We start from the raw sequence: 922,746 nt of genomic DNA on the forward strand, positions 1-922,746 counted from the left end.
GAGATCACCGACGAACGTGTGCTCGGCGTCGTACGCAACAAGACCCTGCGCCGCTATTACGACCCGACCGTGAGCAAGCTGGAGACCGGAGATCGGCTGGTGGTCGTACGGCAGTCCGCCGGCGAACACGAGCGCAGCCGAACCGCAGCGTCCTAGTGCACCCCGATTCAGATCAGGAGGGTGCGCACCCCTAGCCGACCCGGTACGAGCGGAACCGCTGGGATTCTTCCTGCAAGCCGGCTCCGAGCCCGGCTAAGCGCGCCGCGAGCAGGATTCCAGGAGGGTATGCACCCATACCGGGCCCGACATGACCGGAACCTCCTGGAACTGTCCTGGACGCGAGGGCCCAACTCATCCAGCGAGCCCCGGGCGTCGGATTGCAGGAGGGTGTGCACCCCATACCCGGCCCCACATGATCGGAACCTCCTGAAATCCGTCCTGGAAGCTGGCCCCATGCCCGGCCAAGCGCGCCGCGAGCCGGATTCCAGGAGGGTACGCACCCATACCCGGCCCGACATGACCGGAACCTCCTGAAATCCGTTCTGGAAGCCACGTGCCAGCCCGGTCCAGCGCACCCCGGGCAGGATTGCAGGAGGGTACGCACCCATGCCGGGCCCCACATGATCGGAACCTCCTGAAATCCGTCCTGGAAGCTGGCCCCATGCCCCGGCCAAGCGCGCCGCGAGCGGGATGGCAGGAGGGTGTGCACCCATAACCCAGCTCCGTACGAGCGGAACCTCCTGATACGCGTGCTGGAAGCCTGGGACCAGGCCCTGTCCAACGCACCCGGGCAGGATTGCAGGAGGGTACGCACCCATACCGGGCCCGACATGACTGGAACCTCCTGGAACTGTCCTGGACGCGAGGGTTCAATTCGTCCGGCGAGCCCCAGGCGCGGATTGCAGGAGGGTGTGCACCCATACCCCGACCCGTTAGAGCGGAACCTCCTGAAATCCGTCCTCGATGCGGGCCTGGGCCGAGCTGAGGGGGCTCGGAGGACGGGTGAGAGGGCACCGGATGACGGCGGCTGTGGCGGGGAATTAGACTCACCGTCAATCGTGTTGGAACTGTCGAGTGAACCAGTGCCCGACAGCCGGTGACCGACCCCAGAATTGGGACGGATCGCCGACCGGGAGGATGCCGAGGACGTCGCCCGCCGCGAGGTGGAGCCGAGCGTTCGGCATGTTGCTGAGTTCTGGCGAAAGACACATCCGGTCGAGGCGTCGAAGGGGTCGGAATTGAACGAGCCTGCAACCGCCGTCGGATCACAACAGGGCGACCAGACGCCTGATCCGGCGATTGACCGGCCGGCCGCAGCTGCGGGCCGGCCGGAGGGTACGGCTGCGCCCGAACCTGGTGCCCAGCCGCAGGACAGCAGGCCGCAGAACCCGACCGACTCCGCAGCCCAGCGCGGCGCAGCGCTCGACCACGACGGCGCGGCCGCCCCCGGCAACCGCGCCGCGTCGGACACCGGCACGATGCACGCCAGCAGCTCCGATTCCGACAGCACCGGGTCGCCGGACAAACCCAACAGCTCACCCGACAACGGCAGCGTGGCGGTACCGGTCCGGCTGGCGACCGGGCCGGAACATCCCCGCGTACGGATGCGGCAGCGGATCGCCCGATTCGGCAGCGGCCGGCCACAGACTCCCGTACTGGACCCGCTGTTCCGTACGGTTCGCGCCAACCATCCCAAGGCCGACACCGCGTTGCTGGCCCGTGCCTACGCCACCGCCGAGAAGCTGCACCGCGGGCAACTGCGCAAGAGCGGCGACGCCTACATCACCCACCCGCTGGCGGTCACCCAGATCCTGGCCGAGCTCGGCATGACCGAGGCGACGCTGTGTGCCGCGCTGCTGCACGACACGGTCGAGGACACCCCGTACACGCTGAGTCAGCTGAGCCGCGACTTCGGCGAGGAGGTCGCGCTGCTCGTCGACGGCGTGACCAAGCTGGACAAGGTCAAGTACGGCGAGAGCGCGCAGTCGGAGACCATCCGCAAGATGATCGTGGCGATGAGCCGCGACATCCGGGTGCTGGTGATCAAGCTCGCCGACCGGCTGCACAACATGCGGACACTGCATCACCTGCGGCCGGACAAGCAGAACCGGATCGCCACCGAGACGCTGGAGATCTACGCACCGCTGGCCCATCGGCTGGGCATGAACACGATCAAGTGGGAGCTGGAGGACCTGTGTTTCTCCACCATTCATCCCAAGGTGTACGACGAGATCGTCCGGCTGGTCGCCGAGGCCGCGCCGAAGCGGGACGAATTCCTCAGCAAGGTGATCAACGAGGTCACCGCGGATCTCAAGGCGGCCAAGATCAAGGCCACCGTCACCGGCCGGCCGAAGCACTACTACTCGATCTACCAGAAGATGGTGGTCCGGGGCCGCGAGTTCAACGAGATCTACGACCTCGTCGCCCTGCGGATCCTGGTCGAGACTCCCCGTGACTGCTATGCCGCCCTCGGCGTGATGCATGTCCGCTGGAACCCGCTGCCCGGCCGGTTCAAGGACTACATCGCGATGCCGAAGTTCAACATGTACCAGTCCCTGCACACCACCGTGCTGGGGCCGGGCGGCAAGCCGGTCGAGTTGCAGATCCGGACCGAGGATATGCACCGGCGGGCCGAGTACGGCGTGGCTGCCCACTGGAAGTACAAGCAGGGCGGCAAGGGCGCGCCGACGCCGGCGAAGTCGAACGGTCCGGGGGGCAACAGCAACGACCTGGTCTGGGTGCGTCAGCTCCTCGACTGGCAACGTGAGACCGCCGATCCGGGGGAGTTCCTGGACTCGCTGCGGTTCGAGATCAACTCCTCCGAGGTGTTCTGCTTCACGCCGAAGGGTGACGTGATCTCGATGCCGTCCGGCGCGACCCCGGTCGACTTCGCGTACGCGATCCACACCGAGGTCGGGCACCGTTGTGTCGGCGCCCGGGTGAACGGCCGGCTGGTGCCACTGGAGTCGGTGCTGTCCAACGGCGACGTGGTGGAGGTGTTCACCTCCAAGGCCGAGGGTGCCGGGCCGAGCCGGGACTGGCTCTCGTTCGTGAAGAGCCCGCGGGCCCGGAACAAGATCCGGCACTACTTCACCAAGGAACGTCGCGAGGAGTCGATCGAGCAGGGCAAGGACATCCTGGCCCGGCACCTGCGCAAGGCGGGGCTGCCGATGCAGCGGCTGCTCACCGTCGAGCACCTGACCTCGGTGGCCAACCACTTCCGGCTGGCCGACGTGGACGCGCTGTACGCGGCGATCGGGGAAGGTAACGTCGGCGCCGCGGCCGCGGTGAACCGGTTGATCAGCGTCGAGGGCGGCGAGGAGTCCGCGGTCGACGAGACCAGCGAGGACCGGGTCGCCACCGGCCGGCGTCGGCGCAAGAGCGGCGGCAGTGAGGCCGGCATCGAGGTGGTCGGCGCGACCGATCTGTGGGTCAAGCTGGCCAAGTGTTGTACGCCGGTGCCGGGCGACGACATCATGGGTTTCATCACCCGCGGCTCCGGTGTCTCGGTGCACCGTACGGACTGCGTGAACGCGGCCAACCTGAAGCAGCAGGCCGAGCGGCTGGTCGACGTGGTCTGGACCCCGGGGTCGCAAAGTGCTTACCTGGTGGCGATCCAGGTCGAGGCGCTGGATCGCAACCGGCTGCTCTCCGACATCACCCGGGTGCTGTCGGACCAGCATGTCAACATCCTGTCAGCGGCGCTGAACACCTCGAAGGATCGCATCTGCAAGGCGAAGTTCACCTTCGAGACCGCCGACCCGACCCATCTTGATCATGTGATGCAGGCGGTCCGCGGCATCCCCGGAGTCTTCGACGCGTATCGGATCAGCCAGTAACCTCGGCGCCCGCGCTCCAACTCCCGCGGCACACGTGCGTCCGGCAGACTCCAGGTCCACCGTCCAGGTTCCGCTCCGCTGCATTCGTCCCGTTCGCACATCCGGGTCCGGATTTTCCGGCACGTGGGGGATTTTCGGGTGTTTGGTAGTGGGTCGGGTCTAGATTTGCCGGCACGTGGGGGATTTTCGGGCGCGGGGTAGCGGGTCGTGCCTGGATTTTCCGGCACATGCGGGATTTTCGGGCGTTGACGGCAGAGGTGGGCCTGCTGCGAGGATGAAGCGACCAGTCGATAAGCGGTAGGCCGATCGACGGCGCGACCGGACCAAGGTTGGACGACGCGCGGCGAGAACCCTTCAAGCGGCGAATTCGGTCATCCAGCGCGGACGTATCCGACACCTTGAACTGGGCAGGCCGCGATCGAGAAGGGCTTGGCGGATTCTGGTGACTACCTGCTCGGGAGCCTGGTACAGGTGATTCTTCTGGATCACGATGATGCGCCACCCCAATCGCTCGAGGTACTCACGCCGCTCGAGATCGCGGGCCCATTGGCGCGGATCGGTGTTGTGGTGTTCGCCGTCGTACTCGACCAAGATCATGAGTTCCGGGTAGCACAGATCGAATCGCAGCTTCCAATCGCCGTTCTCGTGTCGGATGATGTAGTTCACGACCGGCTCCGGAAGTCCGGCCAGCACGATCAGCATGCGAAGCTTCGATTCCGGAGGCGAATCGGTGCCGGCTCGAACCATGCGGGCTGCTCGGCTGGCGGTCCTCGCACCCCGTCCTGGCCAGGAGTCAGCCATCTTGATCAACTCGTCACTCGTAACGACTTCGGCCGCAACCAGCGAGTCCCCGAGTACGGCCAGGTCCACCAAGCTCAATCCATTCGTCGCGAGCTCACAGAAGCATTGTGCTGGCGAGGAGATCCGAATCTTCGCCACGGTACGAACGTCCGCATCGAGTTCGCGATACTGATGCACGACCACCCCGCGCCGTTGATTGCGGTAGCCGTCGGCAGGCACCGTGATGTGGATGCGAGACTCCGACGGTGTGATCCCGCCCCAGATGCTGGCGGCAGTGTGGTGACTCACATATGCACCGGGCGCGGCAACGTGCAGCGCGGCCCGGGCACGCTCGCGCAAGTTGTTCTGGACGGCCGATGTGACGTAGACGCCGTGGAGCACCCGTCTGTATGCAGGGCCGGACAAGTCCTCGTCCGACACTCCATCCAGAATGGCTTCGGCTCGTCGAAAAGGATGCCTGCCGTCGGGGTGAATTGGTCGAAGACGCACTCCGTCAGCATGGGCCGCCAGACCTGATGGCGCAGCCCCAACAGGGCAACGGACGACACCTGCCCCGTACGGACAACACCTCGCCACTTCGGGAGACACCCTGCGCTGCAATCGCTGGGCGGAAACTTCCGGCACGTGCGGGATTTTCGGGCGTCGGCAGCACGTTCAGGTCCGGAATTTCCAGCACGTGCCGGGTTTTCGGGTGTCGACAGGAGGGTCCTCCGGAGATTCCAGCACCTGCCGGATTTTCGGGCGTCGGCAGCACGTCAGGTCCGGAATTTCCGGTACGTGCCGGATTTTGGGCGTCCGCAGCACGATCCGGCCCGGAATTTCCAGCACGTGCGGGAATTTCGAGGAGGGCGGTCGGTGGCGGCGAGGCGCTCCCGGGCGCGACGGGATCGTGCGGTTCTGAATTCGGCGCGTGGAGTCGGCTCAGTCGTAGCGCAGGCCGTGGCCGAAGCGGAAGATCGGATCCTCGGTGGCGAAGGGGGCGTCGGGGTCGCTGTTCTCGACCGCGGCCATCGAGCGGGGAAGGTCGAAGGGCAGCCGTCCCTGCGGCTGGGCGGCCCCGGTGATCACGTCCAGTACGGCCGCGTCACTGGCGCCGTAGTCGGCGACCACCGCTGCGGCGGCGTCGATGATCTCACCCATCACGGCCGGTCGGTCGAGGTGGATGATCACGATCGTCGGCACGGTGCGGCAGAGGTCCGTGATCCGGTCGCGTTCATGATCATCGAAGGCCAACGAGCCGGCGTGGAAGAACGACTCGAAGCCGCCGGTCCGCGGCTCGTACGGTGCGCTCAGTCGGATCAGCGCGACGTCGGCATCCTGCGGCGCGTCCACCGGGGTGCCGTAGCCGGATGCCAACTCCGGATCGACACCCTCCAAGTAAAGGTTGTGTCCCGGCTTCAGCGGCAGAATCGGAGCCGAGTCGAGGTCGTGATTCGTCAACAGGGTAAGGGATCTGCGCTGGGCGCCGTCGCCGGCCGTACGGAAGTCGTCTCGACCGACGACGCTGGCAGCGGCCTCGGCATCGACAAAGCGGCGGTCGTCGAACAGGCCGAGCCGGAACTTCTCCAGCAGCAGTCGGCGGACCGAGATGTCGAGACGATCTTCACCGAGTCGGCCGGACCGGACCAGATTGATGATCAACTCCGGGCAGGCCTCGCCACCGAATTGATCAACACCCGCGTTCATGATCATCAAAGCGCGGTCTTCGCAGCTCAGGTGCTCCACGCCCCAGGCCCGTGCGGGCATCGGCTGACCCATGATCTCGTCGTCGGTGAGCAGGCCCCAGTCGGTGCAGACGATGCCGTCGAAACCCAGCTCCGTACGGAGAATGCCGGTCACCACCGACTTGTTGAAGGAGAAGCCGACTTCCGGATGGTCGGTTCCGACCGGCATCGCGTAGTAGGGCATCACCTGCGACGCACCGGCGGCGAGCACCTCCCGGAACGGGCGCAGGTGATAGTCGAAGTTGCCGGACGGATAGACCTGTTCGCGGCCGTAGCTGAAGTGCGGGTCCTCGCCGTCCAGCTGCGGCCCACCGCCCGGGAAGTGTTTGATCATGGTGGATACGGAATCGGGACCGAGCCGTTCGCCCTGGAAACCGCGGACGTAGGCGGCTCCGAGCTCGCCGGTCAGTGCCGCGTCCTCGCCGAAGGTGCCGGAGATCCGGGCCCAGCGCGGCTCGGTGGCGAGGTCGATCTGCGGATGCAGCGCCACCCGGAGCCCGACCGCGAGATACTCCTGCCGCGCGATGTCGGCAAAACGCCGTACCAGTTCGGGATCGCCGATCGCTGCCAGACCGATCGGTTCGGGCCACTGACTGAACGGGCCGCTCATCATCGCGGCGCCCGGATTGTCGGTGAACGCGTGCCGCGGATCGGTGGAGAAGGTGATCGGGATGCCGAGACCGACCTCGGCCGCGAGCCGTTGCGCGGCGTTGTGCCACTGGGCCAGTTCGCGGGCCGAGCCGGCGGCACCGAGCAGGTTGAAGTGGTTCATCCGGCGCTCGCGGAGCAGAGTGGCCGGCGACGGCAGTCCGAAGTCGTCGTCGGCTGCCAGGGAATCGGGGGAGCCCGGTCGGACCATGGTGTGGAAGAGCAGCCCGGCCTTGTCCTCCAAGGTCATCCGCTCCAGCAGATCGCCGATCCGCTGCCGTACCGGCAACGCCGGATCCTGATACGGAAACTGAACATCGTTGTCCATGTGTCCTCCTCCACCGAGTTGTCAGCGACAGGACGCGCTATAGCGCCCTCTGACGCTGACAAGTCGGGGTGTTAGTCGGGTCGAAACTCACTGGCAGTCTGTTCGGCCTGTTCCAGCCACTGCCGGTAGGTGGCCGCACTGTCCCGGGCGTCCCTGGCGGCGCGCTGGTCGCCGCGGGCCTCGGCCTTGTCGGCCTTCTCCTCCAGGGAGGAGATCTGATCCTGTAGCTTCGCCGCGGTGTCCTCGGCCCGGGCCCTGGCCTCGGGATTGGTACGCCGCCAACGCTCGTCCTCGGCGTCGCGAATGGCCTTCTCCACCGCACGCATCCGGTTGTCCAGCGGCCGCATCGCCTCCCGCGGCACCTTGCCGATCTCGGCCCAGCGGTCCAGGAAATCGCGGAAGCCGGCCTTCGCCGCGTTCAGGTCGGTCACCGGAAGCAGCTTCTCCGCCTCGTCCAGCAAAGCCTCCTTGGCCTGCTGATTGTCCCGGAATTCGGCGTCCTGCTCGCTCAGCGCCTGCTGCTTGGCGGCGAAGAACTGGTCCTGGATGCCGCGGAAGCGCTGCCACAACTCCTCTTCCACCTCACGCGGAGCCGGGCCGGCCGCCTTCCAGCGCGACATCAGGTTGCGGAAGGCACCGGTGGTCGGCCCCCATTCGGTGGAGTCGGCGAGCTTCTCCGCCTCGGCGATGATCTCCTCCTTGGCGGCCTTGGCCGCCTCCCGGCGTTCGGCCTGCTGGGCGAATTGCGCCTTGCGCCGACGGGTGTACGTGGTCCGGGCACTGGAGAAGCGGTGCCAGAGCGCGTCGTCGGTGGCCCGGTCCAGCCGAGGCAATTGCTTCCACTGGTCCAGCAGTGACCGGAACCGGTTCACGCCGCCGCGCCAGTCGTTGCTCTGTGCCAACCGCTCGGCCTCCGCCACAAAGCGTTCCTTGGCCGCCAACGTCTCGTCGTGCTGGCGGCTGCGTTCGGCCTTGCGAGCGGCGCGCTGTTCCTCCAACAGCGGCGAGAGCCCGTCCAGCCGACCGGTCAACCGGTCCAGATCGCCGACCGCGTTGGCCGTCTGGACGGTTTCGCGCACCGTACGGATCGAGGCTGCTGCATCGTCGGGGGACAGATTGCCTCCACGGACGCGGCGCTCGAGCAGGGAGACCTCGAGTTCGAGCGCGGTGTACCGGCGTACGTAAAAGGCCAATGCCTCGTCGGCACTGACATCCGGCACCTGGCCGACGGCACGCTCACCATCGCTGGTGCGGACGTACACCGTTCCATCGGCGTCAACACGGCCGAAAGAGGCAGGGGGAACCGCTGCGGCGGCGCCCTGTGCGTCTTCGCTCATGGGGACCATCCTGCCCGATAGTCCGACCGGCTGGGGAAGTGCATCCGATCCGATCACGGTCGACCCTCCTGCCCGGGCTCAGGTCCGGCTCGTCGTCGCCGCCCAACCGGTTGGTGGTCAGGCCGCCGGACAACGTACGCTCAGCGGCAACAACAGCTCAGATGATGATCAGAAAGTGAGCCGGAGTCGTCGTGCCGCGTCCCAAACCGCTGTCCGGATTTCCCGAGTTCCTGCCCGAGGCTCGGATCGTGGAGCAGCATGTGCTGCAACAGCTGCAGCGGACGTTCGAGTTGCATGGCTTCGCGTCGATCGAGACCCGCGCGGTCGAGCCGCTGGATCGGCTGAACAAGGGCGGCGAGGAGATCGACAAGGAGGTCTACGTCGTACGCCGGCTGCACGCCGCAGATGATGCGACCGACGAGCTGGGTATGCACTTCGACCTGACGGTGCCGTTCGCCCGTTACGTGCTGGAGAATTCCGGCCATCTGCAGTTCCCGTTCCGCCGCTACCAGATCCAGAAGGTGTGGCGCGGCGAACGGCCGCAGGAGGGCCGCTATCGCGAGTTCACCCAGGCCGACATCGACATCGTCGGCAACGGCGCGCTGGCCGACCACCACGACGTCGAGCTGCCGCTGGTGCTGCTGGACGCGCTCGAGCGGCTGCATCGTGATCTTGGTCTGCCGCCGGTGCTGATGCGGGCGAACAACCGCCGATTGGCGCAGGGTTTCTATCTGGGCTTGGAGATCAGCGACATCGCCGGTGTGCTGCGGATCGTCGACAAGTACGACAAGATCGGGCCGGACTCGGTCCGCGAGCTGTTGATCGCCGAGCTCGGGCTGTCCGACGCCCAGGCCAAGTCGTGTACGGCGCTGGCCGAGATCAGCACCGCCGACGAGTCGTTCGTCGACCGGGTCCGTGCCCTCGGTGTGCGCAACGAATTGCTGGAGACCGGCCTGGAGCAGTTGGCAGCCGTGGTCCGGGCAGCGGCCGAGCAGGTGCCCGGCCGGATGGTCGCCGATCTGAAGATCGCCCGCGGCCTGGACTACTACACCGGCACCGTGTACGAGACCGAGCTGGTCGGCTACGAGTCGCTCGGCTCGATCGCCTCCGGCGGCCGCTACGACGCGCTGGCCAGCGACGGCAGGACCACTTATCCCGGGGTCGGGATCAGCTTCGGGGTGACCCGGACGCTTGTTCCCCTGCTGGCCAAGGGACATCTGACCGCCAGTCGGCCGGTGCCGACCTGTGTGCTGGTCGCGGTGGAGTCGGAGGAGACCCGCGGACAGGCGATCAGCGTCGCCGGCAAACTCCGCAAACGGGGCATCTCCGCCGAGGTCGCGCCGAAGGCGGACAAGTTCGGCAAGCAGATCCGCTATGCCGACCGGCGCTCGATTCCGTACGTCTGGTTCACCTCGGCCGACGCGGGCGGCGAGGTCAAGGACATCCGTACCGGTGAACAGTTGCCGGCCGACCCGGCCCGTTGGCAGCCGGACGATCAGGACCTGCATCCGCGGATCATCTCGGTCTGGTCCGAACGATCCTGATCATGGCGGCTCGGTGGCTCGGCGCCTCACCGCTGATCATGGTCCTGGACGGAACCGAACCGGCGGTGATCATGGTCAGTTGTTGATCATGATCACCGGCGGATGGTTGCGGCGGCACGTTCGAGGATAGAGTCAGGCCCGTAATCCCATCGGCGCAGCATCCGGGCCCAGCATTCCGAGGGCCCAGCATCCCCGCGGCAAAGGAGTCGACATGCGGCAGGCCATGATCAGGACGATGTCGGAGGCGGAGCGCCAGCTGCTCGCCGAGACCGAGCGAGACCAGTTGTCGGGGCTGGATGAAGATGATCTTCTCGAGCTGCATGCACGCGTCCGCCGCGCCCGCAACAAGTACAGCAAGCTCTATCGCCGGCGGGCCGCCGAGAAGGTGGGCGAGGTCGGCGGCCGGGGTAAGGCGTACGGACAGAACCAGCGCGACCGGGACAAGGCCGAGGTGTTCGAGGACGCGCTGGCACGGGTGAGTCGCCAGGTCGCGGCAGCGGCGAAGCAGGCCGCAGCTGAGCTGAAGGCTGAGCGGATCGAAGCCGCGCGCAGCAACGGTTCGGGCCCGGCCGCGCCGCCGCCGAAACAGCCCGCCACGCCGAAGGGGCGGGCCCGAGTTCACCAGAAGACCACCGGCGGGCTGAAGAAGGACGCCGATTCCCGGGCCAAGGGTGTCCGCCGGCAGGCCAAGCGCGACAATCGTTGAGTGAGCGGGCGATCACACCGCCGAGCCGAGCCTGTTGGAGGTCGACGTGGTGAAGGCGGCACGCAGGCATGTGGTGCTGCCGTCGGTGCAGAGCGAGTCGTTCTTCTCGCTGCGGCAGCGGCCCACCTCGCGCAGGGAACGCTACGCCATCGGCCGTGGTCTGCGATCTGCCGTACCGCGCTCAGCGCTCGGTGAATGGCAGCCGCCGGCCGATCGTGCCGATCCGATTTCCTTGATCAACTTGTCGCATCAGGGCCGGGTCGCCGAGTTGATCCCGATCCGGGTCGGCCGGATGATCTCTTCTCCGTACGGGTTCTTGCGCGGCACCGCGATCGTGATGGCCGCCGACGTCGCCGCGCTGCCGGCGACCGGGATCATGCCGGTGATCGGCGGCGACGCGCACCTGGGCAACTTCGGCTTCTACGCCTCGCCCGAGGGTGAACTGGTGATCGACCTGAACGACTTCGACGAGGCCCATCCGGGCTGCTGGGAGTGGGATCTGCGTCGACTGGTGGCCAGCATCTGGGTGGCCGGCCGGGAAAACGGCGCCCGCGAGGACCAGTGCGCCGACGCGGTCCGATCCTGTGTTGCGGCCTACCGGAACGAGGTCCGGTTCCTGGCCGACGAGCCGTTGATGAAGCGCGCTTACAGTCGGCTGGATGTCGAACGCCTGCAGGACACCGCCAATGAGGCGAGTCTGCAGGCCGAGATCGACCGTGCCGTCCGACGGGCTCGGCGCCGTACCAGTGACCGGGCGCTGCCGCGCTTCACCCGCGAACACCATGGTCACCGGCAGATCGTCGAGGAGCCGCCGTTGATCACTCGGCTGCCGGCCGAGGAGTACGAGGCGGTGGCCGAGGCTCTCGACGACTACCTGGACACGATTCCGCCGCAGTGGCGCCGTACCCTCGGCGGTTACACCTTGATCGACGTCGCACACAAGGTGGTGGGCGTGGGCAGCGTCGGACTTCGCGCCTATATCGCTTTGCTGGAAGGAAGTTCTCCCGGCGATGTGGTCTTCCTGCAGCTGAAACAGGCGCGCCGGTCGGTGCTGGCGCCCTACGTACACGGTGATTCGGCCTGGCATGATCATCAAGGTCAGCGGGTGGCCGAATACCAGCAGGCGCTGCAGACTGTCAGCGATCCCTTGCTGGGTTGGACATCGGTGGGGCAGCGGCAGTACTACGTACGCCAGTTCCGGAACATGAAGGGGAGCATCGGACTGGACTCGATCGACGTGCCGGCGCTGACTGACTACGCCGGCATCGTCGGGCACCTGCTCGCCAAGGGGCACGCGCGGACGAGCGGCGCATCGATGATCGCCGGCTACGTCGGCTCCAGCGACAAACTCGACCATGCGCTGAGTCGGTTCGCCGCGGCGTACGCGGATCAGACGGAGGCTGATCATGCTCGGCTGCTGCAGGCCGTACGCCGTGGCGAGCTGCCCGCGCCCGAGGGCGCCCTCGACGCCGACGCATCCGCTTTCCGACCCCGCTGACTCGTTCCCTTCAGGTCGGCTGGGAGATGATCACCACCACGGCCTCGGCGGGACCGTCCGGGGCGCGGTAGCGATGTGCGCGATCGCTCAGCCAGCTTCTGGTCCGGCCGGCCGTGACCGAGCGGAGCCGGCCGATGGGACCGACGCGCAACGTACCCCGGCTGACCGTGAGGGTCTCGCGAACCCCGGGGCCGTGGGCGGGGGACTCGTGCTCGCAGCCGTCCGGGAACTCGAGTCGGAACACCTCGACCACGCTGCCGTCCGGCTGATGGCGTACGTCGAGAGTGATGGCGATCATGCCGGAATCCGCGATGATCACCGGGCCCTCGTCGTGCCCGGAGACGTTTGATCGGCCGGTCTCACCGACCAACGCAGTGATCGGCAACTGCAGCGGCAAACTCAACGCATACAGGGTTTCCAGGGTCGGATTGCGCCCTCCGGCCTCGATCTCGGACAGCGAGCCCTTGCCGATCCCGGCTCGCCGCGCCAGCTCGGACAGCGACAATCCGCGTCGGGTTCGTGCTTGCTGCAGCCGCCGCCCGACCGCCGATGCGGTTCCCGCCATCGCGCCCGCGCGTCGGGTTCGTGCTTGCTGCAGCCGCCGCCCGACCGCCGATGCGGTTCCCGCCATCGCGCCCACCCTCCCGCTGATCCGCCGGCGGTCGAGGCATCTCGTCGACCTGAATTCCGGCATCGCTGCAACCTGTTGTAGGTTCCGTTCGCAGAACGTTCTGTTCACGGAACGGAGATGAAATGAGTCTAACCCGTACCGACGTACCGATCGCGGTCCCGATCGGCGCCGGTGTGGTCACCGTCCTGGTGGGTTTCAGCAGTTCCTTCGCGGTCGTGCTGTCCGGACTGCGCGCGGTGGGTGCGACGCCGGGCCAGGCCGCATCCGGTTTGCTGGCGCTCACCGTGCTGTAGGGGCTGGCGACGATGCTGCTGGCACGCCGATTCCGGATGCCGATCACCATCGCCTGGTCGACACCGGGTGCCGCCTTGTTGGCCGGCAGCGGCGCGATCAGCGGTGGTTGGTCGGCCGCGGTCGGGGCGTTCGCGGTGACCGGCGTCCTGATCATGATCACCGGCTTGTGGCCGCGGCTGTCCGAACTGATCGGCCGGATCCCGACCTCGGTCGCGCAGGCGATGCTGGCCGGCGTACTGCTGCCGTTGTGCCTGGAGCCGATCACCGCGGTCGTTCGACAACCGCTGGCGGTGGGGCCGGTGCTGCTGTGCTGGTTGATCATGCTCAAACTCGCGCCACGCTGGGCCGTGCCGGCATCGTTCGCGACCGCTGCGGTGGTGATCATGATCAGCCTGCTCGACCACGGCACGATGCCGTCGGTGAGCCGGCTGTTCCCGCACCCGGAGCTGACCCTGCCGCACTTCGGCACGCCGGCGATGATCGGGATTGCGGTGCCGCTCTACATCGTCACCATGGCGTCGCAGAATCTGCCCGGCGTTGCGGTGATGCGCTCGTACGACTACCAGGTGCCGTGGCGACCGTCGATGTTGATCACCGGAGCCAGTACCATCGTCGCCGCTCCGTTCGGCGGGCACGCGATCAACCTGGCGGCGATCAGTGCCGCGCTGGCTGCTGCACCCGAAGCCGACCCGAATCCGAATCGTCGCTGGGTGGCCGCCTACTCCGCCGGCGTGAGCTATCTGGTGCTCGGCCTCTGCTCGGCCGCTTTCGCCACCCTGGTCACGCTGGCCCCAGCCGGTGTGGTCGCCGCGGTCGCCGGCATCGCTCTGATCCCCACCCTGGCATCCTCGATCGCGTCCGCGCTGGAACGTGCCGACGAACGACTTCCGGCCGCCATCACCTTCCTGGTGGCGGCATCCGGTGTCACCGTGCTCGGCATCAGCTCCGCCTTCTGGGCCCTGGTCGCGGGCCTCCTGCTTCGGCTGCTGCTCCGCACGCGTACCCCGGGCCGCCGCCGTACGAGCTGAGCCCACCACCGTTCGTTCCCACCCAGCGACGAGAACGGGGCGCGTCCGGGTGCTGTCCGGCGTTCGTTTTCCACCCAGCGACGAGAACGGGCGCGGTCCGGGTGCTGTCCGGCGTTCGTTTTCCACCCAGCGACGAGAACGGGCGCGGTCCGGGTGCTGTGGGGCGTTCGTTCCCACCGCGGTTGGGAGAGGAAGTACGTCAGGGATGCGGCCGGTCGCACCCGCGCGAGTCTCGGTCCTTCGACAAGCTCAGGACCCCGGTTGCTTGATCATCCGCTGTCGGACGATGAGCAAGGCACCAACCGCCTAATGTCCACCCGATCAGAATTGGACTGCTCCTGGGTATCCAATTCCCGCGCAGGTGGGACAAGACTGCAGGTGTCAGGACCAGACGGACAGATCAGCAGCAGGAGACGAGATGACCGACACCGTTCAATCGACCGGGCAGCGCACCGGGACCACACCGGTCAAGCGCGGCATGGCGGAGATGCTGAAGGGCGGCGTGATCATGGACGTGGTCACCGCCGATCAGGCCAAGATCGCCGAGGACGCCGGGGCGGTCGCGGTGATGGCGTTGGAACGGGTGCCGGCCGACATCCGCGCGCAGGGCGGGGTCGCCAGGATGAGCGACCCGGACCTGATCGACCAGATCATCGCTGCGGTTTCCATCCCGGTGATGGCCAAGGCCCGGATCGGGCACTTCGTCGAGGCGCAGGTGCTGCAGTCGCTGGGGGTGGACTACGTCGACGAGTCCGAGGTGCTGACCCCGGCCGACTATGCCAACCACATCGACAAGTGGGCTTTCCGGGTGCCGTTCGTCTGCGGCGCGACCAACCTCGGCGAGGCGCTGCGGCGGATCACCGAGGGCGCGGCCATGATCCGGTCCAAGGGCGAAGCCGGCACCGGTGACGTGTCCAACGCGACCACCCACATGCGCCAGATCCGGGCCGAGATCAATCGGCTCCGATCGATGTCACCCGACGAGCTTTACGTTGCTGCCAAGGAACTTCAGGCCCCGTACGATCTGGTCCGCGAGATCGCCGAGAACGGCAAGCTTCCGGTCGTACTCTTCACCGCCGGCGGCATCGCCACTCCCGCCGACGCGGCCATGATGATGCAACTCGGCGCCGAAGGGGTGTTCGTCGGATCCGGCATCTTCAAGTCTGGAAACCCGGCCCAGCGTGCCGCCGCGATCGTCAAGGCGACCACGTTCCACGACGACCCCGACATGATCGCCAAGGTCTCCCGTGGTCTCGGTGACGCGATGGTCGGCATCAACGTGGACGACATCCCGCAGCCGCACCGGTTGGCCGAACGCGGCTGGTGAGCGTGGCGGATCAGTTGATGATCTCGCCGCGCTCCTGTGCGATCGTGGCCAGTCGGTCGCGCCATTGCTGAAGGGCTTCGGGAGTCAGTCGGGTCCAGTCGTGCACTTCGCCGACGATGCGGATCGGGTGCACGCTGCGGTAGGAGCGGGTGGGATTGCCGGGAAACTTCTTGTCGGTGACGTTCGGGTCGTCCTCGAACGAGCCCGTCGGTTCGACCACGTACACCCGCGGTTCGCCGTCGCCGGCAGCGATTTCGGCGGCCAGACCGGCGCCGTCGCGGAGCGCCGTGAAGTAGATGTGGTTCATCACCACCTCGGGCCGGTAGTTGGATCGGAAACCCGCGGTGAGCAGGTCTCCGATCTGCAGATCGGCCTTCGTACCGTGAAAGAACGGACCCGGGTCCAGTGGCTCGCTCACCGTCACAGGCTATCTGCTCGCGCCGCGGACTATCGTGACGTCATGCTCATCACGGCACGGATCGGGGTGCTCGCGCTGCAGGGCGATGTCCGCGAACACCTTCAGGCGTTGACATCCCTGGGTGCGACAGGTGTCCCGGTACGCCGGCCGGAGGAGCTTGATCAACTCGACGGCATCATCATCCCCGGCGGCGAATCGACCACCATCGACAAGCTGTCACGGATCTTCGGACTCCGCGAACCGCTGATCGCGGCTCTGCGCAGCGGTCTGCCCGCCTACGGTTCCTGTGCCGGGATGATCATGCTCGCCGATCGGATCCTGGACGGCGTTGATGATCAACAGACCTTCGGCGGACTGGACATCACCGTCCGGCGCAACGCCTTCGGCCGGCAACTGGACTCGTTCGAGGCAGACATCCCGCTCGACCTCGGCGATGATCATGATCGGCCCTTCCACGCGGTGTTCATCCGGGCACCCTGGGTCGAGAAGGTCGGCAGCACCGTCACCGTGCTCGGCCGGGTCCCGCACCAGCACGACACCACCGGCGAGGGCGCCATCGTCGCCGTCCGCCAGGACAACCTGCTGGCCACCTCGTTCCACCCGGAGGTGGCCGATGATCTGCGACTGCACGCCTACTTCTTGCGAATGTGTAGTGGGTAAAACGTCGGAGCAGATGAGCTCTACCCGGAGATAACCGGGGGTGAGTGCAATCTGCTCCGACATTCTTACCGCTGGACCGACTTGACTCATACGAAGTTGCGTTCGAATATGGAGGGGTGACCGTCACCTCCCTGTCCACCGCCCAGAGTGCCGAGCAGAAGCTCGCGCACATCCAGGAGCTGCGGCAGCGGATGCACCGGATGCAGGGCACCTCGGTCTCCCAGCCGTTGCCGACGGTGCCGGCGCTGGCCGAGTTGCTCCGGCTCCGGACCGGGGCCAGCTATGCGGTGGACCGGCCGGTGCTGGCGATGCTCGCGATGGCGGGACCGTCCGGAGCCGGAGCCTGGTCCGCAGTGATCGGGATGCCGGATTTCGGCCTGGAGGCAGCGGCCGAGCTGGGTGTCGAGCTGGAGCGTACGGTGCTGGTGCCCGAGCCGGGGGAAGCGTGGCTGGAAGTCACCGCGGCGTTGGCGGACGTGCTGGGAGTGATCGTGGTCCGAGCACCGCAGCAGGTCACCCAGCATCAGGCCTCCAGGTTGGCGTCCCGGCTCCGCCAGCATGAAGCGGTGCTGATCTCGGTGGGGGACTGGCCGCGAGCCGAAGCCCGGTTGAGCATTCGTGGCTCGCAGTGGACCGGGATCGGCCGCGGGCACGGCCGGCTGACCGGGCACCGCGTTCGGGTGGTGGCCGAGCTGTCCACCGGCCAGGTCCGCCAGGCCGACCTGATGCTGCCGGGTGATGATCATCAGGTACGCGTGGTCGAGCAGCCCGAGCAGACGCCCGGCCTCTATGCCGTACGAGCCGGGTGATCGGACGGCGTCACCGTCAACCGGCCGGCAGCCCGGCGAAGCGACGTACCGCCGCGAGGCCCTCGGGAGTGCCCGGCCAATGCCGGTCCAGCGCGTCGGGACCGGCCCGGCGGGTCACCGAACGCAGTGCGATCAGGACGACGATTGCGTCATCGGCATAGCCGAGCACCGGGACGAAGTCGGGCACCAGATCGATCGGGCAGAGCAGGTAGGCCAGCAACAGGACCAGGCGCACCCGGACGCCGGTCGGCAGGTCCGGGTCTGCGGCCAGTCGGCGCAGCAGCCGGATCAGATCCGGCAACAGCCGAAGGCCCTCGCGCAGGCGTACCCGATCGCCGGACCGGCGCGCACTCCACCAGAGCAGGCCGAGCAGCAGCAGATAGACGACAGCCAGCCCGGCCGCCACCGAGATGATCAGCTGCCACCACATCGCGCTCCTTCACGTGCCACGCCCAGCGACAATTCAAGCGAGTTGCCGGCCCGTCAACAAGCTCAGAGCCTGGTGCGGCTGCTGGAATCGGTACTCGACAGCGCCCCTTGCGCCGTGCTCGGCCCGGTGAGATTCACGATCATCTTCGGTGGGAGCGGGGGAGCAGGTAGCGCGCGAGGTGATCCTTGATGATCTTGAGCACCAGTGCGTGCGACAGGCCGCTGGGGTCGGTGAGCAGCTGCACCAGCAGGCCGTCCACCAGGGCGACGGTGGTTGCTGCGGCGCGGACCGGATCGAGCCCGGGCTGCGCCTGGCCGCGGTCGACGGCTATCCGGAACCCCTGTGCACACGCCGTCCGCTGCGCTGCCAGGAAGCGTTGCTGGACAGCCGCCAGTCGCGGATCGACGGCCGCGCGGGCGAGGAATGCGATGTAGACGCGACCTTCACGGGCTCGTTCCTCGTCCAACGGCAGGTTCGCCATGATCGCGTCCCGGAGTGCGACCGCTACCTTCCCCTTCGCCGCCTCGGCGGACCAGCGGGTGCCGATGGTCTCGACGACGTCCTCGAAGGCAGCAACGAGCAGATCGTCCTTGCTGCGGCCGTAGTACTGCACGGTGCCGATCGACACACCGGCGGCCCCGGCGACCTCGCGGATGCTGACGCCGTCCAGGCCCCGTTCGGCGATGATCCTGATCACCGCGTCCAGTACGGACCGGTGGGTCGTCGTGGTCATGGCGATCATCCTACCGAAAAACTCATACACACGTACTAATACAGTCGTATGATATCGGCATGACTCGGCTCGACACCTCGGCCGGTGGTCCGGTCAGGACAACCACAAAACACCGGCGACGAACCATCATGATCATCGCGGCCTGCTGGCTGTGCCTGAACGGCGTCGTGCTGCTGCTCGGTTCCGGACACCTTCCCTTTCGGGCGTCCTCGCTGGCCGAGCCACCGACCGCCCAGACCTTGCTGCGGCCCAATCTGATGCTGCTGGAGGTCTTCGGCCTGATGGTGGTCGTGCGGCTGATGACCCGGCACCGAACCGTTCCCGATCTTGCCGGCAGAGCACCGGACAGATCTCGAGCTGCCCGCGAAACCTTTGCCCTGCTGGGTTATGGCGTGCTCGCTCAGCTCGGTGGCCTGGTCGTCGGCCGCTCGCTGGGGTGGCATGCCTTCGGCTTCCATCTGGACGGCATGGTGATCAGGACCGGGCAGCCGGTGGTGCCGGCCGAGGCGATCGGCTGGTCGGTCTACAACCTGATCTGCTATGCGCTGATCCCGTTGATCATCTTTCGACGGCGTTACTCCACAACTCAACTCGGCTTGCGATCCAGCGATCGCCGGGCCGATCTGCGGTTGATCGTGGTGATCTTGGTGCTGGAGTCGGCGGTCCAGTTGTTGACCGCATCACAGTCAGTTCTTGATCTTGATCCGCGGCAGATCCTGCTCGGCGCTCCGCTCACGTTCGCCCTGTGCTTCGCCGGCACGGTGGCCCCGACGATGATCTTCGTGTACGCGATCCTGTTGCCGCGCTACCTCAAGCTCACCGGTTCGCTGCCGGCGACGGTGGCACTGGGCGGCCTGACTTACGCCGGACTGCATGTGATGGACGGTTGGACGAACTTCGCCACGGCGTCCGACGCCGTCCTGTCACTGCTGTTCGCGATCTTGTTCTACGGCGGACCGGGGATGTTCAAGGCGTACATCACCATCCGTACCGCCAACGCCTGGACCCATGTCTGGGCCTACCACGCCATCGCTCCGCACACCCTGCTGGACACCCCGATGTTCGTCCGCATCTTCGGCATCCGCTGAGCGCGTCACAACAGGTGCAGGCCTCTCGCGATGCTCAGGGCCTCGCTGCGGCGGGAAGCACCGAGTTTGCCGTACAGGTTGGAGACGTGGGTCTTCACCGTGTTCTCGGAGACGAACAGCTCGGCGCCGATGTCGGCGTAGGTGGCACCCCGGGCCAGCTCACGCAGCACGTCCCGTTCCCGGGCGCTGAGGGTGGGCCGGACCGGTACCTCGGTGGCGCTCGCCCGTTCCCGGGGGGTCGCGGTCCGCGATGCCGTCCGCACCGTCAGATCGGGTAGTCCGGCGAGGGCGTCGGCCAGTTCGTCGACCCACGGCAGCGACGTACGCTGCCGCAAGGCTGCGAGCAGGTCCTGCATCGGCGTGCCCTGACGACACCAGCCCATGAAGGGGAGTGCGTTGCGACGTACGGCCGTCTCGGTCGCCGCTCGGCGCAGCCACTCGAACGCCCGTTCCGATTCGCCCAGTTCGTCCAGCAGCTGGGCCGAACAGACCATCGCGATCGCCCGGGTGTTACGGGTCCCGGACGCCGAGTCGACACAGGTTTCGAAGGCGTCCACCGCGGCCCGCCGATCGCCGGCCAGGTCGGCGCGGAAGCCGCTCATCAGTGCGGCCTCGCCGTCCAACCCCAGCCCGCGGAGCTTCGACTCGCCCTGCCGGAGCCAATCGCCGTCGCCGGCCAAACAGGCCAGGCAGCCGCGCTCGATCAGGGTCACGGCGCGCAGATGCAGCGGCAGTTCGTCGGCTACCGGCAGTGGCAACGGTTGAGCGAGCAACTCCTCGGCCGCCGTCAGCGAGGTCGCTGAGGCACGAATCCTGGACTCGTAGATCCGGGCCCAGAACAAGGCGCACAGATCCGCCGGGTGCTGCCGTCCGAGCGGCGGTTCGCCGTCGACCGGATCACGCAACCAGGCGACGTCGGCCGACCGAGCCAGTCGCACCGCGAGTGCCGCCCGGGTGGAGCTGACCTCGTCCGGTTGGTACGGATGATCCGCGTTGATCTCGGCGGCCAGTTCGCCGCAGGTGTGTTCGCGACCCAGCATGTAGTGGGTGAGCGCCAGCATGCTCTTGGCCGCCGCCGTCAGCGGGAACAGCCGGCTGCTGGTGCGGCACAGCCCGATCGCCGCCGTCAGATTGAGCTCCGCCCGGTCCAGGTCACCGAGCCAGTTCTGGGTGGCCCCGAGTTCGATCAGTAGCACGGCCAGTGACGCGGTCCGGGCAACGTCGTTGCGCTCGGCACCGGGTTCGATCCAGGACACCAGCTGCTGACCGGCGGCGACGGCCTGCTGCATCGATTCCAGCCCGAGCCGCGCGCGCATCAGCCGTGCCGAGGCCGTCTCCACAACGCCTGCCCGATCGGACGCTTCGGCGATGATGCGGTCCAGCCAGTGCCTGGCGGCATCGACGTCGCCGGCCGCCCAGCGCTCCAAGGCGATCGGGAACCAGGTCCGCGGATCGACGTCCACCAGCTCCGGATGGCGGCGGACGAACCGTGCGATGGCCCGGCCCTGTCCGCAGGCCACCATGCTCACGCCGTCGGCCGCGAGCAGTTCGGCCGCCTGCTCGATCCGATTGATCAGCACCAGCCGCTCGAAGGCCCGGTCGGTGATGTCCCGGGCCAGATCGAGAGAGACCGCGCGGGCCACCGTGCCACGTGCCTGTTCCACGTCGACGCCGCCGACGGCCAGCCGACGGCGTACGACCTCGGCCAGCAGCGGGTGGATCCGATACCAGGCGTTGTCCAGCGCGTCGTCCGAGGACGCGGCCGTGCCGGCCGGCCGGCTGACCCGGGTGACCAACAATCCGTCGGCGGCCAGGTCGGCCATCAGTTCGCCGGCGCGCTGATCGCGCGACAGGTGGCACGCCGTCTCGCCGCTGACCAGCCGTTCACCGGCAACACAGAGCAACAGATGCCGTTGACGCGTTGACAGCGAGGACAGCACCTCGCTGGCCGCACGATCGGCGAATCGGGCGTCGCCGCGGGCGAACTGGTGAGCTGCCTCGAGCGGATCGGGCATGGTCCGGACTGCGCGGGCAGCGAGTACGACCGCCGCACACCAGCCGTCGGCGCGACCGATGATCGCGCGGGCGACCTCGGCGTCGGAGGTGCCGGCATGCTGGCTGATCAAGGACGTCGCCTCGTCGTCGTTGAGCCGCAGCGCGTCGCCGCGCAGGATCGTCAGGTCGCCCATCAACTCCGGCACCAGGCTGGTCTGCAGCAGGTCCCACCGACTGAGCAACATGATGCGCAAGGAACCTGGGTCGCGATTGAGCCGATCCTCGATCAGCCGGACACCGGCCGACGGAAGCTTCTGCGCCTCGTCGATGACCACCAGGGTCGGTGGTTGATCCGATCGGGTCGCCGATCGCATCGCCACCGTCGAGATCTCGTCGGCGCCCTCGGTCTGCCGCAGACCGGCCAATCCGCGATCGATCACCGCTGCCAGTCGCTGCGGACCCCAGCTGAGCCCGCCGTCGATCCAGATGACCTGTGACGGAGCCCGCGAATCCTCCGCGACACCAGAATCCTCAACCGTTCCGAACCGGCGCCGGACCCAGCCGGCGACGCCCAGGGTCTTGCCGGATCCGCCCGGCGCGACCAGCACGGTGACCGCGGACTCGCTTGCCCGGTCGAGTTGCTGCCAGAGGAAGTCGCGGGGCACATAGGCACGCGGCAGGCGCGGCGGCGTCCCCGGCTCCAGTCGGAGACTGTGGCTGAAATGTACCGAGTCCGCCCCGAGCGGGTCCGGGTCGAAAGTCATTCGGATTTCCCCCGTTTCATCGGGCCGCCGCATCAGATCGTGCTGCCGGTAACGGGACAAGAGAATTGGCCACCAGGCGAGTCGACAGCCTGATCTGCATGGCCGGGGACATGGTTCAGACTATAAAGCAGGCGGCCCGGAATGGCTTGGGAGCCCGCTGCCTACGGCAAGACTCGAATCGTCCGTACTGGGTGAAAGTGCCCACGACATTTCTGTTTGTGTACGGGTATTTCGGCCCTTGCGCTGCAATGTTTATCCTGCGTCGCGCTGTTGGTCCTCGGCCGCGGCGTCGGTCAGTTGCTGGGCCGGACCGCCCGCAGCGGCCAACCGGATCGCGGCGTCGACAGTGGGCACGACCAGGCCGCTGCGTTCGGTTTGGGTGAACCACTGCGACCGCGACATCGTCGCCCGGACTTGTGCCCCGAGGCCGGCCAGGATCAGCGTGCTGCCGTCCCGTTCGAGATCCTCGGCGACATCACGGAGGATGTCCACCATCGGCACCGTGACGGCATGGACGGCCACGCACTCCAGCACCACCCACCGGATGTCGTCCGAGGTCCGAGCAGCCCGCAGGATCGCATCGGCGGTGATCTGGGTGTTGCCGGCGTACAGCGCACCGTCGAGATGAAGCAGCACGACCTCCGGCGGCACTCGCCTCTGATGATCATCCTCGGGCTGGTCGGGCGGCTCGGTGATCGTCCAGCCCCCGTTCGCGGCGGGATAGAGCGGCCGGACTCGGGCGCGGTTCACCTGACGCACCACCAGTGCCAGGGTGAGGATGACACCGACCGCGACCCCGAGCAGCATGCCGCCGGTCAGCCCGATCGCGCCGACCACGATCGCCACCCACAACTCTGCCTTGTCGATGCGGGCGTACCGGAAGAAGTCGGCCGGACTGAGCAGCCCGATCACCGCCACGATCACCATCGCGGCCAGGATCGCCTTGGGCAGATCGTCCAGCAGCGGCGCCAGGAACAACGCGACCAAGATCGCCAGCGCAGCGGTGATCAATTGGGCCAGCTGGGTGCGCGCGCCCGCCCGGAGATTGACCGCCGACTGGGAGAAGCCCCCGGCCGGTGGCAACGACTGCGTCAGCCCGCCGCCCAGCGAGGCCACCCCGGTGGCCGTCAACTCCTGGCCGACGTTGATCTGCGGCTCGTCGCGGCGCCGATTCGTGCGCGCGACCAGAACGGTCTCCATGAAGGCCATCACCGCAATGGCCATCGCGCCCGGCATCAGACTGACGACGTCTCCGGGCACCGGGATCGACGGCGTCGGCAGGCCTGTCGGTACGTGGTCGATCAGGATCAGGCCGTGTCCGTCGCTGCGGTCGGCGATCGAGGTGGTGGCCACCAACAGGATGCCGGCCGCCACAACAACCAGCGGACCGGGCACCGTCGGTGCCAGCCGACGCAGCAGGAGCAGTACGGCGATGGCCGCCGCGGCGACCAGCACCGTGGTCAGGTCGGCCTGGGGCAGGTGATCGATCGCGTGGGCGACCTTGCCGAAGAAGCCGCTGTCGCTCGGCGGCGAGGCGATGCCGAGCAGCGCCGGCAACTGACTGGCGGCCACCGTGAGCCCGACACCGACTCGGATGCCGGTCAGGGTGGCCGGGGAGATCATCTCGATCAGCGAACCGAGCCGCAGCAGCCGCATCAACAGCAGGCAGATGCCCACCATGAAGGTCAGCGTGAACGCCGCCCGCTGCAGGTCCTCGGCCGAACGATGGGCCGCGTCCGGCAATCCGGCGATGGTGCTGGCGACCAGCACCGCGATGGTCGAGGTGGTGGAGACGCTGAGCGCCCGGGCGCCACCGAGCAGGGCGTAGATGATCATCGGCGCCATGCAGGTGTACAGACCGATCTGCACCGGCAGCCCGGCGATCGTGGAGTACGCCATGGCTTGCGGGATGACGACCGTTCCGGCCGCCAGGCCGCCGATCACGTCGCCGCGGAGCCAGCGCCTCTGGTAGCCCCGTACCGAGGGCAGAAGCCAGGACATCGGCGCCACGGACCGGGACACGGAACCGGTGTCAGGATTGGCCACACCTCAGCACACAGCATCGACCGGCTCGCCAACCTCACCCGTCTCGGGTGAGACCGCCGAAGAGGTACCAGGATCGGGCCGGAACGGCCTTACTTCAGGAAGTGATCGAGCAGCTTCATGATCGCATAGGCGGCACCGCCGAAGACGCCGGCGACGACGGCCAAGGTGATGGCGATCGCGAGCAGCCCTTCAAGAGTGGTGACGGCTGCCCGCGGACCCGGACGATACCGGCGAGACTCCGGACGGAGTGGCTGCCCGTCATCGGTGCTCGAAACCTGTGACATCGCGAATTACCCCTTCCTGGTCGTGGCCGCTTCGGTGTCTGCTACCGCACAGCTGATCTTGTCCCGGACTTCTGATCTTGGCCCGGCGTTGGCTCAACCGGATTCAGACCAAGTCAATTGTTGCCGAAATGACAAGATCGCCGGCCGAGTTTCCTCGACCGGCGATCTCATCGTTCAGGGGCAACTCAGTCCTGGAAGACCTGCCGCAGCGCGGCTTCCTGCTCGTCGCTCATGTTGGTGAAGATCAGGTCGGTCGGAGCATGTCCGGCGAAAGCGTCTTTCACCTTGTCCATCACGGCATCCGAGCTCATCACGAACAGCGCGGAGGTGCCGGGGGTGATCTGATCACGGACGCGATTGATGAAGCCGTCGTCGATGCCGACGTCGGTCAAGGCGCCGCTGAGTGCACCGGTAGCGGCGCCGATCGCGGCACCCAACAGCGGTACAAAGAAGATCAACCCGAACAGCAGCCCCCAGAAGGTGCCGCCCAGTGCACCGGCACCCTTGGTCGAGTTGAGCTGCCGCGTCTTCGGCTTCTTGGCGCCCGGCTCCCAGGAGACGGTCGCCGCGTCGTGCAGGGTGATCAGGTTCTCCCGCGCGAGCTGCTTCAGGGTCTCCTCGGCCTGGTCGGCGCCCTCCGGCGTGTCGAACTTCCACGCGGTCAATGTGGCTTGTGCCATGGGTTCTCCCTCATTCGAACGAACATCGGACTGGAGGTCCCATCCTGACCAGCCAACCGCCGTAGGCGGGTCACCCGTTCTCGGTGAACCGACGTTCGGCCGACGCCGCCACTCAGGCTCAGGCTCAGGTTCGGGATCAGTCGGGCCGGGCTCGGCCGATTCAGGACTTCGCGGTCAGCTCGCTGGCGTGCTTCCACGCGTCGTCGAGTGCACGGGTGACGTCCGCGCCCGCCGGGAACAGGTTGTCCGCGCCGATCCGCCGCTCCAGTCCGACCCGCCGGATCGCATCGACGACGCCCGAAGCGATGCCGGTCAGGATCAACGTGTTGCCGGTGTCGGCCAGTTGCTGGTGGTAATCGTCCAGGGCGCGCAGGCCGGTGTCCTCGATGGTGGGGATGTCGCGGATCCGCAGGATCACCACCGCGCCCGTCGCTCCGTCGGGCTGCGGCAGCCTGCGGGTCAGCCGCGGCACCTCGGCGAAGAAACGCCAGTGCGCCAGGTCGATGATCAGGATCTGACCCGAGGTCAGCTTGTCCGGGGAGTCGTGTTCGCTCCAGTAGCCGTCATCACTGCGTCTGAGCTCCTTCAGCGAGCCCGCCCGCGAGGAGGAGGCGATGAAGATCAACAGCGACAGCCCGGCGCCGAGGAAGATCGTCCACTGCAGCGGGATGAAGAGTGCGGCGGCGAAGGTCAGCACCATCGCCGCGGTGGATCCCCAGTTGCTGCGGAAGGCCAGCAGCGCATTGCCGGCCCGGCCGACGATGAGCTCGCCGGCGATGACGAACAGCAGCGCGGCGATCACCGACAGCGGAACCTTCTCGGCGACGCTGCCGAACAGCAGCACCATCACGCCCAGCCAGAGGGTGGCGAAGATGCCGCCCCAGCGGGACTTTGCGCCGCCGCCGACCGAGACACCGGTACGCGACAGCGAACCGCCGGTCGGCATCGACTGGAAGAACGAGCCCGCGATGTTGCCGAGGCCCTGGCCGATGAAGTCACGATTGGCCGAGGCCCGGGATCCGTCCGGGTTGGGGTAGGCGGAGCTGATCCCGGCGCCCTGGACCAGCGCCACGATCGCGACCGATAGCGAACCCAACGCCAGCTCCGGCACGTCACCGAAGGCGGGCAGGTCGGGATGAGGCAGCCCGCTGGGGATCTTGGCGATGTCGGCGACCGTGGCCACCGACTTCAGCTGCAACACTGCGACAGCCACCGTCATGATCACCAGCACGATCACCGGGGCGAGTTTGGCGACCGGTTTGATGCGTTTGCCGATCAGCATCAGCGCCATGGTGATCAGCGCGATCAAGGTGGTGGTGAGATCCCAGTCGCCGATGTGGGCGAACCAGTTCACCAGCTCGCTGATCTTGTTCGAGCCCTTCGGGTCGTAGCCGGAGAAGTCGCCGATCTCGCCGATGATGATCAACACGGCGGCACCGGCGACGAAGCCGGTCATCACCGCGTTGGAGACGAAACTGACCAGGCTGCCCAGCCGCAACAGCCCGAGGACGAACATGATCGCGCCGGTCAGCAACGTGATCGTGAAGAGTGCGCCGGGCATGTCGCCCTTGTCGATGCCGGCCACCTGCAGGACGCTGCCGGTCGACAGCGCGATCGCGCTGGTCAGCGTGGACACCATCAGCACCGTGCCGGTGCTCAGCGAAGCCACCAGCGTCGCGACCAGGCCCGAGTACAGGCCGTACAGCGGGTTCACCCCGGCCAACTGCGCGTACGCCATCCCCTCGGGGATCGAGAACACGCCGGTGACGAATCCGGCCATCGCGCCGGAGGCGATGGTGTTCGGTTCCAACCCGTTGATCGGCACGCGTTTCAGCACGGCGGCGACGCTAACATGATGGACTCCCGGCGGGCTGGCACAAATCGGGGGATGCCGTGATCAGCTCGGTCACTGCTGTCACTCCTTGACGGCGGCCTTCTGGTTCTTGCGGCGCGAGGTCTGGTACTGCACGCCGTGGCCGATCACCGTCAGCACGATCCAGCCGACGGCCAGGATGATCGCGCCGAGGGCGGACTCCGGCCGCCACAGGTTGCGGAAGAAGTCGGGCCCGATCCGGCCCAGACCGGACAGCACCAACGCGGCGCCGGCGAAGGCGGTGGCCCAGCGCAGGAAACGGCGCCGCCAGTGGTTGGCGAGGAAGCCGCCGATCAGCCCGGCGATCGGCACCACGATCACCGCCAGCAGCCAGCCGGAGCCGGGGCCGTTGAACAGGACGAAGGCCTTGGCACCGATGATCGCGCCGGCGCAGACGCCGCCGATGAAGAACAGGAAGTGGGTCATCAGCATCGTGCAGATCAGAGCCGCCGCGGCGCCGGCGCAGGCGACGACGACGGTCCAGGTCGAGCTGGCACCGAGCGCGTCGGCGAGCAGCCAGGCGGCACCGAAGCCGGCCAGTGCGATTCCCAGCCGGATCGAGACGACGCCGAAGAAGCACAGCGCCAGACCGATGACCAGCAACACGATTCCCGACATCTGAACTCTTTCGACGTGACGGACAGCAGTGATGCACACCGCGCAGCGCCAGCATTCGTGCCGTGGCGCCGCGCCGCTTCGCCCGATTCCGGTGAGGGCGGCGAGGTACGCCGAACCGTAGCGTGATTCTGAGCCGGTGTTGAGATCCGGCCGAGGTTGATCTTGCGCGAGTCGAGTCCTGGGAGGAACGAATGGGTCAGGCCATCGGGGACATCCTGCCGATCGCACTGGGTGTGGCGATCTCACCGATGCCGATCATGGCGGTGATCTTGATGCTGATGTCTCCGCGCGGCCGGGGAGCATCGGTCACCTTCCTGCTCGGCTGGGTGCTCGGCATCGCCGTGGTGCTGACCGTGGTCACGTTGGTGATCGGCCCGGCCAGCGGTTCCGATTCGTCCGGGCCGTCTCCGGTGGCGTCGATCATCAAGATCGTTCTTGGTGTGCTCGCGTTGTTCCTGGCGTTTCGGCAGTGGCGCGGCCGGCCGAAACCCGGTCAGACACCGCAGTTGCCGAAGTGGATGGCTGCCATCGACAAGGTGACGCCGGCCAAGGCGTTCGGCCTGGGCGCGTTGCTGTCCGGGATCAACCCGAAGAACCTGACCCTGTGTCTGGCCGGCGGGGTCGCAATCGGATCGGTCGGTCTGGATGCCGGCCAGGCTGCCGTCGTGATCGTGATCTTCGTGCTGATCGGCAGTTGCACGGTGGCGATCCCGGTGATCGCGTTTCTGGCCGCGCAGAAGGCGGTCCAGCCGAAACTGGACGAGTTGCGCGGCTGGCTGGGCGCTCACAACGCCGCGGTGATGTCGGTGCTGCTGTTGGTGATCGGAGTCACCATCATCGGCAAGGGCGTAGCGGGGCTGTGATGGCCAGACCGGAATGGAAGCGGTACGGCGGGCCGACGACGCAGAGTCGGCCCCGAAAGTGAGGCAGGTGTAGGTCATGTCGAAGATGCTGATCCGCGTCGACGCAGAGCTGACCGACGAACTGGCCGGCGCGTACCCGTACCTGACCGCCAGGCATCAACGCGCATCGACGACGCTGACCGGCGATGTTGCCGACCAACAGGAGCTGCAGGGACTGCTGTCGCTGTTGAACTCGCTGGGCATCTCGGTGCTCGAGGTGGTCACCATCCCCGACGACGACTAGCCGTCGACCGCCCCGCGGCCGTCTTCAGCCTCCGTCGTCTCGGTCTCCGTACCGGCATCGGCCCGGCCACTGGCCGACTTCGCCTTCTTTCCCTCGGAGTTGGCCACCAGCGGCACCATCCACTTCGCGTCCGGGTCGGCGTCGACCAGGATCGCCCGGACCAGCAGGCTGAGCGGAATGGCCAGGATGGCGCCGATCGGACCGAGCACCCAGGCCCAGAAGATCAAGGACAGGAAGGTCAGCGTGGTGGACAGGCCGACCGCGTCCCCGACCACCTTCGGTTGGATCACCGACTGAATGATCACGTTGATCACGCAGTAGACGATGACCACGGCGAGCATCAGACCGGGTCCGCCGGCCAGCAGGCCCAGGATCGCCGGCGGGACCAACCCGATCACGAAGCCGACGTTCGGGATGTAGTTGGTGAGAAAGGCCAGCAGGCCCCACAACAGCGGAGCCGGGATGTCCATCACCAGCAGGGCAATGGTGTCGATCACCGCGACGATCGCGCCGAAGATCGTGGACACCAGCAGATAACGGTTGGAGGCGCGGGCAAAGTTCAGCAGCGCGTTGATGATCGTCGGCCGGGTACCGGCCGCGCGCACCATGTGCCGGGGGAACGACGAACCGTCCACGGTCATGAACAGCAGCAGCGTGATGATGAAGACCAGGTTGGACACCACTCCCAGCACACCGGACAGCGCCGAGGTGAGGATCTTGGTCAGCTTGGACAGATCCAACTGCGCGGTCACCGCGTGGAGTTGATCTTCCTTGATTCCCAGCGCGGCCAGTTGATCGCTGAGTTGTCCGACCAGGTTGTCGAACTGATCTTCGTACTGTGGCAGCAGGCCGGCGAACTGGGCCGCCGAGACGAACATCAGGGACGCCAGGCCGAGGATGCCGAGATAGACGACGATCAGGCAGATCAGGGTCGCCAGCCACGGCGGGATGTGTCGGGCCAGCACCCGTTGCAGCGGGTGCACCGCGATGGTCAGAACCAGGGTCAGGAACACCACGCTGAGGATGTCGGCGGCGCCCTTCATGCCGGCCACGATGACCACCGCGGCGGCGAGTCCGAGGAGCACCAGCAGCCCGCGTGGCATCGACCGGGCCGGGCGCGGCGAGACGACTTCGGACATGTGGACTGCCTTCCTGTACGACGATCAAGGCCCACGACGATTCAGGACGTACGACGGATCAGCGCCCTCGTAGGCTTTCAGCGCCAGCAACTCAACGAGTCACCCGAGTCGGGTGACCCGGCAGCCGTTGACGATACTGTGCGAGCCAGGACCGTCGTGGGACGGTCGTCCGGGTGTCCGGTTTCAGTCGCTGAATCCGGATTCGAGCAGGCATGCGGCATCACCCGAACAGGGTGAGGACATCGCTCTCGGATGGCTGAAAGGCTCGGACTCTGACAGACAGTGAAGGGAGCCAGATGAGTGCAGTAGCGGCACCGATCGGACCTGTGGACGTGGCGGTCGTGGTGTTTCCCGAGGCAGAACTCAGCGAGAAAGTGACTGCCGCGGTCGCCGACGCCATCGCGTCGGGTGCTGTACGCCTGCTGGATGCGCTGATCGTGCAGAAGAGCACGGACGGCGAGGTCACCATCATCGATGTTGACGACGAAGGCGACATCTTCGCCGTCCTGCCCGTACCCGGTGATCACCAAGGGTTGCTCAGCGAAGCCGACGCCAACGAGGTCGGCGACGGCCTGGAGCCGGGTTCGTCGGCAGTCGTCGTCGCCTGGGAGAACATGTGGGCGGTTCGGCTGCGCAGCGCGATCTTCGAGGCTGGCGGCGTGATCGTCGCTCACGAGCGCATTGCCGACGACAGCATCGAGGCGGCGTACGCCGCGCTGGACACCGCCGAGGAAGGGAACTGATCATGCTTGCACGTCGATTCGGACGACCCGGACTGGTCGGCCTTGCTGCTCGTACGGCGGTCGTCGCCGGCACAGCCAGTGCGGTCTCCGGCGGGATGGCACGGCACCAGCAGCAGCGGGCGGCCGAGCAGCAGGAGATGCAGGCCTACGAGCAGCAGCAGCAGCAGGCTCAGATGATGGCCGCGGCTCAGGCCGCGCAGCAGCAGGCTGCGGTGCAGGCGGCACCGGTGGCACCCGCCGCCCAGCAGTCGGTCTCGGTGGACGACACGGTCACCCAGCTGGAGCGGCTGGCGGCGCTGAAGGAACAGGGGATCCTGACTGACGCGGAATTCGCCGCGCAGAAGGCCAAGATCCTGGGCGCGTGATCCGATGGTGCCTGAGTCGCCGACCACCGACGAACTGAGATCGAGGATTGCCCAGCTCGAGGCCGAGAACCGACAGCTGCGGGATCAGGGTGCGCCGCCCGTGCCGCCGCAGCCGTCGGCGGTCCGTCCCGGGCCGCGGCGCGGTCGGGGCTGGACGGTGTTGTCGGTGTGTCTGATCGTGATCGGGTGCATTCTGGCGCCGTTGTCGGTGGTCACCGTCTGGGCCAAGGCGACCCTGGTCGACACCGACCAGTTCGTGGCCACGTACGCACCGCTGGCGCAGAACCGGGCCGTGCAGGACTACGTCATCGACCAGTCGATGGTGGCGATCAACAACAACGTCGACATCGACCAACTGACCAAGGACCTGATCGACGGGATCAAGCAGCTCGGCACCGGACCGCGCGCCAACACCGCACTGGATGCCCTGCAGGGTGCGGCCGCGCGCGGGATGGAGAGCCTGATCCAGAGCGGCGTGACCCAGTTCGTCCGCTCGGACGCCTTTGCGGCGGCCTGGGAGGACGCCCTGCGGATCAGTCACACCCAGATCATGGCCACCCTGAGCGATGATCCGAACGCGATCCTGAAGGCGCAGCAGAACGGCACCATCGGCATCCAACTCGGTCCCATCATCGACAAGATCAAGCAGGCGTTGATCGACAAGGGCATCGGCATCGCCTCGAGGATTCCGTCGGTGAACAAGACGATTCCGATCGCTCAGGCCGATCAGATTTCCAACGTCCAGGCCGGCTACCGGGCGGTGATCGCGCTGGGCACCTGGCTGCCGTGGGTGTGCCTGCTGTTCCTGGTCGCCGGGGTGGTGGTGGCTCGCCGACGGGTCCGGACGCTGACCGCAACCGGCGTCGGCTTCGCCATCGCGATGGCGGTGCTGCTGCTCGGCTTCGTGATCGGCCGGGCGATCCTGAAGACCGCGGTGCCGCCCTCGTTGGCGCCGGCCAACGTGACCGATCTGATGTACAACACCGCCACGGCCGCGATGCGCAGTACTGCCGTGGCCGGGCTGGTGCTCGGCATCGCGGTGGCACTGGTGGCCTGGTTCGCCGGTCCCTTCCGCAGTTCGACCCGGATCCGGGGCGCGTACGGCAGTGGAGTTGATCATGTCCGGCGGAGTGCCGAGCAGCGTGGTGTCAGCACCGGCAAGGTGGGTGTGTGGATCTACAACCAACGCTTGTTGATCAGGATCGTGATCGCCCTCGCGGTGGCCGCGATCATCATCCTGAATCGGCCGCTGGCGGTATCCACCATCGTGATCACCGGCGTGGTGGCGATCGTGGTGTTGATCATCCTCAGCTTCGTCGAACGTCCGCCGAGTTCGGTCGCGGCATCGGCACCGACTCCGGTGGACATCGACGACGACCACGAGCCGACCGTCAGCCTGCCGCCGCAAGCGTGATCAACCTGCGGCCGGTCCGCGGCTGGCTGTCGTGGTTTTCCCTGCGTACGTGGAAGAAGGACGTGCCGGCGGGGTTGGTCCTGGGCATCGAGAGCGTACCGGACGGCCTGGCCCAGGGGTTGCTGGCCGGGGTGAATCCGGTCTTCGGTCTGTACGGCTACGTCTTCGGCACCATCTTCGGCGCACTGGCAACCAGTTCGGCGTTCATGACGATCCAGGCCACCGGCGCGATGTCGGTGGTCGTGTCGGACGTCACCCAGGTGCACGGCAACTCCGAGGACGCGCATCGGGCGCTGTTCACGCTCACGCTGCTGACCGGTTTGATCATGCTCGGCCTGGGCATCGCCCGGCTCGGCTGGATCGTCCGCTGGGTGCCCAATGCCGTGCTGACCGGATTCGTCAACGCGGTCGCGGTGAACATCGTGCTCGGCCAGCTGGACAACCTGACCGGCTACGACAGCTCCGGCGCCAACCGGTTGCTGAAGGCGCTGGATTCGGTCATCCACCTGCCCGGCTGGTCCTGGCCCGACGTCGCCGTCGGCGTGCTGACCATGATCATCATCGTGGCCACCGGCCGGACCCGGATCGGCGCGTTGGGCATGGTGCTGGCCATCGTCGTCGGCTCCGCGGTCGCTGCCGTCCCCGGCATGAAGGTGCATCAGCTGCAGGACATCACCGACGTGCCGGCCGGGTTGCCGGCCCCGGTGCTGCCGGACCTCGGCGCGGTGCCGGCGTTGATCGTGCCGGCTGTCGCGCTCGCCTTCGTCGGGTTGGTCCAGGGCGCGGCGATCAGCCGGTCGGTGCCGAACCCGGACGGGAGCTATCCCGATCCGTCCGGCGACTTCCGCGGGCAGGGGATCGCCAACATCGCCACCGGTCTGCTGCAAGGGATGCCGGTCGGCGGGTCGATGTCGGCGACGGCGATCATCACCAACTCCGGTGCCCGCAGCCGGATCGCCCAGCTGGTCGCCGGCGTCACCATGATCATCGTGATCGTCACCCTGAGCGGCCTGGTCGGCTACGTGGCCATGCCGGCGCTGGCCGGATTGCTGATCGTGGTCGGGGTGCAGACGCTGAAACCGCATCAGGTGCTGATGGTCTGGCGAACCGGCGCCGTCCAGGCCAGCGTGATGGCGGCCACCTTCATCCTGACCCTGGTGATTCCGCTGCAGTACGCGGTGCTGGCCGGGATCGCGATCTCGATCATCCTGCACGTGGCACAGCAGTCGAACCGGGTTGCCGTACGCCGTTGGTCGATCACCGACGACGGCGCCATCGAGGAGACCGAACCGCCGGCGACCCTCGGTGTCGACGAGGTCGTCGTGCTGCGCCCGTACGGCAGTCTCTTCTTCGCCTCGGCGGGGACGTTCGAGGACGCGTTGCCGGGGATCGATCCGGCGTCGCACAACTCGGTGGTGATCATCACCCTGCGGGGCAAGGAAGATCTCGGCAGCACGTTCATCAACGTGATCACCCGGTACGCGACCCGACTCGCCGACGCGGGCTGCCTGCTCAAGATCAGCGGGACTTCGGAGTCGGTCCGCCGGCAGCTGGTGTCGACCCGGGCGATCAGCACCCTCGGCCCGGCCAACGTGTACGCGATGACGTCAACACTGACCGAATCGACGATGGCTGCCAAGCACGATGCCGCGGAGTGGATCAACGGCAACATCGAGCCGGCGGCAGAGGAGTCGGCCGAGCACGGCGGGGGACCAGGATGGTTCCACGACGCCGTCCGCTGGGGCAAGGTCCACCTGCTCCGTCGGCACTGATCGCCGGCGCCCTCTACAACAGGCCCCGGGCGCGGGCGACCTGGATCGCCTCGCTGCGGCTGGAGACGCCGAGTTTGCGGTAGATCGCCCGCAGATGGGTCCGGGTGGTGTTCACGCTGACACCGCGGCTCTCGGCCAGCTGACGCACCGGCAGCACCGCCTGCAGATCGCGCAGCAGTTCCAACTGCTTGGGACTGAGCAGCCGCGGGCCGATCGGCTCCTGGTCGGGCCAGGTCCGCTCCAGCAGCGCCGTGACGAACTGGTTCGCGGTGCCGAACTGGCCGGCGTGGTTGATGATCAGCGGCTTGATCCGCGGCCAGGCGTCGATGAACGGCCGCTGCAGATTCTGCGGCGCGGCCGCCTCGACGGCGCGTTGCAGAGCGGCCAGGGCGCGGGTGGGGTTCCCGCGATCTTGTTCCAGGTGGGCAGTCATCACCTGAGCGACCACCAACGACGCCGGCAGGTGCGCGATCAGTTTTCCGTCGACGGCGGGCGCGAGCAGCTCGAGCGCTTGACCCGGCCGGCCCAGCGCCAGCAACACCTCGGCGTTCATCACCGCTGCCTCGACGCTGCCCGGCAGCCGCCGCCTGGTCCGTTGCACAGCGGCCGCGGCCCAGCCGGACTCGCCGACCGCCAATGCCATCCGCACTTCCTGGGCGCCGGCGTGGCCCGTCAGCGCCGGGGACGCCTCCGCGGCCTGGGGATCGGACCACATCCGGTGGAAGTCTCGTGCTGCCCGCCGCTTGTCGTCGCCCGCCGATGCCTCGAACCGGGCCAGCGCACCCATACTCCGTACGCCGAGCGCAATCTCTACGTTGTTGACCCCGTCGAGCGACTGCATGCCCAGCTCGGCCAGCCGGTGTTGCCCGGCGATATCGCCGGTCTGGAACGCGGTCCAGGCCGCCAGCAGGTAGGCGTAGGCCAGCCGCGGCGACTGCGACCAACCGCGCGGGGCGGCGAAACTGATCGCCTCGTCGGCCCAGCGCCGGCTCTGGACCAGGTCGCACATCGCGCCGGTCACTCCGGACAGCTGGGACAGCGTCCACAACTCGAACTGGTTGTACCGGCCGGCGCGGGCCAGCGCGAGCGCACGGCGCAGATCGTCCACCGCACCCGGGTAGTCCCCGATGCGCAGCCGGGCCGGTGCCCGATAGGCCAACAGCATCAGGTCGACATCACCGTCACCGGTCGGCTCGACGCCGAGGATTCCGGTCCGCTCGATCGCCTCGGCGACATCGCCGCCGGGCAGGGCTCGCTGGATCTCGACCGACGCGATCAAGGGGCCCGATTTCGGGTCGGGTCGTTCCAGGCCGGCCGGCCGGTGCAGGTGGCGCCGGGCGCCGAGCCAGTAGTCGGCTCGCGCGAGATCGCCGACGTCGAGGGCAGCCAACGCGGCGGTGACGCCGACGCCAGGTTCCTTGGCGATACCGGTCGAAGCATCGAGGCCGACCGGTTCGGCGATGGCGGCATCTGCCGTGCCGAGCACATGAGCCGCCTGCCCGGACAGGATCAGGCGCAGCCCGTGCCGGCGGATCAGTTCCGTCAGCAACTTGTCGTCGCCGGCCGCGAGGGCGTGCGAGAGCGCGATCGCCGGTTCGCCGTGCCGGTCGTACCAGCGGGCGGTCGCCGCATGCTGGCGCGGCGGGGCGCCGACATCTCGCCGGTGCAGGGACGCCAGCAACGACTCCCGCAGCAGGCTGTGGTAGCGATAGCCGGACGAGTCCCCGGACTGCACGACCAGCGCATTGGACCGGCACAAGTCGTCCAGCAATCGGCCGGCGTCGGGGCGGCCCGACAATTCGGCGGCCAAGCTGATCGGGAGTTGCTCGGGGGCGCAGGTGTCGTGCAGAAATTGATCAAGGTCCGGCGGCAGCTGGCCGACGATCTCCTCCGACAGGTAGTCGCCGACGGCCCGCTGATCACCTGCGAAACCGGCCACCACCACGCTGGGATCGTCTGCCCTGCTGAGACTCAGCGCGGCCAGCCGCAGTCCGGCCACCCAGCCTTCGGTCCGCGTGACCAGCCGTCCAAGATCATCTTCGCCGAGCTGCAGTCCCAGAGCGGCGAAGAAGTCGGCCGCCTCCGAGGCGGTGAAGGCGAGATCGCTGCCGGCGACGGTTTGCAGGCGATCATCAAGCCGTAGTTTGTGCAACGCCAGCTCCGGCTCGCGCCTGCTGACCAAGATCATCGTGACATTGCCGGGCAGCTGCGCCAGCAGGTAGTCGATGCCTGCCATCACATCCGGATGGCCGACCTCATGAAGATCATCGAGAACCAGCCAGATCGGCCGACCAGCGTCCTGGAGGATGTTCAGGATGGTCGCCGCGAACCCGGACTCGAAGCCTTCTCGCGGTGGGCTGAGGGAACTGAGCGCGCCGGCCACCGGCTCGTCGCAGGCCAAGCGCAACGCTTCCAGCAACGCGGACCAGAACTCGTACGGCTTGTCGTCGGCGGGTTCGAGGGCCAGCCAGGCAACGCCCGTACCCTGCAGTCGTGCTGTTCTGGCCCACTCTGCGACCAGCAGCGTCTTCCCAGACCCGGCGGCCGCGCAGACGAGCGTGACCGGGCGTCGGGTGCGCTCGTCGCGGCCCAATCGTGCGCGACGGATCGCCCAGTCCGGCAGCCGCGGGACCTGGACCCGGGCCATCGCCACCGTTGACCGAGTGCCGAGCTCGCCCGCAGCCATCCTGATTGAAGCCCTCCGTCGTACAACGTCAGGCTGCAGATTATCGCCAACCGCCTACTTGTCAGCGCGAGGTGACGCCGGAGCGCTTCCTCACGCTGACAAGTTGGGGCCGTTCGTCACCCTCGGCGCCTGCGGGACAGGGCCACCACGAACACGCCCGCTGCCAGCAGCATCCCGCCCAGGACCAACAGTCCGAGCGACGGGCCGCCGGTGTTCGGCAGACCACCCTGGGCCGGGCCCGAGCTCGGCGGTGTCGACGGCGGTGCCGCGTTGGTCGGCGACTGCGACGGGCTCGGCGACGGCGGTACGGCGTTGAAGGTGTTGGTCACCTCGAACGAGGCCGGTTCACTGTCGTCGGTGCCGACCGTCACCGATTCCGGGCTGACCGTCGACGCGTCGGCGCCACCGTTGTCGGTCTCCTGGACGGCACACTTCGCGCCGACCGGGATGTCGGTGTAGTCGGCTTCCAGGCCCGTCTTCTTGGACAGGGTCTGTACGCCGTCGTCGGGCAGGGTGACCGGGACGGTCTTGCCGTTGACCTGCTGGGTGCAGGTCAGCTGGACGGTGAACTCGGTGGTCGGCTTGACCCGATCGGTCCCGTCGCCGGCGATCTTCTTGATCACCGAGACCTGACCGACCTGGTAGTCGTTGGTCGCCGTCACCGTGATCGGATCGGTCTGCGAGTCGACGGCGAAGGTGCCCGCCGGATCGATGGTGGTGCTGTTCGCACCGCCGTTCGCCGTCTCCTTGGCCTGACACTCGGCACCCAACGGAATGTCGGTGTAGTCGGCCTCCATGCCGTTGGCCTTGGACAGCGTCTTGACGCCGTCGTCGGGCAGCGGCACCGGGACCGGATCACCGCCGTAGCGGGTGGTGCAGGTCAGCTGGACGGTGAACTGGGTGTCGTCGGAAACCTGGTCCGCGCCGTCGCCGGTCAGCTTCTTGATCAGGTGCACCGAGCCGACGGGGTAGTCGTTGGTGGCAGTGACCGTGATCGGGTTCTGCTGCGACTCGGGTGTCACGATGAATGACCCGTCGGTCTGGGTGCCGTCCGGCATCGTGATCGAGATCGAGCTCGTGGTAGCGCTGCCGGTGGTCAGCTCCTCAGCCTGGCACTCGGCACCAACAGGTACCGCCGGCCAGCTGCCCTTCAGACCGTTCGCCTTGGTCAGCGTGATCACACCGGCATCCGGCAGATCGACGGGCTCAAGCGTCCCGTCACCGTCGAAGTCGGTGGTGCAGGTCAACTGCACGCTGAACTCGGTGTCATCGGGCACCTGCGAGGCACCACCGCCGGTGATCTCCTTGATCACGTTGACCGGAGCAACGGGGTAGTCGTTGGTCGCGGTGACCCTGAACGCCTCGGCGTTGGACGTGACCGTGAAGTCATCGGCCGGGCTGATCGTCGAGGTGGTCGCCCCGGAGGAATCGGTCTCGGCCACCGAGCAGGTGGCACCCAGCGGAATGCCGATGAAAAGGGCATTCGGGTGGGCCTTGGTGATGGTCTTCACGCCGTTGTTCTGCAGCGGGAAGTTGACCGGTACCGTCTCGCCGTTGATCACTTGCGTACAGGTCAGTTGCACAGTGAACTCGGTGTCGTCGGGGACCTGGCCGGCCGCACCTCCGGTCACGTCCTTGTGCACCAGCACCGCACCCGCTTGGTAGGTGTTGGTGACGTTGACCACCGCGGTCGGTCGATTGTTCTCGTCGCGCGGGGTGACGGTGAACGAGCCGCTCGGGTCGATGGTGCTGAACGTCGCATCACCGGTGTCGGTCTCGGCCAGCTGGCAGGTCGCACCGACCGGCAGCCCGCGGTACAGCACGGTCATCTGGCTGCGGTAGGTGAGCGTACGAGTCGCGCCGCCCGGGATGTCGACCGGCACCGTCTCGCCGTTGACCTGACGCGTACAGGTCAACTCGACCTCGTAGGTGGTGCCCCTCGGGACTCGGATCCGTCCGAAGCCGGCGAGTTCCTTGGTCACCTCGACCGGGGCCACCTCGAAGCTGTTGTCCACCGTGACGGTGACCGGGTTGTCCGCGTCGTCACCGGTGACCGTGAACGGACCGTCCGGGTCGATCGTGGTCGAGTTGGCGCCACCGTTGGCGGTCTCGGTCACCTGACAGCTCGCACCGTCGTACAGATCGGTGACCGTCTTGCTGAGCGGCTCGTCACCACCGAGCACGATGTCGTCGTCGTAGACCACGGCATCGTTGTTCGGGTTGATGCAGTGCAGATGCACGGTGAACGGACCAGCGCCGTAACGGCTCGCGCCCGGACCGGTGACGTCCTTCTTGATCAACAACTGGGTGACCGGGAAGTCGTTGCGGAAGCTGACCTCGTTGGTCACCGCGCCGCCGTCACCGTTCGGATCCAGCGTGAGCTTGGCGGTGTCGCCGTCGGTGTAATCGTTGCCGTTCAGCGACCACTCGGTGCTCGAAGCGCCGCCATTGTCGGTCTCGGTCGCAGTACATTCCGAGCCGGCCGGCAGCCCGGTGAACGTAACCGTCTCGCCGGCGTTGAAGGTGGCCGTCATCGGCTTGTCGGCGCTGTAGCCGGTCGCATAGACCGGATCACCGAGGAACGTGCAGTCCACGTCGAAGCTGAACGGTCCGTAGCTGACCGCATTACCGTCCTGGTCGACAGCGTGATCGCCGATCGCCTTGGTCAGCGACAACTGCGCATTCTCATACGTGTTGGTCGCCACGATGATCGGTACGGTCTGATCCGCCCGTTGCACCGTCACGGTGGTGGCACTGAAGCCGGAGGCGCCCGAATCGGGGTCCTCGGTCACGGTGCAGTCCGAACCCCACGGCAGGTCGTCTACCTCGACCGGCTGGTTCGGCGTCACGGTGACGTCGGCCTTGTCGCCAAGATCGACATTTTCGCCCACCGACGTGCACTTCAGATTCAGGTGGAACTCCGCCGGTGCGTACTTCGCGGCCGGACCGGTGACCACCTTCTCGATCTGCAGCGGCCCGGTCGCCAGCGCGACACCGACCTTGTTGCCCTCGGACTTCGGCGCCAGACCCTTCGTACCCTCGTCGTCGGTCTCGGCGGCGGCCGCGACGGTGTTCCAGGCGATGGTGTCCTCACCCGCGGTCTCGGACTGGGCCGGTGCCCGAGTCTGCGCCTCGAAGCTCAGTACGCCGGTCGGATCGAACATGTCGTCGGCGGCGAAGTCCGTCTCGACCTTGACCGCGGTCGCGTTGGGCGGCACGTGCACGGCATCGCCCGGTTGTGGGTTGTCGATCGTGTCGATCAAGGTCCAGGCGCCGCCGGGGCAGCCCTGCAGGTTGTCCAGATCGTCGGTACACAGGTCCTGATCGGTGTCGAAGTAGACCCGCCACTGGCTGACGGTGCCTTCGCTGGTGCCGGCGAACGTGATGTCGACCGGTTCCGGCGTCCACTGCGATCCGCGTTCCAGCGAGGTGATCGCGCCGGTGTCACCCGGAGTGGGCAGCCGGTCGATCGCGTACACCTTGTCCTGCGGCAGGTTGCCGGTGTTGGTGAACTCGAACCGCCAGGTGTCGGTCCCGCCGGGCTTGGTCACCGGTACACAGCCGCCGACGTAGAAGCCCTCGTCGTTGGGCTGGCAGCCGTTCGGATCATTACGGGTGTTGTTAACACCGAGTTCGTCGTCGTCGGCCTTCACCATCTTCACGCCCTTGAGCGCACCGGCCCGGATCGGGTAGACGGTCGTACTGGCCTGACACTCGCCGGTGTCGGTGTCCAGCTTCTGCGAACACTGGTCCCAGGGCCGGTCACCGGTGATGCCGGTGGTGTTGGTGACGTCGGTGTTGCCCGGCAGCCCGGTGCGGAACTGCAACGCGGTGGTGATCGTGTAGGTCTGACCGACCTCCAGCACGGTTCCCTTCGGGAAGGTGAACCTCAGCTGGGTCGGCGTCTCGTCGACACTCACGTCACCGGCGGTGCCGGCCGAATCGGTCGGCATCGGGCTGCCGTTCGGCGGGGTCGGCGCAGCGCCGTCCAGGGCATAGGTGTAGCCGGAATCGCCCGCCGCGAGGTCCGGGTCCTTGACCAGCAACGGACCATCCGCATCAGACGGAATGTGATCGGTGATCACCGGGTTGGTGATCGGCGTGTCACCGGTGTTCTTGAACGTCAGCGTGTACGGGATGTCCTCCGCCGGTGCCTGGGCGCCCTCCGGCGTCTTGTTCACGGTGACGGCGTTCAGCGAGTGCTTGTAGAGGATGGTGTCGGTGGCGTCGTCGGTGGCGCTGATCTGCTCGCCGCCGACGGTGTCCTTGGCCCAGGTCTGGCCGTGCAGGTCATCGCTGGACACACCCGGATCGTCCTCACCGGGCATGGGGTCGTTGCCCTGCAGGTCGGACGTCACCGGCTTGCCGCTGCGCAGATCGGTCCGGCGTTGCATCTGCAGTAGGACGGTCTGCTTCGGGGTGGCCGGGTTCTCCCAGATCGCCCCGTCGGCCCGGGTGAAGGTGAACCGCAGCCCCTGTACCTGGTCGGCGGTGACACCGTCGGGCAGGGTCAGGGCGGTGCCCGGCGAGCCTTCCACCCACTGGCCACCGGTGCGGACCAGGTTGCGGCCCGCCGCGGTGAAGGTGCCGCCGACGTACGCATCGACCTGCACCCGATTGATCGGCGAGGTGAAGCTGAAGTTGCCGAAGCCGATGAAGTCGTACGCGTTGAAGAAGGTGGTGTCGTCGTCGGTCAGCGTCATCTTGTACGACCGCGACGGGCCGGATGGCTGCCCGGTCAGGGTGACGGTGACGGGGGAGTCATCGGGCTCGGTCTGCGATGCCGGGGTGATGTCCTTGGTGACGTCCAGTCCGATGCCTTGCGGCCGCAGGGTGATTTCGGCCGGGTCAGTGTCGGTGTTGGTCCGCGGTTCGACGCCGGGGTAGTTGTCCAGGTCGCTGGCCGTGGCCGAGGCGAGGTCGTTGACCGGGCTGTCGTCGGCCGCGGTCACGTTGGTCCCGTCAGACCGATGGGTCGGACGCAGCCGGGTGTCGAAGACGACCTTCGCGGTGCCCTCGGACAGGATCCGACCGGTGTACTTGATGCTGAACCCGACCACGTCGGTCAGGTCCGACTCGGCCGCATTCAGCGCCTGATCCCTGGTCATCGTTCGGGTGCCGCCGCCGGCCAGCTCGAGGGTGACCGTGACATCGGTGGCGCCGATGTCACCCGGTGCGGAGATCGTACGGAAGCCCTGCAGGTTGAACACATCGAACGGATCGGTCGGCGAGACCGGCTCGTTGATGGTCAGGCTGTCCACCTTGCGCGGGGTGGTGTTCTCCGCCGACAGGCTGACCCGCCCGGTCGGATACTCATCCGGGAAATTCGCCGTACCCGGCGCGGGAACACCCAGCGGGCCACCGGACCAGTCCTTGGTGATTTTGGCCGTGACGTTGACCGGGGTGATGGCGATGATGTCGGACGCCTCGTCATGGGCGTACGCCTTACCATTGATGATCACGTCGGACCCGGCCGTGTTACGCACCTCGCCGGTTTCACCGGCCACGTTGTAGACGTCCTCGGCCAACACCGGATCCTGCGGGTTCGACCGCAGCTCATCGCGGATCTGGAAGACCGGATGGATCCCCCGGTCGTTGCCCGAGGAGCGCGCCACACCGCTGCCGACCGGCGGCGCCTCCGGATTGCCGTTGATTCGCTCGGACCGGGTCGGACTCTCCTGGTAGGTCAACCGGAACGCGATGGTGTCGGCCTGGCTGCCGGCACCGGTACCCGTGTCCAGGGTGTAGCCGGGGAAGGTACCGTCGCAGGCACCGGGGCACGGGTCGTTCGGTGCCTCGATCCACTGGTCCTGGCTAAGGCTGTACAGGTCGACCTCGGTCACCTGGTCATAGGTCAGGTGTGGATCCATGGCCGCGGTGATCGGGTCAATCCGCAACAGGTCGAAGCTGTCGAACACGGTGCTGCTCAGGTTGGCCGCGCTCGGGTTCGGAACATCCGAGATCTGCATCTCCGGGATGTTGCTGGCGCCGCTGGTCGACCAGTTGATGGTCGCACCGGCCTCCTCCTGGGTCCGCTCACCGACGGCCTTCGGGTCGTCCCAGGACTTGGCGATGAAGTCGGCATTGCCGCCGTTGGCCGGGTTCAGCTTGATGTCGTCGCAGGCCACGTTCGAGTCCGCATCCGGAACATCCGGCTGCGCCGACAACGCGTGGGACTGCTGGCAGTCGTCGACGGTGATGTCCTCACCGGCCGCGCTCGGCTTCAGCTTGTAGCCGATGTTGGGATTGACCTCGGTGCCCGGCGGGAAGCCGTCATCGGAGTGGTAGTCGAAGCGGATGCCTTGGGCATTGGCCTGCACATCCGGCGGGAAGTCACCGCTGAACGTGTCCGGACCGGGGATGTCTTCCATCCCCGGGACGGGCACCCACTCGGTGCCGTTGTAGTACTCAACCGTCAGGGTCGCGTTGGCCGGGATCGGCGTCTCGACCACACCGGTCGGTGTGAAGGAGTCGTACCACGCGTCGTTGGACAGGTCCGCCGGGTCCTGGACGATGATGTCGTTGGCATCGGTGGTCGAGTCGGGGAAGTCGGTGACCTTGCCGGACAACTCGACCAGCGCGGTCTGGCCCGGGATGGAGAAGATCGACGACGGGACGATCTTCTTGTCGGCATGGATGTTGATCCGCTTGACGAGCGTGGTCAGGGTGTCGTTGGCCGTGGCGTGGCCGTGATAGCCGCCGGGCGCGGTCGAGTCGGCGTCGATGGTGTTCTTGTGGTCGACCGAGTCCTGGGTCTGGTCGTCAGCTGCCGTCACGGTGAACGGAAGGGACGCCTCGGCACCGGGCTCGATGTCGCCGGTGAACTCGATGGTGAAGCCGGTCACCGTCTTGCCAGCCGTCGGATCGGGCAACGTGTTGGCCGTCGTCGTGCTGTCGGTGCTGGTGGTGCCGTCGGCGTAGGTGTAGGTGACCGTTGCCTTGGTCGCTCCGGCCGGCCACTGAACTCCGTCGCCCCAGCCGTCGAAGGTGAGTACGGGATCGGTGGTGAAGATGTTGTTGGTGCCGTCGACCGGCTCGGTGATGGTCAGCGAGTCCAGGGTGCGGTTGCTGGTGTTGGTGGCGCCGATGGTGACGGTGCTGTCGCTGCCGGCCGCGATGGTGTCGGGATCGAAGCTCTTGGACGCGTCCAAGTCGATGTCGGACGACTGGACGTCGTAGCTCGCGTCGGCCGTCTTCGGTTCGGACTTGTCGCCGTCGCGGGTGACGGTGGTGGAGACCTCGTTGTTCAGCGGTCCGGTGCCGGCGTCGGCGATGTTGTCGCGTTGTTCCATCGGCACGTCGACGCTGCCGGAGGCGCCCGGCGCGATGTTGGCGCCGTCGGTGCTGATGAAGTGGATCCGGATGCCCTGGCAGTCGGCCGGGTCGACGCCCGTCGGGAGTTGGGCCGGCGGCGCCGATGCGTCGCCGTTGACCCAGTCGCCGCCGGTGTAGCAGTCCACCTGGACCTGCTCGGCACCGTCGGGCAGCGTGACATCGGGTGCGCCGGTAACCGCCAGGTAGGTGAACGCGTCGTTCGGCGGGTTCACCGGGTCGGTGATGGTGATCTCGTCCACCGGCACGTTCGAGTCGTTGCCGCCGGACAGCGACATCGTGGTTTCGGTGCCGGGGTTGGCGATGCCGCTGTCGGGATCGAACGACTTGTCGGTACTGGCCGCCAGGTTGATCGGCACATGCACCGTTACGTCGGCCGTATCGGACTTCGGATCCGCGTTGGTGGCGTCCGCGGTCGCCTTGTTGGTCAGTGTCTGCCCGTCCTGGGTCGGGTCGATGTCCGCGTCCACCTTGACCGGAACGGTGATGGTTGCAGTCGAGCCGTCATCCAACCCTTGGGCACCCGGGGGATCGGACAAGGTGTCGGTGAAGTCGATGTGGAAGCCGTCGCTGGTTCCACTCGCATTGCCGTCGGCACCGGTGATCGAGATCGCCGAGGCATCAGGGTTGAGGGAGATGCCGTCGGGCAGGGTGTCGTCGACGGTGGCGCTCGTGCAGCCACCGGAGCCGATGTTCGTACAGGTGACGACGATGGTGTAGGTGAAGGTGTCGCCGGGGTTGACGTCGGTCGCCGACGCCGTCTTGTTGATCGTCAGCTCAGCCGGGTCCTCGGCGTAGGCAGGCTTGACCACCAGGAAGCTGATCAGCAGCGCGAAGCTGAGGGCGCCGGCAACGACCCGGCGACCGCCGCGGACTCCGCGACGCAGGCGCCGCCCGAGTCTGGCAATCGGCAGCAGGATTCGTGGGTGCCGGCGGCGGCCCATACACACTCCGTTCATCGGTACGATGCCTCACCGCCGCACCCCGTTGCCGCGGTAATTCTGTAGCTTTGCGTTGTTGGTGTGTTCAGTCAAGCTCAGCGAATTCTTATCCAGCCTCAGGTCCGCTGCTCGGCGAAGATCGTCGCCCAGTCCCGAGCCATGCTCACAGTCGTCCAGCCGAGCCGAGACGCCACCTCGGTGATCGGCTCCGCCGAGGCGAAAGTCGCTGCCTCGCCGGCGTACGCGTACTCCCGTTCGGCGTCGTCGTGGTCGATCAGGATCGCCAGTCCCGGATGCTCGCCGGCCGTCGCCCACTCGAGCATTTCCCGATCGCCGGCAGAGTTGCCGATCGCGACAATCGGCGAGCGACCCAGCTGGGTCTGAATATTGGCCACCTTGGCCTCACCCTCGTTGGCCTGCCCGACCACCGACGTCGTACGACGAAGAACCGGATGCTGGTCAGCGTCGCGCTCGAAGTCGTAACCGATCAAGGTGCCGACGACCAGTTCCGGTGGCACCTCGTACAACCGCGGCGCCACCCGGCGGACGAACTCGGTGCCGCCGCCGGAGACGATGCCGACGGTGAAGTCGTGGGCCCTCAGTTCCTCGATCAACTCCAGCATCGGCTGATAAACGACACCGCCGATCGGCCGATCCAGCGCCGGATGCCGGTAGCGATCCAGGAAGTTGTCGACGGCCGCACCGAACTCGTCCGGTGTCTGCCCGTCGAACAATCGGGTCAGCGCGACCGCGATCCGGGCCAACCCGAGCTCGCTGATCTTGGCTGCATCGTTGCTGAGCAGAGCAGCGAACTCCGGCTGCTCCGCCAGCGAGGAGTCGTCCGCCGACCGTTGCCGCAGCGCGTCGATGAAGAAGTCGTACTGGACATAACTCGGACGTTCGCACCACATCGTGCCGTCGTTGTCGATGTAGGCGACCCGATTCCGGACGGGAACGTCGTCGATGCGATTGAGATAGCCGATGATCGCGTCCCGGGCCGGGCCGGGTCGCCAGGACGGTAGCCGAGACGGTTCGCTCTTGGGCGTTGTCGCCATCAATCCTCCGAAGACACGTGGGGGCAGGAAAGCAACTCTCCCGATATGGGCGAATCGACCACATCCCCCAATCCGGGTGAGCCGGTAGCAAGTGCCGCTCATGGCCGCGCATCCGGCAATCTCAGGCGGCTCCCACCTGGGTAGGAAGGGCTGTTTTCACCCGTTACGGGCGACGCCCGAGCACGCATCGCCCGAAAGCATGAGGTTCATTCGGCACTGGATTGTTTCAGCTCGGCTCGGTGCCGTTTCACTCGTATTGCCGAGAGTCTGCTCAATCTGGAGGTAGATCGTGACCAAGGAATTCAACGGCGTCATCAACCTGGACGTCCGCGATTCGGTGCCGGACTGGACGCCGTACGAGTTGCCGAAGGCACCCGATGGCGCACCCAACGTGCTGGTGGTGCTGTACGACGACACCGGGATGGCGTGCTGGTCCCCGTACGGCGGCCGGGTCAACATGCCGACCGCGCAGCGGCTGGCCGACAACGGCCTGACCTACACCCAGTGGCACACCACCGCGCTGTGCTCGCCCACTCGATCGTGCTTCCTCACCGGCCGTGACCACACCACGAACCGGATCGCGTCGATCATGGAAACCACCAACGGATACCCGGGCAACGCCGGCCGGATTCCGGACGAGTGCGCAAGCATCGGACACATCCTGCAGGACAACGGCTACAGCACGTACTGGCTGGGCAAGGATCACGACGTGCCGGAGGAGGATATCTCCGCGGGCGGCAACAAGTCGCGGTGGCCGCTGCAAATGGGCTTCGATCGGTTCTACGGCTTCCTCGGCGGGGAAACCAACAACTGGTATCCGGACCTGTGCGAGGACAACCACTTCATCGAGCAGCCGTACACGCCGGAGGAGGGCTACCACCTCTCCAAGGACCTGGCCGATCAGGCGATCACGATGCTTCGCGACCAGCAGGCATCCAACCCGTCGAAGCCTTGGTACATGTGGTTCTGCCCGGGCGCCAATCACGCCCCGCACCACAGCCCGAAGGAATATGCCGACAAGTACAAGGGCATGTTCGACGACGGCTACGACGCCTACCGGCAGTGGGTGCTGGACCGGATGATCGAGAAGGGCGTCCTGCCCGAGGGCACCGAGCTCACCCCGTTCAACCCGATCGCCGAGGAGCAGCAGAACCCGATCGACTGGGTCAAGCCGTGGGACGAGTGCAGCGACGACGAGAAGAAGCTGTTCAGTCGGATGGCGGAGGTGTTCGCCGGCTTCAGTGAATACACCGACGCCCAGGTCGGCCGGGTGATCGATTACCTGGAGGAGACCGGGCAGTTGGAGAACACGATCGTGTTCTACTGCGCCGACAACGGCGCCTCGGGTGAGGGCACCGCCAGTGGTTCGGTGAACGAGAACAAGTACTTCAACAACTACCCCGATGACCTGGCCGAAAACCTCACCATGCTGGACAAGCTCGGGACCGCGGACACGTACAACCACTACCCGACCGGTTGGGCGGCGGCGTTCAGCACCCCGTTCCAGATGTTCAAGCGGTATGCGCAGTACGCCGGTGGCACCTGCGACCCGATGATCATCTCCTGGCCAAAGGGGATCAAGGCCAAGGGCGAGCTCCGGCACCAGTACCACCACGTGACCGACATCGTGCCGACCATCCTCGACCTGGCCGGACTCGAGATGCCGGAGGTCTACCGGGGCGTCGAGCAGATCCCGCTGCCCGGGGTCTCGATGAAGTACACCTTCGACGCTGCCGATGCGCCGACGCAGAAGAAGCGGCAGTACTACACGATCGGCGGGACGCGCGGCATCTGGCAGGACGGCTGGAAGGCGGCGGCCACCCATGCACCGCTGAACAACAAGGGCCATTTCGACCAGGACAAGTGGGAGTTGTACCACGTCGACGAGGACCGCTCGGAATCCAAGAACGTCGCCGATCAGCATCCGGAGAAGGTCAAGGAGCTCATCGACGCCTGGTTCGAGGAGGCGAACGACAAGAACGGCCTGCCGCTCGACGACCGCACGGTGATGGAGATGCTGACCGTCGAACGCCCACAGGCCGAGCCGCCCCGCGGCCGGTACATCTACTATCCGGGCAGCGGTGCGGTGCCCGAGGGGGTCGCGGTCAACGTCCGCGGCCGGTCGTACAAGATCATCGCCGATGTCGACCTCAGCGAGGGGGCCGAGGGCGTGATCTTCGCCCACGGTTCTCGGTTCGGCGGTCATGCGCTGTTCATCCAAGACGGGAAGTTGCATTACGTGTACAACTTCCTGGGCATCCCGCCGGAGCAGACCTTCGTCTCCGACAAGCTCACGCCCGGCCCGCATGCCTTGGGGATGGAGTTCACCCGGGAGAAGGCCGGTCCGCACAAGGAGTCCGTCGGCACCACCAAGCTGTACGTCGATGATCAAGTTGTCGCCGAGGGTCCGATGCGGGCGCAGATCGGCAAGTTCACCCTCTGCGGTGACGGGTTGTGCGTGGGTTTCGACAGCGCCGACTCGGTGAGCCGGACGTACAAGGCTCCGTTCACCTTCACCGGCGGCAAGATCCTCGGCGTTGGTGTCGACGTCAGTGACGAGAGCTACCTCGATCTGGAGACGGAAGCGCTGGCTGCGATGTCGCGCGACTGACACCAAGATCAACAACGTGAACGGCGGGTGATCAACCATGGCTACAGAAGCAGTGGCGCCACAGCGCCGAGGCTGGTGGTGGAAGACGCTGATCGGCGGCGCAGCGCTGTGGTTGATCACCGCCGCGGTCACGTTGGCGACCGAGAACTCCAATCTGGTGCCGACGGTGATTCTGCTCGGCAGCTTCCTGGTGCCGTTCTCGGTGGTGCTGTTCGCCGCCGAGCGGGTGGAAGGCAATCTGGACACCCTCTGGCTGATGATGGCGTTCTTCGTCGGCGGTGTGTTCGGTGTGCTCGGCGCCTCCATCCTCGAGGTGAATCTGAAGCCGTCGTGGCATCTGTACCTGGCGGTCGGCGCGATCGAGGAATTCGTCAAGGGCCTGGTCTTCATCGTGGTCGGCTGGCGGGTCGCCCCCAAGGTCGGACGTCAGGGGGCACTGCTCGGCGCGACCGTCGGTGCCGGGTTCGCTGCCTTCGAGTCCGCCGGGTACGCCTTCAACGCCGGCCTGACCCGGCGTGGCGTGGACGTGGTCTCAATGCTGGAGACCGAGGCCGTACGGGCGGTTCTGACTCCGGTCGGGCACGTGCTCTGGACCGCGATCCTGGGTGCCGCGATCTTCGCCGCCGCCGGGGCTCGCGGAAAATATCGGTTCACCTGGACGATCCCGCTGGCGTTCGTGATGGTGGCGATCCTGCATTCGCTGTGGGACTCGATGGGCTTCATCTCCGCGGTGATCGCGATCGCCGTGGCCGGTGGGGTACGGACCGAACTGGCCTACGGGCAGCTGCTGCAGCCGACCGTGACCAAGATCAAGCACCTGTCCACGATCTTCTACGTGATCGGGCTGGCCATCATCTCGGTGCTCGGCATTCTGGCACTGCGGGTCTGGGGACGTCATCGGACTCCGAAGCAGCACGCCGGCGCTCCCGCCGCCGGCCCCAACACCGGATCCGCAGCTCGGCGATCTGCGGCGGGCTCCTGACCAGGGGACCGACGAAGTGCGGCGCTCGCTCCGCACGTCGTCGGTCCGCCGCAGCGCCGTTGCGGATGGGCGGAGTGCGTCTGACCTCGAGCGGCGGGTCGGTCGTGCCGTCATCGACGTTCGGTAACCGGGGCTACGGTTCGGAGCGTCCGTTTCCCCACCGGAGTCGAGTCCGAACGGACCCTGGCAACCTCGGTGCGTCCGTTTCCCCACCGGAGTCGAGTTCGAACGGACCTCGGCAACCTCGCGGCGTCCGTTTCCCCACCGAAGTTGAGTTCGATCTGACGAGGCGGTCAACGGATGACCAGGTCACGACCCTGAGCAGCTGATCCGACACGCCGAGTGCGCACAGCCATCTTCTCGGGGAGTGGATTCGGCACCACAGACACCTTGACTGGATCGAACAAAAGTTCGAATATAGAGGGGTGGATCGAACACAGCAGACTCTTCCCGGCACGCAACTCCAGCCCGCTGTGAGCGTGCGGAATCGTCGTAGCGAGTCTGCGCACGGGCGTCCCGGATCTCGACGCCCGTACCTTCTCGCGGCAGCATCCGAGCGAACCGCTCGGCCGAATCGCGACCCCAAGGGTCCTGAGCCTGTCGAAGGACCACAACGCGACCCCAAGAATCTCGAGCCGTTCCGCAAGGGTCCTGAGCCTGTCGAAGGACCGAGACTCAGCCAAGGAACCGATCGCAGCGACAACCTCGACCGCAGCAAACGCGGATCCACCAACCGAGTTATGGCGGTGTGGTGCCCGGACTGGCCGGTGATCGCGGCCATGGAGCAGGAGAATCTGCCGCCCCATCTGGCGATCGCAGTGATCAACAAGGGTGAGGTGTTCGCGTGCTCCGCACCGGCCCGCGCCGAGGGCGTACGACGTGGCATGCGTAAGCGCGACGCGGCCGCCCGGTGCCCGGAGTTGATCATCATCGACCACAATCGGGATCTTGACACCAGGTCCTTCGAATCGGTGCTGCGAGTGATCGAGGGATTCAGTCCCGGCGTGGAGGTGATCCGCCCCGGACTGTGTGCTCTGACCGTGCCCGGTCGCTACTACGGCGGCGAGACCAAGGCTGCGGCATTGTTGTCCGAAACCCTTGTCTCAGCAGGGATCTGGGATGTTCGGATCGGCATCGCCGACGACCTCTTCACCGCCGAACAAGCCGCCCGGTTAGCAGCAGTTCAAGATCATCGGGTCATCGAACCGGATGCTTCGCCGGCCTTCCTGGCCGAGTTGCCGATCGGGGTGCTGGCCGATGATCAGCTGGTCGGCCTGCTGCTGCGGATGGGGATCAACACCCTCGGCGACTTCGCCCGATTGTCGGCCCGGGACGTGCTGACTCGGTTCGGGTTGTCCGGCGCACAGGCGCATCGATTGGCCGCGGGCCGGTGGGAACGCACGGCCAGCGGCCGACCGCTGCCGCCGGAGTTGGAGCAGCAGCTCGACTTCGCCCCTGGTCTGGAGACCATCGAACCGATCGCCTTCAGCAGCCGGCAGACCGCTGAAGCGTTCGTGAGTGAGTTGTCCCGGCATGGGCAGGTGTGTACGGCGATCCGGATCGAGATCGGCACCGAAGGCGGCTGGCGACACGATCGCCGCTGGGCGCATCCGCGCTGGTTCGACGCGGTCGACATCATCGACCGGTTGCGCTGGCAGTTGCAGTCCGATCCGCCGCCCGACCCCGTCAATCTGGTGCGGCTGCTGCCCGATCAACTGGAGTTCCTGGGCACCCAGGGTGACGGGCTGTGGGGCAGTGCGCCGGGGGAGCGGATCCAGCACGGGATCGCCCGAGTGCAATCGATGATCGGCTTCGACGGCGTGCTCACCGCCGGTCTGCAGGGTGGCCGCGAACCGACCGATCGCCAGCTGCTCACGCCGTGGGGTGAGCAACCGATCAGCGTCCGGCCGACCGATCGGCCCTGGCCCGGGCAGCTCCCGCCGCCGGCACCCAGCCGGGTCTTTCCGCAGCCGGTGCCGGCCGAAGTGCAGGACCGGGACGGCCGCCCGGTGCTGATCACCGATCGCGGCATACTCACCGGCGAACCGGGTCGATTCCGACCGACGCAGGAGCATCGGTTCACGCCGGTCGAGGCCTGGGTCGGCCCGTGGCTGATCGACGAACGCTGGTGGACCGATCCGCAGGCGTCCCTGCGCGCGCGGTTCCAACTCGTCACCCCCGACGGCAGTGCCTGGTTGCTGATGGCCTGCGACGGCCGGTGGTGGACGGAGGCCCGCTATGACTGAGCCTCGGTTCCAGTCCTTCGACCGGCTCAGGACCCGCTGATGGCGTACAACAATCCACCGATCTCCTGGTCGGAGCTGGAGCGCAAGCTCTCCGGCCGCAAGCCGCCACCCAAGCCCTGGGACAATCCGCACGGCGACAACGGGCCCGGCTGGCATCACCGCGAGGAGTATCTGGCCAAGGAGAGCGTTCGCCGACCCGACGGCCCGACCGTGCCGTACGCGGAGCTGCACGCGCACTCCAACTTCAGCTTCCTGGACGGCGCCAGTGATCCGGAGGACCTGATCGAGGAAGCGGTTCGGCTCGGCATCGACACACTGGCGCTGACCGACCACGACGGTTTCTACGGCGCGGCCCGGTTCGCCGAAGCGGCCCGGGAGTACGAGCTGGCCACCGTGTACGGCGCCGAGCTGTCGCTGGAGCTGACCGCGGCCCAGACCGGCGTGCCCGATCCCGAAGGCAGCCATCTGCTGGTGTTGGCCGACGGGGTGGAGGGCTACCGCCGGCTGGCCGGAGTGATCACCGAGGCACAGCTGCGCGGCGGCGAGAAGGGCAAGCCGGTCTACGATCTGGAGGAGCTGGCGGCCGCGCACGGCGGACGTCAGGGTGGTCACTGGATGATCTTGACCGGCTGCCGCAAGGGTTCGGTTCGGCAGGCGCTGCGGGTAGGCCGGGAGGCCGCCGCGACCGAGCTGGACAAGCTGACGGCGATGTTCGGACTTGATCATGTGGTGGTTGAGCTTGTTGATCATGGCCTGCCGGACGATTCCATGATCAACGACCAGCTGGCCGCACTCGCTGTCGATCACGGGCTGCCGACGATCGCCAGCAGCAACGTGCATTTCGCCAGCCCGAAACGGTATCGGCTGGCCAGTGCGATGGCCGCGGTCCGGGCGCGGCGTAGTTTGGCCGAGATGGACGGCTGGCTGCCGCCGCCGACGGCTCAGCTGCGTTCGGGGGCGGAGATGGAGCAGCGGTTCGCCCGCTATCCCGGCGCCGTACGAAGGGCAGCCGAGCTGGGCAGGCGGCTCGCCTTCGACCTGCAGGCGGCCAAACCCAAGCTGCCCAAGCTGGACGTGCCACCGGGCCACAATCCGACCAGCTGGCTGCGCGAGCTCACCCGACGCGGCGCCGACGAGCTCTATCCGGGGAATCGGGCCGAAGCTCAGGCCCGGTTGGAGAAGGAGCTGGCGGTGATCGAGGAGAAGGGGTTCGAGGGCTACTTCCTGATCGTGCACGACATGGTCGCCTTCGCCAGGGAACGCGGGATTCTCTGCCAGGGCAGGGGATCGGCGGCCAACTCGGTGGTCTGCTACACGCTCAAGATCACCGCGGTCGACCCGATCCTCTACGACCTTCCGTTCGAACGGTTCCTGGCCACCACCCGGGAGGAGGAGCCGGACATCGACGTGGACTTCGACTCCGACCGGCGCGAGGAGGTGATCCAGGAGGTCTATCGTCGCTACGGGCGACGCAACGCCGCCCAGGTGGCTGACGTGATCAGTTATCGGCCGAAGTCGGCGGTCCGAGACATGGCCAAGGCGCTCGGCTACTCGCCGGGCCAGCAGGACGCCTGGTCCAAGCAGATCGACAGCTGGAGCACCGTCACCGACGATGATGATCATGAAATTCCCCAGCAGGTGGTCGATCTGGCCAATCAGTTGATCGGCGCGCCGAGGCATCTGGGTATTCATTCCGGCGGCATGGTGTTGACCGAGGAGCCGGTCGGCGAGGTGGTGCCGATCGAGCACGCCAGGATGGAGAATCGGACGATTCTGCAATGGGACAAGGACAGTTGCGCCTGGATGGGGCTGGTCAAGTTCGATTTCCTCGGGCTCGGCATCCTGAATGCGATCAGTCACACGCTGGCGATGATCGACGAACAGCTGGGCGAGCACTGGGAGTTCGCCACCCTGCCCAAGGAGGAACCGGCGGTCTACGACACGCTCTGCCGGGCGGATTCGGTCGGGCTGTTCCAGGTGGAGAGTCGGGCTCAGGTGGGGACCCTGCCTCGGTTGCGTCCGCGCCGGTTCTACGACCTGGTGATCGAGGTGGCGCTGATCCGGCCCGGCCCGATCCAGGGTGGCGCGGTGCACCCGTACATCAGACGGGCCACCGGAGCGGAGCCGGTGAGCTATCCGCACCCGCTGCTGGAGCCGGTACTGAAGCGGACCAAGGGCATCCCGCTGTTCCAGGAGCAGTTGATGCAGATCGCGATGACCGTCGGCGGCTGCACCGGTGACGATGCCGATCTGTTGCGCCGGGCGATGGGATCCAAACGGGGCGTGGAGAAGATCGAACGGCTGCGGCAGAAGCTCTTCGACGGGATGGCTGCCAACGGCATCAGCGGTGATCTTGCCCAGAGCATCTACGACCGGATCGAGGCGTTCGCCAACTTCGGCTTCGCCGAGAGTCATGCGCTCAGCTTCGCCCTGATCGTGTACGCCACCGGCTGGCTCAAGCTGCACTATCCCGGCGCCTATCTGGCCGGCCTGCTGCGGGCTCAGCCGATGGGTTTCTACTCGCCGCAGTCCCTGGTCGCCGACGCCCGCCGCCACGGCGTCGAGGTCCGCCGCCCCGACATCTTCGCCTCCCAGGTCGAAACCGGTCTCGAACCCCTTATTCACAAGGGTCCTGAGCTTGTCGAAGGGCCAGAACAGCACCCCAAGGGTCCTGAGCCTGTCGAAGGACCGGGATTCGCCCCCCGTCGACCAGCTCAGAGATCTTCACATCCAGTTCGCCCGACCGGAATGGACAGTTGTCTTGATCATCAGCAACCACCGATCGGCGACTTCGATCCGTATGCGGATGATCCGAGCCCGGCTCATCGCCGCGATGGTGCTCTCGCCGTACGACTCGGACTCACCACGGTGCAAGGTCTGGGCGAACCGGCTGCGACCAAGATCGTCCAGGAGCGCGGAGTCCGACCGTTCACCAACATCAATGACGTGATCCGGCGCTGCGGGCTGAGTGTCAAGCAAGCCGAAGCGCTGGCCACCGCCGGTGCGTTCGACGGATTCGGATTGAGCCGCCGGCAGGCTCTGTGGGATGCCGGCTACGCCGACGGTCTTGATCAACTGGAGGGCACGGCGATCGACAGCCCGCCGCCCGAACTGCCGGGGATGAGCGTGGCCGAGTTGACCCTGGCCGATCTGTGGGCGACCAAGATCTCTCCCGATGATCATCCGATCGGGCATCTGCGCCGGGAGTTGGATTCCCTCGGCGTGATCGCGATCAAGGACCTCGGCGCGCGGCATGACGATCGTCGGGTCAAGGTCGCCGGCCTGGTGACCCATCGGCAACGGCCGGGCACAGCCGGCGGAGTCACCTTCCTCAATCTGGAGGACGAGACCGGCATGCTCAACATCATCTGCACCGAGGCGTTGTGGAAGCGATATCGCCGGATCGCCCGCAACACCCAGGGCATGATCATCCGCGGCACCATCGAACATTCCGACGGCGTCACCAACCTGTCCGCGGACCGCCTGGAACGCCTGGTCGAAGTGATCCCCAAGGCCGCTCAGGTCATCCCGCGCAAGCACCTGTCCCGCGACTTCCGCTGACCGCAGTCCAGCGACGTTCGGCGGACCCGCCATCCGCAGGATTCAGAGCGGAATCAGGATCTCTCCGCCGACATCGACGCGGCCGGCGCCGAGCGCGGACTGAAGCGCTGTCACGTTGTCGGAGTGGATGGTCCCGATCAGAAGTTGATCATCGTCCAACGGCAGTGCACGAGCCAGCAGCAGGCTGAGCTGCCGCCCGTAGCCGTGGCCGCGGAATCGTTGATCAAGAACGAGTTCCTGGACGACCGGGCCGCGCAATCCGTGCACGCAGTCCACTTCCGCGGCGAACGCACCGGCTCACTGAACGTCGACGAGTACGTCGAACCACAGACCCTGCCCGCTGAGCCGGATCAGATCCTGGCGATCCTCGGTACCGCGGGCCCGCGAGCACCCGGGCGCCGGTGGCCAGCGGCAGCCAGCGATTCGGGTACGCGGTCGCCGGCTGCCCGATCTGGGGCGCGGACCGGGCGAATCCGCCGGCCCAGTCGAGGTCCTGGACCGCCGTGGTCAACCAGAAGTCCAGCTCGTCGGCCAGCGCGTCCCGGCGCTCGGCGGCAGGCACCTGCTCGCGGAGCCACGGATGCAGGGAATCGTCGGCGGCGGAAACCAGCAGCTCGAGACTCGGCAGATCGCGTACAAGATCGGCGCGACAACGCGGCGATCGGGTGAGATACGCACCGACATCGGTGCGCAGATCACCCACTCTCGTCGTCGCGTCCGTGCCTCGGCCCCGGACCGGCCGAGAGCACCCGCGACCGACCGGCCAGAATGGTCAGTTGGCGGTACCCCAACCGGCCGCGAACGGCAGAGAGGAAGCCCGACGATGACTCATCAGCATGAGGCGGAGGAGCGCGACGCCCGGCAGTTCTGGGAGGACCGCTACTCCGAACGGGATCGGATCTGGAGCGGCAAGGTCAATCCCGTGCTGTCCGAGATCGTCGCCGATCTCGACGTCGGTACGGCACTGGATCTCGGCTGCGGCGAGGGTGGCGATGCGGTCTGGCTGGCCGGGATGGGCTGGCGGGTGACCGCGGTCGACATCTCCGCTACGGCACTGCAACGCGCCGAGCAAGCAGCGACAGAGCGCGGTGTGGACGGTCGTATCACCTTCGCCCGACACGATCTGGCGACCGACTTCCCGTCGGGTGTGTTCGATCTCGTCTCGGCCCAGTTCCTGCAGACCCCGTTGGAATTCCCGCGGGCGGAGGTACTCCAACAGGCCGCCCGCGCGGTCGCCGTCAGCGGTCGGCTGTTGATCGTCGAACACGGCGCCGCGCCGCCGTGGATGCCCCACGATCACGACCATCCGGTAGATTTCCCGACCCCGCAGCAGACCTTCGATCAGCTCGAACTGGTTGATCAGCACTGGCGGATCGAGCGGCTGGAAGCCAAGGAACGCCAAGCGACCGGGCCCAACGGTGAGACCGGAACGCTGATGGACAACATCATCTTGGCCCGTCGGCTTGCTTGAGTTCGCCAGTACGCAATGAGGGCGCGCCTGCCTCGCAAGCAGCACCGGTGTGAAAGCGTTGATCACGAAAGCACAGCCGTGGGAGGACGACGACGATGGAGAAAACTGGCAGCCTTCTGCTGGTCGAGGACGACGCAGTGATCGGTGAGGCGACCCAGCTGAACCTGGAGCGGTACGACTATGAGGTGACCTGGGAGCAGGACGGCCTGGACGCCTGGCGCACCTTCTCCGATCGCGATTCGGCCGGCGGTTTCGACATCGTGCTCTGCGACGTGATGCTGCCCGGCCTCGACGGCATCACCCTGTGTCGGCGGATTCGCGAGGCCGGGAACACTCCGGTGGTGTTGATCTCCGCTCGTACCGAGTCGATCGACATCGTCTCCGGTCTGGAGGCCGGCGCCGACGACTACGTCACCAAGCCCTTCGACATCCAGGTACTGCTGGCCCGACTGCGGAGCGTCGCCCGGCGGACCCGGCCCGCCACCGTCCCTGCCGACCGGAGCGCCGGCGAGGCGGGCGGTGATCACGTACGGATCGGCGAACTTGATCTTGATCGGCAGGCACTCGAACTTCGTCGCGGCGACACCTTGATCAATCTCACCCCGACCGAGATGCGGCTGCTGCTGGAGCTGGCCGGCAGCCCGGGCGTGGTGCTGTCCCGGTCGACCCTGCTGCAACGGGTCTGGGACTACCCGGAGTGGGAAGAAGATGATCATCTGGTGAACGTGCACGTACAGCGGTTGCGGGCCAAGATCGGTAACGACCGGATCGAGACCGTACGCGGGTTCGGGTACAAGTTGCGACGATGATCAAGATGCCGCACCCCGGACTTCGGGTACGGATCGCCGCGACCATCGCCTGCATCGTGGTCGCGGCCGTGGCCATCCTGACGCTGACCGTGCACTTCCTGGTGGTGCAGAACCGGATCAACCAGCAGCGGGACGCCGCCGACGCCAACCTGGTCGCGGCGATGGGGATCTACCGGTCGACCGGGCTGCGGGCCTTCGACTCCCAGCTGAACGACCCGCAGGTCCCTGCCGGCCTGCGCAATGCGCTGACCACCGACGGCTCGCACGGCACCAACGTCAGCGGCCGCGGCACCAGGGATCTCTGGGCCGCAGGCAGGGTGGGCGACGATCTGATCAGCATCCACACCACCTTCCAAGCCGTCGACGCCTCGGTGGCCGCGGTCGATCGGGCCTTGCTGTTCGCCGGCATCGGTACCGCCGTGGCCGCCACCATCGGCGGCGCGCTGACGGCCAACAGTCTGTCCCGGCGACTGCGGCTGGCGGCCAGGACCGCCCGCGACATCGCCGCGACCGCCGGCAGTCCGCGGGTGGCCGGACAGCCCGAGACCGCCGAACGCACCCTGCGCGCGGCGGTCGGCGCGGGGGAGGACGAGGTCGGTGACCTGGCCGACGCTGTGGATGCGATGGCCGCGCGGCTGGCCGCTCGGTTGCGCGCCGAACAACGCTTCACCGCCGACGTCGCGCACGATCTGCGGACTCCGCTGACCGGGCTGGTCACCGCCGCCACCCTGCTGGACGACTCCCGACCGGCTCAGATGGTTCGCAACCGGGTGGACGCGCTGACCGAACTGGTCGAGGAACTGCTGGAGGTCGCCCGGCTGGACAGCGGCGTGGAGACCGCGCAACTCGCGTACGCGCAGATCCCGCAGATCGTGCACCGAGCGGTGCAACGCGGTGTCGCCAAGGGCGAGTTCACCGCCGACGCAGTGGTGGTCTGCAGCGACGACAGCGCGGTGGCCGTGCTGACCGACCCGCGCCGGTTGGAGCGGGTGCTGAGCAACCTGATCCGCAACGCCCTGCAGCACGGGCAACCGCCGGTACGCATCGAAGCCACCGGCGACCGGATCGTGGTGACCGATCAGGGCCGCGGCTTCAGCCCGGAGTTCCTGGCCACCGGTCCGCAACGCTTCCAGCGGTCGTCGGCCAGCAGGGGCCAGCAGCGCGGGACCGGTGGGCACGGGCTCGGGCTCATCATCGCCCTCGGCCAGACCGCTGTGCTCGGCGGCCGACTCCATTTCGACAACGCGCCCGAGGGCGGCGCTCGAGTGACCATCGACCTGCCGGGCGCCCCGCCGGGCCGTGCACTGCAGCCTGACCCGTCGGCGGCGGGAATCGGCGAATGAGACCTGGATGTGATCTTCGCGAGATACGCCCGCAGGAGGGACCGCGTACCGTCCGAGCCATGATCGGTTCCCGGTTACGAGGTGGGTACCCCCGCCGACCCCGGCTCCGCCCGCTGCTCGGCTCAGCGCTGCTGCGGTCGAGTCGCCGGGCGCTGCCGTTGCTGGGCGCCGCCGTGCTGGCGCTCGGCCTGGCCGGCTGCGGCAACGGTCTCCAGGTGGCCGGCCCCTCCAACACGCCGACCTCCTCGGCGGTCACCGGTTCGCCGTCCGGTTCGGCCACGTCCGCCGGGCCGAACGGATCGGACAGCCCCGGCTCCGGGAAATCCGATCAGCACCCGACCGCGCCGTCCGACTCCTCGACACCACCCGACAACGGCGGGTCGGGGGCCGGGGGGAAGGGGTCGGGCGGCTCCGACGACAACGGTTCGAACGACGACAACGGATCGAACGGCAACTCCGGCGGCAACGGCGGCTCAGGCGATGCCACCTCCGGCACCGACGGCTCGACCAGCGGCGCCTCGTCGTCGCCGACCGCGGCCGCCGGAAGCACCTGCGGCCTGGACGACCTGACGGTCGGCATCCGCTCGCCCAAGGGCGGCGGCGCCGCCGGCAGTCAGTACGTCCTGATCACCTACACCAACACCTCAAGCAACCCGTGCTGGATGTACGGCTACGCCGGGGTGTCCTTCGTCGGGTTCCAGAACGGCACCCAGTTGGGCCGACCGGCCAAACGAGACCGGTCGACCCAGCCGACCGCGATGAAGCTCGCGGCCGGCGACGAGAAGTCCGAGCTGCTCCAGATCGCCGACGCCGGTGACTGGGACGCCGCCGAGTGCGTGCCGACGACCGCAGACGGTTTCCGGATCTACCCGCCGGCCTCGTACAAGGCGGCCTACGTCCCGTTCCAGGTCGAGGCCTGTCAGAGCAAGCAGATCCGTCAGCTCACCGTCTACCCGGTCGGCGCCAAGTCCTGACCGTCGAACCGTTCCGGCCACGCCACCTCGTGGGCCCGGGAGGAGATCGACGCCGCGACCAGCTCGGCCACCGCGTCGACCCCCATCCGCACTCGACGACCGGAGCGCGGATCGTCGATCGCGAGTTGATCTTGATCGATCTCGGTCTGGCCGATCACGCCGATCAAGGCGTCCCGGCGGACTCGGCTGGCCCGAATCCGCCGGCCGAGGCTGCCGTCGACGTCGATTCTCACCCGGATCCCGCGCCGACGAAGGCGTTCGGCGACCCCGCGTACTTGGTCATCACTGCCGAGATGGACCGGTAGCAGGACGATCTGCACCGGTGCGAGCCACAGCGGCAACCGCCCGTCGTGCAACTCGAGCAGGAAGGCGACCATCCGTTCCATCGCACCCAGCACACCACGATGGATCATGATCACCGGCTGACGGGTCCGGTCCGCGGCGACGTAGGCCAGGCCGAAACGTTCGGGCTGGTTGAAGTCGAGCTGGACGGTGGCCAGGCTCTCCTCGTGCCCGCGGGTGTCGCTGACCTGGACGTCGATCTTCGGGCCGTAGAAGGCCGCTTCGCCGACAGCTTCGTGGATCTCCAACTCGGACTGCTCGACCGCGCCGGCCGCCAGCGCGGCTCGCAGTTGATCTTCCGCGTGCCGCCACTGTTGATCACTGCCCAGATACCCGTCACCGGCGTCGCGGCGAGACAGCCGCAGGTAGTTGATCTTGATCCCGAGGACGTCGAAAGCGTGCAGAATTCCGTTCAGGGCAAGGGAGACCTCGTCGGCGACCTGATCGGATCGGCAGAACACGTGGGTGTCGTCAAGATTGATCTGCCGGACCCGGCTGAGCCCGGACAGCACACCGGAACGCTCCGCCCGGAACATCGGCGCCAGCTCGTTGTAGCGCACCGGTAGATCGCGGTAGCTGTGTTGCTCCGCCGCGTAGATCAGCGCATGGTGCGGGCAGTTGGCCGGTCGCAGTACGAGTTGATCACCATCGGCCTGGTCACCACCGACATCCAACGGCGGAAACATGTCCTCGCTGAACTTCGCCCAATGACCGGATCGTTCGTAGAGCTCCCGCTTGGCCAGCACCGGCGAGTAAACCTCCTGACATCCGGTCCGGACGGCCAGTTCACGGGCGAACTGTTCGAGTTCGTGCCGGATCACCGCTCCGGCCGGTCGCCACAACGGCAGCCCGGAGCCGATCTGCGGATCGGTGGCGAAAATCTCCATCTGTCGACCGATCACCCGGTGATCGGACGGTGACAACTCTTCTGCGTTCATGATCAATCTCCTCGGTAGCCGAAGTCCACCCGGAGACAGCAAAAGCCCCGGAGTGTGGACTCCGGGGCTTGGTGGCTGCAGATCAGGACAGGCAGCAGGACACGACACCGGAGCGAACCGGCGTCGTCGTGCTGAGCTGACCTGACATGCCTCGTACGTTAGGCGCCGCCGGCCGAGACCGCAACCCGATTGGGTGACAAGAACCCTCACCGCAGTCGGCGCAAGACCGGAACCGTCAACAAGCCGGAACTCAGCCCGTCGGCCGCCTTGGCCAGGTCCTGCATCGCGAACCGCCGGCCGTAGTTGTGCTGTCCGGCGCTGACGGCTCGGCCGATCGCGGTGTCGACTGCGACGGCGTTGGCCGCGGTGTTGCTGACCTGCAAGGTGATGCTGTTGCTGCCGGTACGAAGTTGATCACCGATCTCGATCCGGTAGGGCGGTGCCCACAGCGTCCCGCAGTGCTGATCGTTGACGGTCACCTGCACGATCTCGCCGACCGGCGTCGCGGCGGCGACCCGGTAGGAGTTGCCCCGGATGCCGTCCTGGGCAGAGGATCCGGCATCGGTCGGGCTTACCGGTCCGAAGTCCAAGATCATCCTCGATCCCTCGGCGAGCCAGTCCCGATCAAGATCAACGGTGGTTCGGTAGGTGGCCGTGCCGGAGAAGGCGGTGCGGGCCGGATCGTCCTCCCAGCGATGCGGCAGGTCGATCGGGGTAGGGGATTCGGCGCCGAACTGCACCGTCCAGTTGTGGTTGAGTTCCGACCCTTCGACAGGCTGAGGGCCCTGGGGTTGCGTGATCGGCCCTTCGACAGACTCAGAGCTCGGGGCTGCCGTGGAGTCATCGTGCAGGACCAGGACTGTGGCCTGGTAGGGCTCCAGCTCCAGGCCGACCGTGCCGCCGAAGGAGGAGCCGGAGTCGCGGACCGTCGCGGCGTCCGGATCCCACAGTTCGAAGGCCGAGCGGGTCACCCGCGGGGATGCCGACAGGCGCCGGCGATACGGGCCGGTGTTGATCACCAGGTAGACGTCCTGGTCACCGACCCGTCGGTGCACGGTGCCGACCTCGCCGTCGGCATCGGCGAGCCGCAGGTCGGGCGCGACCACCTCGTCCAGCGCAGCGGCCAGGTCCTCGGCCGACACCGTGCGTGCTCCCTGGACAGGGCTGCCGTCGATGCTGAAGATCACACCGCCGGCGAGTTCGTATTTCTCCAACCAGGCTTGGGTTTCCGGGCGCAGATTCGTCACCGCAGGCAAGATCAACACCGGTCGGTCGGCGGGATCGACGGCGGTCAGCGTTTCGTCGTCGACCAGGTCATAGTCCCAGCCGTTTTCCCGGATGGTGGCCGGGATCCGACGGTCTATGTGGGCCGCCGCGTGGTGCCACAGATCGAGGTTGCCGCCGACCTCACGGCCCAGTCCCGGGTACAGGTCGTCACACGGCACGAAGATCAACACGTCCGCGATCGGCCGGCCCTGGCGCATCAACCAGCACAGCCGTTGCAGATACCGGGCCAGTTCCGGCATCGCCGGCCACCACGGATTGCGATCGTCGAGCGCGCCGGCGGCGTAGAAATACCAGCCCAACCCGTCCGGATCGCGATCGGATCCCGAGGGCGAGTACGGCCAGCCGTGCCCGATGAACTGGTTAATGCCGGACAGCAGATGCTCGTGCGCCTCGCCTTTCAGATCGAGCGCGGTCGCCCGGAAGGACGGCGAATGCACCCAGGTCCAGGTCTCCGACGACACCACCGCCAACCCGTAGAGGTGGCCGGCCGAGGTTGCCCACCGTCCTTGGGTGATCTTCTTCCAGCCCCAGCCCTCACCCTCGTACAGGTCGGCGAAGCGGTAGCTGCTGATCTTGGCCGGCGGGGTGCCGTAGCCCTGGATCCGGAACGGCACGCCGTGACCTGCGGCCCAGTCGCGGAAGACCGTGACGAAGTTCTCCTCGTACAACTCCGTCAGGGTACGGAAGTAGTCGATCCGTAGCCGAGCGGAGCCTTCCTCGTCGATGATCAACTGATGGAGCCGGGGGAGCAGCGGGTAGCCGCGCCGCGCCGCGAACTCGGTGATCAACTCAGGGGTCCAGTTGGCCGCATACACCTCGAGGCTGTCGCAGAACACCGAACCGACCAGCTCCGCTCCGACAGCCCGCAACAGCGGTTCGGCAACGTGCTCGATATGGCTCCGGGCCGCAGCCGCGGAGAAATGATCAAGGACCGGACCGTCGGCGCCGGCGGCGGCTCGCTTGACCAGCTGCCCGGTCGGCCGGGAAACCGCCAGCAGCAACTGCCGCGGCCCGCTGCCCGCCGGGATGTGCAGCAGGCCGTCGCTGATCTCCAGAGGCTGGTAGTCGACCGGACGTTCCAATCCCAGGCCCACGTAGCCGGCGACGATCTGCTCACCGGGCCAGGCCGACGCGACGGGAATGTCCAACCCAGCCGTGGAGAGTTCGCGGCGTTCCCAATCCAGCTTGTGGGCTGCCCGCTCGGTGTCGATGTGCGGGCCGCCGAAGGACCAGCCGCTGCCCAACGTCAGGTCGAAACGCAAACCGAGATCGCGGGCCTGCTCGGCGGCGTAGCGAAGATGCCCGAGCACCTCGGCCGACATCATCTCCGGACTGTGTTCGACCAGCGGATAGACGAAGGACACCTCGACGCCGCCGAGACCGGCGGCGGCCATCACCCGGAGTTCACGGTCGAGTTCGGCTCGCTGCACGGCCGGCCCGAACCACCACCAGCGCATCATCGGCCTGCTGTCAGGTGGCGGCGTGAGGAAGCCCGCCCGCAGATCGGCGAGCGAGGCGGGTGCTGCGGTCGGACCTGCAGTCATCTCAACTCCGATGTCATCGGTTGAATGGTTTCAACACGGGAGTCTAACGCTGACACTAGTTGCCGACTGAGATGATCACCCGACAGGGGACCGCGGAGCAGCGACGGAGCTGGGCCGAGGCGACAGAGAGCGAGGCACCATGACGCCATCCGACCACGAGCTGATCTTCGACGAATCGACAGGGATCAGCTGGTCGGCTTTTGCGGTGGATCTGGAGAGTGACCAGACGCTGTTCAGCCACAGCCCGGAGCGGGAGCTGGACACCGCCAGCATCGGCAAGATCTTCTTGCTGCACACGCTTCTGGACCAGGTCGATCGGGGTGAGCGGACGTTGGAGGAGCGGGTCCGGCGGCGTCCGTCGGAGTGGATGAACGACTCCGGTCTGTGGTACCGGCTGCAGGCCGACGAGTTGAGCCTGTACGACGTTGCCGCGCTGATCGGCGCGGTCAGCGACAACGCCGCGACCAACACCCTCTGCCGGGTGATCGGGCTGGATGTCGTCCACGAGCACACCGCGGCCCTGGGCTATCGGCACTCGGGGCTGGACGACGTCGTCCGCTGGCCCCGGCCACCGGGCGCACCGAGCCGCCTCTCCCACGGGACCGCCGCCGAGCTGACGACGTTCGTCGCCGCCTTGGCGCGCAACGAGACCCTGTCGGCCGCATCCTGCGACACGTTCAAACGTTGGCTCGGAGCCGGCATGGATCTGTCCATGGTTGCCTCCGCGTTCGGCCTGGATCCGTTGGCCCATGACGAATTCGACCGCGGCATCTGGTTGTGGAACAAGACCGGCACGATCAGTCGCGGACGTGCCGACATCGGCGTCGTGATGTCGCCGGAGCGTCGGATCGCCTATGCGGTCCTGGCCAACTGGCCGCGCGGCGACGACCGCCGCGATCAGGTCCTGGAACAGATGCGCTCGGCCGGCAACATGATCAAGGCACACGTGCAGGACGACGACCTCCGGGCTTGATGGCCGCGAGGTCGCGCAGCCAGTAGGCTCGCCGATGTGGCGCCCCTGACACCGAAATCGATCATCCAGGGCAGGCTCCGAAACCGACCGTCGACCGGACTGATCATCGGCCTGGTGATCACCGGGCTGTGTCTGATGTTCGTGCTGATCATCTACCTGCTGCTCGGCCGGCCCGGTCCGACCATCCTGGCATCGATTCTGGCGCTGCCGACCGGGATCGCGGTCGTGGTGCTGCTGCTGTTCCTGGATCGGCTGGAGCCGGAGCCACCGCTGCGTCTGCTGTTCGCCTTCCTCTGGGGTGCGGGCGTCTCGGCCCTGTTCGCGTTGATCATCAACAGCACCGGGATTCTCTTCCTGAGTTCGCGTATCGGGGTGCAGGAAGGAATGGTGATCGGCGCTTCGGTGATCGGCCCGATCGTCGAGGAAACCCTCAAGGGCACGGTCCTCTTGCTTTTGCTGTGGCGACGCCGCGACGACATCGACGGGCCGACCGACGGGATCATCTACGCCGGCATGGTCGGGATCGGATTCGCCGTCGTCGAGGACATCAACTACTACAGCGAGAGCCTCGACTCGGCCGCTACGTTGATCGCGGTGGTGATCATGCGCGGCGTGCTGTCACCGCTGCTGCATCCGTTGTTCACCTCGATGACCGGCCTCGGCGTGGCCTATGCCGCCAATCATCGCGGCGGACGCGGCGCGCTGGCGGTGATCGCGGGTTGGCTGGTTGCCATCTGCCTGCATGCGATGTGGAATTTCTCCAGCGAGTTCGGCCTGATCGGCCTCGCGGTCGCGTACGGGATCTGTCTGCTGGCGATCATCGGATTGATCATCCTGCTGGTTCGCGACCGCCGACGAACAGTCCGGCTGATCCAGCAGTATCTGCCGATGTACGACAACTTCGGCATCGTCACGCCCGCCGACGTCACGATGCTGAGCAGCCTGCGCGGTCGCGCGCAGGCCCGTCGTTGGGTACGCGCTCGGCTGGGCAGACCGGCCGGCAAGGCCATGGTCGACTACCAACTCGCCGCGACCGAACTCGCCCTGCTGCATTCGCACGCCGCCAGCCGTACGGTCAGCCAGCAGCGCTTCGCGTTCCGCCAGCACTCCCTGGTGCAGCTGATGAGCTGGGCACACGCCGCCTTCGCCCCGGCCCTGCTGCCGTCACCCGCGCCCGGCTTCGTACCGCCGCCCTGGCATCGCTGAGTGCAGGTCGACGCCCCGATCACCCGATGCCGAGCGCTCAGTTCGGCCCGACGGTCGACATCCGTACGGAGACGACGTCGCCTTCCCCGAGGCCCTCTGCTCTGCGTACCGCAAGTTTGATCGGCAGCGCATAGAGACCGTCCTTGGGGAACAACGAGGTCTCGAACTCGGTCGCGCCGATCGTGGCTCGTACGGGGATGACGCCCCAGCCGTAGGTCAGGGCGGACGCCTGATCGGCGATGTCCAGACTCTCCTCGTCCGGCACGCTGACGAAGTAGAAGGGCGACGGGCCACGCCAGTACCAGATCGGCCCGCTGAACTCGAAGTCCATCGATTCGTCCTTCCTTCCTCGGGACGCGAAAGGCTCTTCGGCAAACGCTGGCTGCAACGGCGCCGATCGTGTTTGATGGGCTCCAATGACAAGCGTCCGGCACACCGTACCGATCACCGGTCGTCGATGCGGGCCATGCGGGTTCGACTTCACCGGTGATCTTGCCGCGTGCGTCCAGGATGCCGAGCGGTTTCCCGCCACCCTGGCCGAGGTTCTGGCAGCCGCCGATTCCGCGACCGTACGCCATCGCACCGAACCGCACGTCTGGTCCTTGATCGAGTACGGCGCCCACACCGCCGAAGCGGTCCGGTGGTATCTGGATCGGATCGGCCAGGTGCTGCAGGAGGATCGGCCTCAGCTCAGCCCGATCGACTGGGACGAGCAGGCCGAGCTGGGGGAGTACCGAAGACGCAGCGTGCGACGAGTCTGCGACGACGCGACCGCGGCCTGTGCCGAGCTGGCGACCATGATCAACTCGTTGTCGGCCGACCAGTTGGGGCGCGAGGGCATCGGCAGCGACGGCTCACCTCGTACGGTCGAGATTCTGATCGCCCGCGCCGATCACGAGCTCGTGCATCACGAACATGATCTCCAGCTGGTCAGCCGTCGCCTGCCGCGCGGCTGAGCCTGAGCCTTGATCCGCGGCAGCCGAGAACGCGGCGGTTTTTCTGCTGCGCAACCACGCGTTACTCTGTGACGGCTGTGCAGATTGTGCTCGAGAGGGCCCGACGCGAGGAGGTGAGGTCATGAGCCGAAGTCAAAGTCTCGATTCTCAAAGACCCCACTCACCCGTTTCGGTGAACGTGCCCACGCGCCTGGTGTGATTTCGAGACTTCAGTGATCATCTTCGGACCGAGGCTGATCATGCCGCGTGCGGCGCGCTCCGTTGTCCGATGGGAGCATCGCCATGTCTTTCCTGCGCGACCTTCGTCCGATCCGCCCGCGCCGGCGGATGGCGCTCGACATCGACCCCGAACCGTACGATGATCATCCGATGCGACCGCACGGTGGCGTGATCGACAACGCCGTCTACGTCGACGGCATTCGTTCCCAGAGCCCGAAGACGCTGGAGGAGACCTTCTCGATCTTGCGTTCCTGCACAGGCGGGATGGCCTGGATCGGGCTCTACCGGCCGACCGATCAGGAGATCGGCCAGGTGGCCCGGGAATTCGATCTTCACCACTTGGTGGTCGAGGACGCCATTGCCGCCCACCAGCGGCCCAAGCTGGAACGTTATGACCAGACCCTGTTCGTGGTGCTGCGGCCGGCCCGCTACATCGACTCCGAGGAACGGGTCGAGTTCGGTGAGGTGCACGTCTTCGTCGGCCCGGACTATGTGGTCACCGTCCGTCATGCCGAGTCGCCCGATCTCAGCAGCGTCCGGCACCGGCTGGAGCGCGCACCGGAGTTGCTGCGGCAGGGACCCGAGGCGGTGCTGTACGCGATCTTGGACGAGGTCGTCGACGAGTACGGGCCGGTGGTCGCCGGTCTGCAGAACGACATCGACGAGATCGAAGACCAACTCTTCCTCGGCGACGATTCGGTGACTCGGCGGATCTACGAACTCTCTCGCGAGGTGATGGAGTTCCAGCGGGCCACCCGGCCGCTGATGATGATCTTGCGCGGGCTGGAGAACGGGTTCGACAAGTATCACGTGGACGAGGAACTGCAACGCAACCTGCGCGACGTGCAGGACCACGTGATCCGGATCGCCGACAACGCCGACAGCTTTCGCAACCTGTTGCAGAACGCGATGAGCGCTCGCGCGACGCTGGTCGCCCAGCAGCAGAACGAGGAGATGCGGGCGATGACCGCAGCCAGCCTGTCCCAGAACGAACAGATGAAGAAGATCACTTCCTGGGCGGCGATTCTCTTCACCCCGAGTCTGATCGGCGCGATCTATGGGATGAACTTCGACGTGATGCCGGAGTTGCACTGGACGCTGGGCTATCCCTTCGCACTGCTGCTGATGCTGGTCGTCGGTGTGGCGCTGTGGGCCATCTTCCGGGCCAAGAAGTGGTTGTGACGATCGGTCACCGACCGATCTCCGGACCCCGGTGCCCGGGCTACTGGGCGCCCGGGCACCGGGCGGCTCGGGGCGGTCGCATCACTTGCCGCGGAGACCGATCGCGTTGCCGTCGGCGTCATTCAACACACAGACCCGGACCTCGGGAGCGACCTTGCGCGGTTCCTCCCGATCGGTCGCTCCGGCCGCGATCAAACTCTCTCGTACGGCGTCGAGATCGTCCACGTCGGCGAAGGTGACCGGCCCGTCCTGCACGGTGCCTCCCGGGTTCAGGCCGACCTCGAAGCCGTTGACGTTGAAGCCCACGTAGTAGGCGGTGTCGGTGTGCGGCGCGCCGAGCAGCGCGGTGTAGATCGCCTTCGCGGCGTCCAAGTCGGACACCGGGACGACCAGACTCTGAATGGTCGGGCTCATGGTTCCTTCCTTCCGATTCGTGGCCGCCTGAATGTCATTGTGGCGTTGCCATGGAGTTTGGCACCTGGGTGTTGAATTCCTGGTGCGCCGGGTTGTTGCGGCCACGGATCACGTTAGGCCGCCGCGGGCGAGGCTGCTTCTCGATTCCTGATCAGTTCTCCACCGTCGATCGGGATAGCTTGACGGCATGATCAAGTTCCTGCAGGCCTCCGCCGCCGCTCGGCTGCTGTCCGCGGCGAGCCTCGGCGCGCTGGCCGGGGTGGTGATCGGCATCCTGACCGGCTGGCAGCTCGGTTTGCTGTGCGGGATCGCCGCGGTGCAACTGTTGTTCGTGTCCATCGGCTGGCTGGTGTTGTGGCCGATGTCCGCGGCCTCCACCCGGCACCATGTGCAGCGAGAGGACTTTCGGCCGATCGTGGACGAGATCATCGTGGTCGCCTGCGTCCTGGCCGGGCTGGCCGGCATCATCCTGCTGGCGTTCCTCGGGTCCTCGTCGAGCCGAGGAGTGGCGGCCGCGGTGGCGTTGGGCGGCGTGTTCCTGGCTTGGGCAGCGCTGCATCTGATGTACGCGGTGCGGTATGCCCACATCTACTACGCACGAGAAGGTTCTGTTACCGGACCCGCCGCGCGGGCGGGTGGCGGGATCGACTTCAACAGCGCGGAAATGCCTGCCTACAAGGACTTCTTCTACTTCAGCTACAACCTCGGCATGACCTATCAGGTCTCCGACACCAACGTTTCGAGCTCGGCCATCCGGGTGGTCGTGCTCAGGCAGTGCCTGCTGTCCTATGTGTTCGGCGTCGCGATCCTGGCGACCACGCTGAATCTGGTCTCCAGCCTGGTGCTGCACTGAGCCGCTGACCTCTGCGCCCCTCTGCCGTCCTCGGCAGGCCACGAACCTGGGCCTTGACCTCAAGTCCAGTTGAACTCGCACGATGGAGCAGGCGGCTCAACGAACGAGTCCAGCAGACGTAGGAGTCAGGGAAGTGGACATGAACGCAACGACGACGCCGACGGCCGTGGTCACCGGCGGATCGGCCGGTCTCGGTCTGGAGTTGGTGCGAGCGCTGTCGGTCGACGGCTGGACGGTGATCACCGACGGGCGGGATCGGGGCCGGCTGACCAGGGCGGTCGAGGCGCACTCCTCGCTCCTGCGAACTGCTGGGCTCGGCGGCCGGGTGCTGCCGGTGCCGGGGGACGTGACCGAGGCAGGACATCGGGCGGCACTGGCCGCAGCCGTCCGTGTCAGCGGGCGCCTCGACCTGCTCGTCCACAACGCCAGCGCTCTCGGCCCGACCCCGTTGCCGCCATTGAGTGCCACCGACGCCAACGACCTCGGCAGCGTATGGGCAACCAACGTGGCGGCACCGTTGAGCCTGACCACTCTGCTCTTGCCCGGACTGGTACGGACGGGCGGGATCCTGCTGTCGATCTCGTCCGATGCCGCCGTCGAGCACTACGCGGGCTGGGGGCTGTACGGGGCGACGAAGGCTGCCCTGGATCACCTCACGCTCACCTTCGGCGCGGAGAATCCGCAGCTGGCCACGTACGCCGTCGATCCGGGCGACATGCGCACCCAGATGCACCAGGACGCCTTCCCCGGCGAGGACATCAGCGATCGACCGCTGCCGTCGACGGTGGTGCCGGCACTGCTCGGGCTGATCGCCGACCGTCCGCCGAACGGTCGCTATCGAGCGGCCGACCTGACGGCTCCCAGCACAGCGCCGTCCGCCGCGACCCCGTCGCCGGCATCAGAGTCGGCGACACTATGAGGGCGCTGACGTCGGTGCCGCGGACCGTGTTTCCCGCCCCGTCGGCCAGCACCGCGCCGGCACCGGCCGAGGCGCGCGGCCTGGCCCGTGACGAGGTCAGACTGCTGGTTGCCCGCCCCGGCAACATCGAGCACACGCAGTTCCGGCAGCTGCCCGACCAGCTGACGGCCGGTGACCTGCTGGTGATCAACACCTCGGCGACGGTGCCCGGTGAGATCGACGCATACGCTGCCGACGGCCGGCCGATCGTGCTGCACCTGGCCACCCGGCTCGACGACGGCAGCCTGGTCGTCGAGCTGCGAACCGCACCCGATGCCGCCCGCGCCGTCCTGGATGCAGCACCCGGACAAGAACTCACCATCGGCGGTGTTCGACTGCGCCTGATCGAGCCCTACCCGCGGGCTGGGTCGACGCCGACCGGCGAAGGCAATCGGCTCTGGCGCGCCCGAGCCGACGGAGATCTGGCCGGCGAACTGGATCGTCGGGGCCGGCCGATCGCATACGGGTATCTCGATCGTCGCTATCCGCTGTCGGCCTATCAAAGCGTTTTCGCCAGCGTTCCCGGCAGTGCCGAGATGCCGTCGGCCGGACGCCCGTTCTCCGAGTCTCTGATCACCCGGCTGGTGGCTGCAGGCATCCGGTTCGCACCGATCACGCTGCACACCGGCGTCTCCTCCCAGGAGGCGGGGGAGGCGCCCCAGCCCGAGTGGTACGACGTGCCGGCCACGACCTCGGACCAGATCAATCACACCCGCGAGACCGGCGGCCGGGTGATCGCCGTCGGCACCACCGCGACTCGAGCGGTGGAGTCTGCGGTCGGTCCCGACGGCACGGTACGGAGTTTCCGCGGTTGGACCGACCGGGTCATCTCACCCGATGCGCCGGCCCGGGTGGTCACCGGTTTGATCACCGGTTGGCACGATCCGCACGCCTCACATCTGCTGCTGGTCGAGTCCATAGCGGGACCGGAGTTGACCCAAGCCGCCTACGATGCGGCGGTCGAACAGCACTATCTCTGGCACGAATTCGGCGACTCGGCACTGCTGCTCCCGGAGATGGCGTCAACCTCCTGACAACCCCGGCGAGGTTGCCATCAGGACAAACCTCAGTCAGCATGGGGTTTATGCGAACTCGTGTGCAGACCATCAGCCCTGCCAAAGCGGCTGAATTGTTGGAGGCCAACACCGCCAACCGACCCTTGTCGCGTTCCGTCGTGCAGTCCTTTGCGGAGGCGATGAAGCGGGGAGATTGGAAGGTCACCCACCAAGGCATCGCGATCGACACCAACGGCGTACTGGTTGACGGACAACACCGGCTGGCAGCCGTTGTGGAGGCCGACACACCGGTGGAGATGACGGTCTTCACCGAGGTTCCGGCCGACACCTTCGACGTCCTGGACACCGGCAAGAAGCGCAACGCGGCAGATGTCCTGGCGGTCGAGGGGGAGCGGTCGACGCTGCAACTGGCGTCGATGATCCGGACGGTGTGGCTCTACGACAATCGGCCCGACATGTCGTGGTCGGGCGGCAATGCGTCGGTGACCAACCACCAGATCCTGGAGACGCTGGAGGCGAATCCGAAGATCCGCGAGTTCGTTCCGGTGGGCGAGCAACTGGCCCATGAAGTCGGCATGATCAAGAGCGCCGCCGGCGCAGCGAGCTTCCTGGTCAGCCGGGTGAACTCGCAGCGCAAGCTGGAGCCGTGGTTCGAAGGCGTGATCGACGGCGCCGGACTGCGTCGCTCCGATGCCCGGCTGAAGTTCCGCAATCTGATGCTGAACATGGCCCGTCGGCAGGCCGGCGAGGTCCGCCGTCGCCGCGACACCCGCGAACACGTCGGCCTCTACCTGACCGCGTTCAACGCCTGGGCCGGCGGCGAGACGGTGTCCCGGCTGCGGTATGCGACCAGGGATCCGATGCCCAAGATCGCCAAACTCTGAGGTGCCGATAGGGTCGGGCAGGTGTTGGTGCTGTGTACCCATGCCGCCGGACTCGGCGAACTGGTGACGGACTCGTTGACGGCCGATCTGAAAGGTCAGATCAGCTACTCCGACGACAGCGCGGTGATGATCACCACCAACGCGGACGCGGCCCGGGTCGGCCGGTTGTCGTATGTGAAGAACAGCTTCGCGGTGATCGGATCGGTGCCGCGCCGGCAGTCGCTGGGGCAGTCCATTGGTGCCATCACCCGCGAACTGTCCCGCTGGACGCTCGATCGTTCGAGGCGACCGTTCCGGTTGATGTTCTCCGAGGACGGCCAATTGGTCGGTGTCCCGGGCGGTAGCCGGACCCGGTTGGAATCGGCCATCGGTCGTGCGACCGGCGGGCGCTTCCAGGCCAGGGGCGGCGGGGACGAATACTGGACGATCGCCCGTCGCGACCTCGACGAAGTGCTGTTCTGCCGGCGAATCCCGGCTCCGCGACGCCGTCAGCCGGCCAAGGGCGGGTTGGCGCCCGATGTCGCGGAGTTGATCGTGAACGCGGCCGGCAGATCCCGGCCGGGCGACGTCGTCCTGGACCCGTTCGCGGGCACCGGTGCGTTGATCCGGGCGCGGACGCAGAAACCGTTCCGGGAAGCGATCTGTGTGGATCTCGGCTATCGGACCGGATCGGTCCAGCTGCTGCCGGAGCTGGCGCGCGACAAGGGGGTGCGGCGGCTGGCCGAGGATGCCAGAACCTTGCCGTCTCTTCCCGATGACTCGGTCGACCTGGTGCTCACCGACCCACCCTGGGGCGAATTCGAGCAAGACCCGGCAGCGGCAGCTGCGCTGATCGCCGACGCCCTGTTCAGCATCGGACGGGTGTTACGGCCCGGTGGCCGGCTCGCGATGTTGGTGGCCCGCCGCCTTGCCGGCGATGTGACGAGACAGTGGCGACGTAACGACCTCCGGATCGGCCGGTCCTACGATCTGTTGATCAACGGGCACCCGGCAACCCTGCTCGTGGGCACGCTCGACAAGACGGCCGTGTTGGATGGGACGGGGTGAACTACTCCCGCCCGCTGATCTGATAGCGGCGCTCGATCCCCGCCGTCGCCTGACCCCACGCACTGGCGGCAACGCGAGCTTGGTGTGCGCGGAATGCGTCGGCGTCGCTGAAGCGCTCCTCGACCCGCCACACCAACGGGTCCTCGGTCGGTGTCACCTCGAACTCGTCGCAGCCGGGCTCAGCCCGGGTCAGGGCGACATGCCGCGGCAGCTGATCGGTGACAACGGCCGACTCCTCGGCGGTGCGGCACACGAGCGTCCCGATCAGCCGCACAGTGGTCGTCACAGTAGTCGTCTCCGGGGTGGTGTTCGCCCGCCCGGTCGCCCAGTCCTCGATGTCGGTCACGGTGGCATCCAACCCCATTCCCGCCCCCGGCCAAACCGCAACCCAGGCCCGTACCCGCACCGGTTCCCCGGGGACGACGGAAGTATCGAGCCGACGCAAGCGGCCGCGACGGTCGTAGGCTGACGGCATGAATTCGGCGGTCGGCATCGGCGACGTTCGACGTCGACTCGTGCGCCGGAGTCTGATCGCGCTGGTCCTCGCCGCACTGCTGCCGCTGCTGATCGCACCGGCCGTCGAGTCACCGACGGCGACCGGCGTCGCGGCCGTGATCCTGGTGCTCGGCGCCCTGATCGCGATCGGTTTGACGTACGTCCTTGCGGCGCTCGTCGCGATGACCAATCGACGGAGATCGTCGGCTCTTCGTGGCGAATCGGCCCGGGTCGCCAGCTTCGATCCGCCACACCATCCCGTACGACCTCGTGCTCCTGGGCTGGCCTGACGCCCGCATTCCGCGGGCAGCAGCCAATCCATTCCCTTCACTTCAGGAGCACCCATGTCGATTCTCGATCCGATTTCCCATGCCCTCGCCGCCGTGTTGGCGGCTGCCCACTCGGCTTTGACCTCACTCGGAGCCGATGCGTCCACGGCGGTCACCTGGCTGCTGTGCCTAGGCGCTGTCGTCGTCCTGGTCCGCATCGCATTGCTGCCCCTTGCTGCTCACGGCGTACGGGTTGCCCATGCGTCGGCGCGGGCCCGCCCGCAGCTGGAACAACTCACCGAACGCTTCCGCGATCGCAAGGACCCGGCCAGTCGGCGTGCGTTCCTGGAAGAACGGCGCCGGATCGCCGCCGAGCATCGGGTGCCGCGCTTCAGCGTGCTGCCGATGCTGCTGCAGCTGCCGATTTGGCTGGCGTTGTATCACCTGATCAGCAACGTCGCCGGCGGTCATCCGGTCGGGGCGATGGGTGCCGGGCTGGTTGCCTCGCTCGGCGGCGCGACCCTGCTCGGCATCCGGCTGACGGCTCGCGGCTACTTCGGTGCCGGTCCGACCCACCTGCTGGTGGTGGCCGGCCTGGCCGGGCTCGCGGCGGCATTGTCGTTCGCCACGCAGAAGTACTTCGTGACGCCGAACCTGATCATGACCGGACAGCCCGCAACGATGGTTCAGCTCCAGCAACTGATGCCGCTGCTGTCGGCGGCCGGACTACTGATCGCCGCCGGCGTGGCCCCGGTCGCGCTGCTGATCTATTGGGTGATCAACTCCGCCTGGACACTCGGCCAGTCCGCCGTGATCTGGCGATGGTTCCCGACGCCCGGCTCGCCGGCCGCTGCACGCCGGTCGACCGGCGCACGCGCGACAAGTTGACGCGGACGGCCCGCGCAACCTCTTGCCCGGACGGTATCCGACCTCGTGCTGGCATCATGATCGAGTGTCGAACGATCCGTCCGGGCCACGCCCGCCCGTGTTTCGCACAACCCACCGCCCGAACATCAACAACGCGAGCAGCACAAATGATCATGGAAATCCGTCCCGCCACCATCGCCGATGCACAGGCCCTGACCGACCTCCATCTCGATGTCTGAGAAGAGGCGTACGGCGGCCTGATCGCGGCCGAGATTCTGATGGCCAGACGCGAGAGCCGTCCTGAACGCATCGCGCGCTGGGCTCTTTATGTTCGAGCCGAGGTGTACGGCCGCGGCGTCGGCCATGCGTTGCTGAATCAGGCGATCGGATCGGCCGCCGCCTATCTCTGGGTGCTCGACGGCAACACACGAGCCATCCGGTTCTACCGGCGTCAGGGCTTTCAGTTCGACGGGCGTTCCAAGACGGAGCCGGTCGGTGGGGAGCGTCGGATGGTGCGCGGGGAGCCAGGGGATGGTAGATGCACTCACCACGCTGATCTCAACCGGAGACCCGCTGCGTCTGGCTGAAACGCGGATCGGGCACCTTGCGGCCGTGAACGAGGCAGAACGGATGGCCGGCCGGGTCCTCGAACACCCGATATCCCGTCTCCGGTGCGCCGGGCCGACGCACCGCGCCCAGTGCCAACACGGCTTCGATGGCCGGGTCGAAGTCCTCGACGGAAATGTCGAGATGTAGTTGCTGGGGATGTTCACGCTCCGGCCATCGCGGTGCAACATACGGATCCACCTTCTGGAATGCGAGTTCTCGCATGTGCTCCTCGCGGCCGATCACCACCCAGTCCGGCTCGTTCTCCAGCACGCGCATCCCGAGGATCTCCGCGTAGAACGCTGCCAGGCCCCTCGGGTCGGGGCAGTCGAACACGGTCTTCTCCAGACGTCCGATCATGGGCTCCATCCTGGCCTACCTCGTGGGACGGACGCCACGACGGCGTCATCCACTTCCGTGAGGGGATTCGGCGCGACAGGCCATTCCTCCCGGAGCAGCGCGTACATCAGGCCGTCGTGCCAGGTGCCGTCGCGGTGCAAAGCGGTGGCGCGGCTGTGTTCCTCACGACGCATCCCCAGCCGTTCCATCAGCCGCCAAGACGGGGTGTTGTCGGCGAAACATCCTGCATGGATCCGTCGCACCTTCAGCTGGTCGAAGCACAACCCGATCACGGCGCCGACGGCTTCGGTGGCGTAGCCGTTGCCCGCATATGCCGGGTCGAACATCCACCCCAGTTCGGCCTCGAGACCCTTGGCCCGGTCCGCGACGTCGGCTTGTGCCCAACTGTCGCGCGGCATGATCATGATGTGGCCGATGTTCGTCGTGCCGAGAAGCACCATCACGTGCGTGGTGGTGCTCGACTCGCCCTCCATCGCTTCGCGGAGGTCGGCAGGGGAGTGCGGCGCCCAGCCGAGCCAGCGTTGGACCTCGGACAGCTGTTCGTAGCTCCATAGGGCATCCAGGTCGTCCGGAAGATAGCCACGAAGCGACAGACGTTCCGTACGCACGGGCCACTCGATCGGCGTCACCTTGCGGAGCATAGCCTGACGGCACCGTTCATTCAGCCGACAGTGTCCGAGCGTTTTGAATGGAGCTCCGTTGTGCCGGCAGAACCGTTGATGATCTTCGTCATGGTTGACTTCTGCACATTGCTGATAGACCTAGGTTCCGTGACCGAGCGAGTATGGAGTGTCGACGACCATCTGGACGGCCGGACGGAAGGTGTTCGTGAGCTCTATCGCCGACTCATCGACATGGTCGAAGCGTGCGGCCCGTTCAGCTATGCGGTGTCGAAGTCGGCGATCACTCTCAAGGGCACCCGACGTGGCTTTGCCGGCGCCGTCCCGAAGCAGGACCGGCTCGACGGCTACCTCGATCTGCAGCGTCGCGTCGATGACCCGCGGATCCTGTCGAGCTCGCCGTACACCAAGAGACTCTTCGTGCACTACTTCCGGCTGACCGAACCCGATCAACTCGACGACAGTTTCGCCGAGTTGATCGCGGAGGCGTACGCCGTCGGTCAGGGTGAGCATTTGAGCTCCGGGCTGGGATGAGACAGGCGTCGTACGGCACCGGGCAGCATTCTTCGAAGCAGCGCAAAAGCCGGAATTCTTCGACTACTTGACATAATGTAGCTTATCGGACAGCACTCTTCCGAGTTCATCACCGACCACGCGGACCTCAGGCACGCTGATCAAATCTGGCTCCGCGCGGGTCTGGCCCCAGCAGGGTTCCGATCAGCGACGATCCTGCCAGACGCACTTGGCTGGAAGCTCAATGCGCACTGGTAGCGGATCCTGCTATCGTGTAGGTACGTTCCTACAAGTGTGGAGGTGTGATGACAACGACCGTCAGTGCGCGCGCGTTCAACCAGGACGTGAGCGCTGCCAAGCGGGCCGCTGATACCGGCCCGGTGCTGATCACCGATCGTGGTGAGCCGGCCTACGTGCTCCTCTCCATCGCGGAGTACCGGGCGATGCGTACGCCGCGCAGCCTGCTGAGTACTCTCCAGGCAGACGACGACATCGAGTTCGACTCCGTCGTCTCGCGCGAACTCCCCCGACCGGCCGAACTGTGAGCTACCTGCTGGACACCAACGTCGTGAGCGAGCTGCGCAAGAGTCCGACCCGCATCGACGCAAACGTGGCGGCGTGGGCCGCACAACTGGACATCGAGCAGCAGTGCCTCAGCGCGATCACGGTCTTCGAGGTCGAGTTGGGCATCCGTCAACTCGAGCGCCGCGATACCGTGCAGGCCGCGATCTTGTGGCGCTGGTTCGACGTCGCCGTGCTCGACGCCTTCGACGGGCGGATTCTTCCAGTGGACAAGGATGTCGCCCGACTGGCTTCGCGCCTGCACGTGCCCGACCCGCGGCCCGAGCGCGACGGATTCATCGCTGCGACCGCACTCGCCCACGGGCTCACCCTCGCCACCCGCAACGTCACCGACTTCGACCCGACCGGCGCCGCCGTGTTCGACCCCTGGGCCCGGTAACCACGACGCAGCGCAGCGATGCCCGCAGGGGACGGCTGACGGGGCGCCCGAGGCAGCAGGTGTCGGGCTGCCCGTCAGCTCACGTGCGCGAACCTGTAGAACTGGATCGCCTCATATTCAGGTCCCCGGACCGCCGACGTCCCCGGGCCCGAGGTGCAGCCGGACGTTGCTGCGCGCCCGTAAGGCGTTCCTCCCACCGGGACACCCGCCATTGTCTGCTGCACTCTGGGCCGGTTCGACAGAGCCGTCGAGATGACAGCAGTTGCACCAGCAGTGACGGCCTCGACGTGGTTCCACGCCGCGACGTCGTGCGGGTCGAGCCGAAGGAGCGCTGCGTTCGCGGCGGTCAGCTCGAATGGTTGCCTGGTCGAGTTGTGCAGGAACGCCGGCGGTTTTCACACGCTTCCCTCGACGCGGGCCTGTTCGGCCCACAGAGCGGGGCGTACGAGCGCGACGCGTCGGTCTCGCCGGTCCAGTTCTGACGCAGTCTGCCCAGCGTCAGGTCGGGCGCGAGTTTCGACGCGGAGAACCACACACCACCTTCCTACAGGTCTTGTAGCCAGTGACGATTCCCCTCGGACCCGCGGTACGACGGCCCCGAGATCCGGCCGCGGCCGGGCACATTCCATGCGTGAGGATCCGGGTAGCGTGAGATCGACCCATCGCAGCACACAGAGAGGTCGACCAGATGCCCGAGCAGGAACGACGAGACGACGTGCCCGAGGCGGATCAGGCCGAGCAGCAGCAGGAGGTCTGGCCCGACGACGATGCCGGCGAGGAGACCGAATTCGACGTCGATCCGATGAAGGCGGATGAGGCCGACCAGCTCGACCAGCTCCGCTCGGTGCCGACCGACGACGAGGGCCCCGACGAACCCTGATGTTGATCATGGTTCGTGGCCATGATCATGATCATGATCGCCTCATCCGGACAGCGGCCAGTCCCCTGCCTGATTCCACTGCCTGTCATCGTTCTGCGCCATCAACGTCAGCCGCGTTGCCGTACCCACGATCGGATCGAACCCGGCCAGTGAATGCTCGGCGGCCTTCAGCTGCTCCAGCGGTTGGTCATCGCCGATGGTCAGATGTGGATGCACGGTGTCGAACCGACCGCCGTACGGCGGGTATGCCGGGAATCCGTCCCACAGACGCTGGGTGAGCTCGACGAACGGCCGCGGGTCGTCGGGTTCCAGGAAGATCACCGTTTCGCCGAACCAGCCGATGCGGGAGAACCGGTAGTCGAAGGACGGCACGGCGCCGGCGATCTCCGCCACTCGTTCGCGCACCTCGGCATTGATCCCGACCGGCGGCACAAACGGGAACAGAACCGTCACGTGTGCCGGGACGCCACGGCCGGCGACCGGATCCAGCCGACGTCGCAACTCCCCTACCAGCTCGTCGGCCTCGGGAATGCGGAGAATCAGTCCGGACAGCGTCATGCGATCAGCACTCCGTTCCCGCGGGCCGGTCGCAACGGATACTCCCCCGGCGATTCAACGTGTTTCGATGGGACGCGGCCGGTCAGCCCTGATACGGCCCGGGACCGGACCAACCCTGCTGCTGCGGCGCGGCCGGACCGCTGCGGAATTGGTCGTAGCGAGCGCCCTGTGGGTTGGACTGCATCAGCGCCATGATCGCGGTGATCGCGCCGCCGACGTACGGGATGAACATCAGCGCGGCCAGACCGCCGCTCTGATTCTGATCATGAAACCGGCGCATGGTGATCGAGATGTTCGGCAGGATGCTGCCGAAGGCGAAGATGAACCACAGGACCAGGACGATGAAGAATCCGGCCGGGGGTTCTGCACTGTCGGAACTGGCCACGGCGATGACAATCATGAGGGCGATGAATACCAGGTAGACCAGCGCCTGCCACAGCATGTACCACCAGTACTCGCTCCGGCTGGCGCGACCGTCGAAGCGGACGATCTTCAGATAGGCCCGCTTCACCGCCTCCACGAAGCCGATCCCGTAGTAAGGCAGATCGAGTGTGCCGGGGTCGCCGGCCAGCGGACGTCCGCCCGGGTAGGCGGACGGCATTGAGTAGGACGGCGGCGCGGACGGATAAGGCTGTCCCTGGCCGTAGACCGGACCGGCTCCATACTGCTGCGGCGTCGGTGCGCCCGAACCGTACGACGGGTACTGCTGCCCAGCCGGACCATATTGCTGCGCAGCCGGACCATATTGCTGCCCCGCCTGGCCGTATTGCTGCGGTGCGAGGGGCTGCTGAGCACTGCCGTACGACTCGGGTTGCGGTGGTTGCTGACCGCCGCCGTAGTAGGGCTCGGACTGCAACTGATCAGGTCCAACTGGCCGCCAGGGATTGCTGTCGGGCTGGTCTGCGGACGGCTGGCCGTACGGGTTCTGTTCGCTCATTTCGCTCCGGTCGTCAGGGTCTGGCAAGCCCGGGCCGGACCGGGCTGGGTCGGAGCCGGCATCACATCGCCCCGACGGCCGACAACTCTAACGGCCAACTCGGTCAAATCCGGACTCGTCGAAGCAGACCGGACGGCGACGATCAACCCCAGCTTGGCAACCGGAGCGAAAAGTTTGCGCCTGGCGCGCGCAAACCTCACGCCTAGGACTATCGTGTCGCCCATCGCGCCGCCAGAAGGCGCTTGCCGGGAGGCTTTGGGGTTCAGGGGATCGCTGCGAATGCTGAGGTTCGAGTGCTGAGGTTCCGGTACGCCGCGTCCAGCCACTGTGGGCTGGTCCGGTCGAACAATGAGGACGCCGGCTATGCCGGCGCCTACCTGCTGTTGGTCGCCGACGGCGTCGGCGGAGCTGCGGCCGGTGAGGTGGCGTCGGCCAGTACGGCGTACGTCGCCAGCACAGTTTCCATGATCAGCGAGGACGACCCGCTCGCCGTCCTGGCGCAGGCGGTCGACTTCGCCCATCAACACCTTCGTGACGGTGTCGACATCGACCCCTCCCGGGACGGGATGTCCACCACGCTGACCGCGGTGCTGGGCAACGGCGAGCGCTTCGGGTTGGCTCATGTCGGCGATTCCCGCGCCTTCCTCTGGCGGGACGGTGAATGCCGCCAGATCACCAAGGACCACAGCCTGCTGCAGATGTTGTTGGACTCCGGTGAGCTCTCGGCCGATGACGCGGAAACGTTTCCGTACCGGTCGGTGATCGCGCGGTCGATCAATCATCTGGAGACTCCGGAGCCGGATCTGATCCTGCTCGATCTGGCCCCCGGCGATCGGATCCTGCTGGCCAGTGATGGTCTGACCGATCTGGTGCCGGCGGCCCTGATCGCCAAGGCGGTCGCTCATCCCGATCTTGATCATGCTGTCGACGTGCTCGTGGAGTTGGCGCTGGCAGCAGGTGGCCGGGACAACATCACCTGCATCCTCGGCGAGGTGGTCGAAGGAGAGCCGATCCATCCGCGCGGACAGCTGGTCGGCGCCGCAGCGAATCCGGCCAATCTGATCGACGGGGCGGCGATCCGGATCGATCGGATCGGCGCCGGCGCGCGGCCCGGCTGCAACCCGCCGGGGGTGCCTGGCGGACCCCGGTGGCCGGCTGACCTCAGCTTCGATTCGTCAGTGCGGGGCGCGCGCGATCACCGTCATCGTGCCGGGCGCGATCTCGGTGAACCCGGCGTCCCGGACGGCGAGCAGCCGGTCCTCACCCCACGCCACGGCGGGATCGGCCAGTCGCCCGCTGAGTCGGCCCCACAGGTCCGGTCCGGCGCGTCGGGCATCGACCGGACATCCGTCCGTCCGCCAACGTTCCAGGGCGGCCGGGTCGTCGCCGGCCAGCAGTGCGGCCGCGATCATCCCGGCGTGTCCGACCTGCGCCATCGTCTTGCCCAAGGTCATCACCGGCTCCGGCGGCACCCAGACCTGCAGGGTGCCGTCGGCTGGATCGGTGTCGGGCGGGTCATCCACCGGCGCGTCGGTCCCACCGACCTGCAGCTTGGCGACGCGTTTGTCCAGTTCCGCGACCAGTCCGGGCAGCAGCGCGCGGACCTCGGTGTGCCCGTCTTGCAGTGTGATGCCCGGGAGTTCGGCCGTCGCCTGCCAGGGTGCTCCCCTGCCCCGCCGCGTCACCTTCCGGATGTGCCCACCGGCGTACGCGGCAACAGCGTCATGCCATTCGGGATCGGTACGGACGCGTTCGTCCAGGCAGACCAGGGCCGCGGCCGAGGCGGCCAGCCGGAGCGCCGCGTGCCAGGACGGCGGCCGATCCCGCTCCATCCGCGAGATCAACTGCATCGCCCGGATCCGATCCGGCTGCTCCTCGCGATCGTCGACCACCTGCTCGACGTCCAGCCCCAGCCAATCGGCGTACCGAGCTCGCAGCGGTTCGAGCACGTCACCGCCGAGATCGACGACCGGATGCGGAGGATCGGGTTGCGGGTCGGCCATGCGCACATCCTGCCAACGACTCAGCCTCATGGGATCCACGCTCAGGCAGCCTTCCGCAGCAGGTCGTGGATCTGATCGTGCACCTGCAGCGGTGCCAGTCCCATCGCGGTGATCACGTCGACTGCAGGTTCATGATCCAGCCGGGTCAGGCCGAGCAGGATGTGCTCGGTCCCGATGTAGTTGTGCTGCAAGCTGATCGCTTCCCGCAGCGCAAGCTCGAGACTCTTCTTCGCCGCCGCACCGAACGGGAGGTGTCCGCGTCGACGACTGGCACGTCGGCTCAGCGCCCCGGCGCCGAAGTTCTCCTCCACCCGGCGGCGTACCTCATCCAGGTCGATGCCGATCCGGCGCAGCGCATCGGCGTCGGGATAGCTGTCCCCGACGCTCGATTCGACCCGCTCCCGAACCCGGCGATAGGTCAGACCCGCGGCGTCCAGCACCGGTTTGACCACCCCGTCGGCATGCCACAGGGTGCCGAGCAGGACGTGTTCACTGCCGATCTGATCCTGGCCGAGCTCGCGGGCCTCGGATTGTGCCTGGACCACGGCATCTCGTGCCGCGGTGGTGAATCGTTCGAACATGATCACTTCCTGTTGAAAGCCGGCCCGCGTCACAGCCGGCATCGGGTCAGCGACGGCCGTACTTCTTGTGCACTGCCTGTTTGGAGATGCCGAGCAACCCGGCGATCTGTTGCCAGGACCACCCCTGGGCCCGGGCGCGCTCGACGTGCAGCAACTCGAGTTGGTCGGCCAGGGCCCGAAGCGCGACCACCGCGCGCAAGCCGTCCGCCGGGTTCTCGCTGTCCAGCGCCCGGTCCAGCGATCCTCCGCGCTGCCCCGAGCCGTCAGCCGGAACAGCGCCGTCAGCCGATGAGGTGGCGTCGGCCGTCCAGCCGTCGGGGGTCCTTGCATCACCTGCGGCAACCATGTTCGTCATCCTAGGTTGACGAACCGCACCCGTCAACCAGCATTGACGAGCGGTATCTGGTGTCCGTCGTAACCGCTATTCCCGATATGCTCACTGGGCTTTACTGCATCCACCACCAGAGAGCGACGCCAACCCGTGCCGAACATCCTGATCCGTGCCCACAAGAGCCCGTTCCGGATCGCCTCCGCAGAAGAGTCCCTGGAGCAGAATCTGCTCGGCCGGAACGCCGGGAACCTGATCTTCAGCCAATCGGTCTGCCGGCTGCTCAGCACCCGGGGGACGTCCGAGCGGACGGTCAACCTGGCCGGGTTGGAGAGGTCGTTCCGTCCCGCCTCGGCCGCCGAACCGATCGATCGACTGGTGCTCCCGCTGGCCAACGCCTTCCGGCCCGGTTATCAAGATCAACTTGCTCGGATGACCAAGATCATCAAGCGGGCCGCAGTGCCGGTCACCGTGCTGGGAGTCGGTGCCCAGGGCGACGCTGGCCGGCACCCGCCGCCGGGCCGGCGAGATCGATCAAGCAGTCACCGACTTCGTACGGGCTGCCCTGCGGCACGGCTCCGGGCCGATCGGCGTACGAGGTGAGTACACCCGTGATTACCTTGTCCAGTTGGGATTCGGCGACGACGACGTCATGGTGATCGGCTGCCCGTCGATGTTCATGTACGGTCCCGATCTCAAGATCGTCAAGTCCGCCGACGCCCTTGCTGATGACGCGCGGATTGCCCTGAACATCAGCCCGTACGTGCGCCAACTCGGCCCGCTGTCGCAACGCCACGCCGAGCGCTACCCCAACCTGATCTACCTCGCCCAGAACGATGCGACCCTGCAGTTGTTGATCACCGGTCGCTATCCGGCGAAACCGACCTCGGCCACCTTCCGCTCCGGTGTGCCGGTCACTGTTGATCATCCGCTGATCCGCCAGGACCGAGTGCGATTCTTCCTCGACCCGACGCCATGGATCGAGCACCTCAAGAGCTACCGATTCTCCTTCGGCTCCAGGATCCACGGCAACATCGCGGCGCTGCTGGCCGGTACTCCGGCGCTGGTCCTGGCGCACGACTCGCGGACCCGCGAGCTGGCCGACTATCACCGGATCCCGGCCCGGCTGATCACCGATCGTCCGGAACAGATCGACGCCGCCGAGCTGTACGCGTCCGCCGACTGGCAACCGCTCAACGACGGTCACGCCGAGCGTTGGCAGATCTTCCGGTCCTTCCTGCGTCAGCACGGCCTGCCGACGGTGTACGACGACGGCCAGGACCGCGGCGCGGCCTTCGACGCCCGGTTGTCCCGGACAAGTTTCCCGCCACCGGTACGGACGCCGCTCGGCGCCACGACCGAGGAGCTGTTCGCGATGCGCGCCGAACTGGCGCAGTTGCGGCAGGAGGTGTCCGAGACCAGGCGCCGGCTGGATGCCGACCGGGATTCCCGCCGCCGGTTCGGCTCAGAGCTCGCGCGCCGGATCCGCACCGGTGCACGGATCAGCGCGGTCGCCAACGCCCGCAAGCTCGCCGGCGGGGCTCGTCGCCGGGTGATGGAGCCGAACGGTGACCCAGGGTAGGAAGAGCTGAACCAACGGGCCGATACCGACTGCGTACAGCACGGTGCCGATCCACAGGTCACCGCCGAGCAGGAAGCCGATCCCGACCACGACCAACTCGATCCCGGTCCGGATCATCCACACCGGCCGACCGGTGCGCGCCACCAGCCCGGTCATCAGCCCGTCCCGCGCGCCCGGACCGAGTTGGGCGCCGATGTAGATCGCGCCGGCGAGGCCGTTCAGCGCGATCCCTCCGACCAGCCAGCCGATCCGGACGGGCAGTGACTCAGGGGTCGGCAATGCGCCGAGCACCAAGTCGACGAAGACGCCGATCAGCACGGCGTTGCAGATCGTGCCGAGCCCGGGCCACTGACGCAGCGGCACCCACAACAGCAACACGATCAGGCTGACGCCGATGGTCACCTGCCCGTAGCTCAGCGGCAGATAGTGGGTCAGGCCCTGATGCAACACGCCCCAGGGTTCGATGCCGAGCCCGGCACGCAGGATCAACGCCATCGAGGCGCCGTAGAGAAACAGTCCGGCCAGCAGCTGGATCAGGCGCCGGGGCAGTCGGCCCGCTCGCAATTGCTGTCGCGGTGACAAGGCGAGGAGGACGGGGCGACCGGATCCGGACAGGCGCATGCCGAGTAGGATGCCGGTAATTGGCCCTCGAATGAATAGCCAATTTTCGGGTCGCGGACCCTTTGGTTCGCGCCGGTGAGTGATGTCGCGATGTCGTCGGAGGTGTTGCCGTGTCCCAGCCGTGGCTGACGGCCGGCCAACTCACCGCTCTTCTCGGCGGTCGCGCGTTCCAGCCGCCGGTCTACCGCGACCTGGCCGAGCGGATCCGGCTGCTGGTGATCGACGGTCAACTGCCCGACGGCTTCCGGATGCCGAGCGAACGGGAGCTGTCCGTCGCGCTCGGCCTGAGCCGAACCACCATCACCAACAGCTACACCCTGTTGCGTGATCTCGGTGTGCTCAGCGCACGTCGCGGCGCCGGGAACTTCGTCCATCAACCAGAGACCGGACTGGCCAGCAGCCTGCTGCCGATCCCGTACAGCGGCGCCGACGACAACGCCCTGGTCGCACTCAACACCGCCTCCTCCACCGCTCCGCCGGGTCTCGGCCGGGCCTACCAAGCCGCCGCCGAACGGTTGCCCGCCCTGCTCGGTGGCACCGGCTACTTCCCCGACGGGGTTGAGATCCTGCGACGATCACTCGCCGAGACGTTCACCGCCCGCGGGCTGCCGACCCGAGCCGATCAGCTGATCATCACCGTCGGCTCGCTGTCCGGCTGGAACGTGATCCTGCAGGCGCTCGCCTCGCCGGGCGACCCGGTGTTGCTGGAGTCGCCCACGTACTACAACGCGATCGAGGCGTGCCGGCGGATGGGCGCCCGGTTGGTGCCGTTCCCCATCGGCCCCGGGGACTGGGATGCCGACCGGCTGGAAACGATCTTGAATAGATCGCAGGCCAGGATCGCCTTCCTGATTCCCGAATTCCAGAACCCGACCGGAGTCTGGCTGGACGAGGAACAGCGGCGAGCGGCCGCCCGGGCGCTGAACCGGCACCAGGTGATCACCGTAGTGGACGAGACGCTGGTCGATCTGCGGCTGGACGGCGACGATCCGCGGACCCCGCTGGGCAGCTTGCTGGACAACGCGATCACCATCGGATCGGCCAGCAAGTCCTTCTGGGGTGGTCTACGGATCGGCTGGATCCGATCGCCGAAGCAGTATGTCCGCCGGCTGATCGAGACCCAGTCGACGATGGACAACGGCGCCGCGCCCTACGAACAATTGGTGGTGGCGGAGCTGATGCGAGACGCCGAGACGGTGCTCGACCATCAGCGCAGCCGGACCCGGCGGCAGCGTGATCATCTGGCCGCCGAGATGCGAGAAACGTTGCCTGATTGGGATTTCTCCCTGCCGGCCGGTGGCTTGTCGCTGTGGTTCCGGCTGCCGACCGAGTCGTCGAATCTGATCAGCGCGTTGGCCCGCCAACGAGATCTGGTGCTCACCCCGGGTCCGCGGTTCTATCCGCGCGGGGGTGGTCGTCGGCAGCTGCGGATCCCGTACGTGGCCGAGTTGCCGGTGCTGTCAGAAGCGGTACGACGGCTGGAGCTGGCCTGGCAGGAGAGCAGGTCCGGCGTTCGGTTGCCGGCACGGACCGCCGGCACCGAGTTGATCATCTGATCAGCTACGCGCCTTGGCCTTCTCGGCCTTCTTGGTCTGCCGCACCTTGATCAGCGAGTCCTCGTCGACGATGTCGGCCACCGATCGGAAGGCCCCGTCCTCGCCGTACTTGCCGGCAGCCTCCCGCCAGCCGGGCGGTGTGACGCCGCGCTGTTTTCCCAACAGGGCAACGAAGATCGACGCCTTCTGATCACCCAGGCCGGGCAGCGCCGCCAGTCGACGTTTCAGTTCCGCACCGTCTGGGGCGGTCTGCCACAGCCGGCTGGCGTCGGCGTCGTACTCATCCACCAGCACCCGGCAGACCTCGTGCACCCGCTTGCCCATCGATCCCGGAAAACGATGCACCGCGGGCCGCTGCGCACAGATGGCGACGAAGTCGTCGACCGCCATGGCAGCGATCGCCGCCACGTCGAAACTGCCGCCCATCCGCTCGGCGATCACCGACGGCCCACTGAACGCCTTCTCCATCGGCACCTGTTGGTCGAGCACCATGCCGCAGAGCAGCGCATTCGGGTTCGTGGACAGCAGGTGATCAATGGCGAGATCCCCGACGAGATGCAACTCCGCGGCAGTCATGCGCGTCATTTTGCCCCATCTCGGACGGGTGCCTGTTCGCGCCGTGCATGGCCGCGACGTTCACGGGTACGCTGCCAACGTGACCTCGCTCACACTCGGATGAACGCCGGCACCAGGGAGGCTCGGATGCGGATCTCGGAAATCCTGAGAAACAAGGGCTCGGACGTCGTCACCGTGCAGCCGGACGAAACCGTCCGAAGACTGCTCGACATCATGCGGGAGCACAACCTCGGCGCCGCCGTGGTGAGCACCGACGGACGTCAACTGGCAGGCATCGTCTCCGAACGGGACGTGGTGCGTCGGCTGGTCGACGGCCCGCAGGTGCTGGACGCGACCGTCGAGTCGATCATGACCGGCGCGGCCACCCTGCACAGCTGCACCGCGGCGGACACCGTGGACGCGCTCGCGCAGCTGATGACCAACGAGCGGATCCGGCACGTCCCGGTGGTGGACGAGGACGGCCTGCTGGCCGGCATCGTCAGCATCGGCGACGTGGTGAAGAGCCGGATCGGCGAGTTGCAGTTCGAACGCGACGAACTCGAGCACTACGTCAACAGCTGAGACCTCTCGGGCATCATGAGCGGGTGCCACAAACGCCGCAGCCGCCGCCGTGGGCGTCCGTCGGCTACCCGCTGCCGCTGCGGCCGCACCAGCAGCAGGCCTTGGCGGCGATCGAGCGAGCGTGGCAAACCGGTGCCGACCGTGCCTGGGTGGTGCTGCCGCCCGGCGCCGGCAAGACTGTGGTCGGTCTTGAAGCTGCCCGACGGCGTGGCCGGCCCACGGTCGTCCTGTCCCCCAACACCGCGATTCAGGGCCAGTGGATGCTTCAGTGGGGCCGCTTCGTCCCGGCAGCCGTCCGGATTGGCAACAGCCGGGACCTGAGCACCCCGCTCACCTCGCTGACCTACCAGACACTGGCCGTCTTCGACCCCGATGCCGAGGTGGACGAGGAGGGACGGCCGGACGGCCAGCAGGATCACTCCGCCGCCGGCTACCCGGACCTGTTGGATCGGCTGCATCCCAACGGGCGCGCGTTGGTGACGGCCATGCAGGAACTCGGCCCGATGACGCTGTTCCTCGACGAATGCCACCATCTGCTGGAGGTCTGGGGTCGGCTGATCGCCGACGTCCTGACGCTGTTGCCGGATGCGTCGGTGATCGGATTGACCGCCACCCCGCCCCAGTCACTGACCTCGGCCGAGTCACAGCTGGTGGACGAACTCTTCGGCCGGCCGCTCTACAGCGCCTCGATCCCCTCGCTGGTACGCAGCGGCTATCTCGCGCCGTTCGCCGAGTTGGCCTGGCTGGTCCGGCCGACGGACACCGAATCCGAATGGCTGGCCTCCCAGGCCGAGCGGTTCCTGCAGTTGCAGACCGACCTCACCGATCCCGCGAACGGGTCGATCGGACTCCTGGCTTGGCTGGACGCCCGCTTCGTACGGCGTGAGGTCACGGCCGGCGACAGCGAGCGAGCTGCGTCGGCGGACGGCATCGGACCGGTGGCACTGAATTGGTACGACTTGGAACGCGACGAACCTGACCTCGCCGCCGCCGCACTGCGATTCCACTACGCCGGACTGATCGCGTTGCCACCGGGCGCGAGACTACGCGAGCAACACCGGCATCAGCCGACTTCCGACGACATGAACGTGCCATTGCCACCGTACCGGCCGACCTGCGCGGGGTGATCGACACCGAGGCAGGCTCGGCCTGGCTGCTGCTGGCGACCTTGATCGCCAACGAGCGGACTCGATCACTGCGACCGTTGATGATCACCGGCAGCACGGTTGCCGGCGGCGCCTCGACGATCGAGGAACTTGCCGCGTTCGCCGCCGATCTCGAGCCGGCGTTGGAACTTCGTCCGGAGCCGGCGCCGGAATCGGGCGTGATCGAGTTGGCGGACAACTGGAGCAGCCGACAGTGGGTGCGGTTGACCACCCGGTTTTTCGAAGCAGGCAAGGCATCGGTGTTGATCTGCACCCGCGCGTTGCTCGGAGAAGGCTGGGATGCCCGCAGCGCCAACGTGCTGGTCGATCTCACCACCGCGACAACGCCGACGGCTGTCGTCCAGACCCGCGGCCGGGCCCTGCGGCTGGATCCGCAGCGGCCCGACAAGGTGGCCCACAACTGGAGCGTGGTCTGCGTCACCGAAGATCATCCGGGCGGCGCCGCGGACTGGAATCGCTTCGTACGCAAGCATCGGGGCTATCTCGCGGTGACCGACTCGGGCGAGATCGCGGTCGGGGTCGGACGCGTGGATCCGGGCTTCTCGCCCTACCACCGCCGGCCGTGGCTCAGTTCGACGCCTCCAACGCAGCCATGCTGACCCGCGCCGCGGATCGCGATCAGGGCGGCAGTCTGTTTCCGCATCTGACCGTCGGCTCCGGGAGCTTTGGCAGCTGGGCACGCCCTATCGAGATGTCCTGGTTCACGCCGTAGGACTGAAGCCGTCGCGCGCCTCGACGGACCTGGTGCCGGTGCTCGAACCGATCGGGTCCGAGCCGCCGGAGTTGCTGCCCGGTGGCTCCGTGCCGCAGCGTCCGCGCGCACCGCGGTGGGTCGTGGTGGCGACTGTGGTCGTGGTGATCCTGGCCGTGGCCGGGTTGATCATGAATGGCCACTGGTGGGACTCGGGCTGCTGGTGCCAACCGGTGCCGTGGGCTGGTGGGACCGGTCCCGGCGGCGCGCTTCGACGTTGGCCGCGGGCCGGCGGCTGGCCGAGTGGGCTCGCGGGCCGGACCTGATCGACTACGGCCGTGCCGTCGCCGACGGGCTGCGATCGGCCGGCGCCAGCCCGCTCGGCGCCGAGGCGGTGCGGGCCGAGATCGACGCCGACGGCGGCTACCGAATCAGCCTGGCCGACGTCGACGAGAACGTCTCGGCCCTGTTCGCCACCGCGCTGGACGAGTTGCTCGGACCGGTAGCCGATCCGAGGTATCTGCTCCCCCGCTTCCAGCCCGACCCGCCCGGTCATCATCCGACCGATCTGCGCTCCGCCGGAGCTCGCTGGCTGGCGGGTGAGCCGCTGGACCGGACCAAGATCATCTATCACGCCGTGCCGGACTACTTCGGCGCCAACGTCGACCGTTTGCAACACCTGTTGGTCGGCTGACACACCTGGATCAGCGCCGGCAATGCGGTCCGCAGCACGACGCCGGAGGGGGTCGGCATCATGATCAGCATCCGCGGCAGCCGGCCGATCGACGCTACTGCGGCGCTGCGTGAAGTCTGGTCCTGAACGTCGGTGAGCAGGTGCCGTTATCTCAGCGCGGTGTCAGACCCGCGGTGATTCGGACAGGCGCGAAAGCCAACTAGTTCGTGCCCGCGGGGTGGAAATGTCCGTGACCGAGCGGTCGACCGGCTGCTCGGGTCCGAACAAGGAGCATCACATCATGCGACGCATGACCAAGATCATTCCCGCGCTGGGCCTCACCGCCGCAGGTGTTGCGGCCGCCGCCGTGACGTCGGCGCCGCCCGCCCACGCGCAATACCCGACGCCGCCCGGCGATTGGAACCACAACTGCCCTTCGGCCTATGTCTGCCTCTACGAATCCGCCAGCGACTGGAACAACGGCAAGATCGACACGAAGTACTACACCTACGGCGTGCACAACCTGAAGGACCAGGTCGGCTACCACGTCGTGTACAACCACCAGACCGGCGGCGCCAAGGTCAGCCTGAACAAGTACTACGGCGGCGGCGGTGCAGTCCACACGATTAAGGCCGGCTACCACCGCACCTACAACCTGACCCCGATCAACTCGGTCACCCTCTACAAGTGACCAACAGCCGGAACTTCGACGAGCTCAGGGCCCTTGGAGAGAGGTGCCGACAAGTAACAGTTGGCACCCGACTCAACCGGTCAAGCGCAAGGTTGCATGCACGTCGAGCGCCCCAGCGCGAGACCGGCACCGGAGCGCAGCGAAGGTGTCGCGGCGACGTGTCTGTGGGGGCGACCAGAACGGGGGTCTGGGGGTCGCCCCCCAGAACGCGACCTACAGCACCCAGCCCAGCGGCAGCGGCACCCAACCGGACGTCATCAAATATTGAGCATGTGGCCCGCGATGCCGTGGGCGGCTTCCTTGATCGCCTCGGACAGGGTCGGGTGTGCGTGCACGTTGCGGGCGATCTCCTCGGCGGTCAGGTCGTACTTCTGCGCCAGGGTCAGCTCCGGTAGCAGTTCGGTGACGTCGGGACCGATCATCGCGGCGCCGAGCAACTCGCCGTACTTCGCGTCGGCGATGATCTTGACGAAGCCGGTCGCCTCGCCCAGCCCGTGCGCCTTCCCGTTCGCGGTGAAGGGGAACTTGGCGGTCTTGACGTCGTAGCCGGCTTCCTTGGCCTGATCCTCACTCAGCCCGAACGAGCCGATCTGCGGCTGGCAGTAGGTCGCCCTCGGCACCATCGCGTAGTCGATCGGCATCGTCTCGGCCCCTGCGATGGTCTCGGCCGCGACGATGCCCATCGCCTCGGCGTTGTGGGCCAACATGATCTTGGCCGTGACGTCGCCGATGGCGAAGATGTTGGACACCGAGGTGCGGCAGTAGTCGTCGATCGCGATCGCGCCGCGTTCGGTCAGCTCGACGCCGGCCGCCTCCAGCCCGTAGCCCTCGGTACGGGGTGCGAAGCCGATCGCCTGCAGCACCTTGTCGGCCGCCAGCACCTGCTGATCGCCCCCCGCCGCCGGGCTGACCGTGACCTTGACCTTGTCACCCGAATCGTCGATCGTCTCCACCTTCGTGCCGGTGAGCACCTTCACGCCGAGCTTGCGGTAGGCCTTGGCCAGCTCGGCGGAGATCTCCTTGTCCTCGGTCGGCACCATCCGATCGAGGAACTCGACGATGGTGACGTCGACACCGTAGTTGGCCAGCACGTAGCCGAACTCGACGCCGATCGCTCCGGCGCCGGCGATGATGATCGACTCCGGCAGCGCGTCGGTGAGGATCTGCTCCTCGTAGGTCACCACCCGTTCACTCAGCGAGGTGCCGGGCAGCAGCCGGGTGGTCGCGCCGGTGGCGATGATGCAGTTGTCGAAGGTCAGTTCGGTCTCGCCGTTGTCGCCGGCGACCGTCATCGCGGTCGGACCGGTGAGGGTGGCCCAGCCCTCGAACTCCTTGATCTTGTTCTTCTTCATCAAGAAGTGCACGCCCTTGCTCATCCGGTCCGCGACCGCGCGACTGCGTTTGAACGCCGCGCCGAAGTCGAAGGTCACGTCACCGGAGATCCCGAAGGTCGACGCCTCACGCGTGAACACATGCGCCAGCTCGGCGTTGCGGAGCAGGGCCTTGGACGGGATGCAGCCGACATTCAGGCAGACACCGCCCCAGTACTTCTTCTCCACGATCGCCACGGACTTTCCCAGCTGCGCAGCGCGAATGGCGGCCACATATCCACCGGGGCCGGCCCCGAGAACGACGACGTCGAAGTGATCGGTCATGGGCGCGACTCTAGTGTCTGCAATCTCTCGGTACGCTGCGGGGCTGGGATCACGGCATCGATCGCGGTACCGTCCAACTCGGCTGATGCCCGGTCGCGTCGACAGCGAAGTTGATCACCATGTGGACGCTGCGTTGAATGCGCCGCCCGCTCAGGACGGCCAGATGACGCGCCGTGACCAAGACTTGACTCAGAAATATCTCGGATCTGAGTTATCGTCCTCCGGTGACTGAATTGACCTTGGACCACATCGGCGGCCTCATCCGTGACGCACGGAAGCATCGCGGGCTCACTCAGACACAGTTGGCCAACCGGCTCGGCACCAGTCAGAGCGCGATCCACCGGATCGAGGTCGGCAATCAGAACCTGAGCCTGGACATGGTCAGCCGGATCGCCGAGGCCCTGGACAGTCCGATCATCTCCGTCGGCGGCAGTGGTCCGACCCACCTGCGGGTCCGCGGCGGGAGCAAGCTCAGCGGCAGCATCGAGGTCCGTTCGTCCAAGAACGCCGCGGTCGCCGTGCTCTGTGCGAGCCTGCTGAATCGAGGCCGTACGGTGATCAAGGGCATCGCCCGGATCGAGGAGGTCAATCGCATCGTCGAGGTGCTCACCTCGATCGGCGTGCAGGCCACCTGGTCCGACGATCTCGCCGATCTGACCCTGGTCCGGCCGGACGAACTTGATCTTGATGCGATGGATGTCGAAGCGGCGCGGCGGACCCGCAGCATCATCATGTTCTTCGGCCCGTTGCTGCATGCCTACGACAACTTCCGGCTGCCGTACGCGGGCGGTTGTGATCTTGGTGCCCGCACCATCGAGCCGCATCTGCAGGTGTTGCGGCACTTCGGTCTCGAGGTCACCGCAACCGAGGGCTACTACCACAGCAAGGTCGATCCGAGCGTTGAGCCGACCCGCCCGATCACGCTGACCGAACGCGGCGACACCGCCACCGAGAACGCGCTGTTGGCGGCGGCGATGAATCCCGGCGTCACCGTGCTGCGTAACGCGAGCCCGAACTACATGGTTCAGGACCTGTGCTTCTTCCTCACCAAGCTCGGCGTACAGATCGACGGGCTGGGCACCACCACCCTGACCGTCCGCGGCGTGGAGAGCATCAGTACCGACGTCGAGTACTACCCGTCGGAGGACCCGATCGAGGCGATGAGCTTGCTGACGGCCGGCATCGTCACCTCCTCGGAGCTGACGATTGCCCGGGCGCCGATCGAATTCCTGGAGATCGAGTTGGCGATCCTGGCCGAAATGGGTCTGGACTTCTCCCTCAGCCCGGAATACAACGCGGCCAACGGCCACACCCGGCTGGTCGACATCACCGTTCGTCCCAGCCTGCTGAAGGCGCCGATCGACAAGATCCATCCGATGCCCTTCCCCGGCCTGAACATCGACAACCTGCCGTTCTTCGCGGTGATCGCCGCGGCCGCCGAGGGCACCACCGTGATCCACGACTGGGTGTACGAGAACCGCGCGATTCACCTGCTGGAGTTGAACAAACTCGGCGCCGACATCCAGTTGTTGGATCCGCACCGGCTGCGGATCAACGGCCCGACCCGTTGGCGTGGGTACGAGATCGTCTGCCCGCAGGCGCTGCGGCCCAGCGTCTGCATCCTGCTCGGCATGCTCGCCGCCCGCGGTGAGTCCGTACTCCGCGACGTCTACATGATCAACCGCGGCTACGAGGACCTCCCCAACCGCCTGAACGCCATCGGCGCCGACATCGAGGTCTTCCGCGATTAGCCCTGCCTTAATGACGTCCGCCCCGGTGCCCCTGCCGCTGGTCTGGGTGCTGTAGGTCCAGCTGTGGGGACAATCCCCACACCCCTTGCTGATTGGATGACGTCCGCCTGGGAGCGGCTGCCGCTGGTCTGGGTGCTGTAAGTCGCGTTCCGGGGACGATCCCCGGACCCCTTACCCCACTTGCTTCCATGGCCGGGTCGCCCCGGCATCTCCGCTTCGCTCGATGCCGGTCTCGCGCTGGGGCGCTCGACAGGCGTGCAACGTGGCGGTCCCGGCCCCGAGCTCGTTGGGACTTTCCAGCACGTGCGGGAAATTCCCGGCTCCTGGGGGCAACCCCGTCCGAATTTCCGACACGTGCTGGATTCTCCGCGTACGCCGGCGACGGACGGGTCAGGCGTCGAGACCGTGTTCCCGCAGCCATGCAGTGGCGCGTCGGTTGGAGGCGCGGGAGAGCCAGGCGTCGCTGATCAACTCCGACAGTTCGTCACGGCTGATCTCGTTCAACCGCGAGGCACGCAACAGAATCGACGGGTGGCCGTCGAAGTGCGGGGTGCTGAAATAGGGCGTCGATTCGTCCTCGATCAGCGCCAACTTCTCCTCCTGGGAGCCGACCCAGAAGATGATCACGTCGTCGTAGCGATCACCGGTCCCGGGATCGTACGCGTCCGGTCGAGGCGTCCGGAAGAACACGAAGGACTTGCCGCCCACCTGATAGACCGCGTTGCCCTTCGGACCGTGCTCGATTGTGACATGTGGCATTCCGACCGCCAGCTCATGCACATCGTCCACTCTCGCGGGGCGCGTTCCAGCCATGGCGACAGCTTCGCACGAGGTCTCTGCCTGTCGAACCGACATCGAGCATCCGTACGACTCGGCCCGGCCAACCGGGCATCACCGCCACGTGCATGCCATGCTGAGAGCGTCTGCCCCGATCGCCGGCGATTGGCTGCGAAGCGGTCGGGTATCGAATCCGGACATCGTCAGCCGGCGGTGGACCGATCGGAGAGGATGGTGCCGCGATGGTTGTCCATCTGGTTCTGCGAGCGCACGGATTGGGCGATCTGATCACCGCGATTCCTGCGCTGCGGGCGCTGCGACGGGCCTGGCCGGACGATCGCCTGCTGCTGGCCGCGCCGCACGGGCTGGGACCGATCGTGCAACTGATCGATGCCGTGGACGAGCTGATGCCGACCTCCGGTCTGTCGGAATTCGCCTTCGATGTACGACGCCTCGGCCGCCGCGGCATGGGCCACGATCTCGAGCACCTCGACCGGGTGATCAACCTTCAGGACGGCAGACGGGAGAGCATCGATTCCCTCTCCCGTCTGCAACCCAATCAGCTGATCACCTACGCGCACCCGGACTTCCCGAGCTTTCCCGGCCCGACCTGGATTCCCGCCCAGCAAGAGATCGACCGCTGGTGTTCACTGCTCGAGGCGTTCGACATCGATGCCGACCGGACGGATCTGCGGCTGCGCCGGCCGGAACAAGCCAGTCGATATCCGGGTGCGGCCGTCATCCATCCGGGCGGCGCGTTCCGGGCACGCCGGTGGCCGCCGAGCCGATTCGCAGAGGTCGCCCGCGGACTGTCCGACGAAGGCCACCAGGTCGTGATCACCGGGACCCCGAACGAACGCAAGCTGTGTTGCTGGATCGCTGCCAGGGCAGGGATCTCCGAGTCCGCGGTGATCGCCGGCCGCACCGATCTGGGCGATCTTGCCGCGGTGATCTCCGAAGCCGCGGTGATCATCTGCGGCGACACCGGGGTTGGCCATCTGGCCACCGCGCTGGACACCCCCTCGGTGCTGCTCTTCGGCCCGACTCCGCCGAGTCACTGGGAGCCGACCTCCGGCGCCGCGCCGCACATTGCCTTGTGGGCAGGACATGTCGGCGATCCGCTCGGCATCCGCCCCGATCCGGGACTGCTGCAACTGCAGGTCGACCAGGTGCTCGATTCGGCGCGCCGGGCGCTCCAAGCGGCCTGACCCTGGCTGACTCTGGCTACAGCTCAGCAACGCTTCGGCGATTGCGGCCCCGTACGGCTGGGTATGGGCAGTCAGTGTTCCGCCGGTCACACGCCGTCGCGACCACCTGACGGATCCGGGCACCGGGTGTAGCGTCAGAAACCAGCCGAACCGCAAGTGGGCAGACAATCAAGTGGGCAGACAATGACGACTGCAGAACGCTCGATCAGCCGAGAACAAGATTTCCAGACCATCCGCACGCAGCGGCGGCCGATGGGTTGGATTGCGTGGCGTTGGTTGATCACCACTGATCACAAGATGGTCGGCAACCTGTACTTCATCACCTCGTTCATGTTCTTCATGTTCGGTGGCGTGCTGGCCCTGGGGATGCGTGCCGAGCTGGCCTATCCGGGGTTGCAGTTCTTCAGCTACGAGACGTACAACCAGCTGTTCACCATGCACGGCACGATCATGCTGCTGCTGTTCGCGACACCGTTGTTCTCCGCGTTCGCGAACGCGGTCATGCCGCTGCAGATCGGTGCGCCGGATGTGGCATTTCCGCGGCTGAACATGTTGTCGTACTGGTTCTTCCTGTTCGGCGGCCTGATCGTGGTGTCGGGCTTTCTGTCGCCGGAGGGTGCGGCCAGCTTCGGCTGGTTCGCCTACTCACCGTTGAGCAACGAGGTCAACTCGCCGGGGGTCGGAGGCGACCTGTGGATCGTCGGGCTGTATCTGGTCGGCTTGTCATCGATCCTGGGCTCGGTCAACTTCGTCACCACGATCCTGACCATGCGGGCGCCGGGCATGACGATGTTCCGGATGCCGATCTTCTGCTGGAACACGTTGGCGACCTCGATGTTGGTGTTGATCGCCTTCCCGATCCTGTCCGCGGCCCTGTTGATGTTGGAGGCGGACCGCAAGTTCGGCGCCCACATCTACGACTCGGCCAACGGCGGGGCGATGTTGTGGCAGCACCTGTTCTGGTTCTTCGGCCATCCCGAGGTCTACATCATCGCCCTACCGTTCTTCGGCATCATCACCGAGATCATCCCGGTGTTCAGCCGCAAACCCCTGTTCGGCTACATCACCTTGATCGGTGCCACCTGGGCGATCACGGTGTTGTCGGTGGCGGTGTGGGCGCACCACATGTTCGTCACCGGTGCGGTCAGCCTGCCGTTCTTTTCGTTCATGACGTTCCTGATCGCGGTGCCGACCGGGGTGAAGTTCTTCGACTGGATAGGCACCATGTGGGGTGGAAGTCTGTCCATCGACACCCCCATGCTGTGGTCCATCGGCTTCCTGGTCACCTTCCTGTTCGGTGGACTGACCGGCGTCATCCTGGCCAGCCCACCCCTGGACTTCCAGGTCTCCGACACCTACTTCGTCGTCGCCCACTTCCATTACGTCGTCTTCGGCACCGTGGTGTTCGCGATGTTCGGCGGCTTCTACTTCTGGTGGCCGAAGCTGACCGGGCGGATGCTGGACGAGAAGTGGGGCAAGATCCACTTCTGGTTGTTGTTCATCGGCTTCCACACCACCTTCCTGGTGCAGCACTGGCTCGGCGTGGAAGGGATGCCGCGGCGCTATGCCGACTATCTGCCCCATGAAGGTTTCACCCTGCTGAATCAGGTGTCGTCGTTCGGCGCGTTCCTGCTCGGCGTCTCAATGTTCCCGTTCTTCTACAACGTGTGGAAGTCCCGCAAGTCGCCCCGGGTCACCGTCGACGACCCCTGGGGCTGGGGCCGCTCCCTGGAATGGGCGACCTCCTGCCCGCCACCACGACACAACTTCGACGCCGTCCCCCGCATCCGCTCCGAATCCCCCGCCTTCGACCTCCACCACCCCGAGATCGCCCACGCGGAGTATCCCGACGATCTGCTCGTGTCCAGTGATCACTAAGCCTTGATCCACCGATTTGCGGCGTCGCGAGCGGCACCAGACGGGTGTGCTGGCAAGGCGCCGCCGCGAAGGGCTACCGGGTGTAACGCGAGCGGCCGCAACGCCGCCGGCGCGCCCGGATGGGGTCGCGCAGCAGCCGGAAATCGGTGGATCGAGGCTAAGTACGACATCCGACGCCACAGCAGTCAGTAACGACCGATCCGGTCGGCGGATCCCTTGCCTACAAGCGATCACTGCGGTTGTGGAACAGCGGGAATGTCGGCGGTGCAGTACTTGCACTTGGTCGCGCCGAGCGGAAGATCATCCGACAGGCAGGACGGGCAGGTCTGTGCCGGTGCCGGGTCGCCGAAGACCTTGATTCCGCGCCGGGCCTGGATGTGCTTGTACGGCAGCACGATCACGAAGTAGACCACCGCCATGAAGATCAGGAAGTAGATGATCGCCGAGATCAGCTGACCAAGATCAAGAAAGGTGGCCTTGTTGCCGGCGGCGCCCAGCTGCCAGCCGAGCCCCTGCGTGCCGGGGGCGGCGCCCTGAGCGCGGGCGACGATCGGCAGGATGATGAAGTCGGTGAACGCCTTGATCAGATTGCTGAACGCCAACGCGACCACCAGGCCGATCGCGATCACGACCACGTCGCCGCGCATCAGGAAGTTCTTGAAGCCCTTCATTGCGATTCTCCTCGCCGGTTCTGGACGTCTGCTGATCTTGATCTTGTCAGCCAGTGATTTTGTCAGGTCAGCCGCACCGGGTCGAATGTCCGCGCCGGTGCGGCGATCGTGTCCTGAGCAGCGACCAGCTGCAGCTCCCGCTCGCCGGACGCCGCAGTGATCGACAACACCCCGTACGCGATCGCCGCTGTATCGGCCAACGCACGAACCGGATCCCGTGCCGTCAGCAGCCCGCCGAGGAACACGGCCGCGGTCAGATCGCCTGCTCCGGTGAACGTCTGAGCCAACTTCGGCGTCGTCACCTGCCACGCACCATCGCCGTCGACCATGATCATCGACATCTCGGCGGGCGCGTTCTCGTCCTCCACACTGGTCACCAGTACCGTCCGCGGACCAAGATCACGAGCGGTTCTGGCGGCCGTCAACACCTCAGTCGTGGTCGACGTGGGCATCCCGGTCAGCAGTCCGAGTTCGAACTGATTCGGCGTGATCACCTGCGCCGCCGGCACCACCTTCGTCGTCATGAATTTGGGGATCGACGGCCGGACGTACACCCCGCGGTCGACGTCCCCCATCACCGGATCGCAGCAGTAGACGACGTTCGGGTTGCGCGAACGCACCAGCTCGACCGCCTGCAACACCGCCGACCCGGTCTCCTCGCCGCCCTGATAGCCGGACAGCACCGCGTCGCATCGTCCCAGCACGCCGCGATCGTCGATCCCGCGCACCACATCCAGCACGTCGGTCGCCGACAACGTCGGACCGCGCCAGGCGCTGTAGCTGGTGTTGTTGGAGAAATGCACTGTGTAAACCGGCCACACCTCGATCCCCCGGCGCATCAGCGGAAAGGTGGCTGCACTGTTGCCCACATGTCCGTACGCCACCGAGGACTGGATCGACAAGATCGTTGTCACGCCGCTGAGATTATCGGTTGTCTCGCTGTGGCCCGCTCGTTCTGCTGTTCACCCGGCCGGAAGTCCGCCACACTGTCCCCGTGACGGACACGAAGCTGCAGGCCGAACTCGACGCGATCATCGACCGAACGACGACCGGGCAGCCCGGCCTGCAGATCTCGTACGAGTTGGCCACTCCGACCGGTGTCGTCGCGGCCCACGAACCGGACGCCGATCACTACGCCGCCAGCACCATGAAGCTTCCGCTGGTGCTGGCCGCCTATCGCCGTCGAGATCAGGGCACCCTCGACCTGGACTCGACCGTCACCGTCCACAACAGCTTCACCTCCAGGGTTGGTGGAGAGTTTGGGATCACCAGGGAGGACGACTCCGACGAGGAGGTCTGGGCCGAGCTGGGACGACCGGTCACGCTGCGTTGGCTCTGCCGGCGCAGCATCATCAGATCGTCGAACCTGGCCACCAACCTGGTCTTCGAGGCTGTCGGCACCGACGCGATCGCCGAGGCGATCACTGTCTGCCGGGCCGACGGGGTACGCGTCGTCCGGGCGATCGAGGACTACGCCGCGCAACGGGAGGGCCGGGGCAACCTGGTCACCTGCCATGGCCTGAACACGATCCTGCTCGCCCTCGCGGACGGGACGGCTGCGGCACCGGGCACCTGTGGCGAGCTGCTGGGCGTGCTGGCCGACAACGAGGTGAACACCGACATTCCTCCGGGCCTGCCCGATGGCACTTGGGTGGCTCACAAGAACGGCTGGGTCAGTGACGCAGTTCTGGACGCGGCGCTGATCCGTCCGCGAGGCGGCGACGATCCGACCGAGCAGTTCGTCCTCACCGCCGCGGTCAGCGGCCAGTGGCCCAACGACCGATCGCACGAGCTGATCCGCCGCCTCGCCGCTACCGCCTGGGAACAGCGTTCGCACTGGCCCAGCGATGGCTGAGCCTGGGAACCAGGCTGAGAGTTTCCGGAGACCTCGATCGGTCGATCCGACGCCGACTGCGCAGCCACCTACAGTTATCGCCATGTCGACCGGGGATGGGCCAGGCCGAGACCACGACGGCGAGGCGCCCGCGGTCGAGGAGCAGGCCGCCGTCCACCCCCATCGGCATCCCCTCGGTGATCATCACGTCCTGATCGACCGGACCGAGGATCGCTGGGAATGGCGCCGCAAGATCCGGGCCGACCCGCGCAAACTGCACTTCTATCGGATCGCGGTCGCGATCGCCGGCGTGCTGTTGATCCTGCTCGGCGCGGCGACCGGTCCGCTGCCGGGGCCCGGCGGGATCCCGCTGGTGCTGCTCGGGCTGGCCGTGTGGGCCAGCGAGTTCGAGTGGGCGCATCGGCTGATGCAGTGGTTCAAACGGCTGCTGCAGCGGTTCCGGACCTGGAGTCGGCCCCGCCAGGTGCTGGCCTGGGTGATCTTCTTCGCGGTGATCGGCGCCCTCGGCTACGGCTACCTGCTGGTGATCGGGATGCCGGTGTGGATGCCCGGCTTCGTCGCCGGTTGGCTGCATCACCTGCCAGGAGTCTGATCCGACTCGCCGACTTCCAGTTCGGCGATAGCGCGGTCACCCGCGGTCAACTCGGTGATAATGAGCCGCATGCCAGCCAGCGACTACGGGTTCTTCGATGCCCCGTTCCTGGCCTTCGCACATCGCGGCGGAGCACTGTATGCGCCCAATGTCGGCCGGGAGAACACGCTGGTCGCCTTCCAGAACGCGGTCGACCTCGGCTATCGCTACCTGGAGACCGACGTTCACGCCACCGCCGACGGGAAGCTGGTCGCCTTCCACGACTCCCGGTTGGATCGGGTCACCGATCGGACCGGCCTGATCGCCGAGTTGCCCTTCGCCGAGGTACGCGGCGCGCTGGTCGCCGGTGAGCTGCAGATCCCGACCCTCACCGAACTGGTGCAGGCATTCCCTGAAGCTCGATTCAACATCGACTGCAAGGCCGACGGCGCGGTGCAGCCGCTGGCCGACCAGATCCGCGAGCTCGGCCTGACCGACCGGGTCTGCGTCAGCTCGTTCGGAGTCGAACGGTTGCGGCGGCTCCGCCGGCTGCTGCCCGAGGTACCGACCGCGCTGAGTTCAAGGGCGATCGCGCAGCTCCGGTTCGCGCCGTTCCTGTCCGGGCTGCCGGCCCTCGGCAAGTTGATCAACTCTCCTGGGGTCGCCATCCAACTGCCGACCTCGACGCCGATCCTCGGCCGGCAGGTCACCCTGATCACACCGGCGCTGGTCAAGGCCGCTCATCTGGCCGGCCGGCAGGTGCACGCCTGGACGATCGACGACCGGGCCGAGATCGAACGGCTGATCGACCTCGGCGTGGACGGCATCTTCACCGACCGTCCCGACACCCTGAAGGCGGTCCTGCTCGACCGCGGACTGTGGTCGGCCGGATGAGCGCCGACGAAGTGACCACGGCAGCGGAGCGGCCGGACCGCCCGCCGGCCAAGCGTCGTACGGTGCTGGCCTGGGCGTTGTGGGACTGGGCATCGGCCGCGCAGAACGCGGTGATCACGACCTTCGTGTTCGGCCCGTACATCGTCCAGGGTGTGGTCGGCGAGGGTCATCGACCCGGCGGGCTGACCGGCAACACCTGGATGGGCATCTCGACCGCGGTCGCCGGCGTCTGCATCGGCCTGATCGCGCCGGTCACCGGCCGACGCGCCGACGCCGGAGGACATCGCCGCCGCAATCTGGCGATCTGGTCGGCGCTGGTGTTCCTGGCCATGGTCGGCCTGTTCTGGGTGAAGAACGAGCCGGCCTACCTCTGGCTCGGGTTGACGTTGATGGCTGCCGGCACCGTGTTCGCCGAGCTGGCCGCGGTCTCGTACAACTCGATGCTGCCGCAGGTCTCCACCCGGCAGACGATCGGCCGGATCTCCGGCTTCGGCTGGGCGATGGGCTACTTCGGCGGCATCTTCCTGCTGCTGATCTGTTACGTCGGTTTCATCGCCCCCGACGTCGGCTGGTTCGGTGTCACCGGCGAGGGTGGCCTGAAGTATCGAGCCATCGCCCTGATGGCGGCCGCCTGGTTCGGCATCTTCGCCTTGCCGGTGTTCTTCGCCGTACCGGAGATCAAGGCGACGTCCAAGATCAAACTCGGCGGCGGCGTGATCGGCGCCTACAAGCAACTCGTCCGCGACATCGGCCGGCTGTATCGGGCCGACCGGCACGCGGTCTACTTCCTGCTCGCCAGCGCCCTCTACCGCGACGGCCTGGCGGCGGTGTTCTCCTTCGGCGCCATCCTCGCCGTCAGTGTGTACGGGATGGGTGCCGGCACGGTGTTGATCTTCGGTGTGGTGGCCAACGTCGCGGCCGCCCTCGGCGCGGTGGCGATGGGCCGGGTCGAGGATCGGATCGGGCCCAAGCGGGTGATCATGATCTCGCTCACCGGCCTGGTGCTGATGGCCTGCACCCTGCTGGTGGTGGCACTGCTGCAGCCGCCGAACATCACCACCTTGTTCTGGATCTTCGCGTTGATCATGGTGCTCTGGGTCGGCCCGGCCCAGTCCAGCTCCCGGTCCTTCCTGGCCCGGATCGCGCCACCCGACCGCGAGGGCGAGATGTTCGGCCTGTACGCGACCACCGGCCGGGCGGCATCCTTCCTGGCCCCTACCCTGTTCGCCGTCTTCTCGGCGTTGTTCGGCGACAAGATCGGCATCGTCGGCATCATCCTGGTGCTGGTCGGTGGTGCCGTCGCGCTGGCGCCGGTTCGCGCGCCGGCTCGGCAGAGTCGTGCTGACTTCTGAACTGGGGCCGACTTCTGAGGCGGGACGTAAGGTCCCCGACCGTGTTGCCTCGACCCGCTATCGTTGAAACTGATTCGCGGGCCCGTGATCTGGGCCACTGCACCTGCTGCCCGGCATGATCGAGGGAACATCTCGCGCCGACCGGGCGTTGCACAAACCGAACTAATCGGGAGGTAGAGCCATGGCTGATCGTTCTCTGCGTGGAACGGGACTGGGATCCAAGAGCTTCGAGGACGAGACCGGCGTTGAGTTCGCCGCCCGCCAAGAAGTCGGTTACGTGTGCAACAACAAGCATGAATTCAGCTTGACCTTCGCCGAGGAGGCGGAGATTCCGGCGGTCTGGGAGTGCCCGCGCTGTGGCGCGGAGTCGCTGCGAACCGACGGCACGAAGCCGGAAGCCAAGGACGAGAAGCCGGTGCGTACGCACTGGGACATGTTGCGTGAGCGCCGCTCCATCCCGGAGCTGGAGGAACTGCTCGCCGAACGTCTCGACCTGCTGCGCTCCGGTGAACTCGGCCCGAACTACGCCTCCGCCGGAAGCGGCGGCGGTGGCAAGGCCAAGAAGAGCGCCTGAGTACCAGGGGTCCCTGGAACCGAAGGACGCCGTCACACACCATCATCCAAGGTGTGGCGGCGTCCTTTTTGTGTCGGTCAAGAGTCGTCGATCTCGCCGCGGATGACGACCGGCTCGTCCGGGTTGCGGCGGCTCGAGTTGCCGTCGGAGGGCTCGTCGACGACCTCGCCCTCGATCACGTCGCCGTAGCCCGGTTCGCCGCGGCGTCGGCCGAAGCCGCCGGGCATGCCGTTGCGGGTGGCGAGATCGTCCAGGCCGGCCAGTTGGCGGTCGACCAGCCGGCCGAGCAGGGCCTTCGGCAGTCGTCGGGTGAACGGGATCAGGCAGATCAGCGCGATCACGTCGGTGATCATGCCCGGAAAGATCAGGGCGATGCCGCCGGCCACGAACACGGCCGTGTCGAGTGCGTTCGGCAGCGCATCCTCCGACCGCGGCACACCGATGCCGCCCGCCGACGCCTCCTGCAGGGACTGCCAGGCCGTACGCCAACGACGCCGGATCAGCCAGCTGCCGATGATGCCCTCGACGACGACGCCGGCCAGCACCGGCAGCGCGCCGATCTGCTGTCCGAGCAGCACCAGCAGCCAGATCTCCACGATCGGCAGCACCACGAACAGCAGCAGTCCGATCGCGAGCCTTCGTCGTCCGAGCCGGATCATCGCAGAACCTCCACCCCGCCATCCTGCCCGATCAGCCAAAACCGCGTACTCACAAACTTGCGTAACGACGGTGCAGGATTCCTCGCCGAGAATCTGCACCTTCGTCACGCAAGTCTGTCCGGGCGCCCGAGCTCGCACTCGGCCTCGGCGCGAGCGGACACTCTGATACCTCCGAACGCGTGGACGAGTTGCTCAGTGAGCGCTCACGCTGACCTTCCTGGCCGACGGCGGCCGCGGATCACGGCGATCACACAACACACCAGTGCACCGGCGGCCAGCCCGCGCTCCAGCCAGGGCGCGATCCGTACCGCAGGCGTGATCGCATCCCGCAGCGGCATGGTGACCACGGTCGAGTCGGCGGTCCGCTCCTTGGTCTGCCACTCGATCTGGCCGTCGCGGCCGATGAAGCCGGAGACGCCGTTGGTGGTGGCGACGGCGATCTCGCGCCGGGTCTCCATCGCCCGGGCCCGGGTGATCGCGAACTGCTGCGCGACCTGTCCGGTGCCGGTGTACGTGGCGTTGTTGCTCTGCACCATGAACAGCTGCGCGCCGGAGGTGATCACGGAGTAGATGGTGTCGTCGTAGGCCAGTTCGAAACAGATGGCGTCGCCGACGGTGACCTTCTGCTCCGGCCCGCCGCCCAGACTCAACGGCACCGTCAGCGCGCCCGGCTTGGTGCCGGGCACCGACTGGGCGCCGACCAGCTTCAAGATCGGGAACAGCGGCAGCAGTTGATCACGGAACGGGATCCATTCGCCGAACGGGACCAGGTTGCGCTTGTCGTAGCGGGCGATGATGCCGCGCTGGGGATCCCACCACAGGCCGGTGGTCTGCCGCTCGTCCGGGCCCGGCCCGTTCATCACCGCACCGACGAAGATCGGCACTCCGGCCCGGTCGACCGCGGACTGCACTTGATCGTGGGTGATCACGTCGGCGGTCGGGTCGATGTCGGTGGAGTTCTCCGGCCAGAGAATGAAGTCCGGCTTGGGATACTTGCCCGCGTCCACCTCGTCCATCAGGTGGTCGGTCTGTTTGACGTGGTTCGCGGTGACTGTACGCATCCGGCCGAGTGCGTCGATCCCCTTGCCCGGCACGTTGCCCTGCACGATGCCGACATAGGCCGTCTTCCCGATGCCGTCGGCCGGGTCGGGATTCCAACCACGTAAGGCCATACCGGCGCCCATCAAGATCAACCAGACCGCCAGTACCGGCACCAGGGCACGCGTCAGAACCACCCGGGTGAGCAGACCCGCAGAACGCCGCGAGCCGATGATCATGATCACCAGCCAGGCCAGACATTGGGCGAGCAACGCGACCACGAAGGACAACCCGGCGGTGCCGATGAACGGCAGCAGCCCGGCCAGCGGCGTGTTCACCGCGGTGTAGGCGGCCCGGGTCCAGCCGAAGCCGCCGAACGGGTAGCGAGAGTAGACGAATTCGATCCCGGTCCAGGCCGCGGCCGCCATCACCGGCCAGTAACGCAGTCGGCCGACCAGCGAGATCGCGATCCCACCGAAGCCGAAGAACAACGCCTCGAAGCCGATCAGCCCGACCACCCCGAGGTAGGCGACGGCGCCACCGCCGACGATCACCCGGACCCAGCCGATCGCGACCAGCAGCATCGCCAGCCCGAAGAAGTAGCCGACCGCGAAACCGCGTCGGGGCCGGGTGCCGTGCGCGGCGACCGTCAGCCCGGCGATGCCGAGAAAGACCAGCGGCCACAGCGCGTACGGCTGGAAGGCGAAGCCCATCGCCAGCCCGGACAACACCGCCAGCAACAGCCGCAACGGCATCGGCATCGCGACGGTGCCGGTGCGTTTGCCGGTCGGCCGGGTGCTGGTCGACACATCGCCGGCGTCAGCACAGACGCGCGGAGTGTCGGCGCCGCCGGTGGCGGCGAGGGCATCGCGGTTCAGCACGGCGGCGAGCCTACCTGCGCTCAGAATCGCTGCCCGATGCGGCGCCAGCGGCGGCCGCTGGTGCCGGGCTCGTTCGGGCCGGACGCCACCTTGCTGCGGAAGACGATGTACGGCCGGACCAGGTAACGCAGCGGGTAGCTGAAGGCGTGCACCAACCGAGTGAACGGCCAGACGATCCAGACCGACCAGGCGGCGGTGGCGTGGATCTTGTAGACCAGCGGCGCGGTGATCATCACCTCCGGCCGCGGATGCCCGGTGAACAGGCCGCGGAACCAGACGCCGACGGTGTCGCGGTAGTCGTAGTTCAGGCCGAACAGGTTCCAGATCGTCGGCACGGTGCCGGTGATCACGATCACCAGGATCAGGATCAGCGCGAACCAGTCGACCGGCGAGGTGGTGGCCCGGACGCGCGGGATGAAGACCCGCCGGAAGGCCAGGAACGCGATCCCGGCGATCACCAGCACCGCAGCCACGGTGCCGGCGACGGTGGCGAAGATGTGGTAGGCGTGATCGGGGATGCCGAGGAAGTTCGTCACCGCCGCCGGGATCAGGATGCCCAGGATGTGCCCGCCGATCGCGGCGAAGGTCGCGTAGTGGAACAGCGGCGCGCCCCACTTGAGGAACTTGCGTTCCTGCAGCTGGGTGGAGCGGCTGGTCCAGCCGTACTGGTCGTAGCGCCAGCGCCAGATCGTCCCGATGACGAACACGCCGAAGGCGAAGTACGGGATGGCCACCCACCAGAAGATCTGGAACGCGTTGGCGGTCTTCATGAACCCATCCCCATGTACTCGGGTGGCGCGAACGGCTCCAGCCCGACCTCCTCGTCCGGCGGTCCCTTCTCCCAGTGCAGCTTGACCAGGCCGAGGTCGCGCCGGCCCAGCCGCGGCAGCAGGGCGCAGACCGCGTCCACCACCCCGGCGTACGGGGTGTTCGCCTCGTGCAGTGCCTTGCGCAGCAACTCCAGGTCGGCCCGGTGGCTGCGCAGCAGGTCCTCACCGCGTGGTGACAGTGAGGCGAACTCCAGCACCAGCGGCAGATAGTCCGGCAGCTCGTCGTCGGTCGGGTCGAACGCGGCGACCCGGTAGGCGGTCTTGAAGCTCAGCATCGCCATCCCGCGTCTGCGGGTGTCGCCGAAGCGGTAGTAGGTCAGATACAGGGCGCACCGGCGATGCAGATCGAAGGTCTCGACGTAGTGTTCGGCCACCTCGGCGGGCGGAGTTTTCCCAAGCCAGTCAAGGAATCCGGCCATCGCGTCCCGGCTCTGGTGCGGCCGGACCGTGGCCACTGCGGCGACCAGGGTGTCCAGTCCGGCGAAGATCGGCGCGGTCGGATACTGCAGCAGCACCGACGCCAACTTGTACGGGCTGACCTCCGGCCTGGTCATCGGGCACCTCCCTCGGGAAACAGATGCGGCGAGGTGCTGGCCCCGTCCCAGCCGAGCAGGTTGAAGTGCTGGCGGCCGTCGTCGGCGGTGAACGTGTGAGCCTCGGGGTTCCGCGGCCCGAACTCGTCCAGCCCCCCGCTACCCATCCCGGCGCCACCCATCCCCGGCCCGCCCTCGGTGTCCAAGCTGCAGAACATCTGCTCGTGCTGACTCTGCAACCGGCCGGCGTCCTCGGCGTGCGCCTTCGGCACCACGTACCGGTCGTCGTACTTGGCGATGGCCAGCAGCCGGTAGAGGTCGTCGAGTTCGGCAGGGCTGGTGTCGACCGCCTTGCCCAGCTCCTCGTTGGGTTCCAGCCCGAGCTGGGAGGCGCGCATGGTGGCCCGGATCGCGGCCAGTTTGCGCAGCACCCGGCGGACCGGTTCGACATCGCCGGCGGTGAACAGGTTGGCCAGGTATTCGATCGGGATCCGCAGCGAGTCGATGGTGGCGAACACCTTGTCCGGGTCGGCCTCGTCGTAGCCGGCGGCGTGCACGATGTCGGCCACCGGCGACAGCGGCGGGATGTACCACACCATCGGCATCGTCCGGTACTCCGGATGCAGCGGCAGCGCGACCTTGTGTTTCTTGGCCAGCGCGTAGGTCGGCGACCGGCGGGCCGCCTCGATCCAGTCCGCCGGGATGCCCTGCCGGAGCGCCTCGGCCTGCACCTGCGGATCCTCCGGATCCAGCATCACCGACAACTGGGCCTCGTACAGACCCTGCGGGTCCTCGGTCGCCGCGGCCGGCAACACGTTGTCAGCGTCGTACAAGATCAAACCGAGATAGCGCAGCCGGCCGACGCAGGTCTCGGAGCAGACGGTCGGCTGGCCGACCTCGATCCGGGGCGCGCACAGCGTGCACTTCTCCGCCTTGCCGGTGCGGTGGTTGAAGTAGACCTTCTTGTACGGGCAGCCGGAGACGCAGAATCGCCAACCCCGGCAGCGATCCTGATCGACCAGCACGATGCCGTCCTCCTCGCGCTTGTAGAGCGCGCCGGACGGGCAGGACGCGACGCAGGACGGGTTCAGGCAGTGCTCGCAGATCCGCGGCAGGTAGAACATGAACGCCTGCTCGAACTCCATCTGCACGTGCTGTTCGAGGTTGGTCAGGTTCGGATCCCGCATCGCGTGCTCGGTGGCCCCGGCAAGATCATCTTCCCAGTTGCCGCCCCACTGCATGGTCATGTCCTTGCCGGACAGCGCGGAAGCGGAGTGGGCGCTGGGATTGCGGGTGCCCAGCGGAGCCTCGATCAACTTCTGATAGTTGTACGTCCACGGCTCGCCGTAGTCGTCGATCGACGGCAGGTCCGGGTTGTAGAAGATCTGCAGCAGCTTCTTCAACCGGCCGCCGGCCTTGAGCTGCAGCCGGCCCTTCTTGTCCAGCGTCCAGCCGCCGTGCCACTGCTCCTGGTCCTCGTACCGCTTCGGGTAGCCGATGCCGGGCTTGGTCTCAACGTTGTTGAAGTAGATGTATTCGGTGCCGGCCCGGTTCGTCCAGACCTGCTTGCAGGTGACCGTGCAGGTGTGGCAGCCGATGCACTTGTCCAGGTTCATCACCATCGACATCTGTGCCTTGACCCGCATCAGAACTCCACCTCCTGGGAGCGGCGGCGGATCACGGTGATCTCGTCGCGTTGGTTTCCGGTCGGGCCGTAGTAGTTGAACCCCCAGGAGAACTGGGCGTAGCCGCCGATGGCGTGGGTCGGTTTGATCACCAGTCGGGTCAGCGAGTTGTCGCCGCCGCCGTGCCAGCCGGAGATCTCCGACTTCGGCGTCATCAGGTGCCGGTCCTTGGCGTGATACATGAACACCGTTCCCTCCGGCATCCGGTGGCTGACCACCGCCCGGCAGGCCACCACCCCGTTGCGGTTGAACGCCTCGATCCAGTCGTTGTCGCCGACCCCGATCTTGGCCGCGTCCTGCGGACTCATCCAGATCACCGGACCGCCCCGGAACAGCCGCAGCATGTGCAGGTTGTCCTGGTACTCCGAGTGGATCGACCACTTCGAGTGCGGGGTCAGGTAGCGGACCGTCACCTCCGGCCGGCCGGCGTCGCCGACACCCTGGTCGCCGTAGAACCGCAGGTAGTCCAGCGGCGGCCGGTAGGCCGGAAGCGCCTCGCCGAACTCGGCCATCCACTCGTGATCGAGGTAGAAGTGCATCCGCCCAGTCAGCGTGTGCCACGGCTTGAGCCGTTCGGTGTTGACCACGAACGGGGCGTAGCGGCGGCCGCCGGTCTCGCTGCCCGACCACTCCGGCGAGGTGATCACCGCCCGCGGCTGCACCTGTGTGTCGGCGAAGCTGATCTGATCGGCCTCACGCTCCTCGGCCAGGTCGGCCAGCCGCATCCCGGTCTGCCGCTCCAACTCCCGCCAGCCCTGGACCGCGACCTGGCCGTTGGTGGTGCCAGACAACGCCAGCAGAGCTTCGGCCAGGTGCACGTCGCGGGTCAGCGCGGGCCGGCCGTCTGCGATGCCGCCGCGGATCCGACCGTTCTTGCGGCCCAGGTAGTCCAGTGCCCCGTCCGGATGCACGGTGATGCCCTTGACCGTGGTTCCCAGCGTGTCCAGCAGCGGTCCGACCGCGGCCATCTTGGCCGCGACCGCGGTGTAGTCACGCTCGATCACGGTCAGCTTGGGCATGGTGACACCCGGCACCGGTTCGCAGTCGCCGCGTCGGAAGTCCTGCATCCGCCCGCCCGGATGTCTGGCCTCGTCCGGGCTGTCGTGCATCAGCGGGGTGGCGACCACGTCGGTCCGGGTGCCCAGATGCCGGGCCGCCTGCCGGGAGAACTCCTCGCCGATCGCCGTGAACGTGTCGAAGTCGGTCCTGGCCTCCCACGGCGGCGCGATCGCCGGGTTGAACGAATGCACGAACGGGTGCATGTCGGTCGTGGAGATGTCGTGCTTCTCGTACCAGGTCGCGGCCGGCAGCACGATGTCGGCGTGGGTGCAGGAACTGGTCATACGAAAGTCGAGGGTGGTGACCAGGTCGAGCTTTCCGCGAGGCGCCTCCTCGTGCCAGGTCAGCTCCTGTGGCCGGAGTTCGGGCAGGGTCTCCTCGGCGCGGACCGCGTCCTCGATGCCGAGGAAATGCCGCATGAAGTACTCCATCCCCTTGCCGGAGGAGCCGAGCAGATTGGCCCGCCAGACCGTCATCACCCGGGGGAAGTTGGCCGGGTCGTCGGGATCCTCGTCGGCGAACCGGAGCCGGCCCGCCGTGAGTTCGTCGACGATGTGGTCGGCCACCGGCCTTCCTGCCGCCTTGGCCTCGTCGGCCAGGTCGAGCGGGTTGCGGTTGAACGCCGGATGCGACGGGGTCCAACCCATCCGCGCGGCCTGGACCAGGCAGTCGGCGAACGCCCGGCCGGTGAACAGCCCGGTGCCGAGCGGACTGGTCAGCTCGTCGGCCCGGAACTTCTCGTACCGCCACTGGTCGGTGTGCAGGTAGAAGAAGGAGGTTCCGGTCATGTGCCGCGGCGGCCGCTGCCAGTCCAGCCCGAACGCCATGTTCTGGAATCCGGTCAGCGGGCGGACCTTCTCCTGGCCGACGTAGTGGGCCCAGCCGCCGCCGTTGACGCCCTCGCAGCCGCACAGCATCAGCAGCGTGAAGAAGGTCCGGTAGATCTGGTCGGAGTGATACCAGTGGTTGGTGCCGGCGCCCATCGCGATCATCGACCGGCCACCCGACAGCTCGGCGTTGCGGGCGAACTCCCGGGCCACCCGGGTCGCGGCTCCGGCCGGCACCGAGGTGATCCGCTCCTGCCAGGCCGGGGTGTAGGGCTGCGGGTCGTCGTAACCGGTCGGCCAGTCGCCCGGCAGTCCGTCCCGGCCGACCGCGTACTGGGCCATCAGCAGGTCGAAGACGGTGGTGACCAGCCGATCGCCGATCCGCCTGACCGGGACGCCGCGGCGGATCGCGTCGCCGCCCTGGGTCGGGCCGACGTCGAAGCGGGGCAGGTCGACGGTGACGGACTCGTCGTGACCGTCGTACAGGCTCAGTCTCGGGCGGAGCTGCTCCAGGTCGAGGTTCCACCGGCCCCGGCCGGACTCGGTGTAGCGGAAGCCGAGCGACCCGTTCGGGACTCTCGGCTCACCGGCCTGGTCGAGCACGACGGTCTTGCTCGCCGCGCCCTCGGCTTGTGCAACGGAGCCGCCGAGATCCGCGGCGGTGAGGAAGTGATCGGGGAGGTAGCTGTCGCCGTGTTCGCGCAGCGTGACCAGGAACGGCAGGTCGGTGTACTTGGTGACGTAGTCGGTGAAGTAGTCCACCTGCCGGTCGCGGAAGAACTCGGTCAAGATCACGTGCCCCATCGCCATCGCCAGCGCACCGTCGGTGCCGGGCGCGCACGGCAGCCAGTCGTCGGCGAACTTGGTGTGGTCGGAGTAGTCCGGGCTGACCACCACGACCTTCTGCCCCTTGTAGCGGGCCTCGGTCATGAAATGGGCGTCCGGGGTCCGGGTGATCGGCAGGTTGGTGCCCCACAACATCAGGTACGACGAATTCCACCAGTCACCCGACTCGGGCACGTCGGTCTGATCGCCGAACACCTGCGGCGAGGCCGGCGGCAGGTCGGCGTACCAGTCGTAGAAGGACAAGATGGTGGCACCGATCATGGACAGGAACCGGGTGCCGGCCGAGTAGGACACCTGCGACATCGCCGGGATCGGTGAGAAACCGACCACCCGGTCCGGGCCGAAGTCGCGGATGGTGGCCACGTGCGCGGCGGCGATCAGCTCGACCACCTCCGGCCAGGTGGCGCGGACGAAGCCGCCCTTGCCGCGGAAATCCTTGTAGCGCTTGGCTTTCTCCGGATTTCGGCTGATCTCGATCCAGGCGTCCACCGGGTCTTCGCCGGCGCTGCGCGCCGCTCGCCACAGCTCCAGCAAGGGTGCCCGGACGTACGGATAGCGGACCCTCGACGGCGAGTAGGTGTACCAGGAAAAGGAGGCGCCGCGCGGGCAGCCGCGTGGCTCGTACTCCGGGGAATCGGGGCCCACCGACGGGTAGTCGGTCTGCTGGGTCTCCCAGGTGATGATGCCGTCCTTGACGTACACCTTCCACGAGCAGGAGCCGGTGCAGTTCACCCCGTGGGTGGAGCGGACCTCCTTGTCGTGCCGCCACCGCTCGTGCCAGAACTCCTCGGCGTCGCGTCCGCCGATCCGATGGACCTCCCGGAAATCCTTGGTCGCCTTGCCCGGGGCGAAGAACTGTGCGGTCCGCAACAGCTTCTCGATCGGTTCGCCGCCGGGCAGCAGGGGTGCCAGCAGGTCCTTGTCGGTCACGTCACCATCTCCATCCAACGGTGTGGATGCGGTACGGCGCGATGCAGGCGTCGGTGCGCGCATCTGATGTCCGGCGGCTGCCTCTCGGTGCCTCGCCGGCCCTACGTTGACTCAACTACGAGCTGTCGTTGAGCCTGATCGCTTTCTACTAGTACCGCAACGAATGTGCAAGCACGCGGTCTCGTGGATGTGCCCAAAGTCCCAGTGACGCACGTCCCTTCGTCGCTTGCCTCTCAGGAAAACAACGACGATGATCGTGCTCAGATCGCATCGATCGAGGGGCCTGAACAAGGGGTTGATCACCATGGCCACGACGGCATCGGCCGCGCACATCATCGTCGGAGTCGACGGATCGGAACACTCCTTGGCCGCGTTGCTCGAGGCCGAGCGGCTGGCCAAGGCGCTGGACGCTCACCTGGAGATCATCACGTGTTGGATCGTTCCCGTCGGCTGGGTAAACGCCGGCTGGATCGACAACACCGGGCCGCGGCACGAAGCTCAGCAGATCCAGGACGCCGCGATCACCAAGGTGTTCGGTGATCTGGTGCCGGAGCACGTGACCCGGACACTGGCGGAGGGACCACCGCACGAGGCACTGATCGAGGCCGGCGCGAGAGCGGACATGGTCGTGGTCGGCAGCCGGGGGCACGGTGGATTCGTCGGCATGCTGATCGGGTCGGTCAGCCGGGCCGTGTCCACCCACGCTTCGTGCCCGGTGTTGGTCGTCCATTGAAGGCGGCACGGCGATGACCGAGAACCAGGCGGACCGGCCCGTTCGGATCTTTCTGCTCGATGATCATCAAGTGGTCCGCAACGGGATCGCAGAACTGCTCGGATCCGTGCCCGGCTTCGAGATCGTCGGCGAAGCGGGCACCGCCGCGGAGGCGGTGGGCCGCATCCTGGCCTGCCGACCGGACGTGGCGCTGCTGGACATGCGGTTGCCGGACGGCAGCGGGATCGACGTCTGCCGCGAGGTCCGGGCTGCCCTGCCGCACACGTACTGCCTGATCCTGACTTCGTACGACGATCATGACGCGGTGCTGTCGGCGGTGCTGGCCGGAGCGTCGGGCTACGTGCTGAAGGAGGTCCGCACGGCCGGCCTGGTGGAGGCGATCAGACAAGCCGCCAAGGGCATTTCGCTGCTCGACCCGGCAGTGATCGGCGAGGTGATGAACCGGATGCAGTCACAGACCGGGACCGATCCGCGGTTGAAGAGCCTCACCGAGCGGGAGCGCGAGGTGCTGGATCTGATCGCCGAAGGGTTGACGAACCGGCAGATCGGCGAACGTCTCTTCCTGACCGAGAAGACGGTCAAGAACTACGCGTCGAGCCTGTTCGCCAAGCTGGGCTTGGAAAGGCGAAGTCAGGCCGCCGTCTTCGGCGCCGAATTGCGGCGCCAGGGGCACGAGCAGAGCTGATCGGACCCCGGCGCCTCCGTTGTCAGCCGCGGGTGATCCGCCGTCCGGTGATCTTGTGAATGGTGATCTCGATCGATAACCGACGCTGACCGCCGGCCCAGGGCACCACCGAAACCGACCAGTCCGGGGACACCCAGTCGGGGTTCGACGCGGCGTGACTGACGCCTTGGATGAGCACGCTCTCGGCGACCAGGTGACGCTCGTCCAGGTGGTCCACCTCGAAGGCGACCGGGGTCGGCCGGACCAGTTCGGCCAGCGGACCGTACGGCGAGGTGCGAAAGCCGATCTCCGTGCCCAGGAAGGCGAAGTTCACCGGCAGGATCAGCTGCCCGTCGGGTGACTTCCAGCCGATCCGGCCGACCGTCTGCTCGGTCAGCACAACGACACATTCGTGATGATCGAGCTCGGCGAGCAACGGACCGTCCTTGCGATCGGGTGGCTGAGTGGCTGGACGAGTGGATTGCTGGGAAGCGCCGAAGGTCATGATCGTTCCTGCTGTGAGACGGGGGTGGTGTGTGGGTTCGCCCGGGCGATGATCCGGCCGGTGAGCTTCTTGATCGTGATCGCGATGAACAGGTGGCGGGTCCCACTGGCCCAGGGCAGGACGTCGTCCATCCGCCACCGGGGCACCCAGTTCTTGGTCGGCGCCGGCCCGGAGACACCTTGCACTAGCACACTGCTGCCCAGGCGTTGTTCATGATCAAGTACGTCGACCTCGAAGGCGACCCTGGTGCGGGTGACCAACCCGGCCAGCACCCCGTACGCGCTGGTCCGGAAGATGATCAAATGATCGTCGTAGAGGTAGGTGACGGGGAGGATCAACGGTCCGTCCGGCGGTTGCCAGCCGACCCGACCGATGGTCTGCGAGGCCAGCACGGCCTCACACTGGGCCTCGGTGAGTTCGATGAACCGAGTCGGCTGCCGACCGGTGCGCTGGACGTCCTCGATGTCCGGCAGGTTCGCGTCCATGATCAAACCGCCCCCGCCGAACGCTTTAACGCGTTCATGATCATCCCTGCCTGTCGTTAGGATCTGTTCTCCGCTTGAGGAAATGGACCGTCGCCGGGTCCGCAGGCGTCCCGCCGGACGATCAACGAGCCCACGAGTGCTCGCGGTTGTACGGCAGCTGCGCCCACCAGCGGCCAAGTCCCCAGGTCATCCCCGCCGACGTCGCTGCCACCACGATCAGCACCAGCGCGTAGATCACGTGGTAGTCGACGATCGGGTTCGGCGAGCCGGACAACCCGCCGCCGCTGAGCGTCCGGTCCAGCGGGAACTCGACCATCCACATCATCACCAGCGTGATCGTTCCCGCGACCGCCGAGGCCCGCAGAGCGACGCCGGCCATCACAGCCAGACCGACGCCCAGCAATCCGAGCATGAAGAACCAGTTGGCCCACCAGACACCGGCGATCGAGTGCGACAACGACTCGAAGGGTCCCACCTGGGTGGAGATCAGGAAGCCCTTGGTCGGCGATCCTCCGTTGATCCAGGCCTGGCTGCTCGTCGTGGCGTAGCCGAACCCGAACGTCTTGTCGAGGAAGGCCCAGAGGAAGACGAACCCGATCGCCAATCGCAGCACTGCAAGCACACGACGGGCACCTTTTCCGATCACACCGTCGTCGGCGTGGCCAACAACCTGTGGTTGTACCGGGGTCGCGACGTTGGATCGTTGAACACCGGATTCCCGTACCGGTGCTGACCCGGCCTTCGGCTCGTGATGCTGAACGCTCATGATCAACCAGTCCCTTCGATCATCGCCGCCACTCGGCGGCATCTGACAAGATCAGCTTCGAACAGGTGTGCGGGAACCGCACCGGTCCAACGTCGGCAGCTTGTCGGGACTTTCGCCCTCGAAGTTCCTGAGGTCGGTGCGGGCGGGTAGCCGCGTTCGGCTGCACTCGGCGCGACTCACGCTGCGGCCATCGACAGCTCGATCAGGGCTCTTCCCCAGTTCCGCCTTGCCGAACAGCGTCGGCGCGGATGGCCGTACTGCTGAGACCGAAAGCGCGCGTCGGGCCGCCGACGATCACCAACTCAACTTCATCGGGCAGCGTGGCTGGTGCGCGGTCAACGACCATCACCTGCAGCGGGGCCCATTGATCACCCCTGACAGTTGTTTCCACGATTGCAGTAGAGTTTGCTCGTTTCTATTAACGCCGTGGTGAAGCGCAAGCACTCCGTCGCCGATCACCGGGTCGCCGCCGGTTTGCGCCAGCATTCGCGGCCGGCCATCGAGGAGTGGGTTCGTGAGTTCGTCACGCGACCGCAGGCGGAAGGTGGGTGACCGGAGTCCCACCCAACCGGCGTCCACGGCAGCCGGAGCCGGCTCTGCACGGACCGGAGCCAGCCGGATGCGAGTCCTGCAGACCCTGCGCGACGCCTCCGGCGATCTGGGCGTGCAGGAACTGGCCGACAGGATCGGGCTGCACGTCAACACGGTTCGGTTTCATCTTGATCGTCTCGTCGCCGAAGGGCTGATCGTCCGCCGCGTCGAAGAGCGTACGGAGCCGGGCCGGCCGCGCCTGACCTACCGGGTTGTCGATCACCCCGCGCAGGAGACCGACGGTCAGCGCAGTTATCGCCTGCTGGCCGAGATTCTGGCGGGCTACGTCTCCGGGACGCCGGATCCGAGGACGGCCGCGATCGAGGCCGGACGAAGTTGGGGACACTACCTGACCCAGGGCCCGGCACCGTACCGGCAGACCGGGGAGGCGACCGCGATGCGGGAGCTGATGCGAGTGCTGGACGACATCGGCTTCCGGCCCGAGTTGGCCCACTCGGGGGATCAACGCCAGATCCGGCTGCGGCACTGCCCCTTCCTCGAGGTGGCCACCGAACACCGCGAGGTGGTCTGTTCGGTGCATCTGGGCCTGATGCAGGGCGCCCTGGACGAGTTGCGAGCGCCGCTGACCACGCTGCAGCTGGAGCCGTTCGTCGAACCGTCACTGTGTCTGGCGTCACTTGCCGCGGCGGCGCAGTCGAACGCACCGACGCCCGGCTGAGCAGGTCGGAACCGAGCCCGCGAGGAAAGCGTGGCGAAGGTCATTCGGCGATAGGACCAAAGCCCTTGGTGTTTACACAACGACTTCGGTAGAAAAAACAGTGATCCCTCATCCACCGTCGTTGGAGCTCTCCCCCATGACCACCTTGACCACACCATCTCCCGTCCTGGCCGCGGCCGCGGCGCATCACGACAGTCTGCTCACCGACCTGAGTCGGCTGACCGAGGCCTTCATCACCGCGGTCACCGAAGGCCCGGCATCCCAGTTGCAGCGAGCGGCACTGGTCGCCTTCCTACATGCCGAACTCTTGCCGCATGCCGAATCGGAGGACGCCCTGCTCTACACCGCGGTCCGCACACCGCGTACCGCGCTGCTGACCCGGGCCATGCAGGACGAGCACCGGATGATGAGGGCGCTGGTCGACGAGGTCGAGCACGCCGGCTCACCGATGGACGCGGCCGTGGCGGCCAGCGCGTTGGTGGTGCTGTCGGAGGTACGCATCGCGCAGGAGAACGAGCATCTGCTTCCCTCGCTGGAGGCAGCCGGGCTGGATTTGTCCCGGCTGCTGGACGGACATCCCGAGATCACCGGAGATGATGATCTTGCCGAGCCGGCCGATGGCCCGTCGGTTGCCGACGATGCCGCTGCCCGCGGACGGGCCGACGGGACGATCGACGGTCGTCGCTCGGTCGACTTGACCGGGTTGGACTACTACAACCGCCGGCATCGGATGTTCACCGCACTGCAGGCGTTGGCTCCCGGCGAGGAGGCCCTGCTGGTCAGCGAGTGCGGCAACGACGTGTCGACCTGGCTGCGTTATGAGATGGAAGCCCGGCTGCCGCAACGCTACGAGTGGTCGTCACCGCAGCAGGAGCAGGGGTTGACCAGAACACGAGTTCGCTGCCCCGAGCACTGAGGAATTTCCTGATCAGACGATCGGGCGCTCCTCGTACGGGACCGACAGCACGACCGTGGTGTGCGTGGAAACCTTGCCCTTGCTGCGGATCACGGCCAGCAGGTCCTCCAATTCGGCGGCGCTGGCGACCTGAACCTTCAGCAGATAGTTCGCCTCGCCGGCGACCGAGTAGCAGGAGACGATCTGCTCGATGTCGCTGAGCAGTTCCGGGGTGTCGTCGGGCTGCTCGGCGAAGAACGGCTTCACCTCAATGAACGCGGTGAGCATCATGCCGAGCGCGGTGGCGGAGATGTCGGCTCGATATCCGGTGATCACGCCCCGCTGCTCGAGCTTGCGTACCCGTTGCTGCGCCGCGGAGGTGGACAGACCCGTGGCCTTGCCGATGTCGGTGTATGACATCCGCCCGTCCCGGGCCAACAACGAGAGGATCTGTCGGTCGAGCTTCTCCATGCCGCTAAGCGTGCCAGTATTTCCCGGGTGACGACGCAAAGACTGCTACTTCTGGACACCGCATCGTTGTACTTCCGCGCTTTCTTCGGCGTACCCGACAGCATGCGGGCGCCGGACGGGCGGCCGGTCAATGCCGTACGGGGGCTGCTGGACTTCATTGCCCGGCTCACCGAGGACTACCGGCCGACCCACCTGGCCTGCTGCTGGGACAACGACTGGCGTCCGGCCTGGCGGGTCGAACTGATCCCCAGTTACAAGGCCCACCGGGTGGCCGAGCCGACCGGTTCCGGGATCGGCGAGATGTCGCACTCGGACGAGACCGAGATCGAGGAATCCCCGGACGCGTTGGCCGTCCAGGTGCCGATGATCATCGACGTGCTCGGCGCGCTCGGCCTGGCGGTGGTCGGCAAGGACGGCTACGAGGCCGACGACGTGATCGGCACGCTTGCGCGCACCAGCGGCATCCCGACCGAGGTGGTCACCGGTGACCGCGACCTGTTCCAACTGGTCGACGACCAGCGGCAGATCCGGGTGCTCTACATCGCCCGCGGCGTCGGCAAGCACGACCGGGTGGACGACGCGTGGATCCGGAACCGGTTCGGCGTCCCGGCCGCCGACTACCGCGATTTCGCCACCCTGAAGGGTGACCCGTCCGACGGCCTGCCCGGGGTGGCCGGGGTGGGTGAGAAGACCGCGGCACAGTTGATCACCAAGTACGGCACCATCGAGGGCATTCTGGCTGCCGCCAGCGAACCGAAGTCGGTGATCGCGCCGGGCGTGCGGGCCAAGCTCGCCGCGGCCATCGACTACCTCGCGGTCGCGCCCGAGGTCGTCGGCGTCGTCGACAACCTGGACCTCGGCGTGAGGTTGGACGACCTCGCGCTCCCATCGGCCCCGGCCGATCCGGACCGCTTCGCCGACCTCACCGCCGACCTCGGGCTCGGCGGCAGCGCCGACCGGGTGCTGGCCGCCCTCAAGGCATCATGACCGACTTCAACGGCCGCACCGTCCTGGTGACCGGCGCCAGCGGTGGCATCGGCCGCGAGACCGTGCGCCAGCTGGTTGCCGCAGGCGCCGACGTGATCGCCAGTGGCCGATCCGAAGAAGCGCTCGGCAAGCTCGTCGAGGAGGTCGGCTGCCGGGTGGGTGCCCTTCGACCTGACCTCCGAGGACAGCGTCCGGGATGCGCTCGACGGACTCGACCTGTGGGGCGTGGTCAACTGCGGCGGCTTCGGCGGCGAGATCGCCACCCCGATGGACACCGACATCGCGGTGTTCGACAAGGTCATGGCCGTCAACGCGCGCGGTGCACTGTTGGTGATCAAGTACGCGTCGCGCTCGATGATCCGGCTCGGGGGCGGGGGTTCGATCGTCAACGTGTCCTCCCAGGCCAGCCTGGTGGCACTCAACGGCCACATCTCGTACGGCTCGTCCAAGGCCGCCCTGGACAACATCACTCGGGTGTCGGCGCTCGAACTGGGCGAGTACAACATCCGCGTCAACAGTGTGAATCCGACCGTCGTGATGACCCCGATGTCGGCCTGGTACTGGGGACGAGACGACATCCAGACCCCGTTCCTGAACGCGATGCCACTGGGCCGATGGGCCACCGAAGCAGAGATTGCTGCCCCGATCGTCTTCCTGCTCAGCGACGCCGCGTCCATGATCACCGGCGTCGCTCTGCCGATCGACGGCGGTTACAGCGCGGTGTAGTTACTCGAGAAGCCGCTCCCAGACTCGCGCATTCCCCACCACGGCAGGGAATTGCTCGATTCTGTCGCGGATCTTCTGTCCGTCGTCCGGCGTCTCGCCCCAGCGGGTCAACGCCTCGGCGATCCTCGCCAGCCGGGTCCCGATCATTCGATCCAACAGACCTTGTTGTGCCTCCAACGGCTCGCCGCCGGCGGCCGCATAAGCCGCCTGTGAACGACGTACCAGTTGCGGATCGGGAGCCGCGCGGCCCCTTCGCGCGAAAGCGATGAACACGTACGCCGCCTCCAGCGGGATGCTCTCGGGCCCGGACGTGTCCCAGTCGATCAGGGTCGGCCGGTCGCCTGCCATCAGAACATTCCACGGCTCGACGTCGCGATGACTGAGCGCATAAGGCGGCGTCGCCTCGAATGTCACGACGACCTGTCGAGCCTGCTCGAGTACGAGGTCGAGGTGCGTGCGCAACGCCGGCGCCCACGGCGCCGTCATCGCCTCCCCTTGATCGAGCCAATCCAGCCACTGCTCCTCGGCGACCGGAGGAAATTGGCAATACCACCAGTTCGGGTCGGGGCGATCATCGAGGGGTTGCAGGCCATGGGTGAGTGCGAGGGTCGTCCCGATCCAGTCCGCGACGTCGTCATCATCGGCAAGGGCGCGATGCTCGAGGTAAGGAAACGCACGGAACAGGCCGTGCCCGTCGATCCGAGCGACCGACCCGAACACGGGGCGGACCGGATCGATCGGTGCTGGTGTGTCGATCCCCGCGTCAACGGCCCGCTGTTCGAGCCGCATCGCCGGTTCCAGTTGATCTTGCCAGGGCAGCTCGTCATCAGCCCAGAAGCGCTTGATCAACACCTCCCCGGACGCGGTCGGGACACGCCAGGCGTCGACCTGACCACGTCGCCTGATCAGCTTCGCCGGTCCGACCGCGTCGCCAAGATCAAATGCCTCGGTCATCACCGCCGCAGCAACGTCACTCATAAGAACCGCATCCAACCATGCCCTCCGCGAGCCCGGCTTCAGCCACTGAGCCCCAGCAGCCGACGACCCCGGTGGACGAGACCCGGTGCGTCGTTCGCCTGGCCCCAGATGATCATGCTCGCGGCCTTCAGCGGTTCTCGCAGCTGCAGGACCCGTTCCTCCCGCTCTGTCAGGCTGCGGCCGTAGCCCTCGAAGAACGCCCGCTCGAGATCCGGGCGGCCGACCCACTCACCGGTGCGGAGCATCTCGAAATCGAAGACGTGGACGCCGACCTTCGCCTTGCCGAAATCGATCATGGACAACGCATCGTCATCGCAGACGATCCAGTTCCTGGGCTGATTGTCGTTGTGGATCGGGCCTACGGTCAGGTCTTCGGTGACGGGAAGGTCGGCCAGTTCAGACCGGATCCGCCGCCAGATCGTCGCCGGCACGCTGCCGTTGCCGGTGCGTTCCAAGTTGTCGAACTGTTCGATCATCGAGTCCCGGCCGTTAGTCCAGCGGGTCGCCGGCTGGCAGTCATGCAGGCGTCGGGTCAGCTGACCCGCCTGGCGATGGTGGTCGAGCGACTGCGCTGTGCCTGCCGGTCCGTCGATCCACGACATCACGAGAGTCTGAGCATCATCGTCGTACGCAAAGAGGGTCGGGGCACGCCCCTGCAGCTTCGGCGCCCAGTGCAGCAACGCGTGCTTCTCGCGTACGAAGTGTCGCTCCGACTGATAGAGCTTCAACGCAACCGGACGATGTTCGGTGTGCACCTCCAGCAGCGTGGCAAACCCGTTCGGCCAGCTGCGATCACCGACGACGGCCCATCGATCAAGATCATGGTCAAGGACGCGCCCCAGCCAGGTCAGGTGCGCGATTGCAGCACGTTCCTCTGCAAGCAGCGCTCGGCGGGACACGACCGCAGCGTAACCGGAGGGAGGGCACCCGACGACACCGCGCGAACGAAGTTGTGTGACGAAGGAGCGCGGAATTGAGCCCATTCTCTGCACTTACGTCACGCAAGTTCGGCGGAGGTTCAGTGGTCTCGCGGCTCGGCGCGGTGGATGGTCACCGAACCCATGCCGGCGAACGCCTTGACTACCACGCTCGGGCCGTCGACCGGGCCCGGCTCGCGAGTCGGGCTCAGGCTGCCGATCAACGGCAGTCCCGTCATGCTCACCCGCGCATCGGCCGGAACGGTGATGTTCACTGCGCCCAGGAATGCTCGGGCGGAGACGACTACGCCGGCGGTGCCGATGCTCGCATGGCTGAGGTCGAGCTGGACGTTGCCGAGCACACTCACCGCCGACATCTTGCCCTCGACGATCCCCGTCGGGCGAGCCTTGGTCTCCGACAGCACCGCCAGCTGGGGCCGCACCCCCTCGCGCGCGACGAGGCCGTCAGCGCGCGCGTCCACCACCGGATGATGATCAAGGTCGGCCGCGACGGCGGCGAGGTCACTGTGGGTCTTGCTTCGATAGAGCTGATCCAGGCGCTGCGCATGTTCCGCGGGCGTCAGGCGAGCAGGGCGCGGACGGCGTCGAGGAAGGGGCGGTCGTCGCCGGGGTGGTCGCCCAGGTAGTAGTGGGCTACGGCGGCGCGGCGGTCTCGCAGCGGGTCGGTGACCAGGAGCTCGTCCAGCAGGCCGGTGCAGGCGTGCTGGCCGTCACCCCGGACGGCGGCGTACTCGATCAGGTAGGCCGCGGCGGTGCTCGGATAATCGGTGGCGGCGGTGTCGGCCGACTGGCCGGGCGGCAGCACCACGGCGTACGGCTTGCCGGTGGCGAAGGAGTCGACCAGGGCTCCGCCGACATCGGTGATCAACGCGTCGCAGGCGTCGAAGTCGTCGGTCAGCTGGACGTCCCGGCCCTCGGCCGCCATCCGATGCGGACGCCCGGTGCTCTCCCGGTCCCGGCGCAGCAGATCGTCGACCGCGTTGATCTCGACCCGTTCGCCGGCACCCAGCCAGCTGAACGGGTGCGGCCGGAAGACGACCGTCGCGCCCCGATCCAGCAGTGCCGAAACGATTTTGGTCCCCAGCGGCAGCGAGCTCAGCACGGTCTGCGCGTTGTAGCCGCGCCAGGTCGGCGCGAACAACACCGTCGGCGGGCTCGCCTCGGCGATCGGCCGTCCGGCGCGCTGCAGTCCGGCCATCTGCGGCCGGCCGACGATGACGAACCGTTCCGCCGGCATCGTCAAGCCGGCCTGGGCATAGCGGTCGATCGCCGCCTGCCCGGCCACGAACACCAGGTCGAACATCCGGTGCATCGGATGCACCGACATCTCCTTGTCGGAGTCGCCGTGACCGAGGTAGACGTGCACCAGCCGCCGGTAGGTGACGAAGCTGGTGTTCTCGGCGACTCCGTTGACGTAGAAGGCGATCTTCAGCCCCGGCACGATCACCGAGTCCAGATCGCTGCCGGTCGGCAGCACCACGATCGGTGCGCCGGTCACCCGCTGCGTCGACGGCAACGCCTCCGGATGCCGCAATACCACCAGGTAGGGCAGCTGCAGCTTCTCCAGGATCGGGATCCACATCGCCAACTGGTACGAGGCGTTGTTGCGCCGGCCGGTGTAGATCACGAACGCCGGCTGATGGGCCGACACCGCGTCCTTGATCCGAGTCCGCTGCGTGTCCCGTCCCCGACGCGCCCGGAACGCCAGTCCGAGGTTGATCAACAACCCGAGACCCGCGATCAACATCAACACGAAGGCGACCCAGCCGGGCAGCGTCAGCATCGACAGCACCATGATCAACACGATCCCGCCGACGATCGCCATCCCGCTCCGGCCGGTGGGCACCTCGAACGGCCGCCGATAACCGCGCAGCTGAACGGCGAACGGCTGCGCCGGTCCGTGCAGGACCGCCAGCAGCGGCAGGGCCTCGACCTCGCCGGCGACGCCGATCGCCGCGATCAGCCCGAGCACCCCGTGCCCACGCAGGTCGGCGATGGCAGCGAGCGCCAGCCCGATCGCGACGGCGATCGGCGCCTGTCCGACCAGCGCGCGCAGCAGCGTCTGCGGCTTCATGTCCGGACCCGATCGCCGAGCAGTTCGGCGGCCCCGGCCAGGAAGCCGTCCGCAGCATGGCCGGGCGCGAAATCGCCCAGGTAATAACGTCGCATCTGTTGCCGTTCGGCGCCCTTCGGATCGGTGATCAACAACTGGTCCAACGCGTCGTCCAGATCGCCGAGGTCCTCGGCGATCGGATAGCCTGCCGCGGCTGCCGGAGCCTCCGCGATCAACTCGTCTTCGGTCCGTCCGACGGCAACCACGGCGAACGGCTTACCTGAGGCAAGATAGTCGGAGATCACCGCCGACACGTCGGTGATCATCGCATCGGACGCGTTGAAGCAGTCCTCGACACTCATCTGCTGCTCAGCCTCCGCGCCCCACAGATGCTGCCGCCCACTCGCCCGGCGGTCCTCCTCCAGCATCCGCGAGATCCGCTCGATCAGCTGCCGGTCGCCGGCGAATCGGTAGTTGAACGGATGCGCACGAAAGATCACCCGAACGCCGCGGCGCAGCAGCTCGGCGACGATGCTCTGCCCCTGCGGCAACGAGTAGACCCGGCTGTCCGCGTACGGTCCCTGCCAGGTCGGCGCGTACAGCACGGTCTGCTGCCCACTCGGCCGAGCCGCGGCGTCCGCGGTCTTGATCACCTCGGTCTGCGGCCGTCCGACGATCATGAACTTCTCCGCCGGGATGGTCACGTTGTGCCGGGCGTACCGGTCGACGGCAGCCTGCCCGGCGGCGAAGATCTTGTCGTAGATGGCATGCACCGGGTTGAAACAGGCCGGCTTCTCCGAGTCGCCGTGATTGAGCCAAACGTGGGTGAGTTCGCGGCGTTCGATCAGATGGGTGTTCCGGACCGCGTTGTTGACGTAGAACGCGACCTTCATGCTCGGCACCACCACGTCCTCCAGGCTGCGCAGGGTCGGCCGATACAACACCGGCACCCCGGTCCCCCGGGTCAGCGCGGCGATCTCGGTCAGCATCGGCAACGAACGGGTGATGATCACGAACGGCCGGCCGATCCGGATGAAGTACGGCAGCCACATGCCCACCTGATAACCGGCCCCGATCCCGGAGCCGAAGTAAACGCAGAATTCGGGCGCCCGACGCCGCAACACGTCCAGAACCGACGCCTCTGCCAGCACCGCCGCCCGCAGCCGGGCCCGCGCCGACCGGAGCGCGATGATGATCAAGATCAGGTACGCCGCCGCGGCGAGGGCCCACAACCCGTCGAACACCGAAACGGTCCCCGGCAGCAGATCGCCGACCGTGGCCAGCAGGAAACCCAACAGGGACAGCAGAATCGATCCGATGGACAGCCGGTGCAGCCAGGGCGACGTGGCCGGCACGGTCAGCTCCGGCAGCCCGTCGGCGATCACCCCCGGATACTCCCAGCCCTCCCGGACGGCGACCTCCAGCGCCAGTGCGATCAAGATCACCGTCGTGACGACTGCGGCGATACCGGCATCGTGCTGGGTGCCCAGCGCCGCGCCGGCGGCCAGCAGCAAGATCATCCGTGGCCCGTCCAAGGGTGTGCCGGCAGGCCCCTCGGATTGCTGCCACAGGGTCGGAATCGCTACCAGGGCGGCGATCAGTGCGGCGGCCAAGCCGACCCAGCCGTGGCCGCCCAGTGCGGCGGTCAGCGCCGCAACCGCGGCGACGCCGCTGATCATGGTCCGAGCCAGGCTGTCCAGGTTGCGCCGGATGGTGTCCCGGCTGACCCCGGTCGACCCGTCGTCGGACTCGGCCGGCTCCGCGATCGACGGCGGCGGGTTGTCACAGGCCGCGCGGACCGCGTCGACGAAGGTGTCGGCGTAACCGTCGACCGGGAAGTCGCCGAGGTAGTCGGCCCGCACCTCGGCTCGTACCTCGGTCAGCCGATCGCCGGCCGGCAGCAGCAATTCGTCCAGCGCCGCGGGCAGCCGGTCAAGATCGTGATCGATCAGGTACGCGGCCCGGGCCACCGGATAGTCGGCGACGAACTGCTCGAGATCATCGGCCGCGGCTTTCGACGAGGCCGGAGCGATCATCGCCAACGGCTTGCCGGAGAACAGGAAGTCCGACACCACCGCGGACACGTCGCTGATCATCACGTCGGCCAGATTCATGCAGCCCAAGGCGTCCAGCTCGGTCTCCGCGGCCGGCCCGTAGCGGTGCCCGGAACCGTTAGCGGCGTCAGCGGCGTCAGCGGAGAGCATCGCCTGCACGCGGCGGATGATCGCCGTGTCGGCCTCGTCGGCGTAGCTGAACGGATGCGGCCTGAAAATCACCCGCGCCCCACGCGCCAGCAGCGCGCCGACAATTGCCTCGGCTCGATCCAGCGAGCTCAGTGCGGTCTCGCTGACGTGCCCACGCCAGGTCGGCGCGTACAAGATCACCGGCGGCGCCCCAGCCAGCCGCTCGGCGATCCGTTCCGGATCCGGCTGCCGGACCACCTCGACCTGCGGCCGGCCGACCACCCGGAATTTGCTCTTGTCGATCAGCACCCCGTGCGCCGCGTAGCGCCGGTTGGCGGCCGGCCCGGCGGTGAAGATCCGGTCGTACATCGCGTGCGTCGGGTTGTAGGACGGCGGCTTCTCCGAGTCGCCGTGGCCGAGATAGACGTGGGTCAGCTGGTGATAGCGGATCAGCGCCCCGTTGCCCGACGACGCGTTGACGTAGAACGCGGCCCGCAGCGACTCGGTCATGATCAGATCCAGCTCGGCGACGCCGCGGCAACACACCACCGGCACGTCGGCGAGCGAGCCGTCGAGGTGCCGGGCGATCGCCTCGGCCGGCAACTCGTTGCGGGTGACGATCAAGAACCTGCGCCCGGCCCGGGCCAGATACGGCAGCCACATGATCAGCTGGTACGAGGCGTCGTCGGGACGAGCGGTGTAGAGCACGAACTCCGGCCGGTAGTCGGCGACCGCGTCGGCCAGGTTGCGCTGGAGCCGAGCCGCCACCCGGCGACGAGCCCGGACCTGGCGGACCAGTGCGCCGGCGGGCAGCACGCCGGCGACCGCGACCAGCAGGCCGATCCAGCCGGGCGATCCGGCCGCGCCGAGCACCGCGACCAGTGCGGTGACCAGCAGCGAGATCGGTGCGATCAGCCAGGCCGAAGCGGTCCGCTCGGGCAGTCGGGGCTGCCCCGGCAGACCGCGGGCGTAGGGCGCCGGCAGCCGCAGCAGCCGGACCAAAAACGGTTCGATCGCGATCGTGCAGATCAAGACCGCGATGCCGACCCCGATCCAGAGGGCTCCGGTCCACTGCGTCCCGAACCAGGCCGACCCCGCACCACGACTCCGGCTGGTCGTCCACGATCCGACCACCGCCGCGGCCGCCAGCATCCGCGAGCCGGCGAACCGGCCCAGTCCGCCGAGCCCGTTCCGCACCCGGAGCAGCGACCCGAGCCGGCCGGTCGGATAGATCGCCTCCGGCGGATCCTCGGCGGCGGCTTGCCGCGGGAACCGGAACGCCAGCCCAGCGAGCCCGAGCACCAGCAACAGCACCGCCGACCAGCGGCCGACCGTCGTACCGAGGGCGATGCCCGACCAGGCGGAGGCCGCCAGCAGTGCCGCGATCACCGCGGTCCCCGACGCCGAAGCAGTTGCCCGGCGCAGCACGCGGCTGGTCGGACCGTCCCCGGCCTGGGTCATGGCGATGTCGTCTCCTGCCTCCTCGCGCGGCCGAGCGTGGCACGCGCCGATCCGGATCACATGGATCGCGGCATCCGAGTTTATGGTGTCTCTCGCGATCCGAGCGGCCTCGCCCGCCGCGTGTCCGGATGGCCCCGCGTGTCGGTGAGGAGAGGTGGAGTTCGGTGTTGGCAGATGCCCGGAAGCAGTCCCGTCAGCTCGCCCGTCGGCTGAGCAAGCGGCTGCCCGCATCGGCGCAACGGGGGGCGCGCAACGGCTGGCGGCGGCTGCGGCCGTACGCCAAGCGGGTGTTCTACTCCCGGCCGGCGTCTCCCCTGGTGAGCATCGTCATCCCGATCTACAACGTCGAGCGTTATCTGCCGGCCTGCCTGGACAGCGTGCTGTCCCAGTCCTATCCACATCTGCAGGTGATCGTGGTCGACGACGGGTCGCCGGACGACTCGTACGAGGTCGCTCGTGGCTACGCCGATAGCGACCGGCGGGTCCAGATCGTCCGCCAGCCCAATGCCGGTCTCGGCGCCGCGCGGAACACCGGTGCCCGGCACGCCCGCGGCACCTTTTTGATGTTCATGGACTCCGACGACGTGCTCCGGCCGGACGCGATCCGGACCTACGTCCGGACGCTGCGCCAGACCGGTTCGGATTTCGCGGTCGGCTCGTACGACCGGCTGAACTCCAACCAGACCTGGCCGGCCGCCTGGTGGATCCGTTCGGCGCACCGCTTCTCCCGACTGCGGACCAACCTGGTCGAGTCCCCCGACATCTGCGTGAACGCGGTGGCCTGGAGCAAGTTCTACCGGCGCAGCTTCTACGACGAGCACGGCTTCGCCTTCCCCGAAGGCGTGCTGTACGAGGATCAGGCGCTGTCCGCTCGGGTGTACGCGACCGCACGGCAGTTCGACATCCTGGCCAAGATCACCTACGGCTGGCGGGTCCGGGAGGATCGCAGCTCGATCACCCAGCAGTCCACCGACGTCGCCGATCTCCGAGCCCGGCTGCATGCCGCCGAGAACTCACTGGCCGAGTTGGCCGCCCCCGAACTGGAGGAGGTCCGGCAGGTCCGGCTGGCGCAGTATCTGAGCAACGACTTCCCGCTCAGCATCAAGACCGCCCAGCACGCCGACGACGCGTTCTGGGAACTGCTCACCGACGGTCTGAAGCGGCTCACCGCCGATGCGGGGCCGGAGGTCTGGCGCCGGGTCTCGGCCCAACACCGGGTGGCGATCAGGCTGGTGATCGAGGGGCACCGGGACGCGGTGATCGACTTCATCGGACTCGGCCACAACAATCCGAAGAACATCCCGTCCCTGGTCGCCGACGGCAACGTCTATCTGCAGGTACCGGCCCGCCGGCTGCTCGGGCTGGGGCCGACCGACCCGCTGCTGGCGCTCGCCGAACATCAGCTCGGCCTGGTGTCCAGCATCCGCCGCGCCCACTGGGACGCCGACCACCGCTTCCACATCGAGGGCTGGGCCTACATCGACAACGTCGACCTGGCCCAGTGCGACACCGCGACCACGATCACCGCGATCGAACGCAACACCGGATTCGAGCTGGACCTGGACGTCGAGCTGCGGCCGTCGATCGAGGTCACCCAATCGACCAAGCACCGCTTCGCCCACTACGAGCCGTCCTGGTTCCACGCCGTGCTCGATCTGCCCGCCGCGATCGAGCGTTGGCGGGCCGAGGCCGCACCGAACGGCGAGAATCCCACCGGCGCCGGATCCGATTGGCAGCTCCGGGTGACCGTCGCCTCCGGCGGGCTCACCCGCACCGGCACCTTGGCCGCGCCCGACCCGGGTGGTTCGGCGGGCCGGCTGCAGGCCGACTTCCTGCCCGACGGTCAGCGGGTCGAGGTGACCTACTCCGGCAAGACCGGACTGCTGCTCGCCGCACGACGTCCGGCGTGCACCCTGCACGAGGTCGCACTCAACGGTCGGCGCCTCGCCCTGTCGGTGGTTGCCGACGAGGATTTCCGGCCCCATCAGGTCGAGGTCCGGCAGGCGGACGGCGGCCAGGTGGCTCGCGGCCGGTTGACGGCGGGCCAGGACGGGGTGGCGCGAACGGAGCTGACGCTGCCGCCGGCACGTCCGAGCCGAGCAACCGATGGCGGGCCGATCTGGGAGGTCTCGGCGCTGACGGTGGACGGATCCCGGAGTCCGATCCACTGGCCGCCCGGCGTAGCGCAGCCGTCGTCGACTGCTGCACCGATCCTCGAATCCGATCGATTCGGTGCCTTGGTCGTGAACGACCGACCGGTCGTGGTCCGGGTGGATCGTGCCGTGGTCACCGCTGCCGGGCTGCAGATCGGTGGCAGGGTGCACGGCACGAGCGCGGCCGGCCTGAGCCTGCGGTTGCTCGGCCCGAAGGCGTCTGCGGAGGCCGAGATCACCGAGCAGGAAGGCAACCGGTTCGCGGCAACCATCCAGTTGCAGGCGGACCCGTGGGCGCTGGGACGGCTGCCGCTGCCGATGGGCGACTACGTCCTGATGGCCACCCGGGATTCAACGGCACAAGCCGCCGTGACAACCGAGCCGATCGCCGATACGGCGGTACAGGTGGACGCGGCGCTGGTCAGCCGGTTGCCGGTTGAATTTCGCACCGATCGGCTCCGGGGACAGCTTCGAATCGACAGGTCACTATCGCTCGGCCTGCGCCTGGTTCCGCCGTTGGCCGATGGTGAGGTCGGTGCCCGTAACCAGCAGCGACTGCAGGACGAACTTCGGAACCGGTTGACCGACACCACGTTCGAGCCGGGCGCGGTGCTCTTACGTTCCTACTACGGCGAAATCTGCGGCTGCAACCCCCGCGCACTCCACGAATACCTCCACAACCACCCAGAAACCCCCGGCAGCCCCTACAAAATCTATTGGGCCATAAAAGACTACTCAGTCCACGTACCCGACGGCGGCATTCCCGTACTCCACGACAGCACCGAATGGTACCGACTCCTCCACGACGCCCAGTACTACATGGACAACATGCACCAACCCCTCTACCACAAAAAACCAGCCCACCAAACCCAAATCCAAACCTTCCACGGCTACCCATTCAAACAAATGGGCCTCTCCCACTGGACCAGCCAAGGCCGCGACATCGCCCACATCCAGTCCTACCTCGACCGCGCCGCCGACTGGGACTACCTCATCTCCCCCGCCACCTACGGCACCGGACCCCTGGCCCACGAATTCGGCTACCCCCACAAACCCCTCGAAATCGGCTACCCCCGCAACGACATCTTCTTCTCACCCCACAAAAACACCATCACCACCACCACCCGCCAACGACTCGGCATCCAACCCCACCAAACCGCAATCCTCTACGCCCCCACCTTCCGCGACGCCCTCAGCCTCGACGACAACACCGCCGCCATGGTCGACCACCTCGACCTCAACCAACTCACCACCGAACTCGGCCCCAACTACGTCATCCTCGTCCGCGGCCACGCCTTCAACGCCCGACTCCCCCAACGCATCAACACCCACACCACCACCGGACACCACACCATCATCGACGTCACCGACTACCCCGACATCGCCGAACTCTGCCTCGCCTCCGACGCCGCAATCCTCGACTACTCCTCCCTCCGATTCGACTACGCCCTCACCGGCAAACCCATGATCTTCATGGTCCCCGACCTCCACCAATACCAAAACGAAACCCGCGGCTCCCTCTGGCGCTACGAACCCACCGCCCCCGGACCCCTAGCCACCACCACCACCGACATCATCAAAAACATCCACAACCTCCAACAAACCCACCACAACTACACCAACGCCTACCAAACATTCCACCGCGACTTCCTCGACCTCGACGACGGAAACGCCACCCAACGACTCACCCAAACAATCTTCGGACCGTCACCGGATACGGTTTCATGAATCCGCGTAGGGACTGTAATTTTAACGGTGTAACTCCTGAGACGAAGGAGACACCTGTGACTGACGTGACGAGTAGGGATGTGGCTGCTGCTGACGGGCAGGAGCTGTCGGCCAGCGATCAGCAGCTGGTGCGCGAGCTGACCGATCGGGCCCGGGCCAACGGGTTGCAGCTGACCGGTCAGGGCGGCTTGCTGGGCCGGCTGACGAAGATGATCGTCGAGGGCGCCCTGGAGGGTGAGATGGATGATCACCTGGGGTATGCCAAGCATGATCCGGTCGGCCGGGACGGCGGTAACTCCCGCAACGGCTACCGGGCCAAGACGCTGTTGACCGAAGCCGGGCCGGTTGATGTTTCGGTGCCGCGGGACCGGGACGGCAGTTTCGAGCCGACGATCGTGGCGAAGCGGCAGCGGCGACTGTCTGGGGTGGAGGACCTAGTGATCTCGCTGTCGGCGAAGGGACTCACGACCGGGGAGATTTCGGCGCACCTCGCCGAGGTGTATGGGGCGGAGGTGTCGAAACAGACGATCTCGACGATCACCGACCGGGTGATGGAGGGGCTGGCCGCCTGGCAGTCTCGTCCGTTGGACCCGGTGTATGCGGTGCTGTTCATCGACGCGATCCAGGTCAAGATCCGGGAGGGTGAGGTCTGCAACCGGCCGATCTACCTGGCCCTGGGTGTCACCGCCGACGGTGAGCGTGACGTGCTCGGCCTGTGGGCCGGTGAGCACGGCGACGGGGAAGGTGCCAAGTACTGGCTGCGAGTGCTGACCGAGATCAAGAATCGTGGCACCAACGATGTGTGCATGCTGGTCTGCGACGGGCTGACCGGACTCCCTGACGCGGTGTCGGCGGTGTGGGACAAGACGATCGTGCAGACCTGCATCGTGCATCTGCTGCGGAACTCGTTCAAATACGCCTCGAAGAAGGACTGGGGGTCGGTCGCCAAGGACCTGAAACCGGTGTATACCGCCGCCTCCGAGGCCGAAGCGCTGGACCGGTTCGCCGACTTCAGCTCCAAGTGGGAGAAGCGTTACCCGGCGATCATCCGGCTGTGGACCAACGCTTGGGCAGAGTTCGTCCCATTCCTGCAGTTCGACCGCGAAATCCGCACCGTGATCTGCACGACGAATGCGATCGAGTCGATCAACGCCCGACTCCGGCGAGCGGTCAATGCCCGCGGTCATTTCCCCACCGAGCAGGCAGCGCTGAAGTGCCTGTACCTGGCGATCATGAGTCTCGATCCGACCGGCCGAGGACGCAAACGCTGGACCAACCGATGGAAGGCAGCACTCAACGCCTTCGACATCACCTTCGACGGACGCCTATCCGCCGGACGCAACTAACAAGATCAAAAATCAGTTACACCGAAAACTTGACAGACCCTCCGCGTAGTCAACTCGGCATCGAGAAGGGATGAGTGTGCAGAAGTTCGTACGACGCACCAGGCAACAATTGCGTGGTCTGGCCATCCGGACGTTGAATGCGGGGACCGGTGATGCGCCGCCGCAGCGGTTGGCCAAGGCCGGGGTGAAGCGTTTGCGTTCCGTTCGGCGCGCCGCGTCCAAGCCGGCTGCTCCGCTCGTCAGCATCGTGATCCCGGTCTACAACGTGGAGCGCTATCTGCGGGCCTGTTTGGACAGTGTGCTGACGCAGTCGTACACCGATCTACAGGTGGTCGTGGTCGACGACGGGTCACCCGACTCCTCGGTCGACATCGTTCGCGAGTACGCGCAGCGAGATCGTCGCGTGCAGCTCGTCCGCCAGGCCAATGCCGGCCTTGGGGCAGCGCGCAACACCGGCGCCCGGCACGCCCGCGGCGTGTTCCTGATGTTCGTTGATTCCGACGACGTGCTTCCCACGCATGCCATCGCGAACTATGTACGTACCTTGCAGAAGACCGGCTCGGACTTCGCCGTTGCCCCGTACGAGCGGATGAACGACGCGCGGACCTGGCCGGCAGCGCCGTGGATCCGCACCGCACACCGCGAGCCGCGGCTGCGTACCGACCTGAGCAGCGCTCCGGACATCTGCGTCAACGCCATCGCCTGCAGCAAGCTCTTTCGTCGCAGCTTCTGGGAAGAGCAGGGATTCGCCTTCCCCGAGGGAGTGCTGTACGAGGACCAGGCGCTGTCGACACGCATCTACGCCCGCGCGCGGCAGTTCGACATCCTCGACAAGATCACCTATCGGTGGCGCGCCCGGGACGATCGCAGCTCCATCTCTCAGCAGAACACCTCGGTTGCGGACCTCCGGGCCAGGCTCAGAGCGGCGAAGGACTCGCTGGCGGAGTTGGACCTGCCCGGCTTGGAACACGTTCGCAACACCCGGCTCGCGCAGTACCTGAACAATGACTTCCCGCAATCGATCAAGGCGTCCCAGCACGCCGACGACGAGTTCTTCCAGGTGCTTGCCGACGGGCTGAAACAGCTCACCGCCGACGCCGAGCCCGAGGTCTGGAGCCTGGTCTCGGCTCAACACCGAATTGCGATCGCGCTGGTCGTCGGTGGCCACCGGGAGGCGACGACCGAGTTCGTCGGCCTCGGCCACAGCAACCCGAAGAACCTTCCCGGCATCGTTGCGGACGGCAAGGTGTATCTCGACACTCCGGCCCGCCAACCGCTGGGTCTCGAGGCCACCGATCCGCTACTGGCTCTGGCCGACCACCAACTGGGACTCGTCACGAGCATTCGCCGCGCTTACTGGGACGAGGACCACGACTTCCATGTCGAAGGCTGGGCCTACATCGACAACGTCGATCTCTCCCGGTGTGAGACCGAGGTGAGGATCTTCGCGGTCGAAGGCGGGACGGGCACGGAGTTCGACCTTCAGGTGCAGCGGCAGCCGTCCGCCGAGGTCACGCAGGCCAGCAAACATCGTTTCGCCAACTACGAACCGTCCTGTTTCCGCGCCACGCTGGCGTTCTCCGGGGCCTCCGCAACGCTCGGTGATGCTGCCGGCCAGGCCGAATGGCAACTCTGGGCGTCGGTGACATCCGCCGGAATCCACCGAACGAAGCTCCTGACCGGCGTCGATCGGGGCGGTTCGGCGGGCCGGCTGCAGGCAGACTTCCTGCCCGACGGGACCCAGGTCGACGTGTCGTACTCTGCGAAGTCAGGTTTGACGCTGACTGCGCACCACCCGCGCGCCGTGGTGGCCGAAGCTTCGATCCAGGCGCGGACCCTGCAGCTGTCGGTGATCGGCACGGACGATCTCCGACCGGTACGACTCGAGCTGGCCGGCAACCGCAGCAAGAGGCAGTTGACGGCGGATTTCACCCGCGAGGACGACGTCCCGTCGGCGAGGATCGAGGTGCCGACGCCGCAGATCGACGAGCGTTCGGATCCGCCGATCGATCGAGAGAACTGGACGCTGCGCGTTGTCGACGCGGACGGCGGCCGGCACCCGATTGCCTGGCCGGCGCAGTCCGTACCGTCGCCGGGATCCAATCCGTACCTGCAACGGACGCAGTACGGCAACATCGGGGTGGTCGACGAGCCCCACGGCGTACGCGTTGACGATCTTGCGGTGGCCGACGGCGTCCTGCGGGTGCACGGCGTGGTGACCGGGGGTACGGCAGACGATCTGACGCTTCAGCTGAGGACATCCAAAGCCAGCGCCCGAGCCGAGCTGCGCGAGGCGACCGGCAGCCGATTCGTCGCCGACATCGAATTGGTCGATGACCCCTGGGGCCTCGGTGCGCTACCGCTACCGATCGGCGATTACGTGCTGGCGGCATCGCTCGAAGGCGTCCGCGCCGAGGTGCCGGTGCGGATGACCGACGCTCTGATTGCGCGACTGCCGATGGCGCTGGAGTCCGAACGCCTTCGTGGCGCGCTGCGGTTGCATACGCCGAATCTGCTCACGGTCCGCTTGCAGGCGCCGTTGGCCGATGGTGAGGTCGGTGCCCGTAACCAGCAGCGGCTGCAGGACGAACTCCGGAACCGGTTGACCGACACCACGTTCGAGCCGGGCGCGGTGCTCTTACGTTCCTACTACGGCGAAATCTGCGGCTGCAACCCCCGCGCACTCCACGAATACCTCCACAACCACCCAGAAACCCCCGGCAGCCCCTACAAAATCTATTGGGCCATAAAAGACTACTCAGTCCACGTACCCGACGGCGGCATTCCCGTACTCCACGACAGCACCGAATGGTACCGACTCCTCCACGACGCCCAGTACTACATGGACAACATGCACCAACCCCTCTACCACAAAAAACCAGCCCACCAAACCCAAATCCAAACCTTCCACGGCTACCCATTCAAACAAATGGGCCTCTCCCACTGGACCAGCCAAGGCCGCGACATCGCCCACATCCAGTCCTACCTCGACCGCGCCGCCGACTGGGACTACCTCATCTCCCCCGCCACCTACGGCACCGGACCCCTGGCCCACGAATTCGGCTACCCCCACAAACCCCTCGAAATCGGCTACCCCCGCAACGACATCTTCTTCTCACCCCACAAAAACACCATCACCACCACCACCCGCCAACGACTCGGCATCCAACCCCACCAAACCGCAATCCTCTACGCCCCCACCTTCCGCGACGCCCTCAGCCTCGACGACAACACCGCCGCCATGGTCGACCACCTCAACCTCAACCAACTCACCACCGAACTCGGCCCCAACTACGTCATCCTCGTCCGCGGACACGCCTTCAACGCCCGACTCCCCCAACGCATCAACACCCACACCACCACCGGACACCACACCATCATCGACGTCACCGACTACCCCGACATCGCCGAACTCTGCCTCGCCTCCGACGCCGCAATCCTCGACTACTCCTCCCTCCGATTCGACTACGCCCTCACCGGCAAACCCATGATCTTCATGGTCCCCGACCTCCACCAATACCAAAACGAAACCCGCGGCTCCCTCTGGCGCTACGAACCCACCGCCCCCGGACCCCTAGCCACCACCACCACCGACATCATCAAAAACATCCACAACCTCCAACAAACCCACCACAACTACACCAACGCCTACCAAACATTCCACCGCGACTTCCTCGACCTCGACGACGGAAACGCCACCCAACGACTCACCCAAACAATCTTCGGACGGCAATCCGAGGCGCCCGAATCCTGACTCGGATTGTGATCGGATCGGTCCTGTCGCCGCCAGAATCCCGCACGTGCCGGAAAGTGACCCCAAGAACTGGTCCGGCACGCGCCAGAATCCAGCGCGTGCCGGAAAGTGACTCCAAGAACCGGGCCGGCGGCCGCCAGAATCCAGCACGTGCCGGAAAATGACCGCGGGCAGGAGCGGTGGTGGAAGCGGGTCAGGCGGCAGCGAAAGCAGGCCCGAGATCGCCGGCGACCTGTGCGGTGATCACCGGCCGCAGTTCGCTTGCGGATGCGTTCGGATCGGCCGCCGCGAGCAACTCGAAGATGCTCGATTGCAGCACCTTCTCCGGCGCCGGAACGGTCAACCGGTCGATGATGCGCTCGGGGACCGGCTGCGGGTCGCTGTGCCGGAATTCCAGCAGGATCTGGGCGTAGTTGTCGGCAAGGACCGTGCTGTCGGGGTCCAGGCCGGTGATCAGCAACATGCCGGTCGGGGTTGTGCCGATCGGGATCACCGCGAGATCGGGCCGGTACTTCGCGAACACGTCGATGATCTGGTAGACGTCGCCGGTCCAGGCACTGGTGTGCCGATCTCGAGCGGCTTCGTCCACATTTCGCGGCAGCATGTCGTCGAAAATGATCATGCCCTTGGCGCTGGAACAGCGCTCGGCGTTGATGAAGTCCCGGAGCGCGTACTCGAAGATGTGCAGCCCGTCGATGAAGGCGAATTCGAACGGGCGACCGCCGGTGGGTGCGAGCGGATCCGGCCGAGAGAAGTACTCGTCACTGGACGTACGGAAAAGCGCGATGTCCCCGTCCAACTGAGCAGTGATGTGATACGTCGGGTCGATGGCCACGGAACGGCACTTCGACAACGCGAGGGTGTTGCCGGTGGCCACACCGATCTCCAAGTACGCCTGCGGCTTGAGCCGTTCGTGCGTCTGGGCCAGGAAGGGGCGGTAATCCACGACGTTGCCTTTCGTGAGGTGCTCGAACCACGTTCTGTCTCCAGGGTGACGACGACACTAGCCCAGTTCGCCGAGCAGCCGTTCGAGGTCTGCGCCGTTGCGGTCGAAGTCGAACTCCCAACTTGACTGATGCGCTGCGTACAGCGCGCCGCCATCGGGGTGACCAATGTCCGGCGAACTCCAGAACCAGTGCTCGTCGGCACCCAGCACGACGCCGTAAAGGTGCTCGTTCCGGGCGGTGTAGGCCTCGTGATTCAGCACGATCATGGTTTCCAGATTTCTGGCGAACATGAGATTGAACATGCCGGATCCGCCGAAACCCGCGACCACTCGCGCCTTGGAGAAGATGCCGGCCTGCTGCGGCAACGACAGCCGCTGCGGTTGCAGGATCTCGAACCCGTGCTCGGCGAACACCCGCTCGACCTCGGCGACGTTTCGGCAGGACCTGTTCTTGTAGGTCACCGGCCGGGAGACGAAAATCCGCTCGTACTCCGGAGCAGTGTCGTCGATGAGAGCGTCGCCGATGCGCTGCCAGACACCCTTCAGTTCGGGGTGGGCGTAGAACGGCGGCGCGTCGTGCCACATCGGCGTGGCTCCGACGAGCGACTCGACCCACACCGGCTCGTCGACCCAGACGATGTCGTCCGGGTCGACCCCGTAGGCGTCGAGAAAGACGTTCTCCAAGCGCGGCTCGGGTCGATCGGGATAGCGCTCGGGGATTCGCAAAAGGATCTTCAGGTCGGGGTCGGCGCGTTTGGCGATGTCCCAGCCCCAGAATTTCGGCATCCCCTCGGTCATCAGATGTCCGAAGTGGCCGGAATTGCTGTAGTCGAGATAGTAATACGCGCCCGGGAGGGTCTTTTCCGGCAGATCCTGCAGGCGAAGTCGAGCGAAACGCTCGTCCACATTGTTCAGCCGCGCCTGCGGCAGGTCGGCGCGCAGATGGAAACGGAACGAATCGGGCAGGATGGAGCTGTCGTCGTGGACGACGCCACCCGGCCCCACGCACAGCCTGCCCTCGTACCGCCGCAGATACAGCTTCGGGTACGGCAACTGGGCGTCCAGACCGTCAGCGGCCGACTCGGCCGGATCGTGCGCGTGGGAAACGATCTTCCCGGCAGAGGTCAGGGTGCCTTCGGGTTTGGTCGCCAGCGGCGTCACCTGCAGCGCGCCGCCGCTGCGCCGACGCAGCATCCGGGTCGCGACCCGGTCCCGTACCTTGAGGTGGTGGGTGTTGCCCTTGCCGACAATCAGATAGTCGCTGTCGATGACCAACGATTCGATCGACTCGGCAATGGACTTGTTCGGCTCTTCCAGGGTGGCAAGCTCCGACGGGGGCGTACTCACGTACGCGGAGAGATCCCGCAGGCGCCTGAACAGCGACGGCTCCCCCTTGGCGGCGGGCATGATCGAACTCCGGTCGACGGCGTAGATCCCGCCGGCCCGCAGGTGGAAGTACAACAGGCGCCACATTTTCACGTGCCGCCCGTCGGTGTCGCTGCGCAGATTGATCACCACATCCAGGTGACCGAAAGGAAGGAGTCGTTCGCTGATCTGCACCGGGCCGCCGCCCGCCAGGACGACTTTGGCGCCGTATCGGTCCGGATCCCACGACGAGTTTCCGGATTTCAGGACGACGAACAGTCGCGCCCCTTTGAAGCCTTCGGCAAGTTCTCGCACGGCGTCGGACCATTCGTTCGCGACGATCGCGACCTTGAGGTCGGAACGCTGCGGGATCAGCGACGAATAGCGGCCGAGAAGAGCTGAACGAGGTGCAGACCCGTCTTTCCGGACGCCTGTCGACACCAATTCACCGGACAGCCGATTCAATCGTGCCAACGACGCCCGGCCCGTCCGACGGAGGCGTCGGGCGGTACGTCCCGCTGTTGCTTTTGCTGCTCTGCTCATGGAATCAATCTGCTGTCGAGTCGAATCATCAGTCATCGAAACCACCTCGCTCGTATCGAAATGCCATGGGGTTTTTCTTCAATGCTGACCCAGGAGGACCATCGCCCAAGCGTGACACGTCGCACCCGAGCAGACCTTTACAGCGGGCAGCGATCTCTCAGCTTGCTTCCAACAATCTCAACCGGCGAGCAATGCGTCGACAGCGCGCTCGGCGGCGCGCCCGTCGTCCAGGGGGTTGAATTTCTGCTGCCACGCTCGGTAGTTGTCGGCGTGCGCCTTCGCGACCTCGTCCAGATCCCGCAGTGCGTCGATCGTCTCGTCTGTCGTCCGCAGCACGGGCCCGGGCGCGGAGGCGGCCAGATCGAAGTAAGTTCCCCGGCGAACGTCGCTGTACTCCTCCAGATCCGGTACGAAGAAGATTATCGGCTTGCCCGTGACGCTGAAATCGAACATCGTCGACGAGTAGTCGGTGATCATCACATCGCTGGCCAGGTACAGATCCGACAACTGCGGATAGAGCGTCACGTCGAGAAGTCGCTCGCCCGCCACACCGCGGCCATATTTCACGACATTGGGATGCCCACGCACCAGGAGTCGGCCGGTCGGGCCGAGGAAAGACGTCACCGCATCGAAGTCGAGTTCCCGGAACAGACCCTTGGCCTGCTCCCGCCAGGTGGGAGCGTACAGAACGACCCGGTCCGCGCCCTCGATCCCCAACCGCTGCCGCACCGAATGGCGGTACGCGTCGTCCGCGCGGACAAGCACGTCATTGCGCGGATAGCCGATCTGCAGGATGTTTCCACGATAACCGTAGGCGGATTCGAAGATCTTCTTGCTGTATTCGTTCTGCGCAATGAGAAAGTCCCACTGACCGACTTCTTCCGCGGTTTTGCGACGATATTCGTCACCGCGCCGAATTCCGATCCGGTCGTTACCGAGGAGTTTGAGCGGCGTACCGTGCCAGGCCTGCAGCACACGTTGATGGTCCCGGCGCCGGAACCGGCCCGGCAGCCAGCAATTGTCGATGATGTAGCGCGAGCTGGTCAGCGCCCGCCACCACTCGGCGCTCTTGTAGACCAGTCCGGTGGTGCCGCCGGGGACCTCGACCGAATAATCGGCAACCGTCCACAGCAAACGCAGATCCGGCCGTCGATCGGCGATGACGTCGGCGATGGCCAGGCTGTTGTCGCTGACCGACTTGCCGAAGTAGCTGTTGAGCAGCACAGTGTCGGTGGGGGCGACCGGGCCGGACACGTGCCGATTCTCCAGCCGGCGGACCGTGTACTTGCTGCGTTCGCCCGCTGCCAGCGGCGGACCGATCCGGATCGTCAGGGCGTCTGCCCGGCCCCGGCGGATTTCGAACGTGTTGCCCGCGGTACGCACCGTCCGCGGCAGCGTCTCGGCCAGTTCTGCGTCCAGCGTCGCCTTCACCTCGGCCTCGGCGGTCGGGCCGCGATCAGCACGATCGACGCTCGTGGTCAGTTCGTAGTCACCGAGTGCCAGCGGCACCGGCGTCAGCCCCCAGTCGTGAATCGCGGTCTGGGCGAACTCGATGGCGAATCTGCCGTCACCGATCTCCAGCCCGGAGGCTTCCACCGTGCGCCGCCCGGCAACCAAGCGCCAGTCCGCTGGATCGGCGCAGACCGCGTGACATGTCCCGCTGATCCTCAGCCGACCGGAATCGCCGCAGTCATCCGAACGGCCCGGCGTGAGGTCGATCCGGTCCACCACCAGCCGGTAGGGATGGACGTCGAGCCGGACGACGCCGTTGGGTCCGAATCGAACCGCGGCGCGGGGGTCGGTGGCCGACTGCTGACGGAATCCGTGCCGCGCGTCGCCCTGCCAGTGGACGTGCCGGGTTGCTCCGTCGGCGTCGGCAACCAGCAGATACCAGGACTGAGCACGCAGTGACGTCGGATCCAGATCCAGCGCCTCGGCGTACGAACCGGAAATCTCGACCGCCCCGGCGTCCGCTTCGCGCAGTCGCAGCGGGATGTCGGTGTTCTCACGCCGAAGGAGTGCGGTCGTCGCCGCGAAGTCACCGCGGCGTTCGACGGTTGCGACGAACTGGTCTGCTTCCAGCGCCACGTCGCGCAGCGAGAAGGCACGTCTCGACACGACGATGCTCAAGCCGCGGCCCTTGCTCCAGGTGGGCCGGGCCAGTAGACCTCGGCCCAGAAAGCCGGCGTTGAGTTGACCCGCCGAGCCCCCGTCGTCGCGGTCACGGAGTCGGTCGGTGACGTCCCCGGCCTCGTCTCGTACGACCAGCTGAACCTGCCAGGTGTGTTCGAAGACGGACGAGGCGTCGTCGCGTAGCTCGGCCGGCACCAGCTGGATCAGATCGATCACGGCTCGGAACCCCGAATGCGTCCGGTCCTGCATCGGGCTCTTGGAGAAGTCGTTGAACGCCGCCGAGCACAGCGGCTCGACCGGAAGCTCGTACGAGTTGTCGCCGCGAACCAGCCGTACGCCGATCACCCGCGTCCCGTTCAGCGTGTCGCCGCGCCGCCAGGCAGCCCCCTCGAGCACCAGGCGCCGGACGCCCGCGTAGTCGGGTTCGGCCCAGCAGACGCGGAGCAGTCGGGAGGTCAGCGCGTTCGGCGGCTGCTCGGACTCGACCGGCTGCTGCGCGTCCTGCTGCTTGGGATTCGGAGCTGAAGCCGAGGAGCCGGACAGCTGCCGGACCCGACCGACAAGCCGCTTCAGAGGTGAGCCCAGTTCGATCTTGGTCATCAAACTCCTTGCAATTGCCGACGACGCGACGCAGCCCGGCTCGGCCCAGCAGTGATACGAACGCTGCGAAGGTACCACCTGGTCCAGCCGGCGAGGATCCTTGTCGGAGACACGTTAGGGTCATCGAGTGGAGAAGCTGCGGAACGTCGCCGTCGTGCTGGCCGGCGGCACCGGCACCCGGGTCGGACTGGACATCCCCAAGCAGTTGATCAAGATCGCGGGCAAGCCGGTGATCGAACACACCATCAGCGCGCTCAGCCGGTCGCCGCTGATCGACGAGATCATCATCATGATGACGCCGGGCCATCTCGACCCGGTACGAGCGATTGTCAACGGGGGCGGCTACACCAAGGTCACCCGGATCCTGGAGGGCGCCGGCACCCGCAACGACACCACCCAAGCCGCGCTGGCCGCGCTCGGTGATCAGGAGTGCAACGTCATCCTGCACGACGCGGTCCGACCGCTGGTCTCGCAGACGATCATCGAGGCCAACGTCCGCGCGCTGGCCGACTACGCCGCGGTCGACACCGCGATACCGTCGGCGGACACCATCATCCAGGTCGACGGCGAACTCGACGCCGGCAAGCGGGTTGGCGGCGAGCAGCCGGTGATCTCCGACGTCCTCCGGCGCGCGCTGCTGCGCCGCGGCCAGACCCCGCAGTCGTTCCGGCTGTCGGTGCTGCGCAAGGCGTACGAATTCGCCAATCAGGATCCGAACTTCACCGCCACCGACGACTGCACGGTGGTGCTGCGTTACCTGCCCGACGTACCGATCGCGGTGGTCGACGGGCACGAGCGCAACATGAAGATCACCGAGCCGATCGACGTCTACCTGGCCGACAAGCTCTTCCAGCTCACCTCGGCCGATCATCCGCTCGCGCCCAGCCCGCAGGAGTACGAGGCCGCGCTGCGCGGCCGGACGATGGTGATCTTCGGCGGCTCGTACGGGATCGGCGCCGACATCGCGAAACTCGCCCGCGGCTACGGTGCCGAGGTCCACACCTTCTCCCGTTCCTCCACCAACACCCACGTGGACCGGCGCGAGGACGTGCACGCCGCGGCGGAGTCGGTGATGGCCAAGAGCGGCCGGGTCGACTTCGTGGTCAACACCGCCGGGGTGCTGCCCCGGGGCCAGTTGGCCGAAACCAGCGAGGAGACCATCTACTCCGCCACCGAGATCAACTACCTCGGCCCGGTCTTCATAGCTCAGGAGTTTCAGCCCTATCTGGCCGAGACGAAGGGCTCGCTGCTGCTCTTCACCTCGTCCTCCTACACCCGCGGCCGGTCCGGCTACGCCCTCTACTCCTCGGCCAAGGCCGCGGTGGTGAACCTGACTCAGGCCCTGGCCGACGAGTGGGCGGGTCTCGGCATCCGGGTCAACTGCATCAACCCGGAGCGGACCGCGACGCCGATGCGGACCAAGGCGTTCGGTGCCGAACCCGAGGGCACCCTGCTGGCCTCCACCGAGGTCGCCCGGCAGTCGCTGGACGTACTGCTCGCGGCCCAGACCGGACACGTCATCGACATCCGCCGCGAGGACGGGCCGGCGGCCGCCGACAACGGCTGACGCGGCTCCGGCTGAGACCTGGGTGCGGACTAAATTGACCGGCATGCGAGCGACGGTCCGCGACGTGGCAGCCCGAGCCGGGGTGTCCCCGAAGACCGTCTCCAACGTGCTCAACGGCACCTTCCGGGTCAGTCCCGACACCCGCTCCCGGGTGGAGGAAGCGCTGGCCGCGCTGGACTACGTACCGAATCTGTCCGCCCGGGGCCTGCGCAACGGCCGGACCGGGATGATCGCGGTGGCGATGGCGGACCTGCGGATGCCCTACTCGGCCGAGATGTGTCATCACTTCGTGGAGGCAGCGGCCGGCCGCGGACTCCACGTTCAGATCGAGGAGACCGCCGGCAGCGGCGAACGCGAGGTCGAACTGATGTCCCGGGCCCGGGCGCAGCTGGTGGACGGATTGATCTTGAATCCGGTCCGGTTGGAGACCACGGCCGTGCAACGCGACGTCAACCTGCCGCCGGTGGTGCTGATCGGCGAAGTTGATCAACCGATCGTCGATCACGTCTGGATCGACAACGTGGCTGCCGTCCGGGAGCTGACCGGGTTGCTGATCGACCAGGGCCATCGGCGGATCGCGATCGTCGGCACCGGCCCGATGGCCACCGCACAACTGCGGCTGGCCGGCTACCGCAAGGCGCTGCGGTCGGCCGAGATCAAGATCGACCGATCACTGCTTGTTCCCTGTGAGGGTTGGCATTCCACCGATGCGGCCGAGTCGTTCAGCGCGTTCCTGGACCGGCACGAACCGCCGGAGGCCGTCGTCTGCATGACCGACACGATCGCCTTCGGGGTGATCAGCGCGCTGCACGCGCACGGACTGTCCGTGCCCGACGACGTGTCCATCGTGGGCTACGACAACATCACCGACTCGGCCACCACCGTGCCGGCGCTGACCACGATCGACTTCGACAAGCAACGCTTCGCCGACACCGCGGTGGACGTGCTGCTGAGCCGGATCGCGAACCCGGCCGCGCCGATCATGAGCGTCACCATCCCCTACCGGTTGATCGAGCGGGCCAGCACCGCAACCCGCTGACCACTCCCACTCCCGACCTGTCAGAACGTAGGTGGGCTATGACCCGACTACCTTCTGACAACTCGGTTGGGGAAGGTTGAAGCGCGGCTGAGGCGGCCGGTGCGGTGTGATCCGGGTCACTACGCTGATTCCGTTCGGTGGGATTTTCGGGGTGGTGGACATGGCCGGGCATATCGGGGGAACTCTTCGCGCGGTGGCTACCGCAAGCGCAGCGCTGCTGGTGTTGGCGGTGTCCGCGCCGGCTGCGCTCGCTGCCGGTGATCATCCCAGCGGGTTCTGGTACGGGACCGACAGCTCGACCGTCAAGGTGTCCGGTTCGGCGCCGTACCAGGAGCCGGTGATCGGCGGCTCGTACGGCGGCTACATCGGCATGGTCGGCAACTGGGCCAACCTGACCGGCTGTCACAAGATCGTCGTGTGGTCCTCGACCAACGCCAAGCAGGCCAACACCGACTACCTGACCTATCACCGCGGTGTCGGCGTCGGCGGGTACTACTTCATGGGTGGGCCGGGTGTCGACCCGCACTACAACGGGACGGCGAGCGAGGCGAAGTCCTGGGGTGAGAAGCAGGCGGCGCAGACCCTGCACGACCTCTCCCTGCACCACATCACCTATCCGGTGGCGTTCATGGACATCGAGATCCCGGGCGACTCGCCGTCCTACACCCCGGCCCCGGACAACGGCTGGAACACCGTCTACACCTCCCCCTGCAGCGGCCGGGTGCGATCGCACGGCGTCGCGTACGCCGTCGATCGAGCCGAGGTCAACGGCTACGCCGACTACCTGACCGGCCACTCGCACGACAAGGCCGGCGTGTATTCGGCCCCGGACATCTGGCGGTCGATCTTCGGCACCGGCACCGACTCGCTGATCCCGAACACGTACGAGTGGACCTACGAGTCATTCACCCGCAGCCTGGCGCACCGACCGAACGGCTGGTGCCTGTCCGGCACGTCGACCTGCGCGCACTTCTTCGGCGGCCAGACCTCCGGGTCGAAGTACGCGCTGATGTGGCAGTGGTCCGGCGGGGGCGGGTCCCGCAACGGCTACGGTGACTTCGACCAGATCGACGGACTGCGTTGATCTGTTCGCTTCGCTCACGCGGGGGGCGACCCCCGGACCCCCGGGCGTGGCCACTTCCATAGACCGACTCGCCGAGCCCGCTTCGCGGACTGCGGCATACGCGGCCGCGGGTGCGTTCCCCGAGTCAACGTGGTCGGGACGGCTGCTCTAGCGGAGTTCGGATTCTACGGCGGCGATGAAGCCGTCGACGTCCTCGGTGGTGGTGTCGAACGAGCACACCCAGCGGACCTCGCCGGCGGCCGGATCCCAATCGTAGAAGGCGAACTTCTGCCGCAGCCGGTCGGCGACACCTGCCGGCAAGGTGGCCAGGATGGTGTTCGCGTCGGTCGGCTGGCTGAAGCTGATGCCGGTGATCGCGCCGGAGGAGACTCGCTCCTCCAACCCCGTACGCAGTCGACGGGCCATCGCGTTGGCGTGCGCCGCCGACCGCTGCCAGAGATCATCCTCCAGCAGGGCCAGGAACTGCGCCGACACGAAGCGCATCTTCGAGGCCAGCTGCATGTTGAGCTTCTGCAGATAGCCAAGGCCGGTCACCGCGTCCGGATTGATCGCCAGCACCAACTCGCCGAAGATCAACCCGTTCTTGGTGCCGCCCAGCGACAGCACGTCCACGCCGGCGTCGGTGGTCAACGCTCGCAGCGGCAGGTCCAGTGACGCCGCCGCGTTGGCCAGCCGGGATCCGTCCAGGTGCACCGTCAGCCCGAGCGCATGGGCCCGGTCCGTGAGGGCACGCAACTCCTCGGCGGTGTAGACGGTGCCCAACTCGGTGGACTGGGTGATCGACACCACTCCCGGCAGCGGGTGATGGACGTCGTCGGGTTCGCGCGGATAGCGGTCAAGATCATCGGGCCGGAGCTTGCCGTCGACGCTGGGCACGGTGAGCAGCTTGATCCCGGCCACCCGTTCCGGCGCGCCGGCCTCGTCGGTGTTGATGTGCGCGCTCTCGGCGCAGATCACCGAACCCCAGTGCGGCAGCATCGACTTCAACCCGACCACGTTCGCGCCGGTGCCGTTGAAGACCGGAAACACCTGTACCTGTTGGCCGAACTGCTCGCCCAGCACCTCAGCCAACCGCGCGGTGTAGGCGTCACCTCCGTACGAGATCTGGTGGCCACCATTGGCACTTGTCAGCGCCGCCAGCACTTCCGGATGGACACCGGCATAGTTGTCGGAAGCGAAGCCGCGGAGGTCTGGGTCATGCAAGCTGTTCACCAGCGGAGTCTCTCATCTGCTACCTCGCACACAGCTCGGACCTGTCTGGAACAGAAGCTGAGGGACTATGGTGACCCGCGATGTTGATCCGTGAACCCAGTGACGAACTGTTGTTGCCCGAACGCACCCGGCTGCTGCACATCGGTCCGATGAAGACCGGGACCACGTCGGTGCAAGCAGCGGCGAGTGCGCGTCGAGACCAATTGCTGGCTCACGGCGTGCGCTACCCCGGCAACGACTTCAACCATCGGCGGCAGTTCGGTGCGTTGATGGGCTGGAGTGTCGACACCTGGCGGCGGTCGGATCGCCTTCGCCCCGACCTGCTCGATGTTGCGACGTCGGGGGTGCCGAGCAAGAAGGTCTGGAGCCGACTCCGCGCCGAGATCGACGGTGATCAGGACCGCCGAATCTTCCTCAGCCATGAATTCGCGAGCCAGGCCGACGATGCCATCGCAGAACGGATCGTCGACGCCGTCGGAGACCGCGTCCACGTCTGCATCACGCTGCGAGCTCCCGGCCTGATCGTGCCGTCGCTGTGGTCGCAGGAGATCAGGGACGATGCCCTGACCGAGCCGCTGGAGGAATGGCTGCGTCGGTTCTACGGTCGGTCCGCGCAGCATCCGATCTCCGCCAGGTTTCAACGAGCCTACGATCAGAGCGGCCTGGTCGATCGGTGGGCCAGGCTGGTAGGCCCCCGGAACGTCACCGTGATCATCGTCGACCATGCCGATCCGAGCCTGATGACGAGCTCGTTCGAGGCGATGCTCGGGCTGCCGGCGGGGATGTTGGACTGGAACCGCAGCAACCGATCGCTGACCGGAATCGATGCCGAGCTGTTCCGGCAGGCGAACGTGATGATGCGCGATCGGGGCGTCGACTGGCGGTCCTTCTACTCGCTGGTGTGGAAGGGCGCGATTCAGCTGGGCCCGGAGCAGCGTAAGGTCCCGGCCGGCGGGCCACGGGTGATGCTGCCGCCGTGGGCCGGCGAGATCGCCGACAAGGACGGGCGTCGCTTCGCCGACGAGATCGGCGCGATGGACGTCCGGGTGGTCGGGGACCTGGACAACCTCGCGGTGGAGTCGCGGACCGCGCCGTGGCAGGACATCACCGAGATCCCGATCGAGATCGCGGCCGACGCGGTCGCCGCGGGAGTGCTGGCCGGGCAGCAGTCCCGGGAGCGCTTCCTGGCCACCGAGCTGGCCAACCAGGAACAGATCGCCAAGCTCCGGCAGCAACTGGCCCGGGAGACGACGCGTTCGTTGGCCGATCGCGCCCGGGCGATCCCGGCGAACCGCCGGGCCGAGCAGTTGGCCGGCGCGTTCAGCTCGCGCGAGCTGGCCGCGGCACTGAAACGGCGGTTGCTGCACCGGCTGCGTACCCGGCAGTCCTATCCGCGCGAACGCTGACCGGCTCCAGTCGCTTTGGGTCGCCGATCAGAAACTGACCCGGCCGTTGATCATGGTCTGGGTGCGGCCGCCGACCCAGACCTGTCCACCGGCGTCCTGCTCGATCATGATCACTCCGTCGGCTCCGACGCACGTGCCCTGATGGGCGCGATACGGGGCGGTCAGCAGACCGGCCGGCAGCAACCACTGGGCCACTGCGGCGTTGAGGCTGCCGGTCACCGGGTCCTCGACCGCGATGCCGTTGCTCTCGAAGAAGGCCCGCAACTCGACGTCGTAGCCGGCCGTCGCCGTCCGGCTGACCAGCCCGATCGCACCGGGCAGGCCGGCGCCCGGCAGCGTGAGGAGGTCGACGGCGTCGTCGAGCAGCAGTCCGACCCAGCCGGGACCGTTGTCGATCACTCGGGATGCCAGCACCTGTTGCGATTCCAGGCCGAGCACGGAGACGATCCGGTCGAGCAGGTCCGGATCGACCGGCCCGGAGTTGATCATCGGCGGCGCAGCGAAGGACAGCCGGTCCAGCGAACGCCGCACCGCGACGACGCCGAGGTCGCACTGTTGCCGGACCCGATCATCGGCGAATCCGGGATGGGCGGCGAGCCAGGCGTGGGCGCTACCCAGGGTCGGATGTCCGGCGAACGGCAACTCCTGCGATGCGGTGAAGATGCGGACCCGGTAGTCGGCGTCCGGGTTCGTCGGTGACATTAGGAAGGTGGTCTCGCTGAGGTTGGTCCAGCGGGCGAAGTCCTGCATCTGCTCGGTGCTCAGTCCGTCGGCATCGTGCACCACCACCAGTGGATTGCCGCGGTACCGCGTGGCGCCGAAGACGTCGACCTGGGAGAAGGTGTACGAGGCCATCACGGCACCCGGTGCAGCCACTCGTCGGTGCCGAACTTCTCAGTCACCAGAGCTTCGGCGCGGGCCCGTTCGGCGTCGGTGATCTTGCCGTCGACGGTCGCGTACCGCTTTCGGAAATGATCTTTCAACGCCTCGATCACGTCGGCCCGGGACATCCCGGTCTGGCTGCGCAGCGGGTCGACCCTCTTGTTCGCGCTGGTGGTGCCCTTGTCCGACAGCTTCTCCCGGCCGATCCGCAGCACCCGCAGCATCTTGGCGGCATCGATGTCGTACGACATGGTCACGTGATGCAGCACGGCGCCGCCGAGTTTGTTCTGTACGGCAAGGCGTTTCTGCGCGGCGCCGCCGATCTTGCCGATCGGCGAGGTGATGTCGTTCAGCGGTGCGTAGTGCGCGTCGATGCCGAGTTCCTTCAGCGCACCGAGCACCCAGTCGTCCAGGAACGCGTACGAGCGTTCGAAGCTGAGCCCCTCGACCAGCGAGCCGGGAACGTACAGCGAATAGGTGATGGTGTTGCCGGGCTCGATGAACATCGCGCCCCCGCCGGAGATCCGGCGCACCACGGTCACGTCGTACTTTTGCGAGGCCGCGTCGTCGATCTCGTTGCGGTAGGACTGGAAGGAGCCGATCACCACCGCGTTGCGTTCCCACTCCCAGATCCGCAGCGTCGGCGCCCGGGTGCCGGCGGCCACCGACTCGGTCAGCGCCTGGTCCAATGCCATCTGCAGTTCGGGCCGCTCTGCGGCGCCGTGCACGATCTCGAACGTGTGATCGGCCCAGCTGGTCGCCCGGCCCACCGCGCGGCGTACGGCGATCGCCACGGCGTCGGCGTCGAAGCCGATCAGGTGCGCGTCCGGCCCGACGGCGGCCTGCACCAGCGCACTCATCCGGTCCACCGACGAGTCCTCCGGCAGCCCGGTCAGGGCCCGATCGATCCGATCCAGGGCGTCGTCCGGCTCCAGGAAGAAGTCGCCGGAAATGTGCACGGAGTTCAATGAGCCATCGGAGACGTCCACCTCGGCGGCGACCAGCTTGCCGCCCGGGACCTTGTATTCGCCACGCATGATGCTGAACCTAACGCCGCCCGGCTCGACTCTCTTCCGATGTGGCGGAGATCACGATCTTGCAGTTTCTGCATTCGTGCAGTCACTGCATAGAATGAGGTCAGCGTCAAAGCTCAGAGCCCAACGGCGGGTCGACGCTCCACCCGATCGGGTGTCTGAAGCAGATCCATCGAGAACCCGCCATAGCTGAAGTGAGAAGGCGCTGCCATGAGTACGAGCCTGCGCGAGAAGAAGCGCGAGCTGCTCCGTTCGACCATCGAGAAGGCGGCCGTCGCTCTGGTTCTGGAGCACGGCTACGACAACGTCACCGTGGACATGATCTGTGAGCAAAGCATGGCCTCGCAGCGAACGTTCTTCAACTACTTCGGTTCCAAGGAGAGCGCGATCCTCGGACCGCCGCCGCCGGCCCCGTCGCCGGAGATCATCGAGGCGTTCGTCCATCATCGTGAGGGCGATGTGCTCAGCGATCTGACCCGGATGATGACCCGGGCGCTGAACGACGCCGGTGAAGTTGATCTTGACCTGTGGCGCGATCGGCGACAGATCATCCGTACCACCCCGGAACTGATGCGTTCCCAGGCCGAGAAGATCGCCACCAAGGACTCCGAGATCGCCGCCCTGGTGTTGCGCCGGCTCCGGGTGCAGCACGGACTTCCCGAGGTCGCCGACTCCGCTGCCGCGGAGTCGGAAAACCCAACAGAACAAGCCGATTCCGACGATCGCCTCATCGACGAGGCCAGGTTGATCGTCAACCTGTGGTGGGGCATCGCCCGCCACGCGATGAAGCTCTGGGCCGAAAAGCCCGAAACCACTCCGCAGCAGATCACGGACGACCTGCTCACCCTGCTCGCCCGGATCAAGGAAGCCTGACACGTGACAATGACTGAAGCAGTCACCGCTGAGGCGGTGGCCGAACCCCAAGAGAAGAAGGGCGGACGGCACCTGGTGCCGATCTTCGCCGGTCTGCTCGTCGCCATGTTCCTGGCGGCGCTGGACCAAACGATCTTCAGCACCGCGCTGCCGACCATCGTCGGTGACCTGCACGGTGTTGATCAGATGCTGTGGGTGACCACGGCGTACCTGCTGGCCGCGACGATCATGATGCCGATCTACGGCAAACTCGGCGACCTGATCGGCCGCAAGTCGTTGTTGATCATCGCGTTGAGCATCTTCGTCGGCGGCTCGCTGGTCGGCGCAGTGGCCAACGACATGACGGTGTTGATCATCGGCCGGGCCATCCAGGGCCTCGGCGGCGGCGGCCTGATGCTGCTGGCCCAGGCGATCATCGCCGACGTCGTCCCGGCCCGCGAACGCGGCAAGTACATGGGCGTGATGGGCGCCGTCTTCGGCCTGTCCTCGGTCGTCGGCCCGCTGCTGGGCGGCTGGTTCACCGAGAGCCTGTCCTGGCGGATGGGCTTCTGGCTGAACGTCCCGCTCGGCATCGTCGCGATCCTGGCCGCGGTCCTCTTCCTCAAGCTGCCCAAGCATGATCAGAAGCCGAACATCGACATCCTCGGCATCGCCACCATGGCCGTCGGCGTCACCGCGCTGATCCTGGCCACCAGCTGGGGCGGCAACAAGTACGACTGGGATTCCTGGCAGATCCTCGGTCTGTTCGGCGTCACCGCGGTCTTCGGTGTGCTGTTCGTGATCGCGGAGAAGTTCGCCAAGGAGCCGATCATCCCGCTGCACCTGTTCAAGCAGCGCAACTTCAACCTGACCACGGTGGCCGGTCTGATCATCGCGATCGCGATGTTCGGTGCGATCGGCTACATGCCGACCTACCTGCAGATGTCTCAGGGCGTCAGCGCCACCGAGTCCGGCCTGATGCTGATCCCGATGGTGGCCGGTCTGTTGATCACCTCGATCATCTCCGGTCAGATCGTCAGCCGCACCGGCAAGTACAAGTGGGCGCCGATCGTCAGCATGATCATCACCACCGGCGGCGTACTGCTGCTGTCGACCCTGACCGTGGACACCCCGCTGTGGGTGCTGATGGCCTACATCTTCGTGCTCGGCGCCGGCATCGGCGTCGGCATGCAGAACCTGATCCTGATCGTGCAGAACACGTTCCCGGCAAGGGAAGTCGGTACGGCGACCGCCTCGAACAACTTCTTCCGTCAGATCGGTGCCTCGCTCGGTTCGGCCGTCGTCGGCAGCATCTTCACCAGCCGGCTGACCGACCTGCTGACCGAGCGGATGCCGGCTCAGGCGATGCAGGGCGCCGGCGGTGCCAACTCGCTGACTCCGGACCTGGTCAAGCATCTGCCACAGCAGATCCAGGACATCATCGTCGGTGCGTACAACGATGCGCTGACGCCGATCTTCCTCTACCTGGCTCCGCTGCTGCTGGTTGCCCTGATCCTGGTGTTCTTCGTCAAGGAGAAGCCGCTGGCCACCACCATCGAGGGCTCCGGCGCGGACCTGCTCGAATCCGCTGACGAGGGTGCTGCGCTGGCTGCGGCCGGGTCTGTGGCAGCTCCGGCGGCTGCCCCGGCGGCGACCGAGGTCGCGACGGTGAATCGGCCGATCGCGATCACTGTGGGCTCGGATGATGATCTTGATCACGAGTTGCTGCGCGGCCGCGATGACGAGGCGTTGCCGGTCGGCGCGCATGCGATGATCACCGAGCAGTCCAAGATCATCAACGGCAGCAGCGTCGAAGTTGATCAAGCGTCGGGCTGGAATCCCGAAGAGCTCGACGATCCGGCCGAGCGGCTGTCCGTGGCGGCGCTGGACGTGCTCACCGCGGCGCAGCAACAGGTACGCGCTCAGGACCTGGCCGGGGCGCGGACGATCGAGCGGGTCGGTGCGCAGCTGGACGACGTCACGCACCGGTTCGACGCAGCGATCGGCGGCTTCCACCGGGAGCTGCAGCAGATCCGCGACGAGCTGCTCAGCGGCCGGCTGGATCCTGCTCCGGTTCCGCAGGGCTCCGGTGGTGACGAGTTGCGGCAGTACGAGTACAACCTGCTGCTGGACAGCCAGCAGACCGCCGACCGGGTGACCAAGCTGGCGCAGCAGGAGGCCGAACGGACCCTCGCCGAGGCCGATCAGCAGCGGGTCGAGCTGGAGAAGCGGATCGAACGGCTACGCAGCGTGGAGCGTGAGCTGACCGGTGCGGTCTCCCACCAGCTCGGTAGCGCCGAGCAGGATCGGGCGACCGACAGCATCTGAGCTGGCGGGCGGGACCGACAAGAAGGGCCCGGGACGGATGATCATCCGTCCCGGGCCCTTGGTCATCGCTCGGCAACCGGTCGTCCGCCACTCCCGCACCCAAAACCGACCGGCGCGCGCGAAATATCGGCTGCCGGAGTGAATCTTGCGCGCGGCTGTGATGCAGTACGGAAGTATCGGTTGCGCGAGTCGATTTCGCGCGCGGCTGCTGCGGTTGCTCGTCAGTCCCGGCGGAGAATCAGGCAGCTGGTGGTGGCGGTGGCGAGCCGCCGATCTTGATCATCAAGTACCTCGGCGCGAGCGGTCGCAGTGGTCCGACCGACGTGTTCGGCAGTGCCGATCACCCGCAGCGGAGGGTCGTTCGCCTGGATCGCTCGCAGGTAGCGGACCTGAATGTCCAGGGTCGTCAGACTGATGCCGATGTCCAGTCGGCTCTGAATCGCGTACCCCATCGCGGTGTCCAGCCAGGAGGCGATCACGCCGCCGTGCACCGTACCGATCGCGTTGCGGGGTGGAAACGCGCACCTCCCCACATGCACCCGGGAGACCTGCAGCAGGCAGACCAAGATCAAAGCTGCGGAACGAAGGTGCATGGTTCGGCGTGGAATTTCCGCACTTTCGTCACGCAAGTCAGCCCGCCCGGTGGCCGAGGTCAGCCACACCAACTCCAGCAAGCCGGAGTCGGGTAGTGGATGCCGCCGAGCACCCGTGTGGCGATCCAGACAACCTCGTACGAGCTCAGGGATCCAAGGAGGTTACGGTCTCCATTGGGCGACTATGAGTGCGCTACCTCCTGCCATCGGCGAATGAGGCGACACCAGGGTCAGGCAGCGACAGTCTGCTCAGACGAAGAGCGGCTCCATCCCCCAGGCCTGTTCCAACTCGGTCATCGCGGCGTCGTCGGGGCGCTCGGTGAAGCGTTCGGCGGCGTCCAGCACCTTGGGCAGGATGTCGATGTCGCCGACGGTGTTCAGGAAGATGCCCGGGCGGCCGAGGACCCAGCCGACCGCGGTGTCGATGGCGGCTTGGTCTCGCAGCGGCTCGTACCAGGTGCTGGCGAAATGCTCGGACCCTTCCTGCCAGGGCGCGCGGGTGATCGCCTTGATCGTCTGCACCGCGATGTCATGTTCCTGACAGTACGTGTACAGCTCCTCCCAGTCGGCGAGGTAGTCCGGATTCCGCGTCATCGGATAGTTGTACGGCAGCAGCACCGAGTCGAAATCGAACACCCGCAGGGATTTCAGGTGCTGACGGGCCACCGTGACACCGTGTCCGGTGATCCCGATGTGCCGGACCAGCCCCTCGTCGCGGGCCCGGACACACGCCTCCAACGCACCCCCGGTGCCGAGTGCGGTCCGCCGTTCGTCCTCGTCGACGAGATTGTGCAGTTGGATCAGGTCCAGGTGATCGGTCCGCATCCGTTCCAGCGAACGCTGAATCGACGCGTACGCCTCGGACGCGGTCCGGTCTCCGGTCTTGGACGCCAGGAAGTAGTCGTCGCGATGATCTTGCAGGTGCGGACCGAGCCGATCCTCGGCGGCGCCGTAGCTGGCGGCGGTGTCGATGTGGTTGATGCCGTGCCGGCGGATCAGGTCCAGGGTCCGGTCGGCATCGTCCTGGCTGACCTCCGCCAGCGCTGCCGCGCCGAAGATGATGCGGGTCGACTCGTGGCCGGTACGACCGAAGGACAGGGTTTCGATCATTGCCAGATCCCTTCTGGGATGGGGATTCAGTGGGGTGTTGTGCGGGCGTTCTCCGGTACGGGTACGCCGATCACCAGCCCGGCGTGCTGCGCGGCGGCGATCGCCTCGGCCAGCACCACCCGGGTCGGCTTCCCGGCCGCCGCAGCCACTGCGACGACGTCGTCGAACTCCGGCGTCACCTGCTTGATCAGCCCGTCTCGATGGGCGATCTTGATCATCACCTGGCCGTCACCGAGTCTGATCCTGGACCAGGCTCGCGGCAGTGCGAACTTGCGATACTCCTGCTGGCGTACGCCGATGGTGCTGGTCCGGGTCAAGATCAACTCCCGCAACCCGGCCGTCGCCGACGGATGCGCCAGCACACACAGGGTATGGGCCGGACGGCCCTTCTTCATCATGATCGGCACCAGCCAGGCGTCGGAGGCCCCGCCGGCCATCAGGTCGGCCAGCACACCGGGCCACAGCCGTGGATCAAGATCATCGACGTTGGCTTCCAGCACCACCGCCGGGTCACCGGCACCGACCCCGGCCACCTCCGTACGCTCTCCGATCAGCAGTCGGGTCACGTTGGCGTGCCCGGCGAAGTCCTTCGTGCCGGCACCCAGCCCGACGGTCTGCAGCCGCATCGCCGGCAGGTCTGTGCATTCGGCGCACAGCGTTGCCAGCAAGGCCATTCCGGTCGGTGTGGTCAGCTCGCCCTCGCCCCCGGCGAACAGGGTCCAGCCGTCGGCCAGCCGGGTGACCGCCGGCACCGGCACCGGGATCCGGCCGTGCGCCGCCCGGACGAAACCGGAGCCGACGGCCACCTTGCTCGCGGTCAGCTGGTCGATCGCCAGGTCGAAGATCCCGGCACAGACTCCGACCACGTCGGCGATCGAGTCCAGCGCGCCGACCTCGTGGAAGTGGATGTCGTCGGCCGGCACCCCGTGCACTCGGCCCTCCGCTTCCGCCAGTCGGGCGAACACGGCGGTCGCCGAAGTCCGCACCGGCTCGGGCAGCCCGGCATCGGTCAGCATGGTCGAGATCGTTCGCCAGGTCCGGTGCGGCGGGTCGGCAACGAGTACGTCGACGTGCACCTTGATCGCCGCGATGCCGGCCCGGGTGACGTGCTCGGTCCGCAGCCGTACGGAGTCGGGCAGCACCTGGTCGATGCAGCGCTGCGCGAACTCGACGTCGGCACCGGCATCGATCAGTGCACCGAGCAGCATGTCGCCGGCGACTCCGGCGGATGCGTCGATCCAGGCGTGGCGTTGGGTCACAGAGCTTCCTCGGTTCTCGGGGCGGCGACCTGGGCGGCGAGGTGGCCGGCGCCGTACCCGTTGTCGATGTTGACCACGGCGACGCCGGGCGCGCAGGCGTTGAGCATCGACAGCAGGGGTGCGATGCCGCCGAACGCGGCGCCGTAGCCGACTGAGGTGGGCAGCGCGATCACCGGGCAGCTGACCAGGCCGGCGACCACGCTCGGCAGGGCGCCGTCCATCCCGGCGGCGACCACGATCACCCGGGCACGGCGCAACTGATCGAGCTTGCCCAGCACCCGATGCAGTCCGGCCACGCCGACATCGACGACCAACTCGGCTGAACGCCCCAGATAGCGGGCGGTCAGCAGTGCCTCCCGGGCCACCGGCAGATCGGAGGTGCCGGCGCAGAGCACCAGCACCGCATCGCCGGTCGGCTCGGGTGGGGTCGGCGGCCAGGCCAGCAATCGTGCGGTCCGGTCCCAGGACGCGTCCGGCAGCACCCCGAGGATCGCCTTGGCCTGGTCGTCCGTGGCCCGGGTGAACAGAGTGATCTGGTCCGGAGATCCGGCGGCGCGGTCGGCAACGGCCTGGGCGATCGTCGCCACCTGGTCGATCGATTTGGGTTCGCAGAGCACCGCCTCCGGGTAGCCGCGGCGGGCGGCCCGGGCGAAGTCGAGGGTCGCGATGTCCTCCAGGGGGTCAGGCATCGCGCTGGCCCAGGACGGTGAGGGTGAAGGCGCCGGACTGCATTCCGGCCAGATCCACTGCCGCGTAACGGAATCCGGCGCGTTGGACGGCGCGGCGGATGTCGCCGTTCAGCGGCGGGGTCACGGCCCGCACGAGGTCGTCGGTGGGCAGTTCGATCCGGGCGATCTCGCCGTGGTGTCGGACTCGGAAGTCGGTGAAGCCCAGCTCCCGCAGAGCGGCTTCGGCCTGATCGATCTGCTGCAACTTCTCCGGGGTGACTTCCTGGTGGTGCGGGATCCGCGATGCCAAACAGGGCGCGGCGGGCTTGTCGGCCGACGGCAGCCGCCAGGCCCGCGCCAGCCGGCGTACCGCCTGCTTGTCCAGACCGGCCGCGGCCAGTGGCCGCAGCACCCGATGTTGGCTGGCCGCGGCGGCGCCGGGACGGTCCGGACGCAGCGCGTCGTCGGCGTTCTCCCCGTACGCGATCGCGTCCAACCCGTGCTCGGCCACCAGCTGATCATCGATCCGGGTGAACAGCTCGTCCTTGCAGAAGTAGCAGCGATCGGCACCGTTGGCGCGGTACTCCGGGCGTTCACCCTCGTGGGTCTCCACCTCGATCACCGGGGCGCCGATGAAGCGGGCGACCTCGTGCGCCGCGGCACGTTCGGCGGTGGCCAGGCTGGGCGAGACGCCGAGGATGGCGATCACCCGATCCGCGCCGAGCTCGCGGACCGCGGCGGCGAGCAGCACCGACGAGTCGACGCCGCCGGAGAACGCAACACCGAGGCGGCCGACGCCGGCGAACTGCCGCCGCAGTGCCTCGAGCTCGTCCTGGATCCCGATCTCTGCCTGGACGGTGGCCGGGTCGTCCACCGCGGCTGATTGCGACGTCATGATTTGACCCCTTCGTGACGGCTGCCGGACCACCGTTCAGTCTGCCGCATCGCGAGCCGCCGTGCTGCGGTGGGGTGGATCCGGATCCGAGCCGCCGGGCGCTCAGGCGAAGTAGCGCAGCCACAGGTACGGGATGCAGATCGCGATCGTCATCGCGGTCACGATCAGGCCGTACTTGGTGAAACCCCAGAAGGTGATGTCGATGTCGTTGCGTTTGGCGATGCCGATCATCACCACGTTGGCGCTGGCACCGATCGCGGTCGCGTTCCCGCCCAGGTCTGCGCCCAGCGCCAGCGCCCACCACAGCGGCTTGGCCACGTCACCGCCGGCCTGGACCAGGTCGGCGGTCAGCGGCGCCATCGTGGTCACGTACGGAATGTTGTCGATGATCCCGCTGAGCACCGCCGACCCGACCAGCAGCGCCAGGGCACCGGCCAGATAGTGGCCCTCGATCAGATCGCCGGCGGCCTTGCCGACAGCGTCGATGATGCCGAGGTTGACCAGCGAACCGACCATGATGAACAGCCCGGCGAAGAAGAGCAGGGTCTCCCACTCGACCTCGGAGAAGTTCTTCGCGTTGCCGAGCCGGGTGAGCAAGATCAACAAGCCGGAGCCGAGCAGCGCCACCACCGACACGTCCAAGCCGATCACCGAGTGCAGCACGAACGCGGCCAGCACCAGACCGACCACGACCAGCGACTTGATCAACAACACCTTGTCCCGCAGCGCTTCGCGTTCGTTCAGGGCCATCACCCGGGCTGCCCGTTCGGGGTTGTAGACGAAGGCCGACCGGAACAGGAAGCGGCACAACACGATCAGGGCCGCCAACAGGATCACCACGATCGGCGCCGTGTTGATCAAGAAGTCGTTGAAGGACAGGTTGCCCCGGCTCGGGCTGGCGATGATGATGTTGGGCGGATCACCGATCAGGGTGGCCGCACCGCCGATGTTGCTGGCCATCACTTCGGCAATCAGGTACGGGATCGGCGGCACGCCGAGCCGATCACAGACCAAGATCGTCACCGGTACCACCAACAGCACAGTGGTCACGTTGTCCAGGAATGCCGACAGCACGCCGGTGATCACGATCATCATCGCCATGATCACGAACGGCCGCCCGCGAGCCCGTTTGGCGGCCCAGATGGCCAAGAATTCGAAGATGCCGGTCTGCCGCAGGATGCCGACGATGATCATCATCCCGAGCAGCAGGAAGATCACATTCCAGTCGACGCCGGTCTCCTCGGAGAAGAAGGAGTGTTCGGCGTCGGTAGCACCGATCAGCACCATCGCCGCCGCACCGGCCAGGGCAACCGTGACCCGGGGCAGTTTCTCGGTGGCGATGAAGAAGTAGACGGCGACGAAGATCAACAGGGCCAGGACGATCTGTACGCTCATCCGTGCTCACCCGAGGCCGGCCCGGCCACGTTCAGCACGGCATCGAGCACGATCGGCAAGGTGACCACGCGCGCCCCGTCGCGGCCGGCAGCCCCGACCACCGCGATCATCGAACCGGCGGACACCAACACGGCGGCGATCTCCAGCACGGTCGCATCCGCGTCCACCGTTGGCACTGGTCGCAGTCGGACCGCCTGGTCGGCGATCACCTCGGCCACCGTCTTGTCCCGCAGCGGCGCGATCAGTTCCTCGATCGCCTGCTCGTCCAGGGTTGCCGCCAGCGACGAGTCGTCCAGCAGATAGTCCGGCAATGCCAGCCGGAACACATCCAGCGCGGTGATCATGCCCAGCGGCGTACCGCGATCATCGGCGACGACGACGCCGATCTTGCCGCGGTCGGCGATCATCCGGCTGGCCTCGGCCACCGAACTTCGCCGACTGATCATCGGGGTCTCGACCTGGATGTCGCGTGCTCGCATGCGTGTCCTTCCGTAGCCCGAGACACCCTAGTAGCCCGACTTGTCAGCGTCAGAAGGCGCTGTGGCGCTTCCTGACGCTGACAGGTCGGTCAGTGGGCGTGGACGGTGAAGGGGGCGGTGATCACCCGGCCGTCGGGCAGGGCGAACTGGGCCCGGAGTTGGTACGTCCCCGCGTCCGGGAAGTCGGCATGCAGCGTCAGGTCCGGGCCGAAGCTGGTGCCGGGCAGGGCGAACACCGGCCGGCCACGATCGTCTGTGGTTTCGGCATGCTGGTGGGCGAACCAGCCGTCGTCGGACTTGATCATCACCACGTGCCCGGCCGCACCCAGGTACGGCTCGAGGTCGTCCACCGGACGTCCGGAGGCGTCGGTGAAGTGCAGGTCGAAGTCGCTCACCCCGCCCGCCACGGCGTCACCGTCCAGTCGGACCGTCACGCCGCCGACGGTGGCGCTGCGGACGTCGGTCGCCGGCTGCGCAGCGGCCGCCGGTGCGTCGCCCGAGACCCGCACCCGCTGCTCGTCCAGGATGTCGGTCATCTGCCCCTGACGCCGGAACTCGGTCCGCAGGCTGTACTCGCCGCCGGTCGGGAAGTTGGTTGTCACCCGCAACTCGCCGGCTCGCCCGGTCGGCTCCGGATGCAGATGGCTGAAGGTGCCCAGGTCGGTCCGGTTGATGATCAGGTGCGCCCAGACCTGATGGGTACGAACCAGATCGGTGATCGGCCGGCCGGTCTGCTCGTCGATCAGTCGCAGCGTCAGCGTCGCGGGCGTGCCGGGGCGCAACGACCGGGCGCGGTCGAGTTCGACCCGTACGCCGGCCTCGTGAGCCGGCACCGGCGGGGTGTCGGTGGTCTCCATCACGCTCATCGCCGGCCGGGCCGGCATGCCCATGCCCTGACTCCAGGCGAGGATCCCGTTCATCCCTCGCTGGGCCGGCTCGGTCCGGCTGGCCCAGGTGAATCCGGCGCCGATGGCGAGCGCGAGCACGGCCACCGTGATCAAGTACGCGTAGCCACCGACCCGCGATCTCAGCGGCGGATGGGCGACTTCCTCGGCGGTGTTCGGTCGGCGATAGCGCCGCAGCCGCAGCGCGTTGGTGACCACCGAGACCGAGCTCATCGCCATCGCGGCCGAGGCCAGCACCGGGTCCAGCAGGAGTCCGTTCACCCCGTACAGCACACCGGCGGCGACCGGGATCAACAGCAGGTTGTAGCCGAACGCCCAGCCCAGGCCCTGCTTGATCGTGCTGACGGTCCGCCGGGACAGGCCGATCGCGGCCACGATGCCGCGCAGATCGCCACCCAGCAAGGTGATGTCGGAAGCCGCGATCGCGACGTCGGTGCCGGTGCCGATGGCGATCCCCAGGTCGGCGGTGGCCAGCGCGGGTGCGTCGTTGATGCCGTCGCCGACCATCGCGACCAACCGGCCGTCGGCCTGCAGCTCCGCCACTCGAGCGGCCTTGTCGGCCGGCAACACCTCGGCGATCACATTGTCGATGCCGACCTGGCTCGCGACCGCCTCCGCGGTCCGGGCGTTGTCGCCGGTGAGCATCCAGACAGCCAATCCGAGCGCCTTCAGCTGGGCGATCGCCTCCGCCGACTCGGGTTTGATCGGGTCGGCCACGCTGAGCAGGCCGGCCAGCCGGCCGTCGACCGCGACGAACATCGGCGTCGCGCCGCCGGCGGCCCGCTCGGCCGCGGCCGCCGTCAGCGGTGTGGGATCGATCGAGGCTCCGGTCAGCAGCGCACGGTTGCCGACCAGGACCGTACGGCCGCCGACCTCACCCCGTACGCCCTGGCCGGGAACCGCGGTGAAGTCGTCGGTGCGCTCCAGCGACAGCCCGCGGTCGGCCGCGGCAGCGGTGACCGCAGCGGCCAGCGGGTGTTCGCTGCCGGTCTCGACCGCGGCGACCAACGCCAGCAATTCGTTCTCGGTCAGCTCGCCGGTCGGCTCGACCGCCGTCACCGTCGGCCGGCCCGCGGTGATCGTGCCGGTCTTGTCCAGCACCACCGCGTCCAGTCTGTGCGCGGTCTGCAGTGCCTCACTGCTGCTGATCAGCATGCCCAGTTCGGCAGCCCGGCCGGTGCCGACCATCACCGCGGTTGGTGTGGCCAGCCCGAGCGCGCACGGGCAGGCGATGATCAACACCGCCACCGTGGTGGTGATCGCCAGCGTCAGCCGGTCGGTCTCGGGGCCGAAGATCATCCAGGCCGCGAACGTGCCGGCGGCGATGATCAACACCGCCGGGACGAAGATCGACGAGATCCGGTCGGCCAGCTTTTGCAAGGCGGGCTTGGAAGCCTGCGCGTCCTCGACCAGTTGGATGATCTTGCTCAGGGTGCTCTGCTCGCCGACCGCGGTGGCGGTGATCACCATCGAACCGGTCACGTTCATGGTCGCGCCGATCACCTGATCGCCGGCCTGCTTGCGCACCGGCAGACTCTCCCCGGTGATCATCGACTCGTCCACCGTGGAACCGCCGTCGGTCACCACCCCGTCGACCGGGATCTTCTCCCCCGGCCGGACCCGGACCAGGTCACCGGACCGGACCTGATCAACTCCGATCGCGGTCTCCCGACCGTCCCGGATCACCGTCGCCGTCTTGGGCGCCAGTCCTACGAGGGCCTGGATCGCCGACACCGTACGATGCCGGGCGCGCCGCTCCAGCCAGCGGCCGAGCAGCACGAACCCGATGATCGCCAACGCGGTCTCGAAGTAGACGTGCAGCGGCAGCCCCCAGCGTTCGGCCAGCCCCGGCCAGAGGGTGACGAAGGCGCTGTAGCCGTACGCGACCACGGTGCCGAGCGCGACCAGCGTGTTCATGGTGGTGCTGCGATGCCGGGCGGCCTGCCAGGCGGATCGGTAGATGTCGGCACCGGCCCAGAACTGGACCGCGGTGGCGACCACCAGCATCGCCGGCATCAGCCAGTCCATCGCGTCGGGGTAGATCGGAACGTACATCGCGGCCATCAGCACCCCGGCCGCGATCAGCGCCACCTGCCAGCGCCGCTTCAGCCCGGTGAGTGCGGGATCGGTCGCCGGCGCGAACTCCTGCCTCGCCGACTCGCTCGTCTCGTCCGCCCCGGCGGTCGTCGCCGACGACTCCGGCTTCGGCGGTGTCCGGGGCGTGCCGACGTACCCGGCCTTGGTGACGGCGTCGACCAGCCGCTGCACCTCGACCGCACCCGGCTCGAACCGTACGGTCGCGGTCTCGGCAGCCAGGTTGACGGTCGCGTCGCTGACCCCGTCGACCTTGCACAGCGCCTTCTCCACCCGACCGACGCAGGACGCGCAGGTCATCCCGTCGATGTCGAGCACCCGGCTGGCCAGGGCTGGGTCGGAGCCGGATCGGGTCGGTGACGCGGTGGACATGCCGGCACTATACCCCCACGGGGTACGGGTTGTCAGTGAGACGCCCACTGCCGGCCACCGAACCGCGAGGAGGATGATGACGGCGTGAAAATCCTGCACCCGGCCAACAGCAATCTCGCCGCTTCCAACGTCGTCCTCGGACTGATGCGGATCTCGTCGCTGGACGACGAGCAGATCCGCGAGCTCGTCGCCGCCGCACGGGACACCGGCATCAACGTCTTCGATCATGCCGACATCTACGGCGGTGATCATGGGTGCGAGCGTCGCTTCGGCGAGGCGATCACCCTGAGCGCGTCGGAGCGCGAGTCGGTGATCATCCAGTCCAAGGTCGGCATCCGGCCCGGCTACTTCGACTTCTCCGCCGAGCACATCGTCGCGTCGGTGACCGAGTCGCTGACGGCGCTGCGCACCGACTACCTCGACGCCCTGCTGCTGCATCGTCCCGACACCCTGGTCGAGCCGGACGAGGTCGCCGCCGCGTTCGAGCAGCTGCACAGTGCCGGGAAGGTGCGGACGTTCGGCGTCTCCAACCACACGCCGGGACAGATCGAGTTGCTGAAGAAGTCGGTCCGGCAGCCGTTGATCTTCAACCAGGTGCAGTTGAGCATCACCCACGCTCCCCTGTTCGCCTCCGGGATCGCGGCCAACATGGCCGGCCTGGAGCAGTCGGTGGTCCGCGACAACGGGCTGCTCGACTACAGCCGGCTGAACGAGATCACCTTGCAGGCTTGGAGTCCCTTCCAGAAGGGCTTCTTCGACGGTGTCTTCATCGGTGATCGGGAGAACTACGCCGAGCTCAATGATCAACTCGATGCGCTGGCGAAGAAGTACGACGTCACCCCGACCGGGATCGCGGTCGCCTGGATCACCCGGCATCCGGCCGACATCCAGGTTGTGCTGGGCACCACCAAGCCGGAACGGGTGCGCGAGTCGGCCGCCGGCTCCGAGGTCCCGCTGACCCGCGAGGAGTGGTACGGCCTGTTCAAGGCCGCCGGTTACGTCGTCCCGTGACGCAGACTCCCGGCACCGGGGCGCCGGTCAAGTTCGCCGCCCTGCGCAATCGGCACTCCCGGCCGTACCTGTTCACGGCCGGTCTGTCGATGATGGGCGACAACAACGAGCACGTGATCACGTACTGGGTGCTGTGGGAGAAGTTCCATTCCCCCGCGCTCGTCGGCTTCGAGGTGATCAGTCACTGGTTGCCGTTCCTGCTGTTCTCGGTCTGGTTCGGCACCCTGGCGGAGAAGTACGACTGCCGCCGGCTGATCCAGATCTCCCAGGGCCTGTTCATGTTCGTCTCGATCATGTGGGGCGTGCTGTTCGCCACCGGCTCGCTGCAGATGTGGGAGGCCTGCGTGCTGCTGGTCCTGCACGGGATGGCCGGGTCGATGTGGGGACCAGCCGAACAGCTGATGCTGCACGACTTCGTCGAACGCAAGGACCTGCCCAGCGCGGTCCGGTTGAACGCGACCTTCCGCAGCCTCGGTGTGCTGTTCGGTCCGGCGGTCGGCTCCGCGCTGCTGCTCGGGCTGGGACCGTCGCTGGGGATCTTCGCCAACGTGTTGTTCTACCTGCCGATGATGATCTTGATGTTCAAGATCCCGTACACCGGTCACACCCGGGACGCCGGGATCGAACGCCCCAAGGTGACGATCGTCGACTCGGTCCGGGTGTTGCGGGAGGTCCGGGCCAACCGCGTGCTGGTGAGCATGATCATCCTGGCTGGGTTGGCGGCGGTCACCATCGGCGGATCGTTGCAAGTGGCGATGCCGATCTTCGCCGGCAAGCTCGGTGCCGGCACCGCCGGACTCGCGTACGGGGTGTTGCTGTTCGCCAACGGCGCCGGCGCGGTGCTCGGCGGCTTCCTGCTGGAGGCGACCGGTGCGATCAAACCCAACCTGTCCTGGGCGATCATCGGCACCGCGATGTTCGGTGTCACCACGTTGATCTTCGCCACCACTGGCAGTTATGTCGTCGCGGTGATCGCGTTGCTGATCGGCGGCGTGGCCAACATGGCGTCGATGTCGATCACCCAGAGCATCGTCCAGTTGGAGGCGCCGCCGGGCGATCGCGGCCGGGTGTTCGGCGTGTTCGGCATGTTCGGCAGCGGTCTGCGAGTGGTCGGCGGCGCCACCCTGAGCGGGCTCGGCCTGCTGGTCGGCACCACCCAGTCGGTGGCGATCTGTGCCGCCATCTTCATCGTCGGCACGCTGGTCGTCGGCCTGTACGCCCGCAGCGGCCGGGCTCGAGCGGCCGTGCACTGAAGCTCAGCCCAATGGATGCAGACTCAGCGGGCGTCGCTCTGCAGGAGGCTGAGGGCGCGCGCCCTGCGGACCGCCTCGTTGCGCCGGGACACCGCGAGCTTGCGCAGGATGTTGCGGATGTGGGTGCGGATCGTGTTGACCGAGACGAACATGGCCGCGGCGATCTCGTCCGTGGTGAGCAACTCGGCCAGGTAGCCGAGCACCTCCGTCTCCCTGGGCGTCAACGGCTCGATCACACTCGGCTCCGTGGCCAGCGAGTCCGGTTGACCGATCGCCGCCCGGTTGACCACCACCCGGAGCGCCGGTGTCGCGCCGGCCGTCCGAACGCGCGTCCGAGCTGCCCCCGATCGATCGCCACTCAGTCGCTTGCCATCCACCCGATCGCGAGCGCCGGGATCGTACCCGGTGCGATCGCTGGTCGCCGTTGCGGCGGTTACCGGCGTCAGCGGGCCCCGGCTGGGCCCTGGAACGTCGGGAATCTGGCCCTTGGCCCGATACCACTCGGCGGCACGACGCCTGAGGCGCGTCAGCCGCGACGGGGAGCCGTTGGCGAGCTCGGCGACCAGGAATTCGCGGAAGAAGGGGTGATAGCGATACCACCCCGGCGGCGAGACCGCCTCGAGGAGCACATTGGCCCGAGCCAGACGCGCCAGCGTACGAGCCGCCAGGCGTCCACCGAGCGCCTCGATCAACCCCGGTTCCAGCACGTCGACCACACTGGTGCGCAACAGGACCTCCCGTTCCTGCGGCGTCTGGGTTCGCAGCATCTCCGCCATCAGGAACTGCGAGATGTCGCCGGTATCGCCGGCCAATCGCGGGATCTGCACCTCGGGATCGGCGCCGCGCTCCAACTCCAGCGACGCGAATCGAATCCCGGCCGCCCAGCCGCGCGCGTGCTCGGTAAGCCTCGCCACGGCCGGCGGCCCGACCTCGATCCCGCCGCGCTCCAGCAGTTCACCCGTCTCGCCGGCGGTGAAGGCCAGGTCGGCCATCCCGACCTCGGCGATCGTGCCCGACAGCCGCAGCCGCGCCAGTGGCAGCTTCGGATCCGTCCGACACACCAACATCGGCCGGAACTTGCCGCCGCTGTGTCCCAACAGGAAGATCAGTCCGTCGGTCAGCACCGCGTCGGCCAGATCGTAGCCGTCCAACACGATCGAGACCGGACGATCCAGCTCGGCCAGCATCGAGCCGAGACGATTCAACGTCCGGCGCGGAGCCCGCGGACCGGAGTACTGCGCGTCCGGCGGCAACGGCCCCACAGCCGCGCACAGGCCGGCGATGATCAGCGGCCACAGGATGCTGGGCCGCTCGTCGCCCGGCTCGAAGGAGACCCAGCCGACCGCGTCCCGGCCCGCGCGGCGAGCCCAGGCCGACACGGCGACGGTCTTGCCGCTGCCCGCGGGCGCCCGGACCAGGGTGACCGCCGACGCGGCCGCCCGACTCAGCTGGTCGGCCACTCGTGGCCGATCGACGTACCACGGCGGCACCTCCGGCGGCGCCAACCGAGCGGCCAGCAGCCGATCGGCGGCGACGCCGTCGTGACCTTCGAGGTGCTCACGTGGCAGCGCGACCATGCCCCCAGATTCGGACGAGGCGACGGCAGAGGCATCACCCAATCTGCGTGGCCGACATCTTCACCCGGATCGGTCGACCGCGGTGTGCCGACCCGCCCCGCCGATCCCCTGTTCGTCCTGCCCCAGCGCCAGACGACGATCATCCGGATCGCTGACCGACGACGCCACCACCCGATCGAGGACGGTCAGCTGATGCGCCACCGCCGGCCGGCGGTCCGCCGGCACCTGCTCGGCCAGATCCGACAGCATCGCCCGCAACCGCCGGCTGGTCTGCGCCGACGTGACCCCGTACAGCCGGATCTCGCTGACGCCTAGTTGAAGGTAGTCCTCCCAGGTACGAGACGGGATGACCAGCCGCAACCGGGCCGCCGGGTCGAGCCAGATCCGCCGGGTCGCGGTCTCGCTGCTGCCGATCCTGGTCAGGAAGGCGCCGATGTGGTTGATCAGCTGGGTCGCCGTGGTCGGGTCGTTGACGGCCGGAGACAGCGCCCGGATCGCGATGTCGACCATGATCCGCAGCGCGAACGCCGGATCCTGATCGATGGTCCGTTCGTGACCGAGCGCGACCATCCCGCGCAACCGCCGGGCCTCCTTCGTGCCGGCGACCCCATAGACGTCGACGACTACGCCGCCCTCGATGACGAAATCGCCAACGGCGTGCGGAAGCACGCAGACCGCCGAGTGCCGGGTGGCCCAACGCACCAGACCTTCGGTGTGCACGGCCTGAATCGCGCCGGATTGCCCAGCCCGCACCCTGACATCGGGTTTTCTACGGCCCAGCGTTCCGGCACTTCCGTTGCCGGACTCGCCGTACGGGACTTGGGAGCGATCACCCATCAGCCGGATGATGCGCAGTCCCGCCTGAGCCATCGCAGCGGCCACCGCCACCGGCCGCAGCATGTGCAGGAAGCGGTCCACATAAACCAGCAACAGGATCAGATCCAGGGTCACCGCGACGCCGGCCGCCGAGACCCCGATGTCCGGCACCGAGTCGGGTTCGATCCGGCGCAGCAACGCATAGCTGAAGGTGAACGTCGCGGTGAATGCAGCCAACGTGATCTTCTGCACCCGGTCGCGATACCACAACCGCATGAACCGAGCAGACAGCGTGCCGGTGGCCATCTGGACAACCAGCACAGTGATGGTCACCACCAACCCCAGCAAGCCGACCATCGCCCCCGCTATGGCCGCCAGCACACTGCTCGCCGTGCCGGAGGAATACGACCAGCCGGCGGGTAGCTGCCACCGACCTTCCAGGGCGACATCGATCCTGGACACGACAACCCCGGCGATGGCGCCCAGCAACGGAACGGCCCACAGGCTCTGGCGCACCTGTTGCCGGATCCGGAACCGCACTGCCCACGACACCGCGTCCATGCAAGCAACCCGGCCGGGGCTGCGCCTCATCCGAGGTAGGTGAAGCGCGGTCCCTGCAGCCGGCCGCCTCATCCCGCGGTGATGATGACTCGGCACCGGCGCATTCCTAGATTCGGCAGTGTCGACGCGGGATCGATCAGCGGGGTCGAGGAGATCGAGGGGTAGGTCATCGTGGGAGAGAATCAGTCCGCAGACGTGTTCGTGGTGTTCGGAATCACCGGCGATCTGGCGAAGGTGATGACCTTCCGATCGTTGTACCGGCTGGAGGCCCGCGGGTTGCTGCACTGCCCGATCGTCGGTGTGGCCGCCGACGACTGGACGATCGACCAGCTCGTCCAGCGTGCCCGGGAATCGATCGAGGGTGCGGGCGAGCAGCTCGATCAGACGATCTTCGACCGGTTTGCCGCACGACTTTCCTATGTCAGTGGCGATTTCACCGACGACACCCTCTACGGTCTGGTCAGCGACGCCGTGAAGGACGCCGGGTGCCCGGTCTACTACCTGGAGATCCCGCCGTTCCTGTTCGGCACGGTGGTCGGCGGACTGTCCAAGGCGGGTCTGACCCGCACCGGGCGGGTGGTGGTGGAGAAGCCGTTCGGCCACGATCTGGCCTCCGCCCGCAGCCTGGCCGCCGAACTTCATCAGTACGTCGAGGAGCCGCAGCTCTACCGCATTGATCACTACCTCGGAAAGATGGGCACCGAGGAGATCCTCTATCTGCGCTTCGCCAACACCGTCCTGGAACCGATCTGGAACCGCAACTACGTCAAGTGCGTGCAGATCACCATGGCCGAGAGCTTCGGTGTCGAGGATCGAGGGCACTTCTACGACCCGGTCGGTGCGCTGCGCGACGTCGTCGTCAACCACCTGATGCAGGTCGTCGCCGCCGCGGCCATGGAGGCTCCGGCACGAGGCGATCCGCGGACGATCACCGAGGCCCAGTTGGCGTTGTTCTCCTCGGTCGTCGAAGCCGATCCGGCCGACTACTGCCGCGGTCAGTACGACGGCTACCGCGACGTCGACGGAGTCGCCGACGGATCGACGACGGAGACCTATGCGGCGCTGCGGCTGGAGATCGAGAACTGGCGCTGGTCCGGCGTCCCGTTCTTCATCCGTACCGGCAAGCGGCTGTCGGCCACCCAGACCGAGTTGCGAGTGGTGTTCAAGAACTCACCACGACTCGGCTTCTTCGCGCCCGGCCATCGTCCGCAGCCCAATCAAGTGGTGGTCACCCTGGACCCGGCGACCGGGATCCGGTTCGTCGTCGACGCGCATCGTGCCGACGCCGCCAGTGCCGCGCCGATCGAACTCGACATGGAGTTCTCCCGCGAGGGCGGCGAAGGACCGACACCGTACGAGGTGCTGCTCGATGCCGCGCTACGCGGGGACAACACCCGCTTCGTCCGGCAGGACGTCGTCGACGAGGAGTGGCGGGTGATGCAGCCACTGCTGGACAACCCGACGCCGATCCACGCCTATCATCCGGGCAGCTGGGGTCCGGCGGCAGCCGATCGGCTGACCGCTGATCACGGTGGCTGGCACACCCCCTGGATCATTCCCACGAGCTGATCATTCCCGCCGGCCGATCATCTCCCGCCGGTTCACCCGAGTCAGCCCAGCCGGGCCAGCAGGTGATCACCGACCCGCAGCGCATTGGCCATCGCAGTCAGCGCCGGATTGACCGCGCCGATGCTGGGGAAGAAGCTGGTGTCGACCACGTACAGATTGTCCAGTTCGTGCGCCTTGCAGTCGGTGTCCAGCACCGAGGTCGCCGGATCGGCACCGAAGCGGACGGTGCCGGCCTGGTGAGCGCAGCCGGCCAGCGGGATGTCGGTCTTCATGTAGACGTCCCGTGGAATCAGATGACGCGGATGCATGCCCAACTGGTTCAGGTGTTTCCTGATCCGCTGATAGAGCTGCTTCAGTGGTTCCTTGTTGTTGGGCGTGTAGCTGAGCACCACATTGCCCTTGTCGTCCAGGGTGATCCGGTTGTCCGGATCCGGCAGATCCTCGGTGGATAGCCAGAAGTCCACCGCATGCTCGGCGAGCTCGGTGAGCGCGAATCCCGGTGCCAGTGCGGTCTGGATCGGCTTTTCGCCGCGATACATCGGCGCCGAGGACTTGCCGACCATCTGCACATTGCCCATCGGATAGACGAAGTCGGCGTCGCCGAAGTAGTAGTCGTTGACACACAGCGTCTTCTGGAATCTGGTGTCGTTCCGCTCGGCCGAGACGGCCAGGAACGCTCGACTGTTGTGGAACACATAGTTGCGACCGACCTGATCCGAGCCGTTGGCCAGCCCCCGCGGATGCTGGTCGTTGGCGCTGGCCAGCAGGAGCTTGGCCGAGTTGACCGCACCGGCACTGACCACCACCACCGACCCGCTGAACTGCTGTTCGATCCCGTCGACGTCGGCCGAAACGGTGGTCACCGTCCGGCCCGAATCGTCGGTCAGCAACCGCTGCACCACGGCGTTGCGGACGAGGGTGACGTTGTCGTGCTCCAGGGCGGGGCGTACGGCGATCACGTCGGCATCGGACTTGGCGTGGACCAGGCAGGGGAAGCCGTCGCAGGTGGCGCAGCGGATGCAGGCGCTGTGGACCGGATCCGCCTCGTCCAGCATCACCCCCGAGGGCGCGTGGAAGGGGTGCAACCCGGCCTGTGTGAGATCGGTGAAGAGCTGGGCGATCCGTGGCTCGTGCGACACCGGAGGATATGGGTAAGGAGCACTGGCCGGCGGGTCGGTCGGGTCGTCCCCGTGGGCGCCGTGCACCTGGTACAGCTGCTCGGCCTCGGTGTAGTACGGCTCCAGCACGTCGTAGCCGATCGGCCAGGCCGGCGACAACCCGCCGTGGTGCCGAAGCTCACCGAAATCCCGCTCGCGCAGCCGGTAGAGCGCGGCCCCATAGAACTTGGTCGAACCGCCGACGAAGTAGTGCACCTGCGGCTGGAAGGCCTTGCCGCTGGGGCTGTACCAGGTGTCCGGTGAGATGTACCGGTTGTCCACGAAGACCGCGGTCGCGTCCCAGTTCTCGATCTCGCGCGGCAGCCAGTCACCGCGTTCCAAGATCAGGATCCGCTTCCCGGACGGAGCCAATCGGTGGGCCAGGGTGCCGCCACCGGCACCGGAGCCGATGATGATCACGTCGTACTCGTCTGACATCACACCCTCCTCGGATGCATCACGATGTGCGGTCGGTCCAGCTCGTCGTCGCTCCAGGCGATCCGCTGCGGCTGTGCCGATGACTCCAGGGCGGCCGAGTGATCCCGGTCGAAGTAGTCCTCCGCCCAGGTCAGGAAGGCGTCGACCTTGCTGTGCGCGCCGCTCAGCAGCATCGCGTGTACGCCGAGCCAGGCGCCGAAGGCCACCGGGCCCTCGACCTGATGGTGCCGCTTGCCGACCGCTGCGACGGCGGCGTTGCGGCCGATCATGGCCATGATCCCCTTGTCCTTGTAGCGGAAGGACTCGGTGTTGTGTTGCCGCCGTTCGCGGAGGATGTTCTCGGCGGCCCAACGGCCGGATTGCTGGGCCACCGACCCCAGTTGCGGCAGTGCCGCGTCGCCGTCGTCGGTGCTCGGGATGTTGGCCACGTCGCCGACCGCATAAACCCCGGGGTAGCCGTTGACCGTGAGATCGGATCGGACGTCCACCCGACCGCCTCGGCCGAGGACCGAACCGGCGGACGCGACCACCGCGGGACCCTGCTCACCCGCGGCCCAGACGGTGGTCCCGGCGGACAACGTGCTGCCGTCGTCGAGGTCGATCGCGGACTGACGAATCGCGGTCACCCCGGTGCTCAGCCGGATCGAGGCGCCGTGCTCGGTCAGCTTCGCCGAGGTGTAGGCGTGGGCCTTGTCCGGGAACGGCAGCAGCAGCGCCGGACCACGGTCGACGATGGTGATCTGCGGCATCCGGGTCAGCCGTCCGGTGCGATGCAGCTCGGCCATCAGCTCGGCCAGGGCTCCGGTGATCTCGACTCCGGTCGGCCCGCCGCCGACCACGACCACGTCGAGCTTCCCGTCGTCGTCGCCGCCGGCCGCGAACGCCCCGTCGAGCAGCCGCCGCAGATGCGAGCGCAGCCGTTCGGCGTCCACCACGGAGTAGAGCGGGAAGCCGTACTCGGCAGCACCCGGCACCCCGAAGAAGTTCGGCCGGGCGCCGGCGGCCAGCACGAGCTCGGCGCCGGTCAGCGTCCGGCCGTCGGCCAGCCCCAGCCGATGCTGGTCGAGATCGACCTGCTCGACCTCGGTGTTGACCAGCTGTACCGACGGGTAGTCGTTGAAGATGCTGCGATGTGGCCGGGCCACGTCCTCGGCCGGCAATTGGGAGCTGGCCACCTGATAGAGCAGCGGCTGGAACTGGTGGTAGTCGTTGCGGTCGACGAGCGTGACCGGGATCCCCTCGTCGCCGAGCCTCAGCGCGGTCGCGACGCCGGCCAGCCCACCACCGAGGACGAGCACCTCGTCGGCCATCTCCCCTCCTCCTGCCTCACTGTTCCCGGCGGCCCTGTCAGGTTGCTCAGAGCGACAGCTCGGCCATCCGCTCGGCCAGCACGATCCGGCCGGCCGCCTCGATCAGGGCCAGGTGCGAGAAGGCCTGCGGGAAGTTGCCGAGGTGTCGGGCTCGGGCGACTTCGAACTCTTCGGCGTAGAAGCCAAGCGGCGATGCGATCCGCAGCAACCTCTCCATCAGGTCCGTCGCCTGCCGCATCTCGCCGACAATTGCCAGTGCCGAGACCAGCCAGAACGAGCAGATCAGGAAGGTGCCCTCCTTGCCGGACATCCCGTCGTCGGTCTCGTCGGTCACATAACGCAACACGAATCCGTTCTCGGTCAGCTCGGAGGCGATCGCGTCGACGGTGTTCTTCAGGCGTTCGTCGTCACCGGGCAGGAAGCCGAAGATCGCCGCCAGCAGGTTCGAGGCGTCCAATGCATCGGTGTCGTAGTGCTGCCGCAGCACGCCGCGATCGCTGACGCCATGGGCGAGGATGTCGGCCCGGATCTCGTCGGCGGCCTGGGACCAGAACTGTTGCAGCTTGGGATCATCGCGGATCTCCGCCAACTTCGCCGCCCGGTCCAGCGCGACCCAACCCATCAGTTTCGACGACACATAGTGCCGCGGCTCCCCACGCGCCTCCCAGATCCCCTGATCGGGCTCGCGCCAACTGGCCAGGGCCGCGTCCGCCTGCGTCTGCACCAACGGCCACAGGCGCTTGGGCAGATGCAGACTGCGCCGAGTGTGCAGCAGCAGCGAGTCGAGCACCGCCCCGTAGACGTCGTTCTGGCGTTGGTCGTAGGCGCCGTTGCCGATCCGTACCGGGCTGGCTCCCTGATAGCCGGTCAGGTCCGGGCGGGTGGTCTCCGCGAGGTCGCGCCGGCCGTCGATGCCGTACATGATCTGCAGGCCGCCGTCGTGGTTCGGTTCCAGGTCGGCGACGAACTGCATGAACTCGTCGGCTTCCCAATCCAGGTTCAGATAATGCAGGGCCTGCAGGGTGAAGGTGCTGTCGCGCATCCAGGTGTAGCGATAGTCCCAGTTCCGTTCGCCGCCCGGGGTCTCGGGCAGGGAGGTCGTCGGCGCCGCCACAGTGGCGCCGGTCGGCATGTAGGTGAGTCCCTTGATGGTGAGGGCGGACCGTTCGATCGGATGCCGCAGCGGGTGGTCGGGGATCCGAGCCCGGGCCAGCCAGTTGCGCCAGAACTGGACCGTGGTCTCGATCCGGGCGGCCGCGTCGTCGGCGTCGGTCGGGCACGCCAGGTCGTCGGCCCAGGACAAGGCGCAGAAGGCCCGCTCGCCCTTCTTCAGGATGTGTCTGGCGTGCGCGGAGCCGCCCTCGATGCCGATCGACAGATCCGTGCTGAGCCGTACGGTCTGCCCGTTGCCCGTCGTCCCGTCGGCTTGGTGACCGTCGCCGTCGACCAGCGTCCAGCGCGCGGACTCGCTGCCGTACTCGAAGGCCGGCTCGCAGATCAGCTCGACCTCGACCGCGCCGTCCAGGCATTCGACCGTGCGCACGAGCAGGTGCTCGGCATCGTCGTCGGCCGGCGGCCGGGTGTGCGGCGTCACCAGGTCCGGTCCGTGTCTCGGTCCCATGGTCAGCGCGTCGTGAACCAGCAGCCAGCCGTTGGGGGTGTGCCAGGTGGTCGTCAGCACGTTCGTGCCGGGCACGTACGTTCGCGCGGTGGGCACGTTGATGCCGTACGGGCAGAACCGGAACGAGCCCGCTTCACGATCGAGCAGGCTGCCGAAGACACTCGGCGAGTCGAAGGCCGGCAGGCACAGCCAGTCGACGGATCCGTCCGGCGCGATCAGCGCGGCGGTGTGGCAGTTGGACAGGAAGGCGTAGTCGGCGATCGGCGGGAAGGGCGAGGTGGAGAGGTTCACGGTCTTGTTCCTTTCGGATGCGTACGGGGGATGTGGTACGGCATCAGGTTCGATCGTCGGCACCCGCCGGTTCAACCGCATCAGCCTGTCGGGGTGAATCGAGTTGTCGGTCGGCCACGTCGTCGACGCCTTCGTCGGGCAGCTTCCCCAACTGGTCGAGGACGTACAGGCCGATGAAGGCCGGCAACACGGTGACCGCCGCCAACCCGACCGCCACCAGCACCGCGGTCAGCGTGCCGTTCGGGGACGCGGCGGCCGAGGCGGTCAGGCTGGTCGGCAACAGGTAGGGCCACTGCCCCACCATCCAGGCCGTCACGATGCTGGCGACCGCGAGGACGGCCAGCAGCCGGGCGCCGGCGGCGGCGCCGCGGACCAGCAGCAACAACGCACCCACGCCGCACAGCACCCCGAGGATCAGCAGCGGCAGCGCCCGGGAGAACAGCCCGTCGAACAGATAGCGGGCGTCCGCATGCAGCACCACCACACTCACCGCGGCCACGACAACCACGGCACAGCCGGCTCCGACGGCCCGGCGGCGGAAATATTCCGCCGCCGCCGGATCGCCGAGACGCCGTGCGTCCCAGACCAGGTAAACCGCCGCCAGGTAGGCGACAGCGGCAACCGCGAGCACGCCGCCCATGATCGACGTCGGGTTGATCCAGCTGTGCACCGGATCGCCGGCCCTCCCGCCGGTCGGCACCCGGCCCGACGCAACGCCGCCGGCCATCGCACCCATTGCGTACGGCACCAACACCGACGGGATGGCGAAGGCGCCGCCCAGGATGCGTTGGTTCCGCGGCGTCACCGCGACCTTGCGGAAGGCGAACCCGGCGCCGCGCAGCACGATCCCCAGCGCAGCGATCATCATCGGCACGTAGAGGGTCAGCGTGATCGACGCATAAGCCGGCGGGAAGGAGGTCCACAGCACCACCAGGATGAAGATCAGCCAGACATGGTTGGCCTCCCAGACCGGGCCGATCGAGTGTTCGATCACACCGCGCGACCGGGCGCCTCGGTCGGGACCGCCGGCGATCAGATCCCAGAACCCGGCACCGAAGTCGGCACCGGCGAAGATCGCGTACGCCACGACCGCGATCAGCAGGACGATCGCAACCGCGGTACTCATGGGTCGAGCACCTTGACCCGTTGTTCAGGCTCCGCAGGGGGTGTCGATTGGGGTGCCGGCCGCGGCGCATAAGGCGTGTCGTGTTCGACGAAACCACCGGCTCGGCGGAAGCGACGGCTCATCCGATGCAGCACCAGGATCGTCGTCACCCCCAGCGCGGCGTACAGGATGACGATGGCGATGAACGAGATCCAGACCCCGTGGTTGCCGGTGACCGCGGCACTGACCCGCATCTGGTTGTAGACGATCCACGGCTGCCGGCCGACCTCGGTGACGATCCAGCCGGCCTCCATCGCGATCACCGCCAGCGGGCCGGCGGCGGTCGCGGCCAGCAGGAACAACCGGTTCGACGGCAACCGGCGGCGGACGACCCAGCCGATCCCGTACCAGAGCGCGAGCAGGAACAGCAGTGTGCCCAGGCCGATCATCACGTCCCACATCAGGTGGACGATGTTGACCTCGGCGATGGTCGGCTGATTGTCCACCGGAAACGCCTTCAGGCCTTGGACCACGGTCGCCTTGCCGGTGCTGGGATCCGACAGCCAGGACGCCAGGCCGGGGATCGGCAAGCCGCCCTTGACGGTCCAGTTCGGGCCGACCCGGCCGAGCAGCGTCTCCGGCACGTCACTGCTGGTCGTCGGCACCAGCTCGATCGCGGCGAATTTCGTCGGCTGATTCTGATAGACCCAGCGGGCGATGGTGTCGCCGACCGCGAGCTGAACAGGGGTCGCGATCGCCGCGACGGTGAACGCGATCGTGAAGGCCAACCGGTGGTAGTGATCGCGCCGGCCGCGCAGCATCGCGGCGGCGTACACCGAAGCGACCAGGAATCCGCCGACGAGGTACGCGGCGACGAGCATATGGGCTGCCTGCAGCGGCATCGACTTGTTGAAGATCACCCCGATCGGGTTAACGCTGACGACGTCGCCCTGGGCGTTGAGGGTGAAGCCGGCGGGCGCATTCATCCAGGCGTTGGCCGCCACCACCGACATGGTCCCGAAGATCCCGGCCAGCACGATCGGCACACCGGTCCAGAAATGCGTCCACGGCTTCAGCCGGCGCCAGCCGAAGATGTAGATGGCGACGAAGATCGCCTCGACGAAGAAGAAGATCCCCTCGAAAGCGAACGGCACGCCGAAGGCGGCGCCCCAGCGTCCCATGAAACGTGGCCAGAGCAGACCGAACTCGAAGCTCAGCACTGTACCGGTGACCGCTCCGACGGCGAACGTCACGGCCATGTACTTCGACCAGCGTTGGGCCAGCAGCAGCGCGTGGGGGTTGTCGTGCCTGATCGCCCGGTAGTTGGCGACCAGGGTCATCAGCGCCCAGGACACACCGAGCGGCACCAGGATGATGTGGCACATCAAGGTGAAAGCCATCTGCGCCCGGGCCCACGGGACCGGGTCGACGGCCAGTGCTGTGATGAGCTGGTACGTCTGGCTCACGACCAGGAAGCCTGCCGCCCGGCTGCTGCCCAGTCATCATCCTGGCGGGATGAGCACCGATCCCGGGGCCTTGCTCAGCGCGATCTCAGCGCGATGACGGGTCGGCCACCCGGCCGATGAACAGCGGCAGCCCGAGCGACTGCTCGAAGATCACGAACAGGAACGGCCGGTCGAAGATCAACTCCTCCGGCCGGGCCAGCGAGGCCCGCGCAACCATCGCGACGCCGGTTGCGGCGGCCGCCTCGGCACCCTCCTCGTCGACGGCGACGTACGCCTCCTGGACGACGGTGCCGATGGCGAGCTCTTCGTCGGCCATCAGGCTGAAGTCGGCTCGGTCCAGGTCGAACGCAGCGGTCAGGCCGAGCGCCCGAAGGTGATCATCGAGGTCGGTGCGGAGCCGGAACCGCCATCGGGGCAGCTTCAGCAGCGTCTGAGCGCCGCGGTCCCAGCCGGTGCGGAGGTCGCCGATCGCCCTACCGGTCAGCCGCTTCTCGAGCCCATCCAGCGACACGTCCGGATCCGGCAGCAGCAGAGCCATCGCGAACCGGCCGCCGGCGAAGTCGAGACGGGCGCCCTGCCAGCGGTCGCCGCGAAGACGTCCGAGCCGCAGCGTCTGACTCATCATCGGCACCTCGACGCTGCTGCCGTCAGCCCGGTGGAACGGCTCCGGCCGGGTTCGGCCGCGGAAGGGTTCGGCCCAGGCGCCCTTGAAATAGGCCGCGTTGACCAGCATCAGCCGGGTCAGCGGGTCGATGCTGTCCGGAGTGAACAACTCGGTGATCTTGTCCCGGGTCCGCTGCGCAACCCAGCCGTTGATCAACTTCGCCGCGGCTGCCGGGGCGGCGGCGAAATCGACCTGTTCCAGCCCGGCTTGGTGATCATGGTCGAGTCGGTCGAGGTAGTCCTGGTGCCAGCCGAGACCCTGCTGGGCCCAGACCGCGTTGGCCAGGTCGAGCACAAGATCGTCACCGGTGCCCGATGCGAGCTCTTCTCGGACCGCCGCCAGTCCGCGCGCGTACGAGGTCGGGTCGGACGTGTGCAGCACGGCACCGAGTTGGTCAGCCGTCTCGCCACGCGCCCCGGTCAGCACCATCGCCAACGCCGCCGCCACCGAATACGGCGACAGCACCAGGTTGCCGGCACGCTCGGCCACGATGCGATAGAGGTCGGCGGAGAAGTCTCCGAGCTCCGTCACGACAACGGCTGGATCAAGATCATTCACGTCGGGCTCCATCTCGTCGGCAAGCTCACCATCGCCGACCACGCTACGTTCTGCTGCGCAGCGGCGGACCGACTGACCGCGCTGACGGCTCCAGACACAGCGGCCCTCGTACCGCTCAACGTCCACCGAACTCCCAACGGCAGACGTTCACGTCCGCATACGTCTGCGGCAGCAGGACGTCCCGCGCGGCGTCCGCGGTGTCGGCCCGCAGCAGCGCGACGACCCCGAGTTCCTCGGTTCCGTCATCGGTCAGCAACGGCCCGTAGGCGATCAGGTCGCACGTGTCGGCAGGAGTTCTGCAGGAGCGTCCGGTCGAGGGTGCCAAGCCGACGACGGCATAGCGTCGGGCGCCTCGTTGGCCGCCCGGGAACTGCCACATCGTGCGACCGAGCAGGTTTCGCCAGGGGCGGACCGTCACGTCGTTGCAGACGCCGCGCCGGTAGTTCGGGTCGCCGCAGGCGAAGGCCCAGGCGGCCGCCTCGTCGGGGAGGTCGACCAGGTGGATGCTGCCGATCGGGGTCTCGTCGTCATCGAGCATCGGCCCGCGGGCGATCAGCTCGCGCTCGAACCGGTCCATGTAGCTCCAGTGGTCTTCGACGATCTCGGCACGCAACGGTGCCGCACCGACCCGATCGCGGTGGCGAACCATGAACTCCACGTCGTCAGCTCCTTTCTCGAAGGCAGCATATGTATAACGCTGTTATAGCCAGTCGATCAGCACCACCCGCCGATACCCCATTGAACGACATATCATCGTTATACCCTGTCGGCGTGAGCCCCCGCGTTGCCGACCCTGCCGTGCGCGCCGCCCTCATCGAAGCTGCCGCGCATGTCCTGGCCAAGGAGGGTCCGGCCGCCCTCAGCACACGGCGTCTGGCTGCCGAAGTCGGCACCTCGACGATGCGGATCTACACCCACTTCGGCAGCATGAGCGACCTGCACGCTGCAGTTCGTCGGGAGGGGTTCTCTCGGTTCGCGGCGACGTTCGACACCCATGCGATCGTCGACGATCCGGTCGCAAGTCTGGCAGCCGGTTGCGGGGCTTATCTGGAACTGGCGATGAGGACGCCCGAACTGTACTGGGCGATGTTCAATCATCGCCCGCCCGCGGGTGACGACGCCGGAGAGCAGCTCTTCGAGCTGCTCCAGCGCCGCGTTGCCGACTGCATCGATTCGGGTCGCTTTGCCGACGTCACCCCGGCAAGCGGAGCCTCCTGGGCGGGCGAGGTCTGGGCCGCGTTACACGGGGTTACTGTGCTCGGCCTGTCCGACACGGTCCCTCAGGAAGCGACTCGGATCCAGCTCCGTGACATCTTGCTCCGCCTCGCGATCGGATTCGGTGACGATCCCCGGACTGCTCGCCGATCGATAGCCTCGCTGCCCTGAGCGCTACCGGACGACCCGCCGGCGATCCGCCGGCCGATGGCCGCTTCCTGCCACTGCCAGAATTCGGCGAACGGCCACCGGCGGCTGGTCTACCGGACCCAGTCGGACGGTCCGGCCGCGACATGGTCCAGCGGCGGGCGTTGACCACCTGGCTGGCGCGGACAGTTCAGAAATCGACACACTCGTTCGCCCGATCGCGGCCCGGTGAGCGTGCGACCTGTGCCGATCCGGCAACGAGGGTGTCGATTCCTGAGTTATCACCCGGAGCGACGGCATCGAGCTGTCAGCTTCGAGGCGGGTCCTCGCTGCGATGCTCGGTCGGCAGCCCGAGGAGTTCGCCGATGGTCTGGTGGTGCGGCACGGCAGGAGCCGGCGGCGTCAGCGATGTCGCGCTGAGCGCCGTCAGCGCCTTGTCGGCGGCGATGCCCGCGGCCGGATCCGTCGCTTGGGCTGCGTCCGCGGAGGTGCCGACGCGACGGTCGTGGAGGTGGGCGATCAGGTCGGCGGCCAGGTAGAGAGCCGCCATCGGGACAGCCAGCATCAGCATCGAGAACGGGTCCGTCTGCGGGGTGGCGACGGCGCCGAAGACGAAGCAGCCGAGGATCACGAAGCGGCGAGCCTTGGCCAGGTGCCTGGCCTTGAGGATGCCGAGGAAGTTGAGCCCGAGGACGAACACCGGCACCTCGAATCCGGCGCCGAAGATGATCATGACCCGGATCAGGAAGTTCAGGAAGTTGTTGATGTCGAGCAGGTTGGTGATCTGTCCGTTGCCGGGGGTGAAGCCGACCAGCACGGTGATCCCTTTGGGGATGAGGAAGTAGGCCATCACCACGCCGAGCAGGAAGAGTGGGATCGCCGCGCTGAGGAAGGCCAGCGTCCATTTGCGTTCCTTGGCCAGCAGACCGGGCACGATGAACGCCCAGATCTGGTAGAGCCAGATCGGCGACGTCCCGACCAGGGCAGCGATGAAGGCGGTCTTCAAGATCAACGTGAACGGATTCGTCACACCCTCGATCACCGGCATCAGGTGCAGGCCGCTGTGCGAGTGCTGCAGATTCGCCGCGGCAATCGCGTACGGCCGCAGCAACAGGTCGAACAGCTGGGCGTTGAAGATGTACGCGACGACGGTGCCGACCATGATCGCGATCACGATCACCACCAGCCGGTAACGCAACTCACGCAGATGATCGGTCAGCGTCATCTGCCCGTCCGGCGGCATCTTCGGCGGTCGCAGCCGGGCGAAGTTGATCTTGATCCCGGACCAATGCACCGGCCGTCCGTGCAGCGTCACCGCCATCCTGCTACCCCGATCCGCCAACCAGCCAGGCTCGTACACGTCAAAGGTAGGACGACGCTCCCCCGGCGGCCCCGGGTACGGATCCTGAGGGCTCAGCACCGACTCAGTCATGATGTCGGCGGACCAAGATCAGCAGAAACAATGAGCGGCTGCCGATTCCCGTTCTCATCGGTTGTCTGCTGGCTCGTCCCGTCGCGCCGGCCCATCCGTTCCCGCCCTACTTCGGACCGCCACAATTTCAGGAGGTTGCGGCCGTTCCGGGCCGGCTATGCGTGCGCACCCTCCTGCAACTTCGGTTGAAGTCGAGGGGTTGAAGTCGGGCCGCGGCCCGCGGGTGCACGTTCTCGCCTCTTCGTTCGTGCCCGATCCCGCCCGCGCACGCTCTGATCCGAAGAACCTCGGACAACAACCATCATGGTGTCCCGGCGACTTTCCAGCACGAGCGGGATTCTCAACCGGCCACGCGCCGAACACCCGGCAAACTTCCAGCACGAGCGGGACTCTGGGCGTCTCAGCCCGACCACCCGGCGCACACTCGGGATCCCAGGAGGTTCCGGTCACCCTGCGCCCGCTATGGGTGCGCACGCTCCTGCAATTTGCTCGATGCTGGGGGTGAGCGTGCTCAGCGCGATGCGCGCCAACCCGGGAACGGGTCCGGTAGGAGCAGTCGCGGCGCACCGACATTTCGGTGCGCCGCTTGTTGTCGGGCTGGCGGGACTTGAACCCGCGACCCCCGGTCCCCCAGACCGGTACGCTACCAACTGCGCTACAGCCCGATCGGGCCTTGCGGCCCGAGGTGGAACACTACTACAGCGACAACTCTCGGATGCGCCTGGGCAGCCCGACGGTCAGGACTTCTTGGACCGCTTCTCCCGGGGCCGGATGCTGAGGTGGATCGGACTGCCGTGGAAGCCGAACTCCTCTCGCAGCCGACGTTCGATGAAGCGCAAGTAGCTGGCGTCCATCTTGCCGCTGGTGAAGAGGATGAAGGTCGGCGGCGCCGACTGCGCCTGGGTGCCGAACAGGATTCGCGGCTGCTTTCCGCCGCGGACCGGATGCGGGTGGGATGCGACCAGCCGGCCGAGGAACGCGTTCAGCTTGCCGGTGGAGACCCGGGTCTCCCAGCCCTCCAGAGCGTCCTCGATCGCGGCGCCGACCTTGTCCACGTGCCGGCCGGTCAGTGCGGACATGTTCACCGCCCCGGCCCAGCCGAACTGGACCAGATCCCGTTCCACTTCGCGGCCCAGGTAGCGGCGGCGCTCGTCGTCGGTGAGATCCCACTTGTTGAAGGCGATCAGCAGGGCCCGGCCGGACTCCTCGACATTGGTCAGGATCCGCAGGTCCTGCTCGGTCAGCGGTTCGCTCGCGTCCACCACCACGATGCACACCTCGGCGCGTTCGATCGCGCCCTGGGTCCGCAGACTGGCGTAGTACTCGTGCCCGCTGGCCTCCTTGACCTTGCGCCGGATGCCGGCGGTATCGATGAACCGGTAGACGGTGCCGTCCACCTCGACCAGTTCGTCCACCGGATCCACGGTGGTGCCGGACGCGTTGTCCACCACCGAACGCTGTGATCCTGCCAGCTTGTTCAGCAGGCTGGACTTGCCGACGTTCGGCCGACCGACGATCGCCACCCGCCGCGGGCCGCCCTCCTCGAGGATCTCCCCCGGCGCCTCGGGCAGGATGTCCAGGATGGCGTCGAGCAGATCACCGCTGCCCCGGCCGGTCAGTGCCGACACCGGGTGCGGCTCGCCCAACCCGAGATTCCACATTGCCGCGGCCTCCGCCTCGGCGCGTTGATCGTCGACCTTGTTGGCCACCAGCAGCACCGGCTTCTTGCTCCGGCGCAGCACCCGGACCACGGCTTCGTCGTGATCAAGGATGCCGACGTTCGTGTCGACGACGAACACCACCGCGTCCGCCGCGCTGATCGCCAGCTCGGCCTGCTCGGCGATCTGCGCCGCCATCCCCTTGGCGTCCGGAGCCCAGCCGCCGGTGTCCACCACCACGAACTGGCGGCCGTTCCAGAGCGCGTCGTAGGAGACCCGGTCCCGGGTGACGCCGGGAGTGTCCTGGACGACCGCCGCGCGCCGGCCGATCAGCCGGTTGACCAGGGTCGACTTGCCGACGTTCGGCCGGCCGACCACGGCCACCACCGGCGGAGCGGCGGCGGCAAAATTGTCGCCGGGACCGAATTCGGTCACCGGCGTGTCAATTGACTCTGTCATCGTCCATCCCTGCGAGTTCGTGGCGGGTGTGATCCGACCGCCTTCCCCGGATCCTGCCGATCACCGGCAGCTGTCGCGGCGGTTTCGGCGTACGCGGCGTCGGCGGTCCGGGCAGCTGCATGCCGGTCAGTTCCTGCGCGGTGCTGATGTGCTCGGCCAGGATCGTACGGATCCGCTCCGTCCAGTCCGCCACCGCGATCTTGGTCCGCGGCCACGGCACGGCCGGTACGTGCACCGGCTGACCGTAGCTGATGTGCAGCCGAGAGTGATAGCCGGGCACGTGCCCGCTGCCACGACCGGGACCGCGGGTGCCCAGCAGCGCGACCGGAATCACCGGTGCGCCGGTCACCATGGCCAGGTAGGCGGCACCGCGGTGGGCGATGGCGACATCGCCGCCGGTCCGCTTGCCCTCCGGAAAGATCGTCAGTACCCCGCCGGTGCGGAGCAGGTGGATCGCCCGGGTCACCCCGCGCAGGTCGGCCCGCCGGCGGTCGATGGAGATCTGGCCGATGTGGTCCAGCACCCGGCCCAGCGGCCCGGAGAAGAGTTCCACCTTCGCCAGCGCGTACGCCGGCTGCGGGTGCTCGGCGACCAGCAGTGGACCGTCGATCAGCCCGACGTGGTTGGCGACCAGGATCATCGGCCCGCGCGGCGGCAACAACTCGCGGCCGTGAATGGTGATCCGCCAGTAATGAGACATCAGCCATCGAGCCGGCCGGCGAACTGTCCTGAACATCCAGTTGCTTCGTCGCGGCAGCTGCTCGGTGTGCGGCAGTCCCGCAAAGGTGTCCAGTATCACGTCAATACAGATCCTCAAGAGGAAGGAGAACCGGAGCCGGCGTGAACCTGATCGATCAGCTCACAGATACGGTCTACCACCTCGTCCAGCGTCAGCTCGGTCGAATCGACCACCGTCACGCCGGGAGCGGCGTCATGGAACTGGGCCACGGTCGAATCGTCACGATCCCGGCGGATCACCTGATCCCGTACGTCGTCATCACCGACCACCCCGCCGAGCTCGTTCTTGCGGCGCGCGACCCGCGCCGACGGATCGGCGACCAGCAACACCCGGACCTGCGCGTCGGGCGCGACCACGGTGGTGATGTCGCGGCCCTCGACCACGATCCCGGGATCGGCGGCGGCGATGATTTCCCGCTGCCGGGCGATCAGCAACTCGCGGACGGCCAGATTGGTGGCGACCGCGCTCACCGACGCGCTGATCACCGGCTCCCGGATCGCCTCGGTGACGTCGGTGCCGTTCACGGTGAACCGCGGGCCGGCCGGATCGGTGCCGATGCCGAGGTCCGCCTGCTCGATCAGCTTGGACACCAACTCCTGCTCGCTGCTGTCCAGATCGGACTGCAGCACCAGCCAGGCCGCGGCGCGATACATCGCCCCGGTGTCCAGGTAGGCGTAGCCGCGGCGCTCGGCGACCCCGCGCGAGGTCGAGGACTTCCCCGAACCACTCGGTCCGTCGACGGCCACTACGAATCGGCTCTTGGTCTGGGGCACGGGCTCAGATTACCCGTAGCGTGGCCGCAGGAACCACGTGCGCCGAAGAGCCGCGACACTGCGTGAAGGATGACCGACATGGACCTGGAGTTCGGCCTGACGGGCAAGACGGCGTTGATCACCGGCGGCGCCGGCGGCATCGGCTGGGCGATCGCACAGACCTTCGCCGGCAACGGTGCCCGGGTGGCGATCGCCGATCTGAACCTCGACGGCGCGACCGACCGGGCGGCAGCGCTGGGTGCGCCGGCGACGGCGTACCGGCTGGACGTCACCGACCCGGCATCGGTGACCGACATGGTCGCGGCGGTGATCGGCGACGCCGGCCGGATCGACGTGCTGGTGAATTCGGCCGGCATCGGGCCGCTGGCACCGGCCGAGGACCTCGGCCTGGACGTCTGGGACCCGACTCTGGCGGTCAATCTGCGCGGTACGTTCCTGGTCGCCCAGGCGGTCGGCCGGCAGATGCTGGCGCAGGGCGGGGGCAGCATCATCAATCTCGCCTCCCAGGCGGCCAGTGCGGCGCTGGATCAACACGCCGCCTACTGCGCCTCCAAGGCGGGCGTGCTCGGACTGACTCGGGTGCTGGCGCTGGAGTGGGGCGGCCGTGGGGTACGTACGAACGCGATCTCGCCGACCGTGGTGATGACCGAACTCGGCCGCTACGCGTGGACCGGCGCGAAGGGCGACGCCTTCCGCGAACTCATCCCGGCCGGCCGCTTCGCCGAACCGGAGGAGATCGCCGCCGCGGCCCTCTTCCTCGCCTCGGACAACTCGTTGATGATCAACGGAATCGACCTGCCCGTCGACGGCGGCTTCCTCGCCCGCTGACCCCACAGCCGCACCACGTACGTCCAGCCGCACCGGCTGCAACTGGTGCGGGTGGCGCTAAGTGGTGCGGCTGTAGGTGGGCTCGCGCGACGTTCAGTCCGGGAGGTCGGGCGACGGGTCGGGTTCGCCGACCACCCAGCCGGCGGCGGTCATCGCCGTGGACAGCGCGTCGGCCTGATCCGGGTCGACGGCCAGCGACAGGTAGCCCAACTGACGGTCCGGATCGTGCTGGATAGCGATGTCCTCGACGTTGACGCCGGCCTGGCCGACCCCGGCGAACAGCCGCGACAGCGCTCCCGGGGTGTCCGGGATCTCGACCACGAGACGTCGATATTGCACCGGCGCTGCCCCATGCTTGCCGGGGATCCGGCGGGTGCCGGCCACTCCCCGTTCAAGATGGGGTCGGAGCTCGCTGGCTCCGGCGCCGGTACCGTCCTGACCGTTTCGTCGAGCCGGCTCGGGCCGCCCGGCCCGATCGTCCTCGATCGCCTTGATCAACTCGCCGAGTTGATCTTGAATCGCGCGCAGCTCGGGCAGCAGCGCGCCGGAGTTGGCACCGAGGATCTGCTGCCACAGCCCGGGATCGCTGCCGGCGATCCGGGTCACGTCCCGCAGACCCTGTCCGGCCAGTTGCAGTTGCTCGGCCGGCACCTCGGTCAGCCGGCCGGCCATCAGCACCGACATCAGGTGCGGCAGATGGGAGACCCGGGCCACCGCGGCGTCGTGGACGTCGACGTCCATGATCACTTCCTGCGCACGGCAGGCCCGGACCAGCTCTCGTACGGTGTCGGTCGCCGCCTGCGCGGACTTGCGGTGCGGGGCGATCACCCAGGTGCGGTCGGTGAACAGATCTGCGCGCGCGGTCACCGGGCCGCTGAACTGGGAGCCGGCCATCGGGTGCGATCCGACGTAGCGGGCAACGTCGGCATCGCTGTCCCACAACGCATTCAGCACCCCCGCCTTGACCGATCCGACGTCGGTGACCGTCGCGTACGGGAAACGGTGCAACCCGTCGATGATCACCGGCGCCAGCGCGTTCGGCGGCACCGCGACCACGACCAGCGCGACCTCGGTGCCGACGGCGGGATCCAAGGTGCCGGCGCCGACGCCGGCCGCGACCCGGGCATGAGACAGGCTGCGGTCCTCCAGGTGCACCCGATGCCCGGCAGCGGTCAACGCACATCCGACCGAAGCGCCGACCAGTCCGGTACCGATCACGACGGCCGGCGAGATGGTCACTGCGGACTGCTTCCGGGGGTTGCGTCGTTGCCGGGGTCGGCTTCCGGTGCTTCCACAGGCTCAGGTGCTTCGACAAGCTCAGGACCCGGGGTCGAGTCCGCGTCCGCACCCGAGTCGAGCAGGCCGGCGAGTCGATCGGCGGTCAGCCGGCGGAACTTCCGCGGCTGAGTACGGGTCCGGTCCAGGATGGCGGCCTCGAGCGCGTCGGTGCCGAGCTGCCGCGGCTGATCACCGTCGGACGCCAGCGCTCGCACCGCCAGCTGAACGGCGGCTGCCAGGTCGAGACCCTGGGCGTACTGCTCCCCCACCCGCTCGGCGATCGCGTCGGCCGAACCGCCCATCACGGCGAAGTTCTTCTCGTCCTGCACCGAACCGTCGTAGGTCAACCGGTAGATCTGGTCGTCCTCGGCGGTCGCGCCGAGCTCGGCCACGATCAGCTCCACCTCGTACGGCTTCTCCGCGCCGGAGGAGAAGATGGTGCCGAGCAGCTGCGCGTAGGCACCGGCCAGCGCCCGGCCGGTGACGTCGCGACGGTCGTAGCTGAAGCCGCGGAAATCGGCATGCCGGATGCCGGCGATGCGCAGATTCTCGAACTCGTTGTAGCGGCCGACCGCGGCGAAGCCGATCCGGTCGTAGATCTCGCTCACCTTGTGCAGCGCCTGGGACCGGTTCTCGGCGACGAAGAGGATGCCGTCGGCGTAGTGCAGCACGACCACCGAGCGGCCGCGCGCAATGCCCTTGCGCGCATAGTCGGCCCGGTCCTTCATCTGCTGCTCGGGCGCAACGTAGAAGGGCATGCTCATCGCCAATACCTCCGCGGGTGGACGGGCCGGCCGCGACCGGTCGGCCGACGTGGCTGAATGCTAGTAGGACCGGTGCCCCAGCCGGGCCACCGGTCCATTTCGGTTGCTTGGGTTGGGTCGCTAGAGGACCGGCGCGGCGGGTCCGTCCGGCCGGGCCCGGCGGGCGGCGACGATCTCGTCGACGACCTGGCCGATCCGATCCTCACCGATTCGCCGTACGCCCTCGGCGTCGGCCGTCCAGACCACCGGATAGATCTGCCGGGCCTGGTCCGGGCCGCCGGTCGCCGAATCGTCCTCGGCGGCGTCGTAGAGCGACTGGACGGCGGCCATCACCGCGTCGTCGGCGCCAAACTCGGCCCGATAGAGCTTCTTCAACGAGCTTTTGGCGAACACCGACCCGGAGCCGATGGAGTGGTAGGCCCGCTCCTCGTAGCGACCGCCGACCGGATCGTAGGAGAAGATCCGGCCGCGGTGCTCGGCCTCGTCCCAGCCGGCGAACAACGGCACCACGGCCAGTCCCTGCATCGCCAGGCCGAGATTCTGCCGGAGCATGCTGGCCAGCCGATTGGCCTTGCCGACCAGGGAGAGCGGGGCGCCCTCGATCTTCTCGTAGTGCTCCAGCTCGAGTTGGAACAGCCCGATCAGTTCGATCCCGATGCCGGCCGCGCCGGCCATCCCGACCACCGAATACTCATCGGCGGCAAACACCTTCTCGATGTCGTTCTGCGCGATCATGCTGCCCGCGGTGGCCCGCCGGTCACCGGCCATCACCACGCCGCCGTCGTAGCAGAGCGCCACGATGGTGGTTGCGTGCGCGGTCAGGTGACCCGCACCACCGGGCAGTTGGGCACCGAGCTGCCCGGCCTGAAGACGCGCGCCGGGCAGTGCCTCGGGCGCGATCAGCCGGACGAACTCGGTGAAGGACGAGGTGCTCGCCCTCAGATAGGTGCTGGAGATTCCGATCTGCTCGGACTTGTCGGTCACTGCCCGCCCTTCTGTACAAATGACCGTACGAATTCCTCCGCGTTGGTCTCCAAGACGTCATCGATCTCGTCCAGAAGCGAATCAACCTCGGTATCCAACTCCGGCTTCTTGGCGCCGCTGGGCGCAGCCTCGGTGGTCTCCAGTTCCTCGGCGTCGTCGTCCCGGCGCCCGTGGCGCCTGGTCTGCTCTGTCTCGGCCATGATCGCTCCTTTCCAGTCTGAGTCGACTGCTCCCGGATCGCATCAGCGATCCGGTCGATGCCAAGCCTAGTTCGACGCATCCTGCAGCCGTGTCAAAAGTCCACATCTGCAGACCTGCGACCGTCGGACCGGCGTGGGACCGCAACCCTACGCGTTCATCCTGACCGCTGCAGGTGACATTCCGGCCCGATGCACGACCGATCCAGATTGCAAACGTGTTGCAACTGCCGACGACTGATCCGTCTCCGACACGTTGCCGTCGGGTCACCGAATGTTTGCTCGCTGCCGCTGGACTCGGCCTTCGGGTCCGCCGATCCGAGACGATGACCCGAACCGCTCTCGCCCGAAGCCCGCCAGCCGAAGCCCCTGGGAACTGTGATGACAAGCATCAGCACCGCACTGCCGGCCGTCAGCGGGCGGCTCAAGGCCGCGCGCCGGCAGCGGGTCCGGCACCGTCCGGGGAGGCCGGCGCTCGATGTTGCCGGCCGGGAGTTGGGTTCGCTGTTGTCACGGGTGCTGTCGACCGACGCGGCCGGTCAGGTGGTCGCCGAGGACGAGTTGCTGCGGTTGCGCAGACTGGCGCTGTCGGGTCGTCAGCGTGATCATGACGGCTTGTCGATCGCGGTGCTGGCGATCCTGGCCGATCACTTCGATGATGACGCCGCCCGATCCTGGCTGCCCGTCGCCCTGGCCCAGGCCGGCCGATTCGGCGCGGCCGTCGAGCAGGAGTTGATCTTCGCCCGGGGCCGACCACGGCTGGAGTACTACCCCATTGTGATCACCGCGTTGCAGCAGCTCGGCCGCGACGCCGAGGCCGCTCGGCAGCTGCGTTTCCTGCGGCGTAAGTTCCGAGGCTTGGACAGACAGTTCACCGACATCTGGGGTGATGATCAACTCAGCGTCGTCTACCGCCGGCTGCATCGTCGGCTGGCCACCACCGACGGCGCGCTGCCGGTCTTTCAGCACCTGCCCTTCTGTGCCGGGTCGAGCATGCAGTTCTCCCTCGGGCTGGTCGTGCCCTGGTCTCGTACATTGCAGATCAGCAGGCGCTGGGGCCTGTTGCAGGTCAAGCAGGCTTCGGCTCTGGGCCCGCACGAGGTGGCTGAGTTGATGTTGGTCCATCAGCATCACCCGTACCCGTTGCGGCTTGCGGGCAGGCAACTGCGTCACTTCACGGTGTTGCGCGATCCGGTGTCCCAGATCCGCTCCGGCTTCTACAAGCGGGCTGCTCGGGACAAGATCATCACCACCAGAGACAGCAAGTCGGCCGGCTTCGCCGAGCACGCCGACTACACCATTCGGGCCGGGCTGACGAACATGCTCGCGAAGATGATCGTCACCACGCACCCGGAGCTGGTCTCGGCCTACCGCCGGCGTTATCGGCAGCCGACCTCGTACACCATGATCAACTACGAGGAGGAGCTGTTCTTCCTGGACGCGACGCGGCTGTTCAGCGAGGAACGTCTGCTGCGGATGGCCCGCGAGACGCTCGATCACAACTTCTCGGTGGTGGGCACGATGGCGCATCTGGCTGCCGGTCATCTGGCCTGCACGGCGGCGACCGGTGCGCCGGTCGCCCACCAGCTCTCCCACCGCGGACGATCCGGGCAGCCCACCGAGCCCGACCAGGGGCCCGTGGAGCGGCGACTGCGCGAGGCCAACGGCGTTGATCAACAACTCTTCGACGAGTACACCGAACGTTTCGAGGCCCACCACGCAGACCTCATCCGTGCGGTCGAAGGCGGCGTCTGAGAACGCACCCCACCGATCCTTGACGCTCTCTGGGCTGACGTTCAGGTTCGTCGCAGAGACTCTGCCCATGGCGATCGGGGTGGGCACGGACATCGGATTGGTGATCGTCGCGATCGCGGTCATGATCGGCGGTTGGCGGCGCGGCGCGTTGGTCGGTGCGGGTTCGCTGGCCGGTCTGATCTGTGGCTTCCTCGTCGGCGGGCGGCTGCGGCCGATCGTCCTGGACCGGCTGACCCATGCTCACTCCAGCCTGGCCGATCATCCGGTCATCGTCTCCGCCGTGGTGTTGCTCGGCTGCGCGCTGATCCTCCAGTCGGTCGGGTACGCGATCGCGGCGGCGATCCGGCGGCGGATGGGTGACGGCATCGTGCACGGGGTCGATTCACTGGGCGGGACGGTGCTCAGTCTGTTCACCCTCGGCCTCGTGGTGTGGCTGGCTGCCGGCTTCGTCCGGACCACGCCGTTGATCACCGCCAACGAAGCGGTGACCGACTCCAAGATCATCAACGAGCTCGACCGCGCGGCCCCGATCCCGTCGGATCGGGCCATGTCCGATGTGGCGGGATTCCTTCAGGACAACGGATTCCCGCGGGTCTTCAGCGGCGGCAACGAGAGTGGCCGGAGTGTCGATGCGCCCGATCGGACGATCCCGAAGGCGGTACGCAACGCCTCCGGTTCGGTGGTCAAGGTGCTCGCGACGGAATCGATGTGCCAGCGAGGATCCGAGGGCACCGGCTGGGTGACCACCGGCGACCGGGTGGTCACCAACGCGCACGTTGTCGCCGGGTCCGATCGGATCGTGGTGCAGGAACGCGGGGTCGGCGACGTGCACACCGCCCGGCTGATCGCCTTCGACCCGCGCCGCGACGTGGCGGTGTTGAAGGTCGACGGACTGGACGCGGCCGCGCTGTCGACGGCGGGCCGGCTCGCTCGGGGCGATTCTGCCGTGTTGACCGGCTATCCGGGCAACGGCCCGTACACCCAGACCCCGGCGCGGGTCCGGCAGACCCTGTCGGCGGCCGGACTGGACATCTACGGCCGGCACCTGACCGAACGAGACATCTACTCGTTACGCGCGGAGGTCCGTCCGGGCGACTCCGGCGGTCCGCTGTTCGACGACCAGGGCAAGGTTGCCGGGATGGTGTTCGCCCGGTCGACCTCCGACCCCGACACCGGCTACGCGTTGACACTGAGCGAGGTCAAACCCGTACTGAAGAAGTCCGCCGCCGGCAGCACCGTCCCCGCCGGCCAGTGCATCAGCGAGTGAACCCGCTGCAACCTCAGTGGCCGAGCGCCTCGAACAGGTCAGCCACGGTGTCGCTGTTGTCGAGCAACTCCTTGACCTGTGCGCTGGTGCCGCGGAGCGGGTCGAGCAGCGGAATCCGTTGCAGGGCAGGCCATCCGGGGATGTCCAAGATCACCGAGTCCCAGGATGCGGCCACCACTGCCGAGCCGAATTTCTCCATCACCCGGCCGCGGAAGTAGGCCCGGGTGTCGGTCGGCGGATCGGTCCGCGCCGCCGCGATCTGATCATCGTCGACCAGCCGGCGCATCTTGCCGCGAGCGACCAGGGCACTGTAGAGGCTGCGCCGCGGATCGACATCGGCGTACTGCAAGTCGATCAAGGAAAGCTTGGCCGAGTCCCAACCAAGATCATCACGATCCCGATAGGACTGCAGCAGCTTGAGCTTGGCCACCCAGTCCAGCTGATCGGCCAGCAGCATCGGATCGGTACGCAGCGTGTCCAGCACTCGCTGCCAACGCTCGAGAATGTCCTGCCATTCGATGATCATCTCTTCGCTGGTGCCGTCGCTGCCGGGCTCCTGCTCCCCCACCCACTTGCGGCAGGCCAACAGGTAGGCCTCCTGGACGTCGACCGCGGTCAGCTGCCGTCCGTCGGCCATCGCCAGCACCCGCGAACACTCAAGATCACGACTGACCTGCTGCATCGCCGGCACCGGATGTGCCAGTCGAAGATCATCTTCCAGCCGGCCGGCTTCGATCACGTGCAACGCCAACGCCGCCGTGCCGACCTTCAGATAGGTGGAGATCTCGCTCAGGTTGGCGTCCCCGGTGATCACGTGCAGCCGGCGGTAGCGACCGGCGTCGGCATGCGGTTCGTCCCGGGTGTTGATGATCGGCCGGTTCAGCGTGGTCTCCAGGCCGACCTCGGCCTCGAAGAAGTCGGCCCGCTGGCCGAGCTGGAAACCGGGCGTCTCACTGTTCTGACCGATGCCGACCCGGCCGGCTCCGGTGAAGACCTGCCGGGTGACCAGGAACGGGCTGAACTGGCGGATGATCCGGTCGAACGGGGTCCGCCGATCCAGCAGATAGTTCTCATGGGTCCCGTACGAGACACCCTTGCCGTCGGTGTTGTTCTTGTACAGCCGGACGGGTCGGCCCAGCCGTCGGGCGGCCTCCTGACCGGCGATCGCCATCACCAGGTCGCCGGCCCGGTCGTAGGCGACCACGGCCCGGGCACTGGTCACCTCGGGACCGGAATACTCCGGATGAGCATGATCAACATAGAGCCGGGCGCCGTTGGTGAGCACGATGTTGGCCATCCCGAGGTCGGAGTCGGTCAGCTGATCGGGATGGGCCTGCTCGCGGCTGACCTCGTAGCCGCGGATGTCGCGCAGCGGCGTCTCCGACTCGTAGTCCCAGCCGGGCTCCCGGCCGGTCATCGACCCGTACGCCTTCACCACGTGGTTGGACAGCTGCATCGGGTGCAGTTCCTCGCCGGCGGGCTCGCCCAGCGCGGAGATCCCGTACTCGGTCTCGATCCCCAACACTCTGCGATTGCTCACCTCAGCCATGGGGTCGAGCCTAATTCAGGGATGCCGGGCCCGGTCAGACAGGACAACCACCCGGCCATGCCACCGCGTAGCTCAGCGACTGCTCATGCAGATCGTTGCTGATGTCGAGCTGCACCGAGACGTCGCCGGACCCCGATCGGTGCGGTGCCGACAGGGAATACAGCAGCGGCGACGTGCCACCGCCGGCCGCGTAGAACGCGTCCGCGGCTGCAATCCCACGATCGACCGACTCCTTCGGCACGCCGAGCGGTACGGTCGCCAGCAGGTCGCTTCGAAGCTGCCCACGGGTTCGTGGTACGCCGTCGACCTCGAGACTCTGCCCGTCCTTGCTGCACGTCACGTTCAGATACCGGGCAGCAAGCTCGACGGCATGTCCCTGGTGCACGAACGTGACCGTGAACGGCTGACGGTCGGGAGCTCCGTACGAGACGATGCTGTCGTCGGCGCCCAACCGCAGCTCGGTCCGACCCGGCCGATCGCCGGAGTCCAGCCGGAACCGATGCCCGGCCAGGACTGCGGCTGCGGCTTGTTCGTGGGCCGACGGGTCCCGGTTGATCTGAATCGTGCATCCCGCCGCGAGCAGGCAGCTCAGGCCCACCACGATCAACACCCAAGGACTGCGCGCCATCCGTCTCCCCCACTCCACAACGCCGGTCTGCGAATCCGACCGGAAGCCGCCGCAACCCGGACTCGCGCACCATGGTCGCAGGCCGCCGGGGCGTACCGAGCCGGAGCCGGCGTGAGCCCGAACACACCCGGGCCGATCCAGTACGACGATGCTCGGAGCACCCCGGGACCAACGGTCCGACCAGTCCGATTACCGAGTCCGGAGCGCCAGCGAATCGCTAGTGTCAAGATCGGCGATGAATGCGGGTCCTGATCCCAGGAGCAGACATGGCAACTCACGCGCAGGACGACGGCAACAGTCCGATCCACGGGCGACGAGGTTTCCGAGAGCACGTCGACCCGTTCCATTTCCCGGACGGCAGCATCGCGCCGGACGAGGCGTACGAACTACTGCGCACCGACCTGATGCTGGACGGCCGGGAGACTCTCAACCTGGCCTCGTTCGTGACCACCTGGATGGAGCCGCAGGCCGAGGCGTTGATCCACGCCACCCTGGCCAAGAACCACATCGACCACGAGGAGTATCCGGCGGCCGCCCTGGTCGAGGAGACCTGCGTACACATGCTCGGCGACCTGTTCCATGCCCCCGACCCGACCAAGGTGGTCGGTGTCGGCACGATCGGGTCGTCCGAGGCGATCATGCTCGGGTTGCTCGCGCACAAACGCTCATGGCGGCATCGCCGGGAGGCGGCCGGACTGCCCGCCGATCGTCCCAATGTGGTGTTCGGCGCCGAGACCCACGTGGTGTGGGACAAGTTCGCCAACTACTTCGACGTCGAGATGCGCAAGATCCCGATGCGCCCGGACCGTTACGTGATCACCGCCGACGAGGTGGAGGAACGGCTGGACGAGAACACGATCGCCGTCGGCGCGGTGCTCGGCACCACGTTCATCGGCGAGTCGGATCCGATCGAGGAGATCGACACGATGCTCGGCCGCCTCAAGCGGGAACGCGGCTGGGACATTCCGCTGCATGTCGACGGTGCCAGCGGCGGCTTCATCGCGCCGTTCGCCGAACCGGAGCGGGCCTGGGACTTCCGGCTCGAGCAGGTCGCATCCATCAACGTCTCCGGTCACAAGTACGGCCTGGTCTATCCCGGTGTGGGATGGCTGATCTTCCGCGACGCCTCCAAACTCCCCGAGGACCTGGTGTTCAGCGTGAACTACCTGGGCGGCGCACAGCCGACGTACACGTTCAACTTCTCCCGCGGCACGGCGATGATCCAGGCCCAGATGTATTCGTTCCTCCGGCTCGGGCGGGCCGGCTACACGGCGATCGTGGCCAACCTGATGGCCAACGCCCGACATCTGAACGAGAGCCTGGCCGCGACCGGGCGGTACGAGATCCTCAATCCCGGGCTGGCCGAGCCGGTGGTCACCTTCCGGCTGACGGGCGATCCCGGCTTCGACGTCTACCATCTGGCCGCACGGCTGCGGGAGAACGGCTGGATCGTGCCGGCGTACAGCCTGCCGCCGGACGCGGAGGCGGTGCACTTGATGCGGATCGTCGTCCGGCTCGACCTGAGCCGGCGGATGATCGACCTGCTGCTGCGGGACCTGGCCAAGGCGTACGACGACCTGGCCGCCGAACGCCCGACCGAGCGTCGGGAACGCAAGCCGGACCTGTGGACGGCACCGCAGAAGTCGGCGGCGCACAGCAAGGCCCGGACCGGCCTCGTTCGCTGAACCGCACAGCGGTGACCGGCCCGTCGCCGGCGTTCAGCGCCCTTCGTGCCGCGGCGATCCCGCGGTGACGGTGTGCCGGGCACGGGCGCGCAGGACCGCGCGCGCCACCACCCGCCAGCCGATGAGCAGGATGCCCAGGCTGATGAAGGCGACGATCCAGAACGGCCAGGCCGCGGTGTCGCCGCTGAGCATCCGCAGCACCATCCCGAGCACCACCGTGGTCACCCAGACGATCACCGAAGTGGTCCACGAGTAGGGACTCCGGTTGCCGCCGGAGCGCTTCGGCAGTACGGCCGCGATCAGTGATCCGACCACCGTGGCGGCCAGATACGGCCAGGCTGTTCCCAACACGTCCACGAAGGTGTTCGCCTCGTCGTGACTGCGCCGCCCGACCAGCGCGAACAACAGCACCGCCACCACGTCGATCCCGACCGCAACCCCGAGTCTCACAATCGACCACCCTACGTCCTCAGGTCGGGACCGTGCGCCCGGCCCGGGTGGAGGGCTCGCCCATGACGGACCCCGGCGATAACGTTCCCATATCGGCGACAACGACTGATTGTGCCCGGCGCCCATGATCGCTACGTTTCCGGCTTACAACGATGTAGGCGAACGGTCCCCTCCATCGCCTTCTTGATCAACGATGATCGGAGTCCGCCGCATGCCCCAAAGCAGGCTTGTGCTCGATCCCGAGTTCACGATCGGCCCAGTCCCTCGCCGTCTGTTCGGTTCGTTCGTCGAGCACATGGGTCGCTGTGTCTACAGCGGCATCTACGAACCTGACCATCCGTCCGCCGACGCCGCAGGATTTCGCGGCGATGTGCTCGACCTGTCCCGCGAACTCGGGCCGACCGTCGTTCGCTATCCCGGGGGCAACTTCGTTTCCGGCTACCGCTGGGAGGACGGCGTCGGCCCTCGCGACCAACGCCCCGAACGATTGGATCTGGCCTGGCGATCACGCGAACCCAACGCCGTCGGCATCCACGAGTTCGACGGCTGGGCTCGCGCCCTGGACACCGAGGTGATGATGGCGGTCAACCTCGGCACCCGCGGCATCCAGGAGGCCTGCGACCTGCTCGAGTACACCAATCACCCCGCCGGCAGCTACTGGTCCGATCGCCGAATCGCCAACGGTGCTTCCGAACCCTTCGGGTATCGGCTCTGGTGTCTCGGCAACGAGATGGACGGGCCCTGGCAGATCGGCCACAAGACCGCCGACGAGTACGGCCGGCTGGCGGCCGAGACCGCACGAGCGATGCGGCTCGTCGATCCGGACATCGAACTCGTCGCCTGCGGTTCGTCCAATGCGCAGATGCCCACCTTCGGGGATTGGGAAGCCGCGGTGCTGCGACACGCCTACGACGACGTCGACTACATCTCGCTGCACGTCTACTACCAGGCCGACGAGGACGACCCGGACAGCTACCTGGCCTCGGCCATGGACATGGACCAGTTCATCGAGGGCGTGGTCGCGACCGTCGACGCGGAGAAAGCCCGCGGCCGGCACCGTACGGCGGTCGACCTGTCGTTCGACGAGTGGAACGTGGTGCGAGCCGGCGCCGAGGACGAACGGCCGGACCGACGGCCGTGGGCACTGCATCCGCGCCTCGGTGAGAGCGAGTACACCGTCGCCGACGCGGTCGTGGTGGGGACCATGCTCAACTCGCTGCTGCGGCACGGCGACCGCGTCACCATCGGCTGCCAGGCCCAGTTGGTCAACGTCCTCGGCCTGATCCGCTCCGAGGAGGGCGGGGACGCCTGGAAGCAGAGCATCGCCCATCCGTTCGAGCAGATGCGTCGGCTGGCGCGCGGACAGATCCTGCGCGTCGCGGCGACCGGCGATCGCCGCGACACCAGGCGATTCACCGACGTTCCGATCGTGGATGCGGCCGCCACCTTCGAGGAATCATCCGGCAGTGCTGCCGTCTTCCTGGCCAACCGCAGCAGGTCAGAGACCGCCGACGTCACCGTCGAGTGCGGCCAGCTCGGCGTCCGGCGACTCCGCAGTGCCGGCTGCTTGTCGCTCCCGGACGGATCGGCTGCCACGCTGACCAATCGCGACCGGCACGACGCCGTCGGTCCCCAGCCGTTCGACCGAGCCGACCTCCGTGACGGCGCGGTCACCGCTCAACTGCCGCCCCTGTCCTGGACCGTTCTGGAACTGGATTCCGGACCGGATCTGCCCTGAGACCTACTCCCCCCTCGCACCATCTCAGACGCACCATCTCAGACCATCCCCAACCCCGAAGGATGTCCCATGTCAAAGACGACTCGACCCGGTCTTCCTGCCGAGAATCTCAGCCCGCGCGGCATCTCCCGCCGGAGCCTGCTTGGCGGCACAGCCGCGGCAGCGACCGCCCTCGCCCTCGGCGCCTGTTCCCCCGGTTCGGCCGGCACGCCCGGCGCTCAGAAGTCCGTCGCCGGCGGTGGCGGCTCGGAAGGTTACGACGGTCCGGCCGTCTCGCTTGCCTTCTGGAACGGACTCACCGGCGGTGACGGCCCGATCATGCGGAAGCTGATCGACGAGTTCAACTCCCAACACGACAACATCAAGGTCAGCATGACCGCGATCGCCTGGGCCGAGTACTTCCAGAAGCTGCCGGCCGCGGTCAGCAACGGCAAGGCGCCCGAGATCGGTCTGATGCACGCCGATGACCTCGCCACCAACGCCGCCCGTCAGGTCATCATCCCGATGGACGACGTCGCCTCGGCACTCAAGCTCACCGAGAACGACTTCCCCACCATCGCGTGGAAGGGCGGCCTCTACCAGGGCAAGCGTTACGGCATCCCGCTCGACGTCCATCCCGCCGGCCTCTTCTACAACAAGAACGTCCTGGAGAAGGTCGGGGCAGATCCGGAGAAGCCGCCGACGACCGGGGACGAGCTGATGGCGATCCTCGACAAGTGCAAGTCCAAGGGCGTCCACGGCATGTGGACCTCCGCGCTCAGCGTCAACGGCCTGGAGTCGCAGACCCTCGTCTACCAGTACGGCGGAAAGATGGTCAACGACGACGGCATGTCCGTCGGCTTCGCCGAGCAGCCCGGCGCCGACGCGATCAACTGGTGGAAGGGACTGATCGACAAGGGTCACAGCCCGAAGAATGCCGCTGCCGACGGCAACTTCGTCTCGTTCACCAACGACAAGGCCGCGTTCATGATCAACGGGCCGTGGAATACGACTCCGCTGAACGCGATCAAGAAGTTGAAGTGGGGTGCCGCGCCGGTGCCGAACATCGGCGGCACCCAGGCGGTGTGGGCGGGCTCGCACCAGTTCGTGCTGCCGCGTCAGTTGAAGACCGACGAGAACAAGGCCGTCGCCTCCCGGGTGTTCGTCAACTGGATCTCACAGCAGTCGATGGGCTGGGCGGACGCCGGCATGGTTCCGGCGCGCAACTCGGTCCGCGAGGATCCCGAATTCCAGACCAAGGGCGCAGTGCTCGAATTCGCCAAGCAGCTCGACTACATCCACTTCGTGCCCCCGATCGCGGGTGTGAACGACGTCCTGCCGGAGTGGACGACGGCGACCAGCGAGGCGATGCTGGGCAAGAAGGAGGTCCAGGCGGCGCTGGATCAGGCCAAGGAGCGGGCGAACAAGATCTTGGTCTCGAACAACAAGAAGTACGGATGAGCGCCACCGCGACCACGGCTCGTACGAAGGTCGATCCGGCCGTCGATCGGCCGGCCGGACGGCTCCGCGTGCATGCCTGGTTCACCCCGTACCTCTTCCTGTTGCCCTACCTGGCACTGCTGACGACCTTCGTCCTGGTCCCGGCGGTGTTCGGGATCTGGGTCAGCCTGCACGACTGGGACTTCATGCTGCCCAACAAACCGTTCATCGGGCTGCAGAACTACGTCGATCTGTTCACTCCCGATTCGGTGACGTTCCCGGAGTTCTGGAACGGCATGAAGGCGACCGCGATCTTCACCGTCGCGAGTGTGCCGTTCCTGGTCCTGATCCCGCTCGGCATCGCGCTGATGCTGAACCGGGTCTTCCCGGCGCGGTCACTGCTGCGGGCGATGATCTTCGCGCCGTTCGTGCTGGGCATCGCGGTTGTCGGCGTGCTGTTCCGCTATCTGCTCGACTCCCAGTTCGGCTTGATCAACTGGTTCCTGGGCCTGTTCGGCATTCCGCCGGTCGGCTGGACGCAGACCCAGCCGTGGGCCTGGGTGGCACTGGTCGGCATGACGGTCTGGTGGACGCTGGGGTTCAACGCGGTGATCTATCTCGCCGGCCTGCAAGGGATTCCGCGCGATCAGTACGAAGCCGCCGCAATTGACGGCGCGGGCTCGTTCGCCAGATTCATCAATGTCACGCTGCCGGGGCTGCGCAACATCCTCGTCTTCATCATCACCACCACGGTGCTGGCGAGCGCCAACATGTTCGGCCAGGCCTATCTGGTCACCAACGGCGGTCCGGGCGACAGCACCAGGACGGCGATCATGGTCATGACTCAGGAGGGTCTGCGGGCGTTCAAGATGGGCTCCGCGACCGCGATGAGCTATCTGCTGGCGATCTGCCTGGCCGTCGTCTCGGTGATCAACTTCATGGTGCTGCGCGAGCGGGAAGGCGGCAAATGACCAGCACACGAGTAGAACCCCAACCCTCCGCACTCGCAGGCGGTGCGTCCGGCAGCGTTCGGCGCCGTCGTGCCTATCGGCAGGAACGCAACGGCCCGTTCTTCTGGGTCGGCATCGTCATCCTCGCGTTGATCTTCGTGATCCCGTTGCTGTGGATGTTCCTGACGTCGTTTCGCACGGTCGAGGACTCCCGCCGGATTCCGATCTCGCTGATCCCCGATCAGTTGACCCTGCGCGCCTACAAGCTCCTGTTCGCCGACGAGCAGAATCCGGTCTTCACCTGGGCACTGAACTCGTTGATGGCGGCAGTCGGTCACGCGGTTCTCGTCCTGGTGGTCGCATCGATGGCCGCGTTCGCCCTGGCTCGAATGAAGTTCCCGGGGCAGAAGGTGATCTTCGGCATCATCATCGCGACCATGTTCGTACCGGGCTTCATCTTCCTGATGCCCAACTATCTGATGATGGACAGGCTGGGCTGGCTGGACACGTTGATCGCCTTGATCGTGCCGGGAGCTGCCGGAGCATTCGGTGTGTTCTTCCTCCGGCAGTTCTTCCTCGCGATTCCCCGTGAGTTGGAGGAGAGCGCCCGGGTCGACGGTGCCAACAGTTGGCAGATCTTCACGCGGATCATCCTGCCGATCTCCAAGCCGGGCCTCGTCACCCTGGGCGTGCTCGCCTTCCTCGGGAACTGGAACGACTTTATCTGGCCGATCTTCGTGTTGTTCTCGCCGGAACGGCTGACCCTGCCGGCCGGATTGTCAACCCTGCAAGGGGCCTACAACATCGACTACCCGGTGATCATGGCCGGCGCCTCGGTGGCCGCGATCCCGGTGTTGATCTTGTACGTGTTCGTCCAGCGATACGTGATCGAGGGGGTCGCCACCAGCGGATTGAAGGGCTGAGGCTCGGTCGACGTTCGCGATCCCAACAGCAGAAGGGGATGCCCCGGATTCGGAGCATCCCCTTCTGTCGTGCTGTGCGGCGAGGTGATCAGCCGGCGGCGGCCATCACTTCGTCGGAGGCGTCGAAGTTGGAGTAGACGTTCTGCACGTCGTCGGAGTCCTCCAGCGCGTCGATGATCTTGAACAGCTTCTCCGCGGTGGGCGCGTCGATCTCCTGGGTGAAGGAGGGGACGAACGAGACCTCCGCGGACTCGTAGTCGATGCCGGCGTCCTGGACCGCGGTCCGGACCTTCACCACGTCGTTCGGGTCGCAGATGATCTCGAACGACTCGCCGAGATCGTTGACGTCCTCGGGATCGGCGTCCAGGGTCGCCTCCAGCAGGTCGTCCTCGGTGATCGTCCGGGTCGTCTGCTCCCGACCCTCGCCGCTGCTCTGCTCCTTCTCGACCACCACCACGCCCTTGCGGTCGAACATCCGCGCGGTCGAGCCGGCGTCGGCCATCGTGCCGCCGTTGCGGGTGACCGCGACCCGGACGTCGGAGGCGGAACGGTTGCGGTTGTCGGTCAGGCACTCGATCAGCATCGCGATCCCGGCCGGACCGTACGCCTCGTACATCAGCGTCTCGTAGTCCGCGCCGCCGCCCTCGGCACCGGAGCCGCGCTTGACCGCGCGGTCGATGTTGTCGTTGGGTACGGAGTTCTTCTTTGCCTTCTGGATGGCGTCGTACAGCGTCGGGTTTCCGCCAGGATCACCGCCACCAACGCGAGCCGCCACCTCGATGTTCTTGATCAGCTTGGCGAACAGCTTGCCGCGCTTGGCATCGATCACGGCCTTCTTGTGCTTCGTGGTCGCCCATTTGGAGTGTCCTGACATAGCCCCCGAGTCTAATCCGGGAGGCCCCCAGGCACACATCCGCCCGCATCCGGAGCGAATCTGCGGATCCATGGTCCTGCCGCCCTACCGAACTCCCGGTGATCAGATCATTCCAGCTCGACACGCCGAGTGACGCACGGATCCGCAGAGCCAATGCAGCCCAACTTGGCCGGCTACGACGCATACCCTCGGCAGATCCGCCTCGGCGCTCGGCGTGTCCGCCCGGCTCCCTCAATCACGGCGTGCTCGACTCCCGGGATGGGCTGTGGATGACTGCGCCAGGGTCTCCTCCAGGATCATCGATCCTGATCGGATGACACCCCCGTCCCGGTTCGATCAGGAGATCGAACTCGCCCGCCGTCCGGTCAGCGCGGCCGACCTGGCTCGTTACGGGATCGGGCGCGGTTCACGCCGCCGTACGGCCCTACGCAGGGTCAGCGGGGACGCTACGCGCCGGCCGTGGAGCGGCTCACCGTCACTCAGCGGATCGTGGACGCCGCAGCGCGGCTCCCGTCGGATGCGGTCATCGGCGGCTGGGCGGCCGCGTACGCCTTGGGCGCCGAGATGCTCGACGGGTGGACGCGCGGACGCGCCTGATGCAGCCGGTCGACTGCGTGAGCGAACAGCTGAGACGGCGCTCGACCTCCGAGCTTCGATATCACCGATCGTCACTGCGGTCTGAGGACACGGTGGAGCGCGGCGGACTGCGGCTGACCGGCGCGGTCAGGACGGCGATCGACGGCGCGCGCTGGGCCGACTCGCTGGAAGAGGCGGTGGTGTTCCTGGATGCGATGGCGGCCGCGAAGTTGATCACCATCGACGACCTCAGGGCCGGTCTGACTGAGCACCGGTGCCGGACCGGTGTCGGTCAGGCGGCGGAAGCTGTTGATCATGCCGAGTACGGGGTGCGCAGTCCCTGGGAAACTCGACTGCGGGCCTGTTACCGGCTTGAGGCCGGGTTGCCGGGGCCGTGGATCAATGTGCCGATCTTCTCTACGACACAAGATTTTCTGGGCATCGCCGACCTCTTCGATCCGTATGCCGGTCTGGTGTCGGAATTCGATGGCGACGGGCATCGAGACCGGCGGCAGCACCACGTCGACAACGTCCGTGAGGAGCGCTTCGAGTCGGTGAACCTGACAGTGGTGCGTACCGACAGCCTCGACCTGAACATCATCACCAACCCCGATCGTCGCCCGCTGGTCCGACGGCTGCGGGATGGTTATCGCCGCGGCTGCGCGCGAGATCCGAACCGGGACGAATGGACCGTTGTCGTTCCCGACTGGTGGCGCGGCAGGATTCCCGGCGCCGAGGTCTGAATCCACCGGGATCCGGTGACGACGCGACGTACCCGCGCCGACACGCCGATCATCGCGCGGATCCGCTGCGTGAATGCGCCGGTACGGGCCGAACTCGGGTGCACTGGCTCTGCGGATCCGCGCGGCGTACGGCGTTTCGGCGGTGACCGGGGTGCCGCGGTGACCCCATCCACGCTACGGGCTGTCGATACGGGCGTACATCACCTGGGTCTCGCCGCGGTGGTAGCCGAGGCGGGTGTAGAGACCGAACGCGCCGGTTGGGTTGTCGGTGTCGACGCCGAGCCCGGCACCGTCCAGCCCGGCATCGGCGAACGAGCGCATGGAGGCGATCAGCAGGGCCTTGGCGATGCCGCGGTTTCGCCAGTTCCGGCGGACCCCGAGCCGGTCGGTCCAGCCTTCGCGATAGCCCTGGAACTCCCAGTCCTGCGGATAGGCGGCGTTCATCGCGTAGCCGGCGACCTCGCCGGACGCGTCGTCGAGCGCGACCCAGGACCACTCCGTACGCGTCGAGGAGGCGGCCAGCCGCTCCTGCCAGCGGACCTGCGGCACCGGCTGCGATCCCCAGTGGTCGGCGAACGCCTCGTTGTGCGCCTGCCGGACCTGTTCGCTGACCGTGACCCGGAACGGTTCCAGCCGGATCCCCGGCAGCCGCGGCACCGCGGGCACCCCGGAGTCGAGCTGTTCGAACTTCAGCGACATGTCGGCGAACCAGCGGACCGCGGAGAATTTGCGGTCGCAGACCAGTTTGGCCCGATCGGTGAACTTCTCCTCCACCGGCACCGTCAGCTGCAGCGGACCGTGCTCGGCGCTGCGGGTCTGCGCATCCCATTCGGCCGCCCGGGCGAGCTCCCAGTCCAGCAACTCGTGCCCGATGCCACGGCGCCGCCAGCCCGGGTGTACGCCGCCGTCCAGGAAGACCCGGCGCGGGTTCACGTCGGCCGGGAACGGATGCACCCAGCCGTACGCGACCACGACGCCGCCCCGATCGCGACCGATCCGCGCGTTGTGCTCGGGGTCGGCGGCGGACTCGGCGAACGCCTCCTGCAACTCCTCCAGGGTGTGCCGTTCGGCCGGATCGTCGAAGTGCTCGATCGCGGTCAACAGGCCACTGACCTCGGGCAGCTCGGCCTCGGTAAGGGGCGACCAGTCGACCCCGTCGACCCGGCCCAGTGCGGGCGGCGCCGGTCTTGATCGTGCCACTGGTGATCGCCCCGTTCCCATACCTCAGCCGGACGTTCCCGGCTGAGCCTCAACGCCAGATCTTCGCGCGCCGGCGACGTCCACCAGCTCGCGGCGACTGACTCTGCTCCCAGATCCGGCGCCAGCTTCCCGGCGGCGGTTCGGCCTGCTCCAGCTGCGTCGCTGCGGCACCCGGCGCTGCGGTGTCCGCCGTCTGCCCTTTCAACACCCGCTGGGTCTGCCACCAGGTGCCCCGGTCCTCGGCGATCAATCCGGCGACCACCGTACGGATCCGCTCGGTGAACGCCTCCGCCGACTCGTCAGCGGCCGCCGTCATCGCCGGGCCGAAGCGCAGGCTGATCCGGGTACGAGTCCGGCCGGCCGGGCCGGCCTGCCGGCTAGGCCACCCGTGTCCCCGTGGCATCGCGGCGAAACTGCCGCGAATTCCCACGGGCAACACCGGGACCCGGTGCTCGATCGCCAATGCGGCCGCGTCCAGCTCGAAAGTACCCAGATAACCGTCGGTGGAACGGCCGCCCTCGGGGTAGATCACCACGCTCCAGCCCGCCGCCAGCAACTCGGCCGGCGTCTGGGTGCGATTCCGGCCCGACGGGACCTGCCCCGACCGGACCTGGGCGAACGTGTTGAATGCGATCGCCGTGGCCGCCGCCTGCCAGCTCGAGCTGAAGGAGTCGTCGGTGGTGACCGCGACCCCGGTCCGTTCGCGCCGCCGGGCGGGCAGAGCATCCAGCAGCAGCGGCGTGTCCAGGTGGCTGGCGTGGTTGGCGACGATCACCGCGGGTCCGCAGAGAGCGGCAGCGTCCTCCAGCCCGCCGACGTCGAGGTGCACCTCAGCATGCAGCAGCGGCCGGATCGCGATCGCGTGCAGCGCCCGCCGGGCCAGCCGGATCGGCAGCCGGCGCGGCCAGTCCGCAGCCGGCCGGCCGATCCGTACGAGCACCCGATCCAGTGCGGACGAGGTCACGTCACCGCTCCGAGGGCGTTCGGCGGTGTGTGCAGATAGCGGATCCGCGGCGTCCGGCCGACGGTGGCCGAGGTGATCTCCAGCGCATCGGCCAGGGTCGACGCGGCGCGGAAACCGAGCCGTTCGGCGCTGCCGCGATCAGCGCCGACGAACACCACGTCGCCGAGCCGCTGCACCGCCGCCGCCAGCTGATACCACAGGTGGAACGGGTGCAGCCCGTGGAAGGCCTGCGAGGTGCGGTAGAGCTGGACGTACCACGGGTCGTCGGCGAACTTGTCCTCGAACCGCTCGGCCAGTTCCGCGGCGTCGGTGGTGGTCGGCAGCACGTCGGCGAAGAAGTCGATGGTGGCCGGATGATGCAGCGAGCTGAAGTCCTGCGCCAGCGGGTGGTAGACGATCACCGCTCCGCCGTCGCGGACCAGTGGCTGATCGGTCGCCGACTGGTAGCTGAAGCCGAGCGCGTGCCAGGCCGCGAGCACCGGGTCGGTCACCGACTGCACGCTGTACGGGGTCGCGGCGGGCACGCCGAGCACCAGCACGTCGGCCTGTCCGGTCACCTCGACCTGCTGCTGCTCCAGCACTCGGCTGCGGCTGGCAGCGGCCACCGCCTCCGGCGCGCCGGCGGTGACCTGGGTGACGCCGTACCCGGATTCGAGCCGGGCGTTCAGCAATCGGGTGTAACGGGCCGGCGCGAGCGCGGTGATCCGGCTCAGCCCGAGCAGCTTGGCCTGAGCCGACCAGCTCCACTCCCACTCCCGCTTGCCGAGGAAGTCGACCGACGACGGGTAGTTGTCGTTGTCGAGCACCGCCTCGACGGCGAACACGTCGACCGCGGCGGCAACCGCCTCCCCAGCGCGGCGCCGATGCTCGGCGGACCCGCTGAGCACGGCATCCAGCCCACGTTCGGCGCGGATCGAGCCGACCGATCCCAAACCGGCGGTCACCGCCGCCAGCCCGTCGCCGGGCAGACCCCCCTGACCGATGCCGTGCACCAGGTGCACCATCACCAACAGGTCCGATTCGGCCACTCGGGAGTTGATCGCTACCTCCGCGCCGGCGTCGGAGCCGGCCTCGGATGCGGGCGTCAGCACGGTCAGCCGGCCGCGGTTCTCGGCGTCGTGGTTGGTCAGTTTGCCGTCGGCGTAGAGGGACCGGAACACCCGCTCGCCGAGCAGCTGCCGCAACTCGGCCTCGGTGTTGCGCCGGTTCAGCCCGTTGGCGCAGATCAACTCGACGTCGTCCACACCCGCGGCCGCGGCCTGGATCAGGACGCGTTCGATGATCCGGCCGCGGACGTCCGGCGTCCGCAGCGGCGGCGTCGCGGCCACGTCGTCGAAGGCGATGGTCAGCTTCATCCCGGGCCGCAGCCGGGCGGCCAGCGGCTCGGTGCCTTCCGGATCGGCCAACGCCAGATCGATGGCGCCGACCAGGTCGTCCAGCCGAGCCAGTGACTCGGCCGGGTAGACCACCTCGGTGCCGAGCGGGAACCGTTCCAGCCGAGCCCGCGGGCCGTCGGCCACCAACAACGGTGGCGTCCGGTCGTCAACCTCGAGTACGAAGCCTGGGCGCGCCATTCAGCGGTCTCCCCTCAATTGGATTGCCACCCTCACAGGGCCAGATTTCTTGATCATGCCGATCCGCCCAGTTGCGGCGGAGGTGCGACATCGCGATCCCGCCGCAGGAAGGTGCCGCTCCAGCGGGGGTCCTGCGGGCGGATCTTCCACTCCACGCTGGTCCACTGGTTGGCCGCGGCGGCCCGCATCAGCGGCACGTCCGGGCTGACCACCACCGGGCGGCCGACCACCGACAGCATGGCCAGGTCGGAATGGCTGTCGGCGTAGGCGTAGCTCTTGGTCAGGTCGATCCCGTGCAGGGTGGCGTAGTGGTTCAGCCAGGCGGCGCGGGACTCCCCGACCATCGGCGGCCCGGTCAGGAAGCCGGTGCAGACGCCGTTCTCGTCGGTGGCCAGATCGCTGGCAACGATCACGTCGAACAGCGGTTGCAGTGGCCGGGTCAGCGGACGGATCGCACCGGTGATCAACACCGTGGCGTGCCCGGCCGCGCGATGTTCCCGGGCCCGCCGGACCGCGTCCGGCGACAGCCGGGACAGGATCTCCCGGGCCAGCTGGGTGTCCACGAACTCCTCCAACGCGGCCAGATCGGCGCCGGCGTAGCGGCGGTAGATCGTCCGCAGGAACATGCCCCGGTCGACCCGCTCGGCCCGCAGATAGCTGGGCAGCTTGCGCAGGATCGAACCCGCCTCCCGGACCCGACCGATCGGAGCAAGATCAGGAAGTTTGGTCCACAGGTACTGCTCGATCACGTTGGTCGACATCACCGTGCCGTCAAGATCAAAAGCGGCCAGCACCGTACCCGGCTCGTCCCTGCTCTTGCTCAGATCGGTGAACGTGGTCGGCCGCGCGCCGCGACGCCGACGCAGCGCCTCCAGCCGTCGTACCGGAGCCACCACCGACGGGATGTGCAGCTCCTGCATGTACTCGTACCAGTCGAAGTCGGCCGTGTCGAAGCTGAACGTGTCTTGATCATCGGGGTGCAGCGAGCGGGTGAGCCGCAGCGTGTTGTCGTCGACGAAGTGCAGCTCGGACTGGGCGTACTCGTTGTAGAGACCCAGATAGGACCGCAGGAAGTCGATCCGGGACCGAAAACGATCAAGGTCCTTGGCGGCCTTGCGGGTGCGTTCTGATCTTGGTGCGAACTTGATCATCCGGTCGGCGATCGCGTGCCCGCGTTCGGACCGGGACAGGAAGCGTTCGATCGACGCCGCACCGGGGAACTGCCACTGCGGCAACGCCGGTGCGCCCCGCTCGCCGGCGATCAACGGATGCTCGGTGAAGTAGCCGTTGACGTAGGTGTAGAACTGCTGGAAGGTGAGCGGATTCCGGGCGCCGCTGGAGACGTGGTAGTACTCGCAGACGCCGACGTGCGGCTCGGTCGCGGCCACCGCGATGGTCGCGTTCACCACGTAGTCGCAGGGCACCACGTCGCAGATCGCCTCCGGTGAGGCGGGGAATTCGGGCAGCTCGCCGCGGCCGTAGGCCAGGATGATCGGCTCGGCCATCTTGAAGCCTTCGATCCAGCCCGGGTACGGATGCTTGATCGACGACTCGACGATCGCCGGCCGGACGATCGAGGCCCGGATGTGGGCGCACTTCTCGGCCACCAGCTTCTCGCCGAGAGCCTTGGTGAAGGTGTACGCGTCGGTCCAGCCGAGCGAGCGGGCACGTTCGGTGCCGGCGTCGACCAGCTGCTTGGCCACCCACTCCTTGCGTCGGCGTTCGGTGTCTGCGGCGGTGATCAGATGGCCGGCGGCGCGATGCTCGCGCTCGGCCTCCTTGCGGAACTTGGTCAGCTGATCGGCGGTCCGGGAGGCGTTCTCGATCTCGGCCGCCATCGCCAGCCCGGCCTTCATCTCGGCCTCGTAGTCGATGTCGTGGGCATGCGGCGCCTCGCCGATCGCGCCACGACGACGGCCGGCGGTGTACGCGGTGGAGACGTGCACGTAGTGCGGCATCCGGGTCAACTCGCCGTCCGGCCCGGTGCAGGACTCCAGGAACCGGTCGATCAGTGCGCCGGTGCCGATCAGGTTGGTGTTGAACGCGCGGTCGATCGGCGGGTCGAAGGACACGTCACCGGCGCAGTGGATCAGTACGTCGAGGTCGGTCGGCAACTTCGGCACGTTGGGCAGGTCGCCCTCGATCACGTCCACCCGGGCGTCGATGAGACCCTCCGGACCGCCGTACGGCTCGGCGAGGTCTTTGAAGATCTTCTTCTTCACCACGCTGATCGTGCGGGCCCGGGCGGTGGCCGAGCCCTTGCGCCGGACCAGCACCGCGGCGGTGGTGTCGGGCAGGTCGTTGAGAATCTTCCACAGCAGCTGTTCGCCGATGAAACCGGTGACGCCGGTGAGCATGATCTTCTTGCCGGCCAGCAGATCCTTCAGCCGACCGTCCAGCGTCGGCGCCGGATGCTCGGCCTGGGTCGCCCCCTGCAGCGGCGTGCCGAACGCCTCCGCCGGTGCGCTGCTCATCGTTCCCCATCCTGGGCTGCAATTGCCAGGGCATCGGAGAGGGTGAAGTTGCCGACGTAGAGCGCGGTGCCGATGATGGCGCCCTCGACGCCGATGCCGACCAGATCCCGCAGCGCGGCGATGTCGTCCAGGGCGGAGATGCCGCCGCTGGCCACCACCGGCTTGTCGGTTCGGGCGCAGATCGAGCGCAGCAGGTCGTAGTTCGGACCCTTCAGCATGCCGTCGCTGTTGACGTCGGTGACCACGTAGCGGGCACAGCCGACAGCGTCCAGCCGCTCCAGCATTTCGTACACGTTTCCGCCCTCGGTGGTCCAGCCGCGCGCGGCCAGGGTCTCGCCGCGGACGTCCAGTCCGACCGCCACCCGGTCGCCGTACTGCTTGATCACAGCCTCGCACCATTGCGGCCGCTCCAGGGCGGCGGTGCCGATGTTGACCCGGGCGCAGCCGGTGGACAGGGCCCGTTCCAGGCCGGCGTCGTCGCGGATGCCGCCGGACAGTTCGAAGCGCAGGCCGGAGATCTTCGCGGTCTCGGTGATCACCCGGGCGATCACGTCGGCGTTGCTGCCCCGGCCGAACGCCGCGTCCAGGTCGACCAGGTGGATCCACTCGGCACCGGCCTCGGCCCAGCGCGCAGCGGCGGTGATCGGATCGCCGAAGACCTTCTCACTCCCGGCCTTGCCCTGGACCAGCTGGACCGCCTGTCCGCCGGCGACGTCGACGGCCGGTAGCAGTTCCAACGGGGGCTGCTGCACGGTGTGCGTACGGGGCGCGCTGTCGTTCGGCATGGGCACCAGCAGACCCTATCCGAGATAGCGCTCTGCACTCACCTTCGTACATCCCTGCGAACCAGCCTCGGCAAGCCGGTCAGCCGTGCACCCGCTCCGAGGACCGCCACGACGACAGCCGCCGATGCCGGCGGCGGACGAGGCGGCGAGCCAGGTCGAACCCGAGCGGCACCGCCAGGCTGAGGAAGCCGGACAGCGGCGAGAATCCGATCACCCCGAACAGCATCACCGCCGCGATCCCGGCCAGCACCGGCACCGGTAGCTGGCCGCGCGCTCGTTCGAGCTCGACGACGGCCAGCCCGAACGCCATCGCCAACACGCCGAACACGGTGAACCAGAAGTTCTCCGTCCGCTGCTCGGGCCCGGTCGAGATCCAGGTGACGATGCCGAGGGTGGTGTGCGCTGCGCCGATCACGATGATCATGATCCCGGCGATCGGACGCGTTTTTGAATTCATATTCATTAACCTGTCACGCCAGTCGCTTCTCGGCAAGCAGTTATCGGCGCCGGCCCCGGTGAGACCGGACACACCGGCCGTAGGATGCGGGCGTGCCGCGCCCCCGCCGATTTACCGATGATCAGGTCCTGGACGCGACCCGTGACCTGCTGGCCGATCCGCAGATCACCCGACCGACCATCGCCCAGATCAGCCGCCAGTCCGGCATTCACACCGGATCGATCTACCTGCGGTTCGCGTCTCGCGACGAGCTGCTGGCCCGGCTCTGGCTGCGGTCGATCCAGCGATTCCACGTCGGTCTGATCGAGGCGCTGCAGGCCCCCGACCCGCTGGTGCAGGCGGCGCTGCATCAGTCCCGTTACTGCCGGGCGCACCCGACCGAGGCGCGGGCGATGAAGATGTTCCACCGCGAGCAACTTCTCGGCATCGGCCCGGCCCAGTTGCAGGACGACCTCCAGCACGTCAACGACGCGATGAACGCCGCCTTCGGCGACGCCGTCGAGGCCACCTTCGGCTCCCGCGATCCACAGCTGCAGGCGTGGGCCTACACCGCGGCGAAGGCGATCCCGTACGGGTTGATCCGCGACTTCATTGCCCACGCCCAGCCGATCCCGGACTGGATCGACGACATGGTCCAGGCGGCAGTGTCCGCGGTCCTGCGATTGGAGCCGACGGCAACCTGACCCAGATCAGTTTGCCGCGAACCGGTCCGGGCGGAAGGTCTGAAGCAATGGGTCCGGCACTCGGGTGATCATCTCCTCGGCCAGCAGTTCGCCGGCGATCAGTGCGAGGGTTGCGCCGGAATGGGTGAAGGCGACCCAGCAGCCGTCGACCCCGGGCAGCGGTCCGAGCACCGGCTCACCGTCGGCGGGGATCGGCTTCGGGCCGTGGCCGACACCGAGCAGCTCCAGCTCGGGATGGCCGGCCAGCACCGTACGCGCCTCGGTCAGCAGCCCGTCGACGATCGAGTCCTGCACCTCGTACCGCCCGCCGGGGAGTCGGGTGATCTCCCGTTCCGACCAGCCGGAGTCCATCACCAGCGCGCCGGTCGGGGTCGGCCGGATCGACACGCGCGGGGTGTTCAACACCGACCGCAGCACGGTCGGGCCGCTCACCGGCCGAGCTCGGACCAGGGCTGCGATCGGGCTCTGCTCGGGCAATTCGAAGCCGAGTTCGGTGGTCAGCTGTGGTGTGCCCGCGCCGGCGGCCAGCAGCACCCGATCGGCCCGGATCCGCCGTCCGTTGCCGGTGATCACACCGCTGATCTTGCCGTCGCCGTGATCGACCCGACACTCACCGGCCCCGGTGATCACGGCACCGTCGAGGGCGAGGAATTCCTTCAGCAGTAGGGAAATCAGGCCGGGCAGGTCGACCCAGCCGTCCTCCGGGTTGAAGATCGCGCCCTCGTCCGCGACCGCGCAGGATCAACGCCGGGCACCGCCCTGGCAACCTCGTCCGGACTCAGCCAGCGACTCGGGTAGCCGGCTGAGGTTTCAAGATCATGACGAGCTCGGTACGAGTCACCCGGGCCGGCCCAGTTCAGGGCTCCGGTGAAGTGGACCTCGGCCTCGGGATGGTCGGCGGCGTAGCGCCGGTAGCGGTCCAGCCCCGACAGCCGCAGCCGGTGATAGGGCCCGTCGGACCGCGCGGCCGAGTTGAGCCAGGCCAGCGACCGTCCGGACGCGCCGTCGGCCGGATCGCCTGCGGTGACGAGCGTGACGTCTGCTCCCCGGCGCGCCAGCTGCACCGCAGTCGAGACGCCGATCACGCCGGCGCCGATGATCACGGTCGAGGACCCTGCCACATTGATCATGCCGAGATTCTGCCGTGTCGCGGACCGGTCCGGCTGCGCCGGGCTCAGTGCCCGACGCGGTACCGCAGATAGACGACGCCGCTGTCGAAGCGGCGTTCCTCGATCAGGTCCAGTCCGCTGCGGACGTTGGCGGGGAGGGCCGGTTTGCCGCCGCCGACCAGGATCGGCTGGATCAGCAGGCCGATCTCGTCCACCAGACCCGCCGCGATCGCCTGCCCAGCCAGTTCGGCGCCGCCGATGCTCAGGTTGGTGGCTGACGTCTGCTTCAAACGGCGAATCGCCCCGAGGTTGAAGTCCGTCTCGATCCGGGTCCGGGCCGAACCCACGGTCTGCAGGCTACGAGAGAAGACGATCTTGTCCGCGGCCCGCCACAACTGGGCGTAATCCCCCATCGCCGCCGGTTCGTCGGTGGTGTCGACGGTCTCCCAGAACACCATCGTCTGATACATCCGCCGGCCGTAGAGGTAACTGCCGATCGGCCGCTCGAGGTCGTTGAAGAACGCATGCACCTCTTCGTCCGGTGCCGCCCAGTCGAAGCCTCCGTCCGCGTCTTCGACGTACAGGTCGAGCGACGTGATCGCCGAGTAGATCAACTTCGCCATGCTCGATCGTCCTCGTTCCGCGTCTACAGGTGGATCCGGTCATCACACCATGCCGCCAGTACCCACGCCGGCCGCTGTAGGAGGTTCGAGGCGCCTCGGCCGGACACAGCCCGCCGGGCTGGGAATCGTGCAGCAAGCTCAAACGATCCGCGCTGTTCGCCGTTCGACGTCTTCGGAACGTGCCCATTCATTTGCACGAGTCGTCTGGATTCCGATGAGGTTCGACATGCAAACACTGATGCGGCCAATTGGGTGCCGGGCGGGTACCGACTGGTCAATCAATTTCGCCACTCATAGGATCCATTTGGATCCAGATCGGGCCGAAAGGACGAGGAGAGCTTTCTGCAACCCAGTCGCCGAATCTGTCGACACCGATTCGGTAGACGATTTTGCTCTCAAACATTTCGATCAGATTCAGCTCAAGCAACCCGCGAGCCATCTTGCGGGGCTCGTCCGGATGGCCGAGCGCCTCGACAGCAGACTCCTCCGTCGACGTCAGATAAGCCTCCAACCCAGCAGGAGACGCCACGAGGGTAGCTGGCTGATACAGATCGGACCCAACAACCATGAATTCATCTGCCGCGCCAAGTGGCTCGGTTGTGTAGCCCGCATCGGCCAGATCACTACGGAGGATGCTAATCTCGTCCATCACTACCCCTTGTCCGTGCATTGCTTGACACCCGGGTAGGCAGTAATCACGTTCCCAGACCCGTGAGCGATTTCGGTACGTGGTGTGTTCGAGCCGACCCGCTTACCAGTCCGCTTGTTGTACAGCCAGATAACGCAGCAATCCCGAGGCGGCTGAACGTGGAGGCGAGCAGACGTTTCATTCGACAGATCCAACCGAGAGTTCAGTGCGGTGTCAACGCCAGAACGTGTCGGACCTTGGATAGTCGCAGCCTCAGCGGCCAGGAAGCGATCATGGGCCTCGTCTGCCGCGCTGGTTGCCGGAGGGGTCATCCCGCTCATGGCCTGGCCACGGCCTCCAGTCCGTGGGTGCGGCGGGCGGTGGTGTTGACCGAGGTCAGGAAGCTCTCGGTCCGAGCGGCCGATCGACCACTACTGAGCCACTGCCGGTCAATGTCGCAGACCAGCACCTCGACGCTGGTGTCCCGCAATGCCACTGGCAGCGTGTGCACCACGGTGGACGGGAAGCTGATCACCCGTTCGGAGATCGGCCGCAGCCGGGCGAACAGTTCTAGCGGCAGGTCAGGCCGGATCACTGTCAGACCAAGATCGTTGATCTTGGCCAGCTTCTCCACCGACTCCCGCCGGTGCGCGAGATAGCGGCGTACGTCGTGAGCGGCGGCCAGTCGGCGTACGGCTTGCAGGTAATGATCTTCGTCCAGCACCGACGACTCGACCAGCGAGCTGCCGACCAGATCGGCACCCGGCAGCAACCGCGGCGGGCCGAATCGCTGCCGGGTCCAGCCAAGATCATTTCGGCGCACCAGCAACTGCGAGCTATGCACCGGCATCGCGGTGAACACCTCGGTCTGCGCGCTGCTCGAGCCGGCGAGCCGGCGCCGGGCGCGCGCGGCAAGCTGTCGATTCAGCGCAGTGGCCTGCGGGCTGCGATGCCAACGGGTCAGCGTGCCACCGTCGTTGATGATCTTGGTGAATTCGATCGTGGCACTGCCGTCGTCGACGACGACCAGCCGGCGACGACCGACGAAGTTGATCACCAACTGCAGCACCCCGGAGAACGGGTCGCCGATCACCACCGTCGCTGCCTGCGCCACGTGGGCTCGGATTGCCCGGAGGGCACGGATCCGAGCTCCGTGGCCGCCGCGGATCTCGTGCCAGGACACGGAGAATCCGACCTCGGTGGCCAACTCGGTCATCCGATCGAGCTGCACCCGGGCGGCGGGCTCCGGCGGCGGCAGGATCATGATCGACATCCCGGCGCCACAGGCAGCAGAGCGATTCCGCGAGTGTGCCCATTCGATCACGTTGAGCAGTTGAGCAGGGCTCTCCACCAGGGCCACCGCGCTGCGCCGATTCTTCATGATCAGGCGCTGACCAGCAGGGCTTCGGTCTCGGCCTGATCGGACTCGTTCCGCACCCGGCGCAGCTTCTTCATCGCGGCCAGCTCACCGGCGTAGATGTGCTTGACCCCGTCGCCGAGCGAGTCCTCGATCGCGCGGATGTCACGCACCAGCCGCTGCAGTCCCTGCGGTTCCACCGAGGCGGCCTGATCCGAGCCCCACATCGCTCGATCCAGGGTGATGTGCCGCTCCACCATCACAGCGCCGAGGGCGACCGCGGCCACCGTGGTCTGCAGCCCGGTCTCGTGGCCGGAGTAGCCGATCGGCACGTTCGGGAACTCGCGGCGCAGGGTGTCGATCATCCGCAGATTGAGTTCACGGTTCTTGGCCGGGTAGGTGCTGGTGGCATGCAACAAGACGATGTTGTCGCTGCCGAGCACCTCGACCGCGTGCCGGATCTGCCGCGGGGTGGACATCCCGGTGGACAGGATGATCGTTTTTCCGGTGGCCCGCAGTTTGCGCAGCAGCTCGTCGTCGGTCAGCGACGCCGACGCGACCTTGTGCGCGGGCACGTCGAACTGCTCCAGAAAGTCGACGGATTCGGCGTCCCACGGGGACGCGAACCAGGCGATTCCCTTGGCCTGGCAGTATTCGGTGATGGCGCGGTACTCGTCCGCGCCGAACTCAACCCGATGCCGGTAGTCGATGTAGGTCATCCGACCCCACGGGGTGTCCCGCTCGATCTCCCACTGATCCCGCGGGGTGCAGATCTCCGGGGTGCGCTTCTGGAACTTGACCGCGTCACAGCCGGCCTCGGCTGCCGCGTTGATCAGACCGAACGCGTTCTCCAACTCACCGTTGTGGTTGATGCCGATCTCGCCCACGACGTAGACCGGGTGCCCCGGGCCGACGATCTGGTGGCCGATCCTGCGGTTCGGGGTCGAGACGGGGCTCGGCGTCGAAACGGCGTTCGGGGTGGCGTCAGTCATGCTGGGTCCGTCCTTTGCTTCGATCATCTCTTCGATGATCGAGACGCTAGGTACGGGTCGTTGCCGAACGCCCAGCGACACCTGAACGGCAGGCAAACAACACGCCACCTTCAGAAGATCAGCCCGAGGTGGCAGGAGTGGCGGTGACGGCAGTGATCGGCAACTCCTCGGCAACCAAGGCCGGCGTCAGATCGCCGTACAGATGGGGATATCGCTCGCCGCTGCCGTCGTCCTCCAAGATCACCGGCAGCGCGTCCAGATCCGGACCGAGCCGCAGCAGCACAAGATCATCATCGTTCAGATCGGCATAGGCACGCTGCCGCACCGCGGCCACCTGATGGGCGAAAGAACAATGCACGAAACCCTGAGTCTCGTACGTGATCCGCCGAGTCGACCAGTAGTAGCTGCCACACTGCTTGGCCTTCGCCCACTGAGCACGCTTGGCCAGATGGTAGATCGGCCCGGTCACCGGTGTCCGCTGCCCGAGCACCCCGAGCTCCACCAGCCGCGCCCGGGCAGCTTCGGCATCGGTGAACCCGATCGTCTCCATCCCCAGCTCCGCAGCGGTTCTGCAGTTGTGCTCGGAGTCGTCGACGAAGATCGACTTCTCCGGTTCGACGTCGTACCGCTCGAAAACGATCATGAACAACCGCGGGTCCGGCTTGGCGATGCACTCCTCCCCCGACACCACGATGCCCTGGAAGCGATTGAGCAGTCCGAACCGTCGCTTGGTCGGCCGGAACAGGTCCGCGGACCAGTTCGTCAACGCCAGCAGCCGAATCCCGGCCCGGGCGAGCTCGGCCATGATCGCGCCGGTGCCGGGCACCATCCCGGTGATGGTCTGATCGAAGTAGCGCCGGTAGGCCTCGATCTCGTCGCGGCGCTGCGGCATCCGCGAGATCAGCTCGGCCTCACCCTGCTCCCAGGCCTGGCCGGCGTCGTGCCGCCGGTTCCAGTCGTCGAAACAGATCTCGTCCATGAAGTCGCCGACCTCCTCGGCCGGCATCACCTGCTGGTAGGCCCTCTCGGGCTCCCAGCGCAGCACGACGCCGCCGAGGTCGAAGACCACGGTGTCGAAATCGCTCATGGCACGATCCCTTCTGCCGGAGGTTGCAGCCATCATGGGGGCAACCCGGCCACATCACAAGACCGCACGCCGTACCGCGGTCACCGGCGATGCCGCAGCCGATAACGGTGCTCGGGCCGGCCGGTGCTGCCGTAGCGCAGGAACACCTCGGCCACGTCCTCCTCGGCCAGCTGCGCCAGGTAACGCTGTGCGGTGGCCCGAGCGATCCCGGTGCCGGCTGCCACCTCCTGAGCGGACAGGTCATCGGCCGAACCGGCCAGCAGCTCGACGATCCGGCCGGACGTCAACGGCGACTTGCCCCGTACGCCGCCGGTCCGGTTGCCGGCGTACCGGCTCCGTAGCGCCTGATCGATCATGGACTGGTCGCAGTGCGGGTGCGCCAGCAACCGGCGGTAGTCGCGATAGGCCGACAGCAGCTCGGCCAGCCGGTCCGGCTCGAACGGCTTGACCAGGTAGTTCAGCGCGCCCAGTTGCAGCGCCCGCCGGACCGCCGCCCCGGAGTCGTCGGCGGTCACCATGATCACGTCCACCCGGGCCTGCCGGGCCGGCGGGCTGCCGATCAACTCGATGCCGCTGCCGTCGGGCAGGTAGCTGTCCAGCAGCAGCAGGTCGATCCGATCCTCCGACGCGTGCGTGCCGCTGCCGAGCCGACGGGCCGCCTCGGCTCCGGAGCGGGCGATCCCGGCGACCGCGAAGCCGTCTACTCGGCGGGCGTAGTCGGCATGCAGCTCGGCGACCCGGAAGTCGTCCTCGACCACCAGCACCGACAGCGGCCGGTCGGGCGTCGGCGGAGTCAGCGGAGTCATCGGCGTCCTCCCTGCGGGTCAGGCTGATCAGGCTGATCGGGCTGATCCGGCTGATCGGGGCCGGTGGCGGCACGGCGGTCCTGCTCGGCGCCGAGGATGCCCGGCAGCCGCGCCGCCAGCACCGCACCCGGCAGTTCGCTGCCGGGATTGGCGGCGCTGACCAGCCAGACGTTGCCGCCCAGACTGGCAGCCACCTGGCGCGCGGTGGCCAGCCCGAAGCCGTGCCCCGTCCCGTGTTCCGAGACTCCCTGGGTGAAGATGAAGTCGGCCCGCTCCGCGGGGATGCCGGGGCCGCTGTCGGCGACGAAGATCAGCAGATCCGCTCCGTCGGCGAGCAGATCGACCTCCACCACGCCGGGTCGGGCTCCTCCAGCCGCGGCGGTGATCGCGTTGTCGACCAGATTGCCGAGAACGGTCACCGTCTCCACCGGCGTCTTCAGTTTCATCGGTAGGTAGCTGGTCGGGCTCAGCCGCAGCCCGACCCGCCGTTCGGCGGCGGCCGCCGTCTTGGCCGCCATGAACGCCCGGATGGTGGCGCTGGCGATGCTGTCGTCGCGCTGGTCCTCGGCCACCGAGTCGACCTCATGGATGCCGCGCAGATACTCCAGGGCGTCGTCGGTGTGGCCGCCGGCCAGCAGTCCGGTCAGGGTGTGCATCCGGTTGGCGTACTCGTGGCGTTGGGCGCGCAGCGAGTCGGTCATGGTCCGGATCGAGTCCAGTTCGCTGACCAGCGCCTGCAGGTCGGTTCGATCGCGCATCGACACCACCCCGCCGAGGTCCTCGTCCCCATTCAGCACCCGCCGGTAGGAGAAGACCAGCATCCGCTCGCCGGCCACCGCCAGCTCGTTGGTCGCCTCACCGGTCCGGATCACCTGCCGCACCCGCTGCGGCAGCGGCGACTCCTGCACCGGCATGCCCGGCATCAGGTCCGGACCGAGCAGGGTCCGGGCCGCCGAATTCACCGTGGTCACCCGACCCGCGGCATCGAATCCGATCACCCCCTCGCGTACGCCGTGCAGGACGGCCTCCCGCTCGCGGACCAGCTCGGCCAGCTGCTCGGGTTCGATACCACGGGTCTTCTGCTTCAGCAGCCGGCCGATCAGCGCAGTACCGACCAGGCCGGCGGCCAGCGCCAGGGCCAGGAAGATCGCTGCCTGGCCTAGCAACCGCAGCATCCGTTCGGTGATGTCGCTGGCGTCGAAACCGACGCTGACCTCGCCCACGATGGTGCCGGCGCTGTTGCGCAGCGGCACCTTCCCGCGGGCCGACAGGCCGAGCGTGCCCACCTCAAGGTTGGCCACGCTGCGACCGCTCAGCGGGCCACTGGGATCGGTGGAGACCCGGCGGCCGATCTCGTGCGGGTTGGGATGGGCGAGCCGGATCCCGCGACGGTCGGTGACCACCACGAACAGGGCACCGGTCGCCGTCTGCACGGCGCGGGCGTCGCGCTGCACCGTCGGCTGCCGGTCGGCGGCGACGTCGTCACCCAGACCCGGGGTTGCCGCGGTCGCCTGGGCCACCGACAGCGCCTGTCGCTCGTACTGATGCACCAGATTGCGGCGCAGGATCACCGCGAACAACACGAAGGCGGCCAGCACCAGCGCGATCACCAGGGCGGTGACGAGCAGCTGAACCTGCCGGGTGAAACGCATCCGGTGACGTACCGGGGATCGTCCTTGATCGGTCATGACGAGGCCAGACGGTAATGCCGCAAGTGCTCCGGCGGCGAACCGGGCCGTGAGCAGAACGAGCAGAACGTGCACAACAGGCACTACCGGGGCTTATCTGCAGAAGCGCGACGCCCCGTTGCCGGCTTCGTACGGTCATCGGCGCACGACAAACCGCAATCAGGCAAACGCAGTACGGCAAGGGAGCCTGCGCTATGACGATGACACCCACGGCAGCGCCGATGCCATCCACGGCAGAGCCGATCATCCAACTGCGGGGAGCGACCAAACGCTTCCTGTCCGGCCGCGGCGACGTCCACGTCGCGGTCAGCGATCTCGATCTGAGCATTCAACCGGGCGAATTCATCGCCGTGGTCGGACCGACCGGCTGCGGCAAGTCCACCACCCTGTCCCTGGTCTCCGGACTGGAACCCGCCTCCGACGGCAGCGTCCGGGTGGCCGGCCGGGAGGTCACCGGCATCCCCGATCGGATCGGGTACATGTTCCAGGCCGACGCACTGATGCCCTGGCGCACCGTGCTCGGCAACGTGGCGGCCGGGCTGAAATGGCGCGGCGACGGTGCCGAGGCGACCGCGAAGGCGCTGGACTGGGTCGCCCGGGTCGGGCTCAAGGGCTTCGAGAACTACTACCCGCATCAGCTGTCCGGCGGGATGCGCAAACGGGTCGCGCTGGCCCAGGTGCTGGTGACCGAGCCGCACATCCTGCTGATGGACGAGCCGTTCTCCGCGCTCGACGTGCAGACCCGGTCGCTGATGCAGGACGAGTTGCTGCGGCTGTGGCAGGGCTCCGGTACGGCAGTGGTGTTCGTCACCCACGACCTGGAGGAGGCCATCACGCTGGCCGACCGGGTGGTGGTGATGACCGCCAGCCCGGCCCGGATCAAGGACATCTTCCCGATCCCGCTGGCTCGGCCGCGGCAGGTCGAGGAGCTGCGGGTCCAGCCGGACTTCATCGAGCTCTACAAGCACATCTGGTCGTGCCTGTCGGACGAGGTCGCGATCGCCCGAGAGGAGGCCGCTCGTGTCGGCTAGTACGTATTCGGACACCTCCGCGTCGCCGGCCACGGCCCAGCAGCCGGGGCTGCGACCCGATATCGCCGCCGCGGTCGCGCGCACCCGGCGCCGGCATCGCAACCACCGGATCCAGGTCTGGCTGCTCCGGCTGGCGCTGGTCGTCGTGGTGCTCGGCCTGTGGCAGCTGGCCACGACCTTCTGGCTGGACCCGTTCTTCTACTCCCAGCCGACCGCGATCGCCAAGAAGCTGTACGTCTGGTTCACCGACGGCACCTCCAAGGGCTCGATCTGGCACAACATCGCCGTCACCCTGGAGGAGGCGGTGCTCGGCTTCGTCACCGGCTCCATCGTCGGCATCGTGCTCGGCATCCTGCTCGGCCGGGCCCGTCTGGTGGCCGAGGTGATCTCCCCCTTCATCCAGATGGCCAACGCGGTGCCGCGGATCATCCTGGCCGCGCTGTTCGTGATCTGGTTCGGGCTGGGGCTGGAGTCCAAGGTGGCGACCGCGTTCATCCTGGTGTTCTTTCCGGTCTTCTTCAACTCGTTTCAGGGCGCCCGGGAGGTCGACCGCAACCTGGTCAACAACGCCCGGATCCTGGGCGCCTCCCGCGTGCAGGTGCTGTGGTCGATTGTGGTCCCGTCGGCGACCAGTTGGATCCTGGCGTCGCTGCACACTGCCTTCGGCTTCGCGTTGATCGGCGCGATCGTCGGTGAGTACACCGGTGCCGAATTCGGCATGGGCCTGTTGATCAACCAGGCCCAGGGCACCTTCGACACCGCCGGCATCTTCGCCGGAATGATCATCATCACTGTGATCGCGCTGCTGGCCGAAGCCCTGCTCGGGCTGCTCGAACGCAAGCTGCTGCGGTGGCGGCCACCCAGTCCGTCCGTGGACACCGCCGCCGTCTGAATCCCCTATCTGCAAAGGAAAAGCAATGAAGCTGAATCGTCGCGCCCGCGCTGCTGTGGGCCTGGCTGCCGCCGCGGCTGCCACCATCGCCGTCACCGGCTGTCACACTCAAGGTTCCGACGCCTCCGATGCGAAAGCCGGTGGCACCGACAAGGTGACGATCATGGTCGGCGGCCTGGACAAGATCATCTACCTGCCGGCTCAACTGACGCAGTCGCTGGGCTACTTCAAGGATCAGGGCGTTGATGTCAAGCTCCTGACACAACCGTCGGGCGCCAACGCGGAGAACGCGCTGATCGCCGGACAGGTCGAGGCGGTGGTCGGCTTCTACGACCACACCCAGGTGATGCAGGCCAAGGGCAAGTGTCTGGAGAGCGTGGTGCAGTTCGCCAACGTGCCCGGCGAGGCCGAGATGGTGGCGGCCCAGCAGGCCGACACGATCAAGTCCGCGGCCGACTTCAAGGGTAAGAAGGCCGGGGTGACCAGCCCGGGCTCGTCCACCGACTACCTGACCCAGTACTTCACCGCCAAGGCCGGAGTGACGACAAAGGACTACACCACGGTCACCGCCGGCGCCGGCCAGACGTTCATCTCGGCCATGCAGAAGGGCGGCATCGACGCCGGCATGACCACCGACCCGACGATCACCACGCTGGAGCAGAAGAAGGCCGGCCAGGTGCTCTTCGACATGCGCACCGAGGCCGGCACCCGGAAGGCACTCGGCGGACTGTATCCGGCCAGTTCGCTCTACATGTCCTGCGATTACGTCAACCAGCACAAGGAAACTGTGCAGAAGCTGGCCAACGCGTTCGTCAAGACGCTGGGCTACATTCATGATCATTCGGCAGCGGAGATCGCCGCCAAGATGCCGACCGACATGAAGGGTGGCGACGACACGCTCTACACCAGCGCGATGAATTCGTCGAAAGGCATGTTCACCACCGACGGCAAGATGGACGGCGACGGCGCCGCCAACGTGCTGAAGGTGTTGTCCTTCGCCAACCCGGATCTGAAGGGCAAGGCCGACTCGATCGACCTGTCCAAGACCTACACCACACAGTTCGTGGACAAGGCCGACTCGGCCTCATGATCATGATCCGCCGGTGGCTGCCCATCACGCCGGAGTAGCCGCCGGCCGGTCGGCGGCGATCCGGTCCAGATCCCGTACGGCGTAGCGCTGATGCTCCCACTCCTCCTCGAGGATGGTATGCAGGCAGGAACGCACCGTCTCGGAGTATTGCGGGTCGTGCGGGTTGGGACGCTGTTCGGCCAACTCCTCCGCGGTGACGGCAGCGAGAAAGTCGCGAACCATCCCCATCCGGTCCGCCCGCGCGTCGAGAACGTCGGCGAAGCCGGGATCCTCGACCGCGAGCACCGCCGGATCCAGCTCGTCGGCCGACGCCGCGTCGATCAGGCCGAGCGGATGGAAGGGCTGCCGCCGCCGGAGCACGGCCTTGCCCAGCCACATGTCGGTGGCCAGCACCAGGTGCCGCAGAGTCTGGGCGAAGGACCACTCGTCACCGACGGAGATGTCCACCGTCCCGTCCGGCATCGACCGGGCCCGATCGACTACACCGTCCCAGGCCCGCTCCAGTGCCGCCCAGGCCGTCCGGAGCCCGTCCGGGTCGGCCGCTCGACGGTTCGCTCGGCCGGGGAATCGCCGGTTCAGCTCGGCATCGACCAGCGGGACCACATCGACATCGTTGATGATCAAGGAACCGTTGTACAGCCACGGGGCATCGAGCTGGGTTCGGTCGGCATCGACGGCACGAATGATCATGTCCGACAGGTCGGCGCTGCGGATCCGTACCCCGCTCATCCGTACGTCGGTGAAGCGGGAGTCGCGCAGATCGACCTTGTGGAACGTGGATCCGTGCAGATCTTCTTCGCTGAAGTCAGCCATCCCTGGTCCCCTTCGTCGGGTTGCAGCGGATCACTGGACCCGTCGCGGTTACAGACTAGCGACCCAGTTCTGCAGCAGCCGGGCACCGGCCGTACCGGACTTCTCCGGGTGGAACTGGGTCGCGCTCAGCGGGCCCTGTTCGATGCCGGCCACGAACCGATCACCGTCGTGCTCGGCCCAGGTGACGACGGCCTCGCCCAGCGCGGGCCGGGCCCGCTCTCGTACGCCGTAGGAGTGGACGAAGTAGAACCGCTCGTCGGCCAGACCGCCGAAGAGCTTGCTCTGCTGCGGCGCATCGACCGTGTTCCAGCCCATGTGCGGCAGCCGACGCGCGTACAGTTCCTCGACCACCCCGGGCCACTGCGCGCAGCCGGCCACTCGGCGGCCGTGCTCGACGCCTTCGGTGAAGAGGATCTGGGCGCCGACACAGATGCCGAGCACCGGCTTGCCCGCGGCCACCCGTTCGGCGATGATCTTGTCCCCGCCGATGTTGATCAAGCCGTCGACGCAGGCGGCGAAGGCCCCCACACCGGGCACCACTAACCCGTCGGCGGCCACCGCCTCGTCATGATCAACACTGACGGTCACCTCGACGCCGGTCCGGGCCAGCGCCCGCTGCGCCGAACGGATGTTGCCCAGCCCGTAGTCCAACACCACCACTGACAACTCGGGGGTCACAAGGTGCCCTTGGTGCTGGGGATGCCGGTGACCCGGGGATCGAGGGCGACGGCATCGCGGAGCGCCCGGGCGACCGCCTTGAACTGGGCCTCGACGATGTGGTGCGGGTCGCGGCCGGCGAGCACCCGCAGGTGCAGGCAGATGCCGGCGTGGAAGGCCAGGCTCTCCATCACGTGCCGGGTCAGGCTGCCGATGTACGGCACTCCCGCCCCGTTTCCCGATTCAACAGGACCGCCGCCGATGATCACGTACTCCTGGCCTTCCGGCTCTCCGCTGTGCACGCAGTACGGCCGGCCGGACACGTCCACCACGGCCTGAGCCAGCGCCTCGTCCAGCGGCACCATCGCGTCGCCGAAGCGCCGGATGCCGCGCTTGTCCCCCAACGCGATCTTGATCGCCTGGCCGAGCGCGATCGCGGTGTCCTCGACGCTGTGGTGCGCGTCGATCCAGACGTCACCCTTGGTCTCGATCTCAAGATCGAAAAGTCCGTGCCGGGCCAGCGCGGTCAGCATGTGATCGTAGAAGCCGACGCCGGTGTTAATCACCGAGTCACCCACACCGTCCAAGTTGATCTTGACCGCTACCGACGACTCGGAGGTGCTTCGGTCGACGGATCCGGTCCGCGGTTCACTCATCGGTCAGCCTTTCGCTGTCGGGCAGGATCTCGGTCAACGCGTCCCGGAACGCGGCGTTCTCCTCCGGCGTGCCGACCGACACCCGCAGCCAGCCGGCCGGGCCGGTCTCCCGGATCAGTACGCCGCGATCCAGCAGCCGCTCGAAGACCCGGTGCCGATCGGTGAACCGGCCGAACAGGATGAAGTTCGCGTCCGACGGCGGGACCCGCAGCCCGGTGCCGGAAAGCCAGTCCTGCAAGGAATCCCGCTCGTCCCGCAGCGCGTCGACCTGCTTCAGCATCTCCGGCGCATGGGCCAGCGCGACCCGCGCCACCGCCTGGGTGACCGCCGACAGGTGGTAGGGCAGCCGGACGATCCGCAGCGCGTCCACGAACGCCGGCGCCGCGGCCAGATAACCCAAGCGCCCACCGGCGAAGGCGAACGCCTTGCTCATCGTCCGGCTCACCGCCAGCCGCGGAAACGCCGGCAGCAGCTCCAGCGCACTCGGCGTGCCCGGCCGGGCGAACTCCGCGTACGCCTCGTCGATCACGATCACCCCCGGCGCCGCCGCGCACAACGCGCGAAGTTGATCGAGGGTCGCCTTGGTGCCGGTCGGGTTGTTCGGGCTGGCGACCAGGACCACGTCCGGCCGGAGCTCTGCCATCGATCGCAGAGCAAGATCAACATCGAGAGAGAAATCGGCCTTGCGCGGGACCGTCAGCCATTCGGTGTGGGTGTTGCGGGCGTACTCCGGATACATCGAGTACGACGGTGCGAAGGTCAGCGCACTGCGGCCCGGCCCGCCGAACGCGCCGAGCACGTGGGTCATCACTTCGTTGCTGCCGTTGGCCGCCCAGATGTTCTCGGCGGTCAGCCCGTGACCGAGGAAGGCGGCCAGATCCCGCCGCAGCGCCAGCGCATCGCGTTCCGGGTAGCGGTTCATTCCCGCTGCCGCGTCGCGGATCGCCGCAGCGATGTCGTCGATCAGCGCCGGACTCGGCGGGTACGGATTCTCGTTCACGTTCAGCCGAACCGGCACGTCCAGCTGCGGTGCGCCGTACGGCTCCTCCCCCTTCAGCTCCGGCCGCAGCGGCAGCTCCTCCAGACTCGGATTCGCCGTCACCGGGTGCGCTCCTGCCGGATGGAGATGGCCCGGCCGTGCGAGGGCAGATCCTCGGCCTCGGCGAAGGTGACGACGCTGTCCGCGATCTCGGCCAGCGCGTCCTCGCTGTAGTCGATCACGTGCACCGCCTTGAGGTAGCTTTTCACGTTCAGTCCGGACGAGTGGCAGGCACAGCCGGCAGTTGGCAGGACGTGAGTGCTGCCAGCGGAGTAGTCGCCCAGCGACACCGGCGACCACGAGCCGAGGAAGATCGCCCCGGCGTTGTTGATCTTGGTCGACACAGCGGCCGCGTCCCGGGTCTGGATCTCCAGGTGTTCGGCGGCGTATGCGTCGGCCACCGCAATCCCGGCGTCAAGATCATCGACCAGCACCACGCCGGACTGCTGCCCGGTCAGCGACGCCTCGATCCGCGCTGCGTGCCGGGCCTGGGCGACCTGGAGCTTCAACTCGTCCTCGACCGCGGCCACCAAGGTCTCCGAGTCGGTGATCAACACCGAGGCGGCGGCCGGATCGTGCTCGGACTGGGAGATCAGATCGGCGGCCACGAAGGCGGGCACCGCGGAGTCGTCGGCCAAGATCGCGATCTCGGTCGGCCCGGCTTCGGAGTCGATCCCGACCAGCCCCTTGACCAGCCGCTTCGCTGCCACCGTGTAGATGTTGCCGGGCCCGGTGATCATGTTCACCTTCGGACAGAGCCCGGGCACACCGTAGGCGAACATCGGCACCGCCTGGGAACCGCCGACCGCGTAGACCTCGTCCACCCCGAGCAGGGCGCACAGTGCCAGGATGCTCGGGTGCGGGAGCCCGCCGAACTCCCGCTGCGGCGTCGAGGCCAGCGCCAGCGAGCCGACTCCGGCGACCTGGGCCGGCACCACGTTCATGATCACCGTCGAGGCCAACGGTGCAACGCCACCGGGGACGTACAGGCCGACCCGATCCACCGGGGTCATCCGCTGACTGACCCGCGCGCCGGAGGCGACGTCGACGTCGACCTGATGATCACCGAGCTCGGCCCGGCTGACCAACCGGCGGCGCTCGATCGAGATCTCGAAGGCCCGCCGCAACTGCGGGTCGAGGTCATGCAGGGCCTTGTCCAAGGCATCGGCCGGCACCCGGAAACTCGGCGGCACGACGTGATCGAACTTCTCGGCGTACTTCCTCAGCGCGTGCACCCCGTGCTGCGCGATGTCGGAACAGATCGGTCGGACCGCCTCAACAGCGGCCTCGACATCGAACTCGGCGCGCGGCAGCACGGACGCCAACGCGTCCGGTTCTGCGGGCGCACCCGATGCGCGAAGATCGATACGTCGTAGCACGGTCGAATTCTACGAGTACGCCGCCGGCCGCCGCCTTCGCACGTCAGAGGGTGGACCCTCAGCCGGCCTCCGTTCGGGGGATGAGCACCTGCTCGGCCACCCGGCGCGGCGCGTACGGGTCGATCAGAGGCTCGCCGGAAACGTGCGCGGCGACCAGATCCGCGATCACCTCCGGCTGACTGTGATTGAGCGCATGCGCACCGGGCACCTTGACCGCGCGGACGTGCGGAACAGTGGCCAGCACGAACGCCCGGGACAGGTTCACCAGCGGGTCGCGCTCGCCGACCACCACCAGGGTCGGGGCGTCGAGATGATGTAGCCGTTCCAGCGTCGGATAGTGCGTCATGGCCTTGAAGAGGTCCAGACTCTGGATCACGCCGAACCGCAGGTAGTCGCGGACGGCGATCCGCAGCATCGGCGGTGACTCACGGAATCCGTCCAGCGCCATCTGACGGATCGCCCGTACGAGCGGCAGATTGTTGGGGCCGCCGGCCGGCGACACCAGCACAGCATGGCTGATCCGATCGGGGTACTGGGAGGCGAACTCGATGATGATGGACCCGCCCAGGGAGTTGCCGACCAGAATCGGGCGTTCCACCCCAACGGTGTCGCAGTAGGAGACGAGCGCGCGGGCCATCCCGCCCAGATCGAGCCCGTGGCGCGGCCGGATGCTGCGCCCGACACCGGGCAGATCCGGTACGAAGGTCCGGTAGCGGGTGGCCAGCAGCGCCGCGGTCGGCTCCAGGTAGGTGCCGGACACCCCGAAGCCGTGAACGTGGACGATCGCGGGTGCGTCCGGTCCGGCCCGCAGCGCCATGCGGTGGAACAACGGCAGCCCGTCGACGATCAGCCACTCGGGTTCGAGCGGTGGCACCGGCCGCCGGCCCGGGATCGTCGTCGGCCGGTCCGGGGTCGTCGTCGAATTGTCGGTCGATTCGCCCACGTGAGTCATTGTCCTTCGCCCGGAAGCGCGATGTGCGCGGTTCGGAAACCAACCGGTCGATCGTCCGGGCGGAGAATGAATCACATCATGGCCAAGAAGAACAAGCCCGACGCCGCCGGCACGCCGGCCACCGTGGCGCTCACCCGGAGCAAGATCACCTACAGCCTGCACCCGTACCGGCATCAGCCGGACACGACCTCGTACGGAGAGGAGGCGGCCGAGCAGCTCGGCATCGACCCGGGCCGCATCTTCAAAACCCTGGTCGCCGAGGTCGGCGATCGGCTGGTGGTGGCCGTGGTGCCGGTGGCCGGCCGGCTGGACCTGAAGGCGCTGGCCCAGGCGCTCGGCGGCAAGAACGCGGCGATGGCCGATGCCGACCGGGCGGCGCGCAGCAGCGGGTACGTGCTCGGCGGGATCTCGCCGATCGGTCAGCGCACCCGGCTGGCCACGGTGATCGACTCCAGTGCCCGCAACTACGAAACGATCTTTGTCAGCGCCGGCCGTCGCGGCCTCCAGGTGGAGCTCTCCCCCGATGATCTGATCGTCGTCACCGACGCCAGCACGGCCGACATCGCCGGTTGAGCAACCGCCGGTACGGCATCATGGGCCGCATGGCCGCCGAGCAGGAGCAGTCGCAGACCGTTTCGGTCGACGGCATGCTGCTCAAGATCAGCAATCTGGACAAGGTGTTGTACCCGGCGACCGGCACCACCAAGGGCGACGTGATCGCGTACTACACCGAGATCGCGCCGATCATGGTGCCGCACCTGAACGGCCGGCCGGTCACCCGCAAACGCTGGGTGCACGGGGTCGGCACCGAGGCCGAGCCGGGCGCGGTCTTCTTCCAGAAGAATCTCGATCCGCGGTCGACGCCGGACTGGGTGCGCCGCTTCGCGATCGAGCATCGCAGCGGAACCAACGAATACCCGATCGTGAACGATCTGGCCACGCTTGCCTGGTTGGCCCAGTTGGCCTCGTTGGAGATCCACGTGCCGCAGTGGCGATTCGACCGAGACGGATCGGTCGGCAATCCGGACCGGCTGGTTCTTGATCTTGATCCCGGTCCGGGCGTCGGTCTGGCCGAGTGCGCGCAGGTGGCCCACTGGGCCCGGGATGCCTTGCAGGCTGTGGGTCTGGAGCTGTTCCCCGTCACCAGTGGCAGCAAGGGCATCCATCTCTACGCGCACTTGGACGGCAGCCACAGTTCGGCCGACGCGTCCAAGATCGCCAAGGAACTTGCCCGATCCCTGCAGTCGGTGCATCCCGAGCTGGTGGTCTCGGAGATGGCGAAGGCTCAGCGCAAGGGCAAGGTCTTCATCGACTGGAGCCAGAACAACGCGAACAAGACCACCATCTCGCCGTACTCGCTGCGGGGCCGGATGCGGCCGACGGTCGCCGCGCCGAGGACCTGGGACGAGCTGGACGAGGACCTGGAACAGCTGGACTACGAAGAACTGTCGGCACGGGTCGGCGAGCTCGGTGACCTGCTGGCTCCGCTGATCCCAGCCGAGGTCGACGGGCCGGTCGCGGCCGACTCCGGCGCGCGCGACCGGGCGTCGGTCGATCGGCTGGCCAAGTATCGGAGCATGCGCGACCCGGACCGTACGCCGGAACCGGTGCCGGCCGAGGCGCCCCAGGTCCGCGACGGCGATCAGCCGATGTTCGTCATCCAGGAGCACCACGCCCGCCGGTTGCACTACGACTTCCGACTGGAGCACGACGGCGTGCTGGTCAGCTGGGCGGTGCCGAAGGGGGTGCCGACCGGCACCAAGACGAACCATCTGGCGGTGCAGACCGAAGATCATCCGATCGAGTACGGCAGCTTCTCCGGGATCATCCCGCAAGCCGAGTACGGCGGCGGCGAAGTGATCATCTTCGACACCGGGACGTTCGAACTGGAGAAGTGGCGCGACGGCCGGGAGGTGATCGCCACTCTCAACGGCACCAAACCCGGCGGCGTCGGCACCGACTGCAAGATCGCGTTGATCCACACCGGTGGTCGCGGCGGGCAGCCGGAGAACCACTGGCTGATGCACCTGATGTCCGGCTCCCCCACCGAGCCCGTGCCGGCGACACCGGACGAGCTGACAGCGCTGCACGAGCAGGCGGCTCGTGATGATGATCTTGTCTGGCATTCCAATCGCGACGAGGACGCCGGACCCGAGAATCCCAAGCCAGCAAGGGTTTCTGAGCCTGTCGAAGGACCGTCGAGCGTCGTGGATTTTCCGCCCGAGATCAAACCGATGCTCGCCAGCACGGCGGAGGAGACCGACTTCTCCGACGAGCGCGACTGGGCGTTCGAGATGAAGTGGGACGGCGTACGGGCGGTCTGCTATCTGGCCGGCGGGCAAGCGAAGATCCTCAGCCGGCGCGGACTGGAGAGTTCGGTCAGCTACCCCGAGATCGTCGACGCACTGAGCGGGATCGCGGTCGACAACGCGATCCTGGACGGCGAGATCGTCGCCCTCGATGATCATGGTCGGCCGAGTTTCTCCCGCCTGCAGAATCGGATGAACCTGACTCAACCGACCGATGTCGCCCGGGCCCGGCGGACCACACCCGTGCAGTTGGTGATCTTCGACGTCCTTTACCTGGACGGCCGTTCGCTGGTCAAGGAGCACTACGTCGACCGACGCCGCCGGCTGCAGGAGTTGATCACCGACGGCGGCCGGATCCAGGTGCCGCCGAGCTTCGACGGTGATCTCGAGACGGCACTGTCCGCCAGCGAATCCCTCGGCCTGGAAGGCGTGGTGGCCAAGCGCCGGACGTCGATCTACCAGGCCGGCAGCCGTGGGCGTACCTGGCTCAAGATCAAGAACTTCAAGACCCAGGAGGTCGTGGTCGGCGGTTGGCGGGACGGCAACGGTCGCCGCGCCGGCACCGTCGGCGCGCTGCTGATCGGCGTCCCGGACGAGGTCGGCCGGCTGCGCTATGCCGGCCGGGTCGGCAGCGGCTTCTCCGACGCCGAGCTGGAACGGATCGCGAAGCAGTTCCGTTCGATGGCCCGGGACGACTGCCCGCTGGACGACGTACCGCGGATCGATACCCGCGACGCCCACTGGATCGAACCGAGGTTGGTCGGCGAGGTCAGCTACGGCGAATGGACCGATGATCACCGCCTCCGCCACCCGGTCTGGCGCGGCTGGCGCCCCGACAAGACCCCAGACGACGTCCGGATGGAGCCGAACTGATCCGAGTGCCGGGCCGCCCTCAGCCGGCGACTGTGATCGCCGGGTGGTGGCGGACTTCGAAGTTCACCGAGTTGGCGATGAAGCACATCCGGTGGGCGGTCTCGTGGGCCTGCATCGCCTGCTCCGGGTCGCTGTCGGCGGAGATCGTCACCCGCGGATTCAGCATCGCCTCGGTAAAGCGGCCGCTGCCGTCGACCTCGGTGATCATGGTCGCGGTGGCGTCGTCGGTGTAGGCGACCACGGTGACGTCGGCCAGCACGCAGGCATGCAGGTAGGACAGCATGTGGCACTGGCTCAACGCTGCGAGCAGCAACTCCTCGGGGTTGAATCGGGCCGGATCCCCGCGGAAGGCCTGGTCGGCCGATCCCGGCAGCACCTGGTCGGGCTTGGTCGCCATCCGTACTTCGTGATCACGGGAGTAGTCGCGGTAGGACGAGGTGCCGCTGCCGCGGTTGCCGGTCCAGCGCGTCTTCACCGCGTAGCGATGCTGCTTGCCGCTGCTGCTCATCGTCCCGCCCCCAATCGGCGCCCAGTGTAATGACGAGCGGCACCGCAACCCGAGGCCGGTGCCGGCTCACCGGCGGCGGGTACGCCGGCGCGGCGGCAGCGCCGCTTCCTCTTCGTCCTTACCCAGCGAGGACCGCAGCAGCACCGGGATGATCGCACCGAACGCCCACACCACCAGCGCCACCGGTGAGCGCAGATTCAGCGCAATCGGGACCACGTCGCCGGGACCGGCGGTGGCCAGACGGCGTTCGAAGTCGCCCGGCCCGAGTTGATAGCCGATGTACCAGCAGACCAGTCCGGCGCACACCGCACCCAGGATCGCCACCACCACGACCGGCCAGCCGAGCTTGCCGAACCACTTCCAGCAGACGATGCCCAACCCGATCGAGATCAGGAAGCCGAGCACACAGAACCAGGCATCCGAACCGAAGAATTCGGTCAGTCCCCGCTCCGTCGTCGACGCGGTTCCGTTCGCGGCGACCGTGTACGTCGGCAGCCTGACGATCTTCTCCCACAGCGCCCCGGCGCCGACGCCGACCAGTAGACACAGCAGCAGATAGCCGGCCAACCAACCGGCCGCCCGGCTGACCGAGATCTCGGGCCGGCCGGGCAGTCCCACCGTCGGCGGCTGGACGACTTCGGGTTCGGCCACGGTCAGCCGGCCAGGCAGGACGGGCCGAGCTCGGCCTTCAGATCGGCCATCAACGGTTGGGACGAGGTCACCCGGAATTCGTTGCCGATCCGCATGACGGTGGTCTTGTTCGGCGCCTTCAGCTTCAGCTGCACCTCGGTCATCCCCGGATGGGCCCGCAGGATCTCGGCCAGTTTGTCCACCGTCGCCGGTGTGCACCGCGTCGTCGGCAGCGAGATCACCACCGGCCCGGTCGGGCCAGAGGTGATGTCGGGCAGGGTGAGCTCCTGACCGATCAGTGCGATCGAGTCGTCGTCGTCACGGATCCGGCCCTTCACCGTGACCACGGTGTCCTCGGCGATCACCGTTGACACCAGGTCGTACGCCTTCGGGAAGAGCAGCACCTCGATCGAGGCCTCCAGGTCCTCGACGCTGATCACCGCCCAGATGTCGCCCTTCTTGGTCGTCTTACGGGTCACCGAGGTGATCATGCCGGCGATGTTGATCATGCCCTCACGCGGACCGTCGTCGGCGATCAGGTTGCCGATGCTGATGTCGCGTTCGCGTTCGATCACGTGCTCCAGGCCCTGCAGCGGATGATCACTGACGTAGAGGCCGAGCATCTCCCGCTCGAAGGCGAGCTTGGTCCGCTTGTCCCAGTCCTCCAGGTCGGGCACGGTCACGCTGACCGGCGAATGATCGGCACCCAGATCACCGAACAGGTCGTCCTGGCCGTGGGCCTCGTTCCGCTTGAGATCGATCACACCGTCGACGGCGGCCTCGAAGACGCTCATCAACGCCCGCCGGGTGTGCCCCATCGAGTCGAACGCACCGGCCTTGATCAACGATTCGGTGACCCGCTTGTTGCAGGCGATCAGCGGAATCTGATCGAGATAGCCGTTGAAGTCCTTGGCCTTGCCGTGTTCGGTACGCGCGGCCACGATGCCGTCGACCACGTTGCCGCCGACGTTGCGGATCGCGGTCAGCCCGAAGCGGATGTCGGAACCGACCGGGGTGAAGTTGGCCTGCGACTCGTTCACGTCCGGCGGCAGCACCTTGATGCCGAGCCGACGACATTCGGACAGGTAGATCGCGATCTTGTCCTTGTCGTCCTTGACCGACTCCAGCACGGCGGCCATGTACTCGGCCGGGTAGTGCGCCTTCAGATAGGCGGTCCAGTACGACACCAGCCCGTACGCGGCCGAGTGGGCCTTGTTGAACGCGTAGCTGGAGAACGGCACCAGCACGTCCCACAGCGCGATGATCGCGGCGTCGGAGAAGCCGTTCTTCCGCATCCCCTCCTGGAACGGCGGGAACTCGGCGTCCAGCACCTCCTTCTTCTTCTTGCCCATCGCCTTGCGGAGCAGGTCTGCTGTGCCGAGCGAGTAGCCCGCCAGCTCCTGCGCGATCTTCAGCACCTGCTCCTGATAGATGATCAAGCCGTACGACTCGGACAGGATCGGTTCCAGAGCCTCGGCCAGCTCCGGATGCAGATACTCGACCTGCTGCTGGCCGTTCTTCCGCTTGGCGTAGTTGGTGTGACTGTCCGCACCCATCGGGCCCGGTCGGTACAGCGCGCCGAGCGCGGAGATGTCGTTGAACTCGGTCGGCTTCATCAACCGGCAGAGCTGCCGATAACCCGAACTATCGAACTGGAATACACCGAGTGTTTCGCCGCGCGCCAGCAGATCGTAGGTCGCCTGGTCGGTCAGGTCCTTGGCCAGCGCATCAAGATCGACTTCGATCCCCCGGTTCAGCTTCACGTTGTCCAACGCGTCACCGAGGATGGTCAGGTTGCGCAGACCCAGGAAGTCCATCTTGACCAGACCCAGCGACTCACAGGTCGGGTAGTCGAACTGGGTGATGATCGCGCCGTCCTGCTCCCGCTTCATCAGCGGGATGATGTCGATCAACGGGTCGGAGCTCATGATCACGCCGGCCGCGTGCACGCCCGGCTGGCGGACCAGACCCTCCAGACCCATCGCCGCGTCGACGACCTTGCGGACGTCGGCCTCGGTCTCGTACAACTGACGGAATTCGCCGCCCTCGTTGTAGCGGTCGTGCGACTTGTCGAAGATCTTCGGCAGCGGCACGTCCTTGCCCTGCACCGGCGGCGGCATCGCCTTGGTCAGCTTGTCGCCCATCGCGTACGGGTAGCCCATCACCCGGGCGGCGTCCTTGACCGACTGCTTCGCCTTGATCTTGCCGTAGGTGACGATCTGGGCGACCCGGTCGTTGCCGTACTTCTCGGTGACGTACCTGATCACCTCGCCGCGCCGGCGGTCGTCGAAGTCGACGTCAAAGTCCGGCATCGACTTGCGTTCCGGATTCAGGAAGCGCTCGAAGATCAGGCCGTGCTCGAGCGGGTCGAGGTCGGTGATCCGCATCGCGTACGCGCAGATCGAACCGGCGCCGGAACCTCGCCCGGGACCTACGTGGACGCCGTTGTTCTTAGCCCAGTTGATGAAGTCCGCGACCACAAGATAATAGCCCGGATATCCTTTTCCGACGATGACCTCGGTCTCGTAGTCGGTCTGCTTGCGGACCTCCGGGGTGATGCCGTCGGGGTAGCGCTCGGCCAGCCCGGTCTCCACCTGATGCAGGAAGAAGCTGGTCTCGTCGTGGCCCTCGGGCACCGGGAACCGCGGCATGTAGCGGCCCTCGCCGTGCACGAAGTCGACCTGGCAGCGCTCGGCGATCTCCAGGGTGTTGTCGCAGGCCTCCGGCAGCTCGCGGAACAGTTCCCGCATCTCGGCCGGCGACTTCAGGTAGTAGCCGCCGCCGTCCAGCTTGAACCGGTTCGCGTCCGCCATGGTTGCGCCGGACTGCACGCACAGCAGCACCTCGTGCGCGTCCGCGTCGTCGGCGCTGGCGTAGTGCAGGTCGTTGGTCGCCAACAGCGGCAGCTTCAGATCCTTGGCCAGCTTGAGCAGATCGTCGCGGACGCGTTTCTCGATGCCGAGCCCGTGGTCCATCAGCTCGACGTAGTAGTTGCCGGCGCCGAAGATGTCGCGGAATTCGGCCGCGCTGGCGACCGCTTCCTCGTACTTGCCCAACCGCAGGTAAGTCTGCACCTCTCCCGACGGGCAGCCGGTGCTCGCGATCAGCCCTCCTGCGTACTCGCTCAACAGCTCCCGGTCGGCGCGCGGCTTGTAGAAGAAGCCCTCGGTGGAAGCGCGGGTGCCCAACCGGAACAGGTTGTGCATGCCCTCGGTCGACTCCGACCACAGCGTCATGTGCGTGTACGCGCCGCCGCCGGACACGTCGTCGCCGCCGCCGTCGCCCCAGCGGACCCGTTTGCGTTCGCTGCGATGGGTCTTCGGCGTGATGTAGGCCTCCAGGCCGATGATCGGCTTCACCCCGGCCTTGGTCGCGGCGGCGTGGAACTCGTGCGCACCGAACAGGAAGCCGTGATCGGTCAGCCCGATCGCCGGCATCTCCATCTGCTGACAACCCTTCATCAGGTCATCGATCCGGGCCGCCCCGTCGAGCATCGAGTACTCGGAGTGAACATGCAGATGAACGAACGAATCCCGGCTGTACGAGCTGGGGCTGCCGGATGCAGACATGGACGCCGCTATACCTCCGCAATTCGTCGACGCCACAGCGCCGGGGACGGGTCGCGTCGGCGTCGGACACTGTGGGTGGATCTGAACAATAGCCGCGGGGAAGGACAGCTAGACAGCCACCCTAGTCGTGCCCTCGGACACCACCCCGGCACGACACGGGCCCGCGCCGCCCCCGGTTGCCGCACCAGCCCCAGCGTCCCGCACCGCCTACACCCGGTGCGCGGTGCTGCAGGTGGTGCGGGAATCACTCCGCGGCCAACTCGGCCAGTTTGGTGACCGTACGGATGTTGCGTGCGGTGGTGGTCTGGCCGGCCGTCCTGGGCAAGGTGGCGGCGAGCTTGCTCCTGGCCAGACCGCCGGCGAAATCGACGTAGACCTCTCGGCCGTGGATCTCGAACCGCTCCTGGTCGCTCGCCAGCGCCGCCATCCGCTGGGCCGCGTCCGCCGCGATCGGCTCCTTGGCGAAACCAACGGTGACCTGCTTGGGATCCCCTTCAGGGTAGGGATTGCGGGCCACCACCTCGGCCAGCTCGGCGCCGGTCCGCACCACCACGTCGACGTCGAACCCGAACCGATCGGCCAGTGCCTGCTCGAATCCCGCCGCGATCTCGGTCGGCGTCTGGTCGGAGGAGCAGATCACGTTGCCGCTGTTGATGTACGTCGATACGTCCCTGTGCCCGAGCTCGGTAGCGACCTCCTTGAGGTCCGCACTGGGCACCCGCCGGCCCGCCAGATTCACCCCGCGCAACAGCACCACGTACATGGATCTCCCCTTCGTTCCCGACTTGTCAGCGTCAGGAAGCGTTATAGCGCGTCCTGACGCTGACAGGTCGGGATCAGTGGCCGATGGGTTGGGCGGTGGCTGCGACCGGGTGGGGCAGTTTGCTGCTGCCGGACAGGTATTTGTCCACGCTGGCGGCGGCGGCCCGGCCCTCGGCGATCGCCCAGACGATCAGCGACTGCCCGCGGCCGGCGTCACCGCAGACGAAGACGCCCTCGGCGTCGGTGCTGTAGTCGGCGTTGCGTACGGCGTGGGTGCGAGCGTTGGTCGGTACGCCGAGCTGTTCCAGCAGGTCGGCCTCCGGGCCGGTGTAGCCCATCGCCAGCAGCACCAGGTCGGCCGGCAGGATCTGCTCGCTGCCTTCCACGGCGGTGTTCACCCCGTTCTCCCGGATCACCTCGATGATCTTGATCCCGGTGACGTTGCCGTCCTCGTCGCCGAGCACCTCGATGGTGGAGGACTTGAAGACCCGCTCGCCGCCCTCCTCGTTGGCCGGCGACACCCGCAGGATCCGCGGGAAGGTCGGCCACGGCTCGTGCGGCGCCCGCGCCACCGGCGGTTCGACGTTGTGCTCCAACTGCATGATCGTCTTCGCGCCCTGCCGGGTCGCGGTGCCGAGGCAGTCGTTGCCGGTGTCGCCGCCACCAATGATGATCACGTTCTTGCCGGCGGCGCAGATCTGATCACGAACGGTCTCGCCGACCGCGACCCGATTCGCCTGGGTCAGGTACTCCATCGCATGGTGAACGCCGTGGAACTGTCGCCCCGGCACCTCCAGCTCACGCGGCACGGTTGCGCCGGTGGCCACGATCACCGCGTCGAACCGGGCCCGCAAGGCGGCACCGGTGATGTCCTTGCCGACCTCGACGTTGCACTTGAAGTGGGTGCCCTCGTCCTTCATCTGATCGAGCCGACGGTCCAGCACCGACTTCTCCATCTTGTATTCGGGGATCCCGTAGCGCAGCAGGCCGCCCGGCTTGTCGTCCCGCTCCAGCACCGCGACGGTGTGGCCGGCGCGGGTGAGCTGCTGGGCGGCCGCCAGTCCGGCCGGGCCGGAGCCGATCACCGCGACGGTGCTGCCGGTGTGCCACTCGGTCAGCTGCGGCTTGACCCGATGGTCATCCCAACCCTTGTCGATGATGGCGACCTCGACGTTCTTGATCGTCACCGCCTCGTCGGCGATCGCCACCACACAGGCGTCCTCGCACGGTGCCGGGCACAACCGGCCGGTGAATTCCGGGAAGTTGTTGGTGGCGTGCAGCCGTTCCAACGCGACCTCCCAGTCGCCGCGCCAGACCAGGTCGTTCCACTCCGGGATCAGGTTGCCCAGCGGGCAACCCGTGTGGCAGAACGGGATCCCGCAGTCCATGCAGCGGCCGGCCTGCTCACTGATGATCGGCAGCAGGGCCCGTCCCGGCGTACCGGGGTAGACCTCTTTCCAGTCGTGGATCCGCTCGTTCACCGGCCGCCGGGTCGCCGACTTCCGGTCGTACTTCATGAAACCCCGAGGATCAGCCATTGGCGGCCTCCATCATTCGGGACGTGGTGGTCACGTCGTCCAAGCCTTCGGCCTTGGCCTGCTCGCGCGCGGCCAGCACTCGGGCGTAATCACGGGGCAGCACCTTGGTGAAGCGGGTGGCGCTCATCCCCCAGTCGGCCAGCAGCCGCTCCGCGACGGCCGAGCCGGTCTCCTCCTGATGCCGGATGATCAACTGCCGGAGTTGATCACGGTCGGCCTCGGTCAGCTTCCGGGAGTCGACCATCTCGGAGTTCAACTGGTCAAGATCAAGATCAAGGACGTACGCGACCCCACCGGACATGCCGGCGGCGAAGTTCCGGCCGGTCTTGCCGAGCACCACCACGGTGCCGCCGGTCATGTACTCGCAACCATGATCACCGACGCCCTCGACCACTGCGGTGGCGCCGGAGTTGCGGACGCAGAACCGCTCCCCCACCTGTCCCCGCAGGAAGATCTCGCCCGAGGTCGCCCCGTAGCCGATCACGTTGCCGGCGATGATCTGCTGCTCGGCGACGAAGGACGCGTCCCGGCTCGGCCTGACGACCAGCCGGCCGCCGGACAAACCCTTGCCCAGGTAGTCGTTGCTGTCGCCCTCCAGCCGAAGCGTGATCCCGGCCGGTACGAAGGCGCCGAAGCTCTGCCCGGCCGAGCCGAGCAGGGTCAGGTCGATGGTGCCGTCCGGCAATCCGTTGCCGCCGGTCGCCTTGGTCACCTCGTGGCCGAGCAGCGTGCCCGCGGTCCGATCCACGTTCCTGATCTTGAGCTGCGCCCGGACCGGATCGCCGGTGCTGAGCGCGTCGGCGCAGATCTTGATCAACTCCTGGTCGAGCTTCTCGTCCAGTCCGTGATCTTGACCGACGGCGTTCTTCAGCACCGCACCGTCGGGCAGCTCCGGCCGGTAGAGGATCGGCGACAGGTCCAGGCCGGACGCCTTCCAGTGATCAACTGCACCCCGGACGTCCAGCACCTCGACGTGGCCGATGGCCTCGTCCAGGCTGCGGAATCCCAGCTCTGCAAGGATTTCGCGGACTTCCTGCGCGATGAACTCGAAGAAGTTGATCACGAACTCGGGCTTGCCGGTGTACTTCTTGCGCAGCTCCGGGTTTTGGGTCGCGACGCCGACCGGGCAGGTGTCCAGGTGGCAGACCCGCATCATCACGCAGCCCTCGACCACCAGCGGGGCGGTGGCGAAACCGTACTCCTCGGCACCGAGCAGGGCACCGATCACCACGTCCCGACCGGTCTTCAGCTGGCCGTCGACCTGGACCACGATCCGATCCCGCAATCCGTTCAGCAGCAGGGTTTGCTGGGTCTCGGCCAGGCCGAGCTCCCACGGACCGCCGGCATGCTTGAGCGAGGTCAGCGGCGCCGCACCGGTGCCGCCGTCGTGTCCGGAGATCAACACCACGTCGGCCTTGGCCTTGGAGACTCCGGCCGCGACCGTACCGACGCCGACCTCGCCGACCAGCTTGACGTGGATCCGCGCGCTCGGATTGGCGCACTTCAGGTCGTGGATCAGCTGTTTGAGGTCCTCGATCGAGTAGATGTCGTGATGCGGCGGCGGCGAGATCAGCCCGACGCCCGGGGTCGAATGCCGGGTGTTGGCCACCCACGGGTAGACCTTGTTGCCCGGCAGCTGACCGCCCTCGCCCGGCTTGGCGCCCTGGGCCATCTTGATCTGGATGTCGTCGGCGTTGGTGAGGTAGGCCGAGGTGACGCCGAAGCGGCCGGAGGCGACCTGCTTGATCGCGCTGCGGCGCTGCGGGTCGTACAGCCGGTCCGGATCCTCGCCGCCCTCACCGGTGTTGGACTTGGCGCCGAGTGCGTTCATCGCGATCGCCAGCGTCTCGTGCGCCTCCTTCGAGATCGAGCCGTAGCTCATCGCGCCGGTGGAGAACCGCTTGACGATCTCGCTGACCGGCTCGACCTCGTCGATCGGCACCGGGTTCCGGTCGGAGTTGAACTTCAGCAGCCCGCGCAGGGTCATCAGCCTCATCGACTGATCATCGACGCGTGCGGTGTAGTCCTTGAAGACGTCGTAGCGTCCGGCCCGGGTGGAGTGCTGCAGCCGGAACACCGTCTCCGGGTCGAACAGGTGCGGTTCACCCTCGCGGCGCCACTGGTATTCGCCGCCGATGTCCAGGGTGCGGTGCGCCAGCGGGATCCCGTCGGCCGGGTAGGCGCGAGCGTGCCGGCTGCGGATCTCCTCGGCGATCTGCTGCAGGCCGATGCCGCCGAGCTTGCTGGTGGTGCCGGTGAAGTAGCGGTCGACCAGCTCCTGGGACAGCCCGAGCGCCTCGAAGATCTGTGCACCGGTGTACGAGGCCACGGTGGACACGCCGATCTTGCTCATCACCTTGAGCACGCCCTTGCCGAGCGCCTGGATCACGTTCTGGACGGCCTGCTCCGGGCTGACGTCGAGATAGACGCCGCGCCGAGCCAGGTCCTCCACCGACTCGATCGCCAGGTAGGGGTTGACCGCGGCGGCGCCGTACCCGATCAGCAGGGCGACGTGATGTACCTCGCGCACGTCGGCGGTCTCCACAATCAGGCCGACCTGGGTCCGCTGCTTCTCCCGGACCAGGTGGTGGTGGATCGCGGCGGTCAACAGCAGCGACGGGATCGGCGCCTGCTCGGCGTTGGAGTGCCGGTCACTGAGGATGATGGTCCGGGCACCCTTGGCGATCGCCCGGGACACCTCGGTCATCAGCTGATCCAGCCGCGCCTCCAGCGCCGCCGCACCGCCGTGCACGTTGTAGAGGCCACGGACCACGTAGGTGGCGTAGCCGGGCAGATCACCGCGCCGGTTGATGTGGTTGATCTTGGCCAGCGAGTCGTTGTCCAGCACCGGGAAGTCCAGCACCAGCCGGCGACAGGAGGCCGGGCCGGGCTCGAGCAGGTTCTGCTCCGGGCCGATGCTGTTGTAGAGCGAGGTGACCAGTTCCTCCCGGATCGCGTCCAGCGGCGGGTTGGTCACCTGGGCGAACAGCTGACTGAAGTAGTCGAACAGCATCCGCGGCCGGTCACTGAGCGCGGCCACCGGGGTGTCGGTGCCCATCGACCCGATCGGCTCGGCCCCCTTGGCCGCCATCGGCGCCAGCAGGATCCGCAACTCCTCCTCGGTGTAGCCGAAGACCTGCTGCCGCCGGGTCACCGAGGCGTGGGTGTGGATGGTGTGCTCGCGGTCGGGCAGGTCGGACAACCTGAGCCGGCCGGCCAGCAGCCACTCCCCGTACGGTTCGGCGGTGGCCAGCTGGTTCTTGATCTCCTCGTCACCGATGATCCGATGCTCGGCCAGGTCGGCCAGGAACATCTTGCCCGGCTGCAGCCGGCCCTTCTCGATGATCTTGGTGTCCGGGATGTCGAGCACCCCGGACTCGGAGGCGAGGACAACCAGGTCGTCGTCGGTGACCCAGTAGCGGCCGGGTCGCAGACCGTTGCGGTCCAGCACCGCGCCGACCTGGGTGCCGTCGGTGAAGACGACCGCGGCCGGTCCGTCCCACGGCTCCATCAGCGCGGCGTGGAAGGCGTAGAAGTCGCGCAGCCGCTTGGGCATCTGCGGGTTGTTCTCCCACGCCTCCGGGATCAGCATCTGGATCGCGTGCGGCAGCGACCGCCCGCCCAGGTGCAGCAGCTCTACCACCTCGTCGAATGAGGCGGAGTCGGAGTAGCTGGGGGTGCAGATCGGGAACAGTCGTTCCAGATCGCCGGGGATCAGGTCGGACTTCAGCAGCGCCTCCCGGGCCCGCATCCAGTTCCGGTTTCCCTTGACGGTGTTGATCTCGCCGTTGTGCGCGATCATCCGGTACGGGTGTGCCAGTTCCCAGGCCGGGAAGGTGTTGGTGGAGAAGCGGGAGTGCACCACCGCCAGCGCGCTGGCCATCCGTTCGTCCCGCAACTCGGGGAAGATGGCTCCCAGCTGATCGGTGGTCAGCATGCCCTTGTAGACCAGAGTCCGGCAGGACAGCGACGGGAAGTAGACGCCGAGTTCGTGCTCGGCCCGGCGGCGTACGGCGAAGGCCACCCGCTCCAGCTCCAGCCCGGACAGCGGGCTGTCCGCGTCGGCAGGCGATCCGATCACGACCTGCTCGAAGCGCGGCATGGTGTTCAGCGAGATCGGGCTGAGGCTGGAGGAATCGGTCGGCACCGGGCGCCAGCCCAGCACCTGCAGTTGCTCCTCGGCGGCGATCCGTTCGATCGCGGCCCGGGCCTTGCCCGCGTCGTCCTCGTCCAGCGGCAGGAAGGCGGTGCCGACGGCGTACGCACCGGCGGTCGGCAACGCGAAGTCGCAGACTCCACGCAGGAACGCGTCCGGCAGCTGGATCAGGATTCCGGCGCCGTCACCGGCGGCCGCGTCGGCACCGGTAGCACCGCGATGATCGAGGTTGGCCAGGGCTTCCAGGCCCTGCTCGACGATGGCGTGACTGGGCACCCCGGTCAGCGTGGCGACGAAGGCGACACCGCAGGCGTCGTGTTCGAAGTCAGGGTCGTAGAGACCCTGCGTGGTGTACCCAGCGCTCATGCGTACTCCAGTCGGGTTGGGTCGGCTCCTCCCGGCAGCCGGGAAGGCTCAGATCAGTGGGTGATGCGTTGCACAGCATGATCACCGGGACTTCGCCGGCCCGGATCGGACGCACAAACCTAACCCCCAAGGTCTGTGGGGTGACCACCCTTCACCGCGATGTGTGCACGGCTGTACGGGGTCGGCAGCTTGTCAGTACCGCGTCCCGCGAACGGCGATCCGCTGCAGTTTACTGCCGCGATCTGCCGGATTCGGAATCGAATAGACGCTCCGACGCCGATCCACATCTCGCGACGCAGAGGAAAAACTAGCGTACAGGGCCCGTGTTCAGGGGCGAGAGCACTAAATTGCCCAGAGTTCGCGGGTCGGACGAGAAATATTACAGGTCGTGACGACTGCGTCACACCGCCGCGATGACCTCGACCCCAGCCCGCTCCTCAGCGCTGAGCCACTGCACGATTCGCCCGTCGAAGGTCGCGAACACCAGTTCGTTGATCTTCGCGAGGTTGACCAGATGCAGATCGGTCACCTGCTTCGTGCCCACCAGCATGTCGAGCCCGATCGCGGCATCAGCCAGCGAAGACTCGTCCCCGATGAAGGAATGACCGTCCCGCCCACGGACGCCGCGAAGAAGCTCGATCGCCTCGGCGCCGGTGACTTCACGGCCGGCGATCCGAGGGTTCATCAGCAACCGGACGAAGCCGCTCTCGGTGATTGGCGTGGTGGCCCAAGCGCCTACCGTATCCATCCATGCGTGCGCTGCGTTGTGATGGACATGGCCCGGGTGGGTCAGCGCGATCAGAACGTTCACATCGAGGAGATAGGTCACGGCTACTCCTCTTCGAGCGCGGATTCGACCATCTCATCAGTGATCACGTGGCCGCTTACACCGCTGATCACCGGAAATCCAGACCGCGTCTTGTTCTCGCTCGCCGGTCCGGCCAGCCCCCTCAGTGCCAATTCGGACAATGCGCGGCCGACGGAGATGTTCTTGGCAGCGGCAAGCGCGCGAGCCGCCGCGAGTACCCGCTCATCCAGATCGAGAGTCGTCCGCATGGCCACACCATAACATCAGCGCATCATGATGACTGAGGATCGCGGGTCGAGCCCACGGGCTCCTCGGTCTCCCCCTCTGCCTCGGTAGACGAATCTGGGCTGGACGAATCTGGGCTGGACGAATCTGGGGCGGCCGGGTCGGCGGTGGACGAGTCGTCCGGCGGCAGGCCGTTCACGAAGCGGAAGTCGCCCTCGACGATCTCCTCCCGGCCCGGCTTGAACTTGACCAACCAGAGGAAGCAGATCAGCGCGGCGAGGAAGACCGCGGCCGAGACGTAGTCGTTGAGCCGGAAGCCGCCGATGGTGTGGGCCGGATCGATCCGCAGGTGCTCCACCCAGGCGCGGCCGGCGGTGTAGAACATCACGTACAGCATGAACACCTTGCCGTGGCCGAGCTTGAATCGGCGATCGAGCAGGATCAGTGCGACCGCGACCGCGAGGTCCCAGACCAATTCGTACAGGAAGGTCGGGTGGAAGGCCGCGTACTGCTCGTAGCCGGGGATCCGATACTGCGGCGCGATCTCCAACGCCCACGGCAGCGTGCTCGGCCGACCGTACAGCTCCTGGTTGAACCAGTTGCCGAGCCGGCCGATCGCCTGCGCGACCACGACACCGGGGGCAAGCGCGTCGGCCAGTGCCCAGAACCGCATCTTGCGGCGGCGGCAGACCAGGTAGCCGCCGAGCGCGCCGAAGGCGACGCCACCCCAGATGCCCAGGCCGCCGTCCCACAGGTAGAGCGCCCGGATCGGTTGCTGGCCCGGGCCGAAGTAGAGCTGATGATCGGTGATCACGTGGTAGATCCGGGCCCCGACGATGCCGAACGGCACCGACACCAGCGCCACCGTCTCGACCGCGTCCCGGCTGCCGCCGCGCGCGATCCAGCGCCGGGTGGCGATGATGGTGCCGACGATGGCCCCGGTGATGATGCACAGCGCGTACATCCGGATCGGCAGCGGACCGAGGTGGAACTCCCGGAACGGCGGGCTGGGGATGGCTAGGACGGGAAGGATGTGGTCTATCACGGGCCGCCTGGTTCTCCTGCCTGAGTGGATCGCGGGTCCGTACGCAAATAGTTCGGAACCTCTGCGATCCTATCCGGCCTTCCCCCGACTCTGGCGCTGCAGCCAGTGCGGCCACAGCCGGCCCGCGACCTCGGTCGGTAACCGGCCGCCAAGGTGCATCGCCCGCCAGGTGCCGCGATAGCCGGGCAGGATGCCGGAGGCCACCACCACGTGGCCGACGACCATCACCGTGACCGGGTAGGTCACCCAGAGGTGGATCCGGTAGAGCCAGACGAAGATCGGTCCGCCGTGCAGGGTGGCCAGCCCGGCACCGCTGCCGATCAGCAGGATCAGCCCGCCGACCAGGATCAGGTTCGCCAGCCGCTGGGCGGGGTCGAAGTCGCCCTGATGCGGTGGGAACCGGCCGCTGCGTACGGCCTTGGGCCAGCCCAACAACCAGGCCAGATCACCGCGGTCCCAGCGCACCGTCTCCCGTACGAAGTCGGCGATCCGGTGATGCCAGGCGATCACCCCCAGCACGCCGATGCCGAGCAGCGCCCAGCCGATCAGCTTGTGCAGTTGGGTGTCCGGTACGTGCGCCAGCTCGGCCAGGAAGCTGGGATTGCCTTCCTGACCGAACAGCAGCCAGCCGCCGGTGATCAACAACAGCAACGTGCACAGGTAGATGCCGGCATGCAGCCAGCGACTGTGCCGCCGATTGCGGATGATGATCGTCGGCGGCCGGCCACTCGGGCGATCAGGCCCTTCGCCCTCGGCGCGACGTGCCGCGGGTGAATCGGACGTGGGCGATTCAGTAGTCATAGCCGCCGCCCGACGACGACGCCGAGGACGAACTACTGGTGACCGCGCCGGCCTTCGTCACGGTGACCGTGATCTGGGCCTGCGGTCCGACCGGCGAATGGTCTGCATGTTGCAGGGTGACCTTGATCGTGTGCTTGCCCGGGGCGAGCTTGCTGATCATGACCGTCGGCTGGGTCTCCACCGTGTAGTCCTGGGCGTTGCCGTCGAAGGTGAGGTGGAAATGATCTTTGCCGGAGGTGGTCGGTCCGAGCGCCTCGCTGGACTTCACCGTCAGCTTGAACGGCTCGGTCACGCTGGCGTTGTTCTTCGGCGCGGTGATCGAGATGGTGGCGCCGCCCTGGTTGCTGCCGCTGTTGGAGTTGTTGCTGCCGCTGTTGGTGGTGCTGCTGCCGTAGCCGCCGCCCATCCCGCAGCCGGCCAGCATCAGCAGTGCGCCGGCCGCAGCCGAACCCATGATCAAATTCTTCTTGCTCGGTGCCGACATGATGTCTCCTGGTGAGGGTTGAGGAACGCCGTCGGCGAGGCCCTCCATCGGGGTCATCGCCCGGCTATCCAGGGACACGTGGACCCGAGTCGTCCGGTTCATCTCGGCCGGGCCCGACTCCTTGATGGGCCGGCGAAAGAAGGATCGGACATGGCCGCGGCCCCAGCACACGCGGAGTGCATAGCTGCGCCGGCCGGGTCTCCACGAACCACACGTCCAGCGTTCATCATTGTGTGGCGGTGTCACAGCTACCGCTGGCAGGCCTACGTCTGGGTAGATGCCGGGCAGGTCATCCAGGAATGGGTGTCGGCAGAGATGCTCGGCCCAGTCCCCCGTGGTCGAGCGCCAGATGCCTGGAGATCCGAACTACTTCGCCGACTTCTGACCGGCCCGGATCGGATCCTCCCGCGGACCCCGGTGCGCTATAATTCTGTACATGACTACGCTCTCAGTGGCGGATGCCCGCGCAAACTTCTCCAAACTCATCGAGTCGGCCGTAACCACGCACGAGCGGTTCGACGTCACCCGAAACGGCGATCGCGCGGCGGTGCTCCTCAGCGCCGACGACTACGACTCGTTGCTGGAGACCGTTGACATCCTGAGCCATCCGGACGAAGTCGCAGCCATACGCGACGGCCTCGCCGACCTGGCGCACGAGGACGTGTCTTCTGCTGCTGACGTGCGGGCCGCCATGGTCGCGCGCGGCAGGCTCACCGCGTGACCGAACCGTACGAGGTCGTTTTCACCCGCGCTGCCCGTCGAGCCTTGGAGCGCGAACTACCGGAAAAGATCGCCGCCGCTGCATTCGAGTTCGTCATGGGAGCACTGCGCGAGAATCCGCGCAGAATTGGCAAGCCGCTGCGCGAGCCGTTGGCACCGCTCTACTCCGCTCGGCGAGGCGAATACCGGGTCATCTACCGCATACTCGAGGCGCGTCTCGTCATAGAGGTCGTCTCAATCTCCCACCGCCGCGACGCCCACCATCACTGAAGCTCCCACAAAATCTGTGCACAGCGGGTTCCTCCATCCGGATGCCAAGGAAGCGGCGTTCGATAACGTCATCTGCGCATCGATCACCGGGCGACAGGCGGCAGTTGCGTGAACGCGGACCTGTTGCGTTCCCGCTGGAGCGTGCTGAACCGGTCGCTGCGGACCGGCTTGTCCGGCGTCGATCCCTGGGATCAGGGCACCAGATCGCGAAAATCGCGGTCCGCAGGCGATTTTGACCATCTGGCGCCTTATATTCAGGTTCCCGGACCCGTCAACGTCCCCGGGCTTGAAATACGGCCGGCCGTTGCTGCCCGCCCGATTGCCGCTAGACCGGCCCGGCTTCAATGTCCGCAAGGGTGCCTCATACGGACGCATTCACGTGGTTTGGATATTTTGTTGCCGGTCACTCCTCGGTGATGGGTCGTCGACACGCCGGAGCTGGAACAGGACGCGCAGAGCGTACGTACCAAATTGGCCGTCTGATGAGTGCGGCAGCTCTGCGGATCGATCATCCTCTCGGCGTGTCGACGTCATCACCAGCTGATGAACCCTGCTCGACCGCGGCAATGCAGCCTGCCGGACGGAACCCGGCCGACGTTCAGGAGGCGGCGGACACGGCCGCCTTCAGCTGATCCGGGGACCACTTCGCCGCGTCCGGCTGCAGCTTGTCGTTGATGAACACAGTCGGGGTGGCGGTGACGTTGCGCTGATTGGCCACCGCCGCCATCGAGTCGACCCAGCTGCGGTGCTGCTGACCGGTGACGCAGGAGGTGAAGTCGTCGGAGCTGAGTCCTAGTTGACTGCCGAGTTCGAGCAGTTGCTTGTCGGACCACTCCATGCCGTAGTTGGCGAACAGGCTGGCGTAGAACGGCTGTCCCTTGCCGGTGGTCGCAGCGCAGGCCATGGCGTTGGCGGCGCTGATCGAGCCGTGTTCGGGGTCGACCCCGCTGAGCGCGAACAACTCGACCTTGACCGCGCCGTCGCGCTGCAGACCGGTGATGGTCGGGCCGAGCTTCTCCTCGAAGTCGGCGCAATGCACGCAGCGGAAGTCCTCGAACAGCGTCATCGTCACCGGGGCGTCGGCCTTGCCGAGCACGATCGGCTGCGCATCGGTGACCTGTACGGGGCCGAAGCTGGGTTGCCCGGTGGCCGCCTCGGGCTTCCGGCCGGCACGCCAGGACTGGTAAACCACCGCGGCGATCACCACGACCACGATGATGCCGATCACCGCCACCGCCAGCACCAGACGCTGGCGGCGCCGCTCGGCCTGCTGTTCGGCCAGCCGCGCCTGGGCCCGCGCCGATCCGGGGTTACCGGTCGGCCTTGTTGACGGCATCTTTGAGCTGTTGCGGAGTCCAGCCGGCGGCATCGGCCTGGAGCTGATTGTTGATGAAGATGGTCGGCGTGCCCTGGACGCCGTCGTTGTTGGCCGCGGTGGCCGCCGACTGCATCCAGGATTGGTACTTCATGTTGTTCACCGCGGAGATGAAGTTGTCGCTCGGGTTGCCGACCTGCTTGGCCAGATCGATCAGCTGTTCGTTGGTCCAGGCCTTGCCGTAGTTCTGCCACAGCCCGAGGTAGAACGCCTCACCGAAACCGTCCGCCGCAGCCGCGGCCATCGCGTTGCCGGAGCGCAGCGAGCCCTGCTGGCCGTCCTCGTTGTCGATCACCGTCAGCACGAACAACTCGATCTTGACCTGGCCCTTCTTCTGCAGGTCCAGGATGGTGTCGCCGAGGTTGTCCTCGAACTCCGCGCAGTGCGGGCAGCGGAAGTCCTCGTACAGCTTCAGCGTGACCGGCGCGTTCTTGTCGCCGAGCACGATCGGCTTGCCGTCGGTGACAGTCACCTTGCCCCAGGTCGGGACGTCGCCGCTGGCCGTCTTCGGCTTGCCGAAGTTGGTCGCGTAGCCGATGCCGACCCCGATCACCGCGACCACGACGACGACCACCAGCACCAGCAGCCCCAGCCGCCGCCGCTTGGACTGCCGGGCCTTCTGCTCGGCGGCGAGCCGGGCCCGCTCCCTGGCGTTGCTGCCGTCCTGCTTCGGCGGCTTGTTCTTGCCGCCGTTGGAGCGGTTGGCGTCGGAGCTCATGCATTCCCCTCGTCGTCGTCAAATCCGCCGGTCACGGCGTCCAGGCTGAGGCGGGTCCGTGGCTGCAGGAACAGCCAGGCGGCACCGGCCAGGAAAATAATGTCGCGGATCAGGTCCGGAAGGTAGCTGGTCGCTCCCGGAGCGACCTGCCCGCCGGCACTGAAGCACCCGCAGTCGATGCTGAGCCCGCGGGCCCAGGCCTGGATCAGTCCGACCACGAACGCCAGCTGGAGCAGGAAACTCAACGCGGCCGCCCATCGGGTGAACAGGCCCGAGATCAGGACCAGGCCGAGCAGCACCTCCAGGTACGGCAGTGCCCAGCCGACGATCTGCGCCAGCGTGTCGGGGAGCAGTTCGTAGGCCCGAACGGCCGCCACCGACTGGGCCGGATCTCCGATCTTCAGCACGCCGGCGACGATCCACACCACCCCCAGACCGACCCGGACGACCGTACGCGCCCACGGGAGCACGACGGCCCAGTTCACCGCACGGCGGCGTGGTTCGGGCGCGGACTGGCTGGCTGACTCGGACATCGCAGGCTCAACCTCACAGCTCAGACAGAAGTTCCCGCCGGCGACACCAAACCGGATCGGATTCCGGTTGCCAGCTCGGACACCACCGTACGAAGGCCGGTCAAGTCGTCCGGTCGGCCGGCCTCGTCGGCCTCGATCAGCCGGCTGACCAGGGCCGATCCGACGATCGCGGCGTCGGCGTAGGCGCTGATCTCGGCTGCCTGGGCGCCGGTGGAGACGCCGAGCCCGACGCCGATCCGGGCGCTCGGCACCGCGGTCCGGATCCGCTGCACCAGCGTCGGCGCGGCCGACGAAGTCTGCGCACGAGCACCGGTGACGCCCATCAGCGAGGTCGCATACACCCAGCCGCGGCAGGCGGCCAGGGTCTCGGCCAGCCGCCGGTCCGACGAACTCGGCGCCACCAGGAAGACCCGGTCCAGGCCGTGCGCGTCGGACGCGGCGAACCAGTCCTCGGCCTCGTCCGGGGTCAGGTCCGGCGTGATCAGGCCCGCGCCGCCGGCCGCCGCCAGGTCCCGGGCGAACGCGTCCGGACCGTAGCGCTCGACCAGATTCCAATAGATCATCACCACGGCGGCGGTGCCGGTCTCGGCCACCGCCTCGACCGCGGAGAACACGTCCCGGACCCGGACGCCGCGTTCCAGCGCACGGGTGGCGGCCTTCTGGATGGTCGGGCCGTCCATCACCGGATCGCTGTACGGCATGCCGATCTCGACCAGGTCGACGCCCTCGTACTCCTTCTCCCCCGACGGGCCGACGCCGCACAGGGCGCGCATCGCCGCCAGCGATCCGGGCACGCTCGGGTAGCCGACGGGCAGATAGCCGACCAGGGCGCCACGGCCATCGGCTTTCGCCGCGGAGAAGATCTTGCCGCTGATGCCTTCGTCGAATCGATCCTCGTGCGCGCTCACAGTTCGCTGCTCCCGGTCGCCTCGCCGTGGATGTCGGCGAACCATTTCATCGCGGTGTCCACGTCCTTGTCGCCGCGGCCGGACAGGCTGACCAGGATCAACGGCGCCTCGCCGCCCTCGGCAGTGTCGGCGCGAAGCCGGCGGCCAAGCTTGATCGCCCCGGCCAGCGCGTGTGCGGACTCGATCGCCGGGATGATGCCCTCGGTCTCGCTGAGCAGCCGGAAGGCGTCCATCGCCTCGGTGTCGGTGATCGGCTCGTAGTGGGCGCGGCCGGCCTGCGCCAGCCAGGCATGTTGCGGCCCGACGCCCGGATAGTCCAGCCCGGCCGAGATCGAGTGCGACTCCTTGGTCTGGCCGTCCTCGTCCTGGAGTACGAAGCTGCGGCTGCCGTGCAGCACGCCGAGCCCGCCGGCGGTGATGCTGGCCGCGTGCCGGCCGGTCTCCACGCCGTCGCCGCCGGCTTCGAACCCGTACAGGCCGACCTCCTCGTCGTCGATGAAGTCGGCGAAGATGCCGAGCGCGTTCGAGCCGCCGCCGACGCAGGCCGCGACCGCGTCCGGCAGCCGGCCGTATCGTTCCTGCAGCTGCGCCCTGGCCTCGGTGCTGATCACCCGCTGGAACTCGCGGACCACTTTCGGGAACGGATGCGGACCGGCCACGCTGCCGATCAGGTAGTGCGTGTTCTCGACCGTGGCGACCCAGTCCCGCAACGCGTCGTTCATCGCGTCCTTGAGGGTCTGGGTGCCGGACTCGACGGCGATCACCTCGGCGCCGAGCAGCTGCATCCGGGCCACGTTCAGGGCCTGTCGTTCGGTGTCGACCTTGCCCATGTAGACCCGGCAGTCCAGGCCGAGCAGTGCGGCGGCGGTGGCGGTGGCGACGCCGTGCTGGCCGGCGCCGGTCTCGGCGATCACTCGGGTCTTGCCCATCCGCTTGGTCAGCAGCGCCTGGCCGAGGACGTTGTTGATCTTGTGCGAGCCGGTGTGGTTGAGGTCCTCACGCTTCAGCACGATGGTGGCGTCCAGTTCGGCTGCCCTGGCGAAGCGGGGCGCCTCGGTGATCGGGGTCGGCCGGCCGGAGTAGTCCTTGCGCAGCGCATCGAGTTCGGCCCAGAACTCGGGATCCTTCAGCGCGTGCTCGAACTCGGCTTCGAGTTGATCAAGGGCGACGTACAGGGCCTCGGGCACGAACTTGCCGCCGAACGGGCCGAAGTGCCCGGTCTGATCGGGCAGCGCGGAGGCGCGGGTCGATGAGGTGGTAATGATCTTTTCCTTACCTGCAAGGGATTGACGGGGAGGACGAGGTCACGCGACGAGCCTCACCATCGACGCAGGAAGGAACCCGCAGCCGTCGTGATCACCGGTGCGTCCATGATCATCGATGGGCCAGCGCCGGGTGGGCACCGGCCGAGACCAGGTCGGCCACGCCCAGGCGCGGATCACGTCCGGTCACCAGGGCCTCGCCGACCAGCACCACGTCGGCACCGCTGCGGGCCAGCTCGATCACGTCATGCGGACCCTTCACCCCGGACTCGGCAACCTTGACGATGCCGTCGGGGATCCGCGGGGCCAGCCGGGCGAAGGTGCCCGGATCGACCTCGAGGGTCTGCAGGTTGCGGGCGTTCACGCCGATCAGCTTGGCGCCGGCGGCGACGGCCCGGTCGATCTCCTCTTCGGTGTGGGTTTCCACCAGCGGCGTCAGCCCGATCGACTCGGCCCGCTCGATCAGCGACACCAGCTCGAAGTCGCTCAGCGCGGCCACGATCAGCAGCGCGAGATCCGCGCCGTTGGCCCGGGCCTCGAACAGTTGGTACGCGGTGACGATGAAGTCCTTGCGGAGCACCGGGATGTCGACCGCCATCCGGACGTTGACCAGGTCCTCCAGGGATCCGCCGAACCGGCGCCGCTCGGTCAGCACCGAGATCGCCGCAGCGCCGCCGGAGGCGTACGCCGCCGCCAGCGCGGCCGGATCGGGGATGTCGGCCAGTGCGCCCTTGCTCGGGCTGGACCGCTTGACCTCGGCGATCACCGAGACGCCGGGCGCGCGGAACCGCGGCATCGGATCCAGCGCCGGGTCGACGTGCAGCACGCGCTCCTTCAGCCGGTCAAGGCTGACCGCGGCTTGGCGGTCGGCAAGGTCCTGCCGTACGCCGTCGACGATCGTGTCGAGAACGCCCATGACCGATTCCCACTCCCTCTTGGCGAACTGGCGCCGTAGCCGGGCCGACTACCGCTTCTTCTTCTCGTAGATCCCGAAACCCAGGGCCTGCATGATCAGACCCGCGGCGATGCCGATGACGCAGATCGCCCCGCCGATCACGAACAGCGCCCAGTTGGTCCGCATCACCAGGCCGATCGCGCCCACCAGGAAGCCCAGGAAGATGCAGATGGTCGCCGTCCACATCGCGCCGGTCTGACCGTGGTGCACATGCCGCATCGGCCGCGAGTCCAGCGGCTGCAGAGCCGGATTGGCGTGCCGCCCGGTCGACACCTCGGGCACCGTCGAGGTCTGCACCGTATCGGCCATCTCGTTCACCATCCTGACTCCTGCACCCCTGCAATCGGATTGTCCTCAGGGTCATTCTGGCCCAGCGACTCGCGGCGCACCAATCGGGGTCAGTTGCCCTGCTTCGAATCCGGCGGAAGGGTCGGATCCTCACCCGCATCGATCGACTTCCAGACGGCTCCTGCGTCGATCTCCGCGTCCGGATCGGCGGGCAACAGAGTCCGCTGCTGTGCGGCGGCGCGTTCGAATCGGGACGCCCGCTGCGGCCAACGACCGGCCCGCAGCAGCACGATCACCGCCCCGGCCAGCACCAGCAGGCAGCCGACCGCGTACGCGATGCTGCCGCCGACCAACTGCAGGTGATAGGAGTCGGCCAGGGTGTGTTTGCGCAGCTCGGTGAAGACCTCGGCGGAGTCCGGACGTTGCAGCGGCATGGTGATCACGCCGAGCAGAGCGATCAGGCCGACCAGCACCGCGACGATCCGCCGGCCGGTGGCCCGCAGCGCCAGCATCAGCAGGACGCCCGCCAGGATCGCCACCCCCAACGCCTGTGCCACCCCGCCGGTGATGTCGCTGCCGCTGAAGTGAACCAGCCCGTCGGCCGAGTACCACGGCACCGCGGCACCGGCGACCACCGCGATCGCGCCGATGATCAGCAGAGCGAAGGCGATGGTCCGGCTGCGTTCGGAGGTCACCGCGGCGAGCCCTCCTCCGAGCCGACCGGAGTGAAGGTTTCGGCGACCGAGATCGCCCGGATCACCGCGGCCGCCTTGTTCTGCGACTCCTGGTCCTCCAGCAGCGGGACCGAATCGGCGACGATCCCGCCGCCGGCCTGGACGTAGCCGATGCCGTTCCGCAGCACGGCGGTCCGGATGGCGATCGCCGCGTCGCCGTCGCCGGCGAAGTCGAGATAGCCGACCACACCTCCGTACAGGCCTCGGCGGGACACCTCGAGCTTGTCGATGATCTCCATCGCCCGCACCTTCGGCGCCCCGGACAGGGTGCCGGCCGGGAAGGCGGCCAAGATCACGTCCAGCGCGGATCGGCCGTCGGCGATCTCGCCGACCACGGTCGACTCCAGATGCATGATGTGGCTGTAACGCCGTACCTCGGCGAATTCGATCACCTCGACGCTGCCCGGCCGGCAGACCCGACCAAGATCATTCCGGCCAAGATCAACAAGCATCAGGTGCTCGGCACGTTCCTTCTCGTCGGAACGCAACTCTGATTCCAAAGCCTGATCTTCGCGGTCGTCGGCGCCGCGCGGTTTGGAGCCGGCGATCGGATGGGTCAGCGCGGTCCTGCCCTTCACGGTGACCAACGCTTCCGGGCTGGAGCCGACGATGTCGAAGCCGTCCATCCGCAGCAGATACATGTACGGGGACGGGTTGCTCAGCCGCAACACCCGGTAGACGTCCAGCGCATCGGCGGAGGTCTCCACCTCGAACCGCTGGCTGACCACGATCTGGAACGCCTCGCCGGCCTCGATCTCGGCCACCGCCGCCCGGACCGCGTCCTGGTACTCGTCGGGGGTCCGCTGCCGGCGGATCGGCAGCCGATGATCCTGGTCGGCGAGCACCGCGGTCGGCGGGGTCGGCCGGCCGAGCGCCCGGGTCATCGCCTGCACCCGCTCGACCGCGTCCGCGTACGCCTCGTCGACGCGTTCGTCGGTGTCGTCGTAGTTGATCGCGTTGGCGATCAGCCAGACCTCTCCGGTTTCATGATCGACAACGGCGACGTCGCTGGCCAGCATGAAGCCCAGCTCGGGGATGTGAAGATCGTCGTGGTTGGTGTCCGGCAGCACCTCGACCCGGCGGACCGCGTCGTAGGAGAGGTAGCCGACCATGCCGGACGTGAAGGACGGCAGGCCGTCGATCCGCGGCGTGTGCAGCCGCTCCAGGGTGGTTCGCAGTGCCTCAACCGGGTCGCCGCCGCTGGGCAGGCCGACCGGCGGGTTGCCGGTCCAGAACGCCTCGCCGTTGATTTCGCTCAGGGTGGCCACCGCGCGGACCCCGATGAAGGAGTAGCGGGCCCAGACGCCGTTGTGCTCGGCCGACTCCAGCAGATAACTGCCCGTCCGGCCGCCGGTCAACTTGAGATACAGCCCGACGGCGGTCTCCGCGTCGGCCAGCACGCGGCGATAGACCGGGACCACCCGCCGATCGGCCGCCAGCGTACGGAATTCGGCCAGGCTCGGCGTGATGTTGCACGCTCGTACGGCAGTGGAACCGACACTCATCGCTCGTCCCCGCTCAGCAGCACCCGGTCATCGAAGCAGGTCCGGGCACCGGTGTGGCAGGCAGGTCCGGTCTGATCGACCTTGACCAGCAGGGTGTCCCCGTCGCAGTCCAGCCGCACCTCGCGCACCGCCTGCCCGTGGCCGCTGGTCTCCCCCTTCACCCAGTAGGACTGCCGGCTGCGCGACCAGAAGGTGGTCCGGCCGGTGGTCAGGGTGCGGTGCAACGCGACGTCGTCCATCCAGCCGACCATCAGCACCTCACCGGTGTCGTACTGCTGGATCACCGCGGCGACCAGGCCGGCGGAGTCGCGCTTCAGTCGGGCGGCGATCGTCGGGTCGAGTTCACCCGCGGCCCGGGTGTCTTCGGCTGCATTCACGCCGACCATTCTCTCCCGGACGTTGATGGCGATGCGAACCGTGTCCAGAGTGACCGGGCGTATTCGTCTAGCATCTGCGGTTATGAGCTTTGCCAAGGACGAGCGCGCCAATTTGTGCGACCTGCTCTCCGAGGTCGGTCCCGATGCGCCGACCCTGTGCGGCGACTGGACCGCCCACGACCTGGCCGCACATCTGTGGATCCGGGAGACCGACCCGGTCGGCGCGCCGGGGATCCTGGCCAAACCGCTGGCCGGGCTGACCGAGCGGCGGATGGCCGAGGCGAAGTCCCGGTGGTCTTACGAGGAACTCGTCGATCGGGTCCGCAAGGGGCCGGCCCGATTCTCGGTGTTCGCACTGCCGGGGGTGGACGAGCCGGCGAACACCACCGAGTTCTTCGTCCATCACGAGGATGTACGGCGAGCCGGCGGGCAGCCGCTGGGGCCGCGTGATCTCGGCGAGGACGTCGAGGAGTGGATGTGGCGGCGGCTGAAGCTGCTCGGCCGCGCGTTCTTCCGCCGGGCCAAGGTCGGGGTGGTACTGGAACGGGTACCGGCGACGGTCGAACCGGGCAGCGATCCGGAAATCATCCGGGCCCAAGGCGGCAACCCGATCGTCACCGTGGTGGGCAAGCCGAGCGAGCTGGTGGTCTTCGCCAACGGCCGGACCCAGGTCGCCGACGTCAAGCTGGTCGGCGAGCAGGAGGCGATCGACGCGCTGCTGGACAGCGATCTGTCGGCCTGATTCACTTTCAGTTCGGCCTGATTCAGCCGTCGACCACGACCTGCAACTCGCCGATCCGCAGCATCCGGGTACGCGTCCCGGTGACCGCCTCGTCACCCTGCAGGACCGGGTTCTTGCCGTCGTCGACCCGGTAGTGAATCGACCATCGGGTGGTCATCGAGACCCGATAGTTGCCGGTCTTCTCGTACACGTGACCGCAGGTCGGTGATGGTGTCGCGGGTTTCATCCCGCGGTGCCACGGCGTACCCATCGAGGAACAGGCGAACGGCTTCCCGTCACCGGGATCGATACTCAAGCCGGTCGGCCGCAATGACAGCGAAACCGTCATGCCGGCCGCAGTCTTGGTGACCCGTTTGGCCTGCTGGTCGCCGCCGACTGCCCAGAACCACAACGGATAACCGACCGCGGAGTCCAGCGGCAGTCCCGTCACCTCACTGCGTACATGATGAACGGAATGGTCCGGCCCGACCCCCGGCGCCGGCGCATCGAACGTGAGCGAAGCCTTGACCTGTTGGTAAACCTGCTGTGGTGTCAGTCGCGGCTTCGCAGCCTTCTGTGCCCCGCCACCTTGGCCGAAGTCCCCGACCACGCAATCCGCGTTGTCGGCGCTGTAGATCACCTGGCAACCCGCGGCATCGAACAGCGCCTGCCCGGCAGCTATCTGCGCCTGCACATGCCCGCTCTGCAACGCCTTCGTAAGCTGCAGCCCCAACTCGTCCAAGGATGGACCCGTAGGTTGACTCTGGCCGTTGGCGACGGGGCCATGGTGGGTCCTGGAACTACCGGAGGTCTCAGCATTGCCGCTGTTGTTCGGAGGCGCCTGCTTCTGGTCCTTGTTGCCGGCGTCGGGCAGTGGGTCTTTCTCAGAACCATTCGTGCTGGTGGACTGATCAGCACTTGCCGTGACATGGCCGCCGGACACCAGGTTGTCTTTCATTACCTTCTGCGTGCCGGCCTCAGCTGCTGCCGGTCCCCACAGAACCAACAATCCTGTCGCCACCAAGGTCACAGCGACTCTGCCTATCCCCCGAACGTGCATGGCTCTCCCGTGCTCAACTGGTCGGCCGAGTAGACCCTCCAAGCCTCGGGCGTGGAACGGTCTTTCTTCCCCTCCGCCGCCCGCATATCTACTTTGCTGAGCTCCCAGTTCCCCGGTGACATCGCTTTTCCGTTGACCACCGAACGGAGCGCGCGTGCGTCCTCGCACGCCTCGAAGGTGATCACACTTGTGGGTGATTTGGGCGAGTGAAGCTCCGGACCGTTCGTTATCGTCAGCGCACCGCTAACCACGCGCGCATCCATCTCCTTGTTCTGTGTGAACGCGTTTCTCAACCATTCGTCCATGGGTCCGGCGGGATCTGTCATCGCCAGCAGCGAGTCTGGCGGCACACCAGTGGGCTTCTTCCGGCCCGCATCGATATAGGCGTTCTCGAAGTTGATGTATTGCTCCTGCGCCGCGGCGACCTGCGCCGCGCGACTCGAAGAGGGCGACTGCGACGGAGATGCCGATGGTGTCGGCGACGATGTGGCACGCGAGCTTTCGTGACCGGTCGACGGTGTCGGCGTCGGATCGCCGTCGGCGGTACCGCAGGCGGCCAGCGTGCACAGCATCAGCGCCGTACCGATCGCCGTTGCGAATGCTGCCCATCGTCTCGACATCCCGGTCGACCCCTTCGTCTGTGCTCAAACTGAGTGGGCAGTGATTCTAGACACGGATCGACCCCGAATCGGTTCTCCCTGTGGATAACTTCGCCGAAAACCGCGAAGAAATATCGATCGGCTGACCACAACGTGCTCGGCACCAGCAGAGTGTCGGACGGTGGCACAAGCCTGAATGCTCTCGCCGAGGCCGTCGGTGCTGCCTGACCATCGTCGGCTGGCGATCCGGGGCGGTAGCGCGCTCCGCCCGAGGTGACGCGAGATTGCGTTCGAGACCAGGTCAGCGTGATCCGCACCGAGTTGCCGGCCGGGTAGTCCAGCCGGCGGCGACATCTGAGCGCGGAGCGGTCGAACGACGGACCCGCCGACCGGCACGGCGTGCGCGGATAACTCAGAAATCAACACACTCGTTGGCCCGGACCGGTCAGATTGAGCGTGCGATCTCCACTGATCGCGCAACGAGAGTGTCGATTCCTGAGTTATCGCCGGGAGCGAGTGAGCGCGAGGATGCCTCGAGCGGATCTGGCCGGATCCACCGAGCAGATGGTGCTTGTGCGCACCACCCGCGCGCTGGACCGGAGGGCTTCGGAGCGTTGGGGCACGCTCGCGGTTCGACCAATGTCCGGGAACGCGCCAGCTCCGCTGATTCGTCGACTGCGGTCAGTTGATCACTCCGGTAGTGCGAAGTTCATCCCGGGCGGCGGCAGTCACACCGAGCTCGGCCAGGATGCTGTCGGTGTCGCCGCCTTGTTCCGACACCTGTCCCGGCTGGGTCGGGGTTGCCGAGAATCGCGGCACCGGTGCGGCCACCTCGATGTCATCGACCGCGACGAAGCTTCCTCGGACCTGGTTGTGCGGATGGTCCGGAGCCTCGGCCAAGGTCAGCACCGGCGCGACGCAGGCGTCGGTGCCGGCGAAGATCGACGCCCAATCGTCCCGGCTCCTGGTCGCGAAGCGATCACTGAGCCAGTCCGCGCAGTCGGCCCACTGGTCACGGTCGAACGGTGACGGAACTTGATCAACTTCGGCACCGAGGACAGCGATCAGCTCGGCCCAGAACTTCGGCTCCAATGCACCGACGGCGACGTAGCGATCGTCGGCCGTCCGATAGCAGCGGTAGTTCGGCGCGCCACCGTCGAGCAGGTTGCGTTCGCGTTCGTCCGTCCACGCCCCCTGTCCGAACAACTGGCGGGTCATCGTGGACAGGTAGGCAGCACCCTCAGTCATCGCCGCATCGATCACCTGCCCGGTGCCGGTTGTCCGCGCCTGCAACAACGCGGCCAGGACGCCGCTGACCAAGATCATCGCGCCGCCGCCGAAATCGGCCAGGTAGTTGGCCGGCGGCACCGGACGTCGATCGTGTTCGCCGATTCCGTGCAGCACACCGCTGACTGCCAGATAGGTGATGTCGTGTCCAGCATGCCGGCTCAACGGACCGTCCTGTCCCCAACCGGTCATCCGGCCGTAGACCAGGGCCGGGTTGCGTTCCAGCGCAACCTCCGGACCGATGCCGAGACGTTCGGCAACACCGGGACGAAAACCCTCGATCAGTACGTCGGCCCGCTCGGCCAAGCGCAGCGCCAGCTCAGCACCGGTCGACTGACGAAGATCAATTCCGATCGACCGCCGCCCCCGCTGCATCGGCCCGGGCGGCAGATCCAGACCGTCGCTGCTTCCCGGCAACCGGTCGATCTTGATCACCGACGCACCAAGATCAGCCAGCACCATCCCGGCGAACGGCACCGGCCCGACCGCCGGCAGTTCCAGAACTCGTACGCCGTCCAGCGGTCCGACCATGATCAGGATCTCCTGCTACCCCAACTTCTCCAAGATCAACTCGCGTACGCGGCCGGCGTCGGCCTGGCCCTTCATCTGCTTCATCACGGCACCGATCAACGCACCGGCGGCCTGCACCTTGCCCGATTTGATCTTGTCGGCGACATCCGGGTTGGCGGCGATCGCGGCGTCCACGGCCTCGCCCAGCGCACCGTCGTCGGAGACCACGGCCAGCCCGCGGGCGTTGACCACGTCGGCCGGCCCGCCCTCACCGGCCAGCACGTGCTCGATCACCTGCCGGGCCAGCTTGTCGTTGATCGTCCTCGCGTCGACCAGCCCCTGCAACTCGGCGACCTGAGCCGGCGTGATCGCGACCGCCTCCAGCTCGATACCGGTGTCGTTGGCGTGCCGGGACAACTCGCCCATCCACCACTTGCGCGCGGGCTGAGCAGAAGAGCCGGCCGCGACCGTGGCCTCGATCAGATCGAGCGCACCGGCGCTGACCACATCGCGCATCTCCAGCTCGGAGAAGCCCCACTCACCCGTCAATCGCTTGCGCCGCTGGGCCGGCGGCTCGGGCAGCGTCGTCCGCAACTCGTCCACCCACTCCCGGCTCGGCGCCACCGGTACCAGATCCGGCTCGGGGAAGTAGCGGTAGTCCTCGGCCTGTTCCTTGCTCCGGCCCGGGCTGGTGGTGCCGGTCTGCTCGTCGAAGTGCCGGGTCTCCTGATGCACCCGACCGCCGGACTGCAGGATCGAGCCCTGCCGAGTGATCTCGTACGTCAGCGCCCGCTCGACGCTGCGCAGCGAGTTCACGTTCTTGGTCTCGGTCCGCAGCCCGTACTCCTGCTGGCCGATCGGCCGCAGGCTGACGTTGGCGTCGCAGCGCAGCGATCCCTGCTCCATCCGCGCGTCGGACACGTCCAGCGCCTTCACCAGATCGCGCAGCATCGCCACATAGGCCCGCGCCACCCGAGGAGCCTTGGCGCCGGTGCCCTCGATCGGCTTCGTGACGATCTCGATCAGCGGCGTCCCAGCCCGGTTGTAGTCCATCAGCGAGTGGTCCGCACCCTGCAGCCGGCCGGTGGAACCGCCGACGTGCTTGGACTTGCCGGCGTCCTCCTCCATGTGCGCGCGCTCGATCTCGATCCGGTACGTCTCGCCGTCGACCTCGACCTCGGTCCATCCTTCGAAGGCGATCGGTTCGTCGTACTGGGAGATCTGGTAGTTCTTCGGCACGTCCGGGTAGAAGTAGTTCTTCCGGGCGAACCGGCACCATTCGGCGATCGAGCAGTTCAGCGCCAGCCCGATCCGGATCGCGGCCTCGACCGCCTTCTCGTTCACCACCGGCAACGAGCCCGGCAGACCGAGGCAGACCGGGCAGGTGTGGGTGTTCGGTGCGCCACCGAACTCGTTGGTGCAACCGCAGAACATTTTGGTCGCGGTGTTCAGTTCGACGTGCACCTCGAGCCCGAGGACCGGGTCGTAGCTGGCCAGGGCGTCGTCGTAGTTGATCACTTCGGCACTCATCGGGCCGCCACCTCCGTCGTTGCGAGCTCCGGCACACGGTCGAGCAGGTTGCCGCCCCACTGCGCGGTCAACGCCCGCTCCAGCGCGGCGCCGACCCGATACAGACGATCATCGGCCAGCGGCGGCGCGATCACCTGCAGCCCCACCGGCAGTCCGTCCTCGGGCGCCAGCCCGACCGGGAACGACGCACTGGCGTTACCGGCCAGGTTGGACGGGATGGTGCACAGGTCGTTCAGGTACATCGCCAACGGGTCGTCCACCTTCTCGCCGATCTTGAACGCGGTGGTCGGAGTCGTCGGCGAGACCAGTACGTCGACCTGCTCGTACGCGGTCTTGAAGTCGTTGATGATCAAGGTCCGGACCTTCTGCGCAGATGCGTAGTAGGCGTCGTAATACCCACTGGACAAGGCGTAGGTGCCGATCATGATCCGCCGCTTCACTTCGGCGCCGAAGCCGGCCCCGCGGGTCTTGTTCATGACTTCCTCGGCACTGGCCACGCCGTCGTCACCGACCCGAAGCCCGAACCGCATCGCGTCGAACTTCGCCAGATTGGACGAAGCCTCGCTGGGCAAGATCAAGTAGTAGGCCGGCATGGCGTAGCGGAAGTTCGGGCAGGACACGGGGACGACCTCGGCACCCAGCTGCTCGAGTTGATCAACGGCCTCGCGGAAACGCTGTTCGACACCGGGCGCGTACCCCTCGCCGGCGAGTTCCTTCACCACGCCGATCTTCATTCCGGCGACATCACCCGAGCGGGCGGCGCCGACCACATCGGGAACCGGTGCGTCGATCGAGGTCGAATCCATCCGGTCGTGGCCGGCGATCACCTGGTGCAGCAGGGCGGCGTCCAGCACCGTACGAGCGCACGGGCCGGGCTGATCCAGGCTGGAGGCCAACGCAACCACACCGAAGCGCGACGTGCCGCCGTAGGTCGGCTTGACGCCGACGGTTCCGGTGACCGCGGCCGGCTGCCGGATCGAGCCGCCGGTGTCGGTGCCGATCGCCAGCGGGGCTTCGAAGGCGGCCAGCGAAGCCGACGAGCCGCCGCCGGAGCCGCCCGGGATCCGGTCCAGGTCCCACGGGTTGTGGGTCGGCCCGTAGGCGGAGTTCTCGGTCGAACTGCCCATCGCGAACTCGTCCATGTTGGTCTTGCCCAAGATCACGATGCCGGCCTCGATCAGCCGCTGGGTGACGGTCGCGTTGTACGGCGGCAGCCAGCCTTCCAAGATCTTCGAACCGCAGGTGGTCGGTGCACCCTGATAGGTCAGCACGTCCTTCAACGCCAGCGGCACGCCGGCCAGCGGACCGACCTGCTCGCCCTTCTTGATCTTGGTGTCGACGGCGGCCGCCTGATCGAGCGCACGCTCGGAATCCACATGCAGGAAGGCGTGTACGGCCGGGTCGACGCTTTCGATCCGTTCCAGGTGCGCCTCGGTGACCGCCACCGCAGTGACCTCCTGGCGGGCGATCTTGGCCGCCAGCTCGGCGGCCGTGTTCTTGATCAACTCGTTCTTGATCATGCTTCCTCCCCCAGGATCCGCGGCACTCGGAAACGATCGTCCTCGGCGACCGGGGCGCCCTCGAGAGCCTCCTCGACGGCCAGCGACGGCCGGACCTGGTCCTGCCGGAAGACGTTCGTCAACGGCAGCGGATGAGAGGTCGGCTCGACGGCGGAGGCCGCGACCTCGCTCACCTGGGCGACGTGCTCGAGAATCTGATCCAGCTGTGGTGCCAGATGATCAAGTTCTTCAGGTGTCAACTCGATCCGGGCCAGCCGGCCGAGCGCGGCCACCTCGTCTGGGCTCAACGCCACGATCTCTCTCCTGCACAGTTTCACCGATGGGGCACGGCCATCCTAGGGCTCGGGATCGGCCGGCCCGCAGCGGATAGGTTGGGCCGGTGAGCGAATGGACCGCCGATGCCGTACGCCGCGCTGCCGCGGCCTGGGTGTGGCTACCGGACGGCTGCCAGCACGTCGATGCCGACTACCGGTTGATCGACTATCCGAGCTGGACGAGCGCCGGCTGCCAGGTTTCCGGTGTGGACTCCGACCGGCCGGCCGCGGAGATCATCGACGAGACGGTCGAGCAGGCACTGTCCTGGGGACGGGACAGACTCGGCTGGTGGATCACCGAGGAGACCCGGCCCGCGACCCTGGACGCCGAGTTGCTGGCCCGCGGCGCCGTTCACGAGGACACCGTCGACGTGCTCGCCGTCCGACTGACCGACGAGTTGCCCGATCTGGGGCCGATGCCGGGAATCAGCGTCGAGCGGGTCGAAACCCGGCAGCAGTATCTCGACGCCGACGCGGTGAACGTCGCGGTCTGGAATCACCAGCCCATCTCCGAGGAGCGACTGCAGGAGCAGGTGTATGCGGAGACCGACGGTGCGGACATCCGGGTGGTGGCCTATCTGGACGGTGAGCCGGTCGCCTCCGGCGGCTGCACCGTGGTGGACGGCGTCGGCCGGCTGTGGGGTGCCGCGACGATCGAATCGGCCCGCGGCCACGGCGCCTACCGGGCCGTGCTCGGACTCCGGATGCGCCTGGCCCGTCGGGCAGGTGCCGGCCTGGCTCTGGTCAAGGGGCGGGTCGACACCTCGGCGCCGATTCTCCAGCGGGTCGGATTCACCGACTACGGCCAGGAGCGGATCTTCTGGTTGCCGATCAGTCGGTGAGGTCGCGGATCACGAAGCCGGTCTTCAGTTTCGGGGTGAAGAAGGTCGATTTCGGCGGCATCAGCAGCCCCTCGCGCGCGGTCCGTTCGATCTCTGCCACGCTCACCGGCCGGATCAGGATGCCCGCGGCGGCGGCCCCGGATTCGACGGCGGACAGCACCTCGTCCACCCCGTGCTGATAGGAAACCTCGGCGTCGACGTCGGCGAAGGTGTGCTCCAGCCACAGCCCGTCCAGTCGGCGCATCCCGTCGAACGCGCCCGGCCGCGGCGTCAGTGCATACGCCCCGTCAGGGGTGATCAAGGTCAGGAATCCGTCCGCCTCCATCCGCGACAGCGTGTCCTGATCGGGCCGTCCGATCGGCACCAGTTCGAAGCACCGTGCCAACGCCGTACGAAGTTGATCAAGGTCGACGCCCCGGTAGAGCCGATGGATCGCGGCCACGCTGAGTTGATCTTCGACCAGTTCGCTGACGAAGGCCAACGTCGCCTCGGCCGCGGTGTCGCGCCGGCCGGTGCGGCTGCGTACCTCGTCGCGGTAGGTGCGCGCGACGCCGTAGCGGTGGTGACCGTCGGCGATCAGCACATCGTCGGCGGCGATGATCGCGGCGATCGCGGCGATCCGTTCCGGGTCGGTGATCCGCTCGATCACATGTTCGACCCCGTCCGGGAATTCGTCGTGATCATGAACGGCGGCAATCGGCTCGGCCGGTTCGACCAGCAACTCGGTCAGGCCACTGGACAGCGACAGCCCCCACACCGGCGACAGATTGGCCTGCGTCGCCCGGGTCAGGTCCAGCCGGTCGGTGGACGCCTTCGGCGTGGTGCGCTCGTGCGGGAGGACGCCGCCTTTCGAGTCCGGGGCGGTCCCCTCGTCCACGACCTCGAGACCACCCACCACCCCGGCGATGGAGCGCAGCGATCCGGTCGCGTCCCGGAACCGGAGCCGATAGATGGTCAACGTCGGCACCTCGTCGGCGACCAGCACACCGTCGGCGAGCCAACGGCGATACAGCTCACCGGCACGGGTGTAGCGGTCCGGCCCGACCGGCAGATCGAGGTGGGTGATGTTGTGCGGATGCCGCTCGCGATAGCCGGCAGCCTGGGCTTCGGACAGCACGTCGTACGGCGGAGCGATCAGCAACTCGTACGGATCGGTGTCGTACGGCTCGGCTGCGTACCGGACGGCACGGAACCCGGAGAAGCGTGGCACGAGACCGAGCCTACGGCGCCCGCCCGCTGGACACCGGAAGCCGTGCTGAGCGACGACCGATAACGTTCACAGACCCGGAACATGTTTCGGGTGGCTCGATCGAGCAGGTCTGCGAGAGGATGTTTTCGTGTTTCTGATGCGGGTGTCACTGCCGGACGTACCGGGTTCGCTCGGCGCCGTCGCGTCGACGATGGGCGCCGTCGGCGCCGACATCCTCGCGGTGGAAATCGTGGAGAAGCACGACGGCCTGGCGATCGACGACTTCGTCGTCGGACTGCCGCCGGACCGACTGCCCGACGCTCTGATCAGCTCCTGCCAGGGCCTGGACGGGGTCACCGTGGAGTGGATCTCCCGCTATCCGGAGGGCGGCGGGCTGCTGTCGGATCTGGAGGCCCTGGAGCGAATGACCAACGACCCGGACCATGCCGCGGAGACGCTGGTGTCCTCGGCGCCGGCGGTGTTCCGCTCGCAGTGGGCGGTGCTGGTCGAGGTCGGCTCCGACGGCGCGGCCAACGCCACCTACAGCACCCCGATGGCACCGGACCTGAACTCCGACCAGTTGGAGCGACTGGCGCCGTTCGACGAGACGCACCGACTGAGCCTGGACGGCGAGTGGCTGCCGGGCTACGACGACTCGGTCGTAGTGATCAGCCCGCTGGGCGACGACCACGCGATCGTGATCGGTCGGCTCGGCGGCCCCAGCTATCTGGACTCGGAGATCGCCCGGCTGCGGCACCTGGCTCGACTCGCCTCATAACCCCCGACTTGTCAGCGTGAGAAGGCGTTATGGCGCTTCCTGACGCTGACAACTCGGGTGGGTTCTACTGCGTAGGGCAGCCCAGGCCGAAGCCGTAGCAGCCGGTCATCATGTAGTAGACGTACCAACCGAGCAGGAAGATCGCCAGCATCACCACCGGCAGCGCGATCCCGACGTAGATCCGCATCCGCTTCTTCTGCTTGGTGGTGGGCACCTTCTCCGGCCCCCACTCCCCGATCTGCGGCTGCACCCGCGGCGGAGTCCTGCCGTTCAGGTTCAGGTTGGAGAAGGTGCGGTTCTTGAACCGCTTCCACGGGCCCGGCTTCTTCGGCTGATCGAAGCCCAGCGGCGCGGGCGTCGTCGGCTCACCCTGCGGCGGCGCCCACTGCTGGGCGGACGGCTGGCCGGGCTGGAGTTCGCTGCCGGGACTGGACACCCGGCAACTCTAGACGAGGGCCGAAAGCGTGCGTTGATCGCGCCACGCCGGACGCCGTCGTCGACGATGTCAGTGACCTCGGCTATCGTTCTTGCCCATCGGCGTGGCCCACGCCCAACCTCCGTGACCTGCCCCAGCGCGGGTCGACTTTCCTTGGAGGCAAAGGGATCCCCATATCTCGGGCCGCTGTCCTTGGTCTCTGCTTCGGACCGGTGTGTTGCTGGGGGACCCGGTCGAGGCGTGGAAGGCCAGATGACAGCGGGAAAGAAGTTCAAACAACGGGTACGAGCCCGGTCGGCCAAGACCGGCGAGTCCTACACCGCTGCCCTGCGGCACTTCCGTCGAGCATCAGGAGATGCCATGTCGGAGCAATACCTGTCCGAGCAGCACCCGTCGCAATCACCGTCCCTGCGACTGGCGGTCGCGCAGACCCGGCAACGCGAGGATCCTCGAGATCCGGACCTGCTGCGTGCCAGCGGCGCCGAGGTTCGAGAGTTGATCACTCGGGCGCGCAACGCCGGCGCCCGGCTGGTGCAATTTCCCGAGGGCGCGCTGTGTTTTCCCCACAAACGCGTGTTGTCCTCACGGCCCGATCGGGTCGGCCCGGCCGACTGGTCGGTCGTCGACTGGGACACCTACGCCGCCGAACTCGATGCCACGGCGCGGTTGGCCGGCCGGCTGGGCATCTGGGTCGCGCTGCCGGCGGCCCACCGGTTGTCGGCCGGTCACCGACCCCACAACAGCCTGTACGTGATCGATGATCATGGTCGGGTGCACACCCGTTACGACGAACGGTTCGGGTCGCAGACCAAGATCGACTTCATGTACACGCCGGGCACCGAGCCGGTCACGTTCGAGATCGACGGGCTGCGGATCGGTTGTGCCCTCGGCATCGAGGCGGTGCATCCGAAGAGCTTCACCGACTACGAAGCCGCCGGTTGCGCGTTGATCATCTTCTCCACCTCCGGCCAGGAGACCCCGGCGCCGCACCCGACGCCGTTCTATCGCAACCTCGCCGTCTACGCCGGAGTGAACGGCTGCTGGATCAGCATGGCCTCCACCCTGGCCGGGAACACCGCCATCTTCGGACCCGGCAATGTCACGCCGGTGCGAATCACCGACCATCCCGGGCCGGCCCTCGTGGTGGCCGAGGTGGACCACCGCACCGACAGCAAGCCCTGGCTGGATCGGCTGCGGTCCGGCGCCTACGACGCCAAGATGATCACCGACGACGACCGCAGCCTGCAGCGGACGTCGTTCTGATCCACCACGATCACTGCTCGCCGGTCCTGGCCACTTCCGCGGCTGCGTCGGGACCGGCGTGCAGCAGCACCTCGAAGCCCTCGGCGTCCAGGATGGGCACTTTCAGGCTGACCGCCTTGTCGTACTTGGATCCGGGGGACTCGCCCACCACCACGTACGTCGTCTTCTTGGACACCGATCCGGACACCTTGCCACCGCGGCTGGTGATCGCCTCGGCCGCGCTGTCGCGGGTGTAACCGGACAAGGACCCGGTGACCACGAAGGTCAGCCCGGCCAGTGTCTGCTCCCCCAGTTCGCGTTCCTCTGCCTTCAACTCGGCGCCGGCGGTCTGCCACTTGGCCACGATGTCGCGGTGCCAGTCGACGGCGAACCAGTCCACGATCGCCTGCGCCAGGGTCGGACCGATACCGTCCACCTCGGTCAGCTCGTCGGTGGTCGCGGCGGCGATCTTGTCGATGTCGCCGAACGCCTGCGCGAGGTCGGGCGCCACCCCCGGTCCGAGGTGGCGGATCGACAGCGCGACCAGGAATCGCTCCAGCGGACGGCGCTTGGCCTCCTCGAGATTCTCCAGCAGCTTGGTCGCGTTGGCCGACAGCCGGCCGTCCTTGGTCCGGAACAGGTCGGCGTGGGCAAGCTTGTCGGCATCAAGATCGAAAAGGTCGCCCTCGTCGGCGATCAATCCGTTGTCCAGCAGCGCATGCGCGGCCTGCTCGCCGAGCATCTCGATGTCCAGTGCGGAACGTCCGGCCAGGTGGTAGAGGCGCTCCCGCAGCTGTGCCGGGCAGTGCCGGGCGTTGGGGCAACGGATGTCCGCGTCGCCCTCCTGCTCCGGACGCAGCTCGGTGCCGCAGTCCGGGCAGTGCGTCGGCATCACGAACTCGCGCTCAGTGCCGTCACGAAGATCAACAACCGGGCCGACGATCTCCGGGATCACGTCGCCGGCCTTGCGCAGCACCACGGTGTCGCCGATCAGCACGGCCTTGCGTTTGACCTCACTGGCGTTGTGCAGGGTGGCGAACCCGACGGTGGAACCGGCCACCAGCACCGGCTCCATCACCCCGTACGGAGTGACCCGGCCGGTTCGGCCGACGTTGACCTTGATGTCCAGCAGCTTGGTGTTGACCTCCTCGGGCGGATATTTGTAGGCGATCGCCCAACGCGGCGCCCGCGAGGTGGAGCCGAGTTGATCTTGGACCGCGAGCTCGTCGAGCTTGATCACCACGCCGTCCAGCTCGTGCTCGACCGAGTGCCGATGCTCGCCGTAGTAGCCGATGTAGGACTGGACCTCGTCCAGGGTCGTGCAGAGCTTGGTGTGGCTGCTGACCGGCAACCCCCAGCCGGACAGCGCCTCGTACATCTGTGACAGCCGGTCGGCGCGGAAGCCGTCGACCGCGCCGATGCCGTGCGCGATGAACCCGAGATTGCGGCTGGCGGTGATCCGGGGATCCTTCTGCCGCAGTGAACCGGCCGCCGAGTTGCGCGGATTGGCGAACGGGGGTTTGCCGTCGGCGACCAGCGACTCGTTCAGTTTGGTGAAGTCCTCGACCGAGAGAAAGACCTCGCCGCGCACCTCCAGCAGGCTCGGTTGATCATCACCAGCCAGCCGCTGCGGGATCGCCGTGATGGTGCGGATGTTGTCGGTGACGTCCTCGCCGACCCGGCCGTCGCCGCGGGTGGCGCCCTTGATCAACTTGCCCTGCTGGTAGACCAGGTCGATGGCCAGACCGTCGATCTTCAACTCGCACAGGTAACCGGAGCGGTCGATCTGCTGCTGGCCGAGCTCGCGGACCGCTCGTTGCGACCAGCGGTCCAGCTCTTCGCGGCTGAAGGCGTTGTCCAGGCTGAGCAATCGCTGCAGATGCTCCACCGGAGCGAAACTGGACGCCGGCGGCGGACCGACCTTCTGCGTCGGCGAGTCGGGTGTGCGCAGGGTCGGGAACTGCTCCTCCAACTCCTGCAACTGCCGCATCAACCGGTCGAACTCGGCGTCGGAGATGGTCGGCTGATCAAGGATGTAGTAGCGCCAGCGCGCCTCGTCGAGTTGCTCGCTCAGCTCCGCATGCTGCTGCCGCGACTCTGCGGTCGGCTCGGCAACTGTCGCGGTCGACTCGGTCGGAATCTCATCGCTCTCGCTCACGACGCCGAATCTACCGAGACCCCCTGACATTTCATTCGTGGCTGACATTTCATTCGTGGCTGACATTGCGTTCCGGACCGATATTGGGCGGCGATTGTCGGTGGCTACCCCTAGGCTCTCGCGAGCGGACTCGGGCAGCTGTTTCCGCAGGGCCGATCGGTGGGGTTGGGTCGACCTTTCGCGACGAAGCGTTAGGAGTGATGGCTACTGTGATCGCCCTGGTCCGGAATGCCTTTCGGGTCAGCCCGGGTGCGGTGCTGGCGAGTTCCGTCGCCTCGATCGTGGCCGCGATGCTGGCAGTGCTGGTGCCGATCTTGGTTGGCCGTGCGGTCGGCGGAGCTCCGGATGCGGTGCGCGGCGGGCCTCATCCCGGCTACCTGCTGCTGCTCGCGATCCTGCTGGTGGCGCTGCTGGCCGGCAATCTGATCAACCTGGTCGGCAACTCCAGCGCCGCGCTGACCGAGGGCCGGCTGGAGCAGGACTCTGATCTGCGGATCGGTTGGGCACTGTCCCGGCATCCGGAGCTGAGCAGTGTTGATCATCCCGATGTCGCCAGCCGACTGCAGCAGATCAGGCCGCGACTGTGGGAGATCCGGATGGCGACCCGGCTGTTGCTCGGCCCGGCGATCTCGCAGCTGCCGGCGCTGATCGGTTCGGCGATCACCCTGGCGGTGATGTTGGCCTGGTGGGCGCCGTTGCCGCTGCTGGCGACGTACGCGGTGGCCGCCGAGGTCACCCGGCGCTCGATCCTGGCTCAGTTCGACGTCTTCACCGGACAGACCGATGCGCAGAAGCATGCGCAGTACGCCTTCGAGCAGGGCATGGGGAAGGCGGCCAAGGAGATCCGGATCTTCGGGTTGTCGGATTATCTGCGCCGCCGGGCCTGGGACTTCAGCACCACCGCCTACCGGCCGTATTGGGCCATGCGCCGGCGCAAGGCTCGCTCATTGGTGGCGTTGTCCGCGGTACGGGTCGGCGTCGCAGTTGTCGTTGCCGCGTACGCCGGTTGGCGGGCTCAGTCCGGCACGCTGAGCCTGACCGCGTTCGCCACCGCGCTGCCGGTGGTGCTGACGATGGCCAACTCGGACGCGTGGATGTTCGCCCAACTGCAGCGCGGCATCTCGCCGTTGCAGTGGCTGAACCGGCTCGCGCCGGCCGACCAGTTCGACCGGGCCGCCCCGGAGCTCTCCTCCGCGGTGAGCAGCAGAGCCCGACTCGCCGAGCGAAGTCCGTCTGCAGCCGAGCCGGCCGTCGCGACGCCCGCCGAAGCGGCACCCCAGATCGTCTTCGACGAGGTCAGCTTCGGCTATCCGACCAGTAACAAGATGATCTTGAAGGACTTCAGCCTGGAACTGCCGGCCGGCGCGGCCACTGCGCTGGTCGGGGTGAACGGCGCCGGCAAGTCGACGCTGGTCAAACTGCTGACCGGCGGCTACCTGCCCAGCCGTGGCCGGATCCTGATCGACGGTCAGGATCTGGCCGGGTTCGACGAGCAGCAACGGGCGGCCTGGCAGCGGCGGATCGCACCGATCACCCAGGACTTCCTTCGGTTGCCGCTGCGGGCCGGCGACAACGTGGAGTTGGGGTCCGGGCGCGCCTGGTCCGGACGCATCGACGGCCCATCACCGGACATCACCGCAGAACTGGAGCAGATCGCGACCCGGGCCGGCATCGACGATCTGATCGCGAAGCTGCCGGACGGCTGGGCGACGCCGTTGGACAAGTCGCTGCCCGGAGGTCGTGATCTGTCCGGCGGCGAATGGCAGCGGATCGGGCTGGCCCGCGCGCTGCGCGCGGTGGACAGCGGCGCCCGCTTGTTGATCTTGGACGAACCCGCCGCGGCGTTGGACGTCGAGTCCGAGGCGCGACTGGTGGACAGCTATCTGGACATCACCCGACGACTCACCTCCTTGATCATCTCGCACCGGTTCTCGGTGGTCCGGCCGGTGCCGATCATCTGCGTGCTGGAGCGTGGCCGGATCGTCGAACGTGGCAGCCATCAGGAGCTGATGACGATTCCGGGCGGCCGCTACCGCACCCTGTTCACCCTGCAGGCCAGTCGCTATCTGGCCGCGGTCGACCAGCAGGAGGTGAGCAGCCGATGAGATTGCTGCGTACGTTGTGGCTGTGGTTCAGCACGGCGTTCCGGGCGGCGCCCGGGTTGACCCTGCTGATGAGCGCGACCACCATCATCTCCTCGGTGCTCAGCCCGCTGACCGTGCTGGGCATCAAGTTGGCCGTCGACGGGGCGAGCGGCCACGGCTCACTGCCGCTCGGGATCGCCTTGCTCGGTGGGTCGCTGCTGCTCAGTGCGGTGTCCGGCAGCATCGCCGGCCCGCTCGGCGACACACTGGACGAACGGGTGCTCCGGCACGTCCGCGACGACCTGATCCGGCTCACCTCCGGCATTCCCTCGATCGCTCATCACGAGCACCCCGAGCTGGCCGATCGGGTCGCCCTGATCGAACGGGACGCCTATCAGCTGGGCGGGATCTTCCGGCTGCTGTCGGTGATCGGCGCGGTCACCAGTTCGATCACCGTGATCGCGATGCTGTGGTCGGTGTCGCCGGTGTTGATCCTGCTGCTGGTGCTGGCCATCGGCACCGCGGCCATCCAGGCCGTGGCGATGCAGCGGCGCAACACGTTGTGGCGTCGCAACGAGCGCTATCGGCGGTTGGCGACCAAGATCATCGACCTGCTCACCGATCCCGCCGGCGCGATCGAAGTCCGCAGCTTCGGGCTGAGCCGCCCGCTGTTGAAGATCGCGCATCATGCGCACGCCAGCCGGCACGAGCCCTACTACGGGGTGACCGTCCGGTTCGCGCGGCTGACGGCGATCGGCTGGGTGATCTACGGGATCGGCTATGCGCTGGCCGTGTTCTGGGTGTTCGGCCGGGTCCGCGACGGATCCTCCTCGCTCGGCGACCTCACCCTGCTGCTGTTGATCGGTCCGCAGATCAACACCACGGCGTCGGCGATCACCAGCAACGTCACGATGGTGCTGACGTCCTTCCAGACCTTCGATCGCTACGCCTGGCTGCGTCGGTGGGCCGATGATCACGACTGGCAGGAGAGCGTCGGCGAGCCGCCGCCGATGCTGCGCCGCGGCATCGCGCTGGAGGGCGTCGGGTTCCGCTATCCGTCGATCTCGGCCGACCTGTCGCAGATCCCCGCTGCAACGGACGCGGGAACCGACCGCGGTGACCTGGCGCTGCGGCAGGTCGACCTGCTGCTGCCGGCGGGCAGCACCGTTGCCCTGGTCGGCGACAACGGGGCCGGCAAGTCCACCCTGGTCAAGTTGTTGGCCCGGCTGTACGACCCGACCTCGGGCCGGATCACCATCGACGGGACGCCGCTGACCGACCTCGATCCGTCGGCCTGGCGGGATCGGATCTCGGCCGGCTTCCAGGACTTCTCCCGGCTGGAGTTCATGGCTGCCGAGTCGGTCGGCGTCGGCGATCTCGACCATGCCGCGGACCAGGAACTGCTCGACCGGGCCGTCGCCGCCGGCCACGCCGAGGACGTGGTCGACGAGCTGCCGCAGCGGTTGGAGACCCAGCTCGGGATCCGGTTCGACGGCGGGGTCGCGTTGTCCGGTGGTCAGTGGCAGCGATTGGCGTTGGCCCGCGCGTTCATGCGGACCAGACCGTTGCTGATGATGCTGGACGAACCGACCGCGGCGCTCGACCCTGAGGCCGAGCAGGCGATCTACGAGCAGTACGCCCGAACGGCCAAGCAACTGGCGGCAGAGACCGGAGCCGTCACGGTGCTGGTCTCGCATCGGTTCTCGACCGTACGGATGGCCGACCTGATCGTGGTGGTGGCCGACGGCGGGATCCTCGAGGTCGGATCGCACGAGGTGCTGCTCGCGGCCGGCGGACGCTACGCCGAGCTGTTCGAACTGCAGGCCCATGCCTATCGCTGACCTCGTACGGATCTGCTCGGTCCATCGGGCCGGGCCGTGACTCCGTATGCTCACCCCCATGCCTCAGCGCAGCCCGCGATTGGCCAGGTCGGCCGCCCAGTCCGAGCTCGCTGCTGCCCTGGCCGAACTGCGTCGACAGCTACAGATCCCCGACGGGTTTCCGGCCGAGGTGCAGAGCGAGGCCACCGAGGCGGCATCGTTCGGTCTGGATGCCGACGCGATCGACCTGCGTGAGATCGAGTTCCGCACCATCGATCCGGCCGGTTCGACCGACCTCGACCAAGCGTTGCACCTGACGCGGGACGCCGGCGGGCTGCTGGTGCGCTACGCGATCGCCGACGTCGGCTGGTTCGTCCGACCCGACCGGGCCATTGACCAAGAGGCTCGTCGGCGCGGGCAGACGCTCTACGCCCCGGATGATCGGGCCCCGCTGCATCCGACCGTGCTGTCGGAGGGCGCGGCATCGTTGCTGCCCGGACAGGATCGGCTCGCCTACGTCTGGCGGTTCCGGCTGGATTCGGATGATCAGGTCGTCGACGTCGGTCTCGACCGCGCGATCGTCCGGTCCCGGCGGCAATGGAACTATCAGGATGCCCAGCGCGCCGCCGACGGATCCGACCCGCCGGAGTCACTGCGGCTGCTGCTCGAGTTCGGCGACGGCCGGCAGCGCCAGGAGTCCGCGCGCGGCGGGGCGAGCCTGAACTTCCCCAACGGCGAGATCGTGCTCACCGAACGCGGGTACGTGATCGAGCGCCGTACGCCGTTGCCGATCGAGGACGCGAACGCGCAGTTGTCGTTGATGACCGGGATGGCAGCGGCTCGGATCATGCTCGACGGCGGGGTCGGCATCCTGCGGACGATGCCGCCGGCCGAACCGTCGGCGATCGAGGAATTCCGCCGGCAGACCCGGGCGCTCGGCCTGGACTGGCGCGAGGGGGTCGCGTACGGCGACTATCTGCGGGAACTGGACCGATCCGAGCCGCGGGCACTGGCGGTGTTGCAGGCGGCGACGTCGCTCTTCCGCGGTGCCGGTTACAGCGCCTTCGACGGCGAGCCACCGGTGCAACAGGAACAGGCCGCGATCGCGGCACCGTACGCGCACGTGACGGCGCCGATCCGCCGGCTGGTCGATCGTTTCGGACTGATCGTCTGCGATGCGCTGGTGCATGATCGCCCGGTGCCGGAATGGGTCCGGGAGGCACTGCCGACGTTGCCCCAGATCATGTCCGGTACAGATGATCTTGCGTCCCGACTGGATGCGGCCGCGCTGAATCGGGTCGAGGCAGCACTGCTGACGGACCGGGCCGACGAGATCTTCGAGGCAGTCGTGCTGTTCCGCAAGGACGAACGCCGCCGGATCCAGCTGACGGACCCGGTGGTGGTGGCGAATCTCAACGGCGCCGGGAATCCCGGCGATCAGCTTCGGGTCAGGTTGGTGTCGGCCGACGTGGCCACCGGCGAGGTCGCCTTCGAACCCGCGCCGTGACGAAGGTCTCGATGCGCCGACAATCGGCGGGCTGATCAGTCGGCGAGCTGATCGGTGACGATGTCGGCGGCCTTGCGGACCGCCCGGAGCGCGGTCACCGCGGACCGCTGATCGAAGCGGGCCAGGCCGCAGGCCGGAGTGATGATCATCCGGCCGGCCACGTCGGGTTCGAGCCCGAGGGTCCGGGTGGCGCGGAGAACCCGTTGCGCGATCTGGTCGGGCGACCACTGTCGCCCGGTGGAATCGCCGGTCGCGGTGGACAGCCCGCCGGCGCCGAACCAGAGCCCGTCGGTCATCGCCTGACCGATCAGGTCCCAGTCCCTGGTGCCGAGTTGATCAAGATCGAGGGCAACCGCGCCGAAGCCGGCGTCCTTGATCAACTTCACCGGGACGCCCGGCGCGCAACAGTGCAACCAGGTCCGCGGCAGTCCTGAACCGACCGGTGGAAGATCCGGCCCTTCGACAGGTTCAGCGGCCAGCCCCGGGAGGGTGCCCATGATCGAGTCGACGACGTCGGTCAGTCGTTCGCTCAACTCGGGCAGATCAACCTTGCGGTGACGGGAAAACCCGCTGGCAGTGGGCACCTCGCCGGCCAGCACCGTCGGCAGCAGCGGCTCGTCCAGCTGGATGATCAACTCCAGCTGGGGCAGCCGTCGACCAAGATCAACGACGAGCTGACCGATCCCCTCGGCCAGCGACTGGCCGAGGTCGCGGCGGGCGCCGTGATCTGCCAGGGCGCGGTCGCCGCGTGGGCGCTCCACCGAGGCCGCCAGTGTCCACGGCCCGCAGATCGCGATCTTGAACGGGCCGGTGTAGTCCTGCACCGCCTCCTCGAGCTGATCAAGATCATCACGAAGCGTCGCTCTGGCCCGAAGTTGATCACGGCCCGGTGCGTCGGTCAGCCGCCAGCCGGCCGGTTGCAGGTCGGCGGACAATCCGGAGAGGGCGGCGATGCCGCGGCCGATCATGCCGGACGCGACACCACGGGCGGGCAGCTCGGGCAGGTACGGCAGCTCGGGGCATTCGGCGAAATTGATCTTGAGTGCCTCGGCCAGATCGACGCCGGGGAAGGAGCCGATGCCGGTGCTGCGGATGGGTGCGAAGTCGTCGGCCACGGGTGTCGGCTCAGACCCGGGCTGCGGAGATGGTCGCGCTGCCGATGACGCGATCGTGGTCGTAGTAGACGACGGCCTGGCCGGGCGCGACGCCGGTCAGCGGCTCGTCCAGTTCGACCAGAACGGCGTCGCCGTCGACCCGTACGGTGCCGGGCACCGGGTCCCCATGAGCGCGCACCTGGATCTGTGCCGGCCAGCGGCCGGCAACAGCCTGCTGGGTCCAGGTCGGCCGGATCGCCTCGATCGTACGGACGTCCAGCGCGTCGCGCGGGCCGACGGTGACGGTGTTGTTCACCGGCGAGATGTCGAGCACGTAGCGCGGCTTGCCGTCGTCGGCCGGGGTGCCGATCCGCAGGCCCTTGCGCTGGCCGATGGTGAAGTGATGGGCGCCGTCGTGCTCGCCCACCGGTTGCCCGTCACGGTCGACGATGCTGCCTGGCTTGCTGCCCAGCCGTTGGTCCAGGAAACCGGCGGTGTCCCCGTCGGCGATGAAGCAGATGTCGTGGCTGTCCGGTTTGTCGGCCACCGCCAGCCCCCGGCGCTCGGCCTCGGCGCGGACCTCGCTCTTCTGCGATCCGCCGAGCGGGAAGTAGGAACGCTGCAGCTGGGCCTGGTCGAGCACCCCCAGCACGTACGACTGATCCTTGCCCTGGTCGGCGGAGCGATGCAGCGCGACCCCGTGATCATCTCGGGTCAGCTGGGCGTAGTGGCCGGTGCAGACGGCGTCGAAGCCGAGGGCGATGCCACGCTCCAGCACCGCGGCGAACTTGATCTTCTCGTTGCACCGGACGCACGGGTTCGGGGTCCGGCCGGCGGCGTACTCGGCGACGAAGTCGTCCACCACGTCCTCGATGAAGCGGTCGGAGAGATCCCAGACGTAGAACGGGATGCCCAGCACGTCGGCGGCCCGCCGCGCATCGTGCGCGTCCTCCTTGGAACAGCAGCCGCGGGCGCCGCTGCGGAACGAAAGCGGATTCTTCGACAACGCCAGGTGTACGCCGGTGACGTCGTGCCCGGCCTCGACCGCGCGGGCAGCGGCAACGGCCGAGTCCACCCCGCCGGACATCGCAGCCAGCACCTTCATCTGAGCTCCCACTCCCCTGTCACGTACACACGTTCGTCGAACCGCGCCCGATCCGACCACAGCTCCCCATTCTCGCCGTCAATGCGGCTCGTGTCCAAAGCGAACGCTGATACCGCCCGGATTGCCGTGTTGATCGGTGGTTGGCAGACGAGATCGGCCGGTATAGCGTTCAACAGACAACTGCAGAGCAACTCATGTTCAGGGATTGAGGTGGGCGTCTCAGGAGACGTCTGCCCATGATCAGATCATCCGGTACGCCCGCCGGTTCTGCCCGGCGCAACTTCAACCGGCTGTGGCTGGCCCAATCGACCTCCTTGGTCGGACTGCAGACCGGTGCGATCACGGTGCCGCTGCTCGCCGTCGACGTACTGCACGCCGACGCATCGCACGTGGCGTTGCTCGGAACCCTGTCCAGTCTCCCCTGGCTGATCGCACCAGTGATCGGCGCGGTCGCCGACTGCGTGGACCGCAGACAACTTCTGGTTGTGGCCCACCTCGGCCGGACCCTGTTGTGGTTGAGTATCCCGGTCTGCTATCTCGCCGGCGTGCTGACGATCTCTCAACTGTGGTTGGTTTCTGTCGCGGTCGGCGTCCTGGGTGTCGTGTTCGCGGTGGCCTATCGGGCGTTCCTACCGACCATCGTGCCGGCGTCCGAACTCGGATCGGCCAACGGGAGGATGGGCGGCACCGATGCCGTCGCACGCTCCGTCGGACCCGCGCTGGCCGGCTACCTGATCCAACTGCTGGGCGCCGTCTGGGCAGTCCTCGTCCAGGTTGTCGCCGCGGCCGTCGCCGGAATCGCCACCGCAACGATCCGATCGGCACAGTCAAGATCAACAACTGCCGACCATGATCAACAACGAACGCCGGCCGGATGGTGGCGCGGCATCGTCGACGGCTTCCGCTGCGTGTACCGGATCAAGCCGCTGCGCCGGCTCGCACTCGCCGAGACCGGCTACCTGTTCTTCTTCGAGGTCGGCTTCGCAATCGTCATCGTCTTCTTCCGGAACACGCTCGGCATCGGCGCCGGCACCATTGGCCTGATCTTCTCGATCGGAAGCCTGGGCGGGATGCTCGGCGCGACGATTGCGAACAGGCTGCGCGCTTTTGCCGGCCTCGACGCAACGATCAGGACCGCCGCGATCCTCCGCGGCCTCGGCATCGCGGTCCTTCCGCTGAGCGTCGTGGTTCCCGGCCACGTCGTGGTGATCACCGTGCTCATCGGCGGCCGCGCTCTCAACGCGGCGGCCTGGAGTGTGTACGAGGTGCTGACCGACACCTACCAGCAGACGACACTGCCCGACCGCCACCGCGGCAGCGCAACTGCAGTCATCCTGTGGCTCGGCAACGGCGCGACGACCGTCGGCGCGGCTGTCACGGCGGCCGTCGCCACCACCCTCGACACCACCGTCCTGCTCGCCGCGGCCGGGATCGGCTGCACCGCGGCCGGGTGTCTGACGGTCCTGGTCCGCACCGAATCGCACTCCGGTCCACGGCAATAGTGACGCAGGACGTGGGTCCCGATATTGGTCTGTTCGCCGCGCCATCTGGTCAAACCGCCCATCACGAACAGTTCCCTGCGGATCAAACTGAGAGGAATCTGACCGACCGCCCGTGCCCGAGGATGGCGCGAGCGGTAGTGAGCCGGGAGGAATCCGCGATGCGATATCGCCGACAAGGACAGCTGGTCCCCGATGGGCCGAATCGGCCCAGCCGGCAGCGACCGGTGCTGAGGACGCTGCTCTCGGCACTCGCCGGCTTGCTCATGCTCGCGGGTTGCGCCGGCCCCGGTGATCACCCAGCGAGTGATCATGAGCCGACCGCGGCTCCGGCGCCCTCGCCAGGACCGAGTGCGACCGGCCGACCGGCACTGAAGCTGGTGGCGATCGGCGACTCCATCCCGTTCAACGCCGCGTTGGATTGCCCCGGTTGCACCGGCTTCGTCGAGCGCTACGCCACAGCACTGGAGCATGCGACGCAACGCCCGGTCGAGACGAACAACCTGTCCGAACACACCGGCCTCACGCTGCCCGGACTGATGGCGGAGCTGCCGGTCTACAAACCGGATTTGACGAACGCGGACGCCATCGTTGTCGGAATCGCCCACAACAGCAACGTCCTCAACGAGGACACCCCGTGCGGAACTCCCTTCAACGAGACCACCTCGACCCTCGAGGACTGGTCGAAGGTGACGCATGCGTGCGCGGCCACGTCCGCCGACCGCTACCGCCGCCAGTTCGACAAGCTCTACGGCACGATCGCCGCGTGGCGGGCAGGTCGGTCGACCGTGCTGCTCACGATCAACAAGTACAACGACTGGATCGGCCTCAAAGCTGCACATCTGACCGGCAGCCAGCAGCGGCAGACGATTTGGGTTCATGACGCCTGGAACAGGATGATCTGCCGATCCGCGGAGCAGCACGGTTTCACCTGCGTCGATGTCTACCACGCGTTCAACGGCCCTCAGGGCACCGAATCGCCCGGCTCCTTGTTGGCCGACGACTACACGCATCCCTCGAACAGCGGCAACGCACTGATCGCCGAGTTGTTGATCGACAAGGGGTTCGATCCCCTGCTACGTCGCTGAGTCTGGATCGGTGTTTCAGGCTGAGCCGCGCTCGTTATCGCAACACCCGACGGGCCCGCTCGACCGTGGCCGGCAGGGCGGCCAGCAGTCGGTCGATGTCGGACGCGGTCGTGGTGTGGCCGAGGGAGAACCGCAACGCCGACCCGGCCTGCTGCCGGGTCCGGCCCATCGCCTCCAGTACGTGGCTGGGTTGGGACACGCCGGCGGTGCAGGCCGATCCGGTGGAGCAGTCGATGCCGGCCTGGTCCAGCAACATCAGCAGGTCGTCGGCCTGGCAGCCGGCGAACCCGACGTTGGCGATCCCCGGCAGGCTGGCGGCCGGGTCGCCGACACCGTTCAGCACGGTGCCGTCGATCGCCAGAGCACCGGTGATCAACTTCTCCCGGAGGTCACGCAGCCGCCGCGACTCGGCCGCCAGCGCCTCGGTGCTGATCTTGATCGCCGCCGCCGCACCGGCCACCCCGGCAACGTCCAGGGTGCCGGACCGAAGATCACGTTCCTGGCCACCCCCGTGCTGCACCGGCGCCAGTCGAATCTCCTTGCGGGCAAGCAATGCGCCGATCCCGACCGGTCCGCCGAACTTGTGCGCCGACAGCGACAACGCGTCCAGACCGGAGCCGGCGAAGTCGATCGGCAGCTGACCCACGGCCTGCACTGCGTCCGAGTGCACCAGCACACCCGCCCGTCGAGCGAGACCGGCGATCTCCTCGATCGGCTGCACCACTCCGGTCTCGTTGTTCGCCCACATCACCGACAGCACGGCGATCCGATCGGCGTGCCGGTTCAAGATCATCCGAAGTTGATCAAGGTCGATCAGTCCGTCCCGATTCACCGGCAGCAACTCCAGCCGCACGCCATCGGACGCCACCGACTCTGCGGTCTCCAACACCGCATGGTGTTCCACGGTTGTCGTGACCACGACCAGGTCGTCGTCCGACGTCTTCCGGCGCCGAGCCCGGACCGCGCCGAGCAGGATCAAGTTGTCGGCCTCGGTGGCGCCGGAGGTGAAGATCACTTCGGCGGGTTGTGCGCCCAGGCACGCGGCGATGACCTCTCGCGATTCCTCCAGTACCCGCCGGGCGTCGCGGCCGGAGGTGTGCAACGAGGACGGATTGCCGACCCGCGTCAGCTCCGTGGTCATCGCCTCGATCGCCGCGGCACGCATCGGCGTGGTCGCGGCATGATCAAGATAGATCCGCTGCTGCACCGGATCAGCGTACCCAGGCTGCTTCGAGGTTCAGCCAGCGTGCTTCGAGGTTCAGCGGGCCAGCGCCAGCCAGTCGAGCACCTGCTGGATCTCGGCGTCCCACAGGCCCCACGCGTGTTCCCCGGGCACGAACGACGTGCGGAGATCGAGCCCGCGGTCCTCGATCGCCCGGACGAACTCGCGGTTGTCCGGCTCCAACCCGTCCTCGGTGCCGCAGCCGACGTACAGCTTCGGGCTGCGCTCGACGTCGACCTTTCCCAACAGGGCAAAGAGATCCGCGGACTCCGGGATCGGTTCGTCACCGAAGATCCGCTCGAACATCCGCGGGTCGTCCGGCCGGGTGCGTCCGGTCCGCAGACCGGTCAGGTTGACCGCGCCGGACAGGCTCGCCGCGGCGGCGAACCGATCGGGCTCGGTCAACGCCCACTTCATCGCGCCGTAGCCACCCATCGACAGCCCGGCGACGAAGGTGTCCTCACGGCGATCGGAGACGCGGAAGAAGCTCTGCACGAGGGCCGGCAACTCCTCGGACAGGAAGGTCCAGTAGCGACCCCCGTAGGCCTGATCGGTGTAGAAGCTGCGGTGCACCTGCGGCATCACCACGGCCAGGCCGAGCGGGGCGGCGTAGCGTTCGATCGAGGTTCGCCGCAGCCAGATCGTGTCGTCATCGCTCAACCCGTGCAGCAGATACAGCACCGGCGGAAGATCGGCTCCGGCACGGCCGGTCATGCCGATCTGGGTCTCGGTCTGCTGCGGCAGGATCACCGTCATCGAGGTGCTGAGTCCGATCGCATCGGAATAGAAATCGCATCGCAGATGGGCCATGGCGCTCAGCCTGCCATGGCCCCTCCGCGATCCGGTTGTGGACCCGTCGCGTCAGCGCTGACGTCGGCGAAGCAGGATGCCGACGCCGGCCGATACCAGCAGCGCGCCGATCACCACCGAAAGCAGCCCGGGGCCGCCGGTCTGTGCGAGATCGCCGCCGGCGGGCGGGGTCGACGCCAGCCCGGCGGGATCCGGACTGGTGGTTGCCGAGGGCCGGGCGATGTCCCGGGATCGGTGCGTCGGGCGAACCGGGTCCGTGGTCGGTATGCGGCTCGGCTTCGGCGTGCTGCTCGCGGGCGGTTCGCTGGTCGTCGGCCGGCCGGTCGCGGTCGGCCGATCGCTCGGTGCGTCCGTCGCGGTCGGCGAAGCAGTCGGAGTCGGCGACGTGGTGGTCGGCGGTGGGGTCGTCGGCGGGGGTGGCTCCTGTGCCGGCAGGCTGTCGCCGCCGAGGAACGCCTCGTCGGCCTCCGCGCCGTACTCGACCACGTCGTTCCGGGAAGCGGTCACCGTGCCGGGCAGTTGCGGATAGTCCCGCTTGAACGTCGCAGCCTTCAGGTTGTCCCGGGGCGATCGGCCGAAGTCCACACCCCCGGAGACGCCGACGGTGATCGTGTAGGTCTGATCGCCGTCGGAGTATTCGCGGGTCACCTCGTACTGCACGGTGGTGAACTCCTTGCGCATCTCCTCCCAGACCTCGTGCGGATCCCACTCAGTCCGCGCCGGCCAGCGGCTGATGTCGCCGCTGTCGATGATGTCGTGGAAGGCGCCCGGGTGCTTCCAGTCCCGCTCCCGGATCCACTCGGCGGCCACCCGGCTGGTGTAGACCCGGCGCAGGTCGGCGTACGCGGCGTTGTTGTTGACCGCCTTCTCGACCTCGGGCACCACGTACTTCAGGTACTGCCGATGGTTGTAATCCAGCGTTGCCTCGGAAGCGTGGCAGGCCTGTCCTCCCGGCGGCGCGGTGTCGTAGTCCATCCGCTCGGCCGACACCTTCAACGGTGCGTCCAGGATGAACAGTTCGTCGCCGTGCTGGCGCACGATCGCCGGCTTCGGCTCGATCCAGAACCGTACGCCGGGATAGCAGAGGCTGTGGTTCTCCACCTTCAGCGCGTCCCAGAACTTCTTGCCCGACGGGGTGTCCGGATGCATCAGCCGTACGTTGTCCCGCTTCATCTGGATGTCTGCCTCGAGCAGCACCCGGCCGGCGTCGGTCTTGGCGAACGTCTTGTCGATCACCCGATCCGGCTGATCCGGATTGAGGTTGACCCAGAATTTCTCCCGCGGCAACGCGAGCCAGGTGAAGAACGCGTCCGAGGACAGCTCGGCGGCCTCGAGTCCGCCGTAACCCGGCGCGACCGCATCGTCGTCGGCCTCGTCCGAGTCCTCGAAGCCCGGGATGTCGTCGGCCCGGAAGGCGTAGTTCAGGCCCTTCGGATCGTCGGCCAGATAGCGCAACTCCATCGACGTCCAGTCGATGCCACCCGGCCTCGGCGGCGGCGCGGCGCGTGGTCCGGACTCGCGCCAGAGCTGCCGGTTGGCGTCCTGGTAGGACTTCGCCTCCGCCGCGATCTTGCCCGTCCGGTTCACCATGTCCGGCATCGCGCCCTTGGACGGCTTGTTCGGGTCGGTGGTGAAGAGCTTGGCGGCCGGTGTCCCCTTCTTCGGCGCGGAGCGATTCACCTGTTCGGCATTCGCCTGGTAATGCGCGGGAGCGCGCCCGCCGTTGTCTGTCAGGAACTTGGCTGTGGCCTTCGTCGGTTTGCGCGAGTTGATCTGCTGTACGTCGACGCCGGTCCTGGCCTTGACGTCACGATCGACCAGCACCTGCTTGCGGTCGGTGCCGCTGTAGGCCTTCGCGTCCAGCGCGGCCTTCAACTTCGGGTTGTAGAAGTCGTAGCGACGGTTGTTGATCGGCTTGCCGTCGGGGCCTTCGATGCCCGCCTGACACCACCAGTCGTCGCCGAGCAGCCCCAACTGCTCGACCAGGTATTTCTCGAACGCCTTGCCCTTGGCATCGTTGCCCTGGTTGGGGATGTAGGTGTTCAGCCACTTCTTCCAGGGCAGTGGATTGCTCGGCTTCTTCTTGATCTCGCCGTTCTTCCACTTCTCCAGGTCGCTGGCCTTGTCCTCGTTGTATTTGTTGAATCGAGCACCGGCCCGCTTGCGCCAGAGTTCTTTGAATTCGGCCTCACTGGTCGCCTTCTCCGGGTCGTACTGCTTGTAGTCCGAACCCAGCTCGAGCAGGTCGTCGGCCGACATCGCGATGTCGCGGATGACCTCGGCCGGGTTCTCGTAGGAGAACTTTCTGGTGGAGTTCAGCGACGACTGATTGTTCGACCCCAGACCGGGGATCTTGGTCCGGTCGGTCAGCGGCTTGCCCTTCAGGTCGGGATACACGTCCCGGCACAGCTTCCCGCCGATCGGGTCACCGGGTTTGGCCCAGGCCGGCGGGGCCCAACTGATCAGGCTCGCGGCGAGCCCGAGGGCCATCGCCACCACCAACAAACGGACGCTGTATCTGGACGTTCGGGTCCCACTCAGCACGGAATACGTCCCTTCGAACGCAATTGAAGAAGGTGATCAACTGGGCGTCAGGGGAAGCTTGTACCCGGGCGGGATACTAACCAGGGATGAGGTGAAGTCGCCACAACTTTGGTTTGTTGATCAATCAGAAGTTGAGCACACAGAAGTTGATCTTGGAAGCTGAGTTGGGCCCGGGTTAGGCTGCCGGCCATGGGATCGGGATCCGAGCTGCAATTGCAGGAATGGCTGGATCAACTTCCGCCGCGCCTGGACGGGTTGAGCGACTTCGTGCTGCCAGCCGATGTCGGACTCGACTTCAGCCCGGAGTCTCTTCCGCGGGTGGAGCAGGCGCTGCTCATCGACCCCGCCCTTGCCGACTCGGCAGACCCGATCGCCGGCTATCTGGGCGAGACGTTGATGCGGATCGCCGGTGGCGGGTGGCGTTGGGACGATGTCGCCGGCCGGCCGGTGGTGATCACGGATCAGGCGCTCGGACTGGCGCCGATCTCCCCGTACGAGTTGATCATGAATGCGCTCGACCGGAAGTCGGGAACGGTCTTCGCCGACACCGCGGCCGAGCTGGAACGGGCCGTCGCGGATCGGCGAGCACACGATCGGAAATGGCAACCGGAGAAGGAACACACCTCGGGTGTCGACCGGTCCGCCCCCACGGCCCACATCGACCCGTGGTTGAGCGATTGGCTCGAGGTACGACGGCGCTCCCATCCGGCCTGGACGGCACAGTTCGGCGCCGCAGACGCCTGGGACTTCTCCGTCGCATCCCTCGACCGGCTGGAGCAGCAGTTGCTGGCCAGATTCGGATCGGTCGAGGACCTGCTGGACCCGGCCAACAGCGAACTGGCCGAGGGAGCCTGCTGGTATCTCGGCGAGGTCGCCGTCCGGCACCGGGACGCGGCCTGGGTCCACCACCCGGAGGAACCGGACGCTCCGGCAGAGCAGACCGCGGCACAGAATCCGTGGATCGGCCGGCCGTACGTCAAGCAGAACCACGGCGACCTGCACGCCGAGATCCCGATCGGGCTGATCCGCGCGGTCGTCCGCGCGCGGGAACCGGGCACCTTGCAGCGCCGGTTCGGCTCCTTCGAGCCGTAGCTTGGATCAGCCCTTCTGCTGCTTGACCGCCTCGGTGACGGCGGGCAGCACGGTCTTCAGGTCGCCGACGATGCCGAGGTCGGCGAGCGCGAAGATCGGCGCCTCCGGATCCACGTTCACGGCGACGATGGCCTTCGAGGTCTGCATGCCGGCCCGATGCTGGATCGCGCCGGAGATGCCGGCGGCGATGTAGAGCTGCGGGGAAACCGTCTTGCCGGTCTGGCCGACCTGGTAGCTGTGCGGATACCAGCCCGAGTCGACGGCGGCACGGGAGGCGCCGACCGCGGCGCCGAGCACGTCGGCCAACTCCTCCACCGGGGAGAAGTCGCCGCTGGTGCCGCGTCCGCCGGAGACCACGATCGCGGCCTCGGTGAGCTCCGGCCGGCCGCTGGCCCGCTTGGGCTCCGACGTGACGATCCGGGCCCCCTTGGACGACTCGGCGACCTCGAAGGACAACGCCTCGACCTCCGGAGTCGCCTGCGCCGCCTCGGGAGCGACCGCGTTCGCCTTCACCGTGATCACCGGGATGCCGTGGGTGATGTTCGACTGCACCGTCCAGTTTCCGGCGAACACCGACTGGGTGACCAGCGGACCGTCGTCGCCGGCAGCGACATCGACCGCATCGGTGATCAGTCCGGAACCGAGCCGGACCGCCAGCCGGGCCGCGATCTCCTTGCCGTCCAGGCTGGAGCCGAACAGCACCGCCGCCGGCTGGACGGACTCGACCGCGGCCTGCACCGCGTCCACCTTCGGGGTAACCAGGTATTCGGAGAACGCCGGATCGTCGGCGGTCAGCACCTTCACCGCGCCGTACTCGCCCAGAGGTCCGGCGGCGTCCGCGCCGTCCGCTCCGAGCACCAACGCGACCGGATCACCGAGCCGACGGGCCAGCGTCAGGAGTTCCAGCGTCGGCTTGGCCACCGCGCCGTCAACCACGACCAAAATCTGCGACATCGCCAATTCCTTATCTGACTTGTCGATGAGTAGTTGCGCTATGGCCCAACTACTCATCGACAACTCGATGGTGGGTCAGAGGTATTTTCCGTTGATCAAGAACTCGGTCAGTGCGGCGGCGCCGGAGCCGTCCTCGTCGACGACCTGCCGGCCGGCTTCCTTGGCGGGCTTGGGATTCGTGCTGGCCACCGCCGTCCACGCGTTCTCCAGGCCGACCTCGAGATCAAGATCAAGATCGTCCAACTCCCACTCCTCGACCGGCTTCTTCTTGGCCGCGAGGATGCCCTTCATCGACGGGTAGCGGGCCTCGCCGGACTGGTCGGTGACACTGACGATGGCCGGCAACGTGACCTCGACGGTCTGGCTGGCGGCATCGCCGTCGCGGCGGATGGTCGCGGTGTTGCCGTCCAGGCTCAAGGTGCCGCCGAAGGTCGCGGCCGGCCAGCCGAGCCGTTCGCTGATCATCGCCGGTACGACGCCCATGGTGCCGTCGGTGGACGCCATCCCGGCCACCACCAGATCGGGTTCGAGCTTGCGGATCGCGGCGGCCAGAATCGCGCTGGTGGCCGGTGCGTCGGAGCCGTGCACCGCCTCGTCGTTGATGTGTACGCCGCTGGTTGCGCCCATCTGCAGCGCCCGCTTGATCGCGTCGTCGGCGTCGTCGGGACCGAGAGTCAACGCGACCACCTCGACGTCCTCGCCGTCGTCGGCGATCTGGAGCGCCTGCTCGACCGCGTACTCGTCGAGCTCGGACAACAGGCCGTCGGTGGCCTCCCGGTCGACCGTGCCGTCCTCGGCGAAGCCCCGGTCACCGGTGGCATCAGGTACGTACTTGACCAGCGTGACGATCTTCATCTCTCGCCCTTCTTCGTCGACTCCGCGAGCTTGTTCGGACGCTCATATTACTCACCAGTAACCTGGCCCCGGCCGGCCTGGTCGCTGTCCGCACCGGCCTATGACCGCGACCCTATTGCCTGCTCCATCAGGATCGCCGCGGTGGGTTCGGAAAGGACCTGATGCTATGCCGCACCCCTGCGGGCACCGGAGCCGGGCAGGGCTACCGGACACTCTGCCGTGCCGCGTGAATCTGCCCCAAACGGGTGTCCCGCTGGGAAACGACTCTCGGGTGGCAGCAACGTCCGGCTGCACCTCGGGCCCGGGGACGTCGGCGGTCCGGGGACCTGAATATGAGGCGCCAGACGGTCAAAATCACCGGCGGACCACGAGTTTCTTGATCTGGTGCCTTGATCCCAGGGATCGATGCCGGACAAGCCAGTCCGCGCGAGCGGTTCCGCACGCTCCAGGGGAATCCGGCAGGTTCGCGATCACGCAAATGGCGCCCGGTGATCGATCCGCATCTGACACCGGGCTGACAGTGCTGAGGAGGTTTCTGGCGCTGGTCAGGTTCGTGGCAGCGCCGACGGCGATCGGGTTACCAGACCGATGCCATGACAGCAGCCGAGGTGATCCGAGCGGCGATGGAACTGTCGCCCATAGAGCGGAGGATGTCGCGCGGACACTGCTGGACAGCGTTGATGACAGCGGCGTCGATCAGGATGGGATCGACGAGACTTGGAAGACTGTGGTCGGTGACCGCATCAATGAGATCCGCAGCGATCGCCTGGCACGATCAGGGTGGTTTTGTCGCGGGCGGAATCTCAGCCTCTTGTCTTCGAATGGCGCGGCTGCTGGCCGGGAGGTGCCTCGCGTCCACTTGTGTGTACCGACGCGGTACGACGGTGACCAGTTGGCTCAGTGCCCTCCGCATGCGGCTCCGGCCGCCGATGATCAACCCTCGGTGATCTTGACCGGGGTGTCCAGGATGCGCCGATCGCCGACCTCACGCACGGCGCCGATGATCTCGATCTCGCCGGTCAGCGGGCGATCCTCGCTCGAGCGTCCGATCGACAACTCGATCGTGCCGGGATCGACGATCCGCCGGTAGTCCGGGCCGAGGTAGCTGAACCGGTCGGCATGCACGGTGAACGTGACCTTCCTGCGCTGACCCGGTTCAAGATCAACTCGGGCGAAGCCGATCAACTGCTTCAGCGGCCGGGTCACCCGGGCGACCGGATCGGCGGCGTACAACTGGACCACCTCGGAGCCGTGGCGGTCACCGGTGTTGATCACCGTGGCGGACACCTCGACGGTGCCGTCCGGGGCGATCTCGGTGCGGTCCAGCTCAAGATCATTCAGAGCGAAGTCGGTGTAGCCGAGGCCGTGTCCGAACGGATACAGCGGCCGCGGGTCGAGATTGGAGACACCGTCGCTGAACCAGCCCAGCGGCGGTGCCAGGTACGTGCCCGGCTGGCCGCCCGGGTGATCGGGGATGCCGATCGGCAACCGGCCGGCCGGGTTGATCCGGCCGGACAGCACCCCGGCCAACGCGGCACCGCCCTCGATGCCGGGCATGAACGCCTGGATCACCGCGGCGCTGCGCTCGGCCAGCCCGCCCAGCGCGTACGGACGGCCGGAGATCACCGTCAGCACCACCGGTGTACCGACCGCCAGCACCGCCTCGGCCAACTCCCGCTGCAGCCCTGGCAGCGACAGGTCGACGGAGTCGCACCCCTCACCCGAGGTGCCGTGGCCGAACATGCCGGCCCGGTCGCCGACGGTCAGCACCACGAGATCGGCGGACCGCGCCAACTCGACCGCCCCGGCGATGCCGGAGCGATTCTCGTCCTGGATCGGGACCCCGCCGGCCCAGGTCACCCCGGCCCGGTCGAACTCTGCGGACAGGGCCGTGACCAGGTCGTCGCCGGGCAGCCCGATCTCGCTGCTGCCCGCGCGGGACAGCACGTGGTTGGGGAAGGAGTAGCAGCCGAAGAACGTCCGGATGTCGCCACCGCACGGGCCGATCACCGCGATCTTGGCGCCGTCCGACGGCCGATACGGCAGCACCCCATCGTTGGCGAGTAAGATCACCGATCGTTCGGCGACCCGGCGGGCGATGTCGCGGTTTCGTGGGCTGTCAAGATCAACATCCGACAGCGTGGGATCCGGCGTCCAGTCGGCGTCGAGCAGACCCAACTCGATCTTGTGGGTGAGCACGCGGCGTACGGCAAGATCCAACTGCTGTTGGGAGATCAGGCCGTCCTTCAACGCCTGGCCGAGCCGGTGATAGGCACTGGTCTCGGGCAGTTCGACGTCCATGCCGGCGGCCAACGCCAGCGCGCCGGCCTCGGTCGGATCTCCGGCGACCCGGTGCATGGTGTGCAGGAACGGCACCGACCAGTAGTCGGAGACGACGGTACCGTCGAAGCCCCAGCGGTCACGCAGGGTGACCGTCAGCAGCTCGTGATCGGCGGCGACCGGCACCCCGTCCACGTCGGAATAGGAGTTCATCACCGACCGCACCCGGCCGAGACGGACCGCCATCTCGAAGCTCGGCAGCATCATCTCGCCGAACTCCCGGCGCCCCATCGGCACCGGTGCGTGATTGCGTCCGGCCCGCGGCGCCGAGTAGCCGGCGAAGTGTTTCAGGGTGGCGATCACGCCGGCGCCCTGCAGACCCTGCACGTACGCGGTGCCCAGAGTGCCGGCCAGGTAGGGATCCTCGCCGATGGTCTCCTCGACCCGGCCCCAGCGGTAGTCGCGGACGACGTCCAGCAACGGCGCCAATCCCTGATGCACGCCGACCGAGGCCAGATCCGATCCGATCGCGGCGGCCATCTCCTTGATCAACTCCGGATCGAAGGTCGCTCCCCAGGCGATCGCTGCCGGGTAGACGGTGGCACCGTAGCTGGTGAACCCGGTGAGGCACTCCTCGTGCGCGATCGCCGGAATGCCGAAGCGGGACTGCTTGACCACGCGTCGCTGCAGCTCGCTCAATCGGGCCGCCCCGTCGGCCGGGCTGATCGGTGCGGTGCCGAAGACACGCGTCAGCTGACCGAGTCCGTGCTCGGCAGTCCGGTCGAAACCCCGGCGGCCGGCGTCGAAGACGGCCTGCATCGGGGCCACCTCACCGCTGGGCGACGTGTCCGAATCGGGGCCCGCGTGCACCGCGACCGGATCGGCCGCCTTGCTTTCGCCATCCTCCCGGTTGCTGTCACGCGGCCAGAAGCTGCCGAGTTGGCCGATCTTCTCCTCGACGGTCAGTTCGGCCAGCAGCCGGTCGACGCGTTCGGCGACAGGCAGGTCGGCGTCGTTCCAGCTGTGCACGGATCACTTCCCATCCAGCCACGGCCCGAATCCCTGTTGGGGCCGAAACTTTCGACACTGTTGCGAAATCCGACTCTAATGAGACGCGGTCCGGTCGTCAATCCGACCCGGCCGGGGCGGTGCTCTGCCGCTCGATCAGCCGGACGGCCAGGTCGATCCGGCGGCTGATCGGTTGTTCGCCCCGGGACATCGCCAGCACCATCGCGGTGGCCTGCACCGCCATCTCGTACAGCGGCTGCTCGATCGTGGTCAACGCCGGCCACACCCAGTCCGACAGCGGCAGATCGTCGTAGCCGACCACCGACAGGTCGGTCGGCACCTCGAGCCCGGCCTCGCGGGCGGCGCGCAGCACGCCGAGCGCCTGCAGATCGCTGCCGGCGAAGATCGCCGTCGGCCGATCGGACAACGCGAGCAGCTCGCGCCCGGCGGCGTACCCACTGTCGACGGTGAACCTGCCCTCGCGGATCAACGTCGAGTCCTCGGCGATGCCGGCGGTTCGCAGCGCGTCGGCGTAGCCGTCCATTCGGGCCCGGGCGCAGATGGTGTCGGTAGGACCGCTGACGGCCCCGATCCGCCGGTGTCCGAGATCGATCAGGTGCCGGGTGGCCAGCCGGCCACCGCTCCAGTTGTTGGAGCCGATCGACGCCAACGTCTCGTCGTCCTCGCCGACCGGATCCACCACCACGTACGGGATCTGCCGGGCATCCAACTGCGCTCGCTGATCGGCGGCGAGGTCGGAGAACACCATGATGATGCCGGCCGGTTGCCGATTCAGGACGGAATCGATCCAGGCCTGGCGCGGGCGGCGGGACGCACCGCATTCGCTCAGCACGACCTCGACGCCGACCTCGCGGGCGGCATCCTCCACCCCGCGGATCAACTCGATCGCCCACGGGTTGCCGAGCTCGTGGAAGACCAGATCGACCATCGGCACCGGGCTGCTGCTGGTCGCACGGCGGCGTCGATAGCCGCCCTGCCGGAGCAGCTTCTCGACCTTGGCCCGGGTCGCCGGCGACACGTCGTTGCGCCCGTTCAGCACCTTGGACACGGTCGGCACGGACACCCCGGCCTGCGCGGCGATGGCGGCGATCGTCACCCGCCCCTCGTCCGACGCCGAGCCAGGACCTGCCATGTTCACTCCCCTTGACGCTGGTGCGAGAACCCTACCGATCCCGACCAGGTCAGCCGTCGATCGCGCGCGAACCCAGATCCATCCAGTAGCGGCGCCCCGGATCGGCGGGATCGATCAGCACGTCGATGGTGCCGGTGCCCTGCAGCGCCTCGGCCGGATTCTGAGTGAGCAGGTCGCTGCGGAAGGTGTACTGCCGGCCGGTGGTCGGATCCTGCCAGCCGGCGAAGATCCGCCACGGGTTGCGGCCGTTGATCCGGACGTTCTGGATCCGGCGGACGTCCTGGATCCGGGCCGGGATCCGCATCCCCGACTCCTTCAGCCAGGCACGACGACGGGCACCCACAACCAGGCGGGACGCGAACACGGCGCCCAGGGCGCCGAACAGCAACCCGATTCCGGTGAAGATGATCGGCAGCAACCACAGGTCGCTGAAGCTGTCCACCCGCGCATGCCGCGGATCGTCCGGGTGGTAGAGCACACCGATCGACGCTCCGACGGTCGGCCGGGAGCTGTTGGCGTAGTCCGGTGTGAAGGTGATCTGACGACCGGTCGCGGTCGTGAACCTGACCACGGGGGTGTAAACGCGCTGGCATCCGCTGTTGCCTCCGCCCGTCCCGCGACGGGACGGCCTGTCCGAGCACGACAGGCTTTCCCGGACCTCGACCACGGTTCCGGTTGCGTGCACCGCGGAGCTGCGGAAGCTGATCGAGCTGACCCCCAGGAAGACTCCGACAGCGAGAAAGACGACGCCGAGAAGGCAGCCGAGGATCGCCACGATCCGCAGCACCACGCGCACAAGCCCTCCTTTTACCGCCCCACGAAACGAGCCTTACCCGGCCCGTGCTCGATGAAGGATGCCATACCCAGCTTGCGATCCTCGGTGTCGAACAGTGCAGCGAACAGGCGACGCTCGATCTCCAGGCCGGTCAGCAGGTCGACACCGGCACCGAGATCAACCGCCTCCTTGGCTGCGGCCAGCGCCAGCCGGGGACCGTCGACGAACTGCCGCGCCCACTCCACCGCGGTCGGGTAGACGTCGGCCGCCGGCACCACCCGGTCGACCAGCCCGATCCGCAACGCTTCCTCGGCGGGCACGAACCGGCCGGTGAAGATCAGCTCCTTGGCCCGGCCGACCCCGACCAGCCGGGTCAACCGTTGGGTGCCGCCCAGACCGGGGATCAGGCCGAGCTTGATTTCCGGCTGCCCCAGCGTCGCGTCCTCGGCGGCGATCCGGAGGTCTGCGCACAGCGCCAGCTCGCAGCCACCACCCAGGGCGTAGCCGTTGATCGCGGCCACGGTCGGCTTGGCCAGCTCGGCGACGGCCCGGAAACAGCCGACCAGCTCGCTGGATCGGGCGACCATGTCGGCGTGGCTGAGTGCCGCCATCTCCTTGATGTCGGCGCCGGCGGCGAACACCCTGTCGCCGCCGGTGATGACCACCGCGGCCACGTCGTCGCGGTCGCCGGCCTCCTCCGCGGCAGCCTTGATCCGGTCCTGGACGTCGAAGTTCAGCGCGTTCATCTTCGGGCGGTCGATGCGGAGCGTCGCCACCCCGTCCGCGACCTCCAGTCGCACTGGTGCGGGAACAGACTCGTCGGCTGAGGCATCCATGGCCGCATGCTAACCTCCCTCTTTCATGCGGTGGGTAGTTGATCATGGTGTCGGTGTGGTTGGTGCGGGGATGTGTTTGGAGTGGGTCGGGGCGCGATGATGTACCGCTTGGCGCTGCGGTGGCGGTTCTCCGGGGTCCTTGGGCTGGCCGGGTGGGGTGGGCCGAGTGGTTAGTCGAAGGCGGCGCGTATTCGGTGGAAGCCGTCGGCGATCTGGGCTGCCCAGCGCCAGGTCTTGTCGATGCGGAGTCGGGTTTGTCGGGCGGTGTGGGTGATCCGGGCGGCGACGTGGAGGACTCGGTAGCGGAACGTGGCGATCTCGCAACGGCCCAGAGAAGTGGAGTCGGCGAAGCCGATCAGTTGGGTCCAGCACACCAGGTCTGCGGCCATCAACACGACCTCCAGCCAGGCGACGTTTTCGTCCCAGCCGCGGCAGGGCAGGTTCCGTAGTCCGGCGGCCTTGGCCTGTCGGATCCGGTCCTCGACGCGGGCATGTTGACGGTGTCGCAGTTCCAGCCCGGCGACCTGGCCGGGCACAACGCCTGGGGCGGTGTCGGTGAGGAACCCGGTCACGCGTAACCCGTCGGCGTCGGCGAAGGTCAGTTGGGCGCCGGGATGGGGTCGTTCCTTCCGCAGGATCAACCGGGTCTGGTCGGGCCAGCCGGCCAGGTCGACCGCGCCGGTGACCTCGGCCACCCAGGCACCATCGCGGAGGCTGCCGTCGGCCTCGATGGCTGGATGCCAACACTGCTCGGGAATCACATCGACGATCTGTTGGACACCGAAGTGGATCCCATAGCCCAAAGAGAATCCGACGCCCCGGTCCCGGCAAGCCTGCGCGAAGTCGTGGGTCGAACCGGCCGCATCGGCCCGGGCCAACAGTCGTGGCGAGCCGGGATCTGTGGGCCGCGGCCGGACCCGCTCGGGCAGGCTGGCCAACGCCATGTCCAGCACCACCGCATGATCAGCGGCGGTGTTGGAGCCGGCATTGCCCGGCCGTAACAGCCCGGCCAGAGCTTCTCCGCCCGCGATCTCGGGCCGGTCCAGGAACGCCAACAACGGATGGAACCCGAAGGTCTTCTTCCAGGTCGGCTCGGCTGATTCCTTCTCACTGTGCGCGATCAGCAGCGAGGCATCGAAGTCGATCACCAACTCCTGGTCCAAGTCGGGGCCGCCACCGGCAGCCCAGGCCCGGTCCCGCGCCATCGCCCGAGCCTGACGCACCGCCTCGACATGGTCGGCATCGACCCGGTCCAGCACCCGCCAAGCGGTCGGCATCGAGGCCACCGGCCCGAACAAGTCTTCCCGATCGGCCAGCGTGCCGATCCCCGACACAGCGGTTGCCCCGTCAGCGACTGCGGCTGCCAGGTCGGCCAGCACCCGCCCCGGGGCATGGGTCCACGGTCCCCGATAGGTATCGGCCAACGCGGTGTTCAACGCCGCCACCAGGCCGGTATCGACGGCCAACTCCCGCACCATCTCCAACCCGGCATGAGACACCACACCGGTGCCGTCAGCGCTGACCCTGGGCCGTCTGCCGCGACGCTTGTTACCCTTCACCCTGGAAGTGCCTTCCTACTTGGGATCCTGGACTCTTCGACAAGCCCATTTTCCCTTACAGGACAGGCACTTCCGCCCTTCTCAACCCAGGTGTCGCAACCACCGCATGAAACACCGAGGCTAACGGGACACGCCGACAGGCCGCGCGGTCAGTCGACTTGCGCGGCTACGGCAGAATGACCGGTCGGGACATCCCCCGAGCTGACAAGGAACCGAGAGACCACGCATGACCCAGATCGACCTGCCGACACCGGACCAGACCGCGCTGCTAGGCGCCCAGATCCGCGACGGCGGTACGAGTTTCGGTCTGTGGGCGCCCCGGGCCACCCGGGTCGAGTTGGCGCTCGTGGACGAGGACCGAACCCAGCACAACCACGATCTGGAGCTCGGCCCGGACGGCGTCTGGAGTGGGCACGTACCCGACATCGGTGCCGAGCAGCGCTACGGATTCCGGGTGCACGGGGACTGGGCGCCGGAGGACGGACGCCGGTTCAACCCGGCCAAGCTGCTGCTGGACCCGTATGCCAGGGCGATCACCGGCGGTGTGGACTACAACGGCCCGATCTCCGACCACACCGCGGAGTCCGATTTCACCCCGGATCCGACCGACTCCTTCCAGGCGGTCCCGCTGAGCGTGGTGGTCGAGGACAGCCCGCCGCCGGACCCGATCGCCGAGCGGCGCAGCCTGGGTGACTCGGTGATCTACGAAACCCATGTCAAGGGCTACACCCAGCAGCATCCGCAGGTGCCCGAACATCTGCGCGGCACCTTCGCCGGACTCGGCTACTCGGCGGTCACCGACCATCTGGTCGGCCTGGGCGTGACCGCGGTCGAACTGCTGCCGATCCAGCATTTCGTCTCCGAACCGTTCCTGATCGGCCGCGGGTTGAGCAACTACTGGGGCTACAACACGCTCGGCTTCTTCGCGCCGCACGCCTCCTACTGCTCGGTGGGCACCATGGGCTCGCAGGTGCGGGAGTTCAAGGAGATGGTGACCGCGCTGCACCGGGCCGGTCTGGAAGTGATCTTGGACGTGGTCTACAACCACACCGGTGAGGGCGGCCACGAGGGACCGACGCTGTGTTTCCGCGGCATCGATCACGCCGGCTACTACCGGCTGACTCATGATCAGCGCAACGACTACGACGTGACCGGCTGCGGCAACTCCACCGACACCTCCAACCCCGGCGTGCAGCGGATGATCATGGATTCGCTGCGCTACTGGGTGACCGAGATGGGCGTGGACGGCTTCCGCTTCGATCTGGCCACCACGTTGATCCGGGACGGCCACCACGACGTCCGCCAAGATCATCCGCTGAAGGCGGCCATCGCCGAGGACCCGGTGCTGGCCGACATCAAGATCATCGCCGAACCGTGGGACGTCGGTCCGTACGGGTATCAGGTCGGCGGTTTCGGCAACGGCTGGAGCGAGTGGAACGACCGCTTCCGGGGCTTCGTCCGCGACTACTGGCGCGGCAACATCGGCGGCGTACAAGAGCTTTCCACGCGGCTGGCCGGCTCGCCGGACATTTTTGATCATGACGAACGGCCGGCCGATTCCAGCATCAACTTCGTCACCGCGCACGACGGTTTCACGCTCCGCGACCTGGTCAGCTACGACGTTAAGCACAACAAGGCCAACGGCGAGTCGAATCGGGACGGCACCGACGACAACCGATCGTGGAACTGCGGCTTCGAGGGCGAGACCGACGATCCCGGGATCAACGCGCTGCGTCATCGGCAGGCCAAGAACCTGATGGCCACCACCATCCTCGCCACCGGGGTGCCGATGATCACCGCGGCGGACGAGATCGGCCGCACCCAGGGCGGCAACAACAACGCGTACTGCCAGGACGGCCCGATCTCCTGGGTCAACTGGGACACCGCCGACGGCTGGCACGACCTGTACGAGTTGACCCAAACCATGCTGAAGCTGCGTCATGATCATCCGGTGCTGCGGCGGGAACGATTCCGGCACGGCGAGCAGGTGACCGGGCTGGACGGTGAACCGACCGGGCGCAAGGATCTGGCCTGGTTCGGCGGCTACCCGCATGATCATCTGGTCGAGCTGGGCACCGAGGAGTGGCAGGACGGCAGCCGGCGGACGCTGGGCATGTTTCTGACCGACGACCGCCCGGATCGAGAGGCCGAGGACGCGCTGCTGATCTGGTTCCACAGCGGCGACGACCCGGCGGACGTGCAGTTGCCGGGCGGACGGTGGGGCGACAGCTACACGGTGCTGGCGCACACCGGCACCGAGGACGAACTTCCGAACGATCCGGTGCCCGGCGACGGCATCCTGACCATCCCCGGGCGCACCGTGGTGGTGCTTTCGGTCCGGTAGCCGCGGCCTCGAAGGAGTAGCCGGGCTATTGCGGATCAGGTGGCGGAGCCGCCGACGACGATCTCGCCTGCTTGGTCATCAACCGAGTTGAGCTTCTCGAAGAAGTGGGGGGCGCGCTCGACCAGAGTGCCCGTTCGGTAGTAGGGATCGTCCGGCTGCAAGGGAAAGTCGACCGTCTTGCGCTCGATCGCGGACTCGTAGATCGCGGTCACCAACTCGATCGCGTTGCGGCCGTCGGTGCCGTCGATGGCCGGTCGGCGCCCTTCCGCGACGGCGGCCAGGAAGTCACCGATCTGGCCGGGATGGCCGGTCTTGGCCAGCGGCCGGTGGGCAGCCGCGACGGCGTCGAGCTCGGTGATCAACTGATCGTTGGCACCGCCCGGGAATCCGTTGGGCCGATGCCGATCGGCGGCCACGGACCAGGGTTGTGACACCCGGGCGTGCTGGCCCTGGATCACGATCGACTGCTGCTCACCGTGATGCACCGTCGAGCTGGTGAGCTCGGCCAGGCCGCGGTCGTACTGCAGGATCGCCACCGACAGGTCCTCGACCTCGGCGTTGTCGTGCTGGGCGTTGCTCATCACCGCGGTGACCGCCCGCGGACGGCCGAGCAGCCACAGGGTGAGGTCGATGTGGTGAATGGCGTGATTGAGGGTGCAGCCGCCGCCTTCGGTCGCCCACCTGCCCCGCCACCACAGGTCGTAATAGGGCAGCGAACGGGACCAGGCCGAATTGATCTGAGCGTGCGAGATGGTCCCGATCAGGCCGGAGTCGAGGACCTCCTTCAGACTCGCCATGTCGTCGCGGTAGCGATTCTGCGCAACGCTGCCGAGCAGCTTCCCGGAAGCCTCGGCCGCCGCGATCATCGCGTCGCACTCCTCCAGCGACGGCGCCATCGGCTTCTCCACCAGCACGTTCACGCCGGCGTTCAGCGCCAGAATCGTCATCGGGGCGTGGGCGTCCGGCGGGGTCGCGACGCTGACCAGGTCCAGCCATTCGGCGGCCAGCATCTCGGCGGCATCGGCGTAGACCCGTGCGTCCGGCAGGTCGAACTCGGCCCGCCTGGCCTCGGCCTTGCCGGGCACGATGTCGCAGAGCGCGACGACCTGGCATTGCTGCGGATGGTCCAGGTACCCGCGCAGGTGCGCGGCCGAGATTCCGCCGGTGCCGATGATGCCGACCTTGAGCATGGAGTTGCCTTCCCTGCTTGGACTACAAACGTTTGCAGCGTCGAACCTGTCAGACCGGGTACGCGACGGCAAGTCTTTCAGTTGATTTGCCACGTCATTCGGCAGCAGGGAGGGCGGCCAGCCCCAGCTCGGCGTCGCTGGCCAACTCGGGGTGATGCGGCACCACCCGGACGGTGTACCCGATCGCACCGGAGCGTTCGGTGTCCACCACACCCTGATAGCGGCGCACCCCGTCGGTCTGATCGACACCGTCGGTGATCCGATGGGTACGAATGTCGAACAACTCGTCGTCGGCACCGACGCGGCCGGTGATCAACTGCACCTCGATCTCGTCCGACCTCAACTCCCCCAGCCGGACCAGCGCACTGACCTCGATCTGGCTGCCGACCTGGACGGTCTCGCCGCCGAGACTCTCGACATGATCAACACTGACCTGCGACCAGAGATCGCGGACCCGCCGCTTCCAGACGGCGAGCTTCTCTGCTGCCTGCGGCGAGGAGTCGAGCCGGCGTGACGAGGCCGCGGCGGGCGCGTACAGCTGTTCGACGTAGTCGCGGACCATCCGCGAGGCCAGCACCTTCGGACCCAGCCCGGCCACCGTGTCGATCATGGTCTGCACCCACCGCTGCGGGACACCATGGCCGTCGGTGTCGTAGAACCTCATCACGATCTCGTTCTCGATCATGTCGTACAGCGACCGCGCTTCAAGATCATCACGCTGGGACGGGTCGTCGATCCCTTCTGCGGAAGGGATTGCCCAGCCGTAGGCCGGGTCGTACCACTCGTCCCACCAGCCGTCCCGGATGGACAGGTTGGCGGCACCGTTCAGCGCTGCCTTCATGCCGGAGGTGCCGCACGCCTCGTACGGCCGGAGCGGGTTGTTCATCCAGACGTCACAACCGGGATAGAGCGGCCGCGCCATCCCGATGTCGTAGTCCGGCAGGAAGACGATCCGATGCCGTACGGATTCCTGGTCGGCGAACTGCACCAACTGCTGGATCAGCGCCTTGCCGCCCTCGTCGTCGGGATGCGACTTGCCGGCGATCACGATCTGGATGGGCCGCTGCGGATCGGTCAGCAATCGCTTCAGGCGTTCGGGATCGCGCAACATCAACGTCAACCGCTTGTACGAGGGCACCCGCCGGGCGAAGCCGAAGGTTGCGACGTCGGGGTCGAGGACGTCGGCGGTCCAGTCGCTCGGCAGTCCACGGTTGCGGCAGCTGGCCGCAAGCCGTTCCCGGGCCATGTTGATCAGGTCCAGCCGCATGGTCCGCTTCAGTGCCCAGATGCTCTGCCGGTCGACGCGTTCCAGCCCGGCCCAGTCGTAGCCGTCCAGCACCGTGTCGCCGTCGCCCCGGGCCGATTCCAACATCTCCAGCAGTGCCGGATGCATCCAGGTCTCGTGATGGACACCATTGGTGATCGAGGTGATCGGCACCTCGGCGGTGTCGAAGAGTCGCCAGAGGCCGTGGAACATCTCCCGGGAGACTTCTCCGTGCAGCTTGGAGACTCCGTTGGCGCGCTGGGCCAGCCGGAAACCCATCACGGCCATGTTGAACCGGCCCGGATCGCCACCGTCGTAGTCCTCCGCCCCCAGCGCCAGCACCCGATCCATCGGCAGCGGCTGGTAATGCTCGAAGTAGCGGCGGATCAGGTCCCGGTCGAATCGGTCGATGCCGGCCGGCACCGGGGTGTGGGTGGTGAACACGGTGCCGGCGCGGGTCTCCTCCAGGGCCGCGTCGAAGTCGAGCACCGGATGATCATGATCACCGGTGAGAAACTCGCGAATCCGTTCCAGGCCGAGGAATCCGGCATGTCCCTCGTTGGTGTGGAAGACCTGCGGAGCCGGCGTGCCGGTGTTGGCGCAGTAGGCGCGGATGGCGCGTACGCCGCCGATGCCGAGCAGGATCTCCTGGGCCAGCCGATGATCGGGACCACCGCCGTACAGCCGGTCAGTGACGTCGCGATCGCTACCGGTGTTGGACTCCACGTCGGAGTCCAGCAACAGCAGCGGGACGCGTCCGACCTGAGCCAGCCAGACCTGGGCGTGCAGGGTACGGCCGTCCAGCGGCACCTCGATGACCACCGGCCGGGCCGGATCGGACTGATCACGCAACAGCCGCAACGGCAGGCTGTTCGGATCGATCATCGGGTAGCGCTCCTGCTGCCAGCCGGAGGCGTTCAGCGACTGGGTGAAGTAGCCGTGCCGATAGAGCAGGCCGACCCCGATCACCGGTACGCCGAGATCACTGGCCGCCTTCAGATGATCACCGGCCAGGATGCCCAGCCCGCCCGAATACTGCGGCAGCACCTCGGTGATGCCGAACTCGGGCGAGAAGTAGCCGATCCCCCGCGGTGCGTCCGGCTGACCGGCCGCCCATTCCTGATACCAGCGGTCGGCCTGCAGGTAGTCGGCGAGATCGGCCTGCGCCAGCTCCAGACTGCGCAGGAACCGGCGATCGCCGGCCAGCTCGGTGAGCCGGTCGGACCCGACCTCGGACAGCAGCTTGATCGGATCGTGCCGGGTCCGCGCCCACAGCTGTGAATCGATGCTGGCGAACAGCTCCCGGGTGTCGGCATGCCAGCACCACCGCAGGTTCAGAGCCAGCTCGGCCAGGGCAGTCAACGGCTCCGGCAGGACCGGCCGGACAGTGAATCGACGAATCGCGCGCACGCGCACACAGTAGGGGTTGCGGATCGGGTTTGCAGGCCGATCGGCCCAGCACCCTACGATGAGCCGGTGCCGAACCGACCCGGACCGCCTCCGATCACAGCAGACGCCGCATCAGCAACTGCCCTGCTGGGCTTCGATCCTGCCGAACTGCGCAACACATACGCGGTGATGCGGCACGGGCAGAGCCATCCCAACGTGGCCGGTGTGATCGTCTGCCGGCCGGACGCGGGGATCGATCCTGCCAACGGTCTGACCGAACTGGGACGGCAGCAGGCGCGGGACGCTGCGTTGCTCTGGACCGAGGACCAGGACCGGCCGCCGGTGATCATCTCCTCGGACTTCACCCGTGCCCTCGAGACCGCCGAGGAACTGCGCACGATCACCGGTGCCGATCCGGTGATCATCGACGTACGACTGCGCGAACGTGACTTCGGCAGCTACGACGGCGGGCCGGTCAGCGGCTACGACGAGGTCTGGGCCGCCGACGCCGCAGGCACCTGCATCCACGGCATCGAATCGGTTGCCGACGTTCTCGCGCGGACCGCGGAGTTGATCAAGGAGCTGGATGCTCGTTACCAAGATCAACAAATCGTCCTGGTCTCACACGGCGACACCGCCCAGATCACCATCGCCGCCTTCGCCGGCGTGCGTCCCGATCAGCACCGCTCCCTGCCCGGCCTGGGCAACGCCGAGATCCGCCCCCTCACCGGAGAGCACTGACCGAGCTCGCCGCCGGCCCTGCCAAGTGTTGCTTGCTGTCAGCGGCAATCTGCCGGGACATGCACCGTGAATGACCCCGATCGCAGCCATCTCGCCGGCAGATTCTCGGCGGGCCGGCGGGGGCGGCGACGTCCCGAGGTGGGGACGAATGCTGTCCGCGGGACGCGCGTCGCCACTAAGGTCGGCGGTGTGACGGTTCCAGGAGCTCGACGCGCGCAGCCCGGTCAAGGGACGACGATCGGCCGGATTCCGGTGATCAAGCCCTCTCCGGTGGTCGAGAACGGCGCCTTTCCCGCCAAGGCGGCGATCGACGAGTTGTTCAGTATCGAGGCCACGGTCTTCCGCGAGGGCCACGATGCGGTCGGCGCCCAGGTCGTGTTGACCGATCCCGACGGCGCCAGCAGCGTACGGCCGATGCGTCCGGTGCCGCCGGCCGGTTTCGACCGCTGGGGCGCACGGGTTGGACTGGACCGGCTCGGCAGCTGGCGGTTCCGGATCGAGGCGTACGACGATCCGTTCGAGACCTGGCTGCACAACGCGAAGATCAAGATCCCGGCCGGCATCGACGTCGAACTGATGTGTGCCGAGGGACGGGAACTGTTCGAGGAGGCCGCCGGCATCGCCCGCGCCGCCGGTGATGCCGCCGCGGTCGAGTTGCTGTCCAGCGCGGCCCGATTCCTCGGCGTCGCGGTCCAGGTCGAAGATCGACTTGCCCGGGCTCGCACCGACGACGTACTGGCGGCGATGGCCGTCCACAAGCCACGCCGACTGCTCACCACGACACCGGAGTATCCGATCTTCTGCGATCGGCGGCGGGCCCTCTTCTCGTCCTGGTACGAGTTCTTCCCGCGTTCCATCGGCGCGCACCGATCTGCCAGCGGGCATTGGGTCTCCGGCACGTTCGCCACCGCACAGGAACGGCTGGAAGCTGCCGCCCGGATGGGCTTCGACGTGGTGTACCTGCCGCCCATCCATCCGATCGGCTACAGCTATCGCAAGGGTCGCAACAACACCCTGCAACCAGGTCCGGAGGATCCCGGTTCACCGTGGGCGATCGGCAACGCCGACGGTGGCCACGACGCGATCCATCCCGAACTCGGCACCTTCGACGACTTCGACGAGTTCGTCCGCACAGCCAGGAGCCTGGGCCTGGAGGTCGCGATGGACTTCGCTCTGCAGGCGTCGCCCGACCATCCGTGGGTGCAAGATCATCCGGAGTGGTTCAGCAAGCGGATCGACGGCAGCATCGCCTACGCCGAGAACCCGCCGAAGAAGTATCAGGACATCTACCCGATCAACTTCGACCAAGATCAGGACGGCATCTACGCCGAGTGCCTGCGCTTGATCAACTTGTGGGTCGATCACGGCGTGACGATCTTCCGGGTGGACAATCCGCACACCAAGCCGGTCGACTTCTGGGCCTGGCTACTGGCCGAGGTACGCCGTACGAATCCGGAGGTGATCTTCCTCGCCGAGGCGTTCACCCGTCCGGAGATGATGCACACCCTGGGCAAGATCGGCTTCCACCAGAGCTACAGCTATTTCACCTGGCGCAACGAGAAGTGGGAGATCATCGAGTACCTGACCGAGCTCAGCACCCAGACCGACGGCTTCCTGCGGCCGAACTTCTTCGTCAACACTCCGGACATCCTGCCGACCTTCCTGCAGTCCGGTTCACCGACCGCGTTCACCATCCGCGCGGTCCTGGCCGCGACGCTGTCCTCGAACTGGGGCGTCTACTCCGGTTTCGAACTCTACGAGCACACCCCGTTGCGGCACGGCTCGGAGGAGTACCTGAACTCGGAGAAGTACGAGTACCGGCCGCGCGACTTCGCCGGTGCCGAGGAACGCGGAGAGTCGCTCGCGCTGCTGCTGGGCAGGCTGAACGAACTCCGCCGCGAACATCCCGCCCTGCAGCAGGTGCGCGATCTGCACTTCCACACCACGCCGCATGATCAGGTGCTCGCCTACTCCAAGCGTGTCGGTGACGACCTGATCATCGTCGTCTGCAGCCTCGACCCGCATCAGGTCGCCGAGACCGAAGTCTTCCTGGACATGTCCGCGCTCGGCTTCGATGATCATGACGTGCTAGAAGTCCATGATCAACTTTCCGGCCGGAGGTGGCGCTGGGGCCAGCGTAATTACGTCCGGCTCACCCTCGAGGATCCGGCGCACATCCTGACCGTCACGCCACCGAGTGCGGTGACACCGTCTGCTACCCGACCCGACACCTCCACAGCGAAACCTTCCGGTTCGGGCGCCTCATGATCAATGGGCGGTTGATCGACCATCTCACCTCCGCCCGGTGGTTCGGCGGCAACCGTCGAACCGCCCGGGTGTCGGGGACATTCCCGCTGCCCTGGCTCCGCGAGCCCGGCAACTGGCCCGCCGTCCGGCTGGAGATCGCCCGGATCGTCTACCAGGACAGCGATCTCACCGATCTCTACCAACTGTTGATCAGCTATCACCCGGACCACGATCCGGGCGACGCGTTGCTGATCATCGACGATCCCGACCACGGTCGGCTGGCGGGTGTCGACGCAACCGAGGATCCGGCCGCGCATCAGGCGTTGCTGGACGTGATCATCGGTGCGGTGCGGGGGTCGAGTCCTGGTCCTTCGACAAGCTCAGCTCCCTCGGGAGGCAGCCCCGCGAGTGCCGGTGCCGACCTCGTGCCGCGGCTACTGGACGGGTCCGGATTGCAGCCGTCGCTGCCGTCGCAGGTTTTCGGCGGAGAACAGTCCAACACGTCGATCGAGTACGCCCACAAGGTGATCTTGAAATTGTTCCGCCATCTGCACCCGGGACGCAATCGGGACATCGAGACGCTCGCGGCCCTGACCCGCGCCGACTGCCCGGACGTGCCCGCCCTGCGTGGCTGGTTGGAGGGGCGATGGGTGACGGAGGCGGGCGATGAACCGGTCACGGCCGATCTGGCGATGCTGACCACGTACATCCCCCGATCTCGTGACGGTTGGGAATTCGCACTGGCCGAATACCGGCTCGATCACGACTTCACCGGTCCTGCCCACGACCTCGGCCACTCCTTGGCACGGGTACACGCGGAACTGCGCCGGCAGTTCCCGGCGAACGAACTGGGCGGCGACCAGGTCGCGACGACGATGCGGCAGCGGCTGACCGCGGCGTTGGCCGAGGTGCCCCAGTTGGTCGGCGATCAGCCGAGGTTGACCACGATCTTCGAGTCCCTGCTCGGCCGGCGCGTGGCCGTGCAACGCGTGCACGCCGATTTCCACCTCGGCCAGGCCCTGCACACACCCGACGGCTGGAAGATCATCGACTTCGAGGGCGAACCGGCCACCTCGGACGCCGATCGATCCCGGCCGGACAGCGTCTGGCGCGATGTCGCCGGTGCCCTGCGCTCCTTCGACTACGTCGCCGCGCACGACCACGTACTGCATTCCCGGGCGATCGCGTCCTCCTGGGTCACCGCCTGCCAGCAAGCCTTCCTGGACGGCTACGGCAAGGGCGCGAGCCGGACCGTCGACCGCGACCTGTTGCGTGCCTACCTTGCCGACAAGGCGATCTACGAGACCGTCTACGAGGCCCGACATCGTCCCGACTGGCTGCCGATCCCGCTGGCCGCCGTGGCCGGCCTGTCGCCATGATCAGCAGTGGCGCATGATCAGAAATGGCATGGAGATCATCCGACGAACACCGATCAGCACCGAAGGAGAGGATGCGCTATGGCGATCGATCCGGCCGGAGGTTTGACGGGAATCGCGTTGAGCGGATTCGGTCAGGGCCACGACACCGAGTGCTGGAAGCGGCTCGGAGCGGTGGAGTTGACCCAGTCCGACAGCGAGCGCGGACAGGTCCTGGGCACCCGCTTCTCCGTCTGGGCGCCGAACGCCAAGGCGGTCCGGGTGGTCGGCGACTTCAACGCCTGGAGCGGCCATGATCATCATCTCGACCGAGTGCCCGGCACCGGTGTCTGGGCGCTGTTCGTAGAGGGTGTGAGCACCGGCGCGTTGTACAAGTTCGAGGTGCTGGGCGCCGACGACGTCTGGCGGCTGAAGGCCGATCCGATGGCCCGCTTCTGCGAGGCCGCACCGCACAACGCATCGATCGTCTACAACAGCCAGTACGTCTGGACCGATGATCACTGGCTGACTCATCGGGCCGATCAGCCGGCCTACCGGAGCCCGATGTCGATCTACGAGGTCCACCTCGGGTCCTGGCGACGTGGTCTGGGTTACGTCGAACTGGCGCGTCAGCTGGTCGAGTACGTCAGCTGGCAGGGGTTCACCCACGTCGAGTTCATGCCGCTGGCCGAGCACCCGTACGAGGGTTCCTGGGGTTATCACGTGACCGGCTACTTCGCTCCGGTCTCCCGTTTCGGTTCACCGGACGAACTGCGTTATCTCGTTGATCAACTGCATGCCGCCGGCATCGGAGTGATCATGGACTGGGTGCCGGGCCACTTCGCCACCGACCCGTGGGCGTTGCAGCGCTTCGACGGCACCGCGCTCTACGAGCACGAGGATCCCCGGCTGGGCTGGCATCCGGACTGGGGTTCCTACATCTTCAACCTGGGCCGCAACGAAGTCCGCAGCTTCCTGTTGTCCAACGCCTACTACTGGTTGGACGAATTCCACCTGGACGGCCTGCGGGTCGACGGTGTCGCCTCGATGCTCTACCTGGACTACTCCCGCGGCCCGGGCGAGTGGGTGCCGAACATCTACGGCGGCAACGAGAACCTGGACTCGGTGTCCTTCCTGCAGGCGATGAACTCCGACGTCTACCGGCGCAAGCCCGGAATCGTCACGGTGGCTGAGGAATCCACCTCCTGGCCGGGCGTCACCCGCAGTGTTGATCATGGCGGACTCGGCTTCGGCTTCAAGTGGAACATGGGCTGGATGAACGACTCGTTGCGTTACTACGGTCGCAATCCGGTGCACCGGCAGTATCACCATCACGAGATGACCTTCGCGATGGCGTACGCCTACTCGGAGAATTTCGTGCTGCCGATCAGCCACGACGAAGTCGTGCACGGCAAGGGATCGATGTACGAGCGCGCGCCGGAGGACGAGTGGCGCAAGTTCGCCACCCTGCGTACCTTCTACGCCTTCATGTGGTCCCATCCGGGCAAGAAGTTGATCTTCATGGGCACCGAGTTCGGCCAACGGCGCGAATTCGACGACCAGCGCGGCGTCGACTGGTACGACTCCGAGCAGTGGGGGCATCGCGGTGTCCAGTTGTTGATCAAGGACCTGAACCGGGTCTACCGTGCCCATCCGGCGCTGTGGAAGCACGATCATGATTCGTCCGGCTTCCGCTGGATCGACGCCGACGATCACGGCGGCAACACGTTCTCCTTCCTGCGCATGGATCCCGGCGACGACGGCGCCGGACAGGTGGTGGCCGCGGTGATCAACTTCTCGCCCGACCCGCGCTACGACCTGCGGATCGGGCTTCCGGCGGAGGGCCGGTGGACGGAGATCCTGAACACCGACGCGGAGCTCTACGACGGCACCGGGCAATTCGGCAACCTCGGCCAGGTGACCGCCTACCCCACCCCGAGCCACGGCTTCGATCACAGCGCCACCGTCACCGTGCCGCCGTTGGGCGCGGTCTGGTTCCGGTTCGATCCCGAGCACCCGATCGAGGATCCGGAGCCGATCCTGAACGACATCGCCGGCTCGATCGCCCCGTCCGGCGCCACAGCCGCCGAGCCTGTCGAAGGACCGGAGGAGCACTGAGCCGGTGGCGACGGAATTCAAGATCAATATCGACATCGACGCGCACGGCGTCGGAAGGCTGACCATCGCGGGCGGCGCCGGCGTGGACCGGGAGTCGTTGACGCAGGCGATCGGGATGGCGGCCGAGGACGCCCTGACCGTCCGCGGTGCGTACCGGATCGAGGCCGACCCGGCCGAAGATGATCATCGGGCCCGGTGGGCGCTGGTCCGGTCGGGCTTCCGGCTGGAGGGCCGGCGTCGGCAGGCGATCGAGACCGAAGATCATCGGCACGTCGACGAGTTGATCTTCGCCCGGCTCGCCGCCGACGTGATCGGCGGGCCGGACGGCTTCTCCGCGGTGGCCAATTCGACCATGCCGCGCAAACGGCTGATCGCCCACGTGCTGATGCGCGACGAGCTCGGCCGCGTGCTGCTCTGCGAGACGACGTTCAAGCGCGACTGGGAATTACCCGGAGGCGTCGTCGAGCCGGGCGAGTCGCCGCGGCTGGGCGCGATCCGTGAGGTCCGCGAGGAGCTCGGGTTCGATCTCGAGGTCGGAGGTCTGCTGGCAGTCGACTGGATGCCGCCCTACCTCGGCTGGGACGACGCGCTGGAGTTGATCTTCGACGGCGGGGTGGTGACCGAGCAGGAGATGGCCGGCTATCGGCTTGATCCGCAGGAGATCAGGGCCGTCCGGCTGATCGATCTCGCCCAGGCCGAACCGCACCTGACCCCGTTGTCGTTCCGGCGGCTGACCGCGATCACCGCGCTGGGCAATGGCCGTACCTTGATCATGGAGGACGGCCGCCCGCTCTGAGCTTCGGCGAATCGGACGTCAGAACAGGGCAGCCATCAGGTCGCGGCGGGCCTTCTGCACCCGGGGATCGCTGTTGCCGACGGTCTCGAACAGCTCCAGCAACCGGACCCGTACGGTGTTGCGATCGTCGCCGGCGGTCTTCTTGATCACCGCGATCAGCCGGGCGAAAGCCTCCTCCACCCGGCCGGTGGCGACCTCGGCATCGGCCGCGGCGAGTTGGGTGTCGATCGGTGCGTCCGGAGCCGCGGCGGCGGCGATCAGCGCTTGCGGATCGGCGTCGGCGGTACGCAACAGCAGGCTGGCCTGAGCCTTGCCGGCCTCGGCCTCGGCGTCCTTCGGATTGGCCTGCAGCAGCTTGTCGAACTCCTCCACCGCGGCGGCGTAGTCACCGCGGGCCAGCGCCTCGTCGGCGGCCGCGAAGCGCGGATCCGGTTCGTCGCTGTCCGCCTCGGCCAACGCCGCGCGGGAAACCGGCTCGGCCCGGCCGGCGATGCCGTTGGCCAGCGCTGCCTTCAGCAGCTCGTCGACCAGTTGCTTGAGTTGATCCTTGGGCAGTACGCCCTGGGCCAAGCCGACCGGCTGACCCTGCAGGAGCCCACCGACCGCCGGGATGCCCTGCACACCGAACGCCTGGGCCAGCGCCTGCGCCAGCTGCGGTGCGGAGTCCATGTCCACCCGGGCGACGGAGAATTTCCCGCCGCTCTCGGAGGCCAGCTCGTCCAGCGAGGCCGCCATCTGCTGCTCCGCCGGCACCCGCGAGATCGAGGTCAGCTCGACGATGATCGGATACTGCAGCGACTTGCGTGCCTCGGCCTCGAAGTTCTGCTCGGTCAGCTCGACCAGGTACGAGGCCCCGGCGGCGCCCGCAGGCGCCCCTTGACCCGCGACAGTGCCCGCAGCGGGCTGGCTCTGCTGCGCCTTGGCGGCGAGATCGGACAGGTCGATGGCACCACGAGGATTGCTCGGCGTCGGACTCATGGGGATCATCCTGCCAAAGCCCGGTCGGGTGCGGCGAGCCGGTCAGCACGGCAGAATGGCCCGCATGGCTCACCCACGTGCAGGATTGCCGGCCCAGCCCGAGGATCTGATCGACGTCGAACAGGTGATCGGCGCCTATTACGACCGCCGTCCCGACCCCGCCGATCCCGATCAGCAGGTCGTGTTCGGCACCTCCGGCCACCGCGGCTCCAGCCTGGACACGGCGTTCAACGAGGCCCACATCGCCGCCACCACCCAGGCCATCGTCGAATATCGGGCCGGGCAGGGCATCACCGGTCCGCTGTTCATCGGCAAGGACACCCACGCGTTGTCCAAACCGGCCTGGCAGACGGCGATCGAGGTGTTGCGCGCGCACGACGTGACGGTGCTGTGTGAGCAGGATGATCAGTACACGCCGACACCGGCGGTGTCCCGGGCGATCATCAATCACAACCGCGAGGCGGCACCGGCCGACATCGCCGACGGAATCGTGGTCACGCCTTCCCACAATCCGCCGCGGGACGGGGGTTTCAAGTACAACCCGCCGCACGGCGGTCCGGCGGACACCGATGCCACGAAAGCCATCGCAGCGCGCGCCAACGAGTTGCTCGGTGACCTCGATCGGATCAAACGGACGCCGTTCCAGACCGCGATCGGAGACGTGCACCGCTACGACTACCTCGGCTCGTACGTTGCCGATCTTGCGCTGGCTCTTGATCTTGCGGCGATCAAGAGCGCAGGCGTGCGGATCGGCGCGGACCCGTTGGGCGGGGCCAGCGTCGAGTACTGGGGCCGGATCGCCGAGGTGTACGGGCTCGACCTGACGGTGGTCAACCCGACAGTCGATCCGCGCTGGGCCTTCATGACCCTGGACACCGACGGCAAGATCAGGATGGACTGCTCGTCGCCGAACGCGATGGCCTCGTTGATCAAGAACAAGGATGCCTACGACATCGCCACCGGCAACGACGCCGACTCCGACCGTCACGGCATCGTCACCCCCGATGCCGGGCTGATGAATCCGAATCACTATCTGGCCGTGGCCATCGGCTACCTGTACGCCCACCGGGACGGCTGGCGGTCCGATGCCGGCATCGGCAAGACGCTGGTCAGTTCGTCCATGATCGACAAGGTGGCCGACGATCTTGGTCGGCGGCTGGTCGAGGTCCCCGTCGGTTTCAAGTGGTTCGTGGACGGGCTGCGTACCGGAGAGATCGGCTTCGGCGGCGAGGAGTCGGCCGGAGCATCCTTCCTGTCCCGTGACGGCAGCACCTGGACCACCGACAAGGACGGCATCCTGCTGGCTCTGCTGGCCAGCGAGATCCTGGCTGTCACAGGGGAAACGCCGAGTCGGCATTACGCCGAGCTGGAAGCACGGCACGGCAGCCCCGCCTACGCGCGGGTGGACGCGCCGGCGACCCGGGAGCAGAAGGCGAAGCTGGGCAAGCTCGACGCCGATGCGATCACCGCCACCGAACTGGCCGGTGACAAGATCACCGCGGTGCTGACCAGGGCACCCGGCAACGACGCGCCGATCGGTGGCCTGAAGGTGACGACGGCCAACGCGTGGTTCGCCGCCCGACCGTCCGGCACCGAGGACGTCTACAAGATCTACGCGGAGTCGTTCCGCGGCCAAGATCATCTGACTCAGGTCCAGGATGCCGCCCGGGAGGTCGTCAACGCGGTGCTCTGACCGGCAGGTTCGACGGTCAGCTCACTGCTGGGCCTGCTCGGCCGCCGAGTAGCCGAAGTGCAGGAAGTCGGCCACTGCCATCTCGGTGAAGATCGCCGCGATCACCCGGGTCGCTCTCGGCGCGAAGAGGTAGCCGGCGGTGAAACCGGTGGCGACCCACTGGCCCAGGCAGAACGGGCAGCTGACCAGCTCCCCGATCGCCTTCTGCAACCCCGTCCCGCGGGCCTCCTCGGCCAACTCGGCGTCGCCGGACCGGTCGGCGAAGCGGGTGAACGGCGCCCTCATCGGACTGGTCACCGGGTCCTTGGCGATCAGCCGGGTCACCTTGTGGGTTGCCACCCCGGCCAACACGATGTCGGCCGCCCGCGGCGAGTTCAGCCGGCCGAGACTGCGGGCCAACAGGCCGAGCCCGCCGGCGAACCCGGCATAGGCGGCCATCACTCCGAGGTATGAGCCCAGCGGGCGATCCGCCGACCCCGAATACTCCGCGGCCACCCGCCGCCACCAACCGCGTCGTCCGGTCAGGGGCGCGCCGTGCTTGTCGCCGTCCCCGTTCGATGAGCCAGCCACCAGATCCTCCTCGCCGATCGTCCACATCACTGACACCCTGCGCGTACCCAGTCGATGGCGCATTCCACGGCAGCCGCGGCCGAACGGCGTGGGTGAACGGTGGGTTAACTCCGGGCCACCGGGACTGAACTTTCTCCCGACACCTTCTGCCCAGGGCCGTTCTCGGCTCGACAGCGACCGATCGGCTGGCGTTGACTCTGCGCCGTGGAAGCACTCTTCATCCTGATCGTGGTGATCGTGGTCGCGTTGGCGTTCGACTTCACCAACGGTTTTCACGACACCGGCAACGCGATGGCGACCTCGATCGCCACCGGCGCCTTGAAACCTCGAGTTGCCGTCGGCCTGTCCGCCGTGCTCAACCTGGTCGGCGCCTTCCTGTCCATCCAGGTCGCGCTGACGGTGACCAACAAGATCATCGACATCCAGGGTGACAGCGGCGCCCCGATCTCTTCCCTGATGGGGATTCCGATCCTGACCATCATCCTGGCCGGACTGGTCGGCGGCATCCTGTGGAATCTGGCGACCTGGTTGTTCGGGCTGCCGTCCAGTTCCTCGCACGCACTGTTCGGCGGCCTGATGGGCGCGGCGATCGCCGCCCTCGGCTGGGGCGGAGTGAAGTGGGACGGGGTGATCACCTCGATCATCCTGCCGGCACTGTTCGCGCCGGTGATCGCGGCACTGGTCGCGGCGATCGGCACCCGGCTGGTCTACAAGATCACCCAGAGCCTCGAGCCGGCTGGCCGGGACAAGGGCTTCCGCTGGGGCCAGATCGGCAGTGCATCGCTGGTCTCGCTGGCCCACGGCACCGGTGACGCGCAGAAGACGATGGGCGTGATCACGCTCGCACTGATTGCGTACGGCAGTTGGACCAGCACCGACTCGATTCCGTTGTGGGTCAAGATCGCCTGTGCACTGGCGATCGCGACCGGCACCTACATCGGCGGCTGGCGGGTCATCCGTACGCTGGGCAAGGGGCTGGTCGAGATCGAGGCTCCGCAGGGCATGGCCGCCGAAACCGCTTCTGCAGCAGCGATCCTGACCTCGTCCCACCTCGGCATGGCGCTGTCCACCACCCACGTCGCCACCGGCTCCATCCTCGGCACCGGGCTGGGCAAGAAGGGCGCCGAGGTGCGGTGGGGTGTGGCCGGCCGGATGGTGGTGGCCTGGGTGATCACGCTGCCCGCCGCGGGCCTGGTCGGTGCACTCTGCTGGCTGATCGCCCATGCGCTCGGGCCCAACGTCGGCACGGCGATCGTGCTGGCCCTGTTGATCGCGGCTGCCTCGTTCATGTTCGTCCGGTCCCGCCGGACCGCAGTCAACCCGGACAACGTGAACTCCGAATGGGAGGGTGGGCTGGCTCCGGGGGAGAAGGCCGCGCACGCCTTCACCGAGAACCCTGCCAAGGCAGCCTGAGAGGCGAGTTGATCATGGAAATTGTCAAGGACACCCTGACCGCGCTCTGGCAGGTGATCGTGGCCGGAATCATTTTCGGAGCTGGACTTCCCGCGCTGTTCGCGCTCGGACTGAGGGCGCTGAACTCCGGCCGTACGATCAACGCCGACGGCACCGTCACCGTTCATCCCGGTACCGGCGGCCGGGCGACCGCGTACGTCATCTTCGGCTTCGTGATTGCGATCGCGCTCTTCGGTATTGTCGTGATCGTCTTCGGCAAGCAGCTCTTCGCGCACTGACCCCGTCGAATCGGAGGACCGAGTATGGCCAACCACACAACGGAATCCGCGGCGACCGGCTTCTCCGTGATCGACCGCGTGCTCGGCTGGCTGACCGACGGTTACCCGGACGGAATCCCGAGCCGCGACCGGTTCGCAGTCATCGCGGTGCTGAAGCGCCGACTGACCGACGACCAGATCCTCGAGATCGTCGCCGAGCTGACCGTGCGGGATTCGCCGGCACTGACGGACGGTGAGATCGGCCAGGCCGAGGTGGAGGAGTTGATCACCCGCGTGCTGCAGGAGCAGCCGTCGGCCGAGGACGTCCACCGGGTGTCCGCACGGCTGGCAGCCGGCGGCTGGCCGTTGGCCGACGAGCTCGAGATCGCCGCCGGGACGCCCCCGGACGAACCGGGCGAGCACCGGGACCGGCGATGACCCCGACCTTCCTGGCGGCGATCATCAGTTGGCTCCGGGCCGGCTATCCCGAAGGCGTTCCGGAGCAGGATTACGTGCCGCTGCTCGCGTTGCTGCGCCGTCGTCTCTCCCCCGACGAGGTCAAGCGGGTGGCCGAGAAGATCATGCGCACCGACGAGCAAGCCGACGACATCGACATCGCCGTCCGGATCACCAAGATCACCAACGAACTGCCCAGTGAGGCCGATGTCGCCCGGGTGCGCGCCCGGCTAGCAGCTGCCGGTTGGCCGTTGGCCGATCCCCACCGGAACTGAAGGTCAGCCTGCTTCAGCGGCCAGCCACGCGTCGAACGTGGTCGGCGCGAGTTCGGCGTCGGCCGGCGCCAGCAAGTCGTCCCGGGCCAGCGACGGGCTGAAGATCCCGCCCCGCCATCCACCGACCACCTCGACCTCCTGACCACGGGCCGCCAGGGTGCGCTGGGCCATCGACACCATCTCCTCCGGACGTGGTCCGGCGATCGCGCGATGTCGGCGTTGCGGGCCCTCGACCGCGATCCTGGCCAGAACGGCTGCCACGTCGGCGGGAGCGATCGGCTGCAGCGTCAGCGGCGGCACTTCCGCCACACCGTCACGGATGGTGGCGCCGGCGATCATCGCGGGAAAGTCGTGGAACTGAGTGGCCGGGACGATGCTGTACGGGACCGGCCCCTGCTCGATCGCCGACTCCTGAGCCCTTTTGCCTGCGTAGTGTGCGTTCTCGGGCACCTTCTCCATGCTGGCGATCGACAGCAGCACGTGATGCCCGACACCGGCGGCCTGCTCTGCCTGCAACAGATTGCGCGTGGTCGAGCCGAAGAAGTCGATCATGGCTTGCTCGGTCCCGGGCCGCGTGTTGAGGGTGTCGATCACCGCATCCACACCGGCCAGCGCCCGCCCCAGGCCGTCGCCGCTGGTGACGTCAACTCCTTGACGCCGACTGATCGGCACGACCTGATGTCCCTGCTGCTCCAGCACCTCCTGGGTCAGCCGACCGATGCGTCCGGTGGCTCCCGCAATCGCAATCCTCATGGGGATCTCCTGTCCTCGAGATGATCAGAAGCGCCCGCCCAGGCTGATCTTGCCACCCGGCCGATCGATCGTTTGGGCTCGGGTCGGATGACGAGACGGTCAGGGTTCAGAACCGGGCCGGCTCGGTGTATTCGCCCCAGACCTCGCGCAACCCGTTGCAGATCTCGCCCATGGTCGCCTCGACCCGGACCGCGGCCAGCATCGGCTCGATCAGATCGTCCTCGCCGCGAGCAGCGGTGATCAACCGCTCCAGGGCCGCGTCCACCGCCGCTTGATCACGTGCTGCCCGGCGCTCGGCGAGCAGTCGACGCTGCTCGGTCTCCACCTCGTGACTGACCCGCAGAATCTCCAGTTCGTCGGTGATCGATTCGGTGTGGGTGTTGACACCGACGATCAGCTTGTCGCCCTTCTCCAGCTTGGTCTGGTACGCGAATGCGGCCTCGGCGATCTCGCCGGTGAACCAGCCCTCCTCGATGCCACGCAGCAGGCCGGCGGTGATCGGGCCGATCGGATGCTCGGTGGTCCGGCCGCCCTGCCCCAGTTCCTCGATCTGGGCGAAGATCCTCTCGGCCTCGGCCTCCAGCCGGTCGGTGAGCTCCTCGACGTACCAGGAACCGCCGAGCGGATCGGCGACGTTGGTCACGCCGGTCTCCTCCCCGATCACCTGCTGGGTCCGGAGCGCGATCTCGGCGGCCCGTTCGGTGGGCAGCGCCAGCGTCTCGTCCAAGGCGTTGGTGTGCAGGGAATTCGTGCCGCCGAGGACTGCGGCCATGGCCTCCACCGCGGTCCGAACCACATTGTTGTACGGCTGTTGTGCGGTCAGCGAGACACCGGCCGTCTGGGTGTGGAAGCGCAACCATTGGGCCCGCGCTGTCTTGGCCCCGAACCGATCCCGCATCCAGCGAGCCCAGATCCGCCGGGCCGCGCGGAATTTGGCGATCTCCTCGAAGAAGTCCACATGCGCGTCGAAGAAGAAGCTCAGCCCCGGTGCGAACCGATCAACCTCCAGTCCGCGGGAGAGCCCCAGCTCGACGTAGCCGAAACCGTCGGCCAGAGTGAAGGCGAGCTCCTGCGCGGCCGTCGAACCGGCCTCCCGGATGTGGTAGCCGGATACGCTGAGCGGCTTGTAGTCCGGCATCGTCGCACTGGTGTATTGCATCAGGTCACCGATCAGCCGCAGGTGCGGTTCGGGTGCGAACAGCCACTCCTTCTGAGCGATGTATTCCTTGTAGATATCGGTTTGCAGGGTGCCGTTGAGCTTGCTGATGTCAACACCCTGACGTTCGGCGGCCACCACGTACATGCAGAAGGCGGGCACCGCTGGGCCCGAGATCGTCATCGAGGTCGTCACCGCACCAAGATCGATTCCGTCGAACAGCACCTCCATGTCGGCGGCGGAATCGATCGCCACTCCGCAGTGGCCGACCTCGCCGAGGCTGCGCGGATCGTCGGAGTCGCGGCCCATCAACGTCGGCATGTCGAAGGCCACGCTCAGTCCGCCGCCGCCGGCATTCAAGATCATCTTGTAGCGCTCGTTGGTCTGCCGGGCGTTGCCGAAACCGGCGAACTGGCGGATCGTCCAGCTCCGGCCGCGGTAGCCGGTCGGATAGAGCCCGCGGGTGTAGGGAAACTCCCCCGGCCAGCCGATCCGCTCCATCCGCGGATCGCCCGTTTCGTCCGTGTCGCCCGTGTCGTCCGGCGGACCGTAGACCGGATCGACCGTCATCCCGGAGAGGGTGCTGAAGTCCGCGTCGCGGACCTTGCCTTCCGCCTCGGCCCGGGCGTAGGCCTGTGCCCAGCGGCGTCGTCCCGCCGCGGTGCTGTTCGGATCGTCAGGGTTCGTCATCGGTCCCACCTCCACGGCCGATACTAGGACGCCCTAGTAGTTTTGCCGATTCTGCGATCAGAGCTCCTCGGCCGGCTGATGACTGACCAGGCCGACCAGGTTGTCCTCGCTGTCGCGCACGAACGCCATCCACTCCTGGGTGTTGGCCGGACCCAGGGCGTCGTCCTCGTGCCGGAAGATCACATGCGGTTCGGTGTCGATCCGCACGCCGCGCTCGCGCGCGTCGGCGACCAGGCTTCGTACGTCATCGACCCTGAAGTAGATCATCGACGACGAACTGCCCTGCTCCAGCAGCAACCGGACGGAGCCGACCTTGAAGAACACCAGCCCGGGCGGATCGAACCGGCCGACCGGCTCGGCCCGCAGGAATTCGGCGTACCACGCCGCGGCTCGATCCAGATCGGTCACCCGCTGGGCAATCTGCAAGATCTCCATCGAGCCGCCTCTCAATGTGTGGATGCATCGAATCGCCATCATGGCAGCGACACGACAACTGATGTTCACCTGTTGGCAAATTCGTCTACCTAGCGTGCGGGCCATGTCGACAGTGGCGATCATTCCGGCTCGGGGCGGATCCAAGGGCGTGCCGGGCAAGAACCTGCGTCCGGTCGGGGGCGTACCGCTGGTGGCACGCGCAGTCCGGACCTGCCTGGCCGCGACCTCGATCGATGACGTCTTTGTCAGCACCGACGACTCGGCGATCGCGGAGGTAGCACGCCGCGCCGGCGCCGAGGTGATCGAACGGCCGGCCGAGATCGCCGGCGACACCGCGACGTCGGAGTCGGCGCTGACCCACGCGATCGCGGTGATCACCGAACGTGATCGGCAACCGGACGTCATCGCCTTCGTGCAATGCACCAGCCCGTTCATCGATCCTGGTGATCTTGATCGAGCGGTGGAGTTGATCATGACCGACAGAGCCGATTCGGTGCTGTCGGCGATCGAGACGTACGAATTCCTCTGGCGCGATGCCGATGTCTCGCTGCCTGCGGGCACTGGCCAGGTGATCGGCCAGAACCACGACGCCGCGTACCGCCCGTTGCGTCAGCAGCGCCGGCCGGATTTCCGTGAGACCGGCGCCTTCTACGTGATGCGAACTGACGGTTTCCTGGCCCACCGGCACCGCTTCTTCGGCCGGACCTCAGTGGTGGCCGTGTCCGAATTCGGATCGCTGGAGATCGACACCGTCGAACAACTTCAGTTGGCTGATGCGATCTGCACCGGGGAGCAGAGGCAGTCGCGAGCACTCCCCATCGACGTGGACGCGGTGATCACCGACTTCGACGGCGTGCACACCCCGGACACCGCCTACATCGACGCACACGGCAACGAACTGGTGGAGGTCAGCCGCAGCGACGGACTCGGCGTGGAGCGGCTGCGCCATGCCGGCCTCCCGTTCCTGATCTTGTCCAAGGAGACCAATCCGGTCGTGCTCGGTCGTGCCACCAAACTCGGCGTCGAGGTGCGGAATGCGATCGAGGACAAGGCGACCGCGCTGCAGAAGTGGCTTGCCGACATCGGCGTACCGCCGGAGCGTGCGGCCTATCTCGGCAACGATGTCAATGATCTTGGACCGATGTCCGTGGTCGGCTGGCCGATCGCCGTGTCCGACGCGCATCCGCAGGTGCTGGCCGCGGCGAAGATCGTCCTGACCGCTGCCGGCGGGCGCGGCGCCGTGCGCGAACTGTGCGATCGGGTGCTCGCAAGCCAACCTTGATCAACTGGGCTTGATCAACCTGGGCTTGATCAACCTGGGCTTGATCAACCTGGGCTTGATCAACTTGGCCCGATCAACAGGGGTCGATCAGTCCGTGGATCCCCTACGGTAAACGGAAACGTGCGAGGTCGACTCGCCGGTGAACTCCGAACCGGTCCAGTCGGCGTGGCGGCTCTCCAGCTCAAGGCCGGCCAGCCGCCCCATCAAGTCCAGTTCTGACGGCCAGATGTAACGCTGCGGAGTGCGATTGAGAACCGCCTCATGACCCTCACCGAAGTGGAAGTGATGCGAGACCAACCGTTGATTCACGGTGTCGATGGTGTCCAGGCCGATGTAGTCCTCCCGGACGGCGAAGATCGACCCGCCGGTGCCCGGTGCCATCGTTCGCAACGACGGCACCCCCAGCTCGATCACGAACCGTCCGCCGGGGGTCAGGTGCCGCGCGGCGTTCTGGAAGCACGCCACCTGTTGATCTTGCTGAAGCAGGTTGCCGATGGTGTTGAAGACCAAATAGACAAGGCTGAACGTGCCGTCGGCCCGGGTCGTCGCCATGTCCCCGTTGATCACCGGAATCGTGGCCTCGTCGACCTTCTCCCGCAGCCTGTTGATCATGTGCCGGGAGTATTCGATGCCGACCACCGGTACGCCGCGCTCGGCCAGCGGGACGGCGACTCTCCCGGTGCCGATGGCGAACTCCAGGGCCCGGCCATCACCGGCAAGCTCGGCCAACCGATCGATCGTCGGTCCGAGCACTTCCGGCGAGAACATCCCGTCACCGGGTGTGTCGTATTCCCGAGCCGCCTCGGCGCCCCAGAGTTCGTCCTGCGTCTTGGAATCCCAATCCATGCCGATCATCCTGCTGTGGCAACGGAGCCGAGACAACCGCTTTGCGGGCCAACTGGCGACGTCCACCACTCGCGGAGGCCACTGAGGACCCGGAATCCCTCCAACCAAACGGATTTGGCCACAAGACCAATGCGCGGGACAGTCCTGAGCAGCTCTGCAAACACCCGGTTCCGGCGCACCGAACCCCGATTTCGGAGGCGGCTCCCGAACAGACATCCGAACCGGGAGAAGATGATCATGGAAACAGACAGAAGCTGATCATGATGGATCCAGATCACCAGCATGATCATCGGCAGTCGGCGGGACGTTCTCGACTGAACCGGTGCATGGCGACGTTGGCCTCGTGCCAGCCGTCGACGGATCCGCAGTCGTAATAGCTACCGGATGCGATCGAGACGCCGACCGAGCTGTCCTGCTGCAACCGGACCAGGGCATCGGTGATCATCCGCTCACCCGTCTCGGGATTGCGACCGATCGAGCAGACGGTCCGGAATGCCTCTGGCGTGAGGTAGTAGCGACTGATGTTCGCGTAGCTGCCGCGCGCGGCCGAGGACTTCTCCGTCAACGACCCCAGCCGCCAGCCCGAACCCCTCGCCTCGAGCTCGACCATGCCGTAGCGATCCTTCCGCTCGGCGGGCACCCGGGCAACCTGCATCGCAGCAGCGCAACCGTCGGCTGCGGCACGCAACGCCGCCACATCCGCAGTATTACTTCCGCCGACGGGGGCCAGCAGCAGGTCATCACCAGAGCTGTAGAAGCAGCAGCGATCTCCGACGAACTCGGCGGCGAGGCTGGCCGGCACGGCAGTACCGTAGTCACCGCTGCTCACGTCCTGTTCGATCAGGGTGAACCGCGCGGCCGCGAGTTCGGTGTGAGCCGCTTCGATCGCCTGGTACTTCCTCGCCCATCCACGAGAAGCCAGCTCCTCCCGCGCGGTCGGAACCCCGGTCACGTACTCGCCGATCGCGCGATCACCCTGATCAACAACGATCGCGATGTCGCGGACCCCGGCGGCGACGAGGTCGGCCAGCACATAGTGCAGCACCGGGTAGTTCAAGATCGGCATCAGACTCTTCTGCACCACCGCTGTCACCGGAAACAGGCGACTGCCATAACCGGCGGTCAGCACGACGGCACACTCATCAAGATCACTCATCGGGCCAAGCATCCCAGTCCCGCCCCGAGACTGGGGTACACGCATGGCATTGGCGTGTTCTCCGGCCGTCTTCGGCCGGCAGCTACGCCACAACGCCCACTGGGCGTGCGTGGATTCCGACGCAGCCCAGGTGACCTCCCACAGGTCACCTCTCTCGCTCGCCAACAGGACTTTGACCAAACTTGCAGGACTTTGACCAGGACTGTCAGACCTTGTCTCTAGAATCAGATACATGTTCGATTACGAGGTCGACGAGCTGGACGTCGCCGGGGCCGCCGACGCGTTCAGTCTCGTCTCCGAACTCGGGCTTCGGGTGCCGTGTCAGAAACTCATGTTGGCCGCGCACTGGGCCGACCTCCACCCACCCGAGGGTTTACTGCCGGCTGACGCGGGCGCAGGAACCATGATCGGCGAACGGGCGCAACAGCTCGGCGGCGACGGCACACCCCAAGTGGCGGAATTCGCCCCGGCCGAGCTCGCACCGATCATCCACCGCAGCATCGGCCAGGCCCGCAGCCTGATCGCCGACGCGATCGACCTGCGGCACCGCTTCCCGAGGATCTGGCGCAAGGTCCGCCGCGGCATCGTCGAGGAATCCACCGTCCGGCTGATCGCCCGTAGCTGCCGCGAACTATCCCAGGCCCAGGCCGGCGAGGTCGACCGGATGCTGGCAGCCCACCTGATCGGCATCGGCCGCACACGCTTGGAACACCTTCTCGACGCCGCCATCCTCCGAGTCGATGCCGAGCACATGGCCCAGCTGGCCCAAGAGGCCCGCCGATCCCGCTACATCCACTTCGGCCAAGCCAACGAACACGGTCAGAAGTCGTTCTGGGGACGGATGGATGCCCCCGACGCGATCCGGATGGACGCCATGATCAACAGACTGGCCGACATCATCTCGCAGGCCGACTCCCCCATCCCCGGCGTGCCGGACCGCGGCGCGCAGACCCGCGAGGAGTGGCGCGCCGTTGCCCACAATCTGATGGGCAACCCGGTCCTGGCCGCCAAGATCCTGATCCAGCATGAGCAACCCGACCTGTTCGACGTCCTGACCGAACTACAACAGCCGCCGCTGCGTCACGACCCGGCCAGCGGCAACGTCCACCCCGACCACTACCCGCTCAACGATCCCCAGCCGGCACCGGCCGACTCCGATCTTGAACCACCCGACGACGAGGAAACCCTCCCACCCGACTGCGAGGACGCCGACTGCGCGGACCCCAACCGCTGGAAATCACGCCCCGGACACGGTCATCAGGACCGCGTCGGCGACGACAGTTCACAGAATTCGCCCGAGCAAGATCACCGATTCACGCCCGCAGACGATCAAGTCCGCGACCGTCACGGCTCCGATGGTCAAAATCGTGATGGTGCCGGCACCGATGCCCCTGATCTTGACAACACCGATGCTCAAGACCCCGCACTTGCTGGCGCAGATGATCCGGACCGCGATCCTGACATCCACGATGATCATGATCGTGATCTCGGTGGCCCAGATGATCATGATCCGTCGACCGGCAATCTGGACCCGTTCCAGCGGCAACAGTACGAAGAACAGGCCGTCCGCCTGATCTTGCGCCACCTCGACCCGCGCAAGCTACTGCCCTCGGCAGTGCTCTACGCCCACCATTACCCCGGCGACACCGACACCCCGATCGCCCGCGTCGAAGACCTCGGCCCGGCCAGCCTGGAACAGCTCGGCCAATGGCTCAGCACCTGTGCCGTACGGATCCAACCCGTGATCGATCTGAACAGCATCCCTCCCGCGGACGCGTACGAGATCCCCGATCGCATCCGCACGGCCATTCAACTGCGCAATCCGGCCAGCATCTTCCCCGGCTCCAACACCGTGTCACGACGGATGGACCAAGATCACACCAGACCGTTTCGTCGACGTCCCGACGGCACACCCGCCGAGCCCGGCCAGACCGGCGTACACAATCTCGGGCCGGAGAACCGCCCCGAACATCGCTTCGTCACCCACGGCCGCATCTCGGTCCGACAACCGGTGCCAGGCACCTACACCTGGCGAACACATCTCGGGCAAGTGCTGATCACCAGCGCCGCCGGCACCTTCGATCTCGGCAACGGCGAGTTCGCCCGAGCAGTCTGGCACGCCAGCGCACCCCGCGACACCGTCACGCTGATCGCCTGATATCGCTTGCCCGGTTGGGTCGGCATACAGCAGGGTCGTCTGCATGCCGTCTCTGATCACCATCACCGGCCCGATCGCTGGGGGCAAGAACACGGTCGCCGACCTGTTGTCCGAGCGCCTCGTCGCGGGCGGTCGTACCGTGGTGATCGCCGATGTCGACGACGTCGCCGCGATGGTCGGCCCGCCGGGCGCAGGCGCGGCCGGGCTGTGGTTCGACGCGCACCGCGCCCATGGGGCGCTGGTCGGGCAGTGGATGCGGTCGGCGGTCGAGGTGGTGATCACCGTCGGGCCGATCTACACCGCAGCGGAACAGGACGCGCTGTACGGGCAGCTCCCACCCGATGCCGAACCGCTGCGCATCCTGATCGACGCTCCCCTCTCGGCGACCTGGCAACGGGCTACTGCGGATCCCGATCGGGGCATGTCGCGACAGCGCGAATTCCATGAATCAGCACATGCACGGTATCGCGCGCTGATGCCGGACATCCCCGCGGACTTGATCTTCGATTCCGGCGAGCTCAGAGCCTCCGACATCGCGGACGCGATCCTTCGTCAAGCCGACCTCGCCTGAGCTCACCTTGCCGACCGACGACCTTGGCGCCGAACGCAAACCTCGATGCATACGATGATCATCACGCCCGATCCTCCCGGTCTGCCGGCGGCTCGACCGACAACCTGTCTCATCGCCGCATCCGCCCGCTGCGCGGTCCGACATCGGCTGCCAGAGTGAACAAATGGAACTCCCGTTGTTCGCGCCCGGATCGACCATGATCGCCGAGGACCGCTGGCACGACGAGCTCTGGGCGGCCGTGCCGCAGCGCGTCGTCGACAGCACCGCCGATCAGCTGGTGACCTATGTGCCGACCGGAGCAGTGGCGACCCGGGCCAGCAACCGCGACCTGCCGGGGACCGAGACGCTGACCCGCGACCAGCGCAAGATGCTCGCCCTACGGACCGGCGTGGCGCGGGTGGCCGAGGTCCCCGAGGCGCCCGACAAGCTGTTCTTGTACCGGTCCGACCGTTGGTCCCGGATCAACCTCGGGTGGCGCAGTACGACCGGCGAATTCCTCGGCTGGTATGTCAACTTCGAGTTCCCTGCCGAGCGCACGCTCACCGGTATCCGCACGATGGACCTGGTCCTGGATCTGTGGGTCAACCCGGACCGTAGCTGGCAGTGGAAGGATCGCAGTGACTACCTGCGCGCGGTGGATGATCATCTCCTCGACGCGGCCGTCCGACCCCACCTCGACGACGAGGCCGCACTGGTACTGGATGAGCTGAACACCGCATCCGGCCCGTTCGCCGAAGAGTGGACGCGCTTCCGGCCAGGACCCGATTGGGCAGTTCCCGTGCTCACCGACGGCCATGCCTGGGGTGGCAGCCTGTGGGATCTGCCGGAAGGTCGCCGCGTCATGCGGACCTGATCACGAGTCAGCGCAAGACGGGCTGCTTGAGCCGCGCTGCGGCATCGTCTGTCAACCATGCCGATTCGTCCGGCGCCGGCACCCATTCCAGCCCGACCAGGCGCGGGCAATCACACACGAGATCGGGATCCAGGCCGAGCACCGGTTCGCCGACGGCGACGGCTACCGCGAACAGCGTGGTGGTGCCGCCGGTGTGCCGGATCCGAGTCAGGTAGCGGGTTGAGGTGACCGTCAGACCGACCTCCTCCATCACCTCGCGGGCGACCGCCTGCTCCGCCGACTCCCCCGGTTCGATCTCGCCGCCGGGTGGCGTCCGGTAGAGCGACCCGTCGTGGCGACCCGAGGCGCCGCGCGCACGCTGCCGAACCATCAGGAGCCGGCCGTCACGCTGGATCAGCGCCGCGACCCGTTCACGCATCGGGATCCACGCCCCGCCCGTCCTCCGTTGCCCGCACGTCGTCGTCCGGCGTGGCAACCGCAGACCCGGAGTCGGTTCCCCGGAGGCCAGCCCGCGTCCGCTTGGACGCGCGCGCGGCCCGCCCGATCGCGCGCAGTAGCGGCTGCGGCAACACCAACCGCAGACGTTGCCTGAGCAGCCGGAGCGGACCGACACCGGCCACCTCACGATCCGCCAGGCCGACCCCGTTCCGTTGCTGGATCAGTTCGCCGATCTTGGCCACCCAGTCGACGTCGTCCTGATCATGGAAATAGTTGTCCCGCAGCCAGTCCGCCGACGGTCGGTGCAACTCGCCGGAGTCAAGATCATCAAGGCTGCCCAGGCAGCCGGACCCGACGAACACCTCGTTGATCATCTCGGCAGAGACGCCGAAGTCGCTCAAGATCAGGATCGGTACGCCGGCGCCGATCGCCTCCAGCGCCGCGGTGGACGAGACCGTGACGAAGCCATCGGCATCGGCCAACGCGTCGGCCATCGAACCTGCGACGAAGCCGACCCGGTCGGCGTCGTACCCCTCGTCCTGAACGAGTTCCTGCCAGAGTTCGGGGTACGGGAGTTGCTCGCGATGGGTCTGCTGCTCGCCGGGCAACGCACGAAGTTTGATCAGCACGCGCCGATCCGCTGGCAGTGTCGCGAACCTGCGCAGAATCTCCTTACGCGGTTGAAGTTCGGCCGGCACCTTGGCCTGCGCGGCGAAGATGATCTTGTGCGTGGGATGCGGTTGCGGCCCTTCGGCAAGCTCAGGGCCCTTGGGTTGAGCTTGTTCGCTCGTGCGCTCAAGGAATGGCAATGTGGCCAGGGCGAAGTCGATCTTGATGCCGAGTTCGTCGGCGAGTTCGGAGAACTCCGAGACCTCGCGCCGGCTGTGCAGGATGAAGAGATCACAGCCGGATCGAAGTTCGACGGCGCGGGCGCTGGCCGGGTAGCTGATGCCGGGCAGGCCGGTGACCAGCACCGGGCGCCGTAGGCCGTGCCGCAGCCTTCGCAGCGACGACACCGCCTGCACCACCGGACCGGTGGCGGCCAGCAACACCACGTCCGGCGGTTCGCGTCGCAGCCGGTTCGCGATCTGGCCGAGCCCGAGACGGTCGACCGGCCGACCCGTCGCAGCGCCGACCTGCGCCTCGGACGGGGCGATCGGGTTCTTGATCAACCACTGCTCGGTCTGCCAGTCGGCCGGCAGTGCCGCCAGCGTCGCCGCGCTCCACTTCAGGTACGAGTCCGAGTCGGCGATCGCCACCACCCGCGGAGTCACCACAGCAACCGCACGTTCATGATCAGAACTCACCGTGATCAGAAGTCACCGGCGGCATGCCGCGGCGCGACGAACACCTCGGTCAGCTCCCGGCACTGATCCTCGTCCAGCGAGCCCAGCCCGAACTTCGCGTCGGTGATGATTCTGCTGGCCCGTTCGGTAATCTCGCGGCCGGCCGGAGTGATCTCGGCGAGTACGGCGCGGCCGTCCTCCGGGTGCCGGGTGCGGGTGATGTAACCCGCCGCTTCGAGTCGCTTCACCAGCGGCGTCACCGAGGTGGCGTGCACCTGGAGCCGCTCGCCGATCTTGCCCAGCGGTAGGGATCCCCTTCTGGAGAAGGACAACAGGACCAGCACCTCGAAGCGGGCGAAGGTCAGCCCGAGCGGACGGAGCCGTTCATCCAGTTCGGTGATCACCAGCTGATGCACCCGCATCAGCGAGGTCACTGCTTCCATCCGCGCTCGTTCCGGCCAGCGTCGTTCCCAGGACCCGGCCGCCGCAGCGATCGGATCGAACGACAGTCGATGACGTTCTGGTGGGTGCGGAGGCTGCTGGGTGGGATCGTGATCGGCCGATCGTTCGGGTGCGATGATGATCAACTCCTGCCGGTCTGCGATGAATCGCCATCCTGGTCCGGCGACACCCGCTGCGGCGATCGCTGCCGCTCCGCGTTCGGCCCGGCGGACTCTGCTGAACCGGAGGATACGGGCTCGGCTGCCGGCCGCTGCGCGGGCTCGACGTCCGGCGAACGATCCGACGCCGGCGACAGGTTCGGTGGCGGCGGCTGGTCCCCCGTCGGTCGCTGGTTGCGCGCAGGTGGCAGATTCGGTGTGCTGTTCGCCGTCTCGGCGGCGCCCGGCCTGCGACGCACGGCCAGCCGAGGCCGAGCACCCACCTCGGACTCCGCGACATGTCGCCGAGCCTGCTGGTGCTCGGCCTGGTCACGTTCGGTCCAGCTCTCCGGCCGCCAGTCGGTGTCCGATGACCAGCCGTCCGCCAGCCACGCGGCGTCGTCATCGGTCGTCGGGCTACCGTCGGTCGGGTCGTAGCCGTCGGATTCAGGATCGTCGCCGTCCTGATCGTACGAGCGACCAAGATCGTCGGCGTCGTGCAGCGGCCGCATGCTGGACCGCAGACCCGAGCGCTGAATCACCCGCTGGATGGTCAGATCGCGTTGATCGGGATGACCCACGTAGCGGATGTCGCGCAGCCCCTGATCCTGGGCGGCCGACTCGAAGACGAAATGCCCGTACGAGAAGATCCGGCCGATCAGCGGCTTGTGCACCGAGATGTCGAGGATCCGGGACATCGGCATGGTTGCGGTGTGCTGGGAGAAGATCCCGTTCACCCGGAACACCCGCATGTTGGTGATCACGAACCGATCCATGTGCGCCGCCAGCACCTTGTAGCCGCCGATCATGATCAACACCAGTCCCGCCGCCAGCGGCAGCCAGGCGATCTGCACCGGCACCCAGAACGTGATGATCATGATCAACAGGCCGAGGAGCATGATCAACATCGGTCCGACGAAGGCCATCGGATGCCGCCTGACCTCGTCGATGATGATCTCGCCTTCGTCGGCGATCAGATGGCTGCTGACCCGTGGGTCCACGAACGCGTGCCAGAACGCAGCCATCTCACCCTGCTCGGGTCAGGAGGTGAGGGACGTGAAGAAGGTGACCACCGCATCCATGCCGTTGCCGACCGCGCCGAACGCGCCACGAACCGCGTCGGCTGCGTCCGTCGGCCGGGTGAACAGGTAGAAAAGCGCGAAGATCACTACCAGCGCGACCACCAGGCGCTTGATCCACTTCACGACTCACTCCTCGTTGCTCGCGCCCGAACCGGACGCCGATACGGCAAAACCGCGACCCTTTCTACCGTGCGCGCCATCAAACCGGACGACGGCACGCCGGGATGCTGGGCCCCCTGAGCAGAAACTGCTCCAATCCGCAGGGTTGCCCGCACACGGGTGACGGAATCAAAGTCCGCGACCCTTCGGCGCCGGGTTGCGAAGCTCAGCAGACGGCCCTGCATCGTTTGGTAGCCAGTGTCGCGATCTGAGACCGCGGCGACCGTGCTGGTCGTCGTTTCGTAACCGGTATCGCGACCTGATAGCCGGCTGGCTACGCGCGCCGGCTTGCCGGGGTCCCTTGGACTCGGCCACGGTCTGTACCTCTTGCTCAGGACCCTGGGGTTGCGTCACCGGTCCTTCGACAGGCCCAGGACCCTGGGGTTGCGTCAGCAGTCCTTCGACAAGCTCAGAACCCGGCTTGCGTCAGCGGTCCTTCGACAAGCTCAGGACCCGGAGGTTGCGTCAGCAGTCCTTCGACAAGCTCAGAACCCGGCTTGCGTCAGCGGTCCTTCGACAAGCTCAGGACCCGGAGGTTGCGTCAGCAGTCCTTCGACAAGCTCGGACCCGGAGGTTGCGTCAGCAGTCCTTCGACAGGCCCAGGACCCGGGAATTGAGTCAGCGGTCCTTCGACGAGCGCAGGACCCCGGTTGGGTCAGCGTCGGTTGATGAGTTCCGCACCCGGTGGTTGCGGCACGCCGTACGGGCCGGCGCGGACCAGGAGGTCGGGTGTTCGGGTTCTGTGCGCGAGACGTGGATGGGACTGGCCGTCCGCATGATGCCCTGAGAACCCTGCACTCAGCCGCCGGAATCGAAAACACATCCAGCACCCTGGGCATCGTGCGGACTGGTTGTCCGCGCACAGAACGCGAACACCCGACCTCCCCCGGGGAACCGGTGCACGTCCCAGGACTCTGCGGCCACGGTCCCGCCCCCGAGGTTGCGTCAAGCGGTCCGCACCCCTTGCTCAGGACCCTGAGGGCTGAGTCGTCGGTCGGGCGCCTTCGCGGAGGGAGGTGAGGACTTGGTCGGCGGCGGTGTAGGCGTCGAGTTTGCCGTCGCGTACGGACAGGGCCAGGTCTTGGAGTTCGTCGCCACGGTGGAACCGGACGCGGCGGCGAAGGTACGCCATGGCCAGGGATTCGACCTCGGCCGCGGCGCGGTGCAGCCGGCGCTGCTGCCAGCTGCCGTCACCCTCGGCGTGGGCGCGATGCTTGTCGATCTCGGCGACGAGCTCATCGATGCCATCGCCGGATGCGGCCACCGTCTTGGTGATCGGCGGCTTCCAGCGGGCCGGATCGCGCTCGGCCATCGCGATCATGGTGCGGATCTCCCGGATCAGCGACTGCACACCGTCGCGATCCGCCTTGTTCACCACGAAGACGTCGCCGATCTCCAGCACCCCGGCCTTGGCCGCCTGGATCCCGTCGCCCATCCCGGGCGCCAGCAACACCAGCGTGCTGTCGGCGTTGGCCGCGATCTCGACCTCGGACTGCCCGACACCGACCGTCTCCACCAGCACCACGTCGCAGCCGGCGGCGTCGAAGACCCGCAACGCCTGCGGGGTCGCCACCGACAGCCCGCCCAAGTGGCCGCGCGACGCCATCGAACGGATGAACACCTCGCCGTCCAGCGCGTGCTGCTGCATCCGGACCCGATCGCCCAGCAGCGCGCCACCGGTGAACGGAGACGACGGGTCGATCGCCAGCACCCCGACCCGCCACTCCCGCGTCCGATAGGCGGCGACCAGCGCGCCGGTGATGGTCGACTTGCCGACGCCGGGGGCGCCGGTGATGCCGATCACGTGCGCCCGGCCCGTGTACGGGGCCAGTGCCGCCATCAGCGGCCGCAGTGCCGGCGAGTCGTTCTCCACCGCGCTGATCAGCCGGGCCACCGCACGCGGGCGTCCGGCCCGAGCGGCCCCGACCAGCTCGTCGATCGCGGCCTGATCGGGTCCGGCGGTCATCGGGTGGGGCTCATCGGGTCGGACTGCTGATGATCAAAGCGTCGCCCTGACCGCCGCCTCCGCACAGCGACGCGACGCCGGTCCCGCCGCCGCGACGTCGCAGCGCGTGCGCCAGGTGCAGCACCAACCGGGCTCCCGACATCCCGATCGGGTGCCCGACCGCGATCGCGCCGCCGTCCACGTTCACCCTCGCGTCGATCTCGGCCGCACTGAGTCCGAGCGCCCTGGCGCTGGCAACGCCGACCGCGGCGAACGCCTCGTTGATCTCGATCAGGTCCAGGTCGGCAACACTCAGACCCGCCTTCTTGCAGGCGGCCTCGATCGCGTTCGCCGGCTGCAACTGCAGCGAGGAGTCCGGTCCGGCCACCATCCCGTGCGCACCGATCTCGGCGAGCACGTCGAGGCCGAGCCGCTCGGCCACCTCGGGGCTGGTCACCACCACCGCGGCGGCACCGTCGGAGATCGGGCTGGACGACCCGGCGGTGATGGCACCGTCCTTGCCGAACGCCGGCTTCAGTCGGGCCAGCGACTCCAGGCTGGCATCCGCCCGCACACCCTCATCGGCAAGGATCACCAGCTCGTCATCGCGGCGCTGCGGAACCCGTACCTCGACGACCTCATCGGCCAGTGCCCCGTTCGCGATCGCCGCGGCCGCGCGCTGATGCGAGCGCACCGCGAACGCGTCCTGGTCCTCGCGGCTGACCGCCACCGAGCCGTCGTTGTGCTGGTCGGTCAGCGCGCCCATCGCCTGGTCGGTGAAGGCGTCCCACAACCCGTCCAGCGCCATGTGGTCGGCCATCGTGACGTTGCCGTACTTGAAGCCCTGCCGCGATTTCGGCAGCAGGTGCGGCGCGTTGGTCATCGACTCCATCCCGCCGGCCACCACGATCTCGCACTCGCCGGCGCGGATCAGCTGGTCGGCCAGCGCGATCGCGTTCAGCCCGGACAGGCAGACCTTGTTGATGGTCAGCGACGGCACCGACATGGGTATGCCGGCCTTGACCGCGGCCTGCCGGGACGGCAACTGCCCGCATCCGGCCTGCAACACCTGGCCCATGATCACGTACTCGACCTGATCGGGACGCACCCCGGAACGGTCCAGGGCCGCCTTGATCGCAATCCCGCCGAGGTCGGTCGCGGTCAGCGACGCCAGGCCACCCAACAGCTTGCCGATCGGCGTACGAGCACCGCCGACGATCACCGATCCCATCGCGTCCGCCTCCTCCTTGAGCCCGATCGATCGAGCCACCTTGCCCATCCTCATCTGCACCCTATGACCCCGTGCCGACATTCCCCAGGGGCGGTCATGAGGCAGGCTGGGGCCATGGAAAACGCCGCCGAGAATCAGCGAGTCCTGGACGACCCCGGTGTGCTCGCGATCGACCACGTCGGGGTTGCCTCGGCGGACCTGAACGACTCGCTGGCGTTCTACCGGGAACTGCTCGGGCTGGTGGAGACGCACCGAGAGTCCAACGAGGATCAGCAGGTGGTCGAGGTGATGCTCGCGGCCCCGGGCCACAAATCGTCAGACCGGAGCAATGAAACAGAACCCGCCACCCAGCTGCAATTGCTGGCACCGCTGTCGGCCGACTCCACGGTGGCCAAGTTCCTGGATCGTTCCGGCCCCGGCATGCATCACCTGGCGCTGCGGGTGAGCGACATCCAGGCGACCAGCGATCGACTGCTCGCCCGCGGCCTGCGGCTGCTCTACCCGCAACCGCGGGCCGGCACCGCCGGTTCCATGATCAACTTCATCCATCCAAAGGACGCCGGCGGGGTGCTGGTCGAGCTGGTTCAGCCGGCAAGGTCCTGAGTCGCCACCAACACCACCCGATCGGTCGCGTTCCGGCATCCGTACACACCGCGCCGCCAATCAGGAAACCGTCGGCCAGGGCGTTACCGTAGGGGCACTTACGCGAACCACACCGCGCCGTGAGGCGCCTGCACCGAACAGCTGGGGACAGATGGCAACATCGGATGAATCGAACGGCCTCAACCTCTTCGACGAGAAGGCCAGCGCGGTCGGCAACTTCCCGTGGGCCCTCCGCGGATATGACCGCAGCGCCGTCGACGACTACGTACGGACCCTGGAAAGCCGGGTAGTCCAGTCCAATCATCAGATCACCGACCTGAATCGGCAGATCGCCGCGGTACGAGAAGATCTCGCCGCTGCCCGCAAGCAGCTCGAGGACCCCGACGTCGACTACTCCAAGCTCGGCGCGCGCGCCAGCAGCATCCTGCGGATGGCCGAGGAACAGGCCAAGGAGATGCTGGATCGAGCCAATGCCGATGCCAATCGGCTGCGGGAGACCGGTCAGCGCGACGCCGATCGATTGCGCCAGCAGGCCGCCGCCGACGGCGAGCAGATCCGCACCCAGGGTCGGGCCGAGCTCGATCAGCTGCGGGAGAAGGCCAAGCAGGACGTGCTGGCCGAGGTCTCCCGGTCCCGGGCCGAGGCTGCCGCGATCACCGCCGCCGCCCAGCGCGAGGCCGAGGCCGTACGTCGTGAGGCGCAGCAGCAGGCCGAGTCGACCAAGCAGGCCGGCTACCTGGAGGGCGAGAGCATCAAGCGCGCCGCCGAGTCCGAGGCGCAGAAGATCCGCGACCAGGTCGTCACCGAGCGCGAGGCGGCGACGGCCGAGTTGAAGCGGGTGCACCAGGAGTCGGTGAACGCGACCGGCAAGCTGCTGGCGGAGGCGACCCAGCATCACCAGCAGGCCGGCGAACGACTGGCAGCCGACATCGAGAGCGCGACCAAGCTCCGTACCGATGCCCAGGCCGAGGCCGAGAAGCTGCGGCTGGACGCCAAGGAGGAGGCCGACCGGGTGATCGCCGCGGCCAAGAAGCAGGCCGAACGGATCACCCAGCGCACCCAGCAGGAATTCGACTGGCGCAAGGAGCAGCTCAAGCGGGAGACGCAGAACCTGGTGCAGCGCAAGCAGGCGGTGCTCAACCAGCTGCAGAGCCTGTCCGCGCTGGCTTCACAGAGCGCCGCCGACGTGCCGGACATGCAGCCGCTGGCCGACCTCTCCGACGATCTGGAGGAGTTCACCCACGACGCCGAGTCGACCGATGCCGCCGAGGAGGCGCCGCCGGCGCCACCCGTCGGTGATCCCACCGGAGCCGACGCCGACCTGGATCAGACCGTGACCCGTCCGGCAGTGCCCACGACCAACGGCAGGTCCGGTGCAGACAGCAACGGCTCGGCCATCGGTTCCGATTCGGCGGGCAAGTCCGACGAGGACGACAACGAGCCGACGGTCACGGTGGCCAAGGGACAGCCGCGCCGCTGAGGCAGTCTTCCGTGGCGCCGACGCCGAGGATCAGAACAACCGATCCTCGGCGTTGTCCATCCCGCGCAGCGCGTCGTAGTCCACGGTCAGGCAGCTGATCCCGCGATCGGTCGCGAGCACCTTGGCCTGCGGCTTTATCTGCTGGGCGGCGAACACACCGCGTACGTCGCCCAGCAGCGGATCTCGGCGCAGCAACTCCAGGTAGCGCGTCAGCTGTTCGACCCCGTCGATCTCGCCGCGCCGCTTGACCTCGACGGCGACGTAGCCGCCGGCGGCGTCCCGGCAGAGCAGGTCGACCGGTCCGATCGCGGTCGGATATTCCCGGCGGACCAGCGTCCAGCCGTCGCCGAACGTGTGCGGATGCTCGGCCAGCAGCGCCTGCAGATGCGCCTCCACCCCGTCCTTCTGCAGGCCGGGGTCGATGCCGAGCTCGTGGCTGGAGTCGTGCTGCACCTCGCCGATCGCGATCTGCAGCGTGTCGCCGTCGCGGCCCTTGACCTCCCACACCGCGGTCAGTGGCAGCCCCAGCCCGTCGGCCGTCGAGCGCACCGCGTCCGCGGACAGCTCTGCCATCGTGCACGGCGGGCTCATCCAGTTCAGCGGTTTGTAGGCTCGATCGTCGGCGTGGATGGAGACCGAACCGTCGGCCTTGACCAAGATCAACCGCTGGGCCATCGGCAGATGGGCGGTCAGCCGTCCGGCGTAGTCGACCTGACACTGAGCAATCACCAAACGCACTGCGTAACCGTAACGGGTGCTGCCGCGTCTTCAGGCCGAGGCACCGGTGTAGTGCCGCAACGCGTACCGCCAGAACAGCCGAGCGCCGATGAAGAACGCTGCCGCGACCCCGATGGCCGCCGGCACCATGATCAACTGCAGACCTCCGGCCAGTGCCTGCGCCGGAACTGTGACCGCGAAGCCGACCGGAATGATGAAGGTCAGAGCGAGCCGGAGCCAGCTCGGAAAGATCGTCAGCGGCCACCGTCCGGCCTGTCCGAAGACGGTGGAGAACACCGCGAGGATGTTCTCCAGCTTGACGAACCAGAACGCGCAGGTGCTCAGCAGCATCAGGAACGCGTACACGATCACCACCCCGCAGGCCAGCGCGATCGCGAAGGCCAACCACTGGCCCGCACTGATGGGATTGCCGATCCGGGTGATGCCGTACGCGATCACGCCGAGTCCGAGCAGAGTGTCGACCAGCCGGGCCGGCGACACCACCTGGACGCTGGCCAGCAACTGCGAGTCGGCCGGTTTGGTGAGGGTGAAGTCGAAGGTGCCCAGTCGGATGCCCTCCATCAACTGTTCCATCGACGGCTGGATCACCAGCCCGATCAGTCCGGCCAGGAAGAAGTGCACGCCGATCAAGGTGATCAGCCCGGCCGGAGTCCAGCCGGCCAGCTGGGTGGTCTGGCCGAAGATCACTGCCAGGCCGAGGATCTGGGCGGCCAGGGTGATCAGGGCATTCACCACCGCCACCCAGAACTCGCCGCGGTACTGGACGATGTTCAGCACCCCCAGGCGAAGATAGGTCCGCACGATCTGCAGGCTGTGCCGCAGTCCGCCGCCGGGCGTCAGGACACCCGGCGCGCCGCCGGGATCGCGGATCGGTTGGCTGCTCATGCGCCCACCGCCGCATACCGGCGTACCGCTCGGGACCAGACGAACCGGAGCAAGATCAACGCCACCACGATCCAGGCCGCCTGGGCGCCGTACCCGGTCCAGATCTCGCCACCGGTCCGCTCCCCCATCGCCACGTCCACCACGAAGGCCTGCGACCACGGGAACGGCGAGAAGGTGGCCACCGTGCCGATGGTCACCGGCAGCACCGACAACGGTGCGAAACCGCCGCTGAGGAAGGTGCGGACGGAGAAGTAGAGGTTGTTCAGCGCGGACACCTTGGTCAGCCAGAAGGCGCTCAACGCCAGCACCCATTCGATCATGAAACGCAGCACCGCGCCCATGATCAACGCCGGTACGAAGGCCACCAGCCCGGTCGCGGTGATTCCGGACAGGTCGCCGTCGAAGGCGATGATCAAGATCACCACCGCGGGCACGATGCCGATCAGGCCGACCAGTTTGTACGAGACGTTGTCGGCGACGTCCTTGTGAATCGGATGGATCGGCCGCAGCAGCAGCGGCGAGAACGCGCCCTCGCGGACCCGCCACTCGAACTCCCACATCAACCAGATGAAGGTCAGGTGATCGACCAGCAGCATCAGCGCGAAGTAGGTGACGAACCGGTCGGCGGTGTAGCCGCCGACCTGCCCGGACGGGCCCGCCACCGTACGCCAGACGACGATCAACACGATCGGCTGGATCACCGAGGTCAACACCCAGATCGCCGAGGCTCCGCGATAGGCGATGTTGACCGCCGTCGAGGCGGCGAGTTCGCCGCGGTAGTAACGCAGCAACGTGCGCCCCGAGAAGCGTCCGAAGTCCGGCAGTCGGGTGATCGGATCTCGCGGCGGTCCGAGCACCGGAGCCCCGGTCATCGCGATCCTCCCGGACTCGGATCGGCCGACGGCACCGCGAACACCTGTTCGATCACGGCCTCGATCGGCTGCTCGGCAATGGTCAGGTCCGCCACCGGAAGGCCGGACAGCAGCCGCGCGGCCACCGCAGGAGTGTCGCTCGCCGGCACCTGCACCCGCCAGCCGGTTTCGGTGCGCTGCGGTGATTCGCTGATCAAGGACGGCCCCATCAGCGCAGCCACGTCGGCCGCCGTCGTCGCACTGCCCTCGGCCAGCTCCACCTCGATGGTCTTGTCCGGTGCGAAGGTGTGCACCAGGTCGGTCAGTGCCCCGTCGAACAGCAGCCGGCCGTGATGGATCACGATCACCCGCTTGCACAGCGCCTCGACGTCGGCCATGTAGTGGCTGGTCAGGATCACGCAGGCGCCGGTGCGCCGGTTGTACTCGGCGACGAAGGACCGGATCCGACGCTGCATCGCCACGTCCAGCCCGATCGTCGGCTCGTCCAGGAAGAGGACCTGCGGCCGATGCAGCAGGGAGCCGGCGAACTCGCACTTCATCCGCTCACCCAGGGACAGGTTGCGGGCCGGTTTGCGCAGCAACTCCTGCAACTCCAGCAGGTCCACCAGTTCGTCCAACCGGGCAGCGAAGTCGGCGTCGCCGATCTGGAAGATGGCCTTGTTCAGCCGGTACGAGTCGACCACCGGGATGTCCCACTGCAGCTGGCTGCGCTGTCCCATGATCAAGGTCATCCGGCCCAGGTAGTTGCGCTCGCGCCGCCACGGGGTGAAGCCGAACACGTCCGCATGTCCGGAGCTCGGATGTAGCAGGCCGGACAGCATCTTCAACGTGGTGGTCTTGCCGGCACCGTTCGGTCCGAGGAAGCCGACCACCTCGCCGGCGGCGATGTTGAAGTCGATCTGCTGCACCGCCCGCACGGCCCGGGTCCGACGCCGCACCAGCGCCGCCATCGCGGCGCGCACGCCACCCTCCCGCTCGGGCACGAGGTAGGTCTTGCCCAGCTGCTCGACTCGGATCGCGGTATCGGACACGGCGATAACCAATCACATCCCTCCGACAGTCGCCAGAGCATTCCCCGAGACCCGGCCGGCCGACCGAAGCGACCGCCGCAGCTGTGGTCTGACAGACTCGCGTCGTGAGTAGTTCAGCACAGATCGGACCTCCGACGTCAGGCTCGGCAGCGGTGATCGGGTTGGGCACGATGGGTGCCGGCATCGCCGAAGTCCTTGCCGGACACGGATACCGGGTGATCGGGATCGACGCCGACGAGGCGGCGCTGGACCGCGGCCGGTCGATCGTGCAGACCTCGACCGGCCGGGCCCTGGAGCGCGGCAAGCTGACCGCAGCCGAGCGGGACGCGCTGATCGGCCGGATCGAGTACGGCACCGACCTCGGCGCGGTCACCGAGGCCCAGGTGGTGATCGAGGCGGTCAGCGAGAACCTGGAGCTGAAGACGTCGATCTTCGGCCGGCTCGGCACGCTCGCCTCCGCCGACGCTCTGCTGGCCACCAACACCTCGTCGCTGCCGATCACCGCGATCGCGAAGGCCTCCGGGCGTCCGGAGCGGGTTGTCGGCGTGCACTTCTTCAACCCGGCACCGGTGCAGTCGCTGGTGGAGGTCGTCCGGACCGTGCTCACCGATCCGGCCACCGAGCAGCGGGCGCTCGAGCTCGTCACGGCCGTGGGCAAGACGCCGATCGTGTGCGGTGATCGCGCCGGATTCGTGGTGAACGCGCTGCTGGTGCCCTACCTGAATCGGGCCGTACGACTGCTGCAGGACGGCTTCGCCACCGCCGAGGAGATCGACCGGGCCATGGTCGAACGAGCCGGCTACCCGATGGGTCCGCTGACCCTGCTCGATCTGGTCGGCCTGGACGTCACCGCGTCCGCGCTGAGAAGGATGTACTCCGAGACCCGGGATCGCCGGCACGCGCCGGTCGCGCTGCTGACCGAGCTGGTCACGGCCGGTTGGCTGGGTCGCAAGACCGGCAACGGGATCCTGGTCGGCGCGGGCGCCGACCGGCCGGCGCCGCGGGTGCTGGTGGATCGTTCCGCCGAGCTGCCGGACGCGTTGCTGCTGCCCTATCTGAACGACGTCTGCCGGATGGTCGAGATCGGCTACGCGGCGCCGGACCTGATCGACACCGGGATGAGCCGCGGCTGCCGGATGCCGCTGCCCTTCGACGTCCTTGCCGGGTTGGGGCCGCAGCGCGTGTTGGTCGGGCAGCAGCGGATCTTCGCCGAAACCGCCGAACCCGGTGATCGGCCGTCGCTGTTGCTGGAACGCCTGGCCGACGCCGACGATCCGGCGGGCGCGCTGGCTCAGCTCCGTACGCTCGGACGCTGATCATGCCCACCCGACGTCGCCCCAGCAAACACCTCCGGCCGCCGAGACCGTTGAGCTCCGGCCACGCCGGCGCCGCCAGCAAGGCCGACGGCCGGTGGATCGTCCGCTCGATCTCCGGGAGCTCGGCGGTCAAGGACTATCGCTGTCCGGGTTGTGATCAACTGATCCGACCCGGCACCCCGCATGTGGTGGTGTGGCCGGCCGATCCGGGGCTCGGTCAGAGCAGCGGGCTCGAGCAACGCCGGCACTGGCACACCTCCTGCTGGTCGAGGCGACCATGATCACGGAGAAATGATCATGGCCGGTGCACTCCGACAGGGCCTGTACGCGACCGTTCTTGATCAACATCCTGAGGGGGGACGCCCGCGGATCGCCTTCTGTCATGGGCTTTTCGGCCAGGGCAAGAACTGGACCACGGTCGCCAAGCAGCTCAGCGACGACTACGCGGTGACCTTGATCGACATGCCCAACCACGGCCGCTCGGACTGGACCGACGAACTGTCCTACCCCGCATTGGCCGATCGGCTCGCCGGCTTTCTCGCCGATGCGGACGGCGGCGAGAAGTGGAATGTGGTCGGCCATTCGATGGGCGGAAAGATCGCGATGGCGCTGGCGCTGCGGCATCCCGACCTGGTCCAGCGGTTGTGCGTGGTGGACATCGCGCCGGTCGACTACCGCGGCAAGAGCGAATTCGACCGGTACGCCGACGCCATGCGCTCGGTCGACCTTGATCAACTGCGGTCCCGTTCCGAGGCCGATGATCAACTTCGCTCTGCTGTGCCAGATCCGACCGTGCGTGGCTTCCTGCTGCAGAATCTTCGTCGCAGTGCCGGCGGCAGTCATCACGCCGGCTGGCACTGGCAGATGAATCTGCGGCTGCTCGGCGATCAACTGGATCGACTGACCGACTGGCCGGATCCCTTTCCCGGCAGGGGAAACGTCCTACCCAGCTATCCCGGTCCGACGCTGTGGGTCGCCGGCGCGGACTCCGACTACATCAAGCCGGAGTACGCGCCCGCGATGAAGGGACTCTTCCCGAGGGTCCGCTCGATCAAGATCAAGAGCGCGCGGCACTGGGTGCACTCGGAGCAGCCGGAGATCTTCGTCCAGGTGCTGCGCCGATTCCTCGATCAGCCCGCTTCTTGATCACCCAGCTGGTCACCAGTTCGGTTCGTGGTGATCAAGCACCCGCGGCAGCGGCACCCAGGACGGGTGGATCACGTACACGGTGCCGCCGGAGTGCGGCACCCAGGCGTTCTCCAGTTGATCACGGCGGTAGGTGAAGCGAACCTCGGCGTCGTCGGGGATCAGATGTGAGGCCGGGTCGTTGACCACCACGTCGCCGTCCTCGGTGAAGCCGACCACCACCATCAGGTGTCCGTTGGTGCCGTATCCCGCGCCGTCGAGGTCGCCCTTCTTGAACGACACCGAGATGATCACCGGGATGCCGGCCCGGATCAGCTCCTCGGCCTCGGTGAAACTCCTCAACCTGGTAACGAATCCCTTCAGCCCCCAGGTGGTGGCGTAGGCGGTGTTGAACGGCCAGTTGCCGGCTCCGTCGTAGGTGTAGTCGAAGACGTTGCGGGCGGAGTAGTCGACCTCGGCGTCCACCGGCGGGTCGACCCAGGCAAGATCATGTCGGTTCGGGCCGGTGTGCCAGTACTTGATCACCATCGCGGTCGACGTCGCCGAGCACCACGCCTCACCCCCGTTGTCCCATTGCGGATAGTGCCCGTTGTGAACCTCCTGGGACAGCGTCGGCACGTCGAGCACCCGGCCGCGGGCGCGGCCGACCGGACTGACCGGGACGGTCGGATCGTCGGGCAGCCGGGAGGCGATCGCACCGACGGTCTGCAGCACCGGCGTCTGATGGCTGCCCTCCGGTCGCAGCAGCGTCACCCGCAGCTGCCAGTCCGACAACGCATGCGGCTCGTAGGTGTGCAGGGTGTCGGTCCAGACCGTGGCCAGGTCGGTTCCTTGATCATCGACCGAGGTCCGGTGGATGGCGCCCCCGTCGGCGGGATCCTTGGCACACCAGCGGCCGAGGATGTACCAGCCGGACAGCGCCCCGGTCTCGTCGTGTCCGCGGACGGTGATCTCCACCCAGGTCTTGCCGGGCGTGTCCACTTCCCAGGACGAGATCAACTCGGTGTAGGCGAACGGCAGCCGTACCGTCGGCGACGTCCAGCTCGCGGTCTCGTAGCGGACGGCTGTCTGGTCGTCGGCGAACGGATCGGCGTAGTCGCGCGTCCCGGTCGGGCGCCCGATCCGGACGCCGTGGTGGCTCCAGCGGGTTCCGTCGTGACTGCCCGCGCGCAGCTCGAAACCGGTGAACGAGCGGTAGTCGACGTGTCGGTCCGCTGCGGCCTGCGACCCTTGCCGTGGCTTGGTGGCAGCGGTGCCGTCGGCCATGGCGGCGGGAGCGCCGACCGCGAGGGCCGCCGTCGCTCCCACTGCGGTGCCGAGGGCGGTGCGACGTGGAAACTTGAGGTTGGTCAGGAGCGGGATCTGCTCCGGGACGGATGAATCGCGATCGGCCAACGGAACCTCCGAGAGTCGGGCCGGCGGCAGTGCCGGACAACAATTGACAGCCGAATTGGCCCGATCGTAAACCCGTTACCTCGGTTATGTCGATGCCTTCCCCGACGTCGGCCCAGTTGGTCGGCGACGGCGAGCTCGACGACGCAACATCGCCACCGCCGCGGCGGCGCCCGCGCCCGCGCCTGCGGCGACCAGAACGGCTCGTCGCCGGCCGCCGTTGCTCGCAGCCCCACCGTCTCCGACGGCCGCCTCCCGATCATGATCAACTTCTTCGTCGGCGGCCAGGGTGACCGTGCCGGCGGTGCCGTCGACGGTGATCTCGTCGCCGTGCTTGATCCGCTGAGTGGCCGCACCGGTGCCGAGCACGGCGGGAATCCCGTACTCCCGGGCGACGATCGAGCTGTGGCTCAGCGGTCCGCCGACATCGGTGACCACGCCTCCGGCCATCGCGAACAACGGCGTGTACGCCGGCGTGGTGATCTTGGCTACGATGATCATCCCCGGCTCCATCCTGGCGAAGTCGGCACGATCGGTGATCACACAGGCCCGCGCGGTGACGGTGCCGCCGCTGGCGCCCAGCCCTCGCAACGTCGGGCCGTGCTGACCGTCGGCATCCACCGACGGCATCCAGGGCTCCATCAGCTTCACCGGGCCGGTCTTCGGCAGCAGCTGGGGCGGACTCACCGTACGCCGGCCGCGCCAGGTCATCTTGCGGTCCTCAACGGAACCGGCGCTCACCAGCGCGGCACCGCGATCCATCGCTGCCGCCGCCAGATCGAGGTGGGCTGCGGTCAGCCAATACACGTCGTCCGGCCCCTCGATCACTCCCGCATCCCGCAGCCGACCGCCGAGCTCGGCCAGCAGCGATCTGATCAACGGCCAGGCCAGCCCGACGTCGGCCAGCGCGTCCTCCCGCAGTCCGCCGTACTCCTGCGCCTTGCGGAGCACCGGCTCGACCAGCCTGCGTCGTACCGGATCCAGCCGGTCCAGCAACTGCTTGCTCGCCCGTTCGCGCTCGGTGGCCAGCCGGCGCTGCCGCTCGGTCGGGTCGGCGGCACCGTCGCGGGTGTAGTAGCGCAGCGTCTCGATCACCGCCGACGGTTCGTCGGCGGCCACCGGATTGGCGAAGTCGAGATCCGAGATGGTGTGCCCGAACGCCTGCAGGTAGGTACCGATCCGTTCCTGCCACTGCCACCAGACCTGGTCCGGCACGGAGTCCGGCCGATCGCCGAAGACGACCCGGTGCGGATCATCGGATCCCAACACAGCAAGCAATTCCGGCTGATCCACGCACCAGCGAGCCAGCCGGTAGAGCTCGCGTTCGGCCCGCATCGGCGAACTCTCCAGCCCCAGCACGTACGTGGTCGGCTCCGGATCGCCGGGCCGGCGCAGGGTCCGGTACAGCTTGGTGAACGTGGTTTCGCTCATCGCCGCGACCGGGATCACCTGCTGCACGCCGGTGTAGTAGCGACAGCCGGCCAGCAGCAGCGCCCGGACGCCGGCGAGCAGCTCGGCGGCGGTCAACTGCGTACGATCCTTGGCGGCCCAGTCGGAGACCGCCTGCAGATAGTCGGGATGGTAGGTCTGCCCCCAGCGCGTCTCCGCGTTCGCCTGCCCGCTGCGGAACATCCGCAGCATCAGCGGAGCGGCCTTCCAGGTCAGATAGCCCAGCGCCTTCCAGCTGTAGCCGTAATAGGCGTAGCCGTTGATCGTCGGGAAGGTCGTCATGCCTTCCGGCACGTCGGCGATCAGCTCGGAGAACAGTGCCTGCAAGGATCCGACCACGGCCGGCTCGATCAGGTCGCCGAACAGCGGCGTCAGCGGCTCCGGCATCATCTCCACGATGCTGGCGCGGAAATACATCCGGTTCCGGTCCGGCACGGTCCAGTCGGTCGGTGGGTCGCCGACCGGGTCCGGCAGCGCGGTCACCGGCCGCGCCTGCAGTAGCCACAACTGCTGCTTGTCTCGTGCCCACTCGAGGTCCATCGGCCGGCCGTAGTGCTCGGCCACCCGGTGTCCGAGGTCGGCCAACTCGACCGTCTCGGCCTCGGTCAGCACCGGTGCCCGGCGCCGTTGGACGGGGACCTCGACCTCGGTGGTGCCGGTCGCGGTGCGTACGGTCTGGACCTGTTTGTCGGCGATCTCACGCGAGCGGACCGACCACTGATCGTCGTTGCGTCGCAGGACGATGCTGTCGGTCGTCACGCTGCCGCCGACCACCGACTCGCCCAGCCCCCAGGCCGCCGCGATCACGGTCTCGTCCCGGCGGCCGTTGGTCGGATTGGCGGTGAACAGGACACCAGCCGCGTCGGCGTCGATCAGCAGTTGCACCGCCACGGCCAGGCTGAGATCGTCGGCCCCGACGCCGTGCTGCCCGCGGTAGGCGATCGCCCGCGGCGTCCACAACGACGCCCAGCAGTCACGGACCGCTGCGACCAGCGCGTCCGCGCCGCGGATGTTCAGGTAGGTGTCCTGCTGACCGGCGAAACTGGCATCGCCGAGATCCTCCGCCGTCGCCGAGGATCGGACGGCGACGGCGGGTTCGGCCTCGCCGCTCTTGCCGGCCAGGTCCGCGTACGCAGCGGTGATCTCGGTGATCAACTCGTCCGGTACGGCCGAACCGGCGAACAGCTCCGCGATGTCGTGGGCCGCGGCGTCAGCGGCTTCATGATCATCGACCGGCACCCGGCCCGACGCCTCGATGATCTTGTTCCGCATCTCGGTGCGGGCCAGGAAGTCGTCGTAGGCCGCCGTGGTGATCACGAACCCCGGCGGCACCGGCAGCCCCGCCCGAGTGAGTTCGCCGAGATTGGCTCCCTTGCCGCCGGCCAACCGGAGGTCGGTCGCCGCGATGGAATCGAACGGACGGATCACCGTCATGATTCGCATCCCTTCCTGGGCCCGGATCGGTGGATCCCGGCTTGTGCTGGGCAGACCCGATCGATCGTAGACCCTCGCGATCGGGTGAGGGCAGCACCGAATAGGGTGCAGTCATGGTGAACCTCACCAAGATCTATACCCGCACCGGTGATCTGGGCCAGACCCGGTTGGTGGACATGTCGGTGACCGACAAGACCGACCCGCGCGTGGCCGCCTACGGCGACGTGGACGAGGCGAACTCGACCATCGGGGTTGCGCTGGCCATCGGCGAACTGCCCGATCCGGTACGAGCGGTACTGGCCCAGGTGCAGAACGAACTCTTCGATCTCGGCGCCGATCTGGGCAACCCGCTGGCCACCGCGTACCAGTTCGAGCCGCTGCGGATCACCCAGGACTACATCGATCGGCTGGAGCACTGGTGCGACGAGTTCACTGCCGACCTGCCCACGCTGCGCTCGTTCATCCTGCCCAGCGGGAGCCCGGCCGGCGCGCAGTTGCACGTCGCCCGGACGGTCACCCGGCGGGCCGAACGCACTGCCTGGCAAGCGATCCAGCGCTACGGCACCGAACCCGCCGACGAAGATCAAGATCGGCCCGGCGGCATCAACCCGCTCGCGGTCGGCTACCTGAACCGATTGAGCGACCTGCTGTTCATCCTCACCCGGGTGGTCAACGGGACCGAGCACGAGGTGCTCTGGGTGCCCGGCGGCGACCGCCATCGCGCAGCCGGCGACGACGCCGAGACCTGACCGACCATGATCAAGTTCGGTTGCCGACCACGGGCTTGACCACCACCGGCCGACTGATCAAGACCAACAGTCAACCCATCGACAAGTGTCCATCGACGCACAGGAGAATCGACGCATGACCAGCCCCAGCAACAGCCCGGCCCTCGGACGCGAAGCCACCGGAGTCGCCCAGCCGAAGCAGGATCGTCCGGTCACCCTGTTCACCGGCCAGTGGGCCGACCTGCCGTTCGAGGAGATCTGCCGGCTGGCGGGCGAATGGGGCTACGACGGCCTGGAGATCGCCTGCTGGGGTGATCATTTCGACGTCGCACGGGCAGCCGAGGACGACGCGTACGTGAAGAACCGCAAGGACATCCTGGAGCAGAACGGATTGGGTTGCTGGGCGATCTCCAACCACCTCAACGGGCAGGCCGTGTGCGAGGCGATCCTCGACGATCGGCACAAGTCGATGGTCAACCCGCGAGTCTGGGGCGACGGCGATCCCGAGGGTGTACGACAGCGAGCTGCCGACGAGATGAAGACCACCGCCCGGGCCGCCGCGGCGTTCGGGGTGGACACCGTGATCGGCTTCACCGGTTCGCCGATCTGGCACTACCTGGCGATGTTCCCGCCGGTCGGCGACGACGTGATTCAGGCCGGCTACCGCGAGTTCGCCGATCGGTGGAATCCGATCATCGACGTCTTCGACGAGGTAGGCGTCCGGTTCGCCCACGAGGTGCATCCGAGCGAGATCGCCTACGACTACTGGACCACCGTCGCGATGCTGGACGCGATCGATCATCGTCCCGGTTTCGGACTGAATTTCGACCCGTCACACATGGTCTGGCAGGGCCTGGACACGGTCGGATTCCTGTGGGACTTCAAGGACAAGATCTGGCACGTGGACTGCAAGGACACCAAGGTGCGGATGAACAACGGTCGCAACGGCCGACTGTCCTCGCACCTGCCGTGGGCCGATCCGCGCCGTGGCTGGGACTTCATCTCCACCGGCCGCGGCGACACCCCGTGGGAGGACATCTTCCGGATGTTGAACACCATCGGCTACGGCGGACCGATCTCGATCGAGTGGGAAGACGCCGGGATGGACCGCCTGGACGGCGCCCCCGAGGCCCTGGAGTTCGCCCGCGGGATGAACGCGATCAAGCCCTCCGACACGTCCTTCGATGCCGCCTTTGCGAATTAGATTCGCGGTCGGGCTGGGTGCCGCTGTCGCGATTTGCCCTGGCGTCTTGCGTTCCGGGGGTGCGGGGGGTCGCCCCCGCGAAGTGACCTGCAGCGACCATGCCGGCGGCAGCTGCGCCCAAGAGGACGGAAGACAATGAGAGTCGTCAGCTACAACCTTCGCTTCGCATCGGAGAACGATCCGCAGCCGTGGTCTCGGCGGCGGAAGCCGATGATCACGTTGCTCACCGAGTTGGGCCCGGACGTGCTCGGGACCGAGGAGGGGCTTGATCATCAACTCGCCGATCTGGACGCCGGGCTACCGGCCTCGTACCGGCGGGTCAGCGAGCATCGCCATCACGACGACGGTTCGGAGAACGCCCAGGAGTATTCGGCGATCTTCTACAACTCCGAGACGGTGGATCTGATCGACGTCTCGCACGCATGGTTGTCGGACACGCCGGAGGTGCCGGGTTCGCGGACCTGGGGTACGCATTTCCCGCGGATGTTCTCCACCGTTCGATTCCGCCGGCTCGCCGACGGCCGGACGTTCACCGTGATCACCACTCATGTTGATCATGAAGTGGCGACCGCGCAGCTGAAGTCGGCCCAGTTGCTGCGGCAGCGCGCCGAGGCCGTGGACCACGCGGAACCGCTGCTGGTGATGGGCGATTTCAACGTCGGTGAGGGTTCCGAACCGTACGCAATCCTGACCTGCGGCGGCCTGCGGGACGCGTATCTGACGGCCGCCGAACGTGGCCCGCGACTCGGCACCTTCAACAACTACCGGCCGCCGGATCCCGCCGGCGAACGGATCGACTGGATCCTGGTCAGTGATCACGTCCGGGTGCTTTCTGCTCGGATTCTCGACACCGCGCCCGGCGGGCAATATCCCTCCGATCACCTGCCGGTCGAGGCTGTCGTCGACTTCTGAGGCCGATCAGGGTCTTTCGTCGCTACCGCCCTCGGTGGACCGTCGGCACAGTTGGGATCGTTCGGACGGCCGATGGGAGTCGCAACGTCCGACCACACCGTGGGCATGGGGATGATCATGGTCGGCGCCGACAACAACGCGAGTGCATTCCGTCGAGCCGCCGTACGGGCCGCGATGGCGCCGTCGATCTGCAACACCCAGCCGTGGCGTTTCATCCTGAGCCCCGGCCTGCTGGACATCTATCCCGAGCGCAATCGTCAACTCCCGCTGCGTGACCCCAGCGGCCGGCAACTCGTGATCAGTCTGGGATGTGCGCTGATGAACGCCCGGGTGCAGCTGGCCGTCGACCGGGTCGAGATCGCGGTGCAGCGATTCACCGACGACGTGCTCGGTGACCATCGAGTGGGCGTCGGGCCTGCCGCTTCGATCACGGCTGGCACCGGCGCGGTCGGCTGCTCGGAATTGGCTGCGCTGGCTGAGGTCCCCGAGCTGCCCGGCGAACCACCGTCGGGCACTTCTGCAACACTCGGAGACGACCTGGTGGACTCGTTGATCGCGGCGGCCGAGGCCGAATCCACCTCCTTGATCAACATCTCCGATCAGCAGCAAAGCCTGCTGGGCTTGGTTTCCGAGACCTGGGCGGCGATCGAGCAGAACAGCGCGGAGCGGGCTGAGCTGCTGGCATGGTCCCCCGGCGACATCACGCTGTGGGCCGATTCCGCTCCGGTGCTGGCCCGATTTGATCATGAAACAGCACCGTTGATGACGTTGCTGATCAGCACCCGCGGCGATCGCGGGAGCGACTGGCTGCGTACCGGTGAGGCCTTGCAGCGCTTGCTGCTGATGCTGCAGCAGAGGGGGCTCACCGCGATGCCGGACACCCAACTGACCGACGATCCGGAAACCAGGCAACGCCTGCAGCCCGAGGCCGATCTGCGGCCCCAGGTCGTACTGTTCGTCGGAACCGCGCCGGCCGAGCCGACGGCGCGTCGGCGGCGGCTGTCGGATGTCATCACCGAGCAGTTCTGACCGCGGTGACCGATCAGCGTAGTCTGAGCGCCATGAGCGCTGGTGAGGACCTCACCGTGCCGACTCCCAACGGCCCCCGACTTGAACTCGACGAACTGATCGATCAGTTGGTGGAGCGTGCCGAGGGTGTCCGGCGAGCGCACGGTCGGCTGCGAGCCCTGTTGCGCGCGATCGAATCGGTGACCGGGGACCTGGCCCTGGAGCAGGTGCTCCGCCGCATCGCGCACGCCGCTCGGAGGCTCGCCGACGCCGAGTACGCCGCACTGGGCGTGATCGGCCCGCACGGGGAGCTGGAACAGTTCATCCACGTCGGTATCGACATCCCGACCGCCGAGGAGATCGGACAGCTGCCCCAGGGCAAGGGTCTGCTCGGCGCCCTGATCGTCGATCCGCGGCCGATCCGGCTCCGACGCATCTCCGATGATCCTCGCTCGGTCGGGTTTCCCTCGCATCATCCGCCGATGACGTCGTTTCTCGGCGTACCGATTCGCGTCCGCGGCGAGGTGTTCGGCAACCTCTACCTGACCAACAGCGCCAAGGGCGAATTCAGCACTGACGACGAGGAGCTGATGATCGCCCTGGCCGGTGCGGCCGGGACCGCGATCAGCAACGCGCGCCTGTACGAGGAGGCGCAGCTGCAGCAGCGCTGGCTGCGCGCCAGCGGCGACATCCAGGCGCAGTTGATCAGCTCCAGCGGCGAGGATCCGCTGCAGTCGATCGCCCGCCGGGCGATGGAGATCGCCGACGCCGACCTGGCGAACGTCTGTCTGCTGGCCGCGGACCGCGAGAGCTTCGTGATCGAGTTCGCCTGCGGGGTCGGCGCCGACGAGTTGATCGGCCGCCGATTCGAGTTGGCCAGTACGATTTCGGGTCGGGTGATCGCCTCCGGCGAATCGTTCATGGCGGTCGACGGGGCCAGCCTGCCGGTGCCGCCCGCACCGCAGCAGGTGAAGGCGATGGACACCGGTCCGATCATCATCGTCCCGGTCCGCGGAGCGGCCGACGCGCACGGCGTGGTGGCGGTGGCCCGCAACCGTGGCCGGCGGCCGTTCAGCCACGTCGAGTTGGAGATGATGGCCGGCTTCGCCACCCAGGCCAGCGTGGCGATCGAGCTCGCGGAAGCCCGGTCGGCCGAGCAGAAGATGATCATCATGCAGGACCGGGAGCGGATCGCGCGGGATCTGCACGATCACGTGATCCAGCAACTGTTCGCCGTCGGGCTGAGCCTGGAGGGCGCGATCGGGCAACTGCCGCAGGATGCCGAGGTGACCGGACGGCTGACCGGGCTGGTCGGTGATCTGGACAGCGCGATTCGGCGGATCCGGTCCAGCATCTTCACCCTGCGAGACGCCCCCGGCTCCGTACGCAGGGGGTTGCGGCAGTCGGTGCTCGACGTGGTCACCTCGGTGACGCCGATGCTGGGCCGGGCGCCGAGTGTTTCGTTCAGCGGGCTGGTGGATCTGACCCCGGACGAAGCCCTGGCCGAGGACGTGGTCGCCTGCGTCCGGGAGCTGCTGACGAACGTGGCGAAGCACGCGCACGCCGGCACCGTGACCGTCGACGTCGAAGTCACCGGCGGCTGGCTGTCGGTGACCATCTGCGACGACGGGGACGGACTCCCCGACGAGCCCTACCGCAGCGGCCTGGCCAACCTGGACGCCCGCGCCGCCCACCACGGCGGCGCCCTCACCCTGGCCCATCGCCCCACCGGCGGCACCATCGCCACCTGGACCGCCCGTACCGACTGACCCTGTCCGTTTTCCCACCAGACATGACTTCGAACCCCCGTCCCTGCCGGCTTCGCGTCCGTTTCCCACCAGACACGACTTCGAACCCACCCCGCACCCACCGCGCGTTCGTATTCCCACCAGACACGACATCCGACCTCGGACCGCACGTGCCTCCCCGTTCGTTTTCCCACCTGCGACGAGATCGGAACCCGCCCCTAGAGCATCTCGATCTGAATCGACATCGAGAGGTGTTGCCCGTTTGGGGGAAGGTGTCGTCCGTCGCTCCGAATGCCGGTCGCATCGGCCGGGATCGGCTCATGCTGCTCACCATGCGTACAAGAAATGGCCGCCTCGACGTCAGCAAACCTTTCCGGCGATCGGAGGCGCTCGAGGCTGGGATCAGTGTCCGCGAACTCCGCGGCCCGAAGTATCAGCGGGTCTTCCATGGCATCTACATCCGGTCAGGCATTCGGCTCACGCCGTTGGAGCGGGGACGTGCCGCTCTTCATGTTGCCGTCGCCGGTTCGTACGTCAGTCATCACACGGCAGCGGTGATCTGGGGAGGGACCCCGCCGGAGGATCGCAAGACCCACATCAGTGTTCCGACGGACGACCTCCGCACGGTGCGGCGAGGAATCGCCTCCCACCGTGCGGCCCGGCAGCGGGACTTGCGTGAACGCCGGGCCCAACACCGGATGGAAAACGTACGCGCCGGACCGGTCAGTAGCGGCCGATCCCGGGTGGGGCGGCTTCGAGCCAGCTCAGCATGCCGGTCAGGGAGTCCGGGGTCATGGCCAGGTCGCGCTCCACCGATCCGACGTCGCCGCGGGCCCGAGCACGAGACCGAGCGCGAGGTCCGGCGGAGGTGGCCGAGGCGATGGCGAGGGTGACGATCTCTTGATCGGCGTAGAGGGCGACGGCCTCGGTCGCGGTCGGGGTTCGATGGTCGACCACGGTGACGTCGGAGCGGCGGAAGGTGTACTTCGGCCACCAGGCCAGGGAGAAGAAGCGGAACCACTCCAGGTTCTCGCCACTGTAACGAGCAACTCCGAGCACCCAGTTGGTGCTCGGAGTCGTGGTGTCGACCGATGCGTCGGCGGGCGTGCCCGCGGGGCGTACGTGTCGGCGCATGCTGCACTCGAACGTTCCGCCGTTGCGAGCAACCCAGCGCCGGCGGACGGCGAGGCCGATCAGGCACAGCCCGAGGAACACCAGGACAAGCCCGATGATCTCCACGGCGCTGAGCCAACCCGACCCCACCTGCGTCCTGCCCTCCTGAGTCCAGTTCCGACGGTGTCAGACCCGGCCGAGAATGTCAGCGAGCCTTGCGGGCAGCGCTGAGCTGAGCCTCGGCTCGGCGGTACGCCTTGCGCGTCTCGTCGTCGTCATCACCCGACTCCATCCGGGATCGGGCGTCGGCGAGAGCGCGCTCGGCCAGTTCGACGGTGATCTCCTCGCCCATCCTGGCGTACTCGCTGATCACCGAGACATGCCCCTTGGCCACCGAGATGAAGCCGCCGTCGACGGCCACCACCTCGCGCCGGCCGTCGGGCAACAGCAACTCGACACCACCGGGGGCGAGCAGCGACAGCACCGGCTCGTGGCCGGCCAGGATGCCGATGTCGCCCTCGACCGTCTTGGCGATGACACTGTCGACGTCGCCGGACCAGACCACCGCGTCGGCGGAGACGACCCGGACCTCCAACGGTTCAGCCATCGTGGATCAGGCGTCCTTCTGCAGCTCGGACCAGGCGCGCTCGACGTCATCCATGCTGCCGACGTTGAAGAAGGCCTGCTCGGCGATGTGGTCGACCTCGCCGTCCACGATCATCCGGAACGACTCGATGGTCTCGCCGACCGGAACCGTCGAACCCGGCACGTTGGTGAACTTCTCGGCCATGTACGTGTTCTGGCTGAGGAACTGCTCGATCCGCCGCGCCCGGGCGACGACGATCTTGTCCTCTTCGGACAGCTCGTCGACACCGAGGATGGCGATGATGTCCTGCAGTTCCTTGTTCTTCTGCAGGATCGCCTTCACCGAGTTCGCAACGTCGTAGTGGTGCTGACCGATGTACTGCGCATCCAGGATCCGCGAGGTCGAGGTCAGCGGGTCCACCGCCGGGTAGAGCGAACGGGCCGCGATGTCACGGGACAGCTCGGTGGTCGCGTCCAGGTGGGCGAAGGTGGTCGCCGGTGCCGGGTCGGTGTAGTCATCGGCCGGCACGTAGATCGCCTGCATCGAGGTGATCGAGTGACCACGGGTCGAGGTGATCCGCTCCTGCAGCTGGCCCATCTCGTCGGCCAGGGTGGGCTGGTAACCCACCGCGGACGGCATCCGGCCGAGCAGGGTGGAGACCTCGGAACCGGCCTGGGTGAACCGGAAGATGTTGTCGATGAAGAGCAACACGTCCTGGTTCTGCACATCGCGGAAGTACTCCGCCATGGTCAGCGCGCTCAGCGCGACCCGCAGCCGGGTGCCCGGCGGCTCGTCCATCTGACCGAACACGAGGGCGGTGTCCTTGAAGACGCCGGCCTCTTCCATCTCGTTGATCAGGTCGTTGCCCTCACGGGTCCGCTCGCCAACACCGGCGAACACCGAGGTGCCACCGAAGTTGTGCGCGATCCGGTAGATCATCTCCTGGATCAACACGGTCTTGCCGACGCCGGCGCCGCCGAACAGGCCGATCTTGCCGCCCTGCACGTACGGGGTGAGCAGGTCCAGCACCTTGATGCCGGTTTCCAGCATCTCGGTCTTGGCCTCGAGCTGATCGAACTTCGGCGCGGCCCGGTGGATCGGCCAGCGCTCGGTCACCTCGACGGTGGCCGGATCGGCGTTCAGCACCTCGCCGGTCACGTTCCAGACGTGGCCCTTGGTGACGTCGCCCACCGGCACCGAGATCGGCGCGCCGGTGTCGCGCACCTCGGTGCCGCGGCGCAGACCGTCGGTCGGCTTCAACGCGATCGCGCGGACCAGGTTGTCGCCGATGTGCAGCTCGACCTCCAGCGTCATGCTGCGGGTGCCCTCGCTGGTGGTGATGTCCACCGTGAGCGCGCTCATGATGTCCGGCATCGCATCCGCAGGGAACTCGATGTCCACCACGGGGCCGATCACGCGGGCGACCCGGCCGACGCCGAGGGTCTTCTCTTCTTGGGTTTCGTTGACAGTGGCAGTCATGGTCTTCCCTCTTGTTTCAATTCACTCGGCTCGGTCGGGCGGTGCTCAATCGGCCCGTGCTCAGTCATCTTGGGCTCCCGCATTGGCCAGCGCGTCGACACCACCGACGATCTCGCTGATCTCTTGGGTGATGCCGGCCTGGCGGACCTGGTTGGCCTCCCGGGTCAGGCTCTGGATCAGGTCTTCGGCGTTGTCGGTGGCCGACTTCATCGCCCGCTGCCGGGCCGCCAGCTCCGACGCCGCGCCCTGCAGCAGACAGAAGTGGATCCGGCTGGCCACGTACAGCGGCAGCAGCTCGTCCAGCACGGTCTCGGCGCTCGGCTCGAAGTCGTACAGCGGGAGCAGCTCGTCGGCTGACGGCGGCTCCTCGCCCTCGATGACCTCCAGCGGAGCCAGCCGGATGACCTCCGGCCGCTGGGTGACCATCGACACGAACCGGGTGTAGACGATGTGGATCTCGTCCACGCCGCCTTCCGACGTCGGCTTGTTGAACGCGTCCAGCAGCCCGTCGGCGATGGCCCGGGCGTCGGCGTAGCTCGGGTTGTCGGAGTAGCCGTCCCACTGTCCGGCCACCGGCCGGTTGCGGAAGTTGTAGAACGCCCCCGCCTTCCGGCCGGACAGGAACGGGACGACCTCCAGGCCGTTGCCGGCCAGCAGCTCCCGCAACTGCTCACCCTCCCGGATGACGCTGGACGAGTACGCCCCGGCCTGGCCGCGGTCGGAGGTGATCAGCAACATGGCAGCCCGTTTGGGCTGCTCGGCCTCGGTGAGCAGCGGATGGTCGACGTTGGAGTACGTCGCCAGTGCCGACACCGCCCGGGTCAGTTCGGCCTGGTACGGCGCCGCGGCCCGGGCCCGCTGTTGGGCCTTGATGATCCGCGACGCGGCGATCAATTCCATCGCCCGGGTGATCTTCTTGATGTTGCTGGCGGACGCCCGTCGGGCCCGCAGCTCACGCAAGGATGCTGGCATCTAGGTCACTAGCCCCTTCATCGCCCCTATCGACCTCATCGCCGTTGGGCGACGATCTTCTCCTGCTCGACCTGATCGGCTTCCAGCGGCTTGGTGTCCTCACGGCCGACCAGGAAGTTGCCCTCCGCGGTCTTGAAGCCCTTCTTGAACTCCGCGATCTCGGTCCGCAGCGCTTCCTTGGTCGAGTCCTCGAACACCTTGGACTCGCGAATGCCGGCCAGGATGCCGGTGTTGCCGTGCCGCAGGTGCTCCAGCAGCTCCTGCTCGAAGCGCAGCACGTCGGAGACCGGGACGTCGTCGAACTGTCCGTCCAGACCGGCCCAGATGCTGACGACCTGCTCCTCGAACGGGTACGGGCTGTACTGCGGCTGCTTCAGCAGCTCCATCAGTCGTGAACCCCGCTCCAGCTGACGCCGAGTGGTCGCGTCCAGGTCGGAGGCGAACATGGCGAACGCCTGCATGTCGCGGAACCGGGCGAGCTCGGTCTTCAACGCCGACGCGGCCGTCTTCATCGCCTTCGTCTGCGCGGCGCCGCCGACCCGGGACACCGAGATGCCCACGTCGATGGCCGGGCGCTGATTGGCGTTGAACAGGTCGGACTGCAGGAAGATCTGGCCGTCGGTGATCGAAATGACGTTGGTCGGGATGTAGGCCGACACGTCGTTGGCCTTGGTCTCGATGATCGGCAGGCCGGTCATCGAGCCGCCGCCGAGCTCCGGGCTCAGCTTGGCGCAACGCTCCAGCAGCCGGGAGTGCAGGTAGAACACGTCACCCGGGTAGGCCTCGCGGCCCGGCGGACGCCGCAGCAGCAGCGACATCGCGCGGTACGCCTCGGCCTGCTTGCTCAGGTCGTCGAAGACGATCAGCACGTGCTTGCCCTGGTACATCCAGTGCTGGCCGATGGCCGAGCCGGTGTACGGGGCGATGTACTTGTAGCCGGCCGGATCCGAGGCCGGCGCGGACACGATGGTGGTGTACTCCATCGCGCCGTTCTCCTCCAGCGAGGAACGGACCGCGGCCACCGTGGAGGCCTTCTGGCCGATCGCGACGTAGACGCAGAGCACCTGCTGCTCCGGGTCGCCGGTGGCCCAGTTGTCCTTCTGATTGATGATCGTGTCGACCGCGATCGCCGTCTTGCCGGTCTTGCGGTCGCCGATGATCAGCTGACGCTGACCGCGGCCGATCGGGATCATGCCGTCGATCGCCTTCATCCCGGTCTGCAGCGGCTGCCGGACCTCGGCCCGGTCCATCACGCCGGCGGCCTGCACCTCGAGGTCACGCCGACCGTCCAGGTTGGTGATCTCGCCGAGGCCGTCGATCGGGCGGCCGAGCGCGTCCACCACCCGGCCGAGGTAGCCGTCGCCGACCGGGACCGAGAGGATGTCGCCGGTGCTCTTGACCGTCGACCCCTCCTCGATGCCCTCGGAGTCGCCCATCACCACGACGCCGATCTCGCGGGTGTCGAGGTTCTGCGCGATGCCGATGGTGCCGTTCTCGAACTGCAGCAGCTCGTTGGCCATTGCCGACGGCAGACCCTCGACCCGAGCGATGCCGTCACCGGAGCTGATCACGGTGCCGACCTCTTCGCGGCTGGCCGCCTCCGGGGTGTAATTCCGGACGTAGTTGTCCAGAGCTTCCCGGATCTCCTCCGGGCGAATCGTGAGTTCTGCCATCGCCTTCGTTCCTGCTCTCGAAGTATGTGTTCTCGTCGTTCAAACGTAGGTGGTTCGTCAGCCGAATTGCCGGCGTACTTCATCCAACCGGCCGGCCACGGTGCCCTCGATGACCTCGTCACCGAGCTCGATCCTCAGGCCGCCGAGCAGTTCCGGCTCGACGATCTCCTGGAGGGCGACCTCACGGCCGACCTGCCGGGCCAACGCGTTCTGCAGCCGATCGCGCTGCTGCAGTTCCAGCGGCCGGGCCACCCGGACGGTGGCGATCAGCCGATTCCGAAGCGTCGCCGCCTCGGCGACGTAGCCGCCCAGGGTACGAGCGAAGTTGCGATCCCGGGCACCGATCGCGCGCTCGGCCAGCCGTACGGTCTCGGCCGCCGCTCTGCCGGACAGCAGTGCGTCGACCAACTCAACCCGGCGTTCGACCGAAGCGGTCCGATCGGTGATCGCAGCACGCAGGGCGGCATCGCCGTCGACCAACCGTCCGAAGCGGAAGAGCTGGTCCTCCACGTCGTCCAGCCGGTGCTCGGACTGAGCCACCTTGAGCAGCGCCCGAATCGCCTGCCGTTCGAGTGCGTCCAGCAGCGCCCGATGCCCGAGTCGCTTGCCGACGGCCTCGGTGACCAGGCCGAGTGCGGCCGAGTCGATCCGAGACTCCAGCAGGCCCTGAGCCAGCCCCTGCCGGCGTTCGGTCGGCGTGCTCGGGTCGGTCAGCGCACGGCGCAGTGCCGGCGAGCCTTCGAGCAGGTCGACCACGCCGAACAGCTCGTCGGCCAACTCGGCGCTGACCTGGGTACGGTCCAGGGTTGCGTCCAGTTCGGCGACCGCGGCCTCGGACTCGATGCTCACTGGACGTTCGCTCCCTCGGGCGCCTCGGAGGACTCGAGGTCGGCGATGAAGCGATCGACCGTCCGCCGGGCCCGCTCGTCGTCGTCCAGCGACTCACCGACGATCCGGCCGGCCAGCGAGGTGGCCAGGCCACCCAACTCGCCGCGCAACTGGCTGACGATCTGGGACCGCTCGGCCTCCAGCTGGGAGTGAGCTGCCGCGACGATCCGGTCGGCCTCGGCCTGGGCCCGCTCGCGCATCTCGGCGACGATCTGGGCACCCTCGGACTTGGCCTGTTCCTTGATCTGAGCGGCTTCACCCCGGGCGTCGGCGAGCTGAGCCTGGTACGACTGCAGCGCCGCCTGCGCTTCTTCCTGTGCCTTCTCGGCCTTCTGGATGCCGCCCTCGATCGCCTCGGCCCGTTGGGCGTACGTCTGCTCGAACCGCGGCATCACGACCTTCCAGACGATCACCGTCAGGATCAGCGCGAAGACGATCGCCGCGATGATCTCCGACAGGTGCGGCAGGATCGGGTTCTCTTCGAGTGGAACGAGAAGCGTGATCATGATCCGATTCCGCTCAGTTCATGAAGACGAAGGCGAGCGCGAGGCCGATCATGGCCAGCGCCTCGGTCAGCGCGAAGCCGATCCACGCGGTGCCCATCATGGCGCCACGAGCCTCCGGCTGACGCGCGGTGCCCTGAATGACGGCGGCGAAGATCAGACCGACGCCGATGCCCGGGCCGATGGCGCCGAGGCCGTAGCCGATGGCAGCGAGCGAACCGCGAATCTCCATTGGAGTCATTGCTGTTGTTTCCTTTCCCTGTTCGGGTTTCCGCTGACCGGACTCCCGGCCAGAAGCTGTGTTTGTCAGTGCTCGTCGGCGAGTGCGGTGCCGACGTACTGGGCGGTCAGGAGGGTGAAGATGTAGGCCTGGAAGGCCTCGACGAAGATCTCCAGGCCGAAGATCGCCATCGAGAAGATCAGCGAGACGACACCGGCGACGTTGTTGAACAACGATTCGCTCTCGAACAGCAGGTACTCGCCGCCGAGCACGAAGATCAAGATCAACAAGTGACCGGCGAACATGTTGGCGAAGAGTCGAAGGCTCAACGTGATCGGCCGCAGGATGATGTTCGAGACGAACTCGATCGGGATGATGATGAACCACATCGGCCACGGCACACCCGAGGGCAATACCGACCGGCGCATGTACCCGAAGAAGCCGTGCTTCTTAATACCGACGGCGTTGTAGAGCACCCAGCTCATGATCGCCAGGCCGTAGGCCCAGCCGACCTTGCCGATCGTCGGGAAGACGAAGACCGGGAAGACACCCCAGATGTTGTTCACCAGGATGAAGGAGAACAACGCCACCAGGAACGGCACGAACTTCTTGAAGTCGTGGCCGATCTGGTCCCGGGCGATCCCGTCCCGGACGAAGTTGTAGGTGAACTCACCGACGAACTGCCCCTTGGTCGGCACCAGCGAGCGCTTGTTCGACATGATCAACCAGAACGCGATGATCAAGATCATCGAGATGATCGCCATCAACATCGGCAGGTTGAACCAGCTCGGCGCGCCGTGCCAGATCGGCGGCTTGTCGAAGCTGTGCACGCCCGGGAGTTCGAAGCCCTCCAAGGGAACCAGCAGCGGTGTGGCCATGCTTACTTCGTCCCTTCCTGGATGGCGATCACGGATTCATCGAGCTGCGCGAGCTCCTCGCGCGCTGAGCAGATCACCCGACGGTGTCCTCTCCCCTGTTGCCGGAGGCCGAGCTCCCGGCAGCGTTCGTTGGTACGAGCCGCTCGGGACGGCCGGCCCGCAGCGCCCAGTCGGCTTCGGTGGCCTTCTTCTTGGCCACCAACGCCGCGGTGCTGTCCGAGCCCAGATCCCCGTAGCGGACGATGATCAAATACAAGCTGAGGCCGACCCCGATGAAGAGGCCGATCGGCAGCAGAAAAGTCAAGTGCAGAAAGTGCGACGCCAGATACCCCAAGCCGCCGTAGACCACGATGCCGCCGACGATGTAGGACAGGATGGCCATGCCCTTGGCCATCGAGTCCGGTTCGTTGATCGGATCGCCGGACGCGGCCGGTCCGGACAGACGCGGCATCTTGCGACCGGACAGGAACGATCGCTTGCGGGTGTGCTGGGTAGGCATAGCGGTCCAAACGGTAGCAGTCTGCTCTCAGGTCCGACACAGGCCGGTACTGCGGTCTGGTCATGATCAACCGTCGCCCTCCTCACGTCGCGGTGAGGCCTTGCTCTGCGGACGATCGGCCGCCTTGTGGTCCGGGTCCCAGTCCCCGCTGACGGAGAGTTCCTGAGCACTCGGTCCGGGATCGACGTCGCTGACGTCGGAGTCGCTGTTGCCTTCCTCGGCCGGTCCGGTGTACTCGGTGTCGTAGATGCCGATCCGCAGTTTGCGGAACACCATCACCTCGACCACCAGCCAGCCGACGATCACCGCGATCGTACTGATGAAGATCGTGTTCGCGTCAATCGCGTTCCAGGCGTCGCGGTTCTTCTCGAAGATCATCAGGATCAATCCGAGCACCACCACCCGGCCGGTGTAGCTGGCCATCGAGACCGCCATCAGGGTGCGTGCACCGGCATCGGCGAACTTGACCATCACCAGTTGGCCGACGGTGTAGAAGAACAGCACCATGCCGGCGCCGAGGGCGGCCGAGCCGAGTCCCCTGGTCCCGTCGATCACGGTGAAGATGATCAAGCAGATGATCGCGGCGCCGAGGCCGCCGGCGAGCCCGCCGAAGAGCAGTTTGCGCGCGCGGACGACATGAATGCTCGGTCCGGTCCTGCTCCGGCTGCTCGGGCTGTCAGTCGTCATGGCGGCGGCTGTCCTGTCTCGGTTTACCAGGCCGGCGCCGGTCGTGTGGACGGCGCCGATGGGGGCTGGCTGACTACGCTTGTGAAAACTAGCACAAAGTCCGCCGCAGACTCCAACTCAGCCTTTCCTCAGCCGGAGTTCATCGTCGCGAGGTGGCGTCGTTGACCACCTCCGGGCGGTCGTCCAGCCGGCTCTGCCCCGACTTGCGTTTGCCGCCCTTGCCGTTGATCGGGCGGCCGAGGGTCAGGATCGACAACACGATCGCGACCACCACGATCACCACCACCACCTCCCAGCTGTGCAACTGGGCCAGCGCGATCACTCCGAAGGAGACCAGCGCGGTCCAGGCATACATGATCAACACCGCCCGGCGCATGCCGTGCCCGCGTTGCATCAGCCGGTGATGCAGGTGCTGTTTGTCCGCCACGAACCACCACTTGCCGTGATAGGTCCGCCGGACGAAGGCCAGCACGAAGTCCAGGATCGGCAACGCCAGGATCGCCAGCGGCAGCACCAGCGGCAGATAGGTCGGCAGCAGTCCCCCGCCGCCCCGGGTGTCCTCCAGTTGAGACGAGTCCATCTGCCCGGTCAGGCTGATCGTCGAGGTGGCGAGCAGGAAACCGAGCAGCATCGCACCCGAATCGCCCATGAACATCCGGGCCGGCTGGAAGTTGTGCGGCAGGAAACCGATGCAGGCGCCGACCACGGCCACCGTGATCAGGCTCGAGGTGGTGGCGCGGACCAGGTCCAGCTGGACGGTCAGGTTGTAGGAGTAGATGAAGAAGGCGAACGCACCGATGCCGACCACGCCGGCGGCCAAACCGTCCAGCCCGTCGACGTAGTTGACCGCGTTCGTACACAGCAGCACGAAGAACACCGTGATCGCGATCTGCACACTGCTGTCCAGGGCGATGGTGTTGTTGTTCAGCGGGATGTAGAGCATCTTCACGCCGAAGCCGACCAACAGGCCGGCGGCCAGCACCTGCCCGGCCAGCTTGGCGAACGGGTTCAGGTCGAGCAGGTCGTCCAGCACCCCGACCGCGCAGATCACCGCCGCGCCGAGCAGCACCGCGCGGGAGTCGGATCGGACGATGGGCACCTCGCCGAGGAACGGCAGATGGTTGGCGACCAGGAAGGCCGCCGTCACCCCGCACAACATCGCGACGCCGCCGAAGTAGGGCATCTCGACGGTGTGCACGTCCCGGGCCCGGATCTTCGCCACCGCCCCGGTCCGCAATGCGACTCGTCGCCAGACCGCTGCCAGCACGTACGTGGTGGCCGCCGAGATCAGCAGGACGAGCAGGTATTCACGCATCGATCAGCCGGCCGACCCATCCTTGACCGGGGGTTGCAGGGTGTGGCGGGCGCGGAGCTGTTCGACGGTGTAGGTCGGCTCCGGTTCGGGTTCGCCGGAGAGGTCCTCGATGTCCGGGAGGTATTGGCGCAGCAGGTCGAGATCCAGCGCACCGCGGCGCAGGATCTGGCCGGTCTCCTTGACGGTGAAGTCGATCATCGTGGACGGCTTGCCGGAGGTGCCGCTGACCTCGCCGGCGTCCAGGTAGACCGCGACCGAGTCGCCGAGCTGGTCGATCGCGTCGTCGCAGCTGACCGCCGACGGCCGGCCGGTCCGGTTGGCGCTGCTGACCGCCATCGGGCCGGTCTGCCGGAGCAGTTCGCGGGTGAGCGGGTGATCGGGCACCCGGACGGCGACGGTTCCGCGGGTCTCCCCCAGATCCATCCGCAGGCTGGAGTGTGCGGTGCAGATGATCGTCAGCGCTCCCGGCCAGAGCTCGGTGACCAGCTTCTGCGCCGACTCCGGTACGTCGCTGGTCAACGCCTTGAGCACACCGGGATCGGCGATCAGCACCGGCGGCGGCATGTCCCGGCCGCGGCCCTTGGCGTCCAGCAGGCGCTGCACCGCCTCGGCGTTGTAAGCGTCGGCACCGATCCCGTACACGGTGTCGGTGGGCAGCACGACGCACTCGCCCGCCTCGACGGCGTGCCGGGCTGCGTTCGCGGCGGCGCCGATCGCGGCACGGTCCTGCGGATCGGTGCAGTCGAAGCGCTGGTATCGCGGGCCCGCGTCGGCCGGGGCTTCGTCGGCGCCGGTCTGCAGGTCGGTGGCTTGGTCGTTCATCGGCGCCAATCCTGCCACGTGATCAGTGGCCGTCCTACGCGGTCCGGCGTGCGGTGGTGAACCGCGGTCGATCGCTCAGGTCGCGATGGTCACGAACCTCGGTGAAGCCGCCGTGCCGGGCGAACAGTTCGGGTACGGATTCGGCCTGCAGTTCGGCGTGTTCGCAGGCCACCCAGCCGCCTGCGCGCAGCAGCCGGGCGGCAACGCCGGTGAGCGCGCGGACCGCGTCCAGGCCGTCGTCACCGGAGAACAGGGCCAGCTCCGGATCATGATCCCGCGCCTCGGTCTGCACCGACTCCCAGGCCGTCAGCGGGATGTACGGCGGGTTGCAGACGACCACGTCGACGGTGCCGTCGAGATCCCGGTAGGCATCGGCCATGTCGCCGACCCGCAACTCGACCCCGGTGCCGGCCAGGTTCCTGGCCGCCCAGCTCGCGGCCGCCTCACTCAGCTCCACCGCGTGCAGCTCTGCGGCGGGGGCCTCGTCGGCGAGTGCACGGGCAATCGCACCCGACCCCGTACACAGATCGACCGCAACCGGGACCCGGCCGCTGCGTTCGACCTCGGCCAGCCGGTCGATCGCCCAGCCGGTCATCAACTCGGTCTCCGGCCGGGGCACGAACACGCCCGGGCCGACCTGCAGCCGGACGTGCCGGAAGTACGCGATGCCGGTGATGTGCTGCAGCGGTTCGCGAGACTCGCGCCGGCGCAGCATCGTCTCGAACCGGTGCACCCCGGCCGAGTCGACCACGTTCATGATCAACAACCGGGACGGATCGACCTCGGCCGCGGCCGCCAGCAGCAGCCGGGCGTCCACGTCCGGGCTGTCCACGCCGGCCGCGGCCAGCCGGCTCCTCGCGGTCGCCAACAACTCTCGTACCGACCGCCCGTCCGCCATGCCGGTGACCCTATCGAGCCGTTCGCTCACAACAGGAGCCCGGCGATGACCGCGTCCACGGTGCGTTCGGCGGCGGGCCAGAGCTGATCATGCGGACGGCCGCGAAGCGGGCCGTGCAGTGCCAGCAGCGCGAAGCCGTGCACCGCCGACCAACAGGGCCATTCGGCCCCTTCTCGCTCGGTCTCGGCGAGGTCGCCACTGGCCACCAGTGCGTCCAGCGCGGAGACCAGCATGGTCAGGGGTGACGGCAGCGCGTGCCCGCCGGCCGCCGGATCGACTGGCTGGATGTCACCGAAGGCCGTCTCGAACCAGCCCGGCTCGCGCAGCGCGAACTCGATGTAGCCGAGGCCGACCGCACGCAACCGCTCCCGCGCCGCGACCTTGGTCCGGCCGCCCGACGCGTGGGTGAGCATCCGGGCGACCATCTGCTGCTGGATCTGCTCGGCGACGGCGCTCAGCAGACTGTCCCGATCGGCGAAATGCCGGTAGGCGGCGTTGGGCGAGACGCCGAGCCGGCGGGTGACCTCACGCATCGCCAGCGCCGACGGTCCCCCGTTGCGGGTCAATTCGAGGCCGGCCTCCAGCAGCGCCTGGCGCAGGTTGCCGTGATGGTAGCCCTGCCGCTGGGCCCCGGAGCTCGCCACCAGAATCCTCCCGTCCAGGTCGCTCGGCTCTTGACAGCCGGCAACCGATGTGTACGGTGTGAACATAACATGTGAACACCGTCCACATCTCGAAGGGCCCTGAGCTTGTCGAAGGGCCAACTCCCTCGTTCATCCCACACTCGTTCAACGGAGACACCATGTCCGACATCCTCACCACCCAGGCCCTGCCCCCGATCGTCGACACCGAGACCTGGCGGCAGGAGCTCGCCAAACTCCGGATCCGGGAGAAGGCCGCGACTCGCGAACTCGACGCCATTGCGGCGCAGCGGCGTCGGCTGCCCATGGCCGAGTTGCCCGACTACACCCTGGTCGGCAAGGACGGCCCGGTCCGGCTGGTCGACATCTTCGACGGCCGCTCGCAGTTGATCACCTATCACCACATGTGGTCGCCGGGTGCCGAGTGGCAATGCTCCGGCTGCACCGGCTTCACCGCCCAGTTCACCCGGCTCGACTTCCTCGAACCGTACGATGCCCGATTCGTCATCGTGACCCAGGGCGCGATCGACGAAGCCCTTGCCTACAAGGAGAAAGTGGGCAACAAGATGGAGTGGTACTCCACCTCCGACAGCCCGTTCGGTGCCGACGTGGACGCGCCGCCCGGCGGTGGCTTCGGGGTCAACGTGTTCCTCCGCGACGGCGACACCGTCTACCGCACCTGGCACACCAACGGCCGCGGCACCGAGCAGCTCAGCCACACGTTCCCGCTGATCGATCTGCTGGTCTGGGGACGGCAGGAGGAGTGGCAGGATTCGCCGGACGGCTGGCCGAAGTCGCCGACCTACTCGGGCTGGAGCAGCTCGGAAGACGTCGGCCGCCTGTACGGCCCTTCGGCCGTCGCCCACCAGTGATGCCGAGATGATCATGACCGACGATCAGCTGATTCGCAGCCGGACGATCCCGGCCGCACCGGATGCCGTGTTCGCCGTGCTGCGCGATCCGGCCCGGCATCCCGAGACCGAGCCGACCGACTGGGTGCGCAGCGCCATCGACCCCCGGCCGATCACCGAGGTCGGGCAGGTGTTCGGGATGAACATGTATGCCCGCCGCGACGGTTTCGACCCCGACTACGTGATGCACAACCAGGTGATCGCGTTCGAGGAGCCGACCACGATCGCGTGGCGGCCTGGCCAGTACGGCCCGGACGGCACGCTCGGCTTCGGCGGCTGGAGCTGGCGCTACGACCTCACGGCGCAAGGTGACAACTGTGTCGTCACACTGACCTACGACTGGAGCCAGACACCCCAGCAACTGCGCGAACTGTTCGGTCTGCCGCCGTTCGGCCCGGACTTTCTTGATCAGTCACTGGAGTGCCTGGAGCGCGCCGTCAACGCCGACCGAGTCCGGCAACCGGCCTGACGAGGTCGCGGCAGCGGCAAACGGCTCGACCGCGTCAAACGGACAAACGTTCGGCGGTGTCGGCCTCCTGCAGCGCGGTGACGATCGGATCAAGATCACCGGCGAGAACTTGATCAAGGTTGTGCGCCTTGTAGCCGATCCGGTGATCGGCGATCCGGTTCTCCGGGAAGTTGTAGGTGCGGACGCGTTCGGAGCGATCGACCGTCCGCACCTGCGATTTGCGGGCCGCCGACGCTGCGTCCGCCTGCTCCTCCTCGGCCCGGGCGATCAGCCGGGCGCGGAGCATCCGCATCGCCTGTTCCTTGTTCTGCAGTTGGGATCTCTCGTTCTGGCAGGACACCACGATCCCGGTCGGCAGATGGGTGATCCGGACCGCTGAGTCGGTGGTGTTGACTCCCTGGCCACCCGGTCCGGACGATCGGTAGACGTCGATCCGAAGATCATTTTCATCGATCTCGACCTCGGCCTCGGCCACCTCCGGCATTACCAGCACGCCGGCCGCGGAGGTGTGCACCCGGCCCTGGGACTCGGTCACCGGCACCCGCTGCACCCGATGCACGCCGCCCTCGAACTTGAGCACCCCGTACGGCATCGTGTCCGGTGCGCCGGCCGAGGCCGCCTTCACCGCGACGGTGATCGACTTGTAGCCACCAAGATCGGTCTCCTGGACGTCCAGCACCTCGAGCTTCCAGCCGCGGTGCTCGGCGAATCTGCCGTACATCTTGAACAGGTCGGCCGCGAACAGCGCCGACTCCTCGCCGCCTTCGCCGGACTTGATCTCCATGATCGCGTCGCTGGAGTCGTTCGGGTCACGGGGTGCGAGCAGCCGGGTCAGCCGTTCGGTCGCCTGCTCCAGTTCGGTCGACAGCTGCTCGGCCTCGGCCGCGAAACTCTCGTCGTCGTCGGCGAGCTCCTGCGCGGCAGCAAGATCGTCCTTGAGTTGGTCGTAGTGATCGAGCGCCTTCACGATCCCGGACAGTTCGGCGTAGCGGCGGCCGATCCTGCGTACCTTGCCCTGATCGGCGTGGGTGGCCGGGTCGGCCATCTCCGCCTCCAGCCGCGCGAACTCCTCTCGCAGCGGTGCCGCCGACTCGAACATGCTGTCTCCTGACTACTTCCGCCCCGCCGACCGAACTGCTGGCAACAGAAACGCCGGGAACCGGACCTGTCGGTCCTGGCTCCCGGCGTCTGAGCGTTGCTACTTCTTCTTGCCGTACCGCTTCTCGAAGCGGGCGACCCGGCCACCGGTGTCGAGGATCTTCTGCTTGCCGGTGTAGAACGGGTGGCAGGCCGAGCAGACCTCGACCCGGAGGCTGCCGCCGGCGGTCGACTTGGTCTCAAAGGTGTTGCCGCAGCTACACGTCACCTCGGTGGTCGTGTACTCCGGATGGATGCCAGTCTTCATGTTTCTCCCTCGCTGTGCGTGCACCGGGTCGCCATGGACGTTGCGACGATCCTGACTGGGTCGTCGACGGGCGTGAACCGGCACCGGCGAACAAGTGTGCCGCATCCCGTAACGCCACACCAAACCGGAACATTCCGCCGAGTTGTCAGCGTCAGGACGCGTTATAGCGCCTTCTGACGCTGACAGGTCGGCTGGGTCAGTCGCGTTGGCCGGGCATGGTCTTGGTGATGGCGACCAGGAACTCGCTGTTGGTCTGGGTTTTCTTCAGCCGGTCCAACATCATCTCCAGCGCCTGCTGGCCGTCCAGGTTGGACAGCACCCGGCGCAACTTCCAGATGATGCCGAGCTCCTCGCGGCCCATCAGCAACTCCTCCCGGCGGGTGCTGGAGGCGTCCACGTCGATGGCCGGGAAGATCCGCTTCTCGGAGTATTCCCGCCGCAGCCGCAGCTCCATGTTGCCGGTGCCCTTGAACTCCTCGAAGATCACCTCGTCCATCTTCGAGCCGGACTCGATCAGGGCGGTGGCAAGAATGGTCAGCGAACCGCCGTTCTCGATGTTGCGGGCGGCGCCGAAGAACTTCTTCGGCGGGTAGAGCGCAGCCGAGTCGACACCACCGGAGAGGATCCGCCCTGACGCCGGTGCGGCCAGGTTGTAGGCCCGGCCCAGTCGGGTGATGCCGTCCAGCAGCACGACCACGTCGTGGCCGAGCTCGACCAGCCGCTTGGCCCGCTCGATCGCCAGCTCGGCGACCGTGGTGTGATCGTCGGCCGGCCGGTCGAAGGTGGAACTGATCACCTCACCGCGAACGGACCGTTCGAAGTCGGTGACCTCCTCCGGACGCTCGTCCACCAGCACCACCATCAGGTGCGTGTTCGGACTGTTGGTGGTGATCGCGTTGGCGATCGCCTGCATCACCATCGTCTTGCCGGCCTTGGCCGGGGCGACGATCAGGCCACGCTGACCCTTGCCGATCGGGGCGACCAGGTCGATCAAACGGCCGGTCAGGTTGTTCGGCGTGGTCTCCAACCGGTAGCGCTCGTTCGGGTAGAGCGGGGTCAGCTTGTTGAAGTCCGCCCGGCCCTTCGCGGCCTCCGGGTCGGCGTTGTTGACGGTGTCGATCTTGACCAGCGGGTTGAACTTCTCCCGCCGCTCGCCGTCCGTGGGCTGGCGGATCGCGCCGGTGATCACGTCACCCTTGCGCAGGCCGTACTTCTTCACCATCGACAGCGACACGTACGCGTCGTTGGATCCGGGCAGGTAGCCGCTGGTCCGGACGAACGCGTAGTTGTCGAGGACGTCGAGGATGCCGGAGGTCGGCACCAGCACGTCGTCCTCGCTGATCACCGGCTCGGACTCGTAGCGCTCGATGCCGCCGCCACCGCGGTTGTTACGCCGGCCCTGCCGATCGCGACTACGCCGGCGACGGCTGCGACGCCCGCCGGACCCGTCGTCGTCCCCGCGGTTGTCGTTGCGATTGTCGCTGCGGTTGTCGTTGCGATTGTCTCCACGGTTGTTGCGCTGCCGGTTGCCCTGGTCGCGACCCTCGCGGTTCTGCTGATCGCGGCCGTCGCGATTGCCGTCCCGACTGTTGTCGCGGTTGTTGTCGCGGCTCGGCTCGCGCTGGGTCTGGTCGCCGCGGTTGTCGCGGCCGGACTGGCGACGTTCGGTGTCGCGGGAGTCGCGGCTGACCTGCTCCCGGATTGCCTGCTCCAACTCGGCCCGGCTGGCCTGGGTCTGCTCGGCGCGAGTCGCCTCGGCCCGGCTGTCCGGCGTCTTCTCGGCACGGCCGCCATCGGCGCGCTCCGGGCGCGATTCAGTCTCGCGGCGCGATCCGGCCTCGGGGCTCGACTCGGCCCGATCCGTACGCGACGTCGTCCGGTCGGTATCCGGCAGGGTCGGCTGACCGGCCGGCGACTCGGCCGCAGCCGGCGACGTCTTGCGGGACCGGTCCGCGTTGGCCCGATCCGAGCTCGGTCGGGTCGCAGCCGACGGTGCCGCAGAAGCACCGGTGCCACCCGATTGGGCCGACTTGATCGCCTCGATGAGCTGACCCTTGCGCATCCCACCGGCACCCTTGAGGCCCAGCTGGGACGCGATCTGCTTCAGCTCGGGCAGGACCAGCGATTCCAGTCCGGTCCCCTTGCGCTTGCGGGAGGCCTGCTGGGTGCCGGTCGCCTCGGCGGTATCTGTCACGTGTTTCCTTTCGGATTCGCCCGTTTGAGGTACGGGCTGCTATCGGCGGGTTCGATGACCCGCGTTGTGCCTGAAGCCCCGCGTTCCGCCTGGATCCAGGGCGGGAGAACAGGTGTGCGTGCGGCGGACAGTGCTGGACCATGCGCAGTGGCGTTCGTTCTCTCGTCAGGCAACGATCTGAGCTCCAGGTCTTTCGATCACCGCACCGTACGAGGATTGCGCGCACGGATGCACGGGTGCAGTCGCCTGCAGCCCTGGTGCGATCGTTCGGCACGGCGGTCGGAAATGATCCGGTGCTCGTACCTGGGGCGCCCGACCTGTGGGCGCTGACCGACGATCCACGCGTACACCATCGACCCGGCCGCAAGACGTCAGGCGGATTGGCTTGCAGGCGTTTGAGGGAAGAACACCACGGTCGGTCGGGCTGGACCCGATCAGGCCGGTGCGAGAATCCCCGAGGGTGCTCAAGTGACGGATGAAAGATCCATCGGCATCGCTCAGGCTAGCACGCAGCTCGGACAATCCGCTCACCCGCAGTCAATCTTTGCCGAATCCCGACGTCCGGCTCAGGCCTCGTCGCTGTCCGGCCGGCTGATCTTGTCGGCGACGATCCTGGCGCCGGCCGCCACCTCGAGGCGGAGGCAACGGAATTCGACCGATACCGCCTGCTCGGCGTCAACGAGCTGAGCCTCGGTACCGAGCACCAGCACGGTCGGCCCGGCGCCGCTGATCACCGCCGGCAGCTGCTGTCCCCGCAGGGTGTCCAGCAGGGCGGCCGACTGCGGCATCGCCGTGGCGCGATACGACTGATGCAGCCAGTCGGCAGTCGCCTCGAACAACAACTCGGGCGCGGCGGTCAACGCCCGAACCAGCAAACCCGCCCGACCGGCGTTCGCCGCGGCATCGGAATGGGGCACCGACTTCGGCAACAGCGCTCGGGCCTGCTCTGTTCCCACCGGGGTCGGCGGAATCAGCGCCAGTGCGCCGATGTCGGGGTGCACGCCGGCGACCGACGCTGCGACCTGCCGGTCGCCGCCCACCCGGCGATAGGCCAGCACCAGATCGCCGTACAACGCGGCCGCGACGTTGTCGGGATGTCCCTCGATCTCGTCAGCCGGCCCGAGCCAGTCCGCCGGATCGAACGGTTCGTCGGGCCGGGCCAGTCCGTGCGCCCCGATCAGGCCGGTGACGATCGCCGCCGACGAGGATCCCAGTCCGCGGCTGCCCGGGATCCGGTTGTGCGCCTCGACGCGTACGCCGGCGGGCTCGACCCCGAGCCGTCTCAAGCCGAACTCGAGACTTCGTACGATGAGGTTCCGGCGGCCGGTCGGCAGCCGGCCCGCCCCCTCACCGGCGACGACGACCCGGGTGGGTTCGTCGACCACGCTGAAACTGCAGCTGTTGTAGAGATCGAGGGCCAGTCCCAGACAGTCGAATCCCGGCCCGAGGTTGGCGCTGGTCGCGGGAACCTCGACCTCGACTCGACGTCCAGCAGGCAACACGCTCGGCATCGGTCAGAATCCGCAGGCCGACGCCACCGCGGACAGATCGGCGGGCACGACGTCCGCGTTGGCGGAGTCGATCGGATCCAGCGCACCGAGCGCAGTGTCGACGTCCTTCAGGCCGTGACCGGTGACGGTGACACTGATCCGCAGTCCGGCCGGCACCGCGTCTCGTTCCTTCAACGCCAACAGACCGGCCACCCCGGTCGCCGACGCCGGCTCGACGAAGACGCCCTCCCGCTGGGCCAGGAACGCCTGGGCGGCCATGATCTCGTTGTCGCTGACCGCCGCGAACAGGCCGCCGGACTCGTTCCTGGCCGCGATCGCCAACTCGGTGGAGGCCGGCCGGCCGATCCGGATCGCGGTCGCGATGGTGTCCGGTTCGGCCACCGGCGCACCGTTGACCAGCGGGGCCGCCCCGGCCGCCTGGAATCCCCAGATCTTCGGTCGCCCGCTGGTCATGCCCTGCTCGGCGTACTGCCGAAAACCCAGCCAGTACGCCGAGATGTTGCCGCCGTTGCCGACCGGCAGCACATGGACGTCGGGAGCATCGCCGAAGGCGTCGCAGATCTCGAAGGCGGCGGTCTTCTGCCCCTGCAGCCGGACCGGATTGACCGAGTTGACCAGCGCCACCGGGTAGTTGTCGGCGACCTGGCGAGCCAGCGCCAGGCAGTCGTCGAAGTTGCCGTCCAGCTGGACGATCCGAGCGCCGTGGATGACGGCCTGAGCCAGCTTGCCGGCGGCGATCCGGCCGGCCGGCAGCAACACGATCGGCGTCATGCCGGCGCGGGCGGCGTAGGCCGCGGCCGAAGCGGACGTGTTGCCGGTGGAAGCACAGATCACCGCAGTCGATCCCTCGGCCAGGGCCTTGGAGACCGCGACCGCCATCCCCCGGTCCTTGAACGACCCGGTCGGGTTGGCGCCCTCGACCTTCAGCCAGACCTCGCCGTCCAACTCGTCGGACAGCGCGTGCGCGCGGATCAGCGGCGTCGACCCCTCGCCCAGGCTGACCACCGGATCGTCCTCGGCGATCGGCAGCCAGGGCCGGTAACGGGCGATCACTCCCGACGGCACCTGGTCGGGTGCGGTCTGAGCTCTGGAAACGGCGCTCATCATTCCCCTTCGACTCTCATCACGCTGGTCACCTCGTTGACGACGTCGAGCTCGTGCAGGGCCCGGACGGTCGCGCTGAGGGCGGCATCGGTGGCCCGATGGGTGACGATGACCAGCTTGGCGTCCTGTTCGCGGCCCTGCTGCCGGACGGTCTGGATCGACACGTCGCAGTCGGCGAACACCTGCGCGATCCGGGCCAGTACGCCGGCGACGTCGGCCACGTCCAGCGACAGGTGGTAGCGGGTGATCACCTCACCGATCGGCGAGATCTTACGCTGCGCGTAGCTGGACTCTCCCGGCCCTGCCGCGCCGCGCAGCCGGTTGCGGCAGACGGTGACCAGGTCGCCGAGCACCGCCGATGCGGTCGGCGCACCGCCGGCGCCAGGGCCGGTGAACATCAGCCGGCCGGCCGAACGGGACTCGGTGAAGACGGCGTTGTACGGGCCACGGACGGTGGCCAGCGGATGGTCCCGCGGAATCATCGCCGGATGGACCCGGACCGAGACCGCCCGCTCCCCCTGGCCGTTCGGCTCGGTCAGCGCACAGATCGCCAGCAGCTTCACCACGCAGCCCATCTCCTGGGCCGAGGCGATGTCCCCGGCGGTCACCTCGGTGATCCCCTCGCGGTAGACGTCGGCACTGCTGACCCTGCTGTGGAAGGCCAGGCTGGACAGGATCGCCGCCTTCGCTGCGGCGTCGAAACCCTCGATGTCGGCGGTCGGATCGGCCTCGGCGTAGCCGAGCTCCTGAGCCTCCTCCAGGGTCTCGTCGAAGCCCGAGCCCTCGGTGTCCATCTTGTCCAGGATGTAGTTGGTGGTGCCGTTGACGATGCCCATCACCGAGGTGATCTCGTCACCGACCAGCGATTCCCGCAGCGGCCGGACGATCGGGATGGCGCCGGCCACCGCGGCCTCGAAGTAGAGATCGACGCCGGCCTTCTCCGCGGCCTCGTACAGCGTGGTGCCGTCCTCGGCCAGCAGAGCCTTGTTGGCGGTGACCACCGAGGCGCCGTGCTCCATCGCGGTGATGATCAAGGAACGGGCCGGTTCGATGCCGCCGATCAGCTCGACCACCACGTCCACGTCGTCGCGGCGGACCAGCGAGTCGGCGTCGTCGGTGAGCAGGCCCTCGTCGATTCCCGGGCGGGACTTGTTCAGCCGGCGCACAGCCACGCCGACCAGTTCCAACGGCCGGCCGACCCGCATCGCCAGGTCGGCGGCCTGGTCGGTGATCAACGTGACCACCTCCGTACCGACCACACCGCAGCCCAGGACGGCAACACGCAGGGGCTGCTGTTCAGCGGGGGTGACGTTCATGGCTCGTGCCCTCGTCGTTCGGTACGGATGGATGGGGCGCCGCTTTCTGCGGCGATTCACGCCGCCGCGGCCCAAACATTGTTGCCCATGGCCGGGATGGGCGAAAACTCATCCACGCAATGTGGACAGTTGTGGCCCTTCGACAGGCTCAGGGCCCTTCGATTCAGCCGACGTCGAGGGCGAGCAGGTCGTCGATCGTCTCCCGGCGGATCAGCGTGGTGATCGTGCCGTCCTTCACGGAGACCATCGGCGGCCGCGGTACGTGGTTGTAGTTGCTGGCCATCGACCGGCTGTACGCGCCGGCGGCCGGCACGGCGAGCAGATCGCCGGGTCCGATGTCGGCGGGCAGGAACTCGTCGCGGACCACGATGTCGCCACCCTCGCAGTGCTTGCCGACCACGCGAGCCAGCGCCGGTGGTGCATCCGAGCGACGGGAGGCCAAGGTCGCGGAGTATTCGGCCGCGTACAGGGCGGTCCGGATGTTGTCGCTCATCCCGCCGTCGACGGCGACGTACAGCCGGCTGGCCCCGCCGTCCAGCAGCACTCGCTTGACGGTGCCGACCCGGTACAGCGCGAAGGCGGCCGGCCCGCTGATCGAGCGGCCCGGCTCGATCGACAGGTGCGGCACCTGGACCCCCAGGGCGGCGCACTCGGCGGTGACGATCCTGTTCAGCGCGTCGGCCAGTTGCTGCGGCGTCGACGGCGTGTCCTGGCTGGTGTAGGCGATGCCGAAGCCGCCACCAAGATCAAGTTCGGGCAGTTCGACGCCGGTCTCCTGGGCGAACTGGGCGTGCAGCCGCAGGGTGCGCCGAGCCGCGACCTCGAACCCGTCGGCGTCGAAGATCTGGGAGCCGATGTGGGAGTGGATGCCGACCAGCCGCAGCCGCGGATGATCATGGATCCGGCGCAGTGCGGCCTCGGCCTGACCACCGGCGATGGAGAAGCCGAACTTCTGATCTTCGTGCGCGGTGGAGATGTATTCGTGGGTGTGTGCCTCGACGCCGGTGGTGACCCGGACCATCAGCGTCGGCTCGACGTCGAGCTCCTCGCCGATCTTGATCAACCGGGTGATCTCGTCGTCGGAGTCGACGATGATCCTGCCCACCCCGGCCCGCAGCGCGCTGGTGATCTCCTCGCTGCTCTTGTTGTTGCCGTGCAGTCCGATCCGTTCGGGGTCGACTCCGGCGGCCAGAGCCACCGCCAGCTCACCGCCGGTGCACACGTCCAGGCCGAGACCTTCCTCGGTGACCCAGCGCGCAACCGCCTTGCAGAGCAGGGATTTCCCGGCGTAGTACACGCCCCAGCCGGTGAACGCGTCGGCGAACTCGCGGGCCCGCGCCCGAAGATCATCTTCGTCCACTACGTAGGCGCAGGTGCCGACCCGTTCGGCGATCCCGGTCGCCGTCAGGCCCGCGATCGTCAGCTCGCCGGAGTCGTTCTTGGCGACATTGCGGCTCCACAGCCGCGGCAGCAACGCGTTGACGTCGGTGGGCACCGCGAGCCAGTGCGGGGCTGCGGAGGCGACGTCGGCGTGGATCGAGCCGGCGACGTGAGTGTGGGACATGGCGCAAACTCTGCCAGATGCCCGCCGCTCCCCTGCACCGATATCTCGCTGGGCGGCGTCAGTGCGGACCCTCCGACCAAGTCGAGTACGGCGGGAGCCACCCGTCGGCACGTGCGCTTTCCCACCAAAGCCGGATACGGCGCTCCGTTGGGCCGGGTGCGCGTACGTTTCCCCACCAAGGACGAGAAACAAACAGCCACCCGACCGTCGACGCGTACGTTTCCCCACCAAGGACGAGTACGTCGCCGACGCTCAGACGTGCTGGTCGCACCATGAATGCCCGGGCTGCGACCCGGGTCGGGCACCTGGGTCTGGGCTCACTTGGGCATGATGCCGGCGAAGAAGGCGGCCAGGTCCTGGCGGGCCGACAGCGGGAGCACGGCCGACACGTAGTGGTCGGGACGAACCACGATCAGTACGCCGTCGCGATCGATGCCGCGGTCGGTGAACACGTCGTCCTCGGTGTCGGCGGAGTACACCTTCTCGTAGTCGATCAACGAGTACGGGCCGACCTTCGGCAGGTACGCCGTGGGCACCGTGCCCAGGTCGATGTCGGTGTGCTGCTGCTGATAGATCACCTTGACGTCGAACCAGGCGTCCACGTCGCCGTCGGCCGGGGTGTAGGCGACCAGCGGCGAATCCGGCGAGCCGATGATCCAGTCGGCGAAGTCGGTCGCCGTCGACGGCTGCCCCGGCGCCGGTCGATCGGCGAAGACGTAGATCCGCCAGCGGCCGTCGGCGCGGTGGTGATGACCGAGGTGGACGAGGTTGCCGTCGCAGACGCGGCGCACCTGCGGCGACCGGAATCGCTTGCCCAGTGGGAATCCCGGCGCCAGCTCCTGGTGCCGATCGTTGCCGGTGATCATGGACCGCCGATACTGCGTCATCAGCCCAGCCGGGAATTCTGCGGTGCGCACGTAGAAGTCCTCCAGCGCGGTCGGATCGCCGAGTTCCTCGGGTTTGGCGGCCATCATGCTGGACCAGGTCCGATCGAAGTCGATCAACTCCTGGGCGATCGGCTGCCGTTCGGCCGAATACGTGTCCAGCAAGGATTCCGCGGCCCGGCCGTCCAGCACGTGCGCGAGCTTCCAGGCGATGTTCCAGCCGTCCTGGATGGACACGTTCATGCCCTGGCCGGCCTTGGCGCTGTGCGTGTGGCAGGCGTCACCGGTGATGAACACCCGCGGCGTACGGTGCCCGGTCGTCTCGGCCGGCAGGTCGTCGAACTTGTCGGTCAGCCGGTGACCCACCTCGTACACGCTGCGCCAGCACACCTTCTTCACCGTCAAGGTGTACGGGTGCAGGATCTTGTTGGCGCGGGCCTCGACCTCCTGCTGGCTGGTCTGGCGTATCGACTCATGATCATGTTCGTCCACCTCGCCGAGGTCGACGTACATCCGGAAGAGGTAGTTGCCCTCCCGCGGGATGTGCAGGATGTTGCCGCCGTCGTGGGACTGGATCGCGCACTTGGTGCGGATGTCGGGGAAGTCGGTCTCGGCCAGCACGTCCATCACACCCCAGGCATGATTGGCCCGGTCACCGACCAGCTCCCGGCCGATCGCCTCGCGGACCTGGCTGCGGGCGCCGTCGCAACCGATCACGTACTTGGCGCGTACGGTGCGGGTCTCGCCCTGCTGTTCGCCGCAGCTGTGACGCAACGTCACGCTGACCGGATGATCACCGGCCTCGGCGACCTCGAGGGCGACGAATTCGTAGCCGTAGTCGGGCAGCAGTCGCGCCGGGCCGACCCGAGCGGACTCGGCGAAGTAGTCCAGAACCCTTGCCTGGTTGACGATCAGGTGCGGGAACTCGCTGACGTGGGTCGGATCGTCGGGCGCCAGCGCGGTCCGGATGATGTTCTCCGGATGCGCAGGATCGGGCTTCCAGAAGGCCATCTGGGTGATGTGATAGGCCTCCTCGGTGATCCGCTGGGCGAAGCCGAACGCCTGGAAGGTCTCCACGCTGCGGGCCTGGATGCCGTCGGCCTGGCCGATCTCCAGCCGGCCGGGGCGGCGCTCGATCAGCCGGGTGCTGATGTCGGGGAACTGCGCCAGTTGAGCGGCCGCGATCATGCCGGCCGGGCCGCTGCCGACGATCAGCACGTCCATCTCGTCCGGCAACTCCGCGGGCCGATCCAACCCGCCGCCGGCTGCCGGCAGCACCCGTGGATCGCCGGACACGTACCCGTGGTGATGGAACTGCACCGCTCCTCCTTCAAAGCTGCCTCGGCTCTGCGACGATCCGAGCCTATTTCGGCTTCGGTAACGCCGCCGGATCTGAGCTGATGAAGTCCTGCCGGCCGGCGGAACGGTCGACTCGACTGACCGGGATGGCCGGCTGATCCGGGCCCGATCCACAATGAGCCGTGTCTTGTGAACCCGCCGGCGCGGTCGGCCGCGCGCTGGCCCACGTCGCGTCCGTGTCCTCCGGTCCGCCGCTGGATCGCGCGCTCCGCGTGACACTCAACTTCCATCCCGATCGGATCACCGCCGGCCAGGGCGTGCTCGAACGGCTGGCGGCCGACGGACGTTATCTGTCGCAGTTCGTCACCGGGACCAGCAACGGCGGTCTGACCGCCTACCCCGGGGGTGATCGCTGGCGCTGGGAGCACCGGATCTTCGCCGGCGCGTACGACGATGCCGACCCGGCGGACCGACCGGTCTACGGGGCCTTGAACTTCCGGGCTCGAAGCGTCGGCGGCGCCCAACGCTTCGGCTCCGCTCACCTCCGGCTCACCGCGGAGACGCTGGATCGAACCACCTTCTGTTTCCCCGACAGCACCTTCGAACCGGGCACCTTCGGGGTGGCCTCGCGGATGGGACTGATCGGGCTGGCCGATGCCGCCGAGCACGACCTGCTCGACGACTACATCGAGGCCCAGGTGCACGGACCGGTCCGGATCGATCGGGATGTCGAGGCGCTGGTGTTGGACCCCTGCTATCGCGACGGACCGATCGAACAGGCAGCCCGCAAGCTCGTTTGCTCGATCGAGTGGCACCGAGGGTTTCGTTTGTCCGTTGAGGAAATGCGGCATCATGCCGGCTATCGCGGGCCCGAGTTCGTCGAACTCGGCGCAGCGATCGCAACCGGCGGCGTACTCGATCCCAAGATCATCTCCGAGGCGGCGAACAGTGGCCGCTACGACCTGCAGGCGATCAAACGGGTCTGGCACCTGCTCGCGCGTTTCGGTGGCCCGGATCAAGATCGCCGATCCGATTCGTAACCTCCGTACCGACCCTGGTATGTTTCTCACCGGTTCGCCGACCTGCACTTCGCCGGGACAGAACCAGGTTGGCCCCCGTAGCTCAGGGGATAGAGCACCGCCCTCCGGAGGCGGGAGCGTAGGTTCGAATCCTACCGGGGGCGCCGACTGTGTCAGTCCGGCGGCCAGGGCCCGATCGGGCGGCCGATCTCCCATTCGTGACCGAACGGATCGACGATCCTGCCGAGCCGCCAACCGTGTTCGTCATCGACCCCGGCCTTCGCAATTGCGCCCGCGGCGACGGCTGCCGACATCACCGCATCGGGTTCGTCGACGACGAGCAACGTCCGGCTGGGGCCCCCGTTGAGTTCGGCGGGGCTGAATCGGCCGCTGTCCGGATCCGCTGCGCTGATCCAGAACGAGGCGTCTCCAACTCTGAGCTGAGCCACGATGTCGTCACCCTCCCCCACTCGGTGCAGGACGATCGCTCCGGACGCGGAACGGTAGAACTCCACTGCCTCGCCTGCCCGCTCGACCCACAGCTGCGGCTGAAAACTCACCACGCCGTCAGTCCCGCACCGGGCCGATGACTTCGGCACCAGTTACCGAAGCGCGCGACCTTGCGTCGGCCGGATTGCCTCACCAGAATGCGGAGGGTGTCCGAATACGACTGGGACCCGAAGACCTATCTTGCGCTCATGGCCGAGGAGGTGCCGGACTACCACCGGCTACAAGATCAACTTGTGGTTGCAGCGTCCGTCCACACGTCGGCGAAGTTGATCTTGGATCTCGGTATCGGCAGCGGACTCAGCGCGGCCCGAGTGCTGGATGCGCTGCCGCAGGCAACTCTGGTCGGCATCGACAACAGTCATGCGATGCTCGCAGCCGCCGCGAGTTCCCTTCCCCTGCGTCGATTCACGCCGATCGAGCAGCGGCTGGAGGATCCGCTGCCCTCCGGCCCCTATGACCTGGTGATCTCGATGCTCGCCATACATCACCTGGACGGACCGGGCAAGGCCGACCTCTTCTCCCGGATCGCCGGCGCACTGCGCCCCGGCGGCCGATTCGTGCTGGCGGATCTGGTCATCCCTGAAAATCCGGCAGACATGATGACACCGATTGACGGCGTCGAGGACAAGCCGAGCAGCTTGTCCGATCAGCTCACCTGGCTCACTGCCGCCGGACTTCAGCCGTCGGTGTCCTGGCAACATCGCGATCTTGCGGTGATCAACAGCACTCGGCCGGATCAGTCCACGGCGCACGTGAAGTGGCCGGCCGCGGTCAAATCCCAGGAGCTACCGCACTCATGAGTTGCCGCGGAGAGTCGTAACCTCCTTCAATCCGACGGCGCCGGGAGAACTCTCCGTAACGCTCAGGCGATCCGCCGTTGGGGCGCGCATCGCCGGTCGCCCAGAGGACTTGTCCGAGGTTCCGCAGATCTTGCCGAGCTAACGATCGCTGAATCGCCGACCCGTGCGCCACTGGCTCGGACGACTCTCGGAGGCTCGGACAAACCGCCGAAACCTCGGTGACACCGGCTATCGCAGATGATCAAGAACTGCCTGGATCACGTCCTCGACCGGTCGGCACGTGTCGATCTCCACGGTCGCTGTCCTGCGCAGCAACGGCTCCACGGTTTCCTTGTACTGCAGGGATTCGGCAAGCTCGCGCTCGGTCTTCCCGTACGGATTGTTGGTGCGGGTCAGCAATCGCTCTCGCATCGTCTCGGCCGGGGCAGTGAGCAGTACTACGCGATCAAATCGTGGCCGGAGCGCCGCCATGTTGCTCGCCGACCCGCTGACGAAGATCAGCTGATCCTCGGCATCCAACAGCATCCTGATCCGATCCACGTCCCAGACCCAGTCGCCGGTGTCGTCGAAGCGGGAGTAGCCATGGTAGTCAAGATCAACTGCGCAATATCCGCGCCGCTGCAGTCCGATGATCAGCGTCGACTTGCCCACACCGGAGACTCCGGTGATCAACACCCGACGTGGCGACAAGGCTCAGGCGCTTGCGGCCAGGTGACGGGAGTCCTTGCGCTGTTGGGAAACCAGCTCTGCGATCCGTTCGGCTGTGTCGGTCCCCGGCTGCGGAGTGTGCAGCACCACCGCAAGGTCGGAACGCTCCGGCAGATGCAGCTGCCGGCTCTCCATCAGCAACTCCCCGGCCGCCGGATGATTGAACGTCTTCATGGTGACCGTGGGCGCGACCACCTCCTGCCGCCCCCACAACCGGACGAACTCGGGGCACCGCCGGGACAGCTCGTCGATCACCGCACGGTAACCGTCGTCCTGACCGTGCCGGGACACCTCGTACCGGTAATTGGCGACGACGATCGGCGCCGTCTTCTCCCAACTGGCCAGCTTGCCGCGATATTGATCGGTGCAGAAGAAGTCGATCATGCAGTTGCCGGCGAACTCCTTCTGATAGCCGAAGGTCGCCTGCGCCGCCTCGTTGGCAGCAACGAAATTCCAGTACTGATCCACCACGTGCGCCGGGCTCGGCATCCAGCCGTCCAGCAGCCGCATCACGTCGGCGCCGATGGTCAGGTCCTCCGGTGTAGTGGGCAGCGGCGGGTTCAGACCCGCGAGCACGTAGAGGTGTCGGCGCTCCTCCTCGCCGAGCCGCAGCACCCGAGCCACCGCGTCCAGCACCTGGCCCGAGACGGTGATGTCGCGTCCCTGCTCGAGCCATTGATACCAGGACGTGCCGACGCCGGCCAGCACGGCCACTTCCTCCCGGCGCAGACCGGAGGTACGACGTCGCGCGCCGACCGGCAGCCCGACCTCGGCCGGCGACACCTGGCCGCGCCGGGCCCTCAGGAATTCGCTGATCTCGCTGCGGACGGTGGTGGTCACGGCACCAGCATAAGCAGACTCTCCGATCCTGCCCGACGGTTGTCGGACGCTGGAAACATGTCCGACGTCCTGACCAACACGCCCGTCCTGCGCGGCCGCAGCAGGCTGATCCTGATCTTGCTCTGCGCCGCGCAGTTCTCGATCGCGATCGACTTCTCCATCCTCAACATCGCCCTACCCAGCCTGGGCGCCGACCTCGGCTTGTCGGACGCCGACCTGCAATGGGGCATCACCGCCTTCGCGCTGCCGTCCGGTGGCTTTCTGCTGCTGGCCGGCCGCCTCGGTGATCTGATCGGTCGACGTCGGATGTTCCTGGCCGGGTTGACGATCTTCGCCCTGGCGTCGCTGGCGGCGACCCTGGCGACCGGGCCGGCGATGTTCTTCGCCGCCCGGGCGATCCAGGGCCTCGGCGCGGCGATCACCATCCCGACCGCGATGGCGCTGCTGACCACGAACTTCGCCGAAGGGCCGGCCCGCAACCGGGCCCTCGGCGTATCCGGAATGATCTTGTCCCTCGGCTTCACCCTGGGCATGCTGCTCGGCGGCACCCTGACCTCGGTGTTCGGCTGGCGGGCGACCATGGCGCTGAACGTGATCATGGCCATCCCGGTGCTGATCGCCGCACCGATCCTGCTCACCGAGAGCCGGCCGGAACGCGCCCCCAGGCTTGATCTGCCCGGCGCCGTCACCGTCACCGGCGGTCTGCTGGCGCTGATCTACTCCGTCTCCACTGCCGCCCAGACTCGTTGGGATCGGCCGGAGGTGCTGATCGGTCTGCTGCTCGCGATCGGGTTGTTCGCGGCGTTCGCAGTGATCGAGACCAGGACCCCGCAACCGCTGGTGTCGTTGCAGATCCTGCGCCGTCGTACCGTCGCCTGGGGCAACCTCGGCGGGATGACCACCTTCGCCATGGCCAGCTCGCTCACCTTCCTGCTGAGCCTTTACCTGCAGGAGGTTCTCGGTCTCTCCCCGTTGGCCTCCGGCCTGGTCTTCGGCGTCACCGGGCTCGGTGCGGCCGCTGCCGGCGTGGTCGCGTCCCGATTGATCAACAGATTCACCGCCCGGAACACCTTGATCGGTGGCCTGTTGCTGCAGGCCGCGGCCACCGCGACCATGATCATGATCGGCGGTCACCGGACTGGTGTGCTGGTGGTGTTGATCTTCTGCACGATCACTTTCGGCGGTCACATGTGGGCCGTCGTCTCGTACGGGGTGACCGCGACGTCGGGCCTGCCGAATCATGAACAGGGCTTGGCAACCGGCCTGCTGACGACCGCGCAGCAGGTCGGACTGACCCTCGGCACGCCGATCCTGTCCGCCGTCTACGCGGCCCATGCGGCGAGCCTGCAGGCGGCCGGCCGGTCAGCGGGGCGGGCGATGCTCGGCGGTCTGCACCTCGGGATCGTGATCAACGCGCTCGTCGTGCTGGCGGCGGCCGTGCTGATCGGCGCCTTCCTGCGTGACGGCAGCGGTTTCGGCCTCTCGCGCCCACACCCGCGCCAGCACCGCGCAGACGATCAACTGGATCAGGTGGAAGATCATCAACGGCAGCACGATCACGCCCACTGTGCTTGACGGGAAGAGCAGCGTGGCCATCGGCAGCCCGCTGGCCAGGCTCTTCTTCGAACCGCAGAACACCAGCACCACGCGATCGCCGCGCGGGATCCGCGCCACCCGTCCGACCACGAAGGTCAACCCCAGCACCACCGCCAGCAGCACCATGCTGAAGAAGATGATCAAGCCCAGCTTGGACGGCGGCACGACATGCCACAGGCCCTCGACCACGCCCGCGCTGAACGCGGTGTAGACCACCAGCAGTACCGAACCGCGATCGACGATGTTGACCACCGGCTTGTGCCGGCCGAGCCAGCCGCCGATCCGGCGGTGCAACAACAGCCCGATGCCGAACGGCAGCAACAGTTGCAGCAGGATTCCGACCACCGACCCGGTGGTGATCTTGGCCTGCGACCCGAGCAGCAGGGCAGCCAGCAGCGGCGTCACGACGACTCCGAGCACGTTGGAGATCGACGCCGAACTGACGGCGAGGCCGACGTTGCCGCGGGCGATCGAGGTGAACGCGATCGACGACTGCACCGTGGACGGCAGGATGCACAGGAACAGCACACCGGCGTAGAGGACCGGCCCGAGCAACGAGTGCAGCGGATAGGACGCCAGCCCGAGCAGCGGGAAGATGACGAAGGTGAAGCCCAGCACCAGGAGCTGGAAGCGCCACCGGGCGAAGCTGTTCAGCGCGCTCTGCGGCGACAGCTTCGCCCCGTGCAGGAAGAAGAGCAGGCAGACCGCCGCGGTGGTCAGATGATGGAAGACCGTCGCCGCCGCGCCGCTGGCAGGCAGCAGGCTGGCCAGGACGATCACCGCGAACAACGACACGATGAACAGGTCGAGCCATCCGGGCAGGCGCAGCTTGCTGGTCACCCGGACATCATGCCGCTGACCTGGATGGTTGCCGCGGCCCGGCCGCCGATGTCGGCGCCGAATGATAGGTTCGCGGTTGCTTGATTGCCGACCGGAGAGAGTACGTGTTCAGCCCGACCGCGCCCGTCACCACACCTGCCACGACCCGCCATGCCGGCCTGTCCGTGGTCATTCTGTGGTTGGTGACCCGGGCCATTATGGTCCTGCTCGCACTGACCATCGAGAACGTCGCCACCGGAGACGTCAGTTACTACTGGCGCAAGATCGACGCGCTGGGCCACGTCGGGCTGGCCGAGACGCTGAACGAGTATCCGACGCCGGTGGTCTGGATGCTGGCCATCCCGTACGCGATCGGGTTCGGCAGCCAGACCGGTTACCTGATCGCGTTCATCGCGCTGATGATGCTGCTGGACGCCGCGTTCACCTTTGTCCTGTATCGCGCTGCCGGCAACCGTCGCGATCCGGCGGTGCTCTTCTGGTTGTTCTTCGTCTTCCTGATCGGGCCGCTCAGCTACCTGCGGTTCGACCTGGTGCCGGCGGTGCTGGCCGGACTATCGCTGTTGGTCGCCCGCCGGCAGCCGTGGCTGACCGGGGCGCTGACCGGGCTCGGGGCCGCGATCAAGTTGTGGCCGGCCCTGTTGATCTTTCCGTTCGCCGGCTACCGCCGTGGCCGTCGGGCGACCCTGATCGGTTTCGTCGTCGCCGGCTTCGGCCTTGCCCTGATCAGCCTGATGACCGGCGGTCCGAAGCGGCTGTTCTCCCCGCTGACCTGGCAGTCCGATCGCGGGCTGCAGATCGAGTCGCTCTGGGCCACCGGGTTGATGTTCCTGCGGATGATCGATCCCGCCACCTGGGTGGTGGCGATGTCCCGCTACCAGGCCTTCGAGGTGTTCGGCCCCGCCGTCGGCACCTGGCTGGTGATCAGCAACCTGGCCACCTTCGCCGGTCTGATCGTGATGATCGCGCTCTACGTCAGGATCCTGCGGCTGCCGGAACCGTCCACCGGGGTGACCGGACTGGTGGTGTTGTCCACGGTGGCGATCATGATCATCACCAACAAGACTCTGAGCCCGCAGTACCTGCTCTGGCTGGGCGGTCCGTTGGCCGCGGTGTTGATCATGAGGGCTCGCGATCTACAGGGCCGCCTCACCGTGTACGCCCGGCTCGGCCTGCAGGTGCTGGCGCTGGCCCTGCTCACGCACCTGGTCTATCCGCTGACCTACTTCGGCTTGTACGGGGATCGTCACGGTGCGCTGTTCGTCACCTCGACCACCCTGCTGGTGCTGCGCAACCTCGGCCTGCTGGTCTTCACCATCGCCCTGGTCGCGACCACCTGGCGGGCGACCAGGCCGTCGTCGCCGGCCCGGCCGTTGTCGGCCAGAAGTCCCAGATGATCACGAGCGGCCGTCGATGAGACGACTGCTGATCGGCGCGGACGTCGGCGGCACCTCGACCCGGGTCGCGGTCGCCGACCGGACCGGCGCCGTACTCACCGTGGCCCGGCAACCGGCGGGCAATCCCAACGCGGTCGGCGTTCAGACCTCGGCGGAGCGGATTCGTGCTGCGATCGGCGATGCCCTTCGACAGGCTCAGGGATTCTCGGCCGAGGCCGGCGTCGACGCGGTCGTGCTGGGGATTGCCGGATTCGGCACCGCGATCGAGGCCGGTGCCGAATTCCTGGACGCGGCGCTGCCCGACGAGATCGCCGCATCGACGGTGCGGATCGTCTCCGACCTCGCGGTCGGCTACGCGTCGGCGACGCCGCTGCCGCGCGGTTACGTGGTGATCGCCGGGACCGGGTCCGGAGCCGCCGAGATCGATCGGGGCGAGATCCTGGCCCGCCGTGGCAGCTGGGGCTGGCTGCTCGGCGACGAGGGCGGCGGGTTCTGGCTCGGCCGGGAGGCGGTCCGCAGCGCGCTGGCCGAGGTCGAACGCCGGCAGCCGTACGGAGCGCTGACCCGGGCCGTACTGGACGAGTTGAAGATCCCGTCCGCCGACCCTGCCGATGCGTTGGCAGGTCTGGTCCGGGTCCCCTACCTGAGCCGACCGGTCGAGCTGGCCGAGCTGGCCCCGATCGTCACCGGACTGGTCGACAGCGATCCCGCCGCGACGGCCATCTGCGCCGGAGCTGTGGAACACCTGACCCGGCTGCTGCTGGAGCTGCAGCCACGGCCGGGCCGACCGATCGTCGCCGCCGGTTCGGTGCTGCAGACGCCGGGTCCGATCAGTGCCGGCTTCGCCGTCCGGCTGCACAACGAACTGGCCGGCCCGGTGCTGGAGGCACGGTCCGGACTGGTCGGAGCGCTCTGGCTGGCGGCCTGCGACAGCGCCGCCCGGACCGGGTCCGAACCGCCGGATCCCGGGCTGCACGCACGGTTCGTGGGCACCCTGATCGAGCGCTGACGGGCCCGCCGCGCAGCCTGGGCGCGGGCACGCCGTACCAGTTCGCTCCGTGGTCTTGAGACTTCGGTAGCCTAGGGGGCTGTCCGGGGAAACCCGGGTAAGCCTGTATCGGTGCATGCAGGCACAGGCAGAGAGCGAACAACCGGAAGAAGGCGACCGTGGCCACCGCGCCCGACCCACACTCCACCAGCAACTCAGCAGAAGACTTCGGCGCCAACGACTGGCTGATCGAGCAGATGTACGAGCAGTACGTCGCCGATCCGAAATCGGTCGACGCGACCTGGGCCCGTTACTTCAGCACCAACGGGGCTCCGGGATCAGCACCGGCCGCCACCGGCACCGTCGCCGCCAAGTCCGCCTCGCCCACCACCCAGCAACCGCCGAGTGCTCCTGCCAACGGCGCGGCCCCGGCCCGGTCCGCCGCCTCCCCAGCCCAGACGTCACCGGCCAAGGCCGCCCCGACCCAGACCGCCCCGACCCAGACCGCCCCGACCCAGACCGCCCCGACCCAGACCGCCCCGACCCAGACCGCTCAGGCCCAGACCGCCCCGACGAAGCCGGCCGAGCAGAGCGCGCCGGCGCGACCGACGTCGAAGGTCGAGTCCAAGACCAACCAGAGCCAGCCGGCCAAGCCGGCCACCGGGGCCGGTCTGCCCGCCGATCCGCCGAATCCCTCCGAGCGGCCCGCCGCCGGAAGTGATGAGCCGCTGCGGGTCGTGATGCGCGGCGCCCCGATGCGAACCGCGAAGAACATGGACGCATCGCTGACCGTGCCCACCGCGACCAGTGTGCGCTCGCTGCCGGTCAAGCTGCTGATCGATCAGCGGATCGTGATCAACAACCACCTGCGCCGCGCCCGCGGCGGCAAGGTGTCCTTCACCCACATCATCGGCTACGCGATTGTTCAAGCCTTAAAGGCGATTCCGGACATGAACGTCGCCTACGAGGTGGTCGACGGCAAGCCGAATCTGGTCAAGCCGGCGCACATCAATCTCGGTCTGGCCATCGACCTGCCCAAGCCCGACGGCACCCGCCAGCTGGTGGTGCCGAGCATCAAGGGTGCGGAGGATCTCGACTTCGCCCAGTTCTGGGCCGCGTACGAGCAGATCGTCAAGAAGGCGCGTGGCAACAAGCTGACCGTCGACGACTTCGCCGGCACCACCATCTCGTTGACCAACCCGGGCACCATCGGCACCAACCATTCGGTCCCCCGGCTGATGAACGGTCAGGGCGCGATCATCGGCGTCGGATCGATGGACTACCCGGCCGAGTTCCAGGGCTCGAACCCGGAGCGGCTGAACACCCTCGGCGTCTCCAAGATCATGACGCTCACCTCGACCTACGACCACCGGGTCATCCAGGGTGCGCTGTCGGGTGAGTTCCTGGCCAAGCTGCATGCGCTGCTGCTCGGCGAGGACGGCTTCTACGACCACATCTTCACCTCGCTGCGGATCCCGACCGCGCCGATCTACTGGGCGACCGACCGCAGCACCATGCACGAGGACCAGGTTTCCAAGAATGCAAGGGTTTTCGAGCTGATCAACGCCTATCGGGTGCGCGGTCACCTGATGGCCGACATCGACCCGATCGAGTACCACCTGCGCAATCATCCTGATCTTGATGTGCAGACCCACGAGCTCACCTTGTGGGACCTTGATCGCGAGTTCGCCACCGGCGACTTCGCCGACGGCTCCGGCCGGATGACCCTGCGCAAGATCCTCGGCATCCTGCGGGACTCGTACTGCCGGACCGTCGGCATCGAGTACATGCACATCCAGGATCGCGCCCAGCGTCGCTGGATCCAGGCTCACGTCGAGCGGCCGCACGAGTCGATGCCGCGCGACGAGCAGCTGCGGATCATGGACAAGCTCAACGAGGCCGAGATCTTCGAGACCTTCCTGCAGACCAAGTACGTCGGTCAGAAGCGGTTCAGTCTCGAGGGCGGCGAGTCCGCGATCGCCTTGCTGGACGAGATCTGCGAGCAGGCCGCCGATGATCAACTGGACGAGGTCACCATCGGGATGGCCCACCGTGGCCGGCTGAACGCCTTGGCCAACATCGTCGGCAAGTCGTACACCCAGATCTTCCGCGAGTTCGAGGGCAACATCGATCCGCGGACCGTGCAGGGCTCCGGCGACGTCAAGTACCACCTGGGCGCGGAGGGCAAGTTCACTTCGCTGGCCGGGAACACGATCAAGACCTCGATGGCGGCCAATCCGAGTCACCTGGAGGCCGTTGATCCTGTGCTGGAAGGGATTGCGCGGGCCAAGCAGGACATTCTTGATCAAGGTACGGAGTATCCGGTGCTGCCGGTGCTGGTGCACGGTGACGCCGCGTTCGCGGGCCAGGGCGTGGTGGCCGAGACGCTGGGACTGTCGCAGCTGCGCGGCTATCGCACCGGCGGCACCATCCACGTCGTGGTCAACAACCAGGTCGGATTCACCACCACCCCGGCCGAAGGTCGTTCCTCCACCTACGCCACCGACGTTGCCCGGATGGTGCAGGCACCGATCTTCCACGTGAACGGCGACGATCCCGAGGCCTGCATCCAGGTCGCCCGGTTGGCCTACGACTACCGCCGCGAGTTCAACAAGGACGTGGTGATCGACTTGGTCTGCTACCGCAGCCGCGGTCACAACGAGGGCGACGATCCGAGCATCACCCAGCCGCTGATGTACGACCTGATCAGCAAGAAGCGCAGCGTCCGCAAGATCTACACCGAGGCGCTGATCGGTCGTGGCGACATCACCATCGAGGACGCCGAAGAGGTGCTGAAGAAGTTCCAGTCCCGGCTGGAGAGTGTCTTCGAGGAGGTCCGGCAGGCGGCCACCGCGCCGGTCGACGACGAATACCGTCGCCATCCGAAGTATCCGGAGAAGACCGGTGCCAAGCACGGCACCGCGATCAGCCCCGAGGTGATGCAGCGGATCGCCGACGCGCACCTGAACGTGCCGGAGGGATTCACCGTGCACCCGAAGGTGCTGCCGCAGTTGCAGCGGCGGGCGAAGTCGATCGCCGAGGGCGGCATCGACTGGGGCACGGGCGAGTTGCTGGCGCTCGGTTCGGTGATGATCGAGGGTCGGCCGGTCCGGCTGACCGGTCAGGACACCCGGCGCGGCACGTTCTCATCCCGGTTCGCCGCGTTGGTGGATCGCAAGAACGCCGACGTCTGGATTCCCTTGCAGCACTTGGATCCGCAGCAGGGGCGCTTCCACGTGTTCAACTCGCCGTTGAGCGAGTACGCCGCGATGGGCTTCGAGTACGGCTACTCGGTGGCTCGGCCGGAGGCGCTGGTGCTGTGGGAGGCGCAGTACGGCGACTTCTCCAACGGCGCGCAGACGATCATCGACGAGTTCATCACCGCCGGCTACTCCAAGTGGGGCCAGAAGTCCGGCGTGGTGCTGCTGCTGCCGCACGGCTACGAGGGCCAGGGATCGGACCACAGCTCGGCGCGGATCGAACGCTGGCTGCAACTTGCGGCCGACAACGCCTTCACCGTGGCGCAGCCGTCGACCTCGGCGAGTTACTTCCACCTGCTCCGCAATCACGCGCTCAGTTCCAACCACAAACCGCTGATCGTGCTGACACCGAAGCGGATGCTGCGGATGAAGGCGGCGGCTTCGCAGCCGACCGACTTCACCGAGGGCAGCTGGGAGTCGGTGCTGGGTGACGATTCGATCAGCGATCCGAGCAAGGTCCGCCGGATGATCCTGACCAGCGGGATGGCCCGCTGGGAGCTGATGGCCGAACGGGACAAGCAGGGCAAGTCGGAGGAGATCGCGGTGGTGGCGCTGGAGCGCTACTACCCGCTGCCGGCCGACCAGATCGCTGCCGAGCTGGCGAAGTATCCGAATCTGGAGCAGTTCTACTGGGTGCAGTACGAGCCGAAGAATCAGGGTGCGTGGCCGTTCCTGGCGCTCAACCTGCCGGAGGCGTTCGCCGAGCTCGGTGTGAATCAGCAGCTCACTCCGGTCACCCGGCCCGCCTCCTCGGCGCCGGCCACCGGCTCCCACAAGGTGCACGAGGCCGAGCAGAAGCAGTTGTTCGCCACCGCCCTGGGCTGACGTTCGATCATGTACTTCACCGATCGCGGCATCGAGGAGCTCGAGTCGCGCCGAGGCGAGGAGGACGTCAGCCTGGCCTGGGTGGCGGAGCAACTTCGTACCTTCGTGGATCTCAACCCCGAGTTCGAGACCCCGATCGAACGCTTCGCCACCTGGCTGGCCCGCGCCGACGACGACTTCGAGGACTGAAGGCGATCACGAGACAATTCCGTTGCCTGCCTGACCTGTCGCGGTCTAGTGTCCTCTTCGCCCCGGATCAGTGTTGAGGCCGGACGTGTCCGGCAACATCACACGCGTCGTACCCGGGGAACCGTGAATGGTAAAGCGCACTCTTTATGCGTCGAGGTTCGACTCCTCTCCTACGAAGGTCGGGGTCGGGCGGCGACATCGGACGAACCGATGCCTTGTGGCGACGCCGGTCAGCACGACGGCGTCGGCCCCGCATCGACTCGTCGTCGCCGTCCGGCCCTGCCACAGGTCGGGGCTGTGTCAGTAGGACCTGCCACGCGGGACGATCGCGACGCATCGACAACGAAGGGAGGCCGTGGGATGAAGCAGAACCTGTTCTCGATCACCGTCAACGCACATGAGCGTGCCCTGGAGTTCACCGACGGCCGACTGTCGCGGGTGCTGGAGCCGGGACGATATCGGCGGGTGCGGCGAGCCGAGTTCCGGGTGATCGACATCCGCGATCAGCTGATGATCATCAGCCCGCAGGACGTTCCGGCTGCCGACGGTGTGCAGGTCAAGGTGTCCGCGACGCTGCGTTGGCACGTCGACGATCCGGTTGCCTTCGATCAGGTTGCCGCCGATCCGGCTCAGCTGGTGTACGCGGCCGTGCAGGTCGCCATCCGGGAATCCGTCGCGGCAATCGCCTCGACCGACCTGGCCGGTGTCGCTCGGCGAGATCTCGGATCGGCGCTGACCGAGACCGCGACGGCGGCCGGGCGTGAACTGGGCATCGGCATTCGTACCGTCCAGGTCAAGGACGTGCTGCTGCCGGGCGAGATCCGGTCTGCCGTGTTGGAGGCCTTGGTCGCGCAGCGGCAGGGCGTGGCAAAGCTGGAGGCTGCGCGGGCCGAGACCGCCGCGCTGCGGTCGATGGCGAACGCGGCCAAGCTGCTCGATGATCACCCGGCGCTGGCGCAACTGCGACTGCTGCAGTCGGCCCCGTATGGGACCAAGATCGTCATGCAGTTGCCCGGTGGCGACCGGGTGACTGACGTTGCGGTCAACGACTAGACGGTTGATCAGCCGGCTGTACTCTCCCGGATGACCAACCTGAAGTCGATCGTCGCCAGGTCGTGATCAACTTCGGTGCCCGGTGCTTTCAGCAACCTGATCGCCTGCTGCGCGATCTGGCCCCGGTTGGTTGCGATCGTGCTCAGCGACGGAGTGGACACGGCGCCGTACGGGATGTCGTCGAAGCCGATCACGGCGACATCCTCCGGCACCCGGATTCCGTTCTGCAGCAGGGCTCTGATCGCTCCCAGGGCCAGCCAGTCGGTGGCGCAGAAGATCCCGTCGGGCAGCGGATTGCCGTCGGAGATGATCTTGGTCATCGCCGCCTCTCCGTCGGCCCCGCTGACTCCGCGGGCGGTGCGTAGCCAGCGCGGCTCGGCGCGCGGGCCGACGTCGGTCAGTGCCTGTCGGAAGCCGCGATATCGCGGGTTGGACTGCCGTGGTCTGCCGACGCCGATCATGCCCAGCCGGGTCCGGCCGAGGTCGATCAGGTGCCGGGTGGCGAGCCGGGCCGCTGCCTGGTTGTCGATTCCGAGGTGCGGTGCCCCGGCCTGGTCGACATGCTCGCCCGGCAGCACCAGGGGTGTGGCGTCGGACCGGTTGGCGATCTCCTCTGCGCCGATCGTCATCGGACTGAAGATCATCCCGTCAACGCGGCGGCTGAATTCGCCGCTGATCACCCGTCGTTCGGCCTCGAGGTCGCCACCGGTCTGCTCGATCAGCACCACCGCGCCGACCTCGTGGGCAGCATCGATCACGTGCCGGGCCAGCGCCGCGAAGTACGGACGATCGAGCTGCGGCACGATCAACGCGTACATCCCGGCCCTGCCCCGGGCCAGGTTTCGCGCGGACAGGTTGGGCCGATAGCCGAGCGCGTCGATCGCGGTCTGCACCCGGTCCAGGGTCTTGGCGGAGATGTGCGGGTAGCCGTTGATCACGTTGGACACGGTCTTCATCGACACCCCGGCCCGCTGGGCAACATCCTCCAGGCGCGGCTTCCGGGTGATCATGATCAGCCGATCCTATCCGGCCAGTGCCTGCCGGGCCTCCTGGATGAATCGCCTCGCGCCGGCCGCCGGATCGATCTAGCCGAATCCGACATCCTCGTTCACCCGAGCCATCGACTCCTGCAGCTGCCCGTAGCCCTTCGGCCAAGCGGCGGGCGGCGGTCCGACCTTGTCCTTGATCTTGTCGATGTACGCGATCGCCTTGCCTTCGGGCGATTCCGGGTCGCTGGCGAGTTGCTGACGCCCCTTGGCCGACGGTGGGACTCCCAGGCTCAGACCGAGGGTCTTGATCGCGGCCGGGTCTTGATCAAGTAGTCGATCAGCGTCTCAGCGCCGACCTGGTTCTTGGATTCTGCGGAGACCACCCAGAAGTCCAGCGCCTTCAGGAATTGCCGCCGTACCAGCCGACCCTGAGTTGGCCCTCGGTCGCCGAGCCGGCACCGCCCTTCGAAGTGCATCCGCTGGCGAGGCCGGCCAGCCCGGCGGCACCGGCTGCGGACAGTCCCAGCAGCGATCTTCTGCACAATTTGATCATGGAGTGCGTACGCGTCGGTTCTCCCTCGGTGATCGGCTCAACGTGAGTAGTGCGTCATTGCGCCCAACGCCAGTTGTGCGGGGCGGCCTTCGGGGCGTAGTTGCCGGTCGGCAGATCGTCGGCGATCCGAATCATCCAGCGGATGAGATCTGCCGACAGCTGGTCCCGGGTCGCGCGGTGCGCCGGATCGTCGAACAAGTTGATCAACTCGCCCGGGTCGCGGGCCAGATCGTACAGCTCTCCGCTGCCGTTCAGATCCATGATCAACTTGTGATCACCTCGTCGCAGCATCCGGCTCCCACCGCTCTGAGTGACGGAGTTGAGCTCGTCGAAAGTCCTCCCCTGGTAGGGAAAGTGCAGTTCCGGGTGGTCGTCGAGCGCGTACGGCACACCGCCGTAGCCGAGCTCGCCGATGACGCTGTCGAACTCGTCGGCCGGAGTCGGCTCACCGGACAGCAGCGGCAGCAGGCCGCGCCCTTGCACCCCGGGCGGGATCTCAGCCCCGATCAGCTCGCAGACGGTCGGCATCAGATCAACCATCGACACCAGCTCTTGCCGGGTCTGCCCAGGGAGGATGCCGGGGCCGCTGATCTGGAACGGGATTCGCATCAACGCATCCGACATCCCCGCTCCCTTGCGCTGCAATCCGTAGTCGGCGAAGTAGTCGCCGTGATCGCTGACGAAGATCACCACGGTGTCGAGATGTCGATCTTCCAGATGATCGAGCAGCCGACCGATCTGATCGTCGATCAGCCGCAACATGCCCAGGTAGTTGGCACGATAGCGGCGCCACTCGTCGTCGTACCCGGGTCGCTTGTGCTCCACCAGCTCACGGAGCCATCGATAGTTGCCGCCCTTGGCGTCGATGACCTCGGGGCCGGCAATCCGGGCCGGTACGTCCTGCTCCGGCACGAGAGAGAAGTAGGGCTCCGGCACCTGATAGGGATTGTGTGGCTCGGGGAAGGACACCCACCAGAAAGCAGGTTGATCGCGTCGCGAGTCGTCGACGGCGGCGATCGCATCGGTGGCGATCCGATACGGCAACTGGTCCTCGACCGCGAACGGCGTCGGCACGTCGGCCACACCGTGATCAAGGTCGGTCAGCCAGTTGTCGAAGCGCCGGTGATCGTCGGTGTGCTGCGGCCCGGATGTGTGCCAGTACGGTCCGGCATAGCTGTCGAAGTCGTCCGGGCCGGGATGCATGTGCGGCTTGCCAGCGAAGTGCAGCTGAAATCCCTGCGCACGCAGGACATCCAGCAGGTCCGCTTGATAGAAGGCGTGCTCGGCGTTGCTGTTCTGCCGGACCCGATGTGCCGTGGGAAAGCGACCGGTCAGCAGGCTGGTGCGAGCCGGTACGCAGGCCGGATAGCTCGTGTACGCACGATCGAAAGCGGTCCCCTGCCGTGCCAGCGCGTCGAGCCGCGGCATCGTGTCGACCGAGCAGCCGGTGCGCCGGGTCAGCCCGACCCGGTGCTGGTCGGTCATGATCAACAGGATGTTCGGTCGCGTCGCGCGCTCGTTCGCAATGCCCTCGGCCGCCATAGCTCCTCAGATCGAAATCGTCGCCAATCTACAGCGCTGTAGATCCTAGGGGTTCGAGACGCTGAACGTCCACACTCGGGTCCTCCCCGGTGTGACCGTTGGGGGATCTGCCGGCCGGATGGTCGAAATCGCGGCCGTCGACGGTGCATCTCGCCGGCAGATTCTGTACGGACCGGTAGGCCGCCGCTGATTGATCACGGTGATTGCTTCTCGACAAGGATCCTTGACAGGTTCGGGACGACTACTACAAGATGTTTTTAAACGTTTCATTCTCGATCTGACCGTTGCGTGATCTTGTTGGTCCGGTTCACCCGGAGGGTGATCACCGTTTCAGGTCGTGCCACTTCTCGCCACTGCAATGAAGGAGAAGAGATGTCGGACGCCGGGACTCAAGCCCCGACCAACGTTGCCACCGGAGTCTCCCGCCGCAGAGTGCTCGCCGCAAGCGCCGCGGTAGGAGTCGCAGCCGGGACCTTGCACGCAACGAAAGCAGTTGCAGCCGCACCGGAGCGGAAGCCGGACCACGGCAGCGGCACCGCGCCGTGGAAGAACGGTCGGCTGATCGTCTCCGACAACGGCCGCTTTCTCCAGCACCAGAACGGCAAACCGTTCTTCTGGCTCGGTGACACCGCCTGGCTGCTGCACAAGCTCTCCAAGGACGACATCGGCAAGTACTTCGCCGATCGGCGGCGCAAGAGCTTCAACGTCGCGCAACTGCAGGTGGTCCCGGCCAGCCTCGATTACAAGAACCACGACGGCGAGACACCGTTCGTCCAACATCAGATCCGCCAGCCGAACCCGGCCTACTGGAGCTATGTCGACTACATCGTCGATCAGGCCGCTCAGCACGGCATCTACATGGCGATGGACACCGTCTGGGGTTCGATCGTCACCAGCGGTCAGCTGACAGGAGACGACGCAGCCTGGTACGGCGACTGGATCGGCAAACGTTACAAGGACAAGCCCAACATCGTCTGGCTGAACGGCGGCGACACCAAGGCCGATCAAGCACTGCCGGTGTGGCTGACCCTCGGCGCGGCGATCCGGAAGGCGGACCCCAATCACCTGATCACCTTCCACCCGTTCGGCCGCTACTCCTCGTCGACCTGGTTCCACGATGCGGACTGGCTGGACTTCAACATGTTCCAGTCCGGCCACCGCACCTACCAGCAGTCCTTCGACGCCGCGACCCCCGAGGTCACCGGCGTCGAGCTACCCACCCTGTGGAAGGGCGAGGGCAACTGGAAGGACGTGATCGAGGACTACAAGCTCTACCCGCCGAAGCCCACTCTGGACGGAGAGCCCAGCTACGAAGGGATTCCGCAGGGTCTGCACGATCCCACTCAGCCGCTGTGGAACGACGACGACGTCCGCCGCTACGCCTACTGGTCCGTCTTCGCCGGCGCCTGCGGACACACCTACGGCAACGGCGCGGTGATGTCCATGCACCTGCCCTCCGACGGCCCGACCGGCGCCTACGGCGTGACCAAGTACTGGGACGAGGCCATCCACGATCCCGGCGCCGGGCAGGTCCAACACCTGCAGCAGTTGATGCTGTCGCGGCCCTACTTCCAGCGGATCTACGACCCGACCGTCGTGATCGGCGACCCGGGCTTCCAGCATGATCATCTGATCACCACCCGCGGCGACGACTTCCTGTTCGCCTACATCTACACCGGTCGCTCGTTCTCACTGCAGCTCGGCAAGCTGTCCGGAGACGTACTGAAAGCCTGGTGGTATCGGCCGAAGGACGGCAGCTGCCGGCCGCTCGGACACCTCAAGAACTCCGGCGTACGAAGGTTCGATCCGCCCGGCCGGCCGGCCCCGGGCAACGACTGGGTGCTGGTGCTGGACGACGCGGCCCAGGAGTTCGCCCGGCCGGGTGAGGTTTCCTGATCATGAAACGGGCCACTTCCGAGCGACCGCGTCTGCTCAGCAAGGTACGGCTGACCGTTGCCGCCGCTGCAGCCGGAACGCTCACCCTGCTTGCCGTCGGCTCTGCTGCCCTGCCCGGCACCGCGGCGTCGGCCGACGGCCGCCCCGGTGTGGCGCAGGGCCCGGCCGGTGGCTACGCCTGCCGGCAGTATCTGCCGCTGCCCGACAACTCCTATCTGCCGCCCGACATCACCAAGTGGCGAGTGCACGCGGGCACTCTGGCTCAAGCGCCGAACGGCGACCTGCTGTATGCCTTCTACGGCGGGAAAAGCGAGGGCTCGGCCGACCAGAATCTCTATCTGTCGCGGCTGCCCAAGGGCGAATCGACCTGGCAGAAGCCTCAACTCCTGTTCGACGAACCGGGCAAGGCGGACGGCAATCCGATCTTGTGGACCGATGGCAAGGTCGTCCACGCCTTCTTCGTGACGATCTTCGGGCACGGCTGGGAGCAGTCCAGCATCCGGCAGATCTCGTCGGTCGACAACGGGCGCAGCTGGTCGGCACCGACCTACATCCACCAGGACTGGGGTCTGATGACCGGCACCCGTCCGTTCCGGATGAGCAACGGCGAGGTGCTGCTGCCGGTCTACGACGAGGCCGCCTCCACCTCCGGGTTCATGATCGCCGGCCCGGACCTCAAGACCTGGACGGCCTACCCCAGCAACCACGAGGACTGGTTGCACTCGCCGAACGGATCCATCCAGCCGACCGTGGTCGAGCTCGAACCGGGCCATCTGCTCGCCTACCTGCGAACCGGCGACGGCTCGGTCTACCGCACCCAGTCCACCGACTACGGCCGCACCTGGTCCACTCCCGAACGCAGCGAACTCGGCAATCCCAACTCCCGGGTCGCGCTGCTCAAGCTCGACAACGGTGATCTTGTCGTCGGCTACAACCCGTGGGTCGAACACCACTCTCCGCTGCGGATCTCCTTGTCCACGGACAAGACCAAGACCTGGACACCGCCCTGGAGCTACACCGTGGACGTGGAGAATGCGATGGGGCCGCAGTACACGTACCCCTATCTGATCCAGTCCGACGACGGGATGATCCACATGGCGTACTCGGCAAATCGCGACCGAATGGCGGAGATCACCTTCAACGAGCAGTACCTCGAATCCGGCGTCAGCCTGCTGTCCAAGGACGGTTGGGGTGCGACCGAGTTCCGCAACGGCCGGGTCAGCTCGGTGGACAGGTGCAAGTTCCGAATGGGTCAGGGCTGAGGCGATGGGCTCGGCTGTTGTCAAGATCACCGACTTCGGCGCGGTTGCCGACGGCCGTACGGACTGCACCGCTGCCATCGCCGCATCGATCGGCGACGTGGCACGGACGGGTGGTGGCCGGGTGGTCATTCCACCCGGCACCTACCACACCGGGCCGATCCACCTGCTCGACGACATCGACCTGCATCTGACCGCCGGTGCGGTGCTGCAGTTCAGTCAGGATCCTGACGACTACCTGCCGATCGTCCGCACCCGCTACGAAGGAGTGGACTGCTACAACTACTCCCCCTTCGTGTACGCAGCCGGCCGGGCCAACATATCCCTGACCGGCAAGGGAATTCTCGACGGCAGCGCCGATGACCATCACTGGTGGGACTGGACCCGAGCCGGCGGCGACGCCGGCGATGGACCGGCCAAACGGGAGTTGCTCGACGCCGCCGCGGCCGGTGTCCCGGTGGCCGAACGCCGCTTCGGCAGCGGATCGCGGCTGCGGCCCGGCTTCGTCCAGTTCGTCGACTGCCGTCAGGTGCTGGTCGAGGGTCTCACCATCCGCAACTCGCCGATGTGGGTGCTGCATCCGCTGCTCTGCGAGGACGTGATCATCCGGGACGTTACCGTCGACAGTCACGGTCCCAACAACGACGGCTGCAATCCCGAGTCCTGCCGCAACGTGTTGATCACCGGCTGCACGTTCGACACCGGCGACGACTGCATCGCGATCAAGTCCGGGAAGGATCACGACGGGCGCCGGGTGAACGTGCCGTGCGAGAACGTCGTGATCACCGACTGCCTGATGCGGGCCGGCCACGGCGGTATCACGCTCGGCAGCGAGACCAGCGGCGGCATCCGCAATGTGGTCGGCGAACGCTGCACGATGGACAGCCCGGATCTCAAGCGGGCTTTGCGCATCAAGTCCAGTCCCCGCCGCGGAGGGGTGATCGAGAACGTACGATTCCGCGACATCACGATCGGTTCGGTCGCCGATGCGGTGATCGAGATTGCCCTCGATTACGAGAACGTCCGCAGCGGGCCGTATCCGCCGACGGTTCGTGACATCGAGTTCAGCAGGGTCACCGCCGCGACCGCCGCGCCTGCACTGAATCTGGTCGGTCTGCCCGAGGCTCCGATCACCGACGTCCGTTTGATCGACTGCAGCTTCGCGTCGATGCGTTCAGCCGACCGGATCGAGCACGTGATCGGCCTCCAGCAGTAGCGCCTGCCACAGCGGGAGGGCGATCACCCAGGACGGGTTCCAGGTGTTGGCGGCGCCGCGCTGCTGCCAGTCGGTGACGAAGAACGCCTCGGTCTGCTCGCCCGCCACCTCGAAACCCCACTCACCCGGCCTCGTACAGATCCCTTGCCGCAACGCCACGTCGACCTCGATCGCCCAACGACAGAAGCGATCCTGGCCGGTCAACCGGCCCAGTCGCCACAGGGCATGGGTCGGGAAGTAGACATCCAGGTGATGATTCTGCACGCTCACCCCGGGCCAGCCCCGAGCCCGGAAACCGGCCCGCTCGAGGATCGAACCGGCCGGCTGCTCGGGCGACCAGTGATACACCCAGGTCAACAGCCAGTCGGCCACGCCGCATGCGCGCTCAAGATAGCGGGCGTCCGCGGTCAGCTCGTGCATCATGATCAAGAACCGCAGATAGCCGAGCCCGGATTCCTTGTCCTCACAGGCCGCATCCAAGGTGGCGAACGCGTACGGTCGCTCGAAGCCGGGCCCCGGCAACCGATGATAGGCCTCAGCCAACTCGATCGCAGCATCCCGGAATCGCTGCTCTCCGCTGAGCCGGTGGGCCCACGCCACCGCGTGAGCTGCCGGTACTCCGGCAAACCCGCGGCGTTGCTGGATCGGCGTCCCGTCCGTCCGCCAGCCGATCGGCACGACGCCGTCCGCGGTCAGCGTCTTGAGCACGAAATCCGCACCGGACACCACCGCGGCGATCCAGTCCTGGTTGGGGATTTTGCCGGCGTCGCGGAACAACTCGGTGATTTCCGCCAGGTCCACCAGCGTCTCGCCGTGAGCTCGCGCCGAGATCATCGGCGCGCCGGCCAACCGGAATCCGCCCCAGCGCCGATCGTCGTGAACGTAGTGATTCAGCCGCATTCCGTCGACCGCGGTGGCCGAACCTCGCAGGTAGAACTCGACCACCTGCCGGCATCGCCGTAGCCGTTCGGGCTCGTCGTTGCGCAGCCCCAGCCGGGCGTCGCACCAGGCCAGCCGCAGACACTGCCCGGTCCAGCCGTACAGGAAGTCGTGGTCGGGTCGGCCGGGCTTGTTGCGGGGTTCGCCCCAGGCCGGAAACTTCAGATAACCCGCGACGTCGCCGTCGGCGAACCAGCGAGCATCCAGTGCGCTGGTCTTCAACTCGATCGTCCGGCCGCGTGACAGCGTCGTCGCGGCGTCCGGAAGGCCCGGCGGAAAGAGGTCGTCCGCGAACGCGGTCAACCGCCGGAATCCCTGCCCTGGCGGGGTGATCCGCGTTCGCTCGATCAGGTAGCCCTGCCGAAGTTGATCACCGGGCTGAAGATCACGATAGCCGGCCTGATGCTCGGTGATCACCTGCTTGTGGACGTAGTCCACGTCCGGCCGGCCGTCGAACATGATCGCTCCACCGGCAGCGATGATCACCGTCCGGTCCGGATCGCTCGCGGCGCCCAGAGAGCCCCCGTCCCAGCCGCCTACCAAGGCGTCCGAAGACACGTCCGCGGCCAGGATCACCGCCTCGCCGGCACGTTCCGCGCACACCGCGGGAATCGGCAGCCGGTGGGTCTGGGTGACGAAGCCGCCGCGGCCGACGTGCGGCACGGTCCGCTCGGGATCGACCGACGGATTGTCGTGGTGGATCACCTGCGGGATGGTGATCCGGGCGCCGGCCGGCGCGGGCAGCAGCAGGCCGAGCACCACATCGCGCAGCACGTCGTCACCGCCCTGGCGCCAGTCGAGCCTGATCGCCAACCGATCCCCGGTCGGTGTCAGCGTCGCCCGCAACACAAGATCATCAACCCGGCCGGTGATCAGCACGGCGTCGGCCCCGACGGTGGTCGAGACGTCCGTCAGACCGGAAGCCAGCGGCTTCCACGGCCTACCCACTGAGACCAGCAGCAGCGAGCCGAGCAACTCGGCAAGATCATCTTCCGCCGCGCCGCCGAGCAACAGCGCGACCCGACGATCGATCAGCACCGGGTGATCCGGATGGCGTTGTACTGCCGGACCGGGAGCTCCAGCAGGTATTCCCCGGACACCCGATCGGCGACGAGTTCCCGTCGCAGGTTCCAGGTGTCGATCACCTCGACCCGGAACAACGCGTCGGCCGGCAGCTCGAAGCGCCGATGCCGGAATCGGTGCGCGCCCAGATACTGCAGGTAGTACTGGCCCGGCACCTCCAAGGTGGAGGCATCGTACGAGACGGATCCGTAACGCAATCCGATCGGCGCCTCGTCCAGGATCGACCCCAGCAGTGCCAGCCGGGGCGGTGCGGCACCCTTGAGCTCTCCGCCGACCGCCCACCAACGGTTGTCGTACCACTCCCCGTGGCCGGCGAAGCCGCCACGGCAGACCGCCTCCCAGATGTCGGCGACGAGGTCTTCGGCACTTCGACTGCCGTCGTGGTTCGCCGCGTCGCCCTCCATGCCAAGGTCGTCCACCAGCACGGGCTTGCGGTATCGCCGAGTCAACACCGAACAGACTCGAGGTTGATCATGATGCAGGCTGCAATGGGTGATCAGCCGCGCTCCGAAGTCGAAGCCGACGCCGGCCTGTATGGTTCGCAGCCGCTGCCCGTGATCGCATTCGGCCAACAGCCGCAACACCTCGTCCCAGAACTGATCCGTCGACGCCGGATGGTCAGCGGGCCAGCGATCCGGATCGATCGCCAAACACCAAGCCACGTTGCGAAAGGCGGCGAATCGGGCCACCAGCGGCCGCAGGTAGCCGCGCCAGTCCACGGCAGGATCGGCGAGCAGTTCGGGTGTGAAGATCACCAACTCTGCCTGGATGCCCAGCCCGGCGAGCTCCCGTACGGCGGCTTCGAGCTGATCCAGCTCTGCTTCGGCCGGTGCGGTGGCCGAACCGTCGGCGAGCACGTCCATCCTGATCTTGGTGAACGGTGCGTCGGCCAACTGTGCCAGTGTCGCGGCCCGTTGGGCAGATTCGGCGCGGTGCCACCAGCGTGCGCAGGTCCCGATCGGGGTGTACGGGGTCCGGTCCGCATAGCCGAATCGCAGCTCGTCGACGATCACCACCGGCCCGTGGTTGTCGGGCCCAGGTGGGCCGCACTCCAGCTCACCGTGGCCGGCCATCCGCCCGGCGGCATCAAGGATGCGGTATCGCCACAGTCCTTCGAACTCCGGTGAGAAGCGGACGAGTTCCCTTCCCCGACTCGGAAAGCTCTCGACGTAGCGGCGTTCGCCGTCGTGTTCAAAGATCACCGTCGCGCCCGGCGTCGAGGTGACGTCGAGTTCGGCAACGCCCCAGCGTTCGGTGATCACGCGACCTCCCTGACCTTGTTCGTCGCGTCGGTCCGCCGTCGGACCCGGCGTACGCGGAGGGCGAGATCACTGCGACCGAGCGGGACCGTGCAGCGGCCGCGGTGACGGCCCGGGACCGGTTCGACCGTCATCTGCCAGGTGTCGATCACGTCGATCAGATGATCTTCGTCGCCGAGCTCCAGGAAGTGTTCGGCCGGCACCCGTTCACCGAAGTAGATCAGCCGGTAATCGGCGGTGTCGGTCCAGTCGGCCGGAGCCTCGTCGATGATCGAGCGCAGGAACGCGATCCGCTGCGGGCTGTCACCGATCAACCTGCCGCCCCGAGAAATCCAATGACCGTTGGGATTGTCGACGTAGCACTCGCCGTGCCCGACGAATCCGCCGGCGGCCATTCCGTGCCAGAACCGCCGGGTCATCTCTCGACCGGTCAGGTTGCCCCACCGGCGATCGACGTCGCCCTCGTAGCCGATCTCGTCGATCACCACCGGTCGCGGATATCGCGCCCGCCAGTCCTCGGCCCGCGCGGCGTCCCAATGCTGGATGCTCTGGTGGGTGGTCCACGGCTTGTCGAAGTCGTAGATCGACTCGTACTCGTACATCCGGGTGCCGTTGTGGATCGAGGCCAGCCGCCGATACGGATCGATCCGCTGCAGGTAGAGCAGCAGGTCGTCCCAGTCGGCGACGGTCTTGGCGTGGTTGAAGTCGTACTCGTTGGAGATCGACCACCAGACGTTGCGGAACGCGGCCAGCCGGGCGACGACGTAGCGCAGGTAGAAACGATCAAGCTCCGGGCTCATGTTGTCCACGCCCCAGTGGCCCTTGTCGTAGGGGTGGAACAGGATCAGGTCGGCCTCGACGCCCAGCCGGCCGAGATCGCCGATCCTGTCCTCCAGGTGAGAGAAGAACTCGAGGTTGAATCGGGTCCGGTCCAAGGTCTCGGCTGTGCTGCCGACGAAGGCCAGCCGATCCGGACGCATGTCCTGGGTCGGCAGAATGCACATCCGGACCTTGTTGAACGGCGATTCCGCCAGGCTGGCCAGAGTCAGCTCTTCATGATCAAGATCACCGGTGTGCGTCCAGTGATAGCAGGTGGTGCCGTACGACTCGTGCCGGCTGCCGTCGGCGTAGCGGAACAGCGAGCGCCCGAAGACCCGAACCGGGCCGTGATTTCCGGCTCCCGCCGGCCCGACCTCGAAGTCGCCGCGATGACCGTTCAGCTCGGTGGTCGGGCTGACCGTCCGGTAGCGCCAGCTGCCTTCCTGGTCGGGCGAGAACCTGATCTTGTATCGGCCGCCGCCGTCGTAGAAGCCGTCCACCGTCACGTCGCGGTTGCGGTAGCTGAAGATCGCCTGCACTTCCACGTCGGTGAACGGGTTGCCGCTGCTCGGCCCGGTCAGCACGATCTCGTACACGCCCCAGCGCTCGACCATGATCAAACCTCGCCGCCGGTCAACCAGTCCGGTGCGAAGACGACGTGCTTGATCGTCTTGCGCAGCATCGAATACGCCGCCTGCAGCCGCCCGTCGCGAGTCTGCAGCAGGGCCGGATAGGAGTAGCCCATCGGCCGGTCGCGGTGTTCCAGATCGGCGTTCTGCAGGTTGCGACGGATCGGCCAGGTCCGGCCGTCATCTGTGGATACTGCCAGCGTCAATGGTGTCCGCAGCGGCTTCTTCCGGGTCAACGGCCCGTCGGGTCCGTCCACCCAACGGAATTGATCACGCTCCAGGGTGGCGTCGTTGAAGATCACCACCAGCCGACCGTCGGTCAGCCGCAGCAACTGGATCGCCGAGTTGTTGTTGGGCAGCTCGGTCCGGACCGGCCTGGTCCAACTCCGACCAAGATCATCGGAACCGGTCGCGTAGATCCGATCCGCGTCGCGGGAGCGGAGCAACCCGAGCAGGCTGCCGTCCGTACGCGGCGCCACGCTCAGCTGCACCCGACCCAGCGAGTCGTCCACGACGTGCTCGGTCCAGGTCTGACCGTGGTCGGTGCTGATCGCCGCCACGCTGTACTCGCCTTGGTCGGTGACCCGGTAGACCGGCAACAGCCACGATCCGTCGGGCTGGAACAGCGGCGGGTTGCGCAGGAAGACGCCCGGCCCCATCAACGCCCAGCGAGCCGACCATGATCGCCCACCGTCGTCCGACGTCCGGGCGTAGACGATCGCGTCCCGTCGATCATGGGGCGTGTTGCTGGTGTGCAGCAACCAGACGGTGCCCTCCGGATCGGTGAAGATCACCGGATTCTGTTCGGAGTGTTCGGAATCGGCGGCGATCAAGATCGGTTGCTGCCAGCGATCGCCACCGGCGGGCAGCCGGGAGATCACCACGTTGGTGCCCGGATCGCCCTCCTGCGGCCCGTTGAACCAAGCACACAACAGATCGCCGTCGGCCGTCTCGGCCAGCGACGCCGCGTGACTGTCGCCGGGATGCAGGATCGGCAGCAGCGCCTCGGTCCGCTGATCATCTGCGCCCGGGCGGAGCACGCCGTCGAACCTCGGGTCCAGCTCGGTCGTGGTCGGCACGGCGGCGCCGTCAAGGTCTTCGAAGATCATGCTGCGCCCAGCTCCTCGATGCCACGCAGTTGCAGTTCGTCGGAGAAGTGGCAGGCGCTGAGCTGCCCGGAGTCCGTTCTGTGCAAGGTCGGAACCTCCGTACGGCAGCGGTCCTGGGCATAGAAGCAGCGTGGATGGAACGGACAGCCGGACGGCACGTTGGACGGATCGGCCACCTCTCCGCGCAGCACGATCCGCTCCCGGCGCTCCCCGGTCGGATCGGGATCCGGCACCGCCGACAGCAGCGCCTCGGTGTAGGGGTGGCGGGGCCGGCCGAAGACCTGCTCGGTCGGGCCGGACTCGACCACCTTGCCGACGTACATCACCACCACCTCGTCGGCCATGTATTCCACCGTGCCGAGATCGTGGCTGATGAACAGGTAGGTCAACTCGTGCTCCTCCTGCAGATCCTTGAGCAGGTTCAGGATCTGGGCCCGGACCGACACGTCCAGCGCGCTGACCGCCTCGTCCGCGACCACCAGTCGCGGGTCCAGGGCGAGTGCCCGGGCGATGCCGACCCGCTGCCGTTCTCCTCCGGAGAAGGCGTTGGGGTAACGATGCCGATACTCCGGCCGCAGCCCGACCCGACGCAGCAACTCGACCACCCGCTCCTCCACCTCGGACCGGCCGGCGACGTGGTTCACGGTCAACGGCTCCGCCACGATGTCGCCCAGGGTCAGTCGCGGGTTGAGGGATGAGAACGGGTCCTGGAAGATCAACCGGATCTGCCGGCGGTACTCCTTCATCCGCCGCTCCGGCACCCGAGCAAGATCGATCCAGTCGCCGCCCGGCGCACTGTAGTTGATCTTGCCGGCGGTCGGGTCGAGCACGCGCAGCAGCAGCCGGCCCAGCGTGCTCTTGCCACAGCCGGATTCGCCGACCAATCCGACGGTACGACCTGCCGGGATGGCCAGATCGACCCCGTCGACGGCCTTGACCACCCGGGACACCCGGCTCAGCAGGCCCGATCGGATCGGGAAGTCCTTGGACAACCCCTCGGTCTGCATCAGCAGCGGTGCGCTCACCGCGGCGCCCGCATTTCCTTGCTCAGCAACGACATTCATCGGCTCAGTTCTCCTCCTCGAACAGCACACAGCGCACCTGGTGTCCGTCGTCGTCGGTGATCATCGGCGGTTCGGCCACCTCACAGCGACCGGGGATGAAGTAGTCGCAGCGGTCGTGGAACGCACATCCGGTCGGCCGATCGTACGGGTGCGGCACCATGCCGCGGACCGGGTCCAGCCGGGCTCCGCGACGCATGCCGAGCGCCGGCACCGAGCGCAACAACGCCCTCGTGTACGGATGCTTCGGATGCGCGAACAGACTGCGCAGCTCACCACACTCGACCACCTTGCCCAGATACATCACGACGACCCGATCGGCCATCTGTGCCGCCACCCCGAGATCATGAGTGATCAACATGATCGCCATCCCGAACTCACGCTGCAGGGACTTCAGCAGCTCCAGAATCTGTGCCTGGGTGGTGACATCGAGGGCCGTGGTCGGTTCGTCGGCGATCAGCAACTCCGGATCGCAGGACAACGCCATCGCGATCATGGCCCGTTGTCGCATCCCGCCGCTGAGCTCGAACGGATAGCTGTCGATCCGCTTTTCCGGTCCCGGGATGCCGACCCGACCGAGCAGCTCGATGGCCCGTTGCCGCGCTTCTTCCTTGGTCAGCGGCTCGTGCAGCCGGATCGCCTCGACGATCTGGTTGCCGATCGTGTGCACCGCCGACAACGAGGTCATCGGTTCCTGGAAGACCATCGCGATCCGCTTGCCACGTACGGCCTGGATGGTGGGCTGCTCGGCCGTGACCAGGTCGACCATGCCGTCGGGTGCATCCGGCAGCACGGGCACGTCCTTCTTGCGACGCAGCAGTCCGCGCCGACGACGCGGCTCCCGCACCTCGGAGTCCGGTGGTGCAGGTACCCACACCTGGCCGCCGGCGATCTTGCCCGGCCGGTCGACCAGTCGCAGGATCGATCGGGCGGTCATGCTCTTACCGCAGCCCGACTCGCCGACCACCGCGATCGTCTCGCCGCGGCCGATCTCCAGGTCGACGCCGTCCACCGCGTCGACCACACCGTCCTCCAGCACGAACTGGGTCTTCAGCCCTGCCAGCCGGAGCACCGGCAGCTCGTCACGATCTCCTCCACCGGCGGTTTGATGATCACTTGTAGGGGTCTGCAGCATCGCGTAGTCCATCTCCGACGAAGTTCATGGCCAGCACGGTGATGAAGATCGCCGCGCCGGGGAGCATCAGCCAGGGCGCCGTCTGGATCGCCCGGATGTTCTGAGCATCCTGCAGCAGCACACCCCAGCTGACCGCGGGTGACTGCAGGCCGAGACCGAGGAAGCTCAGACCGGTCTCGCCCAAGATCATCGCCGGGACCGACATGGTCAGTGACGCGATGATGTGGCTGCTGAACGACGGCACCATGTGGCGGAAGATGATCCGCGGCTGACTGCAGCCGTCCAACCGGGCCGCGGTGACGAAGTCCTCCTCGCGCAGGGAAAGGAATCGGCCGCGGACCACTCGGGCCATCCCGGTCCAGCCGATCACCGACAAGATCACCGTGATCGCGAAATACCGGGTCAGCGGGCCCCAGCCGGCCGGGATGGCTGCCGACAGCGCCAACCACAGCGGCAGCGTCGGGATCGCCATCAGGAATTCGATGATCCGCTGGATCAGGGTGTCCGGTTTGCCGCCGTAGTAGCCGGAGATGCCACCCATGGTGAGGCCGATCAGGAAGCTCATTGCCACGCCGACCAACCCGATCGACAGTGAAACCCTTGCGCCGTAGAGAATTCGGGTGAGCAGATCGTGTCCGGCCCGGTCGGCGCCCCAGAGGAAGAACGGCTGGCCGAACTCCTTCGGTCCGATGAAGTGACGGTCGGACGGGAACAGCCCCCAGACCTTGTACGGCGCACCCTTGACGAACAAGCCGACCTCGATCCGCTGCTGCGGATCGCTGGTGAAGGTACGGGCGTACGTCTGCGGATCCTGCTTGACCTGGAATCCGTTCACGTACAGGCCGAGACCCTCGGTCTGGCTGTAGACGTGCAACACCTGCGGCGGCGCGTAGGCGTACTTCGGATCCTGCACCGACGGCGTCGACGGCGCCAGGAACTCGGCGAAGATCGCCACCGCGTAGATGAACAGCACCGCGACCAGGCCGATCTTGGCCAGCTTGTGCCGGCGGAACTTGCGCCAGATCAACTGCCATTGCGATGCGGTGCCGCCGCGGACCGCCGCTTGCCGGTCGGCCTCGGGCGGCAGCGGATCCGTCACCGGAGTCGCGCTGCGCTCCTCGACCGCCATCGGTTTGATCATGTTCTCGGCCACGTCAACTCTCCGCATAACGTCGTCGGATTCGGGGATCCCACCAGGCCAGGGCAAGATCACTCAACAGGGTGCCGATCACCATCAGGGTGCTCAGGATCAGGATGAAACTGCCCACCAGATACATGTCCTGGCTCTCCACGCCGCCCAGCAGCAACGGTCCGGTGGTCGGCAGACTGAGCACGATCGAGATGATCGTCTCGCCACTGATCAGACCGGGCAGCAACCAGCCGACGGTGGAGAAGAACGGGCTCAGCGACATGCGCACCGGGTACTTCAGCAGCAGCCGCCACTCCGGCATCCCCTTGGCTCGTGCGGTCACCACGTACGGCTTGTACAGCTCGTCCAGCAGATTCGCCCGGGTGGTTCTGATCAAGCCTGCGGTGCCGGACATCCCGATGATCAGGATCGGCACCCAGAGATGGGAGGCCAGATCCAGCACCTTGCCCATGTTCCAGGCCGCGTCGGCGTACTGCGGTGAGAAGAGCCCGCCGACGCTCTGATGGAACACTCTCGAGCCCAGATAGAGAAACAGCAAAGCGATCATGAACTCCGGGACGGCCATCCCGATGAAGCCGAAGACGGTGGCCGCGTAGTCACCCTTGGAGTACTGCTTCACCGCCGAGTAGATGCCGATCGGGAAGGCCACCGCCCAGACGAAGAACAAGGTGCTGATCGACAGGAACGCCGACAACGCCACCCGGTTCCAGATCATGCTGGACACCGGCCGATTCCAGGCAAACGATTGTCCGAAATCGCCGTGCAGCAGGATGTTGCTGATCCACTTGAAGTACTGGACGATGAAGGGATCGTCCAGCCCGTAGCGGGCCCGCAGAGCAGCCATCCGCTGCACGCTGATCTCCTGGCCGTTGGCCTCGGCGACCGCCTGCATCGTGTCGACGTAATCGCCCGGCGGCAACTGGATGATCCAGAAGGCCACCAGCGAGACCACGGCCAGGGTGATCACCATCAGCCCGAGCCGGCGGAGTACGTACTGTGCCATCGATCTGTTCGCCTACTCAGCTTTCGAAGAAGTAGTGCTCGGGATTGTTAGGCCCGGGAGCCCCGTAGCCGCCCGATCCCGGGAAGGTCTTCATCACGTTGCGGAAGTTGTTCTTGGCGATGCCGTACGAGTCGGCCGGGGTGCAGATCCCGATGTAGACGAACTGTTCCTTGGCCAGTTCGATGATCTGCTTGCCGATGTCGGTCGCCTTCCGTGCGTCGTAGGTGTGCCGCATCTTGTCGAACAGCTCCAAGGCAGTCTTGTAGGTGCCCGGCGGCTCCTGGCCGGACTTGCCGTCGGTGGCGTACCAATTCGCCCAGGTGCTGCCCCACCGCGACGAGCCGCGCGGGTTGGAGGCGACGTAGTAGTGGTTCGATCCCTGCGTCGCACGGACCTCGAAGTTGCCCGCCGTCCAGGTGGACGCCTCGGCCACGTTGGCCTGGACGCGTTGCCAGTAAAGGTCTTCCGAGACCCGAGAGATGTTGGTGTCGATGCCGACCGCCTTCCAGTCGGCCTTGATCAACTCCATCCCGTCGACGTGATCGGGCATCGCCGAGTCGACCAGCACGGTGATGGTGATCTTCTTCCCGTCCCGCAGCCGGAAGCCGTCGGAGTCCTTCTTGCTGTAGCCGGCCTTGTCCAGGTACTCGTTCGCCTTCTGTGGTGAGTACTCGGTGAACTGGGTGCCGAACTCCTCGTTGTAGACGGGACTGTCCGGCAGCGGTGCGCACTGCCACGGCTTGCCCTGCCCGGCGTACACGGTGTCGATGATCTTCTGCCGGTTGATCGCGTACGACAGGCCGACCTTGAAGTCCTTGTTGGCGTACATCTTCGCCTTGCCCTTGTCCTTCAGGGTCATGTTGAACCCGATCACGAAGGCGTTGGGACCGTCCGGGGTTACCGAGAACATCCGGTAATCACCCTTCTGCTCACCGTCGGCGACCACCGGCTTGTTCCGTACGGTGGTGAAGTTGCGCATCTGCATGTCGAACTCGCCGTTGGTTACCTTGAGCAGCTCGACCTCGGGATCCTGCAACACCAGGCAGCTGATCTTGTCGATGTACGGCAGCTGGCTGCCGTCGGGATCGGTCTTCCAGTAGTACGGGTTGCGGACGGCCTGCACCGAGTCGGCGTCGCCGAGCGCCTTGGTCAACACCCAGGCGTTCAGCGTCGGCATGTCGACGTTGCTCCACGCCGTGGTCTTGTTCTCCCACAGCTGCATCCAGTCGTTCAGATTGGCCTGTTTGACCAGCTTCTCGACGCCTCTGTTGTACTTCGCGTGGAACTGCTTCAGGTAGTGCATCGGCATGATCATGGCCGCCTGACCCACCGCCACCTCGTTCAGGAATCCCGGCTTGGGATTGGTGAACACGTACTGCACGGTGAGATCGTCGACCTTCTTGAAGGTCGCCGGTTTGCCGGTCTCCGAGTCCAGCCACAGGTCGTAGATGCCACCCTCGTGCATCGGCGGGTAGGTGTTGACGTCCTCGTAGGTGAACCGCAGGTCCTCGGTGGTCAACGGCTTGCCGTCCGACCACTTCACGCCCTCGCGCAGCTTGAACTCGAAGATCCGGCCGCCGTCACGATCACGGAAGGACTCGGCGACGTTGGGCATGATCTCTTCCAGGCCGGCCGCGTCGCTCCATTCGCGGGTCCAGCGGATGATCGGGTCGTAGCCGATGCTGATGGTCAGCCACTGGGCGTCCTCCTCGGTGATCATCGCCGAGTGCCAGGTGCCGCCGTACTGGCCGATCTTCTCCACCGGCTTGACGATCGCCGGGTTCTTCGGCAACCGCTGCTCGACCGGCGGCAGTTTGCCTGACTTGACCTGCTCGGCCAGCATCGGGGCTTCCTTGCCCTTCGGACCGGCGTCGTTACTGACCTGCTTGGTGTCGGGAGCGGTGCTGAAGAAGCTGCACCCCGACAGCGATACCGCGGCGCCGAGTCCGGCGCTGACACCGAGCAGCGCGCGCCGGGTCAGTTGCGGGTTCTTCGCAAGTGTGGACATCTTTGTACTCCCTTGCTCCTGGGCGTCCGCCGCGGCGGACGGCCTGCTGTTACGTTTCAGACGGATGCCGGCGACGGCTGCACGTCGTCGAGCTTTTCGATCAAACCGATGACCCCCACCACAAGTCGTTCTTGTTCGTCCTCGGTCAGGTCGCGCAGCGGGGCGACACCACGAGCCCCGTCGATCCGGCCGAGCGCTGCCAACAGGAACTTGTAGATGCCGGCGATCGCGGTCGGACTGGTCCGTCCAGGCAGCCTGAGTGCGGCCATCAGCTCGTCGGTCTGCCGTTGCCGGGCCCGGGTCTCGTCCCAGTCGCCGCGCCGGGCCGCCTCGTACTGAGCGACCAAGTGCCGCGGAACCAGGTTGGCCGTCGACGACATCGCGCCCACTGCACCGACGAAGTAGCCGAGATCACTGACCGCCGAGCCGCCGGTGAAGGCCGGGATCTCCACCCCGGCATCGGCAGCCGCGTTGATCAACTGGCGCAACCAGAGCACGTCCGAACTGCTGTCCTTCGCGCCACAGATCACGCCGTCGGCCGCCAGCTCGACGATCGAGGCGATGGTCAGTCCGGGACCGGCGATCTGCGGCATGTGATAGGCGATCACCGGCCCGGCTTCGGCAGCCAGAGCGCGGAAGTGGGTCTTGATCTCGTCCTGACTGAACTGGGCCGCGTACGGCGGCAGCACCGAGACCATGGTCGCGCCGGCCTTGCGGGCCGCCCGCGCCTGCTCCAGCGCCAACGCCAGCGAGGTGTCACCGACGTGGGCGATCACCGGCACCCGCAGGTCGGCGATCCGGACGCACTCGCCGACGACCCTGGCCCGCTGCTCCACGTCCAGTCCGTAGAATTCGCCGGTCGTGCCGTTGACCCACAGCCCCTGCACGCCGGCGTCCAGGAGATGACCCACGTGGCGTTCCAGTGAGTCGATGTCCAACTGCCGATCGTCGTTCAGTGGCGTGATGACCGGTGTCAGCACACCGGCCAACTGCGTGGGGGCCAACTGATCCTGATTCACCCGGGGGACCGCCTCTCCGTTGAATGCCGCCGGAATACCAGGATGATGGGAGACCGGTCCCCCGGTTGTCAACCCTGTTGCCGCGACGCGCCGAAAATATCCGTGCAAAGTTGACATATTGGGCCGTTCGCGCTGGCATGCTAGAGACGCTGGTTGGCATACCAGCATTGATCCGCACGAGGAGACACAGATGGCAACCACCGCGCCGCCGGCCGATCAGGGAAGCCTGGAGGCCCGCGCCCACGAGTCTTTGGTGGATTGGCTGGTCAACGAGCATCCCGCACCGGGCCAACCGGTGCCGATCCGTGAGTTCGCCCGCAACCTGGGGATGAGCCGGACGCCGGTCCGCAGCGCCGTGGGCCGGCTGTACGAACGCGGCCTGCTCGCCTATGACTCGACCACCGGCTTCACCGTCGCGATTCCTTCGCTGAGTTCGATCTACGAGCTGTTCGAGGTGCGGCTGATGATCGAATCCCACTCGGTGCGCCGGTTCCTGCAGCAGCATCCCAAGGGGTCTCCGCGTCGGATCACTCAGCTGGTCGACGAGGCCGCCGAGCTGGCCACCCGGGCCGTCGATGATCAAGCCGCCTACATCGCCTTCCGCGACAACGACTCGGCGTTCCACCGCAGCCTGGTCGAGCTGGCCGAGCTGCCGCGCCTGCTGGAGATGCACAGCGACCTGCACCTGAGCATTCATGTCACCCGAGCCGGGATGGAAGCGCCGCTGACCCATGATCGACTCGACATCGCGGTGGCGGAGCACCGTGCGATCACCGACGCGCTGGATCGCGGCGACATGGCCGGCGCCCAGGATGCGCTGGAATCCCACATCCTCCGGGTCCGCGATCAGACCATCGTCTTCCTGAGCCGGCCCCGATTCGGGCCCACGGCCCCGTGAACTCTGCCGAGACGCCTCCGCCGGCGATGGGCCTCTGGCCCCCGCCGGGGAGCACCCGTGTGTGTCCCGACACTCCGCTGCGAATACCGCTCGCCGACGGTGGCATGCCAGGCCGGATCAGGGTCCTCACCGGCGACGGTGTGCCGGTGGCCCGGATCGAGCCGGACGATGCGGGTCTGTCCCGTCGGACGGTCGGCGGTGCGCTCGACGACCGCGGGCTCCCCCACCTGTTCCGCTATCGGCCGTTCGAGGTTGATCACCGACACGGTGTGGTGACGGTCCATCCGCCGTTCGAACTGGCGCCGGCCACCTGGTATCGGATCGAGATCGACGGCAGGGCGACCGAATGGGCGTTTCGCACCCGTCCGGCCCTGCCGGCCGTCCTTGATCAACTACGAGTGGCCGCCGACGGCACCGCTGATTTCTGTACGGTGCAAGGTGCGATCGACGCCGCACCGACCGGACTCGATCGGCCGGTGATCATCACCGTCGCCGCAGGGCACTATCGAGAGTTGTGTTTCATCGCCGAACATCGGCCGCCGATGATCATCCGCGGCGCCGGCCGAGGACGCACGGTGATCAGCTACGCCAACAACAACCGGCTCAACGGCGTTGCGTCGGACAGTCGCTGCCGGCTGCGGCGGCTCGGCGATCGCGATCTCTACAACGGCTGGCGTGCCAACGTCGGCGTCGACGCCGCCGACGTCAGCTTCGAAGACCTGACCATGATCAACACCACCGGCCCGGGCGGATCCCAGGCGGAGGCGTTTCGCGGCAACCACGAACGACTGCTGCTGAACCGGGTCGAGTTGATCGGCCACCAGGACACCGTACGAGTGCAGGGTCGCGCCTTCCTGACCGAGTGCCGGATCAGCGGCACCGTCGATTTCGTCTGGGGCACCGGCGCGGTCTACCACTGGCGCAACGAGTTCCGCTCCCGGGCCGCCGGCTACGTCTTCCAGGTGCGCAACGGCGCCGACGAACGTGGTCACGTGCTTCGGGACTGCCGCTTCAGCCGCGAGGGTGCGGTGGTCGACAGGTCGGTGTGGATCGCTCGGACCGACACTTCCGCCTTCCCACACAGCGAAGTGAGCTTGATCGACTGCACTCTGGATCGGCACATCGCACCGAGCGGCTATCTGATCACCGGCGACGGACCGGCGACGGCGGTCCGATTCGCCGAGACCGGCAGCCGGGCTCCCGACGGCTCGCGTGTCGACCTTTCGCTGCGAACGGCCGCGATGCGGCGGCCGGACCGGCGGCGTACGGCTGCCGATGCAGATCCGGCGACGGTGTTGGACGGATGGGTGCCGCGCACCGTCAACGCCGGCGAGACGGCGGTGGAGCCGGGCGCGCAGGTGGTGATCAACTGGTCCGCACCGCCGGGACACTCGCCCGACGACCTGATCATGATCGGAGAACACGGGGTGTCGGTGGAGTCCTCGGCCACCCTCGGCGCCGTGGTCGTCACCGCACCGCGCCGCCCGGGCCGGCACCCGGTCAGCTTCCGGCCCGTCGGCGGAGACTCCCGATCCGGCGCCACCGCGACGATCGAGGTGATCGACAAATGAGTAGGCGACCAATCGCCGCCATCGACCCAGATGTGGCCGGGCAGCGTTCCGAAGAGATCAGAACGATGCCGCAACAGGCCGTCGGCGTTGACGTGGACTCCTTGATCACGCTGCACAGCGATGCAGACGTCGACGATCGGCGCGAACGGCTGATTCACCATGTCTGGAAGGGATCCGGACTCCCAGCCGAACGCCCGCTGGTGACCGCCGAGGTCGACTGCGCCGAACTGGCGAGCTTGGACGCCGGCCGGATCGACCGGCTGGTCCGGCCGCTCCCGCACCGTGGCACCGCCACCTCGTACCTGGTGCATCCGAGGAATCCGCAACCGGGCCGGCTCGGGATCTTCCTGTCCGGGCACGGAAACCCGCGTAGTCCCCGCTATCACCGACCTCAGCTCGCCGTGATGCAGGCGCTGCTGGACCGCGGCTACCGGGTCGGCTCGATCGACATGCCGTTCTTCGGTTGGAACACCGAGGTGACCTCGACCGGCTCGGTCGACCTGCCCGACGACTGGCCGGATCATCACGAGGTGCTGGCCGAGGTCGAGTCGGACGAGTTCTCCGCGGCACGGCTCTTCGTCGAGCCGGCGGTGACCTTGATCAACGAGGCCGCGGCGAGCGGACCGCCGGCCGACGTCGCGGTGATCGGCTTCTCCGGCGGCGCCTGGACCACCACGCTGCTCGCGGCACTCGATCCACGGGTCACCAGCAGCTTCCAGGTGGCCGGCTCGTCGCCGTTCTATCTGCGGCCGTTCCCGGTCGGCAAACCGAATTTCGGCGACTGGGAACAACGCCGGGAATCCCAACCGGGCTTGTACGACATCGCCGGCTATCTGGATCTGTACGTGCTCGGCGGTGCGGGTGCCGGCCGCCGTCAGTGGCAGATCCTCAATCGCTTCGACCCGGTCTGCTTCCCCGGCGTCGGCCACCGCAGCTATGCCCAGCCCGTTGCCGATCGCGCGGCAGCCCTGGGCGGGGCGTTCGAGGTGGTCGACGACCCGACCCACGGCGAACACCAGATCTCCCCGTACGCGATCTCGGTGATCGCCTGGGAGCTTGATCAGAACCGTCAGCTTGATCAACTGTCTTCTCCCACGACCCAGGAGTGATGTCGTGCAGCTCACCGCCGCACCAGCCGGCCCCATCCGACCGACCGCGTCGGCGCGGCTCGATCAACGTCCCGACGTACGCGCCGAGATCACCGGCGGCCTGCTCGGACACTGGCAGCAGGTCAACCGAAAAGCCAGCATCCCGCTGGGCATCGGCCAGTTGGAGCAGGCCGGCAACTACGACAACCTGCGGCTGGCTGCCGGCAACTGCGTCGACGCCGTCCATCGTGGCCCGGTCTACATGGACTCCGACATCTACAAAATGCTGGAGAGTGCCGGCTTTCAGCTCGAGACCGGTGCTGACGACGAGCTGATCGACTTCGTCCGGGCGGCTGCCGAGTTGATCATCGCGGCACAGGCCGACGACGGCTACCTCAACTCCTACTATCAGGTTCGCGCGCCCGAGAAGCGTTACGCCGAGTTGACCAACTCGCACGAGCTCTACACCGCGGGCCATCTGCTGCAGGCTGCGGTCGCGCTGGCGCGCGCGGGCCATGATCAACTGATGCAGCCGGCGCTTCGGCTGGCCGATCATCTGGTCGAGGTGTTTCTTGATCAACGCTGTCCGCACCTGGACGGCCATCCCGAAGTCGAGACCGCGCTGGTCGAGCTCTACCGGCAGACCGGCAAGGCCGACTACCTGGAACTGGCTCGTCGACTGATCGAAGATCGCGGCCGCGGGCTCGCCGGTCGCCACACCGTCGGCTCGGCCTACTTCCAGGACGCACTGCCCATACGAGAGATGCCGATCCTGACCGGACACGCGGTCCGAGCGATGTATCTGGAGGCGGGCATCGTCGACGTCGCGGTCGAGACCGACGACCGGAGCCTGCTCGACGCGTCGGTCCGGCGCTGGCAGGACATGGTCGCCAGCAAGACCGTGATCACCGGCGGCAACGGCGCTCGGATGCTCAAGGAGGCGTTCGGCGAGGGCTACGAACTGCCGAGTGACCAGTCCTACAACGAAACCTGCGCCGCGGTCGCTGCGATCCATTGGAGCTGGCGACTGCTGCTGGCCACCGGAGAGGCGCGCTATGCGGACCTGATCGAGCGAACCCTCTACAACGTGTTCGGGGCGTCGGTGTCGGCCGACGGGACCGAATTCTTCAAGGGCAACCCGCTGCAACGTCGTCATGATCATGAACAGGTGATCGGCGATCCGCGGTATCGCGGTGGCTGGTTCTGGTCGGCCTGCTGCCCGCCGAACGTGACCCGGTTGATGGCGTCCCTGCAGCACTATCTCGCCACCAGCACCGACGACAGTCTGACCGTCCAGCAGTACGCCGCCGCCCGGCTGTCGGCCGACGTGGCCGGCGATCCGGTGACACTTCGGCTGGAGTCTGATCTGCCCTGGGACGGCCGAGTGATGATCACCGTGGACGCGGCGGGCGGCCGGGAGTGGACGCTGCGGCTGCGACAGCCGTCGTGGAGCCCCACGGTGCGGCTGTTGATCAACCAGGAGCCGCAGGTCGTCGAGCCGGACGGCTCCGGCTACCTGTCGTTGCGCCGCAGCTGGCAGCGCGGGGACAGCATCGAGTTGATCTTGGATCTGCGGCCGCGACTGATCCGTGCGCATCCGATGATCGATGCGGTCCGTGGCTGTCTGGCGATCGAACGCGGACCGCTGGTCTACTGTTTCGAGCAGGCCGATCAGGAGCCGGGCGTCGACAGCGAGCGGCTGCGGATCTCCCCGGACGCACCGATCACCGTGTTGCCGGTCGAGGAGCTACCGGGAATCGGCCGGACGGTCCGGCTGCAGCTGCCCGCCGAGGAGTTGATCGGGCTGCCGGCCGACGGCCTGCCGTACTTCGCCGATCCCGTACGGGTGCGGACGCGACCCGTGACGGCTACTGCCCTGCCGTACTTCCAGTGGTCCAATCGGGACCGGCTGCCGATGCGCGTGTGGCTGCCCGCAGGCTGACTGTTTCCTTTCCCCACAACGAAACGGGCCCGTCCGGATGATCCGGACGGGCCCGTTCGGGTGGATCAGTCGATCACCAGCTCGGCCGGTCGATCACCAATCCTTGCCGGCTGCCGCCTGGGCCTTGATGTAGGCCGGCACGTCGGTCGCCTCGGCCACCTGCAAGGCAGCGCTCGGGCTCATCCCGTCCTTCAGCACGTGCTGCCGGAAGATCTCCCAGTAGGGGATGTCCCAGTACTCGGTGTTCTTGTAGTCCTTGATCACCGCGTTCTGGCCCCAGAACACCGCCGACGTGTCGACGTGGTCGAGCTCGGGAATGTCCACCCCGAAGGCCTTCTCGGTCGCCGTGTTCTCCAACACCGGCTTCAAGGCGTAGCGGGACAAGGCGATCTGCCCGTCCTCCGAGGTCAGCCACTTGATCATCTGCAGCGCCGTGTCCTGATGCTTGGACTGCGGCGGCACGAATGCGGCGGTCTGATTCGGCTGGTAGGTCGCCTTCGATCCCTTCGTCAGCACCGGCACCGGTGCCACTCCGAGATCGACCGACTTGTTCCACTCGGCGAAGTCGGCACGGTCGTCGGGGTCGGTGAACAGCGCACTGCCTTCGTACTTCGGCAGCTTGCTCAGCGTGTCCACCGCCATCGCGACATGCCCGGGCCGGCTCATGTCGCCCTTGACCAGATCGTCCACGGTGGTGAAGTTGTTCCCGGGGATGGTCAGGAACTGATACATGGTGGAGGCGACCTGCTGGTAGGCCGCCGAGGTCAGGTCGACCTTGACGTCCTCGGGTGCCGGCTCCTCCGAACCCGTGTCCAGAAATGGATAGGCACCGAGCTGATTCAGCTCCACGTAGTTGTCCGGATGCTGCATGTAACCCTTGTAGTGGTCCGTGCCGTCATCTCGGGTCAGCTTCTTGGCCTTCTTGTACGCCTGGGCATACGTCATCCCCGCCTTCGGGTAGGACACCCCGAACTTGTCGAAGATCTTCTTGTTGTAGTAGAGCATGTAATCGTCGACGAAGATCGGCACACCGTAGATGCCGCCGTCCGACCGGGATTTCACCTGCTCGACCGCACCCTGGTTGAGCTTGGTCAGGTCGATGCCGGCGTCGGCGATCTGCTGGGTCAGGTCCTGCACCCAGCCCATCGGTTCAAGATCACGATCGATCCGGTTCCGCGGGTTGTCCAACACGATGTCGGGCACCACGCCGGCTGCTTTCAGATCCTCGTACCGCACCGGGTAGTCCCAGGTGGCGTACTTGATGTCGGCATCGGGGAAGGCCGCCTGCAGCTTGTCCCCGATGATCTTGTCGAACGTCGCCGACGCGTCCTGATGGTTGCCGTTGTCGCTGGCACCGTACTCGAACGGCTTGTAGTTCGCGGCAAAGATGAACACCTGGTCCGGTGCGACACAGAAGTCCACCTTGTACCGGTTCGGCACGTTCACCGCACCCGGCAGATTGCAGTCCGGGTCGGTCGCCGCAGCAGCCTTGGACGGCGCGATCAGTCCGGTGGTCGCGATCAGCGCCGCGGCGCCGAGCGCAACCACCGTCCTGAACCGCTTCCCGGTGGTGAATCTGTTCTTGCTCAGTCTTGGCATACGAGTCTCCTTCGATCTCGTCTGTGGTCAGTCCCCGAGCGATCTGTGGTGGTGTGGCGATCCGCTTGCCGCCCGCGCGCGTCAGCCGTTGATCTTGATGTTGTGAAAGCGGGCCGTGCTGTAGTTGGTGATCTTGTTGTCCTGCTTGTTCGAGTCGATCACCAGGCCGACGTACAGCTTCTTCGGCATCACGATCCGTTCGTAGCCGACGCGCGTCCACTGCAGCGAGTCGTTGCCGAAGTGGGCCTCGAATTCGGTGCCCCGCTTGATCAGTCGCACCCAACGCGGCTTGATCGGGTTCACCTCGCCGTCGTCGTACGGGTAGTCGCTGACGCTCGCCTCGGTGGCGAACGAGCGGATCCGGCTGACGTGATCCTTCAGTCCGTCGCGGGAGACCATCACCCCGCCGGTGAAGAACGGCGCGTCCGGCTCCAGCGACTCGCGGAACATCAGTCCGGCGTAGATGCCGTCCCACTCGCGGCTCAGCTCGTCGATCCGGGCGATGATCTCGACCACATCGTTCGGACCCGCGCTGATCGGCCGATACAGGTAGTGGAACGCGTCGGTCTTGCGCAGCGCGCTGACGTCGGTGCTGACGTCGGTGCTGTTGGCGCCGTTGCTCCTGATCTTGCCGGCACCGGAGATGGTGATGTCGCCGGTGGTGGCGTCCTTGAAGGCACCGCCGGCCAATCCCACCTCACCGATGTCGGCGGAGGTCCAGGACTTGATCTTCGCACTCCGGGCCAGATGCACCGGTACGCCGGTGGACTGCACCTTGGCGCCACGATCGTCGGTCACCTTGGCCGACAGGTACCAGTTGCCCAGTGGAGCGTTGTTCCAGGTCGCCCGGTACGGCGCGGCCGTGGCCGTGCCGAACAACGTGTCGTCGGCGTAGAACTCGACCTTGCTGATCTTGGACCCGGTAACCGCGGTGACGTCGGCCGAGACCGTGATCGACTTCGTCGCCTTGCCGTTGGCGACCACGTTATCGGCCTTCGGCGAGGTGATCTTCACGCTCGGATACTCGGTGATGTCGGGCTTGATCGAGTTCAGGTAGTGCTCGACATTTGCGTAGCCGTCGTCGGCGATCGCGGTCCCGTCGGCCGGATCGGTCGGATCAAGATCATGAGCGGTCTCCCAGTCGTCCGGGATGCCGTCGTGATCGCTGTCCTTCGGGGCATCGCCGTTGTCCAGCACGGGGTAGCCGCCGACCTCGCTCTGCGAGTTGATCAACCGGCCGAGCCCGTGCCGCAGTTCGTTCAACAGCCGGGTGTCGACGGAGTCGTAGTGCGGAATGCTCGCGCCGACACCGGCCAGAACGGTCTGGTAGGCCTCGTCCGGAGTCTGCGTTTTTTCGCGTGGGTTGGGAATCGCGGCCGGCTCCGGCAACAGGGTGATCCCGCCGACGGCGAGTTCGATGCCCTTGGTGTTGTCCTTGGTGATCTCCGGATGCCCGACGATCTTGTTGTCGGCGAGGTACCAGTTGCCACCGCGGTAGGGCTCGATCACGTGCGGAGCAACCGAGTCCAGGGTGGCCGGTCCGGGCTTGTAGTAGTTGCCCACCATGTTGATGCCCTCGCACCACTCGGCGCCGTAACAGGACGTGTAGCCGTAGTCGAAGATCACGTTGTTGCGATAGTCCACCAACTGCTTCATGTCCTCGGTGAAGCTGAAGCGCGGGTTCCGGCCACCGTGGTGGATCAACAGGTTGTTGTAGTAGGAGATGTTCTGGCCGCCCCACAGGCCGCCGTAGCCGTGCAGGCCCTTGACGTGATCGGACATCGCCAGCCCCTCGTGGATCAGGCAGTTGGAGACCGTGACGTCGTAGTTGCCGTACAGCGAGAAGCATTCGTCGACGCCCCAGCCGACCGAGCAGTGGTCCACCACAATGTTGCGCCGGCCGCGGCCGTTCATGGTGTCGATCTCGAGCTTCTGCCGGTCGCCCGCACGCACCCGCAGATAGCGGATGATCACGTTGCTGGCGTCGACACTGAACTCGTTGCCGGTGATCTGGATGCCGTCACCCGGCGCGGTCTGCCCGGCAATGGTGAGGTTGTTGCCGGTGATGTTGATGCCGTCTTCGAGTTCGATCGTGCCGCCGACGCGGAACACCACGATCCGGTCGTCGGCCGACACCGCGTCCCGGAGCGTGCCTTTGGCGCCGCCGCCGTCGAGCGAGGTGACCTCGTAGATCTTCCCGCCGCGGCCGCCGGTGGTGAACTTGCCGGCGCCTTCGCAACCGGGGAACGCCGGCACCGTGTTGCCCTTGACCGCCGCCTGCTGGGCCGGTGCAGCCTTGTAGTTGATCTTGCCCGCCGATGGGGCGTCCGGGGTCGCGTGCGCCCGTTGTGCCTGCAGAACCGCGATGGCTGTCCCGGCTACCGCGGCGCCGGCCACGAAACGCCGCCGGCCGAACCCGACCATCGTGTGCCCAGACCCGTCGGTCGTCGTCTCGGTGCTGGTCATCCGTACTCCTTCCCGCGCTGCCCTGCGCGGAGACTGTCGGCTCGAACCGGCACTCGCCGGGAGTCGTGTGAGCTGATGCGGCGAAATGCCGCTGGAATACCGGGAACCTAGCGAGCTTCCCACCAGTACGTCAATAACCACGCCGACGCGGGTCAAAACTAGCTCGATAGTGGCATACCACTCTTGACGCGATGTTCCGGTGCAGTGTTAGATCCAGGTGAGCGTGATCAACTTCAGGGAGCACCGCGTGCGGTACGCAGAGATCAGTCAGCCCACAACCACCTCGGCCCGGATCCGGTACGGAGTCCGGCTGCTGACCGAAGCCCTCGGTCGCAACGGGTATCGCGTACGAGCCGGCGGGACCGGGTCAGCCGGCGAGCCGGCCGACCCGGGAACGCACCGGATCGTCATCGACGGCCGGGACAGCGAGGTGATCTCCGGCCTGGAGAGCACTGATCAACTTCTCTACACCAGTGGCGCTCCCGGCCCGGACGGGTTCTACCTCGCGGTGATCGGCGATCAACGCCTGGTGATCACCGGCGGCAACGACAACGGCGTGTTGTACGGCTGCCAGGAGCTCGCCCGGGTCCTGGACGAGACCGAGGATCTCCCCCGCGATCTTGATCACGGCGAGACCCCGGACCTGACCGTTCGCGGACCGGCCGTGGGCCTGCAGAAGACGACCGTCGAGCCGCCTCGGCAGACGTATGAGTATCCGATCACCCCGGATCGATTCGCCTGGTTCTACGACCGGAGTCTGTGGACCGACTTCCTCGATCTGCTGTTCGAACAGCGCGCCAACGTGATCTACCTGTGGAGCGGACACCCGTTCTCCTCCTTCGTCCGGTTGCCCGACTATCCGGAGGCTCTGGAGGTCACCGAGGACGAACTGGCCGCGAACACGGAACTGCTGCACTGGCTGACGACCGAGGCGGACAAGCGCGGCATCTGGGTGGTGCTGAAGTTCTACAACATCCACATCCCGCTGCCCTTCGCCGAGCATCACCGGATCCCGCTGCGACAGCCCAAGCCGACGCCACTGGTCTCCGATTACACCCGCGCGGCCATCGCCGCTTTCGTGCGGACCTTTCCCAATGTCGGCCTGTACGTCTGCCTGGGCGAGACGTTGCACGGCGACACCTACGGCGCCGAGTGGCTGATCGACACCATCCTGCCGGCGGTACTGGACGGCGCAGCAGGTCGCGCTGAGCTGCCGCCGGTGATCTTGCGCGCGCACGCTCTCGATCTTGGTCCGGTGCTGGACAAGGCCAAGCATCACTATCCGCGGCTGCTGACCGAGGCCAAGTACAACGGCGAGTCGCTGACCACCGTCAGCCCGCGCGGCAAGTGGCAACAGATCCATCGCGAGCTGGCCTCGTCGGTGGAAACCCACATCGCCAACGTGCACATCCTGGCCAACCTGGAGCCGTTCCGTTACGGCGCGGTGAGCTTCATCCGACGCAGCGTCCTTTCGATGCTGCATCGACTCGACGCCGGCGGCCTGCACCTGTATCCCCTGTTCTACTGGGAATGGCCCTACTCCCCCGACCGGTCCAAACCCAGACTTCGCCAACTCGACCGCGACCGGATCTGGTACGAGGCGTGGTTCCGCTATGCCTGGAAGGCAGATCGCGACCCGCGGGCCGAGCGCCGGTTCTGGATCGACCGGCTGGCGGAGCAGTTCGGCAGCTCGGAGGCGGGCCGGGCCGCCCTCGACGGCTACGAGGCACTCGGCCAGATCGCTCCGCGGCTGGTTCGCCGACTCGGCATCACCGAGGGCAACCGGCAGACCCTGAATCTGGGTATGACGATGAGCCAGCTGATCAATCCGAGCCGGCATCGGGCCTGGGCCGACCTCTGGGAATCCCAAGCACCACAGGGAGAACGGTTGGACGACTACGTCCGGCGGGAACTGTCCGGCGAGCCGCATGTCGGCGAGACTCCGCTCAGCGTGATCGACGACTGCCGGCACTTCGCCGAGCGGGCCCGGCGCGCGTTGGACGAGGGCTGGAGTCAGGTCGACACCGACGCGTGCGAATACGCCAGGCTGTGTTCGGACGCCGAAGCGATGTCCTTGATCGTCGAGTTCTACCGGCTCCGGGTGTCGGCCGCGATCGACGTGCTGACCTATCGGCATCAGCTCGCCGGCACCGACGGCACCCGGGTGACCCTGCTGGAGCAGGCCGCGAGCAAGATCGACACCAGCCTGCGGCACTATCGCGAGCTTGCGGCGCTGACCGCCAACACCTATCTGTACGCCAACAGCATGCAGACCCCGCAGCGGAAGGTCCCGTTCCGAGACGGGCGGCAGTTCGGGCAGTGGCAGCAGTGCCTGCCGGAATTCGAAGCCGAGCTGGAGAATTTCAAGATCAACATCCGTCGGTTGGCCATCGGCGCGATCACGCCCGGCGGGTCTCGATCTTCAGCCACCGAGCCCTTCGTGGCGACGCCGTTCACTCTCACCGGCGGCGAAGCGGAGGTGTTCACCGTGAAGGCGGGTGCGTCCGTGTTCGCCGACGCGGACGGCAACCTGCGTCGCGTCGCCCCGGAACTGGACGGGCTTCAGGGCGTACGCATCAACAAGGCGGACGGGTTCGCCGGTGCGGTGCCGATCACCATCACCCTTGATCAACCGGCTCAACTCCTGATCGGCTATTTCCGCGACGACGCCGCGGTCTGGGTCCAGCCACCCAACCTGGAGACCGACACCCACGCGGACGATCGGGGCGGCCTCGACCCGGTGCTTCGGCGTGGGCTGGAGATCGACTTCCATCCACCCGTGGACGTGCATGCCCTGCGCTACGAGGCGGGTACCCACGTCCTCGACGTCGGTCGCGGCGCCTACCTGATCGCCGGCGTGGTCAGTGCAGACCAGGCCTTCACCGGTCGAACCGCGGGCGAGTCGGATGATCAGGTCAACGACCTGGACTGGCTGTTCGACGAACCCGACGCGTGATCAGCGGGCAAGTTCGTCCCGCCAGAGGTGTTGCGGCCGGTATCCGAGCCGCTCGACCGCCTTGTCGATCGACATCAGGGTCTCGTGCTCGCCGAGTTCCTTGCGCAGCAGAACATCGGGGAAGGCCTGTCGAGCAAGATCAACACTGGGCACCGTCAGGCCGGTGTCGGAGGCTGCGACGTTGTAGACCTCGAAGCCGGGCTCGGCGTGCTGCAACGCGAGATCGATCAGCTGCGCGCCGTCCCGGGCATCCACGTAGGACCACATCAGGTCCCGTCGGTACGCCGGATCGCCAGCCCGATCGGCAAAGGCCTGATACTCCCCCTGTTGGGTGACGTTGGTGAACCGCAATGCGGTGATGCTCAGGCTCGGCCGCCGGCGAACCAATTGGCCGGCCATCGCCTCCTCCATCACCTTGACCATCCCGTAGGTGTTGTTGGAACGGCCGCCCGAGTCCTCGTCCAACGGCAGGTAGGCCGGCGGTTCGGCGAACGGGAACCCCATCGCGGTGATGCTGGACGCGTACACGATGTTGTCGATGCCGGCCCGCAGGGCCGCATGCATCACGTTGAACGTGGTGATCATGTTGTTGTGGAAGACGGTCGCGTCCGGCACCGGCCCGTTGACCGGGATCGCCGCCAGGTGGACGATCGCGTCCAAGCCGTCATGCCGGGCTGTGATGCCGAGCAGCCCGTCCAGCGTCTGCCCGTAGTCGGTGAAGTCGATCATGCTGAAGTCGAACCCGGGCTGCCCGGCCCGATCGAGTCCGAGCACGGCGTGTCCGGCTTCCCGCAGCCGCAGGCAGGTGGCCCGGCCGAGTTTGCCGGAGCTTCCGGTAACAGCGATTCTCATGAGCTCATCCTGCTACATCTCTGACACAATGTGCTTGATCACTTGAAACGTGTCAGAAAGGTTGTCCCGACATGCCGGTCAGCGTTCATCAGGTCCGGGCTGAACATCATCACGCCCCGCTCGGCATCGGTGAGGACCGCCCGCGGATCTCCTGGCAGGTGACCGCCGATCCGCAGTGGGAACAGCGGGGCTATCAGCTCGAGATCACCCGATCCGAGGTCGACATCCACACCGTCGCCAGTCACGAGCAGGTGCTGGTCGCCTGGCCGTCCGAACCGCTGCACTCCCGCGAGCGCGCCACCGTACGGGTCCGGGTGTTCGGCGCCGACGACCGGCAGTCGGACTGGAGCGAACCGCTGATCATCGAGGCCGGCCTGCTGGATCCGATGGACTGGCGGGCGATTCCGGTCGGTCCGGACTGGTCCGAGGACGCCGAGTCCGACGAACGCCGGCCCGCCCTGGTACGCCGCGAGTTCCGGCTCGACGCGGAGCTCGCCTCGGCCCGGCTGTACGCCACCGCGCACGGTCTGTACGAGGTCGAGCTCAACGGTCGCCGCGTCGGCGACGAGGCGCTCGCCCCGGGCTGGACCGTGTATCCCCGCCGGCTGCGCTACCAGACCTACGACGTGACCGAGCTGCTGCGTCCGGGCGCGAACGCCATCGGCTCCTGGCTGGGCGACGGCTGGTACCGCGGCCGGCTCGGCTGGCGCGGCGGCTTCCGCAACCTGTTCGGCCACGATCTCGGCCTGATCGCCCAGTTGGAGCTGACGTTCACCGACGGCCGAACCAAGATCATCAGCACCGATCACACCTGGCGGGCAGCCCGTTCCCCGATCCTGCACGCCGGCAACTACGACGGCGAAGCCTACGACGCGCGCGAGGAGTGGCCCGGTTGGTCCGAACCCGGATTCGACGACTCGGCCTGGTCCTGGGTGAAGCCCGGTCAACGAGATCCGCGGACGCTGGTGGCGCCCGACGGTCCGCCGGTGCGTTGCACCGAGGAGATCAAGCCGCTTGCCGTCCTGACCACCCCGTCCGGCAAGCAGGTGCTCGACTTCGGCCAGAACTTCGTCGGCCGGATCAGGATCCGGGTCACCGGTCCACGCGGCCACAAGCTCAGCTTGAGGACCGCCGAGGTGATGCAGCAGGGCGAGATCTACACCCGGCCGCTGCGGGAGGCGAAGTCGACCGACACGTACATCCTGGCCGGGTCCGACCGCGAGGAATGGGAACCACGGTTCACGTTTCACGGCTTCCGCTACGCCGAGGTGATCGGCTGGCCCGGCGACCTCGGCGCGGCCGTCGCGGCCGGCGACGTGATCGGCCGCGTCTATCACAGCGACCTGGAACGCACCGGCAGCTTCGACTGCTCGAACCCGATGCTGACCCAGCTGCATCGCAACGTGGTCTGGGGGATGCGCGGAAACTTCGTCGACGTGCCGACCGACTGCCCACAGCGCGACGAGCGGGTGGGCTGGACCGGCGACATCCAGATCTTCGCCCCGACCGCTGCCGACCTCTACGACGTGTCCGGATTCCTGCGGTCCTGGTTGAAGGATCTCGCGATCGATCAGCTCCCCGACGGGACCGTGCCCTGGTACGTCCCGGTGATCCCGGCGCACGCGACCTGGACTCCGATCCGACCGGGAGCCGCCTGGGGCGACGTCGCGGTGTTGACGCCGTGGCTGCTCTATCAGCGCTACGGCGATGCGCAGATTCTGCGCGATCAGTACGCCAGCGCCAAGTCCTGGGTCGACCTGATCGACCGCCTGGCCGGGCCGGATCACCTGTGGGACAAGGGATTCCAGCTCGGCGACTGGCTCGACCCGGACGCACCCCCGCAGGATCCGGCGGACGGCAAGACCGACAAGTATCTGGTCGCCACGGCCTACTTCGCGCACTCGACGGCCACGCTGGCCAAGATCGCCGAGACGATCGGGGAGGCCGCGGACGCCGATCACTACCGCGGCCTGGCGCAGCAGGTCCGACAGGCGTTCTGCACCGAGTACGTGATCACCGACGGCGATCGACTGCGGATGAGCAGCGACGCGCAGACCGCGTACGCGCTGGCGATCGGCTTCGATCTTCTCCCGGACGAGTCGAGCAAGGACGCTGCCGGAGTGCGGCTGGCCGAGTTGGTCGCCAAGGCGGACAACAGGATCTCCACCGGTTTCGTCGGTACGCCGCTGGTTTCCGACGCGTTGTCCGGCACGGGCCAGCTGGACACCGCCTACCGACTGCTACTGGAGACCGAATGCCCGTCCTGGCTCTACGCCGTCACCCAGGGCGCCACCACCGTCTGGGAACGCTGGGACAGCCTGCTGCCCGACGGCACCGTCAACCCGGGAACGATGACCTCGTTCAATCACTACGCTCTGGGCGCGGTGGCCGATTGGATGCATCGGGTGCTGGCCGGACTCGACGTGATCGAGCCCGGCTACCGCAAGATCAGTTTCCGGCCGCAGCCCGGCGGTGGGTTGTCCTGGGCACAAGCCCGGCTGGTGACCCCGTACGGACCGGCCGGGATCCGCTGGCAGCTTGACGATCGGCAACTGCAGGTCGAGTTGGACGTGCCGACCGGCAGCAGCGGCGTCGTCCAGCTGCCGGGGCAGCAACCGCAGCAGGTCGGCTCCGGCCATCACCGGCTGACCTGCCGGCTCGATTGATCAACTGCGCCGGCGAGTTCGGCTCTTGGCGCTGCTGGCCCGGATCACCAGCTCGGGCGCGAAGACTCGGTGTGGTTCGGCCAGCGGCCCGTCGCTGTCGATGGTTTCCAGCAGGAGATCGATGGCTGCTCGGCCGAATTCCTCGTGCGGCGGGCGGATCGAGCTGAGCGGCACGATCGCATTCTCCGCGTACTCGATGTTGTCGTAGCCGACGATCGCGATGTCTGCACCGATGTCGATGCCCGAGGTGCTCAAGGTCTGCGCCAGGCCGATCGCGATCAGGTCGTTGGCGGTGAAGATCGCGGTCGGCCGGGCCGTCCGCGGCCTGGCCGCAATCGCCGCACCCACCTCGTGCCCGGTGGCGATCAGCCGGGTGCCGACGTCGATCACCTCCAGCGTTGCGGTGCCCGACTCTCGTACGGCAACACTGGCGCCCTGCAAGCGATCGGACACCTGCTGGACGCTGATCGGCCCGCCGACGAAGGCGATCCGGCGACGGCCGGTCTTGATCAAGTGCTCGGCTGCCAGGCGGCCGCCGAGCACGTCGTCGATCGACACCGAGGGCTGCAGCTCGGATCCGGCCCGCCGGCCGACCAGCACCGACGGCGTGCCGTGGCGGCGAATCGCCTGCAGGCGATCTTCGATCGGCAACGGCGAACCGACCAGCAGTCCGCGCACCCCGTACTCCTGGAACAGCGCCAGGTACGAGTCCTCGCGGTGCCGTTCACCTTTCGAGTTGGCCAGGAAGACGGAGTAGCCGGCCTCTGCCGCGCGCTCCTCGGCACCCTCGGCCAGCGTGCTGAAGAACGGATTCGAGACATCCGGCGCGATGTAGGCGATGGTCGTGCTGTGACCCAGTCGCAGTTGCCGGGCTGCGTTGTTGCGAACGAATCCGAGCTGATCGATGGCCTGCTGGATCCGGTCGGCCTTCTGAGCCGACACCCGGTCGGGATGATTGAGGAAATGGGAGACCGTACCCATCGACACGCCGGCGTACGCCGCGACCTCGCGGATCCCCACCCGAGCCATCCCGCACCTCCTTGCAGACCCCGGACATCCTGCCATGATCATCGCTCGCGGGGATCGGTCCCGGCCTTGACGCTTCGACACGCCCACCCTACGATCGGATTCTGAAACGCTTCAAACCGTCGCTTCAACCGCAGCCAGGAGCAGCATGACCGAAGCCGGTCGGACCGACTTCCCCAGCGATCCTTGCCCGGGCTCGGGCCGCCGCAGGCCTCGAGCCGATGCCATCTCCGATGCGCCCGCGCTGAATCTGAACGGGAACTGGCGCTTCCGCTGGTCCCCCACCGACCGCGGCACCGGCGACCGATTTGCCGATCCCGCGCTTGATGATCACGAATGGGACCAGATCGCGGTGCCCGGACATTGGGTGCTCCAGGGCTACGACCAGCCGCTCTACACCAACACCGCCTTCCCCTTCCCGATCGATCCGCCACGGGTGCCCACCGACAATCCGACCGGCGACTACCGGGTCCGCTTCGACCTGCCCGTCGACTGGGCAGCTGATCAGGGCCGCGACGTGCTTCGCTTCCAGGGCGTCGATTCCTGTGCCACGGTCTGGTTGAACGGATCGCTGCTCGGACACTCCAAGGGCAGCCGGTTGCCGTTCGAGTTCGACCTCGGCGATCGGTTGCGGCCGCAGGACAACGTGCTCGCGGTCCGCGTCCATCGTTGGTCCTCCGGCTCCTATCTGGAGGACCAGGACATGTGGTGGCTGCCGGGAATCTTCCGTGACGTCGCGTTGCTGCGCCGACCCGCCGACGGGATCGACGACTACTTCGTACACGCCGACTACGACCCCGAGACCGGCAACGGCATCCTGCGGGTCGACGCCGACCGCCCGGGCCGGGTGGCGATCGACGAGCTCGAGCTGGACGTCGGCACCGGCGAGCAGGTCGAGATCGCTGCGGTCGAACCGTGGAGCGCCGAATCTCCCCGGCTCTACCGTGGCCGCCTGCAGGCCGGCGGGGAGACGATCGAGCTGGCCGTCGGCTTCAGGCGGGTCGAGATCCGCGACGGCCGTTTCTTGATCAACGGTGCGCCGACCTATCTCCGCGGGGTTAATCGACACGAGCACCATCCGGACGTGGGCCGCAGTCTCGATCGGCAGACCATGATCACCGACGTGATCATGATGAAGCGGGCAGGCATCAACGCGGTCCGTACCGCGCACTATCCGCCGCATCCTGAGTTCCTCCGGCTCTGCGACGAATACGGCCTGTGGGTCGTCGACGAGTGCGACATCGAGACGCACGGCTTCATCTACGCCGGCTGGCGCGGCAATCCGCTGGCCGAGCCGCTGTGGCGTGAGGCGCTGCTGGATCGCATCGAGCGGATGGTCGAGCGGGACAAGAATCATCCGAGTGTGGTGATCTGGTCGCTCGGCAACGAGAGCGACGGCGGCGACAACCTGGCCGAGCTCGAGCGCTGGATCCGGCGCCGGGATCCCAGCCGCCCCCTGCACTACGAGCGCGATCGCAGCTATCGGCATTCCGACTTCTACAGCCTGATGTATCCGGACCTGGACACCCTGGAGGCGATCGGTCGACGTCGCGAAGACACCCCGGACGGTGTCGAGCCGGGCTCCGAAGTTGATCAACGACGCCGCGGATTGCCCTTCCTGCTCTGCGAATACGCCCATGCGATGGGCAACGGACCGGGCTCCCTGGACGACTATCAACGCGTCCTCGACGAGCATGATCGATTCGCCGGCGCCTTCGTCTGGGAGTGGATCGATCACGGACTGACCGGCATCGCCGACGACGGCAGCAGGTACCTCCGACACGGCGGCGACATCGACTATCAGCCCAACGGCGGCCGCTACTGCCTGGACGGATTGCTGTTCGCCGACCGTACGCCGTCGCCCGGCCTGGCCGAGCTGCAGAAGGTGATCCAGCCGATCTCGTTCGGCAGATCATCGGGTCAGAACCCGCAGGAGTTGGTGATCACGAACCGTCATGATCACCGGGACCTGACCGGGCTGCGGTTCGGCTGGAGCCACGCGATCGACGGCCGGGAGCGATCGTCCGGCGAGTTGGCGGTGCCTGCCTGTGGTCCGCGGGAGACGGTCACGGTCCCGCTGCCGGCGCTCGTCGACGAGGAGGGCGAGGGCCAGTTGACGATCGAGGCGCGGCTGGCCGATGGCGCCGGCTGGGCGGCCGCCGGCCACCGGGTGGCCTGGGAGCAGTTTCCGGTCGGCAGCGGAAAGCCGCGGCGTCTGGCGCGCGCCCCGGCGCTGCCGTCGGCCCGGGCTCGGGACGAGCCTGCGGTCGCCGAATTCGATCATGAGACCGGTCGGCTGCTCAGCATCGGCGACGTCCCGGTGCTGTCGCCGACACTCGACGTCTGTCGGGCGCCGGTCGAGAACGATCATGGTCAGGGCAGCCGGAATGATCTTGCTCGGGTCTGGTCCGCAGTCGGGCTGGATCGCTTCCTGCACGGGGTCGACAAGATCGACGCCGGCCGGACGGATCGGCTGGTGGTGTTCGGCCGCAGCGGACCGGCGTCGCAGACGCTCGGCTTCCGGACTCGGCTCGAGTGGCTGTTGCGTCCCGATCACCTCCGGCTGGAGGTGACCGCCGAGCCGGTCGGTGATTGGGATCCGACCGGTTACGGCGATCATCGGGTGCGTCCGCCGCGGGTCGGTCTGCGGCTCGGGCTTCCGTCCGGTTACGACCGGGTGCGGTGGTTCGGCCCAGGACCCGAGGAGAGTTATCGAGACAGCAGGAGTGCCGCCGCGGTCGGTCTGTACGAGCGCACGATCGAGGACCTGCAGACGCCGTACCCGGTGCCGCAGGAGAACGGAAATCACGTCGACACCCGCTGGCTGGAGCTGTCCGGGCGCGGGTTGCCGACGTTGCGGATCGACGGCGATCCGGTGATCGACTTCACCGCTCGTCGATGGACCGGTGAGCAGTTGGCCGCAGCCGGACATCCGTACGAGCTGGTCGATTCCCACCGGCTGTGGCTCAATCTTGATCATGGTCAGCAGGGCCTCGGCAGCGCGGCGTGCGGGCCCGCCCTGCCGCAGAAATACCTGCTGCCGCTGCAGACCTACCGCTTTGCGGTGGAGTTCACTCCGCTGCCCGGGGAGCGATCGTGACCGCAGCACGAATTGTTGATCTTGAGGATGCCGCCTGGATCACCCATCCACACTGGGCGAACGACGAACCACCGCCGGAGCCGCCGGTGCTGCGGACGGTGATCGAGATTGATCAACAACCGGTCAGCGCGCGGGTGACGATCGCCGCCCTGGGTGTGTGGGTCGGCCACCTGGGCGGCCGGCCGGTGACCGCGGATGTCCTGGAGCCGGGCAGCAGCGAGTTCCGCACCCGCGTGGCCGCCACCAGCCACGACCTCACCGAACTGCTGGTTCCGGGCCGCAACGAGTTCGTGCTGCAGCTCGGCGAAGGCAGCGCGCACGTGCGCCGGATCCCCGGCCGCTACACCAAGTTCGAGGGACGGCGAGTGGCACCACGGGCCCGGGTCACGTTCGTGCTCGACTTCGCCGACGGCTCACGGCGAGTGATCAACTCCGGCGACGGATGGCAGGCCCGGCTCGGCCCGACCACGCTGTCGCACTGGTACGGCGGTGAGGAGTACGACGCGCGGCTGCAACCGGACGGTTGGCTCAGCGCCGACGGCACCGGTGATCATGACTGGACGGCGGCGGTCGTCGTCGACGCCGCCAACGGGCCGCAGCCGTGGCAGCGTCATACGCCGCCGGCGCGGGTGATCGAGACCCTGCAGCCGGTGAGCAGGACGTCGGTGGGCGACGCGGTGATCTTCGACTTCGGCCGCAACCTGGCCGGTCGTGAGGTCGTACGGCTCGGCCCCGGGTTCCCGCCGGGTGCGCGAGTCGAACTGTGGCCGGCCGAATACCTGAACGAGTCCGGGCAGGTTGATCAACACTCCACCGGCCGGCCGATCTTCGACTGCTTTCGCGGGCGCGGTGGTGCTGCTCAGTGGCGACCGCAGTTCTGTTATCACGGCTTCCGCTACCTGGAGGCACGTCTGTTCGACGCCGACGGCACGGCGATGCCGGCGACCGTGGAGTTGATCACGGTCGAAGCCGAGCGGATCATGACCGCCGATCGGGCCGTCGGCTCGTTCGCCAGCTCCGATCCCGTTCTGGACGGGATCCACCGGCTGGTGGGGAACGCGATCGACTCCAACCTGATGAGCGTGCCGACCGACTGCCCGCATCGGGAGAAGCTCGGCTGGCTGGAGCAGGACCATCTGGTCTTCGAGCCGGTGTCGTTCCGCTACGACGTCCGCGGGCACTTCGCCGACCTGATCACCCACCTGGCCGACGCCCAGACCGCGGAGGGACTGATCCCCGACATCGCCCCGGAGTTGGTGATCTTCGACATCGCCACCCACATCGGCTCGGACTTCGGCTACCGCGACGACGTCAACTGGGGCAGCGCGATCTGGCGGTTGCCGCTGCTGCTCTACCGCACCTACGGTGATCTCGGGCCGGCCAGGGAGGCATGGGCGCCCGGCCTGCGCTACTTGGCCTACATCGACCGACTCGCCGACGCTCATCCTGATCACGGGAAACTCCTCGATCACGGGCTGGCGGACTGGATCAGCTTGGACGACTCGACTCCACGGCCGCTGGTTGCCTCGTACGGGCATGCCCGGATGCTCGACGCCGCAGCCGAACTGGCTCCGCTGATCGGCCACGAGCACGACGCCGTACGATTCCGTCGCCGTGCCGCGCAGATCCGAGCCGAGCTGGCTCGGCAATACCTCACCGCACATCCCGAGCGACCGGTCACGGTCGACAGTCAGGCGAGCCTGGCGTTGCTGCTGGACCTCGGCGGGGTGCTCGACGGCCGGCACCAGCAGGCCGCGGAAAGCCTTCTGCTGCAACGGATTCATGCCGACGGAGATCGATTCACCATCGGGGAGATCGGACTGCCGGCGCTGCTGCGGCAACTCACCCGGCTCGGCGAGCACGAGTTGATCAGGACCATGGCCACGCGCACCGATCAGCCGAGCTACGGCCAGATGCTGGCCGACGGCTGTACGGCGTTGGCCGAGCACTGGACCGGCGTCGCGTCGGGCGCCTCGGCCAACCACTTCATGCTGGGCTACATCGATCGCTGGCTGACCGGATCGGTGGCCGGCCTCGCCCAGGCGCCGGACGACGTCGGCTGGCGCCGTGCCCGGATCGCTCCGATTCCCTTGTCCGGCGTCGATTCCGCCCGGGCCGAGCACCGTACCGCGCTCGGCCTCTGGGCGGTCGACTGGTCGCGCGACGCCGACCGTCTGCGACTCACCGTGGTGGTGCCGGCGGGTGGCGAGGCGGAGCTCATCACCCCGCCCGGCATGGTCGGGGCGGACCATCCGAGTGCGGCCACCGCTCCGATTCTCGGCCCGGGCGAACACGTCCTGCTGTTCCGCTGACGAGCCGAGATCGCTACAGTGCCGAGCATGGCTGGAATCCGCGGATTCACCGGTTGGCTCGGTGTTGTCCTGGGATCACCCGATCCTGTTGCGCTGGCGAGGTTCTACCGCGACCTGTTCGGCTGGGAGATCTCCGGCGAGGAACCGACCTGGGTGACGATGCAGATGCGCGACGCCGACGGCAAAGGCACCTGGAGCAACCTCGCGTTCCAGTTGGAGACCGTCTACGAGCGTCCGGTCTGGCCGAACGAGGCGGGCAAACAGCAGATGCAGTTCCACCTCGATGTCGGTGTTCGCGACGTCGCCGCCGCGGTCGAGGATGCCAAGGCGCTGGGTGCTCAACTCGCGGAATTCCAACCCCAGCAGGATGTCCGGGTGATGCTCGACCCGGACGGACACCCGTTCTGTCTCTACCTGGACGACTGACCCGTTCGCCGGCTGATCAGCGGAAGATCCAGTAGCCGGATGCCGCCATCGGGATCAGTCCGAGCAACACCAACGGGTGATACAGCGGCCGCCGGTTCACACCCAGCACCGCCGCCGCGCTCATCAACCCGATCACTCCGGTCATCACCCAGAGGCCGACGACGTCGGAGTGCGCCAGGTCGTGTTCCCCGCGCAGCACCAGGTATCCCGCGAGCGTGGCCGAGATCGCGCCCATCACGATCATGATCAACAGCGACGCGAGCACCCGTTGGGTGATATCCAGACTGCGCCGCTCGGCCTCGCTGCGCGGAGTCATCTCGTCGCTCATGTCGCTGGCTGCTCGCGGCTTTCCCACCGTCAGCCCCATTCTGTTAGTGCCCTGACCATGAGGACTGTACCGGCCACTGTTGGAACCATGGGCCTCACCCACCCGGAATACAGAAATCTCTCGACAGACACCTATCGAAAGCGTCCTATCGAGAGTACTGTGTCGACATGCCTCTCTCATGGAAGCTCCGATGACCAACCCGTACGGCGACGTCGAACTCGACGCCGCCGGGATGCGGGCGCTGGCCCACCCCGTCCGGGTCAAGATCCTGTTCGAACTGCGGTCCGAGCCCGCGACCGCCACCATGCTCAGCTCCAAGGTGGGCGCATCTCCGTCGGTGACGAGTTGGCATCTACGCCACCTCGCCCAGCACGGACTGATCGAGGACGCCCCCGAGCTCGGGCGCGGCCGCGAGCGCTGGTGGCGAGCCATCGGCACCGGGTTTCGCTACATCGTCACCGACGAGGCCAGCAAGTCGGCCGCGGAGTCGCTGCAAACCGCGCTGGATCAGGTGTCGGGCGATGTGGTCGGCGAGTGGCGTCGTACGGTCGCGCCCCAGCTCGAACCGGCCTGGCTGGCACCGGCAGGGACCCAGGACACCCAGATCGACCTCACGGTCGACGAACTCGACGAGGTGAATCGCGCGTTCGAGCAGATCCTGGCGCCGTACGTCCGCCGCAAGCGCAAGCCCGCGGCCGCTCGCCCGGTGCGGATCATCCGCCACACCATGCCCGCCGCCGACTGAAGCGCACCGATCATGTGGAAGTTGCTGCGGCGTAATCCGCGCTACGCCCGCCTGTGGTCCGGCGAGTCGGTGTCGATGTTCGGCGATCAGGTGACCGCGCTCGCGCTGCCGATGATCGCGATCATGCTGTTGCATGCGCCCGCCTGGCAGCTGGGGCTGCTGACCGCGGCGAGCTGGATCCCGTACCTGTTCGCACTGCCGATCGGCACCCTGGTCGATCGGATCCGGACCAAGCGGCTGGTGCTGGTGGCCGCTGACCTCTGCCGGGCGCTGCTGCTGGCTACCATCCCGGTGGCGTTCGTCCTGCACCGGTTGGGATTCGGTCAGTTGATCATGGTCGCGATCCTGGTCGGTCTGGCCGCGGTGGTGTCACAAACTGCGTATGTGACCTTCTTCGTCCGGGTGATCGACACCGACGACGTGATGGCCGCGAATTCACTCAACTCGACCGCACGGTCGGCGACCGGATTGGCCGGCCCGCCGGCCGCGGGCTGGCTGATCCAGGCCCTCGGTGCCCCGCTGGCACTGATCGTCGACTGTGGTTCCTATCTGGTCTCGGCAGCCACGCTCGCGCGGCTGCGGGTGACCGAGCCGAAACCGCAGGTCAGTCGCCAACGCATCCTCGGCGACGCTCTGGACGGGCTGCGAACCTTGCTGCGTGACCGCTGGCAGTCAACCACGCTGTGGTGCACCGCCTGCATGAACCTTGCCAACTTCGCGATTCTGGCGATCGTGCTGGTCTTCGCCACCCGCAGTCTCGGCCTCACTCCGGCGGCCATCGGCACCGCCCAGGGGATCGGTGCCACCGGTGCGTTGATCGGAGCGTTGCTCGCGGGCCGGGTGTCGTCCCGTATCGGGCTGTTCCCGACCACGATGATCGGGTCGATCTTGTTCTCGCTGCCGTTCCTGCCGCTGGTGCTGACCCCGGCCGCAGCGTCGAACGCGACCAAGATCATCTTGTATGCCGGCTGCACCTTCCTGATCACCGGCGGCATCATGCTGTACGACATCACGATCAACACCGTGCTGGTCAAGGTCACGCCCGATCACATGCGCGGCCGCATCGCCGGCGCCTTCTCCTCGATCAACTACGGCATCCGGCCGGCCGGTGCGCTGCTCGGCGGCGTCGCGGCCGAACTCTGGGGCACCCGCATCACCATCGCCGTCGCGGCCTGTGTCGGACTGCTGGCCGTGCTGCCGCTGCTCCGCTCCCCGCTGCGCGGTTGCCGCACGATGGCCGACGTGGTGCCTACTTCCCTGCCCAGCAAGGAAAGTGCGTAGCGTCAGTCCGGGCCGACGCCGGCACCGTCGTGCGGTCGGATCCCGCCGGTCGCGTCGGAAGCGTAGGCTGCCTCCACCAGCGCCATGGTCTTGAAGACGTCGTCGATCCCGGTGGGCAGCGTGTCCAGCTCGCCGGTGACGTGGCGTTGCAGCACCCCCATCGACCAGATGAACGCGTCCGGGAACCAGCTGCCCTCGAACGGCATCGACTGCCAGCCACTTCCAAGATCATCGGTACGGATGATCTTCAGCGAGTCGGCCCGCCCCTTCGGATAGTCCATCAGCACACCCATCTCGGCCCGGATCGCGCCGCGGGTGCCTTCCCATTTGATGAAACTCTGCTCGTGCTCGGGACCGTACAGATGATCATGATTGGTGCTGATCAGCGCTCGCACCGGCCGGTCACCGTAATGCAGGATGATCGCGGTACGGGAGTTGGCATGCTGCTTGGCCGGATGCCGGACCGTGCTGCAGGAGACCGAATCCGGATCGCCGAGAAAGCTGCGGATCAGATCCAGGTAATGGATGCTGTGCATGTTGATCTCGAGCCGATCCAGGCCCAGCACCGCCGGGAAGTACTCCCACGGCGTGTTCACCTCGACCACGATCTCCAGGTCGTACAACTCGCCGATCTCACCGGCGGCAATCGCCCGGCGGGCTGCGGTCACGTACGGCGCGAACCGCAACTGGGTGTTCACCGCGGCCAGCAGCGACTTGCGCCGGACCACGTCCATGATCGCCAGCGTGTCCGACCAGCGGTTGCCGATCGGCTTCTGCAACAACACCGGTGCCCCGTCCGGTAACTGCTGCAGGGTCGCCACGTAGTGCTCCGGCATCAGCGCAAGATCGAATACCGCATCCGGCGGTGCGGCCGCGATCGCCTCGGCGACACTGCCGTACGCCGCTGGAATGTCGTACTCGGCCGCCAGCTTCGCGGCCTTGTCGATCTTGACGTCCGCGATCCCGGCCACCGGATACTGCGCTGTACGGTAGGCCGGCAGATGTGCGTCGGCGACGATACCGCCGGCGCCCAGGATCACGATCGGACGCGGTCTGCTCGGCAGCACCGGGAGATAACCCGGATCCAACCGCAATTCGGGCCGACCGTCGTCCCCGGCCATGATCACTTCCGGATTCCTGCGGCCGCAGATCGGGCGGCGACCGCGGCGTCCACCCGTAGCGGATCCAACCGATACCAGCGAATCGCGTTGCCGCCCAGGATCGCAGCCTGCTCGAGTTCGCTGAGCCGATCCAGACACCCCCGGACGGCCGGCCAGGTCCGCTCGTAGTCACCGCCGATGATCGCCACCGGCCAGTCGCCCCCGTAGATCAGCCGATCGGTGCCGAACACCTCCAGCGCGCGATCCACGTACGGTGTCAACTGGTCCGCGGTCCAGCCGGCCGGATCGTCACCGGCGGCGTACAGTCCGGAAACCTTTGCCAGCACGTTCGTCCGCCGGCCGACCTCGCCGATCAGCGTCCACCACGGTTCTCGCTCGGTCAGGCCGATCGGTGGCTTGGCCAGGTGGTCGATGACGATGATCAACTCCGGATGCCGGTCGGCGACCTCGATGATCACCTCCAGATGTCGGGGCAGTACGGCCGGTACGTCCAGCGGCAGCCCCGCTCGTTCCAACACCGCGAGCCCGCGATCGACCGGGTCGGTCAGCAGCCAGTTCGGATCCGCACGGTCATGGATGAGATTGCGGATGCCGACCAGCAGCGGAGACCGATCCATGATCAACTGCTGCGCCTCGTCCGGGCGATCCAGCGGCACCCAGCCGACCACCCCCAGCACCCGCGGGTCCGCGGCGGTCTCGATCATCAGCTCGGTGTCGGCGAGGGTGTCGTCGGCCTGCACCAGGACGGTGCCGTCGATGCCGGCGGCATCCAGGTGCCGCAGCCCCTCGGCCAGTCCGATGTCGCGGCGCAGCGGCCCCATCGCATCGGCCGACAGCCAGGCGTACCGGCTCCTGGTCCGGTCCCAGACATGCTGGTGGGCATCGATGATGATCATGATCGGTTGGTCACTCCTTGCTGGTCACGAAATCGCGGTCCGCTGCTGGTGCGGTGGAATGGCGGACGACGAGCTCGGGTTCGCTGTTGATCATGACATTGCCCACGTCGGTGCCACGGAGCTTGTCCAGCAACAACTCGACCCCGGTCCGGCCCAGGTCGTACATCGGCATCCGCACACAGGTCAGCGCGGGCGCGGTCTGCTCCGCGGTCCAGGCGTCGTGCAACGCCACCACCGAAAGCTCGTCCGGCACCGCGACGCCGATCGCCCGTGCTTCGGCGAGCACCCCGATGGCCGCGTTCAGGTTGCCGACCACGACGCCGGTGGGACGACGTTTCAGCCGCCACAGCCTGCGCAGCCCTCGGCGTCCCTGTTCGGCGGTGTAGCCCAGTCGGGTGAGCCACGGGCCGCGTACGGCGACCTCTGCATCGGCCATCGCCGCCCGGTAGCCCGACTCCCGGTCGGCGGAGGTGAAGACCGACGGTAGACCGCCGACCAGAGCGATCTTGGTGTGTCCGAGCTGCAGCAGATGCCGGGTGGCGACGGCGGCAGCGGCCGCGTTCGGCAAGGTCACCGAACCGGCGTGGCCGGCCTCGACGGAGTTGATGAAGATCACCGGCGCCCGCTGCCCCAGCAGCTCCCGAACGTCCTCGGGCCGGGTGTCATCGCCTGTCTGCAACAGGATTCCGTCCACCCGGCCCTCGCCGATCAGCCGGCCGATCATGGCGCCGCCGACGTCCTCCGAGCGCCCGAGCAGCATCAGGTAGTCGTTCTGGGTTGCGGCCTCGTCGACGCCACGCAGCAGCTCGGAGTTGAGCGGGTTGGTCAGATCCGGGACGATCATGGCGAGCACGTCCGATCGCGCCAGCTTCAGCGCCCGACCGGCGAAGTTCGGCCGATAGCCGAGATCTCGGGCGGCGGTCTCGATCCGGTCCCGAGTCTCCGGTCGCACCCGGGTCGACGGCGCACGCGACAGCACCCGGGAGGCGGCGGAGATCGACACCCCTGCTCGGGCGGCCACGTCGCTCAACGTCGCGGACATGGCGGCAGCCTAACGGCCGTCGGACAGGCCGAACTCGCGATCGATCTCGGCGTCGTGCTGGCCCAGCTTCGGTGCCGGCCGATTGCTGGTGAGCAGCTCGCCGTCGACTCGGATCGGGCTGCGGGTGGTGTGCAGCCGCAGGGTCTCGCCGTGTTCGGTCAGGTCGCCGGATCGGCTGATCTGCTGGGTCATCCGCGCCGCAGAAAATCCTTCATGATCAATCAGCTCGTCCAGGGTGAGCACCGGCGCGCACCAGACGTCGGCGGGGTCCAGAATCGCCAGCCAGTGTTCGGTGGTCTCGGTCCGCAACCGAGCCGCCAGCAGCTCCTCGATCTGATCTTGATCGTCCCACCATTGCTGCGGGTCGGTGCAGCCCGCCAGCTCGGCGATGTCCAGCAGTTTGCCCAACCGGTCAACGGGATTCATCGCGATCGCGAGATAGCCGTCCCGCGTCGGGTAGGTCCCGTACGGTGCCGGCAGGAACGCGTGCGCGGAGTGCCGACCACCGCGCCGGACGGTGATCGGACCGGGTCCCTGATCGTCGTTGAGCTTGGTGCTGAGCAGCTCGAACTGCAGGTCGAGCATCGCTTCCAGCAGGCTGGTCTGCACCAGACCGCCCCGGCCGGTCCGTCCGCGCCGGAACAGCAACGCGGTGACGCCCTCGGCCAGATGACAGCTGGTCAGGTGATCGGCGATCGACAGCCCGAACGGCACCGGCCCGTCGTCGGCCGAGCCACTCAACCAGGGCAACCCGGACAGCGACTGGGCCAGCAGATCCTGACCCGGACGGTCCTGCCAGGGGCCTTCCTCGCCGTAGCCGGTGGCGGACGCGTAGATCAGCCGCGGATTGAGCTTGCTCACCTGCTCGTAGTCCAGCCCGATCCGCCGCATGACTCCGGGCCGGAAGTTCTCGATGATCACGTCGGCGCGTGCGACGAGGTCGCTGACCCGGGCAAGATCCGTTGCGTCCTTCAGATCGGCGGTGATGCCCTCCTTGTTGCGATTCATCGCGTGGAAGGAGATCGTGTCACCGTCGGCGCGGCGGCCGGCGAACGCCAACTGCCGGCCGATGTCGCCGACCACCGGACGCTCGATCTTGATCACCCGGGCGCCGAGATCGGCCAACCGCATGGCCGCCACGGGACCAGCCAGGAACTGGCTGAAATCGAGCACCAGGACGCCGCTCAGCGGACGATCGACTTCGGTCATGATCATGCTCCATAGCGTCACGAGAAGTTGAGCAATCGTTTGCTCACCAAGATGCTAGCAAAGCCGGCCCCTGCCGTGAACCCGGTTGTGCAAACGATTGACCATGATCATCTGGACGGTTAGTCTCTCGCTGACGCTCACGAGAAGCTGACGCCCACCGAGAACCCGTCTCGATTCGATGGAGACCTCATGATCGACCGGCATGCGGTGGTCAGCCGGCACAACGTACGGCTCACCGCACCCGACGCACTCACCGCGCTCACCGTCGGCAACGGCGAGTTCGCGTACACCATGGACGTGACCGGGCTGCAGACGCTGACCGCGCTGCACGACGAGGTCGCCGCACGGGCCGAGAACCGACCCGCGATGGGGCTGCATACCCAAGCCCAGTGGGGATTTCACGAGATGTCCAATCCCGACGGCTGGGACTTGGCGGATGTCATGCGTCCGTACCGGACGCCGCACGGAGTGATCGACTACCCGGTCGCGTACGACTTCGATCGGCCCCCAGCCGAGCTCACGCAGGACGAGCTGCCGGGCTACTACCTGTGGGTCAATCCGCAACGGCTCGACCTCTTCCGCCTCGGTTTGGAACTGCGCGCGGCGGCCGACGACGAGCCGCTGGCGGCCGCCGGATTGCACTCCCGGCTGACCGATGTCGATCAGCAGCTGGACCTGTGGTCGGGGACCGTGGTCAGCCGATTCTCCTTCCAGGGTACGGATTTCCGCGTCACGACCGCCTGTCATCCGGATCGGGATCTGCTCGCGTTCAAGATCGAATCGGAGCAACTCACCGACGGCCGGGCGACGCTCGTACTCAGCTTTCCCGGGGCCTCGGACACGTTTGCCGACACCGCGGACTGGCGGCATCCCGAGCGCCACCACACCGAACTGACCCTCGACGCGCCCGTCGACGGGCGGACCACCGCCCGCCTCGATCGGCGACTCGACGGCACCGGCTACACCGTCGACCTGGCGACCTCCCCCGGCGCCCGGCTGGAGGACGTCGGTGTTCACCGATACCGGATCACCGCGGACGGCCCGGTGCTCGAGGTGATCGTGGCCGCCGCTCCCACCGATCGCGACCGGTCGACCGAACGCACTCCCCTGCCGCGGACCGCAGACGTGTTCGAGGCATCGGCGGCCGGCTGGCGGGACTTCTGGACCAGTGGCGCCGCCGTTGATCTCTCCGGCTGCACGGATCCTCGGGCCCACGAGCTGGAACGCCGGATCGTGCTGTCGCAATACCTGACCCGGACCCAGTCGGCCGGCTCGCTGCCGCCGGCCGAGACCGGACTGACCCAGAATTCCTGGGCCGGCAAGTTCCACCTGGAGATGCATTGGTGGCACGCGGCGCATTTTGCCAGCTGGGGACGCCCGGAGCTGCTGGAACGGAGCCTGGACTGGTATCGGTCCATCTTGCCGGTAGCGCGTCAGATCGCTGCCAGGCAAGGGTTTCCGGGCGTACGGTGGCCCAAACACATCGGCCCCGAGGGGCGCGAGTCGCCGAACGTGATCGGACCGCTGCTGGTCTGGCAGCAGCCCCATCCGATCCACTTCGCCGAGTTGATCAGACTGGCGCGGCCCACCGAGCAGCCGGCGGTGCTGGATCGCTACGGCGAGTTGGTGGAACAGACTGCACGCTTCATCGCCGGCTATCTGTACCGCACTCCGGACGGGCTGGTTCATCTGCCACCGGCCACCATGCCGGCGCAGGAGCGGTATCAGCCGGAGGAGGTCTGGGATCCCCCGTTCGAGCTCTGCTACTTCGCCTGGGGTCTGCGGACGGCCCAGACCTGGCGCGAACTTCGTGGCCTGGAACGCGAAACCGGGTGGGACGCGTTGCTTGTCGATCTTGCTCCGCTGCCGATCCAGCACGATCATTACGCGGCCGTCGGCGCCGCGCCGGGATCGGCTGCTCCACCCCGTACCGAGCTCGGCGATCATCCGTCCATGGTCGGTGCGCTCGGTCTGGTCCCCGAGACCGGCCTGGTCGACCCGGACGTCATGCGTAGCACCCTCGACTTCATCGATCGGGAGTGGGACTGGGACCTCACCTGGGGCTGGGACTACCCCATGATCGCGATGACCGCGACCCGCCTCGGTGACCCGGATCGGGCCGTCGAGGCGCTGACCCGGCAGGCCCCGCGCAATCGCTACCTGGCCAACGGGCACAACTGCCAGCATCCGACCCGCCTGCCGCTCTACCTCCCCGGCAACGGCGGCCTGCTCTCGGCGGTCGCGCTGATGATCACCGGCGCCGGGTCGGCTCAGCAACGATCGGGGCATCCAGGATTCCCCAACCAGGGTTGGCAGATCCGTGCCGAGGGCTTCCCACAGCGACCCTGATCCGCAGTCTGCCGGCGAGGGGGCTCCGAATCCGCCGGCCCGCCGCCTTGGCCGGCATGGACTGTCGGTGGTCGTGTTTAGCGTCTTCCTTGCAGATAACGGGGTCTGAAGGGGACGTGATGACCGTAGTAGTTGATCTTGAACCCGGAGTGCGGGAGTGCACCGCGGAGGAGGCCGAGGCGTTGGCCGCACAGACGATGGCGGCTTCCGGCGAGGTGTCGGTCCGGATGGCGATGTTCCTGGAGTTGGTCGGCCAGTTCGACGCCACCAACGCCGTCCGGTTCTGGGCCGGCATCGACTCCACCGCACACTGGGTGGCCTGGGCCTGTTCGATTGCCCCGGTCACCTCCCGGGAGTACGTCCGGATCGCCCGGGCACTGCGCCGAATGCCGCACACCCGGGCCAGATTCGCGACCGGAGAACTCAGCTACTCCAAGGTACGAGAGATGACCCGGCTGGTCGACCGCATCGACCCGTCCGACTCTGCCGACCCGTCGGATCCGTCGTCGTGGGGCGTCGAAGCCTCAGACCAAGTCACCGACGATCGGGCCCCGGCGGCCGATGAGCCGCATCTCGAGACCGGGTGGGACAGCAGACCCGACGCCGAGCAGCGACTGATCGACTTCGCCCGGCAGACCACCGCGTCACAACTGGGCCGCACCTTGCGCGGCTACCGTGCCGCCGCCGGAACCGCCGAAGAACAACGCACCAGACACCGCGTCTCCTGGTGGACCGACGAGGCCGGAAACCTCCACCTGTCCGCGGTCCTTCCCGCCGAAGCCGGCGCCGCCGTCACCACCGCCCTGCAAGCAGCCATCGACGCCAACCGGCCACCCGACGCGCAATGCGGCGACGTCGAACCCGACGACGATCAACCCGACCACGATCAACACGGACGGCGCCGCTACGTCGACGACGAGCGCCGCGAAGCGGTACAACGCACCCGGGTCGAGGCGATGTCCGAGATCTCCACCCACTACCTGGCCTCCCGACCCGAAGACCGATCCGGTGAGGACCGCACCCTGGTCGTTCTGGAAATCAACGCCACCGCCCTCCAGACCGACGGTGGCGATCAGCCAACGGTCGCCGCAGAAGGATCCGCTGACCGCACCACGTCCGCCGATGGCGCTTCTGCGGAAGCGGACACCCCTCCCGGCACGATCGACGACGCTTCCGCGGAAGCGCCGACACCGACCTGCCGAGTCCGCGGCGGCGGCGCCATCGATCCCGCCACCGCCCACCGAACCCTCTGCGATGCCCGAATCCTCGGCATCATCATCAACAACCTCGGCGAACCCCTGGCCGTCGGCCGCAGCCAACGCCTCGTCACCCGAGCACAACGCCGTGCCCTGGCGATCCGCGACGGCTGCTGCCAATACCCCGGCTGTCCCCGCACCCGCCGACTCCAAGCCCACCACCGCACCTCCTGGCTCGCCGGCGGCAACACCGACCTGGAGAACTTGATCCTGCTATGCCCGTGGCACCACACCGTCGTCCACGAACACAAAATCACCATCACCGGCTGCGACGAACCCACCTGCACCGTCCGCTGGCGGTTCACCCGACCCGACCGGACCCCGATCATCCCCACCGTTCACGACCTCGGCGCGCCCAGCCCGTGGCAACCCATCCTCGACGCCGAGGGCCGCGCGCCCACCGGCAGAGCCTGGGACAACGCCGCACGGGACCGAGACCGACAGATGGCCGAGTACCAGACCGAACAAGCAGCACTGTGCGAACAACAGGAAGAACTCCGCCGCCGCTACGGCCACATCACCCACACCAACCACCCCGACGCCCACCGGGTCTTCCCGCCCGGCGGCGGCGAAGGATTCAACCTGGCCAACTGCGTCGAAGTGCTGTTCAACATCACCGCACGAAACAACACCGACCTCGCGGCGTGAGCAATCACCATCTGTCACCGGCGCGCTTCAGCGGAAGCGGTCCCGGCAGCGCGGGCCCACTTCACCCCGGCGGCAAGAGTTAGCAGGGCTTCCAGGTCTTGCCTCCCGGTGCATAGCAACGAGGCCCGGTGGATCCGGGATAGGCCCCGCCACCGGATTTGGTGCTCTTTTCGGTGTCGCCATCGATCCAGGCCTTCACCGTGACTTCACGGGTCTTGGTCTCGACCGGAAACAGATCGCCGTACTGTGCGTTCTCCGCGCCGGGTCGGGGACTCATCCGCGCACCGGTGGACCGCTCCGAATTCCGTACGTCGGATCGCAGCAGCGCGGGCACGGTGTTGAGCTTGGCAGCGGCCTTGGCGTAGTCGTTCAGGGCGGTCTGATAGCGCCGCTGATCGGCTGCCTTCGCACCCTTCGCCATCAACCTGGCCGCTTCCCGGAGACGGGCGGGAACCTTTCGGCCGCCAACGCCCAGTTCGCTGTAATCGGCCGCGAGGGTTCGCAACTCGGTCGCACCGCTGTATCTGAAGTTGAGATCCTCCCGCTGCATGAGCCATCCGGCCTGCGCAGATGCCTGATCCAATTGATCAGACGTGAGGCCGTTCGTCGAGGGATCAATCAGCCCGACTGTCGCGGCCCGGGCTTCGTTCGAACGAGCGGAGTGTCCGCTGGGCGTCGGCGAATCGACGACCGTGGCCGCCGCGCCCTGGTGTCCCGATCGATCGTGTGTAGCCACCCCGATCACGAGAGCGAAGATGCCGACGGCTGCGGCTATTCCGATCCACTTACCGCGACCCTCTCGCTTCTTCACCCAGAATTGCCATCCGGGCGGCGGGGGCGGCCACGAAGACGGCGGCTGCCAGTCATGAGGTGGTTTCCAGCCTTTCGGTGGCTGTGGCCAGCCTGGAGGCGGGTTGAACCGCTGTGTCACGTGCCCTCTTCTTCGTCCAACCGATCTTGCGCTGCGCACGGGTAACCAACGCCGCAGGTACGCACCGAATCCGGCAGCGGATCATCACTCCGCCGCGAGCACGACCTTGCCGAAGGCTGCGCCCGACTCCAACCGGGCGAAGGCGTCCCGAGCGTCGGCCAGCGGGTACGTGCTGTCGATCACCGGACGCAGGCCGGTCGAGACGAGCATGGAGACCAGGTCGGTCAGCTCGTCCTGGGTGCCCATCGTGGATCCGATCACCCGCAGCGGCTTGAAGAAGATCTTGGTCAACTCGGCCTTCGCGGGTTCGGCACCCGACGTCGTACCGCAGATCACCACGGCACCGCCGGGCTTCAGCGAGTTGATCGAATGCGACCAGGTGGCGGCACCGACCGACTCCATCACCGCGTCCACCCGTTCCGGAAGCCGCTCGCCGGAGGGAAACCAGGCGTGGGCGCCGAGCCGCACCGCGCGTTCGCCGCGTTCGGCCGACCGCGACGTGACCCAGACCCGCAGCCCCGCGTGCCGGGCCAGCAGCACCAACGCGGTGGCGACGCCACCGCCGGCACCCTGAGTCAGCACGGTGTTGCCTGGCCGCAGCCCGGATTGGGTGAACAGCATCCGATACGCGGTGAGCCAGGCCGTCGGCAGACAGGCCGCTTCGGCGAACGACAGCTCGGCGGGCTTGGCGATCAGATTCGTCCGCGGCACCCGGACCCGTTCCGCCAACGTGCCGGGGTAACGCTCCGACAGCAGGCTTCGCCGCGGATCGGCGGTGCTGTCCGGGCCGGTGAAGGACGGATCGTTGATCACCGCATGTACTAGCACCTCGTCGCCGTCGGCGGTGACCCCGGCCGCATCGCAGCCGAGCACCATCGGACAGGCCCGGGCCGGCAGACCGACGCCCTGCAACGAGAACAGGTCGTGGTGATTCAACGCGGCGGCACGGACCTCGACCTCCACCCAGTCGCCCGGGACGAGCGCCCCACCAGGAGTCGAAGCGACCTCGAGGTCGCCGACCTCCAACGCGGCGAGCGGCTGATCGGCGTCGATCCGGGCTGCGTAGGCGGCAAGCATGCGATTCACCTTAGGGGCCGGTCTGACAGGATGTGCCGGTGGACCAAATCCAGCAACTGCTTCGAGTCAGCAAGCGGCAATACGGGCATCCGCCGTCCGGCGTCTGGGCGGCACCGGGCCGAGTCAACCTGATCGGCGAGCACACCGACTACAACGACGGCTTCGTGATGCCGTTCGCGCTCGCCGAACGGACCCTGGTCGCCGCGACACCGCGCCCGGAGGAGACCTGGACCGTCTACTCCACCAACGTCGACGAACAGGTGGGCTTCGGCGCGGAGGAGCTGGTTCCCGGCATGCAGGGCTGGCAGGCGTACGTGGCCGGGGTGGTCTGGGCGTTGCGCGAGGCCGGGCATCCGGTCGCCGGGGCGGAGTTGACGATCAGCTCGACCGTGCCGGTCGGCGCCGGCCTGTCCTCCTCGGCCGCGTTGGAGTGCGCGGTGCTGACCGCGCTGGTGGATCTCTACCGGCTCGAGGTGCCGCTGCTGGAGCGCGCGGTGCTCGCCCGTCGCTGCGAGAACGAGTTCGTCGGCGCACCCACCGGTTTGATGGATCAGGCCGCCTCCACCCTGTGCACCGAGAACAATGCGCTCTTCCTGGACTGTCGCACGCACGCCTACCAGCAGGTGCCGCTGGATCTCGACGCCGCCGGGCTGGAGTTGCTGGTGATCGACACCCGCACCCCGCACACCCACGTCGACGGCGAGTACGCCGAGCGCCGGGGAACCTGCGAACGAGCGGCCGCCGTCCTCGACGTGCCGGCCCTGCGCGACGTGGAGGATCTGGGCGAGGCACTGAAGCAGCTGCCCGACGAGTTGATGCGCAAGCGCGTCCGGCACGTGGTGACGGAGAACGAGCGAGTGCTGCAGGCCAAGGCGATCCTGGCCGACGACACCCTGCCGGTGACCGAACGCTTCGCCCGGCTCGGGCCGCTGCTGGACGCCTCTCACACCTCGATGCGTGACGACTTCGAGATCACCGTGCCGACGGTCGATCTGGCCGTCGAGACCGCCCGGTCGGCGGGGGCGATCGGCGCCCGGATGACCGGCGGCGGATTCGGCGGCTGCATCATCGCGCTGGTGCCGCGGGAGACGGCGGGCAAGGTGGCGGCCGAGGTGGCCGATGCGTTCGACCGGGCCGGGTTCCGGGCGCCCACCCATTTCGTGGCGCGCCCGTCGGCCGGCGCGGGCGCGGTTGCGCTGAACTAGCCCAGAATCAGAACTGGCTACGCGACGTAGCCGGAGGGCTGAAACTTGATGGCAACACGGGTCTGATCAGATACCAGCCTTGGCCGGTACTGCGATCGGCCGTTTACGGTGTCGGGCGAGCAAGCAGCCCCGGCGGATGGATCCGGTCGGACGGGTTCGCAGCGGTTGATCGGGGCGAATGACAAGGAGCACGACGTGAAACTCAAGTACAAGATGGGGGCGGTCGCACTCGCGGCGGCCACCACGCTGGCCGTGGCCGCCTGCGGTTCCAACTCGTTGAGCGGCGAGCCGGCCGGCAAGACCTCTTCGCAGCCGAGTCAGAAGGCCGATCAGGCACTCTTCGACAAGCTGCCGGACAAGATCAAACAGAGCAAGAAGATCGTCATCGGCAGCGACGCCAGTTACGCACCGAACGAGTTCTTCGCCGGCGACGGGAAGACCATCCAGGGCGCCGACGTGGACCTGTTCAACGCGGTCGCGGCCAAGCTCGGCGTGAAGACCGAGTGGCAGAACGCCAACTTCGATTCGATCATCATCGGCGTCAACGGCGGCAAGTACGACGTGGGCGTCTCGTCCTTCACCATCAACGCCGACCGGATGAAGCAGGTCAACATGATCAGCTACTACAACGCCGGCACCCAATGGGCCACCGCCAAGGGCAACCCGAAGAAGGTCGAGCCGGACAACGCCTGTGGCAAGACCATTGCGGTCCAGCGGGCCACCGTACAGGACACCGATGATCTTCCTGCCCGGCAGAAGAAGTGCGGTGCGAACAAGATCAAGATCCTCCGGTTCACCGGCCAGAACGAAGCCACCGCCGCGGTGGTCAGCGGCCGCGCGGACGCGATGCTGGCAGACTCCCCCGTCACCCAGTACGCGGTGAAGCAGTCGGGTGGCAAGTTGGAGACCCTCGGTGACGTCTACGACTCCGCCCCCTACGGTTACGTCGTGCCCAAGGACGAGACCCAGTTCGCCGACGCGCTGGCCGCAGCACTCAAGGAAGTCAAGCAGGACGGCGGCTACGACGCCGCGCTGAAGAAATGGGGCATCGAGTCCGGCGGCATCTCCGACTTCCAGGTGAACCCGACCAGCTGATCGGTCAGTGATCATGAGTTCCTCCGAACAACAGCCCACGGCCTCACGTCCCGGGATCATCGAGGCGGTCCCGGTCCGGCACTACGGCCGTTGGGTGCTGGCCGCCGTCGTGATCGTGCTGGCCGCGATGTTCCTGAACCTGATGATCTTCAACCCGGCCTTCAACTGGCGGCTGGTGCTGGAGGTGATGAACCAGACCCCGGTGATCCAGGGCCTGTTGGTCGGGACCTTGCTGGTCACCCTGCTGACCATGATCATCGGCATCGTCGGCGGCGTCATCCTGGCGGTGATGCGGCTGTCGGACAACCCGATCCTCAAGGGCGTGGCCTGGTTCTACGCCTGGGTGTTCCGTTCCATCCCGCGCTACGTGCTGCTGGTGTTCATGGGTGCGGCGATGGGATTGATCTTCCCCGACGGCATCTCCCTGGGGGTTCCGTTCGACTGGGTGATCATGAACTTCCTCGGCCTGCATGGTGATCTTCGGTTCGCTCACTTCAACGCCAACGTGATCTTCGGCGGTCTGGTCGGCGCGGTGATCGGCCTCGGTGCCTCCGAGGCGGCGTACATGTCGGAGATCGCCCGGGCCGGCATCCTCAGCGTCGACCGAGGTCAGTACGAGGCCGCCGAGGCGCTCGGGTTGAGCCGGACCAGAACCATGCGGCGGATCGTGCTGCCGCAGGCGATGCGGGTGATCGTGCCGCCGACCGGCAACGAGACCATCGCGATGATGAAGGACACCTCGCTGCTCGGCGGCATGGGCTCGGTCACCATGGAGCTTTTCGTTCAGGTACAGGCGATCGGCAACCGCACGTACGAGTTCGTACCGGCCTACATGGCCGCGATCGTCTACTACTTGATCATCACCAGCATCCTGATGATCGGCCAGTCCTATCTGGAACGCCGGTTCGGCCGTGGCTTCGGCGGCTCCGCCGCCCCCAAGGCCACCGCGGCGCTGCGAGCAGGGAGTGCACATTGAGTACGTCGACGAGCTCAGCACCCCTGGTGCACGCGGTGAACGTGATCAAGCACTTCGGCAGCCACCAGGTGCTGCAGGGCATCGACTTCGACGTGTCCCGCGGCGAGGTGATCTGTCTGCTCGGACCGAGCGGATCCGGCAAGACAACCCTGCTCCGGTTGGTGAATCAGCTGGAGAAGCTGACCGGCGGACGGATCTGGTTCGACGGCGAACTGCTCGGCTTCACCGAACGGGACGGCAAGTTGTACACCCGCAACGATCGCGACATCGCCCGGCAGCGCGCCAAGATCGGCATGGTGTTCCAGCGCTTCAACCTCTTCCCGCACAAGACGGCACTGGAGAACGTGATCGAGGCGCCGCGGCAGGTCAAGGGGCTGTCGAAGAAGACCGCGATCACCGAGGCGATGGCCCTGCTGGATCGGGTCGGGCTGGCCGATCGCGCCAACTACTACCCGTCCCAGTTGTCCGGCGGCCAGCAGCAGCGGGTGGCGATCGCCCGCGCGTTGGCGATGCGACCGGAGCTGATGTTGTTCGACGAACCGACCTCCGCGCTCGATCCCGAGCTGGTCGGCGAGGTGCTCGCGGTGATGCGCGACCTGGCCTCGGCCGGGATGACCATGATCGTCGTCACCCACGAGATGGCGTTCGCCAACGAGGTCGCCGACCGGGTGGTGTTCATGGACGCCGGTGTGGTGGTCGAGCAGGGACCGCCGGCCGAGGTGCTGCTGCATCCCCAACACGAACGGACCAAGTCCTTCCTGCGTCGGGTGCGGCAGGAGGCCGAGGTGGAGAGCGCGAGGATCCGATTGCCGTGACCGATGCCGACCAACTGGACATCAAGATCATCACTCTGCGGACGGCGGAGCAGCGGCAGCAGGCCGCGGCGCTGTATCGCTCGGTCTTCGGCTACGACCATCCGGCGTACGGAGTCAACCCGCGGCTGCTGGCCGGGCTGAGCAGCAACGGCGGTTCGGTGATCGGCGCTCTGGACAACAACGACCGACTGGTCGGCTTCACGTTCGGCTTCCTCGGCACCGATCAGCTCAGCACCTACCACTACTCACAAGCCGCGGTTGTCGCCACGGATCTGCAGGGTCAGGGACTCGGCCGGCAACTCAAGCTGGCCCAACGTGAGGTCGCGCTGCGTTCCGGGGTGACGTCGATGCGCTGGGCCTACGATCCGCTGCTGACTCGCAACGCACACTTCAACCTGGACGTGCTCGGCGCCCGCGGAATCGCCTTCTATCCGGACCTGTACGACGAACCGGGCACCGACCGGGTGTTGATCAACTGGGATCTCGACGATCTCCCCGCGAGCGTTCGGACCGGCACCGCGGCCGCCGCAGTCGATCATGGCGAAGCTGATCTTCCGACCGAGGAGAGCGCGGTCTGGGGCCGACCGATCACCGACGGCGACCGACTGCTGTTGCCGGTGCCGGCCAGGATCGATCATCTGCGTGAGCACCGGCCCAGGGCGGCGGCGGACATCGCCCAGGCCGTCGGCGAATTCTTCACCGAGGCGTTCGACGACGGCTACCAGGCCGTCTCCTGCCGAGCTGTCGGCAGCACCGCTTTCTATGTCCTCAAGCAGTTCGACGAGGTGTGAGGAGAGCTCCCATGCAGGTCGTCAGCGCTCGGATGCACCGGGTCCGGCAATCGCTGGTGCACGAATTCCGGACCAGCTCGCATCAGAAGAGCTACCTGGAACACATCCTGATCGAGCTCCATGATCGGGACGGCGCGATCGGCTGGGGGGAGATCGCCTCCCCCAGCGGACCGTTCTACTGCCCGGAGACGACCGACACCTGCTGGACGATCACCGAGAAGTATCTGCTGCCGGGGCTGATCGGGACCACATGGCAGCATCCGGCCGAGGCCGCCGGGACCTGGGCGAAAGTCCGCGGCAACCCGTTCGCCAAGGCCGGCGTGGACATGGCGGTCTGGGCGTTGTGGTCACTGGTCGAGGGCGTCGGGCTGGCCCGTGCCCTCGGCGGCACCCGGGACCGCGTGGTCGCCGGAGTCTCGCTCGGCATCGAACCGACCATCGACGATCTGCTCGAGCAGGTTCGTCGGCACACCGACGCGGGGTATCCGCGGGTGAAGTTGAAGATCGCCCCGGGCTGGGACGTCGAGCCGGTACGGGCCGTCCGGGAGCGTTTCGGTGATCTTGATCTGCATGTGGACGCGAACGGGATCTACACCGACAGCGAAGATCATCTGGCCGCGCTGACCGCCCTGGACGACTGTGCGCTGACCATGATCGAACAGCCGTTCGCGCCCCGCGATTTCGCTTCCCACGCTCGGTTGCAGGCCAAGATCAACACGCCGGTGTGCCTGGACGAGAGCGTGGAGACCGTCGACGACCTGCGGACCGCGATCGCGCTCGACGCGATCGGGGTGCTCAACATCAAGGTGTCCCGGATGGGCGGTCTGACACCGGCGCTGGCCGCTCATGATGTTGCCCAGCAGCACGACATCGCGGTCTGGTGCGGCGGCATGCACGAATTCGGCATCGGCCGCGCCGCCAACGTGGCGATCTCCAGCCTGCCCGGCTTCACCCTGCCGTCCGACGTGTCCGCCTCGGCCAAGTACTACGCCCGGGACGTGATCATCCCCGAGGTGATCGCCGACCACGGCGTGGTCATCGTCCCGACCGCGCCCGGCCTCGGCCACCAGATCGACACCGACTTCATCGCCGAGAACACCCTGCAGTCGGCCACCGTCGGCCGCTGAGCCGATCCGCCCGTACGACGTCCGCTCGCGCCGCGGCGCGCTCGTCAGCGACGCTTGGCGGGCCGGCCGGACTGTTTGCGCCCCGATCCCTTCGGAGAAGGGTTGTCGGCCTCCGAGCCCGGCAACCGGCGGCCCTCGGTGAAGACCGCGGTGGATGCCGGCAGGAAGATGCAGACCAGCACGATCGCCGCGGTCACGAACAGCGCCGCCGACAACCAGCCGATGCTGCCCTTGAATCCCCAAGCCAACGGGAGATGCAGCAGTTGCAGCGCGACCGCGGGACCGCGGGACCATTGCCGGCCGAGCGCGATGCCGCGGCCGACCAGTGCGAGCGCAACACCCCAGGCTATCAGCATTCCGGCCACCCCGTAGCCGACGCCGGCAGCCACGTTCGTCATCCGGGTGATGATCAGTACGCCGTACACGATCACCGCGAGCGCCTCGAACCACATCACGCCCGCCGCGACCCACAGCGCCGGCCGGGCGCTGCCCGCGGCACCGGCCGGCTCGGTGCTCTGCGGCGTACGGTCCTGGGGGCGATTCACGACGACCACCCTAGATCCAGCCCGAATCGGCCGACAATCCGGCTGTGACCTGCCCAAATGTGAGCGACTCAACGCGGCGCCCCCCTTGTGCGTTCGTCAAATACTTGACAGTGTTGTTGCTCGGACCGGGGGACGGCACGGATCGTGCAAGCCCGGTCCCGATCATGTTGTCCGCGAAACCGCGGATCTGGACCAGATGTGAGGAGTAGTACGCCCATGGATTGGCGCCACAAGGCTGCCTGCCTGGATGAAGATCCGGAGCTGTTCTTCCCGATCGGGAACACCGGCCCGGCTCTTCTGCAGATCGAAGAGGCCAAGCAGGTTTGCCGTCGTTGCGATGTGCGCGAGGCCTGCCTGCAATGGGCATTGGAGAACGGCCAGGACCACGGCGTCTGGGGTGGCATGAGCGAGGACGAGCGGCGTGCGCTGAAGCGCCGGGCCGCACGATCTCGCATTCGTACCGCCTGAAACGCACACCGTTCACTTTATTTGAGCGTCGGCCAATGGCGGCCGGCGCTTTTCTGTGTCCTCGCCCCGTTCTGTGCGCCCGCGCGCAGACGCGTCAGCGTTCCTTCCACGGACAGGGCAGATCGACCACCGCGCGGGTGCCGGAGGCGTCGGTGCGGTTGCTCAACTCGAAGGTGCCGCCGAGTTCGCCGACCAGTCCGGTGACGATCGACAAGCCGAGGCTCTTCCGGCGGCTGTCGGTGATCGAGAACCCGTCCGGCAGCCCGGGGCCGCTGTCGATCACCACCATCCGCAGCCGACCGTCTCCGACCGTCGGCTCGACCACCACCTCCCCGGTCCGCGGCGACTCGTCGCTCCGCCCCGGGTTGAGCACCTCGGTCAGCACGTCGCCGTCGTCGCCGTCGTCACCGTCGACGCCGTCGCCGCCGACCAGCCCGTGCTCGACCGCGTTCTGGCAGAGCTCGGTCATCACCAACGACAGGTTGGCCGCGACTCCGGACGAGACGACCCCGAAGCTGCCCTTCCGGTAGGCCCGGACCGCGCCGTCGGCGGCAGCCACGTCACCGACCATTTTCAAGATCAGATCGGCCACCTTGTCGAAGTCGACCATCTCGTCGAAGGCCTGCGACAACGTCTCGTGCACGATCGCGATCGAGGCCACCCGCGACATCGCCTCGTTCAGCGCCTGCTTGGCCAGCGGTGCGTCGATCCGCCGGGCCTGCATCCGCAACAGCGCGGCGACCGTCTGCAGATTGTTCTTCACCCGGTGATGAATCTCCCGGATGGTCGCTTCCTTGCTCAGCAACTTCCGTTCGGTCCGCCGCAGGTCGGTGACGTCACGCAACAGCACGATCGCGCCGGTCCGAGTGCCGCCCGGAGTCAGCGGCACGATCCGCATGGTGACGTGCGCCGTACCCGCTTCGATCTCCATCTCCCGGGCCCGTCGGCCGACCAGCGCCGAGCTGAGCGAGTCGTGCACCGGTTCGTCCGAGGCCGGGACCAGATCCTGGGTCAGCTCGGTCAGGTCCTGATCCACCAGGTCGCCGGTCAGCCCGAGCCGGCGGTAGGCGCTGAGCGCGTTCGGGCTGGCGAAGACCACGTCATGGTCGGCGTCGGTACGGATGAACCCGTCGCCTACCCGGAGCCCGGTCATCACTCCTCCGTCGGCGGACGGGAAGTCACCGGCGGTGACCATCTGGGCCAGCTCGGAGGCCGACTGCAGGTAGGTCTGCTCCAACGCACCGGCGGTCCGGATGGCCAGCTGGTTGGTGTGCTGCTCGACCACCGCGATGGTCCGGCCGTCATGGCCGACCGGGATGGCGTGCACGTCGACCGGGATGCCGGCCTGCAGCTTGCCCTGGCTGGTCTGGGTGATGGTGCCCAGCAGGAACGCCTCGGAGACCAGATGCTCCGGCGAGTACGCGATCAGGTCGCCGACCACGTCGTCGACCAACGCGGTCGGACCGGTCGTCGGCCGCACCTGCGCTGCCGCCCAGAACACGTTGCCGTCCGGCTCCGGCACCCACAGCACCAGATCGGAGAAGGCCAGGTCGGCCAGCAGCTGCCACTCCTCCAGCAGCACCCGCAGCCAGCGCACGTCATCGTCGGAGAGTGCGGTGTGTTCGGCGACGACCTCCGACATGGACGGCATGGGCCGAGCCTCCAAACTCCCCGTGCCCGGGGCGACCAGCTGACGATTTCTGCCGGGTGAATCCCGGCAAACGGGGCAACCGCATGATAGTTCTGATCCCCATGGGTATCGACGACGAACCCGCGGACGATCGTGACGACGATCCGCGCTGGCGCATCACCCCGACCAAGATCGTGGTTGCCGCCATCCTGACGGCGGCGATCGTGATCCCGCTGCTGACCTGGACCTACGCGCGGGACGCGCCGCGGCTCTTCGGCTTCCCGTTCTTCTACTGGTACCAGCTGCTCTGGGTGTTCCTGGCCGCCGGACTCTGCTGGCTGGCCTACGTCCTGCTGCGCCGCGAATCCCGGCAGTACGAGGCCCGGACCGGCATGGTGCCGCCGACCGGACCGCCGCCCGGCAACCCCGCACCGGATGAAGTGGCCAACTCCGAGGGCGAGGAGTAAACGATCATGCACAACGTCAACTGGACCGAGTTGATCATCCTCACCGCACTGTTCGTGATCGTCGCGGTGATGGGATTCCGGGCCGCGCGCTGGCGCCGCGGCGAGGGAAATCTGGACTCGCTGCACGAGTGGGGTCTGGGTGGCAAGTCCTTCGGCACCTGGGTGACCTGGTTCCTGCTCGGCGGTGATCTCTATACCGCCTACACCTTCATCGCGGTGCCGGCCGCGATGTGGGCCACCGGTGCGGTCTCCGGCTTCTTTGCGGTGCCCTACACGATCGTCTTGTACCCGATCATCTTCTTCTTCCTCGGCCGGATGTGGTCGGTCGCCCACCGGCACGGGTACGTGACCACGGCCGACATCGTCCAGGGTCGCTATCAGACCAAGGCGCTGAGTCTGGCGATCGCGGTCACCGGGATCCTGGCCACCATGCCGTACATCGCTCTGCAACTGGTCGGCATCCAGGCCGTCCTCGAGGTCGCCGGTGTCGGCGGCAGCAGTGCGCTGGCCCGGGACCTGCCGCTGCTGATCGCCTTTGCCGTACTGGCCGCGTACACCTACTCGTCCGGGCTGCGGGCACCGGCGCTGATCGCGGTGGTCAAGGACGGTCTGATCTATCTGGTGATCATCGTCGCGGTGATCTACCTGCCGGCCAAGCTGGGCGGCTGGACCGGGATCTTCGACGCGGCACAGCACAAGATGGCCTCACCGAGCGCGACGAATCCGGCCAAGCCGACCGGGGTCTTCATCCCGAACGCCAACCAGGCTTGGGCTTACCTGACCCTGGCGCTGGGCTCGGCGCTGGCGCTGTTCATGTATCCGCACAGTGTGACCGCGACCCTCAGCTCGAAGACGCGGTGGACCGGACGGCGTAACGCAGCCATCCTGCCGGCCTACTCGTTGCTGCTGGGATTGCTTGCCCTGTTGGGATATGTCGCGATCAAGGCCGGTACGAAGCCGATCGGCCTGGACGGCAAGGTCAACCCGCAGCTGGTGATCCCTCAGCTGTTCAATGATCATTTCCCGAGTTGGTTCGCCGGCATCGCCTTCGGCGCGATCGCGATCGGGGCCCTGGTGCCGGCGGCGATCATGTCGATCGCCGCAGCGAATCTGTTCACGCGCAACATCTATCGCGAGTTCTTCAAGCCGGATGCGAGCCCGAAGCAGGAGGCCAAGGTCTCCAAGCTGGTCTCGTTGTTCGTCAAGGTCGGCGCGCTGTTGTTCGTGCTGCTGCTGGACAAGCAGAACGCGATCAACTTCCAGCTGCTCGGCGGAGTATGGATCCTGCAGACGCTGCCGTCGATCGTCTTCGGCATGTTCACCCGGTGGTTCCATCGCTGGGCACTGCTGGCGGGTTGGGCGGTCGGCATGGTGTACGGGACGGTGGTCGCCTACGGCTACTGCTCGGCCTGTACGGTCAAGCACTTCGGCAGTTCACTGGCGACCATGCCGCTGCTGGGCCAAGCCGCCTACATCGGCTTCACCGCGTTCCTGCTGAACGTGATCGTCACCGTCGTGGTGACGATCATCCTGCGGGCACTCAAGGTGCCCAACGGCCGCGACATCACCCGGCGCTCGGACTACTTCGTCGACGCCGACGCCCCCGGTGTGGTGCAGCCCGACATCACCCAGCCGATCAAGTGAAGGCGGGCGGCGCTAGCGTTTCGATCATGACTGAATCTGCTGCACGCACCATGCCGTACCGGCGACTCGGGAACTCGGGGCTCAAGGTGAGCGCCCTCTCGTTCGGATCCTGGGTCACCTTCGGCGACCAGATCGACACCGCGCTGGCCAAGGACTGCCTGACGGCTGCGGCCGAGGCCGGGGTGAACTTCTTCGACAACGCCGAGGCGTACGCCGGCGGGAAGTCGGAACAGATCATGGGCCAGGCGATCGCCGAGCTCGGCTGGAAGCGCCACTCGTACGTGATCTCCACCAAGCTGTTCTGGGGCATCAACGGCGACATGATCAACATGCGCAACACCCTGAACCGCAAGTACCTGATGCAGGCCATCGACGGGTCCTTGGAGCGGCTCGGCCTGGACTTCGTCGACCTCGTCTTCTGCCATCGGCCGGATCCGGACACGCCGATCGAGGAGACCGTGTGGGCGATGAGCGACATGATCTCCGCCGGCAAGGCGCTCTACTGGGGCACCTCGGAGTGGTCGGCCGACGAGATCCGCGCCGCCTGGCTGATCGCCGACAAGCGCAACCTGCACAAGCCGGTGATGGATCAGCCGCAGTACAACCTCCTCCACCGGGACCGGGTCGAGGAGGAGTACGCACGGCTCTACGACGACATCGGTCTGGGTCTGACCACCTGGAGCCCGCTGGCCAGCGGAGTGCTGTCCGGCAAGTACGTGCACGGGGTGCCGGAGGGTAGCCGGGCCGCCCTGCCCGGCTACGAGTGGCTACGCGATCAGGTGACCGATCCGGAGGTCAACGCCAAGGTGAGCAAGCTGGCCGCGATCGCCGAACGCCTCGGCGTGACCACCGCCCAGCTGGCGATCGCCTGGTGCGCCGCCAATCCGCGGGTGTCGACCGTGATCACCGGCGCATCGTCGGTCCAGCAGGTCGAGGAGAACATGGGCGCCCTGGACGCGCTGGCCCAGCTCGACGACGGCCTGCGGGCGGAGATCGACGAGATCTTCGCGAGTTAGGGCCGAGCGGGCCCGGCATGGCAAAATGACCTGCTGGCCAGACAGCAGGATTGCAGAAACTGAGGTGATACCGATGGGCAAGACCGGACGGAAGCGCCGCGCACGCCGCAAGAAGGGCGCGAACCACGGCAAGCGCCCCAACGCCTGAGGCGCGAGCGCATCGAAACGGGAGACCGAGTCACTCGGTCTCCCGTTCTGTTCTCCGGCCCAGCTCAGCTCGAGTCGCCGGCAGCTCGACCCAGTAGCGCCGGACCAGACCGTAGCCCTGATCGGCCCGGTCCCGGACATCCTGCAGCACTCCGCCACAACTCTCGATCGTGCGGTAGGACGCCACGTTGTCGTCGTCGCAGGTGATCAACAGCCGGTCCAGTCCGCGTGCTTCGGCCTCGCGCAGCACCAAGCCGAGTGCGGTTCGGGCGATGCCCTCCCGTCGCCGGGACGGCCGTACGGAGTAGCCGATGTGTCCGCCGATGATCATCAACAGATCGTTGAGTTCGTGCCGCAGCGCGATGAAGCCGACCACCTCGGCTAACGCCGCTGACTCCGATAACGCCGCTGACTCCGCTGACGCCGCAGATCCCGACACGCCCCCGATGTCGGTGATCCAGAAGTAGTCGCAATGCACCCGGCCGTCCGGCAGTGGCTTGCTGGTGTCCGCGCTAACCCGGGCCTTGTCGATCAGGTCACGACAGGTCTCGAGATCGGCGGGCGCGCCGTCGGAGATTCCCGCACCGTCGATGTGCCGACGCTCGAACTCGGCCACCGCTCCGGCCCAGGACTCGTACAGTTCCATCGACGGTCTGTACAGCATGATCATCTAGGCCGCCGCGGATCAGATCTTGCGGACCTCGACGGTCACCGACCGCTGGATCACACTCAGCACCTTGGCCCGCAGGTGTTCCGGCGCGGCCTCACCGCTGCAGCCGCGGCGGACCAGCCGCTTCAGCGCCTCTTCGGCGTCGAAGGTGTCGAGGCAGGGCTCGCAGGCAGCGAGGTGATGGCGGATCTCGTCCGCATCGGCGGATTCGAGCTCCTGGTCCAGGAACTCGTACAGCCGAGACAGCGCGCTAGCACAGTCATCGCCGGTCATGCCCGGGCCTCCTCTTCGTGCTTGTGCTCATGCAACAGTCCGCGATCGCGGGCGTAGTCCTCCAGCCGATTGCGCAACTGCTTGCGGCCGCGGTTGAGTCGCGACATCACGGTGCCGATCGGCGTACCCATGATCTCGGCGATCTCCTTGTAGGCGAAGCCCTCGACGTCGGCCAGGTAGACGGCCAGCCGGAAGTCCGGGGCGAGCGCCGACAGCGCTTCCTTGACGTCGGAATCGGGCAGGTTCTCCAGCGCCACCATCTCGGCCGACTTGAGCCCGGTCGAGGTGTGCGATTCCGCTCGCGCCAGCTGCCAGTCCTCCACGTCGGAGCCGTCGGAGAACTGCGGCTGCCGCTGCCGCTTGCGGTAGTTGTTGATGTAGGTGTTGGTCAGGATCCGGTAGAGCCAGGCCTTCAGGTTGGTCCCGGGCGTGAACTGATGGAACGACGAGTACGCCTTGGTGTAGGTCTCCTGCACCAGGTCCTCGGCGTCGGCCGGGTTGCGCGTCATCCGCATCGCGGCCGCGTACAACTGGTCGATGAATTCCAGCGCGTCGCGCTCGAACCGCTCGCGGCGTTCGGACCCGGTCTCGGTCTGCAGCGTCTCGGCTGATTCCGGTTGCTCGGCGGATTGGGGCGCGTCCGTCACCCGGTCGGCGGACCTGGGTGAGCCTGCGGGAATGGTCATCAGGTATGAGCGTACCGGTGACCGCTTCTGGCCCAGAAGCGCATCACTGTGCTGATCGATCAAGGTTGGCATCAGTTGGTGCAACATCCGCCGCTGCGGCGTATTCCCGATCACAGCGATGATCAGCCGGTCTCACGGCAGGCCGGTCGCCTGCCGCAGAGCGGGCAGGTCGGCGGCCACGTCGGGCTGGTCGAAGATCGCTATCTGCAGCAGGTAGCGATGCCGCTCGGGCGGGATGATCCGGCAGAACTCTGGGTAGTTGTCGCGGGCTGCGGCGTACAGCTGTTCGCCGGCGACGTAGAGCGGGTCGACCAGCTTGAGCCGCGCGTCAGCGGCGATCATGAAGTGGTCCGGTTTGAGGTCGAGGCCGCCCCACCAGGGCACCTCGGCTCGGTTCATCGCGTCGAGATTTTCCAACTCCTGCTTGAGTTTTCGCAGGTACGGATCGCTCGGGTCGCACCAGAGCGGATCGATGCTCGCACCCGCGTCCGGCCCCTCGGGGTCGAGATCGCGTGGCCGCAGCCGCTCCATCAGCGCCAGGTGGCCGCCGCCCTCCAACTCGGTCGCCAGGTGGATTCGCGGCAGCCACGGGTTGCCGGCGAGCCGCCGGCACAGGTCGACGAAGTAGCCGTAGGCGGGTTCGAACGCGCTGATCCGGGCAACCACCTCGCCGCTGTTGTCCACGAGGGCGCGGGCCCAATCGCCGGACCCGAGCAGCCGCCAGCCGCGATCCTCCAGCAACTGCCTGACCTCGGCGTGGTTCAGGCTCGGCCAGTCGATGTGGCTCGAGACGAATTCGGACATGCCCGGCATCGTTTCGGCCCACCGCCCCGGCGTCAACGGATTTCGGGGCCTGCGAGTCGGCAGGCCGCTCGCCGGCGGCCGTCGACGTCCATGACAGAGTGGGCGACGTGACGATCCCGAGCGCACCGGCCTCACCGACCACCTCTAGCGCCTTGAGCACCGACGCAACCGCCCGGCCGACCAGCGCTGCTGCCACCGCGCTGAGGAATCTGCGCGAGGTCGGCGGACCGTCGTTGCAGACCGGACGGCGGCGGACGATCTATCGCGCCGACACCGAAGTGGTCGAGCCGACGGCGTACCCAGGATCGCTGATCGCGGTGCTCGATCTGCGCCGTGACGACGAGGTGGAGCGGGTGCCGCATCCGCTCGCGGCCACCGCCGGCTATCAGCGGATGCCGCTGTTCGATCCGTCCTCGGCAATCGAGTCGGCCGACGCGGCGGTTCAACTCGACGAGCAGTACATCGACTGGCTGGAACGGCATCGGGCCACCATCAAGATCGTTTTCCGGACGTTGGCCCAGATCGACGGCGACGCCTTGGTGTGCTGTTCGGCGGGCAAGGACCGCACCGGCGTGGTGAGCGCACTGCTGGCCAGGCTGTGGGGCGCCGATCTTGATCAGATCGGCGCCGACTACGCCGCAACCCGGGAGAACTTCGCCGAACGATTCGCTGCCGAGCTGGCCGCCAGCAACGATCCGGAGCGCACTCGGATCGCCCAGAACGTCGTCCCCGAGATCATGATCAACGTGATCGAGCACATCGAGGGCCGCTACGGCAGCGTCGAGGGCTACCTGACCTCAATCGGACTGACCGACGACGAGATCCGTGCCCTCAAACATTGAAGTGCCGCGGCCGATTACAAGATTCCTGCTCCAGTGAGCCCAACCGCCGGCATTTCGGCCCGCTAAGCGTCACTGGCGCAGGGTTCTTGTAATCCCGTACTCATCTCGTGCGCAGGGTTCCGAGTCAGAGCCGGTCGGCGACGATCACCAGGGTCGTCGAATTCAGCGTGAAGCTGCCGCCGGCCCTGTCGATCACCGCGGCCATCCCGTCCAGCAGCTGCTGCAGGATCGCCGGCGGGATCCGGTTGTGGCCGCCGGAGGTCGGGACCACGTCGAGCCAGTCGTCCCGCGTCACGGTCGCCGACCAATCCAGGTTGTGCTGCTCGGGCTCGGTGAAGGCGGCGGTCTGGCGGAGTCCCTCGATCACGCGCTTAGTGATCGGCTGGTAGCCGGCGACCGCCGATGCCGCCCACGGCGTGAACGGCAGCCCGGTGTCGACCGAACGATAGACGTCAGCGAAAGCGTGCGCGAGCTCCGGCTCTGGATCGGCGACGTTCCAGAACAGCGCGATCCGACCGCCCGGACGCAATACCTCGGCCGCCTTTCTCGCCCCCGCGTCGGGATCGATCCAATGCCAGGTCTGGCCGGAGATCAGCAGATCGAGCCTACGACCGCGTGCATCCCACTGCTCGAACCTGCCGATCTCGACCGGCAGCCCGCGCCGTCGGGCGACCTCAGCCATTCGCTCGTCGACCTCGACGCCGAGCAGGCTGCAGCCCGCGTCGACGAACCGTGCGGCGGAGATGCCGGTGCCGATGCCGACGTCGAGGACCGACGGGCCGGCAGGTCCGTTCTGATCCAGATCGGCCGGCCCCAGGTCAGCCAGCACCAGCTCGGCCAGTTCGGGCGGATAGTGCGGGCGAGCTCGGTCGTAGCGCTCCGCGTCGGTGCCGAAGGACTCGGCGAGTTCGCGATGCTGGTACGGAGCTCGAGCGGCGGTGGGCTCCGACTCGGACGGTAGAGTGACCATGCGCCCACTCTAGGTGGGCATGTGCCCACTCGCCAATCACTCGATCGCGAAGGCCACAGGAGAAGCGAAGAGATGCCCACCGGTGTTGCCTTGCAGGATCCGCGCCAACAACTGTTCGGCGCTGCCGAACAAATCCTGCTGCGCCAAGGACCGGCCGCGCTGACCAGCCGCGCGGTGACCGCCGAGGCGGGGGTCGCCAAGGGCGTCCTGCATCGCCACTTCGCCGACTTCGACGACTTCCTGACCGAACTGGTCCGCGATCGGATCGCGCGCCTCGCCGAGCACGCCGATGATCTTCAGCGCTCGGTCGGCAGTGGCTCCGTCACCGACAATCTGGTCCGGGCAGTGACCGCCTGGTTCGACCCGGTGGCGCTGGCGATCGTTGCGTTGGTGACCTCGCGCGACGAGCTGCGGTCCCGGCTTCGGCAGACCACCCCGGTCGGACTCCCGCTGCTCACCGAGGCCGGCACCAAGTTGATCAGCTATCTGAGCGCGGAGCAGCAGCACGGTCGGCTGCGTGCCGATGCCGATGTCCGACTGCTGGCGCTGAGCATCATCGGCACCGTCCACTTGCTGTTCGCCGGTGAGCTCGGCGCGTCGCCGGACCCGGCCGCTGTACGCGAGGTGATCGCCTCGATCATCGTCGGCGCCGAAGCAGGAGCGTGATGACATGTGTATACGCGTCGAGCGAATCGGAGCAATCCGCGGCCGCAATGGCGAACACGTAGACAAATCTCATCGCAGCACGAAGTTGATCACCGAATCGGTGATCAGATCCCGCAGCTCGGCCGGCGTGATCGGCCCGTTCTTGGTCGTCCGCATCGAGTGATCGGCGCCCGGCACGGTGATGATCTTGATCGCCGGATCGCCGGCCGCGGCTTCCCGCACCTCGTCGGGGCCGCCGAAGGTGTCCCGCTCCCCCTGCAGCACCAGCCGCGGCACTCCGGCGCCGAGCAATTCGTCGGCGCGACTGCGATCGGGCCGGCCCGGCGGATGCAGCGGAAACGCGCAGCAGACGACGCCGCGGACAAGATCGAATTCGGGCGCGGTCCGGCACGCCACCCGGGCTCCGGCGCTGCGCCCGCCGAAGAAGTACGGCAGGTCCTGCGGCTGATCATGAAGCAGCTGAGGGATGGCGGCTTTCCAGGCGATGTCGAGCTTCGGCGGCCGGCTCGCCACCTTCTTGCCTGCGGTGCGCCAGGGCTGTTCGAATCGTGCCACCGTGATGCCGTGCCCCGGCAACCGGGAGGCCAGCACCGACAGGTCAACTGCATCGACCCCGCCGCCGGCGCCGTGGCCCATGATCAACAACGCCTGCGGTGACGGTGCGTCCCGCAGATAGAACCGCCCGGGTCCCTCCGGTGTCTCCACCTCGACCATCCGGTCAGCCGCCACGAATCCTCCCTTTGTTTCATGCCCTAGAACAGGGTGTCGTCGGGTTCGGGCGTCAGCGGCTCCAGCAACTCGGGGCCGTTGTTGGCGACGTTGCTGACCAGCGTCGACACCGCGTACGCCTCCAGCTGGTCGGCTTCGGTCACGGCCAGCAGTTGGCGGGCAGCTTGGGGGTCGGTGAGTTTCGGGTCCAGCCAGGCGTCCCAGCGGTCGGGCGAGACGATCATCGGCATCCGGTCGTGGATGTGGCCGACCGCATCGGTCGCGGTGGTGGTGATCACCGTGCAGGTCCGCAGCCAGGCCGAGTCGTCGTCGCGGTCCTTCTCGGGGTCGCGCCAGATCTCGTACAGCCCGGCCATCACCAACCGACCGCCGTCGGCGCGATGGATGAAGAACGGCTGCTTGCGGGGCCTTCCTGCGATGCGTTGCGGCTCCTTCGGCTCGTACCACTCGTAGTAGCCGTCGGCCGGCAGCAGACAGCGGCGGACCGCGCAGGCGCGCTTGAACGCCGGCTTCTCCGCCACCGTCTCGTAGCGGGCGTTGATCATCTTCGCGCCGGTGTTGCGGCTCTTCGCCCAGGACGGCACCAGTCCCCAGGTCAGCGGGGTCAGCCGCCGCCGGACGTCGTTGGTCTCGTGCGCCTTGCGCTCCAGGACCGCGGGCACCTCGACCGTCGGCGCGACGTTGTAGTCAGCCCCCGGCAGCACACCGACGATGTCGTCGACCTCGAACTCCTCGGCCAATTCCTCCGGCGTCGCCGAGGACGCATACCTGCCGCACATGCGGCACACGGTAGTCGAGGGGTCCGACACCCGAGCCGAGCCTCAGCAGACCGTTTAGCCGGGGTCGGCTTGTGTTAGGAATAAGGACATGACACTTGTGCGCGCCATCGGCCGGACCATGCTCTCCAGCTACTTCGTGCTCAACGGCATCCGGGCGGTCCGCAATCCCAGCGAGTTCGTGGCCGACGCCGAGCCGCTGGCCGAGCGGATCGTGCCGACCGCCAAGCGGTTCGCACCCGAGCAGGTGGCCGGGCTGATTCCCGAGGACACCGCCACCCTGGTACGGCTGAACGGTGCCGCCCAGGTGATCGGCGGCGTCGCCCTGGCCTCCGGCAAGGGCCGCCGGCTCGGCGCCGGACTGCTCGCCCTGTCGCTGATCCCCGCGACGGTGGCCCGGCATCCGTTCTGGAGCCGCACCGACCGGGAGGAGAAGACCGCCGATCGACAGCAGTTCGTCAAGAACCTCAGCCTGCTCGGCGGCGTGATCATCGCCTCCCGGGACACCGAGGGCAAGCCCGGCATCGTCTGGCGCGCCAACGAGGGCCGCGAGCTCGCGGTGAAGCGGACCAAGAAGGCGAAGAAGGACGCCAAGAAGGCGATCAAGCGCGGTCGCAACGAGGTCACCGGCGCCGCCGTCGCCGGCGGCCTGGCCCTGGTCGAGGAAGTCGTCGCCGAGAGCCGCAAGGCGCGCCGGCAGGCGGCCAAGCAGGCCAAGGCTGCCGCCGAACGGGCCCAGGTCGAGGCCAAGCACGCGCGCAAGCAGGCCAGGAAGAGCGCGAAGAAGTCCGTCGACCGGGTGCAGAAGTCGAGCGCCAAGGTTTCCAAGAAGGCGCAGGGTGCCGTCGAGGACGCCACCAAGAGTGTCCGTAAGATCGCCGATGACGCGCGGACCCAGCTCGGTGAGCACATCGAGCTCGGCAACAACTGACGTCACCCGTCTCGACGCCCACGGAGCTGCCCGAATGCCCAACCGATCTTGGACCGCCCCGTTGGCGCAGGTCCCGGTCCATGCCGAAGTCACCATCCCCGGTTCGAAGTCGGAGACCAACCGAGCCCTGATTCTCGCCGCGTTGGCCACCGGGCCGTCGGTGATCATCGGCGGACTGGAAGCCCGCGACACCCGGCTGATGCGCGACGCGCTGCGCGCCCTCGGTGTGCAGATCACCGAGGAAGGTGACCGCTGGCAGGTGCGGCCGCCGGCCGAGTTCACCGCAACGGAGCGGATCGACTGCGGCCTGGCGGGTACGGTGATGCGGTTCGTGCCGCCGCTGGCTGCCTTCGCCGCCGGGTCGACCACCTTCGACGGCGACGAGGAGGCCAGGGTCCGGCCGATGTCGGCGCTGCTGGACGGCCTGCAGGCCGTCGGCGCGACCATCGAAAGGACCGAGGACGGGCTGCCGTTCACCGTCACCGGCCGGGCCGATCTGCCCGGTGGCGTGGTCACTGTCGACTCGAGTGCCTCCAGCCAGTTCATCTCCGGACTGTTGCTGGCCGGAGCGCGGATGACCAACGGCATCGACGTACGGCATGAGGGCGCCACCGCAGTGCCCAGCAAGCCCAACATCGACATGACCGTGCAGATGTTGCGCGAGCGCGGTGTCCAGGTCGACGACTCGCAGGAGAATCGCTGGGTGGTGTCCCCCGGCGAGATCACCGGCGGCGAGTTCGTGGTCGAACCGGATCTGGCCAACGCCGCGCCGTTCCTGGCCGCCGCCGCGCTCACCGGCGGACGGATCAAGGTGCCGCACTGGCCGGCCCGATCGCACCAGCCCGGTGCCGCCATCGCCGACGTGCTGGCGCTGCTGGGTGCCGATGTTGATCTTGAAGACGGCGTGCTCACGGTCGAGGGCACCGACAACATCGAGTCGGTTGATCTTGATCTGCATGACGCCTCCGAGCTGACCCCGGTGGTGGCGGTGCTGGCCGCGTTCGCCGAGCACACCAGCCACATCCACGGGGTCGCGCACATCCGGGGCCACGAAACCGACCGGCTCGCCGCGCTGGCCGAGGACCTGACCGCGGTCGGTTGCAAGGTGCAGGAGACTGACGACGGTCTGACCATCCATCCGAAGCTGTTGCTCAGTAACACCTGGCGGACGTTCGCCGACCATCGGATGGTGACCGCTGGTGCGTTGTTCGGGCTGATGGTCGACGACATCGTGCTCGACGACGTCGACTGCGTCTCCAAGACCATGCCGGATTTCGTTGCCCTGTGGGAGAAGATGCTGGCCGACAGCGTCGCCGCCGACGAACTCAATGATCAACTCGGCAGCGATCAAGCAGCAGATGATCAAGGAACTGTTGATCAAGGAGCCGGTCAGGCGTGACACCGCGCGGGGTCGGCGAAGATGATCATGCTCGATTCGAGCGACCCCGGCGGCGTACCAGGCCGCGGACCAAGATCAGGCCGGACTACTCCGACGCGGTCGTCGGGATGGTGATCACCATCGACCGGGGCCGCTACACCTGCCTCGTCGATGATCATGAAGTGACCGCCGCGAAGGCCCGCCAGCTCGGCCGCAAGGGCGTGATCGTCGGCGACCGGGCCCGGCTGGTCGGCGACGTGTCCGGCGACGAGGGCACCCTGGCCCGGGTCGTCGAGGTGCTGGACCGTCAGACCGTGCTGCGCCGGACCGCCGACGACGACGACCCGTACGAGCGTCCGATCGTGGCCAACGCCGACCAGTTGGTGATCGTCACCGCGTTGGCCGATCCGCAGCCGCGGACCGGGATGATCGACCGCTGCCTGGTTGCCGGTTACGACGCCGGGCTGGATCCGCTGCTCTGCCTGACCAAGGCAGACCTGGCCTCGCCGGACGAGCTGATCGCGATGTACGGACCGCTGGACGTGCCGATCGAGATCACCTCCCCCGGCGCCGACCTGGACTCGCTGCGGGAGCGGCTGGCCGGTCGCCGCAGTGTTTTCGTCGGGCATTCCGGGGTCGGCAAGTCCACCCTGGTCAACGCACTGATCCCGGACGCCAACCGCAGTACGGGATCGGTGAACGAGGTGACCGGCAAGGGCCGGCACACCTCCACCGCCGCGTACGCGCTGCAACTACCGCCCATCGACCCTTCGACAAGCTCAGGGCCCTCCAGTGCTGAGCCAGGTGAAGGGCCGGGCTGGGTGATCGACACCCCCGGCGTCCGCTCGTTCGGGCTCAGCCATGTCTCCCGGGACCGGATCGTGGCCGCCTTCGACGACCTGGAACGGTTCGTCGCCGACTGCCCGCGCGGTTGCCCGCACGACACCGGCGCTGAAGACTGCGGGCTCGATGCCGCGGTCGAACGCGGCGACCTGTCCGCGGCACGACTGGAGTCCTTCCGCCGGATGATCACCACGGACCAGTAACCTCAGCCCCATGTCTGATCCCCATGCCGCGCTGACCGACGACCTGCGGCTGGCGCACCTGCTCGCCGACGACGCCGATTCGATCACCATGAGCCGGTTCAAGGCACTGGACCTGCACGTCACGGCCAAGCCGGACCTGACTCCGGTGACCGACGCCGACACCTCGGTCGAGGAGGCGCTGCGGCGTACCCTCGGCCGGGCCCGGCCGCGTGATGCCGTGCACGGCGAGGAGATGGACGACACCGGCTGGGGACCGCGGCGGTGGGTGATCGATCCGATCGACGGCACCAAGAACTACGTCCGCGGCGTCCCGGTCTGGGCGACCTTGATCGCGCTGATGATCGAGGATCAACCGGTGGTCGGAGTGGTCAGCGCACCGGCCCTCAACCGGCGCTGGTGGGCCAGCCTGGGCGGCGGCGCCTACACCGGCAAGTCGCTGATGTCCGCCTCCGGCATCCAGGTGTCCGACGTGGCCAAGATCGAGGACGCGTCGTTGAGCTACTCCTCGTTGAACGGCTGGATCTCCTCCGGCCTCGGTCAGGGCTTCGTGGACCTGCTGCGGGATGCCTGGCGGACCCGCGCCTACGGTGACTTCTGGTCCTACATGCTGCTGGCCGAGGGCGCAGTTGATCTTGCCTGCGAACCGGAGCTGGAGCTGCACGACATGGCGGCCTGCTCCATCGTCGTCACCGAGGCGGGCGGCCGATTCACTGACCTGGAAGGAAATCCGGGCCCCAACGGCGTCGGCGCGTACGCGTCCAACGGCCGGCTGCACGACGACCTGCTGGCCCGGCTGCGGCCCGGCGACGACTCCGAGGACTGACTTGTCAGCGTGAGAAGGCGCTATAGCGCCCTCTGACGCTGACAAGTCGGCGTGAAAGAGTAGCCGGGTGAAGATCACCGCGCTGGACACCTACATCATCGAGCCCCGCTGGCTGTTCCTGGCGATCCGTACCGACGACGGGATCACCGGCTGGGGTGAGCCGATCGTCGAGGGCAAGGCGGCCACCGTCGCCGCGGCCGTCGAGGAACTCTCCCCGCTGTTGATCGGCCAGGACCCGAGCCCGGTCGAAGATCATTGGCAGACCCTCACCAAGGGCGGCTTCTACCGCGGCGGCCCGGTGCTGTCCAGCGCCGTCGCCGGCATCGACCAGGCACTGTGGGACATCAAGGGCAAGGCGCTGGGATTGCCGATCCACGAGTTGCTGGGCGGCCCGGTCCGGGACCGGATGCGGGTCTACTCCTGGATCGGCGGCGACGATCCCCGCGACTTGGCCGACCACGCGCTGCAGCGCCGCGAACAAGGCTTCACCGCGATCAAGATGAACGGCGCCGGCCGGATGCGGGCACTGGAGTCGCGGGCCGAGATCAAGGCCCTGGTCGCCAGGGTGGCCGCCGTCCGCGACGCGGTCGGCGACGACTTCGACATCGCCATCGACTTCCACGGCCGCTTCTCCCCCGCCGTCGCCCGAGTCGCCTGCCGGGCGCTGGAGGACCTGCATCCGCTCTTCGTCGAGGAGCCGGTGGTGCCGGAGCTGTCGGCCGACCTGACCAAGATCACCGAGAGCACCACGATCCCGATCGCCACCGGCGAAAGGCTCTACTCCCGTTGGGATTTCCGCGATGTGCTGCCGACCGGGATCGCCGTCGCCCAACCGGATCTGTCGCACGCCGGCGGCATCTCCGAGGTCCGCCGGATCGCCGCCGCCGCGGAGTCGTACGGTGTTGCGTTGGCCCCGCACTGTCCGCTCGGCCCGATCGCCTTCGCCGCCAGCCTGCAGATCGACTTCGCCAGCCCGAACGCGATCATCCAGGAGACCAGCCTGGGCATCCATTACAACGCCGGCTCCGATCTGTTGGACTACCTGGTCGACCCGGCCGTGTTCGACTTCGCCAACAGCGCGGTGGCCCGGCCGACCGGGCCGGGGCTGGGCATCGAGGTCGACGAGGACGTCGTACGAGCGGCCGCCGAGCGCGGGCATCAGTGGCACAACCCGATCTGGCGGCATGCCGACGGGTCGCTCGCCGAATGGTGAGTTGATCTTGAACGCCGGCTTGCGGTCACAGCTTCGGCAGCTGATCGCTGTCGGGCCGCATCGTGGTGAGCACACGGTTGCGATCCGGGCGGCGCTGTCGGTCGCGGTGCCGCTGCTGGTTCTGCTGGGCATCGGCCACATCGAGTGGTCGCTGTACGCCACCTTCGGCGCGTTCACCGCGCTCTACGGCCGGACCAGTCCGCTGCGGCCGCGGTTGCGGATGCAGGCCTTCGCCGGTCTGACGCTGACCGTCTCGGTGCTGCTCGGCGTGCTGATCGGGATCTCCCCCTATCGCAGCTGGCTGCTGATTCCGGTGGCCGCGGTCTGGGCGACGTTCATCGCGCTGATCGCTCATCGCCGGCATTGGCATCCACCGGGCCCGCTGTTTCCGGTCTTCGCGCTGGGCGCCTGCGCGTCGGTGCCGGCGACCTGGACCGACGTGCCGATCGCGCTGACCGTGGTCGTCAGCTCGGCCCTGTTCGCGATCGGGCTGACGGCGCTGGTGTCCTTGCTCGGCCGGTCGGGGCTGATCCGGAAGTTGATCAAGGCCGGACCACGGCCCACCCCGGCCCGGCCCAAACCCGCCGGATCCCAACAACGGCTGATCGAATGGCGGTTGCGTCACTACCCGATCCGGTACGCGATCAGCGTCGCGATCGCCGGTCTGATCGCCACCTCGATCGGCTTCATCGGCCATCCGTACTGGGCGATGGTGGCGGCCGTGGTGCCGATGGCGGCGCCCGATCAGGGCGCCCGGCTGCTGCGGGCGGCGCAACGGTTGATCGGCACGGTGATCGGGGTGGTGATCGCCGGCGCGATCCTGGCGCTGGACCTGCCGTCGCTTCTGGTGATCTTGATCGCCGCGTTGTTGCAGGCTGGCGCGGAGTTGACCGTCGGCCGCAACTACGGGCTGGCGCTGCTCTTCATCACCCCGCTGGCGTTGTCGATGACCCAGCTGGCGCATCCGCTGCCGATCGGCGAACTGGTCCGGGACCGTACGGTGGAGACCTTCATCGGCGTCGCGGTGGCGGTGATCATCACCCTGCTCACCCGGGAACGCCGGCAGGACGCCGAGGGCTGACTCTCAGGTCAAGGTGACCAGCCGATGATCTTGATCGAAGGCCGCGAACATCATCGGCGAGTTGTGGGCGACCACCACCGTGCCGTCGGCGCCGACCGCCACCAGACCGCCACTGGAATCCTTGCCGGACAGCTCCGTCTCGATCGTCGCGGACACCGCGTCGGCAAGATCAACTCCGAGATATCGCAACCGGGCAACGATGTCGTAGGACACCACGCACAGCATGAACGCCTCGCCGTGGCCGGTGCAGGAGATCGCCGCGAGACCGTTGCGGGCGTAGGTTCCGGCGCCGATGATCGGGGTGTCGCCGACCCTGCCCACGCTCTGATTGGCGATCCCGCCGGTCGAGGTGGCCGCGGCCAGCCCACCGGTCGAGTCCCGGGCGACCGCCCCGACCGTGCCGTGCCTCGGCCCGTCCGCATCGTCGGCGTGCAGGTGGGCCAGCTGCCGTCTGCGCGAGTCGGTGACGAAATACCGCTGATCGGCGGTCTGCTCGCCCCAGGAGTTGATCAACTCCACGTCGGGCGCAGCGATCAGCACGTGCGGTGATCGGCGCATCACCTGACGGGCCAACCGAACCGGATTCCTGGCATGGCGCGACGCGGCCACTGCTCCGGCGTGCCCGGCACCGTCCATGATCGCGGCATCCAACTCCGCACTGCCGTCGGCGGCCAGGCTGGCGCCGCGACCGGCGTTGAACAGCGGATCGTCTTCCAGCACACAGATCGCGGCGCAGACAGCGTCGGTCGCGGTGCCGCCGTCGGCCAGCACCGTCTCGCCGGCCGCGTACGCCCGGCTCAGTCCGTCCTCGAAGGCGTGCCGTTCTTGATCGGCGAGTTCGTGGATCCGGCCACCGGCGCCGCCGTGCACCGCCAACTGGTAGCGACCCTGCGGTGCGATCCGCCACAGCCTGGTCTGCACCGGCTTGTCGTCGGACATGGGCTCAGTCGTCGGGATCCGTGTCGTCGAAGGTGGTCCGGCCGCGGAGCTTGTCGGCAAGATGTCCGTCGATCGCGTCCGCGGTGTCGGACATGATCTGTACGGCCTGGGCCAGATGCGCCGGCACGAACGGCTGCGCCATCACCGACAGGGTGGCGAACACCCGATCCTTGATCAACTGGAACTTCACCCAGCGGCCTTCGCAGTTGAGGTCGTTGAGCACCTCGGCGGCCCGGGACCGGCCGCCCTCGATCTCGTGCACGATGGCGGCGAACACCACGATCTCCCGGGCGTCCGGTGAGGTCCGCAGGAAGATCATCGTCGAGCCGACCCGGATCGCGATGTCGCCCTCGTCGTCGCGGATCGGCCGGTGCCCGAAGAGATCGGTCAGTTCCGCGTCCAGCAGCTCGTCCAGGTGCTCACGGCTGCCCGGCATGATCGCCGTGACGTCCTCGTCGTCGTAAAGCGGGTCCTTGGTGGCGTCTTCGGCCTTCGGGGTCAGGATCTCGGCGAGCTGGTCGGGCGCCAGGAAGACCGGATGCGGGACTCCGTACACGTCCCGCAGGGCGACCACGGCCAGCTCGGCCAACCGGTCGGACTCCTCCTGCGGCAGCTCGGTCCAGAAGTTGGCCGTCGGCGCGGTGCCGTTGTCCGGCTCGGCGGTCGGCGCGTGCCAGCCGGCCCGCTCCATCGTGGTCAGTTCACCCTGGCCGAGCTGGAACGCGTCGGCCAGCACCGCGTTGCTGGCGGCCTCGGAGCGGATCGTGTCGCGGGCCGGCGCGGTGAAGGAGACGAACGGGCCGCCTTCGGCCGCCGGTTCGGACTCGGTGCCGATGACCAGGTCACCCGAGTCGTCGATCACGGAGACGACCTCACTGAGCCGCATCTGGAACTCTGCCCACGCCTGCGCGGTGCTGCGATCGATGTCGAAACCCTCGTAGCCAGTAGATTCCATCGCTCACTCTCAACCTCGGCCGTCCTCAGCCACGAACCTAAGGCATGTACGAGGCCGGTGTCGACCTGCTCGAAACAGCCGTAGCCGACCTGATCAGAACAGCTGGTCGGCAGCAGCCTCCTGGTAGAGCGCGGTGACGACCCGGGACGGTGAGGGGCGGCCGAGCTTGCCGGCCATCCAGCCACTCAGTTGCACCAGCCGGTCCAGATCGATCCCGTGCTCGATGCCCAGACCGTTCAGCATCCAGACCAGGTCCTCGGTGGCCAGGTTGCCGGTGGCCGAGCGGGCGAACGGGCAGCCGCCGATGCCGCCGGCCGAGGCGTCGTACTCGGTGACGCCGCAGCGCAGACCGCTGAGCACGTTGGCCAGCGCCTGACCGTAGGTGTCGTGGAAGTGCAACGCCAGCCGGTCCATCCCGATCCCGGTGCCGCCGATCGCCTCGAGCAGGGCCTGGACATGGCCGGGCGTCGCCACCCCGATGGTGTCGCCGAGGCTGATCGTCCGGCAACCCAGATCGGCGAGGCGGCGTACGACGTCGAGGACCTGACCGATCGGCACCCGCCCTTCCCACGGGTCGCCGAAGCACATCGAGACATAACCGCGTACGCCGATGCCGGCCTCGGCGGCTTGCCGGACCACCGGCGCGGCCAATTCGATCGCACCGTCGACGGTGGTGTCCAGGTTCTCGTGGGCGAATCGTTCGGTGGCACTGACGAAGATCGCGATCTCGGTGGCCCCGGCGGCCAGCGCGCGGTCCATCCCGATCTGATTCGGCACCAGCACCGGATGCCGGATCCCGTCGGCCGAACCGATCCCGGCCAGCACCTCGGCCGCGTCGGCCAGTTGCGGCACCCAGCGGGGCGAGACGAAGCTGGTCGCTTCGATGGCCGTCAAACCGGTCTGGCGAAGTCCTCGGATGAATTCGATCTTGGTCCGGGTGTCGACGATCTCCTTCTCCGCCTGCAGGCCGTCCCGCGGGCCGACCTCGTAGATCTGCACCTGTTCGGGCAGCCCGGGCAGGGGAAACTCGTCCGGCAACTCCGCCATCATCTCTCCCGTCGTGTCGACTTCCTGCGACGACCCTATTCCGTCGGCCACCGGTCCACCCCGCCCACCCGATCAGCCTGTTGGGGCAAACATCGGAGGTCTTGCTAGCCTTCCGTGCCATGCCCAACGAAACCCGCGTGGCCGACCAGCTTCCGATGATCCCGCCGACTCCGGGCCAACTCGCCTGGCAGCGCCAGGAGCTCGGCGTCTTCTTCCACTTCGGCGTGAACACGTTCGCCGCGCTGGAATGGAGCGACGGCACGCTGCCGGCCAGCAGCTTCAACCCGACCGATCTCGACGCCCGGCAATGGGTCGCCACCGCCGCCGACGCCGGCGCCCGCTATGTCGTGCTGACCGCCAAACACCATGACGGCTTCTGCCTCTGGCCCACCGAGACCACCGACTACTCGGTCGCCTCCTCACCGTGGCGCGACGGCCAGGGCGACGTGGTCGCCGAGGTCGCCGCCGCGGCCGAGGAGTACGGACTTGATCTTGGTCTCTACCTGTCCCCGTGGGATCGCAACGCCGCGTGCTATCCGGACAAGCCCGCCTACGACCGGTTCTATCAAGATCAACTTCGCGAGCTGTGCACTCGGTACGGCAAGTTGACCGAGCTCTGGTTCGACGGCGCCGGATCGCAGGGCCGGGAGTACGACTGGGTCGGCATCGGCGAGGTGATCAAGGAAACCCAGCCGGACGCGATGATCTTCAACATGGGTGCGCCGACGATCCGCTGGGTCGGCAACGAGGACGGGCTCGCGGCCGATCCGGTCAACTATGTGGTGGCCGAGACCGACTTCAGCCAGTACACGACCTACTCGACCCAACTGGCCGAGGCCCTCTACCTGCCGCCGGAATGCGACGTGTCGATCCGCAAGGGCTGGTTCTGGGCCGACCGTGATCAACCGAAGTCTCTTGATCATCTTCTCGGCATCTACTATCGCTCGGTCGGGATGGGCGCCAACCTGCTGCTCAACCTGCCGCCGGACAACCGTGGCTTGATCCCGGATGCCGACGTCGAACGCCTGCGTCAGTGGCGATCCGAGCTGGACCAGCGATTCGCCGAGCCGATCGAAGCGACGGTGACCAAGATCGACTCCGATGGCGACTCGGTGACCTGGCGAGCCGACTTCACCGAGCCGGCCGTCCTTGATCATCTGGAGCTGGTCGAGGATTACCGCAACGGCCAGCGGGTCCGGGCGCATCGGGTCCAGGCCGGCGATCGGACGCTGGCCGACGGCCTGACCATCGGCAACAAGCGGCTGCACGCCTTCGACGAGTTGCAGGCCTCGGCGGTGGAGATCGTCACCACCGGTGCCGATCCCGTGCTGGCACAGGTCCGCGGCTACCGGACCGGCTTCAACGCGGCGCCGCAGATCGTCTACCGCGCCTCGACCGAGGCCCCGGACGACGCCGGGCACTGAGTACGCCGGCGCTGAAGCAGTCCTCCGACAGCAGCGGGAGGACCCGGGCCAGCACCGGGTCCTGCGACTGCGGATTCCAGCAGGCCTCCAGCCGCACCGTCCGGGTGTCCGCGGCGTCCAGCTCGCGATAGACCACCCCGTCGATCCGCATCGCGGTACACGACCGCGGGATCAGGGCGACCCCGCGGCCGGCCCGGACCAGCGCCAGCATGGTCGGGAACTGGGATGCGATCTCGGCACCGAGGAAGTCCTGCACCGCGATCAGCGCGGCGCAGACGTCGTACAGGTAGCGAGACCCTTCCGGCGAGTAGCCGATGTAGTCGGCGGACACGTCCACCAGCCGGACCGGTTCGTCGCCGGCGGCCAGTTCATGAGCGACGGGGGCGGCCAGTACCAGCTCCTCGGCGTGCACCGGCAGCGCGGACAGCCCGTCCGGTACCGGTGGCCGAACCAGGCAGAGATCGAGTCGGCCACTCCCCAGGGCGTTGAACTGCTCCTCGCTGACCAACTCCTGCAGATCGACCTCCACCCCGGGAAGTTGATCATGAATCAGCGACAGCATCGGACCGAGCACCGCGTAGGCACCGATCGCGGTGAAGCCGAGCCGCAGCGTGCCGACCTCACCGGCCGCCGCCCGGCGGGCCGATTCCGGCGCCGCCTCGGCCAACGCGAGCAGCCGGCGGGCGTCGACCAGGAACGCGGCCCCGGCCGGCGTCAACCTGACCTCCCGATCCCGGTCGAGCAGGCGGACTCCGATGCTCCGCTCCAGCGCCTGGATCTGCCGGGTCAGCGGCGGCTGGGTCATCTGCAGCCGCCCGGCAGCCCTGCCGAAATGCAACTCGTCGGCGACCGCGACGAAGCCGCGAAGCTGAGCCAGCGAATACTCCATGCCGTCACGGTATCGGCCGATGCCGGATCGGGCTTGGACGAGTATCGGGTTGATTGCGTACCGTTCGGTTCCGTGACCCGACTGCTGATGGCTCTGACGGCGTCTCGTGCCGCGGATGTGTGCGACCCCGAGACCCGGTCCATGATCAACTCGCGCTTCGACGCGCAGTGGCTGGATGATCACGAGCAACTCGATCAAGCTCTGCTCCGCGAACGCCTGGCCGGCCAGGACGTGGTGCTGACGAGTTGGGGTACGCCGCCACTCCCGGCCGATCTGCTCGGTGCGGGCAACGGCGGTCCGACCGTGGTGGCCCACGCCGCCGGCACGATCAAAAACCTGGTCCCGGCCGAGTCGCTGGACAAGATCAGCATCTTCTCGGCAGCACCGCGGATCGCCTGGTCGGTGGGCGAATACTGCCTGACCGCGTTGCTCACGCTGCTGCGCCGCCTTCCCGAGTACGACGACTGGGTCCGGCACGGTGGCTGGAAGACCGACTCGTTCCGCGGCCGTGAGCTGCGCGGGCTGACCGTCGGCATCGTCGGCGCATCGTCCACCGCGCGCGCCTTCATCGAGTTGCTCCGGCCGTTCGGGGTCGAGATCTGGGTGTACGACCCGTACCTGTCGGCCGAGCAGGCCGCACAGTTGGGCGTACGAAGCGTCTCGCTGGAACAGGTGGTCGGTTGCTCGGTGCTGTCGGTGCACGTGCCGGCGACGCCGGCCACCGAGGGCCTGATCACCGCCGACCTGATCAGCCGAATTCCCGACGGCGGGATCGTGATCAACTCCTCCCGCGCAGCCGCAGTCGACACCGCAGCGTTGATCAACGAGACCGCGACCGGGCGGCTGCAGGCCGCTCTGGACGTGTATCCGTCGGAGCCGCCCGAGTTGCCCGAATCCGTACTGGGCAACGGAAATCTGCTGCTCACCCCACACATCGCCGGCGACTCGGTCGACGGTCACCGGGCGCTGGTCCGCTACGTGCTGGACGACGTGATCGACTTCCTCGAGCACGATCGGCGCGGGCCTAGTTGGGTCGACCCGGCCAAGCTGTCGATCACCGCCTGAGGAGCTGATCATGCCCACTGCTCCTTCGACCGGCAACGGTTCGGTGATCGACCGGCTAGAGGTCTTCTGCGTGCCCGTGCCCTTCCGGCACAAGTTCGTCCTCGGCAGCGGCGCTGTCGGCGATCGCACCCACACCGGCGACGTGATCTTCGTCAAGCTCACCACCTCCGACGGCGTGGTCGGCTGGGGCGAGCAGCGCGCGCTGCCCAGCTGGAGCTACGAGACGCCGGAAACGATCATGGTGGTGATCGAGAAGCATCTCGCGCCGCTGCTGATCGGACTGTCGCCGTACGACGTCGAGCTGTTTCACCGTCGCGCGGCCAAGGCGCTCAGTCCCTCGGTGTCCAACGGGTTCCCGTTCGCCCGGGCCGCGCTGGACATCGCGATGCACGATGCCGCCGGTCGGGCGGTCGGGTTGCCGGTGCATCAACTCCTCGGTGGCCGGTGCACCGACGAGATCGCTTTGTGCAGTGCGGTCGGCGTCGACGAGCCGGAGCGGGTGGCCGAACGGGTCACCGAGAGCGCTGCCTACCACGCGTACAAGATCAAGATCTCCGGGCAGGCCGACGCCGATGCAGCCGCAGTCCGGGCCGCGGCGGACGTCGCCGCGGGCAAGCCGATCTGGTTGGACGCGAACCAGTCCTACCGGCCGGCGGCGCTGCGTCAACTACTGGCCGCGGTACGAGATGTGCCGGGGCTGTTCTGCATCGAGCAGCCGGTGCCGAGCACCGACTGGGCCGGGATGCAGCGGCTGCGTGCCGATCTCGAGCTGCCGCTGGCCATCGACGAGGGCAGTTTCAGCGCAGCCGACCTGGCCCGGACCGCCGTGCTCGGCGGCGCCGACCTGGCGGTGATCAAGGTGTGCAAGTCCGGCGGCCTGCGGCAGGCTCAGCGCACCGCGGCGGTCGCCCAGGCGCACGGCATCGAGCTGCTGGCCAGCGGGCTCACCGACTGTGGTGTCGGCTTCGCCGCGGCCCTGCATCTCTTCTCTGCCATGGATCTCGCGCTGCCGGCCGAACTCAACGGGCCGGAGTTGCTGGACCACCTTTTCGTCGACGGCCTCACCATCCGCGATTCCGTCGCGACGGTGCCCACCGGCCCCGGGTTGGGCGTCGAGGTGGACGAAGAACGGATCCGGGGCACGGCACGATGATCACCGATCGGATGGACGACGTGAGCACAACGCTCGACCGGACCTGGGCCGTGTTCAGCAAACCGTGGGCGGAGCTGGCCGCCGCGCCGTTGGCAGCGCTGGTCGGCCGGCTCGGCTTCAACGCGGTCGAGTTGCCGGTCCGGCCGGGCGCCTTCGTCACCCCGGAACACGCCGAGGATCGACTGCCCGAGTTCGCGAAAACCCTGCGTGGGTTGGGAATCGAACCGATCAGCATCGCGTCCGATCCGACGCCGGCCGTTCTCGACGCCTGCGCCGCGGCAGGCGTGCCGATGATCAGGATCATGGCGCCGATCGGCGATGACGGCTACCGGGCCTCGGTACGCAGGCTCCGCGGTGATCTCGAACGTCTGGCTCCCGAGTGCGAGCGCACCGGGATCCGGATCGGCATCCAGCCGCACCATGGCGCCTTCGTCAGCACGGTCCTCGGGGTGTGCGAACTGATCCGTGATCTGCCGCCGGAATTCTGTCTGATCTGGGATGCCGGCCACGACGCGCTGGCCGGCGAGGATCCCGCGTACACGTTGGAGCAGTGCGGTGATCGGCTCGGCTTGGTCAACCTGAAGAACGCCGTCCACCGACCGATCGATGATCAACAGCCGGCCCGGTTCCGGACCTGGTTCGGTCCCGGTGATCAAGGACTGGCCGACTGGCCCGAGATCATCGATCTGCTGCGGACGATCAACTACGACGGCCCGGTCTGCCTGACCGCGCAGTACACCGACACCACACCGGACGAGGCTGCCGACCTGGCCGCCGCCGATCTCGCCTGGGCCCGCACCCTCTAGGAATTCCGGCCGGCAGGGATCATCGAGTCGGCGCCGCGGCCGGCCTCCTCGGCGGCGACATGGCAGGCGACCTCGATCCCGGGGGCCAGCTCCAGCAGCGGCGGCGTGGTGGTCCGACAGACGTCGCGGGCCAGCGGGCAGCGATCGGCGAACCGACACCCAGGCTTGGGATCGATCACCTTCGGCGGTTCACCCTTGGCCATCTCGGCGGTCACCGCGAGTTCGGCCCGCGGGTCGGGCACGGCGGCCACCAACAACTGTGTGTACGGATGCCGGGGCGCGCCCAGCACGTCCTCGACCGGTCCGGACTCGACGATCCGACCGGCGTACATCACCATCATCCGGTCGGCGACGTAGCGGGCGCTGGCGATGTCATGGGTGATGTAGAGCAGCGAGACGCCCTGCTCGTCCCGCAGCGAGGTCATCACGTTGAGCAGCCCGATCCGGATCGAGATGTCCAGCATCGACACCGGTTCGTCCGCCAGGATCACCTGCGGCCGATAGGCCAGCGCCTGCGCGAACCCGATCCGCTGCCGCTGCCCGCCGGACAACTCGTACGGGTAGCGGCCGACCACCTGCGAGGCCGGCGACAACCCGACCGCGGTCAGCACCCGTTCCGCCTCGTCCTGACGATCCTTGGCGGCCACGTCCGGCCGATGCAACTTGAGCCCGCGGACGATCCCGTGCGCCACCGTGTAGGCGGGGTTCAGTGAGCTGAACGGATCCTGGAAGACCATCGGCACCGCGGCGCGGTAGCTCAGCACCTCGGCACGCGTCCGCAGCCCGGACAACGGCCTGCCGTCGAACATGATCTCACCGCGGCTCGGCGGATAGACCCTGGCCAGCAGCCGGGCGATGGTGCTCTTGCCGCTGCCGCTTTCCCCAACCAGGGCGACGATCTCGCCGGCATTGATCGCGAAGTCGGCCTCGTCCACGGCATGCAACTGGTGGCGGTTGCGCAGTCCGCCGACGCGGAAGACCCGGGTCAGTCCGCGAGCCTCCAACAGCGGCGCGGTCATCGGTCCCTCCCCAACTCGGCCTTGTCCCGGTGATCCGGGTCGTGCAACAGACATCGAGCCTGGACGTCGGCCACCTGGTAGAGCGCCGGTTGGGTCACCGCGCAGGCGTCGAAGCGGAGCGGACAGCGCGGTTCGAACCGGCAGCCCGGCGGCATCGCGGTCAGGTTCGGCGGCGCCCCCGGGATCCCCTGCAGCGGGACCCGCGGTCCCCTGATCTGGGGGAAGGCATCCAGCAGGCCGCGGCTGTAGGGGTGGGCCGGCGAGTCGAAGACCTGCCGGGTCGGCCCGTACTCCATCTCCTGGGCCGCGTACATCACCATCAACCGGTCGGAGAAGTGACTGACCAGGCTCATGTCGTGGGTCACGAAGATCACCGCAAATCCCAACTGCTGCTGGAGTTCCTTGATCTGCAACATCAAGGAACGCTGCGCCACCACGTCCAGCGCCGAGGTCGGCTCGTCCATGATCACCAACTCCGGCGTGAACAGCAACGCCATCGCGATCATCGCGCGCTGCCGCATGCCGCCGGACAACTGATGCGGGAAACTGTTCAGGTGCACCCGGTCGATGCCGACCAGCTCCAGCACCTCCTCCGACCGCTGCCTGATCTCGATCTTGGAACGGATTCCGTGCGCCTTCATCGCGTCCGCGTACTGAGCTCGGATCCGTTTGACCGGGTTGAGCGCATTCATCGCGCTCTGCATCACCACCGACATGTTCCGCCACCGAATTGGGGCCAACTCGCCGGCGTTCATCGCGACCATGTTCTGACCGCGGAAGATCACCTCTCCCCCGGCCACCGACGCCGGCGGGGTCAGCAACTGCGCGATCGCGAACAGCAACGTCGACTTGCCGCAGCCGGACTCACCGACGATGCCCACGAACTCACCTGACTGCACATCGAGATCGACCTGATCAACAGCGGTCACCGGCCCGGACGACGTGTCGTAGGTGACCGACAGACCGGTCACCTGCAGTAGCTTGCTCACCGGCGCACCTTCCTCCGCCGCACCGGTCGAAGCGCCGGATTGCCGATCTCGTCGAAGGCGTAGTTCAGCAGCGCAAAGGATGCGCCGAGCAGACCGATCGCCAGACCGGGCGCGATCACCCACCACTGCTGTCCGGTCTGCAACGCCTCGTTGGTCTGCGCCCAGTGCAGCATCGTTCCCCAGCTGTTCGCCGACGAGTTGCCCAGTCCGATGAACTGCAGTCCTGCCTCAGTCAGCAGTGCGTACAGCGCGATGCCGAGGAAGTTCGCCGCGATCAGCGACACCATCGTCGGCAGGATCTCGAACACGATCACGTACGAGGCCCGCTCACCCCGAACCCGCGCCGACTCCAGGAAATCCCTATTCCGCAAAGACATCGCCTGCGCCCGCAACTGCCGGGCCCCGTACGACCACCCGGTGATCACCAGGACTCCGATCAGCACCGGCATCTTGCCTCCGCCGGCGTAGGCGGCGATCACGATGATCAACGGCAGGGCCGGGATGACCAGGAAGACGTCGGTGAGCAAGGACAGCAGGTCCTCGCCCAGACCGCCCAGATAGGCCGCGGAGACGCCGATGATGATCGACACCACACTGGCCAGCACTCCGACCATCACGCAGACGAACAGGGACTGCCGGGTGCCGTAGACCAGTTGGGTCCAGATGTCCTGGCCGAAGGCGTTGGTGCCGAGCAGATGTCCCGATCCGGGCGGCAGCATCTGGGCGAACTGCTGGTTGGGATTGTGGATGGTGGTGAACAGTTGCGGCACGATGGCGGCGATCACGAAGATCGCCAGCATGATCGCCCCGGCCAGCGCCTTCTTGTTGCCCACGACGGCACGCAGAACGCCGGCGCCGGGACGGATCCGGGTGGCCGGGGCCTCGACCGCGGTCTCGGCAGCGGTTGCGGTGACAGCACTCATCACGTCTCCGTTTCAGCTCGCGGACCGGACGCGGGGATCGAGCAAGGCGGTGAGGAAGTCGCTGATCAACACCGCCACCAGCACGGTCACCGTGATCAACACGAACAGTGCCTGCATCAGCGGATAGTCCTCGTTGGTCACCGCGCTCAGCAGCATGTAACCGACCCCCGGGTAGTTGAAGGTGAACTCGACCAGGATCGCGCCGCTGACCACGAAGCCCAGCGAGATCGCGAATCCGGCCAGATTGGGCAACACCGCGTTCCGGGCGGCGTAGTTGATCATGATCTTGCGATCCGCGATGCCCTTGGCCCGGGCCATCCGGATGTAGTCCTCGGCGACCGTGGTCACCACGTTGTTGCGCATGGTCAGGATCCAGCCGCCGATGGAGATGATCAAGATGCTCAGCGACGGCAGGATCGCATGTTTGATCACGTCGATGATGAACTCCGCGTTCCAACCAGGGTTGAGAGTCTGGTCGTAACCGCCGTCGCTCGGCAACGCTCCGTTCGTACCGAGCGAGAACACCATGATCAAGATCAGTCCGACCCAGAAGTACGGCAGCGCCGAGGTGATCACGAACACCGGCGGCAGCACGCTGTCCGCGATGCCGTTGCGTCGCCAGCCGCTGATCATCCCGATCCCGGTCCCGAGCAGGAAGGCGATCACCGTGGTGACGCCGACCAGTCCGAGGGTCCACGGCAGCGCCTGGGCGACGACCTCACTGACCGGCTGCGGGAAGAACGTCAACGACACCCCGAAGTGTCCGGTCACGGTGTTACCGAGATATTCCACGTACTGCACCAGGAGCGGCTTCTGGGTGTCCAGACCGAAGGCGACCTCCAACGCCTTCAACGCGTCCGGATTGATCCGGCCCTTGTACCGCGCCATCATCGCCTGGGCGGGATTCCCCGGCATCAGCCGCGGGATGAAGAAGTTCAGCGTCAACGCCACCCAGAGGGTGATCAGGAAGAACCCCAGCCTGCGCACTATGAACCGCATCAGCCACTCCCGATGCCGTACGTGTTGATCATGCTGCCGTCACTCAGCCCTTCGGCTTCAGGTGCAACAACACCTGCTCGTTGTCGGGCACCGCGTACGGTGCCGGCAGGGCGTACTGGTCCTGCTCGGTCGGCCAGCCGGTGATCTCCTTGGTGTTGTACTGGAACCAGCTCACGCTCTCCAGCACGGGGATGGTCGGCACGTCGGCCAGCATCACACCCTGCAGATCATTGACGATCGCGTGCTGCCGCTGATCGTCGGCCCCCGGATACTCGTTGAAGAGCGCATCGGTCTTCTTGCTGGAGTAGCGGGAATAGTTGCTGGACGCGTTCTGCCCGATCGGCGCGGTGTTGCCGCTGTACAGGTTCTGCCGCAACTCGTAGTACGGCGCCGGGCCACCGGTCTGCGATCCGTACGCCAGCTGGAAGTCGCCCTTGTACAGCTTGTTGTCGTAGGTCTGGCCGGCGATGTTCTGCACGTCCAGGTTGATGCCCAGGGGTTGCAGCTGATGCTTGATCTCCTGCAACTCCGCCTCCCAGTCGGTGTAGCCGGAGACGCTGATGATGGACAGGTTGAGCGGCTTGGCGGTGGAGTAGCCGGCCTTGGCCAGGTACTGCTTCACCTTCGCCGGATCCTGCTTGTAGCCGTACTTGTCGGCTGCCGCCTGGTCGTACCAGTCCTTGAAGGTCGGCAGCACGATGCCCGCCTGGTTGGACGACGGCAGCTGGCCGCCGACGCCGATCTTGGACACCTGGTCCTTGTCGATCGCGTAGGCCAACGCCTGTCGCACGGCCAGGTCGGCGGTTGGGCCCTGCTTGAGGTTCAGGAAGATCTGCACGTTGGCCACCGGCGGGTACCAGTAATGGTTGTCGGTCTTGTCCCGGTCGACGTAGTACTTGTCGACGTTGGGAATGTACTGGCCGCCCCACTGCGCCTTGCCGGTCGCCAGGTCGAGGTTGGCCGGGCTGTTGTCGGTATAGGCCGGATAGTTGATCGTCTTGATCGCCGGCTTGCCCTTCTGCCAGAAGTTCGCGTTGGCCTGGTAGCGCACATTCTGCGGCTTGCAGTCCGAGACCGTGTACGGTCCGCTGCCGATCGGCTTGGCGTCGGTGAACTGAACCGGATTCTTGGCCGCCTCGCCGGTGCTCCAGATGTGCTTCGGCACGATCGGGGTCTGGTCGGCGATGTAGTAGAAGTACGGCTGCGACGGGGTGGAGAACTTCATCGTCACGGTGTTGCCGCTGGCCTCGACCGACTGCAGACCCGATGACCAGAGGGCGTTGAGATCCAAGCCCTTGTTGGCCTTCAGCAGGTTGAAGGTGAAGGCGACGTCGTCGGCGGTCAACGGCTTGCCGTCGCTCCACTTGATGCCGTCGCGGATGGTGAAGGTGAGCGTTTTCTTGTCCGAACTCCACTTCGACGATTCGGCGATCATCGGGGTCTCTTTCGAGTTCTGCAAGGGATTGACGTAGACCAACGGCTCGTACACGAACCCGATGCTCAACCCGCTCACCGACGGGTTGAACGGGTTGAACCCACAGGTCCAGGTTGTACCGCCGACGTTGGCGATGGTCAACGATGTCGACTTCGACCCGTTGGTTCCGGATCCTGACGAGCCGCCGCCGGAACAGCCGGCGATCAGCCCGAGTATGGCGAGCAACACCACGATCAGCGCGCTTCGCTTCATGATCATTTCCTCCCGTTGGCGAGAGCCCGCCATCTGTTGGCCGGCTGCCGGATCATCCGAAGACTGCTTCCTGTAATTGCCGGACCGCGGCATCGACTGCGCCGTGCCGGACCGCATGATCACGACCTGTGCCAGGCCTGACCTCAGGCCGATGAGCCACCATCCGATGGAGGCGATCAGCCACCCGGTCCGCCAGCCGGTCTCCCCCGGCGACACCGATGTCGCCGGCCAAGATCACCAACTGCGGATCGAGCAAGGACACTCCGATCACCACTGATCGGGCAATTCGGGTGGCAAGATCACCCAGAAATCCCTCAGGATCTCCGGGCGAGCTGCCGCGTACGGCCGACGCGGCGACCGCTCGGCGAACCGCCGTCGAGGCCCGGCTGGCGCCGATGCCGTGTCGTTGCGCCAGCGCGAGCACGCCCCGGGCGTCGATCAGGTCGGACAGCTGGTGGCCGTCGGGATCGATCGGAGCGCGGTCGATCTCGCCGGCCCCGCCGCGGGAACCGCGATGCAGCCGGCCGTCGATGATCACCGCCGCCGCCACCCCACGACTCATCCAGACCAGCACCGCGTCGCGATAGCCGCGGGCACAGCCGTGCAGCAATTCGTCCACGGCCACCAGATTGACGTCGTTCTCCACCGTCACGGTGATCCCCAGCGCCTCGGTCAGCCGGGCGGGCACGTCGAAGCCCAACCACCGCGGCATGTGGTCGGCGTAGCCGAGCCGGCCGGTCACCGGGTCGATGGAGCCGGAGATGCCGACGACCGCGTGCCCGAGGTCCGCTAGTCGCAGGCCGGCGGCGCGGCCGGCGTCCACCACCGCGCGGCGTAGCGCCGGCAGCGGATCCGGGCCGGTTCCCCGGCTGGCGATCCTGCGCTCGCCGATCACCGTGCCGGCCAGGTTGGCGACGGCGACGTCGAAACCGGTCGCGGTGATGTCGGCACCGACCGCGTGGCCGGCCTGCTCGTTGACGGTCCACAGGCGGGCGTTGGGGCCCGGGCCGGGACTGGTCCGGTGGCCGTCCTGGCGGACCAGCTCGGCTTCCTCCAGCCGCCGCAACAACTCGGCGGCGGCCGGCTTGGACAGCCCGATCTCCTGCTCCAGTTCGATTCTGGACATCGGCCCCCGCCGGACCAGGGCATGCAGCGCGGCACGATCGTTCATCGCGCGGAGCGCGCGCGGACCGCCAACTCGCACCGATCGTCCCTCCGTCGGGAGCACCCGGGGCACGGCAGCCCGCCGAACCAGGAATGGTCTGGAAAGTTCCCAGATGAACAGAGCTTGGACCAGACGCCGCCCGGCGTCAAGGCCGGTAACCGGATCGTCACCGGAGGATCTCAGATCAGTCGCAGCTGCTAGGTTCGGCGCTCATGGTTGACTATCGGGTTGAGGTCGTATCCGCCGCTCCGTCCCCCTGTGCCGTGGTGCGCGAGCGGACCACCTGGAGCGCGTTCGACTGGAAGTCGATGCTCGACCAGGTCTGGGCCTATCTGCGGTCCCGGCCCGAGATCAGTCCGGGCCACAACGTGATGATCTATCACCTCCTGCCGGAGTCGGACGAGGACGACGTCGAGGTCGAGGTCGGCGTCGAGATCGCGGCCGGCGTCGAGGTGCCCGCGGCGGTCGAACCGGAGGGTCGCCTCGTCGGGTCCGAACTGCCGGCCGGGCGGGCGGCTACCGTACTGCACCTCGGTGGCCCGGCGAGTCTGGACGACGCCTATCAAGCGCTGACCCAGTGGTGCACCGAACACGGCGAGATCCGGTCGGATACCCACTGGGAGGTCTACGGCGATCCCGACGCCGCCGGCAACTACCCGATCCGGCTGTGCTGGCTGCTGCGCTGATCAACTTCTGCCACCCCGGACCTCGCTGACCGTTCGGAGCCGTACCCGCCCTGTCCCGTGGTGCGCGTTCAGGTTCCAACCGGAGTCGGATTCGGTCGGGGCCGTCGGCACCGGCTTTGTACGTTTCCCAACCGGTGACGAGTTCGACCAGAGTCCCGGCCCATACCCGCGTTCGTTTCCCAACCAAACACGAGTTCGGTCGGCCGATCCGCCCGCCCGGATAGCCCGCCATGTCGACTCCTCCGCTGACAATTCGGGGCCGCTGTCACGGGGACAGGAGGGCGGCGATGCCCACCAGCACCGGCAGCGACAGCACGGTGGTGACGAAGATCGAATCCCGCGCCAGGATCACGCCGCGGTCGTAACGAACCGCATGGGTGAAGACGTTCTGGGCGGTCGGCAGCGCGGCGACCACGGTGACCGCGAGCACCGCCTCGGCCGGCAGACCCAGCACGAACTCGGCCATCAGGTAGCCGACCAGCGGCTGGACGATCAGCTTGAGCAGCACGATGTAGCCGATCTGGACCTTCGGCTCCCCACGTCCGGGCAACGGGCCGAGCCGCAGCGAGATCCCGTACGCGATCAGCATCGCCGGCACCGCCATGTCGCCGATCATGTGCAGCGGGTCGTTGACCCAGCGCGGCAACTGGACTGAGAAGATCGACAGCAGCAGCCCGACCAGTGACCCGATCATCAGCGGGTTGCGGAACGGCTGGCTGATCAGCCGGAGCCAGCGAGCGCGGCCGGTGGCCTGAGCGTTGGTGGTCAGGTCGAGGATCGCCAGCCCCAGCGGTTGCAGCAAGATCATCTGCGTCAGCAACATCGGCACGATCCAGGAGGCGCTGCCCAACACGTACGCGGCCATCGGCAGACCGAGATTGCCGGCGTTGACGTACGCGGAGCAGAAGGTGCCGATCACGGTGTCGGGGGCGCTGCGTCGGAAGATCAGCCGGGCGGCCAGTACGTACAGGGTCGCACTGACCGCAACGCAGCTGATCGAGGCGATCAGGTTGGTGGAGAAGATCTGCCGGACGTCGGTCTCGGACAGCACCGTGACCATCAGCGCCGGGCTGGCCACGAAGAACGCCAGCCGGGCCAGCACGGTCTGGGCGTTGGCGCCGGCGATCTTCAGATGGGCGATCAGGAAGCCGACCCCGATCACGATCACGATCGTGAGGAAGCCCTGCAGGACTCCGCCCACGCGTCTCTCCCCTTCGCCCGACCGACGGCCGAGTCAATCCTGACCCATGGTCGGCCCCGCACCGCAATCGGTTGCCAAGTTTGCCAGAACCGGCCGGTTCGGTCGGTGGCGGGTGCGCGCGGGACCTCGACCTGCCACGGAGATCCGCGACCTCAGAAGGACGGGCGCGGGAGTTCGTTGGCGCTGACACCGACGATGATCGCGATCACGGCGATCAGGGCGGCGCCGATCCAGAACCACCGCGGAGGCACCGAGACCAGGTTCCAGACCAGCCAGACGATCTCGGTCAGGGCGAAGATGACCACCGTGATCGTGGCCGCGATCGCCGGCCCGAAGGTCGTAGTATGCCGGGTCGCCATCCCACCCGACCCGTTCACCGGTGGCAGGTAATAGGTCAGCTGGATGCCCGAGGCCGCGATCAATGCGCCCAACAGGCAGATCAAGATCAACACCACCGAGCCGGCAATCCGCAACGGCAGGTGTGGTCGGGCGCTGCTGGTCACCGGCCTCCTTCGCTGGGCGCCGAGTGGCGCCGGCCAAGGCTACCGAGACCCGGGGTCATCGCGGCAAACCGACTGGCTGCTGTGCACCCTGGCTGCCGGAGGGCGCGCGATCGCGTACAGTGCTGTCTCTCCCCCGTGCATAGAGGCACCGATGATTTTTCTCTGTATCGCGATCGCCTGGATCGTGCTGCTGGCTCTTTTCGTGATCGTGTGGGCCCGCTTCGCGGCGCGCCGGCGTGCTCTTGCCGACGCCCTGGAACGGGACCGGCTTCGCTCCCGGCCGCCACACCTGGTCGAGAACGACACCGACGGCCGGCGGAACTCCGGCGGCGCTGCCTGACCGCACAGCGGGCGGTTCAGCTGCAGCCGCTGGTCGAGCCGCAGCCCTCACAGACGTAGCAGCTGCCGCTCGGGCGCATCTTCGTCCCGCAGGTGAAGCACAACGGGGCGTCGACGCTCAACCCGGAGATCGACTCCATCAGCTCAGCGGTGGTGTGCGCCGCCTTCGGCGCGACGCTCGGCGCCACCGGCTCGGCTTCGGTCACCTTGGTCTGCGCCGCCACCGGTTCCGCCTTCGCCCCTGCGCTCAGTGACTCGGCCTTCAGCGACTCGGCCTCACTGGCCTCGTCGTCCTCCGGCTCGGGCGGCAGGTAGGACCCGGTCTCCACCTGACGGGCCCGCTCGGTCGCGGTGTAGATGCCCAGCTCCGAGCGCTGCTCGAAGGTCAGGTAGTCCAGCGCCAGCCGACGGAAGATGTAGTCCATGATCGACTGCGCCATCCGGACGTCCGGGTCGTCGGTCAGACCGGCCGGCTCGAACTTCAGGTTGGTGAACTTCTCCACGAACGTCTGCAGCGGCACACCGTACTGCAGCCCGATCGAGACCGCGATCGAGAACGCGTCCATCACGCCGGCCAGGGTCGAACCCTGCTTGCCCAGTTTGAGGAAGACCTCGCCCAGACCGTCGTCCGGGTAGGAACCGGAGGTCATGTAGCCCTCGGCGCCGCCGACCGAGAAGGACGTCGTCCGACTCGGCCGCGACTTCGGCAGCCGCTTGCGGGTCGGCCGGTACTCGACCTTGACCGCCTCGGTCTTCTGCTCCGGCTCGACCAAGGTGTCCTTGGACTTGGCCTTGCCGTCGCTGAGCGGCTGACCGACCTTGCAGTTGTCGCGGTAGACGGCCAGCGCCTTCAGCCCGAGCTTCCAACCCTCGCGGTAGACCTCGGCGATGTCCTCCACGGTCGCCGCCTCCGGCAGGTTGACCGTCTTGGAGATCGCACCGGACAGGAATGGCTGGGTGGCCGCCATCATCCGGACGTGGCCCATCGGTTTGATGGAACGCTGACCCATCGCGCAGTCGAAGACCTCGTAGTGCTCCGGTTTCAGTCCGGGAGCGTCGATCACATGACCGTTCTCGGCGATGTACTCGACGATCGCCTCGCTGGTCTCACCGGTGTAGCCGAGCATCTTCAGGGCCCGCGGGATGGTCTGGTTGACGATCTGCATCGAACCGCCGCCGACCAGCTTCTTGAACTTGACCAGCGAGAAGTCCGGCTCGATGCCGGTGGTGTCGCAGTCCATCATGAAGCCGATGGTGCCGGTCGGAGCCAGCAGTGAGGCCTGCGCGTTGCGGAAGCCGTTCTGCTGGCCGAGCTTGATCACCTGTGCCCATTCCTTGCCGGCCAGTTTGTGGATGTCGCCGTCGAAGGAGGACAGCGTCCGCAGCTCGTCGTTCGCCGCCTGATGCTTGCGCATCACCCGTTGGTGCGCGTCCGCGTTGCGGGCGTAGCCGGCGTACGGACCGACCACCGCGGCCAACTCCGCCGATCGACGGTAGGCGACGCCGGTCATCAGCGAGGTGATGGCGGCGGCGACCGCGCGGCCGCCCTCGGAGTCGTACCCGTGGCCGGTGGCCATCAGCAGCGCGCCCAGGTTGGCGTAGCCGATGCCGAGCTGCCGATAGTCCTTGGTGGTCTTGGTGATGGCCTCGGTCGGGAAGTCGGCGAAGCTGATCGAGATGTCCATCGCGGTGATGATCAGCTCGACCGCCTTGCTGAACAGCCCGGCGTCGAACGTGTCGTCGTCCCGCAGGAACTTGAGCAGGTTCAGGCTGGCCAGGTTGCAGGAGCTGTTGTCCAGGCTCATGTACTCCGAGCACGGGTTGGACGCGGTGATCCGGCCGGTCTCGGGGTTGGTGTGCCAGTCGTTGATGGTGTCGTCGTACTGCAGGCCGGGATCGGCGCACTCCCAGGCGGCCTGGGCGATCTTGGCGAACAGCTCGCGGGCGTCGACGGTCTCGATCACCTCGCCGGTGTGCCGGGCGCGCAGCCCGAACTCGGCGCCGTCCTCGACCGCCCGCATGAACTCATCGGTGACCCGGACCGAGTTGTTCGCGTTCTGGTACTGGACGGAGGCGATGTCCTTGCCGCCGAGATCCATGTCGAAGCCGGCGTCCCGCAGCGCGCGGATCTTGTCCTCCTCGCGCGCCTTGGTCTCGACGAACTCCTCGATGTCGGGGTGATCGACGTCGAGGACCACCATCTTGGCTGCTCGCCGGGTGGCGCCGCCGGACTTGATGGTGCCGGCCGACGCGTCCGCACCGCGCATGAACGACACCGGACCCGAGGCGGTGCCGCCGGAGCTCAGCAGCTCCTTGGAGGAACGGATCCTCGACAGGTTCAGACCGGCACCCGAGCCGCCCTTGAAGATGAACCCCTCTTCCTTGTACCAGTTCAGGATCGAGTCCATCGAGTCGTCGACACTGAGGATGAAACAGGCGCTGACCTGTTGCGGGGCGTTAGTGCCGACGTTGAACCAGACCGGCGAGTTGAAGCTGAAGAACTGGTGCAGCAGCATCCAGGTCAGCTCGTGCTCGAAGATGTCGGCGTCGGCGGTGGTGGCGAAATAGCCGCTCTCCTCGCCGGACTTGCGGTAGGTCCGCACCACCCGGTTGATCAGCTGCTTCAGGCTGTGCTCGCGGGCATCGGTGCCGACCGCGCCGCGGAAGTACTTGGTGGTGACGATGGTGGAGGCGTTCACGCTCCAGAAGTCGGGGAACTCCGCGCCCTTCTGCTCGAAGACGGTCTCGCCGGTCTTCCAGTTGGTCTGGACGACGTCTCGCGGTTCCCAGCTGACCTCGTCGTACGGATGGACGCCCTCGGTGGTGAAGACGCGCTCGATCCGCAGACCGCGCTGCTGCGCACTGCCGGCCAGCTTCTTGCCGGTCTGTTCCTTACCGGCTTGGGACTTCTGGTCCGATCGGGTCGTTTCGGACATTGGTGGCTGCCTCTCTCCCTGTCCGCCCATCTCTGGACGCCTAGGTCTCGTCGGACTGCTGAATCTCGGGTCTTGCTGATGTCTGATGTTGGCCGGGACGGACCCATGCACCCTTCCCCAGGTGCCTGAGCCCGTCCCGGGGCTCAGGTCGGTCCCTTTCGGGTCCGGGGTGCCGCGGGTCTGCTGACCGCGGCCGTCTTGCCGGCGTTGGGCCGGCTGCGCGCCGACTTGGTCGAGCGGGACGCCGGGCGAACCGGGCCGGACGCCAACTCGGGGATCAGCGGTTCGATACCCAGCGGTTCCTGTTCCACCCGGAGCATGGCGATCTCGGCCTCGAAGTCGTCGACCGAACCGAACTGCCGGTAGACACTGGCGAATCGCAGGTAGGCGACCTGGTCGAGTTTGCGCAGCGGTCCGAGGATGGCTACGCCTACCTCGTCGGCCGGCACTTCGGGCTTGCCCGAGCCGCGGAGCGCGTCCTCGACCTCCTGGCCGAGCTTGGCGAGTTCGTCCTCGTTCACCGGCCGGCCCTTGCAGGCCTTCCGGACACCGCCGACGACCTTGTCGCGGTTGAACGGTTCGACCACACCCGAGCGCTTGATCACGGCCAGTTGCATCTGCTCGATCGTGGTGAACCGGCTCTCGCACTCGGGGCACTGACGACGGCGGCGAATGCTGCTGCCGTCCTCGGCGACCCTCGAATCCAGCACCCGGGTATCGGTGTGCCGGCAGTACGGGCAGTGCACGACGAGCCTTCTCTCCACGTTCGAGCTGGAATCAAGCTGTTGGATCTGAAACAAACCCGGTGCCCGACTGGGGACAACTCTGGGGATGACTTGTGGGTGGCGATGTGGACGGCGTGTGGATAGCGACCACTAACTGTGGAGGAAACACACCCGTGTAACTACTAGATATGGATCTTAGGCCGCTCCAGCGGAGACGTCAACCGTCCTGTGCCGGACTTCGCGAGTCGGTCAGCGGAGCCGGTCGCCCGGGCGGCCCGTTGGCCTGCAGGGCACCAACGGCGCGACGCGAACCGGTCAGAGGAGATTGCGAAGAACCGCGTAGAGCACCGCGGCAGCCGCGGCGACGCAGATCCAGGACCAGCCCGGAACGCGGTGGATCGGATCCGCGAGCCGGCGCGGTAGCCGCAACGTCGGTCCGCCCACAGCAGCCACCGTCCACGCCACTGCGGACAGTGCCAGCACGACGAGTGCGATGAACACGCCGGGGTTGTAGCCGAATGCGGCAGGAAGGTCGCCACGCAACAACTCGGCGCCCATCCTGGTGGCGCCACACAACGGGCATTGCCAGCCGGTGACAGCGCGGAACGGGCACGGAATGCCGAGCCCCGTGGTCCGGTAGACGAGGCTGAGGGCCAGCCCGCCGGCCAGGAAGGCGCCGACACCGACCGGGCCCCGAGCCCGGCGGGCCGTCGGATGCGGGACCGAGCCGGCACCGTACGTCGTTGGGTCGGAGGCCGCCTTCGAATGCTTGGGACCGGCAGCTGACACGAGACCCATTCTTCACCCCGGCGATGCGCATGGCACCCGCCGGCCGCGTCAGCGGTTACCGAGGGCGGACTGGGAGGGAATGTAGTTGTCCGACGTCACCGTGATCGCCGTCGCGGTGATCACGGTGATCGCGGCAGCCACCAGCACGGCCCCGGTGATCAGGACGACCGCGATCCCCCGACTCGTCAGCCGCCAGCCGGCCGACCCGGCGGCGACAGCCGTACGACGCACAGGCGCCGTGCTGCAGCCACGAACCTCAGCGGATCCGGCCGGCGACCGGCGCAGCGACGGAGCGTCGAGGCCGGTCACCGACCGGGTCGCCGGACGGCCGGCTCGACCGCTGCCACGGCTGGGCCGCGGCCGCCGAGCCCTGGTCGGCCGGTCGACCGAGCTCCGCACCGCTGAGGTTTCGATCGTTGTCGCACTCATCTTGCATCCCCTGACCTCGAACGCATGTTCGATAGAACGTCTGTTTGATTCTTAACCCATGACCGTGCGATCCGCAAGACCATTCGCACAGCCGTTCTCATTCGTTATCTGCCCTGCACCGGCCCTCCGACAGTTCTTCGGCGACCGGAGAAGCAGCCGTGACGATCACAACAGAGGCCACTGACAGTTCTTCCGAAAGGCGCCCTGCGGCGGCGCCGGTCAGAGACACGCCGGGCGACACATCGAACAATTGTTTGATTCTGTCGGCGGTCTTCTCTACGGTGAGCACATGGCCGATTCGAAGAAGAGTTCTCCCAGCTCGGGCCGCAGGGCGGCAGCGAAGAAGACCACCGCGCGGGCGAGATCCACTCCGCCCGCACCGGTGCAGACGCTCCGCCGTGGTCGGCCGAAGAATTCCGACGTCGAGGCGCAGATCGAGGCCGCCCGGGCCCGGTCGGCCGAGTTGGCGCAGCATGCCACCGTGACACCACTGCCGGACGGACCGGCCGACGCCAGCGGGCTCACCCCGCGACAGCGTCGGGTGCTCGAGGTGATCAAGGAAGCGGTGGACACCCGCGGCTATCCGCCGAGCATTCGCGAGCTCGGCGAGGAGGTCGGCCTGGCCAGTTCGTCCAGCGTGGCCCACCAGCTGAAGGTGCTGGAGCAGAAGGGATTCCTGCGTCGCGACCCGAATCGGCCGCGGGCGATGGAGGTGATCCTGCCGCAGGACTTCGGTGCGGACTCGGCCGCGGTTCGGTCGCTGCCGGGCACGGCGAGCACGACCGACGAGACGGCCATCAACGATGCCTTCCCAGCGCCGGTTCATGTCCCGGTGCTGGGCAGGATCGCCGCCGGTGGTCCGATCCTGGCCGAGGAGCGCTTCGAGGACGTGTTCGCGCTACCCAAGCAGGTGGTCGGCGAGGGTGAACTCTTCCTGCTCGAGGTTCGTGGCGACTCCATGATCGAGGCCGCGATCTGCGACGGCGACTGGGTGGTGGTCCGCAAGGAGCAGACTGCGGAGAACGGCGACATCGTCGCAGCGCTGCTCGACGACGAGGCGACCGTGAAGACGTTCAAGCGGACCCGCGGCCACGTCTGGCTGATGCCACACAACCCCGCCTACGATCCGATCGACGGCGATCACGCCTCGATCCTCGGCAAGGTGGTCGCCGTCCTGCGCCGGCTCTGACCTGGCTGGTCGCGTTGCCCTCGAGCAGATGGGTCAGCCGTTGACCGATTTCGACAGCGCCTTCAGATAGCCGTCGATCCCCCACGGCAGCGACAGCACGGTCGGCGGGGACACGGCGGCCACGAACGCCGGCCCGACTACCGGAGCGACGTGGCCGGCCTTCACCTGCTGCATCGACTTCGCGTACGGCTTGGACAAGAACGTGTCGATGCCCTTCTGGTCGTCGGCGTACACGACCAGCACGTCACTGGTCAGCGAACTGGTCTTCTCATAGCTCAACGTGTAGTAGAAGTTCTCGTCGTCGGGTGCGAGCCGATCGACGCTGGGCGCATTCACCAGCCCGAGGTCGGTCAGGAACTGCACCCGCGGATCGCTGTCCTTGTAGACGTAGAAGGTTCCGCCGACATCCCAGACGGCGGCGACGGTCTTGCCCTTGAGTTGAGGGTAGGCGGCGGCCTTGTCCTTGATCGTCCGGTCCGTGTCGGCGACCAGCTTCTCGGCCTCTGCCGATTGGCCCAGCGCTTCGCCGACTGTGGTCACCACGTCACGCCACGGAGTTGCCCAGGGTTTGTCGGGGTAGGCGACGGTCGGCGCGATCTTGCTCAACGTTTCGTACTGCTGCTTGGTGATACCGGAGTAGTTGGCCAGGATCAGGTCCGGCCGCGCCCTGGTGATCTCCTCGAACGGCACGTCGTCGGAACCGCTGGGATTGGGCAGGATCGCCGGCGTCTTGGCGTTCAACTGGGTCAGCTTCTGCTTGATCCACGGCAACAGGCCCTCCTTGTCGGCGCCGTAGGTCTGCTGCGGGATCGCCACCGGTACGACGCCGAGCGCGAGCGCGGCGTCGGTGCTGCCGAAGCCCCAGGTGACGACCCGGGTCGGCTTCTTCTCGATCGTCGTCGCCCCGAACGCGTGCTGGATGGTGACCGGGAAAGCCGAGGAACCACCGGACCCGGCGGACTGGCCGGCTTGCGGAGTGGCGCTGGATTGGCAGGCCGCCAACACGATCAGTCCCAGCACGCTCACCAGGGCCACCAGCGCCCGGACGGGTTTGATCACAGCAACGACTCCTTGTGAATTAGGTTAGGTAAACCTCACAAAGGTTAGCCCAGCGCCGCTCGCCGCGCCATCCGCCGGCCATCGATGAGACGACGATCACCCGCCGAGCCGCCTCCGCGGGAGGCTGCCGTGAACCGTACGAACCGTAGCGTCTGCTCGCTGGCCCGAACCCGAGAGCGGAGTACGCCCCATGAAGAAGATCCTCGTCACCATTGCTGGAGCCGGCCTTGCCGCGGCCACGTTGCTGCTGAGCGCCTGCGGCACCCTGACCGTCTCCCAGGCCGATGTCGAGAATCAGATCAGCACCCAGCTGCAGAAGCAGGTCGGCCAGAAGCCCGACGACGTGACCTGCCCCGGCGATCTGCAGGGCAAGGTCGGCACCACCATGCGCTGCACGCTGACCGCCGGCGACTCCAAGTACGGCGTGAACGTCAAGGTCACCTCGGTCGAGGGCAACAAGGTCCTGTTCAACATCAAGGTCGACGACCAGGCCAGCTGATCGGCCCCCATGACCCGATCGTGCCCGGTGACCCGATCGAGCCCGGTGACATCGCCGGCAGAGCACCAGGGATGATCATCCGGTGAACCGTGAGCTCCTCGATGTCTTCGGCCTCGACCCGGAAGTCCTGCACCTCAACCACGGCGCCTTCGGCTGTGCCCCGATCGCGGTCCGCCGTGCCGCCGAGGACTGGCGCAACCGGGCCGAACGCAATCCGCATCATTTCAACGGCCACCAGTTGCCGGGCCTGATCGCCGGGGCCCGGCATCGGGTCGCCGACTTCCTGCAGGTGGACGCCGAGGCCGTCGGTTTCGTCCGCAACGTGTCCGAGGGCGTGTCGTCGGTCTTCGGCTCACTCGACCTGCGGCCGGGCGACGAGATCGTGGTCTGCAATCACGGCTACGGCGCCGTCACCATGGCGGCTCAGAACTGGGCCGACCGGCGCGGCGCCGCGATCCGGACGGCCGCGTTCGGGGTGGGCGCCGATGACGAGACGATCGTCGCCGCGTACGCCGGCGAGTGCGGACCGAGGACCCGGCTGGTGATCGTCGATCAGATCACCTCGCCGACGGCGATGGTGCTGCCGGTCGCGGCAATCGCGAACGCGGTCGACGCGCCGGTGCTCGCCGACGCCGCTCATGTGCCGGGAACTCTGCCTGTCGACATCGCCGGACTCGGCGTCGCCCACTGGGTGGGAAACCTGCACAAGTGGTGTTACACGCCGCGCGGCACCGCGGTGCTGTGGACCGTGGCCGGCTATCGCGACCGGACCTATCCGGCGACGATGAATTGGCAGCTCAATGACGGATATGCGGCGAGCTTCGACTACCCCGGCACCTGGGACTACTCCGGCTGGCTGTCGGCGGGCGACGGCCTGGACTTCTGGTCCGGGCTCGGCGGCTGGCAGCAGATCGATCGCCAGGCGGCGATGCTGGCCGAGGCTCAGGAACGGGTTGCCGCGCGGTTCGGCAGCTCGCTGCAGGGTCTGCCGCAGCGTCCGGCCGCGACCATGCGTCTGGTGCCGCTGCCGGAGAGTCACGCCGGCGACCGGGCGCGGGAACTTTCGGGGGCCCTGAGCGAGGAGTACAGCATCCAGGTGCCGGTGACGTCGCACGACGGCCGGTCCTACTTGCGGATCGCGGCGGCGCCGTACAACACCCCGGACGACTACGACCGGCTGGCCGACGCGGTGCTGGAGCTCACCGAGGGATGTGACTGATTGCCGATCAGCCTGCGCTGTCCGCGGCGTTGAGCAACACCGGATCGGCCAGATGATCACCGGGGACGAAGCCGGCAGCCAGCACCCGGCGTTCGGTGTCGAGCGCAGCCCACAGCTGTTCGGCCAGTTCGCGGTGGGTGGCGGCAGTGCTGGTGATCGGCACCGGGCCGGTGTTGGTGATCGGGTCCGCGACCGGACCGCGATAGGTGGACAGCAACATGCCCTCACCGGCCGCCAGCGCCCCGACTCGGGTCACGCTGGTGTCGGAGGATGCTCGATCTGCCGAGCCACGGTGGGCCGCGCCGAGCCAGACCTGATCGTCGTCGGACACGACGGCGGTGATGCGCGGGGTGAAGATCGGCGGGTCGCCCTCGTACTCCAGGTCCTCCAGCGCGACTGCGGCCGGTTCACCGGCGGCCAGCCGGTCGGCCACCGGATCGGTCTGGGTTCCGTTGCTGAAGACGAAGAACCGGTCGGTACGGCGGACGGCCCGGTAGTGCCGCAGCGGATCGTCGGCGTCGCCGACGGTCGGCTCCACTCTCAGATCGCCGTCGTCCGTCAGCCGGATCCGGCGCTGCCGAGACGCTTCGCTCCGGCCGGTGGCGGCGTACGCACACGCCAGCCCGGCTGGGGTCCGAGCAACGATCACCACTCGCCCGGGGTACGGGCGATCGGCCAGCACCGCAGCAAGATCATCGGCTGCCATGATCAACTTCCTTCCGCTCCGGCCCGTCCCGAGCCGTGATCAGCCCGCCGGTCCTGCGGGCGCATCGCCAACCCTCTCACGGTCATTCCCTGCCCCGAACAGCGGACACCGGCTGACCGGAGGTGTCCGTATCGTGCCGATCATGACCACTCCGGCGATCGAACCCTTCCGCATCGACATCCCCGCCGCCGACGTTGCCGACCTGCGGGCCAGGCTGGCCGCGGTCCGCTGGCCGGATGAACTGGAGGACGCCGGCTGGTCGTACGGGATTCCGGCGCGTCGTCTGCGGCCGTTGGTGGAGCGTTGGCGGACCGGCTTCGACTGGCAGCAACAGCAGGCCGACCTGAACCGCCTCGATCAGTTCGTCACCGAGATCGACGGCCGGCGACTGCACTTCAATCACCTTCGGTCGCCGCGTCCCGACGCAATGCCGCTGGTGCTGGTGCACGGCTGGCCGTTCGCCGACTTCCGATCGCTGATCGAGCCACTCACCGAGCCGGCGTCATCCGACGACGTCCCGGGTCTGCCGTTCGACCTGGTGATCCCGACGCTGCCGGGCTTCGGATTCTCCGGGCCGACCCACAGGGCCGGAGAATCCGACACCAGCCGCTCCGCGGAGTTGATCAAGGAACTGATGGCCCGCCTGGGATATCAGGCCTACGGCGTGCACGGCGGAGACGCCGGTGGCTTCGTCGCGACCCAACTCGGCCGGATCGACGCCGAACACGTCGTCGGCGTGCATCTGAACGGCCCGATCACCATCCCGTCGCCGGGCGAGGACGCCAGCGGCTTCGACGAACGTGACCGCAGAATGCTGGCGAGCCTGCAGGACTGGAGCCGACGCGACACCAGCTCGTACGCGGCCGTTCACAGCACCCGGCCGCAGACCCTCGCCTACGCGCTGAACGATTCGCCGGTCGGGCAGCTGGCCTGGGTCGCCGACGTCGTCAACAGCTACGCCCACGAGCCCATTGACGACGACGCCCTGCTGACCCAGGTCAGCATCGGCTGGTTCACCGGCACCATCGGCTCATCCTTCTTGCTGTACAAGGAATCCGGCCAGTGGGGCGCGCAGTCCGAACGCTCCGGCGTGCCGACGGCCGTCGCGATCTTCCCCGGCGACAGCACCATCCGCGCCATCGCCGAACGCCGGCACAACCTTGTCCGGTGGACCATCCACGACCGCGGCGGGCACTTTCCCGCGCTTGAGGCGCCGGACTTGTTGATCAAGGATCTGCGCGAGTTCTTCGGTGGGCTGCGGTAGTCCTGCCACGAGCTCAGTTCAGCCGGCGCAGCGCGCCGATCACCAGCTCGCGATCGCTGGTCGGCCACATGTCCGGCATCGAGGACCGCAGGAAGCCGCCGTAGCGGGCGGTGGCCAGCCGGGGGTCCAGCACCGCGACCACGCCTCGGTCGCTCCCCCGCCGGATCAACCTTCCGGCGCCCTGGGCCAACAGTAATGCGGCATGCGTGGCGGCAACCGACATGAACCCGTTGCCGCCGGCCTCGGTGACCGCCCGCTGCCGCGCCACGGTCAGCGGTTCGTCCGGCCGCGGGAACGGGATCCGGTCGATGATCACCAGCTGGCAGGTGTCGCCCGGCACATCGACGCCCTGCCACAGCGACAGGGTGCCGAACAAGCTGGCCTCCGGGTTCTCGATGAAGCGCTTGGTCAGGTCGGACAGCTGCGCGTCCCCCTGGCAGAGGATCGTCATCTTGGGCAGTTGTTTGCGTACGTAGACCGCCGCCGCCTCGGCCGCGCGGCGGGAGGAGAACAGCCCGAGCGTCCGCCCGCCGGCCGCCCAGACCAACTCGGCGATCTCGGCCATCGCCTCCTCGCTCAGCCCGTCCCGGCCCGGCCGGGGCATGTTGCGGGCGACGTACATGATGCCCTGCCGACGGTAGTCGAACGGCGAGCCGACGTCGAGTCCGCGCCAGGTCAGCGGACCCTCTGCCCGCGGCGCCGGACCTTGATCAACATCGGTGTCCAACTCAAGATCATCCTCGATACCCTCTTCAAGATCATCGTGGGCACCCGCATGCTCACCGGCCCGGACCGATGCCTGGCGCGATGCCGCCTGCTGATCGGACGAGACGGGTTGATCATCACGCTCGCTGCCACGCAGTCCGACGGAGGCGGCGACACCGGTGAAATCCCCGCCCAGCTTGAGAGTTGCCGAGGTCATCACCACGGTCCGGTCGCTGAACACCCGGTCCCGCATCAGTCCGGCCACGGTCAGCGGCGCGACCCGGACGTCGCGACCGGTCCGATCGGAGTCGGCCACCCAGATCACGTCGTGCTCGTCGAGCTTGCAGATCCGCTCGGCGACGTCGAAGATCTCCTTCACCGCGGCCGCCGCCTGCTTGCGGTCGTTGTCGTCCTTGTCCCGGTTGGTCAGCTCGCTCACCACCCGGCGCGCCGCGGCCCGGATGGTCTGCGCGGCGTCGATCACCGGCGACTGCGGATCCTCGATCCGCTCCGGCACGACACCGTCCAGGGCGTTGCGCAGCGCGTCGGCCGACTCCAGGAAGTCCAGAGCAAGATCATCTTCGAGGTAGTTGAGCGCTCGCCGGCCGACTCGCTCGATGCTGGTCGGATGCAACTCCGCCGAAGCCGCCCCGGTGACCCGAGAGACCAGCTCGTGTGCCTCGTCGATGATGATCATGGAATGCTCGGGCAGCGCGGTCCGGCCGTGCATGGCGTCGATCGCCAGCAGCGCGTGGTTGGTTACCACGAGGTCGGCGGCGCGGGCCTTCTCCCGCGACCGCTCGACGAAGCAGGAGTCGCCGAACGGGCAGGCCTGGATGCCCAGGCACTCACGGACCGGGATGGAGACCTGTTGCCACGCCCGCTCGGTGTGGGACGGGGCGTCGTCGCGATCGGCCAGGCCCCGCCGCTCATGCTCGGTCTCGGCCCACTCGCGCAACGCCAGCACCTCGACACCGAGCGCCGAGCCGGCCGCCGCGTCGTCGGCGGGCTCGGGTTGACCGGCCATCGTGGCCCGCAGGCTCTCGGCCAATTCGGCGGCGTCGATCAACGAGCCCTGCGCACTCTCGGCACCGCCGTTGACCCGGAGCCGGCAGGCGTAGTTGGTGCGCCCCTTCAGGATGGACGCGGTCGGCCGCCGATCGGTCACCGCTTCGACCGCGTCCAGCGCCGCTGGGATGTCCTTGCTGGCCAACTGCGCTTGCAGCGCCAGGGTGGCGGTGGCGACGACCACCCGATCGGTACGACCGGCGGCCACCTCGATCAAGGCAGGTGCCAGATAGCCGAGCGACTTGCCGGTGCCGGTGCCGGCCTGCACCAGCAGATGCCGGCCGCTGTGGAAGGACTCGGTGATCGCCTCGGCCATCGCAGCCTGTCCCGGCCGGTGCTGTCCGTTGATCTTGGCGACCGCGGCATCGAGAACGTCCTGAGCGGTCGGTTGCGGCTTCACCGCACCAAACTATCGGCGCCTTCCGACAATCGGTACGAGGCCAGCTCAGCGGCGAGTCCGGCGTTCACCCGGACGATCACCAGGGTGCCGTGCTCGGTGTGCTCCAGGGTGTCGATCTCGCCCTCGCGGTGGATCCGGTTGATCAGGTCGCCACGCTCGTACGGCACCAGGGCGCGGACCTCGACGCCGGGATGCGGCAGCCGATCCTCCACCCGGGTCCGTAGTTCGTCGATGCCGCGGCCAGTCCGGGCCGACACCACCAGCGCGTCCGGGAACTGGTGCCGCAACACGGTCAGCGTGTCCGGGTCGGCGGCATCGGCCTTGTTGATCACCAGTTGCTCGGGCACCTGAGCGGCGCCGATGTCGCGCAACACCGTACGCACGGCCTCGATCTGTCCCTGCGGGTCCTTGTCCGAGCCGTCCACCACGTGCAGCAGCAGATCGGCCCGCACCGACTCCTCCAGCGTGGACGCGAAGGCCTCGACCAGGTCGTGCGGCAGGTGCCGGACGAAGCCGACGGTGTCGGTCAGCGTGTAGTCGCGGCTGTCGGCGGTCTGGGTCCGGCGCGTGGTCGGGTCGAGGGTGGCGAACAGCGCGTCCTCGACCAGCACCCCGGCTCCGGTCAGCCGGTTCAGCAGCGAGGACTTGCCGGCGTTGGTGTAGCCGACGATCGCCACCGACGGCACCTCGTGCCGGCGGCGCTCGGCCCGCTTGGTCTCCCGGGTGGAGTCCATCTCCCGCAGTTCGCGGCGGAGCTTCGCGATCCTGCTGTTGATCCGCCGTCGATCGGTCTCCAGCTTGGTCTCGCCGGGGCCACGGCCGCCGATGCCGGCGCCGCCGCTGGTCCGTCCACCGGCCTGCCGGGACAGGTTGCCGCCCCAGCCACGGAGTCGTTGCTTGAGATATTGCAGCTGCGCCAACTCGACCTGGGCCTTGCCCTCGGCGCTCTTGGCGTGCTGGGCGAAGATGTCCAGGATCAGGGCGGTCCGGTCGATCACCTTGACCTTGACCTTGTCCTCCAGGTTGCGCAGCTGAGCCGGTGCCAGCTCGCCGTCGCAGATCACCGTGTCGGCGCCGGTGGCCACCACCACCTCGCGGACCTCGGCGACCTTGCCCCGCCCGATGTAGGTGGCCGGATCAGGACGGTCGCGCCGCTGGATCAACCCTTCCAGCACCTGCGAGCCGGCGGTCTCGGCCAGCAGCTTCAGCTCGGCGAGCGCATTCTCGGCGTCGGTCTGCGTGCCGGAGGTCCAGACGCTGACCAGGACCACCCTCTCCAGCAGCAGCTGCCGATACTCGACCTCGGTGATGTCGGTAAGTTCGGTGGACATGCCGGCCACCCGCCGGAGCGAGATGCGATCGGCAAGGTCGAACTGGTCGCCGTCGTAGTTGACCTCGGCGTCAAGGTCGGCGTCACGACCGGGTCGCGCGGGCGACGGGTCGAAATGGTCGGTGGAAGTGTGGTCAGCCAAGCGAAAATCGTCCTTGATGAGTGATGGTCCTGCGTTCGCCGCCCAGCTTGTCACGCGCCACCAACAACGGCCAGCGGATTAGGCCTCGATCGCCGAACCTCAGCTGCCGAACGTGGTCACGGTCACCACGATCAGCACGACGATGACGACCAGCACGACGGCGGCGATGGACGCCAGCAGCGCGATCATCGCGGTCTTCCCGCCGAATGGCTGTTCGGCGGTCCCGATCCGGCCGGCGGCGTTCCTCCACAGCGGCGGGCTGTAGTGGAGGTCGAGCTGCTGACCGGACGTGATCGACAGGTCACCGGCTGCGCCGCCGTAGACGGTTCGGCCGTTGCGGACCGCCAGTTCGAGCCGCGCGTCGCCGGCCGGGAGCTGCAGGTCGTTGCGTCCCCAGCCGACCTCAACCGGTCTGCCGTCGATCTCCGCCTGCGGCTGCGCGCTCTTCGGCACCCCGAAGATGCCGTCCTTCGCGCGCAGGTGCAGGACGAGCCGGCCGGTCGGTGCGGGGACAGCCGACGGAGTCGAGAAGGACGGGTTCGCCATGGGTGTCCTCGCGGTCGACGGGTGGGGACGCCTCATTCTGGCAGTCGCCGGGTCAGTCGGCCGCAGGCCTTCGTGAACGGAATCGCCCCCGCATTCGCCGTGAACGGCGGTTCCAGCGCTGGGACCTGCAGTGCGCGGGTGATTGTGTTCGCGGTGCCGCGGATCGGCCCAGGTCAGATCCGATCGAGATCGAGTTGGCCGACGGCGACAATGACCGCCGGACCGGTGAGAAAGCTCTGTCGATCCCGCAACTCCACCTCGACACTGCCGCCGGGGACATCGACCCGATAGGTCAACGGGCGCTGGGGCTGGCCGGCTGCGACGGCGGCCGCGGCCGCCACCGCGACCGTGCCGGTGCCGCAGGACCGGGTCTCCCCCGATCCACGTTCGAAGACCCGCATGGAAACGTGGTGCGGACCCAGGCGTCGGACGAACTCGACATTCACGCCGTCCGGAAAACGATCTTGATGCGTCCACCGGGGCGCATGCCACAGCTCGAGTTCCTCAAGGTCGTCCACGAACGCCACCGCATGCGGATTCCCTACCTGCACGGGGAATGCCACCACTTCGGCTGTCAGACCGCCGACCGTGACGCCGATCTGCTCGGAGTCGACCGTGACCGGCCCCATGGCGACCCGATACCGGTCATCACCGAGCACCTCGGTCGGGCGCAGTCCGGCCCGGGTCGCGATGTTGATCACCAGCGGAGCAGCAAGATCATTTTCGATCAGGTAGTGAGCAAAGACGCGTACGCCGTTGCCGCACATCTCGGCGATCGAGCCGTCGGCGTTGCGGTAGTCCATGAACCACAGCTCGGGATCGCCCTGCCATTCGGGCACGTGCTGCGATCGCACCACCCGCAGGATGCCGTCGGCGCCGATGCCGGCGTGCCGGTCGCAGATGGCCGCGACCCGGTCGGCGGTCAGGGTCAGCTTGCCGTCGGGGTCGGGGATGATCACGAAATCGTTCTCGGTGCCGTGCCCCTTGGCGAAGTCGATCCGGTTCACGCGTCGATCCTGTTCACGAGTCGATCCTGTTCGGGGCAAGTCTGCCAGTCGCCGGCCGCGGACCCTCCGCGATATCAGGTCGGCGGATCCGCGATGGCCTTGCCGATGTCGACCTCGTTGCCTTCGGGATCGGCGATCGTGCCGCCGTCGTCGCGGGTGTATCGGCCGCCGGCCGCGAGTGCCGCCTGTCTGCGGGCAGCGACCTGGTCGTCGGGCACGTACACGTCGAGATGGATCCGGTTGCGTTGCTCACGCCGGGCGGTGTCGTTGGGGTCCATCTGCTGGAAGATCATCGGACGATTGAGTCGCCGTGGGTCGTAGATGTCGGTGACGAACCCTCGCGGATCGTTCCGGTAGCCGAGCACCGCCCGCCAGAATTCGCGGACCGGCGCGATGTCGACGGCATCGATGCAGACCTGGACGAACCGCAGCCGATTCGGGTCAGCGGTCAGACCCTTGTCCTGGGCGGTCTGCTGGACACGGCGGGCGGTCTCACCGAATCGCGCGTCCTCCCATTGATCCTTGCCCGTGTCGATCATGACTCCCGCGGGGCGGAGGTCGATCATCAACGGCAGACCGATCTCGTCGGCCACTGCTGCGACCTCCTCGGCGAGGTCGACGGACTGCTCGAAGTTCCTCGTCGGGTAGAAGACCATCCCGCCGAATGGCAGTCGCCAGTCGGCCGTCTCGAGTCCGTCGTCCACACCGTCGGCTGGGACGTAGTCGACCTCGTTGCCTTCGGCATCGGTCAGCAGCACTTCGCCGTCTGCCGGCGCCCAGTGCCCGTTCCCGCCGAAGCGCCGCGCGACAGCGACCCGCTGTTCGGCGATCTCGGCAGGTACGGAAACATCGAAGTGGATCCGATCGCGCAGCGGCCGCGGCGTGGCCGGGTAGAACCAGACACGGGGATCGCGTCGCAGCGGATCGAGCAGGTCGTCGTACTCGGTGTCCTCGTATCCCAGCAGAGCTTGCCAGAACGGCAACAAGGTCGTCTTGTCGTCGGTGTCGATGCCCCACTCCAGGTTCTGGGGCACCGACGGATCCGGCGTCAGCGCCAACTCGCGCGCGACCGCAGAAATGGCCTGTGCCAAGGCGAGGTCGGCCGTGGTCCATCTGCGGGTGTCGGGGACCGGGATCCAGACCTGCACGCCGCTCCCGCGAAGATCGACGTTCGGTTGCATGCTGCCGGCCACCTGATCGTCGGCACGCAGGCCGACGATCCGGCGAAGCAACGCCGCACCGTCACGATGGGACGTCGCCGCGAACCAGCTGCCGACACCGGAGGTGCTGAGCACTCGCCAGTCCTTCGCTGCGTCCTGGAACTCCCAACCCCGAATCGGTTCTGGTGGCATGGCTGTCAGCCTGCCAGAGGCCGCCCCGGACATGTCGAACCCGGCTGGATCGCCATGGTGGAATGGGGCGAATGCAGCACCACACCGATCCTCAGCTGCGGCCGGCCGTCCCGAACGATGCCGACGAACTTTTCCGGATGGCCCAACTGCTGGCCACATCGGCCACGCCGCAACGGCAGACGTTCGACCACCTCCTCACCGAGATCCTCGCCGACCCACACCAATATCTGCTGGTCGCCGCAGCGCCGACCGGGCTGAGCGGCTACCTGTACGGCCTGATCCACCCCGCCTTCCACGCCAACGGCAAGATTGCTTGGGCCGAAGAACTCTTCGTCGATCCCGACCTACGCGGCGCCGGCCTCGGCCGCAAACTCATGACCGACTTCGAGGACTGGGCCAAGCAAGTCGGCCACGCTCAGTACATCGCGGTGGCAACACGCCGAGCTCACGACTTCTATGACGCCATCGGCTTCGCCGAATCCGCCACGTACTTCAAGAAGACACTGACCTGAGGAACGAGGCGGCCCCGAATTCCGGGATCGTCAGTCTGGTGCGGGCAGCAGAGCAACCGTTCAGCACATTCCTACGGCTCGGTCGAGGAGGTCGGCTGACTCGGCGTCCAGCCAGTGGATTCGCCGGTCGCGACGGAACCAGCCGTCCTGCCGGCGGGCGAACTTCCGGGTCTGGGTGATGGTGCGCTGCTCGGCCTGCTGTTCGTCGAACTCGCCGTCCAGGAACTGCAGGATCTGGCGATAGCCGAGCGCTCGGCAGGCTGTCTTTCCCTCCCGAAGCCCGCAGTCGATCAGACCGCGGACCTCGTCCACGAAGCCGTCGGCCCACATCTGCTTCACCCGGGCGGCGATCCGCCCGTCGAGCGCCGGCCGCGGCAGCGCCAGACCGATCTGGACCACCGGATCCAGCGCGTACTCGTGTTCGGGCAGGTCGGCGCTGAACGGCCGCCCGGTCAGCTCGATCACCTCCAGGGCGCGGACGATCCGGCGTCCGTTGCCGGGCAGGATGGACGCCGCCGCGTCCGGATCCTGCTCCGTCAGCCGCCGATGCAGGGCGTCCGGCCCCACCCGCTCCAGTTCGGCCTCCAGCCGGCTCCGGACGGCGGGATCGGTGCCGGGGAACTCGAACCGATCGATGATCGCCCGCACGTACAGCGCCGAACCGCCGACCAGGATCGGCGTCACCCCGCGGCCCCGGCAGTCCTCGATCGCCTGCCGGGCCAACTGCTGGAACTCCGCGACCGATGCGGTCTCGGTGACGTCCAGGATGTCGATCAGGTGATGCGGTACGCCGCCCCGTTCGGCCGGGGTCGGCTTGGCCGTGCCGATGTCCATGCCGCGGTAGACCAGCATCGAATCGGCGTTGACGATCTCCGCCGGACGTCCGCTCCCGGCCAGCCGCTGCGCCAGCCGCACCGCCAGCGACGACTTCCCGGACGCGGTCGCGCCGATCAGCACCACCAGGGGCGGACGAGTCGGCGGTGTTACGGGTTCGGGCGGCGGCACCCGGTCATGATCCCGCACCGCACGACCGCGCGCCCAACCGCGGTCGCGCCACACTCTCGCCTTGTGGCCGGATCTTCGGCAGAATGCGAAGCGTCAGGGCCGTCGACGCGACGGTCGACCCAGACGAAGGAGAAGTCCGATGGGAATCTTCGACAAGGCGAAGGATCTGCTCTCCGACAACAAGGACAAGGTCGCCGACGGCATCGACAAGGCAGCCGACATGGCGGACCAGAAGACCGGCGGCGAATACAGCGAGAAGATCGATCAGGGCGCGGAGGCCGCCAAGGAGAAGGCCGACGACCTGCTCGACCAGGACGGCCAGTAGCCGACTTCTGTCCGGCCCGGCGCCGGTTCAGGCGCCGGCGCCGGCCTGCGGCGGTGCCGTCGGATCGTTCTCCGGCCCACTCTGTTCACGCAGGATGTAGTCCTCGATCGCCTCGATGTTCTCCCGCGATCGGGAGACGACGTTGAGCAGGTCGCTCATCGTGGCGACCTCCTCCACCTGCTCCTTGATGAACCACTGCATGAACTGATCGGAGGCGAAGTCGGACTCGTCCCGGGCGATCTTGGTCAGCTGATTGATCTGCTCGGTGACCCGTTTCTCCTGCTCCAGCGCCAATTGCACCGGCGCCACCACGTCGGCGAACTCGGTGACCGGCGCATCGACACCCGGAATCACCACCTGCGCCCCCTGGTCGACCAGGTACTTGATCATCATCATCGCGTGGCCGCGCTCCTCCAGCGCCTGCCGGTAGAAGAATCCCGCCAGCTGCGGCATGGTGCGGTCCTCGTAGTGGACCGCGCAGGCCAGATATTGCTGGTGGGCAGCGAATTCGTGGCCGATCTGCTCGTTCAGCTGGGTGACGAAACGCTCTGCCGGCATGGCGGGCTCCTATCCGATGATGATCATGGTCAGTGGACCTGGCAGGAATTCTGCAGCACCGGCAACGGATCCGGTACGCCGATCCGTGGCATGCCGAGCGTCACCGCGGTGGCGGCCGGCGCATTGTCGGCGTCACGGCGCGCCTGCCACGCGTCACCACCGCGGGTACGCCGCGGGTTGAGCAGCGCGGAGCCGCCGTCGGGAGCATCGGCGTTGAGGTGATGCGGGGCGGCGTGAGTGATCACCGCTTCGGCGATGTCGCCCGGTCGCGGACGAAGATCAACATCCTCGCCGACCGCGACGTGCACCAGCCGGTTGTCCCGGGCCCGGCCGCTCATCCGGTGGGTGGCGGCGTCCTTGCGCCCCTCGCCGTCGGCGAACATCACCTCGACCCGCTCGCCCTCCAGCTTGCGGTTCTCCTGCCAGCTGATCTCGTTGACCAACTCGACCAGGCGCTCGTAACGATCTTGAACGACCTCGGCCGGCACCCGATCAGGCATGGTCGCCGCCGGGGTCCCGGGGCGAATCGAGTACTGGAAGGTGAAGGCGCCGGCGAAGCGGGACCGCCGGACAACCTCCATGGTGTCCTGGAAGTCCTGCTCGGTCTCACCCGGGAAGCCGACGATGATGTCGGTGGTGATCGCTGCGGTCGGCATCGCCTCCCGAACATCGGAGATGATCTTGAGATAGCGCTCGCTGCGATAGGAGCGGCGCATCGACTTCAAGATCGAATCCGAACCGGACTGCAACGGCATGTGCAGCTGCGGCATCACGTTGGGCGTCTCGGCCATCGCCGCGATCACGTCGGCGGTGAAGTCCTTCGGATGCGGCGAGGTGAAGCGAACCCGTTCCAGGCCGTCGATGTCGCCGCAGGCGCGGAGCAGTTTGGCGAACGCGCCGCGATCACGGAACTCCACTCCGTACGCGTTGACGTTCTGGCCCAGCAGGGTGATCTCCTGCACTCCTTGATCAACCAGCATCTTGATCTCGGCCAGGATGTCGCCCGGCCGGCGGTCGGTCTCCTTGCCGCGCAACGCGGGCACGATGCAGAACGTGCAGGTGTTGTTGCAGCCGACGCTGATCGACACCCAGGCCGCGTACGCCGAATCGCGCCGGGTGGGCAGCGTGGACGGGAAGCGTTCCAGGGACTCGGCGATCTCGACCTGAGCTTCCTGCTCGATCCGGGCCCGTTCCAGCAGCCGCGGCAGCTGGCCGATGTTGTGGGTGCCGAACACCACGTCGACCCAGGGCGCCTTCTCGGTGATCTTGCCGCGGTCCTTCTGCGCCAGGCAGCCGCCGACGGCGATCTGCATGCCCGGGTGCGCCTTCTTGATCGGCAACAGTTGACCGAGGTTGCCGTAGAGCCGGTTGTCGGCGTTCTTCCGGACCGCACAGGTGTTGAAGACCACCACGTCAGCGTTAGTGGAGTCGTCGTCGGCAGCGCGTCGGTAGCCGGCGTCCTCCAGCAGACCGGCGAGCCGCTCGGAGTCGTGCACGTTCATCTGGCAGCCGTGGGTGCGGATCGCATAGGTACGTGGTTCGGTCCCGGCGGGTTCGGTCCGGGGCACCGGCTGAAGACTCGTGAGCTGACTATCCACCGACATGATCGCTCAGCGTAATCGGTGGCTGTCCGGACGCGGAAAAGCGCCGATAGAGTTCGGTGTCATGACTGCGAGCGTCGCCACCAGCCCCACCGGACATCAGTACGAGATCTCCTCCGGCAGCTACCGGGCGGTGGTGACCGAGCTCGGCGCCACCCTGCGCCGGCTCCAGGTCGATGGCCGCGACCTCATCGCCGGTTTCGGAGCCGGCGATCGGGTCGCCGGCGGACGCGGCCAGCAGCTGATGCCGTGGCCGAACCGGATCCGGGACGGCCGTTACAGCTTCGGCGGCGAGGATCACGAGCTGCCGCTGAGCGAACCCGAACGGCACAACGCGATCCACGGCCTGGTCCGCTGGGTCGGCTGGGAGCTGGTCAGCCACACCGCCGACACGGTCACCCAGCAGGTCACGGTCTTTCCGCAGAAGGGCTGGGACAGCACCATCCGCTGCACGCTGACCCACCAACTCTCCGATCGCGGACTGACGGTGACCGTCGGCTGCGACAACGTCGGCGATCGGGCGGTCCCCTTCGGTTACGCCGCCCACCCCTACTTCACCCTCGGTGAGCAGAGCGTCGACGAGATCGAGATCACCGCCCCGGCCGGGCAGTATCTGAAGGTCGACGATCGGCTGCTGCCGGTCTCGCTGGAATCTGTCGACGGCCTGGACGAGGATCTGCGGACTGCCGCGCCGCTGGGATCGCGCAACTTCGACACCGCGTTCACCGAGCTGGCAGGAGACGAGCAGGGTCGCTGGCGGATCCGGCTGGCCCGCAGCGACCGGGAGACCTACATCTGGGCCGACCAACACCACCGCTGGACTCAGATCTACACCGGGGACGACCGCCGCGATATCGGCCTGGCGGTCGAACCGATGACCTGCGGCCCGGACGCGTTCAACTCCGAGCTCACCGCCGACGGCCTGGTGATCCTGGAGCCTGGTGCCTCCTATCACGGCGTCTGGGGCATCTACGGCCGCTGAGGGCGCACCACTCGGGCGCTGCCGCCGTGCGCACGATCGGTCTCGGCTGCCGCGGTGAGTTCGCGTCGGCCGACGTCGATGCCGGAGGCGTTGCCGATCTCCGGGCCGTCGACCAGCTTGTGGCCGAGCGCGGTCAGGCCGGCGCCGGTGGCCGAGTCGGCCAACCCCTGATCGGTGGCCTCGGTGCTGCTGTTGCGCGAGCTCAGCCGGGGTGCCTTGATCGCGTCCACCAGCGGCAGGCCGCGCTCGAGGTGGCCGAGGATGATCTGCGCCACCGAGGTGATGATGGTTGCTCCGCCTGGAGTGCCGCAGACCAGTTCCGGCCGGCCGTGCCGGGTGATGATGGTCGGGCTCATCGAGGACCGCGGCTGCTTGCCCGGACCGGGCAGGTTGGGATCGGGTACGCCTGCGGTCAGCGGCACGAAGTCGAAGTCGGTGAGTTCGTTGTTGAGCAGGAAGCCGTAGCCCGGAACGGTGATCCCGGACCCGCCGATCTGCTCGATCGTCAACGTGTACGCGACCGCGTTGCCCCACCGGTCGACCACGTTCAGGTGGGTGGTGTTGGGGCCCTCGTACGGCTCCGGCTGGCCAACGCGGTGCCCGGAATGGTGCCCGCCTCGCGGAAAACCGAACGGGATCGGCCGCGGCTGGGCGTGCTCGGGGTCGAACAGCCCTGCCCGTTCGCGGGCGAACCGCGTACTCAGCAGCTCGCGGATCGGCACGCCCGGCACGTCGCCGACCCATCGGTTCCGGTCGGCGAACGCGGTGGCGCTGGCCTCGGAGAAGCGGTGCAGGTAGTCCACCTCGGACAGCTGTGCCAGCGAGATCCCGGTGCTCGCCTGGTAGGCCTGGATCAGGTTCAGGATCTCGCCCACCGCGATCCCGCCCGAACTGGGCAGGCTCATCCCGTACACCGTCCGGTCTCGTAATCCACTGCGGGTCGGCGGCTTGACCTCGGCCCGGTAGCGACGGATGTCGCCCATGGTGAGCTGTCCGGCGTACACGTCCACGCCGGGCGCCGTCGGTGGACGCCCGGCCGCCTCGGCGACGGCCCGGCCGATCGGCCCGTCGTAGAACTCGCCGGTTCCGCGCCGGCGCAGCAGCCGGTAGGTGTCGGCCAGGTCCGGGTTGCGGAACCCGTCGCCGATGCTCGGCACCGCGCCGCCGGGTAGGAACAAGGCGGCGCTGGCGGGAAACTTGGCGAACCGGTCGGCATTGCTTTCGATGTACTCCTGGAAGTGTGCGTCGACCACGAATCCGCGGCGGGCCAGCTCCTCGGCCGGCTCCAGCAGGTCGCCGAGCCGGCGGGTGCCGAACCAGCGGGCTGCGGTCGCCCAGGTGGCCAGCGTGCCGGGCACCCCGATCGACAGGCCGGAGGTGACCACGTCGCCGAAGGCGAGCGCGTTGCCGTCCCCGTCGGTGAAGACGTCCTCGGTGAACGTACGCGGTGCGTTCTCCCGTCCGTTGATCGTCCACACCCGGCCGCTGCGTGCGTCCCGGTAGACGAAGAATCCGCCGCCGCCGATGCCGCTGGAGAACGGCTCGGTGACGCCCAGCGCAGCCGCTGTCGCGACCGCCGCATCGACGGCGTTGCCACCGGCGCGCAGCACCCGGACGCCGATGTCACTGGCGTACGGGTCCACCGAGGCGACCGCGCCGCCCCGCCCGATCGCCTCCGGCACCTTGATCGGTTCGGGCACGGTGCGATCGTCGGCGTGCGCAGTGACCGGCGTACGCACGGTGGCTGCTGCCACGCCGACGGCTGCGCCGGCCGCCAGGAACGCGCGGCGGGAAGAACGGGAGGTGGGAAGCGACGGCTGCATGCAGAACTCCTTCGTCCGGCTCGGCCGTCGAAGCAGCCGAACCTGCTCGTCAGTGATTGCCCATGGTGCCTACTGATCACGGCGTGCTGTCAAGCATGCGGTCGAACGCCGGCCCGCAGCCTGACCGGCGAAATCGGTTCCGGACCGTAACCGAATCTCAATACCTCCTGGCGATGTGCGCGATCAGGTTCGTTTAAGGTCCTCCCTATGACCGGATCCCCCAACTCCTCCGCGTCGGGTTCGGCCGACGGGCCGCAGCTGGCACCTGCAGCGCCCGCGTCGGTCGCCGTCGGCGAGCCGTTGGTCGTACTGACCGATGTGCAGAAGTACTTCGGCGACCTGCACGTGCTCAAGGACATCAACCTGTCCGTCGGCCGCGGCGAAGTGGTGGTGGTGATCGGTCCGTCGGGTTCGGGCAAGTCGACGCTGTGCCGCTCCATCAACCGGTTGGAGACGATCGAGTCCGGCTCGATCACGATCGACGGGGTGCCGCTGCCCAGCGAGGGCAAGGAACTGGCCAAGCTGCGTTCCGACGTCGGCATGGTGTTCCAGCAGTTCAACCTGTTCGCGCACAAGACGATCTTGGAGAACGTGACGCTGGGCCCGATCAAGGTCCGGAAGAAGGGCAAGGCCGAGGCCAACCAGCGCGGCATGGAGTTGCTCGACCGGGTCGGCGTCGGCAGCCAGGCCCAGAAGTATCCGGCCCAATTGTCCGGCGGCCAGCAGCAGCGGGTGGCGATCGCCCGAGCGCTGGCGATGGATCCGAAGGTGATCTTGTTCGACGAGCCCACCTCGGCGCTCGACCCGGAGATGATCAACGAGGTGCTGGACGTGATGATCCAGCTCGCCGAACAGGGCATGACCATGATCGTGGTCACCCACGAGATGGGGTTTGCTCGGACGGCGGCGAATCGGGTCGCGTTCATGGCCGAGGGCCAGATCCTCGAGGAAGCCGATCCGGAGCAGTTCTTCACCAACCCGAGCACCGCCCGGGCGAAGGACTTCCTGAGCAAGATCCTCACCCATTGATCAACAACCGACGTGCATTGATCAACAACTGACGTTTGCAACTCGAAGGGACAACACTCCAATGCGTTTCACGAAGAAGATCGCCGCAGTCGGCGCAGCCTCCGTGCTCGCTCTCGGCATGGCCGCGTGTGCCAGCGACGACAACGGCAACGGCGGCTCGGGATCGGGCGACAACGCCTCGAAGTCGATCACCATCGGGATCAAGTTCGACCAGCCGAACGTGGGCATGAAGGTCGGCTCGGACTACCAGGGCTTCGACGTCGATGTGGCTCGGTACGTGGCCAAGGAGCTCGGCTACGACAACATCACCTTCAAGGAGGCGAAGTCGGCCGACCGGGAGACGCTGATCCAGTCCGGCCAGGTGAAGATGATCTTCGCCAGCTACACCATCAATGAGGAGCGGCAGCAGAAGGTGTCGTTCGCCGGCCCGTACCTGATGGCGGGGCAGGATCTGCTGGTCCGCAGCGCCGACAATTCGATCACCGGTCCGGACAGTCTGAACGGCAAGAAGCTCTGCTCGGTGACCGGCTCCACCTCGGCGCAGAACGTGAAGAAGGACTTCGCCAACAAGGTGCAGTTGCAGGAGTACGACTCCTACTCCAAGTGCCTGCCGGCGTTGATCTCGGGCAACATCGACGCGCTGACCACCGATGACGACATCCTCGCCGGTTACGCAGCTCAGCCGCAGTACAAGGGCAAGTTGAAGCTGGTCGGCAAGCCGTTCAGCGAGGAGCCGTACGGCGTCGGCATCAAGAAGGGCGACACCGAACTCTGCAAGAAGATCGACACCGCACTGACCAAGATGCAGAGCAGTGGCGAATGGCAGAAGGCGTTGGACAAGAACTTCGGTGACGCCGGTTACAAGCCGGACCCGTCGAAGAACCCGCCGCAGCAGATCCCCTGCTCCTGAGCCGACAGGGCCCGGGCGGTGCCGACCGCCCGGGCCTCTCGTCCATCAATCGTTGAGGAGGCCGCGTGGGCGACCTGCTGTCGTTGATCAAGGAATTCCATTTCCTGGCAGCGTTCTGGATGACGATCAAGCTGACCGTGGTCGGCGCGATCGGATCGTTGATCCTGGGCACGATCATCGCGATCTTCCGGGTCTCCCCGGTCCCGGTGCTGCGAGCCATCGGCACCGGATACGTGACCTTGATCAGGAATACTCCGCTGACCTTGATCGCGTTCGTCTGCTCGGTCGCCCTGCTGGGCACTCTCGGTCTGTCGCTGGCGAGCCCGCACGCCACCGATGACGTTGTGCAGAACGGATTCCGCTGGGGCGTGATCGCCATCGCGGTCTACCACGCGACGTTCGTCGCCGAGGCCCTGCGCAGCGGCGTCAACACGGTTCCGCAGGGTCAGGCGGAGGCGGCTCGGGCGATCGGCCTCAACTTCGGCCAGTCGCTGTCCTCGATCATCCTGCCGCAGGCCTTCCGGGGCTCGATCGCACCGTTGGGCAACACCTTGATCGCGCTGACCAAGAACACCACCGTGCTGTCCACCGTCGGCGTCGCGGAGATGTCGTACGCGATGAAGAACATGATCGAGGCCCGCGCTTCCCTGCTCTACATGATCTTCCTGCTGGTGGCCGCGGCGTTCGTGATCTTGACCCTGCCGGTCGGCGCTTTCTTCACCAGCCTGTCCAAGCGGATGGCGGTACGTCGATGAGCGATCAAACCACCGTCCTGTTCGATGCGCCGGGCCCGAAGGCTCGCCGCCGGCACCTGATCATCGGCGTTGTCGCCGGTCTGCTGTTCCTGCTGGCTCTGTTCTTGATCATCCGCGGGCTGGCCAACCCGAAGAACAATCAGTTCACCGCGGCGATGTGGAAGCCGTTCCTGGACGCCAGCACCTGGCTGGACTATCTGCTGCCCGGGTTGGCGTCCACGCTGCTGGCAGCCGTGATCGCGATCGTGCTCAGCATCATCCTGGGCGTGCTGCTCGGACTTGGCCGGCTGGCGCAGAACAGAATCGTTCGCGGCGCTTGCGGTGTGATCGTCGAATTCTTCCGGGCCGTGCCGGTGCTGGTCGGGATGCTGTTCTCCTACTACTTCGCGCTGTTCGTGCTGCATCTGCCGAATCGGCAGGCGTTCTTCGGCGTGATCGTCGGTCTGACCCTCTACAACATGGCCGTGATCGCCGAGCTGATCCGCTCCGGCGTGCACTCGCTGCCGGGCGGACAGCGGGAAGCCGGTCTGGCCATCGGGCTGACCGAGAGTCAGAGCCAGTGGGCGATCCTGCTGCCGCAGGCGATCACCGCGATGCTGCCGTCGCTGGTCAGCCAACTGGTGGTGATCTTGAAGGACACCGCGCTGGGCGCGATCATCGGCTACCCGGATCTGCTGCAGAGCGGCTATACGATGTCCAACCTGTACGGGAACCTGATCCCGACCGTGATCGTGGTGGCCGCGATGTACATCATCATCAACTACAGCCTGACCCGGGTGGCGCGCTGGCTGGAACGACGGATGGCCCGCCGTGGCCGCAGCGCCGGCAAGCCGCCGCAGGACACCATGATCGACAACCCGGCCGCCTCGGCCAACGCCGCCGCCTCCACCGTCGGGGTCGGCAGCCTCTGACCCCGCGGCCCCCACTCCCGCACCAGCAGCAGCACCCCGCACCGGGTGCAGCCAGTGCGGGGTGCTGCAGCTGGTGCGGGAGTGGGGGGCCGCGGGGTTGAGAATCAAAATTCAGCGGGCGGTTTCGACCGCGCGGGACTCGCGGATCACGCTGACCTTGATCTGGCCGGGATAGGTCAACTCCTCCTCGACCTGCTTGGCGATGTCGCGGGCCAGCACCTGGGCCTCGATGTCGTCGATCACGTCGGGGGCGACCATCACCCGTACCTCGCGGCCGGCCTGCATGGCGAATACCTTCTCCACGCCGTCGTGGGCCAGCGCGATCTCCTCCAGCCGCTCCAGCCGCTTGACGTAGGCCTCCAGACTCTCCCGGCGAGCACCCGGCCGGCCGCCGCTGATCGCATCGGCGGCCTGGGTCAGCACGGCCTCGACGGTCTGCGGCTCGACCTCGTTGTGGTGTGCCTCGATGGCGTGCACGATGTCGGGATGCTCGCCGAACTTGCGGGCCAGGTCGGCGCCGATCAGCGCGTGCGAGCCCTCCACCTCGTGAGTGAGCGCCTTGCCGATGTCGTGCAGGAACGCCGCCCGTTTGCAGGTGGCCACGTCCAGATGCAGTTCGGCGGCCATCAGGCCGGCGATGTGAGCGGACTCGACCAGGTGCTTGAGCACGTTCTGCCCGTACGACGTTCGGTAGCGCAGCGCGCCGATCACCGGCACCAGATCCGGATGGACGTCGGAGATGCCGACCTCGGCCATCGCGTCCTCGGCGGCCCGGAGCACCCGCTCGTTGATCTTGGCCTTGCTCCGTTCGTGCACCTCCTCGATCCGGGCGGGGTGGATCCGGCCGTCGGCGATCAGCTCGACCAGGGTGATCCGGGCGGTCTCCCGGCGGACCGGGTCGAAGCTGGACAGCAGCACGCTCTCCGGGGTGTCGTCGATCAGCACGTTGACCCCGGTGACCTGCTCGAAGGAGCGGATGTTGCGCCCCTCGCGGCCGATGATCCGGCCCTTCATGTCGTCGCCGGGCAGGTGTACCGCGGTCACCACGGACTCCGAGGTCTGGTCGGAGGCGATCCGCTGGATGGCGCCGACGACGATGTCCCGGGCCCGGTCCTCGGCGTCCCGGCGGGCCGCGCTCTCGATGTCCCGGGCGACCAGCACGGCCTGCCGCTTGGCTTCGTGTTCCACGGTGGCAACGAGTTCGGTCTTCGCCTGATCTTGCGTCAGCCCGGCGACCCGTTCCAGCTCCTGGGTGTGGGCCGCCTCGGCGACCGACAGTTCGTCGGATCTGGCGGCGAGGTCGGATTCCAGCTCATCGAGCCGCTGGGCCCGTTCGTGCATGTTGCGGCTCTCGTCGTCCAGCCGGGTCTCGCGTTCGGTGATCCGCTGCTCGCGACGATCCAGCTCCTGCCGCGCCGACCTGAGCTCTCCGCGGCGAGCCCGGACCTCCTCGTCGGCCTGGTTGCGGGTTGCCTGAGCTTCCCGCAGCAGCTCGTCGGCCCGGCCGCGAGTGTCGCGCTGGTAGGTGTCGGCGTCGGCGCGTAGTTGTTCGGCGTCGGTCCGCAACTGCTGGGCGTCGCGTTCGGCGCCGGCGACGACTTCCTGACCGGCGTGGGCGGCTTCGATGCCGGACTGGCGACGACGGAACGCCGCTACGGCGACGAGCCCGATGAGGACGACCAGTGCGATCAGAATCAGCACCTCGACCCAGCTGATGTCCAACACTCGTCGCTCCTCCCAGGTCCGGGCGCGCCTGATGCGTGCCCCAGGTAAGAGGGTTCGACGAATCACTCGCGCAGCCCGCGAAGGGCTGACCGCGATCCAGCTACGTCATGCCGCGTACTCGGTGTCCGCTCACTTTCGGTTGAGACGGCGGTGGTGGTTATATCAACGGCCCTTCGGCCGCCGTGCGTTATCTCGCTTCAGCTGCACCCGCCGGGGCGAGTGCCGTCAAGTTCCCTCTTGACCCGAAGACTAGATCTGGGCCCAACACGGGTCAAGGTCCACGCGCCGCCACCGAACGTCCGGCCGGCGGTGCGGATCAGCCGGCCGCGTTCAGCTCAACGATCCGTTTCTCCAATTCGGCCAGTGTCGGCAGCCGACTGCCGACATTGCCGACCGCGTTCCGGGCGAAGTCGTGCTGCTCGGGATAGTCCGGGTTCAGCAGCAATTCCGACTGAACCCCGAGGAAGTTCAACTGAACCGCGACCGAGGTGGCCAGATCGTCCGGTTCGGTGATCCCGGCGGGGCCGTCGGCCCGCCGGTACGCCCGGTAGAGCTCGAGCCCGCGGTCGCCGTTCCCGCGCACCATGCTGCCGAGCTCCTGCCGCGGCACCAGCGGACCGGAATTCTCCCAGTCGATCAGCCACGGCCCGTCCGACCGCCAGATCAGGTTGTCCGCGCCGACGTCGGTGTGGCACCAGACGGCTCCCCGCTGCGGGGCTCCATTGACCACGGCGGTGAGCTCCAGCAGGTCGGTTCGGCGGAGCCGGAGCTGCTCGGCGACCTCCGGCATGGACCCGGCCAGCCGCGCGGCCAGATCGTCCCATTGGTAGTCGACGCGGACGAACCACGGGTCGATCGGCTGCCCGCCGGCGTCCTCGGCCAGCCGATGTATCGCGGCCAGCCAGCGGGCCATCGGTTCGACGGTGTCCGAGTCATCGGTGCTGCCCACCCTGCCATCGAGCCAGTCCAGCACCCGATACTGGGTGCTGGCTTCGGACTGATCGTCGAGGGTGAGGACGAAGCCATCGCCGTCGATCCGCTCGATCGACCGCGGTCCCGATACCCCGACGGCCCGGCACTCCTCGGTGAACTCGACCTCGCGCCGGATGGCTTCCTCGGTGTAGTGGCCCCAGTACGACCGCTTCACCGTCCAGCATCGACGCCGACCGGCCAGCTCGGAGGTGATCTTGTTGACGGCGCCCATCGCACCCCGAGCCACGAACGCGGTCTCGATCGGCGCACCCAACCCGTACGCATCACAGACGGCGGCCAGCGAGGCGGTCGGCAGAGTGTCATCGGGACTGAACGACATTCGCCGCAACCTACCGGCAGGCGCGAGCCGCCCGGGACTGGTTTTCTGTACGCGTTTGACTTCAGGTACGGGTTGGCGCCTTCTGTACGGGTTGGCACCGTGGAGCCTGTGCGATGCGATGAATGCGGCCGTTGTGCCCTCGGCTGTCCATTGGCCGCGGCCCGGGTCGACTCGGCGGATCGGAGCGGTTGTCGGTCCCTTCGACGGGCTCAGAACCTGGTTCGGGTTCGGGGATCTTGTCCGAGCTTCCGCCAACTTGTCCGAGCTTGCGTGCCCTCTCAAGGCCCGAAATGTCTTGCAAGCTCGTAGAAAGCTGCAGACCCTCGGACAACTCCGCAGAACCTCGGAGAAGCTCTCTCAACCAGGGCACCCTCACCGCGCGACGCCGTCCGGAGGCGCCTGATCCCGATCATGCATTTGATCTTGGTCATGCAGCTGATGTTGGCCATGCGGCTGATCTTGCCCGTGCACCCACTCGTGCGGCAGTGCGGCGAACCACATGACGTCACAGCGTTCGCCGTGCCAGACGCTGTGCGAGCGCATGGTTCCCTCGTACACGAAGCCGGCTCGGCGGGCCACCGCGACCGAGCCGTCGTTCCCGGCCAGGATCGTCAAGAAGACCCGGGCCGCACCGAGTTCGAACAGCCACCGGGTGAGCAGGACGACCGCTCGGGTGGCGTACCCGCGTCCTCTGGCCTCGGGCGCGACCCAGTAGCCGAACTGCGCGACGTCCTCGCCGGTCCAGTCGTCGACTCCACAGCAGCCGACCAACTCACCGGAGTCCGCGTCGGTGATCGCGAACGCAACTCCCGAAGGGGTTCCGGTTGTCGCGAACGCACTCCAGCCGCGGAGGAACTCGTCGATGACCTGTTCGGCATCACGGATCGTCGGCGGCGGAGCCGGGCGTCCCTGCCGGTCGTGGCTGCCGTTGTAGCGCCGGATCGCCGGGTCGGCACTGGCCTGCGCCACGAACGGAGCATCGGCTCTCGACCACGGTCGGAGCGTGACCACACCATCGGAAAGAGTTGGCGAGAGACCGCCGGCACCAGCATCACTCACGTCTACCTCGGCTCCTCGGACAACTTGCCGTGCGCATGCGGGGGCACGCGCTTGTTCAGACGGGAAGGCTCAGTCAACCTGCCACGACGGCACATAGAGCAGATCCTCGTACGTCTCGCCGGTGGCTTTCACAAAGCTGTCGCGCGTGCCGACGCATCGGTATCCGCTCTTCTCAGCTACCCGCCGTGAAGCGGCGTTGGATGGGTCGATCACCAGTTCGTAGCGCCGCGACGCATCCTGATCTTGCGCTGCCCGTGTCAAGCTGGTCAACATCTCGGTCGCAAGTCCGCGACCACGCCACGCCGGAGCGATACCGTAGACGATCTCCACGATGTCAGGTCCGTGCTTCTGGGCGCCGATCATCCCGATGATCGCGTCCGATTCCTTCAGGACGGCAAGATGAACGAGACCGAAGTCGCCGGCTGCCCCCTTCACGAACTCCTGCACCACGTCGTGAGCTCTCTGGGGTGGTGAGGATGCAGCGATCCCGATCCAGCTGGGATCGGGACCACGTCCGTACTCGGCGATCGCTGCCTCATCGGCCCAGCTCGCGGGTCGCAGCCGCCACCAGGTCCCTCCGATTTCCGACCAGTCCACGGCGCGAGCATCGCATTGTGCTGTCAGCGGCACCACCGAGAATCCGTCGGCCCAAAGCACCTACCGAGACCGCGGAGCTTTGTCGTGGCTCCGCGTCTTGTCCTGGCCCCGTGCCGCGATGAGGTCTTGGATGAGCGTCAGCGAGAGCCGGCCGGCATCCGAACCGCCGGGGGCGTTCAGGGCACGGTCGAGGGCCCACCGGTCCAGCACGCCGAGCACGGCGATGGTCAGTTCGACGACAAGGTCGGCGGGAATGTCGCGCCGCACCAGCCCGAGCGCCAGGCCTCGACGTACGGCCCGATTGAGCCAGTCGGCGACATCGGTTCGCAACTTCTGCAGGGCGCTGTCGGGATCGGCCGAGTCGTCTCGGTGATACATCAGGCCGAGGTTCCGCGTCTCCGGATGTTCGGAGGCCGCGCGGGCGAGCTGATCGAGGATCTCGGCCATCGCGGGCCAGAAGTCGGTGGCGGTGAGATCCGCCAGCTTCGGCATGGTGAGCCCATCACCGAGCCGTCTGCGCAGGACGGTCACGACGTGATCGTGAAGTCCCAGCTTGTTGTCGAAGTAGTGGTAGAGCGAGCTCTTCGCCCAACCTGCGGCTTCCAGGATCTCGTTCAGCGACGCGGCCTGGTAGCCGTCGCGGGCGAAGGTCTGCGCGGCCGCAACCAGCAGATCCTGCTCGCTGTTCGGGTCCACGGGGCGGGCTGGTCGGGCCATGCGGACGAGCGTACCAAATTCGTGTACTCACCGGTCCACAAATCGTGTACCGTGTGGTCCAAGAACTCCGGTGCCGGGTCGTGTCAACCCGGCGCCGGGCACGGCTCGCGACGGAAGAAGCACGAAATCATGACCACAGATCCTCACCACGAAGCGCGTCCGAGCATGCCCGGCAAGCGCGTGCTCGTTGCCGGAGCGACCGGCTATCTCGGCCGGCACCTCGTACAGGCGCTGATCGATGCGGGTTGTCGCGTACGGGTTCTGGTGCGGCGACCGGAGCAGGCTGCCGGCTTCCCCGCCGGGGTTGACGCCTTCGTCGGGCAGGTGACGGATCCGGCAACTCTGGCCGGCGTCACCGATGGCGTCGAGCTGGTGTTCTCGGCGCTCGGCATCACCCGCCAGCGAGACGGCGTCGGTTACCTGGATGTCGACTACCGCGGCAACCTGGCCCTGCTGCGGCTGGCAGAGAGCGCAGGCGTCGCGCGGTTCATGTACGTGTCCGTGCTGCACGGGCGCGAACTTCGTCGAACCGTGCGGCTGGCCGCGGCGAAGGAGAAGTTCGTCGACGCGTTGACCGCCTCCCCCGTCTCCTCGGTGGTGGTGCGCCCGACGGGCTACTTCTCCGACATGGACGAGTTCCTGGCCATGGCCGGCCGCGGCGTCGTGTCACTGATCGGTGACGGACAGCTGAGGATCAACCCGATCTCCGGTCGCGATGTGGCCGACGCTTGCCTCGAGGCCGCGAGGTCGGACGCGACGGACGTGCCGGTCGGCGGTCCCGACGTACTGAGCTATCAGGACATCGCCCGTGCCGCCTTCGCCGCGCACCGGACCGAACCACGGATCCGTCACCTCCCCCGCGTCCTGGTCGTCGCCGCGGTATGGGTGCTCTCACGGTGTACTCCCGAGCGCGTCCACGGACCGCTGCAGTTCCTGACCGCGGTGATGACCAACGACATGACCGCACCGCCGACCGGATCGGATCACCTTGCCGACTACTTCGCCCGACAATCCGTCGGCGTCGGTGCGCCGACGACCGCGCCCGATGCTCCCGGTGCCGGATAGGTGCGGAGTCATCGATGCGCATCGACGGCCATCCAGCCCCGCCTAGGCTGGTGGTAGGGATCAGCGGAGCCACCGGCATCGGCTACGGGATCGCGGTGCTGGAGCTGGCCCATAAGGCAGGGTGGGAGACCCATCTTGTGGTGAGTGCGGCGGGCCAGCAGACACGGGCGTACGAGACGGACCTGTCGGCGGCCGAGCTGGCCGCCATGGCCGACGTCGTCTATCGGCCAGCCGACGTGGGAGCAGCGATCGCATCCGGATCGTTCCGCACCGACGGGATGATCGTCGCACCCTGTTCGATCCGAACGCTTTCGGCCATCGCATATGCGCTCAGCGACAACCTGCTGACCCGGGCGGCCGACGTCACGCTGAAGGAGCGACGGCCCCTGGTGCTGATGGTGCGCGAGGCGCCGTTGACTCTCGGCCATCTGCGGGCGATGACTGCGGTCACCGAGGCGGGCGCGATCGTCATGCCACCTGTGCCCGCTTGGTACCTGCGCCCGACAAACGTCCCGGACATTCTCGAACACTCGGCCGCACGAGCCCTCGACCTGCTCGGTGTGGAAGTCCCCGATCTGCCCCGTTGGGGCGAAGACCTTGCAGAGGAGAAGCATGAGACATATCCGCGATCTACGCGAGTTCGTCGCCGAGCTTGACAAGATCGGCGAGATTCAGCACATCGAAAGAGAGGTGGACTGGAATCTTGAACTGGGTGCGGTGGCCCGGCGGTCCTATGAACTGCGCGCACCGGCGCCGTTGTTCGAGAACATCAGCGGGATCGGCGACGGCTTCCGGGTGCTGGCCGCGCCGGGCGGGTTGTCGTCGCAAGCCGGACTCGCCTACGCTCGGATCGCGATCGCGCTCGGCCTGCCGCCGGACGCAAGCGGCGCCGACATCGTCACCGCGCTTGCCGATGCCCGGCGACGCGACCCGATCCCACCCAGGCTGCTCGACACCGGGCCGTGCAAACAGAACGTGATGCGCGGCGACGACATCGATCTGTTGCGGTTCCCGACACCACTCATCCACGACGGTGACGGCGGACGCTACCTGCAGACGTACGGACTCAACATCGCCAAGACCCCGGACGGTTCCTGGACGAACTGGTCGATCAACCGGATGATGCTGCTGGACCGGAACCGGCTCGCCTGCCTGATTCCGCCGCCGCAGCATCTGGGGATCATCAAGGCACAGTGGGAAAAGCGCGGCGAGCCGATGCCGATCGCGGTGGCGTTGGGCGTGGAGCCCGGACTGCCGTACGTCGGTGGGATGCCGCTGCCCGAGGGTGCGGACGAGTCTCACTACCTCGGCGCCTACTTTGGCGAGCCGCTCGATGTCGTCGCTGCCGAGACCGTGGATCTGCTCGTGCCGGCAACCGCGGAGATCGTCATCGAGGGATATGTGTCGCACACCGACGTCGCGGACGAGGGCCCGATGGGCGAGTATCCCGGCTACCTCGATCGCAGCGCTGCGTTGCCGCGTCCCGTACTGCAGGTGACCGCGGTGACCTACCGTGACCAGGCGATCCTTCCGGTGGCCGTAGCCGGAGCGCCGGTCGAGGAGGACCATACGGGCTGGGGTATGCCGCACGCTGCAGAAATGGTCCACATCCTGCGTCGGGCCGAGCTGCCGGTCGCTGCCTGTTGGGGAGTGCTCGAGTCTGCGAACCACTGGTGGGTCGTTGCCGTGCGGCCGGACTGGCACGAACAGACGGGGCTGTCCTCGAAGCAGCTTGCCGAACAGATCGGTCGTACCGTGTTCGGCGCCGGCAAACTCGCGTTCGGGATACCCAAGCTGCTGCTGGTCGAGAACGACATCGACATCGCGGACCCGAGGCAGGTGATCTGGGCCTTCGCCAGCCGTGCCCATCCCGAGCACGGGGAGATCCACTTCGCCAATGAATCGCAGAACATCCTGCCGATCTACCTCGACGCCCACGAACGGCTCAGCTACCACGCCACAAAAGTTGTTCACAACTGCCTGATCGCCGACCGGTTCGAGCCAGACGAACGCCCGACTCCCTCGGACCTGGCGCATGCCTGGCCCGCCGACATCCGTCGACACGTGATCGACAACTGGCACGCCTACGGATATCGCTGAGCTTGACCGCAGCCTGCCGACATTGCCGCTTTCGGACTCCTCTTCACCCGTGCTGGTCATCGGGCGTCGACCAGACTGCGACGTCGTCCTGCGCGACGAGGCAACCTCCCGCGTACACGCCGTCCTGATGCTGTACGCGAGACGTTGGTATGTCATCGATCGCGAATCGACCAACGGCACCTTCGTCAACGAACGCCGCATCTGGGGAACAGCAGCCGTCCGTCCGGGAGATCGCCTCAGCCTTGGCCCAATCACCTTCCGGCTCGCGAATCCCGGAGTTCCTGATCTCGTGAGTACACGGTGAATGCCGGAGTCGGATGGCGACCGTCGTCGGCATGGGCTGCTGAGCGTCGTCCGCGGTCCTGCACTGGCGACACGGTCATGATCATGTCGCCGGATGGGACCGCTGAGATCTTGGATTCAGCTGCGACCGCGGCGTCTGCGGGTGTAGTCGCGGACAGCGCGGAGTAAATCGACTTCGCGGAAGGCGGGCCAGTAGGCGTCGCAGAAGTAGTAGTCGGCGTGGCTGCCCTGCCAGATCAGGAAGTTGGACGAGCGCTGTTCACCGCTGGTGCGAATGATGATGTCGGGTAGCGGCAGGCCGGGCTGGTAGAGGTGCCGGTCGATGTCGGTTGCCTCGAAGGTGTGGGCCAGGTCGTCCAGCGTCTCGGTGGTGGCTGTGTGCTCGTCAAGGTACGCGATGAACGCGTCCACGATCTCCTGCCGACCTCCGTATCCGACGGCCAACGTGAGGTGGCGTCCGGTGTGGATGGCGTCGGTCCGATTGCACAGCTCCTTCAAGGAGGTCGCCGTGCTGTCGGGCAGGACATCCGGATTGCCGGCCATGTGGACCCGCCAGGACCGGCCCGGCCGGGTAAGAATCCGGCTGATCGTGGTCTCGATGACGTTCATCAGGAAGGACACTTCCCCGGCTGCGCGTCGATCGAGGTTCTCGGTGGAGCAGACGAACACGGTGACATGGTTGATGTCGAGGCGTTGGCACCAGTGGAGCAGATCTTCCAGGTGCTCGGCGCCGTACTGATGCCCGATGCTGGGGTTGTCGAACCCGGCCCGTCTGGCCCACCGACGATTGCCGTCCATGATCACGCCGATGTGATCGGGCAGCCACGACTGAGCGGCAAGGTGACGTCGCAGACGGTACGCGTACAGCCACTCGACGGTTCGACGAAGACGTAACACCATTCAGACAGCATCCACCCGAACCGTTCACCGAGACACGTCGCGGGCCAGCTAGGCCAAGGCTAGACCGCGTCGGCGGGGCGCAGGTCGCGGGCGGCATCGGTCGCGTCTTGGTTGAGCCAGGCGAGTGCGATGCGAGCCACGTCAGTGGGTGCCAGGTCGTGGGTGTCGAGGCGCAGATGCGGATGGCGGGCGAGGAACGCGTCGGCGGGAGTCGTTGTGGATCCGGTCGGATCCGTGTTCAGCTGATGGGACTCCATGCGGCGGACGTTGTCGTCGGACCACTCGACATCCCGCTTGGTCGGTTTGGCAGCCAGCCGGCTCTCGCCCCGATTGCGTACCAGCCGTGTTGCAAGATCAGCGGCGAGTTCTAGCACCCAGACCTCGCCTCCGGCCTGATCGAAAGGCGCGACGAGCTCTTCGACATAGCCGGCATCAGCCGGGTCCTGCAGGCCCCACACGAAGGTGAAGATCAGATCCAACTTGTTGCGCGCTGCTTCCTGAATCACTCGCCGGCGGAACTCGGCATTCAGGACGTTGAAAGGCTCGGTGCCGTAGCCGAAGACCTCGACCAACGGCTCGATGGTGTGGTGATTGTGGAATAGCCGGAAGTCGCTTTGTGCGGCGATCTCTCGGCCCACTGTCATCTTGCCGACGGCGGGAGGTCCGATGATCAGAAGCAGCCTCATGGTCGGCAACGGTCCCAGACTGCTGGCCCGACCTGCAACCGAGTTCGCTTTGCTGCCGCGAGCCCGGTTGAACACATCAGGTGTCCGGATCGGCCCGATCCCCCAACACGGACGACAGCACCTGCGATGTGAGGCCCGGGGAGAATCCGCGGCGCGCCAAGGCGCCGGCGAGACGTCGATACTTCACCTGCCGGTCGAGACCGCTCATCGTACGGAGCTTCTTCTCGGCCAGCGCGGTGGCGGCCGCGAGTTCGTCGTCCGGCTCCACCGTCGCGAGGGCGTTGTCGATGTCGTCGCGATCGACTCCCTTGCGGACCAACTCGTGCCGCAGCGCCTTGCGGGACAGGCCGCGCCGCGACTGCCGGGACTGGACCCACGACTCGGCGAACGCCGCGTCGTCGACCAGCCCGACCTCCTCCATCCGGTCCAGCACCACGTCCGCCGCGTCGTCGGGGACGTCGCGCTCCTTCAGCGCCTTGGCCAGCTCACTGCGCGATCTCTGCTGCGCGGTCAGCTTGCGCAGCACGATCTCGCGCGCCACCGACTCCGGGTCCGCCTCCGGCCCGGGCTGCCGATCGGAATCGGTGTCGGCAACCTTGCGGCGTCGGGTTCGGACACCCTCGCGACGCCCTCGGACGTCGCGAGGATCGGGTTGCTGCTGCTCCTGCTGTCGGGCCGACCGTCGCGGCGCCGGTTGCCGGACCGCCTGCTCCGCCTCGGCCAGTGCGGCTGCCGCGATCTGCTGGCGTTCGTCACGGGAGCGAGCGCCCGGATCCAACGCGAGTCCCGGTCCTTCGACAGACTCGGGACCCTTGTTGACTCCGTCGGTCACCGGAGCCGGTCCTTCGACAGGCTCAGGACCCTTGTCGGAGGTCATCGGCTCAGAACTCGACCTCGCCGGTCACCGGGTCGACGCCCTCGGGGACGTCGGACGCCGGGCCGATGCCGAGCTTCTCCTTGATCTTGGCCTCCAGCTCGTTGGCCACCTCGGGGTTGTTGCGCAGGTAGTTGCGGGCATTCTCCTTGCCCTGGCCGAGCTGGTCGGCGTCATAGGTGAACCAGGCGCCGGCCTTGCGGATGATGCCGGTCTCCACGCCCATGTCGATCAGGCTGCCCTCGCGGCTGATGCCCTGCCCGTACAGGATGTCGAACTCGGCCTGCTTGAACGGCGGAGCGACCTTGTTCTTCACGACTTTGACCCGCGTCCGGTTGCCGACCATCTCCTGGCCGTCCTTCAGGGTCTCGATCCGGCGCACGTCCAGCCGCACCGACGAGTAGAACTTCAGCGCCTTGCCACCGGTGGTCGTCTCCGGCGAACCGAACATGACGCCGATCTTCTCCCGCAGCTGGTTGATGAAGATGGCGGTGGTGTTGGCGGCGTTGAGTGCACTGGTCATCTTGCGCAGCGCCTGCGACATCAGCCGGGCCTGCAGGCCGACGTGACTGTCGCCCATCTCGCCCTCGATCTCGGCGCGCGGCGTCAGCGCGGCGACCGAGTCGATCACGAGCAGATCCAGCGCACCGGAACGGACCAACATGTCGGCGATCTCCAGCGCCTGCTCGCCGTTGTCCGGCTGGCTGACCAGCAGGGCGTCGGTGTCGACTCCCAACTTCTCGGCATACACCGGATCGAGTGCGTGCTCGGCGTCGATGAAGGCGCAGATGCCGCCCGCGGCCTGAGCGTTGGCGACCGCGTGCAGCGCGACGGTCGTCTTACCACTGGACTCCGGTCCGTAGATCTCCACCACTCGGCCACGCGGCAGCCCGCCGATGCCCAGCGCCAGGTCCAGGGCGACCGAACCGGTCGGAATGAAACCGATCGGCTGCCGCGTCTCGTCGCCGAGCCGCATGATGGAGCCCTTGCCGTACTGCTTGTCGATCTGTGCCAGCGCCGTGTCCAGCGCCTTCTCCCGGTCGGTTACGGCCATTGCGGTGTCCTCTCGAATCTTTGCTTCTCGTCAGTCACCAAGACACTAAGCGCGGGCACTGACATTTGTTCGGTACTCCCCGGCACCTGTGGATGACGCTGCGAAGTCCTCTTCCTGCGGTGGATAACTTACCGAACACTTGTTCGAACATCCAGCGGGACACGCCCGGGATCTCCACACCTCGACTGGCAATCGCAGCCGAGACCGCGTACGGTCCTCAGACCTATGAGCGACCTGGGGCTGATCACGTCCGCCCTCGCTGTGCGATCAGCGAGCGGCGCGAGCGTCCCGACGCGTCGTTGTGTAAGGTCAGTCAGAAGCAGATTGTCAACAAACCTACGATCTCTTCGGGCAGAGTACTTCCTGCCCAGCCGTTGACCGACGGGACTCTCGGCTCCGGGCCCTCTGGCCCGCCGGTCCTGTGACCTTGTACGCCCATCGAGAAGGCCAATTCAATACGACGTCGAGCCGTCCTGTCGCCGCCATTGCGACGGCGGGCTCGCGCCCGATGAGGAGGAAGACCAGATGAGCACGACCAGTACGACGAGCGCGAAGGAGCCGTCACCGAGCGTCCTTCGCCGGGCCATTGCGGCCTCCGCGATCGGAAACGCCACCGAATGGTTCGACTACGGCGTCTACGGTGCAGCAACGATCTACATCACCAACCACATCACCGGCGGCAGCATCATCGTTACGCTGCTCGGATTCGCGGTCTCCTTCGTGCTCCGGCCGCTCGGCGGATTCATCTGGGGTCCGCTCGGTGACCGGATCGGCCGCCGCGCCGTGCTGTCGATGACGATCATCCTGATGTCCGGCGCGACGTTCCTGCTGGCCTTCATTCCCACCTACGCGACTATCGGCGTCGCCGCGCCGATCATCCTGGTCGCCCTGCGCGTCATCCAAGGGTTCTCGACCGGTGGTGAGTACGGAGGCGCGGCCACCTTCATGGCCGAGTACGCGCCGGACAAGAAGCGCGGCTTCTACGGCAGCTTCCTCGAATTCGGCACCCTGTCCGGCCTGGCCGGCGGCGCGTTGCTGATGTTGCTGCTGCAGGTCGCCACACCTGACTCGTTCATGAACAGCTGGGGCTGGCGGATCCCGTTCATGGTCGCAGCGCCGCTCGGTCTGGTCGGCCTGTATCTGCGGACCCGGCTGGAGGACACCCCGGTCTTTCGTGAGTTGGAGGAGAAGGGCGAGAAGGAGGAGAAGGCCAGCGCTGCGCTGGGCGAGGTGATCCGCAACCACTGGCGGACGATCCTGGTCCTGATGGGTCTGGTGGTCGCCCTCAACGTGGTCAACTACACCCTGCTGTCGTACATGCCGACCTATCTGCAGGACACCATCCACCTGAGTGCCAACAAGGCGTTGCTGTTGCCGATCATCGGCGAAGTGGTGATGATGATCTTCATCCCGTTCGCGGGCAGGCTGTCCGATCACATCGGTCGCAAGCCGGTGTGGCTGATCTCGATGGTCGGCCTGTTCGTCCTCGCCATCCCGGCCTACATGTTGATGGGAGCGAACTTCGGCCTGGCGATCCTCGCCTTCGTCGTGCTCGGCCTGCTCTACATCCTGCAGTTGGGCACCATCTCGGCGACCTTCCCGGCGATGTTCCCGGCGACCGTGCGTTATGCGGGCTTCGCGATCGGCTACAACGTCTCCACGGCCCTGTTCGGAGGTACGTCGTCGCTGGTCAACGAGTGGATGATCGGCGTGACCGGGAGCAACATCTTCCCGGCGTACTACATGATGGGCGCTTGCGCGATCGGCATCATCGCCTGGTTCTTCATGAAGGAGACCGCCGGTGCGTCGATCCGTGGCACCAAGGTGCCCGAGGCGGCACGGACCGCGACCGGCAAGTTCATCCGGCCGAGCGCGGTGTGATCAACGTGAGTTGACCTTCGTCAGCGAATGATCATCGGGCCCCCGTCGACAGTTCGACGGGGGCCCGATGTGCTGCTACCCGTGATCATCATCGGATGATCACCGAGCGAGTACGGCGTGCACCGCGTCGGACCAGATCCCGGCGGCTTCGTCGATCTCCTCGGCGTTCACCACCAGGGCAGGGATGAAGCGGACCACCTGACTCCACGCACCACAGGTCAACAACAACAGTCCGCGCCGGGCGGCCTCCTGCTGCACGGCGGCGGCTGTGGTGGTGTCCGGATTTCCTTCCGAGTCGCGGAATTCGGCCCCGATCATCAGGCCCAGACCTCGTACATCGGTGAGCTGATCATGATCATCGGCGATCTTGATCAACGCTGTCTTCAGTTGATCACCACGATCGGCGGCGTTCTGCACCAGCTTCTCGTCCTCGATCACGTCCAGCGTCGCCAGTGCCGCCGCACAGGCGACCGCATTGGCGCCGTAGGTGCCGCCCTGGCTGCCCGGCCAGGCCTTGGCCATCAGCTCGTCGGAGGCGGCGATGGCCGACAGCGGGAAGCCGGATGCCAACCCCTTCGCGGTCACCAGCACATCCGGTCGGACGTCGAAATGATCTTCGCCCCAGAATCTCCCGGTCCGGCCGAAGCCGGTCTGCACCTCGTCGATCACCAGCTGGATGCCGTACCGGTCGGCCCGCTCCCGCAGTCCGGCGAAGAATCGGGCGTTACCGGGCACGTAGCCACCCTCCCCCAGCACCGGCTCGACGAAGAACGCCGCGGTCTCCTCCGGCTGGGTCAGCGTCTGCAGCACATAGTCCAACTGCTTGAGGGCGAAGTCGGTGGATTCCTCAATGCTCCAACCGAAGTAGGTCGGATCCGGGAACGGTGCGACGTGCACACCCGACATCAACGGGGAGAAGCCGCCCTTGAACTTCGTACCCGAGGTCGTCATCGATGCGGCGGCGACGGTCCGGCCGTGAAACCCGCCGTGGAAGACGATCACGTTCGGCCGCCGCGTGGCCTGTCGAGCGAGCCGTAGCGCCGCCTCGATCGCCTCCGAACCCGAGTTGGCGAAGAACATCCGATTCAGCCCGGTCGGCAGCACCTCCCCCAGCCGGTCGACCAGGCTCAGCAGCGGTCGATGCATCACCGTCGTGTACTGCGCGTGGATCAGGGTGGCGACCTGCCGCTGAGCCGCCTCGACCACCCGCGGATGGCAGTGGCCGGTACTGGTCACCCCGATGCCGGCGGTGAAGTCCAGGTAGCGGCGGTCCTGTTCGTCGTAGAGACAGACGCCCTCGCCACGTGCGGCCAGCACGCCGGTCGCCTGCTTCAGGATCTGTGAGAGTTCAGCCATCATTACCGTCCGATCATTGTCTGATTGTCGACAATCCTGGTTTCGGTCCTATGCTGCCATACATGAACGCCGCAGCAGAAGCAGCCGTGATCAACGCCGTACCCAAGCAACTCTTCATCGGTGGTTCGTGGAGTGATGCCACCGACGGCGCCACCCTCGACGTGCGGGATCCGGCCACCGGGCAGACGCTCTGTTCGGTTGCCGACGCCTCACCGGCGGACGGAATGGCAGCGCTGGATGCCGCCGTGAAGACCCAACCGGAAATGGCAGCGCTGTCGCCGCGGGAACGAGCCGACATCCTGACCACGGCCTTCGAGTTGCTGCATGAACGCATTGATGATCTTGCGCTGTTGATGACGCTGGAGATGGGCAAGCCGGTCGCCGAGGCCAAGGGAGAGATCACTTATGCGGCCGAGTTCTTCCGGCATTTCGCCTCCGAGGCCGTACGGATCGACGGCGGCTATCAGACCGCGCCGGCCGGCGGCTCCAGGTTCTTGATCACCAAGCAACCGGTCGGGCCGTCGATCTTGATCACGCCGTGGAATTTCCCGATGGCGATGGGCACCCGCAAGCTCGGGCCGGCGATCGCGGCGGGCTGCACCAGCGTGATCAAACCGGCCGAGCAGACACCGCTGTCGATGCTGGCATTGGCTGCAATCCTTGCTGAGGCAGGGCTTCCGGCTGGTGCTGTCAACGTGATCACCTGCACCGACGCCGGTGCCGTGATGGAGCCGATGATCAAGTCCGGGTTGGCCCGCAAGCTGTCCTTCACCGGATCCACCAAGATCGGCAAGCTGTTGCTCGAGCAGTGCGCGGACAAGGTGTTGCGGACCTCGATGGAGCTCGGCGGCAACGCGCCCTTCATCGTCTTCGACGACGCTGATCTTGACGAGGCGGTCAGCGGGGCGATGGCGGCCAAGATGCGCAATATGGGTGAGGCCTGTACGGCGGCGAACCGGATCTACGTGCACGCCGACGTGATCGACGAGTTCGCAGCGTTGCTCGCGGAGCGGATGGGCGGGCTGCGGGTCGGACGCGGCACCGAGGACGGCGTCGACGTCGGTCCGCTGATCGACCAGGCAACGCTGGACAAGGTGACGCGGCTGGTCGCCGACGCGGTCGATCGGGGGGCGCGGGTGGTCACCGGCGGTTCGGCGCCGGACGGCGACGGCTACTTCTACACTCCGACGGTGCTGACCGGCGTGGCCAGGGACGCGGCGATGAACTCGGAGGAGATCTTCGGTCCGGTGGCGCCGCTGACCCCGTTCACCGAGGAGGACGAGGTGGTCGGGCTGGCCAACGCCACTCGCTGGGGGCTGGTCGGTTACGTCTACACCAACGACCTGCGCCGGGCGATCCGGGTCAGCGAGGCGCTGGAGTTCGGCATGGTCGGGCTGAATCAGGGCGTGGTGTCCAACCCGTACGCGCCGTTCGGCGGGGTGAAGGAGTCCGGCCTGGGCCGCGAGGGCGGCTCGATCGGCATCGACGAATTCCTGGAGACGAAGTACATCGGCATCACCGTGTGAGGTGCACCGTGGTGCCGCTGACCTGACCGGACACCCACTCCACCAGCGGCCTGACCTGGCGCCAGTCCCTCTTGATCTTGGTCGCCAGCTCGGCGGAGTGGATGATCGGCTCGAAGCCGTACGACTTGTGCACGGTCAGCGATCGGTGCCGCAACAGCTCGATCCTCGGGTGATCAAGATCAAAACCGCGCGGAGCGGTCTTCAACCGGTCTCCCCCGGTCTCCCAATGTGACCTGCTGAGCTTGGCCAGCAAGCGCTCCAGCTCCGGACCGCGCACGTCGTCGGCAACTGCGCGGCGAAAGCGGGCCAGCGCGTCCGGGCCGGCGTGATAAAAGCCGCCCGCCACCATCACGCCACGGGCGCTCAATTCGACATACCAACCCGTCGCCTCCGCGGTGGCGACAAACGCTCCCTGATGGGTCTTGTAGGGCGTCTTGTCCTTGGCGAAACGGACGTCGCGGTAGGGCCGGAAGATCTTCGCCGGCCCGAACTCTCGTTCCAGCCCGGCCAGCAGCGCCTCCATCGGCCCGCGTACGTGGTCTTGGTAGACCTGCTTGTGCGCGTCCCAGAACGCCTTGGAGTTGTCGACCTCGAGGTCGTCGTAGAAGTCCAGGGCCTCGGTGGTGAATCCGGCGAAGTTCGACACGGGCGATCCTAATCGCCGGGGCGCCGGCTGCGAACGAGAGCCCCGACGTCGTGTTGGCTCGAAATACGCGGATTTCCCGGGGCCACCCCGCAGCGAAGCTGCCCCGACTGTTGTCGCGAGTGCGGGTTGCTCGGCGGGCATCGGCCGGGTCAGCGGATCGGTTCCGAGGCGCCGGCGGTGGCGAAGTCTGCTGCCCGTTTGATCACGTCGGCGTCCCGGAGGATGCGTTGGTGGCCCAGTCCGTCGGTGCTCACGAATTCGGCGTTCGGCCAGGCGACGGCAAGGTCTACGGCATCGGCGTACGGCGCCTCCTTGTCCCGCTGATCGTGGATGATCATCGTCGGCACGCGATCGGCGAGATCGGGCATCGTCCGCAGATCGAACTCGGCCAGCGGGCCGCCGACCAGCTGCTCGATCCGAGCGTTCAGCCGGGCCGTTGTGCGCGGGCCGAAGCCGAAGATCGTGCCGACCAGCTCCAGATAGCCGGACTGCTGGACGTTCGGGGCGATCATCAGCAACCGGCCGACGTCGAGACCGTCTCGGATGGCGACCGCGGCAGTGGCGCAGCCGAAGGAGTGGGCGATCACGGCTTCCGGTCTGCCGTGCACGGCCGCCACCGCCGTCAACGCCTGAGCGAATTCGAGCCCGTTGCCGCGCCCCTTGCCCATCAGCCCGGGGTCGGAGTCGCCGTGGCTGGGAGCATCGAACGCGACCACCCGGTGGCCAGCTTCCAGCAGCGGTCCGACGAAGGCGCCGAGTTGCCCGCGCCAGCCACCCCAGCCGTGCATCAGGTAGATCGGGCTGCCGGTGCCCCAGGTCTCCACGGCAATCGCGCGACCGTTCATGATCACGGCAGAGCGCTGTCCCGGTTTGGGTCGCTCATCGCGGCGGCGGCCGGCGTTGCCCGGCAACGTGCACCACAGGTCGAGCGCCCACCGCGACAGCGGACCCGGCGCTACCCGATCCCCGAGCAGGAAGATCCTCCTGGTGACCGCCAACCGCGCGGCTTGAATTCGTACGGTCGTGCTTTTCTTTGATCGGTTGTCTCTCGTGCTCACGGCAGAGTCCTCTCAGCTGCGTACGGCGTCCAGCAGCGCCTCGAAGGCGCGCCGGGATCGAGCTTCGGTTTCGGTGGCCCCGTAGACGGGCAGCCAGTGGTAGCCGGCGAACATCACGCCGTCCAGCGCGAAGGCGAACTGCATCGGATCCGCGTCGTCGCGGAAGTGCCCCTCGGTGATGCCGGTCCGGAAGATCTGGGCGATGCTGTCGTAGAGATCGCGATGATCTTGGATCAGTTGATCATGAACGGGACCGCTCTGCTCCTCGAATTCCGTGATGGCCTTGACGAACAGGCAGCATCCGGGAGCACGTCGAAGTCCTCGATCGGCCCAGCGGGCGAAGAGTTCGCGGACGCGCGGTTCGCCGCGCGGTGCGGCGACCGCGGGCCGGATGACCGAGTCGGTGAACTCTTCTCGAGCGCGTCCCAGGACCTCCAACTGCAGCGACTGGATGGATCCGAAGTGTGCGTAGAGTCCGCTCTTGCTGAGGCCGGTGCTGCGGGCGAGCTCGCCGATGGTCAGCCGGCCGAGGCCGACTCGGTACGCCGTCTCCACACCGTGATGCAGGATCGCACTCTTGGTCTCGGCACCCTTGGACACCGAGACAAAATAGCACGACCGTACTGGTCGCGGCCAGGGGTTACTCCTCCACGACCAGCCGGGCGAGCGCGTCATCCATGTGTTCGAGCATCAGTCGGTCGGCCTGTTGCGGGTCGGCCGCACGGATCGCATCGGCGATCGCCTGGTGCTCGGCAACCCGGTCGTCGGACAGCGCGTAGCTCTCGGCCAGCGCGTTGATGCACATCCGGGTCTCGGTGATCAGGGTCCGGTGCAGCCGCTTCAGCCGCGGACTCCGAGACAGATCGACGAGTTCTTCGTGAAACGCGATGTCGGCCTCGGAACGCCCCGCCACACTGGTCGCGGTGGCCATCCGAGTGCAGATGTCGGACAGGCTCGCGCCGGCTCCGGCCGGGTCGCGCTTGATGATCAGGCCGATCGCCGCGCGCTCGATCGCACTGCGGACCGCGTACATGTCGCGGACGTTGTCGGGGGTCATCTCGATCACGAACACGCCGCGATTGCGGATCGAGACCAGCAAACCTTCCTGGGTGAGCCGCTGCAGACCCTCACGGAGCGGCCCACGGCTGACCCCGAGCGTGCGGGCCAGCTCCGCCTCGTAGAGTTGTGCGCCGGCGGCGATGTCGCCGTGCCCGATCGCGTCGCGGACCTTGTCGGCGATGATGCTCGGCGTCGACTCACGGACGAGCGGTTCGAGGTAGCGGCTGGTGTTGTTCATTGTCGACGATCCTACGACCTCGGGGTGGGTCCGGTGGGGAGGTCCTCCGAGCCGGCGAACAACCGCCCGAGGCCGGATGCGGATCGTGGCGCGTCGAGCAGCCGCAGGCCTTCCCAGACGGTGACCTGGTTGGCTGTCAGCACCGGTTTGCCGACGGCGGCTTCCAGGTCGTCGACGAGGGCGAGGGTGTGCATGGCCGTATCGGGCACAAGGATCGCGTCGGCCTCGTCGAGATCCGCGGCGCGGGTCAACTCGATCACCTGATCGGGCGTGAGGTGGCCGACGTCGGACGCGTGGAGGATGTCGGAGACGCCGAAGCCGGCCACCGAGATCCCTGCCTGACCGAGGAAATCGACGAACAGCCGGGCCACGTCATCGGGGTACGAGGCCGCGACGGCGACACGGCGCAGGTCAAGATCGTCGGCGGCACGGGCGAAGGCGAGCGAGGTCGACGACACCGGTAGCCCGCGGCGCCGGGACAACTCCTCGGCCTGCCGCTGGGCACCCGCCCAGCCGAACACGAAACTGCCGCTGGTGCAGGCCCAGATGATCGCGTCCGGCCGGTCCGGGCTCAGCGCCGCGGCGCCGAGCTCCAGCGCATCGGCGCTCCCCCAGGCCCGCAACTCCTCGGGCCGGTGAGCGTCGCTGTCCATTGCGGTGTGCACCAACGGCAACCGCAGGTCGGGGTGGAAACGCTGCTCGGCAACGGCGAAGTCGTCCTCGGCGCTGTGACCGGGGTAGAGCAGCCCGATGGTGATCATGAAATGCCCAACGTACGTTGGATGATCAGCGCGTAGCCGCGCGCCGCGGTCAACAGGTCCCGGATCGGCACCGACTCGTCGGCCTGATGCGCCTGTTCGGTCACCGACCCGGGCCCGAACACCACCACGTCCAATCCGGCGTCGCGGGCCAGGAAGCCGCCGTCGCAGGCAGCCGACCAACCGCCGGGCGGCAGCTCGGGCGCTCCGGCAGCGATGCAGGAATCATGAACCACGGTTGCGATCGTGCTGTCGTTCGCCGTCTCGAACCCGGGCATGTCCAAGATCAACTCCGTCTCGATCCGCAGATCGTCGGGCAGGTCCAGGCGGCCGATTCGGCGGCGAAGTTGATCAAGAACCATCGGCCCGGTCTCCGTCGGCAGCAGCCGCCGATCGGCGATCAGCCGGCACTCTGCCGGCACGATCGACGGCCCGGTGCCGCCACTGATCGTCCCCACACTGACCGTGGCCGGACCGGTCAGCGGATGACCGCTGCCGGCCAACTCTGCATGCCAGCAACGAAGATCGTCGATGATTTCGGCCGCACCGTAGATCGCGTTGGTTCCTTCGTCAGGAGAGCCGGCGTGGGCGGCCCGACCGGTGATCTTGATCTCCAGGTACGCGTCGCCACGGGCAGCGATCACGGTCTGCAGCCCGGTCGGCTCGCCGACCACGCAGCCGGCGAAGCCTCGGCCATGGCCGCTCGTGAGGTAGTGGCGCACCCCCAGCGCGGCATCCTCCTCGTCGATGGTGACCGCCAGCTCCACGGGTCCTCGTAGCGGCACCCCGGCCCGGCGCATCGCACCCAGCGCGACCAGCATCGCGGCCAAGCCGCCTTTCATGTCGGCCGAGCCGCGCCCGTACAGGCGTCCGTCGCGAACGAGGCCACGATGAGGATGCATCGACCAGCCGTCACCGGCCGGAACCACATCGGAATGCCCCAGGAACAGCAATCCTGGACCGTCACCGCCGGCGAGCCGGGCCCGCAGGTTGGGCCGGCCCGGCCGGACCGGGTCGATCTCGTGATCGAGTCCCCGCTGGTCGCAGGCCCGGGCCAGCACCTCGACGGTTGCCTGTTCCTGGCCGGGCGGATTCTCCCCCGGAGCCACCACCAGAGCGGCCGCCAGCGACGTGATCTCCTCGGTGCCGATCAAGTCCAGTACTGCGGCCTCCGCCGCCGTTGCGGCACTCGGCGGCGCGAGGCCCAACGGGCTCACCTCAGGCCCGAGGTGCCGCTCAGGCATCGAGCGCTCGACGCAGCCTGGCCACGCCCTCGACGATCCGGTCCGGCGGCGTCGAGGCGAAACACAACCGCAGCGCATCCGGGTAGCGGCCGGTCGGCGAGAACGCAGGACCGGGGATGTACGCGACGCCCTCGGCCAACGCAGCGGCGAACAGCCGCTGGGTGTCGACCCCGGGAATCGTTACCCACAAGAAGAATCCGCCGTCGGGATCGGTCCAGGTCGCCCGCGACCCGAATTGGTCGGCCAATGCCGTCTGCATGGCCGTCCTGCGTTCGCGATAACGTTCCCGCTGCGTGCGCAGATGTTGATCAAGACCACCTTCGGCCAGGAAGGCGGCCACCAGCCGCTGTCCCGGCAGATTGGTGCAGGTGTCCATCGCCTGTTTGGCGTTGATGATCAACTGCTGATGCTGCGGAGCGGTGTCCACCCAACCCACCCGCAGCCCGGGAGCGATGATCTTGGAGAAGGTGCGCACCGCGAACACCAGCGGATCACCGTCGGACAGGGATCGCAGCGAACCGATGTCGTCACCGCCGAACCGGAGCAGACCGTACGGATCGTCGTCGATGATCATCGAACCCCAACGGCGGGCCAACTCGATCAACCGCTGCCGGCGTTCCAGGCTCAGTGTGGTGCCGGAAGGATTCTGAAAGCTGGGGATGACGTAGATCGCCTTCGGCGCTCGACCGGCCCGGTCGACGACCTCGATCAACTCGTCGATGATCATGCCGTCGGCATCGACTCCGACCTCGGCCAGCTCGGCGCCGTAGGACAGTGCGGTCGCGCTGCCGTTGGTGTAGGTCGGCGACTCCACGATCACCAGGTCACCCGGATCGATGAACAGCTTGCCGAAGATGTCCAGGCCCTGCATGCCGCCGGCGGTGATGGTCAGCCGTTCGGGGACGGTCCGATCCGAGGTGCCGTCCAGCATCTCCAACAGCGCATCGCGCAGTCCCGGATCACCTTCGGTGGCGGCATAGTCGAAAGCCTCAGCACCCAGCACCTTGGCCGCCAGCGGTTCGAAATCCGGGATCGCCTCGGCAGCGGGGCTGCCCATCGCGAACCGGACGATGTCGTGGGATTGCTTCTGCAGCAGCGAGGTCGATGAGTCGATCACCGACCCCAGCAGTTGGGTTGCCCTCTTTGCCAGCAGGGATTTGCTCATCTCCTCACCGTCCTTTCACTCGCAACACTTGATCAACGTCGGTGAGTCGCTCGGCGCCGGCATCGGTGACCAAGATCGACTCGCTCAGCTCGTACCCCCAACCGTCGGCCCACATCCCGGCGATCACGTGGAACGCCATCTTGGACCGCAGCTGGGTCTGATCACCGGTCCGCAGGCTGATCGTTCGCTCGCCCCAGTCCGGCGGGTAGCCGATGCCGATCGAGTAACCCAGCCGCGATTCCTTGATCAACTGGTGCCGGGCCAGCACCGCGTCGAAGGCGGCATGCACCTCGTCCGCTGTCACCCCGGGCTTGATCAATTCCAGCACGGCGGCCATCCCGTCGCCGACGACGCCGGCCACCAGGGACAGTCGCCGCGGCGGACGGCCGAGCATCACCGTTCGGGCCAGCGGTGCGTGATAACGCCGGGAGACGCCGGTCAACTCGATCGTGGTTACCTCGCCGCCGACGAACCGATCACCGGTCCAGGTCAGGTGCGGTACGCCGGCCCCGGCACCGGTCGGCAGCAACGGCACGATCGCCGGATAGTCACCACCCTGATCATCGACACCGGCGATCTGGGCCGAGGAGATCGCTGCCACCGCGTCGCACTGCCGGACTCCCGGCTCGATCACGTCCAGTGCGGTGGCCATCGCAACCGAACAGATCCGGCCGGCGCGACGCAGTTGATCTTGCTCGTAGTCGGACTTGATCACCCGCACCCAGTTGATCAACTCCGCGCTGTCGATCAGCCGGTCCGCGCCGCACAGCTCGGCCAGCGCGAGGTAACCCCGTACCGAGAAGAAGTGCGCGTCCGCCTCGACGGCGATCTGGCCGTCGTCGGGCAACAGCCCGATCTCCTTGGCTCGTTGGCAGATCCATTGATAGGGATGCCGATCAGGTCGGTGCACCAGCTCCTCCGGATAGCCGTGTACGCGTTCGGGACCAAGATCAGCCCCGAAGCGCGCGCCGGCCGCATCCATGGTGCGGGCGAAGAAGTGCGGATCACCCACAGCGGGCACGATGAGGCATTGCGGCGTGTAGAAACTCCATGCGTCATAGCCGACCAGGTAATAGATGTTGGCCGGATCGGCGACCACCAGCGCGGCCAGCGACCGGGTCGCCATCGCCGCCTGCACTCGCTGCACGCGGTCGCGATACTCGGCCACCGACGGCATCGCCGCAGTCATCGGGCGGCCCCGATGGGCGTCCGCAGCAGCCGCTGTCCCGGGCCGATCGCCGGTGCGCCGACCAGTCTCAGCAGGGCCCAGACGGTGGCCTGATTGGAGCTGATCACCGGCTTGCCGATGGTGGCCTCCACCTCGGCGATCAGGTCATAGGTGGCCAGGTTCGTGCAGCAGACGACGATGCCGTCGGCGTCGGGGCTGTCGGCGGACAGCAGCAACTCCCGGGTCACCGGATAGCCGACGTGCCAGATGTCATGGCGCAGATCGAGGTTGCGCGAACCGGCGACCGCGATGCCGACCTCGTCCAGATAGCGCTCGAAGGCGATCGAGATGTCCAACCGGTACGGGTTGGCGACCGCGACGCGGCGCAGTCCCAGCTCGCGGATGGCCGTGACCAGCGCACCGCTGGTGGTGATCGACGGTCGGCCGGTCGTCGTGGTGATCGCGTCGACGATCGCATGCTCGCCCGCGACACCGTTGATGAAGCTGCCGGACGTGCAGCCGTACGCGTAGGCCAGCGGCTCCGCACTGACCAGATCGGTGGCGGTCCGGCCGATCATCTCCGGATCACTCAGATCAATGACCAACTCGGTCGTCACCTCCAGCGGTGAATAGGGCGTCCTGGTGAACAGCAGGCTGACGTCGTCGGGGGCCCAGCGCCACAACTCCCGGTCCAGGGCCATGTCGTGCGGGACCACGATCCCCACGGCCAACCGGCTCCCCTCCACGTACATGACCACAGTCTGCCCGCGACGGTAGATTGTTGACAATGTTCCGTCCGGATTTCTAGGGTCTACATGTGTCCACCCCGTCGCCGCCGCCGCAGATCGCCGTACTCTGCCGCGATGATCAAGATCGGCCGCCGGGCCTGGAGTCGCTGGCCGGTCGAGTGACGTTCCGCTTCACCGACGCGGACGGACTGCCGGACGCCATCGCCGGAGCGGACGGACTCTTCGTCTGGGACTTCTTCTCCCCCGCCGTCCGGGCCGCCTGGCCCCGAGCGAACCGGCTGCGCTGGTTGCATGTCGCGGCCGCGGGCGTGGACGCGGTGCTGTTCGACGAGTTGATCAACTCCGACGTGGTGGTGACCAACGCCCGCGGCGTCTTCGACCAGCCGATCGCGGAATACGTGCTGGCGATGATCTTGGCCGAGACCAAGCAACTGCACCGGACCAGACAACTGCAGCGCGAGCACCGCTGGCAGCATCGCGAGACCCGCTCGCTGGCGGGACAGCACGCCTTGATCGTGGGCACCGGCGGGATCGGCCGGGCCACCGCGCGACTGCTCACCGCGGCCGGTCTGCGGGTCACCGGCGCAGGCCGGGTGGCCGTCGACGAGGATCCGGATTTCGCCACTGTGGTGGAGAGTTCGGCCCTGGAGCGCAACGTCGGCGAGGTGGATCACTTGATCATGGTCGCGCCGTTGACACAAGCCACCACCGGCTTGATCAACGCACGGGTGCTCGCCGCGATGAAGCCCGGTTCGCATCTGATCAACGTCGGCCGCGGACCGTCGGTGGACGAGGACGCGTTGGCCGCGGCATTACGGACCGGCCCGATCGGCGCCGCCTCGCTGGACGTCTTCTGCTCCGAGCCGCTGCCCGATGATCATCCGTTCTGGGAGCTGCCCAACGCGTTTGTCAGTCCGCACATGTCCGGCGACACAGACGGCTGGCTGTGTCGGCTCGCCGGCCAGTTCGTCGACACCGCCGAGCGCTGGCTGGACGGCCGGGAGTTGATCAACATCGTGGACAAGCGGCGCGGCTACTCGGCCGGCGGGTCGGCCCGTCGGGAGCCGCGGCGATGACCGAACTCTCCATGATCACCGCAACCGAGCTGGTCGCCGGTTACCGCGGCGGGCAACTGTCGCCGGTCGAGGCCACCGACGCGGCGTTGACGGCGATCGAACGCTTTCAACCGGCCGTGAACGCCTTCGTGCTGGTTGATCCGGACGGTGCTCGCACCGCGGCGCGAGCGTCGGAACGCCGTTGGCACAGCGGCCGCCCGCTCGGCCCGCTGGACGGCGTACCGATGTCGATCAAGGACATCTTCTTGACCCGCGGCTGGCCCACACTCCGCGGCAGTCGGTTGCTGGACGCGTCCGGGCCGTGGGACGAGGATGCGCCGGCGGTCGCTCGGCTGCGGGAGTCCGGTGCGGTCTTCCTCGGCAAGACCACCACGCCGGAGTTCGCTTGGAAGGGCGTCACCGATTCGGCCCGCTACGGCGCCACCGGCAACCCGTGGGACGCGAGGCGGCACGCCGGCGGATCGAGCGGCGGTTCGGCCGCGGCCGTCGGCCTGGGGATGGGTACGGTGTCGATCGGCACCGACGGCGGCGGATCGGTGCGGATCCCGGCATCCTTCACCGGTACCACGGCGATGAAGCCGACCTACGGTCTGATCCCGTTGTATCCGCCGAGTCCGTTCGGCACGCTGTCCCATGCCGGACCGATGACCCGAACGGTGGCCGACGCGGCCCTGCTGTTGGACGTGATCACGGGCTTCGACCCCCGGGACTGGTCGGCGATGCCGACACCCACCGATTCCTTCGCCGACAGTGAAATCGGGGCCCTGACCGATCTACGGATCGGTTTCTCCGCCGACCTGGGCTACGTCCGCAATGATCTCGGGGTGGACGCGGCCGTGCGCGCGGCGGTGGCCGTGTTCGCCGAAGCGGGGGCCGAAATCACCGAGATCGATCCCGGCTTTCCCGACCCGAGCGAGGCCTTCCACGTGCTCTGGTTCTCCGCAGCGGCCAAGGTCCTGCAGGAGCACGAGCGAGAAGTTGATCTTGTCGATCCTGGTCTGCGCGCCATCGCCGAGCAGGGTGCCGAACTGACCGCTTCCGACTATCTCGACGCCACGGCGACCCGGATGGGGTTGGGCGTCACGATGGGCCGGTTCCACACCGACCACGACCTGTTGATCACGCCGACAATGCCGATCACGACATTTCCGATCGGCCGGCAGGCACCGGAGGGTTGGCCGTCGCAGCTGTGGACCAGCTGGACTCCGTACACCCTTCCGTTCAATCTGACGCAGCAGCCCGCGCTCAGTGTCCCGTGCGGATTTGCCGACGGACTGCCGGTCGGACTTCAGATCGTCGGACGTCGGCACGCCGACCGAACGGTGCTCCGCGCCGGCCGGATCTACCAGCAGCGAACCGATTGGCACCGACAGCCACCGAAGTTGATCACCGATGAAGGGACGAGTTGATCATGCCGCGTTACCTGCGTGTCAGCCTGGAGTCTCGCGGCGTGAGCTGCCGCGCCAAGTTGCTCGACGATGAGGCACCGCGCACCGCCCATGCGGTCTGGCAGGCCCTGCCGCTGTCCGGGCAGGTGTTTCACGGCAAGTACGCCCGCAACGAGATCTACAACCTGGTCCCGGCCTTCGCCGAAACCGAACCGGGCAAGGAGAACACCACCGTCACGCCGATCCCCGGTGACCTCTGCTATTTCGCCTTCGACGGGAATGATCTTGCCACCCCGTCGCACGGCTACGGTCAGGGCGAGGGACCCGTGCCGCCGGCGCCCGGCTCCGGAGAAGATCTGCAGCTGCAGCACATCATCGATCTGGCGGTCTTCTACGGCCGCAACAACCTGCTGCTGAACGGTGATCAGGGCTGGGTACCGGGCAACGTGTACGGGACGATCGTGCAGGGACTGGAGGAATTCGCCATGGCCTGCAACGACATCTGGATGTCCGGGGCCCGCGGCGAGACGTTGACCTATGCCCGCGACGAATAGTGGTACCGACCCAGTCGCCGTCGAATGGGTGAGAAACGGCGTCCTGGAACGGATTCAGTGACTAATGTTCTCGGGTGACCTCCAGCGACGCAATCAGACGGCCGACGATGAAGATGGTCGCCGAGCGCTGCGGTGTCTCGGTGGCCACGGTGTCGTTCGTGTTGTCCGGCCGACGCAGCGGGCAGGTCGCGGCATCGGCTGCGACGGCCGAGCGGATCCGTACGGTCGCCGCGGAATTGGGTTATCGGCCCAACCATGCAGCGCGAGCCATCCGGACCGGGCGCTCGGGGCTGGTGTTGCTGTCGCTGACCCAACTGTCCGACCCGTGGTGCCAGTCGGTCAGTCACGCCGTCAACGAGGCCTCGGCCGATCGGCACCTGCAACCGTTGATCCTGGCCGACGGCGACTGGGGCGAGGTGCTGGACACGCAGCCGGTGGATGCCGCCTTCCTGGACGCCGGCACCGGTGCCGATCTTGATCGGATTCGCGGCCTGGTGCGCCGCGGGCTGCGCCTGATCGTCTTTTCCGATGATCTTGAACCGGACGGGTTCGACGTGATCAGAAGTCCGCAGCAGCCGGGCTGTGGGCTGGCCATGGAGCACCTGCTCGCCGATCACGTCAGGATCGGCTGTCTGACCGGATCCGATCCGAGTCGGCCCGGTTGGCACCGCGAGGATGCCTACTTCGCTGCCCTGCAAGAGGCAGGGATCAAGCCGGAATCCGATCATTTGCAGCGATACACCCACGATCTTGCCGGCGTGTACGACGCCGCGTTACGCCTGCTGGATCGGGCCGATCCGCCGACCGCCGTGTTCGCATCCTCCGACTTCGCGGCGATCACGGTGATCAACGTCGCACTGCGGCTGGGCATGTCGGTGCCCGATGATCTTGCCGTGGTCGGGGTGGGCAACACCGAGGAAGGCACCCAACTGCATCCCTCGTTGACCTCCGTCGGCCCGACCGAGTTCTTCTCCACTCTCGCCGACTTGATCATCCAGCTGGCGGAGCGTCCCGACGATCATCAGCCCACCCGACACGACTTTCCCTGGCAGTTGCATCGGCGCGAGTCCAGCTGACCGAGCAGACTGCCGTTCGCTGCCCTGGACCCGAAGGGCCATGGATCCTTGCAACCTGCTGACCGGAGAGGTCGGCGCTAAACGATTGACGATACTGTTGCGGGTACCCCTATCGCCGCCCGTCCTCATGCCGTAGCGTCGAGCCGGACGTGGATACGTTGGGACCACGCCACCTGTACCGAGCTTTACGAGGAGATTGCTTTCCATGCCTGCAAAACCCTTGGCTAATGCTGATCTTGAGCGACTGCGCAAAGAATTCAGCGCCGATCCGACGGCCAAACTGCTGCAGAACGCGTTGACCACGGCGGAGCTGAAGGACATCGCTCTTGATCATGATGTGGTCGCGGCGACCGACACCACGATGTCGAACCGGCTGGACGACTGGAAGGTCACCAACCAGAAGCGCAGCGGCCGCTGCTGGCTGTTCGCCGGACTGAACCTGCTGCGTGCCGGCACCGCCGCCAAGTTCGGCATCAAGGACTTCGAGTTCAGCCAGAACTACGCCATGTTCTTCGACAAGATCGAGCGGGCGAACTACTTCCTGCAGTCGGTGATCGAGCTGGCCGACCGGCCGACCGACGACCGTACGTTGGCCACCCTGCTCGAGGACTGCATGGGCGACGGCGGCCAATGGAACATGTTCTCCGCGGTGATCGCCAAGCACGGTCTGGTGCCCAAGTCGGCGATGCCCGAGACGATCAGCTCCGAGGGCACCAGCCAGATGAACTCCTCGCTGCGCAAGATCCTGCACACCGCAGCCCGGGACATCCGGGTGGCCGATCAAGATCAACGAGCCGAGCTGGCCGAGACCACGACCAGCGTCGTCTGGCGCGCGTTGTGCATGCATCTGGGTACGCCGCCGGAGAAGTTCTTCTGGCAGTGGACCGACAGCGACAAGCAGTTCCATCGCGACGGCTGGCTGACCCCACAGCAGTTCCGTGACAACTACCTGACACTCCCGCTGGACGAATACGTCTGCCTGGTTCACGATCCGCGCAACCCGACCGGCAAGACGTACACCGTGGAGCTGCTCGGCAACGTCGTCGACGCACCGCAGGTCGTCTACCTCAACGTCGACATCGAGACCATGAAGAAGTACGCCGCCGATCAGATCGTCGCCGGTACGCCGGTGTGGTTCGGTTGCGACGTCGGTCAGCAGATGGATCGCGACCGCGGCATCTGGGACGCCAAGCTGCACGACCTGGAGTCGGTCTACGGCACCGAGTTCAGCCTGGACAAGGCCGCTCGGCTGGAGTATCACCAGACGCTGATGACGCACGCCATGCTGTTCACCGGAGTTGATCTTGTCGACGGCACGCCGCGGAAGTGGCGGGTGGAGAACTCCTGGGGCGACGAGCACGCCGATCAGGGCTTCTACACCATGAACGATTCCTGGTTCGACGAGTACGTGTTCGAGATCGCCGCGCCGAAGTCGATCCTGCCGGCCGAGCTGGTGGCGGCTCTGGACGAGCAGCCGACAGTGCTGCCGGCCTGGGACCCGATGGGTGCCCTCGCCCGCTGATCCCCTGCTACACCCCGCAGCCGCACCACTTGGCTGCAGCCGCACCAGTTGCACCTGGTGCGGCTGCACGGTAGTGGTGCGGCTGCGGGTTTCTCGGGGTGTCGGTCCGACAGCGGGTCAGCGCTCTCGCGCCGGTAGTTCGAGCGCCTCCCAGACCGCGCGCCAGATCGTCTTGCAGTCGATGCCGTCGGCCAGCGCCTCGTCGACCGTACGCCCACCGAGTCGAGCCAGATTGTGCTGACCTGCCCAGACCTGGCTGTAGGCCGGGCCGAGATGGGTGCGCATCCGTTCCCAGAATTCCGTTTCCCGCATGATCCGGTCAGCCTACGTCGCGCTGTCGGCGCGATCCGAGCGACAGACCAGCAGGACCGACTGCGGCTGGTCGGCATGGAAGTCCCCGACCAGGCGGTACTCATGATCATCGCAGCGCCACAGCACCTTCAGCGCCGCATCCCGCTTGGCCGGGTCATAGCAGCACAGGATGATCTTGCTCGAAGTCACCAGCCCGTCCAGCTGAGCCCGCCACAGATAGCCGAGTTGCTCGAGCAGAGTGCGATGATCTTCGCCGATTCGGGGCACTTTCCTTGAGCAACCCCGTCATGGACCGAGCCAGGTCGGCCGGCGGCCTTGGCGGACTTCATGCCGGTCCCGGTGGGCGGCGTCGGACGGCGCGACCGAACTGGCATGATCAACTTCACCGAAGGGAGATGATCATGCTGGCAGCGATCGTGTGGGGAGCGGTGGCGGCGTCGTCACTGGTGATCGGCGCGATCCTTGGTGTGGCGCGGACCTGGCCGACCCGGCTGATCGGCGCGGTACTGGCGTTCGGCGCGGGCGCCCTGGTGTCCAGCGTCTCGTTCGAGTTGGCGGCCGAAGGCTTCCAGGTCGGTGGGCCGCTACCACTCGCGATCGGCATCGGCGCCGGCGCCGGCGCCTTCTTCCTCGCCAACCGCGGTGTCCAGCGGCTCGGAAGCCGCGGTCGCGGATCCGCCGGTCTGCCGCTGGCGCTGGGGGCGTTCCTGGACGGGATCCCGGAGCAGGCCGTGCTCGGCATCGGTCTTGCCGCCGGTGACGGTGTCAGTGTCGCCCTGCTGGTGGCGATCTTCGTGTCCAACCTGCCGGAGGGAATCGGCTCGGCCTCCGAGATGCATCTCGGCGGGCGCAGCAGCCCGGCGGTGCTCAAGTTGTGGCTGGTGGTGGCGGCGCTCTGCGCGCTCGCGACCGTGGCCGGCTACGGCCTTGCCGATCTGCTCGGCCCTCGATGGCAGGGCGCCATCGATGGCTTCGCCGCCGGCGCCCTGCTGGTAATGCTGGTCGACGAGATGATTCCGGAGGCGTACGACAAGGCGAAGGATCCGGCCGGCCTCCTCACCGTACTGGGCTTCGCCGTCGCAGCCGGCCTGTCGGCCAGCTCCTGAATGGGTGCGGCGGCGTACCGGCAGGGCTGGTCAGCGGGCCGCGTAGGTCAGAACGTCGGACATCGCGGCGGTGTCGTCCGGCCCGCCCATCTCCACCTGGGACAACCACACCACCACGGTCTGCGTGGACCCGATCACATAACCCGCGGTGCCGGTCCCGCCGACCCAGCCGTAGCGGCCGATCACGTTCCAGGGATGTGCTGTACGAAGATCAACTGCGCCGCCGAATCCCCAGCCCTGGCCGTCCAGGAAGAGATGTTGCGGACCGCCGTCGACGTGCGCGGTGGTGATCAACTTCACCGACTCCTCCGACAACACCCGCCGGCCCCCTTGATCACCGCCGGCCAAGATCATCCGGCCGAAACGGTGCCAATCGTGCACGGTCGACAGCAGGCCACCGCCGCCGCTCTCGAACGCGGGCGGCGCCGCCCACTGACCCTGAGGCGGATCGATCAGCTCCAGCCCGGCATCGCCACGGCGATACAAGCCGGCCAATCGGTCGACATCCGTTGTCCAGAAGGACGTGTCGGTCATCCGCAGCGGACCGAGCACGGCGTCCGACAGCACGTCGATCAAGGACTCGCCGGTGGCCCGGGACAACAGCACACCGAGGATGTCGGCACCGGTGTTGTAGGTCCAGCCCGCCCCGGGTTGGTGCAGCAGCGGAACCGTGGACAGCGCCCGCATCCAATCGTCGGGCGCCGGATGATGCTGGGGTTGCGGCGGCCCCTCGGCGAGTTGCTCGGTCAGCACCTGGACGATCGGCAGGTCGAAGCGCTGCGGGAAACCGTGGCCTGCTTGGAAGGTGAGCAGATCGCGTACGGTGATCGCCCGCTCGGCCGGCATTACATCGTCGGTCGGACCCTCGAGATTTCGCAGCACGACCGGGTCGGCCAGCTCGGGCAGCAGCCAGGCGACCGACTCGTCCAGATCGATCACGCCTCGTTCGACCAGCACCATGGTGGCGGCGGCGACGATCGGCTTGGTGATCGACGCGATCCGGAAGATGGTGTCCGGGGTCATCGCCGCACCGCCGATCGTCTGCTCGCCCGCGTACGCGAGCTCCGGCTCACCGTCGCGCGAAACCAGCGCGACCGCGCCGAGCACCGTACCGCGGGCACAGGCGTCGTCGAGGAGTTGCTGCAGCCGTTTCATACCGTCACCGTGTCAGACCCGCTCGCCGAGCGCCAGCAATCCTGAGCCCGGGGAGGATGCTTTGTCAGTGGCACCAGGCAGGATGAGATCGTGCCCAACCGACAGCAGGGATTCCGCTCCCCAGGATTCGACGCCCTGGCCGGTTTCACGCTGCCCACACGGACCTGGTTCGCCGAGGTGTTCGAGGCGCCGACTTCGGCTCAGTCCGGTGCCTGGGAGGCGATCTCGGCAGGCCACAACGCGCTGGTCATCGCACCGACCGGATCCGGCAAGACGTTGGCGGCCTTCTTGTGGGCCCTGGACGGGCTCGCGCGGACCGAACCACCGCCGAGCAAGCAGCGCTGCCGGGTGCTCTACGTGTCTCCGTTGAAGGCGCTGGCCGTCGACGTGGAGCGCAATCTGCGCGCGCCGTTGACCGGTATCGCCCGGACCGCCGAGCGACTCGGCGCCCCGGTGCCGGACATCCGGGTCGGCGTCCGCTCCGGCGACACCCCGGCCTCCGACCGCCGCAAGCTGGCCAGCAAACCACCGGACATCATGATCACGACGCCGGAGTCGTTGTTCCTGATGCTCACCTCCGGCGCTCGGGACATCTTGCGCCAGGTCGAGACCGTGATCGTCGACGAGGTGCATGCGCTGGCCGGCACCAAGCGCGGCGCCCATCTGGCGATCAGCCTCGAACGGTTGGAGGAGCTGATCGGCCGGACCGCCGAGGACGCCGGAGCTGATCATCGGCCGGTGCAGCGGATCGGACTGTCTGCGACGGTTCGACCGCCGGAACGGGTCGCCGCCTTCCTCGGCGGCCGGCATCCGGTCCAGGTGGTGGCGCCGCCCGCGGAGAAGAACTGGGATCTGCAGATCGTCGTCCCGGTCGAGGACATGGCCGAGGTCGGAGCCGCGCCGCCGCGGCCGATCTCCGAGCAGGTCGGTACGGCCGAAGTGCTCGGATCGCCCGCGGCACCCGACCCGAAGGGTGCGGCTCCCGACGACCTCGATCCGTACGATCTCGTTGCCCCGCCGCCCAGCGGCCCGCCGTCGATCTGGCCCCACGTCGAGACCCGGATCCTGGATCTGATCCTGGACAACCGATCCAGCATCGTGTTCGCGAATTCGCGCCGGCTGGCCGAGCGGCTGACCGCTCACCTGAACGAGTTGTACGCCGAGCGACTCGGGGTCGAGGTGCCCGACAGTGTCAGACCGCCGGCCCAGGTGATGGCCCAGTCCGGTGCCTCCAAGGGGCAGGACGGCTCCGGTGACGGCGGGGCCCCGGTGATCGCCAAGGCGCATCACGGATCGGTCAGCAAGGAGCAGCGGGCGATCGTCGAGGACGACCTGAAGTCCGGCCGGCTGCGTTGTGTGGTGGCGACCTCGTCGTTGGAGTTGGGCATCGACATGGGCGCGGTCGACATCGTGATCCAGGTGGAATCACCGCCGTCCGTTGCGAGCGGGCTGCAGCGGGTCGGCCGGGCCGGCCATCAGGTCGGCGCGATCTCCCGCGGCGTCTTCTTCCCCGATCATCGCGGCGACTTGATCGAGTCGACGGTGGTGGCGACCCGGATGCGGGACGGACAGATCGAGGAGGTCGCCCGGCTGCACAACCCGTTGGACGTGCTGGCCCAGCAGATCGTGGCGATCGTTTCCGATCAGGACATCGATGCCGATCGGCTTTTCGATCTTGTTCGGCGAGCCGACGGCTACGCCGAGCTGCCCCGCAGCGCGTACGAGGCCGTGCTCGACATGCTCAGCGGCCGCTATCCCAGCGAGGATTTCGCCGAGTTGCGACCGCGGCTGATCTGGCATCGCGACACCAATCAGTTGCAGGCCCGTCCCGGCGCACAACGCCTGGTGGTGACCTCCGGCGGCACCATCCCTGATCGTGGTTTGTTCGGCGTCTTCCTGGTCGGTGAGGGTGCCGGTCGTCGCGTCGGCGAGCTGGACGAGGAGATGGTGTACGAGTCCCGGGTCGGTGACGTGATCACGCTCGGCACCACCAGCTGGCGGATCGAGGCGATCACCCACGATCAGGTGCAGGTCTCCCCTGCTCCCGGCGTGCCCGGCCGGCTGCCGTTCTGGAAGGGTGATGCACCGGCCCGACCCGCCGAGCTGGGCCGGGCGCTGGGTGGATTCGTCCGCGAGATCGCGGCGCAACCGACCTCCGAATCCAAGCCCCGCTTGCTGTCTGCCGGTCTGGACGAGTGGGCCGCGGACAATCTGCTCGGTTACGTCCATGATCAACAATCGGCCACCCGAGGACTGCCGACCGACCGGGAAGTGATCTTCGAACGGTTCCGCGACGAACTCGGCGACTGGCGGGTTTGCGTGCACACCCCGCTCGGTTCGGCGGTGCACGCACCGTGGGCGTTGGCGATCGAGGCGGCGGCCCGGGAGCGGTACGGCGTCGACGCGTCGGCGACCGCGACCAACGACGGCATCGTGCTGCGGATCCCGGACACCGAGAGCGAACCACCGGGTGCGGAGTTGATCATCAGTGACCCGGACACGTTGGAGCAGATCGTCACCGACGAGGTCGGCGGATCGGCCTTGTTCGCTTCGCGATTCCGGGAGTGCGCGGCCAGGGCGTTGCTGCTGCCCCGCCGAGATCCGCGATCCCGATCACCGTTGTGGCAGCAACGGATGCGTTCGGCCCAACTGCTCGGCGTCGCCACCCGCTACCCCGAGTTTCCGATCGTGCTGGAGACGATGCGGGAGTGCCTGACCGACGTCTTCGATCTTGAATCGCTGCTCGACGTGCAGCGCCGGATCGCGGCGAGACAGATCAAGATCGTCGAGGTGGAGACCAAGGAGCCGTCGCCGTTCGCCAGGACGCTGCTCTTCGGCTACGTCGGTGAGTTCGTCTACGAGGGCGACGTGCCGCTGGCGGAGAAGAAGGCGGCCGCACTGTCCCTGGACGCCGGGCTGCTGGCCGAGTTGCTCGGCAAGGACGGGCTGCAACAGCTGCTCGATGCCGAGGTGATCACCGAGGTCGAGGCAGATCTTCAGTCGTTGAGCATCCAGCGGCGAGCTGGCCGGCCGGAGCAACTGTTCGACCTGATCCGAACCGCCGGCCCGTTCGATCACAGCGAGCTGGCCGCCCGGGTGACCGCCGAGTTTGATCTTGACACCGAGCTGGCGGGGTTGATCAACCAACGCCGCGTGGTCGAGGTCCGGATCGCCGGTGATCAGCGGTATGCGGTGATCGAGGACCTGCCCCGATTGCGGGACGGATTGGGCATCCCCTTGCCGCCCGGCACGGCCGCCGATGTCGGCTCGTCCGGTGATCAGCCGGTCACCGACCTGGTGCTGCGGTGGGCTCGGACCCACGGCCCGTTCCTGGCCCAGACCGTCGCCGACCGCTACGGCCTCGGCGTCGGCGTGATCAGCTCGGCGCTGCAGGATCTGATCAAGGACGGCACGGTGGTTACCGGCACCTTCACCGCCCCAGCCGCGCCGGAGCACGGCGAAGAACCGAAACCCGACCCCGACGGTCCTGCCCATGACGGCGGACCGAAACCCGGCCACGCCCGTCAGTACTGTCACCAGCGCAATCTGGCGCTGATCAAACGCCGTACGTTGGCCAAGCTCCGCCAGGGTATCGAGCCGGTCGATCAGGTCGCCTACCAGCGGTTTCTGCTCGACTGGCAGGGGATCGGCTCCGGCGTACGAGGTCCGGAGGCAGTGTTGTCGGTGCTGGAGCAGCTGGCCGGTTATCCGCTGCCGGCCAGCGCGATCGAATCGGTGATCCTGCCGGCGCGGGTTGCCGACTATCAACCGGCGATGCTGGACGAGCTGACGTCGTCGGGTGAGTTGCTGTGGATCGGCGACGGTGCGATCGGTGACGCCGACGGTTGGGTTCGGTTCTATCCGCAGGACGCCGACCTGCCCGATCCGGGCCAGCAGGTTCCGGGGCCGCTGGCGGCCGAGCTGATGGAACGGCTCGAGTCCGGCGGCGGATTCTTCTTCGACAACCTGCTCGGCGCTGATCTCGAGCCGGGTCGGCGCGGCGACTACGTGCAGGCGCTGTGGGATCTGGTCTGGTCCGGGCACATCACCGGCGACACCTTCGCACCGGTCCGGGCGCTGACCACCGACGGCACGATGAAGCGACCGGCGACCCCTCGGGCCAGGCTGCCTCAGAACCGATTGAGGGGCCGGGGCATGCGACCCCGATTCGGACCCGGCAGTGGACTGTCCCGACGGCCGCCACGCCCTGGTTTCGTGGCTTCCTCGCCGACCACAGCCGGACGGTGGTCTGCGGTGCCGCGGATCGGCGACGTCGATCAACGGGCACGCTTTGCCGGCCAGTTGTTCGCCGAGCTGGACCGCTACGGCGTGCTGACCCGGGGCAGCGTGCTGAACGAGGAGGCCGAGGGTGGGTTCGGGGCGGCCTATCGCGGGTTGAGCACGCTGGAGGAGTCGGGGCAGTGTCGCCGTGGCTACTACATCGACGGGCTGGGCGCCGCCCAGTTCGCCGTCCCCGGCGCGATCGACCGACTGCGTGATCATCAGCGCGAACTTGATCTTGAACACCCGCGGGCGGTCGTCCTGGCGGCGACCGATCCCGCCAACGCGTACGGCGCTGCCCTGCCGTGGCCACGTAGAGCCGCGCTCCGCGCGGACATGCCGGGCAGAGCCGCACCGGGCATCGACGGGTCCGAACGGGAGGGACACCGTCCCGGCCGAAAGGCCGGTGCCCTGGTGGTGCTGGTCGACGGACTGCTCGCGCTGTATGTCGAGCGGGGTGGCCGGACCCTGCTCACCTTCACCGAGGCGGATCAGCTGCTGCGGCCTGCGACCGCTGCCCTGGCCGCCGCGGTGCTGGCCGGCCACCTCGGCCGGGTGACCATCGAACGGGCGAACGGTGACCAGATCTTCACCGCAGGCCGGTTGAGCGAGTTGTTGCAGGAAGCCGGCTTCCGGATGACGCCACAGGGTCTGAGGCTCCGACCGGATCCGTCCCGATCGTGAGATCGCTGATGAAGAAGTACGACGCCGTCGGCGACCACCCTCGGGATCTCAGTCCACCGGATGGCGGGCGGTCAGCAGGTCCATGAAGGCGCGCATCCAGGTCGGGTGATCCGGCCACGCTCGCCCCGACACCAGATTTCCGTCCACCACTCCGCCGCCCTCGACGAAGGTGCCGCCGCCCAGCTCGACGTCCACGCCGAGCTCGGGATAGGCCGACGAGGTGCGCCCCTTCAGCACACCCGCGGCGGCCAGTAGCAGCGGACCGTGGCAGAGCGCGGCGACCGGTTCGTCGGCGTCGAAGAAGTGCCGGATGATCCGGCGCGCGTCCTCGTCGTTGCGGATGTATTCCGGTGCCCGGCCGCCGGGCACCACGGCGGCGACGTAATCGGCCGGATTCACGTCGGCGAACGCGACGTCGGCCTCCCAGCTGTGCCCGGGCTTCTCCGTGTACGTGTCGAATCCGTCGACGAAGTCGTGCACCACGAACTGCAACTTCTTCTTCTCCGGCGCGGCGATGTCGACCTCGTACCCTGCCTCCTGCAGCCGCTGGTACGGGTAGAACACCTCCAACGTCTCGGCCGCGTCCCCAGTCAGAATGATCACCCTCGGCATCGCCAACCCTCGGCAAGAGCCGGCGGGTACGCGTTCGGCCGATACGTCGGGCGCCCGGAGCGCGGATAATCACCGACGTCTGCGGCACGCAAAACGGGCCCTTCCGAAGTGGAAGGGCCCTGCGGAGGTACGACGTTCAGGCAGCAGCCTGGGCCAGCGGGCGAACCGGCAACGGGGTGAGGATCTTCTCGTGAATCGCGAGCTTCTCGCTGACCATCGACAAGATCACCGACAGGGGCACGTCGAGGGCGCCGCAGATCGCGGCCAGCAATTCACTGGAGGCTTCCTTCTGGCCCCGCTCCACCTCGGAGAGGTAACCCAGGCTGACCCGCGCGGACTTGGAGACCTCACGCAACGTCTTGCCCTGCAGGGCGCGTTCTTCGCGGAGAGTCTCGCCGATCAACTCACGTACGAGGACCGGCTTCACCGTTTGGACCTCAGCCATGGCAGACACTCTACCCACCCTTCGAAGCAGTTTTCGTTGCGCACTGGTGCCAACACTCGCGACTGCTTGATCATTCCGTGGGGTGATCATTCCGTCGGCGGCCCGACGACCCGCAACGCCTGCCGCAGCGCGGCGGCCACGGTCTGCTCCCGGATCACCGCGCGGCTGCCGGTCAGTGCCAACTCCCGAACGCAGACCACGCTGTCGCCTGCCGGGTCGTCCCAGCCTGCTTCGCCGGGTTGGTGACCGACCGCGACGAACACGGTGCCGGGCGGATGTCCCTCCTGCGGGTCGGGGCCGGCCACTCCGGTGACCGCGATTCCCCAGGTCGTGTCGCAGCGTGACGCCACCCCGAGTGCCATCTCCACCGCGGTCAGCTGGGACACCGCTCCGTGCTCGGCCAGGGTGCTCTGCCGGACGCCGGCCAGGCTCGCCTTCAAGTCGGTCGCGTAGCTGACGACGCCGCCGCGGTAGGCCTCCGACGATCCTGGGACCCCGGTCAGCGTGGCACCGATCAGCCCACCGGTCAGCGATTCTGCGGTGGCCACGGTCTCGTCGCGGCCGATTAGCAACTCGATCAGTTCGGTCGCCAGTTCGCCCAGCGACTCCGGCGCCGTCATCGATCGGTTCCGGTCTGGTCCGGCCCGCCGTGTTCGGGGCCGCCGTCTTCGGTGTCGTTTTCTGCCGGTCGGGGCTGGCCGGTACCGCTCTGCGGGGTTTCGTACCGATCGCCTTCTGCTGTTGGTCGGGTTGCTACCCGTCGCATCCTGTTGGCCTCCAGAAGATAGTCCACACCGGTCACCACGGTGACCACGAAGGCCACCGCCATCACCGCCCAGCCCACCGGCAGCAACCAGTGCGGCAGCGGCAACAGCAACAGCCCCAGGGCGAGCGCCTGCAGGACGGTCTTGATCTTGCCGCCCTTACGAGCCGCCATTACCCCGTACCGCAGGACGACGAAACGTAGCAGGGTGATCCCCCACTCGCGGACCAGGATCACGATGGTGACCCACCACCACAGCTCGCCGATGATGCTCAGCCCGATGAAGGCCATCCCGGTCAGGGCCTTGTCGGCGATCGGGTCGGCCAGCTTGCCGAAGGTGGTGACGATGTTGTGCTTGCGGGCGAGGTGCCCGTCCAGGAAGTCGGTGAAGATCGCCACCACGAAGATCAACGCGGATGCGACTCGCCACCAGGGATCGTGGGGATGGCTGAGCAGCACGTAGGCGAAGACCGGCACCAGCACCAGCCGGAACGCGGTCAGCGCGTTCGGTATGTTCCAGGCCGACGACTCGGTCTGGGGCTGAGCCGGCGAAGTCATCGGGTCGCCCCTGCTCGGACCGGCCCGGCCGACGTCTCGGCAGCACGGACCGAGGCCACCAGATCCACCCCCTCGACGCCGGTCACGGTGGCTTCGACCAGGTCACCGCTGCGAGCGTCACTGTCGATCAGTCGTACGGTGCCGTCCACCTCCGGACCCTGATGCTCGGCCCGGCCGATGATCTCGGGGCGGCCGGTCGAGGGATCGTCGCCGCCGTCCTCCACCGATTCCACCAGCACGCTGACCCGCTCGCCGATCCGTTCCTCGGCGCGTTGATCCACCAGCTCTTCGGCAAGGTCCGCGATCTCGGCACGCCGGCCCTCGATCTCGTACTCGTCAAGCTTGCCGGCCATCGCGTACGCCTCGGTCTCGGTCTCGTCGGAGTAGCCGAAGACCCCGATCGCGTCCAGTCTGGCCTCGCTGAGGAAGTCAGCCAAGGTCCGGACGTCCTGCTCGGTCTCGCCCGGGAAGCCGACGATCACGTTGGATCGGATCCCCGCCTGCGGCGCTCGTTCTCGGATGCTCTCGATCAGGTTCAGGAAGGAGTCGGGATCGCCGAAGCGGCGCATCCGGCGCAGCACCGGCGCGGAGGCGTGCTGGAAGGACAGATCGAAGTACGGCACCACCTTCGGCGTGGAGGTCATCACGTCCACCAGGTCCGGCCGCATCTCGGCCGGCTGCAGGTAGGAGACCCGGATCCAGTCCAGTTCGTCGAGCTCGGACAGCTGTCCGAGCAGCTTCTCCAGCAGCCGGATGTCGCCCAGATCCTTGCCGTAGGAGGACGAATTCTCGCTCACCAGGAACACCTCGCGCACGCCCTCGCCGGCCAGCCAACGCGCCTCGGCGACGATCTCGTCCGGGGTCCGGGAGACGTAGGCGCCGCGGAACCGCGGGATCGCGCAGAAGGTGCAGCGGCGGTCGCAGCCGGCGGCCATCTTCAGCGGAGCCGACGGTCCGGAGCCGAGTCGTCGCCGGAACGTCCGCGGCCCGCTGGCCGGGGCGACTCCGGCCGGCAGGTCGGCCGGTCCGCCGGGCGCCGTGTGCATGCCGGGCGTGCTGACTTCGGCCAGCCGACGTTCGACCGGGCTGATCGGCAGCAGCTTGCGCCGATCGGTCGGTACGTGGGACTGGTGCCGCTCGCCGGCCAGGATCGCGTTCAGCTTGTCGGCGATGGTGTCGTAGTCGTCGAAGCCGAGCACGGCGTCGGCCTCGGGCAGCGAATCGGCGAGCTCCTTGCCGTACCGCTCGGCCATGCAGCCGACCGCGACCACCGCCTGGGCCCGGCCGTCGGCCTTCAGATCCGCGGCCGCCAGCAGCGTGTCGACCGAGTCCTTCTTGGCGCTCTCGATGAAGCCGCAGGTGTTGACCATCACGGCGTCGGCATCCTGCGGATCGTCGACCAGCCGGAAACCGCCCTCGGCCAGCCGGGCCGCCAACTCCTCCGAATCCACCTCGTTCCGGGCGCAGCCCAGCGTCGTCAGGTGGACGGAGGTCAGGGCGCCCGGGCTCAGTGATTCGGGGCTCAGCGATTCGGTGCTCATCAGGGGGCCAGTATGTCAACAGACAGCGGTTGTTGATCATTCGCTTCCGATGATCTCGAGCTGCGCCGGTGTCGTCCCTCCTGATGGCGGGCGGCCACCCGCCGATCGAGGGGCACGGACATTCGTTCAAGACAGGCCGGTCGCGCCGAGCGACCGTACCGGCATGAACGAGTACGACAACCGGCTCGTCCGACCACTGCAGGTGGTCGAGAGCGGCTCGCCCGAGGCGAGCCCACTGCTGCTGATCCACGGATCCGGAGCGGCCGGACCCTGCTGGGACTTCATGGTGCCGGCCTTGGCGCGCCGGCATCACGTGATCCAGGTCGACCTGCCGGGCTGCGGCAAGTCCCCCACCGCCAGCACCTACGAGGTCCCGCACCAGGCACACCGGGTCGCCGACGTACTGGACGATCTCGGCATCACAACCGCCGCGGTGGGCGGGCACTCCAGCGGTGGCTATGTGGCCACCGCGCTGGCCGAGCAGCGACCGGACCTGGTCGGTTCGCTGACCTTGATCAACAGCGGTCCCAGCATGGCCGCCGAACTGCCGCCGCCGCTGGCTCTGCGAGTGTTGCTCGGACCACCGTTGGGCGGCCTGATCTGGTCGTTCCGCTCGGACAGTTGGATCCGCAACGGGCTGAACGCCACCGCTGCACATCCAGTGCAGATCCCGGACGAGATGATCGCCGGTGTCAGCGGAACCAGCTACCGCACCATGCGGGCGATCCTGCGCTGCAACGCCGCCTACCTGAACGAGCACACCGTGCCCCAGCGGCTGGCCCGCCTCGACCTGCCCATCCTGGTGATCCTCGGCGACACGGACCGCAAGTGGAGTCCGGACCTCTCGATCGAGCAGTATCGGACCGTCTCCCGGGCCCGGATCGAGGTGCTGCCCGATGTCGGTCACGTAGCGATCCTGGAGGCGCCCGAACGGACCGCTGATCTGCTGCTCGAATTCGTCGCCGCGTCCGCCGATGCCGGGGAGCATGACCGATGACCAACTTCGGGCGACCGTGACGACTGCAGTCGGCGCTGCTTCTAGAGTTGCTGACGTGTGGTCCGCCGTCACTGCGCACGACCCGTGGTCGTGGGCAGACGTGGAGATTGCCGTTCCGAGCCCTTCGGAACGGTTGCCGGCGATCAGCATGGCAGGGTTCAGCTTTCGCCGACGGCTGCCCTCGCTGGTGGAGATCGGCATGGTCGCGCACCCGTCGCTGACCATGATCATCGACCTGAGCCGTGACGGCGGCATCGTCCACGGTCTCGGCTCGAGCCAGCGCAGCGGCAGCTTTATCGCGGGCCTGCTGCCCGGCCACCTGCGCGCCGGAGGACTCGACGGGGAATGCCTGCAGATTCGGCTGTCTCCGGTGGTGGCGCAGGCAGTGCTCGGGTCGTCGGCCGAGCTGACCGGTCGAGTGTTCGGCTTGGAGCTCGCCCTGGGGCGTGAGGCCGGCAGACTCGAGCGTTCCCTGCGCGCCGCGACGTCGTGGAGCCAACGATTCGCGATCGCCGCCGACTTCGTCGATCGGCGGCTGCAGGCCGCTTCCCTGATCGAACCGGAGGTGGATCACGCCTGGCAACGGACGCTGGCCGCGGGCGGCACCGTACGGATCGACGACCTCGCCGACGAAGTCGGTTGGAATCGGCAGCGGCTGTGGTCCCGATTCCGCGCCCGGCTGGGCATCACCCCCAAACGTGCCGCCCAACTGGTGCGGTTCGACCGTGCCGCCCACCTGCTGGTGGCCGGTCGCCCGCCCGCTGAGGCAGCCGCCGACACCGGCTACGCCGACCAGTCCCACCTGCATCGCGAGGTCCGCGCGATCACCGGCACCACACCGTCGCGGGTGGCCGGTGCGCCCTGGCTGGCGATCGACGACGTCGCCTGGCCGACCGGGCCGTGAGGCTCACCAGCCAAGATCAGGGCCAGCACCCGGCCGACCCAGGTCGCCCCTGCCGACGGCGGATCGGGTTCACACTCACCTACCAGCTGGCGCACGGCCGCTGCGATTGGCGCCTGGCGCGATCTTGTAGAAGGATCCTCCGGGATCAATTCAGGCAAGGAGCGGCGGATGAGCGCTGACCGGACCACCGAGGGCTTCGCCGACGAACCAGCACTCGAGCATCAAGCTCGATGGACCGGCTACGGACGCAAGGCGGTGGTCGCCGCCGCGGTCGGCTACGGACTCGACGGCTTCGACCTGTTGATCTTGAGTTTCGCGTTGTCCGGCATCATCGCGACCTTCGGGCTGACCGACGCGCAAGCCGGCAGTTTGACCACGTTCACCTTGCTGGGGGCGGTTGTCGGCGGCATCGGCTTCGGCATCCTCAGTGATCGCTACGGCCGGGTCCGGATGCTGACCTATTCGGTGATCTTCTTCGCGGTGTTCACCGGTCTGTCCGCGTTGGCGCAGGGTTACCTCGACCTGGCGGCGTACCGGTTCATCGCCGGCATCGGCATCGGCGGCGAGTTCGGCATCGGCATGACGCTGGCCGCCGAGGCAACACCGGCCAGGTTGCGGGCCCGCGCGACGTCGTGGGTCGGCATCGGTTTCCAGTGCGGAGTGCTGGCGGCGGCGCTGGTGTCGGCGCCGATCATCTCCGTCTTCGGCTGGCGGGGTCTGTTCGTGGTCGGTGCGGTGCCGGCGGTGGTGGCGATCGTCATCCGCAAGCGCCTGCCGGAGTCGCCGAAGTTTCTGCAGCGCAGCGCTGAGCCGACCGCGTACAGATCGGGCTTGCGGCTGCGCTATCTGGTGGCCGATCGCGCGACGGTCGGATACAGCGTGGCCATGATCGTGCTCACCTCGGTGCAGAATTTCGGCTACTTCGGAATCATCTCCTGGCTGCCGACCTACCTGGCCAAGGACGTCGGGCTCGACCTCAAGTCGTCGTCGTTGTGGACCGCGGTGACGGTGCTCGGGATGATGACCGGCATCATCTGCTTCGGTCAACTGGCCGACCGGGCCGGTCGTCGGCCCGCGTTCCGGGTGTTCCAGATCGGCGCGGCCGCATCGGTGTTGATCTACAGCCAGTTGCACGATCCGACCGCGATCCTGATCGGTGGGTTCGTGATGGGGCTGTTCGCCAACGGCATGCTCGGCGGCTACGGCGCCCTGATGGCCGAGTTGTATCCGACCGAGGCCCGGGCCACCGCCCAGAACGTGCTCTTCAACATCGGCCGCGGGATCGGTGGCTTCGCGCCGTTCGTGATCGCCCTGGTCGCCGGGTCGTACGGCTTCGGCTTCGCCCTGGCGCTGCTGTCGAGCATCTACCTGCTCGCCTTCGTGGCGATGTTCATGATCCCCGAACGCAAGGGCGTCGAACTCAGCTGAACACAATCCCCCGCTGATGGCCACGATCCGGCCCAAATCGGGTGGAATCGGGGAATCAGCGGGGGATTGTGTTCGCGAGAAGTGCTGTTCGGTCAGCCGGTGCGCAGGTTCTCCACCACGGCTTCAAGATCATCCGGTTTGACCAGGACGTCGCGCGGTTTGGATCCCTCCGACGGTCCGACGATGCCCCGGGTCTCCAGGATGTCCATCAACCGGCCGGCCTTGGCGAAACCGACGCGCAGCTTGCGTTGCAGCATCGAGGTGGATCCGAGTTGCAGGTTCACCACCAGCTCAACCGCCTGCAACACCAGATCAAGATCATCACCGATGTCCTCGGCGACCTTCTTGGCCGCCGGGGCCTGGATGATGTCGTCGCGGTACTGCGGTTTGAGCTGCTCGGTGACGTGCTTGACCACCTTGCGGATCTCGGACTCGTCCACCCAGGCGCCTTGGATCCGGATCGGCTTGCCGGCCCCCATCGGCAGGAACAAACTGTCGCCCTGGCCGACCAGTTTCTCCGCACCCGGGGAGTCCAGGATCACCCGGGAGTCCGTCATCGACGAGGTCGCCAGCGCGAGCCGGCTGGGCACGTTGGCCTTGATCAGGCCGGTGACCACGTCGGTGCTGGGACGCTGGGTGGCGAGCACCAGGTGGATGCCCGCGGCCCGGGCCAGCTGAGTGATGCGGACGATCGAGTCCTCCACGTCGCGCGGGGCGACCATCATCAGGTCGGCGAGCTCGTCGACGATCACCAGCAGGTACGGGTACGGCTCGAGCTTGCGTTCCGAGCCCTCCGGCGGAGTGACCGCGCCGGCCCGGACCGCCTTGTTGAAGTCGTTCACGTGCCGGAAGCCGAAGTGGGCCAGGTCGTCGTAACGCATGTCCATCTCGCGGACGACCCACTGCAACGCCTCGGCCGCCTTCTTCGCCGAGGTGATGATCGGCGTCACCAGATGCGGGATGCCTTCGTAGATGGTCAGCTCGACCCGTTTCGGATCGACCAACATCATCCGCACCTCGTCCGGGGTGGCCCGCATCAGGATCGAGGTGATCAGCGAGTTGATGAAACCGGACTTACCGGCGCCGGTGGCACCGGCGATCAGCAGGTGCGGCATCTTGGACATGTTGGCGACCACGAAGCCGCCCTCCACGTCCTTGCCCATCCCGACCGTCATCGGATGATGATCATTACGGGCAGCCGGCGAGCGGAGCACGTCACCGAGGGAGACGATTTCCTTGTCGGTGTTGGGGATCTCGATGCCGATCGCGGACTTGCCGGGGATCGGCGACAGGATCCTGACCTCATTGCTGGCCACCGCGTAGGAGATGTTCTTGTTCAAGGCGGTGACCTTCTCCACCTTGACCGCAGGACCGAGCTCGACCTCGTACCGGGTCACCGTCGGGCCGCGGCTGTAGCCGGTCACCCGGGCGTCGATGTTGAACTGCTCCAGCACACCGGTGAGCCGGCCGACGACCGCGTCGGAGGCCTCGGTGCGAGCCCGCGGAACCGTACCCTGCTTGAGATCTGCGGAGTCGGGCAGCAGGTACTGCACGTCGCCGGACAACTGCAACTGCTCCACCCGCTGCGGTGGCGGCGTGTGCTGCGGCGGTTCGAGTTCGGCCTCTTCCTCGTCCTCGCCGCGGACGTGGAAACCCGGCGGCAGGCCGGCCGTCACCGGCCCCTTCGGGCGGTCGTCGGCCGGCGCGTCCGGCGTGTCGAGCGGCTCGGCGAAGCCGGTGTCGGAACCGATCTCCTCGACCAGGTCGATCGAGTCACCGATCTCCTCCGGCGACTGCTCCTCCCCTGCGGCCCTGTCCTTCTTCTTCCGCCGGCTCTTGGGCTTGCCGTCGGTGATCATCGGGGTGTCGTAGGCCTGATCGGCGCCGTACTCGAGCTCCTCGACGACCTCGCCGTCGATCACCCGATTCGGGGTCAGCCGGTCGCGCAGGGCGGCGAACCGGCCGGGCATCTCGTGCAACGGGATGCCGACGATGACCAGGATCCCGAAGATCAACAACAGCACCAGCAGCGGCGCGGCGACCCAGTTGGTCTTCAGCAGGTCGTGCAGCAGCGAGGACGAGATGAAGCCGAGTACGCCGCCGGCCTCCCGCAGGGCCTGTGGGTCGTTGGGCCGCGGCAGACCGTTGGCGAGATTGATCAGTCCCAGCAGGCCGAGCAACGCGGCGCTCCAGCCGATGAACTGACGGCCGGCCGGCCCGTTGTGGTCCGGATGCCGCAGCGTCCGCCAGGCCATGCCGGCCAGCAGGATCGGTGAGGCGTAGGCCAGGGTGCCGATCACGCTGGTCACGCCGACCTGGATCCAGTGCCCGACCGGATCCGGCAGCCCCCACCAGAACTGGGCCGCGACGACGATCGCCAACCCGATCAGCAGCAGACCGACGCCGTCCCGGCGTAGCGCCGGATCGATGTCGTCCGGGCCGGGTTGACCGTGGTGATGGCCCACCTTGCGTGCCCCTCCCCCGACCGCGTGCGCGACGCCCATCCAGGCGCCACGCAGTCCGCGCCCGACCACCGCGCCGGCCGACGGCCCCTGCGGCTTCGGCTTGCGCGCGGGCGGTTTTCGGGCCGGCTGCTTGCGGCCGCGCGTCGAGACCGCCTTGCCGCCATTGCTGGCCGGCTTGCGGTTGGTGGACTTCTTACTTCCGGGCGAACGCGAAGTCGACCCGCCCCGCGAACTCGCGGAGCTGGAGGTACGAGTCCGCGCTGGGGAAGACGCGCGGGTCGCCATGGCCCATAACGTACGCCATCAGCCCCTCCAGCCACTCCGGTTACACGCCGCGGAGACGACATCGGCCGCCCGTGGGATCGTTGAACCGATCCGTGAGTCGTGTCTGAGGGGCGGCCGGTCGGGTCTGTCCCGGTCGGGTCGGGCACCACTACACTCCAGGTGCAACGATTCAGACGACCCCGCGCGAGCCGATCACACCGTCGAGCCCAGGGCGCGCGTCCACCCGAATCACCCGATCGCGCCGTGCCCCGGGCCGGCGCGACCGACAACCCCGACGCCCCGGCGAGCGGGATGCCGCAGGAGCATCGACCAGCTGTACGGATCCGCCGTCGAGCACGGATCCGAGTCCGGAAGGACCCACAACGATGTGGACTGTCCATCGTCCTCGGCCGCGACTGCTCGCCGCGGCCGTCACCTCGCTGATGCTGATCGCTCTCGCGGCCTGCAGCGGCGGAAGCACCCCCACCTCACATTCGAGTTCGCACACCAACTCGGGCGCGAACGTCAACGCCGCCTCGTCCAATCCGAGCAGCACCGCATTCCGCTGGGGCACCCGGGCCTGGGCGAGTTCGATCGCCAACAACCCGTACGCCCCCAACCCGACGCCCGAGTACAACCTGTCGCTGCTCAGCCTGGGTGTCGTCTCGGACTGGAACCGGCCCGGCAAGAATCCGTACTTCCCCGAGCTCGCGCAGAGCTGGGACGTCGGCAAACACGCGATCACCTTCCACCTCCGCCCTGATGCCAAGTGGCAGGACGGGACGCCGCTGACCAGCAAGGACGTGATCACCAGCTTCCGAGCCGCCGGCGCCGACTACAACTCGGTCTGGGCCGCGATCACCTCGGTTTCCGCACCCGACCAGCACACGGTCACCGTCAACCTGCAGCCGTGGGAGGTCCCGCAGAATGCGCTGCTGCACCTGTTGCAGATCGTGATCGTCCCGAACAGCCAGTACGCGTCGCTGCTGCCCTCGTCCAACTTCGACCAGACCTTGATCAACTACTGGAAGACGTACAAGATCCTGCAGCCGACCGCGGCCAGCATCGCCGCCGCCGGGAACAGCCCGGCCGGCAAGGTACTGGCGAAGGTCAGTCCCCAGTTGGTCAAGTTCAACCCGAAGACGATGCTCGGTGCCGGGCCGTACACGCTGAAGAGTGCCAACGTCAGCGGCATTCTCTATCAGAAGTGGAACGGCTTCTTCGACGCCGCCAAGATCACCGCACCGTACGTGCAGATCTATCCGATGAACACGGTGACCGAGTTCGGCGCGTTGAGCTCCGGCAGCATCGAGTTGGAGACCGACAACCAGTTCACCGATCCGCAGGCGGTGAAGTTGAACGCGCAGGGAAGCAACGCCCACTACGTGTTCATCCCTTCCCCGGTGCAGCAGGTGAGCCTGGTCTTCAGCTTCGACCACTACCCGTTCAACCTGCTCGCGGTCCGTCAGGCGCTGGCGTACTTGATCAACCGCGATGACCTGGTGAAGCGGGACATGGGCGGCACGCTGGTGCAGAACCCGGCGGCCGCGACACCCGACGGCATCAACGACTTCCTGGCCAAGCAGTACCTGACGCCGGCCCAGTTCGCCAAGCTCAACCACTATCCGCACGACACCGCCAAGGCCACCTCACTGCTGAAGGGTGCCGGCTTCACCCTGCGCAACGGAAAGTGGTACACGCCGAAGGGTCAGCCGTTCAGCTTCACCATCTCCGAAGCCGCGGGCATCCCCTACTTCGACGAGGACGGCTTGATCATCGCCGGTTATCTGAAGGCCTTCGGCATGGACGTGAAGGTCGAGGACGTCGATCCCGGCACCTATCCGACCAAACAGGAGGCCGGCGACTTCGCGGTGTCCCAGTGGTGGATGGACTGGGGCCAGGGTCCGCCGATGGCCGACTTCGCGGCCACCTTCGGCCTGCCGGCCACGCCGTCCTGGAACTACCCGATCGCCTACAGCGGCAGCGGACCCTGCAACTGCGGCATCGGCATCGGCCCGGACGCCAACGTGCCCGGTCTCGGCCACGTCAACATCGCCTCCGAACTCAACCGTGAGGTGAACGAGGCGACGCCGAACACCTGGGCCAAGTACACCTGGGCGTGGGCGCAATGGGTGAACCAGAACCTGCCGATCCTGCCGCTGTACAACAACGCCTTCCACGAGTCCTACTCGACCGTTCGCTACACCGACTTCCCGCCGGATTCGGCAAAGTGGCTGTGGACCGGCCTCACCGGCGCGGCCCAACCGGTGGAGTGGATGCAGGCGGGCTACCTGAAGTTGAAGTGATGCCTGGCTTCGCCGTCGGCCCGGTGCTGCTCGGCGCCGGGCCGGGAGCGAGCCCTCGACGCTGAGGAGGCCGAGGCGTGGTTGGTTATCTGGCACGACGCGTTCTGATGGCGTTCGTGACGATCTTCGTGATCGTCTCGCTGTCGTTCTACATGGTTCGGCTGATGCCCGGAAATCCCATGCAGTACTTGGAATTCCAGCTGGAGCAGCAGGGCAACACCGACCCGGAGCAGATCCGTCAACAGGTGCAGGCGATCTACGGCGTGATGCCGTCCGGTCCGCTGTGGCAGCAGTATCTGACCTACATCGGCAACGTGTTCCGCGGCGACTTCGGCGTCTCGTTGCTCAATCCCGGTCAGAGTGTGGCGAGCATCGTGGTGAGCGCGTTGCCCTGGACCCTGCTGCTGGTGGGTACGTCGTTGCTGATCAGCTTCGGCATCGGCATGGTCGTGGGCCGCGCCATCGCCGCGCACCCGGACACCGTGTTCGCCCGGGTGATGACCGGTATCGTCTCCTTCCTGTCGGCGATCCCGCAGTATCTGGTGGCGATCGTGTTCATCTACCTGCTGGCCGACATCCACCACTTCTTCCCGATCACCGGCGCGTACTCCAACAACACCACTCCCGGATTCAACTGGGGCTTCATCGCCAGCGTGATCTATCACGCGATCCTGCCGGTGACCAGTTATGTGGTGGTCTCGTTCGCGGCCTGGGCGCTGACCATGAAGGGCAGCGTGACCACGGTGCTCGGTGCCGATTACGTCCGGGCCGCCGAGGCCCGCGGTCTGGGTGATCGTCGGGTCACCCGTACGTACATCGGACGGAACGCGATGCTGCCGATGGTGACCAGTCTGGCGCTGTCGCTGGGCTACATGTTCGGCGGTTCGGTCTTCATCGAAACCTACTTTTCCTATCCGGGCTTGGGATATCGGCTGATCTCGGCGGTGAACTCGCGGGACTACTCGCTGATGATGGGCTGTTTCATCCTGATCACCGTCGCCGTGGTCTTCGCCAATCTGATCGTCGATCTGATCTATCCGCTGGTGGACCCGCGGATCATCAGTCCGGCGTCGCGGCGGCGTACCAGACCAGCCGCTGCGGCAGCAGCGACCGACGTCGTCGACCTGGCCAATCCCGTGGCCACCAAGATGTAGGCGGTCACGATGGAATTCCTGAAGGACTTCTGGCGGATCCTGCGCGAGGACAAGTCGGCCCTGATGGGCGCGTTCATCGTCTGCGTCTATGTCGTGGTCGCGATCCTCGGTCCGATCGTCGCCCATATCCCGGACGTGCCCAGCGGGGAGGCCTACCTGTTGCCGTCCTGGAAGCATCCGCTGGGCACCGACTTCATCGGCAACGACACGTTGACCTCCTTGATCATCGGCACCCGTCCGGTGATCGAGGTCGGCATCGCCTCGGCCGTCATCGTGGTCTTCGTCGGCGTGGTCGTCGGCCTGTTCAGCGGCTACGTCGGCGGACCGCTCGACTACCTGATCATGCGCGTCACCGACATCTTCCTGACCATCCCGGGGCTGCCGTTGATCATCGTCATCGCCAGCGTCGTCCACACCACCAGCCCCTGGGTGTTGGCGGTGATCTTGTCGGTGACCGCGTGGGCGGGGCTGGCTCGCGCCGTACGGTCTCAGGCGATGAGCCTGCGCACCTCGGACTTCATCGACGCGGCCAGGGTGCAGAACCTGTCGATGAACAACATGATCGGCCGGCAACTGCTGCCCAATGTCGGACCGTACGTGGCGATCCACTTCCTGCTCGCGGTCACCGGCGCCATCTATGCCGAGGTTGGTCTGTTCGTGCTCGGGGTTGCCCCGGTCAGCGGGACGAACTGGGGCATCATGATCAACCTGGCGATGAACCAGGGTGCGCTCTACACCAGCAAGAGCCTGCTGTATCTGCTGGCGCCGATGGCAGCGATCGTGTTGCTGCAGGTGGCTCTGGTGTTCTTTGCCCGGGCTCTGGACAAGCTGTTCAACCCCCGGCTCCGGGTGCAGTAGCGATGACCAGTCTGCGAAGTGCCGGGCCCAGCATGGATGCGCCGGCAGCGACCGACTCGCGATCGAAGATCATTCTCGAGATCGACCAGCTGAGCGTCGACTTCGGAAAACTGCGCGCCGTCGATCGAGTCAGCCTCACCGTCCGCGAGGGCGACATCTGTGCCCTGGCAGGCGAATCCGGCTGCGGCAAGTCGACCCTGGCCTACTCGCTGCTGGGCATGGTCCCGCCTCCGGGTGTCGTGTCGTTCGGCCAGGTCAGGTATCGCGGCCAGGTCCTGACCGCGATGAGCTCTCGTGAACTGGACCGGCTGCGTGCGGCGGACATCTCGATGGTGTTCCAGGCCGCGATGAACGCGTTCAACCCGGTGATCACCATCGGCAAGCAGGTCGAACACGTACTCCAGGCGCATCCGGACAGTTACCCGAATCGGCAGGAGGGCAGGGACTACTTCGAGTATCTGCTGAGATTGGTCCGGCTGGATCCGGCGACCGTCTGGAACGGCTACGAGAGCCGACTCTCCGGCGGCATGAAACAGCGAGTCGCGATCGCCCTGGCGTTGCTGTTGCGGCCGTCGGTGCTGGTGCTGGACGAGCCGACGACCGCGCTGGACATCCTCAGTCAGCGATTGGTGATCGACATCCTGAACGATCTGCATGCCGCCCTCGGGGTCACCATCGTGTTCATCACGCATGATCTTGCTCTGGTCGCCGAGCTGGCCGACCGGGTCGCGGTGATGTACGCGGGCCGGCTGGTCGAGACCGGGACCATCGACGAGATCTTCTACGCCGAACGGCGGCATCCTTATGTGGACGCCCTGATCCGCGCCGTGCCGAGCGTCACCGGCGACATGGCCGCGATCAAGCCGATTCCCGGCCGAGTGCCGAATCTGGCCGAACTGCCCGTCGGCTGCCGGTTCGCGCCACGCTGCCCGCTGGTGCAGCAGCAGTGTCGCGAGGTCGACCCACCGCTGCTGGCCGACGCATCGGGGCATGCGATCGCCTGCCACGTGGTGAATGCGGAGCTGGCCGGAGGTGGATCCCGATGAGCCTGTTGGAGGTGTCGAAGCTGACCCACCGCTACCCGTCCAGCAGCAGCGAACTGCCGGCGCTGAACGAGGTCTCGCTCGCCGTCGACGCGGACACGGTGACCGCCATCGTCGGCGAGTCCGGCTGTGGCAAAACGACCCTGGGTCGGGTTCTCAGCGGCCTGGTCAAACCGCTGGCCGGTCAGGTGTTGTACGACGGCCGAGATATCCACCAGCTGCCCCGGACCGACTGGGACGCCTATCGACGCAACGTGCAGATCGCCCAGCAGGACCCGTACTCGTCGCTGAATCCCGGCCTGAGCGTACGGGAAACGCTGCGGCCGGGTCTGTTGCGGCACCGGATCGTGCCTCGGCACCAGGTGCCGTCGGAGATCCTGCGACTGCTCGAACTGGTCGGACTGGACGCGGATCCGAGGTTTCTGCGCCGCTTTCCGCATCAGTTGTCCGGCGGGCAGCGGCAACGGCTGGCCATCGCCCGCGCCGTCAGCTTGCGGCCGCAGCTGATCGTGGCCGACGAGCCGACCAGCATGCTGGACGTCTCCATTCGGGTCTCGGTGTTGGACCTGATGAAAAGGTTGCGGACCGAGCAGGGGTTGGCTTATGTGTTCATCAGCCACGACTTCGGCGTGGTCCGCTACATCGCCACCGGCGGCCGGATCGTGGTCATGTTCTTTGGCGAGGTGGTCGAGGAGGGGCCTGCCGAGGAAGTGATCCGCCGGCCCCAACACCCGTACAGCTATCTGCTGTTGGAATCGATCCCGGTGCCGGACCCCCGGACCGCGCGGCAGCGGCGGAGCGCGTCCGTCCGTGCCGTCGAGGAGCGAGTCGAGCAACCGCCGTCGGCCACCGGCTGCATTTTCTCCAACCGATGTCCGTTTGTCGAGGACGCCTGTCGGGTTGCCCGGCCCGAACTGACCGAGGTCTCCCCCGGCCACCGGGCCGCGTGCTTGTTTCCCGAGCGAGTGCCACAACTACCGCAGGGACTGCAGGCCGACGTCACCGGGTGATCGGTCGCGGTTTTATGGGAGAGTTCAACGGCAGTGCTTGGTGGTGAAGTCGAGGACCGCGGCCGCGGCCTCCGCGTCGTAGTTCATGCCGACATGATCCCGGGTGTCGGCCGACGTACCGACCGAGGCATCCAGGTCCATCGGGTACACGGGCGCAGCGCATTGACCGCCGGCGATGCGGAGCTGCAGCACTCCGGTGGCGGGTAGATCGATCGGCTTGCCCGGCCGCGACCCGGACGACGTGAAGGACGCCTTGATCACGTCCGGATCCTGCTGGGCGGTCACCTTCAGCAGTCGTACCGGCTGTGGCTGCCCGAATCCGACCCCGGGCTCGGTCGCCAGCCGCACCCGAAGTGTCAGGACTCCGCCGGAGGTCGAGGTCCGCAGGGTCGTCAGCTTGATCGATCCGACCTTGAAGCAGCTCTGGAAATGCATGCCGGCGAAGGTGTTCTGGGCTGCGTCGGCGGCCGGCTGGGGAATCGTGATGGTGAGCCACTGTGCGGATCTGCCGGGCGCATGGGCGAGCAGCCGGAGCGTCGTCGGTCCGAGCACCTGTGGCACCCGACAATCCGGCGACAAGGAGTAGGGCACCTCGGTGACCTCGTTGCCGGCGATCGTCCGCGCCTTCTGCAGTCCCGGCGACAGGACGTCGAAGCCGGGCCGCGAGAGCTGGGCTTGCTCGATGGTCACCGGCTCCGTGGCGGCGTTGCGGAGCCGGATCCCGACCGCGGCGCGGCGACCGTTGCTGGTCCAGAATTCACTCGGCATGTCGTAGAGAGCGGCGTCGATCCGTGGCTGATGTCGCCGCTGCTGGCTCATCCACAGGTACGTCCCACCGACTCCGAGCGCGAAAGCGGACACCGTGACCAGCAGCACCACGACCGCGAGGCGTCCCCGACGCCGCAGCCGTCGCACCAACGAGTCCTGCCAACCGCCGGAATCCAGTTGCTCGGGGTCACTGACCTGTGGCTCGCCCTGCTTCCCGACGTCCTCGTCATCCACGCGCGATCATCCCTCTCGGCACGTCCCGTCCGGCTTGGCTGGGAACGTGATGTGCTCGCAGTCACTATCGCAGGTGCCGCGATTCTGGTCAGGACGAACCGACCGGGATCCCCCGACTTGCGACTGCTGGACGAACCCAACGCCATCACGAAGTACGGACTCAACGGCGTGACCCAGTTGAACCCGCGGTGACTCAGGCTGCCTGCTGAGTTGTTGATTCGGTGACCATCGTCGCCGTGATCAGGTCCTTGGCGCCGGTGTAGCTGCCAAACACGGCACCGTACCTCGCACAGGGCCTGAGCTTGTCGAAGGGCCAGCGCGTGCGATAGTTTCACCGCGCATCGTCCGCCCATATCACAAGCCACTGACAACCAGATCGGCCCAGTTTTTCCTTACCTGCAATAGATTCCTCGTCCTAGACCTCGATCGAACACACTTGTTCGATCTTAGGATCAGGGGCATGACCCCTGACGTGTTTGTTCCACCACAGCAACTTCGAAGCGATCGGCTGGCAATGCCGGATGATCGACGGACTCCCGTACTGGATCCCACCCCGCTGGATCGACCATGATCAAAAACCCAGGCTCAACTACCGCATCCGAATACGCCACCATCTCGACAACCAGGCGCCGCCGGCGCTGACGGGCGCGCGTGGCAGCTGAGGTCGGCTTCACGGCCTTCCCTTCGACCACGCCGACGACCCGGAGTCGGCCGACAGCTCATGTGGGACCTCGCCGCACAGGCGCTCGGCGCCGGTATCGATGGGTCAGGGCGGGTCGTTGCCGACCAGCCCGTCGATTGACTCGCGGATGATCGAGGTCTGGCCGGTGTGCAGCAGGTTCTCTTCCAGGATGTCGACCAGCCGTCGCCGGCGATTGACCACATAGCCGGGGTCGTCGGTGCATTCCCGGTCGAGACCACCATCGGCGACCAGCGCAGTCCACTCCTGCCGACAGCGAGCGATGGTGCCGTACCAAAGCTCGTACAGCGCTTCGGGCGACAGCTTCGGCGCCTCCCGCCATTCGGCGTCGTAATGCTCTTCCCCGTCGGCGCCGATCACCGGCGGTCCCGGCTCACGCCCGGCAGCGGCCGCCGTCCACTGTTCCTCGACCTTGGCCAGATGCACCATCGTGCCGGCGATTGTCACGCCCGACGGCGGATGTTTGGTCCCCAACTGTTCACGGGTCAGTCCCCCGGACTTCCAAGCGAACTGTCGATGCACCCGGTCGAGAGCGAACAGCAGCATCGCGCCCTCGACGCCGGTACGACAGTCCTCCAACGGAATGTCGGTGTAATCCATCTCGGCGACACTACTCCGGCCCCGCGTGGACCAACGTCCCTCACGCCGACCACGACCATGATCGAAGATCGACAGCCGACGATTGGCCACTCTGCAGCGTTAGTGTTCATCCATGCTTCGCCGTGTCGCGCTCGGCTCCGGATTAGCCGCCGTGGTTGTGGCCGTGGGACTGATGGTCGCCCCGATCCGAGCCGATGGCGTTTCAGGAAACGCGATCGCACCCCGCTACAGCGACTTCGGCTGGTTCGCGTACGTGCCACTGCCTGAGCACCCGACTCTCGGCGATCTTCGCTCCGCAGGAGTTCATGTCCCACAAGATGCCGTCGCGAACCGCCGTCGAGGCGCTGCCGTCGTTGCCTCGGGCGGGTTGGTACTTCTGGCCGTTGCATTCGGAACTCGACGCTCGCGACGCCAACCCAGCTCCGAATAGGGACCCGCCGAGGGAGGCGTACATCCCGCCGGCGGGCACCCTCACCGGTCAATCCTGCACGTGGACCACGGCCTCCCAGGAGTCCGGTTGACTGGGGTCGTCGACCGCGAGCCGGTTGCGCGACTCGTGCCCACACACAGTGCACACATGTACGATCGCCAACCCCTTTCCTCGAGGTTGCACCAGCCGGACGGGCGCCATCAACCCACCGCAGGTCGATGCTCGGTCCCCGGGCCGATCATCGACGTGCAGTGACCAAAGACAGTCTGCGCAGTGGTTTCGGAAGCTTCCATTTCGCAGACGATCGACACGCTCGCCACAATGAGCGCACATGAACGGTTGGTTTTCGGTTGCGCGAGACATTCCTGCTCTCCGCGGTCGTAGGGATACGACTGCGAAGGCGGAGGGTTCCGTTAGCTCTTCCCCGGACATCCGGGGCACCGGGCTTGACAAGCGAGTGACGCGATTCACCGCCCACGATCGGGCGATTACTCCCAATTCCTGCTTCACCGTTTCCAGAACGGATCCGAACCTCGATCAGGTTTGTTGATCATGACGATCGCTGTCCTGACCACTGTCCACCAGCTCAGGCCCGTGGCCACCGGTAGGTGTCATCTCATCGCACCGGCTGCGGCGCCGTCCCCTCTCAGCAGGTCACGCGGCAGCACGTCAGCACCAGACACGCCCTCCTTCGGGTCCGCCCGGCGAGGTCGTCCCGCCGGGGCACTCCCGACCTTACGACTGGACAGCCCAAACGGCAGCCGAATACCGGTTGCCCGGAAGCAACGAGTTTCCTCGGCGCAACCAACGTCCAGAAGGACATGACGCCCGTGCAGTGCGTGGCTCGCCCTGATGAGGATCCAGCTTCGCGACACCTCGGGTGCAAGACTTGCTCATGCCCTGGCGTCCCGAACGATTCCAGTCCGTGCGGGTCGACCATCGAGTGGATCTGTATCGAGAGCGTCATGTGGTCAGTCGTCCAGACGTCCGTGTCAAGGCGCAAAGCTCAGAACGAGGTGGAGAAATGACGACGACGGCAAATGATCAAGCATCCGTGTCGGTCATGCTGATCGTCCCCGACACCCCCGCGGCGGTCAGCTGGTACAAGACTGCGCTCGGTGCCGCCGAGCTGTGGAACCTCGGAAGCGTCGCCGCGCTGCAACTGCGCGGCGCACCGTTCATGCTGCACGAATCCGTACCTGGCAAAAAGACCGAACAAAGCCCGATCGAGGCAGGACTGACCACCACCCGGATCGAGGTCTTCGTGGATGACCCCGACCAGCTGATCGGACTGGCAACCAAAGCCGGCGCTACCGACATCGAACCCGTCACCGGCCACCAGGCCCCCTGGGGAACACACCAACAAGGCGGCTTCACCGACCCCTTCGGACACCGATGGTCGATCGGCGACCGATCACCAATCCGGCAGTACTGACCTGCCGCCGCCGGTTGCCCCTCGACCGGCCGCCGTCACGCGGCGTAGCGCAGCAGAGTCACGCCGCCCTGAAATCCCCGGCACTCCTGCAACCTGAGCCGTGGAACTGCGCAACCGTCGGGAAACAGCCGCCGTCCCCGACCCTGAACGGTGGGATAGACGAACAGTCGGTACTCATCCACCAGACCGGACTCGATCAGGGCATGGGTCAGGGTGATGCTTCCGGTGACGGTGATGTCGCCGCCGGTCTTCTGCTTCAGCGCCTGCACTTGGGCAACCCAGTCGCCGGTCAGCACGGTCGAGTTCTGCCACTGCGGGTCGGTCAGGGTCGAGGAAACGACATACTTGTGGACGTCATTCAGTTCCTCGCTGATTCCGGTCCGATCATCGGTCTGCTGCGGCCAGTATCCGCGGAAGTCCTCGAACGTCTGCCGACCCAACAGCAGCGCATCCTGTCGCTCCGAATGCAGCCGCGTCACCTCCAACAATTCTGGATCCTGATCGGAGGGGTCGAACCAGTCGCCCAGCATCTCGATCGCGCCGTCAAGGGTCATGTTCTGGGTAATCGCCAGGGTCCTCATGGCAGCCGATCCTGCCACCGGAGCCCGATGATCCAGCACGAGCCCGGCGTGGAAGGAAATGATCGAGCAGCAAGTTCGCCTGGTGACAGGCCGGCCGTGCCAGGATCGACCGTGTCAGGGCATCGTGACAGGCTTTGCCCATGGCGATGACGACGAGAGTGCTGAGTGTGACGGTGCCGGTTCCCGACCAGGACCGGGCTCTGGAGTTCTACCGGGACGTGCTGGGCTTCCAGGTGCGCTATGACGGTGAACCATGGCCCGGGGCGCGCATGATCGAAGTCGTCCCGCCGGGTTCCTCGGTCGGGATCGTGCTGCTGCCACCGGACAGCGAGATTCCTGTCGCCGTGCGGCTGGGCACCGACGACGCGCAGGCGGCGTTCGATCGAGTCAGGGATGCCGGCAGCACAGTGCACAACGACCAGCCGATCTCACTCGGCGCCGGATCGCCCATGTTCTTCTTCGATGATCCGTTCGGGAACGGCCTGGTCTACATCCAGGAACCATGACGTCACCCGACGGCGCGTCACGCCGTTCCCGTTAGAGTCGGTTCCTGTGTCAGGCGAAGGAATCGCCGGGCCGGCTGCACCGCGTACGACGTTGGTCACCGGTGGCGTACGGTCCGGTAAGTCGACGTATGCGGAGCAGCTGGCCACCATGGCTGCTGCCGGCGGTCGGCTGTTCTATGTGGCCCCTGGGCCACGACCCGATCCGACGCAGGATGCGGAATGGGCCGCTCGGGTCGATGATCATCGCAGCCGGCGCCCGGCCAGCTGGACGACCGTTGAGACCGCTGACCTGGATGCTGTGATCAACAACGGTTCCGATCCGGTGTTGATCGACTGCCTCGGCACCTGGGTCACCGCTGTGATCGACGAGTTGGACACCTGGGACGAACCGCTGCCGGCTTGGAAACCCGCCTTCGACACCCGCGTTGCCGCGTTCTGTGATGCGTGGCAACACAGCGAACGGGTGATCATCGCCGTCAGCAACGAGGTCGGCTGGGGTGTCGTTCCCGCCTATCGTTCCGGCCGGATCTTCGCCGACCTGCTCGGCGAGGTCAACCGGCGCATTGCTGCGATCAGTGATCGGGTGGTGCTGATGGTGGCCGGGCGTCCGATGATCATTCCCGCTGTTGATCAAGGTCCGCGGGAATAGTCGAGTTCACCAATTCACCAAGCAGCACAGCGCGGTCACCGTGGCGGCGAGCTCGACCGAAGCACCCATCACGTCTCCGGTGACACCGCCGATCCGGCGCAACACCCAGCAGACCAACAGCAGCGCGGCCAGCAGACCGGCGGCGACCGCGATCATCCCGCCGATCGGGCCGACACCGGCCAGGATGCCGAGCCCGGCTCCGATCATGATCATGATCAGCGAATTGATCAACGCCACCGGCGTAGGCACCGAGCCGGCAACCAACGCACCCAGTCCGCTCGGCCGGGCGGCGGGCACGCCACGCACACACGCGATCGACAGCGCCGCCCGGGACAAGCAGATGATCAGACCCACGGCGGCGGCTCCACCAAGATCATCGGCGATCGTGCCGAACGCCGATGCCTGCAGTCCGATGACGATGATCAACGCGATCACTCCCATCGGTCCGATGTCGCCCTTGCGCATGATCTCCAGCGCCTTGTCCCGGTTCCAGCCGGATCCCAACGCGTCAACGGTGTCGGCCAGCCCGTCCAGATGGAAGGCCCGCGTGCCGAGGGCAGCCGCTGCGACGCCCAGCAATCCGGTGACCAGCCACGGCAACTCGATCCGATGTGCCAGCCAGAGGATCAGTCCGACTCCGACGCCGACGGGCACGACGGCCAGCGGAGCCAGGATCATCGCCGTCGGCGCGGTACGACGTTCGATCGGCCGGGCTCGTATCGGAACGATCGTGAGCAGGCTGACCGCGACCCGCAGTGACGAGAGCAGGTTCATCATCAGAGGTCGGAGAGCAAGCTCATCCGGTTGATCAACAACGCCGCCGAGCGGAGCAGCGGCACCGCCGCCAAGGCTCCGCTGCCCTCCCCCAGTCGCATCGACGCGTCGAGGATCGGCCGCAGTCCGAGCTTTTGCAGCGCCAGTTGCTGGCCGGGCTCGGTGGAGCGATGACCGGCTGCGCACCAGGCGATCGTGCCGGGTGCCAGGTCCTCTGCGGTGATCGCCTCGGCGACACTGATCAACCCGTCCAGCAAGATCGGCACGCCGGCGCGAGCGGTGGTGATCATGACCGCGACCGCCGCCACCAGATCGGCCGAGCCGAACGCGATCAACCGTTGCCACGGGTCAGCGGCACGATCACCGACCCGGTCCAACGCAGCCTTGATCACGTCGGTCTTGTGTGCCAACTCTGCTCCACGGACGCCGGTGCCGGAACCGGTGACCTGCTCGGCTCCGACGCCGAGCGCCGCAGCGATCAGGCACGCTGCCGGGGTGGTGTTGCCGATGCCGAGATCACCGATGATGATCAACTCGGCGTCATCGGCCAGCAGCTCCCGGGCAATGGATTCCCCTGCCTGGTAAGCCTGTTCCGCGTCGGCCGGCGTGAGCGCGTCCTCGAGCTGGAGCGGACCCGATGATCGCCGTACCTTGTAGCGGGTGAGCGGTTCGGGTACGCCGTCAAGGTCATCATCGACGCCGAGGTCGTAGATCTGCAGCTCGACCTGGTGTTGTCGCGCGAGCACGGTTGCGGCCGCGGTGCCGTCCACGAACGCTCTGACCATCGCCGCGGTGACCTCGCGCGGGTAGGCGGAAACGCCGTACCGGGCAACGCCGTGATCACCGGCCAGCACCACCGCTCGGACCCGTTGCGGCACCGTCGGCGGACATCGCCGCTGACAGCCGGCCAGCCAGACCGCCAGATCCTCCAGGATTCCCAATGAGCCGACCGGCTTGGCCAGCTGGTCCAACCGGCGACGGGCGGCCTCACGGGCCGCCATGTCCGGGGCCGGCACCGGCGCGGTGTGGATCGCCATCAGAGCAGGTTCTTCGCGAACTGGCCGTCCTTCATGATCATCACGAACGCCTCCTCGGGCCGGGCGAGCAAGTTGATGTCGTCCAACGGGTTGCCGTCGACCAAGATCAGATCCGCGTAGGCCCCTTCGGCGATCACGCCGAGTTTTCCTGCTGGGTAAGGGTTCCGCGGGCCGGACAACTCCAGCAGCTCGGCGTTGCGGAGGGTCGCCATGGTGATCACCTCAGCCGGATTGAACCAACGCACCAGCTTGGCCAACTGCGCCCCCTGCCGAGCCGCCAGAGCCGGATCGAACAGGGTGTCGGTACCCCAGGCGAGTTTGACCCCGTGCTTGCGGGCCAACGCGTACGCGGTGTCGGTGCCGGTGATCATCTGCATCAACTTGACCCGGCTGGCGCCGGTGACCACCGGCGCATCCTCGTCGTCCAGGAAGGGCTGCATGCTCCACCACAGATCATGTTCGGCCATCAGTGCGGCGGTCTCGTCGTCCAGCAGTTGACCGTGTTCGATCGACCGCACGCCGGCCCGAATCGCCTGCTGCACCGACCGCGGCGTGTACGCGTGCACCATCACGTACGTTCCCCAGTTGGCGGCGGCATCGACCGCAGCACGCAACTCGGCCTCGGTGTACTGCGTCACGTCCAGAGGGTCGTAGAAGGACGCGACCCCGCCGCCGGCCATCAGCTTCAGCTGGCTGGCGCCCAACATCAACTGCTCGCGGGCGGCGCGCAACACCTCGTCGACACCGTCGGCCACCGCGGTCGCCCCGAGCAGATCGGTGTGGCTGTGCTGCCCCAGCCGACCGCGCGGAATGTCTCCGGGGCTGCGGAAGTCTCCGTGGCCGCCGGTCTGCGAGATCATCGCGCCGGACGGAAAGATCCGCGGTCCCGGCAACACACCTTGATCGATGGCGAGCTTCAGACCGAACGCCGGCCCGCCCGCGTCCCGTACCGTGGTGAAGCCGCGCAGCAGAGTTTCCGACGCCGAACGTCCTGCCAGGGCGTGGATGTAGCCGGGATCTGCCCGCATCGACACGGCCAGCGGAATGGTCGCGAACATCGAGTGCCAGTGCGCGTCGATCAGACCCGGCATCAAGACCCGCCCGCCGCCGTCGATGATGCGCGCGCCGTCGCCGAGCTCAAGATCATCACGGCTGCCGACGGCGGTGATCAGGTTTCCCTCCACCACCACGCGGCCGGGCGCGCCGACCGTACCGGTGGCGCTGTCGAGCACTCGGACGTTGTCGAACACCGTCGTCTTGCCCGGATCCGCCATGGCTTCCTCCACCTCGTCACGTCTCGGTCAGCCTAGCGATGATCCGCGCCGCACTCCGCCACAGAGCTCCTCCTGGACAGGACGGATCGCGCAACACCGATCGTGTGGTCCGACGCACCGGCACCGAGCCGTTAGAGTGCTCGGCAGCGTCCGTTTTCATGATCACGACAAAGGGGATGACGGTGGAGCCCGACGTCGCGGGAGTCGAACAGCCGGTATCCACCGGCGAGCTTCCCGGTTGGAAACGCGTCGAGGACCTCGTCACCGCCGCCCACGACCGCTATCGCGGGGTCGACGACGGCGACGTCGCCGACTACATCCCGATCCTCGCCGAGGCCGATCCGAGGTGGTTCGGGATCGCCGTTGCGGAGACCGCCGGTGCTGTTCACGCCGTCGGTGACAGCGACCGTGAATTCAGCATTCAATCGATCTCCAAAGCGGCTCTTCGCAGTTGAGGGTGTAGCTGGGATGTGATCAAACGCGCTCGAGTGGCGGCGCGTCGGTGAGCTGGTGGGTGTCGGGGTCTTTCGATGATGGAGGTTCTCACACCGGCCCATCGGAAAGACCCCGACGTTGCACAACGCTACCTTCCAGTGCCCTGATCTGACCACGTTCTGCCGGCTCGACGCGCTCGGGCTTCAGGTCGTCGGTCAGCGGCTCGAAGCCGGCCGGGCCGAGCTGGCCTGCCGGGTCGTCGATGCTGATGATTGGTGTCACCGCTGCGGCTGTCAGGGCATTGCCCGCGACAGTGTGGTGCGGCGGCTGGCGCACGAGCCGCTCGGGTGGCGGCCCACCACGTTGGTCGTCACGGTCCGCCGGTACCGCTGTACGGGCTGCGGGCATGTGTGGCGCCAAGACACCAGCCGGGCGGCCGAACCACGAGCCAAACTGTCGCGAGCTGGTTTGCGGTGGGCCTTGGAAGGGATCGTGTGTCAGCACCTGACGGTGGCCCGGATCGCCGAAGGACTCGCGGTGTCATGGAACACCGCCAACACCGCGATCCTGGCCGAAGGCAAGCGGGTCTTGATTGATGATCCGGCCCGGTTCGACGGTGTGCGGGTGATCGGGATCGACGAACACTCCTGGCGGCACACCCGCCACGGGGACAAGTTCGTCACCGTGATCATCGACATGACGCCGGTGCGGGATCGGAGGGGACCCGCGCGGCTGCTGGACATGATCGAGGGCCGCTCCAAGCAGGTGTTCAAGACCTGGCTGAACGATCGACCACAAGCCTGGCGCGACCAGATCGAGGTCGTCGGCATGGACGGGTTCACCGGCTACAAAACCGCGGCCACCGAGGAACTACCCGAGGCGGTCACCGTGATGGACCCATTCCACATGGTCCGCCTGGCCGGGGACGCGTTGGAACAGTGCCGGCAACGGGTCCAGCAGCAAACTCTGGGCCACCGCGGCCGCAAGGGTGATCCTCTCTACAGTGCCCGCCGGACCCTGCTCACCGGGCAAGATCTCCTCACCGACAAACAACGTGACCGACTGGCCAACCTGTTCGCCACCGACCGGCATGTCGAGGTCGAAGTAACCTGGGGCATCTACCAACAGGTGATCGCTGCCTACCGGGCGCCCGACCGGACGGCCGGGAAGATGATCATGAAACGAGTCGTCGACGCGATCTCCGACAGCGTTCCGGCCGCGCTGGTCGAGATCCGCAAACTCGGCCGCACCCTGAAACGCCGCGCTGCTGACGTGATCGCCTACTTCGACCGGCCCCACACCTCCAACGGACCTACCGAAGCGATCAACGGACGCCTCGAACACCTCCGCGGCTCCGCCCTCGGATTCCGCAACCTCACCAACTACATCGCCCGTAGCCTGCTCGAAGCCGGAGGATTCAGACCCCAACTACACCGTCGATTCTGAAGAGCCTCCAAAGCTTTCGTGTACGCCTTGGTGTGCGACGCGCTCGGCCACCGGACCGTCAAGGATCGCGTCGGCGTCAACAACACCGGTCTGGCTTTCAATTCGGTGATGGCGATCGAACTCAATGCCGGACACCCGATGAATCCGATGGTGAACGCGGGCGCCCTGGGGACCACCGCACTCATCCCCGGCGCAACTCCTGCCGAGCAATGGGAGGCCATCAGGAACGGTCTTTCCCGGTTCGCCGGCAGGGCTCTGGAGTTGGACGGCGATGTCTATCACTCCGAAATGCTGACCAATCAGCGCAATCAGGCGATCGCCCGCCTTTTGCAGAGCTACGGCCGGCTTCCCGGCGATCCGGCCGAGGTGGTCGACGTCTACACCCGGCAGTGCTCACTCAGGGTCGACGCGCGGGATCTGGCCACGATGGGCGCCACCCTCGCCGACGGCGGCGGCAATCCGGTGACGGGCGAGCGTGTTGTCTCCGCCGAGGTCTGTCGCGACACCTTGGCCGTGCTCGCCGCCACCGGACTGTACGAAACCTCCGGCGAATGGTTGTTCGAAATCGGCTTGCCGGCCAAATCCGGCGTGGCCGGCGGGATCGTCGCGATCGCCCCGGGAAAGGGCGGCATCGGGACTTTCTCGCCGCGACTGGATTCGGCCGGCAACAGCGTACGCGGGCAACGGGCGACCGCTTATCTGTCCCGAACGTTGGGCCTGAACTTGTTCGCCTCCGACGTACATCAGCACTGAGCAGAAGGTAACCGCATGACCGAATCAGCTGTTTCGCACCAACAAGCGGGAAGCACCGAACGCAATTCCTGGGCTCCGATGGTGGGCCTGTTTCTGGCCCAGGTGCTGATGTCGTTCAACGTGGCCGCGCTGCCGGTCTCGCTGGGTGGCATGGTCGAGGCGTTCGGGGTGCCGCCGACCGTGGTCAGCTCGACCATCGTCGTCTACGGTCTGGCCGTCGCCGCCCTGGTGATGGTGGGCGCGAAACTGGGTCAGCGGATCGGCTGGGTGTTGATCTTCCGGGTGGTGATCGGACTGTTCGCGGTCTCGGCCGTCTTGATGATCACCGCGCCGTCGGTCGGTTTCGCGATCGCCGGCCAGGCGGTGGCCGGCGCCTCTGCGGCGATCATCGTGCCCTCCTTGGTCGCCTTGATCGCGGAGAACTACCACGGCGCTCAACAGGCCACCGCGATCGGTTCGCTGGGTTCGGCGCGGGCATTGTCGGGCGTGAGCGCGTTCTTGATCGGCGGCGCCCTCGGCACCTGGGTCGGTTGGCGACCCGTGTTCGGTATCGTGCTGGCCATCGCGGTCGCGGTCTTCATCTTCAGTTTCCGGCTGCGGTCAGACGGCGGCGACCGCAGCGTCAAGATCGACATCGTCGGCGCGATCCTGATCGGCCTGGCGATCGTGCTGCTCACCTTGGGTTTCAACAACCTCAACGCCTGGGGCGTCTTCTTCGCCAAGGATGCGGCTCCGTTCACGATCATCGGCGTCTCCCCCGCACCGCTGTTCGTGCTGGTGGGAATCGTGCTCGGTCAGGCATTCGTCTTCTGGACGCTGCGCCGGATGCGGACCGGGCAGGTGCCGCTGGTCGACCTGTCGGTGCTCAGCTCGCCGCAGGAACGAGCCGCGGTGTACGCGATGTTCATCGTGGTCGCGATGGAGGCCGCGCTGAACTTCTCGGTGCCGCTCTACATCCAGATCGTCCAGGGCCGCTCGCCGCTGGACACCTCGCTGGCGATGATGCCGTTCAACCTCACCGTCTTCGTCACCGCCATGCTGGTGGTGCGGTTCTACCAGCGTTACAGCCCGCGGACGATCGCGCTGTTCTCCTTCGCGCTGACCACGATCGCCCTGCTCTGGTTGGCATTCGTGGTCACCAACAACTGGGAGACACTGCCTACGATCCTCGGCCTGATCGTCTTCGGCGTCGGCCAGGGCAGCCTGGTGACGTTGGTGTTCAACGTGCTGGTCACCTCGGCGCCGAAGAACCGTGCCGGAGACGTCGGCTCGATCCGGGGCACCACCCAGAATCTCGCCTCCGCGGTCGGCACCGCGGTGATCGGCGCACTGCTGGTCACCCTGCTGGGCCTGCTCGTTGCCCGGGCCGTGCTCGGACATCCCGAGCTGCCGCCGGAACTGTTGGCCCAGGTCGACCTGACCAACATCAACTTCGTCAGCAATGATCAACTTCGCCAGACGCTGGAGCAGACCTCCGCGAGCGCCTCGCAGGTGGACGCTGCCGTGGCGATCAACGAGGAAGTACGACTTCGTACGCTCCGGTTCGGCCTGTTGATCATGGCCGGGATCAGTGCGGTCGCCGCCGTTCCTGCCAGCCGGCTGCCCAACTACCGACCCGAGGCGTTGGACGACCCGTCACAGTGGGACGACGCGTGAGCCTCCGGCGGCGCCCGGATTCGGCTACGGTCCTGATGCCATGACGAACGACGAGCCGGCCGCACCCGACGAGCCGACCACCCCGTCCGTGGGTCAGGCCGTACCTCCGGCGCGAGCCGGGATGCCCCGCGCGGCCGTGTTGGTGATCGTCCCGGCGGCGCTGGCGATCTGCGCGGTGCTGCTGCGTGAGCTGGCCTGGCTGTTCGGTCCGGTGACGCTCGCCCTGGTGATCGTGATCTTGGTGCATCCGATCCACAGTTGGCTGATCCGGATCGGTGTGCCCAAAGCCGTCGCGCTGGCCGGACTGATGATCGCGATCTTCGGTCTGGTGCTGGGCCTGATCGCGATCATCGTACTGTCGCTGGCCAGGCTGGCGACCATCCTGCCCAGCTACATCCCGGCCGCATCGCAACGGCTGCAGGGAATCATCGACCTGCTGCGCCGACTCGGTGTGGGTTCGGAGCAGGTCCGGGAGATCATCGGCTCGCTCGACGTGACGACTGCTGCTCGCTTCATCACCAGCCATCTGCCGACCTTGATCAGCCAGGGCGCCACCGCCGTGCTGTTGTGCAGCCTGCTGCTGTTCCTGGCGATGGAGTCCGCGGGAATCGCCGACCGGATGAAACCGATCCTGGCGACCCGGCCGCGGGCCGGTCTGGCGTTGCTGGATGCGGTCCGCAAGACCCGCCGCTTCCTGGCGGTGACGGGCTTTTTCGCCGTGGTCGTCGGCACCCTCGACGTGGTGCTGTTGTGGGTGATCGGTGTCCCGCTGGCACCGTTGTGGGGCTTGCTGGCCGCGGCCTGCAACTTCATCCCGTACGTCGGTTTCATCATCGGCGTCATCCCGCCGGCCCTGCTGGCGCTGCTCGGCGGCGGCTGGGATCAGATGGTGTTCGTGATCATCGCCTACATCGTGCTGAATTCGATCTTCACCACCCTGGTGCCGGCCAAGGTCGTCGGCAACGCGGTCGGCGTCGCGGTGCCGGTCACCTTCGTCGCGGTGGTCTTCTGGGCCTGGGTGCTCGGCCCGCTGGGCTCGATCCTGGCGATCCCGCTGACCCTGTTCGTGAAGTCGGCGCTGATCGACTCCGATCCCCGTGCAGCCTGGCTCTCCGGGTTCTTCGACGCGCCGGAAGGCAGACTGGCGAAACGGCGCCGCAGCCAGGACGCCGCCGCTGCGCGGCAGCACTCCGGTGCCGACGTGGTGCCGCCTGCGAACGGCACGAACGAGGTTGCCGCCGAGTCAGAATGAATCGAGCCGAGCGTCGATCTCGTCGAATCTGGTCACCGTCGGGTGTTCGATGATCGATCCGCCGATGATGACCAGCTCCGGGTCGACGGAGGCCCGGAATCCGTCCAGCGGATTGGACGCGAGCACGACCAGGTCGGCCGCCAAGCCCGTCCGCACCGCGCCCGTCACCCGATCCAACCCGAGGATCGCGGCGTTGGCCCGGTGGCGGCGTGCGCGTTGATCAGGCCCGGTACGACGAAACGCCCACGGCCCTGGAGGATGCGACATCCCGACGGAACCTCGATGTCCGCTGCGGCACCCACCCGCTCGATCGTGCCGTCACGTCCCACCAGCACCGTCTGATCGGACAGCACGCTGCCATCGGCATCACCGGTCACGACGGTCACATTGGTCAAGCCGAACGATCCGCGCATGGGCTCATTTCCTTGGTCGGCGGGTCGGATCCGATCACCACGACGTCATCGGCTCCGGGCGTTGATCATGCGAGGTCAACGACTTGATGCCGGCCATCACCAGCCCGGAATCGGTCATCCGTAGTGATTCCAGCCGGCCTCGCCCTCCCACGACGCACCGTCGACGGTGACCGCGGACTCGCCCTCGTGCACAGCCCCGATCACCGTCCAGCCGGCGGGCACCCGGTCGGCGGCGAAGGTCGCCGCCAGGGCGTGGTCCTCGCCGCCGGTCAAGATCAACTTCAACGGATCCGATCCGGTCGCCGCCGCCACCGCCTGCAGCGGTTCGGCGACCTCGAACGCGTCCGAGCGCAGATCGATCGCGACTCCCGATCGCTCGGCCACGTGACCAAGATCAGCCAGCAGCCCGTCGGAGATGTCGATCATGGACGTCGCACCGGCCAGCGCCGCCACTTTTCCCTGCCCGTACGGGACTTCCGGCACCTGTTGCGCCTGTACGGCAGCCCGCGGCGACCGGAATCCGCGGCCGAGCACCGCGAGCCCGGCGGCCGCCCAGCCGACGCGGCCGCAGAGCGCGACGACCTGTCCCGGCCGGGCACCGTCGCGCCGGACCGGGGCCCGGCCGTCCAGGGTGCCCAGCACGGTAACGGAGATCGCGATCTGAGCCGAGCGAGTGACGTCACCGCCGACCAGCGACACTCCGGCGGTGTCGCATTCGGCCCGCAGCCCCCGGGCGAAGTCCAGCGCCCAGCGCTCCTCGGTGTCGGCGGGCGCGGCGAAGCCGACCACGATCGCCGTCGCGGTGCCGCCCATCGCCTCGATGTCGGCCACGTTCACCGCCACCGACTTGCGACCGACGTCGGTGGCCGACGACCATTGCGGTTTGAAGTGCACGTCCTGGATCAGCACGTCCACCGAGCAGACCAGCGGCGAGTCGACCGCGAGCACGGCGCCGTCATCGCCGGGCCCGATCACCACGTCCGGTCCGGCCGGCAGATCAGCGGTGATCTCGTCGATCAGGCCGAACTCTCCTACCTCGGCCAAGGTGCGATGTCCATGATCGGAACCGCCCGCACTCGATGCGGTCGGGAAAAACGAACTCATGCCTGCCTCTCGAACAGCTGACCGGGTAGCGTGTGGTCAGCCGAGAGCGTACCGTCGCTCGCTCATGGTCGTCCGCGCCGCTCGCACACAAGGGAGAGTGATCCACCATGGCCGTGCAGGCATACATTCTGGTTCAGACCGGCGTCGGTCAGGCCGCCGATGTGGCAGCCAAGATCCGTACCATCTCCGGCGTCACGCTGGCCGAGGACGTGACCGGTCCGTACGACGTGATCGTGCGCGCGGAGGCGGCCAATGTCGACGAGCTCGGCGCGTTGGTGGTGGCCAAGGTGCAAGTCGTGGAAGGAATCACCCGCACCGTGACCTGCCCGGTGGTCCATATCTGAGTTCGATTCGGGCCGTCGAGTCCTGCGGGTTAGGGTCTCGGCATGCGATCCGGTCTGCCACGGTTGACGGTCCGGATCGCGCTGGCCGGGCTGTTGACGATCATGGTCGTCGGCTGTTCCGGCCCGGTCCGGCTGACGCCGCCGACACCGACCGGTGGGACTGCGACGATCTGCCGCCATCTCGTCTCGGCAACTCCGGACGTGGTCGATGATCAAGATCGCGTCAAGACCGAGCCTATCTCGCCGTACACGTCGGCCTGGGGCAAACCGGCGATCACGTTGGCTTGCGGCGTGGGGAAACCGGCGGGACTGAACGCCGCCAGCCAGTGCTTTGAAGTGAACGGGGTCGGCTGGTACGCCGAGGATCGTAACGGCGACTACCGCTTCACCACGATCGGGCGGAAGGCGTACGTGCAGGTGGTGGTGCCGGACAAGTACGCCCCGCAGGCCAACCCGCTGATCGATCTGGCGAAGCCGATCAAGGACACCGTTCCGGTGATCAAGAACTGCGTCTGATCAGCCCGGATGTGATCAGCGCAGGCCGGTCGGCCGATCCAGGGCCAACTGCAGCAGCCGGTCCACCAGGGTCGGGTAGTCGATCCCGCTGGCCGCCCAGACCCGCGGATACATCGAGTGCTCGGTGAAACCCGGCATGGTGTTGATCTCGTTGACCACCAACCGGCCCTCGGCGGTGAGGAAGAAGTCGACCCGGGCCAGCCCTTCGCAGCTGATCGCGTCGAAGGATCGTGCGGCCAGTGCCCGCATCTCGTCGGCGACCTCGGTCGGCAGATCGGCCGGCACGTCCAGATCGACCTGCTCCTCGGGCAGATATTTGGCGTCGAAGTCGTAGAAGCCGGAGTCGGTGTGCATCCGGATCTCGGCGATCGCACTGACCTGCGGCGCGGCGCCGCCGAGCGACTGCAGCACACCGCACTCCAACTCGCGAGCGTTCTCGAAACCCTCCTCGATGATCACCTTCGGGTCGTACTGATGCGCGAAGGCGATCGCGTCCTCGAGCTGGGACTCGTCGGTGACCTTGCTGATGCCGATGCTGGACCCGTTGCGGGTGGGCTTGACGTAGAGCGGATAGGTCAGCTGGGAGACCTGTTTCAACGCCTGTTCCCGATCGCGCTGCCAATCGGCCGGCGTGATCACCACGTACGGGCCGATCGGCAGTCCGGCGCCGGCGAAGATCATCTTCATGTAGTGCTTGTCCATGCCGACCGCACTGGCCAGCACACCCGCGCCGACGTAGCGAGTGCCCATCATCTCGAACAGGCCCTGGATCGTGCCGTCCTCGCCGAACGGACCGTGCAGCAGCGAGAACGCGACATCGACCGGACCCAACTCGGCGAGCCCACCACCGCCGGACGCTCGCTGCACCAGCTCGCCACCGCCGCCGGAGCTACCCGGCAGCAGCATCGCCTCGGCCGCCTGTTCGGTCAGCTCGGGGAGCTTGCGGTCGGACACCTGGAGGGCGGCGATCTGATCGGCGGAAACCACGATCCAGCGGCCGCTGCGGGAGATGCCCACGCCGATCACGTCGTAGCGGTCCTGATCAATCGCGCCGACCACGCCACGAGCGGTCAGGCACGACACCGGATGCTCGTCGCTGGTCCCGCCGAACACCACGGCCACCCGCGGTTTCCGACCGGGTCCCGCGGCCGGTTCGCTTGCCTGGCTCATGCTCATCTCCCCAACCATGTCGCCGAAGACCCTACCGTGGCTCGGCGTTCAAGCCATGTCGGCGCGCACGAGACCGTACGAGTCCAGGCGGTGACGCTGCCCTAGACCGCTGCCGCCAGACTGGACCCATGCCCGACGACATGCCCAACCAGCTACCCAACGACGCGCGCGGCCCATCGCTGCACCAGTATCGGCCACACCCGGACACCATCGCGATCTCCGCCGGCCGTCCGGAACGTCGCCCCGATGCTCCGCTCAATCAGCCGATCGTGCCCGCTTCGACCTACGTCGGCGGCGACGGCACCGAATGGGTCGGCTACGGCCGTTACGGCAATCCGGGCTGGTCGGCCCTGGAGGACGCCGTCGGCGCGTTGGAGGGCGGCACCGCGCTCGCCTTCGCCAGCGGGATGGCCGCGGCCGCAGCAGTCTTCTCCAGCATCCCGCCCGATGCCGTGGTGGTGATCCCGGAACACTGCTATCTGGGTGTTGCCTCGTTGGCGCACGAGCACGCGCAGCGGCACGGCTTGACGGTGCGGACCGTCGACATCACCGACACCGAGCGGGTGCTCGCCGCGGCGGACGGGGCCCGGCTGATCTGGCTCGAGTCCCCGGCCAATCCGACCATGGAGGTCGCCGACCTGGCCGCGATCGCCGCCGGCCGGCCCGACGGTTGCCTGCTGTTGGTGGACAACACGTTCGCCACCCCGATCCTGCAGCAGCCGATCGGTCTCGGGTCCGACATCGTGTTGCATTCGGCGACCAAGTTCCTGTCCGGCCACTCCGACGCCCTCTGCGGGATGTTGATCTTCGCCGACGGGCGGGAGGAGCTGCTCGAGGCAGCCGAGAGCGCCCGCAAGTTGCACGGTGCCACGCCCGGCGTGTTGGAGGCGTACCTGGTGTTGCGCGGCATCCGCACTCTGTCGGTACGGGTCCGGCATGCGGAGTCGACGGCACGGACGTTGGCCGAGACGCTGGCCGAGCATCCGCTGGTCGAGCGAGTCCGCTACCCCGGCTTCGGTTCCATGCTGGCGATCGAACTGCCGGACGCGAGCGCCGCGGACACCATGATCAACTCACTTCGGCTGTGGGTGCACGCGACCAGCCTCGGCGGGGTCGAGTCCAGTCTGGAACGGCGTCGACGTTGGCCGTCGGAGCTGAAATCGGTGCCGGAAGGTCTTGTCCGGATGTCGGTCGGACTCGAACACGTCGACGACCTGATCGCCGATCTGCGACAGGCACTTGACTTGATCACTTGATCAAGTCACTTGATCAAAGCTTCGCCCAAGACGGCGTGCCGAACCTTGATCAACTCTCGGTACTCTTCGGCCCATGTCACGTATTCGCGTAGCCATCGTCGGCGTCGGAAACTGCGCCTCCTCCTTGATCCAGGGCGTGCAGTACTACCGCGACGCACCCGACGACGAAGAAGTACCGGGCCTGATGCATGTCCTCTTCGGCGACTATCACGTCGGCGACATCGACTTCGTCGCCGCCTTCGATGTTGATCAGAAGAAGGTCGGTCTTGATCTTGCCGATGCGATCAACGCCAGTGAGAACAATACGATCAAGATCTGCGACGTACCGCGGACCGAGGTGACGGTGCAGCGCGGGCCGACCTTCGATGGCCTCGGCGAGTACTACCGGGAGACGATCACCGAGTCCGACGAGCCGGCCGTCGATGTGGCGGCAGCGCTGCGCGAGGCCGGGGTCGACGTCCTGATCTCCTATCTGCCGGTGGGATCCGACGAAGCGGACAAGCACTACGCCCAGTGCGCGATCGACGCCGGCGTCGGCTTCGTCAACGCGCTGCCGGTCTTCATCGCCTCGGATCCGTTGTGGGCCAAGAAATTCACCGATGCCGGGGTGCCGATCGTCGGCGACGACATCAAGAGCCAGGTCGGCGCCACCATCACCCACCGGGTGCTCGCCAAGCTGTTCGCCGATCGCGGGGTGAAGCTCGATCACACCTATCAGCTGAACTTCGGCGGAAACATGGACTTCATGAACATGTTGGAGCGCAAGCGGCTGCACTCGAAGAAGATCAGCAAGACCCAGGCGGTCACCTCCCAGATCCCGTACGAGATGGAGGGCGCCGACGTGCACGTGGGGCCGAGCGACTTCGTGCCGTTCCTGCAAGATCAAAAGCATGCGCTGGTCCGGCTGGAGGGTCGCGGCTTCGGCGACGTGCCGCTGAAGCTGGAGTACAAGCTGGAGGTGTGGGACTCTCCCAACTCCGCCGGGATCGTGATCGACGCGCTGCGAGCCTGCAAGATCGCCAAGGATCGCGGCATCGGCGGCCCGGTGCTGAGCGCCAGCTCGTACTTCATGAAGAGCCCGCCCGAGCAGTACGACGACTCCACCGCCCGCGACGAGGTCGAGCGCTTCATCGCCGGCAGCTGATCACCCCGCATACTGCCTGGCCCCACCCTCCACAGCCGCGCGCAAAACCGACCGCCGCACCCGATATTCCGCGTGCGGCGGAGGTTCTTGCGCGCGGCTGTGTGGATTGACGGTAGGGACGGGTCAGGCCACGGGTTCGTTGTCGATCAACCGCACCGGGCCGACCCGAGCGGCGATGATCACCAACGCCGGCCGGTCGTCCAGTCGCGGTCTGGGTTCAAACGTATCCGGGTCGACCACGGCCAGATACTCGGCCTCGATGCCGGCCGTCCGCAACAGGTCGGTCCCGGCCGCGATCGCAGTGTCCGAATCGTTCTCCCGGATCATGATCCCGTGCTTGACGAAGTCCAGGGCGCGATGCAGTACGGCCGCCCGGTCGCGATCCGCGGACGACAAGCGCACGTTGCGACTGGACATCGCCAGGCCGTCGGGTTCTCGTACGGTCGGACCGGTCCGGATCTCGACCGGCAGATTCAGGTCGGCGACCAGCCTTCGTACCACCGCAACCTGCTGAGCATCCTTCTGACCGAACCACGCGACGTCCGGGCCGACCATGCCGAACAGCTTTGTCACCACCAGGGCCACGCCGTCGAAATGGCTGGGCCCGCGCGCGACGCCCTCCCAGAGAGCGGCCACGCCCCCGATGTGAACGCTGGTTGAGAATCCGACCGGATAGACCTCGTCCGGATCCGGGACGAAGATCAGGGACGCCCCGGCGGCCGAGGCCAATTCGATGTCGCGATGGACGTCACGCGGATACTGCAGCAGGTCGGCGGGATCGTTGAACTGGGCGGGATTGACGAAGATCGACACCACCACCTCGTCGGCACTCGCGGCAGCCGACCTGATCAAGCTCAGGTGGCCCTCGTGCAACGCGCCCATGGTCGGCACCAGAGCGATCGTGGCCGATCGCTGCCGTGCCGGCGCCAGCATCCGCCGCAGTTCGCCGACCTCGCGCGCCACGCGTGTCAGGTCGACCACCTCCTCCGCAGTCCCGACGGCTATCCTCGCATCCGCCCGATCTCCATCGCCAAGGATGTCCTGATGCCGAGCACGCCGTCGCCCGATTCCAAGATCACCACAGCTCTGCTACCGGCCGAACCGTTCCTGCCGGACTGGCACCGGATCCGCGATCGCAGCAAGCTGGACTGGGCGGCGCCGATCCGTGCGGCGATCGCCACCGACGCGCGTCACTGGCGGGACCGGATCGCCATCCCCGGACCGGAGGGCGAGACCGCCTGGACACACTTCTACTTCTGCGACGACGACGGCGCCCGGCTGATCTTCGACACCGAACTGCCGACCGACCATCGCTGCTCGCACTGTGGTCGGCGTTATCACGATGATCACCGCAACGGGGCCTGGCGCACCCAGCTGCACAACCTGATCGCGGCCCAGACGCAGCGCTACGCCGTGCTCGCCCGGACCAGCGAAGATCAGCAGGAAACAGCAGCGTTGGTGGACGAGCTGGCGACGATCATCGATCAATACGCCGACAGCTACCAGCTGTATCGGCGGCACGGCGAGCATGCCGGCATCGGCCAGGTGATGCCGCAAAGTCTGGACGAGTCGATCTGGTTGATCACGCTGTTGCGCTCGGTCCGCTGGGTCGAGGACCTGTTGCCGGCGACCACGCTGGGCGGAGCCCGGCGACTGGCGGCTCAGGCGGTCGATCTGCTGCGTCCGCAGGTGAGCATGATCCACAACATCCACTGCTGGATGCTGGCCGCGCTTGCCGAGGCCGCGGTTCGGTTGGCCGACGACGAATTGTTCGGCTTCACCCGCGACTCCGCCTACGGCGTGAAAGCCCAACTCAGCAAGGGATTCCGGGCCGAGGGCCTGTGGTACGAGGTCAATTCGCACTACCACTACTACACGGTCGCCGCGTTGTTGTCCTGGTACGAGGCGGCCGGGCCGGGGTCGCTGGACGATCACGGTACGGCGACGCTGGCCCGCGCCGTCTCCGCGCCGCCGCTGCTGGCCTACTCCGACGGACTGCTGCCAGCGTACGGCGACGGTTGGCCGGAAGGCAGGATCGGCAACCATGCGGCGCCGGCCGAGGTCGCTGCCGGACTGTTGCCGGACGCCGGCATCGACGTGAGCCGTTACTACGCGCAGCCGCTCGAACAGCCGGTGAAGATCTGGCTGGGCGGCGGTGATCAACACCACGGCGTCTCCGCGCCGATCCGCGGGCGCAGCAGCGTTGCGGCGTTGGTCTTCGGCCCCGACGACGTCGACCCTCATCCGGTCGACCCTCATCCGGTCGACCCGCCTCCGGTCGACCCGCCTCCGGTCGACTTGGCTCAACCGGCTGGGTCGACAGCAGAGCCGTCGTTCTGCTGGCCCGGTTCGGGCATCGCGTCGGTGCGCAATGCCGAGGTCAGGATCACTCTGCGTTCGGGCCCGGACGCCGGTGGCCATGATCATCACGACAAGCTCGCGGTGGACGTGGAGACCGCCGGCGGCTGGCGCAGTCTCGATCTCGGCACCAGCGGCTACGGCGCCGACTTCACCAACTGGCTGCGTTCGCCGGCCGCGCACAGCACCGTCTTCGTCGGCGACAGCAGGCAACCGTCCTGTGACGGCGAGATCATCGACTTCTCCCCGACTCATGCGGTCGGCGCGGTGTCCTGGCCGGGATGCCGACTCGAGCGCCGGATCGAGTTGATCAACGGCGGTTGGACCGACACCTTCGAGATCGAGCTTGATCAATCCGACCGGATCGAATGGGTCTTCCACGGCGACGGCCGGATCATCACCCCGGCGGCCCGGCGGTCGTCGAACTCGCTGGGTGATCAACTCGGACATGATCATCTCCGCGAACAACACCGTGTCGCCGTTGATCAAGGGAGCGTCGAGCTCACCTGGGATCGGCCCGGCTCCCCGACCGCCACCATCGGTGTGCCGGACGATTTCGCCGTCTACACAGCGGTAGCCGACGGCAACCCCACCGGCCATCCGCTGGGTTCGGTGATCATCCGAGGCGCCGCGGCCGGCGCGACCGTCGCCGCAACCTTCCGTTTCTAGAGCACGCCCCGGCCCGCACACCCACGGCAGAGGGCCCTGAGCTTGTCGAAGGACCGCAGACCAGCGGCTGGTGCGGCTACGTACGTTCCGCTTTCGGGGCGCGGGAGAGCAGGGCCCGCACCAACGCGTCGGGGCCGAGATGGCCGTCGATCACCGCGCAGACGGCGTACGTGATCGGCATCTCGACGCCGTACTCCTCGGCCAGCGCCTTGATCGACTTGCAGGACTTGACCCCCTCGGCGACCTGCCGGGTGGAGGCGGTGATCTCGGCTACGGTGCGGCCGCGGCCGATCTCCTCACCGAAGGTGCGATTCCGCGACAGCGGCGACGAACAGGTTGCAACCAGATCGCCGACTCCGGCGAGACCGGAGAAGGTGTGCGGGTCGGCGCCCATCGCCTCGCCCAACCGGATGATCTCGGCCAGCCCGCGCGTGATCATGGACGCGCCCGAGTTTGCGCCGTACCCCATTCCGGCAGCGACGCCGACGGCGAGCGCGATCACGTTCTTGGCAGCCCCGGCAAGCTCGCAGCCGATCACATCGTTGTTGGTGTACGGCCGGAAGGTCGCGGTGTGGAAGAGATGCTGGACGGCCAGCGCGGTCTCCTGCTCGGTGCTGGCGACGACGGCCGCGGCGGGTTGCCGCTCGGCGATCTCGTGCGACAGGTTCGGCCCGGTCAGTACGGCGATCCGATCGGCACCGATGCCGGTGACCTGAGTGATCACTTCACTCATCCGCAATTCGGTGCCGAGCTCCACACCCTTGGCCAGGCTGACGACGATCGCCCCGTCCGGGATCGTCCACCGACCGAGGTTCTCCCGCAGCGACTGGGCAGGAACGGCGAGCACCACGAACTCGGCGCCGTCCATCGCCCGATCGGGATCGTCGACCGCGGCCAGGCTGTCCGGCAACCGGAGATCGCCGAAGTAGTCGGGGTTGCGATGTTCGGTGTTGATCTTGTGGCAGACCTCGGGCCGGCGCGCCCACAAGGTGACCTGATGGTCGTTGTCACACAACGTCAGGGCCATGGCTGTGCCCCATGACCCTGATCCCATCACCGTTACCGCGCTCATCGCCGGTGATCGTACGCCACCGGCCCGTCGAGTGCGCGCCACCCGCCGTACAGGTGATCTTCAACCCGCGACGTCACCGGACGGCAAATCACGAGTCGAACTGGGCGCTCGCGCGAAATCGCAGGAGGTTGTGACCCCATAAACCGCACGGGAGTGCCCGAACCTCCTGGGATCCAGAGGTGGCGTGGCAGCACCCGGATCCGGCAGCCCAGAACCCGAACATTCGGCAACCCGGCCGGCTGCCGGCAGGGCTCCCGAGGTCGTTCGGCGATCGGCACTGGTAATCAGATCTCTCGGCCCGAACGGCACACGGTCAGCGCTGTTCGGGGCGGAGCTCCTCGACCAGCTCGGTGATCGCCGACATGATCCGCCGGGTCGCGATGCGGGCGTTCTCGGTGGTGACCGGAGTGCTGCGAAGATCATCCAACCGGACCGGATCGCCGACCAGCATAGAGATCCGCTTCGGCGGCAGGATGCGCGGACAGCCACTTCGCTTGCCGTAGAGGATCTGCTGCGCGCCCCATTGCCCGATCGGGATCACGGTCGCGCCGGAACGCAGGGCCAATCGGGCGGCCCCGGTCTTGCCCTTCATCGGCCACAGTTCCGGGTCGTCGGTGATCGTGCCCTCCGGATAGATCACCACACTGTCGCCGCGTTCCAGCACCGTCATAGCGTGCTCCAAGGCGTCACCCGCGGTGGCCGACGTGCGGAGCACCGGGATCTGCCCGGCGGCTCGCAGCAACGGGCCGAGCACCGGAACGCCGAACAACGACGCCTTGGCCAGGAACCGCGGCCAGATCCCGTTCCGGACAAGGAAACTTCCGACCAGCAGCGGGTCGACGTTGGAGATGTGATTGACGGCCAGGATGACGCCCCGGCCGTCCTCCCCGGCGAAAGTCCGCAACCGATCTGCCGCACGCCAATCGGAACGCGTCAGGGCCGTGGTGACGCCGACGACCACCCGGACCAGGCCACGCAAGCTCCGGGCCGGAGTCGTCGGCAGCTGCAGCGAGGAACGCCGATCAGGATCGCCTGCGTGATCAGCATCGCTGTGATGATCAGGTCTGTCTTGATCATCGCGGCGGTCTCGGTGGTCCGGCGGGTCGGTGGTCACAGTACGAGCATGACAGGATCGGTCCCGTGCTGTCGTGGGGTGGAGTTGTCGCGTTGAAGCCGGCCGCCGTCGGGAAGTCCCGGCTCGGCGTGTTGCCCGTTCCGCTGCGGGAGCGGCTGGCGCTGATGATGGCACTCGACTCGTTGACGGCGATCGCGGCCGCGACCGATCGGCTGCTGGTGATCACCGACGATCCCAACCTGCCGGGAATCCTTGCGCAGGAGGACATCGATGCCGAGGTGCTTGCGGAACCGGATGGTGGCGGGCTGAATGCAGCGCTGTCCGCCGGTGATCTGGCGCTGCGTGAAGCCGACTGTGATCACGTCCTGGCGGCGGTCGGCGATCTTCCCGCACTGACAGCCGAATCGGTGACGGCGTTCCTGGCTGCTGCCGCGGTCCGCGCGGTTCCCGGACGGGCCTTCGTACCCGATCGCAGTGGCGTCGGAACCACCCTGCTGGCGGCATCGGGGGTCGCGCTGAATCCCTTGTTCGGTGGGCAATCCGCGGCGGCGCACCGGGACTCCGGAGCAGTGCCGATCGATGATCTTGATCTGCCCGGGCTGCGCTCGGACGTGGATGCGCCCGCGGATCTCCCGCCGGCGATCGAGGTCGGCGTCGGTCGCTACACCGCGTCCTTGGTCGCACCGCAAGACCGTGACTTGGCCGAGTACGTGCCGGTCACCGTCGCCGGACCGGTAGGGGATCAGACGGACGAGTATGCGGTGATCACCGATTCCGGCGTACGACTCCGGCTGGCCTCGGCGGTGCTGGATCGCCGGATCAGGTTTCTGCGGGCGGGTCAGCGCCTGCACGCCGTACGGGCCGGTGACGCGGTGCTCAGCGCCTGGTTCTGAATCCAGCAAGGCGTATCCCGCGACCGCAGTTGCGAAGGCCCGGGCAGCGGGTCAGCTGTCCGGGCCTTTCGCGATGATCTTCAGTTGTCAGTCGAGCAATGATCAACGAGCGGCGCGCTTGGCCGTCGTCTTCTTGGCCGGAGCCTTCCTGGCAGCGGTCTTGGTGGCCGGTGCCTTCTTGGCGGCGGTCGTCCTCTTGGCCGCGGTCTTGGTGGCCGTTGCCCGTGCCGGTGCCTTCTTGGCCACGGTCTTGGTCGCAGGCGCCTTCTTGGCGGCCGTCTTGGTGGCGGCAGCGCGGGTGGCCGGCGCCTTCTTGGCGGTGGTCCTCTTGGCCGGGGCCTTCTTCGCCGCGGTGGTAGTGGCTGCAGCCTTCTTGGCCGTGGTCTTCTTGGCCGTGGTCTTCTTGGCCGGGGCCTTCTTCGCCGCGGTCGTGGTCGCCGCCGCCTTGGTCGGGGCCGCGGTGGTGGTCTTGGCGACGGCCTTCTTCGCCGTTGCCCGCGGCGGCTTCTTCTCGCCGGACACGTAGGCCTTCAATTCCGAACCTGCACGGAATTTCGGCACTGCCGTTGCCTTGGCACGCTTGCGCTCTCCGGTCCGCGGGTTGCGCACCATCCGGGCCGGACGCTTGATCTTCTCGAAGACGCCGAAGCCGGTGATCGACACCTTCTCGCCGCGGGCCGTCGTGTAAGTGATCGTGTCGACGACCGCGTTCAGTGCTTTGGCCGCTTGGGCCTTGCTGCCGTCGAACTCGACGGCGAGCGCCTCGATTAACTCAGCCTTGTTCACAGCTTCCCTTCTTCGAACGCCAAAATCAGCGCCGCACCTTGCGACTACGTGCTAACGCTAGGGAAACCGAGCACCTGAAACAAACACCGCAAGCCCCGAAACGCCGTGTCGTAAGGAAATTCGGCGATTTTCGGGGCTTGCGAGGGTGTTTTCGGCCGATCAGGCGGTGGTTTGCGCCGCCACGGTGGTCGGTTGGAAACCCAGCCGATTCGCTTCGTACGCGGTGATCTCGGCCTCCTTGCGCAGGGTCAAGCCGATGTTGTCGAGGCCTTCCAGCAGCCGCCAGCGGGTGTAGTCGTCGATCGTGAAGGCTGTGCTGAAGCCGTCGCTGGCCTGGATCGTCCGGGTCTGCAGATCGACCGTGATCTCTGTCTCCGGGTGGTTCTCGACGATCTTCCACAACTGTTCGACGTCCTCGTGGGACACCTTGGCCAGCAACAAACCCGCGTTGCCGGAGTTGTTGGAGAAGATGTCACCGAAGCGGGATCCGATGACGACCTTGAACCCGTAGTCCTGCAAGGCCCAGACCGCGTGCTCCCGCGACGATCCGGTGCCGAAGTCCGGACCGGTGATCAAGATCGTGGCGCTGCGATACGGCGGCTGGTTCAGGACGAACTCGGGATCCTTGCGCCAGGCGGCGAACAGTCCGTCCTCGAAGCCGGTCCGGGTGACCCGCTTGAGGTAGACCGCCGGGATGATCTGATCGGTGTCGACATTGCTGCGACGCAACGGCAGCCCGGTGCCGGTGTGACTGGTGAACTTTTCCATGATCATGACTCCTTGTGGCCAGTGAGGTGTCGCGGTCAGCGCTGCAGGTCTGCGGGTGCGGTCAGCTTGCCGGTCACCGCGGTGGCCGCGGCGACGACCGGCGAGACCAGATGGGTCCGGCCGCCCTTGCCTTGCCGGCCTTCGAAATTCCGGTTGGAGGTGGACGCACTGCGCTCGCCCGGCGCCAGCTTGTCCGGGTTCATCGCCAGACACATCGAGCATCCGGCGCCGCGCCATTCGGCACCGGCCTCCTTGAAGATCACGTCCAGGCCCTCGGACTCGGCCTGCAGCCGAACCCGAGCCGATCCGGGAACAACCAGCATCCGTACCGAATCGGCGACGGTGTGACCCTTGATCACCTCGGCGGCGGCGCGCAGGTCCTCGATCCGGCCGTTGGTGCAGGAACCCAGGAAGATCGTGTCCACCGCGATCTCCTTCATCGGCGTACCGGCCTTCAGATCCATGTACTCCAAGGCTTTCTGGGCCGCGACCCGGGAGGTCTCGTCATGGAAGGTCTCCGGATCCGGCACCGACGCCGACAGCGGTACGCCCTGGCCGGGGTTGGTGCCCCAGGTCACGAACGGCGACAACTCGGCGGCGTCCAGGTCGATCTCCAGATCGAAGCGGGCGTCGTCGTCGGTCCGCAACGACTTCCAGTAGTCGACGGCGGCATCCCAGTCCGCGCCCTGCGGCGCATGCGGCCGGCCCTTCAAGTACTCGAAGGTGGTCTCGTCCGGCGCGATCATGCCCGCCTTGGCACCCCATTCGATGCTCATGTTGCAGATCGTCATCCGCCCTTCCATGGAAAGGCTTTCGATCACCGAGCCGCGGTATTCGGCGATGTAGCCCTGGCCGCCGCCGGTGCCAACCTTGGCGATCAGCGCCAGCACGATGTCCTTGGCGGTTACGCCGGCCGGCAGTTCGCCGTTGACGTTGACGGCCAACGTCTTCGGCTTGCGCTGCGGCAGCGTCTGGGTGGCCAGCACGTGCTCGACCTCGGAGGTGCCGATGCCGAAAGCCAACGCACCGAAAGCCCCGTGGGTCGAGGTGTGCGAGTCACCACAGACCACGGTCATCCCCGGCTGGGTCAGGCCCAGCTGCGGACCGATGATGTGCACGATGCCCTGATCAAGATCACCCAGCTGGTAGATCGGCACGCCGAATTCCTTGGCGTTCTTCCGCAGGGTCTCCACCTGGGTCCGGGAGACCGGGTCGGCGATCGGCTTGTCCACGTCGAGGGTCGGGATGTTGTGATCCTCGGTGGCCAGGGTCAGATCCGGACGCCGCACCTGTCGGCCCGCCTGACGAAGACCGTCGAAGGCCTGCGGGCTGGTCACCTCGTGCACCAGGTGCAGGTCGATGTAGAGCAGCTGATTGTTCTCGTCGGCGTCCACGACGTGGGCGTCCCACACCTTCTCACTCAGCGTCTTACCCATCCGAAGCGCTCTCCCTGTCACGTCGACGCAGTCGCGCCGACTGATTGATGATCTTGATCTGAGTTATTCGCCGATGTTCGCCGCCAGAACTTGCATTCCAGCATTCGAGACGGCAATATCAAGCCATGGACAACTCTAGCGGTGTCGGCGTTCTGGACAAAGCGGCTCTCGTGCTGGGCGCACTGGAGACCGGGCCGACCACCCTGGCCGGACTGGTCTCTGCGACCGGTCTGGCCCGCCCGACGGCCCATCGGCTGGCCGTCGCACTGGAACATCATCGGCTGGTCAGCCGTGACCTGCAGGGCCGGTTCGTGCTCGGCCCGCGGCTCGGTGAGCTGGCCTCGGCCGCCGGTGAGGACCGGCTGCTCGCCACCGCCGGACCGGTGCTGGCCCGGCTGCGCGACATCACCGGCGAATCGGCTCAACTCTTCCGCCGACAAGGCGATTTCCGGATCTGTGTCGCGGCCGCGGAGCGTCAGTCCGGGCTGCGGGACACCGTCCCGATCGGGTCCCAGTTGACCATGACCGCCGGCTCGGCGGCCCAGATCCTGCTGGCCTGGGAGGATCCGGAGCGGATGCAGCGCGGGCTGCGTGGGTCGCGCTACACCGCGGTCGCGTTGGCTGCGGTACGACGTCGGGGCTGGGCTCACTCGGTCGGCGAACGGGAGGCGGGGGTTGCCTCGGTGTCGGCGCCGGTGCGTTCGCCCTCCGGCAAGGTGATCGCCGCGGTCAGCGTCTCCGGTCCGATCGAACGGCTCTCCCGGCAGCCGGGCAGACTGCATGCTCCGGCCGTGATCGCCGCCGCCGAGCGGCTCAGCGAGGTGCTGCGTCGTACCGGCACGGAGTGACGGCACTGCAGCCGGACACCGTACGGCCTTAGGCTGTCGGCCATGATCGCCCGCCCCAGCGTCCGTACGGTGACGCTGCGTTGGGCCATCCCGATCGCCGCCGTGTTGGTGCTGGTGCTGGTCACCTGGACCGCCGGCGGGTTTCGTCCGGCTGCTGCGGTCAGCGGACCCCGAGCCGAACTCGGTCAGCCGATCAAACTCAAACGCTGGCTGCTGACCATCCATCCGCGGGTCGTGCTGACCGACGTCAGCATCGACGGCATCGACCAGGATCCGGCGTTCAGGATCACGGCGACGGTCGAATCGACGGCAGACGAGACGATCGACATCTTTCCCGAGTTGATCAAGGTCCGTACTCCCTCGGGTCCGCCCACCAAGGACCGGTCGGATGTCGACTTCGACACCTACCAGGGCTTCGATCCCGACGTCGGTTCCGAACAGATGTGGGACTTCGACTGGTCGGGCAAGCAGGCCCCGAGCACATCACGATCATCATCCAGGACGAGAAGTTGACCGACAACTTCCTCTACGGGCAGGAGTGGCATCCGGGAAGTACGGCCGCGGTGATCACCGCGCCGGTGATCGACGAGCGGCACAAGAAATGACCGACCGTACTGTTGATCATGAAGATCAGCCTGTTGATCATGAGGATCAGCCTGTTGATCATGAAGATCCGGCCGAGGCCGCCGATCGGCGTCGACGGCCGAGCCGGCGAGACGGCCTGCTGGCGTTGGCCGTCTGCCTCGCCGTGGTCGCGGTACTGGCGGTGACCAGTCCCGATCCCGATACCGTCCAGGTCGACTACGTCGACGCACCCCTGGGTCACTGGGCCGCAACCCGTACCTATGACGCGAAACTCAGCAAGATCGAATACGCGACCTCGGTCAAGCCGGCGGGCGACTACCAGGATCCGGTGACCAGTACGGAGACCTTTGTTGTTGCCACGCTGACCGTACGGTCGAAGGCGAAGACCGATCTGCTGCTGGACTCGATCGAGTTGCACACGTCCGACGGACGGATCTATCACGACCGAGACCAATTCCAGATCGCGCAGCTGCCGATCATCCAGCCCGGCTTCACCGGTCACGGCCAGTCGGTGTTCGAGGTGCCCGAGGACCGGCTGCGGGGCGCGCAGCTGGTGATCAACCCGAGCGCCGACCAGTTCAAGTGGTACGACTCGGGCGCGCGCTTCACCCTGGACGACCGGTTCACGATCGACGATCACCCCATCCGGCTGGGCACCGGACACAGCGCGGTGAGCCGATGACGATCACCGGCCGCGGTCGATGGCTGGTCGCCGCCTGCCTGGCCGTGATCGTGGCGCTGGCCGCGGCGGGCTGGCAGGCTCGGATCCATTGGTCTGCAAGGAATCCGCGGCCCGACCTGACCACAACGGTCGGCAGCACGGTCACCAGCCACGGCGCGACCTTCCGGATCGACAAAGTCCAGGTCGCCCGCCAGCTGCCGGCCGAGGAGCAGGGCGATCCGCCGGTCAAGGCGCCCGCCGGTGCGGTGATCGTGCTGATCACGCTGACCACCGAGATCGTCGACGACTCGGTGAAACCGGACGACAATCTGTGCGAGACGACCTTGATCGATCCGGACGGCCGCACCTGGCGCACTGGCAACGACGACATCACCTACAACCTCAAGCGTCCCGCAGCGTTGAGCTGCGCCGGCAGCTCCGATCACAGGATCCGCGCTCATCACCCGCTGCAGGTCGGCTTCTCCTACCTGATCCCGGCCACGGCCGCCGACACCTTCCGGATCCGAATGGACATCGGCACCGGTGGCGACGACGATTACCTGGTCGATTTCACCCGCTGAGCCGGCGGGGTGACCGGCGGTGTGCCCGGTGGCCGAACGATCCGGTCGGCCGGGAGTCGGCCGACACCGGCCGCCTCCCCCATCACCTGATCGAAGGCGGCGGCGTACAGCGAGATCAGCAGCGGCGTCATGATCACACCGACCAGCAGATCCTGGAACGGTTCGATCGCGAACGTGGTGGCCAGGTCGTGCGGGCCGATCAGCACGGTGAGGCCGACGGTCAGCCAGTTCTGCGCCGCCCAGAGCACGGTGGCGAGCACCAGATAGCTGCCCAGGAAACGCGGCCCCGAACGCCACACCAACCGGAACGCGTACGCCACCGGCAGCCACTTGGTGCGCAGGTCGTCGGTGGCGAATCGGGCCGCCATCCCGACCGCGCCCGTCGTCGGCCCGGTGACCCTGCCCAGCCGTTCGGCGGCGCGCTCCAACCTCGTACCGGTGACGACGTCACGGCCGGCGAACTGACGCCAGCCGAAGACAGTGCCGGTCAGCGCCAGCCACATCAGCGGCAACAGCACCCGGTTCGCCAGACCCGGCAGCAGGGTGTGTGCACACCAGCCGACCAGCTGCTGCAGCATCACCGGCAGGGTCAGCCCGAACCACAGCTGCCAGTCCGGCAGCACACCGAGCACCGCGCGCCACAGCGTCTCCAGGCCGACCGTGACGGCGCGGTCCTGCCACCAGGACTTGAACCAGGTCCAGGCGATGCCCAGCAGCATGAACAGCCCGAAGACCACGGTCCCGTCGGCGATCACCTCGGCGATGCCGGTCCAGGCACCCAGCTGGTGGTGGCGTCGAATCCTGGCCACCGCGACCTCGACCAGCTTGCCGAAGATCCAGGCGCCGACGGTGAGGCCGAGATAGAACGGCAGCCGGTCGGTGGCGAAGCTGATCGACCAGTGATCGGGGTCGAGAGAGCCCTCCTGGCTGAGATTGGCGAAGAACAGATCGCGGACCTCGTCCTGGATGTAGCCCCAGACCGAGTAGACGGCCAGGAACGGGCCGATCGCCGAGACCAGCACCAGCATCCGCCCCTCGTCGGCGAAGATCTGGTTCGGAAGATTGCGCCGGGCCTGGCCGGTGGCAGGTTCGAGCCGGCTCTGCTGAAGGAGGCGACGGGGCGTGGTCAGGTTCGGCTTGAGTGAGTGGATCATCAGGACCTGGGCGGCGAGCCAGCCGAGCACGCCGAGAATGAACGCCATCGTCGACAGCAGCTGATGATCATTACCGATCCGCGCCGACAGCTGGGTGCCGACGATGTGCACGGCGGTGCCCAGGCAGAACCAGGTGATCAACTTGCCGAGATTGCGGCGCCAGAGGGTCAGCGCCTCGCCGCTCAGCGTCAGCAACTCGTTCAACACACCCACGGGCCGCAGCGTAGCCGCCCGGGCGGTTGGGCCGTGTGTCCTGGAACACCGAAACGGCCGCCCGAGAACATCTCGAGCGGCCGATACAGCAGGTTCAGCAAACTTGCTGGGGTACCAGGACTCGAACCTGAACTAACTGAACCAGAATCAGTCGGGCTGCCAATTACCCCATACCCCAAGGGTTTGTTGCCTCCTGGCAACGACCATGAACTCTACTAGAAGGGCCGCTGTTCGCCCAAACCGGGCGCGGTTCACCCTCGCCGGCCGACCGATCAGGGTGCCATCGATCAGGGCGTCAGCGTGCGAAGCTTGAGCTTGCGTCCGGCGAGGTAGGCCAGGACGGCGAACAGTGCGAAGCCGCCGACGTCAACCGCTGCACTGACCCAACCGATCTCCTGCAGGTTGCGCGAGGTGGCGATGGTGCTGGTCAGTCCGGCCAGGAACCAGGCGTACACGTTGTTGATCACATGTGCGCCGACGCCGGCCTCGATGCCGCCGGTGCGCATCACCAGCATCGCAGCCAGCAATCCGAAGGCGAACCGGTCGATGAACAGCGGCAGATTCTGGGTGCCGTGGAACAGCGCGAACACCAGTGAGGAGACGATGACGCCGAACCACGGGTTCTTGACCAGGCTGCCGAAGGCCTGCAGCAGATAGCCGCGGAAGAGATACTCCTCACCGATCGCCTGCAACGGCGAGGTGAGGATGATCACGATCGCGAACAGCCAGAAATGCTGCTGCGGCCGCACGTGCACCGCGGGACCGGCCGCGATCGACGCCAGATGGACCGCGGCGAACGCGAGGGCCGCGACGCCGAGACTGATCCAGACGAACTTCCAGCGCAGCCGGGGTTGCACCGAGCCGAGCCAGCGTGGTCGGACGTGGTGGACCAGCATGATCGTCGCGAACGAGATCGGGATCAGCGCTGCGATGCCGAGATTCTGCGCCAGCATCCCGGCGGGCAGTTCGAATCCGAGCGCCTGCTTGCTGTACTCGGCGAAGCCGATCCCGGGCGAGGTGATCGTCCAGCTGAGCATCACGATCGCCTGGCTGATCACCGCGGACAGCAGGATATAGAGCGAGATCGCCATCAGCACGCCCAGCAGCGACCGCCACCAGACATGATCGGCGGTCCGCAGCACCTGGGAGTAGAGCGCGCCCGACGGCGGCGTCTGCTCGATCGCTGCGTACGCGTCGAAGGCACCCGGCCGCTGGCCAGCCTTGTTCGGCTTGGCGACAGCACGGTTTCGGTTTGCCTGCTTGGGTTTCGGCTGACCTTGGTTCGCCGGGTTGCCGTGCGTACGACGCTTCTTGCTGCTCACCGCCGGGCTAGCCCTGCGTCTGGGGACCGAGGTAGGCCTTGGCTCGGCCGATCCGGCTCAGGCTTGACTCGCGGCCGAGTAGCTCCATCGATTCGAACAGCGGCGGCGAGATCCGCTTTCCGCTGATCGCGGCTCGGACCGGTCCGAAAGCCTTACGTGGCTTCATTCCCAGGCCGTCGATCAGCGCCGTCCGCAGCGCGATCTCGATCTGATCATGATCGAATTGATCAAGCCCGGTGATCGCCGATTCGGCTGCTTCGAGCACCGGCAGCGCGTCCGGTTTCAGGCCGGCGTCGTCGGCGATGGTGATCTGATCATCGTCCAGGAACAGGAAATCCAACAGGGCAACGGATTCGCTCAGTGTGTTTATCCGCTCCTGCACCAACGGCGTCGCCCGGCTCAGCAACTCGAGCTGCTCCGGCTCCGGCGGCTCGGCCAGCACCCCCGCGTCGATCAGGTACGGGGTCAGCCGGGCCGTGAGATCGGCCGGATCCAGCAGCCGGATGTGCGCGGCGTTGATCGCCTCGCACTTCTTCGGATCGAACCTGGCCGGGTTGGCGTTCACCCGCCGGATGTCGAAAGCCTGCACCATCTCGTCCATGCCGAAGACGTCCCGATCATCGGCGATCGCCCAACCCAGTAGGGCCAGATAGTTCAGCAGCCCCTCGGGCAGATATCCGGCCAGCTGGTACTCCTGCAGCCCGGATCCCTTGTCCCGCTTGGAAAGCCGGCGATTGCCCTCGCCGAGCACGGTCGGCAGATGGCCGAACTTCGGCGTCCGGCCAGGCCCGACTCCGATCTCGGCGAGCGCCCGATACATCACGATCTGGCGCGGTGTCGAGGACAGCAGATCCTCGCCGCGGAGCACGTGGGTGATCTCCATCAACGCATCGTCGACCGGGTTGACCAGGGTGTAGAGCGGGCTGCCGTCGGCTCGCACGATCACGTAGTCCGGCACGTGCTCGGCGTCGAAGTGCACCGGCCCGCGGACCAGATCGAGGAAGTCGATCGAGCCGTCCGGGATCCGCATCCGGATCACCGCCGGGATCCCCGCGGCTTGTTTCTCCGCCACTTGCCCGGCGGTCAGCTCGCGGCAAAAGCCGTCGTAACCGGACGGTCCGCTCTTGCCTTGGGCCTGTTGCCGGGCATCGATCTCCTCCCGGGTGCAGAAGCAGCGGTAGGCGTGCCCGCCGGCCAGCAACTTGGTCACCCCGTCGGCGTAGATGTCGCCGCGCTCGGACTGGATGTACGGACCGTGCGGGCCCTCCTTGTCCGGTCCCTCGTCCCAGTCCAGACCCAGCCAGCGCAGCGCCGCGATCAAGCCCTCCAGCGAGCCCTCGGTGTTGCGGGCGGTGTCGGTGTCCTCGATCCGCAGCACGAAGCTGCCGCCGTAGTGCCGGGCGAAGGCCCAGTTGAACAACGCACTCCGGACGTTGCCGACATGCAGATTGCCGGTCGGCGACGGCGGGAACCGGACGCGTACGTCGGTCGGGTCGAGATCACCGATAACGTCGGCCTCGGTCAGCAGGGCAGGATGGTCAGAGCCGGTCACAACCGCCAACTCTAACGGGCCGTCCTCAAATCCAGCGGCCCGTCGTCATTCGGCCGCGATGACCGGGTTGGTCAGGGCGCCGATGCCGTCGATCTCGATGCTGACCTTCTGCCCGGGCTTCATCTCCCCGACTCCGGCCGGGGTGCCGGTCAAGATCACGTCGCCCGGCAACAGAGTGGTGTAGCTGGTGATGTAGACCACCAGGTCGACGATCTTGTTCAGCATGTCCCGGGTCGGGCCGTGCTGGCGTACCTCGTCGTCGACCGTGGTGGTGATCATCAGATTCTCCGCCTCCTCGATCTGAAGGTGGGTGACGATCCACGGGCCGAGGGGGCAGAACGTGTCCGAGCCCTTGGCCCGGGCCCACTGCTTGTCAGGTCCCTGCAGGTCGCGGGCGGTGACGTCGTTGGCGATGGTGTAGCCGAAGATCACATCCGGTACGCGTTCTGCCGGGACCTCCTTGCAGATCCGGCCGATCACGATCGCCAGCTCGCCCTCGTAGCTGAGCTGGTTGGTGTAGCTGGGATGGACGATCGCCTCGTCCGGTCCGATCACCGAGGTGTTCGGCTTCAGGAAGGTCATCGGCGTCTCGGGAATCTCGTTGCCGAGCTCGGCGGCGTGGTCGGCGTAGTTGCGGCCGACCGCGACCACCTTGCTACGCGGAATCACCGGCGCCAGCAGGCGTACCTGATCGAGGTCGAACCGCTGCCCGGTCAGCTGCACCTTGGTGGCCAGCGGATCGCCGGTCAGCGCGGACACCGTGTCGGGATGATCGCCGCCGTCGACAGCCAACTCGACAATGCCGTACTGAGGATCGGAACCTGCGGAGAATCGGGCGATGCGCATGAACGGAGCCTATCCACCGTGCCGGTGAGCCATACTCAGCCCCATGGCCAATCAGAACGACGCCGGGCAGACCGTACGGGGTTTCGATGCGCAGGAACTGATCAAGATCAAGCGCGACGGTGGCGTGCTGGCGCCCGATGCGATCGATTGGCTGATCGGCGGCTATGCCCGCGGCGAGGTGGCCGACGAACAGATGTCCGCGATGGCGATGGCGGTCTTCTTCCGGGGCCTGGACGATGCCGAACTGTCCGCGTGGACCACGGCCATGATCAACACCGGGGAGCGGATGGACTTCTCCGGGCTGTCCCGACCGACCGTGGACAAGCACTCGACCGGCGGCGTCGGTGACAAGATCACCTTGCCGCTGGCTCCACTGGTCGCGGCGTGTGGCGCGGCGGTCCCGCAGTTGTCGGGACGAGGGCTCGGACACACCGGCGGCACGCTGGACAAGTTGGAAGCGATCGCGGGCTGGCGAGCCGAGCTGTCCAACGCCGAAATGCTTGCTGGGTTGGAAGAAGTCGGTGCGGTCGTCTGCGCGGCGGGATCCGGGCTGGCGCCGGCCGATCGAAGGTTGTACGCGCTGCGAGACGTGACCGGCACGGTCGAATCCATCCCGCTGATCGCATCGTCGATCATGAGTAAGAAGATCGCCGAGGGCACCGGTGCCCTGGTGCTGGACGTGAAGGTCGGCAGCGGCGCGTTCATGCGTGACATCGATTCGGCCACTCGGCTCGCACGGGCGATGGTCGCGCTGGGTCGCGATGCCGGCGTACCGACGAGCGCTTTGCTTACCCGGATGGACACGCCGCTCGGCCTGGCCGCGGGCAATGCGGTCGAGGTGGCCGAGGCGGTCGAGGTGCTGGCCGGCGGCGGGCCGGCCGACGTCGTCGACCTGACCGTGGCTCTGGCCCGAGAAATGCTTGCCGCAGCAGGGATCTCTGACGTCGACCCTGCTGACCTGCTCAACTCCGGACGTGCGATGGACGTGTGGCGGAAGATGATCATGGTCCAGGGTGGCGATCCCGATGCACCGCTCCCCCAGCCCCGGGATACCGAGACCGTACGCGCCGACCGCGACGGCTACCTGACCGAGCTGGACGCGCTGGCCGTCGGTGTCGCCGCCTGGCGGCTCGGCGCCGGCCGAGCCCGCAAGGAGGACCCGGTCCAAGCCGCCGCCGGCATCCTGCTGCACGCCAAACCCGGCGACCAGGTCACCGCCGGCCAGCCCCTCATCACCCTGCACACCGACGATCCGGCCCGCATCCCCCGCGCCCTGCAAGCGCTCGACGGTCACTGGCAGATAGCCGACACCGCCCCCGCCCGTTCCCCGTTGATCATCGACCGCATCGCCTGACCTGCCGCCCGAAACGCGTCCCAAGGGCCCTCAGCCTGTCGAAGGACCGATCTGACCCTGGGAAATCTGCCGGCCAAATGGCAGAGTTTCCTGCCGGTTTGCAGCCATCTCGCCGGCAGATCGATCGACACCTTCCCACAGGTCGGCTCGGCTCTCGAAGATCGGCCGGCCGGGGCCGCCCGGCGCAAAAGCGGTCGCGGTTGAGCGGTGGAACGGTCAGGGTTGGGGGATGGACATGAGCGAGATCTGGCCGCCGTACCAGTTAGTGATCACTGCTGGTGATCTTGAACTCAAGATCATCCGGGATGATGATCTTCCCGAGTTCGTCGATCTGGTGCTCGATGGAGTGCATGATCCCGACTTCATGCCGTTCTCGGCGCCGTGGACCGATGCGCCTGCAGCCGAGCTGCCGGCCAACTTCGCGCGGTTCCACTGGTCGGTACGCAGCGGGTTCAGCCGGGAGCACTTCGCGCTGGATTTCGCCGTACGGCGCAACGGGGAGCTGGTCGGTTCGCAGGGCTTCTCGACCCACGACTACGCGATCACCCGTACGGGCGAGACCGGGTCCTGGCTGGCGCGACGCTTCCACGGCCAGGGCATCGGCACCCGGATGCGGCAAGCCGTCTGCGCGTTCGTGTTCGAGGAGCTCGGCGCGGTGCAGGTCACCTCAGGCGCATTCGATGACAATCCGGCATCGCTGGGAGTCAGTCGCAAGGTCGGCTACCGACCGAACGGGATCAAGCGGATGGCCCGCCGGGGCGAAGCGGCGATCAACCAGCAACTGCTGCTCAAGCCGGAGGATTTCAACCGCGGTGAGCCGATCGCGGTGACCGGCGCCGACGCGCTACGACGTTTCCTGCAACTCGACGTCGAAGGCTGACGCAACGACGATCGCGGCGGCAGCCGACCACGCTTGCGGTCGGCAGGCCGCCGGATACGGCACCGGCTTGTTGATCACGGTCGCCGGATCGCCCGAGTGCAGTTCGGGCATCCGATAGCCGAACGCCTCGGCGGCGCGCAGCAGTCCCTCCCCGAGCAGTCGAGCCTCGGCACGGAAACCCTCGGCGATCAGTCCGTTGATCACGATCGCGGTGTCGTGAGCCCACACCGACCCGCCGTGATAGCTGAGCGGCCAGTAGCCCGCCGAATCCGTCGACAACGTACGCAATCCGTAGCCGGAGTTCAGCTCCGGCCCGGCCAGCCGGTGGGCGATCAACTCCGCCTGCCCAGGTTGCAGAATCCCGGTACCGAGCAGATGCCCGATGTTGCTGGTGACCGAGTCGACCGGACGCTTCGCGGCATCCAGGGCGACCGCCGGATAGTCGCCGTCCGGATCCTGGATCCAGAACTCGGCGGCAAAGCGTTCCTTCAAACCTGCAGCCCAATCCCGCCAGGACGAGCCGTCGCGTCCGAAATGATCAAGAAGCTCGGCGCCGCCGATGGCAGCCTGGTAGGCGTAGCCCTGCACCTCACAGAGCGCGATCGGGCCTTCGGCGAGCCGGCCGTCCCGCCACTGGATCGAGTCGCCCGAGTCTTTCCAACCCTGGTTGGCCAAACCGTGCCCCGAGCGGTCCACGTACTCCAAGAATCCGTCGCCGTCGGCGTCCCCATGATCACGTAGCCAACCCAGCGCCGCTTCGAGTCCGGGCAGCAACTCTCGTACGTGATCATCTGCCAGTCCATGACGCCACGCCTCATGCAGCAGCACGATCCACAGCGGTGTTGCGTCGATGGTTCCGTAGTAGAGCGGCGGAAGATACAGTCCGCCGCCCAGCTCAAGTTGCCCCGAACGGAGCTCGTGCATGATCTTGCCCGGCTGCTCGGCCGTCTCGATCACCTCATCGGTGCCCTGATGTGCAGCAAGGATCCGCAATGTCGATTCGGCCATCGACGTGGTCAGACCCAGCAGCATTCGAGCCGCCCAGATCGAGTCCCGGCCGAAGAGGGTGAAGAACCACGGCGCCCCGGCAGCGAAGAATTCCTCGCCCGGCACCGCCTCGGTGGTCATCCGCAGCGCGTCAAGATCATTCAACGCGGTACGAACCCAGTGCCGCAGCCGGCTGTCGTCGGTTCGTGCCTCGACACCGGTCCACGGGGCGACGCCGTCTGCAGCACCGACCACTGCACGTGCATCGGACAGCTCCATCGACCAGTCGAGCCGCCGCGTCTGGTCCGGCGCCAGGTCGACCGGCCAGTTCATGATCAGCTTCGGCCCGTCCACCGTCAGTTCGGCATCAGCGGCCGTCAGTCGCGCCCGGCAGTCGCCGGAGACGATGATCACCTCGGACCCGTCACCGGTCACCGACAGGTCGGCATCGGCGCTCTGCCCCTGCTTGATCAACGCCATCGGCGAGAAGTCGGCGACCAGCGAGATCTCCACTGTGGTACGGATCCGGTCGCCATGCCCGTTGATCAACAGCACCCGCTCGGACAGTCGCCCGGCAGCCACCGAACGGCGGCGCTCCACGCGCAACCGCGGATCGGCGCCGTGATCGGCATCGCGCCGGACGATGCCGACGAACACCCCGGTCGAAGCGTCCTCGGCCGCCTGAGCGATCGACTCCGGTCGCTCGCCGTCGACCCGCAAACTCAGCCGGCGCAGGAACCTGACATCGCCGTGGTACAGCCCGTGGATCGGCTGCTCGGACAGGTCACCGTCGCTGCCGGACCAGAGCTGACTCGGCGCCCGCAACAGGATGACGCTGTCGTGCAGCAGCGGTTGCCTGGTCGACATCGGCTCAGCCCTGACCGGCTCCGGATCGCAGCAGACCATAGGAATACGCCTCGGCCAGCGCCTCCCAGGAAGCGTCGATCACGTTCTGCCCGACGCCGACCGTGGTCCAGCTGCGCATCCCGTCGGTGGTCTGGATCAGGACTCTGATCGTGGCATCGGTGCCGTGCCCCTGATCGAGGATCCGGACCCGGTAGTCGCTGAGCTCGAACCGCTCGACGACCGGGTAGACCGGCAGCAACGCCTCGCGCAGAGCATGATCAAGAGCGTTCACCGGCCCGTTGCCTTCGCCGACCACTCGGGTGATCGATCCGCCGGCATCCAGTTGCAGCGTCGCCTCGGTGTCCAGCTCCCGTTCCGGGTCGCCCTCCCGGGTGATCGATTGAGTGAAGACCCGCCAGGACCTGGCCACGAAGAAGACCGGCAGTTGATCAAGCTCGTCGCGCAGCAGCAGTTCGAAACTTGCGTCGGCACCCTCGTAGGTGTAGCCGGCTGCTTCGCGTTCCTTGACCGTGTCGGTGATCTTCGCGGCCAGGTCCCGATCCGAGAGGTCAAATCCGAGCTCCTCGCCCTTGATCTGGATGTTGGCTCGGCCGGCCATGTCGGACACCAACATCCGCATGTCGTTGCCGACCAGCTCCGGATCGATGTGCTGATACAGATTCGGATCGACCTTGATCGCGCTGGCATGCAACCCCGCCTTGTGGGTGAAGGAGGACAGGCCAACATAGGGTTGACGATTGCTCGGTGGAACATTCGTCACCTCGGCGATCGCATGGGATAGTCGCGTCGCCTCGGCCAGCGATCCGGCCGGCAGCAGTTGCCAGCCGTACTTCAGTTCGAGATTGGCCACCACCGGAACGAGATCGGCGTTGCCGGTCCGTTCCCCGTAGCCGTTGATGGTGCCCTGGACGTGGGTGGCGCCCGCGTCCACTGCGGCCAGCGTGTTGGCCACCGCACAACCGGAATCGTTGTGGGCATGGATTCCCAGCCGCGCCCCGGTGGACTCGGCCACCTCGGCAACGACCGCCGACACCCACGGCGGAAGCATGCCGCCGTTGGTGTCGCACAGCACCGCAACCTCGGCACCTGCCTCCATCGCGGCGCGTACCACCTCGGTCGCGTACGCCTTGTTCTCGCGGTAGCCGTCGAAGAAGTGCTCGCAGTCCAGGAACACCCGCTGCCCCTCCGCCACCAGGTGAGTCACCGTGTCGGTGATCATCGCCAGGTTTTCCGCCAGCGTGGTCCGCAACGCCCGCAGCACGTGTTGATCATGACTCTTCGCCACCACACAGGCCACCGCGGCACCGGAGTCGCGCAACGCGGCGGTGAGCGGATCGTCGGCCGCCTTGCCACCGACGCGCCGGGTGAAGCCGAACGCGGTCAGAGTGGCGTTCTTCAACGACAGTTCGCCCGCCGCGGCTGCGGCGAAGAAGGCGGTGTCGTTGGGGTTCGCCCCCGGCCAGCCGCCCTCGATGTAGTCGACGCCGAGCTCGTCCAGGTAGCCGGCGATCCGCAGCTTGTCCGTGACGGTCAGCCGCATTCCCTCCTGCTGCGAGCCGTCCCGCAGGGTGGTGTCGTAGACGTGGAAGTCGGTCGGCTGCGGGAAGGGCGCCGCACTCTGCGTCGACATGATGTCCTCGGATTCGATGGTGGCGGATTGCGTTCGGTGGTGGCGGATCGCGTTGTGGGCATGAAAAAACCTCCCGCTGGAAGACAGGAGGTTTGGCGCGCTGTGACGAGGTCGCAGCGCGCTAAGTAATGATCAGAGCCTGATCGGCCATGCGCACAGTCTGCGCCCGCCGGCGCCGGATCGCCAGCACCCCTTCCAGAATTTGAGACATCAGGCTCTCTGCCGACTCAGATCCGACCCGCGCCGGCGTTGGCCAGCACCGACCTGGTCACCTGTCGCTCCGAGTGCAGCGGCTTGAGTTGATAGACATCGTCGGGATTCCAGTCGACGGTTGGCTGGAACGACTCGGCGGTCCAGGCGGGCGGCTCGGTGCCGTCGGCAGCGGCGTCGGCGAGGGCCTCGGCCTTGGCTTGGTCGAAGGAGGCGCGGGCGACGGCGATCGCGTCGACCTTGCGGCCGTTGAACCACGACCCGCGGTCGAAGAACCTGGTGCCGCCGCTGGCCCAGGCGATGATCGAGCTGTCTGCGCCCGGCCCGGTGTAGTCGAAGGCGTTGTAGCGGGAGTAGATCTGCGATTCCAGTCCCAGACCGAGGAAGTAGCCCGGGCCGCCGAGCTTCGGGGTCAGGATCGGCCGCTGCGGATCGTCGGTGGCCGCCGTGTAGAGGTTGTTCACCACGTCCACCCGGCCGAACCGCACCCGCGGGGAGCGCTGCTCGCTGTCGATGAAGTGATTGCCGACGAACGTGATCCGCAGCTTGCCCCGATCACGGTCGCCCTTGCTGTCGCCGGAGCCCAGCAGCAGAGTCTTGGAGTGGTTGTCGAAGACGCTGTTCGAAACCGTGACCAGGTTGGTGCCGTCCTCCATGTCGAGCAGCCCGTCGTGCTGCTGCACGATCTTGGTGTGAGGACCGATTTCTGCCGCGCTGTCGGGATGGGCGCCATCGGTGAAGGTGACGTGATCGATCCAGACGTGGGTGCCGGTGACGATGCTCATCGCATCGAACCGCGCATTCCACGATCCGCCGCCGTCGCCGGGATCCCAGCTCGGGAAGTAGTCGATCGGCGATTCCATGGTCAGGTTCTGGACGATGATGTTGCTGCCGCCGTTGATCGTCAGGTAGATCCCGGTCAGCTTGGCGTGGTTGCCGAGACCGACCAGTGTGGTGTTCGACCCGAGTGTGATCTGGATCTGCGCCTTCTCGGCGTTCGAGCCCATCACCCGTCCCCGGCGGAGATCACCGCAATCGGGGTAGCGACTGTCGCTCCACTCCATCGCGTCCGGCCCGTAGCAGGCGATGTAGCGGTCGAGATCCCAACCAGGACGGTAATCCTGCTGTCCCAGATGGGTTCCGTCACCGGCGTCGTCACCGTAGATGTTGCCGACGACCTTGATCACTTTCGGCGCGTTCGGCTGGCCGCCGTTGTTCACAGCGTTGATCAACTCGGCTCGGTTGTGCACCACGAATCTATTGGCTGCGCCGGCGCTACCGCCGCCGGTCACCCCACCGTCGGTCGATGCCCAGCCGACCGGCCGGCTCGGTGCCGCGTCGTGTCCCGGGTCGGCGCCCGCTGACGGCGATGCGACGACCATCCCGGCCACTGCCAGAGAGAGGGCCGCCGCAGCGACAGCCAGTCGGCCTCGTACGGGTTTGGTGATCTTGGTCAGTTCCACGCTGAACTCCTCGGAAATCGGTTACCGAGGAATATCAGCAGCGAACCTGATCATCCGTCAAGGGTTGTCATCGGTTTGCCGTCGACAACCCTGACGGACGCAGCCCTCAGTCGCGGGCCATCGCGGCCCGCAGGTGCGCTTCGACGTCGACGTAGGCGTCGTCGGCGATGTCGAAGACGACCTTGTGGATGGTGCCGCCGGTGAAGTCGAACCGATCACCGGCGTAGGCGCTGGACACCGAGTCGCCGCTGTCGTAGCCGATGCACAGACCCTCGCCGCAGAGCGAGAAGTGCCCCAGCACCGTACGGATCTGCTGTTCGCCGACCTGTTGATCGTCGATGTAGAGCCGCAGCGGACCGGTGCCTTCGCGGAATTGGCCGGTGCCCTCCTTGACGAACTCGACCCCCAGGATGTGCCGGCCCGATGTCGGCACCGGCGCCGAGATCCGATCCTCCGGCGGGATGCCGAGAAAGTTGTAGGCGTAGCTGAGCTGCCCGTCCTTGATGAACAACGCGTGACCGCCGAACCGAGACCCATGGGCGAAGATCACACCTTGGCTGTCCGGCTCAAGATCAACATCGGCGAACACCTTGTACGAGACTCCGTGCACGTTGGCCGCGGACCGCTCCGGGATCTCCGACGTGCCCGGGTAGTAGACGTACTGACCGCTCGGCGGCACCGGGACGTGGAACTCCATCTTCATGAAGGTCTCGAAGTCCTTCGGGTTGCCGATGATCTGCAGGTCATTCAGCGGCAGGACGTTGTTGGCTTCGGCCTCCGCCATCCACCGTGCCTTGAGTTCCGCGACCTTCTCCGGATGATCCTGAGCAAGATCATCAGCCTCGGACCGATCGACATCGGTGTGGAACAACTGCCACTTGTCCTTGTCGTATCCGCTCATGCCGCTGACCGGGCCGTGCTCGGTGACCGCCTTCCAGCCGTCGTGCCAGATGCCACGATTGCCGAACATCTCGTAGTACTGCGTCTTCTTCGCGGTCGGCGCGTCCGCATCATCGAACGAGTAGGCCATCGAGACACCCGACAGCGGCGTCTGCTCGATCCCCTCGAACACGTCCGGGAATTCCACCCCGCAGGCCTCGTAGATCGTCGGCACGATGTCGGTCGAGTGGTGGTACTGATGCCGTACCTCGCCCTTGGCCTTGATCCCGGCCGGCCAGTGGATCACCAGCGGATCGCAGATGCCACCCTGATAGACGTATCGCTTGAACATCCGGTACGGGGTGGTGAAAGCGGCCGCCCAACCCGTCGGATAGTGGTTGTAGGTGTCCGGTGAGCCGAGCTTGTCCACCATCGACAGGTTCTGCTCAAGATCATCGGGATAGCCGCCGAAGATCTTGCCCTCGTTGACCGAACCGTTCGGACTGCCCTCGCCGGAGGCGCCGTTGTCGGCGCAGTAGAAGATGATCGTGTTCTCCAACTGGCCGGATTCCTCCAGGTAGTCGACGATCCTGCCGACCTGGGCGTCGGTGTATTCGCTGAAACCGGCGTACACCTCGGCCATCCGGCAGAACATCGCCCGTTCCTTCTCGTTCAGCTCCCCCCAGGGCCGCACGTAGTCGGTCTGGGTGTAGGTGCCGTCCGACATCGGATTCAGCGGGGTGAGCTCGGTGCCCTCGGGGAGGATGCCGCGCTCGATCATCCGCGGCAGCACCCACTCCCGGTAGGCCTCGTAGCCGTCGTCGAAGGCACCCTTGTACTTGTCGATGTACTCCTGCGGCGCATGATGCGGAGCGTGGTTGGCGCCCGGGCAGAACCAGAGATACCAGGGCTTGTCCGGCTCGGTCTGCTTGGAGTCGCGGATCATCCGCAACGCCTGATCGGCCAGATCCTTGGACAGGTGATAGCCGTCCTCGGGCCCGTACGGCTGATCGATGTAGCGGTTGCCCTCGGCCAGCGACGGATACCAGTTGTTCGTCTCACCGCCGATGAACCCGTAGAACTGGTCGTAGCCCATGCCCAGCGGCCAGCGCTTCTTGGACGCGCCCATCGTCCACTCGTCGATCGGCACGTTGTGATTCTTGCCCACCCAGAAGGTCGACCAGCCGGCCTCCCGCAGCACGTTGGCCATGGTCGCGTTGGACGGCGGTATGTGTGAGCTGTAGCCCGCGAACCCGGTCGAGGACTCCGAGATCGAAGCGAACCCGTTCATATGGTGATTGCGGCCGGTCAGAAAGGTCGAGCGGGTCGGGGAACACAACGCGGTGGTGTGCCACTGGCTGTAGGTCAGCCCGCCGGCAGCCAGCCGGTCCATCGTCGGCATGTTGATCCGCCCGCCGTACGGGGACCAGGCGGCCTGGCCGGTGTCGTCGTACAGGACGACCAGGACATTGGGTGCGCCGGTCGGTGCCTTGTCCGGCAGGAATGCGTCCCAGTCGCCCTGCGAATCGCGGACATCCAGTTCGACCTTGCCCTGAAACTCTCGTGCCATGCGGAGACTCCGATCGACAGGGGGCAGCCATGCCCGCAGCAGGTGGGGAGAGCCGGCATGTGCTGCAACGTTGTTGATCACCACCAAACGCAAGCCGACCCCCACCCAGGATCACCCGACTCGGGTGATCTTGCGTTCGGGCCTTTGGTCCTCGAGGCCGCGATTCAGTCTGCCGGCGCCTCGACCTGCGCGTCCGCCGCTTTCCGGTCCAGCCAACGCCGACGCAACCAGTGCGCCGCCAGCTTGGGCTCACGATCTCGAGTGAAGACGCCCTTGCGGTTGCCGCCGACCCGGATGATCCCTGCCGTGGTGGCGAAGTCGGCCAGATTCCACACCTGCTCCCCCACCACCGCATCGATTCCGTCGAAGACCCGAGAGTTCATCTCCAGATACTGCTGCTGATACTCCTCGCTCCACGGCTGGGCGATCAGCTGATGCATGCCGTCGAGGGTGTCGGCGCCGTACTCGGTGATGATGATCGGTTTGCCGTCGCCTGCCCAACCGTTGAGCTCGGCGGTCCAGGCCTGTTCGGCCGCCGCCAGATCTCCGGTGAAGGCATACCACCCGTAGTAGCGGTTCAGCATGATCACGTCGGCGAATTGAGCCAGCCGGCAGTCGCCGTGCCGGGCCAGCATCATGTTGACGAAGCCGACCGGCCGGGTCGGATCGGCCTTGCGGGCTTCGGCAAACAGCGGCTCGAAGTAGTGCACCGACTCCTCGGTGTGGGACTCCGGCTCGTTGGCGATCGACCACAGCACCACGCTGGGATGGTTGCGGTCCCGGTTGATCAATTCGCGGATGACCTGAGCGTGATTGGCCTGCGTCTTCTCGTTCACGGTCTCGGCCGAGAAGGTCGGATAGCCCTGGCTGCCGAACAGCCCGCCGCCGATGCCGAGATTCAGCCCGACCGCAGGGGTCTCGTCGATCACCACCAGGCCGGTCCGGTCGGCGTGCTCCATGAACTCCTCGGAGTAGGGATAGTGCGAGGTCCGGATCGAATTCGCGCCGATCCATTCCAGGCAAGCGAAATCCCGCAGCATCAAGGCGTCGTTGTGCTGTTTGCCGACGATGGCGTGATCCTCGTGCATGCCGAAGCCGGTGAAGTAGAACGGCTCGCCGTTGATCAGGAACTGGGTGCCGCGGACCTCTACCGTCCGGACTCCGACCGGCAGCCGGTACTCGTCCAGGAGTTGATCTCGGTCGGTCAGCCGGATCGTCAACTCGTACAGGTATCCGCGGCCGGGTTGCCAGAGCTCGACCGCCGGCACCCGGAGCTGTGCCTGGCTGCCCTGACCGCTCGCCACCTCCTGCCCGTCGGCGTCGGACAGCACCAGCGCGGTTCGTAGCTCGTCTGCCTCGCTCGTCGTGGTGCGGACGTCGACCAGGCCGGTGTCAGCGTCCAGACCGATGACCACCAGCACGTCCTCGATGCGTGCCTTCGGGGTTGCCGTCAGCCAGACCGAGCGATGCAGTCCGGCGTAGTTGTAGAAGTCGTGGAAGTACCGCTGCCGCGGGCCGGTCGGCCCGTCCTCGACGACGCCGGGCGGGATCGATGCGAAGGTCAGCGTGTTGTTGACCTTGATCACCAGCCGGCACTCCTGGCCGGGCTCGACGGCGTCGGTGAGGTCGAGTTCGAACGGCAGATAGCCGCCCTCGTGCGATCCGATCTCGTGCCCGTTCAGCCAGACCGTCGCCCGGTGGGTGGCCGACTCGACGTAGAGGCTGATCCGCTGGTCCTGCCAGCCGCGCGGGATCCGGACCGTGGTCGCGTACCAGAGATCGCCGAAGAACTCCCGATCTCCCGGGTCCAGCACCAATTCGTTGTACGAGGCCGGCACGGCCATCGCCCGGGCTTCCGGCAGCGCGCCGTCCTGCCATCCTTGTTCGACACCGACTCCGTCGCGATCAATACGGAAGTCCCACAAACCGTCGAGCCGCTTACGCTCTCGAGTCGCCGTGTCCTGTGGCCTCAACATGGCGCCCCCGTATGCCCGAACCGTTCCACTCTGAACTCCTTGATCATCGGTTGCCAGAACAGAATCAGCAGCGCCGATCGGTCGTCAAGGGTTGCCGCCGGTTTGCCGTCTCAGGCCGGTGAGCCGGCGAGCGCGGCCATGATCAACTCGCGATGCCCCATACGCAGGTCGGCCGGCAGTTCGCCGACGGTGAAGAAGCGTGCCTCGGCAACCTCGATCTCGTCCACCCGCGGCACCTGGTCGCCGGCCAGTCGGCTGATCACCGCGACCTCCAGCCGCAGCCGGAAGCCGGAGTTGATCTTGTGGATCCTGACATCGGTTATCTGCAAGGAGGTTTCCTCGGCAACCTCGCGGGCAAACCCCTGCTCGATAGTCTCGCCCCGCTCGAGATAGCCAGAAGGAGTGCCCCAGGGACAATCCTTCCAGAACCGATGCCGCAGCAGCAGGACTCGATCATGATCGTCGAGCACGACGCCGGTGACGCCGATCATGAAGGTGGCGTGTTTCAGCCACAGGATCCGCCACTGTGCCGGCCCGTGCAGGCGTTTCCAGGCGCGGGCCGCCAACTCGGCAAGATCACCCTTGATCATCGAGGTGTTTCAGCAGACCTTGTGCATCCAGCCGTGGGTGTCCTCGACCCGGCCGTACTGGACGTCCAGCAGGGCGCGGCGCAGTTCGTCGGTGTAACGACCGGAGGCGCCGTCGTTCACCACAACTCGCCCTTGTTCGGTGACCAGCGAGCCGACCGGGTTGATCACCGCCGCCGTACCGCAGGCGAACATCTCGGTGATCTTGCCGGAGCGGATGCCGTCCAGCAGTTCGTCGATGCTGATCCGGCGCTCGACCGGCTGCAGACCGTGCTCGGAAGCCAGCGTGAGCACCGAATCGCGGGTGACGCCCTCCAGGATGGTTCCCTCCAGCGACGGCGTGATCAACTCGCCGTCGCTGGTGACCAGGTAGATGTTCATCCCGCCGAGCTCCTCCACCCAGCGCTTCTCTGCGCCGTCCAGGAAGAGCACCTGGTCGCAACCCTTGTCGTACGCCTCCTGCTGGGCGATCAGGCTGGAGGCGTAGTTGCCGCCGGTCTTGGCCGCACCGGTGCCGCCGGGTGCGGCGCGCACGTACTGCGACGAGACCCAGATGTCCACCGGTTGCACGCCGTGACTGAAGTACGCACCGGCCGGGCCGGCGATGCAGGCGTAGGTGACGGTCTTGGCCGGCCGCACCCCGAGGAACGTCTCGGAAGCGAACATGAACGGCCGGATGTAGAGGTTGCTTTCCCCGCCGCCGGGCACCCAGGCCTGATCGGTGACCACCAGGGTTTCGATGCTGGCCAGGAAATCCTCGTGCGGCAGCACCGGCAGCGCCAGCCGTTCGGCGGACTTGGTGAAGCGGTCCGCGTTCTTGTCCGGGCGGAACAGCCAGATCGAGTCGTTGGCGTGCCGGTAGGCCTTCAGCCCCTCGAAGATCTCCTGCGCGTAGTGCAGCACCGCCGCCGCCGGATCCAGCTGGAACGGACCGTACGGGCGGACCTGGCGATCGTGCCAACCCTCCTCCGGGTTCCAAATGGCCACGGCCATGTGATCGGAGAAATGGAGGCCGAATCCCGGATCGGCGAGGATGGCCGCGCGCTCGGCCTCGCTCTTCGGATGCGGATTGGGCCGGACGTCGAACAGCCTGCTCATGGTTTGCACGCTAGCACTGCCTTTCTCTTGGACTGACGGCTGAGATGGGGCTCTCGTCGCGGACGCGGTCTGGCTACGATGCGCGGGTGACGAGCGAGAACAAGACGAAGAATCTGGCCGTGATCGCCGGTGACGGCATCGGTCCCGAGGTGGTCGCCGAGGGCATCAAGGTGCTGCAGGCGGTCGCCCCCGGCGCCTTCGAGCTGACCGACTACGACCTCGGCGCCGAGCGTTGGAAGCGGACAGGGGAGGTGCTCCCGGACTCGGTTCTGGACGAGTTGCGTCAGTCCGACGGCATTCTCTTCGGCGCGGTCGGTGCCGCACCCGGTGACAAGACGATGCCCAGTGGCATCCTCGAGCGCGGCCTGATCCTCAAGATCAGATTCGCCTTCGATCACTACGTCAACCTGCGGCCGAGCCGGCTGTTCCCCGGCATTCCCACTCCGCTGGCCGATTCGGTGATCGCCGGCAAGGAGATCGACTTCGTCGTCGTTCGCGAGGGCACCGAGGGTCTGTACGTCGGCAACGGCGGCGTGGTCCGTGCCGGCACGCCGGCCGAGATCGCCACCGAGGTGAGCATCAACACCGCGTACGGGGTGGAGCGGGTCGTTCGCGACGCCTTCGCCCGCGCCTCCCGGCGCCGGAACAAGATCACCTTGGTGCACAAGCACAACGTGCTGGTCAACGCCGGTGGGCTGTGGCGCAGGATCTTCGAGTCGGTCGCCCGCGAGTATCCCGATGTCGCCACCGACTACCTGCACGTCGACGCCGCCACCATCTTCCTGGCCACCGATCCGGCCCGGTTCGACGTGATCGTCACCGACAACCTGTTCGGCGACATCATCACCGACCTGGCCGGTGCGGTCACCGGTGGCATCGGACTGGCCGCCAGCGGCAACATCAACCCGGAGGGCCGCTATCCGTCGATGTTCGAGCCGGTGCACGGTTCTGCTCCTGACATTGCTGGTAAGGCCATCGCGGATCCGACCGCGACGATCCTGTCGGTCTCGTTGCTGCTGGATCATCTCGGCCTGGCAGACGAGTCCGCCCGAATCGAAAAGGCAGTGCTGGCCGACATCGCTCACCGCTCCGCTGGTACGTCGCGCAGCACCAGCGAGATCGGCGACGCGATCGCCTCGGCCCTCTGACCTCGCCCTTTTACTGTCCGTCCCTCGACCGTTGTGATCTTGGGGTGGGCGGTCTCTGCGCGCAGACAACCGGTCCGCACAATGCCTGGTTCCCTTATCTGGTTGGGATCTGATGGCTGATACGGGGCGCGGACGGCATTGTGCGGACGGCCAGGCCCATCCACGTCTTGCGCGCAGAGACCGCCCGCCCCAGCCTCGGCAGACCAGTCGCCCGCACTCCGTCTGGGGCGCACCTGGGCTCGGACCGCACCCAAGGGCCCTGAGCTTGTCGAAGGGCCGGTAACCCCCGCTGCCTACCGCTCAGCCGGACGTTGCTGACGTACGCGAATGATCTCGGGGCGGGTCTCGTGGGCTCGCCGGGCGCGGCGGTGCGGGCGCTCGGCTACGGTCCGGCGGGAGGTTTCGTCCTGCTCGGCCCAACGGTCTGGATACATGTCGTACATGTGCATTCCCGGTTCGAGATCGATGCTGGTGGACGAGATACTAGGACGTCCGAGTATTTTTCCACCAGATCGTGGGATGACGTTCTCGCATCCTGGACCCTGCCCGTCTGCAATGAAAGACTGACTGTTGTGAGTGCACCGCCCGAACTGCCCGAACTCGTCACCCGAGCGCTGCGGATGTCCCTGCAGCACGGGTACGTGATGGCCTCGCGCAACGAGACCGGGCGGCTGCTGGCGACCCTCGCGGCAACCCGGTCCGGGACGATGGCCGAGTGCGGCACCGGCTGCGGTGTCGGCGCCGCGTGGCTGCGGGTCGGTGCCCCCAAGGGCACCCGAGTGCTGACCGCGGAGCTCGATCCCGAACTCGCCCACGGCGTGATGGAGATGTTCGCCGGCGACGACATCGACGTGATGCATGCCGACTGGTCCACGTTGGCCGAGCACGCCCCGTTCTCGTTGATCTTCATCGATGCGGAGAGCGCCCGGCACTCTCCGCGGGAGGAGATCATCGACATGCTGGAGACTGGCGGGATGATCGTCCTCGACGACTTCTCCCCCTCAACCAACTGGCCCCCGATGGAGTCCGGCCGCGTTGATCAACTCCGTCAGGCCTGGCTCACCGACGAACGCTTCACCAGCGTCGACGTGATGGTCGCCCCCGACACCTCGGTCCTGATCGCCGTCAAGCGCTGACGCTGCGGCAGGTCCGGCTCGTGCGAGGCGCCTACAGCGGACCGATTCTGCGGGTCAGCACCACAGCAACGACGGGACTCCAAAACCTTGCGTCGTGCCGGATTTGTCCGAGCACCCGCAGACATGCCCGAGCTTCCGACGATCTGTGCAGGGCGCACACTGTGACCTGCAAATCCAAGGAGCTTGGAGCTCGCAGTGGCGATCTATGGGTGCGCAAACTCCTCGGATACGGGAGGTCGGAACGCAATATGACGACCGCACGTCGCCTGCCGTACCTGACCTCGTCCACCATCCGACCTCGCCACGAGTGAGGAATGGATCCACGCGATGAGATGCAGCATGGGTCTGCGCAGCTCGCACTGACCATCGGGCTGACCGGATTCGATATCGGGTCGTGACCGGAAGCGTGCCGAACGCGTCGTGATCATGGCATCCTGCTGCAATGCCTCGTGAACGACGTCACCGCGGACCACGGATCCTGCTCGGGATCGCCGTGATGATCGTGCTGGTCGCCGGTGGGTTCTGGGTCTTGAGCCGGTTCGCCGGCGGCTGGGGGGTGCCCTACTTCAGCTTCACCACCGACCGCGGATCGCTGTGTACCAACGACTTCACCGGCTATCACTGCGACAACGTCTCGAAGGCCGACGTCCAGTGGTGGGGCGATCTGGACCTGCCCGACAGCGCGGTCGTGCACAGCTCGCACTACAAGTCGACCCACGACTTCAATCTGGACGCGGTGGTGACCGTGCCCAAGGCCGACGCGGCGAAGACGTACGCGTCGCTGCGGAAGACGTTCGGGGCCTGCCAGTCCGGTCATCCGACCCAACTGGACACCACCGGGCTGGCCCAGGTCTGCGTGATGGCCAACGACGCCTCCGACACCGCCGGAGATGCGGCCCCGCTGGCCGACACCCTGTACGAGATCACCACCGGGGTGCAGAAGGACGGCGCGCTGGTGATCGGGATCCACGAGGAATCCCGCTGAAACCAGAAGTTGTCAGCGGAAGAAGGCGCTATAGCGCCTCCTGCCGCTGACAACTCGGTGTGAATGTTTACCGGGCGGCGGTGCCTTCGACGTAGTCGTCGTCGTGGCTCTTCACCCAGGCCATCAGGCCGCGCAGTTCGCGGCCGACCTTCTCGATCGGGTGCTGCTCGGCCTCGGCCCGGAACCGCTTGAACTCGGGCGCGCCGGCGTCCTGGTCATCGATGAATCGCTGGGCGAAGGTGCCGTCCTGGATGTCGGACAGCACGGCCTTCATCGACTCCTTGACGTGATCGTCGATCACCCGCGGGCCGGACACGTAATCGCCGTACTCGGCGGTGTCGGAGATGCTCCAGCGCTGCTTGGCGATGCCGCCCTCGTACATCAGGTCGACGATCAGCTTCAGCTCGTGCAGGCACTCGAAGTAGGCGACCTCCGGCTGGTAGCCGGCGTTGGTCAGCGTCTCGAAGCCGGCCTGGATCAGCGCGCTGGCGCCGCCGCACAGCACGGCCTGCTCGCCGAAGAGGTCGGTCTCGGTCTCCTCGGTGAACGTGGTCTTGATGCCGCCGGCCCGCAAGCCACCGATGCCCTTGGCGTAGGAGAGCGCCAGGTCCCAGGCCTTGCCGGTGCCGTCCTGCTCGACCGCGACCAGCACCGGAACACCACGACCCTCGGCGTACTCACGACGCACGAGGTGTCCCGGGCCCTTCGGCGCGACCATCGCCACGTCGACACCCTCCGGAGGCTTGATGTAGCCGTAGCGGATGTTGAAGCCGTGGCTGAAGAAGAGCGCGTCGCCCGGGACGAGGTTCGGCGCGATGGCCTCCTCGTACACCTTGCGCTGGCTCGGGTCCGGGGTGAGGACCATGATCAGATCGGCTTCCTCACACGCCTCGTACGGGGTGAGAACCCGCAGGCCCTGTGCCTCGGCCTTGGCGCGGCTCTTGCTGCCTTCCTGGACGCCGACGCGTACGTCGACGCCCGAGTCGCGCAGGGACAGCGCATGGGCGTGGCCCTGGCTGCCGAAACCGAGAATCGCGACATGACGACCCTGGATCACCGAGAGGTCGGCATTGTCGTCGTAGAACATTTCTGCGGGCACTTGATCCAACTCCTGATTTCTTGTGTTGCTGAGATGTTGTGTGGCCGTCAGCGCATCGTAGACCCGGCGAGCCTAGATCGCGCGGATGGCCTTGTTGCGTTCGGTTCTGAGCGAGCGGTCGGTGATCGATCGACTGCCGCGTCCCAGCGCCACCAAGCCGGATTGGACCAGCTCGCGGATGCCGTACGGTTCCAGCATCTCGAGCAGTGATCCCAGCTTGTCCGGGTTTCCGGTGGCTTCGATGGTGATCGTGTCCGCGCTGACATCGACCGATTTCGCCTTGAAGAGCTGGACGATCTCCAGCACCTGGCCGCGGGTCGACTGGTCGGCCCGGACCTTGACCAAGATCAACTCGCGGCGGACCGAATCCGGTTCGAGTTCGACGATCTTGAGCACTTCGACGAGTTTGTTGAGCTGCTTGGTGAGCTGCTCCAACACCGCGTCGTCGACAGCGGTGGCAATGGTGATCCGGGAAACCTCCGGATGCTCCGTCGGACCGACGGCAAGAGAGTCGATGTTGAAGCCGCGGCGGGAGAACAGCCCGGAGACGCGGGCGAGCACGCCGGGCTTGTTCTCCACCAACACCGAGAGTGTACGAGTCGGGTTTGTGCCCGCTTCGATCCGAGTGGTCACAGTTCCTCACCTTCCCAGTTCGGAGCAAGATCACGGGCGATCTTTATCGCGTCGTTGCTGCCGCCGGCCGCAACCATCGGCCACACCATCGCGTCCTTGTGCACGACGAATTCGACCACCACCGGCGCGTCGTTGATGCTGAGCGCCTTGTCGATCACCGCGTCGACCTCGGCCGGCGTCTCGGCCCGCAGCCCCACGCAGCCCATCGCCTCGGCCAGCTTCTGGAAGTCCGGCACCCGGTTGGTCTTCAGATCGGTGTTGGAGTAGCGGCCCTGGTAGAAGAGGGTCTGCCACTGCCGGACCATGCCCAGGCTCTGGTTGTTGATCACCGCGATCTTGACCGGAATCCCTTCCAGGGCACAGGTGACGAGCTCCTGGTTGGTCATCTGGAAGCAGCCGTCACCGTCGATACACCAGACCACGGAGTCCGGCCGGCCGGCCTTGGCACCCATCGCCGCGGGAACGCCGTACCCCATGGTGCCGGCGCCGCCGGAGTTGAGCCAGTGCCCGGCTCGCTCGAAGGGCAGGAAATGCGCTGACCACATCTGATGCTGGCCGACGCCGGCGACGTAGTACGCGTCCGGTCCGGTCAGCTCGCCGATCCTCTTGATCACGCCCTGCGGTGACAGCGATCCGTCGTCGGGTTCGTCGTAGCCGGTCGGGTAGCGGTTCTGCAGACCGTCGAGATATCCCTGCCAGGCAGAGAAATCCGGCAGTTCGGGCTCGGCCCGGAGCACCTCGGTCAGTTCGCCGATCACCTCGGCGCAGTCTCCGACGATCGGCACGTCGGCATGCCGGTTCTTGCTGATCTCGGCCGGGTCGATGTCGGCGTGGATCACCTTGGCGTCCGGTGCGAAACTGGACAACTGACCCGTCACCCGATCGTCGAATCGAGCACCGAGCGAGATCAGCAGATCGCTGCGCTGCAAGGCGCCCACGGCCGCGACCGCACCGTGCATGCCGGGCATGCCGTAGTTCAGCGGATGGCTGTCCGGGACCGCGCCGCGCGCCATCAAAGTGGTGACCACCGGGATCTTCGTCAGCTCCACCAGTTGGACCAACTGCTCGGCCGCATTCGCCTTGATCACACCGCCGCCGACGTAGAGCACCGGCTGCTTGGCGGCCATGATCAACTTCGCCGCTTCACGGATCTGCTTGCTGTGCGGGCGACTGACCGGACGGTAGCCCGGCAGATCGAGCCGCTTGGGCCAGTGGAACGGGGCGATGCCCTGCAACGCGTCCTTGGTGATGTCCACCAGCACCGGTCCGGGCCGGCCGGTGGATGCGATGTGGAACGCCGCCGCGATCGCGTGCGGGATGTCCTCGGCCTTCTTCACCAGGAAGCTGTGCTTGGTGATCGGCATGGTGATGCCGGTGATGTCGGCTTCCTGAAAGGCGTCGGTGCCGATCGAACCGGACGCGACCTGGCCGGTGATCGCCACGATCGGGACCGAGTCCATGTAGGCGTCGGCGATCGCGGTGACCAGGTTGGTCGCTCCCGGACCGGAGGTGGCCATGCAGACACCGACCTTGCCGGTGACCATCGCATAGCCCTCGGCGGCATGTCCTGCGCCCTGCTCGTGGCGGACGAGGATGTGCCGTACAGCTTCGGAGTCGTACAGCGGATCGTAGGCGGGGAGGATCGCTCCCCCGGGGATCCCGAATACGACGTCGGCGCCGACCCGTTCGAGGGATCGGACCAGCGCTTGCGCCCCGGTCAGGCCCGCATCAGCGGCGGGCGAACTCTCTGACCGCTCCTCAGCCATTTCCTTACTCCTGCCTGTGGTTCGAACTGCCCGTGCTCGACTACCGCGTCTGGTGGACGGCAGTGCCGCGATCGGCTTCCGTACAAGAAAAAACCCCCGCCGCCGGGTGGCAGACGAGGGAGCGTGTCGACGATTGAGCTGATGCTCAGCCGACACGCTTTTCGATTACGAGAAGCTGGAACGCGAAACGCACGCAACCACAATCCCGCGCCGGCCGCCCCATGTCAACTGCCGGGACGCTCCGTCTTGTTATCTGGATGCTCAACGCCCTGAGGTGGACCTTGCGTCCCTTGACGATCATCGGCACCTGGGGCTAGGACTTATGGCTAGCACCACAGCAGGAAGCACGCACCGTTCAACGAAGATCGGCCGTTCGACGAAGATCGGAGTGCAGATGGCGACATCCGGCGGGACCACGTTGCGCTCCCGAGCGCGGAGTTTGCTGGCCTGCATCGTGCTCGGTTGCCTGCTGACCGCCTGCGCGGCCAACGACAATCGTCCCGGCGTCTCGCTGATCTTGAAGACTCAGACCAACCCGTACTTCGTGGCGATGAAGAAGGACGCCGAGGACGAGGCCGCCAAACAGGGCGTACGGCTGTCGGTCGCGGCCGGCACCCAGGACGGCGACACCCAGAACCAGATCAATCAGATCTACACCGCCATCGCCCGCGGCGACAAAGGGATCCTGATCACCAGCAACGGTGACTCGATCAACGCCGCCCTGCGCCAGGCGAAGGCCGCCGGGCTCTACGTGATCGCCCTGGACACTCCGCTGATCCCGCCGAACACAGCCGACAACACGTTCGCCACCGACAATCGGGTCGCCGGGCAGCACATCGGCCAGTACGCCGCGGCCAAGCTGGACGGCAAGCCGGCAGTGATCGCGATGCTCGATCTGTACAACGACCAGGTGGTCACCGTCGACACCAACCGTGATCACGGATTCCTTCAGGGGATGGGAATCCCGACCGGCAACCAGAGTCAGAACGGGCTGGAGCCGAAGAAGGGCCACTACACCGGCGGCAAGGGCGGCAGCTACCAGATCGTCTGCCACCGACCGACCCAGGGCGCCATCGACGGCGGCCGGCAGGCGATGGAGCAATGTCTGTCCGCCAACCCGAACATCAACGTCGTCTACACCATCAACGAACCCGCCGGCGAGGGCGCGTACGCGGCGTTGAAGGCGGCCGGCAAGCAGAAGCAGGCCTTCATCGTCACCATCGACGGCAGCTGCGACGGCATCAACTTGGTCAAGAGCGGCGAATTCGCAGCCGACTCGACGCAATACCCCGGCAAGATGGCCCGGCTCGGCGTGGCCGCGATCGCCAAGATCGCTCGCGGCGGACCACCGCCCGGCAAGACCGCCGGTAAGAACTTCTACGACACCGGCACGGCGCTGGCGACCAACGACCCGATCCCGGGCGTCAAGAGCCAGACGCCCGCCGCGGCCGCAAAGACCTGCTGGGGCTAGAGACCGGCTGGGATAGGAAGGTGCACCGATGAGTCAGACCGCGAGTACCAGTCCGGCCAGCGTCGAGGATCTGCTCAGCCGTCGACGAAGTCCGGCCGAACGGATCCAGCATGTGCTGCACGGCAACCCGGCGTTGAGTCCGCTGATCGTATTGATCGCAGCGTTGATCGTCTTCGGCATCGTCTCCGAAGGATTCCTGCGTCCGCAGGCGTTGTCGCTGCTGGTGCAGCAGATGGCGGTCGTCGGCACCCTGGCCGCCGGCCAGACCTTGATCATCTTGACCGCCGGCGTCGACCTGTCGATCGGGATGGCGATGGTGCTGTCCTCGCTGGTGATGGCCAAACTCGCCTTCGGCGGGATGCCGTCGTTCCTGGCGTTGCTGATCGGCATCGCGGTCGCGGTCCTGACCGGGCTGCTGAACGGCTTCCTGGTGACCAAGATCAACTTGCCGCCGTTCATCGTCACCCTGGGCACCTTCTCGATCTTCACCGCGCTGTCGCTGTTGTACGCCCAGGGTCAGACCATCGCGGTGAACCCGAACTCGTTCCTGCTGGTCACCGGCCGCAGTCTCTCGATCGGTTCGGTCAGCGTCACCTGGGGTGTGATCTTCATGGTGGCGGTGTTCGTGGCGCTCGGCTTCGCCCTGCGCAACTCGGCCTGGGGCCGACATCTGTACGCCACGGGTGACGATGCCGATGCCGCCCGGCTGGCCGGTATCCGGACCGGCCGAGTGCTGCTCAGTGCGTACGTGGTGGCCGGGTTGTGCGTCGGCATTGCGGCCTGGATCGTCGCCGGCCGGGTCGGCGGCGCCGACCCCAACGCCGGCCTGAACTACAACCTGTTGTCGATCACCGCGGTGGTGATTGGCGGCACGTCGCTGTTCGGTGGTCGCGGGTCGGTGGTCGGCACCCTGATCGGGGCGCTGATCGTGCAGACGTTCAACAGCGGACTGGCCCTGGCCGGCGTCGACCCGAACTATCAGGTGCTGGCCACCGGCATCCTGGTGATCTTGGCGGTCTCGGTGGACCAGTGGATCAGAAAGGTGAAGGGCTGATGACGACGGCGACCTCGACCGACGAGCAGGCCGGCGGCAACACCGCCGGTTCGGATGAAACCCCGGTGCTGGAGGCGACCGGCCTGGTGAAGCTGTTCGGCCGGGTGGTCGGGCTGCGCGGAGTTGATCTTCGCCTCTTTCCCGGTGAGGTGCTGGCGGTGATCGGCGACAACGGCGCCGGCAAGTCGACCTTGATCAAATGCCTGTCCGGGGCGATGGCGCCTGATCAGGGCACGATCAAGATGGACGGCCGGGTGGTGAATTTCGGCAGCACGCAGGACGCGCGGGAGGCCGGTATCGAGACGGTGTATCAGAATCTGGCCGTCGCACCTGCGCTCGACATCGCCAGCAATCTCTTCCTGGCCAGGGAGATCCGCCGTCCGGGCATTCTCGGTTCGGTCTTCCGGATGGTCGATCGGCCGGCGATGCGTAAGCAGTCCAAGGCGTTCATCGACGATCTCGGCATCACCACGCTGCAGAACATCGACCAGGCGGTGGAGACCCTGTCCGGTGGTCAGCGGCAGATCGTCGCGGTCGCCCGGGCCGGTGCGTTCGGCAGCAAGGTGGTGATCTTGGACGAGCCGACCGCGGCGCTGGGCGTACGGGAGACCGGGCACGTGCTGAAGCTGGTCCGCGACCTGCGGGACAAGGGCATGGCGGTGATCTTGATCAGCCACAACATGCCGAACGTGTTCGAGACCGCGGACCGGATCCACATCCAGCGGCTCGGCGGCCTGGCCGGCGTGATCACCCCGAAGTCCCACAGCATGGAGGACGCGGTCGCGATCATGACCGGGGCGAAGACGCTGGAGCCCGACGAGCAGACGCTGCGCTGACCAGGAGAAGATCGGTGAACATTGTGGTCGGATATCTGCCGACGCCGGAGGGTTCGGCGGCGTTCGAGCAGGCCCGCGAGCTGGCCCGTGATCATGGGCATCGGCTGGTGGTGGTGAACACCGGACATCACGGCAACAACAACCATCCGCACTTCGCCACCCAGCATGATCTGGACGCGATCGAGACGGAACTGTTGAAGGCAGGGATCAATCATGAGATCCGCCAGTCCGGCGGGACCGAATCCGCTGCCGAGTTGATCATGAAGGTGGCCGACGAGACCGAGGCCGGTCTGATCGTGATCGGTCTGCGTCGCCGCAGCCCCGTCGGCAAGATCATCACCGGCAGCACCGCCCAAGCGATCCTGATCGACGCCAAGTGCCCGGTGCTGTCGGTCAAGCCCCGCCAGCGCTTGTTGACGCAGTCGAGATAGTGCCTGATGCCGCCATCTGGTCTGGCGTCCCACCTCAGCCGAGCACCTGCTTGGCCAGCGGTGAAGGAAACCGCGGCAACACCTTGCGGCCGTGCAGCCACTGCGTCAGCGTGGCCGCCCGTGACTCGAGGGCCGCGGATGCCACGGTGCCGACGTCCTCGAGCAGGTGCAGGCGGACCTCGCCGGCGTCGGTCTGCCACCAACCACCGACGACCTTGCCGTCGCTCCAGAGCGTCGGGCCTGCGTTGCCGGTGTTGTCGAAGAGCAGCTTGCGATACTCCGGGTCGACGTACCAGTCGCGGTCGACCCAGCCCATGATCGTCGGATCCAGGGCCGGCAGCAGCGCCACCCACGGTTCGGCCGGTTCCGGCGGATCAAGATCATCGGGCAGCAGGTAGCCGGTGCCGCCGTCAAGATCGACTTCGACGGCGTCCAGCTCGGCCAGTGATCGTTTCACGGCGGCGACGGTCGAACCCAGCCACCACTTCACGTCGTTGACGGTGCCCGGACCGAACGCGCGCAGCCATCGCTCCACCATCGCCGTGTGGCCGTCGGTCGACGGCTCCAGCGGCTTGCCCAGCCAGGAACCCATTGCGGCCCACCGCGGCCGCGAGCTTGCCCAATCCCCACGGTTACTACCCCGGACGATCTTGCCCTCGGCGGACAGAACGGTCAGCACCCGCGGCCCGATCGGGACGTCGCCGCCCCAGGACTTCCCCACCCCGTACGTGACCGAGCCTTCCAGCAGCGGGACCCGTTCCCGCAACTCGGTGGAGGTCGCCTCCGTCCCGTCGGCCAACGCGTCCACCACAGCGCTCTTGGCCTCCGCGAGCCACTTCGCACCGTCGGGAAAAAGACCCGCCTTCTGCACGTCCTTGATCAGCCGACGCGATTCATTCGCCGCCACCCGCTCGCTGGCCCCGGATTGGGCGTCCGCAAGAGTCTGCCGATCGAAGACGAACAGCGTCCGCCGCATCGCCAGATGTTTGACCAGGGAGCGGTCCTGGTAGAACGCGCGATCAAGATCATCGGTCGCGAAACCGTCGAACCGGGCCCAGCAGGACAGGTAGATGGTCGCCGGATCGGTCGCGTGCAGGCAGACGATCGCCCCAGCCACCTCCTCGACGTCGACAGCCCGCGCCGAGTCGACCAGTCGGTGCTGCCGACCGAGCCGTGCCCGCCGTTGCTCGACGCTCACCCGCTGCATGGTCGACCCCTCTTCATGATCAGCCGATTCATGGTCGGCATTGTGGCGTGCGGCACCGACAGTCCGCTTCCGGGCGTCGACCATCCAGACCTGAGACCTGTCCGGCCTCAGGGATCCGATCGGCCGCGGCACCGAGCCCGGGACAGGTCAGCACCTCCCCGTGGCGGCGGTTGTCGGCGATCACATCCCGGTCCGGATGATCTTGCATGTCCGCGACCCTACGGGCCTCTCGACCCCGACGGTCCGGATTATCGCCGATCAACTGCAGATGGCGCCGACGTCGGCGGAGCCGACCAGCTTGGCGTATTTGGCCAGCACTCCCCTGGGCTTGGGTCGATCCGGCAGCGTCCAGGCGTCGCGGCGGCGGGCCAACTCGTCGGCGGGGACGTCGAGCTCGAGGGTGCCTTCGGCAACGTTCAAGACGATCTTGTCGCCGTCCTCGACCAGCGCGATCGGTCCGCCCTCGGTGGCTTCCGGGGCGATGTGGCCGACACACAGCCCGGTGGTGCCGCCGGAGAAGCGACCGTCGGTGATCAACATGACGTCCTTGCCCAGCCCGGCGCCCTTGATCGCACCGGTGATCGCCAGCATCTCGCGCATGCCCGGCCCGCCCTTGGGTCCCTCGTACCTGATCACCACCACGTCGCCGGCGGTGATGGTGCCGTCCTCCAGCGCGTCCATCGCGGCGCGTTCGCCGTCGAAGACGCGGGCGGTGCCCTCGACCACCGAGGTGTCGAAGCCGGCGCTCTTCACCACGGCGCCGTCGGGAGCCAGAGATCCACGCAGGATGGTGATTCCGCCGGTCGGGTGGATCGGTTCGGCCAGCGACCGGATGATCTTGCCGTCGATGTCCGGCGGCGCGATGTCGGCCAGGTTCTCCGCCATCGTCCTGCCGGTCACGGTCAGGCAGTCGCCGTTGATCAAACCGGCGTCCAGCAACGCCTTCAGCACCACCGGTACGCCGCCGACCTTGTCCACGTCGTTCATCACGTACCGGCCGAACGGCTTCAGGTCGCCCAGGTGCGGGATCCGCCGGGACACCCGGATGAAGTCGTCCAGACCAAGATCAACTTCGGCCTCGTGCGCGATCGCCAGCAGATGCAGCACCGCGTTGGTGGAGCCGCCGAACGCCATCACGATCGCGATCGCGTTCTCGAACGCCTCCTTGGTCAGGATCTGCCGTGCCGTGATGCCCTGCCGCAGCAGGTTGACGGCTGCCTCGCCGCTGCGCCGGGCGAAGCCGTCGCGGCGGCGATCGACCGCCGGCGGCGCCGCCGAACCCGGCAGCGACATACCCAGGGCTTCGGCCGCGCTCGCCATCGTGTTCGCGGTGTACATGCCGCCGCAGGCACCTTCGCCGGGGCAGATCGCCCGCTCGATCTTGTCCACCTGTTCGCGGCTGATCAAACCTCGTACGCAGGCACCGACCGCCTCGAAGGCGTCGATCAAGGTGACGTCCTTGCCGTCCACGCTGCCCGGCATGATCGAACCGGCATAGAGGAACACCGAAGCAAGATCAAGTCGGGCAGCCGCCATCAGCATCCCGGGCAGCGACTTGTCGCAACCGGCCAGCAGCACCGAACCGTCCAGCCGTTCGGCCTCCATCACCGTCTCCACCGAGTCGGCGATGATCTCCCGGCTGACCAGCGAGTAGTGCATGCCGACGTGGCCCATGGAAATGCCGTCGGAGACCGAGATGGTGCCGAACTCCAACGGGTAGCCGCCGGCCGCGTGCACGCCGTCCTTGACCGCCTTCGCCAACCGATCCAGCGACAGGTTGCAGGGGGTGATTTCGTTCCAGCTGGACGCGACGCCGATCTGCGGTTTGGCGAAGTCGTCGTCGGTCATCCCGACCGCGCGCAGCATGCCGCGAGAGGCGGTTGCTTCGAGTCCGTCGGTGACGGTGCGGGAACGAGGTTTGAGGTCCGGCTGATCGGTGGCTGGCATGGTCGGTACGCTACCGCCGAGTCATGGTCCTTCGACAGGCTCAGGACCCTGCGACGGGCGCGGCTGCTTCAACCGGACGGGCAGGGTGACGGGATTCGCGGATCATCCGGACAGCCGAGGCGACCAGGATCGCGGTGATCATCAGCGGGCCGAGATTGGCGACCAGTTCCTGCAGTGCGGTGTAGTTCTTCTCCGCGCCGGAGGCGTACGGCAGCAGGGCGAGCGGCAGGCAGGCGCTGACGTAGAGCACCACCGCGGCGCAGGAGTAGGTCATCCACCGCGGCAGCGGGATGTGATCGGCTCGCGCACCCGGCCATGGCCGGCGGCGGATCTGGTAGACGACCGCAATGCCGAGCGGCAGGATCCAGACGAAGTGATGGGTCCAGGACAGTGGCGAGGCCAGGTTGGTGCCAAGGCCGACCAGGGCGATCGCCAGCACGTGGGCGCCCTTCTTCCACCAGTAGGCGCCGACGATCGCGGCCAGCACGGCCACCAGCACGGCGATCGCCAGGCCCAGATACGTGTTGGTCTGGTTCTCACCGAACAAGCGCAGTACGACGCCGAGCAGGGACTGATTGCCCACGTACAACGGGCCCGAGGTGTGGGTGTCGCCGCCGGCCAGGCTCTTCAGGTAACTGATCGTCGCGCTCGGTTGGACGACGGTGCCGACGATCGTCAACACCGCGAAGGTGATCATGGCGGTGATCGCCGGCCGCTTCTTGCCCAAGATCAACAACATCAGCACGAACAGCGCCGGGGTGAGTTTGATCGCCGCGGCCAGCCCGATCAACATCCCCGGCGGGATGATCCGCTTGCGTCCCGGTGTGGCCGGCAGCAGGTCGATGAACACCAACGCCATCAGGAATGTGTTGATCTGCGCGTAGCCGACGGTGGTCCGGATCGGCTCCATCCCGATCACCAGCGCCGCCGACACCAGCGCCAGCGGCAGCCCGCGTGGCACTCCGGATCTGATCATCACCACGTTTTGCGCGATCACGATGCCGGCGATCCAGACGAGTTCCCAGAACAGGAACGGTCCGACCGCCAACGGCAGCATGATGATCGCCGCCGCCGGCGGATAGATGAACCAGAGATGGAAATCCGGCGAGCTCCACTCCATGATGTTCGCGCCGTGCAGCATCGCCCGTACCGCGTAGAAGTAGACCTGCAGATCCATCGTGGACGGCTTGTACGGCCAGAACTTCCCGCCGGCGATGATCAACGGCAGCATCACCATCGACACCAGATAGGCCGGCGTGAATTCCAGCACCATCCGACGGAATCGCTTCCCCCGCGTCATGGGGGCGCCGGCGAGGCTTGCCGTCCGGGCGGGCTCGGCGGAGTCAGCCGAATCGGCGGCAGCGTTCGAGGTGATCTTGCTCGACATCGGATCGGTCATTCGGTGATCTGCCGCCAGACGGCATCGAGTTCGCTATCAGTGGCCATCGGCTTGGGCCCGAACAGTTCGCGCAGGCCGGGCTTGTCTGCGTACCGCGGCAACAGGTGGACGTGCAGGTGGAAGACCTCCTGCCCCGCCACCGCACCGGCCGAGGAGAACAGGTTCAACCCGTCGGCATCGAGTCGATCGACCAGCAGCCGGGAGACCCGGTCGATGGCCGGCGTGATCTCCGCCCAGGCCGACGGTTCACCCAGAACGCTGTCCAGATGGCGTTTCGGCACCACCAGCGTGTGTCCGCGGTGGAACGGCGCGACGTCGAGGAACGAGTACGAGTGCTCGTCCTCATCGATCTTCCGGCTCGGGATGTCGCCGGAGATGATCTTGCAGAACAAGCAGTCCTGAGCTGTGTTCACCGTGGCGTCAGACATGGATCACGTTCTCCAACGGTTGTCCGGTGGCGTAGCGACGAAGCTGGTCCGCGATCAACGCATCGGCCCGCGGATAGAAGGCACTGCTGGCTCCGCCCACATGGGGCGCGATCAACACCCCGGGCGTCGTCCACAACGGATGATCACTGGGCAGCGGCTCCGGATCGGTGACGTCCATCGCCGCGGTGATCCGGCCGCTCGCGGTCTCGGCCAGCAGTGCGTCGGTGTCGATCAGCCTGCCTCGGCCGACGTTGACCACCTGGGCATCGTCGGGCAGCAACGCCAACGCCTGCTTGTCGATCATCTTTTCGGTCTGCGGCGTCAGCGGGGTGATCAAGATCAACACGTCGGCCGCCGGCAGCAGCGCCGGCAACTCGTCGATGGCGTGCACCGGGACCGGTTCGGTTCGGGCGGTCCGGGCGACCCGGGTGATCGAGGCGACCTCGAAGCCCGCGAGCCGGCGTTCGATCGCCTGTCCGATGTGGCCGTAGCCGACGATCAGCACCCGCTTGTCGGCCAGCGAACTGCCCCACTGGAACTGCCAGTTGCCTCCTGCCTGGTTGCGGGCGAACACGTCCAGATGCCGGCCCAGGGCCAGCGACAGCGCGATCGCCATTTCGGCTGTGCTGGCGTCGTGCAGGCCGGCCGCGTTGCAGAGGGTGACGCCGTGCGGGACGTACGGCTGGATGTGTTCGAAGCCGGCGGTCAGCGTCTGCACGACCTTGAGCTTCGGCAGGGTGGCCAACGTGCTCCAGGCGCTCTGGCCGGCGCCCAGGTAAGGGTCGACGTAGAACTCGACGTCCTCGGTCGAGGACGGCAGTTCCGCGCCGGTGAACAGGTCGAGCTGAACATTGTCCGGCAGCTCCCCGAGCCGCTGCCGGGCCTCCTGCTCCGATTCGTACGGCACCCAAGCGCGCATCCGCGTCGTACTCCCTTCCACCTCGGCCGGTCGGTTCATCGGGACGATCTTGCCACGGACGGGCGCCGGCGTCCGCGCGCCGGCGCCGCGGGCTCAGCCGGCCTCAGTTGCGGACCGGGTAGCCCGCGTCGCTCAGCGCCTGCTTCACCTCGGTGATCTTCACCGTGCCGAAGTGGAAGACGCTGGCCGCGAGTACAGCGTCGGCACCGGCCGCGACCGCCGGCGGGAAGTCGCTCGCCTGGCCGGCGCCGCCGGAGGCGATCAGCGGTACGTCCACCACGGCTCGGACTGCCCGGATCATCTCCAGGTCGAAGCCGCCGGTGGTGCCGTCGGCGTCCATCGAATTGAGCAGGATCTCCCCGACGCCGAGTTCGACGCCGCGGCGGGCCCATTCGACGGCGTCGAGGTCGGCGGGCTTGCGGCCGCCGTGGGTGGTGACGCCGAATCCGGACGGCTGCTCCGGCTCGCGGCGGGCGTCCACCGACAGCACCAGCACCTGATTGCCGAACCGGCGGGTGATCTCCCCGATCAGTTCGGGCCGATGGATCGCGGCGGTGTTGATGCCGACCTTGTCCGCGCCGGCGCGCAGCATCGTGTCCACGTCCTCGACCGAGGAGATGCCGCCACCGACGGTGAGCGGGATGAACACCTCACCAGCCGTTCGGTGCACCATCTCCAACGTGGTCTGCCGGCCCTCGACCGAGGCGGAGATGTCCAGGAACGTCACCTCGTCGGCGCCCTCGGCGTCGTAGCGCGCGGCCAGTTCGACCGGGTCGCCCGCATCGCGAAGGTTCTCGAAGTTGACCCCCTTGACCACCCGTCCGTCATGGACGTCCAGGCACGGGATGACACGGACCGCCAGGCTCATGGCGCCACCCTATCCGCGCCGGTCGGGCAGGCTGTCAGGTCATCAAAACTCGGAAAACGGCACACTCGTTCGCCGTTCCATCGACCTCGCACGCTCAGCGTCGAGGGTCAGGGGTCAATGAGTGTATTGATTTCTGAGTTATCGATCCGTCAGTCGTGGCTGATCGGAGCGGCTCCGCGGACAGTCGCGGCGTCCGCGAGGCCCGAGAGCTCAGGACTCGAAGACGAACCAGCATAGATCGTTGCGGCGGCGTTGATCTTCCAGGACCAGTTCGCGAACCGCGCCCGGAAGTTGATCACGCTGCCATCGGCATTCCGTTCGGCCGGCCACAGCCGACTCATCCGCCACGGCGGCGGCACGCACCGCCTTGATCGCGTACGCAGCGGCACCGAGATCATGTTCGGCAACGTGCGCCACTGCGCCGGCCTGGCCGGCGGCGTAGGCCGCAAACCGGGCGGCTCCCTTCAAGTCCCTCGCCGCACCCATCGCCCGACCGCCGGCAGCCCGGGACTCCATCATGGTGACCTCACCCCGTACCCAGGCACGGATGTGTTCGATCGCCTGCCGCGGCCGCGGATCGTCGCGCCGCTCGGACTCGAAGAGATCAAGCACGTGCTCGGCGCAATCGGCCGCCCACAGCGCGAGCAGTTGATGATCATGATCGGTGAGACTGCCGCCGCGCCGAATGGTGATCAGCCGCGGGTCCCTGACCTTGGAAAGGATCACTGCTCACTCCAGCCAACCGTACGAGTTCGATCATCCAGCCGAATAGAGGTCCCTGAGGAGCGCGGCCTCGGCGGCGTGGTGGATCAGCTCGTCAACAGTGTGCAGGACGAGAGCTCGCCGGGGGTGCTCGGCGTAGAACCCACCGATCGGACCGATCGGTTGATCAAGATCGATCTCCGGACGGTTGGTCAACGCGATGAACCGATCGACGACGTCGCGTACGGTTGCGATCGCCATCGCGGCCGAGTCGGCAGGCACCAGCTCCGGCGCGTCCGAGGCGCCGAGCCACTGCCAGTTGCGTTGGCCCCCGACAGCGTCGGCGATGTGATCGAGCCGCCAGCGGATGGTGAGCTCGTCATCCTCGGGCACCGGGCGCCACGCCCACTCGTCGTCGGTCAGCCCGTCCATCCGATCGAGCAGGCGCTTCGTTGCCTGCTCGAACAGTTCTCTCACATCGGCGCGCGGGTACGACATGAGTCCCGATGATCACACATCGTCGGTAGTCGGTTCTCAGGTCCCGGGTCTTCGACACGCTCAGGACCCTTCCGAAGGGTCGTGAACGCCATCGCCCGCTGATTGATGAAGAACGCGGTTTCCGATGTCGATCGGCGCGATCAGCGGGTGATTCTGTTCGCGGGGCGTTCGCGCCCCGGCCGACCCGAGCGGGCATGATCTGCGGATGGACTCTGCCGCGATCCATCATGTCGAGCTCTGGTTGCCCGAGCTCGGCGAACAACTACCCGGGTGGAACTGGCTGTTCGGCGAACTCGGTTGGAAGCCCTACCAACATTGGGAAATCGGGCAATCGTGGCGCGCCGCGGACGGTAGCTACGTGGTGATCGAGCAGTCGCCTGACCTGGAGGATGCGCCGTTTCGCCGGACCCGCGCCGGCATCAATCATCTTGCCCTCACTGCCCCACAGGCGATCGTCGATCGGGTCGCGGCCTCGGCACCAACGAACGGATGGACGTTGCTCTTCGCTCATCGTCATCCCCATGCCGGCGGCGCCGACCACTACGCCGCCTACCTGGAGAATGTGCACGGATTCGAGGTCGAACTGGTCGCCACGTGACACAGCCTTCCGATTCGGCCCGGCACCATAGGCGCAAGACGGTAGCCGTTCGGTAACCCGTGCCGCCAAACGCCGGCCTCGGGTCGCAGCGGCCGCCCGTTCGTGACCGCCTACTCACGGATACCGACTTCCCCGCCGGCGCGGCACTCTTCGCTCGCTCGCCGGCGGCGACGGCTCTTGGTTGAGCGGTTGATCAGCGATCGAACCGGCTGCCCGCAGGATGGGTCGGCAGCGCGACGAAGATGATCATGATGATGGATCCGATCACCGGGACGAGCTGGATGAACCACCACCAGCCGCTGCGATTGGTGTCGTGCAGTCGGCGCACGGTAAGGGTGACGGCGCCGACGAAGTTGATCAAGGACCACGCGGTGGAGGCGATCGACACCTTCACGGTGTGATCAATGATCTCGCTCAGCGAGGTCTGTCCGGTGGGTGCGGCACCGACCACGGCTTGATTGAGGATGGAGAGCAGGACTCCGCCACCGGCGTAGATCAGGAACCACCACCAGAATTCGGATCGGCTCGCCCTGCCGTGCAGCGTCACGCACTTGCGCCAGAACCTGACGAACGCTTGTCCGATGGTGGCGCCGTAGAGCGGTTGATCGAGTACGACGTTCGCGGGCGCGGCGGTCGACGCTGAGGTTGTGGTCATGGTTCTCCTCCGACAGTGAATGATCCGACCGAGTTGGCGGACGATCCGAAGTCATGGCGAGACGAAAACGGCCTGCTGAATCTGACCGCATGGTCAGATTTTAGGCTTAACGGTCAGATCACGGCAATGGCCAAAGCCCACAGGGGCACGTTCATGACAATCGTCAGGGGTTCCGACTCAAGAGATGCGGCGTGCCGCGGTCCGGTACGGTCAGCGATCGTCCGCGACGAAAGGATCAGGAGTGCCGTCGGGTTCTTCCGGACTGAAGTCGATGACACCGCGTCGCATCGCCGCGACCACGCCCCGCGCGGTGATCCGGAGCTGTCCCGGACCGGCGGCGTCGGCGATCTGGCCGGCGAAGTCGATCACCTGACGGATCCAGCGGACGAAGTCGCCGGCGGTCAGGTCGTTGTCGTCCAGCACGTCGGCCAACGGTCGCTGCGCGGCCCAACCGTAGGCGGCGCGAGCGAAGCCGATGTCGGGTTCGCTCGCCCGCTCCAGTCGGGCGTCCCGCTCGGCCAGCGACACCTCACGCCAGATCCGGCGGAGCGCGATCATCGCGTCCTCGGTTCGCCGGTTCGGCATCTGCGGCCGGAACCGCCCATGATCGGATCGCCGCGACTCGTAGATCAGAGTGGACAGCACCGCTGCCAACTGCGGCACGTCAAGATCATCGAACACGCCGGCGCGGATGCATTCGGCGGTGACAAGATCAAGTTCGGCGTAGATCCGGGACAGCATCCGGCCGGCCTCGGTGACGTGATCACCGAGGCCGTCGTCGCGGGATCCCTGCTGTGGTTGGGTTTTCGGTCCGCCGCCTTGCTCAGGGCCTTGGTCGAGGTAGCCGAAGGAGGTCAGCACCAGGCAGATCTTGTCGAACTGCTTGGCGATGGTCGAGGTACGCCGATCCATCTGCCGGTTAGCTTGATCATTCTCTCGTTCCAGCCGGATCGCAGCCGTGGCGATCCGGGCGTGGGTCTCGCGGTCCGGGCAGCTGTGGCACGGATGGGCGGCGAGTTGATCACGCAGTTCGGCGATGCGCTGACCTGCTGCCGGGTCGATCGCGTCGGTGCGATAGCGACCAAGATCAAGATCCAACGTCCGCAGCTTGGCCTCCAGGGCCGCGCGCAGGTTGCGTACCGTTGCCTTGTCCTTGGGGTGATAGTGCTTGGGCACCTTGACGTGACCGACCACCGGCGGCGGGCTCGGGAAGTCGACGATGCCGAGCCGGCGGACCTGGCCCTCCTCGGTCTCCACCTGCGGTTGCGGCGCCTGCCGATGTCCGTGCACGCCGGGATCGATCACCACCGCCCAGCCGGTGGACCGGCCGGCCGGGACTCGGATGATGTCGCCGCGATTGAGCTCCTGCAGCGCGGCCACGGCCTGATCGTGCCGATTCAGCTTGCGATCCCGGGCGGCTTCCGCCTCGATCCGGCTGATCTCCTCCCGGATCCGGGCGTACTCCTCGAAGTCACCGCGATCACAGACCGCCTCGGCCCAGAACTGCTGCGCCTCGGACTTGTTCCGGGCCACCTTGCGGGCCAGCCCGACCACCGAGCGGTCCGACTGATACTGCGCGAACGACTGCTCCAGCAGCGTACGGGCCCGGTCCCGGCCGACCGCACCGACCAGGTTGACCGCCATGTTGTAGGTCGGGGCGAACGACGAATTCAACGGATAGGTACGCCGTGAGGCCAGCCCGGCGACCGCGCGCGGATCCAGACCCGGCTGCCAGACCACGACCGCGTGACCCTCGACGTCGATGCCACGTCGGCCGGCCCGGCCGGTCAGCTGGGTGTACTCCCCCGGCGTGATGTCGGCGTGGGTCTCGCCGTTGTACTTGACCAGCTTCTCCAGCACCACGCTGCGGGCCGGCATGTTGATGCCCAGTGCCAACGTCTCGGTCGCGAACACCACCTTGACCAGGCCTTTCACGAAGGCCTCCTCGACGCACTCCTTGAACGCCGGCAGCAGCCCGGCGTGGTGGGCCGCGACGCCGCGAACCAGCGCCTCGACGAAGGTCGCGTAGCCCAGCGCCTGCTTGTCGGCCCGGCTGAGCCCGGCGGTGTGCCGCTCGGCGATCTCGGTGAGCTGAGCACGTTCCTCGACGTCGGTGAGCATCAGGTGGGAGCCGAGCAGTTGCCGGACCGCGCCGTCGCAACCTGCCCGGGAGAAGATGAAGACGATCGCCGGCAGCAGGTTGGCCCGCTCCAGCGCGTCCACCACGTCGTAGCGGCTGGGCACCGCCAGTGATCGCGGCCGCGCACCGGACCCACCCCTGTCGGCTTCACCCCGATCAGAGCCGCCGCGATCCGATCGACCACCGCGCTCGCCGTCCCAGTTTCGTCGATGCGCGGCGCCGCCGTAGCGGCCGCTGCCGTAGGAGACGGTTCGTTTGCCCTTGCCACTGCGCCCCCGGGGCCGGCGTGAATCGTCGCGGACCGAGCGGGCTTCGGAGTTGGCGATCTTGGTCAGCGCCGGGTTGACCTCGGTACGCCGTTTGCCTTGCTGCGTCTGCCCGGGATGCTGATCGGTGATCGCGGTCGGGGCGACACCCGCGAACAGGTCGTACAGCTTCCGGCCGACGAGCACGTGCTGATAGAGCGGCACCGGCCGCCGCTCGGAAACGACCACCTCGATGTCGCCGCGAACCTCGGCCAGCCAGTCGCCGAACTCCTCGGCGTTGCTGACCGTCGCCGACAACGCGATCAGTTGGACCGACTCGGCCAGCCCGATGATCACTTCCTCCCAGACCGCGCCGCGGAACCGGTCGGCCAGGTAGTGGACCTCGTCCATCACCACGAATCCCAACCCAGCAAGGGTTTTCGAGCCGGCGTAGATCATGTTGCGGAGCACCTCGGTGGTCATCACCACCACCGGCGCCTCGGAGTTGATCGAGGAGTCGCCGGTCAGCAGACCCACGTTGTCGGCACCATGCCGGCGGACCAGGTCGGCGTACTTCTGATTCGACAGCGCCTTGATCGGCGTGGTGTAGAACGCCTTGCGGCCCTGCTGCAACGCCAGATAGACGGCGAATTCGCCGACGATGGTCTTGCCGGCTCCGGTCGGTGCGGCCACCAGCACCCCGGAGCCCGCCTCGACGAAGCCGCAGGCCTCGCGCTGATAGTCGTCGAAGTCGAACCCGTACGCACCGGCGAAGGCGGCGAGTGTCGGGCTCAGCTGAGTGGCGCGGAAGTTGGCGTACGCCTCGGCCGGACTGGTCCGCCGGTCCGCGGACTCGTACTCGGGTTCAGGTTGTGCGGGCATCGCCCCACAACGTACCGCGCGCTTCGTCGGCGGCCTATGAACAGCGATCGGCAGGCGCGATCGGGACCGAACATCACAGCAACCTCGAGGACCCGACAGGCTTTGATCACAGCCCGGGCAAAACGCCCCACGCGACCTCCGGATGTTGCAGGTTTCTTCCAACGGGTCATTTCGACAACCACGAGGAGCACCTGATGACCGCACAGTCCGCCCGCATCGCAGGCAAGATCACCGCCATCACCCTGGGGGTTGCCACGGCCGCCGCCGGCCTGGCCACCGCGCTGCCGACCGCCCACGCCGCTGACAACGGGATCGCCGCGAAGGGCAAGGTGGTCGCGAAGACGACGCTGGCCGAGCATTCGGCGCCCAGCACTTCGGCACCGATCTCCGGCAATGGCTACAAGAAGGGCACGGTGCTCAAGCTCGACTGCAACCTGAACGGGACCAAGGTCGACGGCAACGACGTCTGGTATCGGGTCGCCGGCAAACACAGCTGGGTCGCCGCCCGCTATGTGCAGAACATCGGACATGCACCGATCGCCTGCACCGCTGCGAGTGCCCCGGTCACCGGGAAGGCGACCGCGACGGTGAGCCTGCGCCAGGCGCCGACCACGCATGACCGCACGGTCGGCCACATCTCCAAGGGCAAGACGGCGCACCTGTGGTGCAAGGTGGCGAGCCAGAAGATCGACGGCAACCACACCTGGTACCAGGAATCCAACGGCTGGGTCTCGGCCAAGTACATCAAGACCAGCAAGAGCGTTCCCTACTGCTCCCAGCTCTGAGTACGCCGCCGGGTCACCGAGTCGACGTGATTGGTTCGACGTGGTGATCCTGCCCGGCGCCATAACTGTGGGGTTCCTCAGCGTGATGCGAGCGGCGACCTCACCATCCTCGACACTTGACGGCGATGACCACCAAGTCGTCCCGGGAACACGCCTTCGGGTATCCGACCCCGGACTGCCAACCATGCCTGGGGCGGGCCGATCGCCGGCACCGTGTTCGGCGTGTTCTTCCTGACCGTCGGCATCGCGTCGTTCGGCGCCGATCCCTGGGATCGAGGCGCCAGATCGCGAAAATCGCGGTCGGCCGGTGGTTTCGGCCGTCTGGCGCCTCATAGTCAGGTTCCCGGATCGCCGCCGCTTCCGGCCTCAAGTCGTTCCATCACGTCCAGCAGGCGCCGGGCATTCTTGGGCGATCGCATCAGGTGCACCGTTTCCCGCAGCGCCTCGAACTCCTCAAGCGAAACGATCACGACGGGCTCGTGACCGGCGCGGGCGACGACGACCTCTTCGCGGTCATCGACGACCGAGTCCAGAACCTCGGCGTACCGAGCCCGAGACGCGCCGTAGCTGATCGCCTTCATATCGACCGTCAGGGCAGGCAGACCCTCAGCACGGCCGGGACCTGGGTCACGGTGAGCGGGGCGACGCCGAGCATCTCGCCGTCGCCGAAGCCGACCAAGCCGGGGCCGTCGATGGTGATCTCCCGCACCCGCAGCAACTCGACGCAGGAGGCGCCGACGAAGCCACCGGTGTAGAGCGACGGCATCAGCCGCAACAGCGTCGGCCGGCCGACCGGATGGATGATGGTCACGTCCAGCAGACCGTCCGTCGGGTCGGCGTCCGGGCAGATCCGGATGCCGCCGCCGTAACAGCGGGTGTTGCCGACCGCGATCAACATCGCGTCCAAGGTCCGCGGCACGCCGTCGATGGTGAGTTGGTAGTGGAGCGGCTCGAAGGTACGCAGCACCGACATCAGCGCCAGCGGATAGCGCGAGGAACCCTTCGGCCAGGTCATGTCGTTGGCCCGGCGATTCACCATCGCATCGAAGCCGCTGGCCACGATGGTGCCGATGTAGGCGTCGCCGACCCTCGCGAGGTCGATCGCCCGCTCGTGACCGGACAGGATCACGTCCAGCGCACCAAGCGGGTCGGTGGGAACGTCGAGGCCGCGGCACAGATCGTTGCCGGTGCCCGCGGGGATCAGGCCCAGAGTTGGCGCGGCCGGACCGTCCACCTGGGCGCGGACCAGTTCGTTCACGCCCAGGTGCAGCATGCCGTCGCCACCCATCACCGCGACCACGGACGCGTCGGAGCCGGCGGCCTTGTTCAGCAGCCGGTGCGCCTCGTCGTAGTTGCGGCTGAGCCAGATGTCCAGTTCGTGGCCCGCGTCCCGGATCCGGCCTGCGATCTCCGGCAGGAATTCCTGCGCCCGGCCCTTGCCCGCCGACGGGTTGACCACCAGCGCGATCTTGCCGGACGGGCGTCCACGACGCCCGCCGGCACCCTCCGTACGATCAGGAGGTGGCATCGTCCTGACCGGTGGACTTGTTCAGCCCGAGCAGGTCGGCCACGGTCTGCCGGCTCTGCGTCTTGATTTCGTCGGACGTCGGCAGTTGCGGCAAGTCATCAACCTCACGACCATCCAGCTCGGCCAATGCTCGATCGTTGGCGATGCCGCGGCCGGCATCTACCTCGCCGTCACCAATCTTGTTGCGGATCGCTCGATCGTGGATGTGACAGATCACCTCGGCGGCCAGGAACAGAATCGTCATCGGGACCGCGAGCAGCAGCATCGACAACGGGTCTGTCTGCGGGGTGGCGATCGCACCGAACACGAAGCAGCCGAAGATGACGAACGAGCGTGCCTTGGAGATCTGCTTGGCCTTCAAAATCCCGAGGAAGTTCAGACCGACGACGAACACCGGCAGCTCGAAGCCGGCCCCGAACACGATCATCACTCGGATGAGGAAGTTCAGGAAGTTCTGGATGTCAAGCAGGTTGGTGATGTCTCCGTCACCGGGCGTGAAGCCGATCAGCACCGCGATGCCCTTGGGAATCACGAAGTAGGCCAGGCTGACACCGAGCAGAAAGAGCGGGATGGCCGCGCTGAGGAAGATCAGCGTCATCTTCTTCTCCTTGGCCAACAGGCCAGGAACGATGAAGGCCCAGATCTGGTAAATCCAGATCGGCGAGGTCCCGATCAGTGCCGCGATGAAGCAGGTCTTCAGCACGAGAGTGAACGGATTCGTCACACCCTCGACCACCGACTGGACGTGAAGCTTCGGATGCTGCTGTTGAAGCTGCGCCTGCGCGATCTCGTACGGCCGCATCAGAATGTTGAAGATCTGATCGTGGAAGACGTACGCGATCACCGTGCCGACGATGATCGCGACCGCGATCACGACCAGTCGATACCGCAGTTCGCGCAAATGCTCGAACAGCGTCATGTTGCCGTCCTCCGGCATCGGAGGCGGCTTCAACCAGGCGAGGCTGAACCGAATCGGTCGGCCTCGGATGCTCAGTGCCACTACGGGGTGAGGTCAGCGCCCAGGAGGCCCCGGCCTCAGGCGTCGCGGCGGGAGTCGTAGGGCTGGGTCGAGCTGCCGGTCGGATACTGCGGAGCGGCCGGCTGGGCCGGGGTGCTCTGCGGCTGCGGCTGCTGAGCGGCCGGAGCCTGCTGCTGCGGAGCCTCGACGGCCGGCGGCGTCTGCTGCACCGGCTTGGCGGGGCGATCGACAACTTCGGCGTCGACGACGTCGTCCTTCTTGTCGTCGCCACCCAGGCCCTTCGTCTCTTCCTTGAACTCCTTGATGGCGCGTCCGGTGCTCTTGCCAAGACCAGCCAGCCGGGCGCCGCCGAACAGCACCAGCACGATCACGAGAATGATGATCAGCTCGGTCGGGCCGAGATTGAAAGCCATCGGGGTCATGGGTGTTTCCCTCATTTCACGTCTGAAAGTTGCATCTGGCCGGCAGCATCGGTGCCCCGGCCGCAACGTGGATCATCCTACGTCGTCGACCGTGGTCCCAAGCGACGCGGAGGTTGCATTCTGTTCAGTTTGATCCGCGGCCGGACGGATCCGGCGCGCGGCGGGCCCGGGCTCGATCGCGGACGAGTCGGGGAGTTGGATCCGGGAGACGATCTCGAGCAGCTGCTCGCTCCGCTTGCCCAGCACCTTCACCTCGGCGAACACGTCGGATGCCTTGTGGGCAAGCCAGACCGCGTACGCGACCAGCGTGATCAGCCCCGCCACGGCGATGCCGCCGAACACGAAGACCCAGATCACGCGCACACCTTAACGACCGGAACCAACACCGTCACCCCGCTGTCCATGTTTGTCACCCCGCTGTCCATGTTTGTCATTAGACTGTTTGCCGGGTTTCCGGACGGCACGGCTCAGCGCTGGCCGCTCAGCGCGGCGTATTGATCGAGCGCCTCGGTGGCGGCGTCGGCCGCCGAGTCACCGGCACCTTCAGGAGCCAGTACCCGAGCGCCGCCACCCAGCCGCAGCAGCAGGCCGCGCAGCCAGGCCGGATCGCTGACCCGCAGCGACACGGTCAGACCGCCGTCGTCGGCCTCGGTCACCTGCTCGGTCGGGTAGTACTCCGCCACCCAGGCGGCGCTGCGATCCAGCGCCAGGGTCACCATCGGCGCGTCCTTGAGCGCGTCGAACCAGCCACCGGCCAGGTCTCGCAACTCGACATCGTGTTCGGCTACGTCGACGTCGGTGATCTCCACCGCGGCGATCCGATCCAGCCGGAACGACCGCAGCGCGTTCGCCGAGTAGCACCAGGCGTCCAGATAGCCATAGCCGTCCAGCACGAACACTCGCAGCGGGTCGACAAAGCGATGCGTGGTCTCGGCCCGGGACGCCACGTCGTAGGTCAACTCGAGCCGCTTGCCCCGGTGCAACGCCTCACCGACGGTGCCCTGGATGTCCTCCCGGCCGCCGGTCACCCGGACCTCGGCCCGATCACTGACCTGCGCCACCGCCTGCAACTTCTCCAGCGCCCGGTCGATGGCTGCCCGGTCCTCGCGCGCGGTGACGCCCCGCAGCGTACGCAGCGCCAGCAGCAGGGCAAGCGCCTCGTCAGCGGACAGCCGCAGTGGCCGGGTCAGATAGTCGGCGTTGGACAGGTGGATGACACCCTGACCTTCGACCGCGTCCATGTCGATGTCGATCAGGTCGCCCGGGCTCAGGCCCGGCAGGCCGCACATCCACAACACGCCGAGATCCTCACGGATCCGTTCCGGGGTCACCCCGAACGCTTCGGCGACATCGGCGATCGCTGCCCCGTCGTGTTCGCGCAGGTACGGGATCAGGCTCAGCAGCCGGCGGACCTGCGACTGCGAGGTCTGCGCCGCCGCCTGCCGACTCGGTGCCGTCGGTTTCTCCCTCATCGGGCGACGCCTCCGATCGCCGGGGCCGGATGGCGCCGGGGAGACGAGCGCGTCGCCGACACTGCGCGCAGCCGGTCGATCACGGCCGTACGCAGTTCGGCCGGTGCCAGCACCACGGCGTCCGCGGCGTAGCCGGCGATCTCCTCGGCGGTGAAGCCGAGGTCGGCGTATCCGACCTCGACCACCTCGAATCCGTGCGGCCAGGGCGAGGGCAGCTCAGCCAGCCGCGCCGCCGAGGCGGGCCGGCCATGCCGTCGCAGGCTGGGAGCCTTGCCGGGCCGGATCGCGATCACCGCGGTGGCTCGCGGTTCGTCCGGCGCCAGCGAACGGGCCAGCGCACGCAGGTCGAGATCGACCGGCACCTCGTACGCGCCCTCCCGGGAGACTCGTTTGGGCAGGCTGCTGATCCGCGACAGCTTGAACATCCGGGTGGCGTCGCGGTCAGTGTCGTGACCGATCACGTACCAGCGGCCGCGGTTGGAGGTCATCCCCCATGGTTCGAGGGTGCGCGTCTCACCGTTCCGGTAGCCGAAAGCGACCCGGACCCGGTCGATCACCGCGTGCCAGAGCGGTTCGAACGCGGGTTCGTTGGCCGACACGCTCGGCTGCAGCGACGACAGCTGGGAGGCGTCCGGTTCGATCCCGGCCGCACGCAGCTTGGCCAGCGCGCTGCGGGTCGATTCGGCGACTGCAGCGTGCTGCCAGGATCGGGCGGCAACCCCGACCACGGCGGCTTCCTCGGCGTCCAGTTCGATCGGCGGCAGTTCGAAGTCGGACCGCTCGATCCGGTAGCCGGGCTCGTCGTCGAACAGGGGATCGTAGGAGCCGACCTGGAGCGGGATGCCCAACCGGCGCAACTCCTCCTTATCCCGCTCGAAGGTGCGTTCGAACGCCTGGTCGGAGAGGTCGTGATAGCCCTCGACGATCTCCCGGATCCGGGATTTGGGCAGGAAATTCCGCGTGACCAGCAGGCAGATCGTCAGGTTGAGGATCCGCTCGGTCTTGCGGGGTGCCATGGCGCTGTGGCTCCTGAGTTACGGGCAAATCGGGCAGGCTGATTGGCCGGTGACGCTGGCCGTACGGATGAGATTGGCACGCTACCATCACACAGCCGTTCGATTATGCGCCGCGCCCGTGCTTTTCCCAAGGGGTACGCGGGTGGCCGGCGCAGCGCCCACCGCCACTATCTTTGCCGGGGTGATCCGCGGCCGCTACGCACCGAGCCCGACCGGTGAACTGCACCTGGGCAACCTGCGCACCGCGGTGTTGGCCTGGCTGTTCGCGCATCGCGACGACTCCGACGGCGATCGGGGCGAGCTGCTCTACCGGATCGAGGATCTGGACGCCTCCCGGGTCCGGCCGGGTGTTGCCGAGGCGCAGCGCCGGGATCTGGAGTCGCTGGGGCTGGACTTCGATCCGCCGCTGGTCGTGCAGTCGGAGCGGTTCGCGGCCTATCGGGCCGCGCTCAAGGCGCTGGCCGACCGCAGCTATCCGTGTTTTTGCACCCGGCGCGAGATCGCCGAGGCCGCCTCGGCGCCGCATGCGGTTGCGGGCCGCTACCCCGGCACCTGCCGGGGCCTGACCGCGGCCGAGCGGGCCGAACGTGCCCGGACTCGTACGCCGGCGCTGCGGCTGCGGGCCGCCCCGGACGAAGTGACGATCAGCGATCTGCTGCACGGTGACGTGTCGGGCCGGCCGGACGACATCGTGTTGCGGCGCAACGACGGGGTTGCCGCCTACAACCTGGCGGTGGTGGTCGACGACGCGGACAGTGAGGTGAATCAGGTGGTCCGGGGGGACGACCTGTTGGAGTCGGCGATCAGCCAGGCGTATCTGACGCAGCTACTCGGCCGCCGGGTACCGATCTACGCCCACGTCCCGTTGGCGCTGAACTCCGACGGACGCCGGCTGGCCAAACGCGACGGCGCGGTCACCCTCTCCGACCTGGCCGCTGGCGGCGTCGGCCCGGATCGAGTGCTGACCAGAATCGCCGCCTCGCTCGGTCTGGCCGGGCCCGACGAGCCGGTGTCACTGCGGTTGCTGCTCGAGCGTTTCGACGCCGCCGCGCTCCCCCGCCCGCCCTGGATCGTCGACGGTTGAGGACCCGACCGCTACCGATCCTCGCCGTCGTTTCGGTCGATCAAGCGAGTGAGCAACTGGACGATCTGATCCTGCCCGGCCGCGGCCTGGTCCAACTGTGCCCGGATCGACAAGAACCCGTCGTCGACCTTCTGCTCCAGGTCGATGAACCTGCGATCAACCTCCACGAACCGCGCGGCCGTCTGCTGACCGAGAGCATTGATGACGGACGTGTTGGCATCGGTCTTTCGGGAGAGCCCGTCGACCTTGGAATCCAGACCCTCGACCCGCTCCCCCAACACATCGACCTTGGAATCCAGACCCTCGACCCGCTCCCCCAACACATCGACCTTGGAATCCAGACCCTCGACCCGCTCCCCCAACACATCGACCTTCGAATCCAACCCGTCGACCCGCTCCCCCAACACATCGACCTTCGAATCCAACCCGTCGACCCGCTCCCCCAACACATCGACCTTCGAATCCAACCCGTCGACCCGCTCCCCCAACACATCGACCTTCGAATCCAACCCGTCGACCCGCTCCCCCAACACATCGACCTTGGAATCCAGACCCTCGACCCGCTCCCCCAACACATCGACCTTGGAATCCAGAACCTCGACCTTGTGGTCCACGACGTCCACTTTGGCGCCCACGCCGGCCAGGTCCCGGTCCCGCGCTGCGGCTAGGTGGCGAGCGGCTGCAGCGTCTTCGGCAACCTCGGACAGACGATGTTCGACCGCGTCCATCCGCGACCTCAGTTCCGCAAGCTCCGACATGTGGGAAGACTAACCGACAGTGCGGAGCGGCCGGCGGTCTTCATCCACAGGCCACCACCCACCACTAAGCTCGGCGGCGTGATCGTCTGGGCAGAGGGGACCGTGACCGAGGTCGGCGAACGCTGGCCGGGTGCTGCCGAGGTGATCGTCGAGACCGATGACGGCCGCAGTTTTCGGTCACTGGCCTACCTCGATCTGGTGCCCGAACCGGATCGCGGCGACCGGGCGTTGATCAACATCGCCGCGGTGGAGCGCCGGCTCGGCACCGGCGGTTACGCGCTGGTGATCGCCGTACTCGATCAGGACGGCAGGCTGACCGGGCAGCCGGAGCCGCCGCACGGTCATCTGGTGAAGGCCCGCTACACCCCCACCCAGGCGATGATTCGCGGGGTGGACGAGCAGGGCACCGAGTTCCATGATCAACTCGCCGGCGCCGATGATCTTGACGGGCTGCCGGTGATCACCGCGGATCTGCATTCGGCGTTGCCGGCGATCATCGCCGGCATCCGGGCCGAGACCGCCGATCATGATCAACTTCCGAAGATCGCCTATCTGATGACCGACGACGCGGCGTTGCCGCTGGCGTTCTCGAAGACGGTGGCCCAGTTGCGGCAGGCCGGCTGGCTGGACGTGACCATCACCAGCGGTCAGGCGTACGGAGGTGAGCTCGAAGCCGTCAACGTGCACACCGGCCTGCTGGCAGCCAAGATCGCTGCGGATGCGGATCTGGTGATCGTCACCCAGGGCCCGGGCAATCTCGGCACCGGCACTCGCTGGGGTTTCTCCGGTACGTCGGTGGGCGAGGTGATCAACGCGGCATCGGTGCTCGGCGGCCGGCCGATCGGGGCGCTGCGGATCTCCACTGCCGACCCGCGACCCCGGCATCGTTCGATCTCCCATCACAGCCTGACCGCGTACGGCCGGGTGGCACTGCGGCCGGCCGACCTGGCCGTACCGGACCTGTCGGACGTGTCGGCACTGAGCGGGATTCGCGATCTCTACGTGTTGCCGCGGTTCGCGCCGCGGGTGGACGAAGCGGTCGAGCCGCTGGGCGAGTTGCACCGGCTGCATCGGATCGAACTCGACGGGCTGGACCGAGCCCTGCTGGACTGCCCGGTCCGGCTGTCCAGCATGGGCCGCAACCTGGACGCCGACCCGGCCTACTTCCTGGCCAACGCCGCCGCCGGTCGGCTCGCCGCCCGACTCTCCGAGTTGTCAGTCGCTGGTGTGGGTATAGCCAAACCAGCGACTGACAAGTCGGCTACTGGCCGGCTTGGGTGAAGAGGATGTCGACCAGCATCACCACGGTGTCGTCCTTGCTGATGCCCTGGCTCTTGTCGTCGTACTTGTAGGCGGTGCCGGGCGGGAAGACCATGATCAATCTGCTGCCGACCTTGTGTCCGACCATCGCCTGCTGCATCGCCTTGTTGCGGGTCGGCGAGTAGGTTCCGGTCTGTTGATCGAGCTGCGGGGTGAACGGCGTGCCCCAGCTGTTGTCGACGACCTTGCCGTTCTTCCACAGGATCGTCTGCGAACGGGTGGTGACGTTGTCCGTCGCCTTCACCGCAGCACCGGTCCCGGTGATCAACTCCTCGGTCGTGATCTTGGTCGGCGGATCGGTCTTCGGGATGGTGACGACCGGCTTGTCGCCGGCGAAGACGACCGTCGGCAGCTTCGGGTCGGGCTTGTTCACCTTGCCCTCGGCGCTCGTCAGCGTGGTCGCCTTGACGTCGATCACGAAGATCAACGAGTCGCCGACCTTGATCCCGGCCGAGGCGTTGCCACCGCTGCTGTCGTAGCCGTCGGTGCTGGTCATGCCGACCAGCACCCGATCGCCGACCTGCTTGCCGGCAATCCCCTTCTTGAATCCGGGCACCAGATTGCTCAGCGGATAGGTGATCGGCGAGCCGCCCTTCTTGAAGGACGAGTCGAACGTCTTGCCGGTACGACCGTCGATGCCGACGTAGTCGAAGGTGACGGTGCCGTCGTCCTGCACCTTCGCCCCGTCCTTCTGCGTCCGGTCCAGCACCTTCGACTGGGTCTTGTTGATCGCCCACGGGTGCTTGAAGGTCACCGTCGGCTCGGTGCCGAATCCACCCTTGACGGTGATCCCGTCCAGGTTCGTCGACGGCTTGATCGTCGGCGACGGGCTCGCGCTCGGAGACGCGCTGGCCGTCGACTTCGCGCTCGCGGAGGGTGAGTTACTCGTCGACGGCTTGTCGTTGCTGCAAGCGCCCAGGAGAGCGAGACTCGCGGCGACGGCGGCCGTGATCAACAGCTTGGCCGCGCGGCGCGGCTGACGGGCATCGGATGGTGTCGACGTCATGCTCACGCGCTCGGATCCTCTATCTCTGTCATCGGTACGGCAAAGTCGGCAAGACCCTACCCGCCCGAACTGAGAACGACATCTCCGACGTCACAAAGGGGTCCGGGGTGATCCCGGTCTGCCGCCACCACGAACGCCTGAAGCAGCGATGAATATCCCGGCGAGCGCCCCAGCGCGAGACCGACTCCGGAGCCTGCGGAGGAGTCGGAGTGAGTTGGGCATCCAAGAGTCACCACGGCGGGGGTGCGGGGGTCGCCCCCCGCAACGCAAGACGCCGGACCAGACCGCGGCAGCGGCACCGACTCGACCGCGTTATCAGGACCTCATCGAGGCGATGAGGCGGTCGACGCGTTCGTCGGTGGCGGCGAAGGGGTCCTTGCACAGGACCGTGCGCTGGGCCTGGTCGTTGAGTTTCAGGTGCACCCAGTCGACGGTGTAGTCGTTACGGCCTTCCTGGGCATGCCGGATGAAGTCGCCGCGCAGCTTGGCGCGGGTGGTCTGCGGCGGCACCGACTTGGCCCGGAAGACGGCCGGGTCGGTGGTCACTCGGGCCGCCGAACCGCGCCGCTCCAGGAGGGTGAACAGTCCGCGACCGCGGCGGATGTCGTGGTAGGCCAGATCGAGTTGGGCGATCCTGGGATCGGCCAGACTCAGCCGGTGCTTGGCCGCGTACGCGTCCAGCAGTTTGAGCTTGATCGCCCAGTCGATCTCGGTGTCGATCAGGCTGAGCTTGTCCTCCGCGACCGCACGGACGGCACGTTCCCACAGATCCAGCACCCGCATCGTGGCCGCCGTCTCCAGACCGCGGGCGGTGACGAACTCGGACACCTTCTCCAGATAGGCGGTCTGCAGATCCAGCGCGGTGATCTTGCGTCCGTTGGCCAGCGAGACCAGTACCCGTCCGGTCCGGTCCCGGCTGATGTCGCGGATGGCCCGGATCGGGTTCTCGCAGGTCAGGTCGCGGATCGGCACCCCGGCCTCGACCAGCCGCAGCACCAACTCGGTGGCGCCGACCTTGAGCAGCGTGGTGGTCTCGCTCATGTTGGAGTCGCCGACGATCACGTGCAGCCGGCGATAGCGCTCCGGGTCGGCATGCGGCTCGTCCCGGGTGTTGATGATCGGCCGTGACCGGGTGGTGGCACTGGACACCGACTCCCAGATGTGTTCGGCCCGCTGGGACACCGAATACTCCGCGCCCCGTACGGTCTGCAGCACCTTGCCGGCGCCGCAGATCAACTGCCGCGACACCAGGAACGGCACCAGCACGTCGGTGATCTTGGAGAAGTCGCCGATCCTGCTGATCAAGTAGTTCTCGTGGCAGCCGTAGGAGTTGCCGTGGCTGTCGGTGTTGTTCTTGAACAGATAGATGTCGCCGGTGATCCCCTCGGCCGCCAACCGTTGCTCGGCGTCGATGATCAAGTCCTCCAGGATCCTCATCCCGGCCGTGTCGTGGGCGATCAAGGTGTCAAGATCATCACACTCTGCGGTGGCGTACTCGGGATGCGATCCGACGTCGAGGTAGATCCGGGATCCGTTACGCAGAAAGACATTGCTGGATCGGCCCCAGGTGACCACCCGGCGGAACAGATAGCGCGCGACCTCGTCCGGCGTGAGCCGTCGGCTACCGCCGGAGGTGCAGGCAACGCCGTACTCCGTCTCCAGTCCGAAGATCCGCCGATCCATGCCGCTGCCCCGTCGTTACCTGTTGATCAAGTCGAGTAGTTTGCCGAGTTCGTCGCGATCAAGATCACGTAGCTCGCCGGGCTTCAGGTTGCCGAGTTTCACCGGTCCGATGGCAACTCGGGACAGCCGGCGAACCGGGTGACCGACCGAATCCAACATCCGTCGCACGATCCGGTTTCTCCCTTCGTGCAGAGTGACGGTCACCATGCTACGTTCCGCGGTGGTCGAAACGAGGCGAATCTCGTCGGCGCGTACCGGACCGTCATCCAAGATCACCGGCCGGCGCAGCTTGTGCAGCGTCGCCCGGTCCATCGCACCGGCGACCTCGGCCACGTAGGTCTTGGAGATCTCGTACGAGGGATGGGCCAGCCGATGTGCGAACTCGCCGTCGTTGGTGAGGATCAGCAGGCCCTCGGTGTCGGCGTCCAGCCGGCCGACGTGGAACAGCCGCTCCTTGCGGCCCTCGACGTACTGCGCCAGGGTTGGCCGGCCCTCCGGATCGTCCAGCGTGGAGACCACGCCGCGCGGTTTGTTGAACGCCAGATAGACATGCCGCCGCGGTGGCGGGATCCGGGCGCCGTCGACGCGGATCACGTCGGTCTGCGGATCGACCCGCATGCCCTGGGTGTCGACGGTCTTGCCGTTGACCTCAACCCGTCCCTCGGCGATCATCTGTTCGCTGGCTCGCCGGGACGCGATGCCGGCGGCGGCCAGCACCTTCTGCAGCCGGACCCCGTCGACGTGCTCGCCGTTGGTCATCCGCGCTGCTCCTGTCCGGATTCGTCGAGCTGGTGGTCGCGGTCGAGTTCCGGCCCTTCGACGGGCTCAGGGACCTCTCCCGTGCCGGGGTCGGGGACGACGGCGAGCTGGCCGAGCTCGGCCTCCAGTTCGGTCGCCTCGGGCAGGTACGGGGCCAGCTCCGGGAGGTCGTCCAGCGACTGCAACCCCATCCGTTCCAGGAAGTAGTCGGTGGTGGCGAACAGGGTCGCTCCGGAATCCTCGGCGCCGATCTCGGCGATCAGCTCGCGGGCCAGCAGCGTCCGCATCACGCCGTCGACGCTCACGCCACGTACCGCGGACACCCGCGACCGGCTGACCGGCTGCAGGTAGGCGATCACCGCGAGCGTCTCCAACGCCGCCTGGGAGAGCTTGGCCTGCTGGCCCTGCAGCACGTAGCCGCTGAGCAACTCGGCGTGCTCATCCCGGGTGTAGTAGCGCCAGCCGCCGGCGACCGAGCGCAACTCGAAACCACGGCCGGTCTCGTCGTAGAAGCGGACCAACTCCGCCAACGCATCGGCAACAGCCCCGGTCGGAGTGTTCAGCGCCGCGGCGAGCGCCGTCTCGCTGACCGGTTCGTCGGCGATCAGCAGCAGCGCCTCGAGCGCGCTCTGCAGTTGTTCCGGCGAGCGGGTCGGCGGGGCGTCGATGAGTGCATCGTCGGGTTGCGGATCCGGTCCTTCGACGGGCTCGGTTGCCACGGGTTGCGTTGCTCGTCCTTCGACAAGCTCAGGACCCTGGGGTAGCGCATCCGGTCGGGCATCTTCGGCCACCTCGGGTTGCTGGTCCGGCGTCATTCATCCATCCCGTTGCTTCTTGACCACGTTTCGGCGTCCGGGGTCGTTGGAGCCACATCCTGCCCGCTGTCGGTCGACTCGGTGGAGACCTGTCCACGATTGACAGCGGTGTCGTTATCTGACGGCCTGTCGTCGTCCTCCGGTGACGGCGGCGGCGCGTCGAACTCGTCGGAGATGGTGACCTGCTGATCGTCGGTTCCGGTCCAGCGGATGGTCAACTCGGCCAGCGGCGTGGGCTGTTCGAACGAGACCGCCTTCTCCCGGAAGAGCTCCAGCAGCGCGAGAAAGCGGCAGACCGTGGTGATCGGGTCGGGTGAGTCGCGGGTGAGGTCGGCGAAGGTCAGCTGTCCCGAGGTACGCAGCCGGCCGACGATCCGCGCCCCCTCCTCCCGGACCGTGACCGCGGGCGCATGCAGATGCGCCAGCGAGACCACGTCGGCTTCCTTCGGCGTCATCGCCCGCGCGGCCAGTTCGGCGAAGCGCTGCAGGGTGATCTTGATGGTGATCTCGGGCAGCAACTGCGCCAGCCACGGCTCCAACCCGACCGCCCGCGGCGTACGCCGGGACTGCGCCTCCAGCCGCTCACCGAAACCGGCCGCGATCTGCTTGAACGCGCGGTACTGCAGCAGCCGGGCGAACAGCAGATCGCGGGCGTCCAGCAGCGCCAGGTCCTCCGGATCGTCCATCTCACCACTGGGCAGCAGCCGGGCGGCCTTGAGATCCAGCAGGGTGGCAGCGACCACGATGAACTGGCTGGTCTGTTCCAGATCCCACGCGTCGCCGGCGGCCTTGATGTGCGCGATGAATTCGTCGGTCACCTGGGACAGCGCGACCTCGGTGATGTCCAGCTTGTGCTTGCTGATCAGTTGCAGGAGCAGGTCGAAGGGACCCTCGAAATTCTTCAGCCGGACGCTGAATCCGGAACCGCCCGACTCCTCGCCGCCGGTGTCAGCGACGTCGGCATCGGGGCCGGTTGGCTCGGTGGCGGTTGCTTGGGCGTCCGCGATCGGGTCGGTCGGCGCACTCACGGCTGGGTCAGCCTTCGTACCAGTTCGGAGTCCGCGCCGCGGTCGGTCAGGTCGCCGATCACCAGCGCCAGCGCCTCCCGGACGATCCGGCCGCGGTCGACCGCCATCCCGTGCTCGGCCCGCAGGGCCAGCCGGGCCCGTTCCAACTCGAGCAACTCGTCGCTGCTCACGTACACGGTGATCTTCTCGTCGTGCCGGACCCGCCCGGAGCCGCCGGTGCTCGCGCGTCCCCGGCCGCGGCGGGCGGCGGATCGGGACGTGACCGCCTCGTCCGGGCTCCGGCCGTCGGTCGGTCTGCTCGCCGATGCGGTCTCCCGATCGGTCCGCGACCGGTCGACCTGATCGGGCTGGGAGCGGGTGTTGTCGGGCGGCGTCGGGAGGGGCTGATGGCGGGACTCGGCCGGGGTGGTGCGGAACAGCTCGGCCGCACCCGGCAGGCTCACCCGACGAGGCATCGGGCAAGGACCTCTCGGGCGAGCATCCGATACGCCTGCGCCCCGGGTGAATCCGATGCGTAGGTGGTGATCGGCTCGCCGGCGACCGTGGTCTCGGGGAATTTGATCGTCCGCCGGATCACGGTGTGGAACACCGTGTCGCCGAACGCCTGCACCACCCGTTCCAGCACCTCCCGGCTGTGCAGGGTGCGCGGGTCGTACATGGTGCCGAGGATGCCGAGCATCTCCAGTTTCGGATTCAGCCGCTCCTGCACCTTCTCGATGGTGTCGGTCAGCAACGCGACCCCGCGCAGCGCGAAGAACTCGCACTCCAGCGGCACGACCACCTTGTCCGCCGCGGTCAGCGCGTTGATCGTGAGCAGACCGAGTGAGGGAGCGCAGTCGATCAAGATCACGTCGTAGGAGCCGGTGACCTTCTCCAGCACCCGGAGCAGGGTCTGCTCGCGAGCGACCTCGGAGACCAGCTGCAGTTCGGCAGCGGACAGGTCGATGTTGCTGGGCAGGATGTCCAGGCCCTCGACCGTGGTCGGGGCGATCACCTCGTCCACCGTGACGTCGCGGCTGAGCAGCAGGTTGTAGATGCTCAGCTCGAGGTTGTGTGGGTTGACGCCCAGGCCGACCGACAGCGATCCCTGCGGATCGAAGTCGACCAGCAGCACCTTGCGCCCCAGCTCGACCAGCGCGGCACCCAGATTGATGGTGGTGGTGGTCTTGCCGACCCCGCCCTTCTGGTTGCACATCGCGATGATCGTCGCGGTGCCGCCGGCCTGGACCGGCGGGATGTCGGGCAGCTTCGGCCACGGCCGACCGGTCGGGCCGAGCTCCGGCTGCTCCGGTTCGGCAGGCTTCGCGGCGGACTCGGCGACCGTCTGCTGCACGACCGCCGGACGTGGTACGAGTGCCGGCTCCTCGTCGTCGTCGGTGAGGGATTCCGCTTCAGGTTCGGGACTCGGGCCGGGTCCGGGAGTCGGGCCGGGCTCCACCGGCTCGGGCTGCGTCGGCTCGGGCGTCGGAATCGGATCGGTCGGGTCCGGCGTCGGGACGGGACCCGTCGGCTCCGGTCGCGGCCCGGCCGGTTCGGGGGTCGGCGTCGGGCCGGTCGGCTCCGGACCGGGCACTGGACCGACCGGCTCCGGACCTGGGGTCGGGCCGATCGGCTCCGGCGACGGCGTACTGCCGTTCGGTCCGGGCACCACGAAACCGTCGGGCCGATGCCCGTCGATCTTGGGGTCGTACAACTGCGCCCGGGTGAACCCGTCCTGCGTCGCCTCGGCTTCGGTGTCGCTCTGCCGGGTATCCGCGAATTCCGGTTCCCGCGGATCCTGCGATGTGGGCACCGATCCTCCTCTTCCACGCCCGGCGGGACCTCGATGAGGTGCCGTGACCGTCTCGTGACCTGCAACAGTTCCGTGGCAGCCTAATACCTGCCGGCCGCCCGATGCAGCCCGCTCCGGAACTCAACGGCACCCCGAGGCACGGCTGACATCGTGATCACGCGCGGCGGCGAACGAAGTTGATCATGGAATCGCCCAGGCTGTGGATAACTCGGTAGGCTGGCCGCAATCCTCCATAGGCTCAACGGACATGGGAGCGATGATGGCGTCACAGGGTCAGCAAGCGTGGGCGGTTGACCCCGAGCCGGCCCCGCCTGGCTGACTCCGCCCGAAGGCTTCACGGCAGAGGAGTTCCTTGCCCTGCCCAACCTCCCGCGACACACCGAGTTGATCGACGGAGGACTGGTCTTCGTGGCACCGCAGCGGAATTTCCACATGGCGATGATCGATTTCCTGGCCGCCGAGTTGCGACAGCACGTACCGTCCGGGATGCGGGCAGGGCGCGAGATGGCGGTCCGAATCTGACCTCGAAATGTCCTTGAGCCAGACGCGTTGCTCGTCCTGTCAGATCAGCCTGCCGATTCCGACCGCACGTTCTTCGAGGCCCGCGAGGCGGTTCTCGTCATCGAGATCACGTCATCGGATTCCGACTCCATCACGGGACGTTGACCGTCCGTGAACCGTTCGAGTTTCTCCATCGATTTCAGCGGGATCGACAAGTATTACGTGTGATCACCGCGCCCGCGGGTGCGAGGTGGCATAGACCTCGCGCAGATGATCAACGGTGACCAGGGTGTAGATCTGGGTGGTGGTCACCGACGCGTGGCCGAGCAACTCCTGCACCACCCGGACGTCGGCACCGCCGTCCAGCAGATGGGTGGCGAACGAATGCCGCAGGGTGTGCGGCGAGATCTCGATGTTGATCTTGGCCCGCTCTGCTGCCTGCTGGATGATCAACCAGGCGCCTTGGCGTGACAGCCGTCCGCCACGAGCGTTCAGCAGCAGCGCCGCTGTCCCCCGACCGCGTCGCGCGAGATCGGGCCGGCCTCGTACCAGGTAGTCGGTGACGGCCTTCTTGGCATAGCGTCCGAGCGGTACAAAGCGTTCCTTGTTGCCCTTGCCGATCACCCTCAGCCCACCGACCTCGTCCGGTTCGGTGAGCAGTCCGGACAGCTCGTCCACGTCGAGCCCGACGATCTCGGAGATCCGGCCGCCGGTGCCGTAGAGCAACTCCAGCAGCGCGGTGTCCCGCAACGCGAGCGGAGTCTTGCAACCGGGAGCGGCCAGCAACGCCTGCACGGCATCCAAGGGCAGCGCCTTGGGCAGCCTACGGGCGGGCTTCGGCGGACGGATCTCCGACGCCGGGTTGTCCGCCACAACCCCTTCCTCGGCGGCGAACTTGTGCAGACCGCGGACCGCTGCCAGCGCCCGGGCCGTGCTGGACGTGGCCAACGGCGGGTAGCGCCACACCGTCTGTTCTCCGGCTGCGGCACCGGCTCCATCCGGTACGCCTTCGGCGGGTTTATCAGGTACGCCCTCGGCGAGGCTGGCCGCGTAACCGGTGATCATCGTCGAGTTGATCTTGGTCGGATCATCCACTCCGTGATCACGAAGAAAGGCGGCGTAGCGGCCAAGATCACGACGGTAGCCGGACACGGTGTGCGCCGACAGTCCGCGCTCGACCACAAGATGATCAAGGTAAGAGTTGATCAGCCTCGTGATCTTGTCCATCGAACCCACTCCCCGACTTGTCAGCGTCCCAGGTCGTTATAGCAACCCCAACGGCTGACAACTCGGGCGAGGCTCACCCGAGGGCCTCGTCCAGTGACAACGCGGGCAGCTCGTGCACGTCGGCCACCGACGGATAGGTGACCCGGCCGTCGTAGGTGTTGAGCCCCTTGGCCAGCGCGGGATCCTTGCGCAATGCGGTCCGCCAGCCCTTGTCGGCAAGGTCGATCGCGTACGGCAGGGTGACGTTGGTCAACGCGTACGTGGACGTGTTCGGGACACCACCGGGCATGTTGGCCACACAGTAGAAGACCGAATCATGCACCCGGTAGGTGGGCTCGGCGTGCGTGGTCGGCCGCGAGTCGGCAAAACAGCCGCCCTGATCAATGGCGATGTCGACCAGCACGCTGCCCGGCCGCATCCGCTGCACCAGGTCGTTGCTGATCAAGGTCGGCGCCTTCGCGCCAGGCACCAACACGGCCCCGATCACCAGGTCGGCATCCAGTACGGCCCGCTCGATCTCGTACGTGTTGGAGGCGACGGTCTGCAGGTGCCCGCGATAGATCTTGTCCGCCTGCCGGAGCCGTTCGATGTTCTTGTCCAAGATCAACACTTCGGCATGCATGCCGAGCGCGATCGCGGCGGCGTTCATCCCCGAGACGCCGGCGCCGATCACCACCACCTTGGCCGCGTACGTGCCGGAGACGCCGCTCATCAGCACGCCGCGGCCGCCACCGGGACGCATCAAGTGGTAGGCGCCGACCTGCGGCGCCATCCGACCGGCCACCTCGCTCATCGGTGCCAGCAGCGGCAGCGAGCCGTCGGGCAGCTGGACGGTCTCGTACGCGATGCCGGTGACCCTGTGATCGACCAGCGCCTGGGTGCAGTCGCGGCTGGCGGCCAGATGCAGATAGGTGAAGAGCACCTGTCCCTCACGCATCCGGTCGTACTCGTCCTTGATCGGCTCCTTCACCTTCAAGATCAACTCAGCCTCGGCCCAGACATCGTCCGGATCGTCCACCATCGTCGCTCCTGCGGCGACATACTCCTGATCGGTGATCGACGAACCCATCCCGGCCCCGGACTGCACCAGCACCTGATGGCCGTGGGCGGTGAACTCCTGCACGCCTGGCGGGGTGATCGCCACCCGGTACTCCTGGCTCTTGATCTCGGTCGGAACGCCAACCTTCATCCCCAGCTCCTTTGCTCGCGGCATCCGGGCCACCACGCGACGGATATGCCTGATCGCCATCGACCCTTCTCCGGCGAGCATATCCACCACTGCTGACGTTGCGGCCGCAAGATTCACACTCCTGAGGGCCGATGGCACGAGATCTGCCAGCTCGATCCGCCGACGGCCCGTCTTCCGCAAGCGCGAGTCGATGCGTAGTTTGCCGGTAGTGGCACCACCGTCACCCAGCGGCAGGAAGGTACGACGATGACCGAGAAGATCATCTTGGACTGCGACCCCGGGCACGACGACGCGATCGCCATGCTGCTGGCCCACGGCAATCCGGAGATCGAGCTGATCGCGGTGACCACGGTGGCCGGCAACCAGACGCTGGAGAAGGTGACTCGCAACGCCCTGTCGGTCGCCCGGGTGGCCGGCATCACCGGCATCCCGTTCGCAGCCGGTTGTTCTCGTCCGTTGGTCCGCACGGTCGAGATCGCCGCCGACATCCACGGCGAATCCGGTCTGGACGGCCCTGCGCTGCCGGAGCCGACGATCCGACTGGATCCCCGGCATGCCGTCGATCTGATCATCGACGAGGTGATGCGCCGCGAACCGGGCACGGTCACCCTGGTGCCGACCGGCAGCCTGACCAACATCGCGTTGGCGGCCCGCAAGGAGCCGAAACTGGCCGAGCGGGTCAAGCGCGTGGTGCTGATGGGCGGTGGGTACCACACCGGCAACTGGACCGCGACCGCCGAATTCAACATCCTGGTCGATCCGGAGGCCGCCCACATCGTCTTCAACGAACCCTGGGAGTTGATCATGGTCGGCCTGGACCTGACCCATCAGGCACTGGCCACCCCGGAGGTGATGGCGAAAGTGGCCGCGGTCGGCACCGGACCCGCGAAGTTCGTCTGCGAGTTGATCGACTTCTTCGGCTCCGCCTACAAGCAGGAGCAGGGGTTCGACGCGCCACCGGTGCACGATCCGTGCGCGGTTGCCTGGGTGATCGATCCGTCCGTCGTGGCGACCCGGCGAGCGCCGTTGGACATCGAGCTGACCGGCACTCTGACCCGGGGGATGACCGTCGCCGATCTGCGCGGACCGGCGCCCGAGGGCTGCCGGACCAGCGTGGCCACCGAACTTGATCATGAACGGTTCTGGGAGCTGATCGTCGACGCGTTGCAGCGGATCGGCGAGGTGGACACTTCGCAGGATCCGTCGTGAGCCCGGCCGCTGCGGCGCGGGGATCGGGCCGCGGGCGGGTGAGCACCGGATCGCTGATGGTCGCCCTGCTGTCGGCCTGTGTCGCGTTCCAGTTGAACGCGTCGATGCTGTCGCCGGCCCTGGTGACGATGCAGCAGGAACTGCATACCGACGCGGCCGCGATCGGGTTGACCCAGACCGCGTTCTTCACCGCGGCGGCGTTGTTCTCGCTCTTCCTGCCTCGGCTGGGCGACATCATCGGACGCAAGAAGGTGCTGTCCGGAATGTTGATCTTGATGACGCTGGGCTGTGTGCTGGCAGCCTTGGCACCCAACGTCGAGGTGCTGTTCATCGCGCGGATCGTGCAGGGTGTGTCCGGCCCGGTGGTCCCGTTGTGCTTGATCATGTTGCGGGTCGAGGTGACCGATCCGAAGACGTACGGGACGTTGATGGGTGTGATCACCTCGGTGAACGGCGGCATCGCCGGTGTGGACGCGCTGGCGGGCGGCTTCCTGGCCGAGAACTACGGCTTCGCCGCGGTGTTCTGGACGATGGCGGTGATCGCCGCGATCGCGTCGCTGCTGTTGATCTTGCTGGCTCGCGAGACAACGGCCGGTGACGACACCAAGATGGACTGGCTGGGCGTGCTGCCGCTGGTGATCTCGGTCGGCGCGTTGCTGATCGCGTTGGACGAGGCCGGCAAGCTGGGCGCGGCGAACTGGCTGCTGGTGATCATCCTGCTGCTGGTGACCGCGATCGCGTTCGCGCTGTTCTGGCGGGCCGAGAATCACAGCAGCCATCCGCTGGTCGCCACCCCGTTGCTGCGGCGCCGGGCCACCTGGGCGTTGCTGCTGACCACCCTGCTCACCATGACCGGTGTGTTCGCGGTGATGAACGCGCTAATTCCGGCGCTGGCTCAAGATCATCAGGTCGGATTCGGCATGGGTGCCGGGGTTTCCGCCTTCTGGACGTTGACTCCGTACGCGTTGGCCGGGCTGGTGATGGGACCGCTGGCGGGCCGGTTGGCCTCGAGCTTCGGTTACACCAGGATTCTCCGGTTCGGCATGATCGGCTCGGTGATCGTCCTCGGACTGATGATGATCACCGTCGAGACCGACGCCCGCTGGTTGCTGTTGCTGACCTCGATTCTGCTCGGGTTGAGCTATGCCGGGACCGGCAACATCATGCTGAACGGACTCGGCATCGTGCTGTCCCCACAGGAGAATCCGGGGTTTCTGCCCGGGCTGAACGCCGGCGCGTTCAACCTCGGCGCAGGCCTGAGCTTTGCCGTGATCATCGGCGCACAGACCGCCGTCGGCGCCGGTGCCGCGGGCTACTACGCCGGTTTGATCGCCGGCCTGGTGCTGCTGTTGTTGGCGCTGGCGGCGTCCTTCCTGATCCCGCGCCCGGTGGACGCGGAGGTCGGTCATCAGGCGGCCCGTGACGGCGGTGCTGCCCAGAGGCGAGTCCGGTGAACGGTTGCTGGACCGTCATCCGCGCTCAGGTGTCCGAGTTGCATCCCGCCTATGCGGCGGTGGTGATGGCGACCGGGATCGTGTCCACCGGCCTGGCGCTGGTCGGCCAGCAGGTGCTGTCGATCATCTTGTTGATCTTGGCCGTGGTCAGTTTCCTGGTGCTGCTGGTCGGCTACGTCTGGCGCTTGATCATGAACCCGGGCCAGGTCATCGCCGACAGCCGCGACCCTGCCAGCGGCTTCGGCTTTTTCACCCTGGTGGCCGGTGCCAACGTGATCGGCGATCGGCTGGCGATGTCGGGCATGCTGCTCGCGACCGAGGTCCTGGCCGCGGTCAGCGGGTTGCTGTGGCTGTTTCTCACCTACGCCGTGTTGGGGGCCATGATCGCCGGCCGGCGTCGCGGTCCGATCCTGCCGAACGCCAACGGCAGTTGGTTTCTGCTGGTGGTGAGTACGCAGTCGCTGGCCACCTCGGCGGCCGCCGTCGCCACTGCCGCACCCGACCGGGCCGCGGTGCTCGCGCCCGTCGCGGTGATCCTGTGGGGTGTCGGGGTGATCTGGTACCTGCTGCTGGCCGGGCTGCTGATCGTGCCGCTGCTGGAGCGGCCGACCGCGCCGCGGGTGCTGGGTCCGACCTACTGGATCTACATGGGTGCCACCGCGATCACGGTGCTGGCGGCAGCGCGGATCCTGCAGTTGCCTCGTACCGTCAGCGTGGTGGCGGCGAGCCGAGAGGCGATGTCGGGAATCTCCTTGTTTCTCTGGGCTTTCGGCACCTGGTGGATCCCGTTGTTGATCATCGTCACGCTGCGCCAGCACGTACTGGCCAAGGACCGGGTACCGGTGCACTACGAGCCGACGATCTGGAGTGTTGCCTTCCCGCTCGGCATGTACGCCGTTGCCAGCGACGCCTACGGGCGGCTGTTCGGGCTGCCGTTCATGATCGACATCGGCGCGGTGGAGGTGTGGATCGGGCTGGGGGCCTGGTTGGGGATCAGCGCCGCGATGGGCCGCTCGGTGTTGTCGGCGTGGCGGCAGACCGTGCGACCTCAGAATCAGCAGGATCCATCGGAGAAGGGGTTGGGAACGTGAGCAGAGATCGCATCGCCGACATCTGGGGACGTCGGACACCACATCCCGCCGGCACGACCTGGCCGGCCAGGGTGGACCAGTTCCTGGTCGACGGCGTGGCCGAGGACGAGATCGAGCGCTGGGTCCGCGGGGCGTGTCTGCTGTGCTCCAACGGATGCGGGGCCGAGGTCGCCGTCCTGGACAACACGATCGTCGGCATCCGAGGCACGGCGACCGCGGCCGCCGCCTTCGGCGAGGCGCCGTACCGTCTATCAAGCGACCCGAGTTCAAGGTCGCCGCGGTGATGGTGGAACGCATTGACGCCGGCACCGGTCCCGCGCCGGCGCCGATCTGGACCGTGTCCGCTCCGGTTCGGTCCTCCACGACCTGATCACTTCGGCCGAGCTCGGCCCAAATCCTCGCCCCGAGCGGCTTGAACGGCTAGTTTCCTGGGGTGCCACGACTGCAGCTGCCGCGGCCGGGGGCCACCAGTCTCTGGCGCAACCGGGACTTCAATCTGTTGTGGTCCAGTCAGGCGTTGTCCGGACTGGGCACATCGATGTCCTCGCTCGCCTACCCGCTGGTCATCCTGGCGCTGACGGACAACCCGGTGTTTGCAGGTGCGGTCGGCACCGGTGCGCGGATCGTCAGCACCGTCGTACGGATGCCCGCGGGGGTGCTGGTCGATCGGGTGGACCGGCGGCGGCTGCTGTTGGCCTGCGACGCGATCCGGCTGGCCGCCTTCGCAATCCTGGCGGCCTCGCTCGTACTGGGTCACGGCAGCGTGCTGCTGATCGCTGTGGTGGCCCTGATCGAAAGCGTCTGTAGCGCCGCGTTCGAGGGGGCGGCCATGGCCGCGATTCGCAATCTGGTGCCGCTCAACCAGGTCTCGACCGCTGTCGCCCGGGACGAGGCGCGCAACCACGCCGTCAGTCTGGTCGGTCCGCCGATCGGCGGCGCGTTGTTCGGACTGGGAAGGGCCCTGCCGTTCCTCGCCGACGCGGTCAGCTACCTGCTGTCGATCGTCGGACTGCTGGCCATCCGGCGGCCGATGCAGGAGGACAATCGCGACCGCGAAGCGTCGTCGGGTGTCCGCGACCTGATCGAAGGACTGCGCTTCACCTTCACCCAACCCTTCCTGCGCGCCACCATGCTGATCGCGGCACCGCTCAACCTGGCTGTCAACGGGATGCTGTTCGGCATCCTCCTGCTGCTGCAGCGACATGGCACGCCGCCCGCGCTGATCGGCACCGTCGAGACCATCGTCGGTATCGGCGGCCTCGTCGGAGCGGTGGCGGCCGGCAGCCTGATGCGCAGGTTCTCGGTCCCCACTCTGGTCCGCGGCATCACCATGATCGGTGTGCCGCTGATGCTGGCCGTGCTGCCGCTGGCGACCACACCATTGGCGGCTGCGCCGATCGCTGCGCTGGTGCTGATCAGTCCGCCACTCAATGCCAGTCTGTTCGGACACCTCGCAGCGGTCACGCCGGATCGGATGCAGGGTCGGGTGATCAGTGCGGTCTCCACCGCGGCGATGGGTCTCGCTGCCCTGGCGCCGATGCTGGCCGGTGTGCTGACCGAGCACTTCGGCGCTCGCGGTGTGGTGATCGGCTTCACCGTCGTCTTCGCGGTCTCGACCGGAGTTGCCCTGGTGGCAAAGGGAATCCGTGAGCTCGAACCGATCAAACAGGCCACCGACAGCGAGCAGAGCGCGTCCGGGAAGAGCGTGTACGGCGACGGCACCGAGAGCGAGGAGACGGTCGACTGATCGTCACACTCGGCGCGGCTCGATCTGCACGCCGATCATGATCACAGCCTGTCGATCCATGGATGGCCGGGAACGGTCAGCGCGAGGGCGTCGCGCAACCAGCGTTGATCTTGAACGGACAGCAGAGGGAGGGCGACATCGAAGTCCCGTTGATCCTTGGTACGCAGTCCGCGGGCTTTGTGCAGCAACTGGATCTCGGGTCGCAGGTAGTTGATCTTGTCCCGGGACCAGAGGATCTCGTCGATCGGCCGCCGTACCCGTGGATCACGCTTGTAGACCCAGATGTCGGCGCCCGTACTGATCAGGCTGGTGCTCATCAGGATCGTGTCGTACTCCCAGGGATTGCCGCCGCCGTCACGCGCCCAGACGTTCTCGCAGCTGTCGGGCAGGTCGTCCTCGCCGATGTCGCCCGGCAGCAGTATGCGCAAGGTCTCCTGGTCGGCGGCCCACAGATCGATCCTCCCGGCAAGATATCGGCGAAACAGCGGCAGCTCGGTCCGAGGGATGCTGAGATCAAGATCGCCATGTGGCCTCGGGACCCCGGTGAATGCTTCGATCGCCCAACCGCCGGCGATCCACCAGTGGCCCGGATAGCCCGCCATCAGCTCCGCGGCATCCTGGGGCGTCCGGGTCGTCCACGGTCCGTAGATGCGATGGACCTCATCGGCACTGAGACTCGCGATGGGCACCCCGGAAGGTTAGCGCTCGAAGACTTTTTCGACCATCGACCCCACCGCGCGGTAGAGCCGTACGTCGTAGATCCGATCATGATCATGAAGCCCGGCCGGCATCCTGGCCCACTCGACGAACCCCAGACCTCGGTAGGCGTCCTCGGCATGGATTCCCGCCGATCTCCGCTCGATGGCGTTCCATTTGGTGCTGGCGACGGGTCAGGGTGCAGTGTCCGACAGCAAGATCGTCTTCATCGACCGCCACCAACATGACCCGGTCGGTCTCCTCCGGCACCTCACACCATTGGCTGACCAGCTCCCGCGGCGCGTTCGGATAACACCCACGGTGCAAGGCTTCTGCGTCCTGCGGCCTGGCGATTCTGATCACCTTCGGCACGCTAATCGGCGATCTGAGCACGCTCCACCGGTTATGTCACCGCGACCGGGCCGCGCCGATCACCCTGCCCATCGCGCGAGTCGCGGAAGCTCAGCGTTGTTGGAACTCGATCCTGTTGCCGAAGGGATCGTGGGTGTGGAAGCGTCGTACGCCCTCGATCTCGCCGTCGGACCGGACGCACTCGTGGCCGGCGTCGGTCAAGTCCTGCTCGAGCGTATCAAGATCAACAACCAGGAACGCCGGATGCGCCTTGCGGGCCGGAGCAAACGGATCCTCCACCCCGAGATGCAGCACCGCGTCGCCGGAGCCGAACCAGCAACCGCCACGCCCGGCCAGTGCGGCAGGCTTGGCGATCTCCTGCATCTGCAGAAGCTCGCCGTAGAAGCCGCGTGCCACGTCCTCGCCGCCGCGGGGGATCGCCACCTGAACATGATCAAGTCCCGTGATCACCCGACACCCCCTCAATATCTTGACGTCAAGCTATCACCCTGGCGCGGAAGGTTTCGCGTCGCGGCACCCCGATCGCCACACCCGGCCCGAATCGAAGGAGCTACCGCACCCATATCGCGCCCGGAGCAACCAGAACCTCCTCAAATCTGGGCACCGGCCGCAGCGAGCTGATCCCCGCACCCGGTTCGGGACGGCGGATCCAGGACGCACAACCCAACCATGGTTGGAAAACGAACGCCCCCTGCCTCGAATCACCATGCAAAAGCCGACCATGGTTGGAAAACGAACGGCCTGCCGACATATCCTGCTGACCGAACCTAAGCCTGGATGGAAAACGAACACTCACCGCCGCGGACCAGAGCCGGTCGATTGACGGCGCGGTGCGATCTGGCCGATCGTGGGGCTACGTCCAGATGCACCTGGGAAGAGGCCCGCGTTCGCGCTCGGGTTTCCACAGGCGATCGAGGACTTCCCGGGGAACACGCCCGTGGTGAAGATCGATCATCCCGTCGGGCGAATGAGCAACGGCTTCGTGTTCGGGCCGGTGTTCCTCTGGCTGGGCGGGCCAGCGACTTCAGGTTGTGCTGGCCGACCTCGATCGCCGGAGTCAGTGTCCGGAGTAGTCGGTCTGACGGCGGAGCAGCTCCTCGCGGGCGGGCCAGGGTGCGTCGGCCGGGCGTAGCGCGTCGAATCCGGTACGAGTCTTCGCGGCCCAGGCGGCCAGGACGCCGACCACCAGGGTCGGGCTGTGCAGCCGGCCGGCGAGCACTCCGGAGACCAGATCATCGAGGCTCGCCCAGACGATGTCCATGTGGGCTTCCTCGCCGTGCTTGACGAATCCCTCCGGCGCCGGCGCCTCGGACAGACCGCGGGCCAGATACATCCGCATGCTCTCGCTCAGCCCGCCGGGTGAGGTGAACTCCTCGGCCAGCACCCGCCAATCCGATGCGGCCAGCCCGACCTCCTCCGCCAGCTCTCGCTGAGCACCGATCAGGTAGTCCTCGCCGTCGACGTCCAACAGCCCGGCCGGCGGCTCGATCAGCCGGTGTTGCACCGGGTGCCGGTACTGCCGGACCAGCGCGACCCGTTCATGATCATCGAGAGCGATGATGCCGACCGCACCCGGGTGCAGGGTGAACTGGCGATCCAGCACTTCCTGGTCCGGGGTCAGGATGCGTTCGTCGACGAAGGAGGACACCGCTCCCCTGGCCAGCAGGTCGGTCGACTTCACCGGCCAGGACTCCGGGCTGTCCATCAGGTCGTCAACTCCGATGATCAACTTGCGTCCCGGTCCTTCGACAGGCTCAGGACCCTTGCCCGTCACTTGTCGTCTCCGTCTACCGGCAGCCGGGTCGCGATCTTGCGTTCCAGCGCGGCCTCGATCAGTCCGACGAAGAGCGGGTGCGGGTGGGTCGGCCGGGACTTCAGCTCCGGATGTGCCTGGGTGGCAACGAAGTACGGGTGCTGGGCCCGATCCAGCTCGACGAACTCGACCAGGGTGGAGTCCGGCGAGGTGCCGCTGATCACCAGGCCGGCCTGCTCCAGTTGTTCCCGGTAGGCGTTGTTGACCTCGTAGCGATGCCGGTGCCGTTCGGTCACCTCGGTGGTGCCGTACTGCTTGGCCACGATGGTGCCGCCGACCAGCTCGGCCGGGTACGAGCCGAGTCGCATCGAGCCACCAAGATCACCACCGCCGGAAACGATCTTGATCTGTTCGGCCATGGTCGCGATCACCGGATACTCGGTGTCCGGGGTGAATTCGCTGGAGTCCGCACCGGCCAGTCCGGCCAGATTGCGGGCCACCTCGATCACCATGCACTGCAACCCCAGGCACAGCCCCAGGATCGGAATCCGCTGCGTCCGTGCGTATGCGATGGCGCCGACCTTTCCTTCCACGCCACGGATTCCGAAGCCGCCGGGCACGCAGACGCCGTCCACGTCGCCGAGCGCATGCGCCGCCCCATCGGGCGTTTCGCAGTCATCGGAACGGACCCAGCGAACGTTCACCTTGGCCCGGTTGGCAAAACCGCCGGCGCGCAGTGCCTCGACCACCGACAGATAGGCGTCGGGCAGGTCTATGTACTTGCCGACCAGCGCGATGGTGACCTCCTCCTTCGGGTTGTGCACCCGATCCAGCAGATCGTTCCAACGCGTCCAGTCGACATCGCGGAAGCGCAGATCGAGCTGCCGCACCACGTACGCATCCAGGCCCTGGGAGTGCAGCACCCGCGGGATGTCGTAGATGCTCGGCGCATCGATGTTCTCGATCACGCCCTGGTCGTCCACATCGCACATCAAGCTGATCTTGCGCTTGACCGAGTCCGGGATCTCCCGATTCGCTCGGCAGACAATGGCATCCGGCTGGATGCCGGCCTGCCGCAGCGCAGCCACCGAATGCTGAGTCGGCTTGGTCTTCAGCTCGCCGCTGGGCCCGATGTACGGCAGCAGCGAGACGTGCAGGAAGAACACCTGATTGCGGCCGACCAGATGGCGCACCTGCCGCGCGGCCTCAAGGAAAGGTTGTGACTCGATGTCACCCACGGTGCCGCCGATCTCGTGGATCACCACGTCGATCGGTGCCCCGTCCTCGCCCGGTTCGGCCATCCGCAACATCTGATCCATGATCTCGTTGGTGATGTGTGGGATGACCTGCACGGTGTCACCGAGGTAGTCGCCACGACGTTCCTTGGCGATCACCGTCGAGTACACCTTGCCGGTGGTGACGTTGGCGTCGCCGGGCAGATTGCGATCCAGGAAGCGCTCGTAGTGACCGACGTCCAGATCGGTCTCCGCGCCGTCCTCGGTGACGAAGACCTCGCCGTGCTGGAACGGGTTCATCGTGCCGGGATCGACATTGAGGTACGGGTCCAGCTTCTGCATGGTGACCCGGAGTCCGCGGGCCACCAGGAGGCTTCCCAGACTGGAAGCGGTGAGGCCCTTGCCGAGAGAGGAGGCGACTCCTCCAGTGACGAATACGTGCTTGGTCGGAGAAGGAGTATCCACGGACCTCCAGCCTAAGCGCCAGACACCGATTTCGCCGAATCACGGCACCCTTTCGGCGTACGTGTCGGAATCGGTCGCGGTTCAGTAGCTTGACGGTTACGTAACTACCTGGGTACATTGCAGGTCGGACCAAGAGCCCAACGAAGGAAGGCGAGATGACCAAGCAAACCGCGGACGACGACGTTCGCATCATCGGAAGTCTCCGATCGGCCGCCGGTCGTGGCGTGGTACGGATCGAGGACGTCTACCCCACCGACATCAAGGACCTGTGGTCGGCGATCACCGATCCGGACCGGCTCGCCCGCTGGTACGGCGAGGTCGAGGGCGAGCTGCGGATCGGCGGCGCATACCGGATCCATCTGGAGGGACCTGGGCTGTACGGCGCCGGCCGGATCGAGGTCTGTGACCCGCCGCGCCGGCTGCGGGTGGTGAGCACCGAGACCGACGAGTCGTGGCGGCTGGGCGATGCCCTGCCCGACTTCGACGACTCCATCGACGCCACGTTGGCCGCCGACGGTGACCGAACCAGGCTCGTGATCGAGGCGACGGGCATGCCGCTGGACAAGATCGCGTTCTACGGAGCCGGCTGGCAGCTGCACGCCGAGCACCTGGCCGACTACCTGCTCGGCCGCGAACCCATCGCCGAACCGATCCGGTTCGAGGAGCTACTGCCCAGCTATCAGCGGTTGGCCGCAGACCTCGGTTGAGCACGATCGGCGCGCTGCCGTACGCCCGGCCGGCAGAACCAGAACACCGCGATCAGCAGCAACATCCCGACCGCCGGAGCGATGCCGTTGCGGACCACATCGGTCAGCAGCTGAGCGTCCGGCGGTAGCGCCACGGCCGCGCCGGGCAGGTAGGCGCAGACCAGCAGCGGCGTACGGATGCTCATCAGCCGCTCGGCCGGGCCGGCGGTGATCAGCAGCGCCACCGGCGCCCAGGCGGCGATGTCGTACCAGGGCAGCGAATACGCCGCGGTCAGCACCCAGGCAACCGTCAGCGCCGCCGCGGCCAGGCCGGCTCGGGCGACGAAGTCACCGCCCGGCGGCGCGGTCGCGGTCAGCCGGCGGTAGAGCAGTACGGCGATGATCACCAGCAGCAGCCAGCTCAAGATCACGATCACGCGCAGCCCCAGGTCTGCGCCCAGCCACGCCGCCAGCGGATAGAGCAGCAGCCGCAGCGGCCCGGCCGAGGAATACCGGCCGCCGGCCTGCAGCGTCGAGGAGACCGCGTCCAGGCCGACCAGCAGGTAGCCGACCACACCGACGACGGCGCCGCCGGCCAACACGATCAGCAGCCGGCGCGGCTTGCGGAACAGCACCAGCACCATCGCCAGCACGAACAGTCCGAAGGTCAACTTGACCGCGCAGGCCAGCCCGAGCAGGACACCGGCGACCGGCCACCACCGGCGGCCACCGGCGTACAGCGCGGCGACGGCGAACACCACGCCGAGGGTGTCCACGTGGCCGGAGTTGACGCCGACGAACAGCAGCACCGGATTGATCGTCCAGAGCAGCGCGACCCGGACCTGTCGGGCCGGGTCTCCGGCGACCATCCGCCGCAGCAGCATCCCGGTGATCAGGTACGCCGCCGCGCACATCGCGGTCAGCACGAACACGGTGGCATGCACTGAGGAGCCGCCGATCACCGACGCCAGCCACTGCGTCGCGGTGGCGACCGGACCGTACACCGAGGTGGTGTCGGTCCACCGCAGCCCCTGGGTCGCCAGCCCGATCGGATCCCCGCGGTCGATCAGCAGCTGGGCGGTGTCGCGGTACGGATCGGCGCCGAGGGCGGTCAACCTGCCGTACACCGCGTAGAAGAGCACGTCGGTCGAGCCCATCGGCGGTACCGCGATCATCGCCAACGTCGCCACCGCCCCGGCCCAGGTCAGCCGGCCGACCGGCGGCCGCCAGCCTCGTGCGACACAGCGCATCCCCCAGCCGAGGCCCGCCATCGATAGCAGCATGGCCAGCATCAGCAGCACCGTCACCAGCAGCGGGGACGGATTCAGTCCTAAGGCGTACGGCGGCAGCCAACCGGGTCCGCCGGGCAGCTTGGCCTGGGCCGCCGATGGTCCGAGCAGCCCGGTCAGCAACACCAACACGATCGCGGTTCCCAGCACCGCCAGCGCGATGTTGCCAGCACGCCGAACCGGCACGGCGTCGCCGACGGTCATGAATCGGGCCCACGCGAGGCCGACCCGGGGAACCGGGGAGGCCGACCGCACTGCCCGGTCCGGACGGATCGCTCGCGGTCCCGGACCTGCCGATAGCGATCGGCGAGCTCGACCGCGATCTCCTGCTGGCCGGGCCAGCCGGCGGCCCGCCGCAACCCCGCAGCTGCCAGTCCGGCCCGGGCAACGGGATCCGCGGCGAGCCGACGGATCTTCTCGGCGGCGCCGGCCGGATCGTCGGGCCGGATCCACGCCACCGCGTCCCCGAGCAGCGCCCGATTGCCGCCGACGTCGGTGATGACCAGCCCGACGCCGGCCTGCAGGGTCTCCTGGACAGCCAGCGAGGATCCTTCCCAGGTCGAGGTGTTCAGCGCCAGGTCAGCGGCGCCGAGCAGGTCGGGGATGTCGTCGCGATGGCCGAGCAGCCTGACCGGTAGCTGTTCGGCGTTGATCCGCTGCTGCAGCATCGGACGCTCCGGACCGTCGCCGACGATCAGATACCGGGGACTGCCGGGCCCGGTGCCGGTCCGGGACGCGATGTCCAGCAGCAGGCCGAGATTCTTCTGCGGGGCCAACCGCGCCACGGTGATGACCAGGACGTCGGACCCGGCCACGCCGAGCCGGTCGCGTACCGGATCACGATCCTGAGTCGCCGCCGCCAACTGGGCCGCCGGAACCGGCAGCAGCTCAGCCGATGCGCCGAGCCTCCGGGCAGCCTGCACGAGATCCGGACTGACACCGAGCACCAGCGTCGAGCCGGCTGCGCTGATCAGCCGCAGGGTCGCGCCGACCAGGCGGGCGGCGCCGGCAGCCGCAATGTCGTTGTGCCAGGTCGTGACCATCGGCACCCGGCTGCTCCGGACGATCGGTGCAGACAACGCCGATGCCTTGTACCCATGAGAATGCACGATGTCGGCGCTCCGGATCCCCGACAGCCTGGACAACGGCGCGACCGGCACGCCGACAGCGGCCAGTGGCCCGGTCGCAACGTCGGCCGGACACCAGATCCGGATGGTCAGGCCGAGTTCGGCCAACCGGGGCACCACGGCTGCGACGTGACCGCCGATGCCTCCGGCGGTCCCGGTCAGCACCATGGCGACACGGAACGGTCCCCGGTCAGTTCGACTCATCGGTCCTCCCCTGGTGCCGAAGGGCCAGCAGCCCGGACCAGGAGCGTCGGTCCAGCAACCGGATCCCCAACGCGAACAGCAGCGTGCAGATCACCGCCGCTCCGACAGCGCCCAGCGCCGATCCGACGATGCCGGCCTGCCCGAGCCGGCGTCCTGCCACAGCGACCAGGGCGCCGGCAGCCAGACCGATCGGGATACCACGCAGCAGCGGCCGGGCCAGTCCGAGGCGTGGACGTTCCGGCCAATCCGTGAGAATCAGCGCCCATCCGACCACCGCCCCGACCACCATCCCGAGCGAGTTGGCCATCGCGATCCCGGTCACCACCTGGTCGGGAGCAGCCAGCAGGCCGACCAGCACTACCCCGATGATCACCACGGCCCAGCCGATCACGTTGGTCAGTCCGGCGCGACGGGCGCGACGCTCGGCGTACAGAGTCCGGGTGGCCAGGCCCATCAGCGCGAAACCGACCACCGCCGGGGCGTAACCGATGATCGGCCAGGCCAGCGAACCGACCTGCGCCGAACCCGGTCCGAGCACCAGCAGCCGGGCCACCGGGACCGCATCGGCGATCAGCAACCCGGCACCGAGGGCCGACAAGGTGCACAGGGGGGGACCGATCCGCGACAGCACCTCTGCCACAGCCCGGAATCCGTCCACCGACGCCGCGCTCAATCGCGGAAAGATCATCTGCAACAGCGGACTGACCAGCACGGCGAACGGCAACAGGTAGACGGCATTGGCCCAGGTTGCCCTGGTCCAGGCGCCCGGCACAGCAGACTGTTTGGCGGCCAGAACGCCGGCCATCACACTGAGCTGCTGGATGATCAGGCCGGCCACGCTCGCTCCGGCGATGGCGCTGATCACACCGAGGACCCCGGCGGGGAACCGAACGGTGGGACGCAGTCGGAGCCTGAGACGCAGCAGCGGAACAAAAGTGACCGACGCCAATACCAGAACACCGGCTGTGGTGCCCCAGCCGAGCACATCGAGGGCTCGGGTCTGCAGCAGCGCCGGATCGTCCCGGCCTCCCGGGTCGGCGATCAGGCCGAAGACGATGTAGGTGCTGATCACGGTCGCGCTGGAAGCCAGCGGCGCCGCGGCGGCGGCCACGAATCGCCGGTGGGCCTGCAAGACGCCCGCGCTGACCACGGCCAGCCCGTACAGCCAGATCTGCGGCCCGAAGATCACCAGCAGGGACGCGGCGGAGTCGACCGCACCGGCGCACCGGGACTGGACGAATCCCTCGGCGTAGACCTGCGCCAGCACCATCGCCCCCAGTGCGAACGGGGTCAGCAGAATCAACGTCCAGCACAGGATCGCCGATGCGGTCCGGCTCGCCTCCCCGTCACGGCCCTGACTCAACTGGCGGCTGATCACCGGCACCACCACGCTGGCCAGAACACCGCCGGCGGCGATCTCGAAGAGCACATTCGGCAGCTGGTTGGCCGAGTTGTACGCGTCCCCCAGACAGGTGTCGCCGACGGTCTTGGAGAACACCAGCCAACGGCCGAAGCCGACGATCCGCGACGCCAGCGTCAGCGCCGCCACGCCGGCCGCGACCTGAGCGAACCGGCCACGACCGCGAACCCGGCCGGGCGCGCTAGCGCTCATCCGGCGACTCTTCAATCCCGGGACCTTCGACCTCGGGACCGTAGCTCGTCGTGCCGTGCGGCAGCGGGCGGCCGAGTTCGTCGAGTGTGCTGAGCACCGGGCTGTTCTCGATCACCCGGGTGAAGCTGACCCGTTCGCTGGCCAGATTCAGCCCGACCACCCCGGCCAACGCGAGCAACCGCACAGGCATCGGCAGCCGGGTGGCCGAGGCCGCGAGTCCGGCGCCGAGGGCGTTGGCGCCGCAGTCCCCCAGCATCGACCGGCCGTCGAGATCGGCCGGCAGCACGCCGGCGGCACTGCCCACCACCGGCGTCGCACCGGCGGGCAGGCCGAGCCCGATGATCACCTTGGCAGCCCGTCCGGGACGGAGATCAAGAAGATTGGTCAGGTTGGCGGTACCGGCGATCAACGCGGTGTTGATCATGATGTCGGCAACCCGCCCGGCCCCGCGCCGCGGGCCGGGGTCGATCACCGATGCGGCCAGTGCGGACAATCCGATCCCGGACAGTTTGATCATCCCGGAGGTGATCTGGCCCCGGCGCAGCGCGCCGAGGTGCCCGCGGAATCCCTTGGCCTGTGTGGATCCGGCCAGATCGTCGTACGCTCCGACGATCGCCGATCCGGCGACCGCAACGCTCCGGGCAGCCGTCGTCCGCGGGCTGATGGCACCACCGGCGACCGCCTGCTGACCCAACAGTCCGGCCAGCGCACCGGCTGCTGCGGCCGGCCCCTCGAGCAGCGTCACCGAAACGCCGGCGTGGTTGGTCCGCTGCCAACGTTGGGGTGCCGCGGCCAGACCGGCGCGGTTGATCGCGTACGAGACAGCGGCGCCGACCGCGCCGCCGACGGCCACGGCCAAGCGACGTCGCTGCCTGTCTGCAGATCTCATCGAACCGGAAGCTCCGGCGCCGGGGAGTCGGCGTTGCTGGCGCCGTAGTGGCCCTGGTGGCCGTCGAGCTGTTCCCGTCCGGCCATGATCACCGTCGTGACGCCGCTGCGCAGATCGGCCACGTCGACGGTGCTGAGCACGGTCCGGCTGTCCGGATCGGTGCGTACGGTGGCGACGTCCGTGCCGTCGGTGCCGGTGCTGTTCGGACCCGCGATCACCGTCCCGGCGGCGCGGCTGTCCAGGGCAAGATCGAACTGGACGTGTCGTTCCAGCCGCTGCCCGTCGATCGGCGGATCGCTGGCCGCCGCGGTGACCACGATCGCCAGCTGGGCGGTCTGATCGTCGGACCGGTCGAGCTTGATCAACTGCCCGTTCAGGGTGTCACCGATCTCCTTGGCCTGCTGGTCGGTGACACCGCTCTGCGGTGCCAGCACGGCCCGGCCGACCAGGGTGCCCACCTGCGCGGCCAGCGAGTCGTCGGCCGAGTACTCCTTGCTGTACGGCTCGATCACCTTCTTCACCTGATCGCTCTTCTCCGGATCGAACACGTCGGCCGAGACGCTGGTGGTCGAAGCCACCGTGCCACCGGCGTCCTTGATCGCCTGCTTCAGATCCGAGACCGTGGCGCCGGGTGCGTTCGGCATGCTGATCAACGCCACCGAGCTACCGGCCAGCATGCCGGCGGTGAGCTGGGTCCCGACCTGTGCGGCGTATGCGTCGCGATACTTGTCCAACTCCTTGGTCTGGGCGAGCTGCTCGCGATAGGTCTGCACCTGTTTGCGGTCCTGTTCGGCCTGCGCGGCCAGGCCCTTGTTGGCCTCGCCGCTGACCAGCGTCACGCCCATGGTGATGCCGACGGCCAGCGCAAGGAACACCGCCATCAACGAGACGATGTGGTAGCGGAAGTTGATCAAGTGAACAGTTCCTTCAGCCAGTAGACGACGTCGTTCCAGCGGGCCAGCAGCAGGTCGCCGACCTGCCGGCCGAAGTTGGTGAACGCCATGGCGGTGACCAGGGCGAGCAACGCGGACAACACCAGCAACACGATGTGCCAGCCCTTGACCTCGCTGCGATAGATCCTCGACACGCCCTTGGCGTCGACCAGCTTGGGGCCCACCCGCAGCCGGGTCAGGAAGGTCGATGCCATTCCTGATCGGCCCTTGTCCAGGAACTCCACCAGGGAGGCGTGGGTTCCCACCGCGACGATCAACTGAGCGCCCTTGGAGTCGGCCAGCAACATCGCCGCGTCCTCGCTGGTGCCGAGCACCGGAAACACCACCGCCTCCAGGCCGAGCTTCTTGATCCGTTCCAGACCGGGAGCGCGGCCGTCGCGATAGGCGTGCACCACCAGTTCGGCGCCGCAGTTGAGGGCGGCGTCGCTGCAGGAGTCCATGTCGCCGAGGATGATGTCGGGCGCGTAGCCGTTCTCCAGCAGGGCGTCCGCACCGCCGTCGACCCCGATCAGCAGCGGCCGGCGCTCGGAGATGTAGGAGCGCAACGCGATCAGGTCGTCGCGATAGTCGTAGCCGCGAACGACGATGAGCACGTGCCGGCCCTCGAAGGAGGTCTTCACCTGGGGGACGCCGACGCCCTCCAGCAGCAGGTCCTTCTCCTCCCGCAGATAGCTCATCGTGTTCTCGGTGAACGCGATGATCTGATCGCTCAGCCCGGTCTGTGCCTGGCTCAGTTGCCGGTCCAGAGCCTGCCGGTCCATCAACTCTCCGCGGCCGACGACGGCGTCGTGCTCGTCCAGGATCTCGCCGTCGTTCAGCCGGATCTGGTCACCTTCGGTGAGTACGGCGAACAGGTCCTTGGCTTCCTCGTCGGCAGGTACCGCGCGGTCGATCAGCTCGATCCCGGCATCGAGCAGGATCTGCGGGCCGAAGTTGGGATAGCGACCGGACACTGAGCCGGCGATGTTGATCACCGCGCTGACCTGGCACTCCACCAGCGCCTCGGCGCTGACCCGGTCCAGATCGGCATGGTCGATCACCGCGATCTCGCCGGGCTTGAGCCGCTTGGTCAGGTTCTTCGTACGCCGGTCCAGGCGCACGACTCCCCCGGATTCGGCGGACTGCGCCCGACGGCGCAAGACAGAGGGAACCTTCATCGCGCCCCCATCATTCCAGGCTTTTGATTACGTCCGGTTTGTGCCGCTGCCGCGGCCCGGGTGCTGTAGGTCACTCCGGGGGTCGACTACCGGAGCCCGCACCCCCGGGCGTGGGCACCTCCATAGATGCGTCGCCGCGCACCCTCCGCTGCGCTGCGGGCGCGGTCTCGCGCTGGGGCGCTCGACGGGCGTGCATAGGTTGCGTTTGCGCGGAGACTCTGTGCCTTCGGTTGCCTGTCGTGGCGCGGCGGATCCTCGCATCGGTCTTGAGGTTGTCGCCGGACTCTCGCCAAGGGCCCTGAGCCTGTCGAAGGGCATGAACCGCACGCGACCGCCCAACCCGACCGGAGGGCCCTGAGCTTGTCGAAGGGCCTGGTACCGCACCACCGCTGGCATTGGCTCTGCGGGACGCGATAGCGTGAGCGGCTGCCATTCCGACTCGTCGAGGAGCCTTGCATGACCGACATTGCCGCGCTGCGCAGCAGCACCACGCGTTCGATCTCGCCGGAGAATTTCACCGGGGCCAAGGGGGCCGGCGCGATGGCGACCGAGGGCACCGGGGCGCAGGCGGCCCGCGACCTCGGCAAGGGCTGGAAGGTGTCGCCGTCGGTCCGGATCAAGGCACACGAGACCTTCGACTTGGCCAACATCGACGGCCCCGGGCGGATCACCCACATCTGGCTGACCACCCACACCGACAACTGGCGCACGCTGGCCCTGCGCGCCTTCTGGGACGGCTCCGACGAGCCGGCGATCGAGACTCCGGTCGGTGACTTCTTCGTCAGCGGTTGGGGCCGTTTCGCCCAGGTCTCCTCGCAGATGATCGCGGCCAACCCCAACGGCGGCTTCAACTCGTACTGGCCGATGCCGTTTCGATCCTCCGCCCGGCTGACCCTGGAAAACCTGTCCGAGACCGACGTGATCGTCTACTTCCAGATCACCTACGAGGTCGACGTCGATGTCGCCGACGCGGGGTACCTGCACGCCCAGTTCCGCCGCAGCAATCCGCTGCCGGCCCGGCAAACTCACCCGATCCTCGACCGGATCGAGGGCCGCGGCCACTACGTCGGCACCTATCTGGCCTGGGGCGTGAACTCACCCGGCTGGTGGGGCGAGGGCGAGATCAAGTTCTACCTCGACGGCGACGACGAGTTCCCGACCATCGCCGGCACCGGCACCGAGGACTACTTCGGCGGGGCGTGGAATTTCGACGTCCCCGGCCACGGTTACACCGCCTTCAGCACGCCCTACCTGGGACTGCCGCAGATTCTTCCGCCCGACGGCCTGTACGCCAGTCAGCACCGCTTCGGCATGTATCGCTGGCACGTGCCGGACCCGGTCACCTTCACCGAGGACCTGCGGGTCGACATCCAGGCGCTGGGCTGGATGTCGGGCGGCCGTTACAAGCCGCTCACCGACGACATCGCCTCCACCTGCTGGTTCTACCTGGACCGCCCGTCGGCCGCGCGGCCGGACTTCCCGCATCCCGATCAGCTGGAGGTCTGACCTCGGGTCTGGCCGGCCTCGGCGAGGAGTTCCTCGGCGTGAGCGATCGAGCTCTCGGTCTGCTCCAGGCCGGCCATCATCCGAGCCAGCTCCGCCGATCGTGCGCCGTCGATCACTCGGGTCACCCCGCTGGTGGTGACCTGACCGTCGTCGGATTTCGCCACCACGTAATGCCGATCGGCGAAGGCTGCCACCTGCGCCAGATGGGTCACAACAATCACTTGTGAGTGGTCGGCCAACCGCGCCAGCCGCCGGCCGATCTCCACCGCCACCTTGCCACCGACGCCGGCGTCGACCTCGTCGAACACGAACGTGCCGCCGTCACCGTTGCCGGCCAGCACGACCTCCAGCGCCAGCCGGACCCGGGACAACTCGCCGCCGGAGGCGACCCGGGCCAGATTGCGCGGTTCGCTGCCGGGGTTGGCACTGAACAGCAACTCCACCTGATCACGCCCGTACGGACCGTAGTCGGCGGCGGACAGCGCGAACTCCAGCCGGGCGTGCGGCATCGCCAACGCGGCCAACTCGGTCAGCACCTGCTTGATCAACTTCTGCGCCGCGGTCCGTCGCAGCTTGGTGATCTTGGTCGCCTGCTCGTCCAGCCGAACGTCCAACTCGGCGATCCGATTCTCCAACTGGCCGATCCGGTCGTCGCCGGTCTCCAACTCGGCCAGTTGCCGGGCGGCGTCGGCTCCCCAGGCCAGCACCTCGTCCACGCTGCTGCCGTACTTGCGGGTCAGCCCTGCCAACTGGGAACGCCGTTCGGCGATCAGCTCCAGCCGGCCCGGCTCGGACTCCAACCCGTCCAGATAACGACTCAGGTCGGCGGCCGCGTCGGTGAGCAGATAGCTCACCTCGGCCACTCGTTGCGCCAGCTCGGCCGCGTCCGGGTCCAGCTCGGCCAGTTGCTCGGTGGCCTTGCGCGCCCGGCCGATCGCCGACAACGCACCCGAGTCGCCGGCCGGATCGTCGTCGTCGCCGGTGATCGCCACCATCGCGGTGGTGGCGGCCAGCCGAAGATCATCTGCGGCCTGCAGCCGGGTGGCCTCTGTGGCGAGCGCCTGATCCTCGCCCGGCTGCGGCTCGACGGCGGAGATCTCGTCCAGCCCGAATTTGAGCAGGTCGATCTCGCGGGCCCGTTGCTGCGCGTTGCGCCGCAACTCGTCCAGTTCGGCGACCGCGGCCCGACGCTCGGCGTAGTCGTGCCCGTACGAGGTCAGCAGCTTGGCCAACTTCGCCCCGGCGAAGCGGTCCAGGATCTCCCGCTGCCGGTCCGAGCGACCGAGCCGGATCTGCTCCGACTGGCCGTGCACCGTGACCAGTTCGCCGGTGACCTCGCCGCACAGCGTGGCCGGCACCTGAGCGCCGCCGAGGTAGGCCCGGCTGCGACCGGCCGCGGTCAGATGCCGTGCCACCAGCAATTCGTCATCCTCGACCCGGCCGCCGGCCTCCGCCACCGCCGCGGCCAGCTCCTGGTCGGCGACGCGGAACACTCCCTCGACCCGAGCCCGCTCGGCGCCGGCTCGGATCGCTCCGGTGTCGGCCTTGCCGCCGAGCAGCAGGTCGATCCCGCTGACGATCATCGTCTTGCCCGCACCGGTCTCGCCGGTCACCACGGTCAGCCCTGGGTCCAACTCCAGCGTCGCCTCGCTGATCACCCCCAGGTCGGAGATCCGCAGTTCGGAGAGCATCAGTCCTCCCCGCGCGACTGCCGGTGCCTGGCTTCCGCACCGCCGCGCCAGCCCGCCACGGGCAAGCCGAACTTGTGCACCAGCCGGTCTGTGAAGGGCGCCTCGGACAGCCGGGCGAGCCGGAGTCGATGCCTGCCCTGCACCACCTCGACCCGCATCCCGCGCTTCAGCACGGTCGATCGGCGGCCGTCGCACCAGACCACGGCCTCCGGCGCCATCCCGTCCAACATCTCCACCAGCACCCGCGACCGGGGGCTCAGCACCATCGGCCGCGCGAACAAGGCATGTGCGCTCAGCGGCAGCACCTGCATCGCGTCCACCCCGGGCCAGATCACCGGCCCGCCGGCGGAGAACGCGTACGCGGTGGAGCCGGTCGGGGTGGACACCAGCACCCCGTCACACGACCACCGAGACAGCGGCCGGCCGTCGATCTCGACCATCAGGTCGAGCATCCGCTCCCGGGCCGCCTTCTCGATCGTCACCTCGTTGATCGCGAACGAACTCCACTCCACCCGCTCGGCACCGGACGGATCGAGCGGCGACAGAATCCGGACGTCGATGGTGGACCGCTCCTCCACCCGGAAACTGCGGTTGACGACGGTCTCGACGATCAGGTCGATCTCGCTGGACTCGGCCTCGGCCAGGAAGCCGACGTGGCCCAGATTCACCCCGAGCAGCGGCACGTCGGAGGCCAGCACCCACTCCGCGCCGCGCAGGATGGTGCCGTCACCGCCGAGCACCACCAGCAACTCGATCTGCGGCACCTCGGGCGTGTCCAGGCCGATGATCGGATCGGCCTCCGGCAGCATCTCGATGGACGGATCGGATCGGGACAGCTTGAGATGGGCGATGTCGGCCGACGGCAGCACGCAGACGATGCCGGCGGCGGACAGACCGTTGATCAGCCGGCTGGCCGCCTTGACCGCCTCGTCGCGCCCGGTGTGGGTGAGCACGGCGACCCGCCGGATGCCGCTCCTGGCGGTCGGCGCCTCCTGCTCAGCTCTGCCCAACACGGGTGACAGCATAAGGCGTGGCTCGGACACCGCCTGCGGGCCGCAGGATCAGCGGCCGGCGGGGTCCTGATCGAACAAGCCGTCGATGACTCCGGGCGCCGGCGGACGCGATGCGAAGCAGACGAAGTACTCCACGTTGCCGGCCGGTCCCGGCAGGCGGCTGCGGGCCGCTGCTTGCGGATGCCAGCCGATGGTCGCGGCCGCCTCAACGACGGCTTGTACCCCGGCTCGTCGCAGCGCATCGGTGCGCACCACGCCGCCCTTGCCGAGACGTTCCCGGCCGACCTCGAACTGCGGTTTGATCATGGTCAACAGCCGTCCGCCCGATCCGATCACGGAGGTCAGCGGGCCGAGCAGCAGCGTCAGCGAGATGAACGACACGTCGGCCACCACCAGCTCGACCGGCCGGCGGTCGAGCAGGTCGAGATCAAGATCACGCAGGTTGTGACCCTCGTACGGGATCACCCGCGGATCCTGCCGCAGCAACGGATGCAGTTGATCATGTCCGACGTCGATCGCGATCACCTCGGCGCTGCCGCGTTCCAGCAGCACCTGAGTGAATCCGCCGGTGGAGGCGCCGGCGTCCAGCACCCGGGCGGGCACGCTGAGGCCGAGATCGTCAAGCGCGCCGATCAGCTTGTACGCGGCCCGGGACACGTACGGATCGTGTTCGGTGAGCTCGAGTTGATCATGCTCGGCGATCTGCTGGGACGCCTTGCCGGCAACCGATCCGTTCACCAGCACCAGGCGTTGATCGATCAGTTCCCGAGCGTGGCTGCGGGATCGGGCGAGTCCTCGGGCAGCCAGCTCGACATCCAGCCTGCTGATCAGGCGCCGCCCTGGTCGGCGGAATGTTCGGCGTTGAGGGCCCGATGCAACTCCTCGTGCACGCGGGCCAGCCGATCATGATGCTCGTCGAGCGGGCTGGATGCCAACCCAGGAAGGGATTCCAGTGCCTGATCGACCGCGAGCTCGCCGGTGTGCGGCGGCTCCGGTGCGGCAGTCGGCTCGCTCATGCTGCTCCCTTGCTGTGGTGGTGTGCCTTCTTGGATTGTGCCTTCTTGCGTTGGGCTTTCTTGCGTTGGGCCTTCTTCAGCTGCGTCAGTTCGGCGCGCAAACCGGCCACCTCATCGCGCAGCCCCGCGACCTCCCCGCGCAGCTGATCGACGTCGGCGATCCGGGCCAGGCCGAGCCGCACCAGCGACTTCTCCAGCTCGGCGCCGACGCTGCGCTGCAACAACTCCCGATTCGCCTTCTGGGCGGCGATCAGCTCCTCGGCCAAGGCTGCCAGGTTGGTCATCAGAGGTCCTCCCAACCTCGGTCAGTGGTGCGAATCCAGCCGATTGCTCAGCCGGCCGGCCAACTCCAGGCCGGACACCGGGAGATCCGCGTCGGCACACTGCCACAGCAGTTTGGCCGCTGCCCAGATCGCGTCCAGCAACTCGTCGTCGGCCGGCTCACGGGACAGCCGCAGCTGCTGCTGCCGGTCGATCGAGGCCTCGATGTCGCCGACCGCGACCTTGTCCTCGCCGGTCTGCTCGGCCACGCGTTCGGCCAGCAGCAGGTCGGCGACGCTGGCGCCGAGATGGGTCGGTCGTTCGATGCCCATCGCGGAGAACAACTGCACCGGTCCGTGCGATCCGGTGAGCACCAGCAGGCTGTCGATGTCCAGATTTCCGGCACCGGCGATGTCGGTGTCGATCCGGTCGCCGACGAAGATCGGCCGATCCGCCTTGAGCCGTCGTACGGTCTCCTCCATCAACGGCCGGTAGGGCTTGCCGGCGACCACCGGATCGACCTCGACAGCCGCGCGCACGGCCGCCACAGCGGCACCGTTGCCGGGCACCAGGCCCCGCTCGGTCGGCCGAGTCGGATCGGTGTTGGTGGCCACCCAGAAGGCGCCTTGCCGAATGGCCAGCGCGGCCTCGGTGATCGCCTGCCAGCTCAGGTCGGGGTGGTATCCCTGGATCACCGCGACCGGATGATCATCGGCACTGTCGACCCTGACCAGGCCGGCCTCGTCCAGTGCGGTCTGCAGCCCGTCGCCGCCGACGGCGAGCACCCGTGCACCGGGACCGAAGCGATCCAGCAGTTCCCGGGCGCCCGCCTGCGCCGATGTGACGACATCGCTTTCCTCACAGGCGATGCCGAAGCCGCGAAGCTGGTCGACCACGGCGGCCGGGGTGCGGGCCGCGTTGTTGGTGACGTAGCCGATGCGTACGCCGTGATCATGCAGCCGGTCGAGAGCCTCCGCCGCTCCGGGCACCGGCTGCGGGCCGAGGTAGATCACCCCGTCAAGATCGAAAAGAGCGGAGTCGTAGCGATCAATCAGCACGCGGTTCTCCTTCGTCGGATCCGCCGTCATCCTCGTCGCCGGTCGAATCGAGGTCGTCGTCACTGTCGTGGTCGCTGTCATCGTCACCGTCGTCGCTGTCGTCGAAGGTGATCTGCAGCCCGTTCAGCTGATCCAACCGCTCCTGCGCATCGGTGGCCCCGTCATCGTCGAGTTCGACAGCGCGGGCGAACGCCCGTTGCGCGCCGACGGGATCCTCCAGGTCGAGCAGGACGTCAGCCAACGCGTACTGCAGTCGGGCCACCGGCAGACGCATCGACGGGTCGGCTGCCTGCCTGCCCAGTCCGGCCAGGGTGGCCCGCATCAGCCGGGCGGCCTCGGCGGTCTGACCTTGATCATGTCGGGCACCGGCTTCGACGATCCGCAACTCGATCGAGGAAGCCGGATCCATCGGCTGCCCTGCTGCCTCCTTGATCAACCGCAACGCCTGCTGCGGCCGGCCCAGGGCCCGCTCGCAGTCGGCCATCACCGGCAGGTAGTCGGCCGAGCCGGTCATCCGTCGCAGCGCCCGATACTCGCCCAGCGCGACGTCGAACTTCCCTGCTGCATAAGCGGTTTCGGCCGCTCCCTCACGTACGATGGGCAGCCGGGCGGCGCGTCGGCGGGCGGCCTCGGCGTGGGCGTACGCGCGTTCCGGATCGGTGTCGATCAGTTCTCCGGCCAGCAACAGATGGCCGGCGACGATCTCGGCCAGGTCCTTCGGCAGGCTGCGCAGCTCGGCCCGTACGCTTCGGTCCAGCTTGCGGATGTCGGTGCCTTCGGGGATGTGCGGCTCGTCCGGCTTGGCTTCCAATCCCGGCGGGATCCGGCGCTCCTCACGATCGGCGTCCCCGCGGCCACGGTGATCGCGATGATCATGGCGCTGTTGATCATGACGTTGTTCACGACCCCGATCATCGCGCCCACGATAGTCGCGACCACGTTGATCACGACCGCGATCACCACCGCCACGATAGTCACGACCACGTTGATCACGACCACGTTGATCACGACCACGATCCTCACGACCGCGATCACCACCGCCACGATAGTCACGACCACGTTGATCACGACCACGTTGATCACGACCACGATCATCACGACCACGATCATCACGACCACGTTGATCTTGGTTCGGTGGCTCGGTGCGACGCTGGTTGCGATCCTGGGCTCGGTAGCCGCCGGCGCGTTCGCCGCGGCCGGTCCGTCGGTCGTCGGAGTACCTGGCCGGTCGCTGTTGATCATCGCGACCGCGGCTGTCGCGTCCGCTTGGCTGCTGATCACGATCACGACGCCGCCAGTCATCGCGACCGGATTGATCCCGCTCCTGACTGCGCCGCTGACCTGCCGGCCGTCGGCCCTCGAACTTGCCGCTGCCGCCGCTCCGCGCCGACGAGGACGCGCCGCGGCCTCCGGACGCGCCACGATCACGGTTCGGTCCGCCACGACCGGTCGACGACCCACCGCGACCGGCTGACGAACCACCTCGACGATCCTGACCGTCGCGGCCCGAGCTTGCCCGGCCGGAAGCGCTGCCGCGCGATCCCCCTCGACCGGAACCGGATCGTCCGCTGCCCGCGGAGCCGCCACCGGTACGCCGCTGGCCTCCGCTGCCCCGGCCACGTGGTGGCCGTCCGGGAGAGGAGGAATCGTCACCGGAGCCGTACCGCTTCTCGTTCACCGGGCAATCTTCCGCCACCGGAGCACACCAGGACAAACCGACCGGCCGCGTACCGACGTCAGGTGGTCGCCAATTCCTCCACCAGCCGCTTTGCCGGATCCACCCGGAAGACCACGTGGTGCGGTTGCTGCACGGACAGTGCGACCTCCGGCGTGGTCATGATCAGATTCTTGAGCAGCATCCGGCCGATCATCTCGTGCGAGACGATCAACGGTCGACGGGTGCCGAGCTCGGCAATCAACTCCAGGGCCGCCGCGGCCCGTATCTCGGCGTCGGCGTAGCTCTCGCCGGCAGGGAATCGCCAGCGGTACTTGTCCGACCGGCGCCGTTCCAGCGCACCGGGGAACCGAACGTCGACCTCCGGCGTGGTCAGCCCGGCCATCGCTCCATGATCAACTTCGGCCAACTCGTCGACGATCTGGACGCTCTGCCCCAGCGCATCAGCAGATGGTTTTGCCGTTGTCCGAGCTCGACCGATCGGACTGCTGGCAACGAGGTCAACCTCCAGACTTTTCGCCAGCGCCGCCAGGTCGGCGGCGTGCTGTCGTCCGGCCGCGGTCAGCGGGGAGTCCAGGCCGCCCTGCCGGCGGCCCTGCTGATTCCACTCCGTCTGCCCGTGCCGGGCCAGGTACACCACCTCGAAGGTCACGTCTGCATCCAACCAGGTCGGCGCCGCGGTCCGCCCTGTTTCGGGGCCGAACCCGGCTGCTTGCCGATAGGCTGCGGCCTGATTGCCACGTTCTGCTATTTGATCATCGGTGCCGCCGGCACCGTGGTCGCGGACGGTTCCGGCGACGTCATCGGCGTGACCGGTTTCGTCTTCGCCCTCGCCATCGGTGTCTACTACACGTTCTGGATGGCACTCATCCTGTCCCTCTCCTCGCTCGCCACCCTCAGACGACTCGCGACCGGCCCTCGGCAGTTCTCGTGGCGCAGCTAGTGGCCGAGGACGGCGGCCAAACGCGCCACACCTCGCTCGCCTGCAGCTGAGACAAGTCAGGTGATGTCGTCCTGGTCGACGACGTGGACTTCCGGGCCGGCGACGCGGAGGTCGGCGACGGTCTCGGGTGCCGCGGCGGGGTCGGTGATGATCTTGTCCGCCTCATTGACGGATGCGAAGCTGCAAAAGGAATTCCGGCCGATGCGGGCGGACACGACGGGAACCAGACGGCGGCGGGCGCACAACAGCATGGCGCGCTTGACCGCTGCCTCCTCCGGGTTGGTGGTAGTCAGCCCGAGCCCGGGGGTCAGGCCGTTCACCCCGACGATCGCCAGGTCGGCACTGACCGTCTCGAGTCGTCGGGTGGTCCAACCGTCCACCGACGCCTGAGTCAGGCCGCGGATCATGCCCGGCAAGGTCATCACCGTCACCTTGGGCCGACCGGCCAGCAGTGCCGCAGCGGGAAGATTGTTGGTGACCACGACCAGCGGCAGGTCCGTCGGCATTCGCTCGGCCACCACGTAGGTCAGTGACCCGGAGTCCAGCACGACCACACCTTCGGCCGGCAGTTCCTTGATCACGGCGTCGGCAATCGCCCGCTTCTCCGCGGCCTGGTCGGCGTGCCGTGCCGCCAACGCCCGTTCGAAGGGCAACGACTCCACCAACTCCGCACCACCGCGTACTCGGCGGAGCAGACCTCGACGTTCCAGCAGATCAAGATCACGACGGACGGTCTCGGCACCCACCCGCAGTCGATCCGCGATCGCGCCGACACTCACCCGACGTCCCTCGGCCAGCAGCAGCTCGGTGATCGCCTGCTGCCGCTGCGGCGGATACATCGCGCCGCCGCGGGGGATTGTCGGTGTCGACACCATCGCCCGCTCCGTCCGTCGGATTTGCGAGCAAGCGTACGACAGTTCATCACACTCGGGCATCAAGATGCCGCAACCGGGCAACATTTTCGACCAAAATCGGCACCAAACACTCTGGACCGGGCATCGGTCGATGCAGTACTGTCCGGATCGCAGGCGTTCCAAGACCGGGCTCAACCTCGGTCGGCAGGGTGCGATCCCTGCTCGTCTGTGCACTGGATGCGACTCAGCGACGAGAGGGGCGACCATGCACACCATTCGGGGTACCGGCCACAACCGGCGGCGCGCGAGAGCGGGGCTGACCGCTCTGGTCGCCGTACTCTTCCTGGCGCTGACGGTCTCCGGCTGTGCCGGCTTCGGCAACCTCGGCAACAAGCCCGGCGTCACCACCATCACCCTGGCCAGCGTCAACAACCCGCAGATGCAGGATCTGGCCCAGTTGCTGCCGGAGTTCACCAAAGAGCATCCCGACATCAAGGTCAACGTGATCATGATGGAGGAAAATGATCTTCGCAACGCCACCACCAAGGACGTCGCCACCAAGGGCGGACAGTACGACGTGATGACGGTCGGCAACTACGAGGTGCCGATCTGGGGCCAGAACAAGTGGCTGGACGACCTCACCGATCTCGCCAACTCCGACAGCAGCTACGACGTCAACGACTTCTTCGCACCGGTCCGACAGAGCGTCAGCTACAACAACCACTTGTATGCAATGCCGTTCTACGGCGAGTCCTCGTTCCTGATGTATCGCAAGGATCTCTTCGCCCAGGCCGGACTGACCATGCCGGATCATCCGACCTGGCAGCAGGTCGCCGAACTGGCGAACAAGATCAAGAACCCGGACCAGGATCGAGCCGGGATCTGCCTGCGTGGCAAGCCCGGCTGGGGCGAGATGTTCGCTCCCCTGACCACGGTGGTGAACACCTTCGGCGGCCAGTGGTACAACATGAAATGGGATGCCCAGGTGGACCAGCCCGGCTTCACCGACGCGGTCAACTTCTACGTCAACACGATCAAGAGCTCCGGGGAGCGCGACCCCGCGTCGTTCGGTTTCACCGAGTGCCTGAACCTGTTCCAGCAGGGTCGTGCCGCGATGTGGTACGACGCCACCTCGGCCGCCGGCACGCTGGAGGCCAAGGGCAGCCCGGTGGCCGGCAAGGTCGGCTACGTCGCCGCCCCGGTGAACAAGACGAAGTCCTCCGGCTGGCTGTGGTCCTGGAACCTCGGCATCAACGCAGAATCCCAACACCAGAAGGCAGCCTGGGAATTCGTCAAGTGGGCCACCTCGAAGCAGTACGAGGACCTGGTCGGCCAGCAGCTCGGCTGGACCAGGGTGCCGCCCGGCACCCGGCAGTCGCTCTACGACAACCCGAAGTACCAACAGGCCAGCAGCGCCTTCGCCGACATCACCGCCGAGACGATGAAGTCGGTCAACCCCAAGCAGCCGGGCGTCGACCCGCAGCCCTGGACCGGAATCCAGTTCGTCGGTATCCCCGAATTCCAGGACGTCGGCAACCAGACCTCGCAGCAGATCGCCAACACCTTCTCCGGCGGCCAGACGGTCCAGCAGGCCTTGGCGAAGGGACAGAAGATCGCCCAGGTCGCCGGCGACATCCAGAAGAAGGAGGCATCCAAGTGAGCACCGCAGCCGCCGCCTCCGGTGTGGCACCGAGCAAGGCGAAGACGAGGAACGCCACTCCCCCGCTCGGACAGGCCGAGCAGGGTGAACGCAGATTCGGCCGCAAGCTGGTGCTGCCAGCCTTCATCGTGGCGATCGTTGTCACCCAGGCGCCCTTCCTGGTCACCATCTACTACTCATTCCAGAACTGGAATCTGGCCCGGCCGGACGCCAGATCCTTTGCCGGCTTCGACAATTACGTTGCCGTCATCCGCAACGGCGCCTTCCTCCCGGCTCTGCTGAACACGGTGGTGATCGTCGGCTCGTCGGTGATCATCTCGCTGGTGCTCGGTTTGATCTTCGCGATGTTGTTGGATCGCAAGTTCGTCGGCCGGGCCGTCGCCCGGACGTTGTTGATCACTCCGTTCCTGGTGATGCCGGCCGCCTCGGCGTTGATCTGGAAGTGGTCGCTGCTGGACGCCAACGTCGGGATGATCAACTGGGCCTTCGGCCTGGTCGGCATCCCACCGGTGTCCTGGAACACCGACTTCCCCGGCGTCACCATCACCATGGTGCTGACGTGGCAGTACACCCCGTTCATGATGTTGATCTTGCTCGCCGGCCTGCAGTCGCAGTCCGGTGAGGTGCTCGAGGCGGCGCAGGTGGACGGTGCCGGGCCGTTCCGGATCTTCCGGACGATGACCCTGCCGCATCTGCGGACCTACGCGGAGCTGGCCACTCTGCTCGGCACCGTGCTGATGATCCAGGTGTTCGATCCGGTCAACATCATGACCAAGGGCGCCGGTCACTCCAAGACGTTGTCCTACCTGCTCTACGAACGAGCCTTCATCGGCCAGCAGGTGGGCGAGGCGGCGGCGTACGGCGTGGTCACGGTGATCGTCACCTTGGTCGTCTCCACCATCGCGTTGCGCACGATGTTCAGAGTGTTCACCGAGGAAGGAGGTGGCGGACGATGACCGCGACCGCCGAATCGACCCGGCCTGCCACTGCCGCGTCCACCCGAAGGACGTCCGGGACCAGCCGTTTCACCCGCCGCAAGATCGGCGGGGTCGGGATCACCGCACTGACCTGGGTGCTGGTGTTCCTGTTCTTCTTCCCGGTGTTGTGGATGCTGTTCACCAGCTTCAAGACCGAGCAGGCCGCGGCACAGTTCCCGCCGACCTTCATCACCTCGTTGTCCCTGGACCGCTACGCGACCGTGTTCGATCGCGGAATGGGCCTCTATCTGGCCAACTCAGCGGCAGTGTCGATCGGGTCCACGGTCGTGGTGATGCTGCTGGCCATCCCGGCCGCGTACGCGTTGTCGGTGCGCCGGGTGAAACGCTGGCAGGATCTGCTGTTCTTCTTCATCTCCACCAAGTTCATGCCGGTGGCCGCCTCGATCATCCCGGTCTTCCTGCTGCTGCGAGTGATAGGCGGGCTGGACAACCTGTGGACGCTGGGCATCCTCTACCTGGGCATGAATCTGCCGCTGGCGATCTGGATGATGCGATCGTTCTTCGCCGAGGTCCCGTACGCGGTGGTCGAGGCGGCTCAGATCGACGGAGCGTCCTACAACCGTGAATTGTGGCGGGTCTCGTTGCCGATCGTGGCGCCGGGCGCCGCAGCGGCGGCACTGATCTGCTTCATCTTCGCCTGGAACGAGTATTTCCTGGCCAACCTGCTGACCGCCGTGGTCGCTCGGACGACGCCGCCCTTCCTGGGCAGCTTCGTCGACGGTCGCGGGCAGTTCCTGGCGGTGCTGTCGGCGGCGTCCACGATTGCGGTGCTGCCGGTGATCATCGCCGGTTGGGTGGCGCAGAAACGGTTGGTCCGCGGACTGGCGATGGGAGCCGTCAAGTAGCCGGCGCGACGGGCACCGACGGGGAAATGATCATGGAGAAGGCATCGGCCACCGGCCGCGGGCCGGCGCGCGAACGGCACCAGCAGCTCGCCGACTGGCTGCGCGCCGACGGCCGGGTCGAGGTCGTGCAGGCAGCGGCCCGGCTGGGCGTTGCACCCGAGACCGTACGACGCGACCTGCGAGCCATGGAGCAGCACGGCCGACTGGTCCGGGTGCACGGCGGTGCGGTGCCGGTGCAGCCCGCGCCGGCGACTCAGCTGTCCGGACGACCCGGCCCCCGCTACACCGGCTTCGGCCGGCGGCTGTGGCAACAACTGCCGCGGCAGGGCACGCTGCTGATCGGCACCGGCGCACCGGCGCTCGGGCTGGCCGAGGCGATCGCCGCCGACCCGCCGGAATCGGACGGGCTGACCGTGGTGACCAACTTCCTCGACGCCGCGATCGTGTTGTCCCGCAGCCGCAGCCCGCGATCGGCCAATCTGCGCGTCTACAACATCGGCGGCACGGTCAGTCCGCACTCCGGCGGCCAGGAGGGTGACTGGGCGATCTCCGAACTGAACCGGCTGCGTACCGACATCAGCGTGGTCTGCGCGGCCGGGGTGAGCAGCACCGACGGGCTGACCGACCACTCGCCCGCGGGCGCCGCGGTCAGCCGGGCCGAGACCCTGGTCGGCCGTCGGGTGATCGCGATCGCGGACGCCTCGGCGGCCGGCAAGAGCGCCTTCGTCCAGTTCGCTAGCATCGACGAGATCGACGAGCTGGCGTTCGCCGGCGAGGTCGACGACCAGCAGCTGCGTCCGTTCCGCGAACGGGGACTCCCGCTGATGGTCGCACCCGAGGACGACTGAACGGAGAGGCGAACGGATGACGCTGGTGGCCGGCGTGGACAGCTCCACCCAGTCGGTGAAGGTGGTCGTCGCCGACGCCGAGACCGGAGCTGTGGTCAGGTCGGGCCGGGCGTCGCATCCGGACGGCACCGAGGTGTCGGCCGACGCCTGGTGGCGCGCCTATCGAGAGGCGACCGCCGACCCGGCGCTGCTGGCAGGCGTCGAGGCGATCGCGGTCGGCGGCCAGCAGCACGGCATGGTCACCCTGGACGAGAACGACACGCTGGTCCGGGACGCGATGCTGTGGAACGACAACAAGTCCGCCCCGGATGCCGTCGACCTGATCGAGGAACTCGGCGGCCGCGCCGAATGGGCCCGGCAGCTCGGTACGGTTCCGGTCGCCTCGGTGACCGTGACCAAGCTGCGCTGGCTGCGCCGGGTCGAGCCGGCCAACGCCGAGCGCACCCGGACGGTGATGCTGCCGCACGACTATCTGACCTGGAAGCTCGGCGGAGGCTCGTTCGATCCGGTCACCGACCGCGGCGACGCCTCCGGCACCGGCTACTTCGACGCGACCACCAACCGCTATCGGCACGACCTGGTCGAGCTGGCGATCGGCCACGACCTGAATCTCCCCCGCGTCGCCGCGCCGGACGAGATCGTCGGCCGGACCCCGGACGGGATCGCGATAGCGCCCGGCACCGGCGACAACATGGCCGGCGCGTTGGCCCTCGGCGTCGGCAGCGGCGAGGCGATCGTCAGTCTCGGCACCAGCGGCACCGCCTACACCCGGGCGGACCGGCAGAGTCATGAGCCGACCGGCACGGTCTGCGGCTTCGCCGACGCGACCGGACGTTTCCTGCCGCTGGTCTGCACGCTGAACTGCGCCCGCAATCTCGAGGCGACCGCCGCCCTGTTGCGGGTCGATCTGACCGACTTCAGCGCGCTGGCGATGTCCGCACCGGCCGGTGCCGAGGGTCTGACGTTCATGCCGTACCTGGAGGGCGAGCGGACGCCACCGTTGCCGCAGGCGACCGGTGAACTGCTCGGTATCACCCGATCCAACCTGACCCCGGCCAACCTCGCCCGGGCTGCGATCGAGAGCGTGCTGTGGAGTCTCGCGTACGGGATCGAGGTGCTGGCCGAACAGACCACCCCGGTCACGCGCGTCACCCTGACCGGCGGCGCGGCCCAGTCGCCGGCGGTGCAGGCGATCGCTGCAGCCGTGATGGGACGCCCGATCACCGTCACCGAACCGTTCGAAAGCGTCGCCGTCGGTGCCGCTCGGCAGGCCGCGTGGGCACTGACCGGGCAACTGCCGGACTGGAAGGTGCCGGTGACGCGCGAGATCGAGCCGACGGCCGCCGACCTGGAGGCCCATCAGCTGATCAGCGAGCGCTATCGGACGGCGTTGCAGCAGCACTACTCCTGATCGACTGTTCGTCCCGCGGCGTGCCGTTCCTGATCGGCCGCATCACCTGTTTGGCCACGCACGGCGCCACTCCCGCCATCACGCCGGTGGCCTCGACGCGATAACGGCTCGGCGGCATCCCGACCAACTCGGTGAAGCGGGTGCTGAAGGTGCCCAGCGACGAGCAGCCGACGGTGAAGCAGATGTCCGTGACGCTCAGGTCGGTACCGCGCAGCAACGCCATCGCCCGCTCGATCCGCCGGGTCATCAGGTAGGAGTACGGCGATTCCCCGTACGCGCGGCGAAACTCCCGGCTCAGGTGCCCGGCCGACATGCCGACGCCGCGGGCCAGCGACTCGACGTCCAGCGGCTGGGCGTACTCGCGATCCATCCGGTCGCGGACCCGGCGCAGCAGCGCCAAGTCGCGCCGGCGTTGATCAGGTAGACCAGATTTTCCGCGGGCTCCACCCGGTGCACTCCTCACCCGTCAGATCGTGCCACGACCGAGCGATCAGTCCAGCTGTTTGATCCGGATCAGATTGCCGGCCGGGTCGCGGACGGAACAGTCTCGGATCCCGTACGGCTGATCGGTCGGCTCCTGAACCACCTCGGCATCACCGGCCTGCACCTTCTCGAAGGTGGCGTCGAGATCCTTGGTGGCCAGATTGATGCTGGCGAAGGTGCCCTTGGCCATCATGTCGCCGATGGTCCGCCGCTCCTGGTCGGTCAATCCCGGAGTCGCGGCAACGGGGTAGAGCACGATCGCGCTGTCCGGCTGACCTGGCGGGCCGAGGGTCAGCCAGTGCATTCCGCCGTACTCCACGTCGTTCTGCAACTCGAAGCCGAGGGTGTCGCGATAGAACGCCAGCGACGCGTCGGCATCCTCGTGCGGCAACATGCTTTGATGAATGATCAGGTCCATGCCGCTCACGCTAGTCAGCAGCACCGACAGTCGCTTCTCGAATCCTGACCGATCCTGACCGTTGTCCGCCGGATGTCGACCTCGCGGCGGCGGCCGTCGGCCAACTCACTACCATGTCGCCGTGTCTGAGATCGATCATCTTGTCGAAGCCAATCGCGACTACGCCGGACAGTACGAGCCCGGTCTGGCCGGCGCACCGAGTCGCCACGTCGCCATCGTCACCTGCATGGACTGCCGGATCGACCCGGTCCAGGCGCTCGGCGTACACCTCGGTGACGCGAACGTGATCCGCGACGCCGGCGGCCTGGTCACCGAGGACACCATCCGGTCGCTGGCGATCAGTCAGCACAAGCTCGGCACCACCGCGGTGATGATCATCCAGCACACCAAGTGCGGGTTGACCACCTTCAGCGACGTCGAGTTCCGGGCCGAGCTGCAGGCCGCCACCGGGGTCGAGCCGCCGTGGCAGCCGGAACCGTTCGGCGCCAGCGAGGAGAACATCAAGGCCGCGCTGGAACGCATCCGTACCTCGCCGTTCCTGCCGCACCGCGAGGACGTCCGCGGCTTCGTCTTCGACGTTGACACCGGCCTGCTGCACGAAGTCACCGCCTGACACCCACCGACTTGTCAGAAGGTAGTTGCGCTATAGCCCAACTACTCATCGACAACTCGGCTTGAGGACCTCGGTGCACCAGGTGCGAAAACTGGTCGGGGTGGTCGATTCCGGCGTACGAGGCCGGTAGCTGTCCACGCCGTCGTTCTTGGCGATCGCCATCTCGGCCATCGCATCGGCCATCGAGGCGCTGAACCCGAGCTCGAGGAACTGGCCGCGATAGGCCGTGATCGGGACCTGCTGGTAGCGGACCGGGCGGTCCAGTTCCTCCGACATGATCACCGCCATCTCGTCCAGGGTCAGGTCCTGCGGCCCGTACACCGGACGAGCCGCACGGCCGGTCCAACCGCGATCCAGCAGCAACTCGGCCGCGACCGCGGCGATGTCACGGGTGGCGACCATCGGCCGCCGATCCGAACCGGTGCTGGGATCGAAGAAGAAGCCGTGATGCACGATCGGGTCGATCTGGCGAAGCAGGTTGTCCATGAATGTGGGCAGCGCCAGCTCGCGCAGATGCGCTCCGCTGCTCGCCAGCAGATCGGTCATCTCCCAGGCGTTGGAGAGCAGGCCGGCTCGCTCGGTGAAGCCGCGGCCGGCGGCCGAGACGACGACCATTCGGGAGATGCCGTGGGCGGCGATCGCCTCCGCTGCTGGGCGGGTGAAGGCGAGCGTCTCGGCGCGCACATCGAGCGCGTACGGGTCGGCCGGGTACAGCCAGAAGACTGCGTCCGCCCCGCTGAACGCCTTGTCCACCACGGTGGGATCGCCGTGGGAGCCTTCGATGATCTCGGTCCGGCGACGTACCGATTCGGGAAGTTTGGCGGGATCGCGGGCGATCAGCCGGAGTTCTTCGTCGGAGTCGAGAAGGTTGTTGATCAACTGGGAACCGATCTGTCCGGTCGGTGCGGTGATGACGATCATGGAGTCAACCCTGCGTCCCGCCCGGCCGGGCGTCCAATACCTTCCTCCGAAGATTGATACCCTGCAGACATGGATCTCGATCTGCGCAAGCTCCGCTACTTCCGGGCTGTTGCCGAGTTCGGGCATTTCGGCAGAGCGGCCGAGCAACTGTTCATAGCGCAGCCGGTGTTGAGCCGTCAGATCCGTGCCCTGGAACGAGAATTGGGCTGCGAGCTGCTGGCGCGAACAACCCGCTCGGTGAAGCTGACACCGGCCGGAGAACAGCTCTTCGCCGACTCCGCCGGCGTGCTCGCTGCCGCGGACTCTGCCACTCGGCGGGCACACGAGGTGGCGCGCGGACTGACCCGGCTGGTGGTCGGATTCGCACCCGGGCTTCGGGTTTCCGGCGCGGTGCGCGCCTTCGCCGAGGTTGCCCCCGAGGTAGAGATTCGATTGCTGCATCTGAACTGGTACGACCAAGCGGAGGCGGTTCGGGACGGCCGCGCCGACGTCGGCTATCTGCGCCAGCCGTTCGATCCGGACGGACTGCGTACGGTGCCGGTCGGCAGCGATCCGACGGTCGTGTGCCTGCCGGCTCAGCATCGCCTGGCCGGCAGGCGCAGGCTCAAGTCGAACGAGCTGGCCGGCGAGTTGATCTTGGATCCGGCCGCCCGCCGATTCGCCACCATCGAGGAGAAACTCGAACTGATCGCTGCCGGTGAAGGGATTGCGATCCTCCCCCGCAGCGTCGCCCGCTACTACGCCCGGCCCGGGATCGTGCATCGCAGCGTCGTCGACATCGACCCGCTGCCGACTGTGCTTGCCATCGCCACGGACCGCAGACAGCAACACCTGCAGGATTTCCTCGACGTCGCCGCCGACACCCTCAGCTAGCAAGTTGCCTTGTCGAAGGGTCGTGGCTCGACCACGGCTGCTGACCTGTCCGGCCCGGTTCACCACGATTCGCTCAACTGGTTCGACTTCGGCGGCGGCCGGACATTGTTCGAACGCTGTTCCCACTCCACCTGCGCGAAGGTCACCACGAACTACGCATGCGGGACGACGGTTCTGCCCGACTGCGGGGAGGCACACGATCTTGATCACAGAACGAGGTCCCCGACGTTGATGATCACCGGTCCTCCCCCTGACCGTTCGTGATCACTGGACCAGATCCCTGAGCTTGTCGAAGGGCCAACCCCATGGCCACGCCCTGACGCGTTCTTCGGGCGGGGTCTGTCAAGTTTTCGGTGTAACTGATTTTTGATCTTGTTAGCCTCCCTCTTTCATGCGGTGGGTAGTTGATCATGGTGTCGGTGTGGTTGGTGCGGGGATGTGTTTGGAGTGGGTCGGGGCGCGATGATGTACCGCTTGGCGCTGCGGTGGCGGTTCTCCGGGGTCCTTGGGTTGGCCGGGTGGGGTGGGCCGAGTGGTTAGTCGAAGGCGGCGCGTATTCGGTGGAAGCCGTCGGCGATCTGGGCTGCCCAGCGCCAGGTCTTGTCGATGCGGAGTCGGGTTTGTCGGGCGGTGTGGGTGATCCGGGCGGCGACGTGGAGGACTCGGTAGCGGAACGTGGCGATCTCGCAACGGCCCAGAGAAGTGGAGTCGGCGAAGCCGATCAGTTGGGTCCAGCACACCAGGTCTGCGGCCATCAACACGACCTCCAGCCAGGCGACGTTTTCGTCCCAGCCGCGGCAGGGCAGGTTCCGTAGTCCGGCGGCCTTGGCCTGTCGGATCCGGTCCTCGACGCGGGCATGTTGACGGTGTCGCAGTTCCAGCCCGGCGACCTGGCCGGGCACAACCCCTGGGGCGGTGTCGGTGAGGAACCCGGTCACGCGTAACCCGTCGGCGTCGGCGAAGGTCAGTTGGGCGCCGGGATGGGGTCGTTCCTTCCGCAGGATCAACCGGGTCTGGTCGGGCCAGCCCGACAGGTCGACCGCGCCGGTAACCTCGGCCACCCAGGCACCATCGCGGAAGCTGCCGTCGGCCTCGATGGCCGGATGCCAACACTGCTCGGGAATCACATCGACGATCTGTTGGACACCGAAGTGGATCCCATAGCCCAAAGAGAATCCGACGCCCCGGTCCCGGCAAGCCTGCGCGAAGTCGTGGGTCGAACCGGCCGCATCGGCCCGGGCCAACAGTCGTGGCGAGCCGGGATCTGTGGGCCGCGGCCGGACCCGCTCGGGCAGGCTGGCCAACGCCATGTCCAGCACCACCGCATGATCAGCAGCGGTGTTGGAGCCGGCATTGCCCGGCCGTAACAGCCCGGCCAGAGCTTCTCCGCCCGCGATCTCGGGCCGGTCCAGGAACGCCAACAACGGATGGAACCCGAAGGTCTTCTTCCAGGTCGGCTCGGCTGATTCCTTCTCACTGTGCGCGATCAGCAGCGAGGCATCGAAGTCGATCACCAACTCCTGGTCCAAGTCGGGGCCGCCACCGGCAGCCCAGGCCCGGTCCCGCGCCATCGCCCGAGCCTGACGCACCGCCTCGACATGGTCGGCATCGACCCGGTCCAGCACCCGCCAAGCGGTCGGCATCGAGGCCACCGGCCCGAACAAGTCTTCCCGATCGGCCAGCGTGCCGATCCCCGACACAGCAGTTGCCCCGTCAGCGACTGCGGCTGCCAGGTCGGCCAGCACCCGCCCCGGGGCATGGGTCCACGGTCCCCGATAGGTATCGGCCAACGCGGTGTTCAACGCCGCCACCAGGCCGGTATCGACGGCCAACTCCCGCACCATCTCCAACCCGGCATGAGACACCACACCGGTGCCGTCAGCGCTGACCCTGGGCCGTCTGCCGCGACGCTTGTTACCCTTCACCCTGGAAGTGCCTTCCTACTTGGGATCCTGGACTCTTCGACAAGCCCATTTTCCCTTACAGGACAGGCACTTCCGCCCTTCTCAACCCAGGTGTCGCAACCACCGCATGAAACACCGAGGTTAGTTGCGTCCGGCGGATAGGCGTCCGTCGAAGGTGATGTCGAAGGCGTTGAGTGCTGCCTTCCATCGGTTGGTCCAGCGTTTGCGTCCTCGGCCGGTCGGATCGAGACTCATGATCGCCAGGTACAGGCACTTCAGCGCTGCCTGCTCGGTGGGGAAATGACCGCGGGCATTGACCGCTCGCCGGAGTCGGGCGTTGATCGACTCGATCGCATTCGTCGTGCAGATCACGGTGCGGATTTCGCGGTCGAACTGCAGGAATGGGACGAACTCTGCCCAAGCGTTGGTCCACAGCCGGATGATCGCCGGGTAACGCTTCTCCCACTTGGAGCTGAAGTCGGCGAACCGGTCCAGCGCTTCGGCCTCGGAGGCGGCGGTATACACCGGTTTCAGGTCCTTGGCGACCGACCCCCAGTCCTTCTTCGAGGCGTATTTGAACGAGTTCCGCAGCAGATGCACGATGCAGGTCTGCACGATCGTCTTGTCCCACACCGCCGACACCGCGTCAGGGAGTCCGGTCAGCCCGTCGCAGACCAGCATGCACACATCGTTGGTGCCACGATTCTTGATCTCGGTCAGCACTCGCAGCCAGTACTTGGCACCTTCCCCGTCGCCGTGCTCACCGGCCCACAGGCCGAGCACGTCACGCTCACCGTCGGCGGTGACACCCAGGGCCAGGTAGATCGGCCGGTTGCAGACCTCACCCTCCCGGATCTTGACCTGGATCGCGTCGATGAACAGCACCGCATACACCGGGTCCAACGGACGAGACTGCCAGGCGGCCAGCCCCTCCATCACCCGGTCGGTGATCGTCGAGATCGTCTGTTTCGACACCTCCGCCCCATACACCTCGGCGAGGTGCGCCGAAATCTCCCCGGTCGTGAGTCCCTTCGCCGACAGCGAGATCACTAGGTCCTCCACCCCAGACAGTCGCCGCTGCCGCTTCGCCACGATCGTCGGCTCGAAACTGCCGTCCCGGTCCCGCGGCACCGAAACATCAACCGGCCCGGCTTCGGTCAACAGCGTCTTGGCCCGGTAGCCGTTGCGGGAGTTACCGCCGTCCCGGCCGACCGGATCATGCTTGGCATACCCCAGGTGATCATCCATCTCACCCTCCAGGGCGCCCTCGACGATCATCTTCGTCAGCCGGCCCAGCAAGCCGCCCTGACCGGTCAGCTGCAACCCGTTGGCCCGGGCCCGATCGGTCAGCTCGCGCACCAGCTGCTGATCGCTGGCCGACAGCTCCTGCCCGTCAGCAGCAGCCACATCCCTACTCGTCACGTCAGTCACAGGTGTCTCCTTCGTCTCAGGAGTTACACCGTTAAAATTACAGTCCCGGCCAACCCCATGGCCACGCCCTGACGCGTTCTTGCGGGGCAGGGTTAGGCGGCGGTGGTGTGGGCGCCGTTGGGTTGGGCGGCGTGCCAGACGGCTCGGGCGAAGTGGGTGGTGCCGAGGTCTTGGGTGCCGGCGGCGCTGGTGATCAGTACTTGGCCGTAGCGGGTGAGCCAGACGAGGGTGCCTGGCACGGGTTGTCGGACCGAGATCCGGCCGTGGGTTTTGTATCGGTGTTCGGGCCTTGCGAGGGGTGCGAGTTTGCCGAGGGCGGTTTGGCCGGGTTCGGCCGGGCTGCGGTCGGGCCGCCGCCGGTAGGGGTTGGTGTGGTCCAGATCCGTGGTGCGGCCGATGGTGGTCGAGTAGGGGTAAAGGCTGGCCGGGTTGCGGCAGAACACCGCCTCGCGGAGCCTGGGTGGGACCTCGTAGGCGTCGACGGCGGGGATGGTGTTCAGGTCGAGCACCGGTAGCAGGTTGATCCGGCAGTCGTCCAGCCAGTGTCGGACCTGGTGCAGGCTGGCCGATCCGAGTTCCTCGACCCGGGCGATCGGCGTGGTGTCGTCGGGGTAGTAGTGCACATGCAGCATCGCGGGGGAGACCAGCCGGGCGGGGTCGAGGTGCCGTAACAGTTGCCGGAGTGCTTCTTGCCGGTATTCCTGCCGCAGAAACGGATTCAGCCGATCAGCCGACGGCCCTGAGTGTTCCTGCCGCTGGCCGCAACCATGATCATGTTCACCCGAGGGCTCGGTCGAGTCATGATCACCCGCGGAGCCTGCGGGATCATGTTCATCCGCCGGCCGGGTGGGTTCATGGTCACGTGTGAATCCTGCCGGGTCATGATCAGGTTCAGGTCGGGACTGATCAGACCGGCCCGTGGGATCGGCTGGATCATGATCGCCCGCGGGCTGCGGCTGAGGTTGGCCGCACCCAGGTTCTTCATCCGCGAGATGATCATCGACGAGACCCTGGTCCTGACTCCGCCCGTCGTCAGGCGACTGCCACTGGCCGGGATCGGCCGGGATGTCGTTGTCGAATCCGGGATCGGGCGGTAGCAGGGATTCTTCGACCGGCGGCTCCCGATCGGGGTCGAACGGTGCACCGTCGGGGTCGTTGCACGGGAAGTGGTCGGGTTGGATGTCGTTCCGGTTGGGGTCGTAGCGCAGCGGTGGCTGTTGCAGCTCGGCCAGCGCGTCGAACAGGTCGGGTTGTTCGTGTTCGATCAACAGTTGGGCGGCCCGGACCGGGTTGGTGCCCAGCAGGCTGAACGCGACCGCACGCCACTCGTCTCGGGTTTTGGCGTCGCGGGTCGGTACTCCGGCCATCCGGCAGCGATCGGCGCCGGCGAGGATGTCGGCGACCCGGTCGACCATCGCGTCCAGCCGGATCGCCTCGGCGGCATCCAACCGGGCATACACCGCCTTGATGCCGTGCTCTCCTGCCTGACCGACCCGAACAAACCTCGACCGCCGCCCCTCGGCGATCAACTTCGCGATCCGTTCCCCGTCCACCCGCAGCATCGCCGCATCCAGGAGATGTTCCAGTCGCCGGCGGCCGACCGCGATCAGGTCCCCGGACAGCATCCGATCCACCGCGCCGGCCTGCCCCGGCGACAGGTCGCGGCAGCTGCGGGCGATCAACCGGACCGCCCAGTCGGCCACCAGGCCGCGGCGGACCAGTGCCCAGATCCGGGTGAAGCGCTGGCGCAGGTCGGTCGCGTCGGCGATCAGGCTGCGGGCCTGCCCGATGCTGGCCTGGATCAGCGGCGCCAACTCCGCCGGAGCGAACTCGCCCACCAGCGGAGTGCCGGCGGCGCCGAAACACATTGCGCGTTCACCGACCAGCCGGCCCGCCCCGGCCGAGGCAGGTAGCAGGCCTACCGGTGGGTGCAGGTCGGCCCAATGGGCGGCCAGCAGCAACTGCTCACAACCGACCCGGAGTTTCTCCCGGGCAACGAAGCCGAACGCCTCGGCCGTACCGGCCAGGTCCAGCCCCGCCACCTCGGATTCGAACATGTCATTGATTCTAAAGAAGCCCACCGACAATCCTTCTCCAGCGACCACTGACGAACCGTTCGACCAAGAAATGCCCAGGCTCGTTTGGCCGGTGTTGACGAACGGACCATCAACCGGCAGCGCAAGGTCCGCGATGCCTACTATCAGGCGTACTTACGAACCGAAGCCATCGAGATCGCCGGCGTGGACGACGTCCTTGCCGAGTTGTCGCACTACGTCCGGATGGCGATCGTGACGACGGCGAAACGGGCCGACTTCGTGCTGATCCACCAAGAGCGCCAGATCACGCCGTACATGGAGTTCGTCCTCGTCCGGGAGGACTACACGCTTGCCAAGCCTGACCCAGAACCTTATCTGACCGGGTTGCAGCGGTTCGGAGCGACCAAGGAGGCAGCCTTGGTGGTCGAGGACTCATCCAGGGGGCTGAGATCGGCTGTCGCTGCCGGCATTGACTGCGCCATCGTCCACAACGACTTCACCCGCTCGCAGGACTTCTCCCGGGCCCGCCACCGGATCAAGTCGCTTGCTGAGCTGAAAGACCTCGTCCTCGACGCTGCCACCTGACATTCCGATGGGATCCGTCGCGACTGCCCGGTCAACGCCGAACCCTTCAGTCCGTCGACCGATCTCGGCCATCTCGCGCTTCAGCCGGGCGGTGGTCTTCGGCATGCGCGGCGCGGGGTCGCCACGGCTCGTGCACGTGTGCGAGCCAAACCTGCTCAGGATCCAGCGCGCGGATTCGCCGTTGCGCTTCGACCCGCGGCTCGTCCAACTCACCGAACCACACTGCCGTGTCGCCACAGATGACGACGGGACGTCCTCCGGTCTCGACCACAACGAGCTGTGAACCGGGCGTATGACCCGGCGCCGGGACGAGCCGGATGCCGGGCAGCAACTCGAGTTCTCCGTCCACCGGCACGTACTGCAGGTCAGGAGCGTCGACCCACTCGCGAATCGTGTAGTCATCCTCCCTGCGGGCGTCGTCGAGCTCCCGACGTTGAACGTAGATCGGCCGCCCGGCGAAGAGGTGGTTGCCGCCGCAATGATCGGCGTGAAGGTGGGTGTTGACGACGATGTCGATGCCAGCGACGTCGAAGTCCTGTTCGTTCAAGGGAAAGAGGCGGGGGTTGAAGGCGGCCACCACTGCCGGGTGCAACTCGGTCATGCCGGTGTCGACCAGAACCCGACCGTCGGGGTGGTCGATGACGTGCACGCATACGGGCATTACCTCGCCCTCGACGAGCAGCTCAGCAACGACGATGGGCGTGACGGTGATGGCGAAGTCGGGGTTCATCGGCCCGATGCTCGGCTCTTGACGTGCGAATCGCGCGGTTGTCATTGATGAGTTCCTTCCTTGGCCCGTGCGGCGTTGAGATACCCGACGAGGTTGTCGAGCCACGGCGCTTGCTCATCGGGGCCGAACGGGACGCTGCCCCAGCCCGCCACCATTTCGGAGAAGTATTCGTTCTCCCAGTCCGCTCCGCTCCCGTACGAGCTCGTGACGACGCGGAGGATGCAGCTGCCACCCGACGCTGACTCGATCAAGAACTCGGTAGCAACCGGTGAGATCGACGCCAGTTCCTCGTCGGTGACCTCGTGTCCTGCGGTGTCGGCCACCCACTCGCGCATCTCGTCGGTCATCGGCCACGGCTCTTCATACGCGAAACGCTGATTCGGGTTGTACGCGGTGATGACACCGGTCGATCGGAACCCGTGGTCGAACACGACCTCGCCACCGATCTGGGCGTCCAGCCGGGTTGGCACCATCCACGCCGAGATTCCGTCGGCGGTTGCGATGGCGTCCCACACCTCCTCCGGAGAGGCGGCCAGCGCTCGCGTGCGCTCGGCTCGGTGTTCGACGCGACCGCGCCGGTCGGGATTGGTCACGAGTCCTCCTTGGGCTTGGGGTACGACGAGACGGTGAGACGGTGGAGTCGTCCGTCATCGTGGTGATATTTCGCGACCAACTCGGCGAGGGCCGTCTGCAGTTCGGCCGCGAACGCAGCGCGATCCTCGGGAGACTTCAACCCGATCACCGTGTCGACGGTCAGGGTCGGCACCCGCGTCCCAGTCGCCACCTTGCTGGCGGCCGACCCCGCTTCGGACATCGTCCGAGCGCTCACGGCTACCAGATACGCAGCCGAGAGCCGATCAGCGATCTCGTTCGGATCAGCGACTCTTCCTTCAAGCAGGTCGGGGGCGACGACGAGATGTCGCGCCGAGCGCTGCACGTAGCGTTCGGTGATACCGCCCCAGGTGCGTTCGCCGGCCGGCTCGACCAATCCATGCGCCTCCAGGGCCTTCAGGTGATAGTTCACCTTCTGCCGAGTCAGCCCGACTGTCGCCGCAACCGATGCTGCTGATCCCGGTTCAGTCAGAGCATCCAGGATCGAGGTCCGAATCGGATCGAGCGCTACCTCGACCGCGACGGCGTCATTGAGTACCTGAATATCGTCCACGGCTCGACGATAGGTCTTGACAGGAAAACTTGTCAATGCCGTCCGACGGTGCCTCGATCTTGGGTCTGAGCCATCGCTGAAGCCGAGTACGACGGCGGTCACCATTCCGACGCCGTACCCGGGGACGAGTCGGGGCCCCTACTCGACGCGTTGTACGGCGCCGGTGGCGGCGGCTGCCGCGTCCACTCCTGCCTGCCGGGCCTGGGCCACCTCGGCATCGGTCAGGGTGCGGTCGGCGGCACGGAAGCGCAGCGCATAGGCCAGCGACTTCTTGCCCTCCCCAATTTGATCACCGGTGTAGACGTCGAACAGCCGGATCTCCTCCAGCAGTTCGCCGGCACCGGATCGCACGGCGTCCTGAACGTCCGCGGCGGGCACGTCGTGATCGACGATCAGAGCCAGGTCCTGTTTGACCACCGGATGGGTGGAGATCGCCGCCACGTCACCGATCTCGGGCGCCGAGCTGACCAGCAGATCAAGATCGATTTCGGTTGCGCAGGTGCGTTGCGGCAGACCGAAGTCCTTGATCACGGTCGGGTGCAGTTCACCCGCGAAGCCGATCTCGGTCCGGGTCCCGTCCTGTGCAACCGCGATAATCGCCGCGCATCGGCCCGGGTGCCACGGCGACTGCTGGGCCTGCTCGGTGATCACCGTGGCACCGGCGGCGCGGGCGGCGATCTCGGCGACGGCAACGGCGTGCCGCCAGGTCACCGGCTCGGCCGGTCCGGTCCAGCCCGCCGGCCGGACCACGCCGGTCAGCACGGCACCGAGATGCCGTGGCTGATCACCGATCGCCCGGTCCATCGCCGCCAGCTCGTCGTCGGTCGGCCGGTGCTCGACCCCGGGACGCGGCGCGATCCCGGATCCCTGCGGAGCAAGGAAAACCGGACCGATCTCGTACAGCGCAAGATCGTCGATGCTGCGGCTGGTGTTGCGGCTCACGGCCGCGAACAGCTCCGGCAGCAACGTGGTCCGCAGCTCTGCCTGTTCCTCCGACAGCGGATTGGCCATCCGCAGCGTCCGCCGCCGATCGTCACCGGCCGGGATCTGAAGTTGATCAAGGACCGCGGCACCCATGAACGGGAAGGTCTGCACCTCGACGTGTCCGGTGTCGGCCAATGCCCCGCTGATCAACCGCCGCAGCCGTTGCCGCCGGGTCAGACCGCGACCGGCCGGCGGGATCGGGATCACCGGCTCGACCCGCTCGTAGCCGTAGATCCGGCCGACCTCCTCGACATAGTCGTACGGGTCGGTCAGGTCCGGCCGCCAGCTCGGCGGGGTCAGGGTCAGCGTGTCACCATGATCATCAACGAGGACGCCGACCTGCTGCAGCGCGGCCACGACCGTTTCATGATCGATCTCGGCGCCCATGATCCGACCAGGAAGTTGATCTTCGATCTGCACCGGGATCCGGACGGGCGCCGCACCGGCGATGGTCTCGTCGGCGGACAAGGTTCCACCGCCGAGAGCGATCAACAACTCGGCCACCCGATGCGCAGCGGCGTAGGCCGCACCCGGATCGACGCCGCGCTCGAAGCGACGGGACGCCTCCGAGGACAGCTTGTGCCGGCGCGAGGTCCTGGCGATGGTGATCGCGTCGAAGTTGGCGGCCTCGATCACCACCCGGCGGGTGTTCGCGTCCACCTCGGTCTCGGCGCCGCCCATCACGCCCGCCAGGCCGATCGGCCCGCGGTCGTCGGTGATCAACAGATCCTCCGGATCCAGTTCACGGGTGACGTCGTCGAGAGTGATCAACTTCTCCCCCGGTTCGGCGTTGCGGACCACGATGCCGCCCTGCAACTTGTCCGCATCGTAAGCGTGCAACGGCTGTCCGGTCTCCAACATCACGTAGTTGGTGACGTCGACGGCCAGCGAGATCGACCGCATCCCGGCCTGCTGCACCCGGCGCTTCAGCCAGCGCGGACTCGGCCTGGTCGGATCAAGATCATCAACCGTCAGTGCGACGAACAACGGGCAGTTGTCGGAATTGATCTTGACCGGGTAGCCGGAGCCGGAATCCGGTCCTTCGACAGGCTCAGGGGCCTTGGCGACCGGGTCGGTGAAGGAAACATCGAAGGTCAAGGCGGCCTCCCGGGCGATGCCGCGTACCGACCAGCAGTAGCCGCGGTCCGGGGTCACGGCGATGTCCAGCACGTGCTCGCGCAGGTAGATCGCCGGGTCGGCGTCCATGCCGATTTCCAGGGCCGCGGACTCGGCCGACGTCTGACCGGCGACCAGCGGGCCGGCCGCGTCAGGGGTGAGCACCATGATGCCGGCATGATCATCTCCGAGCCCGAGTTCGCGCTCGGAGCAGATCATCCCGTCGCTGACATGGCCGTACGTCTTGCGAGAGGCGATCTTGAAACCGCCGGGCAGTTCGGCACCGGGCAGCGCCACCACCACAAGATCACCGACGGCGAAGTTCCTTGCCCCACAGATGATTCCGCGACCGGGCGCGTCGAAGTCGGTCGGCGTACCGCCCTCATTGTGTGCACCGACGTCGACCCGGCACCAACGGACGGTCTTGCCGTTGGAGTGGGTCTCCTCGCTGAACTCGGCGACACGGCCGATCACCAGCGGCCCGGTGACGTCGGAGCCGACCGCGTCGACGGTCTCGACCTCCAGGCCGACCCGGATCAGCGCGTCCGAGATCTCCTTGCCAGTAACACTCTCCGGCACTGCGGCGTACTCACGCAGCCAGCTCAACGGAACCCTCATCGTGCACCTCCGACCAGCGACCGGCTGAACCGGACGTCACCCTGCACGGTGTCGCGCAGGTCCGACAGGTTGTTGCGGAACATCAGCGTCCGATCGACGCCCATCCCGAAGGCGAAGCCGGTGTAGACCGACGAGTCCACGCCGCAGGCCTCCAGCACCCTCGGATTGACCACGCCACAACCACCCCATTCGATCCAGCCCTCGCTCTTGCACGTCCGGCACGGGTGCTCCGGATCGCCGACCGAGGTGCCGTGACAGACGAAACATTGAAGATCAACTTCGGCCGACGGCTCGGTGAACGGGAAGTACGACGGCCGCCAGCGCAAGATCATCTCCTCGCCGAACAGCCTGCGGGCGAACTGCTCCAGGGTGCCGCGCAGGTGGCCGAAGGTCAGCCGCTTGTCGACCGCAAGGCCCTCGATCTGGTTGAACACCGGCAGATGCGTGGCGTCGTACTCGTCGGCCCGATAGACCCGGCCGGGGCACACCACGTACACCGGCAGCTCACGATCCAGCAGCGACCGCGCCTGCACCGGCGAGGTGTGGGTTCGCAGCACCCGATTGCTCTGCGGCGGATCGATGAACAGGGTGTCCTGCATGGTCCGCGCCGGGTGATCGGGGATGAAGTTCAGGGCGTCGAAGTTCAGCCACTCGGCCTCCAGCTCGGGACCCTCGGCGATCTCCCAGCCCATTGCCACGAAGATGTCGCTCATCAGGTCGGTCACGCCGGAGATCGGATGGATCGCGCCCTGGCCGACCAGGTCGGTGGGAAGCGTCACGTCCACCTGTTCGGAGGCCAATTGGCGTTCCAGTTCGGCCGCGGAGATGTCCGCCTCGCGCGCCTTCAGGGCCTGATTGACCCGGCCGCGGGCCTGCCCCATCCGCTTGCCGACCTCACGCTTGGCCTCCGGCGGCAGTGCACCGATCTCCCGGTTGGCCAGCGCCAGCGGCGAGCGATCGCCGGAGTGCGCGATCCGGGCCTGCTTGAGCTCGGCGACCGTGGTCGCCTCGGCAAACGCCTGCAGCGCTTCGGCAACCATGGCCTCGACACTCTCGGCGCTCAGCGTCGCGACCTGGACAGGGTCGTAGCTCTTGTTCGGCCCGGACATCGGACTCCTTCATCGGTCAAATGGGTGGCGTGCACGCTCCATCCGAAGGCGCCGCGCCCGCACAGTCTAGAAAGGTGGGCGGTGCCGCAGCCAATCGGTTGCCGACCAGGAGGCGTCCTCATCGCGAGAAGGTGCGCAACCCACGCGACCGCTCAGCGCCGGAACCATCATGATGGTCAACCATGACTTCGATCCAGCCCGGAAACACCGTGATCTTCTTCGGCGACAGCATTACCGACGCCGGCCGCCGCGACGACCCCGACCAACTCGGCAACGGCTACGTCCGGCTGCTCGCTGCCGAGTTGGCCGACGCCCGCGTGCTCAACGCCGGCATCGGCGGCAACCGGGTCGTCGACCTGCAGCAGCGGCTGGACGACGACGTGCTCGCGGCCGGACCCGATCTGGTGTCGATCATGATCGGCATCAACGACACCTGGCGGCGTTTCGACCGTGACGATCCCACCAGCACCGAGGCGTACGAGGCCGGTTACCGCGACGTGCTCACCCGGATCCGTACGGCCGGCGCGTCCGCGATCCTGCTGGAACCGTTCGTGCTGCCGGTCACCGAGGAGCAGGCCACCGCCTGGCGGGAGGATCTGGATCCGCGGATCGAGGCGGTGCATCGGCTGGGAGCAGAATTCGATGCGCCAGTGGTGCCGCTGGACGTCGAGCTGAACAAGCTCGCCGCCGAGACCGGGTCTGCGGCACTGGCCGCCGACGGTGTGCACCCGACCGAGCGCGGCCACGCCGAGATCGCCCGGCTCTGGCTGGACGCCGTACGATGATGCGTTGACAGCAGCTTGGCGCGATAGCATGAGCATCATGAGGACGACGGTGACGCTCGATCCGCGCTCGGAGCGGCTCATTCGGCGCGCGATGGAACGTGGCGGTCAGAGCTTCAAGACCGTGCTGAACGAAGCCATCCAACGAGGTCTCGAGGCGGGCGAGACCGAGGAGCCGTTCACCGTGCAGCCGCGCCCCATGGGGTTGCGCACCGGTATTGATCCTGGTCGCCTCAACTCTTTGGCCGACAAATTGGAAACCGAAGCCTTCGTCGAGCAGAGCAGCCGCACGTGATCATCCCCGATGCCAACCTGCTGTTGTACGCGTACGACCTGGAGTCGCCCTTTCACGAATCGTCGAAACAGTGGTGGGAAAACACCTTGTCGGGCACGGACCGCGTCGGGCTGACCCATCCGGTGATTTTTGCGTTCCTGCGGATCGCGACCAGCTCTCGCGTCTACCGTGATCCGATGTCGGTGGCGGACGCGGCGAGCTCGATCCGGAGCTGGACATCGCGAAACGTGACCGAGATTCTGCGACCCGGCCCGGAGCATCACGAAACGGTCGTCGAGCTTCTCATCGGTGCCGGCAGCAGCGGCGCAAACCTGGTGACCGATGCGCAGATCGCCGCTCTCGCGTTGGAGCACGGCGGTGTCGTCCATACGGCAGACACCGATTTCGGCCGGTTCCCCAAGCTGAGGACGGCGTACCCGCTGAAGCAATAACCGTCGACCGACAGCAGGTTTCAGACGCGCTGGGCGAACGCGGAGGCGTAGAGGCAGACGGCGGCGGCGGTGCTGAGGTTCAGGCTCTCGGCGCGGCCGTAGATCGGTACGGCGACAGCCCGGTCGGCCAGCCCGAGTTGATCTTGGTCCAGCCCGTGCGCCTCGTTGCCCATCAGCCACACGGTGGGGCGAGCAAGCTCACCGGCGCGGGAGAGTTGATCAAGGTCGGCGTCTCCCCCGCCGGCCGCGGCCAGCACCTGGAGCCCACCGTCGCGGCACCGCGACAACGCGTCCGGCAGGTCCGCGTCGACCACGATCGGCAGGTGGAACAGGCTGCCGGTGGTCGCTCGTACGGTCTTGGGGTTGTAGAGATCGACCGAGGCGTGGGACAGGATCACCGCGTCCGCACCGGCCGCATCCGCACACCGGATCACCGTCCCGGCGTTGCCCGGGTCGCGGATCTCGGCGCAACAGACGATCAATCGCGACCCACCGGCCAGCGCCGATTCCAGCGGCACGTCCACCGTACGACAAAGCGCCACGATCCCTTGCGGGGTTGACGAATCGGTGAGTGCAGCAAGATCGGCGTCGCTGACCCCGACGCCCGGCACCGACGGATCGACCGCACCGTCGATCAGTTCCGGATGCCGAGCCGCGGCCCGATCCGTACACAAGATCAACTCCGCGGCACCGGCGACCAGCGCCTCCCGTACGGCCTGCGGACCCTCGGCCAGGAACCTGCCCCGAGCGAGCCGTTCCTTGCGCCGCAACAAACGCCGAGCCGACCGCAACTGCCCCTGCGATGCGGGTGGCAGTGCGGTCGGCTCGGCGTTGTTCGAAATGTTGTTCAAGATCAGGACAACAGCATCAGGCCGCGGCAGCGGTGTTGCTGTTCTCCTTGGCCACCTTGACCAGCGCGGCGAACGCGGCCTGATCGGTGACGGCCAGATCGGCCAGGATCTTGCGGTCGACCTCGACGCCGGCGGTACGCAAACCGGCGATGAAGCGGTTGTAGGTCATCCCCTCGGCGCGGACGGCAGCGTTGATCCGCTGGATCCACAGCTTGCGGAATTCACCCTTCCGGGCGCGACGATCCCGGTAGGAGTAGGTGAAGGAGTGGGTGACCTGCTCCTTGGCCTTGCGGTACAGCCGGGAGCGCTGACCCCGGTAGCCGGAGGCCTGTTCGAGGACCTCGCGACGCTTCTTGTGCGCGTTGACGGAACGCTTCACGCGTGCCATGACATTTCTCCTTTTGGTTCTAGCTCAGGGGTACTGCTGGAGGGTCCGGGTGCAGCGATCCGACCGAGCGCTTCCACCCGTGGCACGCCCTACTTGCGGAGCAGCTTCTTGATCTTCTTGGCATCGCCGCCCTCGAGGGTGCCGAAGGCGTCCACGCGGCGCAGCCGCTTGCTGGGCTTGTGCTCGTTCAGGTGGGTCTTGCCCGCCTTGCGGTGCACGACCTTGCCCGAGCCCGTCGTCCGGAAGCGCTTCTTCGCACCGGAGTGCGTCTTCATCTTCGGCATGGCGATGCCGCTCCTTACCTCATCGGACCTTCCGGCCCTGAACCTGTCGAACTCACCCGCCCCGCCCGGGGCGAAGTTCGTTCCTCTTCTTCGCTCTCGCGTTCTCGTTGAGTCGGGTCGGCCGCCTCGACGTCGCTGTTCGAGGCGCAACCCTGCACCGGCGCTGACGGCTGACTCAGGTCCTCAGCGTTGTGTTGTTGAACCGTGCTGGCTGGAAGCTCAGATCTGGTCGGGGTCGAACCCGGCCAGCGTCTCCTTCTTCCGAGTGGTCGGTTTGACCCGCTCCTCCTCGGCCAATTCGTCGGTCGCGGCGCCGGACTTGGCGGCCGGACCACGCTCGGCCTTCAGGGCGGACCGGTTCTTGTGCGGCCCGAGCACCATCAGCATGTTGCGGCCGTCCTGTTTCGGCGAGGACTCGATGAAACCGAATTCCTCGACGTCGGTGGCCAACCGCTGCAGCAGGTTGTAGCCCAGCTCCGGACGGGACTGCTCCCGGCCCCGGAACATGATGGTGATCTTGACCTTGTCGCCTTCCTTCAGGAACCGGACCACGTGACCCTTCTTGGTCTCGTAGTCGTGCGCGTCGATCTTGGGACGAAGCTTCATCTCCTTGATCACCGTGTTGGTCTGGTTCCGCCGGGACTCACGGGCCTTCTGCGCGTTCTCGTACTTGAACTTGCCGTAGTCCATGAGTTTGGCGACCGGCGGCCGCGCCATCGGCGCGACCTCGACCAGATCGAGTTCGGCTTCGCGGGCCAGCCGCAGCGCGTCCTCGATCCGGACAATCCCGACCTGCTCGCCGGCAGGTCCTACCAGGCGAACTTCGGGGATGCGAATGCGTTCATTGATTCGCGGTTCGGTGCTGATTGCTCCTCCAGAATGTCGAATGACAGATGTCGGTTCGTTCGGTGCCGACCGATCCCGTGCCCGCAGCGAAAGGGCCCGAACATGACGAAAGGGCCCACGCATGCGCGAAGACCCTTTGGCGACAGACAACGCATCATCGATGCTGACTCGACGAGTCAGCTTTGCTGAACCGTTGTCCGGACCAACCCGCCAACTGTCGAAACCGACGCCGTACGGGTGGGAGATCGGGTCTCCGCTTGCGGATTCGATGACGGATCACCGAATCGGTCGCAGCGAGTGTAACACCGATCGCTTGGTCTTCATTCCTCCGCAATCGCCCAGCCGAACTGGCCCCCGCCGACCTCGACCAGCCGGTGACGGGCGGCCAGTTGGTCCAGGATCTCGCCGTCCAGCGCCAATGGGTGCGGTCCGTCGACGTCGACCAGCAACGCCGCCGCCCCTTCCTGTTTGGCCGAGGCGGCCGCGACATCCAGGGTGACCGGCACCGGCCGGGCCTCGGCGTTCCAAGCGGTGAGCGAGTCCATGCCGGTGAATCCGACCATCGCGCGCGTGCCGTCGGCGGCCTGCAACAGCACCACCGCCATCTCGGCCTCCTTGTCGGTCGCCAGCCCGGCGACCGTCTCTCCTTGTACGGCGGTGGTCGCCACGACCGGCACCAGCAGCCGTACGGTGCACAGTTCGACGATCGCTCGGAGATAGTCGGTCAGCTCACCGGACGACGCGGCCGCCAGCCGGGCCCGGGCTCGGGGATCGGCCTGACCGTCGTCGCCGGGAAACGGTGTGTCGGCCAGGGTTCGCTGATGGGTCATCGCCGGCCACCCTATGTGATGCCCTGCACGGTGCCGGCACGGTGGTATGGCGGCGTCCGACGAGGGTCGTACGCGCCCGGCGCAGCTTTGAGGGCCACCTCGGGGCTGTCACTGATCGGCCTCCGCTTTGTCCCTGTGGCAGCCTGGACCCCATGCCTCAAGCTGACACCGTGCTCCTGCCGATCTGTGTGGCCATTGCCCTGATCGGTGTGATTCTGGCCGGCCTCGCCTGGCGGCGTGGCAACAAGGGCAGGGTGCTGCAGGCAGCCGCCCTGGTCATCATTCCGTTCGGCCTCTACCTGACCGGATTCCTCCGGGTGATCTGGGACTTCGTCGTCGAGATCGTGCGCTGGGCGTTCCGACTGGTGTTCTCACCGACGCTCTGGATCGGGTTCGCGCTGATCGCCTTCTGTGTCGCCCTGTTCGTGGTGGGCCTGGTGATCAGTCGGCTTTCCGGTGACACCAAGGCCAAGCGGAACGATCGCGGGCCGAAGAAGTCGGTGAAGCCCGCAGGCTCCGGCGGCAAGGCGGTGACCACCGCCCGCAGCAATCCGGCCGCCGACGAGGATCCCGAGATGGCGGAGATCGAGGCGTTGCTCAAGTCCCGCGGCATCGACTGATTCAGGAAGGGCTCTGGGCTCGGGCGTGCAGTTCACGTAACGCGGTCACCGCGCGCACCGATCGGTCACCGTCGGTGCGCTGGATGCCCAGCACCAGCTGACGATGCGGATCGTCGGGGTCTCCGACCAGCAGCGTCGGCCACGGATCGCCCTGCCGGTAGATCACCGCATGCACCTGACGCCAGGCCAGTCGATGGGTACGGATCCCGTTCCGCACGGTGACGACCTCGGCGTCGGCGCGGACCACACTCAGGGCGACCATCGCGATCACCGCGATGATCGCGGCCAGGAACACCAGCAGGGTGAGGATCTGGAACACGGTGAACTGGTCGCGCAGGTGCTGCGGCAGCGCGAACCAGCCCAGCACGGCGACGGCCAGCAGCGCGGCAGCGAAGGCGCCGCCGACGATCCGCAGTTTGCGCGGGTAGCAGACCATGATCGACTTCGCCGGCTCAGAGCCTGCTGGCGGCGATGTCGGTGACCAGGATGGCCCGGGCGCCCGCCTCCCACAGATCGTCCATCACCTGCTGGGCCTGCTTGCGCCGGACCATCGCGCGGACCGCGAACCAGCCCTGGCGAGCCAGCGGCGAGACCGTCGGAGCCTCGAAGCCCGGGGTCAGTTCGCAGGCCTGGTCGAGATGATCTTGGTCGACGTCGTAGTCCATCATCACGTACGTCCGGGCGATCAGCACGCCGTTCAGGCGTCGTACGAGGTTGTCGAAGCCATCGGGCACGTTCCGGCCGGCGGGCTTGATCAAGATCGCCTCGGAGGTCAGGATCGGATCGCCGAACACCTCCAGCCCGGCCTGCCGCAACGTGGTCCCCGTGGAGACCACGTCGGCGATCACGTCCGCGACGCCGAGCCGGATGGCGACCTCGACCGCACCGTCCAGATGGATCAGCCGCGGTTTGATCCCGCGCGCGGCCAGGTGCCCCTCGACCAGACCCGGATAGGACGTGGCCAGCCGAACGCCGTCGAGCTGATCCTCGGTCAGGCCACTGCCGGCCGGGGCCGCGAACCGGAACCGGCTGCGGGCGAATCCGAGCCCGAGCACCTCGTCGGCCGCCGCCCCGGACTCGATCAGCATATCGCGGCCGGTGATGCCGGCGTCCACGGTGCCCTCGCCGACGTAGGTGGCGATGTCGTTGGGCCGCAGGTAGAAGAACTCGAAGCAGTTCTGGTCGTCGAGATGGACCAACTGCTTGGAGTCCGAACGCTGGCTGTAGCCGGCTTCACGCAGGATGCCGGCGGCACCTTCGGACAGGGAGCCCTTGTTGGGCACGGCGATCCGCAGCAGCGGGCGGTCGGAGGTCACGAGTGAATCCTTTGAGCTGGTGGCAACGGGGCGGGGCCGATCGGGTCTACAGGTGTCGGTAGACGTCGGTCAGGTCCAGGTCCAGCGCCAGCATCATCACCTGCAGATGGTAGAGCAGCTGACTGATCTCCTCGGCCGCCGCCGCCTTGGGTTCGTGCTCGGCCGCCATCCACACCTCGGCGGCCTCCTCGACGATCTTCTTGCCGATCTCGTGCACCCCGGCGTCCAGCCGGGCCACGGTGCCCGAGCCGGGCTCACGCAGCCGAGCCTTCTCGGACAGCTCGGCGAACAGGTCGTCGAAGGTCTTGGTCGTCGTCACGCCGACAGCGTAGTGCCGGCCGACTTGCGGTCCTCAACGCCTGCCGGTGGCTGGGACGACGGAGGCTGCTGCTGGCGCTGGATCTTCCACCAGGACACGAAACCGGCGACCACCACGGCCGCGTAGACGATGTACATGATCGCCGACGGATAGAGCTGGGCCTTGAACAACAGCGGTACGCCCACCGCGTCGACCGCGATCCAGATCAGCCAGAACTCCGTCCAGCCGCGAGCCATCCCGTACGTGGCCAGGATCGAGCCGGTCAGGATCCAGGCGTCACTGGCCGGACCCCACGAATTCAGCGCCTTCAGGGCGAAGTAGAAGATCACCCACAGCACCACCGCACCGATGATCAACTGCAGGCGTTCCCATCTGCTGGCCCAGCGGGGCTGCACGGCCACGCCCTCGCCGCCGTGTGCGTGCCGGAACCGATACCACTTCACCCAGCCGTAGACGCTGACGATCAGGAAGAACACCTGGCGTCCGGCCTGCCCCCACAGGTTCAGGTCCTGCGGGGTGTTGAAGGTGGCGCCGAGGAAGACGGTGAACAGGATGATGTTGCCGACGATGCCGATCGGCCACGCGGCGACCTTGCGATACATGCCGAGCAGCGCGCTGGCCACGCCGAAGCCGTTGCCGATGATCTCCCGCCACAGGATGCCCGGGCCGATGTTGATCTTGGCATTCACCAACTGCGTCAGCAGTTCGGAGAGGTTCACGTCCGCTTCCTTCCGGTCCGCTCGCACGCGGACCGGGGTACGAGGTCGGCTCGTACGCGGTCCGTGGCGCCCGGCGGCGCCACGACGTACGGCAGACCCGCGGTTCCTCCCATCCGGACTTTCACCGTCGGTCGTGGAATTTCACCACATCAACCGAACCCGATCGCTCGATCGGATCCGGGTCGCGGACTGTCACCGCCGGTTCGGAATTACACCGACCCCGGAACCACGCGCGAGTCACAAACTCGTCGCCTCATTGTGCACCAACGGCGCACACACTCCACCAACCGTCTCGCCCGCGCCCCTATTCCCACCGACTTGTCAGTCGCCGGTTTGGCTATAGCAACACCAGCGACTGACAAGTCGGCTAGAGGCGGATGCCGAGGAGCGCGTCTACGGCCTCGGCGACCTGGGCGGGGGCGTCGGCATCGTCGCCGTCGATGGCCAGCGAGGCGCCGGCCCAGGCGTCGACGGCGGCGACCGCGGTGGGTGCGTCGAGGTCGTGGTTGAGGGCGGCCCGGAGCTGGCCGATCACTCCGGCGGCGGACAGACCGGCCTCCAGACGTACGGCTTGGCGCCACGTGTCCAACCGCTGCTCGGCGGACTTGAGCAACTCGTCGGTCCAGGACCAGTCATCGCGATAGCGGTTGACCAGCAGCGCCAGCCGGATCGCCATCGGGTCGACGCCGGACTCCCGCAGGGTTGAGACCAGCACCAGATTTCCCTTGGACTTCGACATCTTCTCGCCGTCCAGCCCGACCATGCCGGCGTGCACGTACGCCCGGGCGAACGGCTTGCCGGAGGCCACCCGGGCCTCGGCCGCACACATCTGGTGATGCGGGAAGATCAGGTCGCTACCGCCGCCCTGCACGTCGAAATCGGTGCCCAGATACTCCAGCGCGATCGCGGTGCACTCGATGTGCCAACCCGGCCGGCCGCGGCCGAACGGGCTGTCCCAGGCGGGTTCGCCGGGCCGGGCCTGCCGCCAGACCAGGCAGTCCAGCGGGTCCTCCTTGCCGGGCCGATCGGGGTCGCCACCGCGTTCGGCGAACAGCGGCATCAGCTGATCGCCGAGCAACCGGGCCAGCTCGCCGAAGTCCTGATCGCTGGCCCGGCGGAAGTAGAGGTCGGGGTATTCCGGATCGTCGAGGGCGTAGATCGCGTCGTGCTGCTGCAACTCCTCGATCAGGTCGATCACCAGTCCGATCGACTCGACGGCGCCCTGGTAGCGATCCGGCGGGATCACGTTCAGCGCCTCCATGTCGTCGCGGAACAGCTGGATCTCACGGGAAGCCAGCTCGGTCCAGTCCTCGCCGGTCGCCTCGGCGCGCTCCAGCAGCGGATCGTCCACGTCGGTGATGTTCTGGACGTAGCGAACGTCCAGGCCGTTGTCCCGCCAGATCCGATTCAGCAGGTCGAAGGTGACGTAGGTGTTGGCGTGGCCCATGTGGGTTGCGTCGTACGGGGTGATGCCGCAGACGTACATCCGAGCGGTGCCGTGCTTGGGACCGAGGTCGACGACGGCCTGAGCCACGGAGTCGAAGATCCGCACCTCGGTGCCGGAATCGGCGGCTTCGGCGGCCGATAGACGGGGAACCGACGGGGCTTTCCAGGCCTGCATGATCGCAACCCTACCGACCTCGTACGGCGTGGCTCGCGGCCGGTCCGGGCTGCGAAATCTCAGAACGGCGGCCAGGGAATGGTGTGCCAGTCGTCGTCCGGGTAAGGGAAACGCTCGGTGGTCAGCAGCCGCTCGGCGCGCAGCATCAGCGCCTCGATCTCGTCCTCGTCGAGCAGATCGGAAACCACGCCGATGGCGCCGTCGGCGACCCGGCGGATCCGGTCCAGTTCGGACCGCCGCAGCGGCTTGCCGGCCCAGCCCCACAGCAACGTACGCAGCTTGTTGTCCACGTGGAAGCTGACGCCGTGATCAACCCCGAACACCCGGCCGCGGCTGGCCAGGATGTGTCCGCCCTTGCGGTCGGCGTTGTTGATCACTGCGTCGAAGGCGGCCAGCATCCGTAGTCGCGGGTCGTCGGCGTGCACCACCGCGATCGGGCTGTCGTCGGCGGCGTAGCCCTCGACCACGGGAAACCAGCCGTGCTCGGGAACCTTGTCGATCGACACCAGATCGACCAGTTGATCAACTTCGGCGGGCTCGGAATCCACCCACACCTGCAGCGATCCCGGTCCGAAGGGCCCCTCCACCAGGGTCGTCACCGGCACCACGTCGAAGCCGCCGAGTCGTGAGATCCGATAGGCCGCCACCTCCCGCAAACCCAACGTGTGCTCGGGAAAGTCCCACAGCGGCCGTTCTCCCTTGATCGGCTTGTAGACGCCCTGCAATACCGTTTCATGATCATCCGACTTGGTGATCTTGGCCAGGAAGGTCTGGTTGGACGCCTGCTGGATCCGGCCCAGGATCTCCATCTCGCCGTCGAACGGTTCGGTGTTCAGGGCCGGATGATCAGAAGAGCGGTCGGCGATATCCATTGGCCCTGGGGCAGATATGGCCGTCGGCGTCGATGGGCTGCAGGCAGAACGGGCAGACCGGCCGACCGGCATCGACCAGCGCCTGAGCCCGGGCGATGAAGTCGCGGGCGTAGGCCGGGCTGATCTTGACCACGATCATCTCGTCGGCGTCGATCTCGTCCTCGGGCTGCGGCACGGCGGGTTCGTCGTCCTCGCCGACCTCGGCATCCTCGGAGACGTCGACGTTGGAGAAGAGTTCGATCACGACCTTGCTGGCCGACGGATCCCAGGCGATGGTCATGGTGCCGACCCGGAAGTCCTCGCTGATCGGGGCGTCCAACGGCGAGTTGTCGGCCGCCTGGTCGACCGGCGGCGGCACCGCGGCCTGGCCGCTGCTGCGCCGGTGGACCTCCTCGAGCACACGCTCCAGGTGCTCGGCCAACACCGAGACCTGCTGCTTCTCCACCACCACGCTGGTGATCCGGTTGCCTTCCCGGGCCTGCAGGAAGAAGGTCCGCTCGCCGGGCTGGCCGACCGTACCGGCGACGAACCGATCGGGCGAGTCGAACTGATGCACCACTATCGCCATGCCGCCCACCCTATGCCCGCCGGGTAACGCGACTCAGACATCGCCCGTGCCCAACCCGCCGCCGACGGCCGCGTCCTGCTCGCCGCCGGTTGGTCGACTTCGGCCCTTGCCGGCCGTCTTCTTGACCGGCCCTGACTTCTTGACCGGCTTGGGAATCAGCGTGGCGAGGTCCTGGCCGACCGAATTCATCCGCAGCACGAACGGCCGGGTGTCGGCGTAGTGAATCACCGAGATCGAGGCCGGGTCGACCATGATCCGCTGGAACGCGTCCAGGTGCATGCCGAGCGCATCGGCCAGGATGGCCTTGATCACGTCTCCGTGGGAGACCGCCACCCAGAGCGCGTCGTCGCCGAACTCGGCGCCGAGCTTGCTGTCCCAGCCTCGTACGGTGGCGACCGCACGGGCCGACATCTCCGTCATCGCCTCGCCGTCGGGGAACCGGACCGCAGAGGGCTGCTGTTGCACCGTCCGCCAGAGCTTCTCCTTGGCCAGTTCGCTGAGCTTGCGTCCGGTCCAGGAGCCGTAGCCGCACTCGATCAGTCCGGCCTCGGCCGTCACCGGCAGCGGCTGGGTGTCGGCCCGGCCATCTGTCCCGGGCAGGCAGAGCCTGCGTGCGTCGGCGATCGCCTTGGCGGTCTGCCGGCAGCGGCGCAACGGGGACGACACGATGGCACGAATCGGCAACGCCGCGATCCGGTCGGCCGACACGGCGGCCTGCTGTACGCCGACCTCGTCCAGTTCGACGCCGGGTGATCGCCCGGCCAGGACACCGGTGGCGTTGGCAGCTGTACGGCCGTGCCGGACGAGCAGGACAGTAGTCACGAAGTGGCTCTCCTTCTTGAGCTCGTCACGAAGTGGCTCTCCCTCTGGAACTCGGTACGAGCAGTGACCCTACTCAGGATTCCCAATCCAGGAAGCGATAGCGGCCGCGCAGGTAGCCGAGTGCCTGGTCCCCCTGGACCAGGTCGGCCAGTTGCACCTTCTCGATCCGCGCCCGGACCAGGTAGGCCCAACCGGCCTTCTCGGGCTCCCCCTCCAGCAGCCGGGCGCCGATCCAGGCCGGCGCGCCGTCGGCGACCGGACCCCACTCGGTCTGGGTCCAGTTGCCGGTGCGGAACTTGCCGCCCGGTGACGGGGTGACGCCGGCGAACACGTCACCGATCCGGCGATGTGGCCCACCCAACACGGTGACCGCCACCGTCCGGGTCTCGGCCAGCAGCTCCCCCAGACCCGACTCCGGATTCACCAGGCCGATCACCTCGCCCGGGTCGCCCTCGGCGATGATCATCGACGACACCGTCAGCCCGGCCCGCTCCTTGCCCTGGCCGCTGGCCCAGATCGTCACCGGCGCGCTCAACCGGCCGCGGGCCCGCCGTACCGGATCGCGGTCGGGTTCGGGGGTGAGGAACGGGTGTTCGGCGTGGATCGACACAGCTCATTTGTAGCCGACCGTTGCAGTCGTGCCGCGTCGGCCTGCCGCCGCATCCTGCACCGCGGTCGTACCCGGATCGGACCGCGGTCGGAATCTGCCCGCCGATCCGGCAGTTCTGGTGCGGCGGCTTGGCCGCAGCGGCGCGGCAGGACAGGATGGGCGGTCGTGCGCCGCGAACTCGGCGCGCGGGCCGTACGGGATCAGCCGGGACGGTCGGCCGAGATGAGGAGAAGGTGACCCGATGGGCTGGTTCGAGGCGATCGTGCTCGGCATCGTGCAAGGACTGACCGAATTCCTGCCGATCTCCTCCAGTGCTCACATCTCGATCATCGGCCAGCTGTTCGGCAACGGCGATCCGGGGGCGGCGTTCACCGCGATCATCCAGATCGGCACCGAGACCGCGGTGATCGTGTACTTCCGGCACGACATCGCGCGGATCATCAAGGCCTGGTTCCTGTCCCTGATCGGCCGGATCGATCGAGATGATCATGACGCCCGGATGGGGTGGCTGGTGATCATCGGCTCGATCCCGATCGTGGTGCTCGGGCTGCTGCTGCAGAACTGGATCGACACCGCCTTCCGCAATTTGTGGATCACGGTGGCGATGCTGGCCGGCTTCGGTCTGGTGATCGGGATCGTGGACAGCCTGGCCACTCATCGCCGGACCCTGCAGGACCTGACCTGGAAGCACGGCCTGCTCTACGGCCTGGCCCAGTCGCTGGCGCTGATCCCCGGCGTCTCCCGCTCCGGCGGCACCATCACCGCCGGTCTGGCGATGGGCTACAAGCGGGAGGACGCCACCCGGTATTCGTTCCTGTTGGCCATCCCGGCGGTGATGGGCGCCGGCCTGTATCAGCTGTACGAGGCACTGACCGGTGACGCGCACGCGCAGGTGGCCTGGGGTCCGACGATCGCCGCGGCCGTGGTCGCTTTCATCATCGGCTTCATCATGATCGCCTGGTTCCTGCGCTTCGTCAGCACGCACAGCTTCTGGCCGTTCGTGATCTACCGGATCGGCCTGGCCGCCGCGGTCGCGGTGCTGCTGATCGTCGGGGTTCTGGATCCGCTCGGCGCAACCCCGACCCCGTGATCGCTCAGTCCCCGACCCCGGACCGTTCCAGTGCCTCGGCGATGGTCTGCAGCGCGGCCAGTTTGGTCTCGACCGGCCCGTAGGGGGCGACGGCGCACGTGCGGAGCCCGGATTCGGCGAAGGCCTGCAGCCGCTCGGTCAACCGGCCGAGGTCGCCGATCAGTGAGGTGTCGTCGATGAACTGCTCCGGCACCGCGGCCATCGCGTCTCGCTGCCGTCCGCCCAGGTAGAGGTCCTGGATCTCGGCCGCCTCGGCCTCGTACCCCATCCGGATCGCCAGCCGGTTGTAGAAGTTCTGTTCCCGGCTGCCCATGCCGCCGATGTAGAGGGCCGCGTACGGACGGATCGGATGCGCACAGGCCGTGACGTCGTCGCCGACCACCAACGGCACGGTCGCCATCACGTCGAAGTCGTCCAGCGTCTTGCCGATCCGCGCCCGGCCGTTCTCGATGTGACGCAGCTGTTCGGCGGCGAAGCCGAGCGCGTAGAAGATGCCCAGCCAGCCGTCGGTGTAGCGGCCGCAGAGCTCGAGATTCTTCGGCCCGACGGCGGCCAGATAACGCGGGATCCGCTCGCTCGCCGGCTTGATCATCAACTTCAGCGGCTTGCCCGGCCCGTCCGGCAGCGGCAGCCGGAAATGCTTGCCCTGAAAGGAAACCGTCTTGCGGTCCAGGGCCAGTTCGAGGATCTCCAGATACTCCCGGGTCCGGCCCAGCGGCGCGTCGAACCGGACCCCGTGCCAGCCCTCCGAGACCTGCGGGCCGGACACGCCGAGACCGAGCCGGAACCGGCCGTCAGTGAGCCGATCCAGGCTGGCCGCCGTCATCGCCGTCATCGCCGGAGTCCGCGCCGGGATCTGCATCACCGCCGCACCCAAGTTGATCTTGGTGGTCTGGCCGCCGAGCCAGGCCAGCACGGTAGGGGTGTCGGAGCCGTACGCCTCGGCGGTCCAGACCGAGTCGAAACCGAGCTCCTCGGCCCGCCGAGTCAGCCGAAGTTGATCTTGGGGATCGTCGGAACCGACCAGGTATCCGAGATTGAGCGCCAGCCGCATGGCCTCACCGTAGCGTCAGCGGCCCACCCTGCGGCGCTCGACGTCCCGCACCGGTTAGGGTCATTTCCCATGGAGAGCCGGCGCGTCGGGAGCAGCGGATTGCAGGTGTCCCGGCTGGGGTTGGGCACCCTGACCTGGGCCCGCGACACCAGCGCCGAGGACGCGCGCGAGTTGCTGGCCACGTTCTGCGCGGCAGGCGGCAATCTGATCGACACCGCGGCCGCGTACGCCGCCGGCGACGCCGAGCGGTTGATCGGCAAGCTGACCCGAGATGTGGTCGCCCGAGACGAGTTGGTGATCGCCACCAAGGCCGGATTCGCGATCCGCGGCGGCAAACGGATCACCGACACCTCCCGGCGCGCGTTGCTGCGTGATCTCGAGGGATCGCTGCGCCGCTTGGACACCGACCACGTGGACATCTGGCAGGTGCACGCCTGGGGTACGGCGCCGCTGCAAGAAACGCTGTCCGCGTTGGATCATGCGGTCACCAGCGGCAAGGCCCGCTATGTCGGGATCTCGAATTTCGTCGGCTGGCAGACCGCCCAGGCGGCGACCTGGCAGCGGGCGGTGCCGGGGCGGACGCCGTTGGCCAGCACCCAGGTGGAGTATTCGTTGCTGGCGAGGCGGGCCGAGGTCGAGGTGCTGCCGGCCGCACGGGCGATGGGGCTGGGCATCTTTCCCTGGTCGCCGTTGGGCCGAGGTGTGCTGACCGGCAAGTACCGGACCGGGATCCCGCGGGACTCGCGGGCTGCCAGTGATCATTTCTCCTGGTTCACCGAGCCGTATCTGCAGACCCGGTCCCGGGCCGTCGTGGAGGCGGTGGCCAAGGCCGCCGACGGACTTGATCTTGATCCGTTGCAGGTCGCCCTGCTCTGGGTCCGCGACGCCCCCGGCGTCACCGCTCCCCTGCTCGGCGCCCGCAACGCCGCCCAGCTGAAACCGGCCCTGGACGTGGAGGGCAAGGCGCTCCCCGAGGAGATCGCGATGGCCCTCGACGACGTCTCCGGCGGCCGAGTTGTCAGAACGTAGTTGGGCTATAGGCCAACTACGTTCTGACAAGTCGGTGATCAGGCGAGCTTCACGACCACGCGTTGGGTGGCGCCGGCCTGTCCGGTCAGGTCGCCGAAGCTGATCCGGAGCTCGCGGCCGATCTTGCTCGAGGACACCGTGTCCGGAGCTGACAGCACCTTGCTGACCGGGTGGCGCCAGACCAGGTCGAGGCCGGTCACCTGTCGTCCCGGATCGCTGACGCAGATCGTCGCCGTTCCCCTGAGCTGTCGGATCAGTACGGAGGCCGGGGCCGATGCGCTGACGTCGCCGACCCGGCCCGGCTGCCAGAAGTTGACCGCGGTCAGCCCGAGCGTGGGAACCCGGATGCCCTGTTGCGCCGCCGTGTTCGCCTGGGTGTGGATCCGGCCAGATGCCTTGTGGGCAAGGGATCTCGTCTCGTGCGCGCTCGCGCCGGGGACGAGCAGATAGCCGTAGCTCGCATTGCTCGGACGGACGCCGTGATCGGTGTAGAGGGTGAGGTAGCGGCGGGTGATCGGATCGGTGCTGCCGCCGTCGTTGATGTCGTGCCAGGCGCCGGTTCGTTCGTCGCGCAGAGCGGTCAGCTCGGTCGGCTGCAGGAAGACGTAGCCGGCTTGTCCGTCCAGGTGAGCCCACCGTGGATTGTCGAAGACCTTGGACCAGCCCTGGACGGTCGGCTGGGTCCGGTCGTCGATGATCAACTTCGCGGTGCCGTGTTCGCCCAGCGCGCGGTTGTCGTAGACGGTCTCGGCCGCCTCGGCGTCCTGCGAACTGATCCCGGCGCCGAGGCAGACCACGTACGAGTCCAGGCTGAACCAGGATTTCCTTGCCTGCAAGGTGCTCTGGAACCCGATCAGGTGCTGACCGTACGCGCCGAACTCGCCGTCGGTGCTGCCGCCGACCCAGGCAACGTCGGGGGTCGGATTGGCCCATTGTCCGCCGGCTTCGTCGGCCAGGTGCTTCTTCGACACGGTGATGCCGGGCAACCGATACGGGTCGACGGTGGGCCAGTACGCGTCGGAGTACTGACCAAGATCATCCGCGAGCCACCATTGCAGCCAGCCGGAGCCGGTATGCCAGCCGCGTTTGTTCTCGTGATTGCCGGTCTCGTAGTAGCTGATCCGTTTCGACGCCGCCGAGATCGCCGCGGCCCAGCCGGGGCGTCGGTGGGTGGCACGATCCATGTTGCCGAAGACCCGATGCTCCACCGGCTCGTCGAGGGCGACCACCGAGTCGTCGTTGATCACCTGCTGCATGTCTGCCAGCTGGACCAGGCCGAGACCGTTACTGACCGCCTCGTCGTAGCTGTCCCGCTGCACCCAGCCCTTCAGCATGCCCCGCCAGCGCTGGGCCTGCTCGGCAGCCGCGCCCTTGGCGATCAGCGCGACCGACGGCAGCACCGCATGCCCCCTGGTGTGGTCACTGCCGCCCTGCCGGGTGATGCCGCGTCCGGAGACGCAGTCCATCATCAGCCCGTTGTAGATGAACGGTGCCAGGGCGTTGTCGATGGTGTCCAGGAACAGCGACTGATTCGGGTCGGTGACCTCGAAGCTGGATCCGTGCAGCAGGGCGAAGAGGCGACCGAGACCGCTGACCAGCACGGCGCCGTAGCCACCGATGTAGGGAATGTTGGTGTGCTGGATGAAGGATCCGTCGGCGTAGTAGCCGTCTCCGGTGGTCACGTACGGAAAGACCGGAGACAGCGCGTCCCGTGCCAGGGTCAGCCGGTCGGCGTTGTCGGCCAGCAGGCTGCGCAGGATCACGCTCAGGCACAGGTCGACCCGGTTGGCCCCGGTGCTGGTGCCGGTGTAGTGATCGAAGGTCGAGTCCGGCACGTAGTAGTCGACCGCGGCAGCGTAGGCGGCCCGCTGGTCGGCGCCGAGGTCGTCGAAGATCAGGATCGCGGTGGTCATGAAGTCCTGTGCGCCGCCGATCTGGAAATTCCACCAGTTGCCGAAGCGTGGGATGCCGTCGCCGTAGACCTCGCGGTTGAGCTGATCGACTCCGTCGATCACGATCTTGGTGGCGGCACTGTCGCCGGTCAGTCCGGTGCCCGGTTGGCGGACGGCCTCGGCGATCTGCCGCAACCGGGTGATGGTGGTGTTCATCCGGGCCGAGTAGTTGTACGAGTCGGTGTCGGTGTTCGGATCGGGGTCGTCGTAGTTCAGGTCCGGCCATAGTGCCCCGGGCTGAGGGGCGAGCGTGTCGAGGAAGCCGCTTGCGGTCCGGCCGATCGCCGCGAGCTTGGAGCTGAACGGCTCGGCGGTGGCGTCGAAACCCGTACCCAGGAACAGGTCTCGCCAGCGTTGGCGGAGGGTGTCGAATTCGCCCGCAGCCGCGAACGCGCTGCCGGCGGTCAGATTCGGCAACACGAAGGCTCCCAGGGCGACGCCGCCGCCGGCCAACACGGCCCGGCGGCTGAGGGGCGGAACGCCGGCGGCGGTGAGTTGATCATGAGTTCGTCCTGCGTCACTGCAGGTGTCGGGGGTCTGCATGTCGCGGCACGCTACTCGCCGGCTCCGGGCTGCCGCCGGTCAACACGCGCGTTGCCAACCGTTGCCGCATCGGACGTGACGGCGCAACCGATGCGTCAGGACGTGCGATCGAAGGTGGGCGGTTCGAGGGTGGAGCGGACCTTGATGATCTTGCGACGGATCCAGACGTCACGGGTGCCGTCGCGATAGCGGCGCAGCCGGGTGAGCTCCCAGCCGCCGTACTCCGCGTGATCGGTGAGCAGTTTGCGGACGGCACCACGCGACAGATTGCGGTCCAGCCGGACCCGCTCGACCTGGTATTCAACGGGCTGTTTCATCGTCGCCCCAGGCTAATCCTTCTGCTCAGGCGATGGCGAGGAATCTGTCCAAGACTCGGGCACCGAACTCCAGCGCATCGGTCGGCACCCGCTCGTCGACACCGTGGAACATCCCGACGAAGTCCAGCTCGGCCGGCAGCCGCAGCGGGGCGAAGCCGAAGCAGCGGATGCCGAGCCGGTCCCAGGCCTTGGCGTCGGTGCCGGCGCTGAGCAGGTAACCGACCGCGCGGGCTCCCGGATCCTCGGCCAGCAGGCTGGCCTGCATCGCCTCCGTCAACGCGCCGGCGAATTCGGTCTCCACCGACGGCAGGTCGACGGCGTGCTCAAAGCGGACCTTCGGGCCGATCAGTTCCTTGATCGTTTCCAGGAATTCTGCCCGGCCGCCGGGCACCGTCCGGCCGTCGATCGCGGCGGTTGCCTGGCCGGGTATCACGTTGTGCTTGTATCCCCCGTTGATCATGGTCGGGTTCGCCGTGTTGGACATCGTCGCGCCGATCATCCGGGAGATGCTGCCCAGTCGCGCCAGGGTTTCTTCGACCGTGTCCGGATCAAGATCAATCTCCAGCGCCTCCGAGATCGCGTCCAGAAATCCTTGCTGGGTAGGGGTGATCCGGTCCGGCCACCTGTAGTTGCCGACCCGGGACACCGCGCCGGCCAACTCGGTGACCGCGTTGTCTTCAGTGCGCATCGAGCCGTGACCGGCGGTGCCGTCGGCGATCAGCTTCAGCCAGTTCATCCCCTTCTCGGCGGTCTGGATGAGGTAGAGACGAAGATCATCTCTGATGGTCAGCGAGAAGCCGCCGACCTCCCCGATCGCCTCGGTGCAGTCGTTGATCGTCTCCGGATGTTGATCAACGAGCCATTGCGATCCCTGCATGCCACCGGCTTCCTCGTCGGCGGTGAAGACCAGCCGGATCGGCCGCCGCGGGGCGACGCCGGCCCGCGCCCTAGCCCGTACGACGCTGAGCAGCATCGCGTCGAAGTCCTTCATGTCCACCGCGCCACGGCCCCAGACGCAGCCGTCGGTGATCTCGCCGGCGAACGGGTCGACCTGCCAGTCGGCGGCGTCGGCCGGCACCACGTCCAGGTGGGCGTGCACCAGCAGCGGCGACAGGTTGGTGTCGGTGCCGTCGGGTTCCCAGCGGGCGACCAGCGTGGTTCGCCGCGGCTCAGGCTCGTACAACTCGCTGGCGATGCCGACCTCGTCGAGCAACTCGGCCACTCGTTCGGCGGCGTCCCGCTCCCCCGGCCCGGGCTCGGGCCCGTAGTTGGAGGTGTCGATCCGGATCAGCTCCCGGCACAGGTCGACGACCTCGGCCTCGGGCTTGTAGTCATGATCAACTGCGGAGCCGCTGGGTGTCATGGGCCGATTCTGTCATCGGTGGCGAGCACCCGCATCAGCCGGTGCCGCCGGCACACCCGCTCCGGACCGAAGGTCAGAGGGTTCCGGCCAGCCGGCCGATCAGATAGGTCACCGCCATCGCCACCAGGCCACCCAGCACGTTGCGGAGAACCGCCCGTGGCGCCGGTGCGCCGCCGAGCCGGGCGCTCACCGCACCGGTGATCACCAGGGCGATCACCACCGCGACGACCGTCAGCGGGATCCGGACCGACTCCGGGGTGAGGATGATCATCAGCAGCGGCAGCAGTGCGCCGACGGTGAAGCTGAGGGCGGAGGCCAGCGCCGCGGTGAGCGGGTTGGACAGGTCGTCGGCGTCGATCTTCAGCTCGGCCTCCAGGTGGGCCTCGAGCGCGTTGTGTTCGGTCAGTTCCTGGGCCACCTGGCGGGCCAGCGGCGCGGACAATCCCTTGCGCCGATAGATCTCCGTGAGCTCGTCCAACTCGGCCTCGGGCATCGTCTCCAGCTCGCGCTTCTCCTGCTCGATCAGCGCCTTCTCGGTGTCCCGCTGGGTGTTGACCGAGACGTACTCACCGGCGGCCATCGACAGCGCCCCGGCGACCAGCCCGGCCAGACCGGCCAGTCCGATGGCTCCGCGGCCTACCGAGGCACCGGCAACGCCGATGACGATTCCGGCGGTGGAGACGATCCCGTCGTTGGCGCCGAGCACGCCCGCCCGCAGCCAGTTCAGTCGCTGGTTGATGCCCTGACCCTGCGGTTCGGGATGCTGGTCGGCACGAGTCGAGTCGGTCGCCTGCTCGCGCCGGTCGTACGCGGTCGGAATCGTCTCGGTCATGGCGGTCAGCCTAGAACTCTTTCTGGAATCGTTCCAGAAAAGTGAGCCTTGCCTAACTCCTGACCGACGACCACGCTGCCGACTTTGGGCGCCGTGCGGTGATTGCTATAGTTCATCAGCCGCCACGGGCGGCGACCCTTGTCCGGGTGGCGGAATTGGTAGACGCGCTAGCTTGAGGTGCTAGTGCCCCTTACGGGGCTTGGGGGTTCAAGTCCCCCCTCGGACACCACCAACTTCATGACGTCGGGCCGCGTTGACCTGATCACCGGGCCGCCTCGGTCCAGGCAGTTCGCACGACCCGCATCGCCTCATCTGGTCCGACCCGAATCCGACACTGGTGCGCCAGCGCAGCCTCCCAGGCCCGATCGGTCGGTGCGCTGTTGATTGAGAACAAGTCGGCCGGGTTTCCCGTTGTCGGACCATGGCGCCGGTAGAGCTTCGTGGCCTCGGCATCGATGGCTCCGGTCTCGGCCAGTGCCCACAGGTCGTAGAGATCGCGCGGCGCAGCGCGGCCGTACCACGCGGAGGTCTTCGCTGCTGCGAACGCGACTGGTGTCAGCGTCGGCAGCAAGGCAGGCGGCGCATCGCGGTATCGCTGCCGAACAGACTCCACCGTCGTCGGCCATCGCGGATATCCGGAAGCGGAGAGAAGTTGGATCTGGATCGGGATCCGGTCATCGATGATCATGGTCGCGGCACCCGACCCTGAGGTGGCGATCAACGACGGTTGCCAGGTGACCCGGCCGAGCGTGCGTCGGAGGCGACTCTCCATCGCGCTCGCGATCATCCTCGCGGTGCTGGATCGGCGGTTGCTTGTGATCAGGTCGATATCTTCACTGAGCCGCAGGTCCGGCAGGTACGTGCGTGCGAGTGCCGTTCCACCGAGGAAGACAAGATCATCTTTTGCATCCGATGCCGCCAACGCGGCGAGGACGTGAGAGATTGCAGGGTCTCGTTCGACCTGTGCGTAGGCAACGCCGAACTGATTCATGACGCGTTCGGCGTCATCTGGATGTGGCCCAGGGCGCAGAGGTGCGTCGAATCTCCCGATGTTGGCCGCGTCGTGCCGTGCCGAGAATCGGTTACCCTCCGGTCCCCTGTCCGGGTGCCGATTGCTCATGCTGGCGCCATGATCTTGCGGAGGCGGGCCAGTGCCGCCGGCGCATGTTGCGCGCGGGCGAGCGTCGCCACGGCATCGAGATCTATTGTCGAAGCCAGATTGAGGATCGCCTGTTGAGTCTCCTCAGGCACTCCACCGAGATCAGGGCGTTTGACCAGATCGAGGACGGTCTGCTCCGGAGTCGTCACGAGGCCGCGGCCCGTGTCCAGACGCATCAACTCCGCCTCGAGCCCATCCGTGTCTCGCTTGACGAAGGTCACGGTGCCGCCGCGGTCGAGACGGACCGGCCGATGCTGTTCGGGGACTGCGACAACCGCGGCACCGATCGCGCGCGGGATGGCATGGTGGACGCGGGCGGCACTGACACCCATCAGGATCGCGTTCTGGGGCCCGTAGACCGCCGCTCCGATACCGAGCGCAGCAGCCTCTATCGTCGGGTTCCAGCCAACTGGCGCATCGTCCGGAACGGCGACGAAGTAGCCATGGGACAGGCGAAGCAACTCCCCGGCCGCCACGAGCCGGCCAGCGGTGGCGTGCGGATTTGCTGTCACATCCCTCAGGTCCTTCGGTCGGACCGTCCGCATCGGAGCGCGCGCGGCGACGCGTGCGACGTTCATAACTCCCTCGGCCCCATGTAGTATTCAAAACCTAGCCCGTGAGAGCGTATTTGCATACTACATTAGCGGGCCGGGCGGGCTCGAGGTGTTGAGCGGGCCGACGGCTACGAATCCGATTCCGGGACTTCGGTGGTGCCCTCGTAGAGGCCGATCGCGTTGCCGTCGGGGTCGGTGAAGATCGCCCACCAGCTGGTGTCGGAGATCGGCGTCTTGTCCATCACCACTGTCGCCCCGTTCTCGGTGGCCTTGGCGAGCGTCTCCTCGATCGAGTCGACCTCGACGTAGGAGCGCGGTTGGGTGAACCCTTCGCCGCGGGGCGCAAGACCGCCACCGCTGATCTTGTTCGGCGCCTGCCACATCGGGTAGTCCTCGAAGCCGGGCGGGGCCGCGATCTGCCAACCGAACAAAGCACTGTAGAAGCCGGCCGCCCGTTTCAGATCACTGACCGGGATGTCGATGTGGGTGATGTCGCCGTGTGCCATGGTGAACCTCCTCGTTCGCCATCAGTCTGCCTCCGGATCGCAGTCTCCGCCGACGATTCAGCCGATGATCATGAACGCCCGTTCGGCTGCTGCTCGTCGCGACCACGGAAGTGATCCATGGTGTCATTGATGCCGAACCGGTCCATCAACCAGTCGAACGCCGCAACCGGCAGCACCCGAGCCGGGGCGACCGCGCGGACGAACCGCGGCATCACCAACTGCCGCGTGCCGCTCTCGACCGCGTCCAGCACCTTGCGGCTCACGTACTCGGGCCGCAGGATCGGCAGCAACGAACCGACCTTGGTCTGCACGCCGGAGAACATGCCGGTGTCGATGTAGTACGGACAGACAACCAGCGAGTTGACTCCGGTGCCGTGTTTGCGCAGCTCTCCGCGCAACGACTCGGCGAATCCGAATGCGGCGAACTTGCTGGCCGAGTAGTCGGTCTGCCGGGCCACCCCGACCATGCCGGCCGCGCTCGACACGGTCACAACGGTGCCGTCGCCGCGCGCGATCATGCCCGGCAGGAACGCCCGGGTGACCCAGAACAACGCCAGCGTGTTCACCCGGAAGGTTCGCTCGATCGCTTCCTCCGTAGCGTCCAGCAGTTGTTTGCCGGCCACCACCCCGGCGTTGTTGATCAAGACGTCGACCGGCTCCGTCTGCGCGCCGGCCGCCCGGACCGCGTCCCGGTCCGCCACGTCGACCGCCTGCGCGACAGCCTGTCCGCCGGCCGCGCGGATCTCGTCTCGTACGGAGGTCGCCGCCTCGCCCGACAGATCCCAGATCACTATCCGGGCGCCCCGCTCGGCCGCCCCGAGAGCCATCAACCGGCCGATCCCGCTGCCGCCGCCGGTGATCAACACCGTACGGTCCCGCAACTGCTGGCGCACGATCTCCTCCTCGATCCGTCCGGCCGACCGGCCGAGTGAGGTCGATTCTGCCGGATCGACTCCGACCGGGCAGACGGTGATCAGCAGTGCGACCCCGTCGCCACCGCAGGTGAACCGTACGACGAAGATCACAGCGCCAGAATTGGCATTTCAGATACCAAATATCTAGCGTTGGGCCCGTGCAGTTGACCCGGTTCACCGACCTCGCGCTCCGGATCCTGATGCGGCTTGCCGTCGCGGAGCCCGATCCGAGGCGCGACGTCGACGGTCACGCAGCAGCCGATCCCGTTGCGAACCGGTCCGAGTTGACCACCCAGGCGGTGGCCGACCAACTGTCGGTGCGCTATGCCCACGCGGCCAAGGTGGTGGCCCGACTGCAGAAGGCCGGCGTGGTGGAGACCCGTCGTGGCCGCGGCGGCGGACTCAAGATCACCGAGCGCGGTCGATCCCTGTCCGTCGGTCGCCTGGTGCGTGAGCTGGAGGGCGGCGCCGAGGTGATCGAGTGTGATGGCGCGAACCCGTGTCCGCTGCGGCACGGCTGCCGCCTTCGAGCGGCCCTGCGGGACGCTCAGGAAGCGTTCTTCGTAGCGCTGGATCCCTTGACTGTCAGCGATCTGGTCGCATCGCCGACCCGCCAGCTGCTGTATTCCATCTCCGGTCAACGGTGACCTCGTCAAGATCATCTCAACCAGTTCAAGATCAGGAGCAAACCGTGCTGTCAGCCTCGAATCGCACGATCATCCGCGACACCCTGCCGGCCGTCGGCGGTGCGATCGGCGAGATCACGCCGATCTTCTACCAGCGGATGTTCGCCGCACATCCGGAGCTGCAGCGGGATCTGTTCAACCGGGGCAATCAGGCTCAGGGTGATCAACAACGCGCGCTGGCCGGCGCGATCGCCGCGTACGCGACGTTGCTGGTCAGCGAGAACGAGGCGGCCCCGAGCGATCTGCTGAATCGGATCGCCCACAAGCACGCCTCGCTGGGCATCGCCGAAGATCAGTATCCGATCGTGCACAAGTATCTGTTCGAGGCGATCGTCGAGGTGCTCGGTGATGCGATCACCCCGGACGTCGCCGCCGCCTGGGACGAGGTCTATTGGCAACTGGCCGGCGATCTGATCAAGATCGAGAAGCGGCTCTACGCCGAGGCGGGCACCGATCCCGAGCATGTCTGGCACCCGGTGGTGGTACGCCGCCGGATGCAGGAGTCGCCGGACACGGTGTCGTTCGTACTGGCCTCTCCGGACGGTTCGGCGCTGCCGGCGGCCCGGCCCGGGCAGTACATCTCGGTGGCGTGCACGCTGGCCGACGGCGCACGGCAGATCCGCCAGTACAGCCTGACCCGGGCTCCCCGTCCGCACGAGTGGGGCATCTCGGTCAAGGCGATTCCGGCCGCCGAGTCCGGCGACAGCGACGCGATTCCGGCCGGCGAGGTGTCGAATCACCTGCACCACAACGTTTTCGAGGGCGATCAGCTGCTGGTCTCGCCGCCGTTCGGCGACCTGACGCTGGACGACGGCGACGCGCCGCTGCTGTTGATCTCCGCCGGCATCGGGTCGACTCCGATCATCGGCATGCTGCACTACCTGGTGCGCACCGGCTCCACCCGCGAGGTGGTGGTGTTGCATGCCGATCGCTCACCGGCCCGGCACGCTCACCGGCAGGAGTTGAAGGAGCTCGTCGATCAACTGGCCGGCGGCAGCCTGCGCCGCTGGTACGAGGATCTCGGCGTGCACCCGGCCAGCGACGAACTGCTGGCCGGCCTGGTCGATCTGGACGGCGTACCGATCCCGGATGGCGCCATCGTCTACCTCTGTGGCCCGCTGCCCTTCATGGAGTCGGTGCGACGCGGCTTGCTGGCCCGCGGCGTACCGGCGAGCAAGATCAACTACGAGGTGTTCGGCCCGGACAAGTGGTTGGCCGCGGCCTGACGCCTTGACATGACTGGTGGCCACGCAACCGGGCTGTCAGTTCTTCTTCCGGCGGGCCCGGCCCCATCGCCGTCCTTCCCCAACCTCGGCTCAGCACTTGACTCTGATACCCCCTAGGGGTATATCTGGGAGCATGTCTTCCGGTCATCAGATTCATCCGCCCGTCGAGCAGCTGGATCAGTCCACGCACCAAGCTCACGACGGCGCCGATCAGCAACACGGTCACTCGCAACACCCGGGGCACAGCGGCCACGGTGGACACACCGGACACCGAGGACACCAGGGAGACACCGGGCATGCGGGCCACGGGGGCCATGGCGATCACGTCGGCCAGTTCCGCCGGCTGTTCTGGGTGATGCTGCTGTTCGCCGTCCCGGTCGTCGGCGCCTCCGGCATGTTCGCCGACCTGCTCGGCTACCGGCTGCCGGATCTGGTTTGGGTGGGCTGGATCTCGCCGGTGCTCGGCACCGTGATGTACGTGGTCGGCGGCCGCCCCTTCCTGACCGGTGCGATCAGCGAACTGCGATCACGCAGACCGGGAATGATGTTGCTGATCGGATTGGCGATCACGGTCGCGTTCGTCGCGTCCTGGGGTGCCAGTCTGGGGTTACTCGATCATCAGCTGGACTTCTGGTGGGAGCTGGCGCTGCTGATCGTGATCATGCTGCTGGGGCATTGGATCGAGATGCGTTCGCTGGCCCGGACCACCTCGGCGCTGGATTCGCTGGCCGCGCTGCTGCCGGACGAGGCGGAGCGAGTGAGGGCCGGGGCCGACGGCCGGGAGAGGATCGACACGGTCGGCCCCGATGATCTCGAGGTCGACGACCTGGTGATCATCCGGCCCGGCGGCGCGGTGCCGGCGGACGGCCGGATCGTCGACGGTGCGGCTGAGCTGGACGAGTCCATGATCACCGGCGAGTCCCGAACGGTACGACGTGAGGTCGGCGACCCGGTCGTCGCCGGCACCGTGGCCACCGATTCCGGCCTGCGGATCAAGATCACCGCCACCGGCGAGGAGACCACGCTGGCCGGCATCCGGCGCCTGGTCTCCGATGCACAGAATTCGTCCTCCCGAGCGCAACGGCTGGCCGACCGCGCCGCCGGTTGGTTGTTCTGGTTCGCGCTCGGCGCGGGCGTGATCACGGCCATCGTCTGGACCGTGATCGGGCTACCCGACGAGGCCGTGATCCGGACCATCACGGTGCTGGTGATCGCCTGCCCGCACGCTCTGGGACTGGCGATCCCACTGGTGGTCTCGATCGCCACCGAGCAGGCGGCCCGGGCCGGGGTGTTGATCAAGGACCGGCTGGCGCTGGAGTCGATGCGCCGGGTCGACACGGTGCTGTTCGACAAGACCGGCACGCTGACCAAGGGTGAGCCGGCCGTCACCGCGATCGCCACGGTCGAAGGCGTGACCGAGAACGAGTTGCTGAAGATCGCGGCCGCAGTCGAGTCTGCGAGCGAACATCCGCTGGCCCGCGCGATCGTCCGCACCGCGCAGGACCGCGGACTGGAACTGCCGGCGGTACGAGACTTCACGTCCGCTCCAGCGGTCGGTGTCGACGCATCGGTCGAGGGCCGCCGGATCCGGGTGGGCGGCCCTCGGCTGCTCGAGCAGGTGGCCGCCGACGAACTGGCACCGGCCGCCGACTGGCACGATCGCGGCGACACCGTGCTGCATGTGCTGCGCGACGATCGGGTAGTCGGTGCGATCGGAATGGCGGACGAGATCCGTACCGAGTCCCGGCAGGCCATTGCGGCGCTCGGCGGGCAGGGGGTGCAGGTGGTGATGATCACCGGCGACGCCGAGCCGGTGGCCCGTTCGGTCGCCGGCGAGCTCGGCATCGAGCGGTTCTACGCCGGAGTCCGGCCGGAGGACAAGTCCGGAACGGTGGCCGACCTCCAGCGCGAGGGCCGGACGGTGGCGATGGTCGGCGACGGCGTGAACGACGCGCCGGCGTTGGCGCGAGCCGATGTCGGCATCGCGATCGGTGCCGGCACCGACGTGGCGATCGCCTCGGCCGGGGTCATCCTGGCCGGTTCGGATCCGCGGACGGTGTTGTCGGTGATTCGGCTGTCGCGGGCGAGCTACCGCAAGATGAAGCAGAACCTGTGGTGGGCGGCCGGCTACAACCTGATCTCGGTGCCGTTGGCGGCCGGGGTGCTGGCTCCGATCGGGTTCGTGCTGCCGATGTCGGTCGGCGCGATCCTGATGTCGCTGTCGACGGTGATCGTCGCGCTCAACGCCCAGCTACTGCGCCGACTGACCCTATTGACGCGGTCCGGTCGGGTGCCGCTGCCGCGGGCTTGATTGGCGGCGAGACTTCCGGGGGCAACCCCCGGGCCCATTACCTGGGTTGCGTCCACGGGCCGGTCGCCGCGACACCTCCGCTGCGCTGCGGTGCCGGTCTCGCGCTGGGGCGCTCGACGGGCAGGCGAGGTTGCGCTCCGGTCCATTCCGGCCAGCCGGGTTGCGGGCCGCTGCCGCGGCCGCGACCCGGTCAGTTTTACTGCCAGCTGATGCCGCGGTAGCGGGCGAACGCGTCGCGGCTGATCTTGATCGAGCTGAACTCGTCGTGTTGGGAGTGATCTTGCTCCAGCAGGATGTAATCCAACCGGGGTGCGGCATCGGCGGTGTCGATGATGTCCTGGATCGGCAGGACGCCGGTGCCGACCTCGGTGAAGGTGGCCGGGTCCTTGGCCTGCATGAACGTTTCCATGGTGATCGGCTGATCGGGCGGGACGACGCCGTCGTAGAGGTTCAGCGGCTCGGCGGCGTCGGCCGGAAAGTCCTTCTGGTGCAGCAGGATCACTCGATCGGCGTAGCGGCGGATCAGCTCGACCGCGTCCTGACCACCACGGTAGGCCCAGTAGGTGTCCAGCTGAACGAACACCAGCTCCGGGTCGGTGTTGTCCATGATCAACTCGTAGACGGTCCGGTCGCCGCAGCGTTGAAACTCCTGATAGTGATTGTGGTAGTAGAACCGCATCCCCCGATCCCGGCAGAGCTCGCCGACCCGGTTGAACAGCTCCGCCCGACGCAACAGATAGTCGCGATCGCCGAAAGGATAGAACTCGATGTCGCAGCCGATCTGGCTGTTGCCGACCTGCTGGTGATAGTCCAGCACCGCCGGCAGCCGATCCGGGTCGAGCGGGTTGACATGACAGCCGACGATGGTCAGTCCAAGATCATCCAAACGCGTACGGAGTTCGGTCGCCGGGACGTCGAACCCGACCCCGTCGTCGGTGGCGGCGTTGTGGTTCGCCGCCTCCAGATAGCGAAATCCGGTCTCGGAGATCCGGGCCAGGCTCCCCCACGGGTCCTCGTGAAGCGCCTGTCGCACCGAATACAGCTGCAGCCCGATCTTGACCATGATCATCCCTCTCTCGTCGGCGAGGCTTCGATCATGAAACAGGACCAGGACGAACCCGCGGATCTTGCGACGTCGGCGGGTCACCGATCGATCATCAGGATGTGGAACGGGCGTGGCGAGCTCGTTCGGACTACGAGAGGATGAACGTCGGTCGACGACGATGAAGGGCGCGTTGGAGAAATGACGACGGACGGTGCTGGGCCGAGTTCAGGAACTGGTGGTTCCGTTGGCGGTCCTTCGACAGGCTCAGGACCCTTGGCGGGACGGAACCCGGGATCGGCGCGGCGACCGATGCTGGGCATACAAGGCCCGGTTGTGGCGTGGCAGGATCCGTGGGCGGGCGCGGCGTCGGACGCGATCATGCGTACCGGGACCGGTGTCCTGCTCGACTCCCAAGACGGCTCGGCGTCGCCGGAGCTGTTCCTGCGACTGTTGGATGATCTCGGCGCGGACTTCTACCTGCACCACGTGATGCCGGACCTGCACGGACAGTCACAGATGATCAAGGACGTGGCCGCTGCCGGACTGCAGGTCGTCCTCGGCAACGAGTACGGCAACATCAACGGGCCGTACACCGACGGCACCAACCGCTACGACCTGCCCGATCGTGCCGTGGCCGAAGCGACCGAGGCCGGAATGCTCGCCGGTGTGCTCTACGACGAGCCCGAGCATCTGCAGATGAACGCCGGGCAGTATCGCCAGGACGCCTTCCTGCCGCATTTCGGCAGCACCGAAGGACGGGACTCGGCGGCTGCCGAGCGGCCGCTGGTCAAGATCATCAGCGAACAGGTGCGCAAGCTCGAGGACGCCGCCGGTGTCGGGCCCGGCAGGCTGCCGGTACTGGCCGAACAGGTCTTTCCGGTGATGTTCCACACCTTTGCCCGGGCCGGCATGACGCCCTGCCCGAAGGTGATGAAGGAGTCCTTCCAACCGCTGCAGCTGGCGACCGCGCTCGGTGCCGCGCTGCAGTACGGCCGGCAGCTGTGGATCTGTGCCGATCTGTGGGGTCCGGACATCGGACCGTGGTTCACCCGGGCCCCGGGTTTCCCGGGTCACTCCCCTGCCGAGTACGCGGCCGCGCTGCGGATGGCGTACCTCTTCGGGCCGACGCATCTCTTCACCGAGAACGTCGACGTGCTGGCTCGGTACGACGGGAATCGCTTCCACCGAACGGAATTCGGTGAGGTGTGGGCCGAGTTCGTGCGCGACTTCGTGCCCGCTCACCCACTGGAGTGGACGTTCCGTGACGCCCGGCCGAGCAGCGTCCTGATCCACGCCGAGGACAGCGACTTCGGACGCGGCGTCCGCCCGTTCGGCGACCGGCAGCGTACGGCGGACGAACGATCCGCCAGCATCTTCCAGGCCTGGCACCTGCTCAGCCGGGGCACCATCCCGCGACACGGCAGTTGCCTGCACATCGAGGGCTTCGCCTCGCCTCGCAAGCAACTGAACCAGGTGCCGCGGCCGGACTTCCCGCTCCCGTCCGGTGTACCGCAGGGCGACCCCGCGACCACGGTTCATCCGCTCTTCCATGCCAGCACCAACACCGTGGTGTATGACGAGACGGTCGGCCTGGACCGGCTCGGATCGCCGGAGTTGATCATGGTTGCCGGCAGTCGGCTGACCGATCAGACCCGGCAACTCGTGCGGCACCGGGCCGAATCCGGCGCCACGGTGATCATCGCCGACTGGTTGACCACACCGGAATGGTCGAGGAGCCGGCGTGTCGGCGAGGGCCGGTGGATCGTCACCGATCAGCTCGACGGGGACGAAGCCCGCGAGGCGGCCGACCCGCTGCTCGGCCCGGCCGATCGCTGGACCCAGCGTTTCGGCGACACCGAGCTTCGCTTCAGCCCGGGCACCGGCGATCCCACCGCTCTCGAGATCGAAATGATCAAGGTCTGACGGGTACCGCTGCAGCCGACATCCCGGCGGCCGTTGCTGGCGTTCACCCGATCCCGGCGGCAGGATGGGCAGCAGCGGCGGTCGCGGCCGCCGGATCGACCCTGGAGTCAACAACGGCGGGACCAGAATCCAGACAGGAAGGCGCGGCGCACGGTGGACGAGATTCCGGTCAACGACCTGTTCCGCGTATTGGATCTGACCGGGGTGTTCACCAACGCGATGCTGGGCGGAGTGATCGCCCGCCGGGAGAAGCTGGATCCGGTCGGCTTCGCCACGCTCGCGGTGATGTCCGGGCTCGGCGGCGGCATGATCCGCGACACCCTGTTGCAGAAGGGAACCCCGCTCGCGCTGACCGATCCCGCCTATCTGACCACCGCGCTGGTGGCCGCGTTCGTCACCTACCTGGTGCGCGTCGAGGGCAAGGTCTGGCATCGGCTCTGGCCGATCATCGACGCGTTGGCGCTCGGCTGTTGGGCGGCCGCCGGGGCGCAGCGAACGTTGAGTTTCGACTTGGGCTGGCTGCCGGCGATCCTGCTCGGCACGATCACCGCCGTCGGCGGCGGGGCGCTGCGGGACATCGTGTTGCGGCAGGTCCCGTCCGTCTTCGGCGGCACCACCCTGTACGCCACCGCGGCCACGGCCGGCAGCGGCGCCCTGGTGATCTTGTACGCGTTGGGTTACCCGACGGCCGGTGCGCTGGCCGCGCTGGTGATCGGCGCCGGGCTCTGCCTGGTGGCCCGCTGGCGCGGCTGGGTGATGCCGCACGCCGACGCCTGGTCTCCGGCTCGGCTGGTGCCGGCCCGCTACCGCTACCGCTATCGGCGCCGCGGGATCGAAATCGACCGGGCGGCCGACGATCCCGACGACGGCCGGCCGAGCGACCCGCCGGCCTAGGGCGTGATCAACCTCGGATCCGACGTCACTGCGAGGGTTGGGGCAAGTACTGTGGCGCCGTGGGATTGTTCAGCAAGCTGCGCCGACGCGGCGACGACGATGGCGGAGCCGATCAACCGCTGGCCTTGGATGTCGATGCCCGACGAACGCAGTTGCAGGACCTGGAGCAGGCGCTGGACGGGCTCGTCCGGCTGATGCGCGAGCGCACCGACCTGATGGAGAACCCGGGCTGGCGGGCCAAGATCACCGAGTACGACATGGTGGCCGGCGAAGCCATGCAGTTGCGTCGCGGCACGCCGACTCGGGAGGCGGTGCTGGATCTCGGCTTCGAGGTTCGCCCCGCGGTCACGGCCAAGAACACCAATGGGGGCCTGGACGAGATCGTCGCCCAGCAACAGGTTGCGCTGGCAGCGGCGCAGGCGCTGATCGACGTGTTGCCGAGCGAGCGTTAGCCGATCACTGGCAAACCGGTGGCTGGAGGGACGATGCTTCGAGAACAGCGGATCCGGATGGCGGTCAACCTCGGCCCCACCGACGACTGGGAGCAGTTGCTCGGCGGCGCTCGGCTCGCCGACGAGTTGGGGCTTGACGCGATCGGCGTCCTTGATCACTATCACACGGAGCGGCCGGACTGGGGCTGGCTGTCGGGCTGGGCGATGTGGGGAGCGCTCGCCATGCAGACGTCAACGGTCCGGTTGGTGCCGATGGTGATCGATCGGTTGAATCATCTGCCCGGCGTGCTGGCCAAAGAGGTCTCGGTACTGTCCCGGCTGAGCGGTGGCCGGTTCGAACTCGGCATCGGCGCCGGCGACTTCTTCGCCGAGCAGCGAGCCTGGGGACTGCCGGTGCCGAATCCAAGCGAACGGATCAACGGCCTTGCCGAGACCGTAACAGCGCTGCAGCAGATCTGGCACGGTGAACCGGTCAGCACGGACGGTGATCAGGTCCGGTTGACCGACGCACGATGTCTACCCACCCCGCTGCAACCGCCGCGGGTGGTCGTCGGCGCCGGTGGCTCCCGCAGGCTGATTACCAGCGCCGTCGACTACGCGGACGAACTCAACGTTTACGCAGACGACGACGTGATCACAGCCGCCCGGGCCGCGATCGACGCGAGCGGGCGGCAGGTCGCGTTGTCGGTCTACGTCTGGGACTGGCCGGACCGGCTGGACGACCGACTCGCCGTCTGGTCCGACCTCGGTGTCGATCGGGTCTTCCTGACGGTCTGGCCGCCGTACGACGTGATCACCGAGATCGCAGCGCACCAACTCGGTTGACTCCGATCAAGATCAGAAATCGTCGCCGAGCTGCCCGGTGACGGCGTCGGCCAACCGCTCGGGATAGCGGGCGCCGACCCGTTCGGCGGCGTCCCGTCCGGCATCGGCCATCGCCCGGCGTACGGCGGCGTCGGCGATGATCAACAACTCCCGATCCGGGCCGACCGCGGGCAACTCCTCCAGCACCCGGCGTTGATCTTCGGTCAGCCGGCGGCTGAACTGCTTCACGCCCATCGGCGGCAGCGGTTGGTTGGACTCGACGAACACGTCGTACAGCATCTGGGCGGCGTTCTGCACGCCGGTCAGTGCGCAGAGCAGGTCTCCCCGGCCGTCGACCATCGCCGGGAAGATCGCCTGCTGCCGCCAGAACTCCTCGATGATCATGGTGATCTTGTCCGGGTTCGGTCCCGGTCCGGGAGCCGGCAGCGGAACCAGCCGGTCAAGATCATCACGATCGATCACCGGGATCCGCCGCCGATGTGGCGATTCCGGCAGCTTACTGACCGGCTCGACCACTGCATCCAACCGGCAGAGCCGATCGGTCAGCACGGTGAAGATCAACTTCGACCTCGGGATCTGCAGGGCCAGCAGCGGTTCTCCAAGCTGCGCAACCCAGTCCCGCCAGTTGGCGACGAAATCGTCGAAGTCGTCGTCGGCGATCGCCAGCAGCAGATCAAGATCAGAACCGGCGTCCGCCTCGCCGCGCGCCAACGAGCCGGACAGCCAGAGTCCGCGGATCCGCTGGTCGGGCTCGGCGAGCTGGAGCACGCGTTCGAAGAGTCGGTGGTAGGTCTGCGGCAGGGGCGCCAGCGCCGCGGTCGGCTCGATCATGATCACGACCGTAGCCGGGTCGGCACGCCCGCGCAGCGATCCCGATCACAGTCGCCGACGGCAATCGTTGGTCTGGTCAACCGAGGTGCCGGTCGCCCGGGCTGTGACCGGGATCGCGGGGCGTTCAGCACAACCGGATCCCGCCGAGGTCACGAAGATCACGTACGCCGAGCGGGTTCGAACCTAAATGATCAAGGTCGACGTCGAACCCTGCACAGCGCACCGGCGATGGGGCAGATTTCCCTACCAGGACAAGCCGGATGCCCGGCACACCAAGCCAAGCTGATCTTGCTCAGCCGGAGAGGAATACCAGATGAACACCAAACTGAAGGTGGCAACCATGACGGCGGCCGCCGGACTGGCGATCGGCGGACTACTGGCGGGCAGTGCGCCGGCCGATGCCGCCCAGCCGCAGCGGGCCGCGACCGCGGAACCGATGTGGTTCGGCCAGTCGGCCTCGGTCGACGGCTACCAGATCTGGGCCACCGTGCAACACGGCGGCCGCGAGCACAGCCAGGATGCCCATCCGGGACGGCTGTCGGAAACGGTGACCGTCTACGTGACCCAGACCGCGCACCACCAGAAGTGGAAGGGCCACTGGAACGAGTCCGCGAGCTACGGCAAACACCTGACCCACAAGGCGACCAACGACGACGGTGAGGGTTTCATGGCGCCCACGGAGAAGTTCCCGACCGTGATGTCCTGGACCCGCTTCGGGGTCGGCAAGAACCAGTACCCCAAGCACTTCGAGTACACCTTCGTCTTCAAGGGCCATAAGTTGCACTGGGCCACCAGCTGATCTCGGCCACCGCTGAGGATCGGATCCGCGGGACAAAATCCAGCACGTGCCGGAGAGTACCGACCCCGGACCCCCGCCGACGCCCCAAAACCCAGCACGTGCCGGAAAATCCCAACCCCAGACCCCCGCCGACGCCCCAAACCCAGCACGTGCCGGAAAATCCCAACCCCAGACCCCCGCCGACGCCCCAAAACCCAGCACGTGCCGGAAAATCCCAACCCCAGACCCCCGCCGACGCCCCAAAACCCAGCACGTGCTGGAAAGTGGGCGTTCGGAGCCGGCGCGGGAAGACGGCAGCTACAACTCCTCAGAGGGCGGCCGTGCTGGCGCGCTCCGGGGGTAGGCGTAGTTGCGTTCGAGGGACCGGTCCCAAGATCAACATGGGAACGGTTCCTCGCGGACCTCGACGGGCCACGCCGACAGCGGCGCAATCTCGACCGCGTACGAGCTTGACCTACGAGTTCACCATTCCCGCGCCGACGGTGACGCCGGTGGCTTCGTCGATCAGGATGAAGGAGCCGGTGGTGCGGTTGCGTTCGTAGGAGTCGACCAGCAGCGGCTGGGTGACGCGCAACTGGACCCGGCCGATCTCGTTCAGCCCGAGCTCGCTGGCATCTTGATCACGATGCAGGGTGTTCACGTCGAGGCGGTACTGGACGTTCTTCACCACGGTCCGGGCGGTCCGGGTGGTGTGCTTGATGGCCAGCTTCTGCCGTGGACGCAGCGGTTGGGTGGTCATCCAGCAGACCATCGCATCCAGGTCCTGGGTCTGCTCGGGCATGTTCTTGGTCCGGCAGATCATGTCGCCACGGGACACGTCGACGTCGTCGGTGAGCCGGACCACCACCGACATCGGCGCGAACGCCTCGGGCACTTCCTGATCGAACACGTCGATCCCGGCAATGGTCGAGGTCATGCCGCTGGGCAGCACCATCACCTCGTCGCCCGGTTTGAGTACGCCGCCGGCCACCTGACCGGCGTAGCCGCGGTAGTCGTGGTAGTCGTCGGACTTCGGCCGGATCACGTACTGCACCGGGAAGCGGACGTCGCGCAGATCCCGGTCGGAGGCGATGTGCAGATGCTCCAGGTGATGCATCAGCGACGGGCCGTCGTACCACGGCATCTGCTGCGATCGGGTGACCACGTTGTCGCCCTTCAGGGCGGAGATCGGGATCACCTGCAGGTCGGGGATGTTCAGCCGGGAGGCGAACGTGGTGAACTCGGCGTCGATCTTCTCGAACAGCTTCTGGTCGAAGTCGACCAGGTCCATCTTGTTCACCGCTAGCACCAGGTGCGGCACCCGCAGCAGCGACAACAGCACCGCATGCCGCCGGGACTGCTCGGTCAGACCCTGGCGGGCGTCGACCAGCACCAGCCCGAGGTCGGCGGTCGAGGCGCCGGTGACCATGTTCCGGGTGTACTGCACGTGGCCGGGGGTGTCGGCGATGATGAACTTCCGCCGCGGGGTGGCGAAGTAGCGGTAGGCGACATCGATGGTGATGCCCTGCTCCCGCTCCGACCGCAGCCCGTCGGTGAGCAACGCCAGGTCGGTGTAGTCGTAACCGCGAGACTGGCTGGTCGCCTCGACGGCCTCCAACTGATCCTCGAAGATCGCCTTGGAATCCAGCAGCAGCCGGCCGATCAGGGTGGATTTGCCGTCGTCCACCGAACCGGCGGTGGCGAAACGCAGCAAGTCTGCCTCCCGCTCGATCAGGTCAGTCATCAGAAGTAGCCTTCCTTCTTCCGGTCCTCCATCGCTGCCTCGGAGAACCGGTCGTCGCCGCGGGTGGCACCACGCTCGGTCACCCGGGCCACCGCAATCTCGGCGATGATCTTCTCGTAGCTGTCGGCGTCGGACTCCACGCAACCGGTCAGCGTCATGTCGCCGACGGTGCGGAATCGGACCAGCCGCTCCTCCACGCTCTCGCCGGCCTTCGGCTGCACAGCCTCGGAGGCCGACAGCAGCATCCCGTCGCGGGGGATGACCTTGCGCCGATGGGCGAAGTAGATGGACGGGATCTCGATCTGCTCCCGGGCGATGTAGTGCCAGATGTCCAGCTCGGTCCAGTTGGACAGCGGGAACACCCGCATGTGCTCGCCCTCGTGCAGCCGCCCGTTGTAGAGCGCCCACAGTTCCGGCCGCTGATTCTTCGGATCCCACTGGCCGAATTCGTCCCGGTGGGAGTAGATCCGCTCCTTGGCCCGGGCCTTCTCCTCGTCCCGGCGGCCGCCCCCGAAGGCGGCGGTGAAGCCTTCGACCTCGATGGCGTTGAGCAGGGTGCCGATCTGCAACCGGTTGCGGCTGGTCTTGCCGTCGTCGATCACGATCCCGTTCTTGATCGCCTCGTCCACCGACGCGACGATCAGCCGTACGCCGAGACGCTCGACCCAGTTGTCGCGGGTGGCGAGCACCTCGGGAAAGTCGAAGCCGGTGTCCACCTGGAGCACCGGGAACGGGATCCGGGCCGGGAAGAACGCCTTCTCGGCCAACCGCATCATCGTGATCGAGTCCTTGCCGCCGGAGAACATCAGCACCGGCTTCTCGAACTCGGCCGCGGCCTCACGGAAGATGTGGATCGACTCGGCCTCCAGCTCGTCCAGCTGGCTGAGCCGATAATCGGCATGCGTTGACATCGGTTGGAGTAACTCCCCTGATCAGACGCCCGCGACGGCGGGATTCGGTACAGGACGGGTTGCGGAGGTTGGGCACGGCCCAGCCCGCAGGGGCCCCGACGCTTTCGGCGAGCGTACCGGACCAAGTTAGCCGTCCCCGGTCCGGTTCGCGGAGCGGACTCCTGTCCGGCCGGGTTCGCGGAGCGGACCCCGGTCCGGCCGGAACGATCGCGGACGTACGGTGGCGCGTTGCGCGGGCTCGCCGCGGCGGGCTCGATACGGTACGTCGGGACAGACATCCACAAGGGGGCCGGAACACATGATCACTCGCCGTCGCCGGGCGGTACGCCGTACGGCGACGGGCTACGCGCTGCTGGCGCCGAGCATGATCGGCATCGGCTTGTTCCTGATCATCCCGGTGTTCGTGGCGATCGCGGTCAGTTTCCAGTCCTGGAACATCATCTCGCCGCCCAAGTGGCTGGGCCCCCAGAACTACATCTCGGTGCTCTCCGACCCCGACGTCTGGCACTCGTTCCTGGTCACCGTGCAGTACACGCTGCTGGTGATCCCGACCCAGACGCTGCTCGGGCTCGGGCTGGCCGTGCTGCTGAGCAAGAAGCTGCCCGGATCGCCGATCTTCCGGGTGATCTTCGTGATGCCGTGGGTTTGCGCGCCGCTTACCCTCGGCGTGGTCTGGAAATGGATCTTCGCCCCGACCGGAGGCGCGCTGAACACGATTCTGGGCATCCGCTTCGGCTGGCTGTCGGACCTGCGGACCGCACTGCCGGCGGTCGCGTTCGTCAGCGTCTGGACCCAGGTCGGCTACGTCGCGCTGTTCTATCTGGCCGGCTTGAGCGGGGTGCCGAAGGACATCCAGGACGCGGCCCGGGTGGACGGCGCCGGCGAGCTGGGCGTCTTCTGGCGGATCACCATGCCGCTGCTGCGGCCGACCACCTTCTTCGTGCTGGCCACCAGCATCATCTCCTCCTTCCAGGTGTTCGACACGATCTACGCGATGACCAGCGGCGGCCCCGGGGTGCCGGGTCGGACCGACGTGATCGCGCACCGGATCTACAACCTCGCCTTCGAACGGCTCGACCTCGGCCAGGCCTCCGCGCTGTCGGTGTTGTTGATGCTGGTGCTGGTCGTGGTCACCGTCGTACAGCAGCTCTACTTCCGCCGCCGGATCACCTACGACGTGGCGACCTGATCATGATCAACTCGACTTCGGCACTGCCGGAAACCCAGAGCACGTCGGCCACCGCCCGAACCGGTCGCCGTCGACGCCGGCCCTCGGCGGTGTTGCGTACGGTGATCATCTACGCGGTGTTGATCATGGGCGCACTGGTCATCCTCGGCCCGTTCCTGCTCAGCTTCAGCACCGCGCTGAAGACGCCGCAGCAGTTCGCCACCAGTTCGCCGCTGAGCCTGCCGGCACCGTTCACCTTCGAGAACTTCGCCCGCCTGTTCGGTGCCGAGCACAACTTCGTCTCGCCGATCGCCGTCACCGTGCAGATGACGTTGGTGATCTTGGTGGTCCAGCTCGGCTGCTCGATCCTGGCCGCGTACGCCTTTGCCCGGTTGCAGTTCTGGGGCCGGGACGTGATCTTCTGGGCCTACCTGGCGACGATGATGATTCCGGCGGTGACCACCATCGTGCCGCTGTACGGGATGCTGACCTCGGCCGGTTTGCGGAACACGTTCTGGGCGTTGGTGCTGCCGACCCTGTTCGGATCCCCGTACGCGATCTTCCTGCTGCGGGAGTATTTCCGCGCGGTGCCCGATGATCTCGAGGCCGCCGCCCGGATCGACGGCTGCGGCACGCTGCGGGTGCTCTGGTACGTGGTGCTGCCCCACTCCCGGCCGATCATCGCCACCCTGACCGTGATCACCGTGGTGACCCAGTGGAACAATTTCCTCTGGCCGCGGGTGATCACCACCGGTGACGACTGGGCCGTGCTGACCGTGGCCACCGCCGCCCTGCAGAGCCAGTACAACGGCAACTGGACGTTGGTGATGGCCGCGACCACGATCGCGCTGCTGCCGCTGCTGTTGATCTACCTGCTCTTCCAGCGCCGGATTGTCGACTCGATCGCGATCGGCGGATTCAAATGATCATGTTCACCTCAGAAAGGCAACTGCCATGACCAAGCCGAGTCTCTCCTTGAACCGGCGCCAGGTATTGGGACTGATCGGCGCCGGAGCGGGTGCAGCCGCGCTGGCCGCCTGTTCGCCGAACAAGCAGTCCGACGACAGCGGCTCCAACAGCACCGGAGGCGCCAAGGTGACCATCGGCTTCCGGCTCTGGGACGATCAGGTGGCCAAGGCGTACCAGAAGTCGTTCGACGCGTTCAGCCAGAAGAACCCGGACATCACCGTCAAGCTCAACGTGGTGCCGTGGGCCAATTACTGGGACCAGTTGCCGGTCGATGTCGGTAGCGGTCAGGTGGACGACCTGTTCTGGACCAACTCGCTGAACTTCAGCCAGTACGCCGATGCCGGCAAGATCACCGATGTCAACACCCTGCTCGGTGGCGCCGACGACGCCTGGCAGAAGTCGCTGGTCGAGCAGTACTCGTACAAGGACAAGTTGTGGGCGGTGCCGCAGGTCGCCGACGCAAACGGCATCTTCTACAACAAGAAACTGCTCGACGCCGCCGGCGTCGATCCGACCAAGCTGGCCTGGAAACCGGGCGCTGGCAGCGGCGACACCTTCCTGCCCGCGGTGCAGAAGCTGACCCAGGATAGTTCCGGTAAGACCGCGGCCGAGTCCGGCTTCAACCCCAAGAAGCTCAAGGTGTACGGGCACAACGCCGCCTACGACCTGCAGGGCATCTACTTCCCGTGGCTGGGATCCAACGGCGGCAAGTGGCAGGCCGACGGCTCAAACAAGTTCGTCTTCGGCAGCGATCAGAAGACGGTGCAGGCCTTCGAATACCTGGTGAACCTGATCAACAAGTATCACGTCGCCCCGTCGGCGGCGGACACCAACGACAACGGTGACTTCAGCCGGGATCAGTTCCTGCAGGGCAACCTGGCGATCTTCCAGTCCGGCACCTACAACCTGGCCAACGTCTCCGACGGCGCCAAGTTCGACTGGGGCATCGCCCTCAACCCGGCCGGTCCGGCCGGCAGTTGCGGGGTGGCCAGCGGTGTCGGTCTGGTGGCCAGTGCGGCCACCAAGCACGCCGACGCGGTGAAGAAGCTGCTGCAGTGGCTCGGCTCGGCCGAGGGCAACAAATTCATCGGCGAATCCGGCAGCGCCCTCCCCGCCGTCACCACAGCCCAGTCGTCCTGGGTCGACTTCTGGAAGGGCAAGAACGTCGACGTCCAGCCGTTCGTCGACGCCGCCGCCGGCATGACCATCCAGGCACCTCGCGGCACCGGCGGCTCGGGATCCTCCGACTACTACGACCCGATCATGAAGGAGATCTTCCTCGGCCGCACCCCGGTCGCCTCCGGCATGGCCAAGGCGGAGAAGGGCGCCAACGCCGCGATCGGCAAGTAACCCGCCGTGGCCGACCCGGCGGGTAGCCGGGTGCCCACGCGGAACTGGTAACAACGTCGGACGGGATGGCCCGCACCCCTGATTTCGCGGGGTTGCAGGCCATCCCGTCGGACATCCTTACCGCGTCACCAGAATCAATCTCAGCGCGGGGCGATGGCGGCGTAGTCGGATCGGTCGACCGGGGCCGAGGTCAGGGCACCGTCGGAGACGGGCAACTCGACGGTGCCGCCGTTGTCGAGCTGGACCTGATCCACACCGTCGATCTCGGTGACGCTGTAGACGAGCTGCCCGACCGCCATCACCTGCCGGGAAGCGCCGAGTGCGACCAGCCCGGCCGGCACCGAGATGGTGGCGACGCCGTCGATGATCCGGGCGTGCAACGCTGTCCGCATCACCGGCAATGCACTCTGATAGCCGGCCGCCTGCTCTGCGGCCGTCGGTCCACCGACCACCGCCCGCAGCACGGCGTCGACCCCGCCGGCAGCCACCACCCAGCGGTCGACCGGAGCCAGATGTCCGTCCCGGACCAGGTAGACGACCTGCTGAGTGGTCGCCTGCTCGGAGTCGGGCTGTTGCTGATCGGCACGCTGCGGGTCGGACGTGATCGGCTCCGGCTCCTGCTGCGCGTCGAGGGTGCAACCGGTGGTGCAGACCAGCGGGACGAGCAGCAGCGCGATCCCGCGGAGGACCCGGATCATCGCCGCACCTCCACCGAGGTGCGGACTGTCTCGACGGGCTCGGCGACGTCGTCCGCCGGCGACCCGGCCGCCCGCTTCCCGATCGGCTGCTTTCCGACCGCCAGCGGCTCGGTCGGGAGTGTGACCACGAACCGTGCTCCGCCACCGGGCCGGTCGGTCACCGCCACCGTCCCGCGGTGCCATTGCACGTGTCGCTGCACGATCGCCAGCCCGAGACCGACGCCGGGTCCGGGCCGGGTGGTTTCCCGGGCGAACCGGGCGAAGATCCGCTCCCGTTGGGCCGCCGGTACGCCCGGCCCGGCGTCGTCGACCTGAATGCTGACCATCCGATCGGATCCGGAGTGATCAGCACCGGGCAGATCAGCGCCGGGCCGGACGCGTACCTGCAGACAGCCGCGGCCGTAGTTCTCCGCGTTCTCCACCAGGTTGGCGATCACCCGTTCCAGCCGTCGCTTGTCGGCGCGCACCAAGGTCTCCGCCGCGCCCGGCTCGACCACCGTGACCCGCCTTCCGGCCGCGTCGTCGGCGGCCTCGCGGACCAGGTCGCCGATCCTGACCGGTTCGGTCGGGCGAGCGTCGCCGGAGTCGTCCCGGGAGATCTCGATCAGGTCGATCACCAGCCGCCGGAATCGGTTCAGGTCGGTGTCCAGCAGATCCACCGGCTCACGGAGCGCCGGCGGCAGTTCGTCGGCACGATTCCGCAGCAGGGCCATCGAGTTGAGCATCGTGGTCAGCGGCGTACGGAGTTCGTGGCTGACGTCGCCGGCGAACCGGGCGTCGGCCACCACTCGACGTTGCAGCGCGTCGGCCGCGTGGTTGAAGGATCGGGCCAGCCCGGACAGCTCCGGATCGTGCTCGTCCAGCCGGACGCCGAGATCGCCGCCGACGAACCGTTCGGCCGCCCGGGTGACCGCACGCAGCGGCTTGAACGCCCGCCGGCTGCCGAGCCGGCCCACCCACAACCCGAGCAGCGAGGTGATCGCCGCCGCGGCGATCAGGGTGCCCGACAGCACGCGGAACGTGTGGCTCAGATCGTCCAGTGTGAACAGCTCGAAGTAGCTCGTCTGCGCCGGACCGAGCGGTACGCCGACGATCAGCACCAGCCGGTCGTCGATCTTGATCCGCTGCCGGGCCGCCTGGCCGGAGGCGACCATGTCGCGCAGTTCGACCGGCAGCGCCGAGGGACCGCGACTGAGCCCGGTCGCGTACCACTGGCCGCGATAGGACAGCATCGACATCGCGCCCTGGGTCATCGGCAGGCTGTCCAGTGCGGCCGGCACCGACTCGTCGCCGGCCTGCAGCCGGTCGGCCAGCATCCGGGCGTGATCGGACGCCTCCACCCAGGCCGAAGCCTCCCGCTGCCCCACCAGCTCGGTGGTCACCAACACCCACGACATCACCGCCAGCAGTGCCGACAGCCCGAGCGCCATCAGGCCGAAGCCGAGCGCGACGCGGTCTCGCAGACCGAGCCGGATCCGACGTAGTCGCTCCATCCCCTCTCCCGACGTCAGGTCACCAATCGATACCCGAGACCCCGTGCGGTGACCACATGCCGCGGGTTGGACGGATCCCGTTCCACCTTCGCCCGCAGTCTCCTGATGTGAACATCGACCAATCGGCCGTCGCCGAAGTAGCCGTACCCCCAGACCCGCTCCAGCAGCAGCTCACGGCTGCAGACCCGGCCGGCCATCAGCGCCAGCTCGACCAGCAGCCGAAACTCCGTGTGGGTCAGTGACAGCGCCTCGTCCCCGCGCAGGACCACCCCGTCCTCCACCTGGATCTGAAGATCCTGGGCGTACAACGTGGTCGGATGTTCCTCGGGCACCGGCTCGGCCCGCCGCAGCAGTGCGCGAATCCGGGCCGACAACTCCTTGGCCACCAACGGCTTGGTGACGTAGTCGTCGGCGCCGGCCTCCAACCCCGCCACCACGTCGTGACTGTCGGTCCGGGCACTGACCACGATGATCGGCACCCGGGAATGCCGCCGCAATCGCCGGCACACCTCGAACCCGTCCAGATCCGGCAACACCAGGTCCAGCAGCACCACGTCCGGCTGGCCGGCCTGGACCTGAGCCAGCCCGGCGGCTCCGTCGGCCGCCTCGGCCACCTGGTAGCTCTCGTCCTCCAGCGCCAGCCGAAGCGAACGCCGGACCCGCGGATCGTCCTCGATCAACAGAATGCTGCGCCGCACGGGGTCAGTCTTGCTGAGACCGGCGCCGGCCGCGGGACTGAGTGACGATCGAGTGAAAAATGCGACAAAAGGCTCAGCTTCGTCACATCCGAGCGGGCCGACATGACACCGGTATGACGGCTTCATGACAGATCCGAAGCGGCTCCACCCGGCCGTGACGGCGTCGATCTACTGAGGGCACGGACGTCGACCGACGACTTCAGGGAGGAAGCATGCATCGCAGAACGCGACGCTTGCTCGGCCTCACTGCCGCGGGCTTGGCCATTACCTTGACCGTCGCGGCTTGCGGAGGCTCGAACAACAAACCGACCGGCGAGACGAGCAGCGGCCAGCAGCCCGTACGCGGCGGCACGCTCAACATGCTGGGATCCGGTGACGTCACCTACATGGATCCCAACATCAGCTATTACACGGTGGACAACCAGGTCAATCGGCTCTTCAGCCGCGGGCTGTTCGCCTATCCGGCCATTCCGGGCAAGATCACCTCGCCGGCCCCCGATCTGGTCACCGACCTGCCGACCACCGACAACGGCGGCATCAGCTCCGACGGCAAGACCTACACGCTGAAGATCCGCCAGGGCGCGACGTGGAACACCGATCCGGCCCGCCAGGTCACCGCGCAGGACGCGGTCCGCGGTCTGAAACGGACCTGCAATCCGGCCCAACCCTTCGGCGGCATTCCCGATTTCCACGACCTGATCGTGGGCTACGCCGGCTTCTGCGACGGGTTCGCCAAGGTCGACGCCAAGTCCGCGTCGGCGATGGCGAAGTACCTCGAAGACCATCAGATCTCCGGCGCCACGGCCACAGATGATCAGACGTTGGTGTTCAAGCTGACCCATCCGGCCACGTACTTCGTCGACATGCTGACCATGGACGCGTTCAACCCGGCGCCGAAGGAGATCGATCAGTACGTGCCGGCCAGTGCGCAGCAGGCCCAGCACACCGTCTCCGACGGTCCCTACCAGGTCGCGACCTACGATCCGACCAAGCAGATCGTGCTCACCCGCAATCCGTCCTGGAAGGCGGACTCCGATCCGATCCGCAAGGCGTACGTGGACAAGGTCGTGATCAACGAGACGGTCAGCCAGGACTCCACTCAGCAGCAGCTGCAGACGGGCAGCGCCGATGCCGACATGGAGTTCGACAACGCGCCGCCGCCGTCGCAACTGCCGCAGCTGATCGCAGCCAAGGATCCGAACCTGAATCTGGGCATCACCGCGTCGTCCAACCCGTACATCGTCTTCAACATGGTCTCGCCGAACAACAGCGATGCGTTGAAGAACCTGAAAGTGCGTCAGGCGATGGAGTACGCGCTGAACCGGACCGACATGATCCAGGTGCTGGGCGGGCCGAAGGTGAATCCGCCGCTGACCAACGTGCTGCCGCCGGGCATCGACGGCGCGAAGGCCTTCAACCCGTACGGCTATGACGTGAACAAGGCCAAGCAGCTGCTGCAGGAGGCCGGTGTGTCGAACCTGACGCTGAAATTCCTGTACCGCAACGACTCCGAGGGCCAGCAGAAGGTCTTCCAGGTGGCTCAGCAGGACATGTCCAAGATCGGAGTCAAGGTCGTCGGGGTGCCGTCGCCGAAGGCCGACTTCTACAACAAGTACCTGACCGTCCCGTCGGTCGCGCAACGCGGCGTGTGGGACATGGCGATCGCCGGTTGGGGTCCGGACTGGTACGGCAATGCCGCTCTGTCCTACTTCGCTCCGCTGTTCTACGGCAAGTCCGCCTATCCGCCGGTGGGCAGCAACTTCGGCTTCTACAACGACGCCCAGACCAACAAGTTGATCACCCAGGCACAGTCGGCGACGTCGAAGGATCAGGCGCTCTCGCTGTGGCAGCAGGCCGATCAGCGGGTGATGTCGCAGGCGCCGTTCTTCCCGATCACCAGCGCACTCTGGCCGACGTACCACGCCTCCCAGGTGCACAACGCCGTCTATCTGCCGTACATGCAGGGCATCGACCCGGCCAACGTCTGGCTGAGCAAGGACAAGCAGGGCGGATAACTCCTCACAGACCCGGCGGATCGGCCATTCCGATCCGACGGTCCGGCGGAACTCTTCCGGCGGACCCCCGGAAACTCCCGACGGGTTGGCGTGGCCGTGCGTCCGGCGTACGCCAACCCGCCGGGCTCATCCTCCGGCCCTCGATCGGTCCTCTTCGATCGATCCTGGGCCGGGAGAAGTCACCGCTCTGAGAGGAGAAGTCAGGTGTCGCTGCTGCAGGTGCAGGATCTGCATGTCTCGTTCAACACCCAGGACGGCATGGTGCGGGCGGTCCGCGGTGTGTCGTTCGATCTGCAGGCCGGGCAGACCCTGGGCATCGTCGGCGAATCCGGTTCCGGCAAGAGTGTCACGGCGATGACGATCCTCGGGCTGGCCCGCGGCGCTCGGGTCCGCGGCCGGGTTCTCTTCCAGGACAGGGATCTGGTCGGTGCGTCGCCGCAGGTGCTGCGCTGGATCCGGGGTGCGCAGATCGCGATGATCTTCCAGGATCCCTTGTCCAGCTTGCATCCCTACTATCGGGTCGGCTGGCAGATCGTGGAGATGATCAGGACTCACGACCGCAGCATCAGCAAGAAGCAGGCCCGGCGACGGGCCGCCGACCTGCTCACCCTGGTCGGCATCCCGCAGGCCGCACGACGGATCGACGACTACCCGCATCAGTTCTCCGGCGGCATGCGGCAACGGGTGATGATCGCGATGGCGATGGCACTCGACCCGAAGGTGTTGATCGCCGACGAGCCGACGACTGCGCTCGACGTCACGGTCCAGGCGCAGGTGATCGACGTGATGCGCAACGTGCAGTCCGAGTTCGGCACCTCGATCATCATGATCACCCACGATCTCGGCGTGATTGCCGACATCGCCGACGACGTGCTGGTGATGTACTCCGGTGAGGTGATGGAGACCGCGCCCCGACGCGAGCTCTACTACCACGTGCATCACCCCTACACCGAGGGTCTGCTCGCATCCCTGCCCAGCCATGGCGGCACCCGGGAACGGCTGACGCCCATCCCCGGCAGTCCGCCGAGTCTGCTGGCCGAGGGCGCCCCGTGCCCGTTCGCACCTCGCTGCCGCTACGCCTTCGACCCCTGCTTCACCGATCGGCCGGAGCTCGCGGAGGTGTTCGCCGACGAACGACACCGGTCGGCCTGCTGGCTTAGCCATGACGAGGCGGGCCGTCGCCGCGAACGTGAGCAGATCGACGCTGCTCAGGTGGCGTCATGACCGCCCCGCCCACCGCCGCGCCCGCCACCGCAGTGCGTCGGGATCTCGACGACAACGACGTGCTGCTGCGATTGCAGGACGTTCGCAAGTCGTTCCCGATCGGGCCGGCCAGCATCACCGGTCAGCGGGTACAACTGCAAGCTGTGGCAGGCGTGTCGCTGGACGTCCGCCGTGGCGAGACGCTCGGTCTGGTCGGCGAAACCGGCTGCGGCAAGTCGACGCTGGCCCGCTGTATCACCCGGCTGCATCCGCTCACGTCCGGGCAGGTGATCTTCGACGGCCGGGACATCAGTCAGTTGAAGCCACGTCAGCTGCGACCGCTGCGGCGGCAGATGCAGATGATCTTCCAGGATCCGTACGGATCGCTGAACCCGCGCCGCCGCGTCGGCTCGATCATCGCCGACCCGCTGGCCATCCACGGCATCAGTGCCGGCCGCAACCGCAAGCGCCGGGTGCAGGAGCTGATGGAGTTGGTCGGGTTGAATCCCGAGCACTACAACCGGTTTCCGGCAGAATTCTCCGGTGGCCAGCGGCAGCGGATCGGGGTCGCCAGGTCGTTGGCGCTGCAGCCGAAGTTGATCGTCTGCGACGAGCCGGTGTCGGCACTCGACGTGTCCATCCAAGCCCAGATCATCAATCTGCTCAGCGATCTGCAGGACGAACTGGGACTGACCTACGTCTTCATCACCCACGACCTGTCGGTGGTCCGGCATGTCAGCGACCGGATCGCGGTGATGTACCTGGGCAAGATCATCGAGATCTCCCCCACCGACGACCTCTTCGACAGCACCCGGCATCCGTACACCAAGTCGCTGTTGTCGGCGGTGCCGGTGGCCGACCCGGACGCCTCCGATTCGCGGGAACGGATCGTGTTGCACGGCGACCTGCCGTCGCCCGCCACCCCGCCGACCGGTTGCCGTTTCCATCCACGATGCCACAAGGCGCGACCCGACTGCGTACAGATCGAACCGGAGTTGGTGCCGGTGTTCGATGATCAAGCTCATCACCGTACGGCCTGTCATCACCCGCTCGCGGTCGGTGAGGATCTCACCGCATCGACGCCGATGATCAGCGAGACCGAGCTGCTCGAGGAGGCGGTTGGGCCGGCCGCAACGAGTCCTTCGGACGCTGCAGGTTCCGGCGACGAGACGGGAGGCCGATCATGACTGTCGGGACCCGGGCGGTCGAGAGCGAGCGGGCCGAAGCCACCCTGCAGGGGGCCAAGTCGATCGAGGGTCGGGGCCCGTGGAAGCTGGCCTGGCAGCGGCTGCGGCACGATCGGATCGCGATCATCTCCGGCATCGTCATCCTGCTGATCATCGCGGTGGCGATCTTCGCCCCGGTGTTCGTGTTGATCACCGGGCATCCGCCGAACGAGCAGTATCACCAACTCGGTCTGACGCCGGACGGTCTGCCGCGTGGTCCGTCGAGCACGTTCTGGCTGGGCACCGACGATCTCGGTCGCGACATCCTGGTCCGGATCGTCTACGGAGCAAGGGTTTCGCTGGGCGTCGGCCTGGTGGCGACGCTGCTGACGGTCGCGATCGGGGTGCTGGTCGGGTTGGCGGCCGGTTTCCTCGGTGGCGTGGTCGACACCATTCTTGCGCGGTTGGTCGACGTGGTCCTGTCGGTGCCGTTCCTGCTGGTGGCGATCGCGCTGGTGTCGATCACCTCACCGGGACTGACGGTGACGATCTTGGTGATCGGCTTCTTCAGTTGGGCTTCGGTGGCCCGGATCGTCCGTGGCCAGGTGCTGTCGATTCGCGAGCGCGAATACATCGAGGCGGCCCGTTCGCTCGGCTCGGGCAACCTGCGGATCATGTTCGTCGACATCCTGCCCAACGTGCTGGCGCAGGTGATCGTCTACACCACGTTGTTGATTCCGGTGGTGATCGTGGTGCAGGCGACGTTGTCCTTCCTCGGACTGGGGCTGCAGCCGCCGACGCCGGACTGGGGCGGCATGATCGCCGAGTCCGGTTCGTACTATCGCGTCGCCTGGTGGTTCACGGTCTTTCCCGGGCTGGCGTTGTTGATCACCACGTTGGCGTTCAACCTCTTCGGCGACGGCGTACGGGATGCGTTCGATCCGCGCAGCCAGCAGCTGACCCAGAAGGACGACTGATCATGGTCAGGTTTCTCATCCGGCGCATCCTGCTCGGCCTGCTGGTGATGTGGTTGATCACCATCGGCGTTTTCGCGTTGTTCTTCATCGTGCCCAGCGATGTCGCTCGCACGCTGGCCGGCCGGCAGGCGACGCCGCAGACGATCGCGTTGATCAACCACCGGCTGGGCCTGGACCAGCCGTTGTGGAAGCAGTACTGGCATTTCCTCAGCAATGCGTTGCACGGCGACCTCGGCTACGACTACTACCACGGTGTCGCGGTCACCCACATCATCGCCCAAGCGTTGCCGATCACGGTTTCGCTGGCGGTCGGCGCCTCGATCCTCTGGCTGGCACTGGGCGTCTACAGCGGTGTGGTGTCGGCGACCCATCCGCACAGCGTGGCGGATCGCAGTCTGACGATCTTCGCGTTGTTCTTCTACTCGATGCCGTCGTTCTACCTCGGCCTGCTGCTGTTGTACTTCCTCTATTTCCGGCTCACCGTGTCCGGGCACGCCTGGTTCCCGCCGGGCCAGTACGTGCCGTTCAGTACCAGCCCGGCACAGTGGTTCCAGCATCTGGTGCTGCCCTGGATCACGCTGGCGCTGCTGCTGGCCGCCACGTACACCCGGCTGACTCGCAGCTCGATGCTGGACGTGCTCGGTGAGGACTACATCCGCACCGCCCGGTCGAAGGGCATCAGCGACGGCCGAGTCACCTATCGGCATGCGCTGCGTGCCGCACTGACCCCGGTGGTCACCCAGTTCGGTATTGATCTTGGTCAGCTGATCGGCGGCGTGGTGGTGACCGAAACCGTGTTCAGCCTTCCTGGCTTGGGATACACCGCGATCCGGGCGATCAACCAGCAGGACCTGCCGGTGATCATCGGCATCGTGCTCTTCGCCAGTGCCGCCGTGGTCGCCGCCAACATCCTGGTCGACATCGGCTACGCGGTCCTGGATCCACGAGTCAGCGTGCACTGATCGCTATCGACCGAACGCTTCCGCCCACCGGCCGGCTGTGGTCGGGTCGTAGTAGCGGGTGAATCCGCAGGACCAGGCGTGGTAACCGGCCTGGTCGGTGCCGCCGCTCAGCAGCAGTCGCGTCCCGACCCCGTACGCCGGTGGCCTGTCCTCGTCGACCCACGGGCTGGCGATCTGGATGTTGATCCTGGTGCCGGTGCCGCCGCGATACCAGTGCTCGACGCGGACGGTCGCGTTCGCATCGTCGCCGCTGATCCTGAGCTTGGTGATGGTCCCGTCGGCCGCCCAATCCCTGTGCACCAGGCTGTCCAGGCCGTAGGAGTCAACGCAGGAAAGAGACTGCCCGGTGCCCACCACCCCGCTGTGTCCGGGCGAGGTCGTCACCGGAACCTCTGGTTGAAGCTGTCGGACGATGCCTACCCCGGCAATCGCGACCATGATCACCACCACCGCCACGATCGAGATCCGCAGGACGTTTCGTCTGATACGGCGCCTCCGCGTCGTCTCGTGAACGGGCGCGAGGTCGACCGACGAATCCTCGGTCGCCTGGACCCGGTCGGGCGCTTCCCCGACCCCCTGGTCGCTCGGCCCGGCGACTGTCGCGTCCTTCATCGCCCCAAGCTAGCGGCATTCGCAGCGGACCGAGACACCCGGCCCGCACCCGACCTCGTTCGAGCAGTAACAATGTAGGAGCAGATCGCCAGTTCGGCCCTGAAACGCCGGTTCGACGCGACTGCTCCTGCATTCTTACCGATGCGGACGGCTCGCCTGCGGGTCGCGGCTCATCGTGCGAGCTGGAGAGGAGGGCTCCGTGAGCAGGCAGACGTCCGCCTATCTGTACGACGCGGTTCGGACTCCGTTCGGGAAGATCGGCGGCGCACTGGCCGGCGTACGGCCGGATGATCTTGGTGCTGTCGTGATCACCTCATTGCTCGAACGAGGGCTCGACGCCGAGGCGGTGGACGAGGTGATCTTCGGCAACGCCAACGGCGCCGGCGAGGAGAATCGCAACGTCGGCCGGATGTCGTCTCTGCTGGCCGGGTTGCCGACCAGCGTGCCCGCGAGCACCGTGAACCGGCTCTGCGGCTCGAGCCTGGACGCCGCGATGATCGCATCCCGGACGATCGAGACCGGCGACGCGGAGGTGATCATCGCCGGCGGCGTCGAGTCGATGAGCCGGGCTCCGTGGGTGCTTCCCAAACCGTCGAGGCCCTACCCTGCCGGCGATGTCACTGCGGTTTCGACCACGCTCGGCTGGCGGCTGATCAATCCTCGGATGCCGAAGGAGTGGACCGCCTCACTCGGCGAGGCCAATGAACAGCTGCAGCAGAAGTTCGGCATCTCCCGGCAACGTCAGGACGCGTTCGCGCTCACGTCGCACGAACGCGCGACGCTGGCCTGGCGACAGGGCAAATACGAGAAGTTGATCACCGGGGCGCCGCTGCTGGCCGAGTACGGCGCCGAGTTGGCCATGGACGAGACCATCCGGCCGAACAGTTCGGCGGAGTCGCTGGCCAAGCTGAAACCCGCCTTCGGTACGGACGGCACGATCACGGCGGGCAACGCGTCCTCGCTGAACGACGGCGCGGCCGCGACGCTGATCGGATCCGAGCACGCGGCCGAACGACTCGGCAGTGCACCGCAGGCGAGGATCGCCGGCCGGGGTGTAATGGCGCTGGATCCGCAACTGTTCGGCTACGCCCCGGTGGAGGCGGCGAATCGGGCGTTGGCCCGTGCCGGGATCGGCTGGGCCGATGTCGGCGTGGTCGAACTCAACGAGGCGTTCGCGGTGCAGTCGCTGGCCTGCATCGACGCCTGGGGCGTCGATCCCGAGATCGTCAACCAGTGGGGCGGGGCGATCGCGATCGGTCATCCGCTGGGCGCCTCCGGCGGTCGCATCCTCGGCACCCTCGTCGCGATCATGAAGGAGCAAGATCAACAGTGGGGCGTGGCCGCGATCTGCATCGGTGTCGGCCAGGGACTGGCCGTGGTGTTGGAAAACGAGGAGGCCGTCTCATGATGCGGGTCTGCGCCGATCCGGACGAAGCGGTTGCCGGCATCACCGACGGTTCGACCGTCATGATCGGCGGCTTCGGCAACGCCGGCATGCCGTTCGCGTTGATCGAGGCGCTGCGCCGTACCGGCGCCCAGCAGCTGACCGTGATCAACAACAACGCCGGCAACGGAGACACCGGGCTGGCCGCACTGCTGGCCGCCGGTCAGGTCTCCAAGATCATCTGCTCCTTTCCGCGGCAGACCGACTCGTGGGTGTTCGACGACCTCTACAGGTCCGGTCGGATCGAGTTGGAGCTGGTGCCGCAAGGCAATCTCGCCGAACGGATCCGCGCAGCAGGCGCCGGCATCGGCGCCTTCTTCACCCCGACCGGCTACGGCACCCCGCTCGCCGCGGGCAAGGAGGCTCGCAAGATCGGTGGCCGCTGGCAGATCCTCGAGTACGCCCTGCCGGCCGACGTCGCACTGATCGCCGCGGATCGTGCCGACGGCGTCGGCAACCTCGTGTATCGCAAGACAGCAAGGAATTTCGCGCCGATCATGGCCAGCGCCGCCAGCACTACGATCGTCCAGGTCCGCGAGCTGGTACCGACCGGTGATCTTGATCCGGAGTCAGTGGTGACGCCGGCGATCTTCGTCGACCGGGTCGTGATGGCCGAGCCGTACGCAGCCGCGAAGGCGGCGTCGTGAGCGATACAACTCGTACTTGTGAACATCTCGATCGCGGTCCGCTCGGCCGGGACGAGATCGCAGCTCTGGTCGCCGCAGACATCCCGACCGGGTCGTACGTGAATCTCGGCATCGGGCAACCGACCAAGGTCGCCGATCACCTGACGGCCGAGCAGCGGGTCACGTTGCACACCGAGAACGGCATGCTCGGCATGGGCTCGGCGGCGACCGGTGATCAGATCGATCCGGATTTGATCAACGCCGGCAAGTTGCCGGTGACCGAACTGCCCGGGGCGTCGTACTTCCATCACGCCGATTCGTTCGCGATGATGCGCGGCGGGCATCTCGATGTCTGTGTGCTGGGCGCCTTTCAGGTCTCGGCTACGGGCGACCTGGCCAACTGGCACACCGGTGCCCCGGACGCGATTCCCGCTGTCGGCGGCGCGATGGATCTGGCCATCGGCGCCAAGGACGTGTACGTGATCATGTCGCTGTTCGGCAAGGACGGAAGGGCCAAACTGGTACCGTCCTGCACTTATCCGCTGACCGGCGTCGGCTGTGTCAGCCGGATCTACACCGAGTCGTCGGTGTTCCTGATCACCGATGACGGACCGGTCGTCCGGGACACCTACGGGATCGGCTTCGATGATCTTGCCGGCCGGCTGGACGTCGAGCCGCGACGGGTTGAGGACGCCGGCTGATCGGCCGGGTTTCGATCGTACCAACGACGGGTGAACTTCCGCGCCCGGCCGCGCGGACGGTTGCCAGCACTGCCACCCCGCGACCAGACTGCACCCGTGACCGCTGAAGCGTCCAACCACACCGCACGATCAGCCGCGACGGTGGCCGGGGCCGACCGGGATGTCGACGCCGAGCCGCTGTTCCGATTCGGGTTGCTGGCCGACGTGCAGTACGCGGACGACGACCCTCGCCCTCAGATCGACCGCTACTACCGATATTCCCTCGGCAAACTGGCGGAGGCGATCACCGAGTTCAACCGGCACGAGCTCGCCTTCGTCGTCCACCTCGGTGATCTTGTCGATCATGATCTGGAAAATCTGCCACCGGTGCTCAACCTGCTCCGGCAGTCGACCGCCCCGGTGCGGCAGGTGCTCGGCAATCACGACTTCCTGTCACGAACCGGCCCGAACGGCGTCTCGGCCGAAGCTGACGTCTTCAGCGCCTTCGGGCTCGAACGGCCCTACTACGCCTTCGACGTCGCCGGCTGGCGTTTCCTGGTGCTGAACACGAACGAGGTCGGCGTGATCGCCGCCGAACCGCAGACCGAACGCTGGCTGCAGGGCCGGCAACTTCTCGATCGGCTGGCCGCGGAGAAACGCCCCAACGCCAACGCGTGGAACGGCACCATCGGCCCGGAGCAGACCGGCTGGCTGGAAGATCAGATCGAGGACGCCGGGACGCACGGTTTGCGGGCGGCGATCCTGGCACATCACCCGGTCTTTCCCGATCACGGTGACAACCTGCTCGATGATCATCGGATGCGCGAACGGCTGCCCGACTTCCCCGCACTGAAGGTCTGGTTCAACGGTCACCAGCATCAAGGCGGCTACGGCGAGCACGGAGGCGTCAACTACCTGACGCTCTGCGGGATGGTGCAGACTCGCCGCAACGCCTACGCGATCGCCGAGGTCTACCATGACCGGATCGAGATCATCGGCTTCGACCGTGAGCCGACTCGTACCCTCAAGATCAACTCCTGAACCGGCGAGGTGCCGCCCCCGACATGCCCACCGAATTGACCGTGATGTCGTTCAACATCCATCACGGCGAGGGAACCGACGACGTGCTCTCGCTCTCCCGGATCGCCGAGGTGATCAAGATCGCCGACGTGATCGGTCTGCAGGAGGTCGACCGGCACTACGGCGAACGCAGTGACAACGCCGACCAGGCCGCCGAACTCGCTGCCCTGTTGGGATATCACGTCGTCTTCGGCGCCAACATCGACGACGATCCACCGGCCGACGGCGAGCCGCGGATGCAGTACGGCACGGCGATCCTGTCCCGTCATCCGATCCTCTCCTGGAGCAACGATCGACTGACCGGGTCCGCGGAGGACGAGCCGCGCGGACTGCTCCGGGCGACCATCGACGTCGACGGTACGGAGTTCGGGTTCGCCAACGTCCACCTGGCAGTCGAATCCGACGCGGCCCGGCGAGCCCAGGCGGAGCAGATCATCGGCCTGATCGACCACGACCGGCCGAGTGTCCTGGTCGGCGACTTCAACGCCGAACCGGACGCCCCAGAGCTCACGTCCTTGATCGCCGCGCTGTCCGACACCTGGTCCGGCGACGGCGATCCGTCCACCTATCCGTCCGACCAACCGATGGAGCGGATCGATCTGATCTTGTCCACGCCGGCGGTCCGGACGGTGGCCGCCCGGATCGTCGACAGTGACCCGACCGCATCCGATCACCGCCCCGTACTGGCAAGGATCATCATCGGCTAAACCAGATCGTCTGCCGACAGGGTACGAACCGAATCAGCGGTGGCCAGGTGCATCGGCCAGAGCGCCAGCTCGAATTCACCGGTTGCCCGCAGGTCGCCGATGGTGGTCAGGATCGCGGTCGCCCGGGCTTTGTCCAACTCGGTGACTCGCGACGGACCTGGCCGGCTGAGCAGCAACGCTACGCTGCAGGCGCCCTGATCGCGGACACCGTTCACCATCCAGATCACACTGCGCAGCATGTCCGGGTCGAGACGATCGGGAAGATCATCGATCGGCAGCACGGCAGGCAGTTGCCGCCCGTCGCGGTCGAACCAGATCGCCCACAGCGAATGCAGCCCGAAACCGCCACTGCCCAACAGCGAACGCCAGCGCTGCCGCAGCTCTTCGCTGTCGTGCACCGGCGGAGCCTGGTCGATCGACGGCGGGGTCGGATGCGGGTCATCGGAAAGGAATTGAGTCATGCCGACGATCATCAACCCGATCCGCACCCGGCCCGGGCGAGTTATCCACAGGCTGCCGGAAGATCTTTCGCCGACGGCGTCGTAAGGTGGGCAACGTCCGGCACGCGATGCTGCGATGCCGTTGCTCGAAAAATGGGCAATCAGGGCTCGACCCGCCGCTCCGGCGGCCACGCCGGCTCGATCGAGGTCGAGGAACCGAGACACATACGGCCACCACACCGTCGCGTCGCCACGCTCGCTCGGCGTCGCTCGTCTCGAGGAGATTCCGCAGCCATGTCCACCGACCCTGAATTCACCGTCTCCGGCGTGATCGCGCAGACCCTGGCACGGCACCTGCGCCACTGCTTCGGTCTGATGGGCAACGGAAACGCCTACCTGCTGGACGCGCTCGCCGGCACCGACGTGCCCTTCGTCGCGGTCCGCCACGAGGCCGGCGCCGTGGTCGCCGCGGACGCCTACTATCGCGCCTGCGGGCGCATCGCTGCCGCAACCACCACCTACGGCGCCGGCTACACCAACACGGTCACGGCGCTGGCCGAGGCGGTCCGGGCCCGGACGCCGCTGCTGCTGGTGACGGGTGATCAGCCGTCCACCGGGGCTCGGCCGTGGGATGTTGATCAACCGGGCATCGCGGCCGCGGTCGGCGCCCGAACCTTCGTCGTCGGTACCGACGATGCCGCCGCGATGACCGTGGCGGCGTTGCAGTACGCACTTGATCATCGAGCGCCCGTGGTGCTGTCCATTCCGTACGATCTGGCCGCGGCCGGAGCCGGCGTCCAGCCCACGGCCGCGGAGTTGATCATGCCCGCCCCGTTGGCTCCCGATCGGACGCAGATTCCTGCCCTGGCAGGGATTCTGGACCGTGCTCAGCATCCGCTCGTGCTGGCCGGACGTGGTGCCTGGCTGTCCGGGGCGTCCGACGTGCTGGCCCGGCTGGCGCATCGGATCGGTGCGTTGACGGCGACCAGCGCCGGCGCCCCCGGCGTGATCGGCCCGGCTCCCGACGGGCTCGAAGTTGATCTTGGTATCTGCGGCGGATTCGCCGACGACGACGCGGCGAAGTTGATCAACTCCGCAGACGTGGTGCTGGTGGCGGGCGCTCGGCTCAATCCTTTCACCATGCGACATCAGACGGCGCTCGGATCCGACGCCACGGTGATCCAACTCGACCTCGCCGATCAGGCAACGCATCCGTCGGTGTCGCATTACCTGCGTGGCGACGTACGGTTGAGCGCCGAGGCGTTGCTGGCCGAACTGGGCGACGCACCCGTGCACCGCTGGCGTGATCGAGCAGCCAACCGCTCTCGGCACCGCGATCCGGGCACCGGGCTGGCGGCGGACGGTCGACTGGACCCGCGGTCGGTGGCGTACCGGCTGAATCAGCTGCTCCCGGCCGACCGGACCGTGGTCTCCGACGGCGGCCACTTCATCGGCTGGGCACCGACCTACTGGGATCTGCCGGAGCCGAACCGGTTGATCCTGGTCGGTACGGAGTTCCAGGCGATCGGGATGGGATTCCCCAGTGCCGTCGGTGCTGCGGCCGCGCTGCCGGAGTCGACCGTGGTGCTGACCACCGGCGACGGTGGCGGGCTGATGGCGCTCGCCGACCTGGACAGCATGATCAGGACGGTACGCCGTGGCGTGGTCGTGGTCTGGAACGACGGTTACTACGGTGCCGAATTGCATCAGTACGGCAGCCTGGGGTTGTCTACTGCTCCGATGCGGATCCGTACCGCCGACTTCGCCGCCCTCGGTCGCGCCCTCGGAGCAGCCGGCGCGGTGATCAACACGCCGGATGATCTTGATCAGCTGGCCCGCTGGCTGGACGCCGGCAGCGACGGCGTCTTCGTCGCCGACTGTCGCGTGTCACCGCACATCCGCGCGCCGTACATGACCACCCAGCTCAGCCTGACCTCCTGAGTCGGCGGTACGTTTTCCAACCACTGTTGAGTTTCGCCCCGGTCCATCAGGTGATAGCGGCACAGACCACCAACGCGGCTGCTTCAGAAAGCTGATCGGGACTTCGGGACGGGCGGGCACGATCAGAGGCTACCGGCCGGATCTCCGTCCTGCGACAGATCCCACGTGCCGCGGAGCAGTCTAGATTTCACGCTATGTCCAGAACTCGCGTCACTTCGTTCGTCGCCGGCATGCTGCTGGCGAACAGCCTTCCGCACCTGGCCTCTGCGATCACCGGTCGACGGCACATGACCCCGTTGGCCGGACGCCGGTCCGACGGACCGGTGAACGGTGTCTGGGCAGCGATCAACATCGCCGCCGGCCTCGCGCTGTTGCTGCCGTCGCGTGCGAAGGGCGGTCAACAGTGGGACCGCGACCTGTCCGCCTTTGAGCTGGGCAGCGTCACCTTCGCCACCTGGATGGCCGGCTCGGAACTGGTGTCCGCGATGAACTCGTCCGAAACCGGTCGGGACGACTGAGCGCTCGGCTCAACGGGCCGATCAGCGCAACGGGCCGATCAGCGCAACTGGCCGATCAGTGCAGTTGGGACTTCTGGATCTTGCCCATCGCGTTGCGTGGCAGGGATGCGGTACGGCGGATCTCACGAGGGCGTTTGTGCACCGACAGCTGGCCGGCAACCCAGTTGATCACGTGCTGCTCGTCGACCTGATCTCCGACCACGTAGGCGACGATCCGCTGACCAAGATCATCATCGGGTACGCCGACCACAGCGACTTCCTCGATGCCCGGGTAGTCGAGCAGGACGGCCTCGATCTCGCCCGCGCCGACCCGGTAGCCACCGGACTTGATCAAGTCCTGTTCGGCCCGGCCGACGATGCGATGATGATCTTCCGCGTCCACCGCGGCGACGTCGCCGGTGCGAAACCAGCCGTCCGCGGTGAACGACTCTGCGGTCGCTTCCGGGCGACCGAGGTAGCCGTCGAACAGGGTGGCTCCCCGGATCTGCAGGTCACCGATGGTCTCGCCGTCGGCGGGAACCGGAGCTTCATGATCATCAACGATCCGTGCCCGTACTCCGTCGATCGGCCGCCCGACCCAACCCGGCCGCCGTTCCTCGTCGACGCGGGCCGCCAGCGTGATCAACGTCTCGGTCATCCCGTACCGCTCGATCGGCCCCTGCCCGGCCAGTTCACGGACATCGCGGAACACCGTCGACGGCAAGCCGGCGCTGCCGGACACCAGCAACCGCGCCGACGACAACGCCCTCGCCGACGCAGGATCGGCGGCGATGCGGCTCCAGACCGTCGGCACGCCGAAGAACATCGTGCCGCCGGCTTCGGCCGCGGCGGCGTAGAGCTCGGGCCGGGGCCGGCCGGTGTGGATCAGCGATCCGCCCACCCGCAACGGTCCGAGCAGGCCGAGCACGAGTCCGTGTACGTGGAACAGCGGAAGTCCCTGCACCAGAACGTCTTCCGGGCTCCATTGCCAGGCCGCGGCCAGCGCGTCCAGTTCGGCGGCCAGGGCCCGGCGAGAGATCAGTGCACCCTTCGGCGCGCCGGTGGTGCCCGAGGTGTACATGATCAACGCGGTGCTGTCCGGATCCGGTTCGGCCGGCGGTGTGGACTGTCGCGACCGATCGATGATCACCGACGGCAGCGCGGAAGGAAGATCATCGGGCCGGTCGCCGAACCAGCAGTCGGCCCCGGAATCACGCAACAGATGATCACGTTCGCGGGGCCCGGAGTCCGGCGGGATCGGCACCGCCGGTACATCTGCCTGCAGGCAGCCGATAATGGCGATCACCGTGGACAGGTCGGCAGTCGCGTGCACCGCGGCGGCGTCCGCGCCGGCCACCTGTTCGGCGACCGCGGCAGCCGCTGCGTACAACTGAAATCTGGTGATTCGGTTACCGCAGATCGTCAGCGTCGCATCGTCATTTCCCTGCCCCGGAAGCAACTCCATCCCCTCATCCTGCCCGACCTGTCAGAAGGTAGTTGGGCTATGACCCAACTACCTTCTGACAACTCAGTTGATGGGGCTGTCGCCGAGGGTGACCGTTGCCGATTGCTGATCACCGTTGCTGTCGATCCAGGTGATCTTGACCTGGTCGCCGGGCTGATGCTTGGCCAGCGCGTCGGTCAACGCGGATGCCGAGCCGATGGTGGTCGAGCCGACGCCGGTGATCACGTCGCCGGCTGCCAGGCCGGCGGTTACGGCAGGGGTGCCGTCCTCGACTCCGACCACCGCTGCTCCGGATGTGCCCGTTGTGCTTTGGGTGCCGAACGAGCCGGACCCGCCGAAGGCGCCGCTGGTGCCGGCTCCGCCGAACGGGTCGTTGTAGCCGTACTGGTCGCCCCAACCGGACTGGCCACCGGACTCGGCGGACTGGGCGCTGGAATCGCTGACCTCGACGCCCAGGTAGGCGGCCGGGCCGATCCGGACCTGGCTGGTCTCGTTGCCGGCGTTGATCTGATCGACGATCTTCAACGCGTTGTCGATCGGGATCGCATACCCGTCGATCTGGCTGCCGGAGGAGGCCGCGGTGTCGATGCCGACGACCTCGCCCTGGGAGTCCAGCAACGGACCGCCGGAGTCGCCGGCGACCACGTCGGCGTCGGTCTCGATCATTCCGGTCAGGCTCTCGCCCTTCACCGTGTCCTCGGCGGCGGTGGTGATGTCCGCGTTCAGCGAGGTCACCTGGCCGTCGGCGGCGCTGAGTTCGCCGGTGCCGCCGGCGTTGCCGACTGCGGTGACGTTGTCTCCGACGGCGACCTGATCCTCATCCAGATCGGCAGTGGTCAGTCCAGAGGCCTTCTTCAGCTGGAGCACGGCGACGTCGGAGCTCTGGTCCGCGCCGACCAGGGTTGCGGTGTATGTGGCACCGGTGCTGGCCACGGTGACCTTGATGCTGGTCGAGCCTTCCACCACGTGATAGTTGGTCAGGATCTTGCCGCCCGAGGTGAGCACGATGCCGGTGCCGGCTGCGCCGGAGCCGTCGTAGAGCTCGGTGTCGATCAAAACGACGCCGCGGGACTCGCTTGTGCTGGCCGGATCGGATTGCGTGGTGCTCGTGCCGGAGCTCTGTGATCCGCCGGAGCCGTAGCCCCAGCCGTACGGCGAGCCGTAGCCGCCGGCGTCGACCAGCCGAGTGGTGGCGGCCGAGGCCGGACCGACGGCCAGTCCAACCATCAGCACGCCGGCGCCGGCGGCGGCGGCCAACCGCCGTAGCGGCTTCCGCAACGGGTGTGCAGCAGCATTCGTCCCTGTGAACAGTCCAGCCATGAAGTCACGCCCTCTCGGTGAAGATCAGCTGCCTACAGCAAACGCCGGCGACCCGTCCGATGCCCCAGAGCAGCCTTTGGACATCCTGTGAGCGGTCTCCTCGAGTTGGCGAGAAGCGCTTCGATAGCCTGCCGGGATGAGTTCTGCGAGCCCGGCCGACCGCAGGTCCCGCCGCCGGCCCAACGTGGTGATCGTCTACACCGACGACCTGGGCTACGGCGATCTCGGCTGCTACGGGGCCGACGATCTGGCCACGCCACACCTGGATGCGTTGGCCGAACGGGGCGTACGCGCCACGTCGTGGTATTCCAACGCACCGGTCTGTTCACCGTCGCGGGCGGCATTGTTGACCGGACGGCATCCGATCAACACCGGCGTCACTCACATCCTGGGCGGCCGTCGCAGCACCCCGGGGTTGTCCAACGATCAACCGACGCTGATGTCGATCCTGGCCGAGCAGGGTTACCACACCGGCATCTTCGGCAAGTGGCACCTCGGCCTGACGCCGGACTGCCGGCCGCGGTCGCACGGTTTCGAGGAGTTCTTCGGCTTCCTCGCCGGTTGCGTGGACTACTACAGCCACATCTTCTACTGGGGACAGGGCGACGGCACGGATCCGCTGCATGACCTGTGGGAGAACGAGACCGAGGTCTGGCACAACGGCGAATACCTGACCGAGCTGATCACCGATCGAGCGGTCGACTTCATCGAGCGCCACGCCGATCAGCCGTTCTTCTGTTACCTGCCGTACAACGCACCGCATTATCCGATGCACGCTCCGCAGCACTACCTCGACCGCTTCGCCGACCTACCGGCCGATCGGCGGATCATGGCGGCGATGATCGCGGCCGTCGACGACGGCGTCGGCAGGGTGGTGGAGACCCTGCGTGAGCAGGGTTTGCTGGACGACACAGTGATCATCTTCTCCAGCGACAACGGCCCGTCGGCCGAATCGCGGAACTGGCTCGACGGCAACGATCAACCGTGGCGTGCCGGCACCACCGGTGGCTATCGCGGCTACAAGGGCAGCCTTTTCGACGGTGGCATCCGCGAACCGTTCTTGATCAGTTACCCCGCGGCGCTGCCGGCCGGTCGTGTCGTCGATGCCCCGGCTCAGATGTCCGACGTGGTGCCCACCGTGCTGTCCCTGCTCGGGATCGAGACCACCGACCTGGGACCGGGGATCGACTTCGACGGCCGTGACGTCAGCGGCCTGCTGGCCGGCACCGCGGAATCGCCGCACCAGCAGCTGGTCTGGTCCCAGGACAACCAGCTGGCGATCCGCGAGGGCGACTGGAAGTTGATCACCAACCCGTGCCTGGACTTCGACCGGGTGCTGCCCGATCCGGTCTGGCTGTCCGACCTGGCGGACGATCCGTACGAGCAGACCAACCTCGCCGATGATCATCCGGAGACCGTACGCCGCCTGTTGGCAGACGTCAGCAACTGGCACTCATCCATCACCGGGTGAGATTCGCACCAACATTGGTGCGAATCTGACCCGCTGAGCGACCGGCCGACCGACCAGGAACGTTGTGGGGCCAGATCCCTCGACCACAACACGGTGCCGGAGTTGTCGCGCAGGTTCACCGTCAGCTCCCGGCTCCGGCCCGAGATCTTGACCTCGCCGAAGAACTGATACTCGCTGTCCGGTGCGGCGTTGGCGTACGGCGGTGATTTGACGAACACCTGCTGCGCACCGAAGGTGCCGTCTACCGGACTCGCCGGGAAGCTGCCGGCATTCAACGGGCCGGTGGTGAACTGCCAGAACGGGTCGAAGTCGTTGAACGCCGCCTTGTCCGGATCAAAGTAGTGGGCCGCGGTGTAGTGCACGTCGGTGGTCAGCCAGACCACGTTCTTGATCTTGTGCCGCTTGATGAAGCGGAGGATCTCGGCGATCTGCAGCTCGCGTCCCATCGGTTGTCCGTTGTCGCCGTTGGACACCGCCTCGTAGTCGGAGGCTCCGTCGGCGACCACCTCACCCAGCGGCATGTCGTTGGAGATCACCTTCCAGGTCGCCCTGGACTGCAGCAGTTCACGCTCCAGCCAGCGCTGCTGGCGCAAGCCGAGAATCCCGCCGTCGTTGAAGGTTTGCCGGTTCGGCGAGTTGGCGTCGCGGAACCACCGCATGTCCAGCACGAACACGTCCCGCAGCGGTCCCTGATGCAGGGTCCGGTAGATCCGCCCTTCGGCGTCGTAGCGCGGATTGATCGGGGTGTACTCGTGATAGGCCTGCCGAGCCCGATACTTCAACACGTCAACGCGTTTCTCGGTGTACTCGGCGTCCTCGAGGATCTCGCCCGGATACCAGTTGCTGTGGGTTTCATGATCATCCCACTGCTGGATCTGCGCCACCTCGGCGTAGAACGCCTTCAGGTTCTCGTCCATCAGGTTGTACTGGTACTGGCCGCGATACTCGGTCAGCGTCTCGGCCGGCTTCGACTTCTCCTCGGTGACCAGGTTGTGCCAGACCGATCCGTCGTGGGTCAGCTGGGTCGCCTCGATCGGATCGTCGGCGTAGACGTTGTCGCCGTTGCAGATGTCGAAGTCCGGCGAAAGCTTGCGCATCTGTTCGAAGATCCGGTAACCGCCGCGATCGACGTCGATGCCCCAGCCTTGGCCGCCGAGGTCCCCGGACCAGACGAACGAGATGTCACGCCGGTCACGCGCTGCCGTCCGCAGGTGGCCGGTCAGCTGCTGGCCGGCGCGATCATGATCACCATGACCGTACGGGGTGACCCGGTAGTACAGATCGGTGCCGGACGGCAACCCGTTGATCACGGTCTTGCCGGTGAAATCCGAGGATGCTCGCAGCCAGGCGCCTGGAATCGCTTGGCTGCGGCGGAATTCCGGGCCGCGGCTGATCTCGACCAGCATCCGCGCCTCCCGATCCGCACGGGTCCAGATCGTTGCCGAGTTGCTGGTCACGTCGCCGCTCTGCACGCCGTGCGTCAGCATCGGTCGGCCGGATCTGGTCTGCCGCGGAGCGCCCAGGGCGGACGGGACGTTCAGTCCCCCGACCAGCCCGCCGCAGCCACGGCGCCGCCGGCGCCGAGCACGGTGGTCAAGAATGTACGACGTGAAGCCGGTGATGGCACGGCACTCTCCTGCTGTCGATGAAATTGGCACCGACAGGACTATCCGGGCCGTGCGAACTACCGATGATCACGTGGTGACAAGATCACGACAGATCGCCGGACAACGGCCTCCGGCTGCTCCGCGCCCGTCGACACGTGCGTTACCCCTCGAGCAGGACGCCGGCAGCGACCGCGATCATCGCCGCGGCGAGGTAGCCGAGGGACACGACCCAATCGCGGACGCGCCATCGCGAGACCCGGGCCATCGTGCGCGGCACACCGGAGTCGAAGCCGCGCGAGTCCATCGCGGCCGAGAGCCGGGTGGCGCGACGGATTGCGGTGACCAAGATCATCGACAGCGTGGAGAAGGCCATCGGCACGGCCAGCAGCGGATTGCGCCCGATCAGACCTCGGGTCCGGCGGGCGGCGTAGGACTGCCGGAGATCGGTGAGCACCAGCGGCGCCAAACGCAGCGCAGCAAGGGATCCCATGGCCATCCGGGCCCGAGCGTGCCAGTGGGTGACGAGCGAGTCGGCGAGTTCGGTCGGGTCCAGTCGGGCGAACAGCACGATGCCGGGAATCGCCAGCACCAGCAGCCGCAGCGCAACGCTCCCGGCGGCGGCCAGGCCGTCCGTGGTCACCCAGATCGCACCTGCGTGCAGCAGGGTGGTTCCGCTGTGGATGTCGGTGAACAACAGATTGGCGACCATGATCCCGATCAACGCCAGCGCCAGCGGCCAGGCGCGCCACAGCCAGGCTCGCGGCGAGAGTCTGGCCAGAACGATCAAGGGCAGCTCCGCGATGATCATGATCGTCGCGGTGACGAAGGAGAAGGTGGCGATCATGGTCGCCGCGACGATGCCGACCAGCACCAGGGTGACCAACGGGTTCAGCGTCTGCAACGGCGTACGACGCTCGGCGGCCAGAGGACCGAACATCAGACCGCCACCTCGATTCCGTTCGGCTGCCGGTCGATGTCGGGCCGGCGCAACTCGACGGTCTGATCGGCCAGCGCCGCGGTGAGTAGTTGATCATGAGACACGAACAGCAACGCGATGCCGTCGGCGGCGAGCTCGGCGAACAACGTGGCCAGCGCGATCCAGGTCCGGCGATCCTGGCCGAAGGTCGGCTCGTCCAAGATCACCACCCGGGGCCGTCCGGCCAGTGCGGTGGCGACCGACAGCCGGCGCTTCTCTCCGCCGGACAGGGTGAACGGGTTCGCCTCGGCCAAGTTGGTCAGCCCGAGCCGCTGCATCAACTCGTCGGCCCGCTGCCGATAGACCGAGCGGCTGTGCCGCGGCCCGAGGGCGATCTCGTCGGCCACCCGGCCGGTCAGGAACTGATGCTCGGGGTTCTGGAAGACCGTTCCGATCCGCGCCGCCAGCTGTTCCGACGGCCAGCGCCGAATCGGCTTGGCCGCCTGCCGGGCGCGCAGGCCGGCCGACAGTTCGGCGGTCGGCGTCACGGCTCCGGTGTGCGGGGCGCTCAGACCGGACAGCATTCCGGCCAACGTCGACTTGCCGGAACCGTTCGCTCCGACCACGGCGGTCACCGAACCGGATCGCACCGTCACCTCGATCGGCTCGGGCAGCAGCGGACCGCCGTCGGTGTAGCGACGGCGAGGTGCCTCGACCCGCAGCAACGGTGTGCCGGTTGCCGGCCTCGTACCGGTCTCCGGCTTCCACGGAAGTTGATCATCGACCCAGACGCCGCCGGCGGCGAGTCGATCATGCTCTGCGGCCAGCACCTGGTCCGGAACCCCGTCGGCGATCACGCCGTCGACCGGGTCGATCACCACGACCCGATCGACCAGCGGCAGCACCGGCCGGATCCGGTGTTCGATGATGATCATGGTTGCCGAGCGATCGGCCGTGCTGCCGGCCAGCGCGGACAGCACCTGCGCGGCGCCGTCCGGATCGAGGTTGGCGGTCGGCTCGTCCAGCAACAGCAGTCGCGGCCGGAGGGCGAGCACACCCGCCAGCACCAGTCGTTGCCGCTCGCCGCCGGACAGTGCCTGGGTGGAGCGATCCAGGGCGTAGTCGAAGCCGACAGCGTGCAGCGCCCGGCGGACTCGGGGCCAGATCTCCGCTCGCGGTACGCCGGCGTTCTCCAGCCCGAACGCGACCTCGTCACCGCAGCGGCTCATCACCAGTTGGCTGTCGGGATCCTGGAAGACGATCCCGGTCCGCGACAGTCCGTGCCCGCCGGAGGCCGGCGTCGGCGCCGCACCGTCGACGCGTACGACCCCCTCGACGTCACCGGTCTCGCGATCGAGCAGCCCGGCGACGACATGCAGCAAGGTCGACTTGCCGGCTCCGGACGGGCCGAGCAGCAGCACCCGCTCTCCGGGCTCGATGCTCAGATCGACGTTGCGGATCGCCCACTGCTGTCGGATCAGGTGCCGATATCCGAAGCCCTGCAGGAGAATCCTGCTCGGACCACGGTCCGGATCGGGTACGGACATGATCATCCGCGGCGGGCCGGCAACGCACCGGAGGACCGCAAGGTGGCGTGCAACGCGATCGTGATCAGACCGCCGATGATCGCGGTGGACACGATCGCGGCGATGCCGTAGCTGATCTGCCATCGGATGGACCAGGTCGGGTAGTACAGGACGTTGTCCAGGATCGCCGGGGCCAGGCCCGCGGTGGCGCCCGCGATGAACGGGTTGATCCTGCGCCACATCCGATAGCGGAAGATCGCATACCCCAGCTCGGCGGCCAGACCCTGCGCCAACCCGTACACGATCGTCATGGCGCCGCTCCAGCCGCCGAAGATCGTCTCCACCAGCGAGCCGATCAGCTCTGCGAGCACGCCGGCACCGGCCTTGCGGGTGATGAACGGAGCGAGCACGCCGGGCACCAGCCAGACCCCGTAGAACAGCGCCCGGGCCGGCGGGAAAGCGGTGAACAGCGGCTCGATCACGCTGTAGAACGCGTTCCAGAAGAAGAAGATCACCCCGAACACGACGCCGATCGCGGCGGTGATCAGGATGTCGCTGGTTCGCCATCGGCCGAACGGTCGATCCTGCCCGGCGCGTGCTTGTTGATCTTGTACGGTCATCGCCTGCTCCTCGGTCGAGGACAGGTAGCGTCGCGTCACCGGCACCACGGTGGTCCCGGTCGACTCCCTTCGCTGGCATTACCCAGATCAGGTCTGAGGGTCTGCGGTTACCCGCACTCTCAGCGCTCTGCGCTCCCCTGTCGTTCTGAACAAATGGTCGTTCTGAACAAATGTTCGTACTGAACTGATGCTTCTTCATGCAGTTGTGGTGGCCCTTCGGGCAGCATCCGAACCTACCACCGTCGGCTCAGCTGCACCCGACGGGTCCTGAGCGGTTGATCCTCGGCAGGAAGCACGAGTACACCCGAGGACAGGTACCGTTGCTCGGGTGTCTGCAGCGGATCCGGAGTTCGACCCCGCGCCTTCGGTCGCGCCCGAACGGGTCGAGGCCGATCCGAACGACCCAACATCCGACACCGACAGCGCCGCCGACGCCGCCGAGGAGCCGCGGCAGAAGGAATGGTGGGAGGACGCCAAACTGCCGTGGAAGGGCAAGCCACGGCGCGAGGACATCCTGTGCTGGATCGGTTTCTCGCTGAGCGGAATCATCGGGCTGATCATGATCCCGCTGCGGCCGGTGCTGCTGGGCAGCGCGCCGCTGGCGCTGGTGGCGATCACCGGCTCCCGATCGGGTCTGGTCACCATCGGCGCGTTGTCGGCCGTCGGCCGCGCAGACTGGTGGTTGGTCGGGCTGATCCTCGGCATCGTCAGCTGCGTGAAGTGGGATCCGCTGTTCTGGTGGGCCGGGAAACTCTGGGGTCACGGGCTGATCGAACTGGTCGCCGGTCGCTCCAAGTGGGCGGCCCGAAACGCCGGCCGGGCCGAAGCGCTGGCACGGCGGTACGGCGTACCGGCGATCCTGCTCGCCTACGTCGTACCGCTGCCCGCGGCGGTGATCTACGCGACGCTCGGGATGGCCGGTATGCGGCTGCGGAAATTCCTGATCGTCGATCTGATCGGCTCGGCGATCATCTGCTCGCTGTGGATGTTCCTCGGCCATCAGCTCGGCCAGTCGGCGGTGAACGTCGTCGACCTGATCGCCCGCTACTCCGGCTACATCTCCATCGGCCTGCTGGTGCTGATCATCGGCCAGGCCGTCTGGCGCGCGAAGCGTCGCGCTGCGCGCGCCTGAATCAATCGCGCTGCGCGCGCCTGAGCAGATCGCGCTGCGCGCGCCTGAGCGAACAGCCGCACCCGATATGTGCCGCCGCTACCGGTATTTCGCGCGCGACAGAGGGTTTTGCGCGCGGCTTGAGCAGGGCTCAGTCGGTGAGGGCGGGGTGCTGTGAGCTCGGCAGGTCGATCGCCACGGCCAGCCGACCCGCAGCCGCCGCGAGTCGTTCCCGGGCGACGTCGGCCGTCTCGCTGCGCCGCAGCATCACCACCGCGGTCTTGACCTCGTAGTCGCACGATTCCAGCGCCCGTCGCGCGGTCGCCTCGTCGGTCTCGGCGATCAACGAGACCAGCCGGGTCGCCCGCATTCGCAGCTTGGCGTTGGTGGCCTGAACGTCGACCATCAGATTGCCGTAGGTGCGACCGGAGCGAACCATCAGCGCGGTCGAGATCATGTTCAGCACCTGCTTCTGGGCGCTGCCCGCCTTCAGCCGGGTCGAGCCGGTGAGCACCTCCGGCCCGGTGTCGACCTCGATCGCGTACGCCGCATGCCGGGACAACTCGGCGCCCGGGTTGCAGGACAGGGAAACGGTCAGCGCACCCAGCGCCCGGGAGCGGTCGAGCGCCCCGATCACGTACGGGGTACGTCCGCTGGCTGCCAGGCCGACCACCACGTCGGCGGGTCCGACTTCGCGCGCGTCGATGTCGCGTGCGCCAGCCACGGTGTCGTCCTCGGCACCCTCGACCGCGTCGACCAGGGCCGTTCGGCCGCCGGCAATCATTCCGACCACCCGCTCGGGATCGGTCTGGAAGGTGGGCGGACACTCCGCCGCGTCAAGGACGCCGAGCCGGCCGGACGTGCCGGCACCGACGTAGATCAGTCGACCGCCGGAGTTGAACAGCGGTTCCGCTGCGGCGATCGCCGAGGCGATCTGCGGCTGTGCGCGCCGGATCGCTTCCGGGACGGCGAAGTCGGCCTCGTTCATGGTCGCGACGATCTGCGTCGGCGTCATCTCGTCCAGCGCGGCCGAGGCGGGATTGACTCGCTCGGTACCGATCGCTTCCATCACCGCACACCTCGCCTCGTCCAGCGGGCTGGGCAGCTGTCATGTTGAGGATGCACCCAGACACGCCCGTCGTTGTCAGTTCTCACCCTGTCATTAAACATGCGATCGGTGCTGAACCGGCCGAAACGCCCAGATGTCGGGTCCCTGGTCCCGCCGCGGACGAAGCTGTGTCTCAGGTCGCTGCCCGCGGTTGATGATCACCTTGGGCGCGGTTGATCACCGCAGTTGATGATCAACTTCGTCGGTGATCAACAGCGATCAGTGCGTGCGACTGCTCAGGTGCCGGCTCTCGACCGCGGCGTAGCTGCTCTCGATCGCCTCCACCGACTCCTCGTAGGAGCGCTGCGCGACACCGGCGAAAATGCAATCCACCAAGGCGAGTTGGGCGATCCGGCTGGACATCGCGCCGGATCGGAAGGCCGCTTCGTGCGCGGCGGTGACCAGCAAGAGATCGCAGTGCTGGCTGATCGGCGAGTGATCGAAATTGGTCACCGCGATGGTGGTGGCACCGTGCCGTCGCGCCACCTTGAGCACGTCGATGGTGTCGGAGGTGGTGCCGCTGTGCGAGAACGCGAGGGCCACGTCGTCGGGTTTCAGCACGGCGGCCGCGGTCAACGCCAGATGCGAGTCGGGCCAGCTGAACGAGGTCAGCCCGATCCGATGCAGCTTGTGATGAAGATCCTGGGCGACCAGCCCGCTGGCCCCGGTACCGAAGACGTCGATCCTGCGGGCAGCCGCCAGCGTGTCCACCACCCGTTCCAGCATCTGCACGTCCAGCGCCCGGGCGGTGTCGGCAATCGCCCGCGAATCGGCGTACGCGATCTTGCTGACCACGTCGGACAACGAGTCGGTCTGACTGATCCGGCCGGTGATCGGAGCGCCGTTGTCCTGATCGGTCTCCTCCCACTGGGCGGCCCGGGCCAACGCGATCCGCAACTCGGGATAGCCGGCCAGACCGACAGCACGACAGAACCTCAACACCGTGGTCTCCGAGGTCTCGCAGAGCTTGGCCACGGTGGTGATCGAACTCTCCGACACCCCGGCCGGATCGTCGAGCACCGCCTGGGCAACGCGTTGCTCGGCCGGCCGCAAACTCGGCAGCGCTCGACGGATCTTGATCAAGACCGACAACGCCCGCACCGGACGCCGGCCGCCGCCCTCGTCCGCGGAATGATCACCCGTCGTGCTTCCCCGGTCATCGGCTGTCTGCGACATCGCCGTACTCCTCTCCCGTCCGAGCACACCTGGCGCGAACCGTCCGGCGTTCCATCACTGAGCCTATCGGCGTGTCGCGATCCCCGTCGGTACTTTGACGCCCGCGTCGAAGACGCACTCGAATCGGCCCGCGTCGAAGACGCGACCCGCCATGCTCCCTCGGGACACCCGGTACGCCTGCTGGGTCCGCGGCGTTGATCAAGAACCCGGCAAGAGCCGATCTTCGGCCGTCAAGAACCCGTCAAGAGCCGCGAGGTGCCCGACGCGGCGCGATTGTCTTGAGCCGACGGACCGCCGGTGCGTCGACTGTCGATCGAGAATCGGCAGCCAGCTGCCAGAGAAACCAGCACCCATCATGCTCGACCTGATCTACATCATCGGCACGCTCGGCTTCTTCGTGATCGCCGGACTGTTCGGCCGAGCCCTGGAACGAATCGGCGGCGACGATCACGCAGCCGAGAGCGGTTCTCGGGGAAGGAACACGCGGTGACCATCGAGAACCTGATCGGGTTCGCCATCGCACTGGTGCTGCTGGCCTACCTGATCTTCAGCCTGCTCCACCCCGACCGCTGACCGACGCTTCTTGATCAATCTGCGAACGCTCTTGATCAACTTCACGATTCGACAGGTGATCCATGTCTGACCTGATGCCCGGACTGCTCCAGCTGGCCATGTTGCTGGTGCTGGTCGGCGGGAGCTATCTGTTGCTGGGCTCGTACATGGCCCGGGCTTACAGTTCGCCACGGCATCTGGCGGTGGAGAAGTTGATCTACCGTACGCTGCGGATCGATCCCGACGGTGATCAACGCTGGGGCGTCTACTACGCGTCCGTACTGGGCTTCTCCGCCGCCGGAGTCCTGTTCCTGTACGGGCTGCTGCGGCTGCAAGGACTGCTGCCGTTGAGCAACAACACCCCGGGCTTCGATCCGGCACTGGCGTGGAACACGGCGGTGTCCTTCGTCACCAACACCAATTGGCAGGCCTACCCCGGCGAAAATCTGGGATACCTGGCCCAGATGGCCGGCCTGGCCGTCCAGAATTTCGCGTCAGCGGCGGTCGGCATGTGCGTTGCGGTGGCGCTGATTCGCGGGCTGGCCCGATCACGTACCGACCGGCTCGGAAACTTCTGGACCGACCTGGTCCGCAGCGTGATCAGGATCCTGCTGCCGATCTCGATCGTGGTCGCGGTGATGTTGATCTTGACGGGGGTGGTGCAGAACTTCGCCGGACCCGAGACCGTGCACACGCTGGCCGGCGGCAGTCAGACCCTTCCCGGCGGCCCTGTCGCCTCTCAGGAGGTGATCAAACAGCTCGGCACCAACGGCGGCGGCTTCTACAACGCCAACAGCGCGCATCCGTTCGAGAATCCCAACCCGGTCAGCAATCTGATCGAGATCGCGCTGATGTTGATCATCCCGGTCGGTCTGGCCAGGACGTACGGGCTGCTGGTCGGCAGACCGGCCAACGGTCATGCGGTGCTGGCGTTCATGGGCGTGCTCTGGCTGGCCGGACTGGTGATCATGTGGATCGCCGAGTCGGCCCACGGCGGAATCGCGGCCGGAGCCGCCGGTGCCGCCATGGAGGGGAAGGAGGTTCGATTCGGGATCGCCGGATCCGTGCTCTACAACAACACCTCCACCGGCACCTCGAGCGGCCCGGTCAACGCGATGGGCGGCAGTTTCACCGCCCTCGGCGGCGGCATGATGATGTTGAACATGATGCTCGGCGAGGTCTCACCGGGCGGCACCGGCTCCGGTCTGTACGGAGCTCTGTTGATGGCGATCATGGCCGTCTTCCTGGCCGGCTTGATGATCGGGCGGACGCCGGAGTTCCTCGGCAAGCGGATCGGCCGCCGGGAGATCAGCTATGTCGCCCTCTACACCCTGGCGATGCCGGCCATCCTGCTGGTCGGGGCGGCCGTCGCATCGATCAACCCGGCCGCGCTGGCCTCGCGTAACAACTCGGGATCGTCCGGCCTCAGCGAGATCCTGTACGCGTTCGCCTCGGCCTCCAACAACAACGGCTCCGCCTTCGCCGGGCTGAGCGCGAACACCTACTTCTACAACACCATGCTCGGCTTCTGCATGCTGATCGGTCGCTTCATCCTGATCGGTCTGGTGCTCGCACTGGCCGGCTCGTTGGCCGGTCAGGTCAGGCGGCCGGTCTCCGGCAGTCTGCCCACCCACACGCCGCTGTTCGTCGGCCTGCACGTCTTCACCGCCTTGATCGTCGCCGGCCTGACCTTCTTCCCCGCCCTGGCCCTCGGTCCGATCGCGAGTGCGGTCTCATGATCACCGAACCCGGACCCTCCCCGTCCCCTCGCCCCTCGCCAACCTTCCAGCACGATCCGCAGTCTGACCCGCGATCCGACACCGGCGGCCCAATTCCCAGCACGAGCCGGATTCTGGCCGCCCCAACCAACCCCGTACCAGGAAATTTCCAGCACGAGCTGGATTTTCCGACCCCAAACCGGCCAACCACCCCAGAAAATCCCCCACGAGCTGGATTCTCCGACCCCGACCCCGCCACCCACCCCAGAAAATCCAACCCGAGCGGGAAATTCCGAGGGTGGCGGGCGACCCGGACTCGGCGCCGACCAGACCAAGATCAATTTCGGAGTATGACGTGACCACAACCCTGACCAGGCCGGAGACCGAGCACCTGCCGCATCGGCACACGCGTCCCCCGGCGACGTTCGGCCCACGACAGCTGGTCCGCAACCTTCCCGCGGCTGCGCGCAAACTCGACCCGCGGACCATGATCAAGAACCCGGTGATGTTCGTGGTCGAGGTCGGCGCCGCGGTCAGCAGCGCGTTCACGGTCGCCCACTCCAGCCTGTTCGGCTGGCTCGTGGTTGGCTGGCTCTGGTTCACGGTGATCTTCGCCAACCTTGCCGAGGCGGTCGCCGAAGGGCGAGGCAAGGCGCAGGCCGACACGCTGCGAGCGACCACCAGCGAGACGCTGGCCAGACGGCTGAGCGGCGACGTCGAGCAACGGGTTCCGTCCTCCGAGCTGAAGATCGGCGACCGGGTGGTGGTCGAGGCCGGCCAGTTGATCCCGGCGGACGGTGACGTCGTCGAGGGTGTTGCCAGCGTTGACGAGTCGGCGATCACCGGGGAATCGGCGCCGGTGATCCGCGAGTCCGGCGGTGACCGATCCGCGGTCACCGGAGGAACTACCGTGTTGTCGGATCGGATCGTGGTCAAGATCACCGCCGAGCCCGGCTCCGGTTTCGTCGACCGGATGATCGCCATGGTGGAAGGCGCGGCTCGACAGAAGACGCCAAACGAGATCGCGCTGAACATCTTGTTGGCCTCGCTGACGATCGTGTTCCTGCTGGCTGTGGTGACGCTGCAGCCGTTCGCCGTCTACTCCGGCCAGGCACAACCCGTGATTGTGTTGATCGCGCTGCTGGTCTGCCTGATCCCGACCACCATCGGTGCGCTGCTGTCCTCGGTCGGCATCGCCGGCATGGACCGGCTCGTCCAGCACAACGTGTTGGCCACCTCCGGCCGGGCGGTCGAAGCAGCGGGTGATGTGAACACCCTGCTGCTGGACAAGACCGGCACGATCACGTTCGGCAACCGGCGTGCGGTCGCGCTGTATCCGGCAGCAGGCGTCAGCATCGAACGGCTGGCCGACGCCGTGCAGCTGTCCAGCCTGGCCGACGAGACGCCCGAGGGACGTTCGATCATCGATCTGGTTCGGGATCGGTACGCGCTGCCGGACCGATCCGCCGACGCGTTGCCGGCCGCAGAGTTCATCGGGTTCAGTGCCCAGACCCGGATGAGCGGCGTCGATCTTCCCGACGGTCGCCGCATTCGCAAGGGAGCGCCGAGCTCGTTGCGCGCCTGGGCAACCGAGTCCGGAGCGACGGGCACGTCCACGATCGGCGACACGGTCGCGACCGTCTCGGCCAAGGGCGGTACGCCGCTCGCCGTCGGCGTCGCACAGGACAACCGCGCCGAGGTGCTCGGGGTGATCGAGCTCGCCGACGTCCTCAAGCCCGGGATGGCCGAACGCTTCGCGGAGCTGCGTCGGATGGGTATTCGTACGGTGATGATCACCGGCGACAACCCGATCACCGCCAAGGCGATCGCCGAGGAAGCCGGCGTGGACGACTACCTGGCCGAGGCAACCCCGGAGGACAAGCTGGAGTTGATCAAAAACGCGCAGCGGGGCGGGCAACTCGTCGCGATGACCGGAGACGGCACCAACGACGCCCCGGCACTGGCTCAGGCCGACGTCGGCGTCGCGATGAACACCGCAACCGCCGCGGCCAAGGAGGCGGGCAACATGGTCGACCTGGATTCGGACCCGACCAAGTTGATCGACATCGTCGCGATCGGCAAGCAGTTGTTGATCACCCGCGGTGCACTGACCACGTTCTCGATCGCGAACGACGTGGCCAAGTACTTCGCGATCATCCCCGCCATGTTCATGACGATCTATCCCGGCCTGCAGGCGTTGAACATCATGCGTCTCTCCTCACCCACGTCGGCGATTTTGTCCGCGGTGATCTTCAACGCGTTGATCATCATCGCGCTGATTCCGTTGTCCTTGCGGGGAGTCCGCTACCGGCCGCTGGCGCCGGCGGCCATGCTCCGACGCAACGTGTTGATCTTCGGCGTCGGCGGACTGATCGTGCCGTTCATCGGGATCAAGATCATCGACCTGCTGGTCTCACTCATTCCCGGCATCGGCTGATCTCGTACCGAAAGGAACTCACCATGTCCCAGTTGTTGCGGCAGAGCCTGGCCGGGTTGAAGGTGCTGATCGCGTTCACAATCGTCCTCGGCCTGGCCTATCCACTGCTGATCACCGGCATCGGAAAGGTCGTTGCACCCGGCCAGGCTGACGGTTCCCCAATCACCGTGCAGGACAAGGTCGTCGGCTCCTCGCTGATCGGTCAGCCGTTCGGCGGCAAGCAGTGGTTCTGGTCGCGCCCCTCGTTGGCCGGCGATGGCTACGATTCCATGAGCAGCGGCGGGAGCAACCTGGCTGCCAACAGTCCCCAGCTGGCGACGACGATCCAACTGCGCCGAGCCCAGATCGCCAAGGCCAACCGAGTCCGTCCCGATCAGGTGCCGCCCGATGCCGTGACCGCCTCCGGCAGCGGTCTCGATCCCGACATCTCGCCTGCCTACGCCGCCATCCAGGTCGGCCGCGTCGCCGCCGCCCGCGGGTTGAGCCCCGCCCAGGTCCGCGAGTTGGTCGCCGAGCACACTCAGGGCCGCACGCTGGGTTTCCTCGGTGAGCCGCGGGTCAACGTCCTGGAGCTGAACGCCGCCCTGGCCGCCGTCGGCGGCCGATGATCACAAGAATCCTGCTCCAGTGCGGCTCGCCGGCCCCGAACAGCCCACCGCAACGTAACTGGCGCAGCATTCTTGTACCTGCGCAACAGTCAGGAGGTGAAGATGGTGGGCATGAACGGCAGCGTGGGCCGACGGGGCGTGCTGCGCGTCTACCTCGGCGCCGCGCCCGGCGTCGGCAAGACGTACGCGATGTTGTCGGAGGCCAGGCGGCGGCAGGCCCGGGGCACGGACGTGGTTGTCGGGATCGCCGAGACGCACGGCCGCGCCCACACCGCCGAACTGCTGGAGGGGCTCGAGCTCGCCCCGCGCCGCACCGTCGAGTATCGCGGCGCGACCGGCTACGAGTTGGACCTGGACTGGCTGCTGCACCGCAAACCGCAGGTGGCGTTGGTGGACGAGCTGGCACACACCAATCTCGGCGCCGACACGGAGAACACCAGCCGCCTGTCCGGGCCGAGCGCGGCGCTTGAGGTACACCGCAAACGCTGGCAGGACGTCAGCTCCCTGCTGGACGCCGGCATCGACGTCATCTCGACCGTGAACGTCCAGCACCTCGAATCACTGAACGACGTGGTGGCCGAGATCACCGGGATCCGCCAGCAGGAAACGATTCCGGACGACATCGTCCGCAGCGCGGACCAGATCGAACTGGTCGACATGGCGCCGGAAGCGCTGCGCAAGCGACTCGGACACGGCAACGTCTACCCGCGGGAGCGGGTCGACACGGCCCTGTCGAACTACTTCCGCGTGGGCAACCTGAGCGCGCTGCGCGAACTCGCCTTGCTCTGGTTGGCCGACCGGGTGGACGCGGGCCTGGCCGACTACCGAGCACGGCACGGCATCGACCGCCCCTGGCCCGCGCGCGAGCGAGTGGTGGTCGCACTGGCCGGCGGACCGGAGGGCGAGACCCTGCTGCGCCGGGGGGCCCGGATCGCCCAGCGCGGCGTCGGCGGCGAGTTGATGGCAGTGCACGTCGCCCGCGGCGACGGTCTGGTCGCCCGGCAGGCCGGAAACCTGGAAGCCCAACGAGCACTGGCCGAACGGCTGGGCGGCTCGTTCCATCGGATCATCGGCGACAACATCGCCGAGGCGATCACCGAGTTCGCTCGCGGTGCGAACGCGACCTTGATCGTGATCGGGGCGAGCAGCAAGCGGCCGTGGCAGTCGCTGTTCGTCGGCAGCGTCAGCAACGCGGTGGTGACCGGAGCCGGCGAGGCGATCGACGTGCACGTGGTCACCCATGAACGGGCCCGGCGCGGCAGTCTGCCCCGACGCCGGGATTTGCTCAGCCGCCGTCGCCGAGTGCTCGGCTGGATTGCGGCCGCGGCCGCACCGGCGATCCTGGTCGGTCTGCAGAGTCTGAGCCTGACCTCCGCCGGGCTGACCACCAACGCGATGCTGACGATCGCGATCACCGTGGGCGTCGCGCTGCTCGGCGGTCTGTGGCCCGCGATCGCCGCTGCCCTGTGGGGATCGTTGCTGCTGAACTGGTTCCTGACGCCGCCGCTGCACAAGATCACCATCGCCAGCCCGGAGAACGCGCTGGCACTGGTGATCACCGTGATGGTGGGCGCCGCGGTCGCGTCGGTGGTGGACATGGCTGCCCGACGCAGCCAGCAGGCACGACGAGCCGGGGCGGACGCGGAGATCCTGTCGGTGCTGGCCGGCAGTGTGGTCCGCGGCCGGGACACCGTGGATGCGGTCCTTGATCAACTTCGTACCACGTTCGGGATGGAGTCGGTCTCGTTGCTGGAACGCGACGACGAACGCTCCGGCTGGCGACGGGTGCAGCATGCCGGCGAGCCTGCGTGTGACACGCCGCAGCAGGGCGACACCGAGGTCCGGGTGACGCCGACCCTCACCTTGGTGTTGCGCGGACCGGACCTGGACGGCGGATCCCGGCGAGTGCTGGAGGCGTTCGCGGCCCAGGCGACTGTCCTGCTGGAGACCGAACGGCTGCGGCATCGGGCCGAGGAGGCGCGACGACTGGAGGCCGGCGACGCGATGCGGCGTACGCTGCTGGCCGCGGTCTCCCACGATCTTCGTACGCCGCTGGCTTCGATCAAGGCGAGTGTCACCAGTCTGCAGCAACACGACGTCGACTTCAGCGCCGAGGATCGCGAGCAACTGGTGGCGATGGTGCACGATGCCACCGTGCAGCTGGAACGTCTAGTGGACAACCTGTTGGACATCTCCCGGCTGCAGTCGGGTACGGCGCGGCCGCGGTCGCTGCCGACCGGCATCGACGAGGTGGTCTGGCCGGCGATCGCGACGGTGTCGCCGGGTCGGATCCGGGTGGAGGTGGACGAGACGTTGCCGTTGATCATGACCGATCCCGGGTTGTTGGAGCGCGCCCTCGGCAACGTGGTGGAAAACGCGAACCGGTACGCACCCGCCGATTCCATGATCACCATCACCGCCCTGCCGACGCTGACCGAGTCCGAGCGGACCATGATCGAGATCCGCGTCGTCGATCATGGTCCGGGCGTGCCGGACGAGGCGAAGGAGCGGATGTTCGACTCGTTCCAGCAGGTCGGCGATCGGCGCCGGGCCGGCGGCCTGGGGCTCGGCCTCGCCGTCGCCCGCGGCTTCACCGAGGCGGTCGGTGGCACGCTGCGCGCCGAGGACACACCCGGCGGCGGACTCACCATGATCATCACCGTCCCCGCCCAACCCCTCACGGGGCCTGAGCCCGTCGAAGGACCGATAACCCAACCCCACAAGCGTCCTGAGCCTGTCGACGAACCGGGAACACAACCGTCGATGTCCACCGGTGGGGAGACGCGATGAGCACGCTGACGGCCCTGGTGGTGGACGACGAGCCGGCCCTGGTGAAGGCGCTCTCGATCAATCTGCGCGCCCGACACTGGGAAGTGATCACCGCCGCGGACGGGGCGGGCGCGCTGGAGGCGGTGGCCAAGCGGCGGATCGATGTGGTGGTGCTCGATCTCGGCCTTCCCGATCTTGACGGCATCCAGGTGATCGAGGGCATCCGCGGCTGGTCGAAGGTGCCGATCATCGTGTTGTCGGCACGCCACGATTCGGACGAGAAGGTGGCCGCGCTGGACGCCGGCGCCGACGACTACGTGACCAAACCATTCGGGATGGACGAGTTGCTGGCGCGGCTGCGAGCCATGGTTCGCCGGGCCCAACCGAGCGCCGACGGCGACGACTCGCCGTTGATCGAGGCCGGCTCCTTGATCATCGACCTGTCCCGGAAGAAGGTCAGTCGGGACGGCATCGACGTACGACTGACCCCGACCGAATGGCATCTGCTCGAGGTCCTGGTCCGCAACCGCGGCCGGCTGGTCTCGCCGCAGCAGCTGCTCGGCGAGGTCTGGGGTCCCGGCTATCGCACCGAGACCAACTATCTACGCGTCTACTCCGCCCAGCTCCGCCGCAAACTGGAGCACGACCCGTCACACCCGAAACACCTGATCACCGAACCCGGCATGGGCTACCGCTTCGAACTCTGATCATGAAGCCACTCGGGCGGAAACTGCCGCCCGATCGGGCTACCGCGGCCCAAACGAGCGGAGTTCCGGCGGCCGGTTTCGGGCGGTCACTTTCCAGCACGTGCGGGGTTCTGAGCCGTCCCGGGCCCTGATCACGCGGGAATTTCCAGCACGTGCGGGGTTTTCGGGGTCTGGACGGGCTGTCGGGGCCGAAATTTCCAGCACATGTGGGTTTTTCGGCGAGCGGATTCAAGGCCGTGACGCAACACGCGTCCTTGGAGGTCGTGTTGCGTAACGCTCAGGTACGTATCGAGTTTTGGCATTTGATCCGAGCTGGAGTTCTCCCTGACGAGGCTGGTCGGCGTGTCGGGCTGGGGAAGCTCAGCGGCCGGCGGTGGTTCCGCGAATCTGGCGGCATGGTGCCGTGCAATTTGCTCAAGGCGAAGACCGGCCGCTATCTGTCGGGCCGAGGAACGTGATCAACTGGCAGGCCTGCTCCAGGACCAGACGAAGTCGCTGCGCGACATCGCCAAGATCCTGGGCCGGTCACCATCAACGATCAGCCGGGAGCTGCGACGGAATCGGTCCGACACCCGTAGCCCTGCGGCGCATCCGGCCCGGCAACCGGGTCAGCCCACCGGCCGACGCGGCCGGATCCTCAAGCGCCACAACTACCAGCCACTGAGGGCTCAACGGCTGGCCGAGGCGCGACGACGAGAACAAGCCCCGGCCAGCAAACTAACCCGCATCCCCCGGTTGCATGCCGAGGTGCAGCGACGGCTGGAACTGGATCACTCACCCGAGCAGATCAGCAATTGCCTGAAGACCGAGTTCGCCGATGATGGACAGATGCAGATCAGCACCGAGTCGATCTACCGATCCCTTTACGTGCAAGGAAAAGGCGAGCTAAACCGCGAACTCACCCGCCACCTGCGCACCGGTCGGGCCCTGCGTAAACCCCGCCGCCGCAGCGACCAGCGCCGCGGCCGGATCCCGAACATGATCAACATCCGCGAACGACCCGCCGAGATCGCCGACCGGGCTGTGCCCGGCCATTGGGAAGGCGACTTGATCATCGGCAAGGACAGCGCCTCAGCGATCGGCACCCTGGTCGAACGAACCTCCGGATTCGTAATGCTGCTCCACCTGCCCCACAGCCACACAGCCGACGCCGTCGAACAAGCCATGATCACCGCGATCAGTCAGCTCCCCAAGACCCTGGCCAAGACTCTCACCTGGGACCAGGGCAAGGAGATGGCCAACCATGCCCGGATCGCTGACGCGACCGGCCTGAGCATCTACTTCTGCGACCCCCACTCACCCTGGCAGCGCGGCACCAACGAAAACACCAACGGCCTGCTACGACAGTACTTCCCCAAAGGCACCGACCTGTCCGGCTACCACCCCGACTACCTCGACTGGGTCGCCACCCGACTCAACAACCGACCCCGCAAACGTCACGGATGGAAGACCCCCGCCCAAGCTCTGGACCAGCTACTGTCGAACCCACCAACCATCAGTGTTGCGACACCAGCTTGAATCCGCCGCCATGGAACGGTGCGTCGGGTCGGATTTTCCGGCACGTGTGGGGTTTTCGGACCATGGAACGGTGCGTTGGGTCGGAATTTCCAGCACGTGCGGGGTTTTGGCGGTCGGGTCAGGCCCCGGCGATCACTTTCCAGCACGTGCAGGGTTCTGAGGCGTCCCGGCCCCGATCACGCGGGAATTTCCAGCACGTGCGGGGTTTTGGCGGTCGGGTCAGGGCCCCGGCGATCACTTTCCAGCACGTGCACGGTTCTGAACCATCCCGCGGCCGATCATGCAGGAATTTCAGCACGTGCGGACTCTGGCGGGCCCGGGCCGCGGGCGACCACTTTCCCGCACGTGCTGGAAAGTGAACGAGGACAACAAGCCCGGCAGCGGCCAATGCGACAGGAACCGACCGGTAACTTGATCTTGAAACCCGGCCACCCGAACGCAACCTACGCACGCCCGTCGAGCGCCCCAGCGCGAGACCGGTGCCGCAGCGCAGCGGAGGCGCCGCGGCGACGCAACTGTGGAGGTGCCCACGCCCGGGGGTCCGGGGGTCGTCCCCCCGGAACGAAACGTACAGCACCCAGAATTGCGGCAGCAGCACCCAAAACGGACGTAACTTAATTGAGCTCCGGATCTTCAGTCCAGGTTGAGAAGTAGGACAGTTCATCGGGCTGGCGGCGGAGCACCGTACGCCAGAGGTTGAGCGGGCGGGCGGAGAAGACGTCGCTGTAGGTGGCCGCGAGGACATGCCAGGTGCCTTCGGCGATCTCTTCCTCCAGTTGACCCGGCGACCAGCCGGCGTAGCCGGCGAAGATCCGCAGGTCGCGGTAGGCGCCGCGGACGATCTCGACCGGGGTGTCCAAGTGCAGCAGGCCCACCCGTTCGAACATCCTGCGCCAGCCGGGCGGTTCCTCCTTCGGATCGGCCACGCTGGCCAGGCAGATCGCGCCGTTGGGTGATACCGGTCCGCCGTGGAAGAGGTACTTCGGCTCGGACACCACCGGCAACCAGTCCGGCAGCACGGCGTCGAGTGGCGTCTGGGAGATCTCGTTCAAGATCACTCCGAGTGCCCCGTCGGCGTCGGAGTCCAAGATCAACACCACCGACTGGTTGAAGATACCGTCGGTGAGCAGCACACTCGCGACCAGCAGCGAGCCGGCCTTGGGCCCCGGCACGTTCAAAGGCGCAACTCCCTCATCTCGACGCGGTGCGTTCCGGCGCTACTCGACCTCGGTGTCCTTGGGCAGTTCGGCCGGTCCACCGGCGGCGGTCCGGACAGCGGCCGCCACCGCGGTGTGTACGTCGGAGTGGAAGACGCTCGGCGTGATGTAGGCGGCGTTCAGCTCGTCGTCGCTGACCACGCCGGCCAACGCGTGCGCGGCCGCGACCAGCATCGGCGTGGTGACCTCGTTCGACTGGGCGTCCAGCAGGCCGCGGAAGACCCCCGGGAAGGCCAGCACATTGTTGATCTGGTTGGGAAAATCGGAGCGTCCGGTCGCCACCACGGCCGCGTACTGGCTGGCCTCGGCCGGGTCGACCTCCGGATCCGGATTGGCCAGCGCGAACACGATCGCCTGATCAGCCATCCGGGACACGTCCTCGCCGGTCAGCACGTCCGGTGCCGAGACGCCGATGAAGACGTCGGCATCGACCACGGCTTCCTTCAGCGTGCCGGTCATCCCGATCTTGTTGGTGTGCTCGGCCACCCAGGCCAGCTCGCCCTCGATCCCCGGCCGGCCGGTGTGCACCACGCCGTCGATGTCGGAGACCACGAGATTCTGCGCCCCCGCGGCCAGCAACAGATGGATGATCGCGGTGCCGGCCGCACCGGCTCCGGACATCACGATCCGTACGTCCTCGATCCGCTTGCCCACCACTCGCAGCGCGTTGATCAAGGCCGCCAGCACCACGATCGCGGTGCCGTGTTGATCATCGTGGAAGACCGGAATGTCGAGCTGTTCTCTCAACCTGGCTTCGATTTCGAAGCACCGGGGCGCCGAGATGTCCTCCAGATTGATGCCGGCGAATCCCGGCGCCACCGACCGCACCACGGTGATGATCTCTTCCACGTCCTGGGTGTCCAGGCACAGCGGCCAGGCGTCGATGTCGGCAAATCGCTTGAAGAGCGCGGCCTTGCCTTCCATCACCGGCAGCGCCGCGTACGGGCCGACGTTGCCCAGGCCCAGCACCGCCGAGCCGTCGGTGATCACCGCAACGCTGTTGCGCTTGATCGTCAGCCGGCGGGCGTCCTCGGGGTTCTTCGCGATCGCCGACGACACCCGCGCGACACCGGGGGTGTAGATCATCGAAAGATCATCACGGTTACGGATCGGGCGCTTGGAGTTCATCGCGATCTTGCCGCCGATGTGTGCCAGGAACGTTCGATCACTGACCTTGCCGATCACCACGCCCGGCACCGTGCGCATCACCTCGACGAGCTCGTCGGCGTGATCGGTGTCCCGGGCCGCGCAGGTGACGTCGATGCGCAATCGCTCGTGGCCCGATGCCGTGACGTCGAGCGCGGTGACGCTGCCGCCGGCCTGTTCGACGGCGGTCGTCAGCCCGCTGACCGAGGCGCCACCGGCAGGCATCTCGAGTCGTACGGTGATGGAGTAGGAAACCGACGGGAGTGCGCTCACTCGGCGATCTTCCCACAATCGGTGCCCGATTTCGCCGAACGTTGTGTGCGTGCTGCGCGCCGATCCGATCGGTGTTCCGGTCCGGTGCTGCCGCCCGGTTCAGCGCCGGGACTGATCATGATCGGCTGTCGCAGCTGCATGCCCCGACGACGTTGTGGGGCTATGGTGACTCCAGTTTTCGACGCCGGAGAGGAAGGGTGCTGGCGCCATGGCACGGGTGACCATCGATGATCTTGCAGCCCGACTCGGGCTCTCCCGCGCGTCTGTGTCGTACGCTCTCAACGGCCGGCCCGGTGTCGGCGAGCAGACCCGGTCGCGGGTGCTGGCGTTGGCGATGGAGCTCGGTTGGCAACCCAGTGTCAGCGCCCGTTCCTTGTCGCGGTCGCGTTCTGACGCGTACGGCCTGGTGATCAAGCGGCGGCCCGAGGAACTGGGTTCGGAGCCGTACTACATGGCGTTGCTGTCCGGGATCGAGTCGGCGCTGTCCGAGGCCGGGGCGAGTCTGATGCTGCGCTTCGTCACCGATCGGGAGACCGAATCTGCCGTTTATCGCCAGTGGAGCGCGGAACGCCGGGTGGACGGCGTCATCCTGACCGATCTTCGCCAGCACGATCCGCGGCCGAGGCTGCTGGACGAGTTGTCGCTGCCCTACCTGGTCCACGGCGCACGATGGGAGAGCGAAGGCTGGCAGTTCGCGCAGTCCGACGATGCGGCCTTGCTGGTGGCGCATCTGGCCGGTCTCGGTCACACCCGGATCGCTCATGTCAGTGGTCCGGCAGAGCTGCAGCACGAGACCGAGCGACGTACGGCAGTGGCCGAAGTCGCCGCCCAGCAAGGGATTCGTACGATCACCGTGGAGGGCGATTACTCCGTCGACGGGGCCGAAACGGTCACCCGCGACCTGTTGCGGCGCCGCGGGCAGCCGACCGCGATCATCTACTCCAATGATCTGATGGCGATCGGCGGGATGGTCGAACTGCGGGCCGCCGGCCGGGTCGACATCGCGATGGTGTCCTGGGACGAATCGCTGCTGTGCCAGACGGCGATCCCCGGAATCACTGCCCTGCAACGAGATCCGTACCATGCCGGCCGGAACACCGCGAGCCAACTCATCCGACGCGCGCACGCCGAAGCCGGCGCCGAGGTGCCCGACCTGACGCCGGTCCGCAGCCGCTTGATCATCCGAGATTCGAGCTGCCCGCCCTGCCGTCAGTGACGGATCAGTCGATCACATACTCCACCGTGTCGGCGACCGGCCGATAGCCGATGCGTTGATAGATCTTGTTGGACACCGGGTTGGCCTGATCGGTGAACAAGCACACCCGAGCGCCCGCGTCGACGAAGTGCCGTGACACCAGCGCGACCGTAGCCGCTGCGAAGCCGCGACCACGATGCTCCTTCGGCGTGAACACCGGGCCGATCCGGGCGACTCCGAGACTCGGTGGTCCGCCTCCGGTCAGGTGCACGATCTCGCCGTCGTCCTCCCAGACCCAGAGCCGTCGGCCCCGGATCCGACGACGAGTGTCGTCGCGATCATGTTCCTGCTCCTGACCGACCGGACGACTCCCCTGCTCTGCTGCCTCGCGCTGGAAGATCGTCAGCCAGTGATTCACCAGCTCGAGATCATCGACACCCGCGGCCCGGAACCGTCCATGCGGCTGCGGAGGCAAGATCAACTCCGCCAGCTCGAAAAGTCGTGTGTGCGAAGCGATGCGGGTCGTTCGGGCGGCCAGCCGTGCCGTCTCCTCCGCAACGATCCGCGCCGCCGGCAGTGCGCCGTTGGCACCGCCGATCGACTCACCACGAGCATGCAGCGCACCGACGAGCTCGCATGCTGCATCGTCGGGCATTTCCTGCACCCACAGCGGATACGGCGGATGCGGCGCGGTCCGCATCGCCACCCCGACGACCTCCCCGGCGACGCCGTCACCATGATCAACAGCGGACTGCCGGCGGATGATCACGAACCAGTACGGCCGTCCCGTCTCGGGGAGTACGCCCTCGGCACGTTCTCTGACGGCCCGCTCCGCGTTGGTCATCAGTACGGTGTTCAGCACCGGCTCTCCGGCAAGATGATCACCCGCCTCGTCCAGGAAGCGGCTCGGATCGTCGGTGAACGTGAACGCGTACATGATCGGATTCTTCGCTCCGCGCACGACACCGGTCAATCGGATTCCGATCTACTGAGCGGACCAGCCGCCGTCCGCCGGCAGGATCGCGCCGGTGATGTTGGCGGCGTCGTCGCTGAGCAGGAAGCTGATCGGCGCGGCCAACGCGGCCGGCACGGTGGGCGCCGGGATCTGCTGCATGAAGCCGCCGATCCGCTCGGCACCCAACGCGGAGGCGAACTTGGCCTCGATGTTGGTGGCGACCGGACCGGGTGCCACCGCGTTCACTCGGACGCCGCTGGCCGCGTACATGTGAGCACTGTTCTGGGTGAGACCGACCACCGCGTGTTTGGAGGCGGTGTATGCGGCGCCGGCCGCCGACCCGCGCAGAGCCGCCTCGGATGCGACGTTGACGATGGAGCCCGACCGCCGGGCCAGCATGATCGGCAGCACGGCCCGCATCAGCCGCATGGTGCCGTCGAGGTTGACGCTCAGCACCCGCCGCCACACCTCGTCGGTGAGCTCGTGCACCGGCGTCATGTCGTCCATGATTCCGGCGACGTTGGCCAGCCCGTCGATCCGGTCACCGGCCGCCGCGACGATCCGTCGCACCGCTTCGGCGTCGGTGATGTCGGCCGGCAGGCTGACGACCTGCTCGCTCGGCAGCCCCCGGGAGGACTCGGCCAGCCGCGACTCGGAGACGTCGACAGCGATCACCCGGCCGCCCTCCCGGACGATCCGGGACGCGGTGGCGGCACCGATGCCGGAACCGGCCCCGGTGACGATCACCGTCCGGTCGGCGAAGCGTCCCGGCGAGATGCGTTCGGCGAACGGGGTGATCTGGGGCAGGTGGCTGCTCGAATCGGTCATGGCTGGGCTCCTTCGCATACCGGACATAGTTGTCCGGTCGCTAGTCTAGCCGAGTGACTGCGCCCGAAGCATCGACGCCGGACCGCGCCCGCAACCTCGGCCCACGGGCAGCCGCCGCCAACCGGCGGGCACTGCTGGAGGCCGCCCGCCGCGTCTTCGGCAGCCAGGGTGCCGGGGCTCCGCTGTCGGCGGTGGCCAAGGAAGCGCGGGTCGGGCAGGGCAGCCTGTATCGCCACTTCCCCACCCGGCAGGACCTGGTCTACGCGGTGTTCGCCGAGGGCGTGGACGAGTTGGAGGCGTACGCCGACGCTCCCGGCGCCGATCTTCGCGGCCTGCTGCGCGCGCTGTTGGACCAGATGCTCGCCTCCACCGCGTTCCTGCAGATGCTCGATGACCGCCGCGAGGATCGGATGTACGAGTTGGGTCGCCGGGTCGGCCGTCGGATCGACCGGCTGTTGCCGGCTGCCCGACGCGACGGCCTGGTCGGCGAGCAACTGACCACCGACGACGTGATGTTCGTGATCGCCATGCTGGCCGGCGCCCTGACGATGTTGCCACCTACCGATCGCGAGCGCGCCGTCAATCGGCTGGCCGTCATGATGAACGCGCCCTGGCTGCCGACGCCATCGCGCTGATCTGACGTAGACCACAACTCGACTTGGTCACGATTCGGTCGAAGGCCCGCAACGGCCGACTCCGGCGTCTACGCTGCTGCCACCAGCACAGCTGGCCTCATAAAGGGAATCGGGGGTGAGGCCGGATGGACACAAGCCGGTCGGACGTAGGCCGGATGGACGCGCTGAATGGCGACAACGTCGTCGCCGGCGGGGCCGTGGGCACCGCCTTCGCGCAATCGCTCGCGATCAAGGACGCCTCGGCTCTGCGTGCGCTGTTCGCCGACGAGGTCGACTTTCGCGCGATGACACCGCGCCGACATTGGAACGCGACCACGCCGAACGAGGTGATCGACGACATCGTGCTGGGTTGCTGGTTCGAACCGCAGGACAAGATCATCGAGCTGGTCGCGGTCGACACCGACAGCTTCGCCGACTGCGACCGATTGAGCTATCGGCTGCTGCTGAGCAATCCCGACGGCGACTACCTGGTCGAGCAGCAGGCCTACTTCACGGTCACCGACGGCGGCAAGATCAACTGGATGCGGGTGATCTGTTCCGGCTTCCGGCCGATCACGACCCGGTAGCCGAACGACGTACTGCCGGCGGCGACCCTCAGCCTGGCTCAGCCTGCATCCAGGCTCAGGCGAACACCAGCAGCGCGATCCCGGCGATCAGCAGCGCGAGGACCTTGATCAACTCCGTACCGACGTAGCCGAAATGCGCTCGCGAGCGGGGCGCGTCCTCGGCCACGGTGCCGGCCAGTACGGCGTCCGTCCGACGACTCAGCCGGGGCCGGACGATCAGCACCTGAACCAGCAGCGCGACGATCGCCACCGCCAGCAGCACCATGATCAACAACGACGCCGGATCGATGATCATCGCCACGATGATCGCGGCGGCCAGCACCAGTTCGATGATGTTCAGCACCCGGAAGACCAGCCGGCCGATCCCCAGACCGATCTTCAGCGTGACGCCCGGCGCAGTGAATTTCAGCGGTGCTTCGATAAACGAGATCGCCAGCACCATGCCCAGCCAGCTGAAGGTCGTGGCCACGGCGATCGCGGTACCGACGCCCATCAGGCGGCCTCCCCCGACGCCAGCTCGGCCCGGCACAGATCCGGCTCGGCGAACGGCAACAGCCGTCCGACCGTCTGCGCGGCGCCCTGCTGCTCGAGCACCCCCTGCATCAGGCCGAGGTGAATCGCACAGACCACCCGGGCGTCCTCATGAGCCAACTCCAGGAACGGGCAGTGCCGCAGCTCGATCCGCCGGTCAGGTCGACGGCCGGCGAGCGCCGGCTGGAAACCAAGATCATCCAGCGCCTGTACCAGCGTTGCCAGCGAGCGTCGATCGGACCGCCGGCCGACCCCCGTGCTGCTGTCCCCCGTAGCGCTGCCCGGGCCGTCGGCGACCAGACCGCGGCCGAACGCCCGTCCGGCCGCCAGCGCACGAGCGCGGGCATCGCGATGACCCGACAACTCCTTGATCAAGATCTCGGCCAGGATGCGGTAGTGCCGGGTGCCCTCGGGATCCATCCCCGCGACACTCCGGAATCCGATGGCCGGGCGACCGGGGCGCTGGGCCGGCATCGCCACCTGCTCGGCCCGACGTTGCTCGACCAGCGCCTTCAGATGGAAGCGAACCGTGTTGTGGTGGATGCCCAGTCGGTCGGCGATCTCGGTCACGCCGATCGGCTCGTCGGCCTGGTTGAGCACCGCGAGCACGTCGGCCCGCCGGCCGCCGGTGACGGCCCCACTGTCGGACTCCGGAAACATGTCCTAGAGTTTACACAATCTCACATTGGAAAAACCCCGGGAGGGTCCGTGCCCGAAGCAGCTCAGACAGACCGAGAACTCGATGTACGCAAGGTTCGTAAGCCCGACCGGCATCCGATGATCTTCGCCCGCTTCCGCGAACTGGCCGTCGGCGAGGGATTCGTGTTGATCAACGATCATGATCCGCGACACCTGCGCGACGAGTTCGAGAACGAACTACCCGGCAGCTACGGCTGGGAGTATCTCAACCAGGTCAACGGCGACTGGCAGATCAAGATCAGCAGGCTCACCGAGACGCCGCTCCCCCGGGTGCTGGCGAACACCGCGTCGCTGGCGGACGCGCAACCGGACGCAGCCGGCGTGATCTGGAAACTCCCGATCAACGAGCGCGATCTCGACTCGAACGTGATCGGGCTGGCGCCCGGCGGCAGGATCGACCCGCACGCCGGCCCGGAACTCGACGTGCTCATCCACGTACTGGCCGGCAGCGGCACCCTGACCACCGAGTCCGGCACCCTCGACCTCACCGCCGGCGACCTGCTCTGGCTGCCGCGGCGCTCGCGGCGCAGCTTCGCCGCCGGCGACGACGGCCTGCGCTATCTGACCGTGCATCAGCGCCGAGCGTCGCTGCAACTCGACCTGACCGCCCTGCAGAGAACGACGAACGGGTGAGATTCGCACCAATGTTGGTACGAATCCCACCCGCTCGTACGGTGATCAGCGCAGGTCGAAGCGATCTGCCTCCATCACCTTGACCCAGGCGGCGACGAAGTCGGTCACGAACTTCTCCCGGGCGGTGTCGGCGGCGTACACCTCGGCGACGGCGCGCAGCTCGGAGTTCGAGCCGAAGACCAGGTCGGCCCGGGTGCCGGTCCAGCGGACGGCGCCGGAGGCGTCGCGGCCCTCGAAGGTCTCGCCGTCAGACGAGGTCGGCTTCCAGGTCGTACCCAGATCGAGCAGGTTGACGAAGAAGTCGTTCGTCAGCACACCCGGCCGATCGGTGAACACGCCCAGCGGCGAGTGGTCGTAGTTCGTGTCGAGCACCCGCAGACCGGCGACCAGCACCGACATCTGCGGAGCGCTCAGACCGAGCAGATTCGCCCGGTCCAGCAACAGGTATTCGGTCGGCAGGTTGCTCTGCTTGCCGCCGAAGTTGCGGAAGCCGTCAGACTGCGGCTCGATGTGGGTGAACGACTCCACATCGGTCTGCTCCTGGGTGGCGTCGGCCCGCCCGGGACGGAACGGCACCTCGATCTGCTGCCCGGCAGCGCTCGCGGCCTGCTCCACCCCGACACCGCCGGCCAGCACGATCAGGTCGGCCAGCGAGATCCTCTTGCCGCCGGCCGCGGTGTTGTTGAAGTCGGCCTGAATCCCTTCCAGGGTACGAAGAACGGGCACCAGCTGCTGCGGGTCGTTGACCGCCCAGCTGATCTGCGGCTCCAACCGGATCCGTGCACCGTTGGCTCCGCCACGCTTGTCGCTGCTACGGAAGGTCGACGCCGAAGCCCAGGCCGTCGACACCAGCTGGGAGACGGTCAGGCCGGAGTTGACGATCTTGTTCTTCAGCGCGGCGATGTCGCCGGCGTCGACCAGTTCATGATCAACAGCAGGCAGCGGATCCTGCCAGATCAGCTCCTCGTCGGGGACCTCCGGGCCGAGGTAGCGCACCACCGGTCCCATGTCGCGGTGGGTGAGCTTGTACCAGGCCCGGGCGAACGCGTCGGCGAACTCGTCCGGGTGCTCCAGGAACCGCCGCGAGATCGGCTCGTAAGTCGGGTCGAACCGCAGCGACAGGTCAGTGGTCAGCATGGTCGGCGTACGGTTCAGGGTGCCGTCCTGCGGATCCGGCACGGTGTTGGCGCCGGCCCCGTCCTTCGGCTTCCACTGGTAGGCCCCGGCCGGGCTCTTGGTGAGCTCCCACTCGTAGCCGAACAGGATCTCGAAGAAGCTGTTGTCCCACGTGGTGGGCGTGTTGGTCCAGGTCACCTCCAGACCGCTGCCGATGGTGTCGCGGCCCTTGCCGCTGCCGAAGGAACCCTTCCAGCCGAGTCCCTGGTCCTCCATCGGCGCGGCTTCCGGCACCGGGCCGACGTACTTGTTCGGATCGGCGGCACCGTGGGTCTTGCCGAAGGTGTGACCGCCGGCGATCAGCGCCACCGTCTCCTCGTCGTTCATCGCCATCCGGCGGAACGTCTCCCGGATGTCGACGGCGGCCGCCAGCGGATCGGGCTTGCCGTTCGGGCCTTCCGGGTTGACGTAGATCAGCCCCATCTGCACCGCGGCCAGCGGCTTCTCCAGCTGACGCTCGCCGGTGTAGCGCTCGTCGCCGAGCCACTCCTTCTCCGGGCCCCAGTAGACGTCCTCCTCCGGTTCCCAGGTGTCCACCCGGCCGCCGCCGAAGCCGAACGTCTTGAAGCCCATCGTCTCCAGTGCGACGTTTCCGGAGAGCACCATCAGGTCGCCCCAGGACAGGCTGGCACCGTACTTCTTCTTGATCGGCCAGAGCAGCCGGCGGGCGCGGTCCAGCAGCACGTTGTCCGGCCAGCTGTTCAGCGGAGCGAACCGCTGCTGCCCGGAGCCGGCTCCGCCACGGCCGTCGTCGATCCGGTAGGTGCCGGCCGCGTGCCAGGCCATCCGGATGATCAGCGGGCCGTAGTGACCGAAGTCGGCCGGCCACCAGTCCTGCGAGGTGGTCAGCAGCTCGGCGATGTCGCTTTTGACCGCGTCGAAGTCGAGCGCGTTGAAGGCGGCGGCGTAGTCGAAGTCCTCGCCCAGCGGGTTGGACACGGCGGGGTTCTTGGCCAGGATCTTGAGGTTGAGCATCTCCGGCCACCAGCCGCGGTTGCCACCGCCCTGAGCCGGATAGGGAGCACGATCACCCTGATCGTGGATCACCGGGCAGCCGCCCGATTCCTGGGTGGGAACAGATTGCTCGTTCTGGACAACGGCATCTTTCGGATCCGACACGGCCAAACCTTCCTCAGGAGCATGATCAGTACTCGTCCACCATGGTCCGGCGCCACTGATGCGTCGGGCTCTCCGGTGGGCGGCGATCCCGTACGACCTCGGTGCGTACGACCCGGTCCGGGATCACGGCACTAGCCTGTCCCCTTTTCTGGAATTGTTCAAGAGACGGGCCCGAGTCGATCGAAGGTTCGAATCAGCCGTCGGTGAAATTCGGACACAACGAGGGATATCCGAGCACGACAAAGCCCGGACCCTCACGATGAGGATCCGGGCTGTGTCGCGGTGGAGGTGGCGGGAATCGAACCCGCGTCCTCGAGCAGCGAACCAGGTCTTCTCCGGGCGCAGCTGATGGTGGCGTTCTCATCGACCCCTGCGCTCGCATCAGCACGTTGCAGACAGGCCCAGTCTCAGTTGATGTCCCCGCTGAGTCCCGAGACCACTCTCAGCAGGTCAGCCTTCTTGATGAGGCCAGGTTCCGGGTCGAAGGCAGTCCCGGTCTGACCCTTCGATTACTGCTCAGGCAGCAAGAGCGAAGTCAGTGCGCTTAGAGTTGGCACTTATTGGTTTCCAAGGGTCGTTTACGAGTTGACCTTGGATCCTCGGCCCGCTTCTCCTGGGACTACCGTCCCGAGTCGAAACCGATCACCCCCTGTTGAGTTGTGCACTCGGCCGGCGAGCCGTACGAGCAGCGGCCGACCAGCACGCCGGACGACCAGTCACGCAGTCTAGCCGTTGATTCAACCGATCGGCATCCGGATTGATTCCGGCACACGAAACCGCCGTCCCCACTCGACGGGAACGGCGGCTCGTTGCCAGTAACGCTCTGGTCAGCGATTACTTCTCCGGCAGTACGTCGAGCTTGATCACCTTCTTGACCGGGTTCTGCCAGTCGGCGCCTTGCGCGGCCTTCACACCGCCGACGATGGTCAGGATGAACCAGGCGAGAGTGCCGAGACCGACCAGGAAGTTGATGATCCCCCAGTTCGTCACGGCCGTCAGGGTGCCGCCGATGATCAGGCCGATCAAGCTGATCAGCTGGAAGTTGAAGGCCTTCGCCGACTCCTTGCGGGCGATGCTGCCCGGCTTCGACACCGCGTAGCCGATGGCCGGCCCGATGATCATGCCGGTGAACAGCGCACTGAAGTGGGCCAGCGCGCCACCCGGGCTGGGCTCGACCCGGCTGGCCGGGGTACGCGAGTACGTGCTGGCTGCCGGGTAGTAGTTGGTCGTCGGCGCCGCCGTGGGCACCTCGACCAGGCCGTAGAAGGCGTCGTTGAGTTGCTTGCGGTTCTCCGCACCCAGGACCTGACCGATCCGGCGGTCGAACTCCTCCTCGGTGATCCGGCCCTCCGCGTACAGGCCCTGCAGGTGCTCCGCGGCACGATCGCGTTGCTCGGTGGTGACCGGCATACGCAGGGTGGGGTGTTCGTAACTGGCGCTCATGGCCGCCATCCTTGTCGACCACCCCAAACCAGACCATCCGGCGCAACCCTCAGCGATCCCCCGGATCCCGGCAGGACTTGCCCCATACGGGAGGCGTTAGCGTTGTCGCCCATGACCGAGAAACCAGAAGTTGACTTCCCCGAGGGTCCGCCGCCGGCCGACCTGCAGATCACCGACCTCACCGTCGGCGACGGCGCCGAGGCCACCGCCGGCAGCACCGTACGGGTGCACTACGTCGGCGTCGCGCACAGCACCGGCGACGAGTTCGACGCCAGCTACAACCGCGGCGAGCCGCTGGAGTTCCCGCTCGGCGCGGGCTACGTGATCGCCGGCTGGGACCAGGGCGTCACCGGAATGAAGGTCGGCGGCCGCCGGCAGCTGGTCATCCCGCCGCACCTCGGGTACGGCGACCGGGGCGCCGGTGGCGCGATCAAGCCCGGCGAGACCCTGATCTTCGTGGTCGATCTCGTCGACGTCCGCTGACCCCTGCCGACTTGTCAGCGTCAGAAGGCGCTACAGCGCGTCCTGAAGCTGACAAGTCGGGGTTGTCACCAGCTGGAGGCGCCGCCGCCACCGCCGCCACCGCCGGAGAAGCCGCCGCCCGAGAACGAGCTGCCGCCACTGCCGAAGCCGGTGCCACCGCTTCCGCTGCCGAAGCCGCCGGAGGAACTGGCCGGGGTTGCGGCCGTGGTCAGCGAGCCGGTCAGGTAGCCGACGTTGAACGCGGTGAAGCCGTTGCCGTAGCCGCTGTACCAGTACGGTGTCCGGTCCGGCATCCGGCCCATCTCCACCAGCCGCTCGCAGATCCGCTGCCACCGATCGGCCAGATCGAAGGCGATCGCCCAGGGCAGGTACTTGGAGAAGATGTCCTCGCCCTCCTCGAACCGGAGCTGGTCGGCCTCGGCGGTGGCCAGGTACTGCTTGAAGCCGTCGACGTGGTCGCAGATCGCGCGACCGTTCGGGGTGCGCTGGCCGCGGCGCAGGATCCGGCTGACCAGGGCGATGGTGAGCACCAGGGACGCCACCGGGATCGCCAGCAGGAAGATCACCGAGGTGGCGCCGGCGTGGAAGATGAAGATGCCGGCCATCACGGCGAAGGCGAAGACCCCGCCGAACGCGGACCGGCCGGCTGCCTTCGGCACGTTGGTGAACCAGCCCAGTTGCGCCACCTCGCTGCGGATGCGCTGCACCATCGTCTTGTGCGCCTCGGTCATGCTGCCCCGGCTGGACAGGTCGGTCCGGGCGCCCGGCGGGCGACCGCCGAAGATCTCCGTGAGCAGCGCCGTCTGATGCGGCGCAGCCGCCTTGTTCGGATCGAGCAACTCGACCACCGGGCCGTCGCCGTCGGAGTTGTCGATCTTGATCGCACCGCGTACGGCGAGATCGATCAGGGTGGCGGCGGTGTCCCGGACGTCGACCTGGCCGTCGACCAGAATGCCGGCCTGGGCGACCGGAATCGGCGGTGGTGTGAACGCGACCGGGATCTGCAGCCTCGGGTCGCTCTTGCCGACCCGGGCGTCGGCGCCGGCCAGCGGCACGGTGCCCGGCGGCAGATCGAGATAACGCAGGTCGGTGGATCGTGACTTGGCGATCAGGTAGCCGACGATCGGCATTCCGGCGGTGATCACCAGCAGCACGATGCCGGGAATCAGTACGCCCGGCGACAGCAGCACCGAGGCGATGCCCGCCTTGCGTTCAAGATCGGGAGTGGCGTCGGCGACGAGTCCGGACTTGATCTTGACGCCGATGGTGACGCCGTCACCGGCCGGCAGATCCGTCTGCCCGAACACGGCGTCCTGGCCGCTGACATCCTTGCTGGTGCAGGCATTCCTGCTCTGCACCGGCCCGGCGTAGCAGTTGACTCCCTGGGCGCCACCCGGCACCGACGCGGTGATCTCGAGGTTGTCGATCAACGGGTGCAGCGGTTGGTCGGTGCTGGCGCTGAGCGCATCCCAGAAGAGCTCGTCGTAACCCTGGAAGCTGCGCAGCGCACCGCGGACGTCGTAACTGAGGTCGTAGGTCGCGGTGTCGGAGTCGACGGTGTAGTCCGGGCTGCCGATCTGGTACGTGGTGCTGCGGGTCCGATCGGTCTTGCCGCCGTTGTCGGTCTGCTCGACGTCGGTGTGCACGCCCGGGTCCGGACTGCTCGCGGTGAAGTTGGTGATCGTGTAGACGATGTCCTTGTCCTGGTTCTCACCGGTGTCCGGCTCACGGGTGACCAACTCGCGCTTGATCCCGTGCCTGCCGGAGTCCGAGCCGAACCGCCAGACCCACTGCTCCTTCACGTGCAGCACACCCTGGGTGTCCACGGTGTAGTTGATCTTGAGGTTGTCGACCTGATCGGCGGTCGCCGCCTGTGCCGCGGGCAGGTTCTGCCAGGTCAGCAGCAACGCCCCGGCGCAGGCCAACAGCAGTGCCACGGCCAGCCGGATGATCTTGGTCGGCAAGGGCGCCGCCACGGTCGCGACCGCGGCTCGACGCCCGTACGGATCGACTCCTGTGCTCATGTTCCCCTCTGATTCGGGCGCCGGACTGACCGTACGCACTCGGCGACGATCACCGCACCGACCCCATCCGCGCGCACGCCACCGACTCGGTGTCCACAATACGGGGCCGAGGGTTGACCGACCGGCCGGATCAGGCTGCCCGCGGAGTCAGGCTCGTTGGATCCGTCTCAGCCGCGGCCGCGCTTGTTCCGTGCGGCCAGGGCGCGCTGTGCCTCGCGTTCTGCGTCCCGCTTGGCGATGGACTCGCGCTTGTCGAACTCCCGCTTGCCGGTCGCGATGGCCAACTCGACCTTCGCGTAGCCGTTGCTGAAGTAGATCGCCAGCGGGATCAACGTGGTGCCGGCCGAGCCCAGGGCCCGGTCGATCTTGGCGATCTCCTTGCGATTCAGCAGCAGCTTGCGGGTCCGCCGTGCGGCGTGGTTTGTCCAGGTGCCGTGGCTGTACTCACCGATGTGCGCGGCGCGCAGCCAGACCTCGCCGTCATCCACGGTGGCGAACGCGTCCGCCAGCGAGGCGCGCCCCTCACGCAACGACTTCACCTCAGTGCCGGCCAGCACCACCCCGGCCTCGAACGTGTCGACGATCGCGTAGTCGTGCCGGGCTCGCCGATTCTGGGCGACCATCAGCTTGTCCCCGCCCTTGGTGCCCGGTGCGGCCTTGCCGTTCTTCGGCTTCTCCCCGGCTCCCGTCGGGATCGCCTTGCTGCTCTTGGCCATTGCTCCATCCTTCTGCGTCCGGTCGATCGATGTGTGTCGGTACGCAATTCGAGCCGAAACCTTAGCCCGTACGGCGCGGATACCCAACGGCATTGCTGTTCTGCTCAATCGTCGCCACCGGGTCTCACCCGGGTCACGATCATCACCGTCGGCACGCCGTTGAATCAAGATCAACAACCGGCCTGGTCCATCGGATGCGAACCGCCCCGCAAGCGGTCGATGCTGGCGAGCGCCGGATGCAGACAGCGTCCAGGAAAACCCCACGAGAAGGGTCTCGTTATGAATCAGCTCTCCCCGACTGTCCGACGGGCCGGCGCATTGGGCCTGGCTGCCGCCTCGGCAGCACTGATCGTCAGCGGAGCGTCGGCACTCACCGCATCAGCCGCGCCGTCGTCGGCTTCGACGTCGTCGGTGTGCGGGACGATCAAGCACTGCAAGGTCGTCAAACACGTCGACGTCGACGGTGATCATCGCAAGGACACGGTCGCGATCGTGCCGAAGAAACTCCACCAGGGCAGTCCGACCGAGGTGACGGTGCGGGTGAAACTGGCGAGCGGCAAGCTCGTCAAGACCACGGTGAAGAACCTGAGCGGTCCCGGTGGCGACTATCTGTTTCGCGGTGCGGCCCGGCTGGACGGACACCGCGGCGCCGAGTTGTTCATCTCCCATCTGGTCGGCGCCCACGGCGTCTCCTACCGGGTGCTGACCTATCGGCACGGAGCTCTGCAGACCCTGCTACCGCCCAAGGCCGATGCCGGAATCACCAGCAGGGACTGGTTCACCGACTCAGCGTTGAACTTCGAGACCGGCGTGTTCCGATCCAGGCACCCAGGTCAGCCGGCCAAGATCAAGATCAAGAACGCCGCCTACTCCGAGAAAGCGAAGCGGATGCAGGGAGAGGTGGTCAGCTACCGCTGGCAGAACGGCGGCTGGCACCACCTCTCGACCGTGAAGAGGAGCTGGGCGCAGGAACACTCGGACTTCGGCGGCTGGCACCTGAGCGGTCTGCACGGCGTGTGACCGAGCACCCGGCAACGATGATCATGATCGGAATCCGTCAGCCCAGGCCGATGGCATCGCGTGCCGCGGCCAGGGTCGGCGCGGCAGCCGCTCGAGCCTGCTCGGCACCCCGGGCGAAGATCATCCGTACCTCGGCCGGGTCGATCTCGGCGTACCGCGTGCGGATCGGCTCGATGATCGCGATCACCGCGTCGGCAACCGTATTCTTCAACGTACCGAAGGAAGTATGGCTGTTGATCAACTCCTGCACGGTCAGCCCGGAGGTCGCGGCACCGAGATCGAGCAGGTTGGCCAGCCCCGGGCGTTCGTCGGGGCGGTAGCTGATCCCGGGCTCGGAGTCGGTGACGGCCCGTTTGATCTTGCGCCGGATCGTCTCCGGAGAGTCGAGCAGGTAGATCACCCCGGCCGGATTCGTACTCGACTTGCTCATCTTGACCGCGGGGTCCTGCAGATCCTTCAGCCGCGCGGCGATCTTCGGGTTGATCACCTCCGGTACGGTGAAGACGTCGCCGTCGGAGCCGGGATAGTCCCGGTTGAAGCGCTGAGCAAGATCACGAGCGAGCTCGACGTGCTGGGTCTGATCATCGCCCACCGGGATCTTCTCGGCCTGGTAGAGCAGGATGTCGGCGGCCATCAGCACCGGATAGCTGAGCAGCGACATCCGAGTGTCCGGGCGACCGCGCCCCTTCTCCTTGTACTGGATCATCCGGCCGAGCTCGCCGACTCGGGCCACGCACTCCAGCAGATAGTGCAGCCCGGTGTGCTCTGGGACCGCGCTCTGCCGGAAGATCACCTGCCGATCCGGATCCAGCCCGACGGCGATCATCAGCCGGCTGAACTCCGCGATCCGCGCACGCAGCAGGTCCGGTCGATGGGTCGTGGTCATCGCATGCAGATCGGAGATGCCGAAGAAGCAGCGGCCGGTTGCTTCCCGCATCGGGCGCAGCGCGCCGAGGTAGTTGCCGACGGTCAACCGGCCGCTCGGCGTGAGCAGGCTCAGTTGGACGCCGTCGCCTCCTGCCGGATCGAGGTCGGCCGAGCGTTCGGCGAGATCGAGACTCATGATCGTTCTCCTGGGTCGAGAGCCCCGGCCGAGAAGCTGCCGACATGCGAACAGCCGCCCTGGTCGGGGCGGCTGTTCGGATGGTGTTCCGGGTACGTGTCGACAGGCCGCCCTAGGCGGCCCACCAGCAACACGTACGCGAAGTCATGGCAGGGATGCTACTCCACCGGTTATCGGGCGGAGAACCGGAATACCGAGGTCGAGTCGAAGGACTGTCCCGGTCGCAGCACGGTGCTCGGGTAGCTCGGATGGTTGGGCGAGTCCGGGAAATGCTGGGTCTCCAGGGTGACCGCATCGCCTTGCCGGTAGACCTTTCCGCTGATGCCCTTGATCGTCGCGTCCAGATAGTTGCTGGTGTAGACCTGCACTCCGGGCTGATCGGTGAAGCAGTCGACTGTCCGGCCGGACCCCGGATGGAAGACCCTGGCCGCGAAGCTCGGCGGTGCGCCGGCCCTGCGGTTGAGGATGGCACCGGTGGCCCGCAGCAGATCCCGGCGAGGTATGTCGTGCGGTCGGTTCTGTTCCGGCCGGCGGTCGGTGGATAGTTCGCGAACTGAGCTGTCGCGACCGGGCAGGCGTGAATTCATGAAGCGCTCCTTGCTCGCCGACCACAATGTCGGCGGCGACGGAATTGTTGACGGGCATCGGCGAATCGGCGCCGGTGTCCCACGCATGGCAGCTTTTCGGAAGTTGCACCTCGGCCACGAAACGCCACAAGGGCCCACGAAACGCCACAAGAGCCTGGGCGGTGCCGGCGGAGATCATGGCCGGCCACCTCTTACGGAAGTCTGGACGCGGCGACGAAAGGCGAGCAGACTACCGGCGGCGACGATGGTTCCGGTCGAGTCGCTGAATCGGTCCTCGGGGGGCACCGACACCTTCAATGGAGAGGATGTTCCATGAAACCCCGTAGGTTGCCTGCGGCACTGGTCGCTGCCCTGACGTTGGCCGCGAGCCTGCTGATCGGGACCGGCCAACCGGCGTCGGCCAACCCGGCGGGCGGCGGCCGGCCGACCCCGGCCGCGTACACGAATCCGATGCAGCTCGACCTGCCCGGCGGTTTCACCGCGGCCAGCTGTGCCGATCCGGATGTGATCCGCGACGGCCGCACCTGGTATCTCTACTGCACGACCGACCGTGCCAGCGATGACACGAACGCCCCGGACATCGGACTCATCCCGATCTACCGCTCCACCGATCTGGAGCATTGGACCTACGTCACTGCAGCGCTGCCGGCGATACCTTCGTACGCGGCGGCGGGCGCCGGCATGTGGGCTCCCGACATCAACTACGTCGACGGCCGGTATCGGCTCTATTTCGCCGTCTCCGACACCAACCTGCCCGGTGGCGGTTCGGCCGTCGGCGTGGCCACCGCGGACTCGCCGACCGGCCCCTTCACCGTGTCACAACAACCCGTTGTGGCCCCGTCCGACATCCCCGGCAACCCCGGTTCGAAGCGGTCGACGATCGACCCGGAGCTGGTTCGTGATCATGGTCGCAGTTACTTGTTCTACGGGGGTTTCGGCGGCGGACTGAGTTCGCGCGTCCTCAGTGCCGACGGGTTGAGCACCGACCCGTCGAGCCAGCAGCAGATCGCCATCGACAATCGGTACGAGGGTGCCAAGGTCGTTCGGCACGGCGGCTGGTGGTATCTGATGGCCTCGTCCACCAACTGCTGCAACGGCCCACTGACCGGCTACACGGTGTTCGCTGCCCGATCGAAGAACGTGCTCGGGCCCTACCTGGATCGACACGGTCGCTCGGTGCTGGACAGCCAGGTCGGCGGCACGGTGGTGGTCGCGCAGAACGGCAACCGCTGGGTCGGCGTCGGTCACAACACCATGATCACCGACTTCGCCGGTCAGGACTGGATGATCTATCACGGCATCGATCGCAACGATCCGTACTACCGAGGGGCGCCCGGCTACACCAAACGGCCCGGGCTGATCGACCCGGTCGACTGGATCGGCGGCTGGCCCGAGGTCAACGCCGGCGCCGGGCCGTCCGACACCCTGCACGCCGGGCCGGTCGCCCAGCCCGGTGAACGCGCCACCTATCACGCCCGCCCGGTGCGTGACGTACGACCGGGGCGTCCGATCGGCTCGCTGTCGGACGAATTCAACAGCACCTCGCTGGGCTCGCAATGGAGCTGGATCCGACAGCCGGATCCGTCCAGCTATGCGCTGCGGAACGGCAAGCTGATCTGGGACACCCAATCCGGTGATCTTCATCCGCCGACGGACAACCTGCCGGCAGTACTGACCGAGCCGGCGCCGGCAGGTCCGTACGTGGTGGAGACGAAGGTGGCGATGTCGTGGCCGGCATCGGGCTGCTGTCAGAACTACGTCCAGGGCGGCCTGGTGATCTACAACGACGACGGCAACTACATCAAACTGGCGTCGGTGTCGATCTGGAACACCCGGCAGACCGAGATCGGCAAGAACGTCTACCCGCAGCCGTCCGGCTACCCGAACTACGGCAACGGGGTGATCGGCCCGGTGGGCAGGACCTACACCTATTTGCGCCTGGTACGTGGCACGGCCGGGGACCTGGACACGTACACCGGTTACAGCAGCCCGGACGGCCTGCACTGGGACAAGGGTGCAACCTGGACCCAGCAGCGATCGGACGACACCAAGATCGGCCTGGTGTCGATGGCCGGTGCCGGTTTCACCAGCACCTTCGACTACGTCCGGGTGAGCCGGCCGAGCGGGTAAGTCACGCCGGTCAGTTGCTCGGATACCTTCCAGAGACGTTGTTGGGCCGCGAGGTCGTAGGAGGCCGGTATGGATTCGACCCGAATGGGATGCCCCGTCCATTCGTTGCGGCCGTCGGGCCCGTAGTACTCACCGCCGGTCACACCGGGTTCGACCGCGGCACGAACCAGCGCCAGCGCCGAGGTCTCCGGATCCTGCAGTAACCACGAGGTGAACAGCCGCAGCCGGGGATCGGTGACGACCCGGATCGGAAGTTGATCTCCGCCGAACGCGGTACGGGCATTCCCGTGATGGGCGGCGACGGAGATCGTCGCTGCCCCAGCCGCGGCGAGTCGACGCTGCAACTCGTAGGCGAACAGGAGGTTGGCCAGCTTGGACTGGAAGTAGGCCCGGTTGGAGTGGTACCCGCGGGCGAACTGGAGGTCGTCGAACTGCATCACCCCGCGCCGGTGGCCGACGCTACTGACCGTCACGACGCGCGAGCCTGGCCTCTCCAGCAGTCGCGGCAGGATCAGACCGGTGAAGGCGAAGGCCCCGAGATGATTGGTCGCAAAGGTCCGCTCGAACCCGTCCTCGGTGGTGTCCCGGCGTCTGATCAAGGCTCCGGCGTTGTTGATCAACAGGTCCACCCGCGGGTGATCACGATCGAGCCGCTCAGCAGCCTGTCGGACTGAATTCTGTGAGGCCAGATCCAGTTGCAGCAAGTGCACTGCTGCCGACCTGGACTCCGCGAGGATCCGGGTCCTCGCCTCACCAGCCTTCCGGAGGTCACGGCAGGCCAACACGACCTCGGCCCCGTGGCGGGCGAAGATCCGCGCGGTCTCGTATCCCAAGCCCGAATTGGCTCCAGTGATGACCACAGTCCGACCACTCTGGTCGGGAACATCGCGTTCGGTCCAACGGGTGGCCATGATTCACTCCTCTCGACTTCTGCCGGTCGCTGCCCGGTGGCGCCGACGCCGGTATTGACACATAATCGGAATGGACGTCCCGGTTAGAACTATCCGGGATACTCATCCCGTTTGTCAATAGTTTCGAGAGGAACTGCGGTGACGCCACCTCCGCGACCGATGCGAGCAGATGCCCAGCGCAATCGCGACCAGGTCCTGCGTACCGCAGCGGAAGTCTTTGCGGCCGAGGGTCTCTCGGTGCCGATACACGAGATCGCCCGACGAGCAGGCGTGGGCACCGGCACGGTCAGCCGGCACTTCCCCACCAAGGAGTCGCTGTACGCCGCGGTGCTGCTCGACCGAATGAGCCAGCTCCGCCGTGCTGCTGACGACGCGGCCGCCGACCACGATCCGGGCCAGGCGTTCTTCGACGTATTCGCCCGGCTGATTCACGAGGGGGTCTCGCATCGGGGATTGGCCGAAGCACTGGCTGGCAGCGGGTACGACATCGAGGCCGCGGCCACGGCGGCCGACTGCAATGTCTCGGACCGGCTGCGCCACCTGCTCTCCGATGCACAGCGCGCGGGCGCCGTCGATCCGGCGATCACCTACGCCGACGTCAAGGCGATGATGGCAGGCTGCCTGGCCTACAACGGCCCCGACCCCGACCGGGTCATCGACGTGATCATCCGTGGCCTCCGTCCGGTCTCCAGATGACGTCTCGAACCAGATCGCGCCGACCCCTGCGAAGGACGAGTCAGCTCACATCGATCGCAGGAGGCCACGCACCGCCGAAGGTCCGACCGCCGAATCCCCCGATCGCCGGACTCCCCACCGCGACAGCGGCAGCGTGATTCGAGCCGCCCGCGGCGGCGAGAATCGCCAGAGAAATCGTACGAAGCAAGACCCGACCCGGTAGGAACGTGGGGGTCTGGGGGCTCGGCCCCCAGAAGTCTCAGTACCAGGTCATCGGGTTGATCATGGTGCCGTCCTCCCACACCATCAGGTGCATGTGGCAGCCGGTCGCATACCCGGTCTCGCCGACGTAGCCGATCACCTGTCCCTTGGTCACGTGCTGGCCGACACCGACGGTGTAGCGGATGGCGTGATTCATCGCGGTGGTGATGTAGTGCCCGTCGACCTTGCCGTGATCGATGATCAACCGGTTGCCGTAGCCGGCGTTGTAGTAGCGCTCGGCCACCCGGCCGTCGTACGGGGCATGGATCGGGGTGCCGCAGCCGGCGCCGAAATCGGTGCCGTCGTGGAGCTTCCAGATATGCAGGATCGGGTGCAGCCGCATCCCGTACGGGGAGGTGATCGGCCCGTTCACCGGGTAGATGAAGCCGTGGTGGGCCGACGAACTGCTGGCGGTGTAGCTCGATCCGCCGGAAGATCTCGACGACCCGGACGAGCCGGAGTTGGAGTGGCTGGTTTGGCTTCTGGCCCTGGCCCGAGCAGCAGCCGCCCGTGCTTCGGCTTCTCGTTGCCGCTTCTCGGCCGCAGCACGGCGGGCCGCAGCCGCCTTCTCCCTTGCGATCCGTTCGGCGATCCGCTTCTGCACCGCCGCGTCCTCGCGCTGCAGTTCGGCATAGTGCGCCTTGTCCTGCGCGGCGGCCTTGTCGGCGGCGGCCTGAGCCGTCCGGCGCTGCTTGACCAAGGTGGCGACCTCCGCCTCCTGGGTCTTGGCGGTCGCCTCCAGCTGACGCTTGGTGGCCAGGTTCTCGGCCGACTCGGCCTTGGCCGCGGCGACCTGCTTCTCGAGTTCGGCCTGCTTGGCCTTCTCCGCGTCAAGCTGCTTCTGCAGCGTGGTCAGGTCCTCGAACTCGCTCTGATTGGTGTCCAGCATCGTCCTCGACAGCTGGGCCCGCTTCTCCAGATCGGACATCGAGGTGGCCGAGGTCAGCATCGCCAGCGGCATCAGGCTGCTCTGCCGTTGGAACTGGTTGCGCACGATCGAACCGACCAGCGCCTTCTGCGCAGCGATCTTCTTCAGGCCGTCCGCGACAGCGGCCTTGGCCTTGGCCAGCGCGGCTTGCTGCTGCTTGAGCTTGGTGGCCAGCGCGTCGTCCTTCTTCTGCGCGGCGGCGACTTCCTGCTGTGTCTTCGCCAGGGCGGCCTGCGCCACGGACAACGCGTTCTGAGCCTTGGTCAGCGCGACCGCAGCGGCGGCAGCCTCCCGGGAGGACTCGCTCATGTCCTGCTTGGTCTGGCTGATCTGATCCTGCAGCTGCTGATGCTTGGTGTCCAGCGGATCGGCGGCCACGGGGGTGACCGGGCCCACGTTGCCGATCAGGCCGACGTTGCCGATCACCGCGGCAACGGTCAGTGCGACGCCGGCGCGCACCAGCAGGCGCGTCCGGTGCCGGACCTTGTGGCCTCGTACGATCTTGCGTTCAGTTGTGCCCATGGACGCTGGCCGGAGCCAGGCGAAGCGACCTCGCGCTGCTGGTGCCTCGCTGTCGTCCGGAACGCCGTTGACGGCGCAGGGAAGGTCCGGAACCACAGCTTTCCCCAATCAGTACCCCGAGTACGTTCTGTCGGTGTCAAGTTGTCGCGGCGGCCCATAAGCCGACGCGGAACCGATTTAACAGCACGGACCCGGTCCCGGGCGCGACTGGTTTGCGCGTGTCCGGATGATCTGGGGTCAAAGCTGAGCGGACCCAAAGGTCCCGACCGCTACACGCGGAGGTATTTGCGGGTCGTCACCAGCGTGGGGATCACGGCCAGCAGGATGCCGACGATGGCTACCGCCGCCATTGCGAGCAGCGTCTGATGCCAGCCGATCCAAGCTATAGCCTGTATCGAGACTTGAGCCTTACGCATGATGATGAAGTAAACGCCTGCGGCCAATGTGGCGCATGCGAAGCCGGCACCGATCAATGCGGCGATCACGGACTCCATCAAGAACGGCAACGTGATGTAGAAGTTGCTCGCCCCGACGAGTCTCATGATGCCGATCTCACGTCTTCGGGCGAACGCGGTCAATCGGATGGTGTTTCCGATCTGCAGGGCAGCCGCGAGCAGCAGCAGCGCGGAGGCGATGATCGTCCCCCACTGCAGCAGGTTGATCCAGCTGAACAGTGGATCGAGGATCTGTTTGAGGTCCTGGATCGCCTGCACGCCCGGTAGACCTTGCACCGACGAGACGACACCCTCGTACTGCTCGGGGTTCTTCAGCTTGACCCGGAATGACTCCTGCATCTGGTCCTCGGTCAGCGAACCCTTCAGCGGATTGCCCTCGTACGCCTTCTGGAATTCCTCGAACGCGTCGTGCTTGGACTCGAAGTAGACGCCGTCCTGGGCGACCTCCGGGTTGGACTCCAGCGCTTGCCGGATGACCACCTTCTGCGACTCGGTGGTGTCCTGGCCCGGCGTGCAGTTGTCGCCGGAGACGTCCTTGGAGCAGAGGAAGACGGTGATCTCGATCTTGTCGTACCACTTGCCCTTGGCCAGGCCGACCTCCTGCTGCGCCAGCAGACCTGCGCCGAACAGGGACAGCGAAACCCACATCGTGACGATCACGGCCAGCGTCATCGTCAGGTTGCGGCGCAATCCGGCGCCGGCCTCGGCGAAGATGTGTCGTAGTCGCATGGAGCAGGTTCCCTCTTCGTTTCTTGCTTATGTCACAACAGCGTCCGGGCAGGGACGCCACCAGGCCCGGGGGCTCCGGGACCATCCCGGATCGCGCCCATCGACGAGACCCACCGGGGCAGGGACGCAACCACGCCCGGGGTCCGGGGGTCGCCCCCCGTGCTCTAAATCACGTGGCGTAGCCGTAGACGCCGCGGCTCTGGTCGCGGACGACCAGGCCGTCGTCGAGTTCGATCACGCGTTTCCGCATCTGGTCCACGATGGTCTGGTCGTGGGTGGCCATCAGCACCGTGGTGTCGGCGCGGTTGATCCGGTCCAGCAGCTTCATGATGCCCACGCTGGTGGCCGGGTCGAGGTTTCCGGTCGGCTCGTCGGCGATCAGGATCATCGGCCGGTTGACGAAGGCCCTGGCGATCGCCACCCGCTGCTGCTCACCGCCGGACAGCTCGTCCGGCAGCCGATCCTGCTTGCCGTCCAGGCCGACCAGATCCAGCACCTCCGGCACCACCCGATCGATGGTGGTCTTGGACTTGCCGATCACCTGCAGCGCGAAGGCCACGTTCTCGTGCACGGTCTTGTTCGGCAGCAGCCGGAAGTCCTGGAACACGGTGCCGATCTGGCGCCGCATCCCCGGCACCTTCCAGCTGTGCAGCTTCGACAGGTCCCGACCGGCCACGTACACGGTGCCTTGGGATGCCCGCAACTCACGCAGGATCAACCGCAGGAAGGTCGACTTGCCCGAGCCGGAGGTGCCGACCAGAAAGACGAACTCGCCCTTGTCGATCTCCACGTTCACGTCGGAGAGCGCGGCGCGTCGCTGGCCGTCGTAGACCTTGGTTACGTTCTCGAATCGAATCACAGTGCTTCTCGGTTTGGGCTTCTCGTCTCGGGGATGCCCGCCGCGGCTGGTTCGCACGGGCGGAGGTGGGCCGCAACGAGTGTAGGCGAGCCTCGACCGGGTTCCGGACATTGGCGCGGTCCGGGCGCGTGAGACCTTGCGAACGGCTCAGGTCGCGACTCTGTTCGGCCTCAAGCCCGGCCCAAGGTTTGTGGGGTCTTCCCACGGTTCGCGGGTGGCGACCTGCCCTCAGCGCTGCTGCTTGAAACCGCCCCAGCCGTGCCAGCGGTCGACCTCGATCCAGGCGTTCACCCGAGGGCTGGTCCGATTGGGGTATTCCTGACCGGTGTAGAGCTTGCTCAACCGGTCGATGCCGGACAGGTCGGTGTCGTCGCTGAACTCGGTCACCCGGCCCTGCAGGCTGACGTGGCTGTACCAGTCGTCGGCAAGCACGGTCAGCGAGATCCGCGGATCCTCACGCAGATAACTCAGCCGCTTGCGGCTGGCGTCCATGTTGACCAGCACCCGGCCGGAGTCCGCGTCGTACGCGTACCAGGTGGCCACCGTCACCGGTGCGCCGTCCGGGCGGACGGTGCCGATGATGGACGGATTGGGTTTGGCCAAGAAGTCGGCGATCTCGGCGGGAATCGGTCCCTTGGGCATTACGCAGCTACCTCCTGAGTACGCCTCCAGCGGACCCCGGCGTCCAGGAAGTCGTCGATCTCACCGTCGAAGACCGCGTCGGGACTGGAGACCTCGTAGTTGGTACGAAGATCCTTCACCATCTGGTAGGGGTGCAACACATATGACCGCATCTGGGCACCCCAGCTGTTGCCACCGTCCCCCTTGAGCGCGTTCATTTCCGCCTCGCGCTCCTGCCGGGCCCGCTCCAGCAGCTTGGCCTGCAGCACCTGCATGGCGGCGGCCTTGTTCTGCAGCTGGGACTTCTCGTTCTGACACGACACCACGATGCCGGACGGCAGGTGGGTGATCCGGACCGCGGAGTCGGTGGTGTTCACGCTCTGCCCGCCGGGCCCGGAGGACCGGAACACGTCCACCCGGATGTCTCCCTCGGGGATGTCGATGTGGTCGGCCTGCTCGGTCACCGGCAGCACCTCCACGCCGGCGAACGAGGTCTGCCGGCGGCCCTGGTTGTCGAAGGGCGAGATCCGGACCAGCCGGTGGGTGCCCTGCTCCACGGACAGTGTGCCGTAGGCGTACGGGGCCTTGATCGCGAAGGTGGCCGACTTGATCCCGGCCTCCTCGGCGTACGAGGTGTCGTAGACCTCGGCGCTGTAGTGGTGCCGTTCGGCCCATCTCAGGTACATCCGCAACAGCATCGCGGCGAAGTCGGCGGCGTCCACACCACCGGCCTCGGAACGGATCGTGACCAGGGCGTCTCGCTGGTCGTACTCCCCGTTCAGCAGGGTACGGACCTCGAGCGAGTCGATCGCCTTCTGCAGGCTCTTCAGCTCCTGATCGGCCTCGGCCAGGCTGTCGGAATCGGACTCCGACTGCGCCAGCTCGATCAACACCTGAACGTCGTCCAGCCGGGAACGCAGCTTGCCGACCCGCTCCAGCTCGCCCTGCAACATCGACAGCCGGGAGGTCACCTTCTGCGCGTTCTCCTGGTCGTCCCACAGGTCGGGCCGGGCCACTTCCTTCTCCAGCTCGGCGATCTCGGCCCTCTTCGACTCCGGATCGAGCACGGATTCGATCGAGGTCAGCGACCGGTCGAGCTCGGTCAGGACGACGGGATAGTCAGTAGCCACAGCCGCCCAGACTACCCCGGCAGGCCACGTCGTTATGCTGCGCGTTGCTGCCGGGCGACCAGCCCGGCGACGAGGCACATCGGTGGGCGACAGGGTGGAGCAGATGACCGACTCGGACAGTTCAGTGCTCGCGATCGACATCGGCGGGACCAAGGTCGCCGTCGCGGTGGTCCGGTCGGACGGCGTCATCACGCACGAACTCCGTACTCCCACGCTGCGCGGCGTCGACGGCGACGCGACCTTCGCGCCGGCCGCGGAGGCCATCACCAAGATCATTTCCGAGGCGGGGTTGTCGGGCCGGTTGCGGGTCGGGATCAGTTCGGCCGGACCGATCGACACGCCGGCCGGCTGGATCTCCCCGGTCAACATCGGCGCCTGGCGTGAGTTTCCGATCGTCGCCCGGGTCGCCGAGACCGTACGGGGTGCCACCGGCGCCGAGCCCGCCGTTGGGTTGGCCGGCGACGGGCATTGCATGGCGCTCGGCGAACACTGGCTGGGCGCCGGCAAGGATTGGGACTCGATGATCGGGATGGTGCTGTCGACCGGCGTCGGCGCCGGCGCGGTGATCAACAACCGGCTCTACCCGGGGCTGACCGGCAACTCGGTGCTGCTCGGTCACATCAGCGTCAACGCGTACGGGCCGCGGTGCGTCTGCGGCGGCCACGGCTGCGTCGAGATGTACGCCCGCGGACCGGCGCTGGTGGCGGCCGCGCAGGAGGCGGGCTGGACCGGCGGCGAGGATGCCGAGGCATTGACCGCCGACGCTCGCGCGGGCAACGAGATCGCCCTCGAAGCAATTGATCACGGCATGCGAGCGCTGGCCGCCGGCATCGCGGCCGCCGCGACCCTGCTGGACGTGGACAAGTTCGTCCTCGGCGGCGGCGTGTCCAAGGCCGGTGCGGTGATCTTCGATCCGCTGCGCAAGCACCTGCACGACTTCGCCGTGTTGTCGTACGTGAAGGCCCTCGAGGTCCGCCCGGCGATCTTGGAGAACGCCGGCATCCTCGGCGCCGCTGCCCTCGCCTTCGCCGACGAATAGGGTCTGACTCCACCGCGCCCCGCCGACACAGGGGTCGGCCAACGGCCGCACCCGAGACGTACCGCCGCTGAGGGGCGGCACGCAAACCGACATCCACCATCAGCCGCAGCACCAAACCGACCCCCACCATCAGCCGCGCGCAAGATTGACTCCCGCACGCGGAATACCGGGTGCGCGGGTCGATTCCGCGCGCGGCTGTGACCGCACCCGGCGATATCGGATGCGGCTAACTGGAGCGTTGGCGGTAGGCGGTCGGGGGGATTCCGACGGCGGCGCGGAAGCGGCGGGAGAAGTAGAGGGGGTCGGGGTAGCCGGTGCGGGCGGCGATGGTGGCGACCGGGAGGTCGGTCATGGTCAGCAGTTGACGGGCCAGGTCCATTCGCTGACGCTCCACGTGGGCCATCAGGCTGGTCCCGAGTTGGGCTCGAGCCAGGTGTGCGAGTCGGGTGGCGGAGACTCCGCCGATCCGGGCCAGCGTCTCCACCGTGTGGGGTTGATCCAGATGATCGCCGACATGCGCCAGCACGGCCAGCAGCCGACTGTCCAGCACCGGCCGGTTGGGGTTCTGGGTGTCGCACCACAGCAGGGCGTCCTCCACCGCGTTCATCGCGAGCCGAGCGCCCTGCGGCAACCCGCTGCGTACCACAGAGGTGGCTCTGTCGACGTCCTGCACCAACCGCGACAGCACGGTCTCGTCGACCCGCAGACGTCGTACGCCGGGCGCGAGCTGGGGCCAGTCCAGCAGCGGCAGCCAGTCCGGGCGAGGATCGAGATGGATCCAGCGCAGCGACCAGCGCCCGGTCGCCGGGTCGGTGCCATAGTCCTGCGCGGCGTACGGCTCGATCGCGATCAGGTCGCCGGAGCCGCAACGGACCTCGTTCCGCCCGGCCGACCGTATCCGGCCACGACCGGCCACGGTCGCCAGCAGCAGCCAGTCGGTGGTGCCGCGGGGCCGGATCGTCCGGTACCCCGCATCCTCGTCGAGACTGCCGGTGACCACCCGGGCGGCCGGTCCAGTGACCGATAAGGCACCGGCTCTGGCACGGGAGTCAGGTGCACGCACGACAGGATTATCCATCCGGCCGACCGGATTCGTGCTGTCCGGCGAGGCCGTGTTCCGCGAGGATCGTGGCATGACCACAATCCAGAACGAGCTCGTACTGAGCGCCGATGATCCGGCCGCGCTCCGCGGACGTTACGACCGCGACGGAGTCGTCCAGGTCAATTCGGTGCTGTCGCCGGCCGAGATCGACGAGATCCGCGACGCCTTCATGCAACAGGTCGCCTCCGATCGAGAAGCACTCGGAGCGATTCAGGAGGTCGCAGACGACGACATCCTGTCCCGCTATCCGCGCTTCATGCAGCCGCACCGGCGGCCCGATCTCCCGGTCGGCAAGATCTCCCGCCGGTTGATGACCGATCCGCGCATCCTCGACATCGTCACCGCGCTGGTCGGACCGGCGTACGGGGCTCAGTCGATGTTCTACTTCAAGCCTCCGTCGGCGCGCGGCCAGGCCATGCATCAGGACAACTACTTCCTGCGCGCCCATCCGGAGACCTGCATCGCTGCCTGGATCGCGGTCGATCGCTGCGATGCCGCCAACGGTGGCCTATCGGTCGTGCCGGGCAGTCACGCGATGGAGGTCGTCTGCCCCGAGACGGCCGATGCAGAGCAGTCCTTCACCACCGGACTGGTTCGGCCGCCGGAGGGGATGACCGCGGTACAGACCGACATGCAGCCCGGCGACGTGCTCTTCTTCCACGGCAGCGCCGTCCACGGATCACTACCGAACACCACCACCGACCGGTTCCGGCGCTCGCTGATCTTCCACTACGTACCGCAGGACAGCCGGGAAGTCTCCCGCTTCTACATGCCGCTGATCGCACACGACGGCACCGAGGTCAGCATCGACGAGGCCACCGGCGGCGGCCCCTGCGGCGACGGCTGGGAGGGTGCCATGCATTGAGTTGTCAGAAGGTCGTTGGCCTATGAGCCAACTACCTTCGGACAGGTCGGCTCAGAAGGCGGTGTAACCGCCGTCGAAGACCAGGATCGAGCCGGTCATGAAGCTGGAGGCGTCGGAGGCCAGGTAGACGATGGTCGGGCCGAGTTCGGCCGGCTCGGCGGCGCGCTGCATGGGTGCGTCGCCGATCCAGTACGGCTTGAACTTCGGGTCGTCGGCGGGCGCCATCTCGGTCTTCACATAACCCGGTGCGAGCGCGTTCACCCGTACGCCGTGCGGAGCCCACTCGGCGGCCAGCGACTTGGTCAGCTGATGCACTGCCGCCTTGGACGCGTTGTAGCCCGGCTGCCACTGCGGCCGGTTGACGATCAACGCGGAGATCGAGCCGATGTTGATGATGTTGCCGCTGCCCTGCTCGACCATCCTGCGGCCGAAGGCCTGGGCGCAATGCCAGACGCCGTTCACGTTGACGTCCATCACCGCATTCCACTCCTCCGCGGACACCTCGAGCGCCGGCCGGTGTACGCAGATGCCGGCGTTGTTGATCAACACGTCAACGGTGCCGAGCTCGGCGTAGATCTGTCCCACCGCCTGCTCCACCTGAGCCGCGTCCGTGACGTCAGCACCAACCGCAAAGGCCCGGACGCCGAGCTTCTGCAGGTCGGCCAACTGATCGACGACCGCGGCCGGATTGCGTACCAGCAGGACGACGTCGCTGCCGGCCTCGGCCAGGGCCGTCGCCAGTGCGTGGCCGATGCCGCGGGCAGCTCCGGTCACGACCGAAACCTTGCCCTGCAGGGAGAATGCGTCCAGTACTGCCATGTCGTGTCCTCATCGTGTCAGCGGTAAAAACGTCGGACGAGATGAGCCGAACCGGCCGAAATCGGCGGTTGTGGTCCATCTGCTCCGACATTGTTACCGCTTCGGCCGGCAGCTCAGTCCTCGGGCGGGTGCTGCGGGCCCTCGATCCGGAAGAGCCGGCGCCGCTCGGTGGACACCGGGCGGGGACCGTGGCGCCGGATGATCAGGAATCCGGCGAACGAACAACCCAGGCCAAGCACCGGGCCCGCTGTCCCCCACCAGACCAGCACCAGGCCGATGATCGCCAAGCTCAGCGTGATCAAGCTCGCCCGTCGACCGAGGTCGCTGCGACCGGCACGCCATCCGACATAGCCGACCCAGGACAGCATGACGATCCCGCAGACGACACCCGCCAACACGGGACTGCCGGGGAAGCCGCCGATGATCAGCCGGAGGATCGCGATCAGGCCGACCAGTCCGATCGCGCCACCGAGCAGCGCTCTGGGCAAACGGTTCGGCATTGGTAGTCAGGGGCGCAGTAGCCCGGAGGCTCTGTTTCCCCATCCCCCTTTCAATCCGTGCATGCGGTTTTCCCGCACACGGCTTACCGATGATCTTCTTGGCATGGTTACGCAGCCCTCGGGTAGCGCACGCTCCCGCGGAGCCGGTAGAGCCCGTGGTCGTTGAACCAGTCCTCGGTCCACTGATCGGCGACTCCGGCGTGCAGATTGCGTCCCCGCTTCTTAACCAGCAAGCGGTGAAGACGCCACACAACGTAGCGATCGATCTGACGGAACTTGATGGCGGCATTTCCGATGCGGAAGTAGTTTCCCCAACCACGCAGGATCGGATTCAACTGCCCGATCAACACTTCGATCGGAACACCCACGTGGTTGGCACCGGTGCGGTCGCGGACCTTCTCCCGCACCGACTTCATCGCCCGCTGCGACGGCCACCGATGCAGGTAATAGCGCACGATGTGCTTCTGTTCCCACAATCGGCCCGACATCCGCGCACGGAAGTGGCACCCCAGAAAGTCGAAACCCTCCCGGCCTTCCCGCAGGTCCACAACCCGCGTCTTGCCCGGATGCAACTCCAACCCCAACCCCGCCAGAATCTGTCTGGCCTGATCCAAGGCCGTCTTCGCCTGTCCTGGTGTACTGCACATGATCACGAAATCGTCGGCATACCGCACCAACACCCCAAGACCCTGTGCCTGCACCTGTTCGTCGAAGGCGTGCAGGTAGATGTTGGCCAACAGGGGCGAGATCACCCCACCCTGCGGAGTTCCAGCAACCGTCTGCTGCAACCCCTCCCCGGTCAACACTCCTGCTCCGAGCCACTGTCTGACCAGTTTCAGCACCCGCCGATCCGAAACCCTCCGGGCCACCTGTTCCATAAGAACGTCATGGTCCAGATGATCGAAGAACCCTCGAATGTCGGCCTCGGCCACCTGAGTGAACCCTGCGATGAACGACTTCCGGATGGTCTCCTTGGCCTGCGTCGCCGACCGCCTCGGACGGAACCCGAACGAGGACGACTTGAAGTCGGCCTCAAAAATTGGCTCCAGAACGATCTTCGCCGCAGTCTGCACCACCCGGTCGATCACCGTCGGGATCCCCAACGGTCGGACACCACCAGCTGGTTTAACAATATCCACACGCCGCACCGGCGCGGGGAGATACGACCCGGCGCGAAGGACCCGCTGAACCTCGGCCAACATCCGGCCGACGCCGTAGTCCTCCACCATGGCCAGGGTGATCCGATCCACCCCGGCCGCTCCCCGGTTCCTACGGACCCGTTCCCACGCCTCCCACAGCACGTCACCCCTGCAGATACGGTCAAACAGAGCGTGGAAACGACGCCCCTCAGACTGCTTAGCCGCAGCCCATAGCTTGCCTTGCAGTTTTCGCACTTTCACCGGCGATGGAGCCTCATCGACGGCTACCACCCGCTGAAACGAGTCGGGGTTGTTGGACCCGGAACACCGGGTCATGCCCACGCGCTTACCCACTCCGCCAGCATGATCAAAGTCAGGGCCCTTCCCTTCCGACGCGTTATGTTGCACGCCGATCCCGACACCAACCGATGCCATCGGTACTACGACCCCATCGGACTCCCGCTGCACTCCCTCGGCCTTCACCATCGGCTCATACCTCGGGTCTCTCGCCTGACGCAGGCATGCGCAGACGGGCCTCTCCTGTTCCGTGTCAGACCTTGAACACGTGCCGCCGTCCCTACCCCGGAAAGACCCGCCCCACCATCCGGAACCCAGTGGAACAGACATGGCCTTCGCCGTGAAATGAGCGGCTCGGCTCTCCCGTTGCATCTGTGACGAGGCTGCAACGTTCGCTTCACGCTACGGCCCGCGTCCTTGCTCCCTCCGAAGAGGCTCTCGACACCCCGCTCAGCCCGCCAGATCTCTCCAACGAACCGGGGCCCGCTACCCGGCGCTCCGGCGCCTACCGGAACGGGACTCACACCCGCCGGCCTGACACAGCTTCCAGGACGCACCATCGGCTCAGCCTAGACGAGCGCACCTGATGCGAGGTTGTGCTGCTCGATGCTGAGCCGGGGCTTGCTTCTGCGTCCGAACATCGAACGGATGCCGTCGTACCCGACCATCCCGATTAAGCTTCCCGGGATTAGGTAGATGGTCGGCATTGTGTCGACTCCGGACCGGACGAGAGGCGCGGGTGGACTTCTTCGATCCAGGGCTGCTGCTCGGTGGACTCGGCGTCGGCATCATCGTCGGGCTCACCGGGATGGGCGGCGGCGCGCTGATGACGCCGATGCTGGTGTTTCTGTTCAAGATCGACCCGCTGGTGGCGATCGCCAGCGACCTGGTCACCAGTCTGTTCATGAAGCCGGCCGGCGCGATCGTGCACCTGCGGCGCAAGACCGTGAACCTGAAGCTGGTGCTGTGGCTGTGCGTCGGGTCGGTGCCGGCCGCGTTCGGCGGCGTGTTCGCGCTGAAGGCGCTGCACCTCGGCGAGGCGACCGACACCGTCTTGTCGTACGCCCTCGGCATCGCTCTGTTGGTCGCGGCGGCCGGCCTGATCTATCGGGCGTGGCGACAGCTGCGGGTCAATCACTCCGCGTGGGGTGAGGGCCGCCCGGTCGAGGTCGCCCAGCCGGACATCGTGGTACGTCCCGCGCCGATCATCGTGCTGGGTGCGGTTGCCGGGCTGTTCGTCGGGCTGACGTCGGTGGGTTCGGGGTCGATCATCGTGGTCGTCCTGCTGCTGATGTTCCCGGCGTTGAAGGCGTCGCAGTTGGTCGGCACCGACCTGGTGCAGGCCGTGCCACTGGTGGCCGCCGCCGCGACCGCTCACGTGATCAACGGCGACGCCGACTTCGGCGTGGCGATCTCGTTGCTGATCGGCGCCATCCCCGGTGCCTTCATCGGTGCCCAGATCTCGTCCCGGGCGCCCGGCGGAATCGTCCGCCGGGCCCTGGCGATCTTGCTGGTCTGCTCGGGCATCAAGATGCTCGGCGCGCCGAACCTGGTGGTCGTGATCGCCGCAGCAGCCATGCTGGTGCTCGGAAACCTGGCCTGGATCAGCGTCCGGAACTACTCCCGCCGCCGGGCCGACCACCGTCGTACGGAGGCCGGCCTGGACCACGATCAGCAGCCGGGTCAGGATCAGGATCAGGCCAACTCGAGCCGCAACGCGTCGTAGGTCGCCTGGGTGACCACGTTGTCGATGCCCTGATTGACGGTCAGGGTGAGCGTGTTGGCACCGCGCCGCAGCGAGGCCGGATCCAACCGGAACCGGCGCACGAATCCCCTTGCTCGGTTGGCGCTGCGATAGATCGCACCGCGTGGGGCGTCGGGGCCGAAGTCCCAGACGATCGGCGCCCCGTCGTTGCAACTGAGGGTCAGGTTGCTGGGCAGCCCGGGATTGGGTACGGCGCTGTCCAGCGACCAACCGGCCAGCGAGATCGTCAGGGTGAAAACGTCATCGGCCCGCGGCTGCCGATCAAGATCGAAGTGGATCCGCCACGGCGCGACGTTCTGCCCGTCGACCTGCTGCTTCTGGGTGAAGTACCAATCCTGGCTACGATTCCGGCCGATTCGGTAGTCCAAGCCGTCTCGGAATCGATCCGAATAGTCGACCATGCTGTCGTAGCGACGCGCCTGCTGGGCGCCGGCGAATTCGGCCGAGGTGCCGTCCGGGGAGCCGATCTGCCAGAGCAGTCGGCCGTTCTTCTCCGGCCGCCAATCGATGTTGATTTTGGTCGGACCGTCGATCCGGACATGATCACGGACGTACTCTCCCCACAGACCGGGCCGGCGGGCGGTCAGCCGATAGCTGCCCGGTCGCACCGCGTCGAGACGGAAGCTCCCGTCCGCTTCGACCTCGGTCCAGTACTGGAACCCGGCAGCCGTGTCCTGGGGGGCGGTCTCGTCGTCGGACAGGATCACCATCGCACCGCGGGTCGTTGCGCCGCGAACGTTGAGCCGGCCGCGGACCGTGGCGCGCTGCGACGTGGGCACCCAGCCGACCAGCCCGGAGCGGTCGTAGAGCTCGGCATGCCGCTTCGGATCCGCGTACTGCAAGGCATCCCGGCGAAGTTGATCAGGACTGTCGGCCGTACCGAGGTAGACGAAGTACGGCCCGTAGGTCTTGGCCCAGTCTCCGTCGGCGTTCACGAACGGCGCCCCGTAGTGGGTTGCGTGCGGCTCCAGCAGCAGCACCGGCCCGGCGTCGGTCTGGTGCAGCGTGAGGTCCTGCCGATCCGGTCCGCCGTTGAAGGACTCGCGATTGGCCAGCACGGCGAAGGCACCGATGTAGTGGTCATCGACCCGTCCGTAGAGCCCGTGCACGACGTGATCACGCATCGAGATCGCCCAGTCGTACTTGGTGTAGCAGCGACGCGCGTAGCCGCTGCCCAGTCCGGCCAGGTCGTACGTCGCGTCCATCACCATCGGGCCGGCGGCCAGTTCGTCGGGCGTCGGCAACTGGGCGGCTGCTCGCCGCCACGGCTTGCCGAAGTCGTCGTCTTCCAAGCTGGCGTGGGTGAAGATCGCCGGATCCACCCACCAGACGAAGCGATGCTGCTCCACAGAGACCGCCGGATGCTCGGCGCTGTGCGCGAATCGCGGCGCCAGATGGAAACCCGGCTCGTCGGCGGCGAAGATATAGCTGCGATCGCGGCGGTACGGCGCGTCGGTGGACGGCGGCAGCGTGACGGTGATCATGACCTGGCCGTCGGCTCGGTCGACCCGGTAGCTCACCGGAGCCTGCTCGATCTCGATCTTGGGCTCCAAGATGTTGACGTTCTGATCGAACCGCCCACGCCCGCCCTCGGCGATCAACTCCTGCTCGCCCAACTTGAGCGATATCAGCCGCCCTTCGAATTCCTTGGAGATCACCGCCCGGATGCGGCCGTTGTCCACGGTGATCTCGGTGTCGGTCTCGGTGGCCGTCGGGGTCTTCCCGGTGCGCCGTCCGCCGGTCGGGGTCGCCTCGGCGAGGTTCAACCGGCCGGCGGCCAGCGCCGTACCGGCCGCAGCCGCTGCGGAGAGCTGAAAGGTCCGTCGAGAGATGATCATGGTAATTTCCTGTCTATCCGACCTGACGCCAGGCGCCGTGGTGCCCGTCCCGGGACTGATGCTGGCTTGGAACTTCATGCTGCGTTGACTTCTGCGCCTGCCACAAGGCGTCCTTGTAGCTGACGATGTCGCCGAATCGATACAGCCAGCTGGAGGTCCAGGCTCGGTGCGGGCCGAGCCTGCCGTCGACGAACTCTCCGGCCTCCATCCACGGCCCGCGCTCCACATTCGGCACCTGACGGCCGGCATCGCGCCCAGCCACCCAGGTGTGGCCGGCCCGGCTGACCAGATCACCTTCGGGGTACGAGGTGGCCCGGTCCCACGCCAGCAGCTGATCGGTGAGCCCTGCTGCATAAGTACGCACGGTGATCTCGGACGACGGTTCGGACTGCCCGACCGCGTTCACCGCCCGAACCGCGTACGTGTACTGCTGGCCGGGCTCGGCCGTGCGGTCGTAGTAGGTGGAGACCTTGGCCTCGCCGATCTTCGTCGCCGGCTCCCCGTGCTGGCTGCGGTAGATCGCGTGCGTCACTGCGCCGTCGCCGGGCTTGAAGATCAATCCGACGAAGGACTCCCCCTTCAACCCGACCACGAGTTCGGTCGGCTTGTCCGGCAGCAGGGTGTCGGCATGCGCCGGCTCGCTGGGTTCGGAACTGCCGCGCTCGTTCACCGCCACGATCCGATAGCTGTAGCCGGTCTTGCCGGCATCGAGGGAGTCGTCGACGAAGTCGGTGGTGGTCGTCGTGCCGATCTCGGTGAAGATGCTGTCGTCGTCGGCCTTGCGTTGCACCAGGTAGGTCTGGGCGTCGGCGACCGTCGGCCAGGCCAGCCGCACCGACGAATGATCGACTGCTGCGATCGTCGGCTGCTGTGGCGTGATCCGCATTGCGAGCGGGCCTTTCGTGCTGACCGTGACGGCGCGGATTCTCCGCCGGCGCCGAACGCGGTGACGCGGTAGCGGTAATGGCTGCTGGGTTGGGCCGAGGTGTCGGTGAAGGACGGCTCGGCGCTGTGTCCGATGACGGTGAACTCACCGTCGGCTCCGGCTCGCTGGATTGAGTAGCCGACCACGTCGTCGACCTTCGGCCAACTGAGCTCGACCGAGTAGCTGTGTGGCTGGGCCTGCGGGACCGCGGGTGCGGCCGGTGATTCTTTGCTGCTGTCGTGAAAGGTCAACTCGATCGGATCCGACAGGGTCGACTCGCCGCCCGCATTCACCGCCGCGACCCGATAGCTGTACTGCATGCCTGCCGTCAGGCCCTTGTCGCTGAACTGCGGCTCCTCGCTGGTCGCCACCCAGCGAAGATGTTGATCATCGACCGAGGATCGATAGACGACGTAGCGGGTCGCGTCGGCCACCGCGTCCCAGTGCAGATTCGCTGTGCCGGTAGCGATGTCGCCGCCCACCGCGGCGGGTGTCGCGGGTGTGCTGTCGGGCGAGGTCGGATGCAAGATCACGATGTAGTTCATCGTGGTTCCGCCGGCGTTGGGACCCATCACCACTCGGGTGCCGGCGGGCACGGTGCGCTTGAACAATCGGTACGAGACCGGCTGGTCGTCGGTGATCATGGTGCCGGTGTCCTGGTAGTCCGAGGTCAGCCAGCCAGGACGCGGGGAGATCCGATCGTCGTGCGCGACATAGACGTCGGTGTCCCGGGACACGTGGAAGCTCAGCACGTCGTCGTTGTCGGCGGCGCGGGACTCCACCGCCGGCCGGATCCACTCCGATCCGAGCAGACCAGCCGGGATGTCGGTGAACCGATAGTCCCGGTCCCCGTCGGTCAGATCGCCGACCTGAAGATCGGACTGCACCGACCAGTCGGCCGCGTTCTCGGTCCCGGTGCTGGAGGTGTCGTTGACCGTCACACTGCGGGCGACCTCGCCGTTCAGCGGGGCCGATGGCTCAGGCTCCTCGGCAGGGTCGCTCGGCGGCTCGAACGGCGTACCGTCGAAGGGCAGCGGCGTCATCGGATAACCGGACGGGAAGCCGGGTGCCGCCAACTGGTTCAGGTAGTCCTCGAGCTCGGTGTAGCCGTTGTGATTGCGATCGGCATTGCGATCTTGATCATCGTTGGGGTCCAGACCGTGCTTGAGCTCCCAGGCGTCGGGCATCCCGTCCCGGTCGGTGTCCTTCGGTGCGGTGCCCGGATCGAGCTTCGGGAAGCCGCCGACGTCGTTCTCGTCGTCGATGATCACCCCGGTTTGATGCTGGACGCCTGCGGTGACCCGTCGATCGACGGTGTCCCGCCGGAGCGAGTCACCGGCGTAGTTGATCACGTGCCGGTAGGCTCGTTCGGGAGATTCGGTGTGCACCGGTGGGTAATTGAAGCGGTTGTCGACGACGACGCTCGGCCGGTCGGCCTCCATGATCTTGGTGCCGGGATCGACGCCGTCGATGACACCGTTGAGGTTGCTGTCGAGACGATTGTCGTGCAGGTAGACCTGGTAGTTCTCGTTGCCGCGGAAGACGCCGTACTGCGGCTCCGTGGAGTTGGGTCCGGCGACGAAGTAGTTGCCGACCACGTTGCCGTAGCCATTGGTCCCGGACTCCCCGCCGGCCACGTAGGCGAAGCCGCCCCAGTTGTAGACGACGTTGTTGACGAAGTCCATCACACCCTTGGTCTTGGGATTGCGATCGTTGTTGTCGGCGTACAGGTTGTGGTGCATCGAGATGGTGTTCATCTCGACCAGGCCACCCATCGAGTGGGTCAGCAGCCCCTCGGAGACGATCGACCACTGCACCGTCAGGTTCTTCGACTGCGGGTTGTCGTAGTCCTTGCTCTTGATCGACAGCACCTCGTCACTGCCCCAGGAGAAGGACGAGTGATCAACCATGACGTCGTGGCAGTTCTCGAAGTACATGGTGTCGTCGTGCACCTTGTCGGTCATCCGGAATCGCAGGTAGCGGATGACGAGCTGACTGCTGTCGTAGAAGCGGATGTTGTTGCCGGCGATGGTGACACCGTCACCCGGCGCGGTCTGACCGGCGATCGTGATCTTGGACTTGTTCCGGACGATGATCTGCGGAATCGGCAGCTGCCCACCGATGTCGAAGACGATCGTTCGCGGCGTCGACCCGGCGGTGGTGAGTGCGTCGTGGAAGGTGCCCGGACCGGTCAGCTCACGACTGGTCACGTGGTAGACCTCGCCGCCACGGCCGCCGGCGGTCATCGCGCCGTACCCTTCCGCCCCGGGAAATGCGGGCAGCCGCGGGTCGTCGGCGTGAGCGCGGCCGGTCGCCGCCAGCGCCAACGCGATCACCAGGCACAGTGCCGAACCCAGCGCGAGCAGTCGCGTCACCGCAGATGCTGGCCGGCCGGTCACGGTTCGCGGGCGTTCGGTGGACATGGAGCGGACCTCCGTCATTGGGGGCGAGACCGTCGGTGGGCGTGCGCCGTCGTCGGGGCCGAGGCAGGTGAATGGGGAGCGACAGCGAACGTTGACACCGCACCAGGAGCCTTCGGCCGATGATCGCCAAGGGCATGGGAACCGATTTCACGCTAGCCAGATCTGCCCTCGATCGTCAAGCTCCAGATAATCCCGTTTCATCAATCAGCGTCGAGCTTTCTCCACTGACACAGCGCAACTCGCATGGCAACCCGTTGACAGACCGACGAACGTCTGCCTAGTCTCTCCCGGCAAACGCTTTCTGATATCCCCCCGAACCGAGAGAGACGATGTCGTTTCACCGAGCCGCAGTGCCGCCAAGACTTGAATCGTTTCAGGATCGGTGTTGATCATGACGGCAACCACTGCACCGCCGACCCGCGACGAGACTCCCACCGCCGAACCGCTCAACCACCACCACCACCACCATCCGCCGCAGCCGTGGTGGCGCCGGATGTGGCGAGACCGCACCCTGTTGCTGTTCGCGTTGCCCGGGATGGCGCTGCTGATCGTCTTCCACTACGTCGCGCTCGCCGGTAACGTGATCGCCTTCCAGGACTACCAACCGTTCCTCGGCATCCGTAACTCGTTGTGGGTCGGCTTCGAGAACTTCTCGGTGATCTTCACCTCCGACCCCGACTTCTGGAACGCGGTCAAGAACACGCTGATCTTGACCGTGATCCAGACCGTGTTCGTCTTCCCGATGCCGATCGCGCTGGCGCTGCTGCTGAACAGCCTGCTCTCGGAGAAGATCAAGCGGGTGGTGCAGTCGGTGCTCTACCTGCCGCACTTCCTGTCCTGGGTGATCGTGGTCGCGATCTTCCAGCAGATGCTCGGCGGCACCGGTCTGCTGAACAACTTCCTGCGGGCACACGGACACCAGGCCGTCAACATCATCAGCAACCCGGACATCTTCTTCGGATTGCTGACCTCACAGGTGATCTGGAAGGACACCGGCTGGTCCACGATTCTCTTCCTGGCAGCACTGTCCCAGATCGATGCCAGCCTGTACGAGGCTTCGGCAGTCGACGGAGCGGGTCGCTGGCGGCAGATGTGGCACATCACCCTGCCGGGCCTGCGCGGCATCATCATCCTGTTGTTGATCTTGAAGCTCGGCGACTCGTTGTCGGTCGGCTTCGAGCAGATCATCCTGCAGCAGCCCGCCGTCGGCACCGAGGTGTCGGAAGTGATCGACACCTACGTCTACAACAACGGCATCGTCGGCGGCAGTTGGGGCATCTCGACCGCCGTCGGGCTGGTCAAGGGCGTGATCGGAGTCGCCCTGGTGCTCGGCGCCAACAAGCTCGCCCACGTCTTCGGCGAAAGCGGGGTCTACCAGAAATGACCACCACGACCACTCCCCCGACGGCCGGAACCGAGGCCGGCGGCCGATCAACAGCCGCCACACACAAGCGGCGGCGTACGGTCCGTACCGTCAACGGCGTCGAGCCGCCCAACATCGGCATCCGCATCCTGAAGGGTGTGGTGCTGACGATCGCCTGCGCGATGGTGATCATCCCGTTCCTGGGGATCCTGTCCACGAGCATCTCCAGCCCCGAGCACGTGACCAAGTCCGGCGGCTTCGTCCTGTTCCCCGACACCGTGAATCTGGCTGCGTACAAGTCGATCCTCAGCGGCGGCGTGGTCACTCGGGCGCTCGGCGTCTCCGCCTTCGTCACCATCGTCGGAACCCTGGCCTCGCTCGCGGTCACCAGCCTGCTCGGCTACGCACTGTCGCGCCGCGGCGTCTTCGGCGGTCGGGCGATGCTGATGTTGATCTTGCTCAGCCTGCTGTTCTCGCCCGGTCTGATCCCGTCCTACCTGGTGGTGAAGCAACTCGGTCTGCTGGACAGTCTGGCCGCCCTGATCGTGCCGACCATGGTCAGTGCGTTCAACGTGATCGTGATCCGTTCCTTCTTCAGCAACATCCCGGCCGAATTGATGGAGTCGGCCAAGGTGGACGGTGCCAGCGAACTGCAGATCTTCACCCGGATCGTGCTGCCGCTGTCCAAGGCGGTGTTGGCGGTGATCGGCTTGTTCTACGCGGTGAACTACTGGAACGCCTTCTTCAACGCGTTGATCTATCTCAACGACAGCGCGAAGTGGCCGCTGCAGTTGGTGCTGCGGACCTACGTGATCAACAACACTCAGCTGGACCAGGGTGATCTCGGCTCGCTGGAGTCGATGCCGCCGCAGCCGTCCATCCAGATGGCGATTCTGGTCATCTCCCTGATCCCGATTCTGATCGTCTACCCGTTCCTGCAGAAGCACTTCGCCAAGGGAGTGCTCACCGGTGCGGTCAAGGGCTGAGAGCCCAACCAGGAAAGGAAAACCATCATGCCCAACGCCGTCAATCGGCGACGGTTCCTGACCGGATCGCTCGGCGTCGCCGCCCTGGCCGCCGGTGGTACGAGTCTGCTCAGCGGCTGCTCGTCGTCGTCCGGATCGTCCGCCACCGGCTCCGGATCCGGCGCGACCGGAACCCCACCGACGTACACCCGCTATCAGGGCGTCAAGGCCGACCTGCCCGGCACCGACTCCGGTGTCCCGGACGCGTTCTTCCACTATCCCGAAGAGCCGGTCAAGGCATTCGACAAGGCCCCCGGTGACGGCAAGCCGATCACCGCGATGGCACAGACCTCCGAGCCGATCCCGCCGGCGATGGGCAGCAATCCCTACTGGCAGGAGCTGAACAAGCAGCTCGGTTCGGAACTCAAGATCGCGATGACCACCGCGACCGACTACGACGCGAAGTTCGCCACCGTGGTGGCGGGTGGCGACGAACTGCCCGACATCTTCCAGGTCTCCCGTGGTGCGACCGCGGTGCCGCAGCTGATGGCCTCCAAGGCGCTCGACCTGACCGAGCACCTGTCCGGCGACGCAGCCAAGGACTACCCGTTCCTGGCCAACATCCCGACCGCATCCTGGAAGCACGCGATGTTCGACGGCAAGATCTACGCGGTGCCGATCCCGCGTGGCACCTTGCAGAGCACGATCATCTACCGCCGCGACGATCTGCTCGACAAGCTCGGCGTGAATACCGAGCCGGCCAACTTCAACGACTTCTTCGACCTGTGCAAGCAGGTGACGAACGCGAAGAAGAACGTCTGGGCATTGTCCCAGGCCCCGACGAACTACGTCATGCAGATGCTCAAGGTGCCCAACGGCTGGGCCGAGGAGGGCGGCAAGCTCACCAGCAAGTGGGAGTCGCCCAAGATCAAGGATGCGCTGGACGCAACCCGGAAGATGGTCGCGGCCGGCGTCATCGCCCCAGACTCGTTCGCCGCGAACGCCAGCCAGTACAAGCAATGGTTCATGGCGGGCACCACGTACATGACCGGCGACTCCTACAGCGCCTGGCCGGCCTACTACGCGCAGAGCACCGGGGTGAAGGGATTTGCCCTGTCTGCCATGGGATTCCCGGGCTTCGACGGCGGCAAGGGCAGCATCTGGCTGCGTTCGCCCACGCACAGCATCGTCGGCATCAACAAGGAGAGCGCCGACCGTGCCAAGACGCTGCTGTCGGTGATGAACTGGCTGGCAGCGCCGTTCGGCACCGAGGAGTATCTCTTCCGCAAGTACGGGATCGCCAACCGCAATTATCACCTGAAGGGCACCGATCCCGTACAGGATCAGGGAAAGGTGGGCGAGACGTTCCTCGGCATCCAGTACCTCGCCGACGCGCCGCCGGTGCTCTACCTGCCGGGCGCGGAGAAGATGATCAAGGGTCAGTACGAGCAGATGAAGTCGGTCATTCCCGACGGCACGCCCGATCCGACCGAGGGTCTCTACTCCGAGACCAACACCCGGATCGGCGGCAAGATCGGCGACAAGCTGGACACCCTGATCGAGGACATCCTGCAGGGACGCAAACAGGTCTCCGAATGGGACGCCGCGGTCGCCGAGTGGCGCAAGTCCGGCGGCGACAAGATTCGCAGCGAGTACGAGGAGTTGCTGCAGAAGCAGTAATCACAGCCGCACCCAAGAACGCCCGCCGCACCCGAAATTTCGGCTGCGGCGGGCGTTCTTGCGCCGGCTGTGGGGATCCTCTGGGTCAGGCAGAGACGCGTGTAGCGGCAGGATCGAGGATCGGGAGGCCGAGGGACGCGACCGGGACGCTCTGCCCGGTGATCATGGACTCGTTGGCGCAGATGCCGATCGCCACACTGCGCAGGCCGGCGCGCCAGCCGGCGCGGTGGCCGAGCGGGTCGTCGCCGTCGGCGCGGAAGATGTCGTCCAGCAGCCGGGCGTCGCCGCCACCATGGCCGCCCCTGCCCTCCGGGATCGGGATCTCTCGAGCACGCTCCCAATGCCGCTGCAGCAGCAGCCGGCTGCCGCGGGTGCGAGCCTCGGACGGCTTGGAATCCTTGTCGTTGTTGGCTTCCTCGTGCCGGGCGCTCGGGTCGATCTCCTCGTCCTTGCCTGCCCGGTGCGGGCTTTCCACCACATCCAACTCGATCCGGCCGCGGGTGCCGTTGAACGCGACCCGGTAGCCCTCCCACGGGGCGTAGGCGTACAGGCTGTAGGTCAGCTGGGTGCCGCGTTCGTAGCCGACCAGCACGTTCATGGTGTCCTCGATGGTGATCGGTTCTCCGAACACGTTGCGATCACGCTGGTAGCCGTCGACGTGCTCGGCGTTCAGGTAGAGCCGCCGCAGCCGATCGTTGCCGGCAAGATCAATTCGGTACGGGTCGTCGGCAGCAAGATCACGGCTGGTCACGCCTGGATGATGATCACCGCGCGCCCGCGCGTTCTCGGCGCCGTAGAACCTTAAGGCCCCGAGCGCGGTCACCGTCCGCGGCGCGTCCGCCAGCCACCAGTTCACCAGATCGAAGTGGTGACTGGCCTTGTGGATCAGCAATCCGCCGGACTTGTCCTTCTCCCGATGCCAACGCCGGAAGTAGTCGGCGCCGTGGCCGGTGTCCAGCAGCCATTCGAAGTGCACCGAGGTGACCTGGCCGATCTCGCCGGAGTTGATCAACTCCTTGACCAGCGTGTTCCGCGGCGAGTAACGGTAGTTGAAGGTGACCGTGACGTCGCCGTCGGACGTGCTCGCGGCGTCGGCGATGGCGCGGGCCTTCTCCCCGTCGGTGGTCAGCGGCTTCTCGCTGATTACCCGCAGGCCACGCGCCAGACCCGCGCAGATGTACTTGCTGTGCAGGTAATCCGGAGTGGTCACGATCAGCGCATCCGGCTTGGCCTCGTCCAGCATCTGCTCGAACTGATCCGCCGAGTACGACGCCGGCAGTGCGGTGCCGGGTGCCAACTCGGCGGCAAGTTCGTCGTAGTAGTGCATGCGGACCGGGTTGGTGTCGCACCAGGCCACCAGCGAACCGACATCGGCATGGCTGGTCAGCAGGGCACGGATGTACATCTCCGACCGGTGCCCGGTGCCGACAACGGCGTACCGGCGAGGACTGGCTGGGCTCATCTGGATCGCTCCTTGATCTTGCGGATGATTCTGATCTTGCTCAGATCGATTTGATCTTGCTCAGGGCGCAGGGACGATGCCTTCGACGCGTACGTCCCAATTCTCGGGAAAGCCCGGTGCCGGCCGTGCCGGGCATGCGTCCCAGCCGCCGGCCATCACGGCGATCGCCGTCAACAGGCCTCCGTTGCCGGGCAGGTAGAGCGGCAGCGAGGCGGTCTGCCGGTTGTGGCCGTTGGGCAACACGGTGTTCTTCTCCTCGCCCATCAACAGCGCGTCGACCGCCAACTCCGGGCGACCCAACCGGGCCGCACACATCGCGATCACCGGGTAATCCCAGCCCCAGGTGGACTTCCAGTCCCAGTCGGCCAGTACGGCGTCGAGGGTGGCGGCCATCGTCTCGGAGTTGATCTTGTCCGTCTTCGGCAGCACGCCGAGCGCACACAGCATCGATGGGTGATCACTGCGTTTGGTCCACGGTTCGACGCCGATGGCCTCGTAACGGCCGTCCCGGACAGTGGGTTCGACCATGCCGTCGGCGACCTGCTGCCAGTACGGCTCGGGTTGCTGTCCGAGCCTGGTGCGCCACTGGTTGGCGATGCGCAACGCCCAATGCCAATACACCAGTTCGTACGTCGGGTTGATCACCTCGGCCCGCATCCCGCCGTAACTCTCCTGAGCCGGCACCAGTGGCGGGCCGAGCTCGAAACCCGCCTCGGTCGGCACGGCGTAGCCGGCCATGAAGTCGGCGGTCTCGAAGACGATCTCGGCGAACTCCTCCAGCACTTCCCGGTCGCCGGTGGCGCGATAGATCAACTCGGCCAGGTACATCGGGTGCGGCTGCTGCCAGATCAGGAACGGCCCGATACTGCTCGGGCTCTCCCGGCCCTCCGGACCGACCTGCTTCGGCCAGCGAACACCCGGAAACCCTTGTCTGGTTGCGGTTTCGCGCGCTTGCGGCAGGATCTCGGCATACCAGCCGAGGCTCCGACGCAGCAGTTCGGGTCGGCCCCAGAGTGGGAAGTGCGCGGCGTGCCACCAGTGCATCTCCAGGTGGAACTTGCCCCGCCAGGAGTTGCAGACCAGCCCGGTCTCGGCCGGTGGCAGCGAGCCGGCACAGTTGATCGCCGTCAGGTACTGCGAGAGCACGATCCGGCGTTCGAGCTCGACAGCGCGCCGATCGTGGATGTGGGCCAGCTCGACCGCGGCACCGCCGGTCCAGAAATCGCGCCAGTGATCGCCAGCGGTCTCGATGATCTTGTCGGCGGTCGTAGCCACCGGATCGCGATCAGGCTCAGTGCCGAAGGCGAAGATCAACTCCAGCCGATCCTGATCAGTGCTGATCAGGACCTGGTGCGGACCGGTCTGGGTCAGCCGCGCAGCGGGTGCCGAGACGTCGACCTGATAGCGAGTCTGGTCAAGGGTCCGCCGAATCGTCCAGCGGTCGCCGGTACGTTGATCAAGTTCGGTCCGGTGCGCGGTCGGGCGGTTCCAGTCGGTGTTGTCGTGCCAGGCCTGATTGCCGTACGGGAACGCCAGTTGCACTGCCAGGGTGTCGATCAGTGCGGGCGATTCGATCACCACTGCCAATAGATCATGATCAGGATCGCAGACGGTCGTCACCTGCACCGGCCGACCGTCCAGGGCGAACCGGCTGGTCAGCATCCCCCGCCAGAGATCGAGAGTCTGCTCGACCTCGCTGAGCTGTTCGACCTCGATCGGCCGCCCGTGCCCGGCGTCGCGCTGGACGAACCCGATCATGCCCAGGTGCAGGCGATGAGGATTGCCGCGCAGCCACAGTTCGTTCTCCGGCGTGCCCTGCTCGGTGCCGCCGCTGATCGAACCGCCCAGGTCGACGTAGCTCACCGGCCCGCGCCGGGACTGGTAGCTGACCAGCGAATCCGCCAACTCGTACGGCGGATCGGCCGGCTCCTCGTGCCAACCCCACTGGGACTGGGTGCCGAGCAGCGTCCCGTCGGCGGCGCGGGAGTCCCGGGGACCGACCGGATAGCTGTCGGGAAAGGTCTGCAGGCCGGTGACGTCCGCGGTGAAACAGAACTCCCCGTTGCCCACCGAGAGCGGCGATCTCGGGTCGATCTCCCGCATCACCACCCGATGTCGATCCACCAGGGCTTGCCGATCGATCGCCGGGCCAGACACGTCGCTCCTTCGCGTAGTCAGAGATCGCTTTCTCTTCACGGACAACACGATCCTATCTGCCACTGATCGAGCCGACGCAGCCGGGAACCCACGTGAGACAACAAGATGGCAATCGATGGCAACGCCTTGACGACCCGGCACGACGCCGCCCGCCAACGTCTCGCGCCACGATGTCAGCAATCGCTCTCTGGCCCTGCCCGACTTGTCAGAAGTTGGTTGGGTCATAGGCCAACTACGTTCTGACAACTCGGTGCGGCCACAACGATTCGGTGCCCCGACACGCGTCCGCTATCGTTTTGTCGCGCCGACCGCACGGTCGGCAGCAATCTGCTCCGCGGGTGCATAGCTCAGTTGGTTAGAGCACTTCCCTTACAAGGAAGGGGTCAGGGGTTCGAGTCCCTTTGCACCCACCCGACGCGCAGCGCGGCCCGGCCGTGGATCCACGGTGGGCATCCTCGTGATCATCAACGATGAGCGCAGCCCCACCAGGTGGTGGGGCGCGCCCGTCCTCGTCGGTTGTCACCGCACCGATTCCATCGCAGCGGGAGCGCGGCGAGGGCTTCGTGGCCCACACGGCGGGGGACCTCATGCGGACCACGACCGGCGGTGCGAGCCAAGGCCCGGTGGAGACCAGAGATGCCCCAAACGGCATCCCCCGGTGACCGCCGGTGCCAGAGATCCCCACCGGAACCTTCGGCGCCACAAAAACTTGTGACCCCTACAGCGTCCCACGTGAGCGCGCGCCGGGAACCGAATACGGCGAAGTTCTGAGCTCAACCTGATCCGGACCCAACAATGCGCTGTGCCCGGCCGCCTCAGTCGAGCGGACGCCAATAGGCACAGAAGTCAAGTCTGCTCTTCGGTACGCCGGCGGCTTTGATCATGTTCCGAGCGGCGAGCATCATCGACGCCTCGCCCACCACGTAGCCGTAACTGTCCGGCGAAATCTGCATCGCGGCGAGCCGTTCCAGGAGATGCCGGCCGGGCATCGCGGTCGAGTCACGTACCAGCCACTGCGCGTCGGCAGCAAGATCTCGTACGTCGTCGGCATGCGGCACCTCGAGCAGGTACGTGGCCGGCCGGCCCGCCAACGAACGGGCAATACCCTCCACTCCGGGAACACCGGATTCGTCGGCGATGATCAAGATCGGACGATCATCATCTGCCGGGGCGAAGATCCGCCCCTGATCCAGCAGGGCCACCCGGTCCCCCGGCTGGGCGGAGCAGGCCCAGTTGGCCGCAATCCCTTCCACAGCACCGGATGCCGAGCCGTGCACGACGAAATCGATGTCCAGTTCCCAGCCGTCCTCGATCCGCCGAGCGGCCCGGATGGTGTAGTTGCGGATGACGGGACGCCGGTCCGGTTCGGCGTCCGTCCAGCGGCGATACCAGCCCTCGAGTCCGCCGTACGGTGGCTCCAGAATGCTGTGCTCGTTGGGCAGGAACAGCCGGACCCACTGATCGAAGCCGAGGTGGTCGAACTCCTCGACGAAGCGCGGGTCACGGCACTCGACCGTGACCCGCACGAACCCCGACGAGACGCGCGCCTTGTTGATCACGACGGCATCGGTCACCGAACCGGCATTGGGCTTGACCATCCGGTCCGATGTCAGTGTCTCCGTCATTGCTGCTCCCGCCGGGTCGCCTGCTGATTCTCAAACTAGGTTAGGCAAGCCTAAGCGATGTCCGGCGGGAGCGGTACCTCGGGTCGATCGGTGGGACCAGACTCAGGACTGCACGACTCCGCCGGGCGCGTCCTGCAGCGGGACCGGATCGGGACGCTGGCAGCTGGTCTGGACGTCCACTGCGACCCCCTGGTCGGCGGAGTCCAGCAGCGACAGCATGACGTCCAGCACGTGCAGGGCAAGCTCACCGGAGGCTCGTCCGTCCTGGCCGGCCGGCGTCGCCGCAAGATCGGCAATGCCGTAGCCGCGACCGGCGTCGCGGTAGCCAGCGGACACCGGCAGCGTGGTCCACTCGCCGCCGACCTCGTGCAGTTCGACGTCGCCGTCGAACCGGTTCGGATCCGGCACCACCAGCGACGCGGTGGAGCCGTGCACCTCGATGTTGGACGCCTTGGTCGCCGCGGCATCGAAACTCATCACCAGCGTGGAGAGTGCGCCGGACTCGTGCACCAGCACACCGGTCACGTGGGTGTCCACGGCGACGTCGATGATCTCGCCGGCGCGCGCGCCCGAGCCGATGGTCCTGGTCGGCCGGGTGTGACTGGCCGCACCGATCACCCGACGAACCGGTCCGAGCATGGTGATCAAGGACGACACGTAATAGGGGCCCATGTCCAGCAGCGGACCGCCGCCGGGCTGGTAGTAGAAGTCCGGATTCGGGTGCCAGCGTTCGTGCCCCGGAGTGATCATGGTCGCGGTGGCGGAGATCGGCGTGCCGATCAGGCCGTCGTCGATCGCCTTGCGGGCGGTCTGGGTGCCGGTACCCAGCACGGTGTCCGGTGCCGATCCGACCCGGACCCCGGCTGCACGCGCCGCCTCGATGATCTTGATCCCGTCGGACAGCGTCGCGGCCAGCGGCTTCTCCCCGTACACCGCCTTGCCGGCCGCGATCGCCTGCAACGCGATCTCCGCGTGCGCGGCCGGAATGGTCAGGTTGAGGACAAGATCAACATCCTCGCTGTTGATCAACTCGTCCACGCTCAGCGCCGATGCGCCGTACTTCTGCGCGACCTCGGCGGCCCGGGTCAGATCAAGATCGGCAACGGCGGTCAGCTGCAGGATGGGCAGCCGTTCGATCACGGCCAGATACTGTCCGGAGATTGCCCCGGCGCCGATCATGCCGATCTTGATCGGATTCAGCGTGCTGTCGCTCACCGGGTCACCCACAACAGGCCGCGCTCGATGATGGTGCGTACCGACGGATCCTGAACCACGCTCAGCTGATGGCCAGGGGTACAGACGAACACCTTGCCCTTGCCCCACTGCCGAGTCCAGATCGCCGGGCAGGTGATCGGCCGGTGCCAGTTGTCGAAGTCCCGGCTGGGGATCGTCGTGGTCGCCAGCACGTCGTTGTAGTCGTCGCTGAGCACCCAGTACTGCTCGGTCTCCAACTCGAAGTCGGAGATGCCGGCCACGATCGGGTGATCGGCCTGCTCCGGCACGATGTTGACGCTGTAGCGGACGAAGTTGTCGCCGGCTTCGCCCTTCAACTCCGCCGGCCGGCCCTTGGCCTGGTGGTGGGCGAACTGGCCGCCGATCAGTTGCAGATAATCGGCCTCGTTGCGGTACGAGTCCGCGATGCCGCCGTGCCAACCGGCCAGGCCGGTGCCGGCCGCGACCGCGGCGCGCAGCCCCTTCAGCTCGTCGCGTTCGATCGTCGACATGGTGACGACCTGGACGATCAGGTCGACGGTGGCGAGGTAGTCGGCGTCGGCGTAGATCTTGGTGCTGTCCTCGACGCGCACCTGATAGCCGTTGTCGGTCAGGAACGGGACGAACGAGTCGGTGGTCTGCACCGGTTCGTGGCCGTCCCAGCCACCCCTCACGATCAGCGCGGTCGGATTCTTGCCCTGGCTCGGTGTCGTCATCTGCTGTCGGTCGCTCCTTGTTGGTCCGGCCGAAGCACGCGGAGGGCCGCAGCCGAAGTAGGTTTGAAGTTGCGCAATCACAGACCCTGCGACGGCGCCGCAGTCGAGCATTCCACCGCGCAATCGCAGTGTCAATCGTCACGAAGCCGGCACTCCGGATCCGTCCGATGTTGCGCAACTCGTCTCCGATGAACAGGATGGATTCCGTGACTCCCGGCACCTCGCGCCAGCCGACCCTGGCCGACATCGCAGCCCGCGCCGGCACCACCGTGCCGACGGTGTCGAAGGTGCTGAACGGTCGCTCGGACGTGTCCGAGATCACCCGCAACAAGATCATGGAACTGGTCGCGCAGACCGGCTACCGCCGCCGCGGTACGACGCCGGTTGCCCGGCCGTCCAGGGACCGCAGGCTGATCGACCTGGTGATCAGCAACGTGGCCGGCGGCTGGGCCAATCAGGTCCTGGTCGGGGTGGAGAGCGCCGCCGCCGCAGCCGGTTACGACCTGGTGGTGACGGTGGCCCGCCCGGACGGCACCGCCTCGGTCCGCGACGACTGGGTGGCCCGGCTGCTGGCGCGGTCGTCTCCCGGGGTGGTGCTCGCGCTGGTCGACACCGGGATCGACCGGTTGGCCACCCTGCAGGCGGCGGGTGTGCCGGTGGTGCTGCTGGATCCGGTCGACCCGCCCCCGGACTCGGTGGCCAGCGTCGGTGCCACCAACTGGTCGGCCGGCCGGGACGTGGCCGAGCATCTGCTCGGCCTCGGGCATCGGCGTCTGGCCGTGCTCGCGGGCAGCTCCCGCCAGCTCTACAACCGGGCCCGGGTGGACGGCTTCGCCTCCGCCGTCCGGCTGCATCGTGACGATCCCGCCTCGGGCGGGCAGCGCGAGCCCACCGTCTGCCATCTCGAGCGGCAGCACTCCGCGGTCGAGGAGGCCGGCCGATTGCTCGACGACCCGCAACGTCCGACGGCGATCTTCGCCTGCGCCGACTATCTCGCGCTGGCGGTGATGCAGGCCGCGACCGCTCGCGACATCGCCATCCCCCAGCAGCTCAGCCTGGTCGGGTTCGACGATCTACCCGAGGCCGCCTGGGCCGGGCTGACCACCGTACGACAGCCGATCGCGGAAATGGGTGCGGCGGCGATGCGGCTGCTGTTGCGGCTGCGCGAGGCCGACCGACGGTTGCCCCGGGAGGAGCTGGCGACCTCACTGATCATCCGCGACACTACGGCGCCGCCGGCCGGCTGACCGGTCCAGGCCTTGTTCGGTCAACTCGCTCGGGCCGTACCGCCGACGACCGGCGACGGCGGTCGCGTGCACTCCGATGGTGATCAACTCCGGCCCGGTCAGGGTGTACGGATCGCTGTCCAGCAAGACCAGATCGGCCGCATCACCGGCCCGCACGATCCCTGGACCGCAGGTGGAGAAGCGCACCGCGTCGGCGACCGGCAGCTGTTGTTCGCGATGCCACTCGCGCCCGATCACACCGTGCCGATCCACCGCCGCGGCGATCGCGTGCCACGGATCCAGCGGCGCAACCGGGGCGTCCGAACCGAATTCGATCGTGGCGCCCGCCTCGGCCAACGCCGCGTACGGAAATGATCGGCCGGTGCGTCCGGACCAGTAGCGATCAGCGACCGGCCAGTCGTCGATCGCATGCCACGGCTGCACACTGGCGACCACGCCCAGTGCGGCGAACCGACCAAGATCATCATCGGCGACCAGCTGGGCGTGCTCGATCCGACCGGCGATTCCGCTGGCAGCAAAGCAATCCAGCGCGATCGTGTTGGCCCGATCACCGATCGCGTGCACCGCGATCTGCAGGCCGCGACCCCGGGCGTCGGCCATGATCGCGGTCAACTCGTCACGATCAAGAACCAGTTCGCCGTGATCATCGCCACCCGGGTACGGGTCGTGGCAGAGCGCGGTCCGGGTGTTCAACGAGCCGTCGACGAACACGTTGACCGGGCCCATGGTGATCAACCCATCGGTGCCCGACAGCGACTCCCCCGTCCGAAGGCCGCGGGTCGTCCGCTCGGACAAGGTGGCAGCCATCACTCCACAGTCGACCCGGATGGCGACTCCCCCGGCACGCCGTCTCCGCAGCCACACGGTCAGGTTGTCGGCGAACTCGAAGTCCCGGATCCCGGTCAACCCACGAGCGACCGCGCCCCGAAGCGCGGTGTCGACCCAGGCATCGGTCCGGTCGGCGGGCGGCTGCGGCAACGCCGCCAACCCGTCCATCCACACCTTCTCCTTCAGCACCCCGGTCGGATGATCACGATGCCCGAGCAGCGTCATCCCGGCTGAGTTCGCCCAGCCGCAATGCAGGTCACCGCTGATCATGATCACCGGAAGGCTGCCGAATTCGTCGTCCAGCAACGTCTTCGTCGGCTGCTCGGGCCAGAAGCCGTCCCGGAAGCCGGCGGCGATCACCGGCTCGCCATCGACTCGGCGCGATGGTTGATGATCAAGCACGTCCCGGACCAGCCGGGTTGCGTGCTCGGCCGAGGTGGCAGCAGAGACGTCGATGCGTCCTTGCTGGATCGCGTACTGGGTGGCGTGGACGTGCCCGTCGTACAAGCCGGGAATCAGCCAGCGACCCTCGGCATCATGCACAGACGCCCCGTCATTGCGGTGTGGTTCATGATCAACAATGGCGCGGACCCGGCCGTCGCCGATCTTGACGTCGACCAGGCGGTCCGAGCCCGGACGGCGGACAGCAGCCAACCAAAGCGCATCGTCGGTCATCGCCACCGGCCGAGGCTCACGTGACGCGGCGCAAGATCAACACTGCGGCGGACGCCGAGCAGTTGCATCGCTCGCCGGTACTCCTCAGCCAGGATCTCGTACGCTCGCACCACACCATCCTGGCCGCCGGCCATGATCCCGTACAGGTAGGCCCGGCCGACCAGTGCGGCATCGGCGCCCAAGGCGCGTGCCGCAACGATGTCCTGACCGTTGCGAATGCCGCTGTCGACCAGGATCGGCACCCGATCACCGAGGGCAGCACGGACCTCGGGCACCAGCGTGATCGGCGCCGGCGTACGGTCCAGCTGCCGGCCGCCGTGGTTGGACAGCACGACACCGTCGGCGCCGTGCTCGACCGCGGCGACGGCGCCGTCGACCGAGAGAATTCCCTTCACCAGCAGGGTTCCGCGCCAGCTGTCGCGGATCCAGTCCAGGCTCTCCAGGCTGAGGTTGGAGTCGAACACCCGGTCGGCGATCTCGTTGAACTTGTACTTGGACTCCAGGAACATCAACGAGGCAAAGGAAACCTGCTCGGTGGTCAACTTGTTGACCCACCAGTACGGATGCTGAGCCATGTCCGCGATCGTCGACGGCCGCAGCGTCGGCGGGATGGTCAGCCCGTTCCGGTCGTCCCGGAATCGCTTGCCGGAGACCGCGGTGTCGCAGGTCAGCACGATCGTCGAACAGCCCGCGTTCGCCGCCCGGCGGATCAGTTCGGCGTTGATCTCCTGCGAGGTCGGGTAGAGCTGGAACCAGAGATCCACCTCGGGTGCGGCCGCCCGCACCTGCTCCACCGTGCTGTTGCCGACGGTGGACAACCCGTACGGGATGCCGACGGCCTGCGCAACGCGCGCCACCGCCGCCTCGCCGTGGTGATGCATCATCCGGGTGTAGCCGGTCGCGCCGAAGCCGAGCGGCAGCGACCAGGTCCGGCCGAGGAGTTCGACCTCAAGATCAGGATCGGCCACCGCTCGCAGCGCATCGGGATGAAAGGTCAGCCCTCGATAGGCCTGCACGTTGCGCTCGGCGGTGATCTCCGATTCCGCTGCCCCGTCGACGTAGTCGAACACCGATCGCGGGGTGGTCCGGCGTGCGATCTTGCGCAGATCGTCGATGGTCAGCGCGTTGTCCAGCCGCCGCTGAACCCGATCACGGGAGACGGAGCGGAATTGGATGTTCTGTCGAATCTCCGACCAGCGCGGCCGGCGGCGTACCACCTCGACGGGAGGAAGTCCGGGAAGTCGCATCGGCCTCACTCCGCCTGTTCATGATCATCACCGATCCGCAACAACACCTTGCTGGCAGCGGTTCTGTCGGCGGCGGTCCGGAACGCCTGCAGTGCCTCACGCAGCGGGAACTCGTGCGAGATCAGCGGTTCGGGATCGATCTCGTCTGCCAGCAACTCGATCGCCTCGGCAAACTCGGTGTGGAACCGCCAGGACCCGTGCAGCTGGAGCTCCTTGTTCACAAGGGCATTGCCGAGGATCGCGGTCATCCCCGGCGGCAGGATGCCGACCTGAACGACTCGGCCGGCACGGCGTACGGTCCGGATGCAGCTGTTCAGCCCGGGCCCGGAACCGGATGCCTCGATCGCCACGTCGACCTGCTCCGGCCAGGAATCTTCCTGGTCGGCACGCAGCAGCACGTCGGCCCCCATCGACTTCGCCTGAGCCAATGCGAAGTCGGTCAGATCGGAGGCGTAGATGGTGCCCGCGCCGGCCTGTCGCGCTGCCGCCACGGCCAGCGAACCGATCGGCCCGGCGCCGGTGACGAGCACCGACTTGCCGGCGATGTCGCCCGCGCGTTTGACCGCGTGGTGGGCGACGGTGAACGGTTCTGCCAGCGCTGCGCGGCGCAGCGTCATCCCGGCCGGCAGCGGTACCGCGCGATCGGCGCTCACGACGAGCCGTTCGGTGAAGCCGCCCTGGACATGCGGGAAGTGCGCGGCGGACCCGAGGTAACGGCTGGACGGGCACAGTTGCGGGCGGCCGCCGGTGCATTCGGCGCATTCGCCGCACACCTGAGCCGGGTGCACCGCCACCGGCTGCCCCGGTTCGAGTCCGGTCACCCCCACACCGAGCGCACCGACCCGGCCGACCACCTCGTGGCCGGCGACCAAGGGTTCACGGATCACGAACTCGCCGGCGGCGCCGTCGTGGAAGTAGTGCAGATCGGAGCCGCAGATGCCCCCGTACGCGATGTCGACGGCGACCTCGCCGGGCCTGGGCTCCGGCTTCGGCAATTCGGCCACCCGCAGCTGTCCGGCACCTTCGATCACACACGCCAACATCGCCCTCGATCACCTCTCGTCGTCTCGTGCTCACGCATCCGGTCGTCATTGTCGCCCGCCGACGCCCTCCTCCGACACGGGGTCTCGCGCCGAGCCTCCAATCACCATCGGATCGGGTGAAATTCGCACCGACATTGGTGCGAATTTCACCCGTTGGGAGCTGTGCGAAGGAAAGGATGTCCGACATGGGTCCGAGCACCGCGCACACCACCGCCAGCAGAGCCTGGTTGTTGGCCGGCGCCGGCTGGCACTGGCTGCTGGTGCTGGTGACCGGTGCGTCGTTGATCACCCAGACCGTGCTGGTGATCATCGGCGGCATCGACGTCAACTCCGGCGCGGCCACGGCAACCCTGCCGTTGGGCACCCGGCTGGTGAACCTGTTCAGCTTCTTCACCATACAGAGCAACATCCTGGTCCTGGCCGGCGCGATCAGACTGTTGATCGATCCGCGACTGCGTGGCCTCGGCTGGCAGGTGCTGCGACTCGACGGCCTGCTCGGGATCGTGATCACCGGTCTGGTGTACGTGACCGTGTTGCGTCCGCTGATGCAGCCGACCGGGATCCACGCCTTCGTCAATGCCGGTCTGCACTATCTGGCGCCGCCGCTCGCTTTCGTCGGCTGGTTGATCTTCGGCCCGCGTCCGCGGATCTCCTGGCGGGTGTTGATCGTGTCGCTGTGCTGGCCCATCTCCTGGATCGTCTACACCCTGATCCGCGGCGCGATCACCGGCTGGTATCCCTACCCGTTCCTGGACGCCGGCAGCCTCGGCTGGCCGATCGCCCTGCGCAACATCGGTGTCATCGTGCTGATCGCTTTGGTGATCTTGATGATCATGAAAGCGATCGACCGGTTGCGTATCGCCGCGGTTCCCCAGTCAACTCCCCGACCATGAGACAGCCGGCAACAGGACCCGAGTCAACAGGTTGCGATGTAGTCGAAGGATCCCGCGAGGTGGGAGAACGTGTAGCGTTGACCGGCCGATATCGAAGCGCACTTGGTGTCTGGCGCAAACTTGAACACGACCTTGACCCTGACCGCGTGTGTGCAATCGTTTTGCACCGTGACCCGAATCGGGGATTGAGATGTCTTCCGCACACACGACGGTGCTGTCGCGGCAGCCGCATTCGGCGCAGCGATGGTCAACGCAGAAATCGCGGGTACCCCGGCAGAGGCTAACGTCAAGCCGGTTCGGATCTTTGTCATGGAGTCTCCTCAGGCACGCGATTGACGATGCCAGACATAGCGGGAAGCGGACTCCGGTCGACGGCCCCTGCGGTGCGAGCGAGCAGTCGTTGTTACTGTGCGGCTTGCCGTCCGCCAACTCCACCGGCACAACGCAAACGAGCTGTACGGCTCCGCGATCGCCGAAGCGGGCATAGCGGTGACATTCCTTCGGCCGTGCGCGCTGCTCGCAAGATCGTCGTTGATCATCCGCAGTCTGGCCGATCCGTGAGCTTGAGACTCCTGGCACCGGGCTGAGCGCTCTGGGCCGCCGCTCAGCACCCGGCCCTACTCTGTCGTCGTGCTAGCACCGATCCCCCTGGCGCTCGACATCGGCCCGAGCGAGTTGTTGATCATCCTGGTGATCGTCGTCGTGCTTTTCGGCGGCAGCCGGTTGGCCGGTCTCGGCAAGGGTGCCGGGCGGGCCCTGCGCGAATTCAAGGAAGAGACGCAGTCACCCGACGAGATCCCGGCGGACGATCAGCAGAAGGCAGCATCCCCGAATCTGGGTGCCGAATCTGCAGCCGAGCCGCCAGCACCGGCACCGGCACCGGAGAACAAGGTCGCCTCGTAGTGCCCAGCTCGTAGTCCCCGGCGCCGATTGGTGCGAGTGGCTAGCGCTGCACCGCGTTCAGGTGTGCGGCGATGTCCCGCGGTCGGCCGATCTCGTTGAGCATCGTCCAGGCAACGACGCCGTCGGCGTCCAGCACGAACGATCCTCGAGTCGCACAGCCCAGCTCCGCGTCGAAGACGCCGTACGCACTCGCGGTCGCGCCGTGTGGCCAGAAGTCGCTGAGCAGACCGAACCCCAACCCGAGTTGGTCGGCGAAGGTACGCAGCGCGTAGATGGTGTCGACGGAGATCGCCAGCACTCGGGCACCGGCCGCGGTGAAGTCGGGCCATGCCTCCTGCAGCTCGGCCAGCTCGCGGCTGCAGATGCCGCTGAAGGCGTACGGATAGAACACCAGCAGCGCGGGCGCGCCGAGCAGATCTCGCCGCTCGACGACCTCGCCGTGCTGATTGCGCAACGCGAAGTCCGGCGCCGGATCTCCGACGTCCAGCGCCATGGTCACCCCTTCCAGCCGACTTGTCAGCGTCCGAAGGCGCTGTGGCGCGCCCTGAAGCCGACCCGTCGGTTCAGTGTCGCGAGCCCTTCGGTGGCACCAGTTTGCTGGCGGTCCAGCCGCTGGTCACCGGGACCGTACTGGTCAGCGCCAGCCCGGCCGTCACCGCGCCCTCGTTCAGATCGGTGGCGTCGACAAAGCCCTCGCGGCCGACCTTCGGCGTCAGCAGCCAGACGTAGCCGTTGTCGCTGAGATCGGTGACCGCGTCGACCAGACCGTCGATCAGGTCGCCGTCCGCGTCACGCCACCAGAGCAGTACGACGTCGACCGGCTCCATCGCCTCCTCGATCAATTCACCCTGGATGAGGTCCTCGATCTCGGTCCGAAGCGTCTCGTCGACGTCCTCGTCCCATCCCAACTCCTGGACGATCTGACCAGGTTTGAAACCGAGCCTCGAAACGGCCGAAGACGTAGGTTCGGGCCGCGCGGAAGAACTCACAACACCTCCAGTCCCAGCCCCGCCCGGTTGGCGAGGAACTTGGTCTAACACCCGTTGCCGGAGCGCTGGGCTCGGGCGAATCACCGGCGGTGCCGCCCTTTGATCCGTCAGACTGCCAGAGCTTGCGCGTCTGGGGAAAGTTCGGCGGACGGAAATGCCGTGTTGTTATGCATCGTTTCTCCGCTGCCGGGGCATTTGTCGCCTGAAGCCAAAGATTGGCCAAAGCCGGCGGCCCGGCCCGGCGCCCGTTCGCGAAACCGGTAACCGGCCCGGCGGCCAATGCACAGGACCGCGTACGAGCGGTTCGGCCGAGGTGACAGGATGGGACGCACGTGAACCGAACCTGCCGACCTGCGCACCAGCTCGTCGGCACGACCAAACCTGCAACGAGACCGCAGCACCACCCAGAGCTGCAACGAGTGAGGAGCCTCGATGGCCAGTCCTGGAAAGCGCCCAGCCATCACCGCTGAGGGCCTGCCCAGCCAGATCCCCGACACCGATCCCGAAGAGACCCGGGAGTGGTTGGAGTCGCTGGACGGTCTGCTCGCTCAGGACGGCAAGCACCGGGCGCGATTCATCATGCTGAAGCTGCTGGAGCACGCCCGCGAGCGGCAGGTCGGCCTGCCGGCCCTGCGCAGTAGCGACTACATCAACACCATCTCCACCGAGCTGGAGCCGGATTTCCCCGGCGACGAGCTGATCGAGCGCCGGATCCGGGCCTTCATCCGGTGGAACGCCGCGATCATGGTGTCCAAGGCCAACCGCAAGGGCCTCGAGGTCGGCGGCCACATCGCCACCTATCAGAGCGTGGCCAGCCTGTACGAGGTCGGCTTCAACCACTTCTTCCGGGGCAAGGACCATCCGGGCGGCGGTGACCAGGTCTTCTTCCAGGGCCACGCCTCCCCCGGCATCTACTCCCGCGCCTTCCTCGAGGGCCGGCTGAGCACCGAGCAGTTGGACGGCTTCCGGCAGGACGCCTCGCGCGGTCCGGGCCGGTCGGTCACCTCTTACCCGCATCCGCGGATCATGCCCGACTTCTGGGAGTTCCCCACGGTGTCGATGGGCATCGGCGGGGTGAACTCGATCTACCAGGCGCGGTTCAACCGTTACCTGCACAACCGCGGCATCCGCGACACCTCGCAGCAGCGGGTCTGGGGCTTCCTCGGCGACGGCGAGATGGGCGAGGTCGAATCGCTCGGCGCGATCGGCGTGGCCGCACGGGAAGAGCTGGACAACCTGACCTGGGTGATCAACTGCAACCTGCAGCAGTTGGACGGTCCGGTCCGCGGCAACGGCAAGGTCGTCCAGGAGTTGGAGTCGATGTTCCTCGGCGCCGGCTGGAACGTGATCAAGGTCTTGTGGAGTCGGGACTGGGATCCGCTGCTCAAGGCCGACGTGTCCGGCGCGCTGGTGAACAAGATGAACACCACGCCGGACGGCCAGTTCCAGACCTACTCGGTGGAGAACGGCGCCTACATCCGGGACAAGTTCTTCGACTCGCCCGAGCTGCAGCGGATGGTGCAGAACTACACCGATGATGATCTTCGCCGGCTCGGCCGCGGTGGTCACGACTACCGCAAGGTGTACGCGGCCTTCAAGGCTGCCACCGAGCACGTCGGTCAGCCGACGGTGATCCTGGCTCAGACCGTGAAGGGCTGGACCATCGACGCGCTGGAGGCGCGCAACGCGACGCACCAGATGAAGAAGCTGACCACCGACGACCTGAAGGCGTTCCGGGACCGGCTGTACCTGCCGATCAGCGATGATCAACTGACCGATCCGTACGATCCGCCGTACTTCCATCCGGGTGCGGATTCGCCGGAAATGCAGTACATGCAGGAAAGGCGGCGTGAGCTCGGTGGCTACCTGCCGGAGCGACGGGTCAAGCCCAAGATCGTCAAGCTGCCCGGTGACGACGTCTACACCCCGCTGATGAAGTCGGCCGGCAACGCCAAGGTGGCCACCACCCAGGCACTGGTCCGGTTGCTGCGGGACCTGATGAAGGATCCGGAGATCGGCCAGCGGATCGTGCCGATCGCGCCGGACGAATTCCGCACCTTCGGCATGGACTCGATGTTCCCGACGGCGAAGATCTACTCCCCGCACGAGCAGACCTACGACTCGGTGGACCGCAAGCTGCTGCTGAGTTGGAAGGAAGGCCCGAAGGGCCAGCTGCTGCACGAGGGCATCTCCGAGGTCGGCGCACTCGGCTCGTTCACTGCTGCGGGTACGGCGTACTCCACCCACGGCGAGCCGATGATCCCGATCTACATCTTCTACTCGATGTTCGGCTTCCAGCGCACCGGCGACTTCATCTGGGCGGCTGCCGACCAGATGAGCCGCGGCTTCCTGATCGGCGCCACTGCCGGTCGGACCACACTCACCGGCGAGGGCACCCAGCACGCCGACGGGCATTCTCCCTTGCTGGCTTCGACGAACCCGGCCGTGGTGCACTACGACCCGGCGTTCGGGTTCGAGATCGCGCAGATCGTCAAGGACGGCCTGCGCCGGATGTACGGCTACGAGTCCGAGGAGCATCCAGGCGGCGAGGACGTGATCTACTACCTGACCGTCTACAACGAGCCGGTCGACCAGCCGGGTCCGCCGGATGATCTTGATGTGTCGGCGATCCTGAAGGGCATCTACCGCTTCAAGTACGCGCCGGAGATCAACTCCGACGGTGATCATCCGGTGGCGCAGGTGCTGGCCTCCGGGGTCGCGATGCCGTCGGCGCTGAAGGCGCAGCAGCTGCTCGCTGAGGAGTGGGGTGTGGCCGCAGACGTCTGGTCGGTGACCTCCTGGAACGAGCTGCGCCGCGAGGCGCTGGAAGTTGATCACCACAACTTCAACCATCCGGGCGAGGACCGGCGGACTCCGTACGTCACTCAGGCGTTGCAGGGGACCGAGGGCCCGGCGATCGCGGTCAGCGACTACATGCATGCGGTTCAAGATCAGATTCAGCAGTGGGTGCCGAACAAGTGGCTGTCACTCGGCGCCGACGGCTTCGGCATCGCCGACACCCGAGCGGGTGCGCGGCGCTACTTCCAGGTCGACGCACAATCGATCGTTGTGGCCACCCTGGAGGCGCTGGCCCGCGACGGCAAGGTCGACGCCGACGCACCCGCGCAGGCGTACAAGAAGTACGAGCTGAACGATCCGACCTCGACCTCCGGTGTGCAGCAGGAGGGCGCCGGCGCGTAGTTGATCTTGCCCGACTTGATCTTGCTCTGCTGATGCGCGGTGACCCTGCTCGGGTCACCGCGCATTTGCGTGCTCGGCGGCCAGCAACCGCCAGCCGAGCTTCTTCGACGCAGCTCGGTCGAACGTGATCATCTCGTCGATGCTGAAGAGTTCCAGTGCGCCCTGGATGAGTGCGTCGGCGAAGTCCGCGCCCGCTTCGGCCAGAGTCAACGCCCTGACCACGCCCTCACCATCGTCGAATTCCAACGACTCGTTCTCCACCAATGCGCGGACGACGGCAAGACAGGCGGACTTCGGGTAGCGATAGACGCGCGAGAGCACCCAGTAGAGCTCAACCATCACCACTTGGGTGATGAACCCGGGCCGTTCGGGCGAAAGTCGCCCGACCGCCTGGACCGCAGCTGCATGCTGCTCTGGATCGGCGTCGACGAAGAACCTGACCAGGACGTTGGTATCGAATCCGATCATTTCAGCTGCGAGTCGGACTGGTCAGCATCGAGTCCCGCCATGCCACTCTCAGCGGCCGCGTCCGCGATCGCGTCGTTCATCTCCTCGATCGACATCGCCCGCTGCCCCGGCCGATGCAGGATGCCCTTCAGATCGGACAGCTTCCCGGTCCGGGCAACGATTCTGACATCGCCCGGGCCGACCCGGACGAACATCAGTTTCGAGCCGGGCACCAGTTTCAGCTCGTCCCGGATGTCCTTGGGCACGGTGATCTGCCCCTTGCTGGTCATGGTTGCGGTCGACATCGCTACTCCTTACATCTGGCGCTACTCCTTACCACGGACGGTACGCCGATCGTGGTGCGAGCGGTAGCCAAATCGAGTTCGCCACCGAGGTTGTGGCCGACGTCCGGCCGCCGAGAGGGTCAAATCCTGGCGCATTGTCAGCTCGTGCGGCACCAATCGCGGAGTCGGTCGACCGGCCACGTGTTGAGGATCCGGTCCGGCTCGATGCCTGCCTGCTCGGCGCGTTCGCAACCGTAGGACAGGAAGTCCAGCTGGCCCGGAGCGTGCGCGTCGGTGTCGATGCTGAACAGACAGCCCATCTCGTACGCGAGTTTCAGTAGCCGCATCGGCGGGTCGCGGCGCTCCGGGCGGGAGTTGATCTCCACCGCGGTGTTGAACTGCCGGCACGCCTCGAACACCACCTCGGCGTCGAACACCGACTCCGGCCTGGTGCCCCGCTCCCCTTCGATCAGCCGGCCGGTGCAGTGGCCGAGCACGTTCACCCGCGGGTTGGCGATCGCGGCCACCATCCGGTGCGTCATCGACTCCGAGTCCGACCGCAACTCCGAATGCACGCTGGCCACCACCACGTCCAACTCGGCCAGCAGGTCCTTCTCCTGATCGAGGGACCCGTCGGACAGGATGTCGACCTCGATCCCCTGCAAGATCACGAACGGCTCCAGTTCGCGACCAAGATCACGTACCACCGCGAGCTGCTCGCGCAGACGCTCGGCGCTGAGACCGCGGGCCACCTTGAGCCGAGGCGAGTGATCGGTGATCGCGCAGTACTCGTGGCCGAGATCGCGCGCGGTGATCATCATCTCCGCCAGCGGACTGCCACCATCGGACCAATCCGAGTGCACATGCAGATCGCCGCGGAGCGCCGGTCGAAGTTGATCACCACCGGTGGCCAGCGGGGTCGCGGCGTCGCGCAGCTTGGCCAGCGATGCGGGCAGTTCACCCTGCTCTGCTTCGATGATCACCGCGGCCGTCTTCGGCCCGATGCCGCCGAGCTCGGCCCAGCTCTTGCGCCCCCGATGATCATCGAACGCGGCCGGCGACAGGCTTTCGACGGCATCGGCGGCGCGGCGGTAGGCGCGGACCCGGTGAGTGTCGGCACGCGAACGTTCAAGCCAGAAGCCGATCTCGCGCAGGGCGGCCACCGCACCCGGATGATCATCGGTGCCGATCTTGCCGGTCTCAGGACGGGCCACTCCGCTTCCTCCTCACCTCGGTTCCTGTGCAGCCTACGCAAGGGAATACGCTGCGCTGCATGGCGGCAACCCCTCGTGGCATCAGCAAGTCGCTGTTGCCGTCGGCCAAGACCCGGGCCGCGATCGCCAAGCGGATGGCCGAAGTGTCCGGCGCGATGACCACCGCGGCGGTTGCCGAGATGGAACACCGGCACGCCTGGTTCTCCGAGCTCGACGCCAAGCACCGGTCCTGGATCACCCTGGTCGCGCAGGCCGGCATCGACGGTTTCGTGCACTGGTTCGCCGATCCGGAACCGTCCCGGCCGTCCACTGCCGACGTCTTCGGTTCGGCGCCCCGGGAGCTGGCCAAGAAGATCTCGCTCTACCAGACGGTCGAGTTGGTGCGGACCACGATCGAGGTCGCCGAGAAGCAGATCGACGAGTTGATGCCCCGCGCGGACCGGCCGGTGCTGCAGGCAGCCATGATGCAGTACAGCCGCGAGGTCGCCTTCACCGCGGCCGAGATCTACGCCCGGGCCGCCGAGTTGCGAGGCGCCTGGGATGCCCGACTGGAGGCACTGGTCGCGGACGCGGTGATCCGGGGTGAGACCGACGAGACGGTGCTGTCCCGGGCCTCGGCGCTGGGGTGGCGCTCCTCGGCCGACGTCGTGGTCGTGGTCGGCGCCGAACCCGAGGACGAGCCGACCGTGGCGATCGAGAGCATCCGGCACGAGTGCGCGAAGGCCGGCATCGACATGCTCGGCGCGGTCCAGGGTGATCGGCTGCTGGTGGTGCTCGGTGGCGGCGACATCGCCGATCCGGAGTTCGCCAGTCGCACGGTGGAACGCTTCGCGGGCATCTTCGGCCCGGGCCCGATCGTGATCGGGCCGCCGGTCGATCATCTCGCCGACGCCACCCGGAGCACCCGGGCCGCACTGTCGGGCTATCGAGCGGCCGCCGGTTGGCCGGACGCACCCCGCCCCGTACGCGCCGACGAGTTGCTGCCCGAGCGGGCACTGTCCGGCGACGGACACGCTCGCCGCGCCCTGGCCCGGTTGATCTACACCCCGCTCGCCGATGCCGGCAGTGGACTGCTGGAGACCCTGGTCGTCTTCCTCGACAACGGTGCCAGCGTCGAGGCGACCGCGCGGGCGTTGTTCGTGCACGCCAACACCGTTCGGTATCGGTTGAAGCGGATCCAGGAGGTCTCCGGCTACAGCCCCACCGATCCCCGGGACGCGTACGTGCTTCGGCTCGCCGTCACGCTGGGTCGCCTGCTGCCCGCCGACGGCCGCCCCGGCACCTGACGCCGGCAACGGTCCAGCACAAGCCGGATTTCGAGCCGGCCGAACCACCCGGAGTGCAGACCTGTTCACGTACTGGTCGCGTCTTTGTAGGGATCTGACAACTCGACATCAAGAGATTCGTGGTGTCGCTGCGCGACTGCGGACGGGTCGGCACGGAAGAGTTGTCCCGTGCTCGCCATTGTCGCGCCCGGCCAGGGTGCCCAAACGCCGGGATTCCTCAAGCCGTGGATCGCTGAGTCATCCTTCGCCGAGCGACTCGACTGGCTGTCGGCGGTGAGCGGGCTCGACCTGGCGCATTACGGCTCGGAAGCCGACGCCGAGACCATCCGCGACACCGCGATCGCCCAGCCGCTGCTGGTCGCCGCCGGCCTGCTGGCCGCACTCGAACTCTTCCCGCATCCGGCCGACGCCTATCGCTCGATCGGTGTCGCCGCCGGCCACTCGGTCGGTGAGATCACCGCAGCGGCCGGCGTCGGGGTGCTGACCGCCGAGCAGGCGATGGTGCTGGTTCGCGAACGGGGCAAGGCGATGGCGGCGGCCAGCGCCACCACCCCGACCTCGATGACCGCGGTGATCGGCGGCAACCCGGACGAGGTGCTGAGCAAGATCGAGGACCACGACCTGACCGCCGCCAACAACAACGGGCGCGGCCAGATCGTCGCCGCCGGCACGATCGCCCAGCTGAAGGAACTGGCCGCCGATCCGCCGGCCCGGGCCCGCCTGATCGAGCTCAGCGTCGCCGGCGCTTTCCACACCCGGCACATGGCGCCGGCCGTTCAGCATCTGCAGGATCTGGCCCGGGCCATCTCGACCCACGACCCGCGCACCCGATTGCTGTCCAATGCCGACGGCCAGGTGGTGCATGACGGCGTCGAGGTGCTGCAGCGCTTGGTGCGCCAGGTGTCCTCACCGGTTCGCTGGGACCTGTGCATGCAGACGATGGCCGACCTCGGCGTCACCGGCCTGCTGGAGATCCCACCGGCCGGCACCCTAACCGGCATTGCCAAGCGCAATCTCAAGGGTGTCGAGGTGTTCGCGTTGAACACTCCGGACCAGCTCGGCGAGGCCGCCGAATTCGTTCGCAAACACGCCGATGCGAGCAGCTGGGGCCAGATCAACGCGAACCCGACCTGGCGATTGATCGTCTCCCCGGGCAAGGGTCAGTTCATCCGGACCGACGATCTGGCCACCGGCAGCGTGCTGCCGCAACACAGCACCATCGGCGCGGTGAAGAATCTCCGCGAGGAGATCCCGATCAGTGCGCCGCACGGTGGCATCATCACCGAATGGCTGGCCGAGGACGGCGATCCCGTCTCACCCGGCCAACCACTGCTCCGATTGCATCCGGTTGTCGAGACCTCGGACGCAACCGAGGTAACCCGCTGATGATCATGAACGAGCCAACAGCCCGTACGTGATCAACAACTGAACTCGGACCACCCGGTCCACAAACACAGGCAAGATCAACAACACAAGGGAGAACACCCCAGATGGCAACCACCGAAGAGATCCGCAGCGACCTGGCCGACATCGTCAACGAGGTCGCCGGCGTGCCGGCCGACGACGTCCAGCTGGACAAGTCCTTCACCGATGATCTTGACGTCGACTCGCTCTCGATGGTCGAGATCATCTACGCCGCCGAGGAGAAGTTCGGCGTCAGCATTCCCGACGAAGAGGCCAAGAACCTCAAGACCGTCGGTGACGCCGTCGCCTACATCGAGCGCGCCGCTGCCTGATCCGGCACGAGCTCATCGTCGGCGTCCGGCGGCACGTTCCGGACGCCGGCGGCCTGGGTACAAGTCCATCCCGCCGGCGTCGTTCGGCGTACCTTCAGCACAATCGAGGAGTTCTCGCTGATGTCCTCCAAACCCGTAGTCGTCACCGGCCTGGGAGCCACCACTCCCCTCGGCGGCGACGTGGAATCCACCTGGGCTGGAATGGTCGCCGGCAAATCCGGTGTCCGCCCGATCGAGGCGGACTGGGCCAAGGACCTGCCGTCGCGGATCGCCGGTCAGCTGGCCGTCGACCCGTCGGAGGTGCTGGATCGGGTCGAGGCTCGCCGGCTGGATCGCTTTGCTCAGTTGGCGATCATCGCGGCCAATCAGGCCTGGGCCGACGCCGGGTACGGGTTCGGCGAGGACAATCCGGTCGACCGGGAGCGGCTGGCCACCAGCATCGGCTCCGGGATCGGCGGCATGCACACCCTGCTCGGCCAGTGGGATGTGCAGAAGGAGAAAGGCCTGCGCCGGGTCAGCCCACTGACCGTGCCGATGTTGATGGGCAATGCCGGGGCCGCCCAGGTCAGCATGCGGTTGGGTGCCCAGGCCGGCGCTCACACCCCGATCTCGGCCTGCGCCACCAGCAACGAGGCCCTGGCTCTCGGCCTGGACCTGATCCGGCTCGGCCGGGCCGACGTGGTCGTCGCGGGCGGTTCGGAGTCGGTGATTCATCCGCTGCCGATCAACGCCTTCAGTCAGATGCAGGCCACCAGCCGGCGCAACGACGAGCCGCAGCTCGCCTCCCGGCCCTTCGACCGGGACCGGGACGGCTTCGTACTGGCCGAGGGCGCGGCGATCTTCATCCTGGAATCGCTGGAGCACGCACAGGCTCGCGGTGCCCGGATCTACGGCGAGTTCGCCGGTGCCGGCACCACCTCCGACGCCTACGACATCGTCCAGCCGGATCCGACCGGGTTGAGCCAGGGTCGGGCCATGAAGCTGGCGCTGCGGGAAGCCGAACTGGCGCCGACCGACATCGTGCACGTGAACGCCCACGCCACGTCGACGCCGACCGGTGATCCGGCCGAGGCAACCTCGATCCGTTTCGCCCTCGGCGAGGACACCAGCGCGATCGTCACCGCTACCAAGTCGATGACCGGGCACCTGCTCGGCGGCGCCGGGGCGCTGGAGTCGCTGGCCACCCTGCTGGCGCTGCGCAATCGGATCGTCCCGCCGACCATCAACCTGGAGAACCCGGAGCCCGGGCTGGGCATCGACATCGCCACCACCGCTCGGGAGCTGCCGAGCGGCGACCTGGCCGGGATCAACAACTCCTTCGGTTTCGGTGGGCACAACGTCGCCCTCGCCTTCACGAATCGGTACGCCTCGTCGACCGACGGCACCGCGGGAGATTGAGATGACAGCCGTCGTTCGCGATCACGGCGTGCCGGATCAAGACCAGACGAAGCTCCCTCGTGAGCTCGATCCGCGCAACCCGAATCTGCGACTGGCGGCTCTGCTCGACGAGGGCAGTCCGGAGCTGATCACCGAGGACGACGGCTGCGGCATGCTCGCCGCGACCGGCACGATCGACGGCAACCCGGTGGTCGCGTTCTGCTCGGACGCCACCATGTCCGGTGGCGCGATGGGCAACGACGGCTGTGCCGCCGTGGTGCGCGCCTATCAACTGGCGTTGCAGAAGCAGCTGCCGATCATCGGCATCTGGCACGCCGGTGGCGCTCGGTTGCAGGAGGGCGTGCTCTCACTGGACGCCGTCGGCAAGATCTTCAACGCGATGACGCACGCCTCCGGCAAGATCCCGCAGATCTCCGTCGTGCTTGGCCCGGCCGCCGGCGGTGCCGCGTACGGCCCGGCGCTGACCGACATCGTGATCCTGGGGCCGGAGGGCCGCATCTTCGTCACCGGCCCGGATGTGGTCCGCTCGGTCACCGGCGAGGACGTCAACATGCTCCGGCTCGGCGGCCCGGACACCCACGGCCGCCGCTCCGGCGTCGTGCACGTGGTCGCCGACGACGAGGCCGATGCGTTGACCAGAGCCCGTACGTTGATCGGGCTGCTGTCCGACCAGGGCGCGGTCGATCGCAACGTCGCCGATGTTGATCTTGCTGCCCTGTTGCCGGAGTCGGCCAAACGCGCCTACGACGTGCACCCGGTGCTGGAGGCGTTGCTGGACGACGGCTCGATGATCGAACTGCACGCCCGCTGGGCCCCCAACATCACCGTCGCCTTCGGCCGGCTCGGTGGTCGGACCGTCGGCGTGATCGCCAACAATCCGCTCCGGTTGGGTGGCTGCCTGGACTCGCTCAGCGCCGAGAAGGCCGCCCGGTTCGTCCGGATGTGCGATGCCTTCGGGGTGCCGGTGGTGGTGCTGGTCGACGTGCCCGGTTACCTGCCCGGTGTGGGCCAGGAATGGGACGGCGTGGTGCGTCGTGGCGCCAAACTGCTGCATGCGTTCAGCGAGGCGGTGGTGCCGCGAGTCACCGTGGTCACCCGCAAGGCGTACGGCGGTGCCTACATTGCGATGAACTCTCGCTCGTTGGGCGCCACCAAGGTGTTCGCCTGGCCCGGCGCCCAGGTGGCGGTGATGGGCTCGGTGGCCGCGGTCCGGATCCTGCATCGGCGCAAGCTGGCCGCGACCCCGGAGGATCTGCGTCCGCAGGTGGAGGCCGAGTTGGCCGCCGAACACGATCGGATCGCCGGCGGCGTGGAGAAGGCGGTAGAGATCGGTGTGGTGGACGAGATCGTCTCGCCGTCCGGGACCCGTACGGCGATCGCGGCCGCGATCGCCGACGCCGACACGGGTGCCCGCGGACAGCACGGCAACATCCCGCTCTGAACCGATGGCGACCTCGATCTCATCGGATCTCTCCTTCGATCCGGACCGCGCCGTCACCGCCGACGAAGTGCCGCCGGTGGTGGCCGACCTGGCCGCCGGCGCACCGATCCGCTGGATCTGGGCCAATGGCGTGCACGGTCGCACCTATCGAATCGACCGCGGTGATCACACGGAATACGTGAAGTGGGGTGCCGACCACGAGGAGGTCGACCTCGAACTGGAGGCCGAGAAACTGCGCTGGGCCCGCACATCGGTGACGGTTCCCGAGGTACTCGGCGTCGGCCGCGACTCGGCCACGTCGACCTGGATGCACACGGCCGGAATCCCTGCCCAGTCGGCGATTGCTCCACGCTGGAAGGCCGACCCGCTCACCGCCGCCCGCGCTATCGGCGCCGGCCTGCGTCGATTTCATGATCACCTTCCGGTCGCGGACTGCCCGTGGTCGTGGCGGATCGCCGACCGGGCGACCAAGATCAAGAAGCCCGAGGACCAGGTGCTGATCGAGCAGGCACCACCGGAAGATCAACTCGTCGTCTGCCACGGCGACGCGTGCTCGCCCAACACCCTGATCGGCGACGACGGCCGCTGCGCCGGTCATGTTGATCTCGGCAGCCTCGGCGTCGGTGACCGCTGGGCGGACCTGGCGATCGCGACCTACAGCCTGAGCTGGAATTTCGAGCCGGCCAACGAGGACGAACTGCTGGCCGCGTACGGAGTAGAGCCGGACGTCGACCGGATCGCCTACTACCGCAGGCTCTGGGACGCCACCTGAGGCCGTCAGGACATGCAGGCGTTGATCAACCGGTTGAAGCCGATCCGGGCGTGCTGGATCGCCTTCGGATCAAGATCAAGTTGCATGGCGTGGTTGAGCGAGAGCATCAGCCCGGTGGCCTCGAAGATCACTTGCTCGACGTCGGTGTCGGGGGCGAACGAACCGTCGCCGATCGCGACCTCGATCTGTTCGGCCAGGTAGGTCCGCCAGTCGTCGGTGAGCCGCCGGGCGACGTCGTGCACCGGCCCGGGCCGGCCGTCGTAGTCGGTGGTCACCTGGGTGAAGAAGCAGCCGCCGGGAAAGACGCCGCGTTCCAGATGGGAGATCCAGGCGTCGACCAGCGCCCGCAGCCGGGGCAGGCCGGCTGGGGCGTGGGCGGCCGGCAGGATCACCTCGCGCCGATAGATCCGCACCGCCTCGTTGAGCACACCGAGCTGGAGATCCAGCTTGTTGCCGAAATGCCCGATCACACCGGACTTGCTCATCGCCAGTTCGTCGGCCAGCCGGCCCAGGGTGATGGCGTCCAAGCCCTCGGTCGAGGCGATGTCCACTCCCGCGGCGACGATGAGGTGCCGGGTCTGCTGCGCCTGCGCTGCCGAACGTCGTGGACTCACAGCTAAAGATTAACGCAGGGAATATTTTAGAGAACGGGCGTACGCTAAACTCCGCGTCGTGACCGATGACATCCCGGCCAACGAGCCGTCGACGCAGTCCGTTCCCGGCACGGGAACCGCGGCCGAGGTCCCGCAACCGACGCGGCACGGCTCCGAGATCATCGGCGCCGGCTACTATCAGCCGGCCCGGGTGCTCAGCAACCATGACCTCGAAGGCATGGTCGAGACCAACGACGAATGGATCCGGCAGCGGACCGGGATTCGCGAACGCCGGATCGCCGGCGACGACGAGACGGTCCCGATGATGGCCACCGCCGCCGCCCAGGATGCCTTGGACAACGCCGGCGTCACCGCCGCGGCGGTCGATCTGATCGTGGTCGCGACCTGCACCTCGGACCAGCGCTCCCCCAACACCGCCGGCCGGGTGTCGAAGAATCTCGGCACGCCGTCGCCGGTGGCGATGGACATCAACGTGGCCTGTTCCGGATTCGTGCATGCGCTGGCGATCGCCGACCAGGCGATCCAGGCCGGCACCGCCACCACCGCGCTGGTGATCGCCTCGGAGAAACTGAGTGCCGTCACCGACTGGACCGACCGCAGCACCTGCATCCTGATCGCCGACGGAGCCGGCGCGTTGGTTCTGCGCCGTTCCGACCGGCCTCGGATCAGTCCGGTCACCTGGGGCACCGAGCCGGACCTGACCGACGCCGTCGTGATCGAGCCGCCAACGAACAAGTTCGTCCAGGACGGCAAGCAGGTCTTCAAGTGGGCGATCTCCGAGGCCGCGGGTTACGCCAGCAAGACCGTAACCAACGCCGGTTTTCAGCTCGAGGATCTCGGCGGACTCTTCAGCCACCAGGCCAATCTCCGGATCATCGAGCCGCTGGCCCGACAGCTCGGACTGGCCGACAAGATCGTCGCCACCGACGTGGTCACCTCCGGCAACACCTCGGCGGCCTCCATCCCGCTGGCCTTCGCCAAGATGTGGCAGGCCGGCGAACTCCCCGCCGACACCCCGTTCCTGCTGTTCGCCTTCGGCGGCGGCTTCGCCTACGCCGGCCTGGTCGCCCACACCCCCCGAGTTTGATTTGTTCGCTTCGCTCACGCGGGGGGCGACCCCCGGACCCCCGGGCGTGGCCGCTTCCACAAATCATCTCCACTCGGCCGCTCCGCGACCGGCGGCATACGCGGCCGCGGGTGCGTTCCCCGAGTAAGACGCCGCTGCTCTGCGGTGACGATCGGAAGTCACATCGAGATTTCGTGGGGTTGGACGTCGAGTTGGCCGCGGCCCTGCTGGCTGGTGACGGCGTTGTCGATCACCGGTTCGGGTTCGCCGGCGGTCTTCATCCAGGCCAGCAGCCGATCGCGCAGATGATCACTGAGCTCGCGGTGGGACGGTAGGCCGACCAGATTGTTCAGTTCGTACGGGTCCGCCTCGAGGTCGTAGAGATATCGCTCGACGTAGTGATCACTGCCGGCATCCTTCGGATCCGCATCCGGTGCCTGGATGCCGTACTTCCACCGCTGGGTCCGGATCGCGCGTGCGGTCTCGGACTCGCTGACCTGAATGAACGCCTCCCCCGCCGGCCGTTCGGCCGAATGCATCGCGGGCACCAGGGACGGCTGAATCCCCACCGGGGCGTCGATTCCGGCCAACTCGTACAAGGTGGCCGGCAGTCCGACGGTGCTGACCACGTCCTCGACCACCCGGCCGCGCGGCACCCGCGGTCCCCTGATCATCAGCGGCACCCGGGTGGAGCCGTCGTGCACCGAGCGCTTGTACTCGCTGTTGCGGGTCTTGAAGTGACAACCATGATCAGAACTGAAGACGGTGATCGTCTCGTCGTACAGGCCGAGGCTGCGCAACGCGTCCAGCAGCCGGCCGTACGCCTCGTCCATCCGCTTGATCATCCCGTAGTAGCCGCCGATCTGCTGGAACGTGGTTCCGTGCAGGCTGGCCAGATCCGGCGGCAGCCAGCTGCCGTGATAGCGGTCGCGATACACCTCCGGCGCCGGGTAGTCGTCTCGCCGATTCTGGTGATGCGGCTCCAGGAAGGACAGGAACAGCAGGAACGGTTCGTGCTGATGGTCAACCAGGTAACGGATCGCGGCGTCGGTGAGCGCGTCGATCCGGTAGCCGGGCAGGTCGACCGGCTCACCGTCGTTGTCGTAGAGCCGGGTCGAGTACGAGTCCGAGGTGTGCTCGAGTGCGTTGGCGGCCAGCCAGTCGTCGTAGCCGCCGCGCTGCTCCGGCCGCACCGGCCCCTTGGAACCGGGGTCGGCGAGATGCCACTTGCCGAGGTAGCCGGTGCGGTAGCCGGCCGCACCGAACCGCTTGGCCAGGGTGTCGGCGTCGGTGGCCAGATTCAGACCGTTGCGGTGCACGCCGTTGGTGGTGGCGAAATTCCCTGTCTGCAAACAGGATCTGGCCGGGGTGCAGAGCGGCTGCGGGGTATGCGCGTTGTCGAACCAGGTGCCGGATCGGGCAGCATGATCAAGATTGGGCGTCAACTCGACCGGGTTGCCGCCGATCCCGGTGGCGTCCCAGCGTTGTTGATCGGTGAGGAAGACGATCACCGGCGGCATGCTCGGCCGCTCGGCCCGGCGACGGTTGAGGGCGCTGAATTCGGTCATCGTCGTCCTTCGAACAGGTCGTGCAGTTGTGGATGGTGCTCGCAGTAGCGATCGAGCAATTTATCCGCCACCGACACCGAGTCAACCAACGGGTGCAGGGCGAACGCCAGCAGTGCTTCTGTTCGCGAACCTTCTCGGACTGCGGTGATGACGTGTCGTTCGACGGCCTTGACCTGCTGCATCAGCCCGAGTTCGCGCAGTCCCGGCTGTCGATCCAAGACCAGCGAATGGACGCCGTTGGCGTCGATCATGGTGGGCACCTCCACCACGGCGTCGGCGGCCAGTCCGGCGACGGTGCCGCGATTGCGGACGTTGAGGATCGCCGTCGATCGTTGATCCCGGCTGATCGCTTGCATCACGGCCAGAGCGACCCCGGCATAACCCAGCTGGCCCGGGTCGGCAGCGGGATGATGATCATGATCCGTGGCCGGTGCGCCCTGTGATCCGCCCTTGGCCTCGGCCATATAGCTCGCCTCGCGCCGATCCACCGCCCGCTGCCAACTCGTCGCCGGCGACTCGGCCGCAGCAGCCTCGCGATAGAAGGCGGACTGCGTCTCCGCCAGGAAGTCTCCCCGGGTCGGGCCGGAGCCGATGATCTTGGCCACCGCTTCGCGGGTGAAGTCGTAGTAGTACAGGTATTCGTTAGGAATCATGCCCAGCGCCCGCAGCCAGTCCGGGCCGAAGATCGTCGCCTCCTCCAGTTGGGCGAGAAGATGATCATCGGCCAGCAGCTCGGGCAGCACGTCCCGGCCGCGAACCAGGATCCGACGCATCCAGCCGAGGTGGTTGAGCCCGACGTAGTCGAGCTGGAGCTGATCATGATCATGGCCGAGGATGCCGGCCACCCGGCGGCCCAGCTCGGACGGAGTGTCGCAGATTCCGACCACTCGGTCACCGAGTTCGGCTTGCAGGGCTTCGGTGATGATGCCGGCCGGGTTGGTGAAGTTCAGCAGGTACGCGTCGGGTGCCACTTGCTTGATCCGTCGGGCGATGTCGATCATCACCGGCAGCGTCCGTAACGCGTACGCGATCCCGCCCGGCCCGGTGGTCTCCTGCCCCAACACCCCAAGATCAAGAGCGATGTGTTCGTCCAGCTGCCGACCGTGCACTCCGCCGACCCGGATGGCGGCAAACACGAAATCACTGCACTGCAGGGCACTGTCGAGGTCGTCGGCGGCTTCCAGTGTGGGCGGGCTCGGAAATTCGGCAGCCAGCTGGTTCAAGATCTTGATCATGGTCGACTGCCGGGCCGGATCGGCGTCGTACAGGGCAACCCGGTCCACCCGCGGGGTCTCGGTGTCGCGTAGCAACGCCTGCCAGACGAACGGCGTACGGAATCCACCGCCGCCGAGGATGCAGAGCTTCATGATCAGTCGAAGCTCTCGGCCAGCCGCCGCAACCGGGCGGTGTAGTCCGACCAGTCCTGATCGCCGAGGTCGGGCATGTTGGAGTGGGCCGTCGACATGCCGGCGGCCCCGTCGGTCAATTCGCGGACGATGTCCAGCTGTCCGGCGTGCCGTGCCTCCTCCGCAATCACGTGCACCAGCACCGTGTGCAGGGTGGTGTTTCGTCGCTCCGGCGGCCACCAGGGCACCAGACCGGGCGCATCAAGATCAAGAGCGTCGATGGTCGCATCGGCGTGCGCCCACGCCCGCCGGCCGAAATCTCGTACCCAATCGACTGTTTGATCTTCGGTCGCCCACATGTCGGAGTTGGGCTCGGCTTGCGGATCCATCCATGGCAACGGCTCGGCGAAAGGTCGGTCGAAGACAGCGCCGAGATACTCGACCTCGGTGCTGATCACGTGCTTCACCACGCCGAGCAGGTTGGTCCCGGTCGGCGTCAACGGCATCCGCAACTGCCGCTCGGACAACCCGTCCAGCTTCCACAGCAGGGCATCGCGCTGCCGCTGCAGGTAATACGCCAGCGTCTGCTTCTCGTCCATGTCAGCAACCTACCGGCGATGCCCGGAGCATCGCGCGCTTCTGCTTCCAAGCGATCGGCCCGGCTACCTCAGCACATAACAGGCGATCGCGCTCGCCGCGGCGACGTTGAGCGAGTCGACGCCCTCCTGCATGGGGACCTTCGCGACGACCTCGGCCCGCTCGATCCAGCTGCGGGACAGGCCGGCCCCCTCGGTGCCGAGCATGACCGCCACCTTCTGACCGGGTCGATCGGTCAGCATCGTACGAACCTGATCAAGATCAACAGCTTCGTCGGTCAACGCCAGCGCGACCGTGCAAAAACCATGATCGTTGAGCAGCGGGATCGCACGTCCCCAGTCATCGAATCGCGCCCAGGGCAACGAGAACACCGACCCCATGCTGACCTTGATCGACCGCCGATACAGCGGATCGGCCGAGCGCGGCGACAGCAGCGCGCCCCGCCAACCCAGCCCAGCGGCGTTGCGCAGGATGGCGCCGACGTTGGCGTGATCGACGATGTCTTCCAAGATCACCAGCCGGTCGTAGCCAAGCAGGTCTTCGACACCGTGCCGCAGCTGTCGATACAGCGAGGCCAGCGCGCCGCGATGGACGTGGAAGCCGGTGATCTCCTCGGCCAGTTGCTCGGTGACCAGGTAGACCGGTACGTCGTCATGATCAACCAGTACGTCGGACAACGAATCCAACCACCGCTCGGCCAGCAGGAACGACCGCGGCGGATAGCCCGCCGTGACCGCCCGTCGAATCACCTTCTCCCCTTCGGCGATGAAGAGGCCGCGTTCGGCCTCCAGATGCTTGCGCAGGTTGACGTCACGGAGCCGTACGTAGTCGTCCAGCCGACGGTCGGCCGGATCCGAAATCGGGATGATCATGAAATCTCAGTCCGTCGGCCGCTCGGCGTCGGCGTCGATGATCTTGGTCAACGTGTCCAGCAGCGCATCGCGGAGACGCCGGGAGCGTCCATGATCACCGCCGGCCAGCACACCGAGCTGAACCCCGTCGATCTCACCGCTGGCCGGCGTCCAGGCCGTCGCGCGATCCCGGTTGTCGCTGCGGACACAGAAGATCCGCGCTCGTTCCGCCACGCTCGACACCTGTTCGTTGCAGCCCGGATCGTCGGTGGCGGCCAGCACATACCAGGCGCCGTCCAGGTCGGCCGGTTGAAAGGTGCGCCGGCTCCAGGTCAGCCTGCCCTCCTCGGCTCTCCGCGCGATCACCGGCGTGGCCTCGGGTGCAATCACCTCGACGTCCGCGCCCGCATCCAGCAACCGGCCCAGCCGCCGTTCCGCCACTCGACCGGCCCCGACCACGACCACCCGGCGCCCGGCCAGCCGGAGCCCGGTCAGGTAGGGGGTCGGTTCACTCATGGGCACATCATCGCAGCCGCACGACGTCAGTCGTCGCGCCGGCGCTGCTCGAGTCGACCCCGGAGCTTCCGATTCTGGTCCTGCAGATCGAGCACCATCGCCACCCCGGCGAGGTTGAGCCCGGCGTCCATCAGCTCACTCACCCGACGCAGCCGGTCCACGTCGTCCTGGCTGTAGCGCCTGGTGCCGCCTTCGGTACGAGCCGGCCGGACCAGTCCTGCCCGCTCGTAGGCACGCAGATTCTGCGGCCCGGTGCCCGCCAACTCGGCCGCCACCGCGATACCGAAGACGGGACGATCCCGGGTTGGATCGGGCACGGTGATCACCTCGGGACCGGGACTTGAATCTTTCGGACGAACGCATTATATCTATGACTGCACCACAGATTTGGTGCAGCCTGCGCATCGATGTTTCTGGTTTCGTTCAACGGAGGTGAAGACAACGATGTTGATGCGTACCGATCCGTTCCGTGAGCTGGATCGCCTGACCCAACAGGTCCTGGGCACGAGCAGCCGCCCGGCCGTGATGCCGATGGACGCCTGGCGCGACGGGGACACCTTCCACGTCGAGTTCGATCTGCCGGGCATCGACACCGATTCCATCAGTCTCGATGTCGAGCGCAACGTGCTCACCATCCGGGCCGAACGCCCGATGGCCGAACCCACCGGCGAGCAGTTGGCCAGCGAACGCCCGCGCGGCGTGTTCAGCCGGCAACTGATCCTTGGCGACAATCTCGATCTCGAGCAGATCTCCGCCGGCTACAGCGAGGGTGTGCTGCGGCTGGAGATCCCGGTGGCCGAGCGAGCCAAGCCACGCAAGATCGAGATCAAGACCGACCGCCAGGAGGCCAAGGCGATCTCCTCCTGAGACCGAGGTGCCGGGCGAGAGACGTCAACTCGCCCGGCACCCTGCCGGGTCGACGCTCGGTGCCGCCATCCGCGTCTTGTTGGCGATGCCGTAGCGTGCCGGAAGGTCGACGGCGGCGGCGAGGAGAAGAACGTGACACAGACCCCGGTGGGATTGGGAAACCTGGATTGGCAGCCGGCTGCCGATGCTCCCGAGTTGGTCGCCGAACCGGTGTCCCGGGCGCTGGCCGAGGGCATCCTGGATACCGGGTCCGTGTTTGTCACCCGGATCGATCCGACCCTCGCCGACACCGCCGCCTTCTGCGATGCCTTCGACTCCCCGGCGGAGAATTCGGCCAACTGCGTGGTCGTCAGCGGCCGCCGGGGCGATCAGAGCACGACCGCCGCCTGTCTGGTGCTGGCCACCGACAAGGCCGACGTGAACAAGACCATCCGCAAGCATCTCGGCGTACGGAAGTTGAGTTTCGCACCGATGGACGACGCGGTGGCAGCGACCGGGATGGAGTACGGCGGCATCACCCCGGTCGGACTGCCGGCGGACTGGCCGATCCTGATCGACACCGCCGTCACCGAACGCGACTGGATCGTGATCGGCAGCGGCATCCGCGGCAGCAAGCTGGCGATCCCGGGCGCCCTGGCAGGCAAGCTCCCGGGCGCCGAGATCCTCGACCTGGCCATCTGACCCGGTCCACCCCACAGCCGCTATTGCTGCTGCGGCGGCGCGTACGGGTTCTGCTGCGTCTCGGCGGGTTGCTGCGGTGGCACCGCCTGCTGCTGCGGCGCGGGCTCCGGCTCGGCCGGCTGCGCCGGACGGGTATCACCAGGCGCCGGTTCGGCCGGGGCCGTATCCGTCGGCTCACCGCCACCGATGCCGAGCATCTCCTGCTGCCCCGGATTCAGCTTCGTCCGGCGCCGACCTCCGTCCCGCTCCAACTCCTGGGCGGCCGCGATCGCTTCCTGCACCCGCTTGTCTGCCTCCGCATCGTCCTTGACCTTCTGCTCGGCCAACTCGGCCTGAACGTCGATCTTCTCCGGCGCCTTGAACTCGCCGCTAATCTGCGTCGGGATGTTGGAATCGCTGCCGGTGCTGGCCTGCTGGCCGAACGCGCCGCCCAGTCCTTCCAGCGCCTTGCCGATCTCGGACGGAACCACCCAGACCTTGTTGGCGTCGCCGCGAGCGATCTGCGGCAGCATCTGCATGTACTGATAGGACAGCAGCGCCTGGTCCGGCTGACCGGCATGAATGGCGTTGAAGACCGTACTGATCGCCTGCGCCTCGCCTTCGGCCCGCAGCATCTGCGACTGCCGATCGGCCTGCGCCCTCAGCACCGCGGCCTCCCGCTCGCCCTGGGCCCGCAGGATCGCCGACTCCTTCTCGCCGCCGGCGGACAGGATCTGGGACTGCCGCTGACCTTCGGCCAGCAGGATCTGGGCCCGCTTGTCCCGCTCGGCCCGGGCACCCTTCTCCATCGCGTCCCGGATGGTCGGCGGCGGATCGATGGCGCGCAGCTCCACCCGGTTGACCTTGATCCCCCACTTGCCGGTGGCCTCGTCCAGCACCACCCGCAGCTTGCCGTTGATCTCCTCGCGGCTGGTCAGGGTCTGTTCAAGATCAAGTCCGCCGATGATGTTGCGCAGCGTGGTCATGGTCAGTTGCTCGATGGCGCGGATGTAGTCCTGTGCCTCGTACGCCGCCCGGACCGGATCGATCACCTGGAAGTAGATCACCGAGTCGATGCTCACCATCAGGTTGTCCTCGGTGATCACGCCCTGCGGCGGGAACGGGATGACCCGCTCGCGCATGTCCATGTTGTAGCGAATCCGATCCACGAACGGGACCATCAGGTGCGGCCCCGGGTTCATGGTGCGGTGGAACTTGCCCAGCCGTTCCAGAACGCCGACTCGCTGCTGTTGGATGATCCGAATCGAGGTACCGAGCACGATGATCAACAAGATCACGATGATGATCAACGCGATGATGCCGCCCATGGATCTTCCTCCTTCGTCAGTTGTGAAGTAGCACCTAGCTAGTGTCCTGTCAGGTTGATCCGCCGCGATATTCGGCGCTTGAAGCGGCGATCTGCGGCGTTGGCGAAGTGGTTACATGCGCCCGGCATGCGCCCAACTTCGCCGCCTTGCAGCTCACCACTTCAACCACCGACTATCTGCACCGGATCAACCTGACAGGACACTACGGACTGGAAAGTTCACCGTAACGGGGATACACGACGGCAATCGCGCCGTCGATCTCGTACACCTCGACCTCGGTGCCCTTCTCGATCACCGTGCCGGGGGTGTGCACGCGTGCGGTCCAGATCTGACCGTCGACCTTGATCTCTCCGCTGTCGCCGGTGATCTCGGCGGTCGCGACGCCGGCGCTGCCGACCATCTTGTCGGTGGACGAGCGATAGCCCGGCATCTGCTGCACCCGCCGCATCAGGGTCGGCCGCAGCGCAACCAGCATGCCGACCGAGATCCCGACGGCGACGGCGATCTGCAGCCACCACAGTCCGGGGGCGAAAACTGCGACCAGGGCGCCGCCGAGCGCACCGGCCGCGATCATGATCAACACCAGATCCAGGGAGAGGATCTCCGCGATGCCCAACAGCACGGCCAAGGTCAGCCAGAGCGCCCAGGGGTTGTCACCAAGCCAATCGGTAAGATTCATCGGCATCCAGAATCACCCCCTTGTGTGAATCACGTGGCCAGATCGTGTGGCCTGATCTTGCCGCCATCTTGCCAGACGGGTGGTTGAGCCGAGGCCGGGGTGCGCCGGCGGCGGCCGGCCGATCACGTCCGAACTGATCACCGGGCGGACTGATCACAACGCGCGGGCCGCGTACCGGCCGTCTTCGTGGCTCAGCCGCAGGCCGAGCTCGAACGTCTCGCTCAACGCGTCGGCGGTCAGGGTCTGCGACAGCGGCCCGGCGGCCACCAACTTGCCCTGCTTGAGCAGCATCGCGTGGGTGATCCCGGCCGGAATCTCCTCCACGTGATGGGTGACCAGAACCGTGGCCGGGGCGTACGGATCGCCGGTGATCTGCGACAGCGTACGAACCAGGGTCTCCCGGCCGGCAAGATCAAGTCCGGCTGCCGGCTCGTCCAGCAGCAGCAATTCCGGGTCGGTCATCAACGCACGCGCGATCTGCACCCGCTTCTTCTCCCCCTCGCTCAGGGTGCCGAAGGTGCGGTCGGCCAACTCGCTGATTCCCAACTGGGCCAGCAGTTCGGTGGCTCGATCATGATCAAGTTCGTCGTACGACTCACGCCAGCGGCCGATCACCGCGTAGCTGGCCGAGACCACCACGTCGTGCACCCGCTCACCGCGCGGCACCCGCTCGGCCAGCGCCGCCGAGGTCAGCCCGATCCGCGGTCGCAGGTCGAAGACGTCAACGGTGCCGAGCACCTCGCCGAGCAGGCCGGCCACTCCGGAGGTCGGGTGCAACTGCGCGGAGATCACCTGCAACAGGGTCGTCTTGCCCGCCCCGTTCGGACCGATGATCACCCACCGGTCGGATTCGTCGACGGACCAGTTGATCTTGTCGAGCAAGGTCGACCCGTCGCGGACGATGCTGACGTCGGCGAGATCGATTACGGCTGCCACGCCTAGAACCTACAAGACCGCACCGGCCCGGGGCGGCAGCAGGCTCAGCCGGATCGATGTCAGTCCTCGAAGGCGTATTCCAGGTCGAAGTGGTGGGTGCCGTCCGGATCGATCCGCAGCTCGCCGCTGCCGCTGATGCCGGCGAGTTCACCGGTGCCGCTGCCGGGCACGATCGCGAAGTGCTCGTCGAAGCGGTCCTGTCCGCTGGTCGAAGCGGCGTGTACGACGTTGAACGTGCCCGCGCGTCCGGCCAACTCTGCCTCGATCGCCTCCAGTGCGGCGTACGAGCCCGCGCCGGTCTGCTGATTGAGGGCACCGAGGAACCAGGTCACCGAACTTCCGGACAGCTGACCGGTGAACGTCTTGGTCATGTAGGAGAGCCCGGACGAGGCAGCCGTGATGATCATCGGCTGGTCGCCGATCGTCGAGGGTGACTCGGTCGGGGTGAAGTCGGACACGGTGAAGGTCGAGGTCGCACGCATGAACCGAACCTAACCAGGCACGGCCGGCCCGATCTTGGACAAAGCCGACAGCTGGTCGGTGACGTACCGTATTCGGGTGCAACTGCCCTCGGTACGACTCGCCAGCCACCTCAATGCCCTGATCGGTGGCCAGCTGAGCCCCGAGGTGGCGGCGCACGCGATCGCCGACACCGACGTCGCCCACCACGTGATCGATCGGGACCAGCGGCTCGGCCTGGACCCGCTGTCGGCCCACGAGCTGGAGTCGGTGCTGACCCAGTTGCGGCTGGCCGAACGCGACGGGTGGGTGCTGGCGCTGCCGATGCCGGGAGCCCTCGGTCCGTTGCGCGGGCCGCGGGAGCTGAACGAGGCCGCGTTGGAGGCCGGCGAGGCCGTGGTCGGCATCAGCGCCGGCGTCGGACTGGTGCCGCTGCAGGTCGGCCCGGCCGTGCAATGGCGGGTGTTCGCGGCCGAGCGCCCGTTCACCACGCTGACTCCGTACGACGCCGAGCGAGCACTCAACGAGGTAATTCTGGAGGCGGCCGGGACGCTGACCAGTCTCGAGGTCGCGGCCGGATCCCGGCCCAGGACCGACCGTGCGTTGCGGCTGGCCCCGGGCTACCCGGGCCGCCAACTCGCCACCGCGGAACGGGCCGGTCGGCTGTTGCAGGCTGCGGATCTGGCGTTGGCCGACGAGGGCGGCGCGATCTCCTCCTACGAGGCCGACCAACGGGCGCGGGTGCTCCGCCGGCTGCGCGCAGCCGCCAGTGATGCGCTGTGTGCCGCGGTCAGTTTTCCGCCGCGTCCCCAGTCGTCGGTGGGCTGACCGAACCGCCGAGCTCGGACGGCCCGACCCCAGGCTGGCCGACCCCGAGAAGTGCGCGGGTCAGCACCTCGCGGTCGGACAGCAGTTCGTCCAGGCAGCCGTGCAGGTCCGCGGCGGTGACACCGCGATTCTGCTCGATCGCCCGCAGCACGACTCGACGCATCAGTTCCTTGGCGAACGAGGCAGTCGTGCCGGCCGCCCGATCGGCCGCCGCGTCCAGCTCTCCGGAGTCGAGATCAAGACCGGCCCCGTACAGCCGGAACAACTGACGGCGCTCGGAATCGGCGGGCAGCGGCACCTCGACCGCAAGATCAACTCGCCCCGGTCGTTCGGCCAGCGCCCGCTCCAGCAGCTCGACCCGATTGGTGGTCATCACGAACGCAACGTCGGCATCGCCGTCCAACCCGTCCAACGCGTCCAGCACGGTGAACAACAGCGGCTGCGGACCGTAGCTGTCGCGATCGTGCGCAATCAGATCGACGTCCTCGAGGACCACAACCGCAGGTTGTAGCGCGCGGGCCAGCTCGGTCGCGTCACCGATCCGGGCGATAGCCGGTCCGGTCAACAGCACGACGGTGGCGTCGGTAGCCCGGCCGATCAGATGTCTTACGGTGTGGGTCTTTCCGGTTCCGGGCGGTCCGTACAGCAGGATGCCGCGCTTGAGATGTTGACCGGCTCGGGCCAACGCGACCCGATGATCACCGATACCGACGACATGATCAACAATCCGATCCAGCACCCCACTGGGCAAGATCACTTCCGCCGCGCTGACCTCCGGTCTGCTGATGAAGTGGGTGCCGGCCGCCTGGTCGCCGAAACGCGCCTCGGCGAAGCTGATCACCTGACCACGCAGCACGCTCAGCTCACGCATCTTCTGTCGGATCGCCGTCAGCAGAGCGCCGGTCACCTCGACCTCCGGCGACATCAACTCCAGCACGGCCTCCTCCTGGCCGAACTGCGGATTGGCGTTGCGTTGCAACACCGCAACCGGAGTGTCGTCGAAGCGGAACAGCCAGATCCCGTACGCCACCACCCGGCGCTGCCGATCCGGGCCGGCGGCGATCTCCACATAACTGGCCGGGCCGACATCGAAGCCGAAGAACGGATTGCTGACCAACTCCTGCAGGCTCTGATGATGGCGTTGCATGCCGCCGGTGCAGCCGATCAGCCGGCCGTCGGCGGCCAGGGTCGCCAGCGCGACGTCGGCGTCGACCAGCCGGTGGTTGGCGATCGGCTCGGTCACCGAGGACACCTTGCGGGCGTCGGATCCGAGATGATCACTCAGTGCTCGGCCGAGCGGCGTGATCTGCTCGCTGTCCGGCCACTCCCGATTGACCTTGTCCAGGAACTCCTTGAAAACAACGACAAAATCGCGCTGCTCGGCGTCCATACCGTCCCCCTTGACGTTGATCACCCGCGTCCCCGGCCACTGCCGGGACTGACTGCCGCCCAGTCAGGCGCCCATCTTCTGCATGCCGCCGTCGACGTGCACCATCTCGCCGGTCGTCTTGGGGAACCAGTCGCTCATCAGAGCGACCGCGGCCTTGGCGGCCGGCGTGATGTCCTTCGGATCCCAACCCAGCGGAGCCCGTTCTCCCCACAGGTTGTTGAACTGGTCCGAGCCCGGGATCGCCTTCTTGGCCAGGGTGTCCAGCGGTCCGGCGGAGACCAGATTCACCCGTACGCCCTCCGGGCCGAGGTAGCGGGCCAGGTAGCGGGAGGTCGACTCCAGCGCTGCCTTGGCGACGCCCATCCAGTCGTACACCGGCCAGGCGACGGTCGCGTCGAAGTCGAAGCCGACCACCGAGGCGGTCTCGCCGAACAACGGCTTGACCGCCATCGTCAGACTGCTCAGCGAGTACGCCGAGACCTGCAGTGCGGTGGACACGTCCGGCCAGGGAGTGGTCAGGAAGCCGCCGCCGAGAGCCGTCTCGGGGTTGGCGAAGGCGATGCAGTGGGCGACTCCGTCGATCCGATCGACATGTTCGCGCAGATTGCCTTCCAGCGCGGCCAGCTGATCATCGTTGCTGACGTCGACCTCCAGCAGCACCGGCTCGGGATCGAGCTTCTTGATCACCCGGCGGGTCAGGCTCATCGCCCGGCCGAAGTTGGAGACGATCACCGTCGCGCCCTCCTGCTGGGCGATCTTGGCGACGTGGAAACCGATCGAGGTGTCCAGTGTCACGCCGGCGACCAGGATGTTCTTGCCTTCGAGGATTCCCACTGCTGTGCTCCCTGCTTCGGTTCCGTAGCCGTTGTGATCACGGCTGCGGAAGTTGATCTTGTCGTTAGTTGATCTAGATCGATCAGAGTCGGGTATTGCTCAATGTCCCATGCCGAGGCCGCCGTCGACCGGGATCTGCGCCCCGGTGATATAGCCGGCGGCGTCGCCGGCGAGGAACTCCACAGCGGCGGTGACATCCTCGGTTGCGCCCAACCGGCCCAGCGGGATCTGCTTCTTGTAGCCGGCGACCAGGTCGTCGGCGAGCTCGGCGGTCATGTCGGTCTCGATGAAACCGGGGGCGATCACGTTGGCGGTGATGCCGCGGGAGCCGACCTCGCGGGCCAGCGAACGGGCCATGCCGAGCAGACCCGCCTTGGACGCGGCGTAGTTGACCTGTCCGGCCGAGCCGAGCAGACCGACCACCGAGGAGATGAAGATGATCCGGCCGAAGCGGCCGCGAATCATCGGCCGTACGGCCCGCTTGGCGACCCGGAAGGAACCGGTCAGGTTGGTGTCGATCACCTGCTGCCAATCCTCGTCCGTCATGCGCAACACCAGGGTGTCCTTGGTGATGCCGGCGTTGGCGACCAGGACCTCGACCGGGCCGTGTGCCTCCTCGATCTGGGTGAACGCCGCCTCGACCTGGCCGGCGTCGGTGATGTCGCATCGGACGCCGAGCACGCCGGCCGGGGCTTCACCGCTGCGCGACGTCGTCGCCACCCGGTGCCCGGCAGCGGCGAACCGTTCGGCGATCGCGCGGCCGATGCCGCGGCTGCCGCCGGTCACCAGCACACTGCGCGCCGTCGCGCCGCCGGTCGGGTCCGTCGAGTTGTCTTGGCTCTGGTCAGCGTCAGTCACGCCGGTCACCGTATCGGATCGGGCACCGGCTGTCCGGGCAGACTCCGCTGGCTGCGGCCAGGTCAGAACCGGCAAGTACAAGAATGCTGCACCAGTCGCCTCAGGACCCCCGGAAACGGGGAGTCGGACCCAACTGGCGCACCATTCTTGTGCTGGTGCCCGCTTGACTCTCGGTGAGTGGGTAACCGTGGGGCAGGACGACCATCGCCAATGCATCCGGGACGGGTGCGGACTAGGGTGAGAGACGTGGGAGCAGCGCACAGCGCGCGGCACGAGCACGCGAATCTGATCACCAACGCGCAGCCCGGAGCCAGCGAGGACTTGAAGTCACGGCAGATCCGGTACGGGCTGACGATGGCATTTCGTGTTGCCTGCTTCATCTCGATGATCTGGGTGCCCAGCCCGTACCGCTGGTTCCTGCTCGGCGCGGCGGTGGTGCTGCCGTACATCGCGGTCATCTTCGCCAACCAGGCCGATCAGCGTTCCGACCACAGCGACTTCGAGAAGGGCGCGGGCGAGCACCGCAGCATCGAGCGCGGGCCCCGGCGGCAGCTCGACTGGGCTGCCGATCCGGAGGAGGAACGCGAACGCCAGGAGGCCGAGGAACAGCGACGCCAGGCGCAGGCAGCAGGCGACGGCAGCGAACGGTGGACCGAAGCCGGGGCCGCCGAGCAGCCGGCCGCGGACCGGTTCCGCAGCGCCGAGCCGCACCCCTGGACGACGACCGGGCCGCCGGACGACGGATCCGAGCCGACCGATTCCGACGACGGGCCGACACCAAGGAACCATGACTGAATCCGCACGCCCGCCCCGCGAGCAGCTTGGGCCCGACGAACAGTCCGCCGGCCGGGACGAGCAGTTCGGGGCCGAGGAATTGATCTGCTCGGCGAAGGGATGCCAGCAGCCGGCCGGGTTCGATCTGCGCTGGAACAATCCGAAGATCCACACCGAGGACCGCCGCAAGCATTGGCTGGCCTGCCCGGAGCACAAGGACTCGCTGTCGAAGTTCCTCAGCGCCCGCGGCTTCCTGCGTGAGGTGGCCGAACTCCCCGTCCGATAGCGCAAAGTGATGGGGCGGCCAAGGCCCCGGTCCCCTGAAACCGGCCCCGACACCCAGCCGCAGCCGCACGCCCCGACACAGCCGCACCCGAAACCGGCCCCCGCTCCCGGAATATCGGATGCGGGAGCCGATTTTGCGCGCGGCTGTGTCGGGGTACGGCAATATCGGGTGCGGCTGCGCGCCGCGGACGTCTCGTTGGTGAAGAAGCGTTGCGTCAGCCGCCGATGGCCGACATCGGGCGGTCCGGCTGCAGGAAGCTCGGGTCGTCGATGCCGTGGCCGGGAAGCTTGATCGCGACTGCCGAAACCCACTGATCGGCGAGGGCGTCGTCGTCGGCACCGGCCCGCAGCGGCGTACGAAGGTCCTGCTCGGTTCGGGCGAACAGGCAGTTGCGCAGCTGGCCGTCGGCGGTCAGCCGTACCCGATCACAGGCACCGCAGAAGGGTTGGGAGACGGCGGCGATGATGCCGACCCGGTGCTCGGTCCCGTCGATCCGGAACAGCTCGGCCGGAGCACTTCCCCGCGCTCGCGCATCGTCCGGATCCTCGACCAGGTTGAACTCCCGACCGAGCTGCGCCCGAATCTCCTCGGCGGTGATCATGGTGTGCCGGTCCCAGCCGTGTTGCGCGTCCAACGGCATCTGCTCGATGAAGCGCAGCTGTACGCCCTCGTCGATCGCCCACCGCACCAGCGCCACCGCTTCATGATCATTGATGCCGCGCATCAGCACGGTGTTGATCTTGACCGGCTGCAGCCCGGCCTCGCGGGCGGCCGTCACCCCGGCCAGCACGTCGGCCAGCCGCCTCCGGCGGGCCAACTGCGCGAAGGTGTCGTCATCCAGCGTGTCCAACGAGATGTTGATCCGGTCGAGCCCGGCGTCGGCGAGCGCCCGAGCGCGCCGGGCCAGTCCGATCGCGTTGGTGGTCAACGCGATCTTGGGTCGATCCGGGAGCGCGGCGATCCGCTCGACCAGACCCTCCAGATTCTTGCGCAGCAAGGGTTCTCCGCCGGTGAGCCGGACGGTCCGGATGCCGAGCATCGAGGTGCCGATCCGGATCAGCCGGATCAGTTCGTCGTCGCTGAGCAACTCGTCCCGCGGCATCCAGTCCAGCCCTTCGGCAGGCATGCAGTAGGTGCAGCGAAGATTGCAGCGGTCGGTCAGCGAGACACGCAGATCGGTCGCCACCCGACCGTGCCGATCGGCGAGCACCCTGCGCCCGCGCGAATCGGTCACGGGTACGGCCGCTTCTCCGGCCGCAGCGGTGGAGGCGCCGCGGACCGTCGGGAAGCCGAGCAACACACTGCCCATGCGGCTGAGCCTACTCAGCTCTGCTTCGACGGCCGGCCCGACCGGCGGCCGATTCGGATCGGGCGCGGAACGTCTCACTACGCGATGCCGAGCGGGATCGGACTCACTCGACCCGAGCTGTCGGTTCCGGGGACGGAACCGGCGGCTTGCGGCTGCTCGCGGTGTAGGCGGCGAAGCCGAACGAGCCGGCCAGCGCGAGCACCCGCATCCACGGCTTGTTAAAGACGTTCTTGGTGGCCGCATCCAGCGACAGCGTGCCGGGGCCGCCGAGCGCGATCGCGCCGCTGACCAGGCCGATCACCGCCGGGAACTCGTAGCCGCCGTTGGTGGTGAAGAACCCGTTCGGGGCATGTACGGTGCCCGCGACCGCCATCGTGCCGGCCAGCGCGGCGCCGCCGGCGCCGGTGCCCAGACCGAGCGCCAGCGATGCGCCGCCGAGCGCCTCACCCAGACCGGCCATCTGCGCGGCCCGCCGCGGTTCGGGGAACCCCATCTGCTCGAACATCTGGGCGGTCCCGTCGATCCCGCCGCCTCCGAACGCGCCGTACAGCTTCTGCGCACCGTGCGCGACCATCGTGCCGCCGACCCCCAGCCGGATCGCCAGCAGCGCGAGATTGCCGAGCTTGCTCATCGTGGTTCCTCCTCGGTTGACACTCCAGCGCCCCATCATGCCCGCCGCCGTCGACGGCATGGTCACTGCCCCGTCGATCATCGGTCGGCGGGCGATTATCGGTCGGTCGGCGATCATCGGTGGTCCGAGGCGATCATCGGTAGGCGGCGGATTGGATCCGATACAGCTCGGCGTACGGGCCGGGTTGCCGCACCAGGTCGGCGTGCCGGCCGACCTGGGCCAGCCGGGACCCGTCCAGGACCACGATCAGGTCCGCCATCGCCACCGTGCTGAAACGATGCGAGACCAAGATCGTGATGCCGCCGTTGCGTCGGCTGCGGACGGCGTCGGCATACCGCTCGAACAACTCGTGCTCGGTCTCGGCGTCCAGTGCCGCCGTCGGCTCGTCCAAGATCAACATCAGCGGCTCGGTACGCATGAAACCCCTGGACAGCGCGACCTTCTGCCACTGGCCGAAGCTGAGCTCGGCGCCGCCGGGCCAGGTGTTGCCGAGCTGGGTGTCCAAGCCGTCCGGAAGCCGCTCCAGCACATCGCCGGCGCCGGCCCGGACGACCGCCGACTCGACGCTTTCATGATCATCCAGGTGCGGCAGATCGCCGACCCCGATCGAGGTCAGCGCCGGCAGCTCGAAGCGGTAGAAGTCCTGGAAGGCGCCGGCGATCCGGTCCCGCCACTGGTCGGTCCTGATCCGGGCCAGCGGTTGGTCATCGACGGTGATCGTGCCGCTGTCGGGTTCGTACATCTTGCTCAGCAGCTTGACCAGGGTCGACTTGCCGGCACCGTTCTCCCCCAGCACGGCGATCACCGAACCGGCCGGCAGCTCCAAGGTGACGTCGTCCAGCACCCGGCGATCCGTCCCCGGATAGCTGAAGCCGACCCGATCCAGTCGAATGCTCCGACGGATCCGGTCCGGCGCATCCAGATCCTGCTCAGCCAGCTGAGCGGCGGCGTACGTCTCCAGCCAGACCAGTCGCCGGGAGCCGTCCATCCAGGTGCCACGCAGGAAGCCGATCTCACCGGTCGCGGCACCGATGTAGGACGACAGCCGGGCGCCGGCGGCCAGGATCAACAACACCGTGCCGACCGGCGCCTGCAGGCCGAGCACGACGAAGGCAATGGCAGCCACGAAGCCGATCCCGAAGATCGCCCAGGAGAACGCGTAGCTGAAGGCGGTCCGCCAGCGCGCCCTGGCCACCGGCACATACCAACGCTCCCACTCCCGACGACGGCGGGCCGTCAACTGAGGACCGATCCCGGTCAGCCGCACCTCCTTGCCGGCGGCCGCGGTGGTGGCCAGGTTGAACAGGTGCTCGGCCCGCCGGCTGTGCTGGGCGACCTGCTCCTCGACCTGACGCTCGGCCACCGGACGTCGACTCGAGCTGACCACCGTCGGCAGGCCGAACAGCAGCAGCAAGATCAACACCGGCTGGATGCTGGCCAACAGCGCGAGGGTCACGACCAGCCGGATGATCCAGCCCAGGGTCGCCAGCACCGACATGTACATGTGATCCAGGACGAAGATCTGATTGCGGAGCACCGCGAGCCGGTCCAGGTACTCCTGCCGTTCATGAATCTCGATCCCGCTGACGCCCGCCTGCAACGACGCCACATGAGTCTCCAGGGCGATCGTCACCTTGTCCCGGAATCGTCGGGTGATCCGATCGCTGACCACCTTCAGCAACCAGGTACAGGTGACCGAGACCGCCATCGCCGACACCGCGAACCACACTGCCGAGGAGGAGTGATCCACCACTCCATCGGCCAGGATCTTCAACCACAGCGCCAGCAGCGCGTCCGGTAGTGCCGCCAGCACCGTGGCCACCACGGCGAAGATCAACAAGCCCGGCTCGTGCTGATAGCCCAGCCGACACAGCCGCCACATCGAGCTCAGCGCCGGCGGAAGATCATCGGGACGGTAGTGCCGCGGGTCACGCACACCGCGGTCAACCGAGGACATCGAAACTCATCCCCTCCTCGTCGACAGCCGCGCCGAACCGCTTGGCCTGCAGGTCGAACATCGTCCGGTAGCGACCGCCGCGCTCCATCAGCTCGTCGTGGCTGCCGACCTCGATCACCCGTCCGTGCTCCAGCACGCAGATCCGATCGACATGCCGCACGGTGGAGAACCGATGCGAGATCAGCACCGTGGTCGCCTGTCTCGTCGCGGCCAGCACCCGATCGAAGATGATCGCCTCGCCGCGCACGTCCAACTGCGCGGTCGGCTCGTCCAGCAGCACCAACCCGGCTCCGCGACCGACCGCGTACAACGCTCGGGCCAGCGCGATCCGTTGCCACTGTCCGCCGGATAGATCGGTGCCGTCTCGATAGCCCTTGGCCAGTACGGTGTCCAACTCGGCGAACCGGTCGGCTCCGGAGGCGCGCAGTGCGGCCAGGATGTCCTCGTCGTCGGCATCAGACCGGCCGGGCGCGACGTTCTCCCGCAGCGGCAACTCGAACCGGACGAAGTCCTGGAAGACGGCGGTGACCCGACGCCGCCAGTCCTCGGGCGGCTGCGCCCGCAGATCCACGCCGTCTGACTCCACCGCACCGCCGGTGGGGTCGTAGAAACGGCAGAGCAGCTTGGCCAAGGTCGTCTTGCCGGCGCCGTTCTGGCCGACGATCGCCATCGATGAACCGGCCGGAATCGTCAGGTCCAGACCGGAGAAGATCTCCCGCTCAGTGCGGGGGTAACTGAAGTGCAGGTCCCGCAGGGTTATCTCGGGTGGGCCGAGGTCAGCCGTGTGCGAGGAGGATTGGGCGGGTGGGATCATGTGCCCGGGTTGCGAGGGCGGTCCTTCGGCAGGCTCAGGACCCTGGGGTTGGCTTGGCGGTCCTTCGACAGGCTCAGGACTCTGGGGTGAGTCGGTGGCAAGGGATCCGGCGGGGGCCATCGCAGTGGCCAACCGGAGGACGGCGGCGACCGGGGCGGAGGCACCGTCCATCACCCAGTTCAGGCCGCCGAAGGCGATCAGGCTGACGCCGATGGCGACCTGGACGAAGGTGACGGTCCGGTCCAGGCCGAGCCGACCCGAGATCGCGGCGGCACCGAGCATCCCGAAGACGAGCACGTTTCCGGCGGCCACCACCAGCAACGCGAGCAGCACCGAACGCTCCCGCAGCCTGGTGGCCCGATATTGCAGCTCGAACAGTCTGCGACGACGTGTGATGAACCGATCAACGGTCCAGCCGGCCAGGCCGAACAGCCGCAATTCCTTGGCAGGCAAGGGATCGGTGGCCAGCCGATAGGCGTAGTCGGCATGCCGCTGGGCCTCCTGCACCTCCGGCGTCCGCCGGTCCCGCCACACCCCGCTCTCCCGCAGCAGCCAGTGCGTGGAACCCCAGCACAGGATCAGCACCAGCGGCGCCCACCAGGCGAAACCGGCCAGCACCACCGCTGAGGCCAGCCCGCTGACGATGCCGAGCAGACCGCCGGCCAGGAAGTCCACGTTGAGGAACATCGGCGGGCCCGTCTGACCTCGATCGAACTCTCGGGCCACGGTCAGGTCCTCGGCCAATTGAGGATCCTCCAGATGGGCCATCCCGGGCGGTTCGATGCAGGCACGGACCAGGGTGTCGTTCAACCAGGCGGACACCTTGCTGCCCAGATTCAGGCTGACCGCCTGTTGCACCGGCGGCAGCACCTGCATCAGCACGAACACCAATCCGGTGAACGCCAGTGCCCAGCCGACGGCCCCGACACCGCCGGGTTGCCGACTCGCCTCCACCTGGCCGATCAGCACACCCATCGCCACCGAGAAGACGGCCGGCAGGATGCCGGTCAGGATCAGCAGCGACCACCAGACGACAGCCAATGCCGGATCCGCCCGCGGCAGCACGGCGAAGAATTTCCACTCCGCGCGATCCGTCAGCCGATTGACCATGAGCCGACTCTGACATCAACCACTGACAGCGGACCAGGATCAGCCGGCGGAGTCGCGATCCGGCGTCCGAATCATCCGAGGTTCGCCCGACGACAGGTTGATCCGGTCGGGGTGGGTGTAGACGTTCATCGACTCGCCTCGCACGAAGCCGACCAGCGTCAGCCCGGCCCGTTGCGCCAGGTCGACGGCCAACGAGCTCGGCGCCGAAACCGCAACCAGGGCAGGAATTCCCGCCAGCGCAGCCTTCTGCGTCAGCTCGTAGGAAGCCCGACCCGACACCACCAGCATCGCCTCGGCCAGCGGCAGCCGCCGCTCTCGCAGGGCCCAGCCGAGCACCTTGTCCACAGCGTTGTGCCGGCCGACGTCCTCGCGTACACACAACATCCGGCCGTCCAGCCCGAGCAGCCCGGCGGCATGCACCCCGCCGGTCCCGGCGAAGGTGCGCTGCTGCTCCAGCAGCAGCCGCGGCGCGTCCAAGATCAACTCCGCCGGCAACGCCACGTCCGAGCAAATCGGCGCGGAGTTCGACGCGGCCCCAGGCTCGACGATCCGGTCCATGATCTGATCGATCGACACGCTGCCGCAGATGCCGCAGGCGCTGCTGGTGAGCACGTTGCGCCGCAGTCCCGGAGCCGGCATGCCCACGCCGGGTGCCAGCGCCACGTCGATCACGTTGTAGGTGTTCAGCCCGTCCGGGCCGGCTCCATCGCAGTAGCGGGCGGTCCGGATCTCCTCGGCCGCGCCGATGATGCCCTCGCTGAAGCAGTAGCCGTTGACCAGGTCGATGTCCTCGCCCGGTGTGCGCATGGTGACCGCGAACGGCTCGCCGCCGATCCTGATCTCCAGGGGCTCCTCGACGGCCAGCCGATCACTGCGCGGGGACCACCCCTGCCCGGTCAGACGCCGTACCAGGTGCTGGCGGGTAACACGTGCCATGCCATCATCCTTACCGGCGGATCGATCGGAGTAAACGAACGGGTGACGAGAGCAAACGAACTTCTCTGACGTACGGGGCCGACGCTACTGGGTTAGGACCACGATGGAACTGGACGAATGGTTGGGCAAGCTCGCCGACGAACTGGAGATCGACGACGTCACGCTGGACACCGACTCGTTGCACACACTGCTCGACCTGGCACGGGACGCGGCCCATCAGGTGGACCGCCCGGCCGCACCCCTGACCTGTTTCCTGGTCGGCGTCGCCGTCGGCCGGGGCGCGAGCCTCGGGGCCACCGCGGCCACCGCCACCTCGCTGGCGCTCAGCAGCGAGTGACTGCTCCGTCCGAGGCAAGTCCGACAGCGTGTAGGAGTTAGGCTCTGGTGGTGTCCCAGCAGGCAACCAGACCGGAGCAGCCGCGATCGACGGCGGCGTCCGGCTCGGGCGGTCAACGACCCCCCGGTCAGCGGCCGAGTCAGGGTCGGGGCCCGGGACAGAGCGGGCGGGCCGGCCAGCGCAAGCGACCGACCGCGCTCAAGCCGGAGCCCAAACATCCGCTCTGGGTGCGTTGGCTGGCGCTCGTCCTGTTCGTCGCCGTGCTCGGGGTTGCCTTCGTCAACCTGGGCGAATGGCAGCTGCGCAGGCTGCACGAGCGGCGGGACAACAATCAGATCGTTCGAGCCAACGAGGCCGCACCGGTCGCCGACTTCGACCAGCTCTTCAGTCAGCCGATCACCGATCAGCAGGAGTGGCGACGGGTGCGGGTCACCGGCACCTTCGACACCGGCAAGCAGTACGTGATCCGCTATCGCGACAACGGCGACGACTCCGGCTACGAGGTGGTCACCCCGTTGCACACCAGCAGCGGCAAATCGGTACTGATCGATCGCGGCTTCGCAGCCGTAGCCGGCGGCGAGCAGATTCCCGCGAAGGCTCCGCCGCCGCCGACCGGCACCGTCACCATCGAGGGCCGGGCCCGCGCCAGCGAGACCGGACGCGACAGCGCCACCGTCCCGGTCGACGGCAGCGCGCGGCTGATCAACTCCGACAAGATCCGCGCCGACCTCGGCTACCCGATCGTCGACGGCTACATCGACGTGCTGACCATGCAGCCGAAGGACACCGAGACCTTCGATCAGATCGTGTTGCCGGAGCTGAGTGACGGGCCGCATTTCTGGTACGCCGTCCAATGGTTCATGTTCACCGGGATCGGCGTGCTCGGCATCGTCGTCTTCATCCGCGGTGATCTTCGAGACCGGCGCGAACGTCAGTTGGCCGCCCAGCGCAAGCAGGCAGCGCCGACGTCACCCGCCGAGCAGCCGGCCCAGGGCGAGCAGGCGGCCCAGGGCGAGCAGGCGGCCCAGGGCGAGCAGGCGGCCAACCAGTCGAAGTGACAAGATCGGCGGCATGGATCTTCAGCTGAAGGATCGGGTGTTCGTCGTCACCGCCGCCAGCGCGGGGTTGGGCCGGGCCACGGCCGCCCAACTGGTGGCCGAGGGCGGCAAGGTCGTGCTAGTCGCCCGCCGGGGTGACGTGCTGGACGAGGCGGTGGCCGAGTTCGGTGCGTCCTCGGCGGTTGCGGTCGCTGCCGATCTGGCCGATCCGCAGACACCGAGACTGGCCTGCCGTACGGCGTTGGACACCTTCGGTCGTTTGGACGGGGCGCTGATCAGCGTCGGCGGCCCACCCGCCGGACCGGTCGCCGAGATCACCGACGAGCAGTGGCTGGGCGGGTTCGAGTCGGTCTTCCTCGCTGCCGTTCGTACCGTCAGAGCGGTGATCGAGCACGGCACCGCGGCGGACCTGGCGATCGCCTGCGTGCTGTCCACCTCGGCGCTGTCGCCGATGCCGAAGATGGCCGTCTCGAACGGTCTGCGGCCGGGCCTGAGCATGGTGATCAAGCAGCTGGCGGACGAGCACGGTCCGGACGGGGTCCGGATCAACGGGCTGCTGCCCGGCCGGATCGCCACCGAACGCATCACCTATCTGGACTCGCTGGCCGACGATCCGAAGGCCGCCGAAGCCGAGAGCGCGGCCCGGATCCCGTTGCGTCGCTACGGCGAACCGGAGGAATTCGGCCGGGTCGCCGCCTTCCTGCTCTCCCCCGCGGCCTCGTACGTCAGTGGCAGTTTGATCGCCGTCGACGGCGGATCGTTGCGTGCGCTCTGACTCGATGAGTCTGGAACGGATCGTCGACCTGCTGCAGTGTCCACACTGCCGGCAGCCGGTGACGATCATCGACCGGGCCCTGCGCTGCAGTGCCGGCCACAGCTTCGACATCGCCCGCCAGGGCTACGTCAACCTGTTGACCAAACCGGCACCGGCCAATGCCGACACGTCGACCATGATCGCCGCCCGGGAGCGCTTCCTGGCCGGTGATCACTACCGACCTGTGGCAGAGCGGATCGCTGCCCTGGCAGAGGATCTGGCGGTGCGCGACGAGTCGGTGATCGTCGAGCCCGGCGCCGGCACCGGCTACTACCTCGGCCGGGTCGTTGATCAACTTTCCGGAGCCCGCGGTGTCGCCGCCGACCTGTCCGCGGCCGGTTGCCAGCGGGCCGCGCGGATCCACGATCGGATCGGTGCCGTGGTTGCCGACACCTGGGCCGGACTGCCGATCAAGGACGACAGCGCAGACTTGATCATGGTCGTCTTCGCACCGCGCAACCCGGCCGACTTCGCCCGGATCCTCCGTACCGGTGGACGATTGGTGGTGGTCGCCGCCGGGCCGGATCACCTGACCGAGATCCGGGCGCCGCTCGGACTGCTGGATGTCCAACCGGACAAGCAGCACCGGCTGACCGAGTCGCTGGCCGACCACTTCACCCTCGAACACACCGAGCAGCTCACCGGATCGATGATCTTGACCGCCGACAACCTGTACGACCTGGTGTCGATGGGCCCGAACGCGCACCATCAGGGCGATGATCTTCGGACGCGGATCGACCGGATGACGGCGCAGATTCCGGTCACCCGGCAGATCGAGCTTTTCGTCTTCCGGCGGCAGTAGGTCATCGGCACGGACCGTCCGGGAGAGCCAGAAACCGCCTGGACACAACGAGTCGCGCCTTGCCAGACTGCCTGCCCGTGATCATGGACGAGCAGGTACGTCGGTTTCTGCACAGTCGCGGCGTCGAACCGACCGGCGTCGTGATCACCCGGCTGGACGGCGGCGAGATCAACGACAACTGGCTGATCGAGACCGCCGGTGAAGCTTGGGTGCTGCGGCATTACCGCCGGACCTGGGATCCGCAGGAGGCGTTCCTGGCCTACGAGCTGGGTGCACTGGTCAGCAACTTCGGCAAGGACCTTGATCGCCGGGTCGACGTCGACCGGGTGCTGGAGTTGATCATGGCGTACGACGCGGTGCGCCCACTCACCGGCGCCGAACGTTCGGTGCTTCCCGAGCTGCTCACCGCGCACGCCGGCTGCGACGCGATCCGGGTGCTCTCGACCTGGATCGCCGGCGGCCGTGACGACATCAACGTCCTGGACAGCTACAGCGCCCGCGAACTGCTGGACCTCCACCTGCTGAACCAGGAACTGCACGCGGCTCTCGGCACCTGATTCCGAGAATTGACGTGTGAGTGGCGCCGATGGTTGCGAATGCGTCACATTCCCCGATCACCCCATCGAGTGCGGGACACTGCCCGCATGAAGCCGAAGCCGCGTCGACGAATTGTCGTTGTGGCGTTGGCCGGCTGTCTGGTTGCGGTGATCGCGATCGGTGGTCGGATGTTGCTGGCCGACCGCAGCCCGGATGCTCCGGACGCCGCTCCGACGGTGTTGAAACCGGGTTGCCCCGCGGTGCTGCCGGGGATCAGCGGTGCGAACCAGGACTTCTTCGACCTGATCGTCTGGGAAGGGCATACCTACCTCCGCGCCGACGACGCGCAAGGATCTACTCTTCCCGAGACGATCCGGGTCGGGAGACAGGTAACAAGGGTGGGTTGTAGCTTGACGGATCCCGCATCGACCAACGGCAACCGGGTCACCCTCCCACCCTGGCCGGACCGGGTTGCCACCGGGCTCCCCGCAGGGACACCTTTCTACGCGGTACGTGGTTTCACGTCGTCATGCGTGTTGGGTGTCGAGCACGACGCCGAGGTGATCGCCTATGTCGCCGTCGATCTCGACCACGGCGATCGACCGCTCTGCTGACTTCCTCGCCGACGCCGTGCTGAATGCGTTTCGCCCGCCCCGAGCACTCCCGGAGCGGACGAAACACGTCAATCGGACAACCAGAAATCGTCACGGAGTGACGAACCGACCAGACGTCACGGAGTGACGATGGCGAAGTCCGGGTCGCCCGGATCGAGCACCGCAGCCAGCCGGGCGAGCACGTCGGCGTCGCCGGAGACCTCGACACCGGCTTGTGCCAGTGACTCCGCGGTCGGCTGCGCGAGGGCCGGCAGCGCCGCCTTGGTGGTGGTCAGGGTCAGATCCGCATCGCCCGACTGGGCGGCACTGGAGTAGGTCAGCGCCCCGTTGGACAGCCGCAGCCGGAACCGTTCGTCGGCGTCGGTCAGCACCACGTCGATGCTGAGCTTCTCGTCCCACGCCTTCGGCCCGTTGATCTGGATCGCGATCGCGTCGAACAGCATCTGCGGGCTCAGGTGCGCGATCACGTCGGGCGCCGCCGTCACCGTCGGCGTACCGAACTGGCCCTGGCGCAACTCGTACGTGCCGGACAGGTAGAAGTTGCGCCAGGTGCCGTTCTCGGAGCCGTAGCCGAGCTGCGTACGTGTCGGCCAGCAGCTTGCGGGCGGCGGCGTGATCAGGTTCGGCGAAGACGACGTGGCCGACGACCTCGGCCACCCAGCGGTAGTCACCGGCGTCGTACGATGCCTGGGCCTTCTCCACAACAGCGTCCGCACCGCCCATGAACTCGACGTACCGCTTGCCGGCCTCGGTCGGGGTGTGCTTCCACAGGTTGGCCGGGTTGCCGTCGAACCAGCCCATGTAGCGCTGGTAGATCGCCTTCACGTCGTGGCTGACCGAGCCGTAGTAGCCCCGCGTGTTCCAGGCGTTCTCCAGCGCCGGCGGGAGCTCGATCTCTTCGGCGATCTCGACGCCGGTCAGCCCTTGTTGAGCATCCGCAGGGTCTGATCGTGCAGGTAGGCGTACAGGTCGCGCTGGGTGGTCAGGAAGTCGACCACCCGCTCGGCACCCCAGGTCGGCCAGTGGTGCGAGGCGAAGACGGCCTCGGCCTTGCCGCCGAACAGGTCGATGGTTTCGGTCAGGTAGTTCGACCAGGCGTGCGGGTCGCGGACCACGGCGCCGCGCAGGGTCAGCAGATTGTGCAGTGTGTGGGTTGCGTCCTCGGCCGCGCAGAGCGCCTTGTGGTCGGGGAAGTAGAACAGCATCTCGGCCGGCGCCTCGGTGTTGGGCGCCATCTGGAAGACGATCCGGACCCCGTCGACGACCTCCTCCTGGCCGGTCTTGGTGATCTCCAGGGTCGGCGCGATCAGCGTCACGGCCCCGGTGGAGGTCGTCTGTCCCAGTCCGGCGCCGACGGCGCCCTGCGGCCCGCGGTCCAGCGCGGCGCCGTACATGTAGCCGGCGCGGCGACCCATCGCGGTGCCGGCGTAGACGTTCTCGGAGACCGCGTGCTCGACGAAACCTTCCGGCGCCAACACGACCACCCGCCCGGCGTCGACGTCCTCCTGGGTGGTGACACCCTTGACGCCGCCGAAATGGTCGACATGGCAGTGGGTGTAGATCACGCCGGTGACCGGCCGATCGCCGCGGTGCTCGCGATAGAGCGCCAAGGCGGCAGCGGCGGTCTCGGTGGAGATCAGCGGATCGATGATGATCACGCCGCGCTCGCCCTCGATGAAACTGATGTTGGACAGGTCCAGGCCGCGGACCTGGTAGATGCCCTCGACCACCTCGAACAGGCCGTCAGTGGCCACCAGGGTCGACTGCCGCCACAGGCTCGGGTTCACCGTGTCCGGGGCGTCACCCTGCAGGAACGCGTACGACGCGTTGTCCCAGACCGAGTTGCCGTCAGCGTCGTCGACCTGACACGGCTCCAGCCGGCCGAGCAGGCCGCGCTGCGCGTTGTCGAAGTCTGTGGTGTCGGAGAACGGCAGTCGGTCACGCAGGGCCTGTTGCTGCTCGACGATGAAACTGCTCGCTGGATTCGAATTCGCCATAGTTCTGCATCCATCCGGTCACATCTACTCATCGACCTCACCCGTTATCGGTGAGGTCGGACAGCTGTACGTGATCTATGGCTATCAGAACCACGGCGATTTCAGCGGGAAGCCTCGTCGACGACGCGATCTTCGAGCACGAGTGGTCGCCCATCGGTCTGGAATTGAGTGCGGTAGAGCTCGGCGTACAGACCGCCGGCCGCCAGCAGCTGATCATGGCTGCCGGACTCGACGATCCGACCATGATCAACAACCAGGATCTGATCCGCGTTGCGGACGGTGGACAGCCGGTGCGCGATCACCAGACTGGTCCGGCCCTCCATCGCCCGGTCCAGGGCCTGCTGGACGGCGACCTCGGACTCGGAGTCCAGGTGTGCGGTCGCCTCGTCCAGGACCACGATCGGCGGTGCCTTCAGCAGCAGCCGGGCGATCGCCAGACGCTGCCGTTCACCGCCGGACAGCCGGTAACCGCGCTCGCCCACCACGGTGTCCAGGCCGTCGGGCAGCGACGCGACAAGTTCACCGACCTGGGCCGCCCGCAACGCCTGCCACATCTCCTCCTCCGATGCCGCCGGCCGGGCGTAGGCGAGATTGTTCTTGATCGTGTCGTGAAAGAGGTGGGCGTCCTGGGTGACGTAGCCGACGGCCCGATGCAGCGAGGCCTGCTCCAGGTCGCGGACGTCGGCGCCGCCGACCCGGACCTCACCCGCCGACGCGTCGTAGAGCCGGGCCACCAGATGGGTGATGGTGGTCTTGCCGGCGCCCGACGGACCGACCAGGGCCACCGTCTGGCCTGCCTCGGCACGGAAGTCGACGTCGTACAAGACCGGGTTGTCGGGTCGCTGTTCGGTGGTCGCGATCAGTTCCAGGCTGGCCAGCGACACCTCGTCCGGCCGCGGATAGGTGAAGGCGACATGATCGAATTCGACCGTGGCCGGCCCGGCGTAGGGCCGAGCATCGTCCCGGTCGGCGATCATCGGCTCCAGGTCGAGGACCTCGAACACCCGCTCGAAGCTGACCAGCGCGGTCATCACATCGATGCGTACGTTGGTGAGTTGGGTCAGTGGACCGTACAGCCGCGACAGCAGCCCGGCCAGCGCGGTCAGCGTGCCCACCGTCAACGCGCCGCCGATCGCGATCACGCCGCCCACCCCGTACACCAGTGCGGTGGCCAACGCCGCGACCAGGGTCAGCGCGGTGACGAAGAGCCGTCCGTTCATGGCGATCTTGACCGACACGTCGCGGACCGCGCCGGCGCGGGTCGAGAAGGTCTCGTGCTCGTCGGCGGGACGGCCGAACAGCTTGACCAGCAAGGCCCCGCTGACGCTGAACCGCTCGGTCATCGTCTCGGCCAGTTCGCCGTTGAACTGCATCTGCTCGCGAGTCAGCCCGGCCAGCTTGCGGCCCATGATCCGAGCCGGGATGAGGAAGATCGGCAACAACACCAACGCCGCCAGGGTCAACTGCCAACTCAGCAGCAACATCGCCACCAGGGTGGTGATCAACGTGATCGAGCTGGACACCACCGTGATCATGGTCGAGGTGAACGCCTGCTGGGCACCGATCACATCGGAATTGAGCCGGGACACCAGCTTGCCGGTCTGGGTGCGGCTGAAGAATGCCAGCGGCATCCGCTGAACGTGGTCGTAGACCTGAGTCCGCAGGTCGAAGATCAATCCTTCGCCGACGCGGGAGGAATACCAACGCTGCAAGACCGACAGGCCGGCGTCGGCGACGGCGAGCAAGGCGACCAGGACGGCCAACCAGACCACCAGCCGGTAGTCCTTGCCGAGTACGCCGTGGTCGATGATGTCCTTGAACAACAGCGGTGGTACGACGCCGATCGCGGCGTCGACGATCACCACGATCAACAGCGCGAACACCTGCCAGCGATACCGGCTGCCGAATCTGATCACCCGCCGCAGCAGGCCCTTCTTCAGCCGGTGGGACAGCACTTCACGATCATTGCGGGACATTCGTCCCATGCTGAATCCGGCCGATCCTCGCATGCTCATTCGCCTCACCTCGCACCTACTTGATCACGACAGGCGTCGGCCCGGACATCGTGTCCGATGCCCGGGCCAACGTGTGTCCTACGGCGAACTATTCCGATCGGCGGGAAACGATCAACGCCGAGCGCTCTTCTTCGCCGGTGCCTTCTTGGTGGTGGTCTTCTTGGCCGCCGTCTTCTTGGCAGTGGTCTTCTTCGCCGGTGCCTTCTTGGCAGTGGTCTTCTTGGCCGGTGCCTTCTTCGCAGCGGTCTTCGCGGGTGCCTTCTTGGCGGTGGTCTTCTTGGCCGGTGCCTTCTTCGCAGCGGTCTTCGCGGGTGCCTTCTTTGCCGGTGCCTTCTTGGCCGGTGCCTTCTTCGCAGCGGTCTTCGCGGGTGCCTTCTTTGCCGGTGCCTTCTTGGTCGCCGCCTTCTTCGCCCCGCGCGTGGCACCGCCGCGGCCGCGCAACGCGACCCCCGACTCGGCCAGCACGCCATGGACGAAACCGAACGAACGACCGGAGTCCTCGGCGATCTTGCGGATGCTCTCGCCAGCCGTGTAGCGCTTGGCGAACTGGGATGCGAGGGTGTCTCGCTGTGAACCGGTGATCCGAGAACCCTTAGCTAGTGCCTTGGCCACTCTTCCTCCTGGGTTTCCAGTCACCAAGCGGTTGCTCGATGACGCGTCAGCCTCATGTCTTCACGAACCATGATCGTTCTTTCATGATCAATGATCAATCATTTCTAGCACCCGGCGGGTCTTTTTGTGCTAGTTCACCGCAGATCCGAGTGATCAACACCGGCCACTCGACTGATCATGATGCCGCCGAATCAGCCGTACGCTGTTGATCATCGAGGATCTCTCCGCGTCCATGATCGACAATGCAGGAGTTGATCACGGACCGCAAGGAGCGAAGCAATATCGGCAATGATCAACTTGACCGGCCATCAGCTGCTGCCGGTGCTCGAGATCGCGCTCATCGCCGCGACTCCCGCTCGTCCGCCGTGGGTCGTCGGCGTGGTGCGCGTGTTGGGTGGACATACCGCTTCTGCGAACCCTGCTCGTACGTCCTGTCCGCGTCCCGTCGACCGCCACCCGGGGTTGTCGAGCGGCACTCGTGGCCCGCGCCGGCCTGTGCGGCCCGCAGCCGGGTGCGTTTTCCATCCGGAGTTGGGTTCCGTCGCAGGCTCAAGCCCGGACGGCGTTCGTTTTCCATCCAGAGTTGGATTCCCTGCACGATCGTCCCGAGTGGCCTCGTTTCCATCCGCCATGGGGTTCTCTACCCGGGCCGTGCCGCGTGGTTCGTTCCAACCAACGTGGGCTCGACCCCAACGACGATTGCAGAACCTGGCGCTTCCGCATCCTCTCGGTCGAGTTTCTGATGGCGTCGGCTCGAGACCCGTTGTCCGTCAACGAGGTGATCGCCCCGCGCGCCCCTGTTCAGCGACCCCGAGCCGCCATCCGGAACCCCTGGCGATCATCCTTCGACAATTCAGGGATCGCGGGCCTTGATCGCCGTGTCGCCTGCCCGAGAGCTGCGCTGGGTCGATCAGGCGAGGGTGATCAACTCGGCGTACTCGGCGGTCCACAGGTCTTCGGTGCCGTCGGGCAGCACCAGCACCCGATCCGGCTCCAGCGCCTCCACGGCGCCCTCGTCGTGGGTGACCAACACGATCGCGCCGGCGTAGGAGTGGATGGCGGCCAGGATCTCTTCCCGGGAAGCAGGATCGAGGTTGTTGGTCGGCTCGTCCAGCAACAGCACGTTGGCGCTGGAGACCACCAGAGTGGCCAACGCCAGCCGGGTCTTCTCGCCGCCGGACAGTACCTCGGCCTTCTTCTCCACATCGTCACCGGTGAACAGGAACGAGCCGAGCACCTTGCGCACCTCGGTCTCGTTCAGCTCCGGCGAGGCCCGCTTCATGTTCTCCAGCACAGTGCGCTCGACGTCCAGCGTCTCGTGCTCCTGGGCGTAGTAGCCGAGCTTGAGCCCGTGCCCCGGGTGCACCTCACCGGTGTCCGGCTCGCCCAGACCGGCCAGAATCCGCAACAGGGTTGTCTTTCCTGCGCCGTTCAGCCCCAAGATCACCACCCGGCTGCCGCGGTCGATGGCCAGATCAACGCCGGCGAAGACCTCCAACGAGCCGTAGGCCTTGCTCAACCCGGATGCAGTCAGCGGGGTACGACCGCAGGGTGCCGGCTCGGGAAGTTTGATCTTGGCCACCCGATCCTGGACCCGTTCGGCCTCCAGCCCGGACAGCAGTCGTTCCGCCCGCCGGGCCATGTTCTTGGCCGCCACCGCCTTGGTCGCCTTGGCGCCCATCTTCTCGGCCTGCGCGAACAGCCGATCCGCCTTGCGTTCGGCGTTCTTGCGTTCGCGGCGACGCCGTTCCTCGTCGGTGGCACGCTGCTGCAGGTAGCGCTTCCAGTTCATCGAGTAGACGTCCAGCAGGGACCGGTTCGCATCCAGGTGGAACACCTTGTTGACGGTCTGTTCCAGCAACTCGGTGTCGTGGCTGATCACCATCAGCCCGCCGGAGTAGTTGATCAAGTACGAGCGCAGCCACGAGATCGAGTCCGCGTCCAGGTGGTTGGTCGGCTCGTCCAGCAACATAATGTCGGCGTCGGAGAAGAGGATCCGGGCCAGTTCGATCCGGCGCCGCTGCCCGCCGGACAGCGTCCGCAGCGGCTGGCTCAGCACCCGGTCGGGCAGTCCGAGGTTGGCCGAGATCCGGGCCGCTTCGGCCTCGGCGGCGTAGCCACCGGCTGCGGTCAACTCCGCCTCCACCCGGGCGTAGCGTTCCATCGCCCGTTCCTGGATCGCCGGGTCGGTGGACGCCATCTCCTCCTCGGTCCGGCGCATCCTGCTGATCACGGTGTCCAGGCCGCGGGCGGACAAGATCCGGTTCTTGGCCAGCACCTCGGGGTCGCCGGTACGCGGATCCTGCGGCAGATAACCGACGCTGCCGGTGTGACTGATCGTCCCCGACGTCGGCTGGCCGGCGCCGGCCAGAATCTTCGTCAGGGTTGTCTTCCCGGCGCCGTTGCGCCCGACCAGGCCGATCTTGTCGCCGGGAGCGACCTGGAAGGACGCCTTTTCCAGCAACAGCCTGGCGCCCACCCGAACTTCGACATCCCGTACGACTAGCACGGGCCAACGATTCCGCAGACCAGCCCACGAACCAAATCGATATCCGGGAGACTAGCGTTATCAGCATCGAACCGGGCGCTCCCGGGTACGAGCGCCTCCTCGCACCGTCAACACCCTCCTGGGAGAACGACTGAGATGGACACGCCGGAACTGGAAAGCACCGTCACCGAGCCGGCGTACGACAGCCCGGAACTGAAATACGCAGACGAGTTCGCGCAGCTCAGCGAGGAGATGAGTCGCAGCCAGGAGCAGCCGACTCTGGAGCGGATCGTCGCGCTGGCGGTCGAGACCATCGAGGCCTGCGACTACTGCGGCATCACCCAACGCAAGCCCGACGGTCAGCTGTCGACGCCCGCCAGCACCGGGCCGATCGTGATCGAGGCCGACCGGCTGCAGTATCAGTTCGACGAGGGCCCGTGTGTGGCGGCCGTGTGGAACCTCGACACGTATCTGATCCCGGATCTGGAACTGGAGACGCGCTGGCCGCAATGGGCTCCGCGAGCGGCCCAGCTGGGCATCCGTTCGGTGCTCAGCCTGCGGCTGGATCCGACCGGTGATCAACATGCGTTCGCGGCGCTGAATCTGTATGCGATCGCCCCGGATGCCTTTGACAACACGGACCTGGCGATCGCCAGCATCTTCGCCCGGCACGCGGGCACCGCCCTCAGCGGCGCCCGGACCCGGGAGGAGTTGCGTACCGCGATCCGGTCCCGGCAGGTGATCGGCGTCGCCCAGGGGATGTTGATGCAGCGGTTCGGGCTGACCCTGGACCAGTCGTTCGAGGTGCTGCGGCGCTTCTCCCAGAACCACAACGTCAAACTCCGGACGCTGGCCGAAGGGCTGGTGAAGAACGGCGGCATTCATGATCAGGGCGGCGACCCACTGACGGTGAACTCGGCCCTGGAGCGGTCGTTCGGCATCGCGGGCCCCCCGATGCGAACAGAAGTCCGAGGACCGGGCAGCCCACGTTTACCCGGCCGACGGCGCGGGTAGCTGTCAGGACGTGATGTAGCCGAGACACCGAAGGAGAGTTCCATGGACAACTCCGACACGATCGTGGAGGAGGTCCGTGATGCGCTGGCAGGCCACGTACCGGGCGGCATGGTCGGCGCCTTCGTCATCGCGGCCGAGTTGTACGACGCCGACGGCGAGCCGCAACTGTTCACCGCGCACTCCACCGCCGGAACCAGCTGGACGCATCTCGGCATGATCGAGGTGCTCCGACTGGACACCGAGTCGATGTTCCGGCCCGAGACCGAAGACTGTTGATCATGATCGCCGGCCGGTGAGCAGATCGCAGGCACGGGCGGAGTTCGCCATGATCGTCAGAGCCGGATTGGCCGAGCCCTGGGTCGGCAGCACACTGCCGTCCATGATGTAGAGATTCGGCACCGCAAACGTCGTACAGCTTCGGTCAACCACACCGTGCCGCTCGTCGGCAGCCATCCGGGCACCGCCGACCAGGTGCGCGTTGCGCGTGAAGGTGACCAGCTCCTGTGCGCCGGCCGCGGTCAGGATCTCCTCCATCACCTGCTGCGCCGCCTGCAGCAGCTGCTTGTCGTTGTCGCACTGGCTGTACGTGAACCGAGCCACCGGCAGACCGTACCGGTCGGTCTCCCGGTCCAACCTGATGCGGTTCTCCGCCCGGGGCAGGAATTCGCACAGCGCGCCGAGCACGGCCCAGTGCACGTAGCCGCGCATCTGCTCGCGGAGGTCAGCGCCCCAGTGACCTTGGCCGGCCACGTGTTCGGCCCAGGTGATCGGCAGCGGCGACACCGTCTGCACCGAGAAGCCGCGCTTGTAGGGCTTGCTCGGATCCGTTTCGTAGAAGACTTCGCTGGACACCTCCGGCGGCGGCGCCTTGTACATCCGGATCTCGTCGGCGAACCGGCCGGCGGTCTGCGGAGCGCCCTGCACCATCAGGTAGCGGCCGACTTGATCATGGTCGTTGCACAGGCCGTCGGGGAACCTGGCGGAGGTCGAGTTCAACAGCAGTCGCGGCGTCTCGATCGAATAGCCGGCGACGATCACCACGGATGCGCGCTGGAACTCCTCCACCCCGTCCTTCAGGTAGCGGACACCGGTCGCCCGGCCGGTCCGCTGATCAACTTCGACCCGGGTGACCATGGCGTCGCTGCGGATCTCGGCTCCGTTGGCGATCGCGTCCGGAACGTGGGTGATCAACGGCGAGGCCTTGGCGTTGACCTTGCAACCCTGCAAGCAGAAACCGCGATAGATGCAGTGCGGTCGATGGCCGAACCGTCCGTTGGTGATCGCGACCGGCCCGACCTTGGCCTGCAACCCGATCTTGTGCGCGCCGCGGAGGAAGATCTCGCCGTTGCCGCCGACCTGGTGTGCACTGTGCGGATAGGTGTGCGGCACGCCCCAGGGCCAGTCCTCGCCGGACACCGGCAACTCGCCCTCCAGCTGCTCGTAGTAGGGCTGCAACTCCGCGTAGTCGATCGGCCAGTCCGCGCCGACACCGTCGGCGCTGTAGGTGTGGAAATCGCTGGGATGGAAGCGCGGCGCGAACCCGGCGAAGTGGATCATCGACCCGCCGACGCCTCGGCCCGAGTTGTTGGATCCCAACGGCACCGGGTTGTCGCCGTCGATCACTCGCGGTTCGTTCCAGTACAGGTGATGCGAGCCGGACTCGTCGGAGACCCAGTCCTGCTCCGGGTCCCAGAACGGCCCGGCGTCCAACGCGACCACCCGCCAACCGGCCCGGGTGAGCCGTTGCGCGGCGACCCCGCCGCCCGCGCCGCAACCGACGATCACCGCGTCGACCTCGTCGTCGGTGCGATAGCGGCGCATCCGGTCCCGGAGACGTTGACTGACCCGGTGTTGATCATCGGGCAGCAGCCAGGCCGACGCGTTCCGTTCCCGGACCCGGTCGGCGGACCCGTCGTGGGCTGCGAACCACTCCTTGGCCGGATTGCGCCGTCTCGGCTGCGATCCCTGGCCTGCCCGGGAGTCCTGGGCGGTGTCGGTGATCATCGCGTCTTCCCGTCCCGATCGTGATCATCGTCGCGATGACGATCATCCGCTGTCCCGCGCGGGCCGGCGTCGGCGACCTCGAACGGCTCCCGACCGCCGACCCGTGCATCCTTGTAGCCGCGCGGATAGGCAGGACCGGAGAAGCCGATCTCGTTCCACGCCCACGGGTGGGAGTAGAACGCGGTACAGGCGTACCGGGTCCACAGCGACCAGATCCGATCGGCCCTCAATCCGTGCCAGTCCCCGTCGCCGAGATCCTGGACGGCCTGGATCAGCTTGCGCCGATCCTCATGGCTGCACTCGGCGAAACCGGCTCCGTAGCCGGCTCGGGCGTCGTCGTCCACGGATCGCAAGGATCGCTTCCAGGCTTCACCGTCCTCCGGCAACTCGGCATAGCGCCAGCCGTCGCCCTCGCCACCGGCCAACCGCGAGTCGATCATCTCCAGCACCGGCACTCGCGGTTCCTGGTGTTGATCAAGAAGCTCGTCCAGCAGCGGCCGGGCGATCGCCTCCTCGGTCAGGTCGAAGAAACGCAGCGGCCCGGGCAGCGACAGCCGGGACAGGACGACGCCGGCGGTGACCGGGTCCCAGTGCCGGGTCTGCCCCAGCACGTCGAAGCCGGCGAATCGATCTTGGTGCCCGCCGGGCGTGACGCCGTCCTTCCGTTGCAGCGGTCGGCTCACCGGGTCTTCTCCCGGCGCAGGATCGCGGCCAGCAGACCCATCCCGCCCACCATCGTCACCAGCAGCGGCGCCAACAACGGCGGGCCCATCTCGATGTTGTAGCGGGCGTTGGACCAGCCCCCTGGCTTCTGGGAGATGCCGCGGACATGCAGGTACGTGCCCTGCAGCCCGTTCGCCACGATGATCATGGACGTCAGCGGAAGCACGGTGTGGGCAGCCTTTGCGCTGAACACCCCGGCGACACCGGCGGCGGCGCCGACCGGCCCGATCACGATCGGCAGCCACATCATCCGGTTGCCGAAACTGGCCGAATCGTGCTCGAAGTAGATCTCCGCCGTGGTCACCACCGCACCCGCAGCCATCGCGGCGCACATCGTCCGCTCGAAGCGGCCGGTCCGCAGATTCACCACCGCCCGGGCCGTGGTTGCCAGCCAGCTCGGTCCCAACGCCATCGACCTTCTCCTCCCACGCGGCGTGATCCGTGTGTCCGGCCCGTACCCAACCGCCCCGCACCGAACCGGAGCCGTACGAGGTCGAAGGCCAGGATCGACGTGGCGGATCAGCCGGCGGTCCGGCGGCGCGGACGCCGGCCGAGCACGGCGGCGGCGCCGGCGCCGGCCGCGGCGGCGGTTCCGGCCAGGCCGAGCAGCAGACGACGGTGCTCACTCACCCACTGCTCCGGAGCACGGTCCCGAGCGCGGTCGTCGAAGATCCCGTGCGCGCCCCAGTCCTTCGCCCCCTCGCCGTCGGCCGGATGCCACAGGTTGGCCGGCTGATCCTCGTCCCGCGGCTGGTCGGTCTGCTGGCCCGAGAAACCGGTCCGAGCCAGATAGCGGTCCAGCAGTCCGGGCGCGATCTTGTTGGCCAGCAGCGTCAGCATCGTGCTCCGGCCGACCCAGTACTCGCGTCGTTGCGGATGATCGGCGGCGAACACGATCGCCCGCGCGGCCACCTCGGGCTGGTAGATCGGCGGCACCGGTTGGGCCTGCTTCGGCAGCCGCGACAACAGCCAGGAGAACTGCGGGGTGTTCACCGCAGGCAGCTGCACCATGGTCACCCGGACGGCGCTGCGATCATGCAACAGCTCGCAGCGCAACGACTCGGTGAATCCCTGGATCGCGTGCTTTGCGCCGCAGTAGGCCGACTGCAACGGAATGCCGCGGTAGGCCAGCGCCGAACCGACCTGGACGATGGTGCCGCGGTTGCGCTGCACCATCGGCTTCAGCGCCGCCATGGTGCCGTGGACGTACCCCAGATAGGTGACCTCGGTGGCCCGCCGGAACTCCTGCGGCGTCAGGTCGATCAGCCGCGCGAACGCACCGGTGAAGGCGGCGTTCACCCAGACGTCGATCGGACCGAACCGTTCCTCGATCCGGTTCACCGCGTCCACCACCGCCTGGGCGTCGGACACGTCCAAGCCGATGGTCATCGGCTCACCGCCGCGCTCGCTGACGTCCTCGGCCGCGGCGGCCAAACCCTTCTCGCCGCGCGCCATCAACGCCACCCGAGCGCCACGCTCGGCGAACAGCCGCGCCACCGCACGTCCCACACCGGCAGATGCTCCGGTGATCGCAACGACCTGGCTCACCTTGTCCTCCTTCTCTCAGCCTGCATCCAGGATCGAGCGGGCTCGATCGAACCGATCGGCCCGCGGTCTCGTCGTCCGGGGTGGATCCTGTCGGCGCACAAGAAATCCGTTACCCCGCTGGTGATTCTGGTTACCCGCTGCCCCCGCCCCCACACTCGGCAGCCGACCGTGTGAGGTCGACTGCCGCGGGTACGGGCCGGTGAGTGACTACGCAACGACGGGATCGAAGGAGCGAGGCATGGCTCAGACAGTTGGCGACTACCTGCTGCAGCGGTTGCGGGAGTGGGGTGTGGAGCAGGTGTTCGGCTACCCGGGGGACGGCATCAACGGCATCATCGCCTCCTTCGGCCGGGCGGAGAACCAACCCAAGTTCGTCCAGGCGCGGCACGAGGAGATGGCGGCCTTCTCCGCCGTCGGCTACGCCAAGTTCAGCGGCCGGGTCGCCGTCTGCATGGCCACCTCCGGACCGGGCGCGATCCATCTGCTGAACGGCTTGTACGACGCCAAACTCGATCATGCTCCGGTGGTCGCCATCGTCGGCCAGACCGCTCGCAGCGCGATGGGCGGCAGCTATCAGCAGGAGGTCGACCTGCAGTCGCTGTTCAAGGACGTCGCCGCGGAGTATCTGGTCGAGGTGAACGTGCCGTCCCAGCTGCCGAACGCCCTGGACCGGGCCATCCGGACGGCCGAGGCGACGCGCTCACCCACGGCGTTGATCATCCCGGCCGACCTCCAGGAGGAGGAGTACACACCGCCGGAGCACGCCTTCAAGCAGGTCCCGTCCAGCCCTCCGGGCACCGCCTGGGGCACGCCGGTGCCATCCTCCTCCGACCTACAGGCAGCTGCCGAGGTGATCAACGCCGGGGAGAAGGTGGCGATCCTGGCGGGCCAGGGTGCTCGCGCCGCCGCCGATGAGGTCAAGCAGCTCGCCGAGCTGACCGGCGCCGGGGTCGCGAAAGCCTTGCTGGGCAAGGACGTTCTCGACGACACGCTGCCGTACGTGACCGGCTCGATCGGGCTGCTCGGCACCCGGCCGAGTTATGAGTTGATGCGCGACTGCGACACGTTGATCATGATCGGCAGCAACTTCCCCTACTCCCAGTTCCTGCCCGAACTCGATCAAGCGCGCGCGGTGCAGATCGATCTGGACGGTCGCTTCATCGGCATGCGCTACCCGACCGAGGTCAACCTGGTCGGCGACAGCCGGGCGACTCTGCAGGCCCTGTTGCCGATGATCGAGAAGAAGTCCGACCAGTCCTGGCGGGACACCGTGACCAAGAACGTCAGTTCGTGGTGGGACTCGGTCGATCATGAAACCGCCACCGAAGCCGACCCGGTGAACCCGATGCGGGTGGTCTCCGAACTGAGCGAGCGGATCCCCGACAACGCCATGGTCACAGCGGATTCCGGATCGTCGACCAACTGGTACGCCCGCAATCTCAAGATCAGGAACGGGATCCGGTCCTCACTGTCTGGCACCCTGGCGACGATGGGCCCCGGCGTCCCGTACGCGATCGGCGCGAAGTTCGCCCATCCGGACCGGCCGGCGATCGCACTGGTCGGCGACGGCGCGATGCAGATGAACGGGATGGCCGAGTTGATCACCATCTCGCGCTACTTCCGGGACTGGCAGGATCCGCGCTGCATCGTCTGTGTCTTCCACAACAACGATCTGAACCAGGTCACCTGGGAGTTGCGGGCGATGAGCGGTGCGCCGAAGTTCACCGAGTCGCAGTCGCTGCCGGATGTCGACTACGCCGGCTTCGCCACATCGCTCGGCCTGGAGGCGGTGGCCATCGACGACCCGGAGCAGCTCGGCGGAGCGTGGGATCGGGCGTTCAGCGCCACCGTGCCGACGGTGCTGGACGTCCGCTGCGATCCCGAGGTGCCGCCGATCCCGCCGCACGCCACCTTCGACCAGATGAAGTCGACGGCGAAGTCGTTGCTGAAGGGCGATCCGGACGCGTTGCACGTGATGGTCCAGGGTGCGAAGACCAAGCTGCAGGAGCTGCGTCCGGACCGCAGCAAGTCCTGATGATCCTGGACGGGACGCGGCGCGAGGAGTTCGGCCCCGGGCCGACGATCGCCGCGGTCGACGCCCGGGCGTACCAGATCCCGACGCCGCAACCGGAGGCGGACGGCACGCTGAGCTGGGACGCGACCACCATGGTCGTCGTCCGAATCTCCTGCCACAACAGCGAAGTCGAGGGTCTGGGCTGGACCTACGCGGACACGTCCTGCGTGGAGTTGATCAAGGGCAAGCTGACCGAAACGATCATGGACAAGCCGGTGCTGGACGTACCGGCTGCCTGGTCGGCGATGCAACACAAGATCCGCAACCTCGGTCGGCCCGGGCTGGTGTCCTGCTCGATCTCAGCGGTCGACATCGCACTCACCGATGCCGCTGCCCGGCTGCTCGGGCTGCCGATCGATCGGCTGCTCGGACGCTGTCACGATCAGGTCGCGTTGTACGGCAGCGGCGGCTTCACCAGCCAGACCGAGGATCAGCTCGTTGATCAACTTCGGGACTGGACCGTGCGCCGGCGACTGCCGCGGGTCAAGATCAAGATCGGCGAGTCCGGCGGCCGTCGGGTGGACCGGGACCTGGAACGGATGCGGCTGGCCCGGCAGACCATCGGCGACGACGTCGAGCTCTACGTGGACGCCAACGGCGGCTACAGCATCGGCCAGGCCAAGCGCGTCGGCAGCGCGCTGGACGAGGTCGGGGCGATCTGGTTCGAGGAACCGGTGAGCAGTGATGATCTTGCCGGACTGGCGATGCTGCGGGATTGCTGCAGCGCCGACATCGCGGCCGGCGAATACGGCTACGACCTGCCGTACTTCGCCCGGATGCTGCCCTGTGTCGACTGCCTGCAGGTCGACCTGACCCGCTGCGGCGGCTTCACCGAGTGGCGGCGGATCAGTGCCGTGGCCGCTGCCGCCAACCGGCAGGTCTCCGCGCACTGCGCGCCGAATCTGTCGGTGTACGCCGGCGCCGCGACCCAGAACTTCCGCCACATCGAGTGGTTCGTCGATCATGACCGGATCGAATCCGAATTGTTCGACGGCACCCTTGATCCCGACGGCGGCATCGTCACCCCCGGACCCGGACCGGGCCACGGGCTCACCCTGCGGTCGGACGCGGCCGCGACCTATGCTGTTTGACGATCCATAGATCGGAAATCGACTCATGATCAACCTCCCACGTATCGTCAGCACCGAACCGGTGCTTCCCCAGCACCGCTATCCGCAACAGCAACTCACCGACGCCTTCGCCGATTTCGTCGGCGTACAAGGGCTGAAGCAGGGCCTGTTGCGCAAGGTGCACGGCAACGCCGGCGTGCAGTACCGGCATCTCGCCCTGCCGATCGAGAAGTACGCGGATCTGCACGACTTCGACACCGCCAACGACGCGTTCATCAACGAGGCCACCGCGCTCACCGACACCGCGCTGCGTCGCGCCCTCGAGCACGCGACGGTCGAGCCCGGCGAAGTGGAGTTGATCATGACCGCGACCACCACCGGTCTGGCGGTGCCGTCGCTGGAGGCGCGGATCGCGCCGGCGGCCGGGATCCGTTCCGACGTCAAACGGCTGCCGGTGGTCGGACTGGGCTGCGTGGCCGGTGCCGCCGGGGTGGCCCGGGTCGCCGACTACCTGCTCGGCCACCCGGATGCTGTCGCGGTGCTGCTGTCGGTGGAGTTGTGCTCGCTGACCCTGCAGCGGGCGGACACGTCGACGGCCAACCTGATCGCCAGCGGACTGTTCGGCGACGGTGCGGCCGCGGTCGTGATGGCCGGAGCGCGGCGCGCCGCCGAACTCGCGCCGGGCGGACTCGCGCCCTCCGGTCCGGCGCCACGGGTGGTGGCCGGCCGCAGCCATCTCTACCCGCACACCGAACGCGCGATGGGCTGGGACGTCGGAGCCAGCGGCCTGCGGATCGTGCTCGGTGCCGAGATCCCCGACCTGGTCCGATCCGAGTTGCGGGCCGACGTCGACGGGTTCCTCGGTGATCATGGTCTGTCGGTGCCGGAGATCGACTTCTGGGTCTGCCATCCGGGCGGGCCGAAGGTGTTGCAGGCGGTCGAGGAGACGCTCGACCTTCGTGACGGACAGCTGGACGTCACCTGGGAATCGCTGACCGAGATCGGCAACATCTCCTCGGCCTCGGTGCTGCATGTGCTGGCGGACACGCTGCGCCACCGGACGCCGCGGCCGGGCTCGTACGGGTTGATGCTCGCGCTCGGCCCGGGCTTCAGCCTGGAAATGGTTCTGCTGCAGGTGTGAGCGTGGCTGCACACAACTGGTGGTTCACTCTGCTGGTGCTGCTGGTGGCAGCCGAACGCCTGGCCGAGCTGAACGTCGCCCGGCGGAACCGGCGCCGGGCGCTGGCCGCCGGCGGGATCGAGTACGGGGCCGGTCACTACCCGATCATCGTGCTGCTCCAGATCGGGCTGCTGGCCGGCAGCATCCTCGAGAACTGGCTCCGCGATCCCCCGCTGCGGCCCGCGCTCAGCCTCACCATGCTGATCGTGGTGCTGCTGGCGCAGGGACTGCGCTGGTGGTGCATCAGCACGCTCGGCCCGCAGTGGAACACCCGGGTCATCGTCGTCCCGGGACTCGGCCGGCGGCGGCGCGGCCCCTACCGGCTGCTGCCGCATCCGAACTATCTCGCAGTGGTCGTCGAAGGGTTCGCGTTGCCGCTGGTCGGATCGGCTTGGATCACCGCAATCGCTTTCAGCACAGGGAATGCGGCGATTCTCGCCTGGCGGATCCGGGTCGAGAACCAGGCGCTGCGACGGCTCTGACGAGATCGGGCGCAAGAACACGGCCCGCACCCGGCGGAACCGGATGAGGGCCGCGCTCCTTGCGGCGACACTGTGTGAAGGCTGGGCTGGTGTCGCATGCAATTTCCGCCACTGCGCAATGAGTGGCTCGTTGGGGTCAGTCTGCTCCGGGCCGGATCATCAGGTCAAGATGTCCGGGCCATCTGGTGCGGACTGGATTGCCGTTCTGGTACCCCGTTGCCGCGATCACTAACGCAGCTGCCCGACCGGCTGCTCGGTTTGCGGCGGCGTGCCCGGGGTACCGATGCGCACATGAGCGATCAGCGTCCCGGTTCCGAGGTCCCTCGCGGGTTCGGCGCACCGGTCGCCTGGGTCGCCGGAGCGTCCCGGGGTCTCGGGCTGGCGCTGGCCCGCGAACTCGGTCTGGCCGGCTATCGGGTGGTCATCACGGCCCGGACCGCGGCCGACCTGGAACGCGCCCGCGAACTGCTGCAGGCCGACGGCGTCTCCGTCCGCACCATCGTGCACGACGTCCGCGACCCCGTCGCCGCTCGCGACGTGGTCGCCGAGGTCGAGGCGACGTGGGGATCGATCGACACCGTGATCGCCGTCGCCGGATTGATGAAGGTCGGGCCGCTGCCGCAGCGGGCCGAGGACTACGACCAGTCGATCGACATCATGTTGCGCGGTCCGATCAACGTGGTGCACGCCGTGCTGCCGTCGATGCAGGTACGAGGTGACGGCCGGATCGGCATCGTCACCTCGATCGCCGGGCTGATCCCGGTCCCGCATCTGGTGCCCTACACGGCCGCGAAGTTCGGTGCGCTTGGCTTCAGCCGCGGCCTCACCGAGGAACTGCGCGGCAGCGGCATCTCGGTCAGCACCATCATCCCGGGCCTGATGCGGACCGGCGGACACTGGCATGCGGACTACAGCGGTCAGCCCGGCAACGAGTACGCCTGGTTCACCGCACTGTCCGCCCTCCCGGTCATCTCGATCGAGGCCGACCGGGCCGCCAAGATCATCGTCGGCGGGGTGCTGCGCGGCCGCAGCAAGATCATCTTCACCCTGCCGGCCCTGGCGGGTGATCTGCTCTACCGACTGTCACCGGAGGCGGTCGGGCTGCTGCTGGGCTGGGCCGGCCGGCTGCTGCCCGGGCCGGGCGATGATCAACAACCCGGATTCCGGGCCGCCCGCGGCGTCACCTCCGACGCCTTCACCCGGATCACCGGCCCGGCCCGCCGCGCCGTACGCCGTTGGAATCAACAGGGTGCCCACCAGAGCGGCGGCGACGCATCCGGATCCTGAGCCCGGATGCACGCTCAGCCTCAGCCGAGGTAGTGATCCAGTGCTGCGGTCAGCCGGCCGCGGAAGCGCCGGCCGAAGTCATTGTCGCCGTCGACGGTGAGGACGGCCAGGTAGGCGAAGATGCGCCACAACTCGCGCCGCTCGGCAAACCCGGGATCGATCGGCGCGATCTCCTGGTAGCCCGCCCAGGTCTGCGGCGGTACCGGCGAGAAGTAGTCCAGCAGCGCCAGGTCCAGTTCGGGATGGCCGAAGTAGGGCGACGGGTCGATCACCACCGCACCCTTGGCCGTACTGACGAAGTTGTGATGCTGGGCGTCACCGTGCAGCAACCGCGGCGAGGTCCGGGGACCGGCCAACTCCGGCAGTCGGCCGACCAGCGTCTCCATCCGAGCCACCGTCGCGGCATCGATCGCGTCGGCGTCGCGGGCGGTGCGTAGCCACGGCAGCACCCGGCGGACGGCATAGAACTCCGTCCACTCGTCGGAGTCGACCGGACGGTTGTCCTGCGACAGCGGGCCGAAGTAACCGTCCTCGGTGCTGCCGAACGTCTCGCCGGTCACCCGATGGATGCGTGCCAGCGCGCGTCCGATCGCTCGCCAGTCCGCCGGGTGCCGATCGGCCCGTTCGTCCAGCGCCTGCACCAGCATCACCGCCGAGCCGTCCGGAAGCTCGACGCGTCCGCCGGCCACCGGCGCCGGGACGTCGACGCCGGAGCGATCACCGATCAGTCTCAGCCCGTCGAGTTCGACGCCGAGTTGAGCCGCACCGTCGGCCCCGGCGGCGTGCTTGGCGAAGACGGCGAATCCGTCATCGCGCAGTACGAGGGCCGGATGGGACGCCCGATCGGCGAGGTCGGTCCACGACCCGACCCGCCAACTGCGCCCGAGGTCGGCCGACACCGCCGCCTCGATCAGTTCCCGGGTAGCCGGCTGCAACAGCGGATGGGACATCTGCGCGAGTATAGGAACCGCGATGACTGCAGTCACCCACGAGAAGGAGCCCAGATTGCCCCAGCCGGATGCAACCGAGCCGCAGCCGACAGTTCCGAAGCAGGGCCGCACCGTCCGACCGGTACGGCTGCGGATCGGCGTGGCGCTGATCCTGTTCTGGTGGCTGCCGTTCTGGATCCTGTCGGCGCCGATCGCCGACCTTCTCGGCGGGCCGAGCAGCGGCCCGTCCGTTGCCACCGTGACCGCCGTCATCGTGGTGGTACAGACGCTGGCCGGCCTGATCGGCCTCGTCGCCGCAGGAGCCGAGGTGAAAGCGATCCTGCACAACTCCACCAAGCGGCAAGCCATCAAGATCGCCTGGTCGGTCCTCATCCACGGCAAGATCCCCGAACACGATCAGGGCTCCGCGTCCGGCAGCGACGCCGCCGAGCCGCCGACGTCATGAGCACAAGGCCCGGTGAACACAATCACCCGCTCATGGACCGAAATCGCGGCGCGAACGGCGATATCGGGCGATCAGCGGGTGATGGTGTTCACGGCGGGTGGCGAGCCTCAGCTGTTGCGCAGCGCGGAGATCAACTCGGACTTGCTCATCGAGGATCGGCCGTCGATCCCGACCTCCTTGGCCCGCTGGTACAGCTCGGACTTGGACCAGTCGTCGTAACTGCCGGAGTTGCCGCCCTTCTTGCCGACCTTGGAGCGCGAACTCTTGGCGGCCTGATTCGCGATCCGAGCTGACTTCTGCTTGCTGTTGCCCTCGTCTCGCAACCGCTCGTACAACTCGTCGTCCTTCACGCTGGGTCCCGGTTTTCTCCCCGGCATGTCATCACCCCATCACGGTTGGTCTGCGGACTGAGTCAACCGTGGAGATACCCGGTCGTGCTCTGGTGTAACTGCGTCGATGTGTAACGAGCCCGCCGGTTGGGTACCCGAACCGGTGGATCTCGGGTCGAGTGTGGAGGCGATGCATCATGCGATCTGGGGCGATGGGACGAGTCCGCCGGGCGGCGTACGAACTGATCGTCTGGTTCGCCGCCGGCGTGCTCACCTGGATCGTCACCTTGTCCTCGGCGTCGCCGGCGGAGCTGGTGGCCGGCGCGGGGGCGGCGGCGCTGGTCGCCGTGCTCGCGCGGGCGGCTCGGCGGGCGATGGGACTGGCCTGGAGACCTGTCGCCGACTGGCTCCGCTGGGTAGCGCTGGTGCCGATGGCCGCCGCACTGGACGTCGGCCGAGTGCTGGGCTGGCTGATCGACTCGCTGCGACACGGGCGCCCGGACGTCGACCCGTCGCAACGTCTGGTACGCCGCCGGTTGCTGTCCGGCGAGGACGCCGCGACTGTGGCCCGCCGGGTCGGCGGCGTCCTCGCCGTCTCTGCCACCCCGGGCGCGATCGCCGTCGACCAGGACCCCGGCACCCGCACGGTGCTGCTGCACCAACTCGTCGGTGGCTGGCCCGATCTTGACCGCCGGGCGACCGAGTCATGATCTGGGCCGAGGCATGATCTGGGCTGGGGCGATCGTGCTGCTCGCGGTGCTCGGGCTGGCACCCGGCATCGCCCGGGCCGCGTCCGGCAGCAGCCTGCAACGGCTGATCGGGCTGCAACTGGTCAGCGTGGTGATGATCATGATCACGGTGGCGCTGTCGATGATGTCGGGGCAGAGTTCCTACCTGATTGTCCCGCTGGTGCTGGCGGTCGTCTCGCCGACCGGTGTGCTCGTCTTCACCCGGCTGCTGCGTCCGCACGGCGAAACGGATCGGCAGGAGTGATCCGATGCAAACCGTGATCACGATCTTGATAGTGCTCGCGCTCGCGGCGGCCGCGCTGACCGGACTCGGCGTGCTGCTCGCTCGCACCCCGCTGGATCGGCTGCATTTCCTTGCCCCGTTGGGAACTCTCGGCGTCCTGCTGTTCGCCGCGGCCGCGGTGTTGATGACGGGCCCGACGCTGAGCAGCGTGCTGATCGGTCTGACCGCCGTGATCACGGCGGTGTCGAGTTCGGTCCTGGTGGTGGCGGTCGGACGTGCTTTGGCCGACGAGGCCGGCATCGACGTCGGGGAGTCGCCGGAATGACCGTCGTGATCATGGTCGCCCTGACCCTGGTGTTGATCGGGGCCGCGTTGGTGGTCTTCACCCGGTCGACCGCGCGGCAGGCGGTGCTGCTGGCGGTGTACGGATTGCTGCTGGTGTTCGTGTTCCTGGCGATGCAGGCACCCGACGTGGCGCTCAGTCAGTTGGCGGTCGGCACCGCGGTGGTGCCGTTGATGGTGATGCTCACCATCCGCAAGATCTCCGCCCTGCACCGCGATCGGAAGGATCGCCGATGACGCCGCGGGTGCGCTTGGTGATGCTGCTGGTCGGCCTGGCCGGCGTGGTCGTGATGCTGGCGACCGCGCTGCCCGAACTGCCCGGTTTCGGTGGCCACACACACCCGTACCGCGATCGGGCGATGACGGCCGCGTACCACCAGTCCACCGCCAACGCGGTCGCGTCGGTGAACTTCGACCAGCGGGCCTTCGACACCTTCGGCGAGGAAACGATCTTGATCGCCTCGGTGATGGGGGTGGCGGCCCTGGTCCGCCGGCTGCCCGAGGAACAACGCCGGGAGCGGAGGCAGCGGGGACACGTCCTGGAGTCGACACGCTGGGCGGCCACCGTCTTCCTGCCGCTGACCGTGCTGCTCGGTGCCGACGTGGTCACCCACGGCGCGATCACGCCCGGCGGCGGTTTCCAGGGCGGCGCCATCGCGGCCACCGGCATTCACCTGCTCTATCTGGGCGGCCGTTACCGACTGCTGGAACGGCTGCGGCCGCTGGCCCTCTTCGAGGTCACCGAGGCCGCCGGACTGGCCGGCTTTCTCGCAGTCGCGGTCACCGGCCTCGCGGTCGCCGGCTCGGTGCTCGCCAACTTCCTGCCGCGCGGGCAACTGACCCAGCTGCTCTCCGCCGGCACGGTCCCGGCGCTCAACTTCGCGGTCGGTGTGGCGGTCGCCAGCAGCATCATCCTGCTGATCGCCGGCTTCCTGGAGCAGGCGCTGGCCATCACCGGCCACCGCTCCGACTCGCAAGCCGACGACGAGGCGGCTTCATGAGCTATTACCCGTACGCGGTGGGGTTGGCGATCGTGCTGCTCGGCATCATCGGGATCGCCCGCAGCCGCGATCTGGTCCACGCCGTGGTCTGCCTGTCCATCTCCCAGTCCGGGACGTACGTGTTGCTGCTCGCCGTCGGCTTCGACCGGGGCGGCGTGGCGCCCATCTTCGGCTCCACCGTCAGCCGCTCCACCCGAGTCGTTGATCCGGTCGTCCAGGCGCTCACGCTGACCGACATCGTCGTCTCGGCAGCCGTCACCTCGATGCTGCTGGCAGTGGTGCTGCAGATCGCCAAACGACGCGACACCGTCGACCCCGATCAACTGCGTTCCCTCGAGGGCTGAGCCGTGACGGCAGCCACCGCGGGGCAACTGCTGCCCCTGTTGATCTTGCTCCCGGTGACCGGCGCCACCCTGCTGCTCGGGCTGGGACGCTACCTGCCGCACGGTCTGGCCTGGGGCATCGCGATCGTCACCGTCTGCCTGAACGGCGGTGCGGCCGCGGTCGGCTTCTCGATGGCCGGGCATGCGCGCTTGGTCGGCTGGCTCGGCGGCTGGCGGCCGGACGGGGCGGCCGGCGTCGTCGGGATCGCGCTGGTCGGCGACCGGGTGAGCCTCGGTCTGATCCTGGTCGCGGCCGGTCTGATCGTGGCGGCGCTGATCTTCTCCTGGCGCTACTTCACCACCCAGCCGCATCACTTCCACGCTCTGATGCTGTTCTTCCTGGCCGGCATGGTCGGCTTCGCGTTGGCCGGCGACATCTTCACCATGTTCGTCTTCTTCGAGCTGATGGGCGTGGCCGCGTACGCCCTGACCGGGATGAAGGTGGAGGATCCGTCGGCGCTGCAGGGGGCGATCAACTTCGGCATCGTCAACTCGCTCGGCGCCTATCTGACCCTGGTCGGCGTCGCCGTGATCTACGCGCACACCGGCGCGCTCAACCTGGCCCAGCTGTCTCAGATCCTTCCCCAGCAAGGAAAAGCCACCCTGGTCGTCGGCTTCGTGTTGCTGATCGCGGGCTATCTGGTGAAGGCGGCCATCGTGCCATTCCACTTCTGGTTGGACGATGCGCACGCGGTCGCTCCGACGCCGGTGTGCGTGCTGTTCTCCGGGGTGATGGTGGAGCTCGGACTGTACGGCGCGGCCCGCGTCTACCGGATCGGATTCTCCTCCACCGAACTGGCCGCGGGAGCCCATCAGCTGTTCTTGATCATGGGGCTGGTGACCGCCGGACTCGGTGCGCTGATGTGTCTGCTGCAACGGAATCTGAAGCGCCTGCTCGCCTACTCCACGATCGCCCACCTGGGAATCTTCCTGACCGTGTTGGCATCCGGGACGGCCGACGCCTACGGCGGCCTGATCGTCTACCTGATCGCTCACGCGGCACTCAAGGGCGCCTTGTTCCTGTCCGCCGGGATGATCTTGAACCGATTCCGCAGCGTCGACGAATTCACCCTGCTGAAACGACGCACCGTCGAATCCGGCCGGGACCGGGCGCTGGCGATCACGTTCGCGATCGCGGCGCTCGGGCTGGCCGGTGTTCCGCCGATCGGCGTCGGCCTGGGCAAGGCGCTTGCCGAGACGGCGATGACCGAGCAAGGCGCCTCGTGGGCTCCGTACTTCATGATCATCATCAGCGCGTTGACCGCCGGCGCCGTGCTGCGCAGCGGCGCCCGGATCTTCCTCGGCATCGGTGCGGTCCGTGACGACATCGAGGCCGAGGCGATGAGCGGGGACGAGGAGTTGTTGGAGATCGAGGTCGGCGACCGTGTGCCGATGACGATGCTGGCCCCGGCATTGGGATTGTTGGCCTGCTCGTTCGCGGCCGGGCTGCTGGGTCGGCTGCCGACGGTCGCGACCCGGATGGCGGCCCAGTTCCTCGACATCCAAGGCTACGTCGACGCCGTACTGCACGGCGCCACCGGATATCGACCCGAACCGGAAACGGCACCGAGTTGGGCGCTGGGCAGTGTGCTGACCGCGTTGCTGTCGGTGCTGGCCGCCGGCGTCGTCTGCGTGCTCAGCCTGTACCGCGACCGGCTGCCGGCGCCGGTGCGTCGCGGTGCGCCGCTGTTGGCGCCCGCGCGGGTGCTGCATCGACTGCATTCCGGCCGGATCGGCGACTACGCCGTCTGGCTGCTGATCGGCATCGGCGGGGCCGCCGCGCTGGTCGCGGTCTGACCGGGGTGATCCGGCTTGATCCCGTTCATCGCGGCGGGCGCTGGGTACGGCAGCAAAACGTAGTCGATCGCGACGCAGTCGATCAAGGATTTCGAGGAGGGTACGAGATGGTTTCGAACGTCGGCCCGGACGGCAGCGGACATCCTGGTGAGGGCGCCGAGGCACCTCCTGCGCCGGGTCGACCGGCCAGTCGACCGCCGGCTGTGCAGGAGCCGACCGAACCGGCCCAGCCGTTGCCGCCCAAGGACGACCAGACCGACCTCAATCCCCCGACGGCGACCGGCGTCGCCTCGGCACAGCAACCCAGCGACCAGGGCCAGCAGGGGGCGTACCTGACGACGGCCCAGGGCGCCAGGTTGCGGGACACCGATCACTCGCTCAAGGCCGGTGAACGCGGACCGACGCTGCTGCAAGATCATCATCTGCGGGAGAAGATCACCCATTTCGATCATGAACGGATCCCCGAGCGGGTCGTGCACGCCCGCGGAGCTGCCGCGCACGGCGTCTTCGAGGGCTACGGTACGGCCGACAAGATCACCAAGGCCGGCTTCCTGGCCAAGGGAAAGCAGACTCCGGTCTTCACCCGGTTCTCCACCGTGCTGGGTTCACGCGGCTCGGCCGACACCGTACGTGACACCCGCGGGTTCGCGACCAAGTTCTACACCGACGGAGGAACCTTCGACCTGGTCGGCAACAACATGCCGGTCTTCTTCATCCAGGACGGCATCAAGTTCCCCGACATCATCCACGCCGGCAAGCCGCATCCGGATCGGGAGATCCCGCAGGCCCAAAGTGCCCACGACACCTTCTGGGACTTCGTCTCACTGCACACCGAGGCGCAGCACCACACCATCTGGAACATGTCCGATCGAGGAATCCCGCGGTCGTTCCGGATGATGGAAGGCTTCGGCATCCACACCTTCCGCTGCATCAACGCCGAGGGTGCCACGACCTTGATCAAATTCCATTGGAAGCCGAAGCTCGGTGTGCATTCGCTGACCTGGGAGGAAGCGCAACTGGCCTGCGGAATGGATCCCGACTTTCACCGTCGTGATCTTGCCGATGCGATCGAGGCCGGTGCGTTTCCCCAATGGGAGTTGGGCATCCAGGTGTTCGAGGACACGCCGGAGCAGACCTTCTCCGGCATCGACCTGCTGGACCCGACCAAGATCGTTCCGGAGGAGCTGGCGCCGGTGCAGCCGGTCGGACTGCTCACGCTGAATCGCAATCCGCTGAACTACTTCGCCGAGACCGAACAGGTCGCGTTCCATCCGGGCCATCTTCCGCCGGGCATCGACGTCACCGACGACCCGCTGCTGCAGGCGCGGTTGTTCTCCTATCTGGACACCCAGATCACCCGGCTGGCGGGTCCGAACTTCTCCCAGATCCCGATCAATCGGCCGCACGCACCGGTCAACGACATGTTCCGCGACGGCTGGCATCAGGATGCGGTGCACAGCGGCGTCGCGCCGTACCGGCCGAACTCGCTCGACGGCGGCTGCCCCTTCACCGCCGGTGTCGAGGACGGCGCGTTCATCGACGTCGAACTGAAACTGCCGCAGGCAGCGACCAAGCTGCGCGATCAGCCGGCGTCGTTCGATGATCATTTCAGCCAGGCACGACTGTTCTGGGTCAGCATGTCGCCGGCGGAGAAGGACCACATCATCAGTGCGTACGCCTTCGAGCTCGGCAAGTGCTACGAAAAGGCGATCCAGGAACGGCAGCTGCGCTGCCTGGCTCGGATCGACGCCGAACTCTGCGGCGAGGTCGCGTCACGGCTTGGACTGCCGGCGCCGTCGCCGGAGGAGTCTCCGGCCGAGGTGGACCCCAGCCCGGCACTCAGCCAGGCCGGACATCGGTGGCCGGTCGACGGCCGCAAGATCGGGGTCGTGATCGACGTCGATCAGCCGCCCGAGGACATCGCCGGGATCTGCCGGTGGATCGCCGACCAGGGAATGGTCGGGTTGCCGATCGCAGCCCACGGCGGTGCCGTCAACGGTCAGCCGATCGAACGGACCTTCGCCACCTGCCGCTCGATCGAAGTCGACGCGCTGTTGCTGGCGGGATCGCCCCCGCCCGCGCCCGATGCTCCGGTTCCCGCCGGTCAAGCGGGCAGCGGCAGTCAGCAACTCGACCCCCGGGTGACGGTGCTGATCGACGAATGCTTCCGGCAGTCGAAGGTGATCGGCGTCGTCGGCGCGGGCCGGACCGCCTTCGATCAAGCCGGCCACCACCCCGGCCCCGGCGTCGTCACCGGCGAGGACGCCGTCGCGGTCCTGGGCGAGATCACCGACCAACTCGCCGCCCACCGGGTCTGGTCCCGCTACCGCCCCGACCAGCCCTCTCCCGCCTGACGGGTGATCAGAGGATCGGGCGCCCGCCGGTTACGGCGATGCGGGCGCCCGAGACGTAGCTGCCTTCGTCGGATGCGAGCAGGACGTAGACCGGGGCCAGCTCGGCCGGCTGTCCCGGACGTTCCAGCGGCGCCTGCTGGCCGAAGTTCTCCACCTTCTCCTCCGGCATCGTGGACGGGATCAGCGGCGTCCAGATCGGGCCGGGGGCGACGCTGTTGGCGCGGATCCCGCGTTCGGCCAGCAGTTGAGCCAGCGACGCGGTCAGATTCGCGATCGCCGCCTTGGTTGCCGCGTACGGCGCCAACGTCGGCGACGGCGCGTCCGAGTTCACCGAGGACGATCCGATGATCGACGCGCCCTCGCTCATGTGCGGCAGCGACGCCTTCACCAGATGGAAGTAGGCGCTCAGGTTGGTGGCGATGGTGTAGTCCCACTCCTCGTCGCTGATCTCTTCCAGCGTCGGGTGGGTCATCTGGTAGGCGGCGTTGCTGACCAGGACGTCGATCCGGCCGAACTCCTCCACCGTACGGGAGATCAGTGCACGGCAGTCGTCGACCTTCGACAGGTCCCCGGCGACCAGCACGGCCCGACGACCGGCCTTGCGTACCCAGTCGGCGGTGTCCTCGGCATCCTCGTGCTCGTTCAGATAGCTGATCACCACGTCGGCACCCTCCCGGGCGTACGCGATGGCCACCGCCTTGCCGATCCCGCTGTCGGCTCCGGTGATCACGGCGACCTTGTCCTGCAATCGCCCCGACCCGGTGTAGCTGTCCTCGCCGTGATCGGCCTTCGGCTGCAGTTCGGCTTCGACGCCGGGCGGCTGCTGTTGCTGCGCGGGCTGGCTCATGATCAAACTCCTTGTTCGATGTCCAACGCTCGATGTCTGAGCAGCCCTTTACCCCTCCGGTACGACGGCAACCGGCCACCTGCTCGGCATACCGCAGCGTGGATCGGATCCGGCTGGGTACGACGTGGTCATGAACAGAGGAATCATCGGAACCATCATCGGCATCCTGGTCATCATCATCCTGGTGATCGTCATCCTGCAGCTCGTCTGACCAGGTCGGACCACTCCCCTGCTCGACCGGCGGTCGGCGTACCCGCGTGCGGCACGTCGACCGCCGACGTTTCCCAACCACGGCGGCCATCCACGCGCGATCGCCCCGACACCCCGGACGTTCCCCAACCACGGTTGCCATCGCACGCCCGGAATGCCGACTCGGCACGGTTCCTAACCACGCGTGCCATCCGGCCCACCAACTCGGGGTCAAGCCCTCCGGCACCGTGTACGTTTTCCCACCACAG

Annotated in this window: 829 protein-coding genes, 5 tRNA genes, 1 other RNA gene, 8 pseudogenes and 2 riboswitches (1 of these 845 only partly in view); of the genes and pseudogenes, 356 read left to right on the forward strand and 487 right to left on the reverse strand. The window is 67.2% G+C overall.

Going from position 1 to position 922,746, the window contains the following annotated elements:
• Positions 1-156, forward strand: partial view of a potassium channel family protein gene (locus tag FOE78_RS13450; RefSeq protein ID WP_143986742.1) — the 3' end only. Its footprint begins 981 nt before the window's first position; only the last 156 of its 1,137 coding nucleotides appear in the window; its start codon lies beyond the left edge, outside the window; its stop codon occupies positions 154-156.
• A gap of 1,448 nt (positions 157-1,604) precedes the next feature.
• A complete protein-coding gene (locus FOE78_RS13455) occupies positions 1,605-3,839 on the forward strand; it encodes a RelA/SpoT family protein (RefSeq protein ID WP_228266213.1) in 2,235 nt (744 codons plus the stop codon).
• Between the two features lie 354 nt (positions 3,840-4,193).
• On the opposite strand, the gene FOE78_RS13460 is transcribed toward FOE78_RS13455, so the two are convergent.
• The 3 genes from FOE78_RS13460 to FOE78_RS13470 form a co-directional block, all read right to left on the reverse strand.
• Positions 4,194-5,060, reverse strand: a complete 867-nt coding sequence (locus tag FOE78_RS13460; RefSeq protein WP_143986743.1) for a DUF559 domain-containing protein — start codon at positions 5,058-5,060, stop codon at positions 4,194-4,196.
• A gap of 501 nt (positions 5,061-5,561) precedes the next feature.
• The gene (locus tag FOE78_RS13465; protein ID WP_143986744.1) at positions 5,562-7,340 is read right to left on the reverse strand and encodes a glycoside hydrolase family 3 protein; all 1,779 of its coding nucleotides are present in this window, start codon (positions 7,338-7,340) and stop codon (positions 5,562-5,564) included.
• Positions 7,341-7,411: 71 nt separating this feature from the next.
• A complete protein-coding gene (locus tag FOE78_RS13470) occupies positions 7,412-8,731 on the reverse strand; it encodes a DUF349 domain-containing protein (RefSeq protein WP_407662658.1) in 1,320 nt (439 codons plus the stop codon).
• Between the two features lie 137 nt (positions 8,732-8,868).
• Between FOE78_RS13470 and hisS the strand changes: the two genes are divergently transcribed.
• The 3 genes from hisS (at position 8,869) to FOE78_RS13485 (ending at position 12,425) form a co-directional block, all read left to right on the forward strand.
• Positions 8,869-10,221 (forward strand): histidine--tRNA ligase, encoded by a 1,353-nt coding sequence (gene hisS / locus FOE78_RS13475; RefSeq protein WP_143986746.1) that lies wholly within the window; start codon positions 8,869-8,871, stop codon positions 10,219-10,221.
• Positions 10,222-10,432: 211 nt separating this feature from the next.
• Positions 10,433-10,927, forward strand: a complete 495-nt coding sequence (locus FOE78_RS13480) for a hypothetical protein (RefSeq protein ID WP_210414570.1) — start codon at positions 10,433-10,435, stop codon at positions 10,925-10,927.
• A gap of 46 nt (positions 10,928-10,973) precedes the next feature.
• Positions 10,974-12,425, forward strand: coding sequence for a DUF2252 domain-containing protein (locus FOE78_RS13485; RefSeq protein ID WP_228265827.1), 1,452 nt, complete (start codon positions 10,974-10,976; stop codon positions 12,423-12,425).
• 10 nt (positions 12,426-12,435) lie between these two features.
• On the opposite strand, the gene FOE78_RS13490 is transcribed toward FOE78_RS13485, so the two are convergent.
• Positions 12,436-13,056 (reverse strand): XRE family transcriptional regulator, encoded by a 621-nt coding sequence (locus tag FOE78_RS13490; protein WP_210414571.1) that lies wholly within the window; start codon positions 13,054-13,056, stop codon positions 12,436-12,438.
• 122 nt (positions 13,057-13,178) lie between these two features.
• On the opposite strand from FOE78_RS13490, the gene FOE78_RS24185 reads away from it, so the two are divergent.
• The 3 genes from FOE78_RS24185 (at position 13,179) to pdxS (ending at position 15,705) form a co-directional block, all read left to right on the forward strand.
• Positions 13,179-13,349, forward strand: coding sequence for a hypothetical protein (locus FOE78_RS24185; protein ID WP_228265828.1), 171 nt, complete (start codon positions 13,179-13,181; stop codon positions 13,347-13,349).
• A 12-nt stretch (positions 13,350-13,361) separates the two neighbouring features.
• Positions 13,362-14,378, forward strand: coding sequence for a benzoate/H(+) symporter BenE family transporter (locus tag FOE78_RS13495; RefSeq protein WP_228265829.1), 1,017 nt, complete (start codon positions 13,362-13,364; stop codon positions 14,376-14,378).
• 418 nt (positions 14,379-14,796) lie between these two features.
• A complete protein-coding gene (gene pdxS / locus FOE78_RS13500; RefSeq protein WP_143986747.1) occupies positions 14,797-15,705 on the forward strand; it encodes a pyridoxal 5'-phosphate synthase lyase subunit PdxS in 909 nt (302 codons plus the stop codon).
• Positions 15,706-15,715: 10 nt separating this feature from the next.
• On the opposite strand, the gene arr is transcribed toward pdxS, so the two are convergent.
• Complete coding sequence (arr, locus tag FOE78_RS13505; protein WP_143986748.1) at positions 15,716-16,123, reverse strand: NAD(+)--rifampin ADP-ribosyltransferase; 408 nt, start codon at positions 16,121-16,123, stop codon at positions 15,716-15,718.
• A 42-nt stretch (positions 16,124-16,165) separates the two neighbouring features.
• Here arr and pdxT point away from each other — a divergent pair, with 42 nt between their 5' ends.
• Both pdxT and FOE78_RS13515 read left to right on the forward strand, forming a co-directional pair.
• A complete protein-coding gene (pdxT, locus tag FOE78_RS13510) occupies positions 16,166-16,783 on the forward strand; it encodes a pyridoxal 5'-phosphate synthase glutaminase subunit PdxT (RefSeq protein ID WP_143986749.1) in 618 nt (205 codons plus the stop codon).
• A gap of 116 nt (positions 16,784-16,899) precedes the next feature.
• On the forward strand, positions 16,900-17,592 hold the full coding sequence (locus FOE78_RS13515; protein ID WP_143986750.1) for a hypothetical protein: 693 nt from the start codon (positions 16,900-16,902) through the stop codon (positions 17,590-17,592).
• A 16-nt stretch (positions 17,593-17,608) separates the two neighbouring features.
• Here FOE78_RS13515 and FOE78_RS13520 read toward each other — a convergent pair whose 3' ends face one another.
• Positions 17,609-18,022 carry a YkvA family protein gene (locus FOE78_RS13520; RefSeq protein ID WP_143986751.1) on the reverse strand — a complete coding sequence of 138 codons (414 nt, stop codon included), beginning with the start codon at positions 18,020-18,022 and terminating at the stop codon, positions 17,609-17,611.
• 139 nt (positions 18,023-18,161) lie between these two features.
• Positions 18,162-18,755: a TetR/AcrR family transcriptional regulator gene (locus tag FOE78_RS13525; RefSeq protein WP_210414572.1), complete on the reverse strand. Its 594-nt coding sequence runs from the start codon at positions 18,753-18,755 to the stop codon at positions 18,162-18,164.
• Between the two features lie 59 nt (positions 18,756-18,814).
• Between FOE78_RS13525 and FOE78_RS13530 the strand changes: the two genes are divergently transcribed.
• The gene (locus FOE78_RS13530) at positions 18,815-19,843 is read left to right on the forward strand and encodes a hypothetical protein (protein ID WP_210414573.1); all 1,029 of its coding nucleotides are present in this window, start codon (positions 18,815-18,817) and stop codon (positions 19,841-19,843) included.
• A gap of 5 nt (positions 19,844-19,848) precedes the next feature.
• Here FOE78_RS13530 and FOE78_RS24570 read toward each other — a convergent pair whose 3' ends face one another.
• The 6 genes from FOE78_RS24570 to FOE78_RS13560 form a co-directional block, all read right to left on the reverse strand.
• Positions 19,849-22,602, reverse strand: a complete 2,754-nt coding sequence (locus tag FOE78_RS24570) for a helix-turn-helix transcriptional regulator (RefSeq protein ID WP_168207511.1) — start codon at positions 22,600-22,602, stop codon at positions 19,849-19,851.
• 252 nt (positions 22,603-22,854) lie between these two features.
• Positions 22,855-24,603: a SulP family inorganic anion transporter gene (locus tag FOE78_RS13540; protein WP_143986754.1), complete on the reverse strand. Its 1,749-nt coding sequence runs from the start codon at positions 24,601-24,603 to the stop codon at positions 22,855-22,857.
• 134 nt (positions 24,604-24,737) lie between these two features.
• Positions 24,738-24,932 carry a hypothetical protein gene (locus FOE78_RS13545; RefSeq protein ID WP_143986755.1) on the reverse strand — a complete coding sequence of 65 codons (195 nt, stop codon included), beginning with the start codon at positions 24,930-24,932 and terminating at the stop codon, positions 24,738-24,740.
• Positions 24,933-25,117: 185 nt separating this feature from the next.
• On the reverse strand, positions 25,118-25,612 hold the full coding sequence (locus FOE78_RS13550; protein WP_143986756.1) for a DUF1269 domain-containing protein: 495 nt from the start codon (positions 25,610-25,612) through the stop codon (positions 25,118-25,120).
• Positions 25,613-25,772: 160 nt separating this feature from the next.
• Entirely contained in the window at positions 25,773-27,449 is a 1,677-nt protein-coding gene (locus tag FOE78_RS13555) for a SulP family inorganic anion transporter (RefSeq protein WP_143986757.1), read from the reverse strand.
• A 78-nt stretch (positions 27,450-27,527) separates the two neighbouring features.
• Positions 27,528-28,103 (reverse strand): TM7S3/TM198-like domain-containing protein, encoded by a 576-nt coding sequence (locus FOE78_RS13560; RefSeq protein WP_143986758.1) that lies wholly within the window; start codon positions 28,101-28,103, stop codon positions 27,528-27,530.
• Positions 28,104-28,294: 191 nt separating this feature from the next.
• Here FOE78_RS13560 and FOE78_RS13565 point away from each other — a divergent pair, with 191 nt between their 5' ends.
• Positions 28,295-28,966: a GAP family protein gene (locus FOE78_RS13565; RefSeq protein ID WP_143986759.1), complete on the forward strand. Its 672-nt coding sequence runs from the start codon at positions 28,295-28,297 to the stop codon at positions 28,964-28,966.
• A 76-nt stretch (positions 28,967-29,042) separates the two neighbouring features.
• Positions 29,043-29,249, forward strand: a complete 207-nt coding sequence (locus FOE78_RS13570) for a hypothetical protein (RefSeq protein WP_143986760.1) — start codon at positions 29,043-29,045, stop codon at positions 29,247-29,249.
• Here the strand turns inward: FOE78_RS13570 and FOE78_RS13575 are convergent.
• Positions 29,246-30,388, reverse strand: coding sequence for an AI-2E family transporter (locus FOE78_RS13575; RefSeq protein WP_143986761.1), 1,143 nt, complete (start codon positions 30,386-30,388; stop codon positions 29,246-29,248). The two genes, FOE78_RS13570 and FOE78_RS13575, sit on opposite strands and share 4 nt — an antisense overlap.
• 296 nt (positions 30,389-30,684) lie before the next feature.
• Between FOE78_RS13575 and FOE78_RS13580 the strand changes: the two genes are divergently transcribed.
• Genes FOE78_RS13580 through FOE78_RS13595 form a run of 4 tightly spaced genes read left to right on the forward strand, consistent with a single transcriptional unit; the run spans position 30,685 to position 34,682 of the window.
• Entirely contained in the window at positions 30,685-31,131 is a 447-nt protein-coding gene (locus tag FOE78_RS13580; RefSeq protein WP_143986762.1) for a DUF6325 family protein, read from the forward strand.
• Positions 31,132-31,133: 2 nt separating this feature from the next.
• Positions 31,134-31,496, forward strand: a complete 363-nt coding sequence (locus FOE78_RS13585) for an SHOCT domain-containing protein (protein ID WP_143986763.1) — start codon at positions 31,134-31,136, stop codon at positions 31,494-31,496.
• Between the two features lie 4 nt (positions 31,497-31,500).
• Positions 31,501-32,910, forward strand: coding sequence for a hypothetical protein (locus tag FOE78_RS13590; RefSeq protein ID WP_143986764.1), 1,410 nt, complete (start codon positions 31,501-31,503; stop codon positions 32,908-32,910).
• A complete protein-coding gene (locus tag FOE78_RS13595; RefSeq protein ID WP_168207512.1) occupies positions 32,907-34,682 on the forward strand; it encodes a SulP family inorganic anion transporter in 1,776 nt (591 codons plus the stop codon). Before FOE78_RS13590 ends, FOE78_RS13595 begins: the two co-directional genes overlap by 4 nt.
• 13 nt (positions 34,683-34,695) lie before the next feature.
• Here FOE78_RS13595 and FOE78_RS13600 read toward each other — a convergent pair whose 3' ends face one another.
• The 3 genes from FOE78_RS13600 to FOE78_RS13610 all read right to left on the reverse strand — a co-directional run bounded on the left by FOE78_RS13600 (position 34,696) and on the right by FOE78_RS13610 (position 46,696).
• Positions 34,696-37,368, reverse strand: a complete 2,673-nt coding sequence (locus FOE78_RS13600; RefSeq protein ID WP_143986766.1) for a helix-turn-helix transcriptional regulator — start codon at positions 37,366-37,368, stop codon at positions 34,696-34,698.
• Positions 37,369-37,484: 116 nt separating this feature from the next.
• Positions 37,485-45,659: a DUF5979 domain-containing protein gene (locus FOE78_RS13605; RefSeq protein ID WP_143986767.1), complete on the reverse strand. Its 8,175-nt coding sequence runs from the start codon at positions 45,657-45,659 to the stop codon at positions 37,485-37,487.
• 98 nt (positions 45,660-45,757) lie between these two features.
• The gene (locus FOE78_RS13610) at positions 45,758-46,696 is read right to left on the reverse strand and encodes an HAD family hydrolase (RefSeq protein ID WP_143986768.1); all 939 of its coding nucleotides are present in this window, start codon (positions 46,694-46,696) and stop codon (positions 45,758-45,760) included.
• 289 nt (positions 46,697-46,985) lie between these two features.
• On the opposite strand from FOE78_RS13610, the gene FOE78_RS13615 reads away from it, so the two are divergent.
• From FOE78_RS13615 to FOE78_RS13630, 4 genes are all read left to right on the forward strand, one after another.
• Entirely contained in the window at positions 46,986-49,307 is a 2,322-nt protein-coding gene (locus FOE78_RS13615; protein WP_143986769.1) for an arylsulfatase, read from the forward strand.
• A gap of 37 nt (positions 49,308-49,344) precedes the next feature.
• Positions 49,345-50,289, forward strand: a complete 945-nt coding sequence (locus FOE78_RS13620) for a PrsW family glutamic-type intramembrane protease (RefSeq protein WP_143986770.1) — start codon at positions 49,345-49,347, stop codon at positions 50,287-50,289.
• Positions 50,290-51,029: 740 nt separating this feature from the next.
• Entirely contained in the window at positions 51,030-52,535 is a 1,506-nt protein-coding gene (locus tag FOE78_RS13625; RefSeq protein ID WP_143986771.1) for a DNA polymerase Y family protein, read from the forward strand.
• A 39-nt stretch (positions 52,536-52,574) separates the two neighbouring features.
• A complete protein-coding gene (locus FOE78_RS13630) occupies positions 52,575-56,096 on the forward strand; it encodes an error-prone DNA polymerase (RefSeq protein WP_143986772.1) in 3,522 nt (1,173 codons plus the stop codon).
• Positions 56,097-56,138: 42 nt separating this feature from the next.
• Here FOE78_RS13630 and FOE78_RS13635 read toward each other — a convergent pair whose 3' ends face one another.
• Positions 56,139-56,363: a hypothetical protein gene (locus FOE78_RS13635; RefSeq protein WP_143986773.1), complete on the reverse strand. Its 225-nt coding sequence runs from the start codon at positions 56,361-56,363 to the stop codon at positions 56,139-56,141.
• A 556-nt stretch (positions 56,364-56,919) separates the two neighbouring features.
• Here FOE78_RS13635 and FOE78_RS13640 point away from each other — a divergent pair.
• The 4 genes from FOE78_RS13640 to FOE78_RS13655 all read left to right on the forward strand — a co-directional run bounded on the left by FOE78_RS13640 (position 56,920) and on the right by FOE78_RS13655 (position 60,693).
• Complete coding sequence (locus FOE78_RS13640) at positions 56,920-57,567, forward strand: class I SAM-dependent methyltransferase (RefSeq protein ID WP_143986774.1); 648 nt, start codon at positions 56,920-56,922, stop codon at positions 57,565-57,567.
• Between the two features lie 95 nt (positions 57,568-57,662).
• Positions 57,663-58,376, forward strand: a complete 714-nt coding sequence (locus tag FOE78_RS13645) for a response regulator transcription factor (protein ID WP_143986775.1) — start codon at positions 57,663-57,665, stop codon at positions 58,374-58,376.
• A complete protein-coding gene (locus FOE78_RS13650) occupies positions 58,373-59,719 on the forward strand; it encodes a sensor histidine kinase (protein ID WP_143986776.1) in 1,347 nt (448 codons plus the stop codon). The genes FOE78_RS13645 and FOE78_RS13650 overlap by 4 nt, the downstream gene beginning before the upstream one ends.
• Positions 59,720-59,778: 59 nt before the next feature.
• Positions 59,779-60,693, forward strand: a complete 915-nt coding sequence (locus FOE78_RS13655; RefSeq protein ID WP_168207513.1) for a DUF4232 domain-containing protein — start codon at positions 59,779-59,781, stop codon at positions 60,691-60,693.
• Here FOE78_RS13655 and thrS read toward each other — a convergent pair.
• Both thrS and FOE78_RS13665 read right to left on the reverse strand, forming a co-directional pair.
• Positions 60,669-61,973 carry a threonine--tRNA ligase gene (thrS, locus tag FOE78_RS13660; protein WP_143986778.1) on the reverse strand — a complete coding sequence of 435 codons (1,305 nt, stop codon included), beginning with the start codon at positions 61,971-61,973 and terminating at the stop codon, positions 60,669-60,671. The genes FOE78_RS13655 and thrS overlap by 25 nt on opposite strands.
• A gap of 206 nt (positions 61,974-62,179) precedes the next feature.
• Positions 62,180-64,804, reverse strand: a complete 2,625-nt coding sequence (locus FOE78_RS13665) for a glycosyl hydrolase (protein ID WP_143986779.1) — start codon at positions 64,802-64,804, stop codon at positions 62,180-62,182.
• Positions 64,805-64,943: 139 nt separating this feature from the next.
• Between FOE78_RS13665 and FOE78_RS13670 the strand changes: the two genes are divergently transcribed.
• Positions 64,944-65,777, forward strand: coding sequence for a serine hydrolase (locus FOE78_RS13670; protein ID WP_143986780.1), 834 nt, complete (start codon positions 64,944-64,946; stop codon positions 65,775-65,777).
• 36 nt (positions 65,778-65,813) lie between these two features.
• Complete coding sequence (locus FOE78_RS13675) at positions 65,814-66,983, forward strand: PrsW family intramembrane metalloprotease (RefSeq protein ID WP_210414574.1); 1,170 nt, start codon at positions 65,814-65,816, stop codon at positions 66,981-66,983.
• Between the two features lie 37 nt (positions 66,984-67,020).
• Here FOE78_RS13675 and FOE78_RS13680 read toward each other — a convergent pair whose 3' ends face one another.
• Positions 67,021-67,314, reverse strand: a complete 294-nt coding sequence (locus FOE78_RS13680; protein ID WP_143986781.1) for a DUF1905 domain-containing protein — start codon at positions 67,312-67,314, stop codon at positions 67,021-67,023.
• Between the two features lie 85 nt (positions 67,315-67,399).
• Between FOE78_RS13680 and FOE78_RS13685 the strand changes: the two genes are divergently transcribed.
• Complete coding sequence (locus tag FOE78_RS13685; protein ID WP_143986782.1) at positions 67,400-67,939, forward strand: DinB family protein; 540 nt, start codon at positions 67,400-67,402, stop codon at positions 67,937-67,939.
• Positions 67,940-68,221: 282 nt separating this feature from the next.
• Positions 68,222-69,340, forward strand: a complete 1,119-nt coding sequence (locus FOE78_RS13690) for a magnesium and cobalt transport protein CorA (RefSeq protein WP_143986783.1) — start codon at positions 68,222-68,224, stop codon at positions 69,338-69,340.
• 81 nt (positions 69,341-69,421) lie between these two features.
• Here the strand turns inward: FOE78_RS13690 and FOE78_RS13695 are convergent, their stop codons facing one another.
• Positions 69,422-69,754, reverse strand: a complete 333-nt coding sequence (locus tag FOE78_RS13695) for a VOC family protein (RefSeq protein ID WP_143986784.1) — start codon at positions 69,752-69,754, stop codon at positions 69,422-69,424.
• A gap of 187 nt (positions 69,755-69,941) precedes the next feature.
• Between FOE78_RS13695 and FOE78_RS13700 the strand changes: the two genes are divergently transcribed.
• The 5 genes from FOE78_RS13700 (at position 69,942) to FOE78_RS13720 (ending at position 74,512) form a co-directional block, all read left to right on the forward strand.
• Positions 69,942-70,607 carry a DUF1345 domain-containing protein gene (locus FOE78_RS13700; protein WP_143986785.1) on the forward strand — a complete coding sequence of 222 codons (666 nt, stop codon included), beginning with the start codon at positions 69,942-69,944 and terminating at the stop codon, positions 70,605-70,607.
• A gap of 139 nt (positions 70,608-70,746) precedes the next feature.
• On the forward strand, positions 70,747-71,526 hold the full coding sequence (locus FOE78_RS13705; protein ID WP_143986786.1) for an SDR family NAD(P)-dependent oxidoreductase: 780 nt from the start codon (positions 70,747-70,749) through the stop codon (positions 71,524-71,526).
• A complete protein-coding gene (locus tag FOE78_RS13710; protein ID WP_143986787.1) occupies positions 71,523-72,599 on the forward strand; it encodes an S-adenosylmethionine:tRNA ribosyltransferase-isomerase in 1,077 nt (358 codons plus the stop codon). Before FOE78_RS13705 ends, FOE78_RS13710 begins: the two co-directional genes overlap by 4 nt.
• Before the next feature lie 161 nt (positions 72,600-72,760).
• On the forward strand, positions 72,761-73,465 hold the full coding sequence (locus tag FOE78_RS13715) for a hypothetical protein (protein WP_210414575.1): 705 nt from the start codon (positions 72,761-72,763) through the stop codon (positions 73,463-73,465).
• A 21-nt stretch (positions 73,466-73,486) separates the two neighbouring features.
• Positions 73,487-74,512 carry a TRM11 family SAM-dependent methyltransferase gene (locus tag FOE78_RS13720; RefSeq protein WP_143986789.1) on the forward strand — a complete coding sequence of 342 codons (1,026 nt, stop codon included), beginning with the start codon at positions 73,487-73,489 and terminating at the stop codon, positions 74,510-74,512.
• A gap of 1 nt (position 74,513) precedes the next feature.
• On the opposite strand, the gene FOE78_RS13725 is transcribed toward FOE78_RS13720, so the two are convergent.
• Positions 74,514-74,858, reverse strand: coding sequence for a putative quinol monooxygenase (locus FOE78_RS13725; RefSeq protein WP_210414576.1), 345 nt, complete (start codon positions 74,856-74,858; stop codon positions 74,514-74,516).
• A gap of 127 nt (positions 74,859-74,985) precedes the next feature.
• On the opposite strand from FOE78_RS13725, the gene FOE78_RS13730 reads away from it, so the two are divergent.
• The 3 genes from FOE78_RS13730 to FOE78_RS13740 all read left to right on the forward strand — a co-directional run bounded on the left by FOE78_RS13730 (position 74,986) and on the right by FOE78_RS13740 (position 76,730).
• Entirely contained in the window at positions 74,986-75,297 is a 312-nt protein-coding gene (locus FOE78_RS13730; protein WP_143986791.1) for a hypothetical protein, read from the forward strand.
• A 54-nt stretch (positions 75,298-75,351) separates the two neighbouring features.
• Positions 75,352-76,164, forward strand: coding sequence for a membrane protein insertase YidC (yidC, locus tag FOE78_RS13735; RefSeq protein ID WP_143986792.1), 813 nt, complete (start codon positions 75,352-75,354; stop codon positions 76,162-76,164).
• Positions 76,165-76,421: 257 nt separating this feature from the next.
• On the forward strand, positions 76,422-76,730 hold the full coding sequence (locus FOE78_RS13740; protein WP_143986793.1) for a GNAT family N-acetyltransferase: 309 nt from the start codon (positions 76,422-76,424) through the stop codon (positions 76,728-76,730).
• On the opposite strand, the gene FOE78_RS13745 is transcribed toward FOE78_RS13740, so the two are convergent.
• Positions 76,702-77,109: a VOC family protein gene (locus tag FOE78_RS13745; protein ID WP_210414577.1), complete on the reverse strand. Its 408-nt coding sequence runs from the start codon at positions 77,107-77,109 to the stop codon at positions 76,702-76,704. The two genes, FOE78_RS13740 and FOE78_RS13745, sit on opposite strands and share 29 nt — an antisense overlap.
• A complete protein-coding gene (locus FOE78_RS13750; protein ID WP_168207514.1) occupies positions 77,106-77,738 on the reverse strand; it encodes a GNAT family N-acetyltransferase in 633 nt (210 codons plus the stop codon). The genes FOE78_RS13745 and FOE78_RS13750 overlap by 4 nt, the downstream gene beginning before the upstream one ends.
• A gap of 141 nt (positions 77,739-77,879) precedes the next feature.
• Here FOE78_RS13750 and FOE78_RS13755 point away from each other — a divergent pair, with 141 nt between their 5' ends.
• The 4 genes from FOE78_RS13755 (at position 77,880) to FOE78_RS13770 (ending at position 80,083) form a co-directional block, all read left to right on the forward strand.
• Positions 77,880-78,263 carry a DUF5655 domain-containing protein gene (locus FOE78_RS13755; protein WP_210414578.1) on the forward strand — a complete coding sequence of 128 codons (384 nt, stop codon included), beginning with the start codon at positions 77,880-77,882 and terminating at the stop codon, positions 78,261-78,263.
• Between the two features lie 284 nt (positions 78,264-78,547).
• Positions 78,548-78,787: a type II toxin-antitoxin system prevent-host-death family antitoxin gene (locus FOE78_RS13760; RefSeq protein WP_143986797.1), complete on the forward strand. Its 240-nt coding sequence runs from the start codon at positions 78,548-78,550 to the stop codon at positions 78,785-78,787.
• Complete coding sequence (locus tag FOE78_RS13765) at positions 78,784-79,203, forward strand: type II toxin-antitoxin system VapC family toxin (RefSeq protein WP_143986798.1); 420 nt, start codon at positions 78,784-78,786, stop codon at positions 79,201-79,203. Before FOE78_RS13760 ends, FOE78_RS13765 begins: the two co-directional genes overlap by 4 nt.
• Positions 79,204-79,891: 688 nt before the next feature.
• A complete protein-coding gene (locus FOE78_RS13770; protein ID WP_143986799.1) occupies positions 79,892-80,083 on the forward strand; it encodes a hypothetical protein in 192 nt (63 codons plus the stop codon).
• A gap of 42 nt (positions 80,084-80,125) precedes the next feature.
• Here FOE78_RS13770 and FOE78_RS13775 read toward each other — a convergent pair whose 3' ends face one another.
• Complete coding sequence (locus FOE78_RS13775; protein WP_143986800.1) at positions 80,126-80,641, reverse strand: 2'-5' RNA ligase family protein; 516 nt, start codon at positions 80,639-80,641, stop codon at positions 80,126-80,128.
• Positions 80,642-80,723: 82 nt separating this feature from the next.
• Positions 80,724-81,578 (reverse strand): DUF805 domain-containing protein, encoded by an 855-nt coding sequence (locus FOE78_RS13780; protein WP_143986801.1) that lies wholly within the window; start codon positions 81,576-81,578, stop codon positions 80,724-80,726.
• Between the two features lie 293 nt (positions 81,579-81,871).
• On the opposite strand from FOE78_RS13780, the pseudogene FOE78_RS24810 reads away from it, so the two are divergent.
• A pseudogene (locus tag FOE78_RS24810) lies at positions 81,872-82,387 on the forward strand (PP2C family protein-serine/threonine phosphatase); the annotation flags it as partial.
• 366 nt (positions 82,388-82,753) lie between these two features.
• On the opposite strand, the gene FOE78_RS13790 reads toward FOE78_RS24810, so the two are convergent.
• Genes FOE78_RS13790 through FOE78_RS24905 form a run of 3 tightly spaced genes read right to left on the reverse strand, consistent with a single transcriptional unit; the run spans position 82,754 to position 84,508 of the window.
• Positions 82,754-83,581, reverse strand: coding sequence for an aminoacyl-tRNA hydrolase (locus tag FOE78_RS13790; protein WP_143986802.1), 828 nt, complete (start codon positions 83,579-83,581; stop codon positions 82,754-82,756).
• Positions 83,582-83,622: 41 nt separating this feature from the next.
• A complete protein-coding gene (locus FOE78_RS13795; RefSeq protein ID WP_210414579.1) occupies positions 83,623-84,162 on the reverse strand; it encodes a Clp protease N-terminal domain-containing protein in 540 nt (179 codons plus the stop codon).
• A gap of 46 nt (positions 84,163-84,208) precedes the next feature.
• Positions 84,209-84,508 carry a hypothetical protein gene (locus FOE78_RS24905; protein ID WP_456081586.1) on the reverse strand — a complete coding sequence of 100 codons (300 nt, stop codon included), beginning with the start codon at positions 84,506-84,508 and terminating at the stop codon, positions 84,209-84,211.
• 135 nt (positions 84,509-84,643) lie between these two features.
• Between FOE78_RS24905 and FOE78_RS13805 the strand changes: the two genes are divergently transcribed.
• Complete coding sequence (locus FOE78_RS13805; protein ID WP_143986804.1) at positions 84,644-85,093, forward strand: hypothetical protein; 450 nt, start codon at positions 84,644-84,646, stop codon at positions 85,091-85,093.
• On the forward strand, positions 84,975-86,072 hold the full coding sequence (locus tag FOE78_RS13810; RefSeq protein ID WP_143986805.1) for a polysaccharide pyruvyl transferase family protein: 1,098 nt from the start codon (positions 84,975-84,977) through the stop codon (positions 86,070-86,072). Before FOE78_RS13805 ends, FOE78_RS13810 begins: the two co-directional genes overlap by 119 nt.
• On the opposite strand, the gene yczE is transcribed toward FOE78_RS13810, so the two are convergent.
• A complete protein-coding gene (gene yczE / locus FOE78_RS13815) occupies positions 85,956-86,693 on the reverse strand; it encodes a membrane protein YczE (protein WP_210414580.1) in 738 nt (245 codons plus the stop codon). The two genes, FOE78_RS13810 and yczE, sit on opposite strands and share 117 nt — an antisense overlap.
• 110 nt (positions 86,694-86,803) lie before the next feature.
• Here yczE and yczR point away from each other — a divergent pair, with 110 nt between their 5' ends.
• Positions 86,804-88,249, forward strand: a complete 1,446-nt coding sequence (gene yczR / locus FOE78_RS13820) for a MocR-like transcription factor YczR (RefSeq protein ID WP_143986806.1) — start codon at positions 86,804-86,806, stop codon at positions 88,247-88,249.
• Here the strand turns inward: yczR and FOE78_RS13825 are convergent, their stop codons facing one another.
• Complete coding sequence (locus FOE78_RS13825; protein WP_143986807.1) at positions 88,250-88,834, reverse strand: HhH-GPD-type base excision DNA repair protein; 585 nt, start codon at positions 88,832-88,834, stop codon at positions 88,250-88,252.
• 117 nt (positions 88,835-88,951) lie between these two features.
• Between FOE78_RS13825 and FOE78_RS13830 the strand changes: the two genes are divergently transcribed.
• The 5 genes from FOE78_RS13830 to FOE78_RS13850 all read left to right on the forward strand — a co-directional run bounded on the left by FOE78_RS13830 (position 88,952) and on the right by FOE78_RS13850 (position 92,607).
• Positions 88,952-89,386, forward strand: a complete 435-nt coding sequence (locus FOE78_RS13830) for a CBS domain-containing protein (protein WP_143986808.1) — start codon at positions 88,952-88,954, stop codon at positions 89,384-89,386.
• A 23-nt stretch (positions 89,387-89,409) separates the two neighbouring features.
• Positions 89,410-90,513 carry a DEAD/DEAH box helicase gene (locus tag FOE78_RS13835; RefSeq protein ID WP_168207515.1) on the forward strand — a complete coding sequence of 368 codons (1,104 nt, stop codon included), beginning with the start codon at positions 89,410-89,412 and terminating at the stop codon, positions 90,511-90,513.
• Positions 90,510-91,151: a helicase-related protein gene (locus FOE78_RS13840; RefSeq protein WP_143986810.1), complete on the forward strand. Its 642-nt coding sequence runs from the start codon at positions 90,510-90,512 to the stop codon at positions 91,149-91,151. Before FOE78_RS13835 ends, FOE78_RS13840 begins: the two co-directional genes overlap by 4 nt.
• A 297-nt stretch (positions 91,152-91,448) precedes the next feature.
• Positions 91,449-91,937 (forward strand): Rossmann-fold NAD(P)-binding domain-containing protein, encoded by a 489-nt coding sequence (locus tag FOE78_RS13845; protein WP_143986811.1) that lies wholly within the window; start codon positions 91,449-91,451, stop codon positions 91,935-91,937.
• 289 nt (positions 91,938-92,226) lie between these two features.
• Positions 92,227-92,607, forward strand: coding sequence for a hypothetical protein (locus tag FOE78_RS13850; protein WP_143986812.1), 381 nt, complete (start codon positions 92,227-92,229; stop codon positions 92,605-92,607).
• 257 nt (positions 92,608-92,864) lie between these two features.
• On the opposite strand, the gene lpdA is transcribed toward FOE78_RS13850, so the two are convergent.
• The gene (lpdA, locus tag FOE78_RS13855) at positions 92,865-94,262 is read right to left on the reverse strand and encodes a dihydrolipoyl dehydrogenase (protein WP_143986813.1); all 1,398 of its coding nucleotides are present in this window, start codon (positions 94,260-94,262) and stop codon (positions 92,865-92,867) included.
• Between the two features lie 224 nt (positions 94,263-94,486).
• Here lpdA and FOE78_RS13860 point away from each other — a divergent pair, with 224 nt between their 5' ends.
• Positions 94,487-96,013, forward strand: coding sequence for a helix-turn-helix domain-containing protein (locus FOE78_RS13860; RefSeq protein ID WP_143986814.1), 1,527 nt, complete (start codon positions 94,487-94,489; stop codon positions 96,011-96,013).
• Positions 96,014-96,403: 390 nt separating this feature from the next.
• On the opposite strand, the gene FOE78_RS13865 is transcribed toward FOE78_RS13860, so the two are convergent.
• Complete coding sequence (locus FOE78_RS13865; protein WP_228265831.1) at positions 96,404-96,772, reverse strand: MmcQ/YjbR family DNA-binding protein; 369 nt, start codon at positions 96,770-96,772, stop codon at positions 96,404-96,406.
• Between the two features lie 260 nt (positions 96,773-97,032).
• Here FOE78_RS13865 and FOE78_RS13870 point away from each other — a divergent pair, with 260 nt between their 5' ends.
• Together FOE78_RS13870 and ctaD are read left to right on the forward strand one after the other, a co-directional pair.
• Positions 97,033-97,998, forward strand: a complete 966-nt coding sequence (locus FOE78_RS13870) for a glycosyltransferase family 9 protein (protein WP_143986816.1) — start codon at positions 97,033-97,035, stop codon at positions 97,996-97,998.
• A gap of 252 nt (positions 97,999-98,250) precedes the next feature.
• Complete coding sequence (ctaD, locus tag FOE78_RS13875; protein WP_228266214.1) at positions 98,251-99,876, forward strand: aa3-type cytochrome oxidase subunit I; 1,626 nt, start codon at positions 98,251-98,253, stop codon at positions 99,874-99,876.
• 230 nt (positions 99,877-100,106) lie between these two features.
• Here ctaD and FOE78_RS13880 read toward each other — a convergent pair whose 3' ends face one another.
• Together FOE78_RS13880 and pdxY are read right to left on the reverse strand one after the other, a co-directional pair.
• The gene (locus FOE78_RS13880; RefSeq protein WP_143986818.1) at positions 100,107-100,547 is read right to left on the reverse strand and encodes a large conductance mechanosensitive channel protein MscL; all 441 of its coding nucleotides are present in this window, start codon (positions 100,545-100,547) and stop codon (positions 100,107-100,109) included.
• A gap of 62 nt (positions 100,548-100,609) precedes the next feature.
• Positions 100,610-101,461, reverse strand: a complete 852-nt coding sequence (gene pdxY / locus FOE78_RS13885; protein WP_143986819.1) for a pyridoxal kinase PdxY — start codon at positions 101,459-101,461, stop codon at positions 100,610-100,612.
• A gap of 80 nt (positions 101,462-101,541) precedes the next feature.
• On the opposite strand from pdxY, the gene FOE78_RS13890 reads away from it, so the two are divergent.
• The 5 genes from FOE78_RS13890 to FOE78_RS13910 all read left to right on the forward strand — a co-directional run bounded on the left by FOE78_RS13890 (position 101,542) and on the right by FOE78_RS13910 (position 105,793).
• Positions 101,542-102,402, forward strand: a complete 861-nt coding sequence (locus tag FOE78_RS13890) for a serine hydrolase (RefSeq protein WP_168207516.1) — start codon at positions 101,542-101,544, stop codon at positions 102,400-102,402.
• Positions 102,403-102,484: 82 nt separating this feature from the next.
• Positions 102,485-102,994 (forward strand): PGPGW domain-containing protein, encoded by a 510-nt coding sequence (locus FOE78_RS13895; protein ID WP_143986821.1) that lies wholly within the window; start codon positions 102,485-102,487, stop codon positions 102,992-102,994.
• A 69-nt stretch (positions 102,995-103,063) separates the two neighbouring features.
• Entirely contained in the window at positions 103,064-103,867 is an 804-nt protein-coding gene (locus FOE78_RS13900) for a glycerophosphodiester phosphodiesterase (protein WP_143986822.1), read from the forward strand.
• Positions 103,864-105,219: an MFS transporter gene (locus tag FOE78_RS13905; protein WP_143986823.1), complete on the forward strand. Its 1,356-nt coding sequence runs from the start codon at positions 103,864-103,866 to the stop codon at positions 105,217-105,219. Before FOE78_RS13900 ends, FOE78_RS13905 begins: the two co-directional genes overlap by 4 nt.
• Before the next feature lie 181 nt (positions 105,220-105,400).
• A complete protein-coding gene (locus FOE78_RS13910; protein WP_143986824.1) occupies positions 105,401-105,793 on the forward strand; it encodes an RNA polymerase-binding protein RbpA in 393 nt (130 codons plus the stop codon).
• A 77-nt stretch (positions 105,794-105,870) separates the two neighbouring features.
• On the opposite strand, the gene FOE78_RS13915 is transcribed toward FOE78_RS13910, so the two are convergent.
• The 6 genes from FOE78_RS13915 to FOE78_RS13940 all read right to left on the reverse strand — a co-directional run bounded on the left by FOE78_RS13915 (position 105,871) and on the right by FOE78_RS13940 (position 115,081).
• Positions 105,871-106,452, reverse strand: coding sequence for an FxsA family protein (locus tag FOE78_RS13915; RefSeq protein ID WP_143986825.1), 582 nt, complete (start codon positions 106,450-106,452; stop codon positions 105,871-105,873).
• A 203-nt stretch (positions 106,453-106,655) separates the two neighbouring features.
• On the reverse strand, positions 106,656-108,371 hold the full coding sequence (gene lnt, locus FOE78_RS13920; protein WP_143986826.1) for an apolipoprotein N-acyltransferase: 1,716 nt from the start codon (positions 108,369-108,371) through the stop codon (positions 106,656-106,658).
• A gap of 20 nt (positions 108,372-108,391) precedes the next feature.
• Entirely contained in the window at positions 108,392-109,141 is a 750-nt protein-coding gene (gene narI, locus FOE78_RS13925) for a respiratory nitrate reductase subunit gamma (protein ID WP_143986827.1), read from the reverse strand.
• A complete protein-coding gene (gene narJ, locus FOE78_RS13930; protein WP_143986828.1) occupies positions 109,138-109,755 on the reverse strand; it encodes a nitrate reductase molybdenum cofactor assembly chaperone in 618 nt (205 codons plus the stop codon). The genes narI and narJ overlap by 4 nt, the downstream gene beginning before the upstream one ends.
• Positions 109,752-111,380 (reverse strand): nitrate reductase subunit beta, encoded by a 1,629-nt coding sequence (gene narH / locus FOE78_RS13935; RefSeq protein WP_143986829.1) that lies wholly within the window; start codon positions 111,378-111,380, stop codon positions 109,752-109,754. The genes narJ and narH overlap by 4 nt, the downstream gene beginning before the upstream one ends.
• Positions 111,380-115,081, reverse strand: coding sequence for a nitrate reductase subunit alpha (locus FOE78_RS13940; protein ID WP_407662581.1), 3,702 nt, complete (start codon positions 115,079-115,081; stop codon positions 111,380-111,382). Before FOE78_RS13940 ends, narH begins: the two co-directional genes overlap by 1 nt.
• A 304-nt stretch (positions 115,082-115,385) precedes the next feature.
• On the opposite strand from FOE78_RS13940, the gene FOE78_RS13945 reads away from it, so the two are divergent.
• Both FOE78_RS13945 and FOE78_RS13950 read left to right on the forward strand, forming a co-directional pair.
• A complete protein-coding gene (locus tag FOE78_RS13945; RefSeq protein WP_143986831.1) occupies positions 115,386-115,814 on the forward strand; it encodes a universal stress protein in 429 nt (142 codons plus the stop codon).
• A 13-nt stretch (positions 115,815-115,827) separates the two neighbouring features.
• Positions 115,828-116,499 carry a response regulator gene (locus FOE78_RS13950; protein ID WP_143986832.1) on the forward strand — a complete coding sequence of 224 codons (672 nt, stop codon included), beginning with the start codon at positions 115,828-115,830 and terminating at the stop codon, positions 116,497-116,499.
• A gap of 22 nt (positions 116,500-116,521) precedes the next feature.
• On the opposite strand, the gene FOE78_RS13955 is transcribed toward FOE78_RS13950, so the two are convergent.
• The 3 genes from FOE78_RS13955 to FOE78_RS13965 all read right to left on the reverse strand — a co-directional run bounded on the left by FOE78_RS13955 (position 116,522) and on the right by FOE78_RS13965 (position 118,090).
• The gene (locus FOE78_RS13955; RefSeq protein WP_143986833.1) at positions 116,522-116,983 is read right to left on the reverse strand and encodes a pyridoxamine 5'-phosphate oxidase family protein; all 462 of its coding nucleotides are present in this window, start codon (positions 116,981-116,983) and stop codon (positions 116,522-116,524) included.
• Positions 116,980-117,468 (reverse strand): pyridoxamine 5'-phosphate oxidase family protein, encoded by a 489-nt coding sequence (locus FOE78_RS13960; RefSeq protein ID WP_143986834.1) that lies wholly within the window; start codon positions 117,466-117,468, stop codon positions 116,980-116,982. Before FOE78_RS13960 ends, FOE78_RS13955 begins: the two co-directional genes overlap by 4 nt.
• A 121-nt stretch (positions 117,469-117,589) precedes the next feature.
• Positions 117,590-118,090: a hypothetical protein gene (locus tag FOE78_RS13965; protein ID WP_228265832.1), complete on the reverse strand. Its 501-nt coding sequence runs from the start codon at positions 118,088-118,090 to the stop codon at positions 117,590-117,592.
• 763 nt (positions 118,091-118,853) lie between these two features.
• On the opposite strand from FOE78_RS13965, the gene FOE78_RS13970 reads away from it, so the two are divergent.
• Together FOE78_RS13970 and FOE78_RS13975 are read left to right on the forward strand one after the other, a co-directional pair.
• Entirely contained in the window at positions 118,854-119,504 is a 651-nt protein-coding gene (locus FOE78_RS13970) for a helix-turn-helix transcriptional regulator (protein ID WP_143986836.1), read from the forward strand.
• Between the two features lie 136 nt (positions 119,505-119,640).
• The gene (locus tag FOE78_RS13975; RefSeq protein WP_143986837.1) at positions 119,641-120,420 is read left to right on the forward strand and encodes a hemerythrin domain-containing protein; all 780 of its coding nucleotides are present in this window, start codon (positions 119,641-119,643) and stop codon (positions 120,418-120,420) included.
• Between the two features lie 12 nt (positions 120,421-120,432).
• On the opposite strand, the gene FOE78_RS13980 is transcribed toward FOE78_RS13975, so the two are convergent.
• Positions 120,433-120,870: an Lrp/AsnC family transcriptional regulator gene (locus FOE78_RS13980; RefSeq protein WP_143986838.1), complete on the reverse strand. Its 438-nt coding sequence runs from the start codon at positions 120,868-120,870 to the stop codon at positions 120,433-120,435.
• 27 nt (positions 120,871-120,897) lie between these two features.
• Here FOE78_RS13980 and FOE78_RS13985 point away from each other — a divergent pair, with 27 nt between their 5' ends.
• A complete protein-coding gene (locus FOE78_RS13985) occupies positions 120,898-121,857 on the forward strand; it encodes a 5'-3' exonuclease (RefSeq protein ID WP_143986839.1) in 960 nt (319 codons plus the stop codon).
• Positions 121,854-122,583: pseudogene (locus tag FOE78_RS13990) on the forward strand (SDR family oxidoreductase). The gene FOE78_RS13985 and the pseudogene FOE78_RS13990 overlap by 4 nt, the downstream one beginning before the upstream one ends.
• Here the strand turns inward: FOE78_RS13990 and FOE78_RS13995 are convergent.
• From FOE78_RS13995 to FOE78_RS14015, 5 genes are all read right to left on the reverse strand, one after another.
• Complete coding sequence (locus FOE78_RS13995) at positions 122,584-123,561, reverse strand: aminoglycoside phosphotransferase/kinase family protein (protein ID WP_143986840.1); 978 nt, start codon at positions 123,559-123,561, stop codon at positions 122,584-122,586.
• 38 nt (positions 123,562-123,599) lie between these two features.
• Positions 123,600-124,460, reverse strand: a complete 861-nt coding sequence (locus tag FOE78_RS14000) for a phosphotransferase (protein WP_168207517.1) — start codon at positions 124,458-124,460, stop codon at positions 123,600-123,602.
• A 119-nt stretch (positions 124,461-124,579) separates the two neighbouring features.
• Positions 124,580-124,963: a LiaF domain-containing protein gene (locus tag FOE78_RS14005; RefSeq protein ID WP_143986842.1), complete on the reverse strand. Its 384-nt coding sequence runs from the start codon at positions 124,961-124,963 to the stop codon at positions 124,580-124,582.
• A 95-nt stretch (positions 124,964-125,058) separates the two neighbouring features.
• Positions 125,059-126,573, reverse strand: a complete 1,515-nt coding sequence (locus FOE78_RS14010; protein ID WP_143986843.1) for a CDP-glycerol glycerophosphotransferase — start codon at positions 126,571-126,573, stop codon at positions 125,059-125,061.
• Complete coding sequence (locus FOE78_RS14015; protein ID WP_143986844.1) at positions 126,570-130,196, reverse strand: CDP-glycerol glycerophosphotransferase family protein; 3,627 nt, start codon at positions 130,194-130,196, stop codon at positions 126,570-126,572. Before FOE78_RS14015 ends, FOE78_RS14010 begins: the two co-directional genes overlap by 4 nt.
• A gap of 164 nt (positions 130,197-130,360) precedes the next feature.
• On the opposite strand from FOE78_RS14015, the gene FOE78_RS14020 reads away from it, so the two are divergent.
• The 3 genes from FOE78_RS14020 to FOE78_RS14030 all read left to right on the forward strand — a co-directional run bounded on the left by FOE78_RS14020 (position 130,361) and on the right by FOE78_RS14030 (position 139,177).
• The gene (locus tag FOE78_RS14020; RefSeq protein WP_168207518.1) at positions 130,361-134,077 is read left to right on the forward strand and encodes a bifunctional glycosyltransferase/CDP-glycerol:glycerophosphate glycerophosphotransferase; all 3,717 of its coding nucleotides are present in this window, start codon (positions 130,361-130,363) and stop codon (positions 134,075-134,077) included.
• Positions 134,074-135,423 carry an IS256 family transposase gene (locus FOE78_RS14025; protein WP_456081600.1) on the forward strand — a complete coding sequence of 450 codons (1,350 nt, stop codon included), beginning with the start codon at positions 134,074-134,076 and terminating at the stop codon, positions 135,421-135,423. The genes FOE78_RS14020 and FOE78_RS14025 overlap by 4 nt, the downstream gene beginning before the upstream one ends.
• Before the next feature lie 70 nt (positions 135,424-135,493).
• Positions 135,494-139,177 carry a bifunctional glycosyltransferase/CDP-glycerol:glycerophosphate glycerophosphotransferase gene (locus FOE78_RS14030; RefSeq protein WP_143986846.1) on the forward strand — a complete coding sequence of 1,228 codons (3,684 nt, stop codon included), beginning with the start codon at positions 135,494-135,496 and terminating at the stop codon, positions 139,175-139,177.
• Between the two features lie 193 nt (positions 139,178-139,370).
• On the opposite strand, the gene FOE78_RS14035 is transcribed toward FOE78_RS14030, so the two are convergent.
• The 3 genes from FOE78_RS14035 to FOE78_RS14045 form a co-directional block, all read right to left on the reverse strand.
• Positions 139,371-140,123 carry a class I SAM-dependent methyltransferase gene (locus FOE78_RS14035; protein WP_143986847.1) on the reverse strand — a complete coding sequence of 251 codons (753 nt, stop codon included), beginning with the start codon at positions 140,121-140,123 and terminating at the stop codon, positions 139,371-139,373.
• Between the two features lie 57 nt (positions 140,124-140,180).
• Entirely contained in the window at positions 140,181-141,803 is a 1,623-nt protein-coding gene (locus FOE78_RS14040) for a glycosyltransferase family 61 protein (RefSeq protein WP_168207519.1), read from the reverse strand.
• Between the two features lie 405 nt (positions 141,804-142,208).
• Positions 142,209-144,764 (reverse strand): CDP-glycerol glycerophosphotransferase family protein, encoded by a 2,556-nt coding sequence (locus tag FOE78_RS14045; RefSeq protein ID WP_143986849.1) that lies wholly within the window; start codon positions 144,762-144,764, stop codon positions 142,209-142,211.
• A 127-nt stretch (positions 144,765-144,891) separates the two neighbouring features.
• Here FOE78_RS14045 and FOE78_RS14050 point away from each other — a divergent pair, with 127 nt between their 5' ends.
• The 3 genes from FOE78_RS14050 (at position 144,892) to FOE78_RS14060 (ending at position 148,454) form a co-directional block, all read left to right on the forward strand.
• Entirely contained in the window at positions 144,892-146,331 is a 1,440-nt protein-coding gene (locus FOE78_RS14050; RefSeq protein ID WP_143986850.1) for a bifunctional cytidylyltransferase/SDR family oxidoreductase, read from the forward strand.
• 43 nt (positions 146,332-146,374) lie between these two features.
• Positions 146,375-147,370 (forward strand): LacI family DNA-binding transcriptional regulator, encoded by a 996-nt coding sequence (locus FOE78_RS14055; RefSeq protein ID WP_143986851.1) that lies wholly within the window; start codon positions 146,375-146,377, stop codon positions 147,368-147,370.
• A 193-nt stretch (positions 147,371-147,563) separates the two neighbouring features.
• Complete coding sequence (locus FOE78_RS14060) at positions 147,564-148,454, forward strand: hypothetical protein (RefSeq protein ID WP_143986852.1); 891 nt, start codon at positions 147,564-147,566, stop codon at positions 148,452-148,454.
• Positions 148,455-148,601: 147 nt separating this feature from the next.
• On the opposite strand, the gene FOE78_RS14065 is transcribed toward FOE78_RS14060, so the two are convergent.
• On the reverse strand, positions 148,602-149,666 hold the full coding sequence (locus FOE78_RS14065; RefSeq protein WP_228265833.1) for a threonine aldolase family protein: 1,065 nt from the start codon (positions 149,664-149,666) through the stop codon (positions 148,602-148,604).
• 80 nt (positions 149,667-149,746) lie between these two features.
• On the opposite strand from FOE78_RS14065, the gene FOE78_RS14070 reads away from it, so the two are divergent.
• Positions 149,747-151,072, forward strand: a complete 1,326-nt coding sequence (locus FOE78_RS14070; protein WP_143986854.1) for a hypothetical protein — start codon at positions 149,747-149,749, stop codon at positions 151,070-151,072.
• Positions 151,073-151,099: 27 nt separating this feature from the next.
• Here FOE78_RS14070 and FOE78_RS14075 read toward each other — a convergent pair whose 3' ends face one another.
• Together FOE78_RS14075 and FOE78_RS14080 are read right to left on the reverse strand one after the other, a co-directional pair.
• Positions 151,100-151,927 (reverse strand): PhzF family phenazine biosynthesis protein, encoded by an 828-nt coding sequence (locus FOE78_RS14075; RefSeq protein WP_143986855.1) that lies wholly within the window; start codon positions 151,925-151,927, stop codon positions 151,100-151,102.
• A complete protein-coding gene (locus FOE78_RS14080) occupies positions 151,927-152,991 on the reverse strand; it encodes a lipoate--protein ligase family protein (RefSeq protein WP_143986856.1) in 1,065 nt (354 codons plus the stop codon). The genes FOE78_RS14075 and FOE78_RS14080 overlap by 1 nt, the downstream gene beginning before the upstream one ends.
• Before the next feature lie 207 nt (positions 152,992-153,198).
• Between FOE78_RS14080 and FOE78_RS14085 the strand changes: the two genes are divergently transcribed.
• Both FOE78_RS14085 and FOE78_RS14090 read left to right on the forward strand, forming a co-directional pair.
• Positions 153,199-153,861 carry a TetR/AcrR family transcriptional regulator gene (locus FOE78_RS14085; RefSeq protein ID WP_143986857.1) on the forward strand — a complete coding sequence of 221 codons (663 nt, stop codon included), beginning with the start codon at positions 153,199-153,201 and terminating at the stop codon, positions 153,859-153,861.
• A 9-nt stretch (positions 153,862-153,870) separates the two neighbouring features.
• Complete coding sequence (locus FOE78_RS14090) at positions 153,871-156,168, forward strand: MDR family MFS transporter (RefSeq protein ID WP_143988802.1); 2,298 nt, start codon at positions 153,871-153,873, stop codon at positions 156,166-156,168.
• Between the two features lie 221 nt (positions 156,169-156,389).
• On the opposite strand, the gene FOE78_RS14095 is transcribed toward FOE78_RS14090, so the two are convergent.
• From FOE78_RS14095 to FOE78_RS14130, 8 genes are all read right to left on the reverse strand, one after another.
• Positions 156,390-156,761, reverse strand: coding sequence for a PaaI family thioesterase (locus FOE78_RS14095; RefSeq protein WP_143986858.1), 372 nt, complete (start codon positions 156,759-156,761; stop codon positions 156,390-156,392).
• A gap of 249 nt (positions 156,762-157,010) precedes the next feature.
• Entirely contained in the window at positions 157,011-157,871 is an 861-nt protein-coding gene (locus tag FOE78_RS14100; RefSeq protein WP_143986859.1) for an aldo/keto reductase, read from the reverse strand.
• 26 nt (positions 157,872-157,897) lie between these two features.
• A complete protein-coding gene (gene larC, locus FOE78_RS14105) occupies positions 157,898-159,130 on the reverse strand; it encodes a nickel pincer cofactor biosynthesis protein LarC (protein WP_143986860.1) in 1,233 nt (410 codons plus the stop codon).
• The gene (gene larB, locus FOE78_RS14110; protein ID WP_143986861.1) at positions 159,127-159,819 is read right to left on the reverse strand and encodes a nickel pincer cofactor biosynthesis protein LarB; all 693 of its coding nucleotides are present in this window, start codon (positions 159,817-159,819) and stop codon (positions 159,127-159,129) included. Before larB ends, larC begins: the two co-directional genes overlap by 4 nt.
• Complete coding sequence (larE, locus tag FOE78_RS14115) at positions 159,812-160,693, reverse strand: ATP-dependent sacrificial sulfur transferase LarE (protein WP_143986862.1); 882 nt, start codon at positions 160,691-160,693, stop codon at positions 159,812-159,814. The genes larB and larE overlap by 8 nt, the downstream gene beginning before the upstream one ends.
• A 102-nt stretch (positions 160,694-160,795) precedes the next feature.
• A complete protein-coding gene (locus FOE78_RS14120; RefSeq protein ID WP_143986863.1) occupies positions 160,796-162,088 on the reverse strand; it encodes an ArsB/NhaD family transporter in 1,293 nt (430 codons plus the stop codon).
• The gene (locus FOE78_RS14125) at positions 162,085-162,567 is read right to left on the reverse strand and encodes a CBS domain-containing protein (RefSeq protein ID WP_143986864.1); all 483 of its coding nucleotides are present in this window, start codon (positions 162,565-162,567) and stop codon (positions 162,085-162,087) included. Before FOE78_RS14125 ends, FOE78_RS14120 begins: the two co-directional genes overlap by 4 nt.
• A gap of 89 nt (positions 162,568-162,656) precedes the next feature.
• Entirely contained in the window at positions 162,657-165,938 is a 3,282-nt protein-coding gene (locus FOE78_RS14130) for a heavy metal translocating P-type ATPase (RefSeq protein WP_143986865.1), read from the reverse strand.
• Between the two features lie 84 nt (positions 165,939-166,022).
• Between FOE78_RS14130 and FOE78_RS14135 the strand changes: the two genes are divergently transcribed.
• Together FOE78_RS14135 and FOE78_RS14140 are read left to right on the forward strand one after the other, a co-directional pair.
• Entirely contained in the window at positions 166,023-166,949 is a 927-nt protein-coding gene (locus FOE78_RS14135; RefSeq protein ID WP_210414583.1) for an aldo/keto reductase, read from the forward strand.
• Positions 166,946-168,202: an MFS transporter gene (locus tag FOE78_RS14140; RefSeq protein WP_143986866.1), complete on the forward strand. Its 1,257-nt coding sequence runs from the start codon at positions 166,946-166,948 to the stop codon at positions 168,200-168,202. The genes FOE78_RS14135 and FOE78_RS14140 overlap by 4 nt, the downstream gene beginning before the upstream one ends.
• 23 nt (positions 168,203-168,225) lie before the next feature.
• Here FOE78_RS14140 and FOE78_RS14145 read toward each other — a convergent pair whose 3' ends face one another.
• Together FOE78_RS14145 and FOE78_RS14150 are read right to left on the reverse strand one after the other, a co-directional pair.
• A complete protein-coding gene (locus FOE78_RS14145; RefSeq protein ID WP_210414584.1) occupies positions 168,226-169,779 on the reverse strand; it encodes a LuxR family transcriptional regulator in 1,554 nt (517 codons plus the stop codon).
• Between the two features lie 60 nt (positions 169,780-169,839).
• Complete coding sequence (locus tag FOE78_RS14150) at positions 169,840-171,147, reverse strand: DUF2254 domain-containing protein (protein ID WP_210414585.1); 1,308 nt, start codon at positions 171,145-171,147, stop codon at positions 169,840-169,842.
• Between the two features lie 180 nt (positions 171,148-171,327).
• On the opposite strand from FOE78_RS14150, the gene zwf reads away from it, so the two are divergent.
• A complete protein-coding gene (gene zwf, locus FOE78_RS14155) occupies positions 171,328-172,725 on the forward strand; it encodes a glucose-6-phosphate dehydrogenase (protein WP_143986868.1) in 1,398 nt (465 codons plus the stop codon).
• A gap of 41 nt (positions 172,726-172,766) precedes the next feature.
• Here zwf and FOE78_RS14160 read toward each other — a convergent pair whose 3' ends face one another.
• The 7 genes from FOE78_RS14160 to FOE78_RS14190 all read right to left on the reverse strand — a co-directional run bounded on the left by FOE78_RS14160 (position 172,767) and on the right by FOE78_RS14190 (position 181,984).
• Positions 172,767-174,320, reverse strand: coding sequence for a GMC oxidoreductase (locus FOE78_RS14160; RefSeq protein ID WP_143986869.1), 1,554 nt, complete (start codon positions 174,318-174,320; stop codon positions 172,767-172,769).
• Positions 174,320-175,630 (reverse strand): NAD(P)/FAD-dependent oxidoreductase, encoded by a 1,311-nt coding sequence (locus FOE78_RS14165; RefSeq protein WP_143986870.1) that lies wholly within the window; start codon positions 175,628-175,630, stop codon positions 174,320-174,322. Before FOE78_RS14165 ends, FOE78_RS14160 begins: the two co-directional genes overlap by 1 nt.
• 46 nt (positions 175,631-175,676) lie before the next feature.
• The gene (locus tag FOE78_RS14170; protein WP_210414586.1) at positions 175,677-177,542 is read right to left on the reverse strand and encodes a glycoside hydrolase family 15 protein; all 1,866 of its coding nucleotides are present in this window, start codon (positions 177,540-177,542) and stop codon (positions 175,677-175,679) included.
• Between the two features lie 43 nt (positions 177,543-177,585).
• Positions 177,586-178,668 carry a cytochrome d ubiquinol oxidase subunit II gene (locus tag FOE78_RS14175; protein WP_143986872.1) on the reverse strand — a complete coding sequence of 361 codons (1,083 nt, stop codon included), beginning with the start codon at positions 178,666-178,668 and terminating at the stop codon, positions 177,586-177,588.
• Positions 178,665-180,113 (reverse strand): cytochrome ubiquinol oxidase subunit I, encoded by a 1,449-nt coding sequence (locus FOE78_RS14180; RefSeq protein WP_210414587.1) that lies wholly within the window; start codon positions 180,111-180,113, stop codon positions 178,665-178,667. The genes FOE78_RS14175 and FOE78_RS14180 overlap by 4 nt, the downstream gene beginning before the upstream one ends.
• An 85-nt stretch (positions 180,114-180,198) precedes the next feature.
• Positions 180,199-181,461: a serpin family protein gene (locus tag FOE78_RS14185; protein WP_143986873.1), complete on the reverse strand. Its 1,263-nt coding sequence runs from the start codon at positions 181,459-181,461 to the stop codon at positions 180,199-180,201.
• Positions 181,451-181,984, reverse strand: coding sequence for a YciI family protein (locus FOE78_RS14190; RefSeq protein WP_228266215.1), 534 nt, complete (start codon positions 181,982-181,984; stop codon positions 181,451-181,453). The genes FOE78_RS14185 and FOE78_RS14190 overlap by 11 nt, the downstream gene beginning before the upstream one ends.
• A gap of 89 nt (positions 181,985-182,073) precedes the next feature.
• On the opposite strand from FOE78_RS14190, the gene FOE78_RS23635 reads away from it, so the two are divergent.
• Positions 182,074-182,721 carry a TetR/AcrR family transcriptional regulator gene (locus FOE78_RS23635; protein WP_168207520.1) on the forward strand — a complete coding sequence of 216 codons (648 nt, stop codon included), beginning with the start codon at positions 182,074-182,076 and terminating at the stop codon, positions 182,719-182,721.
• Positions 182,722-183,004: 283 nt separating this feature from the next.
• Here FOE78_RS23635 and tatC (FOE78_RS14200) read toward each other — a convergent pair whose 3' ends face one another.
• The 5 genes from tatC (FOE78_RS14200) to cmk form a co-directional block, all read right to left on the reverse strand.
• Positions 183,005-184,018: a twin-arginine translocase subunit TatC gene (gene tatC / locus FOE78_RS14200; protein WP_143986875.1), complete on the reverse strand. Its 1,014-nt coding sequence runs from the start codon at positions 184,016-184,018 to the stop codon at positions 183,005-183,007.
• Between the two features lie 703 nt (positions 184,019-184,721).
• A tRNA-Pro gene (locus FOE78_RS14205) sits at positions 184,722-184,794 on the reverse strand.
• A 72-nt stretch (positions 184,795-184,866) separates the two neighbouring features.
• Positions 184,867-186,246 carry a ribosome biogenesis GTPase Der gene (gene der / locus FOE78_RS14210; protein ID WP_143986876.1) on the reverse strand — a complete coding sequence of 460 codons (1,380 nt, stop codon included), beginning with the start codon at positions 186,244-186,246 and terminating at the stop codon, positions 184,867-184,869.
• Entirely contained in the window at positions 186,230-186,946 is a 717-nt protein-coding gene (locus FOE78_RS14215; protein WP_168207521.1) for a lysophospholipid acyltransferase family protein, read from the reverse strand. Before FOE78_RS14215 ends, der begins: the two co-directional genes overlap by 17 nt.
• A gap of 113 nt (positions 186,947-187,059) precedes the next feature.
• Positions 187,060-187,758 (reverse strand): (d)CMP kinase, encoded by a 699-nt coding sequence (cmk, locus tag FOE78_RS14220; RefSeq protein ID WP_143986878.1) that lies wholly within the window; start codon positions 187,756-187,758, stop codon positions 187,060-187,062.
• 78 nt (positions 187,759-187,836) lie between these two features.
• Between cmk and FOE78_RS14225 the strand changes: the two genes are divergently transcribed.
• Positions 187,837-188,586: a GolD/DthD family dehydrogenase gene (locus FOE78_RS14225; RefSeq protein ID WP_323125688.1), complete on the forward strand. Its 750-nt coding sequence runs from the start codon at positions 187,837-187,839 to the stop codon at positions 188,584-188,586.
• Positions 188,587-188,679: 93 nt separating this feature from the next.
• Here the strand turns inward: FOE78_RS14225 and FOE78_RS14230 are convergent, their stop codons facing one another.
• The 4 genes from FOE78_RS14230 to FOE78_RS14245 form a co-directional block, all read right to left on the reverse strand.
• On the reverse strand, positions 188,680-189,825 hold the full coding sequence (locus FOE78_RS14230) for a prephenate dehydrogenase (protein ID WP_143986880.1): 1,146 nt from the start codon (positions 189,823-189,825) through the stop codon (positions 188,680-188,682).
• The gene (gene prcA / locus FOE78_RS14235) at positions 189,822-190,628 is read right to left on the reverse strand and encodes a proteasome subunit alpha (protein WP_143986881.1); all 807 of its coding nucleotides are present in this window, start codon (positions 190,626-190,628) and stop codon (positions 189,822-189,824) included. The genes FOE78_RS14230 and prcA overlap by 4 nt, the downstream gene beginning before the upstream one ends.
• 120 nt (positions 190,629-190,748) lie before the next feature.
• On the reverse strand, positions 190,749-191,612 hold the full coding sequence (prcB, locus tag FOE78_RS14240; RefSeq protein ID WP_143986882.1) for a proteasome subunit beta: 864 nt from the start codon (positions 191,610-191,612) through the stop codon (positions 190,749-190,751).
• Positions 191,609-191,812, reverse strand: coding sequence for a ubiquitin-like protein Pup (locus FOE78_RS14245; protein WP_143986883.1), 204 nt, complete (start codon positions 191,810-191,812; stop codon positions 191,609-191,611). Before FOE78_RS14245 ends, prcB begins: the two co-directional genes overlap by 4 nt.
• Before the next feature lie 378 nt (positions 191,813-192,190).
• On the opposite strand from FOE78_RS14245, the gene FOE78_RS14250 reads away from it, so the two are divergent.
• Positions 192,191-193,564 carry a hypothetical protein gene (locus FOE78_RS14250; RefSeq protein WP_143986884.1) on the forward strand — a complete coding sequence of 458 codons (1,374 nt, stop codon included), beginning with the start codon at positions 192,191-192,193 and terminating at the stop codon, positions 193,562-193,564.
• Between the two features lie 67 nt (positions 193,565-193,631).
• Complete coding sequence (locus FOE78_RS14255) at positions 193,632-194,831, forward strand: MarP family serine protease (protein ID WP_143986885.1); 1,200 nt, start codon at positions 193,632-193,634, stop codon at positions 194,829-194,831.
• Between the two features lie 13 nt (positions 194,832-194,844).
• Here FOE78_RS14255 and dop read toward each other — a convergent pair whose 3' ends face one another.
• A complete protein-coding gene (gene dop / locus FOE78_RS14260; protein ID WP_210414589.1) occupies positions 194,845-196,380 on the reverse strand; it encodes a depupylase/deamidase Dop in 1,536 nt (511 codons plus the stop codon).
• 34 nt (positions 196,381-196,414) lie between these two features.
• Positions 196,415-197,008: a hypothetical protein gene (locus tag FOE78_RS14265; protein ID WP_143986886.1), complete on the reverse strand. Its 594-nt coding sequence runs from the start codon at positions 197,006-197,008 to the stop codon at positions 196,415-196,417.
• Positions 197,009-197,274: 266 nt separating this feature from the next.
• Between FOE78_RS14265 and FOE78_RS14270 the strand changes: the two genes are divergently transcribed.
• The gene (locus FOE78_RS14270) at positions 197,275-198,693 is read left to right on the forward strand and encodes a glutamate decarboxylase (protein ID WP_143986887.1); all 1,419 of its coding nucleotides are present in this window, start codon (positions 197,275-197,277) and stop codon (positions 198,691-198,693) included.
• Between the two features lie 33 nt (positions 198,694-198,726).
• Here FOE78_RS14270 and FOE78_RS14275 read toward each other — a convergent pair whose 3' ends face one another.
• Positions 198,727-199,143 carry a DUF3054 domain-containing protein gene (locus tag FOE78_RS14275; protein WP_210414590.1) on the reverse strand — a complete coding sequence of 139 codons (417 nt, stop codon included), beginning with the start codon at positions 199,141-199,143 and terminating at the stop codon, positions 198,727-198,729.
• A 211-nt stretch (positions 199,144-199,354) separates the two neighbouring features.
• Here FOE78_RS14275 and arfA point away from each other — a divergent pair, with 211 nt between their 5' ends.
• The 4 genes from arfA (at position 199,355) to FOE78_RS14295 (ending at position 204,173) form a co-directional block, all read left to right on the forward strand.
• Positions 199,355-200,881, forward strand: a complete 1,527-nt coding sequence (gene arfA / locus FOE78_RS14280; RefSeq protein WP_143986889.1) for an arabinosylfuranosidase ArfA — start codon at positions 199,355-199,357, stop codon at positions 200,879-200,881.
• Positions 200,882-200,950: 69 nt separating this feature from the next.
• On the forward strand, positions 200,951-202,321 hold the full coding sequence (locus FOE78_RS14285; protein ID WP_143986890.1) for an ABC transporter substrate-binding protein: 1,371 nt from the start codon (positions 200,951-200,953) through the stop codon (positions 202,319-202,321).
• Positions 202,318-203,271: a carbohydrate ABC transporter permease gene (locus FOE78_RS14290; protein ID WP_143986891.1), complete on the forward strand. Its 954-nt coding sequence runs from the start codon at positions 202,318-202,320 to the stop codon at positions 203,269-203,271. The genes FOE78_RS14285 and FOE78_RS14290 overlap by 4 nt, the downstream gene beginning before the upstream one ends.
• Complete coding sequence (locus FOE78_RS14295) at positions 203,268-204,173, forward strand: carbohydrate ABC transporter permease (RefSeq protein WP_143986892.1); 906 nt, start codon at positions 203,268-203,270, stop codon at positions 204,171-204,173. The genes FOE78_RS14290 and FOE78_RS14295 overlap by 4 nt, the downstream gene beginning before the upstream one ends.
• A gap of 88 nt (positions 204,174-204,261) precedes the next feature.
• Here the strand turns inward: FOE78_RS14295 and FOE78_RS14300 are convergent, their stop codons facing one another.
• The gene (locus FOE78_RS14300) at positions 204,262-205,047 is read right to left on the reverse strand and encodes a YebC/PmpR family DNA-binding transcriptional regulator (RefSeq protein WP_143986893.1); all 786 of its coding nucleotides are present in this window, start codon (positions 205,045-205,047) and stop codon (positions 204,262-204,264) included.
• Between the two features lie 459 nt (positions 205,048-205,506).
• On the opposite strand from FOE78_RS14300, the gene FOE78_RS23640 reads away from it, so the two are divergent.
• Both FOE78_RS23640 and FOE78_RS14305 read left to right on the forward strand, forming a co-directional pair.
• Positions 205,507-205,644, forward strand: a complete 138-nt coding sequence (locus FOE78_RS23640; protein WP_168207522.1) for a hypothetical protein — start codon at positions 205,507-205,509, stop codon at positions 205,642-205,644.
• A gap of 92 nt (positions 205,645-205,736) precedes the next feature.
• A complete protein-coding gene (locus FOE78_RS14305; RefSeq protein ID WP_143986894.1) occupies positions 205,737-206,366 on the forward strand; it encodes a hypothetical protein in 630 nt (209 codons plus the stop codon).
• 174 nt (positions 206,367-206,540) lie between these two features.
• Here the strand turns inward: FOE78_RS14305 and FOE78_RS14310 are convergent, their stop codons facing one another.
• From FOE78_RS14310 to FOE78_RS14335, 6 genes are all read right to left on the reverse strand, one after another.
• Positions 206,541-207,566, reverse strand: a complete 1,026-nt coding sequence (locus FOE78_RS14310; RefSeq protein ID WP_168207523.1) for a GNAT family N-acetyltransferase — start codon at positions 207,564-207,566, stop codon at positions 206,541-206,543.
• Positions 207,567-207,615: 49 nt separating this feature from the next.
• Positions 207,616-208,530: a lysophospholipid acyltransferase family protein gene (locus FOE78_RS14315; RefSeq protein ID WP_143986896.1), complete on the reverse strand. Its 915-nt coding sequence runs from the start codon at positions 208,528-208,530 to the stop codon at positions 207,616-207,618.
• Positions 208,527-210,104 (reverse strand): lactate racemase domain-containing protein, encoded by a 1,578-nt coding sequence (locus FOE78_RS14320; protein WP_143986897.1) that lies wholly within the window; start codon positions 210,102-210,104, stop codon positions 208,527-208,529. The genes FOE78_RS14315 and FOE78_RS14320 overlap by 4 nt, the downstream gene beginning before the upstream one ends.
• Before the next feature lie 53 nt (positions 210,105-210,157).
• Positions 210,158-212,578 (reverse strand): HAD-IB family hydrolase, encoded by a 2,421-nt coding sequence (locus tag FOE78_RS14325; protein ID WP_143986898.1) that lies wholly within the window; start codon positions 212,576-212,578, stop codon positions 210,158-210,160.
• Complete coding sequence (gene priA, locus FOE78_RS14330) at positions 212,575-213,363, reverse strand: bifunctional 1-(5-phosphoribosyl)-5-((5-phosphoribosylamino)methylideneamino)imidazole-4-carboxamide isomerase/phosphoribosylanthranilate isomerase PriA (RefSeq protein WP_143988807.1); 789 nt, start codon at positions 213,361-213,363, stop codon at positions 212,575-212,577. Before priA ends, FOE78_RS14325 begins: the two co-directional genes overlap by 4 nt.
• A gap of 79 nt (positions 213,364-213,442) precedes the next feature.
• Positions 213,443-213,820 (reverse strand): DUF6463 family protein, encoded by a 378-nt coding sequence (locus FOE78_RS14335; RefSeq protein ID WP_210414591.1) that lies wholly within the window; start codon positions 213,818-213,820, stop codon positions 213,443-213,445.
• 92 nt (positions 213,821-213,912) lie between these two features.
• Here FOE78_RS14335 and FOE78_RS14340 point away from each other — a divergent pair, with 92 nt between their 5' ends.
• Positions 213,913-214,503, forward strand: a complete 591-nt coding sequence (locus FOE78_RS14340; RefSeq protein WP_143986899.1) for a TetR/AcrR family transcriptional regulator — start codon at positions 213,913-213,915, stop codon at positions 214,501-214,503.
• Positions 214,504-214,509: 6 nt separating this feature from the next.
• Here FOE78_RS14340 and FOE78_RS24425 read toward each other — a convergent pair whose 3' ends face one another.
• The 9 genes from FOE78_RS24425 to FOE78_RS14380 all read right to left on the reverse strand — a co-directional run bounded on the left by FOE78_RS24425 (position 214,510) and on the right by FOE78_RS14380 (position 222,793).
• Positions 214,510-215,217, reverse strand: a complete 708-nt coding sequence (locus FOE78_RS24425; RefSeq protein WP_210415023.1) for an NAD(P)/FAD-dependent oxidoreductase — start codon at positions 215,215-215,217, stop codon at positions 214,510-214,512.
• Positions 215,175-215,633: an NAD(P)/FAD-dependent oxidoreductase gene (locus FOE78_RS24430; protein WP_210414592.1), complete on the reverse strand. Its 459-nt coding sequence runs from the start codon at positions 215,631-215,633 to the stop codon at positions 215,175-215,177. Before FOE78_RS24430 ends, FOE78_RS24425 begins: the two co-directional genes overlap by 43 nt.
• Before the next feature lie 44 nt (positions 215,634-215,677).
• Complete coding sequence (locus FOE78_RS14350) at positions 215,678-216,235, reverse strand: dihydrofolate reductase family protein (RefSeq protein WP_143986900.1); 558 nt, start codon at positions 216,233-216,235, stop codon at positions 215,678-215,680.
• 274 nt (positions 216,236-216,509) lie between these two features.
• Complete coding sequence (locus tag FOE78_RS14355) at positions 216,510-216,884, reverse strand: hypothetical protein (protein WP_143986901.1); 375 nt, start codon at positions 216,882-216,884, stop codon at positions 216,510-216,512.
• A gap of 316 nt (positions 216,885-217,200) precedes the next feature.
• Complete coding sequence (locus FOE78_RS14360) at positions 217,201-218,244, reverse strand: hypothetical protein (RefSeq protein WP_143986902.1); 1,044 nt, start codon at positions 218,242-218,244, stop codon at positions 217,201-217,203.
• 2 nt (positions 218,245-218,246) lie between these two features.
• Positions 218,247-219,212, reverse strand: coding sequence for an N-acetylneuraminate synthase family protein (locus FOE78_RS14365; protein ID WP_143986903.1), 966 nt, complete (start codon positions 219,210-219,212; stop codon positions 218,247-218,249).
• A gap of 118 nt (positions 219,213-219,330) precedes the next feature.
• On the reverse strand, positions 219,331-220,299 hold the full coding sequence (locus tag FOE78_RS14370) for an HAD-IA family hydrolase (RefSeq protein ID WP_168207524.1): 969 nt from the start codon (positions 220,297-220,299) through the stop codon (positions 219,331-219,333).
• A gap of 80 nt (positions 220,300-220,379) precedes the next feature.
• Entirely contained in the window at positions 220,380-221,105 is a 726-nt protein-coding gene (locus FOE78_RS14375) for a response regulator (protein ID WP_143986905.1), read from the reverse strand.
• The gene (locus tag FOE78_RS14380; protein ID WP_143986906.1) at positions 221,102-222,793 is read right to left on the reverse strand and encodes a sensor histidine kinase; all 1,692 of its coding nucleotides are present in this window, start codon (positions 222,791-222,793) and stop codon (positions 221,102-221,104) included. The genes FOE78_RS14375 and FOE78_RS14380 overlap by 4 nt, the downstream gene beginning before the upstream one ends.
• Before the next feature lie 221 nt (positions 222,794-223,014).
• Here FOE78_RS14380 and FOE78_RS14385 point away from each other — a divergent pair, with 221 nt between their 5' ends.
• From FOE78_RS14385 to FOE78_RS14395, 3 genes are read left to right on the forward strand one after another with little or no spacing between them, the layout of a single operon-like run.
• Complete coding sequence (locus FOE78_RS14385) at positions 223,015-223,824, forward strand: ABC transporter ATP-binding protein (RefSeq protein ID WP_143986907.1); 810 nt, start codon at positions 223,015-223,017, stop codon at positions 223,822-223,824.
• Positions 223,814-224,716 (forward strand): ABC transporter permease, encoded by a 903-nt coding sequence (locus tag FOE78_RS14390; protein ID WP_228265834.1) that lies wholly within the window; start codon positions 223,814-223,816, stop codon positions 224,714-224,716. The genes FOE78_RS14385 and FOE78_RS14390 overlap by 11 nt, the downstream gene beginning before the upstream one ends.
• A gap of 25 nt (positions 224,717-224,741) precedes the next feature.
• A complete protein-coding gene (locus FOE78_RS14395) occupies positions 224,742-225,806 on the forward strand; it encodes an ABC transporter substrate-binding protein (protein ID WP_143986908.1) in 1,065 nt (354 codons plus the stop codon).
• A 24-nt stretch (positions 225,807-225,830) separates the two neighbouring features.
• Here FOE78_RS14395 and FOE78_RS14400 read toward each other — a convergent pair whose 3' ends face one another.
• The 6 genes from FOE78_RS14400 to FOE78_RS14425 are packed head-to-tail and all read right to left on the reverse strand — an operon-like array spanning position 225,831 to position 231,293.
• Positions 225,831-226,619, reverse strand: a complete 789-nt coding sequence (locus FOE78_RS14400; protein WP_143986909.1) for a DinB family protein — start codon at positions 226,617-226,619, stop codon at positions 225,831-225,833.
• Between the two features lie 48 nt (positions 226,620-226,667).
• Complete coding sequence (hisH, locus tag FOE78_RS14405) at positions 226,668-227,297, reverse strand: imidazole glycerol phosphate synthase subunit HisH (RefSeq protein ID WP_143986910.1); 630 nt, start codon at positions 227,295-227,297, stop codon at positions 226,668-226,670.
• Positions 227,294-227,932, reverse strand: a complete 639-nt coding sequence (hisB, locus tag FOE78_RS14410; protein WP_143986911.1) for an imidazoleglycerol-phosphate dehydratase HisB — start codon at positions 227,930-227,932, stop codon at positions 227,294-227,296. The genes hisH and hisB overlap by 4 nt, the downstream gene beginning before the upstream one ends.
• A complete protein-coding gene (locus FOE78_RS14415; protein ID WP_143986912.1) occupies positions 227,925-229,034 on the reverse strand; it encodes a histidinol-phosphate transaminase in 1,110 nt (369 codons plus the stop codon). Before FOE78_RS14415 ends, hisB begins: the two co-directional genes overlap by 8 nt.
• On the reverse strand, positions 229,031-230,350 hold the full coding sequence (gene hisD / locus FOE78_RS14420; protein WP_143986913.1) for a histidinol dehydrogenase: 1,320 nt from the start codon (positions 230,348-230,350) through the stop codon (positions 229,031-229,033). Before hisD ends, FOE78_RS14415 begins: the two co-directional genes overlap by 4 nt.
• A 58-nt stretch (positions 230,351-230,408) precedes the next feature.
• On the reverse strand, positions 230,409-231,293 hold the full coding sequence (locus tag FOE78_RS14425; protein ID WP_168207525.1) for an alpha/beta fold hydrolase: 885 nt from the start codon (positions 231,291-231,293) through the stop codon (positions 230,409-230,411).
• Between the two features lie 87 nt (positions 231,294-231,380).
• Here FOE78_RS14425 and ybaK point away from each other — a divergent pair, with 87 nt between their 5' ends.
• Both ybaK and FOE78_RS14435 read left to right on the forward strand, forming a co-directional pair.
• Positions 231,381-231,875, forward strand: a complete 495-nt coding sequence (gene ybaK, locus FOE78_RS14430; protein WP_143986915.1) for a Cys-tRNA(Pro) deacylase — start codon at positions 231,381-231,383, stop codon at positions 231,873-231,875.
• Positions 231,876-231,904: 29 nt separating this feature from the next.
• Positions 231,905-234,484 (forward strand): ATP-dependent DNA ligase, encoded by a 2,580-nt coding sequence (locus tag FOE78_RS14435; RefSeq protein WP_143986916.1) that lies wholly within the window; start codon positions 231,905-231,907, stop codon positions 234,482-234,484.
• Positions 234,485-234,503: 19 nt separating this feature from the next.
• On the opposite strand, the gene FOE78_RS14440 is transcribed toward FOE78_RS14435, so the two are convergent.
• The 11 genes from FOE78_RS14440 to FOE78_RS14490 form a co-directional block, all read right to left on the reverse strand.
• Positions 234,504-234,992, reverse strand: a complete 489-nt coding sequence (locus tag FOE78_RS14440; protein ID WP_143986917.1) for an OsmC family protein — start codon at positions 234,990-234,992, stop codon at positions 234,504-234,506.
• A gap of 66 nt (positions 234,993-235,058) precedes the next feature.
• Positions 235,059-235,643, reverse strand: coding sequence for a hypothetical protein (locus FOE78_RS14445; protein WP_143986918.1), 585 nt, complete (start codon positions 235,641-235,643; stop codon positions 235,059-235,061).
• Between the two features lie 2 nt (positions 235,644-235,645).
• Positions 235,646-239,191 (reverse strand): DNA polymerase III subunit alpha, encoded by a 3,546-nt coding sequence (gene dnaE / locus FOE78_RS14450; RefSeq protein ID WP_143986919.1) that lies wholly within the window; start codon positions 239,189-239,191, stop codon positions 235,646-235,648.
• A gap of 244 nt (positions 239,192-239,435) precedes the next feature.
• Positions 239,436-239,954, reverse strand: a complete 519-nt coding sequence (locus FOE78_RS14455) for a DUF1697 domain-containing protein (protein ID WP_143986920.1) — start codon at positions 239,952-239,954, stop codon at positions 239,436-239,438.
• Positions 239,955-240,027: 73 nt separating this feature from the next.
• A complete protein-coding gene (locus FOE78_RS14460) occupies positions 240,028-241,491 on the reverse strand; it encodes a glutamate synthase subunit beta (RefSeq protein WP_143986921.1) in 1,464 nt (487 codons plus the stop codon).
• Positions 241,484-246,013: a glutamate synthase large subunit gene (gltB, locus tag FOE78_RS14465; protein ID WP_143986922.1), complete on the reverse strand. Its 4,530-nt coding sequence runs from the start codon at positions 246,011-246,013 to the stop codon at positions 241,484-241,486. Before gltB ends, FOE78_RS14460 begins: the two co-directional genes overlap by 8 nt.
• A gap of 400 nt (positions 246,014-246,413) precedes the next feature.
• Positions 246,414-246,842 carry a TA system VapC family ribonuclease toxin gene (locus FOE78_RS14470; RefSeq protein ID WP_168207526.1) on the reverse strand — a complete coding sequence of 143 codons (429 nt, stop codon included), beginning with the start codon at positions 246,840-246,842 and terminating at the stop codon, positions 246,414-246,416.
• A gap of 2 nt (positions 246,843-246,844) precedes the next feature.
• On the reverse strand, positions 246,845-247,069 hold the full coding sequence (locus FOE78_RS14475; RefSeq protein ID WP_143986924.1) for a hypothetical protein: 225 nt from the start codon (positions 247,067-247,069) through the stop codon (positions 246,845-246,847).
• Between the two features lie 23 nt (positions 247,070-247,092).
• Positions 247,093-248,091, reverse strand: coding sequence for a prolipoprotein diacylglyceryl transferase (gene lgt / locus FOE78_RS14480; protein WP_143986925.1), 999 nt, complete (start codon positions 248,089-248,091; stop codon positions 247,093-247,095).
• 69 nt (positions 248,092-248,160) lie between these two features.
• The gene (locus FOE78_RS14485) at positions 248,161-248,892 is read right to left on the reverse strand and encodes a cytochrome b/b6 domain-containing protein (protein WP_143986926.1); all 732 of its coding nucleotides are present in this window, start codon (positions 248,890-248,892) and stop codon (positions 248,161-248,163) included.
• Positions 248,882-249,433, reverse strand: coding sequence for a DUF6130 family protein (locus tag FOE78_RS14490; RefSeq protein ID WP_168207527.1), 552 nt, complete (start codon positions 249,431-249,433; stop codon positions 248,882-248,884). Before FOE78_RS14490 ends, FOE78_RS14485 begins: the two co-directional genes overlap by 11 nt.
• A gap of 379 nt (positions 249,434-249,812) precedes the next feature.
• Between FOE78_RS14490 and FOE78_RS14495 the strand changes: the two genes are divergently transcribed.
• Positions 249,813-250,097: a type II toxin-antitoxin system Phd/YefM family antitoxin gene (locus FOE78_RS14495; RefSeq protein ID WP_210414593.1), complete on the forward strand. Its 285-nt coding sequence runs from the start codon at positions 249,813-249,815 to the stop codon at positions 250,095-250,097.
• A complete protein-coding gene (locus FOE78_RS14500; RefSeq protein ID WP_143986929.1) occupies positions 250,094-250,366 on the forward strand; it encodes a type II toxin-antitoxin system RelE family toxin in 273 nt (90 codons plus the stop codon). The genes FOE78_RS14495 and FOE78_RS14500 overlap by 4 nt, the downstream gene beginning before the upstream one ends.
• A gap of 598 nt (positions 250,367-250,964) precedes the next feature.
• On the opposite strand, the gene FOE78_RS14505 is transcribed toward FOE78_RS14500, so the two are convergent.
• The 10 genes from FOE78_RS14505 to hisI all read right to left on the reverse strand — a co-directional run bounded on the left by FOE78_RS14505 (position 250,965) and on the right by hisI (position 259,021).
• Positions 250,965-251,702: a DsbA family protein gene (locus FOE78_RS14505; RefSeq protein ID WP_168207528.1), complete on the reverse strand. Its 738-nt coding sequence runs from the start codon at positions 251,700-251,702 to the stop codon at positions 250,965-250,967.
• Positions 251,677-252,459, reverse strand: a complete 783-nt coding sequence (locus tag FOE78_RS14510; RefSeq protein WP_143986931.1) for a DsbA family protein — start codon at positions 252,457-252,459, stop codon at positions 251,677-251,679. Before FOE78_RS14510 ends, FOE78_RS14505 begins: the two co-directional genes overlap by 26 nt.
• Entirely contained in the window at positions 252,456-252,992 is a 537-nt protein-coding gene (locus FOE78_RS14515) for a DoxX family protein (protein WP_143986932.1), read from the reverse strand. The genes FOE78_RS14510 and FOE78_RS14515 overlap by 4 nt, the downstream gene beginning before the upstream one ends.
• Positions 252,993-253,012: 20 nt before the next feature.
• Positions 253,013-253,900 carry a tryptophan synthase subunit alpha gene (gene trpA, locus FOE78_RS14520; protein WP_228265835.1) on the reverse strand — a complete coding sequence of 296 codons (888 nt, stop codon included), beginning with the start codon at positions 253,898-253,900 and terminating at the stop codon, positions 253,013-253,015.
• Positions 253,897-255,162, reverse strand: a complete 1,266-nt coding sequence (gene trpB, locus FOE78_RS14525; RefSeq protein ID WP_143986934.1) for a tryptophan synthase subunit beta — start codon at positions 255,160-255,162, stop codon at positions 253,897-253,899. Before trpB ends, trpA begins: the two co-directional genes overlap by 4 nt.
• A gap of 112 nt (positions 255,163-255,274) precedes the next feature.
• Positions 255,275-256,078: an indole-3-glycerol phosphate synthase TrpC gene (gene trpC, locus FOE78_RS14530; protein ID WP_143986935.1), complete on the reverse strand. Its 804-nt coding sequence runs from the start codon at positions 256,076-256,078 to the stop codon at positions 255,275-255,277.
• Positions 256,079-256,126: 48 nt separating this feature from the next.
• Positions 256,127-256,438 (reverse strand): HGxxPAAW family protein, encoded by a 312-nt coding sequence (locus FOE78_RS14535; RefSeq protein ID WP_143986936.1) that lies wholly within the window; start codon positions 256,436-256,438, stop codon positions 256,127-256,129.
• Between the two features lie 77 nt (positions 256,439-256,515).
• On the reverse strand, positions 256,516-257,100 hold the full coding sequence (locus tag FOE78_RS14540) for a Trp biosynthesis-associated membrane protein (RefSeq protein WP_143986937.1): 585 nt from the start codon (positions 257,098-257,100) through the stop codon (positions 256,516-256,518).
• Positions 257,097-258,644: an anthranilate synthase component I gene (locus tag FOE78_RS14545; protein WP_143986938.1), complete on the reverse strand. Its 1,548-nt coding sequence runs from the start codon at positions 258,642-258,644 to the stop codon at positions 257,097-257,099. Before FOE78_RS14545 ends, FOE78_RS14540 begins: the two co-directional genes overlap by 4 nt.
• Positions 258,641-259,021 carry a phosphoribosyl-AMP cyclohydrolase gene (gene hisI / locus FOE78_RS14550; protein ID WP_228265836.1) on the reverse strand — a complete coding sequence of 127 codons (381 nt, stop codon included), beginning with the start codon at positions 259,019-259,021 and terminating at the stop codon, positions 258,641-258,643. Before hisI ends, FOE78_RS14545 begins: the two co-directional genes overlap by 4 nt.
• An 82-nt stretch (positions 259,022-259,103) precedes the next feature.
• On the opposite strand from hisI, the gene FOE78_RS14555 reads away from it, so the two are divergent.
• On the forward strand, positions 259,104-259,763 hold the full coding sequence (locus FOE78_RS14555) for a TIGR03085 family metal-binding protein (RefSeq protein ID WP_210414594.1): 660 nt from the start codon (positions 259,104-259,106) through the stop codon (positions 259,761-259,763).
• Positions 259,764-259,785: 22 nt separating this feature from the next.
• Here FOE78_RS14555 and FOE78_RS14560 read toward each other — a convergent pair whose 3' ends face one another.
• The 6 genes from FOE78_RS14560 to gatC all read right to left on the reverse strand — a co-directional run bounded on the left by FOE78_RS14560 (position 259,786) and on the right by gatC (position 266,544).
• Positions 259,786-260,484 (reverse strand): hypothetical protein, encoded by a 699-nt coding sequence (locus FOE78_RS14560; protein ID WP_143986941.1) that lies wholly within the window; start codon positions 260,482-260,484, stop codon positions 259,786-259,788.
• 299 nt (positions 260,485-260,783) lie between these two features.
• Positions 260,784-261,422 (reverse strand): hypothetical protein, encoded by a 639-nt coding sequence (locus tag FOE78_RS14565; RefSeq protein ID WP_143986942.1) that lies wholly within the window; start codon positions 261,420-261,422, stop codon positions 260,784-260,786.
• Positions 261,423-262,082: 660 nt separating this feature from the next.
• Positions 262,083-263,219, reverse strand: a complete 1,137-nt coding sequence (locus FOE78_RS14570) for a CaiB/BaiF CoA transferase family protein (RefSeq protein ID WP_143986943.1) — start codon at positions 263,217-263,219, stop codon at positions 262,083-262,085.
• A gap of 15 nt (positions 263,220-263,234) precedes the next feature.
• Positions 263,235-264,728 (reverse strand): Asp-tRNA(Asn)/Glu-tRNA(Gln) amidotransferase subunit GatB, encoded by a 1,494-nt coding sequence (gene gatB, locus FOE78_RS14575; RefSeq protein WP_143986944.1) that lies wholly within the window; start codon positions 264,726-264,728, stop codon positions 263,235-263,237.
• On the reverse strand, positions 264,725-266,248 hold the full coding sequence (gatA, locus tag FOE78_RS14580) for an Asp-tRNA(Asn)/Glu-tRNA(Gln) amidotransferase subunit GatA (RefSeq protein ID WP_143986945.1): 1,524 nt from the start codon (positions 266,246-266,248) through the stop codon (positions 264,725-264,727). Before gatA ends, gatB begins: the two co-directional genes overlap by 4 nt.
• Positions 266,245-266,544: an Asp-tRNA(Asn)/Glu-tRNA(Gln) amidotransferase subunit GatC gene (gene gatC / locus FOE78_RS14585; protein WP_143988809.1), complete on the reverse strand. Its 300-nt coding sequence runs from the start codon at positions 266,542-266,544 to the stop codon at positions 266,245-266,247. Before gatC ends, gatA begins: the two co-directional genes overlap by 4 nt.
• 83 nt (positions 266,545-266,627) lie before the next feature.
• Here gatC and FOE78_RS14590 point away from each other — a divergent pair, with 83 nt between their 5' ends.
• Entirely contained in the window at positions 266,628-267,404 is a 777-nt protein-coding gene (locus FOE78_RS14590; RefSeq protein WP_143986946.1) for a hypothetical protein, read from the forward strand.
• Here FOE78_RS14590 and FOE78_RS14595 read toward each other — a convergent pair.
• Positions 267,394-268,614 carry a DUF1015 family protein gene (locus FOE78_RS14595; RefSeq protein ID WP_143986947.1) on the reverse strand — a complete coding sequence of 407 codons (1,221 nt, stop codon included), beginning with the start codon at positions 268,612-268,614 and terminating at the stop codon, positions 267,394-267,396. The two genes, FOE78_RS14590 and FOE78_RS14595, sit on opposite strands and share 11 nt — an antisense overlap.
• 136 nt (positions 268,615-268,750) lie before the next feature.
• On the opposite strand from FOE78_RS14595, the gene FOE78_RS14600 reads away from it, so the two are divergent.
• Positions 268,751-269,371 (forward strand): ACT domain-containing protein, encoded by a 621-nt coding sequence (locus FOE78_RS14600; protein WP_228266217.1) that lies wholly within the window; start codon positions 268,751-268,753, stop codon positions 269,369-269,371.
• A gap of 64 nt (positions 269,372-269,435) precedes the next feature.
• Here FOE78_RS14600 and FOE78_RS14605 read toward each other — a convergent pair whose 3' ends face one another.
• Positions 269,436-269,807, reverse strand: coding sequence for a hypothetical protein (locus FOE78_RS14605; RefSeq protein WP_228265837.1), 372 nt, complete (start codon positions 269,805-269,807; stop codon positions 269,436-269,438).
• Positions 269,808-270,059: 252 nt separating this feature from the next.
• On the opposite strand from FOE78_RS14605, the gene FOE78_RS14610 reads away from it, so the two are divergent.
• Positions 270,060-271,070 (forward strand): carbon-nitrogen hydrolase family protein, encoded by a 1,011-nt coding sequence (locus tag FOE78_RS14610; protein WP_143986949.1) that lies wholly within the window; start codon positions 270,060-270,062, stop codon positions 271,068-271,070.
• Positions 271,071-271,080: 10 nt separating this feature from the next.
• Here FOE78_RS14610 and ligA read toward each other — a convergent pair whose 3' ends face one another.
• Positions 271,081-273,237, reverse strand: a complete 2,157-nt coding sequence (gene ligA / locus FOE78_RS14615) for an NAD-dependent DNA ligase LigA (protein WP_210414595.1) — start codon at positions 273,235-273,237, stop codon at positions 271,081-271,083.
• A 170-nt stretch (positions 273,238-273,407) separates the two neighbouring features.
• Between ligA and FOE78_RS14620 the strand changes: the two genes are divergently transcribed.
• The 3 genes from FOE78_RS14620 to FOE78_RS14630 are packed head-to-tail and all read left to right on the forward strand — an operon-like array spanning position 273,408 to position 278,618.
• Positions 273,408-275,312 (forward strand): ABC transporter ATP-binding protein, encoded by a 1,905-nt coding sequence (locus tag FOE78_RS14620; protein WP_143986951.1) that lies wholly within the window; start codon positions 273,408-273,410, stop codon positions 275,310-275,312.
• On the forward strand, positions 275,309-277,132 hold the full coding sequence (locus FOE78_RS14625; RefSeq protein ID WP_168207529.1) for an ABC transporter ATP-binding protein: 1,824 nt from the start codon (positions 275,309-275,311) through the stop codon (positions 277,130-277,132). Before FOE78_RS14620 ends, FOE78_RS14625 begins: the two co-directional genes overlap by 4 nt.
• 58 nt (positions 277,133-277,190) lie before the next feature.
• Positions 277,191-278,618, forward strand: a complete 1,428-nt coding sequence (locus FOE78_RS14630) for an RNB domain-containing ribonuclease (RefSeq protein ID WP_143986953.1) — start codon at positions 277,191-277,193, stop codon at positions 278,616-278,618.
• 35 nt (positions 278,619-278,653) lie between these two features.
• Here the strand turns inward: FOE78_RS14630 and FOE78_RS14635 are convergent, their stop codons facing one another.
• Together FOE78_RS14635 and mnmA are read right to left on the reverse strand one after the other, a co-directional pair.
• Positions 278,654-279,733: a uroporphyrinogen decarboxylase/cobalamine-independent methonine synthase family protein gene (locus FOE78_RS14635; protein WP_228265838.1), complete on the reverse strand. Its 1,080-nt coding sequence runs from the start codon at positions 279,731-279,733 to the stop codon at positions 278,654-278,656.
• A gap of 10 nt (positions 279,734-279,743) precedes the next feature.
• Positions 279,744-280,817, reverse strand: coding sequence for a tRNA 2-thiouridine(34) synthase MnmA (mnmA, locus tag FOE78_RS14640; protein WP_143988812.1), 1,074 nt, complete (start codon positions 280,815-280,817; stop codon positions 279,744-279,746).
• Positions 280,818-281,053: 236 nt separating this feature from the next.
• On the opposite strand from mnmA, the gene FOE78_RS14645 reads away from it, so the two are divergent.
• Both FOE78_RS14645 and FOE78_RS14650 read left to right on the forward strand, forming a co-directional pair.
• Positions 281,054-282,319, forward strand: a complete 1,266-nt coding sequence (locus FOE78_RS14645) for an MFS transporter (RefSeq protein ID WP_143986954.1) — start codon at positions 281,054-281,056, stop codon at positions 282,317-282,319.
• A gap of 158 nt (positions 282,320-282,477) precedes the next feature.
• Complete coding sequence (locus FOE78_RS14650) at positions 282,478-283,404, forward strand: SGNH/GDSL hydrolase family protein (protein ID WP_168207530.1); 927 nt, start codon at positions 282,478-282,480, stop codon at positions 283,402-283,404.
• Positions 283,405-283,438: 34 nt separating this feature from the next.
• Here the strand turns inward: FOE78_RS14650 and FOE78_RS14655 are convergent, their stop codons facing one another.
• The 3 genes from FOE78_RS14655 to FOE78_RS14665 are packed head-to-tail and all read right to left on the reverse strand — an operon-like array spanning position 283,439 to position 287,926.
• Positions 283,439-284,611 (reverse strand): cysteine desulfurase family protein, encoded by a 1,173-nt coding sequence (locus FOE78_RS14655; protein WP_143986956.1) that lies wholly within the window; start codon positions 284,609-284,611, stop codon positions 283,439-283,441.
• A 51-nt stretch (positions 284,612-284,662) separates the two neighbouring features.
• A complete protein-coding gene (locus FOE78_RS14660) occupies positions 284,663-285,436 on the reverse strand; it encodes an alpha/beta hydrolase (protein WP_143986957.1) in 774 nt (257 codons plus the stop codon).
• 51 nt (positions 285,437-285,487) lie between these two features.
• Complete coding sequence (locus FOE78_RS14665) at positions 285,488-287,926, reverse strand: hypothetical protein (RefSeq protein WP_143986958.1); 2,439 nt, start codon at positions 287,924-287,926, stop codon at positions 285,488-285,490.
• A 243-nt stretch (positions 287,927-288,169) separates the two neighbouring features.
• Here FOE78_RS14665 and FOE78_RS14670 point away from each other — a divergent pair, with 243 nt between their 5' ends.
• Positions 288,170-289,072, forward strand: coding sequence for a hypothetical protein (locus FOE78_RS14670; RefSeq protein WP_143986959.1), 903 nt, complete (start codon positions 288,170-288,172; stop codon positions 289,070-289,072).
• 6 nt (positions 289,073-289,078) lie between these two features.
• On the opposite strand, the gene FOE78_RS14675 is transcribed toward FOE78_RS14670, so the two are convergent.
• From FOE78_RS14675 to FOE78_RS14705, 7 genes are all read right to left on the reverse strand, one after another.
• Complete coding sequence (locus FOE78_RS14675; protein ID WP_143986960.1) at positions 289,079-290,026, reverse strand: electron transfer flavoprotein subunit alpha/FixB family protein; 948 nt, start codon at positions 290,024-290,026, stop codon at positions 289,079-289,081.
• A gap of 75 nt (positions 290,027-290,101) precedes the next feature.
• On the reverse strand, positions 290,102-290,881 hold the full coding sequence (locus FOE78_RS14680; protein WP_143986961.1) for an electron transfer flavoprotein subunit beta/FixA family protein: 780 nt from the start codon (positions 290,879-290,881) through the stop codon (positions 290,102-290,104).
• A 933-nt stretch (positions 290,882-291,814) separates the two neighbouring features.
• Complete coding sequence (locus FOE78_RS14685; protein ID WP_143986962.1) at positions 291,815-294,190, reverse strand: glycoside hydrolase family 3 N-terminal domain-containing protein; 2,376 nt, start codon at positions 294,188-294,190, stop codon at positions 291,815-291,817.
• Positions 294,191-294,287: 97 nt separating this feature from the next.
• On the reverse strand, positions 294,288-295,322 hold the full coding sequence (locus tag FOE78_RS14690) for a LacI family DNA-binding transcriptional regulator (RefSeq protein WP_143986963.1): 1,035 nt from the start codon (positions 295,320-295,322) through the stop codon (positions 294,288-294,290).
• 49 nt (positions 295,323-295,371) lie between these two features.
• Positions 295,372-296,118 (reverse strand): DUF3592 domain-containing protein, encoded by a 747-nt coding sequence (locus tag FOE78_RS14695; RefSeq protein ID WP_143986964.1) that lies wholly within the window; start codon positions 296,116-296,118, stop codon positions 295,372-295,374.
• Positions 296,119-296,129: 11 nt separating this feature from the next.
• Positions 296,130-296,933, reverse strand: coding sequence for an enoyl-CoA hydratase/isomerase family protein (locus tag FOE78_RS14700; RefSeq protein ID WP_143986965.1), 804 nt, complete (start codon positions 296,931-296,933; stop codon positions 296,130-296,132).
• A gap of 170 nt (positions 296,934-297,103) precedes the next feature.
• Positions 297,104-298,492, reverse strand: coding sequence for an IS1380 family transposase (locus FOE78_RS14705; protein ID WP_143986966.1), 1,389 nt, complete (start codon positions 298,490-298,492; stop codon positions 297,104-297,106).
• Positions 298,493-298,718: 226 nt separating this feature from the next.
• On the opposite strand from FOE78_RS14705, the gene glgX reads away from it, so the two are divergent.
• A complete protein-coding gene (gene glgX, locus FOE78_RS14710) occupies positions 298,719-300,836 on the forward strand; it encodes a glycogen debranching protein GlgX (protein WP_143986967.1) in 2,118 nt (705 codons plus the stop codon).
• Positions 300,837-300,871: 35 nt separating this feature from the next.
• On the opposite strand, the gene FOE78_RS14715 is transcribed toward glgX, so the two are convergent.
• Both FOE78_RS14715 and glgP read right to left on the reverse strand, forming a co-directional pair.
• On the reverse strand, positions 300,872-302,026 hold the full coding sequence (locus FOE78_RS14715; protein WP_143986968.1) for a Gfo/Idh/MocA family protein: 1,155 nt from the start codon (positions 302,024-302,026) through the stop codon (positions 300,872-300,874).
• 94 nt (positions 302,027-302,120) lie between these two features.
• Positions 302,121-304,700 carry an alpha-glucan family phosphorylase gene (glgP, locus tag FOE78_RS14720; protein ID WP_143986969.1) on the reverse strand — a complete coding sequence of 860 codons (2,580 nt, stop codon included), beginning with the start codon at positions 304,698-304,700 and terminating at the stop codon, positions 302,121-302,123.
• Between the two features lie 66 nt (positions 304,701-304,766).
• Here glgP and FOE78_RS14725 point away from each other — a divergent pair, with 66 nt between their 5' ends.
• The 5 genes from FOE78_RS14725 (at position 304,767) to FOE78_RS14745 (ending at position 311,936) form a co-directional block, all read left to right on the forward strand.
• Positions 304,767-305,420, forward strand: coding sequence for a histidine phosphatase family protein (locus tag FOE78_RS14725; protein WP_168207531.1), 654 nt, complete (start codon positions 304,767-304,769; stop codon positions 305,418-305,420).
• Between the two features lie 189 nt (positions 305,421-305,609).
• On the forward strand, positions 305,610-307,688 hold the full coding sequence (locus FOE78_RS14730; RefSeq protein ID WP_228265839.1) for an alpha-1,4-glucan--maltose-1-phosphate maltosyltransferase: 2,079 nt from the start codon (positions 305,610-305,612) through the stop codon (positions 307,686-307,688).
• A complete protein-coding gene (locus tag FOE78_RS14735; protein ID WP_143986972.1) occupies positions 307,685-309,046 on the forward strand; it encodes a maltokinase N-terminal cap-like domain-containing protein in 1,362 nt (453 codons plus the stop codon). The genes FOE78_RS14730 and FOE78_RS14735 overlap by 4 nt, the downstream gene beginning before the upstream one ends.
• 78 nt (positions 309,047-309,124) lie before the next feature.
• Positions 309,125-311,140, forward strand: a complete 2,016-nt coding sequence (gene glgB / locus FOE78_RS14740; protein ID WP_143986973.1) for a 1,4-alpha-glucan branching protein GlgB — start codon at positions 309,125-309,127, stop codon at positions 311,138-311,140.
• 4 nt (positions 311,141-311,144) lie between these two features.
• The gene (locus tag FOE78_RS14745; RefSeq protein WP_143986974.1) at positions 311,145-311,936 is read left to right on the forward strand and encodes an NUDIX hydrolase; all 792 of its coding nucleotides are present in this window, start codon (positions 311,145-311,147) and stop codon (positions 311,934-311,936) included.
• A gap of 18 nt (positions 311,937-311,954) precedes the next feature.
• Here FOE78_RS14745 and FOE78_RS14750 read toward each other — a convergent pair whose 3' ends face one another.
• Positions 311,955-312,914, reverse strand: a complete 960-nt coding sequence (locus FOE78_RS14750; RefSeq protein WP_168207533.1) for a tetratricopeptide repeat protein — start codon at positions 312,912-312,914, stop codon at positions 311,955-311,957.
• Positions 312,915-312,978: 64 nt separating this feature from the next.
• On the opposite strand from FOE78_RS14750, the gene pgm reads away from it, so the two are divergent.
• Positions 312,979-314,607, forward strand: coding sequence for a phosphoglucomutase (alpha-D-glucose-1,6-bisphosphate-dependent) (gene pgm, locus FOE78_RS14755; RefSeq protein ID WP_143986976.1), 1,629 nt, complete (start codon positions 312,979-312,981; stop codon positions 314,605-314,607).
• A gap of 21 nt (positions 314,608-314,628) precedes the next feature.
• Here the strand turns inward: pgm and FOE78_RS14760 are convergent, their stop codons facing one another.
• Complete coding sequence (locus tag FOE78_RS14760) at positions 314,629-315,177, reverse strand: DUF1360 domain-containing protein (RefSeq protein ID WP_210414596.1); 549 nt, start codon at positions 315,175-315,177, stop codon at positions 314,629-314,631.
• 204 nt (positions 315,178-315,381) lie between these two features.
• Here FOE78_RS14760 and FOE78_RS14765 point away from each other — a divergent pair, with 204 nt between their 5' ends.
• From FOE78_RS14765 to FOE78_RS14780, 4 genes are read left to right on the forward strand one after another with little or no spacing between them, the layout of a single operon-like run.
• Positions 315,382-316,590: an inorganic phosphate transporter gene (locus tag FOE78_RS14765; RefSeq protein ID WP_143986978.1), complete on the forward strand. Its 1,209-nt coding sequence runs from the start codon at positions 315,382-315,384 to the stop codon at positions 316,588-316,590.
• A 14-nt stretch (positions 316,591-316,604) separates the two neighbouring features.
• Complete coding sequence (locus FOE78_RS14770; protein ID WP_143986979.1) at positions 316,605-316,868, forward strand: hypothetical protein; 264 nt, start codon at positions 316,605-316,607, stop codon at positions 316,866-316,868.
• A 24-nt stretch (positions 316,869-316,892) separates the two neighbouring features.
• On the forward strand, positions 316,893-317,285 hold the full coding sequence (locus FOE78_RS14775; RefSeq protein WP_143986980.1) for a DUF3349 domain-containing protein: 393 nt from the start codon (positions 316,893-316,895) through the stop codon (positions 317,283-317,285).
• Entirely contained in the window at positions 317,282-317,578 is a 297-nt protein-coding gene (locus FOE78_RS14780) for a DUF3349 domain-containing protein (protein WP_143986981.1), read from the forward strand. Before FOE78_RS14775 ends, FOE78_RS14780 begins: the two co-directional genes overlap by 4 nt.
• A 3-nt stretch (positions 317,579-317,581) precedes the next feature.
• Here FOE78_RS14780 and FOE78_RS14785 read toward each other — a convergent pair whose 3' ends face one another.
• From FOE78_RS14785 to FOE78_RS14795, 3 genes are all read right to left on the reverse strand, one after another.
• Positions 317,582-318,331 (reverse strand): SDR family oxidoreductase, encoded by a 750-nt coding sequence (locus tag FOE78_RS14785; protein ID WP_143986982.1) that lies wholly within the window; start codon positions 318,329-318,331, stop codon positions 317,582-317,584.
• Between the two features lie 106 nt (positions 318,332-318,437).
• Positions 318,438-320,177, reverse strand: a complete 1,740-nt coding sequence (locus FOE78_RS14790) for an acyl-CoA mutase large subunit family protein (RefSeq protein ID WP_143986983.1) — start codon at positions 320,175-320,177, stop codon at positions 318,438-318,440.
• Between the two features lie 57 nt (positions 320,178-320,234).
• Positions 320,235-320,612, reverse strand: coding sequence for a VOC family protein (locus FOE78_RS14795; protein WP_143986984.1), 378 nt, complete (start codon positions 320,610-320,612; stop codon positions 320,235-320,237).
• A 40-nt stretch (positions 320,613-320,652) separates the two neighbouring features.
• Here FOE78_RS14795 and FOE78_RS14800 point away from each other — a divergent pair, with 40 nt between their 5' ends.
• Positions 320,653-321,894, forward strand: a complete 1,242-nt coding sequence (locus FOE78_RS14800; protein ID WP_228265840.1) for an acylneuraminate cytidylyltransferase — start codon at positions 320,653-320,655, stop codon at positions 321,892-321,894.
• A gap of 87 nt (positions 321,895-321,981) precedes the next feature.
• Here the strand turns inward: FOE78_RS14800 and FOE78_RS14805 are convergent, their stop codons facing one another.
• On the reverse strand, positions 321,982-322,740 hold the full coding sequence (locus FOE78_RS14805; RefSeq protein ID WP_143986985.1) for a class I SAM-dependent methyltransferase: 759 nt from the start codon (positions 322,738-322,740) through the stop codon (positions 321,982-321,984).
• Between the two features lie 286 nt (positions 322,741-323,026).
• Entirely contained in the window at positions 323,027-323,896 is an 870-nt protein-coding gene (locus tag FOE78_RS14810) for a sugar phosphate nucleotidyltransferase (protein WP_168207534.1), read from the reverse strand.
• Positions 323,897-324,128: 232 nt separating this feature from the next.
• Between FOE78_RS14810 and FOE78_RS14815 the strand changes: the two genes are divergently transcribed.
• From FOE78_RS14815 to FOE78_RS14825, 3 genes are all read left to right on the forward strand, one after another.
• Positions 324,129-326,054 carry a DUF222 domain-containing protein gene (locus FOE78_RS14815; protein ID WP_143986987.1) on the forward strand — a complete coding sequence of 642 codons (1,926 nt, stop codon included), beginning with the start codon at positions 324,129-324,131 and terminating at the stop codon, positions 326,052-326,054.
• Positions 326,055-326,097: 43 nt separating this feature from the next.
• A complete protein-coding gene (locus tag FOE78_RS14820; RefSeq protein WP_143986988.1) occupies positions 326,098-326,625 on the forward strand; it encodes a P-loop NTPase family protein in 528 nt (175 codons plus the stop codon).
• Positions 326,626-326,788: 163 nt separating this feature from the next.
• Positions 326,789-327,478 (forward strand): DUF402 domain-containing protein, encoded by a 690-nt coding sequence (locus tag FOE78_RS14825; RefSeq protein ID WP_143986989.1) that lies wholly within the window; start codon positions 326,789-326,791, stop codon positions 327,476-327,478.
• 7 nt (positions 327,479-327,485) lie between these two features.
• Here FOE78_RS14825 and FOE78_RS14830 read toward each other — a convergent pair whose 3' ends face one another.
• The 7 genes from FOE78_RS14830 to FOE78_RS14855 all read right to left on the reverse strand — a co-directional run bounded on the left by FOE78_RS14830 (position 327,486) and on the right by FOE78_RS14855 (position 334,218).
• Positions 327,486-327,896, reverse strand: a complete 411-nt coding sequence (locus tag FOE78_RS14830) for an NUDIX domain-containing protein (protein ID WP_143986990.1) — start codon at positions 327,894-327,896, stop codon at positions 327,486-327,488.
• A complete protein-coding gene (locus FOE78_RS14835) occupies positions 327,889-329,223 on the reverse strand; it encodes a DUF6716 putative glycosyltransferase (protein ID WP_143986991.1) in 1,335 nt (444 codons plus the stop codon). Before FOE78_RS14835 ends, FOE78_RS14830 begins: the two co-directional genes overlap by 8 nt.
• Before the next feature lie 5 nt (positions 329,224-329,228).
• Entirely contained in the window at positions 329,229-329,645 is a 417-nt protein-coding gene (locus FOE78_RS14840) for a MarR family winged helix-turn-helix transcriptional regulator (protein WP_143986992.1), read from the reverse strand.
• A gap of 140 nt (positions 329,646-329,785) precedes the next feature.
• Positions 329,786-330,826 (reverse strand): PH domain-containing protein, encoded by a 1,041-nt coding sequence (locus tag FOE78_RS14845; protein ID WP_143986993.1) that lies wholly within the window; start codon positions 330,824-330,826, stop codon positions 329,786-329,788.
• Positions 330,827-330,841: 15 nt separating this feature from the next.
• Positions 330,842-331,006 carry a hypothetical protein gene (locus FOE78_RS23645; RefSeq protein ID WP_168207535.1) on the reverse strand — a complete coding sequence of 55 codons (165 nt, stop codon included), beginning with the start codon at positions 331,004-331,006 and terminating at the stop codon, positions 330,842-330,844.
• Positions 331,007-332,009: 1,003 nt separating this feature from the next.
• Positions 332,010-333,008: a methylmalonyl Co-A mutase-associated GTPase MeaB gene (meaB, locus tag FOE78_RS14850; RefSeq protein ID WP_143986994.1), complete on the reverse strand. Its 999-nt coding sequence runs from the start codon at positions 333,006-333,008 to the stop codon at positions 332,010-332,012.
• A 10-nt stretch (positions 333,009-333,018) separates the two neighbouring features.
• Positions 333,019-334,218: an acetyl-CoA C-acetyltransferase gene (locus tag FOE78_RS14855; RefSeq protein ID WP_143988814.1), complete on the reverse strand. Its 1,200-nt coding sequence runs from the start codon at positions 334,216-334,218 to the stop codon at positions 333,019-333,021.
• Between the two features lie 114 nt (positions 334,219-334,332).
• Between FOE78_RS14855 and mce the strand changes: the two genes are divergently transcribed.
• Complete coding sequence (gene mce / locus FOE78_RS14860) at positions 334,333-334,821, forward strand: methylmalonyl-CoA epimerase (protein WP_143986995.1); 489 nt, start codon at positions 334,333-334,335, stop codon at positions 334,819-334,821.
• A 151-nt stretch (positions 334,822-334,972) separates the two neighbouring features.
• On the forward strand, positions 334,973-336,301 hold the full coding sequence (locus FOE78_RS14865; RefSeq protein ID WP_143986996.1) for a hypothetical protein: 1,329 nt from the start codon (positions 334,973-334,975) through the stop codon (positions 336,299-336,301).
• Between the two features lie 30 nt (positions 336,302-336,331).
• Here FOE78_RS14865 and nucS read toward each other — a convergent pair whose 3' ends face one another.
• From nucS to FOE78_RS14885, 4 genes are read right to left on the reverse strand one after another with little or no spacing between them, the layout of a single operon-like run.
• Positions 336,332-337,039: an endonuclease NucS gene (nucS, locus tag FOE78_RS14870; protein WP_210414597.1), complete on the reverse strand. Its 708-nt coding sequence runs from the start codon at positions 337,037-337,039 to the stop codon at positions 336,332-336,334.
• Between the two features lie 30 nt (positions 337,040-337,069).
• Positions 337,070-337,924: an ABC transporter permease gene (locus FOE78_RS14875; protein WP_143986997.1), complete on the reverse strand. Its 855-nt coding sequence runs from the start codon at positions 337,922-337,924 to the stop codon at positions 337,070-337,072.
• Positions 337,921-338,796, reverse strand: a complete 876-nt coding sequence (locus FOE78_RS14880; protein ID WP_143986998.1) for an ABC transporter permease — start codon at positions 338,794-338,796, stop codon at positions 337,921-337,923. Before FOE78_RS14880 ends, FOE78_RS14875 begins: the two co-directional genes overlap by 4 nt.
• On the reverse strand, positions 338,793-339,827 hold the full coding sequence (locus FOE78_RS14885) for an ABC transporter ATP-binding protein (RefSeq protein ID WP_210414598.1): 1,035 nt from the start codon (positions 339,825-339,827) through the stop codon (positions 338,793-338,795). The genes FOE78_RS14880 and FOE78_RS14885 overlap by 4 nt, the downstream gene beginning before the upstream one ends.
• 104 nt (positions 339,828-339,931) lie before the next feature.
• Between FOE78_RS14885 and FOE78_RS14890 the strand changes: the two genes are divergently transcribed.
• Genes FOE78_RS14890 through FOE78_RS14900 form a run of 3 tightly spaced genes read left to right on the forward strand, consistent with a single transcriptional unit; the run spans position 339,932 to position 342,289 of the window.
• Positions 339,932-341,143 (forward strand): 3-hydroxyacyl-CoA dehydrogenase, encoded by a 1,212-nt coding sequence (locus FOE78_RS14890; RefSeq protein ID WP_210414599.1) that lies wholly within the window; start codon positions 339,932-339,934, stop codon positions 341,141-341,143.
• A 2-nt stretch (positions 341,144-341,145) separates the two neighbouring features.
• Entirely contained in the window at positions 341,146-341,424 is a 279-nt protein-coding gene (locus tag FOE78_RS14895; protein ID WP_143986999.1) for a hypothetical protein, read from the forward strand.
• A 16-nt stretch (positions 341,425-341,440) separates the two neighbouring features.
• A complete protein-coding gene (locus FOE78_RS14900) occupies positions 341,441-342,289 on the forward strand; it encodes an alpha/beta fold hydrolase (protein WP_143987000.1) in 849 nt (282 codons plus the stop codon).
• A gap of 12 nt (positions 342,290-342,301) precedes the next feature.
• On the opposite strand, the gene FOE78_RS14905 is transcribed toward FOE78_RS14900, so the two are convergent.
• Together FOE78_RS14905 and FOE78_RS14910 are read right to left on the reverse strand one after the other, a co-directional pair.
• Entirely contained in the window at positions 342,302-343,684 is a 1,383-nt protein-coding gene (locus tag FOE78_RS14905; RefSeq protein ID WP_228265841.1) for a peptidase C39 family protein, read from the reverse strand.
• A gap of 84 nt (positions 343,685-343,768) precedes the next feature.
• Positions 343,769-346,564, reverse strand: coding sequence for a PEP/pyruvate-binding domain-containing protein (locus FOE78_RS14910; protein WP_143987001.1), 2,796 nt, complete (start codon positions 346,562-346,564; stop codon positions 343,769-343,771).
• A 113-nt stretch (positions 346,565-346,677) separates the two neighbouring features.
• On the opposite strand from FOE78_RS14910, the gene FOE78_RS14915 reads away from it, so the two are divergent.
• The 5 genes from FOE78_RS14915 (at position 346,678) to FOE78_RS14935 (ending at position 352,185) form a co-directional block, all read left to right on the forward strand.
• Positions 346,678-347,313: a cob(I)yrinic acid a,c-diamide adenosyltransferase gene (locus tag FOE78_RS14915; protein WP_143987002.1), complete on the forward strand. Its 636-nt coding sequence runs from the start codon at positions 346,678-346,680 to the stop codon at positions 347,311-347,313.
• Positions 347,314-347,428: 115 nt separating this feature from the next.
• Positions 347,429-348,496, forward strand: a complete 1,068-nt coding sequence (locus FOE78_RS14920) for a sugar phosphate isomerase/epimerase family protein (protein WP_143987003.1) — start codon at positions 347,429-347,431, stop codon at positions 348,494-348,496.
• Positions 348,497-348,631: 135 nt separating this feature from the next.
• The gene (locus tag FOE78_RS14925; protein WP_143987004.1) at positions 348,632-349,408 is read left to right on the forward strand and encodes an endonuclease/exonuclease/phosphatase family protein; all 777 of its coding nucleotides are present in this window, start codon (positions 348,632-348,634) and stop codon (positions 349,406-349,408) included.
• 72 nt (positions 349,409-349,480) lie between these two features.
• Positions 349,481-350,437 (forward strand): hypothetical protein, encoded by a 957-nt coding sequence (locus FOE78_RS14930; protein WP_143987005.1) that lies wholly within the window; start codon positions 349,481-349,483, stop codon positions 350,435-350,437.
• A 32-nt stretch (positions 350,438-350,469) separates the two neighbouring features.
• The gene (locus FOE78_RS14935; RefSeq protein ID WP_143987006.1) at positions 350,470-352,185 is read left to right on the forward strand and encodes a sensor histidine kinase; all 1,716 of its coding nucleotides are present in this window, start codon (positions 350,470-350,472) and stop codon (positions 352,183-352,185) included.
• Positions 352,186-352,887: 702 nt separating this feature from the next.
• Here the strand turns inward: FOE78_RS14935 and FOE78_RS14940 are convergent.
• The 15 genes from FOE78_RS14940 to FOE78_RS15010 all read right to left on the reverse strand — a co-directional run bounded on the left by FOE78_RS14940 (position 352,888) and on the right by FOE78_RS15010 (position 365,341).
• Positions 352,888-353,403, reverse strand: coding sequence for a DUF2550 domain-containing protein (locus FOE78_RS14940; protein WP_143987007.1), 516 nt, complete (start codon positions 353,401-353,403; stop codon positions 352,888-352,890).
• 79 nt (positions 353,404-353,482) lie between these two features.
• Positions 353,483-353,884 carry a F0F1 ATP synthase subunit epsilon gene (locus FOE78_RS14945; protein ID WP_143987008.1) on the reverse strand — a complete coding sequence of 134 codons (402 nt, stop codon included), beginning with the start codon at positions 353,882-353,884 and terminating at the stop codon, positions 353,483-353,485.
• Between the two features lie 6 nt (positions 353,885-353,890).
• Positions 353,891-355,342 (reverse strand): F0F1 ATP synthase subunit beta, encoded by a 1,452-nt coding sequence (gene atpD / locus FOE78_RS14950; RefSeq protein ID WP_143987009.1) that lies wholly within the window; start codon positions 355,340-355,342, stop codon positions 353,891-353,893.
• 60 nt (positions 355,343-355,402) lie between these two features.
• Positions 355,403-356,314, reverse strand: coding sequence for a F0F1 ATP synthase subunit gamma (locus FOE78_RS14955; RefSeq protein ID WP_143987010.1), 912 nt, complete (start codon positions 356,312-356,314; stop codon positions 355,403-355,405).
• Positions 356,315-356,349: 35 nt separating this feature from the next.
• A complete protein-coding gene (gene atpA, locus FOE78_RS14960; protein ID WP_143987011.1) occupies positions 356,350-357,987 on the reverse strand; it encodes a F0F1 ATP synthase subunit alpha in 1,638 nt (545 codons plus the stop codon).
• Between the two features lie 57 nt (positions 357,988-358,044).
• Complete coding sequence (locus FOE78_RS14965; protein ID WP_143987012.1) at positions 358,045-358,836, reverse strand: F0F1 ATP synthase subunit delta; 792 nt, start codon at positions 358,834-358,836, stop codon at positions 358,045-358,047.
• Positions 358,833-359,381 carry a F0F1 ATP synthase subunit B gene (locus tag FOE78_RS14970; protein WP_143987013.1) on the reverse strand — a complete coding sequence of 183 codons (549 nt, stop codon included), beginning with the start codon at positions 359,379-359,381 and terminating at the stop codon, positions 358,833-358,835. The genes FOE78_RS14965 and FOE78_RS14970 overlap by 4 nt, the downstream gene beginning before the upstream one ends.
• 13 nt (positions 359,382-359,394) lie before the next feature.
• Positions 359,395-359,619 (reverse strand): ATP synthase subunit c family protein, encoded by a 225-nt coding sequence (locus tag FOE78_RS14975; protein ID WP_143987014.1) that lies wholly within the window; start codon positions 359,617-359,619, stop codon positions 359,395-359,397.
• Positions 359,620-359,684: 65 nt separating this feature from the next.
• Positions 359,685-360,476 (reverse strand): F0F1 ATP synthase subunit A, encoded by a 792-nt coding sequence (gene atpB / locus FOE78_RS14980; RefSeq protein ID WP_143987015.1) that lies wholly within the window; start codon positions 360,474-360,476, stop codon positions 359,685-359,687.
• Positions 360,477-360,549: 73 nt separating this feature from the next.
• The gene (locus FOE78_RS14985; protein WP_143987016.1) at positions 360,550-360,975 is read right to left on the reverse strand and encodes an AtpZ/AtpI family protein; all 426 of its coding nucleotides are present in this window, start codon (positions 360,973-360,975) and stop codon (positions 360,550-360,552) included.
• Positions 360,976-361,041: 66 nt separating this feature from the next.
• Positions 361,042-361,662: a hypothetical protein gene (locus FOE78_RS14990; RefSeq protein ID WP_143987017.1), complete on the reverse strand. Its 621-nt coding sequence runs from the start codon at positions 361,660-361,662 to the stop codon at positions 361,042-361,044.
• 139 nt (positions 361,663-361,801) lie between these two features.
• The gene (locus tag FOE78_RS14995) at positions 361,802-362,977 is read right to left on the reverse strand and encodes an MraY family glycosyltransferase (RefSeq protein ID WP_143987018.1); all 1,176 of its coding nucleotides are present in this window, start codon (positions 362,975-362,977) and stop codon (positions 361,802-361,804) included.
• A 3-nt stretch (positions 362,978-362,980) separates the two neighbouring features.
• Positions 362,981-363,799 (reverse strand): L-threonylcarbamoyladenylate synthase, encoded by an 819-nt coding sequence (locus FOE78_RS15000; RefSeq protein WP_143987019.1) that lies wholly within the window; start codon positions 363,797-363,799, stop codon positions 362,981-362,983.
• 34 nt (positions 363,800-363,833) lie between these two features.
• Complete coding sequence (gene prmC / locus FOE78_RS15005) at positions 363,834-364,697, reverse strand: peptide chain release factor N(5)-glutamine methyltransferase (RefSeq protein ID WP_143987020.1); 864 nt, start codon at positions 364,695-364,697, stop codon at positions 363,834-363,836.
• Positions 364,698-364,723: 26 nt separating this feature from the next.
• Positions 364,724-365,341 (reverse strand): TetR/AcrR family transcriptional regulator, encoded by a 618-nt coding sequence (locus FOE78_RS15010; protein ID WP_210414601.1) that lies wholly within the window; start codon positions 365,339-365,341, stop codon positions 364,724-364,726.
• A gap of 158 nt (positions 365,342-365,499) precedes the next feature.
• Here FOE78_RS15010 and FOE78_RS15015 point away from each other — a divergent pair, with 158 nt between their 5' ends.
• Positions 365,500-366,210: a DUF899 domain-containing protein gene (locus FOE78_RS15015; protein ID WP_143987022.1), complete on the forward strand. Its 711-nt coding sequence runs from the start codon at positions 365,500-365,502 to the stop codon at positions 366,208-366,210.
• Positions 366,211-366,217: 7 nt separating this feature from the next.
• Positions 366,218-366,718, forward strand: coding sequence for an SRPBCC family protein (locus FOE78_RS15020; protein WP_210414602.1), 501 nt, complete (start codon positions 366,218-366,220; stop codon positions 366,716-366,718).
• 34 nt (positions 366,719-366,752) lie between these two features.
• Here FOE78_RS15020 and prfA read toward each other — a convergent pair whose 3' ends face one another.
• From prfA to FOE78_RS15060, 8 genes are all read right to left on the reverse strand, one after another.
• A complete protein-coding gene (gene prfA / locus FOE78_RS15025; RefSeq protein WP_143987023.1) occupies positions 366,753-367,817 on the reverse strand; it encodes a peptide chain release factor 1 in 1,065 nt (354 codons plus the stop codon).
• A 99-nt stretch (positions 367,818-367,916) separates the two neighbouring features.
• Positions 367,917-368,123, reverse strand: coding sequence for a 50S ribosomal protein L31 (gene rpmE, locus FOE78_RS15030; RefSeq protein ID WP_143987024.1), 207 nt, complete (start codon positions 368,121-368,123; stop codon positions 367,917-367,919).
• Between the two features lie 196 nt (positions 368,124-368,319).
• Positions 368,320-370,317, reverse strand: a complete 1,998-nt coding sequence (gene rho / locus FOE78_RS15035) for a transcription termination factor Rho (protein ID WP_143987025.1) — start codon at positions 370,315-370,317, stop codon at positions 368,320-368,322.
• Positions 370,318-370,883: 566 nt separating this feature from the next.
• Positions 370,884-371,828, reverse strand: a complete 945-nt coding sequence (gene thrB, locus FOE78_RS15040) for a homoserine kinase (protein ID WP_143987026.1) — start codon at positions 371,826-371,828, stop codon at positions 370,884-370,886.
• A gap of 3 nt (positions 371,829-371,831) precedes the next feature.
• On the reverse strand, positions 371,832-372,932 hold the full coding sequence (gene thrC / locus FOE78_RS15045) for a threonine synthase (RefSeq protein ID WP_143988820.1): 1,101 nt from the start codon (positions 372,930-372,932) through the stop codon (positions 371,832-371,834).
• On the reverse strand, positions 372,932-374,248 hold the full coding sequence (locus FOE78_RS15050) for a homoserine dehydrogenase (protein WP_143987027.1): 1,317 nt from the start codon (positions 374,246-374,248) through the stop codon (positions 372,932-372,934). Before FOE78_RS15050 ends, thrC begins: the two co-directional genes overlap by 1 nt.
• A gap of 163 nt (positions 374,249-374,411) precedes the next feature.
• Complete coding sequence (gene lysA / locus FOE78_RS15055; protein ID WP_143987028.1) at positions 374,412-375,812, reverse strand: diaminopimelate decarboxylase; 1,401 nt, start codon at positions 375,810-375,812, stop codon at positions 374,412-374,414.
• Between the two features lie 317 nt (positions 375,813-376,129).
• The gene (locus FOE78_RS15060) at positions 376,130-378,016 is read right to left on the reverse strand and encodes an FAD-binding monooxygenase (RefSeq protein ID WP_143987029.1); all 1,887 of its coding nucleotides are present in this window, start codon (positions 378,014-378,016) and stop codon (positions 376,130-376,132) included.
• A 161-nt stretch (positions 378,017-378,177) separates the two neighbouring features.
• On the opposite strand from FOE78_RS15060, the gene FOE78_RS15065 reads away from it, so the two are divergent.
• Positions 378,178-379,035 (forward strand): DUF3626 domain-containing protein, encoded by an 858-nt coding sequence (locus tag FOE78_RS15065; RefSeq protein WP_143987030.1) that lies wholly within the window; start codon positions 378,178-378,180, stop codon positions 379,033-379,035.
• A 71-nt stretch (positions 379,036-379,106) separates the two neighbouring features.
• Positions 379,107-379,178, forward strand: a tRNA-Arg gene (locus FOE78_RS15070).
• A 9-nt stretch (positions 379,179-379,187) separates the two neighbouring features.
• Here FOE78_RS15070 and FOE78_RS15075 read toward each other — a convergent pair.
• Positions 379,188-379,574: a VOC family protein gene (locus FOE78_RS15075; RefSeq protein WP_143987031.1), complete on the reverse strand. Its 387-nt coding sequence runs from the start codon at positions 379,572-379,574 to the stop codon at positions 379,188-379,190.
• A 96-nt stretch (positions 379,575-379,670) separates the two neighbouring features.
• Between FOE78_RS15075 and FOE78_RS15080 the strand changes: the two genes are divergently transcribed.
• Positions 379,671-380,324: a class I SAM-dependent methyltransferase gene (locus FOE78_RS15080; RefSeq protein ID WP_143987032.1), complete on the forward strand. Its 654-nt coding sequence runs from the start codon at positions 379,671-379,673 to the stop codon at positions 380,322-380,324.
• Between the two features lie 228 nt (positions 380,325-380,552).
• Here the strand turns inward: FOE78_RS15080 and FOE78_RS15085 are convergent, their stop codons facing one another.
• Both FOE78_RS15085 and FOE78_RS15090 read right to left on the reverse strand, forming a co-directional pair.
• Positions 380,553-381,014: an AAA family ATPase gene (locus tag FOE78_RS15085; protein ID WP_143987033.1), complete on the reverse strand. Its 462-nt coding sequence runs from the start codon at positions 381,012-381,014 to the stop codon at positions 380,553-380,555.
• A gap of 3 nt (positions 381,015-381,017) precedes the next feature.
• Entirely contained in the window at positions 381,018-381,872 is an 855-nt protein-coding gene (locus tag FOE78_RS15090) for a helix-turn-helix transcriptional regulator (RefSeq protein ID WP_143987034.1), read from the reverse strand.
• A gap of 57 nt (positions 381,873-381,929) precedes the next feature.
• Here FOE78_RS15090 and FOE78_RS15095 point away from each other — a divergent pair.
• Positions 381,930-383,114 (forward strand): annotated as a pseudogene (locus FOE78_RS15095) (MFS transporter); the annotation flags it as partial.
• Between the two features lie 300 nt (positions 383,115-383,414).
• Here FOE78_RS15095 and FOE78_RS24205 read toward each other — a convergent pair.
• Positions 383,415-384,308: pseudogene (locus FOE78_RS24205) on the reverse strand (bile acid:sodium symporter family protein); the annotation flags it as partial.
• A 182-nt stretch (positions 384,309-384,490) separates the two neighbouring features.
• On the opposite strand from FOE78_RS24205, the gene FOE78_RS15105 reads away from it, so the two are divergent.
• The 5 genes from FOE78_RS15105 to FOE78_RS15125 all read left to right on the forward strand — a co-directional run bounded on the left by FOE78_RS15105 (position 384,491) and on the right by FOE78_RS15125 (position 392,017).
• On the forward strand, positions 384,491-385,702 hold the full coding sequence (locus FOE78_RS15105; RefSeq protein ID WP_143987036.1) for a glycosyltransferase family 87 protein: 1,212 nt from the start codon (positions 384,491-384,493) through the stop codon (positions 385,700-385,702).
• Positions 385,703-385,718: 16 nt separating this feature from the next.
• A complete protein-coding gene (locus FOE78_RS15110; RefSeq protein WP_143987037.1) occupies positions 385,719-386,711 on the forward strand; it encodes an N-acetylglucosamine kinase in 993 nt (330 codons plus the stop codon).
• Positions 386,712-386,869: 158 nt separating this feature from the next.
• Positions 386,870-390,775, forward strand: a complete 3,906-nt coding sequence (locus FOE78_RS15115) for a multifunctional oxoglutarate decarboxylase/oxoglutarate dehydrogenase thiamine pyrophosphate-binding subunit/dihydrolipoyllysine-residue succinyltransferase subunit (protein WP_143987038.1) — start codon at positions 386,870-386,872, stop codon at positions 390,773-390,775.
• 9 nt (positions 390,776-390,784) lie between these two features.
• A complete protein-coding gene (locus tag FOE78_RS15120; protein WP_143987039.1) occupies positions 390,785-390,964 on the forward strand; it encodes a DUF6104 family protein in 180 nt (59 codons plus the stop codon).
• Positions 390,965-391,324: 360 nt separating this feature from the next.
• Positions 391,325-392,017, forward strand: a complete 693-nt coding sequence (locus FOE78_RS15125; protein ID WP_168207537.1) for a slipin family protein — start codon at positions 391,325-391,327, stop codon at positions 392,015-392,017.
• A gap of 8 nt (positions 392,018-392,025) precedes the next feature.
• Here FOE78_RS15125 and FOE78_RS15130 read toward each other — a convergent pair whose 3' ends face one another.
• Together FOE78_RS15130 and FOE78_RS15135 are read right to left on the reverse strand one after the other, a co-directional pair.
• Complete coding sequence (locus FOE78_RS15130; protein WP_143987041.1) at positions 392,026-393,027, reverse strand: LacI family DNA-binding transcriptional regulator; 1,002 nt, start codon at positions 393,025-393,027, stop codon at positions 392,026-392,028.
• Between the two features lie 586 nt (positions 393,028-393,613).
• Positions 393,614-395,101, reverse strand: coding sequence for a sulfatase-like hydrolase/transferase (locus FOE78_RS15135; protein WP_143987042.1), 1,488 nt, complete (start codon positions 395,099-395,101; stop codon positions 393,614-393,616).
• Between the two features lie 372 nt (positions 395,102-395,473).
• Between FOE78_RS15135 and FOE78_RS15140 the strand changes: the two genes are divergently transcribed.
• Genes FOE78_RS15140 through FOE78_RS15150 form a run of 3 tightly spaced genes read left to right on the forward strand, consistent with a single transcriptional unit; the run spans position 395,474 to position 399,472 of the window.
• On the forward strand, positions 395,474-396,997 hold the full coding sequence (locus tag FOE78_RS15140) for a glycoside hydrolase family 140 protein (RefSeq protein ID WP_143987043.1): 1,524 nt from the start codon (positions 395,474-395,476) through the stop codon (positions 396,995-396,997).
• A gap of 2 nt (positions 396,998-396,999) precedes the next feature.
• Positions 397,000-398,259 carry a sialidase family protein gene (locus FOE78_RS15145; RefSeq protein WP_143987044.1) on the forward strand — a complete coding sequence of 420 codons (1,260 nt, stop codon included), beginning with the start codon at positions 397,000-397,002 and terminating at the stop codon, positions 398,257-398,259.
• A 4-nt stretch (positions 398,260-398,263) separates the two neighbouring features.
• Positions 398,264-399,472 (forward strand): glycoside hydrolase family 28 protein, encoded by a 1,209-nt coding sequence (locus FOE78_RS15150; protein ID WP_143987045.1) that lies wholly within the window; start codon positions 398,264-398,266, stop codon positions 399,470-399,472.
• Here the strand turns inward: FOE78_RS15150 and FOE78_RS15155 are convergent.
• From FOE78_RS15155 to FOE78_RS15200, 10 genes are read right to left on the reverse strand one after another with little or no spacing between them, the layout of a single operon-like run.
• Positions 399,431-401,449, reverse strand: coding sequence for a hypothetical protein (locus FOE78_RS15155; RefSeq protein ID WP_143987046.1), 2,019 nt, complete (start codon positions 401,447-401,449; stop codon positions 399,431-399,433). The genes FOE78_RS15150 and FOE78_RS15155 overlap by 42 nt on opposite strands.
• Positions 401,443-402,756, reverse strand: coding sequence for a DUF5605 domain-containing protein (locus FOE78_RS15160; protein WP_143987047.1), 1,314 nt, complete (start codon positions 402,754-402,756; stop codon positions 401,443-401,445). Before FOE78_RS15160 ends, FOE78_RS15155 begins: the two co-directional genes overlap by 7 nt.
• On the reverse strand, positions 402,753-404,186 hold the full coding sequence (locus FOE78_RS15165) for a DUF5060 domain-containing protein (RefSeq protein ID WP_143987048.1): 1,434 nt from the start codon (positions 404,184-404,186) through the stop codon (positions 402,753-402,755). Before FOE78_RS15165 ends, FOE78_RS15160 begins: the two co-directional genes overlap by 4 nt.
• A gap of 2 nt (positions 404,187-404,188) precedes the next feature.
• Complete coding sequence (locus FOE78_RS15170) at positions 404,189-405,310, reverse strand: sialidase family protein (RefSeq protein WP_143987049.1); 1,122 nt, start codon at positions 405,308-405,310, stop codon at positions 404,189-404,191.
• Positions 405,307-406,374 (reverse strand): ABC transporter ATP-binding protein, encoded by a 1,068-nt coding sequence (locus FOE78_RS15175; protein WP_143987050.1) that lies wholly within the window; start codon positions 406,372-406,374, stop codon positions 405,307-405,309. Before FOE78_RS15175 ends, FOE78_RS15170 begins: the two co-directional genes overlap by 4 nt.
• A 4-nt stretch (positions 406,375-406,378) precedes the next feature.
• Positions 406,379-407,518 carry an ABC transporter ATP-binding protein gene (locus FOE78_RS24435; protein ID WP_323125689.1) on the reverse strand — a complete coding sequence of 380 codons (1,140 nt, stop codon included), beginning with the start codon at positions 407,516-407,518 and terminating at the stop codon, positions 406,379-406,381.
• Entirely contained in the window at positions 407,484-408,659 is a 1,176-nt protein-coding gene (locus tag FOE78_RS15185; RefSeq protein WP_228265842.1) for an ABC transporter permease, read from the reverse strand. Before FOE78_RS15185 ends, FOE78_RS24435 begins: the two co-directional genes overlap by 35 nt.
• A gap of 1 nt (position 408,660) precedes the next feature.
• Entirely contained in the window at positions 408,661-409,659 is a 999-nt protein-coding gene (locus tag FOE78_RS15190; protein WP_143987051.1) for an ABC transporter permease, read from the reverse strand.
• A gap of 16 nt (positions 409,660-409,675) precedes the next feature.
• Positions 409,676-411,667 carry an ABC transporter substrate-binding protein gene (locus FOE78_RS15195; RefSeq protein WP_143987052.1) on the reverse strand — a complete coding sequence of 664 codons (1,992 nt, stop codon included), beginning with the start codon at positions 411,665-411,667 and terminating at the stop codon, positions 409,676-409,678.
• Positions 411,668-411,723: 56 nt separating this feature from the next.
• Positions 411,724-412,686 (reverse strand): dihydrodipicolinate synthase family protein, encoded by a 963-nt coding sequence (locus FOE78_RS15200; protein ID WP_168207538.1) that lies wholly within the window; start codon positions 412,684-412,686, stop codon positions 411,724-411,726.
• Positions 412,687-412,876: 190 nt separating this feature from the next.
• Here FOE78_RS15200 and FOE78_RS15205 point away from each other — a divergent pair, with 190 nt between their 5' ends.
• The 4 genes from FOE78_RS15205 (at position 412,877) to FOE78_RS15220 (ending at position 418,185) form a co-directional block, all read left to right on the forward strand.
• Entirely contained in the window at positions 412,877-413,584 is a 708-nt protein-coding gene (locus FOE78_RS15205) for a GntR family transcriptional regulator (protein WP_143987054.1), read from the forward strand.
• Positions 413,585-413,730: 146 nt separating this feature from the next.
• Positions 413,731-415,155, forward strand: coding sequence for a pectinesterase family protein (locus FOE78_RS15210; RefSeq protein ID WP_168207539.1), 1,425 nt, complete (start codon positions 413,731-413,733; stop codon positions 415,153-415,155).
• The gene (locus FOE78_RS15215; protein WP_143987056.1) at positions 415,152-416,264 is read left to right on the forward strand and encodes an alpha/beta hydrolase family protein; all 1,113 of its coding nucleotides are present in this window, start codon (positions 415,152-415,154) and stop codon (positions 416,262-416,264) included. The genes FOE78_RS15210 and FOE78_RS15215 overlap by 4 nt, the downstream gene beginning before the upstream one ends.
• 4 nt (positions 416,265-416,268) lie before the next feature.
• Positions 416,269-418,185 (forward strand): glycoside hydrolase family 127 protein, encoded by a 1,917-nt coding sequence (locus FOE78_RS15220; protein WP_143987057.1) that lies wholly within the window; start codon positions 416,269-416,271, stop codon positions 418,183-418,185.
• Between the two features lie 93 nt (positions 418,186-418,278).
• Here the strand turns inward: FOE78_RS15220 and FOE78_RS15225 are convergent, their stop codons facing one another.
• Both FOE78_RS15225 and FOE78_RS15230 read right to left on the reverse strand, forming a co-directional pair.
• On the reverse strand, positions 418,279-419,784 hold the full coding sequence (locus FOE78_RS15225) for an ABC transporter substrate-binding protein (protein WP_143987058.1): 1,506 nt from the start codon (positions 419,782-419,784) through the stop codon (positions 418,279-418,281).
• An 81-nt stretch (positions 419,785-419,865) separates the two neighbouring features.
• A complete protein-coding gene (locus FOE78_RS15230; protein WP_143987059.1) occupies positions 419,866-422,250 on the reverse strand; it encodes an Ig-like domain-containing protein in 2,385 nt (794 codons plus the stop codon).
• Between the two features lie 247 nt (positions 422,251-422,497).
• On the opposite strand from FOE78_RS15230, the gene FOE78_RS15235 reads away from it, so the two are divergent.
• A complete protein-coding gene (locus tag FOE78_RS15235; protein ID WP_143987060.1) occupies positions 422,498-425,206 on the forward strand; it encodes a hypothetical protein in 2,709 nt (902 codons plus the stop codon).
• Here FOE78_RS15235 and FOE78_RS15240 read toward each other — a convergent pair whose 3' ends face one another.
• Positions 425,207-426,058: an NAD-dependent epimerase/dehydratase family protein gene (locus tag FOE78_RS15240; RefSeq protein WP_143987061.1), complete on the reverse strand. Its 852-nt coding sequence runs from the start codon at positions 426,056-426,058 to the stop codon at positions 425,207-425,209.
• Positions 426,059-426,129: 71 nt separating this feature from the next.
• On the opposite strand from FOE78_RS15240, the gene FOE78_RS15245 reads away from it, so the two are divergent.
• The gene (locus FOE78_RS15245) at positions 426,130-428,724 is read left to right on the forward strand and encodes an alpha-L-rhamnosidase (protein ID WP_143987062.1); all 2,595 of its coding nucleotides are present in this window, start codon (positions 426,130-426,132) and stop codon (positions 428,722-428,724) included.
• On the opposite strand, the gene FOE78_RS15250 is transcribed toward FOE78_RS15245, so the two are convergent.
• Positions 428,725-429,753 (reverse strand): LacI family DNA-binding transcriptional regulator, encoded by a 1,029-nt coding sequence (locus tag FOE78_RS15250; protein WP_143987063.1) that lies wholly within the window; start codon positions 429,751-429,753, stop codon positions 428,725-428,727.
• A 145-nt stretch (positions 429,754-429,898) separates the two neighbouring features.
• Between FOE78_RS15250 and FOE78_RS15255 the strand changes: the two genes are divergently transcribed.
• Genes FOE78_RS15255 through FOE78_RS15265 form a run of 3 tightly spaced genes read left to right on the forward strand, consistent with a single transcriptional unit; the run spans position 429,899 to position 435,588 of the window.
• Positions 429,899-432,850 carry a glycoside hydrolase family 2 TIM barrel-domain containing protein gene (locus FOE78_RS15255; protein ID WP_143987064.1) on the forward strand — a complete coding sequence of 984 codons (2,952 nt, stop codon included), beginning with the start codon at positions 429,899-429,901 and terminating at the stop codon, positions 432,848-432,850.
• The gene (locus FOE78_RS15260; RefSeq protein WP_168207540.1) at positions 432,847-435,162 is read left to right on the forward strand and encodes a family 78 glycoside hydrolase catalytic domain; all 2,316 of its coding nucleotides are present in this window, start codon (positions 432,847-432,849) and stop codon (positions 435,160-435,162) included. Before FOE78_RS15255 ends, FOE78_RS15260 begins: the two co-directional genes overlap by 4 nt.
• Before the next feature lie 27 nt (positions 435,163-435,189).
• Complete coding sequence (locus FOE78_RS15265; RefSeq protein ID WP_143987066.1) at positions 435,190-435,588, forward strand: VOC family protein; 399 nt, start codon at positions 435,190-435,192, stop codon at positions 435,586-435,588.
• A 16-nt stretch (positions 435,589-435,604) separates the two neighbouring features.
• Here FOE78_RS15265 and FOE78_RS15270 read toward each other — a convergent pair whose 3' ends face one another.
• Complete coding sequence (locus tag FOE78_RS15270) at positions 435,605-435,916, reverse strand: hypothetical protein (protein WP_143987067.1); 312 nt, start codon at positions 435,914-435,916, stop codon at positions 435,605-435,607.
• Between the two features lie 190 nt (positions 435,917-436,106).
• Here FOE78_RS15270 and FOE78_RS15275 point away from each other — a divergent pair, with 190 nt between their 5' ends.
• The gene (locus tag FOE78_RS15275) at positions 436,107-436,661 is read left to right on the forward strand and encodes an ArsR/SmtB family transcription factor (protein ID WP_143987068.1); all 555 of its coding nucleotides are present in this window, start codon (positions 436,107-436,109) and stop codon (positions 436,659-436,661) included.
• Between the two features lie 12 nt (positions 436,662-436,673).
• The gene (locus FOE78_RS15280; protein ID WP_143987069.1) at positions 436,674-437,942 is read left to right on the forward strand and encodes an MFS transporter; all 1,269 of its coding nucleotides are present in this window, start codon (positions 436,674-436,676) and stop codon (positions 437,940-437,942) included.
• 2 nt (positions 437,943-437,944) lie between these two features.
• Here FOE78_RS15280 and FOE78_RS15285 read toward each other — a convergent pair whose 3' ends face one another.
• From FOE78_RS15285 to FOE78_RS15300, 4 genes are read right to left on the reverse strand one after another with little or no spacing between them, the layout of a single operon-like run.
• Positions 437,945-439,063 carry a Gfo/Idh/MocA family protein gene (locus FOE78_RS15285; RefSeq protein ID WP_143988823.1) on the reverse strand — a complete coding sequence of 373 codons (1,119 nt, stop codon included), beginning with the start codon at positions 439,061-439,063 and terminating at the stop codon, positions 437,945-437,947.
• Positions 439,064-439,065: 2 nt separating this feature from the next.
• Positions 439,066-439,959, reverse strand: a complete 894-nt coding sequence (locus tag FOE78_RS15290; protein WP_143987070.1) for an amidohydrolase family protein — start codon at positions 439,957-439,959, stop codon at positions 439,066-439,068.
• A 10-nt stretch (positions 439,960-439,969) separates the two neighbouring features.
• Complete coding sequence (locus tag FOE78_RS15295; RefSeq protein ID WP_143987071.1) at positions 439,970-441,001, reverse strand: LacI family DNA-binding transcriptional regulator; 1,032 nt, start codon at positions 440,999-441,001, stop codon at positions 439,970-439,972.
• 9 nt (positions 441,002-441,010) lie between these two features.
• Positions 441,011-442,216: a CaiB/BaiF CoA transferase family protein gene (locus FOE78_RS15300; protein ID WP_210414605.1), complete on the reverse strand. Its 1,206-nt coding sequence runs from the start codon at positions 442,214-442,216 to the stop codon at positions 441,011-441,013.
• A gap of 183 nt (positions 442,217-442,399) precedes the next feature.
• On the opposite strand from FOE78_RS15300, the gene FOE78_RS15305 reads away from it, so the two are divergent.
• Both FOE78_RS15305 and FOE78_RS15310 read left to right on the forward strand, forming a co-directional pair.
• The gene (locus FOE78_RS15305; protein WP_143987072.1) at positions 442,400-444,559 is read left to right on the forward strand and encodes a hypothetical protein; all 2,160 of its coding nucleotides are present in this window, start codon (positions 442,400-442,402) and stop codon (positions 444,557-444,559) included.
• A 119-nt stretch (positions 444,560-444,678) separates the two neighbouring features.
• The gene (locus FOE78_RS15310; protein ID WP_168207541.1) at positions 444,679-446,463 is read left to right on the forward strand and encodes an HNH endonuclease signature motif containing protein; all 1,785 of its coding nucleotides are present in this window, start codon (positions 444,679-444,681) and stop codon (positions 446,461-446,463) included.
• 79 nt (positions 446,464-446,542) lie between these two features.
• Here the strand turns inward: FOE78_RS15310 and FOE78_RS15315 are convergent, their stop codons facing one another.
• On the reverse strand, positions 446,543-447,394 hold the full coding sequence (locus FOE78_RS15315) for a hypothetical protein (RefSeq protein WP_143987074.1): 852 nt from the start codon (positions 447,392-447,394) through the stop codon (positions 446,543-446,545).
• An 84-nt stretch (positions 447,395-447,478) separates the two neighbouring features.
• Positions 447,479-448,471, reverse strand: a complete 993-nt coding sequence (locus FOE78_RS15320) for a zinc-binding dehydrogenase (protein ID WP_143987075.1) — start codon at positions 448,469-448,471, stop codon at positions 447,479-447,481.
• Positions 448,472-448,509: 38 nt separating this feature from the next.
• Here FOE78_RS15320 and galK point away from each other — a divergent pair, with 38 nt between their 5' ends.
• From galK to menC, 6 genes are all read left to right on the forward strand, one after another.
• Positions 448,510-449,676, forward strand: coding sequence for a galactokinase (galK, locus tag FOE78_RS15325; RefSeq protein ID WP_143987076.1), 1,167 nt, complete (start codon positions 448,510-448,512; stop codon positions 449,674-449,676).
• Between the two features lie 195 nt (positions 449,677-449,871).
• The gene (locus tag FOE78_RS15330) at positions 449,872-450,771 is read left to right on the forward strand and encodes an ABC transporter substrate-binding protein (RefSeq protein ID WP_210414606.1); all 900 of its coding nucleotides are present in this window, start codon (positions 449,872-449,874) and stop codon (positions 450,769-450,771) included.
• Between the two features lie 13 nt (positions 450,772-450,784).
• Positions 450,785-451,747, forward strand: a complete 963-nt coding sequence (locus tag FOE78_RS15335) for an amino acid ABC transporter permease (RefSeq protein ID WP_143987077.1) — start codon at positions 450,785-450,787, stop codon at positions 451,745-451,747.
• A complete protein-coding gene (locus tag FOE78_RS15340) occupies positions 451,744-452,562 on the forward strand; it encodes an amino acid ABC transporter ATP-binding protein (protein ID WP_143987078.1) in 819 nt (272 codons plus the stop codon). Before FOE78_RS15335 ends, FOE78_RS15340 begins: the two co-directional genes overlap by 4 nt.
• A complete protein-coding gene (locus tag FOE78_RS15345; RefSeq protein WP_143987079.1) occupies positions 452,559-453,353 on the forward strand; it encodes a GNAT family N-acetyltransferase in 795 nt (264 codons plus the stop codon). Before FOE78_RS15340 ends, FOE78_RS15345 begins: the two co-directional genes overlap by 4 nt.
• Before the next feature lie 11 nt (positions 453,354-453,364).
• Positions 453,365-454,480 carry an o-succinylbenzoate synthase gene (gene menC, locus FOE78_RS15350; RefSeq protein ID WP_143987080.1) on the forward strand — a complete coding sequence of 372 codons (1,116 nt, stop codon included), beginning with the start codon at positions 453,365-453,367 and terminating at the stop codon, positions 454,478-454,480.
• Between the two features lie 44 nt (positions 454,481-454,524).
• Here menC and FOE78_RS15355 read toward each other — a convergent pair whose 3' ends face one another.
• The gene (locus FOE78_RS15355) at positions 454,525-455,025 is read right to left on the reverse strand and encodes a hypothetical protein (RefSeq protein ID WP_143987081.1); all 501 of its coding nucleotides are present in this window, start codon (positions 455,023-455,025) and stop codon (positions 454,525-454,527) included.
• 216 nt (positions 455,026-455,241) lie between these two features.
• Between FOE78_RS15355 and FOE78_RS15360 the strand changes: the two genes are divergently transcribed.
• The gene (locus tag FOE78_RS15360) at positions 455,242-455,493 is read left to right on the forward strand and encodes a WhiB family transcriptional regulator (RefSeq protein ID WP_143987082.1); all 252 of its coding nucleotides are present in this window, start codon (positions 455,242-455,244) and stop codon (positions 455,491-455,493) included.
• Between the two features lie 94 nt (positions 455,494-455,587).
• Here FOE78_RS15360 and FOE78_RS15365 read toward each other — a convergent pair whose 3' ends face one another.
• Positions 455,588-457,144, reverse strand: coding sequence for a sensor histidine kinase (locus FOE78_RS15365; protein WP_143987083.1), 1,557 nt, complete (start codon positions 457,142-457,144; stop codon positions 455,588-455,590).
• A gap of 83 nt (positions 457,145-457,227) precedes the next feature.
• On the opposite strand from FOE78_RS15365, the gene FOE78_RS15370 reads away from it, so the two are divergent.
• The 4 genes from FOE78_RS15370 to FOE78_RS24815 all read left to right on the forward strand — a co-directional run bounded on the left by FOE78_RS15370 (position 457,228) and on the right by FOE78_RS24815 (position 460,398).
• Positions 457,228-457,590 (forward strand): DUF3311 domain-containing protein, encoded by a 363-nt coding sequence (locus FOE78_RS15370; RefSeq protein WP_228265843.1) that lies wholly within the window; start codon positions 457,228-457,230, stop codon positions 457,588-457,590.
• Positions 457,591-457,596: 6 nt separating this feature from the next.
• A complete protein-coding gene (gene mctP, locus FOE78_RS15375) occupies positions 457,597-459,234 on the forward strand; it encodes a monocarboxylate uptake permease MctP (protein WP_143987084.1) in 1,638 nt (545 codons plus the stop codon).
• 26 nt (positions 459,235-459,260) lie between these two features.
• A complete protein-coding gene (locus tag FOE78_RS15380) occupies positions 459,261-460,250 on the forward strand; it encodes a potassium channel beta subunit family protein (RefSeq protein ID WP_210414607.1) in 990 nt (329 codons plus the stop codon).
• A 73-nt stretch (positions 460,251-460,323) separates the two neighbouring features.
• On the forward strand, positions 460,324-460,398 hold the full coding sequence (locus FOE78_RS24815) for a 50S ribosomal protein bL37 (protein WP_369797015.1): 75 nt from the start codon (positions 460,324-460,326) through the stop codon (positions 460,396-460,398).
• A gap of 30 nt (positions 460,399-460,428) precedes the next feature.
• Here the strand turns inward: FOE78_RS24815 and FOE78_RS15385 are convergent, their stop codons facing one another.
• The 4 genes from FOE78_RS15385 to FOE78_RS15400 form a co-directional block, all read right to left on the reverse strand.
• Positions 460,429-461,043, reverse strand: a complete 615-nt coding sequence (locus FOE78_RS15385; protein ID WP_210414608.1) for a GNAT family N-acetyltransferase — start codon at positions 461,041-461,043, stop codon at positions 460,429-460,431.
• Positions 461,044-461,082: 39 nt separating this feature from the next.
• Entirely contained in the window at positions 461,083-461,340 is a 258-nt protein-coding gene (rsrA, locus tag FOE78_RS15390) for a mycothiol system anti-sigma-R factor (protein ID WP_143987086.1), read from the reverse strand.
• Positions 461,337-462,026, reverse strand: a complete 690-nt coding sequence (locus FOE78_RS15395) for a sigma-70 family RNA polymerase sigma factor (RefSeq protein ID WP_143987087.1) — start codon at positions 462,024-462,026, stop codon at positions 461,337-461,339. Before FOE78_RS15395 ends, rsrA begins: the two co-directional genes overlap by 4 nt.
• Positions 462,027-462,158: 132 nt before the next feature.
• Positions 462,159-462,830 carry a hypothetical protein gene (locus tag FOE78_RS15400; protein WP_143987088.1) on the reverse strand — a complete coding sequence of 224 codons (672 nt, stop codon included), beginning with the start codon at positions 462,828-462,830 and terminating at the stop codon, positions 462,159-462,161.
• A 152-nt stretch (positions 462,831-462,982) separates the two neighbouring features.
• On the opposite strand from FOE78_RS15400, the gene FOE78_RS15405 reads away from it, so the two are divergent.
• Positions 462,983-463,672 carry a tyrosine-protein phosphatase gene (locus FOE78_RS15405; protein WP_168207542.1) on the forward strand — a complete coding sequence of 230 codons (690 nt, stop codon included), beginning with the start codon at positions 462,983-462,985 and terminating at the stop codon, positions 463,670-463,672.
• Positions 463,673-463,796: 124 nt separating this feature from the next.
• Here the strand turns inward: FOE78_RS15405 and FOE78_RS15410 are convergent, their stop codons facing one another.
• Entirely contained in the window at positions 463,797-464,642 is an 846-nt protein-coding gene (locus FOE78_RS15410) for a class I SAM-dependent methyltransferase (protein WP_143987090.1), read from the reverse strand.
• A gap of 72 nt (positions 464,643-464,714) precedes the next feature.
• On the opposite strand from FOE78_RS15410, the gene FOE78_RS15415 reads away from it, so the two are divergent.
• Positions 464,715-465,308, forward strand: coding sequence for a TetR/AcrR family transcriptional regulator (locus FOE78_RS15415; protein ID WP_143987091.1), 594 nt, complete (start codon positions 464,715-464,717; stop codon positions 465,306-465,308).
• Positions 465,309-465,377: 69 nt separating this feature from the next.
• On the opposite strand, the gene FOE78_RS15420 is transcribed toward FOE78_RS15415, so the two are convergent.
• Both FOE78_RS15420 and FOE78_RS15425 read right to left on the reverse strand, forming a co-directional pair.
• Positions 465,378-466,037, reverse strand: coding sequence for an alpha/beta hydrolase family protein (locus FOE78_RS15420; protein WP_210414609.1), 660 nt, complete (start codon positions 466,035-466,037; stop codon positions 465,378-465,380).
• Positions 466,038-466,060: 23 nt separating this feature from the next.
• Positions 466,061-466,816 (reverse strand): SOS response-associated peptidase, encoded by a 756-nt coding sequence (locus FOE78_RS15425; protein WP_143987092.1) that lies wholly within the window; start codon positions 466,814-466,816, stop codon positions 466,061-466,063.
• 88 nt (positions 466,817-466,904) lie between these two features.
• Here FOE78_RS15425 and FOE78_RS15430 point away from each other — a divergent pair, with 88 nt between their 5' ends.
• From FOE78_RS15430 to FOE78_RS15455, 6 genes are all read left to right on the forward strand, one after another.
• Positions 466,905-467,744, forward strand: coding sequence for a DoxX family membrane protein (locus tag FOE78_RS15430; protein ID WP_143987093.1), 840 nt, complete (start codon positions 466,905-466,907; stop codon positions 467,742-467,744).
• Positions 467,745-467,778: 34 nt separating this feature from the next.
• Positions 467,779-469,143 carry a 3-phosphoshikimate 1-carboxyvinyltransferase gene (aroA, locus tag FOE78_RS15435; protein WP_143987094.1) on the forward strand — a complete coding sequence of 455 codons (1,365 nt, stop codon included), beginning with the start codon at positions 467,779-467,781 and terminating at the stop codon, positions 469,141-469,143.
• Entirely contained in the window at positions 469,140-470,168 is a 1,029-nt protein-coding gene (gene rsgA, locus FOE78_RS15440) for a ribosome small subunit-dependent GTPase A (RefSeq protein ID WP_228265844.1), read from the forward strand. The genes aroA and rsgA overlap by 4 nt, the downstream gene beginning before the upstream one ends.
• Positions 470,169-470,178: 10 nt before the next feature.
• On the forward strand, positions 470,179-470,991 hold the full coding sequence (locus tag FOE78_RS15445) for an inositol monophosphatase family protein (RefSeq protein ID WP_143987095.1): 813 nt from the start codon (positions 470,179-470,181) through the stop codon (positions 470,989-470,991).
• Positions 470,992-471,058: 67 nt separating this feature from the next.
• Positions 471,059-472,204, forward strand: a complete 1,146-nt coding sequence (dgoD, locus tag FOE78_RS15450) for a galactonate dehydratase (protein ID WP_143987096.1) — start codon at positions 471,059-471,061, stop codon at positions 472,202-472,204.
• Positions 472,176-473,285 carry an FUSC family protein gene (locus tag FOE78_RS15455; protein ID WP_143987097.1) on the forward strand — a complete coding sequence of 370 codons (1,110 nt, stop codon included), beginning with the start codon at positions 472,176-472,178 and terminating at the stop codon, positions 473,283-473,285. The genes dgoD and FOE78_RS15455 overlap by 29 nt, the downstream gene beginning before the upstream one ends.
• A gap of 3 nt (positions 473,286-473,288) precedes the next feature.
• Here the strand turns inward: FOE78_RS15455 and FOE78_RS15460 are convergent, their stop codons facing one another.
• The 3 genes from FOE78_RS15460 to FOE78_RS15470 form a co-directional block, all read right to left on the reverse strand.
• Positions 473,289-474,224, reverse strand: coding sequence for an isoaspartyl peptidase/L-asparaginase family protein (locus FOE78_RS15460; protein ID WP_143987098.1), 936 nt, complete (start codon positions 474,222-474,224; stop codon positions 473,289-473,291).
• Positions 474,225-474,228: 4 nt separating this feature from the next.
• Positions 474,229-475,179 carry a T3SS (YopN, CesT) and YbjN peptide-binding chaperone 1 gene (locus FOE78_RS15465; RefSeq protein WP_143987099.1) on the reverse strand — a complete coding sequence of 317 codons (951 nt, stop codon included), beginning with the start codon at positions 475,177-475,179 and terminating at the stop codon, positions 474,229-474,231.
• Between the two features lie 93 nt (positions 475,180-475,272).
• Positions 475,273-476,229 (reverse strand): hydroxymethylglutaryl-CoA lyase, encoded by a 957-nt coding sequence (locus tag FOE78_RS15470; RefSeq protein WP_210414610.1) that lies wholly within the window; start codon positions 476,227-476,229, stop codon positions 475,273-475,275.
• 116 nt (positions 476,230-476,345) lie between these two features.
• Here FOE78_RS15470 and FOE78_RS15475 point away from each other — a divergent pair, with 116 nt between their 5' ends.
• Positions 476,346-477,650 carry an alpha-L-fucosidase gene (locus FOE78_RS15475; RefSeq protein WP_143987100.1) on the forward strand — a complete coding sequence of 435 codons (1,305 nt, stop codon included), beginning with the start codon at positions 476,346-476,348 and terminating at the stop codon, positions 477,648-477,650.
• On the opposite strand, the gene FOE78_RS15480 is transcribed toward FOE78_RS15475, so the two are convergent.
• Positions 477,586-478,539, reverse strand: a complete 954-nt coding sequence (locus FOE78_RS15480) for a LysR family transcriptional regulator (protein ID WP_143987101.1) — start codon at positions 478,537-478,539, stop codon at positions 477,586-477,588. The genes FOE78_RS15475 and FOE78_RS15480 overlap by 65 nt on opposite strands.
• A 141-nt stretch (positions 478,540-478,680) precedes the next feature.
• Here FOE78_RS15480 and FOE78_RS15485 point away from each other — a divergent pair, with 141 nt between their 5' ends.
• The 3 genes from FOE78_RS15485 to FOE78_RS15495 are packed head-to-tail and all read left to right on the forward strand — an operon-like array spanning position 478,681 to position 481,563.
• On the forward strand, positions 478,681-479,604 hold the full coding sequence (locus FOE78_RS15485) for an NAD(P)-dependent oxidoreductase (protein WP_228265845.1): 924 nt from the start codon (positions 478,681-478,683) through the stop codon (positions 479,602-479,604).
• Positions 479,605-479,614: 10 nt separating this feature from the next.
• Positions 479,615-480,757, forward strand: coding sequence for a mandelate racemase/muconate lactonizing enzyme family protein (locus tag FOE78_RS15490; RefSeq protein WP_143987103.1), 1,143 nt, complete (start codon positions 479,615-479,617; stop codon positions 480,755-480,757).
• Positions 480,758-480,777: 20 nt separating this feature from the next.
• Positions 480,778-481,563, forward strand: a complete 786-nt coding sequence (locus FOE78_RS15495) for a sugar phosphate isomerase/epimerase family protein (RefSeq protein ID WP_210414611.1) — start codon at positions 480,778-480,780, stop codon at positions 481,561-481,563.
• On the opposite strand, the gene FOE78_RS15500 is transcribed toward FOE78_RS15495, so the two are convergent.
• The 6 genes from FOE78_RS15500 to FOE78_RS15525 are packed head-to-tail and all read right to left on the reverse strand — an operon-like array spanning position 481,560 to position 488,351.
• Positions 481,560-482,582, reverse strand: a complete 1,023-nt coding sequence (locus FOE78_RS15500) for an ABC transporter ATP-binding protein (protein ID WP_143987104.1) — start codon at positions 482,580-482,582, stop codon at positions 481,560-481,562. The genes FOE78_RS15495 and FOE78_RS15500 overlap by 4 nt on opposite strands.
• Complete coding sequence (locus tag FOE78_RS15505) at positions 482,579-483,571, reverse strand: ABC transporter ATP-binding protein (protein WP_143987105.1); 993 nt, start codon at positions 483,569-483,571, stop codon at positions 482,579-482,581. The genes FOE78_RS15500 and FOE78_RS15505 overlap by 4 nt, the downstream gene beginning before the upstream one ends.
• Positions 483,568-484,494, reverse strand: a complete 927-nt coding sequence (locus tag FOE78_RS15510; protein WP_210414612.1) for an ABC transporter permease — start codon at positions 484,492-484,494, stop codon at positions 483,568-483,570. Before FOE78_RS15510 ends, FOE78_RS15505 begins: the two co-directional genes overlap by 4 nt.
• A 12-nt stretch (positions 484,495-484,506) precedes the next feature.
• On the reverse strand, positions 484,507-485,493 hold the full coding sequence (locus FOE78_RS15515; RefSeq protein ID WP_143987106.1) for an ABC transporter permease: 987 nt from the start codon (positions 485,491-485,493) through the stop codon (positions 484,507-484,509).
• A gap of 43 nt (positions 485,494-485,536) precedes the next feature.
• On the reverse strand, positions 485,537-487,180 hold the full coding sequence (locus FOE78_RS15520; RefSeq protein ID WP_143987107.1) for an ABC transporter substrate-binding protein: 1,644 nt from the start codon (positions 487,178-487,180) through the stop codon (positions 485,537-485,539).
• Between the two features lie 52 nt (positions 487,181-487,232).
• The gene (locus FOE78_RS15525) at positions 487,233-488,351 is read right to left on the reverse strand and encodes an ROK family transcriptional regulator (protein WP_143987108.1); all 1,119 of its coding nucleotides are present in this window, start codon (positions 488,349-488,351) and stop codon (positions 487,233-487,235) included.
• Between the two features lie 206 nt (positions 488,352-488,557).
• Between FOE78_RS15525 and FOE78_RS15530 the strand changes: the two genes are divergently transcribed.
• Entirely contained in the window at positions 488,558-489,031 is a 474-nt protein-coding gene (locus FOE78_RS15530) for a GyrI-like domain-containing protein (RefSeq protein ID WP_143987109.1), read from the forward strand.
• 265 nt (positions 489,032-489,296) lie between these two features.
• Here FOE78_RS15530 and FOE78_RS15535 read toward each other — a convergent pair whose 3' ends face one another.
• Positions 489,297-490,232, reverse strand: coding sequence for an AEC family transporter (locus FOE78_RS15535; protein WP_143987110.1), 936 nt, complete (start codon positions 490,230-490,232; stop codon positions 489,297-489,299).
• A gap of 152 nt (positions 490,233-490,384) precedes the next feature.
• Positions 490,385-490,735, reverse strand: a complete 351-nt coding sequence (locus tag FOE78_RS15540) for a hypothetical protein (RefSeq protein ID WP_143987111.1) — start codon at positions 490,733-490,735, stop codon at positions 490,385-490,387.
• A gap of 151 nt (positions 490,736-490,886) precedes the next feature.
• Here FOE78_RS15540 and FOE78_RS15545 point away from each other — a divergent pair, with 151 nt between their 5' ends.
• A complete protein-coding gene (locus tag FOE78_RS15545) occupies positions 490,887-491,075 on the forward strand; it encodes a hypothetical protein (protein ID WP_143987112.1) in 189 nt (62 codons plus the stop codon).
• A 16-nt stretch (positions 491,076-491,091) separates the two neighbouring features.
• Here FOE78_RS15545 and FOE78_RS15550 read toward each other — a convergent pair whose 3' ends face one another.
• The 5 genes from FOE78_RS15550 to FOE78_RS15570 all read right to left on the reverse strand — a co-directional run bounded on the left by FOE78_RS15550 (position 491,092) and on the right by FOE78_RS15570 (position 496,242).
• Positions 491,092-494,010 (reverse strand): vitamin B12-dependent ribonucleotide reductase, encoded by a 2,919-nt coding sequence (locus FOE78_RS15550; protein WP_143987113.1) that lies wholly within the window; start codon positions 494,008-494,010, stop codon positions 491,092-491,094.
• A 143-nt stretch (positions 494,011-494,153) separates the two neighbouring features.
• Positions 494,154-494,756, reverse strand: coding sequence for a transcriptional regulator NrdR (nrdR, locus tag FOE78_RS15555; RefSeq protein WP_143987114.1), 603 nt, complete (start codon positions 494,754-494,756; stop codon positions 494,154-494,156).
• Positions 494,757-495,050: 294 nt separating this feature from the next.
• Positions 495,051-495,524: a DUF2752 domain-containing protein gene (locus FOE78_RS15560; RefSeq protein WP_210414613.1), complete on the reverse strand. Its 474-nt coding sequence runs from the start codon at positions 495,522-495,524 to the stop codon at positions 495,051-495,053.
• 48 nt (positions 495,525-495,572) lie between these two features.
• Positions 495,573-495,953, reverse strand: a complete 381-nt coding sequence (locus FOE78_RS15565) for a hypothetical protein (protein ID WP_143987116.1) — start codon at positions 495,951-495,953, stop codon at positions 495,573-495,575.
• 97 nt (positions 495,954-496,050) lie between these two features.
• A complete protein-coding gene (locus tag FOE78_RS15570) occupies positions 496,051-496,242 on the reverse strand; it encodes a hypothetical protein (RefSeq protein ID WP_143987117.1) in 192 nt (63 codons plus the stop codon).
• On the opposite strand from FOE78_RS15570, the gene lexA reads away from it, so the two are divergent.
• Positions 496,243-497,142, forward strand: coding sequence for a transcriptional repressor LexA (lexA, locus tag FOE78_RS15575; RefSeq protein WP_143987118.1), 900 nt, complete (start codon positions 496,243-496,245; stop codon positions 497,140-497,142).
• Positions 497,143-497,175: 33 nt separating this feature from the next.
• On the opposite strand, the gene FOE78_RS15580 is transcribed toward lexA, so the two are convergent.
• Complete coding sequence (locus FOE78_RS15580) at positions 497,176-498,201, reverse strand: iron-siderophore ABC transporter substrate-binding protein (RefSeq protein WP_210414614.1); 1,026 nt, start codon at positions 498,199-498,201, stop codon at positions 497,176-497,178.
• 190 nt (positions 498,202-498,391) lie between these two features.
• Between FOE78_RS15580 and FOE78_RS15585 the strand changes: the two genes are divergently transcribed.
• Positions 498,392-498,700, forward strand: coding sequence for a DUF4333 domain-containing protein (locus tag FOE78_RS15585; RefSeq protein WP_143987119.1), 309 nt, complete (start codon positions 498,392-498,394; stop codon positions 498,698-498,700).
• A gap of 82 nt (positions 498,701-498,782) precedes the next feature.
• A complete protein-coding gene (locus FOE78_RS15590; RefSeq protein WP_143987120.1) occupies positions 498,783-499,919 on the forward strand; it encodes an aminotransferase class V-fold PLP-dependent enzyme in 1,137 nt (378 codons plus the stop codon).
• Between the two features lie 7 nt (positions 499,920-499,926).
• Here FOE78_RS15590 and FOE78_RS15595 read toward each other — a convergent pair whose 3' ends face one another.
• Positions 499,927-500,625, reverse strand: a complete 699-nt coding sequence (locus FOE78_RS15595) for an IMP cyclohydrolase (RefSeq protein ID WP_143987121.1) — start codon at positions 500,623-500,625, stop codon at positions 499,927-499,929.
• Positions 500,626-500,767: 142 nt separating this feature from the next.
• On the opposite strand from FOE78_RS15595, the gene FOE78_RS15600 reads away from it, so the two are divergent.
• Positions 500,768-501,889 (forward strand): epoxide hydrolase family protein, encoded by a 1,122-nt coding sequence (locus FOE78_RS15600; protein ID WP_143988834.1) that lies wholly within the window; start codon positions 500,768-500,770, stop codon positions 501,887-501,889.
• A gap of 13 nt (positions 501,890-501,902) precedes the next feature.
• On the opposite strand, the gene FOE78_RS24575 is transcribed toward FOE78_RS15600, so the two are convergent.
• The 5 genes from FOE78_RS24575 to FOE78_RS15625 form a co-directional block, all read right to left on the reverse strand.
• On the reverse strand, positions 501,903-503,978 hold the full coding sequence (locus FOE78_RS24575; protein ID WP_407662659.1) for an ATP-dependent DNA helicase: 2,076 nt from the start codon (positions 503,976-503,978) through the stop codon (positions 501,903-501,905).
• Between the two features lie 80 nt (positions 503,979-504,058).
• The gene (gene hflX, locus FOE78_RS15610; protein WP_228265846.1) at positions 504,059-505,534 is read right to left on the reverse strand and encodes a GTPase HflX; all 1,476 of its coding nucleotides are present in this window, start codon (positions 505,532-505,534) and stop codon (positions 504,059-504,061) included.
• Positions 505,535-505,633: 99 nt separating this feature from the next.
• The gene (locus FOE78_RS15615) at positions 505,634-506,080 is read right to left on the reverse strand and encodes a hypothetical protein (protein ID WP_143987123.1); all 447 of its coding nucleotides are present in this window, start codon (positions 506,078-506,080) and stop codon (positions 505,634-505,636) included.
• A 173-nt stretch (positions 506,081-506,253) separates the two neighbouring features.
• Complete coding sequence (gene dapF, locus FOE78_RS15620) at positions 506,254-507,087, reverse strand: diaminopimelate epimerase (protein ID WP_143987124.1); 834 nt, start codon at positions 507,085-507,087, stop codon at positions 506,254-506,256.
• A gap of 74 nt (positions 507,088-507,161) precedes the next feature.
• Complete coding sequence (locus tag FOE78_RS15625; RefSeq protein WP_143987125.1) at positions 507,162-508,439, reverse strand: VOC family protein; 1,278 nt, start codon at positions 508,437-508,439, stop codon at positions 507,162-507,164.
• 71 nt (positions 508,440-508,510) lie between these two features.
• On the opposite strand from FOE78_RS15625, the gene FOE78_RS15630 reads away from it, so the two are divergent.
• Complete coding sequence (locus tag FOE78_RS15630; protein ID WP_168207543.1) at positions 508,511-508,951, forward strand: GNAT family N-acetyltransferase; 441 nt, start codon at positions 508,511-508,513, stop codon at positions 508,949-508,951.
• A gap of 60 nt (positions 508,952-509,011) precedes the next feature.
• On the opposite strand, the gene miaA is transcribed toward FOE78_RS15630, so the two are convergent.
• Positions 509,012-509,908, reverse strand: coding sequence for a tRNA (adenosine(37)-N6)-dimethylallyltransferase MiaA (miaA, locus tag FOE78_RS15635; RefSeq protein ID WP_143988836.1), 897 nt, complete (start codon positions 509,906-509,908; stop codon positions 509,012-509,014).
• A gap of 187 nt (positions 509,909-510,095) precedes the next feature.
• Here miaA and FOE78_RS15640 point away from each other — a divergent pair, with 187 nt between their 5' ends.
• Positions 510,096-510,281, forward strand: coding sequence for an antitoxin (locus FOE78_RS15640; protein ID WP_143987127.1), 186 nt, complete (start codon positions 510,096-510,098; stop codon positions 510,279-510,281).
• A 27-nt stretch (positions 510,282-510,308) separates the two neighbouring features.
• Here FOE78_RS15640 and FOE78_RS15645 read toward each other — a convergent pair whose 3' ends face one another.
• Positions 510,309-510,839, reverse strand: coding sequence for a ferritin (locus FOE78_RS15645; protein WP_143987128.1), 531 nt, complete (start codon positions 510,837-510,839; stop codon positions 510,309-510,311).
• Between the two features lie 29 nt (positions 510,840-510,868).
• A complete protein-coding gene (gene miaB / locus FOE78_RS15650; protein ID WP_143987129.1) occupies positions 510,869-512,443 on the reverse strand; it encodes a tRNA (N6-isopentenyl adenosine(37)-C2)-methylthiotransferase MiaB in 1,575 nt (524 codons plus the stop codon).
• A gap of 61 nt (positions 512,444-512,504) precedes the next feature.
• Between miaB and FOE78_RS15655 the strand changes: the two genes are divergently transcribed.
• Entirely contained in the window at positions 512,505-513,422 is a 918-nt protein-coding gene (locus FOE78_RS15655; protein WP_143987130.1) for an aldose 1-epimerase family protein, read from the forward strand.
• Here the strand turns inward: FOE78_RS15655 and ggt are convergent.
• A complete protein-coding gene (ggt, locus tag FOE78_RS15660) occupies positions 513,410-515,245 on the reverse strand; it encodes a gamma-glutamyltransferase (protein WP_143987131.1) in 1,836 nt (611 codons plus the stop codon). The two genes, FOE78_RS15655 and ggt, sit on opposite strands and share 13 nt — an antisense overlap.
• A gap of 207 nt (positions 515,246-515,452) precedes the next feature.
• Here ggt and FOE78_RS15665 point away from each other — a divergent pair, with 207 nt between their 5' ends.
• From FOE78_RS15665 to FOE78_RS15680, 4 genes are all read left to right on the forward strand, one after another.
• A complete protein-coding gene (locus FOE78_RS15665) occupies positions 515,453-516,274 on the forward strand; it encodes an amino acid ABC transporter ATP-binding protein (protein ID WP_143987132.1) in 822 nt (273 codons plus the stop codon).
• 61 nt (positions 516,275-516,335) lie between these two features.
• Positions 516,336-517,184, forward strand: coding sequence for a glutamate ABC transporter substrate-binding protein (locus FOE78_RS15670; RefSeq protein WP_143987133.1), 849 nt, complete (start codon positions 516,336-516,338; stop codon positions 517,182-517,184).
• A 65-nt stretch (positions 517,185-517,249) separates the two neighbouring features.
• Complete coding sequence (locus FOE78_RS15675) at positions 517,250-517,939, forward strand: amino acid ABC transporter permease (protein ID WP_143987134.1); 690 nt, start codon at positions 517,250-517,252, stop codon at positions 517,937-517,939.
• Positions 517,936-518,850: an amino acid ABC transporter permease gene (locus FOE78_RS15680; protein ID WP_143987135.1), complete on the forward strand. Its 915-nt coding sequence runs from the start codon at positions 517,936-517,938 to the stop codon at positions 518,848-518,850. Before FOE78_RS15675 ends, FOE78_RS15680 begins: the two co-directional genes overlap by 4 nt.
• Before the next feature lie 111 nt (positions 518,851-518,961).
• On the opposite strand, the gene rny is transcribed toward FOE78_RS15680, so the two are convergent.
• The 5 genes from rny to FOE78_RS15705 all read right to left on the reverse strand — a co-directional run bounded on the left by rny (position 518,962) and on the right by FOE78_RS15705 (position 524,260).
• On the reverse strand, positions 518,962-520,575 hold the full coding sequence (gene rny, locus FOE78_RS15685) for a ribonuclease Y (RefSeq protein ID WP_143987136.1): 1,614 nt from the start codon (positions 520,573-520,575) through the stop codon (positions 518,962-518,964).
• A gap of 316 nt (positions 520,576-520,891) precedes the next feature.
• A complete protein-coding gene (locus FOE78_RS15690; RefSeq protein WP_143987137.1) occupies positions 520,892-521,887 on the reverse strand; it encodes a phosphotransferase enzyme family protein in 996 nt (331 codons plus the stop codon).
• Positions 521,888-522,259: 372 nt separating this feature from the next.
• Positions 522,260-522,856: a GNAT family N-acetyltransferase gene (locus FOE78_RS15695; RefSeq protein ID WP_168207544.1), complete on the reverse strand. Its 597-nt coding sequence runs from the start codon at positions 522,854-522,856 to the stop codon at positions 522,260-522,262.
• Positions 522,857-523,015: 159 nt separating this feature from the next.
• Positions 523,016-523,579 carry a GNAT family N-acetyltransferase gene (locus FOE78_RS15700; RefSeq protein WP_168207545.1) on the reverse strand — a complete coding sequence of 188 codons (564 nt, stop codon included), beginning with the start codon at positions 523,577-523,579 and terminating at the stop codon, positions 523,016-523,018.
• A 24-nt stretch (positions 523,580-523,603) separates the two neighbouring features.
• On the reverse strand, positions 523,604-524,260 hold the full coding sequence (locus FOE78_RS15705; RefSeq protein ID WP_143987140.1) for a TetR/AcrR family transcriptional regulator: 657 nt from the start codon (positions 524,258-524,260) through the stop codon (positions 523,604-523,606).
• A 129-nt stretch (positions 524,261-524,389) separates the two neighbouring features.
• Between FOE78_RS15705 and FOE78_RS15710 the strand changes: the two genes are divergently transcribed.
• The 4 genes from FOE78_RS15710 to FOE78_RS24820 are packed head-to-tail and all read left to right on the forward strand — an operon-like array spanning position 524,390 to position 527,729.
• The gene (locus FOE78_RS15710) at positions 524,390-525,325 is read left to right on the forward strand and encodes an SDR family oxidoreductase (RefSeq protein WP_210414615.1); all 936 of its coding nucleotides are present in this window, start codon (positions 524,390-524,392) and stop codon (positions 525,323-525,325) included.
• A gap of 14 nt (positions 525,326-525,339) precedes the next feature.
• Positions 525,340-525,981, forward strand: a complete 642-nt coding sequence (locus tag FOE78_RS15715) for a UbiX family flavin prenyltransferase (RefSeq protein ID WP_143987141.1) — start codon at positions 525,340-525,342, stop codon at positions 525,979-525,981.
• Complete coding sequence (locus tag FOE78_RS15720; RefSeq protein WP_143987142.1) at positions 525,938-527,425, forward strand: UbiD family decarboxylase; 1,488 nt, start codon at positions 525,938-525,940, stop codon at positions 527,423-527,425. Before FOE78_RS15715 ends, FOE78_RS15720 begins: the two co-directional genes overlap by 44 nt.
• A 49-nt stretch (positions 527,426-527,474) precedes the next feature.
• On the forward strand, positions 527,475-527,729 hold the full coding sequence (locus tag FOE78_RS24820; protein ID WP_407662661.1) for an FHA domain-containing protein: 255 nt from the start codon (positions 527,475-527,477) through the stop codon (positions 527,727-527,729).
• Between the two features lie 116 nt (positions 527,730-527,845).
• On the opposite strand, the gene uppS is transcribed toward FOE78_RS24820, so the two are convergent.
• The 4 genes from uppS to recA all read right to left on the reverse strand — a co-directional run bounded on the left by uppS (position 527,846) and on the right by recA (position 531,242).
• Positions 527,846-528,628: a polyprenyl diphosphate synthase gene (uppS, locus tag FOE78_RS15730; protein ID WP_143987143.1), complete on the reverse strand. Its 783-nt coding sequence runs from the start codon at positions 528,626-528,628 to the stop codon at positions 527,846-527,848.
• A gap of 59 nt (positions 528,629-528,687) precedes the next feature.
• Entirely contained in the window at positions 528,688-529,314 is a 627-nt protein-coding gene (locus FOE78_RS15735; protein ID WP_143987144.1) for a DEAD/DEAH box helicase family protein, read from the reverse strand.
• Between the two features lie 76 nt (positions 529,315-529,390).
• Positions 529,391-530,146 carry a regulatory protein RecX gene (locus FOE78_RS15740; RefSeq protein WP_168207547.1) on the reverse strand — a complete coding sequence of 252 codons (756 nt, stop codon included), beginning with the start codon at positions 530,144-530,146 and terminating at the stop codon, positions 529,391-529,393.
• A 49-nt stretch (positions 530,147-530,195) separates the two neighbouring features.
• Positions 530,196-531,242, reverse strand: coding sequence for a recombinase RecA (gene recA / locus FOE78_RS15745; RefSeq protein WP_143987146.1), 1,047 nt, complete (start codon positions 531,240-531,242; stop codon positions 530,196-530,198).
• Between the two features lie 525 nt (positions 531,243-531,767).
• Between recA and FOE78_RS15750 the strand changes: the two genes are divergently transcribed.
• Positions 531,768-533,123, forward strand: a complete 1,356-nt coding sequence (locus FOE78_RS15750; RefSeq protein ID WP_143987147.1) for an MFS transporter — start codon at positions 531,768-531,770, stop codon at positions 533,121-533,123.
• Positions 533,124-533,222: 99 nt separating this feature from the next.
• Here the strand turns inward: FOE78_RS15750 and FOE78_RS15755 are convergent, their stop codons facing one another.
• Positions 533,223-534,479, reverse strand: coding sequence for an aspartate aminotransferase family protein (locus tag FOE78_RS15755; RefSeq protein ID WP_143988839.1), 1,257 nt, complete (start codon positions 534,477-534,479; stop codon positions 533,223-533,225).
• Positions 534,480-534,541: 62 nt separating this feature from the next.
• Between FOE78_RS15755 and FOE78_RS15760 the strand changes: the two genes are divergently transcribed.
• Positions 534,542-536,005: an NAD-dependent succinate-semialdehyde dehydrogenase gene (locus tag FOE78_RS15760; protein WP_143987148.1), complete on the forward strand. Its 1,464-nt coding sequence runs from the start codon at positions 534,542-534,544 to the stop codon at positions 536,003-536,005.
• On the opposite strand, the gene FOE78_RS15765 is transcribed toward FOE78_RS15760, so the two are convergent.
• The 9 genes from FOE78_RS15765 to FOE78_RS15805 all read right to left on the reverse strand — a co-directional run bounded on the left by FOE78_RS15765 (position 535,995) and on the right by FOE78_RS15805 (position 544,093).
• Positions 535,995-536,651: a DUF2461 domain-containing protein gene (locus tag FOE78_RS15765; RefSeq protein ID WP_228265847.1), complete on the reverse strand. Its 657-nt coding sequence runs from the start codon at positions 536,649-536,651 to the stop codon at positions 535,995-535,997. The two genes, FOE78_RS15760 and FOE78_RS15765, sit on opposite strands and share 11 nt — an antisense overlap.
• A 149-nt stretch (positions 536,652-536,800) precedes the next feature.
• Positions 536,801-537,709: an alpha/beta fold hydrolase gene (locus FOE78_RS15770; protein WP_143987150.1), complete on the reverse strand. Its 909-nt coding sequence runs from the start codon at positions 537,707-537,709 to the stop codon at positions 536,801-536,803.
• A 12-nt stretch (positions 537,710-537,721) separates the two neighbouring features.
• Entirely contained in the window at positions 537,722-538,309 is a 588-nt protein-coding gene (locus FOE78_RS15775) for a TetR/AcrR family transcriptional regulator (protein ID WP_143987151.1), read from the reverse strand.
• A 40-nt stretch (positions 538,310-538,349) separates the two neighbouring features.
• Positions 538,350-539,006: a GntR family transcriptional regulator gene (locus tag FOE78_RS15780; protein ID WP_143987152.1), complete on the reverse strand. Its 657-nt coding sequence runs from the start codon at positions 539,004-539,006 to the stop codon at positions 538,350-538,352.
• An 11-nt stretch (positions 539,007-539,017) separates the two neighbouring features.
• The gene (locus FOE78_RS15785; RefSeq protein ID WP_143987153.1) at positions 539,018-539,767 is read right to left on the reverse strand and encodes a maleate cis-trans isomerase family protein; all 750 of its coding nucleotides are present in this window, start codon (positions 539,765-539,767) and stop codon (positions 539,018-539,020) included.
• The gene (locus FOE78_RS15790) at positions 539,764-541,008 is read right to left on the reverse strand and encodes a M20 family metallopeptidase (RefSeq protein ID WP_143987154.1); all 1,245 of its coding nucleotides are present in this window, start codon (positions 541,006-541,008) and stop codon (positions 539,764-539,766) included. Before FOE78_RS15790 ends, FOE78_RS15785 begins: the two co-directional genes overlap by 4 nt.
• Positions 541,001-542,173 (reverse strand): aminotransferase-like domain-containing protein, encoded by a 1,173-nt coding sequence (locus FOE78_RS15795; RefSeq protein ID WP_143987155.1) that lies wholly within the window; start codon positions 542,171-542,173, stop codon positions 541,001-541,003. Before FOE78_RS15795 ends, FOE78_RS15790 begins: the two co-directional genes overlap by 8 nt.
• 4 nt (positions 542,174-542,177) lie before the next feature.
• Positions 542,178-543,362, reverse strand: a complete 1,185-nt coding sequence (locus tag FOE78_RS15800) for a M24 family metallopeptidase (RefSeq protein ID WP_168207548.1) — start codon at positions 543,360-543,362, stop codon at positions 542,178-542,180.
• Entirely contained in the window at positions 543,359-544,093 is a 735-nt protein-coding gene (locus FOE78_RS15805) for a maleate cis-trans isomerase family protein (RefSeq protein WP_143987156.1), read from the reverse strand. Before FOE78_RS15805 ends, FOE78_RS15800 begins: the two co-directional genes overlap by 4 nt.
• 65 nt (positions 544,094-544,158) lie before the next feature.
• Between FOE78_RS15805 and FOE78_RS15810 the strand changes: the two genes are divergently transcribed.
• The 5 genes from FOE78_RS15810 (at position 544,159) to FOE78_RS15830 (ending at position 549,706) form a co-directional block, all read left to right on the forward strand.
• Positions 544,159-545,166: a D-2-hydroxyacid dehydrogenase gene (locus tag FOE78_RS15810; RefSeq protein WP_143987157.1), complete on the forward strand. Its 1,008-nt coding sequence runs from the start codon at positions 544,159-544,161 to the stop codon at positions 545,164-545,166.
• The gene (locus tag FOE78_RS15815; RefSeq protein WP_143987158.1) at positions 545,163-546,575 is read left to right on the forward strand and encodes an amidase; all 1,413 of its coding nucleotides are present in this window, start codon (positions 545,163-545,165) and stop codon (positions 546,573-546,575) included. Before FOE78_RS15810 ends, FOE78_RS15815 begins: the two co-directional genes overlap by 4 nt.
• Positions 546,576-546,577: 2 nt before the next feature.
• Positions 546,578-547,108: a DUF3830 family protein gene (locus FOE78_RS15820; protein ID WP_143987159.1), complete on the forward strand. Its 531-nt coding sequence runs from the start codon at positions 546,578-546,580 to the stop codon at positions 547,106-547,108.
• A gap of 107 nt (positions 547,109-547,215) precedes the next feature.
• Positions 547,216-548,184: a LacI family DNA-binding transcriptional regulator gene (locus FOE78_RS15825; protein ID WP_143987160.1), complete on the forward strand. Its 969-nt coding sequence runs from the start codon at positions 547,216-547,218 to the stop codon at positions 548,182-548,184.
• A 205-nt stretch (positions 548,185-548,389) separates the two neighbouring features.
• Positions 548,390-549,706, forward strand: coding sequence for a C1 family peptidase (locus FOE78_RS15830; RefSeq protein ID WP_143987161.1), 1,317 nt, complete (start codon positions 548,390-548,392; stop codon positions 549,704-549,706).
• A gap of 117 nt (positions 549,707-549,823) precedes the next feature.
• On the opposite strand, the gene FOE78_RS15835 is transcribed toward FOE78_RS15830, so the two are convergent.
• Positions 549,824-550,018 (reverse strand): DUF3046 domain-containing protein, encoded by a 195-nt coding sequence (locus FOE78_RS15835; protein ID WP_143987162.1) that lies wholly within the window; start codon positions 550,016-550,018, stop codon positions 549,824-549,826.
• 12 nt (positions 550,019-550,030) lie between these two features.
• Positions 550,031-550,285 carry a hypothetical protein gene (locus FOE78_RS15840; protein WP_143987163.1) on the reverse strand — a complete coding sequence of 85 codons (255 nt, stop codon included), beginning with the start codon at positions 550,283-550,285 and terminating at the stop codon, positions 550,031-550,033.
• Between the two features lie 134 nt (positions 550,286-550,419).
• Here FOE78_RS15840 and FOE78_RS15845 point away from each other — a divergent pair, with 134 nt between their 5' ends.
• Positions 550,420-551,124, forward strand: coding sequence for a ZIP family metal transporter (locus FOE78_RS15845; RefSeq protein ID WP_143987164.1), 705 nt, complete (start codon positions 550,420-550,422; stop codon positions 551,122-551,124).
• Between the two features lie 30 nt (positions 551,125-551,154).
• Here FOE78_RS15845 and FOE78_RS15850 read toward each other — a convergent pair whose 3' ends face one another.
• A complete protein-coding gene (locus FOE78_RS15850; RefSeq protein WP_143987165.1) occupies positions 551,155-552,279 on the reverse strand; it encodes a serine hydrolase domain-containing protein in 1,125 nt (374 codons plus the stop codon).
• Positions 552,280-552,369: 90 nt separating this feature from the next.
• Here FOE78_RS15850 and FOE78_RS15855 point away from each other — a divergent pair, with 90 nt between their 5' ends.
• Positions 552,370-557,244 (forward strand): DEAD/DEAH box helicase, encoded by a 4,875-nt coding sequence (locus FOE78_RS15855; RefSeq protein ID WP_210414616.1) that lies wholly within the window; start codon positions 552,370-552,372, stop codon positions 557,242-557,244.
• A 48-nt stretch (positions 557,245-557,292) separates the two neighbouring features.
• Here the strand turns inward: FOE78_RS15855 and FOE78_RS15860 are convergent, their stop codons facing one another.
• The 5 genes and pseudogenes from FOE78_RS15860 to rimO form a co-directional block, all read right to left on the reverse strand.
• Positions 557,293-557,856, reverse strand: coding sequence for a DJ-1/PfpI family protein (locus FOE78_RS15860; RefSeq protein ID WP_143987166.1), 564 nt, complete (start codon positions 557,854-557,856; stop codon positions 557,293-557,295).
• Between the two features lie 136 nt (positions 557,857-557,992).
• Positions 557,993-558,283, reverse strand: a complete 291-nt coding sequence (locus tag FOE78_RS15865) for a helix-turn-helix domain-containing protein (protein ID WP_228266222.1) — start codon at positions 558,281-558,283, stop codon at positions 557,993-557,995.
• A 104-nt stretch (positions 558,284-558,387) separates the two neighbouring features.
• Positions 558,388-558,921 (reverse strand): CinA family protein, encoded by a 534-nt coding sequence (locus FOE78_RS15870; RefSeq protein WP_143987168.1) that lies wholly within the window; start codon positions 558,919-558,921, stop codon positions 558,388-558,390.
• A gap of 122 nt (positions 558,922-559,043) precedes the next feature.
• Positions 559,044-559,622, reverse strand: a pseudogene (gene pgsA, locus FOE78_RS15875) (CDP-diacylglycerol--glycerol-3-phosphate 3-phosphatidyltransferase); the annotation flags it as partial.
• Positions 559,619-561,163 carry a 30S ribosomal protein S12 methylthiotransferase RimO gene (gene rimO, locus FOE78_RS15880; RefSeq protein ID WP_143987170.1) on the reverse strand — a complete coding sequence of 515 codons (1,545 nt, stop codon included), beginning with the start codon at positions 561,161-561,163 and terminating at the stop codon, positions 559,619-559,621. The pseudogene pgsA and the gene rimO, both read right to left, overlap by 4 nt.
• A 163-nt stretch (positions 561,164-561,326) precedes the next feature.
• On the opposite strand from rimO, the gene FOE78_RS15885 reads away from it, so the two are divergent.
• The 3 genes from FOE78_RS15885 (at position 561,327) to FOE78_RS15895 (ending at position 564,492) form a co-directional block, all read left to right on the forward strand.
• Positions 561,327-562,160 (forward strand): alpha/beta fold hydrolase, encoded by an 834-nt coding sequence (locus tag FOE78_RS15885; RefSeq protein WP_143987171.1) that lies wholly within the window; start codon positions 561,327-561,329, stop codon positions 562,158-562,160.
• Positions 562,161-562,215: 55 nt separating this feature from the next.
• Positions 562,216-563,064, forward strand: coding sequence for a helix-turn-helix domain-containing protein (locus FOE78_RS15890; protein ID WP_210414617.1), 849 nt, complete (start codon positions 562,216-562,218; stop codon positions 563,062-563,064).
• Between the two features lie 168 nt (positions 563,065-563,232).
• Complete coding sequence (locus FOE78_RS15895) at positions 563,233-564,492, forward strand: MFS transporter (protein WP_143987173.1); 1,260 nt, start codon at positions 563,233-563,235, stop codon at positions 564,490-564,492.
• Between the two features lie 92 nt (positions 564,493-564,584).
• Here FOE78_RS15895 and FOE78_RS15900 read toward each other — a convergent pair whose 3' ends face one another.
• Positions 564,585-567,242 (reverse strand): FtsK/SpoIIIE family DNA translocase, encoded by a 2,658-nt coding sequence (locus FOE78_RS15900; protein ID WP_143987174.1) that lies wholly within the window; start codon positions 567,240-567,242, stop codon positions 564,585-564,587.
• Between the two features lie 365 nt (positions 567,243-567,607).
• Between FOE78_RS15900 and FOE78_RS15905 the strand changes: the two genes are divergently transcribed.
• From FOE78_RS15905 to FOE78_RS15925, 5 genes are all read left to right on the forward strand, one after another.
• Positions 567,608-569,527, forward strand: coding sequence for an ABC transporter substrate-binding protein (locus FOE78_RS15905; protein WP_143987175.1), 1,920 nt, complete (start codon positions 567,608-567,610; stop codon positions 569,525-569,527).
• A gap of 77 nt (positions 569,528-569,604) precedes the next feature.
• Positions 569,605-570,681: an ABC transporter permease gene (locus FOE78_RS15910; protein ID WP_143987176.1), complete on the forward strand. Its 1,077-nt coding sequence runs from the start codon at positions 569,605-569,607 to the stop codon at positions 570,679-570,681.
• A gap of 9 nt (positions 570,682-570,690) precedes the next feature.
• Positions 570,691-571,539, forward strand: a complete 849-nt coding sequence (locus FOE78_RS15915) for an ABC transporter permease (RefSeq protein WP_143988842.1) — start codon at positions 570,691-570,693, stop codon at positions 571,537-571,539.
• Between the two features lie 2 nt (positions 571,540-571,541).
• Entirely contained in the window at positions 571,542-572,585 is a 1,044-nt protein-coding gene (locus tag FOE78_RS15920) for an ABC transporter ATP-binding protein (protein ID WP_143987177.1), read from the forward strand.
• Positions 572,582-573,592 carry an ABC transporter ATP-binding protein gene (locus FOE78_RS15925; protein ID WP_143987178.1) on the forward strand — a complete coding sequence of 337 codons (1,011 nt, stop codon included), beginning with the start codon at positions 572,582-572,584 and terminating at the stop codon, positions 573,590-573,592. The genes FOE78_RS15920 and FOE78_RS15925 overlap by 4 nt, the downstream gene beginning before the upstream one ends.
• Positions 573,593-573,616: 24 nt before the next feature.
• Here FOE78_RS15925 and FOE78_RS15930 read toward each other — a convergent pair whose 3' ends face one another.
• Positions 573,617-574,594: a hypothetical protein gene (locus FOE78_RS15930; protein ID WP_143987179.1), complete on the reverse strand. Its 978-nt coding sequence runs from the start codon at positions 574,592-574,594 to the stop codon at positions 573,617-573,619.
• 521 nt (positions 574,595-575,115) lie between these two features.
• Here FOE78_RS15930 and FOE78_RS23650 point away from each other — a divergent pair.
• Positions 575,116-575,256, forward strand: coding sequence for a hypothetical protein (locus tag FOE78_RS23650; RefSeq protein ID WP_168207549.1), 141 nt, complete (start codon positions 575,116-575,118; stop codon positions 575,254-575,256).
• Between the two features lie 104 nt (positions 575,257-575,360).
• On the opposite strand, the gene FOE78_RS15935 is transcribed toward FOE78_RS23650, so the two are convergent.
• Both FOE78_RS15935 and FOE78_RS24825 read right to left on the reverse strand, forming a co-directional pair.
• Positions 575,361-575,894, reverse strand: coding sequence for a mycothiol transferase (locus FOE78_RS15935; RefSeq protein WP_143987180.1), 534 nt, complete (start codon positions 575,892-575,894; stop codon positions 575,361-575,363).
• A gap of 478 nt (positions 575,895-576,372) precedes the next feature.
• Positions 576,373-576,756 (reverse strand): RNHCP domain-containing protein, encoded by a 384-nt coding sequence (locus FOE78_RS24825; protein ID WP_407662586.1) that lies wholly within the window; start codon positions 576,754-576,756, stop codon positions 576,373-576,375.
• 493 nt (positions 576,757-577,249) lie between these two features.
• On the opposite strand from FOE78_RS24825, the gene FOE78_RS15945 reads away from it, so the two are divergent.
• A complete protein-coding gene (locus FOE78_RS15945) occupies positions 577,250-577,759 on the forward strand; it encodes a VOC family protein (RefSeq protein WP_168207550.1) in 510 nt (169 codons plus the stop codon).
• A gap of 35 nt (positions 577,760-577,794) precedes the next feature.
• Here the strand turns inward: FOE78_RS15945 and FOE78_RS15950 are convergent, their stop codons facing one another.
• A complete protein-coding gene (locus FOE78_RS15950) occupies positions 577,795-578,340 on the reverse strand; it encodes a dihydrofolate reductase family protein (protein WP_143987183.1) in 546 nt (181 codons plus the stop codon).
• A gap of 140 nt (positions 578,341-578,480) precedes the next feature.
• Between FOE78_RS15950 and FOE78_RS15955 the strand changes: the two genes are divergently transcribed.
• Complete coding sequence (locus tag FOE78_RS15955; RefSeq protein ID WP_143987184.1) at positions 578,481-578,846, forward strand: VOC family protein; 366 nt, start codon at positions 578,481-578,483, stop codon at positions 578,844-578,846.
• A 46-nt stretch (positions 578,847-578,892) separates the two neighbouring features.
• Positions 578,893-579,495 (forward strand): bifunctional adenosylcobinamide kinase/adenosylcobinamide-phosphate guanylyltransferase, encoded by a 603-nt coding sequence (gene cobU / locus FOE78_RS15960; protein WP_228265848.1) that lies wholly within the window; start codon positions 578,893-578,895, stop codon positions 579,493-579,495.
• 6 nt (positions 579,496-579,501) lie between these two features.
• Here the strand turns inward: cobU and FOE78_RS15965 are convergent, their stop codons facing one another.
• Genes FOE78_RS15965 through FOE78_RS15975 form a run of 3 tightly spaced genes read right to left on the reverse strand, consistent with a single transcriptional unit; the run spans position 579,502 to position 582,592 of the window.
• A complete protein-coding gene (locus tag FOE78_RS15965; protein WP_210414618.1) occupies positions 579,502-580,272 on the reverse strand; it encodes an adenosylcobinamide-GDP ribazoletransferase in 771 nt (256 codons plus the stop codon).
• Positions 580,272-581,306, reverse strand: a complete 1,035-nt coding sequence (gene cobT, locus FOE78_RS15970) for a nicotinate-nucleotide--dimethylbenzimidazole phosphoribosyltransferase (RefSeq protein ID WP_143987186.1) — start codon at positions 581,304-581,306, stop codon at positions 580,272-580,274. Before cobT ends, FOE78_RS15965 begins: the two co-directional genes overlap by 1 nt.
• Positions 581,306-582,592 carry a metal-dependent hydrolase family protein gene (locus FOE78_RS15975; RefSeq protein WP_210414619.1) on the reverse strand — a complete coding sequence of 429 codons (1,287 nt, stop codon included), beginning with the start codon at positions 582,590-582,592 and terminating at the stop codon, positions 581,306-581,308. The genes cobT and FOE78_RS15975 overlap by 1 nt, the downstream gene beginning before the upstream one ends.
• 26 nt (positions 582,593-582,618) lie before the next feature.
• Between FOE78_RS15975 and FOE78_RS15980 the strand changes: the two genes are divergently transcribed.
• The 5 genes from FOE78_RS15980 (at position 582,619) to FOE78_RS16000 (ending at position 588,122) form a co-directional block, all read left to right on the forward strand.
• Positions 582,619-583,035: a glutaminase gene (locus FOE78_RS15980; protein WP_210414620.1), complete on the forward strand. Its 417-nt coding sequence runs from the start codon at positions 582,619-582,621 to the stop codon at positions 583,033-583,035.
• Between the two features lie 118 nt (positions 583,036-583,153).
• Positions 583,154-584,461: an ISL3 family transposase gene (locus FOE78_RS15985; protein WP_143987187.1), complete on the forward strand. Its 1,308-nt coding sequence runs from the start codon at positions 583,154-583,156 to the stop codon at positions 584,459-584,461.
• 30 nt (positions 584,462-584,491) lie between these two features.
• On the forward strand, positions 584,492-585,214 hold the full coding sequence (glsA, locus tag FOE78_RS15990) for a glutaminase A (protein ID WP_266095037.1): 723 nt from the start codon (positions 584,492-584,494) through the stop codon (positions 585,212-585,214).
• A 15-nt stretch (positions 585,215-585,229) separates the two neighbouring features.
• Positions 585,230-586,870, forward strand: coding sequence for an MFS transporter (locus FOE78_RS15995; protein ID WP_210414622.1), 1,641 nt, complete (start codon positions 585,230-585,232; stop codon positions 586,868-586,870).
• A 40-nt stretch (positions 586,871-586,910) separates the two neighbouring features.
• Positions 586,911-588,122, forward strand: a complete 1,212-nt coding sequence (locus FOE78_RS16000; protein WP_143987188.1) for an AI-2E family transporter — start codon at positions 586,911-586,913, stop codon at positions 588,120-588,122.
• On the opposite strand, the gene FOE78_RS16005 is transcribed toward FOE78_RS16000, so the two are convergent.
• Together FOE78_RS16005 and FOE78_RS16010 are read right to left on the reverse strand one after the other, a co-directional pair.
• Entirely contained in the window at positions 588,114-588,389 is a 276-nt protein-coding gene (locus FOE78_RS16005) for a hypothetical protein (RefSeq protein WP_143987189.1), read from the reverse strand. The genes FOE78_RS16000 and FOE78_RS16005 overlap by 9 nt on opposite strands.
• Positions 588,390-588,649: 260 nt before the next feature.
• The gene (locus FOE78_RS16010; protein ID WP_143987190.1) at positions 588,650-589,639 is read right to left on the reverse strand and encodes a thiamine-phosphate kinase; all 990 of its coding nucleotides are present in this window, start codon (positions 589,637-589,639) and stop codon (positions 588,650-588,652) included.
• 107 nt (positions 589,640-589,746) lie between these two features.
• On the opposite strand from FOE78_RS16010, the gene FOE78_RS16015 reads away from it, so the two are divergent.
• Both FOE78_RS16015 and FOE78_RS16020 read left to right on the forward strand, forming a co-directional pair.
• Positions 589,747-589,983, forward strand: a complete 237-nt coding sequence (locus FOE78_RS16015; protein ID WP_143987191.1) for an Lrp/AsnC ligand binding domain-containing protein — start codon at positions 589,747-589,749, stop codon at positions 589,981-589,983.
• A 42-nt stretch (positions 589,984-590,025) separates the two neighbouring features.
• Positions 590,026-590,499: a DUF3515 domain-containing protein gene (locus FOE78_RS16020; protein WP_143987192.1), complete on the forward strand. Its 474-nt coding sequence runs from the start codon at positions 590,026-590,028 to the stop codon at positions 590,497-590,499.
• Positions 590,500-590,514: 15 nt separating this feature from the next.
• On the opposite strand, the gene FOE78_RS16025 is transcribed toward FOE78_RS16020, so the two are convergent.
• Positions 590,515-591,675 carry a D-alanine--D-alanine ligase family protein gene (locus FOE78_RS16025; protein ID WP_323125690.1) on the reverse strand — a complete coding sequence of 387 codons (1,161 nt, stop codon included), beginning with the start codon at positions 591,673-591,675 and terminating at the stop codon, positions 590,515-590,517.
• Positions 591,676-591,797: 122 nt separating this feature from the next.
• Here FOE78_RS16025 and FOE78_RS16030 point away from each other — a divergent pair, with 122 nt between their 5' ends.
• Together FOE78_RS16030 and FOE78_RS16035 are read left to right on the forward strand one after the other, a co-directional pair.
• Positions 591,798-592,925, forward strand: a complete 1,128-nt coding sequence (locus tag FOE78_RS16030; RefSeq protein ID WP_228265849.1) for a trans-sulfuration enzyme family protein — start codon at positions 591,798-591,800, stop codon at positions 592,923-592,925.
• A gap of 73 nt (positions 592,926-592,998) precedes the next feature.
• Positions 592,999-594,069 (forward strand): inositol-3-phosphate synthase, encoded by a 1,071-nt coding sequence (locus tag FOE78_RS16035; protein ID WP_143987193.1) that lies wholly within the window; start codon positions 592,999-593,001, stop codon positions 594,067-594,069.
• Between the two features lie 123 nt (positions 594,070-594,192).
• On the opposite strand, the gene panC is transcribed toward FOE78_RS16035, so the two are convergent.
• Complete coding sequence (gene panC, locus FOE78_RS16040; protein ID WP_266094974.1) at positions 594,193-595,032, reverse strand: pantoate--beta-alanine ligase; 840 nt, start codon at positions 595,030-595,032, stop codon at positions 594,193-594,195.
• A gap of 81 nt (positions 595,033-595,113) precedes the next feature.
• On the opposite strand from panC, the gene FOE78_RS16045 reads away from it, so the two are divergent.
• On the forward strand, positions 595,114-597,096 hold the full coding sequence (locus FOE78_RS16045) for a heparinase II/III domain-containing protein (RefSeq protein ID WP_143987194.1): 1,983 nt from the start codon (positions 595,114-595,116) through the stop codon (positions 597,094-597,096).
• Positions 597,097-597,172: 76 nt separating this feature from the next.
• On the opposite strand, the gene FOE78_RS16050 is transcribed toward FOE78_RS16045, so the two are convergent.
• Complete coding sequence (locus FOE78_RS16050; protein WP_323125691.1) at positions 597,173-598,123, reverse strand: NAD(P)H-dependent glycerol-3-phosphate dehydrogenase; 951 nt, start codon at positions 598,121-598,123, stop codon at positions 597,173-597,175.
• A gap of 358 nt (positions 598,124-598,481) precedes the next feature.
• Positions 598,482-599,282 carry a lysophospholipid acyltransferase family protein gene (locus tag FOE78_RS16055; protein ID WP_228265851.1) on the reverse strand — a complete coding sequence of 267 codons (801 nt, stop codon included), beginning with the start codon at positions 599,280-599,282 and terminating at the stop codon, positions 598,482-598,484.
• Positions 599,283-599,308: 26 nt separating this feature from the next.
• Here FOE78_RS16055 and cofC point away from each other — a divergent pair, with 26 nt between their 5' ends.
• Positions 599,309-600,136, forward strand: a complete 828-nt coding sequence (gene cofC / locus FOE78_RS16060) for a 2-phospho-L-lactate guanylyltransferase (RefSeq protein WP_210414623.1) — start codon at positions 599,309-599,311, stop codon at positions 600,134-600,136.
• A 102-nt stretch (positions 600,137-600,238) separates the two neighbouring features.
• Here the strand turns inward: cofC and FOE78_RS16065 are convergent, their stop codons facing one another.
• The 3 genes from FOE78_RS16065 to leuC form a co-directional block, all read right to left on the reverse strand.
• On the reverse strand, positions 600,239-600,922 hold the full coding sequence (locus FOE78_RS16065) for an HU family DNA-binding protein (protein WP_143987196.1): 684 nt from the start codon (positions 600,920-600,922) through the stop codon (positions 600,239-600,241).
• Positions 600,923-601,081: 159 nt separating this feature from the next.
• Positions 601,082-601,690 (reverse strand): 3-isopropylmalate dehydratase small subunit, encoded by a 609-nt coding sequence (gene leuD, locus FOE78_RS16070; protein ID WP_143987197.1) that lies wholly within the window; start codon positions 601,688-601,690, stop codon positions 601,082-601,084.
• A 35-nt stretch (positions 601,691-601,725) separates the two neighbouring features.
• A complete protein-coding gene (gene leuC, locus FOE78_RS16075) occupies positions 601,726-603,126 on the reverse strand; it encodes a 3-isopropylmalate dehydratase large subunit (protein WP_143987198.1) in 1,401 nt (466 codons plus the stop codon).
• Between the two features lie 125 nt (positions 603,127-603,251).
• Here leuC and FOE78_RS16080 point away from each other — a divergent pair, with 125 nt between their 5' ends.
• From FOE78_RS16080 to FOE78_RS16095, 4 genes are all read left to right on the forward strand, one after another.
• Positions 603,252-603,974, forward strand: coding sequence for an IclR family transcriptional regulator (locus FOE78_RS16080; protein WP_143987199.1), 723 nt, complete (start codon positions 603,252-603,254; stop codon positions 603,972-603,974).
• Between the two features lie 42 nt (positions 603,975-604,016).
• Positions 604,017-604,487, forward strand: a complete 471-nt coding sequence (locus FOE78_RS16085; protein ID WP_143987200.1) for a hypothetical protein — start codon at positions 604,017-604,019, stop codon at positions 604,485-604,487.
• An 88-nt stretch (positions 604,488-604,575) separates the two neighbouring features.
• Entirely contained in the window at positions 604,576-605,241 is a 666-nt protein-coding gene (locus tag FOE78_RS16090) for a DUF4352 domain-containing protein (protein WP_143987201.1), read from the forward strand.
• Positions 605,238-605,801, forward strand: a complete 564-nt coding sequence (locus FOE78_RS16095; RefSeq protein ID WP_143987202.1) for a hypothetical protein — start codon at positions 605,238-605,240, stop codon at positions 605,799-605,801. Before FOE78_RS16090 ends, FOE78_RS16095 begins: the two co-directional genes overlap by 4 nt.
• On the opposite strand, the gene FOE78_RS16100 is transcribed toward FOE78_RS16095, so the two are convergent.
• From FOE78_RS16100 to FOE78_RS16120, 5 genes are all read right to left on the reverse strand, one after another.
• Complete coding sequence (locus FOE78_RS16100) at positions 605,777-607,168, reverse strand: hypothetical protein (protein ID WP_143987203.1); 1,392 nt, start codon at positions 607,166-607,168, stop codon at positions 605,777-605,779. The two genes, FOE78_RS16095 and FOE78_RS16100, sit on opposite strands and share 25 nt — an antisense overlap.
• A gap of 106 nt (positions 607,169-607,274) precedes the next feature.
• Positions 607,275-607,346 (reverse strand) — tRNA-Gln (locus tag FOE78_RS16105).
• 109 nt (positions 607,347-607,455) lie between these two features.
• The gene (locus FOE78_RS16110; RefSeq protein ID WP_143987204.1) at positions 607,456-608,490 is read right to left on the reverse strand and encodes a CPBP family intramembrane glutamic endopeptidase; all 1,035 of its coding nucleotides are present in this window, start codon (positions 608,488-608,490) and stop codon (positions 607,456-607,458) included.
• Positions 608,491-608,497: 7 nt separating this feature from the next.
• Entirely contained in the window at positions 608,498-610,042 is a 1,545-nt protein-coding gene (gene gltX / locus FOE78_RS16115; RefSeq protein WP_407662588.1) for a glutamate--tRNA ligase, read from the reverse strand.
• 45 nt (positions 610,043-610,087) lie between these two features.
• Positions 610,088-610,888 carry a fumarylacetoacetate hydrolase family protein gene (locus tag FOE78_RS16120; protein ID WP_143987206.1) on the reverse strand — a complete coding sequence of 267 codons (801 nt, stop codon included), beginning with the start codon at positions 610,886-610,888 and terminating at the stop codon, positions 610,088-610,090.
• 43 nt (positions 610,889-610,931) lie between these two features.
• On the opposite strand from FOE78_RS16120, the gene FOE78_RS16125 reads away from it, so the two are divergent.
• Positions 610,932-612,242, forward strand: a complete 1,311-nt coding sequence (locus FOE78_RS16125; protein ID WP_143987207.1) for a thymidine phosphorylase — start codon at positions 610,932-610,934, stop codon at positions 612,240-612,242.
• A gap of 229 nt (positions 612,243-612,471) precedes the next feature.
• Positions 612,472-613,122, forward strand: coding sequence for a GNAT family N-acetyltransferase (locus FOE78_RS16130; RefSeq protein ID WP_143987208.1), 651 nt, complete (start codon positions 612,472-612,474; stop codon positions 613,120-613,122).
• Here FOE78_RS16130 and FOE78_RS16135 read toward each other — a convergent pair.
• The 7 genes from FOE78_RS16135 to FOE78_RS16165 form a co-directional block, all read right to left on the reverse strand.
• Positions 613,087-614,976: a glycogen debranching N-terminal domain-containing protein gene (locus tag FOE78_RS16135; protein ID WP_143987209.1), complete on the reverse strand. Its 1,890-nt coding sequence runs from the start codon at positions 614,974-614,976 to the stop codon at positions 613,087-613,089. The two genes, FOE78_RS16130 and FOE78_RS16135, sit on opposite strands and share 36 nt — an antisense overlap.
• Positions 614,977-614,980: 4 nt before the next feature.
• Positions 614,981-616,606 (reverse strand): citramalate synthase, encoded by a 1,626-nt coding sequence (gene cimA / locus FOE78_RS16140; protein ID WP_143987210.1) that lies wholly within the window; start codon positions 616,604-616,606, stop codon positions 614,981-614,983.
• Between the two features lie 227 nt (positions 616,607-616,833).
• Positions 616,834-618,279 (reverse strand): pectate lyase family protein, encoded by a 1,446-nt coding sequence (locus tag FOE78_RS16145; protein ID WP_143987211.1) that lies wholly within the window; start codon positions 618,277-618,279, stop codon positions 616,834-616,836.
• 106 nt (positions 618,280-618,385) lie between these two features.
• Complete coding sequence (locus tag FOE78_RS16150; RefSeq protein ID WP_143987212.1) at positions 618,386-620,728, reverse strand: arylsulfatase; 2,343 nt, start codon at positions 620,726-620,728, stop codon at positions 618,386-618,388.
• A 164-nt stretch (positions 620,729-620,892) separates the two neighbouring features.
• The gene (uidA, locus tag FOE78_RS16155) at positions 620,893-622,704 is read right to left on the reverse strand and encodes a beta-glucuronidase (protein ID WP_143987213.1); all 1,812 of its coding nucleotides are present in this window, start codon (positions 622,702-622,704) and stop codon (positions 620,893-620,895) included.
• Positions 622,705-622,814: 110 nt separating this feature from the next.
• Positions 622,815-623,294, reverse strand: coding sequence for an NUDIX domain-containing protein (locus FOE78_RS16160; RefSeq protein WP_143987214.1), 480 nt, complete (start codon positions 623,292-623,294; stop codon positions 622,815-622,817).
• Between the two features lie 9 nt (positions 623,295-623,303).
• The gene (locus FOE78_RS16165) at positions 623,304-624,389 is read right to left on the reverse strand and encodes a branched-chain amino acid aminotransferase (RefSeq protein ID WP_143987215.1); all 1,086 of its coding nucleotides are present in this window, start codon (positions 624,387-624,389) and stop codon (positions 623,304-623,306) included.
• A gap of 44 nt (positions 624,390-624,433) precedes the next feature.
• Between FOE78_RS16165 and FOE78_RS16170 the strand changes: the two genes are divergently transcribed.
• The 3 genes from FOE78_RS16170 (at position 624,434) to FOE78_RS16180 (ending at position 627,658) form a co-directional block, all read left to right on the forward strand.
• A complete protein-coding gene (locus FOE78_RS16170; RefSeq protein WP_143987216.1) occupies positions 624,434-625,537 on the forward strand; it encodes a 3-isopropylmalate dehydrogenase in 1,104 nt (367 codons plus the stop codon).
• Between the two features lie 572 nt (positions 625,538-626,109).
• The gene (locus FOE78_RS16175; protein WP_143987217.1) at positions 626,110-626,673 is read left to right on the forward strand and encodes an O-methyltransferase; all 564 of its coding nucleotides are present in this window, start codon (positions 626,110-626,112) and stop codon (positions 626,671-626,673) included.
• 442 nt (positions 626,674-627,115) lie between these two features.
• Positions 627,116-627,658, forward strand: a complete 543-nt coding sequence (locus FOE78_RS16180; protein ID WP_143987218.1) for a hypothetical protein — start codon at positions 627,116-627,118, stop codon at positions 627,656-627,658.
• 67 nt (positions 627,659-627,725) lie between these two features.
• Here the strand turns inward: FOE78_RS16180 and ilvC are convergent, their stop codons facing one another.
• The 3 genes from ilvC to FOE78_RS16195 form a co-directional block, all read right to left on the reverse strand.
• Positions 627,726-628,745, reverse strand: a complete 1,020-nt coding sequence (gene ilvC / locus FOE78_RS16185; RefSeq protein ID WP_143988852.1) for a ketol-acid reductoisomerase — start codon at positions 628,743-628,745, stop codon at positions 627,726-627,728.
• 84 nt (positions 628,746-628,829) lie between these two features.
• The gene (gene ilvN, locus FOE78_RS16190) at positions 628,830-629,339 is read right to left on the reverse strand and encodes an acetolactate synthase small subunit (protein ID WP_266094975.1); all 510 of its coding nucleotides are present in this window, start codon (positions 629,337-629,339) and stop codon (positions 628,830-628,832) included.
• A gap of 47 nt (positions 629,340-629,386) precedes the next feature.
• Positions 629,387-631,156: an acetolactate synthase large subunit gene (locus FOE78_RS16195; protein ID WP_143987219.1), complete on the reverse strand. Its 1,770-nt coding sequence runs from the start codon at positions 631,154-631,156 to the stop codon at positions 629,387-629,389.
• Positions 631,157-631,550: 394 nt separating this feature from the next.
• On the opposite strand from FOE78_RS16195, the gene FOE78_RS16200 reads away from it, so the two are divergent.
• The 4 genes from FOE78_RS16200 to FOE78_RS16215 are packed head-to-tail and all read left to right on the forward strand — an operon-like array spanning position 631,551 to position 634,948.
• Positions 631,551-632,627, forward strand: a complete 1,077-nt coding sequence (locus tag FOE78_RS16200) for a substrate-binding domain-containing protein (protein ID WP_143987220.1) — start codon at positions 631,551-631,553, stop codon at positions 632,625-632,627.
• A 28-nt stretch (positions 632,628-632,655) separates the two neighbouring features.
• Positions 632,656-633,681: an ABC transporter permease gene (locus FOE78_RS16205; protein ID WP_143987221.1), complete on the forward strand. Its 1,026-nt coding sequence runs from the start codon at positions 632,656-632,658 to the stop codon at positions 633,679-633,681.
• A complete protein-coding gene (locus FOE78_RS16210) occupies positions 633,681-634,517 on the forward strand; it encodes an ATP-binding cassette domain-containing protein (protein WP_143987222.1) in 837 nt (278 codons plus the stop codon). Before FOE78_RS16205 ends, FOE78_RS16210 begins: the two co-directional genes overlap by 1 nt.
• A 14-nt stretch (positions 634,518-634,531) precedes the next feature.
• Positions 634,532-634,948, forward strand: a complete 417-nt coding sequence (locus FOE78_RS16215; protein ID WP_143987223.1) for a universal stress protein — start codon at positions 634,532-634,534, stop codon at positions 634,946-634,948.
• 34 nt (positions 634,949-634,982) lie between these two features.
• Here FOE78_RS16215 and FOE78_RS16220 read toward each other — a convergent pair whose 3' ends face one another.
• From FOE78_RS16220 to FOE78_RS16255, 8 genes are all read right to left on the reverse strand, one after another.
• Positions 634,983-636,155 (reverse strand): winged helix DNA-binding domain-containing protein, encoded by a 1,173-nt coding sequence (locus tag FOE78_RS16220; protein ID WP_143987224.1) that lies wholly within the window; start codon positions 636,153-636,155, stop codon positions 634,983-634,985.
• A gap of 258 nt (positions 636,156-636,413) precedes the next feature.
• On the reverse strand, positions 636,414-638,102 hold the full coding sequence (ilvD, locus tag FOE78_RS16225; RefSeq protein WP_143987225.1) for a dihydroxy-acid dehydratase: 1,689 nt from the start codon (positions 638,100-638,102) through the stop codon (positions 636,414-636,416).
• 40 nt (positions 638,103-638,142) lie between these two features.
• Complete coding sequence (locus FOE78_RS16230; protein ID WP_143987226.1) at positions 638,143-639,501, reverse strand: glycosyltransferase 87 family protein; 1,359 nt, start codon at positions 639,499-639,501, stop codon at positions 638,143-638,145.
• Positions 639,498-639,929, reverse strand: a complete 432-nt coding sequence (locus FOE78_RS16235) for an HIT family protein (protein ID WP_143987227.1) — start codon at positions 639,927-639,929, stop codon at positions 639,498-639,500. The genes FOE78_RS16230 and FOE78_RS16235 overlap by 4 nt, the downstream gene beginning before the upstream one ends.
• Positions 639,922-640,887: a 2-hydroxyacid dehydrogenase gene (locus FOE78_RS16240; RefSeq protein WP_228265853.1), complete on the reverse strand. Its 966-nt coding sequence runs from the start codon at positions 640,885-640,887 to the stop codon at positions 639,922-639,924. Before FOE78_RS16240 ends, FOE78_RS16235 begins: the two co-directional genes overlap by 8 nt.
• A gap of 64 nt (positions 640,888-640,951) precedes the next feature.
• Entirely contained in the window at positions 640,952-641,716 is a 765-nt protein-coding gene (gene hisF, locus FOE78_RS16245; protein WP_143987228.1) for an imidazole glycerol phosphate synthase subunit HisF, read from the reverse strand.
• 210 nt (positions 641,717-641,926) lie between these two features.
• Positions 641,927-642,442: a putative immunity protein gene (locus FOE78_RS16250; RefSeq protein ID WP_143987229.1), complete on the reverse strand. Its 516-nt coding sequence runs from the start codon at positions 642,440-642,442 to the stop codon at positions 641,927-641,929.
• 30 nt (positions 642,443-642,472) lie between these two features.
• On the reverse strand, positions 642,473-642,916 hold the full coding sequence (locus FOE78_RS16255; RefSeq protein WP_143987230.1) for a DinB family protein: 444 nt from the start codon (positions 642,914-642,916) through the stop codon (positions 642,473-642,475).
• Between the two features lie 205 nt (positions 642,917-643,121).
• On the opposite strand from FOE78_RS16255, the gene FOE78_RS16260 reads away from it, so the two are divergent.
• On the forward strand, positions 643,122-643,514 hold the full coding sequence (locus tag FOE78_RS16260; RefSeq protein ID WP_143987231.1) for a VOC family protein: 393 nt from the start codon (positions 643,122-643,124) through the stop codon (positions 643,512-643,514).
• Positions 643,515-643,707: 193 nt separating this feature from the next.
• Here FOE78_RS16260 and FOE78_RS16265 read toward each other — a convergent pair whose 3' ends face one another.
• Both FOE78_RS16265 and FOE78_RS16270 read right to left on the reverse strand, forming a co-directional pair.
• Complete coding sequence (locus FOE78_RS16265; protein WP_143987232.1) at positions 643,708-644,169, reverse strand: DUF805 domain-containing protein; 462 nt, start codon at positions 644,167-644,169, stop codon at positions 643,708-643,710.
• Between the two features lie 210 nt (positions 644,170-644,379).
• On the reverse strand, positions 644,380-647,349 hold the full coding sequence (locus tag FOE78_RS16270; RefSeq protein WP_407662662.1) for a DEAD/DEAH box helicase: 2,970 nt from the start codon (positions 647,347-647,349) through the stop codon (positions 644,380-644,382).
• Between the two features lie 281 nt (positions 647,350-647,630).
• On the opposite strand from FOE78_RS16270, the gene FOE78_RS16275 reads away from it, so the two are divergent.
• The gene (locus tag FOE78_RS16275; protein WP_143987234.1) at positions 647,631-648,221 is read left to right on the forward strand and encodes an SH3 domain-containing protein; all 591 of its coding nucleotides are present in this window, start codon (positions 647,631-647,633) and stop codon (positions 648,219-648,221) included.
• A 335-nt stretch (positions 648,222-648,556) separates the two neighbouring features.
• On the opposite strand, the gene FOE78_RS16280 is transcribed toward FOE78_RS16275, so the two are convergent.
• The 7 genes from FOE78_RS16280 to FOE78_RS16310 all read right to left on the reverse strand — a co-directional run bounded on the left by FOE78_RS16280 (position 648,557) and on the right by FOE78_RS16310 (position 653,638).
• Positions 648,557-648,802 (reverse strand): type II toxin-antitoxin system Phd/YefM family antitoxin, encoded by a 246-nt coding sequence (locus FOE78_RS16280; protein WP_143987235.1) that lies wholly within the window; start codon positions 648,800-648,802, stop codon positions 648,557-648,559.
• Between the two features lie 8 nt (positions 648,803-648,810).
• Positions 648,811-649,749 (reverse strand): diacylglycerol/lipid kinase family protein, encoded by a 939-nt coding sequence (locus FOE78_RS16285; RefSeq protein WP_143987236.1) that lies wholly within the window; start codon positions 649,747-649,749, stop codon positions 648,811-648,813.
• Complete coding sequence (gene tatC, locus FOE78_RS16290; RefSeq protein WP_228265854.1) at positions 649,736-650,668, reverse strand: twin-arginine translocase subunit TatC; 933 nt, start codon at positions 650,666-650,668, stop codon at positions 649,736-649,738. The genes FOE78_RS16285 and tatC (FOE78_RS16290) overlap by 14 nt, the downstream gene beginning before the upstream one ends.
• A 116-nt stretch (positions 650,669-650,784) precedes the next feature.
• The gene (tatA, locus tag FOE78_RS24830; RefSeq protein ID WP_407662589.1) at positions 650,785-651,150 is read right to left on the reverse strand and encodes a twin-arginine translocase TatA/TatE family subunit; all 366 of its coding nucleotides are present in this window, start codon (positions 651,148-651,150) and stop codon (positions 650,785-650,787) included.
• A gap of 72 nt (positions 651,151-651,222) precedes the next feature.
• On the reverse strand, positions 651,223-651,507 hold the full coding sequence (locus FOE78_RS16300) for a hypothetical protein (RefSeq protein ID WP_143987238.1): 285 nt from the start codon (positions 651,505-651,507) through the stop codon (positions 651,223-651,225).
• A 110-nt stretch (positions 651,508-651,617) separates the two neighbouring features.
• Complete coding sequence (locus FOE78_RS16305) at positions 651,618-652,622, reverse strand: helix-turn-helix transcriptional regulator (RefSeq protein WP_143987239.1); 1,005 nt, start codon at positions 652,620-652,622, stop codon at positions 651,618-651,620.
• Complete coding sequence (locus tag FOE78_RS16310) at positions 652,619-653,638, reverse strand: helix-turn-helix transcriptional regulator (RefSeq protein WP_143987240.1); 1,020 nt, start codon at positions 653,636-653,638, stop codon at positions 652,619-652,621. Before FOE78_RS16310 ends, FOE78_RS16305 begins: the two co-directional genes overlap by 4 nt.
• A 142-nt stretch (positions 653,639-653,780) precedes the next feature.
• Here FOE78_RS16310 and gluQRS point away from each other — a divergent pair, with 142 nt between their 5' ends.
• Positions 653,781-654,722 (forward strand): tRNA glutamyl-Q(34) synthetase GluQRS, encoded by a 942-nt coding sequence (gene gluQRS, locus FOE78_RS16315; protein WP_228265855.1) that lies wholly within the window; start codon positions 653,781-653,783, stop codon positions 654,720-654,722.
• 11 nt (positions 654,723-654,733) lie between these two features.
• Here the strand turns inward: gluQRS and FOE78_RS16320 are convergent, their stop codons facing one another.
• Complete coding sequence (locus FOE78_RS16320) at positions 654,734-655,480, reverse strand: coiled-coil domain-containing protein (RefSeq protein ID WP_143987241.1); 747 nt, start codon at positions 655,478-655,480, stop codon at positions 654,734-654,736.
• Between the two features lie 78 nt (positions 655,481-655,558).
• Here FOE78_RS16320 and FOE78_RS16325 point away from each other — a divergent pair, with 78 nt between their 5' ends.
• A complete protein-coding gene (locus FOE78_RS16325; protein ID WP_143987242.1) occupies positions 655,559-656,761 on the forward strand; it encodes a DUF3866 family protein in 1,203 nt (400 codons plus the stop codon).
• Here FOE78_RS16325 and FOE78_RS16330 read toward each other — a convergent pair.
• The 9 genes from FOE78_RS16330 to ald all read right to left on the reverse strand — a co-directional run bounded on the left by FOE78_RS16330 (position 656,742) and on the right by ald (position 666,800).
• Positions 656,742-657,806, reverse strand: coding sequence for an FKBP-type peptidyl-prolyl cis-trans isomerase (locus FOE78_RS16330; RefSeq protein WP_228266225.1), 1,065 nt, complete (start codon positions 657,804-657,806; stop codon positions 656,742-656,744). The two genes, FOE78_RS16325 and FOE78_RS16330, sit on opposite strands and share 20 nt — an antisense overlap.
• A gap of 315 nt (positions 657,807-658,121) precedes the next feature.
• Positions 658,122-659,489, reverse strand: a complete 1,368-nt coding sequence (gene pafA, locus FOE78_RS16335) for a Pup--protein ligase (protein ID WP_143987244.1) — start codon at positions 659,487-659,489, stop codon at positions 658,122-658,124.
• 15 nt (positions 659,490-659,504) lie between these two features.
• Positions 659,505-660,248 carry a pseudouridine synthase gene (locus FOE78_RS16340; protein WP_143987245.1) on the reverse strand — a complete coding sequence of 248 codons (744 nt, stop codon included), beginning with the start codon at positions 660,246-660,248 and terminating at the stop codon, positions 659,505-659,507.
• Positions 660,245-660,967 (reverse strand): SMC-Scp complex subunit ScpB, encoded by a 723-nt coding sequence (gene scpB / locus FOE78_RS16345; protein WP_323125692.1) that lies wholly within the window; start codon positions 660,965-660,967, stop codon positions 660,245-660,247. The genes FOE78_RS16340 and scpB overlap by 4 nt, the downstream gene beginning before the upstream one ends.
• A gap of 92 nt (positions 660,968-661,059) precedes the next feature.
• Complete coding sequence (locus FOE78_RS16350; RefSeq protein ID WP_143987247.1) at positions 661,060-662,091, reverse strand: segregation and condensation protein A; 1,032 nt, start codon at positions 662,089-662,091, stop codon at positions 661,060-661,062.
• Positions 662,088-662,546 (reverse strand): hypothetical protein, encoded by a 459-nt coding sequence (locus FOE78_RS16355; RefSeq protein WP_143987248.1) that lies wholly within the window; start codon positions 662,544-662,546, stop codon positions 662,088-662,090. The genes FOE78_RS16350 and FOE78_RS16355 overlap by 4 nt, the downstream gene beginning before the upstream one ends.
• Positions 662,531-663,424 (reverse strand): ParA family protein, encoded by an 894-nt coding sequence (locus FOE78_RS16360; RefSeq protein ID WP_143988857.1) that lies wholly within the window; start codon positions 663,422-663,424, stop codon positions 662,531-662,533. Before FOE78_RS16360 ends, FOE78_RS16355 begins: the two co-directional genes overlap by 16 nt.
• A gap of 1,188 nt (positions 663,425-664,612) precedes the next feature.
• Entirely contained in the window at positions 664,613-665,611 is a 999-nt protein-coding gene (locus FOE78_RS16370; protein WP_143987250.1) for a site-specific tyrosine recombinase XerD, read from the reverse strand.
• A gap of 73 nt (positions 665,612-665,684) precedes the next feature.
• Positions 665,685-666,800, reverse strand: a complete 1,116-nt coding sequence (gene ald / locus FOE78_RS16375; RefSeq protein WP_143987251.1) for an alanine dehydrogenase — start codon at positions 666,798-666,800, stop codon at positions 665,685-665,687.
• Positions 666,801-667,046: 246 nt separating this feature from the next.
• On the opposite strand from ald, the gene uriH reads away from it, so the two are divergent.
• From uriH to FOE78_RS16400, 5 genes are all read left to right on the forward strand, one after another.
• Entirely contained in the window at positions 667,047-668,009 is a 963-nt protein-coding gene (gene uriH / locus FOE78_RS16380; protein ID WP_143987252.1) for a uridine-preferring nucleoside hydrolase UriH, read from the forward strand.
• Positions 668,006-669,463, forward strand: a complete 1,458-nt coding sequence (uriT, locus tag FOE78_RS16385) for a uridine transporter UriT (protein WP_228265856.1) — start codon at positions 668,006-668,008, stop codon at positions 669,461-669,463. The genes uriH and uriT overlap by 4 nt, the downstream gene beginning before the upstream one ends.
• Positions 669,460-670,554, forward strand: coding sequence for a tellurite resistance/C4-dicarboxylate transporter family protein (locus FOE78_RS16390; RefSeq protein ID WP_143987253.1), 1,095 nt, complete (start codon positions 669,460-669,462; stop codon positions 670,552-670,554). Before uriT ends, FOE78_RS16390 begins: the two co-directional genes overlap by 4 nt.
• Positions 670,551-670,838, forward strand: a complete 288-nt coding sequence (locus tag FOE78_RS16395; protein WP_143987254.1) for a hypothetical protein — start codon at positions 670,551-670,553, stop codon at positions 670,836-670,838. The genes FOE78_RS16390 and FOE78_RS16395 overlap by 4 nt, the downstream gene beginning before the upstream one ends.
• Positions 670,839-670,987: 149 nt before the next feature.
• Complete coding sequence (locus tag FOE78_RS16400; RefSeq protein WP_143987255.1) at positions 670,988-672,301, forward strand: MFS transporter; 1,314 nt, start codon at positions 670,988-670,990, stop codon at positions 672,299-672,301.
• 41 nt (positions 672,302-672,342) lie between these two features.
• Here the strand turns inward: FOE78_RS16400 and FOE78_RS16405 are convergent, their stop codons facing one another.
• From FOE78_RS16405 to FOE78_RS16420, 4 genes are all read right to left on the reverse strand, one after another.
• Entirely contained in the window at positions 672,343-672,990 is a 648-nt protein-coding gene (locus tag FOE78_RS16405; protein ID WP_228265857.1) for a nucleotidyltransferase domain-containing protein, read from the reverse strand.
• A gap of 469 nt (positions 672,991-673,459) precedes the next feature.
• Entirely contained in the window at positions 673,460-673,819 is a 360-nt protein-coding gene (locus FOE78_RS16410) for a VOC family protein (protein WP_143987256.1), read from the reverse strand.
• Between the two features lie 607 nt (positions 673,820-674,426).
• A complete protein-coding gene (locus tag FOE78_RS16415) occupies positions 674,427-675,074 on the reverse strand; it encodes an NUDIX domain-containing protein (RefSeq protein ID WP_143988860.1) in 648 nt (215 codons plus the stop codon).
• Between the two features lie 65 nt (positions 675,075-675,139).
• Complete coding sequence (locus FOE78_RS16420; RefSeq protein WP_143987257.1) at positions 675,140-676,822, reverse strand: CTP synthase; 1,683 nt, start codon at positions 676,820-676,822, stop codon at positions 675,140-675,142.
• 155 nt (positions 676,823-676,977) lie between these two features.
• On the opposite strand from FOE78_RS16420, the gene FOE78_RS16425 reads away from it, so the two are divergent.
• Positions 676,978-677,529 (forward strand): SRPBCC domain-containing protein, encoded by a 552-nt coding sequence (locus FOE78_RS16425; protein WP_210414625.1) that lies wholly within the window; start codon positions 676,978-676,980, stop codon positions 677,527-677,529.
• Here the strand turns inward: FOE78_RS16425 and FOE78_RS16430 are convergent.
• Genes FOE78_RS16430 through steA form a run of 6 tightly spaced genes read right to left on the reverse strand, consistent with a single transcriptional unit; the run spans position 677,502 to position 684,739 of the window.
• Positions 677,502-679,001 carry a glycosyltransferase 87 family protein gene (locus FOE78_RS16430; RefSeq protein ID WP_143987258.1) on the reverse strand — a complete coding sequence of 500 codons (1,500 nt, stop codon included), beginning with the start codon at positions 678,999-679,001 and terminating at the stop codon, positions 677,502-677,504. The genes FOE78_RS16425 and FOE78_RS16430 overlap by 28 nt on opposite strands.
• Positions 678,998-680,128 (reverse strand): glycosyltransferase family 4 protein, encoded by a 1,131-nt coding sequence (locus tag FOE78_RS16435; RefSeq protein WP_143987259.1) that lies wholly within the window; start codon positions 680,126-680,128, stop codon positions 678,998-679,000. Before FOE78_RS16435 ends, FOE78_RS16430 begins: the two co-directional genes overlap by 4 nt.
• Positions 680,115-681,740, reverse strand: coding sequence for a murein biosynthesis integral membrane protein MurJ (murJ, locus tag FOE78_RS16440; RefSeq protein WP_143987260.1), 1,626 nt, complete (start codon positions 681,738-681,740; stop codon positions 680,115-680,117). The genes FOE78_RS16435 and murJ overlap by 14 nt, the downstream gene beginning before the upstream one ends.
• Positions 681,730-682,629, reverse strand: coding sequence for a hypothetical protein (locus FOE78_RS16445; protein WP_210414626.1), 900 nt, complete (start codon positions 682,627-682,629; stop codon positions 681,730-681,732). Before FOE78_RS16445 ends, murJ begins: the two co-directional genes overlap by 11 nt.
• Positions 682,626-683,543 carry a copper transporter gene (locus FOE78_RS16450; protein WP_143987261.1) on the reverse strand — a complete coding sequence of 306 codons (918 nt, stop codon included), beginning with the start codon at positions 683,541-683,543 and terminating at the stop codon, positions 682,626-682,628. Before FOE78_RS16450 ends, FOE78_RS16445 begins: the two co-directional genes overlap by 4 nt.
• A complete protein-coding gene (steA, locus tag FOE78_RS16455) occupies positions 683,540-684,739 on the reverse strand; it encodes a putative cytokinetic ring protein SteA (protein WP_143987262.1) in 1,200 nt (399 codons plus the stop codon). The genes FOE78_RS16450 and steA overlap by 4 nt, the downstream gene beginning before the upstream one ends.
• Positions 684,740-685,195: 456 nt before the next feature.
• Here steA and FOE78_RS16460 point away from each other — a divergent pair, with 456 nt between their 5' ends.
• On the forward strand, positions 685,196-686,245 hold the full coding sequence (locus tag FOE78_RS16460) for a glycoside hydrolase family 172 protein (protein ID WP_143987263.1): 1,050 nt from the start codon (positions 685,196-685,198) through the stop codon (positions 686,243-686,245).
• Here FOE78_RS16460 and recN read toward each other — a convergent pair.
• From recN to FOE78_RS16495, 7 genes are read right to left on the reverse strand one after another with little or no spacing between them, the layout of a single operon-like run.
• Entirely contained in the window at positions 686,230-687,936 is a 1,707-nt protein-coding gene (gene recN, locus FOE78_RS16465; protein WP_143987264.1) for a DNA repair protein RecN, read from the reverse strand. The two genes, FOE78_RS16460 and recN, sit on opposite strands and share 16 nt — an antisense overlap.
• Complete coding sequence (locus FOE78_RS16470; protein WP_143987265.1) at positions 687,936-688,961, reverse strand: NAD kinase; 1,026 nt, start codon at positions 688,959-688,961, stop codon at positions 687,936-687,938. Before FOE78_RS16470 ends, recN begins: the two co-directional genes overlap by 1 nt.
• Before the next feature lie 36 nt (positions 688,962-688,997).
• Positions 688,998-689,780: a TlyA family RNA methyltransferase gene (locus FOE78_RS16475; RefSeq protein WP_143987266.1), complete on the reverse strand. Its 783-nt coding sequence runs from the start codon at positions 689,778-689,780 to the stop codon at positions 688,998-689,000.
• Complete coding sequence (locus FOE78_RS16480) at positions 689,777-689,965, reverse strand: hypothetical protein (RefSeq protein WP_143987267.1); 189 nt, start codon at positions 689,963-689,965, stop codon at positions 689,777-689,779. Before FOE78_RS16480 ends, FOE78_RS16475 begins: the two co-directional genes overlap by 4 nt.
• Positions 689,962-690,249: a hypothetical protein gene (locus tag FOE78_RS16485; protein ID WP_143987268.1), complete on the reverse strand. Its 288-nt coding sequence runs from the start codon at positions 690,247-690,249 to the stop codon at positions 689,962-689,964. Before FOE78_RS16485 ends, FOE78_RS16480 begins: the two co-directional genes overlap by 4 nt.
• A gap of 21 nt (positions 690,250-690,270) precedes the next feature.
• Entirely contained in the window at positions 690,271-691,284 is a 1,014-nt protein-coding gene (locus FOE78_RS16490) for an HAD-IIA family hydrolase (RefSeq protein ID WP_228265859.1), read from the reverse strand.
• A complete protein-coding gene (locus FOE78_RS16495; RefSeq protein ID WP_143987270.1) occupies positions 691,274-692,095 on the reverse strand; it encodes a tetratricopeptide repeat protein in 822 nt (273 codons plus the stop codon). The genes FOE78_RS16490 and FOE78_RS16495 overlap by 11 nt, the downstream gene beginning before the upstream one ends.
• Positions 692,096-692,152: 57 nt before the next feature.
• Here FOE78_RS16495 and FOE78_RS23655 point away from each other — a divergent pair, with 57 nt between their 5' ends.
• Positions 692,153-692,758: a hypothetical protein gene (locus FOE78_RS23655; RefSeq protein WP_168207551.1), complete on the forward strand. Its 606-nt coding sequence runs from the start codon at positions 692,153-692,155 to the stop codon at positions 692,756-692,758.
• A gap of 262 nt (positions 692,759-693,020) precedes the next feature.
• On the opposite strand, the gene FOE78_RS23660 is transcribed toward FOE78_RS23655, so the two are convergent.
• Positions 693,021-693,611: a histidine phosphatase family protein gene (locus FOE78_RS23660; protein WP_168207552.1), complete on the reverse strand. Its 591-nt coding sequence runs from the start codon at positions 693,609-693,611 to the stop codon at positions 693,021-693,023.
• Positions 693,612-693,710: 99 nt separating this feature from the next.
• Here FOE78_RS23660 and FOE78_RS23665 point away from each other — a divergent pair, with 99 nt between their 5' ends.
• A complete protein-coding gene (locus FOE78_RS23665; RefSeq protein WP_168207553.1) occupies positions 693,711-693,902 on the forward strand; it encodes a hypothetical protein in 192 nt (63 codons plus the stop codon).
• 56 nt (positions 693,903-693,958) lie between these two features.
• On the opposite strand, the gene FOE78_RS16510 is transcribed toward FOE78_RS23665, so the two are convergent.
• Positions 693,959-694,777: a DeoR/GlpR family DNA-binding transcription regulator gene (locus FOE78_RS16510; RefSeq protein WP_168207554.1), complete on the reverse strand. Its 819-nt coding sequence runs from the start codon at positions 694,775-694,777 to the stop codon at positions 693,959-693,961.
• 244 nt (positions 694,778-695,021) lie between these two features.
• Between FOE78_RS16510 and FOE78_RS16515 the strand changes: the two genes are divergently transcribed.
• Genes FOE78_RS16515 through xylB form a run of 5 tightly spaced genes read left to right on the forward strand, consistent with a single transcriptional unit; the run spans position 695,022 to position 700,518 of the window.
• Positions 695,022-696,416, forward strand: a complete 1,395-nt coding sequence (locus FOE78_RS16515) for an ABC transporter substrate-binding protein (protein WP_143987273.1) — start codon at positions 695,022-695,024, stop codon at positions 696,414-696,416.
• On the forward strand, positions 696,413-697,372 hold the full coding sequence (locus tag FOE78_RS16520; RefSeq protein WP_228265860.1) for a carbohydrate ABC transporter permease: 960 nt from the start codon (positions 696,413-696,415) through the stop codon (positions 697,370-697,372). Before FOE78_RS16515 ends, FOE78_RS16520 begins: the two co-directional genes overlap by 4 nt.
• Complete coding sequence (locus tag FOE78_RS16525; protein ID WP_143987274.1) at positions 697,369-698,259, forward strand: carbohydrate ABC transporter permease; 891 nt, start codon at positions 697,369-697,371, stop codon at positions 698,257-698,259. The genes FOE78_RS16520 and FOE78_RS16525 overlap by 4 nt, the downstream gene beginning before the upstream one ends.
• 32 nt (positions 698,260-698,291) lie before the next feature.
• A complete protein-coding gene (locus FOE78_RS16530; protein ID WP_168207555.1) occupies positions 698,292-699,107 on the forward strand; it encodes a DeoR/GlpR family DNA-binding transcription regulator in 816 nt (271 codons plus the stop codon).
• A gap of 16 nt (positions 699,108-699,123) precedes the next feature.
• Positions 699,124-700,518, forward strand: a complete 1,395-nt coding sequence (gene xylB, locus FOE78_RS16535) for a xylulokinase (RefSeq protein ID WP_143987276.1) — start codon at positions 699,124-699,126, stop codon at positions 700,516-700,518.
• Here the strand turns inward: xylB and FOE78_RS16540 are convergent.
• A complete protein-coding gene (locus FOE78_RS16540; protein WP_143988863.1) occupies positions 700,475-700,888 on the reverse strand; it encodes a helix-turn-helix transcriptional regulator in 414 nt (137 codons plus the stop codon). The genes xylB and FOE78_RS16540 overlap by 44 nt on opposite strands.
• Before the next feature lie 120 nt (positions 700,889-701,008).
• Entirely contained in the window at positions 701,009-701,419 is a 411-nt protein-coding gene (locus tag FOE78_RS16545; protein WP_143987277.1) for a VOC family protein, read from the reverse strand.
• A gap of 121 nt (positions 701,420-701,540) precedes the next feature.
• Between FOE78_RS16545 and FOE78_RS16550 the strand changes: the two genes are divergently transcribed.
• Positions 701,541-702,032, forward strand: a complete 492-nt coding sequence (locus tag FOE78_RS16550; protein ID WP_210414627.1) for a beta-class carbonic anhydrase — start codon at positions 701,541-701,543, stop codon at positions 702,030-702,032.
• 45 nt (positions 702,033-702,077) lie between these two features.
• Here the strand turns inward: FOE78_RS16550 and FOE78_RS16555 are convergent, their stop codons facing one another.
• Entirely contained in the window at positions 702,078-702,953 is an 876-nt protein-coding gene (locus tag FOE78_RS16555) for an NAD(P)H-binding protein (protein WP_143987278.1), read from the reverse strand.
• Between the two features lie 69 nt (positions 702,954-703,022).
• Between FOE78_RS16555 and FOE78_RS16560 the strand changes: the two genes are divergently transcribed.
• Positions 703,023-703,826 (forward strand): LysR family transcriptional regulator, encoded by an 804-nt coding sequence (locus FOE78_RS16560; protein ID WP_143987279.1) that lies wholly within the window; start codon positions 703,023-703,025, stop codon positions 703,824-703,826.
• A gap of 536 nt (positions 703,827-704,362) precedes the next feature.
• On the opposite strand, the gene FOE78_RS16565 is transcribed toward FOE78_RS16560, so the two are convergent.
• The 3 genes from FOE78_RS16565 to FOE78_RS16575 form a co-directional block, all read right to left on the reverse strand.
• Entirely contained in the window at positions 704,363-705,751 is a 1,389-nt protein-coding gene (locus FOE78_RS16565; RefSeq protein WP_143985282.1) for an IS1380 family transposase, read from the reverse strand.
• Positions 705,752-705,871: 120 nt separating this feature from the next.
• The gene (locus tag FOE78_RS16570) at positions 705,872-707,113 is read right to left on the reverse strand and encodes an IS256 family transposase (protein WP_168207653.1); all 1,242 of its coding nucleotides are present in this window, start codon (positions 707,111-707,113) and stop codon (positions 705,872-705,874) included.
• 140 nt (positions 707,114-707,253) lie between these two features.
• Positions 707,254-709,218, reverse strand: a complete 1,965-nt coding sequence (locus FOE78_RS16575; protein ID WP_143987280.1) for a DUF222 domain-containing protein — start codon at positions 709,216-709,218, stop codon at positions 707,254-707,256.
• Between the two features lie 84 nt (positions 709,219-709,302).
• Between FOE78_RS16575 and FOE78_RS16580 the strand changes: the two genes are divergently transcribed.
• Positions 709,303-709,782 carry an HAD family hydrolase gene (locus FOE78_RS16580; protein WP_143987281.1) on the forward strand — a complete coding sequence of 160 codons (480 nt, stop codon included), beginning with the start codon at positions 709,303-709,305 and terminating at the stop codon, positions 709,780-709,782.
• 46 nt (positions 709,783-709,828) lie between these two features.
• On the opposite strand, the gene FOE78_RS16585 is transcribed toward FOE78_RS16580, so the two are convergent.
• The 5 genes from FOE78_RS16585 to pheS are packed head-to-tail and all read right to left on the reverse strand — an operon-like array spanning position 709,829 to position 715,504.
• Entirely contained in the window at positions 709,829-710,512 is a 684-nt protein-coding gene (locus FOE78_RS16585) for an MBL fold metallo-hydrolase (RefSeq protein WP_143987282.1), read from the reverse strand.
• 41 nt (positions 710,513-710,553) lie between these two features.
• Positions 710,554-711,105: an SRPBCC family protein gene (locus FOE78_RS16590; RefSeq protein ID WP_143987283.1), complete on the reverse strand. Its 552-nt coding sequence runs from the start codon at positions 711,103-711,105 to the stop codon at positions 710,554-710,556.
• The gene (locus tag FOE78_RS16595; protein WP_210414628.1) at positions 711,102-711,782 is read right to left on the reverse strand and encodes an ArsR/SmtB family transcription factor; all 681 of its coding nucleotides are present in this window, start codon (positions 711,780-711,782) and stop codon (positions 711,102-711,104) included. The genes FOE78_RS16590 and FOE78_RS16595 overlap by 4 nt, the downstream gene beginning before the upstream one ends.
• Before the next feature lie 33 nt (positions 711,783-711,815).
• Positions 711,816-714,395 (reverse strand): phenylalanine--tRNA ligase subunit beta, encoded by a 2,580-nt coding sequence (pheT, locus tag FOE78_RS16600; protein ID WP_143987284.1) that lies wholly within the window; start codon positions 714,393-714,395, stop codon positions 711,816-711,818.
• Complete coding sequence (gene pheS / locus FOE78_RS16605) at positions 714,392-715,504, reverse strand: phenylalanine--tRNA ligase subunit alpha (protein WP_143987285.1); 1,113 nt, start codon at positions 715,502-715,504, stop codon at positions 714,392-714,394. Before pheS ends, pheT begins: the two co-directional genes overlap by 4 nt.
• Before the next feature lie 182 nt (positions 715,505-715,686).
• On the opposite strand from pheS, the gene FOE78_RS16610 reads away from it, so the two are divergent.
• From FOE78_RS16610 to FOE78_RS16620, 3 genes are read left to right on the forward strand one after another with little or no spacing between them, the layout of a single operon-like run.
• A complete protein-coding gene (locus tag FOE78_RS16610) occupies positions 715,687-716,289 on the forward strand; it encodes an SGNH/GDSL hydrolase family protein (protein ID WP_143987286.1) in 603 nt (200 codons plus the stop codon).
• A gap of 28 nt (positions 716,290-716,317) precedes the next feature.
• Positions 716,318-716,581, forward strand: a complete 264-nt coding sequence (locus FOE78_RS16615; RefSeq protein WP_143987287.1) for an antitoxin — start codon at positions 716,318-716,320, stop codon at positions 716,579-716,581.
• Entirely contained in the window at positions 716,578-717,012 is a 435-nt protein-coding gene (locus FOE78_RS16620) for a TA system VapC family ribonuclease toxin (protein WP_168207556.1), read from the forward strand. Before FOE78_RS16615 ends, FOE78_RS16620 begins: the two co-directional genes overlap by 4 nt.
• 20 nt (positions 717,013-717,032) lie before the next feature.
• Here the strand turns inward: FOE78_RS16620 and FOE78_RS16625 are convergent, their stop codons facing one another.
• The 5 genes from FOE78_RS16625 to FOE78_RS16645 all read right to left on the reverse strand — a co-directional run bounded on the left by FOE78_RS16625 (position 717,033) and on the right by FOE78_RS16645 (position 720,211).
• Positions 717,033-717,863, reverse strand: coding sequence for a TrmH family RNA methyltransferase (locus FOE78_RS16625; RefSeq protein ID WP_228265861.1), 831 nt, complete (start codon positions 717,861-717,863; stop codon positions 717,033-717,035).
• A gap of 16 nt (positions 717,864-717,879) precedes the next feature.
• Entirely contained in the window at positions 717,880-718,251 is a 372-nt protein-coding gene (rplT, locus tag FOE78_RS16630) for a 50S ribosomal protein L20 (protein ID WP_143987289.1), read from the reverse strand.
• 89 nt (positions 718,252-718,340) lie between these two features.
• Complete coding sequence (gene rpmI, locus FOE78_RS16635) at positions 718,341-718,535, reverse strand: 50S ribosomal protein L35 (RefSeq protein WP_143987290.1); 195 nt, start codon at positions 718,533-718,535, stop codon at positions 718,341-718,343.
• Between the two features lie 219 nt (positions 718,536-718,754).
• Positions 718,755-719,504 (reverse strand): translation initiation factor IF-3, encoded by a 750-nt coding sequence (gene infC, locus FOE78_RS16640; protein ID WP_266094977.1) that lies wholly within the window; start codon positions 719,502-719,504, stop codon positions 718,755-718,757.
• A gap of 197 nt (positions 719,505-719,701) precedes the next feature.
• Entirely contained in the window at positions 719,702-720,211 is a 510-nt protein-coding gene (locus tag FOE78_RS16645) for an SseB family protein (protein ID WP_143987291.1), read from the reverse strand.
• 152 nt (positions 720,212-720,363) lie between these two features.
• On the opposite strand from FOE78_RS16645, the gene FOE78_RS16650 reads away from it, so the two are divergent.
• The gene (locus tag FOE78_RS16650) at positions 720,364-720,831 is read left to right on the forward strand and encodes a hypothetical protein (RefSeq protein ID WP_143987292.1); all 468 of its coding nucleotides are present in this window, start codon (positions 720,364-720,366) and stop codon (positions 720,829-720,831) included.
• 1 nt (position 720,832) lies between these two features.
• Here FOE78_RS16650 and FOE78_RS16655 read toward each other — a convergent pair whose 3' ends face one another.
• The 9 genes from FOE78_RS16655 to FOE78_RS16695 form a co-directional block, all read right to left on the reverse strand.
• Complete coding sequence (locus tag FOE78_RS16655) at positions 720,833-721,267, reverse strand: PH domain-containing protein (protein ID WP_143987293.1); 435 nt, start codon at positions 721,265-721,267, stop codon at positions 720,833-720,835.
• 16 nt (positions 721,268-721,283) lie between these two features.
• Positions 721,284-722,129 carry an ATP phosphoribosyltransferase gene (gene hisG / locus FOE78_RS16660; RefSeq protein ID WP_143988868.1) on the reverse strand — a complete coding sequence of 282 codons (846 nt, stop codon included), beginning with the start codon at positions 722,127-722,129 and terminating at the stop codon, positions 721,284-721,286.
• Between the two features lie 64 nt (positions 722,130-722,193).
• Positions 722,194-722,466: a phosphoribosyl-ATP diphosphatase gene (locus FOE78_RS16665; protein ID WP_143987294.1), complete on the reverse strand. Its 273-nt coding sequence runs from the start codon at positions 722,464-722,466 to the stop codon at positions 722,194-722,196.
• Complete coding sequence (gene pnuC / locus FOE78_RS16670; RefSeq protein WP_143987295.1) at positions 722,463-723,185, reverse strand: nicotinamide riboside transporter PnuC; 723 nt, start codon at positions 723,183-723,185, stop codon at positions 722,463-722,465. The genes FOE78_RS16665 and pnuC overlap by 4 nt, the downstream gene beginning before the upstream one ends.
• 97 nt (positions 723,186-723,282) lie before the next feature.
• Positions 723,283-723,417, reverse strand: a riboswitch (FMN riboswitch).
• Between the two features lie 135 nt (positions 723,418-723,552).
• Entirely contained in the window at positions 723,553-724,806 is a 1,254-nt protein-coding gene (mshC, locus tag FOE78_RS16675; protein ID WP_143987296.1) for a cysteine--1-D-myo-inosityl 2-amino-2-deoxy-alpha-D-glucopyranoside ligase, read from the reverse strand.
• Between the two features lie 59 nt (positions 724,807-724,865).
• A complete protein-coding gene (locus FOE78_RS16680; RefSeq protein ID WP_143987297.1) occupies positions 724,866-725,678 on the reverse strand; it encodes an SCO1664 family protein in 813 nt (270 codons plus the stop codon).
• Complete coding sequence (locus tag FOE78_RS16685; protein WP_143987298.1) at positions 725,653-726,246, reverse strand: DUF3090 domain-containing protein; 594 nt, start codon at positions 726,244-726,246, stop codon at positions 725,653-725,655. The genes FOE78_RS16680 and FOE78_RS16685 overlap by 26 nt, the downstream gene beginning before the upstream one ends.
• A 33-nt stretch (positions 726,247-726,279) precedes the next feature.
• Entirely contained in the window at positions 726,280-727,068 is a 789-nt protein-coding gene (locus FOE78_RS16690) for a histidine phosphatase family protein (protein WP_143987299.1), read from the reverse strand.
• A gap of 73 nt (positions 727,069-727,141) precedes the next feature.
• Entirely contained in the window at positions 727,142-727,678 is a 537-nt protein-coding gene (locus FOE78_RS16695; protein ID WP_143987300.1) for a flavin reductase family protein, read from the reverse strand.
• Positions 727,679-727,919: 241 nt separating this feature from the next.
• Here FOE78_RS16695 and FOE78_RS16700 point away from each other — a divergent pair, with 241 nt between their 5' ends.
• Positions 727,920-728,768: an undecaprenyl-diphosphate phosphatase gene (locus tag FOE78_RS16700; protein ID WP_143987301.1), complete on the forward strand. Its 849-nt coding sequence runs from the start codon at positions 727,920-727,922 to the stop codon at positions 728,766-728,768.
• A 4-nt stretch (positions 728,769-728,772) separates the two neighbouring features.
• Here FOE78_RS16700 and FOE78_RS16705 read toward each other — a convergent pair whose 3' ends face one another.
• A complete protein-coding gene (locus tag FOE78_RS16705) occupies positions 728,773-729,822 on the reverse strand; it encodes an LLM class F420-dependent oxidoreductase (RefSeq protein ID WP_143987302.1) in 1,050 nt (349 codons plus the stop codon).
• Positions 729,823-729,891: 69 nt separating this feature from the next.
• Here FOE78_RS16705 and FOE78_RS16710 point away from each other — a divergent pair, with 69 nt between their 5' ends.
• Entirely contained in the window at positions 729,892-730,851 is a 960-nt protein-coding gene (locus tag FOE78_RS16710; protein ID WP_143987303.1) for an aldo/keto reductase, read from the forward strand.
• Between the two features lie 38 nt (positions 730,852-730,889).
• Here the strand turns inward: FOE78_RS16710 and FOE78_RS16715 are convergent, their stop codons facing one another.
• From FOE78_RS16715 to FOE78_RS16730, 4 genes are all read right to left on the reverse strand, one after another.
• Positions 730,890-733,346, reverse strand: coding sequence for a polysaccharide lyase 8 family protein (locus FOE78_RS16715; protein ID WP_143987304.1), 2,457 nt, complete (start codon positions 733,344-733,346; stop codon positions 730,890-730,892).
• Positions 733,347-733,441: 95 nt separating this feature from the next.
• Positions 733,442-733,663: a DUF5703 family protein gene (locus FOE78_RS16720; protein WP_210414629.1), complete on the reverse strand. Its 222-nt coding sequence runs from the start codon at positions 733,661-733,663 to the stop codon at positions 733,442-733,444.
• Positions 733,664-733,688: 25 nt separating this feature from the next.
• Positions 733,689-735,026, reverse strand: coding sequence for a M20/M25/M40 family metallo-hydrolase (locus FOE78_RS16725; RefSeq protein ID WP_143987305.1), 1,338 nt, complete (start codon positions 735,024-735,026; stop codon positions 733,689-733,691).
• Positions 735,027-735,099: 73 nt separating this feature from the next.
• The gene (locus FOE78_RS16730; protein ID WP_407662663.1) at positions 735,100-735,867 is read right to left on the reverse strand and encodes a VIT1/CCC1 transporter family protein; all 768 of its coding nucleotides are present in this window, start codon (positions 735,865-735,867) and stop codon (positions 735,100-735,102) included.
• 131 nt (positions 735,868-735,998) lie between these two features.
• Between FOE78_RS16730 and FOE78_RS16735 the strand changes: the two genes are divergently transcribed.
• Positions 735,999-736,087: transfer RNA gene (locus FOE78_RS16735), tRNA-Leu, on the forward strand.
• 33 nt (positions 736,088-736,120) lie between these two features.
• On the opposite strand, the gene FOE78_RS16740 is transcribed toward FOE78_RS16735, so the two are convergent.
• The 4 genes from FOE78_RS16740 to FOE78_RS16755 form a co-directional block, all read right to left on the reverse strand.
• Positions 736,121-736,849: a nucleotidyl transferase AbiEii/AbiGii toxin family protein gene (locus tag FOE78_RS16740; protein ID WP_143987307.1), complete on the reverse strand. Its 729-nt coding sequence runs from the start codon at positions 736,847-736,849 to the stop codon at positions 736,121-736,123.
• A gap of 125 nt (positions 736,850-736,974) precedes the next feature.
• Complete coding sequence (locus tag FOE78_RS16745) at positions 736,975-737,595, reverse strand: type IV toxin-antitoxin system AbiEi family antitoxin domain-containing protein (protein WP_143987308.1); 621 nt, start codon at positions 737,593-737,595, stop codon at positions 736,975-736,977.
• A 104-nt stretch (positions 737,596-737,699) separates the two neighbouring features.
• Positions 737,700-738,077 carry a VOC family protein gene (locus FOE78_RS16750; protein WP_143987309.1) on the reverse strand — a complete coding sequence of 126 codons (378 nt, stop codon included), beginning with the start codon at positions 738,075-738,077 and terminating at the stop codon, positions 737,700-737,702.
• Positions 738,078-738,145: 68 nt separating this feature from the next.
• Positions 738,146-739,102: an SDR family oxidoreductase gene (locus tag FOE78_RS16755; protein ID WP_210414630.1), complete on the reverse strand. Its 957-nt coding sequence runs from the start codon at positions 739,100-739,102 to the stop codon at positions 738,146-738,148.
• Positions 739,103-739,149: 47 nt separating this feature from the next.
• Here FOE78_RS16755 and FOE78_RS16760 point away from each other — a divergent pair, with 47 nt between their 5' ends.
• From FOE78_RS16760 to FOE78_RS16770, 3 genes are all read left to right on the forward strand, one after another.
• Complete coding sequence (locus FOE78_RS16760) at positions 739,150-739,638, forward strand: RrF2 family transcriptional regulator (protein ID WP_143987310.1); 489 nt, start codon at positions 739,150-739,152, stop codon at positions 739,636-739,638.
• A 44-nt stretch (positions 739,639-739,682) separates the two neighbouring features.
• Positions 739,683-740,903 carry a globin domain-containing protein gene (locus tag FOE78_RS16765; protein WP_143987311.1) on the forward strand — a complete coding sequence of 407 codons (1,221 nt, stop codon included), beginning with the start codon at positions 739,683-739,685 and terminating at the stop codon, positions 740,901-740,903.
• Between the two features lie 133 nt (positions 740,904-741,036).
• Positions 741,037-743,214, forward strand: coding sequence for a heavy metal translocating P-type ATPase (locus FOE78_RS16770; protein ID WP_143987312.1), 2,178 nt, complete (start codon positions 741,037-741,039; stop codon positions 743,212-743,214).
• A 196-nt stretch (positions 743,215-743,410) separates the two neighbouring features.
• Here the strand turns inward: FOE78_RS16770 and FOE78_RS16775 are convergent, their stop codons facing one another.
• Positions 743,411-744,361, reverse strand: a complete 951-nt coding sequence (locus FOE78_RS16775; RefSeq protein WP_143987313.1) for a sugar phosphate isomerase/epimerase family protein — start codon at positions 744,359-744,361, stop codon at positions 743,411-743,413.
• A gap of 231 nt (positions 744,362-744,592) precedes the next feature.
• Here FOE78_RS16775 and FOE78_RS16780 point away from each other — a divergent pair, with 231 nt between their 5' ends.
• The 4 genes from FOE78_RS16780 (at position 744,593) to FOE78_RS16795 (ending at position 748,353) form a co-directional block, all read left to right on the forward strand.
• A complete protein-coding gene (locus FOE78_RS16780; RefSeq protein ID WP_210414631.1) occupies positions 744,593-746,182 on the forward strand; it encodes a hypothetical protein in 1,590 nt (529 codons plus the stop codon).
• Positions 746,183-746,335: 153 nt separating this feature from the next.
• Entirely contained in the window at positions 746,336-747,076 is a 741-nt protein-coding gene (locus FOE78_RS16785) for a trimeric intracellular cation channel family protein (protein WP_228265863.1), read from the forward strand.
• Between the two features lie 59 nt (positions 747,077-747,135).
• Positions 747,136-747,528, forward strand: coding sequence for a hypothetical protein (locus FOE78_RS16790; RefSeq protein ID WP_143987315.1), 393 nt, complete (start codon positions 747,136-747,138; stop codon positions 747,526-747,528).
• A gap of 33 nt (positions 747,529-747,561) precedes the next feature.
• A complete protein-coding gene (locus FOE78_RS16795; protein WP_143987316.1) occupies positions 747,562-748,353 on the forward strand; it encodes an LLM class flavin-dependent oxidoreductase in 792 nt (263 codons plus the stop codon).
• Positions 748,354-748,365: 12 nt separating this feature from the next.
• Here the strand turns inward: FOE78_RS16795 and FOE78_RS16800 are convergent, their stop codons facing one another.
• Entirely contained in the window at positions 748,366-749,184 is an 819-nt protein-coding gene (locus tag FOE78_RS16800) for an aminoglycoside 6-adenylyltransferase (RefSeq protein WP_143987317.1), read from the reverse strand.
• A 313-nt stretch (positions 749,185-749,497) separates the two neighbouring features.
• Between FOE78_RS16800 and FOE78_RS16805 the strand changes: the two genes are divergently transcribed.
• Positions 749,498-749,983: a hypothetical protein gene (locus tag FOE78_RS16805; RefSeq protein WP_143987318.1), complete on the forward strand. Its 486-nt coding sequence runs from the start codon at positions 749,498-749,500 to the stop codon at positions 749,981-749,983.
• A 454-nt stretch (positions 749,984-750,437) separates the two neighbouring features.
• On the opposite strand, the gene cysN is transcribed toward FOE78_RS16805, so the two are convergent.
• Together cysN and cysD are read right to left on the reverse strand one after the other, a co-directional pair.
• Complete coding sequence (gene cysN, locus FOE78_RS16810; RefSeq protein ID WP_143987319.1) at positions 750,438-751,706, reverse strand: sulfate adenylyltransferase subunit CysN; 1,269 nt, start codon at positions 751,704-751,706, stop codon at positions 750,438-750,440.
• Positions 751,706-752,617, reverse strand: coding sequence for a sulfate adenylyltransferase subunit CysD (gene cysD / locus FOE78_RS16815; RefSeq protein WP_143987320.1), 912 nt, complete (start codon positions 752,615-752,617; stop codon positions 751,706-751,708). Before cysD ends, cysN begins: the two co-directional genes overlap by 1 nt.
• A 298-nt stretch (positions 752,618-752,915) precedes the next feature.
• On the opposite strand from cysD, the gene FOE78_RS16820 reads away from it, so the two are divergent.
• The 3 genes from FOE78_RS16820 to FOE78_RS16830 are packed head-to-tail and all read left to right on the forward strand — an operon-like array spanning position 752,916 to position 756,104.
• Positions 752,916-753,806 carry a carbohydrate ABC transporter permease gene (locus FOE78_RS16820; protein ID WP_143987321.1) on the forward strand — a complete coding sequence of 297 codons (891 nt, stop codon included), beginning with the start codon at positions 752,916-752,918 and terminating at the stop codon, positions 753,804-753,806.
• A 2-nt stretch (positions 753,807-753,808) separates the two neighbouring features.
• Entirely contained in the window at positions 753,809-754,711 is a 903-nt protein-coding gene (locus tag FOE78_RS16825) for a carbohydrate ABC transporter permease (protein WP_210414632.1), read from the forward strand.
• Between the two features lie 28 nt (positions 754,712-754,739).
• Complete coding sequence (locus FOE78_RS16830; RefSeq protein ID WP_143987322.1) at positions 754,740-756,104, forward strand: ABC transporter substrate-binding protein; 1,365 nt, start codon at positions 754,740-754,742, stop codon at positions 756,102-756,104.
• A gap of 140 nt (positions 756,105-756,244) precedes the next feature.
• Here the strand turns inward: FOE78_RS16830 and FOE78_RS16835 are convergent, their stop codons facing one another.
• Genes FOE78_RS16835 through FOE78_RS16845 form a run of 3 tightly spaced genes read right to left on the reverse strand, consistent with a single transcriptional unit; the run spans position 756,245 to position 758,993 of the window.
• Complete coding sequence (locus tag FOE78_RS16835) at positions 756,245-756,802, reverse strand: GerMN domain-containing protein (protein ID WP_168207557.1); 558 nt, start codon at positions 756,800-756,802, stop codon at positions 756,245-756,247.
• Positions 756,799-758,295 (reverse strand): HAMP domain-containing sensor histidine kinase, encoded by a 1,497-nt coding sequence (locus FOE78_RS16840; RefSeq protein WP_143987324.1) that lies wholly within the window; start codon positions 758,293-758,295, stop codon positions 756,799-756,801. The genes FOE78_RS16835 and FOE78_RS16840 overlap by 4 nt, the downstream gene beginning before the upstream one ends.
• Positions 758,296-758,309: 14 nt before the next feature.
• Complete coding sequence (locus FOE78_RS16845; RefSeq protein WP_143987325.1) at positions 758,310-758,993, reverse strand: response regulator transcription factor; 684 nt, start codon at positions 758,991-758,993, stop codon at positions 758,310-758,312.
• A 212-nt stretch (positions 758,994-759,205) separates the two neighbouring features.
• Here FOE78_RS16845 and FOE78_RS16850 point away from each other — a divergent pair, with 212 nt between their 5' ends.
• The 5 genes from FOE78_RS16850 (at position 759,206) to FOE78_RS16870 (ending at position 765,316) form a co-directional block, all read left to right on the forward strand.
• The gene (locus FOE78_RS16850) at positions 759,206-761,008 is read left to right on the forward strand and encodes an ABC transporter substrate-binding protein (protein WP_143987326.1); all 1,803 of its coding nucleotides are present in this window, start codon (positions 759,206-759,208) and stop codon (positions 761,006-761,008) included.
• Between the two features lie 204 nt (positions 761,009-761,212).
• Positions 761,213-762,232, forward strand: a complete 1,020-nt coding sequence (locus FOE78_RS16855) for an ABC transporter ATP-binding protein (protein ID WP_228265864.1) — start codon at positions 761,213-761,215, stop codon at positions 762,230-762,232.
• Entirely contained in the window at positions 762,229-763,398 is a 1,170-nt protein-coding gene (locus FOE78_RS16860) for an ABC transporter ATP-binding protein (RefSeq protein WP_143987327.1), read from the forward strand. The genes FOE78_RS16855 and FOE78_RS16860 overlap by 4 nt, the downstream gene beginning before the upstream one ends.
• A complete protein-coding gene (locus FOE78_RS16865; RefSeq protein WP_143987328.1) occupies positions 763,395-764,354 on the forward strand; it encodes an ABC transporter permease in 960 nt (319 codons plus the stop codon). The genes FOE78_RS16860 and FOE78_RS16865 overlap by 4 nt, the downstream gene beginning before the upstream one ends.
• A gap of 2 nt (positions 764,355-764,356) precedes the next feature.
• Entirely contained in the window at positions 764,357-765,316 is a 960-nt protein-coding gene (locus tag FOE78_RS16870) for an ABC transporter permease (protein WP_143987329.1), read from the forward strand.
• A gap of 3 nt (positions 765,317-765,319) precedes the next feature.
• Here FOE78_RS16870 and FOE78_RS16875 read toward each other — a convergent pair whose 3' ends face one another.
• Positions 765,320-765,928: a hypothetical protein gene (locus tag FOE78_RS16875; protein ID WP_143987330.1), complete on the reverse strand. Its 609-nt coding sequence runs from the start codon at positions 765,926-765,928 to the stop codon at positions 765,320-765,322.
• A 199-nt stretch (positions 765,929-766,127) separates the two neighbouring features.
• On the opposite strand from FOE78_RS16875, the gene FOE78_RS16880 reads away from it, so the two are divergent.
• The 5 genes from FOE78_RS16880 to FOE78_RS16900 all read left to right on the forward strand — a co-directional run bounded on the left by FOE78_RS16880 (position 766,128) and on the right by FOE78_RS16900 (position 770,465).
• A complete protein-coding gene (locus FOE78_RS16880) occupies positions 766,128-767,336 on the forward strand; it encodes a thiolase family protein (protein WP_143987331.1) in 1,209 nt (402 codons plus the stop codon).
• Entirely contained in the window at positions 767,333-768,019 is a 687-nt protein-coding gene (locus tag FOE78_RS16885; protein ID WP_143987332.1) for a 3-oxoacid CoA-transferase subunit A, read from the forward strand. The genes FOE78_RS16880 and FOE78_RS16885 overlap by 4 nt, the downstream gene beginning before the upstream one ends.
• Positions 768,016-768,699 (forward strand): 3-oxoacid CoA-transferase subunit B, encoded by a 684-nt coding sequence (locus tag FOE78_RS16890; RefSeq protein WP_143987333.1) that lies wholly within the window; start codon positions 768,016-768,018, stop codon positions 768,697-768,699. Before FOE78_RS16885 ends, FOE78_RS16890 begins: the two co-directional genes overlap by 4 nt.
• A gap of 96 nt (positions 768,700-768,795) precedes the next feature.
• Positions 768,796-769,719 carry a metallophosphoesterase gene (locus tag FOE78_RS16895; RefSeq protein ID WP_168207559.1) on the forward strand — a complete coding sequence of 308 codons (924 nt, stop codon included), beginning with the start codon at positions 768,796-768,798 and terminating at the stop codon, positions 769,717-769,719.
• A 23-nt stretch (positions 769,720-769,742) separates the two neighbouring features.
• Positions 769,743-770,465 (forward strand): endonuclease/exonuclease/phosphatase family protein, encoded by a 723-nt coding sequence (locus FOE78_RS16900; RefSeq protein ID WP_143987335.1) that lies wholly within the window; start codon positions 769,743-769,745, stop codon positions 770,463-770,465.
• Here FOE78_RS16900 and FOE78_RS16905 read toward each other — a convergent pair.
• A complete protein-coding gene (locus FOE78_RS16905; RefSeq protein WP_143987336.1) occupies positions 770,462-771,145 on the reverse strand; it encodes a hypothetical protein in 684 nt (227 codons plus the stop codon). The genes FOE78_RS16900 and FOE78_RS16905 overlap by 4 nt on opposite strands.
• A 54-nt stretch (positions 771,146-771,199) precedes the next feature.
• Here FOE78_RS16905 and FOE78_RS16910 point away from each other — a divergent pair, with 54 nt between their 5' ends.
• Together FOE78_RS16910 and FOE78_RS16915 are read left to right on the forward strand one after the other, a co-directional pair.
• A complete protein-coding gene (locus FOE78_RS16910; RefSeq protein ID WP_143987337.1) occupies positions 771,200-772,846 on the forward strand; it encodes a thiamine pyrophosphate-binding protein in 1,647 nt (548 codons plus the stop codon).
• Between the two features lie 194 nt (positions 772,847-773,040).
• Positions 773,041-773,364 (forward strand): hypothetical protein, encoded by a 324-nt coding sequence (locus tag FOE78_RS16915; protein ID WP_143987338.1) that lies wholly within the window; start codon positions 773,041-773,043, stop codon positions 773,362-773,364.
• A 55-nt stretch (positions 773,365-773,419) separates the two neighbouring features.
• On the opposite strand, the gene FOE78_RS16920 is transcribed toward FOE78_RS16915, so the two are convergent.
• On the reverse strand, positions 773,420-774,808 hold the full coding sequence (locus FOE78_RS16920; RefSeq protein WP_143987339.1) for an AMP-binding protein: 1,389 nt from the start codon (positions 774,806-774,808) through the stop codon (positions 773,420-773,422).
• A 63-nt stretch (positions 774,809-774,871) separates the two neighbouring features.
• A complete protein-coding gene (locus FOE78_RS16925) occupies positions 774,872-776,128 on the reverse strand; it encodes a S1C family serine protease (protein ID WP_143987340.1) in 1,257 nt (418 codons plus the stop codon).
• A 136-nt stretch (positions 776,129-776,264) separates the two neighbouring features.
• On the opposite strand from FOE78_RS16925, the gene FOE78_RS16930 reads away from it, so the two are divergent.
• On the forward strand, positions 776,265-777,599 hold the full coding sequence (locus FOE78_RS16930) for a sulfatase-like hydrolase/transferase (protein ID WP_143987341.1): 1,335 nt from the start codon (positions 776,265-776,267) through the stop codon (positions 777,597-777,599).
• Here the strand turns inward: FOE78_RS16930 and FOE78_RS16935 are convergent.
• From FOE78_RS16935 to FOE78_RS16955, 4 genes are all read right to left on the reverse strand, one after another.
• Positions 777,533-779,086 (reverse strand): alkaline phosphatase D family protein, encoded by a 1,554-nt coding sequence (locus FOE78_RS16935; protein WP_143987342.1) that lies wholly within the window; start codon positions 779,084-779,086, stop codon positions 777,533-777,535. The two genes, FOE78_RS16930 and FOE78_RS16935, sit on opposite strands and share 67 nt — an antisense overlap.
• A 280-nt stretch (positions 779,087-779,366) precedes the next feature.
• On the reverse strand, positions 779,367-780,143 hold the full coding sequence (locus tag FOE78_RS16945; protein WP_143987344.1) for an energy-coupling factor transporter transmembrane component T family protein: 777 nt from the start codon (positions 780,141-780,143) through the stop codon (positions 779,367-779,369).
• Positions 780,143-781,669, reverse strand: coding sequence for an ABC transporter ATP-binding protein (locus FOE78_RS16950; RefSeq protein ID WP_143987345.1), 1,527 nt, complete (start codon positions 781,667-781,669; stop codon positions 780,143-780,145). Before FOE78_RS16950 ends, FOE78_RS16945 begins: the two co-directional genes overlap by 1 nt.
• Before the next feature lie 2 nt (positions 781,670-781,671).
• On the reverse strand, positions 781,672-782,307 hold the full coding sequence (locus FOE78_RS16955; RefSeq protein WP_210414633.1) for an ECF transporter S component: 636 nt from the start codon (positions 782,305-782,307) through the stop codon (positions 781,672-781,674).
• Between the two features lie 8 nt (positions 782,308-782,315).
• Positions 782,316-782,417: riboswitch (TPP riboswitch) on the reverse strand.
• 179 nt (positions 782,418-782,596) lie between these two features.
• Here FOE78_RS16955 and FOE78_RS16960 point away from each other — a divergent pair.
• Entirely contained in the window at positions 782,597-783,400 is an 804-nt protein-coding gene (locus FOE78_RS16960; protein ID WP_143987346.1) for a DedA family protein, read from the forward strand.
• Between the two features lie 130 nt (positions 783,401-783,530).
• On the opposite strand, the gene murQ is transcribed toward FOE78_RS16960, so the two are convergent.
• Both murQ and FOE78_RS16970 read right to left on the reverse strand, forming a co-directional pair.
• Positions 783,531-784,448, reverse strand: a complete 918-nt coding sequence (murQ, locus tag FOE78_RS16965) for an N-acetylmuramic acid 6-phosphate etherase (RefSeq protein WP_143987347.1) — start codon at positions 784,446-784,448, stop codon at positions 783,531-783,533.
• A gap of 258 nt (positions 784,449-784,706) precedes the next feature.
• Positions 784,707-785,663, reverse strand: a complete 957-nt coding sequence (locus FOE78_RS16970) for a MurR/RpiR family transcriptional regulator (RefSeq protein ID WP_143987348.1) — start codon at positions 785,661-785,663, stop codon at positions 784,707-784,709.
• Between the two features lie 355 nt (positions 785,664-786,018).
• Here FOE78_RS16970 and FOE78_RS24440 point away from each other — a divergent pair, with 355 nt between their 5' ends.
• The 8 genes and pseudogenes from FOE78_RS24440 (at position 786,019) to FOE78_RS17005 (ending at position 795,972) form a co-directional block, all read left to right on the forward strand.
• A complete protein-coding gene (locus tag FOE78_RS24440; protein ID WP_266094978.1) occupies positions 786,019-786,153 on the forward strand; it encodes a hypothetical protein in 135 nt (44 codons plus the stop codon).
• Positions 786,154-786,188: 35 nt separating this feature from the next.
• Entirely contained in the window at positions 786,189-786,236 is a 48-nt protein-coding gene (locus FOE78_RS24835; RefSeq protein ID WP_407662664.1) for a hypothetical protein, read from the forward strand.
• 62 nt (positions 786,237-786,298) lie between these two features.
• The gene (kdpA, locus tag FOE78_RS16980; RefSeq protein ID WP_143987349.1) at positions 786,299-787,954 is read left to right on the forward strand and encodes a potassium-transporting ATPase subunit KdpA; all 1,656 of its coding nucleotides are present in this window, start codon (positions 786,299-786,301) and stop codon (positions 787,952-787,954) included.
• A gap of 370 nt (positions 787,955-788,324) precedes the next feature.
• Complete coding sequence (gene kdpB, locus FOE78_RS16985) at positions 788,325-790,370, forward strand: potassium-transporting ATPase subunit KdpB (RefSeq protein WP_210415038.1); 2,046 nt, start codon at positions 788,325-788,327, stop codon at positions 790,368-790,370.
• A 23-nt stretch (positions 790,371-790,393) separates the two neighbouring features.
• Positions 790,394-790,978: a potassium-transporting ATPase subunit KdpC gene (gene kdpC, locus FOE78_RS16990; protein ID WP_143987350.1), complete on the forward strand. Its 585-nt coding sequence runs from the start codon at positions 790,394-790,396 to the stop codon at positions 790,976-790,978.
• 111 nt (positions 790,979-791,089) lie between these two features.
• Positions 791,090-793,768 (forward strand): ATP-binding protein, encoded by a 2,679-nt coding sequence (locus FOE78_RS16995; protein ID WP_210414635.1) that lies wholly within the window; start codon positions 791,090-791,092, stop codon positions 793,766-793,768.
• 5 nt (positions 793,769-793,773) lie between these two features.
• The gene (locus tag FOE78_RS17000) at positions 793,774-794,454 is read left to right on the forward strand and encodes a response regulator (RefSeq protein WP_407662665.1); all 681 of its coding nucleotides are present in this window, start codon (positions 793,774-793,776) and stop codon (positions 794,452-794,454) included.
• Between the two features lie 254 nt (positions 794,455-794,708).
• A pseudogene (locus tag FOE78_RS17005) lies at positions 794,709-795,972 on the forward strand (IS30 family transposase).
• A gap of 614 nt (positions 795,973-796,586) precedes the next feature.
• Here FOE78_RS17005 and FOE78_RS17010 read toward each other — a convergent pair.
• Both FOE78_RS17010 and FOE78_RS17015 read right to left on the reverse strand, forming a co-directional pair.
• A complete protein-coding gene (locus tag FOE78_RS17010; RefSeq protein ID WP_323125694.1) occupies positions 796,587-797,144 on the reverse strand; it encodes a YqgE/AlgH family protein in 558 nt (185 codons plus the stop codon).
• Between the two features lie 45 nt (positions 797,145-797,189).
• Positions 797,190-798,608 carry an NAD-dependent malic enzyme gene (locus tag FOE78_RS17015; RefSeq protein WP_143987353.1) on the reverse strand — a complete coding sequence of 473 codons (1,419 nt, stop codon included), beginning with the start codon at positions 798,606-798,608 and terminating at the stop codon, positions 797,190-797,192.
• 208 nt (positions 798,609-798,816) lie between these two features.
• Between FOE78_RS17015 and FOE78_RS17020 the strand changes: the two genes are divergently transcribed.
• The gene (locus tag FOE78_RS17020) at positions 798,817-799,824 is read left to right on the forward strand and encodes a LacI family DNA-binding transcriptional regulator (protein WP_143987354.1); all 1,008 of its coding nucleotides are present in this window, start codon (positions 798,817-798,819) and stop codon (positions 799,822-799,824) included.
• A 4-nt stretch (positions 799,825-799,828) separates the two neighbouring features.
• On the opposite strand, the gene FOE78_RS17025 is transcribed toward FOE78_RS17020, so the two are convergent.
• Both FOE78_RS17025 and FOE78_RS17030 read right to left on the reverse strand, forming a co-directional pair.
• Entirely contained in the window at positions 799,829-800,740 is a 912-nt protein-coding gene (locus tag FOE78_RS17025) for a GNAT family N-acetyltransferase (protein ID WP_143987355.1), read from the reverse strand.
• Positions 800,741-800,788: 48 nt separating this feature from the next.
• Positions 800,789-801,586, reverse strand: a complete 798-nt coding sequence (locus tag FOE78_RS17030) for an SDR family NAD(P)-dependent oxidoreductase (protein WP_210414636.1) — start codon at positions 801,584-801,586, stop codon at positions 800,789-800,791.
• A 53-nt stretch (positions 801,587-801,639) separates the two neighbouring features.
• Here FOE78_RS17030 and FOE78_RS17035 point away from each other — a divergent pair, with 53 nt between their 5' ends.
• Positions 801,640-802,221 (forward strand): TetR/AcrR family transcriptional regulator, encoded by a 582-nt coding sequence (locus FOE78_RS17035; protein ID WP_143987357.1) that lies wholly within the window; start codon positions 801,640-801,642, stop codon positions 802,219-802,221.
• Positions 802,222-802,376: 155 nt separating this feature from the next.
• On the forward strand, positions 802,377-802,787 hold the full coding sequence (locus FOE78_RS17040; protein ID WP_143987358.1) for a hypothetical protein: 411 nt from the start codon (positions 802,377-802,379) through the stop codon (positions 802,785-802,787).
• Positions 802,788-802,842: 55 nt separating this feature from the next.
• Here FOE78_RS17040 and FOE78_RS17045 read toward each other — a convergent pair whose 3' ends face one another.
• Together FOE78_RS17045 and FOE78_RS17050 are read right to left on the reverse strand one after the other, a co-directional pair.
• The gene (locus FOE78_RS17045) at positions 802,843-803,280 is read right to left on the reverse strand and encodes a hypothetical protein (RefSeq protein WP_143987359.1); all 438 of its coding nucleotides are present in this window, start codon (positions 803,278-803,280) and stop codon (positions 802,843-802,845) included.
• Positions 803,280-803,978 (reverse strand): helix-turn-helix transcriptional regulator, encoded by a 699-nt coding sequence (locus FOE78_RS17050; RefSeq protein WP_143987360.1) that lies wholly within the window; start codon positions 803,976-803,978, stop codon positions 803,280-803,282. The genes FOE78_RS17045 and FOE78_RS17050 overlap by 1 nt, the downstream gene beginning before the upstream one ends.
• 48 nt (positions 803,979-804,026) lie before the next feature.
• Here FOE78_RS17050 and FOE78_RS17055 point away from each other — a divergent pair, with 48 nt between their 5' ends.
• Entirely contained in the window at positions 804,027-804,650 is a 624-nt protein-coding gene (locus tag FOE78_RS17055; RefSeq protein WP_168207280.1) for a DUF2249 domain-containing protein, read from the forward strand.
• A 45-nt stretch (positions 804,651-804,695) separates the two neighbouring features.
• Here FOE78_RS17055 and katG read toward each other — a convergent pair whose 3' ends face one another.
• The 3 genes from katG to FOE78_RS17070 form a co-directional block, all read right to left on the reverse strand.
• Positions 804,696-806,945, reverse strand: a complete 2,250-nt coding sequence (gene katG, locus FOE78_RS17060) for a catalase/peroxidase HPI (protein ID WP_143987362.1) — start codon at positions 806,943-806,945, stop codon at positions 804,696-804,698.
• A gap of 280 nt (positions 806,946-807,225) precedes the next feature.
• Positions 807,226-807,595, reverse strand: a transfer-messenger RNA (tmRNA) gene (gene ssrA / locus FOE78_RS17065).
• 184 nt (positions 807,596-807,779) lie between these two features.
• On the reverse strand, positions 807,780-808,388 hold the full coding sequence (locus tag FOE78_RS17070; protein ID WP_168207560.1) for a DUF1707 and DUF4870 domain-containing protein: 609 nt from the start codon (positions 808,386-808,388) through the stop codon (positions 807,780-807,782).
• 111 nt (positions 808,389-808,499) lie between these two features.
• Between FOE78_RS17070 and FOE78_RS17075 the strand changes: the two genes are divergently transcribed.
• On the forward strand, positions 808,500-808,871 hold the full coding sequence (locus tag FOE78_RS17075; protein ID WP_143987364.1) for an FKBP-type peptidyl-prolyl cis-trans isomerase: 372 nt from the start codon (positions 808,500-808,502) through the stop codon (positions 808,869-808,871).
• A 65-nt stretch (positions 808,872-808,936) separates the two neighbouring features.
• On the opposite strand, the gene FOE78_RS17080 is transcribed toward FOE78_RS17075, so the two are convergent.
• Both FOE78_RS17080 and smpB read right to left on the reverse strand, forming a co-directional pair.
• Positions 808,937-810,895 (reverse strand): DUF2207 domain-containing protein, encoded by a 1,959-nt coding sequence (locus tag FOE78_RS17080; protein WP_143987365.1) that lies wholly within the window; start codon positions 810,893-810,895, stop codon positions 808,937-808,939.
• Between the two features lie 167 nt (positions 810,896-811,062).
• On the reverse strand, positions 811,063-811,518 hold the full coding sequence (smpB, locus tag FOE78_RS17085) for an SsrA-binding protein SmpB (protein WP_228266230.1): 456 nt from the start codon (positions 811,516-811,518) through the stop codon (positions 811,063-811,065).
• A gap of 372 nt (positions 811,519-811,890) precedes the next feature.
• Here smpB and FOE78_RS17090 point away from each other — a divergent pair, with 372 nt between their 5' ends.
• Positions 811,891-812,631, forward strand: coding sequence for a hypothetical protein (locus FOE78_RS17090; protein ID WP_143987367.1), 741 nt, complete (start codon positions 811,891-811,893; stop codon positions 812,629-812,631).
• Between the two features lie 37 nt (positions 812,632-812,668).
• On the opposite strand, the gene trpS is transcribed toward FOE78_RS17090, so the two are convergent.
• Both trpS and FOE78_RS17100 read right to left on the reverse strand, forming a co-directional pair.
• A complete protein-coding gene (trpS, locus tag FOE78_RS17095) occupies positions 812,669-813,694 on the reverse strand; it encodes a tryptophan--tRNA ligase (RefSeq protein WP_143987368.1) in 1,026 nt (341 codons plus the stop codon).
• 170 nt (positions 813,695-813,864) lie between these two features.
• Positions 813,865-814,281 (reverse strand): aldose epimerase family protein, encoded by a 417-nt coding sequence (locus tag FOE78_RS17100; protein WP_210414638.1) that lies wholly within the window; start codon positions 814,279-814,281, stop codon positions 813,865-813,867.
• A 312-nt stretch (positions 814,282-814,593) separates the two neighbouring features.
• Between FOE78_RS17100 and FOE78_RS17105 the strand changes: the two genes are divergently transcribed.
• The gene (locus FOE78_RS17105; protein ID WP_143987370.1) at positions 814,594-816,411 is read left to right on the forward strand and encodes a family 43 glycosylhydrolase; all 1,818 of its coding nucleotides are present in this window, start codon (positions 814,594-814,596) and stop codon (positions 816,409-816,411) included.
• Here FOE78_RS17105 and FOE78_RS17110 read toward each other — a convergent pair.
• On the reverse strand, positions 816,381-817,322 hold the full coding sequence (locus tag FOE78_RS17110; protein ID WP_143987371.1) for an oxidoreductase: 942 nt from the start codon (positions 817,320-817,322) through the stop codon (positions 816,381-816,383). The two genes, FOE78_RS17105 and FOE78_RS17110, sit on opposite strands and share 31 nt — an antisense overlap.
• Positions 817,323-817,559: 237 nt before the next feature.
• On the opposite strand from FOE78_RS17110, the gene FOE78_RS17115 reads away from it, so the two are divergent.
• Entirely contained in the window at positions 817,560-818,018 is a 459-nt protein-coding gene (locus FOE78_RS17115) for a TetR/AcrR family transcriptional regulator (protein WP_266094979.1), read from the forward strand.
• Between the two features lie 238 nt (positions 818,019-818,256).
• Here the strand turns inward: FOE78_RS17115 and FOE78_RS17120 are convergent, their stop codons facing one another.
• The 5 genes from FOE78_RS17120 to prfB all read right to left on the reverse strand — a co-directional run bounded on the left by FOE78_RS17120 (position 818,257) and on the right by prfB (position 823,502).
• Positions 818,257-819,708 carry a M23 family metallopeptidase gene (locus FOE78_RS17120; RefSeq protein ID WP_143987373.1) on the reverse strand — a complete coding sequence of 484 codons (1,452 nt, stop codon included), beginning with the start codon at positions 819,706-819,708 and terminating at the stop codon, positions 818,257-818,259.
• A gap of 269 nt (positions 819,709-819,977) precedes the next feature.
• On the reverse strand, positions 819,978-820,892 hold the full coding sequence (gene ftsX / locus FOE78_RS17125) for a permease-like cell division protein FtsX (protein WP_143987374.1): 915 nt from the start codon (positions 820,890-820,892) through the stop codon (positions 819,978-819,980).
• A gap of 169 nt (positions 820,893-821,061) precedes the next feature.
• On the reverse strand, positions 821,062-821,751 hold the full coding sequence (gene ftsE, locus FOE78_RS17130; protein WP_143987375.1) for a cell division ATP-binding protein FtsE: 690 nt from the start codon (positions 821,749-821,751) through the stop codon (positions 821,062-821,064).
• A 228-nt stretch (positions 821,752-821,979) separates the two neighbouring features.
• On the reverse strand, positions 821,980-822,393 hold the full coding sequence (locus FOE78_RS17135; protein WP_143987376.1) for a PPOX class F420-dependent oxidoreductase: 414 nt from the start codon (positions 822,391-822,393) through the stop codon (positions 821,980-821,982).
• A complete protein-coding gene (gene prfB / locus FOE78_RS17140) occupies positions 822,393-823,502 on the reverse strand; it encodes a peptide chain release factor 2 (protein WP_228265865.1) in 1,110 nt (369 codons plus the stop codon). Before prfB ends, FOE78_RS17135 begins: the two co-directional genes overlap by 1 nt.
• Positions 823,503-823,605: 103 nt before the next feature.
• Here prfB and FOE78_RS17145 point away from each other — a divergent pair, with 103 nt between their 5' ends.
• Positions 823,606-824,541, forward strand: coding sequence for an ROK family protein (locus FOE78_RS17145; protein ID WP_143987378.1), 936 nt, complete (start codon positions 823,606-823,608; stop codon positions 824,539-824,541).
• Positions 824,542-824,767: 226 nt separating this feature from the next.
• On the opposite strand, the gene FOE78_RS17150 is transcribed toward FOE78_RS17145, so the two are convergent.
• Entirely contained in the window at positions 824,768-825,541 is a 774-nt protein-coding gene (locus FOE78_RS17150; RefSeq protein ID WP_168207561.1) for a helix-turn-helix domain-containing protein, read from the reverse strand.
• Between the two features lie 133 nt (positions 825,542-825,674).
• Here FOE78_RS17150 and FOE78_RS17155 point away from each other — a divergent pair, with 133 nt between their 5' ends.
• Positions 825,675-826,508 (forward strand): phytanoyl-CoA dioxygenase family protein, encoded by an 834-nt coding sequence (locus tag FOE78_RS17155; protein ID WP_143987380.1) that lies wholly within the window; start codon positions 825,675-825,677, stop codon positions 826,506-826,508.
• 51 nt (positions 826,509-826,559) lie between these two features.
• On the opposite strand, the gene FOE78_RS17160 is transcribed toward FOE78_RS17155, so the two are convergent.
• The 3 genes from FOE78_RS17160 to ltrA all read right to left on the reverse strand — a co-directional run bounded on the left by FOE78_RS17160 (position 826,560) and on the right by ltrA (position 829,452).
• Positions 826,560-827,327: an SDR family oxidoreductase gene (locus tag FOE78_RS17160; protein ID WP_143987381.1), complete on the reverse strand. Its 768-nt coding sequence runs from the start codon at positions 827,325-827,327 to the stop codon at positions 826,560-826,562.
• 113 nt (positions 827,328-827,440) lie between these two features.
• Positions 827,441-827,827: a hypothetical protein gene (locus FOE78_RS17165; protein WP_143987382.1), complete on the reverse strand. Its 387-nt coding sequence runs from the start codon at positions 827,825-827,827 to the stop codon at positions 827,441-827,443.
• Positions 827,828-827,934: 107 nt separating this feature from the next.
• Complete coding sequence (gene ltrA / locus FOE78_RS17170; protein ID WP_210414639.1) at positions 827,935-829,452, reverse strand: group II intron reverse transcriptase/maturase; 1,518 nt, start codon at positions 829,450-829,452, stop codon at positions 827,935-827,937.
• Positions 829,453-830,002: 550 nt separating this feature from the next.
• Between ltrA and FOE78_RS17175 the strand changes: the two genes are divergently transcribed.
• On the forward strand, positions 830,003-830,989 hold the full coding sequence (locus FOE78_RS17175) for a sulfite exporter TauE/SafE family protein (protein WP_210414640.1): 987 nt from the start codon (positions 830,003-830,005) through the stop codon (positions 830,987-830,989).
• Here FOE78_RS17175 and FOE78_RS17180 read toward each other — a convergent pair.
• The 3 genes and pseudogenes from FOE78_RS17180 to FOE78_RS17185 all read right to left on the reverse strand — a co-directional run.
• Positions 830,959-832,866 (reverse strand): polysaccharide lyase family protein, encoded by a 1,908-nt coding sequence (locus tag FOE78_RS17180; RefSeq protein WP_168207562.1) that lies wholly within the window; start codon positions 832,864-832,866, stop codon positions 830,959-830,961. The genes FOE78_RS17175 and FOE78_RS17180 overlap by 31 nt on opposite strands.
• A 13-nt stretch (positions 832,867-832,879) precedes the next feature.
• Positions 832,880-833,701 carry a hypothetical protein gene (locus FOE78_RS24840; protein WP_407662592.1) on the reverse strand — a complete coding sequence of 274 codons (822 nt, stop codon included), beginning with the start codon at positions 833,699-833,701 and terminating at the stop codon, positions 832,880-832,882.
• A 401-nt stretch (positions 833,702-834,102) separates the two neighbouring features.
• Positions 834,103-836,232: pseudogene (locus FOE78_RS17185) on the reverse strand (hypothetical protein); the annotation flags it as partial.
• 373 nt (positions 836,233-836,605) lie between these two features.
• Here FOE78_RS17185 and FOE78_RS17190 point away from each other — a divergent pair.
• The 3 genes from FOE78_RS17190 to FOE78_RS17200 are packed head-to-tail and all read left to right on the forward strand — an operon-like array spanning position 836,606 to position 840,222.
• Complete coding sequence (locus FOE78_RS17190; protein WP_228265866.1) at positions 836,606-837,598, forward strand: ABC transporter permease; 993 nt, start codon at positions 836,606-836,608, stop codon at positions 837,596-837,598.
• Complete coding sequence (locus FOE78_RS17195; protein WP_143987385.1) at positions 837,595-838,563, forward strand: carbohydrate ABC transporter permease; 969 nt, start codon at positions 837,595-837,597, stop codon at positions 838,561-838,563. The genes FOE78_RS17190 and FOE78_RS17195 overlap by 4 nt, the downstream gene beginning before the upstream one ends.
• Before the next feature lie 27 nt (positions 838,564-838,590).
• Positions 838,591-840,222, forward strand: coding sequence for a type 2 periplasmic-binding domain-containing protein (locus tag FOE78_RS17200; RefSeq protein WP_143987386.1), 1,632 nt, complete (start codon positions 838,591-838,593; stop codon positions 840,220-840,222).
• An 85-nt stretch (positions 840,223-840,307) separates the two neighbouring features.
• On the opposite strand, the gene FOE78_RS17205 is transcribed toward FOE78_RS17200, so the two are convergent.
• The gene (locus FOE78_RS17205; RefSeq protein ID WP_143987387.1) at positions 840,308-841,684 is read right to left on the reverse strand and encodes a Gfo/Idh/MocA family oxidoreductase; all 1,377 of its coding nucleotides are present in this window, start codon (positions 841,682-841,684) and stop codon (positions 840,308-840,310) included.
• A 60-nt stretch (positions 841,685-841,744) separates the two neighbouring features.
• Positions 841,745-843,841 (reverse strand): hypothetical protein, encoded by a 2,097-nt coding sequence (locus FOE78_RS17210; protein WP_228265867.1) that lies wholly within the window; start codon positions 843,839-843,841, stop codon positions 841,745-841,747.
• Between the two features lie 336 nt (positions 843,842-844,177).
• On the opposite strand from FOE78_RS17210, the gene FOE78_RS17215 reads away from it, so the two are divergent.
• Positions 844,178-844,251, forward strand: a tRNA-Val gene (locus FOE78_RS17215).
• A gap of 405 nt (positions 844,252-844,656) precedes the next feature.
• On the opposite strand, the gene FOE78_RS17220 is transcribed toward FOE78_RS17215, so the two are convergent.
• The 3 genes from FOE78_RS17220 to FOE78_RS17230 all read right to left on the reverse strand — a co-directional run bounded on the left by FOE78_RS17220 (position 844,657) and on the right by FOE78_RS17230 (position 847,394).
• Complete coding sequence (locus FOE78_RS17220) at positions 844,657-845,466, reverse strand: siderophore-interacting protein (RefSeq protein WP_143987388.1); 810 nt, start codon at positions 845,464-845,466, stop codon at positions 844,657-844,659.
• A 102-nt stretch (positions 845,467-845,568) separates the two neighbouring features.
• Positions 845,569-846,681, reverse strand: coding sequence for a Gfo/Idh/MocA family protein (locus FOE78_RS17225; protein ID WP_228265868.1), 1,113 nt, complete (start codon positions 846,679-846,681; stop codon positions 845,569-845,571).
• A complete protein-coding gene (locus FOE78_RS17230) occupies positions 846,678-847,394 on the reverse strand; it encodes a ThuA domain-containing protein (protein ID WP_143987389.1) in 717 nt (238 codons plus the stop codon). The genes FOE78_RS17225 and FOE78_RS17230 overlap by 4 nt, the downstream gene beginning before the upstream one ends.
• Before the next feature lie 206 nt (positions 847,395-847,600).
• Between FOE78_RS17230 and FOE78_RS17235 the strand changes: the two genes are divergently transcribed.
• Positions 847,601-848,641 carry a LacI family DNA-binding transcriptional regulator gene (locus FOE78_RS17235; protein ID WP_210414641.1) on the forward strand — a complete coding sequence of 347 codons (1,041 nt, stop codon included), beginning with the start codon at positions 847,601-847,603 and terminating at the stop codon, positions 848,639-848,641.
• On the opposite strand, the gene FOE78_RS17240 is transcribed toward FOE78_RS17235, so the two are convergent.
• From FOE78_RS17240 to FOE78_RS17250, 3 genes are read right to left on the reverse strand one after another with little or no spacing between them, the layout of a single operon-like run.
• Positions 848,600-850,144, reverse strand: coding sequence for an amidohydrolase (locus FOE78_RS17240; protein WP_143988883.1), 1,545 nt, complete (start codon positions 850,142-850,144; stop codon positions 848,600-848,602). The genes FOE78_RS17235 and FOE78_RS17240 overlap by 42 nt on opposite strands.
• Positions 850,141-851,391, reverse strand: a complete 1,251-nt coding sequence (locus FOE78_RS17245; protein ID WP_143987391.1) for an alpha-hydroxy acid oxidase — start codon at positions 851,389-851,391, stop codon at positions 850,141-850,143. Before FOE78_RS17245 ends, FOE78_RS17240 begins: the two co-directional genes overlap by 4 nt.
• A gap of 5 nt (positions 851,392-851,396) precedes the next feature.
• On the reverse strand, positions 851,397-852,422 hold the full coding sequence (locus FOE78_RS17250) for an L-idonate 5-dehydrogenase (RefSeq protein ID WP_210414643.1): 1,026 nt from the start codon (positions 852,420-852,422) through the stop codon (positions 851,397-851,399).
• Positions 852,423-852,619: 197 nt separating this feature from the next.
• Here FOE78_RS17250 and FOE78_RS17255 point away from each other — a divergent pair, with 197 nt between their 5' ends.
• Positions 852,620-853,327: a Pr6Pr family membrane protein gene (locus FOE78_RS17255; protein WP_143987393.1), complete on the forward strand. Its 708-nt coding sequence runs from the start codon at positions 852,620-852,622 to the stop codon at positions 853,325-853,327.
• Between the two features lie 23 nt (positions 853,328-853,350).
• On the opposite strand, the gene FOE78_RS24845 is transcribed toward FOE78_RS17255, so the two are convergent.
• Positions 853,351-853,638, reverse strand: coding sequence for a hypothetical protein (locus tag FOE78_RS24845; protein WP_143987394.1), 288 nt, complete (start codon positions 853,636-853,638; stop codon positions 853,351-853,353).
• Between the two features lie 319 nt (positions 853,639-853,957).
• Here FOE78_RS24845 and tatA (FOE78_RS24580) point away from each other — a divergent pair, with 319 nt between their 5' ends.
• The gene (tatA, locus tag FOE78_RS24580) at positions 853,958-854,230 is read left to right on the forward strand and encodes a twin-arginine translocase TatA/TatE family subunit (protein WP_323125695.1); all 273 of its coding nucleotides are present in this window, start codon (positions 853,958-853,960) and stop codon (positions 854,228-854,230) included.
• A gap of 40 nt (positions 854,231-854,270) precedes the next feature.
• On the opposite strand, the gene FOE78_RS17270 is transcribed toward tatA (FOE78_RS24580), so the two are convergent.
• Together FOE78_RS17270 and FOE78_RS17275 are read right to left on the reverse strand one after the other, a co-directional pair.
• Complete coding sequence (locus FOE78_RS17270; RefSeq protein ID WP_143987395.1) at positions 854,271-854,723, reverse strand: peroxiredoxin; 453 nt, start codon at positions 854,721-854,723, stop codon at positions 854,271-854,273.
• Positions 854,724-854,793: 70 nt separating this feature from the next.
• Positions 854,794-855,219 carry a DUF3052 domain-containing protein gene (locus FOE78_RS17275; RefSeq protein WP_143987396.1) on the reverse strand — a complete coding sequence of 142 codons (426 nt, stop codon included), beginning with the start codon at positions 855,217-855,219 and terminating at the stop codon, positions 854,794-854,796.
• A 432-nt stretch (positions 855,220-855,651) separates the two neighbouring features.
• Between FOE78_RS17275 and aceE the strand changes: the two genes are divergently transcribed.
• Complete coding sequence (gene aceE, locus FOE78_RS17280) at positions 855,652-858,420, forward strand: pyruvate dehydrogenase (acetyl-transferring), homodimeric type (protein ID WP_143987397.1); 2,769 nt, start codon at positions 855,652-855,654, stop codon at positions 858,418-858,420.
• Positions 858,421-858,474: 54 nt separating this feature from the next.
• Here aceE and FOE78_RS17285 read toward each other — a convergent pair whose 3' ends face one another.
• From FOE78_RS17285 to FOE78_RS17295, 3 genes are all read right to left on the reverse strand, one after another.
• Positions 858,475-858,888 (reverse strand): PIN domain-containing protein, encoded by a 414-nt coding sequence (locus tag FOE78_RS17285; RefSeq protein WP_143987398.1) that lies wholly within the window; start codon positions 858,886-858,888, stop codon positions 858,475-858,477.
• On the reverse strand, positions 858,885-859,172 hold the full coding sequence (locus tag FOE78_RS17290; RefSeq protein WP_168207564.1) for an AbrB/MazE/SpoVT family DNA-binding domain-containing protein: 288 nt from the start codon (positions 859,170-859,172) through the stop codon (positions 858,885-858,887). The genes FOE78_RS17285 and FOE78_RS17290 overlap by 4 nt, the downstream gene beginning before the upstream one ends.
• A gap of 137 nt (positions 859,173-859,309) precedes the next feature.
• Entirely contained in the window at positions 859,310-860,365 is a 1,056-nt protein-coding gene (locus FOE78_RS17295; protein WP_228265869.1) for a PHP domain-containing protein, read from the reverse strand.
• A gap of 59 nt (positions 860,366-860,424) precedes the next feature.
• Between FOE78_RS17295 and FOE78_RS17300 the strand changes: the two genes are divergently transcribed.
• The 6 genes from FOE78_RS17300 (at position 860,425) to FOE78_RS17325 (ending at position 866,998) form a co-directional block, all read left to right on the forward strand.
• Positions 860,425-861,651, forward strand: a complete 1,227-nt coding sequence (locus FOE78_RS17300) for a PucR family transcriptional regulator (protein ID WP_143987399.1) — start codon at positions 860,425-860,427, stop codon at positions 861,649-861,651.
• Positions 861,652-861,819: 168 nt separating this feature from the next.
• The gene (locus FOE78_RS17305; protein ID WP_143987400.1) at positions 861,820-863,037 is read left to right on the forward strand and encodes an acyltransferase domain-containing protein; all 1,218 of its coding nucleotides are present in this window, start codon (positions 861,820-861,822) and stop codon (positions 863,035-863,037) included.
• A gap of 104 nt (positions 863,038-863,141) precedes the next feature.
• Entirely contained in the window at positions 863,142-863,387 is a 246-nt protein-coding gene (locus FOE78_RS17310) for an acyl carrier protein (RefSeq protein ID WP_143987401.1), read from the forward strand.
• Between the two features lie 120 nt (positions 863,388-863,507).
• Complete coding sequence (locus FOE78_RS17315) at positions 863,508-864,785, forward strand: beta-ketoacyl-[acyl-carrier-protein] synthase family protein (protein ID WP_143987402.1); 1,278 nt, start codon at positions 863,508-863,510, stop codon at positions 864,783-864,785.
• A 1-nt stretch (position 864,786) separates the two neighbouring features.
• A complete protein-coding gene (locus tag FOE78_RS17320; RefSeq protein ID WP_143987403.1) occupies positions 864,787-866,226 on the forward strand; it encodes an acyl-CoA carboxylase subunit beta in 1,440 nt (479 codons plus the stop codon).
• Between the two features lie 4 nt (positions 866,227-866,230).
• On the forward strand, positions 866,231-866,998 hold the full coding sequence (locus tag FOE78_RS17325; RefSeq protein WP_143987404.1) for an aminoglycoside 3'-phosphotransferase: 768 nt from the start codon (positions 866,231-866,233) through the stop codon (positions 866,996-866,998).
• A 5-nt stretch (positions 866,999-867,003) separates the two neighbouring features.
• Here FOE78_RS17325 and FOE78_RS17330 read toward each other — a convergent pair whose 3' ends face one another.
• Complete coding sequence (locus FOE78_RS17330) at positions 867,004-867,612, reverse strand: TetR/AcrR family transcriptional regulator (protein WP_143987405.1); 609 nt, start codon at positions 867,610-867,612, stop codon at positions 867,004-867,006.
• 58 nt (positions 867,613-867,670) lie between these two features.
• Between FOE78_RS17330 and FOE78_RS17335 the strand changes: the two genes are divergently transcribed.
• A complete protein-coding gene (locus FOE78_RS17335; RefSeq protein WP_228265870.1) occupies positions 867,671-868,699 on the forward strand; it encodes a beta-ketoacyl-ACP synthase III in 1,029 nt (342 codons plus the stop codon).
• A 158-nt stretch (positions 868,700-868,857) separates the two neighbouring features.
• On the opposite strand, the gene FOE78_RS17340 is transcribed toward FOE78_RS17335, so the two are convergent.
• The 6 genes from FOE78_RS17340 to FOE78_RS17365 form a co-directional block, all read right to left on the reverse strand.
• Positions 868,858-870,246 carry a sulfatase-like hydrolase/transferase gene (locus tag FOE78_RS17340; protein ID WP_143987406.1) on the reverse strand — a complete coding sequence of 463 codons (1,389 nt, stop codon included), beginning with the start codon at positions 870,244-870,246 and terminating at the stop codon, positions 868,858-868,860.
• Positions 870,243-871,613: a 6-phospho-beta-glucosidase gene (locus tag FOE78_RS17345; protein WP_143987407.1), complete on the reverse strand. Its 1,371-nt coding sequence runs from the start codon at positions 871,611-871,613 to the stop codon at positions 870,243-870,245. Before FOE78_RS17345 ends, FOE78_RS17340 begins: the two co-directional genes overlap by 4 nt.
• A 2-nt stretch (positions 871,614-871,615) precedes the next feature.
• The gene (locus tag FOE78_RS17350; protein WP_143987408.1) at positions 871,616-872,191 is read right to left on the reverse strand and encodes a DinB family protein; all 576 of its coding nucleotides are present in this window, start codon (positions 872,189-872,191) and stop codon (positions 871,616-871,618) included.
• Positions 872,192-872,254: 63 nt separating this feature from the next.
• Positions 872,255-873,061 carry a TrmH family RNA methyltransferase gene (locus FOE78_RS17355; RefSeq protein WP_143987409.1) on the reverse strand — a complete coding sequence of 269 codons (807 nt, stop codon included), beginning with the start codon at positions 873,059-873,061 and terminating at the stop codon, positions 872,255-872,257.
• 6 nt (positions 873,062-873,067) lie between these two features.
• Positions 873,068-873,556 (reverse strand): precorrin-2 dehydrogenase/sirohydrochlorin ferrochelatase family protein, encoded by a 489-nt coding sequence (locus FOE78_RS17360; RefSeq protein WP_143987410.1) that lies wholly within the window; start codon positions 873,554-873,556, stop codon positions 873,068-873,070.
• Positions 873,557-873,582: 26 nt separating this feature from the next.
• On the reverse strand, positions 873,583-873,873 hold the full coding sequence (locus tag FOE78_RS17365) for a MerR family transcriptional regulator (RefSeq protein ID WP_210414644.1): 291 nt from the start codon (positions 873,871-873,873) through the stop codon (positions 873,583-873,585).
• A 1-nt stretch (position 873,874) separates the two neighbouring features.
• On the opposite strand from FOE78_RS17365, the gene FOE78_RS17370 reads away from it, so the two are divergent.
• Together FOE78_RS17370 and FOE78_RS17375 are read left to right on the forward strand one after the other, a co-directional pair.
• Positions 873,875-874,423 carry an Hsp20/alpha crystallin family protein gene (locus FOE78_RS17370; protein WP_323125696.1) on the forward strand — a complete coding sequence of 183 codons (549 nt, stop codon included), beginning with the start codon at positions 873,875-873,877 and terminating at the stop codon, positions 874,421-874,423.
• A gap of 132 nt (positions 874,424-874,555) precedes the next feature.
• On the forward strand, positions 874,556-875,104 hold the full coding sequence (locus tag FOE78_RS17375) for a YbaK/EbsC family protein (protein ID WP_228265871.1): 549 nt from the start codon (positions 874,556-874,558) through the stop codon (positions 875,102-875,104).
• Positions 875,105-875,124: 20 nt separating this feature from the next.
• On the opposite strand, the gene FOE78_RS17380 is transcribed toward FOE78_RS17375, so the two are convergent.
• The 4 genes from FOE78_RS17380 to FOE78_RS17395 all read right to left on the reverse strand — a co-directional run bounded on the left by FOE78_RS17380 (position 875,125) and on the right by FOE78_RS17395 (position 878,508).
• Positions 875,125-876,411: an SPFH domain-containing protein gene (locus FOE78_RS17380; protein ID WP_143987411.1), complete on the reverse strand. Its 1,287-nt coding sequence runs from the start codon at positions 876,409-876,411 to the stop codon at positions 875,125-875,127.
• A 202-nt stretch (positions 876,412-876,613) separates the two neighbouring features.
• Positions 876,614-877,096: an NfeD family protein gene (locus tag FOE78_RS17385; protein ID WP_210414645.1), complete on the reverse strand. Its 483-nt coding sequence runs from the start codon at positions 877,094-877,096 to the stop codon at positions 876,614-876,616.
• 147 nt (positions 877,097-877,243) lie between these two features.
• Positions 877,244-878,026: an ABC transporter ATP-binding protein gene (locus FOE78_RS17390; protein ID WP_143987412.1), complete on the reverse strand. Its 783-nt coding sequence runs from the start codon at positions 878,024-878,026 to the stop codon at positions 877,244-877,246.
• Between the two features lie 59 nt (positions 878,027-878,085).
• Positions 878,086-878,508 carry a DUF3224 domain-containing protein gene (locus FOE78_RS17395; protein ID WP_143987413.1) on the reverse strand — a complete coding sequence of 141 codons (423 nt, stop codon included), beginning with the start codon at positions 878,506-878,508 and terminating at the stop codon, positions 878,086-878,088.
• A 58-nt stretch (positions 878,509-878,566) separates the two neighbouring features.
• On the opposite strand from FOE78_RS17395, the gene FOE78_RS17400 reads away from it, so the two are divergent.
• Positions 878,567-879,313 carry a hypothetical protein gene (locus FOE78_RS17400; RefSeq protein ID WP_143987414.1) on the forward strand — a complete coding sequence of 249 codons (747 nt, stop codon included), beginning with the start codon at positions 878,567-878,569 and terminating at the stop codon, positions 879,311-879,313.
• Here the strand turns inward: FOE78_RS17400 and FOE78_RS17405 are convergent.
• The 3 genes from FOE78_RS17405 to fabG form a co-directional block, all read right to left on the reverse strand.
• Positions 879,276-880,727 carry an AAA family ATPase gene (locus tag FOE78_RS17405; RefSeq protein WP_210414646.1) on the reverse strand — a complete coding sequence of 484 codons (1,452 nt, stop codon included), beginning with the start codon at positions 880,725-880,727 and terminating at the stop codon, positions 879,276-879,278. The genes FOE78_RS17400 and FOE78_RS17405 overlap by 38 nt on opposite strands.
• 39 nt (positions 880,728-880,766) lie before the next feature.
• A complete protein-coding gene (fabI, locus tag FOE78_RS17410; protein WP_143987415.1) occupies positions 880,767-881,537 on the reverse strand; it encodes an enoyl-ACP reductase FabI in 771 nt (256 codons plus the stop codon).
• A gap of 99 nt (positions 881,538-881,636) precedes the next feature.
• Complete coding sequence (gene fabG, locus FOE78_RS17415) at positions 881,637-882,395, reverse strand: 3-oxoacyl-[acyl-carrier-protein] reductase (RefSeq protein ID WP_407662593.1); 759 nt, start codon at positions 882,393-882,395, stop codon at positions 881,637-881,639.
• 246 nt (positions 882,396-882,641) lie between these two features.
• Between fabG and FOE78_RS17420 the strand changes: the two genes are divergently transcribed.
• Together FOE78_RS17420 and FOE78_RS17425 are read left to right on the forward strand one after the other, a co-directional pair.
• On the forward strand, positions 882,642-883,190 hold the full coding sequence (locus tag FOE78_RS17420) for a DUF3099 domain-containing protein (protein WP_168207565.1): 549 nt from the start codon (positions 882,642-882,644) through the stop codon (positions 883,188-883,190).
• Positions 883,183-883,455, forward strand: a complete 273-nt coding sequence (locus tag FOE78_RS17425; RefSeq protein ID WP_323125697.1) for an acetone carboxylase — start codon at positions 883,183-883,185, stop codon at positions 883,453-883,455. Before FOE78_RS17420 ends, FOE78_RS17425 begins: the two co-directional genes overlap by 8 nt.
• 214 nt (positions 883,456-883,669) lie before the next feature.
• Here the strand turns inward: FOE78_RS17425 and moaA are convergent, their stop codons facing one another.
• The 5 genes from moaA to fdhD form a co-directional block, all read right to left on the reverse strand.
• Complete coding sequence (gene moaA / locus FOE78_RS17430) at positions 883,670-884,764, reverse strand: GTP 3',8-cyclase MoaA (protein WP_143987418.1); 1,095 nt, start codon at positions 884,762-884,764, stop codon at positions 883,670-883,672.
• A gap of 103 nt (positions 884,765-884,867) precedes the next feature.
• Complete coding sequence (locus tag FOE78_RS17435) at positions 884,868-885,395, reverse strand: DoxX family protein (RefSeq protein WP_143987419.1); 528 nt, start codon at positions 885,393-885,395, stop codon at positions 884,868-884,870.
• Positions 885,396-885,528: 133 nt separating this feature from the next.
• Positions 885,529-887,352 (reverse strand): ABC transporter ATP-binding protein, encoded by a 1,824-nt coding sequence (locus FOE78_RS17440; protein ID WP_143987420.1) that lies wholly within the window; start codon positions 887,350-887,352, stop codon positions 885,529-885,531.
• Positions 887,339-889,276, reverse strand: a complete 1,938-nt coding sequence (locus tag FOE78_RS17445; RefSeq protein WP_143987421.1) for an ABC transporter ATP-binding protein — start codon at positions 889,274-889,276, stop codon at positions 887,339-887,341. Before FOE78_RS17445 ends, FOE78_RS17440 begins: the two co-directional genes overlap by 14 nt.
• A gap of 39 nt (positions 889,277-889,315) precedes the next feature.
• Entirely contained in the window at positions 889,316-890,212 is an 897-nt protein-coding gene (fdhD, locus tag FOE78_RS17450; protein WP_143987422.1) for a formate dehydrogenase accessory sulfurtransferase FdhD, read from the reverse strand.
• 103 nt (positions 890,213-890,315) lie between these two features.
• On the opposite strand from fdhD, the gene FOE78_RS17455 reads away from it, so the two are divergent.
• The 6 genes from FOE78_RS17455 to FOE78_RS17480 all read left to right on the forward strand — a co-directional run bounded on the left by FOE78_RS17455 (position 890,316) and on the right by FOE78_RS17480 (position 894,374).
• Positions 890,316-890,549 (forward strand): DUF6457 domain-containing protein, encoded by a 234-nt coding sequence (locus tag FOE78_RS17455; protein WP_143987423.1) that lies wholly within the window; start codon positions 890,316-890,318, stop codon positions 890,547-890,549.
• Between the two features lie 50 nt (positions 890,550-890,599).
• Positions 890,600-891,607 carry an SURF1 family cytochrome oxidase biogenesis protein gene (locus FOE78_RS17460; RefSeq protein ID WP_168207566.1) on the forward strand — a complete coding sequence of 336 codons (1,008 nt, stop codon included), beginning with the start codon at positions 890,600-890,602 and terminating at the stop codon, positions 891,605-891,607.
• A gap of 13 nt (positions 891,608-891,620) precedes the next feature.
• On the forward strand, positions 891,621-892,382 hold the full coding sequence (locus FOE78_RS17465; RefSeq protein ID WP_143987425.1) for an SDR family oxidoreductase: 762 nt from the start codon (positions 891,621-891,623) through the stop codon (positions 892,380-892,382).
• Positions 892,372-893,223, forward strand: a complete 852-nt coding sequence (locus FOE78_RS17470) for a putative RNA methyltransferase (protein WP_210414647.1) — start codon at positions 892,372-892,374, stop codon at positions 893,221-893,223. Before FOE78_RS17465 ends, FOE78_RS17470 begins: the two co-directional genes overlap by 11 nt.
• 77 nt (positions 893,224-893,300) lie before the next feature.
• The gene (locus tag FOE78_RS17475; RefSeq protein WP_143987426.1) at positions 893,301-893,780 is read left to right on the forward strand and encodes a protein kinase family protein; all 480 of its coding nucleotides are present in this window, start codon (positions 893,301-893,303) and stop codon (positions 893,778-893,780) included.
• An 87-nt stretch (positions 893,781-893,867) separates the two neighbouring features.
• On the forward strand, positions 893,868-894,374 hold the full coding sequence (locus FOE78_RS17480; protein WP_143987427.1) for a hypothetical protein: 507 nt from the start codon (positions 893,868-893,870) through the stop codon (positions 894,372-894,374).
• Between the two features lie 116 nt (positions 894,375-894,490).
• On the opposite strand, the gene FOE78_RS24585 is transcribed toward FOE78_RS17480, so the two are convergent.
• The 6 genes and pseudogenes from FOE78_RS24585 to FOE78_RS17500 all read right to left on the reverse strand — a co-directional run bounded on the left by FOE78_RS24585 (position 894,491) and on the right by FOE78_RS17500 (position 901,507).
• Positions 894,491-894,817 carry an alkyl sulfatase C-terminal domain-containing protein gene (locus tag FOE78_RS24585; RefSeq protein ID WP_323125724.1) on the reverse strand — a complete coding sequence of 109 codons (327 nt, stop codon included), beginning with the start codon at positions 894,815-894,817 and terminating at the stop codon, positions 894,491-894,493.
• Positions 894,818-895,007: 190 nt separating this feature from the next.
• Positions 895,008-895,397 (reverse strand): annotated as a pseudogene (locus tag FOE78_RS24590) (alkyl sulfatase dimerization domain-containing protein); the annotation flags it as partial.
• Complete coding sequence (locus tag FOE78_RS24250; protein WP_228265872.1) at positions 895,292-896,371, reverse strand: alkyl/aryl-sulfatase; 1,080 nt, start codon at positions 896,369-896,371, stop codon at positions 895,292-895,294. The pseudogene FOE78_RS24590 and the gene FOE78_RS24250, both read right to left, overlap by 106 nt.
• Positions 896,372-896,472: 101 nt before the next feature.
• The gene (locus tag FOE78_RS17490) at positions 896,473-898,347 is read right to left on the reverse strand and encodes an ABC transporter ATP-binding protein (RefSeq protein WP_228265873.1); all 1,875 of its coding nucleotides are present in this window, start codon (positions 898,345-898,347) and stop codon (positions 896,473-896,475) included.
• A gap of 150 nt (positions 898,348-898,497) precedes the next feature.
• On the reverse strand, positions 898,498-898,998 hold the full coding sequence (locus FOE78_RS24850; protein ID WP_266094982.1) for a helix-turn-helix domain-containing protein: 501 nt from the start codon (positions 898,996-898,998) through the stop codon (positions 898,498-898,500).
• 910 nt (positions 898,999-899,908) lie between these two features.
• Positions 899,909-901,507: an ABC-F family ATP-binding cassette domain-containing protein gene (locus FOE78_RS17500; protein ID WP_143987428.1), complete on the reverse strand. Its 1,599-nt coding sequence runs from the start codon at positions 901,505-901,507 to the stop codon at positions 899,909-899,911.
• A gap of 135 nt (positions 901,508-901,642) precedes the next feature.
• Here FOE78_RS17500 and FOE78_RS17505 point away from each other — a divergent pair, with 135 nt between their 5' ends.
• Both FOE78_RS17505 and FOE78_RS17510 read left to right on the forward strand, forming a co-directional pair.
• Complete coding sequence (locus tag FOE78_RS17505) at positions 901,643-902,500, forward strand: GAF and ANTAR domain-containing protein (protein WP_143987429.1); 858 nt, start codon at positions 901,643-901,645, stop codon at positions 902,498-902,500.
• Between the two features lie 42 nt (positions 902,501-902,542).
• Entirely contained in the window at positions 902,543-902,776 is a 234-nt protein-coding gene (locus FOE78_RS17510; RefSeq protein WP_143987430.1) for a hypothetical protein, read from the forward strand.
• Here FOE78_RS17510 and FOE78_RS17515 read toward each other — a convergent pair whose 3' ends face one another.
• The 4 genes from FOE78_RS17515 to FOE78_RS17530 all read right to left on the reverse strand — a co-directional run bounded on the left by FOE78_RS17515 (position 902,777) and on the right by FOE78_RS17530 (position 906,775).
• A complete protein-coding gene (locus FOE78_RS17515; protein WP_210414649.1) occupies positions 902,777-904,504 on the reverse strand; it encodes a GMC family oxidoreductase in 1,728 nt (575 codons plus the stop codon). It abuts the gene before it with no gap.
• Entirely contained in the window at positions 904,501-905,187 is a 687-nt protein-coding gene (locus FOE78_RS17520; RefSeq protein ID WP_143987431.1) for a gluconate 2-dehydrogenase subunit 3 family protein, read from the reverse strand. The genes FOE78_RS17515 and FOE78_RS17520 overlap by 4 nt, the downstream gene beginning before the upstream one ends.
• Complete coding sequence (locus tag FOE78_RS17525) at positions 905,184-905,639, reverse strand: hypothetical protein (RefSeq protein WP_143987432.1); 456 nt, start codon at positions 905,637-905,639, stop codon at positions 905,184-905,186. Before FOE78_RS17525 ends, FOE78_RS17520 begins: the two co-directional genes overlap by 4 nt.
• Positions 905,640-905,746: 107 nt before the next feature.
• On the reverse strand, positions 905,747-906,775 hold the full coding sequence (locus FOE78_RS17530) for an SDR family oxidoreductase (RefSeq protein ID WP_143987433.1): 1,029 nt from the start codon (positions 906,773-906,775) through the stop codon (positions 905,747-905,749).
• A 238-nt stretch (positions 906,776-907,013) separates the two neighbouring features.
• Here FOE78_RS17530 and FOE78_RS17535 point away from each other — a divergent pair, with 238 nt between their 5' ends.
• From FOE78_RS17535 to FOE78_RS24455, 5 genes are all read left to right on the forward strand, one after another.
• The gene (locus FOE78_RS17535) at positions 907,014-908,810 is read left to right on the forward strand and encodes a thiamine pyrophosphate-requiring protein (RefSeq protein WP_143987434.1); all 1,797 of its coding nucleotides are present in this window, start codon (positions 907,014-907,016) and stop codon (positions 908,808-908,810) included.
• The gene (locus FOE78_RS17540) at positions 908,810-909,940 is read left to right on the forward strand and encodes an enolase C-terminal domain-like protein (protein ID WP_143987435.1); all 1,131 of its coding nucleotides are present in this window, start codon (positions 908,810-908,812) and stop codon (positions 909,938-909,940) included. Before FOE78_RS17535 ends, FOE78_RS17540 begins: the two co-directional genes overlap by 1 nt.
• A 25-nt stretch (positions 909,941-909,965) precedes the next feature.
• Complete coding sequence (locus FOE78_RS17545) at positions 909,966-911,060, forward strand: type III polyketide synthase (protein ID WP_143987436.1); 1,095 nt, start codon at positions 909,966-909,968, stop codon at positions 911,058-911,060.
• A gap of 2 nt (positions 911,061-911,062) precedes the next feature.
• Entirely contained in the window at positions 911,063-911,581 is a 519-nt protein-coding gene (locus tag FOE78_RS17550) for an isoprenylcysteine carboxyl methyltransferase family protein (RefSeq protein WP_143987437.1), read from the forward strand.
• A gap of 291 nt (positions 911,582-911,872) precedes the next feature.
• On the forward strand, positions 911,873-912,868 hold the full coding sequence (locus FOE78_RS24455) for an SDR family NAD(P)-dependent oxidoreductase (protein WP_168207567.1): 996 nt from the start codon (positions 911,873-911,875) through the stop codon (positions 912,866-912,868).
• A 20-nt stretch (positions 912,869-912,888) separates the two neighbouring features.
• On the opposite strand, the gene FOE78_RS17560 is transcribed toward FOE78_RS24455, so the two are convergent.
• Positions 912,889-913,818 carry a fructosamine kinase family protein gene (locus FOE78_RS17560; RefSeq protein ID WP_210414650.1) on the reverse strand — a complete coding sequence of 310 codons (930 nt, stop codon included), beginning with the start codon at positions 913,816-913,818 and terminating at the stop codon, positions 912,889-912,891.
• A 22-nt stretch (positions 913,819-913,840) separates the two neighbouring features.
• Between FOE78_RS17560 and FOE78_RS17565 the strand changes: the two genes are divergently transcribed.
• Positions 913,841-914,263: a hypothetical protein gene (locus FOE78_RS17565; RefSeq protein WP_143987439.1), complete on the forward strand. Its 423-nt coding sequence runs from the start codon at positions 913,841-913,843 to the stop codon at positions 914,261-914,263.
• A gap of 107 nt (positions 914,264-914,370) precedes the next feature.
• Here FOE78_RS17565 and FOE78_RS17570 read toward each other — a convergent pair whose 3' ends face one another.
• Positions 914,371-914,640 (reverse strand): DUF7218 family protein, encoded by a 270-nt coding sequence (locus FOE78_RS17570; RefSeq protein WP_143987440.1) that lies wholly within the window; start codon positions 914,638-914,640, stop codon positions 914,371-914,373.
• Positions 914,641-914,789: 149 nt separating this feature from the next.
• Between FOE78_RS17570 and FOE78_RS23905 the strand changes: the two genes are divergently transcribed.
• The 8 genes from FOE78_RS23905 to FOE78_RS17610 all read left to right on the forward strand — a co-directional run bounded on the left by FOE78_RS23905 (position 914,790) and on the right by FOE78_RS17610 (position 921,441).
• Entirely contained in the window at positions 914,790-915,302 is a 513-nt protein-coding gene (locus FOE78_RS23905; RefSeq protein ID WP_210414651.1) for a hypothetical protein, read from the forward strand.
• A 13-nt stretch (positions 915,303-915,315) separates the two neighbouring features.
• Positions 915,316-915,585: a monovalent cation/H+ antiporter complex subunit F gene (locus tag FOE78_RS17580; protein ID WP_143987441.1), complete on the forward strand. Its 270-nt coding sequence runs from the start codon at positions 915,316-915,318 to the stop codon at positions 915,583-915,585.
• A gap of 4 nt (positions 915,586-915,589) precedes the next feature.
• Positions 915,590-915,889, forward strand: coding sequence for a hypothetical protein (locus FOE78_RS17585; RefSeq protein WP_143987442.1), 300 nt, complete (start codon positions 915,590-915,592; stop codon positions 915,887-915,889).
• Entirely contained in the window at positions 915,886-916,143 is a 258-nt protein-coding gene (locus FOE78_RS17590; RefSeq protein WP_143987443.1) for a Na(+)/H(+) antiporter subunit B, read from the forward strand. Before FOE78_RS17585 ends, FOE78_RS17590 begins: the two co-directional genes overlap by 4 nt.
• A complete protein-coding gene (locus FOE78_RS17595) occupies positions 916,140-916,907 on the forward strand; it encodes an MnhB domain-containing protein (protein WP_143987444.1) in 768 nt (255 codons plus the stop codon). Before FOE78_RS17590 ends, FOE78_RS17595 begins: the two co-directional genes overlap by 4 nt.
• The gene (locus tag FOE78_RS17600; RefSeq protein WP_143987445.1) at positions 916,904-917,251 is read left to right on the forward strand and encodes a sodium:proton antiporter; all 348 of its coding nucleotides are present in this window, start codon (positions 916,904-916,906) and stop codon (positions 917,249-917,251) included. The genes FOE78_RS17595 and FOE78_RS17600 overlap by 4 nt, the downstream gene beginning before the upstream one ends.
• A gap of 3 nt (positions 917,252-917,254) precedes the next feature.
• Positions 917,255-919,087, forward strand: a complete 1,833-nt coding sequence (locus tag FOE78_RS17605) for a complex I subunit 5 family protein (RefSeq protein ID WP_210414652.1) — start codon at positions 917,255-917,257, stop codon at positions 919,085-919,087.
• 107 nt (positions 919,088-919,194) lie between these two features.
• Positions 919,195-921,441 (forward strand): catalase, encoded by a 2,247-nt coding sequence (locus FOE78_RS17610; protein WP_143987446.1) that lies wholly within the window; start codon positions 919,195-919,197, stop codon positions 921,439-921,441.
• Between the two features lie 7 nt (positions 921,442-921,448).
• On the opposite strand, the gene FOE78_RS17615 is transcribed toward FOE78_RS17610, so the two are convergent.
• Positions 921,449-922,288: an SDR family oxidoreductase gene (locus tag FOE78_RS17615; protein WP_143987447.1), complete on the reverse strand. Its 840-nt coding sequence runs from the start codon at positions 922,286-922,288 to the stop codon at positions 921,449-921,451.
• Between the last annotated feature and the right edge of the window lie 458 nt (positions 922,289-922,746).

This window comes from Microlunatus elymi (assembly GCF_007362775.1).
GTDB lineage: Bacteria > Actinomycetota > Actinomycetes > Propionibacteriales > Propionibacteriaceae > Microlunatus > Microlunatus elymi.

Coding starts and splice junctions, on each gene's coding strand:
- FOE78_RS13455 (WP_228266213.1), top strand. CDS start 1,605: ATGCGGCAGCGGATCGCCCGATTCGGCAGCGGCCGGCCACAGACTCCC.
- FOE78_RS13465 (WP_143986744.1), bottom strand. CDS start 7,340: ATGGACAACGATGTTCAGTTTCCGTATCAGGATCCGGCGTTGCCGGTA.
- FOE78_RS13480 (WP_210414570.1), top strand. CDS start 10,433: ATGCGGCAGGCCATGATCAGGACGATGTCGGAGGCGGAGCGCCAGCTG.
- FOE78_RS13490 (WP_210414571.1), bottom strand. CDS start 13,056: ATGGCGGGAACCGCATCGGCGGTCGGGCGGCGGCTGCAGCAAGCACGA.
- FOE78_RS24185 (WP_228265828.1), top strand. CDS start 13,179: ATGAGTCTAACCCGTACCGACGTACCGATCGCGGTCCCGATCGGCGCC.
- FOE78_RS13495 (WP_228265829.1), top strand. CDS start 13,362: ATGCTGCTGGCACGCCGATTCCGGATGCCGATCACCATCGCCTGGTCG.
- pdxS (WP_143986747.1), top strand. CDS start 14,797: ATGACCGACACCGTTCAATCGACCGGGCAGCGCACCGGGACCACACCG.
- pdxT (WP_143986749.1), top strand. CDS start 16,166: ATGCTCATCACGGCACGGATCGGGGTGCTCGCGCTGCAGGGCGATGTC.
- FOE78_RS13520 (WP_143986751.1), bottom strand. CDS start 18,022: ATGTGGTGGCAGCTGATCATCTCGGTGGCGGCCGGGCTGGCTGTCGTC.
- FOE78_RS13525 (WP_210414572.1), bottom strand. CDS start 18,755: ATGACCACGACGACCCACCGGTCCGTACTGGACGCGGTGATCAGGATC.
- FOE78_RS13530 (WP_210414573.1), top strand. CDS start 18,815: ATGACTCGGCTCGACACCTCGGCCGGTGGTCCGGTCAGGACAACCACA.
- FOE78_RS24570 (WP_168207511.1), bottom strand. CDS start 22,602: ATGACTTTCGACCCGGACCCGCTCGGGGCGGACTCGGTACATTTCAGC.
- FOE78_RS13540 (WP_143986754.1), bottom strand. CDS start 24,603: ATGTCCTGGCTTCTGCCCTCGGTACGGGGCTACCAGAGGCGCTGGCTC.
- FOE78_RS13545 (WP_143986755.1), bottom strand. CDS start 24,932: ATGTCACAGGTTTCGAGCACCGATGACGGGCAGCCACTCCGTCCGGAG.
- FOE78_RS13550 (WP_143986756.1), bottom strand. CDS start 25,612: ATGGCACAAGCCACATTGACCGCGTGGAAGTTCGACACGCCGGAGGGC.
- FOE78_RS13560 (WP_143986758.1), bottom strand. CDS start 28,103: ATGTCGGGAATCGTGTTGCTGGTCATCGGTCTGGCGCTGTGCTTCTTC.
- FOE78_RS13565 (WP_143986759.1), top strand. CDS start 28,295: ATGGGTCAGGCCATCGGGGACATCCTGCCGATCGCACTGGGTGTGGCG.
- FOE78_RS13570 (WP_143986760.1), top strand. CDS start 29,043: ATGTCGAAGATGCTGATCCGCGTCGACGCAGAGCTGACCGACGAACTG.
- FOE78_RS13575 (WP_143986761.1), bottom strand. CDS start 30,388: ATGTCCGAAGTCGTCTCGCCGCGCCCGGCCCGGTCGATGCCACGCGGG.
- FOE78_RS13580 (WP_143986762.1), top strand. CDS start 30,685: ATGAGTGCAGTAGCGGCACCGATCGGACCTGTGGACGTGGCGGTCGTG.
- FOE78_RS13585 (WP_143986763.1), top strand. CDS start 31,134: ATGCTTGCACGTCGATTCGGACGACCCGGACTGGTCGGCCTTGCTGCT.
- FOE78_RS13590 (WP_143986764.1), top strand. CDS start 31,501: ATGGTGCCTGAGTCGCCGACCACCGACGAACTGAGATCGAGGATTGCC.
- FOE78_RS13600 (WP_143986766.1), bottom strand. CDS start 37,368: ATGGCTGCGGGCGAGCTCGGCACTCGGTCAACGGTGGCGATGGCCCGG.
- FOE78_RS13605 (WP_143986767.1), bottom strand. CDS start 45,659: ATGAACGGAGTGTGTATGGGCCGCCGCCGGCACCCACGAATCCTGCTG.
- FOE78_RS13610 (WP_143986768.1), bottom strand. CDS start 46,696: ATGGCGACAACGCCCAAGAGCGAACCGTCTCGGCTACCGTCCTGGCGA.
- FOE78_RS13620 (WP_143986770.1), top strand. CDS start 49,345: ATGGCTACAGAAGCAGTGGCGCCACAGCGCCGAGGCTGGTGGTGGAAG.
- FOE78_RS13625 (WP_143986771.1), top strand. CDS start 51,030: ATGGCGGTGTGGTGCCCGGACTGGCCGGTGATCGCGGCCATGGAGCAG.
- FOE78_RS13630 (WP_143986772.1), top strand. CDS start 52,575: ATGGCGTACAACAATCCACCGATCTCCTGGTCGGAGCTGGAGCGCAAG.
- FOE78_RS13640 (WP_143986774.1), top strand. CDS start 56,920: ATGACTCATCAGCATGAGGCGGAGGAGCGCGACGCCCGGCAGTTCTGG.
- FOE78_RS13645 (WP_143986775.1), top strand. CDS start 57,663: ATGGAGAAAACTGGCAGCCTTCTGCTGGTCGAGGACGACGCAGTGATC.
- FOE78_RS13650 (WP_143986776.1), top strand. CDS start 58,373: ATGATCAAGATGCCGCACCCCGGACTTCGGGTACGGATCGCCGCGACC.
- FOE78_RS13655 (WP_168207513.1), top strand. CDS start 59,779: ATGATCGGTTCCCGGTTACGAGGTGGGTACCCCCGCCGACCCCGGCTC.
- thrS (WP_143986778.1), bottom strand. CDS start 61,973: ATGAACGCAGAAGAGTTGTCACCGTCCGATCACCGGGTGATCGGTCGA.
- FOE78_RS13665 (WP_143986779.1), bottom strand. CDS start 64,804: ATGACTGCAGGTCCGACCGCAGCACCCGCCTCGCTCGCCGATCTGCGG.
- FOE78_RS13670 (WP_143986780.1), top strand. CDS start 64,944: ATGACGCCATCCGACCACGAGCTGATCTTCGACGAATCGACAGGGATC.
- FOE78_RS13680 (WP_143986781.1), bottom strand. CDS start 67,314: ATGGACTTCGAGTTCAGCGGGCCGATCTGGTACTGGCGTGGCCCGTCG.
- FOE78_RS13685 (WP_143986782.1), top strand. CDS start 67,400: ATGACAAGCGTCCGGCACACCGTACCGATCACCGGTCGTCGATGCGGG.
- FOE78_RS13690 (WP_143986783.1), top strand. CDS start 68,222: ATGTCTTTCCTGCGCGACCTTCGTCCGATCCGCCCGCGCCGGCGGATG.
- FOE78_RS13695 (WP_143986784.1), bottom strand. CDS start 69,754: ATGAGCCCGACCATTCAGAGTCTGGTCGTCCCGGTGTCCGACTTGGAC.
- FOE78_RS13700 (WP_143986785.1), top strand. CDS start 69,942: ATGATCAAGTTCCTGCAGGCCTCCGCCGCCGCTCGGCTGCTGTCCGCG.
- FOE78_RS13705 (WP_143986786.1), top strand. CDS start 70,747: ATGAACGCAACGACGACGCCGACGGCCGTGGTCACCGGCGGATCGGCC.
- FOE78_RS13710 (WP_143986787.1), top strand. CDS start 71,523: ATGAGGGCGCTGACGTCGGTGCCGCGGACCGTGTTTCCCGCCCCGTCG.
- FOE78_RS13715 (WP_210414575.1), top strand. CDS start 72,761: ATGAAGCGGGGAGATTGGAAGGTCACCCACCAAGGCATCGCGATCGAC.
- FOE78_RS13730 (WP_143986791.1), top strand. CDS start 74,986: ATGAATTCGGCGGTCGGCATCGGCGACGTTCGACGTCGACTCGTGCGC.
- yidC (WP_143986792.1), top strand. CDS start 75,352: ATGTCGATTCTCGATCCGATTTCCCATGCCCTCGCCGCCGTGTTGGCG.
- FOE78_RS13740 (WP_143986793.1), top strand. CDS start 76,422: ATGGCCAGACGCGAGAGCCGTCCTGAACGCATCGCGCGCTGGGCTCTT.
- FOE78_RS13745 (WP_210414577.1), bottom strand. CDS start 77,109: ATGATCGGACGTCTGGAGAAGACCGTGTTCGACTGCCCCGACCCGAGG.
- FOE78_RS13760 (WP_143986797.1), top strand. CDS start 78,548: ATGACAACGACCGTCAGTGCGCGCGCGTTCAACCAGGACGTGAGCGCT.
- FOE78_RS13770 (WP_143986799.1), top strand. CDS start 79,892: ATGCCCGAGCAGGAACGACGAGACGACGTGCCCGAGGCGGATCAGGCC.
- FOE78_RS13775 (WP_143986800.1), bottom strand. CDS start 80,641: ATGACGCTGTCCGGACTGATTCTCCGCATTCCCGAGGCCGACGAGCTG.
- FOE78_RS13780 (WP_143986801.1), bottom strand. CDS start 81,578: ATGAGCGAACAGAACCCGTACGGCCAGCCGTCCGCAGACCAGCCCGAC.
- FOE78_RS13790 (WP_143986802.1), bottom strand. CDS start 83,581: ATGGCCGACCCGCAACCCGATCCTCCGCATCCGGTCGTCGATCTCGGC.
- FOE78_RS13795 (WP_210414579.1), bottom strand. CDS start 84,162: ATGTTCGAACGATTCACCACCGCGGCACGAGATGCCGTGGTCCAGGCA.
- FOE78_RS24905 (WP_456081586.1), bottom strand. CDS start 84,508: ATGGTTGCCGCAGGTGATGCAAGGACCCCCGACGGCTGGACGGCCGAC.
- yczE (WP_210414580.1), bottom strand. CDS start 86,693: ATGCGCCTGTCCGGATCCGGTCGCCCCGTCCTCCTCGCCTTGTCACCG.
- FOE78_RS13825 (WP_143986807.1), bottom strand. CDS start 88,834: ATGACGCGCATGACTGCCGCGGAGTTGCATCTCGTCGGGGATCTCGCC.
- FOE78_RS13830 (WP_143986808.1), top strand. CDS start 88,952: ATGCGGATCTCGGAAATCCTGAGAAACAAGGGCTCGGACGTCGTCACC.
- FOE78_RS13850 (WP_143986812.1), top strand. CDS start 92,227: ATGACCAAGATCATTCCCGCGCTGGGCCTCACCGCCGCAGGTGTTGCG.
- lpdA (WP_143986813.1), bottom strand. CDS start 94,262: ATGACCGATCACTTCGACGTCGTCGTTCTCGGGGCCGGCCCCGGTGGA.
- FOE78_RS13865 (WP_228265831.1), bottom strand. CDS start 96,772: ATGCCACATGTCACAATCGAGCACGGTCCGAAGGGCAACGCGGTCTAT.
- FOE78_RS13870 (WP_143986816.1), top strand. CDS start 97,033: ATGGTTGTCCATCTGGTTCTGCGAGCGCACGGATTGGGCGATCTGATC.
- ctaD (WP_228266214.1), top strand. CDS start 98,251: ATGGGTTGGATTGCGTGGCGTTGGTTGATCACCACTGATCACAAGATG.
- FOE78_RS13880 (WP_143986818.1), bottom strand. CDS start 100,547: ATGAAGGGCTTCAAGAACTTCCTGATGCGCGGCGACGTGGTCGTGATC.
- FOE78_RS13895 (WP_143986821.1), top strand. CDS start 102,485: ATGTCGACCGGGGATGGGCCAGGCCGAGACCACGACGGCGAGGCGCCC.
- FOE78_RS13900 (WP_143986822.1), top strand. CDS start 103,064: ATGCCAGCCAGCGACTACGGGTTCTTCGATGCCCCGTTCCTGGCCTTC.
- FOE78_RS13905 (WP_143986823.1), top strand. CDS start 103,864: ATGAGCGCCGACGAAGTGACCACGGCAGCGGAGCGGCCGGACCGCCCG.
- FOE78_RS13910 (WP_143986824.1), top strand. CDS start 105,401: ATGGCTGATCGTTCTCTGCGTGGAACGGGACTGGGATCCAAGAGCTTC.
- FOE78_RS13915 (WP_143986825.1), bottom strand. CDS start 106,452: ATGATCCGGCTCGGACGACGAAGGCTCGCGATCGGACTGCTGCTGTTC.
- narI (WP_143986827.1), bottom strand. CDS start 109,141: ATGAAGACCGCCAACGCGTTCCAGATCTTCTGGTGGGTGGCCATCCCG.
- narJ (WP_143986828.1), bottom strand. CDS start 109,755: ATGACCAGGCCGGAGGTCAGCCCGTACAAGTTGGCGTCGGTGCTGCTG.
- narH (WP_143986829.1), bottom strand. CDS start 111,380: ATGCGGGTCAAGGCACAGATGTCGATGGTGATGAACCTGGACAAGTGC.
- FOE78_RS13945 (WP_143986831.1), top strand. CDS start 115,386: ATGGCCACGACGGCATCGGCCGCGCACATCATCGTCGGAGTCGACGGA.
- FOE78_RS13950 (WP_143986832.1), top strand. CDS start 115,828: ATGACCGAGAACCAGGCGGACCGGCCCGTTCGGATCTTTCTGCTCGAT.
- FOE78_RS13955 (WP_143986833.1), bottom strand. CDS start 116,983: ATGACCTTCGGCGCTTCCCAGCAATCCACTCGTCCAGCCACTCAGCCA.
- FOE78_RS13960 (WP_143986834.1), bottom strand. CDS start 117,468: ATGGACGCGAACCTGCCGGACATCGAGGACGTCCAGCGCACCGGTCGG.
- FOE78_RS13970 (WP_143986836.1), top strand. CDS start 118,854: ATGCGAGTCCTGCAGACCCTGCGCGACGCCTCCGGCGATCTGGGCGTG.
- FOE78_RS13975 (WP_143986837.1), top strand. CDS start 119,641: ATGACCACCTTGACCACACCATCTCCCGTCCTGGCCGCGGCCGCGGCG.
- FOE78_RS13980 (WP_143986838.1), bottom strand. CDS start 120,870: ATGGAGAAGCTCGACCGACAGATCCTCTCGTTGTTGGCCCGGGACGGG.
- FOE78_RS13995 (WP_143986840.1), bottom strand. CDS start 123,561: ATGAGTGACGTTGCTGCGGCGGTGATGACCGAGGCATTTGATCTTGGC.
- FOE78_RS14010 (WP_143986843.1), bottom strand. CDS start 126,573: ATGAAGCCGCAGACGCTGCTGCGCGCGCTGGTCGGACAGGCGCCGATC.
- FOE78_RS14015 (WP_143986844.1), bottom strand. CDS start 130,196: ATGACCCAGGCCGGGGACGGTCCGACCAGCCGCGTGCTGCGCCGGGCA.
- FOE78_RS14025 (WP_456081600.1), top strand. CDS start 134,074: ATGAATCCGCGTAGGGACTGTAATTTTAACGGTGTAACTCCTGAGACG.
- FOE78_RS14030 (WP_143986846.1), top strand. CDS start 135,494: ATGAGTGTGCAGAAGTTCGTACGACGCACCAGGCAACAATTGCGTGGT.
- FOE78_RS14045 (WP_143986849.1), bottom strand. CDS start 144,764: ATGACCAAGATCGAACTGGGCTCACCTCTGAAGCGGCTTGTCGGTCGG.
- FOE78_RS14055 (WP_143986851.1), top strand. CDS start 146,375: ATGCGAGCGACGGTCCGCGACGTGGCAGCCCGAGCCGGGGTGTCCCCG.
- FOE78_RS14070 (WP_143986854.1), top strand. CDS start 149,747: ATGTTGATCCGTGAACCCAGTGACGAACTGTTGTTGCCCGAACGCACC.
- FOE78_RS14075 (WP_143986855.1), bottom strand. CDS start 151,927: ATGGCCTCGTACACCTTCTCCCAGGTCGACGTCTTCGGCGCCACGCGG.
- FOE78_RS14080 (WP_143986856.1), bottom strand. CDS start 152,991: ATGCGTGGCGAATACAAGGTCCCGGGCGGCAAGCTGGTCGCCGCCGAG.
- FOE78_RS14085 (WP_143986857.1), top strand. CDS start 153,199: ATGAGTACGAGCCTGCGCGAGAAGAAGCGCGAGCTGCTCCGTTCGACC.
- FOE78_RS14090 (WP_143988802.1), top strand. CDS start 153,871: ATGACTGAAGCAGTCACCGCTGAGGCGGTGGCCGAACCCCAAGAGAAG.
- FOE78_RS14095 (WP_143986858.1), bottom strand. CDS start 156,761: ATGCACCTTCGTTCCGCAGCTTTGATCTTGGTCTGCCTGCTGCAGGTC.
- FOE78_RS14100 (WP_143986859.1), bottom strand. CDS start 157,871: ATGATCGAAACCCTGTCCTTCGGTCGTACCGGCCACGAGTCGACCCGC.
- larB (WP_143986861.1), bottom strand. CDS start 159,819: ATGCCTGACCCCCTGGAGGACATCGCGACCCTCGACTTCGCCCGGGCC.
- larE (WP_143986862.1), bottom strand. CDS start 160,693: ATGACGTCGCAATCAGCCGCGGTGGACGACCCGGCCACCGTCCAGGCA.
- FOE78_RS14120 (WP_143986863.1), bottom strand. CDS start 162,088: ATGAGCGTACAGATCGTCCTGGCCCTGTTGATCTTCGTCGCCGTCTAC.
- FOE78_RS14125 (WP_143986864.1), bottom strand. CDS start 162,567: ATGCGAGCACGCGACATCCAGGTCGAGACCCCGATGATCAGTCGGCGA.
- FOE78_RS14130 (WP_143986865.1), bottom strand. CDS start 165,938: ATGTCCACCGCGTCACCGACCCGATCCGGCTCCGACCCAGCCCTGGCC.
- FOE78_RS14145 (WP_210414584.1), bottom strand. CDS start 169,779: ATGGTCGCGCTGCCACGTGAGCACCTCGAAGGTCACGACGGCGTCGCC.
- FOE78_RS14160 (WP_143986869.1), bottom strand. CDS start 174,320: ATGTCAGACGAGTACGACGTGATCATCATCGGCTCCGGTGCCGGTGGC.
- FOE78_RS14165 (WP_143986870.1), bottom strand. CDS start 175,630: ATGGCCGACGAGGTGCTCGTCCTCGGTGGTGGGCTGGCCGGCGTCGCG.
- FOE78_RS14175 (WP_143986872.1), bottom strand. CDS start 178,668: ATGAGTACCGCGGTTGCGATCGTCCTGCTGATCGCGGTCGTGGCGTAC.
- FOE78_RS14190 (WP_228266215.1), bottom strand. CDS start 181,984: ATGGTTCGCCACCGCGATCGGGTCGGTGCGGCACCGTTGCGTGCCGAG.
- tatC (WP_143986875.1), bottom strand. CDS start 184,018: ATGGCGGTGACGCTGCACGGACGGCCGGTGCATTGGTCCGGGATCAAG.
- der (WP_143986876.1), bottom strand. CDS start 186,246: ATGACAGAGTCAATTGACACGCCGGTGACCGAATTCGGTCCCGGCGAC.
- FOE78_RS14215 (WP_168207521.1), bottom strand. CDS start 186,946: ATGTCTCATTACTGGCGGATCACCATTCACGGCCGCGAGTTGTTGCCG.
- FOE78_RS14225 (WP_323125688.1), top strand. CDS start 187,837: ATGGACCTGGAGTTCGGCCTGACGGGCAAGACGGCGTTGATCACCGGC.
- prcA (WP_143986881.1), bottom strand. CDS start 190,628: ATGAGCATGCCCTTCTACGTTGCGCCCGAGCAGCAGATGAAGGACCGG.
- FOE78_RS14245 (WP_143986883.1), bottom strand. CDS start 191,812: ATGGCCGAGACAGAGCAGACCAGGCGCCACGGGCGCCGGGACGACGAC.
- FOE78_RS14250 (WP_143986884.1), top strand. CDS start 192,191: ATGACAAGCATCAGCACCGCACTGCCGGCCGTCAGCGGGCGGCTCAAG.
- FOE78_RS14255 (WP_143986885.1), top strand. CDS start 193,632: ATGGCGATCGGGGTGGGCACGGACATCGGATTGGTGATCGTCGCGATC.
- dop (WP_210414589.1), bottom strand. CDS start 196,380: ATGGCTGAGGTGAGCAATCGCAGAGTGTTGGGGATCGAGACCGAGTAC.
- FOE78_RS14265 (WP_143986886.1), bottom strand. CDS start 197,008: ATGGCGCGCAGTCCTTGGGTGTTGATCGTGGTGGGCCTGAGCTGCCTG.
- FOE78_RS14270 (WP_143986887.1), top strand. CDS start 197,275: ATGGCAACTCACGCGCAGGACGACGGCAACAGTCCGATCCACGGGCGA.
- arfA (WP_143986889.1), top strand. CDS start 199,355: ATGCCCCAAAGCAGGCTTGTGCTCGATCCCGAGTTCACGATCGGCCCA.
- FOE78_RS14285 (WP_143986890.1), top strand. CDS start 200,951: ATGTCAAAGACGACTCGACCCGGTCTTCCTGCCGAGAATCTCAGCCCG.
- FOE78_RS14290 (WP_143986891.1), top strand. CDS start 202,318: ATGAGCGCCACCGCGACCACGGCTCGTACGAAGGTCGATCCGGCCGTC.
- FOE78_RS14295 (WP_143986892.1), top strand. CDS start 203,268: ATGACCAGCACACGAGTAGAACCCCAACCCTCCGCACTCGCAGGCGGT.
- FOE78_RS14300 (WP_143986893.1), bottom strand. CDS start 205,047: ATGTCAGGACACTCCAAATGGGCGACCACGAAGCACAAGAAGGCCGTG.
- FOE78_RS14320 (WP_143986897.1), bottom strand. CDS start 210,104: ATGGCGCGCCCAGGCTTCGTACTCGAGGTTGACGACCGGACGCCACCG.
- FOE78_RS14325 (WP_143986898.1), bottom strand. CDS start 212,578: ATGAGCAGCGCACCGGCGGAGGCGTTCGGCACGCCGCTGCAGGGGGCG.
- priA (WP_143988807.1), bottom strand. CDS start 213,363: ATGCCGAACGACAGCGCGCCCCGTACGCACACCGTGCAGCAGCCCCCG.
- FOE78_RS14335 (WP_210414591.1), bottom strand. CDS start 213,820: ATGAATTCAAAAACGCGTCCGATCGCCGGGATCATGATCATCGTGATC.
- FOE78_RS24430 (WP_210414592.1), bottom strand. CDS start 215,633: ATGATCAATGTGGCAGGGTCCTCGACCGTGATCATCGGCGCCGGCGTG.
- FOE78_RS14350 (WP_143986900.1), bottom strand. CDS start 216,235: ATGGCGAAGTTGATCTACTCGGCGATCACGTCGCTCGACCTGTACGTC.
- FOE78_RS14355 (WP_143986901.1), bottom strand. CDS start 216,884: ATGGACGAGATTAGCATCCTCCGTAGTGATCTGGCCGATGCGGGCTAC.
- FOE78_RS14360 (WP_143986902.1), bottom strand. CDS start 218,244: ATGAAGAATCGGCGCAGCGCGGTGGCCCTGGTGGAGAGCCCTGCTCAA.
- FOE78_RS14365 (WP_143986903.1), bottom strand. CDS start 219,212: ATGACTGACGCCACCCCGAACGCCGTTTCGACGCCGAGCCCCGTCTCG.
- FOE78_RS14370 (WP_168207524.1), bottom strand. CDS start 220,299: ATGAGCGATTTCGACACCGTGGTCTTCGACCTCGGCGGCGTCGTGCTG.
- FOE78_RS14375 (WP_143986905.1), bottom strand. CDS start 221,105: ATGACTCCGCTGACTCCGCCGACGCCCGACCGGCCGCTGTCGGTGCTG.
- FOE78_RS14380 (WP_143986906.1), bottom strand. CDS start 222,793: ATGACCGATCAAGGACGATCCCCGGTACGTCACCGGATGCGTTTCACC.
- FOE78_RS14385 (WP_143986907.1), top strand. CDS start 223,015: ATGCCATCCACGGCAGAGCCGATCATCCAACTGCGGGGAGCGACCAAA.
- FOE78_RS14395 (WP_143986908.1), top strand. CDS start 224,742: ATGAAGCTGAATCGTCGCGCCCGCGCTGCTGTGGGCCTGGCTGCCGCC.
- FOE78_RS14400 (WP_143986909.1), bottom strand. CDS start 226,619: ATGGCTGACTTCAGCGAAGAAGATCTGCACGGATCCACGTTCCACAAG.
- hisB (WP_143986911.1), bottom strand. CDS start 227,932: ATGAGTGAACCGCGGACCGGATCCGTCGACCGAAGCACCTCCGAGTCG.
- ybaK (WP_143986915.1), top strand. CDS start 231,381: ATGGCCAAGAAGAACAAGCCCGACGCCGCCGGCACGCCGGCCACCGTG.
- FOE78_RS14435 (WP_143986916.1), top strand. CDS start 231,905: ATGGCCGCCGAGCAGGAGCAGTCGCAGACCGTTTCGGTCGACGGCATG.
- FOE78_RS14440 (WP_143986917.1), bottom strand. CDS start 234,992: ATGAGCAGCAGCGGCAAGCAGCATCGCTACGCGGTGAAGACGCGCTGG.
- dnaE (WP_143986919.1), bottom strand. CDS start 239,191: ATGTCTGCATCCGGCAGCCCCAGCTCGTACAGCCGGGATTCGTTCGTT.
- FOE78_RS14455 (WP_143986920.1), bottom strand. CDS start 239,954: ATGTACGTGGTGCTGTTGCGCGGGGTGAATCTGGCGGGCCGGCGGGTG.
- FOE78_RS14460 (WP_143986921.1), bottom strand. CDS start 241,491: ATGGCTGATCCTCGGGGTTTCATGAAGTACGACCGGAAGTCGGCGACC.
- gltB (WP_143986922.1), bottom strand. CDS start 246,013: ATGAGCGCTGGGTACACCACGCAGGGTCTCTACGACCCTGACTTCGAA.
- FOE78_RS14475 (WP_143986924.1), bottom strand. CDS start 247,069: ATGCGGACGACTCTCGATCTGGATGAGCGGGTACTCGCGGCGGCTCGC.
- FOE78_RS14485 (WP_143986926.1), bottom strand. CDS start 248,892: ATGACTACTGAATCGCCCACGTCCGATTCACCCGCGGCACGTCGCGCC.
- FOE78_RS14490 (WP_168207527.1), bottom strand. CDS start 249,433: ATGACCCCGATGGAGGGCCTCGCCGACGGCGTTCCTCAACCCTCACCA.
- FOE78_RS14495 (WP_210414593.1), top strand. CDS start 249,813: ATGACTACGCTCTCAGTGGCGGATGCCCGCGCAAACTTCTCCAAACTC.
- FOE78_RS14505 (WP_168207528.1), bottom strand. CDS start 251,702: ATGCCGTCAACAAGGCCGACCGGTAACCCCGGATCGGCGCGGGCCCAG.
- FOE78_RS14510 (WP_143986931.1), bottom strand. CDS start 252,459: ATGAGCTCCGACGCCAACCGCTCCAACGGCGGCAAGAACAAGCCGCCG.
- FOE78_RS14515 (WP_143986932.1), bottom strand. CDS start 252,992: ATGTCCGAGTCAGCCAGCCAGTCCGCGCCCGAACCACGCCGCCGTGCG.
- trpC (WP_143986935.1), bottom strand. CDS start 256,078: ATGGGCGTTCTCGACACGATCGTCGACGGCGTACGGCAGGACCTTGCC.
- FOE78_RS14535 (WP_143986936.1), bottom strand. CDS start 256,438: ATGGTGAACGAGATGGCCGATACGGTGCAGACCTCGACGGTGCCCGAG.
- FOE78_RS14545 (WP_143986938.1), bottom strand. CDS start 258,644: ATGAGTGTCGGTTCCACTGCCGTACGAGCGTGCAACATCACGCCGAGC.
- FOE78_RS14555 (WP_210414594.1), top strand. CDS start 259,104: ATGAGCTTTGCCAAGGACGAGCGCGCCAATTTGTGCGACCTGCTCTCC.
- FOE78_RS14565 (WP_143986942.1), bottom strand. CDS start 261,422: ATGTCGAGACGATGGGCAGCATTCGCAACGGCGATCGGTACGGCGCTG.
- FOE78_RS14570 (WP_143986943.1), bottom strand. CDS start 263,219: ATGGTCGGACCGCTGGACGGCGTACGAGTTCTGGAACTGCCGGCGGTC.
- gatB (WP_143986944.1), bottom strand. CDS start 264,728: ATGAGTGCCGAAGTGATCAACTACGACGACGCCCTGGCCAGCTACGAC.
- gatA (WP_143986945.1), bottom strand. CDS start 266,248: ATGATCAAGAACGAGTTGATCAAGAACACGGCCGCCGAGCTGGCGGCC.
- FOE78_RS14600 (WP_228266217.1), top strand. CDS start 268,751: ATGCGGGTGTCACTGCCGGACGTACCGGGTTCGCTCGGCGCCGTCGCG.
- FOE78_RS14610 (WP_143986949.1), top strand. CDS start 270,060: ATGACAGCGGGAAAGAAGTTCAAACAACGGGTACGAGCCCGGTCGGCC.
- ligA (WP_210414595.1), bottom strand. CDS start 273,237: ATGTCAGGGGGTCTCGGTAGATTCGGCGTCGTGAGCGAGAGCGATGAG.
- FOE78_RS14620 (WP_143986951.1), top strand. CDS start 273,408: ATGGCTACTGTGATCGCCCTGGTCCGGAATGCCTTTCGGGTCAGCCCG.
- FOE78_RS14625 (WP_168207529.1), top strand. CDS start 275,309: ATGAGATTGCTGCGTACGTTGTGGCTGTGGTTCAGCACGGCGTTCCGG.
- FOE78_RS14630 (WP_143986953.1), top strand. CDS start 277,191: ATGCCTCAGCGCAGCCCGCGATTGGCCAGGTCGGCCGCCCAGTCCGAG.
- mnmA (WP_143988812.1), bottom strand. CDS start 280,817: ATGAAGGTGCTGGCTGCGATGTCCGGCGGGGTGGACTCGGCCGTTGCC.
- FOE78_RS14645 (WP_143986954.1), top strand. CDS start 281,054: ATGATCAGATCATCCGGTACGCCCGCCGGTTCTGCCCGGCGCAACTTC.
- FOE78_RS14650 (WP_168207530.1), top strand. CDS start 282,478: ATGCGATATCGCCGACAAGGACAGCTGGTCCCCGATGGGCCGAATCGG.
- FOE78_RS14660 (WP_143986957.1), bottom strand. CDS start 285,436: ATGGCCCATCTGCGATGCGATTTCTATTCCGATGCGATCGGACTCAGC.
- FOE78_RS14665 (WP_143986958.1), bottom strand. CDS start 287,926: ATGGCCCTCGGGCTCGCCGCGAGCCTGATCAGTTGGGCCCCGCCGGCC.
- FOE78_RS14670 (WP_143986959.1), top strand. CDS start 288,170: ATGGGATCGGGATCCGAGCTGCAATTGCAGGAATGGCTGGATCAACTT.
- FOE78_RS14675 (WP_143986960.1), bottom strand. CDS start 290,026: ATGTCGCAGATTTTGGTCGTGGTTGACGGCGCGGTGGCCAAGCCGACG.
- FOE78_RS14680 (WP_143986961.1), bottom strand. CDS start 290,881: ATGAAGATCGTCACGCTGGTCAAGTACGTACCTGATGCCACCGGTGAC.
- FOE78_RS14690 (WP_143986963.1), bottom strand. CDS start 295,322: ATGGCAGGTCCTGGCTCGGCGTCGGACGAGGGGCGGGTGACGATCGCC.
- FOE78_RS14700 (WP_143986965.1), bottom strand. CDS start 296,933: ATGGATGCCTCAGCCGACGAGTCTGTTCCCGCACCAGTGCGACTGGAG.
- glgX (WP_143986967.1), top strand. CDS start 298,719: ATGACCCAGATCGACCTGCCGACACCGGACCAGACCGCGCTGCTAGGC.
- FOE78_RS14715 (WP_143986968.1), bottom strand. CDS start 302,026: ATGCTCAAGGTCGGCATCATCGGCACCGGCGGAATCTCGGCCGCGCAC.
- FOE78_RS14735 (WP_143986972.1), top strand. CDS start 307,685: ATGATCAATGGGCGGTTGATCGACCATCTCACCTCCGCCCGGTGGTTC.
- glgB (WP_143986973.1), top strand. CDS start 309,125: ATGGCGATCGATCCGGCCGGAGGTTTGACGGGAATCGCGTTGAGCGGA.
- FOE78_RS14750 (WP_168207533.1), bottom strand. CDS start 312,914: ATGAGTCCGACGCCGAGCAATCCTCGTGGTGCCATCGACCTGTCCGAT.
- pgm (WP_143986976.1), top strand. CDS start 312,979: ATGGCTCACCCACGTGCAGGATTGCCGGCCCAGCCCGAGGATCTGATC.
- FOE78_RS14770 (WP_143986979.1), top strand. CDS start 316,605: ATGGAAATTGTCAAGGACACCCTGACCGCGCTCTGGCAGGTGATCGTG.
- FOE78_RS14775 (WP_143986980.1), top strand. CDS start 316,893: ATGGCCAACCACACAACGGAATCCGCGGCGACCGGCTTCTCCGTGATC.
- FOE78_RS14780 (WP_143986981.1), top strand. CDS start 317,282: ATGACCCCGACCTTCCTGGCGGCGATCATCAGTTGGCTCCGGGCCGGC.
- FOE78_RS14785 (WP_143986982.1), bottom strand. CDS start 318,331: ATGAGGATTGCGATTGCGGGAGCCACCGGACGCATCGGTCGGCTGACC.
- FOE78_RS14790 (WP_143986983.1), bottom strand. CDS start 320,177: ATGACGAACCCTGACGATCCGAACAGCACCGCGGCGGGACGACGCCGC.
- FOE78_RS14795 (WP_143986984.1), bottom strand. CDS start 320,612: ATGGAGATCTTGCAGATTGCCCAGCGGGTGACCGATCTGGATCGAGCC.
- FOE78_RS14800 (WP_228265840.1), top strand. CDS start 320,653: ATGGCAGCGACACGACAACTGATGTTCACCTGTTGGCAAATTCGTCTA.
- FOE78_RS14805 (WP_143986985.1), bottom strand. CDS start 322,740: ATGGATTGGGATTCCAAGACGCAGGACGAACTCTGGGGCGCCGAGGCG.
- FOE78_RS14810 (WP_168207534.1), bottom strand. CDS start 323,896: ATGAGTGATCTTGATGAGTGTGCCGTCGTGCTGACCGCCGGTTATGGC.
- FOE78_RS14815 (WP_143986987.1), top strand. CDS start 324,129: ATGTTCGATTACGAGGTCGACGAGCTGGACGTCGCCGGGGCCGCCGAC.
- FOE78_RS14820 (WP_143986988.1), top strand. CDS start 326,098: ATGCCGTCTCTGATCACCATCACCGGCCCGATCGCTGGGGGCAAGAAC.
- FOE78_RS14825 (WP_143986989.1), top strand. CDS start 326,789: ATGGAACTCCCGTTGTTCGCGCCCGGATCGACCATGATCGCCGAGGAC.
- FOE78_RS14830 (WP_143986990.1), bottom strand. CDS start 327,896: ATGCGTGAACGGGTCGCGGCGCTGATCCAGCGTGACGGCCGGCTCCTG.
- FOE78_RS14840 (WP_143986992.1), bottom strand. CDS start 329,645: ATGGAAGCAGTGACCTCGCTGATGCGGGTGCATCAGCTGGTGATCACC.
- FOE78_RS14845 (WP_143986993.1), bottom strand. CDS start 330,826: ATGGCTGCGTTCTGGCACGCGTTCGTGGACCCACGGGTCAGCAGCCAT.
- meaB (WP_143986994.1), bottom strand. CDS start 333,008: ATGACCGCCGGACCCGATCAGGCCGCGATCGACGAGCTGGTCGGGGCC.
- FOE78_RS14855 (WP_143988814.1), bottom strand. CDS start 334,218: ATGGGATCGGTGATCGTCGGCGGTGCTCGTACGCCGATCGGCAAGCTG.
- mce (WP_143986995.1), top strand. CDS start 334,333: ATGGAAAACGCCGCCGAGAATCAGCGAGTCCTGGACGACCCCGGTGTG.
- FOE78_RS14865 (WP_143986996.1), top strand. CDS start 334,973: ATGGCAACATCGGATGAATCGAACGGCCTCAACCTCTTCGACGAGAAG.
- FOE78_RS14875 (WP_143986997.1), bottom strand. CDS start 337,924: ATGAGCAGCCAACCGATCCGCGATCCCGGCGGCGCGCCGGGTGTCCTG.
- FOE78_RS14880 (WP_143986998.1), bottom strand. CDS start 338,796: ATGACCGGGGCTCCGGTGCTCGGACCGCCGCGAGATCCGATCACCCGA.
- FOE78_RS14895 (WP_143986999.1), top strand. CDS start 341,146: ATGCCCACCCGACGTCGCCCCAGCAAACACCTCCGGCCGCCGAGACCG.
- FOE78_RS14900 (WP_143987000.1), top strand. CDS start 341,441: ATGGCCGGTGCACTCCGACAGGGCCTGTACGCGACCGTTCTTGATCAA.
- FOE78_RS14910 (WP_143987001.1), bottom strand. CDS start 346,564: ATGACGGTGATCCGTCCGTTCGATTCCATCGCGGCGACCGACCTCCGG.
- FOE78_RS14915 (WP_143987002.1), top strand. CDS start 346,678: ATGGTGAACCTCACCAAGATCTATACCCGCACCGGTGATCTGGGCCAG.
- FOE78_RS14920 (WP_143987003.1), top strand. CDS start 347,429: ATGACCAGCCCCAGCAACAGCCCGGCCCTCGGACGCGAAGCCACCGGA.
- FOE78_RS14925 (WP_143987004.1), top strand. CDS start 348,632: ATGAGAGTCGTCAGCTACAACCTTCGCTTCGCATCGGAGAACGATCCG.
- FOE78_RS14930 (WP_143987005.1), top strand. CDS start 349,481: ATGGGAGTCGCAACGTCCGACCACACCGTGGGCATGGGGATGATCATG.
- FOE78_RS14935 (WP_143987006.1), top strand. CDS start 350,470: ATGAGCGCTGGTGAGGACCTCACCGTGCCGACTCCCAACGGCCCCCGA.
- FOE78_RS14945 (WP_143987008.1), bottom strand. CDS start 353,884: ATGGCTGAACCGTTGGAGGTCCGGGTCGTCTCCGCCGACGCGGTGGTC.
- atpD (WP_143987009.1), bottom strand. CDS start 355,342: ATGACTGCCACTGTCAACGAAACCCAAGAAGAGAAGACCCTCGGCGTC.
- FOE78_RS14955 (WP_143987010.1), bottom strand. CDS start 356,314: ATGCCAGCATCCTTGCGTGAGCTGCGGGCCCGACGGGCGTCCGCCAGC.
- atpA (WP_143987011.1), bottom strand. CDS start 357,987: ATGGCAGAACTCACGATTCGCCCGGAGGAGATCCGGGAAGCTCTGGAC.
- FOE78_RS14970 (WP_143987013.1), bottom strand. CDS start 359,381: ATGATCACGCTTCTCGTTCCACTCGAAGAGAACCCGATCCTGCCGCAC.
- FOE78_RS14975 (WP_143987014.1), bottom strand. CDS start 359,619: ATGACTCCAATGGAGATTCGCGGTTCGCTCGCTGCCATCGGCTACGGC.
- atpB (WP_143987015.1), bottom strand. CDS start 360,476: ATGGCCACACCGCTGCTGGTTCCCTTGGAGGGCTTCGAACTCCCGGGC.
- FOE78_RS14985 (WP_143987016.1), bottom strand. CDS start 360,975: ATGCCTACCCAGCACACCCGCAAGCGATCGTTCCTGTCCGGTCGCAAG.
- FOE78_RS14990 (WP_143987017.1), bottom strand. CDS start 361,662: ATGACGACTGACAGCCCGAGCAGCCGGAGCAGGACCGGACCGAGCATT.
- FOE78_RS14995 (WP_143987018.1), bottom strand. CDS start 362,977: ATGCGTGAATACCTGCTCGTCCTGCTGATCTCGGCGGCCACCACGTAC.
- FOE78_RS15000 (WP_143987019.1), bottom strand. CDS start 363,799: ATGAACGACCAAGCCACCGACCTGCAGACCGGCGCCGACGAAGCCCCG.
- prmC (WP_143987020.1), bottom strand. CDS start 364,697: ATGGCGGACGGGCGGTCGGTACGAGAGTTGTTGGCGACCGCGAGGAGC.
- FOE78_RS15015 (WP_143987022.1), top strand. CDS start 365,500: ATGTCCGACATCCTCACCACCCAGGCCCTGCCCCCGATCGTCGACACC.
- FOE78_RS15020 (WP_210414602.1), top strand. CDS start 366,218: ATGATCATGACCGACGATCAGCTGATTCGCAGCCGGACGATCCCGGCC.
- prfA (WP_143987023.1), bottom strand. CDS start 367,817: ATGTTCGAGTCGGCGGCACCGCTGCGAGAGGAGTTCGCGCGGCTGGAG.
- rpmE (WP_143987024.1), bottom strand. CDS start 368,123: ATGAAGACTGGCATCCATCCGGAGTACACGACCACCGAGGTGACGTGT.
- thrB (WP_143987026.1), bottom strand. CDS start 371,828: ATGCCGAGCGTGTTGCCTGCTGGACGTCGAGTCGAGGTCGAGGTTCCC.
- thrC (WP_143988820.1), bottom strand. CDS start 372,932: ATGAGCGCCGTTTCCAGAGCTCAGACCGCACCCGACCAGGTGCCGTCG.
- FOE78_RS15050 (WP_143987027.1), bottom strand. CDS start 374,248: ATGAACGTCACCCCCGCTGAACAGCAGCCCCTGCGTGTTGCCGTCCTG.
- lysA (WP_143987028.1), bottom strand. CDS start 375,812: ATGTCCCACACTCACGTCGCCGGCTCGATCCACGCCGACGTCGCCTCC.
- FOE78_RS15110 (WP_143987037.1), top strand. CDS start 385,719: ATGAGACGACTGCTGATCGGCGCGGACGTCGGCGGCACCTCGACCCGG.
- FOE78_RS15120 (WP_143987039.1), top strand. CDS start 390,785: ATGTACTTCACCGATCGCGGCATCGAGGAGCTCGAGTCGCGCCGAGGC.
- FOE78_RS15125 (WP_168207537.1), top strand. CDS start 391,325: ATGAAGCAGAACCTGTTCTCGATCACCGTCAACGCACATGAGCGTGCC.
- FOE78_RS15130 (WP_143987041.1), bottom strand. CDS start 393,027: ATGATCACCCGGAAGCCGCGCCTGGAGGATGTTGCCCAGCGGGCCGGG.
- FOE78_RS15135 (WP_143987042.1), bottom strand. CDS start 395,101: ATGGCGGCCGAGGGCATTGCGAACGAGCGCGCGACGCGACCGAACATC.
- FOE78_RS15140 (WP_143987043.1), top strand. CDS start 395,474: ATGTCGGACGCCGGGACTCAAGCCCCGACCAACGTTGCCACCGGAGTC.
- FOE78_RS15145 (WP_143987044.1), top strand. CDS start 397,000: ATGAAACGGGCCACTTCCGAGCGACCGCGTCTGCTCAGCAAGGTACGG.
- FOE78_RS15150 (WP_143987045.1), top strand. CDS start 398,264: ATGGGCTCGGCTGTTGTCAAGATCACCGACTTCGGCGCGGTTGCCGAC.
- FOE78_RS15165 (WP_143987048.1), bottom strand. CDS start 404,186: ATGGTCGAGCGCTGGGGCGTGTACGAGATCGTGCTGACCGGGCCGAGC.
- FOE78_RS15170 (WP_143987049.1), bottom strand. CDS start 405,310: ATGATCTTCGAAGACCTTGACGGCGCCGCCGTGCCGACCACGACCGAG.
- FOE78_RS15175 (WP_143987050.1), bottom strand. CDS start 406,374: ATGAATGTCGTTGCTGAGCAAGGAAATGCGGGCGCCGCGGTGAGCGCA.
- FOE78_RS24435 (WP_323125689.1), bottom strand. CDS start 407,518: ATGGACTACGCGATGCTGCAGACCCCTACAAGTGATCATCAAACCGCC.
- FOE78_RS15190 (WP_143987051.1), bottom strand. CDS start 409,659: ATGGCACAGTACGTACTCCGCCGGCTCGGGCTGATGGTGATCACCCTG.
- FOE78_RS15195 (WP_143987052.1), bottom strand. CDS start 411,667: ATGTCCACACTTGCGAAGAACCCGCAACTGACCCGGCGCGCGCTGCTC.
- FOE78_RS15205 (WP_143987054.1), top strand. CDS start 412,877: ATGGCAACCACCGCGCCGCCGGCCGATCAGGGAAGCCTGGAGGCCCGC.
- FOE78_RS15215 (WP_143987056.1), top strand. CDS start 415,152: ATGAGTAGGCGACCAATCGCCGCCATCGACCCAGATGTGGCCGGGCAG.
- FOE78_RS15225 (WP_143987058.1), bottom strand. CDS start 419,784: ATGCCAAGACTGAGCAAGAACAGATTCACCACCGGGAAGCGGTTCAGG.
- FOE78_RS15230 (WP_143987059.1), bottom strand. CDS start 422,250: ATGACCAGCACCGAGACGACGACCGACGGGTCTGGGCACACGATGGTC.
- FOE78_RS15240 (WP_143987061.1), bottom strand. CDS start 426,058: ATGAGAATCGCTGTTACCGGAAGCTCCGGCAAACTCGGCCGGGCCACC.
- FOE78_RS15245 (WP_143987062.1), top strand. CDS start 426,130: ATGCCGGTCAGCGTTCATCAGGTCCGGGCTGAACATCATCACGCCCCG.
- FOE78_RS15250 (WP_143987063.1), bottom strand. CDS start 429,753: ATGGCTCGGGTGGGGATCCGCGAGGTCGCGGCGTACGCCGGCGTGTCG.
- FOE78_RS15255 (WP_143987064.1), top strand. CDS start 429,899: ATGACCGAAGCCGGTCGGACCGACTTCCCCAGCGATCCTTGCCCGGGC.
- FOE78_RS15265 (WP_143987066.1), top strand. CDS start 435,190: ATGGCTGGAATCCGCGGATTCACCGGTTGGCTCGGTGTTGTCCTGGGA.
- FOE78_RS15270 (WP_143987067.1), bottom strand. CDS start 435,916: ATGAGCGACGAGATGACTCCGCGCAGCGAGGCCGAGCGGCGCAGTCTG.
- FOE78_RS15275 (WP_143987068.1), top strand. CDS start 436,107: ATGACCAACCCGTACGGCGACGTCGAACTCGACGCCGCCGGGATGCGG.
- FOE78_RS15280 (WP_143987069.1), top strand. CDS start 436,674: ATGTGGAAGTTGCTGCGGCGTAATCCGCGCTACGCCCGCCTGTGGTCC.
- FOE78_RS15285 (WP_143988823.1), bottom strand. CDS start 439,063: ATGGCCGGGGACGACGGTCGGCCCGAATTGCGGTTGGATCCGGGTTAT.
- FOE78_RS15290 (WP_143987070.1), bottom strand. CDS start 439,959: ATGATCATCATCGATGCCCACCAGCATGTCTGGGACCGGACCAGGAGC.
- FOE78_RS15295 (WP_143987071.1), bottom strand. CDS start 441,001: ATGTCCGCGACGTTGAGCGACGTGGCCGCCCGAGCAGGGGTGTCGATC.
- FOE78_RS15300 (WP_210414605.1), bottom strand. CDS start 442,216: ATGATCATGACCGAAGTCGATCGTCCGCTGAGCGGCGTCCTGGTGCTC.
- FOE78_RS15305 (WP_143987072.1), top strand. CDS start 442,400: ATGATCGACCGGCATGCGGTGGTCAGCCGGCACAACGTACGGCTCACC.
- FOE78_RS15310 (WP_168207541.1), top strand. CDS start 444,679: ATGACCGTAGTAGTTGATCTTGAACCCGGAGTGCGGGAGTGCACCGCG.
- FOE78_RS15320 (WP_143987075.1), bottom strand. CDS start 448,471: ATGCTTGCCGCCTACGCAGCCCGGATCGACGCCGATCAGCCGCTCGCC.
- FOE78_RS15335 (WP_143987077.1), top strand. CDS start 450,785: ATGAGTTCCTCCGAACAACAGCCCACGGCCTCACGTCCCGGGATCATC.
- menC (WP_143987080.1), top strand. CDS start 453,365: ATGCAGGTCGTCAGCGCTCGGATGCACCGGGTCCGGCAATCGCTGGTG.
- FOE78_RS15360 (WP_143987082.1), top strand. CDS start 455,242: ATGGATTGGCGCCACAAGGCTGCCTGCCTGGATGAAGATCCGGAGCTG.
- FOE78_RS15365 (WP_143987083.1), bottom strand. CDS start 457,144: ATGCCGTCCATGTCGGAGGTCGTCGCCGAACACACCGCACTCTCCGAC.
- FOE78_RS15370 (WP_228265843.1), top strand. CDS start 457,228: ATGATAGTTCTGATCCCCATGGGTATCGACGACGAACCCGCGGACGAT.
- mctP (WP_143987084.1), top strand. CDS start 457,597: ATGCACAACGTCAACTGGACCGAGTTGATCATCCTCACCGCACTGTTC.
- FOE78_RS15380 (WP_210414607.1), top strand. CDS start 459,261: ATGACTGAATCTGCTGCACGCACCATGCCGTACCGGCGACTCGGGAAC.
- FOE78_RS15385 (WP_210414608.1), bottom strand. CDS start 461,043: ATGGAACTGTACGAGTCCTGGGCCGGAGCGGTGGCCGAGTTCGAGCGT.
- rsrA (WP_143987086.1), bottom strand. CDS start 461,340: ATGACCGGCGATGACTGTGCTAGCGCGCTGTCTCGGCTGTACGAGTTC.
- FOE78_RS15395 (WP_143987087.1), bottom strand. CDS start 462,026: ATGACCATTCCCGCAGGCTCACCCAGGTCCGCCGACCGGGTGACGGAC.
- FOE78_RS15400 (WP_143987088.1), bottom strand. CDS start 462,830: ATGTCCGAATTCGTCTCGAGCCACATCGACTGGCCGAGCCTGAACCAC.
- FOE78_RS15410 (WP_143987090.1), bottom strand. CDS start 464,642: ATGGTCACTCTACCGTCCGAGTCGGAGCCCACCGCCGCTCGAGCTCCG.
- FOE78_RS15415 (WP_143987091.1), top strand. CDS start 464,715: ATGCCCACCGGTGTTGCCTTGCAGGATCCGCGCCAACAACTGTTCGGC.
- FOE78_RS15425 (WP_143987092.1), bottom strand. CDS start 466,816: ATGTGCGGCAGGTATGCGTCCTCGGCGACGCCGGAGGAATTGGCCGAG.
- FOE78_RS15430 (WP_143987093.1), top strand. CDS start 466,905: ATGACACTTGTGCGCGCCATCGGCCGGACCATGCTCTCCAGCTACTTC.
- aroA (WP_143987094.1), top strand. CDS start 467,779: ATGCCCAACCGATCTTGGACCGCCCCGTTGGCGCAGGTCCCGGTCCAT.
- FOE78_RS15445 (WP_143987095.1), top strand. CDS start 470,179: ATGTCTGATCCCCATGCCGCGCTGACCGACGACCTGCGGCTGGCGCAC.
- FOE78_RS15455 (WP_143987097.1), top strand. CDS start 472,176: ATGCCGACGGGTCGCTCGCCGAATGGTGAGTTGATCTTGAACGCCGGC.
- FOE78_RS15460 (WP_143987098.1), bottom strand. CDS start 474,224: ATGTCCGACGACAAGCCGGTGCAGACCAGGCTGTGGCGGATCGCACCG.
- FOE78_RS15465 (WP_143987099.1), bottom strand. CDS start 475,179: ATGGAATCTACTGGCTACGAGGGTTTCGACATCGATCGCAGCACCGCG.
- FOE78_RS15470 (WP_210414610.1), bottom strand. CDS start 476,229: ATGATGGCGGAGTTGCCGGACGAGTTTCCCCTGCCCGGGCTGCCCGAA.
- FOE78_RS15475 (WP_143987100.1), top strand. CDS start 476,346: ATGCCCAACGAAACCCGCGTGGCCGACCAGCTTCCGATGATCCCGCCG.
- FOE78_RS15480 (WP_143987101.1), bottom strand. CDS start 478,539: ATGGAGTATTCGCTGGCTCAGCTTCGCGGCTTCGTCGCGGTCGCCGAC.
- FOE78_RS15485 (WP_228265845.1), top strand. CDS start 478,681: ATGATCAACTCGCGCTTCGACGCGCAGTGGCTGGATGATCACGAGCAA.
- FOE78_RS15490 (WP_143987103.1), top strand. CDS start 479,615: ATGCCCACTGCTCCTTCGACCGGCAACGGTTCGGTGATCGACCGGCTA.
- FOE78_RS15500 (WP_143987104.1), bottom strand. CDS start 482,582: ATGACCGCGCCGCTGTTGGAGGCTCGCGGACTGACCCGGGTCTTCCGC.
- FOE78_RS15510 (WP_210414612.1), bottom strand. CDS start 484,494: ATGAGTGCTGTCACCGCAACCGCTGCCGAGACCGCGGTCGAGGCCCCG.
- FOE78_RS15515 (WP_143987106.1), bottom strand. CDS start 485,493: ATGCGGTTCATAGTGCGCAGGCTGGGGTTCTTCCTGATCACCCTCTGG.
- FOE78_RS15520 (WP_143987107.1), bottom strand. CDS start 487,180: ATGAAGCGAAGCGCGCTGATCGTGGTGTTGCTCGCCATACTCGGGCTG.
- FOE78_RS15525 (WP_143987108.1), bottom strand. CDS start 488,351: ATGAACGATCGTGCCGCGCTGCATGCCCTGGTCCGGCGGGGGCCGATG.
- FOE78_RS15530 (WP_143987109.1), top strand. CDS start 488,558: ATGGTTGACTATCGGGTTGAGGTCGTATCCGCCGCTCCGTCCCCCTGT.
- FOE78_RS15545 (WP_143987112.1), top strand. CDS start 490,887: ATGATTTTTCTCTGTATCGCGATCGCCTGGATCGTGCTGCTGGCTCTT.
- FOE78_RS15550 (WP_143987113.1), bottom strand. CDS start 494,010: ATGTCCGAAACGACCCGATCGGACCAGAAGTCCCAAGCCGGTAAGGAA.
- FOE78_RS15565 (WP_143987116.1), bottom strand. CDS start 495,953: ATGAGTGCGACAACGATCGAAACCTCAGCGGTGCGGAGCTCGGTCGAC.
- lexA (WP_143987118.1), top strand. CDS start 496,243: ATGGCCGATTCGAAGAAGAGTTCTCCCAGCTCGGGCCGCAGGGCGGCA.
- FOE78_RS15585 (WP_143987119.1), top strand. CDS start 498,392: ATGAAGAAGATCCTCGTCACCATTGCTGGAGCCGGCCTTGCCGCGGCC.
- FOE78_RS15595 (WP_143987121.1), bottom strand. CDS start 500,625: ATGGCAGCCGATGATCTTGCTGCGGTGCTGGCCGATCGCCCGTACCCC.
- FOE78_RS15600 (WP_143988834.1), top strand. CDS start 500,768: ATGACCACTCCGGCGATCGAACCCTTCCGCATCGACATCCCCGCCGCC.
- FOE78_RS24575 (WP_407662659.1), bottom strand. CDS start 503,978: ATGGCCGAGGCGATCACCGAGTCCTTCCACAGCGGCCGGCATCTGCTG.
- FOE78_RS15615 (WP_143987123.1), bottom strand. CDS start 506,080: ATGGCGAACCCGTCCTTCTCGACTCCGTCGGCTGTCCCCGCACCGACC.
- FOE78_RS15625 (WP_143987125.1), bottom strand. CDS start 508,439: ATGCCACCAGAACCGATTCGGGGTTGGGAGTTCCAGGACGCAGCGAAG.
- FOE78_RS15630 (WP_168207543.1), top strand. CDS start 508,511: ATGCAGCACCACACCGATCCTCAGCTGCGGCCGGCCGTCCCGAACGAT.
- FOE78_RS15640 (WP_143987127.1), top strand. CDS start 510,096: ATGGGAATCTTCGACAAGGCGAAGGATCTGCTCTCCGACAACAAGGAC.
- FOE78_RS15645 (WP_143987128.1), bottom strand. CDS start 510,839: ATGCCGGCAGAGCGTTTCGTCACCCAGCTGAACGAGCAGATCGGCCAC.
- miaB (WP_143987129.1), bottom strand. CDS start 512,443: ATGTCGGTGGATAGTCAGCTCACGAGTCTTCAGCCGGTGCCCCGGACC.
- FOE78_RS15655 (WP_143987130.1), top strand. CDS start 512,505: ATGACTGCGAGCGTCGCCACCAGCCCCACCGGACATCAGTACGAGATC.
- ggt (WP_143987131.1), bottom strand. CDS start 515,245: ATGCAGCCGTCGCTTCCCACCTCCCGTTCTTCCCGCCGCGCGTTCCTG.
- FOE78_RS15665 (WP_143987132.1), top strand. CDS start 515,453: ATGACCGGATCCCCCAACTCCTCCGCGTCGGGTTCGGCCGACGGGCCG.
- FOE78_RS15670 (WP_143987133.1), top strand. CDS start 516,336: ATGCGTTTCACGAAGAAGATCGCCGCAGTCGGCGCAGCCTCCGTGCTC.
- FOE78_RS15680 (WP_143987135.1), top strand. CDS start 517,936: ATGAGCGATCAAACCACCGTCCTGTTCGATGCGCCGGGCCCGAAGGCT.
- FOE78_RS15690 (WP_143987137.1), bottom strand. CDS start 521,887: ATGTCGTTCAGTCCCGATGACACTCTGCCGACCGCCTCGCTGGCCGCC.
- FOE78_RS15705 (WP_143987140.1), bottom strand. CDS start 524,260: ATGGCCCGACCAGCCCGCCCCGTGGACCCGAACAGCGAGCAGGATCTG.
- FOE78_RS15710 (WP_210414615.1), top strand. CDS start 524,390: ATGACCACAGATCCTCACCACGAAGCGCGTCCGAGCATGCCCGGCAAG.
- FOE78_RS15715 (WP_143987141.1), top strand. CDS start 525,340: ATGCGCATCGACGGCCATCCAGCCCCGCCTAGGCTGGTGGTAGGGATC.
- FOE78_RS15720 (WP_143987142.1), top strand. CDS start 525,938: ATGAGACATATCCGCGATCTACGCGAGTTCGTCGCCGAGCTTGACAAG.
- uppS (WP_143987143.1), bottom strand. CDS start 528,628: ATGGTGTTACGTCTTCGTCGAACCGTCGAGTGGCTGTACGCGTACCGT.
- FOE78_RS15735 (WP_143987144.1), bottom strand. CDS start 529,314: ATGAGGCTGCTTCTGATCATCGGACCTCCCGCCGTCGGCAAGATGACA.
- recA (WP_143987146.1), bottom strand. CDS start 531,242: ATGGCCGTAACCGACCGGGAGAAGGCGCTGGACACGGCGCTGGCACAG.
- FOE78_RS15750 (WP_143987147.1), top strand. CDS start 531,768: ATGAGCACGACCAGTACGACGAGCGCGAAGGAGCCGTCACCGAGCGTC.
- FOE78_RS15755 (WP_143988839.1), bottom strand. CDS start 534,479: ATGGCTGAACTCTCACAGATCCTGAAGCAGGCGACCGGCGTGCTGGCC.
- FOE78_RS15760 (WP_143987148.1), top strand. CDS start 534,542: ATGAACGCCGCAGCAGAAGCAGCCGTGATCAACGCCGTACCCAAGCAA.
- FOE78_RS15780 (WP_143987152.1), bottom strand. CDS start 539,006: ATGAACAACACCAGCCGCTACCTCGAACCGCTCGTCCGTGAGTCGACG.
- FOE78_RS15785 (WP_143987153.1), bottom strand. CDS start 539,767: ATGATCACCATCGGGCTGCTCTACCCCGGTCACAGCGCCGAGGACGAC.
- FOE78_RS15790 (WP_143987154.1), bottom strand. CDS start 541,008: ATGCCTGAGCGGCACCTCGGGCCTGAGGTGAGCCCGTTGGGCCTCGCG.
- FOE78_RS15795 (WP_143987155.1), bottom strand. CDS start 542,173: ATGAGCAAATCCCTGCTGGCAAAGAGGGCAACCCAACTGCTGGGGTCG.
- FOE78_RS15800 (WP_168207548.1), bottom strand. CDS start 543,362: ATGACTGCGGCGATGCCGTCGGTGGCCGAGTATCGCGACCGCGTGCAG.
- FOE78_RS15805 (WP_143987156.1), bottom strand. CDS start 544,093: ATGTACGTGGAGGGGAGCCGGTTGGCCGTGGGGATCGTGGTCCCGCAC.
- FOE78_RS15815 (WP_143987158.1), top strand. CDS start 545,163: ATGACCGAACTCTCCATGATCACCGCAACCGAGCTGGTCGCCGGTTAC.
- FOE78_RS15820 (WP_143987159.1), top strand. CDS start 546,578: ATGCCGCGTTACCTGCGTGTCAGCCTGGAGTCTCGCGGCGTGAGCTGC.
- FOE78_RS15825 (WP_143987160.1), top strand. CDS start 547,216: ATGAAGATGGTCGCCGAGCGCTGCGGTGTCTCGGTGGCCACGGTGTCG.
- FOE78_RS15830 (WP_143987161.1), top strand. CDS start 548,390: ATGCCTGCAAAACCCTTGGCTAATGCTGATCTTGAGCGACTGCGCAAA.
- FOE78_RS15835 (WP_143987162.1), bottom strand. CDS start 550,018: ATGCGGGAAACGGAATTCTGGGAACGGATGCGCACCCATCTCGGCCCG.
- FOE78_RS15845 (WP_143987164.1), top strand. CDS start 550,420: ATGCTGGCAGCGATCGTGTGGGGAGCGGTGGCGGCGTCGTCACTGGTG.
- FOE78_RS15850 (WP_143987165.1), bottom strand. CDS start 552,279: ATGAAACGGCTGCAGCAACTCCTCGACGACGCCTGTGCCCGCGGTACG.
- FOE78_RS15860 (WP_143987166.1), bottom strand. CDS start 557,856: ATGCCGAGGGTGATCATTCTGACTGGGGACGCGGCCGAGACGTTGGAG.
- FOE78_RS15870 (WP_143987168.1), bottom strand. CDS start 558,921: ATGACGGCGCCGGAGTCGCTGGGCGAACTGGCGACCGAACTGATCGAG.
- rimO (WP_143987170.1), bottom strand. CDS start 561,163: ATGAGCACCGAATCGCTGAGCCCCGAATCACTGAGCCCGGGCGCCCTG.
- FOE78_RS15885 (WP_143987171.1), top strand. CDS start 561,327: ATGAACGAGTACGACAACCGGCTCGTCCGACCACTGCAGGTGGTCGAG.
- FOE78_RS15895 (WP_143987173.1), top strand. CDS start 563,233: ATGAGCGCTGACCGGACCACCGAGGGCTTCGCCGACGAACCAGCACTC.
- FOE78_RS15900 (WP_143987174.1), bottom strand. CDS start 567,242: ATGGCGACCCGCGCGTCTTCCCCAGCGCGGACTCGTACCTCCAGCTCC.
- FOE78_RS15905 (WP_143987175.1), top strand. CDS start 567,608: ATGTGGACTGTCCATCGTCCTCGGCCGCGACTGCTCGCCGCGGCCGTC.
- FOE78_RS15915 (WP_143988842.1), top strand. CDS start 570,691: ATGGAATTCCTGAAGGACTTCTGGCGGATCCTGCGCGAGGACAAGTCG.
- FOE78_RS15920 (WP_143987177.1), top strand. CDS start 571,542: ATGACCAGTCTGCGAAGTGCCGGGCCCAGCATGGATGCGCCGGCAGCG.
- FOE78_RS15925 (WP_143987178.1), top strand. CDS start 572,582: ATGAGCCTGTTGGAGGTGTCGAAGCTGACCCACCGCTACCCGTCCAGC.
- FOE78_RS23650 (WP_168207549.1), top strand. CDS start 575,116: ATGATCGACGGACTCCCGTACTGGATCCCACCCCGCTGGATCGACCAT.
- FOE78_RS15935 (WP_143987180.1), bottom strand. CDS start 575,894: ATGGATTACACCGACATTCCGTTGGAGGACTGTCGTACCGGCGTCGAG.
- FOE78_RS24825 (WP_407662586.1), bottom strand. CDS start 576,756: ATGTCCGGGGAAGAGCTAACGGAACCCTCCGCCTTCGCAGTCGTATCC.
- FOE78_RS15950 (WP_143987183.1), bottom strand. CDS start 578,340: ATGAGGACCCTGGCGATTACCCAGAACATGACCCTTGACGGCGCGATC.
- FOE78_RS15955 (WP_143987184.1), top strand. CDS start 578,481: ATGGCGATGACGACGAGAGTGCTGAGTGTGACGGTGCCGGTTCCCGAC.
- FOE78_RS15965 (WP_210414618.1), bottom strand. CDS start 580,272: ATGATGAACCTGCTCTCGTCACTGCGGGTCGCGGTCAGCCTGCTCACG.
- cobT (WP_143987186.1), bottom strand. CDS start 581,306: ATGGCGATCCACACCGCGCCGGTGCCGGCCCCGGACATGGCGGCCCGT.
- FOE78_RS15980 (WP_210414620.1), top strand. CDS start 582,619: ATGATCCGCGCCGCACTCCGCCACAGAGCTCCTCCTGGACAGGACGGA.
- FOE78_RS15995 (WP_210414622.1), top strand. CDS start 585,230: ATGACCGAATCAGCTGTTTCGCACCAACAAGCGGGAAGCACCGAACGC.
- FOE78_RS16000 (WP_143987188.1), top strand. CDS start 586,911: ATGACGAACGACGAGCCGGCCGCACCCGACGAGCCGACCACCCCGTCC.
- FOE78_RS16005 (WP_143987189.1), bottom strand. CDS start 588,389: ATGTCGCATCCTCCAGGGCCGTGGGCGTTTCGTCGTACCGGGCCTGAT.
- FOE78_RS16010 (WP_143987190.1), bottom strand. CDS start 589,639: ATGAGTTCGTTTTTCCCGACCGCATCGAGTGCGGGCGGTTCCGATCAT.
- FOE78_RS16015 (WP_143987191.1), top strand. CDS start 589,747: ATGGCCGTGCAGGCATACATTCTGGTTCAGACCGGCGTCGGTCAGGCC.
- FOE78_RS16020 (WP_143987192.1), top strand. CDS start 590,026: ATGCGATCCGGTCTGCCACGGTTGACGGTCCGGATCGCGCTGGCCGGG.
- FOE78_RS16025 (WP_323125690.1), bottom strand. CDS start 591,675: ATGAGCATGAGCCAGGCAAGCGAACCGGCCGCGGGACCCGGTCGGAAA.
- FOE78_RS16030 (WP_228265849.1), top strand. CDS start 591,798: ATGCCCGACGACATGCCCAACCAGCTACCCAACGACGCGCGCGGCCCA.
- FOE78_RS16035 (WP_143987193.1), top strand. CDS start 592,999: ATGTCACGTATTCGCGTAGCCATCGTCGGCGTCGGAAACTGCGCCTCC.
- FOE78_RS16045 (WP_143987194.1), top strand. CDS start 595,114: ATGCCGAGCACGCCGTCGCCCGATTCCAAGATCACCACAGCTCTGCTA.
- FOE78_RS16050 (WP_323125691.1), bottom strand. CDS start 598,123: ATGGCCCTGACGTTGTGTGACAACGACCATCAGGTCACCTTGTGGGCG.
- leuD (WP_143987197.1), bottom strand. CDS start 601,690: ATGGAAAAGTTCACCAGTCACACCGGCACCGGGCTGCCGTTGCGTCGC.
- leuC (WP_143987198.1), bottom strand. CDS start 603,126: ATGGGTAAGACGCTGAGTGAGAAGGTGTGGGACGCCCACGTCGTGGAC.
- FOE78_RS16080 (WP_143987199.1), top strand. CDS start 603,252: ATGGACAACTCTAGCGGTGTCGGCGTTCTGGACAAAGCGGCTCTCGTG.
- FOE78_RS16085 (WP_143987200.1), top strand. CDS start 604,017: ATGATCGCCCGCCCCAGCGTCCGTACGGTGACGCTGCGTTGGGCCATC.
- FOE78_RS16090 (WP_143987201.1), top strand. CDS start 604,576: ATGACCGACCGTACTGTTGATCATGAAGATCAGCCTGTTGATCATGAG.
- FOE78_RS16095 (WP_143987202.1), top strand. CDS start 605,238: ATGACGATCACCGGCCGCGGTCGATGGCTGGTCGCCGCCTGCCTGGCC.
- FOE78_RS16120 (WP_143987206.1), bottom strand. CDS start 610,888: ATGCGCATCGCCCGATTCTCCGCAGGTTCCGATCCTCAGTACGGCATT.
- FOE78_RS16125 (WP_143987207.1), top strand. CDS start 610,932: ATGGCCAATCAGAACGACGCCGGGCAGACCGTACGGGGTTTCGATGCG.
- FOE78_RS16130 (WP_143987208.1), top strand. CDS start 612,472: ATGGACATGAGCGAGATCTGGCCGCCGTACCAGTTAGTGATCACTGCT.
- FOE78_RS16135 (WP_143987209.1), bottom strand. CDS start 614,976: ATGTCGACCAGGCAACCGCTGCTGCACGACAGCGTCATCCTGTTGCGG.
- cimA (WP_143987210.1), bottom strand. CDS start 616,606: ATGTCGACGCAGAGTGCGGCGCCCTTCCCGCAGCCGACCGACTTCCAC.
- FOE78_RS16150 (WP_143987212.1), bottom strand. CDS start 620,728: ATGGCACGAGAGTTTCAGGGCAAGGTCGAACTGGATGTCCGCGATTCG.
- uidA (WP_143987213.1), bottom strand. CDS start 622,704: ATGTTGAGGCCACAGGACACGGCGACTCGAGAGCGTAAGCGGCTCGAC.
- FOE78_RS16160 (WP_143987214.1), bottom strand. CDS start 623,294: ATGATCAAGGGTGATCTTGCCGAGTTGGCGGCCCGCGCCTGGAAACGC.
- FOE78_RS16165 (WP_143987215.1), bottom strand. CDS start 624,389: ATGAGCAGGCTGTTCGACGTCCGGCCCAATCCGCATCCGAAGAGCGAG.
- FOE78_RS16170 (WP_143987216.1), top strand. CDS start 624,434: ATGGGGCTCTCGTCGCGGACGCGGTCTGGCTACGATGCGCGGGTGACG.
- FOE78_RS16180 (WP_143987218.1), top strand. CDS start 627,116: ATGCCTCGTGAACGACGTCACCGCGGACCACGGATCCTGCTCGGGATC.
- ilvC (WP_143988852.1), bottom strand. CDS start 628,745: ATGTTCTACGACGACAATGCCGACCTCTCGGTGATCCAGGGTCGTCAT.
- FOE78_RS16195 (WP_143987219.1), bottom strand. CDS start 631,156: ATGGCTGAGGAGCGGTCAGAGAGTTCGCCCGCCGCTGATGCGGGCCTG.
- FOE78_RS16200 (WP_143987220.1), top strand. CDS start 631,551: ATGGCGACATCCGGCGGGACCACGTTGCGCTCCCGAGCGCGGAGTTTG.
- FOE78_RS16205 (WP_143987221.1), top strand. CDS start 632,656: ATGAGTCAGACCGCGAGTACCAGTCCGGCCAGCGTCGAGGATCTGCTC.
- FOE78_RS16210 (WP_143987222.1), top strand. CDS start 633,681: ATGACGACGGCGACCTCGACCGACGAGCAGGCCGGCGGCAACACCGCC.
- FOE78_RS16220 (WP_143987224.1), bottom strand. CDS start 636,155: ATGCAGCGGGTGAGCGTCGAGCAACGGCGGGCACGGCTCGGTCGGCAG.
- ilvD (WP_143987225.1), bottom strand. CDS start 638,102: ATGCCAGCCACCGATCAGCCGGACCTCAAACCTCGTTCCCGCACCGTC.
- FOE78_RS16230 (WP_143987226.1), bottom strand. CDS start 639,501: ATGACCGATCCGATGTCGAGCAAGATCACCTCGAACGCTGCCGCCGAT.
- FOE78_RS16235 (WP_143987227.1), bottom strand. CDS start 639,929: ATGTCTGACGCCACGGTGAACACAGCTCAGGACTGCTTGTTCTGCAAG.
- FOE78_RS16240 (WP_228265853.1), bottom strand. CDS start 640,887: ATGAACCGACCGGCCGAGGTGGAAGGGAGTACGACGCGGATGCGCGCT.
- hisF (WP_143987228.1), bottom strand. CDS start 641,716: ATGAGCCTGGCGGTCCGTGTCATCCCGTGCCTGGACGTCCATGACGGA.
- FOE78_RS16255 (WP_143987230.1), bottom strand. CDS start 642,916: ATGTCGTACCCGCGCGCCGATGTGAGAGAACTGTTCGAGCAGGCAACG.
- FOE78_RS16260 (WP_143987231.1), top strand. CDS start 643,122: ATGGACTCTGCCGCGATCCATCATGTCGAGCTCTGGTTGCCCGAGCTC.
- FOE78_RS16265 (WP_143987232.1), bottom strand. CDS start 644,169: ATGACCACAACCTCAGCGTCGACCGCCGCGCCCGCGAACGTCGTACTC.
- FOE78_RS16275 (WP_143987234.1), top strand. CDS start 647,631: ATGACCGCACAGTCCGCCCGCATCGCAGGCAAGATCACCGCCATCACC.
- FOE78_RS16280 (WP_143987235.1), bottom strand. CDS start 648,802: ATGAAGGCGATCAGCTACGGCGCGTCTCGGGCTCGGTACGCCGAGGTT.
- FOE78_RS16285 (WP_143987236.1), bottom strand. CDS start 649,749: ATGCCACCTCCTGATCGTACGGAGGGTGCCGGCGGGCGTCGTGGACGC.
- tatC (WP_228265854.1), bottom strand. CDS start 650,668: ATGACGCTGTTCGAGCATTTGCGCGAACTGCGGTATCGACTGGTCGTG.
- tatA (WP_407662589.1), bottom strand. CDS start 651,150: ATGACCCCGATGGCTTTCAATCTCGGCCCGACCGAGCTGATCATCATT.
- FOE78_RS16305 (WP_143987239.1), bottom strand. CDS start 652,622: ATGAGGGAGAAACCGACGGCACCGAGTCGGCAGGCGGCGGCGCAGACC.
- FOE78_RS16310 (WP_143987240.1), bottom strand. CDS start 653,638: ATGGCACCCCGCAAGACCGAGCGGATCCTCAACCTGACGATCTGCCTG.
- FOE78_RS16320 (WP_143987241.1), bottom strand. CDS start 655,480: ATGTCGGAGCTTGCGGAACTGAGGTCGCGGATGGACGCGGTCGAACAT.
- FOE78_RS16330 (WP_228266225.1), bottom strand. CDS start 657,806: ATGACGTCGACACCATCCGATGCCCGTCAGCCGCGCCGCGCGGCCAAG.
- pafA (WP_143987244.1), bottom strand. CDS start 659,489: ATGGATCGGCGGATCTTCGGACTGGAGACGGAGTACGGCGTTGCCTGC.
- FOE78_RS16340 (WP_143987245.1), bottom strand. CDS start 660,248: ATGACCAACGGCGAGCACGTCGACGGGGTCCGGCTGCAGAAGGTGCTG.
- FOE78_RS16355 (WP_143987248.1), bottom strand. CDS start 662,546: ATGCCTCGTCGGGTGAGCCTGCCGGGTGCGGCCGAGCTGTTCCGCACC.
- FOE78_RS16370 (WP_143987250.1), bottom strand. CDS start 665,611: ATGGACAAGATCACGAGGCTGATCAACTCTTACCTTGATCATCTTGTG.
- ald (WP_143987251.1), bottom strand. CDS start 666,800: ATGAAGGTTGGCGTTCCGACCGAGATCAAGAGCCAGGAGTACCGGGTG.
- uriH (WP_143987252.1), top strand. CDS start 667,047: ATGACCGAGAAGATCATCTTGGACTGCGACCCCGGGCACGACGACGCG.
- FOE78_RS16415 (WP_143988860.1), bottom strand. CDS start 675,074: ATGGACAGCCCGGAGTCCTGGCCGGTGAAGTCGACCGACCTGCTGGCC.
- FOE78_RS16425 (WP_210414625.1), top strand. CDS start 676,978: ATGACCAAGCAAACCGCGGACGACGACGTTCGCATCATCGGAAGTCTC.
- FOE78_RS16430 (WP_143987258.1), bottom strand. CDS start 679,001: ATGACCGTCGGCGACGCCGTGCCGGTTCGGCGTGCTGGCAACATCGCG.
- FOE78_RS16435 (WP_143987259.1), bottom strand. CDS start 680,128: ATGAGTCGAACTGACCGGGGACCGTTCCGTGTCGCCATGGTGCTGACC.
- murJ (WP_143987260.1), bottom strand. CDS start 681,740: ATGAGCGCTAGCGCGCCCGGCCGGGTTCGCGGTCGTGGCCGGTTCGCT.
- FOE78_RS16445 (WP_210414626.1), bottom strand. CDS start 682,629: ATGAGATCTGCAGACAGGCAGCGACGTCGCTTGGCCGTGGCCGTCGGC.
- steA (WP_143987262.1), bottom strand. CDS start 684,739: ATGAAGGTTCCCTCTGTCTTGCGCCGTCGGGCGCAGTCCGCCGAATCC.
- FOE78_RS16460 (WP_143987263.1), top strand. CDS start 685,196: ATGACCGACATTGCCGCGCTGCGCAGCAGCACCACGCGTTCGATCTCG.
- recN (WP_143987264.1), bottom strand. CDS start 687,936: ATGCTCTCCGAACTGCGGATCTCCGACCTGGGGGTGATCAGCGAGGCG.
- FOE78_RS16470 (WP_143987265.1), bottom strand. CDS start 688,961: ATGCTGTCACCCGTGTTGGGCAGAGCTGAGCAGGAGGCGCCGACCGCC.
- FOE78_RS16480 (WP_143987267.1), bottom strand. CDS start 689,965: ATGAGCGAGCCGACTGCCGCACCGGAGCCGCCGCACACCGGCGAGCTC.
- FOE78_RS16485 (WP_143987268.1), bottom strand. CDS start 690,249: ATGACCAACCTGGCAGCCTTGGCCGAGGAGCTGATCGCCGCCCAGAAG.
- FOE78_RS23655 (WP_168207551.1), top strand. CDS start 692,153: ATGATCATGGCGCTGTTGATCATGACGTTGTTCACGACCCCGATCATC.
- FOE78_RS16510 (WP_168207554.1), bottom strand. CDS start 694,777: ATGGTGTCGACACCGACAATCCCCCGCGGCGGCGCGATGTATCCGCCG.
- FOE78_RS16515 (WP_143987273.1), top strand. CDS start 695,022: ATGCACACCATTCGGGGTACCGGCCACAACCGGCGGCGCGCGAGAGCG.
- FOE78_RS16525 (WP_143987274.1), top strand. CDS start 697,369: ATGACCGCGACCGCCGAATCGACCCGGCCTGCCACTGCCGCGTCCACC.
- FOE78_RS16530 (WP_168207555.1), top strand. CDS start 698,292: ATGGAGAAGGCATCGGCCACCGGCCGCGGGCCGGCGCGCGAACGGCAC.
- xylB (WP_143987276.1), top strand. CDS start 699,124: ATGACGCTGGTGGCCGGCGTGGACAGCTCCACCCAGTCGGTGAAGGTG.
- FOE78_RS16540 (WP_143988863.1), bottom strand. CDS start 700,888: ATGGATCGCGAGTACGCCCAGCCGCTGGACGTCGAGTCGCTGGCCCGC.
- FOE78_RS16545 (WP_143987277.1), bottom strand. CDS start 701,419: ATGGACCTGATCATTCATCAAAGCATGTTGCCGCACGAGGATGCCGAC.
- FOE78_RS16555 (WP_143987278.1), bottom strand. CDS start 702,953: ATGATCGTCATCACCGCACCGACCGGACAGATCGGTTCCCAGTTGATC.
- FOE78_RS16560 (WP_143987279.1), top strand. CDS start 703,023: ATGGATCTCGATCTGCGCAAGCTCCGCTACTTCCGGGCTGTTGCCGAG.
- FOE78_RS16575 (WP_143987280.1), bottom strand. CDS start 709,218: ATGTTCGAATCCGAGGTGGCGGGGCTGGACCTGGCCGGTACGGCCGAG.
- FOE78_RS16585 (WP_143987282.1), bottom strand. CDS start 710,512: ATGAACCCCGACTTCGCCATCACCGTCACGCCCATCGTCGTTGCTGAG.
- FOE78_RS16595 (WP_210414628.1), bottom strand. CDS start 711,782: ATGGTGACCGCCGTCGTACTCGGCTTCAGCGATGGCTCAGACCCAAGA.
- pheT (WP_143987284.1), bottom strand. CDS start 714,395: ATGAGGGTTCCGTTGAGCTGGCTGCGTGAGTACGCCGCAGTGCCGGAG.
- pheS (WP_143987285.1), bottom strand. CDS start 715,504: ATGTCCGGGCCGAACAAGAGCTACGACCCTGTCCAGGTCGCGACGCTG.
- FOE78_RS16610 (WP_143987286.1), top strand. CDS start 715,687: ATGACTTCGATCCAGCCCGGAAACACCGTGATCTTCTTCGGCGACAGC.
- FOE78_RS16615 (WP_143987287.1), top strand. CDS start 716,318: ATGAGCATCATGAGGACGACGGTGACGCTCGATCCGCGCTCGGAGCGG.
- rplT (WP_143987289.1), bottom strand. CDS start 718,251: ATGGCACGCGTGAAGCGTTCCGTCAACGCGCACAAGAAGCGTCGCGAG.
- rpmI (WP_143987290.1), bottom strand. CDS start 718,535: ATGCCGAAGATGAAGACGCACTCCGGTGCGAAGAAGCGCTTCCGGACG.
- infC (WP_266094977.1), bottom strand. CDS start 719,504: ATGCGTGGGCCCTTTCGTCATGTTCGGGCCCTTTCGCTGCGGGCACGG.
- FOE78_RS16645 (WP_143987291.1), bottom strand. CDS start 720,211: ATGACCCATCAGCGAACCCTGGCCGACACACCGTTTCCCGGCGACGAC.
- FOE78_RS16650 (WP_143987292.1), top strand. CDS start 720,364: ATGCCTCAAGCTGACACCGTGCTCCTGCCGATCTGTGTGGCCATTGCC.
- FOE78_RS16655 (WP_143987293.1), bottom strand. CDS start 721,267: ATGGTCTGCTACCCGCGCAAACTGCGGATCGTCGGCGGCGCCTTCGCT.
- mshC (WP_143987296.1), bottom strand. CDS start 724,806: ATGCAGGCCTGGAAAGCCCCGTCGGTTCCCCGTCTATCGGCCGCCGAA.
- FOE78_RS16680 (WP_143987297.1), bottom strand. CDS start 725,678: ATGGATATCGCCGACCGCTCTTCTGATCATCCGGCCCTGAACACCGAA.
- FOE78_RS16685 (WP_143987298.1), bottom strand. CDS start 726,246: ATGGCGATAGTGGTGCATCAGTTCGACTCGCCCGATCGGTTCGTCGCC.
- FOE78_RS16700 (WP_143987301.1), top strand. CDS start 727,920: ATGGGCTGGTTCGAGGCGATCGTGCTCGGCATCGTGCAAGGACTGACC.
- FOE78_RS16705 (WP_143987302.1), bottom strand. CDS start 729,822: ATGCGGCTGGCGCTCAATCTCGGATACCTGGTCGGTTCCGACGATCCC.
- FOE78_RS16710 (WP_143987303.1), top strand. CDS start 729,892: ATGGAGAGCCGGCGCGTCGGGAGCAGCGGATTGCAGGTGTCCCGGCTG.
- FOE78_RS16715 (WP_143987304.1), bottom strand. CDS start 733,346: ATGCAGACCCCCGACACCTGCAGTGACGCAGGACGAACTCATGATCAA.
- FOE78_RS16720 (WP_210414629.1), bottom strand. CDS start 733,663: ATGAAACAGCCCGTTGAATACCAGGTCGAGCGGGTCCGGCTGGACCGC.
- FOE78_RS16725 (WP_143987305.1), bottom strand. CDS start 735,026: ATGACACCCAGCGGCTCCGCAGTTGATCATGACTACAAGCCCGAGGCC.
- FOE78_RS16740 (WP_143987307.1), bottom strand. CDS start 736,849: ATGAATCAGTTCGGCGTTGCCTACGCACAGGTCGAACGAGACCCTGCA.
- FOE78_RS16745 (WP_143987308.1), bottom strand. CDS start 737,595: ATGAACGTCGCACGCGTCGCCGCGCGCGCTCCGATGCGGACGGTCCGA.
- FOE78_RS16750 (WP_143987309.1), bottom strand. CDS start 738,077: ATGGCACACGGCGACATCACCCACATCGACATCCCGGTCAGTGATCTG.
- FOE78_RS16770 (WP_143987312.1), top strand. CDS start 741,037: ATGTCTTCCGGTCATCAGATTCATCCGCCCGTCGAGCAGCTGGATCAG.
- FOE78_RS16795 (WP_143987316.1), top strand. CDS start 747,562: ATGCTTCGAGAACAGCGGATCCGGATGGCGGTCAACCTCGGCCCCACC.
- FOE78_RS16800 (WP_143987317.1), bottom strand. CDS start 749,184: ATGATCGAGCCGACCGCGGCGCTGGCGCCCCTGCCGCAGACCTACCAC.
- FOE78_RS16805 (WP_143987318.1), top strand. CDS start 749,498: ATGAACACCAAACTGAAGGTGGCAACCATGACGGCGGCCGCCGGACTG.
- cysN (WP_143987319.1), bottom strand. CDS start 751,706: ATGACTGACCTGATCGAGCGGGAGGCAGACTTGCTGCGTTTCGCCACC.
- cysD (WP_143987320.1), bottom strand. CDS start 752,617: ATGTCAACGCATGCCGATTATCGGCTCAGCCAGCTGGACGAGCTGGAG.
- FOE78_RS16820 (WP_143987321.1), top strand. CDS start 752,916: ATGATCACTCGCCGTCGCCGGGCGGTACGCCGTACGGCGACGGGCTAC.
- FOE78_RS16825 (WP_210414632.1), top strand. CDS start 753,809: ATGATCAACTCGACTTCGGCACTGCCGGAAACCCAGAGCACGTCGGCC.
- FOE78_RS16830 (WP_143987322.1), top strand. CDS start 754,740: ATGACCAAGCCGAGTCTCTCCTTGAACCGGCGCCAGGTATTGGGACTG.
- FOE78_RS16835 (WP_168207557.1), bottom strand. CDS start 756,802: ATGATCCGGGTCCTCCGCGGGATCGCGCTGCTGCTCGTCCCGCTGGTC.
- FOE78_RS16840 (WP_143987324.1), bottom strand. CDS start 758,295: ATGGAGCGACTACGTCGGATCCGGCTCGGTCTGCGAGACCGCGTCGCG.
- FOE78_RS16850 (WP_143987326.1), top strand. CDS start 759,206: ATGCATCGCAGAACGCGACGCTTGCTCGGCCTCACTGCCGCGGGCTTG.
- FOE78_RS16860 (WP_143987327.1), top strand. CDS start 762,229: ATGACCGCCCCGCCCACCGCCGCGCCCGCCACCGCAGTGCGTCGGGAT.
- FOE78_RS16865 (WP_143987328.1), top strand. CDS start 763,395: ATGACTGTCGGGACCCGGGCGGTCGAGAGCGAGCGGGCCGAAGCCACC.
- FOE78_RS16870 (WP_143987329.1), top strand. CDS start 764,357: ATGGTCAGGTTTCTCATCCGGCGCATCCTGCTCGGCCTGCTGGTGATG.
- FOE78_RS16875 (WP_143987330.1), bottom strand. CDS start 765,928: ATGAAGGACGCGACAGTCGCCGGGCCGAGCGACCAGGGGGTCGGGGAA.
- FOE78_RS16885 (WP_143987332.1), top strand. CDS start 767,333: ATGATGCGGGTCTGCGCCGATCCGGACGAAGCGGTTGCCGGCATCACC.
- FOE78_RS16900 (WP_143987335.1), top strand. CDS start 769,743: ATGCCCACCGAATTGACCGTGATGTCGTTCAACATCCATCACGGCGAG.
- FOE78_RS16910 (WP_143987337.1), top strand. CDS start 771,200: ATGTCCACCGACCCTGAATTCACCGTCTCCGGCGTGATCGCGCAGACC.
- FOE78_RS16915 (WP_143987338.1), top strand. CDS start 773,041: ATGTCCAGAACTCGCGTCACTTCGTTCGTCGCCGGCATGCTGCTGGCG.
- FOE78_RS16920 (WP_143987339.1), bottom strand. CDS start 774,808: ATGGAGTTGCTTCCGGGGCAGGGAAATGACGATGCGACGCTGACGATC.
- FOE78_RS16925 (WP_143987340.1), bottom strand. CDS start 776,128: ATGGCTGGACTGTTCACAGGGACGAATGCTGCTGCACACCCGTTGCGG.
- FOE78_RS16930 (WP_143987341.1), top strand. CDS start 776,265: ATGAGTTCTGCGAGCCCGGCCGACCGCAGGTCCCGCCGCCGGCCCAAC.
- FOE78_RS16935 (WP_143987342.1), bottom strand. CDS start 779,086: ATGCTGACGCACGGCGTGCAGAGCGGCGACGTGACCAGCAACTCGGCA.
- FOE78_RS16945 (WP_143987344.1), bottom strand. CDS start 780,143: ATGTTCGGTCCTCTGGCCGCCGAGCGTCGTACGCCGTTGCAGACGCTG.
- FOE78_RS16950 (WP_143987345.1), bottom strand. CDS start 781,669: ATGTCCGTACCCGATCCGGACCGTGGTCCGAGCAGGATTCTCCTGCAG.
- murQ (WP_143987347.1), bottom strand. CDS start 784,448: ATGGAAGCGATCGGTACCGAGCGAGTCAATCCCGCCTCGGCCGCGCTG.
- FOE78_RS16970 (WP_143987348.1), bottom strand. CDS start 785,663: ATGTCGCAGACAGCCGATGACCGGGGAAGCACGACGGGTGATCATTCC.
- FOE78_RS24440 (WP_266094978.1), top strand. CDS start 786,019: ATGCTCGACCTGATCTACATCATCGGCACGCTCGGCTTCTTCGTGATC.
- kdpA (WP_143987349.1), top strand. CDS start 786,299: ATGTCTGACCTGATGCCCGGACTGCTCCAGCTGGCCATGTTGCTGGTG.
- kdpC (WP_143987350.1), top strand. CDS start 790,394: ATGTCCCAGTTGTTGCGGCAGAGCCTGGCCGGGTTGAAGGTGCTGATC.
- FOE78_RS16995 (WP_210414635.1), top strand. CDS start 791,090: ATGAACGGCAGCGTGGGCCGACGGGGCGTGCTGCGCGTCTACCTCGGC.
- FOE78_RS17020 (WP_143987354.1), top strand. CDS start 798,817: ATGGCACGGGTGACCATCGATGATCTTGCAGCCCGACTCGGGCTCTCC.
- FOE78_RS17025 (WP_143987355.1), bottom strand. CDS start 800,740: ATGTACGCGTTCACGTTCACCGACGATCCGAGCCGCTTCCTGGACGAG.
- FOE78_RS17030 (WP_210414636.1), bottom strand. CDS start 801,586: ATGACCGATTCGAGCAGCCACCTGCCCCAGATCACCCCGTTCGCCGAA.
- FOE78_RS17040 (WP_143987358.1), top strand. CDS start 802,377: ATGGACGCGCTGAATGGCGACAACGTCGTCGCCGGCGGGGCCGTGGGC.
- FOE78_RS17045 (WP_143987359.1), bottom strand. CDS start 803,280: ATGGGCGTCGGTACCGCGATCGCCGTGGCCACGACCTTCAGCTGGCTG.
- FOE78_RS17050 (WP_143987360.1), bottom strand. CDS start 803,978: ATGTTTCCGGAGTCCGACAGTGGGGCCGTCACCGGCGGCCGGCGGGCC.
- FOE78_RS17070 (WP_168207560.1), bottom strand. CDS start 808,388: ATGAGCGCCAGTTACGAACACCCCACCCTGCGTATGCCGGTCACCACC.
- FOE78_RS17075 (WP_143987364.1), top strand. CDS start 808,500: ATGACCGAGAAACCAGAAGTTGACTTCCCCGAGGGTCCGCCGCCGGCC.
- FOE78_RS17080 (WP_143987365.1), bottom strand. CDS start 810,895: ATGAGCACAGGAGTCGATCCGTACGGGCGTCGAGCCGCGGTCGCGACC.
- smpB (WP_228266230.1), bottom strand. CDS start 811,518: ATGGTCGCCCAGAATCGGCGAGCCCGGCACGACTACGCGATCGTCGAC.
- FOE78_RS17090 (WP_143987367.1), top strand. CDS start 811,891: ATGAATCAGCTCTCCCCGACTGTCCGACGGGCCGGCGCATTGGGCCTG.
- trpS (WP_143987368.1), bottom strand. CDS start 813,694: ATGAGTCTCGATCTCGCCGAACGCTCGGCCGACCTCGATCCGGCAGGA.
- FOE78_RS17100 (WP_210414638.1), bottom strand. CDS start 814,281: ATGAATTCACGCCTGCCCGGTCGCGACAGCTCAGTTCGCGAACTATCC.
- FOE78_RS17105 (WP_143987370.1), top strand. CDS start 814,594: ATGAAACCCCGTAGGTTGCCTGCGGCACTGGTCGCTGCCCTGACGTTG.
- FOE78_RS17110 (WP_143987371.1), bottom strand. CDS start 817,322: ATGGCCACCCGTTGGACCGAACGCGATGTTCCCGACCAGAGTGGTCGG.
- FOE78_RS17120 (WP_143987373.1), bottom strand. CDS start 819,708: ATGGGCACAACTGAACGCAAGATCGTACGAGGCCACAAGGTCCGGCAC.
- ftsX (WP_143987374.1), bottom strand. CDS start 820,892: ATGCGACTACGACACATCTTCGCCGAGGCCGGCGCCGGATTGCGCCGC.
- FOE78_RS17135 (WP_143987376.1), bottom strand. CDS start 822,393: ATGCCCAAGGGACCGATTCCCGCCGAGATCGCCGACTTCTTGGCCAAA.
- FOE78_RS17145 (WP_143987378.1), top strand. CDS start 823,606: ATGACCGACTCGGACAGTTCAGTGCTCGCGATCGACATCGGCGGGACC.
- FOE78_RS17155 (WP_143987380.1), top strand. CDS start 825,675: ATGACCACAATCCAGAACGAGCTCGTACTGAGCGCCGATGATCCGGCC.
- FOE78_RS17160 (WP_143987381.1), bottom strand. CDS start 827,327: ATGGCAGTACTGGACGCATTCTCCCTGCAGGGCAAGGTTTCGGTCGTG.
- FOE78_RS17165 (WP_143987382.1), bottom strand. CDS start 827,827: ATGCCGAACCGTTTGCCCAGAGCGCTGCTCGGTGGCGCGATCGGACTG.
- ltrA (WP_210414639.1), bottom strand. CDS start 829,452: ATGGTGAAGGCCGAGGGAGTGCAGCGGGAGTCCGATGGGGTCGTAGTA.
- FOE78_RS17180 (WP_168207562.1), bottom strand. CDS start 832,866: ATGATCATCTCTCGACGGACCTTTCAGCTCTCCGCAGCGGCTGCGGCC.
- FOE78_RS17190 (WP_228265866.1), top strand. CDS start 836,606: ATGACGGCAACCACTGCACCGCCGACCCGCGACGAGACTCCCACCGCC.
- FOE78_RS17195 (WP_143987385.1), top strand. CDS start 837,595: ATGACCACCACGACCACTCCCCCGACGGCCGGAACCGAGGCCGGCGGC.
- FOE78_RS17200 (WP_143987386.1), top strand. CDS start 838,591: ATGCCCAACGCCGTCAATCGGCGACGGTTCCTGACCGGATCGCTCGGC.
- FOE78_RS17205 (WP_143987387.1), bottom strand. CDS start 841,684: ATGAGCCCAGCCAGTCCTCGCCGGTACGCCGTTGTCGGCACCGGGCAC.
- FOE78_RS17220 (WP_143987388.1), bottom strand. CDS start 845,466: ATGACGGAGACACTGACATCGGACCGGATGGTCAAGCCCAATGCCGGT.
- FOE78_RS17230 (WP_143987389.1), bottom strand. CDS start 847,394: ATGACGACACCGAGCCAGGGCAAGAATCCGACCGCGCTGATCGTGAGG.
- FOE78_RS17240 (WP_143988883.1), bottom strand. CDS start 850,144: ATGACCGACGATGCGCTTTGGTTGGCTGCTGTCCGCCGTCCGGGCTCG.
- FOE78_RS17245 (WP_143987391.1), bottom strand. CDS start 851,391: ATGCGACTTCCCGGACTTCCTCCCGTCGAGGTGGTACGCCGCCGGCCG.
- FOE78_RS17255 (WP_143987393.1), top strand. CDS start 852,620: ATGGGTCCGAGCACCGCGCACACCACCGCCAGCAGAGCCTGGTTGTTG.
- FOE78_RS24845 (WP_143987394.1), bottom strand. CDS start 853,638: ATGACAAAGATCCGAACCGGCTTGACGTTAGCCTCTGCCGGGGTACCC.
- FOE78_RS17270 (WP_143987395.1), bottom strand. CDS start 854,723: ATGGCGCTGGACGTCGGAGATCCGGCGCCGGACTTCGCGTTGCGCAAT.
- aceE (WP_143987397.1), top strand. CDS start 855,652: ATGGCCAGTCCTGGAAAGCGCCCAGCCATCACCGCTGAGGGCCTGCCC.
- FOE78_RS17285 (WP_143987398.1), bottom strand. CDS start 858,888: ATGATCGGATTCGATACCAACGTCCTGGTCAGGTTCTTCGTCGACGCC.
- FOE78_RS17290 (WP_168207564.1), bottom strand. CDS start 859,172: ATGTCGACCGCAACCATGACCAGCAAGGGGCAGATCACCGTGCCCAAG.
- FOE78_RS17300 (WP_143987399.1), top strand. CDS start 860,425: ATGGCGGCAACCCCTCGTGGCATCAGCAAGTCGCTGTTGCCGTCGGCC.
- FOE78_RS17310 (WP_143987401.1), top strand. CDS start 863,142: ATGGCAACCACCGAAGAGATCCGCAGCGACCTGGCCGACATCGTCAAC.
- FOE78_RS17315 (WP_143987402.1), top strand. CDS start 863,508: ATGTCCTCCAAACCCGTAGTCGTCACCGGCCTGGGAGCCACCACTCCC.
- FOE78_RS17320 (WP_143987403.1), top strand. CDS start 864,787: ATGACAGCCGTCGTTCGCGATCACGGCGTGCCGGATCAAGACCAGACG.
- FOE78_RS17325 (WP_143987404.1), top strand. CDS start 866,231: ATGGCGACCTCGATCTCATCGGATCTCTCCTTCGATCCGGACCGCGCC.
- FOE78_RS17340 (WP_143987406.1), bottom strand. CDS start 870,246: ATGACCGAATTCAGCGCCCTCAACCGTCGCCGGGCCGAGCGGCCGAGC.
- FOE78_RS17345 (WP_143987407.1), bottom strand. CDS start 871,613: ATGAAGCTCTGCATCCTCGGCGGCGGTGGATTCCGTACGCCGTTCGTC.
- FOE78_RS17350 (WP_143987408.1), bottom strand. CDS start 872,191: ATGGACGAGAAGCAGACGCTGGCGTATTACCTGCAGCGGCAGCGCGAT.
- FOE78_RS17355 (WP_143987409.1), bottom strand. CDS start 873,061: ATGATCATCCCGATTTCGGATCCGGCCGACCGTCGGCTGGACGACTAC.
- FOE78_RS17360 (WP_143987410.1), bottom strand. CDS start 873,556: ATGAGTGAACCGACCCCCTACCTGACCGGGCTCCGGCTGGCCGGGCGC.
- FOE78_RS17380 (WP_143987411.1), bottom strand. CDS start 876,411: ATGGGCGGCATCATCGCGTTGATCATCATCGTGATCTTGTTGATCATC.
- FOE78_RS17385 (WP_210414645.1), bottom strand. CDS start 877,096: ATGCCGATGAATCTTACCGATTGGCTTGGTGACAACCCCTGGGCGCTC.
- FOE78_RS17395 (WP_143987413.1), bottom strand. CDS start 878,508: ATGCGTGCGACCTCGACCTTCACCGTGTCCGACTTCACCCCGACCGAG.
- FOE78_RS17425 (WP_323125697.1), top strand. CDS start 883,183: ATGACTGAATCCGCACGCCCGCCCCGCGAGCAGCTTGGGCCCGACGAA.
- moaA (WP_143987418.1), bottom strand. CDS start 884,764: ATGGGCAGTGTGTTGCTCGGCTTCCCGACGGTCCGCGGCGCCTCCACC.
- FOE78_RS17435 (WP_143987419.1), bottom strand. CDS start 885,395: ATGAGCAAGCTCGGCAATCTCGCGCTGCTGGCGATCCGGCTGGGGGTC.
- FOE78_RS17440 (WP_143987420.1), bottom strand. CDS start 887,352: ATGTCCTCGGTTGACCGCGGTGTGCGTGACCCGCGGCACTACCGTCCC.
- FOE78_RS17445 (WP_143987421.1), bottom strand. CDS start 889,276: ATGGTCAATCGGCTGACGGATCGCGCGGAGTGGAAATTCTTCGCCGTG.
- fdhD (WP_143987422.1), bottom strand. CDS start 890,212: ATGGCACGTGTTACCCGCCAGCACCTGGTACGGCGTCTGACCGGGCAG.
- FOE78_RS17455 (WP_143987423.1), top strand. CDS start 890,316: ATGGAACTGGACGAATGGTTGGGCAAGCTCGCCGACGAACTGGAGATC.
- FOE78_RS17465 (WP_143987425.1), top strand. CDS start 891,621: ATGGATCTTCAGCTGAAGGATCGGGTGTTCGTCGTCACCGCCGCCAGC.
- FOE78_RS17480 (WP_143987427.1), top strand. CDS start 893,868: ATGAAGCCGAAGCCGCGTCGACGAATTGTCGTTGTGGCGTTGGCCGGC.
- FOE78_RS24585 (WP_323125724.1), bottom strand. CDS start 894,817: ATGCTGTTCGACGCGATCGCGATCCAGATCAACGGGCCGAAGGCGTGG.
- FOE78_RS24250 (WP_228265872.1), bottom strand. CDS start 896,371: ATGGCGAATTCGAATCCAGCGAGCAGTTTCATCGTCGAGCAGCAACAG.
- FOE78_RS17490 (WP_228265873.1), bottom strand. CDS start 898,347: ATGTCCCGCAATGATCGTGAAGTGCTGTCCCACCGGCTGAAGAAGGGC.
- FOE78_RS17505 (WP_143987429.1), top strand. CDS start 901,643: ATGGACACGCCGGAACTGGAAAGCACCGTCACCGAGCCGGCGTACGAC.
- FOE78_RS17510 (WP_143987430.1), top strand. CDS start 902,543: ATGGACAACTCCGACACGATCGTGGAGGAGGTCCGTGATGCGCTGGCA.
- FOE78_RS17515 (WP_210414649.1), bottom strand. CDS start 904,504: ATGATCACCGACACCGCCCAGGACTCCCGGGCAGGCCAGGGATCGCAG.
- FOE78_RS17525 (WP_143987432.1), bottom strand. CDS start 905,639: ATGGCGTTGGGACCGAGCTGGCTGGCAACCACGGCCCGGGCGGTGGTG.
- FOE78_RS17535 (WP_143987434.1), top strand. CDS start 907,014: ATGGCTCAGACAGTTGGCGACTACCTGCTGCAGCGGTTGCGGGAGTGG.
- FOE78_RS17540 (WP_143987435.1), top strand. CDS start 908,810: ATGATCCTGGACGGGACGCGGCGCGAGGAGTTCGGCCCCGGGCCGACG.
- FOE78_RS17545 (WP_143987436.1), top strand. CDS start 909,966: ATGATCAACCTCCCACGTATCGTCAGCACCGAACCGGTGCTTCCCCAG.
- FOE78_RS24455 (WP_168207567.1), top strand. CDS start 911,873: ATGAGCGATCAGCGTCCCGGTTCCGAGGTCCCTCGCGGGTTCGGCGCA.
- FOE78_RS17560 (WP_210414650.1), bottom strand. CDS start 913,818: ATGTCCCATCCGCTGTTGCAGCCGGCTACCCGGGAACTGATCGAGGCG.
- FOE78_RS17565 (WP_143987439.1), top strand. CDS start 913,841: ATGACTGCAGTCACCCACGAGAAGGAGCCCAGATTGCCCCAGCCGGAT.
- FOE78_RS17570 (WP_143987440.1), bottom strand. CDS start 914,640: ATGCCGGGGAGAAAACCGGGACCCAGCGTGAAGGACGACGAGTTGTAC.
- FOE78_RS23905 (WP_210414651.1), top strand. CDS start 914,790: ATGCGATCTGGGGCGATGGGACGAGTCCGCCGGGCGGCGTACGAACTG.
- FOE78_RS17580 (WP_143987441.1), top strand. CDS start 915,316: ATGATCTGGGCTGGGGCGATCGTGCTGCTCGCGGTGCTCGGGCTGGCA.
- FOE78_RS17585 (WP_143987442.1), top strand. CDS start 915,590: ATGCAAACCGTGATCACGATCTTGATAGTGCTCGCGCTCGCGGCGGCC.
- FOE78_RS17590 (WP_143987443.1), top strand. CDS start 915,886: ATGACCGTCGTGATCATGGTCGCCCTGACCCTGGTGTTGATCGGGGCC.
- FOE78_RS17595 (WP_143987444.1), top strand. CDS start 916,140: ATGACGCCGCGGGTGCGCTTGGTGATGCTGCTGGTCGGCCTGGCCGGC.
- FOE78_RS17600 (WP_143987445.1), top strand. CDS start 916,904: ATGAGCTATTACCCGTACGCGGTGGGGTTGGCGATCGTGCTGCTCGGC.
- FOE78_RS17610 (WP_143987446.1), top strand. CDS start 919,195: ATGGTTTCGAACGTCGGCCCGGACGGCAGCGGACATCCTGGTGAGGGC.
- FOE78_RS17615 (WP_143987447.1), bottom strand. CDS start 922,288: ATGAGCCAGCCCGCGCAGCAACAGCAGCCGCCCGGCGTCGAAGCCGAA.